897 protein-coding genes, 8 tRNA genes, 3 rRNA genes and 10 pseudogenes (1 of these 918 only partly in view) are annotated in these 912838 nt (G+C 67.7%); 590 read left to right on the top strand and 328 right to left on the bottom strand.

Going from position 1 to position 912838, the window contains the following annotated elements:
- Window positions 1–377, top strand: partial view of an esterase gene (locus K3U96_RS17465; RefSeq protein WP_069405100.1) — the 3' portion only. Its footprint begins 319 nt before the window's first position; the window shows 377 of its 696 coding nt (coding positions 320–696); its start codon lies beyond the left edge, outside the window; the stop codon is at window positions 375–377.
- Here K3U96_RS17465 and K3U96_RS17460 read toward each other — a convergent pair.
- The gene (locus tag K3U96_RS17460) at window positions 374–1660 is read right to left on the bottom strand and encodes a BamB-related PQQ repeat family beta-propellar protein (RefSeq protein ID WP_220690532.1); all 1287 of its coding nucleotides are present in this window, start codon (window positions 1658–1660) and stop codon (window positions 374–376) included. The two genes, K3U96_RS17465 and K3U96_RS17460, sit on opposite strands and share 4 nt — an antisense overlap.
- Before the next feature lie 93 nt (window positions 1661–1753).
- Here K3U96_RS17460 and K3U96_RS17455 point away from each other — a divergent pair, with 93 nt between their 5' ends.
- Window positions 1754–2491 carry an acyltransferase gene (locus tag K3U96_RS17455; protein ID WP_069405098.1) on the top strand — a complete coding sequence of 246 codons (738 nt, stop codon included), beginning with the start codon at window positions 1754–1756 and terminating at the stop codon, window positions 2489–2491.
- A gap of 103 nt (window positions 2492–2594) precedes the next feature.
- Here the strand turns inward: K3U96_RS17455 and K3U96_RS17450 are convergent, their stop codons facing one another.
- From K3U96_RS17450 to K3U96_RS17440, 3 genes are all read right to left on the bottom strand, one after another.
- Window positions 2595–3836 (bottom strand): glycosyltransferase family 4 protein, encoded by a 1242-nt coding sequence (locus K3U96_RS17450; protein ID WP_110917301.1) that lies wholly within the window; start codon window positions 3834–3836, stop codon window positions 2595–2597.
- A gap of 139 nt (window positions 3837–3975) precedes the next feature.
- On the bottom strand, window positions 3976–5484 hold the full coding sequence (locus K3U96_RS17445; RefSeq protein ID WP_220693567.1) for a 1,4-alpha-glucan branching protein domain-containing protein: 1509 nt from the start codon (window positions 5482–5484) through the stop codon (window positions 3976–3978).
- Window positions 5485–5531: 47 nt separating this feature from the next.
- On the bottom strand, window positions 5532–6302 hold the full coding sequence (locus K3U96_RS17440) for a class I SAM-dependent methyltransferase (protein ID WP_220690531.1): 771 nt from the start codon (window positions 6300–6302) through the stop codon (window positions 5532–5534).
- A gap of 196 nt (window positions 6303–6498) precedes the next feature.
- On the opposite strand from K3U96_RS17440, the gene K3U96_RS17435 reads away from it, so the two are divergent.
- The 8 genes from K3U96_RS17435 (at window position 6499) to K3U96_RS17400 (ending at window position 13701) form a co-directional block, all read left to right on the top strand.
- A complete protein-coding gene (locus K3U96_RS17435) occupies window positions 6499–7290 on the top strand; it encodes an electron transfer flavoprotein subunit beta/FixA family protein (protein ID WP_069405094.1) in 792 nt (263 codons plus the stop codon).
- A 30-nt stretch (window positions 7291–7320) separates the two neighbouring features.
- Window positions 7321–8277: an electron transfer flavoprotein subunit alpha/FixB family protein gene (locus K3U96_RS17430; protein WP_069405093.1), complete on the top strand. Its 957-nt coding sequence runs from the start codon at window positions 7321–7323 to the stop codon at window positions 8275–8277.
- Window positions 8278–8432: 155 nt separating this feature from the next.
- The gene (locus K3U96_RS17425; RefSeq protein ID WP_220690530.1) at window positions 8433–9176 is read left to right on the top strand and encodes an SDR family oxidoreductase; all 744 of its coding nucleotides are present in this window, start codon (window positions 8433–8435) and stop codon (window positions 9174–9176) included.
- 5 nt (window positions 9177–9181) lie between these two features.
- Window positions 9182–9835, top strand: coding sequence for a nitroreductase (locus tag K3U96_RS17420; RefSeq protein WP_220690529.1), 654 nt, complete (start codon window positions 9182–9184; stop codon window positions 9833–9835).
- Between the two features lie 340 nt (window positions 9836–10175).
- Entirely contained in the window at window positions 10176–11408 is a 1233-nt protein-coding gene (locus K3U96_RS17415) for a cysteine desulfurase family protein (RefSeq protein WP_220690528.1), read from the top strand.
- Window positions 11408–12475, top strand: coding sequence for a tRNA 2-thiouridine(34) synthase MnmA (gene mnmA, locus K3U96_RS17410; RefSeq protein ID WP_220690527.1), 1068 nt, complete (start codon window positions 11408–11410; stop codon window positions 12473–12475). Before K3U96_RS17415 ends, mnmA begins: the two co-directional genes overlap by 1 nt.
- 82 nt (window positions 12476–12557) lie before the next feature.
- Window positions 12558–13262 (top strand): helix-turn-helix transcriptional regulator, encoded by a 705-nt coding sequence (locus tag K3U96_RS17405; protein WP_220690526.1) that lies wholly within the window; start codon window positions 12558–12560, stop codon window positions 13260–13262.
- On the top strand, window positions 13255–13701 hold the full coding sequence (locus K3U96_RS17400; protein ID WP_220690525.1) for a hypothetical protein: 447 nt from the start codon (window positions 13255–13257) through the stop codon (window positions 13699–13701). The genes K3U96_RS17405 and K3U96_RS17400 overlap by 8 nt, the downstream gene beginning before the upstream one ends.
- A 9-nt stretch (window positions 13702–13710) precedes the next feature.
- Here the strand turns inward: K3U96_RS17400 and ctaD are convergent, their stop codons facing one another.
- Window positions 13711–15405 carry an aa3-type cytochrome oxidase subunit I gene (gene ctaD / locus K3U96_RS17395; RefSeq protein ID WP_220690524.1) on the bottom strand — a complete coding sequence of 565 codons (1695 nt, stop codon included), beginning with the start codon at window positions 15403–15405 and terminating at the stop codon, window positions 13711–13713.
- Between the two features lie 161 nt (window positions 15406–15566).
- On the opposite strand from ctaD, the gene fdxA reads away from it, so the two are divergent.
- The 3 genes from fdxA to K3U96_RS17380 are packed head-to-tail and all read left to right on the top strand — an operon-like array spanning window position 15567 to window position 16862.
- Window positions 15567–15911, top strand: coding sequence for a ferredoxin (gene fdxA, locus K3U96_RS17390; RefSeq protein WP_069408009.1), 345 nt, complete (start codon window positions 15567–15569; stop codon window positions 15909–15911).
- Window positions 15911–16555 carry a helix-turn-helix transcriptional regulator gene (locus K3U96_RS17385; RefSeq protein WP_220690523.1) on the top strand — a complete coding sequence of 215 codons (645 nt, stop codon included), beginning with the start codon at window positions 15911–15913 and terminating at the stop codon, window positions 16553–16555. Before fdxA ends, K3U96_RS17385 begins: the two co-directional genes overlap by 1 nt.
- Window positions 16556–16565: 10 nt before the next feature.
- Window positions 16566–16862, top strand: coding sequence for a hypothetical protein (locus K3U96_RS17380; RefSeq protein ID WP_220690522.1), 297 nt, complete (start codon window positions 16566–16568; stop codon window positions 16860–16862).
- On the opposite strand, the gene K3U96_RS17375 is transcribed toward K3U96_RS17380, so the two are convergent.
- Entirely contained in the window at window positions 16859–17488 is a 630-nt protein-coding gene (locus K3U96_RS17375; RefSeq protein ID WP_069408012.1) for a sensor domain-containing protein, read from the bottom strand. The genes K3U96_RS17380 and K3U96_RS17375 overlap by 4 nt on opposite strands.
- 56 nt (window positions 17489–17544) lie before the next feature.
- Here K3U96_RS17375 and K3U96_RS17370 point away from each other — a divergent pair, with 56 nt between their 5' ends.
- From K3U96_RS17370 to K3U96_RS17355, 4 genes are all read left to right on the top strand, one after another.
- A complete protein-coding gene (locus tag K3U96_RS17370; protein WP_220690521.1) occupies window positions 17545–18555 on the top strand; it encodes a uroporphyrinogen decarboxylase/cobalamine-independent methonine synthase family protein in 1011 nt (336 codons plus the stop codon).
- 103 nt (window positions 18556–18658) lie between these two features.
- Window positions 18659–19144 carry an SRPBCC family protein gene (locus K3U96_RS17365; protein ID WP_069408014.1) on the top strand — a complete coding sequence of 162 codons (486 nt, stop codon included), beginning with the start codon at window positions 18659–18661 and terminating at the stop codon, window positions 19142–19144.
- Window positions 19141–19470 (top strand): ArsR/SmtB family transcription factor, encoded by a 330-nt coding sequence (locus K3U96_RS17360; protein WP_084223804.1) that lies wholly within the window; start codon window positions 19141–19143, stop codon window positions 19468–19470. Before K3U96_RS17365 ends, K3U96_RS17360 begins: the two co-directional genes overlap by 4 nt.
- A 119-nt stretch (window positions 19471–19589) precedes the next feature.
- Window positions 19590–20375 carry a hypothetical protein gene (locus tag K3U96_RS17355; protein ID WP_220690520.1) on the top strand — a complete coding sequence of 262 codons (786 nt, stop codon included), beginning with the start codon at window positions 19590–19592 and terminating at the stop codon, window positions 20373–20375.
- Window positions 20376–20382: 7 nt separating this feature from the next.
- Here the strand turns inward: K3U96_RS17355 and K3U96_RS17350 are convergent, their stop codons facing one another.
- Window positions 20383–21987 carry a 4-coumarate--CoA ligase family protein gene (locus K3U96_RS17350; protein ID WP_220690519.1) on the bottom strand — a complete coding sequence of 535 codons (1605 nt, stop codon included), beginning with the start codon at window positions 21985–21987 and terminating at the stop codon, window positions 20383–20385.
- 38 nt (window positions 21988–22025) lie between these two features.
- Entirely contained in the window at window positions 22026–22427 is a 402-nt protein-coding gene (locus tag K3U96_RS17345; protein ID WP_069408086.1) for an MmcQ/YjbR family DNA-binding protein, read from the bottom strand.
- A 180-nt stretch (window positions 22428–22607) separates the two neighbouring features.
- Here K3U96_RS17345 and ligA point away from each other — a divergent pair, with 180 nt between their 5' ends.
- Both ligA and K3U96_RS17335 read left to right on the top strand, forming a co-directional pair.
- Complete coding sequence (gene ligA / locus K3U96_RS17340) at window positions 22608–24710, top strand: NAD-dependent DNA ligase LigA (RefSeq protein ID WP_069408085.1); 2103 nt, start codon at window positions 22608–22610, stop codon at window positions 24708–24710.
- A gap of 149 nt (window positions 24711–24859) precedes the next feature.
- Window positions 24860–25114: a metallothionein gene (locus K3U96_RS17335; RefSeq protein ID WP_069407056.1), complete on the top strand. Its 255-nt coding sequence runs from the start codon at window positions 24860–24862 to the stop codon at window positions 25112–25114.
- 3 nt (window positions 25115–25117) lie between these two features.
- On the opposite strand, the gene K3U96_RS17330 is transcribed toward K3U96_RS17335, so the two are convergent.
- The 6 genes from K3U96_RS17330 to K3U96_RS17305 all read right to left on the bottom strand — a co-directional run bounded on the left by K3U96_RS17330 (window position 25118) and on the right by K3U96_RS17305 (window position 29483).
- Window positions 25118–26698 carry a polyamine aminopropyltransferase gene (locus K3U96_RS17330; protein ID WP_220690518.1) on the bottom strand — a complete coding sequence of 527 codons (1581 nt, stop codon included), beginning with the start codon at window positions 26696–26698 and terminating at the stop codon, window positions 25118–25120.
- Window positions 26695–27165: a DUF350 domain-containing protein gene (locus tag K3U96_RS17325; protein WP_069407054.1), complete on the bottom strand. Its 471-nt coding sequence runs from the start codon at window positions 27163–27165 to the stop codon at window positions 26695–26697. The genes K3U96_RS17330 and K3U96_RS17325 overlap by 4 nt, the downstream gene beginning before the upstream one ends.
- Before the next feature lie 33 nt (window positions 27166–27198).
- Window positions 27199–27627, bottom strand: a complete 429-nt coding sequence (locus tag K3U96_RS17320; protein ID WP_220690517.1) for a DUF4247 domain-containing protein — start codon at window positions 27625–27627, stop codon at window positions 27199–27201.
- Window positions 27624–28127, bottom strand: coding sequence for a DUF2617 family protein (locus tag K3U96_RS17315; protein WP_220690516.1), 504 nt, complete (start codon window positions 28125–28127; stop codon window positions 27624–27626). The genes K3U96_RS17320 and K3U96_RS17315 overlap by 4 nt, the downstream gene beginning before the upstream one ends.
- Window positions 28128–28135: 8 nt before the next feature.
- The gene (locus K3U96_RS17310) at window positions 28136–28747 is read right to left on the bottom strand and encodes a DUF4178 domain-containing protein (RefSeq protein ID WP_220690515.1); all 612 of its coding nucleotides are present in this window, start codon (window positions 28745–28747) and stop codon (window positions 28136–28138) included.
- A gap of 79 nt (window positions 28748–28826) precedes the next feature.
- Window positions 28827–29483, bottom strand: coding sequence for an ACT domain-containing protein (locus tag K3U96_RS17305; RefSeq protein ID WP_220690514.1), 657 nt, complete (start codon window positions 29481–29483; stop codon window positions 28827–28829).
- Between the two features lie 72 nt (window positions 29484–29555).
- Here K3U96_RS17305 and gatC point away from each other — a divergent pair, with 72 nt between their 5' ends.
- The 4 genes from gatC (at window position 29556) to gatB (ending at window position 33970) form a co-directional block, all read left to right on the top strand.
- Window positions 29556–29855, top strand: a complete 300-nt coding sequence (gene gatC, locus K3U96_RS17300) for an Asp-tRNA(Asn)/Glu-tRNA(Gln) amidotransferase subunit GatC (protein ID WP_069408105.1) — start codon at window positions 29556–29558, stop codon at window positions 29853–29855.
- Window positions 29852–31333 carry an Asp-tRNA(Asn)/Glu-tRNA(Gln) amidotransferase subunit GatA gene (gene gatA / locus K3U96_RS17295; RefSeq protein ID WP_069408104.1) on the top strand — a complete coding sequence of 494 codons (1482 nt, stop codon included), beginning with the start codon at window positions 29852–29854 and terminating at the stop codon, window positions 31331–31333. The genes gatC and gatA overlap by 4 nt, the downstream gene beginning before the upstream one ends.
- Window positions 31334–31411: 78 nt before the next feature.
- On the top strand, window positions 31412–32443 hold the full coding sequence (locus tag K3U96_RS17290; RefSeq protein WP_069408106.1) for an ATP-dependent 6-phosphofructokinase: 1032 nt from the start codon (window positions 31412–31414) through the stop codon (window positions 32441–32443).
- Between the two features lie 24 nt (window positions 32444–32467).
- Complete coding sequence (gatB, locus tag K3U96_RS17285; RefSeq protein WP_220690513.1) at window positions 32468–33970, top strand: Asp-tRNA(Asn)/Glu-tRNA(Gln) amidotransferase subunit GatB; 1503 nt, start codon at window positions 32468–32470, stop codon at window positions 33968–33970.
- Window positions 33971–34043: 73 nt separating this feature from the next.
- Here gatB and K3U96_RS17280 read toward each other — a convergent pair whose 3' ends face one another.
- Window positions 34044–35165 (bottom strand): PQQ-dependent sugar dehydrogenase, encoded by a 1122-nt coding sequence (locus K3U96_RS17280; RefSeq protein ID WP_220690512.1) that lies wholly within the window; start codon window positions 35163–35165, stop codon window positions 34044–34046.
- A 134-nt stretch (window positions 35166–35299) separates the two neighbouring features.
- Here K3U96_RS17280 and K3U96_RS17275 point away from each other — a divergent pair, with 134 nt between their 5' ends.
- Window positions 35300–36136, top strand: coding sequence for a DoxX family protein (locus tag K3U96_RS17275; protein ID WP_069406334.1), 837 nt, complete (start codon window positions 35300–35302; stop codon window positions 36134–36136).
- Between the two features lie 4 nt (window positions 36137–36140).
- On the opposite strand, the gene K3U96_RS17270 is transcribed toward K3U96_RS17275, so the two are convergent.
- On the bottom strand, window positions 36141–36482 hold the full coding sequence (locus tag K3U96_RS17270; protein WP_220693566.1) for a PH domain-containing protein: 342 nt from the start codon (window positions 36480–36482) through the stop codon (window positions 36141–36143).
- Window positions 36483–36825: 343 nt separating this feature from the next.
- Between K3U96_RS17270 and K3U96_RS17265 the strand changes: the two genes are divergently transcribed.
- The 3 genes from K3U96_RS17265 to ilvC all read left to right on the top strand — a co-directional run bounded on the left by K3U96_RS17265 (window position 36826) and on the right by ilvC (window position 40278).
- Entirely contained in the window at window positions 36826–38703 is a 1878-nt protein-coding gene (locus K3U96_RS17265; protein ID WP_069406335.1) for an acetolactate synthase large subunit, read from the top strand.
- The gene (gene ilvN, locus K3U96_RS17260) at window positions 38703–39209 is read left to right on the top strand and encodes an acetolactate synthase small subunit (protein ID WP_069406336.1); all 507 of its coding nucleotides are present in this window, start codon (window positions 38703–38705) and stop codon (window positions 39207–39209) included. The genes K3U96_RS17265 and ilvN overlap by 1 nt, the downstream gene beginning before the upstream one ends.
- Window positions 39210–39276: 67 nt before the next feature.
- On the top strand, window positions 39277–40278 hold the full coding sequence (gene ilvC, locus K3U96_RS17255; protein WP_069406337.1) for a ketol-acid reductoisomerase: 1002 nt from the start codon (window positions 39277–39279) through the stop codon (window positions 40276–40278).
- 61 nt (window positions 40279–40339) lie between these two features.
- On the opposite strand, the gene K3U96_RS17250 is transcribed toward ilvC, so the two are convergent.
- Window positions 40340–41770 (bottom strand): phytoene desaturase family protein, encoded by a 1431-nt coding sequence (locus tag K3U96_RS17250; protein WP_220690511.1) that lies wholly within the window; start codon window positions 41768–41770, stop codon window positions 40340–40342.
- Window positions 41771–41824: 54 nt separating this feature from the next.
- On the opposite strand from K3U96_RS17250, the gene serA reads away from it, so the two are divergent.
- Together serA and K3U96_RS17240 are read left to right on the top strand one after the other, a co-directional pair.
- Entirely contained in the window at window positions 41825–43411 is a 1587-nt protein-coding gene (serA, locus tag K3U96_RS17245; RefSeq protein ID WP_220690510.1) for a phosphoglycerate dehydrogenase, read from the top strand.
- A gap of 8 nt (window positions 43412–43419) precedes the next feature.
- Complete coding sequence (locus K3U96_RS17240; RefSeq protein ID WP_220693565.1) at window positions 43420–44430, top strand: 3-isopropylmalate dehydrogenase; 1011 nt, start codon at window positions 43420–43422, stop codon at window positions 44428–44430.
- A 36-nt stretch (window positions 44431–44466) separates the two neighbouring features.
- Here the strand turns inward: K3U96_RS17240 and K3U96_RS17235 are convergent, their stop codons facing one another.
- The gene (locus K3U96_RS17235) at window positions 44467–45618 is read right to left on the bottom strand and encodes an MFS transporter (RefSeq protein WP_275086103.1); all 1152 of its coding nucleotides are present in this window, start codon (window positions 45616–45618) and stop codon (window positions 44467–44469) included.
- Between the two features lie 155 nt (window positions 45619–45773).
- On the opposite strand from K3U96_RS17235, the gene K3U96_RS17230 reads away from it, so the two are divergent.
- The 4 genes from K3U96_RS17230 to K3U96_RS17215 all read left to right on the top strand — a co-directional run bounded on the left by K3U96_RS17230 (window position 45774) and on the right by K3U96_RS17215 (window position 48385).
- Window positions 45774–46589 (top strand): fumarylacetoacetate hydrolase family protein, encoded by an 816-nt coding sequence (locus K3U96_RS17230; protein ID WP_069407612.1) that lies wholly within the window; start codon window positions 45774–45776, stop codon window positions 46587–46589.
- Entirely contained in the window at window positions 46586–48055 is a 1470-nt protein-coding gene (gltX, locus tag K3U96_RS17225) for a glutamate--tRNA ligase (protein ID WP_220690508.1), read from the top strand. Before K3U96_RS17230 ends, gltX begins: the two co-directional genes overlap by 4 nt.
- A 119-nt stretch (window positions 48056–48174) precedes the next feature.
- A tRNA-Gln gene (locus tag K3U96_RS17220) sits at window positions 48175–48249 on the top strand.
- Between the two features lie 63 nt (window positions 48250–48312).
- Window positions 48313–48385, top strand: a tRNA-Glu gene (locus K3U96_RS17215).
- Between the two features lie 58 nt (window positions 48386–48443).
- Here the strand turns inward: K3U96_RS17215 and K3U96_RS17210 are convergent.
- On the bottom strand, window positions 48444–49145 hold the full coding sequence (locus K3U96_RS17210) for an IclR family transcriptional regulator (protein WP_220690507.1): 702 nt from the start codon (window positions 49143–49145) through the stop codon (window positions 48444–48446).
- A gap of 38 nt (window positions 49146–49183) precedes the next feature.
- Here K3U96_RS17210 and leuC point away from each other — a divergent pair, with 38 nt between their 5' ends.
- The 3 genes from leuC (at window position 49184) to K3U96_RS17195 (ending at window position 52043) form a co-directional block, all read left to right on the top strand.
- The gene (leuC, locus tag K3U96_RS17205; protein WP_069407609.1) at window positions 49184–50629 is read left to right on the top strand and encodes a 3-isopropylmalate dehydratase large subunit; all 1446 of its coding nucleotides are present in this window, start codon (window positions 49184–49186) and stop codon (window positions 50627–50629) included.
- A gap of 11 nt (window positions 50630–50640) precedes the next feature.
- A complete protein-coding gene (leuD, locus tag K3U96_RS17200) occupies window positions 50641–51234 on the top strand; it encodes a 3-isopropylmalate dehydratase small subunit (RefSeq protein ID WP_069407608.1) in 594 nt (197 codons plus the stop codon).
- A 191-nt stretch (window positions 51235–51425) separates the two neighbouring features.
- Window positions 51426–52043, top strand: coding sequence for an HU family DNA-binding protein (locus tag K3U96_RS17195; protein ID WP_220690506.1), 618 nt, complete (start codon window positions 51426–51428; stop codon window positions 52041–52043).
- A 94-nt stretch (window positions 52044–52137) separates the two neighbouring features.
- Here the strand turns inward: K3U96_RS17195 and mutT1 are convergent, their stop codons facing one another.
- From mutT1 to cofC, 3 genes are read right to left on the bottom strand one after another with little or no spacing between them, the layout of a single operon-like run.
- Window positions 52138–53064, bottom strand: coding sequence for an 8-oxo-(d)GTP phosphatase MutT1 (gene mutT1 / locus K3U96_RS17190; protein WP_220690505.1), 927 nt, complete (start codon window positions 53062–53064; stop codon window positions 52138–52140).
- A 51-nt stretch (window positions 53065–53115) separates the two neighbouring features.
- Window positions 53116–55335 carry an RNA degradosome polyphosphate kinase gene (locus K3U96_RS17185; protein ID WP_220690504.1) on the bottom strand — a complete coding sequence of 740 codons (2220 nt, stop codon included), beginning with the start codon at window positions 55333–55335 and terminating at the stop codon, window positions 53116–53118.
- A 55-nt stretch (window positions 55336–55390) separates the two neighbouring features.
- Window positions 55391–56035: a 2-phospho-L-lactate guanylyltransferase gene (cofC, locus tag K3U96_RS17180; RefSeq protein ID WP_220690503.1), complete on the bottom strand. Its 645-nt coding sequence runs from the start codon at window positions 56033–56035 to the stop codon at window positions 55391–55393.
- 44 nt (window positions 56036–56079) lie between these two features.
- Between cofC and K3U96_RS17175 the strand changes: the two genes are divergently transcribed.
- The 3 genes from K3U96_RS17175 to K3U96_RS17165 all read left to right on the top strand — a co-directional run bounded on the left by K3U96_RS17175 (window position 56080) and on the right by K3U96_RS17165 (window position 59374).
- Complete coding sequence (locus K3U96_RS17175) at window positions 56080–57078, top strand: NAD(P)H-dependent glycerol-3-phosphate dehydrogenase (RefSeq protein ID WP_220690502.1); 999 nt, start codon at window positions 56080–56082, stop codon at window positions 57076–57078.
- Window positions 57079–57082: 4 nt separating this feature from the next.
- Complete coding sequence (locus K3U96_RS17170) at window positions 57083–58186, top strand: cystathionine gamma-lyase (RefSeq protein WP_220690501.1); 1104 nt, start codon at window positions 57083–57085, stop codon at window positions 58184–58186.
- 63 nt (window positions 58187–58249) lie between these two features.
- A complete protein-coding gene (locus tag K3U96_RS17165) occupies window positions 58250–59374 on the top strand; it encodes a D-alanine--D-alanine ligase family protein (protein ID WP_220690500.1) in 1125 nt (374 codons plus the stop codon).
- Between the two features lie 34 nt (window positions 59375–59408).
- Here K3U96_RS17165 and K3U96_RS17160 read toward each other — a convergent pair whose 3' ends face one another.
- Window positions 59409–59948: a DUF3515 domain-containing protein gene (locus K3U96_RS17160; RefSeq protein ID WP_220690499.1), complete on the bottom strand. Its 540-nt coding sequence runs from the start codon at window positions 59946–59948 to the stop codon at window positions 59409–59411.
- A gap of 69 nt (window positions 59949–60017) precedes the next feature.
- On the opposite strand from K3U96_RS17160, the gene K3U96_RS17155 reads away from it, so the two are divergent.
- The 4 genes from K3U96_RS17155 to K3U96_RS17140 all read left to right on the top strand — a co-directional run bounded on the left by K3U96_RS17155 (window position 60018) and on the right by K3U96_RS17140 (window position 62425).
- Entirely contained in the window at window positions 60018–60977 is a 960-nt protein-coding gene (locus K3U96_RS17155; RefSeq protein WP_220690498.1) for a thiamine-phosphate kinase, read from the top strand.
- Window positions 60978–60992: 15 nt separating this feature from the next.
- Complete coding sequence (locus tag K3U96_RS17150; RefSeq protein WP_220690497.1) at window positions 60993–61283, top strand: DUF1330 domain-containing protein; 291 nt, start codon at window positions 60993–60995, stop codon at window positions 61281–61283.
- Window positions 61280–61963: a uracil-DNA glycosylase gene (locus K3U96_RS17145; RefSeq protein ID WP_220690496.1), complete on the top strand. Its 684-nt coding sequence runs from the start codon at window positions 61280–61282 to the stop codon at window positions 61961–61963. Before K3U96_RS17150 ends, K3U96_RS17145 begins: the two co-directional genes overlap by 4 nt.
- A 90-nt stretch (window positions 61964–62053) precedes the next feature.
- Window positions 62054–62425 (top strand): hypothetical protein, encoded by a 372-nt coding sequence (locus K3U96_RS17140; RefSeq protein WP_220690495.1) that lies wholly within the window; start codon window positions 62054–62056, stop codon window positions 62423–62425.
- A 12-nt stretch (window positions 62426–62437) separates the two neighbouring features.
- Here K3U96_RS17140 and rpmB read toward each other — a convergent pair whose 3' ends face one another.
- Window positions 62438–62629, bottom strand: coding sequence for a 50S ribosomal protein L28 (gene rpmB / locus K3U96_RS17135; RefSeq protein WP_069406221.1), 192 nt, complete (start codon window positions 62627–62629; stop codon window positions 62438–62440).
- A 297-nt stretch (window positions 62630–62926) separates the two neighbouring features.
- Between rpmB and K3U96_RS17130 the strand changes: the two genes are divergently transcribed.
- The 6 genes from K3U96_RS17130 to K3U96_RS17105 are packed head-to-tail and all read left to right on the top strand — an operon-like array spanning window position 62927 to window position 70140.
- Complete coding sequence (locus tag K3U96_RS17130; RefSeq protein WP_220690494.1) at window positions 62927–64564, top strand: fatty acid kinase ATP-binding subunit FakA; 1638 nt, start codon at window positions 62927–62929, stop codon at window positions 64562–64564.
- 2 nt (window positions 64565–64566) lie between these two features.
- A complete protein-coding gene (gene recG, locus K3U96_RS17125; RefSeq protein WP_220690493.1) occupies window positions 64567–66819 on the top strand; it encodes an ATP-dependent DNA helicase RecG in 2253 nt (750 codons plus the stop codon).
- Entirely contained in the window at window positions 66816–67517 is a 702-nt protein-coding gene (locus K3U96_RS17120) for an HNH endonuclease family protein (RefSeq protein ID WP_220690492.1), read from the top strand. Before recG ends, K3U96_RS17120 begins: the two co-directional genes overlap by 4 nt.
- Window positions 67518–67562: 45 nt before the next feature.
- Window positions 67563–68426 (top strand): SDR family NAD(P)-dependent oxidoreductase, encoded by an 864-nt coding sequence (locus tag K3U96_RS17115; RefSeq protein ID WP_220690491.1) that lies wholly within the window; start codon window positions 67563–67565, stop codon window positions 68424–68426.
- Between the two features lie 17 nt (window positions 68427–68443).
- On the top strand, window positions 68444–69520 hold the full coding sequence (locus tag K3U96_RS17110) for an NAD(P)H-dependent amine dehydrogenase family protein (protein ID WP_220693564.1): 1077 nt from the start codon (window positions 68444–68446) through the stop codon (window positions 69518–69520).
- Complete coding sequence (locus K3U96_RS17105) at window positions 69517–70140, top strand: TetR/AcrR family transcriptional regulator (protein WP_220690490.1); 624 nt, start codon at window positions 69517–69519, stop codon at window positions 70138–70140. The genes K3U96_RS17110 and K3U96_RS17105 overlap by 4 nt, the downstream gene beginning before the upstream one ends.
- 2 nt (window positions 70141–70142) lie before the next feature.
- Here K3U96_RS17105 and K3U96_RS17100 read toward each other — a convergent pair whose 3' ends face one another.
- Both K3U96_RS17100 and K3U96_RS17095 read right to left on the bottom strand, forming a co-directional pair.
- Complete coding sequence (locus K3U96_RS17100; RefSeq protein ID WP_069406215.1) at window positions 70143–70991, bottom strand: aldo/keto reductase; 849 nt, start codon at window positions 70989–70991, stop codon at window positions 70143–70145.
- Window positions 70992–70996: 5 nt separating this feature from the next.
- Entirely contained in the window at window positions 70997–71827 is an 831-nt protein-coding gene (locus K3U96_RS17095) for an aldo/keto reductase (protein WP_220690489.1), read from the bottom strand.
- On the opposite strand from K3U96_RS17095, the gene K3U96_RS17090 reads away from it, so the two are divergent.
- From K3U96_RS17090 to K3U96_RS16995, 20 genes are all read left to right on the top strand, one after another.
- Entirely contained in the window at window positions 71826–72920 is a 1095-nt protein-coding gene (locus tag K3U96_RS17090) for an alpha/beta hydrolase (protein ID WP_220690488.1), read from the top strand. The genes K3U96_RS17095 and K3U96_RS17090 overlap by 2 nt on opposite strands.
- A 34-nt stretch (window positions 72921–72954) precedes the next feature.
- Window positions 72955–73734: a DsbA family protein gene (locus tag K3U96_RS17085; protein WP_069406212.1), complete on the top strand. Its 780-nt coding sequence runs from the start codon at window positions 72955–72957 to the stop codon at window positions 73732–73734.
- A complete protein-coding gene (locus K3U96_RS17080) occupies window positions 73731–74363 on the top strand; it encodes a vitamin K epoxide reductase family protein (RefSeq protein WP_069406211.1) in 633 nt (210 codons plus the stop codon). Before K3U96_RS17085 ends, K3U96_RS17080 begins: the two co-directional genes overlap by 4 nt.
- A gap of 33 nt (window positions 74364–74396) precedes the next feature.
- The gene (locus tag K3U96_RS17075; protein WP_220690487.1) at window positions 74397–77789 is read left to right on the top strand and encodes a pyruvate carboxylase; all 3393 of its coding nucleotides are present in this window, start codon (window positions 74397–74399) and stop codon (window positions 77787–77789) included.
- Window positions 77786–78364, top strand: coding sequence for a 16S rRNA (guanine(966)-N(2))-methyltransferase RsmD (gene rsmD, locus K3U96_RS17070; protein WP_220693563.1), 579 nt, complete (start codon window positions 77786–77788; stop codon window positions 78362–78364). Before K3U96_RS17075 ends, rsmD begins: the two co-directional genes overlap by 4 nt.
- Before the next feature lie 24 nt (window positions 78365–78388).
- Window positions 78389–78865, top strand: a complete 477-nt coding sequence (gene coaD / locus K3U96_RS17065) for a pantetheine-phosphate adenylyltransferase (RefSeq protein WP_069406606.1) — start codon at window positions 78389–78391, stop codon at window positions 78863–78865.
- A 79-nt stretch (window positions 78866–78944) separates the two neighbouring features.
- A complete protein-coding gene (locus K3U96_RS17060; protein WP_220690486.1) occupies window positions 78945–79511 on the top strand; it encodes a hemerythrin domain-containing protein in 567 nt (188 codons plus the stop codon).
- Between the two features lie 264 nt (window positions 79512–79775).
- Entirely contained in the window at window positions 79776–80513 is a 738-nt protein-coding gene (sepIVA, locus tag K3U96_RS17055; protein ID WP_069406604.1) for a cell division protein SepIVA, read from the top strand.
- Window positions 80514–80544: 31 nt separating this feature from the next.
- Complete coding sequence (locus K3U96_RS17050) at window positions 80545–81132, top strand: YceD family protein (protein ID WP_220690485.1); 588 nt, start codon at window positions 80545–80547, stop codon at window positions 81130–81132.
- On the top strand, window positions 81125–81829 hold the full coding sequence (gene rnc / locus K3U96_RS17045) for a ribonuclease III (RefSeq protein WP_069406602.1): 705 nt from the start codon (window positions 81125–81127) through the stop codon (window positions 81827–81829). The genes K3U96_RS17050 and rnc overlap by 8 nt, the downstream gene beginning before the upstream one ends.
- Window positions 81822–82697, top strand: coding sequence for a DNA-formamidopyrimidine glycosylase (mutM, locus tag K3U96_RS17040; RefSeq protein ID WP_220690484.1), 876 nt, complete (start codon window positions 81822–81824; stop codon window positions 82695–82697). Before rnc ends, mutM begins: the two co-directional genes overlap by 8 nt.
- A gap of 41 nt (window positions 82698–82738) precedes the next feature.
- Window positions 82739–83155 (top strand): OsmC family protein, encoded by a 417-nt coding sequence (locus K3U96_RS17035; RefSeq protein ID WP_220690483.1) that lies wholly within the window; start codon window positions 82739–82741, stop codon window positions 83153–83155.
- Window positions 83139–83423 (top strand): acylphosphatase, encoded by a 285-nt coding sequence (locus K3U96_RS17030; protein WP_220690482.1) that lies wholly within the window; start codon window positions 83139–83141, stop codon window positions 83421–83423. The genes K3U96_RS17035 and K3U96_RS17030 overlap by 17 nt, the downstream gene beginning before the upstream one ends.
- Window positions 83424–83449: 26 nt before the next feature.
- Window positions 83450–87037 carry a chromosome segregation protein SMC gene (gene smc / locus K3U96_RS17025; protein ID WP_220690481.1) on the top strand — a complete coding sequence of 1196 codons (3588 nt, stop codon included), beginning with the start codon at window positions 83450–83452 and terminating at the stop codon, window positions 87035–87037.
- Between the two features lie 79 nt (window positions 87038–87116).
- A complete protein-coding gene (ftsY, locus tag K3U96_RS17020; RefSeq protein ID WP_069406597.1) occupies window positions 87117–88436 on the top strand; it encodes a signal recognition particle-docking protein FtsY in 1320 nt (439 codons plus the stop codon).
- A gap of 160 nt (window positions 88437–88596) precedes the next feature.
- Window positions 88597–89952 (top strand): ammonium transporter, encoded by a 1356-nt coding sequence (locus tag K3U96_RS17015; RefSeq protein ID WP_220690480.1) that lies wholly within the window; start codon window positions 88597–88599, stop codon window positions 89950–89952.
- A 33-nt stretch (window positions 89953–89985) separates the two neighbouring features.
- On the top strand, window positions 89986–90324 hold the full coding sequence (locus K3U96_RS17010) for a P-II family nitrogen regulator (RefSeq protein ID WP_069406595.1): 339 nt from the start codon (window positions 89986–89988) through the stop codon (window positions 90322–90324).
- Window positions 90325–90400: 76 nt separating this feature from the next.
- Entirely contained in the window at window positions 90401–92875 is a 2475-nt protein-coding gene (locus tag K3U96_RS17005; RefSeq protein WP_220690479.1) for a [protein-PII] uridylyltransferase, read from the top strand.
- Window positions 92876–93098: 223 nt separating this feature from the next.
- Window positions 93099–94655 (top strand): signal recognition particle protein, encoded by a 1557-nt coding sequence (ffh, locus tag K3U96_RS17000; RefSeq protein WP_069406593.1) that lies wholly within the window; start codon window positions 93099–93101, stop codon window positions 94653–94655.
- Window positions 94652–95737 carry an amidohydrolase family protein gene (locus tag K3U96_RS16995; RefSeq protein ID WP_220690478.1) on the top strand — a complete coding sequence of 362 codons (1086 nt, stop codon included), beginning with the start codon at window positions 94652–94654 and terminating at the stop codon, window positions 95735–95737. Before ffh ends, K3U96_RS16995 begins: the two co-directional genes overlap by 4 nt.
- Before the next feature lie 72 nt (window positions 95738–95809).
- Here K3U96_RS16995 and K3U96_RS16990 read toward each other — a convergent pair whose 3' ends face one another.
- Both K3U96_RS16990 and K3U96_RS16985 read right to left on the bottom strand, forming a co-directional pair.
- On the bottom strand, window positions 95810–96646 hold the full coding sequence (locus K3U96_RS16990) for a D-alanyl-D-alanine carboxypeptidase family protein (RefSeq protein WP_220690477.1): 837 nt from the start codon (window positions 96644–96646) through the stop codon (window positions 95810–95812).
- A 133-nt stretch (window positions 96647–96779) separates the two neighbouring features.
- Window positions 96780–97658: a D-alanyl-D-alanine carboxypeptidase family protein gene (locus tag K3U96_RS16985; protein ID WP_220690476.1), complete on the bottom strand. Its 879-nt coding sequence runs from the start codon at window positions 97656–97658 to the stop codon at window positions 96780–96782.
- 32 nt (window positions 97659–97690) lie between these two features.
- Between K3U96_RS16985 and K3U96_RS16980 the strand changes: the two genes are divergently transcribed.
- From K3U96_RS16980 to trmD, 6 genes are all read left to right on the top strand, one after another.
- Window positions 97691–98110: a nuclear transport factor 2 family protein gene (locus tag K3U96_RS16980; RefSeq protein WP_069408194.1), complete on the top strand. Its 420-nt coding sequence runs from the start codon at window positions 97691–97693 to the stop codon at window positions 98108–98110.
- A 4-nt stretch (window positions 98111–98114) separates the two neighbouring features.
- Window positions 98115–99452, top strand: a complete 1338-nt coding sequence (gene mgtE, locus K3U96_RS16975; RefSeq protein ID WP_220690475.1) for a magnesium transporter — start codon at window positions 98115–98117, stop codon at window positions 99450–99452.
- A gap of 161 nt (window positions 99453–99613) precedes the next feature.
- On the top strand, window positions 99614–100189 hold the full coding sequence (rpsP, locus tag K3U96_RS16970; protein ID WP_220690474.1) for a 30S ribosomal protein S16: 576 nt from the start codon (window positions 99614–99616) through the stop codon (window positions 100187–100189).
- A gap of 8 nt (window positions 100190–100197) precedes the next feature.
- Window positions 100198–100440, top strand: coding sequence for an RNA-binding protein (locus K3U96_RS16965; protein WP_003928628.1), 243 nt, complete (start codon window positions 100198–100200; stop codon window positions 100438–100440).
- A 17-nt stretch (window positions 100441–100457) separates the two neighbouring features.
- Window positions 100458–100973, top strand: coding sequence for a ribosome maturation factor RimM (rimM, locus tag K3U96_RS16960; protein WP_220690473.1), 516 nt, complete (start codon window positions 100458–100460; stop codon window positions 100971–100973).
- Between the two features lie 14 nt (window positions 100974–100987).
- Window positions 100988–101665, top strand: coding sequence for a tRNA (guanosine(37)-N1)-methyltransferase TrmD (trmD, locus tag K3U96_RS16955; protein ID WP_220690472.1), 678 nt, complete (start codon window positions 100988–100990; stop codon window positions 101663–101665).
- Here the strand turns inward: trmD and K3U96_RS16950 are convergent.
- A complete protein-coding gene (locus K3U96_RS16950) occupies window positions 101662–102606 on the bottom strand; it encodes a serine hydrolase (RefSeq protein WP_220690471.1) in 945 nt (314 codons plus the stop codon). The two genes, trmD and K3U96_RS16950, sit on opposite strands and share 4 nt — an antisense overlap.
- A gap of 335 nt (window positions 102607–102941) precedes the next feature.
- On the opposite strand from K3U96_RS16950, the gene rplS reads away from it, so the two are divergent.
- From rplS to K3U96_RS16895, 11 genes are all read left to right on the top strand, one after another.
- Window positions 102942–103283, top strand: a complete 342-nt coding sequence (rplS, locus tag K3U96_RS16945; protein ID WP_069406625.1) for a 50S ribosomal protein L19 — start codon at window positions 102942–102944, stop codon at window positions 103281–103283.
- 86 nt (window positions 103284–103369) lie between these two features.
- Window positions 103370–104200, top strand: coding sequence for a signal peptidase I (gene lepB, locus K3U96_RS16940; protein ID WP_220690470.1), 831 nt, complete (start codon window positions 103370–103372; stop codon window positions 104198–104200).
- Between the two features lie 26 nt (window positions 104201–104226).
- Window positions 104227–104985 (top strand): ribonuclease HII, encoded by a 759-nt coding sequence (locus K3U96_RS16935; protein WP_230982180.1) that lies wholly within the window; start codon window positions 104227–104229, stop codon window positions 104983–104985.
- 76 nt (window positions 104986–105061) lie between these two features.
- Complete coding sequence (locus tag K3U96_RS16930; protein WP_128107358.1) at window positions 105062–105367, top strand: DUF2469 domain-containing protein; 306 nt, start codon at window positions 105062–105064, stop codon at window positions 105365–105367.
- Window positions 105368–105901: 534 nt separating this feature from the next.
- Window positions 105902–107095, top strand: coding sequence for an MCE family protein (locus K3U96_RS16925; RefSeq protein ID WP_220690469.1), 1194 nt, complete (start codon window positions 105902–105904; stop codon window positions 107093–107095).
- Window positions 107092–108117: an MCE family protein gene (locus tag K3U96_RS16920; protein ID WP_220690468.1), complete on the top strand. Its 1026-nt coding sequence runs from the start codon at window positions 107092–107094 to the stop codon at window positions 108115–108117. Before K3U96_RS16925 ends, K3U96_RS16920 begins: the two co-directional genes overlap by 4 nt.
- Entirely contained in the window at window positions 108117–109220 is a 1104-nt protein-coding gene (locus K3U96_RS16915) for an MCE family protein (RefSeq protein WP_220690467.1), read from the top strand. Before K3U96_RS16920 ends, K3U96_RS16915 begins: the two co-directional genes overlap by 1 nt.
- Window positions 109217–110608 (top strand): MCE family protein, encoded by a 1392-nt coding sequence (locus K3U96_RS16910; protein WP_220690466.1) that lies wholly within the window; start codon window positions 109217–109219, stop codon window positions 110606–110608. The genes K3U96_RS16915 and K3U96_RS16910 overlap by 4 nt, the downstream gene beginning before the upstream one ends.
- Window positions 110609–110613: 5 nt before the next feature.
- The gene (locus K3U96_RS16905; RefSeq protein ID WP_230982179.1) at window positions 110614–111777 is read left to right on the top strand and encodes an MCE family protein; all 1164 of its coding nucleotides are present in this window, start codon (window positions 110614–110616) and stop codon (window positions 111775–111777) included.
- Entirely contained in the window at window positions 111777–113291 is a 1515-nt protein-coding gene (locus tag K3U96_RS16900) for an MCE family protein (protein ID WP_220690465.1), read from the top strand. Before K3U96_RS16905 ends, K3U96_RS16900 begins: the two co-directional genes overlap by 1 nt.
- A complete protein-coding gene (locus tag K3U96_RS16895) occupies window positions 113288–113779 on the top strand; it encodes an Rv2253/PknI dimerization domain-containing protein (RefSeq protein ID WP_230982178.1) in 492 nt (163 codons plus the stop codon). The genes K3U96_RS16900 and K3U96_RS16895 overlap by 4 nt, the downstream gene beginning before the upstream one ends.
- On the opposite strand, the gene K3U96_RS16890 is transcribed toward K3U96_RS16895, so the two are convergent.
- A complete protein-coding gene (locus tag K3U96_RS16890; protein ID WP_220690464.1) occupies window positions 113763–114869 on the bottom strand; it encodes an NAD(P)H-dependent amine dehydrogenase family protein in 1107 nt (368 codons plus the stop codon). The two genes, K3U96_RS16895 and K3U96_RS16890, sit on opposite strands and share 17 nt — an antisense overlap.
- Window positions 114870–115010: 141 nt before the next feature.
- Between K3U96_RS16890 and K3U96_RS16885 the strand changes: the two genes are divergently transcribed.
- From K3U96_RS16885 to K3U96_RS16875, 3 genes are all read left to right on the top strand, one after another.
- Entirely contained in the window at window positions 115011–115196 is a 186-nt protein-coding gene (locus tag K3U96_RS16885; protein ID WP_220690463.1) for a hypothetical protein, read from the top strand.
- Complete coding sequence (locus K3U96_RS16880) at window positions 115193–116266, top strand: NAD(P)H-dependent amine dehydrogenase family protein (protein ID WP_220690462.1); 1074 nt, start codon at window positions 115193–115195, stop codon at window positions 116264–116266. Before K3U96_RS16885 ends, K3U96_RS16880 begins: the two co-directional genes overlap by 4 nt.
- A gap of 297 nt (window positions 116267–116563) precedes the next feature.
- Window positions 116564–117760, top strand: a complete 1197-nt coding sequence (locus K3U96_RS16875) for a cytochrome P450 (RefSeq protein WP_220690461.1) — start codon at window positions 116564–116566, stop codon at window positions 117758–117760.
- On the opposite strand, the gene K3U96_RS16870 is transcribed toward K3U96_RS16875, so the two are convergent.
- The 3 genes from K3U96_RS16870 to K3U96_RS16860 form a co-directional block, all read right to left on the bottom strand.
- Window positions 117757–119055, bottom strand: a complete 1299-nt coding sequence (locus tag K3U96_RS16870) for a TetR/AcrR family transcriptional regulator (RefSeq protein ID WP_220690460.1) — start codon at window positions 119053–119055, stop codon at window positions 117757–117759. The two genes, K3U96_RS16875 and K3U96_RS16870, sit on opposite strands and share 4 nt — an antisense overlap.
- 136 nt (window positions 119056–119191) lie before the next feature.
- Window positions 119192–119725 carry a nuclear transport factor 2 family protein gene (locus tag K3U96_RS16865; RefSeq protein ID WP_230982177.1) on the bottom strand — a complete coding sequence of 178 codons (534 nt, stop codon included), beginning with the start codon at window positions 119723–119725 and terminating at the stop codon, window positions 119192–119194.
- Window positions 119722–120369 (bottom strand): nitroreductase family protein, encoded by a 648-nt coding sequence (locus K3U96_RS16860; RefSeq protein ID WP_220693559.1) that lies wholly within the window; start codon window positions 120367–120369, stop codon window positions 119722–119724. Before K3U96_RS16860 ends, K3U96_RS16865 begins: the two co-directional genes overlap by 4 nt.
- Window positions 120370–120469: 100 nt before the next feature.
- On the opposite strand from K3U96_RS16860, the pseudogene K3U96_RS16855 reads away from it, so the two are divergent.
- Window positions 120470–121582, top strand: a pseudogene (locus tag K3U96_RS16855) (ABC transporter substrate-binding protein).
- A 3-nt stretch (window positions 121583–121585) separates the two neighbouring features.
- Here the strand turns inward: K3U96_RS16855 and K3U96_RS16850 are convergent.
- On the bottom strand, window positions 121586–122527 hold the full coding sequence (locus K3U96_RS16850; RefSeq protein WP_220690459.1) for an SDR family NAD(P)-dependent oxidoreductase: 942 nt from the start codon (window positions 122525–122527) through the stop codon (window positions 121586–121588).
- Window positions 122528–122602: 75 nt separating this feature from the next.
- Between K3U96_RS16850 and K3U96_RS16845 the strand changes: the two genes are divergently transcribed.
- The 10 genes from K3U96_RS16845 (at window position 122603) to K3U96_RS16800 (ending at window position 134166) form a co-directional block, all read left to right on the top strand.
- On the top strand, window positions 122603–124324 hold the full coding sequence (locus K3U96_RS16845) for a nitric oxide reductase activation protein NorD (RefSeq protein WP_220690458.1): 1722 nt from the start codon (window positions 122603–122605) through the stop codon (window positions 124322–124324).
- 35 nt (window positions 124325–124359) lie between these two features.
- Complete coding sequence (locus tag K3U96_RS16840; protein ID WP_220690457.1) at window positions 124360–125166, top strand: CbbQ/NirQ/NorQ/GpvN family protein; 807 nt, start codon at window positions 124360–124362, stop codon at window positions 125164–125166.
- Between the two features lie 64 nt (window positions 125167–125230).
- Complete coding sequence (locus K3U96_RS16835) at window positions 125231–126343, top strand: ABC transporter substrate-binding protein (RefSeq protein ID WP_220690456.1); 1113 nt, start codon at window positions 125231–125233, stop codon at window positions 126341–126343.
- Between the two features lie 3 nt (window positions 126344–126346).
- The gene (locus K3U96_RS16830; protein WP_220690455.1) at window positions 126347–127489 is read left to right on the top strand and encodes a spirocyclase AveC family protein; all 1143 of its coding nucleotides are present in this window, start codon (window positions 126347–126349) and stop codon (window positions 127487–127489) included.
- Between the two features lie 7 nt (window positions 127490–127496).
- Window positions 127497–128387, top strand: a complete 891-nt coding sequence (locus K3U96_RS16825; protein ID WP_230982176.1) for an SDR family oxidoreductase — start codon at window positions 127497–127499, stop codon at window positions 128385–128387.
- Window positions 128380–129855 (top strand): aldehyde dehydrogenase family protein, encoded by a 1476-nt coding sequence (locus tag K3U96_RS16820; RefSeq protein WP_220690453.1) that lies wholly within the window; start codon window positions 128380–128382, stop codon window positions 129853–129855. Before K3U96_RS16825 ends, K3U96_RS16820 begins: the two co-directional genes overlap by 8 nt.
- Window positions 129856–129865: 10 nt before the next feature.
- The gene (locus K3U96_RS16815) at window positions 129866–131089 is read left to right on the top strand and encodes a cytochrome P450 (RefSeq protein WP_220690452.1); all 1224 of its coding nucleotides are present in this window, start codon (window positions 129866–129868) and stop codon (window positions 131087–131089) included.
- Window positions 131086–131997, top strand: a complete 912-nt coding sequence (locus tag K3U96_RS16810; protein ID WP_220690451.1) for an SDR family NAD(P)-dependent oxidoreductase — start codon at window positions 131086–131088, stop codon at window positions 131995–131997. The genes K3U96_RS16815 and K3U96_RS16810 overlap by 4 nt, the downstream gene beginning before the upstream one ends.
- Window positions 131994–133262: a cytochrome P450 gene (locus K3U96_RS16805; RefSeq protein ID WP_220690450.1), complete on the top strand. Its 1269-nt coding sequence runs from the start codon at window positions 131994–131996 to the stop codon at window positions 133260–133262. The genes K3U96_RS16810 and K3U96_RS16805 overlap by 4 nt, the downstream gene beginning before the upstream one ends.
- Window positions 133263–133287: 25 nt before the next feature.
- Window positions 133288–134166 (top strand): mycofactocin-coupled SDR family oxidoreductase, encoded by an 879-nt coding sequence (locus tag K3U96_RS16800; protein WP_220690449.1) that lies wholly within the window; start codon window positions 133288–133290, stop codon window positions 134164–134166.
- Here the strand turns inward: K3U96_RS16800 and K3U96_RS16795 are convergent.
- Entirely contained in the window at window positions 134163–134810 is a 648-nt protein-coding gene (locus tag K3U96_RS16795) for a TetR/AcrR family transcriptional regulator (RefSeq protein WP_220690448.1), read from the bottom strand. The two genes, K3U96_RS16800 and K3U96_RS16795, sit on opposite strands and share 4 nt — an antisense overlap.
- Before the next feature lie 204 nt (window positions 134811–135014).
- On the opposite strand from K3U96_RS16795, the gene K3U96_RS16790 reads away from it, so the two are divergent.
- The 7 genes from K3U96_RS16790 (at window position 135015) to K3U96_RS16760 (ending at window position 141693) form a co-directional block, all read left to right on the top strand.
- Complete coding sequence (locus K3U96_RS16790) at window positions 135015–135803, top strand: spirocyclase AveC family protein (protein WP_220690447.1); 789 nt, start codon at window positions 135015–135017, stop codon at window positions 135801–135803.
- Between the two features lie 167 nt (window positions 135804–135970).
- Complete coding sequence (locus K3U96_RS16785; protein WP_220690446.1) at window positions 135971–136273, top strand: hypothetical protein; 303 nt, start codon at window positions 135971–135973, stop codon at window positions 136271–136273.
- 40 nt (window positions 136274–136313) lie between these two features.
- Window positions 136314–136661: a heme-binding protein gene (locus tag K3U96_RS16780; protein WP_220690445.1), complete on the top strand. Its 348-nt coding sequence runs from the start codon at window positions 136314–136316 to the stop codon at window positions 136659–136661.
- Window positions 136662–136683: 22 nt separating this feature from the next.
- Window positions 136684–137457 carry an HAD-IIA family hydrolase gene (locus K3U96_RS16775; protein WP_069407627.1) on the top strand — a complete coding sequence of 258 codons (774 nt, stop codon included), beginning with the start codon at window positions 136684–136686 and terminating at the stop codon, window positions 137455–137457.
- 16 nt (window positions 137458–137473) lie between these two features.
- The gene (locus K3U96_RS16770; RefSeq protein WP_220690444.1) at window positions 137474–139660 is read left to right on the top strand and encodes a thiamine pyrophosphate-dependent enzyme; all 2187 of its coding nucleotides are present in this window, start codon (window positions 137474–137476) and stop codon (window positions 139658–139660) included.
- 12 nt (window positions 139661–139672) lie between these two features.
- On the top strand, window positions 139673–140893 hold the full coding sequence (locus K3U96_RS16765; RefSeq protein WP_069407116.1) for a CoA transferase: 1221 nt from the start codon (window positions 139673–139675) through the stop codon (window positions 140891–140893).
- A complete protein-coding gene (locus K3U96_RS16760) occupies window positions 140890–141693 on the top strand; it encodes an acyl-CoA thioesterase (RefSeq protein WP_220690443.1) in 804 nt (267 codons plus the stop codon). Before K3U96_RS16765 ends, K3U96_RS16760 begins: the two co-directional genes overlap by 4 nt.
- Here K3U96_RS16760 and K3U96_RS16755 read toward each other — a convergent pair.
- The 4 genes from K3U96_RS16755 to K3U96_RS16740 are packed head-to-tail and all read right to left on the bottom strand — an operon-like array spanning window position 141674 to window position 147845.
- The gene (locus K3U96_RS16755) at window positions 141674–144217 is read right to left on the bottom strand and encodes an AMP-binding protein (protein ID WP_220690442.1); all 2544 of its coding nucleotides are present in this window, start codon (window positions 144215–144217) and stop codon (window positions 141674–141676) included. The genes K3U96_RS16760 and K3U96_RS16755 overlap by 20 nt on opposite strands.
- Window positions 144214–145257, bottom strand: coding sequence for an ABC transporter ATP-binding protein (locus K3U96_RS16750; RefSeq protein WP_220690441.1), 1044 nt, complete (start codon window positions 145255–145257; stop codon window positions 144214–144216). The genes K3U96_RS16755 and K3U96_RS16750 overlap by 4 nt, the downstream gene beginning before the upstream one ends.
- A complete protein-coding gene (locus K3U96_RS16745) occupies window positions 145254–146828 on the bottom strand; it encodes an ABC transporter permease (protein WP_220690440.1) in 1575 nt (524 codons plus the stop codon). Before K3U96_RS16745 ends, K3U96_RS16750 begins: the two co-directional genes overlap by 4 nt.
- Window positions 146829–147845, bottom strand: coding sequence for an iron ABC transporter substrate-binding protein (locus K3U96_RS16740; RefSeq protein ID WP_220690439.1), 1017 nt, complete (start codon window positions 147843–147845; stop codon window positions 146829–146831).
- A 227-nt stretch (window positions 147846–148072) separates the two neighbouring features.
- Between K3U96_RS16740 and K3U96_RS16735 the strand changes: the two genes are divergently transcribed.
- Complete coding sequence (locus K3U96_RS16735; protein ID WP_069407111.1) at window positions 148073–148444, top strand: heme-binding protein; 372 nt, start codon at window positions 148073–148075, stop codon at window positions 148442–148444.
- Here K3U96_RS16735 and K3U96_RS16730 read toward each other — a convergent pair whose 3' ends face one another.
- Complete coding sequence (locus tag K3U96_RS16730; protein WP_220693558.1) at window positions 148445–149263, bottom strand: DUF1206 domain-containing protein; 819 nt, start codon at window positions 149261–149263, stop codon at window positions 148445–148447.
- Between the two features lie 133 nt (window positions 149264–149396).
- Between K3U96_RS16730 and K3U96_RS16725 the strand changes: the two genes are divergently transcribed.
- The 8 genes from K3U96_RS16725 (at window position 149397) to K3U96_RS16690 (ending at window position 157466) form a co-directional block, all read left to right on the top strand.
- On the top strand, window positions 149397–149771 hold the full coding sequence (locus K3U96_RS16725; protein ID WP_220693557.1) for a YraN family protein: 375 nt from the start codon (window positions 149397–149399) through the stop codon (window positions 149769–149771).
- The gene (locus K3U96_RS16720; RefSeq protein WP_069407109.1) at window positions 149771–151282 is read left to right on the top strand and encodes a YifB family Mg chelatase-like AAA ATPase; all 1512 of its coding nucleotides are present in this window, start codon (window positions 149771–149773) and stop codon (window positions 151280–151282) included. Before K3U96_RS16725 ends, K3U96_RS16720 begins: the two co-directional genes overlap by 1 nt.
- Window positions 151279–152403: a DNA-processing protein DprA gene (gene dprA, locus K3U96_RS16715; RefSeq protein ID WP_220690438.1), complete on the top strand. Its 1125-nt coding sequence runs from the start codon at window positions 151279–151281 to the stop codon at window positions 152401–152403. The genes K3U96_RS16720 and dprA overlap by 4 nt, the downstream gene beginning before the upstream one ends.
- 9 nt (window positions 152404–152412) lie before the next feature.
- Complete coding sequence (locus tag K3U96_RS16710; RefSeq protein ID WP_220690437.1) at window positions 152413–153459, top strand: cellulase family glycosylhydrolase; 1047 nt, start codon at window positions 152413–152415, stop codon at window positions 153457–153459.
- A gap of 62 nt (window positions 153460–153521) precedes the next feature.
- Window positions 153522–154397, top strand: coding sequence for a siderophore-interacting protein (locus K3U96_RS16705; protein WP_220690436.1), 876 nt, complete (start codon window positions 153522–153524; stop codon window positions 154395–154397).
- Window positions 154398–154421: 24 nt separating this feature from the next.
- Entirely contained in the window at window positions 154422–155582 is a 1161-nt protein-coding gene (locus K3U96_RS16700) for a lactate 2-monooxygenase (protein WP_220690435.1), read from the top strand.
- A 31-nt stretch (window positions 155583–155613) separates the two neighbouring features.
- Window positions 155614–156516: a tyrosine recombinase XerC gene (locus tag K3U96_RS16695; RefSeq protein ID WP_220690434.1), complete on the top strand. Its 903-nt coding sequence runs from the start codon at window positions 155614–155616 to the stop codon at window positions 156514–156516.
- Window positions 156517–156593: 77 nt separating this feature from the next.
- Window positions 156594–157466: an alpha/beta fold hydrolase gene (locus K3U96_RS16690; protein ID WP_230982175.1), complete on the top strand. Its 873-nt coding sequence runs from the start codon at window positions 156594–156596 to the stop codon at window positions 157464–157466.
- Window positions 157467–157611: 145 nt separating this feature from the next.
- Here the strand turns inward: K3U96_RS16690 and K3U96_RS27210 are convergent.
- Window positions 157612–157725 (bottom strand): annotated as a pseudogene (locus K3U96_RS27210) (LLM class flavin-dependent oxidoreductase); the annotation flags it as partial.
- Between the two features lie 32 nt (window positions 157726–157757).
- Complete coding sequence (locus tag K3U96_RS16680) at window positions 157758–158246, bottom strand: M23 family metallopeptidase (protein ID WP_220690432.1); 489 nt, start codon at window positions 158244–158246, stop codon at window positions 157758–157760.
- Window positions 158247–158544: 298 nt separating this feature from the next.
- On the opposite strand from K3U96_RS16680, the gene rpsB reads away from it, so the two are divergent.
- The 3 genes from rpsB to K3U96_RS16665 all read left to right on the top strand — a co-directional run bounded on the left by rpsB (window position 158545) and on the right by K3U96_RS16665 (window position 161698).
- The gene (gene rpsB, locus K3U96_RS16675; RefSeq protein WP_069407753.1) at window positions 158545–159405 is read left to right on the top strand and encodes a 30S ribosomal protein S2; all 861 of its coding nucleotides are present in this window, start codon (window positions 158545–158547) and stop codon (window positions 159403–159405) included.
- A 2-nt stretch (window positions 159406–159407) separates the two neighbouring features.
- Window positions 159408–160223 carry a translation elongation factor Ts gene (gene tsf, locus K3U96_RS16670; protein ID WP_069407754.1) on the top strand — a complete coding sequence of 272 codons (816 nt, stop codon included), beginning with the start codon at window positions 159408–159410 and terminating at the stop codon, window positions 160221–160223.
- A gap of 68 nt (window positions 160224–160291) precedes the next feature.
- Window positions 160292–161698 carry an amidase gene (locus K3U96_RS16665; RefSeq protein ID WP_220690431.1) on the top strand — a complete coding sequence of 469 codons (1407 nt, stop codon included), beginning with the start codon at window positions 160292–160294 and terminating at the stop codon, window positions 161696–161698.
- Here K3U96_RS16665 and K3U96_RS16660 read toward each other — a convergent pair whose 3' ends face one another.
- Window positions 161699–162826, bottom strand: a complete 1128-nt coding sequence (locus tag K3U96_RS16660; RefSeq protein WP_220690430.1) for a glycerate kinase — start codon at window positions 162824–162826, stop codon at window positions 161699–161701.
- 39 nt (window positions 162827–162865) lie between these two features.
- On the bottom strand, window positions 162866–163318 hold the full coding sequence (locus K3U96_RS16655; RefSeq protein ID WP_230982174.1) for a MarR family winged helix-turn-helix transcriptional regulator: 453 nt from the start codon (window positions 163316–163318) through the stop codon (window positions 162866–162868).
- Window positions 163319–163363: 45 nt separating this feature from the next.
- Here K3U96_RS16655 and K3U96_RS16650 point away from each other — a divergent pair, with 45 nt between their 5' ends.
- The 4 genes from K3U96_RS16650 to K3U96_RS16635 all read left to right on the top strand — a co-directional run bounded on the left by K3U96_RS16650 (window position 163364) and on the right by K3U96_RS16635 (window position 166408).
- Window positions 163364–164041, top strand: coding sequence for a class I SAM-dependent methyltransferase (locus K3U96_RS16650; RefSeq protein ID WP_220690429.1), 678 nt, complete (start codon window positions 163364–163366; stop codon window positions 164039–164041).
- A gap of 80 nt (window positions 164042–164121) precedes the next feature.
- The gene (gene pyrH, locus K3U96_RS16645) at window positions 164122–164925 is read left to right on the top strand and encodes a UMP kinase (protein ID WP_084223452.1); all 804 of its coding nucleotides are present in this window, start codon (window positions 164122–164124) and stop codon (window positions 164923–164925) included.
- Window positions 164926–164966: 41 nt separating this feature from the next.
- Window positions 164967–165524: a ribosome recycling factor gene (gene frr, locus K3U96_RS16640; RefSeq protein WP_069406506.1), complete on the top strand. Its 558-nt coding sequence runs from the start codon at window positions 164967–164969 to the stop codon at window positions 165522–165524.
- The gene (locus tag K3U96_RS16635) at window positions 165524–166408 is read left to right on the top strand and encodes a phosphatidate cytidylyltransferase (protein ID WP_220690428.1); all 885 of its coding nucleotides are present in this window, start codon (window positions 165524–165526) and stop codon (window positions 166406–166408) included. Before frr ends, K3U96_RS16635 begins: the two co-directional genes overlap by 1 nt.
- A 22-nt stretch (window positions 166409–166430) precedes the next feature.
- Here K3U96_RS16635 and K3U96_RS16630 read toward each other — a convergent pair whose 3' ends face one another.
- From K3U96_RS16630 to K3U96_RS16620, 3 genes are all read right to left on the bottom strand, one after another.
- Complete coding sequence (locus tag K3U96_RS16630; RefSeq protein ID WP_069406508.1) at window positions 166431–166784, bottom strand: ANTAR domain-containing response regulator; 354 nt, start codon at window positions 166782–166784, stop codon at window positions 166431–166433.
- Window positions 166785–166874: 90 nt separating this feature from the next.
- Window positions 166875–168707, bottom strand: coding sequence for a glycoside hydrolase family 15 protein (locus tag K3U96_RS16625; RefSeq protein WP_220690427.1), 1833 nt, complete (start codon window positions 168705–168707; stop codon window positions 166875–166877).
- A 1-nt stretch (window position 168708) separates the two neighbouring features.
- Window positions 168709–169767, bottom strand: coding sequence for a glucose 1-dehydrogenase (locus K3U96_RS16620; protein WP_220690426.1), 1059 nt, complete (start codon window positions 169765–169767; stop codon window positions 168709–168711).
- Window positions 169768–169839: 72 nt separating this feature from the next.
- On the opposite strand from K3U96_RS16620, the gene K3U96_RS16615 reads away from it, so the two are divergent.
- Together K3U96_RS16615 and rlmN are read left to right on the top strand one after the other, a co-directional pair.
- Complete coding sequence (locus tag K3U96_RS16615; RefSeq protein ID WP_069406511.1) at window positions 169840–170331, top strand: MarR family winged helix-turn-helix transcriptional regulator; 492 nt, start codon at window positions 169840–169842, stop codon at window positions 170329–170331.
- 71 nt (window positions 170332–170402) lie between these two features.
- The gene (rlmN, locus tag K3U96_RS16610) at window positions 170403–171500 is read left to right on the top strand and encodes a dual-specificity RNA methyltransferase RlmN (protein ID WP_220690425.1); all 1098 of its coding nucleotides are present in this window, start codon (window positions 170403–170405) and stop codon (window positions 171498–171500) included.
- A gap of 48 nt (window positions 171501–171548) precedes the next feature.
- On the opposite strand, the gene K3U96_RS16605 is transcribed toward rlmN, so the two are convergent.
- From K3U96_RS16605 to K3U96_RS16590, 4 genes and pseudogenes are all read right to left on the bottom strand, one after another.
- Entirely contained in the window at window positions 171549–172304 is a 756-nt protein-coding gene (locus tag K3U96_RS16605) for an SDR family NAD(P)-dependent oxidoreductase (protein WP_220690424.1), read from the bottom strand.
- A pseudogene (locus tag K3U96_RS16600) lies at window positions 172294–172512 on the bottom strand (cytochrome P450); the annotation flags it as partial. The gene K3U96_RS16605 and the pseudogene K3U96_RS16600, both read right to left, overlap by 11 nt.
- Window positions 172513–172710: 198 nt before the next feature.
- A complete protein-coding gene (locus K3U96_RS16595) occupies window positions 172711–173175 on the bottom strand; it encodes a hypothetical protein (RefSeq protein ID WP_220690423.1) in 465 nt (154 codons plus the stop codon).
- Complete coding sequence (locus K3U96_RS16590; RefSeq protein WP_220690422.1) at window positions 173172–174545, bottom strand: aromatic ring-hydroxylating oxygenase subunit alpha; 1374 nt, start codon at window positions 174543–174545, stop codon at window positions 173172–173174. Before K3U96_RS16590 ends, K3U96_RS16595 begins: the two co-directional genes overlap by 4 nt.
- Before the next feature lie 93 nt (window positions 174546–174638).
- Here K3U96_RS16590 and K3U96_RS16585 point away from each other — a divergent pair, with 93 nt between their 5' ends.
- Together K3U96_RS16585 and K3U96_RS16580 are read left to right on the top strand one after the other, a co-directional pair.
- Complete coding sequence (locus tag K3U96_RS16585) at window positions 174639–175127, top strand: hypothetical protein (protein WP_220690421.1); 489 nt, start codon at window positions 174639–174641, stop codon at window positions 175125–175127.
- Between the two features lie 38 nt (window positions 175128–175165).
- A complete protein-coding gene (locus K3U96_RS16580; RefSeq protein ID WP_220693556.1) occupies window positions 175166–175768 on the top strand; it encodes a TetR/AcrR family transcriptional regulator in 603 nt (200 codons plus the stop codon).
- A 21-nt stretch (window positions 175769–175789) separates the two neighbouring features.
- Here the strand turns inward: K3U96_RS16580 and K3U96_RS16575 are convergent, their stop codons facing one another.
- The 4 genes from K3U96_RS16575 to K3U96_RS16560 all read right to left on the bottom strand — a co-directional run bounded on the left by K3U96_RS16575 (window position 175790) and on the right by K3U96_RS16560 (window position 179555).
- The gene (locus K3U96_RS16575; RefSeq protein WP_084223454.1) at window positions 175790–176227 is read right to left on the bottom strand and encodes a nuclear transport factor 2 family protein; all 438 of its coding nucleotides are present in this window, start codon (window positions 176225–176227) and stop codon (window positions 175790–175792) included.
- Between the two features lie 77 nt (window positions 176228–176304).
- Window positions 176305–177789 carry an aldehyde dehydrogenase family protein gene (locus tag K3U96_RS16570; RefSeq protein WP_069406512.1) on the bottom strand — a complete coding sequence of 495 codons (1485 nt, stop codon included), beginning with the start codon at window positions 177787–177789 and terminating at the stop codon, window positions 176305–176307.
- Window positions 177790–177855: 66 nt separating this feature from the next.
- Window positions 177856–178404 carry a TetR/AcrR family transcriptional regulator gene (locus tag K3U96_RS16565; RefSeq protein WP_220690420.1) on the bottom strand — a complete coding sequence of 183 codons (549 nt, stop codon included), beginning with the start codon at window positions 178402–178404 and terminating at the stop codon, window positions 177856–177858.
- A gap of 47 nt (window positions 178405–178451) precedes the next feature.
- The gene (locus K3U96_RS16560) at window positions 178452–179555 is read right to left on the bottom strand and encodes a phosphotransferase (protein ID WP_220690419.1); all 1104 of its coding nucleotides are present in this window, start codon (window positions 179553–179555) and stop codon (window positions 178452–178454) included.
- Window positions 179556–179609: 54 nt separating this feature from the next.
- Here K3U96_RS16560 and K3U96_RS16555 point away from each other — a divergent pair, with 54 nt between their 5' ends.
- Window positions 179610–180776 (top strand): CaiB/BaiF CoA transferase family protein, encoded by a 1167-nt coding sequence (locus K3U96_RS16555; RefSeq protein ID WP_220690418.1) that lies wholly within the window; start codon window positions 179610–179612, stop codon window positions 180774–180776.
- Here K3U96_RS16555 and K3U96_RS16550 read toward each other — a convergent pair.
- Entirely contained in the window at window positions 180757–181299 is a 543-nt protein-coding gene (locus K3U96_RS16550; RefSeq protein WP_220690417.1) for a TetR/AcrR family transcriptional regulator, read from the bottom strand. The genes K3U96_RS16555 and K3U96_RS16550 overlap by 20 nt on opposite strands.
- A gap of 38 nt (window positions 181300–181337) precedes the next feature.
- Here K3U96_RS16550 and K3U96_RS16545 point away from each other — a divergent pair, with 38 nt between their 5' ends.
- From K3U96_RS16545 to K3U96_RS16535, 3 genes are read left to right on the top strand one after another with little or no spacing between them, the layout of a single operon-like run.
- The gene (locus tag K3U96_RS16545; RefSeq protein WP_220690416.1) at window positions 181338–182591 is read left to right on the top strand and encodes a cytochrome P450; all 1254 of its coding nucleotides are present in this window, start codon (window positions 181338–181340) and stop codon (window positions 182589–182591) included.
- Between the two features lie 7 nt (window positions 182592–182598).
- Window positions 182599–182790: a ferredoxin gene (locus K3U96_RS16540; RefSeq protein ID WP_220690415.1), complete on the top strand. Its 192-nt coding sequence runs from the start codon at window positions 182599–182601 to the stop codon at window positions 182788–182790.
- Between the two features lie 44 nt (window positions 182791–182834).
- Complete coding sequence (locus K3U96_RS16535; protein WP_084223456.1) at window positions 182835–183608, top strand: MarP family serine protease; 774 nt, start codon at window positions 182835–182837, stop codon at window positions 183606–183608.
- On the opposite strand, the gene K3U96_RS16530 is transcribed toward K3U96_RS16535, so the two are convergent.
- The 3 genes from K3U96_RS16530 to K3U96_RS16520 form a co-directional block, all read right to left on the bottom strand.
- Window positions 183605–184582 (bottom strand): IS481 family transposase, encoded by a 978-nt coding sequence (locus K3U96_RS16530; RefSeq protein WP_220693555.1) that lies wholly within the window; start codon window positions 184580–184582, stop codon window positions 183605–183607. The genes K3U96_RS16535 and K3U96_RS16530 overlap by 4 nt on opposite strands.
- A gap of 115 nt (window positions 184583–184697) precedes the next feature.
- A complete protein-coding gene (locus tag K3U96_RS16525) occupies window positions 184698–185513 on the bottom strand; it encodes a thioesterase family protein (RefSeq protein WP_220690414.1) in 816 nt (271 codons plus the stop codon).
- Window positions 185510–186346 (bottom strand): SMP-30/gluconolactonase/LRE family protein, encoded by an 837-nt coding sequence (locus tag K3U96_RS16520; protein ID WP_230982172.1) that lies wholly within the window; start codon window positions 186344–186346, stop codon window positions 185510–185512. The genes K3U96_RS16525 and K3U96_RS16520 overlap by 4 nt, the downstream gene beginning before the upstream one ends.
- A 49-nt stretch (window positions 186347–186395) precedes the next feature.
- On the opposite strand from K3U96_RS16520, the gene K3U96_RS16515 reads away from it, so the two are divergent.
- From K3U96_RS16515 to K3U96_RS16485, 7 genes are read left to right on the top strand one after another with little or no spacing between them, the layout of a single operon-like run.
- Entirely contained in the window at window positions 186396–187130 is a 735-nt protein-coding gene (locus K3U96_RS16515) for an NIPSNAP family protein (RefSeq protein WP_220690412.1), read from the top strand.
- Window positions 187127–188356, top strand: coding sequence for a cytochrome P450 (locus K3U96_RS16510; RefSeq protein WP_220690411.1), 1230 nt, complete (start codon window positions 187127–187129; stop codon window positions 188354–188356). The genes K3U96_RS16515 and K3U96_RS16510 overlap by 4 nt, the downstream gene beginning before the upstream one ends.
- A gap of 1 nt (window position 188357) precedes the next feature.
- The gene (locus tag K3U96_RS16505) at window positions 188358–189326 is read left to right on the top strand and encodes a zinc-binding dehydrogenase (RefSeq protein ID WP_220690410.1); all 969 of its coding nucleotides are present in this window, start codon (window positions 188358–188360) and stop codon (window positions 189324–189326) included.
- Complete coding sequence (locus tag K3U96_RS16500) at window positions 189323–190069, top strand: HpcH/HpaI aldolase family protein (RefSeq protein ID WP_220690409.1); 747 nt, start codon at window positions 189323–189325, stop codon at window positions 190067–190069. Before K3U96_RS16505 ends, K3U96_RS16500 begins: the two co-directional genes overlap by 4 nt.
- Window positions 190066–190773, top strand: coding sequence for an SDR family NAD(P)-dependent oxidoreductase (locus K3U96_RS16495; RefSeq protein ID WP_220690408.1), 708 nt, complete (start codon window positions 190066–190068; stop codon window positions 190771–190773). Before K3U96_RS16500 ends, K3U96_RS16495 begins: the two co-directional genes overlap by 4 nt.
- Window positions 190755–192272 carry a flavin-containing monooxygenase gene (locus tag K3U96_RS16490; RefSeq protein ID WP_220690407.1) on the top strand — a complete coding sequence of 506 codons (1518 nt, stop codon included), beginning with the start codon at window positions 190755–190757 and terminating at the stop codon, window positions 192270–192272. Before K3U96_RS16495 ends, K3U96_RS16490 begins: the two co-directional genes overlap by 19 nt.
- Window positions 192273–192278: 6 nt before the next feature.
- Window positions 192279–193196, top strand: a complete 918-nt coding sequence (locus K3U96_RS16485) for an alpha/beta hydrolase (protein WP_220690406.1) — start codon at window positions 192279–192281, stop codon at window positions 193194–193196.
- A gap of 45 nt (window positions 193197–193241) precedes the next feature.
- On the opposite strand, the gene K3U96_RS16480 is transcribed toward K3U96_RS16485, so the two are convergent.
- Window positions 193242–193709 (bottom strand): polyketide cyclase, encoded by a 468-nt coding sequence (locus K3U96_RS16480; RefSeq protein WP_069405609.1) that lies wholly within the window; start codon window positions 193707–193709, stop codon window positions 193242–193244.
- Between the two features lie 43 nt (window positions 193710–193752).
- Here K3U96_RS16480 and K3U96_RS16475 point away from each other — a divergent pair, with 43 nt between their 5' ends.
- A complete protein-coding gene (locus K3U96_RS16475; protein ID WP_220690405.1) occupies window positions 193753–194916 on the top strand; it encodes an acyl-CoA dehydrogenase family protein in 1164 nt (387 codons plus the stop codon).
- Here the strand turns inward: K3U96_RS16475 and K3U96_RS16470 are convergent.
- A complete protein-coding gene (locus K3U96_RS16470; protein WP_220690404.1) occupies window positions 194913–195845 on the bottom strand; it encodes an LLM class flavin-dependent oxidoreductase in 933 nt (310 codons plus the stop codon). The two genes, K3U96_RS16475 and K3U96_RS16470, sit on opposite strands and share 4 nt — an antisense overlap.
- A gap of 119 nt (window positions 195846–195964) precedes the next feature.
- Between K3U96_RS16470 and K3U96_RS16465 the strand changes: the two genes are divergently transcribed.
- Window positions 195965–196882, top strand: coding sequence for an LLM class F420-dependent oxidoreductase (locus tag K3U96_RS16465; protein ID WP_220690403.1), 918 nt, complete (start codon window positions 195965–195967; stop codon window positions 196880–196882).
- Window positions 196883–196921: 39 nt separating this feature from the next.
- On the opposite strand, the gene K3U96_RS16460 is transcribed toward K3U96_RS16465, so the two are convergent.
- Entirely contained in the window at window positions 196922–197614 is a 693-nt protein-coding gene (locus K3U96_RS16460; RefSeq protein WP_220690402.1) for a DUF427 domain-containing protein, read from the bottom strand.
- Window positions 197615–197763: 149 nt separating this feature from the next.
- Between K3U96_RS16460 and K3U96_RS16455 the strand changes: the two genes are divergently transcribed.
- Entirely contained in the window at window positions 197764–198324 is a 561-nt protein-coding gene (locus K3U96_RS16455) for a hypothetical protein (protein WP_230982171.1), read from the top strand.
- On the opposite strand, the gene K3U96_RS16450 is transcribed toward K3U96_RS16455, so the two are convergent.
- Window positions 198321–198584: a DUF2631 domain-containing protein gene (locus K3U96_RS16450; protein ID WP_069405614.1), complete on the bottom strand. Its 264-nt coding sequence runs from the start codon at window positions 198582–198584 to the stop codon at window positions 198321–198323. The genes K3U96_RS16455 and K3U96_RS16450 overlap by 4 nt on opposite strands.
- A gap of 82 nt (window positions 198585–198666) precedes the next feature.
- On the opposite strand from K3U96_RS16450, the gene K3U96_RS16445 reads away from it, so the two are divergent.
- From K3U96_RS16445 to K3U96_RS16400, 10 genes are all read left to right on the top strand, one after another.
- Window positions 198667–199500, top strand: a complete 834-nt coding sequence (locus K3U96_RS16445; protein WP_069405615.1) for a mycofactocin-coupled SDR family oxidoreductase — start codon at window positions 198667–198669, stop codon at window positions 199498–199500.
- Window positions 199501–199510: 10 nt separating this feature from the next.
- Window positions 199511–200383, top strand: a complete 873-nt coding sequence (locus tag K3U96_RS16440; protein ID WP_220690401.1) for a TIGR03619 family F420-dependent LLM class oxidoreductase — start codon at window positions 199511–199513, stop codon at window positions 200381–200383.
- A 31-nt stretch (window positions 200384–200414) separates the two neighbouring features.
- Window positions 200415–200822 (top strand): ester cyclase, encoded by a 408-nt coding sequence (locus K3U96_RS16435; RefSeq protein ID WP_220690400.1) that lies wholly within the window; start codon window positions 200415–200417, stop codon window positions 200820–200822.
- Between the two features lie 138 nt (window positions 200823–200960).
- A complete protein-coding gene (gene dxr / locus K3U96_RS16430; protein WP_220690399.1) occupies window positions 200961–202121 on the top strand; it encodes a 1-deoxy-D-xylulose-5-phosphate reductoisomerase in 1161 nt (386 codons plus the stop codon).
- Window positions 202118–203347 (top strand): M50 family metallopeptidase, encoded by a 1230-nt coding sequence (locus K3U96_RS16425; protein WP_069405619.1) that lies wholly within the window; start codon window positions 202118–202120, stop codon window positions 203345–203347. Before dxr ends, K3U96_RS16425 begins: the two co-directional genes overlap by 4 nt.
- Window positions 203348–203357: 10 nt before the next feature.
- Window positions 203358–204545 carry a flavodoxin-dependent (E)-4-hydroxy-3-methylbut-2-enyl-diphosphate synthase gene (gene ispG, locus K3U96_RS16420; RefSeq protein WP_069405620.1) on the top strand — a complete coding sequence of 396 codons (1188 nt, stop codon included), beginning with the start codon at window positions 203358–203360 and terminating at the stop codon, window positions 204543–204545.
- Window positions 204546–204600: 55 nt separating this feature from the next.
- Window positions 204601–205455, top strand: coding sequence for a GNAT family N-acetyltransferase (locus K3U96_RS16415; protein ID WP_220690398.1), 855 nt, complete (start codon window positions 204601–204603; stop codon window positions 205453–205455).
- Window positions 205456–205665: 210 nt separating this feature from the next.
- On the top strand, window positions 205666–206325 hold the full coding sequence (locus K3U96_RS16410; RefSeq protein WP_220690397.1) for a GNAT family N-acetyltransferase: 660 nt from the start codon (window positions 205666–205668) through the stop codon (window positions 206323–206325).
- A 178-nt stretch (window positions 206326–206503) separates the two neighbouring features.
- Entirely contained in the window at window positions 206504–208309 is a 1806-nt protein-coding gene (locus K3U96_RS16405; protein ID WP_220690396.1) for a penicillin-binding transpeptidase domain-containing protein, read from the top strand.
- 19 nt (window positions 208310–208328) lie between these two features.
- Entirely contained in the window at window positions 208329–208913 is a 585-nt protein-coding gene (locus K3U96_RS16400) for a DUF1707 SHOCT-like domain-containing protein (protein WP_069405624.1), read from the top strand.
- Here the strand turns inward: K3U96_RS16400 and K3U96_RS16395 are convergent.
- Window positions 208910–209125, bottom strand: a complete 216-nt coding sequence (locus tag K3U96_RS16395) for a nuclear transport factor 2 family protein (protein ID WP_220690395.1) — start codon at window positions 209123–209125, stop codon at window positions 208910–208912. The genes K3U96_RS16400 and K3U96_RS16395 overlap by 4 nt on opposite strands.
- 41 nt (window positions 209126–209166) lie before the next feature.
- On the opposite strand from K3U96_RS16395, the gene map reads away from it, so the two are divergent.
- From map to K3U96_RS16375, 4 genes are all read left to right on the top strand, one after another.
- Window positions 209167–210024 (top strand): type I methionyl aminopeptidase, encoded by an 858-nt coding sequence (map, locus tag K3U96_RS16390; protein WP_220690394.1) that lies wholly within the window; start codon window positions 209167–209169, stop codon window positions 210022–210024.
- Between the two features lie 43 nt (window positions 210025–210067).
- A complete protein-coding gene (locus tag K3U96_RS16385) occupies window positions 210068–211567 on the top strand; it encodes a cobyric acid synthase (RefSeq protein WP_220690393.1) in 1500 nt (499 codons plus the stop codon).
- Window positions 211564–212223 carry a hypothetical protein gene (locus K3U96_RS16380; RefSeq protein ID WP_220690392.1) on the top strand — a complete coding sequence of 220 codons (660 nt, stop codon included), beginning with the start codon at window positions 211564–211566 and terminating at the stop codon, window positions 212221–212223. The genes K3U96_RS16385 and K3U96_RS16380 overlap by 4 nt, the downstream gene beginning before the upstream one ends.
- Before the next feature lie 72 nt (window positions 212224–212295).
- Complete coding sequence (locus K3U96_RS16375) at window positions 212296–212847, top strand: alpha/beta fold hydrolase (protein WP_275085500.1); 552 nt, start codon at window positions 212296–212298, stop codon at window positions 212845–212847.
- Between the two features lie 3 nt (window positions 212848–212850).
- Here the strand turns inward: K3U96_RS16375 and ngg are convergent, their stop codons facing one another.
- Genes ngg through K3U96_RS16360 form a run of 3 tightly spaced genes read right to left on the bottom strand, consistent with a single transcriptional unit; the run spans window position 212851 to window position 216633 of the window.
- Window positions 212851–214638: an N-acetylglutaminylglutamine synthetase gene (gene ngg / locus K3U96_RS16370; RefSeq protein ID WP_220690391.1), complete on the bottom strand. Its 1788-nt coding sequence runs from the start codon at window positions 214636–214638 to the stop codon at window positions 212851–212853.
- Entirely contained in the window at window positions 214635–216452 is a 1818-nt protein-coding gene (locus tag K3U96_RS16365; RefSeq protein ID WP_220693553.1) for an N-acetylglutaminylglutamine amidotransferase, read from the bottom strand. Before K3U96_RS16365 ends, ngg begins: the two co-directional genes overlap by 4 nt.
- A gap of 10 nt (window positions 216453–216462) precedes the next feature.
- Complete coding sequence (locus tag K3U96_RS16360) at window positions 216463–216633, bottom strand: hypothetical protein (protein ID WP_230982170.1); 171 nt, start codon at window positions 216631–216633, stop codon at window positions 216463–216465.
- Window positions 216634–216822: 189 nt separating this feature from the next.
- Here K3U96_RS16360 and K3U96_RS16355 point away from each other — a divergent pair, with 189 nt between their 5' ends.
- From K3U96_RS16355 to K3U96_RS16320, 8 genes are all read left to right on the top strand, one after another.
- Window positions 216823–218190, top strand: a complete 1368-nt coding sequence (locus K3U96_RS16355; protein ID WP_220690390.1) for a glutamine synthetase family protein — start codon at window positions 216823–216825, stop codon at window positions 218188–218190.
- Window positions 218177–218932 (top strand): gamma-glutamyl-gamma-aminobutyrate hydrolase family protein, encoded by a 756-nt coding sequence (locus K3U96_RS16350; RefSeq protein ID WP_069406012.1) that lies wholly within the window; start codon window positions 218177–218179, stop codon window positions 218930–218932. The genes K3U96_RS16355 and K3U96_RS16350 overlap by 14 nt, the downstream gene beginning before the upstream one ends.
- Window positions 218929–220293 (top strand): aldehyde dehydrogenase family protein, encoded by a 1365-nt coding sequence (locus K3U96_RS16345; RefSeq protein WP_220690389.1) that lies wholly within the window; start codon window positions 218929–218931, stop codon window positions 220291–220293. The genes K3U96_RS16350 and K3U96_RS16345 overlap by 4 nt, the downstream gene beginning before the upstream one ends.
- A complete protein-coding gene (locus K3U96_RS16340) occupies window positions 220294–221067 on the top strand; it encodes a 3-oxoacyl-ACP reductase (RefSeq protein ID WP_220690388.1) in 774 nt (257 codons plus the stop codon). It abuts the gene before it with no gap.
- 4 nt (window positions 221068–221071) lie between these two features.
- Window positions 221072–221794 (top strand): FadR/GntR family transcriptional regulator, encoded by a 723-nt coding sequence (locus K3U96_RS16335; RefSeq protein ID WP_069406015.1) that lies wholly within the window; start codon window positions 221072–221074, stop codon window positions 221792–221794.
- A gap of 45 nt (window positions 221795–221839) precedes the next feature.
- The gene (locus K3U96_RS16330) at window positions 221840–222178 is read left to right on the top strand and encodes an ArsR/SmtB family transcription factor (protein WP_220693552.1); all 339 of its coding nucleotides are present in this window, start codon (window positions 221840–221842) and stop codon (window positions 222176–222178) included.
- 152 nt (window positions 222179–222330) lie between these two features.
- Window positions 222331–223767: a PGRS repeat-containing protein gene (locus K3U96_RS16325; protein WP_220693709.1), complete on the top strand. Its 1437-nt coding sequence runs from the start codon at window positions 222331–222333 to the stop codon at window positions 223765–223767.
- Between the two features lie 74 nt (window positions 223768–223841).
- Window positions 223842–226697, top strand: coding sequence for an AfsR/SARP family transcriptional regulator (locus K3U96_RS16320; RefSeq protein ID WP_220690387.1), 2856 nt, complete (start codon window positions 223842–223844; stop codon window positions 226695–226697).
- A gap of 56 nt (window positions 226698–226753) precedes the next feature.
- On the opposite strand, the gene K3U96_RS16315 is transcribed toward K3U96_RS16320, so the two are convergent.
- The gene (locus tag K3U96_RS16315) at window positions 226754–227254 is read right to left on the bottom strand and encodes a hypothetical protein (protein ID WP_084223334.1); all 501 of its coding nucleotides are present in this window, start codon (window positions 227252–227254) and stop codon (window positions 226754–226756) included.
- A gap of 263 nt (window positions 227255–227517) precedes the next feature.
- Here K3U96_RS16315 and K3U96_RS16310 point away from each other — a divergent pair, with 263 nt between their 5' ends.
- The 5 genes from K3U96_RS16310 (at window position 227518) to K3U96_RS16290 (ending at window position 230977) form a co-directional block, all read left to right on the top strand.
- Complete coding sequence (locus tag K3U96_RS16310) at window positions 227518–228369, top strand: class I SAM-dependent methyltransferase (RefSeq protein WP_220690386.1); 852 nt, start codon at window positions 227518–227520, stop codon at window positions 228367–228369.
- 70 nt (window positions 228370–228439) lie between these two features.
- The gene (locus K3U96_RS16305; protein WP_220693551.1) at window positions 228440–229117 is read left to right on the top strand and encodes an energy-coupling factor ABC transporter permease; all 678 of its coding nucleotides are present in this window, start codon (window positions 228440–228442) and stop codon (window positions 229115–229117) included.
- On the top strand, window positions 229114–229473 hold the full coding sequence (locus K3U96_RS16300) for a PDGLE domain-containing protein (protein WP_069406021.1): 360 nt from the start codon (window positions 229114–229116) through the stop codon (window positions 229471–229473). Before K3U96_RS16305 ends, K3U96_RS16300 begins: the two co-directional genes overlap by 4 nt.
- A 2-nt stretch (window positions 229474–229475) precedes the next feature.
- A complete protein-coding gene (gene cbiQ, locus K3U96_RS16295; RefSeq protein ID WP_220690385.1) occupies window positions 229476–230249 on the top strand; it encodes a cobalt ECF transporter T component CbiQ in 774 nt (257 codons plus the stop codon).
- Complete coding sequence (locus K3U96_RS16290) at window positions 230246–230977, top strand: energy-coupling factor ABC transporter ATP-binding protein (protein WP_069406029.1); 732 nt, start codon at window positions 230246–230248, stop codon at window positions 230975–230977. Before cbiQ ends, K3U96_RS16290 begins: the two co-directional genes overlap by 4 nt.
- Before the next feature lie 13 nt (window positions 230978–230990).
- On the opposite strand, the gene mtr is transcribed toward K3U96_RS16290, so the two are convergent.
- Window positions 230991–232406, bottom strand: a complete 1416-nt coding sequence (gene mtr, locus K3U96_RS16285) for a mycothione reductase (RefSeq protein WP_220690384.1) — start codon at window positions 232404–232406, stop codon at window positions 230991–230993.
- 5 nt (window positions 232407–232411) lie between these two features.
- Window positions 232412–233452, bottom strand: a complete 1041-nt coding sequence (locus K3U96_RS16280; RefSeq protein ID WP_220690383.1) for an alpha/beta hydrolase — start codon at window positions 233450–233452, stop codon at window positions 232412–232414.
- A gap of 122 nt (window positions 233453–233574) precedes the next feature.
- Between K3U96_RS16280 and K3U96_RS16275 the strand changes: the two genes are divergently transcribed.
- From K3U96_RS16275 to K3U96_RS16225, 11 genes are all read left to right on the top strand, one after another.
- Window positions 233575–234021 (top strand): GNAT family N-acetyltransferase, encoded by a 447-nt coding sequence (locus K3U96_RS16275; protein ID WP_069406024.1) that lies wholly within the window; start codon window positions 233575–233577, stop codon window positions 234019–234021.
- Window positions 234018–235853 carry a magnesium chelatase subunit D family protein gene (locus tag K3U96_RS16270; RefSeq protein ID WP_220690382.1) on the top strand — a complete coding sequence of 612 codons (1836 nt, stop codon included), beginning with the start codon at window positions 234018–234020 and terminating at the stop codon, window positions 235851–235853. The genes K3U96_RS16275 and K3U96_RS16270 overlap by 4 nt, the downstream gene beginning before the upstream one ends.
- Window positions 235854–235887: 34 nt before the next feature.
- Entirely contained in the window at window positions 235888–236502 is a 615-nt protein-coding gene (gene cobO, locus K3U96_RS16265; protein ID WP_069406026.1) for a cob(I)yrinic acid a,c-diamide adenosyltransferase, read from the top strand.
- Window positions 236496–237941 carry a cobyrinic acid a,c-diamide synthase CobB gene (locus K3U96_RS16260; protein ID WP_220690381.1) on the top strand — a complete coding sequence of 482 codons (1446 nt, stop codon included), beginning with the start codon at window positions 236496–236498 and terminating at the stop codon, window positions 237939–237941. The genes cobO and K3U96_RS16260 overlap by 7 nt, the downstream gene beginning before the upstream one ends.
- Window positions 237938–239149 carry a uroporphyrinogen-III C-methyltransferase gene (cobA, locus tag K3U96_RS16255; RefSeq protein ID WP_220690380.1) on the top strand — a complete coding sequence of 404 codons (1212 nt, stop codon included), beginning with the start codon at window positions 237938–237940 and terminating at the stop codon, window positions 239147–239149. The genes K3U96_RS16260 and cobA overlap by 4 nt, the downstream gene beginning before the upstream one ends.
- 66 nt (window positions 239150–239215) lie before the next feature.
- A complete protein-coding gene (locus K3U96_RS16250; RefSeq protein ID WP_372514939.1) occupies window positions 239216–240763 on the top strand; it encodes an MFS transporter in 1548 nt (515 codons plus the stop codon).
- 101 nt (window positions 240764–240864) lie between these two features.
- Window positions 240865–242349: an MFS transporter gene (locus K3U96_RS16245; RefSeq protein ID WP_220690378.1), complete on the top strand. Its 1485-nt coding sequence runs from the start codon at window positions 240865–240867 to the stop codon at window positions 242347–242349.
- A gap of 29 nt (window positions 242350–242378) precedes the next feature.
- Window positions 242379–244118 carry a proline--tRNA ligase gene (locus K3U96_RS16240; RefSeq protein WP_220690377.1) on the top strand — a complete coding sequence of 580 codons (1740 nt, stop codon included), beginning with the start codon at window positions 242379–242381 and terminating at the stop codon, window positions 244116–244118.
- A 12-nt stretch (window positions 244119–244130) separates the two neighbouring features.
- Complete coding sequence (locus K3U96_RS16235) at window positions 244131–244772, top strand: TetR/AcrR family transcriptional regulator (RefSeq protein ID WP_220690376.1); 642 nt, start codon at window positions 244131–244133, stop codon at window positions 244770–244772.
- 46 nt (window positions 244773–244818) lie between these two features.
- On the top strand, window positions 244819–245850 hold the full coding sequence (locus tag K3U96_RS16230) for a zinc-binding dehydrogenase (RefSeq protein ID WP_220690375.1): 1032 nt from the start codon (window positions 244819–244821) through the stop codon (window positions 245848–245850).
- A 9-nt stretch (window positions 245851–245859) separates the two neighbouring features.
- Window positions 245860–247020, top strand: coding sequence for a sulfotransferase family protein (locus K3U96_RS16225; protein WP_220690374.1), 1161 nt, complete (start codon window positions 245860–245862; stop codon window positions 247018–247020).
- Window positions 247021–247098: 78 nt separating this feature from the next.
- On the opposite strand, the gene K3U96_RS16220 is transcribed toward K3U96_RS16225, so the two are convergent.
- The gene (locus tag K3U96_RS16220; protein WP_220690373.1) at window positions 247099–247569 is read right to left on the bottom strand and encodes a ferritin-like domain-containing protein; all 471 of its coding nucleotides are present in this window, start codon (window positions 247567–247569) and stop codon (window positions 247099–247101) included.
- Window positions 247566–248075: a hypothetical protein gene (locus K3U96_RS16215; RefSeq protein ID WP_220690372.1), complete on the bottom strand. Its 510-nt coding sequence runs from the start codon at window positions 248073–248075 to the stop codon at window positions 247566–247568. Before K3U96_RS16215 ends, K3U96_RS16220 begins: the two co-directional genes overlap by 4 nt.
- Window positions 248076–248217: 142 nt before the next feature.
- On the opposite strand from K3U96_RS16215, the gene rimP reads away from it, so the two are divergent.
- The 7 genes from rimP to K3U96_RS16180 all read left to right on the top strand — a co-directional run bounded on the left by rimP (window position 248218) and on the right by K3U96_RS16180 (window position 255817).
- A complete protein-coding gene (rimP, locus tag K3U96_RS16210) occupies window positions 248218–248757 on the top strand; it encodes a ribosome maturation factor RimP (protein WP_069405432.1) in 540 nt (179 codons plus the stop codon).
- Window positions 248754–249797: a transcription termination factor NusA gene (nusA, locus tag K3U96_RS16205; protein ID WP_220690371.1), complete on the top strand. Its 1044-nt coding sequence runs from the start codon at window positions 248754–248756 to the stop codon at window positions 249795–249797. Before rimP ends, nusA begins: the two co-directional genes overlap by 4 nt.
- A gap of 75 nt (window positions 249798–249872) precedes the next feature.
- A complete protein-coding gene (locus K3U96_RS16200) occupies window positions 249873–250271 on the top strand; it encodes a YlxR family protein (protein WP_220690370.1) in 399 nt (132 codons plus the stop codon).
- Window positions 250272–250338: 67 nt separating this feature from the next.
- Window positions 250339–253032, top strand: coding sequence for a translation initiation factor IF-2 (gene infB / locus K3U96_RS16195; protein ID WP_220690369.1), 2694 nt, complete (start codon window positions 250339–250341; stop codon window positions 253030–253032).
- Window positions 253029–253508, top strand: a complete 480-nt coding sequence (rbfA, locus tag K3U96_RS16190; RefSeq protein WP_220690368.1) for a 30S ribosome-binding factor RbfA — start codon at window positions 253029–253031, stop codon at window positions 253506–253508. Before infB ends, rbfA begins: the two co-directional genes overlap by 4 nt.
- Window positions 253483–254484 (top strand): DHH family phosphoesterase, encoded by a 1002-nt coding sequence (locus tag K3U96_RS16185; protein ID WP_084223866.1) that lies wholly within the window; start codon window positions 253483–253485, stop codon window positions 254482–254484. Before rbfA ends, K3U96_RS16185 begins: the two co-directional genes overlap by 26 nt.
- Window positions 254477–255817: an MATE family efflux transporter gene (locus K3U96_RS16180; protein ID WP_220690367.1), complete on the top strand. Its 1341-nt coding sequence runs from the start codon at window positions 254477–254479 to the stop codon at window positions 255815–255817. The genes K3U96_RS16185 and K3U96_RS16180 overlap by 8 nt, the downstream gene beginning before the upstream one ends.
- Window positions 255818–255908: 91 nt before the next feature.
- On the opposite strand, the gene K3U96_RS16175 is transcribed toward K3U96_RS16180, so the two are convergent.
- Together K3U96_RS16175 and K3U96_RS16170 are read right to left on the bottom strand one after the other, a co-directional pair.
- The gene (locus K3U96_RS16175) at window positions 255909–256472 is read right to left on the bottom strand and encodes a class I SAM-dependent methyltransferase (RefSeq protein WP_220690366.1); all 564 of its coding nucleotides are present in this window, start codon (window positions 256470–256472) and stop codon (window positions 255909–255911) included.
- A gap of 107 nt (window positions 256473–256579) precedes the next feature.
- A complete protein-coding gene (locus tag K3U96_RS16170; RefSeq protein WP_069407248.1) occupies window positions 256580–257347 on the bottom strand; it encodes an enoyl-CoA hydratase in 768 nt (255 codons plus the stop codon).
- Between the two features lie 23 nt (window positions 257348–257370).
- Here K3U96_RS16170 and K3U96_RS16165 point away from each other — a divergent pair, with 23 nt between their 5' ends.
- Window positions 257371–257646, top strand: coding sequence for a DUF2277 domain-containing protein (locus K3U96_RS16165; RefSeq protein ID WP_069407238.1), 276 nt, complete (start codon window positions 257371–257373; stop codon window positions 257644–257646).
- On the top strand, window positions 257643–258191 hold the full coding sequence (locus K3U96_RS16160) for a DUF1802 family protein (RefSeq protein WP_220690365.1): 549 nt from the start codon (window positions 257643–257645) through the stop codon (window positions 258189–258191). The genes K3U96_RS16165 and K3U96_RS16160 overlap by 4 nt, the downstream gene beginning before the upstream one ends.
- Here K3U96_RS16160 and K3U96_RS16155 read toward each other — a convergent pair.
- Together K3U96_RS16155 and K3U96_RS16150 are read right to left on the bottom strand one after the other, a co-directional pair.
- Window positions 258180–259853 carry a CocE/NonD family hydrolase gene (locus tag K3U96_RS16155; RefSeq protein WP_230982167.1) on the bottom strand — a complete coding sequence of 558 codons (1674 nt, stop codon included), beginning with the start codon at window positions 259851–259853 and terminating at the stop codon, window positions 258180–258182. The two genes, K3U96_RS16160 and K3U96_RS16155, sit on opposite strands and share 12 nt — an antisense overlap.
- Window positions 259850–260482 (bottom strand): TetR/AcrR family transcriptional regulator, encoded by a 633-nt coding sequence (locus tag K3U96_RS16150; RefSeq protein WP_220690363.1) that lies wholly within the window; start codon window positions 260480–260482, stop codon window positions 259850–259852. Before K3U96_RS16150 ends, K3U96_RS16155 begins: the two co-directional genes overlap by 4 nt.
- Before the next feature lie 123 nt (window positions 260483–260605).
- Here K3U96_RS16150 and K3U96_RS16145 point away from each other — a divergent pair, with 123 nt between their 5' ends.
- Both K3U96_RS16145 and K3U96_RS16140 read left to right on the top strand, forming a co-directional pair.
- Window positions 260606–261742, top strand: a complete 1137-nt coding sequence (locus tag K3U96_RS16145) for a sulfotransferase family protein (RefSeq protein WP_220690362.1) — start codon at window positions 260606–260608, stop codon at window positions 261740–261742.
- Window positions 261739–262815, top strand: a complete 1077-nt coding sequence (locus K3U96_RS16140; protein WP_220690361.1) for a DUF7064 domain-containing protein — start codon at window positions 261739–261741, stop codon at window positions 262813–262815. Before K3U96_RS16145 ends, K3U96_RS16140 begins: the two co-directional genes overlap by 4 nt.
- On the opposite strand, the gene K3U96_RS16135 is transcribed toward K3U96_RS16140, so the two are convergent.
- Entirely contained in the window at window positions 262812–263384 is a 573-nt protein-coding gene (locus tag K3U96_RS16135; protein WP_069407242.1) for a DUF3558 domain-containing protein, read from the bottom strand. The two genes, K3U96_RS16140 and K3U96_RS16135, sit on opposite strands and share 4 nt — an antisense overlap.
- A 174-nt stretch (window positions 263385–263558) precedes the next feature.
- Here K3U96_RS16135 and pptH point away from each other — a divergent pair, with 174 nt between their 5' ends.
- Genes pptH through K3U96_RS16115 form a run of 4 tightly spaced genes read left to right on the top strand, consistent with a single transcriptional unit; the run spans window position 263559 to window position 266511 of the window.
- The gene (pptH, locus tag K3U96_RS16130; RefSeq protein ID WP_069407243.1) at window positions 263559–264509 is read left to right on the top strand and encodes an ACP phosphodiesterase PptH; all 951 of its coding nucleotides are present in this window, start codon (window positions 263559–263561) and stop codon (window positions 264507–264509) included.
- Window positions 264510–264511: 2 nt separating this feature from the next.
- A complete protein-coding gene (gene pptT / locus K3U96_RS16125) occupies window positions 264512–265186 on the top strand; it encodes a 4'-phosphopantetheinyl transferase PptT (protein WP_069407244.1) in 675 nt (224 codons plus the stop codon).
- Window positions 265183–266067 (top strand): tRNA pseudouridine(55) synthase TruB, encoded by an 885-nt coding sequence (truB, locus tag K3U96_RS16120; RefSeq protein WP_069407245.1) that lies wholly within the window; start codon window positions 265183–265185, stop codon window positions 266065–266067. Before pptT ends, truB begins: the two co-directional genes overlap by 4 nt.
- Window positions 266068–266115: 48 nt before the next feature.
- Window positions 266116–266511: a DUF6632 domain-containing protein gene (locus K3U96_RS16115; RefSeq protein WP_069407246.1), complete on the top strand. Its 396-nt coding sequence runs from the start codon at window positions 266116–266118 to the stop codon at window positions 266509–266511.
- Window positions 266512–266596: 85 nt separating this feature from the next.
- Here the strand turns inward: K3U96_RS16115 and K3U96_RS16110 are convergent, their stop codons facing one another.
- From K3U96_RS16110 to mntR, 3 genes are all read right to left on the bottom strand, one after another.
- Window positions 266597–266992: a nitroreductase family deazaflavin-dependent oxidoreductase gene (locus tag K3U96_RS16110; RefSeq protein WP_220690360.1), complete on the bottom strand. Its 396-nt coding sequence runs from the start codon at window positions 266990–266992 to the stop codon at window positions 266597–266599.
- Window positions 266993–267094: 102 nt separating this feature from the next.
- Window positions 267095–267754, bottom strand: a complete 660-nt coding sequence (locus K3U96_RS16105) for an NAD-dependent epimerase/dehydratase family protein (RefSeq protein ID WP_220690359.1) — start codon at window positions 267752–267754, stop codon at window positions 267095–267097.
- Window positions 267755–267814: 60 nt separating this feature from the next.
- Window positions 267815–268519 (bottom strand): manganese-binding transcriptional regulator MntR, encoded by a 705-nt coding sequence (gene mntR, locus K3U96_RS16100; protein WP_069406988.1) that lies wholly within the window; start codon window positions 268517–268519, stop codon window positions 267815–267817.
- An 81-nt stretch (window positions 268520–268600) separates the two neighbouring features.
- Between mntR and K3U96_RS16095 the strand changes: the two genes are divergently transcribed.
- The 11 genes from K3U96_RS16095 to K3U96_RS16045 all read left to right on the top strand — a co-directional run bounded on the left by K3U96_RS16095 (window position 268601) and on the right by K3U96_RS16045 (window position 280775).
- Window positions 268601–269581, top strand: a complete 981-nt coding sequence (locus tag K3U96_RS16095) for a bifunctional riboflavin kinase/FAD synthetase (protein ID WP_069406987.1) — start codon at window positions 268601–268603, stop codon at window positions 269579–269581.
- Between the two features lie 184 nt (window positions 269582–269765).
- Entirely contained in the window at window positions 269766–270035 is a 270-nt protein-coding gene (rpsO, locus tag K3U96_RS16090; RefSeq protein ID WP_069406986.1) for a 30S ribosomal protein S15, read from the top strand.
- Between the two features lie 302 nt (window positions 270036–270337).
- Window positions 270338–272623, top strand: coding sequence for a polyribonucleotide nucleotidyltransferase (locus K3U96_RS16085; protein ID WP_220690358.1), 2286 nt, complete (start codon window positions 270338–270340; stop codon window positions 272621–272623).
- Between the two features lie 76 nt (window positions 272624–272699).
- Entirely contained in the window at window positions 272700–273977 is a 1278-nt protein-coding gene (locus K3U96_RS16080) for a M16 family metallopeptidase (protein WP_069406984.1), read from the top strand.
- Window positions 273978–274153: 176 nt separating this feature from the next.
- Window positions 274154–275338, top strand: coding sequence for a lipid-transfer protein (locus K3U96_RS16075; protein ID WP_220690357.1), 1185 nt, complete (start codon window positions 274154–274156; stop codon window positions 275336–275338).
- Between the two features lie 2 nt (window positions 275339–275340).
- Window positions 275341–275799, top strand: coding sequence for a MaoC family dehydratase N-terminal domain-containing protein (locus K3U96_RS16070; RefSeq protein ID WP_220690356.1), 459 nt, complete (start codon window positions 275341–275343; stop codon window positions 275797–275799).
- A complete protein-coding gene (locus tag K3U96_RS16065) occupies window positions 275796–276209 on the top strand; it encodes a MaoC/PaaZ C-terminal domain-containing protein (protein WP_220690355.1) in 414 nt (137 codons plus the stop codon). Before K3U96_RS16070 ends, K3U96_RS16065 begins: the two co-directional genes overlap by 4 nt.
- 22 nt (window positions 276210–276231) lie before the next feature.
- Entirely contained in the window at window positions 276232–277062 is an 831-nt protein-coding gene (locus K3U96_RS16060; protein ID WP_069408112.1) for an SDR family NAD(P)-dependent oxidoreductase, read from the top strand.
- 2 nt (window positions 277063–277064) lie between these two features.
- On the top strand, window positions 277065–277823 hold the full coding sequence (locus K3U96_RS16055) for an enoyl-CoA hydratase/isomerase family protein (RefSeq protein ID WP_069408111.1): 759 nt from the start codon (window positions 277065–277067) through the stop codon (window positions 277821–277823).
- Between the two features lie 87 nt (window positions 277824–277910).
- Window positions 277911–279089, top strand: coding sequence for a TetR/AcrR family transcriptional regulator (locus tag K3U96_RS16050; protein ID WP_220690354.1), 1179 nt, complete (start codon window positions 277911–277913; stop codon window positions 279087–279089).
- A gap of 135 nt (window positions 279090–279224) precedes the next feature.
- Complete coding sequence (locus tag K3U96_RS16045; RefSeq protein WP_220690353.1) at window positions 279225–280775, top strand: long-chain-fatty-acid--CoA ligase; 1551 nt, start codon at window positions 279225–279227, stop codon at window positions 280773–280775.
- On the opposite strand, the gene K3U96_RS16040 is transcribed toward K3U96_RS16045, so the two are convergent.
- The 4 genes from K3U96_RS16040 to K3U96_RS16025 are packed head-to-tail and all read right to left on the bottom strand — an operon-like array spanning window position 280769 to window position 285125.
- Window positions 280769–282025, bottom strand: a complete 1257-nt coding sequence (locus tag K3U96_RS16040) for a PucR family transcriptional regulator (RefSeq protein WP_220690352.1) — start codon at window positions 282023–282025, stop codon at window positions 280769–280771. The genes K3U96_RS16045 and K3U96_RS16040 overlap by 7 nt on opposite strands.
- 54 nt (window positions 282026–282079) lie before the next feature.
- A complete protein-coding gene (locus K3U96_RS16035) occupies window positions 282080–283447 on the bottom strand; it encodes a flavin-containing monooxygenase (RefSeq protein ID WP_220690351.1) in 1368 nt (455 codons plus the stop codon).
- Window positions 283444–284346: an alpha/beta hydrolase gene (locus K3U96_RS16030; protein ID WP_069403335.1), complete on the bottom strand. Its 903-nt coding sequence runs from the start codon at window positions 284344–284346 to the stop codon at window positions 283444–283446. The genes K3U96_RS16035 and K3U96_RS16030 overlap by 4 nt, the downstream gene beginning before the upstream one ends.
- Window positions 284343–285125: an enoyl-CoA hydratase/isomerase family protein gene (locus K3U96_RS16025; protein WP_220690350.1), complete on the bottom strand. Its 783-nt coding sequence runs from the start codon at window positions 285123–285125 to the stop codon at window positions 284343–284345. The genes K3U96_RS16030 and K3U96_RS16025 overlap by 4 nt, the downstream gene beginning before the upstream one ends.
- A 189-nt stretch (window positions 285126–285314) precedes the next feature.
- On the opposite strand from K3U96_RS16025, the gene K3U96_RS16020 reads away from it, so the two are divergent.
- Genes K3U96_RS16020 through bla form a run of 10 tightly spaced genes read left to right on the top strand, consistent with a single transcriptional unit; the run spans window position 285315 to window position 296043 of the window.
- Window positions 285315–286148 (top strand): mycofactocin-coupled SDR family oxidoreductase, encoded by an 834-nt coding sequence (locus K3U96_RS16020; RefSeq protein ID WP_220690349.1) that lies wholly within the window; start codon window positions 285315–285317, stop codon window positions 286146–286148.
- Window positions 286149–286150: 2 nt separating this feature from the next.
- Entirely contained in the window at window positions 286151–286921 is a 771-nt protein-coding gene (locus K3U96_RS16015) for an MlaE family ABC transporter permease (protein ID WP_069403332.1), read from the top strand.
- Window positions 286922–286932: 11 nt separating this feature from the next.
- Window positions 286933–287775: an ABC transporter permease gene (locus tag K3U96_RS16010; RefSeq protein ID WP_220693550.1), complete on the top strand. Its 843-nt coding sequence runs from the start codon at window positions 286933–286935 to the stop codon at window positions 287773–287775.
- Window position 287776: 1 nt separating this feature from the next.
- A complete protein-coding gene (locus tag K3U96_RS16005; RefSeq protein WP_230982165.1) occupies window positions 287777–289042 on the top strand; it encodes an MCE family protein in 1266 nt (421 codons plus the stop codon).
- Window positions 289039–290067, top strand: coding sequence for an MCE family protein (locus K3U96_RS16000; protein WP_220690348.1), 1029 nt, complete (start codon window positions 289039–289041; stop codon window positions 290065–290067). Before K3U96_RS16005 ends, K3U96_RS16000 begins: the two co-directional genes overlap by 4 nt.
- A complete protein-coding gene (locus K3U96_RS15995; protein WP_220690347.1) occupies window positions 290064–291308 on the top strand; it encodes an MCE family protein in 1245 nt (414 codons plus the stop codon). Before K3U96_RS16000 ends, K3U96_RS15995 begins: the two co-directional genes overlap by 4 nt.
- The gene (locus tag K3U96_RS15990; protein WP_220690346.1) at window positions 291305–292546 is read left to right on the top strand and encodes an MCE family protein; all 1242 of its coding nucleotides are present in this window, start codon (window positions 291305–291307) and stop codon (window positions 292544–292546) included. Before K3U96_RS15995 ends, K3U96_RS15990 begins: the two co-directional genes overlap by 4 nt.
- Window positions 292543–293682: an MCE family protein gene (locus tag K3U96_RS15985; protein ID WP_372515035.1), complete on the top strand. Its 1140-nt coding sequence runs from the start codon at window positions 292543–292545 to the stop codon at window positions 293680–293682. Before K3U96_RS15990 ends, K3U96_RS15985 begins: the two co-directional genes overlap by 4 nt.
- A 1-nt stretch (window position 293683) precedes the next feature.
- A complete protein-coding gene (locus K3U96_RS15980) occupies window positions 293684–295105 on the top strand; it encodes an MCE family protein (RefSeq protein ID WP_220690345.1) in 1422 nt (473 codons plus the stop codon).
- A gap of 50 nt (window positions 295106–295155) precedes the next feature.
- The gene (gene bla, locus K3U96_RS15975; protein ID WP_220690344.1) at window positions 295156–296043 is read left to right on the top strand and encodes a class A beta-lactamase; all 888 of its coding nucleotides are present in this window, start codon (window positions 295156–295158) and stop codon (window positions 296041–296043) included.
- Window positions 296044–296236: 193 nt separating this feature from the next.
- Here the strand turns inward: bla and ald are convergent.
- Window positions 296237–297358: pseudogene (ald, locus tag K3U96_RS15970) on the bottom strand (alanine dehydrogenase); the annotation flags it as partial.
- Between the two features lie 91 nt (window positions 297359–297449).
- On the opposite strand from ald, the gene aldR reads away from it, so the two are divergent.
- A complete protein-coding gene (aldR, locus tag K3U96_RS15965) occupies window positions 297450–297965 on the top strand; it encodes an HTH-type transcriptional regulator AldR (RefSeq protein ID WP_220690342.1) in 516 nt (171 codons plus the stop codon).
- A 13-nt stretch (window positions 297966–297978) separates the two neighbouring features.
- Here aldR and K3U96_RS15960 read toward each other — a convergent pair whose 3' ends face one another.
- Window positions 297979–298884: an NAD-dependent epimerase/dehydratase family protein gene (locus K3U96_RS15960; protein ID WP_069405238.1), complete on the bottom strand. Its 906-nt coding sequence runs from the start codon at window positions 298882–298884 to the stop codon at window positions 297979–297981.
- Between the two features lie 56 nt (window positions 298885–298940).
- On the opposite strand from K3U96_RS15960, the gene dapB reads away from it, so the two are divergent.
- The 4 genes from dapB to K3U96_RS15940 are packed head-to-tail and all read left to right on the top strand — an operon-like array spanning window position 298941 to window position 301072.
- Window positions 298941–299678 (top strand): 4-hydroxy-tetrahydrodipicolinate reductase, encoded by a 738-nt coding sequence (gene dapB, locus K3U96_RS15955; protein WP_069405237.1) that lies wholly within the window; start codon window positions 298941–298943, stop codon window positions 299676–299678.
- Window positions 299675–300142, top strand: a complete 468-nt coding sequence (locus K3U96_RS15950) for a tetratricopeptide repeat protein (protein ID WP_069405236.1) — start codon at window positions 299675–299677, stop codon at window positions 300140–300142. The genes dapB and K3U96_RS15950 overlap by 4 nt, the downstream gene beginning before the upstream one ends.
- A complete protein-coding gene (locus K3U96_RS15945; RefSeq protein ID WP_069405235.1) occupies window positions 300139–300594 on the top strand; it encodes a flavodoxin family protein in 456 nt (151 codons plus the stop codon). Before K3U96_RS15950 ends, K3U96_RS15945 begins: the two co-directional genes overlap by 4 nt.
- A 16-nt stretch (window positions 300595–300610) precedes the next feature.
- Entirely contained in the window at window positions 300611–301072 is a 462-nt protein-coding gene (locus K3U96_RS15940; protein ID WP_069405234.1) for a hypothetical protein, read from the top strand.
- Here K3U96_RS15940 and K3U96_RS15935 read toward each other — a convergent pair.
- Both K3U96_RS15935 and K3U96_RS15930 read right to left on the bottom strand, forming a co-directional pair.
- Window positions 301066–301989 (bottom strand): HpcH/HpaI aldolase/citrate lyase family protein, encoded by a 924-nt coding sequence (locus K3U96_RS15935; protein ID WP_069405233.1) that lies wholly within the window; start codon window positions 301987–301989, stop codon window positions 301066–301068. The two genes, K3U96_RS15940 and K3U96_RS15935, sit on opposite strands and share 7 nt — an antisense overlap.
- Window positions 301990–302043: 54 nt before the next feature.
- Complete coding sequence (locus K3U96_RS15930; RefSeq protein ID WP_220690341.1) at window positions 302044–302784, bottom strand: dienelactone hydrolase family protein; 741 nt, start codon at window positions 302782–302784, stop codon at window positions 302044–302046.
- A 42-nt stretch (window positions 302785–302826) separates the two neighbouring features.
- Between K3U96_RS15930 and K3U96_RS15925 the strand changes: the two genes are divergently transcribed.
- Genes K3U96_RS15925 through K3U96_RS15915 form a run of 3 tightly spaced genes read left to right on the top strand, consistent with a single transcriptional unit; the run spans window position 302827 to window position 305397 of the window.
- Window positions 302827–303627, top strand: a complete 801-nt coding sequence (locus tag K3U96_RS15925; RefSeq protein ID WP_069405231.1) for a thymidylate synthase — start codon at window positions 302827–302829, stop codon at window positions 303625–303627.
- A 28-nt stretch (window positions 303628–303655) separates the two neighbouring features.
- A complete protein-coding gene (locus K3U96_RS15920; protein ID WP_069405246.1) occupies window positions 303656–304138 on the top strand; it encodes a dihydrofolate reductase in 483 nt (160 codons plus the stop codon).
- Between the two features lie 41 nt (window positions 304139–304179).
- Complete coding sequence (locus K3U96_RS15915; protein ID WP_220690340.1) at window positions 304180–305397, top strand: winged helix-turn-helix domain-containing protein; 1218 nt, start codon at window positions 304180–304182, stop codon at window positions 305395–305397.
- 3 nt (window positions 305398–305400) lie between these two features.
- Here the strand turns inward: K3U96_RS15915 and K3U96_RS15910 are convergent, their stop codons facing one another.
- The gene (locus K3U96_RS15910; protein ID WP_069408227.1) at window positions 305401–305703 is read right to left on the bottom strand and encodes a DUF4193 domain-containing protein; all 303 of its coding nucleotides are present in this window, start codon (window positions 305701–305703) and stop codon (window positions 305401–305403) included.
- A gap of 145 nt (window positions 305704–305848) precedes the next feature.
- Between K3U96_RS15910 and thyX the strand changes: the two genes are divergently transcribed.
- The 3 genes from thyX to K3U96_RS15895 all read left to right on the top strand — a co-directional run bounded on the left by thyX (window position 305849) and on the right by K3U96_RS15895 (window position 309388).
- Window positions 305849–306613 (top strand): FAD-dependent thymidylate synthase, encoded by a 765-nt coding sequence (gene thyX, locus K3U96_RS15905; protein ID WP_220690339.1) that lies wholly within the window; start codon window positions 305849–305851, stop codon window positions 306611–306613.
- Between the two features lie 247 nt (window positions 306614–306860).
- Entirely contained in the window at window positions 306861–307709 is an 849-nt protein-coding gene (gene dapA, locus K3U96_RS15900; protein WP_275080551.1) for a 4-hydroxy-tetrahydrodipicolinate synthase, read from the top strand.
- Window positions 307709–309388 carry a ribonuclease J gene (locus tag K3U96_RS15895; protein WP_220690337.1) on the top strand — a complete coding sequence of 560 codons (1680 nt, stop codon included), beginning with the start codon at window positions 307709–307711 and terminating at the stop codon, window positions 309386–309388. The genes dapA and K3U96_RS15895 overlap by 1 nt, the downstream gene beginning before the upstream one ends.
- Window positions 309389–309415: 27 nt before the next feature.
- Here the strand turns inward: K3U96_RS15895 and K3U96_RS15890 are convergent, their stop codons facing one another.
- From K3U96_RS15890 to K3U96_RS15880, 3 genes are all read right to left on the bottom strand, one after another.
- On the bottom strand, window positions 309416–310228 hold the full coding sequence (locus tag K3U96_RS15890; RefSeq protein WP_220690336.1) for a mycofactocin-coupled SDR family oxidoreductase: 813 nt from the start codon (window positions 310226–310228) through the stop codon (window positions 309416–309418).
- A complete protein-coding gene (locus tag K3U96_RS15885; RefSeq protein WP_220690335.1) occupies window positions 310228–310542 on the bottom strand; it encodes a putative quinol monooxygenase in 315 nt (104 codons plus the stop codon). The genes K3U96_RS15890 and K3U96_RS15885 overlap by 1 nt, the downstream gene beginning before the upstream one ends.
- A 72-nt stretch (window positions 310543–310614) precedes the next feature.
- Window positions 310615–311064, bottom strand: coding sequence for a DUF2834 domain-containing protein (locus K3U96_RS15880; RefSeq protein ID WP_220690334.1), 450 nt, complete (start codon window positions 311062–311064; stop codon window positions 310615–310617).
- 99 nt (window positions 311065–311163) lie between these two features.
- Here K3U96_RS15880 and K3U96_RS15875 point away from each other — a divergent pair, with 99 nt between their 5' ends.
- Complete coding sequence (locus K3U96_RS15875) at window positions 311164–313632, top strand: DNA translocase FtsK (protein ID WP_220690333.1); 2469 nt, start codon at window positions 311164–311166, stop codon at window positions 313630–313632.
- A 49-nt stretch (window positions 313633–313681) separates the two neighbouring features.
- Here the strand turns inward: K3U96_RS15875 and K3U96_RS15870 are convergent, their stop codons facing one another.
- Window positions 313682–314191: an amino-acid N-acetyltransferase gene (locus K3U96_RS15870; protein ID WP_069406399.1), complete on the bottom strand. Its 510-nt coding sequence runs from the start codon at window positions 314189–314191 to the stop codon at window positions 313682–313684.
- Window positions 314192–314232: 41 nt separating this feature from the next.
- Here K3U96_RS15870 and pgsA (K3U96_RS15865) point away from each other — a divergent pair, with 41 nt between their 5' ends.
- The 4 genes from pgsA (K3U96_RS15865) to pspM all read left to right on the top strand — a co-directional run bounded on the left by pgsA (K3U96_RS15865) (window position 314233) and on the right by pspM (window position 317009).
- Window positions 314233–314820, top strand: a complete 588-nt coding sequence (pgsA, locus tag K3U96_RS15865; protein WP_069406405.1) for a CDP-diacylglycerol--glycerol-3-phosphate 3-phosphatidyltransferase — start codon at window positions 314233–314235, stop codon at window positions 314818–314820.
- Window positions 314821–314918: 98 nt separating this feature from the next.
- Complete coding sequence (clgR, locus tag K3U96_RS15860) at window positions 314919–315245, top strand: transcriptional regulator ClgR (RefSeq protein WP_069406398.1); 327 nt, start codon at window positions 314919–314921, stop codon at window positions 315243–315245.
- Between the two features lie 105 nt (window positions 315246–315350).
- A complete protein-coding gene (pspA, locus tag K3U96_RS15855) occupies window positions 315351–316160 on the top strand; it encodes a phage shock protein PspA (protein WP_069406397.1) in 810 nt (269 codons plus the stop codon).
- A 30-nt stretch (window positions 316161–316190) separates the two neighbouring features.
- On the top strand, window positions 316191–317009 hold the full coding sequence (gene pspM, locus K3U96_RS15850; protein ID WP_069406396.1) for a phage shock envelope stress response protein PspM: 819 nt from the start codon (window positions 316191–316193) through the stop codon (window positions 317007–317009).
- A gap of 4 nt (window positions 317010–317013) precedes the next feature.
- Here the strand turns inward: pspM and K3U96_RS15845 are convergent, their stop codons facing one another.
- Window positions 317014–317430, bottom strand: a complete 417-nt coding sequence (locus tag K3U96_RS15845; RefSeq protein ID WP_069406395.1) for a DUF5313 domain-containing protein — start codon at window positions 317428–317430, stop codon at window positions 317014–317016.
- 28 nt (window positions 317431–317458) lie between these two features.
- Complete coding sequence (locus K3U96_RS15840; protein ID WP_220690332.1) at window positions 317459–317899, bottom strand: limonene-1,2-epoxide hydrolase family protein; 441 nt, start codon at window positions 317897–317899, stop codon at window positions 317459–317461.
- Between the two features lie 42 nt (window positions 317900–317941).
- Here K3U96_RS15840 and K3U96_RS15835 point away from each other — a divergent pair, with 42 nt between their 5' ends.
- Window positions 317942–319105 (top strand): glycosyltransferase, encoded by a 1164-nt coding sequence (locus K3U96_RS15835; RefSeq protein ID WP_220690331.1) that lies wholly within the window; start codon window positions 317942–317944, stop codon window positions 319103–319105.
- A gap of 9 nt (window positions 319106–319114) precedes the next feature.
- Window positions 319115–319309: a DUF3046 domain-containing protein gene (locus K3U96_RS15830; RefSeq protein WP_069406392.1), complete on the top strand. Its 195-nt coding sequence runs from the start codon at window positions 319115–319117 to the stop codon at window positions 319307–319309.
- Window positions 319310–319394: 85 nt separating this feature from the next.
- Here the strand turns inward: K3U96_RS15830 and K3U96_RS15825 are convergent, their stop codons facing one another.
- The 19 genes from K3U96_RS15825 to hypA form a co-directional block, all read right to left on the bottom strand.
- Window positions 319395–319685, bottom strand: coding sequence for a hypothetical protein (locus K3U96_RS15825; protein ID WP_220690330.1), 291 nt, complete (start codon window positions 319683–319685; stop codon window positions 319395–319397).
- A 58-nt stretch (window positions 319686–319743) separates the two neighbouring features.
- Window positions 319744–320871, bottom strand: coding sequence for a hydrogenase formation protein HypD (gene hypD / locus K3U96_RS15820; protein WP_220690329.1), 1128 nt, complete (start codon window positions 320869–320871; stop codon window positions 319744–319746).
- Window position 320872: 1 nt separating this feature from the next.
- The gene (locus K3U96_RS15815; protein WP_220690328.1) at window positions 320873–321154 is read right to left on the bottom strand and encodes a HypC/HybG/HupF family hydrogenase formation chaperone; all 282 of its coding nucleotides are present in this window, start codon (window positions 321152–321154) and stop codon (window positions 320873–320875) included.
- A 24-nt stretch (window positions 321155–321178) separates the two neighbouring features.
- Window positions 321179–322285, bottom strand: coding sequence for a hydrogenase expression/formation protein HypE (hypE, locus tag K3U96_RS15810; RefSeq protein WP_230982163.1), 1107 nt, complete (start codon window positions 322283–322285; stop codon window positions 321179–321181).
- Window positions 322282–322956, bottom strand: a complete 675-nt coding sequence (locus K3U96_RS15805) for a D-sedoheptulose-7-phosphate isomerase (protein ID WP_220690327.1) — start codon at window positions 322954–322956, stop codon at window positions 322282–322284. Before K3U96_RS15805 ends, hypE begins: the two co-directional genes overlap by 4 nt.
- Window positions 322953–323696 (bottom strand): hydrogenase assembly protein HupF, encoded by a 744-nt coding sequence (locus K3U96_RS15800; RefSeq protein ID WP_220690326.1) that lies wholly within the window; start codon window positions 323694–323696, stop codon window positions 322953–322955. The genes K3U96_RS15805 and K3U96_RS15800 overlap by 4 nt, the downstream gene beginning before the upstream one ends.
- Entirely contained in the window at window positions 323693–324412 is a 720-nt protein-coding gene (locus K3U96_RS15795) for a DUF6390 family protein (RefSeq protein ID WP_220690325.1), read from the bottom strand. The genes K3U96_RS15800 and K3U96_RS15795 overlap by 4 nt, the downstream gene beginning before the upstream one ends.
- Complete coding sequence (gene hypF / locus K3U96_RS15790) at window positions 324409–326685, bottom strand: carbamoyltransferase HypF (RefSeq protein ID WP_220690324.1); 2277 nt, start codon at window positions 326683–326685, stop codon at window positions 324409–324411. The genes K3U96_RS15795 and hypF overlap by 4 nt, the downstream gene beginning before the upstream one ends.
- Complete coding sequence (locus K3U96_RS15785) at window positions 326682–326936, bottom strand: HypC/HybG/HupF family hydrogenase formation chaperone (protein ID WP_220690323.1); 255 nt, start codon at window positions 326934–326936, stop codon at window positions 326682–326684. Before K3U96_RS15785 ends, hypF begins: the two co-directional genes overlap by 4 nt.
- A gap of 4 nt (window positions 326937–326940) precedes the next feature.
- The gene (locus K3U96_RS15780) at window positions 326941–327435 is read right to left on the bottom strand and encodes a hydrogenase maturation protease (protein ID WP_372515033.1); all 495 of its coding nucleotides are present in this window, start codon (window positions 327433–327435) and stop codon (window positions 326941–326943) included.
- Between the two features lie 4 nt (window positions 327436–327439).
- Window positions 327440–327559, bottom strand: coding sequence for a DUF6893 family small protein (locus K3U96_RS27205; protein ID WP_372515032.1), 120 nt, complete (start codon window positions 327557–327559; stop codon window positions 327440–327442).
- The gene (locus K3U96_RS15775; RefSeq protein WP_220690321.1) at window positions 327550–328869 is read right to left on the bottom strand and encodes a hypothetical protein; all 1320 of its coding nucleotides are present in this window, start codon (window positions 328867–328869) and stop codon (window positions 327550–327552) included. The genes K3U96_RS27205 and K3U96_RS15775 overlap by 10 nt, the downstream gene beginning before the upstream one ends.
- Window positions 328866–329510: a DUF6084 family protein gene (locus K3U96_RS15770; protein ID WP_220690320.1), complete on the bottom strand. Its 645-nt coding sequence runs from the start codon at window positions 329508–329510 to the stop codon at window positions 328866–328868. Before K3U96_RS15770 ends, K3U96_RS15775 begins: the two co-directional genes overlap by 4 nt.
- Complete coding sequence (locus K3U96_RS15765; RefSeq protein WP_220690319.1) at window positions 329507–330151, bottom strand: DUF5947 family protein; 645 nt, start codon at window positions 330149–330151, stop codon at window positions 329507–329509. The genes K3U96_RS15770 and K3U96_RS15765 overlap by 4 nt, the downstream gene beginning before the upstream one ends.
- The gene (locus K3U96_RS15760; protein WP_220690318.1) at window positions 330152–331051 is read right to left on the bottom strand and encodes a NifU-related iron-sulfur-binding protein; all 900 of its coding nucleotides are present in this window, start codon (window positions 331049–331051) and stop codon (window positions 330152–330154) included. It abuts the gene before it with no gap.
- Between the two features lie 3 nt (window positions 331052–331054).
- Window positions 331055–332851: a nickel-dependent hydrogenase large subunit gene (locus K3U96_RS15755; protein WP_220690317.1), complete on the bottom strand. Its 1797-nt coding sequence runs from the start codon at window positions 332849–332851 to the stop codon at window positions 331055–331057.
- An 87-nt stretch (window positions 332852–332938) separates the two neighbouring features.
- Complete coding sequence (locus K3U96_RS15750) at window positions 332939–333994, bottom strand: NADH-quinone oxidoreductase subunit B family protein (RefSeq protein ID WP_220690316.1); 1056 nt, start codon at window positions 333992–333994, stop codon at window positions 332939–332941.
- A 123-nt stretch (window positions 333995–334117) separates the two neighbouring features.
- The gene (gene hypB / locus K3U96_RS15745) at window positions 334118–334918 is read right to left on the bottom strand and encodes a hydrogenase nickel incorporation protein HypB (RefSeq protein WP_220693546.1); all 801 of its coding nucleotides are present in this window, start codon (window positions 334916–334918) and stop codon (window positions 334118–334120) included.
- Window positions 334919–334920: 2 nt separating this feature from the next.
- Window positions 334921–335250: a hydrogenase maturation nickel metallochaperone HypA gene (hypA, locus tag K3U96_RS15740; RefSeq protein WP_220690315.1), complete on the bottom strand. Its 330-nt coding sequence runs from the start codon at window positions 335248–335250 to the stop codon at window positions 334921–334923.
- 344 nt (window positions 335251–335594) lie between these two features.
- On the opposite strand from hypA, the gene recA reads away from it, so the two are divergent.
- From recA to K3U96_RS15725, 3 genes are read left to right on the top strand one after another with little or no spacing between them, the layout of a single operon-like run.
- Entirely contained in the window at window positions 335595–337958 is a 2364-nt protein-coding gene (gene recA, locus K3U96_RS15735) for an intein-containing recombinase RecA (protein WP_220690314.1), read from the top strand.
- Window positions 337927–338448 (top strand): recombination regulator RecX, encoded by a 522-nt coding sequence (recX, locus tag K3U96_RS15730; protein ID WP_220693545.1) that lies wholly within the window; start codon window positions 337927–337929, stop codon window positions 338446–338448. Before recA ends, recX begins: the two co-directional genes overlap by 32 nt.
- 9 nt (window positions 338449–338457) lie before the next feature.
- A complete protein-coding gene (locus K3U96_RS15725; RefSeq protein ID WP_220690313.1) occupies window positions 338458–339279 on the top strand; it encodes a TIGR03560 family F420-dependent LLM class oxidoreductase in 822 nt (273 codons plus the stop codon).
- Between the two features lie 25 nt (window positions 339280–339304).
- Here the strand turns inward: K3U96_RS15725 and K3U96_RS15720 are convergent, their stop codons facing one another.
- From K3U96_RS15720 to K3U96_RS15705, 4 genes are read right to left on the bottom strand one after another with little or no spacing between them, the layout of a single operon-like run.
- Window positions 339305–340183 (bottom strand): amino acid ABC transporter permease, encoded by an 879-nt coding sequence (locus K3U96_RS15720; RefSeq protein ID WP_220690312.1) that lies wholly within the window; start codon window positions 340181–340183, stop codon window positions 339305–339307.
- Window positions 340180–340860: an amino acid ABC transporter permease gene (locus K3U96_RS15715; RefSeq protein ID WP_220690311.1), complete on the bottom strand. Its 681-nt coding sequence runs from the start codon at window positions 340858–340860 to the stop codon at window positions 340180–340182. Before K3U96_RS15715 ends, K3U96_RS15720 begins: the two co-directional genes overlap by 4 nt.
- 15 nt (window positions 340861–340875) lie before the next feature.
- The gene (locus tag K3U96_RS15710; RefSeq protein WP_220690310.1) at window positions 340876–341682 is read right to left on the bottom strand and encodes a glutamate ABC transporter substrate-binding protein; all 807 of its coding nucleotides are present in this window, start codon (window positions 341680–341682) and stop codon (window positions 340876–340878) included.
- Between the two features lie 16 nt (window positions 341683–341698).
- A complete protein-coding gene (locus K3U96_RS15705) occupies window positions 341699–342427 on the bottom strand; it encodes an amino acid ABC transporter ATP-binding protein (RefSeq protein WP_084223002.1) in 729 nt (242 codons plus the stop codon).
- A gap of 55 nt (window positions 342428–342482) precedes the next feature.
- Here K3U96_RS15705 and miaB point away from each other — a divergent pair, with 55 nt between their 5' ends.
- The 3 genes from miaB (at window position 342483) to K3U96_RS15690 (ending at window position 345939) form a co-directional block, all read left to right on the top strand.
- Window positions 342483–344159, top strand: coding sequence for a tRNA (N6-isopentenyl adenosine(37)-C2)-methylthiotransferase MiaB (gene miaB, locus K3U96_RS15700; protein WP_220690309.1), 1677 nt, complete (start codon window positions 342483–342485; stop codon window positions 344157–344159).
- The gene (locus K3U96_RS15695) at window positions 344156–344755 is read left to right on the top strand and encodes an Rv2732c family membrane protein (protein ID WP_069404578.1); all 600 of its coding nucleotides are present in this window, start codon (window positions 344156–344158) and stop codon (window positions 344753–344755) included. Before miaB ends, K3U96_RS15695 begins: the two co-directional genes overlap by 4 nt.
- Window positions 344756–344886: 131 nt before the next feature.
- Window positions 344887–345939 carry a S1C family serine protease gene (locus tag K3U96_RS15690; RefSeq protein WP_230982162.1) on the top strand — a complete coding sequence of 351 codons (1053 nt, stop codon included), beginning with the start codon at window positions 344887–344889 and terminating at the stop codon, window positions 345937–345939.
- Between the two features lie 20 nt (window positions 345940–345959).
- Here the strand turns inward: K3U96_RS15690 and K3U96_RS15685 are convergent, their stop codons facing one another.
- A complete protein-coding gene (locus tag K3U96_RS15685; protein WP_220690308.1) occupies window positions 345960–347312 on the bottom strand; it encodes a DUF349 domain-containing protein in 1353 nt (450 codons plus the stop codon).
- A 159-nt stretch (window positions 347313–347471) separates the two neighbouring features.
- On the opposite strand from K3U96_RS15685, the gene K3U96_RS15680 reads away from it, so the two are divergent.
- Genes K3U96_RS15680 through hflX form a run of 5 tightly spaced genes read left to right on the top strand, consistent with a single transcriptional unit; the run spans window position 347472 to window position 352310 of the window.
- Window positions 347472–348359 (top strand): DMT family transporter, encoded by an 888-nt coding sequence (locus K3U96_RS15680; protein WP_220690307.1) that lies wholly within the window; start codon window positions 347472–347474, stop codon window positions 348357–348359.
- A gap of 9 nt (window positions 348360–348368) precedes the next feature.
- Window positions 348369–349055, top strand: a complete 687-nt coding sequence (locus K3U96_RS15675; protein WP_220690306.1) for a class III extradiol ring-cleavage dioxygenase family protein — start codon at window positions 348369–348371, stop codon at window positions 349053–349055.
- Complete coding sequence (gene miaA, locus K3U96_RS15670) at window positions 349052–349972, top strand: tRNA (adenosine(37)-N6)-dimethylallyltransferase MiaA (RefSeq protein WP_220690305.1); 921 nt, start codon at window positions 349052–349054, stop codon at window positions 349970–349972. Before K3U96_RS15675 ends, miaA begins: the two co-directional genes overlap by 4 nt.
- A 4-nt stretch (window positions 349973–349976) precedes the next feature.
- Complete coding sequence (gene dapF / locus K3U96_RS15665) at window positions 349977–350849, top strand: diaminopimelate epimerase (protein ID WP_220690304.1); 873 nt, start codon at window positions 349977–349979, stop codon at window positions 350847–350849.
- A gap of 45 nt (window positions 350850–350894) precedes the next feature.
- The gene (gene hflX, locus K3U96_RS15660) at window positions 350895–352310 is read left to right on the top strand and encodes a GTPase HflX (RefSeq protein WP_220690303.1); all 1416 of its coding nucleotides are present in this window, start codon (window positions 350895–350897) and stop codon (window positions 352308–352310) included.
- Between the two features lie 59 nt (window positions 352311–352369).
- Here hflX and mbp1 read toward each other — a convergent pair whose 3' ends face one another.
- The gene (mbp1, locus tag K3U96_RS15655; RefSeq protein WP_069404571.1) at window positions 352370–352606 is read right to left on the bottom strand and encodes a microaggregate-binding protein 1; all 237 of its coding nucleotides are present in this window, start codon (window positions 352604–352606) and stop codon (window positions 352370–352372) included.
- A gap of 184 nt (window positions 352607–352790) precedes the next feature.
- On the opposite strand from mbp1, the gene K3U96_RS15650 reads away from it, so the two are divergent.
- The gene (locus tag K3U96_RS15650) at window positions 352791–353951 is read left to right on the top strand and encodes an acyl-CoA dehydrogenase family protein (protein ID WP_220690302.1); all 1161 of its coding nucleotides are present in this window, start codon (window positions 352791–352793) and stop codon (window positions 353949–353951) included.
- Window positions 353952–354182: 231 nt separating this feature from the next.
- Window positions 354183–356234, top strand: coding sequence for an LGFP repeat-containing protein (locus K3U96_RS15645; RefSeq protein WP_220690301.1), 2052 nt, complete (start codon window positions 354183–354185; stop codon window positions 356232–356234).
- On the opposite strand, the gene lexA is transcribed toward K3U96_RS15645, so the two are convergent.
- Window positions 356231–356932, bottom strand: a complete 702-nt coding sequence (gene lexA, locus K3U96_RS15640; RefSeq protein WP_069404568.1) for a transcriptional repressor LexA — start codon at window positions 356930–356932, stop codon at window positions 356231–356233. The genes K3U96_RS15645 and lexA overlap by 4 nt on opposite strands.
- 215 nt (window positions 356933–357147) lie before the next feature.
- Between lexA and K3U96_RS15635 the strand changes: the two genes are divergently transcribed.
- Window positions 357148–357594, top strand: a complete 447-nt coding sequence (locus K3U96_RS15635; protein WP_069404598.1) for a LysM peptidoglycan-binding domain-containing protein — start codon at window positions 357148–357150, stop codon at window positions 357592–357594.
- Between the two features lie 159 nt (window positions 357595–357753).
- Window positions 357754–358224 (top strand): transcriptional regulator NrdR, encoded by a 471-nt coding sequence (nrdR, locus tag K3U96_RS15630; protein WP_069404567.1) that lies wholly within the window; start codon window positions 357754–357756, stop codon window positions 358222–358224.
- A gap of 12 nt (window positions 358225–358236) precedes the next feature.
- Here the strand turns inward: nrdR and K3U96_RS15625 are convergent, their stop codons facing one another.
- From K3U96_RS15625 to sthA, 4 genes are all read right to left on the bottom strand, one after another.
- Window positions 358237–358923: a PhzF family protein gene (locus K3U96_RS15625; protein WP_220690300.1), complete on the bottom strand. Its 687-nt coding sequence runs from the start codon at window positions 358921–358923 to the stop codon at window positions 358237–358239.
- 47 nt (window positions 358924–358970) lie between these two features.
- Window positions 358971–359990 carry an alpha/beta fold hydrolase gene (locus K3U96_RS15620; RefSeq protein ID WP_069404565.1) on the bottom strand — a complete coding sequence of 340 codons (1020 nt, stop codon included), beginning with the start codon at window positions 359988–359990 and terminating at the stop codon, window positions 358971–358973.
- A 33-nt stretch (window positions 359991–360023) separates the two neighbouring features.
- Window positions 360024–361013, bottom strand: coding sequence for a proteasome assembly chaperone family protein (locus tag K3U96_RS15615; RefSeq protein WP_069404564.1), 990 nt, complete (start codon window positions 361011–361013; stop codon window positions 360024–360026).
- Between the two features lie 97 nt (window positions 361014–361110).
- Complete coding sequence (gene sthA / locus K3U96_RS15610; protein ID WP_220693543.1) at window positions 361111–362517, bottom strand: Si-specific NAD(P)(+) transhydrogenase; 1407 nt, start codon at window positions 362515–362517, stop codon at window positions 361111–361113.
- Between the two features lie 135 nt (window positions 362518–362652).
- On the opposite strand from sthA, the gene K3U96_RS15605 reads away from it, so the two are divergent.
- Together K3U96_RS15605 and K3U96_RS15600 are read left to right on the top strand one after the other, a co-directional pair.
- Complete coding sequence (locus K3U96_RS15605) at window positions 362653–363324, top strand: hypothetical protein (RefSeq protein ID WP_230982161.1); 672 nt, start codon at window positions 362653–362655, stop codon at window positions 363322–363324.
- Between the two features lie 106 nt (window positions 363325–363430).
- Complete coding sequence (locus K3U96_RS15600; protein ID WP_220690299.1) at window positions 363431–364468, top strand: DUF4192 domain-containing protein; 1038 nt, start codon at window positions 363431–363433, stop codon at window positions 364466–364468.
- A gap of 12 nt (window positions 364469–364480) precedes the next feature.
- On the opposite strand, the gene K3U96_RS15595 is transcribed toward K3U96_RS15600, so the two are convergent.
- The 3 genes from K3U96_RS15595 to K3U96_RS15585 form a co-directional block, all read right to left on the bottom strand.
- Window positions 364481–365176, bottom strand: coding sequence for an iron-dependent transcriptional repressor DtxR (locus tag K3U96_RS15595; protein ID WP_220690298.1), 696 nt, complete (start codon window positions 365174–365176; stop codon window positions 364481–364483).
- A 141-nt stretch (window positions 365177–365317) separates the two neighbouring features.
- Entirely contained in the window at window positions 365318–366277 is a 960-nt protein-coding gene (sigB, locus tag K3U96_RS15590; protein ID WP_069406654.1) for a sigma-70 family RNA polymerase sigma factor SigB, read from the bottom strand.
- Between the two features lie 147 nt (window positions 366278–366424).
- The gene (locus tag K3U96_RS15585; protein ID WP_220690297.1) at window positions 366425–366838 is read right to left on the bottom strand and encodes a DUF3099 domain-containing protein; all 414 of its coding nucleotides are present in this window, start codon (window positions 366836–366838) and stop codon (window positions 366425–366427) included.
- 65 nt (window positions 366839–366903) lie between these two features.
- Between K3U96_RS15585 and K3U96_RS15580 the strand changes: the two genes are divergently transcribed.
- A complete protein-coding gene (locus K3U96_RS15580) occupies window positions 366904–367140 on the top strand; it encodes a DUF3039 domain-containing protein (RefSeq protein ID WP_069406652.1) in 237 nt (78 codons plus the stop codon).
- Here the strand turns inward: K3U96_RS15580 and K3U96_RS15575 are convergent.
- Together K3U96_RS15575 and K3U96_RS15570 are read right to left on the bottom strand one after the other, a co-directional pair.
- On the bottom strand, window positions 367130–368143 hold the full coding sequence (locus tag K3U96_RS15575; protein ID WP_220690296.1) for a YihY/virulence factor BrkB family protein: 1014 nt from the start codon (window positions 368141–368143) through the stop codon (window positions 367130–367132). The two genes, K3U96_RS15580 and K3U96_RS15575, sit on opposite strands and share 11 nt — an antisense overlap.
- Window positions 368144–368204: 61 nt before the next feature.
- A complete protein-coding gene (locus tag K3U96_RS15570; RefSeq protein ID WP_069406650.1) occupies window positions 368205–368396 on the bottom strand; it encodes a DUF7455 domain-containing protein in 192 nt (63 codons plus the stop codon).
- 130 nt (window positions 368397–368526) lie between these two features.
- On the opposite strand from K3U96_RS15570, the gene K3U96_RS15565 reads away from it, so the two are divergent.
- Window positions 368527–368904 (top strand): DUF952 domain-containing protein, encoded by a 378-nt coding sequence (locus tag K3U96_RS15565; RefSeq protein ID WP_069406649.1) that lies wholly within the window; start codon window positions 368527–368529, stop codon window positions 368902–368904.
- Window positions 368905–368943: 39 nt separating this feature from the next.
- Window positions 368944–369726: a hypothetical protein gene (locus tag K3U96_RS15560; RefSeq protein WP_220690295.1), complete on the top strand. Its 783-nt coding sequence runs from the start codon at window positions 368944–368946 to the stop codon at window positions 369724–369726.
- On the opposite strand, the gene K3U96_RS15555 is transcribed toward K3U96_RS15560, so the two are convergent.
- The 3 genes from K3U96_RS15555 to ppgK form a co-directional block, all read right to left on the bottom strand.
- Window positions 369627–370511, bottom strand: a complete 885-nt coding sequence (locus K3U96_RS15555) for an FkbM family methyltransferase (RefSeq protein WP_220690294.1) — start codon at window positions 370509–370511, stop codon at window positions 369627–369629. The genes K3U96_RS15560 and K3U96_RS15555 overlap by 100 nt on opposite strands.
- A 225-nt stretch (window positions 370512–370736) precedes the next feature.
- Complete coding sequence (locus tag K3U96_RS15550; RefSeq protein WP_230982527.1) at window positions 370737–372242, bottom strand: RNA polymerase sigma factor; 1506 nt, start codon at window positions 372240–372242, stop codon at window positions 370737–370739.
- 200 nt (window positions 372243–372442) lie between these two features.
- Window positions 372443–373252, bottom strand: coding sequence for a polyphosphate--glucose phosphotransferase (ppgK, locus tag K3U96_RS15545; protein ID WP_220690293.1), 810 nt, complete (start codon window positions 373250–373252; stop codon window positions 372443–372445).
- Between the two features lie 122 nt (window positions 373253–373374).
- Here ppgK and K3U96_RS15540 point away from each other — a divergent pair, with 122 nt between their 5' ends.
- On the top strand, window positions 373375–374214 hold the full coding sequence (locus K3U96_RS15540) for an inositol monophosphatase family protein (protein ID WP_220690292.1): 840 nt from the start codon (window positions 373375–373377) through the stop codon (window positions 374212–374214).
- A gap of 57 nt (window positions 374215–374271) precedes the next feature.
- On the opposite strand, the gene cei is transcribed toward K3U96_RS15540, so the two are convergent.
- Entirely contained in the window at window positions 374272–374931 is a 660-nt protein-coding gene (gene cei / locus K3U96_RS15535) for an envelope integrity protein Cei (protein ID WP_069406644.1), read from the bottom strand.
- Between the two features lie 163 nt (window positions 374932–375094).
- Between cei and K3U96_RS15530 the strand changes: the two genes are divergently transcribed.
- Window positions 375095–375397 (top strand): DUF4193 domain-containing protein, encoded by a 303-nt coding sequence (locus K3U96_RS15530; RefSeq protein ID WP_069406643.1) that lies wholly within the window; start codon window positions 375095–375097, stop codon window positions 375395–375397.
- Window positions 375398–375423: 26 nt separating this feature from the next.
- On the opposite strand, the gene K3U96_RS15525 is transcribed toward K3U96_RS15530, so the two are convergent.
- Window positions 375424–375906, bottom strand: a complete 483-nt coding sequence (locus K3U96_RS15525) for a DUF3093 domain-containing protein (protein WP_220690291.1) — start codon at window positions 375904–375906, stop codon at window positions 375424–375426.
- Window positions 375907–375931: 25 nt separating this feature from the next.
- Here K3U96_RS15525 and dut point away from each other — a divergent pair, with 25 nt between their 5' ends.
- Window positions 375932–376396, top strand: coding sequence for a dUTP diphosphatase (gene dut / locus K3U96_RS15520; protein ID WP_220693540.1), 465 nt, complete (start codon window positions 375932–375934; stop codon window positions 376394–376396).
- The gene (locus tag K3U96_RS15515) at window positions 376396–377130 is read left to right on the top strand and encodes a DUF3710 domain-containing protein (protein ID WP_069406640.1); all 735 of its coding nucleotides are present in this window, start codon (window positions 376396–376398) and stop codon (window positions 377128–377130) included. The genes dut and K3U96_RS15515 overlap by 1 nt, the downstream gene beginning before the upstream one ends.
- Here the strand turns inward: K3U96_RS15515 and K3U96_RS15510 are convergent.
- A complete protein-coding gene (locus tag K3U96_RS15510) occupies window positions 377127–377876 on the bottom strand; it encodes an alpha/beta fold hydrolase (protein WP_220690290.1) in 750 nt (249 codons plus the stop codon). The genes K3U96_RS15515 and K3U96_RS15510 overlap by 4 nt on opposite strands.
- Window positions 377877–378010: 134 nt before the next feature.
- Between K3U96_RS15510 and K3U96_RS15505 the strand changes: the two genes are divergently transcribed.
- Genes K3U96_RS15505 through K3U96_RS15495 form a run of 3 tightly spaced genes read left to right on the top strand, consistent with a single transcriptional unit; the run spans window position 378011 to window position 380548 of the window.
- The gene (locus K3U96_RS15505) at window positions 378011–378382 is read left to right on the top strand and encodes an OB-fold nucleic acid binding domain-containing protein (protein WP_069406638.1); all 372 of its coding nucleotides are present in this window, start codon (window positions 378011–378013) and stop codon (window positions 378380–378382) included.
- On the top strand, window positions 378379–379083 hold the full coding sequence (locus K3U96_RS15500; protein WP_220690289.1) for a DUF3159 domain-containing protein: 705 nt from the start codon (window positions 378379–378381) through the stop codon (window positions 379081–379083). The genes K3U96_RS15505 and K3U96_RS15500 overlap by 4 nt, the downstream gene beginning before the upstream one ends.
- A complete protein-coding gene (locus K3U96_RS15495) occupies window positions 379073–380548 on the top strand; it encodes an MFS transporter (protein ID WP_220690288.1) in 1476 nt (491 codons plus the stop codon). The genes K3U96_RS15500 and K3U96_RS15495 overlap by 11 nt, the downstream gene beginning before the upstream one ends.
- A gap of 2 nt (window positions 380549–380550) precedes the next feature.
- Here the strand turns inward: K3U96_RS15495 and K3U96_RS15490 are convergent, their stop codons facing one another.
- The gene (locus K3U96_RS15490) at window positions 380551–381216 is read right to left on the bottom strand and encodes a potassium channel family protein (protein ID WP_069406636.1); all 666 of its coding nucleotides are present in this window, start codon (window positions 381214–381216) and stop codon (window positions 380551–380553) included.
- 6 nt (window positions 381217–381222) lie between these two features.
- A complete protein-coding gene (locus K3U96_RS15485) occupies window positions 381223–381894 on the bottom strand; it encodes a potassium channel family protein (RefSeq protein ID WP_220690287.1) in 672 nt (223 codons plus the stop codon).
- A gap of 78 nt (window positions 381895–381972) precedes the next feature.
- On the opposite strand from K3U96_RS15485, the gene K3U96_RS15480 reads away from it, so the two are divergent.
- The 5 genes from K3U96_RS15480 (at window position 381973) to K3U96_RS15460 (ending at window position 387259) form a co-directional block, all read left to right on the top strand.
- A complete protein-coding gene (locus tag K3U96_RS15480; RefSeq protein ID WP_220690286.1) occupies window positions 381973–383979 on the top strand; it encodes an APC family permease in 2007 nt (668 codons plus the stop codon).
- Window positions 383976–385193 carry a class I SAM-dependent RNA methyltransferase gene (locus tag K3U96_RS15475; protein ID WP_220690285.1) on the top strand — a complete coding sequence of 406 codons (1218 nt, stop codon included), beginning with the start codon at window positions 383976–383978 and terminating at the stop codon, window positions 385191–385193. The genes K3U96_RS15480 and K3U96_RS15475 overlap by 4 nt, the downstream gene beginning before the upstream one ends.
- A gap of 512 nt (window positions 385194–385705) precedes the next feature.
- Window positions 385706–386149 carry a hypothetical protein gene (locus K3U96_RS15470; RefSeq protein ID WP_220690284.1) on the top strand — a complete coding sequence of 148 codons (444 nt, stop codon included), beginning with the start codon at window positions 385706–385708 and terminating at the stop codon, window positions 386147–386149.
- 61 nt (window positions 386150–386210) lie between these two features.
- The gene (locus K3U96_RS15465) at window positions 386211–386744 is read left to right on the top strand and encodes a hypothetical protein (RefSeq protein WP_220690283.1); all 534 of its coding nucleotides are present in this window, start codon (window positions 386211–386213) and stop codon (window positions 386742–386744) included.
- Between the two features lie 38 nt (window positions 386745–386782).
- Window positions 386783–387259 (top strand): MSMEG_6728 family protein, encoded by a 477-nt coding sequence (locus K3U96_RS15460; RefSeq protein ID WP_220690282.1) that lies wholly within the window; start codon window positions 386783–386785, stop codon window positions 387257–387259.
- Here K3U96_RS15460 and K3U96_RS15455 read toward each other — a convergent pair.
- Window positions 387233–387721, bottom strand: coding sequence for an Rv1443c family protein (locus K3U96_RS15455; protein WP_220690281.1), 489 nt, complete (start codon window positions 387719–387721; stop codon window positions 387233–387235). The genes K3U96_RS15460 and K3U96_RS15455 overlap by 27 nt on opposite strands.
- A 22-nt stretch (window positions 387722–387743) precedes the next feature.
- Complete coding sequence (locus K3U96_RS15450; RefSeq protein WP_220690280.1) at window positions 387744–388979, bottom strand: polysaccharide pyruvyl transferase family protein; 1236 nt, start codon at window positions 388977–388979, stop codon at window positions 387744–387746.
- Between the two features lie 221 nt (window positions 388980–389200).
- Between K3U96_RS15450 and nhaA the strand changes: the two genes are divergently transcribed.
- Together nhaA and dxs are read left to right on the top strand one after the other, a co-directional pair.
- Window positions 389201–390529, top strand: coding sequence for a Na+/H+ antiporter NhaA (gene nhaA, locus K3U96_RS15445; protein ID WP_220690279.1), 1329 nt, complete (start codon window positions 389201–389203; stop codon window positions 390527–390529).
- A 28-nt stretch (window positions 390530–390557) separates the two neighbouring features.
- Window positions 390558–392474, top strand: a complete 1917-nt coding sequence (gene dxs / locus K3U96_RS15440; protein ID WP_069404534.1) for a 1-deoxy-D-xylulose-5-phosphate synthase — start codon at window positions 390558–390560, stop codon at window positions 392472–392474.
- Between the two features lie 115 nt (window positions 392475–392589).
- Here dxs and K3U96_RS15435 read toward each other — a convergent pair whose 3' ends face one another.
- The 5 genes from K3U96_RS15435 to K3U96_RS15415 all read right to left on the bottom strand — a co-directional run bounded on the left by K3U96_RS15435 (window position 392590) and on the right by K3U96_RS15415 (window position 397331).
- Window positions 392590–392790: a cold-shock protein gene (locus K3U96_RS15435; protein ID WP_069404558.1), complete on the bottom strand. Its 201-nt coding sequence runs from the start codon at window positions 392788–392790 to the stop codon at window positions 392590–392592.
- Between the two features lie 207 nt (window positions 392791–392997).
- A complete protein-coding gene (locus K3U96_RS15430) occupies window positions 392998–394254 on the bottom strand; it encodes an HRDC domain-containing protein (protein ID WP_220693539.1) in 1257 nt (418 codons plus the stop codon).
- A gap of 2 nt (window positions 394255–394256) precedes the next feature.
- On the bottom strand, window positions 394257–394793 hold the full coding sequence (locus K3U96_RS15425; RefSeq protein ID WP_230982526.1) for a DUF3000 domain-containing protein: 537 nt from the start codon (window positions 394791–394793) through the stop codon (window positions 394257–394259).
- 189 nt (window positions 394794–394982) lie between these two features.
- Window positions 394983–395648, bottom strand: a complete 666-nt coding sequence (locus K3U96_RS15420) for a fasciclin domain-containing protein (RefSeq protein ID WP_220690278.1) — start codon at window positions 395646–395648, stop codon at window positions 394983–394985.
- Window positions 395649–395753: 105 nt separating this feature from the next.
- Entirely contained in the window at window positions 395754–397331 is a 1578-nt protein-coding gene (locus tag K3U96_RS15415; protein WP_220690277.1) for a molybdopterin-dependent oxidoreductase, read from the bottom strand.
- A 121-nt stretch (window positions 397332–397452) separates the two neighbouring features.
- On the opposite strand from K3U96_RS15415, the gene K3U96_RS15410 reads away from it, so the two are divergent.
- From K3U96_RS15410 to K3U96_RS15385, 6 genes are all read left to right on the top strand, one after another.
- Complete coding sequence (locus K3U96_RS15410) at window positions 397453–397998, top strand: sigma-70 family RNA polymerase sigma factor (RefSeq protein WP_230982159.1); 546 nt, start codon at window positions 397453–397455, stop codon at window positions 397996–397998.
- On the top strand, window positions 397995–398699 hold the full coding sequence (locus K3U96_RS15405) for an anti-sigma factor (RefSeq protein ID WP_220690275.1): 705 nt from the start codon (window positions 397995–397997) through the stop codon (window positions 398697–398699). The genes K3U96_RS15410 and K3U96_RS15405 overlap by 4 nt, the downstream gene beginning before the upstream one ends.
- Before the next feature lie 57 nt (window positions 398700–398756).
- Window positions 398757–399818: a uroporphyrinogen decarboxylase gene (gene hemE / locus K3U96_RS15400; protein WP_220690274.1), complete on the top strand. Its 1062-nt coding sequence runs from the start codon at window positions 398757–398759 to the stop codon at window positions 399816–399818.
- The gene (locus K3U96_RS15395; protein ID WP_220690273.1) at window positions 399815–401179 is read left to right on the top strand and encodes a protoporphyrinogen oxidase; all 1365 of its coding nucleotides are present in this window, start codon (window positions 399815–399817) and stop codon (window positions 401177–401179) included. Before hemE ends, K3U96_RS15395 begins: the two co-directional genes overlap by 4 nt.
- Window positions 401180–401183: 4 nt before the next feature.
- Entirely contained in the window at window positions 401184–401888 is a 705-nt protein-coding gene (hemQ, locus tag K3U96_RS15390; protein ID WP_069407441.1) for a hydrogen peroxide-dependent heme synthase, read from the top strand.
- A gap of 103 nt (window positions 401889–401991) precedes the next feature.
- Entirely contained in the window at window positions 401992–402303 is a 312-nt protein-coding gene (locus K3U96_RS15385; RefSeq protein WP_110917435.1) for a hypothetical protein, read from the top strand.
- A gap of 73 nt (window positions 402304–402376) precedes the next feature.
- Here K3U96_RS15385 and msrB read toward each other — a convergent pair whose 3' ends face one another.
- From msrB to K3U96_RS15365, 4 genes are read right to left on the bottom strand one after another with little or no spacing between them, the layout of a single operon-like run.
- On the bottom strand, window positions 402377–402793 hold the full coding sequence (gene msrB / locus K3U96_RS15380; protein WP_220690272.1) for a peptide-methionine (R)-S-oxide reductase MsrB: 417 nt from the start codon (window positions 402791–402793) through the stop codon (window positions 402377–402379).
- A gap of 35 nt (window positions 402794–402828) precedes the next feature.
- Window positions 402829–404109, bottom strand: a complete 1281-nt coding sequence (gene aftC / locus K3U96_RS15375; RefSeq protein WP_372515031.1) for an arabinofuranan 3-O-arabinosyltransferase — start codon at window positions 404107–404109, stop codon at window positions 402829–402831.
- Window positions 404110–404130: 21 nt separating this feature from the next.
- Window positions 404131–405696: an alpha/beta hydrolase gene (locus K3U96_RS15370; RefSeq protein ID WP_220690270.1), complete on the bottom strand. Its 1566-nt coding sequence runs from the start codon at window positions 405694–405696 to the stop codon at window positions 404131–404133.
- A 26-nt stretch (window positions 405697–405722) separates the two neighbouring features.
- Window positions 405723–406496 (bottom strand): pyrimidine reductase family protein, encoded by a 774-nt coding sequence (locus K3U96_RS15365; protein ID WP_220690269.1) that lies wholly within the window; start codon window positions 406494–406496, stop codon window positions 405723–405725.
- A 34-nt stretch (window positions 406497–406530) separates the two neighbouring features.
- On the opposite strand from K3U96_RS15365, the gene zapE reads away from it, so the two are divergent.
- Complete coding sequence (gene zapE / locus K3U96_RS15360) at window positions 406531–407547, top strand: cell division protein ZapE (protein ID WP_220690268.1); 1017 nt, start codon at window positions 406531–406533, stop codon at window positions 407545–407547.
- 69 nt (window positions 407548–407616) lie between these two features.
- Here the strand turns inward: zapE and K3U96_RS15355 are convergent, their stop codons facing one another.
- Genes K3U96_RS15355 through K3U96_RS15345 form a run of 3 tightly spaced genes read right to left on the bottom strand, consistent with a single transcriptional unit; the run spans window position 407617 to window position 409421 of the window.
- Entirely contained in the window at window positions 407617–408147 is a 531-nt protein-coding gene (locus K3U96_RS15355; RefSeq protein ID WP_220690267.1) for a GNAT family N-acetyltransferase, read from the bottom strand.
- Window positions 408148–408150: 3 nt separating this feature from the next.
- Window positions 408151–408645 carry a hypothetical protein gene (locus K3U96_RS15350; protein ID WP_220690266.1) on the bottom strand — a complete coding sequence of 165 codons (495 nt, stop codon included), beginning with the start codon at window positions 408643–408645 and terminating at the stop codon, window positions 408151–408153.
- 50 nt (window positions 408646–408695) lie between these two features.
- The gene (locus K3U96_RS15345) at window positions 408696–409421 is read right to left on the bottom strand and encodes a Clp protease N-terminal domain-containing protein (RefSeq protein ID WP_220690265.1); all 726 of its coding nucleotides are present in this window, start codon (window positions 409419–409421) and stop codon (window positions 408696–408698) included.
- Window positions 409422–409482: 61 nt separating this feature from the next.
- Between K3U96_RS15345 and K3U96_RS15340 the strand changes: the two genes are divergently transcribed.
- A complete protein-coding gene (locus K3U96_RS15340) occupies window positions 409483–409929 on the top strand; it encodes a helix-turn-helix transcriptional regulator (protein WP_372515030.1) in 447 nt (148 codons plus the stop codon).
- Here the strand turns inward: K3U96_RS15340 and K3U96_RS15335 are convergent.
- The 3 genes from K3U96_RS15335 to K3U96_RS15325 all read right to left on the bottom strand — a co-directional run bounded on the left by K3U96_RS15335 (window position 409901) and on the right by K3U96_RS15325 (window position 411549).
- Complete coding sequence (locus K3U96_RS15335; RefSeq protein ID WP_069407443.1) at window positions 409901–410323, bottom strand: hypothetical protein; 423 nt, start codon at window positions 410321–410323, stop codon at window positions 409901–409903. The two genes, K3U96_RS15340 and K3U96_RS15335, sit on opposite strands and share 29 nt — an antisense overlap.
- An 84-nt stretch (window positions 410324–410407) precedes the next feature.
- Window positions 410408–410791 (bottom strand): hypothetical protein, encoded by a 384-nt coding sequence (locus tag K3U96_RS15330; protein WP_220690264.1) that lies wholly within the window; start codon window positions 410789–410791, stop codon window positions 410408–410410.
- Between the two features lie 47 nt (window positions 410792–410838).
- On the bottom strand, window positions 410839–411549 hold the full coding sequence (locus K3U96_RS15325) for a thermonuclease family protein (RefSeq protein WP_230982157.1): 711 nt from the start codon (window positions 411547–411549) through the stop codon (window positions 410839–410841).
- Between the two features lie 302 nt (window positions 411550–411851).
- On the opposite strand from K3U96_RS15325, the gene K3U96_RS15320 reads away from it, so the two are divergent.
- Window positions 411852–412130, top strand: a complete 279-nt coding sequence (locus K3U96_RS15320) for a WGxxGxxG family protein (protein WP_069407433.1) — start codon at window positions 411852–411854, stop codon at window positions 412128–412130.
- Window positions 412131–413539: 1409 nt separating this feature from the next.
- Here the strand turns inward: K3U96_RS15320 and K3U96_RS15315 are convergent.
- Window positions 413540–414514 carry a DUF4238 domain-containing protein gene (locus K3U96_RS15315; protein ID WP_220690263.1) on the bottom strand — a complete coding sequence of 325 codons (975 nt, stop codon included), beginning with the start codon at window positions 414512–414514 and terminating at the stop codon, window positions 413540–413542.
- Between the two features lie 236 nt (window positions 414515–414750).
- Between K3U96_RS15315 and K3U96_RS15310 the strand changes: the two genes are divergently transcribed.
- The gene (locus K3U96_RS15310) at window positions 414751–416589 is read left to right on the top strand and encodes a serine/threonine-protein kinase PknH/PknJ (RefSeq protein WP_220690262.1); all 1839 of its coding nucleotides are present in this window, start codon (window positions 414751–414753) and stop codon (window positions 416587–416589) included.
- A gap of 188 nt (window positions 416590–416777) precedes the next feature.
- A complete protein-coding gene (locus K3U96_RS15305) occupies window positions 416778–417380 on the top strand; it encodes a recombinase family protein (RefSeq protein ID WP_220690261.1) in 603 nt (200 codons plus the stop codon).
- Window positions 417381–417407: 27 nt separating this feature from the next.
- Here K3U96_RS15305 and K3U96_RS27160 read toward each other — a convergent pair whose 3' ends face one another.
- The 4 genes from K3U96_RS27160 to K3U96_RS15285 all read right to left on the bottom strand — a co-directional run bounded on the left by K3U96_RS27160 (window position 417408) and on the right by K3U96_RS15285 (window position 422292).
- Window positions 417408–419678, bottom strand: a complete 2271-nt coding sequence (locus K3U96_RS27160) for a zinc-ribbon domain-containing protein (RefSeq protein WP_220690260.1) — start codon at window positions 419676–419678, stop codon at window positions 417408–417410.
- Between the two features lie 181 nt (window positions 419679–419859).
- The gene (locus K3U96_RS15295) at window positions 419860–420528 is read right to left on the bottom strand and encodes a DUF2510 domain-containing protein (RefSeq protein ID WP_220690259.1); all 669 of its coding nucleotides are present in this window, start codon (window positions 420526–420528) and stop codon (window positions 419860–419862) included.
- A gap of 559 nt (window positions 420529–421087) precedes the next feature.
- Window positions 421088–421885, bottom strand: coding sequence for a hypothetical protein (locus K3U96_RS15290; protein WP_220690258.1), 798 nt, complete (start codon window positions 421883–421885; stop codon window positions 421088–421090).
- Between the two features lie 173 nt (window positions 421886–422058).
- Window positions 422059–422292: a PASTA domain-containing protein gene (locus K3U96_RS15285; RefSeq protein WP_220690257.1), complete on the bottom strand. Its 234-nt coding sequence runs from the start codon at window positions 422290–422292 to the stop codon at window positions 422059–422061.
- Between the two features lie 916 nt (window positions 422293–423208).
- On the opposite strand from K3U96_RS15285, the gene K3U96_RS15280 reads away from it, so the two are divergent.
- Entirely contained in the window at window positions 423209–423868 is a 660-nt protein-coding gene (locus K3U96_RS15280; RefSeq protein ID WP_220690256.1) for a hypothetical protein, read from the top strand.
- Window positions 423869–424421: 553 nt separating this feature from the next.
- Here K3U96_RS15280 and K3U96_RS26930 read toward each other — a convergent pair.
- A pseudogene (locus tag K3U96_RS26930) lies at window positions 424422–424568 on the bottom strand (IS256 family transposase); the annotation flags it as partial.
- A gap of 460 nt (window positions 424569–425028) precedes the next feature.
- Here K3U96_RS26930 and K3U96_RS15275 point away from each other — a divergent pair.
- Window positions 425029–425220 (top strand): hypothetical protein, encoded by a 192-nt coding sequence (locus K3U96_RS15275; RefSeq protein WP_220690252.1) that lies wholly within the window; start codon window positions 425029–425031, stop codon window positions 425218–425220.
- 105 nt (window positions 425221–425325) lie between these two features.
- Window positions 425326–425718: a hypothetical protein gene (locus K3U96_RS15270; protein WP_220690250.1), complete on the top strand. Its 393-nt coding sequence runs from the start codon at window positions 425326–425328 to the stop codon at window positions 425716–425718.
- A gap of 187 nt (window positions 425719–425905) precedes the next feature.
- Here K3U96_RS15270 and K3U96_RS15265 read toward each other — a convergent pair whose 3' ends face one another.
- Window positions 425906–426292, bottom strand: coding sequence for a hypothetical protein (locus K3U96_RS15265; protein ID WP_230982155.1), 387 nt, complete (start codon window positions 426290–426292; stop codon window positions 425906–425908).
- Between the two features lie 305 nt (window positions 426293–426597).
- Here K3U96_RS15265 and K3U96_RS15260 point away from each other — a divergent pair, with 305 nt between their 5' ends.
- Entirely contained in the window at window positions 426598–426819 is a 222-nt protein-coding gene (locus K3U96_RS15260; RefSeq protein WP_220690249.1) for a hypothetical protein, read from the top strand.
- A gap of 109 nt (window positions 426820–426928) precedes the next feature.
- On the opposite strand, the gene K3U96_RS15255 is transcribed toward K3U96_RS15260, so the two are convergent.
- Window positions 426929–427999, bottom strand: coding sequence for a hypothetical protein (locus K3U96_RS15255; RefSeq protein WP_220690248.1), 1071 nt, complete (start codon window positions 427997–427999; stop codon window positions 426929–426931).
- A gap of 122 nt (window positions 428000–428121) precedes the next feature.
- Entirely contained in the window at window positions 428122–429114 is a 993-nt protein-coding gene (locus tag K3U96_RS15250; protein WP_220690246.1) for a HEPN domain-containing protein, read from the bottom strand.
- Between the two features lie 88 nt (window positions 429115–429202).
- Here K3U96_RS15250 and K3U96_RS15245 point away from each other — a divergent pair, with 88 nt between their 5' ends.
- Complete coding sequence (locus tag K3U96_RS15245; RefSeq protein WP_220690245.1) at window positions 429203–429838, top strand: hypothetical protein; 636 nt, start codon at window positions 429203–429205, stop codon at window positions 429836–429838.
- A gap of 130 nt (window positions 429839–429968) precedes the next feature.
- Here the strand turns inward: K3U96_RS15245 and K3U96_RS15240 are convergent.
- The 3 genes from K3U96_RS15240 to K3U96_RS15230 form a co-directional block, all read right to left on the bottom strand.
- Window positions 429969–430043: transfer RNA gene (locus tag K3U96_RS15240), tRNA-Val, on the bottom strand.
- Between the two features lie 14 nt (window positions 430044–430057).
- Window positions 430058–430128 (bottom strand) — tRNA-Cys (locus tag K3U96_RS15235).
- 28 nt (window positions 430129–430156) lie between these two features.
- Window positions 430157–430229, bottom strand: a tRNA-Gly gene (locus K3U96_RS15230).
- Window positions 430230–430540: 311 nt separating this feature from the next.
- Between K3U96_RS15230 and K3U96_RS15225 the strand changes: the two genes are divergently transcribed.
- Window positions 430541–430615 (top strand) — tRNA-Val (locus K3U96_RS15225).
- Between the two features lie 82 nt (window positions 430616–430697).
- Here the strand turns inward: K3U96_RS15225 and K3U96_RS15220 are convergent.
- From K3U96_RS15220 to K3U96_RS15195, 6 genes are all read right to left on the bottom strand, one after another.
- Window positions 430698–431906: a Fic family protein gene (locus tag K3U96_RS15220; RefSeq protein ID WP_220690244.1), complete on the bottom strand. Its 1209-nt coding sequence runs from the start codon at window positions 431904–431906 to the stop codon at window positions 430698–430700.
- Between the two features lie 123 nt (window positions 431907–432029).
- Complete coding sequence (locus tag K3U96_RS15215; protein WP_069406128.1) at window positions 432030–432326, bottom strand: DUF3618 domain-containing protein; 297 nt, start codon at window positions 432324–432326, stop codon at window positions 432030–432032.
- Window positions 432323–432724 carry a phage holin family protein gene (locus K3U96_RS15210; protein WP_220690243.1) on the bottom strand — a complete coding sequence of 134 codons (402 nt, stop codon included), beginning with the start codon at window positions 432722–432724 and terminating at the stop codon, window positions 432323–432325. Before K3U96_RS15210 ends, K3U96_RS15215 begins: the two co-directional genes overlap by 4 nt.
- 1088 nt (window positions 432725–433812) lie before the next feature.
- Window positions 433813–434688: a L,D-transpeptidase gene (locus K3U96_RS15205; RefSeq protein ID WP_069406131.1), complete on the bottom strand. Its 876-nt coding sequence runs from the start codon at window positions 434686–434688 to the stop codon at window positions 433813–433815.
- 164 nt (window positions 434689–434852) lie between these two features.
- Complete coding sequence (locus K3U96_RS15200; RefSeq protein WP_372515029.1) at window positions 434853–435572, bottom strand: GAF and ANTAR domain-containing protein; 720 nt, start codon at window positions 435570–435572, stop codon at window positions 434853–434855.
- A gap of 47 nt (window positions 435573–435619) precedes the next feature.
- Complete coding sequence (locus K3U96_RS15195; RefSeq protein WP_069406132.1) at window positions 435620–436117, bottom strand: DUF1990 domain-containing protein; 498 nt, start codon at window positions 436115–436117, stop codon at window positions 435620–435622.
- Between the two features lie 70 nt (window positions 436118–436187).
- On the opposite strand from K3U96_RS15195, the gene K3U96_RS15190 reads away from it, so the two are divergent.
- The 12 genes from K3U96_RS15190 (at window position 436188) to pdxT (ending at window position 447167) form a co-directional block, all read left to right on the top strand.
- Window positions 436188–437057, top strand: coding sequence for an aldo/keto reductase (locus K3U96_RS15190; protein ID WP_069406133.1), 870 nt, complete (start codon window positions 436188–436190; stop codon window positions 437055–437057).
- A gap of 24 nt (window positions 437058–437081) precedes the next feature.
- A complete protein-coding gene (locus K3U96_RS15185; RefSeq protein ID WP_069406134.1) occupies window positions 437082–437699 on the top strand; it encodes a PaaI family thioesterase in 618 nt (205 codons plus the stop codon).
- Window positions 437696–438121: a TIGR02611 family protein gene (locus tag K3U96_RS15180; RefSeq protein ID WP_069406135.1), complete on the top strand. Its 426-nt coding sequence runs from the start codon at window positions 437696–437698 to the stop codon at window positions 438119–438121. Before K3U96_RS15185 ends, K3U96_RS15180 begins: the two co-directional genes overlap by 4 nt.
- A 72-nt stretch (window positions 438122–438193) precedes the next feature.
- Complete coding sequence (gene thrS / locus K3U96_RS15175) at window positions 438194–440248, top strand: threonine--tRNA ligase (RefSeq protein WP_069406136.1); 2055 nt, start codon at window positions 438194–438196, stop codon at window positions 440246–440248.
- Window positions 440245–440895, top strand: a complete 651-nt coding sequence (locus K3U96_RS15170) for an ATP adenylyltransferase (protein WP_372515028.1) — start codon at window positions 440245–440247, stop codon at window positions 440893–440895. Before thrS ends, K3U96_RS15170 begins: the two co-directional genes overlap by 4 nt.
- Window positions 440892–441578, top strand: a complete 687-nt coding sequence (gene pgsA / locus K3U96_RS15165; RefSeq protein ID WP_271035629.1) for a phosphatidylinositol phosphate synthase — start codon at window positions 440892–440894, stop codon at window positions 441576–441578. Before K3U96_RS15170 ends, pgsA (K3U96_RS15165) begins: the two co-directional genes overlap by 4 nt.
- Window positions 441575–442507: a phosphatidylinositol mannoside acyltransferase gene (locus K3U96_RS15160; RefSeq protein WP_220690240.1), complete on the top strand. Its 933-nt coding sequence runs from the start codon at window positions 441575–441577 to the stop codon at window positions 442505–442507. Before pgsA (K3U96_RS15165) ends, K3U96_RS15160 begins: the two co-directional genes overlap by 4 nt.
- The gene (locus K3U96_RS15155) at window positions 442507–443706 is read left to right on the top strand and encodes a glycosyltransferase family 4 protein (RefSeq protein ID WP_220690239.1); all 1200 of its coding nucleotides are present in this window, start codon (window positions 442507–442509) and stop codon (window positions 443704–443706) included. The genes K3U96_RS15160 and K3U96_RS15155 overlap by 1 nt, the downstream gene beginning before the upstream one ends.
- Window positions 443703–444749: an NUDIX hydrolase gene (locus K3U96_RS15150; protein WP_220690238.1), complete on the top strand. Its 1047-nt coding sequence runs from the start codon at window positions 443703–443705 to the stop codon at window positions 444747–444749. The genes K3U96_RS15155 and K3U96_RS15150 overlap by 4 nt, the downstream gene beginning before the upstream one ends.
- Window positions 444750–444816: 67 nt before the next feature.
- The gene (gene pdxS / locus K3U96_RS15145; protein ID WP_069406141.1) at window positions 444817–445728 is read left to right on the top strand and encodes a pyridoxal 5'-phosphate synthase lyase subunit PdxS; all 912 of its coding nucleotides are present in this window, start codon (window positions 444817–444819) and stop codon (window positions 445726–445728) included.
- A gap of 9 nt (window positions 445729–445737) precedes the next feature.
- Entirely contained in the window at window positions 445738–446577 is an 840-nt protein-coding gene (gene tesB / locus K3U96_RS15140) for an acyl-CoA thioesterase II (RefSeq protein WP_069406142.1), read from the top strand.
- Window positions 446574–447167, top strand: coding sequence for a pyridoxal 5'-phosphate synthase glutaminase subunit PdxT (pdxT, locus tag K3U96_RS15135; RefSeq protein ID WP_220690237.1), 594 nt, complete (start codon window positions 446574–446576; stop codon window positions 447165–447167). Before tesB ends, pdxT begins: the two co-directional genes overlap by 4 nt.
- On the opposite strand, the gene K3U96_RS15130 is transcribed toward pdxT, so the two are convergent.
- Window positions 447153–447731 carry a TetR/AcrR family transcriptional regulator gene (locus K3U96_RS15130; protein ID WP_069406144.1) on the bottom strand — a complete coding sequence of 193 codons (579 nt, stop codon included), beginning with the start codon at window positions 447729–447731 and terminating at the stop codon, window positions 447153–447155. The two genes, pdxT and K3U96_RS15130, sit on opposite strands and share 15 nt — an antisense overlap.
- Before the next feature lie 119 nt (window positions 447732–447850).
- On the opposite strand from K3U96_RS15130, the gene K3U96_RS15125 reads away from it, so the two are divergent.
- Window positions 447851–448705, top strand: coding sequence for an SDR family NAD(P)-dependent oxidoreductase (locus K3U96_RS15125; protein WP_069406145.1), 855 nt, complete (start codon window positions 447851–447853; stop codon window positions 448703–448705).
- A gap of 59 nt (window positions 448706–448764) precedes the next feature.
- Here the strand turns inward: K3U96_RS15125 and K3U96_RS15120 are convergent, their stop codons facing one another.
- Window positions 448765–449976 (bottom strand): acyl-CoA dehydrogenase family protein, encoded by a 1212-nt coding sequence (locus K3U96_RS15120; protein ID WP_220690236.1) that lies wholly within the window; start codon window positions 449974–449976, stop codon window positions 448765–448767.
- 44 nt (window positions 449977–450020) lie between these two features.
- Window positions 450021–451742: a CocE/NonD family hydrolase gene (locus tag K3U96_RS15115; RefSeq protein ID WP_220690235.1), complete on the bottom strand. Its 1722-nt coding sequence runs from the start codon at window positions 451740–451742 to the stop codon at window positions 450021–450023.
- A 61-nt stretch (window positions 451743–451803) separates the two neighbouring features.
- Between K3U96_RS15115 and K3U96_RS15110 the strand changes: the two genes are divergently transcribed.
- A complete protein-coding gene (locus K3U96_RS15110) occupies window positions 451804–452451 on the top strand; it encodes a TetR/AcrR family transcriptional regulator (protein ID WP_220690234.1) in 648 nt (215 codons plus the stop codon).
- Between the two features lie 31 nt (window positions 452452–452482).
- Window positions 452483–453241: a YebC/PmpR family DNA-binding transcriptional regulator gene (locus K3U96_RS15105; RefSeq protein WP_069403982.1), complete on the top strand. Its 759-nt coding sequence runs from the start codon at window positions 452483–452485 to the stop codon at window positions 453239–453241.
- A gap of 40 nt (window positions 453242–453281) precedes the next feature.
- On the opposite strand, the gene K3U96_RS15100 is transcribed toward K3U96_RS15105, so the two are convergent.
- On the bottom strand, window positions 453282–454142 hold the full coding sequence (locus K3U96_RS15100; RefSeq protein ID WP_069403983.1) for an alpha/beta fold hydrolase: 861 nt from the start codon (window positions 454140–454142) through the stop codon (window positions 453282–453284).
- A gap of 67 nt (window positions 454143–454209) precedes the next feature.
- Here K3U96_RS15100 and K3U96_RS15095 point away from each other — a divergent pair, with 67 nt between their 5' ends.
- The 6 genes from K3U96_RS15095 (at window position 454210) to K3U96_RS15070 (ending at window position 458254) form a co-directional block, all read left to right on the top strand.
- A complete protein-coding gene (locus tag K3U96_RS15095; RefSeq protein ID WP_069403984.1) occupies window positions 454210–454812 on the top strand; it encodes a TetR/AcrR family transcriptional regulator in 603 nt (200 codons plus the stop codon).
- A 164-nt stretch (window positions 454813–454976) separates the two neighbouring features.
- Window positions 454977–455552 carry a crossover junction endodeoxyribonuclease RuvC gene (gene ruvC / locus K3U96_RS15090; protein ID WP_069404018.1) on the top strand — a complete coding sequence of 192 codons (576 nt, stop codon included), beginning with the start codon at window positions 454977–454979 and terminating at the stop codon, window positions 455550–455552.
- Between the two features lie 10 nt (window positions 455553–455562).
- Window positions 455563–456150, top strand: coding sequence for a Holliday junction branch migration protein RuvA (gene ruvA / locus K3U96_RS15085; RefSeq protein ID WP_069403985.1), 588 nt, complete (start codon window positions 455563–455565; stop codon window positions 456148–456150).
- Window positions 456147–457217 (top strand): Holliday junction branch migration DNA helicase RuvB, encoded by a 1071-nt coding sequence (gene ruvB / locus K3U96_RS15080; protein WP_069403986.1) that lies wholly within the window; start codon window positions 456147–456149, stop codon window positions 457215–457217. Before ruvA ends, ruvB begins: the two co-directional genes overlap by 4 nt.
- A 12-nt stretch (window positions 457218–457229) precedes the next feature.
- Window positions 457230–457868, top strand: a complete 639-nt coding sequence (locus tag K3U96_RS15075) for a hypothetical protein (protein ID WP_069403987.1) — start codon at window positions 457230–457232, stop codon at window positions 457866–457868.
- On the top strand, window positions 457868–458254 hold the full coding sequence (locus tag K3U96_RS15070) for a DUF1304 domain-containing protein (RefSeq protein ID WP_069403988.1): 387 nt from the start codon (window positions 457868–457870) through the stop codon (window positions 458252–458254). The genes K3U96_RS15075 and K3U96_RS15070 overlap by 1 nt, the downstream gene beginning before the upstream one ends.
- A gap of 94 nt (window positions 458255–458348) precedes the next feature.
- Here the strand turns inward: K3U96_RS15070 and car are convergent, their stop codons facing one another.
- The gene (gene car, locus K3U96_RS15065) at window positions 458349–461867 is read right to left on the bottom strand and encodes a carboxylic acid reductase (RefSeq protein WP_220690233.1); all 3519 of its coding nucleotides are present in this window, start codon (window positions 461865–461867) and stop codon (window positions 458349–458351) included.
- A 167-nt stretch (window positions 461868–462034) separates the two neighbouring features.
- Here car and K3U96_RS15060 point away from each other — a divergent pair, with 167 nt between their 5' ends.
- Both K3U96_RS15060 and K3U96_RS15055 read left to right on the top strand, forming a co-directional pair.
- Window positions 462035–462739: a hypothetical protein gene (locus K3U96_RS15060; RefSeq protein ID WP_069403990.1), complete on the top strand. Its 705-nt coding sequence runs from the start codon at window positions 462035–462037 to the stop codon at window positions 462737–462739.
- Window positions 462740–462958: 219 nt separating this feature from the next.
- Window positions 462959–463267 (top strand): cytochrome P450 family protein, encoded by a 309-nt coding sequence (locus K3U96_RS15055; RefSeq protein WP_220690232.1) that lies wholly within the window; start codon window positions 462959–462961, stop codon window positions 463265–463267.
- A 3-nt stretch (window positions 463268–463270) separates the two neighbouring features.
- On the opposite strand, the gene K3U96_RS15050 is transcribed toward K3U96_RS15055, so the two are convergent.
- Window positions 463271–464704, bottom strand: a complete 1434-nt coding sequence (locus K3U96_RS15050) for a gamma-aminobutyraldehyde dehydrogenase (RefSeq protein WP_069404019.1) — start codon at window positions 464702–464704, stop codon at window positions 463271–463273.
- 272 nt (window positions 464705–464976) lie between these two features.
- Between K3U96_RS15050 and yajC the strand changes: the two genes are divergently transcribed.
- The 9 genes from yajC (at window position 464977) to K3U96_RS15005 (ending at window position 475243) form a co-directional block, all read left to right on the top strand.
- On the top strand, window positions 464977–465321 hold the full coding sequence (gene yajC, locus K3U96_RS15045) for a preprotein translocase subunit YajC (RefSeq protein ID WP_069403992.1): 345 nt from the start codon (window positions 464977–464979) through the stop codon (window positions 465319–465321).
- Window positions 465322–465385: 64 nt separating this feature from the next.
- The gene (gene secD / locus K3U96_RS15040) at window positions 465386–467164 is read left to right on the top strand and encodes a protein translocase subunit SecD (RefSeq protein WP_069403993.1); all 1779 of its coding nucleotides are present in this window, start codon (window positions 465386–465388) and stop codon (window positions 467162–467164) included.
- 3 nt (window positions 467165–467167) lie between these two features.
- Window positions 467168–468457, top strand: a complete 1290-nt coding sequence (gene secF, locus K3U96_RS15035) for a protein translocase subunit SecF (protein WP_069403994.1) — start codon at window positions 467168–467170, stop codon at window positions 468455–468457.
- 6 nt (window positions 468458–468463) lie between these two features.
- Complete coding sequence (locus K3U96_RS15030) at window positions 468464–470116, top strand: ABC transporter substrate-binding protein (protein WP_069403995.1); 1653 nt, start codon at window positions 468464–468466, stop codon at window positions 470114–470116.
- Window positions 470071–470667, top strand: a complete 597-nt coding sequence (locus K3U96_RS15025; RefSeq protein ID WP_084222940.1) for an adenine phosphoribosyltransferase — start codon at window positions 470071–470073, stop codon at window positions 470665–470667. Before K3U96_RS15030 ends, K3U96_RS15025 begins: the two co-directional genes overlap by 46 nt.
- 46 nt (window positions 470668–470713) lie before the next feature.
- Complete coding sequence (locus K3U96_RS15020) at window positions 470714–473074, top strand: RelA/SpoT family protein (RefSeq protein ID WP_069404021.1); 2361 nt, start codon at window positions 470714–470716, stop codon at window positions 473072–473074.
- Window positions 473075–473099: 25 nt separating this feature from the next.
- Window positions 473100–474272, top strand: coding sequence for an MSMEG_1130 family ribosome hibernation factor (locus K3U96_RS15015; RefSeq protein WP_069403996.1), 1173 nt, complete (start codon window positions 473100–473102; stop codon window positions 474270–474272).
- 84 nt (window positions 474273–474356) lie between these two features.
- Window positions 474357–474671 carry a carboxymuconolactone decarboxylase family protein gene (locus K3U96_RS15010; RefSeq protein ID WP_069403997.1) on the top strand — a complete coding sequence of 105 codons (315 nt, stop codon included), beginning with the start codon at window positions 474357–474359 and terminating at the stop codon, window positions 474669–474671.
- Window positions 474668–475243 (top strand): carboxymuconolactone decarboxylase family protein, encoded by a 576-nt coding sequence (locus tag K3U96_RS15005; protein ID WP_069403998.1) that lies wholly within the window; start codon window positions 474668–474670, stop codon window positions 475241–475243. The genes K3U96_RS15010 and K3U96_RS15005 overlap by 4 nt, the downstream gene beginning before the upstream one ends.
- A 9-nt stretch (window positions 475244–475252) precedes the next feature.
- On the opposite strand, the gene K3U96_RS15000 is transcribed toward K3U96_RS15005, so the two are convergent.
- Complete coding sequence (locus tag K3U96_RS15000; RefSeq protein WP_220690231.1) at window positions 475253–476287, bottom strand: peptidylprolyl isomerase; 1035 nt, start codon at window positions 476285–476287, stop codon at window positions 475253–475255.
- Window positions 476288–476291: 4 nt separating this feature from the next.
- A complete protein-coding gene (locus K3U96_RS14995) occupies window positions 476292–477176 on the bottom strand; it encodes a peptidylprolyl isomerase (RefSeq protein WP_220690230.1) in 885 nt (294 codons plus the stop codon).
- A 103-nt stretch (window positions 477177–477279) separates the two neighbouring features.
- On the opposite strand from K3U96_RS14995, the gene K3U96_RS14990 reads away from it, so the two are divergent.
- The 3 genes from K3U96_RS14990 to K3U96_RS14980 all read left to right on the top strand — a co-directional run bounded on the left by K3U96_RS14990 (window position 477280) and on the right by K3U96_RS14980 (window position 483153).
- Window positions 477280–477945, top strand: a complete 666-nt coding sequence (locus K3U96_RS14990; RefSeq protein WP_069404022.1) for an MBL fold metallo-hydrolase — start codon at window positions 477280–477282, stop codon at window positions 477943–477945.
- The gene (gene hisS / locus K3U96_RS14985) at window positions 477942–479201 is read left to right on the top strand and encodes a histidine--tRNA ligase (RefSeq protein WP_069404001.1); all 1260 of its coding nucleotides are present in this window, start codon (window positions 477942–477944) and stop codon (window positions 479199–479201) included. Before K3U96_RS14990 ends, hisS begins: the two co-directional genes overlap by 4 nt.
- Window positions 479202–479514: 313 nt before the next feature.
- Complete coding sequence (locus K3U96_RS14980) at window positions 479515–483153, top strand: Ig-like domain-containing protein (RefSeq protein ID WP_220690229.1); 3639 nt, start codon at window positions 479515–479517, stop codon at window positions 483151–483153.
- Here the strand turns inward: K3U96_RS14980 and K3U96_RS14975 are convergent.
- Window positions 483150–483695 carry a hypothetical protein gene (locus tag K3U96_RS14975; protein WP_220690228.1) on the bottom strand — a complete coding sequence of 182 codons (546 nt, stop codon included), beginning with the start codon at window positions 483693–483695 and terminating at the stop codon, window positions 483150–483152. The two genes, K3U96_RS14980 and K3U96_RS14975, sit on opposite strands and share 4 nt — an antisense overlap.
- Window positions 483696–483842: 147 nt before the next feature.
- Here K3U96_RS14975 and K3U96_RS14970 point away from each other — a divergent pair, with 147 nt between their 5' ends.
- Entirely contained in the window at window positions 483843–484265 is a 423-nt protein-coding gene (locus K3U96_RS14970) for an Rv2576c family protein (protein WP_220690227.1), read from the top strand.
- 7 nt (window positions 484266–484272) lie between these two features.
- On the opposite strand, the gene K3U96_RS14965 is transcribed toward K3U96_RS14970, so the two are convergent.
- Together K3U96_RS14965 and helR are read right to left on the bottom strand one after the other, a co-directional pair.
- Window positions 484273–485172, bottom strand: a complete 900-nt coding sequence (locus K3U96_RS14965) for a haloalkane dehalogenase (protein ID WP_069404004.1) — start codon at window positions 485170–485172, stop codon at window positions 484273–484275.
- Between the two features lie 39 nt (window positions 485173–485211).
- Window positions 485212–487437: an RNA polymerase recycling motor ATPase HelR gene (gene helR / locus K3U96_RS14960; protein ID WP_268928448.1), complete on the bottom strand. Its 2226-nt coding sequence runs from the start codon at window positions 487435–487437 to the stop codon at window positions 485212–485214.
- A 179-nt stretch (window positions 487438–487616) separates the two neighbouring features.
- Here helR and K3U96_RS14955 point away from each other — a divergent pair, with 179 nt between their 5' ends.
- Window positions 487617–488630: an Rv2578c family radical SAM protein gene (locus tag K3U96_RS14955; RefSeq protein ID WP_220690224.1), complete on the top strand. Its 1014-nt coding sequence runs from the start codon at window positions 487617–487619 to the stop codon at window positions 488628–488630.
- A gap of 69 nt (window positions 488631–488699) precedes the next feature.
- Here the strand turns inward: K3U96_RS14955 and K3U96_RS14950 are convergent, their stop codons facing one another.
- From K3U96_RS14950 to K3U96_RS14935, 4 genes are all read right to left on the bottom strand, one after another.
- Window positions 488700–489956, bottom strand: coding sequence for an acyl-CoA dehydrogenase family protein (locus K3U96_RS14950; RefSeq protein WP_220690223.1), 1257 nt, complete (start codon window positions 489954–489956; stop codon window positions 488700–488702).
- Window positions 489953–491095, bottom strand: coding sequence for an acyl-CoA dehydrogenase family protein (locus tag K3U96_RS14945; protein WP_069404008.1), 1143 nt, complete (start codon window positions 491093–491095; stop codon window positions 489953–489955). Before K3U96_RS14945 ends, K3U96_RS14950 begins: the two co-directional genes overlap by 4 nt.
- A gap of 33 nt (window positions 491096–491128) precedes the next feature.
- On the bottom strand, window positions 491129–492352 hold the full coding sequence (locus tag K3U96_RS14940) for an amidohydrolase family protein (protein WP_069404009.1): 1224 nt from the start codon (window positions 492350–492352) through the stop codon (window positions 491129–491131).
- Window positions 492353–492451: 99 nt separating this feature from the next.
- Window positions 492452–493114: a TetR/AcrR family transcriptional regulator gene (locus K3U96_RS14935; RefSeq protein WP_220690222.1), complete on the bottom strand. Its 663-nt coding sequence runs from the start codon at window positions 493112–493114 to the stop codon at window positions 492452–492454.
- Window positions 493115–493197: 83 nt separating this feature from the next.
- On the opposite strand from K3U96_RS14935, the gene K3U96_RS14930 reads away from it, so the two are divergent.
- On the top strand, window positions 493198–494094 hold the full coding sequence (locus tag K3U96_RS14930; RefSeq protein ID WP_069404011.1) for an acyl-CoA thioesterase: 897 nt from the start codon (window positions 493198–493200) through the stop codon (window positions 494092–494094).
- Window positions 494095–494184: 90 nt separating this feature from the next.
- On the opposite strand, the gene K3U96_RS14925 is transcribed toward K3U96_RS14930, so the two are convergent.
- The 8 genes from K3U96_RS14925 to K3U96_RS14890 all read right to left on the bottom strand — a co-directional run bounded on the left by K3U96_RS14925 (window position 494185) and on the right by K3U96_RS14890 (window position 503915).
- Window positions 494185–495012, bottom strand: coding sequence for a mycofactocin-coupled SDR family oxidoreductase (locus K3U96_RS14925; protein WP_069404012.1), 828 nt, complete (start codon window positions 495010–495012; stop codon window positions 494185–494187).
- A gap of 15 nt (window positions 495013–495027) precedes the next feature.
- Window positions 495028–495774: an SDR family oxidoreductase gene (locus K3U96_RS14920; RefSeq protein WP_220690221.1), complete on the bottom strand. Its 747-nt coding sequence runs from the start codon at window positions 495772–495774 to the stop codon at window positions 495028–495030.
- Window positions 495775–495791: 17 nt separating this feature from the next.
- Window positions 495792–496463 (bottom strand): MBL fold metallo-hydrolase, encoded by a 672-nt coding sequence (locus K3U96_RS14915; protein WP_220690220.1) that lies wholly within the window; start codon window positions 496461–496463, stop codon window positions 495792–495794.
- Between the two features lie 41 nt (window positions 496464–496504).
- On the bottom strand, window positions 496505–498151 hold the full coding sequence (locus K3U96_RS14910) for a DUF885 domain-containing protein (protein ID WP_220690219.1): 1647 nt from the start codon (window positions 498149–498151) through the stop codon (window positions 496505–496507).
- Entirely contained in the window at window positions 498144–499034 is an 891-nt protein-coding gene (gene ypfJ / locus K3U96_RS14905; protein WP_220690218.1) for a KPN_02809 family neutral zinc metallopeptidase, read from the bottom strand. Before ypfJ ends, K3U96_RS14910 begins: the two co-directional genes overlap by 8 nt.
- Window positions 499035–499130: 96 nt before the next feature.
- The gene (locus K3U96_RS14900) at window positions 499131–499634 is read right to left on the bottom strand and encodes an SRPBCC family protein (RefSeq protein WP_220690217.1); all 504 of its coding nucleotides are present in this window, start codon (window positions 499632–499634) and stop codon (window positions 499131–499133) included.
- A 108-nt stretch (window positions 499635–499742) separates the two neighbouring features.
- A complete protein-coding gene (locus K3U96_RS14895) occupies window positions 499743–502892 on the bottom strand; it encodes an ATP-binding protein (RefSeq protein ID WP_220690216.1) in 3150 nt (1049 codons plus the stop codon).
- 135 nt (window positions 502893–503027) lie between these two features.
- Window positions 503028–503915, bottom strand: a complete 888-nt coding sequence (locus tag K3U96_RS14890) for an oxidoreductase (RefSeq protein ID WP_220690215.1) — start codon at window positions 503913–503915, stop codon at window positions 503028–503030.
- A gap of 78 nt (window positions 503916–503993) precedes the next feature.
- Between K3U96_RS14890 and aspS the strand changes: the two genes are divergently transcribed.
- Both aspS and K3U96_RS14880 read left to right on the top strand, forming a co-directional pair.
- Complete coding sequence (gene aspS, locus K3U96_RS14885) at window positions 503994–505766, top strand: aspartate--tRNA ligase (RefSeq protein ID WP_069408019.1); 1773 nt, start codon at window positions 503994–503996, stop codon at window positions 505764–505766.
- 197 nt (window positions 505767–505963) lie between these two features.
- Window positions 505964–506839, top strand: a complete 876-nt coding sequence (locus K3U96_RS14880; RefSeq protein WP_230982154.1) for a DUF8686 domain-containing protein — start codon at window positions 505964–505966, stop codon at window positions 506837–506839.
- Here the strand turns inward: K3U96_RS14880 and K3U96_RS14875 are convergent, their stop codons facing one another.
- The gene (locus K3U96_RS14875) at window positions 506840–507634 is read right to left on the bottom strand and encodes an SDR family NAD(P)-dependent oxidoreductase (RefSeq protein ID WP_220690214.1); all 795 of its coding nucleotides are present in this window, start codon (window positions 507632–507634) and stop codon (window positions 506840–506842) included. It abuts the gene before it with no gap.
- A 55-nt stretch (window positions 507635–507689) separates the two neighbouring features.
- Between K3U96_RS14875 and K3U96_RS14870 the strand changes: the two genes are divergently transcribed.
- Window positions 507690–508115, top strand: a complete 426-nt coding sequence (locus tag K3U96_RS14870; protein WP_230982153.1) for a nitroreductase/quinone reductase family protein — start codon at window positions 507690–507692, stop codon at window positions 508113–508115.
- 78 nt (window positions 508116–508193) lie between these two features.
- Here the strand turns inward: K3U96_RS14870 and K3U96_RS14865 are convergent, their stop codons facing one another.
- The gene (locus K3U96_RS14865) at window positions 508194–509375 is read right to left on the bottom strand and encodes a thiolase family protein (protein ID WP_220690212.1); all 1182 of its coding nucleotides are present in this window, start codon (window positions 509373–509375) and stop codon (window positions 508194–508196) included.
- Window positions 509376–509470: 95 nt separating this feature from the next.
- Between K3U96_RS14865 and K3U96_RS14860 the strand changes: the two genes are divergently transcribed.
- From K3U96_RS14860 to K3U96_RS14850, 3 genes are all read left to right on the top strand, one after another.
- Window positions 509471–509947, top strand: a complete 477-nt coding sequence (locus K3U96_RS14860; protein ID WP_220690211.1) for a winged helix-turn-helix transcriptional regulator — start codon at window positions 509471–509473, stop codon at window positions 509945–509947.
- Between the two features lie 94 nt (window positions 509948–510041).
- Entirely contained in the window at window positions 510042–510893 is an 852-nt protein-coding gene (locus tag K3U96_RS14855; protein WP_220690210.1) for a DUF3097 domain-containing protein, read from the top strand.
- 37 nt (window positions 510894–510930) lie between these two features.
- Window positions 510931–512259: a replication-associated recombination protein A gene (locus K3U96_RS14850; protein WP_069406532.1), complete on the top strand. Its 1329-nt coding sequence runs from the start codon at window positions 510931–510933 to the stop codon at window positions 512257–512259.
- 187 nt (window positions 512260–512446) lie between these two features.
- On the opposite strand, the gene K3U96_RS14845 is transcribed toward K3U96_RS14850, so the two are convergent.
- Window positions 512447–512752 carry a GlsB/YeaQ/YmgE family stress response membrane protein gene (locus K3U96_RS14845; protein ID WP_069406531.1) on the bottom strand — a complete coding sequence of 102 codons (306 nt, stop codon included), beginning with the start codon at window positions 512750–512752 and terminating at the stop codon, window positions 512447–512449.
- A gap of 98 nt (window positions 512753–512850) precedes the next feature.
- Here K3U96_RS14845 and K3U96_RS14840 point away from each other — a divergent pair, with 98 nt between their 5' ends.
- The 10 genes from K3U96_RS14840 (at window position 512851) to K3U96_RS14795 (ending at window position 521133) form a co-directional block, all read left to right on the top strand.
- Window positions 512851–513252 (top strand): secondary thiamine-phosphate synthase enzyme YjbQ, encoded by a 402-nt coding sequence (locus K3U96_RS14840; RefSeq protein WP_069406530.1) that lies wholly within the window; start codon window positions 512851–512853, stop codon window positions 513250–513252.
- 126 nt (window positions 513253–513378) lie between these two features.
- Entirely contained in the window at window positions 513379–516075 is a 2697-nt protein-coding gene (gene alaS / locus K3U96_RS14835) for an alanine--tRNA ligase (protein ID WP_220690209.1), read from the top strand.
- Between the two features lie 3 nt (window positions 516076–516078).
- Window positions 516079–516594 carry a Holliday junction resolvase RuvX gene (gene ruvX, locus K3U96_RS14830; protein ID WP_220690208.1) on the top strand — a complete coding sequence of 172 codons (516 nt, stop codon included), beginning with the start codon at window positions 516079–516081 and terminating at the stop codon, window positions 516592–516594.
- Window positions 516587–517831 (top strand): endolytic transglycosylase MltG, encoded by a 1245-nt coding sequence (locus K3U96_RS14825; protein WP_220690207.1) that lies wholly within the window; start codon window positions 516587–516589, stop codon window positions 517829–517831. Before ruvX ends, K3U96_RS14825 begins: the two co-directional genes overlap by 8 nt.
- 5 nt (window positions 517832–517836) lie before the next feature.
- Window positions 517837–518658, top strand: coding sequence for a shikimate dehydrogenase (locus K3U96_RS14820; protein ID WP_220690206.1), 822 nt, complete (start codon window positions 517837–517839; stop codon window positions 518656–518658).
- A gap of 9 nt (window positions 518659–518667) precedes the next feature.
- Window positions 518668–519096 carry a prepilin peptidase gene (locus K3U96_RS14815; RefSeq protein ID WP_220690205.1) on the top strand — a complete coding sequence of 143 codons (429 nt, stop codon included), beginning with the start codon at window positions 518668–518670 and terminating at the stop codon, window positions 519094–519096.
- A gap of 66 nt (window positions 519097–519162) precedes the next feature.
- The gene (locus tag K3U96_RS14810; RefSeq protein WP_220690204.1) at window positions 519163–519543 is read left to right on the top strand and encodes a nuclear transport factor 2 family protein; all 381 of its coding nucleotides are present in this window, start codon (window positions 519163–519165) and stop codon (window positions 519541–519543) included.
- A complete protein-coding gene (locus tag K3U96_RS14805; RefSeq protein ID WP_220690203.1) occupies window positions 519540–520031 on the top strand; it encodes a DUF3237 domain-containing protein in 492 nt (163 codons plus the stop codon). Before K3U96_RS14810 ends, K3U96_RS14805 begins: the two co-directional genes overlap by 4 nt.
- A gap of 5 nt (window positions 520032–520036) precedes the next feature.
- Window positions 520037–520513 (top strand): nitroreductase/quinone reductase family protein, encoded by a 477-nt coding sequence (locus K3U96_RS14800; RefSeq protein WP_220690202.1) that lies wholly within the window; start codon window positions 520037–520039, stop codon window positions 520511–520513.
- Between the two features lie 20 nt (window positions 520514–520533).
- Window positions 520534–521133 (top strand): TetR/AcrR family transcriptional regulator, encoded by a 600-nt coding sequence (locus K3U96_RS14795; RefSeq protein ID WP_220690201.1) that lies wholly within the window; start codon window positions 520534–520536, stop codon window positions 521131–521133.
- Here K3U96_RS14795 and K3U96_RS14790 read toward each other — a convergent pair.
- The 5 genes from K3U96_RS14790 to K3U96_RS14770 are packed head-to-tail and all read right to left on the bottom strand — an operon-like array spanning window position 521130 to window position 523479.
- A complete protein-coding gene (locus K3U96_RS14790; RefSeq protein WP_220690200.1) occupies window positions 521130–521339 on the bottom strand; it encodes a CbtB domain-containing protein in 210 nt (69 codons plus the stop codon). The two genes, K3U96_RS14795 and K3U96_RS14790, sit on opposite strands and share 4 nt — an antisense overlap.
- Complete coding sequence (locus K3U96_RS14785) at window positions 521332–521622, bottom strand: nitrile hydratase accessory protein (RefSeq protein WP_220690199.1); 291 nt, start codon at window positions 521620–521622, stop codon at window positions 521332–521334. Before K3U96_RS14785 ends, K3U96_RS14790 begins: the two co-directional genes overlap by 8 nt.
- Window positions 521619–522239, bottom strand: coding sequence for a nitrile hydratase subunit alpha (gene nthA / locus K3U96_RS14780; protein WP_220690198.1), 621 nt, complete (start codon window positions 522237–522239; stop codon window positions 521619–521621). The genes K3U96_RS14785 and nthA overlap by 4 nt, the downstream gene beginning before the upstream one ends.
- Window positions 522236–522973, bottom strand: coding sequence for a nitrile hydratase subunit beta (gene nthB / locus K3U96_RS14775; RefSeq protein ID WP_220690197.1), 738 nt, complete (start codon window positions 522971–522973; stop codon window positions 522236–522238). The genes nthA and nthB overlap by 4 nt, the downstream gene beginning before the upstream one ends.
- Window positions 522970–523479 (bottom strand): DUF1097 domain-containing protein, encoded by a 510-nt coding sequence (locus K3U96_RS14770; protein ID WP_220690196.1) that lies wholly within the window; start codon window positions 523477–523479, stop codon window positions 522970–522972. The genes nthB and K3U96_RS14770 overlap by 4 nt, the downstream gene beginning before the upstream one ends.
- A gap of 117 nt (window positions 523480–523596) precedes the next feature.
- Between K3U96_RS14770 and aroC the strand changes: the two genes are divergently transcribed.
- The 4 genes from aroC to aroQ are packed head-to-tail and all read left to right on the top strand — an operon-like array spanning window position 523597 to window position 526964.
- Complete coding sequence (gene aroC / locus K3U96_RS14765; protein WP_220690195.1) at window positions 523597–524808, top strand: chorismate synthase; 1212 nt, start codon at window positions 523597–523599, stop codon at window positions 524806–524808.
- Window positions 524808–525455 carry a shikimate kinase gene (locus tag K3U96_RS14760; protein ID WP_220690194.1) on the top strand — a complete coding sequence of 216 codons (648 nt, stop codon included), beginning with the start codon at window positions 524808–524810 and terminating at the stop codon, window positions 525453–525455. The genes aroC and K3U96_RS14760 overlap by 1 nt, the downstream gene beginning before the upstream one ends.
- Window positions 525448–526536, top strand: a complete 1089-nt coding sequence (gene aroB, locus K3U96_RS14755) for a 3-dehydroquinate synthase (protein WP_220690193.1) — start codon at window positions 525448–525450, stop codon at window positions 526534–526536. The genes K3U96_RS14760 and aroB overlap by 8 nt, the downstream gene beginning before the upstream one ends.
- Window positions 526533–526964 carry a type II 3-dehydroquinate dehydratase gene (gene aroQ / locus K3U96_RS14750; protein ID WP_069405354.1) on the top strand — a complete coding sequence of 144 codons (432 nt, stop codon included), beginning with the start codon at window positions 526533–526535 and terminating at the stop codon, window positions 526962–526964. The genes aroB and aroQ overlap by 4 nt, the downstream gene beginning before the upstream one ends.
- 72 nt (window positions 526965–527036) lie before the next feature.
- Here the strand turns inward: aroQ and K3U96_RS14745 are convergent, their stop codons facing one another.
- On the bottom strand, window positions 527037–527576 hold the full coding sequence (locus K3U96_RS14745) for a B-4DMT family transporter (RefSeq protein WP_220690192.1): 540 nt from the start codon (window positions 527574–527576) through the stop codon (window positions 527037–527039).
- Between the two features lie 33 nt (window positions 527577–527609).
- Here K3U96_RS14745 and K3U96_RS14740 point away from each other — a divergent pair, with 33 nt between their 5' ends.
- The 3 genes from K3U96_RS14740 to nusB are packed head-to-tail and all read left to right on the top strand — an operon-like array spanning window position 527610 to window position 529808.
- Window positions 527610–528704, top strand: a complete 1095-nt coding sequence (locus K3U96_RS14740; protein ID WP_069405356.1) for a M24 family metallopeptidase — start codon at window positions 527610–527612, stop codon at window positions 528702–528704.
- Window positions 528705–528721: 17 nt separating this feature from the next.
- A complete protein-coding gene (efp, locus tag K3U96_RS14735) occupies window positions 528722–529285 on the top strand; it encodes an elongation factor P (protein ID WP_069405357.1) in 564 nt (187 codons plus the stop codon).
- Window positions 529278–529808, top strand: coding sequence for a transcription antitermination factor NusB (nusB, locus tag K3U96_RS14730; RefSeq protein WP_230982152.1), 531 nt, complete (start codon window positions 529278–529280; stop codon window positions 529806–529808). Before efp ends, nusB begins: the two co-directional genes overlap by 8 nt.
- 86 nt (window positions 529809–529894) lie before the next feature.
- Here the strand turns inward: nusB and K3U96_RS14725 are convergent, their stop codons facing one another.
- Window positions 529895–530986, bottom strand: coding sequence for a YVTN family beta-propeller repeat protein (locus tag K3U96_RS14725; RefSeq protein ID WP_230982151.1), 1092 nt, complete (start codon window positions 530984–530986; stop codon window positions 529895–529897).
- A 362-nt stretch (window positions 530987–531348) separates the two neighbouring features.
- Here K3U96_RS14725 and K3U96_RS14720 point away from each other — a divergent pair.
- The 8 genes and pseudogenes from K3U96_RS14720 to narI form a co-directional block, all read left to right on the top strand.
- Window positions 531349–532434: pseudogene (locus K3U96_RS14720) on the top strand (multicopper oxidase domain-containing protein); the annotation flags it as partial.
- On the top strand, window positions 532431–532874 hold the full coding sequence (locus K3U96_RS14715; RefSeq protein ID WP_069405360.1) for a hypothetical protein: 444 nt from the start codon (window positions 532431–532433) through the stop codon (window positions 532872–532874). The pseudogene K3U96_RS14720 and the gene K3U96_RS14715, both read left to right, overlap by 4 nt.
- A 13-nt stretch (window positions 532875–532887) precedes the next feature.
- The gene (locus K3U96_RS14710) at window positions 532888–533958 is read left to right on the top strand and encodes a tellurite resistance/C4-dicarboxylate transporter family protein (RefSeq protein ID WP_220690190.1); all 1071 of its coding nucleotides are present in this window, start codon (window positions 532888–532890) and stop codon (window positions 533956–533958) included.
- Window positions 533959–534042: 84 nt separating this feature from the next.
- Complete coding sequence (locus K3U96_RS14705) at window positions 534043–535269, top strand: nitrate/nitrite transporter (protein ID WP_275080550.1); 1227 nt, start codon at window positions 534043–534045, stop codon at window positions 535267–535269.
- Complete coding sequence (locus K3U96_RS14700) at window positions 535266–538973, top strand: nitrate reductase subunit alpha (protein WP_220690188.1); 3708 nt, start codon at window positions 535266–535268, stop codon at window positions 538971–538973. The genes K3U96_RS14705 and K3U96_RS14700 overlap by 4 nt, the downstream gene beginning before the upstream one ends.
- A 34-nt stretch (window positions 538974–539007) precedes the next feature.
- Window positions 539008–540663, top strand: coding sequence for a nitrate reductase subunit beta (narH, locus tag K3U96_RS14695; RefSeq protein WP_220690187.1), 1656 nt, complete (start codon window positions 539008–539010; stop codon window positions 540661–540663).
- Window positions 540660–541346, top strand: coding sequence for a nitrate reductase molybdenum cofactor assembly chaperone (gene narJ, locus K3U96_RS14690; protein ID WP_220690186.1), 687 nt, complete (start codon window positions 540660–540662; stop codon window positions 541344–541346). Before narH ends, narJ begins: the two co-directional genes overlap by 4 nt.
- A gap of 1 nt (window position 541347) precedes the next feature.
- A complete protein-coding gene (narI, locus tag K3U96_RS14685) occupies window positions 541348–542076 on the top strand; it encodes a respiratory nitrate reductase subunit gamma (RefSeq protein ID WP_069405365.1) in 729 nt (242 codons plus the stop codon).
- Between the two features lie 16 nt (window positions 542077–542092).
- Here the strand turns inward: narI and K3U96_RS14680 are convergent, their stop codons facing one another.
- Window positions 542093–542314: a DUF2249 domain-containing protein gene (locus K3U96_RS14680; protein WP_084223171.1), complete on the bottom strand. Its 222-nt coding sequence runs from the start codon at window positions 542312–542314 to the stop codon at window positions 542093–542095.
- 52 nt (window positions 542315–542366) lie between these two features.
- Here K3U96_RS14680 and K3U96_RS14675 point away from each other — a divergent pair, with 52 nt between their 5' ends.
- Both K3U96_RS14675 and K3U96_RS14670 read left to right on the top strand, forming a co-directional pair.
- Window positions 542367–543050 (top strand): helix-turn-helix transcriptional regulator, encoded by a 684-nt coding sequence (locus K3U96_RS14675; RefSeq protein WP_069405366.1) that lies wholly within the window; start codon window positions 542367–542369, stop codon window positions 543048–543050.
- A 33-nt stretch (window positions 543051–543083) separates the two neighbouring features.
- Window positions 543084–544076, top strand: coding sequence for an Acg family FMN-binding oxidoreductase (locus K3U96_RS14670; protein ID WP_220690185.1), 993 nt, complete (start codon window positions 543084–543086; stop codon window positions 544074–544076).
- Window positions 544077–544125: 49 nt separating this feature from the next.
- Here the strand turns inward: K3U96_RS14670 and K3U96_RS14665 are convergent, their stop codons facing one another.
- Window positions 544126–544647, bottom strand: a complete 522-nt coding sequence (locus tag K3U96_RS14665; protein ID WP_069405367.1) for a GNAT family N-acetyltransferase — start codon at window positions 544645–544647, stop codon at window positions 544126–544128.
- A 260-nt stretch (window positions 544648–544907) separates the two neighbouring features.
- Between K3U96_RS14665 and K3U96_RS14660 the strand changes: the two genes are divergently transcribed.
- A complete protein-coding gene (locus tag K3U96_RS14660) occupies window positions 544908–545795 on the top strand; it encodes a universal stress protein (RefSeq protein WP_220690184.1) in 888 nt (295 codons plus the stop codon).
- Here the strand turns inward: K3U96_RS14660 and dosR are convergent.
- Entirely contained in the window at window positions 545792–546439 is a 648-nt protein-coding gene (dosR, locus tag K3U96_RS14655) for a hypoxia response regulator transcription factor DosR/DevR (protein ID WP_220690183.1), read from the bottom strand. The genes K3U96_RS14660 and dosR overlap by 4 nt on opposite strands.
- Window positions 546440–546544: 105 nt before the next feature.
- On the bottom strand, window positions 546545–547537 hold the full coding sequence (locus K3U96_RS14650) for an Acg family FMN-binding oxidoreductase (RefSeq protein ID WP_220690182.1): 993 nt from the start codon (window positions 547535–547537) through the stop codon (window positions 546545–546547).
- Window positions 547538–547715: 178 nt separating this feature from the next.
- Here K3U96_RS14650 and K3U96_RS14645 point away from each other — a divergent pair, with 178 nt between their 5' ends.
- Window positions 547716–549161: a WS/DGAT/MGAT family O-acyltransferase gene (locus tag K3U96_RS14645; protein WP_220690181.1), complete on the top strand. Its 1446-nt coding sequence runs from the start codon at window positions 547716–547718 to the stop codon at window positions 549159–549161.
- On the opposite strand, the gene fdhF is transcribed toward K3U96_RS14645, so the two are convergent.
- From fdhF to K3U96_RS14625, 4 genes are all read right to left on the bottom strand, one after another.
- The gene (fdhF, locus tag K3U96_RS14640) at window positions 549109–551817 is read right to left on the bottom strand and encodes a formate dehydrogenase subunit alpha (RefSeq protein WP_220693708.1); all 2709 of its coding nucleotides are present in this window, start codon (window positions 551815–551817) and stop codon (window positions 549109–549111) included. The genes K3U96_RS14645 and fdhF overlap by 53 nt on opposite strands.
- Window positions 551805–553016: a complex I 51 kDa subunit family protein gene (locus K3U96_RS14635; RefSeq protein WP_230982149.1), complete on the bottom strand. Its 1212-nt coding sequence runs from the start codon at window positions 553014–553016 to the stop codon at window positions 551805–551807. The genes fdhF and K3U96_RS14635 overlap by 13 nt, the downstream gene beginning before the upstream one ends.
- 410 nt (window positions 553017–553426) lie before the next feature.
- Window positions 553427–554473 carry a zinc-dependent alcohol dehydrogenase family protein gene (locus tag K3U96_RS14630; protein WP_220690179.1) on the bottom strand — a complete coding sequence of 349 codons (1047 nt, stop codon included), beginning with the start codon at window positions 554471–554473 and terminating at the stop codon, window positions 553427–553429.
- Window positions 554454–554774: a hypothetical protein gene (locus tag K3U96_RS14625; protein ID WP_308206810.1), complete on the bottom strand. Its 321-nt coding sequence runs from the start codon at window positions 554772–554774 to the stop codon at window positions 554454–554456. Before K3U96_RS14625 ends, K3U96_RS14630 begins: the two co-directional genes overlap by 20 nt.
- 239 nt (window positions 554775–555013) lie before the next feature.
- Here K3U96_RS14625 and K3U96_RS14620 point away from each other — a divergent pair, with 239 nt between their 5' ends.
- Both K3U96_RS14620 and K3U96_RS14615 read left to right on the top strand, forming a co-directional pair.
- A complete protein-coding gene (locus K3U96_RS14620; RefSeq protein ID WP_220690177.1) occupies window positions 555014–556381 on the top strand; it encodes a wax ester/triacylglycerol synthase domain-containing protein in 1368 nt (455 codons plus the stop codon).
- Between the two features lie 34 nt (window positions 556382–556415).
- Window positions 556416–556805 (top strand): PNPOx family protein, encoded by a 390-nt coding sequence (locus tag K3U96_RS14615; protein ID WP_220690176.1) that lies wholly within the window; start codon window positions 556416–556418, stop codon window positions 556803–556805.
- 25 nt (window positions 556806–556830) lie between these two features.
- Here K3U96_RS14615 and K3U96_RS14610 read toward each other — a convergent pair whose 3' ends face one another.
- From K3U96_RS14610 to K3U96_RS14595, 4 genes and pseudogenes are all read right to left on the bottom strand, one after another.
- Window positions 556831–557283, bottom strand: coding sequence for a DUF5709 domain-containing protein (locus K3U96_RS14610; protein WP_220690175.1), 453 nt, complete (start codon window positions 557281–557283; stop codon window positions 556831–556833).
- Window positions 557284–557454: 171 nt separating this feature from the next.
- Window positions 557455–557664 (bottom strand): annotated as a pseudogene (locus K3U96_RS14605) (hypothetical protein); the annotation flags it as partial.
- Between the two features lie 202 nt (window positions 557665–557866).
- Window positions 557867–558193: a hypothetical protein gene (locus tag K3U96_RS14600; RefSeq protein WP_220690173.1), complete on the bottom strand. Its 327-nt coding sequence runs from the start codon at window positions 558191–558193 to the stop codon at window positions 557867–557869.
- A gap of 103 nt (window positions 558194–558296) precedes the next feature.
- Window positions 558297–560654 (bottom strand): heavy metal translocating P-type ATPase, encoded by a 2358-nt coding sequence (locus tag K3U96_RS14595; RefSeq protein ID WP_220690172.1) that lies wholly within the window; start codon window positions 560652–560654, stop codon window positions 558297–558299.
- A 196-nt stretch (window positions 560655–560850) separates the two neighbouring features.
- Between K3U96_RS14595 and K3U96_RS26920 the strand changes: the two genes are divergently transcribed.
- From K3U96_RS26920 to K3U96_RS14580, 3 genes are all read left to right on the top strand, one after another.
- A complete protein-coding gene (locus K3U96_RS26920; RefSeq protein WP_308206809.1) occupies window positions 560851–561249 on the top strand; it encodes a cation-transporting P-type ATPase in 399 nt (132 codons plus the stop codon).
- A gap of 169 nt (window positions 561250–561418) precedes the next feature.
- Complete coding sequence (locus K3U96_RS14585) at window positions 561419–561886, top strand: hypothetical protein (protein WP_220690170.1); 468 nt, start codon at window positions 561419–561421, stop codon at window positions 561884–561886.
- A 40-nt stretch (window positions 561887–561926) separates the two neighbouring features.
- Entirely contained in the window at window positions 561927–563285 is a 1359-nt protein-coding gene (locus K3U96_RS14580) for a wax ester/triacylglycerol synthase domain-containing protein (protein ID WP_220690169.1), read from the top strand.
- On the opposite strand, the gene ppsA is transcribed toward K3U96_RS14580, so the two are convergent.
- Window positions 563278–565554 (bottom strand): phosphoenolpyruvate synthase, encoded by a 2277-nt coding sequence (gene ppsA, locus K3U96_RS14575; protein WP_220690168.1) that lies wholly within the window; start codon window positions 565552–565554, stop codon window positions 563278–563280. The genes K3U96_RS14580 and ppsA overlap by 8 nt on opposite strands.
- Before the next feature lie 155 nt (window positions 565555–565709).
- Between ppsA and otsB the strand changes: the two genes are divergently transcribed.
- A complete protein-coding gene (otsB, locus tag K3U96_RS14570; protein ID WP_220690167.1) occupies window positions 565710–569411 on the top strand; it encodes a trehalose-phosphatase in 3702 nt (1233 codons plus the stop codon).
- Window positions 569412–569413: 2 nt separating this feature from the next.
- Here otsB and K3U96_RS14565 read toward each other — a convergent pair whose 3' ends face one another.
- On the bottom strand, window positions 569414–570022 hold the full coding sequence (locus tag K3U96_RS14565; RefSeq protein ID WP_220690166.1) for an SRPBCC family protein: 609 nt from the start codon (window positions 570020–570022) through the stop codon (window positions 569414–569416).
- Between the two features lie 117 nt (window positions 570023–570139).
- Between K3U96_RS14565 and K3U96_RS14560 the strand changes: the two genes are divergently transcribed.
- The 4 genes and pseudogenes from K3U96_RS14560 (at window position 570140) to K3U96_RS14545 (ending at window position 573961) form a co-directional block, all read left to right on the top strand.
- Window positions 570140–570559 (top strand): pyridoxamine 5'-phosphate oxidase family protein, encoded by a 420-nt coding sequence (locus K3U96_RS14560; protein WP_220690165.1) that lies wholly within the window; start codon window positions 570140–570142, stop codon window positions 570557–570559.
- 201 nt (window positions 570560–570760) lie between these two features.
- Window positions 570761–570922 (top strand): annotated as a pseudogene (locus tag K3U96_RS14555) (Hsp20/alpha crystallin family protein); the annotation flags it as partial.
- A gap of 9 nt (window positions 570923–570931) precedes the next feature.
- A complete protein-coding gene (locus tag K3U96_RS14550; RefSeq protein WP_220693531.1) occupies window positions 570932–572977 on the top strand; it encodes an erythromycin esterase family protein in 2046 nt (681 codons plus the stop codon).
- A gap of 21 nt (window positions 572978–572998) precedes the next feature.
- Complete coding sequence (locus K3U96_RS14545; RefSeq protein ID WP_220690163.1) at window positions 572999–573961, top strand: 1-phosphofructokinase family hexose kinase; 963 nt, start codon at window positions 572999–573001, stop codon at window positions 573959–573961.
- Here the strand turns inward: K3U96_RS14545 and K3U96_RS14540 are convergent.
- Together K3U96_RS14540 and K3U96_RS14535 are read right to left on the bottom strand one after the other, a co-directional pair.
- Complete coding sequence (locus K3U96_RS14540; protein WP_220690162.1) at window positions 573958–574833, bottom strand: 3-oxoacyl-[acyl-carrier-protein] synthase III C-terminal domain-containing protein; 876 nt, start codon at window positions 574831–574833, stop codon at window positions 573958–573960. The genes K3U96_RS14545 and K3U96_RS14540 overlap by 4 nt on opposite strands.
- On the bottom strand, window positions 574817–575902 hold the full coding sequence (locus K3U96_RS14535) for a 3-oxoacyl-ACP synthase III family protein (RefSeq protein ID WP_275085895.1): 1086 nt from the start codon (window positions 575900–575902) through the stop codon (window positions 574817–574819). Before K3U96_RS14535 ends, K3U96_RS14540 begins: the two co-directional genes overlap by 17 nt.
- A gap of 124 nt (window positions 575903–576026) precedes the next feature.
- On the opposite strand from K3U96_RS14535, the gene K3U96_RS14530 reads away from it, so the two are divergent.
- A complete protein-coding gene (locus tag K3U96_RS14530; protein WP_230982148.1) occupies window positions 576027–576719 on the top strand; it encodes a hypothetical protein in 693 nt (230 codons plus the stop codon).
- Window positions 576720–576787: 68 nt separating this feature from the next.
- A complete protein-coding gene (locus tag K3U96_RS14525) occupies window positions 576788–578515 on the top strand; it encodes a GAF domain-containing sensor histidine kinase (protein ID WP_220690160.1) in 1728 nt (575 codons plus the stop codon).
- A 9-nt stretch (window positions 578516–578524) separates the two neighbouring features.
- On the opposite strand, the gene K3U96_RS14520 is transcribed toward K3U96_RS14525, so the two are convergent.
- Window positions 578525–579730 carry a serine hydrolase domain-containing protein gene (locus tag K3U96_RS14520; RefSeq protein ID WP_220690159.1) on the bottom strand — a complete coding sequence of 402 codons (1206 nt, stop codon included), beginning with the start codon at window positions 579728–579730 and terminating at the stop codon, window positions 578525–578527.
- A 111-nt stretch (window positions 579731–579841) separates the two neighbouring features.
- On the opposite strand from K3U96_RS14520, the gene pyrR reads away from it, so the two are divergent.
- The 12 genes from pyrR (at window position 579842) to metK (ending at window position 593028) form a co-directional block, all read left to right on the top strand.
- Window positions 579842–580408 carry a bifunctional pyr operon transcriptional regulator/uracil phosphoribosyltransferase PyrR gene (pyrR, locus tag K3U96_RS14515; RefSeq protein ID WP_220690158.1) on the top strand — a complete coding sequence of 189 codons (567 nt, stop codon included), beginning with the start codon at window positions 579842–579844 and terminating at the stop codon, window positions 580406–580408.
- On the top strand, window positions 580405–581361 hold the full coding sequence (locus K3U96_RS14510; protein ID WP_220690157.1) for an aspartate carbamoyltransferase catalytic subunit: 957 nt from the start codon (window positions 580405–580407) through the stop codon (window positions 581359–581361). Before pyrR ends, K3U96_RS14510 begins: the two co-directional genes overlap by 4 nt.
- Window positions 581358–582662 carry a dihydroorotase gene (locus K3U96_RS14505; RefSeq protein WP_220690156.1) on the top strand — a complete coding sequence of 435 codons (1305 nt, stop codon included), beginning with the start codon at window positions 581358–581360 and terminating at the stop codon, window positions 582660–582662. The genes K3U96_RS14510 and K3U96_RS14505 overlap by 4 nt, the downstream gene beginning before the upstream one ends.
- Window positions 582663–582738: 76 nt before the next feature.
- The gene (locus K3U96_RS14500) at window positions 582739–583239 is read left to right on the top strand and encodes a PH-like domain-containing protein (protein ID WP_220690155.1); all 501 of its coding nucleotides are present in this window, start codon (window positions 582739–582741) and stop codon (window positions 583237–583239) included.
- Window positions 583236–584360 carry a glutamine-hydrolyzing carbamoyl-phosphate synthase small subunit gene (gene carA, locus K3U96_RS14495; protein WP_220690154.1) on the top strand — a complete coding sequence of 375 codons (1125 nt, stop codon included), beginning with the start codon at window positions 583236–583238 and terminating at the stop codon, window positions 584358–584360. Before K3U96_RS14500 ends, carA begins: the two co-directional genes overlap by 4 nt.
- Before the next feature lie 72 nt (window positions 584361–584432).
- Window positions 584433–587780: a carbamoyl-phosphate synthase large subunit gene (gene carB / locus K3U96_RS14490; RefSeq protein ID WP_220690153.1), complete on the top strand. Its 3348-nt coding sequence runs from the start codon at window positions 584433–584435 to the stop codon at window positions 587778–587780.
- Window positions 587777–588595, top strand: coding sequence for an orotidine-5'-phosphate decarboxylase (pyrF, locus tag K3U96_RS14485; RefSeq protein ID WP_220690152.1), 819 nt, complete (start codon window positions 587777–587779; stop codon window positions 588593–588595). The genes carB and pyrF overlap by 4 nt, the downstream gene beginning before the upstream one ends.
- 510 nt (window positions 588596–589105) lie before the next feature.
- Complete coding sequence (gene mihF, locus K3U96_RS14480) at window positions 589106–589420, top strand: integration host factor, actinobacterial type (protein WP_006244838.1); 315 nt, start codon at window positions 589106–589108, stop codon at window positions 589418–589420.
- 16 nt (window positions 589421–589436) lie between these two features.
- Complete coding sequence (gene gmk, locus K3U96_RS14475) at window positions 589437–590012, top strand: guanylate kinase (protein WP_220690151.1); 576 nt, start codon at window positions 589437–589439, stop codon at window positions 590010–590012.
- A gap of 140 nt (window positions 590013–590152) precedes the next feature.
- Window positions 590153–590422 carry a DNA-directed RNA polymerase subunit omega gene (rpoZ, locus tag K3U96_RS14470; RefSeq protein WP_230982522.1) on the top strand — a complete coding sequence of 90 codons (270 nt, stop codon included), beginning with the start codon at window positions 590153–590155 and terminating at the stop codon, window positions 590420–590422.
- A 19-nt stretch (window positions 590423–590441) separates the two neighbouring features.
- The gene (gene coaBC / locus K3U96_RS14465) at window positions 590442–591689 is read left to right on the top strand and encodes a bifunctional phosphopantothenoylcysteine decarboxylase/phosphopantothenate--cysteine ligase CoaBC (protein WP_220690150.1); all 1248 of its coding nucleotides are present in this window, start codon (window positions 590442–590444) and stop codon (window positions 591687–591689) included.
- A gap of 130 nt (window positions 591690–591819) precedes the next feature.
- Window positions 591820–593028, top strand: a complete 1209-nt coding sequence (gene metK, locus K3U96_RS14460) for a methionine adenosyltransferase (protein ID WP_069406342.1) — start codon at window positions 591820–591822, stop codon at window positions 593026–593028.
- Between the two features lie 55 nt (window positions 593029–593083).
- Here the strand turns inward: metK and K3U96_RS14455 are convergent, their stop codons facing one another.
- Together K3U96_RS14455 and K3U96_RS14450 are read right to left on the bottom strand one after the other, a co-directional pair.
- A complete protein-coding gene (locus tag K3U96_RS14455; protein ID WP_220690149.1) occupies window positions 593084–594634 on the bottom strand; it encodes a flavin-containing monooxygenase in 1551 nt (516 codons plus the stop codon).
- Window positions 594635–594656: 22 nt separating this feature from the next.
- Window positions 594657–595607, bottom strand: a complete 951-nt coding sequence (locus K3U96_RS14450; protein ID WP_220690148.1) for an alpha/beta hydrolase — start codon at window positions 595605–595607, stop codon at window positions 594657–594659.
- Between K3U96_RS14450 and K3U96_RS14445 the strand changes: the two genes are divergently transcribed.
- Genes K3U96_RS14445 through ribD form a run of 8 tightly spaced genes read left to right on the top strand, consistent with a single transcriptional unit; the run spans window position 595606 to window position 604773 of the window.
- The gene (locus K3U96_RS14445) at window positions 595606–596358 is read left to right on the top strand and encodes a lysoplasmalogenase (RefSeq protein ID WP_230982147.1); all 753 of its coding nucleotides are present in this window, start codon (window positions 595606–595608) and stop codon (window positions 596356–596358) included. The two genes, K3U96_RS14450 and K3U96_RS14445, sit on opposite strands and share 2 nt — an antisense overlap.
- Complete coding sequence (locus K3U96_RS14440) at window positions 596345–598354, top strand: primosomal protein N' (protein ID WP_220690146.1); 2010 nt, start codon at window positions 596345–596347, stop codon at window positions 598352–598354. The genes K3U96_RS14445 and K3U96_RS14440 overlap by 14 nt, the downstream gene beginning before the upstream one ends.
- A 37-nt stretch (window positions 598355–598391) precedes the next feature.
- On the top strand, window positions 598392–600197 hold the full coding sequence (locus tag K3U96_RS14435; protein WP_220690145.1) for a DUF2207 domain-containing protein: 1806 nt from the start codon (window positions 598392–598394) through the stop codon (window positions 600195–600197).
- Window positions 600191–600727: a LemA family protein gene (locus tag K3U96_RS14430; RefSeq protein ID WP_220690144.1), complete on the top strand. Its 537-nt coding sequence runs from the start codon at window positions 600191–600193 to the stop codon at window positions 600725–600727. The genes K3U96_RS14435 and K3U96_RS14430 overlap by 7 nt, the downstream gene beginning before the upstream one ends.
- A 28-nt stretch (window positions 600728–600755) precedes the next feature.
- Window positions 600756–601685, top strand: coding sequence for a methionyl-tRNA formyltransferase (fmt, locus tag K3U96_RS14425; protein ID WP_220690143.1), 930 nt, complete (start codon window positions 600756–600758; stop codon window positions 601683–601685).
- On the top strand, window positions 601682–603064 hold the full coding sequence (locus K3U96_RS14420; protein WP_220690142.1) for an RsmB/NOP family class I SAM-dependent RNA methyltransferase: 1383 nt from the start codon (window positions 601682–601684) through the stop codon (window positions 603062–603064). Before fmt ends, K3U96_RS14420 begins: the two co-directional genes overlap by 4 nt.
- A 36-nt stretch (window positions 603065–603100) precedes the next feature.
- Window positions 603101–603775 (top strand): ribulose-phosphate 3-epimerase, encoded by a 675-nt coding sequence (gene rpe / locus K3U96_RS14415; RefSeq protein WP_069407354.1) that lies wholly within the window; start codon window positions 603101–603103, stop codon window positions 603773–603775.
- Complete coding sequence (ribD, locus tag K3U96_RS14410; RefSeq protein ID WP_220690141.1) at window positions 603772–604773, top strand: bifunctional diaminohydroxyphosphoribosylaminopyrimidine deaminase/5-amino-6-(5-phosphoribosylamino)uracil reductase RibD; 1002 nt, start codon at window positions 603772–603774, stop codon at window positions 604771–604773. Before rpe ends, ribD begins: the two co-directional genes overlap by 4 nt.
- Here ribD and K3U96_RS14405 read toward each other — a convergent pair.
- The 3 genes from K3U96_RS14405 to K3U96_RS14395 are packed head-to-tail and all read right to left on the bottom strand — an operon-like array spanning window position 604770 to window position 607420.
- A complete protein-coding gene (locus K3U96_RS14405) occupies window positions 604770–605756 on the bottom strand; it encodes an ABC transporter ATP-binding protein (protein ID WP_069407356.1) in 987 nt (328 codons plus the stop codon). The genes ribD and K3U96_RS14405 overlap by 4 nt on opposite strands.
- A 3-nt stretch (window positions 605757–605759) precedes the next feature.
- Window positions 605760–606809, bottom strand: a complete 1050-nt coding sequence (locus tag K3U96_RS14400) for an ABC transporter permease (protein WP_220690140.1) — start codon at window positions 606807–606809, stop codon at window positions 605760–605762.
- A 50-nt stretch (window positions 606810–606859) separates the two neighbouring features.
- On the bottom strand, window positions 606860–607420 hold the full coding sequence (locus K3U96_RS14395) for a type 1 glutamine amidotransferase domain-containing protein (protein ID WP_069407358.1): 561 nt from the start codon (window positions 607418–607420) through the stop codon (window positions 606860–606862).
- A gap of 136 nt (window positions 607421–607556) precedes the next feature.
- On the opposite strand from K3U96_RS14395, the gene K3U96_RS14390 reads away from it, so the two are divergent.
- The gene (locus tag K3U96_RS14390; protein WP_165614189.1) at window positions 607557–607712 is read left to right on the top strand and encodes a hypothetical protein; all 156 of its coding nucleotides are present in this window, start codon (window positions 607557–607559) and stop codon (window positions 607710–607712) included.
- A 10-nt stretch (window positions 607713–607722) separates the two neighbouring features.
- On the opposite strand, the gene K3U96_RS14385 is transcribed toward K3U96_RS14390, so the two are convergent.
- Together K3U96_RS14385 and K3U96_RS14380 are read right to left on the bottom strand one after the other, a co-directional pair.
- Window positions 607723–609351: an MFS transporter gene (locus K3U96_RS14385; RefSeq protein ID WP_220690139.1), complete on the bottom strand. Its 1629-nt coding sequence runs from the start codon at window positions 609349–609351 to the stop codon at window positions 607723–607725.
- On the bottom strand, window positions 609351–610046 hold the full coding sequence (locus tag K3U96_RS14380) for an LppX_LprAFG lipoprotein (RefSeq protein WP_069406981.1): 696 nt from the start codon (window positions 610044–610046) through the stop codon (window positions 609351–609353). Before K3U96_RS14380 ends, K3U96_RS14385 begins: the two co-directional genes overlap by 1 nt.
- A gap of 43 nt (window positions 610047–610089) precedes the next feature.
- Here K3U96_RS14380 and K3U96_RS14375 point away from each other — a divergent pair, with 43 nt between their 5' ends.
- From K3U96_RS14375 to K3U96_RS14360, 4 genes are all read left to right on the top strand, one after another.
- Entirely contained in the window at window positions 610090–610695 is a 606-nt protein-coding gene (locus K3U96_RS14375) for a riboflavin synthase (RefSeq protein WP_220690138.1), read from the top strand.
- Between the two features lie 284 nt (window positions 610696–610979).
- Window positions 610980–612317 (top strand): bifunctional 3,4-dihydroxy-2-butanone-4-phosphate synthase/GTP cyclohydrolase II, encoded by a 1338-nt coding sequence (locus K3U96_RS14370; protein ID WP_220690137.1) that lies wholly within the window; start codon window positions 610980–610982, stop codon window positions 612315–612317.
- A complete protein-coding gene (ribH, locus tag K3U96_RS14365; protein WP_069406978.1) occupies window positions 612314–612790 on the top strand; it encodes a 6,7-dimethyl-8-ribityllumazine synthase in 477 nt (158 codons plus the stop codon). The genes K3U96_RS14370 and ribH overlap by 4 nt, the downstream gene beginning before the upstream one ends.
- Window positions 612787–613236 (top strand): PH domain-containing protein, encoded by a 450-nt coding sequence (locus K3U96_RS14360; protein WP_220690136.1) that lies wholly within the window; start codon window positions 612787–612789, stop codon window positions 613234–613236. The genes ribH and K3U96_RS14360 overlap by 4 nt, the downstream gene beginning before the upstream one ends.
- Before the next feature lie 3 nt (window positions 613237–613239).
- Here K3U96_RS14360 and K3U96_RS14355 read toward each other — a convergent pair whose 3' ends face one another.
- Window positions 613240–615150 carry a gamma-glutamyltransferase family protein gene (locus tag K3U96_RS14355; protein ID WP_220690135.1) on the bottom strand — a complete coding sequence of 637 codons (1911 nt, stop codon included), beginning with the start codon at window positions 615148–615150 and terminating at the stop codon, window positions 613240–613242.
- 83 nt (window positions 615151–615233) lie between these two features.
- Here K3U96_RS14355 and uvrC point away from each other — a divergent pair, with 83 nt between their 5' ends.
- The 9 genes from uvrC to secG all read left to right on the top strand — a co-directional run bounded on the left by uvrC (window position 615234) and on the right by secG (window position 624374).
- On the top strand, window positions 615234–617246 hold the full coding sequence (gene uvrC, locus K3U96_RS14350) for an excinuclease ABC subunit UvrC (protein WP_220690134.1): 2013 nt from the start codon (window positions 615234–615236) through the stop codon (window positions 617244–617246).
- The gene (gene rapZ, locus K3U96_RS14345) at window positions 617243–618184 is read left to right on the top strand and encodes an RNase adapter RapZ (RefSeq protein ID WP_220690133.1); all 942 of its coding nucleotides are present in this window, start codon (window positions 617243–617245) and stop codon (window positions 618182–618184) included. Before uvrC ends, rapZ begins: the two co-directional genes overlap by 4 nt.
- Window positions 618181–619194: a uridine diphosphate-N-acetylglucosamine-binding protein YvcK gene (gene yvcK, locus K3U96_RS14340; protein ID WP_069406974.1), complete on the top strand. Its 1014-nt coding sequence runs from the start codon at window positions 618181–618183 to the stop codon at window positions 619192–619194. The genes rapZ and yvcK overlap by 4 nt, the downstream gene beginning before the upstream one ends.
- Window positions 619191–620168 carry a DNA-binding protein WhiA gene (whiA, locus tag K3U96_RS14335; protein WP_084223562.1) on the top strand — a complete coding sequence of 326 codons (978 nt, stop codon included), beginning with the start codon at window positions 619191–619193 and terminating at the stop codon, window positions 620166–620168. The genes yvcK and whiA overlap by 4 nt, the downstream gene beginning before the upstream one ends.
- A 76-nt stretch (window positions 620169–620244) precedes the next feature.
- Window positions 620245–620961, top strand: a complete 717-nt coding sequence (locus K3U96_RS14330; protein ID WP_220690132.1) for an ABC transporter substrate-binding protein — start codon at window positions 620245–620247, stop codon at window positions 620959–620961.
- 85 nt (window positions 620962–621046) lie between these two features.
- Window positions 621047–622069: a type I glyceraldehyde-3-phosphate dehydrogenase gene (gap, locus tag K3U96_RS14325; RefSeq protein WP_220690131.1), complete on the top strand. Its 1023-nt coding sequence runs from the start codon at window positions 621047–621049 to the stop codon at window positions 622067–622069.
- A gap of 2 nt (window positions 622070–622071) precedes the next feature.
- Window positions 622072–623310 carry a phosphoglycerate kinase gene (locus K3U96_RS14320; protein ID WP_220690130.1) on the top strand — a complete coding sequence of 413 codons (1239 nt, stop codon included), beginning with the start codon at window positions 622072–622074 and terminating at the stop codon, window positions 623308–623310.
- Between the two features lie 14 nt (window positions 623311–623324).
- Window positions 623325–624110, top strand: a complete 786-nt coding sequence (gene tpiA / locus K3U96_RS14315; RefSeq protein WP_220690129.1) for a triose-phosphate isomerase — start codon at window positions 623325–623327, stop codon at window positions 624108–624110.
- A 30-nt stretch (window positions 624111–624140) separates the two neighbouring features.
- Entirely contained in the window at window positions 624141–624374 is a 234-nt protein-coding gene (secG, locus tag K3U96_RS14310; RefSeq protein ID WP_069407550.1) for a preprotein translocase subunit SecG, read from the top strand.
- Here the strand turns inward: secG and K3U96_RS14305 are convergent.
- Window positions 624371–624805, bottom strand: coding sequence for a hypothetical protein (locus K3U96_RS14305; protein WP_220690128.1), 435 nt, complete (start codon window positions 624803–624805; stop codon window positions 624371–624373). The genes secG and K3U96_RS14305 overlap by 4 nt on opposite strands.
- 164 nt (window positions 624806–624969) lie before the next feature.
- Here K3U96_RS14305 and ppc point away from each other — a divergent pair, with 164 nt between their 5' ends.
- The 5 genes from ppc (at window position 624970) to K3U96_RS14280 (ending at window position 631610) form a co-directional block, all read left to right on the top strand.
- On the top strand, window positions 624970–627735 hold the full coding sequence (gene ppc / locus K3U96_RS14300; protein WP_220693530.1) for a phosphoenolpyruvate carboxylase: 2766 nt from the start codon (window positions 624970–624972) through the stop codon (window positions 627733–627735).
- Between the two features lie 85 nt (window positions 627736–627820).
- Window positions 627821–629026: a hypothetical protein gene (locus tag K3U96_RS14295; protein WP_220693529.1), complete on the top strand. Its 1206-nt coding sequence runs from the start codon at window positions 627821–627823 to the stop codon at window positions 629024–629026.
- A complete protein-coding gene (locus tag K3U96_RS14290; RefSeq protein ID WP_069407552.1) occupies window positions 629023–630168 on the top strand; it encodes a sulfotransferase family protein in 1146 nt (381 codons plus the stop codon). The genes K3U96_RS14295 and K3U96_RS14290 overlap by 4 nt, the downstream gene beginning before the upstream one ends.
- On the top strand, window positions 630168–630800 hold the full coding sequence (locus K3U96_RS14285; RefSeq protein WP_069407553.1) for a TetR/AcrR family transcriptional regulator: 633 nt from the start codon (window positions 630168–630170) through the stop codon (window positions 630798–630800). Before K3U96_RS14290 ends, K3U96_RS14285 begins: the two co-directional genes overlap by 1 nt.
- 6 nt (window positions 630801–630806) lie before the next feature.
- Window positions 630807–631610, top strand: coding sequence for an SDR family NAD(P)-dependent oxidoreductase (locus K3U96_RS14280; protein ID WP_069407554.1), 804 nt, complete (start codon window positions 630807–630809; stop codon window positions 631608–631610).
- 24 nt (window positions 631611–631634) lie between these two features.
- Here K3U96_RS14280 and K3U96_RS14275 read toward each other — a convergent pair whose 3' ends face one another.
- The 7 genes from K3U96_RS14275 to tkt form a co-directional block, all read right to left on the bottom strand.
- The gene (locus tag K3U96_RS14275; protein ID WP_220690127.1) at window positions 631635–632006 is read right to left on the bottom strand and encodes an ATPase; all 372 of its coding nucleotides are present in this window, start codon (window positions 632004–632006) and stop codon (window positions 631635–631637) included.
- A 67-nt stretch (window positions 632007–632073) separates the two neighbouring features.
- Window positions 632074–633624 carry an HNH endonuclease signature motif containing protein gene (locus tag K3U96_RS14270; protein ID WP_220690126.1) on the bottom strand — a complete coding sequence of 517 codons (1551 nt, stop codon included), beginning with the start codon at window positions 633622–633624 and terminating at the stop codon, window positions 632074–632076.
- 74 nt (window positions 633625–633698) lie between these two features.
- A complete protein-coding gene (gene pgl / locus K3U96_RS14265; RefSeq protein ID WP_220690125.1) occupies window positions 633699–634436 on the bottom strand; it encodes a 6-phosphogluconolactonase in 738 nt (245 codons plus the stop codon).
- Complete coding sequence (opcA, locus tag K3U96_RS14260; protein WP_220690124.1) at window positions 634433–635344, bottom strand: glucose-6-phosphate dehydrogenase assembly protein OpcA; 912 nt, start codon at window positions 635342–635344, stop codon at window positions 634433–634435. Before opcA ends, pgl begins: the two co-directional genes overlap by 4 nt.
- Entirely contained in the window at window positions 635341–636900 is a 1560-nt protein-coding gene (gene zwf / locus K3U96_RS14255; protein WP_069407897.1) for a glucose-6-phosphate dehydrogenase, read from the bottom strand. Before zwf ends, opcA begins: the two co-directional genes overlap by 4 nt.
- Window positions 636897–638015 carry a transaldolase gene (gene tal, locus K3U96_RS14250; RefSeq protein WP_069407898.1) on the bottom strand — a complete coding sequence of 373 codons (1119 nt, stop codon included), beginning with the start codon at window positions 638013–638015 and terminating at the stop codon, window positions 636897–636899. Before tal ends, zwf begins: the two co-directional genes overlap by 4 nt.
- A gap of 16 nt (window positions 638016–638031) precedes the next feature.
- The gene (gene tkt / locus K3U96_RS14245; protein ID WP_220690123.1) at window positions 638032–640122 is read right to left on the bottom strand and encodes a transketolase; all 2091 of its coding nucleotides are present in this window, start codon (window positions 640120–640122) and stop codon (window positions 638032–638034) included.
- A 195-nt stretch (window positions 640123–640317) separates the two neighbouring features.
- On the opposite strand from tkt, the gene K3U96_RS14240 reads away from it, so the two are divergent.
- Entirely contained in the window at window positions 640318–641274 is a 957-nt protein-coding gene (locus tag K3U96_RS14240) for a heme o synthase (RefSeq protein WP_372515025.1), read from the top strand.
- Between the two features lie 10 nt (window positions 641275–641284).
- On the opposite strand, the gene K3U96_RS14235 is transcribed toward K3U96_RS14240, so the two are convergent.
- Entirely contained in the window at window positions 641285–642256 is a 972-nt protein-coding gene (locus K3U96_RS14235; RefSeq protein WP_220690122.1) for a quinone oxidoreductase family protein, read from the bottom strand.
- Window positions 642257–642285: 29 nt separating this feature from the next.
- On the opposite strand from K3U96_RS14235, the gene K3U96_RS14230 reads away from it, so the two are divergent.
- Window positions 642286–642981, top strand: a complete 696-nt coding sequence (locus K3U96_RS14230; protein WP_220690121.1) for a DcsG N-terminal domain-containing protein — start codon at window positions 642286–642288, stop codon at window positions 642979–642981.
- Here the strand turns inward: K3U96_RS14230 and K3U96_RS14225 are convergent.
- From K3U96_RS14225 to K3U96_RS14200, 6 genes are read right to left on the bottom strand one after another with little or no spacing between them, the layout of a single operon-like run.
- A complete protein-coding gene (locus K3U96_RS14225; RefSeq protein WP_220690120.1) occupies window positions 642931–643881 on the bottom strand; it encodes a COX15/CtaA family protein in 951 nt (316 codons plus the stop codon). The genes K3U96_RS14230 and K3U96_RS14225 overlap by 51 nt on opposite strands.
- 55 nt (window positions 643882–643936) lie before the next feature.
- Window positions 643937–644596: a DUF429 domain-containing protein gene (locus K3U96_RS14220; protein ID WP_230982146.1), complete on the bottom strand. Its 660-nt coding sequence runs from the start codon at window positions 644594–644596 to the stop codon at window positions 643937–643939.
- A gap of 32 nt (window positions 644597–644628) precedes the next feature.
- Window positions 644629–645408 carry an ABC transporter permease gene (locus tag K3U96_RS14215; protein ID WP_220690118.1) on the bottom strand — a complete coding sequence of 260 codons (780 nt, stop codon included), beginning with the start codon at window positions 645406–645408 and terminating at the stop codon, window positions 644629–644631.
- Window positions 645405–646349, bottom strand: coding sequence for an ABC transporter ATP-binding protein (locus K3U96_RS14210; protein ID WP_275080526.1), 945 nt, complete (start codon window positions 646347–646349; stop codon window positions 645405–645407). Before K3U96_RS14210 ends, K3U96_RS14215 begins: the two co-directional genes overlap by 4 nt.
- Window positions 646346–648064, bottom strand: a complete 1719-nt coding sequence (gene mptB / locus K3U96_RS14205) for a polyprenol phosphomannose-dependent alpha 1,6 mannosyltransferase MptB (RefSeq protein ID WP_220690117.1) — start codon at window positions 648062–648064, stop codon at window positions 646346–646348. The genes K3U96_RS14210 and mptB overlap by 4 nt, the downstream gene beginning before the upstream one ends.
- 25 nt (window positions 648065–648089) lie before the next feature.
- Window positions 648090–649097, bottom strand: coding sequence for an NADP-dependent oxidoreductase (locus tag K3U96_RS14200; protein WP_220690116.1), 1008 nt, complete (start codon window positions 649095–649097; stop codon window positions 648090–648092).
- Window positions 649098–649178: 81 nt separating this feature from the next.
- Here K3U96_RS14200 and K3U96_RS14195 point away from each other — a divergent pair, with 81 nt between their 5' ends.
- Genes K3U96_RS14195 through K3U96_RS14165 form a run of 7 tightly spaced genes read left to right on the top strand, consistent with a single transcriptional unit; the run spans window position 649179 to window position 655397 of the window.
- Window positions 649179–649913, top strand: coding sequence for a helix-turn-helix transcriptional regulator (locus tag K3U96_RS14195; RefSeq protein ID WP_084223464.1), 735 nt, complete (start codon window positions 649179–649181; stop codon window positions 649911–649913).
- Entirely contained in the window at window positions 649910–651355 is a 1446-nt protein-coding gene (sufB, locus tag K3U96_RS14190; protein WP_069406538.1) for a Fe-S cluster assembly protein SufB, read from the top strand. Before K3U96_RS14195 ends, sufB begins: the two co-directional genes overlap by 4 nt.
- Window positions 651352–652530, top strand: coding sequence for a Fe-S cluster assembly protein SufD (gene sufD, locus K3U96_RS14185; protein WP_220690115.1), 1179 nt, complete (start codon window positions 651352–651354; stop codon window positions 652528–652530). The genes sufB and sufD overlap by 4 nt, the downstream gene beginning before the upstream one ends.
- Complete coding sequence (sufC, locus tag K3U96_RS14180) at window positions 652531–653298, top strand: Fe-S cluster assembly ATPase SufC (protein WP_069407233.1); 768 nt, start codon at window positions 652531–652533, stop codon at window positions 653296–653298.
- A 2-nt stretch (window positions 653299–653300) separates the two neighbouring features.
- Complete coding sequence (locus K3U96_RS14175) at window positions 653301–654593, top strand: cysteine desulfurase (protein ID WP_220690114.1); 1293 nt, start codon at window positions 653301–653303, stop codon at window positions 654591–654593.
- An 8-nt stretch (window positions 654594–654601) separates the two neighbouring features.
- Window positions 654602–655072 (top strand): Fe-S cluster assembly sulfur transfer protein SufU, encoded by a 471-nt coding sequence (gene sufU / locus K3U96_RS14170; protein ID WP_069407231.1) that lies wholly within the window; start codon window positions 654602–654604, stop codon window positions 655070–655072.
- Window positions 655050–655397: a metal-sulfur cluster assembly factor gene (locus K3U96_RS14165; protein ID WP_069407230.1), complete on the top strand. Its 348-nt coding sequence runs from the start codon at window positions 655050–655052 to the stop codon at window positions 655395–655397. Before sufU ends, K3U96_RS14165 begins: the two co-directional genes overlap by 23 nt.
- On the opposite strand, the gene K3U96_RS14160 is transcribed toward K3U96_RS14165, so the two are convergent.
- Entirely contained in the window at window positions 655387–656259 is an 873-nt protein-coding gene (locus K3U96_RS14160; protein WP_220690113.1) for an alpha/beta fold hydrolase, read from the bottom strand. The genes K3U96_RS14165 and K3U96_RS14160 overlap by 11 nt on opposite strands.
- Window positions 656260–656344: 85 nt before the next feature.
- On the opposite strand from K3U96_RS14160, the gene K3U96_RS14155 reads away from it, so the two are divergent.
- The 6 genes from K3U96_RS14155 to K3U96_RS14130 all read left to right on the top strand — a co-directional run bounded on the left by K3U96_RS14155 (window position 656345) and on the right by K3U96_RS14130 (window position 660848).
- Window positions 656345–656857, top strand: a complete 513-nt coding sequence (locus tag K3U96_RS14155) for a CGNR zinc finger domain-containing protein (protein ID WP_220690112.1) — start codon at window positions 656345–656347, stop codon at window positions 656855–656857.
- 116 nt (window positions 656858–656973) lie between these two features.
- Window positions 656974–657612 (top strand): hypothetical protein, encoded by a 639-nt coding sequence (locus K3U96_RS14150; protein ID WP_220690111.1) that lies wholly within the window; start codon window positions 656974–656976, stop codon window positions 657610–657612.
- A 39-nt stretch (window positions 657613–657651) separates the two neighbouring features.
- Window positions 657652–658017 carry a thioredoxin gene (gene trxA / locus K3U96_RS14145; protein ID WP_069407226.1) on the top strand — a complete coding sequence of 122 codons (366 nt, stop codon included), beginning with the start codon at window positions 657652–657654 and terminating at the stop codon, window positions 658015–658017.
- An 18-nt stretch (window positions 658018–658035) separates the two neighbouring features.
- Window positions 658036–658866: an enoyl-CoA hydratase gene (locus tag K3U96_RS14140; protein WP_220690110.1), complete on the top strand. Its 831-nt coding sequence runs from the start codon at window positions 658036–658038 to the stop codon at window positions 658864–658866.
- Window positions 658867–658890: 24 nt separating this feature from the next.
- Window positions 658891–660528, top strand: a complete 1638-nt coding sequence (locus K3U96_RS14135) for an ABC-F family ATP-binding cassette domain-containing protein (RefSeq protein WP_069407224.1) — start codon at window positions 658891–658893, stop codon at window positions 660526–660528.
- 125 nt (window positions 660529–660653) lie between these two features.
- Window positions 660654–660848, top strand: a complete 195-nt coding sequence (locus K3U96_RS14130; RefSeq protein ID WP_069407223.1) for a helix-turn-helix domain-containing protein — start codon at window positions 660654–660656, stop codon at window positions 660846–660848.
- Here the strand turns inward: K3U96_RS14130 and K3U96_RS14125 are convergent.
- Complete coding sequence (locus tag K3U96_RS14125) at window positions 660845–661414, bottom strand: TetR/AcrR family transcriptional regulator (protein ID WP_069407222.1); 570 nt, start codon at window positions 661412–661414, stop codon at window positions 660845–660847. The genes K3U96_RS14130 and K3U96_RS14125 overlap by 4 nt on opposite strands.
- Window positions 661415–661417: 3 nt before the next feature.
- Entirely contained in the window at window positions 661418–664306 is a 2889-nt protein-coding gene (locus K3U96_RS14120) for an aconitate hydratase (RefSeq protein WP_220690109.1), read from the bottom strand.
- Window positions 664307–664435: 129 nt separating this feature from the next.
- Here K3U96_RS14120 and K3U96_RS14115 point away from each other — a divergent pair, with 129 nt between their 5' ends.
- The 10 genes from K3U96_RS14115 to K3U96_RS14070 all read left to right on the top strand — a co-directional run bounded on the left by K3U96_RS14115 (window position 664436) and on the right by K3U96_RS14070 (window position 674321).
- Complete coding sequence (locus K3U96_RS14115; protein ID WP_220690108.1) at window positions 664436–664954, top strand: Rv1476 family membrane protein; 519 nt, start codon at window positions 664436–664438, stop codon at window positions 664952–664954.
- Between the two features lie 251 nt (window positions 664955–665205).
- Window positions 665206–666630 carry an NlpC/P60 family peptidoglycan endopeptidase RipA gene (gene ripA, locus K3U96_RS14110; protein WP_220690107.1) on the top strand — a complete coding sequence of 475 codons (1425 nt, stop codon included), beginning with the start codon at window positions 665206–665208 and terminating at the stop codon, window positions 666628–666630.
- A 47-nt stretch (window positions 666631–666677) separates the two neighbouring features.
- Entirely contained in the window at window positions 666678–667346 is a 669-nt protein-coding gene (gene ripB, locus K3U96_RS14105) for an NlpC/P60 family peptidoglycan endopeptidase RipB (RefSeq protein WP_230982519.1), read from the top strand.
- Between the two features lie 148 nt (window positions 667347–667494).
- A complete protein-coding gene (gene moxR1, locus K3U96_RS14100; protein ID WP_220690105.1) occupies window positions 667495–668646 on the top strand; it encodes a chaperone MoxR1 in 1152 nt (383 codons plus the stop codon).
- Window positions 668643–669590, top strand: a complete 948-nt coding sequence (locus K3U96_RS14095; RefSeq protein ID WP_069403599.1) for a DUF58 domain-containing protein — start codon at window positions 668643–668645, stop codon at window positions 669588–669590. Before moxR1 ends, K3U96_RS14095 begins: the two co-directional genes overlap by 4 nt.
- A 31-nt stretch (window positions 669591–669621) precedes the next feature.
- The gene (locus tag K3U96_RS14090) at window positions 669622–670629 is read left to right on the top strand and encodes a VWA domain-containing protein (protein ID WP_069403600.1); all 1008 of its coding nucleotides are present in this window, start codon (window positions 669622–669624) and stop codon (window positions 670627–670629) included.
- A gap of 30 nt (window positions 670630–670659) precedes the next feature.
- Window positions 670660–671670, top strand: coding sequence for a VWA domain-containing protein (locus K3U96_RS14085; RefSeq protein ID WP_069403601.1), 1011 nt, complete (start codon window positions 670660–670662; stop codon window positions 671668–671670).
- 59 nt (window positions 671671–671729) lie between these two features.
- Entirely contained in the window at window positions 671730–672494 is a 765-nt protein-coding gene (fabG1, locus tag K3U96_RS14080; RefSeq protein ID WP_069403602.1) for a 3-oxoacyl-ACP reductase FabG1, read from the top strand.
- A 15-nt stretch (window positions 672495–672509) separates the two neighbouring features.
- Window positions 672510–673319: an NADH-dependent enoyl-ACP reductase InhA gene (gene inhA / locus K3U96_RS14075; protein ID WP_069403603.1), complete on the top strand. Its 810-nt coding sequence runs from the start codon at window positions 672510–672512 to the stop codon at window positions 673317–673319.
- Window positions 673320–673322: 3 nt separating this feature from the next.
- Window positions 673323–674321: a ferrochelatase gene (locus tag K3U96_RS14070; protein ID WP_220690104.1), complete on the top strand. Its 999-nt coding sequence runs from the start codon at window positions 673323–673325 to the stop codon at window positions 674319–674321.
- On the opposite strand, the gene K3U96_RS14065 is transcribed toward K3U96_RS14070, so the two are convergent.
- Window positions 674318–675178, bottom strand: coding sequence for an Rv1486c family protein (locus K3U96_RS14065; protein WP_069403605.1), 861 nt, complete (start codon window positions 675176–675178; stop codon window positions 674318–674320). The two genes, K3U96_RS14070 and K3U96_RS14065, sit on opposite strands and share 4 nt — an antisense overlap.
- A 59-nt stretch (window positions 675179–675237) precedes the next feature.
- Between K3U96_RS14065 and K3U96_RS14060 the strand changes: the two genes are divergently transcribed.
- Both K3U96_RS14060 and K3U96_RS14055 read left to right on the top strand, forming a co-directional pair.
- Window positions 675238–675669, top strand: a complete 432-nt coding sequence (locus K3U96_RS14060) for an NfeD family protein (protein ID WP_220690103.1) — start codon at window positions 675238–675240, stop codon at window positions 675667–675669.
- A 22-nt stretch (window positions 675670–675691) separates the two neighbouring features.
- Window positions 675692–676915, top strand: a complete 1224-nt coding sequence (locus K3U96_RS14055; protein WP_069403607.1) for an SPFH domain-containing protein — start codon at window positions 675692–675694, stop codon at window positions 676913–676915.
- Between the two features lie 20 nt (window positions 676916–676935).
- On the opposite strand, the gene K3U96_RS14050 is transcribed toward K3U96_RS14055, so the two are convergent.
- Window positions 676936–677655, bottom strand: coding sequence for a TVP38/TMEM64 family protein (locus K3U96_RS14050; protein ID WP_220690102.1), 720 nt, complete (start codon window positions 677653–677655; stop codon window positions 676936–676938).
- Between the two features lie 104 nt (window positions 677656–677759).
- On the opposite strand from K3U96_RS14050, the gene mutA reads away from it, so the two are divergent.
- From mutA to lipL, 4 genes are read left to right on the top strand one after another with little or no spacing between them, the layout of a single operon-like run.
- Entirely contained in the window at window positions 677760–679574 is a 1815-nt protein-coding gene (mutA, locus tag K3U96_RS14045; protein WP_220690101.1) for a methylmalonyl-CoA mutase small subunit, read from the top strand.
- 1 nt (window position 679575) lies between these two features.
- The gene (gene scpA, locus K3U96_RS14040) at window positions 679576–681834 is read left to right on the top strand and encodes a methylmalonyl-CoA mutase (RefSeq protein ID WP_220690100.1); all 2259 of its coding nucleotides are present in this window, start codon (window positions 679576–679578) and stop codon (window positions 681832–681834) included.
- The gene (gene meaB, locus K3U96_RS14035; RefSeq protein WP_220690099.1) at window positions 681835–682809 is read left to right on the top strand and encodes a methylmalonyl Co-A mutase-associated GTPase MeaB; all 975 of its coding nucleotides are present in this window, start codon (window positions 681835–681837) and stop codon (window positions 682807–682809) included.
- Between the two features lie 59 nt (window positions 682810–682868).
- Entirely contained in the window at window positions 682869–684143 is a 1275-nt protein-coding gene (gene lipL / locus K3U96_RS14030) for an esterase/beta-lactamase LipL (protein ID WP_220690098.1), read from the top strand.
- A 3-nt stretch (window positions 684144–684146) separates the two neighbouring features.
- On the opposite strand, the gene K3U96_RS14025 is transcribed toward lipL, so the two are convergent.
- Together K3U96_RS14025 and K3U96_RS14020 are read right to left on the bottom strand one after the other, a co-directional pair.
- Window positions 684147–684884 carry a hypothetical protein gene (locus tag K3U96_RS14025; protein ID WP_069403613.1) on the bottom strand — a complete coding sequence of 246 codons (738 nt, stop codon included), beginning with the start codon at window positions 684882–684884 and terminating at the stop codon, window positions 684147–684149.
- Window positions 684885–684927: 43 nt separating this feature from the next.
- A complete protein-coding gene (locus K3U96_RS14020; RefSeq protein WP_069403651.1) occupies window positions 684928–685290 on the bottom strand; it encodes a DNA-binding protein in 363 nt (120 codons plus the stop codon).
- A 135-nt stretch (window positions 685291–685425) separates the two neighbouring features.
- Here K3U96_RS14020 and K3U96_RS14015 point away from each other — a divergent pair, with 135 nt between their 5' ends.
- Both K3U96_RS14015 and ileS read left to right on the top strand, forming a co-directional pair.
- Window positions 685426–686082: a hypothetical protein gene (locus tag K3U96_RS14015; protein WP_220690097.1), complete on the top strand. Its 657-nt coding sequence runs from the start codon at window positions 685426–685428 to the stop codon at window positions 686080–686082.
- Window positions 686083–686305: 223 nt separating this feature from the next.
- Entirely contained in the window at window positions 686306–689542 is a 3237-nt protein-coding gene (gene ileS / locus K3U96_RS14010) for an isoleucine--tRNA ligase (RefSeq protein ID WP_220690096.1), read from the top strand.
- An 81-nt stretch (window positions 689543–689623) separates the two neighbouring features.
- Here ileS and K3U96_RS14005 read toward each other — a convergent pair whose 3' ends face one another.
- The gene (locus tag K3U96_RS14005) at window positions 689624–689842 is read right to left on the bottom strand and encodes an RNA-binding S4 domain-containing protein (protein ID WP_069403652.1); all 219 of its coding nucleotides are present in this window, start codon (window positions 689840–689842) and stop codon (window positions 689624–689626) included.
- A 37-nt stretch (window positions 689843–689879) separates the two neighbouring features.
- On the opposite strand from K3U96_RS14005, the gene K3U96_RS14000 reads away from it, so the two are divergent.
- Window positions 689880–691244, top strand: a complete 1365-nt coding sequence (locus K3U96_RS14000; RefSeq protein WP_220690095.1) for a DNA polymerase IV — start codon at window positions 689880–689882, stop codon at window positions 691242–691244.
- On the opposite strand, the gene K3U96_RS13995 is transcribed toward K3U96_RS14000, so the two are convergent.
- Window positions 691226–691696 (bottom strand): hypothetical protein, encoded by a 471-nt coding sequence (locus K3U96_RS13995; protein ID WP_220690094.1) that lies wholly within the window; start codon window positions 691694–691696, stop codon window positions 691226–691228. The genes K3U96_RS14000 and K3U96_RS13995 overlap by 19 nt on opposite strands.
- Window positions 691697–691708: 12 nt before the next feature.
- Complete coding sequence (locus K3U96_RS13990; RefSeq protein ID WP_220690093.1) at window positions 691709–692626, bottom strand: asparaginase; 918 nt, start codon at window positions 692624–692626, stop codon at window positions 691709–691711.
- A 42-nt stretch (window positions 692627–692668) separates the two neighbouring features.
- Here K3U96_RS13990 and lspA point away from each other — a divergent pair, with 42 nt between their 5' ends.
- The 5 genes from lspA to dnaE all read left to right on the top strand — a co-directional run bounded on the left by lspA (window position 692669) and on the right by dnaE (window position 699496).
- Window positions 692669–693274 (top strand): signal peptidase II, encoded by a 606-nt coding sequence (lspA, locus tag K3U96_RS13985; protein ID WP_069403619.1) that lies wholly within the window; start codon window positions 692669–692671, stop codon window positions 693272–693274.
- Window positions 693274–694203 (top strand): RluA family pseudouridine synthase, encoded by a 930-nt coding sequence (locus K3U96_RS13980; protein WP_069403620.1) that lies wholly within the window; start codon window positions 693274–693276, stop codon window positions 694201–694203. Before lspA ends, K3U96_RS13980 begins: the two co-directional genes overlap by 1 nt.
- A complete protein-coding gene (gene rarD, locus K3U96_RS13975) occupies window positions 694200–695114 on the top strand; it encodes an EamA family transporter RarD (RefSeq protein ID WP_069403621.1) in 915 nt (304 codons plus the stop codon). Before K3U96_RS13980 ends, rarD begins: the two co-directional genes overlap by 4 nt.
- Before the next feature lie 56 nt (window positions 695115–695170).
- Window positions 695171–695875, top strand: a complete 705-nt coding sequence (locus tag K3U96_RS13970; RefSeq protein ID WP_220690092.1) for a TetR/AcrR family transcriptional regulator — start codon at window positions 695171–695173, stop codon at window positions 695873–695875.
- 78 nt (window positions 695876–695953) lie between these two features.
- Window positions 695954–699496, top strand: a complete 3543-nt coding sequence (gene dnaE, locus K3U96_RS13965) for a DNA polymerase III subunit alpha (protein ID WP_069403622.1) — start codon at window positions 695954–695956, stop codon at window positions 699494–699496.
- Window positions 699497–699554: 58 nt separating this feature from the next.
- Here dnaE and K3U96_RS13960 read toward each other — a convergent pair whose 3' ends face one another.
- Window positions 699555–699749, bottom strand: a complete 195-nt coding sequence (locus K3U96_RS13960) for a hypothetical protein (protein ID WP_220690091.1) — start codon at window positions 699747–699749, stop codon at window positions 699555–699557.
- An 87-nt stretch (window positions 699750–699836) separates the two neighbouring features.
- On the opposite strand from K3U96_RS13960, the gene K3U96_RS13955 reads away from it, so the two are divergent.
- Both K3U96_RS13955 and ilvA read left to right on the top strand, forming a co-directional pair.
- Window positions 699837–700274 carry a nitroreductase family deazaflavin-dependent oxidoreductase gene (locus K3U96_RS13955; RefSeq protein WP_220690090.1) on the top strand — a complete coding sequence of 146 codons (438 nt, stop codon included), beginning with the start codon at window positions 699837–699839 and terminating at the stop codon, window positions 700272–700274.
- A gap of 29 nt (window positions 700275–700303) precedes the next feature.
- Window positions 700304–701593, top strand: a complete 1290-nt coding sequence (gene ilvA, locus K3U96_RS13950) for a threonine ammonia-lyase IlvA (protein ID WP_220690089.1) — start codon at window positions 700304–700306, stop codon at window positions 701591–701593.
- 6 nt (window positions 701594–701599) lie between these two features.
- On the opposite strand, the gene K3U96_RS13945 is transcribed toward ilvA, so the two are convergent.
- The 4 genes from K3U96_RS13945 to treZ are packed head-to-tail and all read right to left on the bottom strand — an operon-like array spanning window position 701600 to window position 704512.
- A complete protein-coding gene (locus K3U96_RS13945; protein WP_069403626.1) occupies window positions 701600–701995 on the bottom strand; it encodes a PIN domain-containing protein in 396 nt (131 codons plus the stop codon).
- On the bottom strand, window positions 701995–702264 hold the full coding sequence (locus tag K3U96_RS13940) for a type II toxin-antitoxin system Phd/YefM family antitoxin (protein ID WP_220690088.1): 270 nt from the start codon (window positions 702262–702264) through the stop codon (window positions 701995–701997). Before K3U96_RS13940 ends, K3U96_RS13945 begins: the two co-directional genes overlap by 1 nt.
- Before the next feature lie 17 nt (window positions 702265–702281).
- Entirely contained in the window at window positions 702282–702722 is a 441-nt protein-coding gene (locus K3U96_RS13935; protein WP_069403628.1) for a hypothetical protein, read from the bottom strand.
- A gap of 38 nt (window positions 702723–702760) precedes the next feature.
- On the bottom strand, window positions 702761–704512 hold the full coding sequence (gene treZ, locus K3U96_RS13930) for a malto-oligosyltrehalose trehalohydrolase (protein ID WP_220690087.1): 1752 nt from the start codon (window positions 704510–704512) through the stop codon (window positions 702761–702763).
- A gap of 156 nt (window positions 704513–704668) precedes the next feature.
- Here treZ and K3U96_RS13925 point away from each other — a divergent pair, with 156 nt between their 5' ends.
- From K3U96_RS13925 to K3U96_RS13910, 4 genes are read left to right on the top strand one after another with little or no spacing between them, the layout of a single operon-like run.
- Window positions 704669–705493, top strand: coding sequence for an ABC transporter permease (locus K3U96_RS13925; protein ID WP_220690086.1), 825 nt, complete (start codon window positions 704669–704671; stop codon window positions 705491–705493).
- A complete protein-coding gene (locus K3U96_RS13920) occupies window positions 705490–706278 on the top strand; it encodes an ABC transporter ATP-binding protein (protein ID WP_230982145.1) in 789 nt (262 codons plus the stop codon). The genes K3U96_RS13925 and K3U96_RS13920 overlap by 4 nt, the downstream gene beginning before the upstream one ends.
- Window positions 706275–707249 carry an ABC transporter substrate-binding protein gene (locus tag K3U96_RS13915; protein WP_220690085.1) on the top strand — a complete coding sequence of 325 codons (975 nt, stop codon included), beginning with the start codon at window positions 706275–706277 and terminating at the stop codon, window positions 707247–707249. Before K3U96_RS13920 ends, K3U96_RS13915 begins: the two co-directional genes overlap by 4 nt.
- Entirely contained in the window at window positions 707242–707436 is a 195-nt protein-coding gene (locus K3U96_RS13910) for an asparaginase domain-containing protein (RefSeq protein WP_230982144.1), read from the top strand. Before K3U96_RS13915 ends, K3U96_RS13910 begins: the two co-directional genes overlap by 8 nt.
- Here the strand turns inward: K3U96_RS13910 and treY are convergent.
- The 3 genes from treY to sucT are packed head-to-tail and all read right to left on the bottom strand — an operon-like array spanning window position 707433 to window position 714037.
- Window positions 707433–709709 (bottom strand): malto-oligosyltrehalose synthase, encoded by a 2277-nt coding sequence (gene treY / locus K3U96_RS13905; protein WP_220690084.1) that lies wholly within the window; start codon window positions 709707–709709, stop codon window positions 707433–707435. The two genes, K3U96_RS13910 and treY, sit on opposite strands and share 4 nt — an antisense overlap.
- 3 nt (window positions 709710–709712) lie before the next feature.
- The gene (gene glgX / locus K3U96_RS13900) at window positions 709713–711860 is read right to left on the bottom strand and encodes a glycogen debranching protein GlgX (protein ID WP_220690083.1); all 2148 of its coding nucleotides are present in this window, start codon (window positions 711858–711860) and stop codon (window positions 709713–709715) included.
- Window positions 711860–714037: an acetyltransferase SucT gene (gene sucT, locus K3U96_RS13895; protein ID WP_220690082.1), complete on the bottom strand. Its 2178-nt coding sequence runs from the start codon at window positions 714035–714037 to the stop codon at window positions 711860–711862. Before sucT ends, glgX begins: the two co-directional genes overlap by 1 nt.
- A gap of 23 nt (window positions 714038–714060) precedes the next feature.
- Here sucT and K3U96_RS13890 point away from each other — a divergent pair, with 23 nt between their 5' ends.
- The 5 genes from K3U96_RS13890 (at window position 714061) to K3U96_RS13870 (ending at window position 718656) form a co-directional block, all read left to right on the top strand.
- Window positions 714061–715353 (top strand): adenosylmethionine--8-amino-7-oxononanoate transaminase, encoded by a 1293-nt coding sequence (locus K3U96_RS13890; RefSeq protein WP_110917237.1) that lies wholly within the window; start codon window positions 714061–714063, stop codon window positions 715351–715353.
- A gap of 38 nt (window positions 715354–715391) precedes the next feature.
- Window positions 715392–716540 carry an 8-amino-7-oxononanoate synthase gene (locus K3U96_RS13885; protein WP_220690081.1) on the top strand — a complete coding sequence of 383 codons (1149 nt, stop codon included), beginning with the start codon at window positions 715392–715394 and terminating at the stop codon, window positions 716538–716540.
- A complete protein-coding gene (gene bioD / locus K3U96_RS13880) occupies window positions 716537–717205 on the top strand; it encodes a dethiobiotin synthase (RefSeq protein WP_069403637.1) in 669 nt (222 codons plus the stop codon). Before K3U96_RS13885 ends, bioD begins: the two co-directional genes overlap by 4 nt.
- Before the next feature lie 2 nt (window positions 717206–717207).
- Complete coding sequence (locus K3U96_RS13875; RefSeq protein WP_220690080.1) at window positions 717208–717711, top strand: 2'-5' RNA ligase family protein; 504 nt, start codon at window positions 717208–717210, stop codon at window positions 717709–717711.
- Window positions 717712–717798: 87 nt separating this feature from the next.
- Window positions 717799–718656, top strand: coding sequence for a type IV toxin-antitoxin system AbiEi family antitoxin domain-containing protein (locus K3U96_RS13870; RefSeq protein ID WP_069403639.1), 858 nt, complete (start codon window positions 717799–717801; stop codon window positions 718654–718656).
- A 6-nt stretch (window positions 718657–718662) separates the two neighbouring features.
- Here the strand turns inward: K3U96_RS13870 and K3U96_RS13865 are convergent, their stop codons facing one another.
- Entirely contained in the window at window positions 718663–719250 is a 588-nt protein-coding gene (locus K3U96_RS13865; RefSeq protein WP_220690079.1) for a TetR family transcriptional regulator, read from the bottom strand.
- Window positions 719251–719320: 70 nt separating this feature from the next.
- Here K3U96_RS13865 and bioB point away from each other — a divergent pair, with 70 nt between their 5' ends.
- From bioB to K3U96_RS13850, 3 genes are read left to right on the top strand one after another with little or no spacing between them, the layout of a single operon-like run.
- The gene (bioB, locus tag K3U96_RS13860; protein WP_220690078.1) at window positions 719321–720316 is read left to right on the top strand and encodes a biotin synthase BioB; all 996 of its coding nucleotides are present in this window, start codon (window positions 719321–719323) and stop codon (window positions 720314–720316) included.
- 10 nt (window positions 720317–720326) lie between these two features.
- Window positions 720327–720518, top strand: a complete 192-nt coding sequence (gene bsaP, locus K3U96_RS13855; RefSeq protein WP_069403642.1) for a biotin synthase auxiliary protein BsaP — start codon at window positions 720327–720329, stop codon at window positions 720516–720518.
- The gene (locus tag K3U96_RS13850) at window positions 720515–721153 is read left to right on the top strand and encodes a DUF2567 domain-containing protein (RefSeq protein ID WP_220690077.1); all 639 of its coding nucleotides are present in this window, start codon (window positions 720515–720517) and stop codon (window positions 721151–721153) included. The genes bsaP and K3U96_RS13850 overlap by 4 nt, the downstream gene beginning before the upstream one ends.
- On the opposite strand, the gene K3U96_RS13845 is transcribed toward K3U96_RS13850, so the two are convergent.
- Window positions 721119–722456 (bottom strand): lipase family protein, encoded by a 1338-nt coding sequence (locus K3U96_RS13845; protein ID WP_220690076.1) that lies wholly within the window; start codon window positions 722454–722456, stop codon window positions 721119–721121. The genes K3U96_RS13850 and K3U96_RS13845 overlap by 35 nt on opposite strands.
- A 43-nt stretch (window positions 722457–722499) precedes the next feature.
- Complete coding sequence (locus K3U96_RS13840; protein WP_220690075.1) at window positions 722500–723204, bottom strand: NUDIX hydrolase; 705 nt, start codon at window positions 723202–723204, stop codon at window positions 722500–722502.
- A 65-nt stretch (window positions 723205–723269) separates the two neighbouring features.
- On the opposite strand from K3U96_RS13840, the gene nadA reads away from it, so the two are divergent.
- From nadA to nadC, 3 genes are read left to right on the top strand one after another with little or no spacing between them, the layout of a single operon-like run.
- Complete coding sequence (gene nadA, locus K3U96_RS13835) at window positions 723270–724295, top strand: quinolinate synthase NadA (RefSeq protein ID WP_069403656.1); 1026 nt, start codon at window positions 723270–723272, stop codon at window positions 724293–724295.
- Complete coding sequence (locus tag K3U96_RS13830; protein WP_220690074.1) at window positions 724292–725860, top strand: L-aspartate oxidase; 1569 nt, start codon at window positions 724292–724294, stop codon at window positions 725858–725860. Before nadA ends, K3U96_RS13830 begins: the two co-directional genes overlap by 4 nt.
- On the top strand, window positions 725860–726726 hold the full coding sequence (gene nadC / locus K3U96_RS13825) for a carboxylating nicotinate-nucleotide diphosphorylase (protein ID WP_220690073.1): 867 nt from the start codon (window positions 725860–725862) through the stop codon (window positions 726724–726726). The genes K3U96_RS13830 and nadC overlap by 1 nt, the downstream gene beginning before the upstream one ends.
- Here the strand turns inward: nadC and K3U96_RS13820 are convergent.
- Together K3U96_RS13820 and K3U96_RS13815 are read right to left on the bottom strand one after the other, a co-directional pair.
- Window positions 726723–727133 (bottom strand): nitroreductase family deazaflavin-dependent oxidoreductase, encoded by a 411-nt coding sequence (locus K3U96_RS13820; protein ID WP_069403648.1) that lies wholly within the window; start codon window positions 727131–727133, stop codon window positions 726723–726725. The genes nadC and K3U96_RS13820 overlap by 4 nt on opposite strands.
- A gap of 84 nt (window positions 727134–727217) precedes the next feature.
- Window positions 727218–728423 (bottom strand): PGRS repeat-containing protein, encoded by a 1206-nt coding sequence (locus K3U96_RS13815; protein ID WP_069403649.1) that lies wholly within the window; start codon window positions 728421–728423, stop codon window positions 727218–727220.
- A gap of 768 nt (window positions 728424–729191) precedes the next feature.
- Between K3U96_RS13815 and K3U96_RS13810 the strand changes: the two genes are divergently transcribed.
- The 10 genes from K3U96_RS13810 to K3U96_RS13765 all read left to right on the top strand — a co-directional run bounded on the left by K3U96_RS13810 (window position 729192) and on the right by K3U96_RS13765 (window position 737079).
- A complete protein-coding gene (locus tag K3U96_RS13810; RefSeq protein WP_220690072.1) occupies window positions 729192–729689 on the top strand; it encodes a hypothetical protein in 498 nt (165 codons plus the stop codon).
- A gap of 131 nt (window positions 729690–729820) precedes the next feature.
- Window positions 729821–731143, top strand: coding sequence for a histidinol dehydrogenase (gene hisD / locus K3U96_RS13805; RefSeq protein WP_220693526.1), 1323 nt, complete (start codon window positions 729821–729823; stop codon window positions 731141–731143).
- The gene (locus tag K3U96_RS13800; RefSeq protein ID WP_220690071.1) at window positions 731140–732246 is read left to right on the top strand and encodes a histidinol-phosphate transaminase; all 1107 of its coding nucleotides are present in this window, start codon (window positions 731140–731142) and stop codon (window positions 732244–732246) included. Before hisD ends, K3U96_RS13800 begins: the two co-directional genes overlap by 4 nt.
- Window positions 732243–732869: an imidazoleglycerol-phosphate dehydratase HisB gene (gene hisB, locus K3U96_RS13795; protein ID WP_069407911.1), complete on the top strand. Its 627-nt coding sequence runs from the start codon at window positions 732243–732245 to the stop codon at window positions 732867–732869. The genes K3U96_RS13800 and hisB overlap by 4 nt, the downstream gene beginning before the upstream one ends.
- Window positions 732866–733486 (top strand): imidazole glycerol phosphate synthase subunit HisH, encoded by a 621-nt coding sequence (gene hisH / locus K3U96_RS13790; RefSeq protein ID WP_220690070.1) that lies wholly within the window; start codon window positions 732866–732868, stop codon window positions 733484–733486. The genes hisB and hisH overlap by 4 nt, the downstream gene beginning before the upstream one ends.
- 5 nt (window positions 733487–733491) lie before the next feature.
- Window positions 733492–734232 carry a bifunctional 1-(5-phosphoribosyl)-5-((5-phosphoribosylamino)methylideneamino)imidazole-4-carboxamide isomerase/phosphoribosylanthranilate isomerase PriA gene (gene priA, locus K3U96_RS13785; protein ID WP_230982143.1) on the top strand — a complete coding sequence of 247 codons (741 nt, stop codon included), beginning with the start codon at window positions 733492–733494 and terminating at the stop codon, window positions 734230–734232.
- A complete protein-coding gene (locus K3U96_RS13780) occupies window positions 734233–735048 on the top strand; it encodes an inositol monophosphatase family protein (RefSeq protein ID WP_220690068.1) in 816 nt (271 codons plus the stop codon).
- A complete protein-coding gene (hisF, locus tag K3U96_RS13775) occupies window positions 735048–735830 on the top strand; it encodes an imidazole glycerol phosphate synthase subunit HisF (protein ID WP_069407907.1) in 783 nt (260 codons plus the stop codon). Before K3U96_RS13780 ends, hisF begins: the two co-directional genes overlap by 1 nt.
- On the top strand, window positions 735827–736171 hold the full coding sequence (gene hisI, locus K3U96_RS13770) for a phosphoribosyl-AMP cyclohydrolase (RefSeq protein ID WP_069407906.1): 345 nt from the start codon (window positions 735827–735829) through the stop codon (window positions 736169–736171). Before hisF ends, hisI begins: the two co-directional genes overlap by 4 nt.
- Window positions 736168–737079 carry an alpha/beta fold hydrolase gene (locus K3U96_RS13765; protein WP_230982142.1) on the top strand — a complete coding sequence of 304 codons (912 nt, stop codon included), beginning with the start codon at window positions 736168–736170 and terminating at the stop codon, window positions 737077–737079. The genes hisI and K3U96_RS13765 overlap by 4 nt, the downstream gene beginning before the upstream one ends.
- On the opposite strand, the gene K3U96_RS13760 is transcribed toward K3U96_RS13765, so the two are convergent.
- Window positions 737071–737535, bottom strand: a complete 465-nt coding sequence (locus K3U96_RS13760) for a peroxiredoxin (protein WP_220690067.1) — start codon at window positions 737533–737535, stop codon at window positions 737071–737073. The two genes, K3U96_RS13765 and K3U96_RS13760, sit on opposite strands and share 9 nt — an antisense overlap.
- Before the next feature lie 99 nt (window positions 737536–737634).
- Here K3U96_RS13760 and K3U96_RS13755 point away from each other — a divergent pair, with 99 nt between their 5' ends.
- The 8 genes from K3U96_RS13755 to K3U96_RS13720 all read left to right on the top strand — a co-directional run bounded on the left by K3U96_RS13755 (window position 737635) and on the right by K3U96_RS13720 (window position 747369).
- The gene (locus tag K3U96_RS13755; protein ID WP_220690066.1) at window positions 737635–738363 is read left to right on the top strand and encodes a phytanoyl-CoA dioxygenase family protein; all 729 of its coding nucleotides are present in this window, start codon (window positions 737635–737637) and stop codon (window positions 738361–738363) included.
- Between the two features lie 3 nt (window positions 738364–738366).
- Complete coding sequence (locus tag K3U96_RS13750) at window positions 738367–739914, top strand: anthranilate synthase component I (RefSeq protein WP_220690065.1); 1548 nt, start codon at window positions 738367–738369, stop codon at window positions 739912–739914.
- On the top strand, window positions 739911–740504 hold the full coding sequence (locus tag K3U96_RS13745; protein ID WP_220690064.1) for a TIGR02234 family membrane protein: 594 nt from the start codon (window positions 739911–739913) through the stop codon (window positions 740502–740504). The genes K3U96_RS13750 and K3U96_RS13745 overlap by 4 nt, the downstream gene beginning before the upstream one ends.
- 72 nt (window positions 740505–740576) lie before the next feature.
- Window positions 740577–741395 (top strand): indole-3-glycerol phosphate synthase TrpC, encoded by an 819-nt coding sequence (gene trpC / locus K3U96_RS13740; protein WP_220690063.1) that lies wholly within the window; start codon window positions 740577–740579, stop codon window positions 741393–741395.
- Between the two features lie 3 nt (window positions 741396–741398).
- Window positions 741399–742658: a tryptophan synthase subunit beta gene (gene trpB / locus K3U96_RS13735; protein ID WP_220690062.1), complete on the top strand. Its 1260-nt coding sequence runs from the start codon at window positions 741399–741401 to the stop codon at window positions 742656–742658.
- The gene (trpA, locus tag K3U96_RS13730; protein ID WP_069405978.1) at window positions 742655–743443 is read left to right on the top strand and encodes a tryptophan synthase subunit alpha; all 789 of its coding nucleotides are present in this window, start codon (window positions 742655–742657) and stop codon (window positions 743441–743443) included. Before trpB ends, trpA begins: the two co-directional genes overlap by 4 nt.
- On the top strand, window positions 743440–745737 hold the full coding sequence (gene lgt / locus K3U96_RS13725; protein ID WP_220690061.1) for a prolipoprotein diacylglyceryl transferase: 2298 nt from the start codon (window positions 743440–743442) through the stop codon (window positions 745735–745737). Before trpA ends, lgt begins: the two co-directional genes overlap by 4 nt.
- A gap of 189 nt (window positions 745738–745926) precedes the next feature.
- Window positions 745927–747369: an HNH endonuclease signature motif containing protein gene (locus K3U96_RS13720; protein WP_220690060.1), complete on the top strand. Its 1443-nt coding sequence runs from the start codon at window positions 745927–745929 to the stop codon at window positions 747367–747369.
- 32 nt (window positions 747370–747401) lie between these two features.
- On the opposite strand, the gene K3U96_RS13715 is transcribed toward K3U96_RS13720, so the two are convergent.
- Complete coding sequence (locus tag K3U96_RS13715) at window positions 747402–748859, bottom strand: flavin-containing monooxygenase (RefSeq protein WP_220690059.1); 1458 nt, start codon at window positions 748857–748859, stop codon at window positions 747402–747404.
- 82 nt (window positions 748860–748941) lie between these two features.
- Here K3U96_RS13715 and K3U96_RS13710 point away from each other — a divergent pair, with 82 nt between their 5' ends.
- The 4 genes from K3U96_RS13710 (at window position 748942) to K3U96_RS13695 (ending at window position 752175) form a co-directional block, all read left to right on the top strand.
- Window positions 748942–749340, top strand: a complete 399-nt coding sequence (locus tag K3U96_RS13710; RefSeq protein WP_069405975.1) for an NINE protein — start codon at window positions 748942–748944, stop codon at window positions 749338–749340.
- Entirely contained in the window at window positions 749330–749740 is a 411-nt protein-coding gene (locus tag K3U96_RS13705) for a DUF2752 domain-containing protein (RefSeq protein WP_220690058.1), read from the top strand. The genes K3U96_RS13710 and K3U96_RS13705 overlap by 11 nt, the downstream gene beginning before the upstream one ends.
- Before the next feature lie 105 nt (window positions 749741–749845).
- On the top strand, window positions 749846–751264 hold the full coding sequence (gene pyk, locus K3U96_RS13700) for a pyruvate kinase (RefSeq protein ID WP_220690057.1): 1419 nt from the start codon (window positions 749846–749848) through the stop codon (window positions 751262–751264).
- A gap of 8 nt (window positions 751265–751272) precedes the next feature.
- On the top strand, window positions 751273–752175 hold the full coding sequence (locus K3U96_RS13695) for an acyl-CoA thioesterase II (RefSeq protein ID WP_230982141.1): 903 nt from the start codon (window positions 751273–751275) through the stop codon (window positions 752173–752175).
- Here K3U96_RS13695 and K3U96_RS13690 read toward each other — a convergent pair.
- The 6 genes from K3U96_RS13690 to K3U96_RS13665 all read right to left on the bottom strand — a co-directional run bounded on the left by K3U96_RS13690 (window position 752172) and on the right by K3U96_RS13665 (window position 758917).
- Entirely contained in the window at window positions 752172–752681 is a 510-nt protein-coding gene (locus tag K3U96_RS13690) for a DUF4190 domain-containing protein (RefSeq protein ID WP_069408063.1), read from the bottom strand. The two genes, K3U96_RS13695 and K3U96_RS13690, sit on opposite strands and share 4 nt — an antisense overlap.
- Window positions 752678–754162 carry an ATP-binding cassette domain-containing protein gene (locus tag K3U96_RS13685; RefSeq protein ID WP_220690056.1) on the bottom strand — a complete coding sequence of 495 codons (1485 nt, stop codon included), beginning with the start codon at window positions 754160–754162 and terminating at the stop codon, window positions 752678–752680. The genes K3U96_RS13690 and K3U96_RS13685 overlap by 4 nt, the downstream gene beginning before the upstream one ends.
- Window positions 754155–755705, bottom strand: a complete 1551-nt coding sequence (cydD, locus tag K3U96_RS13680) for a thiol reductant ABC exporter subunit CydD (protein ID WP_069406834.1) — start codon at window positions 755703–755705, stop codon at window positions 754155–754157. Before cydD ends, K3U96_RS13685 begins: the two co-directional genes overlap by 8 nt.
- A gap of 23 nt (window positions 755706–755728) precedes the next feature.
- Entirely contained in the window at window positions 755729–756769 is a 1041-nt protein-coding gene (gene cydB, locus K3U96_RS13675) for a cytochrome d ubiquinol oxidase subunit II (protein ID WP_069406832.1), read from the bottom strand.
- Between the two features lie 13 nt (window positions 756770–756782).
- Window positions 756783–758240, bottom strand: coding sequence for a cytochrome ubiquinol oxidase subunit I (locus K3U96_RS13670; RefSeq protein ID WP_220690055.1), 1458 nt, complete (start codon window positions 758238–758240; stop codon window positions 756783–756785).
- A 62-nt stretch (window positions 758241–758302) separates the two neighbouring features.
- Complete coding sequence (locus tag K3U96_RS13665; RefSeq protein ID WP_069406830.1) at window positions 758303–758917, bottom strand: HdeD family acid-resistance protein; 615 nt, start codon at window positions 758915–758917, stop codon at window positions 758303–758305.
- Between the two features lie 217 nt (window positions 758918–759134).
- On the opposite strand from K3U96_RS13665, the gene K3U96_RS13660 reads away from it, so the two are divergent.
- The 9 genes from K3U96_RS13660 to K3U96_RS13620 all read left to right on the top strand — a co-directional run bounded on the left by K3U96_RS13660 (window position 759135) and on the right by K3U96_RS13620 (window position 766828).
- On the top strand, window positions 759135–759452 hold the full coding sequence (locus tag K3U96_RS13660; protein WP_165614170.1) for a DUF732 domain-containing protein: 318 nt from the start codon (window positions 759135–759137) through the stop codon (window positions 759450–759452).
- A 101-nt stretch (window positions 759453–759553) separates the two neighbouring features.
- Window positions 759554–760471: an ABC transporter substrate-binding protein gene (locus K3U96_RS13655; RefSeq protein ID WP_069406828.1), complete on the top strand. Its 918-nt coding sequence runs from the start codon at window positions 759554–759556 to the stop codon at window positions 760469–760471.
- 16 nt (window positions 760472–760487) lie between these two features.
- Window positions 760488–761420 carry an amino acid ABC transporter permease gene (locus K3U96_RS13650; protein ID WP_220690054.1) on the top strand — a complete coding sequence of 311 codons (933 nt, stop codon included), beginning with the start codon at window positions 760488–760490 and terminating at the stop codon, window positions 761418–761420.
- Complete coding sequence (locus tag K3U96_RS13645) at window positions 761417–762178, top strand: amino acid ABC transporter ATP-binding protein (protein ID WP_271035577.1); 762 nt, start codon at window positions 761417–761419, stop codon at window positions 762176–762178. Before K3U96_RS13650 ends, K3U96_RS13645 begins: the two co-directional genes overlap by 4 nt.
- 5 nt (window positions 762179–762183) lie before the next feature.
- The gene (gene macS / locus K3U96_RS13640) at window positions 762184–763311 is read left to right on the top strand and encodes a MacS family sensor histidine kinase (protein ID WP_220693523.1); all 1128 of its coding nucleotides are present in this window, start codon (window positions 762184–762186) and stop codon (window positions 763309–763311) included.
- A complete protein-coding gene (locus K3U96_RS13635) occupies window positions 763284–763949 on the top strand; it encodes a response regulator (protein WP_069406825.1) in 666 nt (221 codons plus the stop codon). The genes macS and K3U96_RS13635 overlap by 28 nt, the downstream gene beginning before the upstream one ends.
- A 43-nt stretch (window positions 763950–763992) precedes the next feature.
- Window positions 763993–765777, top strand: a complete 1785-nt coding sequence (locus tag K3U96_RS13630; RefSeq protein ID WP_220690053.1) for a DUF2339 domain-containing protein — start codon at window positions 763993–763995, stop codon at window positions 765775–765777.
- A gap of 55 nt (window positions 765778–765832) precedes the next feature.
- Window positions 765833–766321 carry a Dps family protein gene (locus tag K3U96_RS13625; protein ID WP_069406823.1) on the top strand — a complete coding sequence of 163 codons (489 nt, stop codon included), beginning with the start codon at window positions 765833–765835 and terminating at the stop codon, window positions 766319–766321.
- Between the two features lie 63 nt (window positions 766322–766384).
- The gene (locus K3U96_RS13620) at window positions 766385–766828 is read left to right on the top strand and encodes an SRPBCC family protein (protein ID WP_220690052.1); all 444 of its coding nucleotides are present in this window, start codon (window positions 766385–766387) and stop codon (window positions 766826–766828) included.
- On the opposite strand, the gene K3U96_RS13615 is transcribed toward K3U96_RS13620, so the two are convergent.
- Window positions 766809–768077 (bottom strand): adenylate/guanylate cyclase domain-containing protein, encoded by a 1269-nt coding sequence (locus tag K3U96_RS13615; protein WP_220693522.1) that lies wholly within the window; start codon window positions 768075–768077, stop codon window positions 766809–766811. The genes K3U96_RS13620 and K3U96_RS13615 overlap by 20 nt on opposite strands.
- 546 nt (window positions 768078–768623) lie before the next feature.
- Here K3U96_RS13615 and K3U96_RS13610 point away from each other — a divergent pair.
- Window positions 768624–770432, top strand: a complete 1809-nt coding sequence (locus tag K3U96_RS13610; protein WP_220690051.1) for a glycoside hydrolase family protein — start codon at window positions 768624–768626, stop codon at window positions 770430–770432.
- Between the two features lie 39 nt (window positions 770433–770471).
- On the opposite strand, the gene K3U96_RS13605 is transcribed toward K3U96_RS13610, so the two are convergent.
- A tRNA-Leu gene (locus K3U96_RS13605) sits at window positions 770472–770545 on the bottom strand.
- Window positions 770546–770632: 87 nt separating this feature from the next.
- Between K3U96_RS13605 and K3U96_RS13600 the strand changes: the two genes are divergently transcribed.
- The 6 genes from K3U96_RS13600 (at window position 770633) to K3U96_RS13575 (ending at window position 776566) form a co-directional block, all read left to right on the top strand.
- Window positions 770633–771256: a two-component system response regulator PdtaR gene (locus K3U96_RS13600; RefSeq protein ID WP_069406875.1), complete on the top strand. Its 624-nt coding sequence runs from the start codon at window positions 770633–770635 to the stop codon at window positions 771254–771256.
- Between the two features lie 200 nt (window positions 771257–771456).
- Complete coding sequence (locus tag K3U96_RS13595; protein WP_069406876.1) at window positions 771457–772683, top strand: branched-chain amino acid ABC transporter substrate-binding protein; 1227 nt, start codon at window positions 771457–771459, stop codon at window positions 772681–772683.
- A gap of 83 nt (window positions 772684–772766) precedes the next feature.
- A complete protein-coding gene (locus K3U96_RS13590) occupies window positions 772767–773813 on the top strand; it encodes a branched-chain amino acid ABC transporter permease (protein WP_220690050.1) in 1047 nt (348 codons plus the stop codon).
- Window positions 773810–775015 carry a branched-chain amino acid ABC transporter permease gene (locus K3U96_RS13585; protein WP_220690049.1) on the top strand — a complete coding sequence of 402 codons (1206 nt, stop codon included), beginning with the start codon at window positions 773810–773812 and terminating at the stop codon, window positions 775013–775015. Before K3U96_RS13590 ends, K3U96_RS13585 begins: the two co-directional genes overlap by 4 nt.
- A complete protein-coding gene (locus K3U96_RS13580; RefSeq protein WP_069406879.1) occupies window positions 775012–775839 on the top strand; it encodes an ABC transporter ATP-binding protein in 828 nt (275 codons plus the stop codon). The genes K3U96_RS13585 and K3U96_RS13580 overlap by 4 nt, the downstream gene beginning before the upstream one ends.
- Complete coding sequence (locus K3U96_RS13575; RefSeq protein WP_220690048.1) at window positions 775823–776566, top strand: ABC transporter ATP-binding protein; 744 nt, start codon at window positions 775823–775825, stop codon at window positions 776564–776566. Before K3U96_RS13580 ends, K3U96_RS13575 begins: the two co-directional genes overlap by 17 nt.
- Window positions 776567–776582: 16 nt before the next feature.
- Here K3U96_RS13575 and K3U96_RS13570 read toward each other — a convergent pair whose 3' ends face one another.
- Genes K3U96_RS13570 through K3U96_RS13560 form a run of 3 tightly spaced genes read right to left on the bottom strand, consistent with a single transcriptional unit; the run spans window position 776583 to window position 778536 of the window.
- Window positions 776583–776846 (bottom strand): DUF167 domain-containing protein, encoded by a 264-nt coding sequence (locus tag K3U96_RS13570; protein WP_069406881.1) that lies wholly within the window; start codon window positions 776844–776846, stop codon window positions 776583–776585.
- Between the two features lie 44 nt (window positions 776847–776890).
- Window positions 776891–778099 carry a lipid-transfer protein gene (locus K3U96_RS13565; RefSeq protein WP_069406882.1) on the bottom strand — a complete coding sequence of 403 codons (1209 nt, stop codon included), beginning with the start codon at window positions 778097–778099 and terminating at the stop codon, window positions 776891–776893.
- The gene (locus K3U96_RS13560) at window positions 778096–778536 is read right to left on the bottom strand and encodes a Zn-ribbon domain-containing OB-fold protein (RefSeq protein WP_069406883.1); all 441 of its coding nucleotides are present in this window, start codon (window positions 778534–778536) and stop codon (window positions 778096–778098) included. The genes K3U96_RS13565 and K3U96_RS13560 overlap by 4 nt, the downstream gene beginning before the upstream one ends.
- Before the next feature lie 186 nt (window positions 778537–778722).
- Between K3U96_RS13560 and K3U96_RS13555 the strand changes: the two genes are divergently transcribed.
- The 8 genes from K3U96_RS13555 (at window position 778723) to coaE (ending at window position 787907) form a co-directional block, all read left to right on the top strand.
- Window positions 778723–779076, top strand: coding sequence for a hypothetical protein (locus tag K3U96_RS13555; protein ID WP_069406884.1), 354 nt, complete (start codon window positions 778723–778725; stop codon window positions 779074–779076).
- A 58-nt stretch (window positions 779077–779134) separates the two neighbouring features.
- Window positions 779135–781879 (top strand): DNA polymerase I, encoded by a 2745-nt coding sequence (gene polA / locus K3U96_RS13550; protein ID WP_220693325.1) that lies wholly within the window; start codon window positions 779135–779137, stop codon window positions 781877–781879.
- A gap of 13 nt (window positions 781880–781892) precedes the next feature.
- Window positions 781893–783101, top strand: coding sequence for a threonine/serine exporter family protein (locus K3U96_RS13545; protein WP_220693324.1), 1209 nt, complete (start codon window positions 781893–781895; stop codon window positions 783099–783101).
- A gap of 95 nt (window positions 783102–783196) precedes the next feature.
- A complete protein-coding gene (locus K3U96_RS13540; RefSeq protein WP_220693323.1) occupies window positions 783197–783679 on the top strand; it encodes a nuclear transport factor 2 family protein in 483 nt (160 codons plus the stop codon).
- Complete coding sequence (locus K3U96_RS13535; RefSeq protein WP_220693322.1) at window positions 783676–784521, top strand: NmrA family NAD(P)-binding protein; 846 nt, start codon at window positions 783676–783678, stop codon at window positions 784519–784521. The genes K3U96_RS13540 and K3U96_RS13535 overlap by 4 nt, the downstream gene beginning before the upstream one ends.
- Window positions 784518–785129: a TetR/AcrR family transcriptional regulator gene (locus K3U96_RS13530; protein WP_220693321.1), complete on the top strand. Its 612-nt coding sequence runs from the start codon at window positions 784518–784520 to the stop codon at window positions 785127–785129. Before K3U96_RS13535 ends, K3U96_RS13530 begins: the two co-directional genes overlap by 4 nt.
- 165 nt (window positions 785130–785294) lie before the next feature.
- Window positions 785295–786740, top strand: a complete 1446-nt coding sequence (rpsA, locus tag K3U96_RS13525; protein ID WP_220693320.1) for a 30S ribosomal protein S1 — start codon at window positions 785295–785297, stop codon at window positions 786738–786740.
- 6 nt (window positions 786741–786746) lie between these two features.
- Window positions 786747–787907, top strand: a complete 1161-nt coding sequence (coaE, locus tag K3U96_RS13520) for a dephospho-CoA kinase (protein WP_069407014.1) — start codon at window positions 786747–786749, stop codon at window positions 787905–787907.
- A 4-nt stretch (window positions 787908–787911) separates the two neighbouring features.
- Here coaE and K3U96_RS13515 read toward each other — a convergent pair whose 3' ends face one another.
- Both K3U96_RS13515 and K3U96_RS13510 read right to left on the bottom strand, forming a co-directional pair.
- Window positions 787912–788484 (bottom strand): hypothetical protein, encoded by a 573-nt coding sequence (locus K3U96_RS13515; RefSeq protein WP_220693319.1) that lies wholly within the window; start codon window positions 788482–788484, stop codon window positions 787912–787914.
- Between the two features lie 79 nt (window positions 788485–788563).
- Complete coding sequence (locus tag K3U96_RS13510; protein WP_205871098.1) at window positions 788564–789070, bottom strand: ribonuclease FAU-1 family protein; 507 nt, start codon at window positions 789068–789070, stop codon at window positions 788564–788566.
- A gap of 73 nt (window positions 789071–789143) precedes the next feature.
- On the opposite strand from K3U96_RS13510, the gene uvrB reads away from it, so the two are divergent.
- From uvrB to K3U96_RS13490, 4 genes are all read left to right on the top strand, one after another.
- A complete protein-coding gene (uvrB, locus tag K3U96_RS13505; RefSeq protein ID WP_069407016.1) occupies window positions 789144–791303 on the top strand; it encodes an excinuclease ABC subunit UvrB in 2160 nt (719 codons plus the stop codon).
- Between the two features lie 68 nt (window positions 791304–791371).
- On the top strand, window positions 791372–792160 hold the full coding sequence (locus tag K3U96_RS13500) for an HPF/RaiA family ribosome-associated protein (RefSeq protein ID WP_220693318.1): 789 nt from the start codon (window positions 791372–791374) through the stop codon (window positions 792158–792160).
- A 62-nt stretch (window positions 792161–792222) separates the two neighbouring features.
- Window positions 792223–793650, top strand: a complete 1428-nt coding sequence (locus K3U96_RS13495) for an MFS transporter (protein WP_220693317.1) — start codon at window positions 792223–792225, stop codon at window positions 793648–793650.
- A gap of 238 nt (window positions 793651–793888) precedes the next feature.
- Complete coding sequence (locus K3U96_RS13490) at window positions 793889–794158, top strand: hypothetical protein (protein WP_069407009.1); 270 nt, start codon at window positions 793889–793891, stop codon at window positions 794156–794158.
- Window positions 794159–794163: 5 nt separating this feature from the next.
- Here K3U96_RS13490 and K3U96_RS13485 read toward each other — a convergent pair whose 3' ends face one another.
- Window positions 794164–794817 carry a UdgX family uracil-DNA binding protein gene (locus K3U96_RS13485; protein WP_275085430.1) on the bottom strand — a complete coding sequence of 218 codons (654 nt, stop codon included), beginning with the start codon at window positions 794815–794817 and terminating at the stop codon, window positions 794164–794166.
- A 367-nt stretch (window positions 794818–795184) separates the two neighbouring features.
- On the opposite strand from K3U96_RS13485, the gene K3U96_RS26915 reads away from it, so the two are divergent.
- Window positions 795185–795628, top strand: coding sequence for a universal stress protein (locus tag K3U96_RS26915; protein WP_110917407.1), 444 nt, complete (start codon window positions 795185–795187; stop codon window positions 795626–795628).
- A gap of 118 nt (window positions 795629–795746) precedes the next feature.
- Here K3U96_RS26915 and lnt read toward each other — a convergent pair.
- The 3 genes and pseudogenes from lnt to K3U96_RS13470 form a co-directional block, all read right to left on the bottom strand.
- Window positions 795747–796949: pseudogene (gene lnt / locus K3U96_RS13480) on the bottom strand (apolipoprotein N-acyltransferase); the annotation flags it as partial.
- Window positions 796950–797029: 80 nt separating this feature from the next.
- Window positions 797030–797914, bottom strand: a complete 885-nt coding sequence (locus K3U96_RS13475) for a fructose bisphosphate aldolase (protein WP_069407008.1) — start codon at window positions 797912–797914, stop codon at window positions 797030–797032.
- A gap of 114 nt (window positions 797915–798028) precedes the next feature.
- Complete coding sequence (locus K3U96_RS13470; RefSeq protein ID WP_220693316.1) at window positions 798029–798703, bottom strand: MBL fold metallo-hydrolase; 675 nt, start codon at window positions 798701–798703, stop codon at window positions 798029–798031.
- Between the two features lie 95 nt (window positions 798704–798798).
- On the opposite strand from K3U96_RS13470, the gene uvrA reads away from it, so the two are divergent.
- A complete protein-coding gene (gene uvrA, locus K3U96_RS13465) occupies window positions 798799–801702 on the top strand; it encodes an excinuclease ABC subunit UvrA (RefSeq protein WP_220693315.1) in 2904 nt (967 codons plus the stop codon).
- Here uvrA and K3U96_RS13460 read toward each other — a convergent pair.
- The 4 genes from K3U96_RS13460 to K3U96_RS13445 are packed head-to-tail and all read right to left on the bottom strand — an operon-like array spanning window position 801699 to window position 806927.
- On the bottom strand, window positions 801699–802874 hold the full coding sequence (locus K3U96_RS13460; RefSeq protein WP_220693314.1) for a winged helix DNA-binding domain-containing protein: 1176 nt from the start codon (window positions 802872–802874) through the stop codon (window positions 801699–801701). The genes uvrA and K3U96_RS13460 overlap by 4 nt on opposite strands.
- A gap of 7 nt (window positions 802875–802881) precedes the next feature.
- Window positions 802882–803193 carry a hypothetical protein gene (locus tag K3U96_RS13455; RefSeq protein ID WP_230982450.1) on the bottom strand — a complete coding sequence of 104 codons (312 nt, stop codon included), beginning with the start codon at window positions 803191–803193 and terminating at the stop codon, window positions 802882–802884.
- A 32-nt stretch (window positions 803194–803225) separates the two neighbouring features.
- Window positions 803226–806531 carry a bifunctional lysylphosphatidylglycerol synthetase/lysine--tRNA ligase LysX gene (gene lysX, locus K3U96_RS13450; RefSeq protein WP_220693313.1) on the bottom strand — a complete coding sequence of 1102 codons (3306 nt, stop codon included), beginning with the start codon at window positions 806529–806531 and terminating at the stop codon, window positions 803226–803228.
- 45 nt (window positions 806532–806576) lie between these two features.
- Window positions 806577–806927 carry a DUF1844 domain-containing protein gene (locus tag K3U96_RS13445; protein WP_220693312.1) on the bottom strand — a complete coding sequence of 117 codons (351 nt, stop codon included), beginning with the start codon at window positions 806925–806927 and terminating at the stop codon, window positions 806577–806579.
- 174 nt (window positions 806928–807101) lie between these two features.
- On the opposite strand from K3U96_RS13445, the gene infC reads away from it, so the two are divergent.
- Genes infC through K3U96_RS13425 form a run of 4 tightly spaced genes read left to right on the top strand, consistent with a single transcriptional unit; the run spans window position 807102 to window position 809163 of the window.
- Entirely contained in the window at window positions 807102–807743 is a 642-nt protein-coding gene (gene infC, locus K3U96_RS13440) for a translation initiation factor IF-3 (protein ID WP_220693519.1), read from the top strand.
- A 6-nt stretch (window positions 807744–807749) separates the two neighbouring features.
- On the top strand, window positions 807750–807944 hold the full coding sequence (gene rpmI / locus K3U96_RS13435; RefSeq protein ID WP_046753174.1) for a 50S ribosomal protein L35: 195 nt from the start codon (window positions 807750–807752) through the stop codon (window positions 807942–807944).
- Between the two features lie 44 nt (window positions 807945–807988).
- Window positions 807989–808378: a 50S ribosomal protein L20 gene (gene rplT, locus K3U96_RS13430; RefSeq protein ID WP_069407101.1), complete on the top strand. Its 390-nt coding sequence runs from the start codon at window positions 807989–807991 to the stop codon at window positions 808376–808378.
- A 23-nt stretch (window positions 808379–808401) separates the two neighbouring features.
- Window positions 808402–809163, top strand: coding sequence for a TrmH family RNA methyltransferase (locus K3U96_RS13425; protein WP_220693311.1), 762 nt, complete (start codon window positions 808402–808404; stop codon window positions 809161–809163).
- Here K3U96_RS13425 and K3U96_RS13420 read toward each other — a convergent pair.
- A complete protein-coding gene (locus K3U96_RS13420) occupies window positions 809160–810401 on the bottom strand; it encodes an acyl-CoA dehydrogenase family protein (RefSeq protein WP_220693310.1) in 1242 nt (413 codons plus the stop codon). The genes K3U96_RS13425 and K3U96_RS13420 overlap by 4 nt on opposite strands.
- Window positions 810402–810405: 4 nt before the next feature.
- The gene (locus tag K3U96_RS13415) at window positions 810406–811467 is read right to left on the bottom strand and encodes an oxygenase MpaB family protein (protein WP_069407098.1); all 1062 of its coding nucleotides are present in this window, start codon (window positions 811465–811467) and stop codon (window positions 810406–810408) included.
- Window positions 811468–811792: 325 nt separating this feature from the next.
- On the opposite strand from K3U96_RS13415, the gene K3U96_RS13410 reads away from it, so the two are divergent.
- The 12 genes from K3U96_RS13410 to K3U96_RS13355 all read left to right on the top strand — a co-directional run bounded on the left by K3U96_RS13410 (window position 811793) and on the right by K3U96_RS13355 (window position 825624).
- On the top strand, window positions 811793–812611 hold the full coding sequence (locus K3U96_RS13410) for an adenylate/guanylate cyclase domain-containing protein (RefSeq protein WP_230982514.1): 819 nt from the start codon (window positions 811793–811795) through the stop codon (window positions 812609–812611).
- Between the two features lie 28 nt (window positions 812612–812639).
- A complete protein-coding gene (pheS, locus tag K3U96_RS13405; protein WP_069407097.1) occupies window positions 812640–813683 on the top strand; it encodes a phenylalanine--tRNA ligase subunit alpha in 1044 nt (347 codons plus the stop codon).
- On the top strand, window positions 813683–816184 hold the full coding sequence (gene pheT / locus K3U96_RS13400) for a phenylalanine--tRNA ligase subunit beta (RefSeq protein ID WP_220693308.1): 2502 nt from the start codon (window positions 813683–813685) through the stop codon (window positions 816182–816184). The genes pheS and pheT overlap by 1 nt, the downstream gene beginning before the upstream one ends.
- A gap of 128 nt (window positions 816185–816312) precedes the next feature.
- Entirely contained in the window at window positions 816313–817347 is a 1035-nt protein-coding gene (argC, locus tag K3U96_RS13395) for an N-acetyl-gamma-glutamyl-phosphate reductase (RefSeq protein WP_220693307.1), read from the top strand.
- The gene (argJ, locus tag K3U96_RS13390; RefSeq protein WP_220693306.1) at window positions 817344–818558 is read left to right on the top strand and encodes a bifunctional glutamate N-acetyltransferase/amino-acid acetyltransferase ArgJ; all 1215 of its coding nucleotides are present in this window, start codon (window positions 817344–817346) and stop codon (window positions 818556–818558) included. The genes argC and argJ overlap by 4 nt, the downstream gene beginning before the upstream one ends.
- Window positions 818555–819427 (top strand): acetylglutamate kinase, encoded by an 873-nt coding sequence (argB, locus tag K3U96_RS13385; protein WP_069403925.1) that lies wholly within the window; start codon window positions 818555–818557, stop codon window positions 819425–819427. Before argJ ends, argB begins: the two co-directional genes overlap by 4 nt.
- A complete protein-coding gene (locus tag K3U96_RS13380) occupies window positions 819424–820602 on the top strand; it encodes an acetylornithine transaminase (RefSeq protein WP_069403926.1) in 1179 nt (392 codons plus the stop codon). The genes argB and K3U96_RS13380 overlap by 4 nt, the downstream gene beginning before the upstream one ends.
- A complete protein-coding gene (argF, locus tag K3U96_RS13375; RefSeq protein WP_069403927.1) occupies window positions 820599–821528 on the top strand; it encodes an ornithine carbamoyltransferase in 930 nt (309 codons plus the stop codon). Before K3U96_RS13380 ends, argF begins: the two co-directional genes overlap by 4 nt.
- Window positions 821525–822016, top strand: coding sequence for an arginine repressor (locus K3U96_RS13370; protein WP_069403928.1), 492 nt, complete (start codon window positions 821525–821527; stop codon window positions 822014–822016). The genes argF and K3U96_RS13370 overlap by 4 nt, the downstream gene beginning before the upstream one ends.
- Before the next feature lie 2 nt (window positions 822017–822018).
- Window positions 822019–823233, top strand: a complete 1215-nt coding sequence (locus K3U96_RS13365; protein ID WP_220693305.1) for an argininosuccinate synthase — start codon at window positions 822019–822021, stop codon at window positions 823231–823233.
- A 103-nt stretch (window positions 823234–823336) separates the two neighbouring features.
- Complete coding sequence (argH, locus tag K3U96_RS13360; protein ID WP_069403930.1) at window positions 823337–824749, top strand: argininosuccinate lyase; 1413 nt, start codon at window positions 823337–823339, stop codon at window positions 824747–824749.
- Window positions 824746–825624 carry an alpha/beta hydrolase gene (locus K3U96_RS13355; RefSeq protein ID WP_220693304.1) on the top strand — a complete coding sequence of 293 codons (879 nt, stop codon included), beginning with the start codon at window positions 824746–824748 and terminating at the stop codon, window positions 825622–825624. The genes argH and K3U96_RS13355 overlap by 4 nt, the downstream gene beginning before the upstream one ends.
- Window positions 825625–825744: 120 nt before the next feature.
- On the opposite strand, the gene K3U96_RS13350 is transcribed toward K3U96_RS13355, so the two are convergent.
- Window positions 825745–827493: an ABC-F family ATP-binding cassette domain-containing protein gene (locus K3U96_RS13350; protein WP_220693303.1), complete on the bottom strand. Its 1749-nt coding sequence runs from the start codon at window positions 827491–827493 to the stop codon at window positions 825745–825747.
- A gap of 82 nt (window positions 827494–827575) precedes the next feature.
- Between K3U96_RS13350 and K3U96_RS13345 the strand changes: the two genes are divergently transcribed.
- The 3 genes from K3U96_RS13345 (at window position 827576) to K3U96_RS13335 (ending at window position 831422) form a co-directional block, all read left to right on the top strand.
- Complete coding sequence (locus tag K3U96_RS13345) at window positions 827576–830551, top strand: acyl-CoA synthetase (protein WP_205870946.1); 2976 nt, start codon at window positions 827576–827578, stop codon at window positions 830549–830551.
- Between the two features lie 96 nt (window positions 830552–830647).
- Window positions 830648–831199 (top strand): hypothetical protein, encoded by a 552-nt coding sequence (locus K3U96_RS13340; RefSeq protein ID WP_220693302.1) that lies wholly within the window; start codon window positions 830648–830650, stop codon window positions 831197–831199.
- Window positions 831200–831203: 4 nt separating this feature from the next.
- Window positions 831204–831422, top strand: a complete 219-nt coding sequence (locus K3U96_RS13335) for a Trm112 family protein (protein ID WP_069403934.1) — start codon at window positions 831204–831206, stop codon at window positions 831420–831422.
- On the opposite strand, the gene K3U96_RS13330 is transcribed toward K3U96_RS13335, so the two are convergent.
- Genes K3U96_RS13330 through K3U96_RS13320 form a run of 3 tightly spaced genes read right to left on the bottom strand, consistent with a single transcriptional unit; the run spans window position 831405 to window position 833546 of the window.
- Complete coding sequence (locus K3U96_RS13330; protein WP_220693301.1) at window positions 831405–832019, bottom strand: TetR/AcrR family transcriptional regulator; 615 nt, start codon at window positions 832017–832019, stop codon at window positions 831405–831407. The genes K3U96_RS13335 and K3U96_RS13330 overlap by 18 nt on opposite strands.
- Before the next feature lies 1 nt (window position 832020).
- Window positions 832021–832848 (bottom strand): ABC transporter permease, encoded by an 828-nt coding sequence (locus K3U96_RS13325; protein ID WP_069403936.1) that lies wholly within the window; start codon window positions 832846–832848, stop codon window positions 832021–832023.
- Window positions 832773–833546, bottom strand: a complete 774-nt coding sequence (locus tag K3U96_RS13320) for an ABC transporter ATP-binding protein (RefSeq protein WP_220693300.1) — start codon at window positions 833544–833546, stop codon at window positions 832773–832775. Before K3U96_RS13320 ends, K3U96_RS13325 begins: the two co-directional genes overlap by 76 nt.
- A 59-nt stretch (window positions 833547–833605) precedes the next feature.
- Here K3U96_RS13320 and K3U96_RS13315 point away from each other — a divergent pair, with 59 nt between their 5' ends.
- The 11 genes from K3U96_RS13315 (at window position 833606) to recN (ending at window position 846773) form a co-directional block, all read left to right on the top strand.
- Window positions 833606–834214 (top strand): DNA-3-methyladenine glycosylase, encoded by a 609-nt coding sequence (locus tag K3U96_RS13315; protein WP_069406841.1) that lies wholly within the window; start codon window positions 833606–833608, stop codon window positions 834212–834214.
- An 18-nt stretch (window positions 834215–834232) separates the two neighbouring features.
- Complete coding sequence (gene tyrS / locus K3U96_RS13310) at window positions 834233–835516, top strand: tyrosine--tRNA ligase (RefSeq protein WP_220693299.1); 1284 nt, start codon at window positions 834233–834235, stop codon at window positions 835514–835516.
- Window positions 835517–835955: 439 nt separating this feature from the next.
- A 16S ribosomal RNA gene (locus K3U96_RS13305) occupies window positions 835956–837477 on the top strand.
- Between the two features lie 381 nt (window positions 837478–837858).
- Window positions 837859–840990, top strand: a 23S ribosomal RNA gene (locus K3U96_RS13300).
- An 81-nt stretch (window positions 840991–841071) separates the two neighbouring features.
- Window positions 841072–841186 (top strand): 5S ribosomal RNA (gene rrf, locus K3U96_RS13295).
- The 16S, 23S and 5S rRNA genes sit together here, the layout of an rRNA operon.
- A gap of 102 nt (window positions 841187–841288) precedes the next feature.
- Window positions 841289–842080, top strand: a complete 792-nt coding sequence (locus tag K3U96_RS13290; protein ID WP_220693298.1) for a tetratricopeptide repeat protein — start codon at window positions 841289–841291, stop codon at window positions 842078–842080.
- A 1-nt stretch (window position 842081) separates the two neighbouring features.
- Window positions 842082–843104, top strand: coding sequence for an HAD-IIA family hydrolase (locus tag K3U96_RS13285; protein ID WP_220693297.1), 1023 nt, complete (start codon window positions 842082–842084; stop codon window positions 843102–843104).
- An 8-nt stretch (window positions 843105–843112) separates the two neighbouring features.
- The gene (locus K3U96_RS13280; protein WP_165614171.1) at window positions 843113–843289 is read left to right on the top strand and encodes a hypothetical protein; all 177 of its coding nucleotides are present in this window, start codon (window positions 843113–843115) and stop codon (window positions 843287–843289) included.
- Window positions 843290–843295: 6 nt separating this feature from the next.
- Entirely contained in the window at window positions 843296–844102 is an 807-nt protein-coding gene (locus tag K3U96_RS13275; protein WP_220693296.1) for a TlyA family RNA methyltransferase, read from the top strand.
- Window positions 844099–845010, top strand: a complete 912-nt coding sequence (locus K3U96_RS13270) for an NAD kinase (RefSeq protein ID WP_220693295.1) — start codon at window positions 844099–844101, stop codon at window positions 845008–845010. The genes K3U96_RS13275 and K3U96_RS13270 overlap by 4 nt, the downstream gene beginning before the upstream one ends.
- Window positions 845010–846773: a DNA repair protein RecN gene (gene recN / locus K3U96_RS13265; protein ID WP_220693518.1), complete on the top strand. Its 1764-nt coding sequence runs from the start codon at window positions 845010–845012 to the stop codon at window positions 846771–846773. The genes K3U96_RS13270 and recN overlap by 1 nt, the downstream gene beginning before the upstream one ends.
- On the opposite strand, the gene K3U96_RS13260 is transcribed toward recN, so the two are convergent.
- Window positions 846770–847345 (bottom strand): TetR/AcrR family transcriptional regulator, encoded by a 576-nt coding sequence (locus tag K3U96_RS13260; protein WP_220693294.1) that lies wholly within the window; start codon window positions 847343–847345, stop codon window positions 846770–846772. The genes recN and K3U96_RS13260 overlap by 4 nt on opposite strands.
- Before the next feature lie 31 nt (window positions 847346–847376).
- On the opposite strand from K3U96_RS13260, the gene K3U96_RS13255 reads away from it, so the two are divergent.
- The 6 genes from K3U96_RS13255 (at window position 847377) to xerD (ending at window position 853516) form a co-directional block, all read left to right on the top strand.
- On the top strand, window positions 847377–847757 hold the full coding sequence (locus K3U96_RS13255) for a VOC family protein (protein WP_220693293.1): 381 nt from the start codon (window positions 847377–847379) through the stop codon (window positions 847755–847757).
- A gap of 81 nt (window positions 847758–847838) precedes the next feature.
- Entirely contained in the window at window positions 847839–849023 is a 1185-nt protein-coding gene (gene steA / locus K3U96_RS13250; protein WP_220693292.1) for a putative cytokinetic ring protein SteA, read from the top strand.
- A gap of 9 nt (window positions 849024–849032) precedes the next feature.
- On the top strand, window positions 849033–849974 hold the full coding sequence (locus tag K3U96_RS13245) for a copper transporter (RefSeq protein ID WP_220693291.1): 942 nt from the start codon (window positions 849033–849035) through the stop codon (window positions 849972–849974).
- Window positions 849975–850150: 176 nt separating this feature from the next.
- A complete protein-coding gene (pyrG, locus tag K3U96_RS13240; RefSeq protein ID WP_069407032.1) occupies window positions 850151–851926 on the top strand; it encodes a CTP synthase in 1776 nt (591 codons plus the stop codon).
- Window positions 851919–852539 carry an NUDIX domain-containing protein gene (locus K3U96_RS13235; protein ID WP_220693290.1) on the top strand — a complete coding sequence of 207 codons (621 nt, stop codon included), beginning with the start codon at window positions 851919–851921 and terminating at the stop codon, window positions 852537–852539. Before pyrG ends, K3U96_RS13235 begins: the two co-directional genes overlap by 8 nt.
- 50 nt (window positions 852540–852589) lie before the next feature.
- A complete protein-coding gene (gene xerD, locus K3U96_RS13230) occupies window positions 852590–853516 on the top strand; it encodes a site-specific tyrosine recombinase XerD (protein WP_220693517.1) in 927 nt (308 codons plus the stop codon).
- Here xerD and K3U96_RS13225 read toward each other — a convergent pair whose 3' ends face one another.
- On the bottom strand, window positions 853517–854272 hold the full coding sequence (locus K3U96_RS13225; protein ID WP_069407028.1) for an O-methyltransferase: 756 nt from the start codon (window positions 854270–854272) through the stop codon (window positions 853517–853519). It abuts the gene before it with no gap.
- 140 nt (window positions 854273–854412) lie between these two features.
- Between K3U96_RS13225 and K3U96_RS13220 the strand changes: the two genes are divergently transcribed.
- The 13 genes from K3U96_RS13220 (at window position 854413) to K3U96_RS13160 (ending at window position 866081) form a co-directional block, all read left to right on the top strand.
- Entirely contained in the window at window positions 854413–855267 is an 855-nt protein-coding gene (locus tag K3U96_RS13220; RefSeq protein WP_069407027.1) for a ParA family protein, read from the top strand.
- Entirely contained in the window at window positions 855264–856085 is an 822-nt protein-coding gene (locus K3U96_RS13215) for a segregation/condensation protein A (protein WP_220693289.1), read from the top strand. The genes K3U96_RS13220 and K3U96_RS13215 overlap by 4 nt, the downstream gene beginning before the upstream one ends.
- Window positions 856078–856788, top strand: a complete 711-nt coding sequence (gene scpB / locus K3U96_RS13210) for an SMC-Scp complex subunit ScpB (RefSeq protein WP_220693288.1) — start codon at window positions 856078–856080, stop codon at window positions 856786–856788. Before K3U96_RS13215 ends, scpB begins: the two co-directional genes overlap by 8 nt.
- On the top strand, window positions 856781–857524 hold the full coding sequence (locus K3U96_RS13205) for a pseudouridine synthase (RefSeq protein ID WP_220693287.1): 744 nt from the start codon (window positions 856781–856783) through the stop codon (window positions 857522–857524). The genes scpB and K3U96_RS13205 overlap by 8 nt, the downstream gene beginning before the upstream one ends.
- Entirely contained in the window at window positions 857521–858207 is a 687-nt protein-coding gene (gene cmk, locus K3U96_RS13200; protein ID WP_220693286.1) for a (d)CMP kinase, read from the top strand. Before K3U96_RS13205 ends, cmk begins: the two co-directional genes overlap by 4 nt.
- Complete coding sequence (der, locus tag K3U96_RS13195; protein WP_220693285.1) at window positions 858204–859610, top strand: ribosome biogenesis GTPase Der; 1407 nt, start codon at window positions 858204–858206, stop codon at window positions 859608–859610. The genes cmk and der overlap by 4 nt, the downstream gene beginning before the upstream one ends.
- A gap of 88 nt (window positions 859611–859698) precedes the next feature.
- Window positions 859699–860466, top strand: coding sequence for a sulfite exporter TauE/SafE family protein (locus K3U96_RS13190; RefSeq protein ID WP_220693516.1), 768 nt, complete (start codon window positions 859699–859701; stop codon window positions 860464–860466).
- A gap of 224 nt (window positions 860467–860690) precedes the next feature.
- Window positions 860691–861644: a sulfite exporter TauE/SafE family protein gene (locus K3U96_RS13185; protein ID WP_220693284.1), complete on the top strand. Its 954-nt coding sequence runs from the start codon at window positions 860691–860693 to the stop codon at window positions 861642–861644.
- 35 nt (window positions 861645–861679) lie between these two features.
- A tRNA-Pro gene (locus tag K3U96_RS13180) sits at window positions 861680–861753 on the top strand.
- A gap of 78 nt (window positions 861754–861831) precedes the next feature.
- Entirely contained in the window at window positions 861832–863139 is a 1308-nt protein-coding gene (locus tag K3U96_RS13175) for an acyltransferase family protein (protein WP_220693515.1), read from the top strand.
- Window positions 863140–863239: 100 nt separating this feature from the next.
- Complete coding sequence (locus K3U96_RS13170; RefSeq protein WP_230982448.1) at window positions 863240–864316, top strand: DUF1214 domain-containing protein; 1077 nt, start codon at window positions 863240–863242, stop codon at window positions 864314–864316.
- Window positions 864313–865497 carry a sulfotransferase family protein gene (locus K3U96_RS13165; protein WP_220693283.1) on the top strand — a complete coding sequence of 395 codons (1185 nt, stop codon included), beginning with the start codon at window positions 864313–864315 and terminating at the stop codon, window positions 865495–865497. The genes K3U96_RS13170 and K3U96_RS13165 overlap by 4 nt, the downstream gene beginning before the upstream one ends.
- A 14-nt stretch (window positions 865498–865511) precedes the next feature.
- A complete protein-coding gene (locus K3U96_RS13160; RefSeq protein ID WP_220693282.1) occupies window positions 865512–866081 on the top strand; it encodes a TetR/AcrR family transcriptional regulator in 570 nt (189 codons plus the stop codon).
- On the opposite strand, the gene K3U96_RS13155 is transcribed toward K3U96_RS13160, so the two are convergent.
- The 6 genes from K3U96_RS13155 to K3U96_RS13130 form a co-directional block, all read right to left on the bottom strand.
- The gene (locus K3U96_RS13155) at window positions 866050–866973 is read right to left on the bottom strand and encodes a DMT family transporter (RefSeq protein ID WP_230982447.1); all 924 of its coding nucleotides are present in this window, start codon (window positions 866971–866973) and stop codon (window positions 866050–866052) included. The two genes, K3U96_RS13160 and K3U96_RS13155, sit on opposite strands and share 32 nt — an antisense overlap.
- A complete protein-coding gene (locus K3U96_RS13150; RefSeq protein ID WP_220693281.1) occupies window positions 866963–867934 on the bottom strand; it encodes an SDR family oxidoreductase in 972 nt (323 codons plus the stop codon). Before K3U96_RS13150 ends, K3U96_RS13155 begins: the two co-directional genes overlap by 11 nt.
- Window positions 867935–868036: 102 nt before the next feature.
- Window positions 868037–868915, bottom strand: coding sequence for a universal stress protein (locus tag K3U96_RS13145; protein WP_220693280.1), 879 nt, complete (start codon window positions 868913–868915; stop codon window positions 868037–868039).
- Between the two features lie 85 nt (window positions 868916–869000).
- Window positions 869001–869492, bottom strand: a complete 492-nt coding sequence (locus K3U96_RS13140) for a hemerythrin domain-containing protein (RefSeq protein WP_220693279.1) — start codon at window positions 869490–869492, stop codon at window positions 869001–869003.
- Window positions 869489–869941 carry an OsmC family peroxiredoxin gene (locus tag K3U96_RS13135; protein WP_069407874.1) on the bottom strand — a complete coding sequence of 151 codons (453 nt, stop codon included), beginning with the start codon at window positions 869939–869941 and terminating at the stop codon, window positions 869489–869491. The genes K3U96_RS13140 and K3U96_RS13135 overlap by 4 nt, the downstream gene beginning before the upstream one ends.
- Window positions 869942–870057: 116 nt before the next feature.
- Window positions 870058–870477 carry a PAS domain-containing protein gene (locus K3U96_RS13130; RefSeq protein ID WP_069407873.1) on the bottom strand — a complete coding sequence of 140 codons (420 nt, stop codon included), beginning with the start codon at window positions 870475–870477 and terminating at the stop codon, window positions 870058–870060.
- A gap of 176 nt (window positions 870478–870653) precedes the next feature.
- Between K3U96_RS13130 and K3U96_RS13125 the strand changes: the two genes are divergently transcribed.
- Window positions 870654–871052 carry a DUF4267 domain-containing protein gene (locus K3U96_RS13125; RefSeq protein ID WP_220693278.1) on the top strand — a complete coding sequence of 133 codons (399 nt, stop codon included), beginning with the start codon at window positions 870654–870656 and terminating at the stop codon, window positions 871050–871052.
- On the opposite strand, the gene K3U96_RS13120 is transcribed toward K3U96_RS13125, so the two are convergent.
- The gene (locus tag K3U96_RS13120; RefSeq protein ID WP_220693277.1) at window positions 871038–873902 is read right to left on the bottom strand and encodes an MMPL/RND family transporter; all 2865 of its coding nucleotides are present in this window, start codon (window positions 873900–873902) and stop codon (window positions 871038–871040) included. The genes K3U96_RS13125 and K3U96_RS13120 overlap by 15 nt on opposite strands.
- A gap of 229 nt (window positions 873903–874131) precedes the next feature.
- Between K3U96_RS13120 and K3U96_RS13115 the strand changes: the two genes are divergently transcribed.
- Window positions 874132–874272, top strand: a complete 141-nt coding sequence (locus K3U96_RS13115) for a hypothetical protein (RefSeq protein WP_220693276.1) — start codon at window positions 874132–874134, stop codon at window positions 874270–874272.
- A gap of 12 nt (window positions 874273–874284) precedes the next feature.
- On the opposite strand, the gene K3U96_RS13110 is transcribed toward K3U96_RS13115, so the two are convergent.
- The 5 genes from K3U96_RS13110 to K3U96_RS13090 all read right to left on the bottom strand — a co-directional run bounded on the left by K3U96_RS13110 (window position 874285) and on the right by K3U96_RS13090 (window position 879156).
- Window positions 874285–874725, bottom strand: a complete 441-nt coding sequence (locus K3U96_RS13110; protein WP_069405526.1) for a DUF5078 domain-containing protein — start codon at window positions 874723–874725, stop codon at window positions 874285–874287.
- A gap of 14 nt (window positions 874726–874739) precedes the next feature.
- A complete protein-coding gene (locus K3U96_RS13105) occupies window positions 874740–875066 on the bottom strand; it encodes a DUF732 domain-containing protein (RefSeq protein ID WP_069405527.1) in 327 nt (108 codons plus the stop codon).
- Entirely contained in the window at window positions 875063–877969 is a 2907-nt protein-coding gene (locus K3U96_RS13100) for an MMPL/RND family transporter (protein WP_220693275.1), read from the bottom strand. The genes K3U96_RS13105 and K3U96_RS13100 overlap by 4 nt, the downstream gene beginning before the upstream one ends.
- Window positions 877966–878394 carry an MmpS family transport accessory protein gene (locus tag K3U96_RS13095; RefSeq protein ID WP_069405546.1) on the bottom strand — a complete coding sequence of 143 codons (429 nt, stop codon included), beginning with the start codon at window positions 878392–878394 and terminating at the stop codon, window positions 877966–877968. Before K3U96_RS13095 ends, K3U96_RS13100 begins: the two co-directional genes overlap by 4 nt.
- Before the next feature lie 165 nt (window positions 878395–878559).
- Window positions 878560–879156 (bottom strand): TetR/AcrR family transcriptional regulator, encoded by a 597-nt coding sequence (locus tag K3U96_RS13090; RefSeq protein WP_220693274.1) that lies wholly within the window; start codon window positions 879154–879156, stop codon window positions 878560–878562.
- Between the two features lie 48 nt (window positions 879157–879204).
- Between K3U96_RS13090 and K3U96_RS13085 the strand changes: the two genes are divergently transcribed.
- The 3 genes from K3U96_RS13085 to K3U96_RS13075 all read left to right on the top strand — a co-directional run bounded on the left by K3U96_RS13085 (window position 879205) and on the right by K3U96_RS13075 (window position 881605).
- Complete coding sequence (locus K3U96_RS13085) at window positions 879205–880041, top strand: mycofactocin-coupled SDR family oxidoreductase (protein WP_220693273.1); 837 nt, start codon at window positions 879205–879207, stop codon at window positions 880039–880041.
- Between the two features lie 8 nt (window positions 880042–880049).
- Window positions 880050–881258, top strand: coding sequence for a cytochrome P450 (locus tag K3U96_RS13080; protein WP_220693272.1), 1209 nt, complete (start codon window positions 880050–880052; stop codon window positions 881256–881258).
- Between the two features lie 107 nt (window positions 881259–881365).
- Window positions 881366–881605 carry a hypothetical protein gene (locus K3U96_RS13075; protein WP_220693271.1) on the top strand — a complete coding sequence of 80 codons (240 nt, stop codon included), beginning with the start codon at window positions 881366–881368 and terminating at the stop codon, window positions 881603–881605.
- Window positions 881606–881652: 47 nt separating this feature from the next.
- Here K3U96_RS13075 and K3U96_RS13070 read toward each other — a convergent pair whose 3' ends face one another.
- A complete protein-coding gene (locus tag K3U96_RS13070; RefSeq protein WP_230982446.1) occupies window positions 881653–882870 on the bottom strand; it encodes a cytochrome P450 in 1218 nt (405 codons plus the stop codon).
- An 89-nt stretch (window positions 882871–882959) separates the two neighbouring features.
- Here K3U96_RS13070 and K3U96_RS13065 point away from each other — a divergent pair, with 89 nt between their 5' ends.
- The 3 genes from K3U96_RS13065 to K3U96_RS13055 are packed head-to-tail and all read left to right on the top strand — an operon-like array spanning window position 882960 to window position 885519.
- Window positions 882960–883316: a Rieske (2Fe-2S) protein gene (locus K3U96_RS13065; RefSeq protein WP_220693270.1), complete on the top strand. Its 357-nt coding sequence runs from the start codon at window positions 882960–882962 to the stop codon at window positions 883314–883316.
- Window positions 883313–884371, top strand: a complete 1059-nt coding sequence (locus tag K3U96_RS13060; RefSeq protein WP_220693269.1) for an amidohydrolase family protein — start codon at window positions 883313–883315, stop codon at window positions 884369–884371. Before K3U96_RS13065 ends, K3U96_RS13060 begins: the two co-directional genes overlap by 4 nt.
- Window positions 884368–885519 (top strand): amidohydrolase family protein, encoded by a 1152-nt coding sequence (locus tag K3U96_RS13055; protein ID WP_220693268.1) that lies wholly within the window; start codon window positions 884368–884370, stop codon window positions 885517–885519. Before K3U96_RS13060 ends, K3U96_RS13055 begins: the two co-directional genes overlap by 4 nt.
- On the opposite strand, the gene K3U96_RS13050 is transcribed toward K3U96_RS13055, so the two are convergent.
- Window positions 885452–886165, bottom strand: coding sequence for an SDR family oxidoreductase (locus tag K3U96_RS13050; protein WP_069405535.1), 714 nt, complete (start codon window positions 886163–886165; stop codon window positions 885452–885454). The two genes, K3U96_RS13055 and K3U96_RS13050, sit on opposite strands and share 68 nt — an antisense overlap.
- 11 nt (window positions 886166–886176) lie before the next feature.
- The gene (locus K3U96_RS13045; RefSeq protein ID WP_220693267.1) at window positions 886177–886986 is read right to left on the bottom strand and encodes a FadR/GntR family transcriptional regulator; all 810 of its coding nucleotides are present in this window, start codon (window positions 886984–886986) and stop codon (window positions 886177–886179) included.
- A gap of 93 nt (window positions 886987–887079) precedes the next feature.
- Between K3U96_RS13045 and K3U96_RS13040 the strand changes: the two genes are divergently transcribed.
- Complete coding sequence (locus K3U96_RS13040) at window positions 887080–889371, top strand: CaiB/BaiF CoA-transferase family protein (RefSeq protein WP_220693266.1); 2292 nt, start codon at window positions 887080–887082, stop codon at window positions 889369–889371.
- Here K3U96_RS13040 and K3U96_RS13035 read toward each other — a convergent pair.
- The gene (locus K3U96_RS13035; protein ID WP_220693265.1) at window positions 889368–890585 is read right to left on the bottom strand and encodes a cytochrome P450; all 1218 of its coding nucleotides are present in this window, start codon (window positions 890583–890585) and stop codon (window positions 889368–889370) included. The two genes, K3U96_RS13040 and K3U96_RS13035, sit on opposite strands and share 4 nt — an antisense overlap.
- Window positions 890586–890692: 107 nt before the next feature.
- Between K3U96_RS13035 and K3U96_RS13030 the strand changes: the two genes are divergently transcribed.
- The 5 genes from K3U96_RS13030 to K3U96_RS13010 all read left to right on the top strand — a co-directional run bounded on the left by K3U96_RS13030 (window position 890693) and on the right by K3U96_RS13010 (window position 894808).
- Window positions 890693–891808, top strand: a complete 1116-nt coding sequence (locus K3U96_RS13030; protein ID WP_220693264.1) for an aromatic ring-hydroxylating oxygenase subunit alpha — start codon at window positions 890693–890695, stop codon at window positions 891806–891808.
- Between the two features lie 17 nt (window positions 891809–891825).
- Window positions 891826–893406, top strand: a complete 1581-nt coding sequence (locus tag K3U96_RS13025) for an AMP-binding protein (protein ID WP_220693512.1) — start codon at window positions 891826–891828, stop codon at window positions 893404–893406.
- A 10-nt stretch (window positions 893407–893416) separates the two neighbouring features.
- A complete protein-coding gene (locus tag K3U96_RS13020) occupies window positions 893417–893830 on the top strand; it encodes a nuclear transport factor 2 family protein (RefSeq protein WP_220693263.1) in 414 nt (137 codons plus the stop codon).
- 64 nt (window positions 893831–893894) lie between these two features.
- Window positions 893895–894368, top strand: coding sequence for a MaoC family dehydratase (locus tag K3U96_RS13015; protein ID WP_069405549.1), 474 nt, complete (start codon window positions 893895–893897; stop codon window positions 894366–894368).
- Window positions 894365–894808, top strand: a complete 444-nt coding sequence (locus K3U96_RS13010; protein ID WP_069405542.1) for a MaoC/PaaZ C-terminal domain-containing protein — start codon at window positions 894365–894367, stop codon at window positions 894806–894808. The genes K3U96_RS13015 and K3U96_RS13010 overlap by 4 nt, the downstream gene beginning before the upstream one ends.
- Here the strand turns inward: K3U96_RS13010 and K3U96_RS13005 are convergent.
- On the bottom strand, window positions 894800–896257 hold the full coding sequence (locus tag K3U96_RS13005; RefSeq protein ID WP_220693262.1) for an aldehyde dehydrogenase: 1458 nt from the start codon (window positions 896255–896257) through the stop codon (window positions 894800–894802). The genes K3U96_RS13010 and K3U96_RS13005 overlap by 9 nt on opposite strands.
- A gap of 92 nt (window positions 896258–896349) precedes the next feature.
- On the opposite strand from K3U96_RS13005, the gene K3U96_RS13000 reads away from it, so the two are divergent.
- Window positions 896350–896535 carry a hypothetical protein gene (locus K3U96_RS13000; protein WP_220693261.1) on the top strand — a complete coding sequence of 62 codons (186 nt, stop codon included), beginning with the start codon at window positions 896350–896352 and terminating at the stop codon, window positions 896533–896535.
- Entirely contained in the window at window positions 896528–896965 is a 438-nt protein-coding gene (locus K3U96_RS12995) for an SRPBCC family protein (protein WP_220693260.1), read from the top strand. Before K3U96_RS13000 ends, K3U96_RS12995 begins: the two co-directional genes overlap by 8 nt.
- Window positions 896966–896975: 10 nt before the next feature.
- On the opposite strand, the gene K3U96_RS12990 is transcribed toward K3U96_RS12995, so the two are convergent.
- Window positions 896976–897368 carry an Rv0313 family protein gene (locus K3U96_RS12990; RefSeq protein ID WP_220693259.1) on the bottom strand — a complete coding sequence of 131 codons (393 nt, stop codon included), beginning with the start codon at window positions 897366–897368 and terminating at the stop codon, window positions 896976–896978.
- Between the two features lie 106 nt (window positions 897369–897474).
- Between K3U96_RS12990 and K3U96_RS12985 the strand changes: the two genes are divergently transcribed.
- The 4 genes from K3U96_RS12985 (at window position 897475) to K3U96_RS12970 (ending at window position 899517) form a co-directional block, all read left to right on the top strand.
- Window positions 897475–898275: a nuclear transport factor 2 family protein gene (locus K3U96_RS12985; protein ID WP_220693258.1), complete on the top strand. Its 801-nt coding sequence runs from the start codon at window positions 897475–897477 to the stop codon at window positions 898273–898275.
- A gap of 29 nt (window positions 898276–898304) precedes the next feature.
- Window positions 898305–898487 carry a hypothetical protein gene (locus tag K3U96_RS12980; protein ID WP_220693257.1) on the top strand — a complete coding sequence of 61 codons (183 nt, stop codon included), beginning with the start codon at window positions 898305–898307 and terminating at the stop codon, window positions 898485–898487.
- A gap of 70 nt (window positions 898488–898557) precedes the next feature.
- The gene (locus K3U96_RS12975) at window positions 898558–899121 is read left to right on the top strand and encodes a hypothetical protein (RefSeq protein ID WP_069407760.1); all 564 of its coding nucleotides are present in this window, start codon (window positions 898558–898560) and stop codon (window positions 899119–899121) included.
- A 30-nt stretch (window positions 899122–899151) separates the two neighbouring features.
- Window positions 899152–899517 (top strand): DUF732 domain-containing protein, encoded by a 366-nt coding sequence (locus K3U96_RS12970; protein ID WP_069407761.1) that lies wholly within the window; start codon window positions 899152–899154, stop codon window positions 899515–899517.
- On the opposite strand, the gene K3U96_RS12965 is transcribed toward K3U96_RS12970, so the two are convergent.
- From K3U96_RS12965 to K3U96_RS12955, 3 genes are all read right to left on the bottom strand, one after another.
- Window positions 899514–900281 carry an SGNH/GDSL hydrolase family protein gene (locus K3U96_RS12965; protein WP_220693256.1) on the bottom strand — a complete coding sequence of 256 codons (768 nt, stop codon included), beginning with the start codon at window positions 900279–900281 and terminating at the stop codon, window positions 899514–899516. The two genes, K3U96_RS12970 and K3U96_RS12965, sit on opposite strands and share 4 nt — an antisense overlap.
- 9 nt (window positions 900282–900290) lie before the next feature.
- Window positions 900291–901238, bottom strand: coding sequence for an ankyrin repeat domain-containing protein (locus K3U96_RS12960; RefSeq protein ID WP_220693255.1), 948 nt, complete (start codon window positions 901236–901238; stop codon window positions 900291–900293).
- Between the two features lie 79 nt (window positions 901239–901317).
- Window positions 901318–901635 carry a hypothetical protein gene (locus tag K3U96_RS12955; protein WP_069407764.1) on the bottom strand — a complete coding sequence of 106 codons (318 nt, stop codon included), beginning with the start codon at window positions 901633–901635 and terminating at the stop codon, window positions 901318–901320.
- A gap of 299 nt (window positions 901636–901934) precedes the next feature.
- Here K3U96_RS12955 and K3U96_RS12950 point away from each other — a divergent pair, with 299 nt between their 5' ends.
- The 3 genes from K3U96_RS12950 to K3U96_RS12940 are packed head-to-tail and all read left to right on the top strand — an operon-like array spanning window position 901935 to window position 904013.
- On the top strand, window positions 901935–903263 hold the full coding sequence (locus K3U96_RS12950; protein ID WP_220693254.1) for an NAD(P)/FAD-dependent oxidoreductase: 1329 nt from the start codon (window positions 901935–901937) through the stop codon (window positions 903261–903263).
- A 33-nt stretch (window positions 903264–903296) separates the two neighbouring features.
- Window positions 903297–903488: a hypothetical protein gene (locus tag K3U96_RS12945; RefSeq protein WP_220693253.1), complete on the top strand. Its 192-nt coding sequence runs from the start codon at window positions 903297–903299 to the stop codon at window positions 903486–903488.
- Between the two features lie 33 nt (window positions 903489–903521).
- Window positions 903522–904013 (top strand): NUDIX hydrolase, encoded by a 492-nt coding sequence (locus tag K3U96_RS12940; protein WP_069407766.1) that lies wholly within the window; start codon window positions 903522–903524, stop codon window positions 904011–904013.
- A gap of 70 nt (window positions 904014–904083) precedes the next feature.
- Here K3U96_RS12940 and K3U96_RS12935 read toward each other — a convergent pair.
- The 5 genes and pseudogenes from K3U96_RS12935 to K3U96_RS12915 all read right to left on the bottom strand — a co-directional run.
- Window positions 904084–904428: pseudogene (locus tag K3U96_RS12935) on the bottom strand (nuclear transport factor 2 family protein); the annotation flags it as partial.
- Entirely contained in the window at window positions 904425–905300 is an 876-nt protein-coding gene (locus tag K3U96_RS12930; protein ID WP_220693252.1) for an LLM class F420-dependent oxidoreductase, read from the bottom strand. The pseudogene K3U96_RS12935 and the gene K3U96_RS12930, both read right to left, overlap by 4 nt.
- The gene (locus K3U96_RS12925; RefSeq protein WP_220693251.1) at window positions 905297–906715 is read right to left on the bottom strand and encodes a serine/threonine-protein kinase; all 1419 of its coding nucleotides are present in this window, start codon (window positions 906713–906715) and stop codon (window positions 905297–905299) included. The genes K3U96_RS12930 and K3U96_RS12925 overlap by 4 nt, the downstream gene beginning before the upstream one ends.
- Before the next feature lie 23 nt (window positions 906716–906738).
- Window positions 906739–907854: a PDR/VanB family oxidoreductase gene (locus tag K3U96_RS12920; protein WP_220693250.1), complete on the bottom strand. Its 1116-nt coding sequence runs from the start codon at window positions 907852–907854 to the stop codon at window positions 906739–906741.
- A complete protein-coding gene (locus K3U96_RS12915) occupies window positions 907854–908768 on the bottom strand; it encodes a metal-dependent hydrolase (protein WP_069406915.1) in 915 nt (304 codons plus the stop codon). Before K3U96_RS12915 ends, K3U96_RS12920 begins: the two co-directional genes overlap by 1 nt.
- Window positions 908769–908864: 96 nt before the next feature.
- On the opposite strand from K3U96_RS12915, the gene K3U96_RS12910 reads away from it, so the two are divergent.
- Entirely contained in the window at window positions 908865–909710 is an 846-nt protein-coding gene (locus tag K3U96_RS12910) for a lysophospholipid acyltransferase family protein (protein ID WP_220693249.1), read from the top strand.
- 3 nt (window positions 909711–909713) lie between these two features.
- Window positions 909714–910148 (top strand): SRPBCC family protein, encoded by a 435-nt coding sequence (locus K3U96_RS12905; RefSeq protein ID WP_069406913.1) that lies wholly within the window; start codon window positions 909714–909716, stop codon window positions 910146–910148.
- Window positions 910149–910158: 10 nt separating this feature from the next.
- Here the strand turns inward: K3U96_RS12905 and K3U96_RS12900 are convergent, their stop codons facing one another.
- Window positions 910159–910584 (bottom strand): hypothetical protein, encoded by a 426-nt coding sequence (locus K3U96_RS12900; protein ID WP_069406912.1) that lies wholly within the window; start codon window positions 910582–910584, stop codon window positions 910159–910161.
- 78 nt (window positions 910585–910662) lie between these two features.
- Window positions 910663–912813 carry a 4-alpha-glucanotransferase gene (gene malQ, locus K3U96_RS12895; RefSeq protein WP_220693248.1) on the bottom strand — a complete coding sequence of 717 codons (2151 nt, stop codon included), beginning with the start codon at window positions 912811–912813 and terminating at the stop codon, window positions 910663–910665.
- Between the last annotated feature and the right edge of the window lie 25 nt (window positions 912814–912838).

Raw genomic sequence — 912838 nt, 5'->3', positions numbered from 1 at the left:
CGACCGCGGGCACCCGCAGCCTGGTGTTCACGGTGTGGCAGAACATCGGCGGCGCGCACCCGCAGACCTACTACCAGTCGTTCAACTGGAACGTCGCCAAGAACGCGCCGATCACCTTCGAGACCTTGTTCAAACCGGGTAGCGACCCGCTCGACGTGATCTATCCCGAGGTCAACCGGTACCTGCAAAACGAGTACGGCACGACGGATCCGATTCCCAGCGGCAGCGGGCACGATCCGACCAACTACGAGCACTTCGCGGTGACCGACGACGAGCTGATCTTCTTCTTCACCCAGGGCTCGCTGCTGCCGGAGTCCGCAGGCCCGGTGCAGGCATCGGTGCCGCGCGCCGCCGTCGCACCCATGCTGGCGCTCTAGGCGGGCGCGAACCCGTAGACCATTCCGTCGCTGGTGGCGGTGACGACGCGGCGGTCGCCGCCGATCGACACGCCGACGGGCCAGCCGGTCGCCTTGGGCAGCGGATAGCTGTTGACGGTGTGGCCGTCGGCGGGGTCGAACACCATCAGCGCCAGCCCGTCTGCACCGTCGCGGACCACCGTGTAGGCCACCGACGGGCCGGCCTGGCTGGACGTCGACAGCGCCGTGACGTCGTCGCGGGTCCAGCTCACCTCGCCCTTGTCGCCGCCGTCCTTGATGCCGACCAGCTTCGCGCCCGGCCCTCCGCCGGCCACGATCAGCCCGTCGGGTGACACCGAGGGCGGTGTCTGCGCGAGATAGTCCAGCGGCACCGACCACTTCGGGCTGCCGTCGGTGGCGTCGAGCGCCCACAGGTGCTCATCGCGGCCGCTGACGTACACCGTCGAGCCGTCCGCCGAGAAGACCGGGCTGGCCAACGGTCCACCGCCGACGGCGTCGCTGGTCCATTCGCGGCTCAGCAGCGGTGTCTGGCCGGGCCGGTACCGCAGCCCGACCAGGATCGGCGCGTCGGCGTCGGGTTCCCACAGGCTCAGCACGACGAGTCCCTGCGTCGGCGCGAACGCCGGCGCGGCGGCCACCGGGCAGCGTGGACGGGCCGGTGCGCAGTCGGCGAGCCCGCGTTGGGAGTCGGTCGGGTCGACGCCGGCCACCAGGTCCAGCGGCGTTCCCACGACGACGCCTTTGTGCGCGTCGAACACCAGCACCTGCCCGAGGTGGGTGACGACCAGCAGCTGCCCCGGCGCCAGGATCCGGGGAGTGGTCGGCATCCCGATCACCGGCTGGCGCCAGCGGATCCATTGCGTCGTGGGGAAGGACAGCATGGCACCGGGCTGGCCGACGTAGAGGTTGTCGAACCCGTCCAGAAGTGGGCTGGACGGGCCGCCGCCCTGCACCAGCCTGGTGCACCAGCGCTGCCGGGCGTTGTTGTCGGCCTCCCACACCATCAGCGAACAGCCGGCGGGGGTCTGTGCGTTGACCCCCAGATAACCGTTGGTGCCCAGCGCGACGGCGGACTGCAGATCGCCCTTGACCGACCTGGTCCACTCCAGGCGGAGTTTGTCGGCGCCGGGCGTCGGCGTGTAGCTGCTGTTGCTCGCGTCGCCGTACTGCGCCGGCCAGCCCGAGGCGGCGTGCGCCTCGACCCACGAGTCGGTGTTACCGCAACCCGCCAACGCGGCCGTGATCAGCGCCGTTGCCGCCAGCACGGTCAATCGCCGCAACACCGGTTCCTTCCTGTTGGGAGTTCGTTGGGAGTTCGTCAAGCCCACGTGAGGGTAACCGCTCGAGGCCGAAGTCCTCGCGTAGGCTTTCCGGCCATGACGACCATGTGGGGCGCTCCGCTGCACAAGCGCTGGCGGGGGTCGCGGCTGCGTGACCCGCGCCAGGCGAGGTTCTTGACGATGGCGTCGCTGCGCTGGGTTTTGGCCAATCGTGCCTACACCCCGTGGTACCTGGTGCGCTATTGGCGGTTGTTGAAGTTCAAGCTCACCAACCCGCACATCATCACAAGGGGGATGGTGTTCCTGGGCAAGGGCGTGGAAATCCAGGCCACCCCGGAGCTGTCGACGATGGAGATCGGCCGGTGGGTGCACATCGGCGACAAGAACACCATCCGCTGCCACGAGGGCTCGCTACGGTTCGGTGACAAGGTGGTCCTCGGCCGCGACAACGTCATCAACACCTACCTCGACATCGAGTTCGGCGACTCGGTGCTGATGGCCGACTGGGTGTACATCTGTGATTTCGACCACAAGATGGACGACATCAACGTGCCGATCAAGGACCAGGGCATCGTCAAGGGACCGGTGCGCATCGGTCCCGACACCTGGATCGCCACCAAGGTCACCGTGCTGCGGAACACGACGGTCGGGCGCGGGTGTGTGCTCGGTTCGCACGCCGTGGTCAAGGGCGAGGTGCCGGACTTCTCCATCGCCGTCGGCGCGCCTGCCAAGGTCGTCAAGAACCGGCGGCTGGCGTGGGAGACGTCTGCGGCCCAGCGCGCCGAACTGGCCGCGGCGCTGGCCGACATCGAACGTAAAAAAGCCTCGCGCTGACTTTCCTTTCCCGGCGGGCGTGCGGGTTTGCGGCCGACACGCCGTCATGTGGGCGAAGTTTGCGCACGTCCCCTACTTGCGTGTGGGCCCACGCGGGGCGGTGTCAGCGGTCGGGTAGCGCGTGCTCGACGATGGTGCGTCGGCGGTGTGGTTGGCGCTCAGCGCGTTTGGCGGCCAGATACACCTGCGCGGTCTCCTCGGCGACGGTGTTCCAGGCGAAGTCTGAGGTGAGACGTTCGCGCGCGGCGACGGCCATCTTCTGGGCGGCCTGCGCGTCGTCGAGCACGGTGCGTACCGCGGCGGCGAGGCCGGCGATGTCGCCCGGGGCATAGGACATGCCGGTCTGGCCGTTGATCACCGCCTCACCCAAACCGCCGACGTCGGAGGTCACCAACGGGGTGCCCGTGGCGGCCGCCTCCAGTGCGACGATGCCGAACGGTTCGTAGTGACTGGGCAGCACGGCCGCGTCGGCGGTGTGCAGAAGATCGACCAGGGCGTCGTGGTTGAGGTGACCGACAAACGATGTGGCCTTGAGCACCTTGTGTTTTCGCGCCTGTTCGACGAGCCACGCCTGCTGGGTTCCGGTCCCGGCGATGGTCAGCGTGGTGCCGGGGTGGGTGCGCCGGATGCGGGGCAGCGCGGCGATGGCGTCGTGGATGCCCTTCTCGTACTCGAGCCGGCCCAGATACAGCAGCTGTGCCGGCCCCTGGCGCGGCCGTCGCGGCGCGAACGGCCAACGCGCGACGTCGATTCCGTTGCGGATCACCCGGATCTCGGCCAGCCCGGGACCGAACAACTCGGTGATCTCGTCGCTCATCGAGGTCGAACATGTGATCAGCGAGTCGGATTCGTGAACCAACCAGGACTCCACCGCGTGTACCTGGCGGCTGATCGGTCCGGAAACCCAGCCCGAGTGCCTGCCGGCTTCGGTGGCGTGGACGGTGGAAATCAGTGGTACATCGTAGTATTCGGCAAGGGCGATCGCCGGATGCGCGACGAGCCAGTCGTGGGCGTGGACGACGTCGGGCTTCCAGGGTTCGGTGTCGGCGCCCTTGAGCGCCAGCCCGGCGCGCACCATCGCATGGCCCATCGCCAGCGTCCACGCCATCATGTCGGTGCCGAATTCGAACTCGTGCGGATCCTGCGCGGCGGCGACGACGCGGACACCCTCGGTGACGTCGTCGGTCGTGGGATGGCTGCTGGGGTCGGTGCCGCTGGGCCGGCGGCTGAGCACCACCACCTCGTGTCCTGCGTCGGCCAGCGCCGTGGCCAAGTGGTGGACGTGGCGACCGAGGCCGCCGACGACGACCGGCGGGTACTCCCACGACACCATAAGGACTTTCACCTGACACCGCCGATGCGGCGCGTGGGCCCACACGCAAGTAGGGGACGTGCGTGAAGTTCGGCTGATTGACGGCGTGTCGGCCGCTGGGACCGCCGCTTGCGAGGGGAACACGCACGCTCGCGCATGAGGGCGGGGGCGGTCATCGGGGTAACCGCCGGGCGTCCAGCGCGCCGAACAGTCCGTCGGCGCGGTTCCAGCCCTCGGCCAGCCGCTGAGCGTGGTCGGGTCGGCCCGCGGCCATGGCGTCGGCGATCTCGCGGGTGGCGTGGGCGTGCAGGTGCGCACGGTAGCGCGCGTACTCCGCGGCCGTGTCCTTGCTCACCATGAACGGCCAGTCGCTGGAGACCGTCAACAGCGTCTCGCGAAGGATCTGATCGGCGACGAAACTGCGGGGGGTGGGCGCGCCGACCGACGTGGTGAACTCGCCGAGCGCCTTGTCCACCGTGGACAGCGCGGTGTCGACGACTTCGCTGTTCAAGTGGACCAGGTCGCCGACCTGCTCACCGGCCCACACCTGCCAGTCCTTACCCGAACCCCATGAGCTGGGCGGTAATTCGACCGCAGAACCCACGAAGCCCTCGGCGATCGCATCGGACAACGTGCCGATTCGCACCCCGGCCTCCGGCAGCGCGCGCAGCACACGCGCCAGCCACGCCGGGCCCTCGTACCACCAGTGGCCGAACAACTCGGTGTCGAAGGCCGCGATCACGTGGGCCGGCCTGCCGATGCGTTCGCTCTCGTCGATGAGCCGGCGGCGCACCACGTCGACGAAATCTTGGACGTGGTGCTCGATCGCACGCTCGGCGCGCTGCGGATCGTAGGGCGCCTTGTCCTCGGAGTCGACATTGCGGCCGGTCACTCGCGCGGGCTTGAGCCCGGTGGTGTGGTCGTAGGTATGGAAGTCGCGGTACGCCGGGTGCCCCGGATAGCCCGACTTGGGCGACCACACCCGGTAGCTGACCGAAAGGTCCCTGCCGAACGCGACGACGTCGGACCCGCCGACGGTGCGGCCCAGCGCGGTGTCCCCGTGCAACGACGGCCCGTCGACCATGAAGTGGCCGACACCGGCTGCGGCATAGCCGGTTTCCATGCCCGGCGCGTACGCGCACTCGGGCGCCCAGATACCGCGCGGGGTGTGCGCGAATCGCAGCGAGGCATCGGCGAGTCCCTCGCGCAGCGCGAACTCGCGCAGCCGCGGGTTGAGTAGCGGCTGGAACGGGTGCGCCAGCGGGCCGCCGAGCAACTCGATGGTGTCGGCGTCGATCAGCTCACGTAGCAGCGGGCTGGCACCGTGCGCCCACAGCGTCTCGAAGTCGGCGATCGCGCGCTCGGTGTCGCCCAGTTCGCGAATGCCGAACTCGCGCAACGGGGCCCCGAGCGTCGTCGCCTCCAGCGCGCGCAGCTGCCAGTTGGCCAGCCAATGGTGCATGCCGGTGAGGCAGTACGGATCGTCGAGTTGCGCGGTGACCACGGGCGTCATGCCGAGCGTCACCACGCGGCGACGGCCTTCTGCGGCCAGTCCGCGAAGGACACGCATCAGCGGTAGGTAGGCCGCCGACCACGACTGGTAGAGCCATTCCTCGCCGACCGGCCAGCGGCCGTGGTGGGCCAGCCAGGGCAGATGCGTGTGTAAGACCAGCGTGAACATCCCCGGAGCCGGCGGGCCGGCGGCAGTCAACTCACCCGTCGAAGTCCTCACGGTCGCACCGCGATTGCCACCAGGTCGAGGCTGCCGTCGATGTCGCGGTCCGCGGCGTCGGCGAGATCGAAATCGTCGGCACGCACCGACGCGACGTCGGCGAGCAGGTCGGCCGGCCACGGCGCGTCCGCCAAGGCGCGGGTGATCTGGGCGTCGATGATCGAACCGCCGTGACGGGCATCCAGGTCGCGCAGGCGCGCGCCGTGGAAGACCCCGCACATGCGTTCCATCCGAAACCCTTCTGCTGTCAGCAATTCGATCAGCTCCGCGGCGTTGAGTTCGCGGGTGTGGAACGGGTTGACCGGGGTGTCGCGGCCGGGGGAGAAGGTGATGCGGTTGGGGGTGGACATCAGCAGCACACCGCCGGGACGCAGCACCCGCAGACACTCGGCGACGAATTGTCCTTGATCCCAGAGATGTTCGATCACCTGGAAGTTGACCACGACGTCGACCTCCCCGTCGGACAACGGTAACGAGGCCAGGTTCCCGTGCCGCATCTCGACGCGGGGATAGCGCGCCCGGACGTGGGCGACCGCCGATTCGTCATAGTCCAGACCGATCACGCGGCGCGCCACGTCGGCGATCAGGTCGGCGCCGTAGCCCTCGCCGCACCCCGCTTCGAGAACGTCGCGGCCCGCGCAGCGATCGGCCAGACGCTGGTACACCACCTCGTGGCGGCGGAACCAGTAGTTCTCCTCCGGCAGGCCCGGAACCGTGCGTTCCCCGGTAAGGGGAAGGTCCGGACCGCCGGTAACGAATGCGCTCATTGGAAGGCAGGCTAACCCGAATCGGCTCGCTGACGAACGCTTCACCGCCTACGTGCTGCTAGAACGCCAACTTCGACCCGCTATTGTGTTCCTGCGAACCACCACAAGTTACTCGCTAGTAACATGGTGTTAGTTGCTTCAAACGTGGTAAAGCAGGCCGGCCCTCCGGCCTCTTCAAGGAGGACGAACCAGACTCATGACGAACATCGTGGTCCTGATCAAACAGGTCCCTGACACCTGGTCGGAGCGCAAGCTCTCCGACGGCGACTTCACCCTCGACCGTGAGGCCGCCGACGCCGTGCTCGACGAGATCAACGAGCGCGCCGTCGAAGAGGCGCTGCTGATCAAGGAGAAAGAGGGCGGCGAGGGCACTGTGACAGTGCTCACAGCCGGGCCCGAGCGCGCCACCGAGGCCATCCGCAAGGCGCTGTCGATGGGCGCCGACAAGGCGGTGCACCTCGTCGACGACGGCATGCACGGCTCCGACATGGTGCAGACCGGCTGGGCGCTGGCGCGCGCACTGGGCACCATCGAGGGCACCGAGCTGGTCATCGCCGGTAACGAGGCCACCGACGGTGTCGGTGGAGCGGTCCCGGCCATCGTCGCCGAGTACCTGGGCCTGCCCCAGCTGACCCACCTGCGCAAGGTGACGGTCGAGGACGGCAGGGTCACCGGCGAGCGCGAAACCGACGACGGCGTCTTCACGCTGGAGGCTGCGCTGCCCGCCGTGATCAGCGTCAACGAGAAGATCAACGAGCCGCGCTTCCCGTCCTTCAAGGGCATCATGGCCGCCAAGAAGAAGGAAGTCACCACGCTGTCGCTCGCCGACATCGGCGTCGAGGCCGACGAGGTCGGCGTCGCCAACGCAGGTTCGAAGGTGCTGTCCTCGACCCCGAAGCCGCCGAAGACGGCCGGCGAGAAGGTTACCGACGAAGGCGACGGCGGCACCAAGGTCGCCGAGTACCTCGTGGCCCAGAAAATCATCTAACCCCGACTTCGGAGAAGGACACAAAAGCTCATGGCAGAAGTACTTGTGCTCGTCGAGCACGCCGAAGGTGCCCCCAAGAAGGTCACCGCTGAACTGATCACCGCGGCCCGCGCCCTGGGTGAGCCGTCCGCCGTTGTGGTGGGCAAGCCCGGCACCGCCGAGCCGCTCGTCGAGTCGCTCAAGGAGGCCGGCGCGGCCAAGATCTACACCGCCGAGTCCGACGAGGCGGAGAACTACCTCATCACCCCCTACGTCGACGTGCTGGCCTCGCTGGTCGAATCGGCCGGCCCGGCAGCGGTGCTGCTGGCCGCGTCGGCCGACGGTAAGGAGATCGCCGGGCGGCTGGCCGCGCGGACCGGCGCGGGCGTGCTGACCGACGTCGTGGAGGTCAAGGAGGGCGGCAAGGCCGTCCACTCGATCTTCGGCGGCGCCTACACCGTCGAGGCCGAGGCCACCGGTGAGCTCGCGGTCATCACCGTGCGCCCCGGGTCGGTGGAGGCCGCGCCGAGCGCGGGCGCCGGCGAGGTCGTCAGCGTCGAGGTGCCGGGCCAGGCCGAGAACGCGACCAAGATCACCAAGCGTGAACCCGCGGTGGCCGGCGACCGTCCGGAGCTCACCGAGGCCACGGTCGTCGTCTCCGGCGGTCGCGGTGTCGGCAGCGCCGAGAACTTCACGGTCGTCGAGGAGCTGGCCGACGCGCTCGGCGGCGCCGTCGGTGCGTCGCGCGCCGCGGTCGACTCCGGCTACTACCCGGGCCAGTTCCAGGTGGGCCAGACCGGTAAGACCGTTTCGCCGCAGCTCTACATCGCGCTGGGCATTTCCGGTGCCATCCAGCACCGCGCGGGTATGCAGACGTCGAAGACGATCATCGCGGTGAACAAGGACGAGGAGGCGCCGATCTTCGAGATCGCCGACCTGGGCATCGTCGGTGACCTGTTCAAGGTCACCCCGCAGCTGACCGAGGCGGTCAAGGCCCGCAAGGGATAGTCGACTCGACCGGCAACACGCGAACGCCCCGACGCCCTGCGCCGGGGCGTTTTGCGTTGCGGTCGCCACCGTCAGGACTACGGATTTTCAAGGGTTCAAACGAGACCACCGGCGTGCGAGCGTTGTTTCTGCGACTCAACGAAAGGTGTTCGGAAATGAAGATCACGGTTATCGGCGCCACCGGGCTCATCGGTTCCAAGGTGGTTCCGCTGCTGGAAGCCGGCGGCCACACGGTGGTGTCGGCGTCCCGTCAAAGCGGGCTGGACGTGCTCACCGGCGAGGGCCTGGCCGACGCGCTGAGCGGTGCAGACGTGCTGGTGGACCTGACGAACTCGCCGTCGTTCGAGGACGAACCCGTCAAGCAGTTCTTCACCACGTCGACCACCAACCTGGTGAAAGCCGCCGCCGAAGCCGGCGTCGACCACTACGTGGCGTTGTCCATCGTCGGGGCCGACGGGCTGCCCGACAGCGGCTACATGCGGGCCAAGGTCGTCCAGGAGACGATCCTGCGCCAATCGGGGCTGCCGTACACGATCGTGCGGGCCACCCAGTTCGACGAGTTCGCCGAGTCCATCACCGAATCGTTGACGATCGACGGGCAGGTGCATGCGCCCGACGGGATGATCCAGCCGATCGCAGGCGATGACGTCGCCGTGCAGGTGGCGCGCGCGGCCATGGCGCCCGCCCGCAACGGCTACGTCAACATCGGCGGACCCGACAAGTTGTCGTTCGCCGATCTGGCCCGCGCGGTGCTGAGCGCCAAAGGTGACGACCGGCCCGTCGTCGTCGACTCGACGGCCACTTACTTCGGCACCCGGGTCGACGACCACAGCCTGGTCACCGGCGACGACGCCACGATCGCGCCGATCCGGTTCGCCGACTGGATGGCCAGCCGGTAGCGGCCATGAGCGCGCTGACGGACGTGATCGGGCAACGCCGTTCGACCCGGATGTTCCTGCCGGACAAGCCGGTGCCCCGAGAGCTGCTCGACGAAGCCCTCGCTCTGGCCATGCGCGCCCCCTCGAACACGAACCTTCAGCCGTGGCGACTGTTCCTGACGTCCGGACCCCGGCGCGACCGGCTGGTCGCGGCACTGCTGGAGCAGGCGGTGCGCGGGTTCCCGGAGACCGTGGGCATCCCGGAAAGCTTCGCGCCGCTGCGCTACGAGTTCGGGGCGCTGGTGTACGGCGCGATGGGAGTCGCCAGGGACGATCGCGAGGGCAGGCAGCGCGCCCGGCTGCGCAACTGGGAGTTCTTCCGGGCGCCCGTGGCCGGGGTGGTGTGTATGCACCGCGAGCTCGGTCTGGCCGACGCGGTCGGGGTCGGGATGTTTCTGCAGACGCTGTTGCTCGCCCTCACCGAACGCGGGCTCGGCACCTGCGTGCAGGCCTCGATCGCGCACTTCCCGGAAACCCTGCACGCCGAGCTGGACATCCCCGACGAGCTCACCCCGATCTGTGGGCTTGCCGTCGGCTATCCCGACCCGGGCTTTCCGGCCAACCAGCTGTACACCCCGCGCAACGCCGTGGCGGCCAACGTGGTGTTCCGGGAGTCCTGAAAGGCCGACTCGTCGTCGGGCACGCGGTGCCACGGTGTACGAATCACCGTGTCGGGCATGCCGATTCGCAGTTCCGCTTCGGGTCCCATCGGGTCGGCCGTGCCGAAGCGCCGCCGCGATCGGCGACGACACGCTGCCGGCCTCCGTCCCGCGCCTGATGACCGCGCCGCGCACCGTCGCGGGGCGCGGGTGGCGTCGCTGCGCTTGACGGCGGCCGAACCGGCGCGGCCTGGCCGCCCGTGGCGAATCGGCGGTGCGTGCTGGGCGGGCCCGGTCACCTGCTGGCGGCCTGACCGCGGGACCCGGAGCATGCGCACCCGGCCGCTAGACTTGAACGGTTATGACCTCGCCGACGACGCCGGATGCCCTTCGCCCGAGGGGCTCATCAGGGCCGGTCTACCTCGATCACGCCGCCACCACCCCGATGCACCCCGCTGCCATCGAGGCGATGACGGCGGTGCTGGCGACCGTCGGCAACGCATCGTCGCTGCACGGCACCGGCCGGGTGGCACGCCGCCGGATGGAGGAGGCGCGCGAGGCGCTGGCCCTCGTGCTGGGCGCGCGGCCGTCGGAGGTGATCTTCACCGCGGGCGGCACCGAAAGTGACAACCTGGCCGTCAAGGGCATCTTCTGGGCCCGCCGTGACGCCGAACCCCGTCGTCGCCGCATCGTCACCACGCCCGTCGAGCACCACGCCGTGCTGGACGCGGTGGAATGGCTTGTCGAGCACGAAGGCGCCGAGGTGAGCTGGCTGCCGGTGCAGCCGGACGGATCGGTGACATCGAGCGCGTTACGAGACATCCTGCAGCGCAACGACGACGTCGCTCTCGTCTCGGTGATGTGGGCCAACAACGAGGTCGGCACCATCATGCCGATCGCTGAACTGGCCTCGGTGGCAGCCGAGTTCGGCGTGCCGATGCACAGCGACGCGGTGCAGGCCGTCGGCCAGATCCCGGTCGACTTCGCGGCCAGTGGACTGTCGGCGATGAGCGTCACCGCACACAAGTTCGGCGGGCCCACCGGGGTCGGCGCGTTGCTGCTGCGCCGAGACACCGCCTGCGTTCCGCTGCTGCACGGCGGCGGTCAGGAACGCGATGTCCGTTCCGGCACACCGCACGTCGCCGGCGCGGTGGCGATGGCCGCGGCGGCCAAGGTGGCCGTCGAAGGACTCGACGCGCACAGCGCGCGGGTGACCCGACTGCGGGACAGGTTGATCGACGGTGTGCTGTCCACCATCGACGACGCACATCTCAACGGGGCGGGTGGGGCCGGCAGGTTGCCGGGCAACACGCACTTCACCTTCCGTGGCTGCGAGGGCGACTCGTTGTTGATGCTGCTGGACGCCAAGGGAATCGAATGTTCGACGGGTTCGGCGTGCACCGCAGGGGTGGCGCAGCCGTCCCACGTGCTGATCGCGATGGGCAGCGACCCGGCCAACGCCAGAGGGTCGCTGCGGTTTTCGCTGGGGCACACCAGCACCGAGGCGGACGTCGACGCCGCCCTTGCCGTGCTGCCCGCCGCGGTGAAGCGAGCCCGGCAGGCGGTGCTGGCGAGTTCGGGAGCGCTGGACTAATGCGCGTACTCGTGGCGATGAGCGGTGGGGTGGACTCTTCGGTTGCCGCCGCCCGGATGGTCGACGCCAGCCACGACGTCGTCGGCGTGCACCTGGCGCTGTCGGCCGCGCCTGGCACGCTGCGCACCGGATCGCGCGGTTGTTGCTCGAAGGAAGACGCCGGGGATGCCCGTCGCGTCGCCGATGTGCTCGACATCCCGTTCTACGTTTGGGATTTCGCCGACCGCTTCGCAGATGACGTTATCGACGACTTCGTGTCCGCTTACGCGCGCGGTGAGACGCCGAACCCGTGTGTGCGGTGCAACGAACGAATCAAGTTCTCCGCGTTGGCCGCCCGTGCGCTGGCGCTGGGTTTCGACGCGGTGGCCACCGGCCACTACGCCCGGCTCGTCGACGGCAGGCTGCGCCGCGCGGTCGATTACGACAAGGACCAGTCCTACGTGCTCGGTGTGTTGACCGCCGAGCAGCTGCGTCACGCGCTGTTCCCCATCGGTGATACGCCGAAGGCCCAGATCCGCGAGGAGGCCGCGCGTCGCGGGCTCGCGGTCGCCGACAAACCCGACAGCCACGACATCTGCTTCATCCCGTCCGGGGACACCCGGGCGTTTCTGGGCGCACGCATCGGCGTGCGCAGAGGCGCCGTGGTCGACGCGGGCGGCACGGTACTGGCCGAACACGACGGGGTGCACGGTTTCACCGTCGGACAGCGCAAGGGCCTGGGCATCGCCGGGCCCGGCCCCGACGGCCGGCCGCGCTACGTCACCGGCATCGACGCCGAAACCAGCACCGTCTATGTCGGCGAGGCCGCGGATCTGGATATCTGGACATTGACCGGCGAAAGTCCCGTGTTCACCTCCGGCGTCGCACCCGCCGGGCCGGTGGAGTGCGCGGTACAGGTGCGCGCGCACGGCGGGATCGCCGACGGCGTCGCGCAACTGCGTGACGGGCAGTTGGTGGTCGATCTGCGCGCTCCGCTGCGCGGGGTGGCCCCGGGACAGACGATGGTGCTCTACCGCACGGACCCGCAGGGAGACGAGGTTCTCGGGAGCGCGACCATCCGTCGGTGACGCTGCGACGGTGGTTCCGTCGTCGGATAGCGGCTAATATAAATGAGTCACATCCGTTAAATTCGCGAGCGGAGGCCATCCGGTGGGCGAGGAAGTCCATGCAGCGCCGGCGCGACCGCGACGAGATCGCCTACCGCGCAACAGGCAACGCGAACGCGTGCTGCATCTGCTGCGCAAGTACGACGGTGCGATGGACGCCGCCGAAATCGCTACGCAGATCGGTCTGCACGTAACGACGGTGCGCTTTCACCTCGACGCGTTGTGTGACGAGGGTGCGGTCGTGCGCACGCGGTTACCCCGCAGCGGAGCGGGACGGCCGCGGACCGGTTATGTGGCGGTGGAGGAGCGGCTGGACTACCGGGTTCTCGCCGAAGTCTTGGCGATGGAGCTCGGCAGGACCGAGGAGACCCGCCGCGAGCGGGCCGAGCGTGCGGGACGGCGCTGGGCGAACCAGATGGCCGCGGTGTTCACGGCGGACGCCGGGACCGCCCGCAACGGCGCCGACCACGCAGTCGATCGTCTGGCGGTTGCGGCGTCCAAAGTCTTTGCCCGCATGGGTTTCGCGCCCGAACTGCTGACCCCGAAGCGCTCACGCGCGAAGCGTGAACGGGTGATCATGCTGCATGCCTGCCCGATCCGCGAACTGGCACGCTCGCACCCCGAGGTGGGCTGCGGCCTTCACCGCGGGGTGCTGGCCGGGCTGGTACGCGATACGGGGATGTCCGCGGAGCTCGAGCCGTTCGTCGAGCCCGAACTCTGCCTGGCGAGGTTGGTGTCAAATGACTGAAGCTGCTGGATATGTGCAACTGCTCGTGCCGGTGCTGTGGCTCGGCATGGTGCTGGCCATATCGTTTTTGGAGGCACCGCTGAAGTTCGGCGCGCCCGGCGTGACCCTGCCGATCGGGCTCGGCATCGGACGTCGCGTGTTCAAAGCCCTCAACGGTGTCGAAATCGTGCTTGCTGTCGTGCTTTTGGTGGCTATCCTGATCGCCAAACCGTCAACGGTGGTATGGATCCTGGTGCTGGTGGCCGCGGCGGTGCTGGCGATTCAGGTGATCTTCGTGCGTCCACCGCTGACCAAGCGCTCTAACCGGGTGCTCGCCGGTGAGAGGCTGCCCCGCTCGAACATGCACTATGTCTACGTCGCCTTCGAACTGGTCAAGGTCGGCGTGCTCATCGCACTGGCTCTGGTGTTGACGTCGCGGGTGGTCGAGTACCTGGTCTGAGGGCCGGCGTCAGTGCGCGCTCGGGCTGCGCCTGCCGATGTGTGACTCAGTGCGGACCCGCTCGACCATGTGCGGGTAGTGCAGCTCGAACGCGGGCCGCTCCGAACGGATCCGGGGCAGCTCGGTGAAGTTGTGCCGCGGCGGCGGGCACGTGGTGGCCCATTCCAGCGAGTTGCCGTAGCCCCACGGGTCGTCCACGGTGACCGGTTCGCCGTAGCGCCAGCTCTTGAACAGGTTCCACACGAACGGCAGCATCGATATCCCCAACGTGAACGCGCCGATCGTCGATACGACGTTGAGCGTGGTGAACCCGTCGGTGGGCAGGTAGTCGGCGTAGCGGCGCGGCATGCCCTCGTTACCCAGCCAGTGCTGCACCAGGAACGTGGTGTGGAAGCCGATGAACGTCAACCAGAAGTGCAGCTTGCCGAGTCGTTCGTCGAGCATTCGTCCGGTCATCTTCGGGAACCAGAAGTAGATGCCGGCGTAGGTGGCGAACACGATGGTGCCGAACAGCACGTAGTGGAAGTGCGCGACAAGGAAGTACGTGTCGGTGACGTGGAAGTCCAGCGGCGGGCTGGCCAGCATCACCCCGGACAGGCCACCGAGTAGGAATGTCAGCAGGAAGCCCACCGAGAACAGCATCGGCGTTTCAAAGGTCAACTGGCCCTTCCACATCGTGCCGATCCAGTTGAAGAACTTGATGCCGGTGGGCACCGCGATCAGATAGGACATGAACGAGAAGAACGGCAGCAGCACGGCACCGGTGGCGAACATATGGTGCGCCCACACCGCGGTGGACAGCGCCGCGATGCCGACGGTGGCATAGATCAGCGTGGTGTAGCCGAAGATCGGCTTGCGGGAGAACACCGGGAAGATCTCGGTGACGATGCCGAAGAACGGGATCGCCACGATGTACACCTCGGGATGGCCGAAGAACCAAAACAGGTGCTGCCAGAGGATGACGCCTCCGTTGGCCGGGTCGTAGATGTGCCCGCCGAGGTGACGGTCGTAGGCCAACCCGAACAACGCCGCGGTCAGCAGTGGAAAGACCATCAACACCAGGATCGAGGTCACCAGGATGTTCCACGTGAAGATCGGCATCCGAAACATCGTCATGCCCGGTGCGCGCATGCACACCACGGTGGTGATCATGTTCACCGCGCCCAGGATGGTGCCCAGACCGGCCACCGCCAGACCCATCAGCCACAGGTCACCGCCCGCGCCAGGGGAGTGCAGCGCATTCGACAGCGGGGTGTATGCCGTCCAGCCGAAATCGGCTGCACCGCCGGGGGTCATGAACCCCGACACCGTGACCAGGGCGCCGAACAGATACAACCAGTAGCTGAACGCGTTGAGCCGTGGAAAGGCCACGTCGGGTGCGCCGATCTGCAGCGGGAGAATGCAGTTGGCGAACCCGAACACGATGGGTGTGGCGTACAGCAGCAGCATGATCGTGCCATGCATGGTGAACAGCTGGTTGTACTGCTCGTTGGACAGGAACTGTAGCCCCGGCATCGCCAGCTCGGTGCGCATCAGCAGCGCCAGCAACCCGCCGACCACGAAGAACGCGATCGATGTCGCGATGTACATGATCCCGAGGACCTTGGGATCCGTCGTGGTCAGCAACTTGTAGACCAGCGAACCCTTCAGGCCTTGTCTTTCCGGGAATGCCCTGGAGGGGGCTAGCTCGGTGATGACGCTCATGAGCGATCACCCCTTGCGGCACAAGAATTCTCGTATACCTGGCTCATTACTGTCCCTCCACCACCGCCGGTTATTTAGATGACTATAGTCCTCTAAATATCCTCTGGGCGATTCCGGGGGAGGGGTTTCTTACAAGTCGATGTTGTAGTAATGTCCGGGGTATGACGTACGTAATCGGCCAGCCGTGTGTGGACGTCAAAGACCGTGCCTGCGTGGATGAGTGTCCAGTCGACTGCATCTACGAGGGCGGGCGCATGCTGTACATCCACCCCGATGAATGTGTCGACTGCGGTGCCTGCGAGCCGGTGTGCCCGGTGGAGGCGATCTACTACGAGGACGACCTGCCCGACGCGCTGCAGATCTACACCGACGAGAACGCCAAATTCTTCACTGACACGCTGCCCGGACGAAGTGAGCCGCTCGGTTCGCCCGGCGGTGCGGCAAAGCTGGGACCCATCGATGCCGATACCGAGTTGGTGGCTAACCTTCCGCCGCAGGAGGAGTGATGCGCCGGGGACGGCGCGATCGCATTCTGGACGCGTTGCGTAACTCTGCTGAGGCCCGCAGCATCACCGGCCTGGCAGGTGAGATCGGGGTGCATCCCAACACGATTCGCTTTCACCTCGACACCTTGGTGAAGGCCGGGCTGGTCGAACAGGTCGCCGACCGCGTCGCCGTGCGGGGCCGCCCGCCCGCCCGGTACCGCGCCTGCCGCAGGATGGACCCGGCCGGGCCCACGAACTACGCGCTGTTGGCGGCGGTGATGACGGATTACTTTGCGGCCCATGCGCGCGACCCGGTACGGGAAAGCACCCAATTGGGGCGTTCGTGGGGTACGACGTTGACCAAGCACCACGCGCGGGACACGCGCCAGGCCGTCGACGATCTGGTCGATGTGCTGGCCGAGGTGGGCTTTGGCCCTGAGCAGCCGACGGAACGCACCGTGCGTGACATCCGGCTGCGGCACTGTCCTTTCCTGGAGGTGGTGGATCGCCACCAGCCGGTGGTCTGCGCGCTGCATCTCGGGCTGATGCAGGGCGCGTTGACCGCGATGCAGGCGCCGTTGGCCGTCGAGCGGCTTGACCCGTTCGTCGAGCCGGACCTCTGTGTCGCCCGGGTGGGGCCGGCCGCGGGAAACGACGAGAACTGAGGGAGCAACGATGGCTGGTGATCTGCGCGGCATAGATCCGCTCGGCGACCACGACTATCTCGTTCGGGCGGCCGTCGACGACGACGAAGTGGTGACGATCCGGGTGCACGCCGCCCCGGAAGTCCTGTTCGGCATCGCCGGAGACAACGCCGACGAACTGAGCATCGTGGCCGCCACGGTCGACTATCTGGGTAAACGCCAGCGCTTCGACGAGTTACCCGGACAGTTGGGCCTTGACGACGTGGCCGCGGCCTACGACGAGTACGTGCGCGACATGCGGCGCCAATTCGCCACCCACAGCGCCTAGTTCGGCACCTTGGCCAGGATGTTGGTCATCACGATGGTGGGCACCGAACTGGGGAACCTGCACGCCGTCACCTCCACCAGGACGACGCTCTTCACGCGGTAGTCTCGGCCGCACCCATTGTCGGTGCGGGTCTGCAGGGAGTCCGGCGTGACCGTAGTGTCGCCGACGAACATCGGGCCCAACGGCGTTGTGCGGCAACCGTCGGCGCGTGCGACAAGATCGTCGAAGGCCCGGCGTGCGGTGTCGGTGTCGCGGTATGCGGCGGCCCCCTGGGAGATCAGGGCGCCGCCGGGCGGATGCTGGAACGTCGTCTTGTGGAACTCTTCGACGTCGGGGCCGAAGGTCTGGGTCTCGGCGAAGATCCATTGGCACTGTGGCGGCGTCGTATCGGTGAACTGGTCGATGTCGACGGGGATCTTGCCGTCCATGCTCGGGATGATCGAGAGGTCCTCACCGGCTCCGGTGATCGCGCGCATCTGCGACTGGTCGAGCATGATGGTGTCGACGTCCAACGGGGACAACGAATCGTCGTCGATACCCGGGACGGCCCGCACGGCGCCGCCGCTGACCGTCTGTGTGCAGCCCGCAAGCATCAGCGCCGCTGCACACCACAGGACCACTCGCATGGCCTTGCCTCCGCCCTTCCGGAACGAGGTTAGCCCGATCGCATACTGTCAAACGAGTGAGCGTTTTCGCGGCGGCGACCGGTATCGGATCCTGGCCAGGAACATCGGCGCGTCAGGCCGCGGAGGTAATCGTCGGGGAACTGCACACCCTGCCGCACCTGGTCGAGTTACCCGCCCGCGGCGTAGGCGCCGACATGATCGGTCGCGCGGCGGCGTTGCTCGTCGATATCGGCATCGACACCGTGCCGCGCGGCTATCGCATCGCCTCGGGTCGCAGTGCTGTGGCTCGGCGCTCGATGAGCCTGCTCGACGAAGACATCGACGCGTTCGAAGAAGCGTGGGAGAAGGCGGGGCTACGGGGCGGGTCGCGCACGGTCAAGGTGCAGGCGCCGGGACCGATCACGCTCGCGGCCCAACTCGAGCTGCCAAACGGCCACCGTGCCATCACCGACCGGGGTGCGCTGCGTGATCTGACCGCCTCGTTGGCCGAAGGGGTGGCCGCGCACCGCGCACAGCTGGCCAGGCGGCTGGACACCGCCGTCGCCGTGCAGTTCGACGAACCCCTGTTGCCCGACGCCCTGCACGGCCGGCTGACCGGGGTGACCAGCCTGACCCCCGTGCACCCGGTCGACGAGTCGGTGGCCATCGGGCTTTTCGAGAACTGCGTGAACGCCGTGGGCGCCGACGTCATGCTGCACAGCTGCGCTTCTGAGCTACCTTGGAACCTGTTGCAGCGCACCGTAATACCAGCGGTCGCGGTGGATGTGGCCACACTGACCGCCGCCGATCTCGACGGTATCGGCGAGTTCGTCGAAGCGGGTCGCGCGGTGCTGCTGGGTGTCGTTCCCGCCACGACCCCGCCCGCCCGCCCAGACGTCGAGGAGATCGCCAAGGCCGCGGCCGCCGTCACCGACCGGCTCGGGTTCGACCGGTCGGTGCTGCGCGAACGGATCGGTATCACCCCGGCCTGTGGGCTGGCAGGGGCCACCCCGCAGTGGGCGCGCACCACCGTCGAGTTGGCACAGAAGGTCGCCGACGCGTTCGCCGAGGATCCCGACGCGGTCTGACGCGACCCGGCGTCGCCTCGCCCGCCGCTCAGAAAAAACGCAACCGCGGGGTTGCGCATGACCGGCGCACCGCTTACCGTGATACGCAACCAGGAGGTTGCGCATGAGTTCGGATCGAATCGAAAAGCAAGTCGTGCTGAAGGCGCCGCTGGAGCGGGTCTGGCGGGCGATCAGCGACGCCGACGAGTTCGGCCGGTGGTTCGGGGTCCGCTTCGACGGGCCGTTCGTCGAGGGCGCCGCGCTCACCGGCGTCATGACGCCGACGACGGTCGACGATGATGTCGCCAGAAGCCAAGAGCCGTACGAGGGTACGGCGGACACGTGGTGGATCGTCGCGGTGGAGCCACCGCGACGACTGGCCTACCGCTGGCGTCCCTACCATGTCGCAGACGGCGACGACGGTCCCACCACGCTCGTCGAATTCACGCTGCAGGAGACCGCCGACGGGGTGTTGTTGCGCATCGTCGAGTCCGGGTTCGACGCCATACCTGCGGATCGTCGTGCGGCGGCGTTCGAGGACAACAGCGCGGGGTGGGCGGCGCAGACCGAACTCGTGCGCAGGTTCGTCGCGATGAGCGAGACGGTGTGAGCGCCTCGGCCGTGGTCGAGCGGGCACCGGTGTTCGATGCGCTGGGTGACCCGAACCGGCTGCGGATCATCACCCGCCTGTGTGACGGCGGGCCGTGCTCGACGACCGAGGTGACGCAGGCGGTGTCGGTCACCCGGCAGGCGGCGACCAAACACCTCGTGCTGTTGGAAACCGTCGGCCTGGTGAGCAGCCAGCGTCGCGGCAGGGAACGCATCTGGCGGGTCCGGCCCGAGCCGTTGGCCGACGCCAGCGAATATTTGACGGGTTTGTCGCGACGCTGGGATCGCGCGATCGACCGGTTGCGGGCCTACGTCGAAGACGAATAGCGCGCCACGCTCGACAATTTGCGTGTGTTCGGTCAGACCGCCGGTGTTCGGGGCCCCCGCGTGCGACAATCCTCTCAGCCCATCGTCGAGTCGTCTTTGCCACCGCCGGGAGAGAAATTGTGGCCCGCTTGAATCCACGCCTGGCCGCAGGTGTTGGCGCCGTAGCGGTGTTCCTCCTGATCGGCGGGCCCGGTGCGGCGGCCGTCACGGCGGATCCGGGTGGTGGCTCCCGCGGTGGGGGCTCGGATCGCGGATCCAGCTCTGATCGTGGATCCAGCTCGAAGAGCCAGCAGCCCAACCGCGGCGATCGCCACGACGCCGGCAACGCATACCGGGGCAACGGCGGCGACCGACCTCAGTCCCGCGTCGGTTCCGGCCGCGAGGACCTCCAGCGGCCGGCGCCGAGCGCGCGGGCCGGCGCCGACGCCCGCGGGCCGGTCGCCGAGGACCCGCCCGCGCTTGCCGACCGCCCGGCCGTCACCGACAGCCCAGCCGTCGACGCGCCGGCCGCCATCCTGGCCCCGGGGCGCGTGACCGACGGCGGCGGCTCCCGGCCGGCGGCCGGACCCGTCGACGCGTTGCGGCCGCCCCGGGTGACGGTCGGCAACGGCCGCGAACCCGGCCTGCCGAGTAGAAATCCGGCGCCGCGTTGGCAGGCGCCCGCGCGGGCGCCCGCCAGTCCGTCGTCTGCGCCCGCACCGCCGCCTGAGCCGCCGCCCCCTCCGGCGGCCTGGGTGCACCGCTTCCACGCGCCGCCCGCCATGCCGAGGCCGCTGCCCGTCGCCCCGACGGCCGACTGGAATTCGTTGTGGGGGATCGCCGGACTGCTGCTGATCCCCGCGGCCGGTGCGGCGTTGGGCTACCGGCAGGCGCGCGCGGCGCAGACGGCCGAGCGGATCCGCTGACCCGACGTCAGCCGCGCAGGTCCTTGCGCAGGATCTTGCCCGACGCGGACTTGGGCACCGCGTCGATGAACGCCACCTGACGCACCTTCTTGTACGGCGCGACCTGACCGGCCACGAACTCCATCACCTCGGCCTCGGTCAGCTGTGCACCGGGTTGCTTGACCACGAACGCCTTGGGCACTTCTTCGCCGTCGGCGTCGGGCACCCCGACCACCGCCGCGTCGGCGACCCCGGGATGGCCCAGCAGCACCGCCTCGAGTTCGGCTGGCGGCACCTGATAGCCCTTGTACTTGATCAGCTCCTTGAGGCGGTCGACGATGTACACGCACCCGTCCGCATCGATCTGCGCCATATCACCGGTGTGCAGCCAGCCCTCGTCGTCGATGGTCGCCCTGGTGGCCGCCTCGTTCCCGAGGTAACCGGTCATCACGTTGGGGCCCTTGAACCAGAGTTCACCTGTTTTACTGAGACCCTCTGCGGGCGGGGCGATTTCGTCACCGGTCTCGGGGTCGACAAGCTTGGACGCCCCGTTGGACACCGTCCACCCGACCGAGCTCAGCGGCGCGACCATTCCCATCTCGTGCAGTCCGCCGTCGAACGGGGTGATGTGGCTGACCGGGCTGAGCTCGCTCATCCCGTAGCCCTGAACGACGGTGCAGCCCAACCGCTTGGCGACGGCGTGTCCGAGGTCGGCGTCCAGCGGAGCGGCGCCCGACATCACGGTGTTCAGCGACGACAGGTCGTACTCGTCGACCAACGGATGCTTGGCCAGCGCCACCGCGACCGGCGGCGCGATGAACGCGATCGTGCACTTGTGGTCGGCGATGTTGGCCAGGAAGTCGCCCAGGTCGAAGCTGCCCATGATCACCAACCGGGCACGCGCATGCAGTGCGGCGTTGAGCAGCACCGTCATCCCGTAGATGTGAAAGAACGGCAGCACCGCGAGGATCGCGTCGTCGGCGACCATGCCGTGCAACGGCCGGATCTGCGCGACGTTGGCCACCAGGTTGCGGTGCGTGAGCATCACGCCCTTGGGGTTGCCGGTCGTGCCGGAACTGTAGGGCAGCACCGCCAGATGCGACGACGGCGCGAAGCTGACGTCGGGCGCAGGCAGGCCCGGATCCATCAGATCGGCGGCGTTGGGATGTCCGGTGGCGGCCAGGCCGTCCCCGTCGAGTACGACGATGTTCTCGGGCCGGATGCCTGCGGCCGCCGCACCTTCTTGTGCCTGCGCCAGCAGCGGTGTCACGGTGACCAGCATCCTGGCCTTCGAATCGGCCAACTGTTTGGCGATGTCTTTGGCGGTGTAGAGGGCGTTGATCGTGGTGGCCGTCGCACCGGCGCGCAGGATGCCGTGAAACGCCACGGCGAACCCCGAACTGTTCGGCGACAGCAACCCGACGACGTCGCCGACGCCGATCCCGCGCCCGGCCAGGGCCCCGGCGAACGCATCGACGCGGCCGATCATCTCGCGGTAGCTGGTCTGGCGGCCGGACTTGGCGTCGATCAGCGCGATCCGGTCCAGGTCGTGCTCGGCGATATCGGCGAACAGATAGTCGTAGACGCTGGTGGACGGAATGTCGACTTCGGGAAATGGACTGGCGAAACTCAAGACGCCTCCGATCGAATGCTGGTCCGCCACTTACCGGCTCAGCCTACGTCGAGGCGTTTGACGAGCTTCTTGGGCGCGACCATCCGGAACGACGCGTCGATCAGCTCACGCACCTCGGCCCAGTCGATCTTTCCCGCGGTCAGGTCCAGCCCCAGCCAACCCGACGGCCCCATGTACGCGGGATAGTAGAAGCGCCGGTCGGCTTCGAGCGCGCGCCGCTCGCTGTCGTCGACCTTGACCAGGACCGAATGGGGGTATTGCAGGTACTGGCCCTTGGTGTCGGTCTTGGCGCTGCCGCCGTACATGGTGAACATCTTCGGCGCACAGAACACCGGCCTGCCCCAGGAGACCTTTTCGAACGCCTCGGGAAATCCCAGCGCGATCTCGCGCACCTGCGCCAGCCCGAGGTCGTCGTCGCGGAACATGATCGGGTGCGGCATGCCCGACAGGGTAACGGCTGGGCCCGTTCCTTCGGACCGGGCTGGCGACGTCACACCGACGCAATGGTCGATCGTCGGCCGCAAACCAGCCGGAGCGTCGGCCTGCAAGACCACGGTCGAGCCCGCACCGCGGCGACGGAGGGTGCAGGCGATGTCACCCGGCTCGGTTAGCCTGCGAGGGTGAGCCCGAAGGCAACGCCGGATCCCGAGACGACGCTGGCCGAACAGGCCGAGGACGCGCCCGATGCCGATGTGCGGCGCCGCTGGCAGGAGCTGGCCGACGAGGTGCGCGAGCACCAGTTCCGGTACTACGTGCGCGACGCGCCGATCATCACCGACGCCGACTTCGACAAGCTGCTGCGGGAACTGGAGGCCCTCGAGGACGAGCATCCCGAGCTGCGAACCCCCGACTCGCCTACGCAACTGGTCGGCGGCGCCGGCTTCGCGACCGACTTCACCCCGGCCGAACACCTCGAGCGGATGCTCAGCCTGGACAACGTGTTCACCCCTGAAGAGCTGGCCGGGTGGGCCGCGCGCATCAAAGACGAGATCGGAAAAGACGCGCACTTTCTGTGCGAGCTGAAGATCGACGGGGTGGCGCTGTCGCTGGTGTACCGCGACGGGCGGCTGGAACGTGCGGCGACCCGCGGTGACGGACGCACCGGCGAAGACGTCACGCTCAATGCCCGCACCATCCGCAACGTTCCCCAAAAGCTCACCGGTACCAAGGAATTCCCGCTGCCGAAGGTGCTCGAGGTACGCGGTGAGGTGTTCTTCCGGGTCACCGATTTCGAAGAGCTCAACGCCGGGCTGGTCGCCGAGGGTAAGCCGCCGTTCGCCAACCCCCGCAACAGCGCGGCAGGATCGCTTCGGCAGAAGAACCCGGCCGTCACCGCGCGTCGCAAACTGCAGATGATCTGCCACGGCGTCGGCCACGCCGAGGGCTTCCGCCCGGAATCGCTGCACGCGGCGTATCTCGCGCTGAACGCATGGGGGCTACCGGTTTCCGATCACACCTCCCGGGTGCAGGGGATGGCGGCCGTCACCGAACGCATCGCGTACTGGGGAGAACACCGCCACGAGGTCGAGCACGAAATCGACGGCGTGGTAGTCAAAGTCGACGAGGTCGCGTTGCAGCGCCGGCTCGGATCGACGTCGCGGGCACCGCGCTGGGCGGTGGCCTACAAGTACCCACCCGAGGAAGCCCAGACCAAGCTGCTCGACATCAAGGTCAACGTGGGCCGGACCGGTCGGGTGACGCCGTACGCCGAGATGGAGCCGGTCAAGATCGCCGGTTCGACGGTCAGTCAGGCCACGCTGCACAACGCCTCGGAGGTCAAGCGCAAGGGTGTGCTGATCGGCGACACCGTGATGATCCGCAAGGCCGGTGACGTGATCCCGGAGGTGCTGGGACCCGTTGTCGATCTGCGCGACGGCTCCGAGCGCGAATTCGTCATGCCCACAACGTGTCCGGAGTGCGGCACCACGCTGGCGCCGGCCAAGGAGGGCGACGCCGACATCCGCTGCCCCAACACGCGGTCCTGTCCGGCGCAGCTGCGCGAGCGGGTGTTCCACCTCGCAGGCCGCGGCGCGCTGGACATCGAGGGGCTGGGTTACGAAGCGGCCGTCGCGCTGCTGACCAGCGGTGTGATCACCGACGAAGGCGACCTGTTCACGATCGGCAGCGACGACCTGTTGCGCACCGAGCTTTTCCGGACCAAGGACGGCGCCTTGTCGGCTAACGGTAAGCGGCTGCTGGTGAACCTGCACGACGCCAAAACCCGTCCGCTGTGGCGGATCCTGGTGGCGCTGTCCATTCGGCATGTGGGCCCGACCGCGGCGCGCGCGCTGGCCACCGAGTTCGGCAGCCTGGAGGCGATCATGTCGGCCTCCGAGGAGCGGCTGGCCGGGGTCGAGGGTGTCGGTCCGACCATCGCCGCGGCGGTCACCGAATGGTTCACCGTCGACTGGCACCGCGCGATCGTCGACAAGTGGCGCGCGGCGGGGGTGCGCATGGCCGACGAACGCGACGAAAGCATCGAACGCAACCTCGAAGGGCTCTCGATCGTCGTCACCGGGTCGCTGGCCGGCTTCTCCCGCGACGACGCCAAGGAAGCGATCGTCGCGCGCGGCGGCAAGGCCGCCGGATCGGTGTCGAAGAAGACCGCCTACGTGGTGGCCGGTGACTCGCCGGGCTCCAAGTACGACAAGGCGGTCGAGCTCGGGGTGCCGATCCTCGACGAGGACGGCTTCCGGCGGCTGCTGGAAAACGGCCCCGACTGATCCTTTTCTTCACGCCGAATGGGACATTTGGGCGCGAAAGTGCGAGTAGTCAGCCACTTCGTCGATCTCGGCGAACGGGGAGTAGCGCCTCAAGCGTTTGTCATCCCCGGGCACCGGGCACCCGGATGGACGAGTGACAAGGAGTTCTGATGGCAATCTGCGACACCTGCGGCAACGAGTACGACAAGGCGTTCACCGTGACGTGGGGCGACGGGAAGAGCGCGACCTTCGACAGCATCGAATGCGCCGCCGCGCAGTTGGCGCCCGAATGCGCGCACTGCGGGTGCCGCATCCTCGGCCACGGCATCGAAACGCCCGACGCGATGTTCTGTTGCGCGCACTGCGCGCGCAAAGACAGCAACGCCGACGTCAACGACCGCTATCCGGTGCCCGCGGGTGGCTGAGGCTCATCGGTAGCCCTGGCGCATATCGTCGACGATGCGCGGATGGTCCAGCGTCGACGGCGTCAACCACTGCGGGCGGATGTCCCCACCGAACACCGTTGCGGAGTCGAGCACCTGCTGGTCGAGAAACCGCAGCGGGGGTGCGTCGGCGGGAATCCTCGGCGTCGGCGCGGCCGCGCCGCGGCGCGCGAGCACCAGGCCCCAGTCGCCGAATGTCGGCACATGCACGTGGTAGGGCGTGACCGCGTAGCCGGCGGCCCCGATCGTCGACACCGTGCGCCAGAACGCGGTTGGCGTGGCGAACGGGCTTCCGGCCTGCACCGTCATCAGCCCGTCCGCGGCCAGCGCGTGGGCGACCAACGCGTAGAACTCCACCGAATACAGCCGGCCCAGTGCCGGGGTGTCCGGGTCGGGTAGATCGACGATCACCGCGTCGAAACCGCCCGGCGGTAACACGTCGGGTGGCGGCTCGCGCAGCCACCGCATCGCGTCGTCGATGACGACGTCGACGCGCGGGTCGTCGAGCGCCCCGGCGTTCGCGTCGCGCAGCGTGGTGCGGGCGATCTGCACCACCGCGGGATCCAACTCGACCTGCACGATCGCGTCGACGCCGGGCTGGCGCAACACCTCCCGGGCCACCAGGCCGTCGCCGCCGCCGAGGATCAGCACCGAGCGCGCGCCGTCGCCGAGCGCGGGGTAGACCAGGCTTTCGGTGTAGCGGTATTCATCACGGGTCGAAAACTGAAGTCCGCCATCGAGATACAGTCGGGTGTCATCGCCGCGTCGGGTCACCACGATCTCCTGGTACGCCGAGCGTTCGAGCGCGATGATCGGATCGGCATAGAGTCGTTGCCGAGTCGAGGTCTCGATGCCGTCGGCGCGCACCAGCAAGGTGACCAGCAACCCCAGCGCTGCGGCCAATACCACCAGCGCCGTGCCGAATTCGCGTGCGTTGAGGATCCCGCGCAGCAGGAACACCGTCACCACCGCCGCGGCCACGACGTTGATGACCCCGGTGGCCGCCGCACCGCGGATCATGCCCAGTTGCGGCAGCAGGATGAACGGCCAAATCAGCCCACCGATCAGCGCGCCGAGGTAGTCGGCGGCGTTCAGGTTGGCCAGCACCCGCCCGGTATCGGCGGCACCGGATATGCGGCCGCGCTGCAGCAGCGTCATCAGCAGCGGCACCTCGGCGCCCACCAGGCTGCCGATCAGCAGCGTGGCCACCACCAGCACCCACAGTGAACCGCCGACGAACGCGAACGCCACATACAGTGCCGCCGCCGAGAGCCCGCCGATCACCGCCAGCAACGTCTCGACGGCGATGAACGTGATGGCTGCCCGCGCGAGCAACGGTTTCACCAGCAGGGCACCGGCTCCGAGCGCGGCGACATAGCCCGCGACGATCAGCGACATCGCGACGATGCCCCCACCGTGCAGGCTGGCCGACAGCGTCAGCAGCGCCAGTTCGTAGACGAGGCCGCACGCCGCGCACGCCGCCACCGCGGCGAGCAGCAGCGCCCGCCAGCGCGTCGTCGAACCGACCGGCGGCGCCGGCTCAGGTGCATGCTCGGTCACCGTCATGACAGCGCGGCGGCGTTCACCCCTCCCACAGCCAGCAGCGTCACGGCGGTGGCGATGGCCGCGGGATGAAGACGCTCGTCGGCGATGAGGTCGCGAAAGCGCCCAGGAACCACGATCTCGAGCACGATGAGCGCCAGCCCCTGCAGCACCACGCCGACCAGCCCGTAGACCGCGGCGTCAACCAGCCCCTGGCCCAACTCGTTGGAACTGGCCACGATCGCGGCGATCACCACGATGGCCAGCGCCGCGTACATGCCGCAGGCGACGGCGACGGCGTTGGGTCGCCGCTCGACGAACACCATCTGGCGCAGGTTCCCTGGGGTCAGCAGATCCACCATGACGAAGCCGGTTGCCAGGACCACGACGCCGACCGCGAAGTACAGCAGCGCGGCGATGACGTTCTGCGCGAGGTTTTCACCGCTGATGGTTCCGAATTCGACGGCAGTGGCGAACATTTCGAAGTTCATCGACTCTCCTTAACTGTTTGGCCCTGGTGCGCGTCATTTCGTCCCACCCGGGCCGCCAGGGCTGCCGCCCGCACCGCCCGCCGGGGAGCCGGGGAAGAACCCGGGCCCCAGGAAGATGAAACCGCCGTGGCTGTATCGGGCGTTGGTGTCCTCGACTCGGATAGTGCATGGGCGGTTGCCGTCCGGGCCGACGACCACGATGTCGTCGTCGTAGCGCAGGTACTCCGAGCCGCGGTCGGTGGCGCGGGCCTCGGGGCTCTTGTAGCCGGCCAGCTGGTCGGCGACGTCGGCCGGTGAGCCGGTGCACTCGTAGCTGGTGGCTTGTGCGCCATGGGAATACGCGGGGTAGGTCTCGGCCACATGCGTACGGATGTTCGGCAGCATCGAGATCCCGACGAACAGGAACACGATGCCGCCGACGGCGAGCGCGCCCGCGAGCCAGAACAAACCGGTGCGGCTCACGGCTGCCACCGGCTGTTCGTGTGGACGACGGTGCCGCCGCCGGCCGGATCCGGATAGAGGTGCCAGGTGCGCCAGCGCCACCCGCGGCCGTCGGGTTCGGCGGACAGCGCCGTCAGCGCGGCGTCGTCGCCGGGGAACGCGCCGCCCAGCCAACCGGTGTCCTGCGCGCAGCGGACGCGCAGCAGCTGCGCCAACTCGCGAAAGCCGGCCTCATCGTGTGTCTCGTGGCCGGATTCGAGCAGGTAACCAGGAGCAACGGCACGGCCGGGCAACTCCGTCGGGGCCTGGGCGGTACACGAAACCTCTTCGGAGAACAGCTGGTCGGCATGTTCGACCGTGACCACGTGGGAGGCGCCCAGCACGCCGAGCACCAGCTCGCCGCCGTCGGGGTGCGGCAGCCGGCAGGCGGCCAGTGGCGTCGGCGCCGCAGCGTTGAGGGCGAGCCGCAGCCGGGACCCGGAAACGTCGGCTGGGCTGACGGCCAGGTGGTGCAGAGGCAACGACGTTCCTAAGCGTTGGGTGGCGGGGCCGGGTACACGGTGAATTCGCCTGGCAACACTTGCTTTCCGACCGAGACCTCCCACGGCATATCCGCGGCCCACCGCTCGAACCCGAGGAACGACGTCTCCTCGGCGTCGGCGTAGTCGACGAACTCCATTTCACCGCCTGCCGGTAGCCCCGTGGTGCCCTCGGTCGTGAACGACGCGCGGCCGCGCTCGGTCTGCCGGTAGGAGACGCCGTTCACCTGGAGCGTGCCGTTGGGTTCAGGCGTGACGTCCTTGCGCCGTTGCCACATCACCAGTTCCAGCCGGCCTTCGTCCTCTTCGACGCTGAACCACAACGGTTCGCTACCGCCTTCGAGCAGGTGCTCCCACCACACGAACGGGCCCTGACGCAGCGTGACCGAACCGCGCACGACGTAGTCCACGCCGCCGTGGGACACGATCGCGCCAGGCCCGAGCTGGCGGGGGCCGAATTGCGGCATGGTCGCGGCGAATTTCAGCGGATCCTGGCGGCCCGTGTCGGTTTCGGACTTCTTCGGCCGGCGCAATGCCACGACCAGCACGATGATCGCCCCGGCGAGCATGATGATGGCGAGCACGATCAGCAGCGTGTCCACGCAGAACCCTTCCGTACTTCGTGCGGCGGTGCGTCAAGCCGATACCCGCCCACGGTAACAGCCCGGAATGCGCGCCGGTTCAGCGCAGAAGCGTCGCGACGATGCCCGCCAGATAACCCAGCCGGGCCACCTCCGACGGCCGGAACTGCGGTCCGCCCGGCCGCCCGACCACGAGCGCGGTGCGCGGATCACCGAGCGGTGCGGCCGCCAGCGTGGCGTTCATATCGCGCAACGGCGCGGGCACCCAGTCGGCCGTCGCGTCCAGTGCCTCGGCGCGATCCAACGGCAGCCACGGCGCGTCGACCGTCTGTGACTCGGGTGCGCCCGCGCTGCCGACGATGCGCTGCGGACCGGTTTCGACCAGCCGGATCACCGACGCCCAACCGACCCGCAGCACCCGGGGCGCGTTGTCGACGAGCACCTGCAGTTTGTCCTTGTTGGGCGCCGCGGCCACGTGGTCGATGAGCTCGAGCTCGCGGTGGGCCTCCAACATCCCGGTGTGCGGGCGGACCGAGTCGACGCGCACCCCGTTGATCTTCTCGGCGGCGGTGATCAGCATGTCGGGCATCGCCCCGGGCGGCAACTCGACGACGAGGTCGTCGATCGCGATGCCCGAACCCCGTTCGACCACGTCGAGGGACAGGATGTCAGCGCCCACCGAGCCGAGCGCCACGGCCAGTCCGCCGAGGCTGCCCGGTCGGTCCTCGAGCTGGACCCGCAGCAGATACGAAGGCACGCGCACACTGTTGCACAGCCTCAGGCGGTCGGCAGCGCAGCCGCCGCAGCGGCGGTGGCTAGGGTTGACGGCGTGTCACAGATCTCTCGAGACGAGGTTGCCCACCTCGCGCGCCTGGCCCGGCTCGCCCTGACCGACGACGAGCTGGACAGCTTCGCCGGTCAGCTGGACGCCATCATCGGCCACGTCAGCCAGATCCAGGCCGTCGATGTCACCGGCGTCGAACCCACCGACAACCCGCTCAAGGACGTCAACGTGTTTCGCCCGGACACGGTTCAGCCGTCGCTGACCCAGGAGGAAGCCCTGGCTGCGGCGCCGAAGGCCGTCGACGGCAGGTTCGGTGTGCCGCGCATCCTCGGAGAGCCCGAATGAACGACCTGATCCGGCTGGACGCCGCGACGCTGGCCGACAAGATCGCCACCAAGGAGGTGTCCTCGGCGGAGGTCACCAGGGCCTACCTCGACCAGATCGCGGCCACCGACGAGCGGTACCACGCGTTCTTGCACGTCTCCGAGAACCGCGCGCTGGGCGCGGCGGCCCGCGTCGACGCGGCGGTGGCCGCCGGGGAGGACCTTCCCTCGCCACTGGCCGGTGTCCCGGTTGCCCTCAAGGACGTGTTCACCACGACCGACATGCCCACCACCTGCGGGTCGAAGATCCTGGAGGGCTGGCGTTCTCCCTACGACGCAACGGTGACCATGCGGTTGCGCGCGGCCGGCATCCCGATCCTGGGCAAGACCAACATGGACGAGTTCGCGATGGGCAGCTCCACCGAGAACTCCGCCTACGGCCCCACCCGCAACCCCTGGAACGTCGAGCGGGTGCCCGGCGGCTCGGGCGGGGGCAGCGCCGCGGCGCTCGCCGCGTTCCAGGCGCCGCTGGCCATCGGCACCGACACCGGTGGATCGATCCGGCAGCCGGCGGCGCTGACCGCGACCGTCGGCGTCAAGCCGACGTACGGGACGGTGTCGCGCTACGGGCTGGTGGCGTGCGCGTCGTCGCTGGACCAGGGCGGACCGTGCGCACGCACCGTGCTCGACACCGCGATGCTGCACCAGCTCATCGCCGGGCACGACCGGCGCGACTCCACGTCGCTGGAGGCGCAGATTCCCGATGTCGTGGCCGCGGCCCGCGCGGGTGCAGCCGGTGACCTCACGGGCGTCCGGATCGGGGTGGTGCGCCAACTGCTCGGCGACGGCTATCAGCCCGGGGTGCTCGAGTCGTTCAACGCCGCGGTCGCCCAGCTCACCGCGCTGGGCGCCGAGGTGAGCGAGGTGGACTGCCCGCACCTGGACTACTCGACGGCCTCCTACTACCTGATCCTGCCTTCGGAGGTTTCGTCCAACCTCGCCCGGTTCGACGGTATGCGCTACGGCGTGCAGATCGGCGATGACGGCACACACAGCGCCGAAGAGGTGATGGCCTTGACCCGCGCCGCCGGGTTCGGCCCAGAAGTCAAGCGCCGCATCATGATCGGGACCTACGCGCTGTCGGCGGGCTACTACGACGCTTACTACAACCAGGCGCAGCGGGTCCGCACGTTGATCGCGCGCGACTTCGACGAGGCGTACCGCCAGGTCGACGTGCTGATCTCGCCGACCACCCCGACCACCGCGTTCGCGCTGGGGGAGAAGGTCGACGACCCGCTGGCGATGTACCTGTTCGATCTGTGCACGTTGCCGCTGAACCTCGCCGGCCATTGCGGGATGTCGGTGCCGTCGGGGCTGTCCTCCGACGACAACCTGCCCGTCGGTCTGCAGATCATGGCGCCGGCGTTGGCCGATGACCGGTTGTATCGGGTCGGCGCGGCCTACGAAGCCGCGCGAGGCCCGTTGCCGTCGGCTCTGTAGGCGCCGAGCGCCCGGTAGTTGTACGTAAACGTCGAGTAGGGACGCGAACAACCGTCCGCTCGGGGGAGGATGGAAGCTATGCGGATCGGAGTTCTCACTGGTGGTGGCGATTGTCCCGGCTTGAATGCGGTGATCCGGGCGGTGGTTCGCACCTGCGATATGCGCTACGGGTCCTCTGTTGTGGGGTTCCAGGACGGCTGGCGCGGGCTGCTGGAGAACCGGCGCATCCAGTTGGCCAACGATGACCGCAACGACCGCCTGCTGGCCAAGGGCGGCACGGTGCTGGGCACCGCGCGGGTGCATCCGGAGAAGTTGCGCGCCGGGCTCGCACAGATCAAGCAGACGCTCGACGACAACGGGATCGACGTGCTCATCCCGATCGGCGGCGAGGGCACGCTGACCGCCGCGCACTGGCTCTCCGAGGAGAACGTCCCGGTGGTCGGCGTGCCGAAGACGATCGACAACGACATCGACTGCACGGATGTGACATTCGGTCACGACACCGCGCTGACCGTGGCCAGCGACGCCATCGACCGGCTGCACAGCACCGCCGAATCCCATCAGCGAGTCATGCTCGTCGAGGTGATGGGCCGCCATGCCGGGTGGATCGCGTTGAACGCCGGTCTGGCCTCCGGCGCGCACATGACGCTGATCCCCGAGCAGCCGTTCGATGTCGAGGAAGTGTGCCGGCTGATCAAAGCGCGCTTCGTGCGCGGTGATTCACACTTCATCTGTGTGGTCGCCGAGGGTGCCAAACCCGCCGAGGGCTCAATGCAGTTGCGCGAAGGCGGACTTGATGAGTTCGGCCACGAACGTTTCACCGGGGTGGCGCAGCAGCTGGCCATCGAGGTGGAAAAGCGGATCAGCAAGGAAGTCCGGGTCACGGTGCTCGGGCACGTGCAGCGCGGCGGCACGCCCACCCCGTTCGACCGCGTGCTGGCCACCCGGTTCGGCGTCAACGCCGCCGACGCCGCCCACGCCGGTGAGTACGGGATGATGGTGTCGTTGCGCGGGCAGGACATCGGTCGAGTCTCGTTGGCCGACGCCACCCGTCAGCTGAAGTTAGTGCCGCAGAGCCGATACGACGACGCCGCGGAATTCTTCGGCTGACCGGCCACCACTAGACTCGCTGCCATGACTGTCGCCGCTTCCGAACTGCTCGACTACGACGACGTGATGGCGCGCTACGAGCCGGTGCTGGGCCTGGAGGTGCACGTCGAGCTGTCGACGGCGACCAAGATGTTCTGCGGCTGCGCCAACAAGTTCGGGGCCGAACCCAACACCCAGGTGTGCGCGGTGTGCCTGGGGCTGCCCGGTTCGCTGCCCGTGCTCAACGAGAAGGCCGTCGAATCGGCGATCCGCATCGGGCTCGGGCTCAACTGCGAAATCGTGCCGTGGTGCCGGTTCGCGCGAAAGAACTACTTCTATCCGGACATGCCCAAGAACTACCAGATCAGCCAGTACGACGAGCCGATCGCGATCAACGGCTACCTCGACGTTCCGCTCGACGACGGGAGCACATGGCGGGTGGAGATCGAGCGCGCCCACATGGAAGAGGACACCGGCAAGCTGACGCATCTGGGCAGCGACACCGGCCGCATCGAAGGCGCCACCACGTCGCTGATCGACTACAACCGATCCGGCGTGCCGCTGATCGAGATCGTCACCAAACCCATCGAGGGCACCGGCGAGCGTGCACCCGAGATCGCACGCGCCTACGTCACGGCATTGCGGGATCTGCTTCGGGGACTGGGCGTTTCGGACGTACGGATGGACCAAGGTTCCATGCGGTGCGACTCCAACGTCTCGCTCAAACCCATCGGGCAGGCGGAGTTCGGCACGCGCACCGAGACCAAGAACGTCAACTCGCTGAAAAGCGTCGAGGTCGCCGTGCGCTACGAGATGCGCCGTCAAGCCGCGGTTCTCGAATCAGGTGGTCGAGTCGTCCAGGAAACCAGGCACTTCCACGAGGACGGCTACACCTCACCTGGACGCAGTAAGGAAACCGCGCAGGACTACCGCTACTTCCCCGAACCCGATCTGGAGCCGGTGGCCCCCGACGCCGAGTTCGTGGAGCGGTTGCGTAAGACCATTCCCGAGCTGCCGTGGGTGCTGCGCAAGCGCATTCAGGACGACTGGGGCATCTCGGATGAGGTCATGCGCGATCTGGTCAACATCGGCGCGCTCGACCTGATCGCCGAAACCGTCGAACACGGCGCATCCAGCGAGGCCGCCCGGGCATGGTGGGGCAACTTCCTGGTGCAGAAGGCCAACGAAGCCGGGGTCGAACTGGATGCCCTGGCGATCACCCCCGCGCAGGTCGCCGCGGTGGTCAAGCTCGTCGACGGCGGCAAGCTGTCGAACAAGCTGGCCCGTCAGGTCGTCGAGGGCGTGCTGGCAGGCGAGGGCGAACCCGAACAGGTGATGGCCGACCGCGGCCTGGAAGTCGTGCGCGACGACTCGGCGCTGCAGGCCGCCGTCGACGAGGCGCTGGCCGCCAACCCCGACGTCGTCGAGAAGATCCGCGGCGGCAAGGTGCAGGCCGCCGGCGCGATCGTCGGCGCCGTGATGAAGGCCACCAAGGGCCAGGCCGACGCGGCGCGGGTACGCGAACTGGTGCTCGCCGCCTGCAGCTGATGCGCAAGATTGCGCCCAGGGTCGTTCGGGGCGCGGATTCACCGCCCTGACGGCAAAAAGGCGCGCAAACCGATCAGGTGTTGTCGGCGTTGCGGCGCGGGAACCCGCCGCCCTGCGGGAACAGCGGAAAGACGACGTCGTCGAGCTTTTCTGCGTCGCCCGCGGTCTTGTTGACCGTCGCCCCCCAGATGTTGCCATCCGGTGACACCGCCAACGCCCACGCGTGCCCATGCTGGTCCTGGCGCACCACCTCGGGGTCACCGGTGACCGCGCCGGTGTCCGGGGCGAGCCGCACAGCGACGGTCTGCTTGGTGTCGACCAGGTTCACCAGCACCGTGCCGTCGAGCGCCGCGCAACCGGCCACCCCCGGGCGGTCCGGCCACGTCCACACCGTCGAGGTCTTGGAGTCCTTGGTGATGCGCTGCAACCGGTCGGCGGTCGGGGTTCGGTCGCTCACGTAGAGCGAGCCGTCCGAGTGGTCGATGCACATTCCGCCTGCCGACCCCATGCCCGACAACGCGGTCGTCGTCGGCGCCTGGTCGACCGTGGTGGGCTGCTCGATGCGCAGCACCTTGCCCGCCAGCGACGCCGGGTCGGCGGCGTCGGCCGGGTTGCCCGCGTCGCCGGTCTGCACCAGCAGGGTCGTCGGGCTGGTGAAGATCAGCGAACCCGTATTGCCGCCCGCACCCTTGGGGATGCCGGTGAGGATCGGCTTGGGAATGTCGCCGTCGGCGATGCGGATCACCCGGTTGTCGGTGGGGGTGCTGACGTAGGCGTACATCAGCCGGTCCTGGGAGTACGTCGGCGACAACGCGATGTCCATCAGCCCGCCGTCGCCGGCGCCGTCCACCGGAAGCGTCACCTTGACCTTCGGTTCGGCCCGCACCGACACCTCCTTGACGGTGCCGGTGACCCGCTCGCCCACCAGCGCCGACTGGCTGTCCGGAAGCATGATCAGCCCGCTGGTGCTCTCCAGGCAGCCCTGCATGACCCCCGGCGCCGGGCACTCTTTGGGGAACGGTTTGGCAGGCAACGGCGGCGGCGGCGTCGGCGTGGTCGTCGGCCCGGGCGCCAGCTCGGGCTCGGTGGTGAACGGCTGCGACTGCGCGTCGTCGAACCGGGCGCATCCGGACCCGACCAGCAACGCCGCGCACACGACGGCGAACACACCTCGCATCGGCCGGCGCAGTTTCATGCGAGCCAGGTTACGGATCGTCCGCCGATGCGCGCCACGCAGACCGGCCGGTGTGGCCGCTCTAGGTGCGAATAAGCGCCGAAAGCGCCGCGCCAATCCTCGGTTCGTAGGTGACTAGCACTTACCCTGGCAACGTGACCAGTCAACCCCATGACCCACGCGCCTGGCAGCGGCCCGACGACGCGGCTCCGCGGCCCGCGTCGGCAAGCCTGGTCGACCCCGAGGACGATCTGCCGTCCGCCGACTACGCAGGGGATTTTGAAACCACCACGATCCCGCACTACGACTCGAGCGGCTCCTCGTCGGTGAACTCGGGCTTCGCGCTGCTCAACGACCCCGAACCGCTTCCGTACGTGCAGCCGGGCGGGCGGCATGCCGTGCCGCCCTACTCGCCCGAACCGGCCGAGATCCAACCCGACGGCTTGGTCGCGGCCGGCGCCGGCGACCGCCGCGGCACCCAGGACCTGGGCCTGCTGCTGCTGCGGGTGGCGGTGGGCGTCCTGCTCATCGCGCACGGGCTGCAGAAGGCGTTCGGGCTGTGGGGCGGGCCGGGCCTGGACGGCTGGAAAACAGAGCTGGCCTCGATGGGGTTCCAATACCCCGACATCCTGACCTATGTGGCGACCGGCGGTCAGATTGCCGCCGGTGTGTTGCTCGTGCTGGGCTTGTTCACCCCGGTTGCGGCGGCCGGCGCGCTCGCCTACCTGGTGACCGGGGTGCTGGCCGAGGCGATGGTCGCCCATGAGGAAGCCCGGTTGGGGTCGTTCCTCACCGACGGCCACGAGTACCAGGTGTTCCTGGCGGTCGCCGTCGCGGCCATCATCCTGGTCGGGCCGGGCCGCTACGGGCTCGACGCCGCCCGCGGGTGGGCGCGACGGCCGTTCATCGGGTCGTTCGCCGCGCTGGTGCTCGGGGTCGGCGCAGGCGTCGCGATCTGGGTGCTGCTCAACGGCGGCAACCCGCTGGGGTAGCGACCTACTCGTAGGGGTTGGGCACGCGACCTCCGCTGGCCGTCGTCAGCTGCGGCAGTGTCGAAAACGTCACCGCGGGCAGCCGCACCCGGCGGCCGTCCTTGAGATGGGCGTAGGCCGACGTCCCCTTGTCGAACTGCAGGCCGGCGATCTCGTCCCACCGCATGGTCTGGCTGTCCAGAAACGTGCGTGCGGTCACCGTCTCGGCATCGGCCACCGTGCGGCAGCGCACGATGTATGCCGACAGCAGCACGGGAATGACGAGCAGCACCGCCGCCCAGCCGGGCCCGGCCAGCACGATCGCGAGGAGCCCGAGGGTCAGGAACCCGACGAAGAAGTGGGCCATCGGGGAGATCCGGATGACGACGGGGGTCTGCTCGGCGGGGGAGCTCACCCGGCCATCTTCGCACCCGCGGGTGGCCGACCCGCAACGTGACGACGTTCGCCGACCCGGAATTTGACCTGTGACCAGTGCAGAGGCTACCGTCGACGGTTATGCAGGCCCCGGGATTGCTCGTAGTAATTGGGAAGCGCGTTGATGCCGCGCTTGCCCCATGCCGGGCATAGCCACCAGCATCAACGCGCGACCCTCGTACAGCAGCCAGCTGGCGGGGGTTTTTTCTTGCCCCATTACCGATTTGAGACCCTAGACACAGATCCGCACCGGATTTAGGAGAGAGACAGACACCGTGAGCGCACCCACCACGCGGCCACCGGATCAGTCGGCGACCACGCCCAACGGCGGAGCCGCCGCTTCGACCGTCTCGAGGTCAGCAGCCAAGGCTGCCGCTGTCCCGGCCGAACGCATTGAGCCACAACAAATCACCGGAGCTCAGGCGGTGATCCGGTCGCTGGAGGTGCTCGACGTCGACGTCGTGTTCGGTATTCCCGGCGGCGCCGTGTTGCCGGTCTACGACCCGCTTTTCGACTCGCAGAAGCTGCGCCACGTGCTGGTCCGCCACGAGCAGGGGGCGGGCCACGCCGCCAGCGGCTACGCGCACGCCACCGGCAAGGTCGGCGTGTGCATGGCGACCTCGGGGCCCGGCGCGACGAACCTGGTCACCCCGCTGGCCGACGCGCACATGGACTCCATTCCGGTGGTGGCGATCACCGGTCAGGTCGGGCGCAGCTTGATCGGCACCGACGCGTTCCAGGAAGCCGACATCTCCGGCATCACGATGCCGATCACCAAACACAATTTCCTGGTCCGCAACGGCGACGACATTCCGCGGGTGCTGGCCGAGGCGTTCCATATCGCCTCGTCGGGCCGGCCAGGGCCGGTGCTCGTCGACATCCCCAAGGACGTGCTGCAGGGGCAGTGCACGTTCAGCTGGCCGCCGAAGTTCGACCTGCCCGGTTACAAGCCGAACACCAAGCCGCACAGCCGCCAGGTGCGCGAGGCGGCCAAGCTGATCGCCGCCGCGCGCAAGCCGGTGCTCTATGTGGGCGGCGGCGTGATCCGCGGCGACGCCAGCGAGGAACTACGCCAGCTGGCCGAGCTGACCGGCATCCCCGTCGTCACGACGCTGATGGCGCGCGGGGCGTTCCCCGACAGCCACCCGCAGAACATGGGCATGCCCGGTATGCACGGCACGGTGTCCGCGGTGGCCGCGCTGCAGCGCAGCGACCTGCTGATCGCGCTGGGTACCCGCTTCGATGACCGGGTGACGGGCAGGCTGGATTCGTTTGCCCCAGAAGCCAAGGTCATTCACGCCGACATCGACCCGGCCGAGATCGGCAAGAACCGCTTCGCCGATGTGCCGATCGTCGGTGACGTCAAGAACGTCATCACCGACCTGATCGAGGCCCTGCGCCGGGACGGCGCGCTCGAGCACATCGACGTCGACAACTGGATGGAATACCTGCGCGGTGTGCAGGCGACCTATCCGCTGAGCTACGGTCCGCAGAGCGACGGCAGCCTTTCACCCGAGTACGTGATCGAAAAGCTGGGCCAGATGGCAGGTCCCGACGCCGTGTACGTGGCAGGCGTTGGGCAGCACCAGATGTGGGCCGCGCAGTTCATCTCCTACGAGAAACCCAAGACGTGGCTGAACTCCGGTGGTCTCGGCACGATGGGGTTTGCCGTGCCGGCGGCGATGGGTGCCAAGTTCGGCAGGCCCGAGGCCGAGGTGTGGGCGATCGACGGTGACGGCTGCTTCCAGATGACCAACCAGGAGTTGGCCACCTGTGCCGTCGAGGGTGCGCCGATCAAGGTGGCGGTCATCAACAACGGAAACCTGGGCATGGTCCGGCAGTGGCAGACGCTGTTCTACCAAGAGCGGTACAGCCAAACCGATCTGGCCACCCACTCCCGACGCATCCCGGACTTCCTCAAGCTGGCAGAGGCACTGGGATGTGTCGGATTGCGTTGTGAGCGCGCAGAAGACGTCGAAGACGTCATCAAACAGGCGCGTGAGATCAACGACCGGCCGGTGGTGATCGACTTCGTCGTCGGCGCCGACGCCCAGGTGTGGCCGATGGTCGCCGCGGGCACCAGCAACGACGAGATCCAGGCCGCACGGGGCATCCGCCCGCTGTTCGACGACCCGGAAGAGGGACACGCCTGATGAGCACCAAAACGCATACGTTGTCGGTGCTCGTCGAGGACAAACCCGGCGTGTTGGCCAGGGTGGCGTCGCTGTTCTCCCGGCGCGGCTTCAACATCCAGTCGCTTGCGGTCGGCGCCACCGAGCACAAGGACATGTCGCGGATGACGATCGTGGTCAGCGTCGAAGAAGCGCCGCTCGAGCAGATCACCAAACAGCTCAACAAGCTGGTCAACGTGATCAAGATCGTCGAGCAGGACGAGGACAACTCCGTCGCGCGCGAGCTTGCGCTGATCAAGGTCCGCGCCGACGCGGCCACCCGCGGACAGGTCATCGAGGCGGTCAACCTGTTCCGCGCCAAGGTCGTCGATGTGTCGAATGAGTCCCTGACCGTCGAGGCGACCGGCACCCAGGACAAACTGGAAGCGCTGTTGCGCGTGTTGGAGCCCTACGGGATCCGAGAGCTCGTGCAGTCCGGAATAGTGTCGCTGTCGCGCGGTCCGCGCGGCATTGGCACCGTGAAATAGGCACCCAGAAGTTAGCCGAAAACCGAAGACAGGAAAGAAGATTAACGTGGCACAAAATGGCGTTGAGATGTTCTACGACGACGATGCCGACCTCTCGATCATCCAAGGACGCAAGGTCGGTGTCATCGGCTACGGCAGCCAGGGCCATGCGCACTCGCTGAGCCTTCGCGACTCCGGTGTGCAGGTGAAGGTGGGTCTGCGGGAGGGCTCGAAGTCCCGCGAGAAGGTCGCCGAGCAGGGGCTGGAGGTGGACACGCCCACCGAGGTGGCCAAGTGGGCCGACGTCATCATGCTGCTGGCACCCGACACCGCGCAGGCCGACATCTTCAAAAGCGAGATCGAGCCGAACCTGCAGGACGGTAATGCGCTGTTCTTCGGTCACGGCCTCAACATCCATTTCGACCTGATCAAGCCGCCCGCCAACGTCACCGTCGGCATGGTCGCCCCGAAGGGTCCCGGGCACCTGGTGCGCCGCCAGTTCGTCGACGGTAAGGGCGTGCCGTGCCTGGTCGCCGTCGAGCAGGACCCCAAGGGGGAGGGCGAGGCGCTGGTGCTTTCCTATGCCAAGGGCATCGGCGGCACCCGCGCAGGCGTCATCAAGACCACCTTCAAGGACGAGACCGAGACCGACCTGTTCGGTGAGCAGGCCGTGTTGTGCGGTGGCACAGAGGAACTCGTCAAGACCGGTTTCGATGTGATGGTGGAGGCCGGTTACGCACCCGAGCTGGCGTACTTCGAGGTGCTGCACGAGCTGAAGCTCATCGTCGACCTGATGTACGAGGGCGGCATCGCGCGGATGAACTACTCGGTGTCTGACACCGCCGAGTTCGGCGGGTACCTGTCGGGGCCGCGGGTGATCGACGCCGACACCAAGGAGCGCATGAGGCAGATCCTCGCCGAGATCCAGGACGGCACCTTCGTCAAGAAGCTGGTCGCCAACGTCGAGGGCGGCAACAAGGAACTCGAACGGCTGCGCAAGGAGAACGCCGAGCATCCCATCGAGGTCACCGGCAAGAAGCTGCGCGACCTGATGAGCTGGGTGGACCGTCCGCTGACCGACACGGCCTAAGTTTCCAATGCGATTTGTGGAGCGCGAGCCGCGTTGAGCGCGGCCGCGGCTCCACAAATCGCTAGGGCGAAAGGCTCGGCAGCGTCTTGATGCCGAACTCGCGGCGCAGGGCGGTGCGCGCAGCGTAAAAGCCCGACATGCCGTGCACGCCGCCGCCCGGCGGGGTGGCCGACGAACACAGGTACGCCTTGGGAATCGGTGTGCTCCACGGGTTCAGCCGCGGTGTCGGGCCGGCCAGCGCGTGCAGAAGCGTGTTGCCGCCGACGCCGATATCGCCCCCGACGAGGTTGGCATTGTGGTCGGCCAACCGGGCCGCCGGCGTCGACCGGACGGCGACGACGATGTCGCGGAAGCCGGGCGCGAAGTGCTCGAAGATCCTGGTCACCGTTTCGGTCTGGTCGACGTCGGATCCCGACGGCACATGCGCGTACGTCCACAGCGGGCGACGGCCCTGCGCGTCGATGCGGGACGGATCGGCCAGATGCGGCAACGCCGCGAGCACCATCGGCCACTGCGCGTGGCGCCCGTCGGCGACCTCACGTTCGGCGTGTGCGGCCTGCTCGCGGGTTCCGCCCATGTGCAGGGTCGGCGCACCGGCCAGCCGCGAATCGGTCCATGGGATCTCTTCGGACACAACGAAATCCACCTTGGCCACACCTGGGCCGAACCGATAACGTTGCAGCGCCTTCTCGTAGTGGCCGGGCAGCCTGTCGCGGTAGATGTCCAGCAGCGCGGTGGGGGCGGTGTCGTAGAACACGACGCCCTCGGGCGGTTCGGTGATCTGTGTGCCCGCCACGATCGAACCGCCGTGGGCGCGCAGATCCGCCATCAGCGCGTCGCTGATCGCCTGGCTTCCGCCGACGGGGATCGGCCAGCCCACGGTGTGGGCGAGCATCGCCAGCATCAACCCGCCGCCTGCCGACACCAGCGACGGCATCTGGGAAATGACGTGCGCGGCGACACCGGTGAACAGGGCCCGGGCGTCGACTCCGGCCAGCGCGCGCCAGGCCGGGGTGCCCTGCTCGAGCAGCCGCAGCCCCACCTGCACCGCGGCGATCGGATCGGTGGGGATGGACCGCTTGTCCCCGAGCAGCAGTTGGATCGCCGCGTCGTCGCGCTCGACCAGCGGACCCAGCAGGCGCCGCCACGAGTCGCCGTGTTCGAGCTCGGCGCAGGTGCGGTCGAGGTCGTGGTAGCCGATCGCCGCGGGTCGGCCCGGTAGCGGGTTGGCGTAGGAGATCTCGGGCACCTGCAGCGCCACCCCGCGCGCCGGCAGGTCGAACTCCGCGAGAAACGGCGACGCAAGCGCGAGCGGATGCACCGCAGAGCAGATGTCGTGGGAGACCCCGGAAAACTCCGGGTCGGGCAGGGTGCGCGCACCCCCACCGAGAGTGGGTTGAGCTTCGAAAACCTGTACCGACAACCCGGCTCTGGCGCAGATGACGGCCGCGGCCAACCCGTTGGGTCCGCTGCCGACGACGGTGACGTCCACGCCCGTGATTCTCCCGCCCGCCGCCTCGACATGGCAGCCCATTAGTCTGACCGGGTGAGTCTGCCCGTTGTATTGATCGCCGACAAGTTGGCTGAATCCACCGTCGCCGCCCTGGGCGACCAGGTAGAAGTCCGTTGGGTCGACGGCCCGGATCGAGACAAGCTGCTGGCCGCGGTGCCGGAGGCCGACGCGCTGCTGGTGCGCTCCGCGACGACCGTCGACGCCGAGGTGCTCGCCGCCGCGCCTAGGCTCAAGATCGTCGCGCGCGCCGGCGTGGGCCTGGACAACGTGGACGTCGACGCCGCCACCGCGCGCGGAGTCCTGGTCGTCAACGCGCCGACGTCCAACATCCACAGCGCCGCCGAGCATGCGCTGGCGTTGATGCTGGCCGCGGCCCGCCAGATCCCCGCCGCCGACACATCGCTGCGCGAGCACACCTGGAAGCGCTCGTCGTTCTCCGGTGTCGAGATCTACGGCAAGACCGTCGGCGTCGTCGGCCTCGGTCGCATCGGCCAGCTGGTCGCACAACGGCTCGCCGCGTTCGGCACCCACGTGGTGGCCTACGACCCCTACGTGTCACCGGCGCGCGCCGCCCAGTTGGGCATCGAACTTCTCACGCTCGACGAGCTGCTCGGCCGCGCCGACTTCATCTCGGTGCACCTGCCCAAGACCCCGGAGACCGCGGGCCTGATCGGCAAGGACGCGCTGGCCAAGACCAAGCCCGGCGTGGTCATCGTCAACGCTGCCCGCGGCGGGCTGATCGACGAGGACGCGTTGGCCGATGCGGTGCGTTCCGGGCACGTGCGCGGCGCGGGTATCGACGTGTTCGCCAAGGAGCCGACGACCGAGAGCCCGCTGTTCGATCTGCCCGAGGTCGTCGTCACACCGCATCTGGGCGCCTCCACCGCCGAAGCGCAGGACCGTGCCGGCACCGACGTCGCCGCCAGCGTGAAGCTCGCCCTGGCCGGGGATTTCGTGCCCGACGCGGTCAACGTCGCAGGTGGCGCGGTCGGCGAGGAGGTCGCGCCGTGGCTGGACCTGGTGCGCAAGCTGGGTCTGCTGGTCGGTGTGCTCAGCAGCGAGTTACCGGTCTCCCTATCGGTGCAGGTCCGCGGTGAACTGGCCTCCGAAGAGGTTGAGGTGCTGCGACTTTCGGCGCTGCGGGGGCTGTTCTCCGCCGTCATCGAGGATCCGGTCACGTTCGTCAACGCACCCGCGCTGGCCGCCGAGCGTGGGGTGCAGGCCGAGCTGAGCACCGCGACGGAAAGCCCCAACCACCGCAGCGTGGTCGACGTGCGCGCGGTCTACGGCGACGGCGCCACCGCCAACGTGGCCGGCACCTTGTCGGGCCCGCAGCTGGCGGAGAAGATCGTCCAGATCAACGGGCGCAACTTCGATCTGCGCGCCGAGGGTGTGTACCTGATCGTCAACTACGTCGATCAGCCGGGCACGCTGGGCAAGATCGGCACCCTGCTGGGATCCGCCGACATCAACATTCACGCCGCCCAGCTCAGCGAGGACGCTGAGGGGCCGGGCGCGACGATCCTGCTGCGCATCGACCGCGACGTACCCGTCGACGTGCGAACCGCGATCGCCGAAGCCGTCGATGCGAAGCTACTGGAAGTGGTGGACCTGGAATGACTTCCACAATGAGGTTGGCGATCGTCGCCGGCGACGGCATCGGCCCCGAGGTGATCGGCGAGGCCGTCAAGGTGCTCGACGCGGTGCTGCCCGGTGTCGACAAGACGCACTACGACCTGGGTGCGCGGCGCTACCACGCCACCGGTGAGGTGCTGCCGGATTCGGTGCTCGAGGAACTGCGCGGCCACGACGCGATCCTGCTCGGCGCCATCGGTGACCCGTCGGTGCCCAGCGGTCTGCTCGAACGCGGTCTGCTGCTGCGGATTCGCTTCGAGCTGGATCACCACATCAACCTGCGTCCGGCCCGGCTGTATCCGGGGGTGAACAGCCCGCTGGCCGGTAACCCCGACATCGACTTCGTCGTCGTGCGCGAGGGCACCGAGGGCCCCTACACCGGCACCGGCGGCGCGATCCGCGTCGGCACCCCCCACGAGATCGCCACCGAGGTCAGCGTCAACACCGCGTTCGGCGTGCACCGGGTGGTCAAGGACGCGTTCGCCCGAGCCCAACAGCGCCGCAAGCAGCTGACGTTGGTGCACAAGAACAACGTGCTGACCTACGCCGGCACGCTGTGGTGGCGAACCGTTCAGGAAGTGGCCGCCGATCACCCGGACGTCAAGGTGACCTACCAGCACGTCGACGCCGCCACCATCCACATGGTCACCGATCCCGGCCGGTTCGACGTGATCGTCACCGACAACCTGTTCGGCGACATCGTCACCGACCTGGCGGCCGCGGTGTGCGGCGGTATCGGGTTGGCGGCGAGCGGCAACATCGACGCGACCCGGACGAATCCGTCGATGTTCGAGCCGGTGCACGGCAGCGCGCCCGACATCGCCGGGCAGGGCATCGCCGATCCGACCGCGGCCATCATGTCGGTTGCGCTGCTGCTGTCCCATGTCGGTGAGCACGATGCGGCCGCGCGGGTGGACAAGGCCGTCGAACACCACCTGGCCACCCGCGGTCAGGACACGCTGACCACCACGCAGATCGGCGAGCGGATCGCGGCGGCGCTTTAGCCTCGTCGCGTCCCGGCGCCGGAAACCCGTGACTGCTCAACTCGGTGGCGAGGCCTTTTCGTTCGGTACGACGGGCACCGCGACCAACGGAAACAGCGCGCAGACCGCGAACGCCGCGGGATAACCGACCACCCCGATCAGCGCGCCGAACAGCGGGGCCGTGAGAGCGCTGCCCAGATGCTGGCTGGTGTTCTGGGTGCCCAATGCGCGTCCGCTCCAGAACGGTCCCGCGATCTCGGCGATCGCGGTGAACGCCAACCCGTTGTCGGACACGGTGATCACCGATGCGACGACCATCAACGCCACGCTGAGCGGGGAATCGACCCAGTCCGTCAGCGCGAACAGCCCCATCACGGCCGCGGCCGCCAGCGCGATGGTGCGGATCGGGCGCAGCCGCGAGCCCAGCAGATCCGACCACCGGCCCGCAGCGATGCGGCCACCGGCGCCGAGCACCTGCGCGGCCGTGACTATCGCGCCCGCCGATTGCGCCGACCATCCGCGATCGGTCATCAGCCACGCCAGCGTGAACGTCCACAGCACCGCCTGCGGCACGACGAGCAGCACGGAGACCGCGTGGATGCGCCAGAGCAGACCCGATTCCCGGTACGGATTGGCCAAAACCTCTGCGGCCGCTTCCGAACGCGCAGGCCGGAACGGGTCGACCACCGCCACCGCACACACCACCGCGGAGACCCCGCACACCACGGCCGGGAACAACAACGCCGCAGAGACGCCGTGGCTTTCCGCGATACGCGGAATCACCAAGGCGCCCAACCCCACTCCCAACGGGGTCGCGGCCTGCCGGATACCCATCACCAGCCCGCGTTGCTCGGGAGGGAACCACCCCACCACCAACCGGCCGCTGGCCGAATTGCTGCTCGCGGCGGCCATACCGCCAAGGAACAGGAACGCCCCGACCGCCCACAGCGACTCCACCGATGCGGCGCCCACCGCGGCCGCCGCGATCAACGCCGAACCCACTGCGAGCACGGAACGTTCGCCGATCCGGTCCACCACATAGCCCCACGCGATCAGCGTGACGACCAACCCGAAGCCCGCCATCGACGACAACAGCCCGGCCGATGCCAGGTGCAACCCGCGCTCGGCCTGCAGCGTCGGAATCAAGAACGCCACACCGTTGATGAACACGTTGGCGCTCGTGGTCGCGCCCAGCGCGATCGCCAACATCGACCAGCGCAGTGCGGTACCGGTCGATTCCTCGGTCACCGGGCCATGGTCGCACGACGTTTCCCACATCGCTGAATCGGTGTTTCAGGATGTGAGACGACGGTCCACGGGGAGCGGCCGCATCCACGACGACGCAGGCCATTAGGCTGAACCCCATGCGCCTTGGCCGAATCGCGAGTCCCGACGGGGTGGCCTTCGTCAGCATCGAAGGCCCGACCGATGATCCGACACAAGCTGTCGCCCGTGAGATCGCCGAACATCCGTTCGGCGCGCCCGACTTCACCGGCAGGCAGTGGCCGCTGGCCGACGTGCGGCTGCTCGCGCCGATCCTGGCCAGCAAGGTGGTCTGCGTCGGCAAGAACTACGCCGCCCACGTCGAGGAGATGGCCGCGCACGCGAGGAGCAATGAGGGCCACAGCGGAACGTTCGACGACCCCGTCATCTTCATGAAACCCAACACCGCGATCATCGGCCCGCACGTGCCGATCCAACTGCCCGCCGACGCCAACCCGGTGCATTTCGAGGGTGAGTTGGCCGTGGTGATCGGTCGGCCGTGCAAAGACGTGCCCGCCGCGCGGGCCGCCGAGAACATCCTCGGGTACACCATCGGCAACGACGTAACCGCGCGGGATCAGCAGAAGAAGGACGGTCAGTGGACCCGCGCCAAGGGCCACGACACCTTCTGCCCGGTCGGGCCGTGGATCGTCACCGACTTCGATCCCTCCGACGTCGGAATCCGCACCGAGGTCAACGGCCAGACCAAACAGGACAGCCGCACGTCGCTGATGATCCATGACGTCGGGGAGATCGTCGAGTGGGTCTCGCACGTGATGACGCTGCTGCCCGGTGACCTGCTGTTGACCGGCACGCCCGAGGGCGTCGGCCCCATCGAGGACGGCGACACCGTCAGCATCACCGTCGACGGCCTTGGCACACTGACCAATCCCGTTGTCCGCAAAGGAAAGTCATGACCGTACGAGTACGGTTCTGCCCGTCGCCGACCGGTACGCCGCACGTCGGGCTGATCCGCACGGCGCTGTTCAACTGGGCCTACGCCCGACACACGGGCGGCACCTTCGTGTTCCGGTTGGAGGACACCGACGCCCAACGCGACAGCGAGGAAAGCTATCTGGCGCTGCTGGATGCGCTGAACTGGCTGGGGCTGAACTACGACGAGGGACCCGACATCGGTGGGCCCTACCGCCCCTACCGGCAGTCCGAGCGTGGTGAGATCTACCGCGATGTGCTGAACCGGTTGCGCGAAGCGGGGGAGGTGTACGACGCCTTCTCCACCGCCGAGGAAGTCGAGGCGCGGCACGTGGCGGCCGGACGGAGCCCCAAGCTGGGCTACGACAATTTCGACCGCGACCTCACCGAGGCGCAACGCGCGGCGTTCCTTGCCGAGGGCCGTCGCCCGGTGCTGCGCCTGCGGATGCCCGATGAGGACATCACCTGGCACGACCTGGTGCGCGGGGAGACGACCTTCTCGGCCGGCAGCATCCCCGACTTCGCGCTCACCCGAGCCAGCGGAGATCCCCTCTACACCTTGGTCAATCCCGTCGATGACGCGCTGATGAAGATCACCCACGTACTGCGCGGGGAGGATCTGCTGCCGTCCACCCCGCGCCAGATCGCGCTCTACCGCGCGTTGATCCGCGTCGGTGTGGCCGAACGGGTCCCCGAGTTCGGGCACCTGCCAAGCGTTCTGGGGGAGGGCAACAAGAAGCTCTCCAAACGCGATCCGCAGTCCAACCTGTTCGTGCACCGTGATCGCGGGTTCATCCCCGAAGGGCTGCTGAACTATCTGGCATTGCTGGGCTGGGGGATCGCCGACGATCGCGACATTTTCACACTCGACGAGATGGTGGCCGCCTTCGACGTCGCGAACGTCAACGCCAACCCGGCCCGCTTCGACCAGAAGAAGGCCGATGCGCTCAACGCCGAGCACATTCGGATGCTCAGCGCCGAGGAGTTCGCCGCGCGACTGTCGGCGTACTTCACCGAGCACGGGTACGACATCGGGCTCGACGAGCCGCGGTTCGCCGAGGCCGCAGATCTGGTGCAGACCCGCATCGTGGTGCTCGGCGACGCCTGGGATCTGCTGAAGTTCCTCAACGACGACGAGTACCGGCTCGACGAGAAGGCGGCGGCCAAGGAATTGAAGCCCGCCGCCGTCCCGGTGCTCGACGCCGCGCTGGCCGCGCTCGAGGGGCTCGGTGAGTGGACCACGCCAGCGATCGAAGCAGCGCTCAAGGATTCGCTGCTGGAGAACATGGGGCTCAAACCACGCAAAGCGTTCGGTCCGGTCCGGGTCGCGGCCACCGGCGCGGCGGTCAGCCCGCCGCTGTTCGAATCGCTGGAACTGCTGGGTCCAGACCGCACCCTGCACCGATTGCGGGCCGGACGCGAACATGCCGCAGCCACGGTGGAGGCCTGAAAAGACGGTCGCGAATCTTTGGTAGTCTGCACGTCGGCCCGACACAACACGCGGAACCCGCTGCACGCCGCGCGGTTGTTCGGAATAATGGCCTGTGACCAGTGGTTATAGGCAGCCGGTGGGGTATGGTGTAATTGGCAACACAGCTGATTCTGGTTCAGCCATTCTAGGTTCGAGTCCTGGTACCCCAGCCAATCCAGCGTGATTAGGCCGACATACCTCGCTGAGCTATGCTGGCCATCCGGAAAGCTGTTCTGGCCCCCGTCGTCTAGCGGCCTAGGACGCCGCCCTCTCACGGCGGTAGCGTGGGTTCGAATCCCATCGGGGGTACAACGCCTCAGCTCGCGGTCGTATCGACATCGGCGATCTCGGCCGCCCAGCGGGCATCTCACAGCCGCCGGTTGAGCGCCTCCGCGGCGGCCAGCAGATCAGCGGCCCAGCGTGCACCCGGCCGCCGGCCCATCCGGTCGATGGGCCCCGACACCGACACCGCCGCGACCACCGTGCCGTGCCCATCGCGCACCGGAGCCGACACACTGGCCACCCCGGGCTCGCGTTCGGCGGCGCTTTGGGCCCAGCCGCGCTTGCGTACCTCGGCCAGCGTCCGATCGGTGAACTTGGCGGTGGGAAGCACCGCCAGCTGTGTGGCCGCGTCCGCGTGGGCCAACAGCACCTTGGCCCCAGAGCCGGCCGTCATCGGCAGCCGCGTACCGACCGGCACCGTATCGCGAAGCCCGGCAGGCGGTTCCAAGGCCGCGATGCAAATCCGTGTGGTGCCTTCCCGGCGGTAGAGTTGCACGCTCTCGCCGGTGATCTCGCGCAGTCGCGGCAATACCACCGCGCCCGCAGCCAACAGCGGATCGTTGACCTTGCCGGCCAGTTCGGTCAACGCAGGACCCAGCCGCCACCGACCGTCGCCGTTACGGGTGAGCAGTCGATGAGTTTCCAGACCCGCGGCCAATCGGTGCGCGGTGGCGCGGGGCAGCGCTGTGCGCTCGCACAGTTCGGCGAGCCCGCAAGGTGACTCGGCCACCGCATGCAGTACGCCCACCGCTTTGTCGAGCACCCCGATGCCGCTATCCTGTCTCATAAGAAGATACTAGCTTCCCAGAATGTGAGATAGTCAAGATGTCTACCGCGAACCAGCCGCGCACTCTGGCGGAAAAAGTGTGGGCCGACCACGTCGTCGCCGAGGGCACGGGCGAGGGTGCGGCGCGTGAACCCGACCTGATCTACATCGACCTTCACCTGGTGCACGAGGTGACCAGCCCGCAGGCGTTCGACGGGCTGCGGTTGGCCGGGCGCACCGTGCGCCGGCCCGATCTGACGATCGCGACCGAGGACCACAACGTGCCGACGATCGATATCGACAAGCCGATCGCCGATCCGGTGTCACGCACTCAGGTCGAGACGCTGCGGCGCAACTGTGAAGAGTTCGGCATCCGGTTGCATCCGATGGGCGACGTCGAACAGGGCATCGTGCACATCATCGGCCCGCAACTCGGGCTGACCCAGCCCGGTATGACGGTGGTGTGCGGTGACAGCCACACTTCCACACACGGTGCATTCGGTGCGCTGGCAATGGGCATCGGCACCTCGGAGGTCGAGCACGTACTTGCGACGCAGACGCTGCCGCTGCGCCCGTTCAAGACCATGGCGATCAACGTCGACGGCGAATTGCCACCCGGGGTCAGCGCCAAGGACATCATCCTCGCGGTGATCGCAAAGATCGGCACCGGCGGGGGACAGGGACACGTCATCGAATACCGCGGCAGCGCCATCGAATCGCTGTCGATGGAGGGCCGGATGACGATCTGCAACATGAGCATCGAGGCCGGAGCGCGGGCAGGCATGGTGGCGCCTGACGACACGACATTTGAATTTCTGCGTGGCCGTCCGCATGCACCGCAGGGTGCGCAATGGGACGAGGCGGTCGCGGCGTGGCGTCAACTGCGCACAGATGACGGGGCCGAGTTCGATACCGAGGTGTACGTCGACGCCTCGAGTTTGAGTCCCTTCGTCACCTGGGGCACCAACCCCGGGCAGGGGGTGCCCCTGTCGGGTTCAGTGCCCGACCCCGAGTTGATGCTCGACGACGGCGAGCGTCAGTCGGCTGAAAAGGCGTTGACCTACATGGACCTTCGGCCCGGGATGGCGATGCGGGACATCACCGTCGACACCGTGTTCGTCGGGTCGTGCACCAACGGCCGGATCGAAGACCTGCGGGTGGTGGCGGAGGTATTGAAGGACCGCAAGGTGGCCGACGGCGTGCGGATGCTCGTCGTCCCGGGTTCGATGCGGGTGCGCGCGCAGGCCGAATCTGAAGGGCTCGGTGAGATCTTCACCGCCGCCGGAGCCGAGTGGCGGCAGGCGGGTTGCTCGATGTGTCTGGGGATGAACCCTGACCAGCTCTCAGCGGGCCAACGCTGCGCGTCGACGTCCAACCGCAACTTCGAAGGCAGGCAAGGCAAAGGCGGCCGCACCCACCTGGTGTCACCGGCCGTCGCCGCTGCCACCGCCGTGCGCGGCACCTTGTCTTCGCCTGCCGACCTGCCCGCAACCACCACCCGATAAGAGGAGCAGACATGGAAGCCTTCCGCACTCACACCGGCATCGGGGTGCCGTTGCGCCGGTCCAACGTGGACACCGACCAGATCATCCCGGCGGTCTATCTGAAGCGGGTCACCCGAACGGGTTTCGAGGACGGGTTGTTCGCCGCCTGGCGCAACGACCCGGCTTTCGTGCTGAACCTGCCGCCCTTCGACAAGGGCTCGGTATTGGTCGCGGGCCCCGACTTCGGCACCGGCTCATCACGCGAGCATGCGGTGTGGGCGCTCATGGATTACGGATTCCGGGTCGTCATCTCATCGCGCTTCGCCGACATTTTTCGGGGCAATGCCGGCAAGTCCGGGCTCCTGGCGGCAGAAATTTCTCAGGATGATGTTGAAGTGTTGTGGAAGCTGATCGAGCAGCAGCCCGGACTGGAAATCACTGTAAATCTTCAAGATCGGAATATCGTCGCAGGAACGGTTATGGTGCCGTTCACGATTGACGATTACACCGCATGGCGACTGCTCGAAGGACTCGACGATATAGGGCTTACGCTGCGCAAATGCGATGACATCGAGTCGTATGAAGCGCGTCGGCCGAGTTGGAAACCGCGCACCCTTCCGGCGTGACGGAAGGCCCCGGCGAGCCGAAATCGCCGTCGTCGAATCCGCGTCATTGAGCCTCCGGCAGGAGTTCAAGGGCGGCAAGAAAGTTCGCCAGTTCCGCTTGAAATTGCGCGTGGCTCTTGGAAATCAATGGGTAATGGGTTTACCGTGTCCTCTAGTCGGTCCAAGGAGGACCACTGGTTTCGGAGGTTTGCATGAATAAAGCGGAGCTCATCGACGTACTCACGGAGAAATTGGGCACCGATCGTCGGCAGGCAACCGCTGCGGTGGAGAATGTCGTTGACACCATCGTGCGTGCGGTTCACAAGGGGGACAGCGTCACGATCACTGGCTTCGGCGTTTTCGAACAGCGCCGTCGTGCCGCCCGTGTCGCACGTAACCCACGCACAGGCGAGACCGTGAAGGTCAAGCCGACTTCGGTGCCGGCGTTCCGGCCTGGCGCACAGTTCAAGGCGGTTGTCTCTGGGGCACAGCGCCTCCCGGCGGAAGGACCTGCGGTGAAGCGTGGCGTGACGGCAGGCACGGCCCGTAAGGCGGCGAAGAAGACGGCGGCCAAGAAGACCGCCAAGAAGTCGCCTGCGAAGAAGGTCGCGAAGAAGGCACCGGCGAAGAAGGCCGCTACCAAGCGGACTGCTGCCAAGAAGACCGCGAAGAAGGCACCGGCCAAGAAGGCTGCCACCAAGCGGACTGCTGCCAAGAAGACCGCGAAGAAGGCACCGGCCAAGAAGGCTGCCACCAAGCGGACTGCTGCCAAGAAGACCGCGAAGAAGGCACCGGCCAAGAAGGCCGCAGCCAAGCGCGGCCGCAAGTAGATCTCGCACCGGATACGCCGTGGGTCAATGGGACCCACGGCGTATCTGTGTGATGTGAGTAGCTCGGCTAACTTCGAAGTCCGAGTCGAACGCGCTACTTCCTGGTGGCCAACGGGCTTTCGATGTGGTCGGCGGCGATCAGCCTGCCGTCGAACAGCGTCATCACCCAGGTGCTGCCCTTGCGGTTGCGCGACTTGTCCGGGCGCACGCCGTCGCGTTCGCACCACCACTGGATCAAGTCCGGAATCACCTTGCCCTGTGTGCAGATCACCGGGACACCGTCGCCGCCGGCGATCTCGAGGACACGGCGCCGCGCGGCCTTGCGGTCGTTGGCATATGCTTCCTCGGTCAACAGCGGTTCGCGGCGAATGGTTGTCGCCAACTCCTCGGCAAGCGGTCCCAACGTCTGTTCACAGCGCACCCGGTCGGCGGCGAAGAGCGTGTCGGCGCCGAATGCCAACAGCACTCCGACCAGCGACTCTGCCTGGGCGCGACCGCGCTTGTCCAGCGGGCGTTTTCGGTCGTCGCCCTGGTAGCGGGATTTGCTGCCCGCGGTGCCGTGCCGGACGATCAGCACGGTCTTGGTGTCGACCGGAAGCTTCGTGAAGCGGCGCAGCACCTTTCGGTCGTGCGGATACTCCAGGTGTTTCATCGCCTCGGTAACGGGTAACCACTTGAGTTCGTCGACTTCGGCGTTGGGGCTGAAGTCGCCGCCCACCGTGCGCGCCGCCCAGTAGCGCACCTTTTTGATGCCCTCCTCTACCGGATAGCTCACGCGGGCGAGCCGACGGCCCAGATGCGCGGTGTACCCGGTCTCTTCGCGGACCTCGCGCACCGCGGTGACCGGTTCGGTCTCGCCGGGGTCGAGCTTGCCCTTGGGCAGTGACCAGTCGTCGTACCGGGGGCGGTGCACGATCGCGATCTCCGGTGCCGCCGGATCACCGTTCGGTCGCCACAGCACCGCGCCCGCGGCGTACACGGTCGCAGCGCCCCGTACGGCGTCAGAGGTCTCCTTCGGCACGTCAACTCCTGCAGCTCAATCCGACCGGCACCCAGCGCGCACCTCGTCGCCTCAGGGGTGCCTGCGGCTTTCCATCAGCGACACCTGATGATCGCGCACCGTCTCACCGTGCTGTGGCGAGGCCGTCCATTTTCCGTCCATGTCCAGCTCCCAGCAGCGGGTGGCGGGGTCCATCGCGGACTCGAATATGTCGTGCAGCTGGGTCTTGAGACGGCGATCCTTCACGTGCGCCATCACTTCCACCCGCCGGTCCAGATTTCGATGCATCATGTCGGCGCTGCCGATCCAGAACTCGTCGATGGCGTTGAAGTGAATGATTCGCGAGTGCTCGAGGAAGCGGCCGAGTATCGAGCGCACCGCGACGTTGTCGGAGTAGCCCGGGACCTGCGGCCGCAGCGCGCAGATACCCCGCACCACGACCTCAACCCGCACGCCGGCCTGCGATGCCCGGTAGAGCGCGTCGATCACCTGCTCGTCGACCAACGCGTTGGCCTTCAGCCGGATCCGGCCCTCGCCACCGTCACGGGTGGCGGTGATTTCGCGTTCGATGCGTTCGATGATTCCCCTGCGCACGCCGTACGGTGCGACCAACAGGTTGCGGTACGTCTCCTTGCGCGAGTAACCGGTCAGCGAGTTGAACAGGTCGGTGAGATCCGCGCCGATGTCGGGTGCTGCGGTCAGAAGGCCGATGTCCTCGTACAGCCTGGCGGTCTTGCTGTTGTAGTTGCCGGTGCCGATATGGCAGTAGCGCCGGATCGTCGAACCCTCCCGGCGCACCACTAGCGCGGTCTTGCAATGGGTTTTCAGCCCGACGAGCCCGTACACCACGTGCACGCCGGCCTGCTCCAGCGTGCGGGCCCACTTGATGTTGGCCTGTTCGTCGAAGCGCGCCTTGATCTCGACGAGTGCCACCACCTGCTTACCGGCTTCGGCGGCATCGATGAGCGAGTTGACGATTGGCGAGTCACCCGAGGTGCGGTACAACGTCTGTTTGATCGCCAATACGTTCGGGTCGGCGGCGGCTTGCTCGATGAACCGTTGCACCGTCGTGGAGAACGAATCGTATGGGTGATGCACCAGCACGTCGCCGTCGCGCAAGGTCGAGAAGATGCTCTTGGGCGTCTCACGTTCGCCGAACGCGGGCGGTGTCGCTGGCACAAACGGCCGGTCCTTGAGGGCGGGGCGGTCCAGTCGGTAGACCTGCCACAGCGCGGAGAGGTCCAACAGGCCCGGCACTTCGATGACGTCGCCGGTGTCGACTTCCAGCTCACGCAACAGCAACTCGAGCATGCCCTCGGTCATGTCGTCGGACACTTCCAGGCGCACCGGCGAACCGAATCGGCGCCGCGCCAGTTCGCGTTCCAGCGCCTGTAGAAGGTCCTCGTCGCGGTCTTCCTCGACCTCGAAATCCGCGTTGCGGGTGATGCGGAACGCGTGATGCTCGACGATCTCCATGCCCGGGAACAGCACCGGAAGGAATGCCGCGATCAGTTCCTCCATCGGAAGGAACCGCGCGACGTGGGGGCTGCCCTCGCGGCCGCCGAGTTCGACGAACCGGTCCACGTTGTCGGGCACCTTGATTCGGGCGAAGTGCTGGCCGCCGTCGTCGGGATGTTTGACGGTGATCGCCAGGTTCAGGCTCAACCCGCTCACGAACGGGAACGGGTGGGCCGGGTCGACCGCCAACGGGGTCAGCACGGGGAAGACCTGCTCGTGAAAATATGTGGACAGCCGCGTGCGTTCGTCTTCGTCGAGTTGGGACCACGTCACGATGACGATGCCTTCGTCGGCCAGCGCCGGACGCACCGAGTCGAGGAAGACGTGCGCATGCCGGCCGGCGATCTGCTGAGTGCGTTCGCTGATCCGGCGCAGTTGTTCGCGCGGGGACAGACCATCGGCCGAACGGACCGACAGGCCCATCTCGTGGCGGCGTTTGAGACCCGCCACGCGCACCATGTAGAACTCGTCGAGGTTCGACGCGAAGATCGCGAGGAACTTGGCCCGCTCCAGCAACGGCAGCGAGGTATCGGCGGCAAGGGCCAGCACCCGCGCATTGAAATCCAGCCAACTCAACTCACGGTTGAGATAGCGATCCTCGGGCAGCGCATCCTCGACCGTCGGCGATGTCGCAGCCGGCGGCGCTTTCGGCGCCGAATCCGCCGAGAACGGCCGTGCCGGTCGCGTCGAGTCGGCGTCCGACGGTGCCGCCGAAGCGGTCTTGGACGTCGACCCTGCATTCTCGGCGCGGATCTGGAGCTCGGCTTCCGTCATGCCTCGATGATCCCTTATCGACGGGTGGTCGTGCCACCGCGAACGCCGACGTTGCTCAGCGCGCCGAACCTATCGCGGTTGCGGTCGCCGCACCGACGCCGAGGCGACGGGCGATCAGCAGATCGTCGGGGGTGTCGATGTCGCACCGCAGGCCGGGCCATGCCCCGGTCAACTCGATGGCACCGGAGTTGCGATGGCGTTGAGCCGAATCAGGGCCGAACCGCGGCGTCAACTCCACCCCGAACGCGAGCAGGGCCGACGTGCCGGTGCCATGCCGGTCACCCACGAAACTGCGGCGGTGCCTGCGGCCGGCGTCAATCGCATCGGCAAGCTCCTGCGGTTGCAGAGCGGGCAGATCACCTTGAAGCACAACAACATTGGGTGTTTCGCCGCGCACCGCGGCCTCGGCGACGGTGATGGCGTTGTTCAACGGGTCGCGATGACCCGCCGGCGTCGGATCGGTGAGCACACCTGCGCCGAGCTGACGGGCGGCGTCGGCGGCGACGTCATCGGGTGTGACGACGGTGATCGCGCGCACCGCGCGCACCGCCGATGCGGCGGTGATCGTGTCGACCAACATGGCCAGCACCACGTTTTCCCGGGTGCCCGCGGAGAACACCGGAGCCAGTCGCGTCTTGGCGGCGCCGAGTCGTTTGACGGCGATCACCAGTCCGATGTCGCCCTCGAGTGACCCGCTCATAAGCGTCATCCTGCCAGCCGCGCCTGTCGCGCTAGGGTGAAGGCGTGGTCAAGGCGGCGGTGATGGGTGCCGGTGCGTGGGGAACTGCGCTGGCCAAGGTGCTGGCCGACGCCGGCACCGAGGTGAGGTTGTGGGCACGTCGTCCCGAGCTGGCCGACGAGATCAACACCACGCACCGCAACACCGCTTACCTCGGGGACACCCCGCTGCCGCCCTCGATCCGCGCGACCAGCGACCCGGCCGACGCGCTTTTCGGCGCCTGCACCGTCCTGCTGGCGGTGCCGGCGCAGACGCTGCGCGCCAACCTCGAGCAGTGGAAAGACGCCCTCGGCGACGACGTGACGTTGGTGAGCTTGGCCAAGGGCATCGAACTGGACACCCTGATGCGGATGAGCCAGGTGATCATCCAGGTCACCGGCGCCGACCCGGCACGCGTCGCCGCGGTCACCGGCCCGAACCTGGCCAGCGAGATCGTCGAGGAGCAACCGGCCGCCACCGTCGTGGCCTGCAGCGACTCCGGGCGTGCGGTCGCGTTGCAGCGCGCCATGTCCACCGGTTACTTCCGCCCGTACACCAACGCCGACGTCATCGGCGCCGAGGTCGGCGGTGCGTGCAAGAACGTCATCGCGCTGGCGTGCGGCATGGCCGCCGGTGTCGGGCTGGGGGAGAACACCGCGGCCGCCATCATCACCCGGGGTCTCGCCGAGATCATGCGGCTGGGAATAGCGTTGGGCGCCAAGCCTGCCACACTGGCCGGGCTGGCGGGCATCGGAGATCTGGTCGCCACGTGTACCTCACCGCAGTCGCGCAACCGTTCCTTCGGCGTCCGTCTCGGCCGCGGGGGCACGATGGAATCGGCGTTGCAGGCCGCAGGCGGTCAGATCGCCGAAGGCGTCGCATCGTGTCAGTCGGTGCTGGCGCTGGCGCAGAGTTACGACGTGGAAATGCCGCTCACCGACGCCGTTGTGCGGGTGTGCCACAAGGGTTTGTCGGTCGACGAGGCGGTCGCGCTGCTGCTCGGGCGTAGCACGAAGCCGGAGTAACGCAGTGGACGCCCAGTACGGGGACTCCACCCGCAGCGTCAAAGCCGTGGGCACCGAACCCGTTCCGGGCACCCCCGTCACGCCTCCTCCGGTACCCGCGGCCGCCTATCACCTCTCGCCCCACGAAACCGAGTCGCAGGATTTCTACGGCCGGAACTCCAACCCCACCTGGCGTCGGCTCGAGGCGGCGCTGGCCGAACTGGAAGGCGCCGCAACGGCTTTGACGTTCGGCTCCGGAATGGCCGCGATCACCTCGGTGCTGCGGGTGCTGGCCAAGCCGGGCGCCAAGCTCGTCATCCCCGCAGACGGCTACTACCAGGTGCGCCGGTACGCCGCTGAATACCTTGTGCCACAAGGCGTCACGGTTGTCGAGGCGGTGTGTGCCGACATGTGCGTCGCATCCGCCGACGCCAACGTGGTGCTGGCCGAGACGCCCGTGAACCCGACGCTCGACGTCGTCGACCTGCACCGGTTGGCGATGCACTGCCGAAGCCGCGGCGCCACCCTCGTCGTCGACAACACCACAGCCACCCCGCTGGGGCAGCAGCCGCTGTCACTGGGTGCTGACCTCGTGGTGGCCAGCGCTACCAAAGGGCTGTCGGGGCACAGCGATCTGGTCGCCGGCTACGTCGCGGGCAGCCACCCCGAGCTGATGGCGGCCGTGGCGCGCGAGCGGCTGTTGGCCGGGCCGATCCTCGGAGCGTTCGAGGCGTGGCTGGTGCTGCGCGGTATCGGCAGCGCGGGGCTGCGGTTCGAACGCCAATCCCAAAACGCGCAGGCGCTCGCGGTGATGCTGCGCAGCCACCCGGCGGTGCGTTCGGTGCGTTACCCCGGGCTGCCCGACGACCCGTCGCATCGCATCGCCGCGCGGCAGATGAAGCGGTACGGCGGGCTGGTCGCCGTCGAACTCGAGAACGCGGCCGCCGTGCATGCGCTGGTGGAGCGCAGCGCGCTGTTGATCTCGTCGACCAGCTTCGGCGGGATCCACACCTCGGTCGACCGCCGCGCCCGCTGGGGTGACGCGGTCAGCGACGGCTTCGCCCGCATCTCGCTGGGCATCGAGGACATCGACGACCTGATCGGCGACGTCGAACAGGCGCTCGGGTGAAAAACCGCACGTCGTCGCGGCCGACACGCTCGCTTTCGGCCCGGGCGGTAGCCTCTCTAGGTTGTGACTGCCCACAGTGACCCCGGCTCGGAGCGCATCCGGGTCGCCGTCGTCTACGGCGGACGCAGCTCCGAGCACGCAATTTCGTGTGTCTCTGCTGGCAGCATCCTGCGCAATCTCGATCCGGCCCGCTTCGACGTGGTCGCCGTCGGCATCACCCCGCAGGGGGCGTGGGTGCTCACCGACGCCAAGCCGGACACCTTGGCGATCACCGACGGCCGGCTGCCCGAAGTGACCGGGGCGTCGGGCACCGAACTGGCGCTCGCCGCCGATCCCGGCCGTCGTGGCCACCTGCTGTCGCTGGGGTCGGGCGCCGGCGAGCTGCTCGCCGCGGTGGACGTGGTCTTTCCCGTGCTGCACGGTCCCTACGGTGAGGACGGCACGATCCAGGGCCTGCTCGAGCTGGCCGGGGTGCCCTACGTCGGCGCCGGGGTGCTGGCCAGCGCGGCAGGCATGGACAAGGAGTTCACCAAAAAGCTGCTCGTCGCGGCGAGGCTGCCGATCGGCGACCATGCGGTGCTGCGCCCACGCGAGGAAACGCTGGCGCTCGAGGTCCGTGACCGGCTCGGGCTGCCCGTCTTCGTCAAACCGGCGCGGGGCGGCTCCTCGATCGGCGTCAGCCGGGTGACCGCGTGGGATCAGCTGCCCGAAGCGATTTCACTGGCCCGCCGTCACGATCCGAAGGTGATCGTCGAGGCCGAGATACCGGGACGCGAATTGGAGTGCGGGGTACTGGAATTCCCTGACGGCCGGGTCGAGGCGAGCGTGGTCGGCGAGATCCGGGTGGTCACCGCAGCGGGCGGCGACAACGGCTTCTACGACTTTGCGACCAAATACCTCGAGGACGTCGCTGAGCTCGATGTGCCCGCCAAGATCGAAGATGACACCGCGGATACGGTGCGCGGCTTGGCGATTCGTGCCTTCCGTGCCATCGAGTGCCAGGGTCTGGCCCGGGTCGACTTCTTCCTGACAGACGACGGCCCAGTCATCAACGAGATCAACACCATGCCGGGCTTCACCACGATCTCGATGTATCCGCGGATGTGGGCTGCCAGCGGGGTGGACTATCCGACGTTGTTGGCCACCATGGTGGAAACGGCCCTCGAGCGCGGCACCGGCCTGCGCTGACCCGGCTTTGCCTGCGGCGGCGCCGCGTCATGCACTAGCTCACCGGCGCAGGGTCAATGGGCGTGGCGGGTAAGGATTTCGCGATCGCTTCCGAGATGTCCTGGATCGGCGTCGGTCCGGAATCCTGCGGCAGGGTGAGCGCGACGTAGACCGGCCGGTCAACGGCATACCACGTGCTGCGGCCCTGCTCGGAGAGGTGAAACCAGCTCACGGCGTCGACGACCTGCAGCGGCGTGCCGACGACGAACTCGGCAGGCCGCGCGAGCCCGCAGCGCAGGATGACCGCTTCACTGTCTGGTTCGGTACGCCATGCCGCTGCCCCGGGTGGCGCGGGCTCAGCGACCCGGGCACGGTCGAAATCGCCGAGCTTGTCCGGTAGCGCGGCGGTGAGCGCGCCGCAGTCGGCGCTCTCGGCCTCGGGCGCTGGCACCGACACGATGCCGACCACCTGCTCCTCGGCGGGAGTTTCGCGCAGCGCCGCGAACGCCAAGATCGCGACGATCGCACCCACCCCCACCACCACCGCCGCGATCAGCAGCGCGCGCGGGGGGCCATCTCGCTCGTCGGACTCCACGGCTCAACTCTAGGACGGCATAGACTCCACGCCGCAGGGGCCGATCCGCAGGCCGTTGCGGGAGGTGACATGGCGACGAATGATCCCGCGCAGAGCCTGGCGGGTCTCGGCGAGTTCGCCGTGATCGACCGGCTGGTGGCCGATCGCGATCAACCGCCCGCGGTGGCGCTCGGCCCCGGTGACGACGCCGCGGTGCTGCATGCCACCGACGGCAGGGTCGTGGTGTCCACCGACATGCTGGTGGCGCAGCGACACTTCCGGCTCGACTGGTCCACGCCGTACGACGTCGGGCGAAAGGCGATCGCCCAGAACGCCGCCGACATCGAGGCGATGGGGGCACGGGCCACCGCGTTCGTCGTCGCGTTCGGCGCGCCGGGGGACACCCCGGCCGCGCAGGCGCTGGAACTGGCCGACGGGCTGTGGCACGAGGCCAGGCTGTTGGGCGCCGGGATCGTCGGGGGCGATCTGGTCAGCGCCCCGCAATGGGTGATCTCGGTGACCGCGCTAGGCGACCTCGACGGTCGCCCGCCGGTGCGTCGCAGCGGCGCCCGGGTCGGCGACACCGTCGCGGTGACCGGCGAGTTGGGCCGCTCGGCTGCCGGATATACGTTGTGGCACAACGATATCGACGGGTATGACGAGCTCCGTCGACGCCACCTGGTGCCCGAGCCGCCGTATGGTCAGGGGCGGGTCGCCGCCGACGCGGATGCCACCGCGATGACCGACGTGTCCGACGGGCTGCTGGCCGACCTCGGTCACATCGCCCGGGCCTGCGGCGTCCTCATCGACCTGTCGACCGACATGTTGAGCGCCGATCGCGCCGCCGTCGAGGCCGCGGCGGCAGCCGTCGGGGTCGACCCGTTGGCGTGGGTGCTCGGCGGCGGTGAGGACCACGCGCTGGTCGCCGCCTTCCCCGCAGAACCGCCGCAGGGGTGGCGGGTGATCGGACGGGTGCTCGAGGGTTCACCGCAGGTGTTGGTCGACGGCGCGCAATGGCGGGGAGATCCCGGCTGGGAATCGTTCGACTAGTTAGGGTGACGGATCGTGACGGTGTACGCGATCGCTCAACTGAAGTTCACGGATCGTGCGGCCTATGACCGCTACCAGGCGCGCTTCATGGACGTGTTCAGCCGGTATGACGGCACGCTGCTTGCCGCCGACGAAGCGCCCCAGGTGGTGGAAGGCCGGTCGGATCGAGAGAAGGTGGTTCTGATGTCGTTTCCCGACGAGGCATCGTTTCACAGCTGGGCGCAATCGCCCGAGTACCAAGAGATCTCTCGAGACCGCCGGGCCGGTGCGGACACCGTGGTGCAGCTGATCAAGGGGATTTCGTGACGGCGCGGCCGCTGTGTGACCTTGTCGACGACGGCTGGGCCGGCGCCCTGGAGCCGGTGGCGGCCCAGGTCGCCCAGATGGGGGAGTTCCTGCGTGCGGAGTTGGCCGCGGGCAACGGTTACCTGCCCGCTGGTCAGAACGTGTTGCGGGCGTTCACGTTTCCATTCGAACAGGTCAGGGTGCTCATCGTCGGCCAGGACCCCTATCCCACACCCGGGCACGCCGTCGGGCTGAGTTTCTCGGTGGCCGCAGACGTGCGCCCGCTGCCGCGAAGCCTGGAGAACATCTTCACCGAGTACGGAAAGGACCTGGGTTACCCGGCGCCGACGACCGGTGACCTCACGCCGTGGGCCGAACGCGGGGTGATGCTTCTCAACAGGGTGCTCACCGTGCGGCCCGGTACCCCGGCATCCCATCGCGGCAGGGGCTGGGAAGCCGTGACCGAATGTGCGATCAAGGCGTTGGTCGCCCGCAGGCAGCCGCTGGTGGCGGTGCTGTGGGGTCGTGACGCGGCCACGCTGAAGCCGATGCTCGAGGGCAGCGACTGTGTCTCCATCGAGTCGCCGCACCCGTCACCGTTGTCGGCGTCGCGAGGGTTCTTCGGCTCGCGGCCGTTCAGCCGGGCCAACGAGTTGCTCGAGAAGATGGGCGCCGACCCGATCGACTGGCGCCTTCCCTAGCCGCACCGCGCCGGGATCGACGTTCTGGCGCAATTCACTCGCGCTTTCTCGCCCGTTTGTCCCTTAGGGCGCAGAGGCAGCCGCGGCTACGTGCCCGGAATCGGCGGCGGCGACGGGATGGGCGGCGGCGACGGGATCGCGGGCGGAGATGGAATCGCGGGCGGCGAGGGGATGTCGGGCACCGGAATCTCGACGGTGCCGTTGCCCTCGGTGGTCTCGGCAGGCGATTCGGGGGCCGGTGTGGCCGGCGACACCGGGGTCTCCACGGTGGTTTCGACCGACGTGGTGACCGACGTTGTCGTCGTCGTCGTGGTGGTGGTTTCGGAATCGCCGGAATCGTTCCCACTGCATGCCGTCAGCAACGCCGCCACCGCGATACCGGAGGCCAGCGCGAACAATTTCGATTTTGATGCTCCGCATGAGGTCATGGAGCAACGACTTACCCGCCGCGTCGGCGGCTAAACCCGCACGGTGTCAGGCGCGGGCGACCTTTCCGGCCTTGATGCAGGACGTGCACGCGTTGATGCGCTTCTTGTTGCCGCCCGGACGGGCAGCATGCACGGTCTGAATGTTCGGATCCCACCGGCGGCTGGTCCGGCGATGGGAGTGCGACACCGACTTGCCGAAGCCGGGGCCCTTCCCGCAGATATCGCAGACGGCAGCCATATGTAGAACTCCTCGGATCAGTACTGGGGGGTCTGGACTCATCAGCCGCGTTTCCAGCGACGGGTCGACCCGACAACCTGATCAGGATACCGGCAGCGGCTTTGATCACCAAAATGGTCTCGAACGTGAGCTTGTGTGCGAGATCCGCGCGAAACCTCGCACACAAGCTCACGTTCGTCGCCCATGGAGCATCCAGCGGTCGCATCCACAGGCGCGAATAGGTGTGTCGGCGCTGTCAGCAGGAGTCGTTAGGCTGACGCCCACGTCGGCATCCGGGTGGCGGAACGGGAGGTGAGCATGTCGGCTCGACGGTTGGACGCCTCCGCACTGCGCGATTGGGCACACGCCGCCGTCGGCGACCTCATCACCCACACCGACGAGATCAACCGGCTCAACGTGTTCCCCGTCGCGGACTCCGACACTGGCACGAACATGCTGTTCACCATGCGTTCGGCGTGGGCTCAGGCCGATGCCGTGGCCGACACCGACGACGTCGCGCAGGTGGCGGCCGCCCTGGCCCGCGGCGCCCTGCACGGCGCCCGGGGTAACTCCGGGGTCATCCTGTCGCAGATCCTGCGGGGGCTTGCCGACGCCACCGCCGAGGCGGGCGCGCAGCGGTGTGAGGAGTTGGTCGACGTCGACGGCGCCTTGCTGGCCGCGGCGCTGCGCCGCGCGGTCACACTGGTCGTCGCCTCGATCGGCCAACCCGTTCCCGGCACCATCTTCTCGGTGCTGAGGGCGGCCGCCAACGCCGCCGAACAGGCGGTTTCCGACGGCGCCGACCTCGCCGATGTGCTTTTGACCGTGGTCGACACGGCCGCGGTGGCCCTGGACAAGACACCCGGGCAACTCGCCGTACTGGCGGAGGCCGGGGTGGTGGACGCCGGCGGGCGGGGCCTGCTGGTGCTGCTGGATTCCATGCGCGCGGTCGTCACCGGGCACGCGTCCAGCAGGCAGGAGTATGTGCCGACACCGCTGCACGCCCACGGCTCCGCGGTCACCGCCGCCACCGCAGCGCCGCAGTTCGAGGTGATGTACCTGCTCACTGGATGTGACGCAGGCGGCGTGGAGAAGCTGCGCGGCGAACTGGACCGGCTCGGTGAGTCGGTGGCCATCGCCGCTGCCGGCGGCGGTGGCCAGTACTCGGTGCACGCGCATGTCGACGACGCCGGAGCCGCTGTGGAGGCCGGCATCGCCGTGGGCACCCCGAGCCGCATCCAGATCACCTCGCTCACCGGGACCGACGGTGCCCGCCCGGCCGGGGGATGGGCCCGGGAACGGGCGGTGCTCGCGGTCGTCGACGGCGTCGGGGCCCAGGAGCTGTTCGCGGGAGAAGGCGCACATGTGCTGGGCGTGCTCCCGGACACGCCGGTCAGCGCCAAGCAGCTGCTGCATGCGCTGGTCGACGCGGGCGCAGCCCAGGTCATGGTGTTACCCAACGGCTACGTCGCCGCCGAGGAGCTGGTCGCCGGGTGCACTGCGGCGATCGGCTGGGGGATCGACGTGGTGCCGGTGCCCGCGGCGTCGATGGTGCAGGGCCTGGCCGCGCTGGCCGTGCACGACGCCGACCGGCAAGCGGTCGACGACGGCTACACGATGGCGCGCGCCGCGGCCGGCGCCCGCCACGGTTCTGTGCGGGTGGCCACCGAGGAGGCGCTGACGTGGGCGGGGACGTGTAAACCCGGTGACGGGTTGGGCATCTCCGGCGACGAGGTGCTGATCGTCGGTGACGACATCGCCGAGGCGGGCGCGGGGTTGATCGACCTGCTGCTGGCGGTGGGTGGAGAACTGGTCACCGTGCTCACCGGCGCCGGCGTCGACCGCACTGTCGCCGCGGCGCTGCAGGAGCACGTGCACCGCAGGCACCTGGGCATCGAGCTCGTCACCTACCACACCGACCACCGCGGCGATGCGTTGCTGATCGGGGTGGAGTAGCGGTGGCCGTCCTGGGCGATCGACTCGACTACATCGTCGGCAAGAAGGCCGCAGGACCGCTCGAGGAATACTTCGGCATCCGCACCGTCAACGACCTGTTGCGCCATTACCCGCGCAAGTACAGCGACGGCATGACGGTCCTGGCCGAGGGCGAGGAACTCCAAGAGGGCGAACATGTCACGTTCGTCGACACGATCACCGGCACCAAAGTCGGTGATATGAAGCCGCAATTCGACAAGAAGTCCAGGAAGATGCGTAAGCGCAGATGGCTGCGCGTGACGCTGGGGGAGCGGCGCTCGACGGTCACCGCGACCTTTTTCAACGCCGACTGGATGCTCGACGACCTCGTCGTCGGCACCCGGTTGATGCTGTCGGGAGAAGTCAAATACTTCAGGCGCACCCTGCAACTGACCCATCCCGCCTTCCTGGTGTTGGAATCGCCCAAGGGCAAGACGTTCGGCACCAAATCGCTGAAGACCATCGCCTCGGCCTCGGGAGCCGTCGGCGACGATGTGTTGTCGGCGTTCGAGCGCGAGTTCTTCCCGATCTATCCGGCCAACAAAAAGCTGCAGAGCTGGGACATCTACGCGTGCGTGCGCCAGGTGCTCGACGTACTCGATCCCATCGAGGAGCCGTTACCCAAAACCGTTCTGCAGCAACATCACCTGATCACAGAAGACCAGGCGCTACGCGCGATCCACATCGCTGAGAACAAGTCCGAACGCGAACAGGCCCAGCGCAGGCTCACCTACGACGAAGCCATCGGCCTGCAATGGGCATTGGTGAAACGGCGATACAGCGAGCTGAGGGAATCCGGGCCGGTCGCCCCGCTTCGCGACGACGGTCTGGTGGCGGCGCTGCGTGGGCGGCTTCCCTTCGAGTTGACCGACGGTCAACGTGACGTGCTCGACGTCATCTCCGCCGAGCTGGCGGCCAGCAGGCCGATGAACCGCATGCTGCAAGGCGAGGTGGGTTCGGGCAAGACCATCGTCAGCGTGCTGGCGATGCTGCAGATGGTCGACGCCGGCTATCAGTGCGCGCTGCTGGCGCCGACGGAAGTTCTTGCCGCCCAACATGACCGCTCGGTGCGTGACGTTCTCGGCCCGCTTGCTATGGCGGGCCAGCTCGGCGGCGTGGACGGCGCCACCCGGGTCGCGCTGCTGACCGGATCGATGTCGGCCGCGCAGAAGCGGGCGGTACGCGACGAGGTCGCCAGCGGCGCGGCGGGCATCGTCATCGGCACCCATGCGCTGTTGCAGGACGCCGTCGAGTTCCACCGGCTCGGCATGGTGGTCGTCGACGAACAACACCGCTTCGGTGTGGAGCAACGAGATCGTTTGCGCAGCAAGGCGCCCGAAGGAGTGACGCCGCATCTGCTGGTGATGACGGCCACGCCGATCCCGCGCACCGTGGCCCTCACCCATTACGGCGACCTGGAGACCTCGACACTGCGCGAGCTGCCGCGCGGCAGGCAGCCGATCGCCACCAACACCATCTTCATCACCAAGAACCGGTCCTGGCTGGACCGGGCCTGGCAACGCATCACCGAAGAGGTCGGCGCGGGACGGCAGGCCTACGTGGTCGCCTCACGCATCGACGCCGACGACAAGCCCGCCAAGGTCAGCGCTGAAGACACCGAAAGCGGTGGCCCGCCGCCGGTCACCGTCGTCGAGTTGTTCGACGGGCTGCGCAGCGGGCCGTTGTCGGGGCTTCGCCTCGGGCTGATGCACGGCAGGCTGCCCGCCGACGAAAAGGACGCGGTGATGGCGGCGTTCCGGGCCGGGGAGATCGACGTGCTGGTGTGCACGACGGTCATCGAGGTCGGCGTCGATGTGCCCAACGCGACGGTGATGCTGGTGATGGACGCCGACCGGTTCGGGATCAGCCAGTTACACCAGCTGCGCGGCCGGATCGGGCGCGGTGCGCATCCCAGCCTGTGTCTGCTGGCCACCAACCTTTCCGAAGGCTCCAAGGCCGGTGCGCGGCTGAAGGCGGTCGCCTCGACACTGGACGGCTTCGAGCTGGCCGACCTCGACCTCAAGGAGCGCCAGGAGGGAGATGTGCTGGGGCACACCCAGTCCGGGCGGGCGATCACGCTGAGGTTTCTGTCGCTCTCCGAGCACCTCGACATCATCCTGGCCGCACGCGAGCTGTGCGAATCGATGTATCACAACGACCCAGCCGATCCCGGGCTGGCGATGCTGGCAGCGCCGTTCGTCGACACCGATCGGGTCGAGTACCTCGACAAGTCATGAACCGCAAGCGATTTCTGTGGCTGGCCGCGATCGTCGCGCTTGCGGTGCTGGTGGCGGTGCAGACTTCGACGGGGCAGCGAGCCCCGTCGGCCGCGGAGGCGGACGTGCCCACCGTCGTACCGGGCGACGACGTGCTGGCCGGTATCGCGGTGCTGCCGCAGCGGGTCCGCGGCCACGACTACCGGCGGGCCGCATTCGGTGACAGCTGGACCGACGACAACACCGCTCCAGGCGGCCACAACGGCTGCGACACCCGCAACGACATCCTCGACCGCGACCTCGACGACAAGACCTACGTGTCGATCAAGCGCTGTCCCACCGCGGTTGCCACCGGCACCCTGCACGACCCGTACACCAACGCCGTCGTGGCGTTCACCCGCGGCGCCGGCGTCGGAGCGTCGGTGCAGATCGACCACCTCGTTCCGCTGGCGCTGGCCTGGGACCTCGGTGCGCGCAACTGGCCCGACGAGATGCGGGTCCGGTTCGCCAACGACCCGGCCAACCTGCTCGCCGTCGCCGGTGACCCCAACCAGGACAAGGGCGATCAACAGCCCGCCGACTGGATGCCGCCGAACACGGCGTTTCACTGCCAGTACGCCATGCAGTTCATCGAGGTGCTTCGCGGCTACCGGCTGCCGATCGACGCGCCGTCGGCGACGGTGTTGCGCGACGCCGCGGCGACGTGTCCGACAGGCTGAAACCGGGACTTGCCGGAAAACATTACAGCTGTAATCTATCGGCTTATGGGTTCCCTGTCTGGCAAGGTCGCCATCGTCACCGGCACCAGCCGAGGTGTCGGCCTCGGCATCGCGCACGAACTGTTGCGGCAAGACGCGACCGTCATTGGATGCTCCCGCTCTGCGCTCGACGCCATGCCAGGCACCGCCGACAAGCCGGAATGGGTGGCCCGCAGCGCCCAATGGGTTTGTGACCAAGGCGATTACGCTGCGATCGACGCGTTTGTGCAGCGCGTCGCCGACACCTACGGCCGGATCGACATCCTCGTCAACAACGCCGGCGGCACGGTGCCGTCTCCGCACGTCCACGACGTTCCCGAGCTCGTCCAGAAGATCCAGGGCGCCCCACGTTCCGACGACGACTTCGCGCGCACGGCGCTGTTTCACTCCTTTGCCATCCAGATGAACCTCATCAGCCCGATGTGGTTCGCCATCAGGGTGTTTCGGCAGATGCAGACCCAGGACGGCACCGGCTCGATCGTCAACATCTCCAGCGGGGCAGGCCACCCCGCCGGATCGCCCACCCTGGTGTCCTACGGCGCCGCCAAATCCGGGCTCAACCATCTGACGCGCTCACTGGCCCAGGAATGGGGTCCGAAGGTGCGGGTGAACTGCGTCGCCCTGGGGCCCACCATCACAGAGAACTTCCGGTCATTCGTGCTGCCCGAAGACGACCCCACCGGCGCCGAGTACTTCACGGCCATCCCGCTGAAACGGGGCGCAGAACCCGAAGAGGTCGGCCGCGCGGTGGTGTTCCTGTGCGCGGGCGGTGCAGATTTCGTCAACGGCACCACCGTGGAGATGGACGGCGGAATGCTGCCCGGAGTGCTCTACGACGCCGGCCTCAAGACGATCACGGACCTTCTGTGACAACGGGAAAGGCGCACATGACGCAGCGACGGGTCATCCAGTTCTCCACCGGCAACGTCGGGGCGCATTCGCTTCGGATGCTGATCGAACGCCCGGATTTCGAGTTGGTCGGAGTGCACGCGTCGAATCCGGCCAAGGTGGGCCGCGACGCAGCCGAGTTGGCCGGCCTGCCGAACCCGGTGGGTGTCACCGCCACCGACGACGTCGACGCGCTCGTGGCGCTCGGCGCCGACTGCGTGGTCTACACCTCACAGGCCGAGACGCGACCCCACGACGCGCTGGCCGAGATCACCCGCTTTCTGCGCGCCGGCGTCAACGTCGTCGGCACGTCGTTCGTGTGGCTGGTCGCACCCGAGGAGGCCGACGACTGGTTACGCGGACCGCTGCGTCAGGCCAGCGCCGATGGCGACGCGACGCTCTACATCAACGGCGTGGACCCCGGCTTCTCCGGTGACACCCTGGTCTACACCGCGCTGAGCCTGGCCGGGCGGGCGACGTCGATCACCGTCCAGGAGGTGTGCGACTACGGCAGCTACGACGACGCCGAATTCACCGGCGTGACTTTCGGATTCGGGATGGCCCCCGAGCACACCCCGATCCTGTTCAGCCCCGGTGTGCTTTCGTCGATGTGGGGCGCGCAGGTACGCAGCCTGGCCGGCGATCTCGGCGTCGAACTCGACGAGGTCCGCGAACGACACGAGAAATGGGCCACCCCGGCACCGATCGACTGCACGATGATGCGTGTCGAACCCGGACAGGTCGCCGCGGTCCGGTTCGCCGCAGAGGGTCACCGTGGCGGCCGGCCGGTCATCACCATGGAGCATGTCAACCGCTTGACCGACGCCGCCGCACCCGACTGGCCGTATCCGCCCGAAGGCCGCGCAGGGGTGCACCGCGTCGTCGTCGACGGCGATCCGGGCATCGTCATCAACGCCCACGTCGGCACCTCCGGGATCGACCACAACCAGGGCGGGGTCATCGCCACGGCCGCTCGCGCCGTCAACATGATCGAGGCCGTGTGCCGCGCGCCCAGCGGCATCCTGGCCGCACACGACCTGCGGCCCACCGACCACGTGCGCGGCGTGATGTGGTGACCGGCACGACGACACCGCGCCGGCCCCCGTCGGGCAGTCAGGCGCGCGCCCAGCGCAGCCGGCGGATCGTCGTCGAGGAGACGGTGCGCTACATCCTCGAGGAGGGGTTCCCGCCGCCCAGCGTCCGGCGCATCACCGAACGTGCCGGATTGACTTGGGGCGCAGTCCAATACCACTTCGGCGACCTCAATGGGATCCTGATGGCAGTCGTCGATGCCGGGTTCGCCGAAGTACTCGAGACGCTGGACACCGTGGCCGCACACGCCCCGGGCATCAGCGGCGAAGAACGGCCCGCCTACGTCGTCGACGCGGTGTGGCAGGCGTTCTCGCGGCCCGCGTCCATCGCGGCGATGCAGATTCTGATCGCCACCCGCGGTGATCGTCCTGCCGCCGCCAACGCCCGCCTCGCCGACATGGCCGAGCGCATCACCCAGATCGGTCAGCACCTCAGCCCCGACCTCGATGCCGCGCTGGCAAGACGTCTCGGCAACCTGGTGTGGACGACGATCCGCGGCATGGTCACGGTGCAGATGCTGTGGCCGGAGCCCTTCGACAGCAGCCGCGACCGCCAGATGCTCGTCGAGGTGATCTCGGCGTTCCTGGCCGCTCGACGTCGCTGAAGCTACTCGCCGGCGTAGGTGTCGGGGTTCGGGCGGAAGCGGGTGCCGTCGTCGAGCGCGTTCAGCGCGGCCATCTGGTCGTCGGTGAGCTCGAAGTCGAACACCTCGATGTTGGACTTCATCCGCTCCGGTGACGTCGACCGGGCGACCACGGCGTTGCCCAACTGCAGGTTCCACCGCAGCAACACCTGCGCGGGCGTCTTGCCCTGCTCCTTGGCCACCGAACTGACCGTCGCGTTGTCCAGAAGCCGGCCGACGCCCAGCGGACTGTAGGCCTGGGTGAGGATGCCGTATCCGGCGTTGACCTCGCGCAACTCGGCCTGGTTCAGCAGCGGGTGCAGTTCGATCTGGTTGACCGCCGGGGTGAAGAACGACAGGTCGATGATGTCGGCGAGGTGTTCGGCGTGAAAGTTGGCCACCCCGATCGACTTGGTCTCGCCGTCCTCCTTGCGCTTCATCAGCCCGCCCCAGCTGTCGACGAACTTGCCGTGCTCACCGGCGGGCCAGTGGATCAGGTAGAGGTCGACGTAGTCCAGGCCGAGCCGCTGCAGGCTGGCCTTGAGCGCGTCCTGCGACGACTGGAAACCCAGATCTGATGCGGCCAGCTTGGTGGTGATGAAGACTTCCTCGCGCGGCACCCCCGAAGCTTTGACGGCGCGGCCGACGGCTTCCTCGTTGCCGTACGCGGCGGCGGTGTCGATCAACCGGTATCCGGCCTCGAGGGCGGCCAAGACCGCTTGTTCGGCCTCGGTTTCCGACAGTTCCCCGACACCGAGGCCGATCACCGGAATCGTGTGGTCGTCGTTGAGAGTGACGGTGGGAGTCGCCGTCGCCCCGTCCGATGGGGTCATGTCACCTACCCTGTGAAGTTGAATGTTCGGGGGTCAGGACCCAACCGTGTGCCGTCGCCGAGCGAAGAGATGGACGCCATGTCCTGTTCACTCAGCTCAAAGTCGAACACGTCGAAGTTGCTCACGATTCTCGATGGGGTCACTGATTTCGGGATGACTATATTGCCGAGTTGGATATGCCACCTAATCAGTACCTGCGCGGGCGTTTTGCCGTGCGCCTCGGCGACGGCCGTCACGGCCGGGTTCTCCAGCAGTGAACCCTGGCCCAGCGGGCTCCACGCCTCGGTGGCAATGCCCAGCTGAGCGTGCACTTCGCGCAGCTCTTCCTGCTGCAGCCGCGGATGCAGCTCGATCTGGTTGACCGCAGGCACGATGCCGGTCGCGTCGACCAGGGTGCGCAGGTGCTCGGGTTCGAAGTTGCTGACCCCGATCGACCGGATACGTCCCTGATCGCGCAGGTCAGCGAACGCCTTGAAGGTGTCGACGAACGCGTTCTGGGCCGGCACCGGCCAGTGGATCAGGTACAGGTCGAGGTAGTCCAGCCCGAGCCGGTCCATGCTGGCGTCGAACGCCCTGCGGGTGCTGTCGTAGCCGTGGTCGGCGTTCCAGAGCTTGGTGGTCACGTAGACGTCTTCGCGCGCCAGCCCGGATTTCGCGACCGCCTGGCCGACCTCACGCTCGTTGCCATACGCTGCGGCCGTGTCGATATGCCGATAACCGGCACTCAACGCCGTCGCCGCCGCGCGCTCGGTGTCTTCGGCCGGGGTCTGCCAAACGCCGAGCCCGACCTGAGGGATCGATTGACCGTCGTTCAGCTTGATCGAGGGAGATGCCATGACTCAAAGTCTGCCAGGCCAGGCTTCGTGGAGTCCGAGCCGCAAGGACACCATCGTCACCGCCGCCGCAGGCCTCACCCTGCGCGCACTTCCGCGAATCCCCGACCCGGTCAAGCGGGCGCTGCTCGGCGGGCGTTCGGTCACCATCGACGGCAACACGCTGGATACGACGCTGCAGTTGATGCTCGCCGGGCAGAAGGCAGCCGGCATCAATGGCCTGGTGGCCAGCGACGACGTCACCGCCGCGCGCCAGCAACTGGAAACCCTGGCCGCCGGATTCAAACAGAGCATCCCGGTGGCCGGGGTGGCCAATCTCTCGATACCGGGCCCGGCGGGACCCATCGCTGCACGCCACTACCGGCCCGACGGCGCGGGCGCCCCGCTGCTGGTCTTCTACCACGGCGGCGGCCAGGTGATCGGCAGCATCGAGACCCACGACGACCTGTGCCGTCAACTCTGCCGGGCCGGCGGTGTGCATGTGTTGTCCGTCGACTACCGGTTGGGTCCCGAACACAAGGCGCCCGCGGGCACCGACGACGCGTACGCCGCTTTCACCTGGGCGCTCGAGCATGCCGCCGAACTGGGTGCGGACCCCCGCCGGGTCGCGGTCGGCGGTGACAGTGCCGGTGGAAACCAGGCCGCGCTGGTGTCCCTGCGCGCACGCGCGGACCGACAGCGACTGCCCGCGCTGCAACTGCTCTTCTATCCGGTCACCGACTACAGCGGCGAAAGCCGGTCGAAGACGCTGTTCGCCGACGGGTTCTTTCTGACCAGGCACGATATCGACTGGTTCTGCGCGCACTACCTGGACGGGGCGGAGTTGGCGCCATCTGATCCGCGGGTATCGCCGCTGCTGTCCGACGACCTGTCCGGGCTGCCGCCCGCGCTGGTGCTGACGGCCGGATTCGACCCGCTGCGCGACGAGGGCAGGCGATACGCCGACGCCATGCGGGCGGCCGGCGTCGCCGTCGACTACCGCGAGTTCGGTTCGCTCGTGCACGGCTTCGCCAACTTCTTCCCGCTCGGCGGCGACAGCGCCACCGCGGTCGCCGAGAGCATCTCGGCGATGCGCGCGCACCTGGCCCGCGTCTGAACAACCTCCGAAAGCGCGCCGGTACGCTTACCCCGTGGCCACCAAACCCAAGAAGACCCCTCGCTACGACCTCAAGGCGGCGGACCGCAAGCGCAACCTGGCGATTCAGATCGGGTTGACCTCGGTCGTCGTCATCTTCGCCGTCGCGTTGGTGCTCTACATCGTCACGTCGGCCGAAGAGAAGCCTGCCGAGGGCGAAGCCCAGGCGATCCGGGTGACCTCCAGCGACCTGATCACCCAGGAGGGCACCTCGGAGCCCAAGGCGGTCGTGGCGCTCTTCGAGGACTTCCTGTGCCCGGCATGCGGCAACTTCGAAAAGCTGTTCGGCCCCACCCTGAACAAGCTCATCGACAGCGGCGCCATCGCCGCCGACTACCACATGATCTCCATCCTGGACCGCCAGGGCGACGGCTACTCCACCCGCGCGGCCAACGCCGCCTACTGCGTGGCCGACGAATCGACGGACGCGTTCCGGCGCTTCCACTCCGCGCTCTACGCCCAGCAGCCACCCGAGGGTGTCGGCCCGTTCCCGGACAACGCCCGGCTCATCGAGGTGGCCCGGCAGGCCGGCGCGGCCGGCGGTGTCCCCGACTGCATCAACAAGGGCCGCTACACCGACATGGTGAAGGGCATGGCCGCGGCCACCGGCGTCAAGTCGACGCCGACGATCCGCATCAACGGCGAGGACTACAACCCCACCACCGCCGATGCGTTGATCGCCAAGATCGAGGAGATCGTCGGCAACGTGCCCGCGCTGGATGCCGGTGCGCCGCCGCCCGCACCCGATCCGACCCCCGCAGTACCGGCGCCGTGACGGTCACCGCGCCCGGCACCGACGCACCGAGCGAACCCGCGGCCGAGGCGCCAACGGGCGTGCCGGTGCGGCGGCCGAGCGCGATCTGGATACTCATCGCCGGACTCGCCGGGTTGGCGGCCTCGTTCACGCTGACCGTCGAGAAGATCGAAACGCTGATCAACCCGGACTACGTGCCGTCCTGCAGCATCAACCCGGTGCTGTCGTGCGGTTCGGTGATGATCACACCGCAGGCTTCGCTGCTGGGCTTCCCCAACCCGCTGCTCGGCGTCGTCGCGTTCAGCGTCGTCGTGGTGACCGGGGTGCTCGCGCTCGCCCGTGTCGAGCTGCCCCGCTGGTACTGGGCGGCGCTGGCGGCGGGCACGCTGCTGGGCGCGGCGTTCGTGCACTGGTTGATCTTTCAGAGCCTGTACCGCATCGGCGCGTTGTGCCCGTACTGCATGGTGGTGTGGGCGGTGACCATTCCGCTGCTGGTCGTGGTCGCCGCCATCGCCGTGGCACCCGAACGCGGCGGCGCCGTCGCGCGCGGCCTGTACACGTGGCGCTGGTCGCTGGTGGCATTGTGGTTCACCGCGCTGACTCTTCTGATCCTCGTGCGGTTCTGGAGCTACTGGTCCACGCTCGTCTAGACCTCACTGATTCCGCCCGGGTTAAGGTAGCGCGTGATCTCTAAAGTGCTTGTGGCCAATCGCGGTGAGATCGCGATCCGGGCGTTTCGGGCTGCTTATGAGTTGGGGATTGCGACGGTCGCGGTTTATCCGTATGAGGATCGCAATTCGTTGCATCGGCTCAAGGCCGATGAGTCGTATCAGATCGGGCAGACCGGGCATCCGGTGCGGGCGTATCTGTCGGTCGAGGAGATCGTGCGGGTGGCGCGGGGCGCGGGTGCGGACGCGGTCTATCCGGGTTACGGCTTTTTGTCGGAGAATCCAGAGCTTGCTGCGGGGTGCGCGGCGGCGGGTATCACGTTCATCGGTCCGAGCGCGCAGGTGTTGGAGTTGACCGGCAATAAGTCGCGTGCGATCGCGGCGGCCCGGGATGCGGGGTTGCCGGTGCTGAACTCCTCGGCGCCTTCGGCGTCGGCGCAGGAGTTGATCGCTGCGGCCGAGGCGATGGAGTTCCCGTTGTTCGTCAAGGCGGTTTCGGGTGGCGGGGGACGCGGGATGCGTCACGTGGGCGAGCGGGACGGGTTGGCCGAGGCGATCGAGGCGGCCGGGCGCGAGGCTGAGTCGGCTTTTGGGGATCCGACGCTGTATCTGGAGCAGGCGGTGCTCAACCCGCGCCATATCGAGGTGCAGATCCTGGCCGATACCCATGGTGATGTGATCCACCTGTTCGAGCGGGATTGTAGCGTGCAGCGCCGCCACCAGAAGGTCATCGAGTTGGCTCCGGCGCCCAACCTTTCTGATGAGCTGCGTGAGCGGATGTGCGCGGATGCGGTCGCGTTCGCCCGGCACATCGGGTACACGTTCGCCGGGACGGTGGAGTTCCTGCTCGATGAGCGGGGCCATTACGTGTTCATCGAGTGCAATCCGCGGATTCAGGTTGAGCACACGGTGACCGAGGAGATCACCGATGTGGATTTGGTGGGTTCTCAGCTGCGCATCGCGGACGGTCAGCGGCTGCAGGAGTTGGGGTTGAGCCAGGATTTGGTGCGGGTGCGCGGTGCGGCGATGCAGTGCCGGATCACCACCGAGGACCCGGCCAACGGTTTTCGCCCCGACACCGGGCGCATCACCGCCTACCGGTCCCCGGGCGGGGCGGGTATCCGCTTGGATGGTGGTTCGCATCTGGGTGCGGAGATCAGCGCGCATTTCGACTCGATGCTGGTCAAGCTGACGTGTCGGGGTCGTGATCTGCCGGCGGCGATCGCGCGGGCGCGGCGGGCGTTGGCGGAGTTCCGGATTCGTGGGGTGTCGACGAACATTCCGTTTCTGATGGCGGTGGTCAACGATGCGGATTTCCGCGCCGGGCGCATCAACACCTCGTTCATCGATGAGCGCCCGTATCTGTTGACCGCGCTGACCCCGGCTGATCGTGGCACCAAGATCTTGAATTACCTGGCCGATGTCACGGTCAACCAGCCGCACGGTGCGCGCAGCGCCACGGTGTATCCGCGTGACAAGCTGCCCGGCGTGGATCTGGGCGACAACCCGGCCAGCGGCTCCAAGCAGCGGCTGGGCGAGTTGGGGCCCGAGGGCTTTGCGCGGTGGTTGCGTGACTCCAAGGCGCTGGGCGTCACCGACACCACGTTCCGTGATGCGCACCAGTCGTTGTTGGCGACCCGGGTGCGCTCGACCGGGCTGTTGGAGGTGGCGCCGTATGTGGCGCGGATGTGCCCGCAGCTGTTGTCGGTGGAGTGCTGGGGTGGGGCGACTTACGATGTGGCGCTTCGGTTCTTGAAAGAAGACCCTTGGGAGCGGCTGGCCGCGCTGCGTGAGGCGATTCCCAACATCTGTCTGCAGATGCTGTTGCGTGGCCGAAACACGGTGGGCTACACGCCTTATCCGGAGTCGGTCACCGATGCGTTCGTCGCCGAGGCCACCGCGACCGGAATCGACATCTACCGGATCTTTGATGCGCTCAACAACGTCGAGTCGATGCGCCCGGCCATCGATGCGGTGCGCCAAACCGGCACGGCGATCGCTGAAGTCGCGATGAGCTACACCGGGGATCTGGTCGACCCGGCCGAGAACCTCTACACGCTGGACTATTACCTCAAGCTGGCCGAGCAGATCGTCGATGCCGGCGCGCATGTGCTGGCGATCAAGGACATGGCCGGGCTGCTGCGCCCGCAGGCCGCTCACACCCTGATCACCGCGCTGCGGTCCCGTTTCGACCTGCCGGTGCACGTGCACACCCACGACACGCCCGGTGGTCAGTTGGCGACGTATCTGGCCGCCTGGCAGGCCGGCGCCAGCGCCGTGGACGGGGCGTCGGCGCCGTTGGCGGGCACCACCAGCCAGCCCGCGTTGAGCTCGATCGTGGCCGCGACCGCGCACACCGAATTCGACACCGGGCTGTCGCTGTCGGCGGTCTGTGATCTGGAGCCGTACTGGGAGGCGCTGCGCAAGGTGTATGCGCCCTTTGATGTCGCGGCGTCGGGTCCGTTCACCTCGACCGGGCGGGTATATCACCACGAGATTCCCGGCGGGCAGTTGTCGAATCTGCGTCAGCAGGCCATCGCGTTGGGCTTTGGTAACCGGTTCGAGGAAATCGAGGCCAATTACGCTGGCGCCGACCGGATCTTGGGCCGGTTGGTGAAGGTCACCCCGTCGAGCAAGGTGGTGGGTGATCTGGCGCTTGCGCTGCTGGGCGCGGGCATCAGCGCCGAGGAGTTCGCCGCCGACCCGTCGCGGTTGGACATCCCCGACTCGGTGATCGGGTTCTTTCGCGGTGAACTCGGCGATCCGCCGGGCGGGTGGCCCGAGCCGCTGCGCACCAAGGCGCTTGCCGATCGGGCGCCGGCCAAACCGGCCCAGCAGCTCAGCGCGGCCGACGAGGCGGCGCTCAGCGAGCCCGGACCCGTCCGCCAGCACACCCTGAACCGGCTGCTTTTCCCCGGCCCGACCACCGAATTCGACGAGCACCGCGAAACCTACGGCGACACCTCGAGCCTGTCGGCCAACCAGTTCTTCTACGGGCTGCGCTCCGGGGAGGAACACCGGGTCAAGCTCGAACGCGGCGTCGAGTTGCTGATCGGGCTGGAAGCCGTCTCCGAGGCCGACGAACGCGGGATGCGCACCGTGATGTGCATCATCAACGGCCAACTTCGCCCGGTGGTGGTGCGTGACCGCAGCATCGCCAGCGACGTGCCCACCGCCGAGAAAGCCGACCGCGCCAACCCCGACCACGTCGCGGCCCCGTTCGCCGGTGTGGTCACCGTCAACATCGCCACCGACGACCAGGTACAGGCCGGCCAGACCATCGCCACCATCGAAGCGATGAAGATGGAAGCCGCGATCACCGCACCCAAGGCGGGCAAGATCAGCAGGGTCGCGGTGTCGAGCACCGCACAGGTCGAAGGCGGCGACCTGCTGGTGGTGGTCAGCTGACCCGCATCATCGCCGGAACCCTCAGCGGACGTCGAATCACGGTGCCGCGCACCCGAACCCGACCGACCACCGACCGGGTACGCGAGTCACTGTTCAATGTGCTGGCTGCCAGGGTGGACCTCGTGGGCGCATCGGTGCTCGACCTGTACGCGGGTTCGGGCGCGCTGGGACTGGAGGCGCTGTCGCGGGGCGCGGCCGCGGTGCTGTTCGTGGAGTCCGATGCCCGCGCGGTCGCCGTCATCGCCAAGAACGTCGCCGCGCTCGGCGTGACGGGGGCGACGGTGCGGCGCGGGGCCGTCGCCGCGGTGCTGTCGGCGGGCGCACCGCAGCCGGTGGACCTGGTCCTGGCCGACCCGCCCTACGACGTCGACGCCGCCGAGATGGGCGGCGTACTGAGTGCGCTGGCCCGGCACGGCTGGACCGCGCCCGGCACCGTCGTCGCCGTCGAACGCGCGGCCTCGGGAGCCACGCTGAACTGGCCCGACGGCTGGCGGCCGTGGGAACCGCGCCGCTACGGCGATACCCGCATCGAACTGGCCGAAGTCACCGCGGACACGGCGGCCCAACCCACCTGAGCTGCCCTGCTAGCGTCATCACCCATGAGCGGCGTGGTGTGCCCGGGCTCCTTCGACCCGGTAACCCTGGGCCATGTCGACGTCTTCGAACGCGCGGCCGCCCAGTTCGACGAGGTCATCATCGCGGTGTTGGTCAACCCCAACAAGAAGGGGATGTTCGACCTCGATGAGCGGATCGCGATGCTCGAGGAATCCACCGCACACCTGCCCAACGTGCGCGCCGAAGCGGGGGAGGGCCTAGTCGTCGACTTCGTCCGGAACCACGGGTTGACCGCGATCGTCAAGGGGCTGCGCACCGGAACCGACTTCGAGTACGAGTTGCAGATGGCGCAGATGAACAAACACGTCGCCGGCGTCGACACGTTCTTCGTGGCCACCGCGCCGCGCTATTCGTTCGTCTCGTCGTCGCTGGCCAAAGAGGTGGCCTCGCTGGGCGGCGACGTGACCGAGCTACTGCCCGAACCGGTCAACCGGCGGCTGCAGGCCAAGCTGAAGGGTTAATTTTCGCGCTCGTCGGGTAATCGCAGGGTGGCGCACAGCCCATTAGCGCCCCCAACCCTTTGAGTACGGAGTCATTGCCATGGTGCAAACCTTTGTCCAGTCCACCGACGATGTCGTGAGGTTCCTGACCGATCAGCACAACCTGATCAAGGATCTGTTCGAAGAGGTACTCAGCGCCTCCGACGACAAAGCCCGCGAGACCGCGTTCGTCGAACTGCGCCAACTGCTTGCGGTGCACGAGACCGCCGAGGAGATGGTGGTGCACCCCCGCGCGCGCCACGAGATCGCCGACGGCGACGCGATCGTCGACGCCCGCCTCGAGGAGGAACACGACGCCAAGGAACAGCTCTCGGCGCTGGAGAACATGGACATCGGGTCCAAGGAGTTCCTCGACGCGCTCCTGCGGTTCCGCGACGACGTGCTGCACCACGCCGAGCAGGAAGAACACCAGGAGTTCAACAAGCTCGGGCGTGAGCTCGACGCCGACGACCTCGAGCGCATGGTCAAGGCCGTGCAGGCCGCCCAGGCCATCGCGCCGACCCGCCCGCACGCCGGGGTGGAGTCGGCCACGGCCAACTTTGCCGTCGGCCCGTTCGTGTCGATGCTCGACCGGGCGCGCGACGTCATCTCGGCTGTCCTGCGATAGGACCCCACTACTTCGGCGTCGAGTGTGGGGTTGACGCACGGTTTTCCCAGGTGAACGTGTGTCGAGCCCACGTTCGGCGGCCGAGCGATCCCTGTCCGTGTGTTGACATAATGTGGGGGTCAGCAATTTCACACGGAGTTGGGGCCTGGGAGAGCGGCGACACAGCAAGACGCCCTGATCGCGACACACCGGCGTCGGTAGCTGAGTCACAGCCGTAACACCAGGCACACTGGTAACTGTCAACTACGCCTGGAGGGTGTTGCCGTGTACCGAGTTTTTGAAGCGCTCGATGAGCTGGGCGCCATTGTCGAAGAAGCCCGCGGCGTGCCGATGACCGCCGGTTGCGTGGTGCCCCGCGGCGATGTCCTCGAGTTGATCGACGACATCAAGGACGCGATCCCGGGCGAACTCGACGACGCGCAGGACGTCCTCGACGCGCGCGACGGCTTGCTGCGGGAGGCCAAGGAGCATTCCGACTCGATGGTTGCCACGGCCTCCGCCGAGGCCGACTCGATGATCAACCACTCCCGCGCGGAGGCCGACCGGTTGCTCGCCGACGCCAAGGCCCAGGCCGACCGGATGGTCGCCGAGGCCCGCCAGCACAGCGAGCGCATGGTCGGTGAAGCCCGCGAAGAGGCCACCCGCATCGCGGCCACCGCCAAGCGCGAGTACGAGGCCAGCACCGGCCGGGCCAAGACCGAGGCCGACCGCCTGATCGAAAACGGGAACCTCGCCTACGAGAAGGCCGTGCAGGAAGGCATCAAGGAACAGCAGCGGCTGGTGTCGCAGACCGAGATCGTGCAGACGGCCACTGCCGAGGCCACCCGCCTCATCGACTCCGCGCACGCCGAGGCCGATCGGCTACGTGGCGAATGCGACATCTATGTCGACAACAAGCTCGCCGAGTTCGAGGACTTCCTCAACGGCACCCTGCGCTCGGTGGGGCGCGGTCGCCATCAGCTGCGCACCGCCGCGGGCACCCACGACTACGCAGCGCGTTAGCGGCCGGTAGGGCTCGCCGTAGGATTGACCTATGGCGACGCATGCGAACGCGGCGGCGCACCGAGAGTCGCGAACGCCGCTAGTCATTGACATCTCCCGGCTCGGCCGGCGGCCCGGCTCCATGTTGACGCTCTCCGAGACCGTGTCTTGCCCGTCGCGCATCGGGCTCGACCTGATCGGAATCGACAAGGGTGCGCCGCTGGAACTGGACCTTCGGATCGAATCCGTTTCGGAGGGGGTACTGGTCACCGGCACGGTGTCCGGCCCGACGTCGGGTCAGTGCGCGCGCTGCCTGACCCCGGTCACCGGCGACGTCGAGATCGAACTCACCGAGCTGTTCGCCTATCCGGACAGCGCGACCGACGAGACCACCGACGCCGACGAGGTCGCCCGCGTCGGTCGCTCCCGTGGTGCCGACACCATCGACCTGGAGCAGCCGATCATCGACGCCGTCGGGCTGGCGCTGCCGTTCACGCCGCTGTGCGACACCGAGTGCCTGGGCCTGTGCCCGCAGTGCGGTGTGGCGCTGGCGACCGCCGAACCCGGACACCACCACGACCTCATCGATCCGCGGTGGGCCAAGCTTGCAGGCATGTTGGACGAGGACGCCGGTGAGTGACCGGGCGGCGCTGCTGGCGGCGCTCGGGGTGAAGCTGCCCGACGACCTGCTCACGATGGCGTTGACGCACCGCAGCTACTCCTATGAGCACGGCGGGCTGCCCACCAACGAACGCCTGGAGTTTCTCGGCGATGCGGTGCTCGGGCTGACCATCACCGAGGAGCTCTACCATCGCCATCCCGACCGCCCCGAAGGCGATCTGGCCAAGCTGCGGGCCAGCATCGTCAACACTCAGGCGCTCGCCGACGTCGGCCGCCGCCTGTCCGACAGCGGGTTGGGCCACTACCTGCTGCTCGGTAAGGGGGAGGAGAACTCCGGCGGCGCGAACAAGGCCAGCATCCTGGCCGACGGCGTCGAATCCCTGCTCGGCGCAATCTATGTCGAGCACGGCATCGATGTCGCCCGCGAGGTGATCCTGCGGTTGTTCGGCCAGCTCCTGGACACCGCGCCGACGTTGGGCGCCGGCTTGGACTGGAAGAGCAGCCTGCAGGAGTTGACCGCGGCGCGCGGCATGGGCGCGCCGTCATACGTGGTGTCGTCCACGGGCCCCGACCACGACAAGGAATTCACCGCGGCGGTGGTCGTGGCCGACACCGAGTACGGCAAGGGCGTCGGCCGCACCAAGAAGGAAGCCGAACTCAAAGCGGCGGCGGCGGCGTGGAATGCGCTGACCGCCGCTTCTGATGTAGATGCCTGAGCTGCCCGAAGTCGAGGTCGTGCGGCGGGGGTTGGCAGCACACGTCGTCGACAAGACCGTCACCGCGGTGCGCGTGCATCACCCGCGCGCGGTGCGTCGGCACGAGGCGGGCCCCGCCGACCTGACCGGGCGCCTGCTCGGGACGCGGATCGTCGGCACCGGCCGCCGCGGCAAGTACATGTGGCTGACGTTGGACGACGGCTCGGCGCTGGTGGTGCACCTGGGGATGAGCGGACAGATGCTGCTGGGCGCGCTGCCCGACGAGCGGCACCTGCGCATCGCGGCGCTGCTCGACGACGGCACCGCGCTGAGCTTCGTGGATCAGCGCACGTTCGGTGGGTGGTTGCTCACCGACATGGTCACCGTCGACGGCAGCGACGTACCGCTGTCCGTCGCCCACCTGGCCAGTGATCCGCTGGACCCGTTGTTCGACCGCGACAGCGTCGTTGAGGTGTTGCGGCGCAAGCACTCTGAGATCAAGCGTCAGCTGCTGGACCAGACCGTGGTCTCGGGGATCGGCAACATCTACGCCGACGAGGCGCTGTGGCGGGCGCGGGTCAACGGCGCCCGGCTGGCGTCGGCGCTGACCCGTCGCCAGCTGGCCGGGGTGCTCGACGCGGCGGCCGAGGTGATGGCCGAGGCGCTGGATCAGGGCGGCACGTCGTTTGACTCGCTGTATGTCAACGTCAACGGCGAGTCCGGCTACTTCGAACGGTCGCTGGACGCCTACGGCCGCGAGGGCCAGCCGTGCCGGCGCTGCGGTGCGGTGATGCGCCGCGAGAAGTTCATGAACCGCTCGTCGTTCTACTGCCCGAAATGCCAACCCCGCCCGCGGGTCTCACGCGGAAACCCGCGAGGTGCACGTTAGCGAGGTCTCTACTCGCACTCTTCCGCGCTAACGTACATCTCGTGACGGAACTGTGGGTGGAGCGCACCGGTGTGCGCCAATACGTCGGGCGCAGTTCACGCGGCGCGCAGGTGCTCGTCGGCAACGAGGACGTCGACGGCGTCTTCACCCCCGGCGAGCTGATGAAGATCGCGCTGGCGGCCTGCAGCGGGATGGCCAGCGACGCGCCGCTGCGCCGGCGGCTCGGCGACGAGTATCCGGCCACGATCCGGGTGTCCGGGGCGGCCGACCGCGAGCAGGAGCGCTATCCGCTGTTGGACGAACATATGGAGCTCGACTTGTCCGGCCTGTCCGAAGGCGACAGAGCGCGGGTACTCACGGTCGTCGAGCGCGCCATCGATCAGGTCTGCACGGTCGGCCGCACGCTCAAAGCCGGGGCTGAAGTGACGTTTGAGGTTCGTGATGCAGGAGTTAGCTGAGGTACGGCTGACGGCGTGGGTGCACGGCCGCGTTCAAGGGGTCGGCTTCCGGTGGTGGACCAGATCGCGCGCGCTGGAGCTCGGGCTGACCGGATTCGCGTCCAACAGGCCCGACGGCCGTGTCCAGGTGGTCGCCCAGGGCGCGCGCGACGCCTGCGAAAAGCTCCTTGAGCTGCTGCAAAGCGGCAAAACGCCCGGTCGGGTGGACAACGTGGTGGCCGACTGGTCAGAAGTTCGCGACTCGCTAGAAGGGTTCACCGAGCGATAGCGCGCGCGGCGGTAGGGTTTCACGTCGTGCACCTCAAGAGTCTGACGCTGAAGGGCTTCAAGTCCTTTGCTTCACCTACGACTCTGCGATTCGAACCGGGCATCACGTGCGTGGTGGGCCCCAACGGGTCGGGCAAATCCAACGTCGTCGACGCGCTGACCTGGGTGATGGGCGAACAGGGCGCCAAGACGTTGCGTGGCGGCAAGATGGAGGACGTCATCTTCGCCGGCACGTCCTCACGCCCGCCGCTGGGCCGCGCCGAGGTCACCGTGACGATCGACAACTCCGACAACTCGCTGCCGATCGAGTACTCCGAGGTGTCGATCACCCGACGGATGTTCCGCGACGGCGGAAGCGAATACGAGATCAACGGCAGCGGTTGCCGCTTGATGGACGTGCAGGAACTGCTGTCGGACTCGGGCATCGGCCGCGAGATGCACGTCATCGTCGGGCAGGGCAAGCTCTCCGAGATCCTCGAATCACGCCCGGAGGACCGGCGCGCGTTCATCGAGGAGGCCGCCGGTGTGCTCAAACACCGCAAGCGCAAGGAGAAGGCGGTCCGCAAGCTCGACGCGATGTCGGCCAACCTGGCCCGGCTGACCGACCTGACCACCGAACTGCGCCGCCAGCTCAAACCGCTGGGCAGGCAGGCCGAGATGGCCCGGCGCGCCCAGACCATCCAGGCCGATCTGCGCGACGCGCGGCTGCGGCTGGCCGCCGACGACCTGGTCACCCGCCGCGCCGAGTTCGAGAACACCAACCAGGCCGAGACGACGCTGCGCCACGAGCACGACGAGCTGAGCACCCGGCTGGAGGCCAAGACCGTCGAGCTGGCCGCCCACGAGTCGGCCGTCGAGAGCCTGTCCGAACGGGCGAACGCCGCCCAGCAGACGTGGTTCTCGCTGTCGGCGCTGGCCGAACGGGTCAGCGCGACGGTGCGCATCGCCAGCGAGCGCGCGCAGTACCTCGACACCGAGCCCGAGACCTCCACCGGCCCCGACCCCGACGAGCTGGACGCGCAGGCCGACCAGGTCGCCGCGGACGAGCGCCGGCTGCTCGAGGAACTCGAGGAGTCCCGGGCGACGCTGGAGGAAGCCCGCAGCGAACTCGCCGAGCGCGAACAGGTGGCCGCAGAGGCCGAACGGGCGCACATGGCCGCCGCGCGCGCCGAGGCCGACCGCCGCGAGGGGGTGGCCCGGCTGGCCGGCCAGGTCGACACCATGCGCACCCGCGTCGAGTCGATCGGCGAGACCGTCGCCAGGCTCACCGCGGGCATCGACGGGGCGGCCACCCGCGCCCAGCAGACCCAGGCCGAATTCGAGACCGTCCAAGCCCGCGTCGGTGAACTCGACGCGGGTGAGGTGGGGCTGGACGAACAGCATGACCGCAGCGTGGCCGCGCTGCGCCTGGCCGACGAACGTGTCACCGAACTGCAGGCCGCCGAACGCGGCGCCGAACGCCAGGTGGCGTCGCTGAGGGCCCGCATCGAAGCGCTGTCGGTAGGGCTGTCCCGCAAGGACGGTGCGGCGTGGCTACAGGAAAACCGCAGTGACGCAGGGCTTCTCGGGTCTGTAGCCAAACTGCTCAAGGTCCGTGACGGCTACGAGGCGGCGGTCGCCGCGGTGCTCGGGGCAGCGGCGGACGCCGTCGCCGCCGAAAACACCAGTGCCGCCCGGGCGGCCGTCGCCGCGCTCAAGGAATCCGATGCCGGGCACGCGGCGATCGTGCTCAGCGACTGGCACTCCCACGTCCCGGCGCCCAGCGGGGCGCTGCCCTACGGCGCGCACTGGGCCGTCGAGCTCGTCGAGGCACCGCCGCGGCTGCAGGGCGCCATCACCGCGATGCTGGCCAATGTGGCCGTGGTGGCCGACCTGTCCGCGGCGCTCGACCTCGTCACCTCCCGGCCGGAGCTGCGGGCGGTCAGCGCGGACGGCGATCTCGTCGGCGCCGGGTGGGTCAGCGGCGGTTCGGATCGCAAACCCAGCACGCTGGAGATCGCTTCGGAGGTCGACAAGGCCCGCGCCGAACTGGCCGAGGCCGAGAAGCAGGTGGGCGAGCTGTCGGCAGCGCTGGCCGGTGCGCTGGCCGAGCAGGCGGCCCGCCGCGACTCCGCCGAGCAGGCGCTGGCCGCGCTCAACGAGTCCGACGCGGCGATCTCGGCGATCTACGAGCAGCTGGGCCGCCTCGGCCAGGACGCCCGCGCCGCCGACGACGAGTGGCAGCGGCTGATCAAGCAGCGCGACGAGCTGGAGACCAACCGGTCACGCACCGTCGAGGAACTCGCCGGGCTCGAAGAGCGCCTGCACAACGCCCAGCAGGAGCCGATGTTCGACGCCGAGCCGGTCAACCGGCAGGAGACGGTGGCGGCCGCCGAGGCTGCGCGGGCCGTCGAGGTCGAGGCGCGCCTGGCCGTGCGCACAGCCGAAGAACGCGCCAATGCCGTTCGGGGCAAAGCTGATTCGCTGCGCCGAGCGGCGGCCGCCGAGCGGGAGGCTCGGGTGCGCGCCCAGCGTGCCCGGGAAGCGCGCGCCCATGCGGCCAAGGTCGCTGCGGCAGTCGCCGAATCGGCACGCCTTGTCGCGCAACGGCTCAGCTCCGTGGTGGCGGTGGCCTCCCGGGCGCGTGACGCGGTAGCCGAGGAACGCCAGCACCGCTCGACGGCGTTGGCCAAGACCCGCGACGAGGTCAACGAGCTCACCGCCAGAATCAACGGGCTGACCGACGCGCTGCACCGCGACGAGGTCGCCAAAGCCCAAGCGGCGCTGCGAATCGAGCAGCTCGAAGAGCACGTCCTCGAACAGTTCGGCATGGCCAGCGCCGACCTCATCGCCGAGTACGGGCCCGATGTGCCGTTGCCGCCGACCGAGCTGGAGATGGCCGAATACGAGCAGGCCCGTGAACGTGGCGAGCAGGTCACCGCACCCGCGCCGATGCCGTTCGACCGGCCCACCCAGGAGCGGCGGGCGAAGAAGGCCGAACGTGAGCTGGGCGAGCTGGGCCGGGTCAACCCGCTGGCGTTGGAGGAGTTCGCGGCGCTCGAGGAGCGCTACAACTTCCTGTCCACCCAACTCGAGGACGTCAAGGCCGCGCGCAAGGACCTGCTCGACGTCATCGAGGACGTCGACGAACGCATCCTGCAGGTGTTCACCGAGGCCTACACCGACGTGGAACGCGAGTTCGAGCAAGTGTTTTCGACGCTGTTCCCCGGCGGTGAGGGCAGGCTGCTGCTGACCAACCCCGACGACATGCTGACCACCGGCATCGAGGTCGAGGCCCGCCCGCCGGGCAAGAAGATCAAGCGGCTGTCGCTGCTGTCCGGCGGCGAGAAGTCGCTGACCGCCGTGGCGATGCTGGTGGCGATCTTCCGGGCCAGGCCCTCACCGTTCTATGTGATGGACGAGGTCGAGGCGGCCCTCGACGACGTGAACCTGCGCAGGCTGCTCGGGCTGTTCGAGCAGCTGCGGTCGCAGTCGCAGCTCATCGTCATCACCCACCAGAAGCCGACGATGGAGATCGCCGACGCGCTGTACGGCGTCACGATGCGCGACGACGGCATCACCCAGGTGATCAGCCAGCGGATGCGCGGCCAGGAGCTGCTCGCCAGCACCAATTAGCGGTTCGGGTGTAGTTCGTCACGCTGAGCGTGACCAACCGCGCCGAAATCGCAGTGCTGTGCCCTGAGACAATGGCGGCGTGACAGAAGGTTTGTGGATCGCGATCGCGGTCATCGCCGTCCTGCTGGTTGCCGCGCTGATCGTCGGATTGGTGCGCTACCGGCGGCGACGGATCAGGTTGTCGTCCGCAGACACCGCCACGGCCCTGGACCGCTCGGGTGGCTACACCGCGTCGTCGGGGTTCACGTTCTCGACGGGTTCGGCGACCGCCGAGCCCGTCGAACGGATCGACACCACCGGGCTGCCCGGCGTCGGCGACGACGCCGCGGTGCCGCGCGATGCGCCGAAACGCTCGATCGCCGACGTGCGACTTCCCGAGCCCGAGGCGGAGGTCGCCGAGCCCGCGCCACCCGTGGAAGAAGCGCCGCCACCTGTCGAGGAGCCGGTCGCGCCGGCGGTGCCCGAAGTCGAGGAGATCGCCCCTCCGGAAGGCCGGCTGGAGCGGCTGCGCGGGCGGCTGGCCAAGTCGCAGAACGCGCTCGGCCGCGGCATGCTCGGCCTGCTCGGCGGCGGTGACCTGGACGAGGACTCCTGGGAGGCTGTCGAGGACACGCTGCTGATCGCTGATCTCGGCCCCGTCGTCACCGAATCGGTCGTGACCGCCCTGCGCTCGCGGATGGCCAGCGCAGGTGTGCGCACCGAAGCCGACGCCCGCGCGGTGCTGCGCGAGGTGCTCATCGAACAACTGCAACCCGACCTGGACCGCTCGATCCGGGCGCTGCCGCACGCCGACAAGCCCTCGGTGCTGCTGGTCGTCGGGGTCAACGGCACCGGTAAGACCACCACGGTGGGCAAGCTTGCGCGGGTGCTGGTGGCCGACGGCCGACGCGTCGTGCTGGGGGCGGCCGACACGTTCCGCGCCGCGGCGGCCGACCAGCTGCAGGCGTGGGCGTCACGGGTGGGTGCGCAGGTGGTGCGCGGCGCCGAGGGCGCCGACCCGGCGTCGGTGGCGTTTGACGCCGTCGACGCGGGCATCGCATCCGGCGCCGATGTCGTCGTCATCGACACCGCCGGCCGCCTGCACACCAAGACCGGCCTGATGGACGAACTCGGCAAGGTCAAACGGGTGGTGAGCCGCCGCACCCAGGTCGACGAGGTGCTGCTGGTGCTCGACGCCACGATCGGCCAGAACGGGCTGCCGCAGGCCCGGGTATTCGCCGAAGTCGTCGACATCACCGGGGTGGCGCTGACCAAGCTCGACGGCACCGCCAAGGGCGGCATCGTCTTCCGGGTGCAGCAGGAACTCGGCGTACCGGTCAAGCTCGTCGGTCTGGGCGAAGGCCCCGACGACCTTGCGCCGTTCGAGCCCGCGGCGTTCGTCGACGCGCTGCTGGGCTGACCCACCGGCCGGTGCCGCCCGGCGAAACATGAGCGTAACGATGTCGGCGCACGCGTTCACATCGCCGAAACGCGCACGCATCACCGGTGAAACGCCGGGCGCAGAGTCTCTTCGGGAGGCCGATCTTTATCGGCCCACGTCCCAAGGAGGTTCACACAAAGTGCTTCTAGCCTTACCAGACGACGCGTTCGCGCCTTTCGGTCCCGGCGGACTGAGTTCCGGCGACACCGCATGGGTGCTCACCGCTGCTGCGCTGGTGTTGTTCATGACACCTGGGCTGGCGTTCTTCTACGGCGGATTATCCCGGCAGAAGTCCGTCCTCAACATGATGATGATGTCGTTCGGATCCATCGGCGTCGTCAGCGTCATCTACGTGCTGTGGGGCTACTCGATGTCGTTCGCCTCCGCGCACACCGGCCAAAGTGACATTCTGGGTGTCTTCGACAACCCGTTCGCGCTGTTCGGGCTCAGCCCGCTGCTGGAAACCAAAGAAGTCGGTGCCGACACCCTTTTCGTGCTTGGTGGGTTCGGCACGGTGCCGGCGATCGTCTGGGCCGGCTTTCAACTCACGTTCGCCGTGATCACCGTCGCGTTGATCAGCGGCGCGGTGGCCGAACGGATGAAGTTCGGGACATGGCTGGTGTTCGGCGCGATCTGGGTGACGCTGGTGTACTTCCCACTGTCCCACATGGTTTGGGGTGGCGGCCTGCTGTCGGGCGCGGAAAACAGCATTGCCTCATGGCTGTTCGGCTATGACGCGGAGGCGGGTGCGGCCAACGTGGCACCCATCGACTTCGCCGGCGGCACCGTGGTGCACATCAACGCCGGTATGGCCGCGCTGGTGCTGGCCGTGCTGCTGGGCAAACGAAAAGGCTTCGGCAAGATGGCCTACCGTCCGCACAACATCCCGTTCGTGATGCTCGGCGCCGCGATCTTGTGGTTCGGGTGGTTCGGCTTCAACGTGGGCTCCGAAGGGGCGGCGGACATGCTCGCCGGCCAGGTGTGGGTGAACACCACCGCCGCCACCGCAGCGGCGATGCTGGGCTGGTTGATCATCGAACGCATCCGGGACGGCAAGCCGACCAGCGTGGGTGCCGCCTCCGGCATCGTCGCGGGCCTCGTGGCGATCACCCCGGCGTGCGGGGCGCTCACGCCGATCGGGTCGCTGGTCCTCGGCGTCGTCGCCGGCGCGCTGTCGTCGCTGGCGGTCAGCCTGAAGTACAAGTTCGGCTACGACGATTCGCTCGACGTCGTCGGCGTACACCTCGTCGCAGGCCTCTGGGGCACCATCGGCATCGGCCTGCTCGGCGCCGAAACGGGCCTGCTCTACGGCGGCGGTATCAAACAGTTGGTGGTGCAGGCGGTTATCGCACTGTCCGCGGTGGTGTTCACTGGCATCATGACGGCGATCATCGCGTTCATCGTCAAGCCCATGGGGTGGCGGGTGAGCGCCGAGAACGAGGAAACTGGTATCGATGAGACCGAACACGCTGAAACGGCTTACGAGTTCGCCTGAGCGGCGACAATTTCATCGGAAGGGAACACCTACATGAAGCTGATCACGGCGATCGTCAAACCGTTCACGCTCGAAGACGTCAAGACCGGACTCGAGCAGGCGGGCATCCTCGGAATGACTGTCAGCGAGGTCCAGGGCTACGGCCGCCAGAAGGGGCACACCGAGGTGTACCGCGGCGCCGAGTACTCCGTCGATTTCGTGCCGAAGGTGCGGGTGGAGGTGGTGGTCGAGGACGCCGCAGTGGACAAGGTGGTCGATGTCATCGTCCAGGCCGCCCGCACCGGAAAGATCGGTGACGGAAAGGTCTGGGTCAGCCCGGTGGACACCGTGGTACGGGTCCGCACCGGTGAGCGGGGGGCCGACGCCCTTTGAGCCGCATCTGAACTCGACGTCGCCGTCCGGCCATGCACGTGAGCACTGATTGTCAAGGCCGGAGGAGGACATACCGATGACAGAGCAGAAACCAGATCCCGCCCCGGCCGGCCCCGAAAGGGCCGCGCCGGCGGCGGGATCTGCTCGTCCGGCCACCGACCTCGCCGCAGCGTGTGAACGGCTGCTCGCAGGTCCGACCCCGCAGTTGGATTCGGCCGCGCTCCGCAGCGCACTTCTGGAGCTGCACGAATTCTGGCTCAGCACAAAGGCTGCCGAGATCGGCATCACGCCCACCAGCGGCTTCGCCATCGTCGCCACCGGCGGGCTCGGTCGCGGTGAACTGGTGCCGTACTCCGATCTGGACCTGACCTTGCTACACGACGACATGCCGCCCGACGTCGTGGGCAAGGTGGCCGAACTGCTGTGGTATCCCTTCTGGGACGCGAACATTCGCATCGACCACAGCGTGCGGACGGTGCCCGAGGCGTTACGGGTCGCCGGTTCGGATATCTCGGCCGGGCTGGCGATGCTGGAGGCCCGACACATCGCGGGCAACGCCGACCTGGCGGCGGGATTGATCAGCGGGGCGCGCAGGCAGTGGCGTACCGGAATCGCCTCGCGGTTCGACGAACTCGTCGAGCACACCAAGGCGCGTTGGCAGCGCAGCGGTGAGATCGCACACCGCGCCGAACCGGATCTCAAGTGCGGACGCGGCGGGCTTCGCGACGTGCAACTGCTCAATGCGCTGGCCATCGCGCAGCTGGCCGACGTGTATCCCAGCCGGTCGTCGGCCTCACCGATCGGAACCCTCGGTGAGGCGCACCTTGCGCTGCTCAACGTCCGCACCGAACTGCACAGGGCCGCCGGGCGCGGGCGCCAGGTGCTGCTGGCCCAACATGCCGACGAGATCGGCAGCGCACTGCAGATCGGGGACCGGTTCGATTTGGCGCGCATGCTTTCCGACGCCGCGCGCACCATCAGCTTCTACGTCGACGCGGGCCTGCGCACCGCGGCCAACGCGTTGCCGCGCCGCGGGCTCGCCGCGTTCCGCAGACCCACCCGCCGTCCCCTCGACGAAGGGGTCATCGAGTTCGCGGGCGAGGTGATCCTGGCCCGTGACGCGCGTCCGGAGCGCGATCCCGGGCTGGTGTTGCGGGTGGCGGCCGCCTCGGCCACCACCGGTTTGCCGATGGCGGCGTCCACCCTGGGCCGGCTCGCCGAGACCGCACCGGAGTTGCGCACCCCCTGGCCGCGCCAGGCCCTCAAAGACCTGCTGGTGATGCTGGCGGCCGGTACTGCGACCGTGACGACCGTCGAGGCGCTGGACCGCACCGGGCTGTGGGGCAGGCTGTTCCCGGAATGGGGTGCGGTGCGCGATCTTCCGCCGCGCGACGTTGTGCACATTTGGACGGTCGACCGCCACCTCGTCGAAACCGTCGCCTGCGCAAGCGCATTCACCACCCGCGTGTCACGTCCGGATCTTCTGGTGCTCGGTGCGCTGTGTCACGACATCGGCAAGGGCCGCGGCGGCGACCACAGCGTCATCGGCGCCGAGTTGGCCGTCCAGATCGGCACGCGGCTGGGTCTGTGGCCCTCCGACGTCGAGACGCTGTCGAAGATGGTGCGCTACCACCTGCTGCTCGCCCACACCGCGACTCGGCGCGATCTGGCCGACCCCAAGGTGATCGCCTCGGTGGTCGACGCGCTCGACGGGGACGCCGTGCTGCTGGAGTTGTTGCACGCGCTCGCCGAGGCGGACTCTCAGGCCACCGGGCCCGGGGTGTGGGGTGACTGGAAGGCCTCCCTGATCGGCGACCTGGTGCGGCGCTGCCGGCTGGTGATGGCCGGCCAGCCGCTACCGCAACCCGATCCGATTGATCCGCACCATCTTTCGCTGGCCGCCGATGTCGGTGTGCATGTCGAGCTGGTGGCCGGGGACAGCCCGCACATCTACCACGTCACGATGATCGCCCCCGACCGCCGGGGGTTGTTGTCCAAGGCGGCCGGCGTGCTCGCACTCAACTCGCTGCGGGTGCACTCGGCGTCGGTCAACGGCCTGTCCGGTTCGGCGATCAACACCTTCGTGGTGTCGCCGCATTTCGGCTCTCCACCGTCTGCGGAACTGTTGCGCCAGCAGTTTCTGCTCGCGCTCGACGGTGACCTGGACGTGCTGGCGTCGCTGGACCGTCGCGACCAGGAGGCAGCTCAGCACGGCACCGTGCGGGCCGGGCAGGCGCCCGCCGCAGTGCCCATCAACCACGTCGTCGCCCCGCCGCGGATCCTGTGGTCAGAGGGCGCAGCGCCCGGGGAGCAGGTGGTGCAGATCCGCAGTATCGACCGCACCGGCCTGCTGGCGCGGCTGACGGCGGTGTTCGAACGCGACGGCGTCGACATCGCCTGGGCCAAGGTCACCACCATGGGGTCCTCGGTGGTCGACGTCTTCGGGGTCACCGGCGACGCGGCCAGCCGTGGCGACATCGAGCGCGATCTGTACGCGGTGCTGCCCGCGCCGCCCGCGCCGCCGGTCAAGCCGGTTTCGGAGGCCGGATGAGCCCGCGCTAGCTCGGCGCAGGCCCGGCGACGTCGTGGTGTAGCCAGGATCGAGGTGGGGGGCGACCTCGACGACTTCCATATCTCCCATGTATGGGCCGGTTCGTGCGCCGGCAGAACCGACGCGACAACCGACGCGGTGTCTCGCATTCGCCACCGGCGGTGCGTCGAACCGATGAGGCGCGCTCCGAGGGAGTGCGCGGCGGCCAAGTAGTCTTGGCCTCGTGTTTGAATCCCTGTCCGACCGGTTGACCGGCGCCCTGACGGGGCTGCGCGGCAAGGGCCGGCTGACCGACGCCGATATTGACGCGACGGCCCGCGAGATCCGGCTGGCGCTGCTGGAAGCCGACGTGTCGCTGCCCGTCGTGCGCGACTTCGTGGCGCGCATCAAGGAGCGCGCCAAGGGCGCGGAGGTATCGGCGGCCCTCAACCCCGCCCAGCAGGTCGTCAAGATCGTCAACGAGGAGCTGGTCACCATCCTCGGCGGCGAGACACGCCAACTCGCGTTCGCCAAGACCCCGCCGACGGTGATCATGTTGGCCGGCCTGCAGGGCTCCGGTAAGACGACGCTGGCGGGCAAGCTCGCCAAATGGCTCAACGGCCAAGGGCACACCCCGCTTCTGGTGGCCTGCGACCTGCAACGTCCCGGCGCGGTCAACCAGCTGCAGATCGTCGCCGAACGGGCCGGCGTACAGGTGTTCGCGCCGCACCCCGGCGTGGGACCCGAGGGCCAGGAGAACGCCGCACCCGGCGATCCGGTCGCGGTGGCCGCCGCCGGGCTGGCCGAGGCGAAAGCCAAGCACTACGACGTCGTCATCGTCGACACCGCAGGCCGGCTGGGCATCGACGACGAGCTGATGAGCCAGGCCGCGGCGATCCGCGACGCCGTCGACCCCGACGAAGTGATCTTCGTCCTGGACGCGATGATCGGCCAGGACGCCGTCACCACCGCCGAGGCGTTCCGCGAGGGCGTCGGCTTCACCGGCGTGGTGCTGACCAAGCTCGACGGCGACGCCCGTGGCGGCGCGGCGCTTTCGGTGCGCGAGATCACCGGTGTGCCGATCCTGTTCGCCTCCGCAGGGGAGAAGCTCGAGGATTTCGACGTCTTCCATCCCGACCGGATGGCCAGCCGGATCCTGGGCATGGGCGACGTGCTCACCCTGATCGAGCAGGCCGAACAGGTCTTCGACGCGCAGAAGGCCGAAGAGGCCGCCCACAAGATCGGCAGCGGGGAGCTGACGCTGGAGGACTTCCTCGAGCAGATGCTGGCGATCCGCAAGATGGGCCCGATCGGCAACCTGCTGGGCATGCTGCCCGGCGCCGGGCAGATGAAGGACGCGCTTGCCGCCGTCGACGACAAACAGTTGGACCGGCTGCAGGCCATCATCCGCGGCATGACTCCCGAGGAACGGGCCGACCCGAAGATCATCAACGGGTCGCGCCGGCTGCGCATCGCCAACGGTTCCGGCGTGACGGTCGGCGAGGTCAACCAGCTCGTCGAGCGCTTCTTCGAGGCCCGCAAGATGATGTCGCAGATGGCCGGGCAGATGGGTATGCCGTTCGGCCGCAAGAACTCTCGCAAGGGCGGCAAGAAGGGCAAGAAGGGGAAGAAGGGCGGAAGGGGCCCGACGCCGCCGAAGGCGCGCAACCCGTTGGGCGCCGGGATGCCGGGGCTGCCCGCGGGCTTCCCCGACCTGTCGGACATGCCCAAGGGGCTCGACGAGTTGCCGCCCGGCCTCGCCGACATCGACCTGTCGAAGCTGAAGTTCCCGAAGAATTGACCCGCCTACATGTGCGCGGGCGCGGGCTGCCCGACGAGGAACCGGTCGAGTGGTGGATCGTCGACGGCGTGCTGAGCGCCGAGCCGGTCGCCGACGCCACAACGGTTTTCGGGGCTGATGGCGCCGAGGGCTGGATCCTGCCCGGTCTGGTCGACGCGCACTGCCACGTCGGGCTCGGTGACCACGGACCGCTCGACAACCTCGAGGACTGCGTCGCGCAGGCCGAATTGGAACGCGACGTGGGGGCGTTGCTGTTGCGCGACGCCGGTTCGCCGATCGACACCCGCCCCCTGGCCGACCGCGACGACCTGCCGGAGATCATCCGGGCCGGCCGCCACCTCGCCCGGCCCAAGCGCTACCAGCGCGGGTACGCGGTTGAACTCGACGACGAATCCGCGCTGCCCGCCGCGGTGGCCGAACAGGCCAGGTTCGGTGACGGCTGGGTCAAGCTGGTCGGCGACTGGATCGACCGCGACATCGGGGATTTGGCGCCGCTGTGGTCCGACGACGTGCTCAAGGCCGCGATCGACGCCGCCCACGCCAACGGCGCCCGCGTCACCGCGCACGTGTTCAGCGAGGATGCGCTGCCCGGGTTGATCAAGGCCGGCATCGACTGCATCGAACACGGCAACGGGCTCACCGACGACACCATCGACTTGATGGTGGAGTACGGCACCGCGCTGGTGCCGACGTTGATCAACGTGGAGAACTTTCCCGGAATCGCCGCGGCGGCAAGCAAATATCCCGCCTATGCCCAGCACATGCGTGACCTCTACGACCGCTGCCCGGCGCGGATCGGCGCCGCGCGCGAGGCCGGGGTGCCGATCTACGCGGGGACCGACGCGGGAAGCACGGTCGCCCACGGCCGCATCGCCGACGAGATCGACGCGCTCAAGGGCATCGGGATGAGCCCGACGCAGGCGCTGGGCGCCGCGTGCTGGGATGCCCGGGACTGGTTGGGCCGGCCGAGCTTGCAGCACGGCGCACCCGCGGATCTGGTGTGTTTCAGCGAGGATCCGCGCACCGGCGCGGCCGTCGTCAACCACCCCGATCTGGTGATCCTGCGCGGGGTCACCTTCTAGCGCGAGCAGACACAAAAAGGCGTGTGCACGGTCTGATTCGCACGACTCTGCGTCTGCTCGCCGAGAAAACCGTCACGAGGATTGGCTGAACCCCCAGTCCAGCAGCTGGATCGCCTGCCCGTACAGATCGCCGCTGCCGTACAGCTGCGCCACCACCAGCCGGCGGCCATCGCGTTGTGCGGCACCGACATACGTCTTGCGGGCGAGGTTGGTGTAGCCGGTCTTGCCGACCAGCGTGCCCGGATAGCGCATGAGCAGTTCGTTCTGGTTGACGATGGTCTTGGGCCCGCTGTCGGTGGGGAACAGCGACGACGGCTGACGCACAATCGCCGCGAACACCGGATACCGCAACGCCGCACGGTAGATGACGGCCAGATCGTTGGCGGTGGTGACCGACTCCATCCCGGGCCCGTCCAACCCCGACGGCGACGAGGCGCGGGTGCTCTTGGCGCCCAGCGCCGCCGCTTTGGCGTTCATCCGCGCGACCGTGACACGGTAACCGCCCAGGCCGTCGGCCAACGTGTTGGCCGCGTCGTTGCCCGACACCAGCATCAGCCCGTCGAGCAGTTGGCGCACGGTGTATGCCCGGCCCGCTTTGACGCCGGCGCATGAACATTCCACGTCGGCCGCGGCCTGGGTGGCGCGGACCACCGCGTTCAGCGGCAAATGGTCGAGCACGACCATCGCCAGCAGCGCCTTGATCGTGCTGGCGGGTGCATGCGGCTCATAAGGGTTGCGGGAAGCCAGAATTCGTCCACTATCGAGGTCGGCGAGCAGCCACGCCTGCGCCGGACCTTCGGGTAACGCGACGGCCCCCGATGGTCCGACACCGGGCTGGGCGGGCGCCGGGGCTGCGATACCGATCGCTGCCGACAGCGCAATGGCCAACGCGGCCAGCAGCTTTCGCATGGGCGCCGAGCGTATCCACCGCGGTCGCCAACGCGATCTCGACTCGGTTGCGATTCGGCAACTTCTACGGCGCCGGCACCCTGAAATCCGCGCGAGCAGGTGAAACCCGGGCCGCGGGAGAAGCGGCAGTACGTTACAGGCGGCCGATGCTGGCGTTCGGATCGAGCGCGAAGCCCCAGTCGAACAGGGTGGCGGCCTGATCCCAGTAGGTCGGCTGGCCCGGCTCGTTCATGCCGTACATCAACGCCACCACCAGTCGACGGCCGTTGCGTTCGGCGGCGCCGACGAACGTCTTGCGCGCGATGTCGGTGAAGCCGGTCTTGCCGCCGATCGTGCCGGGATAACGTTGGAGCAGTTCATCCTGGTTGACCAGCACCTTGTCCCCGGTCTTGGTCGGGAAAGCCGCGGTCGGCTGGCTGGTGATCTGGGCGAACACCGGGTTGGCCATCGCGGCGCGGAAGATCACCGCAAGGTCGTGCGGTGAGGACCACATCGCGATGCCCGGGCCGTCCAGCCCCGACGGTGAACCGGCGTTGGTGCCGTACGCGCCGAGCAGCGCCGCCTTGGCGTTCATCTTCGTCACCGCCACGTCATGGCCGCCCAGCATGGTGGCCAGCGTGTTGGCCGCGTCGTTGCCCGACACCAGCAGCAGCGCCTCGAGTAGCTGACGCGCGGTGTACACCATGCCCGGCGTCACCCCCGCGCAATTGCATTCCACCTTGGTGTCGGCCTCGTTGGCGACGACGGTGGCATCCAGCGGCAGCTCGTCGAGCACCGTCAGCGCCAACAGCACCTTGATGGTGCTGGCGGGCGCATACTGGCCGAACTCGTCTCTGCCGGCCAGTACGGCGCCGCTGTCCATGTCGGCGACCACCCAGGCCTGCGCGGGGCCTTCGGGGATCGGGACCGAACCCGCGGGCTGCTCGACGCCGAGCGGGGCGGCCGTGGCCGCCGCGGATTGTCCGAGGAACAGGCACAGGGCGGCCGTCAAGCCGATCAACAGCCTTCGCATGGGCACGCAGCTTAGTCGTGTTGAATCGACACATGTTGAGCCTGGAAGAGATTTCGGATCGGTTGGAGATCCAGCAGCTGCTGGTCGACTATTCGACGGCCATCGACCGACGACGTTTCGATGACCTCGATCGCGTGTTCACCCCGGATGCCTACATCGACTACCGGGCGATGGGCGGCATCGACGGCCAGTATCCGGCCGTGAAGGCCTGGCTGGCCGAAGTGCTGCCGAACTTCCCCGCATACGCCCATCTGCTGGGCAACTTCGACGTCCGCATCACCGGTGACACCGCGTCGTCGCGGACCCTCTGCTTCAACCCGATGGTGATGGGCGGGGAGCACAACCAGATCCTGTTCTGCGGGCTCTGGTACGACGACGAGTTCGTCCGCACGGGGCAGGGCTGGCGGATGAGCCGTCGGGTCGAGACCAAGTGCTTCGACAAGATGGTGTGACTTCGTGAGCGCGGAACGGGTCAAGACGATCGAGCGCGCGCTCGGTGTCACCGACCTGGCCGAGGTGACGTCGGCGGTGCGGGCGTTGACGCCCTCTGAGGTCGTCGACGTCCTCGAACGCCAGGACAGCACCGATCGCGCCGTGCTGTACCGGCTGCTGGCCAAAGACCAGGCGCTGCGGGTTTTCGAGGCGTTGGACCCCAGCCTGCAGAGCGACCTCATGCGCGCGCTGCAGGACGACGACGTCGCCGCGTTGTTCGCCGGTCTGGAACCCGACGACCGGGTGGAGTTGCTCGACGAACTGCCCGCCTCGGTCGCCCTACGCCTGATGCGCGGTCTGCCGGCCCGCGAACGCGACATGACCGCGGGCATCCTGGGCTATCCGCCGGGCTCGATCGGCAGGCGGATGAGCCCGGAGTTCGTCGCCTTGCGTGCGAGTTTCACTGCGGGGCAGGCATTGTCGGTGCTCGGCGAGCGCCTGGCCGACGCCGAGACGGTCTACACGCTGCCGGTGACCGACGACCAGCGGGCCGTCGTGGGCATCGTCAGCCTGCGCGATCTGATGAGCGCATCGCCGGACACCCCGATCCGCGACGTGATGCAGCATGCGTACGTCGTGCAGGCCACCGACAGCGCCGAGGAGGCCGCGCGGCGGTGCGCGGGCCTGAAACTGCTGGCTCTTCCGGTGGTCGACAGCGAGTCGCGGCTGGTCGGCATCCTCACCGTGGACGACGCGCTGCGCATTCTGGAAGCCGCCGAGACCGAGGACCAGGCCCGCATCAGCGGTACCGAACCGTTGCGTCGGCCCTACCTCGCCAGCCCGGTCAGCGCGCTGGTGCGGGCCAGGGTGGTCTGGCTGCTGGTGCTGGCGATCGGCGCCACGCTCACGGTGCAGGTGCTGGAGGTGTTCGAAGCCACGCTGAGCGAGGTGGTGGCGCTTGCCCTGTTCGTGCCGTTGCTGATCGGCACCGGCGGCAACACCGGTAACCAGGCCGCCACCACGGTGACGCGGGCGCTGGCGCTCGGTGACGTCGAACCCCGCGATATCGCCAAGGTGCTGGCGCGCGAGTTCAAGGTCGGGATCGCGCTGGGTCTGTTGCTCGGGTCGGTGGCGTTCGTGGCGACGACGGTGGTCTATGACCGCCAGTTGGGCCTGGTGATCGGGCTGAGCCTGCTGGCGGTGTGCACGATGGCGGCCACTGTCGGGGGCGCGATGCCGTTGCTGGCCCGCGCCGTGCGCGCCGATCCCGCGGTGTTCTCCAACCCGTTCATCACCACGTTCGTCGACGCCACCGGACTGCTGATGTACTTCCTGATCGCCAGGGCCGTTCTGGGCATCTGATTCGATTTCCGCTGGATGGCTCGGTTCTGGCAGAATAGGCGGCTGTCTGCCCACGGCCACGGCCGCGCGGCGGTCACACACGTAAGGCAAAACCGGACCCGGGCAGCCCGCCCCGGTCGCTGAATTGCCAGCGTGGCAATCACAGGAGAAGTCGCTTAACTATGGCTGTCAAGATCAAGCTCACCCGGCTTGGCAAGATCCGCAACCCCCAGTACCGCATCTCGGTCGCCGACGCGCGCACCCGCCGCGACGGCCGCGCCATCGAGGTCATCGGCCGGTACCACCCGAAAGAAGACCCCAGCCTCATCGAGATCGATTCGGAGCGCGCGCAGTACTGGCTCAGCGTCGGCGCCCAGCCCACCGAACCGGTCCTGGCGCTGCTGAAGATCACCGGTGATTGGCAGAAGTTCAAGGGTCTGCCCGGCGCCGAGGGCACGTTGAAGGTCAAGGAGCCCAAGCCCAACAAGCTCGACCTGTTCAACGCCGCGCTGGCCGAGGCCGAGGGCGGCCCGTCCACCGAGGCCAGCCAGCCCAAGAAGAAGAAGGCCCCGGCAGCCAAGAAGGCGGCGGACAAGGCGAGCGAGGAGTCGGCCAAGAAGGGCGTCGAAGCCGAGGCCACCGCCGACCCGTCCGGCGCCAAGGACGCATCTGAGGCGGCCGCAGAAGGTGACGACGCCACCGTGGCCGGCGCCGCGGAGAACGCCGCCTCGGGCGAGTCCGCGCCGGCCGAGAGCTGAGCACGGCCGTGAGCTCAGTCGTCGTCGACGCCGTCGAGCATCTGGTCCGCGGCATCGTGGACAACCCCGACGATGTCCGGGTCGACATGGTGACCAACCGCCGGGGCCGCACCGTGGAGGTCCATGTCCATCCCGACGACCTCGGCAAGGTGATCGGCCGCGGCGGTCGTACCGCGACCGCGCTGCGCACGCTGGTCGCCGGGATCGGCGGTCGGGGTATCCGTGTCGACGTGGTGGACACCGACCAGTAGAGCCCGGTAGAGGCCGCATGGACCTGGTTGTCGGGCGGGTCGTCAAGGCGCACGGCGTCACTGGCGAGCTCGTCGTCGATGTCCGCACGGACGATCCCGACGAGCGGTTCACCGCCGGCGCGATCCTGCGGGGCCGGTCGGCCAGGGGAAGGTCCGAACAGCGCTACGTCATCGAATCGGTGCGCCCGCACGGTAATCGGCTGCTGGTGCGGCTGGCCGGGGTGGTCGACCGGGACGGCGCAGACGCGCTGCGGGGCACTCTGTTCCTCGTGGACGCGGCCGATCTGCCGCCCATCGACGACCCCGACGAGTTCTACGACCATCAACTCGAAGGGCTGCAGGTGCGCACCGTCGACGGCGCCCAGATCGGCACTGTCGCCGAGGTGTTACACACCGCCGCAGGCGAACTGCTCGCAGTCCGCACCGGTGAGCGGGAAGTGCTGGTGCCGTTCGTCAGCGCCATCGTCACGTCGGTGTCGCTTGCCGACGGCGTGGTCGAGATCGATCCGCCCGAGGGTCTGCTGGAGGTTTGACGAGGAATGCGCACATGCACATTGACGTGGTGACGATCTTTCCCGACTACCTTGACCCGCTGCGACAATCCTTGCCGGGCAAGGCTATCGACGCGGGCATCGTCGAGTTCGCGGTGCACGACCTGCGGCGCTGGACCCACGACGTGCATCGGTCCGTCGACGATGCGCCCTACGGCGGCGGGCCCGGCATGGTGATGAAGGCCCCGGTATGGGGCGATGCGCTCGACGAAATATGTTCGCCGGACACGCTTCTGGTGGTGCCCACACCTGCCGGTCGGCTGTTCACCCAGCGCGACGCCCAACGGTGGAGCACCGAGAAGCATCTGGTGTTCGCCTGCGGGCGTTATGAGGGCATCGACCAACGCGTCGTCGAAGACGCGGCCCGCAGGATGCGTGTCGAGGAGGTGTCGATCGGCGACTACGTGCTGCCCGGTGGTGAGTCGGCGGCGCTGGTGATGATCGAGAGTGTGGTGCGCCTGCTGCCCGACGTTCTGGGCAATCCTGCGTCGCACCACGACGATTCGCATTCCGACGGGCTGTTGGAAGGGCCCAGCTACACCCGGCCGCCCAGCTGGCGCGGCCTGGACGTGCCGGAGGTGCTGCTGTCGGGAGATCACGCCAAGATCGCGGCGTGGCGTAACGGGCAGAGCCTGGAACGCACCCGCGACCGGCGCCCGGACCTGCTGCGCTAGATTCGCCCGCCGGGGAACATCGTCTTGACGGCATCGGTGATGGTGTTACGCGCGGTGACGTCGTCGGTAGGTTGCATGGCACCGATCGCCATCACATAGCGACGATCCGGCCCGATCACACCGCTGGACAGGTGCACCCAGTTGCCGCCGTTCCAGCAGCAGAACCAGCCCTGTTTGACCGCGACCGGTTCGGCGTAGAGCCCATCGGGAATGCCGAACCGTTGCGGGTACACGCCACCGGGCACCGTGCCGTCCGGCGCGGTCGGGGTGTGCCCCGCCAGATCGGACAGGATGACGTCGGCCTGCTCGGCAGGCAACCCGCCCGCACCGGAAAGCAGCAGGTCGTAGTAGCGGACCAGGTCGGCCGACGTGCTCAGCGTGTTGAACCAGCGCCCGTTGTACGGCGCCGTCGTGGCACCCAGGCCGTAGCGCTCCTTGATCCGGGAGATGATCTCGCTGCCCCCGCTGCGGTTCCAGAAGACCTCGGCGGCGCTGTCGTCAGATGCGCGCAACATGAAGTCGAGGGCCGCGCGGTCCTCGGGAGACAGCTGAGTCTTGCCCTCGGCGACCTGTAGCAGCAGATCATCGGCGATGAACACCTTGACCACCGAGGCGATGGGCATCGCCATCGCGTTGCCGTTGGAGACGATCTGGCCGGTGTTGCGGTCCAGCACGGTGGCGGTGAGGTCGGCGCCGGCGGCCGCGGCGTCCGCGGTGGCCTGCTGCGTCCTGTCCTGAAGGCCGGCGAACGACGCGGCGGCTTCGCCAGGCGGGGCTTCCGGCAGCGGCGCCATGCTGCCCTGCGGTGCGACGACGACGACGGGCGCTTCAGCGGGCGGGGGAGGTGTGCCGTACACCTTGGCCTCGCAGCCAGCGCCCGCGAGAACCGCAACACCAGCGGCGGCTATGGCCGTGACCAGCTTCGACGGAGGCCGTCGCATTGCCCTCCTTCGCGTCGTGTTCGCGTCGTAGGGGCACAACGCAGGTTCAACCACGCCATACCCTCTGTCATGCAGACTAACCACCACCGCGCCGCACGGCTTGGCCGACACCACCGGGCTGCGGCGCCGTGGCTACGGCATTCACCGGAGGAATTCGCCGGATTTCAGAGTTTCGGCGCGGATCTGGCACAATTGAGCAGTTGTCTACGCAGTTGCAGGAGACCGCTGGCGCTGCCCACTGCGAGATACACCCCACACGCCCGATCCATCGGCTCGGCCACGCGTCGCAAGGGCGACCGCGGCGCCGACAGCCCAACAGCAAGGAAGTGTCACCGATGAACACGCTGGACTTCGTCGATCAGACGTCGCTTCGCGACGACATCCCGGCCTTCGGCGCCGGCGACACCGTCAACGTCCATGTGAAGGTCATCGAGGGCTCCAAGGAGCGCATCCAGGTCTTCAAGGGTGTCGTTCTGCGCCGCCAGGGCGGTGGTATCCGTGAGACCTTCACCGTGCGCAAGGAAAGCTACGGCGTCGGCGTCGAGCGGACGTTTCCGGTGCACTCGCCGAACATCGACCACATCGACGTCGTCACCCGCGGCGACGTCCGCCGCGCCAAGCTGTACTACCTGCGTGAACTGCGCGGCAAGAAAGCCAAGATCAAGGAAAAGCGCTGACACCTCGCCGGCGGCATCCGCTCGGAGTGTGATCGTTGGACCGCTCGCCGCGCGATGCCGACCGACGCGCTGGCTACGCTGATGCGGTGACCGGACCCACTGCGCCAGACGAATCGTCTGCCGAGCCCGACCTCGACGACACCGTTTCAGAACCCGACACGGCGGACGAGAACGAGAAGCCCAAGAAGAAACACGGCGCGGTGCGGGAATTCGCGATCCTCATCTCGATCGCGTTGGTGCTCTACTACGTGATGCTGACGTTCGTCGCGCGGCCCTATCTCATCCCGTCGGAGTCCATGGAACCCACGCTGCACGGCTGTCCGGGTTGCACCGGGGACCGCATCATGGTCGACAAGATGACCTACCGGTTCACCGCGCCCGAACCCGGTGACGTTGTGGTGTTCAAGGGACCGCCGAACTGGAACGTGGGCTACAAGTCGATCCGGTCCGACAACGCCGCGGTGCGGTGGGTGCAGAACGCGTTCTCCGTCATCGGGTTCGTCCCGCCCGACGAGAACGACCTCGTCAAGCGGATCATCGCGGTGGGCGGGCAGACCGTGGAATGCCGGGAGAGCACCGGGCTGACGGTCGACGGCAAACCGCTCGACGAGCCGTATCTGGACCGGGAAACGATGAACGTGCCCGATCCGAACTTCTACAAGTGCCTCGGGCCGGAGTTCGGACCTGTGTCAGTGCCCGAGGGCAGGGTGTGGGTGATGGGCGACAACCGCACGCATTCGGCCGACTCGCGGGCCCACTGCACCAGCACACCCGCCGATGCGCAACGTGGCATCCTGTGCACCGGTGATCCGACGGCAGGCACCGTGCCGGTGGACAATGTCATCGGAAAGGCGCGCTTCATCGCCTGGCCCCCGACGCGCTGGGGCGGCGTGAGCAGCGTGAACCCCCAGACCTGACCCCACACGCAGTAGGAGATTTACTGTTGCCGGCGACCTGGCCTCCGCGAACGGTGATCCGGAAGTCCTCGAGCCTGCGAACGCTGGAGTCCGCCCTGTACCGAAGCGGTCTCGGGCCGGTCGCCGGCGTCGACGAGGTCGGCCGTGGTGCGTGCGCCGGGCCGCTGGTGGTCGCCGCATGCGCGCTCGGACCGAACCGTCTGGAGAGCCTGGCGGCGCTGGACGACTCCAAGAAGCTCAACGCGAGGGAACGCGAGCGGCTTTTTCCGCTGATCTGCCGCTACGCGCTGGCCTACCACGTGGTGTTCATCCCGTCGGTCGAGGTGGATCGTCGCGGTGTGCACGTGGCCAATATCGAGGGGATGCGCCGGGCGGTGGCCGGTCTTTCGGTGCGGCCCGGCTACGTGCTCTCCGACGGGTTCCGGGTGCCCGGGCTGCCGATGCCCTCGCTGCCGGTGGTGGGTGGGGACGCGGCGGCGGCCTGCATCGCCGCGGCCAGTGTGTTGGCCAAGGTCAGTCGTGACAGGCTGATGGTCGAGATGGAAGCCGAGCACCCCGGCTATGGCTTCGCCGAGCACAAGGGCTACAGCACCCCGGCGCACAGCGCGGCGCTGGCCGAGCTCGGGCCGTGTACCCAGCACCGGTACTCGTTCATCAACGTGCGCCGGGTCGCGACCAAGACGGGGATCAAGGTGGTCACGGAGTTGATCACCGGCGGGCCGGCGAGCGACGGCTCGGGGACGGATGACGGGGGTGAACCGGAGCAGTGCGTCGAGTTCGGATAGTGGGAGAATTGACGAGATACCGCATGTGCGACGAGCGGACGTGCCGGTGGGACCGATATGAAGGACAGCTGAGCTGATGAGTGCCGAAGATCTCGAGAAGTACGAAACCGAGATGGAGCTCTCGCTCTACCGCGAATACAAGGACATCGTCGGACAGTTCAGTTACGTCGTGGAGACCGAGCGCCGTTTCTATCTGGCCAACAGCGTGGAAGTGGTGCCACGCAACTCCGACGGCGAGGTGTACTTCGAGTTGCGGCTGGCCGACGCCTGGGTGTGGGACATGTACCGGCCCGCGCGGTTCGTCAAACAGGTCCGGGTGATCACCTTCAAAGACGTCAACATCGAAGAGGTGGAGAAGCCGGAGCTGCGCCTGCCCGAGTAGCAGGCCTGCTGAAATTTACACGGGCGCAAGCACTGCGGTGATGCGCCCGCGTCCCACTCTTTTTATATAAAAATTGCAATTTTGGATATCCGGGGTAACTTCCCAGCGATCATAGGTGCCACACCGACGGTGTGGTGGGCAGGACCCGTACGGTCTCAGTGCGCCACTTCCGTCGAATTCGACCTAAAATTTGCTCCATAGTGACGACCGGGTTCGGCATCTAGAACGCGTCGGACACGGGCCGACACGACGTTTCGTGTGTAAGACAGATAACTTCGATATGTATCGCGCCTCGGGGATACCTGTGCTGAATTGCGCAAGACCGATATGCAGCAAACGCGGACTGTGGCATGACGAGCATGTCGGGCACAGGTAACCAAGACAGGCGCACGGTCGATCCGCGAGACATTGACCCAAAGATATGTTCCGGCGTAAAGTGCTGCACCGTCGTCGAACGCGCGATGGGGGTGCAACCCGCTTGTCATACCGAACGCAGCGGCGCCGTTTGGTGCGTCCCTCGTGCGGAGGCGGTCGATGACACATCCGCTGCTGCGTCCACTGGTCGGGCTGGTGTCCATCGTCGTGGGCGTGGTGGTTGTCGTGTTGGCGGCGAACCTGTTCCGCGGCGCCTTCACTGATTCCGTACCGGTCACGGTGATCTCCCAGCGGGCCGGATTGGTGATGAACCCGGACGCCAAGGTCAAAATCCGGGGTGTACAGGTCGGCAGGGTCGCCGCCATCGAGGAGCTGTCGGACGGCCGGGCGGCGATCCACCTCGACATGGATCCGTCGCGGTTGGATGCGATACCCGCCAACGCGCTCGTCGACATCGCCTCGCCGACCGTGTTCGGCGCCAAACAGGTGCAGTTCGTCTTTCCCCGCCACCCGTCAGCGGAGTCGCTGCAAGCCGGTCAGGTGGTGACTGCCCAACACGTCATGGTCGAGGTCAACACCGTATTCGAGCAACTGACCTCGGTGCTCTCGAAGGTCGAGCCCGCCAAGCTCAACGCCACCCTCGCCGGGATCGCGTCGGCGGTCAGCGGCCGCGGCGAAAAGTTCGGCCAGATGCTGTCGGACCTGCACGCCTATCTGGCCACGCTCGAACCCGCCCTGCCCGCACTTCGCGCCGACCTGCAGGCCGCACCTGGCGTCGTGCGGAGCTACGCCGATGTGGCCCCCGATTTTGTCTCGATCGCCGACAACGCAGCGCAGATCAGCGACTCGATCGTCGACGAGCAGTCCAACCTCGATGCGGCGCTGGTGAGCGTGATCGGGTTGGCCGACATCGGAAACCACGTCCTCGCCGAGAACCGCCAACCGCTGACCGATGTGCTGCGCCTGCTGGTGCCGACCACCGATCTGCTCAACGAGTACAACCAAGCGCTGTGGTGCAGCCTCGCCGGAATGGTGGAGGCGACCCACGTTCCGCCGTTGAAGGAGCCGGGGGTTGTGGTGCTGGCCGGCTTCCTGTGGGCCCAGGAGCGATACCGTTACCCGCTGGACCTGCCCAAGGCCGGCGCCGAAGGCGGCCCCCAGTGCACCGGGCTGCCGAAAATGCCGTTCGAAGCCGCTCCGCCGTACGTCGTCGCCGACACCGGAACCAACCCGTGGCGACGCACCTATCCGGGCGTCGTGCTCAACTCCGACCTGATCAAGCAGATCATGTTCGGCGACAACGAGACCGCCGGGCCGCCCCGCAACACCGCCCAGATCGGCCAACCCGGATGAGGCGATCGTTTCGACCCACGGTCATCAAGTTCGCGATCTTCGCGGTCGTGATGAGCTTGCTCACGGCGTCCTTGTTCTTCATCTTCGGCCAGTACCAAACCGGTTCGCGCAAGGGCTATTCGGCGGTGTTCGCCGACGTGTCCCGACTCCAGCCGGGGGAGTCGGTGCGGGTCGCGGGCATGCGGGTCGGCACGGTGAACCGCGTCGAACTCCAACGCGACAAATCGGTGGTCGTGACGTTCGACGCGGATCCCAACGTGGCGATGACCGACAGTACCCGGGCGGCGGTGCGCTATCTCAACCTGGTCGGCGACCGCTACCTGGAGTTGATCGAGGGTCCCGCGGGCGCACCGCTGCCGCCTGGCGGGCAGATCCCCAAAGTCCGAACCCAGTCGGCGCTCGATCTCGACCTGCTCCTCGGCGGGCTCAAACCCGTTCTGCGCGGACTCAATCCGCAGGATGTCAACGCGCTGTCGGCCTCGATCATCGGAATCTTTCAAGGCCAGGAGAACACGCTGCAGTCCCTGTTCTCCAACACCTCGGGCTTCACCGCGGCGCTGGCCGAACACAACAGGACGATCCAGGCGCTGATCAACAATCTGCGCACGCTGCTGGCGACCCTGACCAAAGAGGGCGACAAGTTCTCCGACACCATCGGGCAGCTCGAGAACCTCGTCACCCAGCTTGCCGCCGAACGCGATCCGATCGGATCGGCCATCGAATCGCTGAACGACGGGACCGCGTCGGTGGCCGACCTGTTGGGCGATGCGCGTACGCCGCTGGCGGGCACCGTCGACGAGCTCAGCAGGCTGGCCACCCACCTCGACATCCAGAAGGACCGGCTCGACACCAGCCTGCAGAAGGCCCCGGACAACTACCGCAAGCTGGTGCGCACCGGCGCATACGGCAGCTTCTTCAACTACTACATCTGCGAGCTGAAGTGGCGGGTGACCGATCTGCAGGGTCGCACCGCGGTCTTCCCGTGGATCAAGCAGGAGAACGGGAGGTGCACCGAGCCCTGATGCGCAAATACCGAGGCACACAGCTGGTTCGGGCGGGGCTTCTCGGCGTCGTCCTGATCATCCTGGTCATCGCGGTCGGCCTTTCCCCCGAACCCCTGGTGTCGTGGGCGACGTCGATCCGGTACCAGGCGCAGTTCACCGACGCCGGTGGCATCACGCCGGGCAACGACGTGACGATCTCCGGACTGAAGGTCGGCTCGGTCTCCGGTGTTGCGTTGGAAGGACGCAATGCCGTGGTGACGTTCATCGTCGACGGGACGGTTCAGCTCGGATCGGACACCACCGCGCACGTGCGCACCGGCACACTGCTGGGGGAACGCATCCTGACCCTGGAGTCCGGCGGCGACGGCACGATGAACCCGATGGACGTCATCCCGGCGTCGCGCACGGCATCGCCCTATTCGCTGACCGAAGCCGTCAGCGAGCTCACCACGAACACCGCGGGAACCGACACCGCCTCGCTGAACCAGTCGCTGGACACCTTGTCGGCGACCCTGGATCAGGTTGCCCCGCAACTGGGTCCGACCTTCGACGGGCTGACCCGGCTGTCACAGGCGATCAACGAACGCGATGACACGCTGGGTGATCTGCTCGAGAACGGTGCCGATATCACCGGGATCCTTGCGGACCGCAGCGCGCAGGTGAACACCCTGATCCTCAACGCCAACGACCTGGTGGCGGTGCTGTCGGAGCGCCGGCGCGCGATCGTCGAGCTGCTGGTTCACACGTCGGCGTTGTCCAAGCAGATGTCGGGTGTGATCCGCGACAACGAGCGTGAGCTGGCGCCGACGCTGGACAAGCTCAACGGCGTCACCGCGATACTGGAGAAGAACCGCGACAACATCGCGAAAGCCCTTCCGGGCCTGGCGAAGTTCCAGATCACCCTCGGAGAGACCATCGGCAACGGCCCCTACTACCAGGCCTACATCCCCAACATCATGTTCGCCCAGTTGCTGCAGCCGTGGCTGGACTACGCGTTCGGGTTCCGGCGCGGCGTCAATGCCGGCCAGCCACCCGACAACGTCGGTCCGCGTGCTGAACTTCCGTTCCCGTACAACGGCATTCCCCAGCCGTGGGAGCAGTGGGGGGAACCGCCGCGATGATCCGGAGCCGTGGTGTGCGCCTGGTGCTGGCGGTGACGCTGACCGCGCTGCTGGTCTGCGGGGTCGCCGTGGTGATCGTGCGCACCCTGTCGCGGCCCACCGTGATCATTGCCCATTTCACCACCGCCACCGCGATCTATCCCGGCGACGAGGTCCGCATCGCGGGCGTGAAGGTGGGCTCCATCGAGTCGATCGAGCCGATCGGCACACAGGCGAAGATGGAGCTGTCCGTGCGGCACGGCGTCACGGTGCCAGCCGACGCCAAGGCCGTCATCGTCGCCCAGAACCTCGTCTCGGCCCGCTATGTCCAACTCACCCCGGCATACGAGTCAGGGCCGGTCATGCGGAACGGCACCGTGATTCCGGTCGAGCGCACCGCCGTCCCGGTGGAGTGGAACGAGGTCAAAGAGCAACTGATGCGGCTGGCAACCGAACTGGGGCCCGGCGGTGACACCGCTGCCGCGGAGACGGGTTCGGTCGGCCGGTTCATCGACAGCGCGGCCGCGGCGATGGACGGTAACGGCGACAAGCTGCGCCAGACACTGGAGCAACTGTCGGGGGTGGGCCGGATCCTGGCCGACGGCGGCGGCAACATCGTCGACACGATCACCAACCTGCAGACCTTCGTGACCGCGCTGCGCGACAGCAACCAGCAGATCGTGCAGTTCCAGAACAGGTTCGCCACGTTGACCAGCGTGGTCAACGACAGCAGGTCGGAACTGGATGCGGCGCTGACCGACCTGTCCGAGGTCGTGCGCGAGACAACCCGTTTCGTGCGCGACACCCGGGACAAGACCTCTGAGCAGATCCAGCGGCTGGCCAACGTCGCACAGAACCTCGCCGAGCACCGCATGGAGCTGGAGAACGTCCTGCACATCGCGCCGCACTCGATTGCCAACTCGGTCAACATGTTCGACCCGCGCACCGGGGCGGCGAGCGGAGTGTTCGTGTTGAACAACATGGCCAACCCGGATTGGTTCATCTGCGGCATGATCGGTGCCCTGCAGAACGTCACCGCCCCGACCACCTCCACGCTGTGTTCCCAGTACCTCGGCCCCGGGTTACGTCTCGCGAACTTCAACAACCTGCCGTTTCCGTTCAGCTTCCTGTTGAGCTCCAATCCACCGCCGTACATGTTGCGCTACAGCGAGCCGGGCCTGATGCCAGGAGCGGACGGCCCGCCGCCGGGACCGCCGGATCTGCCACCCGCCGTCTCGGCGTACACCGGCGCCGGCGACGTGCCCCCACCGCCCGGCTACGGACCGGTCCCCGGCCCGCCGCCACTGCCGCCCGCCGGACCGCCGACGCTGCAGGACATCCTGCTGCCAGCCGAGCGGTCGCCGGCCCCCGGCGCGGTGTCTGCGCCGGACGACGGGACACCACCGTGATCGGTATGCGCGTGGGACGGCGGATGTTGGCGGCCGGCTTGACCGTGGCCATGACCGCCACCGGCTGCGCGTTTGACGGGGTGAACTCCCTACCGCTGCCCGGTGCGGTGGGGCGCGGGCCCGACGCGCAGGTGTATCACGTCGAACTCGCCAATGTCGGGACACTGGAGTCCAATTCACCGGTGATGATCGACGACGTCGTGGTCGGCAGCGTCGGCGCGATGAGGTTGCACGGCTGGCATGTCGACCTCGAGGTGTCGTTGCAACCGGATGTCGTAGTGCCGGCCAACGCGGTGGCGACGGTCGGGCAGACCAGCCTGTTGGGCTCGATGCACGTCGCGCTGGATCCACCGCCCGGTGAAGCCCCGAGCGGGCGGCTGTCGCCCGGCGCGACAATCGGTTTGACCGCCTCGTCGACCTACCCGTCGACCGAACAGACGTTGTCCGCGCTGGCGGCCGTCGTCAACGGCGGCGGGCTCGGCCAGATCGGCGACATCATCGGCAATTTCAACGCCGCACTGTCGGGCCGCAAAGATGTGGTGCGAGATTTGATCACCCGGCTCGACACGTTCGTCGGGACCCTGTACGAACAGCGCGACAACATCATCGCGATTATCGAGGAACTGAACCGGTTCTCCGAGCGGCTCGGCAGCCAGCAGGAAGTGCTCACCCGGGCGCTGAACAAGATTCCGCCGGCCCTGGACGTCCTGCTGCGGGAACGGCCGAAGATCACCACGGCGCTGGCGCGGCTCGGGGAGTTCAGCGACACCGTCTCCGGGCTCGTGAACGACACGCACGCCGATCTGGTGAAGAACCTGCAGAATCTCGAGCCGACTTTGCGTGCGCTGGCCGACGTCGGACCGGAGATCGACAGCGCGCTGGCCTACCTGCCGACGTTCCCCCTGACCCAGAACATCATCGACCGCGGTGTGCGCGGTGACTACATGAACCTGTTCGTGACGGTGGATCTCACGAATTCCCGCATCAAGCGGGGCCTGCTGCTCGGAACCCGGCTGGGACAGGACCGGGCGTCGTTGATCCCCGCACCGGGTGATCCCGGCTACGACGCCTACTACACGAAGTTCCCGCTGGGCGTCGGTACCTCACCGCCGTTCGGACCGATCCCGAATGCGGCTCCGGCGCCGTGGGAACCCGGGGGCGGTGGCTGATGCTGTCGCGGTTGGTCCGGATTCAGTTGGTGATCTTCACGATCGCCTCGATCGTCGGCGTGCTGGTGATGGTGTTCACGTACATGCAGGTGCCTACGCTGCTGGGTGTCGGGCGGCTCACGGTGAAGCTGGAGCTGCCCGCCTCGGGCGGTCTGTACCGCTTCGCCAACGTCACCTATCGAGGGGTACAGATCGGCAAGGTGACGGCGATGGACGTGTCACGCACCCATGCCACCGCAACCCTATCGCTGGACACCTCACCGAAGATCCCCGCCGATCTGGTGGTCGAGGTGCGCAGCGTGTCCGCGGTCGGCGAGCAGTACGTCGAACTGCTGCCGCGCACCGACTCGCCGCCGTATCTGCAGGACGGGTCGGTCATCGCGATGGCTGACACCAGAATTCCGCAACAGGTCAGTCCGATGCTCGATCAGGTCAGCGCCCTGCTCAACAGCATCCCGAAGGACAGCCTGAGCGGTTTGATCGACGAATCGTTCACCGCGTTCGGCGAGACGGGCTACGAATTGGGTTCGCTGGTCGACAGCTCGTCGCGGATCTCGAGCGATCTGAACTCGGTGGCGCAGCGGTCGGCCACCCTGGTTGAAGACACGCGGCCCCTGCTGGTTTCGCAGGCGCAGACCACCGACGCGTTGGAGTTGTGGGCGCGCAGCCTGGCGGGCATCACCGGCCAGGTGGTGACCAACGACCCGCAGATACGCACGCTGTTGCAGCGCGGACCCGAGGCGGCCAAGGAGGTCTCACAGTTGCTCAACCAGGTCAAGCCGACCCTGCCGGTGCTGCTGGCCAACCTCACCACCTTCGGCCAGGTCGCGGTGACCTACCGGCCCTCCCTCGAACAGGTTCTGGTGTTGCTACCACCGTTTGTGGCCAACACGTTGGCCTCGTCGCCGGAGAACAACCCGACGGGTATCCCGTTGGGCGACTTCCGCATCCAGATCGCCGACCCCAATCCGTGTACGGTCGGGTTCCTGCCGCCGTCGTCCTGGCGCAGCCCCGCAGACACCACCACGCTCGACACCCCGGACGGCATCTACTGCAAGCTGCCCCAGGACTCGCCGATCGTGGTCCGGGGAGCCCGCAATGCGCCGTGCATGGGCGTGCCCGGTAAGCGCGCACCCACGGTCGAGATCTGTTACAGCGACGAGCCCTATCGACCGCTCGCGATGCGCGAGCACAGCCTCGGCCCGGCGCCGATCGATCCGAACCTGATCGCGCAGGGGGTGCCGCCCGATGACCGGGTGAGCTTTCAGGAGAACATTCACGCTCCGATCGAGGGCACCCCGCCGCCGCAGGGCCCACCGCCGGCAGCCGCTGTTCCTGCGACACCAAACTCCTTGGATGCCAAGGATTCCACGCCGGGACCGTCGGTGGCGATTGCACATTACGACCCGCAGACCGGCCAGTTCGCCACCCCGGACGGCACGGTCGGCCACCAGACCGACCTCGTCGACCCGCCGAAGAACTGGCAAGACCTGGTGTTCAAGGGGCAACGATGATGCGGGTTCGGATGGTGGCGAGCGTGGCGGCAGCGGTGATGCTGTGGTCCGCCGGTACGGCGGCCCCCGCACAGGCCCATGACGAGGTGGCGCTCAACGGCACCTACGCCGCGTTCTCCGACGGCCGGTGGGCGAAGACGAATGACTCCCGCCACGACGAGAAGAGCGTGCACCAGAGGTGGACCATCACGTCGACGTGCACGACCTACCAGGATTGCACCGGCCGGGTGGTCAGCGACCACGGCTGGAGCGGAGATCTGGTCTACCTGAGCGGGCGTTGGAAAGTCACTCACACCATCGAGAACTGGGAGCCGTGCATCGACGGCACGGCATACCCGGGGCGGCAATCCTTCATCTTCTGGGTGGGTTACCCCGCGGTGCCCGGTCAGTACGGGGGGTGGGACAGGACCGAAGGGCCAAGTGGCGCGTGTGGTTTCAACAAGGTTCTCGACATCGAGATGCCGTTCACGCTCACCCGCGTGGATTGAACGCGTGCTGCGGAATCGTCAACGGCAGGTCGACCGCGCTGAGTAGCCCCGGTTGTGCGGCAACGACATACGGTACCGCGTTGACCACCCGCATCGCGGTGGCGACCATGGCGCCCGCGCCGGAGGTCATGTGCTCGATGGCGGCCTTCTTGCGGTCACGGATGGTGGGTGTGAGCGTGCACTCGATATCGGGTTGGCCGGTGATCACCACACGGTAGGAGAGGTCGCCGTTGCCCTGCGGCCAGTCGGGGGCCACGTCGGGTGCGAGCCTGGTGACGTGTTCGATGACGATCGCCTCCACCCCGTCGACCACGCCGATGGCCTGCATCCGCAGGGCACCGCAGGTGCCTGCCTCGACGGTGCCCATCGCGACCTGCAGCGTGCGGTTGGTCACCTGTCGATCGAACTTCTCCCGCACCTCGGTCACCTCGACGCCGAGCGCGTCGGCCATCATGCGGATTTGTCCCTGCCACTCGCCTGCGATTGCACCGGGGATCGCGATCCACGGGTCGTAGTCGAGGGGCCGGCCGAAACCCATTGCGTCGCTCATGATGTCGGCCACCCCGTAGTCGTCGTACAGGGCGATCTCGTTGGCGTAGATCTTCTCGATCTGACTGGACTGCGTCGACAACACGAGCGGCAGGTAGTCGGCGGCGAAGCCCGGCTCGATACCCGAGGCGTACAGCGAGACCTGGCCTTCCTTCGCCGCGGCGGTGAGTTGATCGCGCCACTCGGCCGGTTCGTAGGCATGCGGGTTGACCAGGCGGGTGGTGCTGGTCGTCACGACGTTGATGCCCGCGGCCAGCAGTTTCACGTAGTCCGGGATCGCCAGCGCGTCACGCTCGGGTCCGCTGGCCGCATAGATGACGCAGTCGGGCTTGAGCGCGATCAACGCGTCGGCGTCGGTGGTGGCTTTGAGCCCGATCGGATCGCCGTTGGTGAGTTCGCCGGCGTCCTTGCCGTCCTTGTCGGGGGAGTGCACCCACACGCCCACGAGCTCCAGATTGGGCCGCCGCTCGATGGCGCGGATGGCGATCGCGCCGATTCCGCCCGTCGACCAAACCACCACGCGGTACGTACCGTCTGTCATCACCCCTCCTTCTCGGGAGCGCCCAGGAGACTGCTTGGTACGAATATAGGCGTCGAGAATAGTATTCACTATTAAATCGGAAAGCAGAACAAAATTTAGGTTATAGTCGGTCGGCGTGACCACCTGCCGGACGCGGCGCTGATGTTCACGCTGCGGTGCGACATGCGGGCACCCGAGGGTGGCGCAGCCACCACGGACCTCTACGCGACCGTCATCGACGAGGCCGCCGCATACATCCGTGCGGGCCGGCCGCTGCCATTGCTTCCGCTGTGCGGCGGCGTCCCGTGGTCGCGTGCGAACGTGTATGAACGACAGGAGGACTCGTGACATCACCGCTGCGAACCGTGGTCTGGTCCACCGGAGGTGTCGGATCGATTGCGATCGACGCGATCCGGCGCAGACCCGATCTCGACCTCGTCGGGGTATGGGTGCACTCCGAGGAGAAAATCGGCAGGGACGCCGGGGAGTTGGCCGGCGGGAGCCCGATCGGGGTGGCCGCGACCAACGACGCCGATGCGCTCATCGCCATGCGGCCCGACTGTGTCGTGTACGCCGCCAGCGGGCCGGAACGCGACGCCGGCGCGGTGCCGGACTACCTCAAGCTGCTCGAAGCCGGGATCAACGTGGTATCGACGACGTCGACGACCCTGATCTATCCGCCCGCGTACTACTCGCCCGACTGGCGCGACCAGTTGGAGAAGGCGGCCAGGGCGGGCAATGCCTCGTTCTACGCCTCCGGCATCTTCCCCGGGTTCGGCTCCGACCAGCTCGCGCTGTTGCTCGCGACCCAGTCGAAGACGATCCGGTGTCTGAAGGTCACCGAGGTCGCACTCAACGACCATTATCCGGTGGCCGACGTGATGATGAACGGGATGGGCTTCGGCCATCCGCTCGATTTCGAACCGCTGATGAAGACGCCGGGGTTCATCGAAATGGCCTGGCGGGCCCCGATTCACCTGATGGCAGCGGGCCTCGGGGTTGAGGTCGAGGAGGTCCGCGGCGCTTTCGACCGGCGGCTCACCGACAGGGACATCGAGGTCGCGTTCGGGACGATCAAAGCCGGCACGTGCGGTGCGGTGAGCACCCGAGCCGCGGGCGTGGTCAACGGCCGGGAGGCCATCGTCGTCGAGCACATCATCCGGATGGCGCGCGACGTGGCGCCGGATTGGCAGGCATCGGAGTTCGACGCCACCTACCGCGTCGACATCGAGGGGGATCCCGACATCCACTGCGCGATGAACATGGGCGCCGCCGAGGGGCACGGCGCGGGCCACGCCGCGATGACCGCCACGGCGATGCGGGTCGTCAATGCCATCCCCTATGTGGTCGACGCGCCTGCCGGCCTGCTGAGCTCGTTGGACCTGCCGAATACGCTGCCGCGCAACGCTTTCGATTGATCGGAGGGTTGTGGTGTTCTCGATTCGGTGCGATATGCGCGCACCTGAGTTCGGCGCCCCGACCACCGACCTCTATGCGGCGGCGATCGCGGCGCGGACCGAGCGGTTGATGCTCAACGTGGCACCTGCTCCACGATACCCAGATGTATGCCAGGTGCAATCCCGGAAACGAAGCCTCGGCCGGAATCTCGGCCGCTGCTCAATCTTTCGCCGCTGTGTGGCGGCATACCGCCCCGACGTCGCGTGGCCGTACCGCAAGCGCGTCGGTGAACTGACGACTACCAGAGGGAGTAACCAATGACCGGCGCGAGCACCGTCGACCTGTACTACGACCCCTTCGATTTCGCCATCGATGACGATCCGTATCCGGTCTGGAAGCGGATGCGCGACGAGGCGCCGCTCTATTACAACGAGAAGTACAACTTCTACGCGCTGAGCCGCTACGACGACGTCGCCCAGGGGCTGCACGACTGGGACACCTACCGCTCGGGCAAGGGCACCACCATGGACATCATCATGAGTGGCGTCGAGGTGCCGCCGGGGGTGATCCTGTTCGAGGACCCGCCACTGCACGACATCCATCGTCGGGTGCTGTCGAGGGTGTTCACGCCGCGCCGGATGGACGCCATCGAACCGCTGACCCGCGGATTCTGTGTCCGAGCGCTCGACGCGCTCGCCGGGGCAACCAGTTTCGACGTGATCGGTGATTTCGGCGCGCTGATTCCGATGCGGACCATCGGTTACCTGCTGGGCATCCCCGAGGAGGGCCAGCAGCAGATCCGCGACAACACCGATGCTTCGATCGGGCTGAAAGAGGGAAGCTTTCGGGCGGTATCGCAAGCCGCGTTCGAGAACGCCTATCAGCTGTTCGCCGACTACATCGAATGGCGGGCTGAAAACCCGTCAGACGATCTGATGACCCAGTTGCTCACCGCCGAGGTCGAAGAGGACGGCGAGCTGCGACCCCTGTCGCGTATCGAAGTGCTGACCTACACCAGCATGATCGCCGGCGCCGGCAACGAGACCACCACACGGCTGATCGGTTTCATCGCGCAGATGCTCGCCGAGCATCCCGATCAGCGCCGCGAACTCGTCGAGGATTTCTCGTTGATTCCCCGGGCGATCGAGGAGGTGCTGCGCTACCAGGCGCCGTCGCCCGTGCAGGCCCGCTATGTCGCGCGTGACACCGAGAGCTATGGGCAGAAGATCCCCGAGGGTTCGGTGATGTTGTTGCTCAACGGCTCTGCCAACCGAGACGAGCGGCGCTACCCCGACGGTGAGAGTTTCGACATCCATCGCACCGGAGCACACCTGTCGTTCGGCCAGGGCCTGCACTTCTGCCTCGGCTCGTCGCTGGCCCGGATGCAGGCCAGGGTCGCACTCGAGGAGATGCTGAGGCGCTGGCCGGAGTGGGAGGTCGACTACGACAACGCCGCCATGGCGCACACGTCGAGCGTACGAGGGTGGGGCAAGCTGCCCATCACGGTCGGCTAACGCGCAGTGACCCCGCGCAACAGCGTGTCGCGGACATGGATCTGGGATGCGCGGGTGCCGAGATCTCGCAGAAGGTTCTCCGGGATCCACGAGACGCCGATGACGATGCGGGCCAGCATCTCGTTGGACGGACCGTCGATGGTGATCTCACCTGACCGAACCCCCGCGGCGAGTAGGGCTTTCATCTGTCTGACGCGTTTGGTGAACAGCCACGCGATGTTGGGGGTGTCGGGTGGCGACTGCCGCATCCACGCGAGCTGGATCCGGAACTCGTCGCCGAAGTGGGCGAGGGCATTGGTGTGGATCCAACTCAACGCATCCAGCTTCTCGATCGCCGACGCGTCGGACCGCAGCACGCTGGTCCAGCCCACCTCGGCCACCTTCTCGCCGAACGACTGCATGATCGACGCCAACAGCTCCTCTTTCGAGCCGATCAAGCGGTACACCGTTCCGGTACCCAGGCCCGCCGCCGAGGCGATATCGCGGATCGTGGTGACCTCGTAGCCTTTTCGGCCGAACTCGGTGCGTGCGACCGCGCGTACGTGTGCGGCCTTGTCGTTCGGTGCGGACTCTTTCTCTTCGATCCACGACTTCACGGCGTCGTCGGCGGCGATGAACGCCGCAGAGCGATCGAGGTCGGCATCGCTGGGCGGGACAGTCGCCAGTCCCTCCAGCAGGATTCGGCACAACAGGGCCGCGGCCTTGTCGGCACCCGCACTGTGCCTGATGACGTCGAGGCCGACCTGTCGCATCGACTGGACGATCCGGTCGGCAAGGATCGGCAGATCGACGTCGGGCCGCAGATATCCGTTCCAGCGGGCGGCCCGCAGCGTCTGCACCATCGCTTCGAGGATCGCCGCCGGGCGCTGCTGGGCCAGCGCAGCGAGTTCGGGGTTGGAGGTCGGCGCCTCGTAGAACGTCATCTGCAGCGCCGCGCTGTGTGTCACGGCGCACTGGGCGATCGCCGCGCCCAACTCCACGATCCGGTCGAAGGCCGACAGCGAGGTCGGATCGTCGAGGCGGTTGAGGGCTTCTTCGGCGATGCGGTCGAGATCCTCGTGGTAACGCCGAAGCAACTCGACGAGGATCGCTTCCTTGGACTCGAAATGGTGGTAGAGGCTGCCTGGCAGAATGCCGGCGGCATCGGCGATCTCCTGAAGCGACGTCCGCAGACCGGACGTGGCGATCAGCGACGCCGCCGTCTGCAGAATCTCCGTCCGTCGGGTGCCGTCGTCGTATGAATGGCCTGCATGCGCCGCGAGGTCGGCCTTCGACGTCACGCGAGGACGCCCCACGACACCTCCATTCGCCGCTCCCGTCGACCGGTTTGGTCGAGCCGACCCAAAGTTTGGTCAAGGTTACCAGAACAGGCCCCCCGCACGGCGCCGCGCAAACCCGCGAATGCGCCGGTAGACGGGCTGCTCAACGCCGTCACGGGCCGGTGGGGGCGCGGCTGACGGTCAGTGGGCGATCGTAGGAGGTGTCGGTGTGGTCATGGGCGACGGTCATGATGTCGGCCAGAAACCCCATGGTCTCGTCGGTGATCAGCGACGTCGACTCGGTGTGCCACTCGACGATGCACACCCTCGCCGCGATCGCCCAGCGGTCGTCGCGTCGCTCCAGCCGGTCGACGTAGCGGCCCCCGTTGATGGTCAGGTGATTGGGCGGCTCGCGGTCCGTTCCGACGAACAGATAGTAGGTTTCGGCGTGCGCCTGATCGCCCGCGATCTCGGCGGTGTGGTTCAACAGGTAGTGCTGATGGCGGGTCTGCGTCCGGTGGTAGGCAAACGCCCAGTCGATGAACTCGTCGACGGGGCCCACGAAACCGATGTGCTCGTCGACCGCGTCGTCGTGGTAGGCCGAGCGCACCAGGTCGCGGTCGCGTCGATCCATCCCGCGCGCGTAGCGCTGCATGCAGTCGAGGATGTCCGCGCGATCGCAGAGCTCCCGCAGTCTGGGGTTCACAACGACGGCCCCTCCCAGGTGTCCACGGCGACGACTTCGGCGATCGGCCGCCGCTCCGCCGGACGGAACGTGACGCCTGGCCGCAGGCGGGCGACCGGCAGCAGACAGCCCTGGACGTAACCCTCGGGAATGGCGAGCATCTCCCGGACCGCCTCCTCGTGAGCCAGGTGCAGAGTCGTCACGCACGTGCCGTAGCCACGGGTGTGCAGGGCCAGCGCGAAGTTCCACACGGCCGGAAAGATCGAGCCGTACAGCGTTGCCTGAAAGAAGGACTCGTCACCGTCCACCCGGGGGAGATACGGTTCATAGCAGGGGATTACGAGCAGCGGAACCTTTGCCATGTTCTCGACCAGCCATTCGGTCGACGACATGATCCTTCGGCCGGGCATGTCGGGGGGCAGCAGGTCGGCGATCAGTTGGCCACCGACCCTCTGCAGGTAGGCGTCGCGGTACAGCGACGCCAAGCGGCCCCGCAACTCCTCGTCGGCCACGACGATCCAACGCCAGCTCTGTTGATTGGATCCGTTGGCGGCCTGCATCCCGATCCGCAGGCAGTCCTCGACGGCGCGCCGATCCACCGGCGCGTCGAGGTCGAGTGACCTTCGCGCCGACCGGGTTGACGTCAGGAGCTGGTCGATGTCCATGTCGATGTTCATGGCGCGCTCCTTGTGCTTGGCGGTCGGGCCGACCATAATCCGGAACAGATTTTTGGTCAACGATGCCAACGGCACCTCAAGGAGCGAGATGTCCTACGAAAGTACCGCCGAACCGATCAAGATCGGCTACCTCATGGACGTTCTTCTATTCGACGACTACCCGCAGGAGCGGCGCGACGACCTGACGATTCCGTTCGACATCGTCTTCGCCGACGGGCTCGAGCAGGGGTTGATCGACCGACCCGTCGAGATCGTCTACCGCGAGGTCGAGGGGCTGCCCAAGGGGTCGGTCAAGAAGGTCATCGACGCCTACGGGGAACTGGTCGACGAAGGCTGCCTGGCGGTCTTCGGCCCGCACATCGGTGACAACGCCGTGGCCATCCGCGACGACATCGTCGATCGGTTCAAGGTGCCCGCCCTCAGCGTCACTGGATCCGATGACGCGCTGAGCGAATGGTTCTTCGCCTTTCCGATGGGCTCGCACCATGACGAGCCGATCTTCTGGTCCGACCTGCTGGCCAAGGGCGGACATACCGACGTCGGGGTGCTCGTCGAGCAGTCGCTGGTGGGGGAGGCCTACCTGAAAAACTTCCGGAAAGCCTGTCAGCGCAAAGGCATCCGGATCGTCGCCGAGGCCTCCATCGCGCAGACGGCCCGTGATGTCACCGAAGCCGTACGGACCCTGTACGACGCGAAGGCCCAGGCGATCGTGCACTGCGGGTTCGGCTTCGGCATCGTTCTGGTCAACCCTGCGCTGGCTGAACTCGACTGGGATCCACCGCGGTTCGCGGGCACCGCGTGGCAGAACGCCTGGATCAACCCCGCGATGTGGAGCGCGTTCACGGGATGGACCGGCGTCGACCAGTACGACGAGACCAACAAGGTGGGCCAGCAGTTCCTCGACCGGTTCCAGCAGCACTGCGGTAGACGCCCGGAATAGTGTGTGCCCGTGGTCAACTGCGATGTCGCCCGCACCCTTTTGCGCGCGCTGACCGATGCGCATCCGCTGAGCCCGCGGGGAGTCAAGGAGGCGCTCGAGCGGGTCAAGATGCTGCCCGCCGCCTCAGGGGCTCCCGGCACCCGGGTGTCGTTCGGCAACTGGACCAGGCGGGGATGGATGGGCGCCGGCTACCTGGTGGCGCGCCGACTCGACGCCGACGGCGTCAACTCCCACTTGGTGGACCGCTTCGGCGAAGAGTGACGCTCATCCGGTGACACCGAGGCGCCGGGCGACCGCGAACACCTCGTCGTAGATCGACCCGGGGATCGTGAACGGCTGCGTGGCCACCACTTCCGCGAGGTGCGCGGCGATATCGTCGGCAGTCGGATCGCCATCCGGATCGCCACTGCGCGGCGCCAGCCAGCCGTCGCTGAGGCCGACGAACACGCGGGCGAATCGACCCGCACACGCCGAGAAGTTTTGGTGGCTGAAGTCGCAGTCCCGGCTGGCCAGAAACACCACGATCGGCGCCACCAGTTCGGGGCGGATCGCGGCGAAAAAGCCGTTCTCCTCGAGGACCTTCGGATCACCCAGCGTCTCGGTGACCATCCGGGACAGCCCGAACGGCAACACGGTGTTGGCCCGGATTCCGTGCGGATCGCCCTCGAGCGCAATCACGTTGGTCAAGCCGACAATGCCGGTCTTGGCGGCGGCGTAGTGCGCCTCCAGATGCTGGCCGAACATCCCCGCCGACGAGGCGATGAACACGAAGCGGCCGTATCCCTGCGCCCTCATCACCCGGTAGGCGGGCTGGGCTAGGTAGAACGCACCGTCGAGGTGGACCGAGAGCATGCGTCGCCAGTCTTCGGGTGTCAGCTCGTCGAACGGGATCGCGCTGAAGATCCCGGCATTGCTGATCACCGCGTCGAGCCGGCCGAACGCGTCGACGGCGGTCCGCACGACGGCCTCGCCGCCTGCGGGGCTGTCCACCGAGACGTAGGACGCGACGGCCACACCGCCGGAGGCCGTGATCTCGTCGACGACCCGGTCGGCGACCGCGGTGTCCTCCCCGTCGCCGCCCATGCTCCCGCCGAGGTCGTTGACCACGACGGACGCACCGCGCCTTGCCAACTCGAGCGCGTAGACGCGCCCGAGACCGCGTCCGGCGCCCGTCACCAAGGCGACCTGGCCGGTGAAATCGATCATCGCCCCTCCGGTCATTGACTGCGGTGCTGCCGGACTTTACGTTGGAACAGATATTTGGTCAACGAGCGAGGTGGCGTGGACGACAGCGCAGTCAGCGAGGACGCCGGTAACCCCAAACGCCTGGCGCTGCTGGCCTCCGCGCTCGCCAACCGCACGGTGGCCGTCGCGCCGACAGCCCCGGGTGAGGCGGCCTGGACCGACGGCATCACGGTGTACATCGACCCAACGGCGAGTGCGCCCAGCCAACTCCAGTCGGTCGCGGTGCAGGCGTCGCTGCTGGCCAGCGGAGGTCTGGAGCCCGACGTGGTGCGCAGGCTCACCCGGCGCCCCGCGCTGGCCCGGCGATATCTCGCGGTCGAAGGCCAGCGGGCACTGTCGACGAACGACGACCTGCTGCCGTTCGGTGTTCGTTGCCTGCTTGACCTCGACATGGCGGCGCGGGCCGATTCGGCGGTCGGGTCGCTGAAGGTCGCTGGAGCCGAGCGCGACATCGCTGACCCGCCCCCTGGCTTCGGTGTGATCAGGGCACAAAAACTGTTGGCGGCGCGTTCCGCCGTCGCACGGGCGGAATCGGTGAGCGGGCACGTCCCGCGCCGCGAGACCAACAAGGTGATAGCCGACCTCGATGACGACAGCGCCGAAGACGTGATCGACCCCTTCTCGAGCCCTGTCGGCGGTGGAGGGGCCCTCGGCAAGCTCCTGAAGCGGATGACGCGCAGTGTGCGCAAACTATCCGACGGTGGCACACCGGGTGTAGATTCGCCAACCCACCGCTCTCGCAAGGGTATTCGTGGATCCGGCGCGGTTACCTCCACGGCAGCCGGCCCCGTGGACGCCGACAGCGGGCAGGGTTCCGGGGATGAGGGCCACACATATCCGGAGTGGGACTTCGGCCGACGCTGCTACCGGCCGGACTGGTGCACGGTGCAGGAAATCGATCCCCCGATCGAAAAGGGGCCCGTGCTGGCACGGCCCGACGTGCATGCGCTGAGGCGACCCCTGACCCGGCTCGGCATCGGACTGGACCGATGCCACCGGCAGACCCAGGGCGACGATATCGACGTTGACGCCGCGGTGGAAGCGCGCGTGGAAACACTGGCGGGTTCGACGCCCGACGAGGCCGTATACCTCGACAGCTTGCGCAGACGTCGTGATCTGGCGGTGCTGATCCTGCTCGACGTCTCGGGTTCCGCCTCGGAGGCGGGAACTTTCGGGCAGACCGTGCACGAGCAGCAGCGCGCGGCCGCCGCGGCGCTGACGATTGCGCTACACGAACTCGGAGACCGCGTGGCGCTGTACGCGTTCCAGTCGCAGGGGCGTTCGGCCGTGCACCTGGTCCCGGTCAAGCGGTTCGACGACCATTTCGACACGATGGTGATGCGGCGCCTGAGCAGTCTGACCCCGGGCGCATACTCACGGCTCGGCGCGGCCATCCGGCACGGCACGGCGGTGATGACAGAGAAGGCGGGCACCTCGCGCCGCTTGCTGGTCGTGCTGTCCGACGGTTTGGCCTACGACCACGGCTACGAACGGCAGTACGGGGCGGCCGACGTACGACGGGCGTTGGGGGAGGCCCGGCGGGAGGGCATCGGCTGCCTGTGCTTGACGATTGGCGCTGCCACCGACTCCGGTGAACTGGCCAGAGTGTTCGGCAGTGCCGCGCATGCGTCCATCCCCAAACCCACGCAGCTGGCCGACGTGATCGGCCCGTTGTTCCGCGCGGCGTTGCGCACTGCCGACCTGCGTCGGCGTGTCGGTAGCCGGAAAAGCTTGAACCAAACATCTGTTCCGCGTTAGGGTCCGTAGAACCCGAGGAAGAGCGAAGGGAAAGCATGCAGGTGAAGCCGCCGCGCCCGTACTACGTGCCCGTCGCAAACGAGGAACAGGTGTTCAAGGCGGCCTACCGGCAGGGTCTCTCGATTGCGCTGAAGGGTCCGACCGGATGCGGTAAGACGCGCTTCGTCGAGGCGATGGCACACGATCTGGACCGTCCATTGGTCACCGTCTCCTGTCACGACGACCTGACCACCGCCGATCTCGTCGGCCGGTTCCTTCTGCGTGGCGGCGACACCGAGTGGGTGGACGGGCCACTGACCCGTGCCGTCCGCGACGGCGCGATCTGCTATCTGGACGAAGTCGTCGAGGCCCGCCAGGACACCACCGTCGTGCTGCATCCGCTGGCAGATCACCGGCGGCAACTGCCGATCGAGCGACTGGGCGTCACGCTGGACGCGGCGCCGGGTTTCTGCCTGGTCGTGTCGTACAACCCGGGATATCAAAGTGTGCTCAAGGATCTCAAAGACTCGACGCGCCAACGGATGGTCGCAATCGAATTCGGCTTTCCGACACACGACGTGGAAGAGAAGATCGTCGCCAACGAAGCGGCGATCGACCATGACCGCGCCGCCGAACTCGTGCGGCTCGGACAGGCGATCCGGCGGTTGGAGACCGGGGGACTCCGCGAAGTCGCCTCCACCCGAGTGCTGATCGCGGCGGGCCGGCTGATCGCCGAGGGGCTGACCCCGCGGGACGCGGCGCGGGCTGCGATCGCCGGTCCGCTCACCGATGACTCGACGGTGACCCGTGGCTTGATCGAGATGATCGACGCCTACCTGCTCGACCGGTCGCCGAACGATTGACCCTGCTCGCCACCCTCGCTAGGGTCTGAACAAATATTAGGTCTAGCCCATCCACGGAGGTTGCATGTCCTACGAGAGCACCGCGGAACCGATCAAGTTCGGGTACCTCATGGATTTCAAGCTGCCCGACCTGTATCCGCAGGAGATGAAGGAAGACCTGTCCAATCCCTTCGAGCTGATATTTGCCGACGCGGTGGAGAACGGCGAGATCGACCGGCCGATCCAGATCATCTACAAGGAGGTCGAGGGTCTTCCCAAGGGGTCGGTCAAGGCGGTGATCGACGCGTACGGCGAGCTCGTCGACGAGGGCTGTCTCGCGGTGTTCGGGCCGCACATCACCGATAACTGCGTGCCGACCCGCGAGGCCATCGAGGAGCGGTTCCGCGTTCCCGCGCTCAGCGTCACCGGCAGTGACGCCTGGTTGGGGGAGTGGACGTTTTCCTTTCCGCAGGGGTCGTTGACCGACGAGCCGATCTTCTGGGCGGACCTGTTGGCCAAGGGCGGCCACACCGAGGTGGGTGTCCTCATGGAGCAGTCCCTGGTGGGCGAGACGTATGTGAAGAACTTCCGAACTGCCTGTCGACGCAAGGGGATTCGGATCGTCGCCGAGGCGGCGATCGCGCAGACGGCACAGGACGTCTCGGCTGCGGTGCGCACCCTGTACGAAGCCAAGGCGCAGGCCGTCGTGCACGCCGGCTTCGGCTTCGGCATCGTCTTCGTCAACCCCGCCCTGGAAGAGCTCGGTTGGGATCCACCCAGGTTCACCAGCACCGCCTTCCAGAACGCGTGGATCAACCCGATCATGTGGAACGCGTTTATGGGATGGACCGGTGTCGACCAGTACGACGAGGGCAACCCCGTCGGCCAGCGGTTCCTCGACAAGTACCAGCAGAAGTTCGGCCGTCGGCCGGAATACTGTGTGCCCGTGGTGAACTGCGATGTCGCCACGGCACTGCTACGTGCGTGCACCGATGCGCACCCGCTGAGCCCGCGTGGGGTCAAGGAGGCGCTGGAACGCGTCAAGATGATGCCCGCCGCCGCGGGAGCACCGGGCACCCGTGTCTCCTTCGGCAACTGGACCCGCCGGGCCTGGATGGGTGCCGGATATCTGGTGGCCCGACGACTGGACGCCGACGGAGTCACCTCCCATCTCGTCGACCGCTTCGGTGAGGAGTAACCGATGACCACTGAAACCCCGAAGGCCGATGCCGCACCGACGGCGGCCGTCGAGCCGCCGAAGCGTTCCTGGCTCGGGCCGACGATCTCGGTGGCCGCACTTCTGGCCATCGCCGTGTTCTTCGGTGTCAACACCCGCAAGGGGCCGGGTTCCCCGCGGATAGCCAACCCGGACGTCGAGGGCGCGCCACGGCCGGTGGAGGTGCTGTTCGGGTGGAGCACGTCGACCTGGGTGGTGATCCTCGAGACCTTCACCGTCATCACGATGGCCGTCATCATCATCCTGTGGGTGGTGCACTGGCGGCGCAACCCACACAACCCCACGCTGTTGATGGCTTTGGTGACGTCGCTGATCGTGTGGCAGGACCCGATCATGAACTGGTCACCGTTCGCGGTCTACAACCCGGAACTGGCGCACCTGCCCGAGGACTGGCCACTGGTGTCGCTGTCACCGACGGTGGAGCCGTTCGTGGTTCTCGGCTACGTGATGTTCTACCTCGGACCGTACTTCCCGGCCGTCTGGATCCTTCGAAAACTGCAGGCGCGCAGACCCGTTGATTCATTCGTGTGGCGTCACCCGCTGATCAGCCTGGCGGCCATCATCTTCCCGATCGGCGTGGTCGTCGACGCGGCGCTCGAGATCACCTTGGTGCGCACCGGCATGTACATCTATTCGCAGGTGCCGCCGTGGGCGTCGGTGTTCACCGGAGATACCTATCAGTTCCCGCTGATCTGGGAAGTGGTGGCGGTGACGTTCGTGATGATCCCCGCCGGTGTGCTGCTCTACCGCGACGACACCGGTAAATCCGTCGCGGAGAAGCTGGCTCAGCGTGCCCGGATTTTCCCCTCGAAACCCAGACTGGGCACCTTCATTGTGATGTTCGTGATCATCAATATCGCCTACTTCTGTTACGGCGGGCTGTTCGCGATCGTGAAGGCAACCAAGATCTCCACCTCGGTGGCCTGCCCGTGGCCCTATCCGGAAGTGAAGATCTATGACCCGCAAGGCTTCTACGAGGAAAACGGTCAGGAGGGTCCGTACTCCGTGGGGATCATGTCGACCTGGATGAGCGGACAGCCCGACGGGCGACCGGATGTGGAGCTGGGCGCCAAGAGCGACCGGTGCGCACCGGAAGCGCAGAGGTGATGAGCGCTTGACTGAACCGCGCAGCGTCGTCATCACCGGTGCCTCACGGGGCCTCGGCCTGGCATCCGCATCGCAGCTGTACCGGCAGGGCTGGCGGGTGGTGGCGGCCATGCGGTCGGTCGACGCGGGGCTGCAGCGGCTTCGTGAGGCCACGGGAGCGGCACCGGACGATCCGAACCTGATCGGTGTCGCCCTCGACCTCACCGACCCCGCGTCGATCACGGCCGCGGCCAAGTCGATCGAGGAGGCCGTCGGCGCGCCGTATGCACTGGTGCACAACGCCGGAATCTCGGCGGCCGGAATGGTCGAAGAAACCCCGGTGAGCTTGTGGGAGCAGATGTTCGCGACCAACATCTTCGGACCCGTCGCGCTCACCAAGGCGCTGCTGCCCGCCATGCGCGAGGCCGGACGCGGCCGCATCGTTCTGGTGTCGAGCCAGAGTGGGGCACGGGGAATGCCTGCCACCGCACCGTATTCGGCCGTCAAAGGGGCGCTGGAACGCTGGGGCGAGTCGATGGCCGCCGAGGTCGCGCCGTTCGGCATCGGGGTGACGATCCTGGTGACCGGCACCTACGACACCGAGATCATCACCGACGCGGGAACCAACGACTGCCGTGATCTCGACGGTCCGTACGCCCCGCACCATGCCACGATGGACAAGCGCGGGCGTGCGGCGATGCGCATCGCCGCACGATCGCCGGAGAAGTTCGCGGTGGGCCTGGCCAAAGCGCTCGACAGCTCAAAACCGTTCGTCAAACGACCGGTGGGTCCTGACGCACGAATGTTGTTGATCGCCAACCGGATGATGCCCTCGGCCGCGCTGCACCAGATGATCCGGCTGATGATGGGTATCCCGCGTTTCGGCGCACTTGCAAGGGGAAACACAGACCATGGCTGACGTTCGCTTCGAATCCAAGATGATGATCGACGGCAAGCTCGTCGACGGCGAGGCAGGCACCTTCACCAACATCAACCCGGCGACCGAAGAGGTGCTCGGAGAAGTGGCCGACGCGTCGACGGCCGATATGCACCGTGCGATCGACGCTGCACGTCGCGCCTTCGACGAAACCGACTGGTCGACCAACCATGCGTTCCGCCAGCGGTGCCTGTTGCAACTGCAGGAGGCGCTGAAGTCGGAACAGGAAGAGCTGCGTGAGGAACTCATCCTCGAGGTCGGCTGCCCGCGCGCCATCACGCACGGCCCGCAGCTTGACGCGCCGCTGTCCGATGCGTTGCGGTACCCGGCTCGGCTGATCGACGAATACCCCTGGGAGACCTCGCTGGGCGATGCGCTCGTGTCGGTCACCGGGGTCAACACCACCCGCAAAGTCTGGCGTGAGCCCGTCGGCGTGGTCGGGGCGATCGTGCCGTGGAACTTCCCGTTCGAGGTCAGCATCCAGAAGATCGGCCAGGCACTGGGGACCGGCAACACCGTCGTGCTAAAACCCGCACCTAACACGCCGTACAACGCGACTCGGCTGGGTCGGCTGATCGCGGAGAACACTGACATCCCACCGGGTGTCGTCAACGTCGTCACCGCCTCCGATCATTTCGTGGGCGAGGAACTCACCCTGTCACCGAAGGTGGATCTGATCTCGTTCACCGGATCCACCGTCGTCGGTCGACGGATCATGGAGAAGGGCGCGGCGACGATGAAGCGGCTGTTCCTCGAACTCGGTGGCAAGTCGGCGACCATCGTGCTGGAGGACGCGGATTTCGCGCTGGGCTGCATGATGGGCATCGCGCCGTGCATGCACGCCGGCCAGGGCTGCGCCAACCCGACGCGGCTGCTGCTGCCTCGATCCCGCTACGACGAAGGCGTGGAGATCCTCAAGGGCATCTACGAAGGCGTCGCAGCGGGGGACCCGCAGGACCCCGGCACGCTGTGCGGTCCGGTGATCTCCGACAGACAACGCAGCCGCATCCGCGGATACATCCACAAGGGTGTCGAGGAAGGCGCGACGCTGCTGGTCGGCGGCGCCGAGGCGCCCGACGGTATGGACAAGGGCTTCTTCGTCAAGCCAACGCTGTTCGTCGATGTGGACAACTCGATGACGATCGCGCAGGAGGAGATCTTTGGGCCCGTCCTCTCGGTGATTCCGTTCGACGACGAGGATGACGCGGTGCGCATCGCCAACGACAGCCCGTACGGCCTGGCCGGCAACGTCATGGCGGGCACCCTGGACCGTGCTCTTTCGGTGGCCAAACGACTTCGGGCCGGCTTCATCGGCCTGAACGGCACCGCCGGCTACGGCGCCGATACACCGTTCGGCGGATACAAGGCCAGCGGCGTCGGACGCCAGAACGGTGTTGCGGGGTTCGACCAGTACACCGAGATCAAGTCCGTCGCCTACCCGGCCGGCTGAGGAGGACACCGTGCAGCAGCTGTTTGACGACCTCGACGACTTCGGCGAGTTCGACGACTTCGTATCGGGGGATGTGCGCGACCCGTACACCGAACTGGCGAGGTTGCGTCGGGAAGAGCCCATTCAGAAGATCGAGATCCCCGGCATACCAGGGCAAGAGGGTAAGCCGATCGTCATGGTGTATCGCTATGAGGAAGCCCAGCAGATGCTGCGGGACAACGAAACGTTCTCCTCGGCGATCATCATCCAGGCGTTCGGCGATGTGTTCGGCAAGCATGTGATGCTCGGCATGGATGAACCCGAACACGGCAGGCATCGAGCGCTGGTGGCAAAGGCGTTCTCGCAGAAGGCCTTAGCTCGCTGGGAAGACACCTTGGTGACCAAGATCGGTAACTCGATGATCGACCGGTTCGCCGACCGGGGCAGCGCCGATCTGGCCAAGGAGTTCAACTTCCCGTACCCCACGCTGATCATCGCTGGGCTACTCGGCTTGCCTCGAGACGACTATGCGCAGTTTCAGAAGTGGTCCATCTCGCTGCTGTCGTTCACCGTCAACGCCGAGCGCGGCCGCCAAGCCTCCCTGGCGCTGGCCGATTACTTCGCCCCGATCCTCGCTGCGCGCCGGGAAGAACCCCGCGACGACCTCATCAGCGGACTGGCCGCAGCCGAGATCGACGGGGAGAAACTCTCGGACGAGGAGATCTACTCGTTTCTGCGGCTGCTTCTTCCGGCCGGGGTCGAAACCACCTACCGCGCACTGGGAAACCTGTTGTTCGGCTTGCTGAGCAATCCCGAACAGCTCGAGGCCCTTCGAGCCGACCGTTCCTTGATACCGCAGGCGATCGAAGAAGCGGTGCGCTGGGAGCCCCCGCTGAGCATGATCACCCGGGTGGCCAGTCGGGACACCGAACTCGGCGGCGTGCAGATCCCCGAGGGTTCCTCGGTGATGCCGGTGCTGGGCGCGGCCAATCGGCAAGACGAACGTTTCGCGCACCCCGATCAGTTCGACATCTTCCGCGAGGCCAAGGCCAACATCGGCTGGGGCTACGGTGTGCACATCTGCCTCGGCATGCATCTGGCGCGGATGGAGATGCGGGTGGCGCTGAACCTGTTGCTGGACCGGCTGCCGAACCTACGGATGAATCCCGCGGCCGACGACCCCTACATCCGCGGGCAGGTGTTTCGCTCACCGACTTCGGTGCCCGTCGTGTTCGACACCCCAGCCGGTCGATGACCGAACTGCGTTTCGACGGCAAGGTGGTCGTCGTCACGGGAGCCGGCCGGGGCATCGGTCGCAGCCACGCATTGCTGCTGGCTGCCAAGGGGGCTGCAGTCGTCGTCGCCGACAACGGGGCCAGTATCGACGGCACCGCTTGGCGCACTGGGCCCGCCGACGCCGTGGCTGCTGAGATCGCGCAGTCCGGGGGCAGCGCGGTGGCGTGCAGTGCGTCGGTCGCCGACGAAGACGGGGCGAAATCGATCGTCGACACGGCTGTCGACGCCTTCGGCCGCATCGACGCGGTGATCAACAACGCGGGCGTGCACGACCCGGGTCTGTTCGAGACTCTGTCGGTCGAGCGGTTCCGCGCGATGCTTGACGTGCACTTCTTCGGAACGCTTTTTCTGTCGCGGGCCGCATGGCCGCACCTTCGCAACGCGGGCCACGGGCGCATCGTCAACACCGTTTCGGAGGCCATGCTCGGTGGCATCCCGGAACTGACCAGCTACGGGGCTGCCAAGGGCGCGGTCTTGGGGCTGACGCGCAACCTGGCCACGGAGGGGGTCACCCACGGCATCGGGGTCAACGCACTGGCGCCGCGCGCCTACACGCGCATGTCGGCGTCGCAGGCAAAGCAGTTGGCCGAGCAGTTCGCCCTGTCCGAGGACGCCATGGCCGAGATCAATGCTGGTATGCCGCCTGAACTGTGTTCTCCCGCAGCGGCTTTCCTGGCGCACGAGTCATGCCCGCTCAACGGCGAAGTCCTGATGGCCGGTATGGGCGGTGTCTCGCGCCTGGCGGTCGTGCGCACCCAGGGCATCTGGAAGTCGCCGCTGACCGCCGAGGACATCGCCGACAACCTCGATCAGATCATGAACGTCAACGACGCCTACACCACCGAAGCAACCAGGAGTGTCCTGTGACCGATTTCGAGAACGTCGACTTCTTCACCGACGAAACGCTCGTAACCGACCCGTACCCCTACTTCGACCATCTGCGATCCAAATGCCCTGTGGTGCAAGCGACCCCGTTGAACGTGTTGGCCGTCACCGGATATGAAGAGGCGCTGGCCGTGTACAAGGACTCCAGCTTCTCATCCTGCGTGTCGGTCGCCGGGCCGTTCTCCGGCATGCCTTTCGGCCCGGGTGAGTCCGATGACGTCTCCGAACTGATCGAGCAACACCGCGCGGCCGTACCGATGGCCGAACACATCACCGCGCAGGATCCGCCGTTGCACACCCGGACGCGGGGTTTGTTGAACAAACTCATCACGCCCAAGCGCCTGAAAGAGAACGAAGACTTCATGTGGCGGTTGGCCGACCAGCAACTCGACACCTTCCTGGACAAGGGCAGCTGCGAATTCCTGACCGCGTACGCCAAACCGTTCTCCCTGTTGGTCATCGCCGACCTTCTCGGTGTGCCCGTCGAAGACCATGAAGAGTTCAAAGGGGTCTTCGCGATGGAGACGGTCGGGGAGCTCGGCAAGGACGCGCCGACATCGCACAACCCGCTGGAGTGGCTCAACGACAAGTTCTACTCCTATATCGAGGACCGCAGGCGGTCACCGCGCGAGGACGTGCTGACCGAACTCGCACACGCCAAGTACGAAGACGGGTCGACCCCCGAAATCGAGGACGTGATGAACGTCTCGACGTTCCTGTTCGCCGCCGGTACCGAGACGACGACGAAGCTGGTCAGCTCGGCGGTGCGGTTCATCGCCGACAATTCCGGCTACGAAAAGGAACTCCGCGACGACCGCAGCAAGATCCCGGCTTTCCTCGAAGAGACATTGCGGATGGAAAGCCCGGTCAAATCCCACTTCCGGATGGCGCGCACCACTACGAAGATCGGCGACGTCGACGTGCCCGCCGGCACCATCGTGATGCTGCTGCCCGGCGCGTGCAACCGCGACGCACGGAAGTTCGCCGACCCCCATACGTTCCAAGTGGACCGTCCGAACGTGCGTGAACAAATAGCGTTTGTCCGCGGCATCCATTCGTGCCCGGGTGCACCGCTGGCTCGCGCTGAGGGGCGGATCTCGTTGAACCGGATCCTCGACCGGATGGAGGACATCACGATCTCCGCCGAACAACACGGCCCGCCGGACAACCGCAACTTCACCTTCGAGCCGACGTTCATCATGCGCGGCCTGTCCGAACTGCACATCACGTTCACGCCGACCGCCTAGACCGGCAGAAGAAAAGGAGTACGAGATGACCGGAAAGCTTGCCGGGAAGGTCGCTTTCATCACCGGTGCGGCGCGTGGTCAGGGCCGCGCGCACGCCATCGCGATGGCCAGGGAAGGCGCGGACATCATCGCGGTCGACATCTGCCGCGACATCCCGTCCAATCCCTATCCGCTGGCCACACCGGAGGATCTCACCGAGACCGAACGGTCGATCGAGGAGATCGGCAGACGCGTCATCGCGCGGGTGGCCGATGTCCGGGAGCGCCATGAACTGCGCGAGGCCGTCGAAGTGGGCGTGGCCGATCTCGGCAAGATCGACATCGTCGTGGCCAACGCCGGCATCCTGCCGATGGCGATGGGCAACCCGGATCCTATGGGATTCGTGGACGCCTCGGATGTCGACCTGGTGGGGGTGATGAACACTGTCGCGGTGGCGATCCCGCATCTGCCCGACGGCGCGTCGATCATCGTCACCGGCTCGACCGCCGGCATGATCCGCGGCACCACCACCAGCCCCGACATGGGCCCCGGCGGCGCCGGCTACGGATGGAGTAAGCGCATCGTGATGGAATACGTCGACGAGATGTGTCTTCATCTGGCGCCCAGGATGATTCGCGTCAACGCCATCCACCCGACCAACTGCAACACCCACCTGCTGCAGAACGAGGGTATGTACGGCGTGTTCCGGCCCGACCTCAAGGCCGAAGGTAAGACGCCGACCCGCGAGGACGCCGAACCGTTGTTCACGCTCTTCCAGGCGATGCCGATCCCGTACATCGAACCGGAGGACATGGCCAACCTCGGGGTGTTCCTGGCCAGTGACGACAGCCGGTACATCACCGGACAGCACATCCGCGTCGACGCCGGTTCCCTGCTCAAGTGGCCCAACGGGCCCGGCGGCTAAGGCCGGTGCAGGAACCCGTGCAGGACCGCCTGCACGAGTTCGTCGACGATCGCCTCACGCGGTGGCGGCCGGTTGCCGAAGAAGGTCGAGCGCAGGGCGACCATGCCGACGATCATCGCCACCGTCGAGTGCGCGGGCAGATCGGGTTGGCCCGAACGCATTCCGCGTAGCTGCATCCCCTCGGCGCTGATCTGACCGAGCAGGGTGAGGGCCCGTCTGATATCGGCGATGCCCGCGCTTTCGATCTCGTCGTCGCTGAGCCCGTCGGATGCGACCAGGGTCAGCAGCAGGCCCTGATGTTCGACGAGCACGTCGTAGAGTCGGCCGACGAACTGCCGGCTCAGTTCCTCTTCGGTGACTTTGTCGGGGATGACGGCCTGCCATGTCTTGCCGAAGTCGTCGACGAAGTCTGTGAACGGCAGGACCAGCGCCTCCCGGAACAGGCCCGCCTTCGAGCCGAAGTGGCGAAACAACAGGTATTCGGTGACGCCGGCTGCTTCGGCGATCTCACGGGTCGTCGTCGCGCGGTAGTCGCGGCGGGCGAACAGTTCACGGGCGGCGTCGAGCAGCAGCCTGCGGGCCTCGCCACGCGGACGCCTGACCGCGGTGGTGGGCTGCTTCTTGGCCGAGCGCCGCTGGGACACGGATTCTCACTTTCTGGACCGCGCTGAGAGCGGCTGACGACATAGACGATAGCTGTCCTTGACCAAACCCAAGTAACAGTGTGCACTATTACGCATGGGTCAACTCATCATGCTCGGGACGCTGTTCGGGCTGATCATCGTGATTTTCGGCGTGGTGATCTACTTCGATCCCGAAGCGCGCGGCAGTGCCAACGAGGACCGCCGGTGAACACCGGGCTGACGCCGGCTCTGATCGCCGGCCTGTCGTTCGCCTACGTCGGCGGTGTCCTGTTTCTGGCCTACGGCGTGTTCCTGAGCCTCCGGCGTGGCCGCCTGCACCCGCTGCTGCTGGTTTCCATCTCCGCGATCTCGTTCTCGTGGATCGAGGCGCCCTACGACTGGGCGGTGTACGCCCAATTTCCGCCTGCGCTGCCGCGCATGCCGTCGTGGTGGCCGTTGAACATGACGTGGGGCGGCGGGTTGCCGTCGGCCGTGCCGATCGGTTACATCGCCTATTTTGTGTTGCCCGCGGTGATCGGTGCGGCGCTCGGGCGGCGGATCATCCGCGGGTTCGGTTGGCGCGCACCGCAGACCCTGTTGGTCGTGGGCTTGGTCGTGGGGTTCTGCTGGGCCCTGTTGTTCAACGGGTTCTTCGGTCCCCGGCTCGGGGTCTTCTACTACGGCTACATCATTCCCGGGCTCGGGCTGTTCGAGGGCAGCAAGTTCCAGTACCCGCTCTATGACGCGCTCGCGATGGGTGTGCAGATGATGGTCTTCACCTACCTGCTCGGCCGCACCGACTCCGAAGGCCGCAACGTCATCGACATGTTGGCGGACAGATTGTCCAGCACGCGGGTCCAGTCGACCATCGTGTCGATCGTGGCCGCCGTCCTGGTCGGGCACGCCGTCTACGGCGCGGTTTTCGCGCCCCACCTGGTGACGAAGCTTGCCGGATACGTGACCTCGGGGCCGTCCGAACAGCTGTTCCCCGGCGTGCCGAACCAACCCAGATAACCGCTGGCGCTGCGTCTTTCGCGCCCGCTCGCGCACGTCGCAACTGGTGGCTGACAATGGTCTGGGAACGGGCCGGACACCAATATGCCGATTACCTCCCTGCCGGGTCAGCGGTCGCCGTAATCTGCGACGTGCGGATCCTTTCACCTGCGAAAGGAGGACCCCGGATGCCAACGTTCCGGCGTTATCTACTTTTGGGTGTGACGACCGCGGCGCTGCCCGCCACCGTCTTGGCCGGTGCGCCCGCCGCATATGCGGATTGCACGAATGCCGGCGCTGCCACAGTGTGTGCGCAGGGGTCGGTGCGCGGCGGCGGGCCGGATGCGCCGGTTGCCGGTCCCGTCTACCCCGGCTACTGCGCCGATCCGTGGTACTGCAGCGACGACTGGGGAATCGACGTGATCATCAACCCGAATCCGCCCCGTCCTCCCGTTGACATCGGGCGTCCGGGCCGGCCGGGACCACGCTGAGTGGATCCAGAAAGTCATCCAGTTGAGCAAGGAGGTTCTCATGTTCTCTCGCAGTGTCTTTGGTGTCGGCATGGTCGCCGGCGCGATGCTCTTCGGCGCCGTGGCGACGGCTCATGCCGATCCGCCGAACTGCACGGCCGCTGATCTGTCCGGGGTGATGGCCGGCGTTTCCGCGGGCACGTCGACGTATCTGTTCACCCACCCCGACGTGAACGCGTTCTTCACCGGTCTCAAGGGCAAGCCACGCGATGAGATGGTCACGGAGATCAAGGCCTATATGGATGCCAATCCACGGGTGCGCGACGAGCTGCGGGCGGTCAGGCAGTCCGCCACCGACTTCCGCGCGCGCTGCGACGCACCGCTGCCCGACATGCCGATGGACCAGTGACGAATGCTGACAGACTGGCCTCATGCGCACTACACGGAAGTGCTGGCTCACCGACATGGACGGCGTGCTGGTCCGCGAAGAGCACGCGTTGCCCGGTGCCGCCGAATTCCTGCAGCGGCTGCTCGAACGTGAGCGGCCGTTTCTGGTCCTGACGAACAACTCGATCTTCACCCCGCGTGATCTCTCGGCGCGCCTGTTGCGCTGCGGCCTGGCGGTGCCAGAGGGCGCGATCTGGACGTCGGCGCTGGCCACCGCGGCGTTCCTCGACGGCCAGTTGCCCGGCGGATCGGCCTATGTCATCGGCGAAGCCGGGCTGACCACCGCGCTGCACGAGCTCGGCTACACCCTCACCGACATCGAGCCGGATTTCGTGGTGCTCGGTGAGACCAGGACGTATTCGTTCACCGCGATCACCAGGGCCATCCGGCTGATCCTGGGTGGCGCCCGGTTCATCGCCACCAACCCCGACGTCACCGGCCCGTCAGCCGAGGGGCCGCTGCCGGCCACCGGGTCGGTGGCGGCGATGATCACCAAGGCCACCGGGCGCGAACCCTACTTCGTCGGCAAGCCCAACCCGATGATGTTCCGCAGCGCGCTGAACCGGATCGAGGCGCATTCCGAGAGCACCGTGATGGTCGGTGACCGGATGGACACCGACGTCGTCGCCGGCATCGAAGCGGGGTTGGAGACCATCCTGGTGCTCACCGGGTCCACGTCGCCCGACGAAATCGACCGCTACCCGTTCCGTCCGAGCCGGGTCCTGCCGTCGATCGCCGAGGCTATCGAGTTGATCTGACAGACGTGATGCTCTGGTGACTGCCGAACGCATCGACGAGCACTTCACCGCCGCCGTCCGCGCGATCACCGAAACCCGACCGCGGTGCGCGGTCGACGACCCCGTCAGCCGCGATCCCGCGTTGACGGCAGGTGACTGCCTTGCGTTGTTCGACGCCCAGATCGGCAGCCGCCATCTGGATCTCGCCGCGCGCTGGTTGCGTGCCCAGGGCCGCGGCTACTACACGATCGGCTCGTCCGGGCACGAGGGCAACGCCGCGGTGGCCGCCGCGCTGCGGCCGACCGATCCGGCGCTTCTGCACTACCGGTCGGGCGGTTTCTACCTGGCCAGGGCGAAGCAGGTGGGCGACAGCGACGCGCTGCGTGATGTGCTGCTCGGCTTGGTCGCCGCGGCCGAGGAACCGATCGCCGGTGGCCGCCACAAGGTGTTCGGCCGTTGCGACCTCAACATCATCCCGCAGACCTCCACCATCGCATCGCATCTACCCCGCGCCGTGGGCGTCGCATTCTCCATTGCGCGCTCACGCAAACTCGGGGTGCTCAGCGCGTGGCCGGAGGATGCGGTCACGGTATGCAGTTTCGGGGACGCGTCGGTGAACCACTCGACGGCCGTCGGCGCGATCAACGCGGCGCTGCACGCGGCGTACCAGGGTGTGCCGATGCCGCTGTTGTTGGTGTGCGAAGACAATGGGTGGGGCATCAGTGTCAAGACACCGCGGGACTGGATCACGCGAACCTACCGAAACCGCGACGGCTTGGCGTATTTCGAGGCCGACGGCTCTGACGTGGTGTCGACGTTTGCAGCGAGCGCAGCCGCGGCGGCGTGGGTCCGCCAGCACCGACGGCCCGCGTTCCTGCACCTGCGCATGGTGCGGTTGATGGGCCATGCCGGGTCCGACTACGAGGCCGGGTACCGGCCGGCCGACGAGATCACCGCCGACATGGCACGTGATCCGGTGCTGTGCACCGCAGAACTGCTGATTCGAACCGGGGCGTTGACCCCCGACGATGCGCTGCAGCGCTATGAAGCGATGCGCACCACCGTCCTTGGCCTGGCCGAGCAGGCCGCACAGGCGCCCCGGCTGGACAGTGCGCATGCGGTGATGTCGCCGTTGCAGGAGGCCATGCAGGAAGCGGTGCGCACGGCTCCCGTGTCGCTGACCGCCTCGGTGAGGTCCGGCGAGCAGGGCACGCCGGTCACCGTCGCGCTCGCGATAAACCATGCGCTCCAAGACATCTTGGACCGCTGCCCGGAGGCGATGGTCTTCGGCGAAGACGTCGCACGCAAGGGCGGCGTGTACGGAGTGACCCGCGGGTTGGTGACCACGAACAGCTCGGCGCGGGTCTTCGATACGCTGCTGGACGAGCAGTCGATCCTGGGCCTCGCGCTCGGCACCGCCGTGTCGGGTCTGTTGCCGATTCCTGAAATCCAGTACCTGGCCTACCTTCACAATGCCGCAGACCAGATCCGCGGCGAGGCTGCCACCCTGCAGTTCTTCGCCAACCGGCAGTACCGAAACCCGATGGTGGTCCGGGTGGCCGGCTACGGGTACCAGAAAGGGTTCGGCGGGCACTTCCACAACGACAATTCGATTGCCGCGCTTCGTGACATCCCCGGCATCGTCATCGCCTCGCCGGCCCGACCCGACGACGCCGCGGCGATGCTGCACGCCTGCACGGCGGCCGCCGTGACCGCGGGTGTGGTGTGCATCTTCCTGGAACCCATTGCGCTGTACCACACCCGGGATCTCTACGACGACGGCGACGGCCTGTGGCTCGCGCCGTATCCGCCGGCCGGCGTGCCCATCGGGCGCGCACGCACCTACGGCGACGGCGCCGATCTGACCATCCTGACGTTCGGCAACGGTGTCCGGATGAGCCTGCGGGTCGCCCGCAGGCTCGAGGCGATCGGGGTCGCCGCCCGCGTCGTCGACCTGCGCTGGCTGGCACCGCTGCCGATCGAGGACATGCTCGAGGAAGCCGCGGTCACCGGGCGGGTGTTGATCGTCGACGAAACCCGTCGCACCGGGGGTGTCGGCGAAGGGGTGCTCGCAGAACTGATCAGCCGCGGCTATGGCGGTGCGGTGGATCGGGTGGCCAGCGAGGACACTTTCATACCGTTGGGCGACGCTGCGCTGACGGTGCTGCTGTCGGAAGACACCATCGAGGCCGCCGCGGTCAGGATCGTCCGAAGGGAGCCTTGATAGCTTAGCCGGATGACCGGCACACCTGATCCTGCCCGGCCCCTGGCCGGGGTGCGCATCGTTGAGATCTCCAGTTTCGTCGCCGTGCCGCTGGCCGGGATGACGCTGGCCCAACTCGGCGCCGAGGTGATCAGGGTCGACCCGATCGGCGGCGCGGCCGACTACCGCCGGTGGCCTGTCACCACCGGCGGGGAGAGCATTTACTGGGCGGGGCTGAACAAGGGAAAGCGCTCGGTTGCTGCCGATATGCGCTCGCAGGAGGGCCAGAAGCTGGTGCAGCGGTTGATCGCCGACAGCGGTGTGCTGTTGACGAATGTCGCAGGCCGGGAATGGCATTCATATGACACGCTGGCGGCGCTGCGTGCCGACCTGATTCACGTGCAGGTGTCCGGCCGCGCCGACGGCGGCACCGGCGTCGACTACACCGTCAACGCCGGTATCGGTTTTCCGCTGGTGACCGGTCCCGCCGAACTGGCCACACCGGTCAACCACGTCCTGCCGGCCTGGGACGTCTCTTGCGGTATCTATGCGGCACTGGCCGTCGTCACCGCGCTGCGCCACCGCGACGCGACCGGACAGGGCCAGCGCATCGCCATCCCGCTGGAGAACGTCGCACTGGCGACCGCGGGCAACCTGAGCCTGTTCACCGAGGCCATGGTCAACGGCACCAGCCGCGAACGGATCGGCAACTCGGTTTACGGTCAGTACGGTCAGGACTTCACCAGCAGCGACGGGGTGTCCTTCATGGTCGTCGCGCTCACCCCTCGGCACTTTCGCGACCTCGCCGAGCTGACCGGCACCACGAAATCAGTTGCCGCGCTGGCCGACACATTGCGGGCAGACTTCACCGACGAGGGGCAGCGCTATCAGCATCGCGACGCGCTCACCGGGCTGTTCGGTGAGTGGTTCGCATCGCACACCGCCGAGGAGATCGTCGCGGCACTGTCGGCGTCGTCGGTGCTATGGGAAAGGTACCGCAGCTTCGCCGAGGCCGTCACCGACGACAAGGTGACCGCCAACCCGTTGTTCACCGCGCTGGATCAACCCCGTATCGGCGAATACCTGGCCCCGGGGTTGCCGATCTCGATCGGCGGCACGTATCCGCCCGCGGTCGCCGCGCCGGCGCTGGGCGACGACACGACCGCGGTGCTCAACGAGTGGCTGGCAATGAGCGTCGACGAAGTTTCACACCTGATCGAATCCGGCACTGTGGCCACGGGTCACGCTAAATGAGCAAGCTGCTCGAATTACTCGACGTGCGGGCGGGGCAGGGCACCGACTCGTGGATTGGTGCGGCGAGCGGACCGGCGGGCAAGCGCGCGTACGGGGGACAGTTCGTCGCGCAGAGCCTCGCCGCGGCCGTACGCACCGTCGGCGAAGACCGGCCGCCGACCAACATGCATCTGCAGTTCCTGCGCGGCGGCGAAGCCGGCGATGACGTCGAATACAGCGTGGCGCGGGTGTTCGACGGCCGCACCGCGTCGGCGCGCCGGGTCGATTCCCGGCAGGGGGACCGGTTGTTGACAACGGCGACGGTATCGTTTGCCACCGCACTGGCTGGGCCACAGCACGGTCGACGGCCGCAGTTGCCGCAGGACCCGGAGGCGCTGCCGCAGACCGGACCCGCCGGGCCCGCGCCGTCCATGCCGCTCGACGAACTCGACATCAGGATCGCCGACGACGGGGTAGGCGATGCGTTCGTGCGTCGATTCTGGTGGCGCGCAACGGTCGCGCTGCCCGACAATCCGCTGCTGCACACCTTGCTTGCGGCCTATGTCACCGATGTCTACATGATCGACCCGGCGCTGCAGGTGCACGGGCACTCGATGCGGGCGCGTACCCATCGAAGCGGCACAACGGATTCGTCGATCTGGTTTCACCGCCCGGTGCGCGCCGACGAGTGGAACCTGCTCGAGACGGTCTCGCCGGCCGCCGCACGCGGCCGTGGTGTCGTCACCGGAAGCTTGATCCGCGCCGACGGCGTCATCGCGGCAACGGTGACGCAGGAAGGCCTCATCGCCGACCGGGCCTAGCCCCTTGACTGGCGCCGAGATCGACGTCCTGGCGGGATTTGCTCGCATTTTGTCGCCCAAATGTCCCTTTCGGCACCGAGGCGCGCCTGCGCAGCAGGGTGAGCACATAGGTGAGCAGCATTCCGACCAGCAGCGACGCCACCACCCCGAACAGCGGTTGCCCGCCGAACAGCGGGTACACCTGGTAGTGCACCAGGTACGTATACAGCGAGGCCTCCGCGAGAACTCCGGCGAGCACAGTCAGCGCGGCCGGGCACCGGATCGTCGGCAGCCAGATCAGCAACACCAGACCGCCCAGCACCAGCGCCTCGCGCAACGTGCTGTCGAAATAGCCGTGGAGCCCCACGGCCAGCACCGCCGTCACCGCGGCGCGTTGCAGCGTCGTCGACGCTTTCGCCGCCGCCCAGCCCACCGCGAAGAACCAGAACGCCAGCATCGTGAACCACGCCTCGCGGCCGAGGCCCACCCCGAGCACGTCATAGCGCAACGCCAGCCCCGCCACCAGGAACGCGGCCGCCACCCCGAAGGGTCGTTGCCGCTCCAACCGGTCCAGTCCGGGCAGCCAGAACAGCAGCAGCAGCGCGACGAGAACCCACACCAGCACCTCGACGAACCACAGCCGCCCCGCCGTCATGCTGTCGTGCGGGCCCAGAATCTTGTTGGCCAGCAACAAGTTCGTCCACGTGTAGTCGTCGGTCAGCACCAGCGCGACGGCCACCCACAGCACCGAGGGCACCGCGATCCAGCCGATGGTGTTGCGCAGATGGCGCACCCGGTCCAGGCGCGGCACCGGGGTCATGCAGAACCGGCCGAAGTTGTATCCGGCCACCCCGAGCAGCACGTGCGCGCCGCCCCACAGCTCGAAGAGTTCGGCGTGCGAACCCACGATGAGCACGATCGCGACCGCCCGCAACGCCACGCTGGTCTCCAGCGTCGACGCCCACCATCGCCGGCGTTTGACGGGCCTGGCCATGGTCTGCAGTTCCCGCAGCGGACGCTGATGCCAGTCGGTGGGCAGCCGCCCGAGCATCCGCTCGAGCCGCACCGACATCGCCACATATGACAGCGAGTTACCACCGAGGTCGACGAAGGTGGCGTCGCCGTCGACGGCGGCCGGATCCAGGTGCAGCACATCGGCGAAAAGCTCACGCAGACCGGTGTCCCCGGCCTGCTTGACGGAATCGCGCGCCAGGCGCCGCACGGTCTGATAGTCCGGCTTGCCCGTCGACAACAGCGGCAATTCGTCGACGCTGACCGCCCGCACTGAGGCGGCGGGCACGCCGGCGGCGTCGGCGACGGCGCGTTGCACGTCGTGCGCGTCGTGGCGTCCGGCCGCGGCGACCACGAGGTGCTCGTCATCGCACGTGCAGAACGCCGTCACACCGTGTGCGCTCAGCGTGGTTTCGAGCCGCTGCAGATCGATACGCAGACCGTAGATCTTGACGAAGCGGCTGGTGCGGCCGATCACCTCGAACAGGCCGTCGGGGGCGCGACGGGCGACATCGCCGGTGTGCAGCGTGTCGACGACCTTGCCGAGCGACAGCTCACCGGGCCCGTGCGCGTAACCCATCATCACGTTGTCGCCGCGGTAGACCAGTTGGCCCACGTCTTCGCCGGACCAGTCGTCGAGCGGTTCGAGGGTCAACGATCCGCCGGGTATCGGCCGGCCGATCGCGGTGGGTCGCGACAACGCGAGTTCGGGTGGAAGATAAGCCATTCGGGCGGCGGCTTCGGTGGCGCCATACATCACGAACAGATCCCAGCCGCGACGCTGCGACAGCTCGGCGAACCGTTTCACCCGTTCGGGCGGCATCCGGCCACCGGCCTGGGTGACATAACGAAGGGCGGGCAGCTCCATCGTGTCGAAGCCGACGTGTTCGAGGAGTTCGAAGGTGTAGGGAACACCCGCGAAAGAGGTTCCGCCGCAACGGTTGAACAGCTCCCAGAACTGATCGTCGACCACCGAACGATCGGTGAGGATCAGCGCGGCGCCGCGCAGCAGGTGGCTGTGGATCACCGAAAGTCCGTAACAGTACGACATCGGCAAGGTGGTTGCGGCCCGGTCTGTTTCGTGGATGTCGAGATAGTCGGCGATCGCGGTGGCGTTGGAGATCAGGTTGGTGTGCGACAACCGCACCAGCTTGGGGGAACCGGTGCTTCCGGAGGTGGACAGCAGCAGCGCGAGATCCTCATGCAGTCGATGACGGCCCGACTGTCGCCGGTGGTGCACGCCGGCGGCCGCGACGACGACGTCGGGATCGTAGGTCTGCACCATCGTCGAGTGATCACGTCCGGCCGGAACCGGAAGCACCACATGCCCACCGGCCAGGGCCGCAAGGTAGTGCACCAGAGTGCCGATGTCATTGCGGGTTTCCAGCAGCACCAGGCGACGGGCATCGCCGAGTTCGGGTGCGGCCTGGGCGACCCGGTCGGCGAGTTGGGCATAGGTGAGGTGCTGCGTGTCAGTGAGCACCGCGAGGTTGTCGCCATGGCCCCGCAGGAAGTCGACGAGCCGGCCCGTCACAGCACGACTCCCTCGCCCACCACCTCGATTTGCACCTTGGCGTCGACCGACGGAGCGTTGAGGCTGTGCTGGCGCACGACCACCGGTTCGGCGTCGCCTGCGGGGTCGATCGTCAGCAGCGCGTCGTGGCCCAGGAACTCGGTGGCGATCACGGTGGCCACACCCCGGTACTGCTCGGTGTCCGAAACCTCGGTCACCACAAGCTGTTCGGGGCGCAGCAGCAAGGTCGCGGACCCGTCGCCGTCGGCGCGTACCGCAACCCGCCCGAACGCGCACTCGGCGATACCGGCGTTGACCGTGCACGGCAGCGCGATGCAGTCACCGAGAAACGCTGCGGTGAACCGGTCCTTGGGCTGCCGGTACACCTGTTGCGGCGGGCCGACCTGGGTGAACCGGCCGTCTCGCATCACGGCGACCTGGTCGGCGATCGACAGCGCTTCCTCCTGGTCGTGGGTGACCAGCAGGGTCGTCACCCCGGCGTCGGTGAGTAACCTCGCCACCGCTGTGCGGGTGGATGCCCGAAGCCCGGTGTCCAGCGAACTGAACGGCTCGTCGAGCAGCATCAGGGCCGGTTCGCGGGCCAGCGCGCGCGCCAGTGCGACCCGTTGTTGTTGGCCGCCGGAAAGTTCGTGCGGGCGTCGCGATGCGTAGGACGGGTCGAGCGAGACGGTCTCCAGCAGTTCGGTTACCCGGGCACGCACGCGCGCGCTGCGGGTGTTGCGTGACAGACCGTAGGCCACGTTCTGCCCGACGTTCAGGTGCGGAAACAGCGCACCGTCCTGGGCGACGTAGCCGACCGCACGACGGTGCGGTGCCACCGAGCGCTGTGGGCTCGCCACCTGACGGCCGCCGATGCTGATCGTGCCCGCGTCGGGGTTCTCGAACCCGGCGATGAGCCGCAGCAGCGTGGTCTTTCCGCAGCCGGAGGCGCCGACGACGGCGGTGGTGGTGCCGGGCTGCACCTCGAGGTCGATGTGGTGCAGCACGGTGTGGCCGTTGAAAGACTTTGCCAACCCGTGGGTTTCGACGGTGGCGGTCACAGCGCGGCCGCCTTCGTCGACTGCCGGAACAAGATGAGCGTCACCGGTATCGCCAACACCACCAACACCAGCGCGTACGGGGCGGCCGCCGCGTAGTCCAGCTCGCTGGACAGCGACCAGAACCGCATCGACAACGTCCTGGTGCCCGTCGGCGCCAGCAGCAGGGTGGCGGTCAGCTCGGTGGCGACGGCGACGAACACCAGCGACGCTCCCGCGGCCGCGGCGGGCGCGGTCAGGCGCAGCGTGACGCGGAAGAACGTCGCGGTCGGCGAGCTGCCCAGCGAGCGGGACGCCTCCTCCAGACCGGGCGGCACCTGGGCCAGCCCGGCGCGGACGTTGACCAGTGCGCGCGGCATGAACAGCAGCACATAGGCGAACACGATCAGCGCCACGCTCTGGTAGAGCGCGGGCGCCACGGAGATGGTCACGGTGACCAACGCCAGCGCGGTGACGATGCCGGGTAGCGAGCTCGCGACATAGTTCGCGCCTTCGGCGGCGCGGGCCAGAAATCCGCTGGAGCGCACCGCCACCCACGCCACCGGAAAGGCGAGCACGGTCGTCAGCGCCGCCGCCAGGGCGGCCAACCCAATCGTTTGTGCCAACGAGTTCACGATGTCGCCGACGACCCACACCTGGGCACCGCCGATCCACAACCAGCGCAGGATGGTCCACACCGGCACCCCGATCGCAAGGACCGCCAGAACGATCAGAGCCGCCGAGGCAGGGATCGCGCTGCTGCGCAGATGAATCGGGGTGACGGCACGGGGTGCGCCGGATCCGATCCGCGCGAATCGGGTGTTGCCGCGCGCCGCCGCCTCGCCGACCAGCAGGGCAAGGCAGAGCAACACCAGCACCCCCGCCAGCATGCTGCCCGCGGCGCCGTCGAAGGTCACCTGGAACTGTTGGAAGATCGCCACGGTGAAAGTGTCGAAACGCACCATTGCGAACGCGCCGTACTCGGCGAGGAGATGCACACCGATCAGCAACCCGCCGCCCAGAATCGCCAGTCGCAGTTGCGGCAACACCACGCGCAAGAACACCTCTACCGAATCCGAGCCCAGCGCACGCGCTGATTCCTCCACCGCCGGGTCGAGCCTGCGTAACGTCGCCGCGACGGGCAGGTACATGAACGGAAAGTAGGACAGCGTGGTGATCAGCACCCCCGCCCACAATCCGTGCAGCGAGGGCACCACGCCCAGCCAGGCGTAGCTGTTCACAAACGCCGGAACCGCAAGCGGCGCAACGAACAGCGGGCGCCAGAACGCGCGCCCGGGCAGATCGGTGCGTTCCACCAGCCAGGCCACCCCGACACCGATCAGCACGCAGAGCGGAACGGTCAGGACCACCAGTGCGGCGGTGTTGTACAGCAGCTCGCCCACGCGGGGCCGCACCACCAGCTGGTAGGCGCGGTCCCAGCCGACCGAGACCGCGCCCCACACCACGTAGCCGAGTGGAATAGCCGTCGCGGCAACCAAAATCGCGACCGTAGCCGAAACCAACGGACCCGGGCGGGTGACGCTGTCCGGCCGCGGAGCCGGTGCAGCGGGAGGTGCGACGGTGGGGACGGCCACCTACAACAAGCCAGCCTTCGTCATCAGCTCGGTCACCTTCTGCTCGTTGAGCGTCGACGGGTCGACGGCGGGTGCCTGCAATGAGTCCAGCGGGGGCAGCGCGGGATTGGCGGCCACTCCGCTGGCGACCGGGTACTCGAACGAGGTGCCCTTCTCCAGGATTTCCTGTCCCGCTTTGCCGGTGATGAACCGCACGAACTGCTGGGCCTGATCCGGCTTGTCGCTGGAAGCCAGCACGCCGGCGCCCGACAGGCTGACGAAGGCACCCGGATCCTGGTTCTTGAAGTAGTGCAGCGCGGTGTTGCCGCTGATCTCCTTGGTCTTGGCCTGATCGCGGTACCAGTAGTAGTGGTAGATGATGCCGCCGTCGACCTCGCCGGTGTTGACCGCTTTGAGGGTGTCGATGTTGTTGTTGTACAGCACCGCGTTGGCCTTCATCGCATCCAGCCATTGCGCGGTCGCGCTTTCTCCCTCGAGTTCCAGCAGCGCGGCGACGATGGCCTGGAAGTCCGCTTTCGCCGGCGGGGCGCCCCAGCGGCCCTTCCACTCGGGCTGCTGCAGGTCCAGCATCGACTTGGGCAGTTGATCGGGCTGCAACCGGTCCTTGTTGTAGACGAACACGGTGCTGCGCGCGGCCACCCCGGTCCACCTGCCGGTGTCCGGACGGTATTGCGGCGGAACCTGATCGAGCGTCTCGGCGTCGAGTTCGGCGAACAGCCCTGCGCGTTCGACGGCCGCCATGGCCGGGGAGTTCTCGGTGAGGAAGACGTCGGCGGGGGATGCGTCGCCCTCGGCCACCAGCTGGTTGCCGAGTTCGGTGTCACCGCCCTGGCGGTAGGACACCTTGATGCCGGTTTCCTCGGTGAAGGCGTCGATCCACTCCTTGGCCAGCGACTCGTGCTGGGCGTTGTAGATCAGCAGCTCGTCGCTGTCGCTCGAGCTGGTGCAGGCGGTTGCACCTGCGGCGAGGGCGAGCGTCGACACGAGCGCGGCGATCCGGCTCCACCGTGGTCGCATACCGGGGTCCTTTCACGGTTTCATGCAGGTCAAATCCCGCGCACTTTAGCTGAGGTTTACCTAATTAACATACCCTTCCGTGGCTCTCGGTCCGCTGGCTGTGGCGCAGTGGGTCGGCGCCCACTTCGTCACCGCAGCCGATTCCAAGTGGTCGCCCGCCGTTTCGGCGATACGTTTGTGGCGATGCCGCGGACCGGCCCCGCGGCACTGACACCGAGGACGGATGAATGAACGGAACCAAACGTTCAGGGCTGGTCTGCGCAGCGGCAGTGATCGTCGTCGGGGCCTTCGGCGCCGGTCCGGTCGCCCAAGCCGCACCGTGCACGGCCAGCGGGCTTGCGACGACGGCCAGTGGCGTGCTCGGGCAGGCGGGCGGCTACCTGGAGGCCCATCCCGAAGCCAACCAGGTGCTGACCGCCGCAGCGACGCAACCACCGGATGATGCCAAGGCCGCGGTGCGGGCCTACTTCACCGCGCATCCCAACGAGTACTTCGATCTGCGCGGGATCGCGGCGCCGTTGACCGATATGCGCGCCCAATGCGGTATCGCGGTCAGCCCCGGACAGCTGGCCACGCTGTTCGACACGATGGGCGGATAGTCACATCCGACCGGATCGGGCGCGCACGAAGTTGTAGACCCCGAAGGCGGCGATGCCGACCGCGGCGAGAATGAGTAGAAACTTGCCGAACGGCGCCTGCCCGAGGGTCTTGACCGCCGCGTCGAACCCGGTCGCCTTGGTTGGGTCGGCCTGCAGTGTCGCCGCGATCACCAGCACCCCGGCGCCCGCCAGCACCAGGCCTTTGGCCGCGTAGCCGGTGATGCCGACGGCGGTCACGCCGGTGCCGCCGGAGCTGCGTAGGTCTTTGAAGAACCGTTTGGTGACGCCCTTGTAGACGTGATAGCCCCCGACGCCGATCAATCCGAGCCCCACGGCGACGAGGACGGCCTTGCCCCACCCGGACTGCATCATCTGCGCGCTCAGGCCGGCGTTCTGCTGGGTGCTCTGCTGGCCGCTGCCCATGGCGAACCGCGCCGCGGACAACGCGATGGCGAAGTTGACCACCGCAAGGCCGAGCGACTTGAGCCGCTTCCACGCCGGGGTGTCGTCACGGGAGCGACCTGATCCCTCCCCGGGCCGCGGGCCGACGATCGCCTCGGCGACCCGCCAGAGGCCCAGCGCGAACAGCCCGACGGCGACGACCCACAACAGCACGGTGCCGCCGGTTTGTTGCGCCAGCGCGGCCAGTGCCCCGGACTGGTCGGCGTTGCCTCCGGACCCCAGCGCGATCTGCAGGATCAGATAGCCGACGAGCAGGTGCAGCACGCCGCTGACGGCGAAGCCGGCGCGGGCGGTGTACTCGAACGCATCACTGTCGGTGGCTCTGTCGGCGACTCCGTGTATCGACTTGTCGGTCATGCCGGCGTGTACCCCGTTTTTGACGGCGGCGAAACAGGGCGTGCCCGAGTTGTGGATGAATCGCCGGTTGGGGACAAGTCGAGCCGTCACGGCGCGGATTGTCGGTGCCGAACCGCACCGTGAGGCCATGACTATGTGGACGGCTACGTGGACCCGCGCCCAAATCGGCGCGCTCGGAGAGCAGTTGGCGGTGGACCATCTGAGGTCGCTCGGATTGCGGGTGGTGGCGCGCAACTGGCGGTGCCGCTACGGCGAGCTGGATGTGATCGCCGCCGACGACGCGGCGCGCATCGCGGTGTTCGTCGAGGTGAAGACCCGCACGAGCGACCGGTTCGGCGGGGTCGAGCAGGCGGTGACCCCGGAAAAGGTGCGACGGCTACGACGGCTGGCCAGTCTGTGGTTGGCGGCCCAGGACATCGGGTGGTCGCAGGTGCGCATCGACGTCGTCGGCGTGCGCATCGGTCGGCGCCGAACACCCGAGATCACCCATGTCCAGGGGGTGGGGTGATGGCGCTGGGACGGGCCTACTCGGTGGCGGTGCGCGGCCTCGAGGGGCACATCGTGGAGATCGAAGCCGATATCAGCTCGGGTCTACCCGGCGTGCATCTGGTCGGGCTGGCGGATGCGGCGCTGCAGGAGTCGCGGGACCGGGTGCGCGCGGCGATCACCAACTGCGGCAACAGCTGGCCGATGTCGCGGCTGACGCTCGCGCTGTCACCGGCGACGCTGCCGAAGATGGGGTCGGTCTACGATCTGGCGCTCGCCCTGGCGGTGCTGTCGGCGCAAGAGAAGGCCGAGTGGCCGCGGCTGGAGAAGACCCTGCTGCTCGGTGAACTCGCCCTCGACGGCCGGGTGCGCCCGGTCAACGGGGTGCTGCCCGCGGTTCTGGCGGCCAAACACGAAGGCTGGCCGGCAGTGGTGGTGCCCGCCGCCAACATCGCCGAGGCCAGCCTGGTCGACGGCATCGACGTGTGGGGTGCGCGGACGCTGCGCCAACTGCAGTTGTGGGTCGCGGGGAAGATCCAGCTGGAAGGCAGAGTCGACCCGCGGCACGACGTCGCCCCGGCGCCGATGGACCTTGCCGACGTGGTCGGCCAGACCCAAGCGCGGTTCGCGGTCGAGGTCGCCGCGGCCGGCGGCCACCATCTGATGCTGACGGGGCCGCCCGGGGTCGGTAAAACGATGCTGGCGCAACGTCTTCCAGGTCTGCTGCCGGTGCTGTCGGAAGGTGAGTCGTTGGAGGTGACCGCGATTCACTCGGTGGCGGGCATGCTTTCGGGCAGCACTCCGCTGATCACGCAACCGCCGTTCATCGCACCGCACCACACGTCGAGCGTCGCGGCGATGGTCGGGGGCGGTGCCGGGTTGGCCCGGCCCGGCGCGGTCAGTCGAGCGCACCGCGGCGTGCTGTTCCTCGACGAATGCGCCGAGATCGGCGTCAGCGTCCTCGAGGCGTTGCGAACTCCGCTGGAAGACGGCGAGATTCGGCTGGCCCGCCGCGACGGCGTGGCCCGTTATCCGGCGCGGTTCCTGTTGGTTCTGGCGGCCAACCCGTGTCCGTGCGCACCGGCCAACCCCCAGGACTGCGTCTGTCGCAGTACCGAAAAGCGGCGGTATCTCGGCAAGTTGTCCGGCCCGTTGATCGACCGGGTCGACCTGCGCGTCGAGATGCACCCCGTGCGGGCCGGTGAACTCGTACAACCGGACGGCGAGTCCACCGCGGTGGTCCGCGAGCGCGTCGCGGCCGCGCGCAATGCGGCCGAGGAACGCTGGCGCGCGCACGGCATCCGAACCAACGCTGAGGTCAGCGGATCGTTGCTGCGGCGCAAGTTCCGGCTGCCACGGGCCTCAATGAACCCACTGCACAACGCGATGGACCGCGGTCTGCTCAGCGCCCGTGGCGTGGACCGCACGTTGCGGGTGGCGTGGTCGCTTTGCGATTTGGCGGGCCGGACGTCACCGGCATTGGAAGACGTCACCGCGGCCCTGAGTTTCCGGCAGGGCGGGGGTGCGCGGTGACCGGCGACGTCGCGCGGGCATGGGCGTACCTGTCCCGGGTGGCCGAACCGCCGTGCCCGGCGTTGAAGGCACTCGTCGCGCGCGTCGGTGTCGTCGAGGCCGCCGCCCGGGTCCGAAACGGGCAAGCCGGTGATGCGGTGAACGAGCGCACCGAATCCAGACGACACATCGACTGGGCAGCACGGGATCTGGACCTCCTCGCGGCGATGGGCGGTCGGCTGGTCACCGTCGATGACGACGAATGGCCGGTGCTGGCGTTCACCGCATTCGGCGGGGTCGGCGGGCGGTTGCGCCCGCAGGATCACCCGCCGATGGCGCTGTGGGTGGTCGGGCCCGCGCGGTTGGACGAGGTGGCTGCGCGTGCCGCGGCAGTGGTCGGCACCAGGGCGGCAACGGCATACGGCGAGTACGCCGCGGCGGACCTGGCCGCCGGCCTGGCGACCCGGGATGCGGCGGTGGTGTCCGGGGCGGCCTACGGCATCGACGGCGCCGCGCACCGATCGGCGCTGGCCGCCGACGGGTTGACCGTCGCGGTGCTCGCGGGCGGCATCGATGTGCCGTATCCGGCCGGGCACAGCTCGCTGTTGCGGCGGATCGCCGAAGACGGAGCGCTGATCACCGAGTATCCCCCCGGGGTCCGGCCGGCGCGGCACCGCTTCTTGACCCGCAACCGGCTGGTGGCCGCCCTGGCTGGGGCCACCGTTGTCGTCGAGGCCGGCGCCCGCAGCGGCGCGGCCAACACCGCGGCGTGGGCCGGCGCTCTGGGCCGCGCGGTGGGTGCGGTGCCCGGCCCGATCACGTCGTCGGCGTCGGTCGGCTGCCACGCCCTGCTACGCAACGGCGCCCATCTGGTCACCCGCGCCGACGACATCATCGAACTGGTCGGCCGGATCGGTGAATTGGCCCCCGACGAGCCTCGAGCGGTGACACCGCTGGACGACCTCGACGACACCGACAAGCGGGTGTACGACGCGTTACCTGCGCGCGCCGCACGCAATCTCGACGAGATCGCGATCGCCGCGGGTTTGCCGGCAAGACAGGTGCTGGGTCCGCTGGCAACCCTGGAGCTGTGCGGCTTGGTGCGCAGTCGCGACGGCCGCTGGAAACGGGTGCTCCGGTAGGTTGTCGAGATGCATCGGCGGGTGATCAGGCGTGTCGGCCGGATCGCGGTGGCCGTGCTGCTGCTGGCCACGGTCTCGATCACCGTCCCGCCCGCGCAGGGGGAGGCGACGGTCGCACCGTGGGACGGGTACGGCTTCGCGGTGGGCGCGCCGATGACGTGGATGAGTGATATGGAGGCCGACCGCGAACTGGACGCCGTCGCCCGGACCGGCGCGTCATGGTTGCGGGTGTTCGTCGACTGGAAGCGCGTCGAGCCGATGCCGAGCGCCTACGACTGGGGCTACCTGGATCACTGGGTCGACGGTGCGCGCTCGCGCGGGTTGAAGGTGCTGGCCATGGTCGCCTACACGCCGGACTGGGCCAGATCGCCGGGTTCCTACTTCAGCGCCCCGCCGGTCGAACCGGCCGTCTTCGCCAGTTTCCTGACCACTGTGGTGACGCGCTACGGCGACCGGGTCAGCAGCTGGGAGGTCTGGAACGAGCCGAACGTCCCGATCTTCTTCGGTTATCTCGGCGACCGCGCTGCCCGCTACACCGAACTGTTGAAGGCGGCCTATCCGGCGATCAAGGCGGCACAACCGCACAGCACCGTGCTGGCGGCCGGGATGAGCCGGGCGTTCGCCCCGGACGCACCGCCGACGTTCGTCGAGACGATGTATGCGCACGGCGCCAAGGGGTTCTTCGATGCGATGGCTATGCATCCCTACGTCTATCCGGCCGGGCTGGCCGTCGACGACCACAACGGTTGGTCCGACGTCGAGCGGGTACGCCAACTCATGGTCGACAACGGCGACGGTGGGAAGAAGATCTGGATGACCGAGATCGGGGCGCCCACCGCGGCCGCGACGGCGGGCGGGGTCAGCCAGCAAGAACAGGCAAAGCAGATCACCGACGTGCTGGCCAGGGCGTCACGCACCGACTACAGCGGCCCGGTGTTCATCTACTCGATCCGCGACATCGACACCGCGGACGCAACGGATGACCAGGACAACTTCGGCGCGTTGTTGACGTCGGACTGGCAGCCGAAAGTGGCGGCCGAGGCGCTGGCAAGGTAGACCGGACGGTCGGTGCGCCGCTCGTCTAGTCGGCGGCGACGGCTGTGGATATGGAGGATTAGGTGGCAGGGCGTCCGATACACACCTTCCAAGTGGTGCGTACCGAGGAGTTGACACCGCATCTCATCCGCCTGGTGCTTGGCGGCTCGGGTCCAGGAACCGGCTTCGACACCTTCACACCCAACGAGTTCACCGACTCCTACGTCAAGATCGCGATCTTCGACAAGGACTTGAGCGCCGCGGACGTCGCCGCGTTGCCGCAGCCGCTGACCATGGACAGCTTCAAGACCTTGCCGCCCGAACGTCAGCCGACGGTGCGTACCTACACGGTGCGAAACGTCGACCCCGAGCGCCGCGAGATCTGGATCGACTTCGTGGTGCACGGTGAGCACGGTGTGGCCGGGCCGTGGGCGGCCGCCGCCGAACCGGGCCGGCCCGTCTACCTGATGGGACCCAGCGGCGCCTACGCTCCGGACCCGGCAGCGGACTGGTACCTGTTCGCCGGCGACGAGGCCGCCATCCCCGCGATCAGCGTGGCGCTTGAAGCGTTGCCCGACAACGCGATTGGCAAAGCCTTCATCGAAATCAGTGGCCCTGACGACGAGCTCCCGCTGAAGAAGCCCGACGGCGTCGAGCTGAGCTGGGTTTATCGCGGCGGCCGGGCCGACCTCGTTCCCGAGGACATGGCCGGTGACAACGCGCCGCTCATCGCGGCGGTCAAGGAGACGCCGTGGCTGCCCGGGCAGGTGCAGGTCTTCATCCACGGCGAGGCGCAGGCCGTGATGCACAACCTGCGGCCCTACATCCGCAAGGAGCGCGGCGTGGACGCCAGGTGGGCGTCGTCGATCTCCGGTTACTGGCGCCGCGGCCGCACCGAGGAGACGTTCCGCCAGTGGAAGCGCGAACTGGCCAAGGCGGAGGAACCGGCCGACGGCTGACCGTCGGCCTGGCACCCTAGCCTCATGGCGTTCAGCGACTACCAACTCGAGATCTATTTCCAGGGACTGGCCGGTGTGCTGCCGAACCTGCCGATGGCGTTCGCCGAACTGGAAGCCAAGGCCCAGGCCGCGATGTCACCGTCGATGTGGTCCTACGTCGCCGGTGGCGCCGGCGACGAACGCACACAACGGGTCAACGTCACCGCGTTCGACCGCTGGGGGCTGATGCCCCGGATGTTCGTCGGCGCCAACGACCGCGACCTGTCCGTGGAGCTGTTCGGGCTGACGCTGCCGACGCCGGCGTTGATGGCGCCGGTGGGCGTCATCGCGCTGTGCGCCCAGGACGGACACGGCGACCTGGCGACCGCACGGGCCGCCGCGCGCACCGGCGTGCCCATGATCGCCTCGACGATGTCGGCCGACCCGATGGAACAGGTGGCCGCCGAATTGGGCGACACCCCAGGGTTTTTCCAGCTCTACACGCCCACCGACCGTGACCTGGCCGCCAGCTTCGTGCACCGCGCGGAGGCGGCCGGGTTCAAGGGCATCGTCGTCACGCTGGACACGTGGATTCCCGGCTGGCGCCCGCGTGACCTGACCACGTCGAACTTCCCGTTCCTTCGCGGCCTGTGTCTGGCCAACTACACCTCCGACCCGGTGTTCAGGGCGAGCTTGGCCAAGGCGCCCGAGGAGGACCCGCAGGGTGCGGTGTTGCGCTGGGCGCAGATCTTCGGCAACCCGCTGACCTGGGATGATTTGCCGTGGCTGCGGTCGCTGACCGACCTGCCGCTCATCGTCAAGGGCATCTGTCATCCCGACGACGCCCGGCGCGCCAAGGACGGCGGCGTGGACGCCATCTACTGCTCCAACCACGGCGGCCGGCAGGCCAACGGCGGCATACCGGCCATCGAATGCCTGCCCGCGGTCGTCGACGCCTCCGACGGGCTGCCGGTGATCTTCGACTCGGGCATTCGCAGCGGCACCGACATCATCAAGGCGCTCGCGCTGGGCGCCGATGCTGTGGCCATCGGCAGGCCCTACACCTACGGGCTCGCGCTCGGCGGTGTGGACGGGATCGTGCACGTGTTGCGGTCGCTGCTGGCCGAGGCCGACGTGACGATGGCCGTGGACGGCTACCGTTCGCTCAAAGAACTGACCCCGGAGGCGATGCGGCGCGTCACCTGACACTTGCCGTCGGGTCTGCGACGGTAGGGGCGTGGACGCGATCCTGGAGGAGTTCGACGAGTACCTCGCACTGCAGTGCGGGCGCTCCGAGCACACCCGCCGCGCCTACCTCGGCGATCTGCGGTCGCTGTTCGAATTCGTCGACGCGCAGGCGCCCGAGGCCGGGCTGGGCGCGTTGACGTTGCCGCTGCTGCGCTCCTGGCTGGCCGAACAAGCCGCGGCGGGTTCGGCCCGCACCACGCTGGCCCGGCGTACGTCGTCGGTCAAGACGTTCACCGCGTGGGCGGTGCGGCGCGGGCTGCTCACCGCCGATCCCGCGGTGCGGCTGCAGGTGCCCAAGGCCCGTCGCACACTGCCATCGGTGCTGCGCCAAGACCAGGCGATCGACGCGATGGATGCCGCGAAGTCCGGTGCGCAGCAAGGTGATCCGCTCGCGCTGCGGGACCGGTTGATCGTGGAGTTGTTGTACGCCACCGGTATTCGGGTCAGCGAGCTGTGCGGGCTGGACCTCGACGACGTCGACACGTCACGGCGGCTGCTGCGGGTGCTCGGCAAGGGCAACAAGCAGCGCACCGTTCCGTTCGGCGAGCCCGCGCAGGCAGCGCTCACTTCGTGGCTGGCCGACGGGCGCCCCGCCCTGACCACCGCCCATTCCGGTCCGGCCCTGCTGCTGGGTGCGCGCGGCCGCCGCCTGGACCCGCGCCAGGCACGCACCGTCGTGCACCAGACCGTCGCTGCCGTCGACGGCGCACCCGACATCGGTCCGCACGGCTTACGGCACAGCGCCGCCACCCATCTGCTCGAAGGCGGGGCGGACCTGAGGGTCGTGCAGGAACTGCTCGGCCATTCCACGCTGGCCACCACGCAGCTCTACACCCATGTCACGGTCGCGCGGCTGCGCGCCGTTCACGACCAGGCCCACCCCCGCGCGTGAATTGGCGATTTCGGCGCGCCTACGCCCGCTCAGCGACCGTCAGCGCGCCGAAATCGCTGCAAGGGGAGCGGCTGACCGTGAAGCTGTCGTGGGGAACCGTTTCCTACCTTCGGTGGACAGCCGGAAAACCCGGCGCCGCACCGACAGTCGTCCTGCTGCACGGCGGCGGCGTGGACAGCGCGTCGCTGTCCTGGGGTGAAGTCGGTCCGCGGCTGGCGGCGGCCGGCTACCGGGTGGTGGCTCCCGACCACCCTGGCTACGGGGAGAGCCCGCCCGCGCGATGGGCGTCGACGCAGGAACGGCTGGTGGCCTACGTGGGTGAGCTGATCGATGTCCTGGAACTGGAGCGCTACGCGATCGGCGGGCTGTCCCTCGGCGGCGGGTTGACGATCGGCCACGTCCTGGACCGGCCGCAACGGGTCAGCGGCGCAATGCTGCTGGGCAGCTACGGCCTCATGCCGCGCCTGTCGCAAGGTCCGCTGTCCGCGACGCGGCAGGCGCTGACCTGGACGATGCTGCGCACCGGGTTGCTCGACACGCTCACCCGCTGGTCGGGCCGCAACCGCACCGTGATGGCCCGGCTCATGCCCGCGCTGATTCGCGACCCCGCGCGACGCACCCCGGAACTGCTCGACGAGGTCGTGGCCGCCGCCCGTGCCGGCAACGGCTTCGACGCGTTCGGGCAATGGCAGCGCGATCAGGTGCGATGGAATCGCCTGACCACCGACTACCGTGCCCGGTTGGCGTCGTTTCCGCGCCCGGCGCTGGTCATCCACGGCGAAAGGGACACCAGCGTGCCTGTCGCTGCGGCCCGCGCGGCGGTCGAGCTCATCCCCGATGCGAGAATCAAAATCATTGGGGGAGCAGGGCATTGGGTGCAACGGGATAAACCGGACGTCGTCGTGCCCACGATGGTCGACTTCCTCGACGAGGTCAGCGCAGCCGTTTGATGACCTCGGCGAGGTCCGGCATCGCCGAGGGCCGCTCGCCCCAGGCGTCGAACACCGTCCAGTAGCGCACCCCGAACCGCTGCTGACGCTCGACGGCCGCCTCGGCCACCACGGCGATCCGGTTCTGCAGGCCCGCGACCAGCGATCCGGCGCCCAGCCCGAGTTCGAAACGGCCGCCGGAAACCGCTGCGACGGTGGCGGTTTCCCTGGCGACCTCGACCGGATGACGCAGGTCGTTGTTCAGCACCAAGGTGCCGGTGCGCGTCGGAAGCGACGGTCATTTTTCCGACGCTAGCCCGACGCCGGCTTGAGCCGGATCGGGGTGGTGGCGACCAGGCCCAGCGGGTCCACGTAGTCCGCGCGTGACGCCGGACCCCACATCGCGCCCCAGTGCAGGCACGCCGCCCCCGGACAGCCGGGATGGCCCGCCTGCAGTCGACCGATCGCGGTGCCCGCGTCGACGCGCTGCCCGACCCGCACCGTGGGTTCGACCGGTTCGTAGCTGGTGCGCAGGCCGCCGGGATGGGCGATCGACACCAGCGGGCGACCGGCCAGATCGCCGGCGAACACCACGGTGCCCGCCGCGGCCGCGGACACCGGCTGGCCCGTCGACCCGGCCAGGTCGACGCCGCGGTGGCCGCGCTGCCAGTTCGGCGACGGCGCGTCGAACACCCGCACCACCGCGGGCCGCGGCTGAAGCGGCCACTGCAGGCGTTGCCCCGCGCCGTGCGCCGGTGCTGCCCACACCAGCGCGGCCACCACCACCGCCGCCCATCGCATACGCCCAGCTCAGCGTATCGTCGGCAGCCGGCACCAGGGCTGCTCGCCGATCTGTGGATCAGCAGGTCGCTGTGGAAAAAGCACCGCTGTGCACGGTGTAAACTGCCAACTGCAGCTCGCATGAGCGAGCTGACTTCGCGTGTCTGCGCCACGACCCGGTTTTTCAAGGTCGTACCCCGGATGCCGTCGGTCCCGACTCGGGCCCTCCGAGACGGGTCTGGCATTCCGAGCAGGCACCAGGGCTCGGCGTCACCCGACGTCGGGCGACAACCGGCAACACATAAGGACATGGCTGACTATGGCCGTTGTAACCATGAAGCAGCTGCTTGACAGCGGCGCCCACTTCGGGCACCAGACCCGACGCTGGAATCCCAAGATGAAGCGGTTCATCTTCACCGACCGCAATGGCATCTACATCATCGACCTGCAGCAGACGCTGACCTACATCGACAAGGCGTACGAGTTCGTCAAGGAAACCGTCGCCCACGGCGGCACGATCATGTTCGTCGGCACCAAGAAGCAGGCGCAGGAGTCGATCGCCGAAGAGGCCACCCGTGTCGGCATGCCGTACGTGAACCAGCGCTGGCTGGGCGGCATGCTCACCAACTTCTCCACCGTGCACAAGCGCCTGCAGCGCCTCAAGGAGCTCGAGGCCATGGAGCAGACCGGTGGCTTCGAGGGTCGCACCAAGAAGGAAATCCTGATGCTGACCCGCGAGAAGAACAAGCTCGAGCGCAGCCTCGGCGGTATCCGCGACATGCAGAAGGTGCCGTCGGCGATCTGGGTGGTCGACACCAACAAGGAGCACCTCGCCGTCGCCGAGGCCCGCAAGCTGAACATCCCGATCATCGCGATCCTGGACACCAACTGCGATCCCGACCTCGTCGACTACCCGATCCCGGGCAACGACGACGCGATCCGCTCGGCCGCACTGCTGACCAAGGTGGTCGCCGCCGCGGTCGCCGAGGGGTTGCAGGCCCGGGCCGGTGTGGGACGCGACAGCGACAAGCCGGACGCCACCGGTGCCGAACCGCTCGCCGAATGGGAGCAGGAACTGCTGGCCTCCGCGACCGCGACGGCTTCCCCGACCGCCGCCGGTGCCGAGCCCGGCACCCCGGAGGCGAACGTCCAGACCGAACCAAAAACTACGGAGAGCTAGAGATGGCTGACTACACCGCTGCCGACGTCAAGCGACTGCGGGAGCTGACCGGCGCCGGCATGCTCGACAGCAAGAACGCGCTGGTCGAGTCCGGCGGCGACTTCGACAAGGCCGTCGAACTGCTGCGCATCAAGGGCGCAAAGGACGTCGGCAAGCGCGCCGAACGTGCCACCGCCGAGGGCTTGGTCGCGGCCAAGGACGGCGCGCTGATCGAGCTGAACTCGGAGACCGACTTCGTCGCCAAGAACGCGGAGTTCCAGGCCGTCGCCGAGCAGATCGTCGCTGCCGCGGCGGCCGCCAAGGCGGGCGATGTCGACACCCTCAAGGCCGCCAAGCTCGGGGACAGCACCGTCGAGCAGGTCATCGCCGACCTGTCGGCCAAGATCGGCGAGAAGCTCGAGCTGCGTCGCGTCGCGTACTTCGACGGCACCGTGGAGACCTATCTGCACAAACGTGCCGCCGACCTGCCTCCCGCCGTCGGGGTGCTCGTCGAGTACACCGGGTCGAACACGGAGGCCGCACACGCGGCCGCCCTGCAGATCGCCGCGCTGAAGGCCAAGTACCTGACCCGCGACGACGTGCCCGAGGACGTGGTGGCCCACGAGCGCCGCATCGCCGAGGAAACCGCCCGTAACGAGGGCAAGCCCGAGCAGGCGCTGGCCAAGATCGTCGAGGGCCGCGTGACCGGCTTCTACAAGGACGTCGTGCTGCTCGACCAGCCATCGGTGTCTGACAACAAGAAGACCGTCAAGGCGCTGCTCGATGACGCAGGCGTGACGATCACCCGGTTCGTGCGCTTCGAGGTCGGCCAGGCCTAAACCTGTACCGCGCTCGGCTATTTCGGTAGTGCCCACGCCGTGGCGGTACGACTTGGTACCGTCACGGCATGGAACGCATTCACGCCTTCGGTGACGACGCCCTCGGTGACCTCGACGCCGTCGCTCTGGTCGACGCACTGCAGGCGGGCACGGTGTCGGCGGCCGAACTCGTCGAGGCCGCCGTCGCCCGCACCGAGGCCCTCAACCCGGCGCTGAACGGCTTGGCCTACGAGGCGTTCGACCGGGCCCGCAACCGTGCGAACGCGCCGCGTCCCTACGGCGGCTACTTCAACGGGGTGCCGTCCTACCTCAAGGACAACGTCGCCGTCGCGGACATGCCCACGATGAGCGGCACCGACGCATGGGATCCGCGACCCGAACCGGCCGACGGCGATTTCGCGAAAGGGTTCCTGGCCACCGGCCTTGTGCCGCTCGGCAAGACACAGCTCTCGGAGTTCGGGTTCAGCGCGTCGGCCGAGCATCCCCGGCTGGGGCCGGTGCGCAATCCGTGGAACACCGAACACACCGCCGGCGCGTCGTCGTCGGGATCGGCGGCGTTCGTCGCCGCCGGGGCGGTGCCGATCGCCCACGCCAACGACGGCGGCGGGTCCATCCGAATTCCGGCCTCGTGCAACGGATTGGTCGGCCTGAAGCCCTCTCGTGGCCGGTTGCCGCTGGACAAGGACGTGCGCCGGATGCCGCTGCGCATCGTGGCCAACGGCGTGGTCAGCCGATCGGTCCGCGACACCGCGGCGTTCTACCGGGAGATGGAACGGGCATACGCCAACCCGAAGCTGCCCGGTATCGGCGATGTCACCCACCCCGCCAAGCAGCGGCTCCGGATCGCGGTGTGCACCGAGTCGATCGCGCGGGACGCCAGCCCGGAAGTTCGCGAGCTCACCTTGAAGACCGCGGCGCTGCTCGAGGAACTGGGGCACCAAGTCACCACGATCGACAACCCCGTCCCGTCGCGGTTCATGGACGACTTCCTGTTGTATTGGTCGTTTTTGGCGTTCGCGCTGGTGCGCAGCGGCCGTCACGGGTTCGGTCCGAGCTTCGACCGGGCCAAGTTGGACAACCTGACCCTCGGCCTCGAGCAGCACGCGGCGCGCAACCTGCACCGGTTGCCGCTGGCGATCGCGCGGTTGTCGCGCATCCGGCGCATCACGTCCCGGCTGACCGGCACCTATGACGTGCTGTTGACCCCGACATTGGCCGATGTGACGCCGCGGATCGGCCATCTCGATCCCACCGCGGACTACCAGCAGGTGATCGATCGCCTGGTGGAGTGGGTGGCCTACACCCCGTTGCAGAACGCCACCGGGGAACCGGCCATCTCGTTGCCGCTCGCCGAATCGGCGTCTGGGCTGCCGGTCGGCATGATGTTCGCCGCGCCGCTGGGGCAGGAGGCGCGGCTGCTTGGGCTGGCCTATGAACTCGAAGAGGCAAAGCCCTGGCGACGCATCCAGGACTGACTAACCGGCGATCTCGCGGCAGACCTCTGCGGTCGCGCGGGTCAGGCAGGTGGCCCCGTCGCGCAGCGCCTGCTCGATCGGCGTTGCCTCGGCGGTGATCGCCACCAGCCGGTCCACCCCGTAGTCCAGCAACACCGACGCGTCCGGGGCGACGCGGCCCGCGAAGATCACCACCCGGGCACCGGCCGTCGCGGCCAGCTGCGCGACGCCGAACGGTGTTTTGCCCATGACGGTTTGGGCGTCGACGCTGCCTTCGCCGGTGAACACCCAGTCGGCGCCGCGCAGCGCCCGTTCGAGGCCGACGGTGCGGGCGACCTCCTCGACACCGGGTCTGATGTCGGCGTCGAGGAACTCGGCGAGCGCGAACCCGAGACCGCCTGCCGCACCGGCCCCCTGCCGCTGCGGCTGCGCACGGCCCAGCGTCGTCGCTGTGACGGCCGCCAGTCGCGACAGCGCCGCGTCCAACCGCGTCACATCGGCAGGGCCGGCACCTTTCTGGGGACCGAACACCGCGCTGGCGCCCGTCGGGCCGAGCAGGGGAGCGGTGACATCGGACGCCACGCGGATCCGCACGTCGCGTAGTCGGCGATCCAGGCCGGCGATGTCGATGCGGTCGAGCCGCTGCAGTGCGGCGCCGCCCGGTTCGAGCGGGCCGCCCGCGGCGTCGGCCATCACCGCGCCCAGCGCGACGAGCATGCCCGCGCCGCCGTCGTTGGTGGCCGACCCGCCCAGCCCGATCAGGAAGTCCTCGGCACCGCGGTCGAGTCCGGACCGGATAAGCTGGCCGACACCGAAGCTGCTGGCGCGCAGCACATCTCGTTGCCCCGGCGGTATCAGCTCCAGGCCGGCGGCGGCGGCGACCTCGATCACCGCCAGTTGGCGCAGCGGTACGTAACCGTAGGTGGCGGTGACGGGCCTGCCCAACGCGTCATGGACAAGCGCCTCGACGCGCTGGCCGTGGAGCGCGTTGACGACGGCCTCGACGGTGCCCTCGCCGCCGTCGGCCATGGGCATTTCCACGCACTCGGCCTCCGGGAGCACCGCCTGCACGCCGGCGCGCATCGCCGCGACCGCCTGCGACGCGGTCAGAGACTCCTTGAACGAGTCAGGCGCCAGAACGATCTTCATCGCCACATTCTGGCCTGAGGCGCCGCGGTTGCGCAGAACTCAATCGGTGCCGAGCACCACGAGGATCCGCTTGAACTCGCGTCGTTGCGCGGCGGTCAGGTTCGCCATCAACTTTCGCTCCGCCTCGCGCACCCCGGGGTCGGTGCGCTTGAGCACCTCGCGCCCCGCGGCGGTGAGCTCGGCGGGCAACGAGCGGCCCGAGGAGACGGCGGCCGGCCGGGAGACCAGGCCGCGACCCTCCAACGCCCGCAGCACCATGTTCATCGCCTGCGGGGAGACGTTGACGTAACGGGCGAGGTCGGCGTTGGATTGGCCCGGGTACTTCGACAGGATCCGCATGCAGATGTACTGCGGGAAGGCCAGCCCCAGCGGATCAAGGACGGTTGCGGTCACCTCCGCGCGCAGCGCGTCGGCCACCCGCGACAGCAAATAGCCCAGCGGCTGGTCTTCGAGCATCTCGCCGGCCGAGCCGGCATCGCCAAGCGATGTCATGTCAAGGATATTGACACATATCAACCTAATTGATATACCGAATGGATGACAGAACCCACGGGCGAGATGTTTGAAAGCGCGTACAAGGGCGAGGCCGATGCCATGGGAATCGGCGCCCGGCCGCCGTGGAGCATCGGCGAACCCCAACCCGAACTGGCCGTATTGATCGACCAAGGCAAGTTCACCGGCGATGTGCTCGACGCCGGCTGCGGGGAGGGCGCCATCTCCCTGTACCTGGCCGAACGCGGGTTCACCACCGTGGGGTTGGACCAATCACCCACCGCGATCGAACTGGCCAGGGCCCAAGCCGCTCAGCGCGGCCTGACCAACGCCACCTTCGAGGTCGCCGACATCACCGACTTCGGCGGCTACGACGGCCGGTTCGGCACGATCGTCGACTCGACGCTGTTCCACTCGATGCCGGTCGAACTGCGGGAGGGATATCAGCAGTCCATCGTGCGGGCCGCCGCACCCGGCGCGTCATACTTCGTGCTGGTTTTCGACAAGGCCGGAATGCCCGACGGCCCGGCCAACCCCGTCACCGAGGACGAGCTGCGCGACGTCGTGTCGAAGTACTGGACGATCGACGAGATCAGGCCGGCGCGCGTCCACGGGACGCTCCCCGAGGGTTTCGAGGAGTTTTTCCCCGTGACCGACGTGCGCGATGAGCCGAAGGGCCGCAAATCGGTGCCGGCCTGGTTACTCTCGGCGCACCTGGGTTGATCCACACCCACCCCACAGCGCCGGGGTGGCCGCCATGAGGCAGGATGAGGGGAACCTAGCGAGGACCTCGAAGGAGTCGGATGGCGGACCCCGTCGACAGCGCCGCCGCCGGTCAGGCGGCTTCGGAGCCGAACGGCCCGAACGGCGCCGGCCCATCGTCCTCCGCCGCGTCCATCCGCCCGATGTACACCCGCGTGCTGCTCAAGCTCGGCGGCGAGATGTTCGGCGGTGGCCAAGTGGGCCTGGACCCCGACGTCGTGCACCTGGTCGCCCGGCAGATCGCCGAAGTGGTCCGCAGCGGCGTGCAGGTGGCAGTCGTCATCGGCGGCGGTAACTTCTTCCGCGGCGCGCAGTTGCAGCAGCGCGGTATGGAGCGCACCCGCAGCGATTACATGGGCATGCTCGGCACGGTGATGAACAGCCTTGCGCTGCAAGACTTCCTGGAAAAGGAAGGCATCGCCACCCGGGTGCAGACCGCGATAACGATGGGTCAGGTCGCCGAACCGTACATTCCGCTGCGAGCGCGCAGGCACCTGGAAAAGGGCCGGGTGGTGATCTTCGGCGCAGGCATGGGCCTGCCGTATTTCTCCACCGACACCACCGCGGCGCAGCGGGCGCTGGAGATCGGCGCCGAGGTGGTGTTGATGGCCAAGGCGGTCGACGGGGTCTTCACCGCCGATCCCCGCGTGCACCCCGACGCCGAGCTGCTGACCGCGATCAGCCACCGCGAGGTCATCGACCGCGGCCTGAAAGTCGCCGACGCCACCGCGTTTAGCCTGTGCATGGACAACGGTATGCCGATCCTGGTGTTCAACCTTCTGGTCGACGGCAATATCGCGCGGGCCGTCGCAGGTGAGAAGATCGGAACACTGGTCACCACCTGACGGTCGGTTGTGCACCGAGAAGCAGGAACAGGAGAAGCACCGTGATCGAGGAAACCCTCTTCGACGCCGAAGAGAAGATGGAAAAGGCCGTGGCGGTGGCGCGCGACGACCTGGCGTCCATCCGCACCGGCCGCGCCAACCCCGGCATGTTCGCGCGCGTCACCGTCGACTACTACGGCTCGCCAACCCCCATCACGCAGCTGTCGAGCATCAACGTGCCTGAAGCGCGGATGGTGGTGATCAAGCCGTACGAGACGAACCAACTACGCAACATCGAGGACGCGATCCGCAACTCCGATCTCGGGGTGAACCCCACCAACGACGGCAACATCATTCGGGTGGCCATCCCGCAGCTCACCGAAGAACGCCGCCGTGACCTGGTCAAACAGGCCAAGGCCAAGGGTGAGGACGCGCGCGTGTCGGTGCGTGCCATCCGCCGTAAGGCGATGGAGGAACTGCACCGCATCAAAAAGGACGGCGAGGCCGGCGAGGACGAGGTCTCCCGCGCGGAGAAGGACCTCGACAAGACCACCCACCAGTACACGGCGCAGATCGACGACCTCGTCAAGCACAAAGAAGGCGAGTTGCTGGAGGTCTAGTGGCCCGACAGCAAGCGACTCCCGTGGCAGACACCGAAGCCGGCCCAAGCGAGCCGCCCAAGAAGAAGTCGCGGGCGGGTCGCGATCTGCCCGCGGCCATCGGCGTCGGCGTGCTGCTGGGCGGTGTGGCGATCGGCACGCTGTTGTTCTGGCCGATCGGCTGGCTGCCGGTGCTGGCCTTCTTCATCCCGATCGCCACCCACGAGGTGATTCGCCGGCTGCGTGAGGCCGGCTACGACCTGCCGGCCGTCCCGCTGCTGCTCGGCGGCCAGGCGATGATCTGGTTGAGCTGGCCCTACGGCCCGGCCGGGGTGCTCGGCGCGTACGGCGGCACGATCGTCGTCTGCATGGTGTGGCGGCTCGTCGGGCACGGGCTGCGCCAGCAGCCGGTCAACTACCTGCGCGACATCGCCGCCACGGTGCTGCTGGCGACGTGGGTGCCGTTGTTCGCCAGCTTCACCGCGCTGCTGATCTTCCAGGACCGCGGCGGGGCCCGGGTGTTCACGGTGATCGCCACGGTGGTGTTCGCCGACATCGGCGGATATGTGGCCGGGGTGCTGTTCGGCAAGCATCTGATGGCGCCGGCGATCAGCCCGAAGAAGTCCTGGGAGGGGCTGGGCGGATCGCTGCTGTTCGGCGTCGGGGCCGCGGTGCTTTCGGTGACGTTCCTGATGGACAAGCCCGCATGGGTCGGGGTGCCCCTGGGACTGATGCTCGTCGTCACCGGCGTCCTCGGGGATCTGGTCGAGTCGCAGGTCAAACGCGACCTCAAGATCAAGGACATGGGCACCCTGCTGCCCGGTCACGGCGGCATCATGGACCGCATCGACGCGATGCTTCCGTCGGCTGTGGCCGGTTGGGTCGTTCTGACGTTGCTGGCGTAGCCGCGCGCCTTGTCGGCCGGGTTCAGTGATCGCCGACGGTTGCGCGTAACCCCGTGCGCAAGGTCTGCAGGAATTCGGCGGCGGCATCGAAGTCGGGTCGGGGCCCGCAGCGCGTCCAGTAGTCGACGACGCAGCATGCGACCCGGCGCAACCGGACGTTGCTGTCTTGCGACAGCACGCGAAGGACATCGAACGCCTGCTCGGAGCTGAGGCCGAAGGTCTGCATGAGCATCCCTTTGGCCTGTTCGATCACGGGTTGGCCGGCCAGCTTGTCCCGCAGCTGAGCGACCTCGCGTTGCAGGCGCTCGGTGTCGGTGGTCGACGTGGCGGGTGTTTTGCGGCTGGCCTGGTCGGCGCCGGCCAAAGTGAGTGTCATTGCTGCTCCTCTGCGGATCAATCCGTGGACGGGGCGTCATTTCCGTCCTACGCCTTTGATTGCTGTTCAGCAACGATTGCAAGCTGAGAACTAATTGTGATTTGGCCGGGCACGCTCACGCCGGTGAGGGAGCTGTTGTCGACGGTGGTGTGCCGACGTCATGGTGTGGTGGCCGCTGAGCTGTCGCGCGCTGTTGATCAAGCCGACGAGGCTGAAGGCCTGCGGCGTATTGCCCAGTTGCCGGCCGGCTTTCGGGTCGTACTCCTCGCTGAGCAGTCCGACGTCGTTGCGCAGATCCAGCAGACGCTCGAAGAGCGCGGTGGCCTCGGCGGGGCGGCCGATGCCGCACAGCGCGTCGACGAGCCAGAAGCTGCAGGCCAGAAATGCCCCCTCCCCGCCGGGAAGGCCGTCGTCGCTTTTTTCCGGCAGGTACCGCAACAGCAGCCCGTCGCAGCTGAGCTCCTTTTGCACGGCCTGCACGGTGCCGACGATGCGCGGATCGTCGTAGGGCAGAAAGCCCACCCGTGGCAGCAGTAGCAGCGCGGCGTCAAGGTGATCAGAACCGTAGGACTGGGTGAACGAACCACGCTGCGCGTTGTATCCGCGGTGGCAGATGTCAGCGTGGATCTCGTCGCGCAAGGCGCGCCATCTGCCGAGCGGTCCGGGCAGGTCGTGGTTTTCGACAGTGCGCACCGCCCGGTCGACCCCGGCCCATGCCATGACCTTGGAGTGCACGAAATGGCGTGCGGGCCCGCGGATTTCCCACAGGCTGCTGTCGCGCTTTGTCCAGTTGCCCTCGAGAAAGTCCAGAAGTGCGCGCTGAACGTCCCAGGCGGTGTTGTCGGTCGGCAACCCGCAATCTCTGGCCAGGTGCAGCCCGTCGAGCACCTCGCCCCATACGTCGAGTTGCAGTTGGTCTGCCGCGGCGTTGCCCACCCGTACCGGGGCCGAATTCTGGTAACCGGACAGCCAGGGCAGTTCGAGTTCGGGCAGCCGCCGCCGGCCGTCGGCGCCGTACATGATCTGCAGGTCGGCCGGGTCGCCCGCCACCGCGCGCACCAGCCATTCCCGCCATGCCCGCGCCTCCTCGGCGAAACCGGTGCCGAGCAGCGCCTGCAGGGTGAAGGTGGCGTCGCGAAGCCAGCAGTACCGGTAGTCCCAGTTGCGGGGGCCCCCGAGTTGCTCGGGCAGCGACGTGGTCGCGGCGGCCAGGATGCCGCCGGTCGGCGCGAAGGTGAGCGCCTTGAGCAGCATCAAGGCCCGGCGCACCTCCGGTTGCCACGATCCGGTGTATTGGCACTGGGCCATCCACTTGCTCCACCAGCGTTCGGTTTCGGCCAGCGCCCGTTCGGCGTCGACCGGTTCCGGCGCCGGCAGGTGGGACAGCTGGTGGGTGAGCACGAACGGAATGCGCTGCCCTTCGGCGACGGTGAACTCGGCGAAGGTGGTCAGGTCGCGGCCATGCGTGTCGACCGGTGTGCGCAGCCACACCGCATCCGGCCCGGCAATGGCCGAAAGGCCGCCGTCGAGGCGGCGTACCCAGGGCACCACGTGGCCGTAGTCGAACCGCAGCCGCAGCGTCATGGCCATCGCCACCTCGCCGCCGAGCCCCTCGACGATGCGGACCACGTCGGCGGCAACGCCGCGCGGCGGCATGAGGTCGATGAGCCGAACGCTTCCGTGCTCGGTCTGCCATTCGGTTTCGAGCACCAGCGAGTCGTCACGGTACTTCCGCCGGGTGGCCGGACCCCCGCCGGCCGGCGCCATCTGCCATGTTCCCGCGTCAGCCCCGCCGAGCAGCGCCGCAAAGCAGGCCGGTGAATCGAAATGCGGCAGGCACAGCCAGTCGATCGCGCCGTCGCGGCCCACGAGCGCGGCGGTCTGAAGATCACCGATCAGCGCGTAGTCCTCGATCGCGGGCATGTCAGCTCGCGTCGTCGAGGGTGATGACCACCTTCACGTCATCGGGTTGGGCGGTGAACGCATCGGCGGCCCGGTGCAGCGGTACTCGCCGGGTGATCAGGCTGGCCAGCCAGTCCTTGTCAGCCTTGGCCAGCGCCTCGGCGGCCTGGCGATAGTGGCGCAGGTTGGCGTTGACCGATCCCACCACCACGTCGTTTTCCAGTACCAGCTCGCGGTTGATGGCGCCGGCGTCGATCTTCAGACGGCGCCCGGTCGGGGAGACCCCGGTCAGGCAGACGATGCCGTATGCCGACGTGTTGGCGATGGCGCCGAAGATCACCGGCCCGGCTCCGGTCGCCTCGATCACCACGTCGGGGTGCAGCTTGGCGGCGACGTCGTCGATGTCGTCATGGTGGTAGGTGGCACCCAGCGCCGCGGCGATCCCAGGTTTGGGCCCGTCGGTGACGCGGTCGAGGATGTGGGTGTCGAGGCCTTGCTGTACGGCCAGCAGGGCGGCCAGCAGGCCGATCGGGCCGGCGCCGGTGATCAGCGCCCGCTCGGGGTCGAAGTATGCCCGTTGGCCGACGCGCCGGACCTGTTCCCAGGCCTTGGCCACCACCGTGGTCGGTTCGATGAGCATCCCGACATCACGAAGACCGTTATCGACGGACACCGCGTAATCCGTTTCGACACACCATCTTTGGCTGCCGTAGCCGTCGATTTCCTTGATACCGCGTTCGGTGTAGCGACCGTTGCGGCACATGTCGAACTCGCCGTGGGCGCAGGCCCGACACGGCACTGGGTCGGGTCTGCGCACCACGCCGACCACGAGGTCGCCTGGGGAGAACGATGCGTCGGGCGGCGCGGCGGCCACCCGGCCCAACGACTCATGTCCGATCACCAGGGACTGTCGACCGGGCGGCGCCCACCCGTACTGTCCGGCGACGATCTCCTTGTCGGTGCCGCACACACCGATGGCCAGGCCGTCCACCAGGAGTTCACCCGGTCCGGGTTTCGGGTCGTCGCGCTCATCGACAGCCAGGGTGTCCGATTTGCCCGGTTGCACCGTCAACGCCTGCATGCGGTTAGGACTTGCCGCTGCGCAGCGTTTGCAAACCGATAATGATTGCGCTTTGATAAATAACTTCCCCCCGTGGAGAGTGAGGCGAAGGTGACCGGTCGCGGCGGTGGTGTGACGAGCGACGAGGTGGAATCGGTGATGAGGGCGTCGCGGGCCCTGGTCGGCATCACCGCGGCCTCGATTTCCACCGTCGACGACGTGGTGACCGTGCCCCAACTGCGGGTGATGATGATGATTTCCACCCGCGGCGCCCTGAACCTCGCCGGTGTCGCAGCAGGTCTGCAGGTCAGCGCTTCGAACGCGAGCCGGATATGTGACCGGCTGCTCAAGATCGGCATGGTCGACCGGCGCGACGACCCGGCCGACCGGCGCCACATCGCGTTGACGCTGACCTCGGCCGGTAAGGCGCTGATCGATCGTGTCATCCATCATCGCCGCATCGCGATCCGCCGGGTGTTGCGGCAGATGACACCCGCGCAGCGCGATGCGTTGACGGCGGGCGTGGACGCCTTCGCGACCCTCGCCGGGGAACCTCGCGAGGAGCATCGCCACGCGTTGATCTGAGCCGGCCGCCGGTGGGGCGGGACGCCACGACCGGGCGTCGCGCCGCGAAGGTGGGATACTGGCCTGAGCCCATGCCCACCTCCTTGCCGTTGGTCTTCGATCCGCCGCGCCGCGCGATGCCGCCGCGGCATCTCGCCGACCTCGACGAAGCGGGTCGTGCGGCGGCCGTCGGTGAACTCGGGCTGCCGGCGTTTCGCGCCAAGCAGCTCGCCAACCAGTACTACGGCAGGCTGATCGCCGACCCCCACCAGATGACCGACCTACCTGCCGGGGTGCGCGACCAGGTCGCCGATGCGCTGTTTCCCAAGCTGCTCGACGCGGTGCGCGAGATCGAGACCGATGCAGGTGAGACACGCAAGATGCTGTGGCGCGCGGTCGACGGCACCACGTTCGAGTCGGTGCTGATGCGTTACCCCGACCGCAACACCGTGTGCATCTCGTCGCAGGCGGGATGTGGCATGGCGTGCCCGTTCTGCGCGACGGGCCAGGGCGGGCTGAAGCGCAACCTGTCGACCGCCGAGATCCTCGAGCAGGTCCGCGCCGCGGCGGCCGAGGTGCGTGACCGCGACAAGGGCCGGCTGTCCAACATCGTGTTCATGGGCATGGGCGAGCCGCTGGCCAATTACAACCGGGTGCTCGCAGCGGTGCGTCGGATCGTCGCACCCGCGCCCAACGGTTTCGGCATCTCGGCGCGTTCGGTCACCGTGTCCACCGTCGGCCTGGCGCCTGCGATTCGCAAGCTCGCCGACGAACGGCTCAACGTCACGCTGGCGCTGTCGCTGCACGCCCCCGACGACGAACTGCGCGACACGCTGGTGCCGGTGAACAACCGCTGGAACGTGGCCGAAGCCCTCGCTGCGGCACGGTATTACGCGGACGGGACGTGCCGTCGGGTGTCGATCGAGTACGCGCTGATCCGCGACGTCAACGACCAGCCTTGGCGTGCGGACCTTTTGGGTAAGCGGCTGCACGGTGCGCTTGGACCGCTCGTGCACGTCAACGTCATCCCGCTGAACCCGACGCCGGGCAGCCAATGGGACGCCAGCCCCAAGCCCGCCGAGCGGGAATTCGTGCGGCGCGTGCGCGAGCGGGGCGTGTCGTGCACGGTGCGCGACACCCGCGGCCGCGAAATCGCTGCCGCATGTGGGCAGTTGGCGGCGCAGGGCTGAACGCTGGCTGTTGGGCGCTCATTATGTCGGCGGTCAGCGGCGCGAGGGTCATGTCCGGCGCCCTCCGTTGACGGGGATGACCTGACCGGTGATGTAGTCCGATTCGTCCTGACACAGAAAGATCGCCGCGTTGGCGATGTCCTCGGGCCGACCCGCTCGGCGCACCGGTGTGATCTTCGCGAAATGCTCGAGGCTGGCGGTGAACCGTCCTTCTTCAATGGCCTTCTCCAGCATCGGGGTGACCACCATGCCGGGCGGAATCGTATTGACCGTGATGCCTTTCGGCCCGAGCTCCAGCGCCAGGCTCTTGGTGAACCCGATGACACCGGCCTTGGAACTGACGTAGGCGGCCATTCGCGATTGCCCGCCCTGAGCGCTCGACGACGAGATGTTGACGATGCGGCCCCACTGCGCCTCGGCCATGTCGGGAAGCACCACCTGTGTGCAGATGAACGGCCCCCGCAGATTGACCGCCATGACGCGGTCCCACTGCTCGTCGGTGATCTCGTCGAACTTGCCGAACTGCTCGATGCCGGCGTTGTTGATCAGAATCAGCACTGGGCCCAGGTCCGCCCGCACCTGCGCGACGGCGGCTTCGACCGCGCTCCGGTTGGACACGTCCACGACGTAGCCCGCGACCTTCGCACCTTCGCCGCGCAAGCGGTCGACCTGTGTTTCGATCTGCTCGGCGGCGATGTCGAATATCGCGACTTTGGCGCCCCGGCCGACGAGCGCCTCGGCGATCGCCAGTCCCAGCCCGGCGGCACCGCCGGTCACGATGGCGGTGGTGTTTTCAAAAGGCACGCGACTCCTCGGCGTACTCGATGTGGAGGCGGGTCAGGCCACGCAGGATGGAGGTCGGCAGATACGAGTGGCGCCGGTCACCGGGTGGGCCGTGTCTGGCTCGGTCGATCCTGATCTCGGCGGTGCGGTCGAAGAGTCGCTCCAACGTGATTCGGCCTTCGGCGCGCGCCAGCGGTGCTCCCGGACAGGCGTGCGGCCCACGGCCGAACGGACCGGGCTCTCGTAACGCAATGTCTCCTCGATGAAGTGGGGAATGAGATCCCGCCCTCGTCATAACCGGTGACCATCACCACGTCGTGGTGCTTCTCGCTGCGCAACGGACACTCGTCACGCATCGCGGCCAAATAGGCGTACGGGTCGTGCAGCAATTCGTTGTCGGTGAAGAAGTCTCTGGTGTCGAGATCTGTCACGACGTGCCCTCGGCGCCATCGAAACTCGGCACCGAGCCGGCGGCGGGCAGTTCCATCTGCAGGTAGACGGCGATGCGGCGAATCCTGTCGTCGGTGTTGAACTCATACACCGAAACGCTGTTGACCACGCTGTTGAAATCGCCTATGCGGCTGCGTTCTTCCAGCTCGAGGAACACCACGTCCGGTGTCTCGGTGAGGCGCTGAAATGTACAGTCCCACTCCGAGGACTTCGCCCAGTTGGTGAGGAACTCCGTGTAGGAGGCCCATTCCATCACCTCTTTGAACGGCCCGACCCGGACGAAGTTGTCGACGTCGATCAATTCGGCCAGCGGTGCCCAGTCGGCAGCAGTGAAATCGGGAGCCTTGGCGGCCTCGACGAGACGTTTGGTGGTCTGGCTGTACTCCAGCACGGCCCGCGATCGGCCGGTCGCGGTCGCGAGGACGTCATCGAGGGTCGTCATGCCGTCACCTCAGTCGCCGCCATGTACCGGTCGACGACGGAGTGGAAGTGGCCGATGACGACTTCCTCCTTCACCAACGACATGTGATCGAGCCGCTTGTTGCGCAGCCCCTTCTGTTGACGCGGCATCTGGACGTAGTCCTGGTGCAGCGCTTCGAAGTACTTGTAGCTACCGGGCTCATCGACCTCGATCAGCTCCGCGCGGAAGGCATCTCGGTGCTCGGCGGGCAGGAACATGTAGCTGCTGACGTGCCAGATGCAGCGGTTCGGGTCACCGTCGGGGTGCGGCACCGCCGCGATGATGTGGCACTCGCCGGCCCGAACCGTCATGAAAAAGTTCGGGAACAGCACCCAACCCTGGTTGTCGCTCATCTGGTCGTCGGTGAGCCCGGTGACGTCGAGGCCCATACCGGTGAGGGTGTCGCGGGTGGCCTGCTGCAGCAGCCCGCGTGCGGTGACGCCATCGGGGAACTCCACCTCACCGTCCGCGCCCTGATATGGCGCAACGAGCTCCTGGAAGCGGGGGATCACCGCGGCGGTGCCGGGGAACGTCTCGGGCAGTGCCATGATGCCGTCGACCTGTTTCTGTGCCCCCGCGCCCTGCACCTCGAACGGTGCGACGGCGACGCTGTGATTCTCGAAGAACCGGTAGCGGGTGGTGGCCGGGTCGATGTTGAGGACCGCGAGCAACTGCGGGTGAATTCCGTTGATGTGGTAGCCCTCTTCGAAGGCATCCATCACAACTTTCCAGTTGCAGTCGAGGGCCTCGCGGACGTCCATCACGGTGGTCATCTGATCGAGGTGGTAGGGCTCGAGCAGGTCGATCACCTCGTCACCCAGGTACTCCCGTAGTGGTTGAGCATTGGGGTCCGGGTTGAGGAAAATGAACCCGCCGAAGGTGTCGACGCACACCGGCAACAGGGAGTTGTCGCTCTTGTCGACCTGGCCGGCGACCTCCTCCCTCAGCACACCGCGCAGTTTGCCTTCGAGGTCGTAGGCCCACAGGTGGTACTGACATAGAAAGCCCCGCTTGGCGTTACCGGTGTTCGTCATGCACAGCATGTTTCCGCGGTGCCGGCATGCGTTGACGAAGCCGCGTAGCTTCTCGTCCTTGCCGCGGACGATGACGTAGGACTGGTCGAAGATCTGGTAGCGCTTCCAGTCACCGACCTTGGGCAGGTCGTCGACGCGCCCGGCGACCTGCCACACCCGCGACCAGATGCGTTCGCGCTCAAGGGCGGTGTACTCGGGGGAGGTGTACCGGTCGGTCGGGATCCGCATATTGAACGTCCCCGGCGTGACCTCGTTCAGGCCCAGGCCGATTCCTGAGTCGGGATTCAGCCACTCGCCGGGGCGGGCAATCTGAGTCATATCGAACCTCCTGGGCCATAGCGGGGCGTTACCGGGCTGGGGGTGCGCGTGGTCACCCACCGAGCTGTGTGATGGCCATCACCATATACAGCAATGTATGAAATATACAACGATGCATTAAAGTGGCTTGAGTCACATCTGCCCGGGTGTGACCGTGACGAAGGGATCGCGATGGAATGCCAACTCGAGCTCAGTGCGGCCAGAGTCGCGGAGTTGATCAGCGTCGCGGGCGGCTGGCTCTGCGACCGTGCAATGGCCGGTTGGACGGTGACAGTGTGGGTTCCGGATCGTGACCACGTCCGGTCTCTGTCAGTGCTTGGGGTGACGGCCCGCGACTCGGCCGCTCCGACCGATGTGCCTGCTGTGTACGGCCCGCCGCCGGGAGACGTCGCCTGTCTTCAGCCCGACATTGTGCGCCATCGCGTCAGCGTCGCCGCGCGCGCGTTCAAAGCCCGGGCGTTGCTGCTCGCCGGTCTACCGGTGAGCACTGCAGAAGTCGAAACGTTCAAGCTGGATGCACCCTCAAACACGTTGCTGACAGGAAGATTCGTGCACACCTCGCTCGCAGCCCTGGTGCCGTGACGGCTCGTGTGGCGGCGGCGCTGTGGGAGGATCGGCGCATGCCGGAGCGGTGGACCAGGGAGCGACGCCTCGAGCACACCCGTAACCTGCTGCTCGACGCCGCCGAAGAGGTGTTCGCGCGCAAAGGCCTGACCGGGGCGGCATTGGAAGACATCGCCGAGATAGCTGGCTACACGCGCGGGGCGATCTATTCGCACTTCGGCGCGAAAGAAGAGTTGTTCCTCGCGGTCGTCGACCGTCAGCGGCAGCGCTTCCTCGACGGCTTCAGCGACATCATCCAGTCGTTCGGGCGGCTCGACGAACTAAGCGTCGACGAACTCGCCGAGCGGTGGCGCGAGGTGGGCAGTGACCCGAACCGGGCAGCCCTCAACTACGAACTCACGCTGTACCTGTTACGCAACGCGCAAGCGCGCGAACGACTCGAAAAGCAACGGCGCGAGACGATCCGATCGCTCGCCGAGTTCATCAGCAAGGACGTCGCACGGTTGGGCGCGACCCTCACGATGCCCGCCGATACGTTGGCCCAGCTGATCCTCGCGGTCAACGACGGCGTCACACTCGGCAGTCACCTCGATGGCGCCGACCTCTACCGCCCCTATCTGCAGCTGATCGTGTCGAGCCTCGTTCCGGCCAGCGCTTGAGGTCGATGAGACTGCGGACGATCAGCCCGGTTTGTTGACGAACCAGACGTTCTCCTCGCGCAGGCGGCGGCTGCGCCAGCCGTCCGGCGTGCGCACGAGTTCGTGATGGTAGTACCCGCCGCAGCTGCTCATCTCCGCCATGCCGGGGAGCTGCATGGGGTTGTAGAACATCGCCCGCACCGTCGCGGTATCGCCGTCGATATCGCACTCGATGTTCGTGATGTAGTGCATGCTCCACGGCAGGACCCCGAAGTTGACCGCGAACCAGTCGACGACCTCGTCGCGGTTCCCGACGACCGCGCCCGCCGATGAGTAGTCGATGTGCGCGTCGTCGGTGAACAGCGACCGGTACAGCTCCCAGTCCTTGGTGTCCACCGCGCGGGCGTAGCGGTGAAGCAGCCCGGCAATCTCGAGTTCGTCGCTGACCCGGTCGACGTCCATGCCCGCCGCGCCCTTCATTCAGTCGTCGAGATCGACGAAATGTCAGATGTCTCTAGCACTTACCCGCCCGGTTGTCCCTTTCGGCACAAAATGGGTCACTCGGGCATGCCGATCGTCTTGGCTTCCAGGTACTCCTTGTAGCCTTCCTCGCCGTTGCGATAGCCCAGCCCGCTCTGTTTGGTGCCGCCGAACGGGCTGGTGATGCCGAAGTGGCTCTTGCCGTTGATCGTGACGTTGCCCGTCCGCATGCGGCAGGCCACCTGGAACGCGCGGTCCACATCGCCCCCGGAGACCTCACCGGACAATCCGTAGATGGTGTTGTTCGCGATCGCGACGGCCTCGTCGTCGGTGTCATACGGCGTCACCGTCAGCACGGGGCCGAAGATCTCTTCCTGGGCCACCTGCGAATCCGGGTCGACGTCGGCGAGCAGCGTGGCCTGCGTGTAGTACCCGGTGGGCAGGTTCTCCGGGATACCGCCGCCGGTGACCAACCGCGCCCCGGAGTCGATGCCCGATTTGATCAGGCCCAACACCTTCTGGCGTTGGGTTTCGCTGATCTGCGGACCCTGCATGTTGCCCGCCGTCCACGGGTCGCCGACCGGGAAACCCTCCATCATGGTCTTGAGGATCTCGATGCCCTCGTCATATCGACTGCGCGGCAACAGGATCCGGCTGGGCAGAATACAGCTCTGTCCCGACATCACGCACGCCATCATCGCCGCCATCGACAGTGCGGAGTTGAAGTCGGCGTCGTCGAGCACGATGTGCGCCGACTTGCCGCCCAGTTCCAGCAGCGTCTTCTTCACCGTCGAGGCGCCCGCGGCCAGGATCGCCCGGCCCGTCGCCGTCGAACCGGTGAACGTGATCATGTCCACGCGCGGGTCGGCCGACAGCGCCGCGCCCACCTCGTTGGCGTTGGAGACCACGACATTGAACACCCCGGCGGGGATATCGGTCTCCTCGGCGATGATGCGGCCGAGTTCGCTACCCGACCACGGGGTGAGCTGCGCGGGCTTGAGCACCACGGTGTTGCCCGCCATCAACGCGGGCACCGTCTCGGCGATGTTGAGGTAGAACGGCACGTTCCACGGCGTGATCGCGCCCACCACGCCGACCGGCTCGTAGTGGATCTTGCGCCGCGCCGGGCCCAACTGCGTGGGATGCACGCCCGTGTCGACCAGGTAGTCGAACGCCTTGCCGTGTTCGGCCCAGTGCTTGACTTCCTCGATCGGGCTCTCGATCTGGCTGCCGGACACCGTGACGGGGCACCCGACCTCGGTGATCAGGATGCGCCGCAGCCGCTCCTTGTCCTTCTCCAGCGCGGCGTGCAACTGGCTCAGGCAGTGGTAGCGGAAATCCAGGTCACGCGACCAGGTGCCGTCGTCGAACGCCCGGCGTGCCGCCCCGACGGCGCGCTCCATATCGGCCACGGTGCCGTCGGTGGCCTGACCGACCACCTCCTCGCTGGCCGGATGGATGACGTCGAACTTCGCCCCGCTACTGGTGAACTGCAGTTCGCCATCGATCAACATCCGCTCTTCGCCGGCCAGCACGCCGGTCTCCGTCTGCACGTCGGTCATGCAGACAGCTTTACATTTTTTCCCACAAGTGTCACCTGTTAGGCGGAGCCGGACCGCGCCGGCGGGTCAGGGCTGCTGTTTGATACCGGCGGCGTGGCGAAGTTGCGCGAGGAACTCGTCGTTGTCGTCGCTGCGCACGATGAAGTGCGAGATGGCGACGCGAATCACGGTGGCGGCCTTGACCGCTCGATTCGAACCGCTCATCAGCCGCTCCAGCCGCGCCCGCATCACCGGAATGACGGCCGTCAGTTGCGGGATGACGACCTCGGGTTCGATGTCGACCATCCGCACCCCCGAATAGGACTGCTGGTAGTCGACGATGAACCGCAACGCGGCGTCGAGTTTTTCGGTGCCCCGCAGGCCGGCGGTGGCCGCGCTGACACCGTCGTCGAACAGGTCGCGCTCGTAGGCGCCGAACGCGTCGAGCAGGTCGGACTTGGAGGCAAACCAGCGGTACAACGTCGGCCGCGATACGCCGGCCTGCAACGCGACCTCCGAGAGGCTGAGCTTGGTCTGGCCGCTGCGAGCGAGCACCTCAGCAGTGGCGACCAGAATGCGGTGGCGGGTCGAGGTGTCCTCGATAACTCCGGATGCAGCGGATGGAGAACCGTTCACGTGGAAGTCTCGCAATCGTCTGGGTTCCGTCGATCCTAGGCCCTGTGTCACAGCGATCTGGTCAGGAGGGCGACCGTGTCCAGGTCCTCCAGCGCGGCCACCGCTCGCCGTAACCCCGCCAAGGCGATGTCCTCGGCCTGCATGCCGCCCATCCCCGCGGTGATCAGCGCGGCGACGTAGGCGTACAGCGCGCCCTGCCGGTAGCGGTTCCACAGCTCGTCGCGGTCGAGCTCAGGGCCGCCGTGCGCGGCAAGCGCGTTCCGGTAGACGTCGAGCAGGTCGTCCTGGGTGGCGCGGCGGTCGACGGGGGTCATGCTGGTGACCAGGGTGTAGGCGAGTTCGCGGCCCGGGTGCCCACGACGGACCGCCTGCCAGTCCAGCAGCCCGGCCTCACCGTTGCGGAAGTACACGTTGCCGGGGTGGGCGTCGCCGTGCATGACCGTGTGCGGCGGCCGGTCGATCAGCCGGGCCACCGCCCGGTAGTTGTCGTCGATGAACCGGCCGCGCTCGACGGGGATGTCGGTGCGCGCGGCGATCCGGCGCGCCGACGTCTTCAACAGGGCTCCGGTGAGCAGCGAGGCGCTGTCGCCCGACGCCGTATACGCCCATGCGGGCACCCGCTCCCAGAACGTCGCGTGCAGCCGGGCGAGCAGTTCGACGATCAGGGCGGCCTGATCGCGGTGCAGCGGATGAAGGGTGTCGGGAAACTGGCACTCGTCGACGGGCAGGTCTTCGAGCACCAGCACGAAGCGTCCGGTCAACGAGTCGAACGCCGATCCGTAGGAACGGGGTACGCCGGTCAGTCGCGCGGAAAGCTCACGGTAAAACCGGGTTTCGGTGTCGGCGAGCCTGCCCAGCTCACCCATCAGCCGGGTCGCGACGGTTTCCGCGGACATCTTGACGAAGACCGAGGCCGGCACGCCGTCACCGGTCAACGCCACGCGCGCCCGCGACGAGGTGCCCGCGTCACCGCCCAGCACCGACACCGAGGTGACGGTGCGGCCCAGGATCCGGCTCAGCGCCGCGGCGTCGAGTTCGTCGACCGTGCGCGGAATCGAACGGAGCCTGCCGACGGCGGCGTCGGTGGCGATACGTTGTACACCGCGCCCAAGATGCGACACAAGGCCGACGACCGACGAAACCCGATTCACCTCGCCAGTTTACAAATTTCGCGGAGTTTGTAAATCACCTCGGAAGGGATGTGCATGGCCGGACCGTTGGAAGGCATACGGATCGTCGAACTCGGGGTGTGGGTCGCGGGGCCGGCCGCGGGCGGGATCCTGGCGGACTGGGGCGCCGACGTCATCAAAATCGAACCGCCGACCGGTGATCCGGCGCGCACGTTCGGTCGGATCATGGGCATCGAGGGGGACGGCAGCCCGCCGTTCGAGATGGACAACCGCGGCAAGCGCAGCATCGTGCTCGATATCACCACCGAGCAGGGGCGCGCCACCGCGCTCGAATTACTCGGGGCGGCAGATGTTTTCCTCACCAACGTGCGGGTCGGTGCGCTGCGGCGGATGGGGCTGGACTTCGCGACGGTGGCGGCAGGCAACCCCCGACTGGTGTACGGCCTGATCACCGGCTACGGCCAGAGCGGCCCCGACGCCGACCGGGCGGCCTACGACGTCGCGGCGTTCTGGGCCAGGGCCGGGCTGGCGCACCTGCTCACCCGGCCCGGCCAGGCGCCGCCGTTTCAACGCGGCGGAATGGGCGATCACGCGGCCGGGATGACGCTGGCCGCGGCGGTGTGCGCGGCGTTGGTGGCGCGAACCCGCACCGGCGAGGGCCAATTGGTGAGCACGTCGCTGTACCGGCAGGGCGCCTACACGGTCAGCTTCGACCTCAACACGTTCTTGTTGACCGGCCATACGATCGCCATCGGGGATCGCGAGACGATGGGCAACCCCTGTATGAACAATTACGTCGCCGCCGACGGGCGGCGATTCTGGCTCGTGGGCCTGGAGGCGGGCCGGCACTGGCCGCCGCTGTGCCGGGCGGCCGGCCGGCCCGAGTGGTTGACCGATCCGCGCTACGAGACGGCGCGGTCGCGCGCCGTGCACGCGGTCGAGCTCATCGCCGAACTCGACGAGATCTTCGCCACCAGAGCCCTCGACGAATGGGCCGAGGTTTTTGCCGCGGAACCGGAATTGTTCTGGGCGCCAATCAATTCCGTCGAAGACGTGGTGTCCGACGATCAGTTTCACGCCGCGGGCGGCATCGTGTACGTGCCCGACGGCGACGCGGCCGTGCCGATGGTCGCCTCGCCCGCCGACTTCTCCGGCACGCCATGGGCGCCGCGTTCGGCGGCGCCGCAGCTCGGCGAGCACACCGCAGAGGTGCTCGCCGAACTCAGGGCGAGCGGTACTTGATGCGTGCCGCGTGCCGCAGCTGGCCGAGGAAATCGTCGTCGTCGTCGCTGCGGACCAGGTAGTGCGAGACCGCGACGCGCACGGCGGTCGCGACGGCCAGCGCGGGATCGGGTCCGGTGGCCAGCCGTTCGAGCCGGTGGCGCATCAATGGAATCACCCGGGACAGCCGCTTGATGACCCGCTCGGGCTCGACATCGATCATCCGCAGCCCCGGATAGGAATGCTGGTAGTCCACGATCACCCGCAACGCCGCGTCCAGCCGCTCGTGCTCGGGCAGGTCGGCCGTCGCGTCGGCCACCGCGCGCTCGTAAAACTGCCGCTCCCAGACCACGAACGCGTCGAGCAGCTCCCGTTTGGAGGCGAACCACCGGTACAGCGTGGGCCGTGACACCCCGGCCTCCAGCGCCACGTCCGACAGGCTGAGCTTGGTCATGCCGTGGCGACCCAGCACCTCCGCCGTGGCCGCCAACAGCCGCTCACGGGTCGGGATATCGGGTTCAGCCGAGGAGTGCGGCATCGTCATAGCTTTACAAAAATTTGTCGGAGTGTCACGCTAAATCGGTGACTGTCCTGAGCCCGCAGTTCCGTGAATACAGCCCGCACGACCTTTCCACGCGCGAATTCTGGTGCCAACCCTTCGATGTGCGTGACCAGACGTTCGCGAAACTGCGCGCCGGTGAAGGGCTCAGCTGGCATCAGCCGCTGCCGTCGCTGTTCGACACCGTCGAGCCGGGCTTCTGGGCGGTGACGCGTCGGGCCGACATCGTCCATGTCAGCCAGCACCCCGAACTGTTCACGTCGGCCCAGGGCGTCGCGCTCGATCCGATGCCGGCCGAGATTCAGAAAATCGCCACGTTCTTTCTGGGGATGGATCCCCCGCAGCACACCGTCTACCGCCGATTGGTCAGTTCGGCGTTCACCCCGCGCAACGTGCGCCAGATCGAGGACCAGATCCACAAGAACGCGGTCAGCGTCGTCGACGACCTGATCGGCGCGGGGGACGTCGACTTCGTGACGGCATGTTCGGCCCGGCTGCCGATGATGACCATCTCCGAAATGCTCGGGGTGGCACCGTCGGAACGCGAAGCGGTCGCCAAGGCGGCCGAGAAGCTGTTCTCGATGAGCGATGACGAGTACTCCTCACTGGAGGAGCGGGCGCAGAACACCATGAACGAGATGATGTTGTTGGTCAACACCGGCATCGAACTCGCGAAGTTCCGCCGCAGCAATCCCGGTGACGACCTGATGACCAGCATGGTCGAGGCTCAAGTGGACGGGCACCGGCTGACCGATGAGGAGGTCGGCGCGTTCCTGCTGCTGCTCGCGTCGGCCGGCAACGACACCACGAAGCAGACGACGTCACACGCGATGCTGGCGCTGGTGAACAACCCGGCGCAGCGGGACTGGCTGATGGAGGACTTCGACGGCCGGATCACCTGGGCTGTCGAAGAATTCGTCCGTTGGTCTACGCCGGTGTTGCAGTTCGCGCGGTTCGCCACCCAGGACACCGAGGTCGCCGGCCAGCAGATCAGCGCAGGCGACAAGCTGGGCCTGTTCTACTGCTCGGCCAACCGCGACGACACCGTGTTCGACGCACCGCACACGTTCAACCTGCAACGCTCACCCAACCCGCACCTGGGTTTCGGCGGCGGTGGGCCACACTTTTGCCTCGGGAATCAGCTCGCAAAGACCGAACTGCGAAACTTGTTCCGCGAGTTGTTGACTCGGCTCAAATGCGTGGAATTCGGCGAGCCCGACCTGCTGCTCAGCAACTTCGTACACGGAATCAAGCGCCTGCCGGCGCACATCCAGTAGGAGACGTATGCGCGTCGAAGTGGACCTCGACAAGTGCACCGGGCACGGCGTCTGCGAATCGATCGCCGACGACGTGTTCGAGGTGACCGACGACGGCACCGTGGTGATCCACGGCAATGAACGGCCCGAATCCGATCGTGACCGGATGCACCAGGCCGTCACGCAGTGCCCGGTGGCCGCGCTGCGCGTGATCGACTGAACCACCGAATGCCCGCGCCGCGACCGGCATCTATCGTTTCCGCAATGAGACCGATTCGACGGGTGGTGACGGTGCTCGCCGCCGCTCTGACCGCGGCCGGGATATCCGGCTGCTCGGGCCCATGGCCCGCAGCCGAGGTGGCGATGCCACCGGTCGAGGCGGCGACGATTGCCGCGGTGGACCCGCCCGACGCCGCGTTGGCGAACAGTCCGGTGATCGCCCAGGCGCACCGCAGTGTGGCCAAGGTCCACAGCATGGCGCCGTCGTGCCAGAAGCTGCTGGACGGCAGCGGCGTGGTCTTCGCGCCGCACCGGGTGATGTCCAGTGCCCACGGTGTGGCGGGCGCCACCGAGATCACCGTGTCGGTCGACGGCGGTGAGTATCCCGCCACGGTGGTGTTCTACGACCCCGACGCCGACGTCTCGATCCTCGACGTGCCCGGGTTGGAGGCCCCGGCGCTGGCGTTCGCCGAAGAGACGGCGCCATCGGGCGCAGACGCGTTGATCCTGGGTTACCCGGGCGGCGGGCCGTTCGTCGCCACCCCGGCGCGGGTGCGCGACCTCATCGAGCTCAGCGGACCCGACATCTACCGCACCAAGACCGTGCACCGTGAGGTGTACATCGTGCGCGGCGGCGTCCGGCAGGGCGGATCCGGCGGACCCCTCATCGACCTGAACAGCCGGATTCTCGGCCTGGCGTTCGGGGCGTCCGTGGAGGATCCCGACTCCAGTTTCGTGCTCACCGGCAAACAGCTCTTCGGCATCGCGGTCAACGCCGACAGCTCGGCGCCCGTCCCCACCGGTGACTGCGTCGGCTAGCTGTTCTTCGCGGGGAGGTTGTGAACGTCGAGGCGTTCGATAGGTGTCTTGCCCTTGATGCCGGTGTGGGGTCGGTGGTGATTGTAGTGGTGAATCCATGCCTGGTAGGTCGCTGCGCGGGCCTCGTCGGTGAGGTAGGTCTGGGCGTAGGCCCATTCCTGGTTGAGGGTGCGGTTGAATCGCTCGACTTTCCCGTTGGTTTGCGGCCGGTACGGGCGGGTCTTCTTATGCTTGACATCGGAACCAAGCGCTTGGGCGAAAAGCTTTGAACGGTAACAGGATCCGTTGTCAGTCAGCACCGCTTTGATGACGATGCCATGCTCGGCGAAGGATTGTTTGGCCCGCTGCCAGAAGGCTACGGCGGTTTCCTTGCGCTCGTCGTCGAGAATCTCGGAGTAGGCCAACCGGGAGTGGTCATCGACGGCGTGATGCAGATAGGCATAGCCGCGGCCGTGCTTGTTGTTGTGCCGGTTGCCGATCGTGCGACCGAGTTTGCGATGCCCGCCACCATCGGGGATACGACCAAGCTTTTTGATGTCCACGTGCACCAGATCCCCCGGCGCCAGATGTTCATACCGGTGCGGGGTCGGCCGACGTACCGCCAGGCCGGTGTTGTGATCCAGATGGCGCAGCAGCGGCATCCGGTGACGGCGCAGCACCGCCTGCACCGTCGAGCGCGATAGGTGCAGGTGATAGGCAATTCGATGTGGTCCCCACCGGCGCGTGAAACGCAGGTTGATGATTCGACGCTCGGTCTTCTTCGGAGTCCGGTTCGGGCTGACCGACGGACGGCTGGAGCGATCGACCATCGCCGCCACGCCGCCGACGCGATAGCGCTCCGCCCACTTCTTCGCTGTGGTCGGTGAGCATTGGAACCGCTCAGCAGCCCGGCGCAGCGGCCAACCCTGATCCACGACACAGCGGGCCAGGCGCAGTCGCCCCTTCGGGGTCAACAAGGCATTAGCGTGAGACATGAGGACCTCTCGGTGATCGATGTGAGTGTGGTAACCACACCGATACCGGAGGTCCTCACCTACTTCCTCACGCCACGCCGTCCACAACCTGCCTGGTCATTACAGCTAGCGGGGGTCAGCGGCCCGGCATCGGCCGCACCAGCACCGACTGCTGAATGCCTCCGACAGCGCCGGTTTCATCGAACAGCGTGCCGATCGTCGTGGCGATGCCGTCGGGCCCGTACTTGGTGTCGGCCCGGATGCCGATCCACTCCCCGTCGGGGACCCGGTGGACGTGGACGACGAGGTCGGTGTTCATGAACGTCCAGTTCGCGGGGTTGAGCTTGGTGCCGATCCCGTTGGCGTCATCGGCGACGGCGAACAGCCGCTCCAGCTGGGTCATCGACTCGCCGGCGACCAGGTCGACCTCCGGCTTGATCCAGGATTCGCCGGGCCCGTCGCTGAGCGGCTTGGTCAGCCACCGCCAGTCCAGGCTGTGCACGTAGTTGCGGTCCCAGTCTTTCTTCATGTCGTGGCCGCGTGCCTCGCTGAGCGGGCGCAGCGGCGGCGCCGGCGCATGCAGCAGCGAGGGGGTGTCGAACGTCTTGAGCCGCCACCCGCTGGCCTTGGCCACCGGCCGCGGCGCACCGTCGGGTCCGCGCGCGAGCATCTCGGCGCTGACCAACTCGATCTGCTTGCCCGGGCGCTCGATCCGCGACCGCACCCACAGATCCCCCTCGGCGGGAACACCGCCGAGCAGGTCCACCATCACCCGGCTCAACCGCGTGTCGGGCCGCGCCTCACAACGCTGCAGACCGCGCACCAGCAGAGCCGACACCGGCGCGCCGTGCTGGATCGCGGCCGACCAGGTGCTGCGCACGAGATCGGTTGCGGCGAAACGTTCACCGAGCGGGTCGGTGCCGTCGATCAGCTCGTAGTACGCATCGCTCATGGCAGCCCGGCTCCGGGGATCTCGACGGTAATGGTGTCGACGCGGGACAGCTTCGTGCCGATCAACTGCTTCGGGTAGGCGTCGGCGGCCGACACCAGGAACAACGTGCGGCGCTCGGGGCCGCCGAGCGTGCACGCGATCGCGGCCCGATCACCGATGTCGATACGTTCGGTGACGTTGCCGCCCTCGATGATTCGCTCGAACTGGTGCGCAAGGGTCATCGCCACCCAGACTCCGCCGTCGGCGTCCAGGCAGATCCCGTCGGGCGGACCGTCGAGCGCGTCGGCGAACACCCGCCGGTCGGTCAGCGACCCGTCGCGCGCGACGGTGAACGCGGTCAGCCGCCTGCCGATCGACTCCGCGACGATCAGCGTGTCGCCCCCCGGCGTGATCACCATCCCGTTGGGGAAGGCGAGGTCCTCGGCAACGACGGTCGAGGAGCCGTCGCTGTCGACTCGCACGATCACACCGCCTTCGAACGCCTGCGCCCCGACGTAGGCGCGGCCGCGGTCGTCGACGACCAGATCGCCCAGGTCGGCCGGTACGGTCCCGGACAGGTCGGCGACGGTCGTCACGACGTCACCGTCGTAGCGCAGCACCGCGCGTTTCTCGGTCGAGACGATCAGCAGGGACCCGTCGGGGGAGAAGCCCAACCCCGAGGGTGCGTGACCGGGCAGCGGCAGCGTGGTCATCGCGCCGTGCAGGGTGACGGTGTGCACGGCTTCACCGAGCATGTCGGAGAACCACAGCAGCCCTTCGAACCAGCGCGGGCCCTCCCCGAAGCAGAACCCCTGCGCGAGCGGGCTCAGCGTGTCGACGCCTTTACAAATCACGCGGTAAGTGTCACGCTCGCAGGGTGTCACTGTCAAATGGGCGCAGGTCATGAAGCGATACCACGGCCATACGCTTCTCTATCTCCACGAAACCATCGACCTCGGATCAGGCCGCGGAGGACACCACCGAAGCGAAGGCCAGGGCGACGGCCGGTTCACCGAGACGTTCAGCGACGTGTACCACCCGATGATGGCCGAACTCGGGGCGCGGTTGTTCGCGATCTGGGAGACCACTCCGTACAACGGGCACTGGCCCCAGGTGACGATCATCTGGGAGATCGACGAGTTCGCCGACTACGCGCGCATCGGCGCGGCACAGGCCCGCGGCGGCAGCCACGAAGCGGCCGCGGCGAAATGGTCGTCGTTCCTGGCCGAGATCGGCGCCCGCGGTGAGGGCCGGATCATGTACGCGGGCAGGAGCAACCGGACACTGGCGCAGCTGCAGGAGACCGGGTTCACCGCGGGCCTGGTGATCCAGGAGATCATGCAGACCAAGCCCGGCCGCCAGGACGACTACATCCGCGAGCTCGAACGGCTCTACGTGCCGTGGTCGGAGCGGACCGGAAAGCGTTGGCTCGGTTCGTTCATCACGACCTTCCGGTTCAACGAGGTGATCCACTACTGGGCGCTGGAGGGGGACTGGGACTGCTTCGCCAACCATTACCCGTCCTGGAAAGACAACCCGCCCGCCGAGATCGTCACCTGGATGAGCGTCGCGCCCGCGCTGCGCGACGGCTGGGAAGACTCGATTCTGACGGCCCTACCCCCTTCACCACTGCAATGACGACGACCGTGCAGCAAGGCTTTTCCTACGATCCGTTCGATCCGGCCGTGATGGCCGATCCGCTGTCGTACTACCGGGTGCTGCGCGACGAGTATCCGGTGTACTACATCGACAAGTGGGACACCTATGCGCTGTCGCGGTTCGACGACATCTGGCGGGTGCTGGAGGTCAACGACGGCACCTTCGTCGCGTCGGAGGGGACGCTGCCCGCCGCAACCGTTCTGGCGCGCCACAACAACGGCCCGGTGCCCGACCCGCCGCTGCACCCGATGCCGTTTCACGCCAACTTCGACAGCCCGATCTACGAGGGCGTGCGCCGCTGCACCGCCGGGCAGTTCCGGCCCAAGCCCGTCACCGCGCTGGCCGACCGGATCCGCGTCCTTGCCAACGAGCGCCTCGACGAACTGCTGCCGCGGGGGACATTCGACCTCACCCAGGAGTACGGCGGTATCGTGGCCGCCTCGATCGTCTGCGACTTGCTGCGCATGCCAACCGAACTCGCGCCCGAGGTGCTGGCCACCGTCAACGCGGGCAACCTCGCTCAGCCGGGCAGCGGCGTGGAGGTGGCCAACGCCCGGCCCGGGTATCTGGAATACCTCATCCCGCTGGTGCAGCGCAGTCGCGCCGAGGCCGGACACAATCCGATCGCCGATAACCTCGTCGAGTACCGGCTGCCCGACGGTTCGGCGTTCAACGACGTCGAAGCCGCCACGCAGATGCTGGCCGTCTTCATCGGCGGCACCGAGACCGTGCCGAAAATCGTGGCGCACGGGTTATGGGAACTCGCCAAACATCCCGGCCAACTGGGGGCCGTGCGGACCGACCCGGCGGCCAACGTGCCGGTCGCGCGCGAAGAGATGATCCGCTACTGCGCACCCGCGCAATGGTTCGCCCGCACCGTACGCAAACCGTTCACCGTCGCAGGCACCACGTTGGTCCCGGGCAGCAGAGTCATCACGCTGCTGGCCTCGGCCAACCGCGACGAACGCGAATACCCCGACCCCGACGCGTTCATCTGGAACCGCCCGATCGAGCGCCTGCTGGCATTCGGCCGCGGCCAACACTTCTGCCTCGGCGTGCATCTCGCGCGCCTCGAGATCGCCGTCCTGGTGCAGGAGTGGCTGCGTCGGGTCCCCGAGTGGCGCATCATCGGCGAGGCCGCATCGCGTCCGCCGTCGAGCTTCCAGTGGGGCTGGAACAGCGTTCCCGTCCAGGTGGAGGTCTGACGTGTGGTCATACCGGTTGGTGGCGCCCTACACCTTCGAACGTCACGACGTCGCCGAGATCTCACCTGAATCGCTGGGCGACCGGCAGGTGCTGCTGCGGTTCCGCGCGGCCGGGGTGTGCGGCAGCGATCTGCCGCCGTTTCGCGGTGTGCGCGGCAAAATCGCCGGCGACGCGGGACAATCCGCCGCGGAGAAGCCGGGCTTCCCGATTCACGAGGTCGTCGGCGAGGTGGTCGCGAGCCGGCACCGCAGCCACGGGATCGGCGATCCCGTCGTGGGTTGGGCATCGGGCTTCGACGGTCTCATGCAACACGTCGTGGCCGACGGTGACGGGTTGGCGCCATACGACCCGGCGCTGAGCCCCCAGCACGCGGTCGCCCTGCAGCCGCTGGCGTGTGTGCTGTACGCGATCGAGCAGATCGGCAGCCTCAAGGGCCGCCACGTCGCGGTCATCGGACAGGGCTCCATCGGACTGCTGTTCTCCTACGCGGCAAAGGCGTTCGGTGCCCGCCGGGTGACCGGTGTGGATCCCGTCGACCGTGACGGAATCGGAGCGCAGTTCGGCGTCGACACCATCGTGCGCGCCACCAGCGACCGGTGGGTCAGCCACCTGAGGCCCGACGACCGTCCCGACGTCGTGATCGAGGCCGTCGGGCACCAGGTTGCCACCCTCGGACACGCCGTCGAGGCCGCCGCACCCGGTGGCACCGTGTTCTACTTCGGCGTGCCCGACGACGACAGCTATCCGATCAGCATGCGCACCATGCTGCGCAACAACCTGACGCTCAAATCGGGCGTGACCCTGGACCGGCGCCGAATGTTATGCGCCGCCGACGACTTCGCCCGCCGCCATCCCGACCTGCTTCCCGCATACCTCACCCACACGTTCGGCGTCGAGCAGGTTCAGGCGGCGTTCGAACTGGCCTGCCGCCCGGTGCCCGAACGCATCAAGATAGCGATCGTCGAGTGAACCCCAGCAGGCTGCAGCAGGCGCTGGCCACCAAAGAACACGTGTGGGGCGGCTGGGTGGTGGGCCCGACCAGCAACGGCCCCGAAGAGTTCGCCCGCGCCGGTTACGACTACGTCGGATTCGACGTCCAGCACGGCTATCTCGACGACGCCGACGCCGCCCTGCTGTTGCGCCGGCTCGAGCACGTGCCGATCGGCACGGCGGTGCGGCTGCCGTCGGCGGACCCCGCGCCGATCGGCCGGGTACTCGACGCCGGGGCCGACGCGGTGATCGTCGCGATGGTCGAGTCCGCCGAACAGGCCGCCGCGGCGGTGGCCGCGACGCGGTACGCGCCCGCCGGGGTCCGCAGCTACGGCCCGCTGCGCGCCGACCTGGGTCTCGACCCCGCCGGGCACGAAGCGCGGGCAACGGTGTTCGCCATGGTCGAGACCGCACGCGGGCTCGCGGCACTTGACGAGATCTGCGCCGTACCCGGGCTTTCGGGGATCTACGTGGGCCCGGCGGACCTGGCCATCTGCCTCGGACACCGCCCCGCGCAGGCCTGGACCGCACCCGTCGTGCAGGAGGCCATCGCCCGGATCCATGCCACCGCCGCAGCGGCAGGGCTGATCGCCGGCGTCCATGCCGGCGCGGGAGTGCCGGGAAAGGCTATGGCACGACTGGGATTTCAGATGATCACGCTGGCGTCGGAGACGCAGGCACTGCGTCGCGGCGTCGCCGAACATCTGCGGGAGGCGCAGTGACGGCGACCGCCGGGGTGGCGCTGGTGACCGGTGCCGCGCGCGGGCAGGGCGCGGCGATCGTGGCGCGGCTGCGCGCGGACGGGTTCCTGGTCGCCGCGTGCGATGTGCTGCCCGTCCACGCACCCGACGACGGTGTTTTCGCGGTCGGGCTCGACGTCACCTCCGAAGCGCAGTGGCGCGTGGCGGTCGATGCGACGGTCGAACGGTTCGGGGCGCTCACCACGTTGATCAACAACGCCGGGGTGCTGCACCGGGCCGGGCTCGGCGAGGAGACCGCGCAGGGCTTCGAAAGCAGTTGGCGGGTCAACTGTCTCGGTCCGTTCCTGGGCATCCAGGCCGCCCTTGACCAGCTCCGGGCGGCCGAAGGGGCGGCGATCGTGAACACGTGCAGCACCGGCGCGATGCGGCCGTTCCCCAACCACGCCGCCTACGGATCGTCGAAATGGGCGCTGCGCGGGCTGACCCAGATCGCCGCCGCCGAACTCGCCCGCGACGACATCCGGGTGAACGCGGTGTTTCCCGGGCCGATCGAGACACCGATGCTCGACGACGCCACGCAGAGCAGGCTCACCGCGTCGTTCGGCCGTCTCGGCCGACCGGTCGAGGTCGCCGACGCGGTGGCGTTCCTGGTCTCCGAGCACGCGTCGTTCATCACGGGAAGCGAGCTTGTGGTCGACGGAGGGCAATGCCTGCGAATCGGATGAGCCCCTCGGTCGGCATCATCGGCGCCGGACCGGGTGGGCTGGCGCTGGGAATCTTCCTGCGAAAAGCCGGATTTGAGAACTTCACGATCTTCGACCGGGAAGACGGTGTCGGCGGAACCTGGCGGATCAATACGTATCCGGGGCTGGCGTGCGACGTCAAGTCGCATTTGTACTCCTACTCGTTTGACTTGAACGCGAACTGGTCGCGGTTGTGGTCGGCGCAGCCGGAGATCCTCGAGTACTTCGAGAACTGTGCCCGGCGCTATGCGCTCGAACCGAACCTGCGGCTGCACACCGAGATCGTCGCGGCACACTGGGACAGTGAGGCTGGCAGATGGCGGCTGACCGCCGCCGACAGCGCCACCTACGAATTCGACATCGTGGTCTCCGCGGTCGGGCTGTTCACCCGGCCCGTGCTGCCCGAACTGGCCGAAGAAGAGCCGTTCACCGGAACGCTGATGCACACCGCCCGCTGGGACCACACCGTGGACCTCGCCGACGCCCGGGTGGCCGTGCTGGGCACCGGATCCACCGCGGCACAGCTGATCCCCGAGGTCGCGAAGGTGGCCAGGAAGGTGTACTCGGTGCAGCGCTCGCCGACGTGGGTGCTGCCCAAACCCGATCGGTCCTACTCCGAGCGCGAGAAGTGGGCCTTCCGCTACGTCCCGTTCGCCAAGAAGATCTACCGCACCCGGCTGTGGCTGCGCAGCGAGTCCAACATCTCGGTGATCGAGCACGGCAGCGACAAGACCCAGGAGTTCAGGGACATCGCGCTGCGCGTGCTGGAGGCCACCGTGCCCGACGCCGACCTGCGGACCAAGCTCACCCCGGAGCACCCGCTGGGCTGTAAACGGCTGGTGTTCGCCACCGACTACCTGCAGACGTTGACCCAACGGCACGTCGAGGTGATCGCCAGCCCCGCGCGCTCGCTACGCGCACGCAGCCTGGTCACCGAGGACGGCACCGAACTCGACGTCGACGTCGTGCTCTGCGCGACCGGCTACGCCGCGGCGGACTACCTCGGTCAGATCGACGTCGTCGGCGAGCACGGAACGACGCTGCGGCACACGTGGCGCGACGGGGCGCACGCCTACCTGGGCATGACCGTCCCTGACTTCCCGAACTTCTTCATGCTCTACGGTCCCAACACCAACGTCGGCTCCAACAGCGTCATCTTCATCCTCGAGGCGCAGGCCCGCTACGTGGTGCGCGCACTCAAATACCTGCGGCGCAAGAACAAATCGTATGTGGCGGTGCGGCCGTCGACCACGGCCGAGTTTCTGGCCAGGATCGACGAATGGATGCAGGGCACCGTGTGGCTCACCCGGTGCAGCAACTACTTCCGCGCCGCCAACGGCCGAGTGGTCACCCAGTGGCCGCGCAGCGCGCGGGCGTTCTGGGCGATGACGCGTCGCTTCCGGCCCGCCGACTACACGTTCGACCCACCGGTTCTCTCGAATACCGCTGGCGCCGAGTCGCATTCGGCGGCACACCGGTAGCCGGCCGTGGACATCGTCGATCGGCTCGACCCCGCGCTTCGCCACTTCGCCGACGCGCGCACCGACCTGTCGCCGGGTGTGCTCGGCGTGGTCCGCGATTCGCTGAACCAGCGCCGCGCCGACGCCGCACGCGGTGTCGACACCATCGGCGTCGAGATCGAGAACCGAGCGGTGGGCTCGGTCCCGGTGCGGATCTACCGTGGCACGTCGTCACCGGCCCCGGCGGTGATCTACTGCCACTCAGGGGCGTTCGTGCTGGGCAACCTCGATACCGATCACCGACAGTGCGTGGAGTTCGCCAGACGCGGCCGCTGCACGGTGATCTCCGTCGACTACCGGTTGGCCCCCGAGCACCCGTATCCGGCCGGGCTCGACGACGCCGTGGCGGTGCTGGGCGGGGCGGTGTCCAACGCGGCGGAGCTGGGGATCGACACCGCCCGGCTGGCGGTGGCGGGTAGCAGCGCCGGTGGTGCGCTGGCGGCCCGGCTGGCCCAGCGCGCCGCCGCCGGATCCGCACCGCCGGTGGTATTTCAGCTGCTGCATCAGCCGGTGCTCGACGATCGGGCGACACCGTCGAAGGGCGAGTTCGGCACGACCCCCGGATTCGACGGTCCGGCCGCGCGGTGGATGTGGCGCCACTATCTGGGCGAACAGCCGGTGTCCGACGATGCCGCACCGGCCCGCAGCACCCAGTTGTCCGGTGTACCAGCGGCTCTGATCACCTGCTCGGAGCTCGACCCGCTGCGCGACGAAGCCATCGACTACGCGAGCCGGTTGCTGCGGGCCGGGGTGTCGACCGAGCTGCACGTGTACCCGGGCACGTGTCACGGGTTCGATTCGCTGCTGCCGGACTGGGAGATCAGCGAGCAGTTGTTCGCGCTGCAGGGCGCCGCGCTGCGCAGGGCACTGCACCGCCCCTCGTGATTTGTGTGCGTTTTGTTGCGCGTGGCGCGCCTAAACGCACACAAATCACGTCAATTCCCTAGCGACCGCGGCGTGGTAGGCGTCGATGTGGGCGGGGTTGACCGTGCGGAAGAACCCGTCGGGCAGGGGTGCGTGCTTGTAGGCCTCGACCGTCATGGTCCTGGTGAACAACGTGATCCCGGCCCCGGGTTGGGTGAAGTGATAGTGCACCGTGATGCGTCCCGCCATGCCGCCGTTGCCCTCGGCGTCGTGACCGAGGCGGCCGACCGAGTTGAACACCCACATGGTGGGACGCATGGCGATGGCCAGGTGCCAGGTGAAGATGCGGTCGCCGTCAGGCCCCGCCTCGGTCCAGGTATCGCCGACCTTCAGCGGCAGGTTCGCGGGCAGGCCACCGATGTGCGCACTGCCCGGATAGGTCTTCGTCCAGTTCGCCGGGTTGGTGACGAAGTCGTAGATCACCTCCGGTGCCTGGTGAAAGGTGGTCTCCGAAGTCGTCGTCACGATACCCATCCGCTCACTTTACAAAAATGCGGCTGAATGTCACGGTGTGGTGGTGGATTTCTCGCACGTGCAACTGTCCGACGAAGACCGGGCGTTCCGCGATGAACTGCGCGGCGTCCTGCGCACCCTGGTGACCGACGACGTCATCCGGCGTGACCGCGAGACGGGTGAGAACTTCGACGAGGGTGTGCATCTGGCGCTCGGTGCGCAGGGCTATCTGGCCGCCGACTTCAAACCCGAGTCCGAGGGCGGCTTCTCCGCCGTGTGCCGGCGCATCTGGGAACTGGAGATCGGCCGCGCGCACACCCCGTGGTTCCACTGGCCCACCACGATGATGGTGGCGCGCTGCCTGCAGCAGTTCGCCGCACCGGAGTTGCTCGACGAACTGCTGCCGGAGGTGTTGTCGGGTCGCGTGCGGTTGTGTCTGGGCTACACCGAACCCGAAGGCGGCTCGGACGTCGCCACCTGCAAGACACGCGCGGTGCGCGACGGTGAGGGCTGGGTGATCAACGGCTCCAAGATGTTCACCTCCAACGCCCACAACGCCCAGTACGTCTTCCTGATCACCAACACCGCTCCGGATGCACCCAAACATCAGAGCCTGACCATGTTCCTGGTGCCGCTGGACACCACGGGTGTGGAGATCCAGCCGTTGCGCACCGTCGACGGCGACCGCACCAACATCACCTACTACAGCGACGTACGCGTCGCCGACCGGTACCGGGTCGGCGAGGTCAACGGCGGCTGGACGGTGCTGCGCGAAGCGCTCAACGCCGAACACGGCACCGTCGAACGCGACGACCAGGGGCTGCAGAAGCTCGCCACCATGACCGAACACCTCCTGCTGGTCGGCGAGGCGATCGACAAGGTCGCCGCGCTCGCCGGCGACGACGACGCGGTGAAATATCGGCTGGGCCACGCTATTTCCCGGATGGAGGCGGCGATCAGCACCCCGGGCATGTTCGGCCGGGTCGCCAACGCGCAGACCATGCGTGAGGTCACCCCGGAGCTGATGGACATCCTCGGCGCCGCGGGGACCCTGCCCGTGGAGGCCGACGGCGCCGCAGCCGACGGGGCGTGCGAGTACCTGTTCCGGTTGGCGGTGCCCACCGGCATCTACGGCGGCACGCTGGAGGTGTTCCGCAACATGATCGCCCAGCACGCGTTGGGCCTGGGCCGCCCGAACTACTCGCCGCCGGCGAAGCGACCCGGCTAGAGCTTGGCGATCACCTCGGCGGCCAGCAGCTCGAGCGTCTCATCGGATGCGCGGTCGTGGGTGAACAATACGATCTGGCCGAAGCCGAGTTCCCGAAGCTGATGCAGGCGGTCGAGGATGGCAGGCGCCGTGCCGACCAGCCCGCCCTCCTTCAGCCCGAACGCCGGTGCTCCGAAACGCTTTTCGGCCAGCTGCCGCACGGACGGCAGCGACGCGTCATCGGGCGCCAGCGCCATCACCGCCTCCACCGACAGCACAATCGTCGACGGATCGCGGCCGGCCTGCTCGCAGAGCCGGCGCAGCACCGACGTCTTCGATTCCAGTTCGCCCAACGCGTAGGTGGGCACGTTCCACACATCGGCATACCGCGCCACCAACGGCAGCGTGTACTTCTCGCCGACACCGCCCACCACGATCGGCGGGCGCGGCCGGCGGGCCGGTCCCGGTTTGATCGGCATGTCCTGCACGGTGAAATGTTTACCGGTGAAGTCGATCACCTCGTCGGCGAACGCCTGATGCAGGATCTCCAGCGTCTCGCCCAGCCGCTCGGAGCGCTCCCGAAACGTTCCCCAGTCCAGGCCCACCCGGTGGTGCTCGTCCTCGATCGACCCGCTGCCGATTCCCAATTGCAGGCGACCCGCCGAGATCTGATCGAGCGTCGTGGCCATCTTGGCCAGCACCGCGGGATGACGGAATTGGTTGCACAACACCATGTGTCCGATCTCGATGCGCTCAGTGTTGCTGAGCAGCGCGGTCGCCAGCGTCCACGCCTCCAGCGACGGGTAGTCGGGAACGCCCGGTCCGTAGAGGTGGTCATAGAGCCACACCGAGTCGATGCCGAGCTGCTCGCACCGACGGGTCCGGTGCAGGACCTCGTCGTAGGTGAAGCCCATCTGGGGTAGGTAGACGCCGATCTCGGGCTTGCTCATGGACGCGGGTTCCCATCTTCGGTTGGCGGTGTGCGGCGCGTGGGGCTGTACTTTCGACTGCCCGCATGGTAACGACATTCTCACAAATCGAGAAGAATGTTCTAGAGCGGAGCACCTGCATGCGGTTCACGTTCACCCATCCGATGCACAGCCATCCCTACAACCCGGAGTTGGTGACGGGTGCGGGCATCGCCGCGGTGGCCGCGGCGGCCGAGAAGGCCGGCTTCGACGGCTTCGGGTTCACCGACCATCCCGCACCCACCGAGCGGTGGCTGAAGGCCGGCGGGCACGACGCGGTCGACCCGTTCGTGGCAATGGGTTTCGCCGCGGCCACCACGACGACGTTGCGGCTGATCCCCAACATCGTGGTGCTGCCGTACCGCAACCCGTTCGTGGTGGCCAAGGCGGGCGCCACGTTGGATCTGTTGTCGCAGGGCCGGTTCACGCTCGCGGTCGGGGTGGGCTATCTCAAGCGGGAGTTCACGGCGCTGGGGGTGGAGTTCGACGAACGCGCCGTACTGTTCGAAGAGGCGCTGGAGGTCATCCGGGGCATCTGGACCACCGACGACTTCTCCTACGAGGGCCGCCATTTCAGCGCGAGCGGTATCACCGCGCATCCGCGCCCGGTGAGCGATCCGCACCCGCCGATCTGGATCGGCGGCAACACCGCAGCGGCCCGCAGACGGGTCGTCAAGTTCGGTGACGGCTGGTGCCCGTTCGCCGCGCCGGCGTTGTTGGCGCAGACCGCGCGCACCGCGGCGATGGATGCCGACGGTCTGGCCGCGGGCATCGACGATCTTCGCCGGCGGTTCGACGAGGCCGGGCGGGACTTCGCCGATATCGAGATCACGTTCACCAACCCCGACGGCGGAACTCCCGGCAGCGACGGGTTCAACGCCGACGCCTACCTGTCCGGGCTGGAAAAGCTGGCCGCCGTGGGCGTCACCTGGGTGCAGGTGGGCCTGCCCGGGGACAGCCTCGCCCATGTCCTCGACACCATCGAGGAATTCGGGAGTTCGGTGATCGGCCGAACGTGAAGTTCTGTGCGAGGTTTCGCCGTCTGATCGAACACAAGCTCACGTTCGGCGATCGAGGGGCGCTGCGGGCAGTTCGGCCAGCACGTCGACGCGCTCGGTGTCGAAGCTGAAAAACCCCCTGATGGGCGCGCTTTCGGGCAGCGGGTCCGGATAACTCCAGGCCACGTCCTCGACGACATCGCCACCGATCACCGCCGACCAGTAGGTGGCGTAGCCCTTGTAGTTGCAGTAGCTGGTGGTCGCGGAGCGTCTCAGCAGATCGGTGCGGACATGCGAACGATCGACGTAAAGCCGTGTCTGCACCGAGGTCTCGAACACGATCACGGTGTCGGCGGTGTCCACGAGCGTGGTGTCGCCGACCGCGACGCGCAATCGACGTGTCGTCGGGCGACAGTCCACCCGGTGATAGGGGTTCGGCGGATAGCGCACGAGCCGGCGTCCTTCCTCCAGCCACGTCTCGACCGCGTCCCACGGCACCCGCACGAACCCGGGCGCCTCCGGCACCGGCTCATGCGGAAGGTCACCGACCTCGTCGGCGGCGAACGCGTAGCTCAGCGGGTGATCGCACCGGTGCACCAGCAGCACGCGTTCGGTGTCGATGACCACCCGGCCGTCGCGCAGACCCTGGACGCGGCGGGGGTGCGGTTCGACATAGACCGCCTCGGGCAGCGGGGGGGAGAACCAACCGGCGCGATTCTTGCTCAGCGGGCCCCGCCCGGCGACCAGACTCATGCACTCACTCTGACAAACATCGGCCCGCGCTGAGCCGTCGAAGCCGAATTCCGGCACGTTTCGGCGTCGTCACCGCGCGCCGGACCTTTACAGATCGCCGTAAAAATGTCACGCTCTATGCACTCGATGGACTATCGGATAGGACTCACATGGCGACCCGACCCATCAGCGCCCCCGGCAACGTGGACGAGGGTGCGCACGACGGCGCTGCATCGAGCGATCGGCACCGGCTCACTGTGATCGCCGCGGGCCTTGCCGATCTGGTGGCCTCGTCGGGCGGGTGGCTTTTCGACCGCGCCCGCGCGGGCTGGAGCGTCAACGTGCTGGTCGACGACCCGGGGGATGTGCGGCCGCTGGCGATCCTGGGCGCGGCACCGCTTCCCTCGACCGCGACGTCGATGCTGGAGGCCGCGACAGGGGCTGACGCGGTCGCCGTCAGCGCTGACGTGCTGAGCCGCGACGCGCGGCTACGCGACCGGGTGCTGGCGCTGTGGAACGCCGGGGAAACCGAGGTGACGGTGTGGGGCGAGCACTGGCCCGAGGACCTGGGCGGTCGCATCGATCCGCGGGAGCACCGGTTGAGCGTTGCCGCGCGGGCGTTCAAGGCCCACGCGTTGGCTGCCGCGCGGGTCCGCGATCACGGTGTCGCTACCACCGAGACCCTGTTCGACCTCGGGGCGCAGACGTTTCGGCCGCTGTACTCGGTCTAGCGGATCCAGCCGCGGCGGCGTAACCACCAGTCGCGCACGACCGCAGCCACGATGAGCGCGGCGAAGCCGATGAGGAACAGGTCCTCGACGCGACCGACGTGGTTGCCGTGCAACATGGCCAACAGAAACGCGGCCGCCAACAGCCCGCCGATGTGGATGAACTTGGGGTTCTCCTTGGACCAGCCCCACTGGGCCGACGGCACATCCTCGACGTCAACAGAGTTTGCGCCGGTGTGTCGCTCAACCTCGGTGCTCGGCACGGCTGCTCCTTAACGGTCGGTCTTCGGTGCTAGCCGACATTCTGGCATAGGCCTACTACGCCCCGCCGTAGGGTGATGCCTCATGACATCCCAGTTCGAAGGCAAGGTCGCGTTCATCACCGGCGCCGCGCGCGGTCAGGGCCGTGCGCACGCCGTCCGGTTCGCCGAGGAAGGCGCGGACATCATCGCCTTCGACCTGTGCGAGCAGGTGGACTCCGTCGGGTATCCGATGGCGACGCCGGAGGACCTCGACGAGACCGTCAACCTGGTCGAAAAGACCGGTAGGCGTATCGTCGCCGAGCGGGGCGACGTGCGCGATTTCGACCGGTTGACCGAGGTCGTCGGGCGCGGGGTCGACGAATTCGGGCGCATCGACTTCGTTCTCGCCAACGCGGGCGTCTTCCCGGCGATCGGGGACCAGCGCAACACGATGGCGTCGTTCATCGACGCCGTCGACATCATGCTCAAGGGCGTGTACTACACCATCGAGGCCGCGCTGCCCGCCGTGCTGGATCACGGCGACGGCGGCGTCGTCGTCATCACCAGTTCGGCGGCCGGCCTGAAGTCCGTCAGCTCCGGCTTCGACACGATGAGCCACGGTGCCGCGGGCTACACCGCGGCCAAGCACGGCGTCGTCGGCCTGATGCGGCACTACGCGAACTCGTTGGCGACCAAGAACATCCGCGTCAACTCCGTGCATCCGGGCGGGGTGGCGACCCCGATGATCTTCAACGAGGCCGCCGGTCGCTTCGTCGAGGAGCACGCCGGCTTCGGTGCCGCGCAACAGCCGCTGTTGCCCATCGCGCCGGTGGAGCCCGAGGCCATCAGCGATGCGATGGTCTACCTGTGCGGGCCGTCGGGCCGGTATCTGACCGGGGTGGCGCTGCCTGTCGACGGCGGCCTGACGGCCAAATAGGAGATGCGGCATGGAGTTCTGGTCCGGCACGGCGTTCATGAAGACCTCCGAGGCCGTGCCGTTGGCGCAGATGTTCGACGAGGCCGGCTACGACGGCATCGTCTGTTCCGATCACCTCATCTATCCGCGCGAGCTGTCGTCGCCGTACCCGGACTCGCCGACGGGTAAGCCGATGTGGGCGCCCGAGACGGCGTGGCCGGACTGCTGGGTGATGATCGGCGCGATGGCCGCGGTGACGCGCCGGGTGCGGTTCTCCAACGCCGTCTACGTCGCGCCCGCGCGGCCCCTGCTGGAGGTGGCCAAACAGGTCGCCACCGCCTCGGTGGTCTCGGACGGCCGGGTGTCGCTGGCGGCCGGGGTGGGGTGGATGCGTGAGGAGTACGACCTGATGGGTCAGGACTTCACCACCCGCGGCGCCCGGCTCGACGAGATGATCCCCGCGCTGCGGGAACTGTGGCGCGGCGGATGGGTGTCGTGGCACGGCAAGCACTACCAGGTCCCCGAGATGATGATCGAACCCCATCCGCCGCACGCGGTGCCGATCCTGTGCGGCGGTGAGTCCGAGGCGGCGCTGCGCCGGGCCGCGCGGTTGTGCGACGGCTGGGTCGGTTACGCCTACCTGCTGGACGACGCCACCGGCTACGTTCGCAGGCTTTCGGAGCTGCGCCGCGAATACGGCAGGGACAACGAGCCTTTCCAGATCATCCTGGCGCTGCTCGACCCGCCCTCACCGGATCTGTACAAACGCGCCGAAGAGCTGGGCATCACGGCGGTGATGTGCAGTCCGTGGGCCGGGCTGAACCTGCCGCCGGGCGACGTGGAGCGGTTCCGCGCACCGATCGAGCGCTTCGCGGAGAACGTCATCGAGAAGGTGCGCACATGAGGGCCAGCGAGGCGCCGAAGGCGGATCGCGCATGACTTTCGAAGCCGACGAAGTCCGCGAACTGGTGGAGTGCCTTTACGGCGCGATCGACCGGCGCGATTGGTCGACGCTCGAGGCGCTGGTGTCGCCACGGGTGGTCGTCGAGGTCGGCAGCGGTGCACCGATCGGCTGGGACGCGTGGCTGGCCCACCTGCAGGGGTTCTCCCAGGCGTTTCCCGACGGCCACCACGTCATGGAGGAAGTGCTGGTCGACGGGTCGCACGGGGTGTCGCGATGTCGTTTCGTCGGAACCCATCGCGGCGATTTCCGCGGTATCGCGGCGACCGGCACCAAGGTCTCGGTGGCCGGCATCCACATCGACCGGTTCCAGGGTGACGCGCTGGTGGCGCACCGTGGGCAGCTGGACATGCACGGGCTGTTGCGGCAGCTCGGGCGGTAGCGCCGCGCTGCCCTGCGCCCGGCGATCTCGCGCGAGCGGACGCCGAAGCGGACGGAAACGCGGCGCGTCACCCCGTTGTGTTCCCCAGCTGGCGCGTGGGCCCAGCTCGCCGACTTCACGAGAGGGCACAATGGATCGGTGAACAACAGACAGCGGGTGCTGCTGCTCGGCAGTACCGGCTCGATCGGCACGCAGGCGCTGGAGGTCATCGCCGCCAACCCGGATCGCTTCGAGGTCGTCGGGCTGGCCGCGGGCGGCGGCAACCCCGACCTGCTGGCCAGGCAGCGCGCCGAGACCGGGGTGACCAACATCGCCGTCGCCGACGTCGCCGCCGCCGAACATGTCGGTGAGGTCACCTACGCCGGCCCCGACGCCGCCACCCAGCTGGTGGAAAACACCGAAGCCGACGTCGTGCTCAACGCGCTCGTCGGCGCCCTGGGCCTCAAGCCCACCCTCGCCGCGCTGGCCACCGGCGCCCGGCTGGCGCTGGCCAACAAGGAGTCGTTGGTCGCCGGCGGGCCGCTGGTGCTCAAGGCCGCCAAACCCGGCCAGCTCGTGCCGGTGGACTCCGAGCATTCGGCGATGGCGCAGTGCCTGCGCGGCGGCACCCCCGAGGAGGTCGCCAAGATCGTGCTCACCGCCTCGGGCGGCCCGTTCCGCGGCTGGAGCGCCGAGCAACTCGAGACCGTCACCCCCGAGCAGGCCGGTGCGCACCCCACCTGGTCGATGGGGCCGATGAACACGCTGAACTCGGCGTCGATGGTGAACAAGGGCCTGGAACTGATCGAAACGCACCTGCTGTTTGCGGTGCCCTACGACCGCATCGAGGTGGTCGTGCATCCCCAGTCGATCGTGCACTCGATGGTGACGTTCACCGACGGCTCCACGCTGGCCCAGGCCAGCCCACCCGATATGAAGCTGCCGATCGGGCTGGCGCTGGGCTGGCCGGCGCGGGTCCCCGACGCGGCGCTGGCCTGCGATTTCACCACCGCGTCGCGGTGGGATTTCGAACCGCTGGACGACAAGGTGTTTCCGGCCGTCGACCTGGCCCGCCGGGCCGGCGCCCAGGGCGGCTGCCTGACCGCGGTGTACAACGCCGCCAACGAAGAAGCCGCCGCGGCGTTTCTGGACGGCCGGATCCCGTTTCCCGGCATCGTGCGCACCATCGAGGACGTGCTGCGCGCTGCCGACGGATGGGCGGCCGAACCCGCTACCGTGGAAGAAGTACTTGACGCCCAACAGTGGGCACGGGACCGGGCGCGCAGTGCGGTCGAGCGGGAGGTTGTCGCCACCAGATGATGTTCGTGATTGGTGTCGTGCTGTTCGCGCTGGCCATCCTGATTTCGGTGGCCCTGCACGAGTGCGGCCACATGTGGGTGGCGCGCGCGACGGGCATGAAGGTGCGCCGCTACTTCGTCGGCTTCGGTCCGACGCTGTGGTCGACGCGGCGAGCCAACAAGCTCGGCGAGACGGAGTACGGCCTCAAGGCCATCCCGTTGGGCGGCTTCTGCGATATCGCCGGCATGACCTCGGTGGAGGAACTGGCGCCCGACGAGCAGAAGTACGCCATGTACAAGCAGAAGACGTGGAAGCGCTCCGCGGTGCTGGCCGCGGGGCCCGCGATGAACTTCCTCATCGGCCTGGTCCTGATCTACGGCATCGCCGTCGTGTGGGGGCTGCCCAACCTGCACCCGCCGACCACCGCCGTCGTCGGCGAAACCGGTTGCGTCGCATCAGAAGTCGTCAAGGGTGAACTCGGCGACTGCGCCGGTCCGGGCCCGGCCGCCCTGGCCGGCATCCAGGGCGGCGACGTCGTGGTCAAGGTCGGCGACACCCCGGTGGCCAACTTCGAGGAGATGGCGGCCGCGGTGCGCGAACGGCTCGGGCCGACCCAGCTGACCGTGCAGCGTGACGAGAACGGCCAGACGCGCGAGTTCACCACCGTCGTCGACGTCACCCCGACCCAGCGCTGGACCGCCGCCAACGACAACGGCCCGTCGACGGTCGGGGCGATCGGGGTCAGCGCCGCCCAGTTCGGCCCCACGCAGTACAACCCGCTCTCGGCGGTGCCTGCGACGTTCGCGTTCACCGGTGACCTGACCGTCGAACTCGGCAAGTCGCTGGCCAAGATCCCCACCAAGGTCGGCGCGCTGGTGCACTCCATCGGCGGTGGCGAACGCGATCCGGAGACCCCGATCAGCGTGGTCGGCGCCAGCATCATCGGCGGCGACACCGTCGAAGCCGGGCTGTGGGTGGCGTTCTGGTTCTTCTTGGCACAGTTGAACTTCGTGCTCGGTGCGATCAACCTCGTTCCGCTGCTGCCGTTTGACGGCGGGCACATCGCGATCGCGGTGTACGAGAAGATCCGCAACATGTTCCGGTCGGCGCGCGGCATGGTGGCGGCGACCCCGGTGAACTACCTCAAGCTCATGCCCGCTACTTACGTAGTCTTGTTGGTGGTGGTCGGCTACATGCTGCTGACCGTGACCGCTGACCTGGTCAACCCGATCAGGCTCTTCCAGTAGGAGAGATTTCATGACTTCCGTCGCCGGTGTGGGTCTCGGAATGCCGGGCCTACCCGCCCCGACGTTGGCGCCGCGGCGCAAAACCCGTCAGCTGATGGTCGGCGACGTCGGCATCGGCAGCGACCATCCGATCGCGGTGCAGTCGATGACGACGACCAAGACCCACGACGTCAACTCGACCCTGCAACAGATCGCGGCGTTGACCGCCACCGGCTGCGACATCGTCCGGGTGGCCTGCCCGCGCCAGGAGGACGCCGACGCGCTGTCCGAGATCGCCAAGCACAGCCAGATCCCGGTGATCGCCGACATCCACTTCCAGCCCAAGTACATCTTCGCCGCGATCGACGCCGGTTGTGCCGCCGTGCGGGTGAACCCCGGCAACATCAAGGAGTTCGACGGGCGCGTCGGCGAAGTCGCCAAGGCGGCAGGCGCGGCGGGCATCCCGATCCGCATCGGCGTCAACGCCGGATCCCTGGACAAACGCTTCATGGAGAAGTACGGCAAGGCCACCCCGGAGGCGCTGGTCGAGTCCGCGCTGTGGGAGGCCTCGCTGTTCGAGGAACACGGCTTCGGCGACATCAAGATCAGCGTCAAGCACAACGATCCCGTCGTCATGGTCGCCGCCTATGAGCAACTGGCCGCGCAGTGCGACTACCCGCTGCACCTCGGCGTGACCGAGGCCGGCCCGGCGTTCCAGGGCACCATCAAGTCCGCGGTGGCCTTCGGTGCGCTGCTGTCGCGCGGTATCGGTGACACGATCCGGGTGTCGTTGTCGGCGCCGCCGGTCGAAGAGGTCAAGGTCGGCACCCAGATCCTGGAATCGCTCAACCTGCGCCCGCGGGGCCTGGAGATCGTGTCGTGCCCGTCGTGCGGCCGCGCACAGGTCGATGTCTACAAGTTGGCCAACGAGGTCACCGCCGGGCTGGAGGGCCTGGACGTGCCGCTGCGCGTGGCGGTGATGGGTTGTGTCGTCAACGGTCCCGGTGAGGCCCGTGAGGCGGATCTCGGTGTGGCGTCGGGCAACGGTAAGGGCCAGATCTTCGTCAAGGGCGAGGTGATCAAGACGGTTCCCGAGGCGCAGATCGTGGAGACGCTGATCGAGGAGGCGATGCGGTTGGCCGCCGAACTCGGCGAGCCCGTCGAGGGCGGCGACGGCCAAACATCTGCCAGCGGTTCTCCGATTATCACCGTAAGCTGAAAGTGGCTTCGCCAGCGCACCCACCCATCGCCGGGATTCGTTAGAAAGAGTCTCCATGTCGGCTCCGCCGCTTTTCCGTCTCGCCGAGGAGCGACGGGTGTCGGTGGTGCGCGACGTCGGCGCGGTGCTGCGGGTACTCGACGAGGACCCGGTCGGGTCCTGCATGGTCACGTCCCGGGTCGCCGAGCACGGCGTCGAACCGTCGGCCATCGGCGGCGAACTCTGGACGCGGCGGCGGGTGAGCGAATCCCTGTGCTACGCCGGGGCGAATCTCATCCCGTTGCGCGGCGAGACGGCCGATCTGGAGGCCTTCGCCGACAAGGCGATGAGCACCGCGCGGCGCTGTTCCTCGCTGGTGGGTCGCGCAGAGTTGGTGCTGCCGCTGTGGCAGCGTCTGGAGCGGGCCTGGGGCACCGCCCGTGACGTGCGTGAGGACCAGCCGTTGATGGCGTTGAGCACGTCGCCGCAGTGTGCCACCGACCCGGCCGTGCGGCCGGTGCGCGCCGACGAACTCGACGCCTACCTGGTGGCGGCCATCGACATGTTCATCGGCGAGGTCGGCATCGACCCGCGCATCGGCGACGGTGGACGCGGCTACCGCCGTCGGGTGGCCGGGCTGATCGCGACGGGCCGGGCGTGGGCGCGGTTCGACCGGGGCCAAGTGGTGTTCAAGGCCGAAGTCGGTTCGCAGTCACCGTCGGTCGGGCAGATCCAGGGCGTGTGGGTGCATCCCGACTACCGCGGCCGCGGGCTGGGCACCGCAGGCACCGCGACGCTGGCGTCGGCGATCGTGCGCAGCGGCCGCATCGCCAGCCTGTACGTCAACAGCTTCAACACCGTGGCCCGCGCGACGTACGCGCGCATCGGTTTCACCGAGGTCGGCACGTTCGCGACGGTTCTGCTCGACTAAACTCGCCTGCATCCGCGAGATGCACGTTAGCGAGGAAAAGTGTGAGTCGGGTGCTCGCTAACGTACGTTTGGCGGTGTCTGTCGGGGCGCTCGTGAGAACTGCGGGCGCACACAGTCAGACTGCGGCGTAAGCCTGTACTTCGCCATCGGGCGATGTTGGTCGCCCCGGGATTCGCGACCGGGCAGCACTGCGGTCGTTACGCTCAGCCAATGACCGATGTCGATCCGAGAGTGGCGCGCAGGGAGATCGCCGACGCGTTGATGCGTGCGCTCGAACACCGTCATGAACTGCTCGACGTCGTCGTCGAGGCCGAGGACTACGACGCGGCCATCGAGGCGATCGCCGCGCACCTGGGCACCTCGGCCCGGGCCGCCGAAGCGGTGCTGCGGCTGTCCTTCGACCGGCTCACCAAGGTGGCGCGGCGCCGGATCGTCGCCGAACTCGAGGATCTGAACAACCAGCTGAGCTTCACCATGGGGGAGCCGGTCCGTCCGGTGGACACCATGGTGCTGCGCCCGTTCGCCCCCGAGCAGGACCGTGAGGTTTTCGCGGCGCGCACGGCCGACGTGCGCGAGTCGGGGGACGGGTCACGGGCGCCCGCCGGTGACCTCGACGAGGAGATCCGCGCCGGGCTGCGACGCGTCAACGCCGAAGAGGCGGCGTGGCTGGTGGCGGTGCACGGCCCGCACAAGGTCGGGATGGTGTTCGGTGACCTGGTGGCCGGCGAGGTCAACGTGCGCATCTGGATTCACCCCGACCACCGCAAGCAGGGCTACGGCACCGCTGCGCTGCGCAAGTCCCGCTCGGAGATGGCCGCCTACTTCCCGGCGGTGCCGTTGGTGGTTCGCGCCCCGGCCGCGGGGTCTTAGGGCGCCGCGTCCCGCTCGTCGGCGTTCTGATTGCGCCGAGACCGACGCTTTGATTGCGCCGAGACCGACGCTTTGGTCGATTTCGCGCGGGGCGGTTTCCGCCAACACGGCGGTTTCGGCGAAAGATTGGAGCGCGCCTACCCCGGATTCAGGTCTCGACTTCGTAACATCTGCCCCAATGGCAACTTCAGTCTCACGAGTAGCGAATGCGCTCGCGGTCGCTGCGCTGATCGTCGGCCTCAGCGCGTGCACCCCCAGACCGAGCGGGCCCGAGCCGACCGCCGAGGAGTTCTTCTCCGCGCTGGCCACCGGCGACACCACGACGGCCGCCGAGTTCGCCGATCACCCCGCCGAGGCGCGTCAAGCGCTCAACGAAGCGTGGGCCGGGCTGCAGGCTACCCACCTGGACGCGCAGATCCTGGGCTCCAAGTACACCGAGGACACCGGCAGCATCACCTATCGCTACACCTGGCACCTGCCCAAGGACCGGACCTGGACCTACGACGGTCGGCTCAACATGGTCCGCGACGAGGGCCGCTGGAAGGTGCGTTGGAGTGCCACCGGGCTGCACCCGTCACTGGGCGAGAACCAGAGCTTCACGCTGCGCGCCGATCAGCCGCCACGCGCATCGGTCATCGAGCGCAGCGGCACCGAGGTGCTGTTGCCCGGATACCGGTACAGCTACTCGCTGGACGCCAAGGCCGCCGGGGACGCGTTGATGCCGACGGCGCGCGCGGTCGCCGACGCGCTGCGGCCCTTCGACAACACCATGGACCCGCAACGGCTCGCCGAGCTGGCCAGCTCATCGAAAACACCGCTGCACCTGATCATCCTGCGCCAGGCCGACCATGACCGGGTAGCAGGCGCCATCGCCGCGCGCCCGGGCGTGGTGATCACCCCGCAGGCCGCGTTGTTGCCTACCGACGAAACCTTCGCACCGGCCATCATCAACCAGGTCAGGACCGCGGTGCAGGGCGAACTCGACGGACAGGCCGGCTGGCGTGTGGTGACGGTCAACCAGAACGGCGTCGACGTCGACGTGCTCCACGAGGTGCCCGGACAACCGGCGCCGTCGATCCGGATCAGCATCGACCGCACCGTGCAGAACGCCGCGCAGCAGGCCGTCAACACCACCGGCAAGCAGGCCATGATCGTGGCGATCAAACCGTCCACCGGTGAGATCCTCGCGGTGGCGCAGAACACCGCCGCCGACGCCGAGGGGCTGATCGCCACCACCGGCCTGTACCCGCCCGGTTCGACGTTCAAGATGATCACCGCGGGTGCGGCCATCGAACGCGACATGGCCACGCCCAACACGTTGCTGCCGTGCCCGGGCACCATCGACATCGGGCATCGCACCGTGCCCAACTACGGCGGCTTCGACCTGGGCACCGTGCCGATGTCCCGGGCGTTCGCGAGCTCGTGCAACACCACCTTCGCCGAGCTGGCCAGCCGGATGCCGCCGCGCGGGCTGACGAACGCGGCCGCCAAGTACGGTATCGGCGCCGACTTCGAGATCGAGGGGCTCAACACCGTGACCGGTTCGGTGCCGCCGACGGTGAACCTGGCCGAACGCACCGAAGACGGCTTCGGGCAGGGCAAGGTGGTGGCCAGCCCGTTCGGCATGGCGTTGGCCGCGGCCACCGTCGCGGCCGGGAAAACCCCAGTGCCCCAACTGATCCAGGGCCGCCAGACCGTGGTGCACGGCGAGATGGAGCCGATCGGCGACAAGATCCTCGACGGGCTGCGGCCGATGATGCGGCTGGTGGTGACCAACGGCACCGCCGAGGACCTGCAGGGCGCCGGCGACGTGCGCGGCAAGACCGGTGAAGCGGAGTTCGCCGGCGGCTCGCATTCCTGGTTCGCCGGTTACCGCGGCGATTTGGCGTTCGCGGCGCTGATCGTCGGCGGTGGGTCCTCGGAGTACGCGGTCCGCATGCTCAAGGGCATGCTCGACGGATTGCCGCCCGACTATCAAGCCTGAGTAGCCTGTCGTAAGGGCTATGACAGGGATCGACGACCACGCGTTCATGCGGGTATCCGACGCCGACCGCAACGGCACGCTGCGGCGGCTGCACAACGCCGTCGCGCTGGGCCTGATCGACATCGACGAGTTCGAGGAGCGTTCGGCGGCGGTGTCGCGGGCGCGGCTGCACTCCGACCTCGACGCGCTCGTCGACGACCTGCCCGGCCCCGGTGCGATCGTCACGTCGGCCGCCGACCGGGTGGAGCTGCGCGGGGTGCTCGGCTCGCTCAGACGCCAGGGCGAGTGGACGGTGCCGACCCGGCTGGCGCTGCACCGCAGGATGGGCTCCATCGATCTCGACCTGACCAGGGCCCGGTTCGCCGGCCCGATGATCGTCGTCGAACTCGACCTCAAGTTCGGTGGGCTGGACCTGCGGCTGCCCGAGGGCGCCAGCGCGTCGATCGACGACGTCGAGGTGGTCGTCGGCACCGCCCACGACCACCGCAAGGATGCGCCCGCCGAGGGCAGGCCGCACGTCGTGCTCACCGGCAAGGTGGTGTGCGGATCGGTGGACATCCGCGGGCCGCGCAAGCCGTGGCGGTTCGGCCCGTTCGACCGTTAGCGCCGAAACAGCTGCGATCCGATGCGCACCAGCCGGTCCCAGCCGGCCGGGCAGGCCTGCTTGCCGCGCAGCGTGCCCATCATCGGCTGGCTCAGCACGATGTCCTCCGCCCACATCGCCTCGTGTTTGGCCAGGTCGGGACTGCGCCAGGCATCGGCGAAGCGCTCGGCGAACCTGGTCGCGAACTGCTCGTCAACCTCGTCGATCGTCATCGCCACCGAATCTAGCGCGACGGTCCGACTATTCTGGCGTCATGCCTGTTCGCACCGCCCTTAGCCCCGGCGTGGTGTCACCGACCCTGCCGGTGCCCAAGCACATCGCCCGCCCGGAGTACGTGGGCAAGCAGACGGCGCGCGAGGGCAGCGAACCGTGGGTGCAGACCCCCGAGGTGATCGACAAGATGCGCATCGCCGGCCGGATCGCCGCCGGTGCGCTGGCCGAGGCAGGCAAGGCCGTCGCGCCCGGTGTCACCACCGACGAACTGGACCGCATCGCCCACGAATACATGGTCGACCACGGCGCCTACCCCTCCACGCTGGGCTACAAGGGCTATCCGAAGTCGTGCTGCACGTCGCTCAACGAGATCATCTGCCACGGCATCCCGGACTCGACGGTGATCGAGGACGGCGACATCGTCAACATCGACGTCACCGCCTACATCCACGGTGTGCACGGCGACACCAACGCCACCTTCCTGGCCGGCGACGTCTCCGAGGAACACCGGTTGCTCGTCGAACGCACCCACGAGGCCACGATGCGCGCCATCAAGGCCGTCAAACCGGGACGCCAGCTGTCGGTCGTCGGCCGCGTCATCGAGTCGTATGCAAACCGGTTCGGCTACAACGTGGTTCGCGACTTCACCGGACACGGCATCGGCACCACGTTTCACAACGGGCTGGTGGTGTTGCACTACGACCAGCCCGCGGTGGAGACGGTGCTGGAACCGGGGATGACGTTCACCATCGAACCGATGATCAACCTCGGCGGGCTGGACTACGAGATCTGGGATGACGACTGGACCGTCGCCACCAAGGACAAGAAGTGGACCGCACAGTTCGAGCACACCCTGGTGGTCACCGACGACGGCGCCGACATCCTGACCCAGCTGTGACCGTCTTCCCGCGAGCACTGCAAGTCCTGCTCGCGTCGGGGACATGAGCGGCGCGCTGCTGGTCGCCGGCACCACATCGGATGCCGGCAAGTCGATGGTGGTCGCCGGGCTGTGCCGGTTGTTGTCGCGCAAGGGCATCCGGGTCGCGCCGTTCAAGGCGCAGAACATGTCCAACAACTCGGCGGTCACCGTCGACGGCGGTGAGATCGGGCGGGCCCAGGCGGTGCAGGCCCGCGCGGCCGGGTTGGCCCCCCACACCCGGTTCAACCCGATCCTGCTCAAGCCCGGGGGCGACCGCACCTCACAGCTGGTGGTGCGCGGTCAGGTCACCGACACCGTCAGCGCCCGCGACTACTTCACCCACCGCGAACGCCTCGCAGGAATAGTGGCCGACGAACTACAGGGGCTGCAAAGCGAATTCGACGCCGTGATCTGCGAAGGCGCCGGCTCCCCGGCCGAAATCAACCTGCGGGCAACCGATCTGACCAACATGGGGCTGGCCAGAGCGGCGAACCTGCCGGTCATCGTGGTCGGGGACATCGACCGCGGCGGGCTGCTGGCCCACCTGTACGGCACGGTCGCGGTGCTCGACGCCGACGACCAACGGCTCATCGCCGGCTTCGTCGTCAACAAGTTCCGCGGCGACCCGGCGCTGCTGGCGCCGGGTCTGGATCAGTTGCAGCAGTTGACCGGTCGGCCCACCTACGGCGTCATACCCTATGCCGACGGGCTGTGGCTGGACACCGAGGACTCGGTCTCCGTGCTGGCACAGCAGGTCCTCGGAGATCCGCAGCCCCCACGTGGCGAGCAGTGGCTACGGGTGGCCGCGCTCCGGTTGCCGCGCATCTCCAACTCCACCGACGTCGAAGCGTTGGCGTGTGAGCCTGGCGTGCTGGTGCGCTGGGTCGCCGACCCCGCCGACCTGGCCGACGCCGATGTGATCGTGATCCCCGGAAGCAAATCCACCGTCACCGACCTGGATTGGCTGCGCGGGCGCGGGCTGGCCGAGCCCATCCGCGCGCACGCCGACGCGGGCAAGCCGGTGCTCGGTGTGTGCGGTGGCTTTCAGATGCTGTGCCGGCGCATCGACGATCCGGTGGAGTCTGGCGCCGGCGACACCAGCGGCTTGGGCCTGCTCGACGCCGACATCGTGTTCGCCCCGGACAAGATTCTGCGCCACCATGAGTTCCCGCTGCACGGCTACGAGATCCACCATGGCCGGCTCACCCGGTGCGCCGAGGAGGACTGGCAACCCGGGGGCACCGCCGTCGGCGTCCGGCGCGCGATGGTGTTCGGCACCCACTGGCACGGGCTGCTCGACAACAACGAGGTGCGGCGGCAATGGCTTTCGGAAGCGGCCGCGGCCGCGGGCCGGCCGGCCTTCGTGGTCGCCGACGACGTCGACGTCCGTGCGCGCCGCGACGCCCAACTCGACGTGATGGCCGATCTGCTGGCCGTCCACCTCGACGTGGACGCGGTGCTGGACCTGCTCGACGGTGGCCCACCGCCGCGGCCGACGATCACCGCGGGGCTGACACCGTGACGTGGCGCTACGCCGTGCTGGCGCTGTTCGCCGCGACAATGGCCGGCTGCGCCCACCACACCGCAGGCACCGCGACCTGGCCCGGCGCCCGGTTGGACAAGGTGGTGCTCAGCGCTGCCGACTTCCCGCCCGGTGTGCAGTACGAGCGGCTCACCGATGATGCCGGCCAGCCCAACGGTGGCCTCGGCGCACCGTCGATGCGGTCGGTACCAGCCGGTTGTTCTGACGGGCTCACCCAGGTGATCGCCGACTCCGGTGAGCGTGGTCCGGGCAGCGCCGCCGAATACCTCCTCGGCTACGACGGCGCCCGGATGGTGATCACCGTGCTCACCTGGCCGCTCGATCTGGACCGGTTGGCCGCGACCGCAAATCGCTGCGCGTCATTCGAGACGTTCTTCGACCCGTCCTCGCCGGGCATCCCGATCACCACCACCAAGCTGGCGAGCCCGCGCGAGCACGCGTTGGTGTATCAGCAGACGATGCGGTTGGGCGACATCGACAACAGCGTGTACTTCTCGTTCGAAAACGTCGGCGCGATGGCGGTTTTCGGTGTGGCGTTTCCCACCCCGAACCCGACGGTCGCAGTCAAAGGTTCGCTGCCACAGACTTTTCTGGATGTCACGGCCAACCAGGTCCGGCGCGTCGAGTCGGCATGACGCGATCTGGCACTCCGTCAAACCCGCCCATGGCCGGGCAACCCGCGCTAGCGTGACCCAGTGCCGTCCTCCATGGTCACCGTCGACGGGTTCAGCGTGCCCGTCGACGTGTCCGGGCCCGAGAAGGGCTCGGTCGTCCTGCTGTTGTGCGCTGCCCACCACGCACCCACGGCGTACGACGCGGTGTGTCAGCGGTTGCACACCGCGTCGCTGCGGACCATCATCGTCGGCGCCGACCCCCGGCTGACCGCCAAATCGGTGATCGGCATCCTCGACACGCTCGGCGTGAAGTGGGCGCTGTTGGTGGGGGACCGGGTCGGCGGGGAGTTGGCGTGGGAGCTTGCCGCGACCCGGCTGGACCGGTTCATCGGGTTGGTGGTGATCGACCGCGGCCACCCGTGCGTCGCCGACGCGTCCGGGGCGGTGCGCGACGAGCACTGTCCGCCGGTGGAACTCAACACCACGGCCCTGGTGAGCTCGCCGGCCGCGCGCGCGGTCGCGCGGGCCAGTCAGCGCTATGTGTACGGCGACTACCGGATGGTGGATCTGCTGGGCCGGCGCAACAACGACGACGCGACCGCGCAACTGGCCGCCGAGATCGTGATGCGCTCGAGCACCTGGTAGCCCTCAGGGCGTCGGCGACTCTTCCGGCGTCCACGCCGACGGCAGGGCCGGGCTACCCGGGAACAGGAAGTCCACGAACGCCTTTGCGGTGGGCTGCGGCTCGTGATTGGCCAGCCCGGGACGCTCGTTGGCCTCGATGAACACGTACTCCGGCTGCGTCACGTCGGGCACCAGGAGATCGACACCGGTCACCGGGATGCCGATCGCGTCGGCCGCCTTGACTGCCACCTCGCACAGATGCGGGTGGACCTTGGCCGTCACGTCGTGGATCGTGCCGCCCTGATGCAGGTTCGCGGTCCGGCGAACCCGCAGCCGCTTGCCTTCGGGCAAGACGTCGTCGAACGACCATCCGGCTTCTCGCACCGTCGCTTCGGTGACGTCGTCCATCGGGATGCGCGACTCACCGCCGGTGGCGGCGGCCCGGCGCCGGCTCTGCGCCTCGATGAGCTCGCGGATGGTGTGGTGACCGGTGCCGAGAACCTCTGCGGGCATCCGCAGCGCGGCGGCCACCACCTTCCCGTCGATCACCACCAGCCGCAGATCGTCGCCCGCCGCGCGCTGTTCGATCAGCACCTCGGGGTGCTGTTCACGGGCGCGCGCCAGCGCGGCTTCCAACTCGGCCGGGGTGTCGATGCCCACGGTGATGCCCTTACCCTGCTCGCCGCGGGTCGGCTTGACCACGACGTCGCCGACCTCGTCGAGGAAGGCCTGGTCTCGGTCGTCGAAGGTGGCCAGGCGACCGCGCGCGACGTTGATACCGGCTTCGGACACGATGCGCCGGGTCAGCCGCTTGTCGTCACAGCGCGCCATCGCCACCGCGGAGGTGAACTCCGACAAGGACTCTCGGGTGATCACAGTGCGTCCGCCGTGCGACAGCCGGATCTCACCGGCCTCGGCGTCGAGCACCTCCACCCAGATGCCGCGACGCATGGCCTCGTCGGCGATGATCCGCGCGTACGGGTTGAGGTCGTCGACGGTCTCGGGCGGGTGGGTGAACAACGGTTCGTTGATGGCGTTCTTGCGTTTGACCGCCATGACGGGGACGCGTTCGAAGCCCAGCTTCTCGTACAGCGAGATCGCGGCGTCGTTGTCGTGCGCCACCGACAGGTCCATGTAGGCGCGGCCGCGGTCGCGGTACAGCTTGGCCAGCGCCCCGGTCAGCGCGGCGCCGACGCCGGGAAGGCTGGAGGCGGGGTCGACGGCCAGGGTCCACAGGCTCGAACCGTCCTCCGGATCGGAGAACAACCGCTTGTGGTCGACGCCGGTGACCGTGCCCACCACCGACCCGTCGTCGTCGCGGACGGCGAGCAGATAGTCGACAGCGCCCTGCTGCAGGTGGTTGTTCCAGATGACGTCGACGCGCGCGGGCACCATGCCGCAGCGCACGTAGACGCGGTTCATCTCGTCGGCGTCGGCGAGGCTTTCCAGCCGACGCACGCTGAACCCGTTCGTGGTGGGATGGGGCGCGTCGGCCTCGGTGAAGCGCAACCGGTAGGTGTGGCTGGGGTCGATGAACAATTCGGCGGGCGCCTTGGCCACGAGCACATGCGGCTCGCGGGCGTAGATGCAGATGTCACGCCTGCCGGGACCTTCCTGGCGCAACACCTCGGCGAGTTTCTCCGGGTGGGCGAATGTCTGCCCGAAAACCAACCGGCCCCAACCCATTTCGACGACGACATCGTTGGCCATGGCGTCGACCAGGTGCTGGGGGGAGGCGTCGTGCAGGCCGAGGGTGATGGCTTCGGTGTGGTCGGTTCCCGGCGGGGTGGCGTTGTCGTCGAGCCCGGTCATGCCGCGGACCCGGTGATGCCGTGTTTTTGCAGCCACAGCTCCAGCAGCGCGAGCTGCCACAGCTCGTTGCCGCGCAGCGGGGTGAGCCGTCCGTTGGGGTCGGCGAGCAGCCGGTCGACGGCTTCGGGCCGGAACAGGCCCCGCTCCTTGGCGGCGGGCGCGTAGAGCGCGTCGCGGATCAGGTCCAGGTACGGCCCCTCGAGGTGCGTCAGCGCCGGCACCGGGAAATACCCCTTCGGGCGGTCGATGACCTCCGCGGGTATCACCCGGCGGGCGGCCTGCTTGAGCACGCCCTTGCCGCCGTGCGCGGTCTTCAGCTCGGGCGGGCAGGTGGCGGCGAGCTCGACGAGTTCGTGGTCCAGGAACGGGACCCGGCCTTCCAGTCCCCAGGCCATCGTCATGTTGTCGACGCGCTTGACCGGGTCGTCGACGAGCATCACCGTGGTGTCCAGCCGCAACGCCCGGTCGATACCCGTCTGGGCGCCGTCGCGCCCGAAATGCTCGGCGACGAACGCGCCGCTGGGATCGCCATCGGCGAGGAAGGCCGGCGTGACCAGGGCGGCCACCCCGCTGGGATCGCGGTCGAAGAACGCCGTGCGGTAGCTGTCCACCGAACCCTGCAGCGTTGCGGCCGCGGGTTCTCCCATCGGTGGATACCAGTGGTACCCGGCGAACACCTCGTCGGCGCCCTGCCCGGACTGCACGACCTTCACGTGCTTGGCGACCTCCTGGCTCAGCAGGTAGAACGCGACGCAGTCGTGGCTGACCATGGGCTCGCTCATCGCGCCGATCGCGCCGTCGAGCGCGGGCAGCATCCGTGCGGTGTCGATGCGGATTTGGTGGTGGTCGGTGTCAAAGCGCTCGGCGACGACGTCGGAGTACCGGAATTCGTCACCTTTGACCCCACCCACCGATTCGAACCCGATGGAGAAGGTCGCGAGTCCGTGCTGGCCGGCTTCGGCGAGCAACCCGACGATGAGGCTGGAGTCCACGCCCCCCGAGAGCAGGCACCCCACCGGGACGTCGGCGACCAGGCGCCGGTCGACCGCGACGCGCAGCGACTCCAAAACGGCGTCTTCCCAGTCGCGTTCGGACCAGTCGGCGCGGTCGCTGTGCCGGGTGAAATCGGGTGTCCAGTACGTCGTTGTCTTGGTGGTGCCGTCGGGTTCGATCGCCACGAGCGAGGCGGGCGGAACCTTTGTCACGCCGCGCAGGATGGTGCGCGGCGGCGGGACCACGGAATGGAAGCTCAGGTAGTGGTGCAGCGCGACGGGGTCGATCCGGGTGTCTATCGAGTTGTCCCGGTCGGCGCCGGCCAGCAGCGCAGGCAGCGACGAGGCAAAGCGGATGCGCGACGAGTTCTCGGTCAGGTACAGCGGTTTGATGCCCAGCCGGTCGCGTCCGAGCAGCACCCGGCCGCTGTCACGTTCGACGATCGCGAACGCGAACATGCCGTGCAGGCGCTCGACGAACCGGTCACCCCAGTGGTGGTAGCCCTTGAGCAGCACCTCGGTGTCGCTGTGGGAGAAGAAGCGGTAGCCGTGCTCGCCGAGCTCGCGGCGCAGCTGCTTGTAGTTGTAGATGCAGCCGTTCCAGGCCACCGAGAGCCCCAGGTCGGCGTCGACCATGGGTTGGCCGCCTGCTGCCGACAGGTCGATGATTTTCAGGCGGCGATGGCCGAGCGCGACCCGACCCTGTGACCACACACCCGCCGAATCCGGACCCCGCGCTGCCATCGCCTGGGCCATGGCCGAGACGGCAGCGATGTCGGGTGTCTGGCCGTCGAGACGTACCTCGCCGGTGGCTCCGCACACGCATTCGACCCTACCCGTTGATCGGCGGTGCGCGCTTTCCGGCGTTGTGCCGCCGCGCCCCCCGACCGCCCACGTGGCGGGTGTAGAGCCCGAACACCAGCAGCCCGATCACGTAGAACACCACGATCGCGATGATCGCCGGGCGGTACGCCGGGTTCAGCAGCACGCCGACGAACGTCATCGCCGCTGTGCGTTCGCTCTCCCGTTGTCGGCGATGTGGGCCTTACGGAGAATTACCTCCGTAAAGGTCTGATGTCCTACCTTTGGAGTGATAAATCCGTTAACTTCTCGGGGTACAGGCCAGGCGGACAAGCTTCAATGGTTGACTGATCGTCATCTCTCGTCATAGTGGAGGTCGAGGAGGCTGCGGATGAGCACCACAGCAGGGATGTTGTCGCGCGCCGACCTCGAACGCCTGGTGGCCGCCGGCGAGATCGACACGGTGATCGTCGGGTTCTGCGATATGCAGGGCCGGCTGACCGGTAAACGGGTGTCGGGTCGGCTGTTTGTCGAAGAGGTCGCCGAACACGGTGCGGAGTGCTGTAACTACCTGATGGCGGTCGACGTCGACATGAACACCGTCGACGGCTACGCCACGTCGAGTTGGGACACCGGCTACGGGGACATGGTGATGACGCCGGACTTCTCGACGTTGCGGCGCATCCCCTGGCTACCGGGAACCGCGCTGGTGATCGCCGACCTGTGCTGGCATGACCGCAGCCCGGTGACCGCCGCACCGCGCAGCGTGCTCAACCGCCAGATCGACCGGCTCGCCGACCGCGGCCTGGTGCCCTACGTCGGCACCGAACTCGAGTTCATGGTGTTCGACGACGGGTTTCGCGACGCCTGGGCGAAGGGGTACCGCGGGCTGACGCCGGCCTCCGACTACAACGTCGACTACGCGATGATGGCCTCGACACGCATGGAGCCGCTGCTGCGCGACATCCGGCTCGGCATGGCCGGTGCGGGCATGTACTGCGAGGGCGTCAAGGGCGAATGCAACCGCGGCCAGCAGGAGATCGCGTTCCGCTACGACCACGCCCGAATCACCTGCGATAACCACACGATCTACCGCAACGGCGCCAAGGAGATCGCCGACCAGCACGGCAAGAGCCTGACGTTCATGGCGAAGTTCGATGTCCGCGAAGGCAACAGCTGCCACATTCACATCTCGCTGCGCGATCAGCAAGGCTCGGCGGTGTTCGCCGATCCCGACGATGAGCTCGGCATGTCGCCGATGTTTCGCAGTTTCGTCGCGGGGCAGTTGGCCACGATGCGGGAGATGACGTTGATGTGCGCTCCGAACATCAACTCCTACAAGCGTTTTGTCGACGGTAGCTTCGCGCCGACGGCGATCGCCTGGGGGCTGGACAACCGAACGTGTGCGCTGCGCGTCGTCGGCCACGGCCACGGCATGCGGATGGAGAACCGCGCACCCGGCGGCGACGTGAACCAGTATCTCGCGGTGTCGGCGCTTATCGCCGGCGGCATCTATGGCATCGAGCGTGAGCTGGAGCTTCCAGATCCCATGCGCGGCAACGCCTATGCCAGCAGTGCGCAACGGCTGCCGACGACGCTGGCCGAGGCCGCCGAGCTGTTCGGGAAATCCGAGGTTGCCCGCGCGGCGTTCGGCGACGACGTCGTCGAGCACTACCTCAACAATGCGCGGGTGGAACTGGAGGCGTTCAACTCCGCGGTGACCGACTGGGAGAGGGTGCGCGGTTTTGAGCGGCTCTGATTCTGTTCGTCCTGTCCTCGGGTTGACGACTTATCTGCAGCAGGCCCAGACCGGGGTGTGGGACGTGCGGGCCAGCTTTCTTCCGGCGATCTACCTCGACGGCGTCAGCCGCGCAGGCGGTATCGCGGCGCTGCTGCCGCCCCAGCCCGTCGACGACGGAATCGCCGACCGGCTCCTCGCCGGGCTCGACGGGCTCATCATCACCGGCGGGCGAGATGTCATGCCCGCCAGCTACGGCCAGCGGCCACACCCGGCCACCGATGAGGACCTCGCCGACAACCGCATGCGCGACGCGTTGGAGTTCGCGCTGGTGCGCGGCGCGATGCGGCGCGGGATGCCGCTGCTGGGCATCTGCCGCGGCGCGCAGGTGCTCAACGTCGCGCTGGGCGGCACACTGCATCAGCATCTGCCCGACGTGGTGGGCCACACCCATCACCAGCAGGGCAACGCGGTGTTCTCCACGTCGTCGGTGCGCACGGTGCCGGGTACGCGACTGGCCGCGCTGATCGGCGAATCATCGGATGCCCAGTGTTATCACCATCAGGCCATCGACCGGCTCGGCGAGGGGTTGGTCGTCGGCGCCCGCGACGCCGACGGCGTCATCGAGGCGGTGGAAATTCCCGGTGACACCTTTGTTTTGGCGGTGCAGTGGCATCCCGAGGAACGGCTCGACGATCTGCGGTTGTTCGCGGGTGTGGTGGCCGCGGCGGCCGACTATGCAACCGAGAGGTTGGGCGCATGACGACATCGACGATCATCAATCCGGCCACCGAGGAGGTGCTGGACACCGTCGAGCAGACCGACGAGGCCGGTGTGGACGATGCGGTCGCGCGGGCCTCGGCCGCACAGCGCGCATGGGCGCGTCTGGCCCCGGCCGAGCGGGCCGCCGCGCTGCGGTCGTTCGCCGAGGTGGTCGACACCCATGTCGACGAGTTGGCCGAGTTGGAGGTGGCCAACTCCGGGCACCCGATCGGCAACGCCGCATGGGAGGCCGGCCATGTGCGCGACGTGCTGCACTATTACGCCGCCAGCCCGGAACGGCTGTCGGGCAAGCAGATCCCGGTCGCCGGTGGCCTCGACGTCACGTTCCACGAACCGCTGGGCGTCGTCGGCGTCATCACTCCGTGGAACTTCCCGATGACGATCGCCTCGTGGGGGTTCGCCCCCGCGCTGGCCGCGGGCAACGCCGTGCTCGTCAAACCCGCCGAATGGACCCCGCTGACCACGATCCGGCTCGGGGAGTTGGCCGTCGAGGCCGGGCTGCCCGCCGACCTGTTCTGTGTGCTGCCGGGCAAGGGTTCGGTGGTGGGGGAACGGTTCGTCACGCACCCCGATGTGCGCAAGATCGTGTTCACCGGTTCCACCGAGGTCGGCACCCGCGTGATGGCCGGGGCCGCCGCGCAGGTCAAACGCGTCACGTTGGAGTTGGGCGGCAAGAGCGCCAACATCGTGTTCGACGACTGCGACCTGGAGAAGGCGGCGGCCACCGCCCCGTACGGGGTGTTCGACAACGCCGGCCAGGACTGCTGTGCGCGCAGCCGGATCCTGGTGCAACGCAACGTTTATGACCGGTTCATGGAGCTGTTGGAGCCCGCGGTCAAGGGGGTGGTGGTGGGTGACCCCCGCGCCGAAGGCACCGAGATGGGGCCGCTGGTGTCCAGGACGCACTTCGACACCGTCGCGTCCTACGTGCCCGACGACGCGGCCGTCGCGTTCCGGGGTCACGCCCCGTCGGGTCCGGGCTACTGGTTTGCGCCCACGGTCCTGACGCCGCAGCGCACCGACCGCACCGTGCGCGAGGAGATCTTCGGTCCGGTGGTCACGGTGCTGGCGTTCGACGACGAAGCCGACGCGATCGCACTGGCCAACGACACGGCCTACGGGTTGTCCGGTTCGATCTGGACCGACAACCTGTCGCGGGCGGTGCGGGTGTCGCGGGCCGTGGAAGCCGGGAACCTGTCGGTGAATTCGCACTCGTCGGTGCGTTACCACACCCCGTTCGGCGGGTTCAAGCAGTCCGGGCTCGGCCGTGAACTCGGCCCCGATGCGCCGCTGTCGTTCACCGAAACCAAGAACGTCTTCTTCGCAGTCGAGGAGAGCTGAATGGACCTGTCGCAGCGACTCAAAGACAAGGTCGCCGTTGTCACCGGCGGGGCGAGCGGTATCGGGCTGGCGGCCGTCAAGCGGATGCGCGACGAAGGGGCGATCGTCGTCATCGGCGACGTCGACGCGACGGTTGGCAAATCTGTCGCGAACGACCTCAACGTGACCTTCGTGCAGGTCGACGTCTCCGACCAGGTCGAGGTGGACCGCTTGTTCGACACCGCATTCGAATTGCACGGCGCGGTCGACATCGCGTTCAACAACGCCGGCATCAGCCCGCCGGAGGACGACCTCATCGAGAACACCAGCACCGACGCGTGGGACCGCGTGCAGGACGTCAACCTCAAATCGGTGTTCTTCTGTTGCAAGGCGGCCCTGCGCCACATGGTGCCCCATCAGCGCGGGTCGATCATCAACACCGCGTCGTTCGTCGCGGTGATGGGGTCGGCGACCTCGCAGATCTCCTACACCGCCTCCAAGGGCGGCGTGCTGGCGGTATCGCGCGAACTCGGGGTGCAGTACGCGCGTCAGGGCATCCGGGTCAACGCGCTGTGCCCGGGCCCGGTGAACACCCCGCTGTTACAGGAACTGTTCGCCAAGGATCCAGAACGGGCCGCGCGGCGGCTGGTGCACGTGCCGGTCGGCCGGTTCGCCGAACCCGACGAGATCGCCGCCGCGGTGGCGTTTTTGGCCAGCGACGACGCGTCGTTCATCACCGCATCGACGTTCCTGGTCGACGGCGGTATCAGCGGCCACTACGTGACCCCGCTCTAAGACCATGACTGCCGATCCGGATGCCCCACTGGTCAGCGAGGCGCTGCTGCGGCCGGTGCGGCTCGGCAACGCGTTCGAGGACACCGTCGGGCGGCTGTTGCAGACGATCAAGCTCGGCGTGCTGCAGCCGGGCGAATCGCTGCCGCCCGAACGCGAACTCGCCGCGCGGCTCGGCGTCAGCCGCGACACCGTGCGCGAGGCGATCAAATCGCTGGCCGACGCGGGCTACCTGGTGTCGCGGCGCGGTCGCTACGGCGGCACGTTCCTGGCCGACGAGCTGCCCAGGATCACCGACGACGCGGACGAGGTGACCCGTGCGCAGATCGACGACGCGCTGCGGCTGCGGGAGATCCTCGAGGTGGGCGCCGCGCGGATGGCGGCCGGCCGCACGCTGACCGCCGCTGAGCGCGACGTGCTGTGGACCCGCTTGACCGATGTGCGTGGTGCGGCGCCCGACGACTACCGGCGACTGGACTCCCGGCTGCACCTGACCATCGCCGAAGCCGCCGGATCGCCATCGCTGGTGCCGGTACTCGCCGAGAACAGGATGTGTCTCAACGCGCTGCTGGACCGGATACCGTTACTGCGGCGCAACATCGAGCACTCCGATGAACAGCACGAAGCGATCGTGATGGCTATCCTCGCCGGCGATGCCGACGCCGCAGCCGAGGCGATGCGAGTCCACGTCGAAGGCTCGGCCACGCTGTTGCACGGCTTCCTGGACTAGGGCGGACGCCGCCGTTACGTGGATTTCGGTCCCGGCTGGATTAGATTGTGGGCAGTGGAAACGCGCAGCGACCAGGCAAAGGTGGAACGGGCGGCGTCGGCACTGGCCGACGTCGACTCCGCGGTGTGGACGCAGCGCTTCGACCTGCTGTCGGACCCCAACCGGCTGGAGATCCTGCTCACCCTGCACCGCGCGCCGGGCATCTGCGTGGGTGACCTCGCCGCCGCGCTGGGCCGGTCGGAGAACGCCGTATCGCAGGCCCTTCGGGTGCTGCGCCAGCAGGGCTGGGTGAGCTCGACACGGGTCGGGCGCTCGGTCAGCTACCGACTCGAAGACGAGATCGTGCACGACCTGCTGCACTGGATCGGTGCCCGGCACGGCTGAGAGCCGTTCCACGCCTCCTTGGCGCGTGAACATCGCATTGGCGGCTGTCACCTGAGCATTTCATCGCCGCTTCAGCGTCGTTGAACGTACGCGGATCACCGTTGAGCCATCAGATGGCAACGCTGGGCTGCGGCCGGCATGACGTTTTGGAGATGACGATGGTCAAACACATGGGACTCGTCACGAAGTCCGATACCCGTCACGGCGTGTACGTCGGGCGCGTCGGGGTGCTCGCGGTCGCGTTCGGGGTGTTCGCGCTTGCACCGGCGTCCGGAGGGACGCCGGAACTGCGATCGACGACAACGGCCAACCCGGCTGCGGCAGTGTCTACGCTGTCGGCAACGCAGTTGCCTGCGCCGGCACCCGTGGTCGCGCGACTACCGTTGCCGTCGGTCACGCCGGTGCCGTCGGCCCCGGTATCCCCGGAACCGGGCGACGGGGGTGCTTCCGCTTCGATCCGCGCCGACGACGACGCTTCGCCGTGGGCTCGAGTTGCCGGCCATACCTCGCTCGTGTTCACCACCGCGGCGCGCACTCCCGCGCGAACCGTCGCACCCACTCGCGGGCCCGCGACGGCCCTGCCCGCGGTCACCGGCCTCGCGCCCGGTCGCGACCCGATCAGCGCGATGATCGGTGTGTTCATCAGCAACGGCGACGAACCAGGTGAGAACGGTGGACTGTTGATCGGCAACGGTGCCGATGGCGGGCCGGGGCAGAACGGCGGTCGCGGCGGGTTGCTGCTGGGCAACGGCGGCAACGGTGGAAACGGTGTGTACGGCCAGCGCGGCGGTGACGGCGGACAGGCCGGGTTGTTCGGCAACGGTGGCAACGGTGGTCTCGGCGGAGCGGGTGCACGCGGTGGCGACGGCGGTAACGCGGTGATGTTCGGCAATGGCGGCGACGGCGGGCACGGCGGTGCCGCGGTCAGTTCGAACGTCGCCAGCGCCATCGGCGGCCACGGTGGAAACGGCGGCAACGGCGGCGCCATCAGAGGCAATGGCGGTCGAGGTGGAAACGGCGCGTTTGCACAAACCGACAAGGGCGTAGCGACCGCCGGAACCGGTGGCAACGGAGGCGCACCCGGGACGTTCGGCAACGGCGGTGCCGGCGGCAACGGCGGCAACGCGGTAACCATCAGCGGCACCGCCAATCCAGGCGCGGGCGGCAATGGCGGCGACGCCAAGGCGCTTGGCGACGGTGGCAGCGGGGGTGACGGCGGCGATGGGACCGCCGCCGGGACCGGCGGATTCGCCGGCGGTAACGCCGGAGGAGACGGGGGTGACGGCGGCGCCCTTTCCGGTGCAGCGGGCAACGGCGGCGCGGGAGGTGATGGAACGAGCGTCTCAACGCGGGCCGCAGGCGGCACCGGCGGCGAAGGGGGGCACGGTGGCCCGAGGTCACCGGGTGGCCGCGGCGGCGACGGCGGCGGGGCCAAGTCCACCACAGGTCAGGCCGTCGGTGGTGACGGCGGCGACGGCGGCGACGGCGGTGCGGGGGCAGCAGGCGGAACCGGCGGCACCGGAGGTACCGGAAACGGGAACCCGACGAGCAAGAACGGTGCCAACGGCAGCAACGGCGCAGCCGGCTAGCGCCGCAGGCCAGCGGCCCGGTTACCCCCGAAACCGGCCCCGGGCCGTGGACAACTGAGGGACGCTGTATCCCGATGGCGGTGGAGTTCCGGATACTCGGCGAAGTCGAGGCGTACAGCGACGGGCGGCGCCTCGACATCGGTCATGCGCGCCAACGCTGCGTGCTCGTCTGCCTGCTCGTCGACGTCAACCGGCCCATCTCGACAGATCAGCTGATCAACCGGGTATGGGCCGATGACCCCCCGTACAAGGCGCGTAACGCATTGGCAGCCTACATATCCCGGTTGCGGCAGCTGTTGGCGACCGATGATGTCGAGATCGTCCGCGGGCCCGCCGGTTACGTGCTGAGGGCCGATCCGATGTCGATCGACCTGCATCGGTTCCGGCACCTGGCTTCCGCGGCACGAGCATGTGCGAATTCTGGTGAGGCGACAGTGCTTTTCAATGAGGCCCTGGACCTTTGGCGGGGTAAGCCGTTCGAGCTCATCGATGCGCCGTGGGCGAACGGCGTGCGCGAAGCCCTCGAACTGGATCGTCTTTCAGTGATGTTGGACCGCAACGATGTCGCGTTGGATGCCGGTAGGCACTTCGATGTGCTTGCGGAACTGACCACGGCACTGGACCAGCATTCGCTTGACGAACGGATGGCCGGCCAGTTGATGCTCGCCCAGTACCGCAGCGGACGCCAGGCCGATGCGTTGGACACCTACCGCGCGATGCGTGAGCGGCTCGTCGAGCAGCTCGGTGTGGACCCGAGCCCGTCGCTGCAAGCGGTGCACCGACAGATTCTCGATGGCGACCTGACGCATCCGATCGAACAACCCACCACCGCATCGCGCGATGCGCATTCGCGCGGCGGGCTGCCCCGCCGGACCACCCGGCTCATCGGCCGCGACGACGACACGGTCCGCGTCGGAGCCGCCGTGACAAACGGCTCGCTGGTCACGCTCACCGGGGTGGGAGGGGTCGGCAAGACCGTCCTCGCGCTCGAGGTGGCCGGTCGGAATCAGAGCCGTTTCGCCGACGGCGCCTGGTTCTGCGAACTCGCGCCGCTCGACGACGGCGCGGCGGTGGGCCACGCCGTCGCGGCGAGCCTGCGGTTACAGGAGAAGGCGGGGGTGGGAATCGAGGGGACGGTGATCGAATTCCTGCGCGCGCGCCAGGTCTTGTTGGTGATCGACAACTGCGAGCACGTTCTCGACGCATGCGCACACCTGGTCGAACGGATCACGCGCGAGTGCCCGCAGGTCTGCGTGCTGGCCACCAGCAGAAGACCGCTCGCCCTCGCAGGTGAGCAGGTCATTCCCGTCGACACCCTCCCGGGCGGGCCGGCCGCCGAACTGTTCGCCGAGCGGGCGAAGGCCAGCCGGCCGGATTTCGACCTCGACAAGGAGCCGGTCGGTGCGGTCGCCGAGATCTGCCGACGCGTCGATGGACTGCCACTCGCGATCGAGTTGGCCGCCGCCCGAATGCGAGTGATGAACAGCCTGGAAGTGGCCCGTCGCCTGGACCGGCTCCGGCTGCTCAGTGGGGGTGCACGTAGCGCGCACCCCAGGCAGCAGAGCCTGGCTGCGACGATCGACTGGTCATACCGACTTCTCGACGAAGACGAACAATCGTTGTTCGCGCGGCTGTCGATCTTCGCCGGCGGGTTCGATCTCGCTGCAGCGCACGCGGTTTGCGGGGCGGACGGCGCGGCCGAGGACGACACACTCGAGCTGCTTATCGGGCTGGTCGACAAGTCGATGGTGACGGTACGCAGCGGCGCCGACAGGACCCGCTACGGGATTCTGGAAACTCTGCGCGAATACGGCCGCCAACGGCTGCGCGAGAACGGACGCGACACCGAATACGCGCTGCGGCACGCGGTGTACTTCGCTGAGCTCGGCGAGCGCGCGGCTGTCGGAATGCATGGCGCCGACGAGAAAGCGTGGGTGGAGCGGACGCTGCCGGACTACGACAACTTTCGCGTGGCCTTCGACCGCGCGATGCTCGACGGCGACGTCGACGTCGCGCTCCGGCTCATCGCGTCGTCGGCCGAACTCATACATCTGCGGGTCGGTTACGAGTCGGCGGACTGGGCGCAACGAGTTCTCCCACTGGCCAAGCCTGACCACCGCCTCTACGCCGCTGCCGTGGGCCTAGCCGCCCGGGGTGCCTGGAACCGCGGCGATTACCCGCGGTCGCGAGCGTTGGCGGCGCTTGCAGAGGGGCGTGCCCCCGGTGCAGGAAGCGGTCGGGTGGCGTACCCAGCTGACGTGCTCGCCGACGTGGCCATGTACGAGGGGGACGTCGCCTCGGTGCTGGCGTACTACACATCAGAATTGGAACGGGCCCGTGGTGATGGTGATCCGATCCGCTTGGTGTGGACCCTGTACTACGTAGCGATATGCCACGCGCTGTTGCACACCCCGCACGCCGGCCTGCCTTTTGCCGAGGAATCAGTACGCGTCGCGGACGCAACGGCCAATCCGACGGCACAGTCGATGGCTCGCTACGCGCTGGGCCAGGTGCTCAAGAAGGCCGATCCGCAGCGGGCGCAAGCGCTGTTCGATGAGGCGGCAGAACTTGCCGCATCGGTGCAGAACTTCGGGTGGCACGGCCTCGCGTTGAGGGAGGCCGCCGCCATCCGTGCCGTGCATGCTGATCCAGCGACCGCTGCGCGGATATTCGTTGAAGTGCTGGATATTTGGGACCGGGTTGGCGATTGGAGCAATCAGTGGCCAAGCCTGCAGTACGTGGCGAAGTTGCTGGTCCGCCTCGGTGCCGGAGATGATGCTCGAGCACTGCACCGTGTCCTCGTCGACGCCGGCAAGGCATCGCCGACGATCCTCGCGCAGATGGCCACCGTGCCCCAAGACCCCGACGACGTGCTGACCGCCGCCGCAGCGGTCGCACGCGCGCGTACCGCGCTGCTGCGCTACTTCTGAAACAACACCCTCCGCTGCAATTGATTTCGCGGTACGGCGGCCCGTCGTACGTCGGATCAGAAGAGGCCGGTGATGACCTGCGAGGTCTGAATCCTGATCTTACAATCGGAGTCCTTGAAGTGCGCTTGGGCATAGATCTCGTCGTTGTCGTCGAGAACGCCGCTGTCCTCGTTCAAGAAACTCTTCCTCAGCTGGATCTGGGTTCGGTACTCCAAGCCTTGCGAAGTCGCCTTCAGGTAGCCATCAGGGTTGTCGTGGGCACCGAGGACCGGCTTGAAGTGTATGTATCGGGCGTCTTCGTTTCCCTCGTCGTCGCCGAAGACGTAGTAGTTCATACCGCCTTGGCAGTCACCGTTGTTGATGTTGTTGAGGAAGCCGACCGCGTCGGCTTGCGGCATCGGAAAGCGTCCAAGTATGGCCAGCAGGTAGTTTCCCTGGTTCTGAGGGTCCTGGATGATGTGCAGCGTCGCGCCCGTCGGGCCGGGCGCCGCCGAAGCCGGCGCCGGACCGGTCATCAGCCCGAAAGCGGTGCCGACCGCTGCCGCACCACTCGTCATCCATGCCACTGCTTTTCGTGCTTTCATTTCACTTCTCCTGTTCTGATGAGCCGCATTACGGCTTGGGATAGACGGTTCAACGGTGTGCGGAGACGTTTCGGTGACGCTGACGCGTTCATGAAATGTGCTCGTCGAGCCCGGCTCGCAGCACTCATGCCGACGCGACCGACGAATGAGCAGGCGATTTCACGATGGTCGAAGGCCTGCCGAACGTCGGGGCCGCAACCTGGAATCGTCACTCACCAAACCCGAAGGAGATCGAAATGACTGCTGTCGACGTCGAAGCAGACCGGAAACTGAAGGCAAACCACCGGACGATGTGGGCGTCCGGCGATTACCCGGCGTTGGCCACGCAGATGATCGCGGAGTTGGGCCGAGAACTCGTACGTGCCTGCGGCGTTCGACCGGGCGACCGGGTCCTCGACGTGGCAGCCGGCTCCGGCAACGCGTCGATCCCAGCCGCGGCCGCCGGCGGCATCGTCACCGCCAGCGATCTCACACCGGAACTCTTCGCACCCGGAAAGACATCCGCCGACCAGCACGGTGTCGAGTTGGAATGGGTCGAAGCCGATGCCGAGGCGTTGCCGTTCGCCGACAGCAGCTTTGACATCGTGATGTCCTGTGTCGGTGTGATGTTCGCTCCGCATCACCAGGCCGCTGCCGACGAGATGGTTCGGGTGGTACGTCCCGGCGGGACGATCGCGATGATCAACTGGACGCCGCAGGGTTTCATCGGAAACCTGTTCGCGACGATGAAGCCGTACGCCCCGCCGCCACCACCGGGTGCCGTCGCGCCGCCGCTGTGGGGCGACGAGGCGTACGTCTTGGCCCTGTTCGGTGACCGGGTCAGCGCCCTGACGATGCGACGGCAGACCGTCGTACTCGACGGGTGTGCCGACCCGACAGAGTTCCGCGAGTACTGGAAACGCAACTACGGCCCCACCATCGCGACGTACGCGTTCAACGCCGGTCGGCCCGATCAGGTCCAGGCGCTCGACCGTGACTTCCTCGACTTCCTCACCGACTGGAACCGCGGCCAGCCGGGGCGGGCGTACTGGGAGGCGGAGTACCTGCTGGTCACCGCGACAAAGCGGGAGCCCGCCACGTTCACATGAACACCTGTTCAGCTAGACATATATAGGTGCCCGGTCTTAGGCTCGGGTGGTGACTGTCCAACACGTCGCCATGCATATGAGCGACGGCATCGTCAACGCGCCGACGTCGGCGGTGTGCGGCCTCATCGCGGTGGTCGTCGTCGGGTTCAGCGCGATGAAGGCGCGCACCGAACTCGACGAGCGCACCGTGCCGTTGGCCGGTCTCGTCGCGGCGTTCATCTTCGCGGTGCAGATGATCAACTTCCCGATTCTGCCCGGCGTCAGCGGCCACCTGCTGGGTGGCGCGCTGGCGGCGATCCTGGTCGGTCCGTACACCGGGGCGCTGTGCATCGCGATCGTGCTGGTGGTGCAGTCGCTGCTGTTCGCCGATGGCGGCGTCACCGCGCTGGGCACCAACATCATCAACATGGCGGTCATCGGCGTCGCGGCCGGCTACGCGACGGCGGTGGCGCTGTACAGCCTGGCCCGCAGGCGCGCGGAAATCCCGGTAGGCGCCCTGGGCATCGTGGCTTTTATCGCTGGGCTGGTCGGCACCGTGTGCGCGGCAATGGGATTCGTCGTCGAGTACGCGATCGGTGGAGCTTCGGCCACGTCGATGGGCGCGGTCACCGGCTACATGCTGGGCACCCACGCGCTGATCGGAGTCGGTGAGGGCCTGATCACCGCGGTGACCGTGATGGCGGTCGCGCGGGCGCGCCCCGATCTGGTCTACCTTCTGCGCCGGGCACGCACCGGGGTGCCCGCATGAAGTCGCGTTGGCAGTTCTGGGTCGGGTTCGCGGTCGTCACGCTGCTGATCGCGGGGGTGGTGTCGTACTTCGCCAGCTCCAGCCCGGACGGCCTGGACGCCACGACGCTGCGCGGCTGCGAGGTCATCGAGACCGCCGACGGTGAGCAGTTGCGCGGCGACTGCATCGCCCAGCACGCCGACGAGCATGGCCTCGCGGCGTCACCGCTGGCCGACTACGCGATCGGCGGACGTGACGGCACCGGTGGACTGGCCGGGATCGTCGGGGTGCTGGCCACGGTCGTGGTCGCGGGCTCGGCGTTCTGGTTGATCAGCCGCACCCGCCGGACCGGCGACGACGCCGAGAGCCGACGCTAGCGATGGGCGCTGGTGCCCACCCGCTCTACCGCCACGACGATTCGGCGGTGCACCGGGCACCCGCCGAGGTGAAGATCGTCTGCCTGCTGGTGTTCGTGCTCGCCGTCGTGGCCACCCCGCGGGAGATGTTCTGGCCGTTCGCCGTTTACGCGACGGTCATCGTCGCGGTGTGGCGGCTGGCGCGGATCCCGCTGCGCTGGGTGCTGCCGCGGATGCTGATCGAGGCCCCGTTTCTGGTGCTGGCGGTGCTGCTGCCGTTCGCCGAGGGCGGTACCGGCGTCGAGGTTGCCGGACTGCAGCTTTCGGTGAGCGGGCTGTGGGCTGCGTGGGGCATCGTCATCAAGGGCACGCTCGGCGTGGCCGCCGCGCTGACCGTCGCGGCCACTACCTCGACGACCGAGTTGCCCGCCGCGCTGGGCCGGCTGGGTGTGCCCGCCGTGGCGACGTCGGTGCTGGTGCTGATGATCCGATACGTCGACCTGCTGGCCGCTGAGGCCGGCCGGATGCGGATGGCCCGGATCTCGCGCGGCGACTCCCCGCGGGCACTGCATCAGGCCGGTGCGATCGCCAAGGGCATCGGTGCGTTGTTCCTGCGGTCCTACGAGCGTGGTGAGCGGGTGTACGTCGCGATGCTGTCCCGCGGATTCGACGGCAGGGCACCGGATCTGGCGGTCATCGGGGCGCCGCCGCGGGCGGCCGCCGCGCAGTGGGCCGTCGCGCTGATCCCGGCGTACGCCGCCGTCGCGGTTTCGGTGCTGGCGTGGGTGACGCGATGACGGCGATCGACATCGAGGCGTTGCGCTACGTCTACCCCGACGGGCAGGTCGCGCTCGACCATGTCGACCTCACCGTCGCACCCGGCGAGCGGATCGCCGTCCTGGGCCCCAACGGCGCGGGTAAGACCACGCTGATGCTGCACCTCAACGGTGTGCTCACCGCCACGTCCGGTGCGGTCGAGATCTGCGGTATCCCGTTGAACCGCAAGACGGTTCAAGACATCCGCCGACGGGTCGGGTTGGTGTTCCAGGACCCCGACGACCAGCTGTTCATGCCGACCGTCGCGCAGGACGTCGCGTTCGGCCCGGCCAATTTCGGTGTGCGCGGTGACGCGCTGGCCACCCGCGTGACCCGGGCGTTGGACGCGGTGTCGTTGGCCGACCACGCCGACCGCAGCCCGACGCATCTGTCCGCCGGGCAGCGCAGGCGCGCCGCGCTGGCCACCGTGTTGGCCTGCGAGCCCGACATTCTCGTTCTCGACGAACCGTCGGCCAATCTCGACCCGGTCGCGCGCCGGGAGCTGGCCGAGGCGCTGGCCGGGCTGGAGGCCACGATGCTGATCGTCACCCACGACCTGCCCTATGCGGCCCAACTGTGCGAGCGGGCGGTCGTGATGGACAGCGGTGTCATCGTCGCCGACGGCGCGATCAACGAGATCCTCGCCGACGCCGACCTGCTCGCCGCGCACCGCCTCGAGCTGCCGTGGGGGTTCTCGGTCACCACCTGATCGCACCCAACCGCTAGTGCCGCTTCGACGGCGGCCACGGCGGTTCACCGCACAGCGCCAGCAACGCGTTCTCGACGACCTCGGGCAGCGCGGGGTGGATCCAGTACTGACCGCGCGCCATCTCCTGGGCCGGCAGGCCGAAACTCATCGCCTGAATAACGGGCTGAATCAGCGACGACGCCTGGTGGCCCATGATGTGTGCGCCCAGGATGAGGCCGGTGTCACCGTCGACGATCACCTTGACGATGCCGGTGGTGTCTTCCATCGCCCATCCGTAGGCGACGTCGCCGTAGTCCTGCACTTTGACCCGGACATCGAAACCCTGTGCCCGCGCCTGGTTTTCGGTGAGCCCGACGCTGGCGATCTGCGGGTCGGTGAACACCGCCGACGGCACGTAGCGGTGATCGGAGGTCATCAGCGCGTCGGTGTCGTCCCAGTCCTGCAGCAGGTTGTGTCGCACCACCCGGGCTTCGTGGTTGGCCACGTGTTTGAGCTGGTACTCCGACGACACGTCACCGAGGGCGAAAACACCCCGGGCGGTGGTTCGCTGGTACTCGTCGACGACGACGCGGCCGTCGCCGGTCACCTTGACCCCGGCCTGTTCGGCGTCGAGCAGATCACCGTTGGGCACCCGGCCGGTCGCCACCAGCAGCGCGTCACCGCGCACCTTGGTGCCGTCCTGACACGTGATCTCGACACCGTCGCCGACTCGCCGCGCGTCGGCCACTTCGTGATGGTCGCGGATCGACCACTTCTTGGCCGCGAGATCAGTGAAGCGCATGGTGATTTCGTCGTCGTGGCCGCGCAGCAGCGTGCTACCGCGCAGCAACAGGGTGACCTGACTGCCCAGCGCGGAGAAGATGTGGGCGAACTCGCAGCCGATGAAGCCGCCGCCGACGATGATCAGATGTTCGGGCACGTCGGCGATGCGCATGATGGTGTCGCTGGTGTGGTAGGGCACCCCGCATTCGGCGATGGCTTCCGGAATCACCGCCCGTGAGCCGGCCGCGACCACGACCTGATCGGCGGTGAACTCGTCGCCGTCGGCCGTGCGCAGCGTGTAGCGGCCGTCGGGTCTCGTCGGCCCGAACCGGGTATGGCTGGCGAACACCTCGACGTTGGGTGATGCACGGCGGTAGTTCTCGCCGCTGAGCGCGATCGGATCGACGCGGCCGAAGACCCGCGAGACGATGTCGGGCCACCGCACCCCCTCGAGCTCGGCGTCGACGCCGTATCGCGCTGACTCCCTGATGTGTTGGGCGATGTCGGCGGCGTAGACGAACATCTTCGTCGGGATGCAGCCGACGTTGAGGCAGGTACCGCCGAACACCCCTTGTTCGCAGATCGCCACCGTCTTGTCGGTGTAGCGCTCGTCGAGAATCGAGTTGCCCGAACCGGTGCCGATGATCGCGATGTCGAAGTGGGCCATGGTGTTCATCCTCGTTCGGATTGCGGGACGGTGTCCGGTGATTCGTTCACGTACCAGTCGAGCCACCGGTCGAGCTCGCGGTAGGCCTGCTGGCGGGACTGCGGGACGGACAGGAACACGTCATGTTTGGCGTCGACGATCGGCACAACGGTGCTGCGGTTGCCGATACAGCCCGCCCATCGGGCGATCTGACCGACATCCAGTACCGCGTCGCCGCGTTGGATCGTCTCGACCTGGTCGGTGACCTCTCGCACGCTGCGGTCCGAGCGCAGGATGAGGTTGGGCACCCCGACGTCGAGGCCGCGGTGCAGCCGGGCTTGGCCGCGCCGGATGGCGTGCAGCCAGCCGAGCGTCACCGGAAACCCGCCGATCGGTTTCCATTTCAGGTCGTAGTCGAATTCGCCGTAATAGTCGCGATGCAGCGTCGCGCCGTAGCCACCGTCGGCGGGACGACGCACGATCATGCGCTTGCGCCAGCGCGATGCCGCGCGGATCGCCGCGGTCGTCGGCACCGTGCGCAGCACCGCCGGCCCCTGCAGATCCAGCCACGGGCTGTTGAGGACCAGGCCGGCCACCCGCTTGCGTGCGGTCAGGCCCCGGCGGCGCAGCCGGTCCAGCCACAGCGACACGATCAGACCGCCCGCCGAGTGCCCGTAGACCAGCACGCTGGCCGCCTGCAGCTCGGTGGCGATCACGTCGAGCGCCTGTTCGAGTTCGGTGTCGTACCGCGACAGGTCGGTGGTGAAGTGCGGTGTCTGCCCCTCGCGCCAGGACCGGCCGCATTTGTGCAGATCCAACGCGTAGAACGCGAAGCCGCGCGCGGCGAAGTGATCCGCGAGTTCGGTGTTGAAGAAGTAGTCGGTGAACCCGTGCACCAGCAGCACGGCGCGGGTCGCCGCCGGGTCGGCCGCCCCGCGGCGCACCAGGGTGGCCACCAGCTCACCTTCCCCGTCGGGGTCGGTACCGAGCAGAAACGAATGCTGCCGGTAACCGGGCAGCACATCGGCCTGCCATTCGGGCACGCTTGCAACCTTAGTCGCCGACATACGGGCGGCGGTTTCCCGTTAACGCGGCGGGCTAACCTGAGATGACTGTGCCCAACGGGTGATGCGACGACGGAGGACCGACAACCAGTGCCTGACCACGTACCGATGGCGGTGGCCGCGCAATGACCGTCGCGCTGCGTCGCAGTTGGGCCAAGGACCTCGACGCCGCGACGCTCTACGAGCTGCTCAAGCTGCGCGTCGAGGTGTTCGTCGTCGAGCAGGCCACCCCCTATCCCGAGCTGGACGGTCGTGACCTGCTCGCCGAGACCCGGCACTTCTGGCTGGAAGGCGCCGACGGCGAAGTCATCTGCACGCTGCGGCTGATGGAGGAACATCCGGGTGGGCAGAAAGGATTTCGGATCGGCCGGGTGTGCACCAAACGCGACGCGCGCGGACAGGGCCAGGCCACCCGGCTGCTGCAGGCCGCGCTGGCCGAAGTCGGCGACTACCCGTGCCGCATCGACGCGCAGATCTACCTGGAGGAGATGTATGCCCACCACGGGTTCGTCCGTGACGGCGAAGAGTTTCTTGACGACGGCATCCCTCATGTGCCGATGGTGAAGCGATGACGTACCCGTTCAGCGCGATCGTCGGCCACGACCGGTTACGGCTGGCCCTGGTGTTGTGCGCGATTCGCCCGGACATCGGCGGTGTGCTGATCCGGGGGGAGAAGGGCACCGCGAAGTCGACCGCCGTGCGCGGCCTGGCCGCGGTACTGGCCGCCGTGGACGAGGGGGCGTCGCTGGTCGAGTTGCCGATCGGCGCCACCGAAGACCGCGTGGTCGGCTCGCTGGACCTGCAGAAGGTGCTGCGCGACGGCGAGCATGCGTTCTCACCGGGGCTGCTGGCCCGCGCGCACGGCGGCGTGCTCTACGTCGACGAGGTGAACCTGCTGCACGACCACCTGGTCGACGTGCTGCTGGACGCGGCGGCGATGGGTCGGGTGCACATCGAACGCGACGGCGTCTCGCACAGCCACGACGCCCGCTTCGTGCTCATCGGCACCATGAATCCCGAAGAGGGCGAACTGCGTCCGCAGCTGCTGGACAGGTTCGGCCTGACCGTGGACGTGCGGGCCTCCCGCGACGTCGACGTCCGCGTCGACGTCATCCGGCAGCGCATGGCCTACGAGGCCGATCCGACGGGGTTCGCCGGGTCCTACGCCGGCGACGACGCCGAGCTGGCCCGGCGGATCGCCACCGCCCGCGCGGCCGTCAACGCAGTGACGTTGCCGGACAGCGAGTTACGGCGTATCGCAGCGCTGTGCGCAGCGTTCGACGTCGACGGTATGCGCGCCGACCTCGTGGTCGCGCGCACGGCCGTGGCCCATGCCGCATGGCGGGGCGCCGACACCGTCGTCGAAGAAGACATTCGGGTCGCAGCCGAGCTGGCGTTACCGCACCGTCGGCGCCGCGATCCGTTCGACGATCCCGGGCTGGATCCCGAACAGCTCGACCAGGCGATGGAAGAGGCCGGTCAGTCCGCCGAACCGGAACAGGAACCCGAGCCCGACCCGGATCCGGACTTCGATCCGCCTGGCGGCGGCGAGGCGACCCCCGGAGATACTGGGCCGCAAGGCAGCACGAGCAGCACCACCAAGCCGAGCGCGTCGCCGTCGGCGGTGTACCGGACGCGTTCGCTGGTGGTTCCCGGGGTGGGGGAGGGCGCACCCGGCCGTCGGTCGCGGGCACGCAACCGCACCGGTAAGACGATCGCGGCCACCCCCGACCGGGAGGCTGGCCACGGCGTGCACGTGTTCGGCACGGTGCTGGCCGCCGCGGAGCGCCAACGTGGCGCGGGCCGGCCGCGTCCGGGGCCTGACGACGTGCGCCGCGCCATCCGGGAGGGCCGGGAGGGCAACCTGGTGATCTTCGTCGTCGACGCGTCGGGGTCGATGGCCGCGCGCGACCGGATGGCAGCCGTGGGCGGTGCCGCGCTGTCGCTGCTGCGCGATGCCTACCAGCGCCGCGACAAGGTCGCGGTGATCACGTTCCGCCAGCAGGACGCCCAGCTGCTGTTGCCGCCGACGTCGTCGGTGCACATCGCCAGCCGCCGGTTGGCCCGCTTCGATACCGGCGGGAAAACACCGCTGGCACAAGGCCTGTTGGCCGCGCGCGATGTGGTGGTCCGGGAGAAGGCGCGGGATCGGGCGCGACGCAGCCTGGTGGTGGTGCTCACCGACGGGCGCGCGACCGGTGGTCCCGACCCGCTGGGACGCACCCGCCAAGCCGCGGCCCGGCTGGTGGCCGAGGGAGCGGCGGCCGTCGTGGTCGACTGTGAAACGTCCTATGTGCGACTGGGTTTGGCCCAGCAGCTGGCCGATCAGCTGGGTGCGCCCGCGGTGCGGCTGGCGCAACTGCGCGCCGACAACCTCACCGACGTGATCCGCACCGCCGCCTGATCTGGGATCCACACGAAGTAGGGGAGTGTTCGACATGCCGCAGGGCCAACCGCTCAGCGTTCCCGACGACGGGTTGACCACCCGGGCACGGCGCAACGCCCCGCTGCTCGCGGTGCACACCGGCGCGGGTAAGGGCAAGTCCACCGCGGCGTTCGGGATGGCGCTGCGGGCCTGGAACCAGGGTTTCGACGTCGCGGTGTTCCAGTTCGTCAAGAGTGCCAAGTGGAAGGTCGGCGAGGAGGCGGCGTTTCGCCAACTGGGTCGCCTGCACGACGAGCAGGGCGTCGGCGGCCCCGTGGAGTGGCACAAGATGGGCTCGGGCTGGTCGTGGACGCGCAAATCCGGCAGCGACGACGATCACGCCGCGGCCGCCTCCGACGGCTGGGCCGAGATCGCGCGCCGACTCGCCGAGCAGCGCCACGATTTCTATGTGCTCGACGAGTTCACCTACCCGCTGAAGTGGGGCTGGGTCGACGTCGACGAAGTGGTCGCCACGTTGACGGCCCGTCCCGGCACGCAGCACGTCGTCATCACCGGCCGCCACGCCCCGCCCGCCCTGCTCGACGCCGCCGACCTGGTCACCGAGATGACCAAGGTCAAGCACCCCATGGACGTCGGCCGCAAGGGCCAGAAGGGCATCGAGTGGTGACGCCTGCCCTTGTTGTGGCCGCACCGGCGTCCGGTAGCGGAAAGACGACTGTGGCAACGGGTTTGATGGGTGCGCTGCGGCGCGCGGGACACGTCGTCGCGCCGTTCAAGGTCGGACCCGACTACATCGACCCCGGCTACCACACGCTGGCCGCGCACCGGCCCGGGCGCAACCTGGACCCGGTGCTGGTCGGCGAGCACCTGATCGGCCCGCTGTACCGGCACGGCAGCGCAGGCGCCGACATCGCGGTCATCGAAGGGGTCATGGGCTTGTTCGACGGGCGCATCGATGACAACGCCAACCCGTCGGGCACCGCCGCCGGTTCCACGGCCCAGGTTGCGGGCATGCTGCGCGCGCCGGTCGTCCTGGTCGTCGACGCCCGCGGCCAGAGCCACAGTATCGCCGCGCTGCTGCACGGCTTTTCGACGTTCGACCGGTCGGTGCGAATCGCGGGGGTCATCCTGAACCGGGTCGGATCGGCCCGCCACGAAGAGGTGCTGCGTCAGGCGTGTGAATACGCCGGTGTCCCGGTGTTCGGCGCCCTTCCGCGCACCGACGAACTATCGCTTCCCTCAAGACATCTCGGGCTTGTCACCGCCGTCGAGCACGGTGAGCGGGCGCGCGCCGCGGTGGATGCGATGATCGCGCTGGTGGCGCGCCACGTCGATCTCGCGGGCCTGGCGGCGGTGGCCGCCTGCGAGGTGGCCGACGAACCGTGGGAGCCCGCCGTGAACGACGCCGCCGTGACCGGTGTCACCGTCGCGTTCGCGGCGGGCAAGGCATTCAGCTTCGGCTACGCCGAACACCGTGAACTGCTGGCGGCCGCCGGCGCCGAGGTGGTCGAGTTCGATCCGCTGACCGATCCGCTGCCGCCCGACACCGCCGCACTGGTCATCCCCGGCGGGTTCCCCGAGCAGTTCGCCACCGAACTGTCGGGCAACGACCTTGTGCGCCAACAGATCAAGGCGCTCGCCGCATCCGGCGCACCGGTACACGCCGAATGCGCCGGCCTGACCTACCTGGTCGACGAACTCGACGGGTACCCGATGTGCGGCGCGCTGTCTGGCTCTGCGCGCTTCACCGACCGGCTCACCCTGGGCTACCGGCAGGGCGTCGCCGTCGCCGAGTCGCCGTTGCACACCGTCGGCGAACGGATCATGGGACACGAATTTCACCGCACCACAGTCGAGTTCACCGACAGCTACCCGCCCGCGTGGGTTTACGCGGGCAACACGGAGACGGGCGTGCGCGACGGTGCCGTCGACGCCGGCGTGCACGCCGGCTATCTGCACACCCACCCGGCCGCCCATCCGGGGGCGATCGCCCGTTTCGTAGCCGCGGCGGGCCGCGAATGTTCGGACGCGGCGGGCCGCGAATGTTCGGACGCGGCGGGCCGCGAATGTTCGGACGCGGCCGCAACCTCTAGGCTCGCACGGTGAGCGAGATCGCCTACCTTGTCGGCCTGCGCCTGACCGGTAAGAAAGTCGTCGTCGTCGGGGGCGGTACGGTGGCGCAGCGCAGGCTGCCGCTGCTGGTGGCCAACGGCGCCGACGTGCACGTCATCACCCGCGCAGCCACCCCGGCGGTCGAGGCCCTCAGCAGGCAGCGACCCGGAATAACCCTTGAACTCAGGGATTTTCGCGACGGCGATCTCGAGGGCGCCTGGTACGTCATCGCGGCCACCGACGATCCGGCCGTGAACGCCGCCGTCGTCGCCGAAGCCGAACGGCACCGCATCTTCTGCGTGCGCGCCGACGTGGCGCGGGAGGGCACCGCGGTGACACCGGCGTCGTTCGAGTACGAAGGTCTTTCGGTCGGTGTGCTGGCCGGCGGCGAACACCGGCGCTCGGCGGCCATCCGGTCGGCGATCCACGAGGCGATGCAGAGCGGGCTGATCGCCCCCGGCGACACGCCCGGCGTCGTTGCGGGCGGTATCGCCCTGGTCGGCGGCGGACCCGGCGATCCCGAGCTGATCACCGTGCGCGGCCGGCGGCTGCTCTCACACGCCGACGTCGTCGTCGCCGACCGCCTCGCCCCCCAGGAACTGCTTGCCGAACTGGCGCCGCACGTCGAGGTGATCGACGCCGCCAAGATCCCGTACGGGCGCGCGATGGCCCAGGACGCGATCAACGACGTGCTGATCGAGCGGGCCAGGGCCGGCAAGTTCGTCGTGCGGCTCAAAGGCGGCGATCCGTTCGTGTTCGCGCGCGGCTACGAAGAGGTGCTGGCCTGCGTGGACGCCGGAATCCCCGTCACCGTCGTGCCCGGCGTGACGAGCGCCATAGCCGTACCTGCGCTGGCGGGCGTTCCGGTCACGCACCGCGGGGTAACCCATGAGTTCGTGGTGGTCAGCGGCCATGTTGCGCCGGGGCATCCCGAATCGTTAGTGAATTGGGATGCCCTGGCCGCGCTGTCCGGCACTATCGTTTTGCTGATGGCCGTGGAACGCATCGAATTGTTCAGCAATGCGCTGTTGGCGGGCGGTCGACCTGCGGATACCCCGGTGCTGGTGGTGCAGCACGGCACCACCTCCGCGCAGCGAACGTTGCGGGCCACGCTGGCCGACGCGCCAGAACGGATACGGGAAGAAGGGATTCGACCGCCGGCGATCATCGTGATCGGCTCGGTGGCGGCGTTCGGCGGTTAAAGGATTTCTAAGATTACTGTAAGGTAACCCGTTATGACGGCTCTCAATGACGCAGCGCGCGCAGCCATGCGCCGTGACGCCGAGGGCGGGGCAAATCGGTCGCAGCCCGTACGCGGAGACCGCGCCGCTGCCGAGCGAACTGGTCGGACCCCCGTGTGGCAACCGTCGCGGCGGTTCTTCGCCGCGGTCATCGCCATCGGCGGGATGCAGTTGCTGGCCACGATGGACAGCACGATCGCCATCGTCGCTCTCCCGAAGATCCAGGACGAGCTCAACCTGTCCGACGCGGGCCGCAGCTGGGTCATCACCGCATATGTACTGGCCTTCGGCGGGCTGATGCTGCTGGGCGGCCGGCTCGGCGACACCATCGGCCGCAAGCGCACCTTCATCGTCGGCGTCACCCTGTTCACGATCGCCTCGATCCTGTGCGGCATCGCCTGGGACGAGACCACCCTGGTGATCGCCCGGCTGCTGCAGGGCGTGGGCGCCGCGATCGCCTCACCGACCGGTTTGGCGCTGATCGCGACGACGTTCCCCAAGGGGCCCGCCCGCAACGCGGCCACCGCGGTGTTCGCCGCGATGACCGGCGTCGGCTCGGTGATGGGCCTGGTCGTCGGCGGCGCGCTGACCGAAGTGTCCTGGCGGTGGGCGTTCCTGGTGAACGTCCCGATCGGGCTGCTGGTGATCTACCTGGCCCGCACCACCCTGCGCGAGACGCTCCGCGAGCGGCTCAAGCTCGACGCCGCAGGGGCGATCCTGGCCACGCTGGGCTGCACCGCCGCGGTGTTCGGGTTCTCGATGGGCCCCGAGCAAGGCTGGCTGTCCCCGATCACGCTGGGCTCCGGGATCGCCGCGCTGACCTTCCTGGTCGCGTTCCTCTACGTCGAACGCACCGCGGAGAACCCCGTCGTGCCGTTCGAACTGTTCAAGGACCGCAACCGGGTCGCCACGTTCGCCGCGATCTTCCTGGCCGGCGGGGTGATGTTCACGCTGACCGTGCTGATCGGGCTGTACGTGCAGGACATCATGGGTTACACGCCGCTGCGGGCCGGGATCGGCTTCATCCCGTTCGTCATCGCACTCGGCATCGGGCTCGGCCTGTCGTCGCATCTGGTGTCGCTGTTCCCGCCGCGCCTGCTGGTGATCGCCGGTGGCGTGCTGGTGCTGGGCGCGATGATCTACGGCTCCACGCTGCACGGTGACATCCCGTACTTCCCGAACCTGGTGATACCGATCACCGTCGGAGGTTTGGGCATCGGCATGATCGTCGTCCCGCTGACCGTGTCGGCGATCGCCGGCGTCGGCTTCGACCAGATCGGCCCGGTGTCGGCGATCGCGCTGATGCTGCAGAACCTGGGCGGCCCGCTGGTGCTGGCGGTCATCCAGGCCGTGATCACCTCGCGCACGCTGTATCTGGGCGGCACCACCGGCCCGGTGCACAACATGGACAGCGCGCAGTTGCACGCACTGGACCAGGGCTACACCTACGGCCTGCTGTGGGTGGCCGCGGTGGCGGTGATCGTCGGCTGTGCGGCGCTGTTCATCGGCTACACCGCCGCGCAGGTCGCGCACGCCCAAGAGGTCAAGGACGCGCTGGACCAAGGAGAGCTTTAGCTCGACATTCGACCCCGGCGAGCTCTAGCGATTCGGGTGTAGTTGGTCACGCTGTCCGTGACCAACTACACCGAAATCACCTGTGGGTAGGCTGGCTACCCATGTCTGCCGGGTCGCCGTCGTCGCTTCCGCTGGCGTCGAAGGTGTTGGGCCCGGCGATCTTCGCGATCACCGGCATGCAGTTGATGTCGACGCTCGACGGCACCATCGTCATCGTCGCGCTGCCGCGGATGCAGGCCGACCTCGGCCTCACCGACGCCAGCAAGAGCTGGGTGATCACCGCCTACGTGTTGGCGTTCGGCGGGCTGCTGCTGCTCGGCGGGCGCGTCGGCGACGCGATCGGGCACAAGCGCGCGTTTCTGTCCGGCGTCGGGGTGTTCACGATCGCCTCGCTGGCCTGCGGGCTGGCCAACGACCCGACCACGCTGATCGTGGCGCGTGCGGTGCAGGGCACCGGGGCGGCCGTCGCCGCGCCCACCGGGCTCGCGCTGATCGCGACGACGTACGCGGTCGGCCAGGCCCGCAACCGGGCCCTGGCGATCTCGGCGGCCATGCAGGGCATCGGCTCGGTGCTGGGGCTGGTGCTCGGCGGCGCGCTGACGGTGATCTCGTGGCGGCTGGCGTTTCTCATCAACGTGCCGATCGGCATCGTGATCGTCGCCGTCGCGGTGGTCAAATTGGCCGAGACCCATCACGAACGGCTCAAGCTCGACGTCACCGGGGCGCTGCTGGCCACGCTGGGCTGCACGTCGGCGGTGCTGGTCTTCACCCAGGGCCCACCGCGCGGCTGGATCGACCCGCTGGTGATCGGCGCCGCGGTGGCCGCTGCGGTGTTCTTCGTCAGCTTCCTGCTCGTCGAGCGCACCGCCCAGCACCCCATCGTCCCGTTCTCGGTGTTCGACAACCGCAACCGGGTGATGACGTTCGTATCGCTGTTCCTGGCCGGCGGGGTGCTGCTCACCCTGACGGTGATGATCGGGCTGCTGGTGCAGGACGTGCTCGGCTACTCGGCGCTGAAGGCGGGCATCTGCTTCATCCCGTTCGCGCTGGCGTTCGGGGTGGGCAGCGCGGTCGCTGCCAAGCTCGCCCCGCGTATCGCGCCGCGCTGGCTGATCATTGGCGGCGGGGTGTTCGTCCTCGGGGCGATGCTGTACGGCTCGACGCTGGACCGCAGCATCCCGTACTTCCCGAACCTGTTCGCGCCGATCGTCGTCGGCGGCTTCGGCATCGGCGCCATCGCGGTGATCCTGCCGCTGTGCGCGATCGCCGGGGTCGGTCCCGGTGAGATCGGCCCGGTGTCCTCGATCACGCTGATGGTGCAGAACCTGGGCGGCCCGCTGGTGCTCGTCGTCATCCAGGCCGTGCAGACGTCGCGCACGCTGTATCTGGGCGGCACCACCGGGCCGGTCAAGGACATGACACCCGCTCAACTCGACGCGTTGGGCCACGGCTACACGTACTCGCTGCTGTGGGTGGCCGGTGTCGCGGTCATCGTCGGCGTCGCCGCATTCTGGATCGGGTTCTCCGCCCGCCAGATCGCCACCGCCCAGCACACCCGGGAAGCGGTGGAGGCGGGCGAGCTTTGACGCTGGCGCGATCAGTAAGGTTGTCGCCTGTGATCACCCGCATGTCGGAGCTGTTTCTGCGTACGTTGCGCGACGACCCGGCCGACGCCGAGGTTCCCAGCCACAAGCTGCTGATCCGGGCCGGCTACATCCGCCCGGTCGGCCCCGGGCTGTACAGCTGGCTGCCGCTGGGCCTGCGGGTGCTGCGCAAGATCGAGAACGTGGTGCGCGAGGAGATGACCGCGATCGGCGGCCAGGAGATCTTGTTTCCGGCGTTGCTGCCCCGCGCGCCGTACGAGACGACGAACCGGTGGACCGAGTACGGCGACGGCGTGTTTCGGCTGCAGGACCGGCGCGGCAACGACTACATGCTCGGGCCGACCCACGAAGAGTTCTTCACGATGACGGTCGAGGGCGAGTACAGCAGCTACAAGGACTTTCCGCTGCTGCTGTTCCAGATCCAGACCAAGTACCGCGACGAGGCCCGGCCCCGCGCCGGCATCCTGCGGGGCCGTGAGTTCGTCATGAAGGACTCCTACTCCTTCGACGTCGACGACGACGGTCTGCGCGCGGTGTACGCCCGCCACCGCGACGCCTACCAACGGATCTTCGACCGCCTGGGCGTGCGCTACGTCATCGTCTCGGCGGTATCGGGCGCGATGGGCGGCAGCGCATCCGAGGAGTTCCTCGCCGAAAGCGACATCGGGGAAGACACGTTCGTGCGCTGCGTGGAATCCGGATACGCCGCCAACGTCGAGGCAGTCACCACCGCGGTGCCGCCGGCGCGGCCCGTCGACGGTCAGCCCGAGGCCAAGGTGTACGACACCCCCGACACCCCGACCATCGCCACGCTGGTGGAGTGGGCCAACGCCACGCTGGACCGCACGGTCAGCGCCGCCGACACGCTGAAGAACGTGGTGCTCAAGGTGCGCCAACCCGGCGGCGAGTGGGAACTGCTTGCGGTGGGCGTGCCCGGTGACCGCGAGGTCGACGACAAACGTCTGGGCGCCGCGCTCGACCCTGCGGAGTACGCGCTGCTCGACGAGGCCGACTTCGCCAGGCACCCGTTTCTGGTGAAAGGCTATATCGGACCAAAGGCGTTGCTGGCCAACGGTGTTCGTTACCTCGTCGATCCGCGGGTGGTGGACGGCACGTCGTGGATCACCGGCGCCGACGAGCCGGGTAAGCACGTGGTCGGGCTGGTCGCCGGCCGCGACTTCGTCGCCGACGGCACCATCGAGGCGGCCGAGGTGCGCGACGGGGATCCGTCCCCGGACGGGGCCGGGCAGCTGGTGGCCGCGCGCGGTATCGAGATCGGCCACATCTTCCAGCTCGGCCGCAAGTACACCGACGCGTTCGAGGTCGACGTGCTCGGCGAGAATGGCAAGCCGGTGCGCCTGACCATGGGCTCCTACGGCATCGGGGTGTCGCGGCTGGTCGCGGTGATCGCCGAGCAGCACAACGACGAGCTCGGGCTGGTGTGGCCGCCGTCGGTGTCGCCGTTCGACGCCCACGTGGTGATCGCCAACAAGGACGCCGCCGCCCGCGCCGGTGCGGAGGAGTTGGCCGCCGAACTGGACCGGCTCGGCGTCGAGGTCCTGCTCGACGACCGCACCGCCTCGCCGGGAGTGAAGTTCAAGGATGCCGAACTGCTCGGTGTGCCAAGGATTGTCGTCGTGGGCCGCGGCTGGGCCGACGGCGTCATCGAGCTGCGCGACCGGTCCACCGGCCAGACGCGGGAGATCGCCGTCGCGAACGCGGCCGCGGATGTCGCTGCGGCGCTTCGATAGCGGACCGGGCCCGTGCCGCCGGACGCGACGAAGACCAGGGACAAGCTGCTGGACGCCGCAGCCCGGGCGTTCGCCAGCGACGGGGTCTTCAACGCGTCGCTGATCGACATCACCCGCCAGGCCGGGCAACGCAACCGCGCGGCGCTGCGGTACCACTTCGGTTCCCGCGACGGCATCCTCTGCGCGGTCATCGACCGGCACGCCGATTTCCTGGCGCGCCGCGAACGCGATCTGCTTGACGTCGCGTTGACCACCCCCGGCGACGAGTTGGCCCCGGTGCTGGAGGCCATCGTGCGGCCCGCGGCCGAACTGGCCGACAGCGGGTGGCGAGGCCGGTGCTGCCTGCTGATCATCGCCGAGCTGACCGGTGAGGACATGCAGTCCTACAGCGCCCAGTTGCAGGCCGTGCTGGCCCGCACCGGCGGCAACGAGGTGTACGAACTGCTCACTGCCCGAACGGGGTTCCTGACCGACGAGCTGCGGGTCGAGCGGTTCTCGTTGGTGGCGATGTTCGTCCTGCGCGCCATCGCCGACCGCGCTCGGCTGCTGGAGCGCAGGGGGCGCCGGGGCCGCCCGCAGCTGGAGTACGAGCCGTTCGTCTCCAACCTGGTCGCGATGGCCACCGCGGCCATGGTCGCGCCGCCGTTGACATAAGCACATCTGCTTATTACGGTTACCGCGTGCCGGCGGGGAGGTTCGGGTGAGGGCAGTTCAAGTCGTGCGCCACGGTGATCCGGTGGAAGTGCTTGCCGTACGGGAAGTCTCGGAACCCGAACCCGCGCCGGGAGAGGTGCGGATCGCGGTCTCGGCGGCGTCGCTGAACTTCGGTGACATCGCGCGGTGCCGCGGCACCGTGGCCAGCGTGACGGGTGAGCCGCCGTTCACGATCGGCATGGACGTGTGCGGTGTCGTCGACCGCGCCGGTGAGGGCGCGACGGAATGGCTCGGGCGCCGGGTGGTGGCGATGACCAAACAGTCGCTGGGCGGCATCGCCGAATGCGCGATCGCGCCGGCGGCGACGGTGTTCGACGCCCCATCCGAGCTCGACGACGTCGACGCCGCAGCGTTCACACTGCCGTTTCACGTGAGTTACCTTGCACTGCACCGGCGCGCGCACCTGGCGCCGGGGGAGAGGCTGCTGGTGATGGGTGGCGCCAGCGCGGTGGGGACCGCCGCGATCCAACTCGGCGTCGCCACGGGCGCCGACGTGCTCGCCGTCGCCGGGGGCCCAGACAAGGTGAAGGTGTGTGAAGAGCTGGGCGCGACGGGTGTCGACCACACCGCAGCGGACCTGTTCGACGCGGTCATCGCGCACACCGACGGGCACGGCGTCGATGTGGCGTTCGACGTGGTCGGCGGTGAGCGCACCGAGCAGATCTGGACCTGCATGGCACGGGAGGGCCGTTATCTGCCGGTCGGTTTCAACGACGACCCGCAGTCCGGACTGACGGGCCGGCCGCTGCGCAAGGTCTCGATGGGCAACGTGTCGGTGCTCGGTGTCATCCTCGCCTACGGTGAACTACCCACGGAATTCCGCAGATTCGGGCTCAACTTCTTTCCCGCCGAGGTCGGCAAGGACGTCCACCGCGCGCTGCTCGAACTCGTCGCGGACCGCGCGATCCGTCCGGTGGTCGGTCGGCGCGTGAGAATGGCCGAGATGGGCGAGGCGCTGCGGGACCACGAGCAGCGGCGCACCACCGGGCGCACCGTCGTCGTCGTCGAGCGCGGATAGCGGCCGGGGATGGCGGGTTTCGACGCGGACGACATCATGGCCAGCGCCGTCGAACTGGCGGGCTCCGAGGACTTCGGGCCGCCCGACTTCCGAACGGGGCTCATCACGTTGTGCGCCTCGGTCGACGAGGAAGCGCAGCTCAACGACCTCGGCGATATGGCGATGCGGCAAAACATGATCGGCGGGCTGGTCAACCGCCTCAAGGTGTTCGACTGGGTCCGTCAGCACCCCGACATCGCGGCCGAACCGGTGGAGGCGCCGCTGGTGGTCATCGGCCTGTTCCGTGCGGGTACCACGTTCGTCAGCGAGTTGCTCGACCAGGACCGGGCCAACCGGTCGCTGCTGCGCTGGGAAGCCGCCGACAGCGTCCCGCCGCCGAACCGCGGGACGTTACGGGCGGGTCCGCGCGTCGACGCGGCCGCCGCGGGCATCGACATGCTCGAATCGCTGAACCCCAAGATCAAGGTGGTGCACCACGAGGACGCCGCCGGGCCCACGGAATGCCTGACCCTGCTGGGGCAGGACTTCAAGAGCCTGACCTGGGAGGCGATCGCCAACGTGCCGGGCTACAGCGGTTGGTTGCTGGGCGCCGACCAGCGATCGGCATACGAGTACCACCGCACGGTCCTGCAGGTCTTGCAGAGCAACGGGGTCCGCGGGCGCTGGACGCTGAAGAGCCCGCATCACGCGACCGCCCTGGACGCGCTGACCGCCGTCTACCCCGACGCCCATCTGGTGGTCCTGCACCGCGATCCGACCGTGCTGTGCGCCTCGGCGTGCAGCCTGATCTCCACGCTGACCGGGACGTTCAGCGACGCCGACCACACCTCATATATCGCCGAGCACTGGACCCGGATGCTCGAGGTGTCCATCGAACGGATCGAGGAGTTTCGCCGCGCACACCCCGAGCGCCGGATCATCGATGTGCAGTACGCCGACCTCGCCGTCGACCCGGTCGGCACGGTGGCGGCGATCTACGCCGGTTGCGGTCGCGAGCTGTCCCCGGCGGCGCGCGCCGCGGTCTGCGCCTACGTCGACGCCCACCCCCGCGGCCGGTTCGGCGCCCACGGCTACCGGCTCGAGGACTACGGACTGGATCAGGGGCAGATCCGCGAACGGTTCGCCGACTACGTCGAACGCTACAACGTGCCGACCGAGGCCACCTCTTGAGCGCGAGCAGACGCAGAGTCGCACGGATAGCGTGGCGGTGACGCGATTACGCGTCTGCGCGCCCGAAGACGTGCCCCGCTACTCGTTGCCGCCGGGGAACGCGACGGTGACCGGGGCCACGACGAGCACCCGACGCCACCGGGCGGCCATCACCGCGCACTGCGTCAGCGCGGTCACCGCGAACGCCCGGTCCTGCTGATCGGTGGCCTGTTCGACGACGGCACGCCAGGCCACCGCGGCGTCCTCCTCCATCCGCACCGCCAGGGTCGCGGCGTCGGTCGGGGTGTCGACGTCGATCGGCACCTGATAGCCGGGCGCGGGCAGGGGCGCGTCGATCGAGCGCGCGCCGAGCTTGGCCAGCGCCTGCTCGCGGCGTTCGCGGTGCTCGGCCATCGCTTCGGCCACCAGGTCGTTGCGTTCGGGAAGCGAATGCGCAGACACCACCCCGTAGCCGTAGATCGTTGCGTGCTCGGTGGCGACGGCGTCGAACAGTGCGCCGTCGGCCGGATCCGACGGACGCGACGGGCTGCTGGGCGCCGGCGCGGTCATGGCTTGGCCTCGGGGACGTCGAGCGCGACGGTGTAGGCCGCGGTGCAGGCGGCCGCGATCGACGCCACCAGACCGGCGCGGTACCCCGACAACGTGGCGGCCAGTTCGGTGGCGCTGTCCGCGGACACCCGCAGCGCGGCGACGACGTCCTTGGCGGTCGGGAGCCGGGCCGGCTCGGCCGTGGTGCTGGAAGGGTCAGCGGTCGGCGTATCTCCACCGCGAAGCCGCACCAACTCGTCCGAGAGCGCCTCGGCATGTGCGGCCCGCTCGGCCGCGACCGCGGTGAGCGCCTGCCCGACCGCCCCCTTCGCCTGGCCTGCGGCGTCGGTGGCCAGCTGGCTGTCGGCACGGGCGCGGTTGAGCTGCGCGAGCAGTTCGTCGACTTCCGGCGGCGGTGGCGGTGAGCCGCATGCCGACGCCGTCACCCCGAGCAGCGTCGCCGCCGCCGCACCGACCAGGAGACGTCGCCTGGTGAAGGTCGGCGGTGGGCTCGGCACGAGCAACATCTTGCCATCGCCGTCTCCGCGGGTGGCCGCGCGTTCAACGCTGACCGGGGCGGCCCTGGCGTATCGTGGGTAGTCGGTTTCAGTGTCTTTAACAGCGGTACGCCGAACCTGTGTCCGGACAACTCAAGATGAGGAGCTCGCCGTGACGGAGTGGTCTGCGGGATTGCCGTCGCACAAACAGGTGATCGAGCTACTCGATGGGGAGTTCGCGCGCGCCGGCTACGAAATCGAGGACGTGATGATCGACGCGGGCACACGTCCGCCGCGCATCAAGGTGGTGGTCGACGCCGACGACGGCCTGGACCTCGATTCCCTGGCCCAGCTGTCTCGCTCGGCCTCCCAGCTGTTGGACCGCGTCGACGCGAAGGCCGCACCCTATGTCCTTGAGGTCACTTCGCCGGGCGTGGACCGGCCGCTGACCGCCGAGAAGCACTTCCGGCGCGCCCACGGTCGCAAGGTGGAGTTGACCCTGGCCGACGGCTCCCAGCTCACCGGCAGGCTCGGCGGAACCGACGGCGACGCGGTGCGATTGGTGGTCCGCGAAGGCCGCAAAGCCGACTTCTCGGTGCGTGAACTTCCACTGGAATCTATTGCCAAAGCCGTTGTCCAAGTAGACTTTTCGCCTCCCAATCCGCGAGAGCTGGAGCTGGTCGGCCGATCTGGGAAGGAGGCCGGGGCGTGAACATCGACATGGCGGCGTTGCATGCGATCGAGGTGGACCGAGGCATCCCGGTGGGTGAACTCGTCGAGACGATCAAGTCGGCGCTGTTGACCGCCTACCGGCACACCCAGGGCCACGCCGACGAGGCGCGCATCGAAATCGACCGCAAGACCGGCGAGGTCAAGGTGATCGCCACCGAACTCGACGCCGACGGCAACACCGTCACCGAATGGGACGACACCCCGGAGGGGTTCGGCCGCGTCGCCGCGACCACCGCGCGCCAGGTGATGTTGCAGCGGTTCCGCGACGCCGAGAACGAAAAGACCTACGGCGAGTTCTCCGCGCGTGAGGGCGACATCGTCGCCGGGGTCATCCAGCGCGACGCCCGCGCCAACGCGCGCGGCCTGGTCGTCGTGCGGGTGGGCAGCGAAACCAAAGGGTCCGAGGGCGTCATCCCCGCCGCCGAGCAGGTGCCCGGTGAGCGCTACGAGCACGGCGACCGGCTGCGCTGCTACGTCGTCGGTGTCACCCGCGGGTCACGCGAACCGCTGATCACGCTCTCGCGCACCCACCCCAACCTGGTGCGCAAGCTGTTTTCCCTGGAGGTGCCCGAGATCGCCGACGGGTCGGTGGAGATCGTGGCGGTCGCGCGCGAAGCCGGTCACCGCTCGAAGATCGCGGTGACCTCGCGGGTGCCGGGCCTCAACGCCAAGGGCGCCTGCATCGGCCCGATGGGTCAGCGGGTGCGCAACGTGATGAGCGAACTGTCGGGCGAGAAGATCGACATCATCGACTACGACCCCGACCCGGCCAAGTTCGTCGCCAACGCCCTGTCCCCGGCCAAGGTGGTCTCGGTCAGCGTCATCGACGAGGCGGCCCGCGCGGCGCGCGTCGTCGTCCCTGACTTTCAGCTGTCGCTGGCCATCGGCAAGGAGGGCCAGAACGCCCGGCTGGCGGCCCGGCTGACCGGCTGGCGGATCGACATCCGAAGCGACGCCGCCGTCGCCGACCACCCCGACCCCGACCCCGACGCCGCGCGCGGCGCCGTCCACGATCGCTAGGGCAGCGGGCGGCCGGCTACACGCCGACCAGCACAGCCGTTGCGAATCGGACTAGGCGGGACGGTAGACTCAGCTGTGATCCAGCGCGAGACTTCGGCTTCGACGCATCGACGCAGCTCCGACGCCTTTGTCGGGCCAGTGCGGACGTGCGTGGGCTGCCGAAAGCGAGAGCTGGCCGTCGAACTGCTTCGAGTGGTCGCTGTCGACGATGGCTCTGGGAACGCTCCCAGCGCTGTCACCGTCGACTCGGCGAGGAAACTGCCGGGGCGGGGTGCGTGGCTGCATTCCGATCCACAGTGTCTCGAGGCAGCGATTCGTCGGCGAGCTTTCGGTCGAGCGTTGCGCATCACCGGTTCACCGGACCTAACTGCGGTGATCGAGTACGTCAGCGCTGCCCGCAGCGCCGAACCGGCCGATCCACCCGGAAACAGAACAGGTAGCGAAGAACATGAGCACACCGTGAAGTCCCGATGACCATGCGTCATAGCTAAACCGAGGCGCGGCGCCTACCACCGCTGACGCCTCTAGAGATGGAGATGTAGTGGCAAAGGCCCGTGTACACGAGTTGGCCAAGGAACTCGGTGTCACCAGCAAGGAAGTACTCGCCCGCCTGAGCGAACAGGGCGAATTCGTCAAATCAGCGTCCTCCACCGTGGAGGCTCCCGTCGCGCGCCGGTTGCGCGAGTCGTTCGGCGGCGGCAAGGACAAGGTCAAGGCCGACGGCAACGGCGCCGGTGCTACGGCCGCCGCTCCGGCCAAGGCCGCCGCGAAGGCTCCGGCCACGCCGGCCGCGCCCAAGCCCGCCGCACCCGCAGAGCCTGCGGCCCCCGCACCACCTCCGGCTCCCGCGGCAGCGCCGCCGCCGGCAGCGGCGGCGGCACCTGCGGCCACCCCGGAGGCCCCCGCCGCCCGGCCCAGCCCGACGCCGGGCCCGCGGCCCGGCCCCGCGCCCAAGCCCGCCCCGCGCACCCCGCGCGTCGGCAACAACCCGTTCTCCTCGCAGCAACCGGTCGACCGGCCGATCCCACGCCCGCAGGTGCCGCGTCCCGGCGCACCACGACCCGGTGCGCCTCGACCCGGCATGTCGCCGGGCAACATGCCACCACGCCCGGCCGGTCCCCGTCCGGGCGCCACGGGCCGCCCCGGCGGCCCGCGCCCAGGGCCCGGCGGTCGTCCGGCGCCCGGCGGCGGCGGCCGTCCCGGCGGCGGTGCCGGCGGCGGTGGCGGCAACTACCGCGGCGGTGGCGGCGGCGCCCCGGCCGGCGGTGGCTTTCGGGGTCGTCCCGGCGGCGGCGGCCGTCCCGGTCAGCGCGGTGGCGCGGCCGGTGCCTTCGGACGTCCGGGCGGTGCGCCCAAGCGCGGCCGCAAGTCAAAGCGGCAGAAGCGCCAGGAATACGACTCGATGCAGGCGCCGGTCGTCGGTGGCGTGCGGTTGCCGCACGGCAACGGCGAGACCATCCGGCTGGCCCGCGGCGCGTCGCTGTCAGACTTCGCCGAGAAGATCAACGCCAACCCGGCCTCGCTGGTGCAGGCGCTGTTCAACCTCGGTGAGATGGTGACCGCCACGCAGTCCGTCGGCGACGAGACGCTCGAACTGCTTGGCAGCGAGATGAACTACGTCGTGCAGGTGGTGTCCCCGGAGGACGAGGACCGCGAGCTGCTGGAGTCCTTCGACCTGACCTACGGCGAGGACGCCGGCGACGAGTCCGCGCTGGAGACCCGCCCGCCGGTGGTGACCGTGATGGGTCACGTCGACCACGGCAAGACCCGTCTGCTCGACACCATCCGCAAGGCCAACGTCGGCGAGGCCGAGGCCGGCGGCATCACCCAGCACATCGGTGCCTACCAGGTTGCCGTCGAGCACGACGGCGAAGAGCGGCTGATCACCTTCATCGACACCCCGGGTCACGAGGCGTTCACCGCCATGCGTGCCCGCGGCGCCAAGGCCACCGACATCGCGATCCTGGTGGTCGCCGCCGACGACGGTGTCATGCCGCAGACGGTGGAAGCCATCAACCACGCGCAGGCTGCCGACGTGCCGATCGTGGTGGCGGTCAACAAGATCGACAAGGAAGGTGCCGACCCGGCCAAGATCCGCGGACAGCTGACCGAATACGGTTTGGTCGCTGAGGATTTCGGTGGCGACACCATGTTCGTCGACATCTCGGCCAAGCAGGGCACCAACATCGAAGCGCTGCTCGAGGCCGTGCTGCTGACCGCTGACGCCGCGTTGGACCTGCGGGCCAACCCCGACATGGAAGCCCAGGGTGTGGCCATCGAGGCGCACCTGGACCGCGGCCGCGGCCCGGTGGCGACCGTGCTCGTGCAGCGCGGCACGCTGCGCGTCGGCGACTCGATCGTGGCCGGCGACGCCTACGGTCGCGTGCGCCGCATGGTCGACGAACACGGCGACGACGTGACCGAGGCGCTGCCCTCGCGGCCGGTGCAGGTCATCGGCTTCACGTCGGTGCCGGGTGCCGGTGACAACCTGCTGGTCGTCGACGAGGACCGCATCGCCCGCCAGATCGCCGACCGGCGCAATGCGCGCAAGCGCAACGCGCTGGCCGCGCGGTCGCGCAAGCGGATCAGCCTGGAAGACCTGGATTCGGCGCTGAAGGAAACCAGCCAGCTGAACCTGATCCTCAAGGGCGACAACTCCGGCACCGTGGAGGCGCTGGAGGAAGCCCTGCTGGGCATCCAGATCGACGACGAGGTGCAGTTGCGCGTCATCGACCGCGGTGTCGGTGGTGTCACCGAGACCAACGTCAACCTGGCGTCGGCCTCCGATGCGATCATCATCGGGTTCAACGTGCGCGCGGAGGGCAAAGCCACCGAACTGGCCAACCGCGATGGGGTGGAGATCCGCTACTACTCGGTGATCTACCAGGCCATCGACGAGATCGAGAAGGCCCTCAAGGGCATGCTCAAGCCGATCTACGAGGAGAAGGAACTCGGCCGCGCCGAGATCCGCGCGATCTTCCGGTCGTCGAAGGTCGGCAACATCGCCGGCTGCCTGGTCACCTCGGGCATCATGCGTCGTAACGCCAAGGCGCGGCTGTTGCGGGACAACGTCGTCGTCGCGGAGAACCTCACGGTGTCCTCGCTGCGTCGGGAGAAGGACGACGTCACCGAGGTCCGCGAGGGCTTCGAGTGCGGTTTGACGTTGACCTACAACGACATCAAAGAAGGCGATGTCATCGAGACGTACGAGCTGGTCGAGAAAGAGCGCTCGTGAGCGATCCGGCCCGAGCACGCCGGCTGGCCAAACGAATCCTGACGATCGTCGCTTCGGCGATCGAGTACGAAATCAAGGATCCGCGGCTGGCCGGGGTCACGATCACCGACGCCAAGGTCACCAACGACCTGCATGACGCCACGCTGTTCTACACCGTGCTGGGACGCAGCCTCGACGAGGAGCCTGACTACGCCGGCGCGGGCGCGGCGCTGGAGAAGGCCAAAGGGGTGCTGCGGACCAGGGTCGGATCGGCCACCGGAGTGCGGTTCACCCCCACGCTGGCCTTCGAGCGCGATACGGTGCCAGACACGGCGGTGCGGATGGAAGAGCTGCTGAACCGGGCCCGCGCGGCCGACGAGGATCTGGCGCGGGTTCGGGAAGGCGCCAAGCACGCAGGCGACTCGGACCCGTACCGTATCCCTGGGGGGCCGCAGGACTCTGAGGACACCGGTGACCGCGACCGACAAGATGACTGACGCCGCTGTTGCGGCGCGGCCGGTCATCGACGCGCGCGAAGCAGCCGACCTGCTGTCGGCGGCGAACAGTGTCAGCGTGGTCTGCCACGTCTATCCCGACGCCGACACCATCGGCGCCGGGCTGGCCCTTGCCCTGGTGCTCGACCAGACCGGCAAGGACGTCGAGGTCAGCTTCGCGGCGCCCGCAGAGCTGCCCGAGTCGCTGCAGTCGCTGCCCGGCGGGCATCTGCTCGTCGGTCCCGATGCGATGCGCCGCGACGCCGACCTGGTGGTGACCGTCGACATCCCGAGCGTGAACCGGTTGGGCGCGTTGGCGCCGCTGGCCGGTCCGGGTCGCGCGGTGTTGGTCATCGACCACCACGCCTCCAATCAGTTGTTCGGCACCGCCAACTACGTCGACGCGTCGGCCGACTCGACCACGATGCTGGTTGCCGACCTACTCGACGCCTGGGCCAAGCCGATCGACATCGGCGTCGCGCACTGCCTCTACGCCGGGCTGACCACCGACACCGGGTCGTTCCGCTGGGCCACCCCACGCGCCCACCGGCTGGCCGCCCGGTTGGTCGAATTGGGTGTCGACAACGCCGCGATCAGCCGCACCCTGCTCGACAGCCACCCGTTCGCCTGGCTGCCGATGCTGTCGCGGGTACTGGGCTCCGCGCGCCTGGTGCCCGAGGCGCTGGGTGGCCGCGGCCTGGTGTATACCGTTGTGCCACATCGGGAATGGGTCGACGCCCGACCGGAGGAAGTCGAAAGCATCGTCGACATCGTGCGCACCACGCAACAAGCTGAGATCGCCGCGGTGTTCAAGGAGATCGAACCGGCGCACTGGTCGGTGTCGATGCGCGCCAAGACGTTCGACCTGTCCTCGGTCGCCAGCGGGTTCGGCGGGGGCGGGCACCGGTTCGCCGCGGGTTACTCGGCGACCGGCACCGTCGACGAGGTGGTCGCGGCACTTCGCGCGGCAATTGGCTGAACCCGAAGGCGATCTACCGGTCGCCGACGCCTCCGGTCGCCGGATCGCGGCGCTGGCGCTACCTGCACTCGGGGTGCTGGCCGCCGAGCCGATCTATCTGCTGTTCGACATCGCCGTCGTCGGGCGGCTGGGCGCACTGTCGCTGGCCGGCCTGGCGATCGGCGGCCTGATCCTGACCACGCTCAGCTCGCAGATGACGTTTCTGTCCTACGGCACCACCGCGCGCTCCGCGCGGTTCTACGGCGCGGGAAACCGCCAGGCGGCGGTGGCCGAGGGCGTGCAGGCGACGTGGCTGGCGCTCGGTGTCGGCACCGTGGTGATCCTGGGGGTGCAGGCGTTCGCCGTGCCGCTGGCCTCCGTGCTCGCCGGTGATGCCGACGGCGGCGAGATCGCCGACGCGGCCACGGCGTGGGTGCGCATCGCGATCTTCGGCGCGCCCGCGATCCTCGTGTCGGCGGCGGGCAACGGCTGGATGCGCGGGGTCCAGGACACCGTGCGACCGTTGCACTACGTCGTTGTGGGGTTCGGGTTTTCGGCCGTGCTGTGCCCGCTGCTGGTCTACGGCTGGCTGGGTATGCCGCGGTTGGAGCTGCCCGGCTCTGCCGTCGCCAACGTGGTGGGGCAGTGGTTGGCGGCGCTGCTGTTCTTCCGTGCGCTGCTGGTCGAAAAGGTGTCGCTGGGTGTCCAGCCCGCGGTGCTGCGCGCCCAGATCGTGATGGGCCGCGACCTCATCCTGCGCACGATGGCGTTCCAGGCCTGCTTCGTCTCCGCGGGTGCGGTGGCCGCCCGGTTCGGCGCGGCCGCGGTGGCCGCGCACCAGGTCGTGCTGCAGCTGTGGAATTTCCTTGCCCTGGTGCTGGATTCACTCGCGATCGCCGCGCAGTCGCTGGTGGGCGCCGCGCTGGGGGCCGGTCAGCTCGGGCACGCCAAGTCGGTGGCGTGGCGGGTGACGATCTTTTCCACGCTGGCCTCTTCGGTGCTGGCGATCGTGTTCGCCGTCGGCGCGTCGGTGTTTCCCGCCGTGTTCACCGACGACCGCTCGGTGCTCGACGCGATCGGGGTGCCGTGGTGGTTCATGGTGGCCCAATTACCGGTCGCCGGAATCGTATTCGCGCTCGACGGTGTGCTGCTGGGGGCCGGCGACGCCAAGTTCATGCGCAACGCGACGCTGATCAGCGCGCTGGCCGGGTTTCTGCCGTTGATCTGGCTGTCGTTGGCGTACGACTGGGGCCTGCTCGGCATCTGGGCGGGCCTGTCGACGTTCATGGTGCTGCGGTTGGTGTTCGTGGGCTGGCGCGCGTTCTCCGGCCGCTGGCTGATCCCCGGCACCTAACCTTTTCCGCGAGCGTGCGTGTTCCCCGCGCTACGCGGTGGGCCCAGCGCCCGACACGCCGGGCCCGATCGCGAGTTTGCGCACGCTCGCGCTACGTCGCCCGGGCGATCGCCGCCCAACCGTAGTCGGTCGTTTTCACCTCGATGTCGCCGAAACCGGCCACCGCCAACCGGTCCGGCAGCGTCGTCGGGTCGACGGGGTTGTAGGTGTCGCCGTCGTGCGCGACGGCCAACTCGTCGCTGCCGAGGCTGTCGCTGGCCACCAGCGCCGCGCCGGGCCGCAGCACCCGCGCGACTTCGGCGAACAGCCGGTCCTGCAGTTCGGCGGTGGGCACATGGTGAAGCATGGTGAAACACGCTGCGCCGGTGAAGGTTCCATCGGGAAGCCTCAGCTGTGTCGCGTCGCCGTTGATGATCTCGACCGACGGCGTGTCGGCGAAGCGTTCGGTGAGCATCGCCGCGAGCTTGTCGTCGATCTCCACCGATGTCAGGCGGGCCGCCACCGTGCCAAGTACGTCGGTGGTGGCACCGTAACCGGGGCCGACCTCGAGCACGTTGTCACCGAGATCGGTCTGACCGAGCGCCCACGGCAGGATCACCTCGCGGATCAGCGCCCGCCATTCGTCGCTGCCGCAATACTCGTGCAATTCGTTCACGACTGCAGCCTACGAGCGTGCGCGAAATCGGGAAAGAACTCGGCGTGTCGCTCTCTTACTACGCACGCTCGCGCCGGCTGGCGCGTGGGCCCACGCGCCAGAGAGGGTCAGCGCACCTGGGAGCGCCCTCGCTGCAGCACGGCGTCTCGGTTGGCCGCGATGTCGTCGCCACTTGTGGACCGCATCCACTCGCGCGCCGAGGCCGCCTCGATCCACAACCCCTCGTTCGTCTGCGCCTCGTCGATGCGGTGATACGACGCCAGCAGCGCCTGCACCGCGCGCTGATTGTTGCCCACGATGGCGGCCGCCACCCGGCGCGCGGTCGGCAGCAGCTCGGCGTGCGCCACCACCTCGGTCACCAGCCCCGCACGCAGCGCATCGGCGGCCGACAGGTAGTCACCGGTCAGGCTCATCCGCCGGGCCATCCCGACACCGACCTTCTGCGGCAGCCGCACCGACAGCCCCCAGGTCGGCAGCAACCCGACACGGGCGTGGGTGTCGGCGAAGGCGGCCTGCTCGGAGGCGATCAGGATGTCGCAGTACAACGCGAGCTCCAGCCCGCCGGTCACCGCCGCCCCGTTGATCGCGCCGATCACCGGCTTGGTCATCGCCGGCCATTTCGGCGAGATATCGGGCAGCTCCGTGGTGTTGCCGAGCTCCTTGAGGTCGAGTCCTGCGCAGAACACGGGATCGGCTCCGGTGACGATCACGACGTCGACGCCCTCGTCGGCCTGCGCCTCCCCGAGCGCGGCGAAAAAGCGTTTACGCAGCTCGACCGAGAGCGCGTTGCGTGCCTGCGGCCGGTTCAGCGTCAACGTGCGCACGCGGTCCGTCGTATCGATGAGCAAGATCTCTGGGGTTTCTGAGCTGACCATGCCGCTGAACATATCGTGTAGGCATGTGCCGAAACATCACCGAGCTCCGCGGCCTGCAGCCGGCCGCGACCGACGAGGAGATCGAGGCGGCCGCGCGCCAGTACATCCGCAAGGTCAGCGGCATCACCCGGCCCACGACAGCCAACGTCGAGGCCTTCGAGGCCGCCGTCGCCGAGGTCACCGCCACCACCGCGCGGCTGCTGGCCGTGCTGCCTGCGCGACGGCAACCGCCCAAGACCGTGCCGCCGCTGCGCCGGCCCGAGGTGCGGGCCCGGATCGCGGCAGCCGCCAAGCCGTGACCCAACCCGCCCTCAAGGAGTGGAGCGCCGCGGTCTCTGCGCTGCTCGACGGCAGGCAGACCGTGCTGCTGCGCAAGGGCGGTATCCACGAGAAGCGGTTCGCGGTCACGGCATCGCGGTTCCTGCTGTTCCCGACCGTCGCGCACAGCCACGCCGAACGGGTCCGTCCCGAACATCGTGATCTGCTCGACGAGGCGGCCGCGGACAGCACCGAGGACGCGGTGGTGATCCGCGCGGGCGCCACCGTCGTCGCCGCCGTCGAAGTGAACCGGCCTGAAGCGCTCAACGAGATTGCCCCACTGCATATCTGGACCGACGAGTCGGTGCGCGCCGACCGGCTCGACTTTCGGCCCAGACACCGGCTCACCGTGTTGGTGGTGCAGGCCAGCCCGCTAACCGAGCCGGTGCGCCTGCCGCGCACCCCCGACTACGCCGGCTGCACCAGTTGGGTGCAGCTGCCCGCCGAACCCCGGTGGGCCGAGCCGGTGCACGACGCCGCGGTGCTGGCCGAGGTGGCCGAGCGCGTTCGCCGCTCAGTCGGCTGACGGCGGACGCGGCCCCGCGGGCAGCACCAGCCGCGACGCGCCGGCACCCAGGTGCACCGTGTGCGTTGCCGGTACCAGCCGTCGGCTCGACAGCACCGGTTCGTCGGTGCCGAGGTTGCGCAAAAACCGCGGATGCGAACCACCTGCGACCAGTACCCGGATGCGTGAGCCGGTGCGGAACCGGTGTGCGACCGCGTCGAGCTCGATGCGGACGGTTTCGGAATCCGTTGCGGCCCTGAGGTATCCGTCGCTGACATTTCGGGATCGGCCCTTGGGGTCCACCTCGCTGATCCGGACGAACAGATCGTGATGGATGTTGTCGCAGGTGTGCGCCAACTCCAGGACCGGCGTGCCGACCACGTAGAGATCGGCGGGCAACCGGTCACCGGTGAAGCTGAGCACGTCGGCGCGCTGCGCCAGGCGGTCATCTCGGCGGTAACCGCCTTCGGGGGCGAGCAACCGGCCGCCGACGGTGGGGGTGGGGTCGGCCGGATCGTAGGTGAACGTCGACGCCGGCACCGTCTCGGGCGGCACCGCATCGCCGAGCCGTCCGCCGGGCTGCAGGTAACGCACCATCTCGGGCATCGCAGGCGGCCATTCCGGCAGGTCGGTCCAGCCCGCACCGCCGACGTGGATGCGCACGCGGTCGCGCCGGGTTCCGGGGCGGCCTCCCAGATGGCTGCCGAGCCAGTCCAAGGACTCCCGGATGACGGTCGGCGCCGCCTTGGTGGTCAGGTGGGTGTGCGTCCACGGCCCGACGGTCAATCCGACGTCGACGCCGCGCTGATGCAGTCGCTGGTACTGGGTCATCGTCTGCTCGAAAAACACGTCCTGCCAGCCGCCGACGAGCAGCACCGGGATCTCGGCGCGGTCCAACGCCTGGTCCAACCGCATGGACGCCCAGTACGGATCGGTGGGCTCGGTGTGCTCCAACCACTCCTCGAACCACGGTGCGCCCGTGCCAAGCATCGCCCGGGCGGCCTCGCCGAGCGGTACACCGCGCGCGGCGCGGGCCAATGCCCGCCGGGCGTTGAGCTGCCTGACGAGCGTGCGGATCCGGCCCGGGTCCTCCTGATGGGCGACCAGGTTGCTCCAGCCCAGGAAGTCGTTGAGACCGAACGAACCCGCCCCCCAGCGCGGTCCGCTGGTGTCGTGCGGTCCGACGACGATGACGGCGGCCTTCATCTCCGGTGGCGGATCGACCAGCAGGGCCCATTGGGTGAAGCCCAGATACGACAGGCCGACGGTGCCGAACGAACCGGTGAACCAGGGCTGTTCGCGCAGCCAGGCCACGGTGTCGGCGCCGTCGGGGATTTCGTGCGACATCGGCGTGAACCGACCGCCGGAGCCGTAGGTGCCGCGCACGCTCTGCAGCACGACGTGATAGCCCCGCGCGGCATACACCCCGGCATACAACGTCGAGAACGGGAAGCCGCGGCCGTACGGGCAGCGCACCAGCAGGGTGCCGGCGGGCCGCGCGGTGGCGGGCTGATAGTGGTCGGTCATCAACTCCACCCCGTCGCGCATCGGCACCCGCACACGGTTCACGGTGAAGTCGGTGCTCTGCGGCGGCAGGCGCAGCAGGCGCGACACCGTGCGGGCGGCCAGGCGCCGGGTTTTCGAGCGGGACGGCGTGGTTGCTACGGATGAAACTGCGGTCACGGCACTGAGGTTACGCAGGGGGTGCCGTCGCCATGTTCGATTGCCCGCACCACCTGCGACATCAGCCATTCGATCGCGCGGGTGGCGTCCTCACCGCCCAGGCCCCAGCCGCTGACCAGCCGTTCATAGGACGCCGGACTCCACAGCACGTCGAGCAGCCCGGCCATGGTGTGGCGTTGGGCGTGCGCCAGGTCCGGGCGCGCCGTGGCCACCGCGCGTAGCAGCGCCTCGCGGCGACGCTGGTCGGAGCTGACGAACGCCGAATCGTTGGGCGTCGGCACCGATTCGCGGACCGCGAACCGCTGCAGCGAGGCGAAGACGCGCGCGGTCACCGCACCGAGGTTGTCGAGGTCGACGTCCTGGTAGGACACCCCGGCCTCGGCCTCCAGCCGCGCCATCACCGCGTCGTGCAGGTGCCGCTCGGTGGGGAAGTGCCGGTACACCGTGCGCTCGCCGACGCCGGCGCGCGCGGCGACGGCGCGAAACGTCAGCCCGCGCCAGTCCCAGCTGTCGAACTCGTGCACCAGTTCGCTGCCGGCGGCGACGATGCGCTCGCGGGTCTGCGCGGCCTTCTGCATGCGGGCGCGGTTGTCGTAGCGGCGGCGCGGAGCCGTTGACGAGTCGGCCATAATAGTGACAGTGTACTGTCACGAATTCGACCCCTTGTGCGACGAACGTGGGTTACCGCCACGCAACAAGGCCGAATGGCGTGCGGGTAACCCACGTTCGCGCAGGAAAGTGGGAGGTGCACCGTGGCATCAGCCGAGGAGTTGATGGCGGCCGCCGTCAGCCGCACCGGGTGCGACGACTTCGGTGACGACGCCTTCCGCGAGGGGCTGGAGGTGCTCACCCGGGCGCTGCGCGACGAAGCCCGGTTGAACACCCGCGGCGAAGGCTTCATCTATCAGCGCATCGGGCTGCATCTAGATCAGCGGCTGCAGGTCGAGGACTGGTATCGCCGTCACCCCGAGATCGACGACGAGCAAATCGTCGCGCCGCTGTTCGGGCTCGGGCTGCCCCGCACCGGATCCACCGCGCTGTCGTTCCTGCTCGCCCAGGACCCTGGTGTGCGGTACCTGCGCAGTTGGGAATCCGCGCAGCCCTGTCCGCCGCCGTCGACGGTCATCGGTGTGGACCCGCGCATCCCGCCCGATCAGCGCAGCCCGATCGCCGGCGGCCGCCGGCACGTGCCCAACGATGTTCGCGGCCCGATGGAATGCCTGGAGTTGATGGCGCTCGACTTCAGATCGCAGATCTTTCAGGCCTACGCGCAGATCCCGTCGTATTCCGAATGGCTGGTCGACCAAGCCGATTTCACGTCGACCTACCGCTACCAGCTCCGCGTGCTCAAGCTGCTGCAGTGGGGTGAGCCGACCCGCCGGTGGCGGCTGAAATCGCCCGCGCACGTGCTCTCGCTGCCGCATCTGGACCGGGTCTTTCCCGACGCCCGCTTCGTGATGACCCACCGCGACCCGGCCGACGTGATGCTGTCGGTGGCCGACGTGTACGCCGACATCGTCGGCGGTTTCACCGATCACCTCGACACCGGTTATCTCGGCCGGCTCAACGTCGCCCAGTGGTCGACGGGCATGGATCGCGTGATGGCGTTTCGCGCCCGCGGCGCCGAAGACCGCTTCTACGACATCGACTTTCGCTCGATGCAGGCCGACCCGGTCGGTGAAGTGACGCGGCTGTACGCGTGGCTCGGCGAACCGCTCACCGAGGAGTTCACCGCCAGGATGCAGGCGTGGTGGGCCGAGAACGCCGAGAAACGTGAGCCGCACCCCAAGGCCGACCCCGAGGTATTCGGCTTGCACCCCAACGCGATTCGGCCGTTGTTCGCCGACTACGTCAGCACCTACATATCTGCAGGGGGACAGTGCCCATGAGCGGTGCCAGCGCGAAAAACCTGACCGGCGGCATCGACCCCGCCCGCGAGTTCGTGTTCGCCACCCGCCCGGAGAATCCCGAGATGCGGGATTCGGTGAGCGTCTGGGTGTTTGACGACCGCGGCGAGTTGGGGTTGCCCCGCGTCGGCATCGAGGCGGTCGCCGCGAACTGGGAGACGCACAGCCTGCAGGTCAACGTGGCGTTCGCCGACGGCCGGGTCTACCGGTTGCGCGACGACGCCGACGCCCGGCCGGTCGCCGGTGCCGACGGTGAACCGAGGGTACTGGGTGCCGGTCCGCTGGCGTTCGAATGCGTGGCGCCGTTCGACGTCTGGACGATGACGTTCGACGGGCAGGCCGTGCAGACGACGTCGGCCGATCTGGCCGCGGGTCGCAAGGACGGGCCGTTGGTGGACCTGCGATTCGAGGTCGAAGCGAAAATGGCCGTGCCACCGTGGGTTCAGGGGGCGATGCAACCCACAGCCGCCCAGCAGCTGACGACGACGCTCGTCGGTGACCTGATGGGCGGCGCGCGCTACGAACAGCTGTTCCGGGCGACGGGTGTGCTGGCCGTGGCCGGCCGGCAACACGGTTTCGCCGGCAGCGGGTTGCGCATCCGCCGTCAGGGCGTGCGACGGTTGGAGGGGTTCTGGGGCCACTGCTGGCAGTCGGCGGTGTTCGGCAGCGGGCGGGCATTCGGCTACATCGCGTACCCGCCGCGCCCCGACGGCCAACCCAACTACAACGAGGGCTACCTGTACGCCGGCGACGGCACCCTCGTTCCCGCGCGCGTCGTCGAGGCGCCGTGGCTACGCCGGTTGCAGGCCCGCGGCGAGGACGTCTCCGTCGTGCTGGAGACCGACCGCGGCACCGTGCGGATCGAGGGCGAGACCGTGCTGTCCACCCACGACCTCACCGACCCCAGCGAAATCCCCGCCGAGCAACTCGCCAAGATGGCCGACTGGAGTTTCCCGGCCCTGCAGCAGGCGGGCGTGCGTTATCGCTGGGACGGCGAGGAGACGATCGGCATGCTGGAGCGGTCGAGCCCCATTGACCAGCTGGAGGACCGCTAGAACACGTAGTGCGGCACCAGCTCGTGGGCGCGCTGCAGGTTGGTCTGCATGCAGTCGGGGTCGGGATCGGAGTAGACCGGTGAGTAGAACAGCGACTGCTGCAGCACGCCGTAGCTGGTGTCGAACGCCACCATGCAGGTGATCCACCAGCGGTTGTTCCAGTCGGTGGGCTTCATGATCCACCACTGCGCGGCGCGGTGACCGTCGATGTCCAGCTGCACCGCATCGGGCGGCAGCGTCTCCTCGTAGCTGCGCCAGACGATGGCCTCGACGGCCATCTGGTAGTTCCCGGCGTCGTACTTGCAGCGCAGCTGGTCCTCGGGGACCGGCGGGGTGAACGCCAACCCGAGGCTTTGCACCACACCGAGCGGGATGTCGTTGCAGGGATTGAACGGCGACGGATCGACGGTCTCGACGACCGGCCACTTGATGCTGGTGGTGACGTTGGTCATCGGCAGGTCGGCGGCGTGCACGTGCATCGGCTGACCAGACGGATTGGTCTGCCACACCACGATCACCGCCGCGAACAGCGCACATGCCGCCGCGACCAGGCGCAGTTTGGCGACCATCACACCTCCTGCTCGTTCAGCGGCCACCCCGCCGCCGGTTGTCCGACCTTGCGGGGAGTGTAGCGGTGCGCCGTGCCCCTCCGACGCATAAATAAGAACATGTTCTAGTTCGCCCCGCGCCGGGGCACGTGTGGGCGAACGGCGCCGACGGCCGCGCAAGTAGGCTGGTCAGCTGTGACCCGCGATGGCCGACGACCCACCCTCTGGGCGATCAGCGACCTTCACACCGGGCACACGGGCAACAAACCGGTGACCGAGGCGCTGCACCCGGCGACCCCCGACGACTGGCTGATCGTTGCGGGCGACGTCGCCGAGCGCACCGATGAGATCCGCTGGGCGCTGGATCTGTTGCGTAAACGGTTCGCCAAGGTGATCTGGATTCCGGGCAACCACGAGCTGTGGACCACCAACCGCGATCCGATGCAGATCTTCGGCAAGGCCCGCTACGACTACCTCGTCAACATGTGCGACGAGATGGGCATCGTCACCCCCGAGCACCCCTATCCGGTGTGGACCGAGGGCGGCGGCCCAGCCACGATCGTGCCGATGTTTCTGCTCTACGACTACACCTTCCTGCCTGCGGGGGCGGCGACCAAGGCCGAGGGCCTGGCGATCGCGCGGGAGCGCAACGTCGTCGGCACCGACGAGTTCCTGCTGTCGGCCGAGCCGTACGCCACCCGCGACGCGTGGTGTCGCGAACGGGTGGCCTATACCCGCAAGCGGCTCGAGGACCTCGACTGGATGACACCGACGGTGCAGGTCAACCACTTTCCGATGGTCCGGGAACCCTGCGAGGCGATGTTCTATCCGGAGTTCTCGTTGTGGTGCGGCACCACCGCTACCGCGGACTGGCACACCCGCTACAACGCCGTCTGCTCGGTGTACGGGCACCTGCACATTCCGCGCACCACCTGGTATGACGGTGTCCGGTTCGAGGAGGTGTCGGTGGGTTATCCGCGGGAATGGCGCCGGCGCAAGCCGTATCGCTGGCTGCGCCAGATCCTGCCGGACCCGGCGTATCCGCCCGGCTACCTCAACGAGTTCGGCGGCCATTTCGAGATCACCCAGGAGATGCGCGACAACGCCGCCAAGGTGTCCCAGCGCGTCCGGAACAGGCGGTCGTGAGCATGGCCGCCACACTGCTGTCCGGCGTGCTGCCTGCGGCCGTGCCCGAACTCGCCGCCGCAGAACGGTACGACGATCCCACCGAGATCGCGCCGCTGCCCGAAGAGGAGCCGCTGATCGCGAAGTCGGTGGCCAAGCGGCGCAACGAGTTCATCACCGTGCGCCATTGCGCGCGGGAGGCGTTGAGCCAGCTCGGGGTGGCGCCTGCGCCGATTCTCAAGGGGGAGAAGGGCGAACCCTGCTGGCCCGACGGCGTCGTGGGCAGCCTCACCCACTGCGAGGGATTCCGCGGCGCGGCCGTCGCCAGAACGGGCATCGTGCGTTCGCTCGGTATCGACGCCGAACCGCACGGCGTGCTGCCCGACGGGGTGCTCGACGCGATCAGCCTGCCCGCCGAGCGCACCGAGCTGCGTGAGCTGCCCGGCGGCCTGCACTGGGACCGGATCCTGTTCTGCGCCAAGGAGGCGACCTACAAGGCGTGGTTTCCGCTAACCCGGCGCTGGTTGGGGTTCGAGGACGCCCACATCGTGTTCGACGTCGACGACAGCGGCAGCGCGGGCCGGTTCGTGTCCCGCATCCTCATCGACCCGGCCGCGCTGACCGGGCCACCGCTGGAGACGTTGTCGGGCCGCTGGTCGGTGCGCGACGGGCTGGCGCTCACCGCCATCGTCTTATGACCGAGGCGGGCCTTGTCGTCGTCGACAAGCCGGCGGGTATGACCAGCCACGACGTGGTCGGCCGGTGCCGGCGCATCTTCGGCACCCGAAAGGTCGGCCACGCCGGCACCCTCGATCCGATGGCCACCGGTGTGCTGGTGGTCGGTATCGAGCGCGCCACCAAGATCCTCGGACTGCTGACGTCCACCGACAAGTCGTATGCCGCGACGATCCGGCTCGGCCAGACCACCTCCACCGAAGACGCCGAAGGCGAAGTGCTGCAGAGCATTTCGACGGCCGACGTCAGCGACGCCCAGATCGAGGCCGCGGTGGCCGCGCTGCGCGGCGAGATCGACCAAATTCCGTCGGCGGTCAGTGCCATCAAGGTCGGCGGGCAGCGGGCCTACAAGCTCGCCCGCGAGGGACAGCCGGTCGAGTTGGCGCCGCGGCCGGTGCGGATCGACCGGTTCGACGTGCTCACCGTGCGTCGTCACCCCAAAGGGCTGCTCGACGTGGACGTCGAGGTGGACTGCTCGAGCGGCACCTACATCCGCGCGCTGGCCCGCGACGTGGGCGCCGCGCTGGGCGTCGGCGGGCACCTCACCGCGCTGCGCCGCACCCGGGTGGGCGGCTTCGGGTTGGACGAGGCGCGCAGCCTCGACGCCCTCGCCGACGAGCCGCGCCTGTCGTATTCGCTCGACGAGGCCTGCCTGCTGTCGTTTCCGCGCCGGGATCTGACGGCCGAGCAGGCCGAATCGGCCAGCCACGGCCGGGCGCTGGAACCTGCGGGTATCGACGGCATCTACGCGGCCACCGCCCCCGGCGGGCGGGTCATCGCGTTGTTGCAGGACCAGCCGAAGCGCACGAAATCTGTCGTCGTGTTGCGTCCGGCGACGCTGTAGGCCCGTTCGCGCGCATACTGAGAGCCCCGTTCAGATGGGAGCCACGAGATGTCGCCGTACAAAGCCCTGCAGATTGTTCTCGTCGTGTTCGGCGTCGTCGCCATCTGCCTGTATCCGCTGGCCGCGCTGTGGCCCTCGGGGTGGGCCTGGCATTCGGGGCCGCCGCATCATTCCGACTACTTCATGATGATCGTCGGGCTCTACGCGACGTTGGGGGTGTTTTTACTGATCGCGGCGCGTGACCCCCGCGCCCATCTCAGCCTGATCTGGTTCGCCGTGTGGTCCAGCGTCGTGCACGCGGCGATCATGGCGGTGCAGTCGTTTCAAGGTGAGCATCACATGGGGCACCTTCTCGGCGATGTGCCCGCGCTTCTCATCGCGGCGATCGCGGTGGCGGTGCTGGTGCGGGCTTCCGGCGTCACCCGGTCCGAGCCGCGGCGCTGAATTGGTTGGGCGCCTTGCTTATCGGTTCAGCGGTGGCAGTTCTCGTCTTCGGCGGTCCTGACTGACACGCAATAACGGACCGAACTCAATCCACCTCGGCGGCTTTCGTCAACACCAATGCCGCTTCGTTATAGGGGAACAGTCGGTAAAACAGCCGGGGCGCCGGCATGATGAGCGGTGCGGCCCTTGCCTTCTCGACGATCTGAGGGTCGGCTAACGCGACAGCCTGACCCCGCTTATGCAGTACTGCCGGTCCGCCCGCAAGTATGTTCTTGAGCCAGTCGGTCTCTGGCCCGTAGCCGATCAGAATGACGAACCCGTTCTGCGTCCTGAAAACCAGCAGGGGTGTTCGATATCGCGTACCTGAGCGGCGTCCCGTGTGCTCGAGCGTACCCAAGCAGGGGAGCCACGGGGTCAGCGAGCGAGCCACAGGATTGGTGATACGACGATTGAAGTTTGCGACAGCACGAGGCACGCGCATAATGTCCCTTCTTCACCGATTGCCGTTTCTTTGCACCGCCCGTAATGCCTGCACTGAGCCGGTGTGCCAACACTTCACAGTGCCAAGACTGTCGCGCCGGGATCACGCTCGAGGCCGATCCCACAACGGCTCGCCCAACTTCGCGCGTATTTGCCCCCACGGGTCGGCGTACTCACCCGGTGCGTTCCGGTACGGCGACTGTAGCCCCATGACCACTCGCGCTATCGGGGCGATGAGCCGACCGACGTAGCACAGTAACCGGAACTTCTGCGCCAACTCGGCCGTCAAGTCGGGCCATGAGTGATTCTGAAACTGCAACGCCTCTTGCGCACGGGTGGTGTCCATCCAGTCGGTGACAAACCAGTCGTCGTCGCTGTTCGGATCGCCGGGTCGGCCCGGTGGCATGGCTCCCGGTAGGCCCAGGGCCGCCACTAGGCCCGAGGTGACTTCGGCGTAGGTCAGTCGGTGCGAATCGTCGCCGCCAATCAGTAGGATTTCGCGAGCGACGTCGGCCGTGGTTGCCGCAGCGAAGGCCCACGCGACGTCGCGAACGTCGACGGTTTGCACGCGACCGTCGCTGGGCAGCGCGGCTTGGAAGTACATCGCGTCGGTGGTGACCGGCAGTGACCCCAAGTCGGGGCTGAGCACTGCCCCGAGTCGCAGAACCACCCATTCCAGCGTCGATGCCCGGACGATCTCCTCGGCCTCAGACTTCTGGCCGCTGTAGACGTCGTAGGGGCGCATCGGGTCATCCGCCTTCAATGGAGGGGTAGTGCGGTGCGGATTGCGTGGACCCATCACGGTGATGCTCGATGATCGCGATTAGCCGATCACCCAGATCGCTTCTGCGGCAGGGCTGCCCAGATCCACCGTGGTGCCCGGATCGTGCTCGTCGGCGTCGGCGGACTTCACCGCCACCGAGATCATGCCCGCGAAATCGCGGCGGGCCAGCACCTGCAATCGCGAGTCCAGGCTGATGCCGACGCTGTCGAAATACCGCAGCATCTCCGGGTCCGCGTCGGAGATCCGGGCGACGGTGCCGGTGTCCCCGTCGTCGCAGACCGACAGCTGGCGCGCCGGCGGTGTGGGCACCCGGCCGTCGGCGGCCGGGATCGGATCGCCGTGCGGATCGCGGGTGGGGTACCCCAGTTTGGCGTCGATGCGGTCGAGCATCCGGTCCGACACCGCGTGCTCGAGCACCTCGGCCTCGTCGTGCACCTCGTCCCAGCTGTAGCCGAGTTCACGCACCAGGAACGTCTCCATCAGCCGGTGGCGGCGCACCATCGCCAACGCGGCCGCCCGGCCCGCGTCGGTCAACGTCACCGCCCCGTACTTCTCGTGGTTGACCAGTCCCTGATCGGCGAGCTTGCGGATGGACTCCGAGGCGGTGCTCGCCGACACGCCGATCCGCTCGGCCAGCAGCTTGGTGCTGACCTTTTCCAGCGACCATTCCTGGACGGTCCAGATGACTTTCAGGTAGTCCTGGGCAACCGTCGTCAGGTCACGCGCATCGCCGGCAACACTCACGGTTAGCAAGTTTAGGCAATCATCACCTCATCTGGGGATCTCGCGCAGCCGGGCCGCGCGGCGCGCCGTAGGCTTGCGACTGTGCAGCGCTGGCGCGGACAGGAGGATATCCCCACGGACTGGGGCCGATGCGTCATCACCATCGGCGTATTCGACGGTGTCCATCGCGGTCACCAGGAGTTGATCAGCCAGGCGGTCAAGGCCGGCCGGACCCGCGGCGTGCCGACCGTGGTGATGACCTTCGATCCGCACCCGATGGAGGTCGTGTTTCCCGGTAGCCATCCCGCGCAGCTGACCACCCTGACCCGGCGCGCCGAACTGGTCGAGGAACTCGGCGTCGACGTGTTCCTGGTGATGCCGTTCACCGCCGACTTCATGAAGCTGACGCCGGAGCGCTACATCCACGAACTGCTGGTCGAGCGCCTGCACGTGGTCGAGGTCGTGGTCGGCGATAACTTCACGTTCGGCAAGAAGGCCGCAGGCAACGTCGCGCTGCTGCACAAGGCCGGCGAGCGGTTCGGCTTCGCGGTCGAGAGCATGTCGCTGGTGTCGGAGGTGACCGAACACCACCGGGAAGAGGCCGTCACGTTCTCGTCGACCTACATCCGGTCCTGCGTGGATGCCGGTGACGTGGTGGCCGCCGCCGAGGCGCTCGGCCGGCCGCACCGCGTCGAGGGCGTGGTCGTCCGCGGTGACGGGCGCGGCAAGGTGCTCGGCTTTCCGACCGCCAATGTCGCGCCGCCGATGTACTCGGCCATCCCCGCCGACGGTGTGTACGCGGCGTGGTTCACCGTCCTGGGCCACGGGCCGATCGCCGGTTCGGTGATCCCGGGGGAGCGCTACCAGGCCGCGGTGTCGGTGGGGACCAACCCCACGTTTTCCGGCCGGACCCGCACCGTGGAGGCGTTCGTCCTCGACACCAACGCCGACCTGTACGGCCAACACGTCGCGCTGGACTTCATCGACCGCATCCGCGGACAGGAGAAGTTCGCCAGCGTCGACGACCTGGTGCAGGCGATGGGCGCCGACACCGAACGGGCACGGTCGATCCTGGCGCCCTGACGCCGCGCGGCCCGCTTCTCACCACGAACCCACGTGTGAACCGAGTGCCTGCGCGCGGGCTCGTCGGGATTTCGCCGCGCGCCACCGCCGCTGCTAAACTCCACAGCCGACCCGGCGTGTGCTGCAGTTCGCGGTGGCCACCCGTTAGAAATTTGTCGCGGACCGATGGATATGGAGTTACTTCGTGGCGCTCACCGCCGAACAGAAGAAAGAAATTCTGGGCCAGTACGGCCTGCATGACACCGACACCGGCTCGCCGGAAGCCCAGGTCGCGCTGCTGACCAAGCGGATCATCGACCTGACCGAGCACCTGAAGGTGCACAAGCACGACCACCACTCCCGGCGCGGTCTGCTGCTGCTGGTCGGGCGCAGGCGCCGGCTGCTCAAGTACGTCGCCCAGGTCGACGTGGCGCGCTACCGCGCGCTGATCGAGCGTCTCGGCCTGCGTCGCTGACGCCGGCACCCTAGCGGGGGTCCGTCCGGTACCTGCTGCAGGGTACGATGGGTGAGTTCACCAGCCATTCCGGCTCGAACGTCCGGGTGCGATTTTCGCAGTTCCGCAAGAATCGCTCCTGCGCGTCATATCGGGAACCCGCCTGATCGGGCGGTCTTCGGTAGTGGCTGCCGGGTTCCCCCTTCCGCGGGGGCAGACCGGCAGCTTCGATCGATGGCCGTAGCCGCATCCAGGCCGGTGGTTCACACGCTGTGACGACGCGAAACAGTGAAAAAGAATCCAGAGAGGCCATACGGACGCATATGTCTGTAGTTGAAATCGAAGACGGCGTGTACGAATCAACCGCCGTGATCGACAACGGGAGCTTCGGCACCCGCACCATCCGCTTTGAAACCGGTCGGCTGGCCCAGCAGGCCGCCGGCTCCGCCGTTGCCTACCTCGACGACGAAACCATGCTGTTGTCGGCGACCAGCGCCAGCAAGAACCCGAAGGACCACTTCGACTTCTTCCCGCTGACGGTCGACGTCGAAGAGCGCATGTATGCCGCCGGCCGCATCCCCGGCTCGTTCTTCCGCCGGGAAGGTCGCCCGTCCACCGACGCGATCCTGACCTGCCGGCTGATCGACCGCCCGCTGCGCCCGTCGTTCGTCGACGGCCTGCGCAACGAAATCCAGGTCGTCGTCACCGTGATGTCGCTGGATCCCAACCAGCTCTACGACGTGGTGGCGATCAACGCCGCGTCGATCTCCACCCAACTCGCCGGGCTGCCGTTCTCCGGACCCATCGGCGGCGTGCGGGTCGCGCTGATCGACGGCACCTGGGTGGCGTTCCCGACCGTCGAGCAGCTCGAGCGTGCGGTGTTCGACATGGTCGTCGCCGGTCGTGTCGTCCCCGGTAGCGACGGGCAAGAGGACGAGGTCGCGATCATGATGGTCGAGGCCGAAGCCACCGACAACGTGATCGAGCTCGTCGAAGGTGGCGCGCAGGCGCCGACGGAATCCGTTGTCGCCGAAGGGCTCGAAGCCGCCAAACCGTTCATCAGGACGCTGGTGCGGGCCCAACAGGAGCTCGCCGAGCGCGCCGCCAAGCCGGTCGGTGAGTACCCGGTGTTCCCCGAGTACGGCGACGACGTCTACTACGCCGTGGCCTCGGTGGCCAACGACGCGCTGTCCGAAGCGCTGACCATCCCGGGTAAGCAGGAGCGCAACGACCGCACCGACGAGATCAAGGCCGAGGTGCTCGAACGGCTGGCCGAGCAGTACGCGGGCCGCGAGAAGGAGATCGGCGCCGCGTTCCGGTCGCTGACCAAGAAGCTGGTGCGCCAACGCATCCTGACCGACCACTTCCGTATCGACGGCCGCGGTATCACCGACATCCGGGCGTTGAGCGCCGAGGTGGCCGTGGTGCCCCGCGCGCACGGCAGCGCTCTGTTCGAGCGCGGTGAGACGCAGATCCTCGGCATCACCACGCTGGACATGATGAAGATGGCCCAGCAGATCGACTCGCTGGGACCCGAAACCAGCAAACGCTACATGCACCACTACAACTTCCCGCCGTATTCGACCGGTGAGACCGGTCGGGTCGGCTCGCCCAAGCGCCGCGAGATCGGCCACGGCGCGCTGGCCGAGCGGGCGTTGATGCCGGTGCTGCCCAGCATCGAGGAATTCCCGTACTCGATCCGCCAGGTGTCAGAAGCGTTGAGCTCCAACGGCTCGACGTCGATGGGCTCGGTGTGCGCATCGACGCTGTCACTGCTCAACGCCGGTGTGCCGCTGAAGGCGCCGGTCGCGGGCATCGCGATGGGCCTGGTCTCCGACGACATCGAGGTCGAGGGATCCTCCGGCACGACGATCGAACGCCGGTTCGTCGCGCTGACCGACATCCTCGGCGCCGAAGACGCGTTCGGCGACATGGACTTCAAGGTCGCGGGCACCAAGGACTTCGTCACCGCGCTGCAGCTCGACACCAAGCTCGACGGCATCCCGTCGCAGGTGCTGGCCGGTGCGCTGGCGCAGGCCAAGGACGCCAGGCTGACGATCCTCGAGGTGATGAACGAGGCGATCGACGGGCCCGATGAGATGAGCCCGTACGCGCCGCGGATCACCACGATCAAGGTGCCGGTGGACAAGATCGGCGAGGTGATCGGGCCCAAAGGCAAGGTCATCAACCAGATCACCGAGGAAACCGGTGCGCAGATCTCGATCGAGGACGACGGCACCGTGTTCGTCGGGGCCACCGACGGACCGTCCGCGCAGGCCGCGATCGACAAGATCAACGCGATCGCCAACCCGCAGTTGCCCAAGATCAGTGAGCGGTTCCTCGGCACGGTGGTGAAGACCACTGACTTTGGAGCTTTCGTGTCGCTGCTGCCCGGCCGTGACGGCCTGGTGCACATCTCCAAGCTCGGCAGGGGCAAGCGCATCGCGAAGGTCGAAGACGTGGTCAAGGTGGGCGACAAGCTGCGCGTGGAGATCGCCGACATCGACTCCCGGGGCAAGATCTCGCTGATCCTCGTCAACGAAGACGATCCGGCGGCCGACGCCAACTCGGAGCCTGCATCAGCAGATGCCGCAGCCGGCAGCAGCTAGAGCGTTGCGGCGCGCCGGAGCTGACGCCGAGTCATCGGCCCGGGACCTCACGACATCGTCGCCCGCCCACCCCCCGATGGTGCGCCGCACACTCCTGCCGGGCGGCCTGCGGGTAGTGACCGAGTACATCCCGTCGGTGCTTTCGGCATCGGTCGGGGTGTGGGTGGACGTCGGGTCCCGAGACGAGGGGCCCACCGTCGCCGGCGCCGCACATTTCCTGGAACACCTGCTGTTCAAGTCGACGCCGACGCGCACAGCCGTGGACATCGCCCAGGCCGTCGACGCGGTCGGCGGTGAGCTGAACGCGTTCACGGCCAGGGAGCACACCTGCTACTACGCGCACGTGCTCAATACCGACCTGGAGTTGGCCGTCGACCTGGTCGCCGACGTGGTGCTGCGCGGCCGCTGCGTCGAGGACGATGTCGAGGTCGAACGCGACGTGGTGCTCGAGGAGATCGCGATGCGCGACGACGACCCCGAGGACACCCTCGGTGACGTGTTCCTGTCGGCGATGTTCGGCGCGCATCCGGTCGGCAGGCCGGTCATCGGCAGCGTGGATTCGGTTTCGGCAATGACCCGCGCGCAACTGCACTCGTTTCACCTTCGCCGTTACACACCGCAGCGCATGGTCGTGGCGGTGGCCGGAAACGTCGAGCACGACGACGTCGTCGCGTTGGTGCGCCACTACTTCGGGCCTCGCCTGGTCCGCGGCCGCAACCCGGTGCCGCCGCGCAAGGGCACCGGCCGGGTCGGCGGGCACCCGAGCCTGCACCTGGTCAGCCGCGACGCCGAGCAGACCCATCTGTCGCTGGGCGTGCGCACGCCCGGACGCCACTGGGAGCACCGCTGGGCGTTGGCGGTGCTCAACAACGCACTGGGCGGCGGCCTGAGTTCGCGGCTGTTCCAAGAGATTCGAGAGACCCGCGGGCTGGCCTACTCGGTGTACTCGACCGTCGACACGTTCTCCGACAGCGGCGCACTGTCCATCTATACCGCGTGCCTACCGGAACGCTTCGACGACGTGGTCGCGGTGATTACCGAGGTGCTGCAGAACGTGGCGCGCGACGGCATCACCGAAACGGAGTGCCGGATCGCGAAGGGCTCGATGCGGGGCGGGCTGGTGCTGGGGCTGGAAGACTCGGGCTCGCGGATGAACCGCATCGGGCGCAGCGAGTTGAACTTCGGCGAACACCGCACCATCGAGCAGACCCTCGCCAAAATCGACGCCGTGACCATCGACGAGGTGAACGCGGTGGCGCGCAGGCTGCTGGCGCGGCCTTACGGCGCGGCCGTGGTGGGCCCGCAACGCTCTGAAGAATCCCTACCGCAGGCTCTTCAGGCGATCGCCGGCTGACCGGCCGACACGCGATTTCCTGGCCAATCGGCCAGAAGTGAACAACTCATAGCTATACCCAAGCAATCTCCTGAGAGAGCTATCTGAATACCACTGTATTCCAGTCCGGTAGATGCATATTGCTCTCTAAGTGAATCACTGCTAGCTTCAGCGATGATCAACGGTCAGGAGAGATGATGGGCAATCGCGTTCTCGTCGCCGGTGTCGGGATGATCCCGTTTCGCACACCCCGCAACACCGACACCTACGATTTGATGGGCGAACAGGCCACCCGGATGGCGTTGACCGACGCGGGGGTGGGCTATCAGGCAGTGCAGCAAGCCTACGTCGGGTACGTCTACGGTGACTCGACGTCGGGACAGACCGCGCTGTACCGGTTGGGCACCACCGGCATTCCGGTCGTCAATGTCAACAACAACTGCGCCACCGGTTCCTCGGCCTTGTTCCTGGCACGTCAGGCCATCGAACACGGCGTCGTCGATGTCGTTCTGGCACTGGGCTTCGAACAGATGCGCCGCGGGGCGCTGGCGATGTCCTACACTGACCGCCCCACACCGTTCGACCGCTTCTCCGAGGTGGTCCGTGACATCCAAGAGGAAAGCGATGCGCCTTTCGCTGCACAGTATTTCGGCGGCGCCGGTCGCGAGTACTGTCACCGATACGGCACGGATGACGACCTTTTCGCCCGGGTTGCGGTCAAGGCGCGCAAACACGCGGCACACAATCCGTACGCCGTGTTCCGCGATCCGGTCACCGTCGATGAGGTGCTCGCGTCACCGGTGATTTACGGTCCGCTGACCCGCCTGCAGTGCTGCCCACCCACATGCGGCGCGGCCGCAGCGGTTCTGGTGAGCGAGAGCTACGCCAGAAAGAACGACATCGCGGCCACGGTTGCGGTGCGGGCGCAGGCGATGAGCACCGACTCGACGTCGAGTTTCGCAGAGCGGTCCATGATGAAGATCGTCGGCTATGACATGACCAAAGCCGCGGCGCAGCAGGTGTACGACGCGGCGGGTATCGGACCCGAGGACATCGGAGTCGTCGAACTGCACGACTGCTTCACCACCAACGAAGTGCTCAGCTATGAGGCCCTCGGCCTCACCCCTGAGGGCACCGCCGAGAAGTTCATCGCCGACGGCGACAACACCTACGGCGGGCGGGTGGTCACCAACCCGTCGGGAGGTCTGCTGTCCAAAGGGCATCCGCTGGGTGCCACTGGATTGGCGCAATGCGCGGAGTTGGTGTGGCAGTTGCGCGGAACGGCAGGCGCACGGCAGGTCGACGGAGTCGGACTTGCGTTGCAACACAACATCGGGCTGGGTGGTGCAGCCGTCGTGAGCCTGTATGAGAAGGTGAGCTGAGCGTGGCCGTTGACCCAAAGGTGAACGGCACTGAGCTGCCCCCCACCGAGCTGGCCCTCGACGCCGGGCGGCTGAAGTTCTTTGCGAAGGCGATCGGTGAGACCAACCCGATCTACACCGACGAAACCGCCGCCAAGGCCGCCGGGCACCCCGCGCTTCCCGCACCGCCGACGTTTCTCTTCGCCATCGAACTCGAGCGGCCCGACCCCTTCGACTGGGTCAGCAAGCTGGGCATCGACCTGCGCTATGTGCTGCACGGCGAGCAGCGGTTCACCTATCATTCGCTGGCCTTCGCCGGGGACCTCCTGACAGCCAGGCCGAAGATCGTCGACGTCTACAGCAAAAGAGGCGGTGCGCTGGAGTTCGTGGTCAAGGACACCGCCGTCGTCCGCCAGGACGGCAGCGCGGTGGCCGATCTCAAGTCCGTGCTGGTGGTGCGGAACCCGGACGTCGCGAAATGACGGTCGAAACGTTCGTTCCCGAGGTCGACGCCGAACTGCCTCCGTTGCGCTTGGACCCGGTCACCCGGACGACGCTGGCATTGTTCGCCGGCGCGTCCGGTGACCACAACCCGATGCACATCGACCTCGACGTGGCGAAGTCGGCGGGCCTGTCGGACGTTTTCGCCCACGGCATGCTCTCGATGGCCTATCTGGCGCGCTTGCTGACCGGCTGGGTAGCGCCAGAAGCCATCAGGTCCTACGGGGTCCGGTTCTGTGCGATCACGCCGGTGCATGCCGAGCCGACCGCACGCGGACGCATCGTCTCCGTCGACATCGTCGACGGAGAACGGCGCGTCACGCTCGCGCTGTCGGTCACGCTGCCCGACGGCACCGAAACCCTCTCGGGCGACGCCGTTGTGGCGATCTGAGAACAACCAGTAGGAGCAGAAGATGGGAAATCTGAGCGGTAAGGTCGCCATCGTGACCGGCGCCGGGCGCGGTATCGGCAACTGCATTGCACTGAAGCTGGCGAGCCAGGGCGCCGCCGTCGTCGTCAACGACCTCGACAGCGGCCCTGCCGCCGAGACCGCGCGGGCGATCGAACGCATGGGCGGCAGGTCGGTTCCCGTACCGGGCAGCGTCACCGACGAGGGATTCGCCGAGACGTTCGTCGGTACCGCGGTGGACACCTTCGGTGGCCTGGACATCATCGTCAACAACGCCGGCTACACCTGGGATTCGGTCATCCAGAAGATGACCGATGAACAGTGGGACGCGGTGCTCGACGTTCACCTGAAGGCGCCGTTCCAGATCCTGCGGGCGGCCCAACCGGTGATCTCGCAACTCGTGAAATCCGCCAAGGCGGATCGCATCGCGGTGCCGTGCCGCAAGGTGGTCAACATTTCCTCGGTCGCGGGCCTGGGTGGCAACCCCGGTCAGGCCAACTATGCCGCTGCCAAAGCCGGGGTGACCGGGCTGACCAAGACCATGGCAAAGGAGTGGGGCCGCTACAACGTCACCGTGAACACCGTTGCGTTCGGGCTGATCCGGACCAGGCTCACCGATACGGCCGCGGACGGCGACGGCAGCATCGACGTCGCAGGCCGGACAATCAAGGTCGGGGTGAACCCGGACCTACTGGCCGTGATGGAACAGTCGATCCCACTGGGCCGCAGCGGCAGCCCGGAAGAGGCCGCTGGCGCGGTTTACCTGCTGTGCACACCTGAATCCGACTACGTCAGCGGGCAGACCCTGGTCTGCGCCGGCGGGTTCAACATCTGACGATGGTGCACACCGGCATTCGCGGTGGCATCGCAACCATCACATTGCAACGACCGCACCGGCTCAACGCATTGACGTGGCCGGTCATGGACGATATCCGGGCTGCGGTAAGCGATCTCACGACCAGAGATGACGTGTTCGCGTTGGTGATCACCGGCGCGGGCCGGGGATTCTCGGCCGGGCTGGACCTCATCGACCTCGACGCCGACGTCGGAGATCTGTCGGCATCGGTGCAGCATGAAATGACAGTGCGTCTGAACCCGATGTGTCAAGCCATCCTCGATGCGCCGGTGCCGGTACTGGCCGCCGTGAACGGTCCGTGCGCGGGCGGAGGCCTGGGGTTGGCCCTGCTCGCCGACATCACCATTGCCGCGCAATCCGCGTACTTCCTGGTCCCACAGGTGGATTCGCTGAGCATCGTGCCCGACGCCGGTGCGACCTGGATACTGCCCCGACTGGTCGGGCGGGCCCGGGCGCTCGCCATGTCGTTGACCGGCGGGCGAATCGATGCGCAACAGGCCGAGCGGTGGGGACTGATCTGGCGATGCGTACCCGACGCTGAGGTGCTGAACCAGGTCTACGCATTCGCCGGCAGGCTGGCGCGAAACCGCTCTGCCGTGGTGGCCACCCGCGAGCTGATCGACAACGCCCTGACATCGAGTCTGGCAGACCAGTTGCTCGCCGAAACGCGCGCCCAGTCGGTCGCCCTGCGTGAACCCGCAGCCGTCGAGAAGATCAGGCGGTTTGCGGTGAAATCGTGACTGGTAGAGGGTGCGCCGGTGCACCGGATACGATTCGGGCGCGGCGCGCCAAGGGGCGCCAGCCGGAAACGACGAGGCAGGTGAAATGTGACGGGGTCGGATCGTCCTGTGCGGGGCACCCGTCCGGCCAACCGCCGTCACCTCATCGTCGTTGCCGCCACCGACCTGTTCTACCGCAACGGGTATGCGCAGGTCTCGATGAAGGAGATCGCCGACCGGGTCGCAATCGGACCGTCGGCGCTGTATCGGCATTTCTCGAACAAAGAAGATCTGCTCTACGCCGTCGTGGCGGATGCGCTGGGTGTCGTCGATGCACTGTTGGACCGCCTGCTGGCCGATCCGACGATCGAACCCATGGCCGCGATGGCCGAGACCATGTTGGCGCACCGTCCGATCGGGGCGCTGTGGCATGCGGAGGCCCGCCACCTGTCGGATGAGGCGCGCACCGCACTGCGGCACCGGTTGCGCGATATCGGGTCGCGGCTGGCGCGCGTGCTGGCGCGTCAACGTCGCGGCGTCGATGACAAGGTCACCGACCTGCTCGCATGGTGCGTTCTGGCCGTGGCCACCAGCGTGTCGTTCCATGGCCTTGCGCTGCCGACGGATCGGTTCGTGCCGTTGATGACCGAGATGATGCGGTCGGTCGCGTGCGCAACCCTGCCCCGGCTGCGACGCACACCTGTGCAGGCCGGCGACGGTGCGGGCACCTGGTCGCCAACCCGGCGCGAAGCGATTCTCAACACGGCGATGAAGCTGTTTGCGCGCAACGGTTTCGCCAGCGTGACCGTCGAAGACATCGGGGCCAGCGTCGGCATCGCCGGACCGAGCGTCTACAACCATTTCGCCGCCAAGGAGGACATTCTCGCCGCGGCGATCACACGGGGGAGCGAACTGCTGCATGCCGATATGCGTCGACAGGTTGCGCGGGCCGCCAGCCCGCACGATGCACTGCGGCGATTACTGGCCGGCTACGCCGAGTATGTCTTCGAAACCCCTGACGCCATCGCGCTGCTGATTTCGGAGATACGTGAACTTCCGGCGCACGAACAACACCGGGCCCGCGCCGCACAGCACGAATACATCGCCGAGTGGGTGCACCTGCTGCGCCAGGTGGAGCCGGCGTGGGACCAAACCCTCTGCCGGATAAGGGTGCAGGCGGCACTTGGGGTGATCAACGACGTGGCGGCCACACCGCACCTGCGCATCTTCGCCAATATCGATGCCGCCACCATTGCTGTGAGCGCCGCGGTCCTCGGTCTGGGCTGACCACAGTCGGACCGGTTGTGCCGCAGACCAAACTATTCGAAATTTCCTGTCAGGTTGCGACTTTGGCGACTCCTGACTTTGCCGGGCTCCTATGCTCAGCGGGAAACCCTGAGCCGACGGCTGAAAGGCCACGCAATGTACCTCACCCAAGGACTGCATCGAGGGCTACAACAAACCCCCGACGCGGTGATGACCGTCTGCGGTGGGCGCGAGCAGACTTTTCGCACCGTGGCCGAGCGGGTGGCCCGATTGGCCGGCGGACTTCGTACGCTGGGCGTGCGTAGCGGGGACCGAGTCGCGATGCTGTCGATGAATTCGGATCGTTACCACGAATACCTGCTCGCGGTGCCGTGGGCCGACGCGGTGCTCGCCCCACTGAACATCCGATGGAGTGCCGGCGAGATCAGTTATGCCCTCGCCGATTCCGGCACGTCAGTGCTCATCGTCGACGAGGCGCACCGCGACATGCTTGCCCAGATCCGGGCGAACTGCGACAAGATGCCGACCGTGGTCTACACCGGTGAAGGGGCACCCGACGATGTGGTGGATTACGAGCAGCTGATTGCGAACGCGCCGGCCACACCGGACGCCCGGCGCGGGGGCGACGCGCTGGCCGGGCTCTTCTACACAGGCGGGACCACCGGAGACCCCAAGGGTGTGATGCTCTCACACGCCGCGATGGTGACCTCCTGGCTGGGTGCGGTCGCCTCCGGCTACCTGTTCGAACCGCGGCGCGAGACCCGCTATCTTCATGCCGCGCCGATGTTTCACCTGGCCGACCTCGCGGCGTGGGGTGCGGCCACACTGCTCGGCGGCACACACGTCATGGTGCCGCGCTTCGATCCGGCGGCGGTGTTGGAGGCCATCCAGCGCCAGGGTGTCACCGATGTGGCGCTGGTGCCGACCATGCTGCAGGCGCTGGTCGATCATCCCGACCTTCTCACCTACGACCTGTCGAGCCTGCGCGCCATTTTGTATGGCGCTTCACCGATTCCGCAGGCATTGCTCGAACGCGCCGCGATCGCACTGCCCCAGGCGTCGTTCACCCAGGCGTACGGAATGACCGAACTGGCGCCGATCGCGACGATGCTGGGACCCGAGGACCACACCAAAAAGCACCTGTTGCGTTCGGCGGGCCGTGCGGTACCCCACTGTGAGGTGCGCATCGTCGATGACACCGGCTCGGAAGTGCCGCTCGGCACGGTCGGCGAAATCGTGGTGCGAGGCGGCAATGTCATGATCGGCTACTGGAACAAACCCGACCAGACCGCCGCTGCCCTGCACGACGGGTGGATGCGCACAGGTGACGGTGGATACATGGACGACGCCGGCTATGTGTTCATCGTGGACCGCATAAAGGACATGATCGTCACCGGCGGTGAGAACGTGTACTCGGTGGAGGTGGAAGACGCCGTCGCACGTAACCCGGCAGTGGCTCAGTGCGCGGTCATCGGCGTGCCCGACGAGGATTGGGGCGAACGGGTGCACGCCGTGGTCGTGCTGCAGTCCGGCGCACGGACATCCGGCGAGGAAATCCGCGAACACGCCAAGCGTCACATCGCTGGATACAAGGCGCCGCGCAGCGTCGAATTCGTCGATGCGCTGCCCACTTCCGGGGCGGGAAAGGTGCTCAAACGTGAACTGCGCAAGCGGTATTGGTCAGAGCTTGATGTCCAGGTTCAGTAGCCGCCCGGCGGATCTGCCGGCAACATTTCGTCGCCGAATGTCGTGGTGAGCAGCAGTGCCACCTCCACATCAAGTCGCCGCGCCTCCAGCGGATGGCCCAGCAAGGCCTCGATCCGCTGTAACCGGTACAGCACGGTGTTGCGATGCATGAACAGTCGTTCGCTGGCGCGGCGGGTGTTGCCGCCCTCCTGCAAGAACACCCAGAGCGTCTCCCGTAACTGCTCGGCGGCGCTGGTTCTGGCGGCCAGTTCGCCGAGGGTCCTGGCCACGAACCGTCGGGCCTCGTCTTGATCGTCGGCGAGCAACGCGACGGTCGCGACATCGGCGTGCAACGTGACCCGCGGCGGCGCGGGCATGCGGGAGGCGACGCGGCGCGCCCGCAAGGCCTGTTCGTGGCTGATCCGGAAGCCGTCACCGCCGAGCGCGGTCTGACCGACGGCGATCAGCACGTCAGGGTGTACCAGCTTGTCCGCCCAGCCGGCGAGTCGATCGTGATCAGGTTCGCCGGCGATCCATGCCCACATGGCGCAGGTGCCCACGGGCAGCATCAGCATTCGCGATGCCCCTGCCGCGGACATGAGCGAAGTGAGGCAGACATCGAGCGCTGCGAGTTGCTGCTCAACCTCACCGTGTGAGGGCATCCACGCGATCAGGGCAGTCTGCGGGGCACGCAGGTCGTGATCGAGTTGGTGGCTGGCGTGGTCCACCGGTATCCGGTCCCCACGCAGGAGCCGCTCGACCAGTGCGGCGCGTCGCGCCGCCGTTCCCCGCAACCAGCGGTCGCGTTCCCGTTCGTAGTCGGTGACCAACTGGGTGACGACGCGGTCGAGATACACGTTCAGTTGATCGAAGCTCCGGTGGATCGCTTCGATGAAAACGTCTTGTTCGGTGAGCCGTTCGGCGAGAACGTCCATCCAGAGCCGGGAGAACAGGGTCTGACCGACCCGGTAGGACTGGATGAGTGATTCGAGGGGCAGTTGGCGACGCGCGACAGTGGAGGCGAAAGCGGTGACCTCCGGCCGGATCCCCACCTCTTCGGCCACGTTCTCCGACCGGAACACCGAAAGCATCGCGGCGACATTGCCGTACGCGCTGGCCTCGACGTCGCGCACCAGGTCGTCGTCCTCGAAGAACTCCGGCACCGACCCGGCGAGCTGCTCGCTGAGCGTCACGGCGACATCGTCTAGCCGCGCACCCAGATCATGCGCACACTCGATGATCGCATCATTGGCGGTAAGCCGATCGACCACCGAGACGATGTTACCGGGCACGGTGTGGGTGCCGGGGGGACTCCGGCGCGCGGGTCACCGTACGCGCACCAATCCTGCCGGGCGGTGTGCCGAACCGGCGGTGTCCGGGCTGAGCCGACGCGCACGGCGGCGTCCGGCGCGCATTTCGCGTCGCAATGTCTTGAGGTAGTGATTGTGATCCACTTGAACCGTGTGGCGGGTCGAGGCGACGAAGCGCTTGGCCAGCCGACGTTGATCGGCGTCGATCGCCCGTACCATCTCGTTTCGGCCTGGCAGGGCGCTGCGCCCGGACAGTAGTTCGCCGATCCATTTGCCCTGCAGTTCGGCCAGCGGCTGAATGGCGCCGAGCGGTTGGCACAACCCCACGAAGAAGACGCCGGGCCGGTCCGGATGCACCACCCGTTGATACAACGCGATCTGATTGTCCGGGGCCGAAATGTATGACTCCTCGAAGAACGGGAATGTGATCTTGTATCCGGTGGCGCACACGATCACGTCGGCTTGCACGATCGAGCCGTCGACGAACCGGACACGGTCGCCGAGAAGCTCGGCGATCTGTGGCTTCGGCTTGATTCGGCCCAGCCGCAACTCGTCCATGACGGAGGCCGACATCGTGGGGTGCGCGTCGCCGAACGCATGATCCGGTACCGGCAGCCCGTAGTCCTCGCTGCGGCCGTTGGCCAGTCGCATCAGCGCACCCAGCAGCATCCGACCGGGCTTGTGTGAGGCTGAGTTCAGCAACCAGTTCGGCGGCGCCATCCCGAAGACGTACTTGGGCATGATGTGCGCGCCGCGTCTGACTGAAAGATACGTTTCGTCGGCCATATGGGCAGCTTCGGTGGCGATGTCGACGGCACTGTTACCGATTCCGACGACCACCACCCGTTTACCGGCCAAGAATGCTGCGTCACGGTAGTCCCGGGAGTGCATCACGATGCCGTCGAACGTGCCGGGGAACATCGGCTCCGGCATCCGCCTATCCCAGTGGTGACCGTTTGCCACCAGCACGGCGCCGTAGTTCTCGGTGCTGCCGTCGGCGAGCCGCACCGTGAAGCCCCCGCCCGCGGCGGGTGAAACATTGGTGACCTCGGTCTGAAACCGAATGTGTTGGTGGATCCCGAAGTGGCGCGCATAGTCGTCGAAGTACTTGGCGAAATCCCAGTGGCTGGGGTAGGCGGGCAGATCGGCGGACATCGGGAAATCGTGGTAGCCCATATACGTCTTGGGTGCGTTGGAGCTCAGCGTGCGGTATGCGGCCGCGGTACCGCTGGCATTGTCGAAGACCCACAGGCCGCCGACGCGATCGCTTTTTTCATAACAATCGAAGTCGATCCCGGCATTCTTCAAGCCGACGCATGCGGCCAGACCTGCCGATCCGGCTCCGATGATGCAGGCGCGGGTGGCAGCCTCGACGGCGGTCATGATGCGGTCCTTTCCAAAAGCGACGACAGAAACGAGATCTGGTCGTTGACAACGGCTTCAAATGCCGGCCCACCGTCGTAGACGTCGAAATGGCCGGCGGATGGGTACTCGTGCACCGTCGCGCCAGCGCGCCCGGCGGCGGCGCGGGCGAGATCGGGTGGGGCGTTGCGGTCAGCCGCGGCGATCTGCACGAGCATCGGGCAATGGACGCGGTCGGCGTGCCGGCCCGGCCGGTATCCGGGGACCGCGAGCAGCATTCGCGCGGCGAATTCATTGCGCCACAGCGGTGCATCTGCAGCGGCGGCTAGGTACCCCGGGAGTGCGTCGGGCGTGGTGAGCATCGCGACGGTGCCCGGCGGCCCCACCGCGGGCAGCAGGACCGGTGAGCGTCCGGCGCGGGCGCCGATCGCATCACGCACCGCGGCCGCGGTGAGCCGCGCCGCCACCCTTGGGGCGATCGCCCGGCGCATCCGCAGCAGTGTCGCCAGCCCGTCGACGATCGGTGTCAGCGCGATCGCCGCGACGAGGTCACGCCGTTCGGCCGCCACCGCGAACACGTGTCCGCCCGACAGCGAGGTACCCCAGATCCCGACACCGTCGACGCGGGGCAGCGTGCGTGCCGCGGCGATGGCGGCGTGGTAGTCCCGACGTTGACCGGCCAGGTCGACGACCTGGCGTGCGCGGCCACCGGATGCGCCGAAGCCTCGGTAGTCGAAGCACAGGGCGTCCACGCCGGCACCGGCGAAGCGTTCGCCGAATCCCACCAGCCCCGCGTCCCGGGTGCCGCAGAATCCGTGTGCCATCACCACGCATGGTCGCCGGTGGGTGCCGTCGGCGGCGTAATGCCAAGCTGCGATGGTGGTTCCGTCGACGCGCAGTTGGAGTTCGGCCCGCTTCATCGCTGGGCCTGCGGGGTGTTGGCGCCCGGTGCGTCGAGGAATCGCCGGTGGGCGGTCGCGAACTCGGGGGTGTTGATACACCGCAGCTGGGCCTCGAGTTCGTCGTCGAGGGTTTCGGTCCAGGTCGGTCGGGCGGCGCGGTCGATGATGCGCTTGGCCAGCCCGTTGGCGGTGGTGGAACAGGCCAAAAGCTCGTCCGTCAGTGCCGATGTGGCGGCCTCGAGCCTGGCGGCGGGTGTGACGCGGGTGGCGATGCCGAGACGCCCGGCCCGCGTTCCGTCGATCATCGCCGAGGTGAGGATCAGCTCCTTGGCCCGCCCGGCGCCGAGAAGCGCCACCAGCCGGCCGGTGCCGCCGACGTCGGGTACCACACCCATTCGGGTTTCCGGCAGGCCCAGCGTCGCGTCCGCGGTGACCACCCGCAGGTCGCAGGCCAGAGCCAGTTCGAATCCCGCGCCGATCGCCCAGCCGTGCACGCTCGCAACGGTCGGCAACGGCAGCCGTTCGAGCCGGTCGTAGGCGGCCACGAAAGCGGTGCGAATACGTCGAAGTCCCTCCGCTGTGGCGAGTTTCGCCAGCGTGGTCGCGTCGATTCCCGAGCTGAACCCGGGACCCTCGCCGCGAACCACCACGCAGCCGATGCCGGAGGTCGATTCCAATTCGGCCACGGCTGCATCGAGACCTTCGATGAGTTCCTCGTCGAGCGCGTTGCGGCGCTCGGGGCGGTCGAGCACCAGGTGCGCGACACGACCGTCGCGCTCAATTCGGACAGGGGCCATGTGTGGAGCTAAGCGCCGTCGACGGATATCGGCCATGTCGTCCTGCACAGAGATCCCGGACCGGGTTGTGCAGCCTGCGCGAACCTGCCGGTTGGTCTTCCAAATGTGTTTTGCACCACCACAATGAGGCTGAGTCGGTATCCGATCTCGTTTCGCGCCAACCGATCCGGTCGACGAAAGGTAGGGCAGATGACAACCCGGTTTCAAGGCAAGGTGGCCTTTGTCACCGGGGCGGCCAGGGGACAGGGGCGCGCGCACGCGGTGCGGTTCGCCGAGGAAGGCGCCGACATCATCGCCGTCGACCTGTGCGCACAGCTCGACAGCGTCGACTATCCGATGGCCACCCCGGAGGACCTCGACGAGACGGTCAACCTGGTCGAAAAAACAGGACGTCGTATCGTCGCTGAACGTGCCGACGTCCGCGACGTCGAACGGCTGACAGCGGTGGTGGAAGGCGCAGTGGCCGAGTTGGGCCGGATCGACTATGTGCTGGCGAATGCGGGCATCGGACCGGTCTTCGGAGACCGATCGCGGCAACTCATCGCGTATCTGGATGCCATCGACGTGATGCTCAACGGGGTCTACTTCACCGTCGAGGCGGCGCTACCGGCGCTCCTGCGACACGGTGGCGGTGGTGCCATCGTGATCACCAGTTCGGCGGCCGGCCTCAAATCGGTCGGTCCGGGGTTTGCGACGAAAAGCCATGGCGGCGCGGGGTACACCGCGGCCAAACACGGTGTTGTAGGGCTGATGCGCTACTACGCCACCACGCTCGCCGAGCACAGCATCCGGGTCAACTCGGTGCACCCCACCGGCGTCGCCACGCCGATGATCATGAACCCCCAGGTCGAGCGATACCTTGTCGAGCACCCCGAAATGGGTGCGGCACTGGAGAATCTGCTACCCACTCCGGTGGTCGAGTGCGGTGATGTCACCGAGGCGATGGTGTACCTGTGCTCGGAGTCGGGGCGGTTCATCACCGGTGTGACCCTGCCGGTCGACGCGGGTCTGACGGTCAGGTAATCGTGGTCGCTTCGGTTAACCTAGTCGCGGTGCCGGTCCGCGCGGCGGGCGGCTTTTTCGCGCTGGCGTTGGACACCCTCGTGCTGGCCTTCCAGCGCCCGTTCGCGTGGCGGGAGTTCCTCACCCAGAGTTGGTTTGTCGCTCGGGTGTCAATGCTTCCGACGCTGATGCTGTCGATTCCGTTCACGGTGCTGACCGTGTTCACCTTCAACATCCTGTTCGTCGAATTCGGTGCGGGCGACTTCTCCGGCACCGGGGCCGCGTTCGGCGCCGTCACCCAGATCGGACCGATGGTGACCGTGCTCGTCGTCGCGGGGGCCGGTGCCACCGCGATGTGCGCCGACCTCGGAGCGCGAACCATCCGCGAAGAACTCGACGCACTGCGGGTGATGGGGGTGAACACCACCCAGGCGTTGGTGGTGCCGCGGGTGCTGGCCGCGACGCTCGTCGCGCTGCTGTTGTCTTCGTTGGTGGTATTGGTCGGCATCGCCGGCGGATTCGCTTTCTCGGTGTTCTTCCAGCACGTCACGCCGGGGGCATTCGTCGCCGGGCTCACCCTGGTGACCGGGCTCGGCGATGTCGTCGTATCGCTCATCAAGGCCGCGCTGTTCGGGCTCACCGCCGGTTTGATCGCCTGTTACAAAGGCACATCGGTCGGCGGCGGTCCCGCAGGTGTCGGCAACGCCGTCAATGAGACCGTCGTGTTCTCCTTCATCGCGCTCTTTGTGATCAACGTGGTGGTCACCGCGGTCGGGGTCAAGGTGACGATGTGACCTCTTCGGTGGTGGCGGGCACGCGTTTTCCTCGCACCGGACATCGGCTCCGGAAATGGTCCACGTCGTGGAACCGGATCGGGGAGCAGGCCGAGTTCTACGGCCGAACAGTGCGCTCGATCGTGGAGGCGTTCCGCCACTACAAGTGGGAGCTTGTCCGCCTGATCGCGCAGATGAGTTTGGGCACTGGCGCGTTGGTGGTGATCGGCGGGACGGTCGCGATCGTCGGCTTCCTGACACTGTCCACCGGCGCGCTGGTGGCGGTGCAGGGCTACAACCAGTTCGCGCAGGTCGGCGTGGAGGCCCTGACCGGTTTCGCGTCGGCATTCTTCAACGTTCGGCTGATCGCCCCGTTGACCGCGGCCATCGCGATGGCCGCCACCATCGGCGCGGGCGCCACCGCGCAACTGGGTGCGATGCGGATCAACGAAGAGATCGACGCCTTGGAGGTGATGGGGATTCGGTCGATCGCCTATCTGGCGTCCACGCGGGTGGTGGCCGGCGTGGTGGTGGTGATCCCGCTGTACTGCGTGGCGGTGTTGATGTCGTTTTTCGCGGCCCGCTTCGGTACGACCTACATCTACGGTCAGTCCACCGGCGTTTACGACCACTACTTCCGAACCTTCCTGATCCCAACGGATCTGATCTGGTCGTTCGTCCAGGCGGTTGCGACCGCGGTGGTGATCATGCTGGTGCATACCTATCACGGCTTCACCGCCTCCGGTGGGCCGGCCGGGGTAGGAGAGGCCGTCGGTAGAGCAACGCGAACGTCGTTGGTGAGCGCGGTGTTCGTGACGCTTCTGGTGACTCTGGCCGTCTACGGTCAGTCGGGCAACTTCAACTTGGCAGGTTGACGTGATCGGCAACGGAGGACGCCGGCTGCATCCGGCTTGGTGGGCCACGATCCTCGTCGGAACCATCGTCGCGGTGACGCTGCTGTCCGGTGCTTCGTTCACTCGGTCGTTCAGGTCTTACGTTCCGGTGACGCTGGTGTCCGATCGTGCCGGTCTGGTGATGGAATCGGGCGGCAAGGTGAAGTTGCGTGGCGTGCAGGTCGGCCGGGTGAAGGCGATCGATGCCGGACACGACGCAGTGAGCCTGGAACTCGAGATCGACCCAGACCAGATCAGGCACATCCCCGCCAACGCCGAGGCGCGGATCGCGGCGACCACGACGTTCGGCGCAAAGTTCGTCGACCTCATCGTCCCAGCCAACCCGAGCACAGCTCGGCTGTCCGCAGGTGACGTGGTGCGATCGCACAATGTGACGGCCGAGGTCAATACCGTCTTCGAGAACCTCGTCGGGGTGGTCCGCAGGGTCGATCCGGCAAAACTGAACGCGGTTCTCTCGGCCGTTGCCGACGGCGTGCGCGGTCGCGGCGAAGCGATGGGCCGGTCCGTCACCGACGCCGGCGAGGTACTGGCGGCGCTCAACGTCCGCAGTGCCGTGATGCAGCGGAACTGGCAGGTGCTCAAGGGGTTCAGTGACACCTACGGCGAAGCCAGCAGCGATATTCTCGAGATGCTGGCCGCGGTCAGCGTGACCAGCCGGACGATGGTCAGCCACGCCGCTGCCTTGGATGCGTTGCTGCTCAACCTCATCGGCCTAGCGCGCAGTGGCACCGCGTTGCTCGAGCCGAACAAGGACACGTTGGTGCGGGCGGTCAACGGGTTGGAACCGACCACAAACCTGGTCGCCACCTACAACCCGTCCTTGACGTGTCTTCTCGTCGGTGGGAAAGCCCTTCTGGACAGTGGGTACTACGACATCACCGGAGGTTTCAACGGCAAGTCGATCATTGTCGATGCTGCGGTGCTGCTCGGCGACGACCCGTACCGCTATCCCGACAACCTGCCGATCGTGCGGGCCAAGGGCGGCCCGGGCGGCAAGCCGGGTTGCGGTTCGCTGCCCGACGTCGCCGAGAACTTCCCGGTGCGGGCGTTGGTGACCAACACGGGTTTCGGGGCAGGTTTGGACCATCGGCCCAATCCCGGCATCGGGTTTCCGGGCTGGGCCAACTATTTCCCGGTCACCCGGCCGGTGCCGGAGCCACCCAGCATCCGGCACCCCGGCGGACCGGCACCCGGCCCCGCTGGCATGCCAGGAGGTGAACACCCGTGAGAGAAAACCTGAGCGGCGTTGCCTGGCGGCTGTCGATCTTCGTGGTCGTTGCACTATGCGGCATGTTCGCCCTGTTGACGATCTTCGCCCAGTTCCGGTTCGAGCGCGCTCAGACCTACCACGCCTTGTTCACCAACGTGACCGGGCTCAAGAGCGGCAACTTCGTGCGGATTGCCGGTGTCGAAGTCGGTAAGGTCACCAACATCTCGTTGCGCGACGACGGTCTCGTGGCGGTCTCCTTCACGGCCGAGGATTCGGTCCTGCTGACCCAGGGCAGCAGGGCCGCCGTCCGGTTCGACGACCTCATCGGTGGGCGCTACGTCGCGCTGGAGGAGGGGCCCGGCAATACCGCGAAACTACTGCCCGGCAGCACCATTCCCATCGAACGAACCGCGCCGGCGCTCGACCTCGACGCCTTGATCGGTGGCTTTCGCCCGCTGTTTCGGGCGCTGGATCCCGCTCAGGTGAACGCGTTGAGCGGTCAGCTCATCCGCGCGTTCCAGGGTGAGGGCGCAACGATCAGCTCGATACTCGGCCAGACGGCCACGCTGACGCACACCTTGGCCGACCGTGATGAACTCATCGGAGAGGTGATCGACAACCTCAACACCGTTCTGGATTCGTTTTCCGATCAGCGTACTCAATTCGCCAAGGCGGTCGGTTCGTTGACGGAGTTGGTAGCGGCGCTGGCCGATCGCAAGAAGGAGATCGGCGACTGGGTCACTTACGCCAACGCGTCCTCGGCGTCGATCGCTGACCTCCTGCACCACTCGCGTCCGCCGCTGCGCAAGGCGCTGCACGAAACCGACCGCACGGCCGGCATCGTGGTCGCCGACCACGAATACGTCGACAATCTTCTGGCGACCCTGCCCGAAACCTATCGGGTGCTGGGACGCCAAGGCATGTACGGGGATTTCTTCAGCTTCTACCTGTGTGACCTGGTGCTGAAACTCAACGGTAAGGGCGGTCAGCCGGTGTACGTCAAGCTCGCGGGACAGGCCTCGGGGAGGTGCGCGCCCCGATGAAGTCGTTTCAAGAACGGAACACGATGGTGATCGGCGTCATCGGGCTGGTGTCGACGGCCGCTGTTGCAGGTGCGGCACTCAACTATGACAGGTTGCCGGTGCTCTCCGGATCGCACACGCATGCGGCGTACTTCGCCGAGGCGGGCGGGCTCACCGAGGGTTCCGACGTTCAGGTCGCCGGTCTGGAAGTCGGTGAGGTCACCGGTGTTTCGCTGGACGGCGCCCAGGTGGTGGTCACCTTCACGGTGAACCGCGGTGTGCGGTTGGGTGATCGCAGTGAAGCGGCGGTCAAGACCAAGGCGCTGCTGGGGAACAAGATCCTGGAGGTCACCCCGCGTGGGCAGGGCCGGCTTTCCCACCCGATTCCGATCGGGCGGACCACGCCGGCGTATCAATTGCCCGACGCCCTGGGTGATCTGACCGCGACGATCAGCGGGCTGGATACCGAGCAACTGTCGCAGTCGCTAGATACGTTGGCGCACACGTTCTCCGATACCCCGCCGCAGTTGAAGGTCGCCGTTCAAGGGGTGGCCCGGTTCTCCAGAACGCTGAGCGAACGCGATGCGCGGCTCCGTGAGCTGCTGGCCAACGCCAACCGGGTGACCACAGTCTTGGCCGAACATCGCGATCAGATCGTACGGTTGGTATCCGACACCAGCGCGCTACTGGCGGAGCTGCAGGCACAGGGAGCTGCGTTGGACCATCTCTCGGCCAACGTCTCTGCGGCGAGCCGCCAGATCGGCGGGTTCATCGCGGACAACCGGGCCGCGCTGAAACCCACGCTGGACAAGTTGAACGGTGTTCTGACGCTTGTGCAGAACCGTAAAGACGAAGTGCAGCAATCGATCAAAGGCCTCAACGATTATCTGCTGGCGCTGGGGGAGACGTTGGCATCGGGCCCGTTCTTCAAGGCGTACCTGGCGAACCTGCTGCCCGGCCAGTTCATCCAGCCCTTTGTCGAAGCAGCCTTCGCCGACCTGGGGTTGGACCCCAACGTTTTGCTGCCATCCGAACGGACCGACCCCCAGACCGGCCAACCGGGCACGCCGGCGCTGCCGGTGCCTTACCCACGCACCGGCCAGGGCGGTGAGCCCCATCTGGCGCTGCCCGATGCGATCACCGGAAAGCCCGGCGACGGGCGCTATCCATACCGCGAACCGCTGCCCGCAGCACCCCGCGGCGGGCCGCCGCCGGGTCCGCCGGCGTCCGCAGCCGAAATCCCAGCGGAGCCAGGCTCATGACCAGGTTCCGGATTTCCTCGGTGCGGACCGGTCTCACCGTCGCACTGGTTGCGGTGCTGATCGGCGGGATAGCGCTGGTTTCCTCGGATCGCAGTACCGGCCGAACGCACATCGTCGGCTACTTCGACAACAGCAATGGGCTGTTCGTCGGCGACCAAGTACGCATCCTGGGCATCCCGGTCGGTCGCATCGACCGAATCGAACCGCAACCCCACCGGGCAGAAATCCACTTCTGGGTCGACAGCCGTTACCCGGTGCCCGCCGACGTGAACGCGGTGATTCTGTCACCGTCGTTGGTGACCGCGCGGGCCATCCAGCTGACCCCGGCGTACACCAAAGGTCCGACACTGCAGGATCATTCGGTGGTCCCGCAGGACCGGACCGCGGTGCCCATCGAATGGGACGACTTCCGAGACCAGCTGGAGCGGATCACCGAGATGCTGCAGCCGACCGGGCCGGGCGCGACCAGCACGCTCGGCTCCTTCATCAACACCGCCGCCGATAACCTGCGCGGGCAGGGTTCTGATATCCGGCAGGCGGTGATCCAGATGTCACAGGCGATCGCCGCGCTGGGTGATCACAGCGGCGACATCTTCAGCGCCGTGCGCAACCTTTCGTTGCTGGTGTCGGCGCTGCAGGGCAGCACCGAAGTGATGCAGCACCTCAACCAGAACCTCGACGCCGTCACCGGGCGACTGACCAGCAATCCCGGTTCGGTTGGCGCCGCGGTCAAAGATCTCAGCGAGGTGGTCGGTGAGGTCCAGACATTCGTTGCCGATAACAAGGAGACGGTGGGCGTCGCCTCGGACAAGCTGGCCGCCGTATCGCAGATCCTCACCGAAAGTCTTGACGACGTGGAGCAGGCGCTACATCTCGCTCCGACGGCCGCGCAGAACTTCATCAATATTTACCAGCCCGCGCAGGGAACTTTGACCGGCGCACTGGCCGTGGGTAACTTCGCCGATCCGATCACGTTCATTTGTGGCGGGGTGCAGGCGGCGTCGCGGCTCAGCGGTGAGCAGGCTGCCAAATTGTGCGTACAGTACCTGGCACCGATCATCAAGAACCGCCAATACAACTTCCCGCCGATCGGCATGAACCCGTTCGTCGGAACCGCCGCACGCCCCAACGAGGTCACCTACAGCGAGGACTGGCTGCGTCCCGATGCGCAGACGGCGCACAGCACAGATCCGCTGGCCGGATTGCCCGGGCTGATGGCGCCGGGGGCAGCATCGTGACGGCACACCATGGGCGGCGGCTAACCGCCACGGTGCTGGCAGTGGTGCTGTCCGCATCGATGTCAGCCTGCGGCTGGCGCGGTTTGAACACGCTACCGATGCCGGGCACCGAGGGGCACGGGCCGGGCGCGTACACGATTCAGGCACAACTGCCCGACGTCAACAACATTCAGCAGAACTCCCGTGTGCGGGTGGGTGATGTGACGGTGGGCAACGTCACCAAGATCGAGCGGCAGGGTTGGCACGCGTTGTTGACCATCAAACTCAACGGAGACGTCGACTTGCCGGCCAATTCGACGGTGACGGTCGGGCAGACCAGCCTGCTCGGATCGCTTCACATCGAACTGGCCGCGCCGAGTAGTGAGCCACCGCAGGGTCGGCTGCGTGAGGGTTCGCTGATTCCGCTGGCGTCGGGCGGCGCCTACCCATCGACCGAACAGACACTGGCGGCGGTATCACTTTTGCTCAACGGTGGTGGTATCGGCCAGATGCAGGACATCACAAAGGCTTTCAGCACTGCGCTGGCAGGTCGGGAGGACGACCTTCGCAACCTGCTGACCGAACTCGACACGTTTGTCGCCGTCGTCAACGATCAGACCGGTGACATCATCGACGCCACGGACAGCCTCAACCGTCTGGTGGGTCAGTTCGCCGACGAGAAACCGGTCGTGGACGCGGCGTTGGCCACCGTGCCGGACGCCCTGGCTGAGCTCAGCGGCGTGCGGCATCATCTCGCCGATGCGCTGGATCAGCTCGGCCGGTTGGGCGCGCTGGCCAGCGAATCAGTCGATCAGACCAAGGAGGCGCTGGTCGCTGAGCTCAAACACATTGGGTTGCTGGCTGAGTCGTTGGCCAACGCCGGGCCGGCGTTGACCCGGTCATTGAGCTTCTTCACCACCTATCCATTCGCCAAGGAAACGCTCACCAAGTGGTTTCGCGGGGATTACGCCAACCTCACCGCCGTCATCGACCTCACACTGAGCCGGATCGACTCGGCGTTGTTCACCGGCACCCGGTTCGAAGGCGATCTCACCGAGCTCGAGGTCCAGTGGGGACGCACGATCGGTCAGCTGCCCAGCCCGTACACGGCGGCCAATCCGTTGGTGGTCCCGTACCGGTTTGATCAGGGACGGTGACATGCGGCCAAATCGTCGAATTCTGATCCAGCTGGCATTTTTCGTGGTGATCACCGGAGTTGGCGGTGCCATCATGACGCTGAACTACATGCGGCTGCCCGAACTGCTGTTCGGCGCCGGACACTACCGCGTGACCGTCGAACTCCCCGTCGCGGCGGGCCTGTACAAAAACGGCAACGTCACATACCGAGGCACCGAAGTGGGCCGCGTCCACGACATCCGCCTGAGCGGTGACGCCGTGGTGGCCGAGTTGTCGTTGCAGACCGGAATCAGCATTCCCGCAGATCTCGATGCCAGCGTGCGCAGCCAGTCCGCGATCGGCGAGCAGTACGTTGCGCTTTCACCGCGGGTTGACGACGGCCCCATGTTGCAGGACGGCGATGTGATTCGGCTCGACCGCACATCGGTGCCCCCCGATATCAACGCTCTTCTGAATGCGACGAACGAGGGGCTGGAGGCGATTCCGCGCGACAACCTGCAGACCACCGTCGACGAGGCCTACATGGCGTTCGGTGGCCTGGGGCCCGAATTATCGCGGCTGATCCGGGGATCCACGACGCTGGCCACCGATGCGCGCAGCGAGTTGGACTTTCTCACCGGGCTGATCGAGGATGCGCCGCCGGTGCTCGAAACTCAGACCCGCACGGCCGGATCGGTCCGTGCCTGGGCAGCCCATCTCGCCGACATCACCGACCAAGTCCGCACCCACGACGCCGAGCTGACCCGGTTGCTCGAACGTGGCCCGGCCGGCGCGGACGAATTACGCCAGGCGGTGGACCTCGTCCAGCCCACCCTGCCGGTGCTGTTGGCGAACCTGGTCAGCGTCGGTGAGGTTGCGCTGACCTACCAGGCCAGCATCGAGCAGCTTCTGGTGCTCCTTCCGCAGAACACCGCTGTGGTGCAGGGGGCAGGCTTGGCCAACCGAGATGTGAAGGGGCCGTACAAGGGGGGATATCTGAGCTTCAATCTGAACGTCAATCTCCCGCCGGTCTGCGCCACCGGGTATCTGCCGGCGCAGCAGCGCAGGTCACCCAGTGAGACCGACTATCCGGCCCGGCCGGCCGGTGACATCTACTGCAGGATCCCGCAGGACGCCCCGTTCAACGTCCGTGGCGCACGCAACTTGCCATGCCAAACGCGGCCGGGTAAGCGGGCGCCCACAGTGCGGATGTGTGAAAGCGACGAGAACTATGTGCCCCTCAACGACGGCTTCAACTGGAAAGGCGACCCGAACGCCACGCTGTCCGGGCAGCCGATTCCGCAGCTCGCGCCGCCGGCGTCGCCGATTGCGACAGCACACTACGACCCCGAAACCGGCGCATACCGAGGCCCCGACGGGCAGTTGTTCACCCAGTCCGATCTCGGGCGGAGTGCGCAGGGCCAGACGTGGCAATCAATGCTCGTTCCGCCACAACCGAATTGAGCCCCACCCGTGCTGGGGCCATCGCCGGCCGATCACCTACGCTGGGGTCGATGACTCGACTCTCACGGCGGCGCATCCTGGTCGGCGGGCTCACGCTCGCGGCAGCGGCCGCAAGCACCCAGAAAATCGCCCTTGCCGATCCGGCACCACCGATCCAGGACCAGATCGCGGCGCTGGAACACCAGCAGGGCGCGTTGATCGGTGTGTTCGCCGTGAATTTGGCGTCCGGAAACGCGGTGGCACACCGGGCGCAGGAGCGGTTCGCGATGTGCTCGACGTTCAAGGCCTACGCGGCGGCAAGGGTGCTGCAGATGGCCGAACACGGCGAATTGTCGTTGGAGGAACGGGTGTTCGTCGACCCCGGCGACATCGTGGCCAACTCACCGGTCACCGAAGCGCGCGCCGGTGGGGAAGTGAGCCTGGCCGAACTGTGTCGGGCGGCGTTGCAGCGCAGCGACAACACCGCAGCCAACCTGCTGCTGACCAGGATCGGTGGCCCGCAGGCCATCACCGCGTTCGCACGCAGCATCGGGGATCCGCAGTCGCGGCTGGACCGCTGGGAGACCGAGTTGAACTCGGCCATACCCGGTGATCTTCGCGACACCAGCACCCCCGAAGCGCTCGGTGGCGGCTACCGCAACCTGCTCGCCGGTGACGTCCTCGCGCCGCCGCAGCGCAGCCAGCTCGAGGACTGGATGCGGGCGAACCAGACGTCGAGCATGCGCGCGGGTCTGCCGCAGGGATGGACCAGCGCGGACAAGACCGGCAGCGGCGATTACGGCAGCACCAACGATGTGGGCATCGCCTACGGCCCTGACGGGCAGCGGATTCTTCTCGCGCTGATGACCCGTTCACAGGCAAGTGATCCGAAGGCCGCCGGTCTACGTCCCCTGATCGGCGAATTGGCGAGGTTGGTCGTGCCGAGAGTGCTGGTGTAATCACCAGCGCCGCCCGACCTCCCCTCGTGGCCGGGGGCCCTCTGGTGTGCGGCTGTCCCCCCGCGCGTGTGAACGCCAGCCGCGGTGACAACGCTAGGGCAATCCACCCCGGGAGGAATCGGGCGAATCCCTATACTTCTGGCCCGCCGACCCTTATGTCAGCAAAGTCACACCCGGTTGTTATGCCTGTGACCAGCACAGATGACGGATCAGTGAGTGGCAGGCGAAGGGTGTCGGCCACTTCTTCGGAGAGCAGCGCACCGTCATGGGTGGCCAAGCCCTTGGCCAGCGCGGGATCGGCCCGGCACGCCTGCTTCCAGCCCAGGTCGGCCAGCCGCAATGCATAGGGCACGGTGGCGTTGGTCAGGGCGAAGGTCGACGTCCGCGGCAGCGCGCCGGGCATGTTGGCCACGCAATAGAACACGGTGTGGTGGACGGCGAACGTGGGGTCGTCGTGGGTGGTCGGCCGCGAGTCCTCGAAGCACCCGCCCTGGTCGATGGCGATGTCGACGAGCACCGCGCCCGGCCGCATCCGCGCGACGGTGGCGTTGGTGACGAGCTTGGGTGCCCTGGCCCCGGGCACCAGCACCGCACCGATCACCAGGTCAGCGTGGCGGACCGCGTCTTCGAGGTCGAGGGTCGAGGAGTACCGGGTCTGGACGCGGCCGCGCAATTCGGCGTCCAGCTGGCGTAACTTGTTCAGGTTGACGTCGAAAACCGTGACGTGTGCGCCCATCCCGGCCGCCACGCGCGCGGCGTTGTAGCCGGCGGTGCCCGCGCCGATCACGACGACCTCGGCGGGCGCGACCCCGGGCACACCGCCCATCAGCACGCCGCGGCCGCCGTGACTGCGCATCAGGTGATAGGCGCCGACCTGCGCGCCCATCCGGCCCGCGACCTCGCTCATCGGTGCCAGCAGCGGTAGGGCGGCCGATCCGTCCGGGCCCGCGGTCTGCACCGTTTCGTAGGCGATCGCGGTCACCCGGGACGCCAGCAGTGCGTCGGTCAGCGCCGGGGACGCCGCCAGATGCAGGTAGGCAAACAGGGTCTGGCCCCTGCACAGGCGATGGTATTCGGGTTCGATGGGCTCCTTGACCTTCAACACCAGATCCGCCGCCGCCCAGACCCGGTCCGCATCGTTGATCAACTGAGCCCCGGCACCTTCGAACTCGGCATCAGAGACAGCCGAACCCTCGCCTGCCCCGGATTGGATGATCACCTCATGGCCGCGGCGGACGAACTCGGCGACCCCGGCCGGGGTGAGGGCAACGCGAAACTCGTTGTTTTTGACCTCGGTGGGCACCCCGACGCGCATGACCGCTCCTTGATTCGCTCAGCACGGTCAATTATGAAGAAACTACGAATTGCCAGCAATAAATGTACCTAATCTTCTGTAACCTGCGTTTGTGGGTGCAGAAGATTCGAACAGGTCACCGGAGGAACGGCGTCAGCCGAAGGATCTTCGGCCCGCGAGCGTCGACGACGTCGACCGCCGGATCCTGACCGCACTGCATACCGACGCGCGGATGTCGAACAACGCGTTGGCCGAACGCGTCGGCATCGCACCGTCGACATGTCATGGCCGGGTCCGCCGCCTGCAGGAGATCGGCGTGATCCGCGGCTTCTACACCGACATCGACCCGGCATCGATCGGCCTGCCACTGCAGGCGATGATCTCGGTGAGCCTGCAATCCAGTGCCCGAGGCAAGATCCACAGCTTCATCGAGCAGATCCGGCGCATGCCGCAGGTGATGGACGTCTACTTCCTGGCGGGCGCAGACGACTTCCTCCTGCACGTCGCCGCGCGCGACATCGAGGACCTCCGATCTTTCGTGGTGCAGAACCTCAACGCCGACGCCGACGTTGCCGGTACCCAGACGTCGCTGATTTTCGAGCACCTCCGCGGCGCATCCCCGCTCTAGGCGGCCAGACGCGTTAGGGCGCAACCAGTTCCGGGTGAAATTCCGTCACCATTCGGCGCAGGCCGTCGCGCCAGTCCACCGTCGTTTGCGCGCCGGTGAGCTCGCGTAACTGCGTGATGTCCACCGGGTTGCCGCGCAGCGCCTGCTCGCTTTCTTCGAAGACCGGTGTGCGGCCGATCAGCGAACCCAGGTAGGTGCACCACTGCTGAAGGCTGACCAGTTGGTCACCGGCCCAATTCACCGTGGTCGCCGGAACCGACGCGGCCTCGAGCAGTTTCGGGATGGTGGCGATGATGTCCTCTTCGTGGATCGGGTTGTACAGCGCGGCATCTCCGGGTGGAACCGGGATCGGCATGCCCGCGAGCATCATCTCCATGTGGAAGTACGGCCAGCCACCGTGGTCGCCGTACGGCACGTTGAGCCGGGCGATGGTGGTGGGCACACCAAGCGCGCGCGCCATCGAGCGGGCGACGACCTCGGCTGCGATCTTGGAGATGGAATACGTTGGGAACAACGCCTTGTGGTTGTCGCCGAGCGCGGCCGCCTCGGTGCGCGGTTCATCGTCGGGTGGATCGTAGACCGCCGCCGAGGAGCAGTGCAGAAACGCTTCGGCGTCCGCGCAGTGCGCCATGAGCAGACCCACCGACTCCGCGTTGGCTGCCAGGTCCTTGTCCCACCTGCCGCTCTTGGCGACGGCGAAGTTGAGGACGTAGTCGAAGTCCGACGGGACGCCGGTGAAATCACCGGCGGCCAGGTTGACGGTCACGCATCGCACGCCCGCCAGTTCCAGGCGCTCACGCGCCGCGGGGTCGGTGAAGCGGGCGATGCCCCAGACCTGGTTGTCCGCCGAAAGGGCTTGGGCCACCGGCGACGCCACCTGACCGGTGACACCCGAGATCAGGATCTTGGCGTCATGCATGCGGTGATGGTAAGCGACCGCGAGGGCTTAGGGTGGCCACCCGATAAACTATCTGCATGCGAGTCGGAGTGCTGGGGGCAAAAGGCAAGGTCGGTGCCACGATGGTGCGGGCGGTACAGACCGCCGAGGACCTGACGTTCACCGCCGGTGTCGATGCCGGCGACCCGCTGAGCCAGTTGGTGGACACCGACACCGACGTGGTGATCGACTTCACCCATCCCGACGTGGTGATGGATAACCTGAAGTTCTTGATCGACAACGGTATTCATGCGGTGGTGGGCACCACCGGCTTCACCGACGAGCGGCTGGACCAGGTGCGCGCGTGGTTGGCCGACAAAGCCGACGTCGCGGTGCTCATCGCGCCGAACTTCGCGATCGGCGCGGTGCTGTCCATGCAGTTCGCCCGCCAGGCGGCCCGCTTCTTCGAATCCGTCGAGGTCATCGAACTGCACCATCCGCATAAAGCCGATGCGCCGTCGGGCACCGCGACACGGACCGCGCGGTTGATCGCTGAGGCGCGAAAAGGCTTGCCGCCCAACCCCGATGCCACCAGCACTTCGCTCGAAGGTGCGCGGGGCGCCGACGTCGACGGCGTCCCGGTGCACTCCGTGCGGCTGGCCGGGCTGGTCGCGCACCAGGAAGTGCTGTTCGGCACCCAAGGTGAGACGCTGACGATCAGGCACGACAGCATCGACCGGACGTCGTTCGTGCCCGGAGTGCTGCTGGCGGTGCGCCGGGTGGCCGACCGGCCGGGCCTGACGATAGGTATCGAGCCGCTGCTCGAACTCGAATGAGCGAGGGCGGGCGCGCCCTGCGCATCCAACTGCTGATCGGCTTCATGTGCATCGCACTGGTCGTCTACTTCCTGTTGCTCGGCCGCATCGCGATGGCGTTCATCACCACGGGGGAGACCGCCGCCGTCGGCTTGGGGCTTGCGTTGATGGTGTTTCCGATGATCGGGGCCTGGGCCATGGTCAGCACGCTGCGCGCCGGGCTCACCCATCAGCGGCTGGCGCGCATCGTCACCGAAGAAGGCATGGAGCTCGACGTCAGCTCCTTGCCGCGGATGGCTTCGGGACGGATCCAACGCGAGGCGGCCGACGCGTTGTTCGTCACGGTGCGCCAGGAACTGCAGAACGATCCGGACAACTGGCGCCGCTGGTACCGGCTGGCCCGCGCGTACGACTATGCCGGTGACCGCAGCCGCGCGCGGGAGGCGATGAAAAAGGCGGTCGAAATGGAGGCGCGTTCACCGTGAGCAAGACGCTGCTCGTCGTACATCACACGCCCTCGCCGGCCACCCGCGAACTCCTGGAGGCCGTCCTCGACGGCGCCAAGGACCCCGAGATCACCGGCGTCGACGTCGCGGTGCGGCCCGCGTTGGCCGCGACGCTGCCCGACATGCTCGACGCCGACGGCTACCTGTTCGGGACCACCGCGAACTTCGGCTACATGAGCGGCGCGCTGAAGCACTTCTTCGACACCGTCTACTACCCGAGCCTCGATCACGTCGCCGGCCGGCCCTACGGGCTGTGGGTGCACGGCAATAACGACACCACGGGCGCGGTCAACGCGGTAGAAAAGCTTGCGACCGGGCTGGCGCTGGCCAAGTCCGCCGATACGCTCGAGATCGTCGGCGGCCTCGACAGCGGCGTTCGTGAGCGCGCCTACGAGCTCGGCGGCACCTTGGCCGCCATGCTGATGGAATGACCGAGGGGACACAGTAATGCCGGGTATCGCCGAATTAGCCTTGGGCGCGGCACCTATCGCCGGCGGTGCCATGCTGGGCGTCATCGCGGGAAACCTCAAACCGCCCGACGTTCGCGAGCAGATCGTCAAGGATATCGACCTGCTCGAACGTATTCCGCCAGAGCAGGTGGAGCGCCGGGCCCGGCTACAGGCCAGCATCGATCAGCGCATCGACGACCTGATCGCGGCCGGCGAGCGCAGCCGCGAACTGCGCGAGGCCGCGATGTCGTACAAGGGCAACTGGCGCGACATCGTCGTGTTCCTCTGTGCGGTGCTGTTCACGATCGTGTGGTGGAACGTCAGCCACAGCCGGTCCAACTGGCTGGTGATGTTCATCGCGATGATCGTGCTGTCCGTGGCGGCCGGCATCTACGCGGGGCGGGGTGTGTTACGCGCACTCAGAACGTTCCTGCACAGGCAGGACGACAAAGCTCAGTAGTGGTAGGTGTCCGACGGCGCCGGAATGTGGGCCGGGTCGTCGATGTCGTCGTACTCGGGCACCTCGATGCCGTAGGCGCGGGCCAGATCAAGGATCTTGTTCGCCCTGGCGATGCGGGGCAGATCCGAGCCGTTGCGGATCTCCCCGCCGTCACGCTCGAACTCTATGAAAAACTCTTTGGCCCAGGCGATTTCATCCCCTGACGGAGAAAGTCCTTCGTTCACCATCGGGCACTGTTCGGGGGTGAGGCAGATCTTGCCGGTCATGCCGAACTCGGCTGACACCGCGGTCGCCTCACTGAGCACCAGCGCGCTGTGCCCGACGGTCGGCCCGTCGATCGCGCTCGGTAGGTGCGCGGCCTTGGCGGCGATCGTGAACCGGGACCGCGCGTAGGCCAGCGTCGTGGGTTGGTCACCGAAACCGGTGTCGCGGCGGAAGTCGCCGATCCCGAACGCCAGCCGGAACGTGCCCTTGGTGGCGGCGATCTGGGTGATGCGTTCCAGCCCGCGCGCGGTTTCGACCAGCGCGACGATCGGGACGTTGGGCAGCCGGTTGGCGGTTTCGGTGACGTGGTCGACGGATTCGACCATCGCCAGCATCACCCCGCCCACCGAGGTGCCCGACAGCATCGCCAGGTCGTCGGCCCACCACGGGGTTCCGAAGCCGTTGACGCGGACCCAGTCGGTGTTGCCCTCGGCCAGCCACCGGATCACGTTGTCGCGGGCGCTGTCCTTGTCCTTGGGCGCCACGGCGTCCTCGATGTCCAGGACGACGATGTCGGCGCGGGACCTCGCCGCGGGTGTGAACCGCTCGTACTGCGCGCCGTTGACCAGCAGCCAGCTGCGGGCCAGCACCGGGTCGATGCGGAATCCGACGTCGCTGGCGGCCGCTTGGTCAGCGGGGTCCTGGTCGTGCATCTGATAATCGTCGCGTATCGCCCGATACCCGTCGCCGCAGGGTCGGTCTGAGGCTCAATTCGGCAGCGCGGTCTCGAACAGATCCTGCAGCGCGATCCAGTGCCGCTCGGCGGCCTCGGGGTCGTACGGCGCGTTGTCGGGAACGGCGAAACCGTGGCCCGCGGGATAGAACTCGACGGTGTGGGTGACGTCGGCGGCGGTCAGCGCCTTGTCCAGCGTCTCGGCGTCGCCGCGGGTGAAGCCCTGGTCATTGCTGGCTCCGGCGACGTACACGGTGGCCTCGATCCGGTCGGCGAGCAGGTGCGGGCTGGTGGGCTCGTCGGTGACCAGGCCGCTGGCGTGAAACGACCCCGCCGCGGCGACCCGGTCGGGCACCCGGCCGGCCACGATGATCGAGGTGCGTCCACCCATGCAGTAACCGCAGACGCCGAACGCGTCGCCCTTGACCTCGGGGCGGGCGGCCAGAAAGTCGAAGAACGCGGCCGCGTCGGCGGCCATCATGTCCGGGGTGACGCTCGAGATCATCCGGAACAGCCGCGAGCGTTGCTTGGCGTCGGTGAAGGCCGTGGACATGTCGAACGGCTCCCAGTCGCCGTGCCGGTAGTACACGTCGGGCAGCAACACCGCATGGCCGAACCCGGCCAGCCGGGCCGCCATGTCCTGGAAGGTGTCGCGCACACCGCCGGCGTCGACGTACATGACCACGCCCGTCCACGGGCCGCTGCCGTTGGGCGTGTGCAGTGTGGCGGGGCAGGTGCCGTCAGCGGTGGTGATGGTCGTGGAGATACTCGGCATGGCTTCCGTTCTACTCGTTGGTTTCGGACTAGGCTGGCGGACGTGCCGATCGCTACACCCTACGAGGATCTTCTGCGCCTGGTGCTCGAAGAGGGCACACCGAAATCCGACCGCACCGGCACCGGCACCCGCAGCGTGTTCGGCCATCAGATGCGCTATGACCTGGCGGCCGGTTTTCCGTTGATCACCACCAAGAAGGTGCACACCAAATCGATCATCTACGAGCTGCTGTGGTTTTTGCGCGGCGACTCCAACGTCGGATGGCTGAGAGAGCACGGCGTCACGATCTGGGATGAATGGGCAAGTGACTCAGGTGATCTCGGCCCGGTCTACGGCGTGCAGTGGCGGTCGTGGCCGACCCCGTCAGGTGAGCACATCGACCAGATCAGCGCCGCGCTCGACCTGCTCAAGACCGACCCGGATTCGCGTCGCATCATCGTCTCGGCGTGGAATGTCGGGGAGATCGCGCAGATGGCGCTGCCGCCGTGTCACGCGTTCTTCCAGTTCTACGTCGCCGACGGGCGGTTGAGCTGCCAGCTCTACCAGCGCAGCGCCGACCTGTTCCTCGGCGTGCCGTTCAACATCGCCAGCTACGCGCTGCTCACCCACATGATGGCCGCGCAGGCCGGGCTGGACGTCGGCGAGTTCATCTGGACCGGCGGCGACTGCCACATCTACGACAACCACGTCGAGCAGGTCACCCAACAGCTCAGCCGGGATCCGCGGCCGTACCCGGAACTCGTTCTGGCGCCGCGTGATTCGATCTTCGACTACACCTACGAGGACGTCGCGATCCTCAACTACGATCCGCATCCGGCGATCAAGGCCCCGGTTGCGGTATGAGGCCTGCTTGCAGGGCCGAATCGTGGGCTTGAACGTCGGGTTGATCTGGGCCCAGTCGACCTCCGGTGTCATCGGCCGCGACGGCGGCATCCCGTGGCGACTACCCGAGGATCAGGCCAGGTTCAAGGAGATCACCATGGGTCACACCGTGGTGATGGGGCGGTTGACCTGGGAGTCGCTGCCGCCCAAGGTGCGTCCGCTGCCGGGGCGGCGCAACGTCGTCCTCACCCGTCGCACCGACTATGTGGCCGACGGCGCCGACGTGGTGGCCGGGCTCGACGATGCGCTCACCGACGAGACGACCTGGGTGATCGGCGGCGCAGCGGTGTATGCGGCCGCGCTGCCGGCCGCGACGCGCGCCGAGGTCACCGAAGTGGACATCGAGCTGCCGCGCCGCGACGGGGACGCGGTGGCGCCGGTCCTCGACGAAGCGTGGATCGGCGGAGCCGGAGAGTGGCTGACCAGTAGTTCGGGGCTGCGCTACCGGTTCTACAGCTACCACCGCGGGTAACCGTCGGCGACGCTGTCGGTGGGCTGCGACAGGATGGGGTGGTGGCGACCAGACTCACGGCTGCACAGGCCCGGCGCATCGCCGTCGCGGCGCAGGGCCTCGCCGAACCCAAGCCACGGGGCCCGGTCAACCGCACCCATCTGCGTCGGCTGATCTCCCGGATCCAGGTGCTGCAGCTGGACTCGGTGTCGGTGGCGGTGCGGGCGCACTACGCGCCGGTGTTCAGCCGGCTCGGACCCTATGACCGCGGTGTGCTCGACGCGGCGGCGTGGAGCCACACGGCGCGCTCGCCGCGGCTGCTCGTCGAGTACTGGGCGCACGAGGCCGCGCTGATGGCCATCGACGACTGGCCGCTGTTGCGGTGGCGCATGCGCGAGTACACCCACGGGCGGTGGGGCACGCACATCGTCAAGAAGAACCCGCGGCTGGCGGAGAAGATCCTGGCGGCGGTCGAGGAGCTCGGGCCGTCGACGGCCGGGCAGATCGAGGCGCACCTGGGCGCCGAGCAGCGCGGCCGCAAGGGTCCCTGGTGGGACCGCAGCGACACCAAATGGGTGACCGAGGCGCTGTTCGCGTCCGGGCAGTTGACCACGGCCACCCGGGTGGGCTTCGCCCGCCACTACGACCTCACCGACCGGGTGCTGCCCGCGGAGGTGGTCGGCCGCGAGGTGGCCGACGACGCCGCGCTACGGCAGCTGACGTTGCGCGCGGCAGGTGCGCTGGGGGTGGCGACCGAGGCCGACATCCGCGACTATTTCCGGCTCTCGCCGCGGCAGTCCAAGCCGGCGGTCGCCGAACTGGTCGCCGACGGCGAACTGGAGGCCGTCGAGGTGGACGGCTGGCAGGCGCCGGGGTATCTGCGGGCGGGTCAGAAGGTGCCGCGGCGCGACCGGGGCACCGCGCTGCTGTGCCCGTTCGACCCGTTGATCTTCTTCCGGCCGCGCGTCGAGCGGCTCTTCGGCGGGTTCCGCTACCGCATCGAGATCTACACGCCGGCGGCCAAGCGCCAGTACGGGTACTACGTGTGGCCGTTTCTGCTCGACGGCATGTTGGTCGGCCGCGTCGACCTGAAGGCCGACCGGGCCAACGGCGCGCTGCATGTCGTCGGCGCCTTCACCGAGCCGGAGCAGACGCCGGAACGGATCGCCGGGCCGCTCGCGCAGGAGCTGCGCACGATGGCGTCGTGGCTGAACCTGTCGCAGGTCACCGTGGGGACCAACGGCGAGCTGGCGCGGCCGCTCGCCGCGGCCCTGCGGTGAGCCTCAGACGCAGTCAGCGCAGATGGTCTGGTTGCCGGACCGCAGCGCGAGCCGGCTCTGGTGCTGCACCAAAAAGCAGCTCGAGCAGGTGAACTCGTCGGCCTGCTTGGGCACCACCCGGACGGTCAGCTCCTCACCGGACAGGTCGGCACCGGGCAGCTCGATCGAGTCGACCGCGTCACCATCGTCGACGTCGAGCACTGCGACATCGACCTGCTCGCGCCGGCGCGCGGCGATTTCCTGAACCGACTCGTCGGCGACGTCGTCGGTGTCTTTGACGCGAGGCGCGTCGTAATCGGTGGACATCAGTCACACTCCCTATCGCTATTGCGAACAGTGCTTGGTTAACACCTGCCGGGATCCGCTTTGTTCCCTCTCCGCGGCCAACGCAAACCCGACCTTGACGAACCGCTGCCCGAGCAGGTCAGATCGGCCGCGTTAGGGTGAGCCCGTGGCCGAGACCACGCCGCTGCGCGTGCAACTGATCGCCAGGACGGAGTTCTTGGCGCCGCCCGACGTGCCATGGAGCACCGACGCCGAGGGCGGGCCCGCCCTGGTGGAGTTCGCCGGACGGGCCTGTTACCAGAGCTGGTCGAAACCGAATCCGCGCACCGCGACCAACGCCGCCTACCTGCGACACATCATCGATGTCGGGCATTTCTCGGTGCTCGAGCACGCGTCGGTGTCGTTCTACGTCACCGGCATCTCCCGGTCGTGCACCCACGAGCTGACCCGGCACCGGCACTTCTCGTTCTCGCAGCTGTCCCAGCGCTACGTGCCCGAACACGACGCGCAGGTGGTGGTGCCGCCCGGGATGGAGGACGACGCCGAGTTACGGGAGATCTTCACCAGCGCCGCCGACGCCAGCCGTGCGGCCTATGTGGAGCTGCTGGCCAAGCTCGAGGCGAAATTCCTGGGCGACGAGCCCGGAGACAGCCTGGGGGTGCTGCGGCGCAAGCAGGCCCGCCAGGCGGCGCGCTCGGTGTTGCCGAACGCCACCGAGACGCGCATCGTCGTCACCGGGAACTACCGCGCCTGGCGGCATTTCATCGCGGCGCGGGCCAGCGAGCACGCCGACGTGGAAATCCGCCGGCTCGCCGTGGAATGCCTGCGCCAGTTGGTGGACGTGGCACCGCAGGTGTTCGCCGATTTCGAGATCATCAAGCTGGCGGATGGGACAGAGGTGGCGACCTCGCCGCTAGCCACGGAGGCGTAGCCGGAGCTGGCCAGACCTAGCCACGGAGGCGTAGCCGGAGCTGGCCAGACCCAGCCACGGAGGCGTAGCCGGAGCTGGCCAGACCCAGCCACGGAGGCGTAGCCGGAGCTGGCCAGACCCAGCCACGGAGGCGTAGCCGGAACTGGGCGAGCTATCGGCCGAAGTCTGGGGCCGAGCGAGTATCTTTAGTGCCGTGAGCACCAGCGCATTCGACGTCACCGCCCAGGTGGGCACCGTGCTGACCGCGATGGTGACTCCGTTCAAGCCCGACGGCTCCCTGGACACCGACACCGCGGCGCGGCTGGCGACCCGTCTGATCGACGCCGGCTGTGACGGGCTGGTGCTGTCCGGAACCACCGGGGAGTCGCCGACGACCACCGACGACGAGAAGGTCGCGCTGGTGCGCGCGGTGGTGGAGGCGGTCGGTGACCGGGCCCGGATCATCGCCGGCGTGGGCACCTATGACACCGCGCACAGTGTGCGGCTGGCCAAGGCGTGTGCCGCGGCGGGGGCACACGGGCTGCTGGTGGTGACCCCGTACTACTCCCGCCCGCCGCAGGCGGGGCTGGTCGCGCACTTCACCGCGGTGGCCGACGCGACACCGCTGCCGGTGGTGCTCTACGACATCCCGCCGCGCTCGATCGTGCCGATCACCTGGGACACGCTGCGCATACTGGCCGAACATCCCAACATCATCGCGGTCAAGGACGCCAAGGGTGATCTGCACGGCGGCGCGCAGATCATGGCGGAGACCGGGCTCGCGTACTACTCCGGCGACGACGCGCTGAACCTGCCGTGGCTGGCGATGGGCGCGGTCGGCTTCATCAGCGTGTGGGGCCACATGGCGGCCAGCCAACTGCGGGATATGTTGACCGCGTTCACTTCCGGGGATGTGGCCACGGCACGCAAGATCACCGTGACCCTCGGACCGCTGAACGGCGCCCAGACCCGGCTCGGCGGGGTGACGCTGGCCAAGGCGGCGCTGCGGCTGCTGGGGTTTGACGCAGGCGACCCGCGGCTGCCGCAGATGCCGGCCACCGCCGCGCAACTCGAGGAGCTGGCCGCCGACATGCGGGCCGCTGCGGTGTTGCGGTAGTGAACGAAGAACTCAAGCCACCGGGCCCGTTGGCCCCGGGTGCCCTGCGGGTCACCGCACTCGGCGGGATCAGCGAAATCGGCCGCAACATGACGGTTTTCGAGCATCTGGGCCGGCTGCTGATCGTCGACTGCGGGGTGCTGTTTCCGACCCATGACGAACCCGGCGTCGACCTGATCCTGCCCGACCTGCGCATCATCGAGAACCGGCTCGACGAGGTGGAGGCGCTGGTCTTGACCCATGCGCACGAAGACCACATCGGCGCGATCCCGTTCCTTCTCAAGCTGCGCCCCGACATTCCGGTCGTCGGATCCAAGTTCACCCTGGCGCTGGTCGCCGAGAAGTGCCGGGAGCACCGCATCAAGCCGGTGCTCGTCGAGGTCGACGCGGCGCAGAGCTCGACCCACGGGGTATTCGAATGCGAGTACTTCGCGGTCAACCACTCGATCCCCGGCTGCCTGGCCATCGCTATTCACACCGGCGCGGGCACCGTGCTGCACACCGGCGACATCAAGCTCGACCAGTCTCCGCCTGACGGCAAACCCACCGACCTGCCCGGGATGTCGCGGCTGGGCGATTCCGGCGTGGATCTGTTCCTGTGTGATTCCACCAACGCCGAACTGCCCGGCGTCGGCCCGTCGGAAAGTGAGATCGGGCCGAACATGCACCGGCTGATCCGCAGTGCTCAGGGGCGTGTCATCGTGGCCTGCTTCGCCTCGAATGTCGGTCGGGTGCAACAGATCATCGACGCTTCCGTCGCGCTCGGGCGCAAGGTGTCGTTCGTCGGCCGCTCGATGGTGCGCAATATGGGCATCGCCAGGGAACTCGGTTACCTCACGCTCGCCAACGACGACGACATCATCGACATCGGGGCAGCCGAGATGATGCCGCCCGAGCGGGTGGTGCTCGTCACCACCGGAACACAGGGCGAGCCGATGGCGGCCCTGTCACGGATGTCGCGCGGTGAGCACCGCAGCATCACGCTGACCTCGGGTGACCTCATCATCATGTCGTCCTCGCAGATACCGGGTAACGAGGAAGCGATCTTCGGCGTACTCGATGCGCTGGCCAAGATCGGTGCGCGGGTCGTGACCAATGCGCATGTCCGCGTGCATGTTTCCGGCCACGCGTACTCCGGCGAACTGTTGTTCCTCTACAACGGCGTGCGCCCGCGCAACGTCATGCCGGTGCACGGCACGTGGCGGATGATGCGCGCGAACGCGGCACTGGCGGCGCGCACCGGAGTGCCCGACGACCACATCGTGCTGGCCGAGAACGGTGTCAGCGTCGACCTGGTGGCCGGCCGGGCGTCGATCGCCGGCGCGGTGCCGACCGGCAAGATGTTCGTCGACGGGTTGATCACCGGCGACGTCGGCGAAACCGTGGTCGGTGAACGGCTCACGCTGTCTTCGGGTTTCATCGCGGTGACGGTGGTGGTGCGGCGCGGCACCGGGCGGGCGGCCGCCCCGGCGCATCTGCACTCGCGGGGATTCTCCGAGGACCCCAAGTCGCTGGAGCCTGCCACGCGCAAGGTCGAGGAGGCGTTGGAAGCCCTTGCCGCCGAGAACGTCACCGACGTCACGCGCATCGCGCAGGCGGTGCGTCGGGCGATCGGCAAGTGGGTGGGGGAGACCTACCGTCGTCAGCCGATGATCGTGCCGACCATCATCGAGATCTAGCCGCTCGGCGATGCGCGGCAGGCGATCTCAGCGCTTGTTGACCGAGCCGGCATCCACCGGCAGCGCGACCCCGGTGACGTAACGCGCCGAATCCGACACCAGCCACGCGACCGCGTCGGCGATGTCCTCGGGCTGTAACACCTGCACCGGCAACGCATTTCCCATGTCCTGGGGTGTCTTCTCGGCGATGCTGCCCAACCACTGCCGGGTGGCCTCGTTGTTGATCATCGGGGTGTCCACGCCGCAGGGATGCACAGAGTTGACCCGGATGCTGTGCTGGGCAAGGAGGTTGGCGTAGATGCGCATCAACCCGACGATGCCGTGTTTGGCCGCGACGTAACCGATCGCGCCGGGATCGTCGCTGCCGACGCCGACCAGTCCGGCCACCGAACTGGTGAGCACGATCGAACCGCCCTCACCCTGTTGCACCAACGTCGGGATCGCGACCTCCGCGGTGTGATGCACTCCGGTGAGGTTGACGTCGACGACGTCGCGCCAGCCGTCGGCGCCGGACTGCATCGGTGCGATGCCGGCGTTGGCGATCACGATGTCCAGCCGTCCCAGCTCGTCGACCCCGGCCTGCAGCGCGGCGCCCAGCGCGGCCTGATCGCGGACGTCGGCCTGACGCGCCACGATTCGCGCGCCGGTGTCTTCGACGAGCTTGACCGTCACGGCGAGGTCGTCAGGGCTGGCAAGGGGATAGGGCACCGAGGCGATCTGGGCGCAGATGTCGACCGCGATGATGTCGGCCCCCTCGGAAGCCAGCTTGATCGCCTCCGCGCGGCCCTGTCCCCTGGCGGCGCCGGTGATGAAGGCGACCTTGCCGTCGAGGGCACCCATCAGCTGCGCAGCTGGCCCTTGCTCGGATCACCGGCCACCACCGGTTGCAGCATCTTGATGTCGGGCGCGCCGTCCAGGTGCTCGCCGACCGCGCCGAACAGCGCGGCGACCGCGGGTGCGGCACTGTGCGCCTGCAGGGCATCGGCATCGGCCCACTGTTCGACGAACACGAACGTCCCGTCGGCCTCATGCAGCGAATACAGTTCGCAGCCGGGTTCCTGATGCACCGCCTCGACGGCCTTCCTGCACGCATCGCGCACGGTGTCGACGGACTCCGGCTTGGCGGTCATGGTTGCGACGACGACGATCGGCATGGGCGATGAACTCCTCGATGAGTGCCTGCTGGACGAGTGCACAGCCTACTGCCCGCCGTTTCGAGGGCGTTCTCAGATATCCACCCAGATGGTGAACGCGGCCACGGCCACCGCCAGCACCGCGAGCCCGACGGTGTCGACCGTCGGCAACCCGGTGGTTTCGGTGCGGCTGACCCGGACTTCGCGGGCGATGAGGAACAACGGGAACGTCACGCTGATCGCGACCAGGAATCCGCCGAGGATGTAGAGCCACACGAACCGCACGCCGTGCTTGCGGGCCTCGACGACCATGAGGATCGCCGCGGCCAGCAGAAACAGCGCAATGTCGGCGGTGATCGACCTCGACGCCGGGTTGGCCCTGGTGTCCTCCCAGAACACGCGCAGCAGGTCGGCTCCGTGGCCGGAGTAGGCCAGGTTCTGGCTCCAGGTCGCCACCAGGGCGGCGACCGCAATAACGGCATACGCAGCGCAAAGGACCTTGCTGGAGGTAGGCATAGCTGCCCGGACATCGCTGGCGGTCATGGTTCGGCACGGTATGCCTGCTCGGCGCCGAAGTGATACCTTTCTGTGACCAGTGTGGCAGATGTTGTTTCTGGTGCTAATGCGACTAGGCTTGCAGGCATGGCTAGTAAGACCGTCGCGCGTTCTGGCACCCGTTCGACCAGGTCGAAGGCCGGGTCCCGGGGCGGCTCGCGCTCGGCGCCGCGCCGCAGACCGGCGCCGCGCCGGACGGCGTCGCCGATCTCGACGGCCGGCGCCACGGTCGGTCGCGGCGTGCGGGCCGGGTGGCTGATGCTGGCCAAGGGCGCCGGCACGACGGCCCGTTCGGTCGGTCGGGCCCGTGACCTCGAGCCCGGCCACCGCCGCGACGGGATCGCGCTGGCCCTGCTGGGCATCGCGGTGGTGATCCTCGCGAGCTCCTGGTTCGATGCGGCCCGACCCGTCGGGGAGTGGATCGACACCTTCCTGCGGGTGCTCATCGGCTCGGCGGTGGTGTTGCTGCCGGTGGTCCTCGTCGGGCTGGCGGTGCTGCTGATGCGCACCGAGCCGGATCCCGACGCCCGGCCCCGACTGGTGCTCGGTGCGACGATGATCGTGCTGCCCGCGCTTGGCCTGTGGCACCTGTGGGCAGGTTCGCCCGCCGACCCCGCCGCCCGCCAGCACGCGGCCGGGTTCTTCGGGTTCGCGATCGGCGGGCCGCTCTCAGACGGGCTCACCGTGTGGATCGCCGCGCCGCTGCTGTTCATGGGTGTGCTGTTCGGTGTCCTGCTGGTCACCGGGACCACGATCCGCGAGGTGCCCTCGACATTGCAGATGATGTTCTCCACGCGGGGACTGCGCGGTGAGTACCTCGACGAGTACGACGACGACGACGAGGACACCGACGTCGCTGCGCAGCCCGAAGATTTCTCCGACGGCTACTACGACGACCCCGGACACCGCGACGACGGCGCCCAGGCGTGGCCGACCGGCACGCCGATGGACAACTACCCGATCGACGACGACGCTCCGACCGTTCCCGAGCCGGCCGCCCGCTCACGCAAGAAGAAGCCCGCCAAGAAGCAGGCGCTGTCACTGGACCGGGTGGTCGAGGGTCCCTACACGCTGCCACCGCTGGACCTGTTGATCGTCGGGGATCCGCCCAAGCGGCGCAGCGCGGCCAACGACCGGATGGTGGACGCGATCAACGAGGTGTTACAGCAGTTCAAGGTGAACGCCTCGGTCACCGGGTGCACCCGCGGCCCGACCGTGACCCGCTACGAGGTCGAGTTGGGCCCGGGCGTCAAGGTCGAGAAGATCACGGCGCTGCACCGCAACATCGCCTACGCGGTCGCCACCGAGAGCGTGCGGATGCTGGCGCCGATACCCGGCAAGTCGGCGGTGGGCATCGAGGTGCCCAATACCGACCGGGAGATGGTGCGCCTCGCCGACGTGCTGACCGATCCGTCCACCCGTGGCGACCATCATCCGTTGGTGATCGGGCTCGGCAAAGACATTGAGGGCGAGTACATTTCGGCTAACCTCGCGAAGATGCCGCACCTGCTGGTGGCCGGTTCGACCGGTTCGGGTAAGTCGAGCTTCGTCAACTCGATGCTGATTTCGCTGCTGGCGCGCGCCACGCCCGAAGAGGTCAGGATGATCCTGATCGACCCCAAGATGGTGGAACTCACCCCGTACGAGGGCATTCCGCACCTGATCACGCCGATCATCACGCAGCCGAAGAAGGCCGCCGCGGCGCTGGCGTGGCTGGTCGAGGAGATGGAGCAGCGCTACCAGGACATGCAGGCCTCCCGGGTGCGCCACATCGACGACTTCAACAAGAAGGTGCGGTCCGGCGAGATCACCGCCCCGTTGGGCAGCCAGCGCGAGTACAAGCCCTACCCGTACGTGGTGGCGATCGTCGACGAGTTGGCGGACCTGATGATGACCGCTCCGCGCGATGTGGAAGACGCCATCGTGCGCATCACGCAGAAAGCCCGTGCGGCGGGCATCCACCTGGTGCTGGCCACCCAACGGCCGTCGGTCGACGTGGTCACCGGCCTGATCAAGACCAACGTGCCGTCGCGGTTGGCGTTCGCGACGTCGTCGTTGACCGACAGCCGGGTGATCCTCGACCAGCAGGGCGCCGAGAAGTTGATCGGGATGGGCGACGGCCTGTTCTTGCCGATGGGCGCCAACAAGCCGATCCGGCTGCAGGGCGCGTTCATCACCGACGAGGAGATCCACGCCGTCGTCGAGGCCACCAAGGCCCAGGCCGAGCCCGAATACACCGAGGGTGTCACCAGCGCGAAGACCACCAGCGAACGCACCGACGTCGACCCCGACATCGGCGGCGATATGGACGTCTTCCTGCAGGCCGTCGAGCTGGTGGTGTCCAGCCAGTTCGGCTCGACGTCGATGTTGCAGCGCAAGCTGCGCGTCGGCTTCGCCAAGGCGGGCCGGTTGATGGATCTGATGGAGACCCGCAACATCGTGGGCCCCAGCGAAGGCTCCAAGGCCCGTGAGGTGCTGGTCAAGCCCGACGAGCTGGCGGCCACGCTGGCCTCGATCCGGGGCACAGACACCGGAGACGACGAGGACGACGAGTGATTTGTGTGCGTCTACGCGCGCTCAGCGCAACAAAACGCACACAAATCGCCTAGAGCGTCAACAGCATGCGCGTGTTGCCCAGGATGTTGGGCTTGACGTAGGACAGGTCGAGGAACTCCGCGACGCCGGTGTCATAGGAGCGGCACATCTCCTCGTAGACCTCCGCGGTGACCGGGGTGCCGTCGATCTCGGCGAAGCCGTGCTTGCTGAAGAACTCCACTTCGAAGGTGAGCACGAAGATGCGCTCCAGGCGCAGCTCCCTGGCCACCTCCAGCAGCTGGTCGACGATCGCGTGGCCGATGCCGCGGCTTTTGACCTTGGGATGTACCGCCACGGTGCGCACCTCGCCGAGATCGGACCACAGCACGTGAAGCGCTCCGCAGCCGATCAGCTCGCCGCCCAGTTCGGCCACCCAAAACTCCTGGACCGCCTCGTAGAGCGTCACCAGGTTCTTCTCCAGCAAGATCTTGCCGGCGTAGATGTCCACCAACCCTTTTATCGCGGGCACGTCCGACGTCCGGGCCCGCCGCACGACGACCCGATCGGAATCTGCGCTCACACTGGGAGAGTATCGGTTTGAGCAACCGATATTCTGTGGCGGTGCCGGGCCAACCTCATACTGATCCGCTGGTTCCGCGCGCCCGGGTCGCCAACATCGCAAACGTGCTCACCGGCGTGCGCATGGCGTTGGTCCCGGTCTTCCTGGTGGTGCTGTTTGTCGGTGACGGCCATGAAACCTTCTGGCGGATAGCCGCATTCGTGGTGTTCACCGTCGCGGTGATCACCGACCGCTTCGACGGCGCGTTGGCGCGCAGCTACGGCATGGTCACCGAGTTCGGCACCCTGGCCGACCCGATCGCCGACAAGGCGCTGATCGGCGCCGCGCTGATCGGGCTGTCGATGCTGGGGGATCTGCCGTGGTGGATCACCGTGGTGATCCTGGTGCGTGAGGTCGGGATCACGGTGCTGCGGTTCGCCGTGCTGCGCCACGGCGTGATCCCCGCCAGCCGCGGCGGCAAGCTGAAGACGTTCGTGCAGGGGGTGGCGATCGGGCTGTTCATCCTGCCCCTTTCCGGCGGCTGGCTGGCCGGGGCGTGGGTGGTGATGTGGGCGGCGGTGGTGTTGACGGTGGTCACCGGCTTCGACTACGTCATCTCCGCGGTCAGGGATTCCCGCGCGCGGCCCTGAAATCTGACAGTTGATCTGCGTCATCGGGAACCATCCCGGCGGTGCATAGCGTTGCTTAGGGAGAACCCCCCGCGACTCGAGTTGGTTAGGAGAGCACGATGACGGCATTGCTGCGCGAGGTGATCGGCGACGTGCTGCGTCGTGCCCGTATTGAGCAGGGTCGCACGCTGCGCGAAGTGTCGGACTCCGCCCGCGTGAGCCTGGGCTACCTGTCCGAGGTGGAGCGCGGCCGCAAGGAAGCCTCCAGTGAACTGCTCAACGCCATCTGCGGTGCCCTGGACATCCCGTTGTCCCGGGTGCTCTCGGATGCCGGCGAGGAGATGGAACGCGAAGAACTCGCCGCGTTCACCGGTGCGGGTGCGGCCAACATCGACGCCAGCACCAAAGTCGTCATTCCCCAGGTCGTGTCGATGGCGGTGGCCTGAGCCGGTTCTGGGTGTGGTGATCGGTGCTGACCCGATAGATTGGGCAGCACGGTGACCCGGGGCGCCGAGTCCGAGAAAACCACAGACACGAAGGCGGAATGATTCATGGCCAATCCGTTCGTCAAGGCGTGGCGCTACCTGATGGCGCTGTTCAGCTCCAAGGTCGACGAGTACGCCGATCCGAAGGTGCAGATTCAGCAGGCCATCGAGGAGGCCCAGCGGCAGCACCAGGCGTTGACCCAGCAGGCTGCGCAGGTCATCGGTAACCAACGGCAGCTGGAGATGCGGCTCAATCGCCAGCTCGCCGATATCGAGAAGCTGCAGGTGAACGTGCGGCAGGCGCTGACGCTGGCCGATCAGGCCACCGCGGCCGGTGACGCCGCCAAGGCCACCGAATACAACAACGCCGCCGAGGCGTTCGCCGCACAGCTGGTGACCGCCGAACAGAGCGTCGAGGACCTCAAGGGCCTGCACGACCAGGCCCTGCAGGCGGCCGGGCAGGCCAAGAAGGCCGTCGAGCAGAACGCGATGATGCTGCAGCAGAAGATCGGCGAACGCACCAAGCTGCTGTCGCAGCTCGAGCAGGCCAAGATGCAGGAGCAGGTGAGCGCGTCGCTGCAGTCGATGAGCGAGCTCGCCGCGCCGGGTGCCACCCCGAGCCTCGACGAGGTGCGGCAGAAGATCGAACGCCGCTACGCCAACGCCATGGGTTCGGCCGAGCTGGCGCAGAACTCGGTGCAGGGCCGGATGCTCGAGGTGCAGCAGGCCAGCGTGCAGATGGCCGGCCATTCCCGGCTGGAGCAGATCCGGGCCTCGATGCGCGGTGAGCAACTGCCGGCCGGTGGCACGGCGACGCCCGCGCCGGCGCAGCCCGCCGGCGATCAGGTGACGCCGGAAAACCCGTTGTCTCAATAACGTTTAGTAAGCACAGTCGTAGGAAGCACAGTGAACGCACGCGCGAGTCGGCCGGAGGCCTGGCGGTCGTTGATGCAGCGCGGCGTCGACACCGCCGCCGAGTGGTCTGACGTGCTGGCCGAAAAGCTCAACGCCGCATCCGATCCGCGCGCCAAACTGCTGCGCAAGCGGCGCTGGGCGTTGCGTCTGACGGTGTTCTTCACCGTGTCGTGTGTGTTCTGGATCGGCGTCACCGGGCTGCTGGCCTCGTGGAGCACCCCGGTGTGGGCGCTGTTCATCCCGGCGCCCATCGCCGCGGGCGCGGCGTTCCTGGCGACGCTGAGCTTCCTGCGGTATCGGTGGCTGCGACGCGAGCCGTTGCCGCCGCGGCGATCTCGCGGGGCGCGTCGGCTGCCGCCGTGGGGTTCGGCGGCCCGGCAGCCGATGGCCGCGTTGGCCGCCTCCGAGCGCGGGCTGTTCTCGCTGCTCGGTGTCATGGAGCGCGGGCGGATGCTGCCGCCTGACGAACTGCGCGAACTGAGCACCGCGGCCGATCAGACCGCCGCGACGATGGCGGCCACCGCCACCGAGGTGGTGTCGATGGAGCGGGCCGTTCGGGCGGCGCCGCAGTCACGTGCGCACCTGGCTCCCACCATCGGCGCGTACACCGCGCAACTGCACCACGGGTCGCGGCAGTACGACGAAATGGTCAACGCCGCAGCGCAATTGGTCTCCGCGGTGAACGCCGGACCGATGTCGAGCTCACCGATGTCCCAACAGCGGTACCGCGACGAACTGTCCAATGCCACCGACCGGCTGCTGGGCTGGGCGCAGGCGTTCGACGAGTTGGGCCAGCTGCGCGGCGCTTAGCCGCTCAGATGTCGTGTGAACTCGGCGGGCCCGAGCGTGGGCCGTAGCGTTCGATGTACGCCTGGTGCAGGTGCGCCTTTTTCTGGCGGGGGATTTCGTCGACCAGGCTGGGGTCCAGGCCGTGCTTGGCCAGCATGTGACGGCGCCACACCTTGTTGAGGGCGTGCGAGAAATAGACGAACGGGATGAGGATCGGCAACGTCATCGACAAGTGCACGACCAACGTCGTCGGGATCAACCAGAACGGCGCCATCACCAGGAACGCGGGAATGAAGACGCGGACCATCATCCGGATCGTCGCGCCCTCGCCCGCCAGGTCGTTTCGCACCCATTCGCGCATCGAGTCGGGCAGCCGACGACCGTAGCTGTACCCGATGTACTCCCAGAGGTTGGGTCGGGTTCGGGGGGTTGTGGTAGTCATATCGACCACCGATGCTACTCCCGGCGATCTACATTCTCGGACGCAGCGAGGGGAACACCGTGGCGATCAGACCGCGCACCGTGCCCTTGAGGAAGTCCAGCGTGTCGAAGTAATCGCGCCACAAGGTGATGCGCCCGCCGTGCACCTCGAAGGCGCCGCACACCCAGAACTGAATGCGGATCGGGCCGAACACCAACGCGTCGGTGCGCTCGGTCAGCACGGCGTTGCCTTCTGCGGCGATGCGGTGGATCTTCACCTCGAAGCCCAGCCGGCCTTGGCCGCGGCGCATCAAGCCGACGATGCGCTCCCGGCCGCGGATGGTGGGATATCCGACGTTCTGCCACTCGATCCCGTCGGCGAGCAACCTGTCAACGGAGTCGAAGTCCTCGTCCTGCAGCGCGTAGAGGAAGGTCTCCACCGCGCGCACGTTGTCGAGGTCAGTTCTCAGTGCGGCAGCCTGGTCGGTCATGCTCGCCAGCCTAGTGCGCAGGCCCTGTGGCAGGGTAGGCCAATGCGCGTCGCGGTGGTGGCCGGACCCGATCCCGGGCACGCATTTCCGGCGATCGCGCTGTGCCTTCGTTTTTTGGATAGCGGGGATTCGCCGACGCTGTTGACCGGCAAAGAATGGCTGGACACCGCGCGGGCCGCCGGGGTGGACGCCGTCCAACTGCTCGGGCTTGACCCCACCGACCTCGACGACGACGCCGACGCCGGCGCGAAGATCAACCGGCGCGCGGCCCGGATGGCCGTACAGAACGCGCCGCAGGTGCGCGCGCTGGCCCCGGATCTGGTGGTGTCGGACGTGATCACGGTCGCCGGCGGCTTCTGCGCCGAACTGCTGGACCTGCCGTGGATCGAGCTGAACCCGCACCCGCTGTACCGGCCGTCGAAGGGGCTGCCGCCGGTGGGCAGCGGGCTGGCGCCGGGGGTCGGCGTGCGCGGCCGGCTGCGCGACACGGTGATGCGCGCGCTGAGCGCCCGGTCGTGGCGCGAAGGGCTGCGGCAGCGGGCGGCGGCGCGCGCCGACATTGGTCTGCCCACATCGGATCCGGGGCCACTGCGTCGGCTCATCGCCACCCTGCCTGCGTTGGAGGTGCCCCGTCCCGACTGGCCTGCCGAAGCGGTGCTGGTGGGGCCACTGCACTTCGAGCCGACGTCCTCGGTGTTGAGGGTTCCGCCCGGTTCGGGTCCGGTGGTGGTGGTCGCACCGTCGACCGCGACGACTGGCACCCGCGGTGTGGCGGAGGTGGCGCTGGAGGCGTTGCGGCCGGGGGAGGCGCTGCCGCAGGGCGCGCGGCTGGTGGTGTCGCGACTGGGCGGACCCGACGTTCCGGTGCCTCCGTGGGCGGTCGTGGGTCTGGGCCGCCAGGACGAGTTGCTGGCCCGTGCTGACCTGGTGATCTGCGGCGGCGGGCACGGCATGGTGGCCAAAGCGCTGCTGGCCGGGGTGCCACTGGTGGTGGTGCCCGGCGGTGGTGACCAGTGGGAGATCGCCAATCGTGTTGTGCGACAAGGCAGTGCACAGCTGGTGCGGCCGCTGACCGCGGATGCGTTGGCCTCGGCGGTCGGCGAGGTGTTGTCATCGCCGCGCTATCGGGAAGCCGCGCGCAGAGCCGGCGCCTCGGTGGCCGACGTCGACGATCCGGTACAGGTGTGCCATAACGCGCTCACGTAGATTGGATCCGTGCGGTTGACCGAATTTCACGAACTCGTCGAGCAACAGTTCGGCCCCGTTCGGGGCGCGTCGATCATCGTCGACCACGTGCTGAGCGGGCTGGGCAGTCGCACCTCGGTACAGGCCATCGAGGCCGGTGTCGACCCGCGCGACGTCTGGCGCGCACTGTGCGCGGACTTCGACGTCCCGCGTGATCAGTGGTGAGCTGTGTTACCCGCTGCATCGTTCAGGGCTAGCGTTTCCGCTCGCCGCGGCCAGTGCCGGGCGTATCGCCCGGCGACGGAGCCTTCTAGTCGGCATCGGTGACGGGCTTCACCGCGCCACCGGTCCGTTCCGCGCCCCCGTCTTCGCTGCCGGCCGGCTTTGCCGAGCTTTGACGCCCCTCGTACGGCGGTACTGCCGACTCGACGTCGCGTGGCGGTTCGTTGGTGAAGCTCGTTTCGAAGTCCGGCCTTTCGTCACTTCCGTATGCGGGAACGGACTCGTCACCCTGGTATTCACCCGACGGGCGATCCGCAGGTCCTCCCGATGGCACGTCCGAACCGGTGTCTCGCGATCCCTTTTCTTCCGGCTCTGTCATGACTATCACTCCTCACCCTTGCCGCATGGGCTGCGGCGACGCTCTCGACGGGTTCTCGCTATCCGCGGCGGCCGAGCACCAGCGCTGTTTCCCGGTGCAACCGGCCGAAGTTGTAGTAAGCGGCGCAGGCGCCCTCGGCAGACACCATGCAGGTACCGATCGGGGTCTCCGGTGTGCACGCGGTGCCGAATACCTTGCATTCCCACGGCTTGATCACCCCCTTGAGGACCTCGCCGCACTGGCACGCCTTGGGGTCGGCGACCCGCACGCCGGGCATCTCGAACGTAGCCTCGGCGTCGAACTCCGCGTAGTCGCGGTGAACCTTGAGCGCGCTCTGCGAGATGAACCCCAGACCTCGCCATTCGAAATGTGGACGCAGTTCGAACGTCTCGGCCATCAGCTTCAACGCCTGAGTGTTGCCTTCGGGACGTACCACCCGGGTGTACTGGTTTTCCACCTCACAACGTCCCTGCCGGATCTGCGCCAGCAGCATGTGCACCGACGCGAGGATGTCGAGCGGCTCGAATCCGGCCACCACCATCGGCTTGCCGTACACGTCGGGTACGAAGCGATACGGGCGCAGGCCCACCACCGTCGATACGTGTCCGGGCCCGAGAAACCCCGACAGTCGCAGATCGGGCGATTCGAGGATGGCCTTGATCGGCGGAACGATGGTGACGTGGTTGCAGAACACGCTGAAGTTCTTCACGCCTAACGCACGTGCGCGCACCAACGTCACGGCGGTCGACGGCGCGGTGGTTTCGAACCCGACGGCGAAGAACACCACGCGCCGGCCAGGATTGTCGACGGCCAGCTTGAGCGCGTCGAGTGGGGAGTAGACGAACCGTACGTCGGCGCCGCGCGCCTTGGCCGCGATGAGGGTGCCGTTGGACCCCGGTACGCGCATCATGTCGCCGAACGTCGTGAAGATGATGCCGGGCTGTTCGGCCAGCCACATCGCGTCATCGATCCGGCCCATCGGGATGACACACACCGGGCATCCCGGTCCGTGCACCAGTTCGACGGACTGGGGCAGCAGGTGCTCGATGCCGTGCCGGTAGATGGTGTGGGTGTGGCCGCCGCACACCTCCATGAACTTGAAGTCGTCGCCGCCGGCAAGCTCGGTGATCGACTTGACCAGGGCGCGTGCCGCCGCCGGGTCTCGGAATTCGTCGACAAACCTCATATCAAGCCTCCCAAGTGATTTCAGACGAAGTGAAAGCTTCCATTTCGGTCACGTAGTCGGCGCCCATCTTCTGCACCTGGTCGAGAGTCATCGCAGCCTCGCGTTTGTCGATCTTGGCCATCGCGAACCCGACGTGTACCAGCACCCAGTCACCGACGCGCAAGTTGTCGTCGGCCAGCAGCCGCACGCTGATGTTGCGGCGCACGCCGTTGACGTCGACCTTGGCCAGGGACTGCTCGGCGTCGACGATGTCGACCACCTGACCGGGAATGCCCAGACACATCAGCTTCTCCCTCCGGTTGTCTGTTCAGCAGATTCGCGGCAGCGGGTCGCCGACGAGCATGTCGACGATCCGGCTGCCGCCGAAAGATGTTCGCAGCGCCACGATTCCGGGCGGCTCGGGCACGATCTCGCCGACGACGGCCGCCGCGGCCCCCTGCGGGTGTGCGCGTAACGCGGCGACGGCCGCCTCGGCTTCCCGCGCGGGTACGACGGCGACGAACTTGCCCTCGTTGGCCACGTACAGCGGGTCGATGCCGAGCATGTCGCACGCGCCGAGCACCAGCGGCGCAACGGGAATCCGGTCCTCGTCGAGGATCAGCGCGAACGGGCGGTCCTTGACAAGTTCGTTGACCACCGTGCCGACGCCGCCGCGGGTGGCGTCGCGCATCCACCGCGTCGACGGTGCCGCCGCCAACAGGATCTCCACCAGTTCGTGCACGGGCGCGGTGTCAGAGGCGATGTCGGCGTCGATGGCCAGATCGCCGCGCGCCAGCATGACCGCCATGCCGTGTTCACCGATGGTTCCCGAAAGCAGCACGCTGTCACCGGGTTGCACAAGCTCACGGGAAAGCCTTCTGTCCGCCGGAATCACACCGACACCGGTCGTGCACACGTAGACGCCGTCCGCGGCGCCCTTGCCGACCACCTTGGTGTCGCCGGTGACGATCTGCACACCGGCCGCCGCCGCCGCTTCGCTCATGTCGGCGACGATGTCGCGCAGTTCGGCAATCGCAAAACCCTCTTCGATGACGAAGGCCGCGGACAGCCACTGCGGCCGCGCGCCCGACACCGCGAGGTCGTTGATGGTGCCATGCACCGCGACGTGACCGATGGAGCCACCCGGAAAGCGTCGCGGCGACACGACATACGAATCGGTGGAGAACGCCAGCCGCTCACCGGAGGCGGTACGCAGGGTGGCGGCGTCACCGAGCTGTTCGAGTTCGTCATTGCGGAACGCCTCGAGGAACACCGCGTCGACGAGCGCCGCCGACGACTTGCCGCCCGCGCCGTGCGCGAGCGTCACCACGTCGTCGAGCAGGCGCGGTCGGCGCTGCCGTTGTCTGTCGATGCGTTCGAGCGCCCGGTCCTCGCGCTCGGCGGCACTCATTGCGCTGTTGACGGTGCCGGTCATCGTGTGTGCGCTCCATTGCGGGGACGGGCCAAGTGTTCTTGGGCGACGGACCAGAGCCGGTAACCGAGCATGGCCTGGCTTTCCTGGATGCGGTGGATGCTCTGTGAATGGACGGTGAAGCAGTAGTCCAGATCCTCTGCGCCGGCCATCCGCCCGCCGTCGTGGCCGGAAAACCCGATCGTCAGCAGACCGCGCTGCTCGGCCTCGGTGATGGCCGTCATCAGGTCCTCCGAATTGCCCGAGGTCGACAATGCGATCCCGATGTCCTGCTCGCGGGCGTGGGCGATGATCTGGCGCTTGAAGATCAGCTCGAACCCGACATCGTTGCCCAGCGCGGTGACCACGGCGTTGTCGGCGGCCAGGGACCACGCCGCCACCGGACGCCCCCGGGCCGGCCGGCTGAACAGCGATGCCAGCGTCGCGGCGTCGGTGGAGCTGCCACCGTTTCCGAAGGTGTACAGCCGCCCGCCGCGACGAAATCGGTCGGCCATCTCGGTGCCTGCCGCGGTCAGTGCACCGTCGTATTCGGCCAGCGATTCGCCTTGCAGCCGCGCGCTTTCGGCGGCCTTACCGCGCGCCGAGGTGCTCAGGTCCTCCAGAAGACTGGCGGCGTCGGTCTCTTCGGATTCGATGAATGGATACAGGAAGCCGGTACTTTCAGGCTCGGTCATCGGGTCACCTCCTGACCGACGTGGTCGAGGCGCGAGATGGCCGCGCCGGCGTGGATGAGTACAAGGTCGTTGGCCGCGACGCCACCGAGCAGCGTGACGTCCACCCATTGCTCGCCCTCGGCCGTGCGCACGAGCGCTTGATCGGTCTCGGCTGTGGGTTCGAGCAGCACCTCGGCCACCAAACCCTGGTCGCTGCAGGTGATGCAGACGTCGTCGGTGCAGTCGGCGGATTTCAGCAGCCCGGAATGTTCGAAGCAGACGTGGGTGAGCTCCCAGAGCAGGTGATACATCAACACGAACGTCCCGGTGGCCGGCAGCATCGGATCGTCTGAGTCGATCCACAGGATGTGGTTGGCACCACCGGCTTTCGGACGCGGGCCAGAGCCGATCCACAGGGTCAGCACGCCCCACGCCCGGGCGCGGCGCATCGCGTCGACGACGGCCGGTTCGTCCGCGGACGCGACCGCGATCAGCAGATCGCCGGGTCGGCTGGCCACCCGGGCCTGTGCCACCGGATCGGGTTCGACGAGGGCGACCGACGGCAGCGCCCGCTTGCCCATGATCACCGGATGTACGAACTCGACGGCAACGTGGTGAGCGTGCGGTTCCCACTGCGGCGAGATGACCCAGAGCGTGGCGCCGTGGTGGAAGCGCCGGGCCATGTCCAGTGCGGCCGCCGCCAGATCAGCAGACAGTTCGGTATCGATGTAAGACCCACCCGGTCGTGCGGTGACGATCATGGGTGAACTCCTTGGTCGGCAAGCGAATTGACAAGTTGCAGCGTTGCGCGGGTCGCGGCCTCGAGTGCGGCACAGTCGGTGTCGGTGAGTGTTGCGCACACCCAGTCCCAGTGCGCCGAGACGACGGTCCCCGGCATCGGTGCAGGCACCAGCGACACGTCACCCTTCGCCCAGTGCAGGGTCTCGGTCTGCAGTGTACCGAGCACCAGGCTGCCGTCGTGGAACTGCAGTGGGTGCGATGAGATCACCGCGCACTGATCGTCGACGGATTCGACGGTGCCCCAGCGGATGCGACAGCTCTGCATGACGCGCACCGCGGTGGCCGCGTCACGGCTGACGAAGCGTACCCACGGATAGACCGCAAAGACGTGGAAGCTGTGATGCGCCAACACGTCGGAGCTGGGGGAGACCTCGTCGAGCAGGCCGGTGAGCTGGCCCGTGAACGCCGAACGCAGCCGGGCGAGCAGGTCGGCTGGATCCACCTTGTACAGCGCCGGACCGCCGACCCAGTAGCTGTCGACCACCTCCTCGTCAAGCGCATCGCAGCCGACGGCTTCGGAGATGGCTCGCAAATACGGCCAGGCCCCGTCGAACTCCGCGGCGTGCGAGCCGAGCCCGGACGTACCGCCACCGTCTGCCGGACCGCAATAGCCCAGTTCGTTCGGTGGGTAGGCATACCGACCGAAGAGTGTCTGGCCCGCCGTCAACCCAGTCATCCCGAATTTCCCACCAGCAACTGGCCCAGCGCGATGCCACCGTCGTTCGGCGGCACCCGCTGATGGGTGATGACCTCGAAGCCCTTGGCTTGCAGTCCCGTTAGCGCAAGCGTCAGCAGCATCGCGTTCTGGAACACCCCGCCCGACAGCGCCACCGTTGAAGACGTCTCCCGTTCAGCACACGCGATCCGCACGATCACCTCCGCGACGGCACGATGGAACCGGGCGCCGATGATTCCGTCCGCTACCCCGGCACGTCGGTCGGCAACCACCGCCCGAAGGACCGGCGCCGGATCGACCACGCCGTCATGCGTGGCGAACACGTAAGCGCCCGTGCCGCCGCCGTCGCCACGGGACAGGCCCTCCAGCTCGATCGCCGCCTGCGCCTCGTAGGCGACCACCTGGCGCACCCCGGCCAGCGCCGACACTGCGTCGAACAGGCGACCGAAGCTCGACGTGGGGACGCAGCCGAAGCCCGTTTCGAGATGGCGGGCCAGCACTTTTCGTTCGTCGGGCGGACAGGCGGCGACGGGCGCTAAATCGGCATCCCACGCGATACCCGCGGCCCACAGGTGCGTGAGCGCCATTCGGTATGGGCGCAGCACGCTGACGTCGCCGCCGGCCAACGGGACGTACTTCAGGTGGGCCAGGCGTTGAAAGCCTTTGTAGCCGGTGAGCAGGACCTCACCACCCCATACCGCGCCGTCGGTGCCGTACCCCGTTCCGTCGAACGCGAAGCCGAGCACCTGTGCGGAGTCGTCCAGGCCGTGTTCGGCCATCACTGCGGCGATATGCGCGTGGTGGTGTTGGACCGTGCGGACCGGCCGGTGCGCGGCGTTGCGGTTGGCCCACTGCGTCGACCGGTACAGCGGGTGGGCGTCGGCGACCAACACCTGTGGTGTGACCGCGGTGAGCGCCTGCAGGTGCTGCTGGGCGGAGTCGAAGGCGGACAACGTTGCCAAATCGTCCATGTCGCCGATGTGCTGACTGAGCCACGCGTATTTGCCGTCGGCGACCGCCATCGTGTTCTTCAGGTCGGCGCCGACGGCCAGGGTCGGAGGTACCGGAACGGGCAATGCGATTGGCAGCGGCGCATATCCGCGCGAGCGCCGGATCGGAACCTCGCGGCCGGCCACCGCGCGTAGAACGGAGTCGTCGCAGGGCGCCAGGATCGCGCGGTCGTGCATCAGCCAACCGTCGGCGAGATGCGAAAGCCGGTCGAGCGCATCGTCGTCGGCGAAACAGATCGGCTCGCCGGCCAGGTTCCCGGAGGTCATCACCAGCACTGCCGGCCCCGGCGCGTCGCCGGGCAACCCGAACAACAACGGGTGCAACGGTGCGTAGGCGAGCAGCACGCCCAGATCCGGATTGTGTGGTGCGACAGCGTCGGCCACGGGCGCTTCGGTCCGTCGCGGCATCAGCACGATCGGGCGCTGGGGACCCGACAGCATCCGCGCCGACGCGTCGTCCACCTCAGCGATGTACCGGGCGGTGGCCAGATCGGGCACCATGACGGCAAACGGTTTGTCGCCGCGACGTTTTCGTAACCGAAGCTCGGCGACGGCGCCGGCGTTTCCCGCGTCGCAGGCGAGGTGGTAGCCGCCGATGCCCTTGACTGCCAGCACGCCGCCGTCACGCAGCAATTCCCGGGCCGCCCGCAGCCCGGCTTCACCGCTTGACAGCCGGCCGGATCCGTCTCGATAGGTCAGCGTGGGTCCGCAGTTCGGACAGCAGATCGGTTGGGCGTGGAACCTGCGGTCGCCGGGATCGTGGTATGCGCGGGCACATTCCGGGCACATCTCGAACGCGGCCATCGTGGTGGACGCGCGGTCGTACGGCAGCGCGCCGATGATCGTGAAGCGGGGGCCGCAGTTCGTGCAGTTGATGAACGCGTGCCGGTAGCGCCGGTCGGCGGGGTCGGCCTGTTCGGCGGCGCACTGCGCGCACATGGCGACATCGGGTGAGGTCAGGGTGCGGCCGCCATCGGTGCGCGACGTGTCGGCGATGACGAATCCGGTACCGCCGACGAGCGGGATCGGCCGGGTTTCAACGGATTCGATCACCGCCAGCGGCGGAGGCCGGTCGCGCAGCCGTCCCAGGAAGTCCTCGACGTCACCGGCGTCGCCCTCGACTTCGATGACGGCCCCGGAACTGTCGTTGCGCACACAGCCGGTGAGGCTCAGTGCCGCCGCGCACGAGTACACGAACGGCCGAAGGCCCACCCCCTGCACCACCCCGTGCACGTCGACACGCAGCCGGACCCTGCTGGTCATCGCGGATCCTCGACGTCGTGACCCCTGCCCATCAACTCCAGCCCCGACATCGCCGCGTCGGCACCGGCCTTGTCGGTCTTCTCGACGACGAAGCCCATGTGGATGATCACCCAGTCCCCGGCGCCGAAGGTTTCCTCCGGGAGCATTCCGACGTTGACTTTGCGCTGCTCGCCTGCCACGTCGACGAGGGCGAGTTGATCGCCGTAGCCGTCCAGCATGTGCACGACCTGCCCCGGTATTCCCAGGCACATGGGTTCAGCCTCCCCTCACCACGGACCGCGCGCAGAGCTCGGCGACGGCGTCGACGACGGCCTGCACCGCACCGGCAACGGCCGCCTCGACGACCTCGGACAGGCCGATGCCCTCGTCGACGTTGGCTGCCTCGCAACCGATCACCACGGTGTCGGGCGGGGCGCCGCCCAGCGCGGTGAGGCTGGCGAACACCGCTTGCGGATCCATCGCGTGTGCGTCCAGACCCGAATCGGCGGTGAGGGCGTCATGATCCGCCGTGAAGACGTGCAACGTGCCCGGGGAGCCCCGGTTCGGGACGGCGTCGACGAGCACCAGTGCCTCGTACCCGTCCAGCAGGTCATACGCCAGATGCACGCCGCGGATCCCGTAGTCCACGACCCGAACCCCCGGCGCTGCGAGCGCCTCGGGGACGCGGCGGATCACCTCGGAGCCGAACCCGTCGTCGCCGAGGAAGATGTTGCCGATCCCGGCGACCAGAATTCCGCGGTGTGTCGGCACCCGACTACATCTGCCGGATCTTGAGGTAGCGCTTCGCATCCGGGATCGACCTCAGGCCGAGCACTGCCGCTCCGAGCACGACGGCGGCGGCAACACCGACGGCGACCCAACCCACTACTTCCATTTCGAACTCCCTTCCAGCGGTTCGACTTCATCGGGGGCGAAGTACAGATAACGGCCGTACCACTCGTGCATGTCGGCAGCCGGATCGTCCTCCAGCACGACACCGATGTGCTGGTCGCCGTCGACGTCCTCGTGCACGGTCGTGACGCGCGCGATCTTGCCGACGTAGAACAGGTCCTGTGCGTCGGCCCGGCGCGTCGGCCGAAGTCTGACCCGGCTACCCCGCGCCACCGGTGCTCCGTTGACCAGGATGGCATCCCGCTCGGGCCGTACCGCATTGTCCGCCTGTGGATCCCACCAGTCGACACCCGCGGGCACCTCGGGAACCAAATCTGCGTGCGGATCACGCAGCACACCGTGCAGGTCGAGCATCGCCTCGGGTGACATCGAGTCACAGCGGTCGATGATCCGGGCGGCCAGCGGGTCGGTGGCGCGGGCCTGCGCCTTTTCGTCCTCGGTCATCGTCATAACCCGAAGAGTGAGGATCTCGTCGATCTCGGTGGAGTCGTAGAGCGCACCATTGCTCTGTTCGGCGATCTGCGGGTGGTCGTAGAGGATGATCGGCGATGCCAACACCAAGGTGTGATCGCCTGGGCGGCCGGCCAGTACGGGAAAGCATCGATGCTGCCGACACCGTGCCACGGCACCGGCGGCCGTGTCCGGTGGCTCCAGCAGCGACACGAACTCGCCGTCGGTGACTTCGATGAGCAGGTGGGTGCCGATCAGCGAGGTGGCGATCGCGTCGTCCTTATCGGTGGCGGGTGATCCGGTGTTGCGTACCTCGAATGTGAGCCGCAGCAGGTCGTCGTCGGGCTCCGCGAATATCGAGAGCAGACCGTGCAACTGCTGCCGGGTGCGGACCAGCCTGCCGCCGTCAACGATTTCCACGTCGCGACCGGCAGGCACCGAGATGTCGATCGTGCGGGGCAGGCTCGGAGCGGGGAAGCGGTCGACGGCGACCTCGCGCTCGACGGCCTCGTCCCAGCTCAGCCACGTCTGAGTGCCTGCAGTGAGTTCCTCGACCGGTTCGAATCGGCCGCCACCCAGATCGCGTTCGGTGCCGCGGTGTTGCAGTTGCAGGAAGCGGGCCACCCCCGATATCCACGGGACGCCCTGCGGGTTCACCAGGACCTGTGCGCGAAGTGAGCCGTCCTCACCGATGTCCGCGTCCGCGGCACCCGACGGCCCGAGCACGCCGAACTGCCAGCGCGACTGGTTTTTTCGCGAACTGGCTCGATACGGGTAGAGCAGGTAGCCCTCGTAGAGCACGGCGTCGGCGACGGCACGGGCGCGGTCCCCGTTGACGGTCATGGGAGCTCCCCGGCCGCGGGCACCGTCAGCAGCGACGTGATCGCGTCGTCGAATCCGAGCAGGCCGCGCGCGTTGCGGTATGCGCTCAGCGCGTCGATGGTCTCACGGTCGAGCCGTAGCCAGTCGGTGTTCGGAAAGTGCTGCCGGATCAGGTCACGCCACACGGTCACCGGCATGTCGTAGCGTTCGTCGCGGTCCCAGGGCACCTGTTGGACGGCGAAGCCGCGACTGCCTGCGGTGAAAAGGGTTCCGCTGAACAAGAACTGCAGCGGAATGGCGCCGTCGCGCAGCGCGTGTAGGTACTTGGCGGCTGCCACCTCGAAGTCATACGTGCACTCGAGGGAAAGCTCGATGTGGGTGCCGCCGGTGAAGCTGGGCACCATCGCGGTGGCGTGCTGCCACAGGAAGGAGTGCTGCGTGGCGGCCCAGCGCTCCCGCGGTCCGAACAGATCCATCAGACCGGCAGCCTCATCGTCGGTATACGCCCTGCGCGACGGTTCGATGCGGACCTGACATTTCAGTGCGATTGCATGCACCGGCTCCTCGGCGACCGAGGCGATGCCGATGCGCGCCATCAGAATCGGCGTTACCGCGTAGGGTTCCGGTGCGACGTCGAGGACGGCGAACGTGACGTCATTCATGCCGGGTCCACGATTCTGCCGCGGGCATCGAGCATTTCGAAGAACTCGTTGATGTAAGTGCGGACGTCTTGTCCGCCGTCGAAGCCGCGCCACATCATGCGCAGCCGGCCGACGAACTCGTAGCAGGCGTCGATCGGCAACAGATACGCCAGCGGGCGGCTGCTTTCGTCGTCGGGCACACGGATGAGAAGCGCCTCGGTGTCGTCGACGAGTGTGTCCACCCGAGGGTCGCTGGTGCGAATGTCGTCCCACGCCTGCAGATCGAGTTCAGATTCGGTGGCCCCCGCCGGCCCGGGGTAGAACGCGACCGTGCGGTCCAGCGCCGAGTTGTGGAAGAAGAACGCCAGCCCAACGGGGATCTGCAGAACATCCCACCCAAGGCGGTCGAGCCCGAAATCCCCGAATGTCAGGTAGCGGTCCGGAACAGCCCGGTAACGCAGATCGGCATGGGTATCGGTGAACAGCAGATAGCAGCCGCGGCAGACACACATCAACTGGCGGCCGTCGAGATTGACCACATGTTGGTGTTCGTCGGCGATGACCTCCGAGCACATCTCGCACCGCTCGCCCGCCGGTTGCGGCACCGCTCGGTTGGCGCGGATGCGCGCCAATACGTCTGTGACATTGCCGATACCGTCCATCTACGCCACCTCTTGCGGGATGGCCATCGCCAACACACCGTCGCGTACCAGTACGGGAATCGGCTCGAGGCGGCCGTCTCCGCCGAGCCCGGCGCCGGCGCGGACGACGTCGAAACCGGCGCCGCAGCTCGGGCACCGCAGCACCACGCCACTCAGCTGTGCGCCGGCCAATGTGGCTGTGCAATGCGGACATCGATCACGGTAGGCATAAACGTTCCCGCCCAGCCGACAGACCAGTACCGTCGCGCCCATCACTCGGAACCCACCGATTTCGCCGTCTGACAGTTCGGCCAGCTCGGGAACCGGCTGCCACGCGGTCGGCTGGTGCAGGCGGCTCATCAACGCTTCGGCGGGAATGACACGCCGGCTGGAGTCCTCCTCGGAGGCAACGACTTCGATTGATTCGACTTCGGGCGCGGCCGCTCGCACTGCGTCCTCCACCGCCAACTCCAACGTGTCCGAAGATGAGGGACAACTCTTGCAACTACCCTGGAACTGGAGGCGAACCGTGTAGCCGCCGAGGCCGTCGTCGACACCGAGCAGCGCGACGTCGCCGCCGTGCGAACCCAGGTAGGGCCGCACGCTGTCCAAGGCTTGCGCCACCCGGCGCTCGACAGCGTGCGGGTGTAACCCGTGCACCAACAACAGGCTGGCGACCAGGTCGTCGGCCGCCAACCGGCCGGCAACTTCCGGCTGTGCGGCACTCACCACGGCCATCATCCGTTCGAGCGCCGCCCCGTAGAGGTCGGTGACCTCACGGACCAACTGCTCGGCGCGTTCCCGCGCAACCGCACCGCCCGAAGACGACGCTTGGAGCAAGGTTTGAATCCGATCGCCCGCCGTGCGCCACTGCGCGTCGTCCTGGATTTCGTCCGGGTCTGGCAGTGTCGGCGGGGCCATTTTCTATTCCCCGGTGACGGACTGGGTGGGGGAGTGTAGGAGGTCCAGGCTCTTCCCCTTGCCCAGGTACATGTGCACGCCGCACGGCAGACACGGGTCGAAACTGCGGACCGTGCGCATGATGTCGATGCCCTTGAAGTGCTCCCTGCCGTTCTCCTCGAAGATGGGCTGGCCCTGCACCGCATCCTCATACGGTCCTGGGGTGCCGTAGGCGTCGCGGGGGCTGGCGTTCCACGGGGTGGGCGGATAGGGGTGGTAGTTGGCGATCTTTCCGTCCCGGATAACCATGTGATGGCTCAGCACGCCGCGGACCGCTTCGGTGAACCCGCAGCCGATACCCTCGTCGGGCACGTCGAACTTTTCCCATGTCTTGGTTCGGTTGGCCCGGATCTCCACCAACGCCTTTTCGGCGAAATGCAGTGCGCACGCAGCCGCATAGGCCTGGAAGTATGTCCTGGCACGGTTGCGCTCAATGGTGTTGCTGCCGTACTGGGGCACTTTCCACTCGAGTTCGACGGGGCCCTTCAGTGCGGTCTTCGGCAGGTTGATCTGGACACTGTTACCCGTCGCCTTCACATAGCCGATGTCGACCAGGCCGGCCAGTGCCGTCGCCCACAGCCGAGCCAATGGACCACCTCCGGTGTCGAGCGCCAAGTGGTCCTGGCGGTCGAACCAGCGCGGCGACATCACCCAGGTGTACTTGTCCTCGAAGTCGCGCTTCTGCGGCTTCGGGTTGGTGTGCTGATTCCATGGGTGCCGCCGGTCCACCGGGTTTCCCAGCGGGTCGTTCTTGACGAACATCTCCTGGTCGTTCCAGTCGTCATAATACGAACTGCCCAACAGGATTCGGATACCGAGGTTGATGTCGACCAGCGACGTCGTCACGAGCTTCCCGTCGACCACGACACCGGGGGTGACGAACATCTTGCGACCCCAGTACTCCATGTCCTTATAGGCGAAGTTGCAAACCTCAGGGTCCTGGAACGAGCCCCAGCAGCCGAGCAAGGTCCGTCGCAGGCCTACCTGGTCGTAACCGGGCAACGCTTCGTAGAAGAAGTCGAAGAGGTCGTCGTGCATCGGCACGACCTTCTTCATGAACTCCACGTAACGCATCAGCCGGGTCATGTAGTCGGTCATCAGCTGAACCGTGGCGGTCGTGCCGATACCGCCGGGATACAGGGTCGACGGATGGACATGCCGGCCCTCCATGAGGCAGAACATCTCTCGTGTCGTTCGACTGACCTGCAACGCTTCGCGGTAGAACTCACCGGTGAACGGGTTGAGCGTCCGCATGATGTCGGCGATCGTGCGGTACCCGTGCATGTCGGCGTTCGGCGCTTGGGTGTTCTCGGCTTTGGCCAGCACGCTCGGGTTGGTCTCGGAGACCATCTTCTCGCAGTAGTCCACGCCGACCAGGTTCTCCTGAAAGATGTTGTGGTCGAACATGTATTCCGCGGCTTCGCCCAAGTTGATCAGCCACTCGCCGAGGTGCGGTGGCTTGACGCCGTAAGCCATGTTTTGCGCGTAGCACGAGCACGTGGCGTGGTTATCGCCGCAGATGCCGCAGATGCGGCTGGTGATGAAGTGGGCGTCACGCGGGTCTTTGCCCTTCATGAAGATCGAGTAGCCGCGAAAGATCGAGGACGTGCTGTGGCACTCGACGACCTCCCTGTTGTCGAAGTCGATCTTGGTGTAGATGCCGAGGCTGCCGACGATGCGGGTGATGGGATCCCATGCCATCTCCACGAGTTGGCCGGGATCGCGCTTCACGTGTGACGGTTCGGGGATGATCGTTGTCATCGAACTCTTCTCTTTCGTCTAATGAGCTGTCCTGCCGTGCTTTTCGACGCAAATAAGGGTTGTGCGGACTGCCGGCACAACCCGCACCTACCAGGTGCGGGTTGCTCCGGTCGTGAGTTTCGTACCCGGATGCCGCCACTTCGGTTCCTTGTCGAGTGTGCGGCCGGTGATTTGGCGCAAGTTCTTGATGACAGAGCCGTACAGACCCGATGCCGCAGTGGACACCTTGCCGCCCGGCGGTTCGTCCATGAACGGCATGAACTTGTCCGGGAAGCCGGGCATGGTGCACCCGATGCAGATGCCGCCGACATTCGGACAGCCGCCGATCCCGTTGATCCAGCCCCGCTTGGGCACGTTGCACTTGACGACGGGCCCCCAGCAGCCGAGCTTGACAATGCACTTCGGCGAGCCATACTCGGTCGCGAAATCACCCTGTTCGTAATAGCCGCCCCGGTCACACCCCTCGTGCACGGTGGCGCCGAACAGCCACTTGGGGCGAAGCGCATCATCCAGTGGGATCATCGGCGCCTGGTCGGTGGCCATGTACAGGAGATATGTGAGTGTCTCGGCGAAATTGTCCGGCTGGATCGGACAACCCGGTACACAGACGATCGGGATGTCGGCCTTGCTCTTCCAGTCCCATCCGAGATAGTCGGGTACGCCCATGGCTCCGGTCGGGTTACCCGCCATCGCATGGATACCGCCGTAGGTCGCGCAGGTTCCGGCCGCCACGATCGCCGTCGCCTTGGGTGCGAGGCGGTCCAGCCATTCGCTTGTCGTCATCGGTTGGCCGGTCGCGGGGTCGTTGCCGAACCCGCACCAGTAACCTTCGTCCTTGAGCTTCTCGTTCGGGATCGACCCTTCGACGACGAGGACGAACGGTTCCAGCTCGCCTCGATCGGCCTTGAAGAACCACTCAAGAAAATCGTCGGCACCCCCGTTCGGCCCGCACTCGAAATCGATCAGGGGCCAGTGGACGGCGACCTTGGGCAGACCGGGGAGGGCGCCGAGAGCGATCTCCTCGATAGTCGGTTGCGTCGCGGCAGTCAGCGCCACCGAATCGCCGTCACAACTCAAACCAGCATTGATCCACAGAATATGAATTAATGCCTCTTCCGCTTTGACTGCTGCCTCGATTGGCATGTGTCACAGCTTTCTGGGGGCCGGGCTGGGGCCCTCACGACCGGGAGCCGGGCAGTGGCTCCCTACGTCACCGGGACGTCGCGTCCTCTTCTTGACCGCTAATTTCTCGGTCTACTCCCGAGGTCATCTCTTGTCAACGGGTGATGGATGCATGATGCCGTTTGCGCGATTATCGATCCATTCGTACCACCGTGCGCTACCATCACCCGACGTCGCCGACATCGGCAATATCTCCGCGGCCGGGTTCACCGATCGCGAGTAGGCGCAACAACTTTCAAGATCAAAGTCGACGTACGGCATGAGATCGATCTTGTTGACGACCACCAGCCCGGCGGCGGCGAACATGTGCGGATACTTCAGCGGCTTGTCGGTGCCTTCGGTCACGGAGATGACGACGACTTTGCTGTGCTCACCCAGATCGAACAGCGCCGGGCAGACGAGGTTGCCGACGTTTTCGATGAAGAGGATCGACTCGGGTTCGGGGTCGAGGGTGTCCAGGGCGCGGCGCACCATCGCGGCATCGAGGTGGCAGCCGGCACCGGTGTTGACCTGGACGGCGCGCGCGCCCGTGGCTTTGATGCGCTCGGCGTCGAGCAGTGTCTCCTGGTCACCCTCGATGACGGCCACGGGGCGATCGCGGCCGAGGTGGCGGATGGTGCGCTCCAGTAGCGTCGTCTTGCCCGCGCCCGGTGAGCTGGTCAGATTCAACGCAAGAATGTTGCGTTCTGCCAGCCACTTGCGGTTGTCCTCGGCGAGCCGGTCGTTCTTCGCGAGCACCTTCTGCTCCAGGGAGATGGTCTCGGTATGAACGTGCCCGTTGTGTTCGTGGAGATGGGTGTGATCGTGCGGATGGGTGTGCTCATGCCCACGGCCCACCAAGGTGATGCGTGTTCCGTCATCGCCGCAGCCACATGTTGCGCACATGCTCAGCTCACTTCCATCGAGAGGATTTTCAGGTCCCGGCCGGCGACGACCTCGACATCGGCACTGCCGCAGGGGCACAACAGGATCAAGTCGGGCAGTACGAAGTTCTCACCGCATGTGCGACAGCGCGCCGACCCCGGCTGCACGTCGAGGTCCAGTCGGGCGCCGTCGGCGACGGTGCCCTCGGTGGCCAGTTCGAAGCAGAACTGCATCGAGTCGGGTATCACCGCGCACAGCGCGCCCACTTCCAGCCTGACGCTGTGCACTCGACGACCCGCGGCGTGTTCACACACCGCGTCGACGACACTCTGCGTTATCGCCATTTCGTGCATGTAGGCCCCGTCCGGCCGGGATGACCCCACGATAGGCCGCGAGAACCACCAGGGCGAGCCTTCGCCCTCCGCGCCGCGGGGACAGGGCCGACCTGCCCCATCTGCTCATTGCGTCCACGGCTGTAAGAAGGCCTGCGACCACAGCCGTGGACGCAATCTTGCGGAGTTAGCAGGTGGCATTAGAAATTCGGCGTGTCACGCTTGAGTCGAACAGGTGTTCGTCTATCGTGGGCTGTGTTCGACGGCTAGATGCTGGTCAGGCCGACTTGTCGGTGGCCGCCTCTAACGTCATGGCCAACTGATCGACACCGATCATCGAACACCCGACCAGGATGGAGACCACCATGGCACCGCAGGCCCCTGACCGCGAAAAAGCCCTCGAACTCGCGCTGGCCCAGATCGAGAAGAACCACGGCAAAGGCTCGGTGATGCGCCTCGGCGACGAGGTGCGCCAGCCGATTTCCGTCATTCCCACCGGCTCGATCGCCCTGGACGTGGCGCTCGGGCTCGGGGGGTTGCCCCGGGGCCGGGTCGTCGAGATCTACGGTCCGGAGTCCTCGGGTAAGACCACCGTTGCGCTGCACGCGGTCGCCAATGCCCAGGCCGCCGGCGGTATCGCGGCGTTCATTGACGCCGAGCATGCGCTGGACCCGGAGTACGCCAAGAAGCTCGGCGTGGACACCGACTCGCTGCTGGTGAGCCAGCCCGACACCGGTGAGCAGGCGCTGGAGATCGCCGACATGCTGATCCGATCGGGCGCACTGGACATCCTGGTCATCGACTCGGTGGCCGCGCTGGTGCCGCGGGCGGAGATCGAGGGCGAGATGGGCGACAGCCACGTCGGCCTGCAGGCCCGGCTGATGAGCCAGGCGTTGCGGAAAATAACTGGCGCACTGAGTAATTCGGGCACCACCGCGATCTTCATCAACCAGCTCCGGGAAAAAATCGGTGTGATGTTCGGCTCTCCTGAAACCACAACGGGCGGAAAGGCTTTGAAGTTCTACGCCTCGGTCCGCCTGGATGTCCGACGGATTGAGACCCTCAAGGATGGCACCGACGCGGTCGGCAACCGCACCCGCGTCAAGGTCGTCAAGAACAAGTGTCTGGCAGAAGGTACTCGGATTTTCGATCCGGTCACGGGTACCACGCATCGCATTGAGGACGTTGTCAACAGGCGTAAGCAAATTCACGTCGTGGCCGCAGCCAAGGACGGAACGCTGCATTCTCGGCCGGTGGTGTCCTGGTTCGACCAGGGAACGCAGGACGTCATCGGGTTGCGGATCGCTGGAGGCCCAACTGTTTGGGCAACACCTGATCACAAGGTGTTGACCGAGTATGGCTGGCGTCAGGCCGGTGAACTCCGCAAGGGAGACCGGGTCGCACAACCGCGGCGCTTCGACGGATTCGGCAACAGTGCTCCCATTTCGGGGGATCAAGCACGGCTGCTCGGTTATCTGATCGGCGACGGCTACGTGGGGGGTAAGACCCCGATCAACTTCATCAATGTTCAACAAGCGCTGATGGACGACGTGACGCGAATTGCTGCGACGCTCGGGTGCGCGGCCCATCCACAAGGGCGCATCTCACTTGCGATCACGCATCGGCCTGGTGAACGCAACGGTGTTCTGGAGCTTTGCCGACGAGCCGGTATTCATGGCAAGCTCGCGTGGGAGAAGACGATTCCGAACTGGTTCTTCGAACCGGATATCGCGGCCGATATCGTCGGCAATCTACTCTTCGGCCTACTCGAGAGCGACGGCTGGGTGAGCCGGGAACAAACTGGGGCACTTCGGGTGGGTTACACGACCACCTCCGAACAGCTTGCACACCAGATTCATTGGCTGCTAATGCGATTCGGTATCGTGAGCACCGTTCGAGATTACGACCCGACCCAACGGCGAGCGAGTATCGTCAACGGTCGACGGGTGCAGTCCAAGCGCCAGATATTCGAGGTCCGGATCTCGGGTATGGACAACGTCACCGCATTCGCGGATGCAGTTCCCATGTGGGGACCGCGTGGTACCGCTCTTGTCCAGGCGATGCCGGGCGCTATGCAGGGGCGGCGGCGCGGATCGCAGGCGACATATCTGGCCGCGGAGATGACCGATGCCGTGCTGAATTACCTTGAAGAGCGCGGCGTGACCACGCATGAAGCCGCAGCCATGATCGGTGAAGGTGCAGGCGACCCGCGTGGCGGGATGAAGCAGGTGCTCGGCGTGCCGCGTTTGCGGCGGGATCGTCTGCAGGCGCTTGCGGACACTCTGGATGACAAATTCCTGCACGATGTGCTGGCGGAAGAGCTCCGGTACTCCGTGATTCGAGAAGTGCTGCCGGTGCGTCGGGCACGGACATTCGACCTGGAGGTCGAGGAGCTGCACAACCTCGTCGCGGAAGGAGTTGTCGTGCACAACTGCTCGCCGCCCTTCAAACAGGCCGAGTTCGACATCCTCTACGGCAAGGGCATCAGCCGCGAAGGCTCGCTCATCGACATGGGTGTGGAGCAGGGCTTCATCCGCAAGTCCGGCTCCTGGTTCACCTACGAGGGTGAGCAGCTGGGTCAGGGCAAAGAGAACGCCCGCAACTTCCTGCTGGAGAACGTCGACGTGGCCAACGAGATCGAAAAGAAGATCAAGGAAAAGCTCGGCATAGGCGCCGTGATGACCGATGACTCGAACGATGATGTCCTGCCCGCCCCGGTCGACTTCTGAGGCCTCCCGCGAAGAGCAGGCGCACAACGTTTGTCTGCGCCTGCTCACCGTGCGGGCACGCACCCGCGCCGAGCTGGCGGCGCAGCTGACCAAACGCGGCTACCCCGATGACGTCCGTGACCGGGTACTGGATCGGCTCGCCGACGTCGGCCTTGTGGACGACGCCGACTTCGCCGAGCAGTGGGTACGGTCGCGGCGGCGCAACGCCGGAAAGGGCAAGCGCGCGTTGGCTGCCGAGTTGCGGAACAAGGGTGTGGACAACGAGGTGATCACCGCCGCGTTGGCTGACATTGACACCGGGGCGGAGCGGACGCGAGCCGAGGAACTGGTCCGGGCGAAGCTGCGGCGGGAGAGGCTCGACGACGGCGATGACGCCAAGGTGACGCGTAGGCTCGTCGGCATGCTGGCCCGTCGCGGTTATTACCAGACGATGGCTCTTGACGTCGTCAACATCGAGCTGGCCGCCGAGCACGAACGACGCCGGGTCTAGCATTTCGGCATGCAGCTCTCGGTGAAGCTGGCACCCACGTTCGACTACGCCACGCTCGAGCAGTTCTGGCGTGCCGCAGATGACCTCGGGTTTCCGGCGGTGTGGAACTACGACCACTTCTACGGCCTGGTTGACCATCCCGACCCGACGCTGGAAGGTTGGACCACACTGGCGGCGATGGCTGTGCTGGTCCGGCGCGCACGGGTGGGCTGTCTGGTCAGCGGCGTCACGTACCGCAACCCGGCGGTGCTGGCCAAGATGGCGGTCACCGTCGACCATATCTCTGGTGGCCGAATGGATTTCGGACTCGGCGCGGGCTGGCACGAGGCCGAACACCTCGGCTATGGAATCGACTTTCCCCGCGCGGGTGTGCGAGTGGCGATGCTGGATGAAGCGCTCACCGTGATTCGGCGGCTCTGGACCGAGGAGTCGGTGACCTTCGCGGGACGGTTCTTCACGCTCACCGACGCGTTCTGCGAACCGAAACCCATCCAACGGCCCGGCCCGCCGATCATCGTCGGCGCGGCGCGGCCCAAGATGCTGCGCGTGGCCGCACGCCACGCCGACGAATGGAACATGCCGTCGACGTCGGTGCGGGAATGGGCCACTGCCAGCGGTCATCTCGACGACGCGTGCGTCGAACTGGGTCGCGATCCGTCATCGATCCGGCGCGGCGTGCAGTTGTTCCTGTACCCCGACCGTCCCGAGCAGGTCGACGCTCAACTGGACAGCATCGTCGAATACGTCGACGCCGGCTGCCAGCACGTCGTGCTGTCCTTCTACCAGCCGCCGGGCGACACGCTGTTGCGCCGCTGCGCCGCGCTGCTGTAGCCGGGTCTAGCCGCCCCGGGCGCGGCTATCCGACTGTCGGGCCAGGGACGACTTCCTGCTCGACGGCCTCGCTATCGAGCGGCGCAGTCCCGCGACGCGAGCGCCGCATCCGGCCCTCCACCCAGGTCGCGAACCACGATAGCGTGAAGTTCACGGTGATCATCAGCACCGCGACGACCATCAGCGCGGGGATGTAGTTGCCGTACGCCGCGCCGACCTGGGTGCCCTGCCGCACCAACTCGACGAAGGTGATCACGAAGCCGATCGAGGAGTCCTTGAGCACGACGATCAACTGTGAGATCAGCACCGGCAACATCGACGTGATCGCCTGCGGCAACAGCACCGAGCGCATCGTCTGCCCCCAGGTGAGGCCCAACGCCCATGCGGCTTCGGTCTGTCCGCGCGGCAGCGACGCGACACCGGCCCGCACGATCTCGGCGATCACCGCGCCGTTGTACAGCGTCAGACCAGTGATCACCCCCGCGAGCGCCAGGTGCTCGCCGGGGAAGACACCATAAAGTGCGTACAGGAAGTACGCGAAGATCATCATGATCAGCACCGGCACCGCACGGAAGAACTCGACGATGATCGAGCACACCCACCGCACCGGAAGCACGCGAGACAACCGGCCCACTCCGAGCAACAACCCCAGCACCAGCGCGAGCACGATCGAAACCCCCGCGGCCGTCAGCGTGCCCTCCACGCCCGGCATGATGTAGGTCGTCCACAGGTTCGCCGTGAGGAACGGCTCCCATTTCTCGGCAGTGAGCTGACCTTTGGCCTGCAGCCGCGAGTACACCACCCACAGCGCCAGCAAGGCGATCACCAAGGTGATCGCCGTGACGACGCCATTGCGAATCCGCGCCCGCGGCCCAGGCGCGTCGAAGAGCACCGACCCACTCACCGCGCCACCGCCATTCGCTTTCCGAGCCACCCGAACAACAGCCCCAACGGCAGCGTCAGGATGACGAACCCGACGGCGAAGATGGTGCCGATCACCAGCAGCGCAGCCTCGTTTTCGATCATCTCCTTCATCAGCAACGCCGCTTCTGCCACGCCGATCGCCGACGCGATGGTGGTGTTCTTCGTCAACGCGATGAGCACCGAACCCAGCGGGATAATCACCGCGCGAAATGCCTGCGGTAACAGAACGATTCGTAGGTTCTGCCCGAACGACAGCCCCAGAGACCGGGCCGCCTCGGCCTGCCCCAGCGGAACGGTGTTGACCCCCGCGCGCACCGTCTCACAGACGAAAGCGGCCGTGTAGACGGTCAATCCGAGCACCGCAAGCCGAAAGTTGCTGTCTTCGATCGACGTCAACGAATTGGGATCCACCAGCGTGATGCCCAGCGTCTGGGATATGCCGAACGAACAGAACAGGATGATCAACGTGAGCGGGGTGTTGCGCACGATGTTGACATAGCCCGCACCAAGCAAGCGCAGCACCGGCACCGGCGCCAACCGCATCGCGGCCAGCCCCGTGCCGAGCACCAGCGCGCCGACGGCCGAAGAGACCGTCAGCTGAATGGTGGTCCAGAACGCCTCGAAGATCTGGTCCTGGTATCTGCTGAAGATCTCCACGGGCGAAGGTGTGCTTTAGCTCTGGTCGATTGCCGGCGGCTGAGGAGCCGGCAAACCCGCCGGACCGAGGTTCTTGTCCCAGGCCGCCTTCCACGCGCCGTCTTGTTCCATCTTCACCAACGCGTCGTTGATCTTGGTCTGCAGTTCGGTGTCGCCCTTCTTCAGGCCGATGCCGTAGCGCTCCTCGGTAAACGTGCCCCCGACGACCTTGAACGCCCCCGGGCTCTGAGCGGCATATCCGGCGAGGATGACCTCGTCGGTGGTCACCGCGTCGACCGCACCGTTCTTGAGCGCCTCGACGCACGCCGAGTAGGTGTCGTACTGCTGCAACTGCACTCCGGGGTACTTCTCCTTGACGTGTTGGGCCGGGGTCGAACCCACCACCGAGCACAGCTTCTTGTTGTTCTCCAGCGACTCGGCGCCGACGATATCGGTGTTGTCGCTGCGCACCAGCAGGCTCTGGCCCGTGATGAGGTAAGGCCCCGCGAACGACACCCGCTCCTTGCGCGAGTCGGTGATCGAGTACGTCGCGACGATGTAGTCGACCTGACCGTTGGCGATCAGCGTCTCGCGTTGCGCCGACGGCGCTTCCTTCCACTGGATCTGGTCCTCGGTGTAACCGAGTTGCTGGGCCACATACCTGGCCACGTCCACGTCAAAGCCGCTCATCGTGCCGTCGGGATTCTTCAGGCCGAGACCGGGCTGATCGAACTTCGTCCCGATGACGACCTTGTCGCCGTTGTCACCACCGCCGCAGGCCGCCAGCGGTAACGCGACGGCGAGCGCGACGGCCGCCACCAGGCGCCTCGGAATGGATCGCATGGGTAGGTCCTTTCGACTAGTGGTGCAGGATCTTGCCGAGGAAGTCTTTGGCCCGGTCGCTCTTGGGATTGGTGAAGAACTCCGACGGTGCGGCGGACTCGACGATGGCCCCGTCGCACATGAACACCACCCGATCGGCCGCACCCCTGGCGAACCCCATCTCGTGGGTGACCACCAGCATGGTCATGCCGTCGGCCGCCAGCGATGTCATCACGTTGAGCACCTCGGTGATCATCTCCGGGTCCAACGCGCTGGTCGGCTCGTCGAAGAGCATCACCTTCGGGTTCATCGCCAAGGAACGTGCGATCGCCACCCGCTGTTGCTGGCCACCGGAGAGTTGAGCCGGGTACTTGTCGGCCTGGTTGGCCACGCCGACGCGCTCGAGCAGCGCCATCGCCTTCTCGCGCGCCGCATCCTTGGATGCCTTGCGCACCTTCCTGGGCGCCAGCGTCACGTTCTCCAGGATTGTCTTGTGCGCGAACAAGTTGAACGACTGGAAGACCATGCCGACATCGGAGCGAAGCTGAGCCAGCGTGCGGCCTTCCTCAGGCAGCACTTCACCGTCGATCGCGATGGTTCCCGAATCGATCGACTCCAGCCGGTTGATGGTGCGGCACAACGTCGATTTACCCGAACCCGACGGCCCGAGCACGACGATCACCTGGCCGCGCGCCACCTCGAGGTCGATGTCCCTGAGCACGTGCAGGTCGCCGAAATGCTTGTTGACCGCCTGCATCGAGATCATCGGCACGTCGGATCGGGTCGGATCGACGTCTTTCGCATCCGACCCGGCGGTTTCCATGGGTGCAGACCTTACCGAGGGAAGGCCAGGCGTGCCCGGAAGTCGTCAATCCGCCCAAGTCGCCGTATCGGCCGGTCCGTACCATGGGGCCGTGACTTCGGTGGTTACCCAACAGGCGGCGACGGCGACGTCGCCGTACGCGCACCCGGCGGCGGGCCGCCGCGACGGGCGCACCTACCAGGTCCGCACCTACGGCTGTCAGATGAACGTGCACGACTCCGAGCGGCTGGCCGGGTTGCTGGAGGCCGCTGGATACCGCAGGGCCGCAGCCGGCGAGGACGCCGACGTCGTGGTGTTCAACACCTGCGCGGTGCGTGAGAACGCCGACAACAAGCTGTACGGAAACCTCAGCCACCTGGCCCCGCGCAAGCAGGCCGACCCGGACATGCAGATCGCCGTCGGAGGGTGTCTGGCGCAGAAGGACCGCGACACGCTGCTGCAGCGGGCCCCGTGGGTCGACGTGGTGTTCGGCACCCACAACATCGGGTCGTTGCCTGTGCTGCTCGACCGTGCCCGCCACAACAAGGCCGCCCAGGTCGAAATCGTCGATGCGCTCGAGAAGTTCCCCTCCGCGCTGCCCGCGGCACGTGAATCCGCTTACGCCGCATGGGTATCGGTGAGCGTAGGGTGCAACAACACCTGCACGTTCTGCATCGTGCCCGCGCTGCGCGGCAAGGAGGTCGACCGCAGGCCGGGCGACGTACTCGCCGAGGTGCAGTCGCTGGTGGACCAGGGTGTGCTGGAAGTGACGCTGCTCGGGCAGAACGTCAACGCCTACGGTGTGTCGTTCGCTACGGACGAGCGCTTGCGCGAGCACCCGACGATGTGGCCCGAACAACCGCGTGACCGTGGCGCGTTCGCCAAGTTGCTGCGAGCCTGCGGTCGCATCGAAGGTCTGGAACGGGTGCGGTTCACCTCGCCGCACCCCGCCGAGTTCACCGACGACGTGATCGAGGCGATGGCCCAGACCGCCAACGTGTGTCCCACGTTGCACATGCCGCTGCAGTCTGGTTCGGACCGCGTGCTGCGGTCGATGCGCCGCTCCTACCGCGCCGAGCGTTACCTGGCCATCATCGACCGGGTCCGCGCCGCGATCCCGCACGCCGCGATCACCACCGATCTCATCGTCGGGTTTCCCGGCGAGACCGAAGAGGACTTCCAGGCCACCCTCGACGTGGTGGCCCAGGCCAGGTTCGCCAGCGCGTTCACGTTCCAGTACTCCAAGCGACCCGGCACACCCGCGGCGCAGTTCGACGATCAGGTGGCCAAACCCGTTGTCGGGGAACGTTATCAGCGGTTGGTCGACCTTCAGGAGAAGATCTCGTTGGAGGAGAACCAGGCGCAGGTGGGCCGCACTGTCGAACTGCTGGTGGCCACGGGGGAGGGGCGCAAGGATGCCAGCACCGCGCGGATGTCGGGTCGCGCCCGCGATGGCCGCCTGGTGCACTTCAGCCCCTCAGGCGCGCAGATCCGCCCCGGCGACGTGGTCACCACGACGGTCACCGGTGCCGCGCCGCATCACCTGATCGCCGACGCCCCGATCCACACCCATCGGCGCACCCGGGCCGGTGACGCCCACGCCGCCGGGCAACGGCCCCGCACCGGCGTCGGCCTCGGCATGCCGGGAATCGGCGCACCGGCGCAGACCATGACATCGACGGGATGTGACCGATGAGCACGCCGGACAACGGCAACTTCGACCAGTTCAAGGAAGAGATCGAAGCTGCCGAACGCCGCATCGCCGGCGAAATCGATCCCGGGCCGCGGGCTTTGGTGATCGCCATCGGTGTCTTCGTGTTGCTGCTGTCGTTCGTGTTGCCGCACACCGGCGGCGCGATGGGCTGGGATGTGCTCGTCAACAGCCAGGCCGCCACCGACGCAGGCGTGTCGCTGCCGTCGCGGGTGTTCATCTGGCTCGCGCTGGTGTTCGGCGTCGGCTTTTCGATGCTGGCGCTGCTGACCCGGCGCTGGGCGCTGGCCTGGATCGCGCTGGCCGGTTCTTCGGTGTCCTGCGTGCTGGGACTGCTGGCGGTGTGGTCGCGGCAGACGGCGGCCAGCCCGTACCCGGGACCCGGGATCGGGCTCATCGTCGCGTGGCTGGCGGTGATCGTGGTGACCTACCACTGGGCGCGCGCGGTGTGGGCGCGCACGGCGGTGCAACTCGCCGCCGAGGAAGCGCGTCGCCGCGAGGCCGCCGAACGCCAGCACAAAGGCCTGTTGGACAGGTTCCACGACGACAAGCCCGACACGCCCGACAAGCCTGAGGGCTAAATCAGCGCCGTCGTGTCGTCAACGACTGAACCGTTGCATTTCCCGGGGGTTCCCTGCAATCTGAGCTTCATGTGTGATTGCGGCCCGCACCAAATGTATGAGGGCCCGATGGCCCGGGTAGGCGACCGAGCGTGAAGCGCATCGGGATCGCCGCGGCGGTCGCGGCATTGCTGGTCGCGATGTCGGGCTGTGCCGGTCAAAGCGAGGAACCTACGTCGGCGTCGCCGTCGCCGAGTCCCACCACCACAACCACGGCCGCGCCGGCCAACGCGCCCAACGCGGCGCCCGATGCCGGTGCAGGTTTCGCCGATCTGGTCGAGCGCGTCAGCCCGAGCGTGGTGACCGTTCAGCGCGACGGCGGCGTCGGCAGCGGTGTGGTGCTGCAACCCGACGTGGTCGTGACCAACGCGCACGTCGTGGGTGAATCCCGGAATGTGACAATCCTTTTGGCCGACGGCGAGACCTCTGCGGGTCAAGTGGTCGGCACCGACGCGGTGACCGACCTGGCGGTGGTGCGCACCGAACGCAAAGAACTTCCCGTGCCCGAGTTCCGCACGGATCTGCCGCGACCCGGCGAGATCGCCGTGGCCATCGGCAGCCCGCTGGGCTTTCAGAACTCCGTGACCGCCGGCGTCATCTCCGGGCTGCACCGCGACATCCCCGGGTCGGCGGCGCAGAGCCAGTCGTTGGTCGATCTGATCCAGACCGACGCGTCGATCTCACCGGGCAACTCCGGCGGCGCCCTGCTCGACGCCAGCGGCCGGGTCGTCGGGATCAACGAGGCCTACATCCCGCCCGCGGCGGGCGCAGTGTCGCTGGGGTTCGCGATCCCTGCTGCCACGGTCCTCGACGTCACCAAGCAACTGCTCGCCGACGGCAAGGCCACCCACCCGTATCTGGGCATCTCCACCAGCCAGGTCACCGCCGCCATCCAGCGCAGGCTCGGCGTCGCCACCGAACACGGCGCGCTGATCGTCGGGGTCGATCCCGGCGCGCCGGCGGCCGCCGCCGGGCTGCGGCCCGGTGACGTGATCGTCGAACTTGCCGGCAAGCCCGTCGACACCGTTGAGGACCTGCTCAGCGTGCTGCGCCAGACCCGACCCGACGCCAAGGAACCGGTCGTCTTCGTGCGTGGCGGTGACCGCCAGCAGGCGACGGTGACCATCGGCTCGCGCACCGGCTGAGCGCAGGCGCGCCGCCCGCCCTAGCGTCCCTTGCCCAGCGCCTCGGCGGCCGCATCGGCCCACTGGCGCCACTGCTCGGCGCTCGCGCGCGCCTCGGCGGCGTCCTTGTCCCGCCCGGCCGCTGCGGCCTTCTCCGCTTGCCGCTCGAATTGCTCTGCGCGAACCCGGAATTGATCGGCACGGGCCTGGGCCTCCGGGTCCACGCCGCGGGTCGGCGCATCCCGGACCTTCTTCTCCACCGCGCGCAGTCGACGCTCCAGGTCGGCCGCGCGTTCACGCGGCACCTTGCCGATCGCGTCCCACTTGTCGCCGATCGTGCGCAGCGCGGCCCGGGCCGCGTCCAGGTCGGAGGTGTCCAGCTTCTCCGCCTCGGCCAGCAGCGCCTCCTTGGCCTCGGCGTTGGCGCGGAACTCGGCGTCGCGTTCGGCCGTGGCGGCGTTGCGTGCCGCGAAGAAGACGTCCTGGGCGGCCTTGAACCGCTGCCACAGCGCGTCGTCGACGTCCTTGGCCGCTCGTCCGGCGGCCTTCCACTCGGCGAGCAACTCGCGGAACGCGGCGCTGGTCGGGCCCCACTCGGTGGAACCCGACAGTTCCTCGGCGCGCTCACACAGCGCTTCCTTGGCTTGGCGCACCCCCGCCCGTTCCCGGTCCAGTTCCGCGAAATGCGAACCGCGCCTGCGGTTGAACGTCTCGCGGGCCGCGGAGTAGCGCTTCCACAGCGTGTCGTCGGTCTTGCGGTCCAGCCCGGTGATCGTGCGCCATTCGTCGAGGATTTCGCGCAGCCGGTCACCGGCGACCTTCCACTGCGTGGAGTTCACGGCCAGCTCCTCGGCCTCAGCGGCCAACGCTTCCTTGCGCGCGGTCTGGGCGGCGCGATATTCCTCACGCCGGGCCTTCTCGGCCTCGGCGGCCTCGTCGGCGTGATTGATGATCGCGGCCAGCCTGGCGGCCAGCGCGTCGACGTCGCCGAGCACATGCGCGGTCGGCAGGGACTCGGCCAGGGTGGCGGCCGCGGCCTTGATCTTGCGGGCGTCACCGGTGCCCGACTCCAGCCGCGTCTCCATCAACGCCACCTCGGTGTGCAGGTCATCGAAGCGCCGCCCGAAATGCGCGTAGGCCGCCTCGGGGTCGCCCGCCTGCCAGGACCCGATGACCCGCTCACCCGACCCGGTGATCAGCCACACCGTGCCGTCGGGATCGACGCGGCCGAACCGGTGCGGATCGCTCGCAGGCGCGACGACGGCCGCCGGGACCGGTCGGCCGGGACGCGGAGCGGGACGTGGCGCACCTGGTCGGGGAGTTGGCTTGGGCGGGGCAGAACCGGGGGCGGGCTCTGGCGAGGGGGTCGGGCCCCCCGGCTGGCTGGTCGTCATGTCCGTTTCCTCGTACCCTCCGCGCGCAACCGCGCACCTGCCGCGCAACGCGGCGCCTGATCGCTGTTCAACGATATTCAAACAGGTCCCCGCGCCGCATGCGCACGGCTTGGAGATGCACGCTCTAGCCTCTTCTGGACAACACCGACAAGGAGGCCGATGGCAGGCATCGACGAGGCGACCGATGTCGCGGCTCTGCTTGCCATCGGCGCTGCGGCGTTCATCGCCATCGGCGACGTCATTCACCAGCGTCAAGCACATGAGGTCACCGACGAACCGGTCGGCCACGCGGAGTTGCTCCTGCGCCTGCTGCGTGACCGCCGGTGGTGGCTGGGCAGCCTCGTCGCCGCCGCCGGGTTCGGGTTGCAAGCCGCCGCGCTCGGCCTGGGTTCGGTGCTGATGGTGCAGGCGCTGCTGGTCACCTCGTTGTTGTTCGCGCTGCCGATCTACGCGCGGTTGGCGCACCGGCGGGTGACGCGCTGGGAGTGGACCTGGGCGGTGCTGCTGGCGGTTTCCGTTGCGGTCATCGTCACCGTCGGCAACCCGACCGCCGGGCAGGCCCGCGGAACGTTCGAGGTCTGGACCGTGGTGCTGGCGGTGCTCGGGCCGCTGCTGGCGGTGTGCCTGATCGGCGCGCGGATCCTGACCGGACCCGCCAGCGCGGTGCTGCTGGCGCTGGCCTCCGGGGTGCTGTGGGGGCTGTTCGCGGTGCTGACCAAGGGGGTGGTCGACCAGCTGCACTTGGGCGGCTGGGCGCTGCTGCGCACACCGGAGCTGTACGCGTGGGCGGCGGTGGCGATCGCGGGCACCGCATGGCAGCAGGCGGCGTTTCGGGCCGGCGCGCTGACCGCGTCGCTGCCGACGATGACGGTCGCCGAGCCGGTGGTGGCCTCGGTGCTCGGCGTCGTCGTCCTCGGCGAGTCGTTGCGCCCCGACGACGCCGGCTGGTTGGCGCTGGTCGTCGCGGTGGGTGTCATGGTGGTCGCGACGGCGGCGCTGGCCCGCGGCGAGGCGGCCAGCGCCGAGCAGCCCGCCGCACCGCATTAGCGTGGTGGCGTGCTGAGCGCCATCGCCATCGTCCCGTCGGCACCGGTCATGGTGCCCGAACTCGCCGCCGGGGCGGCCGCGGAACTGGCGGACCTGCACCGGGCGGTGATCGCGGCGGCGGGCTCGCTGCCCGCCCGCTGGATCGCGGTCGGCGTGGACCGCGCCGACGCCGTCGTCGCCCCGCACCAGCTGGGCACCTTCGCCGGTTACGGCGTGGACGTCCGCGCCGCGCTGGCCCCCGACGTCGACGGCGAACCCGGGCGGCTGCCGCTGTGCGCGTTGATCACCGGCTGGCTGCGCGGGCAGGCCAACCCCGAAGCGCGGGCCGAGGTGCGGGTGTATGCCCACACCCACGGCGCCGATACCGCAACGGCCAGGGGGCGGGCGCTGCGCGCCGAGATCGAGAAGGCCGCCGAACCGGTCGGCGTGCTCGTCGTCGCCGACGGCGCGCACACGCTGACCCCGAGCGCGCCGGGGGGATACCACCCGGATTCGACGTCGGCGCAGGCCGCACTCGACGACGCGCTGGCCACCGGCGACGCGGCCGCGTTGACCCGGCTGCCCGACGGTGTCGTCGGGCGGGTGGGCTACCAGGTGCTGGCCGGGCTCACCGAACCCGGTCCGGTGACGGCCACCGAGCTCTACCGCGGAGCGCCCTACGGGGTCGGCTACTTCGTCGGCGTGTGGCACCCATGACCCGACCGATCGCGGTCATCGGCCCGACCGGCACCGGAAAGTCCGAGCTGGCGCTGGCGCTGGCCGAGCGATTGAGCGGAGAAATCGGCGTTGAAATCGTTAATGCCGACGCCATGCAGCTGTACCGGGGAATGGACATCGGCACCGCCAAGCTGTCGGTGCTGCAGCGCCGGGGTATCGCGCACCACCAACTCGACGTGCTCGACGTGACCGAAACCGCCAGCGTGGCGCGCTACCAGCAGGCCGCGGCCGTCGACGTCGAAGCCATCGCGGCCCGCGGCGCGGTACCGATCGTGGTCGGCGGGTCGATGATGTACGTGCAATCGCTGCTGGACGAGTGGACGTTTCCGGCCACCGACCCGGCGGTGCGGGCGAAATGGGAACAGCGGCTCGCCGACGTCGGGGTGGGTGCGTTGCACACCGAACTGGCCCGGGTGGACGCCGACGCGGCATCGTCGATCCTGCCCACCGACGGAAGGCGCATCGTGCGGGCGCTGGAGGTCGTCGAGCTGACCGGGCAGCCGTTCGCCGCGTCGTTCCCGGCGATCGGCACACCGCGCTGGGACACCGCCATCATCGGGTTAGACTGGGACACAACGATTCTCGATGCTCGACTGGAACAGCGCACCGATAAGATGTTCGCCGACGGGCTGGTCGACGAGGTGCGCACGCTGCTGGAGCGCGGCCTGCGCGACGGGGTCACCGCCTCACGCGCGCTGGGGTACGCCCAGGTGATCGCCGAGTTGGACGGCGGCGGTGACGGCGCGGCGGCGCGTGAGCCGACGTTCGTCGGCACCCGCCGCTACGTGCGCAGGCAACGGTCGTGGTTTCGCCGCGACCACCGCATCACCTGGCTCGACGGAGCCGATCCGGACAACGTCGACGCGGCTCTGCAGGTGTGGCGGCACGTATCCTGAGCAGGTGAGGTTCGCCAAGGGGCACGGCACGCAGAACGACTTCGTGCTGCTGCCCGACCCCGATGCCCGGCTGGCGCTGACGCCGGCCGCGGTCGGCGTGCTGTGCGACCGGCGCCAGGGTCTGGGCGCCGACGGCGTGCTACGGGTGACCCGGGCCGGGGCCGCGCAGCGCGCGGGCGTGCTCGAGCGGTTGCCCGAGGGCGTGGCCGCCGACGACTGGTACATGGACTACCGCAACGCCGACGGTTCGGTCGCGCAGATGTGCGGCAACGGGGTGCGGGTGTTCGCCCACTACCTGCGCGTCGCCGGGTTGGAGACGCGCGACGAGTTCGTCGTCGGATCGCTGGCCGGGCCCCGCCCGGTGGTGCTGCACCGCTGGGACGGCACGACCGCGGACGTCACCGTGGAAATGGGCAAGGCCAACCACTTCGGCACCGGGGAGGCGATCGTCGGGGGACGGCCGTTCGCGGGCCTGGCGATCGATGTGGGCAACCCGCATCTGGCGTGCGTGGATCCGGACCTGACCCTTGACGAGTTGGCCGCGCTCGACGTCGCGGCGCCGGTGTCCTTCGACCGGACACAATTTCCCGACGGGGTCAACGTCGAGGTGCTGACCGCGCCGGTCGCCGGGGCGGTGTCGATGCGCGTCCACGAACGCGGTGTCGGCGAAACCCGGTCGTGCGGGACCGGAACCGTCGCCGCCGCCGTCGCCGCGTTGGCGTTCTCGCGCGCCACCACCGGGACGTTGCAGGTGCGCATACCGGGCGGCGAGGTGACGGTCACCGTCACCGACGCCAGCAGCTACCTTCGCGGCCCGTCGGTGTTGGTGGCCCACGGCGAGGTATCGGAGGAATGGTGGACCGCTGCGCAACGTTAATTGGGGTGCATGAAAAGTGATCTCCGTGCGAACCTTGATTCGCCTATGACGTATCCCGAATTCCCCATCAACGGCACGCCGAGCACCGGTGAGCTCGCGCTCGAAGACCGCACCGCGCTGCGCCGCGTCGCCGGCCTGTCGACAGAGCTGACCGACGTCTCCGAGGTCGAGTACCGCCAGCTTCGGCTGGAACGCGTCGTGCTGGTGGGCGTGTGGACCGAGGGCAGCGCGGCCGACGCCGAGGCCAGCCTGGCCGAACTGGCCGCCCTGGCCGAGACTGCGGGCTCCGAAGTGCTCGAAGGGCTGATCCAACGCCGCGACAAGCCCGATCCGGCGACCTACATCGGTTCCGGCAAGGCGCAGGAATTGCGGGAGGTGGTGCTGGCTACCGGCGCCGACACCGTCATCTGCGACGGTGAGCTCAGCCCCGCGCAGCTCACCGCGCTGGAAAAGGCGGTCAAGGTCAAGGTGATCGACCGCACCGCGCTGATCTTGGATATCTTCGCCCAGCATGCGACCAGCCGGGAGGGCAAGGCGCAGGTGTCGCTGGCGCAGATGGAGTACATGCTGCCGCGGCTACGTGGCTGGGGCGAGTCGATGTCACGGCAGGCCGGCGGACGTGCCGGCGGCGCAGGCGGCGGCGTGGGTCTGCGTGGTCCCGGCGAGACGAAGATCGAAACCGACCGGCGCCGGATCCGCGAGCGGATGGCCAGGCTGCGCCGCGACATCAAGGACATGAAGAAGGTCCGCGACACCCAGCGCGGCGGTCGGCGGCGCAGCGAGATCCCGTCGATCGCGATCGTCGGCTACACCAACGCGGGTAAGTCCAGCCTGCTCAACGCGCTGACCGGGGCGGGCGTGCTGGTGGAGAACGCATTGTTCGCCACGCTCGAACCGACAACGCGCCGTGGGGAATTCGACGACGGCCGGTCGTTCGTGCTGACCGACACGGTCGGATTCGTCCGGCATCTGCCCACCCAGTTGGTGGAGGCGTTCCGCTCCACGCTCGAGGAGGTCGTCGACGCCGATCTGCTGGTGCATGTCGTGGACGGCTCCGATGTCAACCCGCTGGCCCAGATCAACGCCGTGCGCGAGGTGGTCAACGAGGTGATCGCCGACCGCGACGGCAAGCCGGCCCCGGAGTTGTTGGTGGTCAACAAAATCGACGCCGCCAGCGATCTCGCGCTGGCACAGCTGCGCCGCGCGCTTCCGGATGCGGTGTTCGTCTCCGCGCACACCGGTGACGGGCTGGACCGGCTGCAGTCACGGATGGCCGAGATGATCGCCCCGACCGACACCATGGTGGACGTGACGATCCCGTATGACCGCGGCGATCTCGTCAACAAGGTGCACGCCGACGGGCGAATCGACGCCACCGAGCACACCGCCGACGGCACCAGGATCAAGGCGCGCGTGCCGATTCCGTTGGCGGCCAGCCTGCGCGAGTACGCGACGTTCTAAGACAAAGGACGCGAAGGGCTTTGGGCCCCTCGCGTCCTTCGTGTCTGATGTGTTAGCGCTTACTGCTCCGCCTCTTGGCGCTTCTCGGCGGTTTTGGCTGCGGCGCGCGCACTTTCGGCTTCGGCTTCCTTCTGCGCGGCGTTGCGCTGTGCGTCGGCCTTGTCCTGCTGCGCCTGCCCCTCGCGATACAGGTCGTCGCGGCCGACAACGGCACCCGCCACCTCTTTGGCCTTGCCCTTGACGCCTTCCACGACGCCCTTGATGGCTTCTTCGGGACCGCTGTTCTTCTCCGACATCCTGATTTCCTCCCTGACGGCTTGGTGGTGACTCGATATTTCCCCGAGCGCGTCGATCGCTAAACCAGCCGTGTGCGAGGTCACGTCCGGTGTCAACGCGGGCGGGCCGTGCCGCCGGTAACCAACCGACTGGTTGGACGGTGTAAATTGACGAGAAAGCAATGTACCGACCGGAGGTATCCCCGTGGCCGGCGTTATCCAGTACGAACGCACCCTCTTCGAACCCGAGCACGACCTCTTCCGCGAGTCGTACCGGGCGTTCCTGGACCGGCACGTCGCGCCGCACCATGAACAGTGGGAAAAAGACAAGATCGTCGACCGCGGTGTGTGGCTGGAAGCGGGTAAGCAGGGCTTCCTCGGCATGGCGGTGCCCGAGGAGTACGGCGGCGGCGGTAACCCCGACTACCGCTACAACGCGGTGGTCTCTGAGGAGACGACCGCGGGGGGCTACAGCGGTCTGGGTTTCGGCCTGCACAACGACGTGGTGGCCCCCTACCTGATCAACCTGGCCAACGAGGAGCAGAAGCGGCGCTGGCTGCCGCAGTTCTGCACCGGCGAGACGATCACGGCGATCGCCATGACCGAACCGGGCACCGGAAGCGATCTGCAGGGCATCAAGACCCGCGCGGTCAGGGACGGTGACCACTACATCCTCAACGGGGCCAAGACGTTCATCACCAACGGCATCAACGCCGACCTGGTGATCGTCGTGGCCTGCACCGACCCGGACAAGGGTGCGCTGGGGTTCTCGCTGCTGGTCGTCGAGCGCGGGATGGCCGGCTTCGAACGCGGCCGCAAACTCGACAAGATCGGGCTGGACGCCCAGGACACCGCCGAGCTGTCGTTCACCGACGTCAAGGTGCCGGTCGAAAACCTGCTCGGCGAGGAAGGTCAGGGTTTCGTCTATCTGATGCAGAACCTGCCGCAGGAGCGGATCGGTATCGCCGTGATCGCGGCCGCGGCGATGGAGACGACGCTGGCGCATACCCTGCAATACGCCAAGGAGCGCAAAGCATTTGGCCGTCCGATCGGTAGCCAGCAGAACAGCCGGTTCTTGCTCGCCGAGCTGGCCACCGAGGCCACCGCGGTGCGCATCATGGTCGACGAGTTCATCCGCCTGCACCTCGACGGCAAGCTGACCGCCGAGCAGGCCGCGATGGCGAAATGGTATTCGACCGAGAAGCAGGTCTATTTGATCGACCGGTGCCTGCAATTGCACGGCGGCTACGGCTATATGCGGGAATATCCGGTTGCCCGCGCGTATCTGGACTCGCGGGTGCAGACCATTTACGGCGGCACGACGGAGATCATGAAGGAAATCATCGGCCGCAGCCTCGGCGTATAGCCGGGGGCAAATTGGCGGCGGCCTCGGCTGACGGCGGCGAATATCGCCCCGAACCGGCGCCAATTCGACCGGCGCGACCGGACACGACTTGCGGGGTATTCGAAACTTTCGCGTGCCGCCAGGTATTTTCTCTCGAAGGTCGGCGTGTTCCTTGGGTGTTGACACCATTTGACGGCACAGTTGACGGCGCGGTACCGAATGGGAATTGCGCGCCGACCGCGGGAGGATTTGATGAGCGGGCACGGGACCCGGCGTAGAAGACGGATCGGCCGCTTGGCGGTCGGTCTGCTGTCGGTGGCGGCGATGGTACTGATGGCACCGGTCGCGTTGGCCCAGCCGGAGGTCGAGGCCAACGACGCGATCACGGCGGCATGGCAGGCCAGTGGCGGCGACGGCGGCGTACTCGGGCCGAAACAGGGCGAGGTCTATGCCGTGGGGTCGGGCTTCGCCCAGGACTTCACCGGCGGCAAGATGTTCTTCACGCCGGCCACCGGCGCGCATCACATGTCCGGTCCGATCCTGGAGAAGTACGAGTCGTTGGGCGGGCCGGCCGACAGCGACCTGGGTTTCCCCACCATCGACGAGGGACCCGGACGCGCCCCCAACAGCCTCAACTCCACGTTCAGCGCCAGCGACAGCCCGGTGATCTTCTGGACCCCCGACACCGGTGCACGGGTGGTCCGCGGGCCGATCAACGCGGCGTGGGACCAACTCGGCGGATCCTCGGGAGCGCTCGGGGTGCCCGCCGAGGACGAGCGGTACCAGGGCGATGTCGTCGCCCAGCGGTTCACCGGCGGTGAGCTGTCCTACAACGCCAAGACCAAGACCTTCACCACGGTGCCGCCGGAACTGGCCACCCAACTCGAAGGCCTGCAGGTCCCGGCTGACCCGGTTGGCGCGATCAACGCGGCCAGGCGCGCTGCGGGCGGGACGATGGGACCGCTCGGTGCCGCGGAAGGCCCGCCGTACTCGATCGGCGCGGACGGGATGGGCCAGAACTTCGCCGGCGGCAAGATCTTCTACTCCCCGGCGACGGGCGCCAACGTCGTCACCGGCCAGGTGCTCGACAAATACGAAAGCGTCGGAGGTCCCGAAGGCGATCTCGGCTTTCCGGTCACCGGAGAGGTCGACGGCGGGATCACCAACAGCCGGATGAGCACGTTCGCTGCCGAGGACAAGCCGCTCATCTTCTGGACACCGGATTACGGCGCGGTCATCGTGCGCGGTCCGATCAACGCCGCATGGGCCAAACTCGACGGCGGAAAGGGGCCGCTCGGCGCCCCCATGTCCGATCAGACCGAGGACGGCGACGTCATCACGCAGCGCTTCAGCGGAGGCGTCATCTCATGGGACCGGTCGACCAACTCGTTCAAGACCGAGCCGGCCAACCTGGCTTTGGAACTGGCCGGGTTGGAGCTTCCGGGCCAGAGCGGGCCGCCGGCATCCGCACCGCCGCAGGCAGCGGACCGCAATGACGGCCAGGGTTTTCAGTGGAGCTGGTGGTGGTTGCTGGCCATCGTGCCCGCACTGATCCTCATCGGCCTGGTCGCTTACGCCACGCTGCGCAATCGGCGCGGCCGCGGTGGCGACGACGAGTTCGCGTTGAGCCGCGACGAGCCCCACCAGGCCGAGTTCGACGACGCTCACTACGACGACGGCGGGTTCGGCGCCGCCGACGACGAGGCCGGATACAGCGCCGCGAGCGCCGCGGAGCCCGCCGAGTACGGCGCCGCGGAGCCCGCCGAATACGGCGATGACTACGACGCGACGCTGTTCGGTGACCGTTACGCGCGCGAGGGCTTGGGCTCGTTGGCCCCGGCGGCCGGGGCGGCCTCGACCGCCGAGCCGTCCAGCCCGTGGGAAGCACCCCCGCCCGGAGACGTCGGCGCCGTGCCCTACGCAGAGCTCGACGTCGATCACGATGTCGAGCACGATGTCGACCACGATGTCGAGCAGCCGGTGACCGACGAGGTTGACGAGGAAGATCCCGACGACGTCGACACCGCACCGACCCGGGTGCCTACCGAGCTCGAGCGCAACCCGTTGACCGACACCGGCAGGCACGCCCGTATCGAGCCCGACGAACTCGAGCCAGCGCAACCGGCGTTTCGCCTACCGCTTGCAGATTCCGACGAGGCGCCGGAGGGCTACCCGGTCAAGGCCGACACCAAGACGGGGCGATACTGGCTTCCCGACAGCGCAGACTATGACGACGCGCAAGCCGAAATCTGGTTCAGCAGCGAAGAATTCGCCCGCGCCAACGGGTTCCTGCGCGCCGACTAGATCTTGCGGATCACGGTGACGACCTTGCCGAGCACGGCCGCCTCGTTGCCGGGGATCGGGTCGAACGCCGGGTTGTGCGGCATCAACCACACCTGACCGCCGGTCCGTTTGAACGTCTTGACGGTCGCCTCTCCGTCGATCATCGCCGCGACGATGTCACCGTTGTCGGCGACGTTTTGCTGACGGACCACCACCCAGTCCCCGTCGCAGATCGCCGCGTCCACCATCGACTCGCCGACGACCTTGAGCAAAAACAGCGACCCTTCGCCGACCAGCTCGCGCGGCAGCGGGAACACGTCCTCGACGGCCTCCTCGGCCAGGATCGGTCCGCCTGCCGCGATCCGGCCCAGCACCGGCACGAACGTGGGTTCCGGTAGCGCGTCCGAACCCGCCACCTCGGTGACGGGGGCGGTCACGTGGTCGTCGGCGCCGCGCACGTCGACGGCCCTGGGCCGGTTGGGATCGCGGCGCAGGTAGCCCTTGCGTTCCAGCGTGCGCAGTTGGTGCGCCACCGAGGACGTCGACGTCAAGCCGACCGCATCACCGATCTCCCTGATACTCGGGGGATAACCGCGGCTGGTGACCGAGGCGCGGATGACGTCGAGGATGGTGCGCTGACGCTCGGTCAGGCCAGTGTCAGGCCGGCGGCGCCCGCCGGTGCTTTCCGTTCCGCCCGGGGAATCGCTGCTGGAATCCATGGCGCCGAATGTAACGCGCCGCCGACAATTAATCAAACATGTGTTCGAGGCGTGTCGCGAATGGGGCGCCCTCGTCGTCGCGCCGGAGCTGACCGAGAGATGTCGGTGGTCCTCGCTATCGTTTTGCAACAGTTCGATCACACGTTCTATTAATCGAACATGTGATCGACTATCTTCGAACACAAGAGCGAACGAAGCGGACGGAAGGCAGGAAGATGACGATCATCGAGACCCGGAAGATGTCGGCGGCACCTGTGGTCAGGCCGGGGGTCCGGCCGGTCGCCCGACGCAGGCCGCCGGCGCGGCGCCCGGGCGGCGCGCCGATCAGGTACCGGGGGACCGGCGTCGTGATGTCGCGGGCGCCGCATCGGCGCCGTCCGATCACCCCGGCCACCACGGTCGTCCTCGCGCTGGTAGCGGCGGCGATCACGGTGTGGCTCGGGTTGGTCGCGCAGTTCGGCGGCGTGGTCGGCAACCCCGATGCGGTGCCCGAGCGGCTCGCGGTGGTCCAAGTGCACACCGGTGAGACGCTGAACCACGTGGCCCAGCGGGTGGCCCCGGATGCGCCGGTCGGCGCCGTGGTCGAGCGGATTCGCGAGCTCAACAAGCTGGACTCCGCTGTGCTGGACGCGGGCCAAACGCTCATCGCACCGGTCGGCTGACGCGTTGTGGGCGGTGAGAAGCCATGCCGCACAGCGATGTCCATCGACATCTCGGCCAGGTATGCCCGGATTGCCCCGGTGCTGGGCCATCGGGGTCCCACGCAGGTACGCTCAAAGTCGTCCCAGGTGATCGTGTGTTGGCGTGGCGAAGGAGCGGTTATGCACTGTCCGTTCTGTCGTCATCCCGACTCCCGGGTCGTCGATTCCCGTGAGACCGACGAAGGCCAGGCCATCCGGCGCCGCCGGTCGTGCCCGGAGTGCGGCAGGCGGTTCACCACCGTCGAGACGGCGGTACTCGCGGTGGTCAAACGCAGCGGTGTCACCGAGCCGTTCAGCCGCGAGAAGGTGATCGGCGGTGTGCGACGCGCCTGTCAGGGCCGGCAGGTCGACGACGACGCGTTGAACCTGCTCGCCCAGCAGGTGGAGGACACCGTGCGGGCGGCCGGTTCGCCCGAGGTGCCCAGCCACGAGGTGGGGCTTGCCATCCTGGGCCCGCTGCGTGAACTCGACGAGGTGGCGTATCTGCGGTTCGCCTCGGTGTACCGCGGCTTCAGCTCAGCGGAAGACTTCGAACGTGAGATCGAGGCGTTGCGCGCGCACCGCAAGGCTCCGCAGCCGTCCGCCGGCTGACCGGCCGGCGCGTCAGTCGGCCTGGCGGGTGCTGTCGCGCACGACGCGCCCGCAGATCCGTACCCAGCCCTCGGCGCTCCACCGGGTGTAGATCTCCGAGCCCTTGCCTTGCACGATGGTCAGATCGCGGCTGAGGTAGTCGGTCATGCGCGCCGCGGCGGAACCGGTGGCCTCGTCCTCGGGCACACCCAGGTCGGTTGCAAACATCCGCGACCGCAGCACCCCCTTGTCCCGGTCGACCCACGTCCACAGGTAGTGGTTCACGTCGTCGGGGTACTCGGACGGGTCGGCGGCCAGTAGTTCCTCGGTCGAGGACAGGTCGTGGATGGCGAACTCGGGCGCCCACTCCGAACGTGCGCTGACGGCGGTGACCCCGTCGTCATATCCCACCTGCACGATGCCGGCCGGCACCTGCAGGGTGTGCACCGGTGTGCCCTGTTCGCGCAGCCACCAGGCGGCGCCCACGGTCGGATGCCCTGCGAAGGGCAACTCGACGGTCGGTGTGTAGATGCGGGCGTATGCGGTGTTGGTCCCCGGCTGCGAGGGTTCGACGAACACCGTTTCGCTGTAACCCAATTGGGCCGCGATCCGTTGCCGGTCACCGGGGTTCACGGTGCGGGCGTCGACCACACCGAGCGGGTTTCCGTGCTTGCCGTCCTGGTCCGTGAAAACGCGCAACACTGTCACGTCGATGGTCATGCGCCGATGCTACTTTGTGGCCGTCTCGCGTCGGGCGGCCCCGACGCTCAGGTGGCGCTGCGCTCGTCGGTGCCCATCGCGTCGAGCACCGCGACCCGGGTGTCGGCCGAGCCGGTGATGGTGCCTTCGCCGATGCCGGCCCGCAACAGTTCGCGCAGGAACTCGGGGTCGTAGGCCGACGGTTCGGTCGAGTCGATGAACGTCTCGACGGCCTCCACGAAGCGGTCCGGGTCGTCGTGGAACGGGAAGTGCCCGGAGCCTTCGAAGATCTCCAGCACCGAACCAGGCATCGCGGCGTGCGCCAGCATGGCGTGGCTGACCGGGATGACCGAATCGTCGGTGCCCCAGATCAGCTGCACCGGAACCGACTGGGTCAGATAGCAGCGGTCGAGCATGGTGACGACCTGGCCGCGCCAGTCGACGACGGCGCGCAGCGTGCGGGCGAACGCCGAGGACGCCGTCGGCTCGGGCAGGTCCGCCAGGATGCGCAGCATGTTGGGGATGTCGCGGCCCAGCCCGGTCGAGCCGAACACCGTCCCGGCCATCCGGCCCACCGCCTGCACGGCGGGCAGCACCAGCGGCAGCCGAAGCAGTCCGAGTGCTTCGCTGGCCATCGGCAGGGAGGCAAACCGCAGCGCCAGGTTGACGTCCTTGGTCACGCCGCCCGCGCCGACGAGGATCAGCCGTTCGACCAGTTGGGGGTACTGGTAGGCGAACTGCATCGCCACCCCGCCGCCCAGCGAGTGTCCGATCACGGTCACCCGGTCGATGTCGAGCACGCTGAGCAGATCGCGCATGCCGTTGGCGTAGGCGGCCACCGAATAGTCCGCGCGCGGCTTGTCGGATTTCCCGTGCCCGAGCAGGTCGGGGGCGATCACGGTGAACCGCTGGGCCAGCGTGGCCTGCACCGCGCTCCACGTGGTCGAGTTGTCACCGATGCCGTGGATCAGCAGGATCGCCGGGCCCGACCCCGCCACCCGGTAGGCCCGCCGGTAGCCGTGGATCGTGCGGTACTGCAGGGACGGCGTGAGCTCCCGCACCGAGCGCAGGTTGGGCTTTCGAGCCATTGCGACAACTTAGCTGGCCGGCCCGGATCGCGCTTATCGGGAGTCGTCGCCGTCCTGGAACGGGTCCCTGGACTTGTCGCCGGCCTGCTGGGCGAGGAACCGCTCGAACTCGGCGCCGAGTTCGTCGCCGCTGGGCAGATCCTCGTCGCGCGCCAGCAGCGACCGGTTCTCCTGGGCCGCGACGAATGCGTCGTACTGGCGCTCCAGCGCGGTCACCACCTGGGCGACCTCGGCGCTGCCCTCGACCTGCTCGTTGACCTTGGAAAGCACCTCGGCGCCCGCCTCGACGAGGGCGTCCAACGGGATCTGCAGCGAACCGCTTCTGGCGACCTCGGCCAGCAACGCTTCGGCCGCCGCCGGGTAAGCCGTCTGCGCCAGGTAGTGCGGGACGTGCACGGTGAACCCGAGCACCTCGTGGCCGTGCTGGGCCATCCGGAACTCCAGCAGGTTCGACACGCTGGCGGGCACCTGCACCTCGCCCACCCACGGCTGGTGGTCGGCGATCAACTCCTTGTCGCTGGAATGGGCGGTCAGGGTGATCGGCCGTGTGTGGGGGACCGCCATCGGGATGGTGCCCAGCCCGATCAGCCGGCGCACCCCGAGCCGTTCGGCCAGCAGCCGCACCGCGGTGATGAACCGCTCCCAGCGCAGGTCGGGCTCCATTCCGGCGAGCAGAAGAAACGGTGTGCCGACGCTGTCGCGCAACGCGTACAGGTTGAGCTCGGGATCCTCGTAGGCGGTGAAGTGGTCGGTCTTGAACGTCATCAGCGGGCGGCGGGACCGGTAGTCCAGCAGCTCGTCGATGGCGAACGACGCGACCAGCTCGGTGTCGAGGGTGTCCTTGAGGTGCGCGGTGGCCAGCCGGATGGCGTGTCCGGCGTCGGAGAACCCCTCCAGGGCATGAATCATCACCGGACCACGACCGTCCGCAGAGGACAGCTTGGGCGCCGGGAACTCCAGTTCGTACATGCCGGTCTGCTCCGGCTGGTACTGCTGTTCAGGACTGCCGGGACTGTCTGTCATTGCTTCGTCTCCTCACCGCGGTGCCAAGACATTAACGCTTCTAACCTTCCAACTGATTTCTGCCACGTTGCGTTCCCACCGTGCACCCGCACATTTCTCAGGCACGAAAGTGGTTCAACGCCCACAGCTTGTTCATCACATCCAACGCTGCCACCTTGTAGGCCTCCGAGAACGTCGGATAGTTGAACACCGCGTCCACCAGGTACTCCACTGTGCCGCCGCAGCCCATCACCGCCTGGCCGATGTGCACCATCTCGGTGGCGCTGGTGCCGAAGATGTGCACCCCGAGCAGCTTGAGATCGTCGGTGGACACCAGCAGCTTGAGCATGCCGTAGGAATCGCCGGCGATCTGCCCGCGGGCCAACTCCCGGTAGCGCGACACCCCGACCTCGTAGGGGATGGATTTCTTGGTCAGTTCCACCTCGGTGGCACCGACATAGGACACCTCCGGTATGGAGTAGATGCCGATCGGCTGCAGGTCGGTCATCCCCTTGGCAGGCTCGCCGAACGCGTGACAGGCCGCCAGCCTGCCCTGATCCATCGACGTGGCCGCCAGCGCCGGGAACCCGATCACGTCGCCGACGGCGTAGATGTGGTCGATCTTGGTCTGGTAGTTGCTGTCGACGTGGATGCGTCCGCGGTCGTCGGTCTCGAGCCCGGCGTTGGCCAGATCAAGGTGATCGGTCTGACCCTGCCTGCCCGCCGAGTACATCACCGTCTCGGCCGGGATCTGCTTGCCGCTGGCCAGCGTGGTCACCGTGCCCGCGGAGCCGACGTCCACGGCGGTCACCTCCTCGCCGAACCGGAACGTCACCGCGATGTCGCGCAGGTGGAACTTCAGCGCCTCCACGATCTCGGGATCGCAGAAGTCCAGCATGCTGTCGCGCTTCTCGACAACGGTGACCTTGGTGCCCAACGCAGCGAACATCGACGCGTACTCCAGGCCGATCACCCCGGCGCCGACCACCACCATCGTCGACGGCAACGACTTGAGGTCGAGGATGCCGTCGGAGTCCAACACCCGTTCCTCGTCGAACTCGACGCCGGCCGGGCGGGCCGGCTTGGTGCCCGTGGCGATGACGACGTAGTCGCCGCTGACCGTGGTGCGTTCACCTCGGGTCGGCTCCTCGACCAGCACGGTGTGGGCGTCGATGAACCGGCCGTGACCCTGGATCAGGTCGATGCGGTTGCGCATCAACTGCGAGCGGACGACATCTTGTTCCTTGCCGATCACGTGGCTGGTGCGGGCCAGCAGGTCGGCCGGGGTGATCTTCTCCTTGACGCGGTAGCTGCTGCCGTACAGCTCCCGTTGGCTCATGCCGGTGAGGTAGACGACCGCCTCGCGCAGTGTCTTGGACGGGATGGTCCCGGTGTTGACGCAGACCCCGCCCAGCATCCGGCCGCGCTCGACGACCGCGACGGTCTTGCCCAGCTTGGCCGCGGCGATCGCGGCTTTCTGCCCGCCCGGCCCGGAACCGATGACGACGAGGTCGTACTCCAACATGGAACCCATGGCAAAAGGTGTACGCGAGTCGGGCACATCTTGCACCGGGACTGGCGTGAATTTCCGTCCTGTTGCAGCGGTGCGCTGACGCGCGCCTGACCGCCGCCCAGCCGGGGCGATGAGACGATGACCGCGATGATCAACACGAGGTCCTGGACGCTGTGCGCATGTGCGCTGCTCATGGCGTCGACGACGCTCGCGGGCTGCAGCCGGGTGGTCGTCGGGGCCCCCCGGCTCGCGGGCCCCCCGCCGGTGCCGATCGGCGCGCTGCTGATCGAACCCGCGCGCTTTCCCCCGCAGTATCCGGCCGCGGTGCTCGACGGCACCGCGGTGTATCGGGCGCTGCAGGACATCAACGGTGTCGCGCCCGGGGCGGTGGTGACACCGGCCGAGTGCGCGCCGCCACCGGTGGCCTCCAGCCAGAGCGTGGCCGCCGAAGGTATCGACAGCGCGACGGCCAGCAGCCTGATCGTCGCGGTGACCCGGCCCGCCCCGGCGCTGGGCAAACGAGGTGAGCAGTTGCGCAGGTGCGCGTCGTTCACCACCGCAAATCAGGGCGTCCGGTCTGACGTGACCGTGACGATGCTGCCCCAACCGCCGGTCGACGCCGACGACAGCTTCGCCGTCGACCAGACCGTCACACCGTCGACGGGTCCAGTGCGGCGCACGCTGACGCTGACCGCCCAGATCAGCGACACCCGGGTCAGCGTCACCTGGCTGCACCAGGGCGAAGCCGAGGACCCCGACACCGCGTCGTTGCACACGCTGTTCAGCGATGCGGTGTTGAAGGTGCGGCGCAGCACCTAGTCCGGCGGCGCGGCCATTCATCCCCAACCGCGAATTCATCCCCAGCCGGCCCGCCGCGGCGCCCCGAACCCGCGGAAACCGTCGGCTTCCTCGCGACGGTGGGGTCATGACCACATCGCATTCACCTGATTTCCACCTGAACCGTCCCGGCGTGCTGATCGCCGCCTTGCCTGCCGTGCTCGGCTTCGTCCCGGAGAAATCTCTCGTCCTGGTCACCATCGAACGCGGTGCGATGGGATGCGTGATGAGAGTTGACCTTTCAGATGACCTGCCCGACTCACTCGGGCACATCGCCGAAGTGGCCGCCTCGGCGGGCACGGACGCGGCGATCGCGGTCGTCGTCGACGAGGCCGGGGCCAACTGCCGGTTGTGCAACGAGGAGTACCGCGACCTGACGGACGCGCTGGCGGCGTCGCTCGCCGAGCAGGGCATCGAACTGCTCGCCGCGCATGTGGTCGATCGGGTCGCGGCCGGCGGGCGGTGGCATTGCGCCGACGGGTGCGGGTGCGCAGGCACCATCGACGACCCGTCGGCCTCGCCGCTGGCCGCCGCGGCGGTGCTGGACGGGCGCAGGCTCTACGCGCACCGGGCCGAGCTGCAGGACGTCATCGCGGTCAGCGACCCGGCCCGCACGGCGGCGCTGGCCACCGTCGTGCGTGACGGCGGCCGGCGCACCGACGCCCAGGCGCGCAGCGACGTGCAGGCCGCCATCGCGGCGGCCGCGCGGGTGGCCGCCGGAGAGGAGCTGGCCGACGACACGCTGGCCCGGCTCGCGGATGCGTTGACCGACCCCACGGTGCGCGACACGCTCTACGCGTTGGCGGTCGGGGAGAGCGCCGGGCAGGCCGAGTCGCTGTGGGCCGAGCTGTCCCGACGGCTTCCCGAGCCCTGGCGGGTCGAAGCGCTGGTGCTGCTGGCCTACTCGGCGTATGTGCGCGGTGACGGACCGCTGGCCGGGGTGTCGCTGCAGGCCGCGCTGCGCTGCGACGGCACCCATCGGATGGCGGCCATGCTCGACACGGCGCTGCAGTCGGGCATGCGCCCGGAACGGATCTGCGAACTCGCCGCCACCGGGTTCCGGTTGGCCGACCAGTTGGGCGTGCAGCTGCCGCCCAGACGCATCTTCGGGCAGCGGGCCGGGTGAAGCCGGTGGGGCCTAGACCTTCTCGACCTTCACGGCGTGGGCCATCTGATGGGGCAGCTCCACCTGTTCGTGGCCCGGGATCACGATCATGACCCCGCCGTTGTCGTTGGTCTGTACGGTCACCCGCGCATTGGGCACCACGCCGGCGTCCTTGAGTCGGCTGATCAGATCGGCGTCGCCCTGGACGTGCTCGGTCAATTGACGCACGACCACGGCGACGGGCATTCCGGCCGGAAGCTCGGTAAGCCGGACCAGGTTCAGCTGATCGGCGCCGAACGCCGAGCCGGCCAGTCCGAGCTCGGAAAGCCCGGGAATGGGGTTGCCGAACGGCGAGGTGGTCGGGTTGTTGAGCACCCGCACGAGGCGGCGTTCGACGTCCTCGCTCATCACATGCTCCCAGCGGCACGCCTCGGCATGGACTTCCTCCCACGGAAGGCCGATCACGTCGACGAGCAGCCGCTCGGCCAGCCGGTGCTTGCGCATCACGGCCACGGCGAGTTGGCGGCCCTTTTCGGTCAACTCGAGATGCCGGTCACCGGCGACATGCAGCAACCCGTCCCGTTCCATCCGCGAGACCGTCTGGCTCACGGTCGGACCGCTTTGATCAAGACGCTCCGCGATGCGCGCACGCAGTGGCACCACGCCCTCTTCCTCGAGGTCGTAGATGGTCCGCAGGTACATCTCAGTGGTATCGACAAGATCGTTCATGGCACCCTCCGTCACGGCGAGTCTACCGGCTTAGCTGGCCAAACCGGGGTCTTACGTGCCGTGGCCGCTGGGCCGTGCGGCGAGATCAGACAAGCCCGCCGGTTTATCGGCGGGCTTGTCAGTCGGCGGCTAGCTGGCGTACTAGCTGGCGTAGGAGCGCAACCGGTCGGCACGTTCGCCGTTGCGCAGCTTGGCCATCACCTCACGCTCGATCTGGCGAACCCGCTCGCGCGACAGGCCGAACAGCTTGCCGATCTGGTCCAGGGTGCGCGGCTGACCGTCGTCGAGCCCGAAGCGCAGCCGGATGACCTGCTGCTCGCGCTCGTCGAGGGTAGCCAGCACGTGCCGGATGTCGGTGTGCAGCAATTCGGAGATCACCGCGTTCTCGGCCGACATCGCCTCGGCGTCCTCGATGAAGTCGCCGAGCGGGGCTTCCTCGTCGCTGCCGACCGGCATGTCCAGGCTCACCGGGTCACGGCTGTGCTCGAGCAGGTCGGTGATCTTCTCCACCGGGATGCCCGACTCTTCGGCCAGTTCCTCGTCGGTGGCTTCGCGGCCCAGGCTCTGGTGCATCTCACGCTTGATCCGGGCCAGCTTGTTGACCTGCTCGACGAGGTGGACCGGTAGCCGGATGGTGCGGCTCTGATCGGCCATTCCGCGGGTAATCGCCTGGCGGATCCACCACGTGGCGTACGTGGAGAACTTGAATCCCTTGGCGTAGTCGAACTTTTCCATCGCTCGGATCAGGCCCAGGTTGCCCTCCTGGATCAGATCCAGGAGCGGCATCCCGCGACCGGTGTAGCGCTTGGCCAGCGACACCACCAGCCGAAGGTTGGCCTCGAGCAGGTGCCGTCGGGCTGCCTCCCCGTCGCGGACGATCGCGGCAAGATCACGTTTGCGGTTCTCGCCCAAGCGCTTACGCGTCTCGAGAAGATGCTTTGCGTAAAGGCCTGCCTCAATGCGCTTCGCGAGTTCGACCTCATCGGCGGCATTGAGCAAGGCCGTTTTGCCGATGCCGTTGAGGTACACGCGCACGAGATCAGCGGCCGGACTCTGGGCGTCCAGGTCGTGGTCAACGCGGCTTGTGGTGGCATTTGCCATGACGGCCTCCTGATCGGGTCGAACTGTCATGAGCTACAACGCCCACGTGCTCGAAAGAGTTCCCAGCCTTCGACCGGTTCACACGCGTTGATCAGCGGTTTTTCTCCGGTGACCTGAGAATGTGCTGAGAATCAGGTGCGAAGCTCCTCAGCTGGGAACATCACCTTCGGGCTGCTCGACGTCCACTTGCGGTGGCGCTGGCGGCGTCGCTCGTTCGCCGCCTTCGATCGCGGGCCATTCGGCGGAGGGAACCGCGTCGTGATGGGCCGAATGGGTGTAGCGGCGCGGCTCGTCGGCGCGGCGCGGCGGCCGATCGTTGGCGATCAGCACCGCCATCCACGGCAGCGGGATGGAGATCACCACGATCGCCAACGAAATCAACCCGTTGTGCCAGATGCCGTACGCGATCGCGGCGAACAACAACGCCGGGATGCGAACCGACATGAGCGTGAGGTATTTACGGACCCGTTGGCGGTGCTGTTCCTCGTAGGCGGGGGCGGCGCGGGTGATCAGGACGGGCCGTCCGTCGTCGTCGAAACTCAGCTCTTGGCCGTGTTTCATACCTCCACTGTCGCACACCTGTCGTCTGTTGTACGGGGCGGATCTGGGGAATGCAGAATAGGGATATGCGAACCCAGACCATCGAGCGCACCGACACCGACGAACGCGTCGACGACGGCACCGACAGCGACATCCCCAAGTACTTCCACTACGTCAAGAAGGACAAGATCGCCGAAAGCGCGGTCATGGGTACCCACGTCGTCGCGTTGTGCGGTGAGGTGTTCCCCGTCACGAAGTCGGCCAAGCCCGGCTCACCGGTGTGCCCGGAGTGCAAGCGGATCTACGAGAAGCTCAAGGGGTAGTCCGGTCGCCGTTCGTTCCCGCAGGCGCGGGGGCGGCGTCGACGGCCGGTGGTGCGGGGGGCGCCTCGGTGGATCCGTTGAGCGCCTCGGCTTTTTCGGCCAGCCACCAGCGGAGCCGTTTGGCGTGGGTGGCCGGGGCCGGCCATTCCTCCTGGACGGCGGCGTTGAGTTCGGCGCCGATCATGATCGCGAAGCCGAGAAAGAACGCGAAAAGCAGGAAGGCGATCGGTGTTGCCAGGGCGCCGTAGGTGTAGCCGGTCGCCGTGATCCACGTCAGATAGAACCGCAGGCCGAACGTGGCCAGCAGGAAAACCACCGTCGCCAGCAACGATCCCAGCAGCAGCCGATGTGACGGCAGCGGTTTGGGCAGCGACACCCGGTAGAGAATGTTCACCCCGACGATCAGCGCCAGCACCAGCCCGGGGTAGTAGCCGAACCGCAGCACATGGTCCCAGCTGTCGGGGATGTACTCGGCGATCTTGCGCGGCCCCAACGCGATGAACGGGGCGGAGATGATCGCCAACACCAGCATCACCACGTACAGGCCCAGCGCGAAGAACCGCTGGCGCACCGGGTGCCGCAGCGGCGTTTGATCGTGCGCCTCGGTGATCGAGTCGACGAAGGCCGAGATGGCCGAGGACCCCGCCCACAGCGAGATCACAAAGCCGAGCGACACCACCTCGCCGCGGGCGCCCTTGACGATGTCGCGCACCGTCGGCTCGATGATCTCGGTAACGACGTTGGACGAGAAGAACCTGGCCGCCGTGTCGATGATCTGCGTCTCGATCATCGGCAGCGTCTCCGGACCGAACAGCGGCGCCACGTACGCCAGGCTGCCGAGCATGCCCAGCAGCAGCGGCGGCAGGGACAGCGCGCTCCAGAACGCCGCCTGCGCCGACTCCGAGAAGATCGAGTCGTCCCAGCTCTTGGACAGCGTGCGCTTGACGATGTGCCAAATGTGGTGGCGTGAGGGTCGAGCCGGTGCCGACGGGTCATCTGTCATGACCGGTCCAGCATTCCTGACGACAGCTGATCGTGCCCAGCACGGCGTAAGCCGTGTCGGGTCAGACCTCCACCGGGCTCTTCTCGAGCACAGCGGCCAACTCGATCAGCTTCGCCTCGTGCTCGTTGGCATGGTGCTGGCAGAACAGCAGCTCGGCACCTGATGGAAGCTTGGCGCGCACCCGCGCCGCGGCGCCGCACCGGTCGCAGCGGTCAGCCCGGGTCAACTCGGGACTGGTGAGCGTTGCGTTCATGGCGACCTCCGTAATGCTTCGCGTGCTTCCACTGTCTCAGACGTTTCGGGTTGAAGGCTTGTTCCCTGTTTGTTACCGGTGTGTCGCGTCTCACCGTTACGCCGCAGGGTCCAGACGGCAGGCTGACCATATGCCATCGCAGCCCGTCGCACTGGTTCACCTCTGCAGCGCCGACGAGTGGAACACTGCCCGGGCCGCCGGTGAGCACCGGCCGGCCTCGCTGGAAATCTCCGGGTTCGTCCACCTGTCGACACCCGAGCAGGTGCATCTGCCCGCCAACCGACTCTACGGTGGCCGTACCGATTTGGTGCTGCTGCGCATCGACCCCGCACGACTGTCCTCTCCGATTCGCTGGGAACCCGGTGTGCCCGCTGATCCAATGGGCATGGAGTTCCCACACTTGTACGGTCCATTGCCGATAACGGCTGTGATCAGCGTCACTTCATATCGGCCGGACGCCGACGGGCGGTTTGCGCCGCTCGGGCCGCCGGACGCTTCGCCGGTGTAGGCGGCGGGTCGCCGAGCCCGCTCCGTACACTTACAAATCGTGGGCATTTTGTTAGGCCTGGCGCCGTGGATCGTCTACTGGGTACTCGTCGGCAACGTGCCGTTCGTCGTCGCCGCGCTGATCGCGCTGGCCGTGGCCATCGCGGGCTTCGCGCTCGGCCAGGTGCGCGGAGGGCCCGGTCGGGTTCTTGAAATAGGCGCGCTCGCAACGTTTCTCGTGCTGACCGTATTGGCGTTCGTCGTCACCGAGGCGTTCATGCGGCAGTGGATGCTGACGCTGAGCATCCTCGGCGTGCTGCTCGCGGCGCTCACCGGCGCGCTGATCGGCAAGCCGTTCGTGCGCGAGTTCGCCGAGGCGGGGCAGGCGCCCCACGTGGTGAAGAGCGACCTGTTCGCGCGGGTCACCTCCGAACTGACCGGGATCTGGATCGCGGCGTTCGCGGGGATGACGGTGTCGTCGGTGATCCCGCCGATCGTGGCCGGCGACGCGTCGATCCTCGACAGCCGGACCCCGCTGTCGTATGTCTGCTATTGGGCCATCCCGGCCGTGCTGCTGGCCGGCGCCGCGTTCGCCACCCGGGTGCTGCCCGACCGGATCGCCTCAGGCGCCGACGACATCGTGCGCAAGACGACGTTCGTCGCGTTCGCCGAGGCCGAGATCGACCAGTTGATCTATCTGGCCACCGAACACGCCAACCGGGAGGCCGGCGCAGGCAAAGAGGCCTACGACATCAAGATCGGCAGCAAGGGCACACCGTTGACCGGGGACGAGACCCGAGAGTCGTGGCCCTCGACGTACAAGGTGCGCGACAAGAAGCGCTGAGCAGTCCGGCCGCTAGCCGCCGCGGCCAGCTCCCGCCTGATCCGCGACACCGCCTCGGCGTTGTCGCGGTGCACGAAGAGGAAGTTGTTCACGTAGTCGGGGGAGCGGCCCCCGCCGACGGCCTTCGCGTTCTCGGCCCGCTGCAGGGTGGCCGCGTCGAAGTCCGTCCCGTCGCGCAGTTCGCCGCGATGCAGGAAGTAACCGCGGTAGCCCAGGTCGCCGAAGAACGAGAACGCTTGGGCGACACCGCCGACGTTGTGCCGTTCTTCGCACTCCACGATGCAGACCGGCTTCGCCGTTGCCAAGGTCTGCGCGGCGCCGCGCAACACCTTCAGCTCGTGTCCTTCGACGTCGATCTTGATCACGCCGAGCCGGTCGAGTCCGAGTTGGTCGACGGTGGTGGTGGGCACCGTCACCGTGCGAAGCGCGAACCCGGGGTTGGCGTCGGCCTGCAGGGAACAGCGCGTCGTCACCGCGCGTCCCCGCCGGACCGGCACGTGCAGCGCGGTCTCGCCGACTTGGTCGGACAGTGCGATGGCCAGTACAGAATTGTCGCTCTTCATGATTCGGCGCAGCCTGGCGATCAGGGCGGGGTGCGCTTCCACGGCGACGACCTGGCGAAATCGCCCCAAGGCGAAATATGAGTAAACTCCGTCGTTGGCCCCGACGTCGAGGAAGTCGCGATGCGGATCGGCCAGCATCGGCACCAACTTGAGTTCGGGTTCCCCCGCGGCGAGTTCACGGTTGACGCGATGACGGGCGCGTACAGCGGTGACGATGCTCACGGCTTAGCAGGCTAGTGGCGTGCGGTGCAGATAATTGCGGAATCAATCGGTTTCGTCGAACCGCCTCCGCCATGCCCGATCGTGTGATATTCACCGGCGCAACGGGTCCCGCGCAGCGGACCGCAGTGCTTGGCCCACCTTGGTCAGGGTGAACGTGTCGTCCCCGCGATGGTCAAGCAGACCCTTGGCCGCCTACGCGCGCATCAGACGGTAGAGCGCGTGAAACTAGTCCAGGTAGTCGCGCAGCACCTGCGAACGGCTCGGGTGGCGCAACTTGCTCATCGTCTTGGACTCGATCTGGCGGATCCGCTCGCGGGTCACGCCGTAGACCTGGCCGATCTCGTCGAGCGTGCGGGGCTGGCCGTCGGTCAGCCCGAACCGCAGCCGCACGACGCCGGCTTCGCGCTCGGACAGCGTCTCCAGCACCGACTGCAGCTGATCCTGCAGCAGCGTGAAGCTCACCGCGTCGACGGCCACCACGGCCTCGGAGTCCTCGATGAAATCGCCCAGCTGCGAATCGCCTTCGTCGCCGATGGTCTGGTCCAGCGAGATCGGCTCACGCGCGTACTGCTGGATCTCCAGCACCTTCTCCGGCGTGATGTCCATTTCCTTGGCCAGCTCTTCGGGCGTGGGCTCGCGGCCCAGATCCTGCAGCAGCTCACGCTGGATGCGGCCGAGCTTGTTGATCACCTCGACCATGTGCACGGGGATGCGGATGGTGCGGGCCTGGTCGGCCATCGCGCGGGTGATCGCCTGGCGGATCCACCACGTGGCGTAGGTGGAGAACTTGTAGCCCTTGGTGTAGTCGAACTTCTCGACCGCACGGATCAGGCCCAGGTTGCCTTCCTGGATCAGGTCCAGGAAGGCCATGCCGCGGCCGGTGTAGCGCTTGGCCAGCGACACCACCAGGCGCAGGTTCGCCTCCAGCAGATGGTTTTTCGCGCGGTCCCCGTCGCGGCAGATCCACATCATGTCGCGGCGCTGCGCGGTGGTGAGCTTCTCGCCTTTTTCGGTGTACTCGGCCATCAGCTGGGTGGCGTACAGGCCGGCCTCGATGCGTTTGGCGAGCTCGACCTCTTCCTCGGCGTTGAGCAGCGCGACCTTGCCGATCTGCTTGAGGTAGGCGCGTACCGAGTCCGCCGAGGCGGTCAGCTCGGCGTCCTTGCGGGCTTGCCGCAGCGCCTCGGATTCCTCTTCGTCCCAGACGAAGTCGCCCGACGCCTTGTCCTTCTCGGAAGGCTCGGCGATCTCCTCGTCGTCGTCGTCGGTGGCGGTTACTTCTACGGCGGCTGCAGCGGCAGGCACGGCTTCCTCGGCTTCTTCGGTGTCGTCGGCGTCGAGGTCTTCGAGCTCGAGATCTGCGGCGTCAACCTCGACGTCGAGGTCGGCGTCGGGTTCGACGTCAAGGTCTTCGGTGGTGTCGACGTCGTCGACTTTGGTCTCCGCTGCGGTGGCCTTCTTGGCCCGGCTACGCGGGCCGGCTGCCTCGGTCTTGGCCTTGGTCGCCCGCGCCGCGGGCTTGCCCTTGGCGGCGGCGGCCTTGGCCGGAGCGGCTTTGGCGGCCGTTCGGCTCTTGGTCTTGGTGGCCTTCTTGGCCGGTGGCGAACCGTTGGCTGTCTTAGCTGCCCCGGCACTTCCGGACTTCGCCGCTGGAGCCTTTTTGGCGGGGGTCTTGGTAGCGGTGCGCTTTACCGGCTCGTCGGTTGCCGGGCTTGCCTTTGTCGCTGCCACGTACACCCTTTCGTCTTGCATCTCGTCGTTGGCCGGGGTCCACGCGAAGCGCGGGGATGCGTGCACCATCGAAGAGCGTTGGCTGTCGAATATTGGCGGTTTGATGTCGCCGCTATCCGGTATGCGGCCGCCGACGACCATTGTAACGACAGTGTGCGAGGCAGCCGCCCTGAGCGGCAAATTCGCCCAGTCGGGCGCGCCTACTTGGCGGTAGCTGTGACGTCGACCTCAGCGGCCATCGCGGCGCCGACGATACCGGCGGTGTTCTGCAGCGCGGCCGCCACCACGGGGGTGCGGTTCGCCAGCAGCGGGATCCATTTGTCGGCCTTGCGGCTGATCCCGCCGCCGGCGATGAACAGGTCCGGCCAGATCGCGTTTTCGATCGCTACCAGCACTTTCGTCACCTCACGCGTCCAGCGCTCATAGCTCCAGCCCTTCTTTTCCTTCACCGAGGACGCGGCGCGGTGCTCGGCTTCTTTGCCGCCGACCTCGAGGTGGCCGAACTCGGTGTTGGGCAGTAGCACGCCGTTGTGGATCACCGCCGAACCGATGCCGGTGCCGAACGTGAGCAGCACGATCACCCCGCTGTTGTCGCGGCCTGCGCCGTACTTCTCCTCGGCGAGCCCCGCGGCGTCGGCGTCGTTGAGGACGGTGACGGGCTGTCCGTCCAGATGGGCGCTGATGACGTCGCGCACGTTGGCGCCCAGCCAGCCCTTGTCCACGTTGGCGGCGGTGTGCACGATGCCGTCGACCACGACGCCGGGGTAGGTGACGCCGAGCCGCTCGGTCCAGCCGAACTCGCGCACCACCGCGGCGATCGTCTCGGCGACCGCGTCGGGCGTCGCGGGCTGGGGCGTGGGCAGCTTGAACCGGTCACCGATCAGCGCGCCGGTGCCCAGGTCGACGATGCCGCCCTTGACGCCGCTTCCGCCGACGTCGACACCGAAGCCGCGACGTTGCGTACCGGCGCCCGTCGACGGGTCGACGGGCGGGAAGTCGGTGGCGGTCATTCACGCTCCTCTACGAGCCGGCAGGCGCCTGAGCTGTTGGTGCGTCCCACACCTTAGTGGGTGTGCGCGGCGGCGACGGGGGCTTCGACGGGCGTGGACAGACATTGTGCTGCGATGGGGAGGTGAGCGAAAACAACTCCGACCCCGTGCAGTTGCGCTCGGTCGCCGAACAACTGGCCAGCGAGGCGGCGACGTTCGTGCTGCGCCGTCGCGCCGAGGTGTTCGGCGCCGCCGCCGCGGACGACCCGTCGGCGGTACGGACCAAGAGCAGCCCGACCGATCCCGTGACCGTCGTGGACACCGAGACCGAACGGCTGCTGCGTGACCGGTTGGCGGTGCTGCGCCCGGGCGAACCGGTGCTCGGCGAGGAGGAGGGCGGATCGCCGGGCGCCGCCGAGGGGCAGCTCACCTGGGTGCTCGACCCCATCGACGGGACGGTGAACTTCGTCTACGGAATCGAGGCGTACGCGGTGTCGGTGGGCGTGCAGCGCGACGGGGTGTCGGTGGCCGGCGCGATCGCCGACGTGGCCAAGGGGGCGCTGTACTCGGCCGCCCTTGGCCACGGTGCGCGGCTGCAGCGGGCCGGTGTGACGACGCCGCTGCGGTGCAGCACCGCCACCGAGCTCTCAACGTCGTTGGTGGGGACGGGATTTGGCTACGACGTCGAACGGCGGCGACGGCAGGCCGAAGTCCTGACCAGGATCGTGCCCGCGGTGCGCGACGTGCGCCGCATCGGCTCGTGCGCGCTGGACCTGTGCATGGTGGCCGCCGGGCAGCTCGACGCCTACTACGAGGAGGGCGTGCAGCTGTGGGATTGGGCCGCAGGTGCGCTGATCGCCACCGAGGCGGGCGCGACGGTGCGGTTGCCCGCCGCCGACGGTGGCGCCGGAACGCCGGGACCGCTCGTGGCCAGCGCGCCCGCCATCGCCGACGCGCTCATCGACGCGTTGGGCCTCCCGTAGCGATTTCGGTGTACATGGTCACGCCAGACGTGACGATCTACACCGAAATCGCAGTGTTTAGCAGGCCGCGGTGTGGATCTTGGACAGCAGCGCGGAGTCGGCGGGCTGGGTGGCATCGGGGCGCAGGCTGGACAGCATCGCCTTGATGTCGTCGCCGCTGCTGAGCTCGGTGAACTCGGTGCCGAGCGCCAGATCGACGGTGTCGTCGGGGCGGTCGTCCTGGAACAACTCGGTGCACGGCGCCACCAACCAGACCGCGGCGGCCGCGGCGCGCCCGGTCGGACCGAACCGGATCTGGCCGTGGCACTCGAGCCGGGTACCGACGTATATCGAGTCGTTGGCCGCGGTGGGATCGGCGAACCCCAGATCGCGCAGGGCGCCGGCCACCTCGGCGGCCTGACCGCCCTGGCCGCTGGCGTTGAGGACCCGGATCTTGGTGTCGGCGAGCTTGGCCGGCGTCACGTCGGTCATCTCCGTGCGCGACACCTGCTCCCCGAGCGGCGGGGGCGGCGGCGCGTCGGGATCCGTCACGGCCGGTGGCGGGTTGCACACGGCGGCCTCGCGCACGTCGGCCGGCCGGTTCAGCGCGACGACCCACACGAACAGCGTCACCACCGCCAACGCGACGAACATCACGATGGCCGGCACGTAATGGCGTCGACGGAAGGGGCGACCATGCCTGTCGAACGCGGTGCCCTCGGTGATTTGCGCGACCACGGTTGCACTCTAGAGGCAGTGGTCTAGAGTCCCTCGGGCGGCGTCAACCAGTGTGTGACGTAAATCACAGTGGAACGTGTGTCATTACGGGCACGAATCATTTGGTGGATGCGTTCGACGCTGGTACAAAGCTCTGCTGCAAGGTTTATCGGAGGGGACGAGGATGGCTACGGATTACGACGCCCCACGGCGAACTGAGACCGACGATGTCTCAGAGGATTCACTCGAGGAACTGAAGGCGCGGCGCAACGAGGCCCAGTCTGCAGTCGTCGACGTCGACGAGTCAGAGTCCGCGGAATCCTTCGAGCTGCCAGGTGCCGACCTCTCCGGCGAGGAGCTGTCGGTGCGCGTGATTCCCAAGCAGGCCGACGAGTTCACCTGCTCCAGCTGCTTTCTTGTGCATCACCGCAGCCGACTGGCCAGCGAGAAGAACGGCGTAATGCTCTGCACCGACTGCGCGGCCTGACGGTGCCGTTTCGGTGGTCGGCGCCACTACTGCGGTCCGCGCAGCGCGGACAGGACACGATCCGGATGACGACAGCTCACCAGCCAGTACGGCGTGGGATCGTCGGGATCATCGAGAACCAGAAGAACCATGGGGCCCACCCACGCACGGTGCATGACGAAGGCCGCCGGGTCCAGTTGGCGGCCCAGCGCGGCGGATTTGGCGCTGCGCGGCACCTCGGCCGAACGGGAGACCACGCTCATCGGCAGGTGCGCCGCGCCCACCCACAATTCGGTGTCGTCGACGCTGCTGACCACGCGCACCTCGGTCCTGCCGAGCCACAGCAGCGCGACGGCGGCGACCGGCAGCAGCACCGCGAACGGCAGCCAGTTCGGCACACCGGTCACCCCCATGTTCACCTCGAACGCGATCAGCGCGGCCAGGCCCAGACCCGGCGGCCACCACCACCAAGGCACCCACAACCGTTCCCGATAGCGCACGGTTTGCGACGTGGCACGCGTGTCCGACACGCGGCCAAGAGTAATCTCTGACGTCGTGTCCACCACTCTGGCGGTCGTGCGTCTGGACCCTGATCTGCCGATGCCGCAGCGTGCCCATGACGGCGATGCCGGCGTCGACCTCTACAGTGCAGTCGATGTCGAACTGGCGCCCGGTCAGCGCGCACTCGTCGCGACCGGCATCGCGGTCGCCATCCCGCACGGGATGGTCGGCCTGGTCCACCCCCGGTCGGGTTTGGCTGCCCGCGTTGGGCTTTCGATCGTGAACAGTCCCGGTACCATTGACGCTGGCTACCGCGGTGAAATCAAGGTCGCGCTGATCAACCTCGACCCCCAGGCGCCGATCATCGTGCACCGTGGAGACCGGATCGCACAGTTGCTCGTGCAGCGCGTCGAACTGCCCGAGCTGGTGGAGGTGACGTCATTCGACGAGGCGGGCCTTGCTGACACTTCCCGTGGCGACGGTGGCCACGGTTCCTCCGGCGGACATGCGAGTTTGTGATGGCATTCGGTAAACGAGACAACGACGACGACACCTCCGAGGTCGCCGACACCGGCGACGAGCTCGAAGGCCCCTTCGACATCGACGACTTCGACGACCCATCGGTGGCCACGGTGGGCCGGCTGGATCTGGGCTCGGTGCTGATCCCGCTGCCCGAGGCGGGCCAGGTGCAGGTGGAGGTCAGCCAACAGGGCGTGCCCAGCGCGGTCTGGGTCGTCACACCCAACGGCCGGTTCACCATCGCCGCCTACGCGGCGCCCAAATCGACAGGGCTGTGGCGTGAGATCGCCAGCGAACTGGCCGACTCGCTGCGCAAGGACGTGCCCTCGGTCAGCATCCAGGACGGCCCGTGGGGTCGCGAGGTCGTCGGCGTCGCAGCCGGGGATCCCGCCCAGGCCGGCGTGGTGCGGTTCATCGGCGTCGACGGCTACCGCTGGATGATCCGCTGCGTGGTCAACGGCACCCAGCAGAGCGTTGACGCGCTCGCCGAAGAGGCGCGAAATGCCTTGGCGGACACCGTAGTTCGACGCGGAGATACCCCGATGCCGGTACGTACCCCGCTAACCGTCGAACTGCCTGAGCCGATGGCCGAGCAACTGCGCCTGGCCGCCGAGCAGGCCGCCGCCCAGCAGGCGCAGCAGAGCGGTGAACAGCCGCCGCTGGCCGAGCCGTCCGCGCGGCGCAGCGTGCAGGGCTCGGCCATGCAACAGCTGCGCACCATCACCGGCGGTTAGCGATTTCGGTGTACTTCGTCACGCTCACCGTGACCAACTACACCGAAATCGCAGGCGCGTAGCGCCGCCACACACGCCGCGCCCAACACCGCCGGGTCGACGCCCATCTCGTCGAGCGTGATCGTGCGCAGCGCGGTCCGCGGCGCCGCCGCGACCCACTGACGTGCGACGTCGACGGGATGGACCGGGTCGTCAGTGGCCCCGGCGACCCCCATCGGGACGGCCAGCCGCGCCAACTCCTCGCAGGTCGGCGCGACGTAACCGGCGGCTTCCTCCATCGCATCGGGCAGCGACGGCCATTGCCCGGCCCACGAGCGGGCCAGTTCGTCGGCCAGCCACCGCGGGCTCGACGCCCGCATCGTCGCGGTGGCCGCGTCCAGACCCTGTGCGCGCAGCAACTGCGCGGAATGGCGCGCAGCCATCGCGGCGGGCGCCGTTTCCGGGGAGCCCGTCCACGCCGGCAGCGCCGCGAGCACCGCGACCGTGCGAGCCGGATGCTGCAACGCCCACGCGGTGGCGACCGCAGCCCCGATCGACACCCCGCCGACGGCGATCACACCCTCCCGGGCGGCGTCGTCCAGCGCATCGAGATAGCCCGCGACGAGACGATCGGGTTGCGGCGCAGGCGTAACCATCACCGCGCCGGCGTCCTCAAGCGCGGCCGAGAAGGCCCGGTGAACGTAGTCGTCGTCGGATCCGGTACCGGGCAGCAGAACCGCGGTGACCCCGCGCAGAATGACGTCCATCACATGATCGTGCCCTGCCGCGAAGTTGCCCGGCGTGGCGAGTCGACCCCGCGTGGCATATCGGAACCAACAGGTCTACGGTGGCGTTGATTGGGGTAGATCTACGGTAGATCTGCATTAAGTCAGGAGACGCCATGGCTACGGCCGAGGGGTATCTTCGCCGGCTCACCCGGCGGTTGACGGAGGACCCGGAGCAACTCGATGTCGAAGAGCTCAGCGACGAAGCCGCCGGCACCGGCGCGCAGAAGGCGATCGACTGCGAGCGGGGTCAAGAAGTGACGATGGTCGGCACGCTGCGCAGCGTGGAGTGCAACGGCAAGAGCAGTGCCGCCGGGGTCAAGGCCGAACTGTTCGACGGCACAGACTCGGTGATGCTGGTCTGGCTGGGCCAGCGCCGCATCCCGGGCATCGAATCGGGCCGCACCCTGCGGGTGCACGGGCGCGTCGGCAAGCTCGACAACGGATCGAAGGCCATCTACAACCCGCACTACGAGATTCAGAAGTGAGCGAGCCCGGAACCGTACCGGGTGAACCGAGCAACAAGGCCAACGCCATCCTCGCCCAGGTCGGCGGGATCAGCGGGCTGATCTACTCCTCGTTACCCGTTCTGGCGTTCGTTCCGGTGTCCTCACTGTTCGGGCTGACGGCCGCGATCGTCTCGGCGCTCGGGGTGGCCGCGCTGATCCTCATCTGGCGGTTGGCGCGCCGCGAGACCGCGCAGCCGGCCATCTCCGGGTTCTTCGGTGTCGGTATCTGCGCGTTGATCGCCTATGTGATGGGGGAGTCGAAGGGCTACTTCCTGCTGGGCATCTGGACATCGCTGGTGTGGTCGTCGGTGTTCGCGCTGTCGGTGCTCGTGCGCAGGCCCGTGGTCGGCGTCGTCTGGGCCTGGGTCAGCGGACATGACCGCGGCTGGCGCGACGTGCGCAAGGCGGTGCGGGTGTTCGACGCCGCGACGCTGGTCTGGGTGCTCGTGTTCGCCTCGCGGTTCGTCGTACAACACCACCTCTACGACGCCGACCAGACCGGCTGGCTCGGCGCCGCACGCATCGCGATGGGCTGGCCGCTGACCGCCATCGCCGCGTTGGTCACCTACCTGGCGATCCGCGCGGCGCAGCGCGCCATCCGCGCCAGCGAGGCCGCGTCAGCTGCGCCCGACGCCGCTCGCACCGAGCGTGACGGCGTGGCCCAACCGGATGCCTACTGAGGCCGATGGTCGACGTCGGCCCCGCGCCGACAACACCGACCGGTCGCTGATCGCGGTCGCCGTACTCGCCTCGTTCGTCGCGTTCCTGGACGGTTCGGTCGTCAACCTCGCGCTGCCGGCGATCAGCCGGGAGTTCGGCGCCGGGCTGGCGCTTCAGCAGTGGGTGGTCGACGGCTACCTGCTCACCCTCGGCGCGCTGATCCTGGTCGCCGGGGCCGTGTCCGATCAATTCGGCCGGCTGGCCGTGCTGCGCACCGGCCTGGTCGTGTTCGCGGTGTCATCGGTGCTGTGCGCGTTCGCGCCCACCGGCTGGGTGCTGATCGCCGCGCGCTGCCTGCAGGGCGTCGGCGCGGCGTTTCTGGTGCCCAGCTCGCTGGCGATGATCAACGCCCGGTTCTCCGGCGCCGACCAAGCCCGCGCGATCGGCACCTGGACCGCCTGGACCGGAACGGCTTTCGTGATCGGACCGCTGCTGGGCGGCGTGCTCGTCGACGCGCTGAGCTGGCGGTGGATCTTCGGGGTGAACATCGTGCCGCTGGCGGTCACGCTGTATCTGACGACGAAGCTGTCCGGCGACCGGTCCGCCGCGCCGAGCGGCCACGCGGGCTGGCGACAGGTCGACGTCGTCGGGGCGGTATTGAACGCCGCCGGGCTCAGCGGCGTGGTGTACGCGCTGATCGAGGGCCAGCGCCTGGGCTTCTCGCATCCGGCGGTGGTGGTGAGCCTGGTGGCCGGGCTGGCCTGCCTCGGCGCGTTCCCGTGGTGGGAGCGCACGACCCCGCAGCCGATGATGCCGCTGCAGATCTTTCGCGCCCGCAACTTCGCCGTCGGAAACCTGGCCACCGTGTTCCTCTACGCCGGGGTGTCGCTGGGCTTGCTGATCGTCGCGCTGTTCCTGCAGGAGACCGCGGGGCTGACCGCGACGCAGGCGGGGCTGGCCACCCTGCCGGTCCCGGTGCTGTCGTTTCTGCTGGCCCCTCGCTTCGGCGCGCTGGCGGGCAGGTACGGCCCGCGGCTTTTCATGGCGGTCGGCCCGATGGTCGCGGCGCTCGGTTATGTGCTGATGGCCACGACGCGCGAACCGTTCGACCTGTGGACACAGATGCTGCCCGGCCTGGTGGTGTTCGGGCTCGGGCTGACGATCACGGTGTCGCCGCTGACCGCGGCAGTGCTGGCCGCGGTGCAACGCGCTCAGAGCGGAATCGGGTCGGCGATCAACAACGCGATCTCCCGCATCGCGGGCCTGATCGCGATTGCGTTCACCGGTGTGATCGTCGGCAGCACAATCGATTTCGACGGGTTCCGGCGCGGTGCACTGGTCACCGCCGGCCTGTTCGCGCTCGCAGGCGCGGTGTCGGCGCTGGGCATCCGCAACGCATTGGGCGACGTCAGCCAGGTCGAGGCCGGCGCCCTGGCGCGCTGTTCGGACCGGGCCACCCCGCCACCGGCGCGCGTCGTGCGCTGAGCTCAGCGCGGCGCGGGATGCAGCAGTAACGCCTTCAGGTCGTCCTCGGCCTCGGCGACCGCCACGAACAACAGCTCGTCGCCGCCCTCCAACGGCTCGTCGCCCTCGGGGACGATCACCCGGGGGCCGCGCAGGATCGTCACCAGCGCGCAGTCGCGGGGCAGTTCGAGGCGCTTGACCGGTTTTCCGCCCCACGGGGTGTCGTCGGGCAGGGTGATCTCGACGAGGTTGGCCTGACCCTTGCGGAACTCCATCAGCCGCACCAGGTCACCGACCGCGACGGCCTCTTCCACCAGCGAGGCCAGCATGCGCGGCGTGGACACCGCGACGTCGACGCCCCAACTCTCGTCGAACAGCCATTCGTTGCGGGGATCGTTGACCCGGGCCACCACCCGGGGCACCGTGAACTCCGTCTTGGCCAGCAGGCTGACCACGACGTTGGCCTTGTCGTCACCGGTGGCCGCGATCACCACGTCGAACTCCTCGAGCTTGATCGCCTCCAGCAGGGTGAGCTCGCAGGCGTCGCCGAGCCGCCACTGGGCGGCCGGGATCGCGTCGACATCGATGTGGTCGGGGTTGCGTTCGAGCAGGGTGACGTTGTGGCTTTCGACGAGCTCGCGGGCGATGGAGCGGCCGACGGCACCGGCACCGGCGATGGCGACTTTCATGGCTCTCTAACCCTCGATGTCCTCGCTGGGCGGCAACGCCGCGATCGCCAGCGCTTCGGCGATATGCCCGGCGACGGCGGCCATGAACACCTGATCGCCGGCCTGGATGACGGTCTTGGTGTCGGGCAACACGCCCGCGCCGAACCGGATCAGAAACGCCACCCGCCCACCGGTGGCGGCCTCCAGATCGGTCATCCGCCGACCCACCCAATCCTCGTGCAGGGCCAACTCCGTCACGCCGACGTTGCCGGTGGGGTCGCGCCATTTCGCGGTCTCGGTTTCGCGGGTGAGCACGTTGAGCAGCCGGTCGGTGGTCCACGGCACGGTCGCCACCGTCGGGATGCCCAGCCGTTCGTACACCGCGGCGCGTTTGGCGTCGTAGATGCGGGCGACCACCCGCTCGACGCGAAACGTTTCACGCGCCACCCGCGCCGAGATGATGTTGGAGTTGTCGCCCGAGGACACCGCGGCGAACGCACCGGCCTCCTCGATACCGGCCCGCAGCAGCACGTCGCGGTCGAAGCCCATGCCGAGCACCCGTTCCCCGGGGAACTCGGGGGACAGCCGGTGAAACGCGGTGCTGTCGCGGTCGATCACCGCCACGTCGTGGCCGATTCTGGCCAGGCTGTCTGACAGCGAAGCCCCCACCCGGCCGCAGCCCATCACCACTACCCGCAACTGTCGGTCCTTCCTGTTCCAACCCGCGCAGTCGGAACGCTACCGCTTCCCGACGGTTATCGGACTTCAGGCTTAGTGTTGGCACTCGTGTCCAAGCTTTCGACCGTCGCACGGCGGTTGGTTCTCGGCAGACCGTTCCGCAGCGACCGGATCTCGCACACCTTGTTGCCGAAGCGGATCGCCCTTCCGGTGTTCGCCTCGGATGCGTTGTCGTCGGTGGCTTACGCACCTGAGGAGATCTTCCTCGTCCTCTCGGTCGCCGGCCTTTCCGCGTATTCGATGACGCCGTGGATCGGGCTGGCCGTCGCGGTGGTCATGCTGGTCGTCATCGCCAGCTACCGGCAGAACGTGCACGCCTACCCGTCGGGTGGCGGCGACTACGAGGTGGTCACCACGAACCTGGGCCCCACCGCGGGGCTCACGGTGGCCAGCGCGTTGCTGGTGGACTACGTGCTGACCGTCGCGGTGTCGATGTCCTCGGCGATGTCGAACATCGGGTCGGCCGTTCCGTTCATCAACCACCACAAGGTGCTGTTCGCGGTGATCGCGATCCTGCTGCTGGCCGCGATGAACCTGCGCGGCATCCGCGAGTCGGGCACCGCGTTCGCCATCCCGACCTACGCCTTCATGATCGGCATGTACATCATGCTCGGCTGGGGATTGTTCCAGGTCTACATCCTGGGCACCCCGCTGCGGGCCGAGTCGGCCGACTTCGAGATGCACGCCGAGGACGGCGGTGTGCTCGGCTTCGCGCTGGTCTTTCTGGTCGCCCGGGCCTTCTCGTCCGGAAGCGCGGCCCTGACCGGTGTCGAGGCGATCAGCAACGGCGTGCCGGCCTTCCAGAAGCCCAAGTCACGCAATGCGGCCACCACGCTGACGATGTTGGGTCTGATCGCGGTGTCGCTGTTCATGGGGATGATCATGCTGGCCAAGGCGACCGGTGTGCAGATCGCCGAGCGCCCGCACGAACAACTGGTCGGCGCACCGCCGGACTACCAGCAGAAGACGCTCGTCGCCCAGTTGGCCGACACGGTGTTCCACGGCTTCCCGGTCGGGTCGTTCCTCATCGCGGGCGTCACGGCGCTGATCCTGGTGCTGGCGGCCAACACCGCCTTCAACGGGTTTCCGGTGCTGGGATCGATTCTCGCGCAGGATCGTTTCCTGCCGCGCCAGCTGCACACCCGCGGGGACCGGCTGGCGTTCTCCAACGGCATCCTGTTTTTGGCGTTCGCGGCGATCGCGTTCGTGGTGGCGTTTCAGGCGCAGGTCACCGCGCTCATCCAGCTCTACATCGTCGGGGTGTTCGTATCGTTCACGCTCAGCCAGATCGGCATGGTGCGGCACTGGACCCGGCTGCTGCGCAGCGAAACCGACGCCGCGCTGCGCAGTCGGATGATGCGGTCGCGGGTGATCAACACGATCGGCTTCGTATGCACGGCCACCGTGCTGATCATCGTCGTGGTGTCCAAGTTCGTGGCCGGGGCCTGGATCGCCATTCTGGCGATGGCCATCTTGTTCGGGATCATGAAGCTCATCCACCGGCACTATGACGCGGTGGCCCGCGAACTCGAGGAGCAGGCGGCCGAAGACGAGGGCGACATGGTGCTGCCCAGCCGCAATCACGCGATCGTGCTGGTGTCGAAGCTGCATCTGCCGACCATGCGCGCGTTGGCCTACGCCCGAGCCACCCGCCCCGACGTTCTGGAGGCGATCACCGTCAGCGTCGACGACGCCGAGACGCGCGCCCTGGTGCACAAGTGGGAGGACAGCGACATCAGCGTTCCGCTGAAGGTGATCGCGTCGCCGTACCGGGAGATCACCCGGCCCGTCCTCGATTACGTCAAGCGGGTGTCCAAGGAGTCACCGCGTACGGTCGTCACCGTGTTCATTCCGGAGTACGTCGTGGGGCACTGGTGGGAGCAGGTGTTGCACAACCAGAGTGCGCTGCGGCTCAAGGGCAGGCTGCTGTTCGAGCCGAACGTGATGGTGACATCGGTGCCGTGGCAGCTGAGTTCGTCGGAGCGGCTCAAAACCCTGCAGCGGCAGTCCGCGCCGGGTGACGCGCGCAGGGGATTTTTGGAGTGAGCGAACCGATCGACGCGGCCCGCGACGACCTCACCGTCACCACCGGGCCCGCGGCCAACGGCGGCAGCTGCGTGGCCCGCCACGACGGCCGCGTCGTGTTCGTACGGCACGCGCTGCCCGGGGAGACCGTGCGGGTGCGTGTGGTCGCTGACCGCGGGAAGTACTGGCACGCAGACGTTGTCGAGGTAATCGAACCGTCGCCGGACCGGGTCGACTCGCTGTGCCCGATCGCCGGGGTCGACAGCGCAGGATGCTGCGATATGGCGTTCGCCGCGCCCGAGGCGCTGCGCCGGCTGAAGGGCTTCGTCGTCGCCAACCAACTGGCCCGCCTCGGTGGCTACCGGTGGATCGAGGAGGACCAGGCCACTGCCGAGCCGGTGGGCGGTGCCGGGGCCACGGGCTGGCGCACCAGGGTGCGGCTGCACACCTCCGCCGAGGGCCGCCTGGGCTTTCACCGCTACCACAGTTCGCAGGTCATCACCGAACTCGGTTGTGCGCAACTGCCGGTCGGCATGCTCGACGGGTTGAACGACCGCAGCTGGCCGGCCGGCTCCCACGTGCACGTCGCGCTCGACGACGACGGGCACCGGCACGTCGTGCAGTCCGCGCCGCGTGCGGCGCGCAGGGGCGCGACCCAGGTGATCGAGGGCGACTACGAGGCCGTGCAGCGCGTCGGGCAGCGGACCTGGCGGGTGCCGGTCACCGCGTTCTGGCAGGCCCATCGGGGTGCGGCGCAGACCTACAGCGAGCTGGTGGCGCAGGCCGCGCAGCTGAAGCCGGGGATGACCGGGTGGGACTTGTACGGCGGGGCAGGAATTTTCGCCGCCGTGCTCGCCGAGGGGGTCGGCGACACCGGGAGGGTCGTCACGGTCGACACGTCGCGATCATCGTCGCGTGCGGCGCGGGCCGCGCTGGCCGACATGGGTTGGGTGTCGGTGGTCACCGATTCGGTGCGCCGCGCGCTGGCGGCCCAGCGGCAGCGTGCCGACGTCGCGGTGCTCGACCCGCCCCGGTCGGGCGCGGGCCGCGAGGTGATCGACTTGTTAGCCGAGGCCGAGGTGCCCCGGGTGATCCACATCGGTTGCGAGGCGGCCGCGTTCGCGCGCGACGTCGGACTTTACCGGGGCCACGGTTACACGGTGGAGCAGGTGCGCGTCTTCGACTCGTTTCCGCTGACCCACCACGTCGAAAGCGTCGCGGTTCTGGTCCGCTGAGCCACGCCAAGATCGCCGCCCGCACAGTGGATCTCGGTTCGCTCCGGACCGCGTCGACGCCCGAATTACTAGACTGGCTTTTATTTTTTTCTCGGGTATGGTCGAGGCCGGTGATGGTTGCCACTGTGAAAAGGAGCAACGATGGCTAAACAAACTGCTAAAAAGCCCGGAAAGACAATCAAAGAGCGGCGCGCGGAAAAACGAGCGAAGGCCGAAGCGACCGAGGAATTCCTGCCCAAGCGCAAGCCGGGTCGGGCCTGACTAGTCTGAACTGCAGAAACTATCGGCTCTGAAGGTAATTTCAGGGCCGATTTTACTGTGTAGGCGCCTTTCCTTGGTGCCGGACTAACGCAAGCCGACTACACAAAGCAGGCATTTGAGCGTAGAAATTGTCGCTCGCACAGTTACCCGCGAATAAATTGCGCTTTACGACGCCGTTGCGTGGAAACTCGCCGTTACGGGAGATGGATCAACTAACGACACGAAAGAAGGGACGTACAGAAGTGAACGCCGTGACTGGGCGCACCGGCCAGCCGAGCGAAGCGGCGGCATCCAGCGAGCAGAGCGAACTGGATGTGCTCGAAAAGGCACTGGTCAAGGCCTGCGCCGACGTGGCGAACGCGTCGACGGCAGGCGAACGCGGCGCGGCGTATCGCAAGGGGCGCACCGCGGCACTTCGATTCGCACGCATTTGTGTTCTAGATCAAATGGCAAGCGCAGCCATGGATTTCACGAACGTATCGGACAACGGCGACGGTCGGTCAGAACGCGACAGGAACAGGACGCTCGCCGCGCTCGGCACGATCTCGCAGAGGTTGTCCGAGGCGCTGCGCGCGCACCCAGAAGACGATGTCGCAGCGGGGTACCGCGACGGTATCCGCGCTGCGCTCGAACTCACCGAAGAGCAGGAGCGCGCTGTGCGACGGGACGTCCGTTGCGCAACGCTCACGGGATAGCCGCCCAGTTGCGGCACAGCGGTGCTCGAGTCAGCACACATGATGAGAATGGGAGTCTCAGTTGGCAGTCCGGGAGATCGGCACGTCGCCGATTGTTTTCGGTCGGGCGACGGAGCTTTACGAGTCCATGGCCGCGGAGCTCCGCCGCCATGGCGTCATTGATGACGAGAGTGGTGAATCGGGTACCGGCACGTCGATCATCGTCGTGCTCGACGACGGGCTGATCGTGTCGGTCGTCGGCGACGGCGCGCTCAGCGAGGTCAGGCGGCAGGACAGAGCGAGCGAGACGCAGATCCGCGAGGCGGTGACCGACACCGCGATCGCCACGGGAGCCCAGCGCCTGCTGGTGGTCTGCGATGTGCGGCACACCCCCGACGACAAGCACGCGCGCGCCATCGATTGGCTGCGGGATTTGACGCACCGCATCGGCTACGAGTGTTCGATGAACGGGCTGCACGACCTGGCCGCATCGATCGCGGTGGTGCGCTCTGACGCCGAGGCCCTCCGCACCGCTCATGCAGTTGTGAACTGGCACAAGGGTATTCGGCGCGCCGGTGGGTGGTTTCCGAAACGGTACGCCGGCACCTCTTCCTGAGGACGTTTCGGCAGGCGCTACGCCGGGTACCTTCCGGCGTGCAGACATTCCTGCCGTACTCCGGATTCGAGGCTTCGGCGCGGGTGCTCGACCGACGCCGCCTCGGCAAGCAGCGGGTCGAGACCATCCAGATCCTGCGGGCGCTGACCGTGCCGGGCTACGGCTGGCGCCATCATCCCGCCGCCGCGATGTGGGCGGGATACGAGGAGGCGCTGGTCCGCTACGGGCTCGACGTGTGCGCGGTGTGGTGCCAAACCGGTGCCGCCGACACCTGCGCGGCGACGCTGGTCACCGATCTGGCGAAGGGCGCCGGCCTGACCGTGGTACGGCAGCAGGAGCAGTTGGCCGCCGCCGACGAACTGCCACCCTGGTTGGGCGACGCGGCATTTCATCGCAGCCACCAGTCCTCGCTGATGCGTAAGGACCCCGACCACTACCGGCCGCACTTCGGCGACGTGCCCGACGATCTGCCATACGTGTGGCCGAAGTCAGACCGGGAGCGACGGATCCGCTGACCCGCCCGCGAAGTGCCGCGCCAACCGACGATGGCGATGGCCGAACAGCGCGTTGACACCGGCCGCGATCACCGGTGCCAGCGGGCGCAGCGGTGCCCGGAGCTCGAACGTGAGGCGGTCGTGCACAACGGTTTTGGCCTCACCGGCCGGTTCGAGGGTGCGCTCGTGGCGCCACATCCGCATGCTCAGCATCGTCGAAGCCTCGGAAAACCCACGGCCCGGCCACAACTCGGCAATCATCAGCTTGTCGTAGTCGAACGGGATCACGCCGAACAACCGCAGCCAACAGCGGCCGATGGGCTCACCGACCGGAACGGTTTCGACGGTCAACGATTTCGCGCCCCGCGGCATCGACATGGTCATCCACGGCCGCAGTTCGTCGTTGATGCCCTCGGGGGTGACGATGCGGGCCCAGACCTGTTCCACTGGCGCGTCCACGGTGCTTCGCCGTTCGACGATCACGGCGCCGCCCCAGCGCGCAAGCTCACAACCTTCTCATCATGCGCAGCGCGCCGACCGCCCGCCGAATCGATGACGGCGCAGGCGGATAGATGTCTGCGGCGAGGGCTGACTTCTGCCGGTGCAGCGCGCTCACCGTCTGCGGTGAGAAGCCACCGTCCTGCACGGGCGCCGTCGGCAACTCGGGCGAGTCGGCCAATTGCCAGCGCGAACCGGCGTCGAGCAGGGACTGATGTTTGATGGGGTAGTAGTCCGTTCGCCCCGCGAGGGCCAACCCGCTGGCCCCGGCTGCGGCGGCCAGCAGATGGAAGTGAAAGCGGGTGCTGACCCACGTCTGACCCGTCCGGGCCGGCAGGCCGTTGCGCCACACCTCGGTAAACGGCACGAACACCGCATCGGTGAGCAGGTGGGCCACCCGGTCGAACACGATCCGATCCGCGCCCGGGATGCCCTCGACAACGGCGACGTCTCGACCCTGGATATCCCATCGCTGGATCACCTCGGCGATCGCCGCGATCAACCCGTCGAGTCCGCGCCCGCCAGCGAAGTCCTCGACGAGATCGGACTGCAGGCAGAACAGGAATCGGCGTGCGGCCGCCGCTGATTCGCTGTCGTACACCCCGTCGTCGGTGATTCCGAGCCAGGCGTCGTCGCCGCTGAACGATCCGCCTCCGCCGGCCCCGGCGATCGCCTGATACGACGGCAGATCTCGCACGTCGAACAGGCTGAACCGCGCCTGCAGGTCCCGTAACAGGCCGAGCCGCGACGGATCTCCGATCGGCAGCAGACCCTGACCGGTGGCGACCGCACGGCCCCCCGAGCGGTCCACCGCCGCGAGGGCCGCGGCCAACAACGCCATGTGGTGCGACCACACCGCGTTGATGTATCCGCCGCCCACCAGGTGCACGGTGTCCGCACGGGCCAGCAGTTCGATCCCCGAGACGATCGTCGGCATCCGGCCGGGGTCGTGGATGGCTTGTTCGGCGACGACGGCCGCTTCGGACGGCCGGAGATGGGCGGTCTGAAAACACACCCGCCAGACCGTGTCGACGAACGTCAACCGGGGATGGCAGCCGCGCAGCAGCACCGCCGCTTGACCCGGGGTGTGACAGTCGACGACGACGTCGGCGTCGGGCCGCGCCAACGCGAGATGGCGCAGCCATGCGCGCAGGATGAACTCGTCGCCGTAGTTCGGATTTCCGCTGGGGGCGACGAGATAGACGATCTCGCGCTCAGCGCTTCTGCTCAATGCTGCGGTCATGTCGGCGGGCCCGTCATGTGCCTGCCGTGTCTTGCGCGGCCAGAAGCCCCCGCCGGCGGGAAACAACGCGTGACATCGGCCACGGCGGCAGCATAGATCAGCTTTCGTCCGGTATGCCGCGGCGTTACCGAAGCGATGCCATGCCATAGGTTGGAGGCCAGGGTGTGCCGGGAAGTCTGGTCGGCGACAATTGACCGACCCTGAAACCGATTGGGCGCACCGTGACCAACAACTCCTTCCGCGGCCCCGGCGGCGGCGCGCTCTTCTCACGCGGTTCCTGGTCGGAGGCCAGCCGGATCGCGTCGATTCTGCGGAAAGAGACCGTCGGCGGCGCCATCCTGCTGGTGGCCGCGGCCGTGGCGCTGCTGTGGGCGAACTCCCCGTGGTCGGCGAGTTACTTCGCGCTGCGGGATCTCGAGATCGGCGGCGAACCGTTCGGCCTGCACTTGAGCCTCACACTCGGCACGTGGGCCGCCGACGGGTTGCTGGCGCTATTCTTCTTCGTGGTCGGATTGGAGCTCAAACGCGAGTTCGTGGCCGGCGATCTGCGTGACCCCGCCCGCGCGGCGCTGCCGATCGCCGCCGCCGTCGGCGGCATGGTGGTGCCGGCGTTGATCTTCGTCGCGGTGACCGCGCACGTGGGCGGCGGCGCGACCAGGGGCTGGGCCATCCCGACCGCCACCGACATCGCGTTCGCCGTCGCGGTGCTGGCGGTGATCTCCACGCACCTGCCGTCGGCGCTGCGCACGTTCCTGCTCACCCTCGCGGTCGTCGACGATCTGCTCGCGGTGTCGGTGATCGCCGTTTTCTACACCGAAAGCATCAACTGGCCGGCGCTGCTGGCCGCGCTGGTACCGCTGGCGCTTTTCGCGGTGTGCGCGCAGCGCCGAATCCGATCGTGGTGGCTGCTGATCCCGCTGGCGCTGGCGACCTGGGCGTTGATGCACGAATCGGGCATCCACGCCACGGTGGCCGGGGTGCTGCTCGGCTTCACGGTGCCGGTGGCCCGCTCCGCTGCAGCCGGCGGGCCGCAGGCCGGCCCCGGTCTGGCCGAGCACTTCGAACACCGGCTGCGGCCGCTGTCGGCCGGCTTCGCCGTTCCGGTGTTCGCCTTCTTTGCCGCCGGGGTGCACATCGGGGGGGTCGAGGGCTTCACCCGGGCGCTGGGGGATCCCGTCACGCTGGGCATCGTGTTGGGTCTGGTGGTCGGCAAACCCGTCGGCATCTTCCTGACGACGCGGGTGCTGGCCGCGGTCACGCGCGCCAATCTCGACGACGCGATCCGCTGGATCGACGTGGTGGGCATCGCCATGCTGGCCGGGATCGGGTTCACCGTTTCGCTGCTGATCGGGGACCTTGCCTACGGTCTGGGATCAGAACGTGACGAATTCGTGAAGATCGGGGTGCTGACCGGTTCGGTGTGTGCGGCGGTGCTGGCGGCGGTGCTGCTACGGCTGCGAAACCGCCGATACCGCACCATTTACGAACAGGAAACCGCCGACGCCGACCGCGACGGTGTGCCCGATGTCTACCAGGCTCGACAGGACTGACACCGAAGTCACTGCGTACACTGACGGAATGCTTGAACAGATCCGCGGTCCCGCCGATCTGCAGCACCTGACGCAGGCGCAACTGGGCGATCTAGCGCAGGAGATCCGCGATTTCCTGATCCACAAGGTGGCTGCAACCGGCGGACATCTCGGCCCCAACCTCGGCGTGGTGGAACTCACCCTCGCCCTGCACCGGGTGTTCGATTCGCCGCACGACCCCATCGTCTTCGACACCGGGCATCAGTCCTACGTGCACAAGATGCTGACCGGCCGCAGCCACGATTTCGAAAGCCTGCGCAAGAAGGGCGGGTTGTCGGGCTATCCCTCCCGCGCGGAAAGCGAGCACGACTGGGTCGAGTCCAGCCATGCCAGCGCGGCGCTGTCCTACGCCGATGGCTTGGCCAAGGCGTTCGAGCTCTCCGGCTACCGCAATCGGCGTGTCGTGGCCGTGGTGGGGGACGGTGCGCTGACCGGCGGCATGTGCTGGGAGGCGCTGAACAACATCGCCGCGGCCCAGCGCCCCATCGTGATCGTCGTCAACGACAACGGCCGCAGCTACGCGCCGACCATCGGCGGCTTCGCCGAACACCTGGCCCGGCTGCGCCTGCAACCCGGCTACGAGAAGGTGCTCGAGGAGGGCCGCAAGGCCGTCCGGCGGGTGCCGATCATCGGCGAGCTGTGCTACCAGGGCATGCACAGCATCAAGGCGGGCATCAAGGACGCGCTCTCGCCGCAGGAGATGTTCACCGACCTGGGCCTGAAATACGTCGGCCCGATCGACGGCCACGACGAACAGGCGGTGGAGGGTGCGCTGCGCAGCGCGCGGGGTTTCCGGGCCCCGGTGATCGTGCACGTCGTCACCCGCAAAGGCATGGGCTATGCGCCCGCCGAGAACGACGAGGCCGACCAGATGCACGCCTGCGGTGTCATCGACCCCGAGACGGGGCTGGCGACGTCGGTGTCCGGGCCCGGCTGGACGTCGACGTTCTCCGAAGCGCTGATCGGCTATGCCAGCCGGCGCCGCGACATCGTGGCGATCACCGCCGCCATGCCAGGACCCACCGGGCTGACCCCGTTCCGGCAGCGCTTCCCCGACCGGTTCTTCGACGTCGGCATCGCCGAACAGCACGCGATGACGTCGGCCGCGGGCCTGGCGATGGGCGGCATGCACCCGGTGGTCGCGATCTATTCGACGTTCCTGAACCGGGCGTTCGACCAGGTCATGATGGACGTGGCGCTGCACAAGCTGCCGGTGACGATCGTGCTGGACCGGTCCGGGGTCACCGGAGCCGACGGCGCCAGCCACAACGGCATGTGGGACCTGTCGATGCTGGGCATCGTGCCCGGCATCCGGGTGGCCGCGCCGCGCGACGGCACCCGGCTGCGCGAAGAGCTGGGCGAGGCGCTCGACATCGACGACGGCCCCACCGCCATCCGCTTCCCCAAAGGTGATGTGGGCGAGGACATTCCGGCGCTCAAGCGACGTGACGGCGTGGATATCCTGGCCGTGCCCGCCGACGGGCTGACTGAGGATGTGCTGCTGGTGGCCGTGGGTCCGTTCGCGGCGATGGCGCTCACGGTCGCCGAACTGCTTCGCAACCAGGGCATCGGCGTGACGGTGGTGGACCCGCGCTGGGTGCTGCCGGTGCCGGAGGTGGTGTCCGAGTTGGCGAAAACGCACAAGCTGGTGGTCACCGTCGAGGACAACGGGGTGCGGGGCGGAATCGGTTCGGCGGTCTCGGCGGCGCTGCGTCACGCCGAGGTCGACGTGCCCTGCCGCGACGTCGGCTTACCGCAGGAGTTCTTCGCGCAGGCCTCCCGCGGCGAGGTGCTCGCCGATGTCGGCCTGACCGACCGCAACATCGCCAGGCAGATCACCGGTTGGGTGGCCGCCCACGAGGCCGCCGTGGCCGAGCGCGAAGGCGAAGTCAGCGAGCACGGCTAGGCGCGGCTGAGGCCACCCCACTGGAAGGCCCCTGAAAAGGGCCACTGAAAAAGCCGTACCCGCGGATACGCGGATACGGCTTTCTCGTTCGGGCGATGACTACGTCAGATCGCGGTCAGATCGCGCGAACCTTGCTGGCCTGTGGGCCCTTGTTGCCCTGGGTGACCTCGAACTCCACCTGCTGGTTCTCCTCGAGGCTGCGGAAGCCGCCGCCGTCGATCTCCGAGTAATGGACGAAAACATCGGGGCCGTCAGCCTGCGCGATGAAGCCGAAGCCTTTTTCGGCGTTGAACCATTTCACAGTTCCCTGTGTCATTTTTTCTCCTTGTCAGGATTCAAGACCGCACCGTGCGGTCGGTGGCCGATTGACCAGACGGCTCCTGCAAGAAAAAGAGACGCCCGCGCCAACGTTCTGCGCGAGCGTGTATGAAACACGAACACTTAAAACTTCGACCTTGATCAGTCAACCACACAATGGCGCGTCTTGTTCCACGCCCATCGCGCCGACCGCCAAAACCCCAGGTCAAGGGGTGGCGGTCAACGCCTCGGCCAACGCGGGGACGACCAGATGGCGCTGCCAGGGCCGCGCCTGCGCGTCGCGCAGGAACGCGTCGATGACGGCCGCGGTGTCCTCCGGGTTCTCGGGCGGCTGCCAGTCCCAGCACAGCCGGCGCACCACCTCCGGGGTGAGCAGGTTCTCGGAAGGCACCCTCAACTGTTGCGACAGTTCGCTCAGCCGGGCGCGCACCGCCACCAACCGGGCCGCCGCCTCGGGTTTGCGTCGAGACCACCGTGATGCCGGCGGCGGGCCGTTCGACGATTCGTGCGGGTCCGGTGGCTCGCTGGTGGCGCGCGCGCGGGCCAGCGCGTCCAGCCAGACCTGAGCGCTTCGGCGCTGCCGCGACCCGCCGAATATCGGTAAGGCGGTGAGCTTTTCGACGGTGTCGGGATCGGTGGTAGCGGCGTTGATGATCGCCGAGTCCGGCAGGATGCGCCCGGGCGCGATGTCGCGGCGCTGGGCGATGTGGTCGCGGGTGATCCACAGCTCGCGCACGGCGGCCAGCGCGCGCGGGTCACGCACCTTGTGGATGCCCGACGTGCGCCGCCACCGGTCTCGCCGCGTGGGTGACGCCTCGTATTTGCGTAGGTGCTCGAATTCCTCTGCCGCCCAATCGCTTTTGTGCTGTTCGTCGAGCACCGCGGCGATGGCGTTTCGCAGGTCGACCAGCACCTCGACATCCAGCGCCGCATAGTTGAGCCACTCGGGCGGCAGCGGGCGCTTGGACCAGTCGGCTGCGCCGTGCCCCTTCGTCAGATGCAGGTGCAGCAGGCGCTCTACCATCGCCGCGAGGTTCACCTTGTCGAACCCGGCCAGGCGCCCCGCCAACTCCGTGTCGTACAGGGCTGGGGGCCGCATGCCGATCTCGGCCAGGCACGGCAGGTCCTGATCCGCGGCGTGCAACACCCACTCGTCGGTGCCGAGCACCTCGGCGACCGGCGCGAGGGTGGCCACCGGGTCGGCGCCGTGGTTGACCGGGTCGATGAGCACGGTTCCCGCCCCGGCGCGACGGATCTGCACCAGATAGGCGCGGTTGGAATAACGAAAGCCCGACGCCCGCTCGGCGTCCACCGCGAACGGTCCGGTGCCCGAATCTAAAAGCTCTGCTGCCCTTGCGATTTCGCTTCGGCTGCTGGCCAACTCCGGTACACCCTCACGCGGCGCCAGCAGCGGTGTGGCGTCGGGCTCCTGCTCGGAGTCGGTGTCTTGCGGCTCGGTCATCGTCACGCGCGAGTGCGTGAGTTCAGGTCGGTCACCCCCGCCGGAGGTAGGCCGGCGGCGTGCTCGAGCACCTCACAGAACGCCTCGACGTGCGGCCGCAGATCCAACGTGGTGGCGGTCCACGACGCGCGTAGCTCGAGTTGATGGGCGCGCGGCGGCCCGGAGATGTCGCCGTACCGCACCGACGTGGTCGCGGTGACGGTGCCGCCCAGCGCGGTGACGTGTTCCTCGCGCGCCGACAACGCATCGAGCAGCCAACTCCACGCCACCTCGGGCAGCAACGGGTCCACGGCCTCGCTGGGGTCCAGGTCGGCCTGGATGTAGGCGACCAACCGCATGGTGCCGTCCCAGGCGTCGGCGCCCTCGGGATCGTGCAGCAGGATCAGCCGACCGAACGCGTCGCCCTCCGACCGCTCGGGCACGATGGCCGTCTCGGGATGGCGGACCTCCGCGCCCAGCGCATAGCTGAACGGCGCCAGCCGTTGTGGCGGGCGGATCGGGCCGAGCTCGATTTCCGAGCGCACGGTGGTGGCATTCATCGCCGCCACCGCTTCGCGGAACTGGGCCGGTTCGGCGGTGGTCACTTTCTTGACGCTAGCCCATTGCGCCAGGTCTGTGCGCAGGCGCGCCGATCTTGACCGGCGAGGCCGGCGCGATACCCGCACACGCCGCGGTGCGGCGGCCTGAACACGCTGGTCAGCAGGCCGCCGCACCGTTACAGCGAGGGGTCAGTTCGTACTCATCGGCGGCATCAGCACCGTGTCGATCATGTAGACCTGCGCGTTCGCGGTGTCGACTCCACCGCAGACCACGCCGGCGTCGTTGACCCGTAGGTCGTCGCCGGATCCGGTCACGGTCAGCTCGGCGCCCTGCACGGTGGCGTGGGTGCCGACCACCTTGTCAGGTGTGGCCTGGCCGGGCACCACGTGGTAGGTCAGGATGCTCGTCAGCAGGTTGGCGTCGGTCTTGAGCGTCTCCACCGTTTCGGGCGGCAGCTTGGCAAAGGCCGCGTCGGTGGGGGCGAAGACGGTGAACTCGGCGCCGTTGAGCGTGTCGACCAGGTTCACGTCGGGGTTGAGTTGCCCGGATACGGCCTGCGTCAGCGTCTTGAGCATCGGGTTGTTGGACGCCGCGACGGTCACCGGGTCCATGGCCATGCCCTCGACCGAACCCGGACCGGTGGGCACCTCTTGCGCATAGGCGGCGCAGTCAGGGCCGACCAGGTTGGCGGCCGGCGTGGCCTGCACGGTGGTGGCAACCGACGTCGCTCGGTCGGGGCTGGCCGGCGAGGCCGTCTGCGAGGCGGTGCTGTTGTCCGAGCACCCTGACAGCGCCAGGACGGCGGCCACCGACAAACCCGCGATGGCGACGGTGCCGTAGTGAACATTGCGCATGGCATTTACTCCCTTGTGTATGACGGCCTGACGGTCGTCGCTGAACTCGATCGATAGGAATTCGGAGCGGATCGGTCTTCGGATGGGATTCGCCGCCAAGTGAATTCAGATGACGGTGAAGACGACCGAGTGCCAGCCGGTGGAACCGTCAGGTGTCGGCCCGGGTGTGATGACACCGAGGCGCGCTTGGGCCTGCAGATTTCCCTGGGTGTCGACCGCGCGGCATGACGCCGCGTGCTGGCCGGGCGGCAGGGCCCTGGTGAGCCGGAACATCCGCCATGTGTTCGGACTGACCGCGGGGGCCAGCTCGGCAGGCTCCCAATCGCCGTCGTCGAAGCGCACTTCGACCCGCTTGATCCCGCGGCCCTGCGCCCACGCCGTTCCGGCTACGGTGACGTCCGCGCCGGACACCTTCTGGAACGCGCCGGGTGCGTCGACGCGCGACGAGATCTTGATCGGTGCGAGGCCGGGAGGTTCGCCGTCCCAACCGCGTTTGACCCAGTACGGCTTGACGTCGTAGGTCGCCAATTCGAGCTCGGTGACCCATTTGGTCGCCGAAACGTAGCCGTACAGCCCGGGAACGACGGTGCGCATCGGGAAGCCGTGCTCGGGCAGCAGCGGCTCGCGGTTCATCCCGATCGCCAGCATCGCGCCGTCGGCGTCCCGGATTGCCTGCACCGGTGTGCCGACGGTGAAACCGTCGACCGAATGACCGACCATCTGCGTGGCGCCGGGCTGCACGCCGGCCCGGTCGAGCAGCGTGATCAACGGCACCCCAACGAAGTTCGCCGTCGAGACGTAGGGTCCACCAACCGGATTGGACACGCACGTCATCGTGATCGTCTTTTCGATCAGCGGCATGTTTCGAATCTCGTCGAAAGTGAACGCCATCGGCCGGTCGACCAGCCCGGTGATGCGTAACACGGCGTCCTCGGCACGCAGCCGCGGCACGGTCAGATTGATGTCGATGCGGTAGAAGTCGGCGATGGGTGTCAGAAAGCGCGGCGTGCCCAACTCGGGAAATGCCGCGCCGGGCGGAATCGGCGGGGCGGGCACAGTTGGCACCAGCGCGCCGATCGCCCGGCGCGACGCCTCGACGTCGTTGCGCCCGGCAAGCGTGAACCCGCCAAGCGCGGCGATCGCGGTGCCCGTCGTCGCGCCCAGCGCGCCGACGAGAAATCGGCGCCGCTGAAACGGTCGGCGGAGGGCAGAGCCGGGGTCGACGGGCTCGACGGGCTCGGATGATTGCGCGCACGCCAGCAGCCACCACAACACCGCAACACCGGCGAGCACCGCCGCGCCGGGGGCAAACAGCCCGACCCGCCGACTGGACTGTTCGTACACCGCGGCGACGCCCACCGCGCCGACCAGGCCGACCGCGGCCACGCCGAACAACGGCGCCCGGCGCGAGATCAGCCCGATCACAGCGCCCACCAGAACCAGCACGACCGCCATCCCGATCAGCAGCGCGGCCTTATCGTTCGTGCCGAACGTCTCGATCGCGAACTCCTTGACCGGCGCGGGTGTGCGATCGATCGCGGCGTTGCCGACGGCAAGAAACGGCGAGGCGTCCGAAATCCGCAGCAGACCGGCCACCAGGTGGCCGACCGACAGCGCAGCCGCGACAGCCAAGGCGCCGCTGGTGGTGCCCGCAACGACACCCAGACGCGAAAGCTTCCTCATGTCGGGTATTCGTCGCCTACCGCGGTCTGGATGGTGCCGACCCACTCCAAACCCGCCGCGGCTCCGAATAACAGGTGTGGAAACGCGTGTGCTGGTGCCGCCGGTGGTTAGGCTGACGGCCGTGACCGCTGACCTCGGCGAACTGCTGCGCCAGGTGGCGCGGCAAGACGTCGACGCGTTCGCCGCCTTCTACGACCTCACCCGGGCCAGGGTGTTCGGGCTTATCACCCGGGTGCTGCGTGACCCCGGCTACAGCGAGGAGACCCTGCAGGAGATCTATCTGCAGGTCTGGCGCAGCGCCGACAGTTACGACCCGACCGCCGGCTCCCCGCTGGCCTGGCTGATGACGCTGGCGCATCGACGTGCCGTCGACCGGGTGCGCTCCGAGCAGGCCAGCAGCCAACGCGAATCCCGTTACGGGGCAGCCAATGTCGATGTGCCGTCGGATTCGGTTGCCGATTCCATCATTTCGAGCGACGAGCGGCGTCAGGTCACCGACTGCCTTGGCTCGCTGACCGACGCGCAACGCCAGTGCATCCAGCTCGCGTACTACGACGGGCTGACCTACGCTCAAGTGTCCGAACGGTTGTCGGCGAACCTCGCGACGATCAAATCGCGGATGCGCGACGCCATCCGCGGCCTTCGTAAGTGCCTGGGGACAGCATGACCGAGCCGACCGAGTTCGATCTGATCGCGCTGGCGACGCCGTACGCGCTGCACGCGATGTCGGATGCCGAGATCGCCGACGTCGAGCGCCGGCTGGCCGCCGCCCCGGCAGCGGTCGCCGAGGCGTTCGCCGAGGAAGTCCGCGCGGTGCGCGAGACGATGGCGGTGATGTCGGCGGCCACCGTCGTCGAGCCGCCCGAGCACCTGCGGCAGCGCGTGCTGGCCGACGTTGCCGCCGAACCCGGCCGGCTGCAGCCGCGCAGGCGACGCTGGCAGACCGCGGTGCTGGCGGCCGCGGCCGTGGTGGCGATCGGCCTCGGCGCGCTCGGGGTGGGTCTGGCGCTGCGGCCGGCGGCGCCCTCGTCGACCATCGATCAGGTGTTCGCCGCCCCCGACGTGCAGACGGTGTCCGGGCCGATCCCCAGCGGCGGCACGGCGACCGTGGTGTTCTCCCGGGAGCGCAACGCGGGTGTGCTCGTGATGAACGACGTCGCACCACCGGCGCCGGACACGGTGTACCAGATGTGGCTGATCGACGACGACGGGCCGCACCCGGCAGGCACCATGGCGTCGGTCGCACCGTCCACCACCGCGCTGCTGCCTGACATCGGTGCCTCCCAGGTGCTGGCCTTCACGGTGGAACCGCCCGGCGGGTCGGAGCAGCCGACCACACCCGCCTTCGCCGAATTGCCGCTGACCTAGGGGCTGCGCTTCGCGCAATTGGGGTCCTGCCAGGCCCGCATGGCAGCATTGAGGGCGATGACCAACCGTCGTGAACTGCCCGAGTCGCCGTATCTGGCCGCCGTGTCCGGCCGCAAGCCGAGCCGCGTGCCCGTGTGGTTCATGAGGCAGGCGGGGCGTTCGCTGCCCGAGTACCGGGCATTGCGCGCGAAGAACACCATGATGCAGGCCTGCTTCGACACCGAGCTGATCACCGAGATCACCCTGCAGCCGGTGCGCAGGCACGGCGTGGACGCCGCGATCCTGTTCTCCGACATCGTGGTGCCGCTGCGCGCTGCGGGCGTCGCGCTGGACATCGTGCCCGACGTCGGCCCGGTGATCGATCACCCGATCCGCACGATCGCCGACGTCAAAGCGATGAGACCACTTGAGCCACAACAGATCACCGCGGTGACCGACGCCATCGGGCTGCTGGTTCAAGAGCTCGGCGACGTGGCGTTGATCGGGTTCGCCGGGGCGCCGTTCACGCTGGCGTCTTACCTCATCGAGGGCGGGCCGAGCCGCCAGCACGAACACACGAAGGCGATGATGTTCGGCGAAACCGATACCTGGCACGCCTTGATGACCGAATTGACCGATCTGACCATCGCGTTCCTGCAGGCCCAGGTCGACGCCGGGGTGGACGCCATCCAGGTGTTCGACTCGTGGGCCGGAACCCTGTCGCTGGCCGACTACCGCAGGTACGTGCTGCCGCACAGCACCCGGGTGTTCGCCACCCTGGCGGGCGCCGGTGTCCCGATGACCCATTTCGGGGTGGGCACCGCCGAGTTGCTGGGCACCATGTCGGAGGCCGCCGCACACGGCGGGCCCGCGGTCGTCGGCGTCGACTGGCGCACCTCGCTGACCGACGCCGCCGCCCGGGTGCAACCGGGCACCGCGCTGCAAGGCAACCTCGACCCGGTGGTGCTGCTGACGGGCTGGCCGGTGGTCGAGCGGGCCGTGCGCGCCGTGGTCGAGGACGGTCGCCGCGCGATCGACGCCGGCGTTTCCGGGCACGTGTTCAACCTGGGCCACGGCGTGTTGCCCGCCACTGACCCGGGAGTGATCACCGACGTGGTGGAGCTGGTACACACGCTGTGAGCCAGACGTATTGCGTTGTCGGTGGCGGTATTTCGGGTCTCGTCGCCGCGAACCGGCTGCGGGTTGCGGCCGGGCCGCACGCGTCGATAACGCTGTTCGACCCCGCCGACCGGCTGGGCGGGTCGCTGCGCACGGAACGGATCGGCGGGCAGCCGATGGACGTCGGCGCGGAGGCGTTCGTGGCGCGCCGACCCGAGGTGCCCGCGCTGCTGGCCGAGCTGGGATTGGCCGGTCGGCAGATCGGCACCACCGGCGTGCGGCCGCTGATCTACAGCCAGGCCCGCCTGCACCCGATGCCGTCCGACACCCTGCAGGGCATCCCGACCCAGCCGTCGGCCATGCGGGGTCTGGTCGACGACGCCACCGTCGCGCGCATCGCCGAGGAGCGCACCCGCCCGCTGGTGTGGCGCCCCGGGGCCGACCCGTCGGTGGCCGAGCTGGTCGGTGACCGGTTCGGTCCGCAGGTGGTGACTCGCTCCGTGGAACCGCTGCTGGCCGGGGTGTATGCCGGGTCGGCGGCCACCGTCGGGGTGCGCTCGGCGCTTCCGGCGCTGGCCGTGCAGCTGGACCGGGGCGCGCGCAGCGTGACCGATGCCGCATGCGAGGCGCTGGCGGCCTCGCCGGTGCCGCGCGACGCGCCGATCTTCGGCGCCGTGGACGGCGGCTATACGGTCCTGGTCGACGAACTCGTCCGCCGGGCCGGTGCGCACTGGCTGCAGGTCGGCGTCGAAGCGGTGCAGCAATCACCGCAAGGCTGGGATCTGGTCGACGACGAAGGCGTGCGCCACCACGCCGACGCGGTGGTGCTCGCCGTCCCGGCACCGCGGGCGGCGCGTCTGCTCGCCGAGGTCGCCCCGCGCGCCGCGGACGCCGCGGGACGCATCGCGGTGGCGTCGACGGCGCTGGTGGCGTTGGCGCTGCCGGGCGGCACGCCGCTACCGCAACACTCCGGGGTGCTGGTCGCCAGTGGGGAGCGGTTGCGCGCCAAGGCGATCACGTTGACCACCCGCAAATGGGGGGCGCGGGGAAACGTCGAGCTGGTGCGGCTGTCCTACGGCCGGTTGGGCGACGATCTGGCCCGCAGCGTCGGCGACGAGGAGCTGTTGTCCTGGGCGGCACTGGACCTGCACGCGGTCTTCGGCATCCACGCCGATCCGGTCGACCACCACGTGCAGCGGTGGATCGACGCGATGCCGCAGTACGGACCGGGTCACGCTGAGCTGATCGCGCAGCTGCGCGCGGGCCTGCCGCCGGGGCTGGCGGTGGCCGGCGGCTATCTGGACGGTATCGGGGTGCCGGCCTGTGTGGCGGCCGCCACTCGGGCGGCGGCGTCGCTGCTCACCCCCCGCGTGGCACCATAGGGGTATGGCCAAGCTCGATTTCGACGCACTCAACTCCACCCTCCGCTACCTGATGTTTTCGGTGTTCTCGGTGCAACCCGGGGCGCTCGGCGTGGAAGATGAAGCGCGTGCGGCCGTTTCCAATGAGGTCTCGACGTTCCTCAAACAGCAGGAGGAGCGCGGTGTGGTGGTGCGAGGCGTCTACGACATCGCCGGTATGCGCGCCGACGCGGACTTCATGTTCTGGACCCACGCCGACAACGTCGAGGCGCTGCAGGCCACCTACTCGGACTTCCGTCGCACCACCGCGTTGGGACGCGCCAGCACGCCGGTGTGGAGCAACGTCGCACTGCACCGCCCCGCCGAGTTCAACAAGAGCCACATCCCAGCGTTTCTGGCCGGCGAGGAACCGGGCAACTACATCTGCGTGTACCCGTTCGTGCGGTCCTACGACTGGTACCTGCTGCCCGACGAGGACCGCCGCCGGATGCTGTCCGAGCACGGGATGGGTGCCCGCGCGTACAAGGATGTGCGGGCCAACACCGTGCCGGCGTTCGCGCTGGGCGACTACGAGTGGATCCTGGCGTTCGAGGCGCCGGAACTGCACCGCATCGTCGATTTGATGCGTGACCTGCGCGCCACCGACGCCCGTCGCCATGTCCGCGAGGAGACCCCGTTCTTCACCGGCCCGCGGGTGAGCCCCGAACAGTTGATCGCCGCGCTGCCGTAACTTCTGGCGCCGAGACTGCGCACAGATCGCGGAACCGGCCCGAAACGCGAATCTGACCGCAATTTCGCGGGTTTTTCGGCGGCCGGCAGGTCATCATGTGGAGATGATCACCAGGGCATGTATTGGCTCGACGTTGTTCGTCGCGGCGTTGGCGACGGCGCCCACCGGGTTCGCCCAGGACGTGAACGGCGAACAGTGCCCGCCGCGCGACGGTAAGAGCATCGTCATCACCGTCGGGGACATCGACTGCGTCACCGCGGCCGATTACGCCGCGCAGTACGACGTCAACGGCGACAAGTACCAGGCGATCGGGCCGTTCACCTGTTACTCCGCGACCGCGGCCACCGCGCCGCTGCTGTTTCAGTGCGTCGAGGACAGCGCGGACCCGGCCGAATTCGCGGTCTACCCGGGCTAAGCCTTTTGCGCCGAAATAGCATTCCAGGTCGTCTCGGCCGCCGAATCGCGACCGTGGCTTCACGCTCGGTGAGCTAGGAAGCTTTCGGGACCAGCCGCAGCGAGATCGAGTTGATGCAGTAGCGCTGGTCGGTGGGCGTCGGATAGCCCTCGCCCTCGAAGACGTGGCCGAGGTGGCTGTGGCAGTTGGCGCAGATCACCTCGACGCGGCGCATCCCCAGCGAGTCGTCGGACCGCAGGATCACCGCGTCGGAGTCGGCCGGATCGAAGAACGACGGCCATCCGCAGTGAGATTCGAACTTCTCGGTGCTGCGGAACAGTTCGGCGCCGCAGGCCCGGCACTGGTAGACACCTTCGGTCTTGGTGTCGGTGTACTCGCCGGTGAACGGACGCTCGGTGCCGGCCTGGCGAAGGACGTGGAATTCCTCGGGGCTGAGCTTCTGGCGCCACTCGTCGTCGGTGAGCTGCAGCTTGGGAGCTGGTGCGGTCATAGCTCCAGGTTAGCGATTCTGCGCGGTCGGCCGCATCAGGTGCGCGCCGGCGCGGGCTCCCGGACCTGCTTCACCCACGGCGGATCGATACCGTCGTCGAGCCGATCCTCGGCCTTGGCGTCCAGATAGCGGAAGTACAACACCGAGAACACCACGATCACCACCAGCGACCAGCCGTAGGTGATCTTCAGGTACTCCAGCGCGCGACCCGTCGTCGGCCAATGGCCCAGCAGCCAGCGGTCCATCGTCATGAAGCCGTAGATACCCAACCAGGCAACCCAGTTGCGCAGCACCGAGTTCGGCAGCACCACCGTCATCAGGAATGGGAACAGCATCATCGAGTAGTAACCCTGGCCCAGCGAGAGCACCAGCCAGGAGGTGATGAGCAGCACGCCGGAGGAGGTCAGCATCCAGAACAACTGGTCGCGGGTGCGGTAGTAGCGGTACAGCAGCCACAGGCTGGCCGCGCCCAGCACCACAAAGGCGATGCGCAGCAACATGATCAGCCACATCGGCAGGCCGTAGTACACGCCGTTGCCCAGGATCGAGCTGTTGAAGTAGTCGCGGGTGGACAGGATGTAGGGCAGCGTGCGGGTGACGAAGCTCATCGGGTCGCTGATCAGCGGCCACGCCGCGACGTTGAACACCACCGGCACCGCGAACGCCGTCAGCAACGACCGCCACTGCCGGTTGAGCAGCGGAAGCAACAACAGCGGCGCCAACAGCGGTTTGACCACCAGCGTCAACCCGATCGCGACGCCGGCCAGCCATTCATGGGATTTGTTGCCGTCGAGCAGCCACCTGAAGAACAGCACCTCCAGCAGCAGGATGCAGCCGTTGATGTTGCCGAAAACCAGTGTGTTGGTGACGTTTTCGGTGCAGAACATGGCCAGCAGCAGCGCCGGCGCGGCCACCGAGGCCAGTGAGAACTTGAACAGCCGCAACAGGAAGTAGGCGGCCAGCACGATCGCCACCGTGTTGAAGAAGATGAACCAGTACCGCGACGCGTCGACCGGCAGGTAGCCGAACGGCGCCATGATCAGCGTGCCGCCCGGCGGGTAGAGGTAGTGCGGGTCGACGTGGTCGAACTGCGCGTTGTAGATGTCCTGGCCCATCTTGAAGGCCACGACCGCGCGGTAGACGGGTCCGAAGTCGTCGGTGATGTAGCCGTTGGTGGCCAGCACGTAGCTGCGGTGGATGACCGAGAGGATCGCAATCGGCCACAGGATCGACCGCAGCACCGTTGCCGTGTTCGGCGGGGAGGTGCGGGGTCGGAAGGCGGCCAGGACAAGATCGCGCACGAGCGCACCGTACACCGACACCTCCGACGCGACCGGTCAGGCCGGGCAGAACGTGTCGGTCTCGGGCAGGGCGCCGCTGTCCAGGTAGCCGATCACCGGCGGCAGCGCGCACGGCGAGTAGATCGAGGCGCCGTGCCCGATGCCCTGCCACATCACCCGCCTGTTGGGCGAGCCCGCGTTGATCGCGGTGGCGGCGACGGCTGCGACGCCCTCGTTGCCGACGATCGGGTCGTTCTGGGTGCCGAGCAGCAGCACGGGGATCTTGAGGTTCTTGGGCTCATTCGGCGTCGAACCGCTGGGCCAACTCAGGCACTGCACCAACCCGAGCGCACCCACCCGGCCGAACTGGGGATACAACTTGTCCCACTCGACGACCAGTTCCCGCACGCGGTCGGGGGTCGGACGGCTCAACGAATCGCTGCAGTTGTTGACGAACTGGCCGTCGGTGTCGCGCATCGACTCGGCCTGGCTGATCAGGGTGGACATCGGACCGGAGTCCCCGGCGCGGGCGGCAGCGACCGCGGCCGCCAGCGCGTTGCCGGTATCCACCCGGTCGCCACGCGGATAGGCCAGCGCGGTGGAGATCGCGTTGGCGACCGCCGCGACCGACGCGCCGGCCGGTCCGCGCCCCCCGCGCGCGTCGTTCAGCAGCGCGTCGACGGCGGCCTTCGGGTTCGGGGCCAGCGGGCAGTTCGCCGCTGCGCACTGCTTCGCCCACGCGTCCAGCGCGGCCTGTTCGCCCTTGACGCGCTGCTCCATCGCCGCTTCGGCGGCGATCCCCAGCGGCAAGGGGGAGTCGAGCACCAACCTTGCGACCTTGTTGGGATGGCTGCCCGCGTAGGCCAGCGCCACCTGGGCGCCGTTGCCGATGCCGAGCAGGGCCAGCGTCGGCACATCCCAGGTGCTGCGCAACCGCTCGAGGTCCTCGGCGGCTTGTGCGTTCGAGTACGCCGAGTCGCCGGGCGCGATGGTGTCGGTGCAGTTCGTCGTGGCGCCCTGGGTGATCTCGCGCAGGTTGGCGACCGGATCATCGCCCCTCTGGAACTGCGCCTGGTCGGCCATCTGCTGGCGTTCGAACAGGTCGCGGCACTCCAGCGCGCCCGACATTCCCATGCCGCGACGGTCGACGGCCACGACCGGGTGACCTTTGAGCACGTCGGCGCCCGCCCGCGACAACCACACCGGCAACTGCTGCGAGGACGGCAGGTTCGCACCGGTCGTCATCACCAGCGGGCCGGCGTCCTCGGGGGTGTCGGGGCCGGTGGCCCGCACGGCGCCGATGCTCAACGTGCCCGCGGCGCCGTTGATCGGGTCCAGGTCGGCGTCGTAACTCGCGCAATCCAGCCTGACCCCGGGGACGGCGGGAACGCCGGCGTCGCCGAACACCCGGGACGTGCAGTCCCGCCACGCCAACTGGTTCTTGGGTGCCTCGATCGGCGGCGGGCCCTCCGGCGCCTGGGTGGTCTCCGGCTGGCCCTGGGGACCGGCGCCCGAATCGGTGGCGAACCGCGGGTTGGCGGCCAGCCCCGGGGCACATCCGGCGATGACCGCGGCGACGGTTGCCAGGCTCAGGGTCCCGACCAGCTGTTTACGCCGATGCATGCCGACCACAGTACTGACGCACGCGCTCAATCTGCCCGCACGTAGCGCGTGTAGAGGTAGCCGTCGTCGTCGCAGAGCAGGTGCGCGGGACGCATACGGGTGTGCACTTCACCGGGGCCCGAGGCGATCCGCGGCGCCAGCCCCCCAAGTAACAGCGGCGCGACGGTCAGGCACAGCTCGTCGAGCTGGTCGTGCTCGATGAACATGCCCAACACCTGCGGGCCGCCTTCGGTGAGCACCCGGTACAGGCCGCGCTCGGCCAGGACGTCCAGCAGCGTCGCCCCGTCGACACGGTCGGGCTGCGGCCCGGAGGCGTTGACGACCTCGGCGACGCCGCCCAGCCTGCCGCGGGTGTCTTCGAAGGTGTCGGCGCAGGTGAGGATCAACGGCGGGACCTCGGTGTGGGTGAAGAAGCGGGCGTCGAGGTCGAGGCTGCCGGATTGGGTGACAACGGCGATCGGGGGGACCTCGGCCTGGCCGCGGCGCTGACGGGCGCTGCGATGCGCGACGGGCACCTGCACCCCGGAGTAGTTCTCCACCCGCACGGTGGCCGCGCCGACGACGATGACGTCGGCCGCGTAGCGCATCAACCGGAACACCGCACGATCGCCGGCCTCAGCCATGCCGCCGGCCTTGCCGTCGGCGGTGGCGCCGCCGTCGACGCTGGCGATCATGTTGGCGCGCACCCAGCAGTGCTGCAGTCCGTCAGGGTAGGCGTAGAAGTCGGACAGCCGGCCGTCGTCGACGCTGTCGGTGGGGCCCAGCACACTGAATTGCACCCCGGCGGCGGTATCGGACATGAACACGATCGAAGCACGCCGATAGGGTGCGTGCATGCACGGGTCCAGCGGCGTCCGACACCTGGTCGACCGCCACCCCGACGTCACCCCGCAACGGTTGATCGCCCAACTCGTTCCGCCGCCCACGTTCGCCGACGTCAGCTTCGACACCTATCTGCCCGATCCGGCCGAACCGTCCCAGGCCGCGGCCGTGCAGTCGTGCCTGCGGTTCTGCACCCAGGCCACCCAGCGGCGGGCCGGCAAGAAGAAGCTGTTCGGCCGCCGCGAGGTGCTGCCCGGTGTCGGGCTCTACCTCGACGGCGGGTTCGGCGTCGGCAAGACGCACCTGCTGGCGTCGTCGTACTACCGGGTGCCCGGGCCGAAGGCGTTCGCGACATTCGGCGAATTGACCCAGTTGGCAGGGGTTTTCGGCTTCGTCGAATGCATCGAGCTGTTGGCCGAATACGTGGTGGTGTGCATCGACGAATTCGAGCTGGACGACCCCGGCAACACCACGCTGATCTCCCGGCTGCTGTCGGCGCTCGTCGAACGCGGGGTTTCGGTGGCGGCCACCTCCAACACGCTGCCCGAACAGCTCGGCGAAGGCCGGTTCGCCGCTCAGGACTTTCTACGTGAGATCCACACGCTCGCAGCGATTTTCGACACTGTACGGATCGACGGGCCCGACTACCGGCACCGCGGCCTACCGCCCGCGCCCGAGCCGCTGAGCGACGACGAGGTCACCCGGCGCGCCGCGCAGGTTCCCGGGGCGACGCTGGACGACTTCGATGCGCTGTGCGTGCACCTGGCGACCATGCATCCGTCGCGGTACCTGACGCTGATCGAGGATGTGGCCGCGGTGTTCCTCACCGGAGTGCACCGCATCGACGATCAGAACGTGGCGCTGCGGCTGGTCTCGCTGACCGACCGGCTCTACGACGCGGGCATTCCGGTGATCGCCTCCGGGGCCAAGCTCGACACCGTCTTCAGCGAGGAGATGCTCGCCGGGGGCTTCCGCAAGAAGTATTTGCGCGCGACGTCGCGGCTATTGGCCCTGTCCCGCGCCCTTTGACGCGCCGAACGTGGGTTACCAGCACGCCCTTTGCGCTCCAAGCATGCAACAACCCCACACTCGGCGGCGTCAGAGTTCGCGCACCATCACGTAGTCGTTCTCGACATCGGAGCCCAGCTGAAACGTCTTGGTGCCGCTGATGCTGAACCCGTGCTTGGCGTAAAACCGTTGGGCGCGTCGGTTCTGCTGGTTGACCCCCAGCCAGACGCAGGCGGCGCCGTGTTCGGCGGCATGGGCCAGCGCCGCCGACATCAAGGCCGCCGACACGCCGGCGCCGTGGCCCTCGGGCAGCACGTACATCTTCGACAACTCGACGGCGGGGCGCCGCGTGACCGCGCGCTGCACGTCGTCGTCATCGGGAACGCCGCGAATCAGCATGGCGTAACCCACGATTCGGTTGTCCTCGCGAGCCGCGAGCACGTCACGGTCGGGATCGGCGAGGTACTCGCGGAACCGGTCCGCCGAGAGGTTCTCGGCGATGAACGCGGCGATGTCCTGCGGTGTCGTCGACGGGGGACAGGCCAGGGGGAAGGTGCGGGCCGCGACGTCGGCGAGATCGACAAGATCGGCTACCGAAGCCGGTGTGACGTCAACACCCAAAAGTCAGGACACGTTCCACTGCGCCAGGTGCTTCCCGGTGACCCGGTCGATGAGCACCACGTTGGAGATCAGATCGCGGTAGCAGTCCCACCACACGCCGCCGCTGACGGTGGATCCGGCCGGGGCGTTGTTCAGCGCGCGTTGCAACGAGTCGGGGGCGTCGGTGTTGCGCGGTTCGTAGGCGTCACCGGTCGGCGTGACACCGCGGAACTGGTAGGTCAGCGCCTGGGCGTACGGCGTGGGCACCGCGATGGGATGCACGGTGATCTGACCGCGCCAGACCTCGTAGCGCGGCGCCCGCGGCGGATAGCCGAAACCGGGCGGGATCGGCGAGGGGGCGACGCTGTGCACGGTGATGTCGGCGACCAGGCCCTCGAAGTCCACCCGCAGCGTCTCGCCGAGGCGTCCGATGGGGGTCGTCGCGGCGGAGGCGGGGGCAGCCACGACGGCGGCGGCAGCCGAGAATGCCGCGATGAGGAGCACTAACCAGCGACGCATGGCGCAAATGATCGCACAAACTGAAACGTGTTACAGCCGGTTCCCACGTGTCACTTGTCTCGCGCACGGTTCGTGAACGGTTCCAGCGCGGCCACCAGGTCTGCCTCGAAGCGGTCCCGGTCCATCCCGAGGCCGTGCAGAACCCCGTCGTCGTCTTCGGCCTCCCACAGCGCCAGCAGGATGTGTTCGGTGCCGATGTAGTTGTGGCCCAGCCGAAGTGCTTGCCGGAAGGTCAGTTCGAGCACCTTTTTGGCGGCACTGTTGAACGGGGTGAGTGCGGGCAGGTCGCCCTCGGTGCGCGGGGGAAGTTGCACGGCGTTGGCGACAGCGTCGACGTCGACTCCTTGGCCGGCGAGCAGTTTGGCGGCCAGGCCTTCGGGGTCGTCGAACAGGCCGAGCAGCAGGTGGTCCGGGTTGATCTCGACGTTGCCGGCGTTGTGCGCCGTGTTCTGGGCGACGACGATGACGTTGCGTGCGCGGGGGGTGAACCGACTGAATCCGGAGTTGGGGTCCAGCGCGTCGGCCTTGGGGACGAAACGCTTCTGGGCGGCCTGCTTGGTGACGCCCATGCACTTGCCGATCTCGGTCCACGACGCCCCGGACCGGCGGGCCTGGTCGACGAAGTGGCCGATCAGGTGGTCGGCGATCTCGCCGAGGGCTTCGGCGGCCAACACGGCGTCGGTGAGTTGTTCGAGGGGCTCGCTGTGCACCTCTTTGATGACGTCGATGAGGTCGTCGAGGCGGACGGGGTTGTGGATCTTGGTCGGCTTCGTCATGCCGTCAACGTTAGGTTGACGACGGCGGCTACGTCAACTGCCGGTTGACGAAATTGGCGATGTGTTTGACGGAATCGTTTTTGCTCGGGCCCGGGCGGGTATTCGACGCGCCGTTATGGGAAACATGATTAACGGCTCGGGCACGCAGTCGGCGCTGCTGCGACGGGCGATCACCTTCATTCACGAGAACGCCGACCATGACATCACACTCAGCGATATTGCCGCCGCCGTCAACGTCACCCCGCGCTCGGTGCAGTACACGTTCCGGCGCCATTTGGATACCACGCCGCTGGAATACCTGCGCCGCGTTCGGCTTTGCCGCGCGCACCGGGACTTGTGCCACGCTGACCCGTCCGTGGACACGGTGATGGCCATCGCCGATCGGTGGGGGTTCGCGCACGCCGGGCGCTTCAGCCGGCTCTACACGCAGACGTTCGGGCAGCCGCCGAGTCGCACGCTGCGGGAGGCCCCTGAGCCGTCTATCTCGGGAAGAAGCCGGCGCGGGTGAAGAAGCCGGGTTGCCATCCTTCAGGGCCCCGGCACAGCAGCGGACGCCCGTCGGGGGCCTGGGCGGCGGACTGCGGTTTGGGACAGGGCGAGCCGATTTCCTGGACGCCGTAGAGCTGGTAGGCCGCTACCCAGAACCCGGTGTACACCGGTGGCCACTGGTTCTCGATCCAGCGGCACTGCAGGACCTCGCCGCCGGGGCCGCGGCCGAACGTGAAGCGCTCCATGTTGGTGCAGGGCGCGGTGAGGTGGGCTTCGTAGTTCATGCCCGGTACGTCGCTGGGGTAGCGGCCGGGGCTGTCGTGATACAGCAGATCGTCGTCGGCGGATGCGACGGGGGCCGTGCCGATGGCGAGGCCGACGACCGCCACGGCGGCGAGGAATTCGCGAATCATCTCCACCCTTACGTTGTTCACGCCCGGTTGACCTAGACAGAGACTAGTAGGTCAGGCCACGTTCGACCGGCGCTTTGTCGGTTGTCACGGCCGGGCCAGCCGGACCGCCAGCGGGACGTCGATGCGCGCGTGCTCGCCCTCCAGCCGGAACCGGTACACGTGGTAGCCGCCGCCGGCGACGATGGGCAGCACGAGCGAGGGCATGCACATGAACTTCATCGGTGCTTCGACAGTGAAGCTGGAGGTGTGCGACGGCAGGCGTTGTTCGTTGGGGCCCTCGGCGTCGATGACCATCGACAAGCTTTCGCCGACGTCGTTGGCGTCCATATCGCAGAGCACCACGACGTCGCACTGGAACGCGGTGGCGTTGGGCGCGACGGTGGTGCTCGCCCAGAATCCGCCTTCGAGGTTGAGCATGCCGTCGACGACCTCGACGCGATTGGCAAAGAATGCCGCGGTTAACCGCATGAACTCAACCTAGTGGATTCGGTGCCGCAGCCGGATTGCCGGGCGGGTCAGCGCTCGCAGGCGATGCCGTCGTCGTCGCCGTCGAGGCCGGAACGGTAGCCGGGTTGGCCCGCGTGGATGGGTGCCGCGCCGGCGGCACGCGCGGCGGCGCAGTTGGGGTAATAGACCGAGCCCGACGACGGCGCGGGTTCCAAGAAGGGCTGCGGTGCGGTCGCGGCGGGGACGGTGTCCGCCGCGGAGGTCGAGCCGTTGCAGGGCGGGCCCCACAGGCCGCGGCGGGCGTCGCGGGCTTCGCGTTCGGCCGCGGCGATCGCGACGTGGCGGCTGACGGGCTTGCCGCCGTAGACGTAGCTGCGCGCGGCGCCGGCGCGGGCGGCCTCGACGGCGTAGTCGAAGCCGTCGGCGCGCACGAGGTAGGCCAGGGTGCGGCCGTAGCGGTCGGTGCGGTCCTGGGTCGGGTCGGGCACGAGCGCGACGCGCTGGCCGAGCATCGTCGACGTGGCGAACTCGGTGGCTTCGGGTCCCCAGCATTCGACGGGGGAGTTGGGTTTCTTGGTCTCGGGGGTGTCGATCCCGAGGATGCGTACGCGCAGACGACCGCGAACCTCGTCGCGGATGTCGATGGTGTCGCCGTCGACGACGCGCAGCACGACGGCGGTGGCGTCGACGGGTTCCGCGTGGGTGGTTGGCGGCGGCGCGATGAGCGTCATCGCCGCCGCGGCGATGACGGCGGCAAGGCGGTAAATCACGGTGCCCATGAGGCCAAAGGTAGCCAGGGTCTCGATGGGCGGCGGCCGAATTGCCCGAGCAAACGGGTGTCAGCATCGGCCAGGAGTCCGTGTGGTGCACGTCACTTCGGGTGCTGAACTGCGGTTATAGCGGTTGGCGCGAGTGCTTAGCGTGGCGAAGTGGTTTCACCTCACGGCTGAGGGGCAACAAGCAGGCTCGCAAGGTTGATGCAGCCCGGAGAAGCGCCGGACCTCGACCGTGACTAGAGCAACCTGGTCTGCCGCCCCCTGGCGCGCAGCCAGGGATCCTAGATGTCACCCAAGGAGACAAGATGAAGAAGCCTTTAGTCGTCGGAGCCACCACGCTGACCCTGCTGTTCGGCGGAGCCGGCGTCGCGACCGCGGCGACGCTGGACGCGCCCGCGCCCACGACGACCACCACCACGGTGGCGCAGCAGCAAATGCAGGACGACGACAACGGCGACAACGGCCTGTGGGGACTGCTGGGTCTGCTTGGTCTGGCAGGTCTGATCGGCCTCAAGCGCCGCAAGGATGCCGACTATCCCGCGACCCGCGGCGGCGGCACGGTCACGAACCCGCCGCGCGCATAGGAGTTCACGTTCAAAGGATTCCCCGCCGGAGCGGCGGGGAATTCTTTGTGGCGTAGGAGCTTCGCGGAAAGCGTGCCCGACGATGCCCGAAACGACAGGCCGTCGAACCGCTTTGGTGCGAGTCGCAGCGACGTACTCAGTGCCGCAGCATATTTCGCCGTCGTCTAGTTCTCCGGCGAGCCGTGGCGCAGGAGAATCCAACTGGTATGTGCGTACCGGAATCTCGTACCGGCGGTGCCCTTGTTTTCTGCCGGGTGTCGTACATGGCACCTAATCAGCGCGCGCTCTATCTACCGTAAATTGACAACGGCTGACCTCGTGGGGTTCGTGACGCAGTAGTCTCGCGCCGAACCGTCGGAACGCGCTTCTCAGTGGCAGGCCGGATCCCCACCGTTGACTGCGGGATCGCTTGCTGTATGACCCGTAGAGCAGGCAGGTGTGAATTCCTTCGTGGACAAGCCTGGGGGAAGAAACTCAAAATTCGTCTGGTTAGGCGTATCCGAAACATCGGGGATGGTGTAGTACCCGTAAATGAAATTAGCGGCATCCGCACCGGCTTTCGGGGCGTTACCCGGCATTCTCGCGAGGTCGCTGAAGAACTGTCCGGGAGCAAGCGGTCCAGACCCGTTCGGGTTTACGGACGGTAAGTTGGGGTTGGCCGCTGATATAGCATCCGACCAAGCTCCGGCCTTTTGGGGGACGCCCCCTTGGCCTATCCCGTTCCCGTTACTGCTGGGGTCGTTACTGCTGGGGTCTGCTGGGTCCGCCCACGCCGCTCCGGCCAGTGGAACAGATATGGCTCCTGCTGCGGCGGCGGCGATGCATAGTTTCTTGAACATGGTGTTCCTCCTTCTCGCGTGACAGCGAGCTAGATAGCTCGCGTTCTCACGATGGGAATCGTCGGTCGCGCGCGGCGCGACGAACTCAGTAGCGCATTACTGCATTACGGGCGATCTGGTGCTGTGCGCGACGCAGTAGTGCCGCATCGAAACTGACGTAATTGCATCCGCTCAATCTGTTGTGCCCGCGTGCCGAGGCGTTTTCCGAAGGTCGTCGCGCTCGGTAGCGCGGGCGTGTCGCGGCCCTCCATCCGTATGTGAGCTTTCGTGGGGAACCGGCCGAGCTTGCGAGTCAGCTCGGCCAACTGCCGCAGCAGAAATCCTCATCAAGCCGAGCGAGCCGAAAGCGTTGGGCTCTAAACCCGCTTCGCGTACGGCGTCGCTCCAGGTAGCCCACAAGCGCCCCTGGAAAAGGTAGTCGGGAAAGCCGGTCTCGGCGATGAAGCGTTCCTTACCGACAGGTACGTCGCCGTTTTGTTCGGCGAGACGCTGAAGCGCTCGGATCACCGGCCCTTGTCAGCCCCGTCCATGCCGGGATAGTAGCCAGCGGCTAGGGCTTGGCAAGAGTTCCTACTGAGATTCCGGCCAGAGCTGCTCCGGCCCAACGATGTTGCTCAGTGTCGGTTCGGGCAGCGGGCAGGGCAGGAATCCCTCGTCCTCGGGATGGTGATAGACGTACTCGCTGGCCGAGCGGACCGTGCTCGCGTTGATGAACTTCTCCATCTTGACCGTCCCAGACTCGACTGAATCCAGACCGCCCGCACGAACTCTTTGCACTGGATAGTCGAACTCGATCATCGGCTTGACGTCGCTCATGATCAGACCCAATTGCCGAGTCAGCGGGAACGTGATGCCCCAAGCCGTCGCCAATCCGACCCCTTGCCACGGCTCGCTGTCCGCGGCTGGCACCAGACTGACCGGCGAATCACAGGTGATCAGGGAACGACGGTGGAACCGAACCAGCTTCCACGGACGGGAGATGAAGTACCTCACGTGGTCAACAGCGCCGGTAATTATCTGCTCGATATGCCCAAATGGTGTCAAGGTGATCGGCAGTCCACCTGGCTGAGTCGCCTGCTGCCACAACACCTCAGCTTCATCGTCGTCCACTTCAACCCCATACTGCTTCTGGACCCATTGTTTGATGTTGTCGCGACCGGTGACCTGGACTTCGAGACGTGTCATCTGAGCGGCGAGGTATTCCAGGGAGCGGCGATGGTCAGGTCCACGCAGGAATTGAACCGCCATAAACAGCCCCAACTTGGCACGCTGCGCTTCCGAGAGCGGCCATACGCCATCGATGACTGCTTGAATGACCTCTGCGGCGAAACCTTCCAGGTCTGACAGGCTCCGCTCAAAGACATCGGCACCATCGGGGTGCCCGTCAATGGAATAGAAGTGGTTAATGGCCGCGGTCTTCTTGACGCGCGACGGGTACCGCTTGTCACCCGGCAACCGCACGGTGATCATCCAGTCATCGTCATCTGCGAACCCTCGCAGATAGAACCGCGGAACCGTATGGTGCAGCTTCGCTACCCCACCCAACGAATCACCCCTACATCAGCGCGCAGTGTTCGTCGCCTCACGTGCGGCCCGGTCACGGCTGCCGCAGTGGCATTCGATCTTCGGACGTCATATCAGGTCCACCACGCTCGGCACGTTACTTCGGGGATAGGACAAATCCGCCGCGACAAGGACGCGGGTCCCTGATGGATGGTCCCGGGATCAAGAACCCAACAGAACCAACCTGCACTGGGATCGATACCGGTTAGCATCCGCCCATGTCGCTCGCGATTGGCGAGACCTTCGCCGGGTACAAGATCCTGCGGCTGCTCGGCTCGGGCGGCATGGGAGAGGTGTATCTCGTACAGCATCCCCGTCTGCCTCGCCAGGAGGCACTGAAGATCCTTCGGCCAGACCTGTCCATTGACGCTTCGTTCCGGGAACGGTTCATCCGCGAAGCCGACCTGTCGTCGGGTTTGCGGCACGCCAACATCGTCGGCGTCCACGACCGAGGCGACTACGAAGGCCAGTTGTGGATCGCGATGGACTACATCGACGGTAACGACGCGGGCCACCTGCTGAACCAGAAGTATCCGGGGGGCATGCCCGTCGACCTCGCTCTCCCGATCATCACGGCGGTCGCCAGCGCGTTGGACTACGCCCACAAGCAGGGGCTGCTCCACCGGGACGTCAAACCGGCCAACATCATCATCGCCAACCCCGACGGTGAAGAAGCCAGCGTATTCATCGCGGATTTCGGTATTGCGAGACCGCTGGAAGACATCAGCGGTATCACCACCACAAACATGACGGTCGGAACGGTCGCCTACTCGGCTCCCGAGCAGCTCATGGGTGAGCCGATGGACGGGCGAGCAGACCAGTACGCGCTCGCTGCCACGACTTACCACTTGTTGACCGGATCGCAGCTCTTTCCCAACTCCAACCCGGCAGTTGTTATCAGCCGCCATCTCAACTCGCCAGCGCCTGCCCTCGCCGACTTACGACCTGAACTCGCCTCGCTTGACCCGGTGCTCGCCATCGGCCTAGGCAAGAATCGCGACGATAGGTTCGCCACTTGCGCGGATTTCGCCCGAACACTCGTGGAGCAGAGCCGCCACGGTGCGCCCGCACCGGCGGCACCCACAGCGCAAGCGCTCGTGCAGCGTCCGGCTCATGGAAAACCTCGGCGTGCGCTGACTGCTCCTGTTGTTCCAATCGTTCGCCGCGGCGTGGTTCGGCGATGGTTGTTACCGTTGGGGGCCTTGGTTCTAGTTGCCACTATCGGGGTCATCGTCTGGCACCCGTGGGACAGCCGCCGCGACGAATCGACAACCGACTCTGGCGCAGGATCGGCGACTACCGCTCCGGCGGACAATCCAACCAGTTCTGCTGTCACCCCGGGGCGGCCTACTATGCCAGCCTCTGCCGTCGCCACCGTCTTGCTCACCGCCCCTGAGATCAGCAACGTTCTGAGTGGAATTGAGGTCAGTGGTGACCCCGGTAATACATACTCGGCCATTCTTAAGTTGGACGGTTCGTCCTACGGTCCGTCGGATCATGCCCGGGAGGTAGATCCACCCACGTGCGCCAGTGTCGTCTTTACTGGGGACCAGTCTGCGTATGGCAATACCAAAGTTGAGGCGATGAAGACTGAGTCTTTTTCACCCGGCCCCAATGCGGTTGGTAATGAAGGGCCTTGGCAACTCCAGCAGACAACGGCAGTCTTTCCCTCGGCGGAATCTGCGAACAGCTTTCTGGTCGACCAACAACGACAGTGGGCTACATGCAGTACACCGGCAAACCCGCCTTCCCCGAACTTTCCCGATATTGATGTCAGCGTGGTTTTTGGGTACGAGAACGGACGCAGCTTCATTCTGGGGAACGTGGAGCGCATCGAGGACATGATCGTCATCTCGATGGCCTCTAATGATCCACTTTGGGGGGCGCATGCATGTCAACAGGTACTTGGAGTCCGGGACAACGTTGTGGCCGAGGCGCGCACCTGTCAGGTTCCACCGAACGCCACATCAATCGGTGGTCTGGAGCCCGCTGACCCGGATTGGGCACTGCCTGACGCGCAACACCTGGTAGCTGCGATGCTCGACAAGATCACCTGACCGACTCAGATACTTCCTCCCACGTCCGACAAAGAGTGAGCTTCGTCGATCTGCCCCGACCGATGTCTCGAAACACCACATCCGAGACACCACGCAGACCGGCCGGGGGATCGCTCGTAAGACGTGGTCGCGGTGTCTCAAAATTTTGTCTCGGAAATATCTGTCTCGAATCTTGCGTTGCCAGATTTATGGGACACACGAAAGAGCCCGCCACCATAGAGTCCGGCGGCGACAGGATCGGCTACATCCGTGTCAGCACGGCGGCGCAGACGCTAGACCAGCAGCGAGACGCGCTCAACAAGGCCGGAGTCGACAAGACGTTCTCGGACACGATGTCCGGAGCGCGCGACGACCGTCCCGGCCTGGCTGAGCTGATGGCTTACGTACGGGAGGGGGACACGGTAGTGGTCTGGAAGCTCGACCGGCTGGGCCGCAACACACTCCACGTCTTGAAGACGGTGAAGGAGCTGACTGACCGCGGCATCACGCTGGTGTCGGTGACCGACGGCATCGACTCCTCGACCGCCGCCGGGCGCATGATGATCGGGGTACTCGGGTCGCTGGCTGAGTACGAACGGGAGCTGACGAAAGAGCGCACCGCATTGAAGCGGGCCGCATCACGGGCCAACGGTACGAAATTCGGGCGACCTCGCAAGGTCGACGACGCCGAGCACATCACCACGGCCAAGCGGATGAAGGCCGACGGTCATACAGGCAAGGACATAGCCAAGTACTTGGGTGTCAGTCGAGCGACGTTGTATCGCTACCTTGCCGGAGCCAGCGCTGCCTGATGGACGGCCGGTTTGGCTCTTGTGGGCCTATTTCGGCCGCTGCTTTGAGCGTCGACGCTTTGCACCGCACCGTCGACATCCCGTGTTCCGTGGTGTGCGCGTTGACCATTCATGCCCGCATCGAGGGCAGATCCAGCAGAGCTCAACGGTGGTGCCGTAGTTGAGATCCCAAAGGGAAATATCCCCGTTCTTGGTTGGGTGGAAGATCTTGAGCAAGTCCGGTTTCAGTTCAGCCACTGACCGCCCGGGCTTGGGCGTCCTGTGAGTGGCAGCTCGTCGAGCTCGCGCGCATTCGGGGCAGCCGCTGCCCTCACCGGTGCGCTTCTTAGGTGTCGTCTGCCACTTGTGTCCGCAGGATGAGCAACTCCACCAGGCTTTGTCACGCGATCCTGGGCTCGTCAACTCGGGTCGGCGGTCGCCATTACGGGTGGGGTGCCACTCCGCGGCGATCTCGGGGAACAGAGTTGAGAGGCTGCGGGAAAGCCGAGCGTGGATGTCTGCGTCAGCTCTCGCGACTGCCCACAAGTTGGGGTCGGAGAGGTAGTCGTCGGAGTGGGCCGGTGCGCATCCGAGAGCTCTAAGCTGTAGCAACACAGCGGTTGTAACTGCTTTTGTATCGCGTCCGTCCCTCACCGTGACATCATTACCGCCGAGTGGTTCCAGCGGCGCAGGACGGACTCGGATCACTTGCCATCCCGCGGCCTCGAGTGCGCGCGTCTGACGGGTGTCGCGGGCCGCAGCCTCTTCGCCGCGATGGTAATGCGAACCATCGAACTCGATCACGACGCGGCAATCGGGAATGACGATGTCGGCGTTCACGGGACTTCGCCCGGGGACTGGTATGCGCTCGTGATTGTGAATGACGGGACATCCGATCGCCTCCAGTTCATGGGCAAGTCGGATCTGTTGCTGTGATGTTCCCCGGATACGACAGTGGGGGCATCCACTGCCATTGGGTGACGCCCTATTGACGATGCGGGCCTTCCACACGTGGCCAAAGGAGCACCGCCACGATGCGAGGAACCCGCTTCCCGTTGAGAACTCATGTGGTTGCCGTCCTTCGTTGAGGGTGGGATGCCACTGATCGGCGAGGTCCGGCCGCACGTCGGCAACGGAGAATCCGTCGGCTGGCAGGTCGCGGCAATCCGGGCATCCCGTTTTGTCGGTACCTGTCCTGGCGTAGACGTGCGCAGACCACACATGTCCGCGTGCGCAGATCCACCATGCCCGGAAGTCGCTGCCCGGCGTAATGTCCCCGGGCCGACGGTCGTTGAGGGTGGGATGCCATTCGGGCATCAGCTCCGGAAAAAGTTCGGCGAATGACCTCCCGGGTTGGGGTCGATCGCGCAGGGCGATTCGGTCTTCATAGCTACAGCGGGCGCATTGTGTCCTTGCTGCAGTCCGATTCGCCACCGTGGCTGGCCACACCTCGCCGCACGATGAGCACAGCCACCAAACTTTCTTCTGCGACTTCGGTTTCACCGTGTATGGGTCCAAGCGCCCATTCAACGTGGGATGCCATTCTGCGACGACATCGGGGTGGAAGTCTGCGAAAGATGTGCCGGGAAGCGGGATCTCTGACTGCGGACGCTGACATACCGGGCAACCTCGACGCTTACCGGTCGTCCTGGTGCTGATTGGTGCCAACCATTCGTGTGTGCAGTCCGGGTTCTGACACAACCACCACACCTCGGCGTCGGAGTCAGGGGCAAATGATGCAGGACTCCATCCCCGGTTGCGGGTGGGATGCCACTGCTGGGTGACTGCGGGGTTCAGGTGCTTCAGCGAGTCCTGGGGCGGCGGGCGCTCTGCGCGTGGAGGCTCAGCGGATTCCGCGCATTTCGGACATCCTCGGTCCGTCGAGGCAATGCGAAACCGTGGCGGAAGGGGCCACTCGTGGCCGCATTGTGCGCATACCCACCAGATGTTCTGGTCCCAGTGGACGGGAGTCGATGCGGGAGTGAGGAGGTCGTTCTTGTCGGGGTGCCACTCTTTGGCAAGGGCCGGTGCCAGGTTGGTGATTGAGTCCTCTGGCGCTTCTGTTGCTTGCTGTTGGATGCGCTGCTTGCGGCCGCGATTGCACGCCACACAGTTGATCGAGTACTTCGCTGTCCGGTTGTTGATTACCGCTGGCCACTCCGAGCCGCATCGCGCGCACTGCCACCAGACCTTGCTGTTGTTGCCGGGTGAAACGTCGCCCGCCGTCAGAGCGCCGTTGCGGTGCGGGTGCAATTCCGCAGCCTGCGCCGGAAACAAGTCCGCCAGCGAACGGCCAGGTTTCGGAACACTGCGCGGCACATTCCACCTCCAGTCAGCTACTGACCTGAATACGAGGGCTTTCTTCCAAGCCCGCCTCCTCGGGCATCAGCTCCCCTGACACACACATCCTTCACCGGGCCTGAACCTGCTCGCCCGCAGCACCACGCACCAACTCATGGGGAGCGACGTTCTTCCCGGTGCCGGAGGAGGCATCGGTTTCTCAGGGTTGAAATTCTGGATGAACGAAGCCGGAGTCCCGCAGTTCCCAGATCATGTCCTTATCCACACCCTCGAAGTTGATCTGGTCCAGCGTTGATCGCAGATAAGTGACGTTCAAGACGACGTCGGTCGAGGTGTTGCCGTAAGCGTCCTTCATCGGGAAGCTACCCTTGACGGTCACCTGAGAAGCGTTGGGATACATCGCCTTTGCGTATTCGAGAATGTCGATGGTTTTGAACCGGGCCCCGTCCTTGATCAGCCCCTCGGTGAAGTTGTCACCGATGGCGAAGGCGGCAGTCACCTGTTCACCGTCCGGGCCTGGAGCGGTGGTGAAACTCGCGTCTGGCTTCGTGGGGCCAGTCGGTGTAGGTGCAGCGGTGGCCGACGGACTGCGCGACGCAGTAGTGGAGCGAGATGAAGAACTGCTGGAGCTGGAGTCCTTTTTATCGTCATCGCAGGCGTTGCCAATGATCCCGATCAGAAAGATGACTCCGATGACGCCCGCGACGGTCTTGAAGCAACCCATAGGCTTCTTCTGCGGGGGCGGTACGGTCGCTACTGGTGTCGTGGGACCCCAGTTGGTCCCATCGAAGTATCGCTGCCCGCCGCCGCCTGCCGGATCGGGATACCAGCCAGGTGCTGGTCGTGGTGGCGGTGGTGGAGAGGTCATCGATCCCCCTTTGCTCGTACGTTCCCCTTCGCACGGTCGGCGACGATGGTAACCGCTTGGGCGATGTCATCAGGGCGGATTTCGAGCTACCTGACATCTAATGCTGGTTGCTGATCCGCACCTTCGCCGGTCCCTTCGACTTAGGCCCCCGTCATTCTGGCCCCACGCCAACCTGACCGACCAGCAACTCTTTGACACGCGGTTCGCGAAGGTGGTACGAACGTCGTTCCTTCCTGCGGGCGGGCTGGAGAGGACGCCCCAGGTTCTATCGCTTGAATGTCGGCGTCGCTGGCCGCCTCAGAATCCCAGCAGGTTTGTGTCGGACGGTCGGCCCCAGTGGACGCGGTCTGGACACAGTCTGGACGTATTTACAGCTATCCGCGTGATTTGGCGTGACGTTGTTTGCGCTGTTCAGACACGTTAGCAAGCTCTGAGCTGGGCCCTGAATAGGGTTCAAATCCCTCCGCCGCCGCCAAGTTTCTACGGGGCAGGGCCGTTAAACGGCTTCAGGCGATCGCTGACGGATGCATCTGCACTGCAGGCGGTGAAGTTGACGTACTTAGCTGTCACGGACCCGCTGAATCTGGGTTTTGATTTCCCGGTAGGCCAGAACTCGTGCCATCACTGCGTCTGCCGCCGAGTTCCTTGGCGTGGTATCTGGTGTTGCCTCAATTCCATAGAGCATGGCGCTCAGCTTGGCGTGCAACTCTGCGCGTTGCTCCGCAGTCCGTGCGTCCTCACGTTCATTGCGTAATGATTCGTCTACGCGGCGCGCCTCTGACGCACACTTCTCGATTAGTTCCACTCGGTCAATCGCAGCGATTTCCAGATTAGCGATAGTTGTTTTTGCCTCCGCAAGGATTTTGCGATCGTCGACACTGGGCTTGTTCAGGCCGGACAACTTGTTGGCAACTTTGCCCAGGGCGTGGGCTTTCTGAAGTTTGTCAGTGATTGCGTGGATGTCGGCGGTGAAGTCGACATCGCCGAGCCATCCAGTGCGAGCAGCTTCCGAGGTGACTACTCGTTTCACTGCGCCCAGCGCGGATTCAACCAGTGCGGCATTCTTGCTACCGAGCGTCTCGATGCGTCGTTGCTTTTCTCTGCGGGCCTTCTCTTCACGTTCGCGTTTCGCAGCTGCTGCTTGTGCTGCGCGCTCCACCCGTGCTCGCTCCTTCGCTGCAGTTCGATGCTCCTCGTATTCCTTGATTCCCCACACGATTGCTCCAATAGCGACCGCCACCCCGGCGAGAATGCCCAGCCCGATCCAGACCTCCTTCGGAATCAGCGCGATAAGCACGATGACGAACACGACGAGACCGCCGATGGCCTTGCCTACGTCGTCAGAACCCTTACTCATCCTCGGGTCTATCTAGTCGTGCGGGAACGTTTGCACATGAACGGCGACGTGCCCATCGCGATACCGCCTCAATCGACGCTGTCGATGTAGATCCCGCTGCCGTCGAAAGCACCTTGTGGTGCGCGCCGAAGCGCAAGATGGTGTCGAGCGTATTCGGTCGATGACCAGCTCTTTCACGGACAGTCCTCGACGTCGATCCGAACCACCCCAAAGTCGATCGTGGTGTCTTTGGTTATGACAGCTCCGGGCGGCGGTGTAGACGTACAGACCTGCCAATTCGCATCCAAAATCTGATTACGACCCTCACCGGTCAGGTCAGTGGACCCGGAGTAGAAAATCTCGTCATTGGTTAGGGCCTGGATGGCATCCTGGGCGTCCTGCAGATTCCTTCCGATCAGGTTTGGCATGGTCCACGATTGCCCCGCTGGCGCAGCAGTCGCGACTGGGGCTCCAGGCGTAGCGGCGGAGCTGGGTGCGGGCGCGATAGTCGTTGCCGGTGCGGTCGCTACCGGACGCTCCGTAGTCACCGTGACGGTTTCAGCTGGCGTAGCCGGGGTGCTTGAGCATCCCGTGACCAATATTCCGACTACCGCTACCGTTGCTGTCCAACATTGTTTCCCCATGCGCAAGATTCTAACGGGGAGGCCGACAACATCCGTCCGAGTTGGGGCCCTCAGCATTTTGTCATCGGGGAGCGGGGCGGCTACCTGGCCCAGGTCCACGGCTGACAGAACTGCGATGGGAATGTTTCGTCGGTTGGTCGTATTACCGCGTGGGTCTGTCCATTTGAGCTTTCGAAAAGAGGGGTCGGCGTGCCCGGGCTGAGTGAACAGCCGCGTTTCGGCATTCCCCTCATCCCCCAAGGTGGGCTATGGGAGCTACGCCCGAATTGGTGCGATTGTGTCGACAGCGGGTGCGGGACGTCGGCCTACATCGGGTTGTGGAACGATGTACCTGCGCACACGCGCCCTTCTGCACCATCGCCACGATCACGCCGCGTCGCTGTGCGAGCCATCGTCCGACTCGGGTTCGGCTTCAGCACCCGCCGAGCCTCGTCAAGATCAGCACGAATTGACGGTGGGCATGCGCATTCGGAATCGGACCTCAGATCGAGATCGAGTCGCTCACCGAAAGCGATGCCCTCCGCCCGTGATGCCGCAGGTCGCGGCTTACCACAGCGGCGAGCACGCACGAACACGTTGCATTACGTGCTGTCGAGATAGCTCGCCAAGTCGGACCCGATCGGCCTTTATAGGGCAAACGGAGGCGCGAAGTTGTTTGAGGTCTGCGGGGGCCTTCACGCTAAAATTTTGTTTTCGGTACGTGCGGTTCGAAGCACAAGGGGGGATCGTGGGGGGAGCCACACCACTGTGGACCGTCTTCGTCACGGCTGGGGCCGCGTTATTCGGTGCCGGCCTCGGCGCTTGGATTCCGGTCTTCAGAGACAAACGAACCTGGCAACGCGAGCACGAAAAGCATTGGCGGGACACCAGACTGGAAGTCTACAAAGAGTTTCTGGTGGCGCACCGCGAGTACTTAGCGTACATATTGCTGGACGGCACGAAGATTCGTGCAGCCGAACACCCTCGCCTCCAAGAGATGATGCCCTTCTTCGACGAAGAAGGGCGCCCAGTCCGGCAGCGCCAAGAGGCTGCGTTCACGGCACTGCGACTTGTAGCGATGAGTCAAGAAACCGAGGATACTCTGGTCAAGCTCGTCAAGGCCGCCCGCCAAATAGCGTGTGCTCGCGCCGGCGGACGACAGCCGAAGGACATCGATTCCAAACTCTTCGCCACCGCCTCGATGTACGAACAGGAGTTCATCGATTCAGCTCGGCGAGAGATGGGATTGCCCCCACTGGAGCGCAAGCACGGCTCGGAAGCCCGTCCCGCAGAGGAAATGTTGGGCGCAATTCCCGGCGAGACGGCCGAGAAGATCAACACCTCAGAACTAAACGCGACCAAGCGTTCTTCCATCAACTGACCCAGGAAATTATCACCCAAGACGGGTAGGGGTCACCCCTCCGCGGGACGCCTACGGATGCCGCGACACCCTCTGCAATACGTTGCCTGCACGCTCGGCGGCAGGCTCGCGTTACGGCAAGGCGTGCCGGATCGATGCGTTTTTCTTTGCCCTCTGCGACTTCTCGGGGGTGCCGGTGGCGGCGGCTCTAAAACCCTGCGCTGCCTGCGGGGACGACTTCAAGGGCAAAGCGAGTGCTGCGTATTGTTCGCCGGTGTGCAAGCAGCGTGCACTCCGGTCAACAACAGCCGGCGCTGACGCCCGGGTTCGCGGGGCTGATCGAGGCGGGTAACGACCCGCTCAAGCAGTTGCTGTGGCAGAAGCAGACTCTCGACTGGTTGGTCAAGGATTGGGTCGGAGGGACGATTGTCAGTGGCCTGATGGGGTTAGTCCTTCCAAATGTGCTGGACTCGTTTGGCTTGGGGGGCTTAACAGCCCTACGTCAGTGCGTTTGGGGAGAGAGCCCGTCACGAATTTTATGTAAGTCAGAGGTGGTGTGACTACGAAGCGTATTCTAATACAACGGAATTCGCCCTGGGGACAACTTGGCCAGTGTGTTCAATGCCACAGTCCAGTTGTATGTTCCGGTACCCGAGAAACCTCCTCTATCGCTGGAGATGTTGCGCAATCCGAGATACAGCAACTTCATCGCGGCGTCCTTAATAGCAGCATTTTCATTTGGGGGCCAACGCGACACGATTGTTAGGGCAAATCGCCTGTCGCGGATGGGTTTTGATTCAATGAGTAATAGCGCCTGGGGTTCGGCCAACGCTGTATCGACCGCACGGCCGCCCGACCGCCGTCAACACCGGATAATGGCTGATAATGAGCGTTGACGTGGGCTGGGAATGGCCGTGGATTCCGTGCGGTTGGTGCGGCGAATATGTGCGCGAGACGCTGTCGGGGCGTGGCCGGAGGTGGTGTTCTGACAGGTGCCGGATGAAGTCCTACCGTGCTCACAAGCGGGCGAAGGGCGATCAGCCGTAGGCCGCTTGGCGCGGTCGTCAACAGGGCGAGCGGGTGAACCCAGCGGCCGCCGAAGCGCGGCAACAGTGCTTGCTGTTCACAAAGCTGTTGGCGGCGTTGGGCCTGCCCGACGATATAGAGGATGGGTCGACCTGATGGGGCGTAAGAAGTTGAGGAATCCGCCCGTGCCGCCGGATGATCCGCTGGCGGAGGCGATCGCAACACCTGATGAGCCGTTCAACGTCGACACGCTACTGGTCCTCGATGGTCGCAAGGTGACCCGGCAGCAGTTGGCCGAGCTGCGGAATGCTCGTTTACAGCAGTTGAACACTTCGCCACCGCGCTGACTGTCTGGTGCTCGACGACGGACGAGTTGGTTGTCCCGCGCCTCCACCGATGCCACCATGAAGACTTGGTAACCCGTTTGGCGCTAAATAGAAGGTAGGTTACACGTGGCGGATGACCCGACTAAGAAGCTCGACGACTATTTGGCCGAGTTCCTTGCCGAGGGCGAGAAGCGGATGTCAGCGATCCAAGACCAGATTACAACCCAGTTCGACGCGCAGAGTAGAGCCATTACCGAGCGATTCGACGAACACTGGAAGGCGGTTCAAAAGGCGTTCGCCGATGCGAGCGACCAGGCAAAAGCAGCCCAGCAGGGAACAGCTAACGACCAGTTGAAAATGGAGTTTGACAATCACCGAAGGGTGATTGAAGAGCGATGGGCGGCCCAGCAAAAGGCGGCCTTGGAGGCAATCGAGCAGCATAGGATTGCGTACAAAAAGGCGTTCGACAATATTCGAAATTCGGTAGGCGGCATCGTCTTATCCGACCCAAATCGATAAGAGCCGAGGCATCTTCGTCTCGACAGTCGAACACGCTCAGTCGGGAGCTGCATCGACGCGACCCCACCCGGCGCTCCCGGGTGGGGTCGCCGACTGGCGCGCTCTCGGGACGGTCTCAGCCACTTACGCCTACGACGAGCGGGCGGCCGGAGTTGTAGACCAGCCTGGTAGTCGACTACGAACCGGACTAGCCCTCTCTGAACGATGATTGCAGATCGCGGGTCAGCTTGTCGGCGAGTGCATTCAGGCGTGCATCTTCTTTCTCGGCTGCCTCGCGGTCGGTGTGAGCATTTGCAACTGCGTTGTCGATGCTTGAATTGATGCCTTCGATCTCGTTCTCGAACATCTCTAGCGTCGTGGCCAGATGAAGCGCACACATCGGGTCGTCTTCGTCGAACTTGATATCAAGCTCGTCTTCCAACGCGACGCGCTCAAAGGCGTCGGCTGGCCGTGAGAAATACACGATCACCGGGTATTGATTGCCGTGTCGTCGCGCCAGGATTCGGCGCGTTTTGAGGCTTTCGTCGGGTAGCTCCACTTTCACGATGCGCATCGGACCCTTGTTGTCGACCATGAAAATCCCCTCTCAATGTCGCGTTGCATTTTAGTCGCGCCACCCCTGGCACCCCCGGGCCTACGTGAACACAGCTGTTGTTCAGGAGTAGGGCGGGCCCTCAACCCGTGACCTACGGATTATGAGTTCACGGCTGTAACCAACTGAGCTACCGGCTCTGCGGGACACGGCCGACACGGCGGGGGGTTGATCGTGTCCATCAGCGCGCCCGCCCGTGATCGCGCGCCAGCGGGCCGCCCGGCGGGGTGCCGTGTTTTCGCCGCCTCACGCGCCCATCCGTCGGCCCGGTCGGCCGCCGCGCACAAATGCTGGGCCAATACGCGCGCAGCATCCGGCGTCAACTCGCCGTCAACGCCGAGGTGCACCGACGGGCGTTCCTCGCCGGGGTCGTCGCAGATCACCCCGGTACGGCGTTGGATCGCGGCCGCCCGCACCGAAGCGCCACCGGGCACCACCAGGCGGCGGCCCAACACGACGCGGGTGTCGACACTGTCGAACTCGCTGCCGTCCAAAGCGCCGGCCGGTAGGGGCGGTGGCGCGCATTCGGGTGTGTGGCGGCCGATGCCGCCGCAGCAGGTGCGGGTCGTCGAGTCGACGGGGTAACCATGGACGCGATTATCCAGCCGATACCGACACCTAGCCGCTGGCCGTTCCCTCGCAGCCCATCGGCTCGGCGAACGTGGACGTATCTTGCTGGTAGCGCGGTCGCCACGCCTCCAGTGTTGGCTCTAGCCAGTGCGGGTAGTTCTTCTGCCGTACAACGGTTCTGGCCGGATGCGTCGATTGCGCCTCGTAGAGTGCAACCGCGCACTCAGTCATGGTTACGGCGGCTGCGAGCCCATCGGAGATTTGCGCCAGGATGTCGCGTTCACTCCCGACGTAATCGCTCATCCATTTGTAGCCGTGCACGAAACTAGACCCGAACGCGTAGAACCGTTGTGCGCCAAGGGTCATGCCGTACTGCAAACCGTTCGCCGCTGTGACGTGTGGGGGCGGATTGTCGTCTATCCACTTGGCCGCCACCTCAACAATCTTCTCGAACTTCCGCGGGGGCTTGATGACCCTGTCCTCGGGCAATGCCTCGATGAGCTGGTGGCGTGTCTCGTACTTCTGTTTGGTTTCCTCGAAAAGCCGATACTGTGGGCTGGAGTTGTCGCCGCGCTGCGCGTAAATCTGCTCCTCGATCTCGATGTAGCTCTTCTGGTATGAGCGTTCACGTGCGGTGTATCCCAAGCACCTCGCACGTCGCACTGCCCTGTCGGGTTCGCAGAGGAGCCAGACAGTTTTCGCGGCGTTCTCGATTGCGCTGCGGCATAGCGTGCCAATGGACACGTTGCTCGTTCGCCTCTCTTTGAGCGCCGCACCATGCACCTGAACGGCACCGACGAGATTCTCGGCGGCGACCATCGCAGGGAACCGTGCATTGGTGCTCACCAGATTCTGTCGCTGGTCGGCGTCGGCCAGAGGCAACATCGTGGCAGCAATTTCGAGCTCAAATCCAGCGTCATCAAGCGCGAGGCTGCTGCCTTTGTCGGGCACAAACCGGACAGGGTCGGGTCCGTGACTGCTGCCGTCGTCTTGCCGCACCCGATGTAGTAGCGCCCACTCGCCGAGACGCCATATCCTCACCGCCTTGTCGGCGACGCCGAACATGAGGCCCGCTCTGCTCAGCAGGTCTTCCATCGCGTCGGCGCGTTTGTCGGTCATGGTGCGACACACGCTATCTGTCGAGGTCAGTTGAACGCGACCAAATTTCCGTACTGCGCGCACACTGCGCGGCGTCGATTGCGAATCGTTTGGTTTCTATTGCAGGTTAGGCAGCTCGCGCGTCATTCAGTCTCGCAAGTATCCAAGAGATCGAGAGCAAATTTGAGGACGTCGACCCAGATATTGTTCAGCTCGTCATTGGTCGGCCTCGGTTTGTTGCCGCTCGGGCCGTGGACGAGCCGACTCCTAATGCCGTAGACGTCCTTGAAAAAGGCTGCTGGCGTCATGTCGCGGTAGGTACCGCGCAACCTTGCGGACACGTATTCCTGTCCAGTGCGCGAGATTGATTCTTTCTTGTCCTGTCGCAGTATTTCTGAGATGGAAGTCTTTGCGTCGCACTCGGACCATTCGGCGACGTCGCTGAGCAGCTTGTCGAGCGCATCCAGAACCGGTTGCGGACGACGCTGCTCTTTGAAGAGCACCTCAATCGCGGTGACAAGCTGTATGTGCCGCGTCTCTGGATTCGAATCGAGCAGGGCTTGGTGCACAAGCTGGTAGGCGATGGTCTTCTGCGTATCCCATATTTGGTGATCGCGCTCCCGCGCCTCGCTCATTCTCTGTTGGAACCTATCTAGCCAGCCCGAAAGTCGCAGCGTGACAGGCCCCATCGTGAAAGTGAGGAAAGTTGGATCGGGATCTGTTCGGTACACGAGCAGCCTGTAACCATCCCCGATTGTTCTGTCTCCAGCCTGCAAGCCAATTGATTGCAACATCGTTGATGGCTCGTGTGTAATCACGACGTCAATGGTTGGTGTTTCGCGGTTGTCGGGGCCAAGGTCGACGCCCATGAATTCGCGCGCGAGAGTGGCGGTTAGACATTGCCGCCACTTGCGTCCCGCTGCCCACGCAGCATCGGCATCGCCGTAGCCGACACCCCTCAACACGAGTTCGGCTGCCTCGGAAATGGCGGTGTCTTGCTCCTCTGTGTTGCGTCGAACGGGACGCAGGGTGACCAGCCCGTCGTCCTCTGAATCCGCCAGCGTGATTGTGTGAACGTCGGCGTCGAGCCGATCTCCGTCCCTGAGCCGGAATCGGTTGCGAAACGAGTACGTCATCTTGCGATGCTCGCACCCTGTCGGCGTCCCGGTGCGCGGGTCGACACAAGCGCAACGACAACCCACCTAGAGTCGGTAAGTTCGCCGCGTGAGGAACTGGCGTACGTGGGCAATCATCCTGCTCGCGTTTCTGGTCATGGTCTTGGCGGCTGCTGTCGTCGTGCAAGCCACGATGCTCCGCTCGCGCGGCTGGACTGTCCCACTGGGCAACGTGGCCGAGTGGCTGGCCGCAGTGGGTACGTTCGCGGCCTTCGGCGCATTGTTCCTCGCCGCAAGAGAATGGCGTGCGTCCCAAGCCGAGCGGCGGGGCGGGGAAGCGAATCAGGCGAGACTCATCATCGTGGAGCCTGCTGACGAGCAACCTGGCGATCCCCACGCCCTTGTGATTCGCAACCGCAGTCAGTCACCGGTATTCAACATCTTCTTCCACATCGGTGAGACCGCAAGCCGCATGAACTCTTCGAAGGCGGAGTGGGTGATACCCGGGGAGGCGTACTTAGGTATTGGACGCGAGGGGAACCCCGTATTGGTCCCAGACGGGACCTTTGGACCATCGGGTGTCAGTCGCGGAAGTAAGCCGACAGTGCCTCCAACGCGGCCGGTAATCACCGAACACCGTTTGACCCCCTTTCTCGAAGATGTCGTTTTCTCTTTCACCGACGTCCAGGGCCGCAGCTGGAAGCGTGTGGGCGGGAGCCAGCCAGTGCGGTTCATCAACGAGTAGTGGTACGTGCGGCGGTCGGCGGGCGACGGCTGTGGTGCCACGCGGGCCGAGGGTTTCGCTGGTCAGTTCACGTTTAGTACACGGATACAGCGAAGGCCCGGTAGAAACCGGGCCTGAACTGCACAGACTGTGGTGCGCGATACTGGGATTGAACCAGTGACCTCTTCCGTGTCAGGGAAGCGCTCTCCCGCTGAGCTAATCGCGCCGGGTCCTACGTTGAGGTGGAGACGGGAATCGAACCCGTGTGCACGGCTTTGCAGGCCGTTGCCTCACCACTCGGCCACTCCACCGCTGGGCTTTGATGCCACTGCACCTTCGAGCGGATGACGGGATTCGAACCCGCGACCCTCACCTTGGCAAGGTGATGCGCTACCAACTGCGCTACATCCGCGCGCCACGAACGACACGTCGCCCGTCGCGAAGCACGACCTTAGTCGACGTAAGCGTACCTGCACAAATCCCGAGATGCCGTCGTCGCGTCGGCACTTGGGTCATCCACCAGCCTAGCCGTCCTACGTCGCGCACAGCCGAGAAGCGCTGGCCCGTACCGCCATCCCGTCATCGGTTTCGACCGCCCCATCGTGCTCCGGCGATGGCCAACTCCCCGCACGAACCGCCCACCAAAACAGCGTCGGCGATTCGGGTCGGTAGCCTCGAACGTGCTAGTCTTCGACGTCGTTCGGCCCTTCAGTCGAGCATCCCGGTCTCGTAGCTCAGCGGGAGAGCGTCCGCCTCACACGCGGAAGGTCACTGGTTCGATCCCAGTCGGGACCACCACCAATAATCACAGGTCAGAGGCCACGTCTCCGCCCGCGTAGGGCATTTGCAGTTCGGCGGCTAGCCTGCCGGCGACTGCCCGCTAGCTCGGGTGCGCCCGCCGCCCGGCGCGCACTGCGAAGGCATCGAGCGCGCTCAGGACCTCGGGCGCGCGCCAGGCTCGGTTGCGTGCGCGGTCAGTGATTTCGACAATGATCCCGGCATTTGCCAGCGGGTCGATGTATCGACGGGCGTTTTCAGTCCTGATGGCGAGTTCGCGCTGGAGCGACTGCGCGTTGACCACCGGGTGCTTGATAAGTAGGTCGGCGACGCGATGAACAGCCGAGTCGCGGCGGGCAGTGATCCTTGAGTCCCACTCTTCGCGAATCGACCTGAGGTCGGCGACGAGTTGACGGCCGTTGGCGACGGCGAGCAGCGATGCTTCCGAAAGACGCTCGACGATCGGGGCTGGATCGCCCTGGCGGTAAGCGCTGAGCGCGTCGAAGTACGCGTCGGTGTTGGTGAGGAGGCCGGCCGAGACGGGGACGGTGATCTGGCGGGTAAGCCGCTTGTGGTGCAGCATCGCTTGGATCAGCGCTCGTCCGGTGCGTCCGTTGCCGTCGGTGAACGGGTGGATGGTCTCAAACTGAGCGTGCGCTATCGCGATCTGGGGAAGTGCGGGCACATCGGCGCGGCGGGCGAACGCGAGTAGATCGGCAATCGTGTCGGGGACGCGCGAGTGATGAGGAGCGATGTAGTCGGCGCCCCGGGGACCGAAGTTTCCGCCGCCGATCCAGACTGGTTCAGCGCGCCACTGTCCGGCCGTCGCCGGGTTGCTGTCACGCATCAACGCCGAGTGCATGGCGAGGATCGCGTTCTCGTCGATCTGGTCGGCCAGAGCAATGGCTGCCTTCATAGCTTCGGTGTTGGACACGATCTCGGCAGCGTTGCGCCGGCTGGTGTCGCCGAGGGCTTCGGCTTCGGCGATGGCGCGCGCCGATGCGGTTAAGTTCTCGATGTTGGAGCTTGCTGCTGATTCGGTACGCAGCAAGACCGCTGAGAACGGTGCAATCTCGTCACCAAGCTCAGCATCGAATCGGGTGATCTCATTGCTCGCTTCCTCGGCGTCGGCGAGGACTGCGGCGGGGAGCGCGACCGCCAGTTTCGCGATGGAGGCGGGGATTGCTGCTTCATACTTGCCCGCCTGGCGCTGCGCCGCGCGCAGGTCTGCGAGTCCGTAGCCTGCCTCAACGGGCGCATCCCACGTCAGCGTTTCGTACGACAGTGCGGTGCTCCTACCAACTGATGCCACGTTCCCACGATAGCATCACTTAGTGCATTAAGTGATGCTATGGACGGCGCTTGGCATCACGTCTGCGACCCACGAAGCGGGGTCCCGAAGTCAAAGCCGTTGGCGCAGTCCCGTCCTGACGCACTACCGACGTCGCCTCCAGATCACGATCCCGGCGAGGACCGCCAACACCACGATCGCGATCGGCACCGTGCGCGAGGGATTGTCGGTAGCCGTGTGCCGCAGCGTGTCGGCCTTCTCGGCGACTCGCTCCTTGGTCTCGGCGGCCTTCTGCCTGGAGCGTTCCTTGACGTCGAGCTTCGATGACAGCGCCGCCACGGTCTGGCCGAGCTCGTCGCGGGTCTGCTCGATGTCGGCCTCGATCTCGGCGATGTCGGCCGAGGGACCCGGCTCGGGGCGACCGGACTCAGGCGTGGTCATGACCGGGCCTCCTTCAACTCCTCGATGTCGGCCTTCACCGTCTCGACGGTCCGCGGCGCCGCCGGCGTCACCTCATTGGTTTGTTTACGCCCGATCAACGCGGCAATACCGGCCGCGACGAACAACACGGCGCCCACGATCAGCGCCGCCGCCCAGACCGGCAGCACCAGCGACAGCGCGGCGATGCCGGCCGTGATGAACGTCGCCACCCCGAAGAACGCCAGCAGGCCCGCGACGCTGAACAAACCGGCGCCGATCCCGGCGTGCCTGGCCGCCTCCTGGAACTCTTTCTGGGCGAGCCGCATCTCATCGCGGATCAGCCGCGACGTTTGCGTCGACAACTGGCCCATCAACTCGCCGATCGACGCATCGGCGGTGGGCCTGGATTCCACGGCCATCACATACCAACCTCTGATTTGAGTGCTCTGCCCTACAGAAGTGCCCCCGTGTGACCGAACCAAACGTCCAGCGCTGCCGAAGGCACATTCTGGCGGCGCCTTCGATGACGATCACGACTCATGTTGGTGACGGTTGGATAACCAAAAGCGCTGCGGTAAAGCGATTTCCGTGCCGTGAAGCAATCTGGGGCAGCGGCAGGCGGGCGGAAGGACACTCGGGTCTTCCATACCGGTCACCATTTGGAAACGGTGCGGTGCGGCGCGGCGCGTCGTCGACGTCGAGTGCTGATAATTTACGCGGTCGCATAACCGCGACTCCGGTACGGCATGCGGCTCTGCTGCATGAATGAGTGCGGATTATCTGAGGTAAATGAAGGGATCGACGTCGATGACGGTCTTTGATCGAGGCAAAATCACAGCCGTTGTTGGGGCTGGGTTGTGTGGGGTAGCCGTGGCGTTGAGCCCGACGGCGTTGGCGGTCCCGTTTAAAACCGGCGGCGCCGACTGTGTCGAGACGTCGGCTGGGCAGGCGCCGGCACCGGCGGCGGCAGGCGTATGCCTACCGCTGACCGATATGGCCGGCGTACCGATGGCGTTGCCTGGACCGGTGCCTGTGGCTCCACCGGTCATCCCGCCGCCCCTGGTTCCGCCGGTTGTTCCGCCGCCGCTGGTGCCACCACCGGTCGTTCCGCCACCGGTTGTTCCGCCGCTGGCTCCGCCGATCGCGGCGGCCGGTGCTCCGATCGCACCGCTCGCGCCGGTGGCTCCGATCACCGAGATGGCCGGTGCAGGCGGTAAGGGAGTGGTGACAGGCCCCGCGCCCGCGGGTGCGCCTGTGCCCGGACAGCCGCTCGCGCCTGGTCCGACAGGCTGATCACGCACAACTAACCCACTACCGGTTTTGGCCCGGCGGCGAGTGACAACTCACCGCCGGGCCAAATTCATTGCACGAGACGGTAACCCAGGACATCAGACACCCCGCGCATACCACAGCGCGGGGTGTCAATCCGTGTCAGGACAGCAGGCCAAGCAGGGCCCGGGATGGCCGACGGCCGCTAGCCGTGCCGCCGGAGACGTGCGAAAGCGTGTCAGCCAGAAACGATCCGGGGAACTTCGACGGGAGCCTTCGGCGCAACCGGCCGCGGAATCTCGACGCTGTTTTCCTGCACGATCACCGGGTCGCCGACCTTGACGACGTCGAAGTACCACTCCGCGTCCTCGGGGCTCAGACCGATGCATCCGTGGCTGGTGTTCTCGTATCCCATCGAGTTGACGGCCCACGGCGCCGAGTGCACGAAAATGCCACGGCGGGTCAGACGAATAGCGTGGTCCACGGTCAGGTGGTAGCCGTCATCGGCGGTGACGGGAATGCCGACGCTGCTCGAATCCATAACCACCTCACGTTCTTTGGCGAGAACGGGGAAGGTGCCGACCGGGGTCGGATACTTGTCTCTGCCCATGGTCGCCGGGAAAACTCCCGGCTCTCCGAAGTGGGGACGGTGATGCGGCGCCGGCAGGATCTGCGGCGGACCGGCTTCGACACCGTCGATGGTCACGGTGAACGTGTGCTCAGCGATGTTGGCCACACCGACAACGGCGGCCCCCGTCACGATCCGCGTCGACAGGCCGCCCACCGAAAGCGCCACCGTGCTGTGCGCCGGCCAGAATTGGTCGGGCGTCCACTGCACGACGTTGTTCTCGAGCCATTCGAACGTGCCGGTCATGGCTGGTGACGACGTGATGTTGAGGGTCCGCTCTGCGGCGCGTTTGTCGATGATCGGCGCGCCGAACGTCACCACCACCGGGTGCGCCACACCGACGACCTGATCCGGCGAGGGCAGCACGGAGGTGATAACGCTCGTCAACGACCGGTTCGCCGCTGCCAGGCTGGTATCAGCCGGGCCGACAACTACACTGGTAGCGACCACGACGGCAGCAAGAACACACCGAACAACGCCACGCACGGATTTGGGCTCCCTTGAAATTTCTCTGGTGTCAATAAGATGCTATGGGTGCCGTCACCAATGGATGGGTAAGGGCGCGTGAGCAATACGGTTAAGTCTCAGTCACGGTTCGGCCACGGCCCGCGGTTTCCGCGAACACGAACGTGCCCCTCGCGCGCTAGCGGCTAATTGGACTTCTCCGGCGACTGGGCCTTTTCCACCAGTTCTGCCGCGATCTGGATCAACGGCACATTGGAATCCTGAGAAAGCTTGCGCAGCAAGTCGAAAGCGCGCACCGCATCCACGCCGTAACGTTCCATGATCATCCCCTTGGCCTGACCGATGGTGTCGCGGCTGGCCAGGGCCTGCCTGAACTGCTCGTCCCGGCGGGCCGAATTCCACACCACCGACGAATGGGCAGCGAACACCATGCCGAGGTTTCTGGCCGTCTCGCCGAACACGTTCGGGCTTTCGGCATAGACGTTCAACGCCCCCATCGTCTGGCCGGCGATGAACAGTTGGAACGCCATGACGGAACGAATCGGTGTCTCTGCCAACGCATCACGGCGGTAGAGCGGGAACCGGTCCTCGGTCTGGAGGTCGGCGACGTGGATGACCTTTTCCTCCCACGCCGCGGTCAGGCACGGACCCTCGCGGTGGCGTTGCTGAATCTCGTCCAACAACACCGGCCAGGTGTGGGTCGCCGCCGTGGTGTCGATGTGCTTGTGGTCGCGGGTGACGGTGATGCCCGCGTACTGGGCGCCGGGAATCTCAGCGGCGGCGTGCTCGGCCAGTTCGGCGATCACGGTGGCCGAATCGGTGTCGGGTCGGCTGTACAGATTCTGCACGATCCCCGCGATGCGGAGATGTGCGTCTTCTGCCCCCGTGGATCCGTTAATCGTCACCGTTGGACCGTCCTCTGATAGGCATTACACGCTACGCGCAACGGGACTCAAAGGGCCTGCAAATAGCGCTCCGTGACGATCCGCTGCACCAACGACGTCACGGGCGATGCCAGTCGACTCCACCAGGTGGCGTGCCGGGAGAAGGCCGTCACCGCCGCCGACACCTCGTCGGTGTCGGGATCGTAACGGACCAAGAACAGCTCCTCACCGGATTCGGCGTGGCCGGGCAGGGTGCCGTAGGCGAATCCGCGCCGATCGGGTTCGTCGACGACGTAGACGACCCGGCACGGTGCGCGCACCGGTCCGAGATGGACGATCACCTCCGAACCCACCTGGGCGACCTCCGTCGTCGCCTCGACCCTGACCCCGGCGCCGCGCAGCATGCCCCAGCGCATCCCGGTCGCCGCAGCCTGCTCGAAACGTGCACGGCCCCTGCCGATGACGGCACTCTTCTGCACATGGTGGTAGCCCGACGGCAACGTCGCCGCAGTGGCGCCCACCTCGGCGTAGGTCAGCGGCAGCGCCGCAAGCTCACTCAGTTTCACCAGCGGTGACGCTATCGCGTCGCGGGCTGCGTGGGGTTGCGACCGTCACGGCGCGGCGTACGTTCAAATCATGACCACCAAGAGCATCGCGCAGGCATCGGGAACGTTCACCATCGGCGGTGACCTGACCGTCAACCGTCTCGGCTTCGGCGCCATGCGGCTGACCGGCACAGGGGTGTGGGGGCCGGCGGTCGACCGTGATGAATGCATCCGGGTGCTGCGTCGCGCCGTCGAGTTGGGCGTCGACTTCATCGACACCGCCGACTCCTACGGCCCGTACGTCTCCGAGGAGTTGATCCGCGAAGCGCTGCATCCCTACGACGGCGTGGTGATCGCGACCAAGGCCGGTCTGGTGCGCACCGGGCCCGACGAGTGGCCGGTGCTCGGCTATCCGCCGTATCTGCGTCAGGAATGCGAGATGAGCCTGCGCCGCCTCGGCGTCGACACCATCGACCTGTTCCAGCTGCACCGCATCGACGACAAGTTCCCCGCCGAAGATCAACTGGGTGAACTCGTGGCGCTGCAGCAGGAAGGCAAGATCCGCCACATCGGGCTGTCGGAGATCTCCGTCGAGCAGCTCGAAGCCGCGCAGAAGGTCGCCACCATCGTGTCGGTGCAGAACATGTACAACCTCACCATGCGCGCCGCCGAACCGCTGCTGGCGGCCTGCGAAGCGCAAAGTGTCGGGTTCATCCCGTGGTTTCCGCTGGCCGCCGGTCCGTTGGCGGCGCCCGACGGTCCGCTGCAACGCATCGCCGCCGACCACCACGCGTCCCCGTCGCAGCTGGCGCTGGCGTGGCTGCTCAAACGCTCCCCGGTGATGCTGCCGATCCCGGGCACCTCCAAGGTCGCCCACCTCGAGGAGAACGTCGCCGCCGCGGCGATCGAGCTGTCCGACGACGAGTTCGAGACGCTGAGCAAAGCCGGTGCCGCCGGGTAACACGCCAGGCAATACGGTGAGCGGGTGAGCATCGATGCGCATCCAGGTGGCGGGTTCAATCCGCCGCAACCCACCACCAAGGGCGGGCCGGACTACGGCAGGTTCGTCGAAGGGGTCCGCACGTTGCAGGACCACGCCCGCGCGGTCGACGCTCCCGACGAGGTGATCACCCAAGCCGCCGACCTGCTCGACAAGGTCTCCCGGCTGCTGGTGCCCTACGAAGTCGACGAGTGGACGTCGCCGTCGGGCCGGCGCCTGGACCTGCCGAACCGGGGCAGTGTGCTCGGGATACCGGGGGAATACCACAAGACCGACGCCGGTCGGGTCGGCGGCGTCGTCCATTTCCGCCGGTTTCATCTCGGCCGCAACGGCGCCGTGCACGGCGGGTGCATTGCGCAGCTGTTCGACTCGGTGCTGGGCTACACCGCGTTCCGGATGACCGAAGGCCACAAGCAGCGCACCGCCTTCCTGCATGTGAACTACCGCCAGATCGTGCCGATCGAGAAGGAGTTGGCGGTCGACGCCGGCGTCGACCGCGTCGAGGGCCGAAAGATCTTCATCGAAGGCCGGCTGCTTGACGGGGACACCGTGCTGGCCGACGCCGAGGCGCTGTTCGTCAAGCTCAAACCTGGCCAGCCGTGACCGACCAGAAGGACCAGGAGGCACCCCGCTGGCTGCGGTGGCGCGAGCGGCTGCGCGGACGGCGCCGGGTCGACTTCGCCTACCGCGTCGCCGTCGGGGTCGTCGGCCTGCTGGTGCTGGCCGTCGGGATCGTGGCGATCCCGTATCCCGGGCCGGGCTGGGCCATCGTGTTCGTCGGGCTGGGCATTCTGTCCACTGAGTTCGTCTGGGCGCGACGCGCGCTTCTCGTCGTGCGCCGGCGCTACGACGAGGTGATGGCCTGGTTTCAGCGTCAGCACTGGGCCGTGCAGGCGCTCGGCGGCCTGTTCACCGCGCTGGTCGTCGGGGTCACGCTGTGGCTGCTGGGGGCGCTGTCCTGGAGCGCCGGACTGGTCGGTATCGAGTGGACCTGGTTGACCAGCCCGATTGGCTTGGGATCCTGAGCGCCCGCCTAGATAGCATGGTCGCGTCCTGAGTTGTTCCGAAAATTTCCCCGAGAGCTTGGAGAGTCCCCGATGAGCGCCGCCGTCAACCACGCCCCCGCAGCCCCGATCCGGGTCGCTGCCGGGACCACCGCGGGGGCGGCGGTTCGGGAAGCGGGCCTGCCCAGCCGCGGCGCCGTCGACGCGATCGTCGTCGTCCGTGATCCCGACGGCCGGCTGCGCGATTTGTCCTGGGCGCCCGATGCCGACGTCGAGGTGACGCCGGTGGCCGCCAACACCGAGGAGGGCCGCAGCGTCCTGCGCCACTCCGCCGCACACGTGCTCGCCCAGGCCGTGCAGGACCTGTTTCCCGAGGCCAAGCTCGGCATCGGCCCGCCGATCACCGACGGCTTCTACTACGACTTCGACGTCGAGCGCGCGTTCACCCCGGAGGATCTGGCGGCGCTGGAGAAGCGCATGCGCCAGATCGTCAAGGAAGGCCAGCTGTTCGCGCGGCGCGTGTATGAGTCCAAAGACCAAGCGCGCGAAGAACTTGCCAACGAGCCGTACAAACTCGAACTCGTCGACGACAAGTCCGGGGACCCCGACGTGATGGAGGTCGGGGGCGACGAGCTGACCGCCTACGACAACCTCAATCCCCGCACCAAGGAACGGGAATGGGGCGATCTGTGCCGGGGCCCGCACATCCCCACGACGCGCTACATCCCGGCGTTCAAACTCACCCGCAGCTCAGCCGCCTACTGGCGCGGCAACCAGGACAACCCCAGCCTGCAGCGCATCTACGGCACCGCCTGGGAGTCCCAGGAAGCCCTCGACCGCCACCTCGAGCTGATCGAGGAGGCCCAGCGCCGCGACCACCGCAAGCTCGGCGCCGAACTGGACCTGTTCAGCTTTCCCGACGAAATCGGTTCGGGCCTCGCGGTTTTCCACCCCAAGGGCGGCATCATCCGGCGCGAGCTGGAGGACTACTCGCGGCGCAAGCACAACGAGGCCGGCTACCAGTTCGTCAACAGCCCGCACATCACCAAGGCCGAGCTGTTCAAGATCTCCGGGCACCTGGACTGGTACGCCGACGGCATGTTCCCGCCGATGCACCTGGACGCCGAGTACAACGAGGACGGCACGGTGCGCAAACCGGGCCAGGACTACTACCTCAAACCGATGAACTGCCCGATGCACTGCCTGATCTACCGGTCCCGCGGGCGGTCCTATCGCGAACTTCCGTTGCGGCTCTTCGAGTTCGGCACCGTCTACCGCTACGAGCTGTCCGGCGTCGTGCACGGGCTGACCCGGGTGCGCGGCCTGACGATGGACGACGCGCACATCTACTGCACCCGTGACCAGATGCGCGGTGAGCTGACCTCGCTGCTGAGCTTCGTGCTGGATCTGCTCGCCGACTACGGTCTGACCGACTTCTACCTCGAACTGTCGACCAAGGACCCCAAGAAGTTCGTCGGCTCCGACGAACTCTGGGAAGAGGCCACCGACGTGCTCGCCGAGGTCGGGGCCGCATCGGGTCTGGAGCTGGTGCCCGATCCCGGCGGCGCGGCGTTTTACGGTCCGAAGATTTCGGTGCAGGTCAAGGACGCGCTCGGGCGCAGCTGGCAGATGTCGACCATCCAGCTGGACTTCAACTTCCCCGAACGCTTCGAGCTGGAGTACACCGCGGCCGACGGGTCCCGGCAGCGCCCGGTGATGATCCACCGCGCGCTGTTCGGATCGATCGAGCGGTTCTTCGGCATCCTCACCGAGCACTACGCCGGCGCGTTTCCGGCGTGGCTGGCACCGGTGCAGGTGGTCGGCATCCCGGTCTCCGACGACCACATCCCGTACCTCAACGGCGTTGCCGCGCAACTGAAACTGCGCGGCATCCGCGCCGAGGTCGACACCAGCGACGACCGGATGGCCAAGAAGATCGTCAACCACACCAACCAGAAGGTGCCGTTCATGCTGGTGGCCGGGGACCGCGACGTGGAAGCCGAGGCGGTCAGCTTCCGCTTCGGCGACCGCACCCAGCTCAACGGTGTGCCACGCGATACCGCCGTCGATGCGATCGTCAACTGGGTGAGTGGCCGCGAAAACGCCACGCCCACTGCCGATCTACTCAAGGTGGGCGATGAGTCGTGACCCGCGATGAAGGCCTGCGTCAGGAGCCGACCGCCGAGCCCGACGACCGCACCATCGTCGATCAAGGCGTCGGTGAGCCCGACCATCTGCAGCGGCTGTGGACGCCGCACCGGATGACCTACATCGCCGAAACCCCGTTGCGGCGCGAGAAGACCGGCGAGTCGCGGCCCTTCACCGAGATCCCGACGCTGTCCGACGAGGACGGGCTGATGGTCGCCCGCGGCGAGCTGGTGTACGTGGTGCTCAACCTGTACCCGTACAACCCCGGCCATCTCATGGTGGTGCCCTACCGGCGGGTCTCGGAGCTGGAGGACCTCACCGAGGCGGAAAGCATCGAGCTGATGGCGTGCACCCAGAAGGCGATTCGGGTCATCAAGAGCGTCTCCAACCCGATGGGCTTCAACGTCGGACTCAACCTCGGCAGGGTGTCGGGAGGTTCGCTGGCCGAGCACCTGCACATGCACGTGGTGCCGCGCTGGATCGGCGACGCCAACTTCATCACGATCATCGGCGGCGCCAAGGTGGTGCCGCAGCTGCTGCGCGAGACCCGTCAACTGCTGGCGACGGAGTGGGCTAGGCAGCCCGAGCGTGGGGGCACCGCCCGCGCGAAGCACAGGGGGACGGAGCGACGGGGGATGGAGCACTGAGCAACTTCTACCTGATGACCCGCGCGGCCTACGCCAAGCTCAGCAAGCCGATCGCCAAGGCCGCGCTGCGGGCCGGCTTCACACCCGACACGATCACGATCCTGGGCACGGCGGGCTCCGTGCTCGGCGCGCTCACGCTGTTCCCGATCGGGCAGCTGTGGTGGGGCGCGGTGGCCGTGTTCTTCTTCGTGCTCGCCGACATGCTCGACGGCGCGATGGCCCGCGAGCGCGGCGGCGGTACCCGGTTCGGTGCGGTGCTCGACGCTACCTGCGACCGCATCGGCGACGGGGCGATCTTCTGCGGGCTGCTGTGGTGGGCCGCCTTCGGCCTGGACAGCGCGTCGTTGGTGGTCGCCACCGCGATCTGCCTGGTCACCTCGCAGGTCATCTCCTACATCAAGGCCCGCGCCGAGGCCAGCGGGCTGTCCGCGGAGGGTGGGCTCATCGAGCGCCCGGAGCGGCTGATCATCGTGCTGTCCGGCGCCGGCCTGTCCGACCTGCCGTTCTTCCCGATGCCGTGGCTGCTGCACGTGGCGATGTGGGCGCTGGCGATCACCAGCCTCATCACGCTCGGGCAGCGGGTGCACAGCGTGCGGACCTCACCGGGCGCGATGGATCCGCTGACCAAACCCGACGCCAGGGACCATCACCCGCCCCGCGGGCAGGGGGAGGAGAAGGCGTGACGAGCACTCAGCCGGCACCGCAGACGGGCAACCCGCTGAGCGGGCGGTTGACGGACTGGGGCTACGCGGCCGGCTGGCGGCTGGTACGCGCCATGCCGGAGATCGTGGCGCGCAACGCCTTCGGTGCGGGCGCACACTACGCGGCGCGGGGCGGCGGACCAGAACAGCTGCGCAAGAACCTGGCCCGGGTGCTCGGCGTCGCACCCGACCGGGTGCCCGACGGGTTGATGCGGGCGTCGCTGGCGTCCTACGCCCGCTACTGGCGTGAGGCCTTCCGGCTGCCCACCATGGACCACGAAGCGGTGGGCCGCGAGTTGTTCGTGCACGACGTCGACCGGGTGTGGGCGGCGCTGGAGGCGGGCCGCGGTGTGGTGCTGGCCCTTCCGCACAGCGGCAACTGGGACATGGCCGGGGTGTGGCTGGTGCAGAACCACGGACCGTTCACCACCGTCGCCGAACGCCTCAAACCCGAATCCCTCTATCACCGGTTCGTCGCCTACCGGGAGAGCCTGGGGTTCGAGGTGGTGCCGTCGTCCGGCGGCGACCGCCCACCGTATGAGGTGCTGCGCGAACGCCTGCACGCCAACGGCGTGGTGTGCCTGATGGCCGAGCGCGACCTCAGCCGCAACGGCGTCGCGGTGGACTTCTTCGGTGAGCCCACCCGCATGCCCGCCGGGTCGGCGAAGCTGGCCATCGAGACCGGTGCGGTGCTGCTGCCCGCGCACTGCTGGTTCGAGGGGGACGGCTGGGGCATGGGCGTGTATCCGCCGGTGGACACCTCGTCGGGTGACGTCACCGCCATCACCCAGGCGTTGGCCGACCGGTTCGCCCGCAACATCGCCGCGCACCCGGCAGACTGGCACATGATGCAGCCGCAATGGCTGGCCGACCTGCCCGCCGAGCGGCGCGCCAAGCTGGGAGCGAGCTGATGCGGATCGGCATGGTGTGCCCGTATTCGTTCGACGTTCCCGGCGGGGTGCAGTCCCACGTCCTGCAGCTCGCCGAGGTGATGCACGACCGCGGGCACGACGTCAGCGTGCTGGCGCCGTCGTCTGCGCACGTGACGCTGCCGGACTACGTGGTGTCCGGCGGCAAGGCGGTGCCGATTCCCTACAACGGTTCGGTGGCGCGGCTGCGGTTCGGTCCGGCCACCCACCGCCTGGTGAAACGGTGGCTGGCCGACGGGAACTTCGACGTGCTGCACCTGCACGAGCCCAACGCGCCGAGCCTGTCGATGCTGGCGCTCAACATCGCCGAAGGCCCGATCGTCGCCACCTTTCACACCTCGACGACAAAATCGTTGACGCTCAGCGTATTCGAGCCGATCCTGCGGCCCATGCACGAGAAGATCGTCGGCCGCATCGCGGTGTCGGACCTGGCGCGGCGGTGGCAGATGGAGGCGTTGGGCAGCGACGCGGTGGAGATACCCAACGGGGTCGACGTGGGGTCGTTCGCGACCGCGGCGCGGCTGGAAGGCTATCCGCGGCAGGGCAAGTCGGTGCTGTTCCTCGGCCGCTACGACGAGCCGCGCAAGGGCATGAGCGTGCTCCTGCGGGCGCTGCCCGCGCTGGTCGAGCGGTTCGCGGACATCGAGATCCTCATTGTGGGTCGCGGCGACGCCGACGAACTGCGCGAGGACGCCGGAAAGCTGGCCGGGCACCTTCGGTTCCTCGGCCAGGTCGACGACCGGGCGAAAGCGTCGGCGATGCGCAGCGCGGACGTGTACTGCGCGCCGCACACCGGCGGCGAGAGCTTCGGCATCGTGCTCGTCGAGGCGATGGCGGCCGGCACCGCGGTGGTCGCCAGCGACCTCGATGCGTTCCGGCGGGTGCTGCGGGACGGCGAGGTGGGCCGGTTGGTGCGCGTCGACGACCCCGATGCGCTCGCCGAAGGGCTGATCGAGGTGCTGGAGAACGACATCGTGCGCGAGCGCTACATCGAGGCGGCGTCGGACGCGGTGCGCCGCTACGACTGGTCGGTGGTGGCACGCGAGATCATGCGGGTCTACGAAACCGTGGCCGGGGCCGGGATGAAGGTGCAGGTGGCCGGTTCGGCGCGCGCAGCAGGGGAGACCGTTGGGGGCACCGCCCGGCCGACGGCCAGGGGGACGACCGGGGGATCTAATTGACCACCTGGATCGTGGTGATCACGCTCGCGGTGCTGGCCGCGGTGATCCTGGCGGTCGGCGGGTGGGCGTTTCAGACCGCCAACCGGCTCGACCGCCTCCACGTGCGCTACGACCTGTCCTGGCAGGCCCTGGACGGGGCGCTGGGGCGGCGGGCCGTCGTCGCCCGCGCCGTGGCCGTCGACGCCTACGGCGGCGGGCCGCAGGGTAAGCGGCTGGCGGCGCTGGCCGACGCGGCCGAACGCGCGTCGCGGTCCACGCGCGAGGACGCCGAGAACGAACTGTCCGCGGCGCTGGCCATGGTGGATCCGGCGTCGCTGCCCGTCGCGCTGGTCGCCGAACTCGCCGACGCCGAGGCCCGGGTGCTGTTGGCGCGGCGCTTTCACAACGACGCGGTCCGCGACACGCTCGCGTTGCGGGAACGCCCTGCGGTGCGGGCGCTGCGCCTCGGCGGAACCGCGGCGCTGCCAACCTATTTCGAGATCGCCGAGCGGGCGCAGAGCACCCCGACGGTGAACAGGCGCGTCTCGGCGCGGGTCGCGCTGCTCGACGACGCGGGTGCGGTGTTGCTGTTGTGCGGATCTGATCCGGCCTTCGCCGACGCCGTCGACGAGCCCGCGCCGCGCTGGTGGTTCACCGTCGGCGGTGCGGTGCAGCACGGCGAGACGCTGCCGCAGGCCGCCGCCCGCGAAGTCGAAGAGGAAACGGGGCTGCAGGTGGACCCCGACCAGATGATCGGACCGGTGTGGCGGCGCGACGCGGTGATCGACTTCAACGGGTCGGTGATCCGCAGCCAGGAGATGTTCTTCGTGCACCGCACCCGCCGGTTCGAACCGTCGGTGAACGGCCGGACCGGTCTGGAGCGGTCCTACATTCACGGGCACCGCTGGTGCGATGAGACAATGATCCAGGAGCTGGTCGCCAGCGGCGAAGCGGTATACCCCGTGCAGCTCGGCGAGCTGCTGGCTCAGGCCAACGAGCTGGCCAACGCGCTCGCCGACGCGCGGGGCGCCGTGCCGCGGCGGCAGCTGCAATCGATCCGCTGATGCTGCGAAATAAACGCATTTGCGGCCGTCACTAGAGTGGATCAGTAGCGATCTGGAGGAGATAGCAGTGGAAACCGCGGCGAACGACGGGTCTGTGTCGCAGACCGGAACCGCACGAGTCAAGCGCGGCATGGCCGAAATGCTCAAGGGCGGCGTGATCATGGACGTCGTCACCCCCGAGCAGGCGCGCATCGCCGAGGCGGCCGGCGCGGTGGCCGTGATGGCGCTCGAGCGGGTACCTGCCGACATCCGCTCCCAGGGCGGGGTCGCGCGGATGAGTGATCCCGATCTCATCGAGGGCATCATCTCGGCGGTCACGATTCCGGTGATGGCCAAGGTCCGCATCGGCCATTTCGTCGAGGCGCAGATCCTGCAGAGCCTCGGCGTCGACTACGTCGACGAGTCCGAGGTGCTCACCCCCGCCGACTACACCCACCACATCGACAAGTGGAAGTTCACCGTGCCGTTTGTGTGCGGCGCGACCAACCTCGGCGAGGCGCTGCGCCGCATCACCGAGGGCGCGGCGATGATCCGCTCCAAGGGCGAGGCCGGCACCGGCGACGTCTCCAACGCGACCACCCACATGCGTTCGATCGGCGGCGAGATCCGGCGTCTCACCTCGATGTCCGAAGACGAACTGTACGTCGCCGCAAAGGAATTGCAGGCGCCGTACGATCTCGTCGTCGAGGTGGCGCGCGCCGGGAAGTTGCCCGTGACGTTGTTCACCGCGGGCGGCATCGCCACCCCGGCCGACGCGGCGATGATGATGCAGCTCGGCGCCGAAGGCGTCTTCGTCGGCTCGGGCATCTTCAAATCCGGCGACCCGGCGGCACGCGCCGCCGCGATCGTCAAGGCCACCACCTTCTATGACGACCCCGACGTGCTGGCAAAGGTGTCGCGCGGGCTGGGGGAGCCCATGGTGGGCATCAACGTGGAGGATGTGGCGGCCCCGCACCGGCTCGCCGAACGCGGCTGGTAAACACATCTCGTGGCGATCGAACAGATCCTCGATCTCGAGCAGCTCGAGGTCAACATCTACCGTGGTGGTGTCTTCAGCCCCGAATCCGGTTATTTCCAACGGACATTCGGCGGTCATGTAGCCGGACAGTCGCTGGTGTCGGCGGTGCGCACTGTGGATTCGCGCTTCCAGGTGCATTCCCTGCACGGCTATTTTCTTCGGCCCGGCGATGCCCGGGCCCCTTCGGTGTACATCGTCGAACGGCTGCGCGACGGCGGATCGTTCGTCACGCGGCGGGTCAACGCCATCCAGCACGGCGAGACCATCTTCTCGATGTCGGCGTCGTTTCAGACCGATCAGAGCGGCATCGAACACCAGGACGCCGTGCCAGCCGCGCCGCCGCCCGACGACCTGCCCAGCTTCATCTCCAAGGGCGGGGCGTTCGACGACGCGGGGTTCGCGCAGTTCGCCGAGTGGGACGTGCGCCTGGTGCCGCGTGACCAGCTCACGCTGCTGCCCGGCAAGGCGTCCCAGCAGCAGGTGTGGTTCCGCCACCGCGACCCGCTGCCCGACGACCATGTGCTGCACATCTGCGCGCTGGCCTACATGAGCGACCTCACCTTGCTGGGTTCAGCGCAGGTCAACTACCCCGAAGAGCGCAAACACCTGCAGGTCGCGTCGCTGGACCACGCGATGTGGTTCATGCGCCCGTTCCGGGCCGATGAATGGCTGCTCTACGACCAGTTGTCGCCGTCGGCGTCGGGTGGTCGCTCGCTGTGTCAGGGCAAGATCTTCAACCAGTACGGGGAAATGGTCGCGGCGGTGATGCAGGAGGGCCTCACCCGCTACCAACGCGACTACCGGCCATGAGCGCGGCGCACGTCGGTGTGCTGGCGCTGCAGGGCGACACCCGTGAGCACCTTGCGGCGCTGCGCGAAGCCGGTGCCGAGGCGTCGACTGTTCGGCGGCTACGTGAACTGGAAAACGTGGACGCGCTGGTGATTCCGGGCGGGGAGTCCACCACCATGAGCCATCTGCTGCGTGAGCTCGAGCTGCTCGAGCCGCTGCGCGCCCGGCTGGCCGAGGGTATGCCCGCCTACGGATCGTGTGCCGGGATGATCCTGTTGGCCTCCGAGATCCTCGACGCCGGCGCGGGCGGACGAGAGGCCACGCCGTTGAAGGCGATCGATATGACAGTGCGGCGCAACGCGTTTGGCCGTCAAATCGATTCGTTCGAAGGCGATATCGCGTTCGAGGGGCTGGACGGGCCGGTGCACGCGGTGTTCATCCGGGCGCCGTGGGTCGAGCGCGTCGGGCCCGGGGTGGAAGTGCTCGCCGAGGCGGCCGGTCACCCCGTCGCCGTACGGCAGGGCCGGATGCTCGCGACGTCGTTTCATCCGGAGGTGACCGGCGATCGTCGGGTGCACGCCATGTTCGTCGACTCGCTACGTGCGCGGTGAGCGCAACCCCAGCGTGCGCCGACCCGCGGTGACCAGCTCGTCCCGCAGCCTGGCGAGGTCCGCGCCGCCGTCGGAGTAGTCCACACCGACCGCCGCCGAGATGCCTGCCATCACCACGGCGGCCTTGACCTGGCCGCCCATGCCCGGCTCCACACCGGCGAGCAAGGCCATCTGCTGCCGCACAGTTGTGCCCCACGACGGCCGGTTGCGCAGGAGCTCACCGACGCTGGGGTCACCGGTGAGGACGGGGATCAGATTGCGGTTGGCCACGGCCAGCGCGGCGAACCCGGTGAGCATGGCCTCGGCCCGGGCCCGCGCGCCACGTCGGGCGCTGGCGGTCTCGACGAGCTGCGCCAACTCCGTGATGAGCGGCTCCATGACGGCCTCCAGGAGCTCGTCACGTGTGCGGAAGTGGTGGTAGATGGCCGACTTCGTCAGCCCGAGCTCGTCGGAGATCATCTGCAGGGAGGTGCCGGCCACGCTGAACCGGCCGAACAGTTCGACGGCGACGTCGATCAGCCGTTGCCGGGTGGCGCCCGTCGCCACGGCGGCGGGGCGGCTCACCGTCCCAGCCGATATGTAGTATGGCTAACAATCTTGGCTCGCCTGACCATTCGTACAGTTTACCGCTGTACGATTGGTCAGTAGGGCATCCGGATCGGCCATACACACGAAAGAAGACGATGACACTCGATTTCGCACAGCAGGGGCGCACCGCGTTCGACCTGTCCGGAAAGGTCGTGGTCGTCATCGGCGGCGGTCAGATGCCCGGCGAGAAGACCGGCAACGGGCGGGCCACCGCGATCCTGGCGGCTCGGCACGGGGCCGAGGTCGTGGCCGTCGACCTGAACCTCGCCGCTGCCCAGGAAACCGTCGACCTCATCACCGCCGAAGGCGGTAAGGCCTACGCGGTACAGGCCGACGTGGCCGAAAAAGAGGACTGTCAAAGGATTTTCGACACCGTCATGCAGCGCAGCGGACGGGTGGACGGCATGGTGTACAGCGTCGCCACCAATCCGCCGTTCGACCGGGAAGACAACTCGATGACGGTGGAGGCCTTCAATTACGGCGTCAACGTCAACATGCTGGGCTGCTATCACTGCAACCTGTTCGCCGCGCAGTGCATGGAGAAGAACGCGGGGACGAGCACCGGCAGCATCGTCAACTTCTCATCGATCGCGAGCGTGAAGAACGAGATCGGGCTGAACATGGGCATCATGCCGTACGCGCTGGGCAAGTGCGGGCTCAACTACATCACCGAGCTGACCGCCGTGCAGTACGCCGAGGCCGGCATCCGGGCCAACACGCTGATGCTGGGCCCGATCGACTCGACCCTGGGCAACCACGACTCGCAGGAACTCTTCGGTCTCGACCCCGACGAGGTCGACGCGGCCTACCGGGACGTGGTGAAACTGAAGATGGGGCGCGCCAGCACCTGGGAGACCGCCTATGCCGCGCTGTATCTGCTTGCCGACGAGTCCCGGTTCATGACCGGCCAGCAGATCCGTCTGGACGGCGGCGCCACCCTCGTCCGTTAACCGGCGATTTCGGCGTGATTTCTTTCGCTCGGCGAAAGTTTTCACACCCAAATCGCGACTCAGCGCAGCGGCAGGCCGGTGACCGCGCGGCCGATCACCAGCCGCTGAATCTCGCTGGTGCCCTCGAAGATCGTGAAGATCTTCGCGTCGCGGTGCATCCGCTCGACCGGATAGTCGCGGGTGTAGCCGTTGCCGCCGAGGATCTGGATCGCCTCGTCGGTGACGTACACCGCGGTCTCGCTGGCCACCAACTTGGCCATCGAGCCTTCGGCGTTGTCGAACGATTTGCCGTTGCGGGCCATCCACCCGGCCCGCCACACGAGCAGGCGCGCGGCGTCGATGCGGGCCTTCATGTCGGCCAGTTTGAAGGCGATGGCCTGGAATTCGGCGATCTTGCGGCCGAACTGCTCCCGCTGCAACGCGTAGTCCAGCGCGTACTCGTAGGCGGCGCGGGCCACGCCGACGGCCATCGCCCCGACGGTGGGCCGGGTGCGTTCGAACGTGGCCAGCGCCGCCTGGCTCTTGGCGCTCTTGCCCTCGCGGATCCGCGCGATGCGTTCCTCGAACTTCTCCCGTCCGCCGACGATCAGCCGGCCGGGGATGCGGACGTCCTCCAGCACCACCTCGGCGGTGTGCGACGCCCGGATGCCGTGCTTGCGGAACTTCTGGCCCTGGCTGAACCCCGGGGTGTCGGGCGGGATGATGAAGGTGGCCTGCCCGCGGGTGCCGAGTTCGGGGTACACCGAGGCCACGACGACGTGGACCTCGGCAATGCCGCCGTTGGTGGCCCAGGTCTTGGTGCCGTTGAGCACCCACTCGTCGGTGGCCTCGTCGTAACGGGCGCGGGTCAGGATGGCGCCGACGTCGGAGCCGGCGCCGGGTTCTGACGAACAGAACGCGGCGACCTTGGGCTCGTTGACCGTGCCGAACATCTGCGGCACCCATTCGCCGACCTGCTCGGGGGTGCCGTTGGCGGCCAGCGAGGCCGCCGCCAGACCGGTACCCAGGATGGCCAGCGCGATTCCGGCGTCGCCCCAGAACATCTCCTCGAACGCCGTGAGCATGCCCAGCCCAGAGGGCTCGGCCGACTGCTCGGCGAAGAACTCCATGGAGTAGATGCCGACCTTGGCGGCTTCCTGGATGATCGGCCACGGGGTCTCTTCGCGTTCGTCCCACTCGGCGGCGGCCGGGCGGATCACATCGGCGGCGAAATCATGCACCCAGTCCCGGACATGGATGAGGTCGGGGGAGAGCTCCATCGAGAACGACATATCCCCATCTTACTGCGGAGTAAGTTCGATGTGAAACCGTATCTTCACCGCAGCACGGGCAGCAGCAATCGCGATGAGGACCGAACTGTGTTGAGGCTGCTGGTACCGACGCTGGCATGCCGGAAGTTCATGATCGCCGGCGCCTGCGGGTCCTGGTCGTCACTGGTCAACACGATGCGCACCCGGTGCCCGGGGTGGAAGCGACGTGCGTTGGCCACCAAGGGGATTCGGTACTCCACATCCTGCCCGACGGGGACCGCGACGGCGTCGGTGCACGGCAGCACCGGCGCACCGTCACGGCTTGCGGCGTCGTCGACCGTCCGCAAACTCGCGCGCAACCACCCGGCCGTCACGTCGGTGACCTCGCCGTCGGGCGCGACGTCCTGCAAGGTGGCCAGCCACCCGGTGTCCGCCGCGGTGGCCGTGGCCGTCAGGCGCAACTCGACGTCGCCGACGACGTCGAGGGCGGCCGGCAGCGGGGCGGTGGTCCACGTCAGCGCGGCCGGCGGATCGATCGTGCTGGGCCGGGCGCGGTTGAGGCCCGCCCCGAGCGTCAGGTACTCGCGTGCGCCGGGTGCGCCTTCGTCCTCGGACAGTGCGCCGTCGGCGCGCAGTGCCAGCGCGAGGTAGGTGGCTGGCGGCGGCCACGCCTCGGCGGTGTGCCAGCCGTCAGAGCCGGGCAGCACGTAGCGGATCGGTGGACCGTCCATGATTCCGGTGTCGGCGCCCTTGAGCCAGTGGTCGTACCAGGCCAGCGCCTCGTGGTGCAGGCTCTCCCACGGCCAGGTCAGACCGAACCGGCCCAGCATGCCCATGCGTACATGAGGATTGGCCGCCAAGGCTTTCCACGCGGTGAACGTCGAAGGCAGATGCAAAGGAACGTTCTCCCAGTCGCAGCCCAGGTACACCGGGATGTCGACCTCCTCGAGCAGCGGCAGCAGGTTGCGCTGTTCCCACCATTGGTCGCGGTGGGGATGTTTGACGACGACGTCGAGGAACAGGTCGTCCCACGGATGCGGGTTGTGCGGCAGCTTGAGCAGCTGGCGCATCATCGTGACCGCCGATTCGCCGTTCATCGTCGCGAACCTGCGGTGCAGCCGGGGATTGGCCAGGATCCGGCGCGCCAGGGCGATCACCGGGTTGCGCCGCCAGAACGCGTCGCTGCGGTCGGACGTGAGCCCCATCATCGACAGGAACGGCGTGATGAACGACGTGCTGGCCAACCCGTGGTGGCAGGCGCCCTCGTACAGGTCGGCCGTCGCGGCGACCGGAAAGATCGCCTTGAGGTGCGGGGGCCGCTCGACTGCGGCCTCCAACTGGGTCATCGCGAAGTAGCTGATACCGATCATGCCGACGCTGCCGTCACACCACGGCTGCGTGGCCACCCATTCGACGAGGTCGAACATGTCGCGACGCTCCTGCGGGTCGAAGAACCCGAACGTGCCGCCGGACCCGCCCGTCCCACGGACGTTGGCGATCACGTGGACATAGCCGCGCGGCACCCAGAAGTCCGTCGCACCCGCTTCGATGAACCCGGCGGGCGCGCCGAGGTCCTGCATCTGGCGGGGGTAGGGCGACGCCGCGACCAATGCCGGATACCTGCCCTTCTCGTCGGGGCGGTGGACGTCGGCGAGCAGCGTGATGCCGTCGCGCATCGGCACGGCGACGTTGTCGTCACGCCGGATCCCGAACCGCGGCCGGCTCAGGTTGCGGTAGGTGCGGCCGGTGGTTTGCGGCCCGTTGAGGACGCGTTCCGATGTGGACATAGTTTCACGCTACGGTGAAACTAGTCTCAACGCAACGTGAAATTCACGCTAGAATCGGTGCATGTCGAAGAAGCCGGCGGCCCCCGGGCCGCGGGATGAACGCGGTGTACTGGCGGCGCGGATACTGGCCGCGGCGCGCGAAGCGTTCGCCCAGACCGGCTGGGCGGGTACGACGATCAGGTCGGTGGCGCGCCGGGCCGACGTCGATCCCGCGCTCGTCTACCACTACTTCAAATCCAAAGAGGGGCTGCTCGACGCGGCGACGAATCCGCCGCAGGGGTGGCTGGAGGACGTCGCCAACGCGTGGACCACGCCGGTGGACCAACTCGGCGCCGCGTTGCTGCGTCTGATGCTGGGGGCCTGGGCCGACGACGAGGTCGGTCCCGTGCTGCGGTCGGTGCTGCAGACCGCAGCGCACGATCAGGGCACCCGCGAAAAGCTGCGCGGGATCGTCGAAAGCAGCCTGATGGGGGTGTCGCAGCTGGGCGTTGACGATCGCGATCGCAGGGTGCGCAGCGGCCTGGTCTCGTCGCAGCTCATGGGATTGGCGATGATGCGCTACATCTGGAAAATCGAGCCGATCGCGTCGATGAGCCCGGAGGAGATCATCGACGCCGTCGCGCCCAATCTGCAGCGCTACATCTGCGGAGACATCCGCTCCACGCCGAACGTGGCATCGATGCACGTAGACTCGTCGGGCGGACGTTGAGCATGACTTCCAGAGAGCGAGTACGACCTGAATGAGCGGCCATTCCAAGTGGGCCACCACCAAGCACAAGAAAGCCGTCATCGACGCCCGCCGCGGCAAGATGTTCGCCAAGCTGATCAAGAACGTCGAGGTGGCCGCGCGCGTCGGCGGCGGTGACCCGGCCGGCAACCCGACCCTGTACGACGCCATCCAGAAGGCGAAGAAGAACTCGGTGCCCAACGACAACATCGAGCGCGCGCGTCGCCGCGGCGCCGGTGAGGAGGCCGGCGGCGCGGAGTACCAGAACATCACCTACGAGGGTTACGGCCCCAACGGCGTCGCGGTGCTGATCGAGTGCCTCACCGACAACCGCAACCGCGCCGCCGGCGACGTGCGGGTGGCGATGACCCGCAACGGCGGCAACATGGCCGACCCGGGTTCGGTGGCCTATCTGTTCTCCCGCAAGGGCGTGGTGACACTCGACAAGGACGGGCTCAGCGAAGACGATGTGCTGACCGCGGTGCTGGAGGCCGGCGCCGAAGAGGTCAACGATCTCGGGGAGAGCTTCCAGGTGATCTCCGAGCCGGCCGATCTGGTTGCGGTGCGCACGGCGCTGCAGGACGCCGGTATCGACTACGAGTCGGCCGACGCGGGCTTCGAACCGTCGGTTTCGGTGCCCGTCGACCTCGAGGGGGCGCGCAAGATCATGAAGTTGGTCGACGCGCTCGAGGACCTCGACGATGTGCAGGAGGTCTACACCAACATCGACATCCCCGACGAGGTCGCGGCCCAACTTGACGACGAGGACTGACCTCCCGCACTGTGCGCCGAGATCGACGTTTTGGCGAGATCTACTCGCACTTTCCCGCCCGTATGTCCCTTTCGGCGAGGAAAGCGCTGATTGCCTGCGCTGTGGCTTCGGGGTTGTCGAGCATGACGAGCACGTAGGCGTCGTCGACGTATTGCCGCCGCGCCTTCGGTAAGAGCGCGGCCAACCGCTCGGCGTGCTCAGCGGGCATGACGGCGTTGCGGCTCCACAACACCAGGGCGTCGCCGTCGAAGCCGGCCAGTCGGTCGGTCGCGCGGATCAGCTCCGCGTCGACGAACTTGGTGCGGCAGTACTTCAACAGATCGCGCCGAATCCGCTTGTCGGCCAGCGCCGCGTCCGTCCACGCCTCGACAATTTCTTGCGGGACAGACTTTTTCGTCATCTGACCCAGCATGAACCACCGCCGTCGCAGCCAGCCCACCCTGAGTTGGCGCTGCGCCAGCGCGATGGTCCCGGTGGTGCGGCTGGCCAGCCACACCATCTTGCCGGGCAAGCCGGGCGGAAAGTTGTCGAACGCCTCCGACGGGCAGATCACCAGGCGCGCAACGCGTGTGTCGCGGCCGATGTCGGTCAGGAACAGCGGGCCGCCCCAGTCGCTGACGACGAGCGTGACGTCGACGAGGTCGAGGGCGTCGAGGAAGTCCGCCACGATGGCGACCATGCCCGGCAACGTCAGGTCGGCGTCGTCGCGCATCGGGATGCGGTGACCGCCCAACGGCAGCACCGGCAGCAGATAGCGCACGCCCGCGGGCAGCAGGGGCAGAACCAGATCCCACTGCGTGTCGTTGAACAACACCCCGTGCAGCAACACCACCGGCGGCCCGTTCGGATCGCCTTGCTCGCGGTACTCGATCGTGCCTGCGGTGACGTCGACGGATTTCATGCGGCCCTCTTCCGATTAGAACGTGAATTCTAGAACGTATGCTCTAGTCTGTGGGCGGGAGGCGACAATGGCAAGATCCACCCGCGAAGCGATCCTCACGGCGGCCGCCGAGCTGATGCGGCACAAGGGCTACGGCGCGTTGGCCATGAAGGACATCGCCGAGGCCGCCGGCGCCCCGATCGGCTCGCTGTACCACCACTTCCGCGGCGGCAAGGCGCAGATCGCCCGCGAGGCGCTGATCAACGCCGGAGCCGCGTACGCGCTGCTCATCCCGTCGGTCATCGACGAGCACACTGACCTCGGCGAAGCGATCGAGGCCGTGTTCACCCAGGCCGCCGAGGACATGACAGGCACCGGCTTTGCCAACATGTGCCCGGTCGGCACCGTCGCCGCCGAGACCGCCGACACCGTGGCCGAACTGCGCGAGACGTCCGCGTCGGTGTTCGACGCCTGGACAAACGGCGGCACCGCCTACTTCACCGGCCGCGGCCTCGACGAACCGCATGCCCGCAGCCTGACGCTGGCCATCGTCGGCGCGCTGGAGGGGGCGTTCATCCTCGCGCGCACGCTGCGCAGCACCGAACCGCTGCTGGCCATGGGCCGCGCGCTGGCCCCGCAGTACCGCGGATCCGCGCTGCGGCCGGTCGAGCGCGCTGACACGTTCGGGTAGCCGGCCCCGCACCCACGCCGAGATCGACGTCTTGGCGAGATCCACTCACCCTTTGCCGCCCGTACGTCCCTTTGGCGTGGTCTGGTCGACCTGAGCGTGTCCTGACCGACCGCGTCGACTTCTGACGTTAAGCTCTCGAACAGGTGTTCACAGAAGGAGCGGGCGTGCGGGTGATGGGTGTCGATCCCGGGTTGACGCGCTGCGGTCTGTCGGTGATCGAGGGCGGCAAGGGCAGGCAGGTCACCGCGCTGGACGTCGACGTCGTTCGCACCCCGGCGGACCAGGCGCTGCACCGCCGACTGCTGATGATCAGCGACGCAGTCGAGTACTGGATGGACACCCACCGACCCGACGTCATCGCGATCGAGCGGGTGTTCTCCCAGCAGAACGTGTCGACCGTGATGGGCACCGCGCAGGCAGGCGGGGTGATCGCGCTGGCCGCGGCCAAGCGCGACATCGACGTGCACTTCCACACACCCAGCGAGGTCAAGGCCGCGGTCACCGGCAACGGCAACGCCGACAAGGCTCAGGTCACCGCGATGGTCACCAGAATCCTTGCGCTGCAGACCAAACCGACACCCGCCGATGCCGCCGACGCGTTGGCGCTGGCGATCTGCCACTGCTGGCGCGCCCCGATGATCGCGCGGATGGCGGCGGCCGAAGCGCTGGCCGCAGAGCAGAAGCGCAAGTACCAGGCGAGGTTGAAGGTCCAGCGAGCCAGATTGAAAGCCGCCAAGTGAAAGCAGCACGATGATCGCATCCATCCGCGGCGAGGTCCTCGACGTCGCACTCGACCACGCCGTGATCGAGGCGTCCGGGGTGGGATACAAGGTGATGGCGACCCCGTCCGCGCTGGCCACACTGCGCCGGGGCAGCGAAGCGCGGCTGATCACCGCGATGATCGTGCGCGAGGACTCGATGACGCTGTACGGCTTCCCGGACGGCGACGCCCGCGACCTGTTCCTCACGCTGCTCGGCGTATCGGGTATCGGGCCGAGCATCGCGCTGGGTGCGCTGGCCATGTACGACGGTCCGACCCTGCGTCAGGCCATCGCCGAAAGCGACATCACCGCACTCAAGCGAATCCCCAAGGTGGGCAAGAAGACCGCCGAACTGATGGTGCTCAGCCTGCGCGACAAGATGGGCGTCGTCACCCCGTCAGGCGCCGCCGCGTTGAACGGTCACTCGGTGCGCAGCCCGGTGGTGGAAGCCCTTGTCGGGCTTGGCTTCGCCGCTAAGCAGGCCGAGGAGGCCACCGACAAGGTGCTGGCCAACGATCCTGAAGCCACGCAGTCGACCGCCCTTCGCGCGGCGCTGTCGATGTTAGGTCAGAAGTGAGCCGGTTCGACGACCCCGACCTTTCCGATGATCCTGACGAACGGGAGGTGTCCCCGGCGCTGACCGTCGGGGAGGGCGACATCGACGCCAGCCTGCGGCCGCGCTCGCTCGGCGAGTTCATCGGCCAGCACCGGGTGCGCGAACAACTGCAGTTGGTCATCGAGGGCGCCAAGAACCGCGGCGGCACACCCGATCACATCCTGCTGTCCGGTCCGCCCGGGCTGGGCAAGACATCGCTGGCGATGATCATCGCCGCCGAACTCGGCTCGTCGCTGCGGGTCACGTCTGGGCCCGCGCTGGAACGCGCGGGGGACCTGGCGGCGATGCTGTCCAACCTCGTCGAGCACGACGTGTTGTTCATCGACGAGATCCACCGCATCGCCCGGCCGGCCGAGGAGATGCTGTACCTGGCGATGGAGGACTTCCGCGTCGACGTGGTCGTCGGCAAAGGCCCTGGGGCGACGTCGATTCCGTTGGAGGTGGCACCGTTCACGCTCGTCGGCGCCACCACCCGCTCGGGCGCGTTGACCGGGCCGCTGCGGGACCGGTTCGGCTTCACCGCCCACATGGACTTCTACGAACCGGCCGAGCTCGAGTTGGTGCTGGGCCGCTCGGCGGGCATCCTCGGAATCGAACTGGGTGCCGACGCGGGGGCCGAGATCGCCCGTCGCTCCCGCGGAACACCGCGCATCGCCAACCGGCTGCTGCGCCGGGTTCGCGACTACGCCGAGGTGCGGGCCGACGGGGTCATCACCAGGGATATCGCCAAGGCGGCGCTGGAGGTGTACGACGTCGACGAGCTCGGCCTGGACCGGCTCGACCGGGCGGTATTGTCCGCGTTGACAAGGAGTTTCGGTGGCGGCCCGGTCGGGGTGTCCACGCTGGCCGTCGCGGTGGGCGAGGAAGCCGCCACGGTCGAGGAGGTCTGCGAGCCGTTTCTGGTGCGGGCCGGCATGATCGCGCGCACCCCGCGGGGCCGGGTGGCCACGCCTGCGGCGTGGACGCACCTGGGCTTGACTCCACCGAGCGGGGTCAGCGGGCTGGGCCAGCCCGGCCTTTTCGAGTAGAGGAGTGCTTCGATGGGAAGCGGAACGATACGACTCGGCGGGCTGTGCGGGATCGCGTCGGCGGTGGTGATCGTGCCCGCCTATCTGGCCGGGTCTCCGGAAACGCCCGACGATCCCAACCGGGTGCAGGCCTACTTCGACAGCGCCGCATCGTTTCTCACCGCCAACGGCACGCTGCCGCTCCTGCACATCTTGTTCGGCGTGCTGTTCCTCGGGGTGCTGACCGCGACGCTACGGTCAGCCGCCGGCCCCACCGGTGCGGTGTTCACCGCGATCATCGGCGGCACGGTGTTCTTGGCGCTGATGGCCGCGGGCCTGTCCGCCGAGGTGGCGGTGCCCGCCGCGATCGTCCAATTCGACGACATGACCGTGACCGAGTTCTCCCAGCCGTTCCTCGGGCTCGCCTTGTGGCTGTACCACTACGCCCAACTGGGGGCTGCCACACTGATTTTCGCGACCGCCTACGTAATCTGGCGCTCCGGGGTGTTGCCGAAGTGGTCGGCGGCGCTCGGGGTGCTCGGCGTACCCGCGTTGCTGCACACCTGGATCGGTCTGCCCGGCGCCTACTCCACCGCCGCGTGGTTGGCGTTGACCGGCCTGGTTATGCTGGCGCTACCGCCGGTGGTGCGCGTGGAAAGCGTGGGGGTGTGATGGGTTTCGCCGGGCTGTTCTTCGCGGGTCTCGCGGCGCTTCTGCACGTCTACATCTGGGTGATGGAGTCGTTCACCTGGACGTCGGCACGCACCAGGGCCACCTTCGGCCTCACCGAGGAAGAGGCCTCGGCCACCAAGGAGTTGGCCTTCAACCAGGGCTTCTACAACCTGTTCCTGGCCATCGTCACGGTCACCGGGATCGTGATCGGCGGCCTCGGCTACAACTGGGTGGGCATCGCGCTCGTCTTCGCAGGCACCGGATCGATGCTGGCCGCGGCGCTCGTGCTGCTGCTGTCCTCGCCGGACAAGGCGCGTGCCGCGGTCACACAGGGCGCCCTGCCGCTGATCGCGATCGTGCTGCTGGGGATCGCCGTCACGCTGTAGCGCCGCGGATGAGGCCAACCCTGGCACCGCTGCTAGCGGTACTGGCCGTGGTGGCCAGGTGCGCCCAGATTCGTGCCGGGGCGTGACCCCGACGCTACAACAGACCCAGCAGCTGCAGGTCGGTGACGTACTTGACGATCACCTCACGGGTGACGTGCGGAATGTCCTTGTCGGGACCGATCTTCGCGTCCTGCACGGCGGTCCGGAACCGGTCCGTCGGGGCGATCGACCCGCGGATCGGGCTCTCCGGGCGTTGATAGTTGTGCAGCAGCGGCAGCACCGACGCCTGACGCTGCCGTTCGGGCAACGCGCGCACCGCGGTGTCGAACCGCGCGAGCCAGGTGGCATAGTCACCGACACGTTCGACGGGATAGCCCGCCTCGATCAGCCAGTCGACGTACTCGTCGAGACCGATGCCGTCGTCGTAGGGGTTCATCACGTGATAAGTCGCGAACCCCGAGCCCTCGTCGGCCACCCGGATCCCCAGCGTCGAGATCGCCTCGGCGATGAACTCGACCGGCAGCCCGTCGTAGTGCGCCCGCTGGCGACGGCCCTGCGCGTCCACCTCGTAGAACGAGAACGGCGCGATACCGGTGGCAACCAGGCTGAAAATCAACCGGGTGAACATGTCCGGCACGTTGAGTTGGCCGACATAGGTGGTGTCGGCGAGGATCAGGTCGCAACGGAACACCGCCGCAGGCAGCCCGCACCGATCGTGGGCCTCGCGCAGCAGCACCTCACCGCCCCACTTGCTGTTGGAGTAGCCGTTGGCGTAACTGTCGTCGACCTTGCGGGTCGCGCTGATCTCCCGGATGTCACCATCCTCGGTGAACTGGCCGGGCGTGATGCCCGCGCCCACACCGATCGTCGACACGTAGACGTACGGCTTGATCTTGGTGGTGAGCGCGACGCGGATCAGCTCGGCGGTGCCGACGACGTTGGGGCCGAACAACTCGCTGTAGGGCAGCACGTGGTTGACCAACGCCGCGGGATCGACGATCAAGTCGACCGTGTCGGCCAGCCGCTGCCATGTCTGCCGGTCCAGCCCGAGATCGGCTTCGCCCTTGTCGCCGGCGATGACCTCGAGATGGTCGGCGGCCAATTCCCGGTAATGGCGCAGCAGTTCGGGATCGCCCGAGTCGAACGTCTTGTCCAGCCGGGCGCGTGCCGCCTCGTCGTCGCGGGCCCGCACCAGGCTGATGACCTTACCGCCGACCATCGCCATCCGCTCCAGCCACTCCAGGGCCAGATAGCGGCCCAGAAAGCCCGTCGCGCCGGTGAGCAGCACCGTGCGCACCTCGGCCGCCGGGCCGGGCAGGGACGCCGCGGCAGCGAGCGTCTGCGGCTCGATGAACTTGTCCAGCGTCAGGTCGGCGGCGTGCACCTCGTCGGCGTGACGGCCGTGCACCGACGCGAACGTCGGCCGAGCGGTTCCGGGTTGGCGTGCGCCCTCGATGTAGTCCGCCAGCGCCGCAAGGTCGTTGGCGGGGCTGACGATGACGCCGACCGGCACCTCGACGTCGAAGATCTCGCTGAGTAGGTTGCCAAAGGTCAACGCCGACAGCGAATCTCCGCCCAGATCGGTGAAGTGCGCATCGGGCTGCACGTCGGCGGCCGCGGCGCCAAGCAGCGCCCCGGCGGCGCGGCTGACCGTCTCGATGACCGGCTGATCGGCGCCGTGCATGCGCAGGGTGCGCAATTCGGCGGCCTGAGTGTCGGCCAGTTCGGCGTAGCGCGCCTCGAGCTGCTCGCGGTAGTGCTCTTTGACTTTCGGCCGCGCCAGCTTGCGGATGCCGGTGAGCAGACCGTTCTCGAGCGTGAAAGGCGTGGTCTCCACGATGAAGTCGCGTGGGATCTCGTAGGACTGCAGCCCCGCGGTCCTGGCGACGTCCTGCAGGGACTCGGTGATCGCCGTCTTCAGCGCCTCGCCGTCGTAGCGGTTGAGAGCATCCTCGGTCGGCACGATCACGGCCAGCAGGTAGGAGCGAGCGCTGTTGCCGTAGACGAAGATCTGGCGCACCAGCGGGCTGGTGCCGAACGCGGCCTCCAGCTTGGACACCGTGACGAACTCGCCCTGCGACAGTTTGAGCACGTTATTGCGGCGGTCCAGGTAGACAAGGCGGTCCGGCCCGGTCTCGGCGACGACGTCGCCAGTGCGGTAGTACCCGTCGGCGTCGAACACCTCGGCGGTGGTCTCCGGTCGCTTGTAATAGCCCGGGAACATCGTCTGCGTCTTGATCAGCAGTTCACCGCGCGGATAGGGCCGGTCGGTGCGGAAGTATCCGAGGTCGGGGACGTCGGCCAGCTTGTAGTCGATGACCGGTGGCCGCGACACCTGCCCGTCGAGGAAGACCGCACCCGCTTCGGTCGATCCGTATCCATCGGCCAGATGAAGGTCCAGCAGTGTCTCGGCGAACGTCTTCATCTCCGCCGAGATCGGCGCGGAGCCCGTCATCGCGGAGACGAACCGGCCGCCCAGCAGGTTCTGCCGCAGGTTGGCGAGCACCTCGGTCTCGGCGACCGCCGGCTCGACGCCATCGGCGGTGCGCCGGTCGACCTCGCTCTGGAACTGCTGAAAGAGCATGTCCCAGATCCTGGGGACGAAGCTCAACTGGGTGGGCCGGACCAGTGCGAGATCCTCGAACAGGGTCGAAAGATCGCTTCTGGCAACGAAATAGCCGGTGCCGCCCGCGCCCAGCGTTGCGTAGAGAATGCCGCGGCCCATCACGTGGCTCATCGGCATGAAGTTCAACGTGATCCACGGAAGCGTTCCGCCGCTGCCCCACGCGGCCATGCTGGACCGTCGCCACGAACCCATCACCGCCTTGACCGGGTACATCGCGCCCTTCGGCGTCCCGGTGCTGCCCGACGTGTAGATCAGCAGCGCGAGGTCCTCATCGTCGGGGTCGGACGGCCGCGGCGTCGGCAGCGCGCGACCACGATCGAGCACCTGCGCCAATGTCTCGATGGTGACCGGGGTTTCGGCGAGCCGCGCGGCGGCGGAGCCCAGCGCGTCGCGGTGGTCGTCGACCTCGTCGTGGTAGTCGAACACGATCAGATGCCGAGGGAGGTGGCCGGTGAGCATCACCTCGACCGCGTCGTCGAGAAAGTCGACGCTCGCTGCAACGGCAACGGGTTCGGTCTCGGCGGCGATGGGTCGCAATTGGGCGGAGGGTGCGCTGGTCTGCAGGGGGACCGAGATCGCACCCAGATGCAGCAGCGCCATGTCGATCGTCGTGTAGTCGATGCTGGTGAACCCGAGGATCGCGACACGGTCCCCGGAACGCACCCCCGCCTGCGTCAGCGCCGCGGACACCGCCTTCACACGGTCGGACAACTCGCGGTAGGTGATGGTGTCAAAGCGGGGCAGCAGCCGGCTGGAGGTGCGACCGGTCGCCGGATCGGTGACGAGTTCCACGGCGCGCTGGCCGAGCGCGGGCCGGTCGGAGTACGCGTTGAAAATCGTGTGGATGAGCTGGGGGACCGTCAGGTCGGTGGCCTCGATAGCGTGCGTGACGTCCTCTTTCGGGCGCGCGGCCGCGAACTGGTGGTCTGTTTCGTACAAATCAGAAATCCGGCGCGCGAGTCGCGCCTCCCGGGTGTCGGTCGTCATCGAAAATCCTTAGGACGAGCGTGGATTGATTGGGGGCGCCCCGTTGCGTCCATAGAAAACATCGTTAGTGAAACTAAAATTATTCCGGTTTCGGCTGGCAGCTTGCTGTGAGCGCCGGGTTGACCGGCCCTGCGCGTGGGTAATCAGGCAGGGACCAAGGAGGCATCATGACCGAAACGCGTGTACCGACCCGGGGCGGCCGACTGCACATGCCACGCAGTCGGGGCGCAGCGAGTGGGCTGCTATTGATTCTGTTGGGCGCGTGGGGCGCGCTGATTCCGTTCATCGGCCCGTTGTTCGACTTCGCGTTCAGCCCGGACCGGGCGTGGACGTGGACAACCGGACGCGGGTGGCTGGAGGTGCTGCCCGGCGTGGTGACCGTGGTGGGTGGCCTGCTACTGCTGGCCTCGGGCAACCGCGCCACCGCGATGCTGGGCGGCTGGCTGGCCGTCGCGGGCGGTGCCTGGTTCGTCATCGGGCGCGCGTTGGCGGGGCCGCTGGGCATCGGTGATGCCGGCGTTCCCGTCGCGGCCACCGAGGCCAAGCGGGTGGCGTTGGAACTGACCTACTTCTATGGCTTGGGCGCGCTGATCGTATTCCTGGGCGCCGCCGCACTCGGTCGCATCTCGGTGCGCAGCGTGCGTGACGTCGCATGGGCGGACCGTTCCACGACGGCCGTCGCGCGACCGGCGCCCGCGACCGCCGACCGGGTAGATGACCGGGTCGATGACGAGCCTGCGCCCGTCATGGCCGATCAGCGGACGGAGGTCATCGGACCGACGGCCGAAGCCGCACAACCGCGCCGTCGTAGTTGGCGCAATATGTTCCGCGGCGATGACAGCCACCGCGGTCACCGCCTCGCGCACCGGTAACTCGACGCCGGCCTGAACGAAGAACGCAAAGTGCCTGCGGGCACTTTGCGCTTCTTCGTGTGCGAACGCGGTGACGCAGGTCGCACCACCACATCGATGGCGACGAGGTTCACCCGTGTCATGTGATCTGCGTGACGGTGGCGCCGGTTTTCGGAAGATAGCGTGCCTATCTAAACGTTGTGCCGATAGTCACTTGCTCAGATTTCCGAGGAGGCCAGCATGCCCGAACGGCCTGGCATCACCAGTTCCGTTGCCGCACGCCAACATTCGGCCGCTGCGGTGTGCGAGGCGTTCGGCTTCCCCGAAGAGGAGTGGCCGATGTTCGCGCGGTGGGCCGCGGTTCCGATGTCCCCGCGCGACGCAGAAGCCCTGTACCAGTACGTCGACGTCAAGATCGCCGAGCGGTGCTGGAAGCCGACCGACGATCTGTTGTCGAACCTGATCGACGTCGAGGTCGACGGCGTCGAACTCACCGTCGACGACATCTACCGCTTCGTCGCCACGCTGGTGACCGAGGGCGTGTTCTGACGTTCAGCCCGTGTAGGCCATCACGTGTTTGATGCGGGTGTAGTCCTCCAGGCCGTACGCCGACAGGTCCTTACCGTGCCCGGACGACTTGAATCCGCCGTGCGGCATCTCGGCCACCAACGGGATGTGGGTGTTGATCCACACGCATCCGAAGTCCAGCGCCGCCGAGACGCGTAGCGCCCGCGACACATCGCGCGTCCACACCGACGACGCCAACCCGTATTCGACGCCGTTGGCGCACGCCACCGCCTCGGCCTCATCGGAGAAGGACTGCACGGTGATCACCGGGCCGAAGATCTCCTGCTGGGTCAGTCGGTCGTCTTGGCGCAGCCCGCCGATCACCGTGGGCTCGACATAGAAGCCGCGGTCACCCTGCCGGGCGCCGCCGACGGCGATGTCGGCGTGCGGCGGCACGTCATCGAGGAAGCCGAGCACCCGCTGCAGTTGGGTGGCGTTGTTGACCGGCGGCACCCAGGCGTCCTCGTCGTCAGCCGGCTTGCCGAAGGTCGTCGTCGCGCCGTGCGCCTGCTCGGCCAGGGCATCGGTCAGCTCACCGGCCACCTTCGCGCTGGCCAGCACGCGGGTGGCGGCGGTGCAGTCCTGGCCGGCGTTGAAGTAGCCCGCCGTGGCGATGCCCTGCGCGGCTGTCGCGATGTCGCAGTCGTCGAACACCAGTACCGGCGCCTTGCCACCCAGCTCCAGGTGGGTGCGCTTCAACCGCCCGCCCGCGCTGACGGCCACCGCCCGGCCCGCGGTCACCGACCCGGTGATCGACACCATCTGCGGCGTCGGGTGCGCGATGAGCGCCGCGCCCGTGTCCCGGTCACCGCAGATCACGTTCAGCACCCCGGGTGGAAAATGCCGTGCCGCGATCTCGGCGAGCATCACCGTCGTCACCGGGGTGGTGTCGCTGGGCTTGAGCACGACGGTGTTGCCCGCGGCGATCGCGGGTACGAACTTCCAGATCGCCATCATCATCGGGTAGTTCCACGGCGTCACCTGCCCGATCACGCCGACCGGCTCGCGGCGGATCCACGAGGTGTGGTCGGCCAGGTACTCGCCTGCCGACTTGCCCTCCAGCAGCCGGGCGGCGCCTGCGAAGAACCGGATCTGATCGACCATCGGCGGGATCTCTTCGGCCATGGTGACGTGGTCGGGCTTACCGGTGTTGCGGCCTTCGGCCTCGACCAGCTCGGTGGCCTGGCTCTCGACATCGTCGGCGAAGTCGAGCAGCGCCTTCTGTCGCGCCGACGGGGTGGTGCGCTTCCAGTCCGCGAACGCCTTCGACGCCGCCCCATACGCGCGGTCGATGTCGGCCTCGGCGGAGATCGGCGCGGTGCCGTATTTCTCGCCGGTGCTGGGATCGACCAACGCCATAGTCGCGCCGCCTGCCGTGTCGACGTGCTGGCCCGCGACGAAGTTCGAAACGCGCAACATATCGGCCATCGGGGGCTCCTGTCGTCAAAGATCTGCGGGGACCGGCGCGGGAAAATGACTCGGATACACCGATTCGACCACAAACTCAGCGGGTCGGCGACGAGATCACCGGCGGTGCTGGCGAGCGGCGACGGATTTCGTCGTTGGCGGGCCGGAGGACAGGTGCGTCCATCAGCGACACCCGGCACAATGGCACACTGGTCACTTACGAGGCGCTTGGCCTGCCGTCTGCGCGCCGTGACCGCAAGACCTAACGAAAGAAATTTATCTTCATGGACCTCGTCATCTTCCTACCCCTACTCATCGTGCTGGGCGCGTTCATGTTCTTCGCGTCGCGGCGCCAGAAGAAGGCGATGCAGGCCACCATCGACCTGCACAATTCGCTTGAGATCGGCGACCGCATCCACACCACCTCGGGCCTGCAGGGCACCATCACCGCGATCACCGACGACAACGTCGAGTTGGAGATCGCCCCCGGGGTGGTCACCACCTGGATGAAGCTGGCCGTGCGCGACCGCATCGACGACGATCTCGACGACGATTTCGATGAGACCGACTCCGCGGAATCGAGCGCCGCCGAACTCACCGAGAGCCCCAACACCAAGACTGACAGCTGAGGACTCAGCAAGAGCACGTACGCTTTGCGGTGCTCACGAACTGACCTCGAGGAGACCCTGAAACGTGGCATCGTCTTCGGCGCCGGTGCATCCTGCCCGTTATCTGACGCTTTTCGCGGTGTTGCTCATCGGCGCGTACTGTCTTGTCTTCTTCACTGGCGACAAGCATGCGGAGCCGAAGCTGGGCATCGACCTGCAGGGCGGCACCCGGGTGACCCTGACCGCGCGCACGCCCGACGGGTCGGCACCCACCCGTGAAGCGCTCAGCCAGGCCCAACAGATCATCAACGACCGGGTCAACGGGCTAGGCGTTTCGGGCTCCGAGGTCATCATCGACGGCAGCAACCTCGTCATCACGGTGCCCGGCAGCGACACCAGCGACGCGCGCAACCTCGGCCAGACCGCGCGGCTCTATATCCGTCCGGTCATCCACGCCATCCCCGCCCAGCCCATGCCGCAGCAGTCGCCGACGGAAGGGCCAGAGGGCGCACCGCCCGGCGGCATGCCCGGCACCGGTATGCCCGGTATGCCCGGCATGCCCGCGGCACCTCCGGGTGAGCCCGGTGCCACGCTGCCGCCCGCGCCTGACGGGCAGGCACCGCCGGAGGCACCCGCCCCGCAGCCGCGCCCGTATCCGCAGGAACCACCCGCTCAACCCGCGCCGACCCCGTCGCCCACCCCGGCGCCGCCGTCGCCCACCCAGGCCCCGGCCCCGCCGTCGCCCGACGACGTGCCGCTGCAGCAACGCATCTCCGACGAGAAGCAGTTGCGCCAGAGCACCGACCAGCAGATCCAGATCCTCGCGTTGCAGTTCCAGGCCACCCGCTGCGGCGAGGACGACGTGCTCGCCGGCAACGACGACCCGAACCTGCCGCTGATCACCTGCTCGACCGACGGCAACGAGGTCTACCTGCTGGCCCCGTCGATCATCAACGGTGAGCAGATCGAGACCGCCAGCTCGGGGCTGGATCAGCAGCGCGGCGAATACGTCGTCGACCTGCAGTTCAAGAGCGAAGCCTCCAAGACGTGGGCCGACTTCACCGCCGCCAACGTCGGCACCCAGACCGCGTTCGTGCTCGACTCCAAGGTGGTCAGCGCGCCCGCGATCCAGGAAGCGATCCCCGGTGGCCGCACTCAGATCACCGGCAAGTTCAACCAGCAATCGGCGCGCGAACTGGCCAACGTGTTGAAGTACGGTTCGCTGCCGTTGTCGTTCGAGTCGTCAGAGGCCGAAACCGTCTCGGCCACACTGGGATTGTCCTCGCTGCGGGCCGGTCTGATCGCCGGTGCGGTCGGGCTGGCGCTGGTGTTGCTGTACTCCCTGCTCTACTACCGACTGCTGGGGGTGCTCACCGCACTGTCGCTGGTCGCTTCGGGCGCAATGGTTTACGCGATTCTGGTGCTGCTGGGCAGATGGATCGGCTACACGCTCGACCTGGCCGGTATCGCCGGTCTGGTCATCGGCATCGGTATGACGGCCGACTCGTTCGTGGTGTTCTTCGAACGCATCAAGGACGAGATACGTGAGGGGCGGTCGTTCCGGTCGGCGGTACCGCGCGGTTGGGCCAGGGCCCGCAAGACGATCGTGTCCGGTAACGCGGTGACGCTGTTGGCCGCCGTGGTGTTGTACATCCTGGCGGTCGGCCAGGTGAAGGGGTTCGCGTTCACCCTGGGCTTGACGACGGTGCTCGACGTCCTGGTCGTCTTCCTGGTGACGTGGCCGCTGGTGTATCTGGCGTCGAAGTCGACGACCTTCGCCAAACCGGCACTGAACGGCCTCGGCGCGGTGCAGCAGATCGCCCGAGAGCGACGAGCGGCGGCGAGCGTGACGGGACGGGACTGACATATGGCCGCAAAGCAATCATCGGAAACGACCGCCGTCGAGGCGCCCAGCCTGGAATCCGCCGCACCGAAGCACGGTTTCTTCGTCCGGCTCTACACCGGCACCGGCGCGTTCGAGGTCGTCGGCAAGCGCAAGATGTGGTACCTGATCAGCGGGCTGATCGTCGCGGTATGCCTGGCGAGCATGTTGTTGCGCGGGTTCACGTTCGGCATCGACTTCGAGGGCGGCACCAAGGTGTCGATGCCGGCCACGACCCAGACCGGCACCGTCTCGGTGCAGCAGGTCGAAGACGTGTTCAGCCAGACGCTGGGCAAGAGCCCGGAATCGACCGTGGTGGTCGGCAGCGGCGGATCGGCCACCGTGCAGATCCGTTCCGAGCACCTGACCAACGAGGAAACCGAACAGCTGCGCACCGCGCTGTTCGACGCCTTCAAACCCACGGGTCCCGACGGGCAGCCGAGCAAGCAGGCCATCAGCGATTCGGCGGTCTCCGAGACCTGGGGCGGCCAGATCACCCAGAAGGCGCTGATCGCCCTGGTGGTCTTCATCGTCCTGGCCACCATCTACATCACCGTGCGCTACGAGCGCTACATGTCGCTCGCGGCGATGGCCACGCTGGTGTTCGACCTGGTGGTCACCGCGGGCGTGTACTCGATCGTCGGCTTCGAGGTCACCCCGGCGATGGTGATCGGGCTGCTGACCATCCTGGGCTTCTCGCTGTACGACACCGTCATCGTGTTCGACAAGGTGGAGGAGAACACCCACGGCTTCGAACACACCACCCGCCGGACCTTCGCCGAGCAGGCCAACCTCGCCGTCAACCAGACCTTCATGCGTTCGATCAACACCAGCGTGATCTCCGTGCTGCCGATCATCGCGCTGATGGTGGTGGCGGTGTGGCTGTTGGGTGTGGGCACGTTGATGGACCTCGCGCTGGTGCAGTTGGTCGGTGTGATCGTCGGGACCTATTCGTCGATCTTCTTCGCCACCCCGCTCCTGGTGACGCTGCGCGAGCGCACCGACCAGGTGCGCAACCACACCCGCCGGGTGATGAACCGCCGCAAGGGCGCAGAGACCAGGGCAGCCGACACCGACACCGACACCGACATCGACACCACCGAGGCCGCCGAGGCCGACGACGGCAAGGACGACGCACCGCAGACCGTTGCGGCGGCATCGGTGCCCAGCAGCACCCCGCCACCGGACAAGCCGGCGCCGGGCGCACGGCCGGTACGGCCCACCACCAGCCGAACCGGACGGCCGTCGGGTAAGCGCAACACGCGGCGGCGGTAGCCGGAGATGACTGGCCAGTGCCGGCGCGCCGGCGTCTTGGCGGCAGTGCTGTTGCTGGGCGCCGCGGGGCTGGCATCGTGCTCGCGCAGCCCCGCCGACAGCATCGACTACGCCGTCGACGGCCCGCTGGGCACGTACAACACCAACACCGTCGAGGGCGCGGCCTCCGGTGCGCCCCAGGCGTTCGCGCGCGTGTTGACCGGCTTCAGCTATCACGGACCCGACGGCCAGATCGTCGGCGATCACGACTTCGGTTCGGTGTCGGTGGTGGGGCGCAGCCCGCTGGTACTCGACTACGAGATCAACGCCGACGCCGTCTACTCCGACGGTAAGCCCGTCACCTGCGACGACATGGTGCTGGCATGGGCGTCGCAGTCCGGCCGGTTCGCCGGTTTCGACGCGGCCAGCCGCGCCGGATACGGCGACATCGCCGGCATCGACTGCACGCCGGGGCAGAAGAAGGCGCGGGTGTCGTTTGTCCCCGAGCGCGGCTTCGTCGACTACGGCCAGCTGTTCAGCGCGACGTCGATGATGCCCTCACACGTCGTCGCCGACGTGCTGGGTCTGGACGACGGCGGGGTCGCCACCGCGGTCGCCAACAACGACGGCGCGACGGTCGAACGCATCGCGCAGGTCTGGAACAGCACCTGGAAGCTCACCCCCGATCTGGATCTCAAGAAGTTCCCGTCGTCGGGTCCGTACAAGCTGGACTCGGTGACCGACGAGGGTGCGGTGGTGCTGGTCGCCAACGAGAAGTGGTGGGGCACAGCGCCGGTCACCGACAAGGTGACCGTCTGGCCGCGGCCGGAGGCGATGCAGGACCGGGTCAACGAGGGCGCCTACGACGTCGTCGACATCGCGACCGGTTCGTCGGGCACGCTGAACCCGCCCGACGACTACGTCCGCACCGAAACCCCGTCGGCGGCTATCGAACAGCTGATCTTCGCCTCGCAGGGCCCGCTGGCGCCCACCCCGGCGCGTCGCGCGCTGGCCCATTGCACACCGCGCGACGCGATCGCGCGCAACGCCGGAACGCCGATCGCCAACGCACGCCTGAACCCGACGACCGAGGACGCCTACAGCGGCGTCGAAGGGGCCGCCGAGGCCAAAGAGTTCGTCGCCGCCAACCCCGATGCGGCCCGCGCCGCGCTGGACGGGCGACCGCTGACCGTGCGCATCGGGTACCAGAGCCCCAACCCGAGGCTGGCGGCGACCGTCGGCACCATCGCGCAGGCGTGTGCACCGGCCGGGATCACCGTGCAGGACGTCGCCACCGAGACGACAGGACCGATGACCCTGCGCAACAACGAAATCGACGTGTTGATCGCCACCACCGGCGGAGCGCCGGGCAGCGGGTCGAGCGGGTCGTCCGCGATCGACGCCTACGATCTGCATTCGACCAACGGCAACAACCTGTCGCGCTACTCCAACCCGCGGATCGACGAGATCATCGACACATTGGCGGCGACGGCTGATCCCAAGGAAACCGCCCGGCTGCTCGGCGAGGGCGGCACCATCCTGTGGGCCGACATGCCGACCCTTCCGCTGTACCGTCAGCAGCGCACCGTGCTGACGTCGAACAAGATGTACGCGGTGCAGAGCAATCCGACGCGATGGGGTGCGGGGTGGAACATGGACCGCTGGACGCTGGGGCGGTGACCGGAACCGCCGGGCCGACCGCATCAGACGGCGACGTGTCGGGGCTGATCGCCTCGATGCTGCGTGCGGTGCCCGACTTCCCGGAACCGGGCATCCAGTTCAAAGACCTGACGCCGCTGCTGGCCGATGCGCACGGGCTCGCGGTCGTCACCGACGCGCTGGCGCAGCCGGCGCAGGCCGCCGACCTGGTCGCCGGCATCGACGCGCGAGGCTTCCTGCTCGGCGCGGCGGTCGCGATCCGGCTCGGCACCGGGGTGCTGGCGGTCCGCAAAGGCGGCAAGCTGCCGCCGCCGGTGCGCACCGAAACCTATTCGCTGGAATACGGCACGGCGGCGCTGGAGATTCCCGCCGACGGCATCGACCTCACCGGGCGCTCGGTGTTCATCATCGATGACGTGCTGGCCACCGGCGGCACGGTGGCCGCGACGGTGAAACTGCTGCAACACGCGGGTGCGACGGTCACCGGGGCCGCGGTGGTGCTGGAATTGGGGGCGCTCGGTGGCCGCGCCGCGCTCGCCGGCCTGCCGGTGACGTCGCTGCACACCGTCTGAACGATATCCTCGAGGTCTGGACGTTGTAGCTGGACAGGAGGTGACCATGGCTGCCAGCGGAGATACCCCCCGCACCGGTCAGGCCGTGCAGGCGCCCCCCAGCGCGCAATCGCCGGAAACCCAGCCGCTCGAGGTGCCCAAGACATCCACCAGCGCGTCGCGTCGGGTGCGTGCCCGGTTGGCCCGACGGATGACGGCACAGCGCAGCGCCGTCAACCCGGTGCTCGAGCCGCTGGTTGCGGTGCACAAGGAGTTCTACCCCAAGGCCAACCTGCAGTTACTGCAGCGGGCTTACGAGGTGGCCGAGGAGCGGCACGCCGATCAGATGCGCCGTTCCGGTGACCCGTACATCACCCACCCGTTGGCGGTGGCCAATATCCTGGCCGAGCTCGGCATGGACACCACCACGCTGATCGCCGCGCTGCTGCACGACACCGTCGAGGACACCGGCTACACGTTGGAGGCGTTGACCGAGGAGTTCGGCGCCGAGGTCGGTCACCTCGTCGACGGCGTCACCAAGCTGGACCAGGTCGCGCTGGGTACGGCGGCCGAAGGCGAAACCATCCGCAAGATGATCATCGCGATGGCCCGCGACGCCCGCGTTCTGGTCATCAAGGTCGCCGACCGGCTGCACAACATGCGCACCATGCGGTTCCTGCCGCCCGAGAAGCAGGCCCGCAAGGCCCGCGAGACGCTGGAAGTCATTGCGCCGCTGGCGCATCGCCTCGGCATGGCGACGGTGAAGTGGGAACTCGAGGATTTGTCGTTCGCCATCCTGCACCCCAAGAAGTACGACGAGATCGTGCGTCTGGTCGCCGACCGGGCCCCGTCGCGCGACACCTACCTGGCCAAGGTGCGCGACGAGATCGCCGCGACGCTCACCGCCTCCAAGATCAACGCGGTGGTGGAGGGCCGACCCAAGCACTACTGGTCGATCTATCAGAAGATGATCGTCAAGGGCCGCGACTTCGACGACATCCACGACCTGGTCGGGGTGCGGATCCTGTGCGACGAGATCCGGGACTGCTACGCCGCGCTCGGCGTGGTGCACTCGTTGTGGCAGCCGATGGCCGGGCGGTTCAAGGACTACATCGCCCAACCCCGCTACGGCGTGTATCAGTCGCTGCACACCACCGTCGTGGGCTCCGAGGGCAAACCGCTGGAGATCCAGATCCGCACCCACGACATGCACAAGACCGCCGAGTGGGGCATCGCCGCGCACTGGCGGTACAAGGAATCCAAGGGCCGCAACGGCGTTCCGCACCCGCACGCCGCCGCCGAGATCGACGACATGGCGTGGATGCGTCAACTGCTCGACTGGCAGCGGGAAGCCGCCGACCCCGGCGAGTTCCTCGAGTCGCTGCGCTACGACCTCGCCGTGCAGGAGATCTTCGTGTTCACCCCGAAGGGCGACGTGGTCACCCTGCCGACCGGATCGACCCCCGTGGACTTCGCCTACGCGGTGCACACCGAGGTCGGGCACCGGTGCATCGGCGCGCGGGTCAACGGCCGGCTCGTCGCGCTGGAACGCAAACTCGAAAACGGGGAAGTCGTCGAGGTTTTCACCTCCAAGGCGCCCAACGCCGGACCGTCGCGCGACTGGCAGACCTTTGTGGTGTCGCCGCGTGCGCGGGCCAAGATCCGTCAGTGGTTCGCCAAGGAGCGCCGCGAGGAGGCGTTGGAGGCGGGCAAGGACGCGATCGCCCGTGAGGTACGCCGCGGCGGACTTCCGTTGCAGCGCTTGGTGAGTGCCGAGTCGATGTCCGGTCTGGCCAGAGATCTGCGGTATGCGGACGTATCGGCGCTGTACACCGCGATCGGCGAGGGCCATGTGTCGGCGCGGCACATCGTGCAGCGGCTGGTGGCCCAGTTCGGCGGTGACGAGGAAGCCGTCGACGAACTGGCCGAACGGTCCACTCCGGCCACGATGCCGGTGCGCCAGCGCAGCTCCGAGGATGTCGGCGTCGCGGTGCCCGGCGCGCCGGGGGTGCTGACCAAACTGGCCAAGTGCTGCACGCCGGTGCCGGGCGACAACATCATGGGTTTTGTCACCCGCGGCGGCGGGGTCAGCGTGCACCGTACCGACTGCACGAATGCCGCGTCGCTGCAGGAACAGTCAGAACGGATCATCGAGGTGCTGTGGGCGCCGTCGCCGTCGTCGGTGTTCCTGGTCGCCATTCAGGTCGAAGCCCTGGACCGCCACCGGCTGCTGTCGGATGTGACGCGGGTGCTCGCCGACGAAAAGGTGAACATCCTGTCGGCATCGGTGACGACCTCCAACGACCGGGTGGCGATCAGCCGGTTCACCTTCGAGATGGGTGATCCCAAGCATCTGGGGCACGTGCTCAACGTGGTGCGTAATGTCGAGGGTGTCTACGACGTCTACCGGGTGACGTCGGCGGCCTGAAATCGCCAGCTGAAGGGTGAGAACCGTGGTCTTGGTCGAACAATTCGACGACGCAGGATTGCGAGATCTCACCCGGCGCGGGGACGAACTCGGCGTGTTGTCCGTCTACGTCAACGCCGACCCTAGCGAGGACCCGAACCTCGCCGCTGCCGCCATCGACCTCAAGAATCGGTTTCGCGAGTTGCAGCGCCGGGTCGCCGAGGACGGCGCTTTCGAGCGCGGCCGCGATGTGGCCACCGCCCTCGAGCGGCTTTGGCCGCAGATCGAAACCCTGATGACCCCGGCCGTATCGGGCCGCGGTCGCATGGCCTTCGCCGCGCTGGCAGGTGACTGGACGTTGCAGCTCGAAAGTGCGATGCCGGTGCCCAATCGGCTGGTGCTGGACAGCGGCCCGTTCATCCACCCGCTGCTCGAACTGCTCGACGAAGGCCGCAGGGCGGGCGTCGTCGTCATCACCGCCGAGAACGCCCGCCTGCTCGAGTGGCATATGGGTTCGCTGCGCACGGTGCAGTCGATGGAGAACGAGTATGTCCAGGCGCCACATGAGCGTGCCGGTCAGATCGGCGGCGGCCCGGCCGGACAGTTCAACACCCCGGTGCGCGAACAGCGCAAGGCGCGCGAACGCGAGCGAAGCCAGCGGTTCCTGGATCAGGTCGTCGAAACCGCCGTGGGGTTGGCCGAGCAACACGGCTGGCAGCGGATCCTGGTCTCCGGTGGCGACGCCTTCACGGAGGCGGCGGTCTCGAGGTTTCCGGCGACCGTTCGTGACACGGTGCTTACCGACTCCCGGGTGCTCAGCGGCGTCGACGACACCTCCCTGGCGCGCATGCTCACCGAACGCCTGCACACCGAGCACAAGGAGTACGAGCAACAACTGTTGACCGACGTGCGCGACGCCGCCGGGACCAAAACCGGGGTGTTGGGGTTGTCGGAGGTGGCCGGGGCGCTCAACGACGGCCGGGTCGCGCATCTGGTGTACGACCCGGAGGTCCGCTACGTGGGCTCGGTGGACGCCAACGGGTTGCTCTACGCCGGTGAGGAGGCCCCTGCGGGTACGCAGGTCACCGCGGAGCCGCGGCTGACCGAACGGCTGGTCGAGCGGGCACTCGAGATCGGGGCGTGGATCACCCCCGTCGAGGGTGCGGCCGACGGCGCACTGACCGAGGTCGACGGCATCGGCGCGCTGCTGCGCTGGTAGCGGCTCGACTTCTTCGCCGAGTGTGCGGTTTCATCCTCGACGCGCCGGTCAGGCTCAAGCGGTCGTGCCATTGTGGCAAGTGAAATGTCTGACGTAACCGAACTGCATCGCGCGCTCACCGCCCGCATCCTGGGCGGCAACGGACACGCCCCGGCGGCGCTGCGCCGCGCCGCCTTCGACAACGCCGAACTTGCCGAACCGGTGCGCACCCTCATCGACAAGGTCGCCCACCACGCGCACCAGGTGACCGACGAGGACGTCGCCGCCGTGCGCGCCGCGGGTCTCAGCGAGGATCAGGTTTTCGAAATCGTTGTGTGCGCCGCCGTCGGACAGGCGAGCCGCCAGTACGAAAGCGCTTTGGCGGCACTGACCGACGCGACCCAAGGCGGGAAACGATGAGGCTCAACGTCCTCGAGCACGGCCACCGGCTGCGCACCAAGGCGTTGTTCAAGTTGGTGCGGGTGGTCTCGCGGCAGCCTGTCGTCGACGCGGTGAAGCTGGCGATGTACCGCCCGGAGTTCTACGGCGCCGGTGCGCTCACCCATGAGGCGATGCGCGGACCTTCGGACTGGTCGATCGGCGACCGCGAGCTGATGGCGGCGTTCGTGTCGAAGGTCAACCAGACCCAGTTCTGCATCGCGGCACACTCGGCCACGTCGGGGTTGTGGTACGACGACGACGAGAAGGTCGCTGCCACGCTCGCCGATCTGGAGACCGCGCCCATCGACGAGGCCCTGCGGGCCACGCTCCGTCTGCTGGGCACGCTCACGCGAGAGCACCGTGTCGATCCCGACGACATCCGCGCCGCGCTGGCGCAGGGCGTGACCCCTGCGCAGATCGAGGACGCGCTGGCAGTATGCCTGGCGTTCAACATCACCGACCGGCTCGCTGACGCGTTCGACTTCGACCTCGCCACTCCGCAGGCCATGACCGCAGGCGCGCGGTACCTGCTGAAGCGCGGCTACCGGTAACGGTGCGGCTCAGGGAAACCGGACTGACCTGATCGTCACGTCGGCTGCGGGCCTACCCTCGTCGCCGCCATCGGCGACCCCCTCGGCGGCGATCTTCTCCAGCAGCGCCAACCCGCCGGCGTCGATGGTGCCGAACACGGTGTAGGTCGGCGGCATCGGCGAATCCTCGTAGATGAGCAGGAACTGGCTGCCGTTGGTGCCCAGCCCCGCATTGGCCATCGCCAGCGTGCCGCGCGGATATCTCACCGGGAGCCGCATCGCCGGGTCGTTGAGCCGGTACTGGTTGGTCGGGTACTCATTGGGGAACTGGTAGCCCGGCCCGCCGCTGCCCTCGCCGGTCGGGTCGCCGCACTGCAACGCGTGCAGCTGCGCGGTGGTGGCCAGCCGGTGACACGTCGTGTCATCGAAGAAACCTTGCCGCGCCAGGCTGGTGAAGCTGTGCACGGTGCACGGCGCCTTGGCGTTGTCCAGCTGCACCCCGATAGCGCCTCGGCTCGTGGTGATCGTCGCGTTGACCCGCGCAGGGTCGGTGGCCACCCGACCCACGCTCGGCGGTTTGACCGGCTTGGCCGCGCGCTCGATGGTCGCCGGGTACTGGCAGTTGGCCCCCGGTGTCGCCGACGGTGCGAACGCGGGCATCTCGGCCGCCGGGGCGGCCGCGTAGCGCGGCGACTCCGGATACGGGTCGACGTCGTCCAGGCTGCTCGCCAGTAACAGCAGGAACAGCACGCTGACCACGACCGCCAACACCGCCAGCACCGTGATCAGGTAGCTGATCACCAGACCGGCGATCGCGAGGTCGCGGCCCTGTTCACCGCTCTTCTTGATCTGTGACAGCGACATGTGCCCGAACACGATGCCCAGCGGTGCGAATACGAACGCGCATATCAGCGACGCGACGGCCAGCCCGTTGGTGCCTCTGGGCGGGGGATAGCCGTAACCAGACCCGTAGCCGTAATACTCCGGCGGATAACCGTACGGCGGCGGGTAGTCGTACGGCTGCTGTCCGAACTCGCCGCCCGGTGGCGGTGGCGGCGCGCTCACCGCATCAGTCCAGCAGAATCGACGTCACCTTGACGTCTTGGGCCGGTGCACCGTCCTCACCGCCGCCGGCGACCCCGGCCTCGGCGATCTTGTCGAGCGTGGCCAGCCCCGTCTCGTCGATGGTGCCGAACACCGTGTAGTTCGGCGGCAGTTGCGAGTCCTGGTACACGAGGAAAAACTGGCTGCCGTTGGTGTTGGCCCCGGCGTTGGCCATGGCCAGCGTGCCGCGCGGATAGGTCACCGGCTGCATCAACTTGGGATCGTCGGGCTGGTACTGGTTGGTCGGGTACTCGTTGGCGAACTGGTAGCCCGGCCCGCCGGTGCCCTTGCCGGTCGGGTCACCGCACTGCAGCACCGACAGCGAGTCGCTGGTGGTCAGGCGGTGGCACACGGTGTCGTTGAAGTAGCCCTGCTGCGCCAGGCTGGCGAAACTGTTCACCGTGCACGGCGACTTGCCGTTGTCGAGCATCAGCCCGATGTCACCCTGGTTGGTCTCCATGCTGGCGCTGATCTGCGCGGGATCGGTCGGCACCTTGCCGCTGCGCGGCGGATCGGCCTGCTTGCTGGCTGGCTCCGCGGTCGCCGGATACTGGCAGTTCTCACCGAGACCGGCCGGGGCGGCGAACGGCGGCAGCCCGCCCTGACCCGTCGGCGCCGGCGTCGAGGTGGTCGGCGTGGCGGTGGTGTCGGCCACCGACGCGGTGTCGGTGTCCGAGTCACGGTTGGTGATGACGAACGTCGCGACGACGGCGGCGATGACGACCACCGCTGCGACGGACCCGCCGACGATCGCGTAGATGCGCCGCTTGCGGGCCTTTTCCGCCCGACGCTCGAGTTGACGTTCGAGTTTGCGCTTCGCCGTGGCACGACGCTGTTCGTTGGTCGGCACCGCCCGTGACCTCCTCGTGTCGATTGATCGGAAACGAGTGTGCCAGGCATTGCTGTGGATGGCGCTGCGGCCCACCCGGTTGGGGGATGGAAAACTGGAGGCCGTGTTGATCACCGGCTTTCCGGCAGGCATGTTGGCGTGCAACTGCTACGTGCTGGCACCGCGGGCCGGGGCGGACGCCATCGTCGTCGACCCTGGCCAGCGGGCGATGGCACCTTTGCGCCGGATCCTGGATGAGAACCACCTCACCCCGGCGGCGGTGTTGTTGACCCACGGGCACATCGACCACATCTGGTCGGCGCAGAAGGTCGCCGACATGTACGGCTGCCCGGCCTACATCCACCCCGAGGACCGGTACATGCTGACCGATCCGATCAAGGACTTCGGGCCCCGGGTAGCGCAGATCGCGTTCGGCGCCCTGTTCCGCGAACCCAGGCAGGTCGTCGAACTGGACCGGGACGGTGACAAGCTCGAACTCGGCGGCATCACGGTCACCGTCGACCACACCCCCGGCCACACCCGCGGATCGGTGGTGTTCCGGGCCTCGGAGGGCCCGCAGGAGGTGGTGTTCTCCGGCGACACGCTGTTTCGCCAGTCGGTCGGCCGCACCGATCTGCCCGGAAGCAGCGGCCGGGATCTGCTCGGCTCGATCGTGACAAAACTCTTGGTGCTCGACGACGACACCGTGGTACTACCTGGGCACGGTGAGAGGTCCACGATCGGCTTCGAACGTCGCAACAACCCATTCCTCGAAGGCTTGAGCCAGTGACTGAATTTCAGGCGCCCAAGGGCGTCCCCGATTACCTGCCGCCCGAGTCGGCGCAATTCGTCGGCGTGCGTGACGGTCTGCTCGACGCCGCCCGGCGCGCCGGCTACGGCGACATCGAGTTGCCGATCTTCGAAGACACCGCGTTGTTCGCCCGCGGGGTGGGGGAGTCCACCGATGTGGTGTCCAAGGAGATGTACACCTTCGCCGACCGCGGCAACCGCTCGGTGACGCTGCGCCCGGAGGGCACCGCTGGGGTGATCCGCGCGGTCATCGAACACGGCCTGGACCGCGGGCCGTTACCGGTCAAGCTCTGCTACTCCGGACCGTTCTTCCGCTACGAGCGTCCGCAGGCCGGCCGCTACCGCCAGCTGCAGCAGGTCGGGGTGGAGGCGATCGGCGTCGACGATCCCGCGCTGGATGCCGAGGTGATCGCCGTCGCCGACGCCGGGTTCCGCTCGCTGGGGCTGGACGGTTTCCGGCTGGAGATCACCTCGCTGGGCGACGACAGCTGCCGTCCGCAGTACCGCGAACTGCTGCAGGACTTCCTGTTCAAGCTCGACCTCGACGAGGAGACCCGCCGGCGCGCCGAGATCAACCCGCTGCGGGTGCTCGACGACAAGCGCCCCGCGATCCGGGAGATGACCGCCGAGGCGCCGGTGATGCTGGATCACCTCTCCGATGTCGCCAAGCAGCACTTCGACAGCGTGCTGGCCCATCTGGACGCGCTGGACGTGCCCTACGTCATCAACCCGCGGATGGTGCGCGGGCTGGACTACTACACCAAGACGACGTTCGAGTTTGTGCACGACGGACTTGGCGCCCAGTCCGGGATCGGTGGCGGCGGCCGCTACGACGGGCTGATGAGTCAACTCGGCGGAAAAGACCTGTCCGGCATCGGCTTCGGGCTCGGCGTCGACCGCACCGTGCTGGCGTTGGCGGCCGAGGGCAAGTCGGTCGGCGGCACCGCGCGGGTCGAGGTGTTCGGGGTGCCGCTGGGTGAGCAGGCCAAGGCCAAGCTGGTGGTGGTTGCCGCCCGGTTGCGGGCCGCCGGTGTGCGCGTGGATTTGGCCTACGGTGACCGCGGCATCAAGGGCGCGATGCGCGCCGCGGACCGCTCCGGTGCCTCGATCGCGCTGGTGGCCGGTGACCGCGATATCGAGGCAGGCACCCTCGGGGTGAAGACCATGGCCACCGGTGATCAGGTCGACGTGCCCGTCGACGATGTGCTCGCCGAGGTCCTCGCCCGCCTCAGGTAACCCGCGAGCCCTTTTCCCGCGACCCTTTTCCCGCGAGCGTGCGTGTCTGCAGACGACACGCCGATTGTTTCGCGTATTTTGCGCACGCTCGCGCTGGGTTCACAAACAGCCGGCCGGGCCGCACAGACAACTCGGCTTCATTTGCCGCTCCGAAATATTATCGATCATGTTAATTTGACTCCCAGGTCTGACGCCCAATTGGGGCGGCGGGCCGTCGTCGGAGCACCCGTGCACCATGCGCTGGCGTCTTTGCTGGCAACTGACACACGTTGCAGATCGGCGAGCCCGACAGTGATGCAGCTAAGGAGATGCGTTGGCCGCTCCCACTCCGCGAAAGCCACGTCGGATAAAAGGCCGTCACCGCAAGCCCGCCAAGAACTGGCTGGGGGTCAGCGCCGTCGGCGTCGGTTTGGCCGCGGCACTCCTCACCGGCCAGGGGGTGGCAGCAGCAGACACGGCGGACTCGACGTCCTCGCAGGACAACCCCGGCGGTGGCGACACCGGCAATCGAAGTGAGACCGATGCCGCTAAACCCGCCGGTGCGCCGAACGTTTCGAGCGGAGCAGACGTCGACGACACCGAAGACGTCGACGACACAGACGACGACACCGAAGACCTCGACGACGACACCGAAGACGACACCGAAGACGTCACCGAAGGCGACACCGACGACACAGACGACGTCACCGAGGACGGAACAGACGGGGAACCAGAGTCCCGCGAAGAGGCCGACGATCCGGAGAGCACCCCGCCGCCCGAGCAGCCCACTGCGACTGATGAATCAGCCGTTGAGCTGAGCTCTCCACAACCCTTCCCCGACGACATCTCTGCGGCGGAAGAAACGCCACCGCCGGTCAACGACAGCACCGATCTCATCGTCATCGAAGCAGTGAATAGTGAAGGCACCGCGGACGTTTCGGAGGACGAGCCCGGCGCACCAGGACCCGCTGAAGGCGTCTTGAACGACAGCTCCGCCGAGCCGCCAACCTTGGCCGACGGCGAGACCCCCGACGAGAACGAGGAAGTCGCAGCAGCTGCCACTGAAGTCGCCCGTGAACTTTTGAAGCAGCTCGGAATCACCCCGGACGGCAACTCAGCGCCGACGACGCCCGTCGGCATGATGCTGCAAGCGCTGTGGGTATCCGCTCGACGGAACGAAGATCCTTTCGTTGCGCTAGTCGGAGTGTTGGGCCCGATCGCCGAGATGGTGGGCGAAGCGGTCCTCGCAGAAGTCAGTAGGTCGATCGGCTGGATCCCGGGAGTGGGAACAGCTATGTACGCAATCAGCGCCCTATTCAACGTCTCCGCACTGGGCGCGGCCGTGCTGCGTGGCGACCAGAATGACATCCTCGACGAGCTCCACGATCTTGCACGTGATGTCGTCGGCATGATTCCGGTGATTGGTGCACCGATCGCAGCCGGTATGTACGGGGGACCCACTTCGATCTTCGGCGCGGGCGCACCCATGGGGGCCTGGGGGGCCGCACCCATGGGGGCCCTGGCCGCCGCGCCCATGGGGGTCCTGGCGGCCGCACCCATGGGGGCCTTGGCTGCCGGTGTGGCCGCCGCGACGCCCACGCCCGGGACGGCCGAGTGGTACTTCCAGGGCGTCCTTGTCCGGGCGATCAACCGGCTGGTCGGCTGGCCCGGGCCGCCGCGGAACTTTGTCGACATCACCAATTCCCAAACCGACCACACGCTCGACCTCGCCAACGACCAACTCGAGGCCCTGATCGCCAACGCGGTCCCAGGCAGTCCCGCGCGCTGGGTTCCTGACCTCCAAAGCGTCCTTGGGCTGTTTTTTGTATCGGCCGTCCCGGGTTATACGTTCGTCGACACGCTCAATGCGGCGGGAGACTTCCTGAACCGGGTGGTGCCGCCCTTCACGATCGCCCCCGGCGCAGACACTCTCGGTGTCATCACCCCGTACAAGATGATGGGGGCCGCCGTGGTCGGAACGGCAACCGTTCTGAAGAACATGCTGAACGGCGTCTACGACCCGGTTCAGATCGAGATCGACGTCATCAAGGCGACCACCGGGGCGGTCGTCACCGAAGCAGACCTCAATGATTTCGACAGCCTCCTGGCCAAGGTCGCCGCCGCTCAGACGGCGGCCATACTCGGGCTCGGAGACGGCGGTGCGTTCCACGAACCCGAGCGGGCCTGGGACGTGACTTTGCCCGCCTGGACAGCCGAACAGGTGAACCCGTTCACGCTCGTGACCTACGTCGCGCTAGTCGCTGTCTACAAGCGGTTCCAGGAAATGGCTGTCCTGACAGAGTTCGACACCTGGACGACTTACGAGAGTTGGCTTTACACCATCAATTTGGGGGGCCCGAGCTCGCAGTCCCAGTACGCGGCGGGATCGTTCCATGCGGCCGATCCCGACGGCATCGGGGTGGACTTCGGGGTATCGCTGCTCGGGACGTTCGTCTCCGAAGGCGGGGCGTTGGTCACCATCAACACCGCCAACGGCGGCTACACCTACACCAACACGCTGCCCGGCGCGGCGTTCTTCCACCGGGCAACCTCGGAAAACGAGGCCGACAGGTACGACATCGTCCACATACCGGTGGAATCCGCGGACGGTGTCAGATACACGCTCCCGTTCAAGATCCTGATCATCGACGGGACGGACGCCAACCCGACGGCAAGCCACACCGTGGGCGGCTCCGACGCGGCAGGCGTGGTGAAGGGCAAAGTCACCGGCAGCGACTCCGACGGTGACACGTTGACCTACACGCTGGTCGAGTCGTCGGTCAACGGTCTGAACGGCAACTCGGCCTACACCAAGAACGGCTCCGGCAACGGCGGCATCGTCACCATCAACCCTGCGACAGGCGACTTCACCTATGTGTCGTCGGCGACGGCCGGCGCCACCCAGAGCTTCCAGGTGCGGGTCGGCGACGGTCACCACGGCAGCACCATCGTGACGGTGACCGTGTCGAACGTCACCTCGATCACCCCGGCCAATGTCGACACCTCGACGCCGTACGTCGTCACCGGTTCCGTGCCTTCCTCGACCAACCAGCCGGGCGTGTTCACCGGCTACTCGCTGGGAACGCCTCCGGGGAAGGGCACGATCACGGCGTTCGACCCGACCACCGGGGCCTTCACCTACGTCCGCGACGCGGGCCTGGGCCACAGCACGACGGCCGACGACGTGGTCACGATCATCGGCACCGCCGCCAACGGCCGCACGGTCACCCTGCGGGTGAACGTCCAGCCCACGATGCCCAACACCGCTCCGACCCTGACACTGACCCAGACCCCGACGGTCGGCACCCTGAACGGCACCACCCAGACCAGCACCGGAAAGCTGACGTACTACGACGCCGACGGCGACGCTCCGATCTGGCCGACGAGTGTGACCAGCTCGCGCGGTGGCACCGTCACCATCGCCGCCGACGGCTCGTTCACCTATACGAGCAACCTGACCACCGCCCAGCGGCACGCAGTCGCCAAGATCGATGCTGCGAGCAGCATCTACAACGGTGTCACCCTGGCCGCCTACGAGGACGCGTTCACGATGACCGTCGCCGACGGCTTCGGCGGCACCGCCCAGCTCACGGTCGTCGTGCCGATCTACGCGATCAACAGCCCGCCCGTGATCACCGGTTTCGGTGGCCTCGCGTGCGCCTTCTGGGCCTGCACGGTGGGCACGATGACCGTCAGCGATCCTGATGGCGACGACATTCCGAACTCGAATGTCACCCCCGGCACGGGTGCAGGGCGCACCGTCGCGACCGGATCTGTCACGGTCTGGGGCTCTGGCGTCACCACGATCTCGTGGGACGCCGGCGGCTTCTTCGGCACCACACCGACCGACAACACCTTCACCGTCTACGACGGCCATTGGACCGTCACCAGCGGAGTGGTCAACGTGGGCGATTCGGCGAAGTTCTGGGCGAACTGGGCCGACGACTCTGGCGACCGAACCACCGGAAACTAGCGCTGATGCCTTACGTCCGCGCTCTGGGTCACGGCGGTCAGGATCTCGTCGATGCCGCCGACGCCGCCGTCGAACGGGTTGCCGCGCTTGAGCACCTTCGTGCCACCGGGCGTCACCGCAACCAATTTCGGTGAGCTCGAACCGATTTGGAGCCGACGCGCGAAGCGCACCTGATCCAGCTGCACGATCGCGCCGCCGCGGTAACTGAACAACCCGAGCTTGCGGTCGATCACCGCCACGGGCCGGCATTCGTTGAGCGGACGCCCGCGGTTGCGTCGGATCCTGCGCACCACGACGACGACGACCACCGCCAACACGACTGCGACCGCCACCAACGCCGCGCCCAGCGTCGCGGAGGGCGTGCCGGTGACGAGCGCGACGACGCCGAACCCACCCGCGACGAGCGTGAGCATGCCGAGTACGAACGCCAGCACCGCCGACGGCCCGGTTCCGCGGTCGATGACCAGGACGCGGCGTCCGTCGTCGGTGACGACGAGGCCACCGGTGTCGGCGATTACCTGGGGTTGCGATGACGTGTCCACGCCTGCAGCGTGCCACCTCGCCTGTTGCGAGCGTGCGTGAAATCGCCCAGATCGTCGGCGTGTCGGCGGCAAACACGCACGCTCGCCAGAAGTGGCTCACCAAAAGGCGGGTGTAACGATTCGGTAGGGTGCGGCGATGTGAGGGACATGCGAACTGCGACATTTCGGGTCGGGGCAGCGCTCGCGCTGGCGGCCGCATCCATCGGAGTCAGTCAGGCCACCGCGAACGCGGAGCCGACCACCCATCAGGTCCGCTACACCCTCACGTCACCGGGTAACGCCGCGGATTACAAACTCAACTACCTGATCGCGCAGCCGGCGAGCAAAGAGGCATACAACGCCGATGCGTACGCGTACCTCAAGAGCGAGCAGGTCGACCTGGGCCCGGGTGCGCCGTGGGTGTTCGAAACCACGCTCGAGGATCCGCAGTGGGCGATCCTGACCGCGAGCACCGGCGTGCACGCCATGCAGGGCGCGCCGAATCCGCACTGCGAGATCGCCGTCGACGGTGAGGTCGTCGTCTCGAACACCGGCCCCTACACCGCGCATTGCCAACTCGGGCAGTGGTAACCCAGCCCTAGTCAACGGCGCGCAGCGCGCGCACGAACGCGGCGACGGCCTTGCCGATCTCCTCGGGGCTGTCCTCCTGGATGAAGTGCGTCCCGGCGACGGTGACCTCGGTCTGATTCGGCCAGGTGCGCACGAAGTCCCGCACCCGCCCGCGCGTGATCGCGCCCGGCTCGGCGTTGACGAACAGCTTCGGCACGTCGCTGTGGGCCAGCCACTGGCCGTATTCCTCGACGATCGCGACGACGTCGGCGGGTTCGCCCTCGATCGGGATGTTGCGCGGCCATGACAGCGTCGGGCGCCGGTCTTCACCTGGGGTCAGGTACGGCGCGCGGTAATGCTCGATCTCCTCGTCGGTGAGCGTGCGCTGGATGGCGCCGGGCAGCACGGCTTCGACGAACAGGTTCTGCTCGAGGATCATCGCCTCGCCGTCGGCTGAGCGGAATCCCTCGAAGAGCGGGCGGACCGGGTCGGGGAAATCCGCCCAATCGATCGGCATGGCAATGGCTTCCATGTAGGCGATGCCTGCCACCCGATCGCGGTGCTGGTTGGCCCAGTCGAAGCCCAGCGCCGATCCCCAGTCGTGCAGCACGAGGATGACACGGTCACCCAGATCGAGTTCGTCCCACAGCGCGAACAGGTAGTCGCGCTGTTCGGCGTAGTGGTAGCGGTCCGGCCCGGAGTCCTCGAGCTTGTCGGAGGCGCCCATGCCGATCAGGTCGCATGCCACCAGCCGGCCCAGTCCGTCGAGGTGTGGCATCACGTTGCGCCACAGATACGAGGAGGTGGGGTTGCCGTGCTGAAAGACGATCGTGACGCCGTCGGCGGCCTCGCCTTCGTCGACGTAGGCCATCCGCCTACCGCGGATCTCCTGGTACTGCAACTGTCCGTACGGTTCGGCTCCCACCACGATGCGCATTTTGCCAAACCGCCGGCGCGACCGTCGTGGTTATGCCAACTGCTGGTTGTGCGCCTCGACGAACGGTTCCAGGCCGGTCAGCGCCGGCGGTAGCGGGGCGGTGTGCAGCACCCCGAGGCGCTGGGTGGCGCGGGTCAGCGCGACGTAGAGCTCCGCCGCGCCGCGCTGGCCGTCGGCGAGGATGCGGTGCGGCTCGACCACCAGCACCGCGTCGAACTCCAGGCCCTTGGTCTGCGCCGCCGTCACCGCACCCGGCACGCCCGGCGGCCCGATCACCACGCTCGTCCCTTCGCGGCCGCCCTCGGCCCGGACGAACTCGTCGATCGCGGCGGGCAGGTCCTCGGCGCCAACCTGTCGTGACCACGGCCGGACGCCGCACGCGCGCACCGATTCCGGGGGCTGCACACCGGGTGCGAACTCGGCGAGCAGCGCCGCGGCGACCTCCATGATCTCCGCGGGAGTCCGGTAGTTCACCGACAGCGACCGGTAGACCCAGCGGCCGGGCACGTACGGGGCCAGCATCGCGTCCCACGACGTCGCGCCCGCCTGCGAGCGGCGCTGGGCCAGATCCCCGACCACCGTGAACGACCGGCTCGGGCAGCGCCTGAACAGCACCCGCCAGTCCATCTCGGATAGCTCCTGGGCTTCGTCGACGACCACGTGTCCGTACGTCCAATCCCGGTCCGCCACAGCGCGTTCCGCGACATCGCGGGTATCGCGTTCAACGAAGCGCTCGGCCAGATCCTCGCCGTACAACAGGTCCTGGGCCATCAGGCGGTCCTCGTCGTCCATCAGGTCCTCACGGGCGACCATGAGTTCCAGCACACCTTCGGCGTACTCGGCCTCGGCCTTGCGCGCACGCTCGGCCGCCCGCTCTGCGGCCTTGTCGCGGCCGAGCAGGTCGACCAGTTCATCGAGCAGCGGCACGTCGGCCACCGTCCACGCGTCGCCGTCGGCGCGCTGCAATGCCGGATCCGCACCCGCCGCGGCAAGCCGCTGCGGTGACGAATACAGCTGCGACAGCACGTTTTCGGGTGTCAGCAGCGGCCAGAGCTGATCGAGCGCGGCGTTGAACGCGTGATTCTCGTTGAGCTCGTCGACAAGGTCGGTGCGAAGGTCCTCCCAGGCCTTGCGGTCGTCACGGGTCAGCCAGCCGCGTCCGATGCGTGCGATCGCCCGCTCGGTGAGCACGTAGGTGACGATCTCGGTGAACACCGCGCGGGCCTCGTTGTGCGGCTTGCCGCTGTCGCGTGCCTCCTGTCGCGCCCACTGCGCGGTCTCGGCGTCGATGCGCACCGTGACGTCGGTGAGTTCGATCTCCAGCGGGGTCTCGGGCACCCGTTGCCGGTCGGCGACCGCAGCGGCGAGCACGTCGAGCATCTTCAGCGAACCCTTGAGCCGGGCGGCCCGCGGATCGTCATCGGCGGTGACGTGCAGTCCGGGCACCAGGTCGCCGGTGGTCATGAACACCACGTTGGTCTCGCCCAGCGACGGCAGTACCCGCGCGACGTAGTCCAGGAACGCCGGGTTGGGCCCGATCACCAGAACCCCGTGGCTTTCCATGCGTTTGCGGTGGGTGTAGAGCAGGTAGGCCACCCGGTGCAGCGCCACCACGGTCTTACCGGTGCCCGGGCCGCCCTCGATCACCAGCACCCCGGGATGGTCGAGACGGATGATCTCGTCCTGTTCGGCCTGGATCGTCGCGACGATGTCGCGCATCCCCTCGCCCCGAGGGGCGTTGATCGCCGCGAGCAGCACCGAATCGTCGGCAAGCGCGGTGTCGTCACCGGGTGCGTCCCCGTCTGCGACGAAGACCTCGTCGGTGAAGTCGATGATGCGGCGCCCGAGCGTGCGGAACTGGCGGCGCCGACGCATGTCCTCGGGGTGGGCGGCCGTGGCGACGTAGAAGGCGCGCGCCGCGGGCGCCCGCCAGTCCACCAGCAGCGGCTCGTAGTCGTTGCCCTCGTCGAGCAGCCCGATGCGCCCGATGTAGGAGCGTTCCCCGGCGAGGCTGTCCAAGCGGCCGAAACACAGCCCGTGGTCGGCCACGTTCAGCCGGTCCATCTGGGCGGCCAGCCCCCGCACCGAGGCGTCCCGATCGATCAGGGTGCCGCCGTCCTGGGCGTCGATGGGGGCAAGCAGCGCGGCGTCGTACTTCTTCTTGAGCCGGGTGCGCTCGGCGTCCAACCGCTCATAGAGCCCGGCCACATAGCTCTGCTCGGAATGCAGTTCGTTCTCGTACCTGCGACTTGTCACATGCCTCATTTCGTGAGTTAGCGCTTCGGCCAAGCAGTTTGACGCATCACCCGGGTCTTGCCGCAAGCCCCCGGGTGCGTTGTATCTTGGAGTGGGAACAGTCGAGCGCTCGCAACCAGCTTACCGACGCCCGCGTAATTGCCTTGACATCGTCTCGAACGTCAGTTCGAATGAACTGTATGCGGTGGGATAGCCAGGGTGTCAGCGTCGACGATGGCGCACTGCCCGGCTTGCAGCGCATCGGCTTCGTACGCAGCGTGCGCACCCCGCAATTCGACGGCGTCACGTTCCACGAAGTGCTGTGCAAGTCGGCGCTCAACAAGGTGCCGAAGGCCTCTCAGCTCCCGTTCCGCTACACCGTCAACGGCTACCGCGGGTGTTCGCACGCGTGCCGGTACTGCTTTGCCCGGCCCACCCACGAATACCTCGACCTGAACTGCGGCGCCGACTTCGACAGCCAGGTCGTCGTCAAGACCAACGTCGCCGACGTGCTGCGCCGGGAGCTGTCGCGACCGTCGTGGTCGCATGAGACCGTCGCGCTCGGCACCAACACCGACCCCTATCAGCGCGCCGAAGGGCGCTACGCGTTGATGCCCGGAATCATTGCCGCGCTTGCCGATTCGGGCACACCGTTTTCCATCCTGACCAAGGGCACGCTGCTGCGCCGGGATCTGTCGCTGATCACCGCAGCCGCCCGACGCGTCGACGTCAGCGTCGCGGTGTCCCTCGCAGTGGCCGACCCCGACGTGCACAGGGACGTCGAGCCGGGCACGCCGACCCCGCAGGCCCGGCTCGGGCTGATCGCCGCCGTGCGCGAGGCCGGTCTGGACTGCCACGTGATGGTGGCCCCGGTACTGCCGCACCTCACGGACTCGGCCGAGCATCTCGACGCCCTGCTGGGCCAGATCGCCGCCGCCGGAGCCACCGGCGTGACGGTGTTCGGGCTGCATCTGCGCGGATCGACGCGCGGGTGGTTCATGGGATGGTTGAGGCGGTCGCATCCCGAACTGGTCGCGCCGTACCGCGACCTGTACCGGCGCGGTGCGTACCTGCCGCAGGACTACCGCAAGATGCTGCACGAGCGGGTGACTCCGCTGATCGCCGAACACGGGCTGGCGCCGGACCGTCGCCCCTTTCGGCCGGCGCCGACCCCAACCCCGGCGCCCCAACCGTTGCAGCCGACACTGTTCTAACCGTTAATGCGGCGAGTAGACACAAACTTTGGAGTCCGGCGCGGAAATATGCTCGCCGGCGGCCCGGGCTCAACCCTTGTTGCGCTTGACCTCTTTGAACGGCACCCCGCGGTCAGCGGCGTGCTCGCGGGGGAAGCCCAGCACCCGCTCACCGATGATGTTGCGCGCGATCTCGGTGGTGCCACCGCCGAGTGCGGCGGCCTGGCGCCCCAGGTACCGCTCCCCGTGCCGGATCAGGTCGTTGCCGGCGTCGATGACGCCCGAACTCGCCGATATGGACAGCGCGGTGTCGAACTCCAGATGGTGGATGTCGGCGTGGGTGACGCGGATGATCGAACCGGCCGCCGGGGGCAGGGAGCCGTCGAGCACGCCGTGGTACACGTGCTCGATGAGCTGCTCGCGCACGGCGCGGTGCACCAGCGCGCGGCCCGCCATCTCCTGGGCCCGCTCGCTGTCGGCCTGGCCGGTCGCCTCCAGCAGGGCGACGTAGTCGATGGGCACGTCGGACTTGCCCTCGGCGCCGATCCCGCTGGCGAACTCCGAGCCGCCGCCCACCGCGCGCCGCTCGTGGTAAAGCTGCCGTGACGCCACGTGCCAGCCGTTGTTGACCTCGCCGACGACGGCGTCGTCGCCGAGTTCGAGGTTGTCGAAGAACTCCTCGCAGAACTCGACCGATCCGTTCACCTGCTTGATGCGCCGCAGCGTGATGCCCGCGCTGTTGATCGGCACCAGAAACATCGTCAGGCCCTCGTGTTTGGGCACATCCCAATTGGTGCGCGCCAGCATCAGGCCGTAGTCGGCGGCGAACGCGCTGGTGCTCCACGTCTTGGCGCCGTTGATCACCCACTTGTCGCCGTCACGGTCGGCGCGGGTGATGACGCCGGCGAGGTCGGATCCGCCGCTGGGCTCCGACAGCAGCTGGACCAGGACCTCCTCACCGCGCAGCACCGCCGAGATGTGCTGTTGCTTCTGCTCTTCGCTGCCGGTGTCCAGGATCGTCGCCGCGCAGATCGTGAAGGTCGGGGTGTTCAGGATGACAGGAAGCTCGTAGCAGCGTGAGACGGCGTCGAAGGCCTTCTGGTAGGCGATGGGAAGGCCCAGGCCGCCGTACTCCTTGGGAAAGCAGATCCCGGCGAATCCACCCTCGTAGAGCCGCTTCTGCAGTTCCCTGGCCCGCAACCACGGTTCCTCTTCGCCCCGGTCGTGCTCGGGCGGGTTGTTCGGGTCGATCGGGGGCATGTTGTCGGCCAGCCACGCTGTGGCGCGGGCGGCGAACTCCTCGACGGACTCGGTCGTTTCCGTTGGTGCCGAGGCTGTTTCGGTCATGAGGCGTGCTCCAGTCCCGACTCTTTGGTCAGCGCATAGACGCGGAGGTTGTGCTCTTCGGGGGTGCCGAACAGCGAGCGGTACAAGGTGACGCGGCGCAGGAACAGATGCAGGTCGTGCTCCCAGGTGACGCCGATGCCGCCGTGCAGCTGAATGCAGTCCTGCAACATCCCCGGGGCGTGTTCTGCGCAATAGGATTTCGCGACGCTGACCGCCATCTGCGCACCGGGTGAACGCGCGGCCACCGCGGCCACCGCGGCGTTCGTCGTCGCGCGGCACGCCTCGAACCAGATCTTCAGATCGGCGTACTTGTGCTTGAGCGCCTGATACGAGCCGATCGGTCGGCCGAACGAATGCCGGTCGAACCCCCACTGAATCGTGAAGTCCAACACCGTGTCCAGCACACCGACGATCTCGGCGCACTGGAGCGCCACGGCGATCTGGTTCTGCCGCGCGATGATCGCCGGGGTGTTCTCGGCCGATCCGACCAGCGCCGAGCCGTCGACCTCGACACCATCGAAATGCACGCGTGCGTAGGTCTTTACCATGTCGATCGACCGTTGCGGTTCCACCCGCACGCCCGCGGCGTCGGTGGGCACCAGGAATTGGCGCACGGCGCCGTCGCACTCGGCGATCACCAGCAGGACCGCGCTCTCAGCGCCCGCTTCGACGCGGTCCTTGACCCCATCTATGCGGAAACCGCCACCGGTAGCGGTGGCGGTGACCGACGGCGTCATCGGTGACCACGGCTGGCCCGGTTCGTAGCCCGCCCACGACGCGATGGTCTCACCGGCCAGCAGTGATTCGATTGTGTCGCCGTGGTTTTCGGGCGCCTCGGCCAGCGCGGCCAGCACCGTGCTGACCGGATGCAGCGGTCCGGGTGCCACGACCCGGCCTGCCAGTTCGGCGACGAGCGCCAGGTCCTTCACCCCGTCGCCGGACACGCTGCCGCCGCCGAGTTCCTCGGGAACCAGCAGGCTGGTCCAGCCGAGTTCAGCGGCCCGACGCCACCAGTCGGCGTCGAACGACGTGCCGGTGTCGTGCAGTTCGCGCAGTCGGCTCAGCGACGCTTCTTTTTCCAGGAACGACTGCGTTGTCGAGGCGAAAAGCAGGACCTCGGGATTTGCGGCGTCGGTCATCAGATCAGTTCAGCCTCTTCGAGGGTCAGCGCTTCAGGCGGGGATGACGAGCGGCGGCACCTCGGGATTGTGCACAATCTCGTTGGGCACCTTGAACAGGTCGATCATGTTGCCGCCCATGACCTTCCGCTGTCCCTCTTCGTCGAGGCCCTGCAGGTCATCGATCAGGTGGGTCGGCTCGGCCAGCCCCTCGGGGTGGGGCCAGTCCGACCCGAAGATCACCCGGTCGATTCCGCACAGCTCGGCCATCTGCGTGAAGTCGTCCTCCCAGAACGGCGCCACGTAGACCCCTCGCTTGAAGGCCTCGATCGGGTTCTCCGGGAACTCCTGAGGCATCTTCTTGTAGGTGTTGTCGAACTGCTTGAACAGGTAGGGCACCCAGTCAGCGCCGTTCTCGATCGACAGGATGCGCAGGTCGGGGTTGCGGGAGAGCGCACCGTGGCACACCAGCGCGGCCATCGAGTCTTCGATGGGCCGCTTGCCCATCGAGACCATCCGAAATGCGGTGGGCTTGAACGGCAGGAACTCGTCGGCGGGTTCCCAGTCGTTGAGGTACTCGGCGTAACCGGAGTCCGATGCATGCATCGACACCGGAATACCGGCCTTGACGCACGCCTGCCAGAACGGGTCGAATTCGGGTAGCCCGAACGAGCGGGTGCCGCGGAAGCCGGGGACCGGGGCGGGACGCACGAGCACCGTCTTCGCGCCGCGCTCCAGACACCATTCCAGTTCCTCGAGGGCGCGGTCGACGATCGGCAGCGTGATGACCGGGGTAGAGAAGATCCGGTCCTCGTAGTTGAACTGCCAGGTCTCATACATCCACTCGTTGAGGGCGTGGATGACGTCGTGGATGAGTTCGGGGTCGTCCTTCATCCGTTCCTCGACCAGGCTGGCCAGCGTCGGGAACATCAGCGAGTAGTCCAGGCCGAGGCTGTCCATGACCTCGAGACGCGCCGCGGGTTCGCGGAACGCGGGGATCGCCTTCATCGGCTTGCCCATCACCTCGCGGAAGCTCTTGCCGCCGCTGCCGTGCCGGAAGTAGTCCTCCTGGGCGCCGGGCCGGGCGACCACCTCGAACGTCGGGTTGGGGATGTAGTCGCTGACCTGGTTGCGCACCATGATCTTGGTCCGCCCCCGCACCTCGATGTAGTCGATGACGTTCTTGCGGTGGTCCGGCAGGAACTTGGTCAGCGCCTCTTTGGGCTCGTAGAAGTGGTTGTCGGCGTCGAACACCGGATAGGGGAGCTTGCGGGCCATTTCCGCCTCCTGGAAGTCTGGTTCTGCACTGCTGGTAATGACATTACCACGTCTGTACCAGCGAAAACACCACCCCTGAGGGGGCCGGCATTGCGCAGGTCAGGTGCGGTCGTCGGGGTCGGCGCGCAATCCGCCGACACAGAATTCGTAGATCTGGTCGGCGGCGATGGGCATGCCGTTGAGCTCTGCGCCCAGCACCTGCAGCCGCATCGCGCCCAGCGCGGACTGCATGATCAGTGCGGCCTTGGCCTCGACGTCGAGGTCGCCGCGGAATTCACCCTCGGCGATGCCTCGCCTGATGATGTCTTTGATCAGCTCGTGCAGCGGGGACAGCACGCGCGCATACTCGCGCGGCAAGGTCTCGGCGAGGTGGTCGTTGTAGTAGGTCAGGCCGCGGTTGACCTTGTCCTGGGTGGTGGATTCGGCCGGGGTGCAGATGCGGTCGATGAGCACCCGCAGGGCGGTCCGGCTTGCCAGCCCGGCGGTTTGGTCGCGCCACCTGCGGGCGGACTCCGACATGATCTTGTCGATCAACGCCAGCAGCAGCTCGTCCTTGGTGGAGAAGTGCTGATAGAACGAGCGCAGCGAGGTCTTGGACCGCTCGACCACCTCGAGCACGGTGAAGTCCGTGCGTCCCGTCTCGCCGAGGATGGCCAGCGCGGACTTCATGAACCGCTTGGAGCGCGCTTCCGGGTCGACGGCGGGGTCGGCGGTCGACGCCTTCCTGGCGGCCCCGGCCGGGCGGCCGGTGCTCTTCGCCATGTGAACAACCTTCCGCGGGCGAGCGATATCTGGCTGGTAATGACGTTACCGCTTTTGCAGAAGCTCGGTTACTGTTCGGTGCCATGACGACAGATTCAGCGCATCCATCCGTGGGAGCCCAGTGGAGCGTGCAGGGGCTGCTCGACCTGTTCGACGTGACCCCCGACGGCCAAGACCGTTTCATCGCACAGACCGGGCCCGCGGGCGAGGACGAGCGTCAGGTGGTCGAGGGCACGCAGGTGCTCGCCCAGGCGATTGTCGCTGCGGCCAAGAAGTTTCCGGACAAGTCGGTACGCTCGGCGCACGCGGTGTTCGCGCGGGCGGTGATGGTCGCGGCCGGCCCTGTCGAGCTGGAGATCGACGTCGTCGCCGAAGGACGTTCCACTGCAACGGCCGTCATCGCCGCCAAGCAGAACGGGAAGCGCTGCATCACGGTGACGGTGCTGGCCGACGTGCCCACCGCCGACGTCATCCGGCACCAGTTGTCCCGCCCGGACGTGGCGGCGCCGGCGGACGCCAACGTCGCCGAGATGCCGATGGCCGGACGCGAGCTGCGGCTGGTCGATGTGGTCGACGTCAACAGCCCCGACGAGGTCGGCCCGCCCGAGCTGTACGCCTGGCTGCACTACGACCCGATCCCGAGTCGTGACGATCTGGCCAAGGCGCTGATCGCCTATTTCACTGGACACCTTGGTATTTCGACGACGATGCGGGCGCATGCCGGTATCGGTACCGCACAGTCACACCTGACCGTCTCGACCGCGCCGATGACGGTGTCGGTGAGTTTTCATGAGCCGTTCTCCTGGGATGGCTGGCTCCTGTACAGCCACGAGAGCACGCAGGTCGGCGCGGGCATGTCCTACGTGCGCGGGGCGGTGCACACCGAGTCCGGTGAGCTGATCGCCTCCTTCGCCCAGGACGCGTTGATCCGGCCGCTGCGCACCACCGACACCGCGATCAAGGAACAGTCCCGGCTCTAAGCACCTTTTCAGCGCGAGCAGACGCAAAGGGCCCCATGTCCGCGGCGAAATGGGGCCCTTTGCGTCTGCTCGTGGGAGGATGGTGAGGACTTAGATCTTCAGATAGCCCTTGTCCGCGGGGATTTGGGCCGCGGTCACCAGAGCCGACGCGTCGCTGGCCAACCAGAGCACGATGTCGGAGATCAGGTCCGGGTCGGCCAGCGAGTCCGTCGGCAGCGCACCGGGCGAGAAGCTGTGGATGTAGGTCTGGTGGTCGGCGAAGATCTGCCACATCGAGGTGTCGTTACCCATCGGGGTGTCGGTGCCGTACGGGTGGACCGAGTTGACGCGAATCCCGTACTCGCCGAGTTCGACCGCCAGCGAGTTGGTCAGCCCGACGAGGCCGAACTTGCTCGCGCAGTAGTGACCGCAGCCCGGAACGGCCTTGATGCCCGCGGCTGAACTGATCGTGATGATCGAGCCGCCGTTGCCAGCCGCGATCATCGGCGGCACAACGGCTTTGATCGTGTTCCATACGCCGGTCAGGTTGACGTCGAGCACGTCTTGCCACTGCTGAGCCGAAATCTCCCACAGCCGGCCCCAATTCATCACCCCGGCGTTGGCGACGACGATGTCGAGGCGGCCGAATTGTTCCACCGCGTCGGACACCACCCGCTGCTGTCCGGCGGCGTCGCGGACGTCGACCCGGTCGGCGACGATCTTGCGGCCCTCGCCCTCGACGAGGCTGACGGTCTCGGCGAGGTCTTCGGGCAACGCGGGCGGGTAGCCGTTGTGCTCGGCGACCGGACCGCACGCGTCGATCGCGACGATGTCGGCGCCGGCACGGGCCAGTCGGACGCAGTGCGCGCGGCCCTGCCCGCGCGCGGCGCCCGTCACATAGGCGACCTTGCCGGCCAACGGGGCATCGGGGTTCGTCATCGGTGGGATCTCCTGTCAGTTGGCGCCGGCCGCGAGCCAGTCGTCGAACGTGGTCGCCTCGATGCGGGCATTCTCCCCGGGCAACAACACGTTTCCCGCCATCGAAACCCCGAAAATCCCCGACCACGTCGGCACGAGTTTCACGTGCCGGCTCTTGGCCGTCAGCGTCCGGCGCGCCATGTCGACCAAGTCCTGGGTTTCGGGTCCCGCGACGTCGAAATACCGGCCTTGCGGTTCACCGGTGACCACCTCGGCCAGCACCCGGGCGACGTCGTCGGGCGCGATCGGCTGCACCAGCAGCGGAGCGATGGTGGCCACGCCGTCCTGCTCGGTCCAACCGGTGACCATCGCCGCAAAGTCGTGAAACTGAGTGGCGGGCACGATTGTCCACGGCACGGGTCCCGCGGTGACCAACCGCTCCTGCTCGCGCTTGCCCGCGTAGTGCGCGTTGCCCTCGATGCCGTGGATTCCCACGATCGACAACAAAACATGGTGGCGCACACCGGCGCGGTGTCCGGCGGAAAGCAGGTTGGCGGTGGTGGTTCCAAAGTACGCCGCCGTCTGCTCGCGGTCGGTGGGCGGCGCGCTGACGGTGTCGAGGACCGCCGCCACCCCGTCGAGCGCAGCGTCCAGACCCTCGCCGGTCATCAGATCGACCCCCTGTGACCGGCTGATCTTGACCACGTCGTGGCCGTTGTCTTCGAGGAACCTCACCGCGCGGGCCCCGATGTTGCCCGTCGCCCCGGCTACCGCGATACGCATCGTCGAACCTCCTCGGCTCACAGGGCGGCCGCGACCTCGCGAAGTCGCGGGCCAGCAGACGACGCTAGCGGGTCACCGTGGCCGAAACATGCGGTTTCGACATCGAGGGCGGCCAACCGCCGGAACGAGGCGACGGTTCGTGCGCGGTCCTGGTTGAAGGCGCCAAGCATCACGGCGCCGACGTTGGCGACCGTGTCACCGGTGAACAGCACCCCGTGCCGCGGCAGGTGGATGGCGATGCTGCCCTCGGTGTGGCCGGGCACCGAAAGCACCTCGGCGCCGCCGCCGAAGTCCAGCACATCGCCGTCGACCAGTTCCCGGTCGACGGTCACCGGCGGCGCCGCGTCGGGCAGGCCAGCCGAAACCTGTTGGTGGATCGGCACTTCCCAGTCCTCGAACACCGGCGGCGGCAGGGCGCTACCGGCGCGGATCGCGGCCGCGTCGCCTGCGCCTGCGAACACGGCGGCGCCCGTCGCGCTGCGCAGTTCGGCTGCCGACCCGACGTGGTCGACGTGCCCGTGCGTCAGCACGATCCGGTCGATACCGCGCACCGCTGCCGCGATCTGTGCGCCGGATCCGGGTGCGCCGGAGTCGATCAGCGTCACCGAGCCCGCGTCGTTCCAGACATAGACCTGCCAGCCCTGCACCCGCAGCATGGTCAGCTGCGGCGTTACGGTCACAGCGTCCATGACCATGACGCTAGAGCGCCGCGGCCGCCGAGCACAGCGGATCAGCTCGTCGCGAAATCACTCAACAGCGCCGACCTGAGCACATCCAGCGGTAATCCGCCCAGATCCAGCGCGCGGCTGTGAAAATTTCTGAGGGCCGCGCCCCGCCCGAGCATCTCGTCGCGTAGCTGTTGCCAGATCCGCTGCCCGATCGCATACGAGGGTGCCTGACCCGGCCAGCCCAGGTAACGGTCCAGTTCGAACTGAAGATGCTCGTCGTTCATCGCGCTGTGGGTTCGGAGAAACTCCCACGCCCGCTCGGCGTCCCACACACCGCCGTCGGGCGCGGTCAGACCGCAGTGCACCCCAATGTCGATGCAGACCCTGGCGGCCCGAAAGCGCTGAGCGTCAAGCATCCCCAGCCGATTACCGGGATCGTCAAGCCAGCCCAACTCGGCCATCAACCGCTCGGCGTACAACGCCCAGCCCTCACCGTGGCCCGACACCCAGCAGCCCAGTCGGCGCCACCGGTTGAGCCGGTCGGCCAGCACCACAGCGCGCCCGATCTGCAGGTGATGTCCTGGTACCCCCTCGTGGTACACGGTCGTGGTTTCGCGCCAGGTGTGAAACGTGTCGACGCCGTGCGGCACCGACCACCACATCCGGCCCGGCCGCGTCAGATCCTCCGACGGGCCGGTGTAGTAGATGCCACCGGTGTGGGTGGGTGCGATCCTGCACTCCAGCCGTCGCAGCGGTGCGGCGATGTCGAAATGCGTGCCGGCAAGCGATTCGACGGCGCGGTCCGACAGATCCTGCATCCAGGACTGCAGCGCGTCGACACCTGCCACGACGTAGCGCTCCTCCTCGTCGAGGCGGCGCAGCGCCTCGGCCACCGTCACGTCCGGATACAGCTGGGCCGCGGTCGACTCCTGCTCGGCGACAATGGCTTCCAGCTGGGTCAGGCCCCACTCGTAGGCTTCGTCGAAGTCGACCGTCGCGCCCAGGAACGACCGGGACCACAACCGGTATTCGTCGCGGCCGACGGCGTCTTCCTGGCGCGCATACGGCGCGACCTCGTCTCCGAGGACCCTGCCGAGCTCGCGGTAGGCATTGGCGGCGTTGGCCGCACTCTGGCGCAAATCCTCTTGCAGCACCGCGTTATCGGGCACGGCGTCGGCGACCATATCGACGAAGAAGTGCTGGATGCCGGTCGCCTGCTCGATCCCACGCGCGACCTGGCGCACCGCAGGAGCGCGCCCGTCGGCAACCGACGCACGCAACGCGTCTGCATAGCCGGCGACCCGGTCCGGCAACCGCGACAACCGCGCCGCGATCAACGCCCAGTCGTCCTCGGTTTCGGTGGCCATCAGATCGAACACGTCGCGCATCGCCTGCAGTGGTGAGGCGATCACGTTCAAGGCGCCGACGTCGAGGCCGGCGTCGTGCTGTTCGATCATGATCCCGAGGCGGTCCCGCATCGCGGCGATGGTCACCTGGTCCACGTCGTCTACGGGTTGCACACCGTCGAGTTCGCGCAACGCGTTTCGGGCCGCCTCGACGCGCGCGGCCACGCCTGCGGGGGAGTAGTCGGTGATGTTGTCGTCGTGGCCGGTGATGCCCATATCCGTTGCTGCGCAGGGATCCAGGGCGGCGGCCACTTGGAGATAGCGTTCGGCGACGGCGTCGACGGCCGTTGACGTCCTAGCCAAGGTTGTTCGTCGTGAAGGTGTCGCACTTGTTCGGGTCGCCGGTGCGGTACCCCTCGGTGAACCACTTCTGCCGCTGCGCGGCCGAACCGTGTGTCCACGCCTCGGGGTTGACCTGACCGGTGGCCTGCTTCTGGATGCGGTCATCGCCCACCGAGGCCGCGGCCGACAATGCGTCGCTGATGTCCTTGTCGCTCAACGGCTCCAGGAACGGGACGCCGGTGCTCTCCTGTTTGGTGATGGCCGCGTAGTGTGCCCACACCCCGGCGTAGCAGTCGGCCTGCAGCTCGGTGCGCACGCCGCCGCCGGTAGCGCCTTTGGCTCCCGCGCCCTGCGCGCGTGCCAGCGTGCCCTGCAGATTCTGCACGTGGTGGCCGAACTCGTGAGCCACCACGTACTCCTGCGCCAACGGACCGCCACTGGAACCGAACTGGTTCTTCAGCACGTCGAAGAAGTCGACGTCGAAGTAGGCGGTTTGATCGGCCGGGCAGTAGAACGGCCCGACATCGCTGGTGGCCGGGCCGCAAGCGGTCTGCACGGACCCGGTGAACAGCCGGACGCTTGGGCGCTCATATCCGGGCATCAACTGCTGCCATACGGCGTCGACCGAGTTGCCGGTGGCCACGACACGGCACTCGGCCAACTCGTTGGCGTCGGCCCCGGTCTTGCACTGGCTGAGATCGAAACCGGGGGCGCCGACTTCGCCCGTGCCGATCTGCTGTTGGGGCACGACGGTGCTGGGATCGACGCCCAGAAACAGCGCAACGACGAGGACCAGCAGGCCACCGACACCTCCGCCGATTGCGACTCCCCGGCCGGGGCCGCGTCCGCCGCCGCTGCTCGATGTGGTGCTGGTGTCGATCTGCATGCCCTCGTTGAAGGTCATGCCGACCAGCTTTGCACACCGCGATTGGGCGTGAAACCAGGTTCCGGGACAGAAAGCGGGATCAAGGCGTGCGATCTCGCGGGGAATGCGGGCGGATCAGGACACCGCGTACCGCCTGTTGGAGTAGTCGCGCAGGTTGTGCAGGAACTTCTGGAACACCCAGCCCATCACCGGCCGTCCCAGCGTCATGCCGATGCGGGCCGCGACGCCGTGGGGTTTCATCGCCATCACCCAGGTCAGATGGCAGCCGCCCGGGGTTTTCACCACCCGGTAGTCCTCCGCGAACGCCGCGATGCTGCCGCTGGAGGCCTCGTTGAACCGGAAGGCCATGTGGCTGTAGGGCTGCCAGGCCAGGAACTCCTCGTCGCCGACGATTCCGCCGCGCATGCGCACGGTACGGGTGGTGCCGACGCCGCGGGGTTCCGGGCTGGTCCAGGTCACCTGGGTGATCGCCGTGGCCCACTGCGGCCAGGACTCGGCGTCGGCGAGCACCTCGAACAGCTGCTCGGGAGTGATCGCCAGGTCGACGGTGCTGACGAACCGAAACGGTGCGTCGTCGATGAAGTCAAGGCCGACGCGTTCGCATGCCTTCATGGCCATACACCCTAGGGGACCGTGTCTAGCCGGGGCCGTTCGAGGTAGGCGCGCCGAGCCCGACGCTTTGGCTGGCCTTCGCTGCCGAATCGACCATTGCGTCGGTTTCGGTGTCTAGTCCATCGCGCGGGCGATCGCGATATGACCCTCCATGCCCACCTCCTCCGCCCGCGCGCGGTAGCGGTCGCGGAGGTCGGCAAAGGTCGCGTCGTCGCCGCGTGCTTTCGCCAGCATTGCCCTCATCCGCATCAGGGGTAGCTCGTGGTAGAGGTAAACAGGCTCGGTCGGCATGGCGGCCAATCGATTCACCGCTGCCTGAGCCTGGTCCAAATCTCCCGGGCGTCGACGCCGGAGCAGTGCGTCGACGAGCACCGTGGTGGTCCAGCCGCGATTCATCATCTCGCCCGCGCGTATCTCTTCGTCGAGGACACTGCGGCACAACTCGATCGCCGTGTCGAAGTCGCCCGTGCGAATCTTCTCCGCCGCGACGTCAAGGTCAGCGCACCACGCGGCGATGATGGTGAACCGGTGCTCCAACGCCACCTCCCGACACCTGGCGAGTAGTTCGAACCCGTGTGCGCGATCGGCGTCGCCGCGCCGCACCAAAACGGTGCCACGCACGAATTCACAAGTGGTCAGCGTGAAGTCATCGCCGAACTGCTGTGCGACCGCCAATGCCTCAGCGGTGTCGCGCATTGCCGCCTCATCGGAAAGCAAAGCCCAATTCTCGACGGCGATGTACTTGAACATCACCGCGGTGCAGAAGGTGAACTTGTCTACCGCACGGGCGATCTCGATCGCCCGGTCATAATCGTCCTTCCACCCGTCGATTCCGAGGATGGATGAGGCCGACGCGCGGAGCACGAGCGCGAACGCGAGTGGTGAGCCGATGATCATGTTGCCCATGCACGGGTCACCGTTGGAGAGTTCGATCGCGCGCTGTGCCAGTCTGAGGGCTTCGGCCATTTCTCCTGCGTCCCACTTCGCAACGATGGGAATGGACATCAGCCCCACGGTCATTTCGGGATCATCGATGGAATCCAACAGGTCGGCGAATTCAGTGGCCAGCCGCGACGCTTCGGCGTATTTGCCGTAGAAGTTCAGCATCTGCACCCAGCCGGTCATCCCGAGTGCCAGCGATCGCATGTCGCCCGCCGCTGTCGCGAGTTCACGCAACTCGTCGAATCCCACGTCGGCAAGGCTTCCGCCGACCCGCCAGATGGTGGCGCACAACAACGTTCGCGGGGCAATGCGCATGTGTGTTACCGCTGGATCGTCGGCGGGCAGTTCGTCGGCGACGGACCGCGCCCGCTCCCAACTCATCCGCGCGGCAGCGATATTGCGGTGTACCGACCATGTCCCGGCCCGCATGTGCCAATCGAAGGCCCCATGCAGGTCGCCAGCTGCCTCGAGGTGCGTTGCGATCAGGGCAGCGTTCTTGTCGGCTGACGACGGATCCTGATGCTCGACGGCGGCGGCGACCTGTCGATGCAGCTGTGAACGGCTCGATCTGAGCTGCGACTCGTAGGCGACCGAGCGGATCAACGGATGTCGGAATGCGTACTCCGACATCGATACCGGTTCGACGAGTTCGGCGTCGATCAACTCGGCCACCTCGAAAACATCGAGTGCGCTCAGCAGCCGAGCCCCGAACGGCGAACCGATCACCGATGCCGCGTTGAGCGTTCGCTTGGCGGCCGCTCCGAGGCGGTCGATGCGAGCGGCGATGGTGGCCTGTACGGTCGGCGGAACGCTGACCCCGCCGTCGCCGCGACAGACGTAGGAGCCGCGCCCGCCGTCGAGGATTCTGCGCTCAGCCAGGTCACGCACGATCTCTTCGGTGAAGAATGGGTTGCCTGCGCTGCGGTCGGCGATGCGCTCGGCGATCTGCGCGACGGACGGATCCGACCCCAACAACTCGGCGAGCAGCGTCGACGTCTGCGAGCGGTCCAGTGGGCTGAGCGCAACCATGTCAGAGACGACGCCTGAGTCGCCTGCCCGGCTGAGCGCACCGCGATACTCGGGGCGGTACGTGATCAGCACCAGCGCAGGTGTTTTCGCGACCGTTGAAACCAGATCGGTGAGCATCGATTCGCTCACGGCGTCGATCCACTGAACATCGTCGATCACGTAGACGGCGGGTTCGGTGCGCGCCAGCAGGGCTGCGTCGAGCAATCCGGTGAGCCGGCGCCTGCGGGCGTCGGGGTCGATACCACTGGTTGCGCCGTGGTCACCGATACCGAGCAGGTCGTGCAGGAGGTCGAGATCCTCGGGATTTGCCTGGGGCACTGTGGTTCTGATCCTGATCGCGGCGGCGGCCGGGGCCAACCCCTCGACCCCGAAGAAGGAGCGCAGCAGCTCGGCAGCGACGAAGAACGGAATCTGGCTGGTATGCGATTCGCAGTACGCCGAGAAGATATCGAGGCCCAGGTGCGTGGCCCTTGCCACCACCTCCTGAGTGATCCGGCTCTTGCCGATGCCGGGAGCTCCTTTGATCCCGATGACGCGCCCGCGGCCGCTGAGCGCGTCCTCGAGCGCCGCTTCTAGCAGGCGTATCTCGCGCTCCCGACCCACCAGCGGGGTGCGCTGACCCGTGCGGCGAGAGTTGCCGACCCCTATCAGCCGGCGGGCCGTCACCGGCGCGGTCGACCCTTTGATGCGCACTGGCTGCGGGTCGCTGAGTAGCGTGTCGCTTTCGACCAGTCGGGCCGTGGATTCGCTGAGCATCACGCCACCGGGTGGCGCCACAGATTCCATCCGCTGGGCCATCCCGACGTGCTCGCCGACGGCCGTGTATGCGAGAGCCTCCGGACCGATGTCGCCGGCCACAACCATTCCGGAGTTGAGCCCGATCCGCAGCTGCAGGGAGATCCCGTCGCGGCGAGCGGTCTCCGCCGCCAAGGTACGGACCTCTTCCTGGACGTCGAGTGCGGCCAGACAGGCCCGACGAGCGTGATCCTCCAACGCGCGTGGAGCGCCGAACAGCGCCATGATCCCGTCGCCGGTGAACTGGTTGACGGTGCCGTCGTAGCGACGGATGACGGCGGTGGCGCGCAGCACGAGCTCCGTCATCACCTCCCGGAGCCGCTCGGGACCAAGCACCGCGGCGATATCCATCGACCGGACCACGTCGGCGAACAGCACCGTCACCTGCTTGTACTCAGCGATGTGAGGTTGATCCAGCGCGGTTCCGCATCCGTCGCAGAACCGGGCGCCGGTACGCGCTTCGGTGCCACAGGTGGGGCAGCGTGCCGGTGCCTCCATTAGTCGCCTCCCAGGAGGCCGTCGCTCGATCGGTGCGGGAACGATATCGCCGACCCGTGCCGCCCGTGTGGTTATCCGCGACCGACGCTTTGGCTGGTTCTCACCGCAGATCGACCATCGCGTCGGTTTCGGTGTCTAGCCGGGTCCGTCGCTGGCCGCCGCCAGCAGCGGAACGATCACGTCGCTGATCGGGGTGGCGATGCCGTGGACGGCCGCTTTACGCAAGATCACCGCGTTGCGGATGTCCCACTCCAACCGGCGCCCAGCCTGGCGGTCGGTGAGCATCGACGTGGTGATGTCCTCCGGTGACTTGGCGAGCAGGTTGACGACCTGGTCGACGACCTCATCGCCCAGCTGCGCACCGTCGGCGCGCGCGACCGCCAAGCACTCGGCGAGGTAGCGGCGCGCCAGGTCGGCCACGTCGTCGCGGCGGAACATGCCGGCCCGGCGCCCCGTGAGGACCATGAACCCCACGACCGCGTTGACGAGAAGTTTGTGCCACGCCGCGCTGAGAAAGTTCGGGTCGGTCTCGACGGCGACCGCGCTACCCTCGAAAAGGTCGACCAGCGTCTGGGCCGCGGACACCTCGGGCAGCACCAGCCGCGCCGCGGTACGTAACCGAATGTGGCCTTCGGGTGCCGGTTCAGCCGAAACCCACACGGCCACGGGCACGACCGTCGACGTAGGGCAGTAGCGGCCGACGCGCTCGACCTGTTCGACGCCGTTCTGCAGCGCGGCGACCACGGTGCGTTCGTCGCACAACCTGGCCAGCCAGCCAGCCGACTGCTCGGTCTGGGTGTCCTTCACCGCCAGCAGCACCACGTCGACCGGGCCGTCGACGAGCGCCGGGTCGGTCAGCACGGGTCCCGGCACCACAATCGGGTCGCCGTCATCGGGCCTGACCTCGATCGAGTCCCGCGGTGTCCGCCCGCACAACATCACCTGGTGTCCGGCCGCGTGCAGCAGGGCCGCCACGGTGGAACCGATGGCGCCTGGGCCGACGACGGCGGTTACGGTGCGCACGCAGGCCAAGCTACCGGCCGAACGGGCACCTTTACACTTGGGCAGTTGTCCCCATCAGCCGATTTCCAGGGAGTTTGAGTGCTGCGCAGTCACGCCGCCGGGTCGTTGCGATCCGCCGACGCCGGTCAGAAGGTGACGTTGGCCGGTTGGGTGGCACGCCGCCGCGACCACGGCGGGGTCATCTTCATCGATCTGCGCGACGCCTCCGGGGTGTCGCAGGTGGTGTTCCGAGAGCCCGACGTGCTGGAAGCCGCCCACCGGCTGCGTGCGGAGTTCTGCATCGCCGTCGACGGCATCATCGAGGTCCGTCCCGAGGGCAATACCAACCCCGAGATCCCCACCGGTGAAATCGAGGTAAACGCCACGTCGCTGACGGTGCTGGGGGAGAGCGCGCCGCTGCCGTTCCAACTCGACGAACAGGCCGGCGAGGAAGCCCGCCTCAAGTACCGCTATCTCGATCTGCGACGCGAAGGCCCGGGCAACGCAATCCGGTTGCGCTCCAAGGTGAATTCGGCGGCGCGTGAGGTGCTGGCGCGCCACGACTTCGTCGAGATCGAGACGCCGACGATGACGCGGTCGACGCCGGAGGGGGCGCGTGACTTCCTGGTGCCCGCCCGGCTGCAGCCCGGATCGTTCTACGCGCTGCCGCAGAGCCCGCAGCTGTTCAAGCAGCTGCTGATGGTGGCCGGTATGGAGCGGTACTACCAGATCGCGCGGTGCTACCGCGACGAGGATTTCCGCGCCGACCGGCAGCCGGAGTTCACCCAGCTCGACATGGAGATGAGCTTCGTGGACACCGAGGACGTCATCGCGATCTCCGAGGAGATCGTCACGGCGCTGTGGGCACTGATCGGCTACCAGGTGCCCACGCCGCTGCCGCGGATCACCTATGCCGAGGCGATGCGCCGCTACGGCACCGACAAGCCCGACCTGCGGTTCGGCCTGGAACTCGTCGAGCTGACCGACTACTTCAAGGACACCCCGTTCCGGGTGTTCCAGGCGCCCTACGTCGGCGCCGTCGTGATGCCGGGTGGGGCGTCGCAGCCGCGGCGCACGCTGGATGCCTGGCAGGAATGGGCCAAACAGCGCGGCCACCGCGGGCTGGCCTACGTGCTGGTCAACGACGACGGCACGCTGGGCGGCCCGGTGGCCAAGAACCTCTCCGACGCCGAACGCGACGGGCTCGCTGCCGCGGTCGGCGCGTCACCGGGTGACTGCGTGTTCTTCTCGGCAGGCCCGGCCAAGACCTCGCGGGCGCTGCTCGGGGCGGCCCGCGCCGAGATCGCCAAGCGGCTGGACATGATCGACGAAGGCGCCTGGGCGTTCGTCTGGGTGGTCGACTTTCCGATGTTCGAGCCGGTGGACGAGGCGACCGCGCACGGCGACGTCGCGGTCGGATCCGGTGCGTGGACGGCGGTGCACCATGCGTTCACCGCGCCCAAGCCCGAATTCGAGGACCGCCTCGACACCGACCCCGGCAGTGTCCTGGCCGACGCCTACGACCTGGTCTGCAACGGCAACGAGATCGGCGGCGGGTCGATTCGTATCCACCGCCGCGACGTCCAGGAGCGCGCCTTCAAAGCGATGGGCATCAGCGCCGACGAAGCGCAGGAGAAGTTCGGATTTCTGTTGGAGGCGTTCATGTTTGGCGCACCGCCCCACGGCGGTATCGCGTTCGGCTGGGACCGGATCACGGCGCTGCTGGCGGGCACCGACTCGATCCGGGAAGTGATCGCGTTCCCCAAGTCCGGCGGCGGGGTCGACCCGCTGACCGGTGCACCCGCGCCGATCACCGCGCAGCAGCGCAAGGAATCCGGTATCGACGCCAAACCGCGCAAGGACAGCGACTGACCCTGCGTGGCGGTTTGGACAGGAGCGCTCAAGGCCTCGAATCGAGCCGAAGCAGTGTTCCGCTACATGCGGATCACCGCAGTGCACGGAGCACCGCCGGTAGCATCGCGACGCTAGCTACCAAGACCTCCGTGGGTTGGCTGTGCTGCACAGCGAATCGGCGTCGGACCCGGCGCAACTGACGCTACGATCCCCGCGTGACAGGTGCGCCGTCGACGCCATCGACAGGCAAGACAGGAGTGCGGCGACGAGTCACCGTAGTGACGACGGTGGTGGCGGTGCTGGCGGTATACGTCGGCTCCTTGTTCGGATACGCCTTGCTGGAGCCCGAGCATCGCCATTTCGAGTTCTCCGAGCCGTCGGTCACCGGCGAAACCGTCGTCATCATCCGCTTGCGGCAGATGGACGCGATTCAGAACCGGCTGGCGGTCGACGTCCTCGTGCACCCCGGCCCGGAGCTGCGGGAGAACGAGCCCGAGGACTTCACTGTTCGCTTGAGCTCATGGACCAGCTCCGGCGAGTTGATCTATGTGCACGGCGGCCTGTCCGTCAGTGAGACGGCCACCCAATTGGTCGCGGTTGGTGACCCCGATGACTGGCCGTTCGACCGGTTCACCACCGACACCATCGGTGTTCAGGCGTTCCTGGGACCGGATCAACGTCCTGTCCCGGCGGGCGTCGTCGCCGCCGGCCAGATCAACGGGTGGGACTTCCGCACCGAGAAGGGCACCATCGACTCGGGGCCGGATCCGGTGCCGACCGTGCGTTTCACGATGGAACGCACCCGAAGTGCACTCGCGTTCGACCTCGGCGTCCTGCTGGTGCTGCTCGCACTGCCGGCGGCGGCGCTGTTCGTGGCGATCGAGACCGTGCTGGGTCGACGAAAGTTCTTGCCTCCGTTGACCACCTGGTTCGCGGCGATGTTGTTTGCGGTAGTGCCGCTTCGGAACCTGCTGCCGGGTGCACCCCCGGCGGGCGCCTGGATCGATCTGGCCGTCGTCTTGTGGGTGCTCGTCGCGCTCGCGCTGGCGATGGTGCTGTATGTCGTCGCGTGGTTCCGGCAGCGGGACTGATCAGCGCGGCCAATCGCATCCGGTGAGTTCGACCGACGCGTCCCACAATCGGCGGGCCATCGCCGGATCGGTCGCCTTCGGCCGCAACCGGGTCACCTTGGGCCGGCCGAACTGGTTGAACCGCGGCGCCAGATAGGTGCCGCTGGGCAGGTCGGTCGTCACCGCCTGCAGGGTGGCGCGGGCGCCCTGCGCGGGCGTGTGCAACAACCGCCGCATCCGTCGATGCTCACTCATGCCCATCGATCGGGTGATGTCGGTGTCGGTGGCGCCGGGATCGGTGGCGTACGCTCGCACCCCGCGCGCGGCCAACTGCGCGACGAACAGCAGGTTGGCCAACTTGGATTCACCGTACGCGCTCCATTTCGAGTACTTGCGGTGATGCCAGTTGAGGTCGTCGAGGTGCAGTTTGCAGAACAGGTATGTGGCGCTGGTGACCGATATCACCCGGTCGGTGATCCTGTCGCCGAGCAGACACGTCAGCGCGAAGTGCCCGAGATGGTTGGTGCCGAAATGGGCCTCGAAACCGTCGGCGGTGCGGGTCAGGGGCAGCCCCATCACACCCGCGTTGTTTACCAGCACGTCAACGCTTTTCACCGAGTCGGCGAATGCCCGCACACTGGCCAGATCGGCCAGGTCGAGGTGGCGCACTTCGACGTCGCCGGCCATTTCGGCGGCGGCCTGTTCACCTTTGGCCACCGTCCGGCACGCGATGACGACGCTGTGTCCCTGCGCGGCCAGCGCCGCCGCCGTTGCCTTGCCGACTCCGCTGTTGGCGCCGGTGACGATCACCTGCATGCGCTCATTATGGGGGCTGGGGAATAACGCCCCGGGATCGCGCGCTCAACACCTCGTGAGTGAGATCAGTGATTTCAAGACGTTCAACGCGAACGTCGTCGACGAGTTCCGTGAGAACGACGGCAAGGTCGGCGGTCCGTTCGAGGGCGCGACGCTGCTGTTGCTGACGACGACCGGCGCCAAATCGGGCCTGCCGCGCATGTCGCCGCTGGCGTACTTCGACATCGACGACAAGATGCTCGTCATCGGGTCCTACGCCGGAGCCGACATCGACCCGGCCTGGGTGCACAACCTGCGGGCCAACCCGCACGCGCATGTCGAGGTCGCTACCACGGCCTACGACGTGGTCGCACGCGAGCTGCCCCGCACCGAGCGCGACGAGCTCTATCCGAAGGTCGTCGAGCGCGCACCGGTATTCGCGGAGTACCAGGCCAAGACGAGCCGGGTCATCCCGATCTTCGAGCTGCGGAAAACCACTTAGGTCGTCAACGAGTGTGCGATCTCATACGCCGCGACCGGCGCGTCGCGTACGAAACCGCACACTCGGAGGACGAAGCGGCTAGAGCCGCTCGATAATCGTGGCGTTGGCCATGCCGCCGCCCTCACACATCGTCTGCAGACCGAAGCGTCCGCCGCGCTGCTCGAGAGCGTTCACCAGTGTCGTCATGATCCTTGCCCCGCTGGCCCCCAGTGGATGCCCGATCGCGATCGCGCCGCCGTTGACGTTCGTCTTCGACAGATCGGCACCGACATCGTGTGCCCACGCCAGAACGACGGGCGCGAAGGCCTCGTTGACCTCGAACAGGTCGATGTCGGCCAAGGTCAAACCAGCGCGCTGCAACACCTTTTCGGTCGCGGGGATGACGCCGGTCAGCATGTAGAGCGGATCGGAGCCCACGACGGTCATCGAGTGGATGCGGGCGAGCGGGCGCAGGCCCAGTCGCGCAGCCACTTCGCTGGTGGTGACCAGCACCGCCGCGCTGCCATCGGACAGCGGCGACGAGTTACCCGGGGTGATCTCCCAGCGGATCTGCGGGAACCGCTCCTCATAGGCCGTGTTGTAGAACGCCGGCTGCAACGCGGCCAGCGTGTCCACCGTCGTCCCCGGACGGATGATCTCGTCGGTGCCCAGACCGGCGACCGGCACCAACTCGTTGTCGAAGCGGCCCTCTTTGGTTGCCGCCGCTGCCTTTTCATGGCTGCCCGCGGAGAACTCGTCGAGCTGCTGGCGGGACAAGTTCCACTTGGCGGCGATGAGCTCAGCGCTGATACCCTGCGGCACAAGGCCTTCGGGGTAGCGCCGGGCCATCGCGCCGAACGGGTCACTGCCCGGTAGCACGCTGGAGCCCATCGGCGCCCGCGACATCGACTCGACGCCCGCGGCGACCACGATGTCGTACGCACCGGAGATCACACCCTGGGCGGCGAAGTGGATGGCCTGCTGGCTGCTGCCGCACTGCCGGTCGATGGTGGAGCCGGGCACGGTCTCCGGGAAGCCGGCGGCCAGCACGGCGTTGCGGGCGATGTTGACCGCCTGGTCGCCGGCCTGGGTGACGGCGCCCGCGATGACGTCATCGACCTGCGCCGGGTCTATTCCGGTGCGCGTGACGAGTTCGGTGAGGCTGTGGGCGAGGAGGTCGACGGGCAGCACGTCGTGCAGTGCTCCGCTGGCCTTGCCCTTTCCGACCGGCGTACGTACCGCGCCGACGATGACCGCGTCGCGGCCTGCATATCCCGCCATGGTTGTCTCCTCTGCTCCAACGCTGAGTGTTGTGTTCTATACCCAGCTATACCACCTGGGTATAGGAACAACAACCCAGGGGTATGGTGAATTCCATGACGGTGCTGGAGGGGCGACTGGCCGACCGGGACAGCTGGTCGGCAGTGGGTGAGTGTCCGATCGAGAAGACGATGACACTGCTCGGAACGAAATCGGCGATGCTCATCATGCGTGAGGCCTATTACGGCACCACCCGGTTCGACGACTTCTGCCGGCGCGTCGGTATCACCAAGGCCGCCGCCGCCGCACGGTTGAACGACCTCGTCGAAGCGGGCCTGCTGGTCCGGCAGCCCTATCAGGAACCCGGGCAGCGCAGCCGCGACGAGTACGTGCTCACCGACGCCGGCCGCGAGTTCATGCCGGTGGTGTGGGCGATGTTCGAGTGGGGACGACGGCATCTGCCCAACCGCACCCCGCTGCGCCTCGCGCACAAGGGCTGCGGCGCCGAAGCGACCGTCGAGATCCGCTGCGCCGTCGGGCACCGGGTGCCACCCGACGAGCTTTCCGTCCGGATCGGCAAGCGGCGGACGTAACGCCGCGGCGAGTGTGCGGTCTCATCCGCTGCCACCGGCGTGTCGCGGACGACACCGCACGGTCGGCAGGCGTCGATGAACCTACGATCACCCGGTGGCCGATCGCTATGGTTCCGACGTCCTTGCCAACAACCCGCACCAGCGCAGGGTCCGCTCCACCGAGCACCCGGTGGAGCTGGGTCTGGTGGTCGAGGACGCCCGGACCGGATACGTCGGCGCGGTGGTCCGGATCGAGTACGGCCGAATGGAACTCGAGGATCGGCGCGGACGCCGGAAGCCGTTTCCGATCGGGCCCGGATACCTCATCGACGGGCGGCCCGTCATCCTCACCGAACCCAAACGGGCCGCGCCGAAAGCCACCCGCACGGCGTCGGGTTCGGTGGCCGTGCCTGACGCGCGGGCCAAGGTGGCACGGGCCAGCCGGATCTACGTCGAAGGCCGCCACGATGCCGAACTCGTCGAGCAGGTGTGGGGCGATGACCTGCGCGTCGAGGGCGTCGTCGTCGAACACCTCGGTGGCGTCGACGATCTCGCCGCGATCGTGCAGGATTTCGGGCCGGCGCCCCAGCGCCGCCTCGGGGTGCTCGTCGACCATCTGGTCGCCGGGTCCAAGGAGGCCCGCATCGCCAGCCAGATCGAGCAGGCCGTCCGCCGCGGCCCCGGCGGGGAGCACACGCTGGTCGTCGGGCACCCGTTCATCGACATCTGGCAGGCTGTCAAACCGGCCCGGCTGGGCGTCTCGACGTGGCCGGTGATCCCGAAGGGCGTCGACTGGAAGCGGGGCGTGTGCCGGGCGCTGGGATGGCCGCACACCGAGCAAGCCGATATCGCCAGGGCCTGGCAGCGCATCCGGGGTCGGGTGCGCGACTGGAACGACCTGGAGCCCGCGCTCATCGGGCGTGTCGAGGAGCTGATCGACTTCGTGACCGCGCCGTCGGGTTCGTGACGGCCCGGCCGTCGCAGCGGCGTGGTAAGCAGGGATCGTGTCCGAGGGTCTGTTCGATGTCCCCGGTGAGCCGAGCGTAACCGCGGGCGGCCCCGTCGGCGCGTCCACGCCGTTGGCGGTGCGCATGCGGCCGGCCACCCTCGACGAGGTGGTCGGGCAGGACCATCTGCTGCAATCGGGTTCGCCGCTGCGCCGGCTCGCCGAGGGTTCCGGCGCCGCCTCGGTGATCCTCTACGGCCCGCCGGGCACCGGGAAGACGACGCTGGCCGCGCTGATCTCGGGCGCCACCGGCCGCCGGTTCGAGGCGTTGTCGGCGTTGTCGTCGGGGGTCAAAGAGGTCCGCGCGGTGATCGACGTCGCGCGGCGCGCGGCGGCCCACGGCGAGCAGACCGTGCTGTTCATCGACGAGGTGCACCGGTTCTCCAAGACGCAGCAGGACGCGTTGTTGTCCGCGGTGGAGAACCGCGTCGTGCTGCTGGTCGCGGCCACCACCGAGAACCCGTCGTTCTCCGTGGTCGCGCCGCTGTTGTCACGGTCGCTGATCCTGCAGTTGCAGCCGTTGGACACCGAGGCCGTGCGCACCGTGGTGCGCCGCGCGATCGCCGACCCGCGCGGGCTCGGCGGCAAGGTCGCAGTCACCGACGAGGCTGTGGACCTCCTGGTGCAACTGTCGGCCGGTGACGCCCGACGCGCGTTGACCGCGCTGGAGGTCGCGTCGGAAACGGGGGAGGAGGTGACCGTCGAGACCATTGAGCAGTCGCTGGACCAGGCCGCGGTGCGCTACGACCGTGACGGCGACCAGCACTACGACGTGGTCAGCGCGTTCATCAAATCGGTCCGCGGCTCCGACGTCGACGCGGCACTGCACTATCTGGCCCGGATGCTGGTCGCCGGTGAGGACCCGCGGTTCGTGGCGCGACGGTTGATGATCCTGGCCAGCGAGGACATCGGCATGGCGGATCCCACGGCGCTGCAGACCGCGGTCGCCGCCGCGCAGACCGTGCAGTTGATCGGCATGCCGGAGGCGCAGCTGACACTGGCGCACGCCACCGTCCATCTGGCGACGGCACCGAAATCCAACGCGGTCACCACGGCACTGGGTGCGGCGATGAGCGACGTCCGCGCGGGTAAGGCCGGGCAGGTGCCCACCCATCTGCGCGACGGGCACTACTCGGGCGCCGAGAAACTGGGCAATGCGATCGGCTACAAGTACAGCCACGATGACCCCGACGGCGTTGTGGCCCAACAGTATCCGCCCGATGAGCTGGTGGGTGTCGACTATTACCGGCCGACCACCCACGGTGCCGAACGCGAGATCTCCGGGCGCCTGGACAAGCTGCGCGCGATCATCCGCCGTCGACGCTGAGGTCTGCGGCCCGGGCCCCGAGCCGTGGTCGACGTTTTGGCGCGTTTTACTCGCACTTTTCGCCCGTTTGTCCGTTTCGACGAGGAGGGGTTGCCGCCGGGGCGGCGCGGTGATCGGGGGACACGCTGGGGGGACGCGCTCAACCGATCCGCCGACCCCGGCGGCAACGTTGGTACCCGACCCTCGGTTACCGCAGCATGCCGCGGCGCGTGCCCATCACACCGGTGCGCCTGCGACCCATCAGTGCGGCCACCAGCGCGACACCGATCGCGGCGACGATCACCTGGACGAGCAGTTCCAGCCAGTCGATGCCGCTGGTCGAGGTCGGGATGCCGATGGCCCTGGCGATCGCGGTGCCGATGAAGGCCGCCACGATGCCGACCAGGATCGTCACGAGAAAGCCGATCGGCTGCCGGCCAGGCAGTACCAGGCGGCCGAGCACACCAACCACGATGCCGATGAGAATTGCAGTGATAACGCCGGTGATCGTCATATTTTCCTCCAGTGTCGGGCGATGGACGTGGCCTACCCCACGCCGCGGCCGAATAAACGCCCGCGTCAATGTGGCGGCGGGCTCGTAGGCTCGAGAACGTGGACTCCGACGTGCTCACCATCGACACCACACGTGACCGCATCGTCGACCTCACCGACGCGGTGCGCGACTTCTGCGGTCACCGCGGTGACGGCCTGTGCAACGTGTTCGTGCCGCACGCCACCGCCGGGCTGGCGATCATCGAGACCGGGTCGGGCTCCGACGACGACCTCGTCGACACGCTGGAGCGGTTGCTGCCGCGCGACGACCGCTACCGCCACGCGCACGGCTCGCCCGGCCACGGCGCCGACCACGTGCTGCCGGCGTTGGTGTCGCCGTCGGTGACACTGCCGGTGCAGCGCGGCGAGCCGCTCCTCGGAACATGGCAGAGCGTCGTGCTCGTCGACCTGAACCGGGACAACCCGCGGCGCTCGGTGCGGTTGAGCTTCATCACGTCCTGAGCCGGCACTCGCAGCCTCGCCGGTGCGTTGACCTTTCAGGACCTCCAACCGCGACCGGTACTGTAGTGCGGTCGAATAGTCCCAGGTACCTGCAAGACCACACACAACGGCGAGGACAGTAGCAACGTGCAGACACACGAGATCAGGAAGCGTTTCCTCGATCATTTCGTGAAGGCGGGCCACGTCGAGGTGCCCAGCGCCTCGGTGATCCTCGACGACCCCAACCTGCTGTTCGTCAACGCCGGAATGGTGCAGTTCGTCCCCTATTTCCTCGGCCAACGCACCCCGCCGTGGAAACGGGCCGTAAGCGTGCAGAAATGCATCCGCACGCCCGACATCGACGAGGTCGGCGTCACCACCCGACACAACACCTTCTTCCAGATGGCGGGCAACTTCTCGTTCGGCGACTACTTCAAGAAGGGCGCCATCGAATTCGCCTGGACGCTGCTGACCAATCCGGTCGAGCAGGGCGGCTACGGTTTCGACCCCGAGCGGCTGTGGGCCACCGTCTACATCGACGACGACGAGGCGATCTCGCTGTGGCAGGAGGTCGCCGGCCTGCCCGCCGAGCGGATCCAGCGTCGCGGGATGGCCGACAACTACTGGTCGATGGGCATCCCCGGGCCGTGCGGACCGTCCTCGGAGATCTACTACGACCGCGGCCCCGAGTACGGCGTCGAGGGTGGTCCGGAGGCCAACGAGGACCGCTACATCGAGATCTGGAATCTCGTGTTCATGCAGAACGAGCGCGGCGAGGGCACCTCCAAGGAGGATTTCGAGATCCTCGGCCCGCTGCCGCGTAAGAACATCGACACCGGCATGGGCGTGGAACGGGTGGCCTGTCTGCTGCAGGGTGTCGACAACGTCTACGAGACCGACCTGCTGCGTCCGGTCATCGACGCGGTGGCCAGGGTCTCCTCGATCCCATACGGAAACCACGGCACACATGCCAGCGACGTGCGGTACCGGATCATCGCCGACCACAGCCGCACCGCGGCCATCATCATCGGCGACGGCGTCAGCCCAGGCAACGACGGCCGCGGCTACGTGCTGCGGCGGCTGCTGCGCCGCATCATCCGCTCGGCCAAGCTGCTGGGGATCGACGACCCGATCATCGGCGACCTGATGGCCACGGTGCGCGACGCGATGGGCCCGTCGTACCCGGAGCTGGTCAACGACTTCGACCGGATCCAGCGCATCGCGGTGGCCGAGGAGACCGCGTTCAACCGCACGCTGGCCTCGGGGTCGCGGCTGTTCGAGGAGGCCGCCGGCGCGACGAAGGCCGCGGGGACCACCGTGCTGTCCGGTGCGGACGCGTTCACGTTGCACGACACCTACGGCTTCCCGCTCGAGCTGACCCTGGAGATGGCCGCCGAGGCCGACCTGTCCGTCGACGAGGAGGGCTTCCGCACCCTGATGGCCGAACAGCGCGCCCGCGCCAAGGCCGACGCGGCGGCGCGCAAACAGGCCCACACCGACCTGTCGGCCTACCGCGACCTGGTCGACACCGGGCCCACCGAGTTCACCGGCTTCGACGAGTTGGTCTCTGAGGCAACGATTCTGGGGATCTTCGTCGACGGTCGACGGGTCCCGGTCGTGAACCACGAAACGTCGGCGGGGTCCGAGCACGTCGAGCTGATCCTGGACCGCACCCCGTTCTACGCCGAGTCGGGCGGGCAGATCGCCGACGAGGGCACCATCTCGGGCGCCGGCGCATCGGCCTCGGCCAAGGCCGCCGTCGCCGACGTGCAGAAGATCGCCAAAACCCTGTGGGCGCACCGGGTGAACGTCGAATCGGGCGAGTTCGTCGAGGGTGACACCGTCGTCGCCGCGGTCGATCCACGGTGGCGCCACGGCGCCACCCAGGGCCATTCGGGCACCCACATGGTGCATGCGGCGCTGCGGGAAGTGTTGGGTCCCAACGCGGTTCAGGCCGGCTCCTTGAACCGTCCCGGCTATCTGCGTTTCGACTTCAACTGGCAGGGTGCGCTGTCGGAGGATCAGCGCACCCAGATCGAAGAAGTGACCAACCAGGCCGTCGAGGCCGACTTCGAGGTGCACTCGTTCACCACCGAGTTGGAGAAGGCCAAGGCGATGGGCGCGATGGCGTTGTTCGGGGAGGCCTACCCCGAAGAGGTCCGCGTCGTGGAGATCGGCGGGCCCTTCTCGCTCGAACTGTGCGGCGGCACGCACGTGCGCAGATCCGCGCAGATCGGTCCGGTGACGATTCTGGGTGAGTCGTCGGTGGGATCGGGCGTGCGCCGGGTGGAGGCCTACGTCGGCCTGGACTCGTTCCGCCATCTGGCCAAGGAGCGCGCGCTGATGGCGGGTCTGGCGTCGACGCTGAAGGTGCCCTCCGACGAAGTGCCCGCGCGGGTGGCCAACCTGGTGGAGCGCCTGCGCGCAGCCGAAAAGGAACTCGACCGGATGCGACTGGCCAACGCCAAGGCCGCGGCGGCCAATGCGGCCGCGGGCGCAGAACTTATCGGTAAGGTCCGAGTCGTGGCGCAACGGATGGCCGGCGGGATGTCGGCCGCTGATCTGCGCACTCTGGTCGGTGACATCCGCGGCAAGCTGGGCAGTGACCCGGCCGTCGTCGCGTTGATCGCTGAGGGCGACAACGACACCGTTCCGTTCGTGGTGGCGGTCAACCAGGCGGCGCAAGACCTGGGCCTGCGGGCCAACGACCTGGTGAAGCAATTGGCAGCGCCGGTGAACGGCCGTGGGGGCGGCAAACCGGATCTGGCGCAGGGTTCTGGCAAGGGGGCGGCGGGTATCGACGCGGCATTGGCCGCGCTGCGCGCAGAAATCGGCCGGAGTTGACCTGTGGCCCAAATCGACCGCCTGCCCGATCGACCCGGACGCGCCCTCGACCCTCCGGATCCCGGCCGGGGCCGACGGCTCGGTGTCGACGTGGGCACCGTGCGGATCGGGGTGGCGGCCAGCGACCCGGACGGCGTCCTCGCCACCCCGCTGGAGACCGTCCGGCGCGACCGCACCGACCGCCACATCCGCCGACTCGTCACACTGGTCGACGAACTCGGCGTGGTCGAGGTGGTGGTGGGGCTGCCCCGTACGCTCGCCGACCGGGCCGGCGCGTCGGCTCACGACGCGGCCGCCGTCGCCGACGCACTGACCCGTCGGATCGCGCCGGTCCCGGTGCGGTTGGCCGACGAACGGTTCACCACAGTCGTTGCGCAGCGGTCGCTGCGTGAAGCCGGGGTTCGCGCCAAGGGGCAGCGGTCGGTGATCGACCAGGCGGCCGCGGTGGGGATTCTGCAGAACTGGTTGGATCAGCGCCGCACCGCGATGGCCGGGCACGGAGAGGTTGGGGATGACTAACCAATGGGGCCGCGGCCGCGCAGAGCCGGTCGCGGTCGGTCCGCCCAGGCACCGGATGACGCGCGCCGAGCGGATCCGCGAGGCGCGCCGCAGGCGCAAGCGTCGGGTCGTCGGCGGCTTGACGCTGGGCACCTTGATCGTGATCGCCGTCGCGGCGGTGTTCCTGGGCTCCAAGCTGTGGCACACGTTGTTCGGCACCGGCAACGACTACGCCGGAGAGGGCCTCAACGATGTGGTGATCCAGGTCCACGACGGTGACTCCACCACCGCGATCGGGCAGACGCTGCAGGAGCATCATGTGGTCGCGACCGTCGCGGCGTTCGTCAACGCTGCGGAGGGCAACGCGGCCATCTCGGCGATCCAGCCCGGCTTCTACAAGGTTCGCACCGAGATACCGGCAGCCAATGCCGTTGAGCGCCTTGCTAATCCGCAGAACCGGGTGGGTAAGCTGGTGATCCCCGAGGGCCGTCAACTCGACGATGTCCGCGACGTCAAGACCAACGCCGTCACCGACGGCATACTTTCGCTCATCTCGCACGCCACCTGCGTGAACCTCGACGGTCAGAACCGGTGCGTCGCGGCCGAGGATCTCAAGAGCATCGCGGGCACCGCCGCCCCCGCAGCGCTGTCGGTGCCGGATTGGGCCACCGACGCCGTCGCGGCCCTGGGTCATGACCACCGTCGGCTGGAGGGGCTGATCGCCCCCGGTATGTGGAACATCGACCCGTCGGCGTCACCGGAACAGATTCTGTCGAAGCTGATTTCGGCGAGCGCCACCCAATACGCCAACGGCGGGCTGCTCGACACCGCGCGGGCGATGAACATGTCGCCGTATCAGGTCCTCACGGTGGGGTCGCTGGTGCAGCGCGAAGCCACGCCCGAGGACTTCGGGAAGGTGGCCCGGGTCATCTACAACCGGCTGGCCGAGAACCGCACGTTGGAGTTCGACTCCACGGTCAACTATCCGCTGGACCGCATCGAGGTGGCCACCACCGACGCCGACCGCGCCCAGCACACCGACTGGAACACCTATGTGCGGCCCGGTCTTCCGGCCACCCCGATCTGTTCACCGGGACAGCCGGCGCTGACCGCGGCCGAACAGCCCGAGCCGGGGGACTGGTTGTATTTCGTGACCATCGACATGCAGGGCACCACCTTGTTCACCCGCGACTACGAGCAGCACTTGGCCAATATCAAGCTGGCCATGGGTAACGGCGTCCTCGATTCGGCCCGGTAAGCGATTTGTGCACGTTTGGGAGCGCTCAGCGCAACAAAACGCGCACAAATCGCCGCGCCGCGGTGCTGGGGTCGCCGATCAGCCACTCGCGCTCACCGCAACTGCACCTGGCCGCCTACCGTGCACTGGGGCTCGACGGCTGGACCTATGAACGCATCGAGTGCACCGCAGCGCAACTACCGTCGCTGGTCGGCGGTTTCGGCCCGGAATGGGTCGGCGTCTCGGTGACGATGCCCGGCAAGTTCGCGGCGTTGCGCTTCGCCGACGAACGCACCCAGCGCGCCGAACTGGTCGGCTCGGCCAACACCCTGGTGCGCACCTCGACCGGCTGGCGCGCCGACAACACCGACATCGACGGGGTGGCCGGCGCCCTGGGGCAGGCGTCGGGACGGGCGGCGGTGCTGGGCTCGGGCGGCACCGCACCCGCCGTCGTCGCCGGGCTCGTCCAACTCGGGGTGCGCGACATCACGGTCGTCGCGCGCAACCCCGACAAGGCACGGCCCCTGGTCGAGTTGGGCGGCCGGTTGGGCGCCGACACCCGCTGGACCGCGCTGGGCACGCCGCTGGCCGGCGTCGACGTCATGGTCAACACGATTCCGGCCGACGTCGCCGCGGGGTACGCGGACTCGGTAGCGGGGGTACCCGTGCTGCTCGACGCGATCTACGATCCCTGGCCGACGCCGCTGGCCGCGGCGGTCTCCGCAGCGGGTGGCCGGGTCATCAGCGGTCTGGAGATGCTGCTGCATCAGGCGTTCGCACAGGTCGAACAGTTCACCGGGATGCCCGCACCCAAAGAAGCGATGAGGGCCGCGCTCAGCCGCAGTTAGCCTTCGAAAGTGGGGGCAGTGGCCTGCGTAGCCGTGCTGGGGTGGCTGGCGGCGCTGAGCGTTTTCGACATCACCCAACGCCGGCTGCCGAACTGGCTGACCGTGCCGGGCGCGACGGTGATCCTCGCGGGTGCGACGGTAGCCGGGCACGGGGTGCCTGCGGCGGTGGGTGCCGTCGCGCTGTTCGCCACGTACCTGGCGGTGCATGTGCTGGCGCCGACGGCGATGGGCGCTGGCGATGTGAAGCTCGCGGCCGGCATCGGTGCGCTGACGGGGGCGTTTGGCGTTGACGTCTGGCTGCTGGCCACGCTGGCCGCCCCCCTCATCACGGCCGGGTCAGCGCTGTTCACCGTGGTGCGACGAGGCGAATCCACTGTGCCGCACGGATCTTCGATGTGTCTGGCCGCCGCTGTGGCCGCATCGCTGGCGGTCCTCTAGGCGTAGTTTACCTACCCGTGGTACGTTAATACCTACCCAAAGTATGCAACTCTTGAAAGGGACCCCGTGACCCCAGGCCTGGATCTGAATGCCATATCCGAGCGCTACTTCGCCGCATGGGCCGCACGCGATGTCGACGCCATCGCCGCCTTGCACACCGCCGACACCCGGTTCTGCACCCACGCGGGCAGCGACCCGGTAATCGGGCGCGCCGACGTGAAGGCGGCCTTCGCCGGCATCTTCGAGCAGTTCCCGCAGTTTTCGTTCGAGGTCTACCGCGTGCTGTACGGCGCGGACCATTGGGTGCTGGACTGGGCGCTGATCTCCGGCGACGTCCGGTTCGACTGCCTCGACGTCGTCAACGTCTCACCCGATGGGCTGGTCGCCCGCAAGGACACGTTCATCGACGCATCGCAACTGCAGACCGCGCTGGGGAAGACGGCATGACCGCCACCGCACCGGTCGACCAGCTGCCGATGCTGACCGCACTGCCGGTGGAACACCTTTTCGACATGGCGGTCGACCTTCAACCGGCACAGCCGATCCCGACGCCGACCGGCACCCGGCTGACCTTCGTCACCACCGGCGGCGTCATCGACGGTCCTCGGCTGCGCGGGCAGATCCTGCCAGGTGGAGGCGACTGGCTGCTGGCCGGCAGCGACGGGGTGGGCCGCGTGGATGTGCGTGCGACGCTGCGCAGCCATGACGGCGCCCTGATCCACTACGAGGCGCGCGGCATCATCAAGATCCCCGCGGACGGTATGGATCGGCTGGCCGCGGGCGAGGTGCTCGCGTTCGACGACACCTACGTGCGGACCACGCCGAGTTTCGAGACCGCCGACGAACGCTACGCGTGGCTCAGCGAGGTGGTGGCCGTCGGCTACAACATCTTGTCGCCCAACCACATCGACTACCGCGTCTACCGGGTGATGTGACCAACATGGCTGATCACGAACGGCTTGCCCGGCAATCGAATCGGGTGGTGCGTCGGTGGCCACGCGCGCAGCGACGAATGTCGCGGATTCACGCCAGGCTCTACCGCGCCAGCGGCGGGCGCTTCGCGCCCCGTTGGTTCGCGGGCGCCCCGGTGATGGTGCTCGAGACCGTCGGCCGGCGCAGCGGTGAAAAACGCAGCGCGCCAGTGCTTTATCTGCGTGACGGCGACGCCCTTGTGGTGATGGCGGCCAACGCGGGATCCGCCAGGACGCCCGCATGGTGGCTGAACCTCAAGGCGGCAGGCAGCGGCGAGGCGGTCGTCGGCCGGCAGCGCATCCCGGTCCGGCCGCGTGAACTCGCCGGCGCCGAGCGTGACCGGCTGCTGCGCCAGTTCGTCGAGATGTACCCGCAGGCCGAGCACTATCCGCGGTTCACCGAACGGCCGTTACCGCTGATCGCCTTGGAACCGACGATGGGGTGACCTACCGGTATCGTCAGGCTGTGGCGACGAACGTGGCGAGACGCACCCAGGCGCAGCGCACCGAGGCGACCACGACCGCGCTGCTGGACGCGGCACGCGCCCTGTTCGCCCGCGACGGCTACGACGCGACATCCCTTGATGCGGTCGCCGCACGCGCCGAGGTGACCAAGGGCGCGGTGTATCACCACTTCCGGGGCAAGCGGCAGTTATTCGAGGCCGTGTTCGCCCGCGAGGTGGAAAAGATGATGACGCCGCTGGCCGCTGCCTACACCCGCAAGAAGGATCCGTGGGACGCGTTCGCGGCCGCATGCCGCGCGTTTCTCGACGAATGCCTGGATCCCGAACTGCAGCGGATCATGCTGCTGGACGCCACCGCGGCGATCGGCTGGGAGCAGGTGCGGCGCCTGGAAGCCCCGCTGCTGCAGATGATGGAACGCGGCATCGGCGGGGCGATCGACGCCGGCCGGATCGCGCGACGCCCCACCGCTCCGCTGGCCCACTTCCTCTACGGCGCACTGTGCGAGACCGCGATGATCGTCGCGCGCGCCGACGACCAGAAGGCCGCCCATCGCCAGGCCCTCGCCGAGATCGGCCGCGTGCTCGACGCGCTGGCGATCTAGTGGCAGGGGAACCCGAGCAGGTGCCGTGCGTCGTGGACGAATTCGTGGATCACGGTGCCGGACCCGAACACTGACGTCGCTCCCTGATCGAGCCCGACGAAGTACAGCACCAACAGCGCGAGGAACGTCGTCCCGGTCAACCAGCCGACCGCGGCCAGGCCGGCGATATCGATCGACGTGTGCTCGGACGCGGTGATCTCAGCCATGGCCGTCACCGTTGGCCAGGACGGGTGCGGTCAGCAGCTGATGGTCGTCGATCACCTTTTCCAGCGCGGCGACCCAGTGGTCGTAGTACTCCCAGTCGCCCCGCTGGGCCTCGGGGGCGTTCTCCCACCTGCCGATCGTCTCGATGAGGCTCTGCTGAAACTCACTCCAGTCGAAGTGGCGAAACTCCGAGAGCGCCAACGCCAACCCGAACGCCCGGCGCTGCCACTCGTGATCGAACTGCGGTGCGGCCTGGTCGGTGGTGCAGGTCTCGTGCAGCATCACCCGGCCCCACCCGCCAGGCCGACGCCCATCATGGACTCCGTCGTCACCAACTGCATCAACTCCTCATCGGTGAAACTGTCAGTGCCCAGGGGGCGTTCGGGAATGACGAACCAACGCGAATGTCCGCTGCTGTCCCACACCTTGATCTTGGTGTCGGCGGGCAGGTCCACGCCGATCTCGCTGAGCACCTTGCGCGGCTCACGCGCCGCCCGCGACCGGAACACCGGGTCCTTGTACCAGTACGGCGGCAGGCCGAGCACCGGCCACGGGAAACACGAACACAGCGTGCAGATGACGAGGTTGTGCACACCGGGCGTGTTGGCGACGGCCTGCAGGTGTTCGCCCTCGGCGCCGGCCATGCCGTCGGGCAGGTCCAGTTCGGCGATCGCCGCGGGTGTGTCGACGACCACGCGGGCGGCGAAGACGGGATCCTTCCACGCCCTGACCACGATCTTGCGTCCGTTCAGCGGTGTCATCTCCGACTCGAAATAGGACAGCACCTTGTCGACAGTTTGGCCGGTGATCACCCCCTTGTCGATCAGAAGTGATTCCAGCGCAGCGACTTTGGCCGCGCTGGAGGATTCCCGGTCGTCGGGATAGTGGAACTGGCCGTTCATCGAGCTCCTTCCAGATATGCCTCGAACAGCTCGGCGTAGATCGTCAGCGGGCCGCCCTCGGCGCGTTCGCCGAACAGCTCATCGGGTTCGAAGGCGACGATGTAGATCGGCATCGGATCGCCGATCCCGTCGCCGGTGGGTACGAAATAGCCGTAGTCGCCCTCGAACACCCGCTCGATCGTGCCTTCGCGGGTCCGTAGGTAACCGGGCAGCCGGGTGTGCGCGGCCGCGGGCACGTTGGTGATCCGGACCCGGTCGCCGACGCTGAACTTCGGATGGGCGACGTCGCGGCGCGGGCTGTCGCCCTTGCGCAGGTAGTCGATCACCTGGTCGTCGATGGCCGGTTCCGGGTCCGGTGGCGGGGGCGCCTCGTGGGCAGCCAACTCCTGTTGCCGCGAACACAGTTCGTCCTCGGTGACGTAGCCCTGGTCGATGAAGAACTGCGTGATCCCGCCCAGCCACTTCTCGTAGTAGCGGAACTTGAAGTAGTCGAACGGGTTCATCGCCTCAGCGCCGGTGCGCAGGCTGGCCCAGGTCCATTCGTCCTTGAACGCGGTCGGCACCTCGTCGATCGGGTACTGGGGCAGCGCCGATCCGAGATGGTTGGACAGACCCATCATCGCGACGTGGATGCCGAAGATGCGCTTCTCCCACTCTTCGACGAACACCCGCTTCTCGAAGTTCAGCGGCTCCGGCAGACCCTCGAGCCCACCGAGATAGTGCTGCAGTTTCACGCCGGGCTGCCTTCCGCTGCGGGCTCACGGGTCAGCGCGCTGGCCACGTATTCCGACAGCAGCCCGAACGACGCGCCCAGCGCGCACGCCGTCGCGGCCACCAGCCCGGGGTGCGACAGCGACGTCACCGTGATGGTGCTGCCGGTGCCCGCCACCGTCGACACGGTGCTGGCGAACCCGACCACGACGGCCGGTGTCGCCGAGAACAGCGGCATCCGGGATGCGGCCACCATCACCGCGCTGCCCAGGCCCACGGCCAACGCCGTCGCCCACAGGCTCCCGCCCATCAACTCGGCGGCGTACAGGCTGGCCGAGGCGATCAGCACCCCGGCGAGGTTGCAGGACAGTGAGCGCACCCAGCCGGCGATCGCACCTCCGACGAAGAAGAACGACGCCCACGACAAGAAGACCACCCAGATCGGCACGGTGATGACCTCCGCGGTGACCGCCACCGCCAGTCCACCGAGGACGCCGATACTCAACGTCAATGCGGTTCGGGATTCCATGGGCAAAACTGTGATCCCGTCTCATTTCGCCTACGTGACACCCACGTTGCGATTTCGGCGCGCGGGCGCCCTCCCAGCGTCGGTAAACGCGCCGAAATCACATGAGAGAATGTCTGCGTGTTGCGATGGACCACTGCTGGTGAATCCCACGGCCGCGCGCTGGTGGCCGTCGTTGAAGGCATGGTTGCCGGGGTCGAGCTCACCACGGAGGACATCGCGGCCCAGCTGGCCCGCCGCCGGCTGGGTTACGGCCGCGGCGCCCGGATGAAGTTCGAGCAGGACCAGGTCACGATGCTGGCCGGGGTTCGGCACGGCGCCACGCTCGGCGGCCCGATCGCGATCCAGATCGGCAACACCGAGTGGCCGAAGTGGGAGACCGTGATGGCGGCCGACCCCGTCGACCCCGCCGAGCTGGAAGACTCCGCGCGCAACGCACCGCTGACCCGGCCGCGACCGGGGCACGCCGATTACGCGGGCATGCTCAAGTACGGCTTCGGCGACGCCCGCCCCGTCTTGGAACGCGCCAGCGCCCGGGAGACCGCCGCCCGCGTCGCCGCAGGCACGGTCGCCAAGAATTTCCTCAAACAGGCCCTCGGCGTCGACGTGCTTTCCCACATCATCTCCATCGGCGCGTCGGCGCCGTACGCCGGGCCGCCGCCGCAGATGTCGGATCTGGCCGCGATCGACGCCAGCCCGGTGCGCGCGTTTGCCGAGGGAGCTGAAAAAGCCATGATCGCCGAGATCGAGGCCGCCAAGAAGGACGGTGACACACTCGGCGGTGTCGTCGAGGTGGTGGCGCACGGCCTTCCGGTCGGTCTGGGCTCGTTCACCAGCGGTGACAGCCGGCTCGACAGCCAGTTGGCCGGCGCGGTGATGGGCATCCAGGCGATCAAGGGCGTGGAGATCGGCGACGGCTTCGAGACCGCGCGGCGCCGCGGCAGCGCCGCGCACGACGAGATCTATCCCGGCGCCGACGGCATCGTGCGCGCCACGAACCGGGCCGGCGGGCTGGAGGGTGGGATGACCAACGGCCAGCCGCTGCGGGTGCGCGCGGCGATGAAGCCGATCTCGACCGTGCCGCGTGCGCTGGCCACCGTCGACATGGCCACCGGCGACGAGGCCGTCGCGATCCATCAACGCTCGGACGTGTGCGCGGTGCCGGCCGCCGGGGTGGTCGTCGAGACCATGGTGGCCCTGGTGCTGGCGCGCGCGGCGCTGCAGAAGTTCGGCGGCGACTCGCTGACCGAGACGCGGGCCAACATCGACAACTACCTGCGCACGGTGCGCGAGCGCGAACCGTCCGCGCCGCCGGTGCAGGCGTCGGGCTGATGGCTCCCAAAGCGGTGTTGGTCGGCCTGCCCGGCTCGGGTAAGTCGACCATCGGGCGCCGGCTCGCCAAGGCGCTGGACCTGACGTTGCTCGACACCGACGTCGCGATCGAGGAGAAGACCGGCCGCACCATCGCCGACATCTTCGCCGCCGACGGCGAGAAGGAGTTCCGTCGCATCGAGGAAGAGGTCATCCGCGAGGCGCTGGTCTCCCACGACGGGGTGCTGTCGCTGGGCGGCGGCGCGGTCACCACCGCGGGGGTGCGCGACGCGCTGAAGGGTCACACCGTGATCTATCTGGAGATCAGCGCCGCCGAGGGGGTGCGCCGCACGGGCGGCAGCACCGTGCGGCCGCTGCTGGCCGGAGGTGACCGCAGCGAGAAGTACAAAGCGCTGATGACGCAACGTGTCCCGTTGTACCGGCGGGTGGCGACCATGCGGGTCAACACCAACCGGCGCAACGCGGGCGCGGTGGTGCGCCACATCGTGACCCGGCTGGAGAACCCCGAACCTGCAGAACCGCCGCGCAGACGGCGTCGCCCGCCGTGGCGGCGCGGACCGTCCTCGCTGACCGCCGAACCGAGCACCGCGGCGCCGCCGTCGCCCGCGACGCTCGCCGCTCGCAACCCGAAGGCCAACCGTGACTGAACCCGTGACCGTCGACGTACGCGTCGATCCGCCGTACCCGGTGATCATCGGCACCGGGCTGCTCAACGAACTCGAGCAGACGATGCAGGGCAGGCACAAGGTCGCCATCCTGCATCAGCCGGTGCTGGCGCAGACCGCAGAGGCGATCCGAAGCATGTTGGCCGACAAGGGAATCGACGCGCACCGCATCGAAATCCCCGATGCCGAAAAGGGTAAGGACCTGCCGGTCGTCGGGTTCATCTGGGAAGTGCTCGGCCGGATCGGGGTGGGCCGCAAAGACGCGATCATCAGCCTGGGCGGGGGAGCGGCCACCGACGTCGCCGGGTTCGCCGCGGCCACGTGGCTGCGCGGCATCGATATCGTGCACATCCCCACCACGCTGCTGGGCATGGTCGACGCCGCGGTCGGCGGTAAGACCGGCATCAACACCGACGCAGGCAAGAACCTGGTGGGCGCGTTCCACCAGCCCGCGGCCGTGCTCGTGGACCTGGCCACCCTGGAAACGTTGCCGCGCAACGAGTTGGTCGCGGGCATGGCCGAGATCGTCAAGGCCGGTTTCATCGCCGACCCGGTGATCCTCGACATGATCGAGGCCGATCCCGGGGCCGCGCTGGACCCCACGGGTGTGGTGCTGGCGGAACTGGTCCGGCGGGCGATCGCGGTCAAGGCCGAGGTGGTCGCCGCCGACGAGAAAGAGTCGCAACTGCGCGAGATCCTCAACTACGGACACACGTTGGCACACGCCATCGAACGCCGCGAGCGCTACCAGTGGCGCCACGGCGCCGCGGTGTCGGTGGGGCTGGTGTTCGCCGCTGAACTGGGCCGGCTCGCCGGGCGTCTGGACGACGACACCGCCGATCGGCACCGGTCGATCCTGACCGCGCTGGGGCTGCCGGTGAGCTACGACCCCGATGCGCTGCCGCAGCTGTTGGAGCACATGGCCGGCGACAAGAAGACCCGCGCGGGCGTGCTGCGGTTCGTCGTGCTCGACGGGCTGGCCAAGCCGGGTCGGCTGGAGGGCCCGGATCCGTCGCTGCTGGCCGCGGCGTACTCGGAGATCGCGGAGGGAACACACCCATGACCACCGTCCTGGTCCTCAACGGACCCAACCTCGGCCGGCTGGGCCGTCGCGAACCCGACGTCTACGGCAGCACCACCTACGAGGACCTGGTGACGCTGATCGAACGCGAGGCCGAGGAGCTAGGGCTCAAAGCCGTTGTGCGGCAGAGCGACAGCGAGGCCGAACTGCTGAGCTTCATCCACGCCGCCGCCGACGCGGGCGATCCGGTCATCCTCAACGCCGGTGCGCTCACCCACACCTCGGTGGCGCTGCGCGACGCCTGCGCCGAACTGCGTGCGCCGCTGATCGAGGTGCACATCTCCAATGTGCACAAACGCGAGGAGTTTCGGCACCACTCCTACCTCAGCGCGGTCGCGACCGGCGTGATCGTCGGCTTGGGGGTGCAGGGCTATGTGCTGGCCCTGCGGTACCTGGCCAGCCTCGGCTAGCGTCGTGCGCCCGGTTGATCAGCCGGATGTCCGCCACAAGGGTGCGATGACTTCCCACTGGACCGTGGGAGGCTACTCCTGACGCGGCTGCTCGGCGGTCTCGTCGCCGCCGCCGGGGTGGCGCACGGCCGCGAACACATCGGTGTCCGCGCGGTCGTCCTCACCGCCGTGATGCAGGTGCGGGGTCTGGTCGGCCTTGCGGTCGACGAGCCAGCGGCCCAGCGCGACGCCGGCGATGGCCATCAGGAACACCAGCAGCGCGGTGAACGCCGCGAACGTGGTGACCTCGTTGATCAGCGCCTCGACGTAGAGCCCCTGGTAGAACAGCGAGACGAACCACGCCACCAGGCCGCTCACCACGCCCGCGAACAGGCCGGCCAGCAGCCACGTCATCGCCAGGTCGCCGCGGCGGTCCGGATCCGGATTGGCTCTCGCGTCGCCGCGGCCGTCGACGAACCCCCACCCGAACACCGCGACGGCGAACAGCACGACCAGCACCACGCTGATCAGACCCGCCTGGGTTTCCCACGCGTTGATCATCGCTCCCTGCAGTAATCGCACGATCACCATCAGGGCCGCGAACACCAGTCCGCGCAGCAACCACTTACTCATGGGGCCTCACCTTAGCGAGTAGCTTCATCTGCTGTGACTATTTCACAGCGCAGGGCCCGGTTGCGCGACCGGCTCGCCGCAGCCGACCTGGACGCCATGTTGGTATCGAATCTGGTCAACGTGCGCTACCTGACCGGTTTCACCGGATCCAACGCGGCCCTTCTGGTCCGAGTCGACGGTGAGGACGCACAACCGCCGGTGCTGGCCACCGACGGGCGGTACCGCACCCAGGCTGCCCAGCAGGTGCCTGACGCCGAGATCGTCATCGAACGGGCATGTGGGCCGCACCTGGCCGGGCGCGCGGCGGCCGACGGCGTGCGCCGGCTGGGCTTCGAGAGCCACGTGGTGACCGTGGACGGATATGCCGCGCTGGCCAAGGCGGCAGGCGACGTCGAGCTGGTGGCGGCCGCGGGGACGGTGGAGGCGCTGCGCGAGGTCAAGGACGCCGGTGAGGTCGCGTTGTTGCGGCTGGCATGTGAGGCCGCCGATGCCGCGCTGGCCGACCTCGTCGAGCGCGGCGGGCTGCGCCCGGGGCGCACCGAGAAGGAGGTGTGCCGCGAGTTGGAATCGCTGATGCTCGACCACGGCGCCGACGGCCCGTCGTTCGAGACCATCGTGGCCGCGGGGCCGAACTCGGCGATCCCGCACCACCGGCCCACCGACGCGGTGCTGGCCGCCGGTGACTTCGTCAAGATCGACTTCGGCGCCCTGGTCAGCGGTTACCACTCCGATATGACGCGGACCTTTGTGTTGTCCCCGGCCGCGCAGTGGCAGCACGACGTCTACGACCTGGTCGCCACGGCGCAGCGGGCCGGGCGCAAGGCCCTTGTCCCCGGCGTGCCGCTGCGCGACGTCGACGCCGCGTCGCGGGACGTCATCGCCGAGGCCGGCTACGCGGACAACTTCAATCACGGGCTCGGCCACGGCGTCGGGCTGCAGATCCACGAAGCGCCGGGAATCGGTGCCGCCTCCGCCGGTACACTCCTTGCTGGTTCCGCGGTGACCGTGGAGCCCGGTGTCTATCTGCCCGACCGTGGCGGCGTCCGCATCGAGGACACGCTGGTCGTTGGCGAATCGGGCACACCCGACTTGCTCACCCGGTTCCCCAAGGAACTGGCCATCCTCTGACAGGAGAACAACCGAACGTGGCAACGACCGCCGACTTCAAGAACGGCCTCGTCCTGGTGATCGACGGCCAACTGTGGCAGATCATCGAGTTCCAGCACGTCAAGCCCGGCAAGGGACCCGCGTTCGTGCGGACCAAGCTGAAGAACGTGCTGTCCGGCAAGACCGTCGACAAGACCTACAACGCCGGGGTCAAGGTGGAGACCGCGACCGTCGACCGCCGCGACGCCACCTACCTGTACCGCGACGGCAGCGACTTCGTGTTCATGGACTCCCAGGACTACGAGCAGCATCCGCTGCCCGAGGCGATGGTCGGGGACGCCGCCAAGTTCCTGCTGGAGAGCATGCCGGTGCAGATCGCCTTCCACGACGGCTCGCCGCTGTACCTGGAGCTGCCGGTCACCGTGGAACTCGAGGTCACCCACACCGAGCCGGGTCTACAGGGCGACCGCTCCAGCGCGGGCACCAAACCGGCCACCGTCGAGACCGGTGCCGAGATCCAGGTGCCGTTGTTCATCAACACCGGCGACAAGCTCAAGGTCGACTCCCGCGACGGCAGCTACCTAGGAAGGGTGAATGCCTGATCCTCGGCCAGACTCAAGCCGAATTGGTCGGCCCGACCGTGGCTCGATTGGTCGGCCCGCCGACCGTGGCCGTCATCAGGCCCGCAAACGCGCCGTCGATCTGCTGTTCGAGGCCGAAGCCCGAAATATCACCCCGGCTGAGGCCGCCGATGCGCGCACGGCGTTGGCCGACAAGCAATCCGATGTGGCACCGCTCAACGCGTACACGGTGAAGGTGGCGCGCGGGGTCACCGAACATGCCGCGCACATCGACGACCTGATCTCGGCGCACCTGCAGGGCTGGACCCTGGACCGGCTGCCCGCCGTCGACCGCGCGATCCTTCGGGTGGCGGTGTGGGAACTGCTGCACGCCGACGACGTGCCCGAACCGGTGGCCGTCGACGAAGCCGTCGAACTCGCCAAGCACTTATCTACCGATGACTCACCGGGTTTCGTCAACGGCGTGCTCGGTCAGGTGATGCTGGTGACACCCCAGATCCGGGCCGCCGCACAAGCCGTGCGGGGCGGCGGCGACGCGGAATAGCCGGCCGCAGACCAGTTCTCATGCTCGCCGCGGCAGCTGGCCGACCGCCACGCCGACGTGCGCGCCTACGCACGCCGGGCATTGACCTAGTGGCCGTGCCCGTGGCCGGCCTGTGGCTCGGGCACAGGAAGATTCACGGTGGTGGTGGCCGCGGGAGCCGCCGCGGGGGATCGGGGCGAATAGCTGATGCCGTTGGGTTCGTGGCCCACCGGGATCGTCGCCGACACCGACATCTCATCAAGGTCGATCACCGACACCGTGTCCTCGAAGGTGTTGGTCACCCACGCCCGGGACGCCGGGTCGCCGATGACCACACCGTGCGGCCCGGCCCCGGCCTTGACGACCGCCCGCGGCGTCATCGTCTGGGTGTCGATCACCGAAACGGTGTGGCCGGGCGTCTCTGCGGTGCCCTGGTTGGCGCTGAGCACAACGTCTTCCCCGGAAGTCAGGTACAGCTGCACCGGCGGGGTGGGTACCTCGGTGCTGCTTACGACCTTTCGCTTGTTCAGATCGACCTTGACGACTTTCGGCGGGTCGCTGACGCCGCTGTAGGCGAAGCGGCCGTCGGCGGTGACCGCGACCTGCGCCGGCCCGGCACCTACCGGCACGGAACCGACGGGTGAGTTGGTGTTCGGATCGATCAGATCGAGCTGGCCCGCCATGGTGTTGGCCACCACGATCACCGAACCGCCGGCCGCTGCTCGGATGCCGTGCGGCATGCCCCCGAGGTCGATGCTGGTGACGGGCGTCAACGCCGCACTCCGATAGACCGACACCGTGCCGTCCCCGGCGTTGGTCACGTACACGTTGCCGTTCGGTGCCTCGATCACGTGTGCCGGAGCCGACCCGGTCGGGGCGAAGGTGCTGACCGCATACGTCGCCGCGTCGACGGCGACCACCGTGTTGGTGGTGCCGCTCACCGCGTAGGCGATGTCCCCGCCGGCCCCGAGTTGGACGTTATGGGGCGCTTTGATGCCCTCGATCGTCATCACCACCGCGTCGGTGGTCGCGTCGACGACCGTCAGGCTGTCGGCGCCTTCGTTGGCCACCCACACCGAACCCGACACCGGGGTCGGCGCTTCAGACTGCTCGCGGCGATCGGCGGTTTCCGCCGAACACGCCGTGACCGGTCCTGCAACCAGGACGGCAACCGACAACATGGCGAGATGCAACCGCACGGACGATCATCTCCTTCGGCTCACGCCCAGCATGGCCCGGCGCGCGACGGCGCGCCAGGGCCGGGCGCCCCGGCCGAAGAGGACCAATGTCCCTACCGGACCCATCGGCCATTGCGTTATCTGATCTTGTGATGCGAGTTCCCGGCACCGCGACGGGTGTCGTCATCGGGGTGGTCGCCGTCGTGCTCGCCGTTGCGCTGGCCGGCAGCGGACACCAGACCACCGCCGCCGCCCCGGCGGTCTCCGGTGAGGCGCTCACCGTGGACGTCGAACTCGACGCGATGCGGGTGCGGCCCGACGTCGTCGAGGTACCCGAGGGCACCCGGCTGGTGCTGCGGGTGACCAACCGCGAGGCGATGCCGCACGATCTGCAGCTCGACAGCGGGGAGCGCACCCCCCGCCTACGCCGCGGGCAGACCGCGCTGCTCGACGTCGGTGCGGTGCACAACGATCGGGAAGCGTGGTGCGCGGTGGCCGGCCATCGCGCGGCCGGGATGACGATGTCGATCCGCGTCTTGGGGGCACACCAGCATCCGACGGTGGCCGACGACGCCACCACCGCACCGGCCGCCCTCGATCTGGCGGCCGATCCACCGCCGGGCTGGGCGGCGCGCGACGCGGTATTGGCGCCCGTGACGGGTGACGGTGTGCACCGAATCGAACTGCGCGCCGTCGACCGGGAGGTGGAGGTGGCGCCCGGCCGACGGGAACAGCGATGGACGTTCGGCTCGACCGTGCCCGGGCCGACCCTGCGCGGCCGAATTGGCGACCGGTTCGAGATTACGTTGATCAACGACACGCAGATGGGGCACGGCATCGACTTTCACGCCGGCGCGTTGGCGCCGGACGGGCCGATGCGCACCATCGGACCCGGCGAGCGGCTCGTCTACCGGTTCACCGCGCACCGCGCGGGCGCCTGGCTGTACCACTGCAGCACGATGCCCATGACGCAGCACATCGCCAACGGCATGTACGGCGCGGTGATCATCGACCCGCCAGGGCTGCCCGCGGTGGACCGCGAGTACGCGCTCGTCAGCGCGGAGTTGTACCTGGGCGAGCCGGGCGGACAAGAGCAGTCCGACAAGATCCGCGCCGGGCAACCGGACGGCTGGATGTTCAACGGCATGGCCGCCCAGTACGACCACGCGCCGCTGCACGCGCACACGGGGGAGCGGGTGCGGATCTGGGTGGTCAACGCCGGCCCGGGCGGCAGCACCGCCTTCCACATCGTCGGCGGCCAGTTCGACACCGTCTACCGCGAAGGTGCCTGGGTGCTTCGCCCCGATGCGTCCTCCGGCGGTGCCCAAGTGCTGGATCTGGGCCCCGCACAAGGCGGTTTCGTCGAGTTGAGCTTCCCGGAGGCCGGCAACTACCCGTTCGTCGACCACGACATGCGGCACGCCGAGAACGGTGCACACGGCGTCATTGCGGTTACGGACCGGCCATGATCGACATCTGGACCGTGGTGCGGTTTCTGCACGTTCTGGGGGCCATCGTCTGGGTGGGCGGACAGCTGACGGTCACCCTGATCGTGCTACCGCCCGCGACCCGACTGCTCGGCGTGGCCGACCGGGCCCAGGTCCTGCGTAACGTCGGCAGGCGGTTCGCGGTCGTCACCTTCGCGGTGTTCCTGCCGGTGCAGATCACCACCGGAATCCTGTTGGCCGTCCGGCACGGCGTCACTTGGGCGTCGCTGCTCGAACCCGGTTACGGCCGCGTCCTCGTGGCGAAGCTGCTGCTGTTCGCTGTGGTGATGGTCGCGGCCAGCCTGCACGGTCTCGCGCAGGCCCGCCGGCAGCCCAGCGCCGCCAGAACCGCCTCGATCGCGTCGCTGGTCGGCTCACTGGGGGTCGTGTTGCTCGCCACCGCGCTGGTGGAAGGCCATTAGGCTCGGGCCGGGTATGTCGAAACGCAGCACGGCACCAACACAACCCGAGTCGGGTGCGCACCGGGCCGTACGGACCCTGCACCCCGGGTATTTCGCGCTGGTCATGGCCACCGGCATCGTCTCGATCGCCATGCAGTACCGCGGCGCGCACAGCGTCTCGGTCGCCCTGCTGTGGCTGACCTGCACGGCCTACGTTGTCCTCGTCGCGTTGAGCGTGGCGCGGATCTTCGCCTTTCGCGCGGAGTTTGTCGCCGACCTCGCCCATCCGCTGCGCGGCTTCGGGATGTTCACGTTCGTCGCGGCCACCAACGTGCTCGGCACCCGGCTGGCCCTCGACGCCCACTACCGGGCGGCGTTGACGTTGTTCGTCGTTGCGGTGGCGGCCTGGGTGATCCTCGGCTACGTCGTGCCGTGGACCGCGGTCCTCGGGCACCGGTCGCGCCCAACCCTGCACATCGCGAACGGCGCATGGTTCATCTGGGTGGTCGCCAGCCAGTCCGTCGCGGTGCTGGCGGCTGTGCTGCAACCTGAACTCGGTTCCGGCCGAAGGGAATTGGCGTTGATCGCGGTCTTCTCGTGGTCGGTGGGGGTGTTCTTGTACGCGGTGGTCGCCGTCCTCGTCATCGTCCGGATGCTGCTGTACCCGTTCGAGCCCGACGACCTGACCCCGCCGTACTGGGTCGCGATGGGGGCCACCGCGATCACCGTGCTCGCCGGCGCCAGGATCGTCGAGATGGCCGATGCCCCAATGGTTGCGGTCACCCGTGGTCTCATCGCCGGCGCATCGGTGACCTTCTGGGCGTTCGGCAGCTGGCTGATCCCGCCGCTGATCGCCGGCGGCATCTGGCGTCACGTCGTCCACAAGATTCCGTTGCGCTACGACGCGACGCTGTGGAGCATCGTGTTCCCGCTCGGCATGTACGGCGTGGGCGCGCTGTACCTCGGGCAAGCCGATCATCTGCCCCTCGTGCGCGCGATCGGCGATGTCGAGATCTGGATCGCCCTGGCGGCATGGGGTTGCACCTTCTTCGCGATGGGGTACCACCTGCTGACCACTGTGCGGCCACGTGCGATACGCGAATAGGAAGGGGATCTTGATGATTCCCAGGGGCACATCGGTTTACGTGAAAACGGTACTGAGTTCGGCTTTCGGTGGTTGTCTGGCATGGTGAACACGGCGACCACGCCGAACACCGGCGCCCGACAGACCGTGAACCTCGCGCTGGCCACCTGGGTATCCGCCATCAACTTCTGGGCCTGGAACATGATCGGCCCGCTGTCCACGTCCTACGCCGGCGAGCTTTCCCTGAGCAGTACCGAGGCGTCGATGCTGGTGGCGACGCCGATCCTGGTCGGATCGTTGGGCCGGATCGTCATCGGCTCGCTCACCGACCGGTTCGGCGGGCGGGCGATGTTCATCGCGATCTCGCTGGCGTCCATCATCCCGGTGCTCGCCGTCGGTGCTTCCGGAGCGGCCGGTTCCTACCCGGCATTGCTGGTGTGCGGTTTCTTCCTGGGCATCGCCGGAACGATCTTCGCCGTCGGCATCCCGTTCGCGAACAACTGGTATGCGGCGTCGCGGCGCGGGTTCGCGACCGGCGTGTTCGGGATGGGCATGGTCGGCACCGCGCTGTCGGCGTTTTTCACCCCGCGCTTCGTCGGCTGGTTCGGGCTGTTTCCCACCCACGTCATCATCGCGGTGGCGCTGGGGCTGACCGCGGTGCTGTGCATGGTGGCCATGCAGGACTCGCCGACGTTCGTCCCGAACACCGACAAGGTGCTGCCGAAACTGAAGGCCGCCGCGAAACTTCCCGTCACCTGGGAGATGTCGTTTCTGTACGCGGTGGTGTTCGGCGGCTTCGTCGCGTTCAGCAATTACCTGCCGACCTACATCAAGACGATCTACCACTTCTCGGCCGTCGACGCGGGCGCCCGCACGGCCGGCTTCGCCCTGGCCGCGGTCCTGGCGCGACCCGTCGGCGGCGCGCTCGCGGACCGCTTCGCGCCGAAATACGTGGTGCTGGCGTCGTTCGCGGGCACCGCCCTGCTGGCGTTCATCGCGATGTTCCAGCCGCCGCCGGACGTGTGGTCGGCGACGACGTTCGTCACGCTGGCCATCTTCCTGGGCATCGGCACCGGCGGCGTGTTCGCCTGGGTGGCCCGTCGCGCGCCCGCCCAGTCGGTGGGTTCGGTCACCGGCATCGTCGCGGCCGCAGGCGGCCTGGGCGGGTACTTCCCGCCGCTGGTGATGGGTGCCACCTACGACCCCGTCGACAACGACTACTCGATCGGCCTGGTGCTGCTCGTGGCCACCGCGGTGGTGGCGTTCCTGTACACGGCGCTCCGGCTACACGCGCACGAACCCACGGCCGCCCGCAAGGAGTCCACGCCATGACCACCACACCGCCACGCACCGGCGGCCAGATCGAGGAACTCCTCGCGCGCAGCGGCCGCTTCTTCACCCCCGGCGAGTTCTCCGACGATCTCCGCACCGTCACCCGCCGCGGCGGCCGCCAGGGCGACGTGTTCTACCGCGACCGCTGGAGCCACGACAAGATCGTGCGGTCCACCCACGGCGTCAACTGCACGGGCTCCTGCTCGTGGAAGGTCTACGTCAAGGACGGCATCATCACGTGGGAGACCCAGGAGACCGACTACCCCTCGGTCGGCCCGGACCGGCCAGAATACGAACCGCGCGGATGTCCGCGCGGGGCGGCGTTCTCCTGGTACACCTATTCGCCGACGCGTGTCCGCTATCCCTACGCCCGCGGTGTGCTCGTCGAGATGTACCGGGAAGCCAAGGCGCGGTTGCGCGATCCGGTGGCGGCGTGGGCCGACATCCAAGCCGACCCCGAGCGGCGCCGACGGTACCAACGGGCCCGCGGTATGGGCGGGTTGGTGCGGGTCAGTTGGGCCGAGGCCACCGAGATGATCGCGGCCGCCCACGTGCACACGATCAAGACGTACGGTCCCGACCGGGTCGCCGGGTTCTCGCCGATCCCGGCGATGTCGATGGTGTCCTTCGCGGCCGGGTCGCGCTTCATCGAGTTGCTCGGCGGCGTGATGACGTCGTTCTACGACTGGTACGCCGACCTTCCGGTGGCCTCACCGCAGGTCTTCGGTGACCAGACCGACGTGCCGGAGTCCGGCGACTGGTGGGACGCGGCGTACCTGATGATGTGGGGGTCCAACGTCCCGGTGACCCGCACCCCCGACGCGCACTGGATGGCCGAAGTGCGGTATCGCGGCACCAAAGTCGTGGCGATCAGCCCCGACTACGCCGACAACACCAAGTTCGCCGACGAGTGGATGCCGTGCGCGGCCGGCACCGACGGCGCGCTGGCCATGGCGATGGGTCATGTGATCCTCACGGAATGCTATGTGCGCAACCGGGTTCCGTTCTTCATCGACTATGCGCGCCAGTACACAGATCTGCCCTTCCTGGTCAAGCTCGAGGAGCGCAACGGCGCGCTGGTGCCCGGTAAGAACCTCACCGCGGCCGACCTGGGCGACCACGAGGCCGGACAGGAGAACGCGGCGTTCAAACCGGTGCTGCTCGACGGCGCCACCGACACGGTCACGGTTCCGCACGGTTCGCTCGGCTTCCGCTACGGCGACGACGGCGTGGGCAAGTGGAACCTCGAGCTCGGCGAGTTGGCGCCCGCGCTGACGGTCGCGCCGTCCCCGGGCCAGCAGGGTGAGGTGGCCGAGGTGGTGCTGCCGCGCTTCGACAGCATCGACGGGCAGGGCGCCACGCTGACCCGGGGTGTGCCGGTGCGTCGGGTGGGGGAGCACCTGGTGTGCACGGTTTTCGACCTGATGTTGGCCCAGTACGGGGTGGCCCGGCCGGGACTGCCAGGACAGTGGCCGTCGGGCTACGACGACGACGCCAACCCGTATACCCCAGCGTGGCAGGAGCCGATCACCGGAGTGTCTGCGGCCCAGGCGATTCGGGTCGCCAAGGAGTTCGCCCGCAACGCCGAGGAGTCCGGCGGCCGGTCGATGATCATCATGGGAGCCGGCATCTGCCAGTGGTTCCACGGCGACGCGACCTACCGTGCGGTGCTGGCGATGCTGCTGCTGACCGGGTCGATGGGGCGCAACGGCGGCGGCTGGGCACACTACGTCGGCCAGGAGAAGTGCCGACCGGTCACCGGGTGGGCGACGATGGCGATGGCCACCGACTGGGCGCGCCCGCCGCGGCAGGTGCCGGGCACCTCGTTCTGGTATGTGCACACCGACCAGTGGCGCTATGACGGCTACCGCGCCGACGCGCTGGCCAGCCCGACGGGACGCGGCCGGTTCAAAGACCGCCATACGATGGACGTGCTGGCCTCGGCGTCGGCGATGGGGTGGAGTCCGTTTTATCCGCAGTTCGACCGGTCCAGCCTGGACGTGGCCGACGACGCGCGGGAGGCCGGACAGGACATCGGCGACTACATCGCGCAGCAGCTGGCGTCGGGTCAGCTCAAGCTGGCCGTCACCGACCCGGACAACCCGCAGAACTGGCCGCGGGTGCTCAGCGTGTGGCGCTCCAACCTGCTCGGCTCGTCGAGTAAGGGCAACGAGTACTTCCTGCGGCACCTGCTCGGCACCGACTCGAACCTGCAAGCCGATCCGGCACCGGACAGCTTGCGCCCCAACGGTATTACCTGGACCGAGGATGTCCCGGAGGGCAAGCTGGACCTGCTGATGTCGATCGACTTCCGGATGACATCGACCACCTTGCTCTCCGATGTGGTGCTGCCCGCGGCCACCTGGTACGAGAAATACGACCTGTCGAGCACCGACATGCATCCGTACGTGCACGCGTTCAGCCCCGCGATCGACCCGCCGTGGGAAACCAGGTCCGACTACGAGGCGTTCGGGGCGATCGCCAGGGCGTTCAGCGCGCTGGCGGTCAAACACCTCGGCAAGCGCACTGACGTGGTGATGGGGGCCATGCAACACGACACCCCCGGGGCGATGGCGTACCCCGGTGGCACCGAACGGGATTGGCGCGCCACCGGGGAGACTCCGGTGCCGGGTAAGACGATGGGCCCGTTGGCCGTGGTCGACCGTGACTACCCCGCCGTCATCGACAAATGGCTGACGCTGGGCCCGCTCGTGGACCGCCTCGGGATGACGACCAAGGGCGTCACGTTCCATCCCGACAAGGAGGTCGACGAACTGGCCGCCAAGTTCGGGGTGATGGATTCCGGTGTAGCCCAAGGGCGCCCGGCGATCACTTCCGCCGAACGGATGGCCGAGGTGATCCTGGCCCTGTCGGGTACCACCAACGGTCGCCTCGCGGTCGACGGCTTCCGTGACCTCGAGCGGCGCACCGGCCGGCAGCTGGCGCATCTGGCCGAAGGCAGCGAGGAACGCCGGATCACCTTCGCCGACACGCAGGCCCGCCCGGTTCCGGTGATCACCAGCCCGGAATGGTCGGGCAGTGAAACCGGCGGTCGCCGGTACGCGCCGTTCAGCGTCAACATCGAGGAGCTCAAGCCGTTTCACACGCTGACCGGCCGCATGCACTTCTACCTCGACCACGATTGGCTCGAAGAGCTCGGGGAGCAGTTGCCGATCTACCGGCCCCCGCTGGACATGAACCGGCTGTTCGGCGAACCGCACGTCGGTTCGGAGGGCGTGGAAGGGGTGGGCCTGACGGTGCGTTACCTCACGCCGCACTCCAAGTGGTCGATCCACTCGGAGTATCAGGACAACCTGCTGATGCTGTCGCTGTCACGCGGCGGGCCGACGATGTGGATGAGCCCCGGTGACGCCGCGAAGGTCGGTGTGGCAGACAACGAATGGGTGGAAGCGGTCAATCGCAACGGTGTGCTGGTGTGTCGGGCGATCGTCAGCCACCGGATGCCCGACGGGGTGGTGTTCGTCTACCACGTGCAGGAGCGCACCATCGACGTGCCGCTCTCCGAGACCACCGGCAAGCGCGGTGGCATCCACAACTCGTTGACGAGGCTGCTGATCAAACCGAGCCATCTGGCCGGGGGATACGCGCAGAACGCGTTCGCGTTCAACTATCTCGGCCCGACCGGTAATCAGCGTGACGAGGTGACGGTGGTGCGGCGGCGAAGCCAGAAGGTGGTCTTTTGATGCGCGGAGCCAAACGTGGAGAGCGAGGCGTCCTATGAAGGTGATGGCGCAGATGGCCATGGTGATGAACCTGGACAAATGCATTGGTTGCCACACTTGTTCGGTGACCTGCAAGCAGGCATGGACGAACCGGCCCGGCACCGAGTACGTCTGGTTCAACAACGTCGAAACCCGGCCCGGACAGGGCTATCCGCGACAGTACGAAGACCAGGAGCGCTGGCGGGGCGGGTGGGTCCGCGACCGGAAGGGCAGGCTGCGGCTGCGCGACGGGGGCCGGCTGTCGAAGCTGCTGCGCATCTTCGCCAACCCGAAGATGCCGAACATCTCGGACTACTACGAGCCGTGGACCTATGACTACGACAACCTGATGTCCGCCCCGCTGTCGGACCAGATGCCGGTGGCGCCGCCGCGCAGCCTGATCAGCGGTGAGCCGATGGACATCTCGTGGTCGGCAAACTGGGACGACGACCTCGGCGGCTCCCCGGAGATCGTGCCTGGCGATCCGGTGCTCAAACAGGTCAGCGAGAAGGTACAGCTCGAACTCGAGCAGACGTTCATGTTCTTCCTGCCGCGCATCTGCGAGCACTGCCTCAACCCGTCGTGCGTGGCGTCGTGCCCGTCCGGAGCGATGTACAAGCGCAGCGAGGACGGCATTGTGCTCGTCGACCAGGACCGCTGCCGGGGCTGGCGGATGTGCGTGTCGGGATGCCCGTACAAGAAGATGTATTTCAACCACAAGACCGGCAAGGCCGAGAAGTGCACGTTTTGCTATCCGCGCATCGAGGTCGGGATGCCGACGGTGTGTTCTGAGACGTGCGTGGGCCGGCTGCGTTATCTCGGTGTGGTGCTCTACGACGTGGACCGGGTGCTGGAAGCCGCAACGGTCGAACACGACACCGACCTGTACGAGGCGCAGAAGTCGATCCTGCTGGACCCCAACGACCCCGAGGTGATCGCTGGGGCGCACGCCGAGGGGATCTCCGACGAATGGATCGAAGCCGCGCAACGCTCGCCGGTCTACGCGCTGATCCACACGTATCAGGTTGCGCTGCCGCTGCATCCGGAGTACCGCACGATGCCTATGGTGTGGTACATCCCGCCGTTGTCACCGGTGGTCGACGCGGTTGCCCGCGACGGCCACGACGGTGAGGAACTCGGCAACCTGTTCGGCGCGCTGCAGGCGCTGCGCATCCCGATGCAGTATCTGGCCGGGCTGTTCACCGCGGGGGACACCGACGTCGTCGAGGGTGTCCTGCGCCGGCTGGCCGCGATGCGCTCCTACATGCGCGACATCAACCTCGGCCGCGAGACGCAGCCGCACATCCCCGAAGCGGTCGGGATGACCGAAGAACAGATGTATGCGATGTACCGGCTGCTGGCGTTGGCGAAATACGAAGAACGCTACGTCATCCCGACCGCGTACGCCGTCGACGAACAGCACCCGCCGGAGGAGACCGGCTGCTCGCTGTCGTTCGAGGGTGGCCCGGGAATGTACGAGTCGGGCCCGTTCGGCGAGGCCAGCGGCGGCCCGGTACCGGTGGCGGTCGAGACGTTCCACGCCCTCCGGCACCGCCAGACCAGCGACGGCATGGCCGCCAACGCAGAGCGTCCGTCCCGGCTCAACCTGCTCAACTGGGACGGCCGCGGCGTTCCGTCGGGGCTGTTCCCCGACGGGGGAGGTGGGGAATGAGAATCCCCGGCCGCAAATCGAATTCGGTGGCGCTGGCCGACCGGTTGGTGTGGCAGGCGGCGTCGTTGCTGCTGTGCTATCCCGACGACCACTGTGCGCAGCGTCTGCACACCGTCGACGAAATGCTGGCACACATCGGTGATCCGGCGGCGGCGCTGCTGGGCCGCACCGCCGCGGCGCTGCGTGACGGCGATTGGACCAGCGTGGCCGCCCAGTACGTCGAAACCTTCGACCTGCGGCGCTCCTCGACGATGTACCTGACGTACTGGACCGCAGGTGACACCCGTAACCGCGGGCATCACATGCTGGCGTTCAACAACGCCTACCGCGATGCCGGCGTGCCACCGCCGTGCGCAGAAGCCCCCGACTACCTGCCGGTGGTGCTGGAGTTCGCGGCGACCGTCGACCCGGTGGGCGGGCGCCGGCTGTTGGTGGATCACCGCGTACCGATCGACGTGCTCCACACGTCGCTCAACGACGCCGACTCACCCTACGCGCACGCCGTCGCCGCGGTGCGTCACACGCTGCCGGAACCGACCGATCAGGAGGCCCGGCGCGCTCAGCGGCTCGCTGAGGCCGGTCCACCGGCCGAAGCCGTTGGGCTGGAACCTTTCACGTTGACCGTGCCGCCGCGGCGAGCAGGGGCGGGTATCGAACTGAGCGCGACTGAAGGAGCTCGCTGACATGTCGGGTTGGGTGATCTTCTGGGACGTCGTGCCGTACGTGACGTTGGCCGTCGTCGCAATCGGAACATGGTGGCGGTACCGCTACGACAAGTTCGGCTGGACCACGCGCTCGTCACAGCTCTACGAGTCGCGACTGCTGCGCATCGGCAGCCCGATGTTTCACTTCGGCATCCTGGTCGTCATCGTCGGGCACATCATCGGCCTGGTGATCCCCGAATCGTGGACCGACCTGATCATGAGCGACCACATCTACCACCTGCAGGCCATGGTGCTCGGCGCGATCGCCGGGATCACCACGCTGGGCGGCATCGCACTGCTGGTGTACCGGCGTCGCACCACCGGGCCGGTGTTCCTGGCCACCACGGTCAACGACAAGGTGATGTACGCGGTGCTGGTGCTGGCCATCGTGGCCGGGCTGGCCTGCACGCTGATCGGGGCCACACCCGTTGGTGCCGAACATGATTACCGCGAGTCGGTGTCACCGTGGTTCCGGTCGATCTGGATACTGCAGCCGCGGGGAGACCTGATGGCCACCGCGCCGTTGTGGTTCCACATCCACGTGATGATCGCGTTGGTGCTGTTCTGCCTGTGGCCGTTCACCCGGCTCGTGCACGTGTTCAGCGCGCCGGTCGCCTACCTGTTCCGGCCCTACATCGTGTACCGCAGCCGCGACGTCGCGGGTAAGGGCGAGTTGGTGGGATCGCATCCGCAACGCCGCGGATGGTGACAGCGGCCTGCGGGCCTCAGGGCTTGCCGATGCGGATGCGCCACACCGTCGGGCCGGACTCCACGTATTCCCAGCTGTAGCTGCCGGAGTAGTCCGCCTCGAACTCCTCGTGCAGGTGCTTGGGGTCGTGGTTGTTCACCAGGACGAACGAATCACCATGGGGAAGCTCTCGATAGGCGGCGAATATGGTTGGATGCTTTTGCGGCTTGCGTAGTTGCCGCACATCGAGTTCGCTCATCGAGCTTCCACCTCCGTAGTTATTACTAATAGATTTGTATAAACTCTAGTGCATGTCTGAAAAGGGCGACCGGGTCGCCGGCCGTCGTGAAGAGGTGCTGGCGGCGTTGCGCGCCACGAGCGAGCCGATGACGATCGTCGCGATCGCCGACGGCCTCGGCGTGCACCCCAACACGGTCCGTTTCCACCTCGACACCCTGGTCGGCGACGGTCGCGCCGAACGGGTCGAACCCGACCGGCGCGGCCCGGGCCGCCCGCCGCTGATGTTTCGCGCCGTGCACCGCATGGACCCCGGCGGTCCGCGGCGCTACCAGGTGCTCGCCGAGATCCTGCTGATGAGCCTGGCCGGTCAGCGCAACCCGGCGGCCAAGGCCGCCAGCGCCGGGCGCGCGTGGGCACGCCGGATCGCCGGGCGCGACGACCGCACCGCGATCAGCGCCAACCAGTCGGCCCGCCGGCTGGTCAAGTTCCTCGACGAACTCGGCTTCGCCCCGCGGTTACGCACGGTCAGTGGAAAACAGCAGGTCGGCCTGCGGCACTGCCCGTTCTTGGAGCTGGCCGAGGGCGGGTCCGACGTCGTCTGCCCGGTACACCTGGGGCTGATGCGCGGCGCCTTGGAGGCGTGGGACGCGCCGGTGACAGTCGAGAAGCTCGAGCCGTTCGTCGAACCCGATCTGTGCGTGGCCCACCTCACCGCATCGACGAAGTCCCCCGTCGCGAGTGACTTTGTTCCCTAGCCGGTATTTGCTCGGATCGCGATGCTGGGAAGCATGAACACCCGCTTCCCTGATCATCGAACGATCCACACGGCCCTGTCGCTGGCCGTGCGGGCGCCGTCGATCCACAACACCCAACCGTGGCGGTGGCGGGTGGGCGACTCGACGCTGCATCTGTACGCAGACACCGAACGGCACTTGCCGAGCACCGACCCGGACAGCCGCGATCTGCTGTTGAGCTGTGGAGCCGCACTGCATCACGCCGTGGTCGCGTTCGCGGCGCTGGGCTGGCAGGCGAAGATCCACCGGTTGCCCGACCCGCTGCACCCTACGCATCTGGCCGCCATCGAGTTGCACCGGCACACGGCCTCGGAACTCGACGTCATGCTCGCCGCGGCGATACCCCGGCGGCGCACCGATCGGCGCCTCTACAGCTGGTGGCCGGTGCCGGCGGCCGATATCGCGTTGATGGGCTCGCGCGCCGCGCGCGCGGGTGTGATGTTGCGACAGGTCGAGGCGCTGCCGAAGCTTCAGGGCGTGGTGGCGGAGGCGGCCTGGCGACACGCCCTCGATGAGGACTACCTCACCGAGTTGGCCACCTGGAGCGGACGTTACGGCGCCGTGTCGGGCGTGCCGGCACGCAACACGCCGCCGTCGGATCCGCTGTCACCGATACCCGGCCGGGTGTTTGCCGGGCCTGCGTTGGCGCAACCGACCGACGCCGAAGCGACCGAAGACAGCGCGGCGGTGCTGGCCCTGGGCACCGAGGACGACAGCAGCCTGTCCCGGTTGCGCGCCGGTGAGGCGACCAGTCTGGTACTGCTGACCGCGACGGCGCTGGGCCTCTCCAGTTGCCCGATCACCGAACCGCTGGAGTTTCCCGAAACGCGAGAAGCCGTGCGAAGCGACGTCTTTGGCGACAGCGGTCATCCGCAGATGATGCTGCGGGTGGGGTGGGCGCCGGTCAACGCCGATCCGTTACCCGCGACACCTCGCCGCCGGCTGTCGGAGGTGGTCACCGGCCTGGACGGCTCGTTCTTCGAATAGCGCTCGGTATGACGCCGTTCGTCGCATGCGGTGTCGCTGCGCACAGTTATCACTCCGCCGGCCCGAGGTCGATGACGACGCGCATCACCGAGCCGTCGAGGTGTCTGGTGCACGACAACCCGGATTCCGACATCATTTTCAGCATCAGGTGGTTTTCGGCCAATACGTCGGCGATGAGATGGTGCACACCGGTGTCTTGCGCGATCTGCCCGAGTCGGCGTAGCAGGGCGGTGCCGACTCCGCGCAGATGCTCGTTGTGCGCGACGACGACCGCGATCTCCGCTTCGCCGGGGTCGTCGCACCGGATGTAGTTGGCGACCCCGAGCAGCGCGGCGTGATCGAAGGCGCCCAACGCGTATTGGTTGTCGGACTGCTCGACGAGTGACAGGGCGCAACTCGTCAGATGCGCTGGGTGCGCAGTGAAGAAGCGGAAATAGCATTCGTCGTCGCTGAGTCGGTCGTACAGGTTGATGACGGCGTCGCCGTCGCGAGACACCAACCGGCGAAGCACGATGCGCGTTCCGTCCAAAAGCGTGGCATGCCAGCGTCGATCAGCAGGTCGGCCGTCCATCGCAGACACGATCTACCGATGGGGTCGACCGCGCCGCGGCGCGGATACTTCGGACATGTCGGACAGTATCGGCTATCTGGCGGGTGTGCTCCGGGGTCTTTGGTCCTCGATCGTTCGCCGATAGCGGTTTCTTGACCGCAATGCGGTCAGGCCTTTCGGCCACCGGGTAGGTGACCAATGGCCCCGGACTCATCGAAAGCGGGCCCCTAACATCTGACCTGTGATGAGCGACATCGCGGTAACCGGCAGGGGAGTGTGAAATGCCCACCACGCGAAGGCATGACGGCATAGTTGTCGGCGTTGATGGATCACCGCCATCGAAGGCGGCCGTTGAGTGGGCGGCGCGCGAAGCTGGGATGCGCAATCTTGGGGTGTCCATCATCCACGTGATCCAGTCACCGGCGGTGCAGATGTGGCCCGAGGTGCCCACGCCGCCCGACTTGACCAGGCAACTCGAACAGGAGGGCCAAGCCATTCTGCGTGACGCCCGTGAGATCGCCCAAGCAGCCGTCGAGGAAGCCACGGTCGATGTAGAGACCGAGATGGTGGTCGCCGGCGTGCTGTCCACCCTGATCGACGTGTCCAAGGAAGCCAAAATGGTCGTGGTGGGGTGCCGCGGACTCGGGGTGCTCGGGCGGCGCCTGCTGGGATCGGTGAGCGCCGGGCTCATTCGCTATGCCGGCTGTCCGGTCGCGGTAATCCACGACGAGGACGCACCGACACCGCAGCTCGCGACGGCCCCCGTTGTGGTCGGCATCGACGGTTCACCGGCCTCTGAGTTGGCGACGGCCATCGCCTTTGACGCGGCATCGCACCGCGGTGTGCACCTTGTCGCCGTACACGCCTGGAGTGATTTCGGGGTGGCCGAACTACCGGGCATCGAATGGTCCGATGTCCAAGTCCAAGCCGAGGAGGCGCTCGCCGAGCGGCTGGCGGGATGGCAGGAGCGCTATCCGGACGTCACGGTGGAGCGACTCGTCGTACTCGACCGACCTGCCCGTCAACTTCTCGAGCAGGCGGAGAAGGCACAACTGACGGTGGTCGGGAGCCACGGTCGCGGTGGCTTCGCCAGAATGCTGCTCGGTTCGGTCAGCACGGCCGTCGCCGAGTCCGCCCGCACGCCCGTGGTCGTCGCACGCGCGTCCTAGTCCTGGATACCGGAAGGCCGGTCCAGCTTGGACACGAACACCGCCGCCTGGGTGCGGCGTTGCATGCCGAGCTTGGCCAACAGCCGCGACACGTAGTTCTTGACCGTCTTCTCGGCGAGAAACATTCGCGCGGCGATCTGTTTGTTGGTCAACCCCTCACCCAGCAGGTTCAGCAGCACTCGTTCCTGTTCGCTGAGATCCGCCAGTGGATCGGCCCGTTGGGCGGCCCCGCGCAGTTTGGCCATCAACGCAGCCGCGGCCCGGTTGTCGAGCAGGGAACGCCCGGCGCCGACGTCCTTGACGGCCTGGGCCAGTTCCATGCCTTTGATGTCCTTGACGACGTATCCGCTGGCGCCGGCCAGGATCGCGTCCAGCATCGCTTCGTCGGAGGTGAACGATGTCAGCATGAGGCAACGCAGGTTGGGCAGGCGCGACAGAAGATCCCGGCACAGTTCGATGCCGTTGCCGTCGGGCAACCGCACATCGAGCACCGCGACATCGGGTTGTAACGCCGGTATCCGCGCCATCGCTTGGGCGACCGAACCGGCCTCGCCGACGACCTCGAGGTCGGGATCCGAGTCGAGCAGATCGATCAGGCCCCGCCGCACGACCTCATGGTCGTCCACCAGAAAGACCTTCACCATGTGAAGCCCTCCGAACTAGCGCTGAACAACTAACGTCGCCCTCACAATACGGTCCGTGGGTTGCTGATCCGTGGAGAACAACGGGCATTTGGTTCGGCGGTCCGGCTATCGTTGCCGGTCGCGTATTTCGAGCACCTCGTCGATCGGTCGCCGCGGTGTCGGCGTAGGCGGGTCCTCGTGCGCTGGGGCCAGGCCGACGCGGACCAGAATCTGTGGGGTTGTGGTCTGGCCGATCAGGCTCGAGACGATGTCGCGGCTCGCCCACAGCTCGGTGATGTGGGTCAGCGGGCAGGTCGCCAGCCCCTCCATGGTGGCGTCCAGCAGCACGGCAGAAAGCGTCTCACCGCACTCGAGCACGCTGACGCGGTCGTTGTCGCGGGTGGAAAGCACGAGGATCTTGGACTCGTCACACCCGAACTGCGCTCGCCGGTCGCCCTGTTGCACGCGGGGGAAGTCGCGGCCGACTTGCACGCGATCGGCTTCAGAAGCGGATACCAGCGTGTTGTGCGGGACACCCTCGGCTGATTCGAACGGCCCTGTCCACCAGGAGAGTTCGGAGTGATACGACGTGTCGTAGAGACGCAAAGACGCGGTGAGTCGGGAGGCGTTCGCGAGTTCGGGACGTAGTTCGTCGGCGATGACATCCAGTCGCACGGCCTCCGACGTCACGGAGCGGTGCAATTGTGCCTCGATCGAAGCCCAGTCCGGTGGGGCCGTGAACGGCAACCGGTCGGTCCGTCGCCGCAGGATCGCCTCGGCACGGAGCCGGTGCCCCTCGGTGATGCCCTCCATCGGCCGGAATTCGATCGACGCCAGATGCAGGGGGTTGTTGGGGTTGGGCAGCCGCTCGACCACGGTCCTCCATCCCGCGGCGGCACAGGCCACCCGTAAGTGATCCAGTGCGGCACCACAGCCCAGCAGGGCCTCACGGCCCGAGTGGTCGGTCGAGTACAGGACACGGTCCTTGTCGAGGAACAGTTGAAGCGTGTCGTCCTGCGCAACCCATCGCCACGGCTGACTGTTGAACAGCGACGGTGCGCGGCACGCCAATTGCACGACGTCCTTGATGACGTTGAGTTCCACCCGGGTGTGACCCATGAGTCCAGGTTCGGCCATTCCGCCTGGCGAAACCAGGGTCTATGGTCCCTAAACGCGCGGACAAGGCTCCGAGTCGAGGAGTCCGTGCGACCCACCTGGCCGGCGGTGACCCTCGTCCTCTCCGGTACGGGACCTCTGACCCTTTCATCGGCCTCCACCACAGGCGAACAGTTGGCCTATGGAGCACCTGAGCACCCTCGACGCGGGCTTTCTCGAAGCCGAAGATTCTGATCCGCACGTCAGCCTTGCAGTCGGCGGGCTGTCGGTCATCGAAGGACCGATGCCCGACTTCGATTCGCTTGTCGCCGGTGTCGGACAACGCATCCTCGCGGTTCCCCGGCTGGGCCAACTTCTGCGCACGCACCTGCTTGACCTCGAGGCCCCCGAATGGGTGGAGGATCCCAACCTTGACCTGGCCCACCATGTCCACCGCGCCGCGCTTCCGCACCCCCGCGATGACGCCACGTTGTTCCGGTTCGTCGGCGAGGTGATGGAGCGGCGGTTAGACCGTGAACGGCCCCTGTGGGAATGCTGGATCATCGAAGGCCTCGCCGACGACCGGTGGGCGATCTTGATGAAGATCCATCACTGCATCGCCGACGGGATCGCCACGATGCACATGCTTTCCAGTCTCGGTGACGACTGGGACGGGGACACCTTTGCATCAGAGATTCGTGCCGCCCGCGAACCAGACATGCGGTCCAACCTCTTGCCCCGGCTGAGCGTCAACCCGCGTGACTGGATCGGTGGGGCGTGGCGGGCCGCAGGCGCGATCACCAGCGCAGCAGGTCTGGTGGTGGAGGGTGCAGCCGAAATCACCTCGAGCCTGCTGCGTCCGGCGGCGCCGTCTCCGTTCGTCGGGCCGCTTTCGACCATGCGCCGGTACAGCGCGGTACATGTGCCGATGGCCGACGTCGCCACGATCCGCGCGGCATTCGACGTGACGCTCAACGATGTTGCGCTGGCCGCCGTTACGGACAGCTTCCGGTCGGGTCTCATTCGCCGCGGTGTGGAGCCGCGGCGCAGTTCGCTGCCCACGCTGGTGCCGGTATCCGTGCGTTCCAACGAGGTGTCGGACAAAACCGATAATCGAGTTTCGGTGATGCTTCCGTATCTTCCTGTCGACAAGGCGGACCCGGTCGAGCAGATGCGTGCAGTGCACAGCCGACTGACCACCGTGAAGCGGAGCGGCCAACGGCAGGCATCCACGGTGTTCGTCGCCGCGACGAAAGTCGTTCCGTTTCCCCTGACGGCGTGGGCCGTTCGAGCGTTGACCCGACTGCCGCAACGTGCTGTGGTGACCGTCGCAACCAACGTGCCCGGCCCGCGTAGCCGGATGCGCATCATGGGGCGTGAGGTGCTGCGGGTCTATCCGATTCCGCCGATTGCCGTCCAGTTACGCACCGTCATCGCGATTTTGAGCTATGCCGACGAACTCGTTTTCGGGATCACCGCGGACTACGACGCGACACCCGACGTCGACGAACTCGCGCAGGGTATCAAGCGCGGTATCGACCGGCTGGCCGAGTTGAGTCAGAACGCCGACGCCGAGATCGCGCATGCGCCGCGCCTTAAGACCCCGTCGCATCGGCCAATGGACCCGCCGGTGTCGGGGCGCGGGTGACGTTCACCGCCGTGACCTTGTACTCAGGGGTGTGGGTCGTGGGATCGCGCCCCGGTCCGGTGAGGGTGTTCACCGGCACCGCAGGGTCGCTGAAAGTCGTGAACACCGTGCCGGGTTGCGTGCGGGCGCTGATGCGGCACGGCAGGACAAGCGTGCCGTACCTGCTTTGCACCGCGACGTCCGCGCCGTCCACGACACCGCACCGCTGCGCGTCGGTCGGTGAGATTTCCAGCGCCACAACGTCGGTCAACGGCGCGGTCGCCGCCCTTGCGGTCATCGTGCCCGCATTGAACGCGTACAGTGCACGACCGGTGATCAGCACCAGCGGATACTCCTCAGTGGGTTGTTCGCCGCTCGGTCGGTAGCCGATGCGGTGCAAGGTGGTACGCCGTCCGAGCCCGGCGAACGTGTCGCGATGCAGCAGCGACGTTCCGGGGTGCTCTTCGTCGGGACACGGCCATTGAAGTCCGCCGGGCCTGTCGAGCCGCCGGTAAGTCATGCCCGCGCCCGCCGGCCAGAGTTGCCGGATCTCGTCCCAGACGTCGGCCGCGCTCCGGTAGGAGAAGTGGGTGCTCCAGCCGAAGGCGGCGGCGGCTGCGCATATGGCGTCGGTGTCGGTCCTGGCCCCGTCGGGTACGGGAACGGCTCGGCGCACCCGCTGGATACGCCGATCCGAGTTCATGAACGTGCCGTCCTTCTCGAACGACGACGCGACAGGAAGGAACACCGTCGCGAAGCGTCGAGCCGTCTCGGTGAGGAACAGATCCTGTACCACGAGGATGTCAAGCCCGGCGAGCGCCCGTTCGACGGACCTGGTCTGCGGTTGGGTCAGCAGAATGTCCCAGCCGACGACCCATAACGCACCGAGTCGGCGCTGCTCGGCGGCGTCGAGCATCTGCATTGCGTCGAGCCCGGGTATCTCGGGTATCGGCGCATCCCACAGCGCCGCGGCGAGCTCGCGGCCGTCGGCCAATGGGGTCATGCCGGTCAGATGATGCGGCTCACACCCCATGTGAGCCGAACCCGCGACATTGTTCTGCCCCCGAAGCGGATTGCAGCCCGAGCCGGGCTTACCGATGTTGCCGGTGAGCAGCGCCAGGTTACCGAGACACATCACAGCATCGGTGCCCTGGACCTGCTCGGTGACCCCGAGACCGTGGAAGAGCATGGACGGGCCTTGACCGCCATAGAGCCTGGCGGCTCGTCGCACCTGCGCGGGGTCTAGCCCGGTGACCGCTGAAACACGTTCGGGAACATAAGAATTCACAAAGTCACGAAAGGTGCCGAAGCCGTCCACCCGTTGCGCCACGAAGTCCTCATCGACAAGGCCTTCGTCGATGATCACCGCCGCGATGGAATTGAGCACCGCCACGTTCGTTCCCGGGTGGGGGCGCAGGTGCACGTCGGCGTAGTGGGCGAGCTCGATCCGGCGCGGATCGATGACCACCAGGTTCGCGCCGCGCAACACGGCTTGCTTGATGCGTGCGCCGACGATCGGGTGGGCCTCGGTGGTGTTCGACCCGCACACCACAATGGCGCGGGCGCTTTCGATATCGTCGAACGAGTTGGTCGCCGCACCGGTGCCGAACATCGCCTTGAGCCCGGCAGCGGACGGCGCGTGGCAGACCCGGGCGCAGCAGTCCACGTTGTTGGTGCCGAGTACAACCCGGGCGAACTTCTGGGTGAGATAGTTCTCCTCGTTGGTGGCTCGCGCCGAGCCCAGGACTCCCACCGCCGTCGGCCCGGCACGATCGATCACGCGGCGAAACCCGCTCACCGCGGCGTCGATGGCCTCGTCCCAGCCGACAGCCACCCATTCCTGCGATGAGGTGCGCAGCATCGGGGTGGTGATCCGGTCATCCGAAACGTTGAAGCCGAAGCCATACCGGCCCTTGACGCACAGATGGCCGCGGTTGACCGGCGCGTTCTGGGCGGGAACGACTTCTACGATGCGTCCATCGCGGCTACCGACCAGCATTTCGCACCCGACGCCGCAGTACGGGCACGTTGTGCGCGTCCAATCGGTGGCCGATCGGCCCTCGAGGACGCTCACATCCGTCAGGGCGTTGGTGGGGCAGGTGTCAACGCACGCGCCGCATGAGACACACGAGCTGTCCGCCAGCGTGGTTCCCGAGTCGGGGGTGACATGCGTGTCGGCACCACGACCGGCGATGCGCCAGGTGAACTGGCCTTGCACCTCGTCACAGATCCGTACGCAACGCCAGCACGAGATGCAGCTGTTGAGGTCGACACGGATATTCGGATGTGACGAATCCACCAGGTCAGGGTCTGCTGTTCCCGTTGCCTGTACCCCGTGGTCTGCGAGCATCCGATGAAACTCGAGCTGCGGGTCGGTCGCTGTCGCGGTGGCGGGGTAGTTGCGAACAAGCATGGACAGCAGGGTTTTCCGTAGTTCGTCGAGCTGGGGCGTTGCGGTGCGGATCACCATGCCCTCGGCTGCCGGCGTGGTACAGGCGGGCACGGGACGGTTGGCGCCGTCGATCTCCACCACACACATCCGGCAGCTTCCCGACGGGGTGAGCCGGGGGTCGTGGCACAGCGCCGGGATGTCGATGCCGACGGAGGCCGCCGCCTCGAGCACCGAGATGCCGGGTGGGAAAGATGCTGTAGCGCCGTTGACCGTCACGCGCGGCACGAGTCGAGATCCTCTCCGTAATGGACCATCACACTGCGGGCGAACGCTGCCAGCCCGGTGCCATGACCGCAGAGACTCGTCGCGGCCAGTGCGCGTACGGTGGCCGCCCATTCGGTGTTGGCGTCGTCATCCATGGGGCCGGAAAACAGCTCCTCGATCCGGGCGGTGCCGACGCGGCACGGGGTGCACGCGCCGCAGGACTCGTAGGCGCCGAACCGAAACACGTGACGCACGAGTTCCCGGATCGGCGTCGTGTCGTCGAAGGCGATGATCCCACCGTGCCCGACTTCGGCCCCCAGCCCGCGCAACGCGTCGAACGTGAACGGCACGTCGAGCAGCTCGGGCGGAATGATCCCCGCGAGCGGGCCGCCGACGATCACACCCCTCAGGTGATCGTTGACGAGCCCACCGCCGAGGCCCTCGACTATTTCTCGGAGCGGGATACCGAACTCGACCTCATACAGTCCGGGTCTGCAGAACAGCGAGTTCAACGACACCACCTTCGTACCCCTGCTGCTACCTGCTCCCATTGCGGCATAGGCGGTTCCGCCGTGACGAAGAATCCATGGCAGAGCCGCGAGTGTCTCCACGTTGTTCACCACCGTCGGCAGGCCATTGAGGCCGTGCTGCACAGGGTAGGGCGGGCGCGCGCGCACCATCGGACGTCGTCCTTCGAGCGCATTGAGCAGAGCGGTCTCCTCGCCGCACAGGTAGCTGCCCTTGCCCTCCACCACCATGACCGCCAACGGCGCACCGTGACCAAGCATCGCGTCGCCGAGAATTCCCGCGCCTTCGGCCTCGGCAACGGCGACGCGGACCGCGGCCAACGCCTCTGGATACTCGCGGCGCACATAGATGTAGGCGCGCTGCGCCCCGACGGCCAGCGCCGCGATCGCCAGCCCCTCGACCACGGCGTGAGGGTCGTCCTCCAAGAGATATCGGTCGATGTACGCGCCGGGGTCGCCTTCGTCGGCGTTGACCACCACCACGCGCGGACCGTCGGGCGGCGTCCGCGCGGCACGCCATTTATCGGCCGTCGGATAACCGGCGCCGCCGCGGCCGCGAAGCCCCGATTTCCTCACTTCGGTCAACGTGCCCTCCGGGCCCGAGCGAATCGCCTGCGCAAGACCCTGGTATCCCGCCGCGTCGCGATAAGCGCTCAGATGCGGCGAACAACCGCGGCTGGCCCGGTCGAGCACTACCGGGTTGTCACACGCGGTTTCGACCGCAGGACGAGACGAATCATCGGCAGCGGCCGGCCCGGCGTAGCAGCGCCCCAGGCAATAGATGCGGGGGTCGGATCCTGCTGCCTCCGCCCAGCGCGCCGGGTTCCGGTTTCGGGCCACAAAGCATGCCGTGCCCTGACAACACTGCGTTCCGACGGTGACGTCGGCAAGGTGGTAGAAGGAGTCATCCTGCGCCGGTCGGCGTTCATCATGCCGTTGAAGTGGCATCTAGCCAGTCTTGACCGCGAAGCGGCGGACAACACAGGGCCGAAAGTCCCCGATGCCGGCGCAGGATGCAGTGATGCACCACGTACCGCTCACGGTCGTTCACGCGATCACCCCGTTCCGGGTCGCAGCATCCACCTTCTCGTCGTCGAGGGGTGTCAGGTCGCCGCGGACACCAGCACCTTCAACGCGCCCGACCGGGCCGCATCGGCGAATACCTCGTAGGCTTGGTCGAATTCGGCCATCTCGAACCGGTGGGTGATCATCGCAGCCGTGTCCAGCTGATGGTTGGCGACCAGCCCGATCAACCTGGGTGTGGAGTGGGTGTCGACCAAACCGGTAGTGATGGTCAGGTTCTTGATCCAGATCTGTTCGAGGTGCAAAGTCGCCGGCGCGCCGTGCACACCGATGTTTGCGACGTGACCATTGGGCCGAACCAGCCGGACTGACTCCTCGAAAGTGTCGGGAAGACCGACCGCCTCCATCGCCACATCGGCACCGAGGCCGGCGGTCAGCGTGTCGATGACGGCCCGGGCGTCCTCGGTCCTGGAGTTGACGACGACGTCAGCGCCCAGCTTGCGTGCGGCGTCCAGGCGGGCATCGGCGACGTCGATCGCGACGATATGGCTTGGGCTGTAAAGCTTTGCGGTGAGAATGGCGGCCAGGCCGATCGGACCCGCGCCGACGATCGCCACCACATCGCCCGGGCTGACAGCGCCCGCGAGAACGCCCACTTCATACGAGGTCGGCAGGATGTCGGCCAGCAGGATCATCTGTTCGTCGCTGACATCCGTGGGCACCTTGTGCGTGGAGTTATCGGCGAAGGGCACCCTGACATACTCGGCCTGAGTTCCGTCGATGAGATGTCCCAGTATCCATCCGCCGCCGCCCAGGCACTGCCCGTAGTGGCCCTGTCTGCAGTACCGGCACGCCCCGCACGCGCTGATGCACGAGACCAGCACGCGATCTCCCACCGACAGGGTCTGCACTGCCGTCCCGACTTTGATCACCGTGCCGACGGCTTCATGACCCAGCACCCGTCCCGGTGCCACCTCGGGCACATCACCTTTGAGGATGTGCAGGTCGGTTCCGCAGATCGTTACCGCCTCGACGCGCACGATGGCGTCGGTGGCGTGCTCGATCGCGGGGTCGGGCACCGACCGCCAGGATCGGCGTCCGGGACCGTCATAAACCATTGCCTTCATGTCGGTTCTCCTCCGATTGAGCTAGACGTGTTGCGGCACGGTTGGGTCGTGAAGGGCTACCCGGCGGCTTGATCAGCCCACTGCGCAACGCAGGGCCCAGATTCGACAGGACGCGTTCCAGAATCGCGTTGCACGCGTTGCCGTCGTCGGCAAGCTTTGTCAAGCCACGGTGCAGCAGAAAAGCTTGCAGGCGCCGGTCGATCGACCACCCGCGGTAGGCGGGGCCGGTGAATTCGGAACCGAGGAAGGCCCAGGCGATCGTGTCCAGTTCGCGCCGTATCAAGCCGGGACCGCATTCCACCATGGCCTCCCTTCGGCCGACGTGCTGGCACCATCGTCTCTGCACAGGTGCGCGCCGCCATAGGGAACAAGGTCCTCAAGCCGCCGGTCGATCGTCCTTCGGCGCCGCGGCCGGTTCAGCGCGCCACGGCGCATGCGGATCGCGTTTGGCCCTTTGCATCAGGGACTTTCGGCCCTGCCGCCGTCCTTCCCTCCACGACGACAATGTGATTAGATTACATGTAACTGGAGGTTACGGATATGACTGCGCACACGGGCTTGGACGCGACGTTTCTGAAGGTTGAAGACGCCGACCCGCATGCCAATTTCGCCGTCGGTGCACTGGCGGTGATGGAGGGTCCGCTTCCCGATGGTGATGCGCTGTCAGATGCGCTGGTCGCGCGGTTGCGCACCGACCGCCGATTCGGTCAGGTGGTGCGTCGGTATCCGCTTGACCTCGCCGCGCCGCGGGTGGTTGCCGCCGGGGAGGACGTCTCCCAGCAGGTACATCACATCGCTGTCCCGCGTCCTGGCGACGATGAGGCGCTGTACGGACTGATTTCCGACGTGATGAGTTGGCGTCTGCATCACGACCACCCGCTGTGGGAATGCTGGATCGTCGAAGGGCTTTCCGACGGCCGGTGGGCGATCCTGCTCAAGACCCACTCGAGCATCGTCGACGAGGTCGACGTGATGAGGACCCTCATGCGGTTGTCCGACGACGGCGACGCTGACGGGCAGCCTCAGGGCAGCACCAGGCTGTCGGTGCGCACGCTCAACCCGCTGAAATTGATGGGCGGAATGTGGCGCTCATCGGCGGCGCTGACCACCGCGGCGGTACGCGCGGTCACCGATGCCACCGGCCTCACCGCAGGCCGCGACTGCCCAGCGGTGTCGAAGTGCGGGGGACACGCCACAGGCCTACACCGCTACGCCGCAGTGGAATTGAGCAGCCGGGAGGTCACAAAGGTCTGTGATGCCTTCGGGGTTACGGTGAAGGACATCGCGCTGGCCGCGATGGGCAAGAGCTACCGCGACTTGCTGATGGGTCACGGGCGACAGCAGCAGCGCTGTGATTCGCTGCGCGCTCTGGTGTCTGATTCGGCCGGCTCTCTCGCGACGATAGCGCTGCCGGTCGACGAACCTGACCCGGTTCAACGGTTGCGCACCGCACACGGGCGGTTGACCGGTGCCGGTTATCCCGGCGCTCCGGCGACGAACCGTCTGCCCCGGGCGCGGAAGGCGCAACCGATACGCGCGCCCGGGTTGTCCCAGCGAGAAGTGGTCGCGCTGACGACAAACGAGACCGGACCGCGCGGGCGGCTGCGGTTCATGGGGCGAGATGCCATGCGGCTGCTGCCGATTCCGGCCGTCGGACGAAGCGTCCGAACAGGGGTCGCGGTGGTGGGCTATGCCGACCGGCTCACCATCGGTATCACCTCCGATCTTGACGCACTGCCCGACATCGGCGAACTGGCCCGCAGCATCGAGCAGACGGTGGCTCGTCTCCTCGCGATCAGCACCTCGGCGCGGCGGACCAACGACAAGAACCTGCTCTATCTGATTCCGAGTGAACCCGTACCCACCCTGCTGCGTGGTCGCCAGCGCGAGCTGGCCACCACGAGGTGACAGAACCGAACCGGCACGTCATGGCCAGACGACGATGACACGGGCCCGGGACATGGTGCGTACCTTCAACAAGTACGTGCTCAACCCGGTGATGCTGCATTTCGCCGGCCGCAGACACTGGTACGCCGCGGCGATTCGCCACACTGGGCGACGGTCCGGAAAGCACTACGCCACACCGGTGATCGCCGACCCGGTGCCGGATGGATTTGTGATCCCGCTGCCCTACGGCACGGATGTCGATTGGCTGCGCAACGTGATGGCGGCCGCCGGTGCGACGCTCACCGTGCGCGGGGACACCTTCGATGTGATCGAGCCGACGATCGTCGACGCGGCGACGGCCGCACCGCAACTCTCGCAGCGCCGGCGCGAAGCCTGGCAGCGGTTGGGCATCGACAGCTACCTCAAGGTCAAGATCGCTACGTGACGGTGTCCGGCTGAGGCAAGAAGGATCAGCGGTCGTCGTCGTCGATGATGTGCACCGCGGCTTCTTCGGCTGAGGCCGCGCCACCACTGATACCGACGTCGTCTGCGATCAGCTCGGACTCCTCGTCTTCGCCAAAACCCATGTCGGGAGCGATCAGCCGACCTGCTCGGTTGCGACCGACCTCGGCGTGCTCGGGGAATTCGGCATCGCGCTCGGCGTAATCGGAGCGCTCCGATTCCGACTCGTCCCGGTCATCACCGAGCAGCGCCGCCGGATCCGGTTCTTCGGCGGCCAAAATCCGGTCGGTGCCCGGCATCGACCCAGCGGTGCCTCGCCACGGTCGCTCGGGCGGCGAGTAGCCCTCATCGAGCAGATCGGCGGTGCCGCGCTCGATCAGGGTGTCTTCTGCCGACCACTGGTCTTCGTCGTCGCCGTCGTACGGTTCTGCCGCAGGACCCGTGCCAGATGAGGTGATCATGCACTGATTCTGCGGTGTCGACGTGACGGCGCCGTAGGGCCAAATGGCCTCGGAATGTAGGGCCAACGCGAACAGTCGGACGTCAGCGGTCGGCTTGCGTCAACTCGCCGCCCCACACCGCGCGCGCACCGGAGTCACCGGTGAGCACCACCGCGGTTGTCCCGGTTGCTGCTCACGGTCATACAGCCATTCGCCCGCCTTGACGGTCAAGGGTGTCGGCACGAGCGTCGCGGCGGCAAGCACGACGACCAGCCAGACCAATCGCTGGCGCGCCGCCGGCCATAGCGCGCACAGCATCTCGAGGACCGCGGTGAGTGGTATCAGGGTCACGACGAAATGGACGAACAAGACGTGGGCCGGCAAGCCCGCAAATACGGTCACGGCGCTCCTCGGCTGAGCTGAACGGTTGGACGATAGCGCATGTGCAGCCGACGATTCGGTAGACGACTGCTACGGCTTAGCCTCACCGCGCACATTTGTTATGCAGGAATGCCGTCTGCAAGCGCCGTCCAGCCCCCGGTCGCGCAGAAACCTCTCGAAAGACCGAGGACCTCGCAGTCTGCGTGGAGTTGCCGCCGAGCAGTCAACGACTCGGGTTCATCCTCGGCGTTGCGGGCGGCGGTGGCGGTCCGGTGGGGTTCATGCGGCAGGGCGGTGTGCCCATCCCGGGGCCCATCATGCCGGGGCCCATCATCCCGGGGCCCATCATGTCGTTGTGCGACATGTGGTTCCAATGGTCGTTGCCGCTCTGACCGCTCGTGCTGCGACCGAGGTAGAAACCGGAAAGGAACACCACCGCGACGATAAAGACGGCGGCGGCCGCAATCCCGGCCCAGACCAGCACGTGGTTCAAGGGACGGTGCTCAGGGACCGACGAGCGGTCGGTCGCTGGTTCTTGTGGAGCTGTCATCTGTTGAGGGTGCGCTCACGCCGCGTGGATGCATAGGGCCATTGGTCCACAACGGTGTACCGAGCACCTGGCGTGGCTCTTCCGAATGGCGATGCGCGCTTGGCTATTCGCCATCGGGCAGCGCCGCACGGGTGGTCAGTTCATCGTCGGCGAGCGTGAAGTAGTTCTCCTCTTCCTGCAGGAAGTGCAGCCGAAGTATGGCGTGCAGTCCGTAAAGGCACGCGAGAAGGTCATCACGTTGCTCGGGTTGGATGCCGTTGCTCGCCCGGGCTAGTTCGACGTGGGCGCCGATCCGATCCGACAGCCGGCGGATCTCGGCATGCGTTCTGCTCATGGTGGCCGTGGCTTCATCGCTGCCGAGTGGGCGGGCCAGCGCCGGGTAAAGCCCGGTCTCCTCGGCCTGTTCGTGCGGCAGAATTCGGTCCTGAAGAAAGCTGTGGGCACGGATCACCGCGTCCAGTGCGGCGGAGTCGGTGCCCGTGACCAATCGGTCTGCTGCATCACGAAGCAGATCGATGCTCTCGCGCAGTTCGTCGTGCTCGGCCGCGAACTGCCGCAACATGTCTTCGGTGCCGGCCGGCAACTCGACCTCGTTCGCGGGGTTACCGCGCAACGCGCGCAGTGCGTTGAGGATGACCGCCACGTCGATCCCCTCCTGAAGCAGCGCACCGGGCGCGGGCGGTAGCCAACCGAGGGCAGCGATGGACATGGCCGCCAGCGACAGTGCCATACCGACGACCGCGCTCTGAACCGCGATGCGCCGTGACCACCTGGCGATGTCCATGGCGTCGGCGAGGCGATCGAGGCGATCGGTGGTCAAGACGATGTCACTGGCTTCCGAGGACGCCGTCGCACCCCGAGCCCCCATCGCGACACCGACCGTGGCCGCCGCGAGCGCCGGGGCGTCGTTGATGCCATCACCCACCATCACGGTGACCGCACGCCGTTTCTCGTCCCGCACCGCAGCCACCTTGTCGGCGGGGCTCTGCTGGGCATAAACGTCGTCGAGTCCGAGCACCGTCGCGACCTCGCGCGCGGGTTCGGCGCGGTCGCCGGTCAGCATCACCAGCCGGTCGAGTCCGGCCGACCGCAGTCGGCGCATCGTGCGCGGCGCGTCCCGGCGCAGCGGGTCGCGAAGCAGTATCGCGCCGGCCGGGGAGTCGTCGATGCACACCCACGCGATGGCGGCAGAGTCCAGCGTCGCCCGGTTCTCCGCTGCTCGCGCCCAGTCCACGTCGCTGACCGAACTGCCCAGTTTGCCGACTTCGACGCGGTGACCATCGACCATGCCGGTGACGCCGCGCCCGGCCGTCTCGGTCACGTCGGTCGGCAACACGGGTTGCAGCCCCCGGGCCAGGGCTTCGGTGACGATCGCTTCGGCGAGCACGTGTGGGGAGATCTGATCGACCGACGCCGCCAACCGAAGGATTTCCCCGGCGTGCTGATCCGGCGCGACCAACACGTCGACAACGACCGGGCGGCCCATTGTCAGGGTGCCGGTCTTGTCCAGCACGAGAGTCTTCGCACTGCCCAGTGCCTCCAGCGCGCCACCGCTGCGCACGACAACGCCGCGCCGGGACGCCCGCGACAGCCCCGACACGATCGCCACCGGCGCGGCGAGCAGCAGCGGGCACGGTGTGGCGACCACGAGGACAGCGACGGCGCGTACCGCAGACCCGGTCGCGAGCCAGGCACCCCCGGCAACGACGAGGGTCAGGGGTAGGAACCAGGCCGCGTACCGGTCGGCCAGCCGCACGATCGGGGCGGTCTCCGCGCGCGCCTCCTCGGCGAGCCGCACGATGCCCGCGTATGTGCTGTCTTTCGCGGTCGCGGTGGCGCGAACCTCGAACGGGCCACCCGCGTTCACCACGCCGCTGCGAACCGGCTCCCCGCGGCGACGCTCCACCTGCATGGATTCACCGGTGAGCACCGATTCGTCCAACAACGCCAGCGCATCGGCGACGCGACCGTCGACGGGCACGGTTTCGCCGGGGCCGACGACCAGAAGGTCGTCGACCGCGACGTCTGCGATGGGGACGACCCGGACTTCGGTTCCGATGCGGCGGCGGGCGAACCGGGGTGCGTGTTCGAGTAATGACCGCAGGTCGCGAGAGGCGCGTTGGGCCGCAGCGGCTTCCAGAGCGCGCCCCCCGGCCAGCATCACCGCGATCAGTGCGCCGGCCAGATACTCCCCGACGAGCAGGGTGCCGACCAACGACAGCACCGCGATGACGTCGACGCCGAGACTTCCGCGCCGCAGCGCCGACAACACCCACAGCAGTGCGGGGACCACAGCGACCGATGTGCCGACGATCCAACTGACATCGGCGGCATCGCGCAGCCCGATCAGCCAGAGGACGGCGCCGACCAGCAACGCGCCGAAGGTGAGGACCACCAGAACCGGCTCGCGCAAAGACCGCCACCGCGCGGTGGTCGGAACGTTTCGCTCCGTATCGTCCATGTCGCCGTCCTCGATGACAGCGTACGCGGGCCAGGCCCATGCACCCGGGTGATAAGTCCTTCGCTATCCGGGCCGAAAGGCCCTATGACCGTCGGCCTCGAATGCCAACTCTGGGAGGTGTTTGCGATCGCCGTCTTCGCTCGGCCGTGGCGGGCGCGACGACGCGCCATCGGGGGCGCTTCGCGAAAGGCCGTTCGTGGGAGCTGACGGACACGAACCGGGTCCGACGGTGTTGACCGCACAGCGGGTCGCGGCGGCTCCGGTCGACGAGGTGATGGGCTGGCTCAACAGTTCGGCCGGCGGATTGTCCAACGCCGACGCGATTATGCGGCTTGACCGGTTCGGCGCCAACGCCGTTCGAACACACCGCGTCAGCGCGCTGGCGGTGTTGGGACGCCAACTGCGCAACGCCGTTTTGCTTCTGCTCGCCGGCACCGCCCTGGTCTCGTACTTCCTCGGCGACCGTGCGCAGGCGATCATCATCGCCTCCATCCTTGCCGCCAGCATCGCGGCGCGCCGGATACATCGGCGTGCCGCATGTTTCAGCCATTCGGATCCGGCCACCGAAGTTCAGGTCGGCGCCCCGACCGGATAACCGATGTCGTTGGTGACCAGACGGCGCTGAACTGACGAATACCGTCAGAGCGCGGGACTTTGGTCCCTATGGCAGACCCCGCATCAGTGGTCAGATAAGCCCTAGATGGCCGCAGTTTCGTCATCTTCGACATGGGTGGGCTCCAAAGGGGCTCCAAAGGAGGTGTGCGATGAGCACTCCACAGCAGTCCGAGGGCAGGACACGCACGTTCGCCCGCGTGCTCGGCCCGTACCTGGCGTTTGCCACCATCGTGGCGCTGATCCGCGCATCGCAGATGCCCACGCTGATGTCCGAGTTCCGTGCGAACACGGTGTGGGCGTGGGTGACTGGCGTGTTTGTCCTGTTGGCCGGCCTCATCGTGATCGCCCTGCATCCCTACTGGCGGGGTGTCCCGGCGATCATCGTGTCGATCCTCGGCGTGCTGACCACCCTCAAGGGCGCGCTCCTGCTGGCGATTCCTCAGACCTACCTGTCTGCGGCGGACTCCATGCTCGACGGAGGCGGTTGGTGGAAGGCCGTCTTCGCGGTCATGGCGGTCGTCGGACTGTACCTGACCTATGTGGGGTGGGCCCCGACACGGACTCCGTCGACGACCCAAGCGGAAAGCTCGGCCCCTGATCTGTCCGCCGCCGCCTGACCGGGGCGTGACCACACGACCTGCCCGGTGGTGAACTGTGATGGCTGATTCACTGACCAGCAGCGACGCTTTCATGTGGCGGATCGAGGACGATCCGCGCTTGCGGTCAACGATCGTCGTGCTCACATTGCTTGACCGGTGTCCGGATTGGCCCCAGTTGGTCGACCGGTTCGAAAGGTTGAGCCGGACCGCACCCAGGTTTCGACAGCGGGTGGTGCCCTCAGCGCCTCTACTCCCACCACGGTGGGAGACCGTTTCGGACTTCGATGTCGGCTTTCATTTACGGCGCGTCAGCGCTCCCGGCTCCGGGAGCGCCGAGGAACTGCTCGAACTGGCCCGGGTGGCGGCGATGGCCGACTTCGACCGGGCCCGTCCGCTCTGGGACGCCACGTTGGTCGACGGATTGTCCGACGGCGGCGCTGCGGTGCTGGCCAGGTTCAACCATGCGCTGTCCGACGGCGTCGGCGCAGTCGAGATAGCGCGAATCCTGTACGACCTCAAGGAACGTCCTGAGCGCCGAGGTTCGTTGCCTGAGGCGCCGAAACCGGCGGCGGCGCAGCGGTTCGGTGGGCTGCGCGCCGTGATGGACTACCCCGCGCGCATCATCGGCGCGGCGTTGTCGGCGCCCGTCAAAGCGGTTCCGGCCGTGGCGAACGCTGTTCGCCGGCCCGTGGACACCGTTGCGGCGGGCGGTTCGACGGTGGCTTCCATCTACCGGACGGCTCGACCCATCAGCAAACCCGGATCACCGATCATGCGGGACCGCAACCTGATCCGTCGCGTTTTCACATACGAAGTACCCAAGTCTGCGCTCAGTCGGGCCGGTCGCCTCGGCGGCGGTTCGTTGAACGACGCGTTCATCGCCGCGGTCGCCGGCGGACTTCGCGCCTATCATGAAATGCACGATGCGGCTGTCCGCGATCTGGTCTTCTCGATGCCGATCAATGTCCGTACCGCGGCCGATCCCATCGGTGGTAACCGGGCGACCCTGATACGGTTCGCTGTCCCGGTGGACATCGTCGATCCCAGCGAACGGATCCAGGTGATCCACGCGCAGACCGGTAGGGCGCGCAACGAGAAATCCCTGGCCCATACCGGGTTGATCGCAGGGGCCCTGAACCTGATGCCACGTTCCTACGTGGGTTCGGCGTTGCGGCATGTCGACGTCATCGCGAGCAACGTGCCGGGGTTCCCCGTGCCGGTGTACTTCGCCGGGGCACCGGTACGGATGCAATACGCGTTTTCGCCGACGATCGGTGCGGCGTTGAACATCACGTTGCTGTCCTACGGTGACATCTGTGGGTTCGGAATCAACATCGACGGCGGCGCGGTTCCCGACCACCACGAACTCTACAAATGCCTCGTCGCGGGATTCGCCGAAGTCCTCGCCCTCACGTGAGCGCTGCCGCCAACAGCACTCGTCGCTCGGCGGCGGCCACCACACGCCGTGCCGCTGCGGCAGCGTCAGGGTTGACAGACACCGAGGTGATACCCATCCGCACAAGGTGTTCGGCGAATGCCGGATTCGTAGACGGCGCCTGCCCGCACAGCGACGACGTGACACCGAATTTGCGTGCTGTGCCGATGATCTGACCGATCGCGTCAAGCACTGCGGGGTCGGATTCGTCGAACAGTTCGGCGCAGATATCGGAGTCGCGGTCGACACCGAGTACCAACTGGGTGAGATCGTTGCTGCCGATGGACACCCCGTCGATGCCCATGCCGATGTATTCCGGCAGCCAGTGCACGACCGACGGAACCTCGGCCATCACCCAGCGATGCAAGCCGCGTTGGCGGCCCAGCGGGCTCGCATCGATGAGTGACAGGCATTCCTCGAGTTCCCACCGGGTGCGCACGAACGGGATCATCACGTGCACGTTGGGGGATTGCTCGCGAACCCGGGCCAGCGCCTCGAGCTCAACTGCGAACACGTCCGGTTCCTTGATGTACCGGTAGCAGCCCCGGTACCCGATCATCGGGTTGTGCTCTTCGGGCTCGTAGGCCCGCCCGCCGCGTAGCCCGCGGAACTCGTTCGTGCGGAAATCGGTGGTGCGGTAGATGACCGGGCGCGGCGCGAACGCCGCCCCGATGCGACCGACCGATGTGACCATCGCGTCGACCAGGCTGCCTTGTTCACCGTGCGCGATGAGGTCGCGCGGGTGCCGGCCCGAAAGCGCTTCCGTCAGCATGAACTCGGCCCGCAGCAGACCAACCCCGTCCACCGGTTGTGCCGCAACGGATTCAGCGGAGTCGGGTATCGCCAAGTTCACGTAGATCTTTGTGCCGGTCACCTCGCTGGCCGGTTCGGCCGGTGTTGCGCGCTGCGTGACGGTGGCGGTGGATGTGGCTGTCTGCAGGTGACCCGCCAGCACCCGGCCCTGGTTTCCGTCGACGGTCACGGTGGTGCCCTCGTGCAGGTCCGTCGTGGCCGAACGCGTTCCGACCACGCACGGAACTTTCAGTTCTCGGGCCACAATCGCGGCGTGGCAGGTCATTCCGCCGGTGTCGGTGACCAGCGCGGCGGCGCGACGAATGGTGGGCAGCCAGTCCGGATTGGTCATCTGGGCGACCAGGATCTCGCCGTCCTGCAACAGGCTGCCCTGATCCGGGCTCTCCAGCACGCGTACCGAACCTGATGCCAGCCCGGGCGCCGCGGCCAGACCGCGAGCGAGGACGGGGTGCTCCTCGGATATCGATGCCGGCGGATGGTCCAGCGTCGTGATCGGACGCGCCTGCACCAGGTACGCCAGGCCGTCCTCGATTGCCCACTCGGTGTCCTGTGGGCATCCGTTGTGCCGCTCGATCGCGATCGCCAGTTCGGCGATGCGGCGCAGTTCGTCGTCGTCGAGGACACGGGCCGCGGCCTGGTCCTGGGCCAGTTCGACTTCGGTGTCGTGGCCATCGGGACCGCGGATGATCTTGAACGCCTTATGGCCGATGCGGACGTCGAGCACGCGCAGGGTGTCCTTGGCCACGACGTAGGTATCGGGATTGACCGAGCCGGACACCACCACCTCGCCCAGCCCGAACGCACCTTCGATGACGACCCGGTCCTGTGCACCTGTACTCGGGTCGGCAGTGAACGCGACCCCCGCCTTCTCCGAGTTGATCATTTTCTGGACCACCACCGCCATCGCCGGTTCCCCGGTGATTCCGCGGCTGGCCCGGTAGGTGATGACGCGCGGGGAGAACAACGACATCCAGCACTTCTGGATGGCGTCGATCAGCGCGTTTTCGCCAAGGACGTTGGTGATCGTCCGGTTCATGCCGGCGAACGACGCGTCGCGGCTGTCCTCCCCGGTAGCCGACGAGCGCACCGCCACCACGGTGTCCGCACCGAGCGCGCGATACGCGGCGAGCACCGCCTCGTGCACGTGCTCGGCGATGCCGGCCTTGTGGACCAGGGCCTGCAGGCGTTCGCACAATTCGGTCAGGCGGAACGTGTCGGCAACAGTGCCGATCGCTTCACGGTGAAGGGCGGCGATTTCGGCGTCGACGCCGCCGGCCCGCATCGAATCGCGGTAGCAGTGTCGGAGGAGGACAAAGCCCGGTGGAACCGGGAGGTCGGCAGCCACCAGTTCGCCCATATTGGCCCCTTTACCGCCCGCATCGTCGGCGTCGGCGATCCTGAGGGCCGCGATGTCACGGACGTAGGTTCTGCTTTGCATGACATCTATCGTGTGGTGCGGTGGGGCGTCGGTAAAGCGTCGGAGGGCCATTGGTCAAAGGACATTGGTCACCCGCCTCGTGGTCGTAGGACCCTTGCCGCCGCTCGGGGAGTCCAGCAGCCTCACTGCAAGGACATCGAGAGGACGGCATCGGGATGAAGACGCCGGTGACCATCGACCCACGTCGACACGATGCGGTCATCTTCGACCTCGATGGTGTGGTTACCGACACCGCGTCGATGCCCAGCGTGGCACGGAAGAGCGTGTTCGATTCGACGGTCGAACTCGTTCGGCGGCTTGCGGCGGCCGGGGTCAGGACCGCGCTCTGCTCGTCCAGCGGGGACAGTGAACACGTTGCGAGGTTGGCCGGACTCGGTGATCTGTTCACGGACGGCCCGACCGCGGACGCGCTCGGGTTTTCCGGCGCGCCCGATCCGGCCGTGTTCCTGGAGGCGGCCCGGCGAGTTGGCGCCGAGGCGGCACGCACGGTCGTGATCGGCAGCGACGTGGCTGCCGCGCAGGCGGCCCGGTCCGGCGGTTTCGCCATGGTCGTCGCCGTCGCCCGGGGTGGCAAATTCACCGGGCCCCTCGAGTCGGAGGCCGATGCCGTGGTCGCCGACCTCGCCGAGATCCAGTTGCGCACCGGCGACAAACGCGTGTCGCAGTTGCCCAACGGGCTGAACTCCTACGGCCAGTTGATCGGTATTCTCAGCGGCCGCCTGCCGATCGTCTGCCTCGGGTTTGACGGCACGTTGTCGGTGACCGGTGCGGATCCCGAGCCCGCAAGCCTCGACGACGGAGCGGTCACGTCCCTGGCACGCCTGGCTGCGCGATGTCCGGTAGTCATCCTGAGCGATCGGGACGCGGCCGACCTCCGCCAGCGGGTCAACCTCCCCGAGGTCTGGTACGCCGGCAGCCACGGCTTCGAACTGGTTGGCCCGAACGGTATTCGGTATCAGATGGAAGCGGCGGTCGCGGCGTCGCCCGCTTTGACGGAAGCCGCCGCCGAACTGCGCGCTGAGCTCAAAGCGGTGTCGGGGGTGCACGTCGAGCGCAAGCGGTTTTCGATCGCTGTGCACTACGCCACGGTCGCCCCCGAACAAGCGGGCGACGTTGTCGCGGTGACCCGTCGGCGCGGCGGTCAGCATGGCCTTCGGGTGACGGACGGACCCAAGGTGATCGAGTTGTGGCCAAACGTCGAGTGGGACAAGGGTGCCGCGCTCACCTGGATCTGTAAGCGGATCAACCCGCCGGAACGGGTCGTGCCGGTCTACGTCGGCGCCGACCCCACCGATGAGGCTGCGTTCGACGCGGTTCGATTCAACGGTATCGGGATCGTGGTGCGTCACGAAGGGGCCGGCGGTCGGCTAACCGCCGCCCAGTTCGTTCTCGATGGCTTCGCCGAGGTCCAGTCTTTCCTGCAACGCGGCGGCAACTGGCTGACCTACGAGCAGCAGAACTCAGACACGGCTTGGACCTACACCTTCGACGGCTATGAACCTGCCACCGAAAAACTTCGGGAAGCCTTGTGCACGGTCGGCAACGGCTACTTCGCGACCAGGGGCGCCGCCCCGGAATCGCAAGCGGGGCAGGTGCATTACCCGGCCACCTACGCCGCCGGGGTGTTCAACCGGCTCGAGGACCTCGTTGGCGGCAGCAAGATCGACAACGAAAGCATCGTCAACCTACCCAACTGGCTGCCGTTGACGTTCCGCATCGATGCGGGTGAGTGGTTCGACGTCGATGCGGTCGAGCTGCTGTCGTACCGCCAGACCCTGAACCTGCGCGAAGCGGTGCTGACCCGGGAGCTGCGTTTCCGCGACGACGCCGGGAGGACCACCCGGTTGACCCAGCAGCGTTTCGTGGCCATGCACGCCGCACACATCGCTGCGCTGCAGACTGTCATCGTGGCCGAGGACTGGTCAGGGACGGTCCAGCTTCGGTCGACGCTGGACGGCAACGTCCGCAACTCATTGGTCGAACGCTATCGGGGGCTGGCCAGCACGCACCTGAACCTCGTGGGCACCCGCGCACTGTCCGAGGATTCAGTGTTGATGACGGCCGAGACGACCCAGTCACACCTCGCGGTGGCGTTAGCCGCCCGGACCACCGTTTGGCACGGCGAAAAGCCCGCTCCGGCAATGTATCGACGCGTCGATGAGGAGTTCGAGGTCGGGCACGAAATCTTCACCGACCTCAAACCGGGGCAGGCGCTGACGATCGAAAAGACCGTCAGCCTGGTGACCGGACGGGACGTCGCCACATCTGAACCGGCCACCGGCGCCGAACGAAGGCTCGAGCGTCAGCAGCGGTTCTCCGCGATGCGCGATGCGCACGTGCTCGCGTGGGCGCACCTGTGGGAGCGACTTTCGATCGAGTTCGAGGGCCACGCGGACGCGCTACGTATCCTGCGGCTGCATCTGCTTCATCTGCTTCAGACCGTCTCCTATCACAGCGAGGACCTCGACGTCGGCGTTCCCGCGCGCGGGCTGCACGGTGAGGCCTACCGCGGCCACGTGTTCTGGGATGAGCTGTTCATCTTCCCGGTGCTCAACCTGAGGTGCCCGGCCATCACCCGGTCGATGCTGCGGTACCGCTACCGACGGTTGCCGGAGGCTCGGCGCGCTGCCAATTTGGCCGGCTACTCCGGGGCGATGTTCCCATGGCAGTCGGGCAGCGACGGTCGCGAAGAAAGCCAGGCCATGCATCTGAATCCGTTGTCGGGCCGGTGGAATCCCGATCCCAGCCATCGCGCGCACCATATCGGTCTCGCGGTCGCCTACAACGTGTGGCAGTTCTATCAAGTTACCGGCGATCTGCCATACCTGATCGACTACGGCGCCGAGATGCTGGTGGAAATCGCTCGATTCTGGGTCAGCAGAACGACATACGACACGAACCGCGACCGTTTCGATATCCGCGGCGTCATCGGGCCCGACGAGTTCCATACCGGCTGTTCCGACCGGAAGTATGACGGAGTCGACAACAACGCCTATACAAACGTGATGGCGGTGTGGGTCATCCTGCGCGCCATTGATGCACTCGAGTCGGTGCCCCTGCCGAACCGGTTGGATCTGCGCGAAAAGCTCGCGCTGACCACCGAGGAACTCGAGCACTGGGATCACGTCAGCCGACGCATGTTCGTGCCGTTCCACGACGGCATCATCAGCCAGTTCGAAGGCTATGCGGATTTGACGGAGTTGGACTGGACTTCCTACCGGAAGCGGTACGGCGACATCCGCCGGCTGGACCGGATCCTGGAGGCCGAGGGCGACGACGTCAACGGTTACAAGGCGTCCAAGCAGGCTGACGCGTTGATGTTGCTCTACCTGTTGTCTTCCGACGAACTCTGTGCGTTGCTGACCCGGCTCGACTACCGCTTCGCTCCCGGGCAGATCCCGCAAATGGTCGACTACTACCTGGCCAGGACGTCGCATGGATCGACCCTCAGCGCCGTCGTGCACAGCTGGGTGCTGGCCCGGGCGAATCGCGATCATGCGATGGGGTTCTTCGAGCAGGTCCTCAAGTCCGATGTCGCCGACATTCAGGGCGGCACCACCTCCGAGGGAATCCATCTGGCGGCGATGGCAGGCAGCGTGGACCTCATCCAACGGTGCTTCACCGGGTTGGAGACCCGCGACGATCGGCTGATCCTGGCGCCGAACTGGCCGGAATCTCTTGGCGCGCTGGGCTTCCCGATCCACTATCGCGGGCATCGGGTCCATGTGCGCGTGAGCGGCAAGGGCGCAGAGGTCAGCGTCGATCCGCGAGACGTTGCTCCGCTGGTCATCGAATGCCGTGGCCGGGTTGAGCAGCTGGACCCAGGCTCGACAGTCCGATTTCCCAGCCGCTTCTGACGTCAACCGGCCCGATGGGACTCCGCACGCAGCGCCGAACCTTGGGCTCTTCGTTTGACAGCCAACAAGGTTCGCCGCACGACCAGCGCGGTCAGTGGCCCAGCCAGCTCGGCGAGGATCACGTCACCTGGATGGCGAAGTTGCGCGCGCGTGCGAACCAGCACCCGGCACCGGTCCTGCCAGTGCGGCTGCACATGAACCGACCACACCGCCTCCCACGGGAAACCCGGCCGGGTGCCGCGCAACACGACGGCTTCACCAGCGATGACCTGCACCACCGACATGCTCAGGCGGTTCCGCAGACCCGGCCATCGCGTCGGCGCCAGGTGCACGACGTCACCCGGCTGCAGCCCTTGCCGCGCCGGATCGATCCGGTCGGCGTCGCGGTGGCCGATCTGCACCAGCCACGGCCACACGTCAGAATCCGAGGCATCGATCCACACCCCTTCGGTGGAGCGGACCGACGGCTGCCGGATCAATTCGTCCCCGGGCAGCCACCGTTGGCACTCTTCCTTGGTGGTGCCCCAGTTGCGGTAATAACGGCGTGTCGCGTAAAGCAGGGCGGCGGCAGCTGCGATCCGCACCGCCACCCGGATCGTGCCGGTCGTCATATCTCAACCTTGACGCGGGTGCAACTGTTTGGTTAGGGCCGGAAGTCCCGGATATCGCCGGTGCAAGGGGACTTTCGGCCGGTTGCCCGGCGATCGGCAAGGGGTAAGTTCGCGATCATGGTTACAACGCCGCAGCCCATCTCGATTCTGTCGGTATCCGATTGCTGGAATCTGCTGTCGAGCGTTTCCCTCGGTCGGCTGGTGACCAGTGTCGATGGTCAGCCGGAGATCTTCCCGGTCAACTTCGTCGTCCAGCACCGTACGATCTTGTTCCGCACCGCGGAGGGGACAAAGCTGATCAGTTCGGCGATCAACGACCGGGTGTTGTTCGAGGCCGATGACCACAACGTGTCCGAAGGCTGGAGCGTCATCGTGAAGGGCTCGGCGCGCTCACTTCGTTCGGCCGACGAACTGGCCGAGGCGGAACGCGGGCAGTTGCTTCCCTGGACGGCCACGGCCAAGCAGCACTACGTGCGCATCCTCCCGCTGAGCGTCACCGGCCGTCGATTTGTCTTCGGCGCCGAGCCCGACAGCTGAACCGGCGGAGTCCGCCGTCGCTCGGACCGCAGACTCCAACGAAGTGCTCTATCGGCCCGGGACTTCGGTCCCTAGCGGGCCGCCTCGGCGCGGTGGTCGAATTCGTATCACGGAAGTTCGCGCCATATCCAGGAGGCAGTCATGAGCAAACTTCCCACGCAGTACCATCCGCGGTCGCGATGGCCGGATTTCGCGGAGCTGTTCTCGTACGGTTCGTTTCTGCGGTCGGTGACGTTGCCTGCGGGCGCCGACGAGAACGCCATCAAGGCCAGCTACGACAAGGGCATTCTGACCGTGTCGGTGCCGATCGCCAAGGCGGCCGAGCCGGCCGAGAAGCGGGTCGCAGTGGAGACCAAGAAGTAGCCGACCGTGATGACGCGAGCAACCGAACCACAGCGGAGCGCGCCCGGGCGGGTTTTCCGTAACCGCCGCGAAGCGGGCCAGATACTGGCCGAACTGCTTGGCGCCTACCGGGGTCGTAAGGACGTCGTGGTGCTGGGGCTGGCTCGTGGTGGCGTTCCCGTCGCGTGGGAAGTCGCCGCCGCGCTCGGCGCCCCACTCGATGCATTCATCGTGCGCAAGCTGGGCGCACCGGGCCACGAAGAGTTCGCCATGGGTGCGCTGGCCAGCGGCGGTCGGGTCGTCGTCAATGACGATGTGCTGCGGGCCTTGCGCATCACGCCCCAGCAACTGCGCGACGTCGCCGAACGCGAAGGCCGCGAACTGATCCGCCGCGAGTCCGCCTATCGAGGCGGTCGTGCGCCGATGGACGTTATCGGCAAAGCGGTGATCTTGGTCGACGACGGCCTCGCGACCGGCGCCAGCATGTTCGCCGCGGTGCAGGCGCTGCGGGACGCAGATGCCAAGGAGATCGTGATCGCAGTTCCGGCGGCACCGGAGTCGACCTGCCGGCAATTCGCCGGAATGGTCGACAGCGTGGTCTGCGCGACGATGCCCACACCGTTTCGCGCGGTGGGCGAGTGGTACTGGGACTTCCGTCAGGTCGACGATCAGGAGGTGCGTGACCTGCTCGCCACTTCGACTACGGGACCGGCGGTGTCCGAAACCGCGCCGCCCGTATCGGTTACAGCTGCGATCCGCAGCGCTGCAGTCGACGCCCCCGCCGGTATGCCGCCAACAGAAGCGCTGGAGGAGATCATCGGCGATGCGCGGGTGGTCCTGATCGGTGAGAGTTCGCATGGCACAGACGAGTTCTACGCGGCACGCGCGCAAATCACCAAGTGGCTCATCGAGGAAAAGGGCTTCTGTGCTGTGGCGGCCGAGGCGGATTGGCCCGACGCCTACCGCGTCAACCGCTACGTGCGAGGGCTGGGCGACGACACGTCGGCCGAGGAAGCGCTTCGTGGCTTCGAGCGGTTCCCGGCGTGGATGTGGCGCAATGTGGTGGTCCGGGATTTCGTGGACTGGTTGCATGCCCACAACCAACGGCGCCGATCGGACGCCGGTCGGCAGACCGGGTTCTATGGTCTGGATCTGTACAGCCTGCATCGGTCGATGCAGGAGGTGATCGGCTACCTGGACCAGGTCGACCCGCGCGCCGCGGCGCGCGCGCGTGACCGCTACGCATGCTTCGACCACACCTCGGCCGACGACGGCCAAGCCTACGGTTTCGCCGCAGCCTTCGGCGCCGGCTTGTCTTGTGAGAGACAGGCGGTGGACCAGTTGGTGGAGATGCAGCGCAACGCGTTCGACTACGCGCGCCGCGACGGACTGCTCGCCGAAGACGAGGTGTTCTACGCCCAGCAGAACGCGCAAACGGTCCGCAACGCCGAGGCTTATTACCGCGCGATGTTCAGCGGGCGGGTCACCTCGTGGAATCTTCGTGATCAGCACATGGCTCAGACCCTGCAGGCATTGCTCGCTCATCTGGACCGTCATGAGGAGCAAGAACCGGCGCGGATCGTGGTCTGGGCGCACAACTCGCACGTCGGCGACGCGCGGGCAACCGAGGTGGCCGGTGACGGCCAGCTGACATTGGGGCAGCTGGCGCGAGAGCAGTACGGCGGCGACAGCCGGCTGATCGGGTTCACGACCTACGCCGGTACGGTCACGGCCGCTAGTGAGTGGGGCGGAATCGCTGAGCGAAAGGTTGTCAGGCGCGCCCTGAACGGCAGCGTGGAGGAGCTGTTCCATGAAACCGGTACCCCCGAATTCCTGGTTTCGGCGATGATCAGCCGGTCGGCCGCCGAACCACTGGATGTCGTACGGTTGGGCCGTGCCATCGGCGTGATCTACCTTCCCGAAACCGAACGGCAGAGCCACTACTACCACGTGCGTCCCTCAGAACAGTTCGACGCCATCATCCACATCGACAACACGCGTGCGCTCGAACCGCTCGAGGTCTCCAGCCTCTGGGTGGCCGGTGAGACGCCGGAGACCTATCCCACCGGGCTGTAACCGAGAACGGAGCGACGCAACATGACCCCCGCACGGATCGTCACGTTGACGATGAACCCTGCGCTCGATATCACCACAACCGTCGAGCAGATCCATCCGACATCCAAGATCCGTTGCGGCGACCCTCGTTACGATCCCGGCGGTGGCGGAATCAATGTGGCCCGCGTCGCGCATGTACTCGGGGCGTCGGTGTCTGCGGTGTTTCCGGTCGGCGGCGCCACGGGCGGTCGGATAGCCCGCCTCGTCGAAGACGCCGGCGTGCCCTATCGCAACACCGAGATCAGCGAACCGACCCGGGAGAACTTCACGGTGAACGAACGCCGCAGCGGTGAGCAATACCGGTTCGTCCTACCGGGCCCACACGTGACGCTGCGCGAACAGTCGCGATGCCTCGACGAACTACGCCTGGCCGCAGCGAAGGCCGAGTACGTGGTGGCCAGCGGCAGCCTCCCGCCCGATGTGGCTCCGGATTTCTATCAGCGCGTCGCCGACCTCTGTCGTGAACTCGGCGCGCTGCTGATCCTGGACGCATCGGGTGCGGCACTCACCTCCATCACATCCGGCGTGTTCCTGCTGAAACCGAGCCTGCGCGAATTGCGTGAGTGCGTCGGCCATGAACTTCACGACGAAGCCGAACAGCTCGCGGCCGCACACGAACTCATCGACCGCGGTGTCACCCAGGCAGTCGTGGTATCCCTCGGTTCCCAGGGAGCGTTTCTGGCAACGGCAGAGCACAGCCAACACTTTCCCGCGATTCCGGTGCGGTCGGTGGTCAGCAGCGTGGGTGCAGGCGATGCCATGGTTGCCGCGATCACCGTGGGCCTGAGCTGGTGCTGGCCGCTGAGCGAGGCGGTGCGGTTCGGCGTGGCGGCGGGCACCGCCATGCTCATGACACCAGGCACGGAAGTTCCAGCGCGCGCGGACGTCGACCGCTTTCTCGGTATGGCGGCTCAGCCGACGGACTTCGAATCCGTCTGCGACTAAACCGGTTTCCGATAGAGCGCGGCGGCAGCGGTGATCCCCGCGGCCGCGGCGACAAGCAGCACACACCCGCCGCCGGCAAGCTGCTCGGCGCCCTTTGCGAACGCCGCAGCCAACGATGCGGTGTGTGTGTTTTCATCGTCTGCGACGACGACGGCGCGCTCGGGTATCCCAAGTCGCTCGGCCAGCGCCGTCCGGTAAGCCCGCCGTGCCGGCGCGGCGATGACCATGCCGACATCCGAGATGTCGAGGGACTCCTCGCGAAGGCAGCGGCGGGCGATGTCGGCGGCAGCATCGGCGAAGCGTTCATCGAGCGCCGCCGATTCGTGGATGCGAAGAACGTTGTGCCGCGCGAAGTATCCGACGGTGGCGCTCAGGGTCGCTGCGTTGTCTGGGCGATGAAGCCAATGCACCTGGCCCAGCCCGTCGCGGCCGTCAGACCAGGTGCACGACATCGCCGCCCCGACAGGTGAAAACGGGAAGCGGTCCGTTGATCCGCCGCCGGGGTCGGCATCGCTGGTCACGATCACCGCGCTGTCGACGGTGTGCGACTTCAAGAATCCGCTGACGACCTGCAGGGCCGTCATGACACCGCAGGTTCCGTTGGCGACGTCGAAGGAGAAGGTTCCGTGGCCGCCGCTGTGCGGTTCTTCGGGGTTCGCCCCGATGTCGTCCTGGATCATCGCCGCCAGGGCGGGCTCGCCCAGATTGCGGTCGCGATAGATGCCCGCGTTGACCAGTAGGTCGACGTCGTGCGGGTCACGCCCGGCCCGGCGCAGGCAGGCTTTCGCCGCCGCATCCGCCAGACGTAGTGCGCTGCGCCGGCGCCGCCAGCCGCCCCGGACTACGACGATGTCGTCAACGATCGTGCCCATAGCGGCCCACCAGTTCCGGATCCAGGGTCAAGAGCACCACACCGATCTGCAGCCCGGATGCCAGGGCGATCAACGCGATCGTCTCCCCGGGTGCGATGTGTCCGGCCTTGAGCTCTTCGATGAGGGCGACGGTGTGTGTGGTCGATGCGGTGTTACCGTATCGGTCGACGGTGATCACCGCGTCGTGGCGGGGACTCTCGCCGAATGCCGTTGTGACTTCGGCCATTCCCTTGCGTATTGCGCGCGCGGACGTCTGGTGCGTGATCACGTGATCGATGTCGTGCAGCACGATCCCCGCGGTCTCGAGAACTTCGTGCAACAGCGGTGGGGTATTCGACATCGCGGCTTTGTGGATCCCGCGGGCGTCGGTGAACATTCGGGCACCGGGATCGTGTCCCTTCGGATAGCCCAGGCAGAGCCGGCTGTAATCGGCCACGGTCGTGAAGCCGGCAAGAACTATGCCGTCGGTGCCGCAGGCGGCGCGTTCGAGCAGAAGCGCCGCGCCCGCATCGCCCAGCGTCAACGACGCGAGTTCCTTGCTCATGACGTTGTGGATATGGCGGGCGGCGTTTCGACCCAGTTGGGAGATGTACTCCCCGCTGACCACCAAGGCGCGTTCGATGACACCCTGCCGGATCCAGTTGTTGGCGATCGTGACGCCGGTCAGCATTCCCGCGCAGGCGTTGTTGATGTCAAAGGTCACCGCGTCGTCGGCGCCGATGGCGTGCGCGATCGCGCTGCTCATCGTCGGTTCCAGCCACTGGGTCAGGCCGCCGCGGAACTTGGTGATGCTGCAGTTGATCACGGCGTCGATTGCACCGGCGTCCCGTTGGGCCCGGTCCAGACAGTCCAGCGCCGCCGATGTCGCCAGGCTCAGCGAGTCCTCATCGCCGACGGACACCCGCCGCTCGTGGATGCCGGTCAGCCGCTCCAGGTCGATGTGCGTGTGATGCCGTGTGGTCGCCATCAACTCGTCGGTCGTGAGATGGGTGCGGGGCAGGTGGCGCCCAGCGCCTGCCAGCCGGGTGCAAAACGGTGCGGCGCCGTCCCGGTGCGAGGCCTCGATCATGAGCCAATGCGTAGGCACCGCTCAAGGTTCGGTCACGCAGGCCGGCGCCGATAGGCGCTTTGGTCCTCGGCGCTGAGGACTTTCGGCTCTGCGTCAGGCAATGCGAACTTCCTACTCTCGGGTTATGGGTAAGCAGCGGCCGTGTCTGGCGATGCTGATGACGGCGGTCGGGGCGGTGGCCTTGTACCGCGGCAGGATTCGGAGGTGGATGTACACGTGGGGCGCCGACGCGGCCGAAATCAGCCAGGTGCTGCCCGGTGACGAGTTGGTGGCCGCGACCACACCACGCACCACGCGGGCGGTGACGATCGACGCCCCGATCGAGGACGTGTGGCCGTGGCTGGCGCAGATCGGGGAAGGTCGCGGCGGCTTCTACAGTTACTCGGTGATGGAGCGCGCGGTGGGCGCCCAGATCCACAACGCGTCGACCATTCACCCGGAGTGGCAGGATCTTCGTGTCGGCGACACGATTTGGCTGGCCCGACGCTACGGCGAATCGGCCCGGCAGGTGGTGGCATCGGTCGAACCCAACTCGCATCTGGTGCTTACCTCCGGTGATGACTTCGAACGGATCCGCCGCGGCCAACCCGCGTCGGGAAGCTGGGGGTTCTACCTGCGCCGCAAGAACGGCTGGACCCGGCTGCTGGTGCGCGGCAGCGGCGGCGTTGTCGGCCACGCGGCCTTCGACATCCCGCATTTCGTCATGGAGCAAAAGATGATGCGCGGGATCCGCGACCGGGCCCAGCAGCTGCGCCGACACGAGGTGCACGACTTCATCGAGCATTACGAATCCGCGCACACGGTCGCGACCAGCTGAACGGCTCCGCGTCATCGTTACTGCCCTGAACCCGCGACAGGTGCGGCGAAAAAGTGGACGATGGTGTGGTGACCGACGAGGCCGACCCGCGGGGGGAGACGAGCGTCGCGCCGCTGCGGGGCACGTTGTCGCAGCTGCGCCTGCGCGAGCTGCTCACGGAGGTGCAGGAGCGCGTCGAGCAGATCATTCAGGGACGCGACCGGATGGACGGTCTCGTCGAGGCCATGCTGGTGGTGACATCGGGTCTGGAGCTCGACCAGACCCTCAAGACCATCGTGCACACGGCCATCGACCTCGTCGACGCCCGGTACGGGGCGTTGGGTGTGCGCGGGCAAGACCACGAACTGGTCGAGTTCGTCTACGAAGGAATCTCCGAGGCGGAGCGCGAGAAGATCGGCCACCTGCCCGAGGGGCGCGGCGTGCTGGGGGTCTTGATCGACGATCCCAAACCCATCCGGTTGGACAACATCGCCAATCACGCTGCATCGGTGGGATTTCCGCCGAACCATCCTCCGATGCAGACGTTCCTGGGGGTTCCACTGCGGATCCGTGACGAAGTGTTCGGCAACCTGTACCTGACGGAGAAGGCGGACGGACAGCCGTTCAGCGAAGACGACGAGGTGCTGGTTCAGGCCCTCGCCGCCGCCGCGGGCATCGCGATCCACAACGCGCGCCTGTATGAGTCGGCGAAGACCCGTCAAGCATGGATCGAGGCCACCCGTGACATCGGGACGGAGTTGCTCGCAGGAACCGATCCGGCCCGCGTGTTCGATCTGGTCGCGGCCAAAACGCGTCAGCTCAGCGGTGCCCAACTGACGTTCGTCGCGGTACCGACAGATCCCGAGGCACCGTCACACGAAGTGGACGAACTGGTCATCGTCGCAACCTCCGGAAACGGCCCTGCGGCGGTATCCCAAACGATTCCGGTCAACGAAACATTGGTCGGCGACGTGTTTCTTGAGCGCCAGGCCCGGAGATTCGATCGCTTTGACAGCGCACTCGGCGACCCGTCAGCCACTGGTCCTGCCCTTGTGCTTCCCCTCCGTGTCGCTGACACGATCGCCGGAGTTCTTGTCGCACTTCGTCCCGTGGGTGCACAACCGTTCAACCAAGACCAACTCGATATGAAAGCGGCCTTCGCGGATCAGGCAGCCCTGGCGTGGCAGTTGGCCACCGCACAGCACCATGCGCGTGAACTCAGCATCCTGACCGACCGTGACCGCATCGCCCGCGATCTGCATGACCACGTCATCCAGCGACTCTTCGCCGTCGGCCTGTCACTGCAGGGCGTCGTCCCGCGGGCGCGTGTCCCCGAGGTGAAACAACGGCTGTCCGACTGCGTCGATGACCTCCAGCAGGTCATTCAGGAGATCCGCACGGCGATCTTCGATCTGCATGGTTCGCCGGTCGACAGCACCCGGCTGAGGCAGCGCTTGGATGCGGCCGTCGCACAGTTTTCGAGTTCGAATTTGCGTACCACGGCGCAGTACACCGGCCCGCTTTCGGTCGTCGACGCCGATCTCGCCGATCACGCTGAAGCCGTTGTGCGCGAAGCGGTCAGCAACGCGGTCCGGCATGCCGATGCCACCACACTGGTGGTCAGCGTCGTTGTCGGAGACGACCTGACCATCGAAGTCGTCGACAACGGCCGGGGCTTCAGCGGCGACGTGACCCGCAGTGGTCTGAACAACCTGCGCCAACGCGCGTTGGATGTGGGTGGCACCTTCAGCGTGGACAGCGGGCCTGGTCGGGGGACGGTGTTGCGGTGGTCGGCGCCCTGTCTCAGCACCGACTGATTTCGTCGGTCAGATGTCGAGCTGCTGGTACGTCCGGCGGACGAACTTCGGTTGTGCGGCTTGCAGTTTGAGCAACGACGTATTGCCCGCCACCGCGGCGGCGGCGTCCGCGCCGAGGTTCGGGAAGTTCTGGATGAGATAGATCAGGATCAGATCCTCGCTGGGATCGGCCTGCCACCACGTGCCGTAGGCACCGGGCCAGCTGAACGTTCCCGCCCCTCCCGGACCGAACAGCTGACGGGACCGCGCCGGGTCGGTCACCACCGACAGGTTCAGCCCGAAGCCGCGCCCGATCCAGAACGGCATGCCGAGAAAATCATGCTGCTTCTGCTCATCGGTGAGCCGGTCGGTGCGCATCGAGCGCACCGAATCCTCCGAAAGCACCCGGACACCGTCGATCTCGCCGCCGGCCAACAGCATCCGGGCGAACCTCAGGTAATCGTCGGCGGTGGAGAACAGGTTCGCACCGCCCATGCAGAACGGCGGCGGGGTCGCCGGCGTCGGGCCCATCGCGTCGTGGCTGAGCTTTTCCTGGTCGGTGAGCCGGTACATGGTCGCTGCCCGGCTGCGGTTGCGGGAGGGCACGAAGAAGCCGGTGTCGACCATGTTGAGCGGGCCCAGGATACGTTCGGTGAGCACGTCGTGCAGCGTTTTTCCTTCGATGCGTTCCAGGATGATGCCCAGCACGTCGGTGGCGTTGCTGTAGGTCATCCGCTCGCCGGGCTGGTGTTCCAGCGGCAGCGCGGCGATCTCGGCCAACCAGGCGTCCGGGTTCTGGCGCGCCGAGACGTGCGAGTAGGCGCGGGCCAGCGGACCCACCACCGAGAAGTAGTAGACCAGCCCGCTGCGGTGCGTCATCAGATCCTCGACGGTGATCGCACGCCGCGCCGGGTGGGTCTTGTCCAGCGGACCGCCGGGCTCGTTGAGCACCCGCATCTGCGCGAATTCGGGCAGCCACTTGGTGACCGGATCGGTCAACGCCAACTTGCCCTCGTCCACCAGCGACATCGCCGCGGCCACCGTGACCGGCTTGGTCATCGAGGCGATCCGGAAGATCGTGTCGCGTTGCATCGGCAGCCGTGCCTCGACGTCGCGATAGCCGAGCTCGTTGACCTGCAGCACCTCGCCGGCGCGCCAGACCAGCGTGACGGCGCCGGCGAGCAGGCCGCCGTCGATGGCTTCGCGGATGGATGCTTGGTTGCCGTCGAGATTCACCGCGCCAGCGTATCCAGCTGCGCCGGGGACGTTCGGGGGTGCTAAGCTCGGCGAAGTTTCGACGTCCTTTAAAGAGCCGTCCCGAGAGGCGGAGAAGGAGGTCAGAGTCGCATGGGCACGAATACCGACTCTTCAGGCACCGACCGGGAGTTGATGTCCGCAGCGGACGTCGGCCGGACCATCTCCCGTATCGCCCATCAGATCATCGAAAAAACCGCACTCGACGGTTCTGACGCGCCACGCGTCGTGCTGCTCGGCATACCCACCCGCGGCGTCATCCTGGCCGCGCGGCTCGCCGAGAAGATCAAGGAGTTCTCCGGCGTCGCCGTCCCGCACGGCGCACTGGACATCACGCTGTACCGCGACGACCTCAACATCAAGCCGCCGCGACCGCTCGAGGACACCTCGATACCCGAGGGCGGCATCGACGACGCGCTGGTGATCCTGGTCGACGATGTGCTGTTTTCCGGGCGCTCGGTGCGCTCGGCGCTGGACGCGCTGCGCGATATCGGCAGGCCGCGCGCCGTGCAACTGGCGGTCCTGGTCGACCGCGGCCACCGCGAGCTGCCGCTGCGCGCCGACTACGTCGGCAAGAACGTGCCGACCTCCCGCAGCGAGAGCGTGCATCTGTTGCTCAGCGAACACGACGACCGCGACGGGGTGGTGATCTCCAAGTGACGACACGGCATCTGCTGTCGGCCGCCGACCTGTCCCGTGACGAGGCCCTGGCGATTCTCGACGACGCCGACCGGTTCAGCCAGGCGCTGCTGGGCCGCGACGTCAAGAAGCTGCCCACGCTGCGCGGGCGCACGATCATCACGATGTTCTACGAGAACTCCACCCGCACCCGGGTGTCCTTCGAGGTCGCCGGAAAGTGGATGAGCGCCGACGTCATCAACGTCAGCGCATCGGGATCGTCTGTGTCCAAAGGGGAGTCGCTGCGCGACACCGCGCTGACCCTGCGGGCCGCCGGCGCCGACGCGCTGATCATCCGCCATCCCGCGTCGGGCGCCCCCCAGCAGCTCGCCGAGTGGACGGTCGGCGCCGACGGCTCCGGGCCCGCGGTGATCAACGCGGGCGACGGCACCCACGAGCACCCCACCCAGGCCCTGCTCGACGCGCTGACCATCCGCCAGCGACTCGGCGATATCGAGGGTAAGCGGGTGGTGATCGTCGGTGACGTCCTGCACAGTCGGGTCGCACGGTCCAACGTGCTGTTGCTCAACACACTGGGCGCCGAAGTGGTGCTCGTCGCACCGCCCACCCTGCTGCCTGCCGGGGTCGACGAATGGCCGGTCACCGTCTCGCACGACCTCGACGGCGAACTGCCCATCGCCGACGCGGTGCTGATGCTGCGGGTGCAGGCTGAGCGGATGAACGGCGGGTTCTTCCCGTCGGCGCGGGAGTACTCGGTGCTCTACGGGCTCTCCGAGAAGCGGCAGGCGATGCTGCCCGGCACCGCGGTGGTGCTGCATCCCGGACCGATGGTGCGCGGCATGGAGATCGCGTTCGCGGTCGCCGATTCGTCGCAATCAGCGGTGCTGCAACAGGTTTCCAACGGTGTCCACGTCCGGATGGCCGTGTTGTTTCACCTGCTGGTGGGTGCTGAGCGGGAGGTGATCAGCGCATGAGCACCGTGATTCGAGGAGTTCGGCGTTACGGCGAGGGCGACCGCGTCGACGTCCTGGTGGCCGACGGCCAGATCGCCGAGATCGGCGCCGGGCTGGCTGAGTCCGGAGGACTCGAAAAGGCCTGGGATGTGTTCGACGCCACCGACCACGTCCTGCTGCCCGGCTTCGTCGACCTGCACACCCACCTGCGCGAGCCCGGCAGGGAATACGCCGAGGACATCGAAACCGGTTCAGCGGCAGCGGCGTTGGGCGGTTACACGGCGGTGTTCGCGATGGCCAACACCAACCCGGTCGCCGACAGCCCGGTGGTCACCGATCATGTGTGGCACCGCGGGCAGCAGGTCGGCCTGGTCGACGTGCACCCGGTCGGGGCGGTCACCATGGGGCTGGCCGGCGCTCAGCTGACCGAGATGGGCCTGATGGCCGCGGGTGCGGGGCAAGTCCGGATGTTCTCCGACGACGGCATCTGCGTGCACGATCCGCTGATCATGCGCCGGGCCCTCGAGTATGCGCGCGGGCTGGGTGTGCTGATCGCCCAGCACGCCGAGGAGCCGCGGCTCACCGTCGGCGCCGTCGCGCACGAGGGACCCAACGCGGCCCGGCTGGGGCTGGCGGGCTGGCCGCGCGCCGCCGAGGAGTCGATCGTGGCCCGCGACGCGCTGCTGGCCCGCGACGCCGGAGCGCGGGTGCACATCTGCCACGCGTCGACCGCGGGCACCGTTGAGATCCTCAAATGGGCGAAAGCACAAGGTATTTCGATCACCGCCGAGGTAACGCCGCATCACCTCCTGCTCGATGACCGGCGGCTGGCCAGCTACGACGGCCGCAACCGGGTCAACCCGCCGCTGCGCGAGGCCGCCGACACCGATGCGCTGCGCCGTGCGCTGGCCGACGGGGTCATCGACTGCGTGGCCACCGATCACGCCCCGCACGCCGAGCACGAGAAGTGCTGCGAGTTCGCGCAGGCCCGGCCGGGGATGCTCGGCCTGGAGACCGCGTTGTCGGTCGTGGTGCAGACGATGGTGCGGACCGGGCTGCTGACCTGGCGAGACGTAGCCCGGGTGATGAGTGAAAACCCGGCCCGCATCGTCGGATTGCCCGACCAGGGCAGGCCGCTGGAGGTCGGTGAACCGGCCAACCTCACCGTCGTCGACCCGGATGCCACCTGGACCGTCGACGGCACCGCGCTGGCCAGCCGGTCGACCAACACCCCGTTCGAGTCGATGGAGTTGCCAGCGTCGGTGACGCTGACCATGCTGCGCGGCAAGGTCACTGCGCGCGACGGGAAATGCCCGGCATGAGCGGCCAGATGGACGAAATGGCGCCAACCACTCGCACTTTTGCGCCCGGTTGTCCCTTTGGGCGACGAGGTGGGGCGTGAACACGGGGACGTTGGTGGGATCGCTGGTGCTGGCCGCGGTCCTGGCGGTGCTGATCGCGGTGCTGATCCAGGCGATGATGCGGGGCTGGCGCCGGCGCGCCGAGCGGCAGGTCGCGCTCATCGGGACACTTCCGCCGCTGCCGGACACCGTCGGCAAGGCGATCGTCGCGCCGACAAAGGGTTTGTACGTCGGCAGTACACTGGCGCCACGTTGGAACGACCGCGTCGTGGTTGGCGACCTCGGCTTCCGCACCAAGGCGGTGCTGACCCGCTACCCCGAAGGAATCATGGTGCAGCGCAGCGGTGCTGGACCGATCTGGATCCCCGACGAGTCGATCGCCGCGATCCGCACCGAACGTGCGATCGCCGGTAAGGCCATGACCCACGAAGGGATTTTGGCCATCCGCTGGCGGTTGCCGTCGGGCGCCGAACTCGACACCGGGTTTCGTGCCGATGACCGCGGGGAATATGCGCGATGGCTTGAGGAGGCTGCATGAATTCCAAGGCGGTACTGGTGCTCGAGGACGGCCGCGTCTTCACCGGCACCGCGTACGGCGCCGTCGGCCAGACGCTGGGCGAGGCGGTGTTCAACACCGGGATGTCCGGCTACCAGGAGACCCTGACCGATCCGAGCTACCACCGCCAGATCGTGGTCGCCACCGCACCGCAGATCGGCAACACCGGCTGGAACCACCAGGACGCCGAGAGCCGCGACGACAAGATCTGGGTGGCCGGCTACGCGGTCCGTGACCCGTCTCCGCGCGCGTCGAACTGGCGCGCCACCGGAACGCTGGAAGACGAACTCGTGCGTCAGGACATTGTCGGCGTCGCGAACATCGACACCCGCGCCGTGGTGCGCCACCTGCGCAGCCGCGGCTCGATGAAGGCCGGCGTGTTCTCCGGTGCCGCCCTCGCCGAGGTCGACGAGTTGGTGACCCGCGTGCAGGCGCAGCCGTCGATGCTGGGCGCCGATCTGGCCGACGAGGTCAGCACCGACACCGCCTACGTGGTGGAACCCGAAGGGCCAGCACGGTTTACCGTCGTCGCCGTCGACCTCGGTATCAAGACCAACACCCCGCGCAGTTTCGCCCGCCGCGGCATTCGAACCCACGTGCTGCCGTCGACAGCCACGTTCGAGCAGATCACCGACCTGAAAGCCGACGGCGTTTTCCTGTCCAACGGGCCCGGCGACCCGGCCACCGCCGACCACATCGTCGGCGTAACCCGCGAGGCGCTCGGTGCCGGGATCCCGCTGTTCGGCATCTGCTTCGGCAACCAGATCCTCGGCCGGGCGCTGGGTCGCTCGACGTACAAGATGGTGTTCGGGCACCGCGGCATCAACATCCCGGTTATCGACCACGCCACCGGGCGGGTCGCGGTGACCGCGCAGAACCACGGGTTCGCACTCGAAGGTGAGGCGGGGGAGCGGTTCGACACTCCGTTCGGCACCGCGATCGTCAGCCACACCTGCGCCAACGACGGTGTGGTGGAAGGCGTCAAACTACTTGACGGTAAAGCGTTTTCGGTGCAGTACCACCCCGAGGCCGCGGCCGGTCCGCACGACGCCAACTACTTGTTCGACCAATTCGTCGACCTGATGGCAGGAGAGAATCAGTGACTGTGCGGATTGATACGCCGCGATCGGCGTGTCGCGTACGAAACCGCACGCTCGCAGGAAGGCAGGACGGTCATGCCTAAGCGCACCGACCTCAACCACGTGCTGGTGATCGGGTCGGGGCCGATCGTGATCGGCCAGGCCTGCGAGTTCGACTACTCCGGCACCCAGGCCTGCCGCGTGCTCAAAGCCGAAGGGCTGCAGGTCAGCCTGGTCAACTCCAATCCCGCGACGATCATGACCGATCCGGAGTTCGCCGACCAGACCTACGTCGAACCGATCACCGCCTCGTTCGTCGAACGCGTCCTCGCGCAGCAGGCCGAGCGCGGAAACAAGATCGACGCGCTGCTGGCCACCCTCGGCGGGCAGACCGCGCTCAACACCGCTGTTGCGCTCTACGAGAACGGGGCGCTGGAACGCTACGGCGTCGAGCTCATCGGCGCCGACTTCGAGGCGATCCAACGCGGTGAGGACCGGCAGCGGTTCAAGGACATCGTCGCCAAGGTCGGCGGCGAATCGGCGCGCTCGCGCGTGTGTTTCACGATGGATGAGGTCAGGGAGACCGTCGCCGAGCTGGGCCTGCCGGTCGTCGTGCGGCCCTCGTTCACCATGGGTGGGCTGGGCTCGGGCATGGCCTACTCCGCCGAGGACGTCGACCGGATGGCCGGCCACGGCCTGGCCTCCTCGCCCAGCGCCAACGTGCTCATCGAGGAATCGATCTTCGGGTGGAAGGAATACGAGCTCGAGCTGATGCGCGACGGCAACGACAACGTCGTCGTGGTGTGCTCGATCGAGAACGTCGACCCGATGGGTGTGCACACCGGGGACTCGGTCACCGTCGCGCCGGCGATGACGCTGACCGACCGCGAGTACCAGACGATGCGCGATCTGGGCATCGCGATCCTGCGCGAGGTGGGCGTCGACACCGGCGGCTGCAACATCCAGTTCGCCGTCAACCCGACCGACGGCCGGCTCATCGTCATCGAGATGAACCCGCGGGTGTCGCGGTCGTCTGCGCTGGCGTCCAAGGCCACCGGGTTCCCGATCGCCAAGATCGCCGCCAAGCTGGCCATCGGCTACACGCTCGACGAGATCGTCAACGACATCACCAAGGAGACCCCGGCCTGCTTCGAGCCGACGCTGGACTACGTCGTGGTCAAGGCGCCCCGGTTCGCGTTCGAGAAGTTCCCCGGCGCCGACGGCACGCTGACCACCACGATGAAATCCGTCGGCGAGGCGATGTCGTTGGGCCGCAACTTCATCGAGTCGCTCGGCAAGGTGATGCGCTCGCTGGAGACCACCAGGGCCGGGTTCTGGACCGGGCCGGACCCCGACCTCACCGTCGACGAACTGCTGCAGAACCTCAGGACACCCACCGACGGACGGCTCTACGACATCGAGCACGCACTGCGACTCGGCGCCACCGTCGAGCAGGTGTCGGAGGCCTCCGGCGTCGACCCGTGGTTCGTCGAGCAGATCGCCGGGCTGGTGACGTTGCGCGCCGAGATCGTCGACGCCCCGGTGCTGGACGCCGACCTGCTGCGGCGCGGCAAATACCACGGCCTTTCCGATCGCCAGATCGCCGCGCTGCGACCGGAACTGGCCGGCGAGGTCGGGGTGCGGTCGTTGCGTGAACGCCTGGGCATCCATCCCGTCTACAAGACGGTCGACACCTGCGCGGCCGAGTTCGAAGCCCAAACGCCCTACCACTACAGCAGTTACGAACTCGACCCGGCCGCCGAGACCGAGGTGGCGCCGCAGACCGACAGGCCCAAGGTGCTCATTCTCGGGTCGGGCCCCAACCGCATCGGCCAAGGCATCGAGTTCGACTACAGCTGCGTGCACGCCGCCACCACCCTGAGCGCCGCCGGTTTCGAGACCGTGATGATCAACTGCAATCCCGAGACGGTGTCCACCGACTACGACACCGCCGACCGGCTTTACTTCGAACCGCTGACGTTCGAGGACGTACTCGAGATCTACTACGCCGAACAGCAATCCGGGCGCGGCGGTCCCGGCGTCGTCGGCGTCATCGTGCAACTGGGTGGGCAGACCCCGCTCGGCCTCGCCGACCGGCTGGAACGGGCCGGTGTGCCGATCGTCGGCACCAGCCCCAGCGCCATCGACCTCGCCGAGGACCGCGGCGCCTTCGGCGAGGTGCTGACCAACGCCGGCCTGCCCGCCCCGAAGTTCGGCACCGCGACCAGCTTCGAACAGGCCCGTCGGATCGCCGCCGACATCGGCTACCCGGTGCTGGTGCGGCCCTCCTACGTGCTGGGCGGCCGCGGGATGGAGATCGTCTACGACGACGAAACCCTGCACGGCTACATCACCCGCGCCACCCAACTCTCACCCGAGCATCCCGTGCTCGTCGACCGGTTCCTCGAGGACGCCATCGAAATCGACGTCGACGCGCTGTGCGACGGCACCGAGGTGTATATCGGCGGCGTCATGGAGCACATCGAGGAAGCCGGCATCCACTCCGGCGATTCGGCGTGTGCGCTGCCGCCGGTGACGTTGGGCCGCAGCGACATCGAATCGGTGCGCCGCGCCACCGAGGCCATTGCGCACGGCATCGGCGTCGTCGGGCTGCTCAACGTGCAGTACGCGCTCAAGGATGACGTGCTCTACGTGCTGGAGGCCAACCCGCGCGCCAGCCGCACGGTGCCGTTCGTCTCGAAGGCCACGGCGGTGCCGTTGGCGAAAGCGTGCGCGCGGATCATGCTCGGCGCCACCATCGCCCAGCTGCGCGGCGAGGGTCTGCTGGCCAAAACCGGCGACGGCGCCTCGTTCTCGGCGAACGGGGCCAACACACCGGTCGCCGTCAAGGAGGCCGTGCTGCCGTTCCACCGGTTCCGCGGGGCCGACGGTGCGCAGATCGACAACCTGCTTGGCCCGGAGATGAAATCCACCGGCGAGGTGATGGGCATCGACCGCGACTTCGGCAGCGCGTTCGCCAAGAGCCAGACCGCCGCCTACGGTTCACTGCCCACCGAGGGCACCGTGTTCGTCTCGGTGGCCAACCGGGACAAGCGTTCGCTGGTGTTCCCGGTCAAACGGCTCGCCGACCTGGGGTTCCGGGTGCTGGCCACCGAAGGCACCGCGGAAATGCTGCGCCGCAACGGTATTCCGTGCGACGAGGTGCGCAAGCACTTCCAGGAGCCGACGGCTGACGGGCCGAAGATGTCGGCGGTGGACGCCATCAAGGCCGGTGAGGTCGACATGGTCATCAACACCCCGTACGGCAACTCCGGGCCGCGCGTCGACGGCTACGAGATCCGGTCGGCCGCGGTGTCGAACAACATTCCGTGCGTGACGACGGTGCAGGGCGCATCGGCGGCGGTGCAAGGCATCGAGGCGGCCATCCGCGGCGAGATCGACGTGATGTCGCTGCAGGAACTGCACAGCACGCTGGGCACGTGAGCGGATTCGGTCGGCGGCTGGCCGACGCGGTGTCGACCCGCGGACCGCTGTGCCTTGGCATCGATCCGCATCCCGAACTGCTGCGGGCGTGGGACCTTTCGGTCGACGCCGACGGACTGCGCAGGTTCTGCGACATCTGCGTGGCGGCGTTCACCGGGTTCGCGGTGGTCAAGCCGCAGGTGGCGTTCTTCGAGACCTACGGTGCGGCAGGCTATACCGTGCTCGAACACACGATCGCGGCGCTGCGCGAGGCGAACGTGCTGGTGCTCGCCGACGCCAAACGCGGGGACATCGGCTCCACCATGGCCGCCTACGCCCAGGCGTGGGTGGGGGATTCGCCGCTGGCGGCCGACGCCGTCACCGCGTCGCCGTATCTGGGCTTCGCCTCGCTGCAGCCGCTGCTGGACACGGCCCTGGCCCACGGGCGCGGGGTGTTCGTGCTGGCCGCCACCTCCAACCCCGAAGGACAAACGGTGCAGCGCGCGGTCGCGGGCGGGCGGACCGTCGCGCAGTCGATCGTCGACGCCGCCGCCGAACTGAACCGCGCGGGCGCCCCCGAACCCGGCGCCGTCGGCGTCGTCGTCGGCGCCACGCTGACCGATCCGCCCGACGTCAGCGCGCTGGCCGGACCCGTGCTCGTACCCGGCGTCGGCGCCCAGGGTGGGCGCCCCGATGCGCTGGGCGGACTCGGGGGAGCAAAGCCGGGCCAGTTGCTGCCCGCCGTGTCGCGGGAGGTGCTGTGGGCCGGGCCCGGTGTCGCCGCGCTGCGCTCGGCCGCCGATGCGGTGCGCGATGCGGTGGCGTATCTGGCCTGAGCGGGCCCCAAGATGGCGCTGACGGCCGCGGCCGGGCGCCTCGGCACGACCCTGAGCGCAAAAACGCCGGGTTTTCCCGTCCGCAAGCAGTCACATCAATAACACCGCAAACACTGGCAACAGCTGTCACAGAAGTGCGCGTCCGAGCGTCGCTCGACACGCCCGACATGCGCTGACCAGCGAAAATTTTTAGAAAAAGCTGCCGCGCCGACCCTTGGACCGGACGGAAAATCGGCTACCTCTCGGCCGTGTCCGGTAGCCCGCGCGAAATCCGTTGGGTAATAGGAAATTCCGCTCATTGCCACGCCGATATTGGTGTTTGCGGTGTCGCGGACGCGACCGTGGCGCCGAGCGCAGCAGCGCCTTACACGCTGGGCTTTTGGCCCGGTAACGGGGGGGTGGGGTTCGCTTTCGTCAGGATGCGTGGGTACGGTCGTCGTCGCTGGCTGTTGTGGATTCGTCCTATCAGCCGATTTAAAACAATTGATGGTGATGAGACGGAGGAACCCCGTGGCCCTTCCCCAGTTGACCGACGAACAGCGCGCGGCCGCGTTGGAGAAGGCTGCCGCCGCACGTCGAATCCGGGCTGAACTCAAGGATCGGCTCAAGCGCGGTGGCACCAACCTCAAGCAGGTGCTCAAGGATGCCGAGACCGATGAGGTACTCGGCAAGATGAAGGTTTCCGCGCTGCTGGAAGCCCTGCCCAAGGTCGGCAAGGTCAAGGCGCAGGAAATCATGACCGAGCTCGAAATCGCCCCCACCCGCCGTCTGCGCGGCCTGGGCGATCGTCAGCGCAAGGCGCTGCTGGAAAAGTTCGACCAGTAGTTCCCGGGCGCATAAGTTGAGCGCCGGCCGAGGGGCCGGCCGGGTAGTAGTGCTGTCCGGTCCCTCTGCCGTCGGGAAAACGACGCTCGTGCGCTGTCTGCGCGAACGCATTCCCGACCTGTATTTCAGCGTGTCCGTCACGACAAGGGCGCCCCGCCCGGGCGAGGTCGACGGCGTCGACTACTCGTTTGTGTCCGATGAGCAGTTTGCGCAGCTCATCGCCGGTGGAGCCCTGCTGGAGTGGGCCGAAATCCACGGTGGTTTGCATCGCTCCGGCACCCCCGCGCAGCCCGTGTACGAGGCCGCCGCGGCCGGTCATCCGGTACTCATCGAGGTGGATCTGGCCGGGGCGAGGTCGGTTAAGCAGGCGATGCCCGAGGCCCTCACGGTGTTCATCGCGCCGCCCGACTGGGCGACGCTAAAGAGCCGGTTGACCGGCCGGGGCACCGAAACCGCCGAGGTGATGGACCGCCGCCTGGCGACCGCGAAGGCCGAATTGGCCGCCCAGGACGAGTTCGACACGGTCGTGGTGAACAGCCAATTGGAATCGGCCTGCGCTGAATTGGTATCCTTGCTGGTGGCCCACGACTGACCCAGCGCCAAAGTCGGCGCGTGGATCCCCGATAGCCGCCTCAGTTTCACAGGCAACCAGCCAACCGCCAGGAGAATTTTTACGTGAGCACCCCGCACGCCGATACGCAGCTGGCCGCTGTGGACGACTTCGATACGTCGATGAACGCCTCAGCCGGCGCCTACGACACGCCGCTCGGCATCACCAACCCGCCGATCGACGAGTTGCTGGAGCGCGCATCGAGCAAGTACGCCCTGGTCATCTACGCCGCCAAGCGCGCACGCCAGATCAACGACTACTACAACCAGCTCGGCGACGGCATCCTCGAGTACGTCGGGCCGCTGGTCGAGCCCGGACTCCAGGAGAAGCCGCTGTCGATCGCGCTGCGCGAGATCCACGCCGACCTGCTCGAGCACACCGAAGGCGAGTAGCAACTCAGGAGCGGCCCGCATGGAGCCCAAGCGGATCATCGTCGGCGTCGCCGGTGGCATCGCCGCTTACAAGGCGGCAACCGTGGTCCGCCAACTCACCGAAGCCGGACACTCCGTCCGCGTCATCCCGACCGAGTCCGCGCTGCGGTTCGTCGGCGCCGCGACGTTCGAGGCGCTGTCGGGCAACCCGGTGCACACCGGCGTCTGGGACGACGTGCACGAGGTGCCGCACGTGCGGCTCGGCCAGGAGGCCGACCTGGTCGTCGTCGCCCCCGCCACCGCCGACCTGCTGGCCCGCGCGGTCACCGGGCGGGCCGACGATCTGCTGACCGCGACGCTGCTCACCGCGCGATGTCCGGTGCTGCTGGCCCCGGCCATGCACACCGAGATGTGGTTTCACCCCGCCACCGTCGACAACGTCGCGACGTTGCGTCGCCGCGGCGCGGTGGTGCTGGAACCCGCGTCGGGACGGCTCACCGGCGCCGACACCGGTGCGGGACGGCTGCCCGAGGCCGAGGAGATCACCACCTTCGCGCAGCTGCTGCTGGCCCGCACCGACGCGCTGCCCTATGACCTGGCCGGCGTCAAAGCCCTGGTCACCGCCGGCGGTACCCGCGAGCCGATCGATCCGGTGCGGTTCATCGGCAACCGCAGCTCGGGTAAGCAGGGCTACGCCGTGGCGCGGGTGATGGCCCAGCGCGGCGCGGAGGTCACGCTGATCGCGGGCAACACCGCGGGGCTGATCGACCCGGCGGGCGTCGAGGTCGTGCACATCGGTTCGGCCGCCCAGCTCAAAGACGCCGTGTCCAAGCACGCGCCCGATGCGCACGTGCTGGTGATGGCGGCCGCCGTCGCCGACTTCCGGCCGGTCACCCAGGCCACCAGCAAGATCAAAAAGGGACCGGAGAGCCAGGGCGAGCCGGTCATCGAGCTGACCCGCACCGACGACGTGCTGACCGGTGCGGTGCGCGCCCGCGCCGACGGCCAGCTGCCCAACATGCGGGCCATCGTCGGGTTCGCCGCCGAGACCGGAGACGCCAACGGCGACGTGCTCTTTCACGCCAGGGCCAAGCTGGCGCGCAAGGGCTGTGATCTGCTCGTCGTCAACGCCGTCGGCGAGAATCGGGCGTTCGAGGTGGACAACAACGACGGCTGGCTGCTCGCCGCCGACGGCACGGAGTCCGCGCTGGAACACGGCCCGAAAACCCTGATGGCCAGCCGGATCGCCGATGCGATCGCATCGTTCCTCGGGAGCGGCAAGGGGTAGTCCGAACCAGCTCGCTGCGGGTCAGGGTTGCGGGCAACCAGCTCACGCGCTTGGGTGCAACAGGGCACACCGGGGCGCAGCCACCCCGGGGCATACAATTCGACCAACTAATTTTCGGAAGGATCACACCGTGAGCCAAGCTCGGCTGTTTACCAGTGAGTCGGTAACCGAGGGCCATCCCGACAAGATCTGTGACGCCATCAGCGACTCGGTGCTCGACGCGTTGCTCGCCGACGATCCCAAATCCCGTGTCGCGGTGGAGACACTGGTCACGACCGGACAGGTGCACGTGGTCGGCGAGGTGACGACGGCGGCCAGGGAAGCGTTCGCCAATATCACCAACACCGTGCGTGAGCGCATCCTCGAGATCGGCTACGACTCATCGGAGAAGGGCTTCGACGGGGAGACCTGCGGCGTCAACATCGGCATCGGCGCGCAGTCACCCGACATCGCCCAGGGTGTCGACACCGCCCACGAGACCCGCGTCGAGGGTGCAGGCGATCCGCTGGACTCCCAGGGCGCCGGCGACCAGGGGCTGATGTTCGGCTACGCGATCCGCGACACCCCCGAGCTGATGCCGCTGCCCATCGCGCTCGCGCACCGGTTGTCGCGCCGGCTGACCGAGGTCCGCAAGAGCGGGGTGCTGGACTACCTGCGCCCCGACGGCAAGACCCAGGTCACCGTCCAGTACGACGGCACCACCCCGGTGCGCCTGGACACCGTGGTGCTCTCCACGCAGCACGCCGCGGGCATCGACCTGGACGCGACGCTGACACCAGACATCCGCGAGAAGGTCGTCAACACCGTGCTGGCCGACCTCGACCACAGCACGATGGACACCTCCGACTTCCGGCTGCTGGTGAACCCGACCGGCAAGTTCGTGCTCGGCGGGCCGATGGGCGACGCCGGGTTGACCGGCCGAAAGATCATCGTCGACACCTACGGCGGCTGGGCCCGCCACGGCGGCGGCGCGTTCTCCGGCAAGGATCCGTCCAAGGTGGACCGCTCCGCGGCGTACGCGATGCGCTGGGTGGCAAAGAACGTGGTCGCCGCGGGCCTGGCCGAACGCGTCGAGGTGCAGGTCGCCTATGCGATCGGCAAGGCCGCGCCGGTCGGGTTGTTCGTCGAGACCTTCGGCAGCGAGACGGTCGACCCGGCACGCATCGAGAAGGCCATCACCTCGGTGTTCGACCTGCGGCCCGGCGCGATCGTGCGCGATCTGGACCTGCTGCGCCCGATCTACGCGCAGACCGCCGCCTACGGCCACTTCGGCCGCACTGACGTCGAGTTGCCGTGGGAGCAGCTCAACAAGGTCGACGAGCTCAAGGCATCGGTCTAACCCAGGGTGATTTGTGTGCGTTCAGGCGCGCTCAGCGCAACAGAACGCACACAAATCACGTGAATGCGTAGTCGTCGATCGGGAAGCGGCGGCTGCGCCACTGCGCCTGCAGCGTGGTCGCCGACCGTAGCGGCACGTCGCCGTTGGGGTCGAAGTAGTAGCTGTTGGCGAGTTTGCAGCTGTCCTGCCAGAAGATCTGCCGGTGCCGCTTGCGCATCATCTCGGCGAAGTAGCGGTCGTTGGCCTCCTGCTTGACCTCCACGCGCGTGGCGTGGTTACGCCGGGCATGGGTCAGGCAGCGCACGATGTGGTGGGTCTGGGCCTCGATCAGCGCGAAGTAGGAGCTACCCACGTACCCGTAGGGCCCGAACACGGTGAAGAAGTTCGGGAACCCGGGCGCGCTGACGCCTTCGTAGGCCTGCAGGCGCTGCTCGTTCCAGTACCCGCTGAGCGATCGTCCGCCCGACCCGGTGACCGCATAGGTCGGCACGCTGTCGGGATCCATCACCTTGAAGCCGGTCGCCAGGATGAGCACGTCGACATCGCGGGTCTGCCCGTCGGCCGTGGCCACCCCCGAGCCGGTGATCTTGTCGATCGGTTCGGTGACCAACTCGACGTTGTCGCGGTTGTACGTCGACAGGTAGGTGTTGTGGAAACCGGGTCGCTTGCAGCCCACCGCGTAGCGCGGCGTCAGCTTGTCGCGCACCCGCGGGTCGTGAACCTTTCTGCGCAGATACGCCTCGCCGAACTTCGCCATCCGCTTGGCCATCGGGTTCAGCGTGAAGTATTGCGCGGGCAGCGTGAACGTGAGTTCGACGTAGGCCTGGCTGAACAACCGCTGCACGCTGTGACCGCCGGGCAGCCTCATCAACCGACGCGCGAGAGGCGTGAGCGGCACGTCGAACTTCGGAAAGCACCAGATCGGCGTGCGCTGAAAAACGGTGAGCCGCTCCACGATCGGCGCAATCTCCGGGATCACCTGGACCGCCGATGCGCCGGTGCCGATAACCGCGACGCGCTTACCGGTCAGGTCCAGGTCGTGGTCCCAGCGCGCGGTGTGCATGGTGACGCCGCTGAACGAGTCGACACCGTCGATGTCGGGGAGGTTCGGTGTGACCAGCACACCGCAGGCGTTGATCAGGAACCGGGCGGTCACCACCCCGCCGGGATCGGTACGGATGTGCCACATATGGGTTTCGTCGTCGAAGTCCGCGGACAACACCTTGGTGTTGAACCGGATCCGGGAGCGCAGCCCGTACTTGTCGACGCAGTGTTCGGCGTAGGCCTTCAGTTCGTGCCCCGGCGCGTAGCTGCGCGTCCAGTCTGCGCTCTGCTCGAAGGAGAACTGGTAGGAGAACGACGGAATATCCACGGCGATACCGGGATAGGTGTTCCAGTACCAGGTGCCGCCGGGACCGTCGCCCGCTTCGAGTACGAGATAGTCGGCCATTGCGGCCTTGTCCAGGGTGATCGCCGCGCCGATGCCGGAAAACCCGGCGCCGACGATGACGGTGTCGTAGTCGGGCGCGCTCACCTCGCCATCACCACCGCGACGTCGCCGTGCGCCGACGTCGACACCCGGCCGCGCTGCCGTGGGATCGGTCATGAGCCCACGGTAGCGCGTGTGCTCACCCGCGATGTAGCGCCTTGCGCAGCGCCGCGAGACCCCGGTCCATCGCCTCGGTGGCCGCGGGCACCACGCCCGCATAGCCGAGATAGCCGTGTACCAGCGTCTCGGCGTTGTGCAGTTCGACAGGCACCCCGGCGGCGGTGAGCAACTCGGCGTAGCGAGCGCCGTCGTCGCGCAGCGGGTCGTGGCCCGCGACGGCGATGTAGGTCGGCGGCAGCCCGGACAGGTCCCCTGCACGGGCGGGCACCAGCGTGGCGGGGGGTTCGGACATGTCCAAATCGCCGATGTACCAACGGGTGTAGCCGCTGCACGCGGACAGGCTGAGCACCGGCGCGTCGGCGTTCTCCGTGAACGACGGCAGCGTGGTGTCGAACGTCGTGGACGGATACCACAACAGCTGATATGCGATCGTCGGTGCGCCCGCGTCGCGTGCCAGCTGGGACACCACCGCCGCGAGGTTGCCGCCCGCGGAGTCACCGGCGACCGCGATGCGAGCGGGGTCCGCACCCAGTTGCGCGGCGTGCCGGCCGACCCACTGCGTCGCCGCCCACACGTCGTCGACGGCCGCCGGATAGGGATGTTCGGGGGCCAGCCGGTAGTGCACCGACACCACCACCGCGCCCGCGCCGACGGCGTGCATGCGTGCGGTGCCGTCGTAAGTGTCCAGGTCGCCGACCGACCAGCCGCCACCGTGCAGGAACACCACGACGGGAACGGCGGTGCCGTCGGCCTCGGGCGGCCAGTACACCCGGATCGGGATCGGACCCGCGGGCCCGTCGACGGTGCGGTCTTCGGTGCGCAGGTCGGGATGGGCTTCGCGACGGGGAAGTTCGGCGAACCGCCGACGCGCGGCTTCGGGTCCTCCGTCGGTTGTCAACTGAAACGGAACGGCCTCCAGTACCTTCTGCAGGATGGTATCGACGGCCGGCTTCTCTTCAGGATCGGACATGGGGACACCGTACGTTCAACGGCGCACCAAGCTGCTCTGGGTGATCGCCGTGGTGGTCGCCGCCTGCTACGGGGTGTTCCTCATCGTCGCCGCGGTGCGGTTGCCCGCGGGGTCGGAGTTGACCGGGCAGTTCGCGCTGCAGCCCGCGGCCAAGGCGCTGGCCGCGGTGTTGCTGGCGGTCGCCGCGGTCGGCCATCCGATAGCGCGCGAGCGGCGCTGGCTGATCGGCGCCCTGCTGTTCTCGGCAGCCGGGGACTACCTGTTGGCGCTGCCGTGGTGGGAGCCGTCGTTCGTGCTCGGGCTGTCGGCGTTCCTGGTGGCGCACCTGTGCTTCCTGGGCGCGCTGGTGCCGCTGGTGGTGCGGACGGCGCCCGGGGTGGCCGCCGCGACGGTGACCGTGGCCGCGTGTGTGGCGCTGCTCATCTGGTTCTGGCCGCGGTTGACGGCCGAGGGGATGGCGGTGCCCGTCACGCTCTACATCACGGTGCTGGGGGCGATGGTGTGCGCGGCGCTGCTGGCCCGGTTGCCGACGCCGTGGACGGCGCTGGGCGCGGTGTGCTTCGCGGTGTCCGACGCGATGATCGGCATCAGCAAGTTCGTGCTGGCGCCGGATAACGCCGAGGCGCTGGCCGTGCCGATCTGGTGGGTGTACTCGGCGTCGCTGGTGCTCATCACCGCCGGGTTCTTCTTCGGCAGGGGGGCCGCGAACGTTCCTTACCGCTCGAATATGCGGAGAGATGTCGAGCGGTAAGGCACGTTCGGCCGCTGCCGAACACGAGCCGATCGCGCGCGTGCTGCCGATGCTGTCGGTGCCGCACCTCGACCGCGAGTTCGACTACCTGGTGTCCGCGGAGCAGTCCGACGACGCGCAGCCCGGCGTGCGGGTGCGGGTGCGGTTCTCCGGTCGACTGGTCGACGCCTTCGTGCTCGAAAGACGTTCGGACACCGACCATGTCGGCAAACTGGGCTGGCTTGACCGGGTGCTGTCGGCCGAGCCGGTGTTGACGCCGGAGGTGCGCCGGCTGGCCGACGCGGTCGCCGCGCGGTACGCGGGCACCCGCGCCGACGTGTTGCGGCTGGCGATCCCGCCGCGCCACGCCCGCGTCGAGAAGCAGCCCCACCCCGAGCCGGCGCCGCTGTCGGTCAAACCCGTCGACGCGGCGGCGTGGTCGGTCTACGGCGGCGGTGAGCAGTACCTCAAGGCGCTGGACGACGGCCGCGCCGCGCGCGCCATCTGGCAGGCGCTGCCCGGCGAGCGCTGGGCCGACCGGCTGGCCGAGGCCGCGGCCGCCACCGTCAACTCCGGGCGCGGTGTGCTGGTCATCGTGCCGGACCAAGGCGACATCGACGCGATGCACGCCGCGGCCGTGCGCTACGTCGACGAGGACTGGGTGGTGGCGCTGTCGGCGGGCCTGGGCCCCTCGCAGCGTTACCGACGGTGGCTGTCGGTGCTGCGTGGCACGGCCCGCCTGGTGATCGGCACGCGCAGCGCGGTGTTCGCTCCGGTCGGCGGCCTCGGCCTGGTGATGGTGTGGGACGACGGGGACGACACGCTCGCCGAGCCGCGCGCGCCCTACCCGCACGCCCGCGAGGTCGCGATGCTGCGCGCGCACCAACTGCGCTGCGCGGCGCTGATCGGTGGCTATGCCCGCACCGCTGAGGCCCAGGCGCTGGTGCGCAGCGGATGGGCGCACGACCTGGTGGCGCCGCGGGCGGCGGTACGCGCGGCGGCACCGCGCGTCGTCGCCATCGAAGACAGCGGCTATGCGCAGGAACGCGATCCCGCGGCGCGCACCGCCAGGCTGCCGTCGATGGCGCTGCAGGCCGCGCGCAACGCGCTGGAGCGAGACGCGCCGGTGCTCGTGCAGGTGCCCCGGCGCGGATACGTGCCCGCGCTGGCCTGCGGGCGCTGCCGCGCCGTCGCCCGGTGCAGGCACTGCACGGGGCCGCTGTCGCTTCCGGACCGCGACGCCGCAGGGGCGGTGTGCCGGTGGTGTGGGCGCGGTGAGACCACGCTGCGTTGCGCGCGCTGCGGATCCGACGCCGTACGCGCGGTGGTCGTCGGCGCCCGGCGCACCGCAGAGGAACTCGGGCGGGCGTTCGCCGGTACGACGGTCATCACCTCCGGCGGTGACGCGATGGTGCCCACCGTGGCCTCGGCGCCGGCGCTCGTCGTCGCGACGCCCGGCGCCGAACCGGTCGCCGCCGACGGATACGGCGCGGCGCTGCTGCTCGACAGCTGGGCCCTGCTCGGCCGCCAGGACCTGCGGGCCGCCGAGGACACCCTGCGGCGCTGGATGGCCGCCGCCGCCCTGGTGCGCAGCCGCACCGACGGCGGTGTGGTGGCGGTGGTCGCCGAATCGGCGATCCCCACGGTGCAGTCGCTGGTCCGGTGGGATCCGGTGGGCCACGCCGAGGCGGAACTGGACGCCCGCACCGAGGTCGGGCTGCCGCCCGCGGTGCACATGGCCGCCGTCGACGGTATCCCCGCTTCGGTGCGCGCGTTGCTCGACGCGGTTGAAATGCCCGACGGCGCAGATGTTTTAGGCCCGGTCGACTTGCCGATCGGCGCGCGCCGCCCGCCGGGGATCCCGCCGGGAAGCTCGGTGAGCCGGATGCTGGTGCGGGTGCCCCGAGGTAGCGGCCTGGCGCTGGCCACGGCGCTGCGCCGAGCGATCGGCTTGCTCAGTGCGCGCCACGATCAACAGCCGGTTCGTGTGCAAATCGACCCGTTGCACATAGGGTAATGCGCACACGGCGGACTGCGGTGAACCGGAGGTGGATATGCGGCGGCTGCTCCTTCTGCTCATCCCGTTGGGGCTCATCACGTTTGGTCTGCTGTCACCTCGGCTCTTCGACACGTGGTCGGGGGAGGCCTCCGACGTTTCGGATCCCGTGGTCATCAGCGAGTACCGCGCCAACTTCGCCGTCGACGCCGATGGCCGGCTCGACGCGGTGGAGACCCTCACCACCGAGTTCCCCGCCGGGCGCCACGGCATGTTCCGGTACTGGGATGTCGCCAACCCCAACGTCCCCGGGGTCCGGCAGCGCCCGCACATCACGTCGATCCTGCTCGACGGGGAACCGGCAAAACACCAGATGCTGTGGGAGAACGGCACGCGGTTCCGGGTGGCCAAGATCGGCGACCCCGACGCCTACCTGAGCCCGGGCACCCACGTCTTCGAGATCCGGTACACCATCGACGGGGTCCTTGATCCGGCAAACATCGGCGCCGACAAGCGGTTTGCGACGTCAGTGGGCGAGCGCGATACCGCCGAGTCGGTGTTCTTCTGGAACGTGATCGCCCCGTCGTGGAATAACCGCATCGAACGCGCCGACATCTCCATCAGGCTGCCCGGCGACGTCCCCCGCGTGCAGTGTTCGGTCGGGCACGGCGTCGGATCACCCTGCCGCGGTGTCAGCGCGTCCGCGCACACGGTGCAACTGTCGGCAGTCAACCTGCCTCCGCGCACCCCGGTGACGGTGCGCGCCAGTGTGGACGTCCCGACGCCGCCGCGCACCGAACTGCCGTGGCCGCAGGTATGGGACGGCGTGCTCGGTGACTCGGTGGCGGGCCTGTTGTGGGTGGCCGGCCTCACCGTCGCCGCGGCGCTGATCGCGATGCTGTGGTACGGCCGAATCCTGGAGACCCCGCCGGGTTTTCCGCTGCAGTACAGCCCGCCGGACGGACTCGGCCCCGTCCAAACCGAATACATCCGCACCGAGGACGTGCCCGACAACGGGCTCACCGCGACGTTGTTCCACCTCGCGGAGCGGGGGCTGGTCGAACTGCGCCAGGTCAGCGCCAATCACTGGAAGATCCGTGGCATCGCCGATCACGGGGCATGGGCCGACGTCGACCCCGTCGCCGTCGCCGTCGGTTCGACGCTCAAGGTGATGGGACCCGGCGCGGAGTTCGACGCCAAGAAGACAGTGTCATCGGGCGAGCGGCTGAGCAGAGCCAAGACCGATCTGGCCGCGGCGGTGCGGAACTGGGCGCTTGACGAGAAGCTTCTGGTCAAGAAACGCTCCGAGTGGTGGTTGCGCGTCGCCAACGCGGTCGCGTTCGTGGCGATGATGGTGTGCTTCTTCCGGTGGTTCGCGCCCAACACGCTGTGGGCCGTGCCGTTCGCGGTGTTCTTCCTGCTCACACTGCCGTCCTGGTTACCCGGTGTCGGCACCCGCCGCACCGCCGCCGGTCGCGAATTGTGGTCGCGGGCAGGCGGGTTTCACCGGATGCTGGCCACCGACTCCGCCGAGAGCCGGTTCGACTTCGCGGCCCGCAAAGAGCTCTACACCGCCTACATCCCGTTCGCGGTGGCCGCCGGTGCCGCGGCGATGTGGGCCAAGAAGTACGAGGCGGTGATGGGCCAGCCTGCGCCGCAACCGGATTGGTATCACTCGTCGTCATCGACGGGCTGGGGTCTCAGCGGCGGCTCGAGTGGCGCTGACTTCGACAGTTTCGAATCGGCGCTGTCATCGTCGATCGGTGCTTACACCGCCTCGCAGTCGTCCTCGTCGTCATCGTCCGGTGGCGGTGGAGGCGGCGGTGGCGGTGGCGGCGGCGGAGGAGGAGGCGGATCATGGTGAGGTTACTGCTGATCATCGTGCTGGTGCTCGCGGTGGCGGCGCTGGTCGCTTTCGTGATGGGCTACAACAGGATTCGCACCGCCGACGTCCGGGTCGCCGAGGCGCTGTCGGGTATCGACGTGGAGTTGATGCGACGTGCGTCGCTGATCCCCAGCCTGGTGCACACCGTGCAGACGTTCGCCGCCCACGAGAAAGCCATCCTGGACCACGTCACCAACGCCCGCGCGGCGCTGGCATCGGCCACGACGGGTAAGTCGGTGGCGCAGCGCAGCGCAGCCGAGAAAGATCTCGACAGCGCACTGGTGCCCCTGCTGGCGCTCGGCCAGAACTATCCGCAGCTCAACTCCTCGGAGAACTTCCTGAACCTGCAGAACAACCTCGCCGACACCGAGAACAAGCTGGCGTTCGCCCGCCAGTACTACAACGACGCGGTGGCCACGTTGAACCGGCTGATCACCACGATCCCGTGGATGTTCGTGGCCCCGCTGGCCGGGGTGGGCGAACGGGAGTACTACCAGACGCCGCGGTGAGCGCAGCGAGCCTCACTAGACTGGCTCGGTGCGCATCGTCTTCGCAGGTACCCCCGAACCCGCCCTGCCGTCGTTGCGCCGGCTCATCGAATCGCCGCGCCACGACGTCGTGGCGGTACTGACCCGGCCCGATGCGGCGGCGGGCCGGCGGGCCAAGCCCGCACCGTCACCGGCGGCCCGCCTCGCACTCGAGCACGACATCCCGCTGCTTCGGCCGGCGCGGCCCAACTCCGAGGAGTTCATCGCCGAGCTGACCGAACTGGCCCCGGACTGCTGCGCGGTGGTGGCCTACGGCGCGCTGCTCAGCGAACGGCTTTTGGCAGTGCCTCGGCACGGCTGGGTCAACCTGCACTTCTCGCTGCTTCCGGCGTGGCGCGGCGCAGCGCCCGTACAGGCCGCGATCGCCGCGGGCGACACCGTTACCGGTGCCACGACGTTTCAGATCGAACCAGCGCTGGACGCCGGCCCGGTCTACGGGGTGGTCACCGAAACCATCCGGCCCACAGACACGGCAGGCGATCTCCTTGCGCGGCTGGCGGTTTCGGGAGCCGAGCTGTTGGAGACGACGCTCGACGGTATCGCCGACGGCTCGCTGCAGCCGGTCCCGCAACCATCCGACGGCGTCACCGTCGCCCCCAAAATCACCGTCGAACAGGCCCGTGTGCGGTGGGATCTGCCCGCCCACGCCGTCGAGCGGCGCATCCGCGCGGTCACCCCCAACCCCGGCGCCTGGACGATGATCGGCGACCTGCGCCTCAAGCTCGGCCCGGTGACCGTCGACAACACCGCAGATACGTTGCCGCCAGGGGTGATTCGCACCGACCGCGACGGCGTGCGGATCGGTACGTCGTCGCAGCCGGTGCGTCTGGGCGTGATCCAGCCGCCCGGTAAGAAACCGATGAACGCCGCCGACTGGGCCCGCGGCGCCCGACTCGACGACTCTGCGCGGGCCGAATGAGCACCCCACCCGGCCGCAGCCGACGCGGCCGCCGCAAACCGCTCGACCCGGCCCGGCGCGCGGCGTTCGACGTGCTGCGCGCGGTTTCGGAGAAGGACGCCTACGCCAACCTCGCGCTGCCCGCGCTGCTGCGCGAACGCGGAATCAGCGGCCGCGACGCCGCGTTCGCCACCGAACTGACCTACGGCACGTGCCGTACCCGCGGCCTGCTGGACGCCGTCATCGGCCACGCGGCCGGGCGCTCACCGGACCGGATCGACCCGGTGCTGCTCGACCTGCTGCGGTTGGGTGCCTACCAGTTGCTGCGCACCCGCGTCGAACAACACGCCGCGGTGTCCACCACCGTCGAACAGGCTGGCATCGAATTCGACTCGGCGCGTGCGGGTTTCGTCAACGGTGTGCTTCGCACCATCGCCGGGCGCGACGAGGCCGCCTGGGTGCAGGAGCTGGCGCCGGACAAGGCGGCCGACCCCATCGGCTACGCGGCGTTCGTGCACGCGCACCCGCGGTGGATCGCCCAGTCATTCGCCGACGCGCTGGGCGGCGAGGCCGGACAGCTGGAGGCGCTGCTGGCCAGCAACGACGCCCGGCCCGCCGTGCACCTGGCGGCGCGCCCCGGCGTGCTGACCGCCGAGGACCTGGCCGCGCAGGTCGACGGCACCATCGGGCGTTATTCGCCGTACGCGGTGTATCTGGCCGGCGGAGACCCCGGCCTGCTGGCACCGGTGCGCGCCGGGGCGGCGCTGGTGCAGGACGAAGGCAGCCAGTTGGTGGCCCGCGCGCTGACGCTGGCCGAACTCGACGGACCCGATACCGGGCGGTGGCTGGATCTGTGCGCCGGGCCCGGCGGCAAGACCGCGCTGCTGGGCGCCCTGGCCGCCGAACAGGGCGCCGCCCGGGTGACGGCGGTGGAACCCAACTCGCGGCGTGCTGAGTTCGTGGAGCAGAACACCCGCGGCCTGCCCGTCGAGGTGCTGCGCGTCGACGGCCGCCAGAGCGGTCTGGAACCCGGCTTCGACCGGGTGCTGGTCGATGCACCGTGCACCGGTCTGGGCGCGCTGCGGCGCAGGCCCGAAGCCCGGTGGCGGCGCCAGCCCGCCGACGTGCCGCAACTAGCCAAACTGCAGCGGGAGTTGCTGGCCGCCGCGGTCGCGCTGACCCGGCCCGGCGGGGTGGTGCTGTACGCGACGTGTTCACCGCACCTTTCCGAGACGGTCGGCATCGTCGCCGACGCGCTGCGCCGCCATCCGGTGACCGCACTGGACACCCGCCCGTCTTTCGATCCGGTCGACCAATTGGGCGACGGGCCGCATGTGCAGTTGTGGCCGCACCGGCACGGCACCGACGCGATGTTCGCGGCCACGCTTCGGGTGCGATAAGGCTGACGCCAACGGTCAACCGATAGGGTGACGAGCATGCCGAAGCCACTGATCGCGCCGTCGATTCTGGCGGCCGACTTCGCCAGGCTGGCCGAGGAGGCCGCCGCCGTGACGGGCGCGGACTGGTTGCACGTCGACGTGATGGACAACCACTTCGTGCCGAACCTGACCATCGGGCTGCCGGTGGTCGAGGCGCTGCTGCCCACCACTGACATCCCGATGGACTGCCATCTGATGATCGAGAACCCGGAGCGGTGGGCGCCGCCGTACGCCGAGGCCGGCGCCTACAACGTCACGATCCACGCCGAGGCGACCGACAACCCCGTCGCCGTCGCCCGCGACATCCGTGCCGCGGGCGCCAAGGCCGGTCTGTCGGTCAAGCCCGGCACGCCGATCGAGCCCTATCTGGAGATCCTGCCGGAGTTCGACACGGTGCTGATCATGTCGGTGGAACCGGGCTTCGGCGGGCAGAAGTTCATCCCCGAGGTGCTGCCCAAGGTGGGCACCGTCCGGCGCCTGATCGACGCGGGCGAGCTCACCATCGTCGTCGAGATCGACGGTGGCATCAACGCCGACACCATCGAGCAGGCCGCGGTGGCCGGGGTGGACTGTTTCGTGGCCGGTTCGGCGGTGTACAGCGCGAGCGACCCCGCCGCAGCGGTGGAGTCGTTGCGTCGCCAGGCCGCGGCCGCGTCCACACACCTTCGATGAACCTCGAGGCCGCGATGCGGCTGGCGATCGAGAAGGCCAACGACGTCAAAGGCGGGACGTATCCGAATCCGCCTGTGGGCGCAGTCATCCTGGACCGTGACGGTGCCGTCGCCGGTGTCGGTGCCACCGAACCGCCGGGCGGCCCGCACGCCGAGGTGATCGCGCTGCGCAGGGCAGGGGAGCGTGCCGCCGGGGGTACCGCCGTGGTGACGCTCGAGCCGTGCAACCACCACGGCAGAACCCCGCCGTGTGTGGATGCGCTTGTCGCGGCGGGCCTCTCGCGGGTGGCCTACGCGGTGACCGATCCGAACCCGGTGGCCGCCGGTGGTGCGGTGCGGCTGGCCGACGCGGGCGTCGACGTGGCCGCAGGCGTGCTCGCCGCGGAGGTGGCCGGCGGTCCGCTGCGCGAGTGGCTGCACAAGCAGCGCACCGGATTTCCCCATGTGACTTGGAAGTTCGCCACCAGCGTCGACGGTCGAAGTGCGGCGGCCGACGGCACCAGCCAGTGGATCACCAGCGAGGCGGCCCGCGCCGACGTGCACCGCAGACGCGCGGTCGCCGACGCGATCGTGGTCGGCACCGGCACGGTGTTCGTCGACGACCCCGCGCTCACCGCACGGCTGCCCGACGGCTCGCTCGCCGAACGCCAGCCGCTGCGGGTTGTGGTCGGCGAACGTGAAATCCCTTCTGATGCAAAAGTGTTGAACGACGATTCACGCACGATGGTGATTCGAACCCGGGACCCGAACGAGGTGCTCAAGGCGCTGTCGGATCGCACCGACGTGCTGGTGGAGGGCGGGCCGACGCTCGCTGGCGCGTTTCTGCGGGCGGGTGTGATCGACCGCATCCTGGCCTACGTGGCGCCGATCCTGTTGGGCGGCCCGGTGACCGCCGTCGACGACGTCGGCGTGCTGTCGATCGCGCACGCCCAACGATGGCGGTTCGACGGCATCGAACCGATCGGCCCCGACGTGTTGTTAAGCCTGGTGCCCGGCTAATCGGGCAGGGGCCGGTGTTCGATGAGCTCACGGGTGCCTGAGCCGAGCCGTTCGCGGAACGCCTGCACCGTGTAGCCGACCACCGCCGCGTCGGTGCGGGCGCGCGCCGTCGCCGAGCGCGGCAGGTGGAACAGCGGGCCGAATTCGCCGAAATAGTCGCCCGCGACGGCCAGCTTCAGCGTTTCCTCACCGCCGCCGGACAGTTCGCGCACGAGCTCGATTTCACCGTCGGTGACCACGTAGATCAGCTCGCCCATCGTGCCCTGTTCGAACAACACGTCGCCGGCCGCCAGGTCCACCGTCTCAGGGGAGCGGTCGGTGCCCGCGAAATCGGGAACGAGTTCGATGACCCGGTCGGCCAGCGGCAGAATCCTGGTGTCGTGGGTCGCCACGACCACGATCCGCTCACCGGAGGCCAATTCCCTGATCAGCTTGAGGACTTCCTCGACCTGGATGAAATCCAGGTGGGCGGTCGGCTCGTCGGCCAGGATCAACGGCGGGTCCAGCGCTATCGCCCTGGCGACCGCGACCCGCTGCTGCTGACCGCCGCTCAGGTCGCCGGGGCGGTGGTGCAACCTGTCGTGCAGGCCGACCCGCGCCAGGAGCTGGTCGGCGCGCTTGGCCGCCGCGCGCCGTGACATGCCCGACGCGCGCAACGGCACCATCACGTTCTCCTGCGCGGTCAGGCTCGGGACGAGGTTGAACGCCTGAAAGACGATGCCCACGGTTTCGCGCCGATACGTGGACAGCTCACGGGCGTCCAGGGAGGTCACGTCGACGTCGCCGAACTTGATGGTGCCCGCGGTGGGGCGCAGGATCGCCCCGAGGCAGGACAGCAGCGTGGTCTTCCCGCAACCGCTGGGCCCCAACAGGATCACCAGCGAGCCGGCCGCCACGTCGAGGTCGAGCCCGTCTATGGGGCGCACCGCGTATCCGGCGTTGGAGTATTCGACGACCAGATCCTGGATGGATAGATCACCCATGGCTCACGGGCCCCCGAACGCCAGCGCCGGGTCGACGGACACCGCACGGTGCAGCCCCGTCGCGCTGGCGATCAACCCGACCACGACGGCGAGCACCGGTAACGCGAGGTAGGCCTGCATCGGCACGATCACCTGCATCGGGAACAACGGGCCGAGCAGCATCGACAACACCACGCCCAGCAGCGCGGCCACCAGCGCCACGATGATCGCCTGCAGCGCCAGCCCACCCATCACCGACCGGGTGGGCACCCCAATTGCCTTGAACACCGCGAAGTCTCGCAACCGTTCCAGTGCCGACAGGTAAATCACCGATCCGACGATCAGGGCCGCCACCACCCACAGCAGGACCGCGACGATGGTGATCGAGTTGACGGCAACCTTCAACGGCCGCAACAAGTCTTCGACCGCGCCCGCACGGTCGATCGTGCGATAACCGTCGGGAGGCCGCTCGAGCGTGCCGCGAATCCCGATGGACGCCACCAGCGGTTCGTCGCCGTACACCAGCCGTTGGGCGCCCTCGGTGGTCAGGAAGACGTTGGGCAGGTTCGCCAGGGCGGTGGAGTTCTCCACGATGCCCACGATGCGCAGCGTGTGCGAAGCGATTTCGACGTCGTCGCCGAGGCCGCGACCCAGCGTGCTGGACACCGCGACCTCCTCGGGAGACGACGGCGCCCTGCCCTCCGAAACCGCGGGCATCCCCGGGCCCTCTTCAGGTGCGCCGAAGATGTCCACGTTGCGGGTGTCGTCGCCGAGCGTGGCGGTGCCACCGGCATAGGCCAAGGGGACCGCGGCGGTGACGCCGTCCGCCCGCGCGATCCGTGATAGTTCGGTCGGCGCGAACGGGGTGGCGCCGACGAACGGGCCGGACGCACCCGACTTGACCAGGTAGTGGTCCACCCCGAGGGAGTTGACGGTGTGCTCGGCTTCCCAGCGAAATCCGTTGGCCAGCCCGGTCAGCACCAGCGTCATCGCGAAGATGATGGCCGTCGACACCGCCGCGATGACGAAACGCCGCCGTCTCCACTGCATGTCGCGAAGCGCGGCCATCAGCATGTCCGCGACGTTACCGACGGGTGCGGCCCAGTGGGCCTGCTTTGGCGTTACTACCCGCTGTCGGCGACGGTCTCGACCAGCGTGTTGCAGAATGCGGGCAGATCATCGGGTTTGCGACTGGACACCAAAGTGTTTGGTCCGCGCGAACATTCGACGACCTGTTCGTCGACCCAGTTCGCGCCCGCGTTGACGAGGTCGGTCTTGACGCTCGGCCAGGACGTCAACGTCCGCCCGCGCACCACGTCCGCCTCGACCAGCGTCCACGGTCCGTGACAGATCACCGCGACCGGCTTGCCCGCGTCGAAGAAGCCCTTCGTGAACGCCACCGCCGCGGCGTCGGTGCGCAGGAAATCGGGGTTGGCGACACCACCGGGCAACACCAGCGCGTCGTAATCCGATACCGAAACGTCACCGGCGGCCTTGTCCGCCTCGAAGGTGTCGGCCGGGGTGAGATGGTTGAACGCCTGGATCTTGCCGACCTCCGTGGACACGAGCTCCGGCGTTCCGCCGGCCTGCTCGACGGCTTTCCACGGTTCGGTCAACTCGACCTGTTCGACGCCCTCCGGCGCGACGAGAAACGCAATTTTCTTGCCGTTCAGTGAACTTGCCATGAGTCTTCTCCAAGTGCAGTTGTGCTCCAGCGCACGCATACCCGCCGTTTCGGGCAGCCAATCAGCGCGGCCACATCGGTACACTCGTACCGGAATGATCATTCATGCTGTGTGAGCACACTTGGAGGACACGAGCATGACTGCATTGCAGGATTGGCTGCAGTACCGCCCGATGGGCCCGCGTAGCCTGACAGCGCTGGTCTGCGGCGTGCTGCGGGAACGCCCCGATGACAAGCCGGCCCGCCGCGACGACGAGCCGGTGCTGATCCGCCCCGGCATCGAACGCTGCTGAGCGCGCCCGCCTAGTCGCGGTCGCGGCCCCCCGACGTCGGCGCATCGAGCAGGTCGGTCGGCGCGCCCCCGTCGCCGTCGGCGGTGGCCTCGACCTCGTCGGCGTGCTCTTTCCGCCCGCTGATCAGCAACCCGAGCAGGGCGCCGACCACACACACCACGGCGGTGGCCAGGAAGATGTCGGCGTACTGCATCGCGTAAGCCTCGAGGGTGGCCTGCCGCAGCCGGGTGGCGGCTGCGATCAGCTGCCCGCCGGGGGACTCGTCGGGCGGGGCCGACGCGGCCAGCGCAGCCATCCGTTCCTGCAGGTACTGGTTGAACTTGTACAGCCCCCACGCGGTCAGCGCGGCCAGCCCGATCAGCATGCCGATCATGCGCGCCACCACCACCGCAGCCGACGCGATGCCGTGCTGAGCGGCCGGCACCACGCGCAGCGTCGCAGAGGTCAACGGGCCGATCACCAAGCCCAGCCCGAGACCCGCGATGGCGAGGTCGGTGTCGAACACGGGCAGGTGGATGAAGCCCAGGTCGTGGTGGCGCGACAGCACATCGATGTGCCAGTGCGAGATCAGCCAGTACCCGCCCCCGGCGATCATCAGGCCGACGAACGTGACGATGCGGTCGCCGATGCGGGTGGCGATCCAGCCGCCGATCACCGCACCGATGGGCAGCGCGATCAGGAAACGCAGCAGAAGCAGGACGGCTTCGGTCTGATCCTTGCCGAGCACCCCCTGGCCGAACAGTTCGATGTTGACCAGCGTCACCATCAGCGCCGCGCCCGCGCACAGCGACGCGCCGAGCGCAGCCAGGAACGGGCGGAAATGCACACCGGCCGGCTCGATCAGCCGGGTGCGGGCGAACCGCTCCCACACGAAGAAAGCCACCAGGGCCACCGCCGCCGCGATCAGCACCGGCAGCCCGTAGTCGGGCAGGATCTTGTGGCCGTCGGGGGCCGGGTTGTACAGGCCGATCACCAACAGGCCGAGCGCGATGGCCAGCAAAACACCGCCCACCACGTCGACCCGCTCGGGGTTCTCGGGTTTGAGCCGGCCGGGCAGGCTGAAATGGATCAGGATCATCGCGACGGCCGCCAGCGGCACGTTGATCCAGAACACGTCGCGCCACGTGTTCAGGGCCGCCACGACGGCGATGCCGTACAGCGGGCCCAGCACGCTGCCCAGTTCCTGGGCGGCGCCGATGCCGCCCAACACCGACGCCCGGTTGCGGCTGGACCACAGGTCGGCCGCCAACGCCAGCGTGACGGGCAGCAGCGCGCCGCTGGCCACACCCTGGATCGAGCGGCCGATCACCATGGGCAGCAGGTCGTTGGACATCGCGGTGACCACAGAGCCGACCGCGAAACCGACCAGGCTGCTCTGCAGGATCAGCTTGCGACCGAATCGGTCGGAGGCACGGCCGAGCAGCGGCATGGCCGCGATGTACCCGAGCAGGTAGCAGGTGATGATGGGGGTCACCTGCTGCAGCTGGTTCACCGGGATGCGCAGGTCGACGATGATGTCGCGGATGATCGCGACGACGACGTAGGTGTCGAGCGCGCCGAGCAGTACCGCGAGGCTGCCCGCGCTGATCGCAACCCTGCGGCTGCTGGTTTTCTGCGAGGTGGCTGTCAACGTTGCCATCAGACGTTGGGCTTGGTGACAGTCACCGGCTTACCCCAGTCCGACAGCGTCATGGTGACGCTGCCTTCCGGCGCCGTCTGCAACGTGACCTGCATCAGCGCATGGTCGCCCTCTTCGGCGATCCACGCAGTGCCCGGCACCGGTTCGGTGGCGCCGATCTGCGGGGCGATCTTGTTGACCGCGTCGGCGGTGACGTTTCCGGTGATGCGTACCGTCTCGACACCGCTGATGGTCTCGCGGCCGTCGGCCTTCGGGTCGGAGAAGTTGGCCAGCACGTTGGCGAGCCCGACCTGCGGGCTGAGAATCGCTGCGACGTCATAGACATCGGCGGCCGGACCGAAATCCTGATAGGCCCCCGCGCTGATCGCGGCGTAGAGGGTCCCGTCGATCACCACGAACCCGACGCCCTGCAGCCGCGAACCCATGAACAGCAGGTTGGCCTGACCCGAGGCGGCGACGGCGGGCACGTTCGTCAGATCGCCTTCCAGCGACTCGAGCGCCAGCCCCGGAATCTCGCCCTGCACCGTCAGCTTCAGGTGCACGCTCGTCTGGTTCTTGGTTGTTTCGGTCGACTGCGAAAGCAGAGTCGCCGCATCAGGAAGGTCTTTTCCGGAGTCAGACGCTTTCGAACAACCGGCGACGAGAGCGAGGACAGCGAGCAGGGCGGCAAGTATCGCAACTGGGCGGGTCTGCATGAGTGCATCGTAGAGGGTCTCGGCGACTGGTTACTCTGTCGGCGTGTTCACCGGAATCGTCGAAGAATTGGGTGAGGTCGTCGCCAAAGAAGACCTCCGGGACTTCGCGCGGCTGGTCATCCGGGGCCCCGTCGTCACCTCCGATGCAGGCCACGGCGATTCCATCGCGGTCAACGGCGTCTGCCTCACGGTCGTCGAAGTGCTGCCCGACGGTGCGTTCAGCGTCGACGTCATCGGCGAGACGTTGAACCGGTCCAGCCTGCGCGCCATCGGGGTGGGCAGCCGGGTCAACCTGGAACGCGCCGCGGCCGTCAACAGCCGGTTGGGCGGGCATATCGTGCAGGGCCATGTCGACGGCACCGGTCACGTCATCGCGCGCACGCCGGCCGAACGCTGGGAGGTGGTGCGCATCGCGCTGCCCACCGCGCTGTCACGTTACGTCGTCGAGAAAGGCTCGATCACCGTCGACGGGGTGTCACTGACGGTGTCCGGGCTGGGTGACGACTGGTTTGAGGTGTCGCTGATCCCGACGACGCTGGAGGCGACCACGCTGGGCACCGCGGGGGTCGGTGCCCCGGTGAACCTCGAGGTCGACATCATCGCCAAGTATGTCGAACGGTTGTTGTCCCGCGATTCTCCGTCGACCTGAGACGAAGCCACGGCCGCCGGTTATCGGCGCATCGAGTACCAGGCCAGCACGACAGCTGCCATGAGAAGCAAGACGGTGGCAAAGGACCCGGCGACGCGCAGTTCGTCAGACCATCGCTGCCGCCAGATGCGAATATTCCTGCGCACACGTATCCAAGCCCCCATGCGCCGGAGTGTAAACCCGGTTCCTGTGAACGGACCCCGATCAGCCGGCCTGCCGACGGCGTCGGCCCTGCTCAGAGGCCTGGCAATAAGAAGTGGGAGTCCGTGGTTCATACTGATGTGATGACGAGGCTGGACTCTGTGGAACGGGCGGTTGCCGATATCGCCGCGGGCAAGGCCGTCGTCGTCATCGATGATGAGGACCGCGAGAACGAGGGTGATCTCATCTTCGCCGCGGAAATGGCGACACCGGAACTCGTTGCGTTCATGGTGCGCTACACCTCCGGATACCTGTGCGTGCCGCTGGACGGCGCGATCTGCGACCGGCTCGGCCTGCTTCCGATGTACGCGGTGAACCAGGACAAGCACGGCACCGCGTACACGGTGACCGTAGACGCCAAAAACGGTGTGGGAACCGGTATTTCGGCGTCGGACCGCGCGACGACCATGCGCCTGCTGGCCGACCCGTCCAGCAACGTCAACGATTTCACCAAGCCCGGCCATGTGGTTCCGTTGCGCGCCAAGGACGGTGGGGTGCTGCGGCGCCCCGGTCACACCGAGGCCGCGGTCGACCTGGCCCGGATGGCCGGCCTGCAGCCGGCGGGCGCGATCTGCGAGATCGTCAGCCAGAAGGACGAAGGCGCGATGGCGCAGACCGACGAGCTGCGGGTGTTCGCCGACGACCACGACCTCGCGCTGATCTCCATCGCCGATCTCATCGAGTACCGGCGCAAGCACGAGAAGCACATCGAGCGCATCGCGGAGGCGCGCATCCCGACCCGGCACGGCGAGTTCCGTGCCGTCGGCTATTCCAGCATCTACGAGGACGTCGAGCACGTGGCGCTGGTCCGGGGCGACATCATCAATGGGGGCGCGGACCCTGCGGCTGACGGCCACGACGTGCTGGTGCGGGTGCACTCCGAATGCCTGACCGGTGACGTGTTCGGGTCGCGCCGCTGCGACTGCGGTCCGCAGCTCGACGCGGCGTTGGCGATGGTGGCCCGTGAGGGCCGCGGCGTGGTGCTCTACATGCGCGGCCACGAGGGCCGCGGCATCGGCCTGATGCACAAGCTGCAGGCCTACCAACTGCAGGACGCCGGCGACGACACCGTCGACGCCAACCTCAAGCTCGGCCTGCCCGCCGACGCCCGCGACTACGGCATCGGGGCGCAGATCCTCGTCGACCTCGGGGTGCGGTCGATGCGGCTGCTGACCAACAACCCGGCCAAGCGCGTCGGTCTGGACGGCTACGGGCTGCACATCATCGAGCGGGTGCCGCTGCCGGTGCGCGCCAACGCGGAGAACATCCGCTACCTGATGACCAAGCGCGACCGGATGGGCCACGACCTCGTCGGCCTCGAGGACTACCACGAAGCCACCACCATGGATGCCTACGACGAGGGCGTTTACCTGCTCGGTGACCGCAGGCCGAGCGATATGGACCTCGGCGGAGCCCTATGAGCCCAGCGGCCGGTGTCCCCGACCTGCCTCAGCTCGACGCGTCAGGGTTGACGCTGGCCATCGTGGCCAGCACGTGGCACGAGACGATCTGCGACGCCCTGCTCGAGGGCGCGCGAAAAGTGGCCGCCGAGGCCGGAATCGACAATCCGACGGTGGCGCGGGTACTGGGTGCGATCGAAATCCCGGTGGTGGCGCAGGCGTTGGCCGCGACCCATGACGCGGTCGTCGCTCTGGGTGTCGTGATCCGCGGTGAGACACCGCATTTCGACTACGTGTGCGACGCCGTCACCCAGGGGCTGACCCGGGTGTCGCTGGATGCGTCCACCCCGGTGGCCAACGGTGTGCTGACCACCAACAACGAGGCGCAGGCGCTGGATCGGGCCGGGCTGCCGACGTCGACCGAAGACAAGGGTGCGCAGGCCGCCGCGGCCGCGCTGTCCACTGCGCTGACCCTTCGTGGCCTGCGGACATGAGTGACTGGGACCTCCAGGTACGCCCGCATCTCTCGCCGTATTTCGTGTACGCCGCGGCGGCGATCATCCTCGCCATCCACGTCACGGTCGGGGCGCTGCTGAAGATCGCGTCGACCGGGGTGATCTTCCAGACCGCCGATCAGGTGGCGATCGCGCTGCTCGGCGTGGTGATCGCCGGGGCCGTGCTGCTGCTGGCCCGGCCCCGGCTGCGCATCGGCGCGCCGGGTGTCGCGGTACGAAACCTGTTCGGCTACCGGCTCATTCCGTGGTCGCAGGTCGTCGACGTGTCGTTTCCGCGCGGTGCACGGTGGGCGCGGGTGGACCTGCCCGACGACGAGTACATCCCGGTCATGGCGATCCAGGCCGTCGACAAGGACCGCGCCGTGGACGCCATGGACCAGGTCCGCGGCCTGGTTCAGCGCTACAAGGGCAGCACCTCGCGCTGAGGCTCACGTCCCGTCGCCCATGACCACGCCCTCACGGCGCGGATCGGCGCCACCGATCAGACCCGCGCGGTCGCGGACCACCACCGACAGCCCGCTTGACTGGTCGGCCAGATCGACCTGATGGCCCAGCGCCCGCAGACCTCGGACCAGCGGATCGTGCTCGCCGTCATCGGCGGTGTCGATCACCGGGTGCTCGCCGCCGACGTTGGTCGTGGGCGTGTTCGCCGCGCCGAAATCGACCATGGATGCCGCCTGCTGGGAATCCAGGCCCCAGTCCAGCATGCCGACAAGGGTTTTCACGACGAACTGGATGATCATCGAGCCACCCGGTGAGCCCACTACCGCGGACAGCGGACCACGGCGCTCCGGCGTCCCTGCGGGCGCCTGGTCGAACACCAGCGTCGGCGCCATCGTGCTGCGCGGCCGCTTACCCGGCTGCACCCGGTTGGCGACGGGCGCCCCGTCGGGCGCGGCGGGCGCCGCGGAGAAGTCGGTCAGCTGGTTGTTGAGGATGAAGCCGTCGACCATGTGGAACGAGCCGAACGGGGACTCCACCGTGGTGGTCAACGACGCCGCGTTGCCTTCGGCGTCCACGATGCTGATGTGGCTGGTGCCGTGCTCGGGAACCGCAGGTGCCGGCGCGCCCGGTGCGCCGAATTCGCCGGGCTGCGCGGTGCCCATCGTGCGCTGCGCCGAGATCAGCGCGGCCCGTCCGGCCAGGTAGTCGCTGCCGAGCAGGGTCTGCGGCGAACCACCGGGTAGCGCGACGAAATCGGTGTCGGCGACGTAGCGGTCGCGGTCGGCGTAGGCCAGCCGTTCGGCTTCGGCGACCAGGTGCACGCCCATCACGGTGGGCCGCCCGCCGTTGAGGTCGACGTCGGTGGGTTTGTGCTCGGCCATCGGAAAATGCTCGAGCATGCCCAGCGTGGCGGCGACCGCGATGCCACCCGACGACGGTGGCGGCATACCGCAGATCTCGTGCCCGCGGTACGGGGTGCACAGCGGTTCGCGTTTCTTGACGGTGTAGGCGGCCAGGTCGTCGACGGTCATCAGGCTCGGCGTGCGCCCACCGGAGGCGTCGGCCGCGGTGGCGACGATGTCGCGGGCGATAGCCCCGGTATAGAACGACTGCGGATCAGATGCGATGGCGCCCAGCGTCTTTGCGTATGCCGGGTTGACCAATCGGGTGCCCGCAGGCTTCGGTGCGCCGTCGGCGGCCAGGAAGTACTCGGCGGCCTGCGGATCGACCGCGAGTTGCGCGGCCGCGGCGCCGATCGCGCTCGCCAACCGGGCGCTGACGTCGAACCCGCGGTCGGCCATTGCGACGGCGGGATCGAACAGCTCGCGCCAGCCGGTCCTGCCGTGCTCGCGGTGGACCTCGGCCAGCAGCCGCACGATGCCCGGTACCCCGATGGACCGGCCCGATGCCCGTGCGTCGGGCTTGGGCGCGGTGCGGTCGGTGTCGGACACCCAGCGCAGGTAGTTCTCGGTGGCCGCCGCCGGCGCGGTTTCGCGGCCGTCGTAGGCCTGCACCGCACCGGTGGCCGCCTCGTAGTACAGCAGAAAGCCGCCGCCACCGACCCCGGAGGACTGCGGTTCGACCAGGCCCAGCACCGCCTGCGCGGTGACCAGCGCATCGGCCGCGGTCCCGCCGTCGCGCAGCACCTCGCAGGCGGCCTGGGTGGCCAGCGGGTTGGCGGTGACGACCGCGTAGCTGCCGGTGCGCACCGCCGTCATATCTGCGCGGTAACCCTTGGCCGTCGGGCTCCCATCGGCGACGACGGCGCACGTCGGGGCCCCGGTTGGTTCGGTGGTCGTCTCACGGGCGCATCCCGCCAGCGCCACCGCCCCGGCCGTCAGCGAGGCCGCCACCTTGGCCAGCGCCGAAATCCGCACCACTCGACGGTAGTTCATTCGCGCCGACCACGGCTGGTCGCGGTCTCGGCACCGCATCGGTGGCCCGAGGGGCCGTCGACACGGGCAGTAACCTGGGGATCATGCCCGATCCAGCGACCTACCGGCCCGCGCCCGGGTCGATCCCGGTCGAACCGGGTGTCTACCGGTTCCTGGATCCGCACGGCCGGGTGATCTACGTCGGCAAGGCCAAGAGCCTGCGCAGCCGGCTCACCTCCTACTTCGCCGACATCTCCAGCCTGGCGCCGCGCACCCGCCAGATGGTGATGACCGCGGGCAGCGTCGAGTGGACGGTGGTGAACACCGAAGTCGAGGCGCTTCAACTGGAGTACAACTGGATCAAGGAGTTCGATCCCCGGTTCAACGTCCGTTACCGCGACGACAAGTCCTATCCGGTGCTGGCCGTCACGCTCAACGAGGAATACCCGCGGCTGATGGTGTACCGCGGCGCCAGGCGCAAGGGGGTGCGCTACTTCGGGCCGTACTCGCACGCCTGGGCTATCCGCGAGACCCTCGACCTGCTCACCCGCGTCTTTCCGGCGCGCACCTGTTCGGCTGGAGTGTTCAAGCGGCACAGTCAGATTGACCGGCCCTGCCTGCTGGGCTATATCGACAAGTGTTCGGCGCCGTGCATCGGCCGGGTGAGCGCCGAGGAACACCGACAGATCGTGACGGACTTCTGCGACTTCCTCGCGGGCAAGACCGACCGGCTGGTCCGCGACATGGAACAGCAGATGCACCGGGTCGCCGAGGAACTGGATTTCGAACGCGCCGCCCGGCTGCGCGACAACATCTCGGCGCTCAAACGTGCGCTGGAGAAGCAGGCTGTGGTCTTCGGTGACGGCACCGACGCCGACGTGGTGGCCTTCGCCGACGACGAGCTTGAAGCGGCGGTGCAGGTGTTCCACGTGCGCGGCGGCCGGGTGCGCGGTCAGCGCGGCTGGATCGTCGAAAAGTCCGGTGAGCCCGCCGAGTTCAGCCAGGAGCGCCTGGTGGAGCAGTTCCTCACCCAGTTCTACGGTGACCAGGCCGAGTTGGACGGTGCGGCCGACGAGTCGTTGAACCCGGTACCGCGCCAGGTGCTGGTGCCGTGTCTGCCCGAGAACGCCGACGAGCTGGCGACCTGGTTGAGCCAGCTGCGCGGCTCGCGCGTGGTGCTGCGGGTGCCGCAGCGCGGCGACAAACGCGCGCTCGCCGAAACGGTGCGACGCAACGCCCAGGACGCACTGACCCAGCACAAGCTCAAACGTGCGGGCGATTTCACCGCCAGAACCGCTGCGCTGCAGAGCATTCAGGACACCCTCGGGCTTGCCGACGCCCCGCTGCGCATCGAGTGCGTCGACATCAGTCACATCCAGGGCACCGATGTGGTGGCGTCGCTGGTGGTCTTCGAGGACGGGTTGCCGCGCAAGTCGGACTACCGGCACTACGCGATCAGGGAAGCCGCCGGCGATGGCCGTTCCGACGACGTCGCGTCGATCGCCGAGGTGACGCGGCGCCGGTTCCACCGCCACCTGCACGACATCGGAGAACTGAAAAGCGGTGCTGTCCAAGAGGACTCAGGTCCACCCGAGGCGGTTCAGGTGCGGTCCCGCAAGTTCGCATACCCACCGAACCTGTTCGTCGTCGACGGCGGCGCCCCCCAAGTCAACGCCGCGCAGGCCGTCCTAGACGAACTGGGCATCAGCGATGTCGCGGTGATCGGGCTGGCCAAGCGGTTGGAGGAGGTGTGGGTGCCGTCTGAGCCCGACCCGCTGATCATGCCGCGCAACAGCGACGGGCTCTACCTGCTGCAGCGGGTGCGTGACGAAGCCCACCGGTTCGCGATCACCTACCACCGCAGCAAACGATCCAAGCGGATGACGGCGTCGGCGCTCGACTCGATCCGCGGGCTCGGGGAGCACCGCCGCAAGGCGCTGGTGACCCATTTCGGTTCGGTGGCAAGGATCAAGCAGGCCAGCATCGAGGAGATCACCGCGGTACCCGGCATCGGCGTCGCAACCGCCCGCGCAGTGCTCGAGGCGTTGGGGGTGGGAACCGAATCCGGCACGGCCGACGCGACGATCGGCGATGATCAACGCGTGATATCGGGATGACGGAACAGGGAATGCACGAGCAACTGCGCGGTGAGGCCGGCGCCGACTCGGTGCCCGACGGCCGGACCGGTGAATCGGCCATCGACGTCGTCCTGGTGACCGGCTTGTCCGGAGCCGGGATGGGGACCGCGGCCAAGGTGCTCGAAGACCTGGGCTGGTACGTCGCCGACAACCTGCCGCCCGAGCTCATCGCACGCATGGTCGAACTCGGGCTGGCGGCCGGTTCCCGGATCACCCAGCTGGCGGTGGTGATGGACGTGCGCTCCCGCGGGTTCACCGGTGACCTGGACTGGGTGCGCGGGGATCTGGCGACCCGCAACATCACCCCGCGGGTGTTGTTCCTGGAGGCCTCGGCCGACGTCCTGGTTCGCCGCTACGAGCAAAACCGCCGCAGCCATCCGCTTCAGGGCAACCAGACGCTGGCCGAAGGCATTGCGGCCGAGCGTGCGATGCTGGCACCCGTACGCGCGGCCGCCGACCTGGTCATCGACACGTCGACGCTGTCGGTGCCGGCACTGCGGGAGAACATCGAACGGGCTTTCGGCGGCGAGACGATCCGCCACACCAGCGTCACGGTGGAGTCGTTCGGGTACAAATACGGGCTGCCGATGGACGCCGATACGGTCATGGATGTGCGTTTTCTGCCCAATCCGCACTGGGTGGACGAGTTGCGGCCGTACAGCGGTCAGCATCCCTCGGTGCGGAACTACGTCCTCGGCCAGCCGGGAGCGGGAGAGTTCTTGGACACCTACCACCAACTGCTCGACCTCGTGATCGACGGCTACCGCCGCGAGGGTAAGCGCTATTTGACCGTGGCGATCGGCTGCACGGGCGGCAAGCACCGCAGCGTCGCGATCGCCGAGGCACTCGCGACCCGGCTACAGGCGGGTGACGACCTCACGGTGCGAGTCCTGCACCGGGATCTGGGCCGCGAATGAGCCCGCGCATCGTGGCCCTTGGGGGAGGGCATGGGCTCTATGCGACGCTGTCGGCGGCGCGCCGGCTCACCCCGCACGTCACGGCGGTGGTGACCGTCGCCGACGACGGCGGCTCGTCGGGCCGGCTGCGCAACGAACTCGACGTCGTGCCCCCCGGTGATCTGCGAATGGCCTTGGCCGCGTTGGCATCTGACAGTCCGCACGGCCGGCTGTGGGCGACGATCATCCAGCACCGGTTCGGCGGCAACGGTGCGCTGGCGGGCCATCCGATCGGCAACCTGATGCTGGCGGGGCTCAGCGAGGTGCTGGCCGATCCCGTCGCCGCGCTCGACGAACTCGGCCGGATGCTGGGCGTCAAGGGCCGCGTGCTGCCGATGTGCCCGATCGCGCTGGGTATCGAGGCCGACGTGGCGGGGTTGGAGTCGGATCCGCGGATGTTCCGGGTGATCCGCGGGCAGGTGGCCATCGCCACCACCGTCGGCCAGGTGCGACGCGTCCGGCTGCTACCCGGCGACCCGCCGGCCACCCGGCAGGCGGTGGATGCGATCCTGGCCGCCGACCTCGTGGTGCTCGGGCCCGGGTCCTGGTTCACCAGCGTCATCCCGCACGTGCTGGTCCCCGAGTTGGCCGCCGCGTTGCAGCAGACGTCCGCGCGCCGGGCGCTGGTCCTGAACCTGGTCGCCGAACCAGGGGAGACGGCGGGGTTCTCCGTCGAACGCCACATTCACGTGCTGGCGCAGCACGCGCCGGGATTCAGCGTGCATGACATCGTGGTGGATGCGAGCCGGGTGCCCAGCGAACGCGAGCGCGACCAACTACGGCGGACCGCCAGGATCCTCGACGCTCACGTGGAGTTTGCTGACGTATCCAGACCTGGTACACCTTTACATGATCCGGCGAAGTTGGCCGCAGCTTTGGAGGGTGTGCGGTTGCGTGGGCCGACGCCACCTGCGCCGACCGTGCCCGCCCCGACAGTGAACGGACCGAGAGGTGACGACCCGTGGCTATGACTGCCGAGGTCAAGGACGAGCTGAGCCGCCTGCTGGTCAATTCCGTCAGCGCTCGCCGCGCCGAGGTGGCCTCGCTGCTGCGCTTCGCGGGCGGGCTGCACATCGTGTCCGGCCGCGTGGTGGTCGAAGCCGAGGTCGATCTGGGCATCATCGCGCGCCGGCTGCGCAAGGACATCTATGACCTGTACGGCTACACCGCGGTGGTGCACGTGTTGTCGGCGAGCGGCATCCGCAAAAGCACCCGCTACGTGGTGCGGGTGGCCAAGGACGGGGAAGCGCTGGCCCGCCAAACCGGTCTGCTGGACCTGCGTGGCCGGCCGGTACGCGGACTGCCCGCCCAGGTGGTCGGAGGCAGCGTCGCCGACGCCGAAGCTGCTTGGCGCGGCGCCTTTTTGGCCCACGGTTCGCTGACCGAGCCCGGTCGCTCGTCGGCACTGGAGGTCAGCTGCCCCGGCCCGGAGGCCGCCCTGGCGCTCGTCGGCGCGGCCCGCCGGTTGGGCGTCAGCGCCAAGGCCCGCGAGGTGCGCGGCGCCGACCGTGTGGTGGTGCGCGACGGCGAGGCGATCGGGGCATTGCTCACCAGGATGGGCGCGCAGGACACCCGGCTGATCTGGGAAGAGCGCCGGATGCGTCGCGAGGTGCGGGCCACCGCCAACCGGTTGGCGAACTTCGACGACGCGAACCTGCGCCGTTCTGCGCGCGCGGCGGTCGCGGCGGCCGCCCGGGTGGAGCGCGCGCTGCAGATCCTCGGCGACAGCGTGCCCGATCATCTGGCCGCCGCGGGCAAGCTACGCGTCGAGCACCGGCAGGCGTCGCTGGAGGAACTCGGCCGGCTGGCCGACCCGCCGATGACCAAAGACGCTGTGGCGGGCCGGATTCGGCGCCTGTTGTCGATGGCCGACCGCAAAGCCAAGCAAGAGGGGATCCCCGACACGGAGTCGGCCGTCACCCCGGACCTGCTCGAAGACGCCTGAGCCACCTTCGCGTCACATAATTCCCCGAAAGCGGGAGGTGCCCCCGGGCCGCTCGCCGGGGAATAAGGTGTGGCCCATGGAGACGCTACGGGTGGGGGTCGTCGTCCCGCGTCCACCGTTCAACACCATGCCCGACGGCGGCGGTCTTGACATCGACCTGATGACCGAGCTGGTCAAGAAGCTGGGCGCCGCAGTCGAATTCGTCGAGTACGACAGCGGCGCGGAGGTCGAGGGTGTCTTCGAGCGGCTCAACGCCGGTGCGTACGACTGCGTGGCGGCGGGCACCACCGTCACCCCTGAACGGGAAGCCACCGCCCGGTTCCTTCCGCCCTACCTCATCTGCGGACAAGCCCTCGCCGTCGACACCGGTCGGCTGCCGCGGGTGAGGTCGACCGCTGACCTCCAAGGCCTGACCATCGGGGTCGGTCGAGGCGGCACCGGCGAGCCGATCGCCGAGCGCCTTGTCGCCCAGGGCAAAGCCGAAGCGGTGCGGGTCTATGACCACGGTGGTCTTCAGGCGGCGCTGGCCGACCTGGGCACCGGTGGGTGCGACGCGGTCATGGCGCTGGGCCCGGTGCTCACCGAGCTGGTCAAACCGATCCCCGGCGTGGACGTCGTCACCCGCGGACTCTCGACAGAGCACATCGCGATCGGCGTCGGCCTGGACAGCCAGGCGTTACTCGGTCGGCTCACCGTCGCGCAGGCCGAGCTCGAAGACGACGGCACACTGCAGGCGATCCGGCGCAAATGGCTGGGCAACCCCTATACCGACCAGTCCCTCGCGGTGCACTGACCAGCCCGCACGTGGTCGGAATCACACCACTACGCTGGCCTGTGAGCAGCACGGCGTATCAAGGCGAAAATCAAGGGAGCAACAAATGACGATCCGGGTAGGCGTTAACGGCTTCGGCCGCATCGGGCGCAACTTCTACCGGGCCCTGGCGGCGCAGCAGGCCGAGGGCAAGAGCACCGACATCGAGGTCATCGCAGTCAACGACCTCACCGACAACGCCACCCTGGCCCACCTGTTGAAGTTCGACTCGATCCTGGGCCGCTTCCCCGAGGACGTCACCCTCGAGGGCGACGACAACATCGTCGTCGGCAGCACCAAGATCAAGGCCCTTGAGGTCAAGGAGGGGCCCGCGGCGCTGCCCTGGGGCGACCTCGGCGTGGACGTCGTGGTCGAGTCCACCGGTATCTTCACCGACGCCGCCAAGGCCAAGGGGCACCTGGACGCGGGCGCCAAGAAGGTCATCATCTCCGCGCCCGCCAAGGGCGAGGACCTCACCGTCGTGCTCGGCGTCAACGACGACAAGTACGACGGCAGCCAAAACATCATCTCCAACGCCTCGTGCACCACGAACTGCCTTGGCCCGCTGGCCAAGGTTCTCAACGACGAGTTCGGCATCGTCAAGGGCCTGATGACCACCATCCACGCCTACACCCAGGACCAGAACCTGCAGGACGGCCCGCACAAGGATCTGCGCCGCGCCCGCGCCGCGGCGGTCAACATCGTGCCGACGTCCACCGGCGCCGCCAAGGCGATCGGGCTGGTGCTGCCCGAACTGAAGGGCAAGCTCGACGGTTACGCCCTGCGGGTGCCGATCCCCACCGGTTCGGTCACCGACCTGACCGCCGAGCTGAGCAAGTCGGCCACCGTTGAGGAGATCAACGCCGCGTTCAAGGCCGCCGCCGACGGTCCGCTCAAGGGCATCCTGAAGTACTACGACGCCCCGATCGTGTCGAGCGACATCGTCACCGATCCGCACAGCTCGCTGTTCGATTCCGGGCTGACCAAGGTCATCGACAACCAGGCCAAGGTGGTGTCCTGGTACGACAACGAGTGGGGTTACGCCAACCGCTGCGTTGATCTCGTCGCGCTGGTCGGCAAGTCGCTCTAGCTGTGGCGATCAAATCACTCGATGACCTTCTGGCCGAAGGTGTTTCGGGTCGAGGCGTGCTGGTTCGCTCGGACCTCAACGTCCCATTGGACTTCAACGAGGGTGGGGCGGGCAACATCACCGATCCCGGCCGGATCACTGCGTCGGCGCCCACGCTGCGTGAGCTGGCCGACGCCGGTGCGAAGGTCATCGTCACCGCACACCTCGGCAGGCCCAAGGGCACACCGGACGCCAAGCTGTCCCTGGCGCCGGTCGCCGCCGCGCTGGGGGAGCAGCTGGGCCGCCACGTCCAGCTGGCGGGTGATGTCGTCGGGACCGACGCGCTCGCCCGTGCCGAGGGCCTGACCGACGGCGACGTGCTGCTGCTGGAGAACATCCGGTTCGATCCACGCGAGACCAGCAAGGACGACGGCGAGCGGCTGGCGTTGGCCCGGCAGCTGGCCGAACTGGTCAGCGCCCCCGACGGTTCACCGGGGGCGTTCGTCTCCGACGGCTTCGGGGTGGTGCACCGCAAGCAGGCGTCGGTGTACGACGTGGCCACGTTGCTGCCGCACTACGCGGGCCGGTTGGTGGAGGCCGAAGTCAAGGTCCTCGAGCAGCTGACCAGCTCGACCGAGCGGCCCTACGCCGTCGTGCTCGGCGGTTCGAAGGTGTCCGACAAGCTCGCGGTCATCGAGAACCTGGCGACCAAAGCCGACAGCATCCTCATCGGAGGCGGAATGTGTTTCACATTCCTTGCCTCCCAAGGGGTTCCGGTAGGCAAGTCGCTTCTGGAAGAAGGCATGATCGAGACCTGCCGCAAGCTGCTGGACACCTACGGCGACGTGATCCACGTTCCGGTGGACATCGTGGTGGCCGACGAGTTCGCCGCCGACGCGACTCCCGAGACCGTGCGCGCCGACGAGATACCCGGCGACAAAATGGGTTTGGACATCGGCCCGGGATCGGTGGAGCGGTTCACCAGCCTGCTGTCCAACGCCAAGACGGTGTTCTGGAACGGCCCGATGGGCGTGTTCGAGTTCCCGTCGTTCGCGGCGGGCACAAAGGGTGTGGCCGAGGCGATCATCGCCGCGACGGGCAAGGGTGCGTTCAGCGTCGTCGGCGGTGGCGATTCGGCGGCCGCCGTGCGGCAACTCGGTCTGGCCAGCGACGGCTTTTCCCACATTTCCACCGGTGGCGGGGCGTCACTGGAATACCTTGAGGGCAAGAAACTGCCCGGTATCGCCGTTCTGGAAGAGTGAGGGGTACGACAGTCGTGAGCCGCAAGCCGCTGATCGCCGGCAACTGGAAGATGAACCTCAACCACTTCGAGGCGATCGCGCTGGTGCAGAAGATCGCATTCGCGCTGCCGGCGAAGTACTTCGACAAGGTCGACGTCGCCGTGCTGCCGCCGTTCACCGACCTGCGCAGCGTGCAGACGCTGGTCGACGGCGACAAGCTGCTGCTGACGTACGGCGCCCAGGATCTGTCACAGCACGACTCCGGCGCCTACACCGGCGAGATCAGCGGCGCGTTCCTGGCCAAGCTGGGTTGCACGTATGTCACCGTCGGGCACTCCGAGCGCCGCACGTATCACCACGAGGACGACGCGCTGGTCGCGGCGAAGGCGGCCGCGGCGCTGCGCCACGGCATCACCCCGATCGTCTGCATGGGTGAGCACCTCGAGGTGCGCGAGGCCGGTGATCACGTCGAGTACTGCGTCGACCAGCTACGCGGTTCGCTGGCCGGTCTGACCGCCGAGCAGATCGGTCAGACCGTCATCGCCTACGAGCCGGTCTGGGCGATCGGCACCGGCCGCGTCGCAGGCGCAGCCGATGCGCAGGAGGTCTGCAAGGCCCTCCGCGCGCTGCTCGGTGAGCTGGCGTCACCGCAGATCGCCGCCGAGGTCCGGGTGCTCTACGGCGGTTCGGTGAACGCCAAGAACGTCGGCGAGATCGTCGCGCAGGACGACGTCGACGGCGCGCTGGTCGGCGGGGCATCGCTGGACGGTGAGCAGTTCGCCACGCTGTCGGCCATCGCGGCGGGCGGGCCGTTGCCGTAGCGGGCTCATCCGGCCTGTAGTCTGGCTGCCATGGAATTGGCCCTGCAGATCACCCTGGTCGTGACCAGCTTGCTGGTCGTGCTCCTGGTCCTGCTGCACCGCGCCAAGGGTGGCGGCCTGTCGAGCCTGTTCGGCGGCGGCGTGCAGTCGAGCTTGTCCGGTTCGACGGTCGTGGAGAAGAACCTGGACCGTCTGACGCTGTTCGTCACCGGCATCTGGCTGGTGTCGATCTTCGGCGTCGGCCTGCAGATCAAGTACGGCTAACCGGGCGCGACGACTGACGGAGTCACGATCGGCGCCATGCCCGGGTTCTGCGGAACCCCCGGCGTGAGCGGCGCAACCGGCAACTGGCCGATCACCACTCCCGGTGGCATCCGCGGTGGCACGCCCGGCTGTTCGGCGGTCTGGGCCTGAGCCGGCGGTGCATAGCAGTTCGGCGACCCGTCGGCCTGCGTGTCGTCCGAATCAGAGGTAGGCACCCCGCCCGAGTCGAGGCAGCACAAATCGGCGTTTCGCACCGTCTTCTTCATGCAGTTGTCGTAGGACTCGATGTCCCATGTGCCGTCGTCAGGTGCGGCGGCGGCGATCGCATTCGCCGAGAGCACGGCCGCGGCGGCACACACCGCGGACGGCACGAGACGATGCCAACTGGGCCGCCGGCGGGCGCAACGGGGTTTGATTATGGTCGTGGCCATGATGGCCTCCTGCAAAGTTGTCGAGATTCAATGACAGACCATGTCGATATGGTGCGCGCACGAACTCGCTGGCTTTCCGCGAATGGCGAAATTGCTCCGGTAGTTATTGCGTAGGCAAGAACCCGGCCGTGCGACCCGTCGTGGTTGCGCCGATACTGGAACGCATGGTCGACGATCTCGAGCCGATCGGCTCGGTACAGCGCACCGAAGTCGGCCGTGAGGCGACCGAGCCGATGCGCGAGGACATCCGGCTGCTCGGCGGCATACTCGGCGACACCATCCGCGCGCAGAACGGTGAGGAGGTCTTCGATCTCGTCGAACGTGCCCGCGTCGAGTCCTTCCGGGTCCGGCGCTCTGAAATCGACCGCGCCGAGCTGGCGGACATGTTCGACGGCATCGCCATCCGAAAGGCGATCCCGGTCATCCGCGCGTTCACCCAATTCGCGCTGTTGGCCAACGTCGCCGAGGACATCCACCGCGAGCGCCGGCGCGCCGTGCACGTCGCCGCCGGTGAGCCACCGCAGCCCAGCAGCCTGGCCGCCACCTATCTGAAACTTGATTCGGCCCAACTCGATTCGGGCCGGGTGGCCGAAGCGTTGAAGGGCGCGCAGGTGTCGCCGGTGATCACTGCCCATCCCACCGAGACGCGGCGCCGCACCATCTTCTCGGCCCAGCATCGGATCACCGAGTTGATGCGGCAGCGCCTGCACGGCGACGGCGACGTCGAAGACGAACTGCGCAAGCACATCCTGACGATGTGGCAGACCGCGCTGGTGCGGCTGTCGCGGTTGCAGATCCAAGACGAGATCGAAACCGGGCTGCGCTATTACCCGGCGTCGTTTTTCGCGGTCATCCCGCAGGTGAACGCCGAGGTGCGGACCGCGCTTCAGAAGCGTTGGCCCGACGCCCGATTGCTCGAAGAACCCATATTGCGACCCGGCTCCTGGATCGGCGGTGACCGCGACGGCAACCCGAACGTCACCGGCGAGGTGGTGCGGCTCGCCACGGGGGAGGCGGCGTTCACCGCGCTGGATCACTACTTCAGCGAACTGACTGCGCTGGAGGAGGAGCTGTCGATGTCGGGGCGGCTCGTGTCCACGAGCGACGAGCTGACCGCGCTCGCCGACACGTGTGTCGATCCGGTGCGTGACGACGAACCGTACCGTCGCGCGCTGCGGGCCATCCGCGGCCGGCTCACCGCCACCGCCACCGCGATCCTCGACCGCCAGCCCGAGCGCGAACTCGACCTCGGGTTGGTGCGCTACCAGACGTCGCGCGACCTGCTCGCCGACCTCGACGTCGTGGACGCGTCGCTGCGCGCCAACGGCGGCGCTCTGCTCGCCGACGACCGGCTGCGCATGCTGCGAGAAGCCGTGCACACGTTCGGATTTCATTTGTCCGGGCTGGACATGCGGCAGAACTCCGATGTGCACGAGGAGGTGATCGCCGAGCTGCTGGCGTGGGCCGGTGTGCACGCGGACTACGGGTCGCTGGCCGAACGAGACCGCATCAAGCTGCTGGCCACCGAGTTGGCCACCCGGCGGCCGCTGGTGAAACCCGACGCCGAACTTTCCGAGCTGGCCCGCAAAGAACTCGACATCATGGCCGCCGCGGCGCGCGCCGTACGGGTATTCGGACCGCAGGCGGTGCCGAACTACATCATCTCGATGTGCGAGTCGGTCTCCGACCTGCTCGAAGCGGCGGTGCTGCTCAAGGAGGCCGGGCTGCTCGACGTTTCGACACCACACGTCTACGCCCCGGTGGGCATCGTGCCGCTGTTCGAGACGATCGAAGACCTGCAGCGTGGCGCCTCGGTTCTGGAAGCGGCGCTGCAGGTTCCGCAATACCGGGCCGTGGTGTCGGCGCGCAGCGACAGCCAGGAAGTGATGCTGGGCTACTCGGACTCCAACAAGGACGGCGGCTACCTGGCGGCCAACTGGGCGCTGTACCGGGCCGAACTCGACCTGGTCGAGTCGGCACGCAAGAGCGGAATTCGGTTGCGGCTCTTTCACGGTCGCGGCGGCACCGTCGGGAGGGGCGGCGGTCCCAGCTACGAGGCGATCCTGGCCCAGCCGCCGGGCGCGGTGAACGGGTCGCTGCGGATCACCGAACAGGGCGAGGTGATCGCCGCGAAGTACGCCGAACCGCAGATCGCGCACCGCAACCTCGAGACGCTGCTGGCCGCGACGCTGGAGGCCACGTTGCTCGACGTCGAGGGCCTCGGCGAGGATGCCGCCCCGGCTTATCAGGTGCTCGACGACCTGGCTGCCCGCGCCGGTCGCGCCTACTCCGAATTGGTGCACGACACATCGGGTTTCGTCGACTACTTCATGGCCTCCACACCGGTCAGCGAGATCGGTGCGCTCAACATCGGCAGCAGGCCGACGTCGCGCAAACCCACCACGTCGATCGGCGATCTGCGCGCGATCCCGTGGGTGCTGGCCTGGAGCCAGTCGCGGGTGATGCTGCCGGGCTGGTACGGCACCGGAACAGCGTTCGAGGAGTACATCGCAGACGACGACGAGCAGCTTCAGGTGCTGCAGGATCTGTACCGGCGATGGCCGTTCTTCCGCACCGTGCTGTCGAACATGGCGCAGGTGCTGGCCAAGTCCGATATGGGCCTGGCCGCGCGCTACTCCGAGCTGGTCGAGGACGAGGCACTGCGCAGGCGGGTGTTCGACAAAATCCTCGCCGAGCACGGCCGCACGATCCGGATACACAAGCTGATCACCGGCCAGGACAACCTGCTGGCCGACAACCCGGCCCTGGCGCGTTCTGTGTTCAACCGGTTCCCCTACCTGGAACCGCTGAACCACCTGCAGGTCGAGTTGCTGCGCCGCTACCGGTCCGGCGACACCGACGAACTCGTGCAGCGCGGCATCCTGCTCACCATGAGCGGGCTCGCGACCGCATTGCGCAACAGCGGCTGACCGGCGGGCGTTGACTCTTAAGTGAGAATAATGTTTTCATTTAAGGATCCGACGAACGGAGCCGCAGGTGCCCGACGCAGATCCGATGGCGTGGCTGCCGTATTCCATCGCGGAGTCGGCGCTGTCGGGCCGCGGGCCGCGTGACGTCGGTCTGCTCGAGGCGTGGAGGTATCTGCTCGACAAGCTGAACGCCGCCGGCGAACTGGTCGCGGCAAGCCCGGTCAACCGCAACCGCGTCGACTTTGCCGCGGGGATGCGTCATCTCATGGTTCTGTTGGCCGTCGGTGTCGACGAAGCGTTACGCACCGATCCCGACCCGGTGCTGGCCGTCAGCCGGACCAGCACCGACGACGTACTGACGTGGGGCATGGAGTGCCCCGATTGTCTGTACCTTCGCGCCCCGTTGCGGCGCGGCGAGACGTACCGGCTGTTCGGTAACCGTGGCACCGCCCGCTATGTCGGTCTGCAGACGATGGACGGGATCTCCTCGACCGCGAATTGTCTGGTCGACGACCTGGTCGTCGACAGCGACGGGTCGTTCGAGGTTGTGCTGTCCGCCGAAGAACGCCAAGGCAATTGGTTGCGAATCGGCGGCGACCATCCGACCCTGGTGGTCCGGCACTTCTTCTACGACTGGGTTACCGAAACCCCGTCCTCGTTGCGCATCGAGCGCCTCGGCGACGCGGTTCCCTCCACGAACCGCTCTCTCGACGCCGACGTGTCGGTGGCCGGGCAGCTGTCCTCGTTGGGTGACTTCGTCCATGCCAACCTCAAATTCTTCCTCGACTTCAACGCCGGACCACCGGCCAACGGGTTCATGCCGCCCATCGATCGCACGGCCATCGGTGCCGCCGCGGAGAACCGACCCGTCATCGGCCGATACGAACTGGCGGCAGACGAGGCTCTGATCCTGGAAGTCGAGCCGCCCGAGGGTATTTACTGGAGCTACTCGCTGGGCAACCCGTGGTGGGAGACGATTTCGTACGGGCGCCACCAGTCGAGCCTGAACGCGCACCAAGCCGAGATCGACGCCGATGGCTTGCTGCGCGTGGTGATCAGCTCGGTCGATCCCGGTGTGGCGAATTGGCTTGACACGGCTGGGCACAGCAACGGCCCGATGATTTTCCGGTGCGTTCGTACACAAGCGGCGCCCACTCCCAGCGCCAGGGTGGTCAAACTCGGCGACGTGGCCGCCGCGCTGCCACCAGAAACCAGGATGGTCACCCGCGACGAGCGGGCCGCCGTGATCGAAGGGCGCCGACGCGCCGTGCACGAGAGGTTTCACCGATGACCTTCTTCGTCGACGAACTCGAAGATGGTGCGCGCAGCGCGACGGGACTGGACGATTTCGGTTCGCCCTACTATCGCGAAGGGTTGCAGCGCACCGTCGATGCGCTGAACACGGAGGCCGACCTCAACGAGATGGGCCGGATGATCCAGCATGCGACCATCAGCAACGCGCTCGTCCAGCGGTTGCGCATAGTCGAGACCTACAAGCAGCACCCCGAGATCGACGCGGAGGTCGTCGGTGGGCCGATCTTCGTCATCGGGCTACCCCGCACCGGCACCACGGCGCTGAGCCAGCTGGTGGCCAACGACCCGCAGTTCCGCTCCCTGCGGTTGTGGGAATCGCAGGCCTGCACACCTCCGCCGGAGGCCGCGACCCAGCATGAGGATCCGCGGATCGCGCAGGCGGCCGACGGAATCGTCATGATGGACCAGATGTTTCCGCGCATGCGCGCCATGATCAACTCGGAGCCGGAGGCGGCTACCGAATGCCAGGACCTGATGGGGATGAGTTTTCGCACGTTCCATTTCGACGGTGTCGTGCGTGTTCCGGGCTATCTCGCATGGCTGCTGGAATGCGACATGCGGGAGACATACACCTTTCACCGGCAGGTGCTCAAGCTGCTTCAGTGGCACTGCCCGCCGACGCTGTGGCATCTGCGGACACCGGTGCACATGTTCTCTCTGGATGCGCTCGTCGAAGCCTATCCGGACGCCAAGTTCCTATGGAGCCACCGTGATCCCGCCAAGGTGTTGGCCTCGGTGTGCAGCCTCATCCACTATGTCCGCAGTTGGAGCAGCGATCGTGACGACGCCGAGGAACTCGGCGCCGAGCAGCTCCGGTGCTGGGCTGAGGCCGTCCGGCGCGCGATGGATTTCCGAAAGCGGTTCGGTGACAACCGATTCGTCGACGTCTCATTCGCCGACCTCGAGTCCGACCCGATCGGCACCCTGCAGACGGCCTACGAACGACTGGGCCTGACCTTCACCGACACCGCACGCGGCCGCGTGCAGGATTGGGCGGAGGGGCACACGCCCGGCTCCCGCGGCGAGCACACATACGATCTCGCCGACTACGGGTTGACGCCGGCGCAGGTGCGTGACGTCTTCGCCGATTACCTCGCAACCTACGACGCAACGGCGTGATGGGCACCGTCACCAGGCGCCGACGCAAGAAGCTGGACCCCGACCCCGGGGTGCGCGCTGCGATCCTGGCCGTCGCCACCGAGATCGTGCGCGAGGAGGGGGTCGGCGCGGTCAACGTCGCGCACATTCTCGACAGAGCGCAGCTCAGCACCAGGGCGTTCTACCGGCATTTCGACTCGAAGGACGCGTTGGTGTCGGCGGTCTTTCTCGACATTGCGCAGGCAGAGGCGCGACGGATCAAGCAGAAGATGGCCGCTGCTTCGAGCCCGACGGCGGCGGTGGTGGCCTGGATCGACGCCAGGCTGGACCTGGCGTTCAACGACAAGATCAGGTCCGACCTGCGAGCGCTGTCGGTGGAGGCGCAGTCCCAGATGTTCGCGGCGCCCCATCTGATCGGCGATGCGTACGGCGTGATCCTGCAGCCGCTTGTCGAGCAACTGGCGCGCGGAACGGAGCTGGGCGTGTTCACCGACATCGACCCGACGTCAGCCGGCCTGTCCATCCACGGTGCGATCTGGTCGAGCACCGAGCGGCAATGGGCTTCTGGAGACACTGATCAACGTGTTGTGCGTGAACACGTCGTGCGGTTCTGTATGCGCGGCCTCGGGGTGACAGACAGCGACGGAAGGTAGCTAAAAATGGATCTGGGCCTGGCGGGGTCGACGGCGGTCGTCACGGGCGGCAGCAAGGGGATGGGCCTGGCCATTGCGACCACGCTCGCACAGGAGGGTGCGCGGGTCGCGGTGATGGCAAGAGGCGCAACGGCTCTCGAAGAGGCCGTGGCGATACTGCGGGACAACGGCGCACCCGATGCCGTGGGAATCGGCGTGGACATGTCCGACGCCGACGCGATAGTCAAGGCCTTCGACACCGTCGGCCGACGCTGGGGTTCGGTCAACAGCTTGATTCACACGATCGGACCCGGGGACGGCTACTTCGAGGAGATGGACGACGCGCAGTGGAACGAGGCGTTCTCGCTGGGCACCATGTCGGCGGTCAGGTCGATCCGCGCCGCATTGCCGCTGATGCGCGCCGCCGAGTGGGCGCGGATCGTGACGCTGTCGGCCCATTCGATTCAACGGCAGAACCCGCGGCTGGTGGCCTACACCGCGGCCAAGTCAGCGTTGACCAGTATCACCAAGAACCTGTCGAAAAGCCTTGCCAAGGAGGGCATCCTGGTGAACTGCGTGTGTCCCGGCACCATCGTCACGGCCAGCTTCACCGAGCAACTGAAAGACATCCTGGCCGCTGAAGGTCTGGACGCCACCAACCCCGTCGACGTCATGACGTGGATCGACAACAATTTCCACCAACCGTGTGACCTCGGCCGCGCCGGACTGCCCGAAGAGATCGCCTCCATGACCGTCTACCTGGCGTCGCGACGCAACGGCTACGTGACGGGTGCCACCGTCAACGTGGACGGCGGTTCGGACTTCGTCTGACCGGTATCGCCGGCCCGCGCGGCTCTACAACCCGGTGCTCCGGCGGACCTTGTTCACCGCGCCGCGCACCACCTGTTCGGTCGCGGCCAACGGCGACATCACCGATTCCCCGATGCCGACGATGCGTTCGACGCGGGCGACGATGCCCTCCATGCGATCGACGACCGCGTTGAGGCGGGGTGCAAGTTCGTTGATGCTGTTGATCGTCTCGTTGAACCGCTCCAGCGTGGCATCGAGGTTCTCGGTGGAGCTGTTCAGATCGACGAGGGTCTCGCTGAGCCCCTCCAGGATGGTGTCGACCTGCTCGACGGTGACATCGGCGTTGAGCGCCGCCTGTGCCAGCTTCCTGATCCGCTCGGGCCCGGTGCGCACCGGCTTGCCGCCTTTGTCTGCCATGGCCACAATTATGGCCCTGGTGCCGGCGCCGTCGAATTTTCCGTGGCGTTGCGATCTCTCGCGGCGGTCAGGCCGCCCGGTCTCCTGGGGGTGCCGGCCCGCCGGGCTCGCTGGCTCCGGGGAATGACCGCGCGGCAGCCGATTCGCCTTCGACGACCTGGTTGTCGTCGGCGGGCGCGGCATCCGACTGCGGGCCTGCAACCGGGATGTTGGTGGGTTCGGTTGACGGTTGGTCTTCGGGCTCGTCGTCGGGTCGTAGGAGGCGTTCGGGTCGGTGGTAGTAGTTGAGTCGGGCTTGGCCGGTGTCGAGATCGGGTGGTGGGAGCCATTCGACTTCGCCGCGGTCGTTCATGCGGGTGGTCCAGCCGCCGTCGGTGTCGACGCTGCGGTTGTGCGGTCCGCAGGCCAGCCCGAGTTCGTCGACGTTGGTGTTGCCGCCGGCTGCCCAATCTGCCACCACGTGATGAACTTGGGAGCCGTAGGCGCCGACCGTGCAGCACGGTTTGGTGCATCCGCCGTCGCGAGCAATCAACATGATCCGCTGCGCCGGCGAGGCGATGCGCTTGGCGCGGTACAGATCCATCGCTGATCCGGTTGCTTTGTCGAACACCGCCAAGTAGTGGTTGGCGTGAGCGCCCAGCCGGATCACATCGGCGATCGGCATGACGGTGCCGCCGCCGGTGGTGCCGACCCCGGCGCGCGATTCCAGGTCCTGCAGGGTGGTTCGGATGATGATCGACACCGGCAGCCCGTTGAGCTGGCCGAGCTCACCACTCATCAACGCAATGCGCCCGACGGCGATCAGCGCATCGTGTTGACGCTGAGCCAGGCTGCGGTGGTCGTTGTCGATCTGGGCCTGTGTGGGTGTGCCCGACGTGCACGGTTCGGGATCGTCGGGGTTACACATGCCAGGTGCGGCGTATTTGGCGAAGATCGCCTCCCACACCGCCCACGCCTCGGGGGTCAGCAGCGCGCGCAGTTCGACCATCCCGTCGGCACCTTGTCTGGACTTCCTGACCCCACGCTTGCGGGCCCGTTCGACGTCGGTGGGTTCCGGCCCGTCCTGGTCCAGCAGAAACAACGTCAGGTCAGCCATGTCGGTGAGTTCTTTGGGCCCGACTTTGACCGCCGTACGCACCAGGTCGACCTCGAATTGATCGCGGGTGACCGCATCCACCCAGCCCGGCAACTTGGCCACCGATTTGCGGATGACCTCGACATGTTCGGCGTTGATCAGCCCGTGGGCTTGGGCGGCGGCGGTGGCGGGCAACGCCGGCGGCAGCGACGGGCCCGTCACCGCCTGGCGCGGCGCCAGCAGTTCGGTTTCCGTCACCCGCCGGTTCGCCTCTTTCGTCGAGATCCGGTAGCGAACCCGCAGTACTTCTTTCCACGAGCACGCGCCCAGCTCTCCCGGCGTCGTCTCGCACTGCAGACGCGCCAGCAAGCGGTGGCTCATCGTCGGCAACTGACACGACAACGTTTCCACCTCGTCGAGAGCGGCCAGCAGATCAGGGCGGGTCAACAGGTCCAGTTCGCACGCCGCCACCTCTTCATAGGCGGCACGCAGCCCGGCGATCGCCGCCTGCAACCCGTGCCCTGACATAGTTCGAACATACATTCGAGATCTGACAATTTGGGCTGTCTTGTCGCAGGACTTCGGTGACAGTTCTGCGACATCACAACTGACGGGTCTCAGAGTTCGGCGGCGGCCTCTTCGTCGAGTAGCCAGACCGTCGCCTCGCGGCCAACCGCGCCCGCCGCGGGCCAGTCCTCGGGGTCCGCGCCGCCGACCGCGGCGGCCACCGCCTCGGCCTTCGCCCCGCCCGAGACCACGAGCCACACCTGCCGCGACCGCTGCACCGCCGACAGCGTCAGCGTGATGCGCCGCGGCGGCGGTTTGGGGGAGTCGGTCACGGCGACCACCAGGCGGTCTTTCTCCCGCACCGCGGCCGTGTGGGGAAACAGCGAGTTGATGTGGCCCTCGCCGCCCATGCCCAGCAGGTGCACATCGAAATCCGGCGCCGGTTGACCGTCTTCGGCGTTGGCGGCCAACACTCGCTCGTAATCGCCTGCGGCGGCCTCGATGTCGTCGCCGAACTCGCCTCCGCTGGGCGCCATCGGATGCACGTTGGCCGCAGGGATGTCGATGTGGTCCAGCAGCGCCTCGGCGGCCTGCTTGTGGTTGCGCTCGTCGTCGTCGGCGGGGACGAACCGGTCATCGCCCCAGTACAGATGCACCTTCGCCCAGTCGAGGTCGGCACCGCGCGCCGCGACGCGTTTGAGCAGCCCAATGCCCGTGCCGCCGCCGGTCAACACGATGTGCGCACTGCCGCGCGTCGCGATCGCGTCGCTGATCGCTCCCACCAGCCGATCACCTGCGGCCTCGACCAGGGCGGTGGTGTCCGGGTACTTCTCGATGATCGTGCTCACGTGTATTGCACCTTGCCTATGCCTTGTAGCGCTTCGTGGTAGATCTCGTCCGGGTCGAGCCTGCGCAGATCTTCGGCGAGACACTCCTTGGCTTCCCTGCGCGCCAACGGAATCCGCGCTTCGGGCCGGCTGGTGCGGCTCAACGTGGCGGTCACCCCGTCCTGTGGCCGCCGCAGCGTGATGGTCTCACCGTCGCGGACGAGCTCGACCTTGAGTTCACCGGTCACCCGTTGTACCGGACCGTCGATCCTGCTGGCCAACCAACCGGCCAGGATGTCAAGCGCCGGTTCGGTCTTGAGCCCTGATACGAGCGCGGAGGTGACGGGCTCGTGTGGTTCCATTTCAACGGCTGCCGCCAGCAGCGCCCGCCAGTAGGTGACCCGGCTCCACGCCAGATCGGTGTCACCGTCCGAGTAGCCGTCGAGCCGACCCTTGATCGCCGCCAACGGATCGGGGCAGCCCGTGGCGTCGGTGATCCTTCGAATCGCCAACCTGCCCAACGGATCCTGGGCAGGAACCGGTGGCGCGGCGGCCGGCCACCAGGCCACCACCGGGGTGTCGGGCAGCAGGAACGGCAGCACCACGCTCTCGGCGTGATCGGCGAGTTCGCCGTGCAGTCGCAGCACCACGATTTCGCCGGCCCCCGCGTCTGCGCCGACGCGGATCTCGCCGTCCAGCCGTGGCTGTGCCGCACCGCGATCGCCCGCGACGACCACGATGACCCGGCTCGGATGCTCACGGCTCGCGTAGTTGGCGGCCTCGATCGCACCCTCGAGGCAGCTCTCGGTGTCGGGGACGATGACCAGCGTCAACACCCGGCTGAGCGTGATCGCGCCGCCTTCCTCACGCAGACCGGTGATCTTCTTGTTGATGTCGTTCGTGGTCGTATCTGGCAGGTCGACAATCACGGCCGCCTCCATTCCCTGCCCATGCGGTGCAGCATGTCGAACGCCGACGGCGGACCCCAGGTGCCCGACTCGTAGGCCTCGGGTCTTCCGTGTTCAGCCCAGTAGTTCAGCACCGGATCGAGGATTTCCCAGGACAATTCGACCTCGGCGTTCACTGGGAACAGCGAGGGTTCGCCGAGCAGCACATCGAGGATCAGCCGTTCGTAGGCCTCGGGGGAGTCCTCGGCGAAGGCCGAGCCGTAGGAGAAGTCCATGCTGACATCGCGGACCTCCATCTGGCTGCCCGGCACCTTGGAACCGAACCTGGTGGTGATGCCCTCGTCGGGCTGGATGCGGATCACCAGAGCGTTCTGCCCGAGCTCCTCGGTCATTGTCTTGTCGAACGGCAGGAACGGCGCCTTCTTGAGGATCAAGGCGACCTCGGTGACCCGGCGCGCCAGGCGCTTTCCCGTGCGCAGGAAGAACGGCACACCCGCCCAGCGCCGGTTGTCGACCTCGAGGGCGATCGCGGCGAACGTCTCGGTCGTCGAATCCTTCGAGAAGCCTTCTTCTTCCAGCAGCCCGGGCACCTTCACGCTGCCCTGCCATCCGGCCGCGTACTGGCCGCGGGCGGTGGTCTGATCCAGCGGGTGCATCAGCCGCGTCGCCGAGAGCATCTTGATTTTCTCCGCCTGCAGTTGGCGCGGCCCGAAGTTGGCCGGCTCCTCCATGCCCACCAGGGCCAACAGCTGAAGCAGGTGGTTCTGGATCACGTCCCTGGCGGCGCCGACCCCGTCGTAGTAACCGGCGCGCCCGCCCAGACCGATGTCTTCCGACATCGTGATCTGCACGCTGTCAACGTAGTTGGCGTTCCAGATCGGCTCGTACAGCTCGTTGGCGAAGCGCAGCGCCAGGATGTTCTGCACGGTCTCCTTGCCGAGGTAGTGGTCGATCCGGAACACCGACTCCTCGGGGAACACACTGTTGACCACGGCGTTGAGTTCACGGGCGCTCTGCAGGTCGTGACCGAACGGCTTCTCGATGACGACCCGGCTCCAGCGGCCGTTCTGCGGGCGGGCGAGGCCGGATTTCTGCAACTGCTCGCAGACCATCTGGAACGCGTTGGGCGGTATGGACAGATAGAACGCATGGTTGCCCGCGGTGCCCCGTTCCGCGTCCAGCTTCTCCAGCGTTTCGGTGAGCCGGGCGAATGCCCCCTCGTCGTCGAAAGAGCCTTGGACGAACCGGATTCCCTCGGCCAGGCGATCCCAGACCTCTTGGCGGAACGGTGTGCGCGCATTCTTCTTGACGGCGTCATGCACGACCTGGCTGAAGTTCTCGTCGGCCCACTCCCGGCGAGCGAAACCCACCAGGCTGAAGCTGGCGGGCAGCAGGCCACGATTGGCCAGGTCGTAGATGGCCGGCATCAACTTCTTACGGGCGAGGTCGCCGGTGACGCCGAAGATCACCAAACCACAGGGACCCGGGATGCGGGGCATTCTCTTGTCCCGCTTGTCCCGCAACGGATTAAGCCATCCCGGGCCGCCCGACGCGGCTCGCTGGGCCGCGGAGGTCATTTCTTCGCGGCGTCGAGCTGACCCTGCGTAGCCTCGAGCAGCTCCTGCCACGACTTCTCGAACTTCTCGACGCCCTCGTCTTCGAGCACCTTGAACACGTCGGTCAGGTCGACACCGACGCCGGCCAGCTTGTCGAAGAGGGCCTGGGACTCCGCGCCCTTGCCGGTGACGGTGTCACCGGTGATGACACCGTGGTCGGCGACCGCGTCCAGCGTCTTCTCAGGGATGGTGTTCACGGTGTTGGGTGCGACGAGTTCGGTGACGTAGAGGGTGTCGGCGTAGTCGGGGTTCTTCACACCGGTGGACGCCCACAGCGGGCGCTGCACGCGGGCGCCGTCGGCCTTGAGCGCTTCGTAGCGCGAGCCGCCGACGAACACCTCCTCGTAGGCGGCGTAGGCCAGCCGCGCGTTGGCGATGCCGGCCTGACCGCGCAGCGCCAGCGCTTCGGGTGAGCCGATCTTGTCCAGCCGGTTGTCGACTTCGGTGTCCACCCGCGATACGAAAAACGATGCGACGGAATGGATCTTGGACACGTCGTGGCCGGCCTGTTTGGCCTTCTCCAGACCGGCCAGGTAGGCGTCCATGACCTGACGGTGCCGCTCGACGGAGAAGATCAGCGTGACGTTGACCGAAATACCTTCTGCCAGCGTGGCGGTGATCGCCGGAAGGCCGGCAATGGTTGCCGGGATCTTGATGAACAGGTTCGGCCGGTCGACGATCTTCCACAGTTCGATGGCCTGAAGGATCGTCTTGTCGGTGTCGTGCGCCAGCCGGGGGTCCACCTCGATGGAGACCCGACCGTCCACGCCGTCGGAGGCCTCGTAGGCCTTGGCGAGCACGTCGCAGGCGTTGCGGACGTCGTCGGTCGTGACGGTTCGGACCGTGGCGTCCACGTCCGCACCGCGCGCGGCGAGTTCGGCGACCTGCGCGTCATAGGCGGTGCCCTTCGACAGGGCGGCCTGGAAGATCGACGGGTTCGTGGTGACGCCCACCACGCACTTGGTGTCGATCAACTCCTGTAGGTTGCCGGTCTGCAGACGGTCCCTGGAGAGATCGTCGAGCCATACAGACACCCCCGCGGCGGACAGCGCCGCCAGGTTGGGATTCTGAGCCATTGCTCTACCTTTCCGTTCAGTTGTCTAGCGATCGCTCCGCGGCGGCCACCACAGCCTCTGGGGTGAACCCGTATTCGCGGAACAACGTCTTGTAATCGGCGGATTCCCCGTAATGCTCGATCGACACGATCTCGCCGGTATCGCCGACCAATTTGTGCCAGCTCTGCGCGACGGCCGCCTCGACGGCGACGCGGGCCGACACCGCGGGCGGCAGGACGCTGTCGCGGTACTCGACCGGCTGCGCCTCGAACCACTCCACACACGGCATCGACACCACCGTCGCGGTGATGCCCTTGTCCGCCAGGATCTTTTGCGCTGCCACACACAGCTGAAGCTCTGAACCCGTGCCGATCAGCGCCACGTCGGGATGCTCCTCGGGCGCGCCGCCGAGCACGTAACCGCCCCTGGCCACGCCAGCGGCGTCGGTGCCCTCCAGCACCGGGATGCCCTGACGGGTCAGGATCAGGCCGACCGGCCCGCTGTTGGCGCCGCGTTCGATGATCGTGCGCCACGCGTACGCGGTTTCGTTCGGATCGCCGGGGCGCACCACCGAGAGGTTCGGGATGGCCCGCAGCGCCGCGAGGTGTTCGACGGGCTGGTGGGTAGGCCCGTCCTCACCGAGACCGATCGAGTCGTGGGTCCAGACGTAGATCGTGTCGATGTTCATCAACGAGGCCAACCGCACCGCTGCGCGCATGTAGTCGGAGAACTGCAGGAACGTGCCACCGAAGGCGCGGGTCGGGCCGTGCAGCACGATGCCGGACAGGATTGAGCCCATGGCGTGTTCGCGCACGCCGAAGTGCAACACCCGGCCGTACGGGTCCGCGGAGTATTCCTTGGTCGAAATCGACGGTGGGCCAAACGATTTGGCGCCCTTGATGGTGGTGTTGTTGCTACCCGCCAGGTCGGCCGAACCGCCCCACAGCTCGGGCAGCTTCGGCGCGACGTCGTTGAGCACCTGGCCGAACGCCGCGCGGGTGGCGACCTCCTTGGAGCCGGGCTCCCAGTACGTCAGATCGGCGTCCCAGCCGTCGGGCAGTTCCTGGGCCAGCAGCCGGTCCAGCAGCGCCTTGCGCTCCGTTTCCCGCTGCGCCCAGGCGTCGAATTCGCTCTGCCACTTCTCGTGGGCTTCCCTGCCGCGGTCGACGAGTTTGCGGGTGTGCTCGATGACCTCGGGACGCACCTCGAACGACTTCTCCGGGTCGAAGTCGAGGATCTGCTTGATCGCGGCGACCTCGTCCTCGCCGAGCGCAGCGCCGTGGGCCTTGCCGGTGTTCATCAAATTGGGCGCGGGATAGCCGATGATCGTGCGCAGCGCGATGAACGACGGTTTGTCGGTCACCCGTTTCGCCTCGGCGATGGCCTCTTCTATGCCGACGACGTTCTCGCCGCCCTCGACCTCCTGCACGTGCCAGCCGTAGGCGCGGTAGCGGGCGGCGGTGTCCTCCGACAGCGCGATGTTGGTGTCGTCCTCGATCGAAATCTGGTTGTGGTCGTAGAAGACGATCAGGTTGCCCAGCTGCTGGGTGCCCGCCAGCGACGACGCCTCGCTGGTGACGCCCTCCTCGATGTCACCGTCGGAGGCGATCACGTAGACGTAGTGGTCGAACGGGCTGGTGCCCGGTGCGGCGTCGGGGTCGAACAGCCCCCGCTCGTAGCGCGCCGCCATCGCCATCCCCACCGCCGAGGCCAGCCCCTGGCCCAGCGGGCCGGTGGTGATCTCGACACCTTTGGTGTGGCGGAACTCGGGGTGCCCGGGCGTCTTGGACTTGAAGGTGCGCAGCGCCTCGATGTCGGAGAGCTCCAGCCCGAAACCGCCCAGATACAGCTGGATGTAGAGGGTCAGGCTGGAATGCCCGCAGGACAGCACGAAGCGGTCGCGGCCCAGCCAGTGTTCGTCGCTGGGATCGTGGCGCATCTGACGCTGAAACAGCGTGTAGGCCAGGGGAGCCAGGCTCATCGCGGTGCCGGGATGGCCGTTGCCGACCTTCTGCACCGCATCCGCGGCGAGCACCCGCACCGTGTCGACGGCACGCGAGTCGACCTCCGTCCAGTCGTCCGGGTGATTCGGGCGGGTAAGGGCGGAGATCTCTTCGAGGGTGGTCACTAGGCACTCCTGGTCGGGGGTAGGGCACGGCACGCTGCTTGTAAAAACACCCTAGTGCGGGATAGTCATCCGATGCAGGCAGCCGGGGAGGGAACTGCGGAGGACAAGGGCGGGATTAGGCCGCCGTTGGGGCGAGGTCTACCATCGTCTGTAGTAGACGCCGCGCGTTGTCGCCATTTCTAGGGAGTTACCTGCGTGAGCATTCGGGAAGGCCACCTCACCGAGGGGACGCTGGACCGGACGTCGACCGCCACCCGGTTGCGGCGACAGTTCTTCACCAAGGTGCTCGGCTACATCGCGCTGACCAAGCCGCGCGTCATCGAGCTGCTGCTGGTCACCACCATCCCCGCGATGCTGCTGGCGCACCGCGGAAGCGTCGACCCGCTGCTGATCCTCAACACCCTCGTCGGCGGGCTGCTCGCCGCGGCGGGCGCCAACACGCTCAACTGCGTGGCCGACGCCGACATCGACAAGGTGATGAAGCGCACCGAGCGCAGGCCGCTGGCCCGCGCCACCGTGCCGCGCAGCCATGCGCTGGTGTTCGGCCTCGCACTTTCGGTCACCTCGTTCTTCTGGCTGTGGTGGACCACCAACCTGTTGTCGGCCCACCTCGCCGGTGCCACGATCGCGTTCTACGTCCTGGTCTACACCCTGCTGCTCAAGCGCCGCACCTCGCAGAACGTCGTCTGGGGCGGGGCCGCCGGCTGCATGCCGGTGATGATCGGCTGGTCCGCGGTCACCGGCACCATCGAATGGCCCGCGCTGGTCATGTTCGCGATCATCTTCTTCTGGACGCCGCCACACACGTGGGCGCTGGCCATGCGCTACAAGGAGGACTACCGGGCGGCCGGGGTGCCGATGCTGCCCGCGGTGGCCACCGAGCGCCAGGTCACCAAGCAGATCCTCATCTACACCTGGCTGACCGTCGCCGCGACGCTGGCGCTGGCGCTGGCCACCGGATGGCTGTATGCGTCGGTGGCGCTGTTGGCCGGCGCCTGGTTCCTGCTGATGGCCCACCAGCTCAACGCCGGGGTGCGCCGCGGAGAGCCGGTCAAACCGCTGCGGCTGTTCCTGCAGTCCAACAACTACCTTGCCGTGGTGTTCGCCGCACTGGCGATCGACTCGGTGCTCGCGCTGCCGACAGCCTTCTGATCCGCGCCCGTTACGGGATCAGCACCACCGAGCCGACGGTCTTTCGGCCCTCCAGATCACTGTGTGCCACGTGGGCATCCTCGAGCCGGTAGCGCTCGCTGACCGTGACGGTGAGCGTGCCGTTGGCGATGGCCTCGAGCAGTTCCCCTGCGCGCCACGCGAATTCATCGGCAGTCCGGGTGTAGTGCACCAGGGTCGGCCGGGTCAGGAACACCGAGCCCGACGTGTTGAGCAGCTGCGGGTCGAACGGCGGGACCGGTCCGCTGGCCGCGCCGAACAACGCCAGCGTGCCACGCACGGCCAGGCTGGCCAGGCTGGCGTCGAAGGTGGCGGCGCCGACGCCGTCGTAGACGACCGCGACACCGCCGTCGGTGAGGTCCTTGATCTTCGCCCCGAACTCCGCGGGGTCGTCCGGGTACTCCAGCACCTCGACGGCGCCCGCGCTGCGTGACATCTCGGCCTTCTCCGGGGTGGACACCGTGGTGATCACCCTGGCGGCCATGCTGGTCGCCCACTGCGTCAGGATCAGACCGACCCCGCCCGCACCGGCATGCACCAGCACGGCGTCCCCCTGCTGGACCGGGTACGTCGACTTGATCAGGTAGTGCGCAGTCATGCCCTTGAGCAGCGATGCCGCGGCCACCTCCGGGTCGACCGCGTCGGGCACATACGCGCAGAAATCTGCTGCGGCGACGCTGTATTCGGCGTAGGCGCCGTTGGCCTGCGCGGTCACGACGCGGTCACCGACCCTCAGGGCGGCCACGTCGTCGCCGACGGCCGCCACGGTGCCGCACACCTCGTTGCCGACGACGAACGGCGTGTCCCGCGCATAAAGCCCGGAACGAAAGTAGGTGTCCAGGAAGTTCACGCCGATCGCCTCGGCCTTGATCACTACCTCGCCGGGGCCGGGAGCGGGCTGTGGCTTTTCGACGTAGGTGAGGACCTCGGGTCCGCCCGTCTCGGTGATCTCGATAGCGTGCATGCCCCCATCCTCCCAATATCCTTGCGGTTGTGAAGCTGGCCCGCCCCGACGTGTTCCATCCCCGCATCGTTTTGGCGGGCTGTCCGGAGCTGCCCGGGGGCGACGGCGACGACGCCGGGCTGGTCGAGGCGCTGCGCCGACACGGGCTGCACGCCCGCTGGCTGTCCTGGGACGATCCCGCCACCGTGCACGCCGACCTGGTGATCCTGCGTGCCGCCCGCGACTACGGCGACCGCCTCGAGGAGTTTTTGGGCTGGACGCGTCGGGTCCGGCACCTGGTGAACACGCCCGATGCGGTGGCCTGGAACACCGGACGGCGCTATTTACAGGACCTGGCCGACGCGGGCGTTCCGACGGCGGAGCACCCCGGGGTAGAGCGCGGGCAGACCGCGCTGGTGTTCCTGGGCGGCAGGCAGTCGCACGCCTTCACCGGCCGCGCCGAGGCAGAGCCGGATTTCGAAGTGTGGGACGTCGGCCACGCGGCGCTGTCCGCCGCGACCGACCGCCTGCAGATGACGCAGGCCGACCTGCTGTACGCCCGCGTCGACATGGTCGGCGGGCGGACCGACCCGCGCGTGCGGGCACTTGATCTCGTCGCACCGGCCCTGGGTTGGAGGACGCTGGCCCCGTCGACCCGCGCGCGACAGCAACGCGCGTTCGTCGTCGGCGTGGAGTCAGCCCTGGACCGGTTCGGGCTCGGCCCGCTCTCGCATCGACGCCCATAGCGCGGCGGTGGCCGCCGTGCACAACGCGGCACCGGCGACATGCACGGCCACCAGCGCCGCGGGTACGCCGGTGTAGAACTGCACAACACCGACCAGACCCTGCCCGCACACCAGCACCAGCAGCACCGCCAACCGGATGAGCACCGGGCGAGGAGCTTTCACCGCCAGCAGCCCGAAGCCCAGGCCGACCAGCAGCGCCAGATACGCCACCAGAAGCGACGAGTGCATATGCACCAGCGTGGTGATCTCGACTTCGAGGCGCGGAATCGTGCGGGTGACGCTCTTGTCGCCGGCGTGCGGGCCCGCGCCGGTGACCAACGTTCCGGTCAGCAGGACCGCGGCGAGCGTCACGCCGCTGAGAAATGTCAGCTGGCGCAACGGTTTCGGCGCGCGTCGGACGAGGACGCCGTCGTCGGGCTCGCCGATCTTGACGAACAGCAGCACCGAAAGCCAGACCATCGTCATCGACGCCAGCAGATGGATGGCCACCGTCCACCACAGCAGCCCGGTCAGCACCGTGATGCCGCCGATCCCGGCCTGCACGACGGTCGACGCGGGCATCAGCCAGGCGTAAATCAGCACCTCGCGGCGGCGCCGGGCCCTGGTGACCGCGAGCACCGCGAGCGCGGCGGTGATCACCACCAGGAAGGTCACCATCCGGTTGCCGAATTCGACCACCTGGTGCAGCAGGTGCACCTCGGCCACCGGAACCGGGGTGAAGCTGCCGGGGAAACACTGCGGCCACGTCGGACAGCCAAGACCGGACGCGGTGACGCGCACGATCGCTCCGGTGACCGAGATGCCGCCCTGGGTCAGGATGACCAGGAAGGCGATGATGCCCTGCGTCCGCAGGCTGGGTAGCGGCAGCAGATCGACCAGCCGCAGAAAGACGCGTCGCACGCTCCGATCCTAGTCGAGCCCAACTACAGCTCGTAGTAGCGGGTGGAGCCGACGGTCAGTGCCAGATCGCGATCGGTCGGCCGCGATCGCCGGTCTGCGGCGGATCCGGTATGCATACGGCCTGGCCGCGCGCGATCCGCCCGGCGCTCCAGGCCACCGCTGCCGCGTCGAGCACGTCGTCTGCCGGCACCTTCTCGACCGCGGCGCCGAGGTCCTCGGGCACCACGATGCCCGCCTGGTTCAGCACCCGCAGCCGCGCCCGCTGCCCGCGCCAGGTCTTCTTACCGCCGTCCTCGTAGCACAGGCCGAGCCGCTGAAACGACAGCTCGGGATGGACCTCGTGCAGGGCGATGCCGTCGTCGTAAAGTTGGTTTGCTTCAAGGACTTTCGCACGCAGCCCCCAGGCCTGCCTGCTGAGCATCCAGCCCGCCAGGGCCTGGCAGCGGCGCTTGGCCGAGTCGTAGTCGGGCTCGTCGAAGACCGGCCGCGGCGGTGTGATGAACACGCTGGACCCGCGCCGGCCGAGCAGCGCGCGTGCGGCCCGGTCCGCGGCGCGTTCCCCGGACGACGCCAGCCCGAGTGGGATGTCGACGGCGACGACGGCCGCGGCGGGCACCCGTGCGACGAGGTCGCTGATCGACGCGGCGACGTGCGCGCCTGCGAACCTGCCGTCGCGCAGTTGCACGCCGACCCAACCGCCCCGGCAGGCGTCCACGCCCAGCACCGTCGCCACGGCCGGCGCTGGGCTCAGGTGAACCGGAACCACCGCAGCGCGCACAGCGCCGCGACCAGGCCCCACACCGCGAGCACGAGCAGACCGAACCAGTCCACTGACAGGGTCATCGCCCGCGACAGCGCCTCGGTCAGCGCGCCGGACGGGGTCAGCCGGGCCACCCACTGGACCGCCCGCGGCACGATGCCGCCCTCCAGGGTCAGTGCGCCGAGCCCGGCGAAGACGAACCACAGCAGGTTGGCGACCGCCAGCACGATCTCGGCGCGCAGCGTGCCACCCAGCAGCAGCCCCAATGCCGCGAACGCCGCGGTGCCGAGCGCGATGACCGCCGCCCCGAGTGCCAACCCGGCCAGCGCAGGTCGCCAGCCCAGCGCAAAGCCGATGCCGCCCAACACGATCGACTGCAGGAACACCACCGCCACCACGGCCAGCGACTTGCCCGCGATGATGCCCCACACCGGAAGGGCGGTCGCGCCGAGCCGTTTGAGCGCGCCGTACCGGCGGTCGAACGCCACCGCGATCGCCTGCCCGGTGAACGCCGTGGAGATCACAGCGAGTGCCATGATCGCCGGAACGAACGTCGCGGCCCGGTCCGGGCCGAACGACCCCAGCGGCAGCAGGATCAAGCCGACCAGAAGCGTGATCGGGATGAACAACGTCAGCAGCAGTTGTTCGCCGTTGCGCAGCAGCAGCCGAAGCTCGAGGCCGAACTGTGCGGCCAACATCTTCGGCACGGTGGCCGGCCGGGGATCGGGCGAAAATGTCCCTGGGGCAAAACGATTCGTGGTGGTCACGGGCGCAACTCCCTGCCGGTGAGCTCGAGGAACACGTCCTCGAGGCTGCGCTGTTCGACGCGCATATCGGTGGCCAGCACGTTGAGCCGCGCGCACCACGCCGTCACGGTGGCCAGCACCTGCGGGTCGATCGCCCCCTCGACCAGGTACTCGCCTGGTGAGGTTTCGGTGGCCCGGTAGCTCTCCGGCAGCGCCGAGATCAGCAGCGACAGGTCGAGCATGCGCGGCGCGCGGAACCGCAGTTGGTTCTCCGCGCCGCTGCGCATCAGCTCCGCGGGGGTGCCGGTGGCCACCGCCGACCCGTTGTCGATGATCAGGATCCGGTCGGCCAGCTCCTCGGCCTCGGTGAGCTGGTGGGTGGTCAGGACCACCGTCACGCCGTCGCGGCGCAACGCGTCGATCAGCTCCCACACCACGATTCGCGCATGCGCGTCCAGACCGGCGGTCGGCTCGTCGAGGAAGACCAGTTCCGGGCGGCCGACGACCGCGCACGCCAGCGCCAGCCGCTGCTGCTGGCCGCCGGAGAGCCGCCGGTAGGTCGTGCGCGCCGCCTCGGTCAGACCCAGGATCTGCATCAGCCACTGCGGATCAAGGGGGTTGGCGGCGTATGCGGCGACAAGGTCGAGCATCTCGCCGGCGCGGGCCGCGGGATATCCGCCGCCGCCCTGCAGCATCACGCCGATGCGCGCCCGCACCGCGGCATTGTCCTCGAACGGATCCAGCCCGAGGATCTCGATACTCCCGGAGTCGGGTTTGGTGAACCCCTCGCACATCTCCACCGTGGTGGTTTTGCCCGCGCCGTTGGGGCCGAGCAGCGCGAACACCTCGGCGGTGTGCACGTCCAGGTCCAGATTCGACACCGCGGTCGTCGAGCCGTATCGCTTGCTGACTCCGCGCAAGCGCACGGGAGCCGTCGCCGCCCGCGATCCAAGGTGGGTCACGGAGAATCAGCGTAGGCGTCGGGCTTGACCGGTGGTGGCGGCGGTAGCGGGGGCTGGTCGGGCAGCGCGGCCGTCGTGCCGGCCGGCGCCGGTGCGTCGGTGGTCGGCAGTTTGCGCCAGGGCAGGCGGTTGTAAGTGAGCACCATCAGCACCAGCACGGTCACGGTGCTGGCCACCACGGCGAGCAGGATCTGGAAAAGCGTGAACCGGTCGCCGTTGGCGGTGGGCCCGAAGATCCCGACCAGCAGGGTCACCACGATCGTCGTGCTGCGGAAGGCCGGCCGGGTGGCCCACGCCGCGAGGGGGATCACCGCCCACAGCACGTACCACGGCTGCACCACGGGGAAGAGCAACACCGTCATCCCGAGCGCGACGCCGAGCCCGCCGACAGGGTGCAGCTTGCCCCGCAGCACGGCCAGCAGCAGCCAGGTCACCAGGATCGCGATCAGCAGCACGCCGATGCCACGGGTCAGGCCGAGCACCGCGGTGGTGTGATCGCCCAGCCCCAGCAGGATGCCGACCTGGCCGGTGCCCAGGGCCAGCAGCGTGGGCAGCGACATCCAACTGCGCACGACGTTGGCGGTGCCGAGGGTGAACAGCCAGCCGAACCCGAGCCCGCTGGCCCAGCCGATCACCGCCATCACCGCCACGGACACCGCGGCCAGTGCCCCTCCGGACACGAAGAACGCCTTGACCGTGCCGCCCCAGCGGTGCGCCAGCGCCACCGCCACGAAGCCCAGCGCCAGCAGCGACGGCAGCTTCACCTGCGACGACATCGTGATGAGCACGACACCGAGCAGCAGCATCGCCAGCGGTCGCCACCGCACCCAGTCCGCACGGGTGTGCGGCCACGCCAGCGGCCGCGGAAAGAGGTTGGTGGCGGCGTCGACGCCGCGCAGCGCGAACTCCGTGCCGGCCAGCATCAAGCCCAGCATCAGCGCCTCGTTGTGGATGCCGGCGACCAGATGCATGATCAGCAGCGGGTTGGCCGCGCCCAGCCACAGCGCGCTGACCTCGGCCACGCCGCACCGGCGGGCGAGCCGCGGCGTCGCCCACATGATCAGCGCGACGCCGAGCAGCACCACCAGCCGGTGGCAGAGCACCGCGGCGACGATGTTCTCGCCGGTGATCGCGGAAATGCCTTCGCCCAGCCACACGAACAGCGGGCCGTAGGGCGCAGGCGTCTCGCGCCACATCGTCGGCACCGAGAGCGTGAACACGTGATCGAGGCCGAGACCGGTGGCCGGTCCGACCCGGTAGGGGTCGAGGCCTTTGGTGGCGATCGCGCTCTGGGCCAGGTAGGAGTACACGTCGCGGCTGTACATCGGCGGGGCGATCAGCAGCGGCAGCACCCACAGCAGCAGGGTGCGGTCGAGTTGGCTGCGCGACATGCGGCGGTCGCCGAGGACGAAACGGCCCAGCATCAGCCAGGCCAGCGCCATGATCACCGCGCCGGTGGTGGTCATGGTCAGCGACACCGTCTGGATCCGTGACGGCAGGTTGAGCAGCCGCACGCCGAACGTGGGGTCCTGCACCACGGGCCGGGCGCCGACGCCCAGCGCCCCGATGGCCATCAGTACGGTGCCGGTGGCTCCGAATACCCGGGTGCGTCGCAGCGCGATGACCTCGGCGTCGTTGAGTGGTGAGCCCACCGGTCGCTCGTCGGCGTGCCAGCGGGCGATCGACGAGGACAGGGACTTGAGGCGGGCAGCCACCACAGCAGCGTAGCGGCCGGAGCCATCAGAGCTCGACGATCACCTTTCCGGTGTTCCCGCCGCTGAACAACAGGTTGAGCGCGTCCGGGGCGCTCTCGAGGCCCTCGACGATGTGCTCGGAGGACTTGATCTTTCCCTCGGCGATCCAGCCGCCGACTTCCAGCTGCGCGGTCGGAAAGCGGTCGAGGTAGTCCAGCACGATGAACCCCTCCATGCGTCCGCGGCGCACCAGCAGGTTGAGGTAGTTCGACGGGCCCGGCGGCGGGCCGTCGCTGTTGTAGGTCGAGATCGCCCCGCACAGCACGACACGCCCGCGCATCGCGATGTTGGCCAGGCAGTCGTTCAGGATCGATCCGCCGACGTTGTCGAAGTACAGGTCGATACCGTCCGGACAGGTTTCGCGCAGCCGGGCGGCGATATCTTCGTTCTTGTAGTCGATGGCGTCGTCGAACCCGAGTTCGTCGACGATGTGCGCACACTTCTGCGGCCCGCCCGCGATACCGACGACTTTGGCGGCGCCCTTGAGCTTGGCGATCTGGCCTGCGGTGGAGCCGGTCGCACCCGCCGCGCCGGAGACGACGACCACATCACCCGGTTTGAGCCCGCCCACGTCGGTCAGCCCGAAATACGCCGTCATCCCGGTGACGCCGAGCACGCCGATCGCCAGCGGCGCGGGCACGCCGTCGGGCAGCACCCGCATCGCGCGCTCACCGGCGTCCACGACGGCGTAGTCCTGCCAGCCGGTCATGCCGAACACCAGCTGGCCCGGGCGGTAGGCCGCACAGCGGCTCTCGATGACCTCGCCGACGCCGCCGCTGCGGATGACCTCGTCGAGCTGGATCGGCGGGAGATAGCTGGGCACGTCGTCCATCCAGGTGCGGATGGTCGGGTCGATGGACAGATAGCGCACTTTGACCAGGGCCTCGCCATCGGAGATTTCGGGTACTGGTTGACTCTCCATACGGACGGTGGATTCGTTCACCAGACCCGACGGCCGTTGCGCCAGCACCAGACGGCGGTTTTGATCGCTCACCGGGGTGATCTTAGGCACTATCCCGGCGGATAAGGGTGCCCTTGCTTTACATGGGATTTCGAATTCCGTCACAATGGTGTTGTGAAAATCCCTCCGGAGGTCAGCAGCGACCGCCACACCCGTGGCGCGATCGTTCAGATGCTGCTGGAATCCGGACCCATCACCGCAGGTGAAATCGGCGATCGGCTCGGTATTTCCGCCGCAGGCGTGCGCAGACACCTCGATGCGCTGATGGAGGCCGGCGACGCGCAGTCCAGCGCTGCGGCGGCCTGGCAGCACAGCGGGCGCGGTCGCCCCGCCAAGCGGTACCGGCTCACCGCCGCCGGCCGGGCCAAGCTCGGTCACCGCTACGACGACCTGGCCGCGGCGGCGATGCGGCAACTGCGCGAGATCGGCGGTGACGACGCCGTGCGGACGTTCGCGCGACAGCGCATCGACAGCATCCTGGCGGGAGTAACCGGCGGGTCCGATGACGTCGAAACCACCGCGGACCGGGTGGCGGCGGCGCTGACCGAGGCCGGCTACGCCACCACCACGACACCGGTCGCCGGACCGGTGGACGGCATCCAGCTGTGCCAGCACCACTGCCCGGTGTCGCACGTGGCCGAAGAGTTCCCGGAGCTCTGCGAGACCGAACGCGAGGCGTTCGCCGAGGTGCTCGGCACGCACGTGCAGCGGCTGGCCACCATCGTCAACGGCGACTGCGCGTGCACCACGCACGTACCCCTTGCCGAGCAGGGCAAGGCCAAGCCAACGACCCTTCGGCGCACAGCCCGCGCCGAAGCCACTACCAGCAAGCAAGGAGCGTCGAGATGACGACCACCCCCGAGATCCAGAAGGTCGGCGAGCCACTCAGCCAGGAAGAGACGATCGCCTCACTGGGTCGGTACGGCTACGGCTGGGCGGACTCCGACGACGCGGGCGCCGCCGCGCAGCGCGGCCTGTCCGAAGCGGTGGTGCGTGACATCTCGGCGAAGAAGGACGAGCCGGAGTGGATGCTCGAGAGCCGGCTGCGCGCGCTGCGCACGTTCAACAAGAAGCCGATGCCCAACTGGGGTTCCAACCTCGACGGCATCGACTTCGACAACATCAAGTACTTCGTGCGCTCCAGCGAGAAGCAGGCCGCGACGTGGGACGACCTGCCCGAGGACATCCGCAACACCTACGACCGGCTGGGCATCCCCGAGGCGGAGAAGCAGCGCCTGGTGTCCGGGGTGGCCGCCCAGTACGAGTCGGAGGTGGTCTACCACTCGATCCGCGAAGACCTCGAAGCCCAGGGCGTCATCTTCCTGGACACCGACAGCGCGCTGCGCGAGCACCCGGAGATCTTCAAGCAGTACTTCGGCACGGTGATCCCGGCGGGGGACAACAAGTTCTCCGCACTGAACACCGCGGTGTGGTCCGGCGGTTCGTTCATCTACGTCCCGCCCGGTGTGCACGTCGAGATTCCGCTGCAGGCCTACTTCCGGATCAACACCGAGAACATGGGCCAGTTCGAGCGGACGTTGATCATCGTCGACGAAGGTGCCTACGTGCACTACGTGGAGGGCTGCACCGCGCCGATCTACAAGTCCGACTCGCTGCACTCCGCGGTGGTGGAGATCATCGTGAAACCCGGCGGCCGTTGCCGTTACACGACGATCCAGAACTGGTCGAACAACGTCTACAACCTCGTCACCAAGCGTGCCCGCGCAGAGGCTGGCGCGACGATGGAGTGGATCGACGGCAACATCGGCTCGAAGGTCACGATGAAGTACCCGGCCGTGTGGATGACCGGCGAGCACGCCAAGGGCGAGGTGCTTTCGGTCGCGTTCGCCGGCGAGGACCAGCATCAGGACACCGGAGCGAAAATGCTGCACCTGGCGCCGAACACGTCGAGCAACATCGTGTCCAAGTCGGTGGCGCGTGGCGGCGGACGGTCGTCCTACCGCGGTCTGGTTCAGATCAACAAGGGTGCCCACGGGTCCAAGTCCAGCGTGAAATGTGATGCGCTGCTGGTCGATACGATCAGCCGCAGCGACACCTACCCGTATGTCGACATCCGCGAGGACGACGTCACGATGGGCCACGAGGCCACCGTGTCGAAGGTCAGCGAGAACCAGCTCTTCTACCTGATGAGCCGCGGCATGACCGAGGACGAGGCGATGGCCATGGTGGTGCGCGGCTTCGTCGAGCCGATCGCCAAGGAGCTCCCGATGGAGTACGCGCTGGAGCTCAACCGGCTGATCGAGCTGCAGATGGAAGGCGCGGTTGGGTGACGACACACAACTTGACCTCGGCCGTCGAGGGCCAGAACAAGGGGGAGCTGTTCACGTCGTTCGACGTCGACGCCTTCGAGGTGCCCCATGGTCGCGACGAGATCTGGCGGTTCACCCCGCTCAAGCGGCTGCGCGGGCTGCACGACGGCTCTGCGCCCGCCACCGGAAGCGCGCGCATCGACGTGACGCAGCGCCCCGGCGTGACGGTGGAAACCGTGCGGCGCGGCGATCCGCGCTTGGGTGATGGCGGTGTGCCGGCCGACCGGGTTGCCGCACAGGCGTTTTCGTCGTTCAACACCGCGACGATCGTCACCGTCGGGCGCGACACCGCGGTGGACGACCCGATCGACATCGTGGTGACCGGGCCCGGGGAGGGCGCCACGGCATACGGACATCTGCAGGTGCGGGTCGAAGAACTCGCCGAGGCCGTGATCGTGATCGACCAACGCGGCAGCGGAACCTACGCCGACAACATCGAGTTCGTCGTCGGTGACGCCGCGACGCTCAAGGTGGTGGCGATCGCCGACTGGGCCGACGACGCAGTCAACGTCAGCATGCACCACTCCACGCTCGGTAAGGACGCGGTGCTGCGGCACACCGCCGTCACCCTGGGCGGCGACCTGGTCCGGACGACCGGGCGGGTGCGTTACTGCGCGCCCGGCGGGGACGCCGTGCTGCTCGGCCTGTACTTCGCCGACGACGGACAGCACTTCGAGTCCCGTCTGCTCGTCGACCACGCGGAGCCCAACTGCCGCTCGCAGGTGACGTACAAGGGTGCGCTGCAGGGCGATCCGGCATCGGCCAAGCCCGACACCCGCACGGTCTGGATCGGCGACGTGCTGATCCGCGCCGAGGCCAGCGGCACCGACACCTTCGAGACCAACCGCAACCTGGTGCTCACCGACGGCGCGCGCGCCGACTCGGTGCCCAACCTGGAGATCGAGACCGGTGAGATCGCAGGCGCCGGGCATGCCAGTGCGACCGGACGTTTCGATGACGAGCAACTGTTCTATCTGCAGGCCCGCGGCATCCCCGAGGATCAGGCGCGCCGGCTGATCGTGCGCGGGTTCTTCGGCGAAATCATCCAGCAGATAACCGTGCCCGCCGTGCGCGAGCGCCTCACCGACGCCATCGAACACGAACTCGAGCTCACCGAAACATTGCAAGGAAGCTAAATGACCACGCTAGAAATCAAGGACCTGCACGTCAGCGTCGCCGCCACTGAGGCGGCCGACGAGATTCCCATCCTCAAAGGTGTCGACCTCACCGTGAACTCCGGGGAAGTGCACGCGCTGATGGGGCCCAACGGATCCGGTAAGTCGACGCTGTCGTATGCGGTCGCCGGGCACCCGAAGTACACGGTGACGTCCGGTTCGATCACCCTCGACGGCCAGGACGTGCTGGCGATGACCGTCGACGAGCGCGCCCGCGCCGGGCTGTTCCTGGCGATGCAGTATCCCGTCGAGGTGCCCGGGGTGTCGATGTCGAACTTCCTGCGCTCGGCCGCTACCGCCGTGCGCGGTGAGGCTCCGAAGCTGCGGCACTGGGTCAAGGAGGTCAAGGGTGCGATGCAAGCCCTCGACATCGACCCCTCGTTCGCCGAACGCAGTGTCAACGAAGGCTTTTCCGGTGGCGAGAAGAAGCGTCACGAGATCCTGCAGCTGTCGCTGCTGAAGCCCAAGATCGCGATCCTCGACGAGACCGACTCTGGTCTGGACGTCGACGCGTTGCGTGTCGTCAGCGACGGGGTGAACCGGTACGCCGAAGCCGAGGACGGCGGCATCCTGCTCATCACGCACTACACCCGGATCCTGCGCTACATCCAGCCGCAGTTCGTGCACGTGTTCGTCGGTGGGCGCATCGCCGAGTCCGGCGGCCCCGAACTGGCCGACGAGTTGGAAGAGCACGGCTACGAGCGGTTCGCCCAGGCCGTGGAGGCGTAACCGTGACGACCGCGCAGTCTCTGGACGTCACCAGGATCCGGGCCGACTTCCCGATCTTGAAAAAGGTGATGCGCGGCGGAAACACGTTGGCCTATCTGGATTCCGGGGCGACCTCGCAGCGTCCGATGCAGGTGCTCGACGCCGAGCGGGATTTTCTGACCACGTCCTACGGTGCGGTGCATCGCGGCGCGCACCAGTTGATGGAGGAATCGACCGACGCCTACGAGCAGGGCCGCGACGACATCGCGACATTCGTCGGTGCCCACCCCGATGAGCTGGTGTTCACCAAGAACGCGACCGAGGCGCTCAACCTGGTGTCGTATGTGTTCGGCGACGACCGGTTCGAGCGCGCCGTCGGCCCCGGAGACGTCATCGTCACCACCGAGGTGGAGCACCACGCGAACCTGATCCCGTGGCAGGAGTTGGCGCGTCGCACCGGCGCGACGCTCAAGTGGTATCAGGCCACCTCCGAGGGGCCGGAGGCCGGCCGCATCGACCTGGACTCTCTTGCGCTCGACGAACGCGTGAAAATCGTTGCGTTCAGCCATCATTCCAACGTGACCGGTGCCCTGGCACCGGTCGCCGAGGTGGTGGCGCGGGCCAAGGCGGTCGGCGCACTGACGGTGCTGGACGCGTGTCAGTCCGTCCCGCACCAATCGGTGGACTTCGGTGCCCTGGATGTGGACTTCGCGGCCTTCTCCGGACACAAGATGCTCGGCCCTACCGGCATCGGAGTGCTCTACGGGCGGCGCGAACTGCTCGACGCGATGCCGCCGTTTCTCGCCGGCGGTTCCATGATCGAAACCGTCACGATGGAGGGCGCGACGTACGCGCCGCCACCGCAGCGGTTCGAGGCCGGAACGCCGATGACCTCCCAGGTGGTCGGATTGGCCGCCGCCGCGCGCTATCTCACCGAGATCGGGATGGACGCCGTGGAGGCGCACGAGGCGCAGTTGGTCGCCGCTGCGCTCGAGGGCCTTGCCGGTGTCGACGGGGTGCGCATCATCGGACCGATGTCGCTGGAGAACCGCGCGTCCCCGGTGGCGTTCGTGGTCGACGGTGTGCATGCCCACGACGTCGGTCAGGTGCTCGACGACGACGGTGTCGCGGTGCGGGTCGGTCACCACTGCGCGTTTCCACTGCACCGCAAGTTCGGGATCGCCGCAACCGCCCGCGCGTCGTTCGCGCTCTACAACACGATCGACGAGGTCGACCGCCTGGTGGCCGGTGTGCGCCGGGCCGTGGAGTTCTTCGATCCGGCGGGCAGGAGCGCAGCGACCCGGGGATTGGCTTGAGGCCATAGATGCGACTGGAGCAGATCTACCAGGAAGTGATCCTCGATCACTACAAACACCCGCACAACCGTGGGCTGCGCGAACCCTTCGCGCGCGAAGTGCACCACGTCAACCCGACCTGCGGCGACGAGGTGACGCTGCGGGTGGCGCTGTCCGACGACGGGGAGACGGTCACCGACATCTCCTATGACGGGCAGGGTTGTTCGATCAGCCAGGCGGCGACGTCGGTGCTGACCGATCAGGTGATCGGGCAGAGCGTGGGCGACGCGCTCAAGACGGTCGCGGCCTTCAGTGAGATGGTTTCGTCACGAGGCACCGTTGCAGGAGATGAAGATGTACTCGGCGACGGCGTCGCGTTCGCGGGTGTGGCGAAGTACCCCGCACGCGTGAAATGCGCGCTGCTGGGTTGGATGGCTTTCAAGGATGCGCTTGCGCAGGCCAGTGAGGAGATGTCAGATGAGCGACACCGCAGTGCCTAACGAGGAGCTGTTGTTCGATCTCGAAGAGGCGATGCGCGACGTGGTCGACCCCGAGCTCGGGATCAACGTCGTGGACCTGGGCCTTGTCTACGGCCTGAACGTCGAAAAGGGAGACCAGGGCAACGTCGCGTTGATCGACATGACGCTGACGTCGCCGGCCTGCCCGCTGACCGACGTCATCGAGGACCAGTCACGTACCGCGCTGGTGGGCACCGGGCTGGTCAACGAGATCAAGATCAACTGGGTGTGGAACCCGCCGTGGGGACCCGACAAGATCACCGACGACGGCCGCGAACAGCTGCGCGCGCTCGGCTTCACCGTCTGAGCACCCGGCCCAGGAAGTCGCGCATCAGGTCCGCGACCTGCTCGCCGTGGGTCTCCAGCAGGAAGTGACCGCCGTCGAGCAGATGGATCTCGGCATCGGGGGCGTCCTTGCCGAACGCGCGGGCGCCGTCGGGGCCGAAGATCTGGTCGTTCTGCCCCCACACCGCCAGCACCGGCACCCGGCTGGTCCGTAGGTGTTCCTGCAGCGCGGGATACAGCGGCGGGTTCGTCGCGTAGTCGCGAAAGAGCTTGAGCTGCACCAGGTCGTTACCGGGCCTGCCGATCAGCGCCGCATCGTGTGCCCAGGTGTCCGGGCTGACCAGCGTCTCGTCGGCGACCCCGGTGAGGTACTGCCACTTGATCGCGTCGACGCCGAGCGCGGTGCGGATCGCGGCTTCGGTCTCTGGAGTCTGTTCGCGCTGGTAGGCCCACACCGGCGTCCAGAAGTCCTCGACGAAACCCTCGTCGTAGCCGTTGCCGTTCTGCGTGACGATCGCGGTGACCGCGTCGGGGCGGCGCAGCGCCAGCCGCCAGCCGATGGGGGCGCCGTAGTCCTGCACATAGATCGCGTAGCGGGGGATGCCGAGCTGGTCCAGCAGCCCCTCGGTCAGGTCGGTCAACGCGTCAAAGGTGTAGTCGAACTCCTCGACGCCCGGCGCATCGGACAACCCGAAGCCGAGGTGGTCGGGGGCGATCACGTGATAGGAGTCGGCCAGCCGGGGGATCAGATCACGGAACATGAATGAGCTGGTGGGAAAGCCGTGCAGCAGCACGACCGCGGGTGCGTCCGAACGGCCGGCCTCCCGGTAGAACAGTCGCCTGCCCTGCACGCTGGCGTAGCGGTGGTGAACGGGTGCCGTCATGTCTAACTCCTTTTAATTGTTTTGCCGGTTAGCCACAGTCAACCCCGGTTCATGTAACCTGTCAATAGCGATTTGGAGGTTAGGCATGGAGTTGGTGGCGGTGGGGACCGCGGACGAGGCGCTGCTGCTCGACCTGCTGAACACGACGCCGGTGATCGACGGTGTGGTCCGCGACGACCTCGCAAACCCCGATGCGGCCCGTAAGTGGCTGCGCGACAGGGGAGTAGCGGCGACCGGCGCCGAACTGGCCGCGTTGGTCGAAATTCGCCCGGTGCTGCAGGGTGTGGTCCGCGGCGACGTGGAACCGGTCGCGCTGCGCCGGTTTCTCGACGGTGTGCGGCTGCAGCCGGCGATGAATCAAACCGGCCTGGACTGGCACCTCGCGGTCGACGGCGCCCATGGCGCGGCCCGGGCGGTGCTGGCGTGGGACGCGCTGCGGGTGAGCAGCCCTGGGCGGCTGCGGCCCTGCGCGAACACCGAGTGTCAGCTGTTCCTCCTGGACCGGAGCAAACCCAACACGGCCCGCTGGTGCTCGATGGCAGTATGCGGTAACCGCATGAAGGCGCGCCGGCACTACCGGCGCACCCGCCTCGACTGATCGGAGGGACCGCCTTTGGTCACGGTGCCGGCATTCGCATGGCGCGGCGGCGTTGTCCGCCGGGTTCTGGCGTCGGTCAACGTCGACAGCACGACGCAACCTGGTAGTCAGTCCGTGTGAACGTCGAACAGATCTACATCGCCACCCGACGCCAGTTGCGCGGTGTCGCCGAGAGCCTGATCGCGGGCCCGCAGTACCGGATGGCGGGCACGATCCGGCTCGCCGTGCGTCCGTCCGGCTTCGCGGGCACCGCGATCGCACTGGCCGTGCAGGGACGCGAGTTGGTGTGGCCGAACGGGGCCGCACCGCTGGCCGGACCGCTCGGCGCGGTCGCCGAGGCCGCAGGCGTGCTGCCCGGCCCGCCCGGGGATGTGTACGACGCCGTCGACGCACTGCCCCCGGATACCGTCCTCGACATCGACGATGGCTCCGCCGACGTCCTCTACCGCAGCATCTACGCCGGTGGGCATGCGCTCAAACGCGTTCTGCCGGAGAGCCATCCGGTGCTGTGGCCCGAGCACTTCGACGTCGCGGTCGCCGACAACGAGGTCAACTACGGCGTATCCCCGGGTGACGACTTTCACCCGACGCCGTATGCCTACGTCGGGCCGTGGGCCACCGTGCAGGGTGCGTTCTGGAACGCTCCGTTCGGCGCGGTGGCGGCGCTCGATCCCGCGCACGACGTCGACACGCTCACCGAGCGCATCGCCGAGTTCTTCGAGCGGGGTCGCGCCGAACTACGTGGCCGCCCGTAGGCTGGGAACACCGAGCTCATCCCCGGCGTTAGGAACATCGTGGCTACGAAAGACATCACCGCCGAACAATTCAACGACACCATCAACGAGAACGAGATCGTGCTGGTGGACTTCTGGGCGTCGTGGTGCGGCCCGTGTAAAGCGTTCGCCCCGACGTTCGCGGCGTCATCGGACGAACACCCCGACGTGGTGTTCGCCAAGGTGGACACCGAGGCCGAGCAGGAACTCGCGGCCGCGGCCGACATCCGCTCCATCCCCACCTTGATGGCGTTCAAGAAGGGCAAGCTGGTGTTCAACCAGGCAGGCGCGCTGCCCCCGGCGGCCCTCGAGGAACTCGTGCAGCGGGTCAAGGAGTTCGACGTCGACGCCGCGATCGCAGCTCAGGACAACGGTCAGACCGACTGAGCGGGCGCACGCGATAGCGTGCAGTCCGTGACCGAGCAAACCGACTTCGTTCTCGTCGACCGCCCGCGCCCCGACATCGCGCTGGTGACCCTGAACCGGCCCGAACGCATGAACTCGATGGCTTTCGACGTCATGGTTCCGCTCAAGAAGGTGCTCGACGAGCTGAACTACGACAACGCCGTGCGCGTGATAGTGCTCACAGGTGCCGGCCGTGGCTTCTCATCGGGCGCCGACCACAAATCGGCGGGCAGCGTGCCGCACACCGAGGGCCTGACCCGGCCCAGCTTCGCGCTGCGGTCGATGGAAATCCTCGACGATGTGATCCTGGCGCTGCGCAAGATGCACCAGCCCGTCATCGCCGCGGTGAACGGGGCGGCGATCGGCGGCGGCCTGTGTCTGGCCCTGGCCTGCGACATCCGGGTGGCCGCGACCGGCGCCTATTTCCGCGCCGCCGGCATCAACAACGGCCTGACCGCCAGCGAGCTGGGGCTGTCCTACCTGCTGCCCCGTGCGATCGGCACCTCGCGGGCGTTCGAACTGATGCTCACCGGCCGCGACGTCGACGCCGACGAGGCACACCGGATCGGCCTGGTCTCTGACACGGTGCCCGAAGACGAACTGCTCGCGGCCTGCTACCGGATGGGGGAGCGGATCGCGGCGTTCTCCCGGCCCGGAATCGAGTTGACCAAGCGCACACTTTGGAGTGGACTGGACGCCGCTAGCCTGGAAGGGCACATGCAGGCCGAGGGCCTGGGTCAACTCTACGTGCGTCTGCTCACCGCCAACTTCGAAGAGGCGGTGGCCGCGCGCGCCGAGAAGCGGGCCCCCATCTTCACCGACGACAAGTAAGACCAGCACGAGGAGAGCAGCAGCGTGATCACCGCAACGGACCTGGAGGTCCGCGCAGGCGCGCGCACGCTGCTGTCCACCGACGGCTCCGCGCTGCGGGTGCAGCCCGGCGATCGCATCGGGCTGGTCGGGCGCAACGGCGCAGGCAAGACCACCACCATGCGGATCCTGGCCGGCGAGGGCGAGCCGTACGCCGGGACGATCGCCAGGTCAGGTGAAATCGGTTACCTACCACAGGATCCCAAAGAGGGTGACCTCGACATGCTGGCGCGCGACCGGGTGCTGTCGGCGCGCGGGCTCGACACGCTGCTGTCCGACCTGGAAAAGCAGCAGGTGCTGATGGCCGAGGTGGCCGACGACACCGCCCGCGACAAGGCCGTGCGACGCTACGGCCAGTTGGAGGAGCGGTTCGCCGCGCTGGGCGGCTACGCCGCCGAGAGCGAGGCCGGCCGGATCTGCGCGAGCCTTGGCCTGCCGGAACGGGTTCTCACGCAGCCGCTGCGCACGTTGTCGGGCGGCCAACGACGCAGGGTGGAGCTGGCGCGGATCCTGTTCGCGGCCTCCGACGGCGGCGCCGGGGTGTCCGGTTCGACGACCACGCTGCTGCTCGACGAGCCGACCAACCACCTCGACGCCGACTCCATCGGTTGGTTGCGCACCTTCCTGCAGAACCACACCGGCGGGCTGGTGGTCATCAGCCACAACATCGATCTGCTGGCCGACGTGGTCAACCGGGTGTGGTTCCTTGACGCCGTGCGCGGTGAGGTCGACGTCTACAACATGGGCTGGCAGCGCTACCTGGACGCCCGCGCCACCGACGAGCAGCGTCGCCGCCGCGAACGCGCCAACGCCGAACGCAAAGCCGCCGCGCTGCGCACCCAGGCCGCGAAGATGGGCGCCAAGGCGACCAAAGCCGTTGCCGCACAGAATATGCTGCGCCGAGCCGACCGGATGATGGCTGCACTCGACGAGGAACGGGTGGCCGACAAGGTGGCCAGGATCAAGTTTCCGACGCCGGCCCCCTGCGGGCGGACGCCGCTGGTGGCCAAGGGACTGACCAAGAACTACGGGTCGCTGGAGGTGTTCTCGGGTGTCGACCTGGCGATCGACCGCGGGTCACGCGTGGTGGTGCTCGGCCTCAACGGCGCGGGCAAGACCACGCTGCTGCGCCTGCTGGCCGGTGCCGAGACACCGGACGCCGGCGCGATAGAACCCGGCCACGGCATGAAGGTCGGATACTTCGCCCAGGAGCACGACACCCTCGACGACGCCGCGACGGTGTGGGAGAACATCCGCCACGCCGCACCCGACACGGGTGAGCAGGATCTGCGGGGACTGTTGGGCGCGTTCATGTTCAGCGGTCCGCAACTCGACCAGCCGGCGGGCACGTTGTCCGGTGGTGAGAAGACCCGGCTCGCGCTGGCCGGCCTGGTCGCCTCGACCGCCAACGTGCTGCTGCTCGACGAGCCGACCAACAACCTCGATCCCGCGTCGCGCGAACAGGTGCTCGACGCGCTGCGCAGTTACATCGGTGCGGTGGTGCTGGTGACACACGACCCCGGCGCGGCCGAGGCGCTGGACCCGCAACGCGTCGTGCTGCTGCCCGACGGCACCGAGGACTTCTGGTCTGCGGACTACGCGGAGTTGATCGAGCTGGCCTGACCCGCCAGGAGCTGGACGTAGCGAATTGCGAACCGTTTCATTCAAATCCACCCGCTTGGTGTAGCCGCTTCCTACGCTGGGTATCCGTCGGGGCATCACAAGTGCGCGGGGAGGTGCCAGGCAGGATGACCCAGAAGAAGGCCAGCAAGCCAAGAGACCAACTTCTCAACGAGTTGCGCAGCGCATACGAAGGCGGCGCAAGCATCCGGACGTTGGTCGCATCGACCGGCCGTTCGTACGGCTCGATCCACAGTATGTTGCGGGAATCGGGTACGACGATGCGCAGCCGCGGTGGACCGAACCACCGCAGCCGCCGCTAGCGTGGCTCCTGCCGCAGCGACGCCTCGACCAGGTCCAGTACGCCACTGAGCTTTTCGGGATCGTCACCGGAGGCCAGGCGGGCGACCAGACCGTCGAGCACCAGGTCCAGATAGGTCTGCAGGACGGCGCTGGGGACGTCGTCGCGTAACCGCCCGGCCTGCTTCTGCCGTCGCAGCCGGGCGGTTGTCGCGGCCGACAGCTCCGCTGAGCGCTCCATCCAGCCGCGGCGGAAATCCGGCTCGTTGCGCAGCCTACGCGCGATCTCCAGCCGGGTGGCCAGCCAGTCGAACTGCTCGGGCGCGACCAGCATGTCGCGCATCACCTGGACGAGGCCTTCGCGCGCCGCGACGTCTGCCATCCGCTCGGCGTCCTCGCGGGCCAATTCGAAGAACAGTGTGTCCTTGTCGCGGAAGTGGTGGAAGATGGCGCCGCGCGACAGCCCGATCGTCTGCTCGAGCCGTCGCACGGTCGCCTTCTCGTAGCCGTACTCGGCGAAACACCGCCGGGCACCGTCGAGGATCTGACGGCGGCGGGCCGCCAGATGATCGTCGGTGACCCGGGGCATTCGTCAGGACTTCAACATGTTGCGCAGTACGAACTGCAGGATGCCGCCGTTGCGGTAGTAGTCCGCCTCGCCGGGTGTGTCGATCCGCACCACCGCGTCGAACTCGACCTTGGCGCCGTCCTCCTTCGTCGCGGTGACATGCACCGTCTCCGGAGTCTTGCCTCCGGCTTTCCCGTCGCTGCGCTCGCCCTGGTCGTTGAGCGCCTCGATGCCCGCGATGTCGAACGTCTCGGTGCCGTCGAGCTTGAGGCTGGCCGCCGATTCGCCCTCGGGGAACTGCAGCGGGATGACGCCCATGCCGATCAAGTTGCTGCGGTGGATGCGCTCGAACGATTCGGCGATCACCGCGCGCACCCCGAGCAGCCCGGTGCCCTTGGCGGCCCAGTCCCGCGACGATCCCGAGCCGTACTCCTTACCGCCCAGCACGACCAGCGGAATATCCTGCGCCGCATAGTTTTGCGCCGCATCGTAGATGAACGCCTGCTCGCCGCCCTTGGTGAAGTCGCGGGTGTATCCGCCCGCGACGTCGTCCAGCAACTGGTTGCGCAGCCGGATGTTGGCGAACGTGCCCCGGATCATCACCTCGTGGTTGCCGCGCCGTGAACCGTAGGAGTTGTAGTCCTTGCGGTCCACGCCGTGCTCGTCGAGGTACTGCGCGGCCGGGGTGCCCGGCTTGATGGCGCCGGCGGGGGAGATGTGGTCGGTGGTCACCGAATCACCAAGCAACACCAGCACTCTGGCGCCGGTGATGTCGGACACCGGCTCAGGCTCTGCGCCCATCCCGTCGAAGTACGGCGGTTTGCGGACGTACGTCGAATCCGGGTTCCACTCGAAGGTGTTGCCGCTCGGCGTCGGCAGGTTGCGCCACCGTTCGTCGCCCTTGAACACATCGGCGTAGTTCTTGGTGAACATCTCGCGGTTGATCGCCGAGGTGATGGTGTCGTTGATGTCTTGCTGCGACGGCCAGATGTCCTTGAGGTAGACCTCGTTGCCGTCGGTGTCGCGTCCCAGCGGCTCGGCGTCGAAATCGAAGTCCATGGTGCCCGCCAGCGCGTAGGCGATCACCAGCGGCGGGGACGCCAGGTAGTTCATCTTCACGTCGGGGTTGATGCGGCCCTCGAAGTTGCGGTTGCCCGACAGCACCGCGGTGACCGAAAGGTCGTTGTCGTTGATCGCCTGCGAGATCTCCTCGGGCAGCGGACCGGAGTTGCCGATGCACGTGGTGCAGCCGTAGCCCACCAGGTAGAACCCGAGTTTCTCCAGATACGGCCACAACCCGGCCTTCTCGTAGTAGTCGGTGACCACCTGCGAACCCGGCGCCATCGTGGTCTTCACCCACGGCTTGGAGGTCAGACCCTTCTCGACGGCGTTCTTGGCCAGCAGCGCCGCGCCGAGCATCACCTCCGGGTTGGACGTGTTGGTGCACGAGGTGATCGCGGCGATCACCGCGGCGCCGTGGTCGATGATGAACTCGCCGAGCTCGTCGGACTTCACTTCGACCGGGTTGGTCGGCCGGCCGTTGGCGCCGACGGCCGCCGACGGCACCACCGCGTCGTCGTCGGCGAAGGCCAGGCTGGCCGCGGGGTCGCTGGCCGGGAAGGTCTCCTCGACCGCCTCGTCGAGCTTGGTGTGCGGAACCGGGTGGTCCGCGCTGCTTTCCACATAGTTGTGAATGTCCTTGCGGAACGCCGTCTTTGCCTCGTTGAGCGCGATACGGTCCTGGGGGCGCTTCGGGCCGGCGATCGACGGCACGACGTCGGACAGGTTCAGCTCGATGTACTCGCTGTAGTTCGGCTCCCGCTTCGGGTCGTGCCACATGCCCTGTTCCTTGGCATAGGCCTCGACCAGCGCGAGCTGCTCATCGCTGCGGCCGGTGAACCGCAGGTAGCTGATGGTCTCTTCGTCGACCGGGAAAATCGCTGCGGTGGAACCGAACTCGGGGCTCATGTTGCCTAACGTGGCGCGGTTGGCCAGCGGCACCTCGGCCACGCCCTCGCCGTAGAACTCGACGAACTTGCCCACCACCCCGTGCTGGCGCAGCATCTCGGTGACGGTGAGCACGACGTCGGTGGCGGTGACGCCGGGCTGGCGCTCGCCGGTCAACTTGAACCCGACCACGCGCGGGATGAGCATCGACACCGGCTGGCCCAACATGGCGGCCTCGGCCTCGATGCCGCCAACCCCCCAGCCCAGCACGCCGAGCCCGTTGACCATGGTGGTGTGGCTGTCGGTGCCCACACAGGTGTCCGGGTAGGCCACCCGGACCTCGTCACCCTCCCCAGCTTCGCCCGCCCGACCGCGGTCCATCACCACCGAGGCCAGGTACTCGATGTTGACCTGGTGCACGATGCCGGTGCCCGGCGGCACGACCTTGAAGTCGTCGAACGCGCCCTGGCCCCAGCGCAGGAACTGGTAGCGCTCCCCGTTGCGCTGGTACTCGATCTCCACGTTGCGTTCGAACGCGTCGGCACGGCCGAACAGATCGGCGATCACCGAGTGGTCGATCACCAGGTCAGCGGGCGCGAGCGGGTTGACCTTCTCCGGGTCTCCACCGAGTTCGGCGATCGCCTCGCGCATGGTGGCCAGGTCGACGATGCACGGCACACCGGTGAAGTCCTGCATCACCACCCGGGCGGGGGTGAACTGGATCTCCACGCTGGGTTCGGCGTTCGGATCCCAGTTGGCGATCGCTTCGATGTGGTCTTTGGTGATGTTGGCGCCATCCTCGGTGCGCAGCAGGTTCTCGGCCAGCACCTTGAGGCTGAAGGGTAGTTTCTCGGTGCCTGCCACCGCGTCGAGGCGATAAATCTCGTAGCTCTTGTCGCCGACCTTCAACGTGTCACGGGCACCGAAAGAGTTCAAGCTCGAATTGGCGTTATTACCTTTACTCACATCAACTCCCGCCTAGTTCTCGCCGCCGACGGGCTGAGTCGACGGCCCACATAACCCTAACAGTACGCTTGTCCTGCAATACGGCCAGGGTCGTCGCTTTACGGATACCCATAACGTACGGTTCTCCCTGTGATCGGACCGCACGTGATCCCGTTTCTCCCCGGCTATATCCCGGCGGATGTCGATGTGAACCAGATCAACGCCGACGTCGCCGCCGACGGGGTCGCCGTGCCGCCGGCCGCGGCGGCGGACGTGCCGGCGTTGCGCGAGGTCGTCGAGCAGGCCGGCCAACACGGCATCGACCTCAAGATCGTCGTCATCGAGCACAACCCGCCGATTGACACCCCGCTGCGTGACATCGCGACCGAGGTCGGCCATGCGCATCCGGGATCGACGGTGCTGGTGCTCAGCCCGTCGGAGTCCGGCACGTACAGCCCGACCATCGACCGGGTCACGCTCGAAGCCGGCCAGGATGTCGCCGAGGGCCGCGGTCCGGTGCAGGGCGCGCAGAATTTCCTCAGCGAGTTGACGACCGAACACTTTCCGTGGACGACATTCACGATATTGCTTGTCCTCGGGGTGGTCGCCACCGTTATCGCGACGCGATTGTTGCAGGTTCGTAGCAAGCGCGCAGTCTCCCGCGGTTAGCCTATAAAGCGACGTCTGACAGCATCTTTGGCGCGATCTCGCCCTGCGTGGCAAATGGAAAGATCACGGCGAGATAACACTATTCTCAATTACAAACTTGTAGTTTGTTACTAAAGTTTCTTCGGCGTCAGATGTGACGTACGGTGCAAACGGTGGCTGATGTTGTAGTTGTGAATGTTGTGACTTCTGCGTACTCAGACGCCCGACGAATGTGTCCGCACGTTCGCGTCGAGCCATAGGAGACACAGTCGATGAGACGCAACCCTGGCGCCTCTGCTACGCGGCCGCGCGGACGTCTTTGCGCGGCTCTGCTGGCGGTGGGACTGTTGTTCGCGACGCCCGGCCTGATGACGCCCGCCCCGGCCGAAGCCCAGCCGGACGGCGTCGCTGAACTGGTCGCCGCCGTCGCCAACGCCAACCAGAAGCTGCAGGAACTGGGCGCGGCGATCCAGGCCGAGCAGGAAGGCGTCAACAAGGCGATCGTCGACGTGCAGACCGCACGCGACAACGCCGCCGCCGCGCAGCGCGAGGTCGACGCCAGCAAGCTGCGCGTCGAGGACGCCAACCGGGCGATCGAAGCCGCACAGCAGCGGTTCGACAAGTTCGCCGCCGCCGCCTATGTCAACGGCCCCTCGGACTCCTACCTGACCGCCAGCGACCCGGCAGACATCATCGACACCGTCGCCGCGGGACAGACACTGGCGGTCAGCACCCAGCAGGTGATCGCCGACCTGCAGCGGGCCCGCACCGAGCAGGTGAACCGTGACTCCGCGGTGCGGCTGGCCAAGCAGAACGCCGACAAGGCCCTCGCCGACGCCGAAGCCAGCCAGCAGCAGGCGGTTTCGGCGCTCAAGGGCGCCCAGAGCACCTTCAGTGCACAGCAGGCCGAGCTCGACAAACTCATCGCCGAACGGGCCGCCGCACAAAGCAAGCTCAACGAGATCCACAAGATGTCGGCAGCGGCGCCGGCGAACCGTCCGCAGGCACCGGCGGCCGCGCCGGCGGCGGCGAAGCCGGCCGCCGACTGGGACCGCGCACCGCAGGGCGTCGACCCGGCCACGGGCAACTGGGCCACCGCGTGGGATCCGTTCCTGCCCGCCATTCCCAGCGCCTTCGTCAGCGGCGACCCGATCGCGATCATCAACGAGATCCTGGGCATCATGTCGACCTCGGCGCAGGTCACGCAGGATCTAGGCCGCAGCTTCCTGCAGAAGCTGGGTCTGCTGCCCACCCCCACCGGCTACACCAACGGCGTCATCCCGCGGGTCCACGGGCGGGAAGCCACCGAGTACGTGATCCGGCGCGCCATGACCCAGCTCGGGGTGCCCTACTCCTGGGGCGGCGGCAACGCGGCCGGACCCAGCCGGGGCATCGACTCCGGGGCGGGCACGGTCGGGTTCGACTGCTCGGGTCTGATGCTCTACGCCTTCGCCGGCGTCGGCATCAAGCTCGACCACTACTCGGGCTCCCAGTACAACGCGGGCCGCAAGGTCCCGTCGTCACAGATGCGCCGCGGCGACATGCTCTTCTGGGGTCCCAACGCCAGCCAGCACGTGGCCCTCTATCTCGGTGACGGGCAGATGCTCGAGGCGCCCTACACCGGTTCGGTAGTCAAGGTGTCACCGGTTCGGACCAGCGGCATGACCCCATACGCGACACGTCTCATCGACTGGTGAGAGTAAGGATTACATTGCGCGTCAGGCTTATTCGTCTCCTCACCGGTCTGCTTCTGTGGGTGGCCGCGGTGGCCGTTGCGGCCGCGCTCGCCGCCCCCACCTCGGCTGCCCCCAACGACGGCCAATGGGATCCCACGCTGCCCAAACTGATCAGCGCAGGAGCACCGGGTGACCCCCTCGCGGTCGCCAACGCCTCGCTGGCGGCCACCGCCCAGGCCACTCAGGCCACCATGGACCTCGGCCGCAAGTTCCTGGCCACGCTCGGGTTCGGCACCCCGGAGGTGGCCAGCGTCGCACCCGGACGGGTGCGCGGACCGCAGGCCATCGAGTACGTGATCCGTCGCGGCGGCTCGCAGATGGGCGTGCCGTACTCGTGGGGCGGTGGGAAGCCCAACGGCCCCAGCCGCGGCATCGACTCCGGCGCCAACACCGTCGGCTACGACTGTTCGGGCTTCACCCAGTACTCGTTCGCCGGGGTCGGGGTGCTGATCCCGAAGTACTCGGGCGACCAGTACAACACCGGGCGCAAGGTGCCGACCTCACAGGCCAAACGCGGCGACCTGTTGTTCTGGGGCCCCGGCGGCAGCCAGCACGTGGCGATCTATCTGGGCGGCGGAAAGATGCTCGAGGCGTCCGGCAGCGCGGGCAAGGTCACCGTCAGCCCGGTGCGGCAGGGCGGGTTGCAGCCCTACGTGGCCAGGATCATCGAATCCTGAACGCAAGCTGAGCGCAGGCTGAGCGAATCGACGAACCGTACGGGCAACGTCGACGGATTCCGAACTGCCTGGAATAGTTGACACGAGCGACCGGCGCAGATCGGGCCGAGGCCGCTATGACCAGCGAGTTGATGTGGAAGGAACGTTGATGACGTCACCGAGTGGGCCGCCGCAGGGCGCTGGAGGGTACTCCGGCCAGGCACCGGCACAGGGCTACCCGCAGGGCTCGCACGCAGCACCGGCCAACGCGGCACCCACCAACGGTGGGCTGCAGCAGGAGGTCCACACCCTCGAACGGGCGATCTTCGAGGTCAAGCGCATCATCGTCGGGCAGGACCAGCTGGTCGAGCGGATGCTCGTCGGCCTGTTGGCCAAGGGCCACGTGCTCCTCGAGGGCGTACCGGGCGTCGCCAAGACGCTGGCCGTGGAGACCTTCGCCAAGGTGGTCGGCGGCACCTTCGCCCGTATCCAGTTCACCCCCGACCTGGTCCCCACCGACATCGTCGGCACCCGGATCTACCGGGTGGGCAAGGAGGAGTTCGACATCGAACTCGGCCCGGTGGTGGTCAACTTCCTGCTCGCCGACGAGATCAACCGCGCCCCGGCCAAGGTGCAGTCGGCGCTGCTGGAGGTCATGGCCGAGCGCAAGATCTCCATCGGCGGCAAGACCTTCCCGCTGCCGCAGCCGTTCCTGGTGATGGCCACGCAGAACCCGATCGAGCAGGAGGGTGTCTACGCGCTGCCCGAGGCCCAGCGCGACCGCTTCCTGTTCAAGCTCAACATCGACTACCCGACACCCGAGGAAGAGCGCGAGATCATCTACCGGATGGGCGTCAAGCCGCCGGAACCCAAACAGGTTCTGGCGCCCGGTGATCTGCTGCGCCTTCAGGACGTCGCAGCCAACACGTTCGTGCACCACGCCCTGGTGGACTACGTCGTGCGTGTGGTGACCGCGACCCGCCAGCCCGAGAAGTTCGGGATGCCCGACGCCAAGGCGTGGATCGCCTACGGCGCCTCCCCGCGTGCGTCGCTGGGCATCATCGCGGCCTCGCGCGCGCTCGCGCTCGTCCGGGGCCGCGACTACGTGGTCCCGCAGGACGTCGTCGAGGTGATCCCCGACGTGCTGCGGCACCGGTTGGTGCTGACCTACGACGCGCTCGCCGACGAGATCTCGGCCGAGACGGTGATCAACCGCATCCTGCAGACCGTGGCCCTGCCGCAAGTGAATGCCATTCCGCAGCAAGGCCATTCGGTGCCGCCCGTCGTGCCCGCCGCCGCCGGCGCGGCCACCGGTCGGTGACTAGTTCGCGGCGCGCGGTCGACCTGCCGTCGCTGAAGCGCGGGGAGATCCGTGATCCGGCCCTGACCGCGGCGCTGCGCAAGCTGGAGCTGACGGTGCGCCGCAAGCTCGACGGCGTGCTGCACGGCGATCACCTCGGGCTGCTGCCCGGTCCCGGTTCCGAACCGGGGGAGTCGCGGCTCTATCAGCCCGGCGACGACGTGCGCCGGATGGACTGGTCGGTCACGGCGCGCACCACCCATCCACACGTGCGGCAGATGATCGCCGACCGCGAACTCGAGACGTGGCTGGTGGTCGACATGTCGGCCAGCCTGGACTTCGGCACCACCGGATGCGAGAAGCGCGACCTCGCGGTGGCCGCCGCCGCGGCGATCACGTTCCTCAACAGCGGGGGCGGTAACCGGATCGGCGCGATCATCGCCAACGGCGACTCGGTGCGCCGGGTGCCCGCCCTCTCGGGCCGCATGCACGAGCAGGAGATGCTGCGCACGATCGCGACCATGCCCAAGGCGCCCACGGGAGTTCGCGGCGATCTGGCCGCCGCCATCGATGCGCTGCGCCGTCCGGAGCGCCGCCGCGGGATGGCGGTCATCATCAGCGACTTCCTCGGCCCGATCAACTGGATGCGCCCGCTGCGCGCCATCGCCGGCCGCCACGAAGTGCTCGGCATCGAGATCCTCGACCCGCGTGACGTCGAATTGCCGCCGGTCGGCGACGTCGTCCTGCAGGACGCCGAAACCGGTGTGACGCGCGAGTTCACCATCGACGAGCAGTTGCGCGACGACTTCGAACGGGCCGCGGCGGCCCACCGTGCGGAAGTCGCCAGGACGCTGCGCCGATGCGATGCGCCGCTGCTGACGCTGCGCACCGACCGGGACTGGATCGCCGACGTCGTCCGATTCGTCGCCAACCGCAGGCGTGGCGCGCTGGCAGGCCACGCCTAGATCGAGTTGGCCGTGAAATGATTAGGCGCACATGACATTGCCGTTGCTCGGCCCGATAACGCTCTCGGGCTTCGAACACGCGTGGTTCTTCTTGTTTCTGCTTGTGGTGCTCGCGGTCGTCGGACTCTACATCGTGGTCCAGATGGCCCGGCACCGGCGGATGTTGCGCTTTGCCAACATGGAGTTGCTGGAAAGCGTTGCGCCCAAACGGTCTTCACGCTGGCGACACCTGCCCGCGATCCTGCTGGTGATCGCGTTGGTGTTTCTCACGGTGGCGATGGCGGGCCCGACCCACGACGTTCGCATTCCGCGTAACCGCGCGGTGGTGATGCTCGTCATGGACGTGTCGCAGTCGATGCGCGCCACCGACGTGCTGCCGAACCGGATGGCCGCAGCCCAGGAGGCGTCCAAGCAGTTCGCCGACGAACTGACCCCCGGGATCAACCTCGGGCTGATCTCGTACGCGGGCACGGCGACCGTGCTGGTGTCGCCGACCACCGGGCGTGAGGCCACCAAGAACGCGATCGACAATCTGCAGTTCGCCGACCGCACCGCCACCGGCGAGGGTATCTTCACCGCGCTGCAGGCGATCGCCACCGTCGGGGCGGTGATCGGCGGCGGCGACGAACCGCCGCCCGCGCGCATCGTGCTGTTCTCCGACGGTAAGGAGACGGTGCCGTCCAACCCGGACAACCCCAAGGGCGCCTACACCGCGGCCCGCACCGCCAAGGATCAGGGCGTGCCGATCTCGACGATCTCGTTCGGCACGCCGTACGGCTACGTCGAGATCAACGACCAGCGCCAGCCGGTGCCGGTCGACGACGAGATGCTCAAGAAGATCGCCGATCTGTCCGGCGGCGAGGCGTTCACCGCGTCCAGCCTCGAACAGCTGCGCGAGGTCTACGCCAACCTGCAGCAGCAGATCGGCTACGAGACGATCAAGGGCGATGCAAGTACCGGCTGGCTGCGTCTGGGTGCGCTGGCGTTGGCGCTGGCAACGCTTGCGGCGCTGGCCATCAACCGTCGGTTGCCGAACTGAGGCGAAAGCGAAGACTGGGACGACCTTGATATGACCCTTCCGCTGCTGGGACCGGTATCGCTCACGGGCTTCCAACACATCTGGTGGTTCCTGCTGTTCCTGGTCGTCGTGCTGGGCCTGGCCGGGTACTACGCGGTCACCCAGCTGTCCCGGCGCAGGCGGTTGCAGCAGTTCGCCAACACCGAACTGCTCGACAGCGTGGCTCCCAAACGCCCGAGCCCCTTGCGGTTCGTGCCCGCGGCGCTGATGGGAATCGCGTTGCTGCTGTGCACGATCGCGCTGGCCGGACCCACCCATGACCAACGGCTGCCGCGTAACCGTGCGGTCGTGATGCTGGTGATGGACGTGTCGCAGTCGATGAAGGCCACCGATGTCGAGCCCAACCGGCTGGTGGCCGCCCAGGAGGCGTCGAAGAAGTTCGTCGACGAACTCACCCCGGGTATCAACCTCGGCGTGATCGCCTACGCCGGCACCGCAACGGTGCTGGTCTCGCCGACCACGAACCGCGACGCGAGCCGGCGCGCCATCGACAACCTGCAGGTGGCCGACCGCACCGCCACCGGCGAGGCGATCTTCACGGCGCTGTCGTCGATCTCCACCGTCGGCGCGGTCATCGGCGGCGGTGACACGCCGCCGCCCGCGCACATCGTGCTGTTCTCCGACGGCAAGGAAACCGCGCCGTCGAACCCGGACAACCCCAAGGGTGCGTTCACCGCGGCGCGGGCCGCCAAGGATCAGGGCGTGCCGATCTCGACGATCTCCTTCGGCACCGCCAACGGCTCGGTGGAGGTCAACGGCGAGCGGGTGCCGGTGCCCGTCGACGACAAGATGATGAAGCGGATCGCCGAACTCTCCGGCGGCGAGGCCTACACCGCGGCCAACCTCGACGAGCTCAACAAGGTCTACGCCACGCTGCAGGACCAGATCGGCTATGAGACCGTCCGCGGCGAGGCCACCACCGGCTGGCTGCGCCTGGCCGCGCTGGTGGCCGCGATCGCGGCGGTGGCGAGCCTGTTGATCAACCGACGGCTGCCGCTGTAGTGCGGGCCGCCACTAAGGCGATTTCTTAAGAATGCCGTGCAGGCGATAGGTTGGCGGGCATGACCGAGACTGCTGTACCTGAATCGGCCAGCCAAACGGCAGGCGCTCGTCCGCCTTTCGTGTCCCGTTCGGTGCTGGTCACCGGTGGAAACCGCGGCATCGGGCTGGCGATCGCGCAGCGGCTGGCCGCCGACGGGCACAAGGTCGCCGTCACGCATCGCGGCTCCGGCGCCCCCGAGGGCCTGTTCGGCGTCGTGTGTGACGTCACCGACAACGAGGCCGTCGACCGCGCCTTCAAGGAGGTCGAGGAGCATCAGGGCCCGGTCGAGGTACTGGTCTCCAACGCCGGTATCTCCAAGGACGCGTTCCTGATGCGGATGACCGAGGAGCGCTTCGAAGAGGTCATCAACGCCAACCTGACCGGCGCGTTCCGGGTGGCCCAGCGCGCGTCACGCAGCATGCAGCGCAAGCGTTTCGGCCGGATCATCTTCATCGGCTCGGTGTCGGGCATGTGGGGGATCGGCAACCAGGCCAACTACGCGGCCGCCAAGGCCGGTTTGATCGGAATGGCCCGCTCGATCTCGCGCGAGCTGTCGAAGGCGGGCGTCACCGCCAACGTCGTCGCGCCGGGCTACATCGACACCGAGATGACCCGCGCGCTCGACGAACGGATCCAGGCCGGGGCGCTGGACTTCATCCCGGCCAAGCGGGTCGGCACCGCCGAGGAGGTGGCCGGCGCGGTCAGCTTCCTGGCATCCGAGGACGCCAGCTACATCGCCGGCGCCGTCATCCCGGTCGACGGCGGCATGGGCATGGGCCACTAACAGATAAGGACGGACATGGCAGCGATTCTCGAAGGCAAGCGCATCCTCGTCACGGGGATCATCACCGACTCCTCGATCGCGTTCCACATCGCGCGGGTGGCCCAGGAAGCCGGCGCGGAGTTGGTGCTGACCGGATTCGACCGGATGAAGCTCATCCGGCGCATCGCCGATCGGCTGCCCAAGGAGGCGCCGCTGCTGGAACTCGACGTGCAGGACGAAAAGCACCTCGACACGCTGGCCGACCGGATCACCGAGGTGATCGGCGAGGGCAACAAGCTCGACGGTGTGGTGCACTCGATCGGGTTCATGCCGCAGTCGGGGATGGGCATCAACCCGTTCTTCGACGCGCCCTACGAGGATGTCGCCAAGGGCATCCACATCTCGGCGTTCTCGTACGCGTCGCTGGCCAAGGCGACGCTGCCGATCATGAACCGCGGCGGCAGCATCGTCGGCATGGACTTCGACCCCACCCGCGCGATGCCGGCATACAACTGGATGACGGTGGCCAAGAGCGCGCTGGAGTCCGTCAACCGGTTCGTGGCCCGTGAGGCAGGTCCGTTCGGGGTGCGCTCCAATCTCGTTGCCGCAGGCCCGATTCGCACGCTGGCGATGAGTGCGATCGTCGGCGGCGCGCTGGGCGCGGAGGCCGGTGAGCAGATGCGGCTGCTCGAGGAGGGCTGGGACCAGCGCGCGCCGGTCGGCTGGGACATGAAGGATCCCACCCCGGTGGCCAAGACGGTGTGCGCCCTGCTCTCGGACTGGTTGCCCGCCACCACCGGCACGGTGGTCTACGCCGACGGCGGCGCCAGCACGCAGTTGCTGTAGCCGATGGCCGACCCGGTCCTTGACGCCGTCCTGCTGCTGTCCTTCGGCGGGCCGGAGGGTGAGGCCGACGTGATGCCGTTCCTGGAGAACGTCACCCGCGGCCGCGGCATCCCGCGGGAGCGGCTGGCCGACGTCGCCGAGCACTACCTGCACTTCGGTGGGGTGTCGCCGATCACCGGGATCAACCGCGCGCTGATCGACCGGCTGCGCGGGCTCCTCGACGTGCCGGTCTACTTCGGCAACCGCAACTGGCAGCCGTACGTCGAAGACACCGTCGCCGCGATGGCCGACGACGGCATTCGGCAGGCGGCGGTGTTCGCCACCTCGGCGTGGGGCGGCTACTCCAGCTGCACGCAGTACGTCGAGGACATCGCACGGGCGCGCGCGGTCACCGGTGAGCGCGCCCCGCACCTGGTCAAACTGCGCCAGTACTACGACCATCCGCTGTTCGTGGCGATGTTCGCCGACGCGGTCACCGCCGCTGCGCAGACGGTGCCCGACGGCGCCCGGCTGGTGTTCACCGCGCACTCCATACCTCAGTCGGCCCGATCCCGTTGCGGGCCGGACCTTTACGCGCGTCAGGTCGCCTACGCCGCCCGGCTGGTCGCCGCTGCGGCCGGCTACGACGATTACGATCAGGTCTGGCAATCGCGGTCCGGGCCGCCGCAGATGCCCTGGCTGGAACCCGATGTCGGCGACCACCTCAAGGTGCTCGCCGACCGCGGCACCACGGCGGTGATCGTGTGCCCGATCGGCTTCGTCGCCGACCACATCGAGGTGGTGTGGGATCTCGACCATGAGCTCAGGTTGCAGGCCGAGGAAGCGGGCGTGGCGTTCGCGCGCGCGGCCACCCCCAACGCCGACCTCGCGCGGGTGGCAGCCGACCTGTTCGACGAGCTGCGTACCGGACGTCCGCCCGCCCGCGTCGAAGCCCCGAACCAGCCGCCGCTACAGGGGTTTTCGGTCGACGGCGTGCGGTGCACACCGAACTGCGTGGACTAGTCCCGCCACGCCGAGTACAGGATCGCGGTGACCGCAGCCAACCGCGCCGAGCGCACCACCGCCGAAAGCGGTTGCAGCACATCGGAGGCCAGCCGCAGCTCCGACGAGCTGTGCAGGCCGATCGGGATCAACCCCGCGCTCACGGTGATAATCGCGTCGACCTGTGCGGCGTTCTCGAGCACGCGCAGCGCCCGGGTCGGTGCGTGGTCGGGAACCCGGTGCCGACGTTCGGATTCCAGCACCTGTGTCACCAGCCCGCGCGGGTCGTCGACATCCAGGTCGAGGGTGCCCGCGCGCAGCGTGGCCAACGCCTCGGCGGCCGACCGCACCGCTGAGCGCAGCTCGTACTCGGCCTCGCCGAGGTCCTGCAGTGCCGCGGGTGCCACGGCGGGCACCGAGTAGACGGTCCACGACAGACCGCAGGGATCCGGGTCGTAGTCGGTTTCGTCCTCGTAGTCGACGAGCTGCGGATACTCGAAATCGGGTACCAGGCCGATGGCCTCGGCCGGATCGCTCGTGACGATAACGGCTTCGCCCGCCATCACCGCATCGCGCTGGAACTGCGTTCCGGCGGGCAGGCCGCGGACATCGCCGGGGATCGGCAGCGCGATGGACATCGGCGGGGTCGAGGTCCGGGTGCCCGCCGCGGTGCGCAGCGTCTGAAGTAGAGAGACCGCACCCGCATCGGTCAGATCCGGCCACGGCAGACCGGTCCGGCTGGCCGCGACGGAATCGTAGGCGGTGACGGAATGCCTTGGCGCCCAATGCGATAACGCGTCGAGAACATCGTCGGGGGCGGCCGCACCTGCGAGCCAGGCGTTGGCCCACACCGACAGCGAAACACTGGGACACCACATGATGCTCGCAGTGTAGTTGTTACGGGCTGAGCAGGTCGGGCTCGCGCTAGGCTGGCGGCATGCCTGCTGCGTTGATCTGGCTTGTCGCCGCGCTCGCCCTCGCCGGGGCCGAGGCGCTGACCGGCGACATGTTCTTGCTCATGCTGGGCGGCGGTGCGTTGGCCGCGGCGGGGTCGAGCCTCATCTTCGACGATCTGTGGGTGCACGGCGCGGTGTTCGCGGTCGTGTCGGTGCTGCTGCTGATGCTGGTGCGGCCGGCGCTGCGCAGACAGTTCTTGTCCGGACGCGGGCTGCCCGAGCCGGTCAAGGCGCTGGAGGGCAAGAGCGCGCTGGTGCTCGACCGGGTGGCGCGCCACCAGGGGCAGGTCAAGCTGGAGGGCGAAGTATGGACGGCGCGCCCCCTGAACGAAGAAGATGTGTACGAACAGGGCGACCACGTGACCGTGGTGCACATCGACGGCGCCACCGCCGTTGTCCACAAGCTCGACTAGAGGCACGAACGAAGGAGCCAGCATGGACGGTGCCGTCGCCGGATTGATCCTCCTCGCGGTGTTGGTGGTGTTCGCCGCCATCATCGTCGCCAAGTCGATCGCGCTGATCCCGCAGGCCGAGGCCGCGGTCATCGAACGGTTGGGCCGGTACAGCCGCACGGTCAGCGGCCAGTTGACGCTGCTGGTGCCGTTCGTCGACAGGATCCGCGCCAGGGTCGACCTGCGCGAGCGGGTGGTGTCGTTTCCGCCGCAGCCGGTGATCACCGAGGACAACCTGACAGTGGCGATCGACACGGTGGTCTATTTCCAGGTCACCAACCCGCAGGCCGCGGTGTACCAGATCAGCAACTACATCGTCGGTGTCGAGCAGCTGACCACGACGACGCTGCGCAACCTGGTCGGTGGCATGACCCTGGAGCAGACGCTGACCTCGCGCGACCAGATCAACACCGCGCTGCGCGGTGTGCTCGACGAGGCCACGGGCCGGTGGGGGCTGCGGGTGGCGCGGGTAGAGCTGCGCGCCATCGACCCGCCGCCCTCGATTCAGGATTCGATGGAAAAACAGATGCGCGCGGACCGCGAGAAGCGCGCGATGATCCTGACCGCCGAGGGGCAGCGGGAGTCGGCGATCAAGCAGGCCGAGGGGCAGAAGCAGGCACAGATCCTCTCGGCCGAGGGTGCCAAGCAGGCCGCGATCCTGGCGGCCGAGGCCGAACGTCAGTCGCGGATGCTGCGGGCCCAGGGTGAACGCGCCGCCCAGTATCTGCAGGCCCAGGGTCAGGCCAAGGCGATCGAGAAGACGTTCGCCGCAATCAAGGCCGGCCGTCCGACCCCCGAGCTGCTGGCCTACCAGTACCTGCAGACCCTGCCGCAGATGGCCAAGGGGGAGGCCAACAAGGTGTGGCTGGTGCCCAGCGATTTCGGCGCCGCGCTACAGGGTTTCACCAAGATGCTCGGCGCGCCCGGCGAGGACGGCGTCTTCCGGTACACCCCGTCGCCGGTCGAGGACGATCTGCCCAAGCCCGAGGACGACTCCGATGAAGTGGCCGATTGGTTCTCCACCGAGACCGATCCGGAAATCGCGCGGGCCGTCGCCAAGGCCGAGGCGGAGGCCCGGACCCCGGTGCAGCAACCGGGCTACCCGGCGCCCCAGCTGGGTGCCTCACCGACGGTCCAGCCCGGCGCGCCGACCCCGCCCCCCTCGGTTCCCGCGCACGGCGACGACGGTGGATCGCACGCGCGGTAGGTCACCCAAATCGCGGGCAGCTAAAGGGATTTGGTCAGTTCGCGGTCGTGGTGGCGGCGATGCGCACGGATCTCGTACACCAGCCCGGCGATGCCGACACTGGCGGTACACGCCGACACCAGCACCAGCAGCGGGTTGACGTTGCCGGTCAGCGCGTCGCCGAGAATCACCACGGCCGCCGTCCCCGGCAGCAGCCCGACGAACGTGGCCAGCGTGTAGGGCAGCGCGCGCACCGCAGAAGCGCCTGCGGCGTAGTTCAGCACCGAGAACGGCACGGCGGGGATCAACCTCATCGACACCACGGTGGGCCAGCCGCGTTGTCGCAGCCGCGCGTCCAGCGAGTCGACGCGGGGATGGTGCACCAAGCGGTTCAGTTGCCACCCGACGGCGCGGACCAGCAGCAAAGCGATGACGGCGCTGACGGTGGCGGCCACCACCGCCAACGGAATGCCCATCACCGGCCCGAAGAGCAGGCCCGCGGCCAAGGTGAACGCCGTGCGCGGAAACGGGAACACCGTCGCGACGATGTGCGCACCGAGGAACGCCAGCGGAAACCAGGGGCCGACCGAGGTGGCCCAGTCGCGCAACTGGATCGCCGTCGGCACCGGCACGAGCACCGCGACTGCGACGAGGATCACAGTCGCGGTGACGATGGTGAAGACGCGTCGCCGGGACAGGCTCGTCGCCGTGGCGATCGTCGCAGCGCGGACCGCGCGCAGTGTGCTGACGACGGTGTTCACGCCTACCTAGGGTACGGAACGCCACCCCGATCCGCGGGTCGGCGCGGGCGCAAGTCGGCTGCCCGGCGGACAACGGTGTAAGGGCGATCATTTAGCCTGATGGCGTGCAGAAATCCAGTGCGATCGAAGCCGATCGCCAGCGTTGGCGCGAAGCCGTGGCCGGTGTGCTGGCAAAGACCACCCGCAAGGATCCCGCGGATCTGCCCGCCGAGCCGGAGCGGCTGCTGGACTCGCCGACATACGAAGGCTTTCCGATCCGGCCGCTGTACACCAGCCTCGACGCCGTCGCGGAGCTTCCGCTGCCCGGGCAGTGGCCCTATGTGCGCGGTAGTGACGCGCTGCGCGACGTCAAGGCGGGCTGGAAGGTGGCCGAGGCCTTTCCCGCCAACGGTTCGGTGGCAGCCGGTGAGCAGAACGGTGCGCTGCTGCTCGCGCTGACCGAGGGGGTCAGCAGCCTGGTGCTCAAGATCGGCGGACCGGACGGTGTGCCCGCGACCGATCTGGACCGGCTTCTAGACGGTGTGTTCCTCGACCTGGTCCCGGTGGTGCTGGACGCCGGAGCCGATTACGTCGCGGCCGCCGACGCGGTGCTGGGCCTGTTGACCGATTTCGACGAGGACCAACGCTCACGGTTGTCACTGGACCTGGGCGCCGATCCGCTGACCGCCGTAGTGAGCGGCCGGCCCGCGGCGAGCCTGGCCGACGTCGTGCACACCGCCGCCAAGGTCGCCGGCCACGACGGGCATGTGCGGGCGATCACGGTGGACGGGCCCGCGTTCCACAACCTCGGCGCCAATGCGTCCTGGGAACTGGCGGGCAGCATCGCCGTGGCGGTGAGCTACCTGCGGCTGCTCGGCGAAGGCGGTGTCGCCGGCGCCGACGCGCTGCGTCAGATCAGCTTCCGCTTGGCCGCCGACGACGACCAGTTCATGACGATCGCGAAACTGCGCGCGGCGCGCCAACTGTGGGCCCGGGTGGCCGAGGTCCTCGGCGCGCCCGACAACGGCGCGGCGACGCTGCACGCGGTGACGTCGTTGCCGATGATGGCCAAGCGTGATCCTTGGGTGAACATGCTGCGCACCACGCTGGCCGCGTTCGCCGCGGGCGTCGGCGGCGCCGACACCGTGCTGGTGCATCCGTTCGACATCGCCATCGACGGTGGATTCCCGGGCACGCCGGCAAGTTTCGCCCGCCGCATCGCCAGAAACACCCAGCTTCTGCTCATCGAGGAGTCGCACGTCGGCCGCGTGCTCGACCCCGCGGGCGGCTCCTGGTACGTCGAGGACCTCACCGACCAACTGGCCGAACAGGCGTGGAAACAGTTCCAGGACATCGAATCCCGCGGCGGCTTCCAGACCGCCCGCGATCACGTCGTCGACCGGATCGCCGAGGTGGCCCAGCGCCGTGCCGCGGACATCGCGCACCGTCGGACCGCGATCACCGGGGTCAACGAATACCCCAACCTCGCCGAACCGCCGCTGCCGCACGGGGAGGCGCTGGCCGATGTGGCCCGCTATGCCGCCGGGTTCGAGGCGCTGCGCGACCGCTCCGATGCGTTCCTCGAGAGGACCGGGGCCAGGCCGCAAGCCCGGCTGCTTCCGCTCGGGCCGCTGGCCGAGCACAACGTCCGCACCACGTTCGCGACCAACCTGTTGGCCTCCGGCGGTATCGAAGCCGTCACGGACGCCGACGACGCGAAACCGGCCACGGTGGCGGTGATCTGCGGCACCGACGCGCGGTACGCGGCCGAGGCGTCGGCGGCCGTCGAAGCGGCCCGCAAAGCCGGTGTCTCACACGTGCTGCTCGCCGGCCCGGAAAAGGCGGTCGCCGAGGCGGATTCGAAACCGGACGGCTATCTGACCGCGAAGATCGACGCGGTCGGCGTGCTGTCGGACCTGCTCACCAGATTGGGGGCCTGAGATGACTGTCAACGACGTCGCAGGAAAAGCAGCCGGGGCGGATATCGCAAGCTTCGCCGACGTGCCGTTGCGCGCCGACCGGACATCGGAGCCGCCGACGCAGACCGACGTGGCGGCCCACATCGACGCCGCGGCCGCCGCCCACGGCTACGCCGCCGAACAGCTGACCTGGAACACCCCGGAGGGCATCGACGTCAAGCCGGTCTACGTCGGCGCCGACCGCGACGCGACCGTCGGCGCCGGATATCCGCTGGACACCTTTCCCGGCGAACCGCCCTACATCCGCGGGCCGTACCCGACGATGTACGTCAACCAGCCGTGGACCATCCGGCAGTACGCCGGCTTCTCCACCGCCGCCGAATCCAACGCGTTCTACCGGCGCAACCTGGCTGCCGGCCAGAAGGGCCTGTCGGTGGCCTTCGATCTGGCCACCCACCGCGGCTACGACAGCGACCATCCCCGGGTGCAGGGTGATGTCGGAATGGCCGGTGTGGCAATCGATTCCATTCTGGACATGCGCCAGCTGTTCGACGGTATCGACCTGTCGACGGTTTCGGTGTCGATGACCATGAACGGTGCGGTGCTGCCGATCCTGGCGCTGTACGTGGTGGCCGCCGAGGAGCAGGGCGTGCCGCCGGAGAAGCTGGCCGGGACCATTCAGAACGACATCCTCAAAGAGTTCATGGTCCGCAACACCTACATCTATCCGCCCAAGGCGTCGATGCGGATCATCTCCGACATCTTCGGCTACACCAGCGTGAAGATGCCCAAGTTCAACTCGATCTCGATCTCCGGCTATCACATCCAAGAGGCCGGCGCGACAGCGGATCTCGAGCTGGCGTACACGCTGGCCGACGGGGTGGAGTACATCAAGGCCGGCCTGGAAGCCGGCCTGGACATCGACAAGTTCGCGCCGCGGCTGTCGTTCTTCTGGGGCATCGGCATGAACTTCTTCATGGAGGTGGCCAAGCTGCGCGCCGGCCGGCTGCTGTGGAGCGAGTTGGTCGCGCAGTTCGAACCCAAGAACCCGAAATCCAGGTCATTGCGCACACATTCGCAGACCTCGGGCTGGTCGTTGACCGCGCAGGACCCGTTCAACAACGTCGCCCGCACCTGCATCGAGGCGATGGCGGCCACGCAGGGTCATACCCAGTCGCTGCACACCAACGCGCTCGACGAGGCGCTGGCGCTGCCGACGGACTTCTCCGCGCGCATCGCCCGCAATACGCAGCTGCTGTTGGCCCAGGAGTCCGGCACCACCCGGCCGATCGACCCGTGGGGCGGCTCCTACTACGTCGAGTCGCTGACCCAGGCGCTCGTGGACAAGGTCCGCGAACACCTCCGTGAGGTCGACGAACATGGCGGGATGGCCCAGGCGATCAGCGACGGCATCCCCAAGCTGCGCATCGAGGAGGCGGCCGCACGCACCCAGGCGCGCATCGACTCCGGCGCCCAACCGGTGATCGGCGTCAACAAGTACCAGGTCGCCACCGGTGATGGCACCGACCAAGAGATCGAGGTGCTCAAGGTCGAGAACAGCAGGGTGCGCGCCGAGCAGCTCGCCAAGCTGGAGCAGCTGCGGGCCGACCGCGACCAGGGTGCCGTCGACGCCGCGCTGGCGGCGTTGAGCCGCGCCGCGGAATCGGAAGGAAACCTGCTCGAGCTCGCCGTCAACGCCGCCCGCGCGAAGGCCACCGTCGGGGAGATTTCCGACGCGTTGGAGAAGGTTTGGGGCCGCCATCAGGCCGAAATCCGTACCATCGCCGGGGTCTACCGCGACGAGGTCGGAAAGGTCAGCAACATCTCAAGCGCGAGCGAGTTGGTGCAGAAGTTCGCCGAGGCCGACGGACGCCGGCCGCGCATCCTGGTGGCCAAGATGGGGCAGGACGGCCACGACCGCGGGCAGAAGGTCATCGCAACCGCGTTCGCCGACATCGGGTTCGACGTCGACGTCGGCTCGCTGTTCTCCACCCCGGAAGAGGTGGCGCGCCAGGCCGCCGACAACGACGTGCACGTGGTCGGGGTGTCGTCGCTGGCCGCCGGGCACCTCACGCTGGTGCCCGCGTTGCGCGAGGCGCTGGCCGAGGTCGGCCGGCCCGACATCATGATCGTGGTCGGCGGGGTGATCCCGCCCGGGGATTTCGACGAGCTGTACGCCGCCGGCGCGACGGCGATCTTCCCGCCCGGCACCGTGATCGCCGACGCCGCGATCGGCCTGCTGAACAAGCTGGCCGAGCGGTTGGGATACCAGCTGAGCTAAATGGTCGCCACCAAGCTTGCGTCGGGAATTTCCGAGGGGGATCGCGCCGCGCTGGCCAAGGCGATCACCCTGGTGGAATCGACCCGGGCCGATCATCGGCAGCAGGCCCAGCAACTGCTGCTCGAGCTGACGCCGAAAGCCGGCCACGCCATGCGCGTCGGCATCACCGGGGTGCCCGGCGTCGGGAAGTCGACGACGATCGAGGCGCTGGGCATGTACCTCATCGAGCAGGGTCATCGCGTCGCGGTGCTGGCCGTCGACCCGTCGTCCACCCGCACCGGCGGATCGATTCTGGGCGACAAGACCCGGATGGCGCGGCTGGCGGTGCACCCCGACGCATACATCCGCCCGTCGCCGACGTCGGGCACGCTGGGCGGGGTCGCCAAGGCCACCCGGGAGACCATCGTGCTGCTGGAGGCCGCCGGCTTCGACGTGATCCTGGTCGAGACCGTCGGGGTGGGTCAGTCCGAGGTGACCGTCGCCGACATGGTGGACACCTTCGTGTTCCTGACCCTGGCCCGCACCGGAGATCAGTTGCAGGGCATCAAGAAAGGCGTCCTGGAACTCGCCGACGTCGTCGTGGTGAACAAGGCCGACGGCGAGCATGCGGTGGAGGCCCGCATGGCCGCCCGCGAGCTCAGCCAGGCCATCCGGCTGATCTATCCGGGCGAGACGCTCTGGCGGCCGCCGGTGCTCACGATGAGCGCGCTGGAAGGCGTCGGTCTCGCCGAGTTGTGGGAGACGGTGCTCAAGCACCGCCAGGTGCTCACCGATGCGGGCCAGTTCGAGGCGCGCCGGCGCGACCAGCAGGTGGACTGGACCTGGTCGATGGTGCGGGATGCCGTGCTGGACCGTGTGCTGTCCCATCCGGCAGTAAAGGAAATCCGCGGCGAGGTCGAGCGTCAGGTCAGGTCCGGCGAGCTGACCCCTGCGCTTGCTGCGCAACAGCTTCTGGATGCCGCTGAACTGCGCTGACCTAACGAATGGGTAACGCCTGGTTTATTTGCCAGCCCACCAGGTAAATTCAATACATTGTGGCGTACGTCAATAATCGGGAGCGCAGCGCCGCGCTCCCGCACGGTGTCCAGGGCGCTGCGGATGCGAACTTCGGTTGCAGCCTGCGCGCCTTCGCGCAACTGTTCCCCGGGCGCCGGTTCGGCGGTGGCGCCCTGTCGGTCTGCCTGCACGGCGAGCCCGTCGTCGACGTGTGGACCGGATACTCCGACCGGCGCGGCACCGAGTACTGGACCGCCGACACCGGCGCCATGGTCTTCTCGGTCACCAAAGGCATGGCCTCGACCGTCATACACCGGCTGGCCGACCGCGGGCTGATCGACTACGACAGGCCGGTCGCCGAATACTGGCCGGAGTTCGGCGCCAACGGCAAGGGCGCCATCACGGTGCGCGAGGTGATGCAGCACCGCGCCGGGCTGTCCCACCTCAACGGCTGCACCAAGGCCGAGTTGCTCAGCCACCAGGCGATGGAGCAGCGGGTCGCCGCCGCGCCGGTGAATCGGCTGCTGTACGGCCACCAGGCCTATCACGCGCTGACCTACGGCTGGCTGATGTCCGGGCTGGGGCGCGCCGTCACCGGCAAGGGGATGCGCGACCTGATCCGCGAGGAACTCGCCGAGCCGCTCAACACCGACGGGCTGCACCTGGGCCGGCCGCCGGCCGAGGCGCCCACCCGCGCCGCGCAGATTCTGGCGCCGCAGGGCTCGCTGGCCAACCCGATCTTCAACTTCATCGCGCCGCGGGTCGCGGCGCTGGGCATCTCGGGCATGTTCGGCTCGATGTACTTCCCGGGCATGAAGGCCGTCGTGCAGGGCGACATCCCGTTCCTGGACGCCGAGATCCCAGCCGCCAACGGGGTGGCCACCGCCAGGGGGCTGGCCAAGATGTACGGCGCGATCGCCAACGGTGGCCGCATCGCAGACACCGAATTCCTCTCGCGGGAGCGGGTTGCGGGGCTGACCGGGAAACCGGTGTTCTGGCCGGACCGAAACATCTTCGTGCCGTTGAGTTTTCATCTGGGCTACCACTCGGTGCCGTTCCCACCGGGGTTCCTGCCCGGGTTCGGGCACGCCGGGCTGGCCGGTTCGGTGGGCTGGGCCGACCCGTCGAGCGGACTGTCGTTCGGCTTCGTGCACAACCGGCTGCTCACCAGGATGGTCTTCGACCAGGTCACATTCGCAGGGCTCGGGACGTTGATCCGGCGCGACGCGGCCCGTGCCCGCAGGCGGGGATATCAGACGGTGCCCGAGTTCGGTGCGCCGTACTACCCGGTGCGCAAATCGGTGGCCGGCTAGCCCTCAGTGGTCGACGCTGGTGAACCACTTGGTCTTGTTGCGCCACGACTCCGCCGAGGTGATCGCGAACCCGGCACCGCAGCCGCACGCGAACACCCACACGATCGCAGAGCCGTTGTCCCACGCCTGCAGCTGGGGGATGAAGGCCGTGGCAAGCCGCGCCAGGCAGGCGGCCACCCCCGAAGCGGACGCGACGAGGTAGATGTTGGCGACCTTGCGCGAGCGCGGATCCTGACGCAGTACCAGCAGCGCCCGTGCGCCGTAGCCCAGCAAGTAGATCAGGGTGGCGCAGAGCAGCAGCCAGTACATGTTGAGCCAGAAGTCGGTGGGCACCGTGAAGAAGTCCGGCTTGTAGATCTTGGCGCCGTTGCCGAGCGTGAACGTGACCAGCAGCAGCGGGATGCACAAGGTCGCGGGCAACTCGACGTATTGCTTGAACGACCGCTGCAGGTCATGGTCATCTTGCAGCCGGCCCAGGGTGTTGTAGACCACCGCGGAGGCGGCGACGATATAGAGGTCGTGGCCGAGGTAGTCCTCGAGGTTGTATTTGCCGGTGAGTGCGTGCAGCGCGACGCCGACGGTGTCGGAGGCCCACGGTGACATCAGCACGACGGCACCACCCTGCAAAGCGATGTTGAGGGTTGCCGCAAACTCCCACCGCGATGACCATGTGACGCGCCTAATCCACAGGCTCCACGCGATACAGCAAAGCGTGATCCCGATGAGCGTTGCCAGAGCCATTGATGTCGCCTTCGAGCCGCGGTGTACTCAGCAAAGTATAGGGCTAGAGCGGGGGTGCGTCGCTGCGCGGCTTGAGCTCAGACAGTTTGGGGGGACGCGACGTGCGGATGGTTTTCGTTTCCCGGACAGCGGTGACCGTGAATGCCGGGGACTCCACGTAATTCCAAACTTCTTGCCTGCTCATCAATCCGAATCTGATTTGCAGATCGGGATAACTGAGGCCGAACCTGTCCGAAACCCGCCGCAGCTCTTCGGCGTCCGGATAGTCGGATTCCTTGATACGCCGGTAATACGTGCTGCTCGACGTTCCCAGCGCGTCGTAGATGTCCTTGGCCTCGACATCGCCGTCCAGGAGATAATCGAGCAGGGCTTTTAGCTGTCTGCCGTTCTCGTCGGTACGTGGCACCCTCATACCTTAAACCAATCTTCCTGCCTTGGGCAGTGCCATCCGCAAACTACAAATGGTTGCCTTAATTGACACTGCCGTCACAGTTTTGGGAGGCATCTCCCATATTTGGGACATGTGGGCTATCTTGTTCCCATGGTTGCTCCCTCTGTGGGTACGCCGACGAAAGAGGTTCGGCATCCCCTCGGCGATTTTGCTCTAGCAACGGTCAGGATCGCCGACTACGAGATCGCGAAGATCACAGACCCGAACAGTCCGGTCGGTATGGCCAAACTGTCCACACCTGCCAGCGCCGAGCTGACGGCTGAGTTGGACGGCGCCACCGAATGGCTCGGTCTGCCCTCCGACGAGATCCTGCTGGGAGCGCTGAGCAGGACCATCGCCCGAACCCTCGGCGACGGCCTGGTCGCGGTCGACGTGGCAAACGGGCGCGGCCCGCTTCTCGACGCCGTTCCGCTGACCTGCGCGACTGCCCGGCAGATGAACTCCACCGAGGTGCTGGCTGCGGTGCACCGCGCACTGGCGGCAGGTGCGGAAAGCGACTCGACGGCGCCCTCGGAGGTGTACTTCAACTTCATCGGTGAGGTGCCCGAGGGCACCGAACCCGTCCAGGAGACGCCCTCGGCCCTCGGCCACATGTTGGAGGTCCGGGTGTATCGCACCGCCGGTGACGTGCACGTCGACTGGTGGTACGACATCAACCGGTTCGCCAGCCACACGGTCTCCGAACTCAGCGAGCAGTTCCCGCTGTCCCTCTACGAGATGACCTCGGACGCGCTTCCGCCGTTCTGACCATTAGAATCGGCTCATCGGCGTCGATCCGGCCATCACCGGGGAGCTTTCGGAAGAACAGCTGAACCAGCCAAGTAGAACCGAACGGGTGGGCCCGTGATCGCCCGAAGTTGAGCGGCGCGCATCGTCGGGAAGGCGGGGCGCGCAAGCGGGGTGGTACCGCGGCGCTCGCGCACCGCGCGACGTCGTCCCCGTGCCTTGCGACGAAAGGCACAGGAAACCCGTGACCGCCTATCCGAAGCCGAGCAGCGGAGCGCCGAACTTCCCGGCGCTGGAATCCGACGTGCTTTCCTACTGGGACCGCGACGACACGTTCCGCGCCAGCATCGCCCGCCGCGCCGACGCACCGGAGTACGTGTTCTACGACGGCCCGCCGTTCGCCAACGGCCTGCCGCACTACGGGCACCTGCTCACCGGCTACGTCAAGGACATCGTGCCGCGGTACCGCACCATGCGCGGCTACAAGGTGGAGCGCCGGTTCGGCTGGGACACCCACGGCCTACCCGCCGAACTCGAGGTGCAGCGCCAGCTCGGCATCACCGACAAGGCGCAGATCGAAGAGATGGGCATCGAGAAGTTCAACGACGCCTGCCGGGCCTCGGTGCTCAAGTACACCGACGAATGGCGGGCCTACGTCACCCGCCAGGCCCGCTGGGTGGACTTCGACAACGACTACAAGACCCTCGACATCGGCTTCATGGAGTCGGTGATCTGGGCGTTCAAACAGCTCTGGGACAAGGGCCTTGCCTACGAAGGCAACCGCGTGTTGCCGTACTGCTGGAACGACGAGACGCCGCTGTCCAGCCACGAGTTGCGGATGGACGACGACGTCTACCAGAGCAGGCAGGACCCGGCGATCACCGTGGGCTTTCGGGTCGCCGGCGGGCCGCGCTCCGAGCTTGCGGGCGCGTACCTGCTGATCTGGACCACCACGCCGTGGACGCTGCCGTCCAACCAGGCGGTCGCGGTCAACCCGGACGTCGCCTACGTCCATGTCCGGGGACTCGACGGCAGGCGCTACGTGCTGGCGCAGGCGCGGGTCGCGGCATACGCACGCGAACTCGGCGAGGAGCCCGAGGTGCTGGGCACCGTCGCGGGCCGCGACCTGATCGGTGTGCGCTATCTGCCGCCGTTCCCGTACTTCACCGCCGACGCAGGCAACGCGTTTGCGGTGCTGCCCGCCGACTTCGTCAGCACCGAGGACGGCACCGGCATCGTGCACATGGCACCGGCCTACGGCGAGGACGATATGGCCACCGCCCGGGCCGCGGGCATCGTCGCCGTCACCCCGGTCGATGCCAGGGGGCGTTTTGACGACACCGTGCCGGACTACGCCGGCCAGCACGTCTTCGACGCCAACCCACAGATCATCCGCGACCTGAAGAACCAGGGCGGGCCTGCCGCGGTGAACGGCGCGGTGCTGCTGCGCCACGAGACCTACGACCACTCCTATCCGCACTGCTGGCGGTGCCGCAACCCGCTGATCTACCGGGCGGTGTCGTCGTGGTTCATCAAGGTGACCGAGTTCCGCGACCGCATGGTCGAGCTGAACCAGGACATCACGTGGTATCCCGAGCACGTCAAGGACGGTCAGTTCGGCAAGTGGCTGGCCGGTGCCAGGGACTGGTCGATCTCACGGAACCGCTACTGGGGCACCCCGATTCCGGTGTGGAAGTCCGACGATCCGGCATATCCGCGGATCGACGTCTACGGCAGCCTCGACGAGCTGGAGCGCGATTTCGGGGTGCGCCCCGACAACCTGCACCGGCCCTACATCGACGAGTTGACCCGGCCCAACCCCGACGATCCCACCGGCCGCTCGACCATGCGGCGCATCGAGGATGTGCTCGACGTGTGGTTCGACTCGGGGTCGATGCCGTTCGCGCAGGTGCACTATCCGTTCGAGAACGCCGACTGGTTCACGGGGCGGGGGGCGGAGGAGCCGCACTTCCCGGGCGACTTCATCGTCGAGTACATCGGCCAGACCCGCGGCTGGTTCTACACGCTGCACGTGCTGGCCACCGCGCTGTTCGACAAGCCCGCGTTCAAAACCTGTGTGGCACATGGCATCGTGCTGGGTAACGACGGCCAGAAGATGAGCAAGTCGCTGCGCAACTACCCCGATGTCACCGAGGTGTTCGACCGCGACGGTTCCGACGCGATGCGCTGGTTCCTGATGGCCTCACCGATCTTGCGCGGCGGCAACCTCATCGTCACCGAGCAGGGCATCCGCGAGGGCGTACGCCAGGTGTTGCTGCCGCTGTGGAACGCCTACACGTTCCTGTGCCTGTACGCGCCGAAGAAGGGCACGTGGCGCACCGAGTCCAAGCATGTGCTGGACCGCTACATCCTGGCCAAGCTCGCCGTGCTGCGTGACGATCTCACCGAGGCCCTGGACGGCTGCGACATCTCCGGGGCCTGCGACGAGCTGCGCCAGTTCACCGACGCGCTGACGAATTGGTATGTCCGCCGGTCGCGGTCGCGGTTCTGGGAGGAGGATCCCGAAGCCATCGACACGCTGCACACGGTGCTGGAGGTCACCTCCCGGTTGGCCGCACCGCTGCTGCCGTTGACCACCGAGGTGATCTGGCGCGGCGTGACGGGGGAGCGCTCGGTGCACCTGACCGACTGGCCGCAGGCCGACCTGCTGCCTTCCGACCCCGAACTCGTCGCCACCATGGACCTGGTCCGCGAGGTGGCCTCGGCGGGATCGTCGTTGCGCAAGGCCAAGAAGCTGCGGGTGCGGTTGCCGTTGCCGAAACTGACTGTGGCGGTGGAGAACCCGCAACGGCTGCGGCCCTTCGCCGATCTCATCGCCGACGAGCTCAACGTCAAGGCGGTGGAGTTGAGCGACGACATCGCGGCGTACGGTCGCTTCGAGCTCACCGTCAACGCGAAGGTGGCCGGCCCGCGGCTCGGCAAGGACGTGCAGGCCGCGATCAAGGCGGTCAAGGCGGGCGAGGCCGTCGCCAACCCCGACGGGACGTTGAGCGCCGGGCCGGCGGTGCTGCAACCCGAGGAGTACAGCTCGCGGCTGGTGGCGGCCGACCCCGACTACACCGCGGCGCTGCCCGACGGCGCCGGGCTGGTGGTGCTGGACGCCACGCTGACCCCGGAGTTGGAAGCCGAGGGCTGGGCGCGCGACATGATTCGCGAGTTTCAGGAAGCCCGGCGGCGCGGCGGTCTCGATATCGGCGACCGCATCGAATTGGAGTTGACCGTTCGAGGATTTCCCAGTGGTTGGCGCGAGGACCTGAAGGATCTCATCGCCAATGAGTTGTTGGCGACCCGCTTCACTATCAAGCCCGATCCGAGTCTGCGGCTCCGCGCACAGGATGACTCAGGGCTCGACATGGTCAGCGGTGCCCTAAGTCTCGGCGACGACGAATGGATAACTGGAACTGTGGGCGACGGCTACCCGTTCCGGCTCCGGAGAAGGAACGAGGTCCCGAAGAACTAACTTTGCGCCGAGTGTTGGCTAGATGTACGCGTCTCGCGATTTTGCGTGATTTAACCCCACACTCGGCCCAAGGCCCGCACATCAGCCGCCGGCGACCACCGCGGTGCGCCCGGCGATCGAAACCTCGTCACCGGGATGCAGCTTCCTGCCGCGTCTGCGCTCGACCTCGTCGTTGACGCAAACCAGACCGTTGGCGATGACGGCCTTGGCGTCGGCGCCCGAATCGATCAGCCCGGCGAGCTTGAGGAACTGGCCGAGCCGGATGGTGTCGTCGGTGATCGCCACCTCATCCCTAGCCACCACGCCAGGATGTCACGGCCCAATAGCATCACCAGATGTGGACGGTCGTTGGGTGCTGCACCTCGACATGGACGCGTTCTTCGCGTCGGTCGAGCAGCTGACCCGTCCCACGCTGCGCGGCCGGCCGGTCCTGGTGGGCGGGCTCGGCGGACGCGGCGTCGTCGCGGGGGCGAGCTACGAGTCGCGGGTGTTCGGCGCGCGCTCGGCGATGCCGATGCACCAGGCCCGCCGGCTGGTCGGCGTGTCCGCGGTGGTGTTGCCGCCGCGCGGCGTGGTCTACGGGGTGGCGAGCCGACGCGTGTTCGACACCGTGCGCCGGGTCGTGCCTGTGCTGGAACAGCTTTCGTTCGACGAAGCGTTCGGTGAGCCCGCCGAGCTGGCCGGCGCCACGGGCGACCAGGTGGAGGAGTTCTGCCGGGCGTTGAAGGCCAAGGTGTTCGACGTCACCGGGCTGGTGGCCTCCGTCGGCGCCGGATCGGGAAAGCAGGTCGCCAAGATCGCCTCTGACCTGGCCAAGCCCGACGGTGTGCGGGTGGTGCGCCGCGCAGAGGAACGCGTCGTGCTCGACGGGTTGCCGGTGCGCCGGCTGTGGGGCATCGGGCCGGTCGCCGAGGAGAAGCTGCACCGGCTCGGCATCGAGACCATCGGCTCGTTCGCCGCGCTCAGCGACGCCGAGGCCGCCAACATCCTCGGCGGCACCGTCGGGCCCGCGTTGCACCGGCTCGCCCAGGGCATCGACGAGCGGCCCGTCGCCGAGAACGCGCCCGCCAAACAGCTCAGCGCCGAATCCACCTTTCCCACCGACCTGACCACGCTGGACCAGCTGCGTGAGGCGGTCGCTTCCATCGGCGAACACGCGCACACCCGGCTGGAAAAGGACGGCCGCGGCGCGCGCACCGTGACCGTCAAGCTGCGCAAATCCGACATGAGCATCCTCACCCGTTCGGCGACGCTGCCCTACGCCACCGTCGACGCCGCCACCCTGATCGCCACCGCGCGGCGGCTGCTGCTGGACCCCGTCGAGATCGGACCGATCCGCCTTGTCGGAGTGGGCTTTTCGGGTCTGTCCGAAGTGCGCCAGGAGTCACTGTTCCCCGAACTCGACGTGGTCGCCGAAGAGGTGTCGGGCACCGAGTTGCCGCCGACGCTCACCGACGTCGCGGCGACGCCGCCGGCCTGGCGCATCGGCGACGACGTGACGCACACCGACCACGGACACGGCTGGATCCAGGGCGCCGGGCACGGGGTGATGACGGTGCGCTTCGAGACCCGCGCCACCGGACCAGGCATCGCGCGCACATTTCCCGACGACAGCGCCGACATCACCCGCGCCAACCCGGTCGACAGCCTGGACTGGTCGGACTACCTCGCCGACCTCAGCCGCTACCAGAGCTCGCCGTAGTTGGTGGCCAGGATGAACCCGTGCGCGTTGTAGGTCTCACAGCGCACCACGCCCACGTCTTCGACCGCACACGACGCGCCCCAGTTCTCCAGCCGGTGTCCCACCGGCAGCACGTCGACGTCGCGGGTGAATGTGGCGATGTCGGAGTGGCGGTACTGCGCGGGCGCCCAGCTGTTGACGACGGTCTGGTTGGTGCCCGGCGGCGCGTCGGGCGGTGCGGCGTCGCAGCCCACCGGACCGCCGTTCGGTCCGATTCCGCAGGACAGGCCGTCCGGCGTCTTGAAGAAGACGTAATAGAAGTCGCCGGGGCTGCTGTAGCGGCCTTGTGCCACGGGGTAGTCGCGGATGTCCTTGACGTTGAGGTCGGGCGCCGGCTGGGCGACCGCGACCGGTGCCGCGGCCAGGGCCAGGCCGGCCAGCCCGGCGGCGATGGCGACGCAACGAACAGTCACCGTTCCTCTTTATCAGCCCCAGCGGGCGAAGGTCTGCGCGACGGGCCGATCGGCGGCCAGCGCGGCCATCAGCAGCACCCGGGCCTGCGAGGCCGCCAGCCGCGGCACCACCACCGCGCCCGCGTCGACGAGCGCTGCGCCGGGACCGTAGCTCGCGGTGACCCGGCCGCCGGGAACCCGGGTGGCCACCGCCACCGCGACACCGGCACCGCAGTGCCGACGCACCCCCTCGATCAGCGCCTGCCCGGCGTTGCCTGCGCCGAGCGCCGCCACCACGATTCCGCGGGCTCCTGCGGCCACACACGCATCCAGCGCCACCGCGTCCCCGCCCGGATACGTCGCGATGATGTCGACCCGCGGCGCGCTCTCCGCCGACAGCTCACCGAGAAACGGCCGCTCTTTGGCGGTGTGCAGGGTGACGGCGCCGTCCGCCACCGCCCCGACCGCGCGGCCGTCGAAACACTGCAGATCGCCCGTCGTCACCTTCTGCAGCCCCAGCGGCTGCCAGACGGTACCCGCGAAGCTCACCGCGACACCCAGACCGCGTGCCGCCGGGCTGGCCGCGACGGTCAGCGCGTCACGAAGGTTGGCAGGCCCGTCGGCGTCGGCAGCGTCGGCGCTGCGTTGCGCACCGGTGAGCACCACCGGCACCGCGCCGTCGTAGGTGAGCTCCAGCCACAGCGCCGTCTCCTCCATGGTGTCGGTTCCGTGGGTGATCACGACACCCGCGGCGTCCCCGGGCAGCACCGCGCGGATCCGGTCCCAGTCCGCCGGTGTCAGCTGGGAGCTGTCGACGGCCATCAGGTCGACGACCTCGACGTCCAGACCCGAGGTCAGGTCCGCGCCGCTGCGCGACGGACGCTTGATTCCGTCGTCGCCGGCGCTTGCGGCGATGGTGCCGCCGGTGGTCACGACGAGGAGGCCAGCCATGGGCGGAATTCTTCCGCATAGAAACTTTGGAATGATGGGGGAGTGACTGATGAATCCTCGGGACCGGGCGACGCGGGGGCCCGGCCGGTGACCGACGAGGGTGGGCCCGCCGAACCGCCCGAGGGCGACGCGCCGCAGCCTGCGCCCAGGCGCCGGCTGCGCATGCTGCTCACCGTCGCCGGGGTGGTGCTGGCGGCCGACATCATCACCAAAGTGCTGGCGGTGAGACTTCTCACCCCAGGTCAGCCGGTTTCAATCATCGGCGACACCGTGACCTGGACCTTGGTGCGCAACTCCGGGGCGGCGTTCTCGATGGCCACCGGTTACACGTGGGTGCTGACGTTGATCGCGACCGGCGTGGTGATCGGCATCATCTGGATGGGCCGCCGCCTGGTGTCGCCGTGGTGGGCGGTCGGGCTCGGCATGATCCTCGGCGGCGCGATGGGCAACCTGGTCGACCGGTTCTTCCGCTCGCCGGGGCCGCTGCACGGTCACGTGGTCGACTTCCTGTCGATTGGCTGGTGGCCGGTGTTCAACGTGGCCGACCCCTCGGTGGTCGGCGGGGCGATCCTGCTGGTGGTGCTGTCGCTGTTCGGGTTCGACTTCGACACCGTGGGCCGGCGCACGTCGGCCGACGAAGGCGGCTGATGGTCAGCCGTTCGATGCCGGTCCCCGACGGGCTGGCCGGAATGCGCGTGGACGCCGGGTTGGCGCGGCTGCTCGGTTTGTCGCGCACCGCGGTGGCGGCCATGGCCGAAGAGGGCGGTATCAACCTCGACGGTGCGCGGGCCGGCAAGTCCGACAAGCTGACCGCCGGGGCCTGGCTGGACGTGCAGTTGCCGGAAGCCCCTGAGCCGGTGCAGAATACGCCCGTCGAGATCGACGGCATGTCGATCCTGTACTCGGACGCCGACATCGTCGCCGTCGACAAACCGCCCGGCGTCGCCGCCCACGCCACCGTCGGATGGAGCGGTCCGACGGTGCTGGGCGGGCTGGCCGCAGCGGGGTTTCGCATCAGCACGTCGGGCATCCACGAACGCCAGGGCATCGTGCACCGTCTGGACGTCGGTACCTCGGGCGTCATGGTGGTGGCGCTGTCCGAACGGGCATACACCGTGCTGAAACGCGCGTTCAAACAACGCACCGTCGAAAAGCGTTACCACGCACTGGTACAAGGGCATCCCGACCCGTCGAGCGGCACCATCGACGCGCCGATCGGCCGCCACCGCGGGCACGACTGGAAGTTCGCCGTCACCGAACACGGCAGGCACAGCATCACCCACTACGACACCCTCGAGGCCCACCAGGCCGCGAGCCTGCTCGACATCGAGCTGGAAACCGGGCGCACCCACCAGATCCGCGTGCACTTTGCGGCCCTGCACCATCCGTGCGTCGGCGACCTCACCTACGGCGCGGACCCGACGCTGGCAAAACGCCTTGACCTGAACCGTCAGTGGCTGCACGCCCGGTCGTTGGCCTTCGCGCATCCCGCCGACGGCCGGCGCGTGGAGATCACCAGTCCATACCCTGCCGATCTGCAGCACGCCCTCGACGTGCTGCGCAATCACGAACTGTGACCCAGCCGCGCCGGTCCGGGCTGCTGTTCGGGGTCGGCGCGTATGTCTGGTGGGGGCTGTGCCCGGGGTTCTTCCTGCTGCTGCTGCCGGCGACCGCCACCGAGATCCTCGCGCACCGCTTCGTGTGGAGCGCGGTGTTCCTGCTGGTGATCCTCGCGCTCACCCGCCGGCTCGGTGACCTGCGTCGGCTCAGCGGCCGCGCCTGGCTGCAGTTGCTGGCCGCGGCGGTGTTCATCGCGACGAACTGGGGCACCTACATCTGGGCGGTCACCCACGGGCACGTGGTCGACGCCGCGCTCGGATACTTCATCAACCCGCTGATCAGCGTGGCGTTGGGGGTGGTGATCTTCCGCGAGCGGCTGGGCCGCTGGCAGCTGGTCGCGTTGGCGCTGGCAGTCGTCGCGGTCGCGATCCTGACCGCCGAGGTGGGCGAGCCGCCGTACATCGCGCTGGTGCTGGCCGTGTCGTTCGCGCTGTACGGGCTGATCAAGAAGGTGGTCGACGCCGACCCGCGGGTGAGCGTGACGGTCGAGACGCTGTGGGGGCTGCCGCTCGCGGTCGGCTACCTGGTGTGGTTGCAGGTCGCCGAGCACGCGCACTTCGTCAACCAGGGACCCGATCAGGCGGCGTTGCTGTTGCTGGCCGGGCCGGTGACGGCAATCCCGTTGCTGCTCTTCGCCGCTGCCGCGCAACGCCTGCCGCTGGTGACGCTCGGCGTGCTGTTCTACCTGAACCCGGCCCTTCAGATGGCCTGGGGCGTGGCCGTCGGCGGTGAGCCGATGCCGCCGGCGCGCTGGCTGGGTTTCGGGCTGATCTGGACGGCGCTGCTGGTGTTCAGCGTCGACGCGGTGCGCCGCGCCACAGTCGATCGGCGTGCGCCCACGCCGACCGCCGAGCCAGCTAACCCGTAACCCGCCACAAGATCGTTGCTGTTGACCTTGAATCAGCAATGCCATAGCGTTTGCTCGTGACCTGTCGGAGCCAGCCCGTGTCGGATCGACGCGGGCGTGGTCGGCCGTCCGGGACCGATTCGGCCGAGACGCGCGCGAACATCCTGCGCGCCGCCCGCCACGTGATCAACGAACGTGGCTACGAAGCGGCGACGTTCCAGGCCATCGCCCAGCGCGCCGGGTTCAGTCGCCCGACCATGCACTACTACTTCGACACCAAAGAGCAGATCTACGACGAGTTGGCCGAGCAGGCGCATGCGTACGTCGCCGTTTGCATTGCGGGGGCCAAGCGCGAACGCGGCCTGCTGAAACAACTGGCGGCGTTCGTCGACGCCGCGCGCCGGTCGGACGCGTCGGACGGGTCGGTCACCCGGTTCATCATCGCGTCGCGGCTGGAACTGCACCGAAATCCCTCGCTGCGCGACGGCAGGTCGCCCCTCGCCGACGCGGTGAGCGGGTTCTACCGCTGGATGATCGAGGACGCGGTCCGGTGCGGCGAGATCCCCGACGGCACCGACGCCGGTGCCGTCGCCGACATGCTGTCCGCGATGTGCTGGGGGATGGGCTTCTTCGCCGGCTTCGTACACTCGACCAACGACGCCAATGACATTGCCAAGCAACTACATCGACTCCTCAAAGGTGGATTGCTGGACGGCGCGGCATCGGCGCGTCCGCTCACTGTCGGCGTGGCCCGCAGGTGGGCCGAAACCGACGCGGAATAGGGGTTCGGCAGGCCGTCCAGAGACACGCAGCGCGACACGCCGGGAAGTGTCGGAGCGCGGCCATAGACTGGCCTGCCTATGAGCGGTTCGTATTCGCGGTCCTTCGTCCACCTCCACAACCACACCGAGTACTCGATGCTGGACGGCGCCGCGAAGATCACCCCGATGCTGACCGAGGCGCAGCGGCTGGAGATGCCCGCGGTCGGCATGACCGATCACGGAAACATGTTCGGCGCCAGCGAGTTCTACAACAAGGCGACCGAGGTCGGCATCAAGCCGATCATCGGCGTGGAGGCCTATATCGCGCCGGCGTCGAGGTTCGAGACGAAACGCGTGCTGTGGGGCGATCCGAGCCAGAAGAGCGACGACGTGTCGGGCAGCGGGTCCTACACCCACATGACGATGGTCGCCGAGAACGCGACCGGGCTGCGCAACCTGTTCAAGCTGTCGTCGCTGGCGTCGTTCGAGGGCCAGTTGGGCAAGTGGTCGCGGATGGACGCCGAGATCATCGCCGAACATGCCGAGGGCATCATCGCCACCACCGGGTGCCCGTCCGGGGAGGTGCAGACGCGGCTGCGGCTGGGCCATCAGCGGGAGGCGCTCGAGGCCGCCGCCAAATGGCGGGAGATCTTCGGGCCGGACAATTTCTTCCTCGAGCTGATGGACCACGGCCTGGACATCGAGCGGCGCGTGCGCGAGGGCCTGCTGGAGATCGGGCAAAAGCTCGGTATTCCGCCGCTGGCCACCAACGACTGCCACTACGTGACGCGCGACGCCGCCCAGAACCACGAGGCGCTGTTGTGCATCCAGACCGGAAAGACGCTGTCGGATCCCAACCGGTTCAAGTTCGACGGTGACGGATATTTCCTGAAGTCCGCCGCCGAGATGCGCGCCCTGTGGGATGACCAGATCCCGGGGGCCTGCGATGCCACGCTGCTGATCGCCGAGCGGGTGTCGTCGTACGCCGAGGTATGGGAACAGCGCGACCGGATGCCGACCTTCCCGGTGCCGGAGGGCCACGACCAGGCGTCCTGGCTGCGCCGCGAGGTCGACGCCGGGCTGGCGCGACGCTTCCCGGCCGGTGTGTCGCAGGAGTACGTCGACCGGGCGGCCTACGAAATCGACGTCATCTGCGCCAAGGGCTACCCGTCGTACTTCCTGATCGTGGCCGACCTGATCAACTACGCGCGCTCGGTGGACATCCGCGTCGGGCCGGGCCGCGGTTCGGCGGCCGGGTCGCTGGTCGCTTACGCGTTGCGGATCACCGACATCGACCCGATCGAACACGGGTTGCTGTTCGAGCGGTTCCTCAACCCCGAACGCGCGTCGATGCCCGACATCGACATCGACTTCGACGACCGCCGCCGCGGTGAGATGGTGCGCTACGCCGCCGAGCGGTGGGGCAACGACCGTGTCGCGCAGGTCATCACGTTCGGCACCATCAAGACCAAGGCCGCGCTCAAGGACGCGGCCCGGGTGCACTACGGGCAGCCCGGGTTCGCCATCGCCGACCGGATCACCAAGGCGTTGCCGCCGCCGATCATGGCCAAGGACATCCCGGTCGCCGGCATCACCGACCCCAACCATGAGCGGTACAAGGAGGCCGCCGAGGTCCGCAACCTGATCGACACCGACCCCGACGTGCGCACCATCTACGAAACCGCGCGCGGTCTCGAGGGTTTGGTCCGTAACGCCGGAGTGCACGCCTGCGCGGTGATCATGAGCTCCGAACCGCTGATCGACGCGATCCCGCTGTGGAAACGGCCACAGGACGGCGCCGTCATCACCGGCTGGGACTATCCGTCCTGCGAAGAAATCGGCCTGCTGAAGATGGACTTCCTGGGCCTGCGCAACCTGACGATCATCGGCGACGCGCTGGAGAACATCCGGGCCAACCGCGGTATCGATCTGAACCTGGACACCGTCGCGATGGACGACCCGGCGACCTACGAACTGCTGGGCCGCGGCGACACCTTGGGCGTGTTCCAGCTCGACGGCGGGCCGATGCGCGACCTGCTGCGCCGGATGCAACCCACCGGGTTCGAGGACATCGTCGCGGTGCTGGCGCTGTACCGGCCCGGCCCGATGGGCATGAACGCCCACAACGACTACGCCGACCGCAAGAACGGGCGTCAGGGGATCAAACCGATCCACCCCGAATTGGAGGACGCTCTCCGAGACATTCTTGCCGAGACCTACGGCCTGATCGTCTACCAAGAGCAGATCATGCGCATCGCGCAGAAAGTGGCCGGCTACTCGCTGGCCCGAGCCGACATTCTGCGCAAGGCGATGGGCAAGAAGAAGCGCGAGGTGCTCGACAAGGAGTACGAAGGCTTTTCCGACGGGATGAAGGCCAACGGCTTCTCCGCCGCCGCGATCAAGGCGCTGTGGGACACCGTGCTGCCGTTCGCCGACTACGCGTTCAACAAGTCACACGCCGCCGGCTACGGGCTGGTGTCCTACTGGACCGCCTACCTCAAGGCCAACTATCCGGCCGAGTACATGGCCGGGCTGCTGACGTCGGTGGGCGACGACAAGGACAAGGCGGCCGTCTACCTCTCGGACTGCCGCAGGCTCGGCATCACGGTGCTGCCCCCGGACGTCAACGAGTCCGCGGTGAACTTCGCATCCGTGGGCGAGGACATCCGCTACGGACTGGGCGCGGTGCGCAACGTCGGCGCGAACGTCGTTGCCTCCCTGATCAATACGCGCACCGCCAAGGGCAAGTACATCGACTTCTCCGACTACCTGAACAAGATCGAGATCGCGGCCTGCAACAAGAAGGTCACCGAGTCGCTGATCAAGGCGGGCGCGTTCGACTCGCTGGGGCATCCGCGCAAGGGCTTGTTCCTGGTGCACACCGACGCCGTCGATTCGGTGCTCGGCACCAAGAAGGCCGAGGCGATGGGCCAGTTCGACCTGTTCGGCGGCGCCGACACCGCCACCGACGCGGTCTTCACGATCAAGGTGCCCGACGAGGAGTGGGAGGACAAGCACAAGCTCGCCCTCGAACGCGAGATGCTGGGCCTGTACGTGTCGGGCCACCCGCTCAACGGCATTGCGCACCTGCTGACCGCGCAGGTCGACACGCAGATCCCCGCGATCCTCGACGGTGACGTCGCCAACGACACCCAGGTGCGCGTCGGCGGCATCCTCGCCTCGGTGAACCGGCGGGTGAACAAGAACGGGTTACCGTGGGCCTCAGCGCAATTGGAGGACCTGACCGGCGGCATCGAGGTGTTGTTCTTCCCGCAGACGTACTCCACGTTCGGCGCGGAGATCGCCGATGACGCCGTCGTGCTGGTCGGGGCGAAGGTGGCCATCCGCGACGACCGGATCTCGCTGATCGCCAACGAGTTGGTGGTGCCGGACTTCTCCAACGCCGTGCTGGACCGGCCGCTGGCGGTCAGCCTGCCGACGCGGCAGTGCACCGTCGACAAGGTCAGCGCGCTCAAACAGGTGCTGGCCCGCCACCCGGGCACCTCGCAAGTTCATCTGCGGCTGATCAGCGGCGAGCGCATCACCACGCTGGAACTGGATTCGTCGCTGCGGGTGACGCCGTCGTCGGCGTTGATGGGCGACCTCAAGGCGCTGCTCGGCCCCGGCTGCCTGGGCGGCTGACGCGGCGGTCGGTCAGCGTCGTACGCCGGTCGCGGTTAGGCCGCGGGACTCGCCGAAATTAATCCGGGCGCGAAAACGGGCGAAGCGCCACCCAGGTCACGGTGGCGGCGGCCGCGCCGGCCAGCACCGCGGGGGCGGCGGACGTCGTCGCGAACGCCACGATCGCCAAGATCAGAAAGCCGATGACGATGGACAGCACCTTGTACACCGGCCAGGGGACACCGGCGATGCTGACTTCGTCGTGCACGGTCACGGCTACACGATAGCTCGCAACAAAGATTTCGGCTAGCCGAAACACCGGATCAGGGCGACGGAGTTGCCACCGTTCTAAGGTGGTGACATGCCACTTTCCGGAGATTATGAACCCAGCCCGTGGGACTGGGTGCGCGAACACGCCGACCAGATCTTGGAGTCGGGCAGCACCGAGGGCGCCCAGATGAAGGGCAAGCCGCTCATCCTGCTGACCACCGTGGGGGCGAAGACCGGCAAGATCCGCAAGACGCCGCTGATGAGGGTGGAACACGACGGTGAATACGCGATCGTGGCGTCGCTGGGCGGGGCGCCCAAGCACCCGGTCTGGTATCACAACGTCAAGGCGCATCCCCGGGTGGAGTTGCAGGACGGCGCGGTGACCAGGGACTACGAGGCGCGCGAGGTGTTCGGGGACGACAAGGCGACCTGGTGGGAACGCGCGGTCGCGGCCTGGCCCGACTACGCCGAGTACCAGGAGAAGACCGATCGGGTGATCCCGGTTTTCGTGTTGACCCCGATTAGCTGATAACCGCAGGTTGGTGGCACCATTGTCCGGTGACCGCTGAACTGAGCCAGAGCATCCGCCCTCGTTCTCCGCAGCCGCTTACCGCCGCGGACATCGACGAGGCGGCTCAGCGAATTTCGGGCGTGGTGCTGCGCAGCCCGCTGCAGTTCAGCGAACGGCTCTCGGATGCCACCGGCGCCACGGTCTATCTCAAGCGCGAGGATCTTCAGCCGGTCCGCTCGTACAAGCTGCGCGGCGCCCACAACATGCTGATGCAGTTGTCGCCCGAGGAGACCGCGTCCGGGGTGGTGTGCTCGTCGGCGGGCAACCATGCCCAGGGCTTCGCGATGGCGTGCCGGTCGATGGGTATCCACGGCCGTGTCTACGTGCCCGGCAAGACGCCCAAGCAGAAGCGGGACCGCATCCGCTACCACGGCCGCGAGTTCATCGAGCTGATCGTCGTCGGCAAGACCTACGACGAGGCCGCCGCGGCGGCGCGCGAGGACGTCGCGCGCACCGGCGCCACCCTGGTGCCGCCGTACGACGATCTACGCACGATGGCCGGGCAGGGCACCATCGCCGCCGAGATCCTCGATCAGCTCGACGCCGAACCCGACCTGGTGATCGTCCCCGTCGGCGGCGGCGGCTGTATCGCCGGCATCACCACGTATCTGGCCGAACGGACATCCGGAACGTCGGTGCTGGGCATCGAACCCGCCGGGGCGGCAGCGATGATCGCCGCGCTGGCCGCCGGCGAGCCGGTGACCCTGGAGGACGTCGACCAGTTCGTCGACGGCGCCGCGGTGAACCGCGCGGGCACGTTGACCTACGCGGCGCTGGCCGCCGCCGGCGACATGGTGTCGATCACCACCGTCGACGAGGGCGCGGTGTGCACGGCGATGATCGACCTGTACCAGAACGAGGGCATCATCGCCGAACCTGCCGGCGCGCTGTCGGTCGCCGGGTTGGTGGAGGCCGACATCGAACCGGGATCCACGGTGGTGTGCGTGGTTTCCGGCGGCAACAACGACGTGTCGCGCTACGGGGAGGTGCTCGAACGTTCGCTGGTGCACCTCGGCCTCAAACACTATTTCCTGGTCGACTTTCCCCAGGAGCCCGGCGCGTTGCGCCGCTTTCTCGACAGCGTGCTCGGGCCGGGTGACGACATCACCCTGTTCGAGTACGTCAAGCGCAACAACCGCGAGACCGGTGAGGCGCTGGTGGGCGTCGAGCTCAGTTCGGCCGCGGACCTCGAGGGGCTGATGGAGCGGATGCGGGCCTCCGACATGCACGTCGAGGTGCTCGAGCCCGGTTCGCCGGCATACCGATTCCTGCTCTAGGCGAGTTCAGGCGGGGCTGACGACGGTAAGGCCGGCGGTCGTCGCGGCCGCGGCCAGCCGACTGTCGTAGGTCACCAGCGCCCGGAGATCGGGTGCGATCAGCGCAGCCGCGAGATGAATCGCATCGAGGGTACGCAGTTCGGGAGGCCGCAACTCCGCCGCGGCGTCGAGCAGGGCGATGGTGATGTCGGCGAAATGGAGCCTGGTGAGCAGCAGCTTGGCTTGCCGGGCGATGTCGGCGTTTCGCAGCCGGGCAGCGGCCCGCGTCAACTCGGTACGGGTTATCGCGGCGGTGAACTTGGTATCGTCGCCCGCTTCCGCAAGGTAGCCACGCAGCGCACCAGATTCGGATTCGGCGGTTAGCAGTTTCAGGAGCGCTGACGTGTCGATGTACAGCTGCACTAGTAGCGCTCGTCTTCGCGCATCTGCAGCAGCACCTCGGATAGGTCGACCCGGTAATCGATCGGATCGATGTCTTCGAGGCGGCCTAGCGACTCGGCCGCGATGATGTCACCGCGGGCGATCATCTCCTCCCACGTGTCCGGTCGAGCCGGAACGATGCGGGCGACCAAGCGGCCTCGCTGGGTGACCTCGAGCGTCTCCCCGCGCGCCACCCGAGCGATATAGCGGCTGGCGTGCTGTCGTAGCTCCCGGAGTCCGATACGCTCCATGTAGCACACGGTAGCACCTAACTTGCAACCTCCATGGTGGCTTCTACGAGCACCAGCGACTCGTCGTTCGCGCGGAAGATCGGTTCGAGCGGCACCCCGTACTCACCTGCGGTGTCGGTCAACAGCGACGCCCACTGCCGGTCCAGGTGTGAAATCGGCCCGGCGCCCGGACGCGTCAACAGCAGCGCCACCGTGGTGCCCTGCGGGAAGTCGGCCAGCACGTCGCAAACCCCTGACATCACCAACGCGGCGAGTTGGGCGTTGGCCCGCGAACCCAGCGGAACCTGGCTGTACGCCTTGATCATGCACCGGTCCGGTCCGACGAAACCGATCCACAGCAGCCGCTGGCCGAACCCGAGCGGGCCCATCAGAGCGCGCCATCGTTGGCGCATGTCGGCGGTCGAACCGATCGGGTCGGTGGCGGTTTCGATGGGCGGTGGTGAGTAGCAGTCGGTCATACTGCAGAGCATCACCTGCGATCGGCGTTTGGGGGTAGTCAGTTATCCACAGGCCGCTGTGCTGTGGACAGTGACTTGACAATCGCGAACGAATGGCCAGGCACCCGTGTGGTGTCCGCGCCGACCGCCGGCTCGTCCCACGCCAGCACCACGTCCCCGGTGACCGGGATGTCGACCGCGTCGACGCCGAGATTGCACGCGACCGCGAACGGGCCGCGGTGCATCACGAACCAGCCCCGCGCCTCGTCGTAGTCGATGCGCAGGTCCTCCAGCCACGGATCGGTGAACTCGGAGTGCTTGTCCCGCAATGCGATCAGCTGCTGATAGAGCCGGCGCAGCCGGCCGTGCTCACCGTCGTCGACCTCGTCCCACTTGAGTTTGGACCGCAGAAACGTCTCGGGGTCCTGCGGATCGGGGATCGCGTCGGCGTCCCAGCCGTGTTCGGCGAACTCGCGTTTGCGGCCTTCGGCGGTGGCCCTGGCCAGTTCCGGCTCCGGATGCGAGCTGAAGAACTGGAACGGTGACGACGAACCCCATTCCTCGCCCATGAACATCATTGCCGTGTACGGGGAGCCGAGCACCAGCGCCGCCTTTACCGCCAGCTGGCCGGACGTCAGGTTCTGCGACGGCCGGTCACCGACCGCGCGGTTGCCCACCTGGTCGTGGGTCACCGTGTAGGCCAGCAGCCGGGTCGCGGGGATCGTCGAAATGTCCAGCGGCCTGCCGTGGCGACGGTGCCGGAACGACGAGTACGTGCCGGCGTGAAAGTAGCCGTTCTTCAGGGTGGTGGCCAACGTCTGCAGGGAGCCGAAGTCGCCGTAGTAGCCCTGGCGTTCGCCCGACACCGCGGCGTGGATGGCGTGGTGGATGTCGTCGTCCCACTGCGCCGCCATCCCGTAGCCGCCGCGGTCACGTGGTGTGATCAGCCGCGGGTCGTTCAGGTCGCTCTCGGCGATCAGCGACAGCGGTCGGCCCAGTTCTTCTGCCAGCGCATCGGTTTCGGCGGACAGCTCCTCGAGGATGTGGATGGCGGTGGTGTCGACGAGCGCGTGCACGGCGTCCAGGCGCAGCCCGTCGGCGTGGAAGTCACGCATCCACCGCAGCGCGCAGTCGAGGATGTAGCGGCGCACCTCGTCGGCGTCGGGGCCGGAGATGTTGACCGACTCACCCCACGGGTTGCTGCCCAACGACAGATAGGGGCCGAACCGCGGCAGGTAGTTACCGGACGGTCCGAGGTGGTTGAAGACCGCGTCGATCAGCACCCCGAGGCCGCGCGCATGGCAGGCGTCGATCAGCCGGACCAACCCGTCGGGCCCGCCGTAGGGTTCGTGCACCGCGTACCACAGCACACCGTCGTAGCCCCACCCGTGCGTCCCGCCGAACGCGTTCACGGGCATCAACTCGACGAAGTCCACGCCCAGATCGACCAGATAGTCCAGCTTCTCGACCGCGGCGTCGAACGTGCCCTGCGGGGTGAAGGTGCCCACGTGCAGTTCGTAGATCACCTGGCCCTCGATCGAGCGGCCCGTCCAGCCGCCGTCGGTCCACGCATCCGGAGCCGGCGTCCACAGCTGGGAGCGCTCGTGCACCCCGTCGGGCTGGCGCGGGGAGCGCGGATCGGGCAGCACGGTGTCGTCGTCGTCGAGTACGAACCCGTAACGGGCGTCGGGTCTGGCGGTCACCTCGGCGCGCCACCAACCGTCGTCGGCGCGGTCCATGTCGTGGCGTGTGCCGTCGACGTCGAGGCGGACCCGCTGCGGCACCGGCGCCCACACTGCGAACTGCGTCATCCCACTCAGCGTACGGATGCAAACGGAACCACTGCTCAGCCCGAGCGCCGCCGGCCGGTAGTTGCGATCGCGCGGATTCGAAACCTCGACGGTCGGCCGCTGCCGCTGCAGGCTGGCCATCTCACCGCCGCGCTGAACCGAAGGAGTTGGCCAACCGTGACGTTTTCGGCCATCTCGAGGCCGGGCTCGGGATACCGCGCGCGTTGGCGTCCGCCACACTCGTCGCACGTCGCCACCGCCGCGCTCGGCGCCCTCAGCATCGTCGTCGTCCTGACCCTCTGGGACGCCCTGGTCCGATTCGAAATCTTCTCACCGGCCCTGCTGCCGTCCCCGGCAGACGTGGTCGGTGCCGCGCACACCATGCTCGTGGAAGGCACGCTGCTCGCCGATGCGACGGCCAGCTTTCGGCGCGCACTGAGCGGTTTTCTGCTCGGCTCGGCGATCGGCGTGGTGGCAGGTGCGCTGACCGGCCGCAGCCGCCTGGCGCGCGGTGTCCTCGAACCGCTCATCCAGTTGGTGCGCCCGATCCCGGCGATCGCCCTGGTGCCGTTGGCGATCCTGTGGTTCGGCATCGGCGAGGAGTCGAAACTGTTCCTCACCAGCCTCGGCGTGTTCTTCCCGGTGTGGATCAACACCCACGTCGGGATGTCCTGCACCCGCGCGGACTACCTACGGGTGGCGTCCAGCGTCGGCGCCGGCCATCTGCAGGTGTTCGGCTCGGTGGTGCTGCCGTCGGCGTTGCCGTTCGTGCTCACCGGGTTGCGCCAGGGCATCGCCATGTCTTTGATCCTCATCGTCGCGTCAGAACAGGCCGGGGTCACCGAGGGCCTCGGCTTCCGGCTCGACCAGGCACGGCTGTTCAGCCAGCCCGACCGGCTGTTCGCCTGTCTGGCCGCGCTCGGCATCGTCGGCGCCCTGGCCGACCAACTCTTCCATCGTGCCACCAGAGGCCTCGTCACCTGGGCAAGGGAGCAAGTGTGACCGCGGCTGGAATCCAATTCCACAGTGTGACAGTCGATTACGGCACCGGCCCGGTGCTGGAGAAACTCAACCTGGACGTGCCCGCCGGATCGTTCGTCGCGCTGCTGGGCCCGTCGGGCTGCGGAAAGTCGACGCTGTTGAACTGTGTGGCGGGTTTCGTCCGTCCGGTGCGTGGCCGGGTGGCGTTCAACGGCGCGACGATCACCGGCCCGAGCCGTGAACGCGGCGTGGTGTTTCAGCGCGACGTGCTGTTCCCGTGGTCATCTGTCGGCGGGAACATCGGCTTTGCGCTGCGCGCGGCGGGCGTGCCACGCAGGGAACGCGGGCCCAGGACCCGCGCCCTGCTCGACGCGGTCGGTCTGGCTCCCGATGTGGCACCCAAACAGCCGCACGAGTTGTCGGGCGGGATGCGGCAAAGGGTCGGCATCGCACGGGCTTTGGCGAACAGCCCACAGGTGCTGCTGATGGACGAGCCGTTCGGCGCGCTGGACGCGCAGACCCGAGAGCAGATGCAGGACCTCGTCGTGGACCTGTGGCAGGGGACCGGTACGACGGTGCTGTTCGTGACCCACGACGTCGAGGAATCGATTCGCATCGCATCATCGGTGGTGGTGCTCGCCCGTGACGGCTCGATCGCCGAGCACATCACCAACTCGCTGCCGAGGCCGCGCCCGGCCAGCAATCTCGGCGAATTCCCCGCGTACGCGCCGCTGCGCAGGCATCTCCACGAGTCACTTCGACCCGAAATCCACACCCCAGAAACAACACCGGGAGCCCGAGTATGAGATCAGTCCGACGCATCGCAGTGGCGATCACCATCGCCGTCCTGGCTTCGACGGCCGTGCTGAGCGGCTGCACGCCGGGCCGCAGCGGGAACAACCCCGCGCTGACGGTCGGCTGGGTGGTCGACCCGTGCTGGGCGCAGGTGCCGGTCGCGCGGGACCTGGGATACTTCACCGACGCCGGCGTCGACGTCGAGATCATCCCGTTTCCCACCGGGGCGGCCGCGCTCGAAGCGCTCGCCGGCGGCGCGGTCGACGTCGCGACCGGCAGTGACGTGCCGGCGTCGGCGGCCGCGATCAAGAACCCCGACCTGCGTATCATCGCCGACGGATCACGCTGGGACGCCGGACGTTTCGTCGCCCGAGGCTCAGCGGGCATCGGCTCGATTGCCGACCTGGCCGGCAGGCAGATCGCGGTACCACTGGGCAGCAGCGCCCATTTCTTCGCCACCAAGTTCCTCTCCGAGGCGGGGGTGACCGCGGAACTGGTGCAGACCGGCCCGGCCGAGATCGTGACCGCGATCAGCAACCGAAGCGTGGACGCGATCGCGGTGTTTCAACCGCCGCTCGCCAAGGCCGTCGCTGCGCTCGGCGATGACGCCGTCGAACTGCAGGGCCCCGACAAGTACAACCAGCACAGCCTGTATCTGGCGACCCGCAACGCCGTGGAAACCAAACCCGCCGAGCTGACCGCGTTCCTGGCGGCGGTGCGTCGCGCCGATCGCCCGCTCGGCGACGCCGACCAGTCCGCGCTGAGCGCGGTGGCCGCCGCGACCGGTCTCGACGACGACCTGATCACCCGCGTCGCAGACGAATTCGTGTTCCGGACCGAGATCGGACCCGACCTTGCCGGTGACCTCGCGGATCGGGCACGGTGGGCGCAGGGGATCGGGCGGGTGCCGGCCGACGCGGTGATCCCGGACTACCAGACCCTGATCGTGCCGGGCTTCCTCACCGCCACCGGCGATGAGTGACGTTCACCTCATCGGCCTCGGCGGGATCGTGGTCACCACCGGAACGGACTCCATCGAGGAGGTCTCCGCGTGGCTCGCCTACCGCGAACGCTGGCCGGTGCCGATCGCCGTCACCGGTGCCATGGTGGTAGGGGAGCGGCCCGACAGCGATATACGGCTATCCGGGCATGACCGGATCGGCTGCTAGCGGGTCAGCAGCGCCACCGGCAGGTCGGCGAACAACTCGGCGGCCAGCACCCGGCCGGAGTGGCTGATCCCGGAGAGCCGGTCCGTCCAGGTGCCTGCCGGCAACGCCAGTGACGTGTCAGCCCAACCGGTTTCCGACAGCCGCACCGTGTGGCGGGTCACCGCGGTCAGCACGTCGGTGCCGCGCAGGAATGCCACCAGATGGTCGGCGCCGGGCCCATCGGCCAGTATCGGCGTGTACCCGCCCCCAGAAAAGCTGGCCGGCCGGTCCCGGCGCACTTTCAACGCCGCGGAAACGACCCGCAGTTTCGGATGCCGGTTGGCGCTGAGCGCATCTCGGCGCACCGCGTAGTCGACCGGCCTGCGGTTGTCGGGATCGACCAGGCTGTCCTCCCACAGTTCGGTGCCCTGGTACACATCGGGTATGCCGGGAACGGTGAGGCCCAGTAGCTTCTGCCCCAGCGCGTCGCTGCGGGCGTGCAGATCGAGACGGGCCACCAGCGACGTCATCTCGGCGGCGACCTGGCCGTCGAACACGGTGTCGAGCCACGCGTGCACCCGCGCCTCGAAGTCGGCGTCCGGGTCGTTCCAGGTGGTGTGCGCGCCGGCTTCACGGATCGCCTTCTCGGCGTAGGCGTTGACCCGCTGGCGTAGGCCGTCGGTGAGCTGACCGTCGGCGGGCCACACGCCGAAAATGCTCTGCCACAAGAAAAGACCCGTTGCCGCATCCGGCGGCGGCGCGGCCAACGTCCACTTGCCGACCAGTTCGGCCCACAGCGACGGCACTTGGGACAGCACGCCGATACGCGCGCGCACATCCTCGCCCCGCTTGGTGTCGTGGGTCGTCAACCCGACCATGGCGCCCGGCCACATCCGGGCCCGCACCGCGGCCCGCTGGTGGAACTCCGCGACGCCGACCCCGAAGTGGTGCGGTTCGGAGCCGACCTCGTTGAGCGAGACCAGACGCGCGTCACGGTAGAACAGACAGTCCTCCATCGACTTCGCGGTCGCCGCGCCGCACAGTTGCTGTAGTCGCACCTCGGCCTCGGTGCGCACGGCCAGCGCAGCCGCGATGAGCGCCAGCGGGGCCGCGAGATCGGGTTCGGCGGCGGCGGTTTCGGCGAACGCGGTGGGCAGCACGCCCGACAGCGACCGGTAATCGGAGCGGTACACCCCGATGCGGCTGAGCAGCGCCGCGATCGCCGCGGGCAGGTCGTCGTGGTCGGTGCCGGCGGCGGCCACGATAGTGCGGCGCAACCGGGCCAGCTCACTGCCCAGCGTCTCGGTGACGGCTCGGGCCTTCAGGGTCCGCGCGAGATCCGGCATCGAGCTGTAGGGCACGCCGGTGGAGTCGAACAGGTCGGTCAGCGCCTGCTGCCCACCGGCGTCGATGAACACGCCACCGATTTCACGCATCGCGTCGTAGCCGGTGGTGCCCGCGACCGGCAGCGTCGGCTCCAGCGGCTCGTCGGCGGCCAGGATCTTCTCGACGACGATCCACGCATCCGGGCCGGTGATGTCACGCAACCAGCTCAGGTAACCCGCAGGGTCCGACAACCCGTCGGGATGGTCGACGCGGACCCCGTCGACCAGACCCTCGGCGAACCAGCGTTTCACCTCGACGTGGGTGGCGTCGAACACCGCGCGGTCCTCCTGACGCAGACCGGCCAGCGAGGTGATCGAGAAGAAGCGGCGGTAGCCGCAGATACCGTGTCGCCAGCCGATGAGCCGGTAGTGCTGCCGCTCATGGACCTCGGTACCGGTGCCGTCATCGGTGCCCGGAGCGACCGGGTAGACCAGATCGCCGAGCCGCAGCACATCGCCGTCGACGACCAGGTCGGCGACGTCATCGTCGGAGCCCAGCACCGGCAGCAGAATTCGCCCATCGCCCAGTTCCCAGTCGATGTCAAAGTACGTGCTGTACGCCGAATCCCGGCCGTATTTGAGCACGTCCCACCACCACGGGTTCTGCTCGGGCCGCTCGACGCCGACGTGGTTGGGCACAATGTCCACAACCAGCCCCATCCCGCGGGCCCGTGCGGCCTGCGACAGTTGCGCCAAGCCCTGCGGTCCGCCCAACTCCGCGGACACCGTCGTGGGGTCGGTGACGTCGTAACCATGCGTCGATCCGTGTCCAGCTGTCAGGATCGGTGACAGGTACAGGTGCGAAACACCAAGCGCATCAAGGTAATCCAGTTGCGCTTCGGCGTCGGCGAAAGTGAAACAGTCGCCGCGCAGCTGCAGCCGATACGTCGAGAGCACCCGAGAAGCCATACGCTAGGCGGTCTTACGCATCACCAGCAGGGACCGCGCCTGCAGGGAGATCTTCTCGCCGGCCGGGACGACCAGATCGCTGGCGCCGGTGGGATGTGCGGTGTCCAGCGTCGCGGTCCACTGAGCGGCGTAGTCACCCGTGGGCGTGACGAAGTCCTGCGGTTGGTCGTGGGCGTTGAAACACAACAGGAACGAGTCGTCGATGACGCGTTGACCGCGCACATCCGGCGTCGGGATCGCATCGCCGTTGAGGAACACCGCAACGCACTTGCCCAAGCCGTGCTCCCAGTCCTCGGGCGTCATCTCCTCGCCTGCCGGCGTCAGCCACGCGATGTCACGGACCTGATCACCGGTGCGGATCGGCTTGCCCTCGAAGAACCGCCGCCTGCGGAACACCGGATGATCGGTGCGCAACTGCACCACCTTGCGGGTGAACTCCAGCAGGTCGGCGTTCTTCTCGCACAACGACCAGTCCATCCAGGACAGTTCGGAGTCCTGGCAGTAGACGTTGTTGTTGCCCCGTTGGCTGCGGCCGATCTCGTCGCCGTGCGAGATCATCGGCGTGCCCTGCGACACCATCAGCGTGCCCATGATGTTGCGCATCTGCTTGGCCCGCAGCGTCAGAATGTCGGGGTCGGCGGTCGGGCCCTCCACACCGCAGTTCCACGACCGGTTGTGGCTTTCGCCGTCGCGGTTGTCCTCGCCGTTGGCCTCGTTGTGTTTTTCGTTGTAGGACACCAGGTCGGCCAGCGTGAAGCCGTCGTGGCAGGTGACGAAGTTGATGCTGGCACTGGGCCGCCGGCCGGTCTCCTCGTAGAGGTCCGAGGATCCGGTCAGCCGCGAGGCGAACTCGCCGAGGGTCGCGGGCTCGCCCCGCCAGTAATCACGCACAGTGTCGCGGTACTTCCCGTTCCACTCGGTCCACAAACCTGGGAAGTTGCCGACCTGGTAGCCGCCCTCGCCGACATCCCACGGTTCGGCGATCAGCTTGACCTGGCTGACCACCGGATCCTGTTGCACCAGATCGAAAAACGCGCTCAGCCGGTCGACGTCGTAGAACTCCCGCGCCAGGCTGGCCGCCAGGTCGAACCGGAATCCGTCGACGTGCATCTCCAGCACCCAGTAGCGCAACGAGTCCATGATCAGCTGCAGCGTGTGCGGGTTGCGGGCGTTGAGGCTGTTGCCGGTGCCGGTGAAGTCCTTGTAGAACCTCAGGTCGTCGTCGACGAGACGGTAGTAGGCGGCGTTGTCGATGCCCCGGAAGTTCAGCGTGGGTCCCAGGTGGTTGCCCTCGGCGGTGTGGTTGTAGACCACATCGAGGATCACCTCGATCCCGGCTTCGTGGAATGCCCGCACCATGGCCTTGAACTCGGCGACCGCCCCGCCGGCGTGCTTGGTCGCCGCGTACTGGTAGTGCGGGGCGAAGAAGCCGAAAGTGTTGTAACCCCAGTAGTTTCGCAGACCCAGATCGATCAGCCGGTGGTCGTGCAGGAACTGGTGCACCGGCATCAACTCGATCGCGGTGACGTTCAGCGCCCGCAGGTGCTCGATGATCACCGGATGCGCCAGCCCGGCGTAGGTGCCGCGCAGTTCCTCGGGAACGCCGGGATGGGTCTGCGTCATGCCCTTGACGTGCGCCTCGTAGATCACCGTCTCGTGGTACGGGGTGCGCGGCGCGCGGTCCGACGCCCAGTCGAAGTACGGGTTGATCACCACGCTGGTCATGGTGTGGCCCAGCGAGTCGACCATCGGCGGGGTGCCCCCGGACGCGGGGTCCTCGGCGTTCAGGTCATAGGAATACAGCGCCTGGGAGAAGGTGAAATCGCCGTGGAAGGACTTGCCGTACGGGTCCAGCAGCAGCTTGCTGGGGTCGCAGCGGTGCCCGGCCGCGGGATCCCACGGCCCGTGCACGCGGTAACCGTAGCGCTGCCCGGGCGCGACAGTGGGCAGATAGCAGTGCCACACATAACCGTCGACCTCGTCGAGGTCGATCCGCTGTTCGGTGCCGTCCTTGGCGATCAGGCACAATTCGACCTTCTCGGCGACCTCGGAGAACAGCGAGAAGTTCGTGCCCGCACCGTCGTACGTGGCGCCCAACGGGTACGGCGCACCGGGCCAGACGGTGGATACCGGTGCGTGCGGCGATGACATCAATCAACCCACCAGCCGGTGGCGGTGGCGAGCTGGCGTCCCAGTTCGGCGGTCATCGTGCGCATGTAGGTCGTCGAGATGTGGTGGGCGTCGTGATAGACCAACACGTTTCCTTCCACCACGCGGCAGATGTCCTTGCGGCACACCGCATCGCTCATGTCGAGCGGTCGCAGGTTCGGGAACCGCGTGAGGTAGTTGAGCGTGGGGTTACGGGAGCTGAGCACATCGGAGCGTTTGACGCCGCACGATACCGCGGTGCCGCCGTTGGCGAGGCAGTCGGCGGCCAAATACGGTTTGCCGTTGCGCACCAGCCACGGGGTGTCGCGCATGGCCAGCACCGGAATGCCGTTGTCGGCGAACTCCTGCCAGATCCCGAGATAGAAGCTCGGCATCACATCACCCGGTTTGATGTTCCACGGCCGGGTGGACGTGGTGAAGACGTAGTCGGGACGGTCGGCGATGAGTTGGGGCATCACCTTCTCGTTCCACTGCCGGCACTTGGGGTACGGCCGGTTGTCGCCCATCACCCGCGGCATCTTCTCGGTGCTCAACGGGCAACCCATCTTCAGATAAGTGACGACCTTGAAGTGGTGTAGCCGGCCGAGCAGATCCAGCGCGGTGATCCAGTGCTCGGCGTGCGAACCGCCCGCCAGCGCGATGGTGCGGGTGGCGTCCTTGTCGCCGTAGGTGCAGTTGATGATGTCGACGTTGTCGAAGTCGCTGATGCAGCGGTCGCCGGTGCTCTGCGGGATGTCGTTCTTGGCCTCCAGCACCGTCGGGCGCATCGGCAGTTTGGGCACCCGGACCTTGTCGACCAGCGCGCGGGCGCCGGGGTAGTCGCGCGAGGAAAGCCCGGCCAGTTCCTTGCCGCTCGCGCGTTCGACGACGATGTGCTCACGCCAGGTGAACGAGGTCGCCGTCAGCGCGACCCCCAACAGAGCGACCACCGAGCCCAGCACCATCGTCGGCCTGCGCAGCCGGATCCGCAGCGGCACCACCGGCGCCGTCGAGGACGGGGACCGGTAGCGCAGCGGGTTCTCCACGTACTTGGTGGTGAGCCAGGCCAGCACGCCGGAGACCAGCAGCACCCCCGCACCCTCGAGGAAGCCTGCGCTGCTGTGCCCGGTGTAGGCCAGCCAGAAGATCAGCAGCGGCCAGTGCCACAGGTACAGCGAGTACGCCATCGCCCCCAGCGACACGAACGGTGCGCTTGCCAGCAACCGGTTGGGCGCGGGCATGCGCCCGGCGGTGTGCGGATCGGCGACCCGGTTGGCCGCCGACAAGATGAGCAGGATCGTCGCGCCCACCGGCACCAGCGCCAACGGCCCGGGAAACTCGTGCACCCCGTCGATCAGCGCGCCGCAGGACAGGATCGCGCCGAGGGCGACCACGGCCACCGCCGTGCGCAGCCACATCGGCCAGCGCACGTAGGGCACCAGCGCGCCGATCAGCGCCCCCAGCAACAACTCCCACGCCCGCGCGAAGCTGTTGTAGTAGGCCGCGGACTGGTCGGTGTTGTGGGCGAAGATCGCGTAGACGAACGACGCGACGGTCAGCGCGGTCAGCAGCGCGACGAACGCGACGCGCATGTGTTTGCCAAGGACGCGCCGGAACAGGTACGCGAACCCGAAGATCAGGATGAGGAACGCGATGTAGAACTGGCCCTGCACCGACATCGACCAGATGTGCTGCAGCGGGCTGACGGCCTCCCCGGCGCGCAGATAGTCCGCCGCCGTGTTGGCCAACTCCCAGTTCTGGTAGTAACCCAAGCTGGCCAGGCTCTGGGACGCGAACGCCTCCCAGCGGGTTTCGGGCTGGATGAGGATCGTCAGCACCGCCGACGCCGCGAGCACCACCACCAGCGCGGGCAACAACCGTCGCACCAGCCGGGTGACCTCGGGAACCGGCCACAGGGACGCCCCGGGCGTCATCGCCGTGCGCAGCAGCCGCCCGCCGAAGAAGAACCCCGACAGCGCCAGGAAGACGTCCACACCGCCGGACACCCGGCCGAACCACACGTGAAACAGCGCGACCAGTGCGATCGCGATGCCGCGCAGGCCGTCGAGGTCGTGGCGATAGAAACCCGACGCACGTGCGCTCGGCTGCGCCGTGGTGGCGCGCGGGAACTGTCCCGGGCCGGTGGCGGGCGCCGGCCGGGGAGGGGCGAGGGTCATCATGGTCGACCGATAATCTACCGAAGGTGCCGAAAATGACGCCTGCCGAGATCAGCGCGATCGACGCCGCGCACGTCTGGCATCCCTACAGCACGATCGGGGCGGGCGCGCAGCCGCCGATCGTCGCTCTCGGCGCGCACGGCGCCTGGCTGACGCTGCACCACCGCGGCCGCGACGTCGAGGTTCTCGACGCGATGGCGTCGTGGTGGACCGCCGTCCACGGGCACGCCCACCCGGTGTTAGACGCGGCGATCACCACCCAGCTGGCCACGATGAACCACGTCATGTTCGGCGGGCTGACCCACGAACCCGCCGCGCGACTCGCCCAGCTGCTGGTCGAGCTCACCCCCGACGGGCTGGACACCGTGTTCTTCAGCGACTCCGGTTCGGTGTCGGTGGAGGTGGCGGCGAAGATGGCGCTGCAGTACTGGCGCAGCCTCGGTCGACCGGCCAAGCACCGGCTGATGACGTGGCGTGGCGGATATCACGGCGACACGTTCACGCCGATGAGCGTGTGCGACCCCGACGGCGGCATGCACGAGCTGTGGACCGACGTGCTTACCGCGCAGGTGTTCGCCCCGCAGGTGCCGTCCGGCTACGACCCCGCCTACAGCGAGGTGTTCGAGAAACAGCTGGACGGGCACGCCGACGAACTGGCCGCGGTGATCGTGGAACCCGTCGTGCAGGGCGCGGGCGGGATGCGTTTCCACGATCCGCGCTATCTGAGCGACCTTCACGAGATATGCCGTCGCCACGACGTGCTGTTGATCTTCGACGAGATCGCCACCGGGTTCGGGCGCACCGGCGAGCTGTTCGCCGCCGACCACGCCGGCGTCACCCCGGACATCATGTGCGTCGGCAAGGCGCTGACTGGCGGCTACATCACGCTGGCCGCCACCCTGTGCAGCCGCGAGATCGCTTCGACGATCAGCAATTCCGAAGCCGGCGCGCTGATGCACGGCCCGACGTTCATGGCCAACGCGCTGGCGTGCGCGGTCGGGGTGGCATCCGTCGAACTGCTGCTCAGCACCGACTGGCGGGCGCAGGTGGCCGCCATCGAGGACGGGCTGCGAGCGGGGCTGGCGCCTGCTGTGGGGCTGCCCGGGGTCGCCGACGTGCGGGTGCTGGGGGCGATCGGCGTCATCGAGATGTCCGACCCGGTGGATCTGGCGCTGGCCACCCCCGTCGCGATCGAACACGGCGTCTGGCTGCGCCCGTTCCGCAACCTCATCTACGTCATGCCGCCCTACATCTGCACCCCCGACGAGGTCGCGCAGATCTGCTCGGCGATGATCGCCGTCGCCCGTGCACTAACCTGAACGGTGTTCAATTGTCCGGCTCGCCGTAAGGGGCATCGGTGACACGCGCTGGTCTTTCGCCACTGGCCTGGCTCGACGACGTCGAGCAGCGGCGTCGCGAGGCGGGGCTGCGGCGGTCGCTGCGCACCCGCCCGCCCGTCGGCGCCGGGGTCGACCTGGCCTCCAACGACTACCTGGGGCTGTCGCATCATCCCGAGGTCATCGACGGCGGGGTGGCCGCCCTGCGCACCTGGGGCGCCGGCTCCACGGGCTCGCGGCTGGTCACCGGCAACACCGAGCTGCACGAGGGCTTCGAGAAGGATCTGGCCGAGTTCGTCGGCGCGGAATCGGCGCTGGTGTTCTCCTCGGGCTACACCGCCAACATGGGCGCGGTGGTCGCGCTGTCCGGGCCGGGCTCGCTGTTGGTGTCCGATGCGCTGACGCACGCGTCGCTGGTCGACGCCTGCCGACTGTCACGGGCCAGCGTGGTGGTGACCCCGCACCGTGACGTGGCCGCGGTGGAAGCGGCGCTGGCCGGCCGCGACGAGGAACGCGCGGTCGTGGTCACCGACTCGGTGTTCTCCGCCGACGGGGCGCTCGCCCCGCTGCGCGCGCTGCACGACGTCTGCGCCAGGCACGCGGCGCTGCTCATCGTGGACGAGGCGCACGGGTTGGGGGTGCGCGGCACCGGCGGGCGCGGGCTGCTGCACGAGGCCGGGTTGGCCGGTGCGCCCGACATCGTGATGACGACGACGCTGTCCAAGGCGCTCGGCAGCCAGGGCGGCGTGGTGCTCGGACCCGCCGCGGTCCGCGACCATCTCATCGACGCGGCGCGACCGTTCATCTTCGACACCGGCCTGGCGCCCGCGGCGGTCGGGGCGGCGTGGGCGGCGCTGAAGGTGTTGATCGCCGAACCGTGGCGCGCGGCCGCGGTGCTGGCCAACGCGCAGACGCTGGCCTCGGTGTGCGACGTAGCGCCGTGGCCGGCATCGGCGGTGGTTTCGGTGATCCTGGGGGAGCCGGAGGTGGCGTTGGGCGCCGCGGCGGCGTGCCTGGACCGGGGTCTGCGGGTCGGGTGTTTCCGCCCGCCCACGGTGCCCGCGGGCACCTCGCGGCTGCGGCTGACCGCGCGGGCATCGCTCACCGAGGACGAGTTGGCGTTGGCGCGGCAGGTATTGACCGACGTGCTCGGACAAGCCCGCCGGTGAGCGCGCTCGTCGTCACCGGGACCGACACCGGGGTCGGGAAGACGGTGGCCACCGCGGCGTTGGCGTGTTCGGCGCGGCTGGCCGGAATCGACGTGGCGGTGTGCAAACCCGTGCAGACCGGAAGTCCCCGCGACGACGACCTCGCCGACGTTGCGCGGCTGTCCGGGGTCACCGCGCTGCACGGCGGCTGGCGCTACCCCGAGCCGCTGGCGCCGGTCGCGGCCGCGCAGCGGGCGGCCATGGTGCTGCCCACCCGCGCGGATCTGGTGGAGTCGGTACGCGGCGTCGGAGCACAGCTGGTGCTGGTGGAAGGGGCGGGCGGGTTGCTCGTCGAACTAGGGGACGGCGGTGTCACCCTGCGTGACGTGGCGGCGGACCTCGGCGCGCCGGTGCTCGTCGTCGTCGCCGCCGGTCTGGGCACGTTGAACCACACCGCGTTGACCCTGGAAGCCCTTGCCGCGCAGGGTATTCCATGTGCTGGACTGGTGATCGGGGCGTGGCCTGCGGACCCCGGCCCGGCCGAGGCGGGTAACCGGGAGGCGTTGGCGGCGCTGGCGCCGCTGCGCGGGGTGCTGCCCTTCGGCGCAGGGACGTTCAGCGCGGCGCAGTTCGAGGCCATGAGCGCGACGGCCTTCGACACCGAGTGGGTTAAGAGCCTGGGGTAATCGTGGTGCATTCCGTCGAGCTGGTCTTCGACCAGGATACCGAGGCGACGATCCGGGATATCTGGGATTCGTTGCGCGACGCCGGAATTCCGAGCCAGGCGCCTGCCAGCCGGCCGCACGTGACGCTGACGGTCGCCGAACACATCGATCCCTCGGTCGACGCGCTGCTGGCTGTGGCGGGTTCCTTCCCGATGCGCTGTGTGATCGGGGCGCCGTTGCTGTTCGGCCGCTCGCAACTGGTCCTCACCCGGGTGATCGTGCCGACCGACGCGCTGCTGGCGGTGCACGCCGAGGTGTATCGGCTGGCGCTGCCGCATCTGCAACCCCAGCCGATGGCCAACTCACTTCCCGGGCAGTGGACACCGCACACCACGCTGGCGCGTCGCCTGCACGGCAGCCAGCTCGGCCGGGCGCTGCGGGTGGGGGCACGTCCGACCGAGATCCAGGGCAGCTTCGTCGGGCTGCGCCGCTGGGACGGCAACACCAAACGCGAATTCGCGATCTGAGGAGCCGTAGCCGCGGTGAGCGCGGTTGCCGCTCCACAAATCGCTCGAGATGGAACCGGTTGAGGGTGCGGCGCGTCCATTTCTAGTGTGGTGGAGGGATATCTGCGTCGCCAGGACGGCGTCATCACGCTGGCCCAGGCTAAACGCTGCGGATTGAACCAGGACGCGGTTGACCGACGTGTCGCGTCCGGTCGCTGGCGTCGGTGCGCGCGCGGCGTGTATTTCGCCGACGACCGGCCATTCACCGACGCCGCACGCGTCCGTGTGGGCGTCTGGCAATACGGCCCCCAGGCGACAGGAAGTGGCCTCACCGCGGCGTGGGTGCACGGCCTCACACGGTGTCCGCCGGCCGTCGTCGAGGTCACCGTTCCTCGAAACTCCCGCATGCGAAGGCGAAGCGGGACCAGGCTCCGCAGACGCGATCTGGAAGACACCGACGTCGTCGAGCGAAATTGCCTGCGGGTGACCGCCCTCGCGCTGACCGTGGTGGAAGCCGCCGTCCGCCATCGCGACGGTGCCAAGCTGATGGACGCGGCACTGCAGCGACGCGTCGAGTTGCCTGAACTATGGCGAGCGCACCTTCGCAACGCGGGACGCCACGGAGCACCGGCGGCCGGGATGCTCCTGCAGGCAGCAGAGGACGGGGCACGCTCAGAAGCGGAACGGCTGTTGGTCAAACTTCTCCGGACGAACCGGATCGCGGGGTGGCGGACGAACTACCCGGCCGGCGGCTACCAGATCGACGTGGCGTTTCCGAATCAGCAGGTCGCCATCGAGGTCGACGGGTTGGCCTTTCACAGCGACACCGATGCCTTCCACAACGACCGCAAGCGCCAGAACGCCCTAGCACTGTTGGGCTGGCAGATACTGCGCTTCACCTGGCTCGACCTGACCCAGTACCCGGACCGGGTGATCGCCGAGATCAAGCGGGCACTCGCGACTTGAGGAGCACTAGCCGCGGTGAGCGCGGCTGCCGCTCCACAAATCGCTGTGGTGAGCGGCGATGCCGTTCAGCAGGACATCCACGCCGAAGCGGAAGCGGGCGTCGGCGTCGTCGGTGAGCACGGACTGCTCGTCGGGCAGAACGGCGCCGGCGGCGTCCCACTGCAGCCGCGACTGTTCGTCGACGGTGAACCCCAGCACGTAGTAGACCACCGTGCGGGCGGCCAGTTCGGCGTGCGCAGCGTCGAGGCCGGTGTCGGCCGCCGCGGCGCCAAGCGACGTCAGAACCTGCTTCATCGCCTCGGACTGGCCCGCGGCGAAGCTGGCCGACACCAGCTCGGCACCGTCGGTGTGGGACAGCAGGGCGTCGCGCAGCCGGGTGCACACGTCCACGACGCCGACGGCGCGCGGCACCCCGTCGAGGATCCGGTCGGCGACGGCTCCGAGCAGCTCCTGCTTGTTGGCGAAATGCCAGTACAGCGCCCCGGGGGAGACGTCGAGCTCACGGGCCAGCCTGCGCATCGTCAGGTCGGCGATCCCGTAGGTGTCCAGCAGTGTGGTGGCGGTCTGGACCACGTCGCGTTTGGTCAGCTGCACGCCCGTACCCTAACCTGAACACCGTTCAATTGTCGGCTCGCCGACGTGTTCATTGCTGAGAGGACGACCGGTGAACGACATTCTGGTACAGGCACGCGAGCAGGTGCTGGAGCGCGGCGAGGGCCTCGACCAGGAGCAGACGCTGCAGGTGCTGCAGCTGACCGACGACCGGCTCGACGACCTGCTGTCGCTGGCCCACGACGTGCGGATGCGCTGGTGCGGTCCCGACGTCGAGGTCGAGGGCATCATCAGCCTCAAGACCGGCGGATGCCCGGAGGATTGCCACTTCTGTTCACAGTCGGGGCTTTTCGAGTCCCCGGTGCGCAGCGCGTGGCTGGATGTGCCGAGCCTGGTGGAGGCCGCCAAACAGACCGCCAAGACCGGTGCGACGGAGTTCTGCATCGTGGCCGCCGTGCGCGGGCCCGACGAGCGGCTGCTGGCGCAGGTGGCCGCGGGCATCGAGGCGATCCGCAACGAGGTCGACATCCAGATCGCCTGCTCGCTGGGCATGCTCACCAAGGACCAGGTCGAGCGGCTCGCCGAGATGGGCGTGCACCGCTACAACCACAACCTCGAGACCGCGCGGTCGCACTTCACCAACGTCGTGACCACTCACACCTGGGAGGAGCGTTGGGACACGCTGCAGATGGTCCGGGACGCCGGGATGGAAGTCTGCTGCGGCGGCATCCTCGGCATGGGCGAAACGCTCGAGCAGCGAGCCGAGTTCGCCGCCAACCTCGCCGAGCTCGACCCGCACGAGGTGCCGCTGAACTTCCTCAACCCGCGCCCGGGCACCCCGTTCGGCGATCTCGAGGTGCTGCCGGCATCCGAGGCGCTCAAGGCCGTCGCCGCGTTCCGGCTCGCGCTGCCGCGCACGATGCTGCGGTTCGCGGGCGGTCGGGAGATCACGCTGGGCGATCTCGGCGCCAAGAAGGGCATCCTGGGCGGCATCAACGCCGTCATCGTCGGCAACTACCTCACCACGCTGGGCCGCCCGGCCGAGTCCGACCTGGAACTGCTCGACGATCTGCAGATGCCGATCAAGGCGCTCAACGCCAGCCTGTAAGACTGCAGGGATGGCGTTCAACGTCTACACCGGTGAACCCGACGGCACCGCGGTGCCTGCCGCGGCGCAGCTGGGGCTCGAACCGCCCCGCTACTGCGCCGAGTGCGGCCGCCGGATGATCGTTCAGGTGCGCCCCGACGGCTGGTCGGCCAGCTGCTCGCGGCACGGCGTCACCGACTCCAAGGATCTGGAGCTGCGATGAACGAGCGGAACCTCGTTGGCCCGCCCCGGGTTTCACGCACCCGCGCGGCGCTGATCGTGGTTGCCGGGCTGACGATGGCCGGTGTGCTGGTAGGGGCGCTGTGGACGTGGCTGGCCCCGGCGATCCACGGTGTCGTCGCCCTGACCAAAGACGGTGACCGGATCAGGGCCTACCTGGGCAACGAGGGTGACCACTTCTTCACCGCGGCGTTCCTGCTGCTGGGTATGAGCAGCGTCGTCGCGGTGGTGGCCGCAGTGCTGGTCTGGCAGTGGCGCGCGCACCGCGGCCCGACGATGGTGTCGGCGCTGGCCATCGGCTGTGCGGCAGGCGCGGGCGCCGCGGCGGTCGTGGGTGCGGTGCTGGTGCGCCTGCGCTACGGCGTCATCGACGTCGCGTCCGCGCCGGTCTCACCCGAACACCGCGTGCACTACGTCGTCGAGGCGCCGCCGGTGTTCTTCGGGCATTCACCGCTGCTGATCGCCGTGACGATTCTGTTCCCGGCCGCGACGGCGGCGCTGATCTACTCGCTGATCGCCGTCGCGACCCCGCGTGACGACCTGGGGGCGTGGCCGCCGGTGGAGGCGCCGGTTGCCCCCGCCGTCACAGCGGACGGCGCTCTACCGTCCGCCCCGTGATCACCTTGGCCGCGATCTTGGCCAGCCGCGCCATCCCGACGTAGGTGATCGGGTTCAGCAGCGTCGGCCATTTCGTTCGGACCAGATGCTGGTTGACGGGCTTGCCGTCGAACCGGTCGATCAGCCAGCGCAGCGCCATCGGCGCCGACATCGGATGCAACAGCATGTGTTCGCTGAACATGTCCCGGTGGTAGGTCACCGACGCGCCACCGGACTGGTAGGTGTGGGTGAGCTCGTCGATGTCGTAGACGGAAACGATCCGGTCGTGCACCGCCTGCACGATCAACACCGGCGGGGTGGGTACCGCGGCGCCGAGCTTGATGCTGTCGAAGACGTGCTTGACCTCGGGCATGTCGAGGATCGCCGCCAGCGGCATGTCGACGAGTTTGTCCATGTCCATGCCGATCAGCCGCAGCACCGCGTGCGCGGTGGTCATGTTCTGCACCCGCAGCAGCATCGCCTTGCCCTCGTCGGTGGCGTGCTCCTGGATCACCCGGTCGAGGTCGGGGTAGGCGTGCGACAACGCGGCGACCACCATCGCGGGCAGCCCGGAGTACAAGCTGCCGTTGAGCCGGCGGAACGCATGACCCAGATCAGCGACCGGTGAGCCCAGTACCGCGCCGACGACGTTGAGCTCGGGGGCGTACTGACCGTGCATCTCCGCCGCCCATGCCGTCGCCAGCCCGCCGCCCGAGTAACCCCACAGCCCGATCGGCGCGGACTCGGTCAGCCGCAGGCGATCGCAGCCCACCGCGGCACGCAGGCCGTCGAGGATGCGGTAGCCCGGCTCGTACGGGGTGCCCCAGATGCCGCGCGACCCCTCGTGGTCGGGCACCGAGACCGCCCAGCCCTCGGCCAGCGCGGCGGCGATCAGGAAGAACTCGACCTGCGCGAGCGCGCCCGGGGCCAGCGCCCACCGGCGCAGCGCATAGGAGGGAAAGCAGCGCGACGTCACGGCGTCGATCGCGCATTGGTAGGAAATCACCGGTACGACGGCCCGGTCCGCGCGCTCAGCGGGCACGATCACCGTGGTGACGCTCGCCTCCGGGCTGCCGTTGAGGTCGGTGGTGCGGTAGAGCAGCTGGGTGGCGGTGAACTTCTGCGGGATCAGGCCGAGAAACGCCAGCTCGACGTCGCGGCTGCGCAGCACAGTGCCCGGCGTCGCGTGCTGGAAGCCCTCGGGCGGTTCGTAGAACGGGTCGTCGGCCGGCAGCCTCGGGCGGCGCCCGCGGACCAGGTCCTCATGCGGTACGTGGCCGAGCCACTCGGCTCCGTCTGCTGGTGCGGCGCTGCCCAAATCCATCCCGCCATTTTTACCTTAAGAAAGTGCTAAGAAGCCAGTCGGCTCACCCGGGCGGTCGGAGCGCGGCGAACTCGTCGGTGACGCGGTAGCGCGCGTCGGCGAACTTGTACAGCGCCGCGGGCCGCCCGCCGCTGCGACCCGACCGCGCGGTGGTGCCGGTGCGGGTGATCACCTTGCGCCGTTCCAGCACCCGTTGCAGGTTCGTCGCGTCCACCTGGTGCCCGAGCGCCGCATGATAGATGTCGCGCAGCGTAGACAACGCGAACTCCGTTGGCGCCAAGGCGAACCCGATGTTGGTATAGGACAGCTTGGCGACCAGGCGGGTCCGCGCGTGCTCGACCATTGGGCCGTGGTCGAACGCCATCGGCGGCAGCGCGTTCACCGGGTGCCAGCGGGTATCCGGCGGCAGTTCGGGGGTGGCGGGGGAGGGCACCAGGCCCAGGAACGTCGAGGCGATGGTGCGCACCCCGGGCACCCGGTGCGGATCGGAGAACACCGCCAGCTGTTCGAGGTGAGCAAGCTCACGCAGGTCGACCTTCTCGGCGAGTTGACGGCTTACCGAGCTGGTCAGATCCTCATCGACCCCGATGCGGCCCCCGGGCAGCGACCACTTGCCGCGCTCGGGCTCCATCGCCCGCTGCCATAACAGCACGTGAAGACCGGTGTCCGCGGTTTCGCTCTGCGGCTCGGCGCCCCGAACCTGGAACACGACGGCGAGCACTTCGTGTGCGGTGTTACCATATTGCATGTTTTCGATTATAAGTCGAAAACCCCGAACGGGATGGAGGAGACACCGTGACGGTTCTCGACCGTATGCCCGCGGACGATCTGGCTGACCGGATCACCGACGGCCCGACCGGATACACAGGTGTCGACGGCGACGCGCAATGGGCCGCCGAAGTGCGTCGCCTGGCCGACCTGCGCGGCGCGACGCTGCTGGCGCACAACTACCAACTACCCGCCATTCAGGACGTCGCCGACCATGTGGGTGACTCGCTGGCGCTGTCGCGGATCGCCGCCGAGGCTCCCGAGGACACCATCGTGTTCTGCGGTGTGCACTTCATGGCCGAGACGGCCAAGATCCTCGCCCCGGACAAGACCGTGCTCATTCCCGACCAGCGCGCGGGCTGCTCGCTGGCCGATTCGATCACCGCCGACGACCTGCGCGCGTGGAAGGCCGAACATCCAGGCGCGGTGGTTGTTTCGTACGTCAACACCACCGCCGCGGTCAAAGCCGAGACCGACATCTGCTGCACGTCGTCCAACGCGGTCGACGTCGTCGAATCGATCCCGGCCGACCGCGAGGTGCTGTTCTGCCCGGACCAGTTCCTCGGCGCGCACGTGCGGCGGGTGACCGGCCGCGAGAACATCCATGTGTGGGCCGGCGAATGCCACGTGCACGCGGGCATCAACGGTGACGAACTCGCCGACCAGGCGCGGTCGCATCCGGACGCCGAGCTGTTCGTCCATCCCGAATGTGGTTGCGCCACTTCGGCGTTGTACCTGGCCGGTGAGGGAGCGTTCCCGCAGGACCGGGTGAAGATCCTGTCCACCGGCGGCATGCTCGATGCCGCCCGCGACACCGGCGCCCGCCAGGTGCTGGTGGCCACCGAGGTCGGCATGCTCTACCAGTTGCGCAGGGCGGCACCGCAAGTCGACTTCCAGGCCGTCAACGACCGCGCGTCGTGCAAGTTCATGAAGATGATCACCCCCGCGGCACTGTTGCGGTGTCTGGTGGAGGGCAAGGACGAGGTCGACGTCGACCCCGAAACGGCCCGGCTGGCGCGAGCCAGCGTGCAGCGCATGATCGAGATCGGCCAGCCCGGCGGCGGCGAGTGACCCGTCCGGCGGTCTGCGGCGGTTCCGGCCCATGGGCGAACCGGTGGCAGCAGCGGGCCGACGTGGTGGTGATCGGCACCGGGGTGGCCGGGTTGGTGGCGGCCCTGGCCGCGCACCGGCGCGGCCGGAAAGTGGTGGTGCTGAGCAAGACCGCCGACACCGCGACCCTTTTCGCCCAGGGCGGTATCGCCGTGGTGCTGCCGCATGCCCTGCGTGACGACGGTGACTCGGCCGAGGCCCATGTCGCCGACACGCTCGCGGCCGGGGCCGGGCTGTGCGACCCCGAGGCGGTGCGCTCGATCGTCGCCGACGGCTACCAAGCGGTCAGCGACCTCGTCGGCGACGGCGCCCGCTTCGACGAAGGCGCGCCGGGACGGTGGTCGCTGACCCGCGAGGGCGGCCATTCACGTCGGCGCATCATCCACGCCGGCGGCGACGCCACCGGCGCGGAGGTGCAGCGCGCGCTCAACGGCGCCGCGGCCACGCTGGACATCCGGCACAACCACGTCGCGGTCGAACTGCTCTGCGACGACGATGCGGTCACCGGGGTGCTGGTGCTCAGCGACGACGGCCTCGGCGTCGTGCACGCACCTTCGGTGATCCTGGCGACCGGGGGACTGGGCCATCTCTACGCCGCCACCACGAACCCGGCAGGGTCGACGAGCGACGGTGTGGCGCTGGCGATGTGGGCCGGGTTGCCGATCGCCGATCTGGAGTTCGTCCAGTTCCACCCGACCATGCTGTTCGACAGGAATGCCGGCGGCCGACGGCCGCTGATCACCGAGGCCGTCCGCGGCGAAGGCGCCGTTCTGATTGATTCCCAAGGCAATTCGGTGACCGACGGCGTGCACCCGATGGGTGACCTGGCGCCGCGCGACGTGGTGGCCGGGGCGATCCACGCGCGGCTGCAAGCCACCGGCGACGAGTGCGTGTACCTCGACGCCCGGCGGATCGGGAATTTCACCACCCGGTTCCCGACCGTCACCGCCGCGTGCCGTGCGGCGGGCATCGACCCCACCCGAGAGCCGATCCCGGTGGTGCCGGGAGCGCACTACAGCTGCGGTGGCGTGGTGACCGACGTGCACGGGCGCACCGAGATCGCGGGCCTGTTCGCGGCGGGCGAGGTGGCCCGCACCGGTATGCACGGCGCGAACCGGTTGGCCTCCAACAGCCTGCTCGAAGGGCTGGTGGTCGGCGGGCGGGCCGGAAAGGCCGCGGCCGCACACGCTTTGGCGGCCGGTCCGGTGACGGCGCGCCCGCCGGAGCCGGTGACACGGCACGCGCTGCGGCGGGTGGATCTGCAGCGGGCGATGTCGCGGCACGCCGCGGTGATGCGCGACGGCAACGGGCTCGGCGTGCTTGCCAAGGAGCTGGACTGTGCGCCGCACCGGGTGCTGCGCACGCGCACCGATTTCGAGGATGTCGCGCTGACGAGTACCGCGGGCGCGCTGGCCGCGGCCGCATCGGCGCGGACCGAATCCCGCGGCTGCCACCACCGCAGCGACTACCCGGGCTCCGATCCTGCGCTGGCGCGCAGCCTCGTCGGGGCGGTGGCGTGTTGCTGATGGAGCTGACCGCCGACGAGTTGACCGAGGCGCGCCGGGTGATCGCCCGCGCCCTCGAAGAAGACCTGCGCTACGGCCCGGATGTCACCACGCTGGCCACGGTGCCCGCCGATGCGACGACGACGGCGTCGATGGTCGCGCGCGAAGCCGGGGTCGTCGCGGGCGTGGATGTCGCGCTGTTGGCGTTCGACGAAGTGCTCGGCGCCGACGGATACCAGGTGAAGCACCGGGTGCAGGACGGGGCGCGGCTGGAGCCCGGCACCGTGGTACTGGCTGTCGAGGCGCCCACGCAGGGCCTGCTGACCGCTGAGCGCACGACGCTGAACCTCATCTGTCATCTCTCCGGTGTCGCGACCAGCACCGCGGCGTGGGTGGATGCGGTGTCCGGTACCAAGGCCAAGATCCGCGACACCCGCAAGACGCTTCCTGGGCTTCGGGCCCTGCAAAAGTACGCGGTGCGCGTCGGCGGTGGAGTCAACCACCGCATGGGACTGGGCGACGCCGCGCTGATCAAGGACAACCACGTCGCGGCGGCCGGTTCGGTGCTGGCCGCGCTGCGGGCCGTGCGCGCTGCGGCGCCGCACCTGCCGTGTGAAGTCGAGGTCGACTCGCTGGAACAACTCGACGAGATCCTCGGCGAGGACCTGGGCGAAGAAGCGCTCGTGCTGCTCGACAACTTCCCGGTATGGCAGACCCAGATTGCCGTGCAGCGCCGCGATTCACGTTCGCCGGCAACGAAACTGGAGTCCTCGGGCGGGCTGTCTCTGGCGACTGCCGCAGAGTACGCGGGCACCGGTGTCGACTATTTGGCCGTCGGCGCCCTCACCCACTCGGTGTCGGTTCTCGACATCGGCCTGGACCTCTAGCCGACGTCGGCGACGAGCACCCCCATCTTTCTGGCCTGCAGGCGGGCCGCAAACGGAAGGCCTTCGGCGTCGCCGCCGGCGGGCACGATCCGCGGGTTGACGATGTGGACGGTGCGCGAGCCGAAGACCACGTCGGCCTCGCCAGCGGCGAGGACGTTCTTCACCCAGTCCGTCTTGCCGTGGCCCAGCACGATGGCCAGGGTGTCGCCCTTGCGGAACGGGGTGATCACGGTTTCGTAGGTCTTCCCGGATTTACGTCCGCGGTGTCTGATCGTGGCGACTCCCGGCGTGAACCGGGCCAGCCGTTTGACGACGGGGTTCATGTATTTGATCTGCAGGCGCTCGAACGCCGGCGGATAGACCATCGGAACGCCCGGGGCGTTGTTGGGGTGATCCTTTGCAGCCATGAGGTGGAGATTACGTGACGGTGCCCGCCCCCCGAGGGGGACGGGCACCGCCATCTTCAGGTACGGCGTCAGCCGATGCGACGACTACGAAGCGGAGTCGCTGCTGCTGGCACTGCTACTGCCGTCGTTGCCATCGGCGCCATCGCTGCCGTTGCTGCCGCCGATGCCACCGGATCCCCCGTTGCCGCCGTTGCCGCCGGTCGACTCGCCACCGCTGGCATTGCCGCCGCTGGCACCGTTGCCACCGTCGGAGAAGAACCCGCCGTTGCCGCCGTCTCCGCCGTTGCCGCCGTTGGTGTTGCCGCCCGCGGATGTCGCGTTGCCTGCGTTGCCGCCGTTACCGCCATCGCCGACGAAGCCGCCGCTACCGCCGTCACCGCCGTTGCCGCCGGCGGCTGTGCCGGTGGTCGAGGTGGCGTGACCGGCGTCGCCGCCGTCGCCACCGCCGCCGAAGAAGTCGGCGTCGCCAGCATCGCCGGCGTCGCCGCCAGTGGCTGCGCCGACGGTCGAGGTGGCCGAACCGCCGTCACCGCCGTCACCGCCGCCGATGGTGCCGTTGGCCCCGTCAGCACCGGAGCCGCCGGTGGCATTGCCTGCCAGGGCCGAGGCGTCACCGCCGTCGCCGCCGGAGCCGCCGGTCCCGACGAATCCGCCCTGGCCCGCTGCGCCGCCGTTGCCGCCGGTCGCATCACCGACAGCAACGTTGAGATCGTTGCCGCCGTCGCCGCCGTTGCCGCCGTTACCGAAGAAGCCGCCCCTGCCGCCGGCGCCGCCGTTCTGCGCGGGACCGATCCCGAGCAGTGAATCGGCGCCGTTGCCGCCGTTGCCGCCGTTGCCGCCGAAGAAGCCGGCGTTGCCGCCGTTGCCGGCCCGGACGAGGAGACCGTCGACCGGGGTGGGGCTGTAGCCGTTACCACCGCTACCGAACAGGAAACCGCCGTTGAAGCCGTCGGGGTGAAGCGCGTTGCCGTCGGCGCCGTTGCCGATCATCCCGAAGGTGAACACCATCGTCAGCGGGTTGTCGAGGATGGGGTCGAACATGGTCACCGCGGAGCCCGGCGTGAACGCGAGCGCCTGAGGCGCACCGGAGTCACCGAACAAGCTGGCCCCCGGCAACTCACAGAGCAGCGGGCAGTCGAGCGGCGCGGCCTGTGCGGTACCGGCCGAACCCAAACCGACGAAGGCCGCGGCCATGGCCCCGCCGGCCATGGCGCCGCCAACCGCGCGCCGGACGTTGGTACCTCGTGCCCGGGTTGCGCGGTGTTTACCGGCGGACGGTGCAGTGGACATGTTTCTCCCCTTCATAGAAATGGATCACGCACCCGACGCCCCCAATTGCCGTTCGCGGAACCGCGGACCGTCTTGCTTCAGCCCCCAACGCCTGGTCCCCGTTCAGCTAATCAGTGAATGCCGGTTGGGAACATATTGACACTCCTGGTGGATAAAAGACAGCAACTTCAAATAATTGCGTCGAAAATTTTCCGCAAACCCAGTTGAGGGTGCCGTCGCAATGGCCGATTCCGGCGCTAGCGCTTGCTGGCAGATAGCGCTTCCTACGCCCGGGTCATCGTGCTCGTCTTCGACGCCGATCTGGTGCGCACCGCGAGAAATGCTTGTTACCAGTCAGAACAATCGAGAACATCCACCGTGACCCGGGCGATGAGCGACAGCCTGGCCGATGGGGTTCGTCGTCCTCGGCCAGCGCACAGCGCTTCGCCGGAGCGTGCGGCCACTGCAGCGCGCTCAGGGTGTCCGGCAATCACGACTCGGCTGTTGTTCGTTTTTTGGCTAACGATCAAGATCATCCCTACCGGGCGGTGAGTTATGACATGCGGCAAACTGCAATGAATGATCTTGATCCATCGATATCGGTGAGCTATACCGGTTCTCGAGTTTGCTGAATTCGTGTTGTGCGCCGCATTGCGCGGATCGGCGGCACCCGCGCCCAGCGGGACTCGATAGCCAGCGTTCCGGTTTGCTGCGCGGTCGGAAGATTTCCGTGCACTCGCCGGCCAAACACGCCGAGGCCGCGCACGTGCGGTCGCTACGATCGGCCGCATGTCTGAGCCATCGGGGTCGTCAAGAAGTTTCATCGTTTCCATCGCGGCGTTGGTCGTCGCGGTCGTCGCGGGAGGTCTCGCCGTTTGGGCGTTGGTGAAGGAACCGGCGGAGCCGCCGCAGTCGACTTCGGTCTTCACCGGCACCACCACCGATGACCCCAAGGCCAGCGTGTGCGACGCCTTCAACGTCGTGCGCAACGGTGTGCAGATCAACACCAACCTGCAGCCCCCCGGCGGGCCGGAGGACGTCACCGGCTCACTGGCGGTAGCGGCCAACGCCCGCGTGGCGCTCTACGACGGCGGCCAGTACCTGCTGGCCCGCCTGCAGCCCGACACCCCGTCGGATCTGGCCGACGCCGTGCGGACGTTCGCCAACCACCTGATGGATATCGGGTCGCGCTCCACCTCGGGCATCCCGAACACCGATCCCGAGCAGGCCGCGCGGCTGAAGGAAGCCGACGCCGCCAACCAGAAGATCACCAATCTGTGCAAGTGAGCGCCCACCTCAGCTGAGCGCGACGGGCCGCCGCTTGCCTGCGGCGATATCGATTTGGCCTGTTCTGGGACAATGGCTGTGTGAGCGCATCGTCACCGGACTCTGATGTCGCCGCGGGGGCGGCTCCCACGATCGCCCGCATCGATTTGCGCGGCGCGGGGCTTTCGGCTGCCCGGCTGCGGTCGGCTCTGCCCAGGGGCGGTGTCGACGTCGACGCGGTGGTGCCCAAGGTCCGCCCGATCGTCGATGCGGTCGCGGCGCGCGGCGCCGAAGCCGCCCTGGAGTACGGCGAATCGTTCGACGGGGTGCGGCCGGCCGCGGTACGGGTGCCTCAGGAGCGCCTCGACGCGGCGCTGACCGAACTCGACGCGGATGTCCGCACCGCGCTCGAGGTGGCCATCGAACGCGCCCGCGCCGTCCACGCCGACCAGCGCCGCCACGACACCACGACGACGCTGGCGCCCGGCGCGACCGTCACCGAACGCTGGGTGCCCGTCGAGCGGGTCGGGCTCTACGTGCCGGGCGGCAACGCCGTCTACCCGTCCAGCGTGGTGATGAACGTCGTACCCGCGCAGACCGCCGGCGTGGACTCACTGGTGATCGCCAGCCCGCCGCAGAACCAACCCGGGCCCTTCCACGGCCTGCCGCACCCCACAATCCTGGCCGCCGCCGCGCTACTCGGGGTCCAGGAGGTGTGGGCGGTCGGCGGCGCCCAGGCCGTCGCGCTGTTGGCGTACGGCGGAACCGACGTCGACGGTGCCGAGCTGGCGCCCGTCGACATGATCACCGGTCCGGGCAACATCTACGTCACGGCAGCCAAGCGCATCTGCCGGTCCCAGGTCGGCATCGACGCCGAGGCGGGCCCCACCGAGATCGCGATCCTGGCCGACCACACCGCCGACCCCGCACACGTCGCCGCGGATCTGATCAGCCAGGCCGAACACGACGAGATGGCCGCCAGCGTGCTGGTCACCCCCGACGCCGCGCTGGCCGACGCCACCGAGCGCGAGCTCGCCGACCAGCTGCAGACCACCAAGCACCGTGCGCGGGTGACGGCCGCGCTGGGCGGTAAGCAGTCGGCGATCGTGCTCGTCGACGACATCGAGGAGGGCGTCCGCACGGTGAACGCGTACGCCGCCGAGCACCTGGAGGTCCAGACCGCCGATGCGCCTGCTGTCGCGGCTCGAATCCGTTCGGCCGGAGCAATTTTCGTCGGCCCGTACGCACCGGTGAGCCTCGGCGACTACTGCGCGGGATCCAACCACGTCCTGCCGACGGCCGGCTGCGCGCGGCACTCCAGCGGGCTTTCGGTGCAGACGTTCCTGCGCGGCATCCACGTCGTCGACTACGACGAGACCGCGCTCAAGGACGTGTCCGGATACGTCATCACCCTGGCCGAGGCCGAGAACCTGCCCGCGCACGGCGAAGCGGTGCGGCGGAGGTTCGAACGGTGACGCTCGGCAAGAACGTCACGCTCGACGAGTTGCCGCTGCGCGAGGACCTGCGCGGTAAGTCGCCGTACGGCGCACCGCAACTGGACGTTCCGGTCCGCCTCAACACCAACGAGAACCCGCATCCGCCGACCAAGGCGCTCGTCGACGACGTGACGGCATCGGTGCATGCGGTAGCAGGCGATCTGAACCGGTATCCCGACCGCGACGCGGTGGCGCTGCGCGCCGATCTGGCCGCGTACCTGAGCGTGCAGACCGGTGTCGGGTTGAGCGTGGAAAACCTCTGGGCCGCCAACGGATCCAACGAGATCCTGCAGCAGCTGTTGCAGGCGTTCGGCGGGCCGGGCCGCAGCGCGATCGGTTTCGTGCCGTCCTATTCCATGCACCCGATCATCTCCGACGGCACCCAGACCGCGTGGCTGGTGGCCAACCGCGCAGAGGACTTCAGCCTCGACACCGATGTCGCCGTCGAAGCCATCGAGAAGCATCGCCCGGACATCGTGTTTCTGGCGAGCCCGAACAACCCCTCGGGGCAGAGCGTTTCGCTCGACCAACTGCGCCTTCTGCTGGAGGCCGTGCCCGCCGGCGTCGTCATCGTCGACGAGGCCTACGGCGAGTTCTCCTCGCAGCCAAGCGCAATACAGCTCATCGACGAGTATCCGACCAAGCTCGTCGTCACGCGCACGATGAGCAAAGCCTTCGCCTTCGCCGGTGGGCGGCTGGGATACCTGGTGGGCGCGCCCGCGGTGATCGATGCGCTGCTGCTCGTCCGGCTGCCGTACCACCTGTCGTCGATCACCCAGGCCGCTGCGCGCGCCGCGCTGCGACACGCCGACGACACCCTCGGTAGCGTCGCCAAGCTCATCGCCGAACGCGACCGCGTCACCGAGGCGTTGAGTGCGATGGGCTTCCGCGTCATCCCCAGCGACGCCAACTTCGTATTGTTCGGCGAGTTCGCCGACGCGGCCGCCACCTGGCAGCGCTACCTGGACGCCGGCGTGCTGATCCGCGACGTCGGCATCCCCGGATACCTGCGCGCGACCACCGGCCTGGCCGACGAGAACGACGCGCTGCTGACCGCCAGCGCCCGAATAGGAGCATCGTGACCGAACCTGTCCGCGCACCACGCCGCGCGAAGATCGAACGCAAGACCAAGGAATCCGACATCACCGTCGAGCTCGACCTCGACGGCACCGGGCGCGTCGAAGTCGCGACCGGCGTGCCGTTCTACGACCACATGCTCACAGCGCTGGGCAGCCACGCCAGCTTCGACCTGATCGTGCGCGCCACCGGCGATGTCGACATCGAGGGCCACCACACCATCGAGGACACCGCGATCGTGCTGGGCCAGGCGCTGGGCCAGGCATTGGGCGACAAGAAGGGGATCCGCCGGTTCGGCGATGCGTGGATCCCGATGGACGAGACGCTCGCGCATGCCGCCGTCGACGTCTCGGGTCGGCCGTACTGTGTGCACACCGGCGAGCCGGAACACATGCTGCACACCACGATCGCCGGATCCGAAGTGCCGTACCACACCGTGATCAACCGGCACGTGTTCGAAACGCTGGCCTCCAACGCCCGCATCGCGTTGCACGTGCGCACGATCTACGGTCGCGACCCGCACCACATCACCGAGGCGCAGTACAAGGCCGTGGCGCGCGCGCTGCGTTCGGCCGTGGAATTCGATCCGCGGGTGAGCGGCGTGCCGTCCACCAAAGGGATGCTGTGAGCGCGAAAGTCGTCATCCTCGATTACGGGTCGGGCAACCTCCGCTCCGCGCAGCGGGCGCTGGAGCGGGTCGGCGCCGACGTCACGGTGACCTCCGACACGCAGGCCGCCGAGAACGCCGACGGTCTGGTGGTGCCCGGTGTCGGGGCGTTTCAGGCCTGCATGACCGGGCTGCGCAAGATCGGCGGCGAGAAGGTCATCGCCAGCCGGGTGGCGGCGGGCCGCCCCGTGCTCGGGGTGTGCGTGGGCATGCAGATCCTGTTCAGCCGCGGGGTCGAGTTCGGCCACCAGACCGACGGCTGCGGCCAATGGCTAGGCGCGGTCGTCCGGCTGGACGCACCGGTCATACCGCACATGGGCTGGAACACCGTCGACGCGCCGGAGGGCACCCAGTTGTTCCGTGGGTTGGACCCCGACACCCGGTTCTACTTCGTGCACTCCTACGCCGCCCAGCAGTGGGAGGGTGACCCCGGCGCGCGGCTGACATGGGCCACCCACACGGTCCCGTTTCTGGCCGCGGTCGAGGACGGAGCGCTCTCGGCGACGCAGTTTCACCCCGAGAAGAGCGGTGACGCCGGTGCCGCATTGCTGACCAACTGGGTAAAGGAGCTAGGTTGACCCACGTGTCAGAGCGACTGATCCTCCTTCCCGCCGTCGACGTCGTCGAGGGCCGCGCTGTGCGGCTGGTCCAGGGCCAGGCCGGCAGCGAAACCGAGTACGGTTCGGCGCTCGACGCGGCGATGACCTGGCAACGTGACGGCGCGGAGTGGATCCACCTCGTGGACCTCGACGCCGCGTTCGGCCGCGGCGGCAACCGCGAACTGCTCGCCGAGGTGGTCGGCAAGCTCGACGTCGCGGTGGAGCTGTCCGGCGGGATCCGCGACGACGAATCGCTGGCCGCCGCGCTGGCGACCGGCTGCGCCCGAGTCAACCTCGGCACCGCCGCGCTGGAGAACCCGCAGTGGTGCGCGGGCGTCGTCGCCGAGCACGGCGAGCGCGTCGCGGTCGGACTGGACGTGAAGATCGTCGACGGTGCGCACCGACTGCGCGGCCGCGGCTGGGAAAGCGACGGCGGTGACCTGTGGGAGGTGCTCGAACGCCTTGACCGTGAAGGGTGTTCACGCTTCGTCGTCACCGACGTCACCAAGGACGGCACGCTGAATGGACCCAACCTCGAACTGCTGGCGCAGGTCACCGACCGCACCGACGCCCCGGTGATCGCCTCCGGTGGCGTGTCGAGCCTTGAGGACCTGCGGGCCATCGCGACCTTGACCGGCCGTGGCGTGGAAGGCGCGATCGTCGGAAAGGCGCTCTACGCCGGCCGGTTCACACTGCCGGAGGCGTTGGCCGCGGTGAGGCCCTAGATGGCGCTGGACACAACCGAACTCGACGCCCTGGTGGCCGAGGCCACCGCGATTCTCGACGACGCGGCCAAACCGTTCATCGAAGGGCACCGCGCCGAGTCCGCCGTGCAGAAGAAGGGCAACGACTTTGCCACCGAGGTGGATCTGGCCATCGAACGCCAAGTGGTCAAAGCACTGAAGGCCAACACCGGCATCGACGTGCACGGCGAGGAATTCGGTGGCGCGGACCTGGACTCGCCGCTGGTGTGGGTGCTCGACCCGATCGACGGCACGTTCAACTACGCAGCGGGGTCGCCGATGGCCGCGATCCTGCTGGGCCTGCTGCAAGACGGGCAGCCCGTCGCCGGGCTGACGTGGATGCCGTTCACCAACGAACGGTTCACCGGTGTGGTGGATGGCCCGCTGCGCTACAACGGCGTCGAACAGGATCCGCTGCAACCCGCCGAACTCGACGACTCGATCGTCGGGGTCGGCACCTTCAACATCGACTCGCGCGGCAAGGTCCCCGGCCGGTACCGGCTGGCGATCATCGAAGGCCTGAGCCGGAAATGTTCGCGGTTGCGGATGCACGGTGCGACGGGAATCGATTTGGCGTACACCGCCGCGGGGATCCTCGGCGGCGCAATCAGTTTCAGTGGCCACGTGTGGGACCACGCGGCGGGCATCGCGCTGGTGCGCGCGGCCGGCGGGGTGGCCACCGACCTCACCGGAGACGACTGGACGGTGACATCACCTTCGGTGCTGGTCGGCCTGCCCCGCGTCCATGCGCAACTGCTCGATCTCGTGCAATCAGTCGGCGAGCTCGGGGACTACTGATGAACCCGAAAGAGCTTGCGGTGAGGATCATCCCGTGTCTCGATGTCGATGACGGCCGGGTGGTGAAGGGCGTCAACTTCGAAAACCTGCGCGACGCAGGCGATCCGGTCGAGCTGGCGGCCGTCTACGACTCCGAAGGCGCCGACGAGCTGACGTTTCTGGACGTTACCGCGTCCTCGTCGGGGCGAGCCACCATGCTGGAGGTCGTCGCGCAGACCGCAGAGCAGGTGTTCATTCCGTTGACCGTGGGTGGTGGGGTGCGATCGGTGGCCGACGTGGACGCGCTGTTGCGAGCCGGCGCCGACAAGGTTTCGGTCAACACCGCCGCGATCGCCAACCCCGAACTGCTGGCCGAGTTGTCCCGCCAGTTCGGGTCTCAGTGCATCGTGCTGTCCGTCGACGCCCGCACGGTTCCGCAGGACCAGCAGCCGACACCGTCGGGCTGGGAGGTCACCACGCACGGCGGCCGGCGCGGCACCGGCATCGACGCCGTCGAATGGGCCGCTCGCGGTGCCGAACTCGGCGTCGGCGAGATCCTGCTGAACTCGATGGACTTCGACGGCACCAAGGCCGGGTTCGATCTGCCGATGATCAAGGCCGTCCGCGGGGCGGTCAACGTGCCGGTGATCGCCAGCGGTGGCGCCGGCGCGGTGGAGCACTTCGCGCCCGCGGTCGCCGCGGGCGCTGACGCGGTATTGGCCGCCAGCGTTTTCCACTTTGGTGAGCTCACCATCGCCGAGGTGAAGGCGGCGATGGCGGCCGAAGGAATTGTGGTGCGATGAGCTTGGATCCGCAGATCGCGGCGCGGCTCAAGCGCGACGCCAACGGCCTGTTCGCCGCGGTCGCGCAGGAGCGCAGCACCGGGCAGGTGCTCATGGTGGCGTGGATGGACGACGACGCGTTGGCGCGAACACTGGAAACCCGTGAGGCGACGTACTATTCGCGCTCCCGCGGCGAACAGTGGGTCAAGGGCGCGACATCGGGGCACACCCAGTACGTGCACTCGGTGCGGCTGGACTGCGACGGCGACACCGTACTGCTGCAGGTCGATCAGGTCGGCGCGGCCTGCCACACCGGCTCGCACACCTGCTTCGACGCCGACGTACTTCTCGGTCCGCCGTGACCGAATTCGAGCCTGCGACCGCCGTCGCCGTAAAGGGATCGGGTATCGAGCCGCCGGTCGACCCGGGGGTGCGTCGGGCGTTCTGGTGGCTGGAGCGCTTCGCGCCTGTCATCGGGTCGCGTTGGGCGGTCGAACTCTGGTGCACCCCGCCGGTGATGGATTTCGACATGCGCATGCCGCCAGGCATCACATCCGGCGAGCCGCTGGAAGCGCACTGGGACGGCCATCGCATCGTGGGCGAGTCGTGGGGCGAGGGGCCACCGGTCTATCTCGTGCACGGCTGGGGCGGGCGGCGCCCGCACCTGGGCATGTTCATCAAACCGCTCGTCGAATCCGGCCACCGGGTCATCGCGTTCGACCTGCCCAGCCACCACGAGTCCGAAGCGGGGGCGCTCAAGCCCGGCCGCACCACGCTCATCGAGTGCGCAGAAGCCGTCAGGGCCATCATCGGGCAACACGGCCCGGCGCGCGCGGTGATCGCTCATTCCCTCGGCGCCAACGCCACCACGTTCGCGGTCGCGAACGGCGCGAAGGTCGAGCGCCTGGTGTACCTGGCGCCGATGGGCGAATTCCCGCTCTATCTGGATCTTTTCGCCGTACGCCACGGCTTTGGGCCGCGTATCCGGGCGGGTCTGCATCGGCGGCTGGAACGGCGCATCGACATGCCGCTGCACGAAACCAACATGACCGTCGTCGGCGCCCGCACCGGATATCCGCCGCTGTTGCTCATCCATGATCCGGACGATCCGGACACGCCGTACGAGACCAGCGAACGGGTGGTCGCGTCATGGCCGAACGCGACGTTGATGACCACCAAAGGGCTGGGCAGATTGGCGCATTACCGGCTGCTGCGGCACCGCCCCGCGATCCGCGCGGCAGTCGACTTCATCGGCCCCGCTTCACGCTGACTGGCGCTGCCTCAGCACCTCGAGGGCCTTATCGGCGTGGCTGTCCATGCTGACCTCGGAGGCGATCACGTCGAGCACCGCGCGGTCGGTGTCGATGACGAACGTGGTGCGCTTGACCGGCATGAACTTTCCGAGCAGCCCGCGCTTGACCCCGAACTGCTCGGCGACGGTGCCGTCGGCGTCGGACAGCAGCGGATAGTCGAACCCCTGCTTGTCGGCGAACTTCGCCTGCTTTTCAACAGGATCCGTGCTGATTCCGACGCGCTTCGCGCCGACCGCGGCGAACTCGGCGGCCAGATCGCGAAAGTGGCAGGCCTCCTTGGTGCAACCGGGCGTCATCGCAGCGGGATAGAAGAACAACACGATGGGCCCGTCGGCCAGTAGCTCGGTGAGGCTGCGCACGGTGCCCGTCTGGTCCGGCAGCTGGAAGTCGGCAACTTTGTCACCCTTTTTCATGCACGTCACGCTACGCCTGGTCGCCGAGACCGACGCTTTGGTTGGTTTCGGGGCGATCGGATCGACCATCGCGTCGGTTCGAGGAGAGAATGTTCAGCGATGCCCGAAACCATCGATATCAACGCGTTCATCGCCGACGGCTACCTCAAACTCGAGCAGGCGGCGCCGCGCGAGACCGGCGATGCTGCGCGAGACCTGCTGTGGCGTCAACTCGGGCTGTCCCCGCAGGACCCAAACGGATGGTCGGAGCCGGTGCGGTGGGCCGTCGACCCGGCCGGCGCGGGCCCGTTCGGTGAGCTGCTGAAAAGCCCGACGCTGGCGGCCGCGCTGGATCGCATCTGCGGTGTCGGCGGATGGCAGCCCCGCGGCACACTGGGCAACATCCCGGTGCGCTTTCCGGTCGCCCCCGCCGCCGACGACCGCGGCTGGCACATCGACGCGAACACATCGCTACCGGACGGGGCCTGGGCGGTCACCGGGCGTCCGCACACGATGCTGCTGCTCACCCTGCTCTCCGACGTCGGGCCACACGACGCGCCGACCCGCATCCGCATCGGCTCGCACCGCGACGTGGCCCGCGCACTCGGGCCCGAACCCGTCGACTTCACCGAGATGGGCGCGCTGGTGGACCGCGTCAGCACCGGACGCGACGTCGCGTACGCGACCGGAGCGCCCGGCGACATGTACCTGCTGCACCCGTTCACCGCACACGCCGCCGACAAGCACCGCGGCGCCACCCCGCGGTTCATGGCCCAGTCGCCCGTCGTGCTGACCAGCCCGCTGACACCGGCGTCGTCCTCGCCGTTGGGGTGCGTCTGGGAGGATTGAGGGGTGCAAACCACCACCCTGGCCGTGACCACGTCGCGCGAGGACTTCCGGGCGCTGGCCGGCGAGCACCGGGTGGTTCCGGTGACGCGCAAGGTGCTCGCCGACAGCGAGACCCCGCTGTCGGCCTACCGCAAGCTCGCCGCCAACCGGCCGGGCACGTTCCTGCTCGAGTCGGCGGAGAACGGTCGGTCCTGGTCGCGCTGGTCGTTCATCGGCGCAGGCGCCCCCTCGGCGCTGACGGTGCGCGGCGGGGAGGCGGTGTGGCTGGGCACCACCCCCCAGGACGCGCCGAGCGGCGGTGAACCGCTGGCGGCGCTGGCTGAGACGCTCAAGCTGCTCGAGACCGAACCTTCCCCCGCAAGCGGGCGGTACTCCCAGCCCGGTCTGCCGCCGCTGTCGGGCGGGCTGGTCGGCTTTTTCGCCTACGACATGGTGCGCCGCCTCGAGAAGCTGCCGTCGCTGACGGTCGACGACCTCGGGCTGCCCGACATGCTGCTGCTGCTGGCCACCGACATCGCCGCCGTCGACCACCACGAAGGCACCATCACGTTGATCGCCAACGCGGTGAACTGGAACGGCACCGACGAGCGCGTCGACTGGGCCTACGACGACGCCGTCAAGCGCCTCGACGTGATGACCGCCGCGCTGTCGGAGCACCTGCCCTCGACCGTGGCCACGTTCAGCCGGCCCGAACCGCTGCACCGCAGCCAGCGCACGATCGAGGAATACACCGAGATCGTCGACAAGCTGGTAGGCGACATCGAAGCCGGCGAAGCGTTCCAGGTGGTGCCGTCGCAGCGCTTCGAAATGGACACCGACGCCGACCCCCTTGACGTGTACCGGATGCTGCGGGTGTCCAACCCCAGCCCGTACATGTACCTGCTCAACGTGCCCAACGCCGATGGCGGGCTGGATTTTTCGGTGGTCGGCTCCAGCCCGGAGGCGTTGGTGACGGTCAAGGACGGGCGCGCCACCACCCACCCGATCGCGGGCACCCGCTGGCGCGGCGCGACCGAGGAGGAGGACCTGCTGCTCGAAAAGGAGTTGCTGGCCGACGACAAGGAGCGCGCCGAGCACCTGATGCTCGTCGACCTGGGCCGCAACGACCTGGGCCGGGTCTGCCAGCCCGGGACCGTGCGCGTCGAGGACTACAGCCACATCGAGCGCTACAGCCACGTCATGCATTTGGTGTCGACGGTGACCGGGCTGCTCGCCGACGGCAAGACCGCGCTGGACGCGGTGACGGCGTGCTTCCCGGCAGGCACCCTGTCGGGCGCCCCGAAGGTCCGCGCGATGGAGCTCATCGAGGAGGTCGAAAAGACCCGTCGTGGCCTCTACGGCGGCGTGCTGGGCTATCTGGACTTCGCGGGCAACGCCGACTTCGCGATCGCCATCCGCACCGCGCTGATCCGCGGCGGCACCGCCTACGTGCAGGCCGGCGGGGGAGTCGTGGCCGACTCGAACGGGCCCTACGAGTACACCGAGGCGGCCAACAAGGCGCGTGCGGTGCTCAGCGCCATCGCCGCCGCGGAGACGTTGACCGAACCATGATCCGCATCGCACAGGTGACCCTCCTGGTGGCCGCGGCCGCGTTGTGGGGTGCGTCGCGCATGACCTGGGTCGAGGTGACCTCGTTCGACGGCCTGGGCCAGCCCAAGACGGTGGCGCTGTCCGGTGCCCAGTGGTCGACGGCGGTGGTGCCCCTTGCCGTACTGCTGGTGGCCGCCGCGGTCGCTGCGCTGGCGGTGCGCGGCTGGCCGCTGCGCTTGCTGGCGGTGCTGGTGGCGGCCACCAGCGCGGCGATCGCCTACCCGGCAATCAGCCTGTGGGCGGTGCGCGACGTGGCAGTGCCCGCATCCCGTATCGCCGAAGCGCCCATCGCCGACCTGATCGGCAGCCAACGGCACTACGTGGGCGCGGTGGTCACGGTGGCGGCCGCGGTGGTCACGCTCGTCGCCGCGGTGCTGCTCATGCGGTCGGTGGCCGGGGAGCGCTCGGGCGTGTCGCGTTACGCGCGCCGTTCCCCGGCGCCGCCCGAGCCGCCCGGCACCGCGATGTCCGAACGCATGATCTGGGACGCCCTTGACGAGGGCTCGGATCCGACCCGGGACCCAACCGATCCAGACACCAAGGGCCGGTGATCGACGGTGGGTTGCGGCCGGTACCCTTCGATGCAGATCATTTGGCGCCACTGGTGGAAGGGATTCGGACGCATGAGTTCGGCAACCGTGCTCGACTCGATCATCGAGGGAGTCCGTGCCGACGTCGCCGCCCGCGAAGCTGCCATACCGCTGGCCGAGATCAAGGCACGGGCCAAAGACACCCCGCCCCCGTTGGACGTGATGGCCGCGTTACGCGCGCCCGGCATCGGCGTGATCGCCGAAGTGAAACGTGCCAGCCCGTCGCGCGGCGAGTTGGCGCCGATCGGCGATCCGGCCGCGTTGGCCCGCGCCTATGAGGACGGCGGCGCACGCATCGTCAGCGTGCTGACCGAACAGCGCCGGTTCAACGGTTCACTCGATGACCTGGACGCTGTCCGCGCGGCCGTGTCAATTCCGGTGTTGCGCAAGGATTTCATCGTCCGCCCCTATCAGATCCACGAGGCGCGCGCACACGGTGCGGACATGCTGCTGCTGATCGTCGCGGCGCTGGAGCAGCCGGTCCTGGATTCGCTGCTGGAGCGCACCGAGTCGCTGGGGATGACGGCGTTGGTCGAGGTGCACACCGAGGAGGAAGCGGACCGTGCGCTGTCGGCCGGGGCCACCGTGATCGGCGTGAACGCAAGGGATCTCAAAACGCTGAACGTCGATCGTGACTGCTTCGCGCGGATCGCACCGGGGTTGCCGACCGACGTCATCCGCGTCGCGGAGTCCGGTGTGCGCGGCCCCGCCGATCTGCTGGCTTACGCCGGTGCAGGCGCTGACGCGGTGCTCGTCGGCGAGGGGCTGGTCACCACCGGCGACCCCCGCGGCGCCGTTGCCGATCTGGTCACCGCAGGCGCGCATCCGTCGTGCCCTAAACCCTCGCGCTGACACATGGCCGACCACACCGGGCCGGAGCTGCCTCGTTCGAGCGCGGGCGTGGCCGAACCCACCAGCCACGACCCGGATGCGCGCGGCCACTTCGGTGTCTACGGCGGGCGGTTCGTCGCCGAGGCGCTGATGGCCGTCATCGAGGAAGTCACCGCCGCCTACGAGAAGGCCCGTGGCGACCAGACGTTCCTCGACGAGCTGGACCGGTTGCAGCGGCACTACAGCGGGCGGCCCTCACCGCTGTACGAAGCCGAGCGGTTGTCCGAGCACGCCGGGGGCGCACGGATCTTTCTGAAGCGGGAAGACCTGAACCACACCGGATCCCACAAGATCAACAACGTGCTGGGTCAGGCGCTGCTCGCACGCCAGATGGGCAAGACGCGGGTGATCGCCGAGACCGGTGCGGGCCAGCACGGGGTGGCGACCGCGACGGCGTGCGCGCTGCTGGGCCTGGAGTGCGTCATCTACATGGGTGCCGTCGACACGGCACGGCAGGCGTTGAACGTGGCGCGGATGCGGCTGCTCGGCGCGGAGGTGGTCTCGGTCGAGGCGGGCTCCAAGACGCTCAAGGACGCCATCAACGAAGCGTTCCGCGACTGGGTTACCAACGCCGACAACACCTACTACTGCTTTGGCACCGCCGCTGGGCCGCACCCGTTTCCGATGATGGTGCGTGATCTTCAGCGGGTGATCGGGCTGGAGGCCCGCGTGCAGATTCAGGACCAGGCGGGCAGGTTGCCCGACGCGGTGACGGCGTGTGTGGGCGGCGGATCCAACGCGATCGGCATCTTCCACGCGTTCATCGACGATCCGAACGTGCGACTGGTCGGCTATGAAGCGGCTGGCGACGGTGTCGAAACCGGCAGGCACGCCGCGACTTTCACCGGTGGATCACCGGGCGCCTTCCAGGGGTCCTACTCGTATCTGCTGCAGGACGAGGACGGCCAGACCATCGAGTCGCATTCGATTTCCGCGGGTCTGGACTATCCGGGCGTCGGCCCCGAGCACGCCTTTCTGCGGGACACCGGCCGTGCGGAGTACCGGCCGGTCACCGACACCGAGGCGATGGATGCTTTCGGGCTGCTGTGTCGCACCGAGGGCATCATCCCGGCGATCGAGTCGGCGCACGCGGTTGCGGGCGCATTGCAGCTGGCCCGCGAAATCGGGCGCGGCGGCATCATTCTGGTGAACCTGTCGGGCCGCGGTGACAAAGACGTCGAGACGGCGGCGAAGTGGTTCGGCCTGCTGGACGGTGCGTCGTGAGCCGACTTGCACCGCTGTTCGACACGTGCCGGGCCGAGAACCGCTCGGCGCTGATCGGCTACCTGCCGACGGGTTTCCCCGATGTGCCGACGTCGGTTTCGGCGATGACGACGCTGGTCGAGTCGGGCTGCGACATCGTCGAGGTCGGCATCGCGTACTCCGATCCGGGGATGGACGGTCCGACGATCGCGGCGGCCGCGGATGCGGCGTTGCGTGGTGGGGTGCGGGTGCGCGATGCGCTCACCGCGGTCGAGGCGATCAGCAACGCCGGCGGCCGCGCCGTGGTGATGTCGTACTGGAATCTGGTCCTGCGCTGGGGCGTTGACGCGTTTGCGCGTGATCTGGCATCGGCGGGCGGGCTCGGCATCATCACCCCGGACCTGATCCCCGACGAGGCCGAGGATTGGTTCGCGGCGTCCGACGCGCACGATCTCGACCGGATCTTTTTGGTGGCCCCGTCGTCGACGCCGGAGCGGCTGGCCATGACAGTGCAGGCGTCGCGCGGATTCGTCTACGCCGCATCAACGATGGGCGTGACCGGTGCGCGTGACGCGGTGTCGGTGGCGGCTCCCGAACTGGTCCAGCGGGTGAAATCGGTGTCGGACATCCCGGTCGGGGTCGGGCTTGGTGTGCGCTCACGCGAGCAGGCAGCGGAGATCGCGGCTTACGCTGACGGGGTGATCGTGGGTTCCGCGCTGGTGTCTGCGCTGGAAGACAGCGTCGAGGCGGTGGGAAGGCTGACCGCTGAACTGGCCGACGGTGTGCGGCAGAGGGTCACCGCGTGACCACGACGGTCCTGGCCTACATTCCCAGCCCGGCTCAAGGAGTCTGGCATCTCGGCCCGGTGCCGCTGCGCGCCTATGCGCTGTTCATCATCCTCGGCATCGTGGCGGCCCTGATGATCGGCGACCGGCGCTGGGAGGCCAGGGGTGGCGAGCGCGGCGTTATCTACGACATTGCGCTGTGGGCGGTGCCGTTCGGTCTCATCGGCGGCCGGCTCTACCACGTCATCACCGACTGGTGGCGCTATTTCGGCGAGGGTGGCGCGGGTCTGGCCGGGGTGATCCGGATCTGGGACGGCGGCCTGGGAATCTGGGGCGCGGTGGCGCTCGGCGCGGTCGGGGCGTGGATCGGATGCCGCCGCCGCGGGATTCCGCTGCCGGCGTTCGGTGATGCGATCGCGCCGGGAATCATTCTGGCCCAAGGCATCGGCAGGATCGGCAACTACTTCAACCAGGAGCTGTTCGGCGGCGAGACGACGCTGCCGTGGGGTTTGAAGATCTACGAGCGCCGAGACTCCAGCGGGCTGATCGACAACCTCAACGGGGTGTCGACGGGGGAAGTGCTGCACATCGTGCATCCCACGTTCCTGTACGAATTACTCTGGAATCTGCTGGTTTTCGTGGCGCTGATCTATCTGGACCGCAGATTCAAGTTCGGGCATGGCCGGTTGTTCGCGATGTATGTCGCGGGTTACTGCCTTGGCCGGTTCTGGATCGAGCTGTTGCGGGTCGACGATGCGACGCTCATCGATGGTGTGCGGATCAACTCGTTCACGTCGACGTTCGTGTTCATCGGCGCGGTGGTCTACATCATGGTCGCCCCGAAGGGACGCGAAGATCCCGCCACGCTCAAGGGCAAGCCGGTGTCCGGTGCGGATATCACCGAAGAACTTGCCGCGGTGGGCGCGACGGCGGGTGTGGTGGCCGCGGCGAAGATCGCTGCCGAAGACGACGCCGCTGACGGTGAGCGCAAATCCGAGGCGGCGATCGAGGCGGAGGCGCTCACCGCCGATGTCCTCAGCGCGCCGTCGGAGGACATCGTCGAGGCCGAGGAGTTCGCAGAAGCCGGTGAGGAAGCTGATGAGGGCGAGATCGCCGCTGAAGCAGAGGAGCTTGGGGCAGACGTCGCGGGCGTGCCGGCCGACGATCTAGCCGAGGCCGAGGAGTTCGCCGCGGAAGGTGAATCGGAGCCGCTCGCCGATGACGTCGAAGAGGCACCGGCGGACGCAGACGATGACGAGACCGCGCCCGAGGCCGGTGTCGACGAGTCTGAGGAAATCGCCGTCGAACTCGATGAAGCGGCCGAGGCCTTGGCCGAAGAAACGGGCGGCGCAGAAGATGACGAAACCGCGCCCGACGCGGGTGTCGACGAGTCTGAGGAAATCGCCGTCGAACTCGATGAAGCGGCCGAGGCCTTGGCCGAAGAAACGGGCGGCGCAGAAGGTGACCAGACCGCGCCCGAGGCCGGTATCGGTGCGGTCGAAGGCGAGGAGCCCGTCGAGGCGGAAGCCGCAGCTTCTGAAGCCCATGACGCGGCTGTCGAGGGTCTTGACGACGCCGAGGAAGCCGTCGCCGAGGTTGACGGTGAGGACGCCGACGAGGCTGCCGAGTCCGAAGAGGACGAAGCTGATGTCGAAGCGTCAGCCGACGAAGAGCCCTCGGGCGGCGTGGGCGCGGTCGAAGGTGAGGAGGCCGTCGCGGCGGAAGCCGCGGCCCCCGAAGCCCATGAGGCGGCGGTCGAGGGTCTTGCAGACGCCGAAGAAGCCGTCGCCGAGGTTGACGAGTCCAAAGAAGACGAAGCTGAGGCCGCCGACGAGGCTGCCGAGTCCGAACAGGACGAAGCGTCAGCCGACGAAGAGCCCTCGGGTGGCGTCGGTGCGGTCGAAGGTGAGGAGGCCGTCGAGGCGGAAGCCGCAGCGGCTGAAGCCCATGACGCGGCGGTCGAGGGTCTCGAAGACGCCGAGGAAGCCGCTGCCGAGGTTGACGAGTCCGAAGAGGACGTCGCCGAGGCCGCCGACGAGGCTGCCGAGTCCGAAGAGGACGAAGCTGATGTCGAAGCGTCAGCCGACGAGGAGCCCTCGGGCGGCGTGGGTGCGGTCGAAGGTGAGGAGGCCGTCGAGGCGGAAGCCGCGGCCCCGGAAGCCCATGAGGCGGCTGTCGAGGGTCTTGAAGACGCCGAGGAAGCCGTCGCTGAGGTCAACGAAGACTCCGATCGGTCGGACCCCTCATCGACCGAGGCGGCGACCGCATCTGGTGGACGTTTACGTCGCTGGCTGCGAGGACGCCGCAACCGCTGATCGACCTTGGTTATCCACAACGGCGAATTCGTCCACAGGTTTGTCGGTGGTCGGCGGATGATGCGGCCGTACGATCCTGCGCATGTGTGTGAAATAGCTTGTGGTGCAGGATGATTGGTGCTCTTGTTCCGAATCGACCCGCTGAGACCCGGGGACGGCGGTGTCGGTGTCAGTGGTGATGATGACCTCATGTCGGTGACCGCTTCTGCTGAGGGTGTCGAGTTCTCGCCTGCGCGGCGGTTGGATGGGTTGTTTGATGAGTTGGGCGAGTTGATGGGTCAACGCAACGTCATCGATGCCCGGATGGTGGAAATCATCGCCGAGATCGATCACGACCAGTTGTGGGGGGCAACCGGGGCGCGCTCGATCCCGGCGCTGGTGGCCTGGAAGACCGGGGCCTCGCTGCGAAACGCCCACGCGATCGCCGCGGCGGCCCACCGGTTCACGGAGTTTCCGATCTGCGCCGACAGCATGCGCCAAGGACGGGTGTCGCTGGATCAGTTCGCGGTGATCGCCGAGCACGCCGGCGCGGGCTCAGATGCCCACTATGCCCAGCTGATCGAAAACGCCACCGTCAGCCAGCTGCGCACCGCGATCAAACTCGAACCCCGCCCCCAACCCGACCCCCACCCCGACATTGACCCCGAGGCTGATGCCGAGGGCGAGGTTGATACCGGGGGCGAGGCTGAGTCCGAGGGCGAGGTTGATACCGGGGGCGAGGTTGATACCGGGGGCGAGGTTGAGTCCGGGGGCCAGGTTGAGTCCGAGATCGCTCCCGATGCGGTGGCTGAGCCGGCGCTGGATTTCGATTGCGATTCCGAGGTCACAGGGTCGGTGCTCAAGTCCAGCAACACCGATGGGTCCACCACCTGGAAGATCACGCTGCCCCCGATCGAGGCGGCCCAGTTCGAGGCCGCACTGAGCTCACAGCGCGAAGCATTGATGATCGCCTGGAAACGCGACCACCACAGCCAGGGCCACACGACGCTGACCGCGCCGCCGCTGCCCACCACCACCGACGCCTTCATGCACCTGATCCAGACCGGCTGGGACGCCCAAGCCGCGCGGCGCCCGCACGGGACCCACACCACCGTGGTCGTGCACCTCGACGTCAACGACCACATCGCCGGGCTGCACCTGGGCCCCATCCTCAGCGACGCCGACCGACGCTACCTGCTCTGCGACGCCACCGCCGAAGTGTGGTGGGAACGCGACGGCCAACCCATCGGCGCTGGACGCAGCACCCGCCACATCAGCCGCCGGCTGCGCCGCGCACTGGAGCACCGCGACCGCACCTGCGTGGTACCCGGCTGCGGGGCCACCCGCGGCCTGCACGCCCACCACATCGTGCACTGGGAAGACGGCGGCCCCACCGACCTAGACAACCTGGTGTTGGTCTGCCCCTACCACCACCGACTGCACCACCGCCGCGGAATCACCATCACCGGACCCGCCCACACCCTCATCATCACCGACCGCGCCGGGCGCCGCCTGACCCCCCGATCACTAGCCCACCCACCCACACAACCCCCACCCACCACCGCCCCCTACCGCGGACCCACCGGCGAAACCGCCCAATGGTGGTGGTACCAGCCCTACCAACCCCCACCACAACCCCCGCCCAACAACTAACCCCACCCCCGCGGGGCCACCACACCGCACGCCTAGTCAGCGCAGGTGACGTGGAAGTCTCGCTCGTCTGGCCGGCTCAGCATCGCGGTCATCGTTTTGCGGTCATACGGCCAAAGATCGACGTTGCCTTCGTCGGTGAGATACCACGAATTACAGCCGGTGTTCCAGACCGTCGGGCCCAGCGCCGCAGCGACGTCGTCGTTGAACTTGGTGGTTGCTTCTTCGGTGACCTCGACGGTGTCGATATCGCCATCGCGAAACCGGCTGAGCCACTGAGCGATATAACGCGCGGTGAGCTCGGCGGAGTACTGCAGTGAAATCGAACCCGTCGGCGAATTCGGTCCAAGCACCGTGAAGAAATTCGGAAAACCGGGGATCGCCGTCATCCGGTATGCCCGTGGGCCTTTTGCCCAGACATCGTCGATCGACACGCCGTCACGCCCACGCAGATCCATCGGCCGCATGTAGTTGTGCGCATGAAACCCGGTGGCCAGCACCAGTACATCCAAACCGATCTCGACCCCGTCAGCCGTGCGGACACCGGTCGGCGTGAGCGCCTCGATCGGCGACGTGACCAGCCGCGCGTTGTGCGCCCGCAGCGCACGGTAATAGGAGCCCGAGATCACCTGACGCTTGCACAACGGCTGGTAGCTCGGTGTCAGCCGTTGCCGCAACTGCGCGTCGCGCACTTGAAAACGCAACGACCACCGCGCACATGCCTGTACGAGGCTCCGCCGCCAACTCGGTCGGGTGGTGACGTCGGCCAGAAACCCCGACCCCTGCAACAACGCGTCATACACACGACGGTGCAGACCCGGTCGCGCGCTCAGCAGCCTACCCACCCACCCCGGTTGTCGCAGACCCGTCGGTGCCCACACCACCCACTGCGGAGTACGCACGAAATGCGTGATCTCGGCGGCCGCCGGCTGCAACGCCGAAACGATCTGCACCCCCGTGGACCCGTTGCCGATGACGCCGATACGCCGGTCGGCCATCTCAATGCTGTCATCCCAGCAGGCGGTGTGCACCACCTGCCCGCCGAACGTGTCCAGTCCGGGGATCGGCGGCGTAAACGGATGATGCAGCACACCCGTAGCTGCGATCAGGAAGTCAGCTTCCCACTGTGCGCCACCGGAACTCACGATCCGCCAGCCGGTTCCGGTGAACTCCGCGGAGACGACCTCGGTGTTGAGCCGGACATACCGGTCCACACCGAACCGGTCGATGACCCCGCGCAGATACTGCTGAATCTCCGCACCCGGCGCGAAAACCGACGACCAGTCCGGCTTCGGCGCGAACGAGAACTGATACAGCTGTGACGGCACATCGCAGGCCAGCCCGGGATAACGGTTCCAATGCCATACGCCTCCGACATCGGAGCCCTTTTCGAGGATGGTCAGCTCACGAAAACCGGCTCGCTGCAGGGTCACTGCCGTCGCGATACCCGCGATACCCGCCCCGACGATGACGATCCTGGGTTCCCGGTGCATCGCTGCAACCTACTTCTCGAAAAGAAAGGAGGTGGGGTTTTCCTTACTGACTGGGTCGAGCAGCGTCTGGCATGCTGGCTCTATGACTGAGCCCCAGTTCGGTGGCAACGAGCACTCCGTCCCGCCTCCGCCGCCACAGCAGCCGTATCCGCAACCCGGCCAGTACGGCCCGCCGCCTGGCGCCTACCCGCCCGTCTACACCGACCCGGCCGCGCCGTTCGGTCGTCATCCGTTGACCGGTGAGCCGCTTTCGGACAAGTCCAAGGTGGTTGCGGGTCTCCTGCAGTTGATCGGGCTCATCGGGATCGTCGGCATCGGCCGCATCTACCTGGGCAACACCGGATTGGGCATCGCCCAACTCGTCGTCGGGCTGGTCACCTGCGGCATCGGGGCGGTGGTGTGGGGCGTCGTCGACGCAGTGCTCATCCTGACCGACAAGGTGCGCGACCCGGAGGGACGTCCGCTACGCGATGGCACCTAGCGTCGTCGCCAGCCGGGGACGGCTGTACACCGCGCTGGGAACGGGCGCCCTGGCGGCGGGCGCGCTGGCCTATGTCGGCCTCGCCGACCCGCACCGATCCAATTTTTTCTTTCCCGCTTGCCCGTTCAACGTCCTGACCGGCCTCGATTGTCCTGGCTGCGGCGGTCTGCGCATGATGCACGACCTGCTCCACGGCGATCTGGCCGCGGCCGTCGTCGACAATGTCTTCCTGCTTGTCGGGCTGCCCGCGCTGCTGGTCTGGGCCCTTGTGCGGTGGCGGCTGAAGCGGCCGGTGTGGAACATCCCGCTCGTGGTCGTCATCGTCGCCACCGCAGTGACCTGGGCGGTGGTGCGTAACCTGCCAGGCTTCCCGCTGGTTCCGACGGTCCTCGCCGGCTAGCTTCCCGGCGTGCGAAAGCCGCACGCGCACTGAGCATTCACTGACCGGACGGCCCGGCGTCGACGGCGCGGCATCTGAATCGATCAACGACTATGCTGAGCAGTCGTGAGTAGACGCGGGAAGATCGTCTGTACGTTGGGGCCGGCCACCGCCAGCGAGGAGGCCGTCAGGGCGCTGGTCGACGCCGGGATGGACGTTGCGCGGCTGAACTTCAGCCATGGCGGTTACCCCGATCACGAAGCGAACTACAAGCGCGTCCGGGCCGCCTCGGACGGCTCCGGGCGCGCCGTCGGAGTCCTCGCGGATCTGCAGGGACCCAAGATCCGCCTCGGCCGGTTCGCCGCGGGGCCGACCTACTGGGCGACCGGGGACACGGTGCGCATCACCGTCGAAGATCTCCAGGGCACACACGACCGAGTGTCGACCACCTACAAGCGGTTGGCCGAAGACGCCAAGCCGGGCGATCGGGTGCTCGTCGACGACGGCAACGTGGGCCTCGTGGTGGACAGCATCGACGGTAACGACGTGGTGTGCATCGTCACCGAGGGTGGTCCGGTCAGCAACAACAAGGGCATGTCGATGCCCGGCATGAACGTGTCGGCGCCCGCACTGTCCGAAAAAGACATCGACGATCTCGAGTTCGCCCTGCGCCTCGGTGTCGACCTGGTCGCGCTGTCGTTCGTACGCTCACCGGCCGACATCGAGGTCGTTCACGAAGTGATGGACCGCGTCGGCAGGCGCGTACCTGTGATCGCCAAGCTGGAAAAGCCCGAAGCCATCGACAATCTCGAGGCCATCGTCCTGGCGTTCGACGCCATCATGGTCGCGCGTGGCGATCTCGGGGTGGAGCTGCCGCTCGAAGAGGTCCCGCTGGTCCAGAAACGCGCGATCCAAATGGCAAGGGAGAACGCCAAACCCGTCATCGTCGCCACTCAGATGCTGGAGTCGATGATCGAGAACTCCCGCCCGACCCGCGCAGAGGCATCCGATGTCGCCAATGCGGTACTCGACGGCACCGACGCCGTGATGCTCTCCGGTGAGACGTCGGTCGGCAAGTTCCCGCTGGAAGCCGTCAAGACCATGGCCCGCATCATCGAAGCGGTCGAGGAGAATTCGGTGGCCGCGCCGCCGTTGGCGCACATGCCCAGGACCAAGCGCGGTGTCATCTCCTACGCGGCCCGCGACATCGGGGAACGCCTGGACGCCAAGGCGCTGGTGGCCTACACCCAGTCCGGTGACACGGTGCGCAGGCTGGCACGGCTGCACACCCCGCTGCCGCTGCTCGCGTTCACATCGCTGCCCGAGATCCGCAGCCAGCTGGCGTTGACCTGGGGCACAGAGACATTCATCGTGCCCCATATCCAAACCACCGACGGCATGATCCGTCACGTCGACCAGTCGCTACTCGAACTGGGTCGATACAAGCGTGGCGACCTGATCGTCATCGTGGCGGGCGCGCCGCCCGGCACCGTGGGTTCCACGAACATGATCCACGTGCACCGCATCGGCGAGGAGGACGTATAAACAGGCCTGTGTCTTCCGACGAGCGGCCCGTGCGATCAGCGGCCAGCACCGCAGACTTCGACGAACTGCTGGCGATCCTCGACCTCGAACAGATCGACGACAACACCTACGTCGGCTCGCATCCGAGCAAGAACCCGGTGCGCACCTTCGGCGGCCAGATGATGGCGCAGTCGTTCATGGCCGCCACCCGCAGCTTGAAGTATCGGACCCCGCCGAGCGCGCTGTCGGTGCACTTCATCGCCGGCGGCGACCCGGAGAAGGACCTCGAGTTCCACGTCGTGCGGCTGCGCGACGAGCGCCGGTTCGCCAACCGCCGCGTCGACGTCATGCAGGACGGACTGCTGCTGACCACCGCCATGGTGTCGTTCCTGTCGGGTGGCCCCAGCCTCGAGCACGGAATCGCGCCGCCCGACCTGCCCGACCCGCTGTCGGTGCCGCCGGTGGACGATCTGCTCCGCGGCTACGAGGATGTCGTTCCGCATTTCGTCAACGCGCTGCGGCCGATCGACTGGCGCTACACCAACGACCCCACCTGGGTGATGCGCAAGAAGGGGGAGAAGCTGCCGCACAACCGGGTCTGGATGAAGGCGCTGGGCCAGATGCCCGCCGACCCGGCCGTACATGCCGCGGCTCTGGTGTATTCGTCGGACACCACGGTGCTCGACTCGATCATCACCACCCACGGGTTGTCGTGGGGGTTCGACCGCATCTTCGCGGTCACCACGAACCATTCAGTGTGGTTTCACCGGCCCGTCCATTTTGACGACTGGGTGCTGTACTCGACGTCGTCACCGGTGGCCACCGACTCGCGCGGGCTGGGCACCGGGCACTTCTTCGACCCGTCGGGTCAGCTGTTGGCGACCGTCGTACAGGAAGGCATCGTCAAATACTTCCCGGCGGCCACGAGTTAGGGCGTCGGGGACACCGTGAACGAGAACTGGTCTTCGACGCGGTCCCGGAACTGATCGGCGCACTGTTCGATGGCCGCCTGGTCGTTGCCCGCCCGCGACACGCAGTCCAGATAGTCCGTGCCACCGGCGCGGTCGAATCCCCACACGAGAAGCCCGATCGCCGCGATCGCCTCGATGATGCTGAGGATGCCCAGGACGATGCCGGCGACGGCCATGCCGCCGTTGGTCGCCTCACCGCGCTTGGCCCTGCCCCAGCCGAGGAAACCGAAAATGATCGCCACGACACCGAGCACGACACCGAAGATCACCGATGCCAACGAGACGATCGCGATCACCAGGGCGGCGATACCGAAGCCGTTCTTGGGTCCCGTCGGCGGCGGCGCGTATCCGCCGTACGGCGGGGGAGGCGGGTAACTGCCGGGATACGGAGGGGGGTAGGCGCCGTAGACGCCCGGCGGCGGGGGCTGAGGTGGTGGTGGCGTCTCGGGTCTGTCCGGTTCGCTCATACCGACGAGGCTACCCCGCTGACGTCCAGGTTAAGGGTTGGACAGCGAACATCTTTGGGCAGGTGGTGGGTGGCGACCACGACCGTGCGTTCGGCGCTGAACAGGTCACCGGGGGTGAGCAGAGCGGTGAGTATGCGCTGACTGTCTTCGGCGTCAAGGTGTTCGGTGGGTTCGTCCAGCAGCACCGTCGGCGCCGGGCAGATCAGCGCGCGAGCCAACAGAAGTCGTCTGCGCTGACCCGCGGACACGGCGCCGGCACCGCCGACCAGAACGGTGGACAACCCGTCGGGCAGCGCCTCGAGCCATTCCCCGAGACCGACGCGGCGCAACGCGTCCTGCAGTTCGTCGTCGGTCGCGTCACCGCGGGCCACCAACAGGTTGTCGCGCACCGTGGTGGTGAACAGGTGTGCATCCTCGGCGAAGAACGCGGTCTGCGAAGGGTTTTCGGCCATCGCCATCAGCAGCGTGGTCTTACCGGACCCGCTGGCGCCGAGCACGGCCAGCCGGGCACCCGGCGTCAGTGGCACCGGCGTCACCGGCGGGCGGACACGTTCGACGGGCGCGGTCAGTTCGGTGAGCCGGCGGGCGGCGATACGTGATCGCGTGAGTTGTGTTGTGGCAGCAGGCAGTGCGGCCGTCGCCTCGAACGCCGACAGCGGAAGCAGCATGAGAACCGCCAGGGTCATCGGGGACACGGTATGCGCGAGCGCGATCGCGGCGAAGACGGCGCCGAGCACGCTGACACCGATCGCAGCGGTCGGTGCGGCGGCCGCGACGGCCGCGGGGGCCGCGGCCCGGTCGGTTTCGCGACCCCAGTCCCGGTGGCGGCGGCCGGCTTCGGCGATGACGTCGTCGAGGCGGCCACCGACGCGAAGCTCCGGGGCATGTTCGAGTGCGAGCATGACAGCGACATCACGACCGGAATGGTGTTGCGCGGCAATTGCTTCAGCTGCCGAGGCGGCACGCGCGGCGCTCCACGGTGCGGCAACGCCCGCGACGAACAGGCAGATGGCCAGCACCGCCGCCGCGGCGGGGGAGATGACCGCGATCACCGCGACCGCGATCACCGAGAGCACCGCGGCCACCGCGATCGGCAGCACGGCCCGCACCAGCACGTCGGCCAACTCGTCGACCGACCCGCCGATCCGGGCCACCAACTCACCGCTGGGCAGCCGCGACGCCGTTCCGGCGGGCGCGTCGGCGAGCCGGCGGAACAGCGCCTCGCGCACGTCGGCGGCCGAGCGCAGCGCGGTGTCGTGCGAGGCCAGCCGCTGGCAGTAGCCAAGCACCCCGCGCGAGATGCCCAATGCGCGGACTGCGACGACGGCGATCGTCAGGTCCAGCACCGGCGGCATCTGCCATGCCCGGGTGATCAGCCATGCCGCGATGCCGGCCAGCGCCAGGGCGCTGCCCAACGACAGCACGCCGAGCGCGACGGCCAACACCAGCCGCGGAAGTCGGGGACGCAGAAGCTCAAGCATCGACCAGGCTTCCCATGTGCAGTACCCGGTCGCCGATCGCGCGCACAGCGTCCCGGTGGCCCACCACCAGCACGGTGGCGCCCGCTCGGGCCCGCGCGGTGATCGCGGCGAGCGCCTGGGCTTCCATGCCGGCGTCGAGGTGCGACGTCGGCTCGTCGAGCAGCAGCACCGGCGCGGGCGACCCCAGCGTCCGGGCCAGCCCGAGCCGCTGCCGTTGACCCAACGACAGCCCGACACCGCCGCGGCCGAGCATGGTGTCCAACCCGTCGGGCAGTGTGGCGAGCACCTGGTCGAATCCGGCCTGCTGGCAGGCGGTCTGCATGTCGCGCAGCGGCCCGAACAGCTCCAGGTTCTCGCGGACGCTGCCGGGTATGAGCACCGGCCGGTGCGGCAACCACGCGACCTGCCGCCACCAGTGCTGCGGATCCAGGTCGGTGACTTCGACACCGTCGACGAGGACGCGCCCCGGATGCAGCCCGAGGATCGTCTCGAGCATGGTGCTCTTGCCTGCGCCGTTGGGGCCCGTCAGCACGGTGACCCGGCCGGGTTCGACGTCAGCATCGAGCGCGTCGAGGTGGATGACGGCGCCGTCCGCGTCGACGGTCCGGGTGCCCGCGGGTCGCTGCACCAGCGTGTCGAGTAGGCGAAACGCCTTGTCGGCGGCGGTCTTACCGTCCTGGGCGGCGTGAAACTCCACGCCGACGCGGCGCAGCGGCCAGAACACCTCCGGGGCGAGCAGCAGCGCGGTCAGCCCGGCCGTCAGGGTCATCTCGCCGAACACCAGGCGCAGCCCGATGCCGACCGCGACCAGCGCCACCCCCAGCGTGGCCAACAACTCCAGCACGAGCGCTGACAGAAACGCCATCCGCAGCGTGGCCATGGCCGAACGTCGATGTGCGGCACCGAGTTCGGCGATGCGCTGTGCAGAGCCGCCGACCCGGCCGAGCGCGCGCAGGGTCGGGATCCCGGCGACCAGATCCAACAGCCGCGATTGCAGTGTGGTCATCGCGGCCAGCGCCGCCGCCGAGCGGTCCTTGGTCAGCAGGCCGATCAGCACCATGAAGATCGGGATGAGCGGCAGCGCGATCAGCACGATGACGGCGGACGGCCAGTCATAGACGGCGATCGTCAGCACGGCCGCGGGGGTGAGGATGGCGGCCAGGAACACCGCGGGCAGGTAGGCGGTGAGAAACGGTCGCAGGCCGTCGAGGCCGCGGGTGATCACCGCGGCCGCCGAATCCCGTTCGGCGGCAAGCCGACGCGGCGACAACGCGGTGACGGTGCGAAGCACCTGATCAGAGAGGTCGGCGATCACCGCGGTCGCGCCGGCTTGGGACAGGCGGCCCTGCGCCCACTGCGCGACGGTGCGAATCAGCCACAGCGACACCAGGATCGCCAGCGATCCGGCCCAGTGCGCCAGGCTGCGCGAGGCAGGGTCGGTGATGATCCCGGCGACGATGCGCGCGAGCACCACTGCTGATGCGATGGTCGCGGCGGCGACGACGAGCCCGCAGGCCACCGACATGATCAGGTAACGCCGCATCGGTGCCGAAGCGCGCACGAGGTTCACGTCGAGCGCCTCGGCAGACCGACCGAAGCGGGGATCTGCTCGGCAGAAATCCGTTTGCGGAACACCCAATACGTCCAGCCCTGGTAGACCAGGATCAGCGGAACGAACGCCAGCGCTGCCCAGGACATGATCGTCAGCGTGTACGGGCTCGACGACGCGTTGTAGATCGTCAGGCTCCAGTCCGGGTTCAGGTTCGACGGCATCACGTTCGGATACAGGGCGCCGAACAACAGAACCACCACGGCGGCAACGACGATCGTGGTGTAGGCGAAGGCCCAGCCGTCACCGGTGCGGCTGAGCACCCGGGAGATCGCCGCCAGCAGTGCCACCACCGCGACGCCGAGCACGATCCAGGTCCAGTTCTTGCCGTGCGCGAGCTGGGTCCACAACCCGAAGCCGCCGACCGCGGCCGTCACGGGAAGCGCCAGCCCGGTCGCGAACCGCAGCGCGTCGTCGCGCAGTGCGCCATGGGTTTTCAGCGCGATGAACGCCGCCCCGTGAAAGAGGAACAGACCACAGGTGGCCAGCCCGCCGAGCAGCGTGTATGCGTTGAACAAGTCACCGAACGAAAGGTGCAGTTGTTTGTCGGCATCGACGGGCAGCCCCCCGATCAGCGCGGCGAACACCACACCCCACAGGATCGCCGGCACCCACGAACCGATCGCGATGCCGGCGTCGGCCGCCCGCTGCCAGGCCGGATCGTCGACCTTGCCACGCCATTCGATCGCGACCACCCGCAGAATCATCGAGAAGAGGATCGCCAACAGCGGCAGATAGAACCCGGAGAACAACGTCGCGTACCAGTCCGGGAACGCCGCGAACATCGCACCGCCCGCGGTGATCAGCCACACCTCGTTGCCGTCCCAGACCGGGCCGATGGTGTTGAGCACCGCGCGCCGATGTTGCTCGCGGTCACCCTTGGCGGCCTGCCCGAGTGGGGCCATCAACATGCCGACGCCGAAGTCGAAGCCCTCGAGAACGAAGAAGCCGAGAAACAGCACGGCCATCACGACAAACCACATTTCCTGCAGCCACATTGCCGATCCCTCCTCAGTACGCGAACGACAGCGGCGCCATGTCGTCGTCGCCGGGTGGTTGCGGTGGCACCGGTTCGGAGTCGTGTTCCTGGGGTCCCTCGACGACATAGCGCCGGATCAGCCAGAACCAGATGACCGCCAGCACCGCGTACACCAGCGTGAAGGTCACCAACGACAGCACGACCATGCCGGCGTCGTGTCCGGAGACGCCTTCGGCCACGGTCAACCGGATCATCTGGTCACCGGTCGGGTTGGGCACCACCACCCAGGGCTGGCGGCCCATCTCGGTGAATATCCAGCCCGCGCTGTTGGCCAGGAACGGGGTCGGCAACGTCACCAGCGCGAACCGGCTCAGCCACGGCGACTTCGGGATCCGGCCGCCGCGGGTGAACCACAGCACCGCCAACGAGAACAGCACGGGGACCGCGAGCAACCCGATCATCGCGCGGAACGACCAGTACGTCACGAACAGGTTGGGTCGATAGTCGCCGGGTCCGAACTTCTCCTGATACTGCTCCTGCAGGTCCTTGACGCCTTCGAGGTGCACCCCGCTGAAGGTGCCCTCGGCCAGGAACGGCAGCACGTAGGGCACCTTGATCAGGTGCACGACGCTGTCGCAGTTGTTGTGCGTGCCGACCGTGAGGATCGAGAAATGCGGGTCGGTTTCGCTGTGGCACAGCGATTCCGCGGAGGCCATCTTCATCGGCTGCTGCTCGAACATGAGCTTGCCCTGGATGTCGCCGGTGGCCACCAGGCCGACGGTGGACGCCAGCACCACAAGGCAGCCGAGTACGGCGGCAGGCCGATACAGGGTGTGGGCGTCGGTCTCCGGTCCCTGCCGGTGCGCCCGGACCATCCACCAGGCGCAGACGGCCGCCACGAAGGTGCCCGCGGTGAGGAACGACCCGAACACCGCGTGCGAGAACGCGGCGATCGCGGTGTTGTTGGTGAACAGCGCCACGATGCTGGTCAGCTCCGCGCGGCCGGTGTCGGGGTTGACGACCGCCCCGACGGGGTGCTGCATCCAGGAGTTGGCGGCGATGATGAAGAACGCCGACATGTTCACCGCGATCGCCACGACCCAGATGCAGGCCAGGTGCACCAGCCGGGGCAACCGGCTCCACCCGAAGATCCACAGGCCGATGAACGTCGACTCGAAGAAGAACGCGGCGAGGCCCTCCATCGCCAGCGGCGCGCCGAACACGTCGCCGACGAAGCGGGAGTACTCACTCCAGTTCATCCCGAACTGGAACTCCTGGACGATCCCGGTCGCCACCCCGAGCGCGAAGTTGATCAGGAAAAGCTTGCCGAAGAACCGGGTCAGCCGATACCACACCGGGTTGTCGGTGACCACCCATGCGGTCTGCATGACGGCGATCAGCGGCGCCAGCCCGATGGTCAGCGGAACAAAGATGAAGTGGTAGACGGTTGTGATGCCGAACTGCCACCGCGACACATCGAGCGCGTCCATCTGCCCTTCTTTCGTGGCTGTGCTGCCAGCCTACGACAGGACGTAGTAGACGTCAGTGTGCGTTAGCTCACCGGCGCTTCAGTCCCTTCGCTGTCGGCCGCCGAGGTCTCGGCGGCTCGGTTCTTGAAGTTCTTGGACGCGCTGCGGATGCCGAACGCGGAGACCACTTCGAACACTCCCAGAACAACCAGCCAGATGCCGACCACCACGGTCAGCGTCGCCAGCGACGGGAACGGCGAGGCCAGCAGGACGACGCCGGCGATCACGCTGATCACCCCGATGAAGATCTCCCAACCGCGGCCGGGCAGGGTCGGGTCGCTGATCGCCGATACCGCGGTGGCCACGCCCCGGAAGATGAACCCGACGCCGATCCAGATGGCCAGCAGCAGGATCGACTCCTGCAGGTTGCGGAAGCACAGCACGGCCAGGATCAGCGCGGCGGCACCGCTGATGAACAGCAGCACCCGCCCTCCGGCCGAGACGTGCAGGCTGAACGCGAAGACCACTTGTGCGATGCCGGCGACCAAAAGGTATGCGCCGAAGAAGATCGCCGCGATGACGATCGTGATGCCCGGCCAGGCGAGGACCAGGACACCGAGAATGACGGCAAGCACGCCGGACAGCAGCGTCGATTTCCAGAGGTGCTGCAGCAGGTTGGGTGATGCTGGGCTTTCCATGCGCGAAGTCTGGCACAAACCGGTACTGAAAGAACGGATTTCGCACGTGGTGCGGGCGATTGACGCGTGCGCAAACGATCGGATGGGTCATGTGCAAATAATGCGGCCCGCAACACAGAAGCCAATTATGACTACACAGTGCAGATTCGGTACGATACCGCCCCAAATGCACCCTTTTGAGCACAGCCTTAAAAATTGCGTGAGCAAACGAGGAGTGATGTTGAAACGTACAGCGATCGCGTCGATGGCTGCCTTGCTCGTTGCGTCGGGCGCGGCAATGGCCGTCGCGCCTGCCCACGCAGGTGAAAAGGACGACCAATTCATCGAATACCTCGACCAGAAAGGCGTGCCGTATTCCAGCAAGACCGAGGCGATCCGGGTGGCCAAGGACTTCTGCCTGGCGCGCACGCGGCAGAACGCACCCAAGTGGCGCGCCGCCTACCACCTCGCTCATGAGCAGGGTTGGACAGAAACCGAAGCCGCGCACTTCGCCGAGGCCGCGATCCCCACGTACTGCCCCAGAGTTTGGAAATAACGGGCGGTTCGAGTTCTCCTGCCACCGCCTTAGGTCTCCACTACTGTTCCGTTACCGGCCCTGCGAACCGGTTCCCGCGAGGCAGAAAGTGGAGGCAAACCGTGTTAGGTGCGTGTCGAGACCGTCGAGGGAGACTGTGGCGCATCGCCGCAGCGTTTGCTGCGACCGGTGCGCTCGCGCTGTCGGGTTGCGCAAGCAACACCGCCACCGACGAAACCACCACCGCGACCACTGCGGCGCCCGCGCAGAAGGTCGACGAGATCGCCAACACCGTGCCCGAGGCCATCAAAGCCTCGGGTGAGCTGGTCGTCGGCGTCAACATTCCCTACCCGCCCAACGAGTTCAAGGATCCCAGCGGCAAGATCGTCGGGTTCGACGTCGACCTGATGAACGCGATCGCGGCCACGCTCGGCCTCACGCCGGACTACCGGGAGTCCGATTTCGCGAAGATCATCCCGTCGATTCAGGGCGGCACATACAACGTCGGCATGTCGTCGTTCACCGACACCAAAGAACGTGAGCAGTCCGTGGACTTCGTCACCTACTTCAACGCCGGCATCCTGTGGGCACAGCGCCCAGGCGAGCCGGTCGATCCGAACAACGCCTGCGGCAAGAAGGTGGCGGTACAGGCCACCACCACCGAGGAAGTCGAGGAGCTGCCGGCCAAGAGCAAGGCATGCACCGACGCCGGTAAGCCGCCGATCGAGATCGTCTCGTTCGACGGGCAGGATGCGGCCACCAACGCGGTGATCCTCGGTCAGGTCGATGCGATGTCGGCGGATTCTCCGGTCACGTCCTACGCGATCAAGCAGAGCAACGGAAAGCTCGAGGAGGCCGGCAAGATCTTCGACTCGGCGCCCTACGGCTGGCCGGTGCAAAAGGGTTCACCGTTGGCCCAGTCCCTGCAGATGGCCTTGGAGCACCTGATCGAGACCGGGACCTATGAGGAGATCGCCAAGAACTGGGGCGTCGAGAACGGGATGATCGACAAGCCGGTCATCAACGGCGCGATCAACTAGGGGCAAGGAACGCGCGATGACGAAGGTCGACACGCCGTCCACCGACAGTCCGGCCGCCATCGACGCGGTCCCGCTGCGTCATCCGTGGCGGTGGTTCGCGGCGGTCGTCATCGTCTTTCTCGTCGCGCTGTTCCTCTACGGTGCGGCCACCAACGAGGCCTACCGGTGGTCGACGTATTGGGAGTACCTGTTCAACGAGCGGGTCCTCAAGGTCGGTGTGGTCAACACGCTGCAGTTGACCATCTACTCGATGGTGCTGGCCATCGTGCTCGGCGTGGTGCTCGCGATGATGCGGTTGTCGCCCAACCCGGTGCTGAAATCGGTGTCCTGGGTGTACTTGTGGATCTTCCGGGGCACCCCGGTGTACGTGCAGTTGGTGTTCTGGGGGCTGCTTCCGACGATCTACCAGAACCTGCGTCTCGGAGTGCCGTTCGGCCCGGCGCTGTTCGAGCTAGACCTGCAGAGCCTGTCGATCCCGTTCCTGTTGGCCATCCTCGGGCTGGCGCTCAACGAGGCGGCCTACATGGCTGAGATCATCCGCGCCGGAATCAGTTCCGTGCCCGAAGGTCAGGCAGAGGCTTCGACGGCGCTGGGCATGTCGTGGGGAATGACGATGCGTCGGACGGTGCTGCCGCAGGCGATGCGGGTGATCATCCCGCCGACCGGTAACGAGGTCATCAGCATGCTGAAGACCACCTCGCTGGTCACCGCGGTGCCGTTCACTTTGGACCTGTACGGGATCACCTCCCGCGAGATCGCCGCGCGCACTTTCGAACCCGTCCCGCTGCTGCTGGTGGCGGCGACCTGGTACCTGGTCATCACCAGCGTCCTGATGGTCGGCCAGTACTACCTCGAACGCCATTTCTCCCGGGGCGCGTCGCGAAAGCTGACGACGAAACAACTGGAGGCACTGGCCAAGGCGCAGAGGGCCGGGGAGGCGCACCCATGACGCCGATGGTCAAGGCCGAGCAGGTCTGCAAGAACTTCGGTGCCCTTGAGGTGCTCAAGGGCATCACGTTGGAGGTCGGCAAGGGCGAAGTGCTCTGCATGGTGGGCCCGTCGGGTTCGGGCAAGTCGACGTTCCTGCGGTGCATCAACCATCTCGAGCAGGTGAACGCGGGCCGGCTCTACGTGGACGGGGACCTGATCGGTTACCGCGAGCGTGGCCAGAAGCTCCATGAGATGTCCCCGCGAGAGGCCGCGAAGCAACGGCGCGACATCGGAATGGTGTTCCAGCACTTCAACCTGTTCCCGCACCGCACCGCGCTGGAGAACGTCGTGGAGGCGCCGATCCACGTCAAACGCATCAAGAAGGCCGAGGCGCTCGCGCGGGGACATGATCTGCTCGATCAGGTCGGCCTGTCGGCCAAGGCCGACGCGTATCCCGCGCAGCTCTCCGGTGGCCAGCAACAACGGGTCGCGATCGCCAGGGCGCTGGCGATGAACCCCAAGCTGATGCTGTTCGACGAGCCGACCTCCGCGCTTGACCCCGAGCTGGTGGGCGAGGTGCTGGCGGTGATGAAAAAGCTTGCCGCCGAAGGGATGACGATGGTGGTGGTGACCCACGAGATGGGCTTCGCGCGCGAGGTCGCCAACCAGCTGGTGTTCATGGACGCCGGCGTCGTCGTGGAGAGCGGGCCACCCCGTGAGGTGCTCGCCAACCCACAACACGGACGCACGAAGGCCTTTCTTTCCAAGGTGCTCTGATGCCCATGCCGGAAACCGGACCCGATCCGGCCACGCCGCTGTGGCGCGCGGCGCAGGTGTTCCGGCTGCTGAGTTGCATTTACGCACTGGGGTTTCAGATCGCGGTCAACCCAGCTCTGGACCGGCCGGTGATCGGTTGGCTGCTGTTCGGCGTGCTGATCGCGTGGAGCGCGGCGTGCGCGCTCGCCTATCTGAACGGGTTCGGCCGCCGTCCGTCGTGGGTGTTGGCCGAAATTGTCGTGGTGCTGGCGTTGATTTTGTCCACCGAGCTGATCGCATCGTCGCAATGGGCGCTGGACAACCAGTCCTGGCCGACGACGCTGTGGGCCACCAACGCCACGATCTCGGCGGCGATCCTGTTGGGCCCGATCGCCGGAATGCTGACCGGGGTCGCCGTGATGATCGCCAGCACGGCGGTCAAGGGCGTGGTGAACTACGATCTGGGCCGCAACGCGACCATCGTCATCGAGCTCGCTGTCGGCCTCGCGGTCGGGATGGCTGCCCAGACCGCGCGCCGCGCGCACGCCGAGCTGGAAAAGGCGGCCCGGCTGGCCGCCGCGCAGCAGGAGCGGGAGCGGCTGTCGCGCGAAGTGCACGACGGCGCGATCCAGGTGCTCGCGTTGGTGTCCCGGCGCGGCCGCGAAATCGGCGGGGAGACCGTGGAGTTGGCCGAGCTGGCCGGCCAGCAGGAGCGCGCGTTGCGGCGCTTGGTGAGCTCGGCCAGCGGCGCACCGCGCGTCGGGCAGCTCATCGATGTCGGCGCGCTGCTGCGGGCGCGAGCCTCGGACCGGGTGTCGGTGAGCCTGCCCGCCGACCCGGTGTTGCTTGACGAGCACACGGCGACCGAACTGTGCGCCGCGGCGGCCAACGCGCTCGACAACGTCGCCGCCCACGCCGGGCCGGATGCGCGCGCCTTCGTGCTGCTGGAGGACCTGGGTGACGCGGTCACCGTGAGCGTCCGCGACGACGGCGGCGGAATCCCCGACGGCAGGCTGGTCGAGGCCGTGCACGAGGGACGCATCGGCATCGCCAAATCGATTGTCGGACGGATGAATTGGCTGGGCGGCAGCGCGAAGCTCACCACCGGGCCGGAAAGCGGGACGGAATGGGAACTGACGGTACCCCGACGGTGATGGTGGTCGACGACCATCCGATCTGGCGGGATGCGGTGGCTCGCGACCTCGCCGAGCACGGGTTCACCGTCGTCGCGACCGCAGAAGGGGTGGCCGCGGCGCGGCGTCGGGCGGCGGCGGTGCAACCCGACGTGGTCGTGATGGACATGCGGTTGGCGGACGGCGACGGCGCGACCGCCACCGCCGAGGTGCTCGCCGTGTCCCCGTCGTCACGGATCCTGGTGCTGTCGGCTTCCGACGAGCGCGACGACGTGCTGGAGGCGGTGAAGGCCGGGGCGACCGGCTATCTGGTCAAGAGCGCGTCCAAACAGGAACTCGGCGACGCGGTGCGCGCGACGGCCGAGGGGCGCGCGGTGTTCACCCCCGGGCTGGCCGGGCTGGTGCTGGGGGAGTACCGCCGCATCGCGCAGAACCCGGCACAGGACCCGCAGGCGCCGAGCCTTACCGAACGGGAGACCGAGATCCTGCGTCATGTCGCGAAGGGGTTGACCGCCAAGCAGATCGCCGCGCGCCTTTCGCTCAGCCACCGCACCGTCGAGAACCACGTCCAGGCCACGTTCCGCAAGCTTCAGGTCGCCAACCGGGTTGAACTGGCCCGGTATGCGATCGAACACGGCTTGGACGAGGAACCCGAGTAGTCCTACTCATCCGAATCCGGGGCGGCATTGCGACGATGTCGTCATGACCGAACCGCAGCATGCCGTCATCGCCCGCCTGTCGGCCGACTTCGCCGCGATCTCGCAATACATGGCAAGGGTCTCGTCAGACCTGACCCAGCTGGACCGGGTGCTGTCCGAGCGGACACCGGCTGCGGCACCGCCCGCCCCGACCCCGATGTACTGGGCGCAGTATCCGCAACCGCAATATGCCCAGCCGCAACCCACGCCGCCGGCCCAGGCGCCCGCGCCGGCGCCCGCGGCACCGGCGCCGAGGCAGCCGCGCGACGACGGCTGGATCGGCAAGGTGCTCGCCGTCGCGGGTGTCGCGGTCACGTTGATCGGCGTCGTGCTGCTGCTGGTGCTCGCGGCACAGGCCGGCATCCTGCGACCGGAAATCCGCGTCGCGGCCGGCGCCGCGCTGGCCGCCGGGCTGGTTGGCACCGCAGGCCGGCTGTGGACCCGGCCCGGTGGCCGCATCGGCGCCATCGCTTTGGCGGCCACCGGCATCGCGGCGGCCTACATGGACGTCATCGCCGTCACCACGATCTATGCCTGGGTGTCCGCGCCCGTCGGGCTCGTTCTCGCCGCAGTGATCGGCGCGGCCGGGCTGACCCTGGCCCGGCGCTGGGATTCCGAGCAGCTGGGACTGCTGGTGCTGATCCCGCTGCTGGTGCTGGCGCCGATCGTGGTCGGCGACGTCAACCTGCTGCTGGTGGCTTTCATGCTCGCGCTGGCCGCCGCCTCGCTGCCGGTGCAGCTGGGTAAGGACTGGATCTGGCTGCACGCCGCGCGAACCGCCGCCGGAACCGTCCCACTGCTGGTCGCGCTGCTCGGCGTGAGCTTCGCCGACGGCCGCGACATGGCACTGGCCGGCGCGTGCGGGATCGCCGCGGTGTTGGCGGTCGTCGGCGCGCTGATCCTGTCGCCGTGGACCGCGAACCGGACCGCGATGGCGCTGCTGACCGCCGCCGGTGTGCTGCCGGTGCTGTGCGTGGGCCTGGCCACCGGCCGATTGGTGGCCGCGTTGATGGCGGCGACCTTGGCCGCGGCGCTGCTTGCGATCGTGTTCCTGGGTCGGCGGCTGCCTGCGGTCCAGGGCGCGGCCCGGCAGGTATGGGCGGTGTTATCGCAGGTCGCCGCGCTGATCGCCGTGCTGGTGGCGTTCGAAGGCCGCATCGCCGGTCCGGTGCTGCTGGCGATGGCGGTGGTGGTCGCTGTCGCCGGTCGCTCCGATGCGACCGCGAGGTACGCCGCGGTCGGCTTCGCCGTCGTCGGCGGCGGATTTTTCTTGAGCTACGCCCCGCCGGGTTCGCTGATCGAAGCTACCGCGATAACGCCGGCCACGGGGATTTCGACGCTGATCGCCAGCCTCTTGCTGATCGCCTGCGCCGTGGCGATCGTGTGGTCGTTCCCCAGCCGCGATTCCGCGGCGTGGGCGGGGGCCGCGATCGTGGTCGGCTATGCGCTCACGGCCTTCACCGTCACGGCCGGTGTGCTGATCGGCGGTGAGGGCGGCGGGTTCTTCGGCGGCCACATGGCCGCGACCATCTGCTGGATTGCGCTGGCCGCGGCGCTGTTCGGCTACGCGGCGCGGGTGCCGCGGGCGGACCGGTCGCTGCCGATCGGTGGGGGACTGGCGCTGGTCGCGGCCGCGATGGCCAAGCTCTTCCTGTTCGACCTCGGCACCCTGGACGGAATCTTCCGGGTGGTCGTCTTCATCGTCGTCGGGCTGGTGCTACTCGGTATGGGCGCCGGCTATGCGCGGCTGCTCGAGCACCAGGACCAGCAGAAAGAGCAGCCGGTGTGACATCCATCATATGATAAACTGGACTCAATCCAATTTAGGTGGTGTTGCAGCAGACATGACAAACACACGTAGAACCGAAGAAGAAGTCCAGGAATTCGTCGCCTCCGCCGAGTTGAGCGCCAACCTGCAGCGCGTCCTCGTCGACCTGATCGAACTGCACCTGCAGGGCAAGCAGGCGCACTGGAACGTCGTCGGGACCAACTTCCGCGACCTTCACCTGCAACTCGACGAACTCGTCGACCTGGCCCGGGAGGGCAGTGACGTGATCGCCGAGCGGATGCGCTCACTGTGGGCCGTTCCGGACGGTCGCACCGACACCGTCGCGGCCACTACGACGCTTCCGCAGTTCCCGGCCTTCGAGCAGAGCGCGACCGAGGTCGTTGACCTGATCGCGACACGCACATACGCCGCCGTCGACACCATGCGCAAGGTGCACGACGCCGTCGACGCCGAGGACCCCAGCACCGCCGACATCCTGCACGGGCTGATCGACGGTCTGGAGAAGCAGGCGTGGCTGATCAAGTCGGAGAACCGCAAGATCTAGTTTCGACCGGCGGTCCAGCGCCTTGTTCGCATCGTTTGGCGCGGTTGCGGGTACTCCGCACCGGTGACCGTGAGACGAGACATTCGCGCATCGCGCCAGGCGGTGTGGGACGTGATGGCCGATGGATGGACCTACTCGCAGTGGGTGGTCGGCAACAGCCGGATGCGCGCGGTGGATCCCGACTGGCCGGCCCCCGGCGCCAAGATCTGTCACTCCGTCGGGGTGTGGCCGATGCTGCTCGACGACGTGACCGTCGTCGAGCACTGCGAGCCGTTGGAGGAATTGGTGCTGCACGCGAAGGGCCGCCCCTTCGGTGGTGCGCGGATCACGTTGCGGCTCAGCGATACTCCCGACGGCTGTCGGGTGGAGATGACGGAGTGTCCGGTCAGCGGACCGGCCTCCGTGCTGCCGGACCGGCTGTCCGACCTCGCGGTCTGGCCGCGCAACCGTGAGACGTTGTGGCGGCTGAGCGCGCTGGCCGAACGGCTCAAGCCGACTGAGGTGTAGGGCTGCTGACCGGATGCAGTTCCACGGCGTGACGCACCGCCTCGTCGTCGCGGCGGCCCACCAGGTACCACGTGTGCATCACGCCCTTGCCTTTGACGTCGACCGCGCCGCGCTCCTCGAATTGGTATGAGTCCTTGAGCCGTTCGTAGACGTCCTGCGGAACCTGGATCCGGCCCTCGACGTCGGTGGACTCCATCCGCGAGGCGACGTTGACCGCGTCGCCCCACACGTCGTAGAAGAATTTGCGCGCCCCGACGACGCCGGCGACCACGGGGCCGGCAGCCAAACCGATCCGCAGCGGCACTTCGCGTCCGCGCGGATCGCGCAGGTCGGCGACGGCCTCTGCCATGTCCAGCGCCAGGCAGGCCAGCGCCTCGAGGTGATCTTTTCTCGGCTGGGGCACCCCGCTGACCACCATGTAGGAATCCCCGCTGGTCTTCACCTTCTCCAGGCCATGGCGGTCGACCAGCGCGTCGAGGTCGGTGTACAGCCGATCGAGAAACCGGACCAGATCGCTGGGCGCGGTATCGCTGGCGCGCTTGGTGTATCCGGCGATGTCGGCGAACAGAATCGAGGCGTCGTCGTACTTGTCGGCGATGATGTTGCGGGTCGGGTCCTTGAGCCGGTCGGCGATGGTGGTCGGCAGGATGTTGGCCAGCAGCCGTTCGGAGCGTTCGTATTCGGCCTCCATCGCCAGCCGCGCGCGCCGGAGTTCGCGCATCGCGTACCAGAGTGTCGCCACCATCAGAATCCACGCGGTGATCACGGTCAGGACGAACGACGTCCGAAACGCCCACGGCGGTTGCGCACCGGTGTCGTTGGGCACCAGGTACTCGAGCAGGATGACCGCGGCCGCACCGATGGCCGCGAGCACGCCCGCCAGTACCAGATGATCCAGACCGAGGACGACAAGGGTGATCGCCGCGGCGACCACAAAATACAACTGCAGCCCGGTACCGGTGCCCAGATGCACGCACAACACCGTGATGGTGGCGTAGGCGACCGCGAAGAACACCAAGGGCGCCACCAACTCCCCGAACCGGCAGAGGAACGGGATGGTCATGAAAACCACAGCGCCGCCGAAGTTCAACAGCGGAATCCACCAGATGTCCCGGGCGATCACCAAACCCTGAACGCCGAAGAAGGCGATGATGGCCGCGCTGATCATCGCGGTCACGTTCAGTACCCGGCGATGACGTTCGGCGATGCTGGAACGGTGGCGGATGCGCGCGGGGGCGCGGCTTTCCATCGCCACGTCCGGCACGCAGACGGCCCGGAACTTCGCCACCACTGTCAAAGCGTAACGCCGGATGCCGCGTCGACCTCCGATTTTGAGACCGGCGGCGGTACCGGGATGTGGTCATGAGATTTTCCGGATCGGCCTTTCCGCGGCAGCGACGTCAAATCACCGCGGGCGACAATAACTAGCCTTATGGCGTTGCTGCAATGGATTGACCGCGGATTGAGATGCGCCATCAATAGCGAGCATAACTGGATCAGTTGGCGAACGTACGCGGCGCCATACTACCGAATAAGAATTTGCTGAATTCGCATATTTGTGCACGCTATTGGACACGGTGTGACACGCCGACTTTGGAGTCGAGACATTCTTTCCGAATAGCGCAATTGCGTTATCGCCGATGGGCTAATTTTGCATCCATCACGGCCACCGAAGCCGTTGGCGCTGACCGAGAGAATGAGGGGTGGCATGCGGGCAATCGTCAACCGTCGACTGCAGCGTTGGGGGATAGCCTCGCTGATTGCCGCTGCGCCGCTGGCTGTCTTATGTGCGTATGTGACCAATTTGCTCGTCCCGACCGAGCCGATGCCCAAGCCCAGATACGAGGCCCAATCGCTTCACATCGTGCATACGGCGACCATCAAAGACGAATCGACGACGATCGGCATCGCTGATTCGGACATGTACGACCCGAACCTGACCGAGGAGCAGATCGTCAAGCGCTTCGACGACATGCAGGCATTGGGTGTCGACACCGTCCGGGTGCTGGTGCCGTGGGGGGCGATCCAGCAGGCCGAGCCCGGCAGTCCGCTGGAGGCGCTGTTCCCGCCCGACTGGAGCCGGATCGACTTCATCCTCAGCCAGGCCCAGGTACGTGACATGGCCGTGCTCGGGGTGCTGAACTCAACCCCGTACTGGGGCGGCGCCGACGGCAGTGGATGCCTCGGATGCCCGGGGGTGGCGCCCGATCCGACGAAGTTCGCCGCGTTCGCCGGTGAAGCGGTCACCCGGTTCAACGACCTCTACCCGGGCGTCGTCTCGGCATATGAGGTGTGGAACGAGCCGAACTATTACCGGTCGTGGTTCCCGGTGGTGGACCCCGTCGCCTACACCGAGGTGCTGAAGGCTGCCTACACCGCGATCAAGGCCGCCGACCCCGACGCGACGGTGGTCGCCGGCGTGCTGGCGGCGGTCGTGTCGGCCGGCGGCTTCACGGTGGATCCGGTGACGTTCGTGCAGACCATGTACGCCAACGGGGCGAAGGGCTATTTCGACGCGCTGTCATATCACCCGTACAACTACGACCGGCCGTTCGGCGAGCAGAACCCCAATTTCATCTCGCCGCTGCGCACCCTGCTGCAACTGCGCCTGACGATGCTCGACAACGGCGATGACCTAGTGAAGATCTGGGCGACCGAGTACGGGCTGCCGACGTCGATGGTCTCCTATCAACAGCAAGCCGACTTCATCGAGGACTTCCTGACCACCTGGGCCGGCGGGCTGTCCGACGAGCAGATCCGGCAGTTGCCCGCGCAGTTCCGGGAGTTGGCGGCCGACTGGGACAGTTGGATCGGCCCGGCATTCATCTACACGCTGCGCGACCGGTTGGCAGCGCCCGACACCGAACAGGGCTCGATGGGCCTGTACTACTTCGACGAGGCCACCGGTGAATGGAAGATGAAGCCGGCCGCCGAGGTCATCAAGTGGATCATCGACGACCGCGCGCCCGACACCCTGGCCGAGGCGCTGGCGGCGTCACTGCAGAAGCTCGTCCAGCAGATGGCCGACTCGGTGGCGGCGGCCGTCCAGACCGCGGTGCTGCCCGCGGTGACGCAGACCGTCCAGCAGATCGGCACCCAGGTTCGTGACGCCTTGGCCAATGCGCTTGCGGCCTGGGTGGGTTCGTTGTCGAAACCGGCGACGACGACGGCGGCGACCCGGGTGCCTGCGGTGGATGCGCCCGTGGCGGCCGAGCAGGTGGCCGAGTTCGCCGAAACCGTCGAGCCGGACGTGACCGAACCCGTCGAGCCGGACGTCGCCGAACCCGTCGAGGCCGAACTAGACGACGACGCCCAGGAGTACGCCGACCTGTCCGAAGACATCACCGAGGACATGCCGGTGGACGTCACCGAGGATCTCGCCGAGGACCTCAGCGAGGACGTCACCGAGGATCTCGCCGAGGACATCACCGTGGAGGACACCGTCGACGAGACGACCGTCGGCAAGCACGCCCAAGGCGCCCCCGAGAACGCCACGTCCGTCGATTCCATCAAGGACAGGCTGGCCGGTGAGGCGTCCGCGTCGGACACCGACGGCGGCGGCGGTGAGGACGCCGGTGACACCGGAGCCGACGCGGCCGCCTAGGGAAACCCTTGGCGCACAAGGGGTCCGACACACACAAAGTGCCCTCGGTGGGATTCGAACCCACACTGTCTGGGTTTTGAGTCCAGTTCCTCTGCCAGTTGGGATACGAGGGCGTCGGGACGTGCATTCCCGCGCGGGTTACTACCTTAGAGGATGACCCGACGTCGCAGATCGCGGCCGCTACCGCCACAATATCCACCATGACCGCGTCACCGACCGACGCCCAGACATCACGGCGCGTTCTCGTCGCCGAAGACGAGGCGCTCATCCGCATGGACCTTGCCGAGATGCTGCGCGAAGAAGGCTACGAGATCGTCGGAGAGGCCGGCGACGGGCAGGAGGCCGTCGACCTGGCCGAACGCCTCAAACCCGATCTGGTGATCATGGACGTCAAAATGCCCCGTCGGGACGGTATCGACGCGGCCGCCGAAATCGCCGGCAAGCGCATTGCACCCATCGTCATCCTCACGGCGTTCAGCCAGCGCGACCTCGTCGAGCGGGCCAGAGATGCCGGCGCGATGGCCTATCTGGTCAAACCGTTCACCATTACCGACCTGATCCCGGCCATCGAAGTTGCCGTCAGCCGGTTTCGCGAGATCTCTGCGCTGGAGCGCGAGGTGGCCACCCTGGCGGATCGGTTGGAGACCCGCAAACTTGTCGAGCGCGCCAAGGGTTTGCTGCAAAGCAAGCATCAGATGACTGAACCCGAAGCGTTCAAGTGGATCCAGCGCGCCGCGATGGACCGCAGAACCACCATGAAACATGTCGCCGAGGTGGTACTGGAAAACCTGGAGACGCCCGAGGAAGCCCCGCCGGCAAGCTAGAAATCCGCCGCGAGATCGGGCTCACACGACATTTGCGAAGTTGCGATTGGAAGTACTCGACGTATGCGGTGGCGCGACGCGTCCCCCAACAGCGCGCACTAGGGCGATGCGTTGGTTAAGGTCTTCCCCTAGCGTCGCCGCCTATCCGGTTTGAATTGACTGCTGCGATGCCGACGGAAACTTCAATCGGGAGGTGAAACGTGCGCGGTCGCGTAGCACGGAATGCAGTTGCTATCGGTAGCGCGGGTCTGCTCGCGCTCGGCGGCGCGATGGCGCTGGCCGGCTGCCAACAGTCCCAGCCCGGCGGCGAGGACAACGCGCAGGCCGACCTCAAGATCGTCGAGCAGGTGCAGATCGATCAGAGCGGCGCGGAAGTCCCGCCCGACAACAGCGCGACTCCGGCCGATCCGGCCGGCGACGGCCAGGCGCAGTGCCCCCCGGTCTCGATCGCCATGGCCGGCGCGTTGAACGGTCCGGACGCCGCGCTCGGCATCAACATCAAAAACGGCATCCAGTTGGCGGTCGACAAACACAACGCCGCCAACCCCGGCTGCCAGGTTCAGCTGAAGACCTTCGACACCGAGGGCGACCCGCAGAAAGCCACCCAGATCGCACCGCAGATCATCAACGACGCCTTCACCATCGGCCTGATCGGCCCGGCGTTCTCCGGTGAAACCATGGCCACCGGCGACGTGTTCAACCAGGCCGGCCTCGTCGCGGCCACCGCGTCGGCCACCAACGTGACCCTGTCGGACAAGGGCTGGCGGACCTTCTTCCGCGGACTGGGCAACGACGGGGTGCAGGGACCCGCGGTGGCCAACTACATGAAGAACACCCTGGGCCACAAGAAGGTCTGCGTCGTCGACGACAGCACCGACTACGGCCTCGGCCTGGCCCAGACGATGCGCGAGACGCTCGGCCCGGTCGCCGATTCGGCCTGCAACATCGCGGTGAAGAAGGGGGACAAGGACTTTTCGGCCGCGGTGACGCAGATCAACGGCGCCAGCCCGGACTCGGTGTTCTTCAGCGGCTACTACGCCGAAGCGGCACCGTTCGTGCAGCAACTCCGCGACAGCGGATTCACCGGCACCTTCGTCAGCGCTGACGGCGCCAAGGACCCGCAGTTCGTCAAGCAGGCCGGCGACGCATCAAAGGACGCCATCCTGTCCTGCCCGTGCGGTCCGTCCACGGGCAGCTTCGCCGAGGAGTACCGGCAGAAGTTCAACCAGGAGCCCGGCACCTACAGCAGTGAGGGCTACGACCTGGGCACGATCATGATGAAGGGCATCGACTCCGGCGCCATCACCCGGCCGGCACTGTTGGAGTACATCCGCAACTACGACGGTCGGGGAGTGGCCCGGCAGTACCAGTGGACACCCACCGGTGAGCTGACCAACAGCCTGATCTGGATCTACAAGGTTCAGTAGCCGCCGAGGCGGGACGCGTCCGAGACCGTAAGGCTCGGACGCGTTTTCGCTAGAACAACATATCCTCGAGGAGCCGCCACCGGATGACCGGGACTTTGCCCGAGTGCGTCGGTGAGTCCGCGTGCCTGGCCGCCAACATCAGCTTCAACCTCGACGGCCTACGAGACGGTTTCTGGCAGCTGACGATCGACGGCCTGTCGTGGGGTGCGATCTACGCGCTGGTGGCGGTCGGCTACACGCTGGTCTACGGCGTGCTGAAGTTGATCAACTTCGCCCACTCCGAAGTCTTCATGTTCGGCATGTTCGGCGCCTACTTCTGCCTGGACATGGTCTTGGGGTTCACGCCGAGCGGTAACACCTACAACAAAGGCCTCGCGCTGACGGTGCTGTATCTGGGCATCGCCATGCTGTTCGCGATGATGGTGTCCGCCACCACCGCGGTGGGTCTGGAGGCGGTCGCCTATCGCCCGCTTCGCAGACGCGGGGCCGGACGGCTGTCCTTTCTCATCACCGCGATCGGCATGTCGTTCGTGTTGCAGGAGTTCGTGCACTTCATCCTGCCCAAGATCATCGAGGGGTACGGCGGATCCAACGCGCAACAACCGATCCGGCTCGTCGCCCCGGAGACGCAGTTCACCGTGTTCGGCGCGGCGGTCTCCAACATCACGCTGATCATCGTCATCGCCGCGCTGATCCTGGCCCTGCTGACCGACTTGGCCATCAACCAAACGAAGTTCGGCCGCGGCATCCGTGCGGTGGCCCAGGATCCGGACACCGCGACGCTGATGGGCGTGTCGCGGGAACGGGTCATCATGATGACGTTTCTCATCGGCGGCCTGCTGGCCGGGGCGGCGGCGTTGCTGTACACGTTGAAGGTGCCGCAGGGCATCATCTACTCCGGCGGCTTTCTGCTCGGGATCAAGGCGTTCGCGGCCGCGGTGCTCGGGGGCATCGGCAACCTGCGCGGCGCCCTGCTGGGCGGGCTGCTGCTGGGCATCATCGAGAATTACGGGCAGGCGGTCTTCGGCACCCAGTGGCGTGACGTGGTGGCGTTCGTTCTGCTGGTTCTGGTGTTGTTCTTCCGACCGACCGGGATACTCGGTGAGAGCCTTGGAAAGGCACGAGCATGAGGCCCAGCGAGAAGCCGCAGGCGGATCGCACATCGGGGTGGTCCGCGAAGGTGTTGGCGCCAGGGGATGCGGTGCGCCAGTGGTGGGATCGCCTTTCGCGCGTGCAGAAGTGGGGCTTCGGGGTCCTCGCGTTCGGGTTGCTCGCACTGCTGCCGCTGTTTCCGCCGCCGTTCCTGGACACCCCCAACATCAGCTTCGGCGGAACCATGGCGCAGTTCGCCATGGTCGCGATCATCGCGATCGGCCTGAACGTCGTCGTGGGCCAGGCCGGCCTGCTCGACCTGGGGTACGTCGGCTTCTACGCCGTCGGCGCCTATACCGTCGCGCTGCTCACCAGCCCGAACAGCCCGTGGAACAAGATGGGGCCCACCGGTTGGCTGCACGAGGACTGGGCCTGGCTGGCGTGTGTGCCGTTGGCGATGGCCATCACCGCGCTGAGCGGGCTGATCCTGGGTACGCCGACGCTCCGGTTGCGCGGCGACTACCTGGCCATCGTCACGCTGGGATTCGGCGAGATCATCCGGCTGATGGCCGACAACCTGTCGGAGGTCACCAACGGGCCTCGGGGCCTCAACGAGGTCGCCTATCCGCGCCTGGGTGAGAACGAACGGCTACCCGAAGGGGTGTTCTCCAGCGGCAACTCGGCCGGGGAAGCCAACTACGGCACATGGTGGTTCTGGCTCGGCATCGTCCTGATGGTCGTGATCCTCATCCTGGTCGGCAACCTGGAACGCAGCCGGGTCGGGCGCGCGTGGATCGCCATCCGCGAGGACGAGGACGCCGCGGAGGTCATGGGCGTCAACGCGTTCCGGTTCAAACTGTGGGCGTTCGTCATCGGCGCGGCGATCGGCGGGCTGTCCGGGGCGCTGTACGCCGGGCAGGTGCAGTTCGTCGCGCCGCCGACGTTCAACATCATCAACTCGATGCTGTTCCTGTGCGCGGTGGTGCTGGGCGGGCAGGGCAACAAACTCGGCGTCGTGGTGGGGGCGTTCATCATCGTCTACCTGCCGAACCGGTTGCTGGGCGTGGAGTTCCTCGGGATCAACCTCGGCGACCTGAAGTACCTGTTCTTCGGGCTGGCGCTGGTGATGCTGATGATCTTCCGCCCCCAGGGCCTGTTCCCGGCGCGCCAGCAACTGCTGACCTACGGCAAGGTCGCACGCGACCTGTTGCGCTCGCCGGAGAAGGAGTCGGCGCGGTGACGATCGAGGAACTCGCCGGCGTACACCGCGACATCCACGCTGCAGAGGGCGAAATCCTGCTGCAGACAAAGGAACTGACCATGAAGTTCGGCGGCCTGGTGGCGCTGGATTCGGTGTCGTTCAGTATCCGCCGCGGCGAGATCCTCGGCCTGATCGGACCCAACGGCGCGGGCAAGACCACCTGCTTCAACGCCATCACCGGTGTGTACCGGCCGACGTCGGGCACGGTGTTGTTCGACGGTGCACCGCTGGGCCGGATCAAACGTCACCAGATCACCCGCCGCGGCATCGCCCGCACGTTCCAGAACATCCGCCTGTGGGGTGAGATGACTGCGCTGGAGAACGTTATGGTCGGCACCGATGCGCGTCACTTCACCTCGGTGCCAGGGGCGTTGGTGCGCACGCCGCGCCACCGCCGCGAGGAGCGCTCGGCGATCGAACGCTCGGCGGCGCTGCTGCATTTTGTCGGCATCGCGCACCGCGGCGAGGAGAAGGCGAAAAACCTGTCATACGGCGACCAGCGGCGCCTGGAGATCGCCCGCGCGCTGGCCACCGAGCCCAAACTGCTCTGCCTCGACGAACCCGCCGCCGGGTTCAACCCTCGCGAGAAGGCCGCGCTGATCGAGCTGATCCAGAAGATCCGCGACGACGGGTACACCGTGCTGTTGATCGAGCACGACATGCGGCTGGTCATGGGGGTGACCGACCGCATCGTCGTGCTCGAGTTCGGCCGCAAGATCGCCGACGGCCTGCCTGCCGAGATCCGCGAAGACCCCCGGGTCATCGCGGCCTACCTGGGAGTGCCCGATGACGAAATCGAGTGACGATAAACCGGTCGTGCTCGAGGTGCGCGACGTCGTCGTGCAGTACGGACGCATCCGTGCCCTGCACGGAATCTCGCTGTTGGTGCGGGAAGGCGAACTGGTGACCCTGCTGGGCTCCAACGGTGCGGGCAAGACGACGACGATGCGGGCGATCTCGGGGCTGTTGCCGCTGACCGCCGGATCGGTGTGGTTCGAAGGCGCCGACGTCACCAGGGTCAAGGCGCATCACCGGGTGACCCGCGGCCTCATCCAGGCGCCGGAGGGCCGCGGGGTGTTCCCAGGGATGACGGTCGTGGAGAACATCGAAATGGGTTGCTACGGACGCAAGTTCGCCTCCCGGGCCGAACACCGGGAACGGCTGGACTGGGTGCTGGAGCTGTTTCCCCGGCTCGCCGAACGCCGCACCCAGGTCGGGGGCACGCTGTCGGGCGGCGAGCAGCAGATGCTGGCGATCGGCCGCGCGCTGATGGCCCGTCCGCGGGTGCTGCTGCTCGACGAGCCGTCGATGGGCCTTGCGCCGATGGTGATCTCGCAGATCTTCAAGATCATCGCCGACATCAACGCTCAGGGCACCACGGTGCTGCTTGTTGAGCAGAACGCGCAACAGGCGCTGAGCCGTTCCGACCGCGCCTACATCCTGGAAACCGGGGAGGTCACCCGGTCGGGTAACGCGCGAGAGTTGTTGGCTGACGACAGCATTCGCGCCGCCTACCTCGGTGTCGCCTGAGCGCCATCCGGACGGGCTAGTCGATGCGGAACCGCTTGACCCGCGCCGTCTGACCCGAAACCAACCGCACCCGACTGGGAGCCACGTCGAGGTGACGCGCCAGCACCTTGGCGACAGCCGCGTTGGCCTTGCCGTCGACCGCGCGCTCCGGCACGTAGATCGTCAGCGACCCGTCGTCGCCGACCTCCACCAACGGTCCTTTTCGGCTGCCCGGTTTGACCCGCACGACAAGCGTGCGTGAACTCGCACCGCAACCCGGTGTGTCGCCCGCTGGGCCCACCGCTCGTGAGGAGGACACGCACGCTCGCCGAGAAAGGCTGGGGTCTAGCGGGCGACGATCACCGACGAGCCGTGGCCGAACAGGCCCTGGTTCGCGGTGATGCCGACGTTGGCGTGTTCGACTTGGCGGCCGGTGGCTTGGCCTTTGAGTTGCCAGGTCAGTTCGCAGACTTGGGCGATGGCTTGTGCCGGAATGGCTTCGCCGAAGCAGGCCAGCCCGCCGGACGGGTTGACGGGGACCTTGCCGCCGATGGTGGTTGCGCCGCTGCGGAGCAGTTGTTCGGCTTCACCTTTGGCGCACAGCCCCAGATGCTCGTACCAGTCCAGCTCCAGGGCCGTGGACAGATCGTAGACCTCGGCGAGGTTCACATCCTCGGGACCGATCCCGGCCTCAGCGTAGGCAGCGTCGAGGATCTGGTCCTTGAACACCCGCTCGGGTGCGGCTACCGCGGCGGTGGAATCGGTTGCGATATCCGGTAGTTCAGGAAGATGCTGCGGATAACGAGGCGTCACCGTGCTGACCGCGCGCACCGAAGGCACTCCCTCCAGGGAACCGAGGTGCTTCTGCGCGAACGCCTTGCTCGCCACGATCAGTGCGGCCGCACCGTCCGAGGTCGCGCAGATGTCGAGCTGGTGCAGCGGGTCGGCGACGACCGGGCTGGCGAGTACGTCTTCGACGGCGGATTCCTTGCGGTAGCGGGCATTCGGGTTCTGCAGGCCGTGGCGGGAGTTTTTCACCTTGACCTGGGCGAAGTCCTCGGGGGTGGCGCCGTAGAGATCCATCCGGCGCCGCGCCAACAGCGCGAAGTACACCGGGTTCATCGCCCCGATCAGGTGGAAGCGCTGCCAATCCGGGTCGTTTTTGCGTTCACCGCCGACCGGGGCGAACGCTCCCTTGGGTGTGGTATCCGCACCGATCACCAGCGCCACATCGCAGAACCCGGCCAGAATGTGGGCGCGTGCGCTCTGCAGGGCCTGCGAGCCGCTGGCGCACGCGGCGTAGGAGGAGGACACCGGAACCCCGTTCCAGCCCAGCTTTTGGGCGAACGTGGAGCCGGCGATGAAACCGGGATAGCCGTTTCGGATGGTGTCGGCACCGGCGACCATCTGGATCTGCGGCCAGTCCAGGCCGGCATCGGCCAGCGCGGCGCGCGCGGCGATCACCCCGTACTCGGTGAAGTCACGGCCCCACTTGCCCCACGGGTGCATGCCCGCGCCCAGGATGTAGAGCGGTGCTGGGGTGTCAGTGCTCATTGGGCCACCTTCCAGGCGTATACGACACGGTCGACGCCGTCATCGTCGACATACAGCGTCATGGTGGACAACTCCATCTCCATGCCGACCTTGAGGTGTTCGGCCAGGGTGCCGTCGACCACCTTGCCCAAAATGATCAGCCCCTCGTCGGCCAGTTGCACGGCCGCGATCGCGAACGGTTCGAAGGGATCAGGCGCCGGGTAGGGCGCCGGCGGCGGATAGCGGTTCTCGGTGTAACTCCACAACGTGCCCCGACGCGACAACGGCACCTGCGCCAACTCATCACCCCCACATGCGGGGTTGGGGCAGTTGGTGGCGCGCGGCGGAAACACATAAGTCCCGCACCGATGACATTTACTACCGATCAAATAGGGCGCGCCGGACTCGTCGGTGGCAAACCACCCGTCGACGGCTGGCTGAGAGGAGGCAACTGACACGTCGGTCAGCCTACCGACCCGCCATCTGAGACTGAAACGTGTTCCAGTTCCACCGCCGGATCGCGTCGTCACCGCGCCCGGCCGGCCCACGACCTCGACGATTCCCAGCCATACATGCGGGTTACGGGAGTAGCGTCCGCGCATACATCACGATCTGGCGCGGGCAGATTGGGGGTCGGCTAAGCGATGGTGCGTCGTGCCGGAAAACGAGCAAAGACGGCGACCTCGGCCCGGCACACCGTGGACGTCCGCACCGCCGGACCGATCGACCTCGCCGCGATCGGCGGATCCGCGGCACAGCACCGCGGCTTCGACGATCCGATCTGGCAACCCATCAACGGCATCTCGCTGCAGGACTACGCCAGGCTGGCCCGCGAGGCGCAGGCCCGCGGGATCGTCGATCAGGCCGGGATGATCGGCATCGCCGAGGAGCGGGGCTGGAGCTCGGCGGAGACCAAGGCCGCGCTCGACGGCTGGCTGGTGCGCATCGGCCAGTCGATGGAGGTCGGTCAGCAGTTCCGGATGTTCCTGGGTTTCTGAGGCCAGAAGCGGTCGAGGGTGCCTACTGCTTGTCTCAGGCGGTGCATAGAGTGAGGCCGTGAGCTCAGCCACCACCGCCGCAGACAAGAAGCCGGGTTCGGCTCCCGGAGCCGAGCAGAAGCCGACATTGATGCTGTTGGACGGTAATTCGCTGGCATACCGGGCGTTTTACGCGTTGCCGGCGGAGAACTTCAAGACCAGGGGCGGGCTGACCACCAACGCCGTCTACGGCTTCACCGCGATGCTGATCAACCTGCTGCGCGACGAACAGCCCAGCCATATCGCCGCGGCGTTCGACGTGTCCAGGCAGACGTTCCGCGTCGACAAGTACCCGGAGTACAAGGCGGGCCGGTCGTCCACACCCGACGAGTTCCGCGGCCAGATCGACATCACCAAGGAGGTGCTGGGCGCGCTCGGCATCACCGTGCTGGCCGAACCGGGTTTCGAGGCCGACGACATCATCGCCACCCTGGCCACCCAGGCCGAGGACGCCGGCTACCGCGTCCTGGTCGTCAGCGGCGACCGTGACTCACTGCAGCTGGTCAGCGACGACGTCACGGTGCTGTACCCGCGCAAGGGCGTCAGCGAGCTCACCCGGTTCACCCCCGAGGCCGTGGTGGAGAAGTACGGGCTCACCCCGCGGCAGTACCCCGACTTCGCGGCGCTGCGCGGTGATCCCAGCGACAACCTGCCGGGCATCCCGGGGGTCGGGGAGAAGACGGCCACCAAATGGATCGCCGAATACGGTTCACTGCAGGAGCTGGTCGACAACGTCGATGCGGTGAAGGGCAAGGTGGGCGATGCGCTGCGGGCCCACCTGTCCAGCGTGGTGCTCAACCGGGAACTGACCGATCTGGTCAAGGACGTGCCGTTGGCCCAGACCCCCGACACGCTGCGCATGCAGCCGTGGAACCGCGACCAGATCCACCGGTTGTTCGACGACCTGGAGTTCCGGGTGCTGCGCGACCGGCTGTTCGAGACGCTGGCGTCGGCCGATCCCGAGGTCGACCAGGGCTTCGACATCCGCGGCGGGGCGCTGGAGCCGGGCGAGCTGGCCGGCTGGCTGGCCGAACACAGCCTGGGCAACCGGTTCGGCCTGGCCGTGGTGGGCACGCATCAGGCCTTCGACGGCGACGCCACCGCGGTGGCGATCGTCGCCGCCGACGGCGAGGGCCGCTACCTCGACACCGCCACACTGATCCCCGAGGACGAGGCGGCGCTGGCCTCCTGGCTCGCCGACCCGGGCTCGCCCAAGGCCCTGCACGAAGCCAAGCTGGCGATGCACGACCTGGAAGGCCGCGGCTGGACGCTCGCAGGCGTCACGTCGGACACCGCGCTGGCGGCCTACCTGGTCCGGCCCGGACAGCGCAGCTTCACCCTCGACGACCTCTCGCTGCGGTACCTGCGACGCGAACTGCGCGCGGAAAAGCCTGAACAGCAACAACTTTCGCTGCTCGATGACAGCGACGGCGTGGACGACCAGGCCGTGCAGACGCTGATCCTGCGGGCCAGCGCGGTGATGGACCTCGCCGATGCGCTCGACGAGGAGCTCGCGCGCATCGACTCGCTGGCATTGCTGAACAACATGGAGCTGCCCGTGCAGCGGGTGCTCGCCGAGATGGAGACCGCAGGCATCGCCGTCGACCTCGAGCGGCTCGGGGAGCTGCAGAGCGAGTTCGCCGACCAGATCCGCGACGCGGCGGAGGCCGCGTACGCGGTGATCGGCAAGCAGATCAACCTCGGCTCGCCCAAACAGCTGCAGGTGGTGCTGTTCGACGAGCTGGAGATGCCGAAGACCAAACGCACCAAGACCGGCTACACGACGGATGCGGACGCGCTGCAATCGCTGTTCGACAAGACCGGCCATCCGTTCCTGCAGCACCTGCTGGCGCACCGCGACGCCACCCGGCTCAAGGTGACCGTCGACGGGCTGCTGAACTCGGTGGCCTCCGACGGACGCATACACACCACGTTCAACCAGACCATCGCCGCGACGGGCCGGTTGTCCTCGACCGAGCCGAACCTGCAGAACATCCCGATCCGCACCGAGGCGGGGCGACGGATCCGGGACGCGTTCGTGGTCGGCAGGGGAGCCGACGGCGACTTCGCCGAGCTGATGACCGCCGACTACAGCCAGATCGAGATGCGCATCATGGCGCACCTGTCCAAAGACGAAGGGCTGATCGAGGCGTTCAATACCGGTGAGGACCTGCACTCGTTCGTGGCGTCGCGGGCGTTCTCCGTGCCGATCGACGAGGTCACCGCCGAACTGCGGCGCCGCGTCAAGGCGATGTCCTACGGGTTGGCCTACGGGTTGTCCGCATACGGTCTGTCCGCGCAGCTGAAGATCTCCACCGAAGAAGCCAAGGTGCAGATGGAGCAGTACTTCGACCGGTTCGGCGGGGTGCGCGATTATCTGCAGTCCGTCGTGGACCAGGCGCGCAAGGACGGCTACACGTCGACGGTGCTGGGCCGCCGCCGTTACCTGCCCGAACTCGACAGCAGCAACCGGCAGGTCCGCGAGGCCGCCGAACGGGCCGCGCTGAACGCACCGATCCAGGGCAGCGCCGCCGACATCATCAAGGTGGCGATGATCAACGTCGACCAGGCGATCAAGGACGCCGGGTTGACGTCGCGGATGCTGCTGCAGGTGCACGACGAGTTGCTGTTCGAGGTTGCGCCGGGCGAGCGCGACGCCCTGGAGAAGCTGGTGCGCGAGCGGATGGGCAACGCCTACCCGCTCGATGTGCCGCTCGAGGTGTCTGTCGGCTTCGGCCGCAGTTGGGATGCGGCCGCGCACTAGCCCCGGCACCACCATGAGCGGACAGCGGATCGGTTACGTCGCCCGGCTGGGTGCCGCGATGGCGGCGTCGAACTATCCGGTCACGATGGTCCGCCAGATGATCGAGCGGTGCTCGTCGTCATACGGGCTCGACGCCAGTTTCATCGCGTTGCCCAACCACGTACAGGTGGTGGGCCCGGCCACGGAGTCCGGCTCGGTGGTCAAGGCCGCCCAGATCGGCCGCGACCTGCGCTTCGACCAGGCGTTCCCCCTGGCCGGGCTGGTCTCCGACACCCTGCACGGGCGGGTCGACCCGATCGCGGGCGAGGCCCGGCTGGACCGGATCGAGGCGCTGCCTCCGCCGTACCCGAGTTGGGTGACCGTGCTGGGGTATGGCGTGTGGAGCGCCGGCCTGGCCCTGGTGCTGGAACCGACGCCGTTGAACGTGCTGGTGGCAGGAGTGCTCGGGGTCATGGTCGGGCTGTTCTGGGTGGCCGGGCAGCGCATCCCGGAGCTGGCGTATCTGGTGCCGGTGATCAGCGCGTTCGCGGTCACCGCGATCTGTATCGTCGGCGCGCGCTACCTGGAGTTCGATCACGTCGGGTTGCGCGCCCTGATACCTCCGCTCGCGATGTTTCTGCCCGGCGCCGCCATCACGTTGGCGGTCATCGAGTTGACCTCTCGCGATGTCATTTCGGGGTCCAGCCGACTCATCGCCGGGTTCGTCCAGATCGTGCAGTTAGCCTTCGGCATCGTGATCGCCGCGCAGGTGTTCGGACTGGATGAGAGCCAGTTGAGCCCGGAGGCGATCAACAAGATCGGGCCGTGGGCCCCGTGGCTCGGTGTCGTGGTCTATGCGCTGGGAGTCATGCTGTTTCTGGCCCCGCCGCGTTCGTTTCTGCCGTGGCTGGTCTCGATCTCCGCGATCGCCTATGCCGCCCAATTCCTGGGCGATCTGCTGTTCGGCAGCTACGCGAGTGGCTTCTGCGGAGGGTTGGCGCTGTCGGTCGCGGCGTTGGCGATGTCGCGGCTGCGCCCGGCGCCGCCGGCGATCACCATGATCCTGCCGGGCTTTTGGCTCTTGGTGCCCGGATCGATGGGCCTGATCGGGGTGGCCGAGATATTCGGCGCCGACGGCGATGATGCGCTACCTGCCACGCTGATCTCGATGATCTCGGTCGCCTTGGGCCTGCAGGCCGGCCTGGTGCTCTGGCGGGTGATCCGGCGTCAGCCGGCCCGGTAGTTCGACGCGGTACAGGGGTCGGCGCCGGTTTGGCCCGGAATAGCGGCGGCGAAGACACTGTTCTCGCTATTACGAGACGGTACCGTCCGTAATTGATGAGAGGAAGCCCCGAGGTGGAACAACTCGACGACCAGCGGCGCCGGAGCCGGGCGCACGCCACGATCGACCGGCTGCAGCACGCCCTGCTCGACCACGACATGCAGGCGTTCGCCGACGAATGGGCACCCGACGGCACCATGTCGTTCCCCTTCGCGCCGCCCGGCTGGCCGGAGCTCGACGGTCGCGAGGCGGTGCGCGCTTACGTGTCTGACTACACGCAGACCTTCGACGTCGCGGCCATCACCCGGCAGACCCGCCACGACACCGCTGACCCGGACACGGTGATCCTCGAGTGGGCGGTGAGCGGGCGTGCGGTCAAGACCGGGAACCCGTACGAGATCGCCTACGTCGCCGTCATCACCGTGGATGCCGACGGCATCAGCGGCTATCGCGACTACTGGAACCCGCTGGCCGCCGGTGCGGCGCTGGGCGGGCTCGACGAGATGATGGCGGCCTTCGACGTGGCGGGCGAGAAGTGAGGACGACGGTTCTCGTCGTCGGTGCCACCGGAACCACCGGAGCGGCCGTGATCGACGAGCTGCGCCGATTTCCGGACCTGTCGGTCCGCACGGCGACGCGGGCGGCGGCGGCACCGACTGACCTCGAGCACCACGTCTTCGACTGGTTCGACGACGACACGTGGCGCCCGACGCTCGACGGGGCCGACCGCCTGTTTCTGCTGGCGCCGATCGGTCACCCCGACCCGGTCACGGTGGTCGGACCGTTCGCCGAGCTGGCCATGGCGAGCGGCGTGCGTCGCGTCGTCATGCTCAGCTCGTCGGCGGTGGCCTGCGGGGACGCCGGTCTCGGGGCGGTCGACGCGCTGGTGCGCAGTACGTTCCCGGAATGGGAGATCCTGCGACCGTCGTGGTTCATGCAGAACTTCGTCGGTAACCATCCGCTCGCCGAAAGCATCCGGGCGACCGGCGAATTCATCACCGCCACCGGGGACGGCAAGCTTGCGTTCATCGACGCGGGGGACATCGGCCGGTGCGCCGCCGCGCTGCTCGCCGCCCCGGGTAGCACAATTGACGAGCACGTCCTGACCGGTCCGCAGGCCTTGAGCTACGACGAGGCCGCCGCGGTGATGTCCAACGTCACCGGCCGGCGGGTCACCCACCGCGCCGTTGCGCCCGAACGCTACATCGACCGTCTCGTCGGGGCCGGTTACGACGCCGAGTTCGCCGCCGGTCTGGTGGCCCTCGACGGGCTCGTGCGCGACGGTGCGCAGTCGCGCGTCACCGACGCCGTCGAGCGGCTCACTGGAAATGCGCCGCGCAGCTTCGAGGACTTTCTGCGCAGTCGGCGAGGACCCTCGTGAGTGTCGGGCGCCCTCGCGACGCCAGGGTGACCGACGCGATCCTGGCCGCGGTGTTCACCGAACTCGCCGACAACGGCGTGCGCGGCCTGACGATGGAGGCCGTCGCCCGGCGGGCCGGCGTCGGCAAGAGCTCGCTGTACCGCCGATGGCCGTCGAAGGTCGAGATGACCGTGGAGCTGATGCGCACGCTGAGCGTCACCAGTGCGCCGGCCCCCGACACCGGATCGCTGGTCGGCGACGTCCTGGCGCTGCTCGACGAGGTGCACGCCTGGCTGACCGATCCGCAGGTGCGCTCCATCTATCCGGACCTGCTGGCCGAGGCGCAGCGCAATCCCGCCCTCGGGGCTGCGCTCATGGACCATGTCGGCCGACCCAGACGGGCCCGCGCCCAGATCGTGCTGGACCGCGCTGCGCAGCGCGGGGAACTGTCCGAGCGCGCCGATCGTGACCTCATCCTCGATGCGGTCGCCGCGCTGGTGTTCTGGCGGGTGATCGCACTGAGCCGACCGGTGACCCGGGCGCACCTGCAGAAGGTGGCGGCCCTGATCTGCGCCATGGCCGGCGGCGCGGGCATTGGGGGCTCCACCGCCGGTGGGGACCCGCGCTAGGCCGAGCAGGTTTGTCCAGCGTGGAGTCAGTCGAGTACCCTCGACGGGTACCTGTCTGGGAAGTCATTGGCTTTTTTCCAGGCTTACCGATCGTCCTCGGCGGGTAACACCAGAAAATTCATGTCCCAGTCCCTACGACCAAACCTGTCCGGAGCAACCCACCACATGCCAAGTCCCTCCGTCACCTCGCCCCAAGTAGCCGTCAACGACATCGGCTCGAGCGAGGACTTTCTCGCCGCCATCGACAAAACCATCAAATACTTCAACGATGGCGACATCGTCGAAGGGACCATCGTCAAGGTTGACCGTGACGAGGTCCTGCTCGACATCGGTTACAAGACCGAAGGCGTCATCCCGTCCCGAGAACTCTCCATCAAGCACGACGTCGACCCCAACGAGGTCGTTTCCGTGGGCGATGAGGTCGAAGCCCTGGTCCTCACCAAGGAGGACAAGGAAGGCCGGCTGATCCTGTCCAAGAAGCGCGCTCAGTACGAGCGCGCCTGGGGCACCATCGAAGAGCTCAAGGAAAAGGACGAGGCCGTCAAGGGCACCGTCATCGAGGTCGTCAAGGGCGGCCTGATCCTCGACATCGGCCTGCGCGGCTTCCTGCCCGCGTCGCTGGTCGAGATGCGTCGTGTCCGCGATCTGCAGCCGTACATCGGCAAGGAGATCGAGGCCAAGATCATCGAGTTGGACAAGAACCGCAACAACGTGGTGCTGAGCCGCCGGGCCTGGCTGGAGCAGACCCAGTCCGAGGTGCGCAGCGAGTTCCTCAACCAGCTGCAGAAGGGCGCCATCCGCAAGGGCGTTGTCTCCTCGATCGTCAACTTCGGCGCGTTCGTCGACCTCGGCGGCGTCGACGGCCTGGTGCACGTCTCCGAGCTGTCCTGGAAGCACATCGACCACCCGTCCGAGGTCGTCCAGGTCGGCGACGAGGTCACCGTCGAGGTGCTCGACGTCGATATGGACCGCGAGCGGGTTTCGTTGTCGCTCAAGGCAACCCAGGAAGATCCGTGGCGCCACTTCGCCCGTACCCACGCGATCGGCCAGATCGTGCCGGGCAAGGTCACCAAGCTGGTGCCGTTCGGCGCGTTCGTCCGCGTCGAGGAGGGCATCGAGGGCCTGGTGCACATCTCGGAGCTGTCCGAGCGCCACGTCGAGGTTCCCGACCAGGTGGTCCAGGTCGGCGACGACGCGATGGTCAAGGTCATCGACATCGACCTGGAGCGGCGCCGCATCTCGCTGTCGCTCAAGCAGGCCAACGAGGACTACATCGAAGAGTTCGACCCGTCCAAGTACGGCATGGCCGACAGCTACGACGAGCAGGGCAACTACATCTTCCCCGAGGGCTTCGACGCCGAGACCAACGAATGGCTCGAGGGTTTCGAGAAGCAGCGTGAGGAGTGGGAGGCCCGCTACGCCGAGGCCGAGCGCAGGCACAAGATGCACACCGCGCAGATGGAGAAGTTCGCTGCCGCCGAGGCCGAGGAGGCGGCCAGGCCGTCGACCTCCAACGGCACCTCGCGCGGCGACGACGCTCCTGCCGGTGGCTCGCTGGCCAGCGACGAGCAACTCGCGGCGCTGCGGGAGAAGCTCGCCGGCTCCGCCTAAGCGCGGATGCTGCGTATCGGTCTGACCGGCGGAATCGGCGCCGGTAAGTCGACGGTGTCCGCCGCGTTCAGCGAATGCGGCGGCATCATCGTCGACGGGGACGTCATCGCCAGGGAGGTCGTCGAGCCCGGCACCGAGGGGCTCAACCAGCTGGTCGAGGCGTTCGGCGAGGACATCCTGTTACCCGACGGTGCGTTGAACCGTCCTGCGCTGGCCGCCAAGGCATTTCAGGACGACGACACCCGCGCGCTGCTGAACGGCATCGTGCACCCGCTCGTCGGTAAGCGGCGCGAGGAGATCATCGCCGCGGTCTCGGAGGACACCGTGGTGGTGGAGGACATCCCGCTGTTGGTGGAGACCGGGATGGCGCCGATGTTTCCGCTCGTCGTCGTCGTCACCGCGCCGGAGGAAATCCGGGTGACCCGGCTGATCAAGCGGGGCATGGACGAGGCGGATGCGCGCGCACGGATCGCCGCGCAGGCGACCGAAGAACAGCGCCGCGCGATCGCCGATGTGCTGCTGGACAACTCGGGTTCCCAGGGCGAACTCGTCGAGAAGGCCCGTGACCTCTGGTACAGCCGCGTGCTGCCGCTCGCACACAACATCCGGACGCGGGCATGCGTACCGGCAGCCCATCACTTGGCGCCGTACCGGGCCTCCTGGGCCGAGGATGCGGCGCGCATCATCAAGCGCATCGAAATGGCTTGCGGGGCAACGGCTTCGCGTGTCGACCACATCGGCTCCACGGCGGTGCCCGGGATGGACGCCAAGGACATCATCGATATCCAGGTCACGGTCGCCTCGCTCGAGGACGCCGACGCGCTCGCCGAACCGCTGACCCACGTGGGCTTCCCGCGCCGGCAGGACATCACCGCCGACACAGCGCACACCGATGATCCGGTCAAGTGGCGCAAACGATTTCACTGCGCCGCAGATCCCGGCAGGCCGGCCCACATCCACATCCGCGTCGACGGGTGGCCGAACCAGCAGTTCGCGCTGCTGTTCACCGATTGGCTTCGCGCCAACCCCGGGGTGCGCGAGGACTATCTGCAAGCCAAGCGGCACGCGTCGACGACCTCCGACTACGTCGGGGCGAAGGAGCCGTGGTTCCTCGACGCGTATCGGCGCGCCGGGCAGTGGGCGACTACCACCGGGTGGCGGCCGTAGCGCGTCAGATCGGCGGCGGGGGCGGTGCGTCTGCCGGTGGTGCGTTCGGGTCGGGCGGTGCGTCTGCCGGCGGTGTGTTCGGATCGGCGGGCAGCACGTTGGGAACTCCGCTGACCGGCGCCTCGCAGACGATCGCGCCGTAGTCGGGATCGTCGCGCTGGGGCAGGACGGTCGGTCCGATGAAGTCATCGCCCTGGGCGACGATCTTGTCGTCGATCAGGATCTCGCAATGCAGGTTCGCCGAGTACGGCCACTGGATCGTGACACGCATGTTGGCGGTGCTGGACGCGGGCAGGACGGTGTTCACCTCGAAGACCCGCCCGGGCACCATGGTCGGGTCGGCGGACTGGATCTGGTTGCCCTGCGCGGTGTAGGTGATCGTCGCGCCGCGCGAAACCCCGTCGATGCGGGCCCGGTAGATGATGTTGTGCAGTACCTCGGCACCGTCCTGCGCGTGATCGCCGTTCTGCGCATCCACCGTCGGGTCAGCCAGCGCCGATCCCGGTGTCACCAGCGCGCCGGTCAACGCCACCGCTACCGCCGCGACCACGATCCATCTGTGCTCGGCGGTGCTCATGTGACCAGAGGTTACCGCCCGCCCCACGGCGGGGTCATGCCCTGTCTTCACCATCACGATCAAGATCGTCCCAAACCGGTCACCCGTTACGCCAGGTGAGGGTCATCCCGTGGCCGGCCAGCCAGCGCGGCAGGTCGTAGTCGTGCCGCGCCAGCCCATCGATCGCCGATACCGCGGTCTGCACCGCCTGCTCACCGGTTTCGGGGCTCAGCAAACCATGCCGGACCGCGGTCAGCAGTTCGTCGACGTCGCAGAGCTGCGCGCCGATGCCGGTGCGCAGCACAAGATCGAGGTAGTGGTCCTCGGCGTGCCATACCCTCGAGCCGCGGGTGATCTGCCCGACGTCGAGGTAAAAGTCCTGGTCACGCTGGTGGCCCGGGTTGAAGTGGAACACCGTGGCCCGCAGTCCCAGCGACGGCAGGAGCCACGACTCCAGATAGTGGAATTGGACGCGACCGGGCGTGGGCCTGGCCATGTAGAGGCCCCAGGGTTCGACGGTGTAGACGTCGACCGCCCGCACGATGCCTTTCGGATCGGTGTTGGTGCGGGCGACAAGATCGAAGGTCTCGTGTTTGGGAGCGTGGATGCGGTCAGCCTACTGCGGTGCCGCGACGGCGGTGGAACAGAAACTGTCGGTGGCGGGTTCTACCCTGGTGAATATGGCTTTCGCGACCGAGCGTCCGGTGGTGGCGCATTCCGAGTACCGCGCTGTTGACGACGTCGTGCGCGCAGGCGGCCGCTTCGAGGTGGTCAGCCCGTACTCGCCCGCGGGTGACCAGCCGGCCGCCATCGACGAACTCGAGCGCCGGATCAACGCCGGGGAGCGCGACGTGGTGCTGCTGGGCGCCACCGGGACCGGTAAGTCGGCGACGACGGCGTGGCTGATCGAGCGGGTGCAGCGGCCCACCCTCGTGATGGAGCCGAACAAGACGCTGGCCGCCCAGATGGCCAACGAGCTGCGGGAAATGTTGCCGCACAACGCTGTTGAGTACTTCGTCTCGTATTACGACTATTACCAGCCCGAGGCGTACATCGCGCAGACCGACACCTACATCGAGAAGGACAGCTCGATCAACGACGATGTGGAGCGGCTGCGGCACTCGGCTACCTCGGCCCTGCTGTCGCGTCGTGACGTGGTCGTGGTGGCGTCGGTGTCCTGCATCTACGGCCTGGGCACCCCGCAGTCCTACCTGGACCGCAGTGTCGAACTCAAGATCGGCGACGAGGTGCCCCGCGACGCGTTGCTGCGGCTGCTGGTCGACGTCCAGTACAACCGCAACGACACGGCGTTCACCCGCGGCTCGTTCCGGGTGCGCGGCGACACCGTGGAGATCATTCCGAGCTACGAGGAGCTCGCCGTCCGTATCGAGTTCTTCGGCGACGAGATCGAAGAGCTGTACTACCTGCACCCGCTGACCGGCGACGTCGTCCGCAAGGTCGACTCGCTGCGGATCTTCCCGGCCACGCACTACGTGGCCGGCCCGGAGCGGATGGCGCATGCGATCACCACGATCGAGCAGGAGTTGGAGGAGCGGCTGACCGAACTCGAGGGTCAGGGCAAGCTGCTGGAGGCGCAGCGGCTGCGGATGCGCACGAACTACGACGTCGAGATGATGCGTCAGGTCGGGTTCTGCTCGGGTATCGAGAACTATTCGCGCCACATCGACGCGCGGCCCGCCGGGTCGGCGCCCGCGACGCTGCTCGACTACTTCCCCGAGGACTTTATGCTCGTCATCGACGAGTCACACGTGACGGTTCCGCAGATCGGCGGCATGTACGAGGGCGATATGTCCCGCAAACGCAACCTGGTCGACTTCGGGTTCCGGCTGCCCTCGGCGGTCGACAACCGCCCGCTGACCTGGGAGGAATTCGCCGACCGGATCGGGCAGACGGTGTACCTGTCGGCCACCCCCGGCCCGTATGAGCTGAGCCAGTCCGGCGGCGAGGTCGTCGAGCAGGTGATCCGCCCGACCGGCCTGGTCGACCCCGAGGTCGTCGTCAAGCCGACGAAGGGTCAGATCGACGACCTGATCGGGGAGATCCGGCAGCGCACCGAGCGCGATGAGCGGGTGCTGGTCACCACGCTGACCAAGAAGATGGCCGAGGACCTCACCGACTACCTGCTGGAGATGGGCATCCGGGTGCGTTACCTGCACTCCGAGGTCGACACGCTGCGTCGGGTCGAGCTGCTGCGCCAGCTGCGGCTGGGGGAGTACGACGTGCTGGTCGGCATCAACCTGCTGCGTGAGGGGCTGGACCTGCCGGAGGTGTCGCTGGTGGCGATCCTCGACGCCGACAAGGAAGGGTTCCTGCGGTCCACCCGCAGCCTGATCCAGACCATCGGCCGCGCCGCCCGCAACGTCTCCGGCGAAGTCCACATGTACGCCGACAACATCACCGACTCGATGCGGGAGGCGATCGACGAGACCGAACGGCGCCGCGCCAAACAGGTCGCCTACAACGAGGCCAACGGCATCGACCCGACGCCGTTGCGCAAGAAGATCGCCGACATCCTGGACCAGGTGTACCGCGAGGCCGGTGACACTGAAGCCGTCGAGATCGGCGGTTCGGGCCGCAACGCGTCGCGCGGGCGTCGCGCACAGGGCGAACCCGGCCGCGCCGTCAGCGCCGGCATCATCGAGGGCCGCGACACGTCGAACATGCCGCGCGCCGAGCTGGCGGATCTGATCAGGGATCTGACCGAACAGATGATGGCGGCCGCGCGGGATCTGCAGTTCGAGCTGGCTGCCCGCATCCGCGACGAGATCCACGACCTGAAGAAGGAACTGCGCGGTATGGACGCCGCAGGGCTGAAGTAGCGCTACGGCCGATCAACTGATGACCTTCGCCTCTCGTATGCAGCCGCGCGCACAGGTACAACGTAGTCATGAGCGAAAAGCCGGATATACAGCCGAATTTCGACGTCAATGTGACGACACGCGGTCAACTGCCCGGGGCCGCCGACTACGCCGAGGCGAAGATCTCGGGCCTGGGCCGGTTCGCGCACCGGCCGATCAGGCACGCACACGTCAAACTGACCCGGCACGGGGATCCGGCGCAGGAGCGTCCGGTCGTCGCCCAAGCCAACCTCGACGTGGACGGTCGCCTGATCAGGGCCGAGGCGCAGGGTGACAACGCACGCGAGGCGATCGACCGCCTCGACGACCGCCTGCGGCGCCGGCTGCGGCGGGCCGCCGAACACTGGGAGGCCCGGCGCACCGGCCGACCCGTCGATCTCGCCGGGGACGAGCCTGGCGATCGGCCCGGCCGTGTCTCGATACCAGCGGGGGAGCGCCAGATCGTGCGGCGCAAGTCCTACACGCTCGCGGCCTGCTCCGTCGACGACGCCGCCATGGAGTTGGAGCTGCTCGACTACGACTTTCACCTGTTCACCGAGAAGGGCACCGGGATGGCCAGCGTCATCTATCGCGACGGGCCCACCGGATACCGGCTGGCACAGGTCGCGGCGGCGGCCAAGGACCAGCTGGCGCCGTTCGAGCTGCCGGTGACCATCAGCGCCGCGCCGCCGCCCTGCATCACCCTCGAGCAGGCCACCGAGCGTCTGGGCCTGTTGGCGTTACCGTTTCTGTTCTTCATCGACGCCGCCGAGGGTCGCGCCGGGGTGCTCTATCACCGCTACGACGGCCAGTACGGGTTGATCACCCCGGCGGGTTGACCGCTCGCCCCCGCGGGACGCGCAGTTGACCTCAACTTCGGTTGAGCTCGTACCGTGACCACGTGACCGACCGAGCGCCGATAACCGCGGGTAGCTGGCGTGAGCTGTTGGGCCCGAAAAATCTCGGCGCCTCCACCGTGCTCGCGGGCGGCGTGGCGCTGTATGCGACCAACGAGTTCCTCACCATCAGCCTGATGCCCAGCGCCGTCGCTGACATCGGCGGGTACCGGTTGTACGCCTGGGCGACGACGGTGTATCTGGTGGCGTCGGTGGTCGCCGCCACCACCGTGTACTCGGCGTTGATGCGGTTCGGCCCGCGGCGGTCGTATCTCTTCGCGCTCACGGTGTTCGGCGCGGGCAGCGTGGCATGCGCTGCCGCGCCCACGATGGAGACGCTGCTGGTGGGGCGCACAGTGCAGGGTCTGGCCGGCGGCCTGCTGGCCGGTCTGGGCTACGCCGTCATCAGCACCGCGCTGCCGAGCATGCTGTGGACCAAGGCGTCGGCGCTGGTGTCGGCGATGTGGGGAGTCGGTACCCTGCTCGGTCCCGCCGCCGGCGGGCTGTTCGCGCAGTTCGGCTCGTGGCGCTGGGCTTTCGGCGTGCTGGCCGTCCTCACGGTCGCGATGGCCGTGCTGGTTCCCGTCGCGTTGCCCGCGCGTAACGACGCGGCCGTCGAGGCCGCGACGACGCCCGTTCCGGTGTGGTCGCTGATGCTGCTCGGGCTTGCCGCGCTGGCGGTGAGCGTTGCCGGTCTGCCGCGTGACGCCCGGGCCACCGTCGGGCTGCTGGTGCTCAGCGGCGCTCTGGTGGCGGCGTTCCTGTACGTCGACCGGCGGCGGCCCGCCGCGGTGCTGCCGCCGAGCGCGTTTCGCGCGGGCCCGCTGAAGTGGATCTACCTGACGTTGGGGCTGCTGATGGCCGCGACGATGGCGGATATGTACGTGCCGCTGTTCGGGCAGCGGCTGGCACACCTGACCCCGGTGGCCGCCGGCTTCCTCGGCGCCGGCCTGGCCATCGGATGGACCGCAAGCGAGATCGGCAGCGCGTCGCTGCGCACCGATCGCACGATCAGGCGCACGGTGGCGCTCGCGCCGCTGGTGATGGCCATCGGGCTGGCCGTGACGGCCGCGACGGTGTCCGACGACGCGTCGGCTGCCCGCGTCGCGGTGTGGGCGTTCGCCTTGTTCGTCACCGGGGCAGGGGTCGGCCTGGCCTGGCCGCATCTGTCGGCGTGGGCGATGAGCCGCGTGGACGATCCCGCAGAGGGACCAGCGGCGGCCGCCGCGATCAACACCGTTCAGCTGATCAGCGGGGCGTTCGGCGCCGGGTTGGCCGGGGTGGTGGTGAACGTCACCGAAACCGGCGGCGCGACGCCGGCGCGCTGGCTGTTCGCCGCGTTCGCCGCGCTGGCGGCGATCGGCGTCCTCGCGTCCGTGCGAAGCGGACGACCGTATCCGGCGTACGCCGCGAAATTGCGTTCCGGGTCGTGACATCACCAATTCGACTGCCCGGAATGTCATTTCGCCGGGAGCGCGGATCGCAAACTCATGGATATGAATTGGGCAGGGACACAGTGCCGTTCAGCACACATTCCGTTGGTAACACAACGGTTCGTCGACGGATTCTGCCGACACGTCGGGGGAATGGGCATCGCGTCGGCGTGGTTGAAAACGCTAAAATCGTGGCGGGTCGGATCGCTGAATTTGACGGAACAGTAAGGGATTTATCGTGAACGTGAAGAAGTTCGGGGCCGCAGCAGCGATGGTCGGCGCGCTGGGCTTCACGGCCCTCGGTGTTGGTGCGGGTGTGGCCAGCGCCGATCACGCGGTGCCCAATACGCCAGGTGTGACATGGAAGCTGGACCGGCCACATTGGGATGACCACTGGGACCACCGGCACCACGAATGGCGCGGCGCGGGCTGGCGCGGGCCGCACGACAACCCGTGCGCGTGGGTTCCGCCGGCCGTCTCAGTCTGGGTGCCACCGGCTGTGTGCTAGCCGGACTACGGCAGAAGTCCGGCGGCGAACCGCAGGTCGCGGACCAGGGCGTCGAACGCCTTGTCGCGTTCGGACGGCGGACCGCGCAGCACCGATGACGGGTGGACGGTGACCGCCACCCGCGGATCGAAGCGCAGCTGGACGCTCCCGTCGTCGCCGGGCAGGCGCAGCGCCTCACCGCGGTGTGCGGTGAGGCGAAACGCAGTGCCCAGCAACGACTGAGCGGCCGTGGCGCCCATCAGCACCACCACATCGGGGTGCAGGGCCGTCAGTTCCTGGATCAACCACGGCCGGCACGCCACCACCTCGGTGCGGCTCGGCGTCTTGTGGATACGGCGCTTGCCGCGTTCGGGCAGCGTGAACTTGAAGTGCTTCACCGCATTGGTGACGTAGAGCCGGTCGCGGTCGATCCCGGCCGCCTCCAGCGCTTTGTCGAGCAGCCGGCTCGCCGGGCCGACGAACGGTGCGCCCGTCTTGTCCTCCTGGTCACCGGGCTGCTCACCGACCAGAACCATCTGCGCGGAACCCGAACCCGCGCCGAACACCGCCTGGGTCGCATCCAGGTACAGATCGCAGCCCTTGCAGCCCTGCACGGCGGCGGCCAACTCATCCAGGTCGCCGGTGTCGGGAACGAAATCTGCGGCGGTTCGCGCTGCCATGGTCACCGGGTTACCCGCCTTCAGGCGCCAGAACCGCATCGGCGGTATGCGCATCGGAAATTCGAATACCGGGCAGCGGCCACCGAATTGGGAATTTGCACTTCCGACGATTGTGGGCCCGGACCGAAATCCGGCCGGCCCGGTTTTTGCCTACCGGTGTTTCGTCCCGCCCTGACAAACGTTCTCCGACACGGATTTTGCCCGGGTGTAGGGCAGATCACGTGGGCCGGCGCGAGGTGATCTTGTCGGTAAAAGCGCACCAAAATGGCAGGCTAATGGTATTCATGTGTAGTGATTCGCACCCATGTTCGGGTCCGCAAGGGTTACTGTCTCGGGTGGCGTTGAAATTGACATTGGGAGGATATGGATGAGCGCATATCAGACCGTCGTGGTTGGCACGGACGGATCCGATTCATCGCTGCGCGCGGTGGAGAAGGCCGGCCATATCGCTGGAGAGAACGCCAAATTGATCGTCGCGACGGCGTATTTCCCCCAGGAGGAAGACCAACGCGCCGCTGACGTGCTCAAGGACGAGGGCTACAAGATGTCGGGTAACGCCCCCATCTACGCCATCCTCCGCGAGGCGCGGGAACGTGCGCAGCAGGCCGGGGCGAAGAACGTCGAGGAGAAGGCAATCGTCGGCGCTCCGGTCGACGCGCTTGTCGAATTGGCCGAAGAGGTCAAGGCCGACCTGTTGGTGGTCGGCAACGTCGGGCTGTCCACCATCGCCGGGCGGCTGCTCGGTTCGGTGCCCGCCAACGTGGCCCGCCGGTCCAAGACCGACGTGCTGATCGTGCACACCACCCCGTAAAGGTCAGCAACGCCACCACGATCAGCCAGTCGCCGAAGCGTTGGTAGCCGGTGGTCCGCGAACCCAGCGGAACATCGACCACAGCGACGCCGCGCTCATCGGCAGGAAGCCAGCCGAGTCGGTGTCCGTCGGCATCGAAGGCCGAGCTGACCCCGGACGTCGCGGCGTGCACCGCCGGATGACCAGTTTCCACCGCGTGTACGGCGACCACGCTCGCCAGCTGCGGCTGGGCCCGGCTGCCCTGGTACGTCGACGTCGCGCTCTGGTATGCCAGCAGGTCCGCGCCGAGATCCACCACCTGACGCGGTAGGTCGGAGAACAGCGCTTCGAAGCTGATCAGCGGTCCGACCGCAAGCCTGTCGGTGTGCAGCACCACCGGACCGTCGCCGCGACGCCGGTCTTCGGCCGCGGCCTGGGTGTGCCGGGTGGCCCAGCCGAAAAGTGACCGAAACGGCACGTATTCGCCGAACGGCACCAGCCGCGTCTTCGCGTACGTACCGCGGACACCGCCGGGCCCGATCAGCACCGCGGATTTGTAGATCCCGCCCGCTGCGGTGCGCGCGTCGACGTTGACCAGCAGGTCGGCGCCGACCCGGCCGGATAGTTCGGCGAGCCGGGCACTGACGTCGGGACGGCCGTCGAGGTCCACGCCGACGCTGCTCTCACCCCAGACGACCAGGTCAACGTGCTGGCCGGCGAGGCCCTCGGTCAGTGCCTCGCTGGCGCGCTGGCGGGCGGTCGCGTCGGTGATGTCGCCGGGCTGTACGAGCGCGACACGCACGGCCGGTTGGTCGGCGGCTGCCGGGCCGAGCCAGCACCACAGCGGGCCGACGGCCACCGCCGCTGCGAACAGCGCGGCCACCCGGATCGAGCGCAGCAGCACGGTCCCGACGATCGCGGTGTTGGCGGCGACCAGCAGGAAGCTGACCAGCCATACCCCGCCCACCGACGCCGGTGCCAACGTCGCGGGTGAATTCCACTGCGACGCGCCCAGCAGCGCCCACGGCCCGCCGAGGCGGTCCCACGACCGCGCGGCCTCGGCGATCACCCACGCGCAGGGCAGCACGACGACGGCGGCCAACACCCCGCGGACGTCGACCCGTCCGCTGAGCAATCGGTGCGCGGCCCACCCCCAGGGCAGCCACAGCGCGCCCAGCCCGGCGGCGAGCAGCACCAGCAGCGGGCCGGCGCTGGGCCACAGCCAGTACTGGGAGGTCAGCACGAAAGCGGCCATGCCCGCCCAGGCGCGCAGGGCGCCCTGACCGGCGGTCGGCGCTGCGCGCACCACCAGCAGCAGCGGGACCACACCGACCCACGCCAGCCACCACCACGACGGCGCTGGAAAGGCGAGGCCGAGCAGCGCGCCGGCAGGCAGCGCCGCGACGTGGCCCCGAACCGAACTCAGGTGCTGGATGCCTTGGCGATGCTCGCGATCGCCTGATCGAGGGTGGCGTTGAACTCCTGATCGCTCTGCTGGGCGCTGAGGCCTTCGGTCAGCGCGCGCGAGAAGCTCGCGATGACGCCGTTGTTGCGGGACAGCTTCTCGTTGGCCACCTCGCGGCTGTAGCCGCCGGAGAGCGCCACCACTCGCAGCACCTTGGGATGGTCGACGAGCTGCTGGTACAGGTTGTCCGTGTCGGGCAGCGTCAGCTTGAGCATGACCTTCTGATCGTCGCCGAGCTGGTTGACGCCCTCGAGCAGGGCGGCGTTGAGCTGCTCCTCAGCCTCGGCCTTCTTCGGGCTGTTGATGTCGACCTCGGGCTCGATGATGGGGACCAGGCCTTTGGCGAGCACCTGCTGACCGACCTCGAACTGCTGGGCCACCACGGCGTCCAGGCCCGCGCCGGGCAGCTTGATGACCGAACGCTCCTTGGTGCCGAAGATGCCCTTCGCCACGGCGCGGTCCAGCAGCTCGTCGAGACCGGGCATCGGCTTCATCACCTGCGCGCCGTCCTTCTCCTCGGCCAGGCCCTTGTCGATCTTGAGGAACGGCACGATGTTCTTGACGTTCCACAGGTAGTCCGCGGTCGGGCGGCCCTCGACGTCGCGGTCCATGGTCTTCTCGAACAGGATCGCGCCCATGATCCGGTCGCCGTCGAAGGCCGGGCTGGTGATGATGCGGGCGCGCATCTGATGCACCAGGTCGAACATCTCGTCTTCGCCGGAGTAGGAATCCTCCGAAATGCCGTACAGCTTCAGCGCCTTGGGGGTGCTGCCGCCGCTCTGGTCAAGTGCTGCGATGAATCCAGCGCCGCTGCGCGCCTTTTCCAACTGCTCGGTGTTCATCCGTATCTCCTCGCAACTCCGAAATCGCCATCGCGAATTTGGCTAGGTCGTGTCGCATCAGCCTAGGCCAATGCCGTCCTGACATGGTCCCGGGTCACAGGATGTGACCGCAGGTCACCAGCCGCGTTCGCGCCACTCACCCAGGTTCGGCCGCTCGGTGCCGAGCGTGGTGTCGTCGCCGTGGCCGGGATAGACGACCGTGGAATCGGCGTAGACGTCGAACACCCGGGTGCTCACGTCGTCGAGCAACTTCTCGAAGTCACCCTCCTGCCAGGTCTTGCCCACACCCCCGGGGAACAGGCAGTCGCCGGTGAACAGGTGGGTGGCCTCGGGGTCGGCGCCGACCAGCGCGAGCGCCACCGAACCCGGGGTGTGGCCCTGCAGGTGGATGACGTCGAAGGACAGGTCGCCGATCTCGATCGTGTCGCCGTGGTCGAGGATCCGGTCGGGCGGCACGGGCAGCGGATCGGCGTCGAGTTGGTGCGCGGCGGTCGGGACGCCAGTGACCTTGGCCACTTCCTCGAGCGCCTGCCAATGGTCGAAGTGCTGGTGGCTGGTCACGATCAGGGACAGCTTCGGCGCGTATTTCTCGATCAACTCGAGCAGGATCGGCGCATCGTTGGCGGCGTCGATGAGCAGCGTTTCCCCAGTGCGGGAACAGGTGATCAGGTAGGCGTTGTTGTCCATCGAGCCCACCGAGGCCTTGACGATCGTGGCGCCCGGCAGGGTGCGGCGTGCTGCGGTGCCCGGCTCGACGTGGCCGGTGTAGTTGTCGTCGACGGCGGTCATGCCCTCACGGTAACCGGCGGTGCAGCGGCTTGCCCGAAGAGTTGTCGGTGGCGGCACATAGCATGGCTTTTGAACTATGTCTTGGGAGGAACCGGGTGGCTGACCGCCTGATCGTCAAGGGTGCGCGCGAACACAACCTACGCAGTGTTGATCTTGATTTACCGCGCGATGCCCTCATCGTCTTCACCGGGTTGTCCGGGTCGGGCAAGTCGTCGCTGGCCTTCGACACGATCTTCGCCGAGGGCCAGCGCCGCTACGTCGAGTCGCTGTCGGCCTACGCCCGCCAGTTCCTCGGCCAGATGGACAAACCCGACGTCGACTTCATCGAAGGCCTGTCGCCCGCGGTGTCCATCGACCAGAAGTCGACCAACCGCAACCCGCGCTCGACGGTCGGCACCATCACCGAGGTGTACGACTACCTGCGCCTGCTGTATGCCCGCGCAGGCACTCCGCACTGCCCGGTGTGCGGTGCGCGTATCGCCCGCCAGACCCCACAGCAGATCGTCGACCAAGTACTCGCCATGGACGAGGGACTGCGCTTCCAGGTGCTCGCCCCGGTGGTGCGCACCCGCAAGGGCGAGTTCGTCGACCTGTTCGACAAGCTCAACAGCCAGGGCTACAGCCGGGTGCGGGTCGACGGCGTGGTGTATCCGCTCACCGAACCACCCAAGCTGAAAAAGCAGGAGAAGCACGACATCGAGGTCGTCGTCGACCGGCTCACCGTGAAGGCCACCGCCAAGCAGCGGCTGACCGATTCGGTGGAGACCGCGCTGAACCTGGCCGACGGCATCGTGGTGCTCGATTTCGTCGACCGTGAAGACGACCACCCGCATCGTGAACAACGGTTCTCCGAGAAGCTGGCCTGCCCCAACGGCCACCCGCTGGCCGTCGACGACCTTGAGCCCCGGTCGTTCTCGTTCAACTCGCCCTACGGCGCCTGCCCGGAGTGCGTGGGGCTGGGCATCCGCAAGGAGGTCGATCCCGACCTCGTCATCCCGGATCCGGAGCTGACACTGGCCGAGGGCGCGATCGCGCCGTGGTCGATGGGGCAGACGGCCGAGTACTTCACCAGGATGCTCTCCGGTCTCGGCGACGCGCTCGGTTTCGACGTCGACACCCCGTGGAAGAAGCTTCCGGCCAAGGCGCGCAGAGCGATCCTCGAAGGCTGCGACGAGCAGGTGCACGTGCGGTACAAGAACCGCTACGGCCGAACCCGTTCGTACTACGCCGATTTCGAAGGCGTGATGGCGTTTCTGCAGCGCCGCATGGAGCAGACCGACTCGGAGCTGATGAAGGAACGCTACGAAGGCTTCATGCGCGACGTGCCCTGCCCGGAATGCCAAGGCACCCGGCTCAAGCCGGAGATCCTCGCCGTGACGATGGCGGCGGGGAAGTTCGGTGAGAAGTCGATCGCCGACGTGGCCGAACTGTCGATCGCCGACTGCGCGGAGTTCCTCAACGCGTTGACGCTCGGCGCGCGCGAACAGGCCATCGCGGGCCAGGTGCTCAAGGAGATCCAGTCTCGGCTCGGCTTCCTGCTCGACGTCGGGTTGGACTACCTGTCGCTGTCGCGGGCCGCGGCCACGCTGTCCGGCGGTGAGGCACAACGGATTCGGCTGGCCACCCAGATCGGGTCGGGGCTGGTCGGGGTGCTGTACGTGCTCGACGAGCCGTCGATCGGGCTGCACCAGCGCGACAACCGCAGGCTGATCGACACGCTGATCCGGCTGCGGGATCTGGGCAACACGCTGATCGTCGTGGAACACGACCTCGACACCATCGCCCACGCCGACTGGGTCGTCGACATCGGGCCCGCCGCCGGTGAGCACGGCGGCCAGATCGTGCACAGCGGCCCGTACGACGACCTGGTGAAGAACCCGGAATCGCTGACCGGCGCCTACCTTTCGGGCAAGGAAGAGATCGAGGTGCCGGCGATCCGGCGCCCGATCGACAAGAAGCGTCAACTCACCGTCGTCGGCGCACGCGAACACAACCTGTGCGAAATCGACGTCGCGTTCCCGCTCGGCGTGCTGACCTCGGTCACCGGCGTCTCGGGCTCCGGTAAGTCGACGCTGGTCAACGACATCCTGGCATCGGTGCTGGCCAACAAGCTCAACGGCGCCCGGCAGGTGCCCGGCAGGCACACACGGGTGACCGGCCTGGACAAGGTCGACAAGCTGGTCCGCGTCGACCAGTCGCCGATCGGCCGCACCCCGCGGTCCAACCCGGCGACTTACACCGGGGTGTTCGACAAGATCCGCACCCTGTTCGCGGCCACCACCGAAGCCAAGGTGCGCGGCTATCAGCCGGGCCGGTTCTCGTTCAACGTCAAAGGCGGTCGCTGCGAGGCGTGTTCGGGCGACGGCACGATCAAGATCGAGATGAACTTCCTGCCCGACGTGTACGTGCCATGCGAGGTCTGCCACGGCGCCCGCTACAACCGCGAGACGCTCGAGGTGCACTACAAGGGCAAGACCATCGCCGAGGTGCTCGACATGTCCATCGAGGTCGCCGCCGAGTTCTTCGCGCCGATCACCTCGATCCACCGGTACCTGCAGACGTTGGTGGACGTCGGGCTGGGCTACGTCCGGCTCGGGCAGCCCGCGCCGACGCTGTCCGGCGGGGAGGCGCAACGCGTCAAGCTGGCCTCCGAACTGCAGAAGCGGTCGACGGGCCGCACGGTGTACATCCTCGACGAGCCGACCACCGGCCTGCACTTCGAGGACATCCGCAAGCTGCTCAAGGTGATCAACGGCCTGGTCGACAAGGGCAACTCGGTCATCGTCATCGAGCACAACCTCGACGTGATCAAGACCTCCGACTGGATCATCGACATGGGCCCCGAGGGCGGGGCGGGCGGAGGCACGGTGGTGGCCACCGGCACACCCGAGGACGTCGCCGCCGATCCGGGCAGCTATACCGGCCACTTTCTCGCCGAATGCCTTGGCGTGCCGCGGCCCGCGCCGAAGAAACGCAAGCGCCCCAAGGTCAGCGCCTAGCTGCTGCGGCGAGCCTGCGGTTTCGACAGGGGAGAGGGAAACCGCGGGCTGATCCGGACACCGTCGAGCCAGTCGGTCAGCTCGTCGGCGCGTTGCTGCAGCGCCGTGCGGGCCGCACGGCCGACGTCCTCGAGAAGCCGCACCTCGACCCGGCCGTCGGCGTCCTGAACCCAGCCGCCGACGATCCTGCCGTCGCACCAGGCGGTGGGTCCGCCGTTGCCGTTTCCGTCGAACACCTGGCCGCGGTGTGCTCCCAGGTACCAGTCGCGGTCGAACCAGCCCATCGTGGTGATGTCCAGGCCGGGCAGCAACGCGCACCACGGCCCGGGTTCGGGTTCGGGTTCGAGGTCGCCGGGCAGCACATAGCCGGGGGCGCCGTCGAGGTCGACCTCGACGGCCTCGAGATCGCGCAACGCCCGGCGCGCCCAGGTCAGGGTGTTGCCGAACCACCACTTGATGTCGGTGGCGGTGGCCGGGCCGAAGGTGCGCAGCCATCGGCGAACCAGTTGCGCGCGGGCCGCATCGGCGTCGACGGTGTCGCTGACGCTCACCCAGTGCGCAGTCGGCGTCCAGCGCGGGCGCGAGGTCGTCCACCCGCCGTCGTTCGGCCCGCGCATAATGTGTCCCCGCACCGCCAGGACAGTCAGAATCCTTGGCGCCAAAGGAGTTTCACCACCCCACCGCTTGCCCGGCGCCGGGTCGTGGGTGCCTGCCAGTTCCGGCAGGGCGGCACGCAGCTCCTTGGCGCTGGTCGGCCCGTTCTCGGCCAGGTGCCGCAGCACCGCCGCGCAGGCGGCGTCGAGCCAGGCTTCGCCGTCGGTGCACAGACCGGCCTTGACGGCGTCGGCGACGAGCCGGCGTGCTTCGTTGTCGGCGACCCGGTCGCTGGCCGCCGACTGGATCAGCGGCAGGTCCGCGCTCCGCACCGCCCACAGCGTCCGGCGCATCGCCAGATGCTTGACCAGGCCGCGCCGGTCGTAGAACTCGGCGCCGACGTCGGCCACCGTGATACCGGGCACCCGCGCCCACAGCGACAGGTACGGCGTCGCCGGATCGGTGGCATGCAGCCCGACGGCGTGCCCGGCGACGGTCTCGGCCGAGTCGGCGGGCCCGGCGAGAAAGTGGCGTCGCGCGAGCCGGGCGCGGCGCTCGGCAACGGAAAATGATCGCATCGTTCGACTACGTCGCGTCGTCGTCCTTCATCGACTCGCGGATGGCGGCCAACCGTTCGGCCGCGGCGCGTTGACGTTTCTCGTACTGCTCCTCGACGCTGCGCCCTTCCGGTGTCTCGCCGGCCAGCTCGGACGCGCCGATCGCAGTGCCGTAACGGGTCTCGATCTTCTCGCGTACCGACTCGAAGGTCGGCACCCCGCTCGGGGTGTAGCCGATCTCGGTGGGATCAGCAGCCGGAGGCGTCGGCGTGGGCTCGACAAGTTCGGCGTCGATGGCGGTTTGCGGCTCGGCGTCGGGTTCGTCGGGTTCCTCCGGCATAACGCCACGCTAGCGCGGGAGGCCGCGGGGAACTAGCGCGGTTTGGCCAACGGGAACGGCAACGTCTCGCGGATGCTGCGTCCCGTGATCAACATGACGACGCGGTCCACCCCCATGCCGAGCCCACCGGTGGGCGGCATCGCGTACTCCATGGCCTGCAGGAAGTCCTCGTCGAGCTCCATCGCCTCGGGGTCGCCGCCGGCCGCCAGCAGCGACTGCTCCTGTAGGCGCCTGCGCTGCTCGACCGGATCGGTCAACTCGCTGTAGGCGGTGCCCAGCTCGACGCCCCACGCCACCAGGTCCCACCGTTCGGCGACGCCGGGGATGCTGCGGTGCGGCCGGGTCAGCGGCGACACCGAGGTCGGGAAATCCTTGTAGAACGTGGGCTCTTCGGTGCGGTCTTCGACGAGCCGCTCGTAGAGCTCCAGCACCACCGCACCGGCGTCCCAGTGGGTCAGGTAGGGGATGTCGGCGGCGTCGCACAGTTTGCGCAGCGCCGCCAGGTCGGTGTCGGGTCCGACGTGTTCGCCCAGGGCCTCCGACACCGCGTCGTGCACGGTCTTAATCGTCCACTTCCCGGAGATGTCGACGGGCTCCAGCGTCCCGTCGTCGCGGGGCCGCAGGAACACGTGCGCACCGTTGGCCGCCTGCGCGGCGTTCTGGATCAGCTCCCGGCAACCGTCGATCCAGACGTCATAGTCGGCGTGCGCCTGATACGCCTCCAGCAGCGTGAACTCGGGGTTGTGGCTGAAGTCGACGCCCTCGTTGCGGAACGCGCGGCCCAACTCGAACACGCGCTCGACACCGCCAACGCATAGCCGTTTGAGATAGAGCTCCGGTGCGATGCGCAGGTACAGGTCCAGGTCGTAGGCGTTGATGTGGGTGAGGAACGGTCGAGCGTTCGCGCCGCCGTGGATCTGCTGCAGGATCGGCGTCTCGACCTCCAAAAACCCCTTGCCCACCAGGGTTTCGCGAATCGCGCGCAGGACCGCGCTGCGCGCCCGGATCAGGTCGCGGGCCTCGTTGTTGATCGCCAGGTCGACGTAGCGGGCGCGCACCCGGGCCTCCTGGTCGGTCAGGCCCTTCCATTTGTCGGGCAGCGGCCGCAGGCACTTGCCGGTCAGCCGCCAGCCGTGCACGAGCAGCGAGCGGGTGCCTTTCTTGCTGTAGCCCATCGTGCCGTTCACCGCGATGAGGTCACCCAGATCGATCGCGTGGGTGAAGTCGGCCGTCGTGCCCGCGTCGAGCAGCGAATTGTCCAGCAGCAGTTGGATGTCGGCGGACCAGTCACGTAGCTGGGCGAAGAGCACGCCGCCGTAGTCACGGATCCGCAGCACCCGGCCCGCGACGCTGACGGTGGTGTCGTCGGGCGCCTCGAGCGCGGCGGCGACGGTGTGGCTGGGCGGCTTGCCGACCGGATACGCGTCGACCCCGCTGTCCTGCAGCGCCTTGAGCTTGGCCAGCCGGACCCGCACCTGTTCGGGCAGCCGGGCCCCCTCGCCGTTCTCCGGCAGGTCGGCCTGCAGTTCGTCGACGTCGGGGGCGCTGCCGTCCCGGTTCAGCAGCCCCGAATCCAACAGGCTCTGCGGGGCGGCGATGTGATGGCCGGTGTGCGGTTGTTCGTGGCGGCGCGAAAACGGCAGCACGAGAAAGCCTTCTGCGATCACCGACGCGACGCCGACGCGCGGCACCAGGCGGGCGTCCTCGTAACAGGCGTACCGCGGCACCCATTGTGGTTGGTACTTCATGTTCGACCGGTACAGCGTCTCGAGCTGCCACCACCGCGAGAAGAACACCAGCAGCCACCGCCACAGCCGCGCGATCGGCCCGGCGCCGAGCTGCGCGCCCTGCTCGAACGCCGAACGGAACATCGCGAAGTTCAGCGAAATACGCGTCACACCAACGGTTTCAGCCTGCATGCACAGTTCGCTGACCATCAGCTCGATGGTGCCGTTGGGGGATTGGGGTGAGCGGCGCATCAGGTCCAGCGAGACACCGTTGGTGCCCCACGGCACCAACGACAGCATCGCGACCACGGCATCACCCTGGACCGCCTCCACCAGCAGGCAGTCGCCGTCGGCCGGGTCGCCCAGCCGGCCCAGCGCCATCGAGAAGCCGCGTTCGTCGTCGGTGTCGCGCCAGGCGTCGGCACGCTCGATCACCAGGGCCATCTCGTCGGCGTCGATGTCGCGGTGCCGCCGAATCCGCACGCTGACCCCGGCGCGGCGGGCGCGGGTCACCGCCTGGCGCACCGCCCGCATGTCGGGTCCCGACAGCCGGAAGTCGTCGGGGTGCAGGATGGCCTCGTCGCCGAGTTGAAGTGCGTTGAGGCCGGCCTCGCGGAATGCCTCGGCCCCTGCGGAACTGGCGCCCATCACACCGGGCGCCCAGCCGTACGTCTCGCACAGCTGCAACCACGCGGCGATCGCGGCGGGCCACGACTTGGGGTCGCCGACCGGGTCGCCGCTGGCCAGGCAGACGCCGACCTCGACGCGGTAGGTGACGGCGGCCCGGCCGTTGGCGGCGAACACGACGGCCTTGTCCCGGCGGGTGGCGAAGTACCCGAGCGAGTCGTTCTTGCCGAACAGTTCGAGCAGCCCGCGGATCGCCGACTCGTCCTCACCGGTGAGCGCGTTCTCGGCACGCTGCGATTGGAACAGCACGACGGCCGCCACCATCAACGCCAGCGCACCGAACAGGCCGAGCAGCGCGTCGACGAACATGTGCGGATGCCCGGCGAAGTTGGCCGCGTCCGCCCCGGCGAACGCGCTGACCCGGTTCAGCGCGTACCAGAACCGGTCCTCGCGGGCCAGCGTTCCTGGGGACAGTTCGAGCAGCCCCCAGCCGACGAGCGTGCCGATCGCCATGCCGACGACCAGGGTGGCCGCCGCCTTCACCAGCGCGCCGCGGCGGACCTTCGCCCAGAACTCGCGGCGGGCCAGCACCAGGAACAGGATCGCGGCGATATGGAAGAGCAGCCCGATGACCTCGCCGATCTCCTCCATCACCGTCTCGTCGCCGGTGATCAGGTCGGCGATGTTCCACCCGCTGGCGGCCACCAGGTAGCCGACCAGGATCCACCACGCGATGTGTTTGCGGGCCGCCAGCGCCGCAGCCAGCAGTGCCAGCACGAACGCCCAGGCGAAGCTGGTGTCGGGGAAGTTGAAGATGTACTCGTTGACGAACTCACGCGGCACCCGGATCAGCGCCCGGATCCCCGGGGACACGCTGGCGATCAACGAAAGGGTGGCGATGACGCCGACGGTCCAGCCGGCCGCGGCGGGCACCCACCGGTACCGGGAGGTCGAGCGGGCGGCGGTGGGGCTAGCGACCGTCATAGGCCGGGAGAATATGCGCTCGACCTGTCAATTTCGTGCGACTCGCTACCACACCGGGCCGGTGTATTTCTCGCCCGGACCGTGCCCGGGTTCCTCGGGGGCGGCGCTGGATTCCCGGAAGGCCAACTGCAGGGTCTTCAGCCCGTCGCGGATCGGCCCGGCGTGCGGCCCGAGGTACTCCGCCGACGCGGTGACCAGCCCGGCCAGCGCGGTGATCAGCCGGCGCGCCTCGTCGAGGTCGCGGTGCGGGCTGTCGTGAGGATCTTCGGCGGACAGCCCGAGTTTCTCGGCCGCCGCGCTCATCAGCATGACCGCCGAGCGGGTGATCACCTCCACCGCGGGGATCTCGGCCAACTCGCGAACCGGAACGGGCGGAGTGTCAGGAAGCTCGGTCATCCCTGCTAGACTGGCATACGCGACCGTCCCGGCACACGCCAGGGACAGCAAGTGGAGTCCCTCTCCCACCGTTGGCCTCGGAGACTATCCGAAGGCTCAGCGGTCCGGTCAGGCGTTTACCGACGCCTGTTCTGGTCGGCATCGGGCCCTGCTTTGAGCAGGGCTTTTTCGCTGATGGGGCCGGGTCTCCTCGATGACAACATAGGAGGGCCCATCAGCACTGAGACCCGCGTCAACGAGCGCATTCGAGTACCTGAAGTCCGCCTGATCGGACCAGGTGGCGAGCAAGTAGGCATTGTGCGCATCGAAGACGCCCTCCGCGTCGCCGCGGACGCCGATCTCGACCTTGTCGAAGTTGCCCCGAACGCCAGGCCTCCGGTCTGCAAGATCATGGACTACGGCAAGTACAAGTACGAGACGGCCCAGAAGGCGCGCGAGTCTCGCAAGAATCAGCAGCAGACCGTCGTCAAGGAACAGAAGCTCCGTCCCAAGATCGACGACCACGACTACGAGACCAAGAAGGGCCATGTGGTGCGCTTCCTGGAAGCCGGGTCGAAAGTCAAGGTGACGATCATGTTCCGCGGACGTGAGCAGTCGCGGCCCGAACTGGGCTACCGGCTGTTGCAGCGGCTGGGCGCCGACGTCGCCGATTACGGCTACGTCGAGACGTCGGCCAAGCAGGACGGCCGCAACATGACGATGGTGCTGGCTCCGCATCGCGGCGCGAAGACTCGCGCCAAGGCGGCACACGATGCGGATGCACCGCCGGCGCAGCGCGCCAGCAGTGAAGCACAGACCGAGCAACAACAGAACTGAGGACACATGCCCAAGGCGAAGACCCACAGCGGCGCTTCGAAGCGGTTCCGGCGCACCGGAACCGGAAAGATCGTGCGCCAGAAGGCCAACCGTCGACACCTGCTCGAGCACAAGCCGTCTACTCGCACCCGCCGGCTGGCAGGCCGCACCGAGGTGTCAGCGAACGACAAGAGCCGCATCAAGAAGCTGCTCAACGGCTGACCAAGCCCGACACCCGTACGACCTGAACGAATAGGAACACTCTCATGGCACGCGTAAAGCGCGCAGTCAACGCCCAGAAGAAGCGGCGGACGATCCTCAAGGCATCCAAGGGTTACCGCGGTCAGCGCTCCCGGCTGTACCGCAAGGCCAAAGAGCAGCAACTGCATTCGCTGAACTATGCCTACCGTGACCGGCGCGCCCGCAAGGGCGAGTTCCGCAAGCTGTGGATCTCACGGATCAACGCCGCGGCCCGCGCCAACGACATCACCTACAACCGGCTGATCCAGGGGCTCAAGGCCGCCGGGGTCGAGGTCGACCGCAAGAACCTCGCCGAGATCGCGGTCAGCGATCCGGCCGCGTTCGCCGCGCTGGTGGAGGTCGCCAGGGCGGCGCTGCCCAGTGATGTGAACGAGCCCTCCGGAGAGGCCGCCTGACGCTCACCGAGCGTTCCGCTCGGGTGGCGGCCGCGGTCAAGCTGCACCGCCAGGTCGCACGACGCCGCGCCGCGCGTTTCCTCGCTGAGGGACCCAACCTCGTCGAGGCAGCGCTGCGGCGCGGACTCGTATCCGAGGTCTTCGTCACCGAATCGGCGATGGAGCGGTTCGGCGCCCTGCTCGCCGCGGTGCCGGCCGACGTTTCCGTGCATGAAGTCTCCGAGCGCGCCGCGAAAGTGTTGTCGGACACCGTGACCCCGGTCGGTTTGGTCGCGGTGTGCGTGATGCCGCAGACGACGCTTGACGAGGTGCTCGTGGCAGCGCGGCTGGTGGCGGTCGCGGTCGGCATCTCCGAACCGGGTAACGCAGGCACGCTGATCCGCATCGCCGATGCGATGGGCGCCGACGCGGTGGTGCTGACCGATAACAGCGTCGATCCGTTCAACGGCAAGTGCCTGCGCGCGTCGGCGGGCAGCATCTTCTCGGTCCCGGTGGTGTCCGAGGCTGACCCGGTGTCGGTGCTGAAGTCGTTGCAGGAAGCCGGATTACAGGTACTGGCCACCACGCTTGACGGCGGCACGTCGCTTGAGGACCCCGACCTGCAGGCCGGCCTTTCGGGTCCCACGGCGTGGCTGTTCGGCCCCGAGGCGCACGGTCTGCCCGCCCGGTTGGCGGCGTCGGCCACGCATCGGGTGCGGATTCCGATGCCGGGCAACGCCGAAAGCCTCAACGTGGCCGCGGCTGCGGCGATCTGCCTGTACGCCAGCGCGCGTGCCCGTCGCTAAGCGTCGCTGAGCAGGCCCCTGGCCACGTGGGTGATCTGCACCTCGTTGCTGCCCGCGTAGATCATCAGCGATTTGGCGTCGCGGGCCAACTGCTCGACCCGGTACTCGGTCATGTAGCCGTTGCCGCCGAACAGCTGCACGGCGTCCATCGCGACATCGGTTGCGGCCTGCGAGCAGTACCACTTGATCGCCGAGGCCTCCGACAGCGAGATCTGATGGCCGCTCTGGCCCGCTTCGATCACCCGGAACAGCATGTTGCGCACGTTCATCCGGGCCACTTCCATGTTGGCCAGCTTGAGTTGGATGAGCTGGAACTGCGCGATCTCCTGGCCCCACAGCTTGCGGGTCTTGGCGTACTCCACGCACAGCCGCAGGCATTCCTCGATGACGCCCAACGCCATCGCGGCAACGCCGATGCGCTCGGCCGAGAAGTTCGACCGTGCGCTGGCGCGCCCGTCGGAAGCACCGCTGGCCCCATCTCCTTCGGTCTCACCGAGCAGCCGGTCGGGACCGAGGCGGACGTTGTTGAAGAACAGCTCACCGGTGCGCGAGGAGTGAATGCCCATCTTGCGGAACGGCTTTGACTGCACAAAGCCCTCCATACCGCGGTCCAGCACGAAGGTCAGCACCTTGCGGTCGCGCTTGTCGACACCGGGTTCGTCGAGCTTGGCGTACACCACCACCACGTCGGCGTCGGGCCCGTTGGTGATGAACGTCTTCTGCCCGTTGAGGATGTAATCCTCGCCGTCGCGGGTGACATAGGACTTCATGCCGCCGAACGCATCAGAACCCGAATCGGGTTCGGTGATGGCCCACGCGCCGACCTTCTCGTAGGTGACCAGCTCGGGCAGCCAGCGTTCCTGCTGGGCCAGGGTGCCGCGGCTCATGATCGTGGGCACCGTCAGGCCGAGGCTGACCCCCATGCCGGTGACGACGCCCATGCACACCCGGCACAGTTCGCTGACCACGACGAACCCCATACCACCGGAACCGCCGAGCACGCTGCCGCCGCCGGATTCCCCGGCGGACTCGCCGCCTTCACGCAGCCGCGCCAGTCGCTTGTCGAGCGATTCGCGGGCCATGTCGGCGATGCCGAACGTGGTGAACAGCTTGCGGATGATGGGGTAGGGCTCCATCTCGCCGCTTTCCAGCGCGTCGACGTGGGGACGAATCTCCTTGTCTACGAACTCACGTACGGCATCCCGGACGGCGAGGTCGACGTCAGACCATTCGAGCATGCCGTCATGCTGCCTTACCGGATTTTTCCCCACGCCCCCGGGCCGGTCGGGCCAGACCCGCCAGCGAGAACGTGGTATGTACCAGCGAGCCCGCCCGGTCCAGCAGCGATTTGCGCTGCGGTACGTAGTGCATCGGCAGATCACGGCGGTCCCGCGGCGGCGCCATGAAGCCGGGCGCCTCGACCAGCGGCGCGTCGGGGGGCAGCTTGCCCTGGGCGCGCCGGTAGGCGGCCAACGCGCGCGGGTGCAGCCGGATTTCGTCGGGCACCGCCACGAACGCGAACTCGACGAGCTTGCCGAACAGTCGCAGCAGCACCTCGTCGCCGGGGGTCCAGCGCATCCCGGCCTTCTCGCGCAGCGCTTCGTCGAACAACCCGGCCGCGATCCAGCGCTGCGCGCCGACCATCGGTTTGAAGATCTGATCCCACACCGGGGTCGGCATCAGGACGAACCACGGCTTGGGGATGCGGATCGTGAAGATGTCCAGGGTGGCGCGGTTGATCTCCAGTTCGTCCTGGCATTTGGCCTCCCAGTACACCTGGAAGTCCTCCCAGGTCTGGGGGACCGGGCGCATGCTCATCCCGTACATCCGGTACCACTGCACGTGCTCGTCGAACAGCTGGCGTTTCTCGGCCTCGGTGAGCCCGCCGCAGAAGTACTCCGCGGTCTTGATGATGAGCATGAAGAACGTGGCGTGCGCCCAGTAGAACGTCTCGGGGTTCAGCGCGTGATAGCGGCGGCCTTTGGCGTCGACGCCTTTGATGGAGTGGTGGTAGCTCTTGATCTGGGCGCCGGTCTGGGCGGCGCGGTCGCCGTCGTAGACCACGCCCATGATCGGGTACACCGAGCGGGCGACGCGCTGAAGCGGCTCGCGCAGCAGCACCGAATGGTCCTCGACGCCGGCCCCGAGTTCGGGGTACATGTTCTGGATCGCGCCGATCCACACCCCGAGCATTCCGGTGCGCAGGTCACCGAAGTACTTCCACGTCAGCGAATCGGCTCCGAGGGGGTCGGCGGGGTCGACCGCCCGCGCGGCGTCCGTCGTGGTGGTCGTCGTCCCGGTCATAGCTGCCCTCGCTGAGAATCCAGTACCCACGGTTTCACCATCACGATAAGCTTGACAACGGGTGTTGTCTACGATTTGCCGGGCGCGTCGAGCAAGGTGTTATCCACCGGCTACTGATGCGCCACACGGGCGTGATCAGTGCGGTTGCCGTGGCGGTCGGGTGCCGCGGTGGTTGGCGTCGCTTCCGGCGAGATTGCTCGGCGCGCAACGCCGCGCTTAGGCTGGCGACGTGGATGGCGAGCCGTTCGACGAGCATGCCGACGGCACCCGCGAACACGCAGGCGACGCGGTTCCTGCGGTCGCACCGCGACGCTCGACCGGCCCGCTGGGCTGGCTAACCGGGACCAACCACAATCCGAGCGTCGTGGCGTTTCTGCGGCGTACCCGCCGTGCGCTGCCGGGGGACCCCGAGTTCGGCGATCCGCTGTCGACGGCAGGGGTCGGTGGCCCGCGCGCCGCTGCCCGTGCCGCCGACCGGCTCCTGCAGCGCGATGCGGCCACCAGGGAAGTCAGCCTCGGCGCGCTGCAGGTCTGGCAGGCGCTGACCGAGCGGGTTTCGGGTAAGCCCGCCAACCGGGAGACGACGCTGGTCTTCACCGACCTGGTCGGCTTCTCGTCGTGGTCGTTGACCGCCGGCGACGCCGCGACCCTGCAACTGCTGCGACGGGTCTCACAGGTCGTCGAGCCTCCGCTGCTGGAGGCCGGCGGGCACATCGTCAAACGCATGGGCGACGGCATCATGGCCGTGTTCGCCGACCCGGCCACCGCCCTGCGCGCCGCGGTCGCGGCACGTGAGGCCGTGAAAACCGTTGAGGTGGACGGCTATACCCCGCGGATGCGGGTCGGCGTGCACACCGGGCACCCGCAGCGCATCGGGTCGGACTGGCTCGGCGTCGACGTCAACATCGCCGCGCGCGTGATGGAGCGCGCCACCAGGGGAGAGCTGGTCGCCTCGCAGGCCACCCTGGAGCGGATCTCTGACGAGGACTTCGAATCCCTTGGTGTCGAGGCCAAACGCCTCCGCAAGCAGGTCTTCGCCGCCAAACACGACGGCGTACCGGCCGATCTCGACATGTACCGGCTGAGAAAGCGCCGCGGGCCGGCCGCCGAGGGCGACCCGGTCGGCGATACGCCGGGGAGCTAGCGGTTCCGGCGTCGCCTATGATCGCCGGGTGGCTGATCAGCCCATAGACCTGTCCCAAGACGCGCTGACGGAGGTCGTCGGCGCGGCCCGGCGCGCCTTCGAACAGGCCGCCGACCTCGACGCGCTGTCGCACGCCAAGACCGAGCATCTCGGCGACCGCTCGCCGGTCGCGCTGGCCCGGCAGTCGCTGGGCTCGCTGCCCAAGGCCGACCGCGCCGACGCGGGCAAGCGGGTCAACGTGGCCCGCGCCGAGGTCCAGGCGGCCTACGACGAACGCCTCGATGTGCTGCGCGCCGAGCGCGACGCCGCGGTGCTGGTCGCCGAGCGCATCGACGTCACGCTGCCGTCGACGCGCCAGCAGATCGGCGCGCGCCACCCGATCACGATCCTGGGCGAGCACGTCGCCGACGCCTTCGTCGCGATGGGCTGGGAGTTGGCCGAGGGCCCCGAGGTGGAGACCGAGCAGTTCAACTTCGACGCGTTGAACTTCCCGCCCGACCACCCCGCCCGCAGCGAGCAGGACACCTTCTACATCGCGCCGGAAGGGTCGCGGGAGGTGCTGCGCACCCATACCTCACCGGTGCAGATCCGGACGCTGCTGCAGCGTGACCTGCCGGTCTACATCATCTCGATCGGTCGCACGTTTCGCACCGACGAACTCGACGCCACCCATACCCCGGTGTTCCACCAGGTCGAGGGTCTGGCGGTGGACAAGAACCTGACGATGGCGCATCTGCGCGGCACGCTGGACGCGTTCGCCCGCTCGCAGTTCGGGCCTGCCGGGCGGACCCGGTTCCGCCCGCATTTCTTCCCGTTCACCGAACCGTCCGCCGAGGTCGACATCTGGTTCGAGGACAAGAAGGGCGGTCCCGGCTGGGTGGAGTGGGGCGGCTGCGGCATGGTCAACCCGAACGTGTTGCGCGCCTGCGGCATCGACCCCGACGTCTACTCCGGGTTCGCCTTCGGTATGGGGTTGGAGCGAACCTTGCAGTTCCGCAACGGAATTCCCGACATGCGCGACATGGTCGAGGGTGACATCCGGTTTTCGCTGCCGTTCGGGGTCGGGGCCTGATGCGGCTTCCGTACAGCTGGCTGCGCGACGTCGTCCAGGCCGGTGCCCCGGGCTGGGATGTGGGTGCCGACGAGCTCGAACAGACCCTGATCCGCATCGGCCACGAGGTCGAGGAGGTCATTCCGGTCGGCCCGGTCAGCGGCCCGCTGGCCGTCGCGCGGGTGGTCGAGATCGAGGAGCTCACCGAGTTCAAGAAACCGATCCGTGCGGTCAAGGTCGATGTCGGCGAAACTGAACCCCGCGACATCGTCTGCGGTGCAACGAACTTCGCGGTCGGTGATCTGGTCGCGGTGGCACTGCCCGGCGCAGTGTTACCAAGTACGGCGATACCTGGCGGTATCACGATCGCCAGCCGCAAGACCTACGGCCGGATCAGCGACGGGATGATCTGCTCGGCCGCCGAGCTCAACCTCGGCGTCGACCACTCCGGCATCATCGTGCTGCCCGCGGGCACCGCCGAACCCGGCGCGTCTGCCGCCGACGTGCTCGGCCTCGACGACGTCGTGTTTCACTTGGCGATCACCCCGGACCGCGGCTACTGCCTGTCGGTGCGCGGCATGGCCCGCGAGATCGCGAACGCCTACGACCTGGACTTCGTCGACCCTGCCCAGGTGCCGGCGTTGCCCGCCGACGGGGAGGCACTGCCGGTGGCCGTCCAGCAGGGCACCGGCGTGTTGCGGTTCGGTCTGCGCCCGGTGACCGGCATCGATCCGAGCGCGGTGTCGCCGTGGTGGCTGCAGCGACGGCTGCTGCTGTCGGGGATCCGCGCCATCTCGCCGGCCGTCGACGTCACCAACTACGTCATGCTCGAACTCGGCCATCCGATGCACGCCCACGACCGCAGCCTGATCACCGGTGGCTTCACGGTGCGTTTCGCACACCCGGCGGAGACGGTCGTCACGCTCGACGACGTCGAGCGCAAGCTCGATCCCGGCGACGTGCTGATCGTCGACGACGTCGCCACCGCCGCGATCGGCGGGGTGATGGGCGCGGGCACCACCGAGGTCCGCGACAGCACCACCGACGTGCTGCTGGAAGCCGCGGTGTGGGATCCGGCCGCGGTGTCGCGCACCCAGCGCCGTCTGCACCTGCACAGCGAGGCGGGCCGCCGCTACGAGCGCACGGTCGACCCGGCGATCTCGGTGGCCGCGCTGGACCGCTGTGCCGCGCTGCTGGCCGACATCGCAGGCGGCACCGCACAACCCACGCTGACCGACTGGCGCGGCGAACCGCCCCGCGACAACTGGTCGCCGCCGCCGGTGAGCATGGCGATCGATCTGCCCGACCGCACCGCAGGCATCACCTATGCGGCCGGCGCCACCGAGAAGCGGCTGGCCCAGATCGGCGCCGACGTCGTCGTCGCCGATGACGTGGTGACCGCGGTGCCGCCGAGCTGGCGGCCCGACCTGCGCCAGCCCGCGGACCTGGTTGAAGAGGTGCTGCGGCTGGAGGGGTTGGAGCAGATCCCGTCGGTGCTGCCGCTGGCACCGGCCGGGCGGGGGCTGAACGCGGTCCAGAAACGGCGCCGGGCCATCGGGAAAGCGTTGGCGTTCAACGGTTATGTGGAGATCCTCCCGACACCGTTTCTGCCTGCCGGGGTGTTCGACCAGTGGGGCCTGGCCGCCGATGACGCTCGGCGGGCGACCACCAAGGTGCTCAACCCGTTGGAAGCCGACCGCCCGCACCTGGCCACCACCCTGCTGCCGGGCCTGCTGGAGGCCATGCACCGCAACGTGTCGCGCGGCGCCGGTGACGTGTCACTGTTCGCGATCGCCCAGGTCGTCGAGCCCGCCGAGCAGACCCGCCCGCTCGGCCGGATCCCGACCGACCGGCGCCCCACCGACGAGGAGATCGCCGCGCTGGACGCGTCGCTGCCCGCGCAGCCGCAACACGTCGCCGCGGTGCTGACCGGATTGCGTGAACCGGTCGGGCCGTGGGGCCCGGGACGGCCCGCCGAGGCCAGCGACACGTTCGAGGCGGTGCGGCTCATCGGGCGGGTGACCGGGGTCGACTTCACCATGCGCCCCGCCCAGCACCTGCCGTGGCATCCGGGTCGGTGCGCCGAGGTGCTCGTCGGCGACACCGTCGTCGGCCACGCCGGTGAGTTGCACCCCGCGGTGCTCGAGCGCAGCGGACTGCCCAAGCGCACCTGCGCCGTCGAACTCGACCTCGACGCGATCCCGATCGTGGAGACCCGGCCCGCCCCCGCGGTGTCGCCGTTCCCCGCGGTGTTCCAGGACGTCAGCCTCGTGGTCGACGCCGACGTCGCGGCGCAAAGCGTTATCGAGGCCGTGCGCGAGGGCGCGGGCCCGCTGATCGAGGACGTGCGCCTCTTCGACGTCTATACCGGGCCGCAGATCGGTGCGGGCCGCAAGTCGCTGACCCTGGCGCTGCGGTTCCGCGCCGCGGACCGCACGCTGACCGAGGACGAGGCCAGCGCCGCGCGCGAGGCGGCGGTGCAGGCTGCGTCCGCCCGCGTCGGCGCCGTGCTGCGGGGGTAGCCTTTCTGCCGCGAGCAGACCCACAATGTGGCCGCCGAGGTGGTCGCCGAGGCCGCTTTCACCCGTTCTGCGTCTGCTCACCGATAATGAGTTTGCATAGGACTGCATAACCATGCAGAATTGCCTGCATGGTTTCTGTGGCTGTGGCTGGTGCCAGCGGATATGCCGGCGGTGAGATCCTGCGACTCCTGCTGGGTCACCCCGCCTACGCCGACGGGCGGCTGAGCATCGGGGCGGTGACGGCCGCCGCGAGCGCGGGCACGTCACTGGGCGAACATCACCCGCACCTGTTGCCGCTGGCCAACCGAGTGCTGGAGGCCACCGACGAGAACGTGCTGAGCGGGCACGACGTGGTTTTCCTCGGGCTGCCGCACGGGCACTCCGCGGCGCTGGCCGAACAACTGGGCCCCGACGTGGTGATCGTGGACTGCGGCGCCGACTTCCGGCTCACCGACCCCGCGGCGTGGCAGCGGTTCTACGGCTCGGCGCACGCGGGCAGTTGGCCCTACGGGCTGCCCGAACTGCCCGGCGCCCGCGATCGGCTGCGCGGCGCCAAGCGCATCGCGGTGCCCGGCTGCTACCCGACCGCGGCGCTGCTGGCGCTGTGGCCGGCCCTCGCCGAGGACCTCATCGACCCGGCGGTCACCGTCGTCGCGGTGAGCGGCACGTCCGGGGCGGGCAGGGCGGCCAAGACCGACCTTCTCGGCGCGGAGGTGATCGGCTCGGCGCGGGCGTACAACGTCGGCGGCAAGCACCGCCACACCCCCGAGATCGCCCAGGGCCTCAAGTGGGTCACCGACAAGGACGTGACCGTCTCGTTCACCCCGGTGCTGATCCCGACGTCGCGCGGCATCCTGGCCACCTGCACCGCACGCACCGACGCGCCCCTTTCACAGGTCCGGGCGGCCTACGAAAAGGCCTACGACGGCGAACCTTTCGTGCACCTGCTGCCCGAAGGCCAACTACCCAAGACCGGCTCGGTGCTCGGCAGCAACGCCGCGCAGCTGGCCGTCGCCGTCGATGAAGAGGCGACGACACTGGTCGCCATCGCGGCGATCGACAACCTGGTCAAGGGCACCGGCGGCGCGGCCGTGCAGTCGATGAACCTCGCGCTGGGCTGGCCGGAAACCGAAGGGCTCTCGATCGTGGGCGTCGCGCCGTGACCGACACCTCGACACCCAGCCGGCTCGTCCGCACCCAGGGCGTCACCGCTCCGGCGGGTTTCCGGGCCACCGGAATCGCCGCCGGCATCAAGGCATCCGGCGCGCTGGACCTGGCGCTGGTGTTCAACGAAGGCCCGGACTACGCGGCCGCGGGGGTGTTCACCCGCAACCAGGTGAAGGCGGCGCCGGTGCTGTGGTCACAGCAGGTGCTCACCACCGGGCGGCTGCGCGCGGTCGTCCTCAACTCCGGCGGCGCCAACGCCTGCACCGGACCGGCGGGCTTCCAGGACACCCACGCCACCGCCGAGGCCGTCGCCGCCGCCCTGTCGGACTGGGGCACCGAGACCGGCGCCATCGAGGTCGCGGTGTGCTCCACCGGGCTGATCGGTGACCGGCTGCCGATGGACAAGGTGCTGCCCGGCGTGACCGAGATCGTCCACGAACTGGCGGGCGGGCTGACCGGCGGCGACGAAGCCGCGCGGGCCATCATGACCACCGACACCGTGCCCAAGCAGGTCGCGCTGCATCACCCCGACAACTGGACGGTCGGCGGAATGGCCAAGGGGGCGGGCATGATCGCGCCCTCCCTGGCGACGATGCTGTGTGTGCTGACCACCGACGCCGTCGCGGACGCGGCCGCGCTCGACGCGTCGTTGCGCAAGGCCGCCGCCCAGACGTTCGACCGGCTCGACATCGACGGCAGCTGCTCGACGAACGACACGCTGCTGCTGCTGGGCTCGGGCGCCAGCGCGATCACCCCCAGCCAGAGCGACCTCGACGACGCGGTGCTGCGGGTGTGCGACGACCTGTGTCGACAGCTTCAGGCCGACGCCGAAGGCGTGACCAAATGCATCACGATCACGGTGACGGGCGCGGCCTCGGAGACCGATGCGCTCACCGTCGCCCGCATCGTCGCCCGCGACAGCCTGGTCAAAACCGCGTTGTTCGGTTCCGACCCGAACTGGGGCCGCGTCCTTGCCGCGGTCGGCATGGCGCCGTTCACCCTCGACCCCGATCGGATCACAGTGGCATTCAACGGCTTCCCGGTGTGTGCGAACCTGACCGGGCTGCCCGGCGCACGCGAAATCGACCTGTCCGGTGCGGACGTCGACGTCACCGTCGACCTCGGCATCGGTGCCGCGCAAGCCAGCGTGCGCACCACCGACCTGTCGCACGCCTACGTCGAAGAGAATTCGGCGTACAGCTCATGAGCGTCGAAACCCCGCTCAAAGCACAGGTTCTGGCCGCGGCGCTGCCGTGGCTCAAGCAGATGCACGGCAAGATCGTCGTGGTGAAGTACGGCGGCAACGCCATGACCGACGATGTGCTGAAGGCAGCGTTCGCCGCCGACATGGTCTTCCTGCGCAACTGCGGCATCTTTCCGGTCGTCGTGCACGGCGGAGGCCCGCAGATCACCGCCATGCTCAAACGGCTTGGTATCGAAGGCGATTTCAAGGGCGGCTTCCGCGTCACCACGCCCGAGGTGCTCGACGTCGTGCGGATGGTGCTGTTCGGCCAGGTGGGCCGCGAGCTGGTCGGCCTCATCAACGCGCACGGCCCGTACGCGGTCGGCATCACCGGCGAGGACGCGCAGCTGTTCACCGCCGTGCGCCGCGACGTGCAGGTCGACGGGGTGGCCACCGACATCGGGCTGGTCGGCGACGTGGAGAGCGTCGACGCCGACGCCTTGCGGGATCTCATCGCCGCCGGGCGGATCCCGGTGGTCTCCACGATCGCCCCGGATCGCGACGGGGTGGTGCACAACATCAACGCCGACACCGCCGCCGCCGCACTCGCCGAGGCCCTCGGCGCCGAGAAGCTGGTGGTGCTCACCGATGTCGAAGGTCTCTACACCCGCTGGCCGGACCGGGATTCACTGGTCAGCCAGATCGACACCGCCACGCTCACGGAACTGATGCCGACACTCGAGACGGGCATGGTGCCCAAGATCGAAGCGTGCATGCGGGCGGTGTTGGGCGGTGTGCCCAGTGCGCACGTGATCGACGGCCGCGTCGAACACTGCGTGCTCGTCGAACTGCTCACCGACGAGGGAACCGGCACCAAGGTGATACCCGCATGACACTCCTGGACAGATGGCAGACGGTGATGATGAACAACTACGGCACCCCGCCGCTCACGCTGGTCAGCGGTGACGGCGCGGTGGTGACCGACGCCGAGGGCAAGTCGTACGTGGATCTGCTCGGCGGCATCGCGGTCAACATCCTCGGCCACCGCCATCCCGCGGTGATCGAGGCGGTCACCCGTCAGCTCGACACGCTGGGGCACACGTCGAACCTGTACGCCACCGAACCGGGCGTCGCACTGGCCGAGGCGCTGGTGGGCCTGTTGGGCGCGGGCCCGGCGAAGGTGTTCTTCTGCAACTCGGGCACCGAGGCCAACGAGGTGGCCTTCAAGATCTCCCGGCTGACGGGGCGCACGAAACTCGTTGCCGCCCAAGGCGCTTTCCACGGCCGCACGATGGGTTCGCTGGCGCTGACGGGGCAGCCGTCCAAGCAGGCCCCGTTCGCGCCGCTGCCCGGCGACGTCACCCACGTGCCGTTCGGCGACGTCGACGAGCTGGCCCGGGTGGTGGATGAAGGCACCGCGGCGGTGTTCCTCGAGCCGATCATGGGGGAGGGCGGCGTGGTCGTGCCGCCGGCCGGCTACCTGGTGGCCGCACGGGAGATCACCGCCGAGCACGGCGCGCTGCTGGTGCTCGACGAGGTGCAGACCGGAATGGGCCGCACCGGAGCGTTTTTCGCCCATCAGCACGACGGCATCGTGCCCGACGTCGTGACGCTGGCCAAGGGTCTCGGCGGCGGGCTGCCGATCGGCGCGTGCATCGCCGTCGGAGCCACCGCCGAGTTGATGACCCCCGGTATGCACGGCAGCACGTTCGGCGGCAACCCGGTGTGCACCGCGGCCGCGCTGGCCGTGCTGCGGGTGCTGGCCGACGAGGACCTGACCGGTCGCGCCGACGTGCTCGGCAAGACCATCGCCTCGGGCATCGAGGACCTGGCGCACCCGCTGGTCGACCAGGTGCGCGGCCGCGGCCTGCTGTGCGGTGTCGTGCTGACCTCACCGGCGGCCAAAGCCGTCGAGGCCGCCGCCCGCGACTCCGGGTTCCTGGTCAACGCGGCCGCGCCGGAGGTGGTGCGGCTGGCCCCGCCGCTGATCATCACCGAGGAGCAGGTCGACAGCTTCCTGTCGGCGCTGCCCGCGGTGCTCGACACCGCAGCGGAGTCCGCGTCATGACGCGGCACTTCCTGCGCGACGACGACCTGACGCCGGAGGAACAGGGCGAGGTGCTCGCCCTGGCGGCCGAGCTGAAGAAGGACCCGGTGAAGCGTCGTCCGTTGGAGGGACCGCGCGGGGTGGCGGTCATCTTCGACAAGAACTCCACCCGCACCCGGTTCTCCTTCGAGATGGGCATCGCCCAGCTGGGCGGGCACGCCGTCGTGGTCGACGGGCGCACCACCCAGCTCGGCCGCGACGAGACGCTGCAGGACACCGGCCGGGTGTTGTCGCGCTACGTCGACGCGATCGTGTGGCGCACGTTCGAACAGGACCGGCTGACCGCGATGGCATCGGGCGCGAGCGTGCCTGTGGTCAACGCGCTCTCCGACGAGTTCCACCCCTGCCAGGTGCTCGCCGACCTGCAGACGCTGGCCGAGCGCAAGGGCGCACTGGCCGGGCTGCGGCTGGCCTATCTCGGCGACGGCGCCAACAACATGGCCCACTCGCTGATGCTGGGCGGGGTGACGGCCGGTGTGCACGTCACCATCGCCGCGCCGGCGGGGTTCGAGCCGCACCCCGAGTTCGTCGCGGCCGCCGAGAAACGCGCGGCGCAGACCGGTGCGACGGTGGCGGTGACCGGCGACGCGCACCGCGCCGCTGACGGGGTCGATGTGCTGGTCACCGACACCTGGACGTCGATGGGGCAGGAGGATGACGGGCTGGACCGCGTCGGGCCGTTCCAGCCGTTCCAGGTCAACGCCGGGTTGCTCGCCTTGGCTGACCCGAAAGCGGTTGTGCTGCACTGTCTTCCGGCGCACCGCGGGTACGAGATCACCGATGACGTGATCGACGGTCCGCACAGCGCGGTGTGGGACGAGGCCGAGAACCGGCTGCACGCCCAGAAAGCGCTGCTGGTGTGGTTGTTGGAGCAGGAGCGGCGATGACGTCGGCGGCCACCCGCGCGGGTAGGCAGGCCCGCATTGTCGCGATCCTGTCCTCGCAGTCGGTGCACAGCCAGACCGAACTGGCCGCGATGCTGGCCGACGAGGGCATCGAGGTGACCCAGGCGACGCTGTCGCGCGACCTCGAGGAACTCGGCGCGGTCAAGCTGCGCGGCGCCCACGGCGGCGTCGGCGTGTACGTCGTTCCGGAGGACGGCAGCCCGGTGCGCGGCGTTTCCGGTGGCACCGAACGGATGTCACGCTTGCTGGCCGAGTTGCTGGTGTCGACCGACGCCAGCGGTAACCTCGCCGTGCTGCGCACGCCACCGGGTGCGGCCCATTACCTGGCCAGCGCGATGGACCGGGCGGCGCTGCCCTACGTGGTCGGTACGGTCGCCGGTGACGACACCATTCTGGTGGTGGCGCGCGAGCCCATGACAGGGGCCCAGCTGGCGACGAAGCTTGAAAGCATCCAACAAGGAGGAGATTAGGTATGCCACAACCGGGGCCCGAGCGCGTCATCCTGGCGTATTCCGGTGGTCTGGACACCTCGGTGGCGATCAGCTGGATCGGCAAGGAGACCGGCCGTGAGGTGGTCGCCGTCGCGATCGACCTCGGCCAGGGCGGTGAAGACATGGAGCTGGTCCGGCAACGGGCCATCGATTGCGGTGCGGTCGAGGCCGTCGTCATCGACGCCCGGGACGAATTCGCCGAGCAGTACTGCCTGCCCGCCATCCAGTCCAATGCGCTCTACATGGACCGTTATCCGCTGGTGTCGGCGCTGAGCCGGCCGTTGATCGTCAAGCACCTGGTGGCCGCGGCACGCGAGCACGGCGGCGGCATCGTCGCCCACGGGTGCACAGGAAAAGGCAACGACCAGGTTCGGTTCGAGGTCGGATTCGCCTCGCTGGCACCGGATCTGGAGGTGCTGGCCCCGGTCCGCGATTATGCCTGGACCCGCGAGAAGGCCATCGCGTTCGCCGAGGAGAACGCGATTCCGATCAACGTCACCAAGCGGTCGCCGTTCTCCATCGACCAGAACGTGTGGGGCCGGGCCGTGGAGACCGGGTTTCTCGAACATCTGTGGAACGCGCCGACCAAGGACGTCTACGAGTACACCGAGGACCCGACCGTCAACTGGAGCACCCCCGACGAGGTGATCGTCGGGTTCGAACGCGGTGTGCCGGTGTCCATCGACGGCAGGCCGGTGAGCGTGCTGCAGGCCATCGAGGAGCTCAACCGTCGCGCCGGTGAGCAGGGGGTCGGCCGGCTCGACGTCGTCGAGGACCGGTTGGTCGGCATCAAGAGCCGCGAGATCTACGAGGCGCCGGGGGCGATGGTGCTCATCACCGCGCACACCGAACTCGAACACGTGACGCTGGAACGCGAACTCGGCCGGTTCAAGCGCACCACGGACCGCAAGTGGGGTGAGCTGGTGTACGACGGGCTGTGGTACTCGCCGCTGAAGAACGCGCTGGAGGCGTTCGTCGCCGACACCCAGCAGCGGGTGTCCGGGGAGATCCGGATGGTGTTGCACGGCGGGCACATCGCGGTCAACGGCCGCCGCAGCGCCGAGTCGCTGTACGACTTCAACCTCGCCACCTACGACGAGGGCGACACCTTCGACCAGTCCGCGGCCAGGGGTTTCGTCCAGATCCACGGGCTGTCATCGAGCATCGCCGCGCGCCGGGACCTCGGCATCCAATGACTCACCATCCGCGCGTGGGCCCACGCGCAAGCTGGGGACGTGCGTGTCTGAGGGCGACACGCCGCGCAAAATCGAGAGTTTCCGCACGCTCGCGAGCCGTCGAGTGAGCACCAACGAGGGCTCGCTGTGGGGCGGCCGGTTCGCCGACGGTCCGTCGGACGCGCTGGCGGCGCTGAGCAAGTCCACGCATTTCGACTGGGTGCTCGCGCCCTACGACATCCGGGCCTCCAAGGCCCACGTGCAGGTGCTGTTTCACGCGGACCTGCTGACCGCCGAGCAGCGCGACGGGCTGCTGACCGGGCTGGACAACCTGGCCGCCGATGTGGCCGACGGCAGCTTTCTGCCGCTGCCCACCGATGAGGACGTGCACGGCGCGCTCGAACGCGGCCTGATCGACCGGGTCGGCGCAGAGCTCGGCGGTCGGTTGCGCGCGGGCCGGTCACGAAACGATCAGGTGGCCACCCTGTTTCGGATGTGGCTGCGCGACGCGGTCCGGCGGGTGGCCGACGGTGTGCTCGGCGTCGTCGACGCGTTGGCCACCCAGGCCGCGGCCCATCCGGGCGCGATCATGCCCGGCAAGACACATCTGCAGTCCGCTCAGCCGGTCCTGCTGGCGCACCACCTGCTCGCGCACGCCCACCCGCTGCTGCGCGACGTCGACCGGCTCGCCGACTTCGACAAGCGCACGGCGGTGTCGCCGTACGGGTCCGGCGCGCTGGCGGGTTCGTCGCTGGGCCTGGACCCCGACGCCGTCGCCGCGGACCTCGGGTTCGACGCGGCGGCCGACAACTCGATCGATGCGACCGCCGCCCGCGACTTCGCCGCCGAGGCCGCGTTCGTACTGAGCATGATCGCCGTCGACCTGTCGCGGCTCGCAGAAGACGTCATCCTCTGGAGCACAACCGAATTCGGCTACGTCGCCCTGCACGACTCCTGGTCGACGGGCAGTTCGATCATGCCACAGAAGAAGAACCCCGACATCGCCGAGTTGGCGCGCGGCAAATCCGGCAGGCTGATCGGCAACCTCACCGGCCTGCTCGCCACGCTCAAAGCCCAACCGCTGGCCTACAACCGTGACCTTCAGGAGGACAAAGAGCCGGTGATCGACTCCGTGGCGCAACTGGAACTGCTGTTGCCCGCGATGGCAGGCATGGTGGCCACCCTGCGCTTCGACGTCGACCGGATGGCCGAACTCGCCCCGCTCGGTTACACCCTGGCCACCGACGTCGCGGAATGGCTTGTCCGCAAAGGGGTCCCGTTCCGGGTGGCGCACGAAGCCGCCGGGGCCGCGGTGCAGGCCGCCGAGGCACGCGGCGTCGGGCTGGAAGACCTCGACGACACCGAGTTCGCGGCGATCCATCCGCAGCTGACGCCGCAGGTCCGCGAGGTACTCACCATCGACGGCTCGGTGCGCTCCCGCGACGCCCGCGGCGGGACGGCGCCGGTGCAGGTGGCCAAACAACTCGACGTGGTGCGCGAAACCGCTGATCGGCTGCGGCTGCGGTTGGGCAGATGACCGCGCGGATCACCTTCGAGTCCGGCGGGGAGGTATGCGTCGGTTACCTTTACGGTGAGCACGCCGCCGACCCGCGCGCCTGCATCGTGATGTGCCAGGGTTTCGGCGGTACCCAGGACACCCCGGCGTTCACCGCGAACGCCCGCGACTTCGCCGCCGCCGGTTATCTCGTCCTGACTTTCGACTACCGCCGGCTCGGTGAAAGTTCCGGTTTGCCACGCCAACTGGTCGATATCGCGGGCCAGCTCGACGACATCGCCGCCGCGGTGGCCTGCGCCCGTCGGCACCAGGGCGGCGACGGGGACCGCGTCGTGCTGTGGGGGACATCGCTGGGTGGGGGACATGTGGTCACGGCAGCGGCACGTGATCCGCGCATCGCCGCGGTGATCGCCCAGATCCCCTACAACGGTTTCCCGAAGAAGGTCCAGGGGCGTTCGACGGCAACGACTCTGCGGTTACTCACGGTCATGGTCTGCGACGCCGTCCGCGGGGCGCTGCACGTGTCGCCGTCCTACATCAAGCAGGTCGGGATACCCGGTGAGCTCGCCGTCATGGCGAGCCCGGAGGCGCAGCAGACCATCGACGAGATGACGAGCGCGACCTGGCGCAACGAGGTGGCGCCGCGGTCGTTGCTGGACATGTGGCGCTACAAGCCCGGCGATCACGCCCGGTTCGTGCAAGCGCCGGTACTGGTCTGCATCGGCAAGCACGACAAGGAAACCCAGGAATCCGACGCCGCGCAACTGGCCGCGCTCGCACCCCATGGTGAACTGCGCACGTACCCCCATGCGCACTTCGACTTCTACCGCGACGACGTGCGCCGTGAGGTGCTCGCCGACCAGCTCGCGTTCCTGTCGCGGGTGCTCGACCCCTAGTCGTCGTCGTTGCAGATGCCGACTTCCAGGCGGCCGGCGCCGCGGCCCCGGTCTGCGGGGCGGCGCGCTGTTCGCCGGTGGTAGCAGTGGCCGACATGTGGTGGTGGCGGCGGGCGCGGGTCACTCCTCGGCGGCGGTCAGCCAGGCCTCTTCCAGGGAGTGTTTGCGCTCCAACAAGTCCTGCAGTTCGGTGTTGAGCTCGCCGACGCGCACATGGTCGGCGGCCGCCTCGGCCATCGCCACATGCAAACGCTCGATGCGGACGTCGAGCTTTTCGAGTTGGTTCTCGATGCGGGCCATCTCCTTGCCCGTGCGGCGTTCGCGGGCCGCCGCGGACTCACCGCGCGCGGGCTCCGGACGATCCGCGGGTGCGCTCGGCGCGGTCGCCCGGTCGGCGAGATACTGCTCGATGCCGCCGGGCAGCAGGTCACAGCGGCCCCCGCCGGTCAACGCGTACGTGACGTCGCTGACGCGCTCGAGGAAATACCTGTCGTGGGTGACGACGATCAACGTGCCGGGCCACCCGTCGAGGTAGTCCTCGATCACGGTCAACGTGTCGATGTCGAGATCGTTGGTCGGCTCGTCGAGCAGCAGCACGTTGGGCTCGTCGAGCAGCAGCCGCAGGAACTGCAGCCGGCGCTTCTCCCCACCGGAGAGTTCGGCCACCCGCGCGGTCAGCTTGTCGCCGGTGAACCCGAAGTCGCGCAGCAGCGTGTCGGCGCTGATCTCCCGGCCACCGGCCAACTCGGCGACCCGGCGGCGGTTTTCGACCGCGTCGATCACCCGCTCGGCGCCGTCGATATCGGCCAGGGCCTGGCTGAGATAACCGATCTCCAGCGTGGCGCCGCGTTTGATGGTGCCCGCCGTCGGCTGCAGTTGCCCGGCCAGCAGCCGCAGCACCGACGTCTTGCCGGTGCCGTTCACCCCGACCAGCCCGATCCGCACCCCGGGCCCGATGGACCAGTCGATGCCGTCCAGGATCACGTGCGGGCCGACCTCCAGGCGCACCCGGTGCAGATCGAAGACGTCCTTGCCCAGCCGGGTGGTGGCGAAGCGTTGCAGCACAAGGGAATCCCGCGGCGGTGGCTCGTTGGCGATCAACTCGTTGGCCGCCTGGATGCGGAACTTGGGCTTCGATGTCCGCGCGGGCGGGCCACGCCGCAGCCACGCCAGCTCCTTGCGCATCAGGTTCTGCCGACGTGCCTCCACGCCCGCGGCCAGGCGCATCCGCTCGGCGCGGGCCAGCACGTACGCGGCGTAGCCACCGTCGTAGGCGTCCACGGTGCCGTCGTGCACTTCCCATGTTCGGGTGCACACGGCGTCCAGAAACCACCGGTCGTGGCTGACCACCACGAGCGCCTTGGCGCGCCGCGCGTTGAGATGTCCGGCCAGCCACTCGATCACCTCGACGTCGAGGTGGTTGGTCGGCTCGTCGAGCACCAGCACGTCGTGCCCGGCGATCAACACCTCCGCCAACGCGACCCGGCGCCGCTCACCACCGGAGAGCCGGGCGACCTCGCTTTCCAGCGCGACGCCCGACAGCAGGTGGGTGACGACATCGCGGGTGTGCGGTTCGGCCGCCCACACGTGGTCGGGCCGCCCGCCGACGATGACGTCGCGCACGGTGGTGCCCGCGAAGTCGTCGCCCTGGCGCAGGTAACCCACCGACAGACCCGACGTGTGCGTGACGCGCCCCGAGTCGGGTTCCCGCGCCAACGTGAGCACCTGCAGCAACGTCGTCTTACCGTCGCCGTTGCGGCCGACGACGCCGATGGCGTCGCCTTCGTCGATGCCCAGGCTGACCCCGTCCAGCAAGGTGCGGGTGCCATAGGCGACGGTGGCGCGCTCGACGTTGATCATGTTCGGCATCAGCCGCGATGATAGGTCGGCCCCGTGCCATGATGGTCGTCGGTAGTCGGGCTACTGACATCGCAAAAAAGGGGAGTGGGGCGTGGTGGACCTGTCCGCGATAACCAAGCCGGTCGGGCGGCTGGTGGCCACCGCGCAGAACGGCCTGGAAGTGCTGCGGTACGGCGGGCTGGAGACGGGTGCGGTGCCCTCCCCGTTCCAGATCATCCAAAGCGTTCCGATGTACCGGCTGCGACGCTACTTTCCGCCGGACGCCCGGCCCGGAGCAAAGCCGCCGGGCCCACCGGTCCTGATGGTGCATCCGATGATGATGTCGGCCGACATGTGGGACGTCACCCGCGACGACGGCGCCGTCGGCATCCTGCACCGGGCGGGGCTGGATCCCTGGGTGATCGACTTCGGCTCACCGGACAAGGTCGAGGGCGGGATGGACCGCAACCTGGCCGACCACGTCGTCGCGCTGAGCGAGGCCATCGACACCGTCAAGGAAGTGACCGGGCGCGACGTCCACCTGGCCGGCTACTCGCAGGGCGGCATGTTCGCCTACCAGACCGCGGCCTACCGCCGGTCGAAGGATCTCGCGAGCATCATCGCGTTCGGCTCACCGGTCGACACGCTCGCCGGCCTGCCGATGAACCTGCCGCCGAGCCTGGCGCCCGCGGCCGCCGACTTCATGGCCGACCACGTGTTCAGCCGCATCGACATCCCGGGCTGGCTGGCCCGCACCGGCTTTCAGATGCTCGACCCGATCAAGACCGCGCAGTCGCGGCTGGACTTCCTGCGCCAACTGCACGACCGCGAAGCGCTGCTGCCACGCGAACAGCAACGCCGCTTTTTGGCCTCCGAAGGCTGGATCGCCTGGTCCGGCCCGGCGATCGCCGAACTGCTCAAGCAGTTCATCGCCCACAACCGGATGATGAGCGGCGGCTTCTCCATCCACGGTGACCTGGTGACGCTGTCCGACATCGACTGCCCGGTGCTGGCGGTCGTCGGCGAGGTCGACGACATCGGCCAACCCGCTTCGGTGCGCGGCATCAAACGCGCCGCACCCAAAGCCGATGTCTACGAATTCCTCATCCGGGCAGGACATTTCGGGCTGGTCGTCGGTTCCAAGGCGGCCGGCCAGACCTGGCCGGCCGTCGCGCAATGGGTCCGGTGGATCGAGGGCGTCGGCGAGTTGCCCGACGGTGTCACGCCGATGGCGTTGCAGCCCGAGGAACACAACGAGAGCGGGGTTTCGCTGAGCTCGCGGGTGGCGCACGGCACCGCGGCCGCCACCGAGATGGTCTTCAGCCTGGCCCGGTCGGCGGCCGAAGCGCTCGTCTCCGCCAACAAGTCGGCCCGCACACTGGCCGTGGAGACCGCGCGCACCCTGCCCCGGCTGACCCGGCTCGGCCAGATCAACGACCACACCCGGATCTCGTTCGGCCGCATCATGTCCGAGCAGGCCCGCGACGCACCCCACGGGGAAGCCCTGCTGTTCGACGGCCGCGTGCACACCTACGAGGCGGTGGACCGCCGCATCAACAACGTGGTGCGCGGCCTGATCAACGTCGGGGTGCGCCAGGGCGCCCGGGTCGGGGTGCTGATGGAGACCCGCCCCAGCGCCCTGGTCGCGATCGCCGCGCTGTCGCGGCTGGGCGCGGTCGCGGTGCTGATGCCGCCTGACGCGGACCTGCCCACCGCGGCCCGGCTGGGCGCGGTGACGGAGATCATCGCCGACCCGAGCAACCTGGATGCCGCCCGCGAGCTCGACATGCGGGTGCTGGTGCTGGGCGGTGGCGAGGCGCGCAACCTCGACCTGCCTGAATCTGGGGACGTCGCGCATGTTGTGGATATGGAGAAGATCGACCCCGACGTGGTCGACCTGCCCGGCTGGTACCGGCCCAACCCCGGCCTGGCCCGCGACCTGGCGTTCATCGGGTTCAGCTCGATCAACGGCGAACTCATCGCCCGCCAGATCACCAACTACCGGTGGGCGCTGTCCGCGTTCGGCACCGCGTCGGCGGCCAACCTGGGCCGCGGCGACACCGTCTACTGCCTGACCCCGCTGCATCACCAGTCCGGGCTGTTGGTCGCGCTCGGGGGGGCGGTCGTCGGCGGCTCACGTATCGCGCTGTCGCGTGGCCTGCGCCCGGACCGGTTCGTGCAGGAGATCCGCCAGTACGGCGTGACCGTGGTGACCTACACGTGGGCGATGCTGCGCGACGTCATCGACGATCCGGCGTTCTCGCTGACGGGCAGCCACCCCGTGCGGCTGTTCATCGGCTCGGGTATGCCCACCGGGCTGTGGAAACGCGTCGTCGACGTGTTCGCCCCGGCCCGGGTGGTGGAGTTCTTCGCCACCACCGACGGGCAGGCGGTGCTGGCCAACGTCTCCGGTGCCAAGATCGGCAGCAAGGGCCGGCCGCTGCCCGGCGGCGGCGAGATCGAGCTGGCCGCCTTCGACCCCGAGGACAACCTGATCCTCGAAGACGAGCGTGGCTTCGTGCGCAAGGCCGAGACCAACGAGGTCGGCGTGCTGCTCGCCCATCCGCGCGGCCCCATCGACCCGACGGCGTCGATCAAACGCGGCGTGTTCGCACCCGCCGACACCTGGGTGTCGACGGAGTTTCTGTTCCGCCGCGACGAGGACGGCGACTACTGGCAGGTCGACAACCGCGGCACCCTCATCTTCACCGCGCGCGGCATCGTCTACGCCTCATCCGTCGACGACGCGGTCAGCCGGCTCGACGCGGTGGACCTCGCGGTGACCTACGACGTGCCGGTCAACGGCGAACAGTTGGCCGTCACGGCGCTGCAACTGCGGCCCGGTGGCAGCATTCCGTCGGCGGATCTGTCCGAGGCGCTGGCGGATCTGCCGGTCGGCAATCCGCCCGACATCGTGTACGTGGTCTCCAGGATGGCGCTGTCGGCGTCGTATAGGCCGCTGGTCAGCAAGCTGCGGGCCCAAGGCATCCCGAAAGCGGCGCGTAACGCCTGGTACCTGGATGCCGATACCAATCGGTACAAGCGGTTGACCGTCGCGATGCGCGCGGAGATCGCCGACGGGCAGTAACGACAGAAGTGCCGGAACACCGGCGCGCTGTTAGGCTCCCGCTTGGCGGCACGCCGTCGCCGGGTCGGGCAGTCGCGCCACCGCACTGGAGGATTGATGACATCGCAGGCCGGTTCAGATCGCGACCTCTGGCGTCGCGTTCTCGTCACAGCAGTGGCCGGTGGCGCAATGGTCGCGGGCCTGTTGGCGGGTATCGGAACGGCAGCGGCCCAGCCCACCGAGCCGACCACCGAACCGACGGTCGCCGCCGAGACCCCCACGCCGGCGGCCCAGGACGAGCCGCGCTCGTGTACCGGCGACGACTGCTCCCGGGGTGAACCCGAACCGGCGAAGGTATCGGCCGACGCGGTGCTCTCGCAGATCTACACCGAGTACGCCCAGGGTGACGGCGGAGGCCAGGTTTCCAAGCTCATCGACGACGCGGTGAAGCTGCGCAGGCAGGGTTTCCGGCCGTCCAACGCGAACGCCGAGGCGCTCGCGAATGCACTCGAGTACCGGCCCAATCAGACCCCGCTGGTGGAGGCGCTGAAGAACACGATCGCCTACCAGCGCAAGTTGCAGGCCCAGGCCGCCATGACGGCCTCGCAGCGGGGTCCGGTCGCCGGTCCGGTGCCCGTCATCCCCGGCATGTCCGTGCCGATCGGTTAGCGTCGTGGCACTCGACGAAAAGCTGCTGGACATCCTGGTCTGCCCTCAGGACCGCGGGCCACTTCTGTTGGTGGACAACGAGTTTCTGTACAACCCGCGGCTTCGGCGCGCGTACCGCATCGACGACGGCATTCCCGTGCTGCTGGTCGACGAGGCGGTCAGCGTCGAGGACGATGCCGAACACCAGCGCATGCTGGATCGGGCGTCAGGACAGCCCGGGTAACTCGCCGGTGAGGTAGCGCTGCAGGGTCGGCGCGATGGTGTCGACGATCCGCTCCACCGGCAACGACTTGAACGGCTCCAACTCGAGGATGTAGCGGGCCATCACCACGCCCACCAACTGGCTGGCCACGAACTGCACACGGACCCGTCCGCTGCCCGGTGGATCGTCCACGCGCGAACCGACCTCGGCCACAATGACTTCCTGCAGAAACGAGCGGAACAGGGTGACGTCGCCGCCGGCCAGGGTGGAACGCAGCGTCGCGATGAACCCCTTGCCCAGCTCCGAATCCCACAGCGGCAACACCAACGACGGCAGGGTGCGTCCGATCTGGTCGAGGGGGACCTCGCGCAGCGGGCCGATCACCGTCATCGGATCGACCGGGATCTGGATCGCCGCTCCGAACAGCTGGGTCTTGGTGCCGAAATAGTGGTGCACGAGCGCCGGGTCGACACCGGCGCCTGCCGCAATCGCGCGTATGGACGTCTTGTCGAACCCGTTGCGCGCAAACAGGTCCCGCGCGCTGGTCAGGATTCGCTCGCGGGTGTCTGACGCCCCCGGTGGCCGGCCGGGACGTTTGCGCTCTGCCTCGGCGGTCAACTCAGGGCGTCCGTCGTCGCAAGGTGGCCGCCGCCAGGCACAGCGCCACCACCGCGCACCCGATGACGACCGCGATGTCGCGCAACGCGACCGCCGTCAGCTGCGGGTTCGCGCCGACCTCCCGCAGCGCCTCCAGCGCATAGCTGGCGGGCATGACATTGCTGATCCACTGCAACCACTCCGGCATTGTCCCCCGAGGCACGATGATCCCGGCCAGCAGCAGCTGCGGAACCATCACCAACGGGATGAACTGCACGGCCTGGAACTCGGTACGGGCGAACGCGCTGCACAGCAACCCCAGCCCGACGCCGAGCACCGCGTTGACGATCGCGATCGCGAACACCCAGGCCGGGCTGGCCGCGGTTTGGAAGCCGAGCAGCCAGAACGCGACGATGCAGGCCAGCGTCGCCTGGATGGCGGCCGCAATCGAAAACGCGGTGCCGTATGCGCCCAGCAGGTCCAGCCGCCGCAGCGGGGTGGTGAGGATACGTTCCAGCGTTCCCGACGCCCGTTCGCGCTGCATCGTGATCGACGTGATGACGAACATCACGAACAGCGGGAACAGCCCGAGCAGGATCAGGCATGCGTTGTTGAACCCCGACGTCGCGCCGGGGACGGTCGGCACATCGTCGAACATGAAGTACATCAGCGTGATGACCACGATCGGCACCACCAGGATCATCGCGACGCTGCGGTGATCGGCGCTGAGCTGACGCAGGATCCGGGTCGTCGTGGCCAGATAGGCCTGCGGGTTCAGCCGGCCGCGGCGCTGGCGGCTGCGGTGCTGCGCCTGATGACGGACAGAAACGCCGCCTCCAGTGACTGACATCCGGTGTCCTCTCGTAGCTTCGTCGGGGTGGTCTGGGCCAGCATCCGGCCGTCCCGCATCAGCAGCAGGTCGCCGCAATGGTCGGCCTCGTCCATCACGTGGCTCGACACCAGCAGCGTCGTGCCGCGCTTGGCGAGGCGGCCGAACTGCTCCCACAGATCGACCCGCAGCACCGGGTCGAGCCCGACGGTGGGTTCGTCGAGCACGAGCAGATCGGGACGCGAGACCATGGCACAGGCCAACGACGCGCGGGTGCGCTGGCCGCCGGAGAGGTTGGCGCACAGCGCTGTTCGATGGTCCTGGAGGCCGACGGCGGCGACGGCCTCCTCAGCCGCGTCAGATCCGGTGCCGTACAGCGCGGCGAAATAGTGAGCGTTGTCGATGACGCGCAGGTCGTTGTAGATCGTCGGGTCCTGGGTGACGTAGCCGACGCGGTGGCGCAGTTCGGCCGAACCGGCCGGGCGGCCGAGCACTGTGACGACTCCGCCCGCGATGATCTGGGTGCCGACGATGCAGCGCATCAAGGTGGTCTTGCCGCAGCCTGACGGCCCGAGCACCCCGGTGATGGTGCCGCGGGCGACCGCCACGGTGACGTCGTCGAGCGCGACGCGCTTGCCGCGGATGACGCGCAGGCCACGAATGTCGATCGCCGGATCCGCCGCGCGCGGCTGAAATTCACCATGCGATGAAGTCACCATGTGTTGAAATGTCCTCCCCGCCGCGGCCGCTGTCAAGGGTGGAAGGCAGAATCCTTCGGGTGAGCGCTGAGCTGGCCGTTGATCCGCTGACCGCGGCTCGCCGGTTACTCGGGGCGACGCTGATCGCGCGGGAGACCAGCGCGATGATCGTGGAAGTCGAGGCCTACGGCGGCCCAGCAGACGGGCCCTGGCCCGACCCCGCTGCCCATTCGTTTCGCGGACCGGGTCCGCGCAACTGGGTGATGTTCGGCCCGCCCGGCCGGCTCTACACCTATCGCAGCCACGGCATCCACGTATGCGCCAACGTCGCCTGCGCAACCGACGGTGTCGCGGGCGCGGTGCTGCTGCGGGCCGCCACGGTCGAGTCCGGTCACGACGTGGCTCAGCGCCGCCGTGGCGATGCTGTGGTTCCCGCCGGCCTGGCCCGCGGGCCCGGCAACCTCTGCTCCGCGTTGGGAATCACCATGGACGACAACGGACTTGACCTGTTCGACCCGAACAGCGCGATCCAGGTGCGGTTCGGCGCAGAATATCCGGCGGCCGAAGGCCCGCGGGTGGGTGTGAGCAAGGCCGCCGACCGGCCGTGGCGGCTGTGGCTGACGGGGCGGCCTGAGGTGTCGCTGTACCGGCGCAGCCCGCGGGCACCGGCTCCCGGCCACAGCGATTAGTACGGGAAGATCGAAGCCGTGACTTCTGCGGGTACGTCCATCCTCGACGAGCTCGAGTGGCGGGGGCTCATCGCCCAATCCACCGATCGTGACGCCCTGGCCACGGAGCTGGCCAGCGGACCCGTCACCGTCTATTCGGGGTTCGATCCCACTGCGCCGAGCCTGCACGCCGGCCATCTGATTCCGCTTCTGACCCTGCGGCGGTTCCAGCAGGCAGGCCATCGACCGATCGTGCTGGCCGGCGGTGCCACCGGGCTGATCGGCGATCCCCGAGACGCCGGTGAGCGCACGCTGAACACCGCCGACACGGTGGCGGAGTGGTCCGAGCGCATCCGCGGCCAGCTTGAGCGGTTCGTCGAGTTCGACGGCTCGGCCACCGGCGCGGTGGTGGAGAACAACCTGTCGTGGACGGAGCCGCTGTCGGCGATCGAGTTCCTGCGCGACATCGGTAAGCACTTCTCGGTCAACGTCATGCTCGACCGCGACACGGTCCGGCGCCGCCTGGAGGGCGAGGGCATCTCCTACACCGAGTTCAGCTACATGCTGCTGCAAGCCAACGACTACGTCGAACTGCATCACCGGTACGGGTGCACGCTGCAGATCGGCGGGTCCGATCAGTGGGGAAACATCATCGCCGGGGTACGGCTGGTCCGCCAGAAAGACGGTGCGACGGTGCACGCGCTGACGACGCCGTTGGTCACCGACTCCGAGGGAAAGAAGTTCGGAAAGTCGACGGGCGGCGGCAGCCTGTGGCTGGACCCGGCGATGACGAGCCCGTACGCCTGGTACCAGTACTTCATCAACACCGCAGACGCCGATGTGGTCCGCTATCTGCGCTGGTTCACGTTCCTGACGTCCGAGGAACTCGCCGAGATGGCGCAGGCGACGGCCGACCGCCCGCATGAACGCGGCGCGCAGCGCCGGTTGGCGCGCGAACTCACCACGCTGGTGCACGGGCAGGCGGCGACCCGTTCGGTCGAGCACGCCAGCCAGGCCCTGTTCGGCCGGGCTGACCTGGCGGAGCTGGATGAGCCGACGCTCGCGGCGGCGCTACGGGAGGCATCCGTCGCCGCCCTGAAGCCCGGCGGCGCCGACACGATCACCGACCTGTTGGTGGCCAGCGGGCTGGCGCCGAGCAAGGGTGCCGCGCGGCGCACCGTCGCCGAGGGCGGCGCCTACGTCAACAACGCCCGCATCGACAGCGACGAGTGGGTACCGCAGTCGTCGGACTTCCTGCACGGTCGGTGGCTGGTGCTGCGCCGGGGCAAGCGGAACTTCGCCGGCGTGGAGCGTGTTGGGTGAGTGTCGGGGCGCACGCGCCCACGACGACAGGCTGACCGCATCGGGGAATAACCTCCGCGACTTTGTGGTTGAGCCTGTCGAGTGAGTCCACGCACCCTGTGGTGCGCACGGTAGGTGACGAGCGAAAGACACGCCCTATCAGCCCATTTGACTCCACGTATTCCCTCACGTAACTTGTTGATTCGTCGCTGCGACACGGGCACCAGCCCGGAGAGCGCGGCGGATCCCAGAGGGAATCCCCACTTCGGTGGGTTCCTGAGCGTCCGCACTACGAGTACGCGGCTTTTGGCCGCGGGCTTACTGCGCGGTCGTGCGGGTGTGTTGTTTGAGAACTCAATAGTGTGTTTGGTGGTTTTTGTTTGTTGTTGTTTTTTGCCGCGCCTCTTTTCCCGTTTGGGGTGTGGTTTTTGTTTTGCCAGATTGTCTCTGGACTGTTTTTTGTTTGGAGAGTTTGATCCTGGCTCAGGACGAACGCTGGCGGCGTGCTTAACACATGCAAGTCGAACGGAAAGGCCCTTTCGGGGGTGCTCGAGTGGCGAACGGGTGAGTAACACGTGGGTGATCTGCCCTGCACTTTGGGATAAGCCTGGGAAACTGGGTCTAATACCGAATAGGACCATGGGATGCATGTCTTGTGGTGGAAAGCTTTTGCGGTGTGGGATGGGCCCGCGGCCTATCAGCTTGTTGGTGGGGTGATGGCCTACCAAGGCGACGACGGGTAGCCGGCCTGAGAGGGTGTCCGGCCACACTGGGACTGAGATACGGCCCAGACTCCTACGGGAGGCAGCAGTGGGGAATATTGCACAATGGGCGCAAGCCTGATGCAGCGACGCCGCGTGGGGGATGACGGCCTTCGGGTTGTAAACCCCTTTCAGTACCGACGAAGCGTGAGTGACGGTAGGTACAGAAGAAGCACCGGCCAACTACGTGCCAGCAGCCGCGGTAATACGTAGGGTGCGAGCGTTGTCCGGAATTACTGGGCGTAAAGAGCTCGTAGGTGGTTTGTCGCGTTGTCCGTGAAAACTCACAACTCAATTGTGGGCGTGCGGGCGATACGGGCAGACTGGAGTACTGCAGGGGAGACTGGAATTCCTGGTGTAGCGGTGGAATGCGCAGATATCAGGAGGAACACCGGTGGCGAAGGCGGGTCTCTGGGCAGTAACTGACGCTGAGGAGCGAAAGCGTGGGGAGCGAACAGGATTAGATACCCTGGTAGTCCACGCCGTAAACGGTGGGTACTAGGTGTGGGTTTCCTTCCTTGGGATCCGTGCCGTAGCTAACGCATTAAGTACCCCGCCTGGGGAGTACGGCCGCAAGGCTAAAACTCAAAGGAATTGACGGGGGCCCGCACAAGCGGCGGAGCATGTGGATTAATTCGATGCAACGCGAAGAACCTTACCTGGGTTTGACATGCACAGGACGCGTCTAGAGATAGGCGTTCCCTTGTGGCCTGTGTGCAGGTGGTGCATGGCTGTCGTCAGCTCGTGTCGTGAGATGTTGGGTTAAGTCCCGCAACGAGCGCAACCCTTGTCTCATGTTGCCAGCGCGTTATGGCGGGGACTCGTGAGAGACTGCCGGGGTCAACTCGGAGGAAGGTGGGGATGACGTCAAGTCATCATGCCCCTTATGTCCAGGGCTTCACACATGCTACAATGGCCGGTACAAAGGGCTGCGATGCCGTGAGGTGGAGCGAATCCTTTCAAAGCCGGTCTCAGTTCGGATCGGGGTCTGCAACTCGACCCCGTGAAGTCGGAGTCGCTAGTAATCGCAGATCAGCAACGCTGCGGTGAATACGTTCCCGGGCCTTGTACACACCGCCCGTCACGTCATGAAAGTCGGTAACACCCGAAGCCGGTGGCCTAACCCCTTGTGGGAGGGAGCCGTCGAAGGTGGGATCGGCGATTGGGACGAAGTCGTAACAAGGTAGCCGTACCGGAAGGTGCGGCTGGATCACCTCCTTTCTAAGGAGCACCACGAGACCTGAGCCCGCCCACATCGTGTGGGAGTTCGGTGACTTCAGGCGATTCGTTGGATGGCCTTCACCTGTAGTGGGTGGGGGTCTGGTGCACGACAAACGTTGAGCCGGTACGGGTTTCGAGTGATCGAGCCGGTGATGGATTGCCAGACACACTATTGGGCTTTGAGGCAACAGGCCCGCTATCTCTTTGTCCCGTTGTGGGAAACCGGGGGTAGGGAGTTGGTTGTCGCCCCGTCTTTGGTGGTGGGGTGTGGTGTTTGATTTGTGGATAGTGGTTGCGAGTATCTGGCAGAAGGGCCCTGGTGGGGTTCTTTTGTTGGGTAATGCAATTTTTGATTCTTCCGAGAATTTTTAACTGTTTTGTGTGTAAGTGTTTAAGGGCGCATGGTGGATGCCTTGGCACTAGGAGCCGATGAAGGACGTGGGAGGCTGCGTTATGCCTCGGGGAGCTGCCAACCGAGCGTGGATCCGAGGATGTCCGAATGGGGAAACCCGGCACGAGTGATGTCGTGTCACCCAGCGCTGAATGTATAGGCGTTGGGGGGGAACGCGGGGAAGTGAAACATCTCAGTACCCGTAGGAAGAGAAAACAACATGTGATTCCGTGAGTAGTGGCGAGCGAAAGCGGAGGATGGCTAAACCGTGTGTATGTGATACCCGGCGGGGGTTGTGCATGCGGTGTTGTGGGGTCTGTGTTCTGTTTACCGCCGTGAACAGCAGCAGTGATAAAGCAGTGTGTTAGTTCAAGTGGCCTGGGATGGTCTGCCGTAGAGGGTGAGAGCCCCGTCGACGAAAACATGCTGCCTGCTGTCGCAGGATCCCCGAGTAGCAGCGGGCCCGTGGAATCTGCTGTGAATCTGCCGGGACCACCCGGTAAGCCTGAATACTTCCTAGTGACCGATAGCGGATTAGTACCGTGAGGGAATGGTGAAAAGTACCCCGGGAGGGGAGTGAAAGAGTACCTGAAACCGTGTGCCTACAATCCGTCAGAGCCCTCGACTTTGTTGTGGGGTGATGGCGTGCCTTTTGAAGAATGAGCCTGCGAGTCAGGGACATGTCGCGAGGTTAACCCGGGTGGGGTAGCCGCAGCGAAAGCGAGTCTGAATAGGGCGTATCCACACAATAGTGTGTGGTGTAGTGGTGTGTTCTGGACCCGAAGCGGAGTGATCTACCCATGGCCAGGGTGAAGCGCGGGTAAGACCGCGTGGAGGCCCGAACCCACTTAGGTTGAAGACTGAGGGGATGAGTTGTGGGTAGGGGTGAAAGGCCAATCAAACTCCGTGATAGCTGGTTCTCCCCGAAATGCATTTAGGTGCAGCGTCACATGTTTCTTGTTGGAGGTAGAGCTACTGGATGGCCGATGGGCCCTACTAGGTTACTGACGTCAGCCAAACTCCGAATGCCGACAAGCAAGAGTGTGGCAGTGAGACGGCGGGGGATAAGCTCCGTACGTCGAGAGGGAAACAGCCCAGATCGCCGGCTAAGGCCCCTAAGCGTGTGCTAAGTGGAAAAGGATGTGCAGTCGCGAAGACAACCAGGAGGTTGGCTTAGAAGCAGCCACCCTTGAAAGAGTGCGTAATAGCTCACTGGTCAAGTGATTGTGCGCCGATAATGTAGCGGGGCTCAAGCACACCGCCGAAGCCGCGGCAGCATCACCGTTGTGGTGGTGTTGGGTAGGGGAGCGTCCTGCATCCGGTGAAGCCACAGAGTGATCTAGTGGTGGAGGGTGTGGGAGTGAGAATGCAGGCATGAGTAGCGATAAGGCAAGTGAGAACCTTGCCCGCCGGAAGACCAAGGGTTCCTGGGCCAGGCCAGTCCGCCCAGGGTGAGTCGGGACCGAAGGCGAGGCCGACAGGCGTAGTCGATGGACAACGGGTTGATATTCCCGTACCCGTGTATGAGCGTCCCTGATGAATCCATACTGCTAACCACCCAAAAGGTGGCCGACCAATCCCTTCGGGGTGCGGGGGTCACCGGCTGCGTGGGACCCGTGTGGGTAGTAGTCAAGCGATGGGGTGACGCAGGAAGGCAGCCGTACCAGTCAGTGGTAATACTGGGGCAAACCTGTAGGGAGAAACCTAGGCAAATCCGGGTTTCACATATCCTGAGAGGTGATGCATAGCCGAGTGAGGCGAATTCGGTGATCCTATGCTGTCGAGAAAAGCCTCTAGCGAGTCCATACACGGCCCGTACCCCAAACCAACACAGGTGGTCAGGTAGAGAATACCAAGGCGTACGAGTGAACTATGGTTAAGGAACTCGGCAAAATGCCCCCGTAACTTCGGGAGAAGGGGGACCCCATTACCGTCAACACCCTCGCGGTGGGCAGCGGGAAGGGGTGGCACAAACCAGTGAGAAGCGACTGTTTACTAAAAACACAGGTCCGTGCGAAGTCGCAAGACGATGTATACGGACTGACGCCTGCCCGGTGCTGGAAGGTTAAGAGGACCCGTCAACCCCTTCCGGGGGTGAAGCGGAGAATTTAAGCCCCAGTAAACGGCGGTGGTAACTATAACCATCCTAAGGTAGCGAAATTCCTTGTCGGGTAAGTTCCGACCTGCACGAATGGCGTAACGACTTCTCAGCTGTCTCAACCATAGACTCGGCGAAATTGCATTACGAGTAAAGATGCTCGTTACGCGCGGCAGGACGAAAAGACCCCGGGACCTTCACTACAACTTGGTATTGGTGCTCGATACGGTTTGTGTAGGATAGGTGGGAGACTATGAAGCAGTCACGCCAGTGATTGTGGAGTCGTTGTTGAAATACCACTCTGATCGTATTGGGCCTCTAACCTCGAACCGTCTATCCGGTTCAGGGACAGTGCCTGGCGGGTAGTTTAACTGGGGCGGTTGCCTCCTAAAAAGTAACGGAGGCGCCCAAAGGTTCCCTCAACCTGGACGGCAATCAGGTGTTGAGTGTAAGTGCACAAGGGAGCTTGACTGCGAGACGAACATGTCAAGCAGGGACGAAAGTCGGGACTAGTGATCCGGCACCCCCGAGTGGAAGGGGTGTCGCTCAACGGATAAAAGGTACCCCGGGGATAACAGGCTGATCTTCCCCAAGAGTCCATATCGACGGGATGGTTTGGCACCTCGATGTCGGCTCGTCGCATCCTGGGGCTGGAGCAGGTCCCAAGGGTTGGGCTGTTCGCCCATTAAAGCGGCACGCGAGCTGGGTTTAGAACGTCGTGAGACAGTTCGGTCTCTATCCGCCGCGCGCGTCAGAAGCTTGAGGAAACCTGTCCCTAGTACGAGAGGACCGGGACGGACGAACCTCTGGTCCACCAGTTGTCCCACCAGGGGCACCGCTGGATAGCCACGTTCGGACAGGATAACCGCTGAAAGCATCTAAGCGGGAAACCCCCTCCAAGACCAGGCTTCTCACCCATCAAGTGGGATAAGGCCCCCCGCAGAACACGGGATCAATAGACCAGACCTACACACCCAGCAATGGGCGCAGGGAACTGGCACTAACCGGCCGAAAACTTACCCACAACCTCGCAACCACACCACAAACACCAAAAACACCCCACCACCAAAAACACAGTTTCATCACTACAACAAGTGAATAAAGTTACGGCGGTCCATAGCGACAGGGAAACGCCCGGACCCATCCCGAACCCGGAAGCTAAGCCTGCCAGCGCCAATGATACTGCCCACCACGGGCGGAAAAGTAGGACACCGCCGAACACAAATTAGGATTACCCCCCACAATTGCGTGGGGGGTAATTCTATTTGCGAGAATGCACCTCGAATTCTTTTGGCATCGCGTCATCCGGTAGAAAGGCATACGTGGGTCAGGACAGGCAGGGCGGCAGCGGCGGGCGCCGTCGAGGACTTTCGGGACATCCGGCACCGCGCTCGTCGGGTCCCGACCGGGCCCGTCGTTCGCAGCCAAAACCCGATCGCGAACCGCCACGCGACGCCGGCCCACCGATTCCCGAGGGCATCGAGGCCAAACAGCTGTCCCCCGAAATCCGCGGTGAGCTCACCACTTTGGACCGTCCCACCGCCGATCTGGTGGCCCGGCACCTCGTGGCGGCCGGCGAGAATCTGCCCGACGATCCGCAGGCGGCGCTTGCCCACGCCAAGGCCGCCAAGACCAGGGCCGGCCGAATCGCTGCCGTACGGGAAGCCGTCGGTATCGCCGCATACCACTGTGGCGACTGGGCGCAGGCGCTCGCCGAACTTCGGGCGGCCAGGCGGATGGGAAGCCGATCCACGCTGCTGCCGCTGATCGCGGACTGCGAACGCGGCGTCGGCCGTCCCGAACGTGCCATCGAACTGGCCCGCAGCGAGGAAGCCGCGCAGCTGACCGGCGACGACGCCGACGAACTGCGCATCGTGGTGGCCGGCGCACGCTCTGATCTCGGGCAGCACGAACAAGCGCTGGCGCTGCTGTCGTCGCCGCAACTGGACCCCAAGCGCACCGGCCAAACCGCGGCCCGGCTGTTCTACGTGTACGCCGAGACCCTGCTCGCGCTCGGCCGTGAAAGCGAAGCGCTGCAGTGGTTCATCAACGCCGCGGCCGCCGACGTCGACGGTGCCACCGACGCCGAAGAGCGCATCACGGAGCTCAGCTGACGTGAGCGTACTTGTCCAGGAACACGATTGCCTGCTGCTCGATCTGGACGGCACGGTTTTCCGTGGGCACGAGCCGACGAGCGGCGCCGTCGAGACCCTCGCGACGGTGAACACCCGCACCCTTTACGTGACCAACAACGCATCGCGCGAGCCGGCCGAGGTCGCTCAACATCTCGATGCGCTGGGTTTCGCGGCGACACCCGACGATGTGGTGACCAGTGCGCAAAGCGCGGCGAACCTGCTCGGGGACCAGTTGAGCCCTGGCGCAGTGGTTCTCGTCGTCGGCACCGACGCGTTGGCCGCCGAGGTGCGCCGGGTCGGTTTGAAACCGGTTCGGCAGTGGTCGGACGACCCGGTCGCGGTGGTGCAGGGACATTCGCCCCAGACCGGTTGGCCGGAGTTGGCCGAAGCGGCGCTGGCCATCCGCAGCGGCGCGCTGTGGGTGGCCGCCAACGTCGATCTGACCCTGCCGTCCGAGCGGGGGCTGCTGCCGGGTAACGGGTCGATGGTGGCGGCGTTGCGCGCGGCGACAGGTGCCGAACCACAGGTGGCCGGAAAGCCGCAACCCACGATCTTCGCCGATGCGTTGGCACGCGGTGACTTTCGCACCCCGCTGGTGGTCGGCGACCGCCTCGACACCGATATCGCAGGCGCGAACGCGGCCCGGCTGCCCAGCCTCATGGTGCTCAGCGGCGTCAGCACCGCCGACGAAGTGGTGCGCGCGGCAGCAACGGAGCGACCCGACTACCTGGCCGCCGACCTGCGTTCGCTGTACGCCCGCGCGGACGCGCTGCGCATCGACACGCACCCGGCGTGGCGGGTCGACGTCGACGCCGCCGCGGTGGTGGTTCACTCCACCGGACGCGATCCCGTCGATGCGCTGTCGGTGGTCAGGGCCACCGCCAGCGCCGTGTGGACCGCCGATCTGGACGGCGGCGCCGTCACGGTGACCGCCGGCGACGAGGTGGCACGGCAGGCGCTGCAGCGGTGGTCCCTGCTCACCGCGCCGCATCGACTAGCGTGAGTACCGACATGAGTACCGACCCCGACCAGATTCGCGCCCAGATCGCCGCACTGCTGGCCGATCTGCCCGACCCGGCCCAGGACGGTGTCGAGCTGGCCGACGCCGACATCGAGGCCCTCGCGGCCCGGCTGGAGGAGGCGCACGAGCTGCTGGTTCAGGCGCTCGAATCGGTCGAGAAGGGATGACCGTCCGTGACGCGGCGGGCGCGTGTTGACGCCGAGCTGGTACGACGTGGGCTGGCCCGCTCCCGCCAGCAGGCGGCCGAGCTGATCGGGGCCGGGCGGGTCAGCATCGACGGGATGCCGGCCGCAAAACCGGCCACCGCCGTCGCCGTCACCGCCACCCTCACCGTCGAAGCCGACGAACGCAGCTGGGTCTCGCGCGGCGCCCACAAACTGATCGGGGCGTTGGACGCCTTCGCGCTGACCGTCGATGGCCGGCGGTGCCTGGACGCCGGGGCCTCCACCGGCGGGTTCACCGAGGTCCTGCTCGACAGGGGCGCCCGCCAAGTGGTGGCCGTCGACGTCGGCTACGGCCAGCTGGCCTGGTCGCTGCGCCGCGATCCGCGCGTGACGGTGATGGAACGCACCAACGTGCGGGAGTTGACCGCCGAGGCCATCGGCGGCACCGTCGATCTGGTGGTGGCCGACCTGTCGTTCATCTCCCTGTCCACGGTGCTGCCTGCGCTGACGTCGTGTGCGACGCCCGACGCGGATATCGTTCCGATGGTGAAGCCGCAGTTCGAGGTCGGCAAAGACCGTGTCGGCGCGGGCGGAGTGGTCTCCGACCCGCAGCTGCGCGCCGACGCGGTGCTCGCCGTCGCGCGCCGCGCAGCCGAGCTGGCGTGGCACACCGTCGCCGTCACCGCCAGCCCGTTGCCCGGGCCGTCCGGAAACGTCGAATACTTCCTGCATCTGCGAGCCCGCACCGACCGCGCCCTGCAGGGCGAAGCGCTCGAACGTGCGGTGTCGCACGCGATCACGGAGGGTCCCCAATGACCGACCGCGCGGTTCTCCTCGTGGCACACGCCGGCCGCGAGGACATCACCGACGTCGCCCGCCGCGTACATAAAATCCTCGGCGACAACGGAATCGGGCTGCGCGTGCTGTCAGCGGAGGCGGTCGATCGCGGGCCGGTGCCCGACGACATGGGTGCGCTGGGCATCGGCATCGAAGTGGTGGACGCCGACGAACGGGCCGCCGAAGGTTGCGAGCTGGTGCTGGTACTCGGCGGCGACGGCACCTTCCTGCGCGGTGCCGAGCTGGCCCGCAACGTCGAGATCCCGGTGCTGGGCGTCAATCTGGGCCGCATCGGATTCCTCGCCGAGGCCGAGGCCGACTCCATCGACAACGTCCTGGAGCGCATCATCAAGCGGGACTACCGCGTGCAAGAACGCATGACCCTCGACGTCGTCGTGCGCGCCGAGGGCAGGATCGTGCACCGCGGCTGGGCCCTCAACGAGGCCAGCGTGGAAAAAGGGCCGCGGCTCGGGGTGCTCGGCGCGGTGCTCGAGGTCGACGGGCGCCCGGTGTCGTCCTTCGGCTGTGACGGCGTGTTGGTCGCGACGCCGACCGGATCCACGGCGTGGGCGTTCTCCGCGGGCGGGCCGATCGTGTGGCCGGACCTGGAGGCAATCCTGGTGGTGCCCAACAACGCTCACGCGCTGTTCGCACGGCCGATGGTCACCAGCCCCGACGCCGCGATCGCGATCGAGATCGAGGGTGACGGGCACGATGCGCTGGTGTTCTGCGACGGCCGCCGCGAAATGGTCGTGCCCGCCGGTGGCCGTGTCGAGGTCACCCGCTGCGGCACCCCGGTGAAGTGGGTCCGCCTCGACAGCGCGCCGTTCACCGATCGTCTGGTGCGCAAGTTCCGGTTGCCGGTCACGGGGTGGCGCGGACAGTAGTGCTATCCGAGATCCGAATCGAGGCACTGGGCGCCATCAGCACCGCGACCGCCGAGTTCGACCGCGGGCTCACGGTGCTGACCGGCGAGACCGGCACCGGTAAGACGATGGTGGTCACCGGCCTGCACCTGCTCGGCGGCGGCCGCGCCGACGCCACCCGCGTCCGCACCGGGGCCAACCGGGCGGTCGTCGAAGGTCGGTTCACCACAACCGAACTGGGCGACGGTGTGGCCGCGGTCGTCGACGAGATCCTGGATTCCTCGGGTGCCGAACGTGACGACGACGGCAGCGTCATCGCCGCCCGCTCGGTCAGCCGGGACGGGCCGTCGCGCGCCTATCTCGGCGGGCGAAGCGTGCCTGCGAAGTCGCTGAGCAGCTTCACCACCGAAGTGCTGACCCTGCACGGCCAGAACGACCAGCTGCGCCTGATGCGGCCCGACGAGCAGCGCGCGGCACTGGATCGCTTCGCCGACGTCGAAACCCCGCTCAAGCGTTACCGCACGGTGCGCGACGACTGGCTGGCGGCGCGCCGTGACCTCGTGGAGCGCACCCAGCGGGCGCGGGAAATGGCGCAGGAAGCCGACCGGCTGAAGTTCGGCCTCGACGAAATCGAGGCTGTCGCACCGCAACCCGGCGAGGACGAGACGCTGGTCGAGGACATCAGGCGGCTGTCCGAGTTGGACGCGCTGCGCGAAGCCGCCCAGAGTGCTCGCGCCGCGCTGTCGGGTGCGCCCGACGACGATCCGGCACAGGACGCCTCGTCGGCCGCCGACGGCGTCGGGCAGGCCAAATCCGGGTTGGAAGGCACCGACGACCCCGCGCTGCGCGCCCTGGCCGACCGGCTCGGCGAAGCCCTCACCACCATCACCGACGTCACCTCAGAACTCGGCGGCTTCCTGTCCGAATTACCAAGCGATGCCAGCACATTGGAAACCAAGCTGACCCGGCAGGGCGAACTGCGCACGCTGACCCGTAAGTACGCCGCCGACATTGATGGTGTGCTGCAGTGGGCCCGCGAGGCCCGCGACCGCCTCGTGCAGCTCGACGTCTCCGAGGAGGCGCTGGCCGAACTGGGCCGCCGTGTCGGGGAGCTGCAGACCAGGGTCGTCGCCGCCGCCGGTGATCTCACCAAGGCGCGGACCAAGGCGGCCAAGGGGCTGTCCAAGGCCGTCACCGCCGAACTGTCGGGTCTGGCGATGGCGGGCGCCCAGTTCACGGTGTCGGTGGCCCCGCTGCCGGCACGGGCCGACGACACCGCGCCGCTGACCCTGCTGTCGGGCGAGGCGGTGCATGCCGGACAGGACGGTGTCGACGCCGTCGAGTTCGGGTTCGCCGCGCACCGCGGCACCGATCTGCTGCCGCTGAACAAGAGCGCCTCCGGCGGCGAACTCTCCCGCGTGATGCTGGCGCTGGAAGTCGTGCTGGCCGCCTCCGCGGAGGGCACCACGATGGTTTTCGACGAGGTCGACGCGGGCGTGGGCGGCCGCGCCGCGGTGCAGATCGGACGCCGGCTGGCCCGGCTGGCGCGCACGCACCAGGTCATCGTCGTCACCCATCTACCGCAGGTCGCCGCCTACGCCGACGTCCACCTCGTGGTCGACAGCGGCAACGGCCGCAGCAAGGCCAGCGTGGTGCGCCGCCTCGACGACGAGGACCGGGTGGCCGAACTGGCCCGCATGCTGGCCGGGCTGGGGGAGTCCGACAGTGGTCGCGCGCACGCCCGCGAACTGCTCGACGCCGCGCAAAGCGACGCGAACGACTAGCAGCCCAGCACCGTGTCGATCAGATCGGCGATGAACCGGGGATCGGCTGGTTCCGCGGTCGCCAGCCTGCGGTAGAACAACGCGCCCGAAAGCGCCACAGACGCGGCCTCCGCATCGACGCGCGCCGGGATCTGGCCGTCGGCGACACCCGAGGCGATCGTGTCGGTCAGGCGCTGCCGTCGTCGTGCCGAGTACCCGTGGAAGAACTCGCGGACGACCGGATCGGTTTCGGCGGCGTGCACCAGTGCGGGTATACACGCCGACACCGCCGAATCGCTCAGCGCACCGGCAAGATGACCGAGCAGTATCTCGACCCGCTCGCGTGCGGTCCCGGTGGGTGCTTCACGTTCCGGTTGCGGTTGGACGTTGAGGGTCTCCAGCGCATCGGCGATCAACGCCTGTTTGTCTCGCCAGTGCCGGTAGACCGTGCTGCGGCCCACCCGCGCGCGTGCTGCCACAGAGTCCATCCGGAAGCCCGCGTGACCGACCGTGGCGAACTCGTCCAGGGCGGCACTCAAAATCGTTCGACGTGAGTGTTCGACACGCGGATCGGGCTGACTTTTCTGGGACACTTCTGTATTGTAACTCTCAGGAGGTGCAAAGATGACTGGTATAAGTGTTCGTTACATCGTGGACGACGTCGATGCCGCCGTGCAGTTCTACGCCACCGCCCTGCAGTTCGAGGTGGCCATGCGCCCCGCACCCGGGTTCGCCATGCTCCGTCGCGACGAACTGCGGCTCCTGCTGAACGCCCCCGGCGGCGGAGGCGGCGCGGGTCAGCCGCTCAGCGACGGCAGCCAACCGGTTCCCGGTGGCTGGAATCGATTTCAGCTGGAGGTGGACGACCTCGACGACGCCGTGTCCAAGCTCGCCGATGCCGGGGTGCCGCTTCGCGCTGACGTGATCACCGGCCGGGGTGGGCGACAAGCGCTGGTCTGCGACCCCGCCGGAAATCTCGTGGAACTGTTCGAACCGTTCCGGTGACGTGTTACTCATGTGACAAAAGGGACAGATGATACGGCGCGCCTCCGACGGATCGCGGCCCCGTCTCGACAGAATCGGCGCATGAAGATGTCTGCCCTGCTATCTCGTAATGCCAGCTCACGCCCGGGCATCACCGGCACGGCCCGGGTCGATCGCGACATCGAGAGGCTGCTCCGACGAATAACGCCGGGCGACATCGTCGTCATCGACGCGCTGGATCTGGACCGGATCACCGCCGATGCGCTCGTGGAAGCCGGCGTCACCGCGGTCGTCAACGCGTCGCCGTCGATCTCCGGGCGCTACCCCAACCTCGGGCCCGAGGTCCTGGTCGTCAACGGCGTGACGTTGTTCGACAACACCGGCGACGAGGTGTTCAAGAAGGTCAAGGACGGCGCCCGGGTTCGGTTGCACGAGGGCGGGGTGTACTCGGGGGACAAGCTGCTGGTGCAAGGGGTCGAGCGCACCGATCACGACATCCACGAGTTGATGCACGAGGCCAAGAGCGGGTTGGTGGCCCACCTCGAGGCGTTCGCGGGCAACACGATCGAGTTCATCCGCAGCGAGAGCCCGCTGCTCATCGACGGCATCGGCATCCCCGACATCGACGTGGACCTCAACCGCCGGCACGTGGTGATCGTCGCCGAGGACAACAGCGCGATCGCCGACCTCAAGGCGCTCAAACCGTTCATCAAGGAGTACCAACCGGTGCTCATCGGTGTCGGCTCCGGCGCCGACGTGCTGCGCAAGGCCGGGTATCGCCCGCAGCTCATCGTCGGCGACCCCGACAAGATGACCGCCGAGGTGCTGCGCTGCGGTGCGCAGGTGGTCCTTCCCGCCGACGCCGACGGCCACGCGCCCGGGCTGGAACGGATCCAGGACCTGGGCGTGGGCGCGATGACGTTCCCCGCGGCCGGGTCGGCCGCCGATCTGGCGCTGCTGCTGTGCGATCACCACGGCGCCTCGCTGATCGTCACCGCCGGCCACAGCGCGAGCATCGAGGAGTTCTTCGACCGCTCACGTCAGCAGAGCAACCCCTCGACGTTCCTGACCCGGCTCAAGGTGGGGGAGAAGCTCGTCGACGCCAAGGCCGTCGCCACGCTGTACCGCAGCCGGGTTTCCGGCGGAGCGATCGCCCTGCTGGTACTGGCCATGCTGATCGCGGTGATCGTCGCCCTGTGGGTGGCCCGCGCCGACGCCCCCCTGCTGGACTGGGTCGCCGATTACTGGAACCGGTTCCTGCTCTGGGTACAGGGCTGGGTCACCTAGGAGCCCGGCGTGATTTCCCTACGCTCACATGCGATCTCACTTGCCGCCGTCTTTCTCGCCTTGGCGATCGGCGTGGCGCTGGGCTCTGGCCTGCTGTCCAACACCGTGCTGTCGGGCCTGCAGAACGACAAGCGCGGCCTGCAGGACCAGATCGACACGCTGAACACCGACAAGAACGCGCTCAACGAAAAGCTGGGCGCCGCCAACGAATTCGATGCGCAGGTGTCCCCACGCATCCTCGGCGATACGATGAAGGACAGGTCGGTGGTGCTGTTTCGCACCCCCGATGCCGTCGACGACGACGTCGAGGCGCTGACCCGGCTGATCAACCAGGCCGGCGGGTCGGTCACCGGGACCGTCGCGCTGACCCAGGAATTCGTCACCGCCAACTCCGCGGAAAAGCTGTTGTCGGTGGTGAACTCGCCGATCGTGCCCGCTGGAAAGCAGCTGAGCACCGCCTCGGTGGATCAGGGTTCGCAGGCGGGTGACCTGTTGGGCATCGCCCTGCTGATCGATAAGGATCCCAAGGCGTCACCGGTCGACGACATGCAGCGCGACACCGTGCTGACGACGCTGCGCGACACCGGCTTCATCACCTACGGGGACCAACGGGTCGGTGCGGCCAACACCGCGCTGGTCGTCACCGGAGGCGCCCTTGGCGAGGACGCCGGAAACCGCGGGTCCACCGTCGCCCGGTTCGCCGCGGGGTTGGCCCCGCACGGCTCGGGCACCGTGCTCGTCGGCCGGGACGGCTCGGCGTCGGGCACCGCGGCGGTCGCCGTGGCCCGCTCGGACGCGGCGCTGAACTCGGCGGTGAGCACCGTCGACGACATCGACATCGAGGCCGGTCGGATCACCTCGGTGCTGGCGCTCAGCGACCTCATCAACGGCGCAGGGCCCGGCCAGTACGGCATCGGGTCGGGCGCCACCGCGGTCACCGTCCCACAGTGACCCTCCCCGCCAACCCCGGTACCCCACGACGGCGCGTCAGCGCCGCTCCGGCCGTCGGCGCGTCTCTGCCGCGGTGTCGCCCTCGGTGTTAGGGTGGGGTTCCGTGGGTCGGCAGGCCCCAAGCTCTAGGAACGGCCTAGAAAAGTAAGCCCTGCCTGTCATCACGGAGGTTGCTCTTGCCCGCGTTACGCAAGCACCCGCAAACCGCCACCAAGCACCTCTTCGTAACGGGCGGAGTCGTTTCTTCCCTCGGCAAGGGTTTGACCGCGTCGAGCCTGGGCCAGCTGCTGACCGCGCGGGGACTGCGCGTGACCATGCAGAAACTCGACCCCTACCTCAACGTCGACCCGGGCACGATGAACCCGTTCCAGCACGGCGAGGTGTTCGTCACCGAGGACGGCGCCGAAACCGACCTCGACGTCGGGCACTACGAGCGGTTCCTGGACCGCAACCTGACCGGCTCGGCCAATGTCACCACCGGACAGGTCTATTCGACGGTGATCGCCAAAGAGCGCCGCGGCGAGTACCTCGGCGACACCGTGCAGGTGATCCCGCACATCACCGACGAGATCAAACGGCGCATCGTGGCGATGGCCGAACCCGACCCCGACGGCTACCGGCCCGACGTGGTCATCACCGAGATCGGCGGCACCGTCGGCGATATCGAATCGCTGCCGTTCCTCGAGGCCGCGCGCCAGGTCCGCCACGAGGTCGGCCGGGAGAACTGCTTCTTCTTGCACTGCTCGCTGGTGCCCTACATGGCGCCCTCCGGTGAGCTGAAGACCAAGCCGACGCAACATTCGGTGGCCGCGCTGCGCAGTATCGGTATCACCCCCGACGCGTTGATCCTGCGCTGCGACCGCGACGTGCCCGAACCGCTGAAGAACAAGATCGCGCTGATGTGCGACGTCGACGTCGACGGCGTGATCTCCACCCCGGACGCCCCGTCGATCTACGACATCCCCAAGGTGCTGCACCGGGAGGAGCTCGACGCCTACGTGGTGCGCCGGCTGAACCTGGCGTTCCGCGATGTCGACTGGACGCAGTGGAACGATCTGCTCCAGCGTGTCCACGAACCCCACGAAACGGTGCGAATCGCCTTGGTGGGTAAGTACATCGACCTGTCCGACGCCTACCTTTCGGTGGCCGAGGCGTTGCGCGCCGGCGGGTTCAAGCACCGCGCGAAGGTGGAGATGCGCTGGGTCGCCTCCGATGACTGCGAAACCGAGAGCGGGGTGGCCGCCGCGCTCGACGATGTGCACGCGGTGCTCATCCCCGGCGGGTTCGGCATCCGCGGTATCGAAGGCAAGATCGGCGCCATCAACTATGCGCGCAAACGCAAGCTGCCGGTGCTGGGGCTGTGCCTGGGGTTGCAGTGCATCGTCATCGAGGCGGCGCGCTCGGTCGGGCTGACCGAAGCCAACTCGGCCGAGTTCGACCCGACGACCCCCGAACCGGTGATCTCCACAATGGCCGACCAACAGGACGCGGTCTCAGGTGCGGCCGATCTGGGCGGCACCATGCGGCTGGGTGCCTATCCGGCGGTGCTGACCCCGGAATCGATTGTGGCGCAGGCATACGAGACCACCGAGGTATCCGAGCGGCACCGGCACCGCTACGAGGTCAACAACGCCTACCGGGACCGCATCGCCGAAAGCGGGCTGCGGTTCTCCGGCACCTCACCGGACGGCCACCTGGTCGAGTTCGTCGAGTACGACCGGGACATCCATCCGTTCCTAGTCGGCACCCAGGCCCATCCGGAACTCAAGAGCCGACCCACCCGACCGCACCCGCTGTTCGCCGCGTTCGTCGGCGCAGCGCTGAACTACAAGGCAGAGGAACGGCTTCCGGGGATGGACATTCCGGAACATGCAAACGGAGCCGAGCATCCCGAAGAGATCGGGCAACTGCTGCAGGAGCCCGAACTGCAAAAGTCCCAAGTCCGTGGCTGAGCACGACTTCGAGACCGTCGCCTCCGAGACCCTCTACGTCGGCAAGATCTTCGCCCTGCGCGGCGACGAGGTGCGGATGCCCGGCGGCCACACCGCGCGCCGCGAGGTGGTCGAGCACTTCGGGGCGGTGGCGGTCCTGGCGATGGACGAGGACCGCAACGTCATGCTGGTCTACCAGTACCGTCACCCGTTCGGCAGACGGCTGTGGGAACTGCCCGCCGGTCTGCTGGACGTCGGCGGCGAACCGCCACACCTCACCGCCGCACGCGAACTGAAGGAAGAGGCCGGCCTGGCCGCGACGACGTGGCACACCCTCGTCGACCTCGACTCGGCGCCGGGCACGTCCGACGAGAGCGTGCGAGTGTATCTGGCCACCGGGTTGACCGACGTCGGCCGACCCGAAGCCCACGACGAGGAAGCCGACCTGAAGCTGCAGTGGTACCCGCTGGAACAGGCGGTGCAGATGGTGCTGTTCGGTGAGATCGTCAATTCCATTGCGGTGGGCGGGATCATGACCGCGCACGCGGTAGAGGATTCGGCTGCGTTGCGACCCGTCGACACGCCGTGGATCGACCGGCCGACCGCCTTTGCCCGCCGCAAGGGCATGTTGTGACCACCTCACATTCTCTTCGAAAAAGCGGCTCATCGACTTTGCGCACGGCGCTGGAAGATCAGGTGCAGGGTTACCTCGACCACCTGACCATCGAGCGCGGCGTGGCGGCCAACACGTTGAGCTCGTATCGGCGCGACCTGCGCCGCTACACCGCCCACCTGACGTTGCGCGGGATCGACGATCTGGCCCGGGTGAGCGAAACCGACGTCAGCGACTTCCTTGTCGCGCTGCGCCGCGGAGACCCCGACGCCGGAACGGTCGCCCTCTCGGCGGTATCGGCGGCGCGGGCGCTGATCGCGGTGCGCGGCTTGCACCGGTTCGCCGCCGCCGAGGGCCTCACCGCGGTCGACGTGGCCTCGGCCGTCAAACCGCCGACCCCGAGCCGGCGGCTGCCCAAAAGCCTCACGATCGACGAGGTGCTGGCGCTGCTGGAGGCCGCAGGCGGGGACAGCGAGGCCGACGGGCCGTTGACGCTGCGCAACCGGGCGCTGCTGGAGGTGCTGTACTCGACCGGCGCCCGCATCTCCGAAGCCGTCGGGCTCGACGTCGACGACGTCGACACCACCGCCCGGTCGGTGTTGTTACGCGGCAAGGGCGGCAAGCACCGGCTGGTGCCGATCGGCCGACCCGCGGTCACCGCGTTGGACGCGTACTTCGTGCGGGGCAGGCCCGAGCTGGCGCGCCGCGGCAGGGGCACCCCGGCGATCTTCCTCAACGCCCGCGGCGGGCGGCTGTCGCGGCAGAGCGCGTGGCAGGTGCTGCAGGCCGCCGCGCAGCGGGCCGGCATCACCGCCGCGGTGTCGCCACACGTGCTGCGGCACTCCTTCGCCACGCACCTGCTCGACGGCGGCGCGGACGTGCGCGTGGTGCAGGAGCTGCTGGGCCACGCCTCGGTCACCACGACGCAGATCTACACGATGGTGACCGTCACCGCGCTGCGGGAGGTGTGGGCGGGCGCCCATCCGCGGGCCCGCTAGTCACCCGCCCAGGTACTCCGACTCCAGTACCAGGTCGGGCAGCATCGACTGGTACTCGACGTGGGTCTTGTGTTCGACGGTGCGCCACAGCTTGTCCTGCTGATCGGCCATGTACGCGCGGTACTTCGGGGCGCCGGGAATCCGGACGTTGTCGGCGACGACGATCGATCCGGTGTGCAGCCACCCGCGGTCGAGCACGCTCTGCAGATCCGTGAGGTACGCGCGTTTGTCGTGGTCGATGAACATCACGTCCAATGTGCCCGCGGTGAAGCCGTGTTCGGTGGCCAGCACGTCGAGGGTCGTGCCGCCGTCGCCGAGCGTTCCCACCACGCACGTGACCCGGTCGTCGACGCCGGCGTGCGCCCAGATGCGCCGCGCCACCTCGGCGTTCGCGGCGGAGAATTCGACGGAGACCACCCTGGCCGACGGCGCCGCACGGGCCAGCCGCAGCGCGCCGTATCCGCAGTAGGTGCCGAGTTCGAGGACCAGGCGCGGATCGGCGCGGCGGACGGCGGCGTCGAGCAGGGCGCCCTTTTCGTCGCCGACGTTCATCAGCATCGACTTCTTGTAGGCGAAGTCGTCCATGGCCGACAGCACGTCGTCGACGTCACCGCGGCGCGCGTGTTGCTCCACGAACGCCGCGCATGCCTGCTCACGGCCGTCGCCGATCTGACCCGTTTTCGCGAAGCCGGGCATCCCCAACGCGAAGCGCCAGACCGACCAGCGAAGGAACGGAAGTTTCTGCTTCAGGCTCATGGCGACACCCTATGTGGCACCCGCAGCCCGATCGGCCCGCACGTTGCCCAGCGGGTCTGCCTGACCAGGCACGCTTGTCCCGTTAAACTTGCCCGGATGTTCGCCATGCGGGTGCGGAGCCTGACCAGCGGTGGTCGCGCATGAGCGACGACGAAACCGCGGTGGGCCTGACCGGTCGTCCGCCGCGACCCGTCCCCGAACCCAAACCCAAGTCGGTGCACGGCCCGGCCAAGGTCATCGCGATGTGCAACCAGAAGGGCGGCGTCGGCAAGACCACGTCGACCATCAACCTTGGCGCTTCCCTTGCCGAGTACGGCCGCCGGGTGTTGCTGGTGGACCTGGACCCGCAGGGCGCGCTGTCGGCGGGGCTGGGGGTGCCGCACTACGAACTCGAGCACACCGTGCACAACCTGCTCGTCGAACCGCGGGTGTCGATCGACGACGTGCTCGTCAACACCCGCGTCAAGGGCATGGACCTGGTGCCCAGCAACATCGACCTGTCGGCGGCCGAGATCCAGCTGGTCAACGAGGTGGGCCGCGAGCAGTCGCTGGCCCGCGCGTTGTACCCGGTGCTGGACCGCTACGACTATGTGCTGATCGACTGCCAGCCGTCGCTGGGCCTGCTCACCGTCAACGGGCTGGCGTGCAGCGACGGGGTGATCATCCCGACCGAGTGCGAATTCTTCTCGCTGCGCGGGCTGGCGTTGCTGACCGACACCGTGGAGAAGGTGCACGACCGGCTGAACCCCAAGCTGTCGATCAGCGGCATCCTCATCACCCGGTATGACCCGCGCACCGTAAACTCGCGCGAAGTGATGGCCAGAGTTGTGGAGCGGTTCGGCGACCTGGTGTTCGACACCGTGATCACCCGCACGGTGCGTTTCCCGGAGACAAGTGTGGCCGGTGAGCCGATCACCACCTGGGCGCCGAAATCCACTGGTGCCGTGGCCTATCGGTCGTTGGCTCGCGAAGTCATCGACCGGTTTGGCGCGTGAACGCCCAGACCCAACCGGACCAATCGGAACAGGCGGGGTTCCAGGTCCGGCTGAGCAATTTCGAGGGTCCCTTCGATCTGCTGCTGCAACTGATCTTCGCCCACCGCCTCGACGTCACCGAGGTCGCGCTGCATCAGGTGACCGACGACTTCATCGCCTACACCAAGGCCATCGGCCGACAGCTCGACCTCGACGAGACCACCGCGTTCCTGGTGGTCGCCGCGACCCTGCTCGACCTGAAGGCCGCCCGGCTGCTGCCCGCCGGTGAGGTCCACGACGAGGAGGACCTCGAACTCCTCGAGGTGCGGGACCTGCTGTTCGCGCGGCTGCTGCAGTACCGGGCGTTCAAACACGTCGCGGAGATGTTCGCCGAACTCGAGGCCGCCGCGCTGCGCAGCTACCCGCGCGCGGTGGCACTGGAGGACCGCTACCAGGAGCTGCTGCCCGAAGTGATGCTCGGCGTCGACGCCGACAGCTTCGCGCAGATCGCGGCGGCGGCCTTCACGCCGCGGCCGGTGCCCAGCGTGGGCACCGATCATCTGCACCAGGTGGCGGTGTCGGTGCCCGAGCAGGTCGCTAACCTGATGGGGCTGCTGCAGAGCCGCGGGGTGGGGCAGTGGGCGTCGTTTCGCGATTTGGTGGCCGACTGTGCGGCACCGATCGAGATCGTCGGCCGGTTCCTGGCGCTGCTCGAGCTGTACCGCGCGAGGGCAGTAGCATTCGAACAACCAGAACCGCTTGGTGTACTCCAAATTTCGTGGACCGGGGAACGCCCCACCGAACAGCACCTCGCGGCGGAAGTAGACCACTATGACTGACGATCACCACGCCGACCTCGTGATCGATGCCGACCTCGGCATCGACGTCGCGACCGCGCCCGAGTTGGAGGATTCCGAACTCGGCGCGGCGCTGGAGGCACTGTTGTTGGTGGTCGACACCCCGGTGACCGTCGAGCAGCTCGCCGTGGCGACCGAACAGCCCGCCCACCGGGTGGCCGAAAAGCTGCAGTCGATGGCCGTGCAGCTCACCGCCCGCGACAGCGGCATCGACCTGCGCGAGGCCGGCGGCGGATGGCGGATGTACACCCGGGCCCGCTATGCGCCCTACGTCGAACGGCTGTTGCTCGACGGGGCGCGCTCGAAGCTGACCCGGGCCGCGCTGGAGACGCTGGCGGTCATCGCCTACCGGCAGCCGGTGACCCGGGCGCGGGTCAGCGCGGTGCGCGGCGTCAACGTCGACGCGGTGATCCGCACCCTGGTGGCGCGCGGGCTGATCACCGAAGCCGGCAACGATCCGGACTCCGGCGCGGTGACCTTCGCCACCACCGAGTTGTTCCTGGAGCGGCTGGGCCTGACGTCGCTGGCCGATCTGCCCGACATCGCGCCGCTGCTTCCCGACGTCGACGTGATCGACGACCTGAGCGAATCACTGCACGACGAGCCGCGTTTCCGGAAGCTCAACGGGGCGCCCTCGCCCGAGCAGCCGATGCCTATTGATGTGGACCAGGATTCGGATGGCTGAACCCGACGGCGTGCGGCTGCAGAAAGTGTTGTCCCAGGCCGGAATTGCTTCACGTCGCGTCGCCGAGAAGATGATCATCGACGGTCGGGTCGAGGTGGACGGGCAGGTGGTCACCGAGTTGGGCACGCGGGTCGACCCGGACGTGTCGGTGATCCGCGTCGACGGCGCGAAGGTGACGCTGGATGACACGCTGGTGCACTTGGCGATCAACAAACCCAAGGGCATGCACTCGACGATGTCTGACGATCGGGGCCGGCCGTGCGTCGGCGATCTGGTCGCGCACCGGGTGCGGGGCAACAAGAAGCTCTTTCACGTCGGGCGACTCGACGCCGATACCGAAGGGTTGATGTTGCTGACCAACGAGGGTGAGCTGGCGCACCGGTTGATGCATCCCTCCTACGAGGTGCCCAAGACGTATCTGGCGACCGTGCTGGGCACGGTGCCGCGCGGGTTGGGGAAAAAGCTGCGCTCCGGTGTCGAACTCGACGACGGCCCCGTGCGCGTGGACGATTTTGCCGTCGTCGACAAGGTGCCCGGCAAGACGCTGGTGCGGCTGACGCTGCACGAGGGACGCAAGCGGATCGTGCGTCGACTGCTGGCCGCGGTCGGCTATCCGGTGCAGGAACTGGTGCGCACCGACATCGGCTCGGTGTCGCTGGGCGACCAGCGGCCCGGCAGCATCCGGGTGCTCACGCAGAAGGAACTCGGCGAGCTGTACAAGGCGGTCGGACTGTGAGCCGGCCGCTCGTGGTCGCCGTCGACGGCCCTGCGGGGACCGGAAAGTCCACGGTGTCAAGGGGTTTGGCGCGTGCGCTGGACGCACGCTATCTCGACACCGGGGCGATGTACCGGATCGTGACGCTGGCCGTGGTGCGCGCAGGGGTGGACCTGCATGACACGCCGGCCATCGAGGTGGCCGCGCGGGATGTGCCGCTGTCGGTCGGATACAGCCCCGACGAGGACAAGGCATACCTTGATGCAGAAGACGTTTCGGCCGAGATCCGCGGTGACGCGGTGACCAAGGCGGTCTCGGCGGTGTCGGCGGTGCCCGCGGTGCGGGCCCGGCTCGTCGGGCTGCAACGAGAACTGGCGTCGGGCCCCGGCAGCGTCGTGGTGGAGGGTCGCGACATCGGCACCGTGGTGCTGCCCGATGCCGACGTGAAGATTTTCCTGACCGCCTCGGCACAGGAGCGCGCCCGGCGGCGCAACGCACAGAACGTGGCCGCCGGAAGAGCCGACGACTACGAGTCGGTGCTGGCCGATGTGCAGCGCCGCGACCACTTGGACTCCACCCGCCCGGTGTCGCCGTTGCAGGCCGCCGACGACGCTGTGGTGGTCGACACCAGCGACATGTCGGCGTCCGAGGCCGTCGCGCAGCTGTTGCAGCTGGTTCGGGACCGGGCGGGGGCGACCCAATGACCGACGACGGCACGTGGACCGACGAAAGCGACTGGCAGGTCAGCGCCGCCGACGTGTCCGAGGCGATCGAGGAGGCCGCGGCGGCACCGCCGGTGGTCGCGGTCGTCGGCCGCCCCAACGTCGGCAAGTCGACGTTGGTGAACCGGATCCTGGGCCGGCGCCAGGCGGTGGTGCAGGACGTGCCCGGCGTGACCCGCGACCGGGTGTCCTACGACGCGGTCTGGTCGGGTCGGCGGTTTGTGGTGCAGGACACCGGCGGTTGGGAACCCGACGCCAAGGGTTTGCAGCAGTTGGTGGCCGAACAGGCGGCGGTGGCGATGCGCACCGCCGACGCGATCATCTTCGTGGTCGACGCCGTGGTTGGTGCGACGACGGCCGACGAGGCGGCGGCCCGGTTGTTGCAGCGCTCGGGCAAGCCGGTTTTCCTGGCGGCCAACAAGGTTGACAGCGAGCGCGGGGAAGCCGACGCCGCGGAGTTGTGGTCGCTGGGTCTCGGCGAACCAAACCTGATCAGCGCGATGCACGGCCGCGGCGTGGCCGATCTGCTGGACAACGTCATCGACGCGCTGCCCGCGGTGTCCGAGCTGGCCTCGGGCGGGGGAGGGCCGCGCCGAGTCGCGTTGGTGGGCAAGCCGAACGTCGGCAAGAGCTCGCTGCTGAACCGGCTTGCCGGCGACGAGCGGTCGGTGGTTCACGACGTCGCCGGAACGACGGTGGACCCCGTCGACTCGCTGATCGAGATGGACGGCAAGCTGTGGCGGTTCATCGACACCGCGGGGCTGCGGCGCAAGGTCGGTCAGGCCAGCGGGCACGAGTTCTACGCCTCGGTGCGCACGCACGGCGCGATCGACGCCGCCGAGGTGGTCATCGTGTTGATCGACGCGTCGCAGCCGTTGACCGAGCAGGACCAGCGGGTGCTGTCGATGGTGATCGAGGCCGGCCGGGCGCTGGTGCTGGCGTTCAACAAGTGGGACTTGGTCGACGATGACCGTCGCTACCTGCTGGACCGCGAGATCGACCGCGAGTTGGCACAGCTGCAATGGGCGCCGCGCGTCAACATCTCGGCCAAGACCGGTCGGGCGGTGCAGAAGCTGGTGCCCGCGCTGGAACAGTCGCTGGAGTCCTGGGACACCCGGGTGTCGACGGGGCGGCTGAACACGTTCGTCAAGGAAGTCGTCGCGGCGCACCCGCCGCCGGTGCGCGGCGGTAAGCAGCCCCGCATCCTGTTCGCCACCCAGGCCGCCGCGCGTCCGCCGACGTTCGTGTTGTTCACCACCGGATTCCTCGAGGCGGGCTACCGGCGATTCCTCGAGCGGCGGCTGCGCGAGACGTTCGGGTTCGAGGGCAGCCCGATCCGCATCAATGTGCGGGTGCGGGAAAAGCGCGGCGCCCGCTCCCGCTGATGCGATTTGTGGAGTTCTAACCGCGCTCACCGCGGCTGCGGCTCCACAAATCGCTGCGGATTAGGGTGACGCAGTGCCCGTCGTCGACATGATCTTGATCGCGTTGGCCGGCGTCGGCGCCGGTGCGATCAACGCGCTGGTCGGCTCGGGCACGTTGATCACGTTCCCCACCCTGGTGACGTTGGGCTATCCGCCGGTGACGGCGACCATGTCGAACGCCGTCGGTTTGGTCGCAGGCAGCGTTTCGGGCACCTGGGGGTATCGGCGCGAACTGCGCGGCCAGTGGCGACGGCTGGCGTGGCAGCTGCCGGCCTCGTTCGTGGGTGCGGGGTTCGGCGCGTGGCTGCTGCTGCACCTGCCGGAGACGGTGTTCGAGCAGGTGGTGCCGGTGCTGCTGGTGGCGGCGCTGGCGCTGGTGGTGGTGGGTCCGCGGATTCAGGCCTATGCGCGACGGCGGGCCGAGGCGAGCGGGCGAGACGCCGACTACGTGTCCGCCGGGCGGATGGTGGCGCTGGTGGCGGCGACGTTCGCGATCGGCGTCTACGGCGGCTACTTCACCGCCGCGCAGGGCATCATGCTGATCGCCGCGATGGGCGTACTGCTGCCCGAAGACATGCAGCGGATGAACGCGGCCAAGAACCTGCTGTCGTTGGTGGTCAACATCGTCGCGGCGGCGGCCTACACCGTCGTCGCGTTCGACCGGATCAGTTGGGCCGCGGCGGGGTTGATCGCGGCCGGCTCGCTGGTCGGCGGGTACCTCGGTGCGCATTACGGGCGCCGGCTGTCGCCCAACGCGCTGCGGGCGGTGATCGTCGTGGTGGGAACAATCGGGCTGTACCGATTGCTGACGGTGTAGACGTCTTGGGTAAGCTGCGGGGATCCGCGATGCGAGAGGAAGACAGGTGGCTGAACGCGAGTTCCGCATTTCACCGTCGGCCCTCTGCGCGCTGGAGCCGTTCTGGCCGTCACGTCGGCTGATGGCTTTCGACGAGTGGTGTTGCGCGCGCAACTGACCCGCGCCCCACGAGTCCGTCCGGTCACGTCTTGCCTGTGACCTCCTAGTCGAAAGCTGCCGAACCTATGCGTTCGCTTCTGATCTTCGCCCTCGTAGGCGTCGGCGCGCAGTTGGTCGACGGTGCACTGGGCATGGCGTTCGGCGTCACTGCCTCCACGCTTCTGGTGTTGAGCGGTGTCGGGGCCGCGCAGGCCAGCGCCGCGGTGCACCTTGCCGAGGTGGGCACCACGTTGGCGTCGGGGCTCTCGCACTGGCGGTTCAAGAACATCGACTGGTCGATCGTGCTGAAACTCGGGGTGCCCGGCGCGGTGGGGGCGTTCGCCGGAGCGACAGTGTTGTCGTCCTTGTCGACCGAGCGGGCAGCGCCGTTGATGGCGGGAATTCTGGTGGCGATCGGTGCCTATGTGCTGCTGCGGTTCTCGTTGCGCAACCCGCCGGTGATGCGGCACGGGGAGACGCCGCATCGGGCTCGGTTCCTCAGCCCGTTGGGGCTGTTCGGTGGGTTCATCGACGCGTCCGGTGGCGGCGGATGGGGACCAGTGACCACGAGCACGCTGCTGTCGCGGGGCAAGACCGCGCCGCGCACGGTGATCGGCTCGGTAAGCGCATCGGAGTTCCTGGTGGCCGCGGCGGCGTCGGTGGGTTTCGTCATCGGTCTGCGTGACGAGTTCGTCTCGAACCTGCCGATCGTGGCCGGCCTGGCGATCGGCGGGGTGGTCGCGGCGCCGTTCGCAGCCTGGCTGGTCAGCCGGATCAGCCCCGCGCTGCTGGGCACAGCGGTCGGCGGCGTGATCGTGTTGACCAACAGCCAGAAATTGGTGCACTACTTCGGCATCGAATGGCCGTGGTCGACGGGTGTCTACGTGACGATCACCGTGGCGTGGGCGACGCTGCTGGTGGTCGCGTGGCGGACTTCGCGCGCCCCGCGGTTCGTGCCCGAGGAGCAGACGCCGGAAGTGGTCGGGGAGCCCGCGACGACGGCGAAGGCGGGTTGGGGAGAGCCCACCACCCTGCGGTAGGATTTCGACCGCTGCCGGCGATCCCGGCAGCACCGCGGGCTGTGGCGCAGTTTGGTAGCGCACTTGACTGGGGGTCAAGTGGTCGCAGGTTCAAATCCTGTCAGCCCGACCGCTTGTTTCTGTTGTTCGGCGGCGACGCGTAGTACTACTCATGACCGCCATCCGTGTGTCCGGGCATGCTGAACCCATGCCGCTGACCCCGCCTCTGTCCCGGCCCCTGTCGCGCGTCGACAAGTTCGCCGCCGACACCCCGCCGGATCGGGACCGTGCCATCGACGTCGCCCGGTTGGGCGCGCTCGTCGTCGTGATCTTCGGGCACTGCGCACTGTTGCTGGCCACCATCGACAGCGCTGGTGTCCGGATCGGCAACATCCTCGGTGAGATCCCGGCGCTGGCCCCGGTCACCTGGGTGGTGCAGGTCATGCCGCTGTTCTTTCTGGCCGGCGGCGCCGCGGGAGCTTACAGCTGGCACACCGGCCGGGCCTGGGGAGCGTGGCTGTTCACCCGTGCGCAACGGCTGTGCCGGCCGGTGTTCTGGTACCTCGCGGTATGGTCGGCAGCCCTATTCGCCGTACGGCTGACCCTCGGCACGGAATCGGCCGCCGATCTCGGCCGCGAATCCGTCGCGCTGCTGTGGTTCCTCGGCGTCTACCTCGTCGTGCTCGCGTTCGTCCCGCTGCTGACCCGCCTCGACAGCGGCCGCGTCACCGCCGTCGTCGTGGCCGGTCTCGTCGCTGTGGCCGGGCTGAATGACGCGATCCGTATCGCGACCGGCACCGCCATGGCCGGTGTCGCCAACTTCGTCGTCGTCTGGCTCATTCCCGTCGTCATCGGCGTCGCGTACGCGCGCAAGCTGATCGGCCGCCGGACGGCGCTCGGGGTTGCGGTCGGTGCGCTCGCCGCACAGATCACGCTGGCGACGGTCGGCCCCTACGAGGTGTCACTCGTCGTCACCGGATCCGAGCAGTTGTCCAACGTTTCACCGCCCACCCTGCTGCTCGCCCTGCACTGCACCTGGATGTCATGCGCATTCGTCGCCGCGGCCGGCGCGATCCAGCGGTGGGCACAGCGGCCACGCGTCTGGTACGTGGTGGCCGTCGGCAACGGGGGAGCGATGACGCTGTACCTGTGGCACATCGTCGCGATCGCGATCGCCGCGTTCTCACTGCACGCCGTCGGACTCGACGCCTATGACGTTGACGCAGCGGGCTTCTGGGGTCGCCTGGCGCTGCGGGCCGCCGTGTTCGCGGTGGTGATGTTGGCGATGTTCCGCCTGCTCTCACCGCTCGAGCACCGCCGGCTGCCCTGGTGGGACGCACCGGCTTCAGGCACCGGCGCGCGATCCGTGGCGGCGGGCGTGCTGGTGATCGCGGCCGGGGTGGCGCTGCTGCTGCTGGCCAAGAACGGTCTGACCGGCTCGGCAGGCTGGACCTTGCTCGGCTGCTTCGTCGGCGCAGCCGCCGCTGCCCGGATCTGCCTGCCCGCCAGGACTTGAGACTCAGACAGCCGACATAGGGCGCGCAAAACGCATCCGCAATTACGCAACACTATGTATGTTAAATGCCGTCCGCTTGCCCCGTTGACGGATTGGTGCCATGTCAAGAACCCCACGCAGTGACGCGGCCTTCGACGCGCTGCTCGGCATGTTTCGCGACCTGGGGGAGGTGGTCCGCGAGGACGCCCGCGACGAACGGGAGCGCCTGGAGGGCTACCGCGTGCTGGCGCGGGTCATCGCCCTGTGCAGCGAGCTCTCGATCGACGTCGATCCCGAGATTCCGCGGTTCTTTCCGATGGCGACGCCGCTGCGGCAGGTCGGTGGACCGAACCCGGACGGCGAGTACGACCTGTGCGCGCTGACCCCCGGCCGCTCGTACCGGGTCCGCGGCCGCCGGGAGACGGTGACCTACTTGGGTTTTCAGGTGATGGCAGGCACCGGTCTCACACCGCGCCGCCAGGCCGCGTACGTTTCGGACGTCGACCTGACGATCGACGCCGACGGCAGCTTCGAATTCGTCCTTGCCCCAACCGATCCCGGCACCGGTGAGCACTGGGTGCAGATTCCCGACGACGCCTCGGCCATCGTGGTGCGGCAGTACATCTCCGACCGTCAGGTAGAGCAAATCGCGACGTACGAAATCGCCCAGATCCAACCTGCAGAGCCGGCCGCCGTGCTCACCGACGACGCACTCGCCGACCAGTTGAGCGCGTTCATGTGGACGGCGTTCAAACTGATGACCCTGCACCGCACGGTGCTGCCGGACCTGCTGTCCCAGCCCAACACGCTGGTCACCTCGCAGGCCGCCGCGCTCGGCTCGGAGAACACCACCCCCGACAACCTCTACATGCTCGGCGCCTTCGACCTGACCGACGGCCAGGCCCTACAACTCGACATCGCACCGCCCGACACCCGGTACTGGTCGATCACCCTGGAAAGCCTCTGGCATGAGTGCCTGGAACCGTACCGCACCCGCAGTTCGGGCACCCAGGCCTCATTTCAGCCCCGACCCGACGGCACCGTGCGCGTCGTGATCGCCGGCCACGACCCCGGCGTGCCGAACTGGCTGGACACCGGCCGACGCCGTCGCGGGTTCGTCGTGCTGCGCTGGCTCGACAACCCCGACCCGCCCCGCGTCACCGCAAGCCTGCTCAACCTCGCCGAGGTCACCGCATGAAATCCGATGAGCTGATCCAATCCGCTGCCGAGGCAACGGGTCTCAGCGACTTCGGCGACGACGCCCTGTTCGGCGGCGACGGCTGGCGCACCGCCCTGGACGTGCTCCTGGATTCCCTTGACCGCGAGGCGAACCTGCACGACATGGGTCAGCTCGTCGTACACGGCGAGCTGACCCAGTATCTGGTCAACCGGTTGCGCATCGTCGATCACCACCGCAGCCACCCCGAGATCCGCGAGCGCGACATCACGCCGCCGATCGTCATCATGGGCCAGGCCCGCACCGGCACCACCATGCTTTTCGACCTGCTCGCACAGGATCCCGACCACCGGGTGCCGCAGACGTGGGAGGTCGACCAGCCGCTGCCGCCGCCGCGCACCGAGACCTACCGCACCGACCCGCGAATTGCGCAAACGGAAGCGACGTTCGAACTCGTCGACACCGTGATTCCCGAGTTCCGCTCGGTCCATCAACTCGGCGCCCAACTCGCCCAGGAGTGCGTGCGCATCACCGCGAGCCACTTCGTCTCGGCGATCTTTCCCACCCAGTACCAGGTGCCGTCATATCTGCAGTGGCTCCTGTACGCGGCGCAAGACCAGGGCCACGTCGCCGGCTCCTACACCTGGCACCGGCGCTTCCTGGAACTGTTGGCCAGCGAGGCTCCCGGCAACCGCTGGCTCATCAAAACCCCGTTTCACTGCTGGACGCTGCCCGAGCTGATGGCCGAATACCCCAGCGCGCTGCTGGTGCAGACCCACCGCGACCCCGCCAAGGTGATGGCGTCCACGACCAGCCTGCTCGGCACGCTGCGCAAGCTCGGCACCGACGACATCGACCACCCGCGGATGGCCGACGAGTTCTTCGAGTTCATCCTCGGCGGGCTCGAACGCAGCGTCGACGCCCGAATCAACGGTGTCGTCCCGCCGGACCGGGTGGTCGACCTTCAGTTCAGCGACCTGATGAGCGACCCGGTCGGCGCGGCCAGGTCCCTCTACACCGTATTCGGTTGGAATTTCTCGACCGACGTCGAGCACGCGATGACGGGCTTCCTGCGCACCCATGTGCGTGAGGGCCACGGCCACCCGTACACCTTCGAGGCCACCGGCCTCTCGCTCGACGCCATCCGCCGGCGCACCGCCCGCTACACCGGATACTTCGACGTCGTCCAGGAGCTGTCCTGACCCGCTGCCCCGACGTGGGCCCGGGCCGGCCCCGCGATGCCCAGCGCCACGAGGCCGTTCTGGTCGCCACCCGGGAACTGCTCAACGAACGCGGCTACGCGTTCACCTTCTCCGACGTCGCCAACCGCGCCGGCGTCACCCGCCAGTTGATCTATCGATGGTGGGCGATCAAGGCGTCGCTGGTCTCCGAGGCCCTCTTCGCCTGGGAGACACCCCAATGGCCCTCGGCCTATCCCGGGCCGTTGGAGGCCGACCTCAGGATCTTCGTGGGCGCCATCGTCGACTACGCCTGTCGCCCCGACGTACGCGCAGGCATCGCCGGGCTCATGGCCGATGCGGACCCCGACACCCCGTTACCGGGTCTGGTCGACGGTCTCTTGGCCCCGCTACGCGCGTCCCTGGCGGCCCTCGTCGACGCAGGCATCAGCCGCGGCGACACCCGAACGAACATCGATATCGACCTGACGCTCAACACGATTCGTGGCGCGGTGACGATGCACCTGCTGGCCGATCAGACCCCGCCCGACGTGGTGGCCGCGCACGTCGCACAGCTCATGACCTGGGCTCTGACGCGGCCGTCGTAACCGCGGTATGATTTTGGGGCACTTGGGGTTTGGCTCGCACGGCGATCAAGCCCCCGCCGATGACCAACGCCATGCCCACGTACATGTAGGCCGTCGGCGCATGGTGCCAGACGATCCAGTCGATCACCGCCGAGAACACGATCACCGAATAGATGAACGGACCCACCTTCTCCGCCGACGCGTAGCGGTAGGCCACCACGATCAGGATCTGGGAGAACAGCTGCGCCACACCGAGGCCGATCAGCCCGGGCCACACCACAGACGGAATCGGTTGCCAGTCGATGACGGCGATCGGGATGGTCATCACCGTCGACAGCAGAAAATAGTAGAAGAGAATCCGGGCGACCGGCTCGGTGGCACCCAGCCATCGGACCGACATCATGGCCACGGCCAGCAGCAAAGCCCCTGCGAGCGCTGACAATTCGGGGATGCCGAAACCGTGGTCCTGCGGCTGCAGCACCAGGATCACCCCGGCGAAGCCGACCCCTGCCCCCAACCAGGTGGGTGCGGCGACTCGTTGCCGGGTGACCGCCCATGCGATCAGCGGCATCCACAGTGGGGCGCTGTAGGTCAGCAGCGTCGCGTTGGCCAACGGTATCGCCATGATCGCGAAGAACAACGCGTACCAACAGCCGGTGCCGGCCGCGGCCCGCAGGATGTGCAGTCCGATCTTGTCGGTCCGCAGCGAGGAGCGGCCGCCGCGAAGCACCACCGGAATCATCACCAGCAGACAGATCGCGTTCTGGAACAGCAGAAGCACGCCGGTCGAGGTGTATTGACCCGAAATCTTCGCCAGCATTCCCACCAGTGCGACGCAGAAAAACGCCGCGGTGGTGAGAAGCGCTCCGATACCGAGGTTCTCGGTTCGATAGCCCGCCGGGCTACCGGACACCGTCGGCGCCGCCGGTCGGGGTCACCTGGGGGGTGGAGCGCTTCATGACGCCGTTGAGCAGGCGCGGTGACATGATGTCCAGAGCCCGCAGCGGCAACGTCTTGCGCGGGGTGATGCGCACCGGGCGCGTCCGTGCCGCTACCACCATCCAGTCCGCGGCCTCGTCGGCGCTGAGGGCCGCCAGCGAGTCGTAGGCACGGGTGGGCGCGATCATCGGAGTGGCCACCAGGGGGTAGTAGATCGTCGTCGAGCAGATGCCCAGGTCGGCCAGCTCGTTGTCGATCACCCGGCTCACCGCGCTCAGCGCCGCCTTCGAGGCGTTGTAGACACCGAACAGCGGCGAGGACTCCGGCATCACCCGCCAACTCGACACGTTGATGATGTGCCCGTCGCCCCGCTCGAGCATGCCGGGCGCCAGACCGCGGATCAGCCGAAGCGGTGCGTAATAGTTCAGGTTGATCGTGCGCTCGACGTCATGCCATCGCTCCAGCGATTCGAGCAGGGGCCTGCGGATGGAGCGGCCTGCGTTGTTGATCAGGATGTCGACGGGTCCGACGTTGCGCACCAGTGCATCGACGTCGTCGAGATCGGCCAGGTTGGCCGGCATGGCGACGGCGGTGCCGCCACGTGCGGTGATCCTCGCGACCACGTCGCCGAGGAGGTCCGCGCGGCGCGCCACGACGATCACGGTGGCACCGTGGGCGGCCAGCTTCTCGGCGGCCACCTCGCCGATGCCCGAGGACGCCCCGGTCAGCAGGATACGTTTTCCGCGCAGATCGACCGGTGCGCGCGGCGTCAGGCGCGGCAGCGGGCGCATCCCGGCGAGTCGAAGTGCCGTTCGCACGTTCTGGGCCGAAAACCGTTTCCCAGCAGAGGCTTTCACCACCTGGCGGCGGTCGACAGCTGGCTGTGGATCCAGGGGTTCGATGTTGTCGGCGCTATTGGTTTGCAGTCCGGTCATGGCCCCCGATCCTTCACTCGACCGGCGTTCGGCCGCTGTCAGCATAAGGTCGGTGCGTCACTCACGCGGTATTTCGCGTGGCGAACCGCGCGGCTTTGAGCCTCAGCCCTGGCGCGCGACGATCACCGGCTTGCTGACGGCCTGCACGACTGCCGAGCTGACCGACCCCAGCAGCATGCCCGTGAACCCGCCGCGGCCGCGGCTGCCCACGACCACCAACTGCGCGGAGTCGGCATGCTCGATGAGTTGGCGCGCGGGCTCGTCGCGTACCAGCACCGGCTTGACCTTGACGTTGGGGTAGCGCTCCTGCCAGGCGGCCAGCCGATCGGCCAGCACCTGTTCTTCGTGGGCTTTCACCGTTTCCCAGTCCAGACCGGGCAGGTCGAGCACCGTGTCGCTCCACGCCTCCAACGCCACCACGTCGACGCCGCGCAGCGACGCCGCCTCGAACGCGATATCGGTTGCGTGATCGGCGCCGGGGGAGCCGTCGACGCCGACCAGAACCGGCGCGGTGTCCGGCGCCGACGGTGCTTCGTCGCGGATGACGGCGACCGGGCAATGCGCGCGGTGCACCAGCCCGGATGTCACCGAGCCGAGAAGAAGCCTGCTGACCGCGCCCCGGCCACGGTTGCCGACCACGACCATGTCGGCCGTCTCGGAGATGTCGACCAGGGTGGGCACAGTGGACCCGAAGAACACCTCTTTGTTGACTTTGGCGGGTCGGCGGTCCGCGGCGAGCGAGTCGACGAGCTCGACGGCGTCGTCGATGTACCGGCCGACCATCTCCTGTTGCCACTGCTGGAGGTCGACGGGCAGGGGGACGTGCGGAGACGTCGTGATGATCGGGTTGATCACGTTCACCAACGTCAGCGCGACGCCACGCAGCGCGGCTTCCCGCGCGGCCCAGCCGACGGCGACCTGCGACGTCGGTGAACCGTCAACGCCGACAACGATGCCGGGGTCCTCGATGAGAGCCGCCACGTCAGCCTCCTCTGTGCTCGCCGAAACGCCGTGCCCACAGTGTGCCCTGTGAGCGCGGTCGGCGGGTAGGGAAGTTGGTCCCCACTCAGGAGACGGGTTGGTCTCCCTTCACGGCGCCGTGGCAGACCCAGCCCTCGGGGACCTGGGCCGTGGCGATCAGTTCGGTCAACTCGTCACGGTCTGCCGCCGAGAGCATGTCGTCGGCCTGGGGGTAAAGGATCCGCTCCTCTTTCCAGTTGTGCGAGCCGAGCTGCGTCAGCAGCTCGCGGCACAACTGGACGGCGGTGCCCACGCTCTCCGGGGTGAGGCATTCGTCGAGTTGGTCCAGCAGCGGCCACATTTGGGCGTGCTCGTGCACCATCACCATGACGGGACCCACCATGCCCGCCGCGCGCAACGGCGGGAACAGGTATTCCTCTTCGAGGTAGATGTGCCGACGCAGCACGGCCACCGCGTTGATCAGCGCCTCCCGCTGCTCGGCGGTGACCTCTGTGAGGGCGCCGTCGGCGAAGATCTCGATTCCGCGGTCGATGATGTGGTGCTCCTGTTCGAGCGCCGCGCTCAACGTGGCGTTCATGCCGACTCCCGGGTCAGCAGTTGCGCGTTCACACTGATTTTTGCGCCGGCGAACAGCCTCGACACCGGGCACAGTGCGGCGGCCTCGTCCACGATCTTCTGGAAATCTGCGGCGTCGATCCCGTCCACTTCGGCCTTGATCTCCAGTGCCGAGGACACGATGGTCGGCAGTCCGTCGACTTCGTCCAGCGTCACCGTGGCGCTGATGTCCAGCCGTTGCGGCTCGACCTTGTGCTCACCGAGCTTGAGCGCGAGCGCCATCGAGAAGCACGACGAATGCGCGGCGGCGGCCAGCTCTTCGGGGCTGGTCTTGCCGCCGGGCTGCTCGGTGCGGGCGGCCCAGGTGACGTCCAGACCGGTCAGCGCGCCGCTGCCCGATTCCAGCCGCCCGGAACCGGTGGCAAGCGGGCCTTCCCATACGGTGCGGGTGGTGCGGTCGGCGATAGCCATGCTTTCTTCCCCTTCTGCCGCGATGGGGCTCGACTGGTCACCGCACCGCGGCACTGTTTTTACAATCGTGGTTGTAGAAACGCTACTCCAGTCGAGGCGTTACCGCGAGAGCCGGGTCACGACTGTGTCGCGAGTTGTTTGCGCAACCGGCGTGTCTCTTCGAACCGTGCGGTGACATCGCGCAGCGTCGCCGCGAACCCGCACAGCTCGCCGCGGCCCTCGTCGCGCAGGGGATGGATGGTGAACTCGACGGAGATCGTCGTACCGTCGTGCCGCACGGCCGGAACCGCCAGTAGATCCCCAGCGCTGTAACGGCTTTGCCCGGTGGCCATCACCTGCTTCCAGCCCGCCCAGTGCCGCGCCCGCAACCGCTCCGGGATGATGAGATCCAACGACTCGCCCACCGCCTGCTCAGCAGTGAAACCGAAAATCCGTTGCGCCCCAGCGTTCCAGAAGGTGACCACGCCGTCGCTGTCGGCCGCGATGATCGCATCGGGCCCGGACAGGATCGTCGCTGCCAAAGACCGTTCGTCCATTTCACCATCTCCACTTCGCACTCGACCGGTTCGAGTATTGCATTGTGCAACTCTTGCGTTATACAAGCGCCGAAGGGAGAGTGGGCTTGAGCCGATCCGGTCGACGGTATGGGCGAGGGGTAGAACGGTACGCGGGTTCTGCCCCGACGCCGTGCGCGACCGCTTAGGCTCCAGCCATGTCGATCGACCGTGCCGCGCTCGTCGTGGGCAGCATCCGCCTCGCGTCAGGTATCTCATTTCTCGTCGACCCGCTGCGGGCCAACCGGTTGTGGGGTGACTCCGAAGCGCCGACGCCGACGGCCCAACTCCTGCTGCGTTCGATGGGCTACCGCGACGCGCTGATCGGCGGGCTGCTGACCGCCGCGGCGCTGCGCGGGCACACCACCCGGGGCTGGTTCCTGGCCTCCGGCGGGGCGGACACCGCCGACCTGCTCGGCGGGATCGGGGTGCACGACGAGCTCAAGCCGTCCCAGCGCGCCATCGGCCTGGGTGGCGCGGTGCTCGGCATCGCAGTGGGGCTGTGGGGCGCGACGCGCCGGGGTCCGCGGTCAGCGCAGACGTCAGCGCCTGCCTAGCGGCTCGGGCCACCGCACAGGCACCGGCTTGGCCCGCACCACCTGGGGCCACCAGAACCACTTGCCCATCAGCGCGGCGATGGACGGCGTCATGAACGCGCGGATCACCAGCGTGTCGAACAGCAGACCCAGCCCGATCGTCGTGCCGACCTGAGCTACCACGGTCAACTCGCTCACCATCATCGAGAACATGGTGAACGCGAACACCAGACCCGCGGCGGTCACGACGGACCCACTACCGCCCATCGCCCGAATGATCGCGGTGTTGATCCCGGCGGGCAGTTCTTCTTTCAGGCGTGCCACCAACAACAGGTTGTAGTCGGCGCCGACAGCCAGCAGGATGATCACCGCCATCGCCATCACCATGAACTGCAGTTCGATGCCCAGGATGTGTTGCCACAGCAGGACCGAGAGCCCGAAGGACGCGCCCAGCGACAGCACCACGGTGCCGACGATGACCCCCGCCGCCACGAGGCTGCGGGTGATCAACAACATGATGGTGAAGATCAGCGACAGCGCGAGGATGCCGGCGATCAGCATGTCGTAGCCGTTGCCGTCGCGCATGTCCTTGAACGCCGACGCGGTACCGCCGAGATAGATCGTCGAACCCTCCAGCGGTGTGCCCTTGATCGCCTCCTTGGCGGCCTGCTTGATGGCGTTGATGCGGTCGATGCCGTCCGCGCTGAGCGGATCACCCTCGTGGTTGATGATGAACCGCACCGCATGGCCGTTCGGCGAAATGAAGTTCTCCATGCCCTTCTTGAAATCCGCGTTGTCGAAGATCTCCGGCGGCAGGTAGAAGGTGTCGTCGTTCCACGAGTTGTTGAACGCATCGCCCATGGCCGACTGGTTGTCGGCCATCGCGGCCTGCTGATTCTGCATACCCGCCTGGGTGGCGTGCATGGTCAGCATCATCTTCTTCATGTTCTTCATCGTCGCGATCTGCTCGGGCATCAACGCGAGCAGTTGCGGCATCAGCGCATCAAGACGTTCCAGGTCCGGCAGCAGCGCCTGAACGTTGTCGGTCATGATGTTGACACCGTCGATGGTGTCGAAGATCGACCGCATGGTCCAACAGACCGGGATGTTGTAGCAGTGCGGTTCCCAGTAGAAGTAGTTGCGCATCGGGCGGAAGAAGTCGTCGAAATTGGAGATGTGGTCCCGCAATTCGGCGACGTCGATCGTCATCGTGCGGGTCTTTTCCACCATGCTGTGCGTCGTCGCGTTCATCTCGCCCATCAACGCCATCATTCGGGTCATCGTGTCGATGGTCGTCTGCATCTCTTCGGCCTGCACCAGCATGTCGTCCATGCGGTCCTGCATGTACTTGCGGTTCAGGTCCTGGGTGACGCCGCCGAGGCTGATCTGGGCCGGGATCGTGCTGAACTCGATGGGTTTGCCGTTGGGCCGGGTGATCGACTGCACCCGACCGATGCCCGGCACGTCGAACACCGCCTTGGAGATCTTGTCGATCACCAAAAAGTCCGCCGAGTTGCGCAGGTCGTGGTCGCTCTCGACGAGCAGCACCTCGGGGTTCATGGTGGCGGGGGAGAAGTGCCGCTCGGCGGCCGCGAAACCTTCGTTGGCGGGCAGGTCGGGCGGCAGATACTGGCGGTCGTTGTAGTTGGGCTGGTAGCCGGGCAGAGCCAGCAGACCGACCAGCGAGATCGCAACCGTCGCGAACAGAATCGGGGCGGGCCACCGTACGATGGCGGCGCCGATCTTGCGCCAGCCCCGGATCCGCATGGCGCGTTTCGGTTCGAGCAGGCCGAACCGGCTGGCGACGGTGATGATCGCGGGTCCCAGCGTCAGCGCGACGAACACCGCCGTCGTCATACCGACCGCCAGCGGCACGCCGAGCGACCGGAAATACGGCAGCCGGGTGAAGGAAAGGCAGAACGTCGCCCCGGCGATCGTCATGCCCGAACCGAGCACGACGTGCGCGGTGCCGCGATACATCGTGTGGAAGGCGGTGACCCGGTCCTGTCCGATCGTGCGGCCTTCCTGATAGCGCCCGGTCAGGAAGATGGCGTAGTCCGTCGATGCGGCGATGGCCAAGGTGACCAATAGGTTGGTGGCGAACGTCGAGAGGCCGATGAGCTCGTGGTAGCCCAGGAACGCCACCACGCCACGGGTGGCCGCCAGCGCGAGGACCACCATCACCAGCGTCAACAGCACCGTGATGATCGACCGGTAGACCAGCAGCAACATCGTGATGATGACGGCGAACGTGACGAACTCGATGATTCGCACGCTGCGGTCGCTGGCGATCTGCTGATCGGCCACCAGCGCCGAACCGCCGGTGACGTAGACGTCGACGCCCGGCGGTGGGGAGAGCCCGGAGACGACGCCCTGCACCGCGTCCACCGACTCGTTGGACAGCGCTTCGCCCATGTTGCCGGCCAGGTACACCTGGACGTAGACGGCTTTGCGGTCGGCGCTGAGCGCGGCGGCCTCGGTCAGCGGGTCGCCCCAGAAGTCCTGGACGTGCTCGACGTGTGCGGTGTCGGCGCGGAGCTTGTCGATCAGGTCGTTGTAGTACGCCCGGGCCTCGTCGCCCAGGGGCTGCTGGCCCTCGATGACGATCATGGCCGAGCTGTCGGACTTGAACTCCTCGAAGACCTCGCCGATGCGCTTCATCGCGATCACCGAGGGGGCTTCCTCGGGGCTCATCGACACCGACCGCATCTGCCCGACCACCTCGAGCTGCGGCACGGTGACGTTGAGGACGGCGATCAGAAGGATCCAGCCGGCGATGATCGGCACCGCAAGGCGCCGGATCCAGGTGGCCACGGCCGAGCGCAGAGGCGGGTGCGCCGTAGGTGCGGAATCGAGGGTCGGGGTGCTCACCAGCCAATCACCTCGGCGGAGCTCCTCCCTAGAGTGTTAGACCGTCTTAGTTTTTACCAGATGGGGACCCCGCGCGGCGACCTACCTCCGCTGACCAGCAAGGCCGGTGAGAAAAGCGGCGGTGCGCCACATTCTAGAGGCCGCCTCGCCGCCGGCGCCTTCGCTCAGGTGCACCGACGAGATCCAGGCGACGCACCTTCGGAACTGGTTGCTGGGCTTGGGTTTTGACGTGCGAGTCGCCGCGCCGGCCGTCGTCGCCGTCGCTGTCGCGGCGCCAGTGGACCCGGTTTTGGACCCGCCCAATCCGGTTGCGCCCGCGCAGGATCCGATGGCCGATGCGCTGAACTCGATGCTCAGCGCGTTGCCGTAACCGCCGTCGCGGTTACCAGGCCCAGACCGACGGGTCCTGCGCCGGGTAGTTCGCGCACACCTCGGTACCGTGTGCCACCACACCCTTGTTGTTGAAGAACAGCTTCGCCCAGTTGGGCCACGCGAACGCCATCTGCTCGTAGTAGATGTTGGTCGCGATGTTCTCCGAATAGGCGCGGCGACCCGGGTAGTCCATCGAGAAGTACCAGTGGATCCGGTCCCGTGCGCCCTGCTGGACCTGCGGGGACTTGTTCTTGTAGTCGATCATGTAGCGCTCGTAATACACCGGGTCGGTGTCGCGCACCGCGGCCATGTACTGGTCGACCGTGCACGTCGTCCGAAGCATCCGGTTGGGGATCGGATAGTCCTCGGTGGCGTCCGCGGACGCCGTCGCCGGAAAGAGCAGGGCCGCGCTGGCAGCGGCGGCCAGGGCGATGCTGACTTTGCGTAACACTTTTCAGCTCCTTGTTAGCGCGTCGCGGCGTCGAGAATCGGCAACTGGTCCGGGCAGTACGTGCGCAGCGTCGCGCCGAGGAACTGCCAGGCCTGTTCGGTGGTGCTGCCCCGTTGCAGCTGGTCGAAGATGAACTTCGCGGAGTCGTTCGCGTTGTGGTCGACGCCGTTGTGCAACCGTTTGCAGCTGATCTTCGCGATCCAGGCGTTGAAGTCCCGCTGACCGTAGATGCCATAGCCGTGGAGTTCCGAGGCGAAGGCAGTGTCGACGTCAGCGGCTGCGGGCGCTGCGAACACCAGCCCCGCTGCGGCCAAGGCTATTCCGACCATCGAGCGCTTCAAAGCTGCCCTCCTTCTTGACCCGCCTGTGCGAACTGTTTAGGTTTCGGCCACGCTAATGGTACGGGTCGCTGACGGACCCGTTGCGGCCACCAGAACCATTTGCCCATCAACGCCGCGATTGACGGCGTCATGAAGGCGCGGACCACCAGTGTGTCGAATAGCAAGCCTAACCCGATGGTGGTGCCGACCTGTCCGATTACGGTCAATTCGCTGACCGACATCGACATCATCGTGAAGGCGAATACCAGGCCCGCCGAGGTCACCACCGAGCCGCTGCCGCCCATCGCCCGGATGATGCCGGTGTTGATGCCGGCGTGCAGTTCCTCCTTGAGGCGCGCCACCAGCAACAGGTTGTAGTCGGCGCCGACCGCCAACAGGATGATGACCGACATCGCCATCACCATCCAGTGCAGGTCGATCCCCAGGAGGTGCTGCCAGATCAGCACCGACAGGCCGAACGACGCGCCCAGCGACAGCACCACGGTGCCGACGATCACCGCGGCGGCCACCACACTTCGGGTGATGAGCAGCATGATGATGAAGATCAGCCCCAGCGAGGCGATCGCGGCGATCATCAGGTCGTAGGTGTTGCCGTCGGCCATGTCCTTGAACACCGCGGCCGTGCCTGCCAGGTAGATCTTGGAACCCTCCAGCGGGGTGCCCTTGATGGCTTCTTTGGCGGCCTGTTTGATCTCGTCGATCTTGGCGATGCCCTCCGGGGTCATCGGGTCACCGTCGTGGGAGATGATGAAGCGAACCGACTTCCCGTCCGGGGAGATGAAGTTCTCCATGCCCTTCTTGAAGTCTTCGTTGTCGAACACTTCCGGCGGCAGGTAGAAGGAGTCGTCGTTCATCGACGCGTCGAAGGCGTCGCCCATGGCGGTCGAGTTCTCCTGCATGGCCGCCATCTGATCCTGCAGCCCCTTCTGGGAGGCGTGCATGGTCAGCATCATCGTCCGCATCGTCTTCATCGTCTCGATCATCGACGGCATCAGGGTGACCATCTGCGGCATCAGCTCATCGAGACGCTCCATGTCGGGGAGCATGTCCTGAATCGAGTGGGTCATCGTGTCGATGCCGTCGAGGGTGTCGAAGACCGACCGGAACGCCCAACAGATCGGGATGTTGAAGCAGTGCGGCTCCCAGTAGAAGTAGTTGCGGATCGGCCGGAAGAAGTCGTCGAAATTGGCGATGCTGTCCCGCATTTCGGCCACGCTGGCCGTCATGTCCCGCATCTTGGTGACCATGGAGTGGGTGACGTCGGCCATCTGCATGGTCAGCGCCGACATCTTCTCCATGCTCTCGATGGTCTTCGACATCTCGTCGGCCTGAACCAGCATGTCGGCCATCCGATCCTGCAGGTACTTCTGGTTCATCTGCTGGGTGGTGCCCTGCATGCTGATCAGGAACGGAATCGAGGTGTGCTCGATCGGCTTGCCGTCGGGCCGGGTGATGGCCTGCACCCGGGAGATCCCCGGAACCCGGAAGGTGGCCTTCGCGATCTTGTCGATGACCAGGAAGTCCGCCGAGTTGCGCAGATCGTGGTCGCTTTCGATCATCAGCAGTTCGGGGTTCATCCGCGCCTGGGAGAAATGCCGGTCGGCGGCCGCGTACCCCTCGTTGGCGGGCAGGTCTGCCGGCAGGTAGGTCCGGTCGTTGTAGTTGGTGTGGTAGCCGGGCAGGGTCAGCAGGCCGACCAGCGACAGCGCGATCGTGGCGACCAGGATCGGACCCGGCCACCGCACGACGACGGCGCCGATCTTGCGCCACCCTCGCACCCGCATCGCCCGCTTGGGTTCGAGCAACTTGCCGAACCGGCTCGCCACGGTGATGATCGACGACCCCAGGGTGAGCGCGGCCAGTACGCAGGTGACCATGCCGATGGCCAACGGCACACCAAGCGACTGGAAGTAGGGCAGCCGGGTGAAACTCAGGCAGAAGGTGGCGCCGGCGATCGTCAGCCCCGAGCCGAGCACGACGTGCGCGGTCCCGCCGAACATCGTGTAGAAGGCCGATTCTCGGTCCTCGCCGGCACCCCGCGCTTCCTGATATCGGCCGATCAGGAAGATCGCGTAGTCGGTGCCCGCCGCGATTGCCAACGTGACGAGCAGGTTGGTGGCAAACGGTGAGAGCCCGATGATCTCGTGGAACCCCAGGAACGACACCACGCCGCGGGTCGCAGACAGCTGCAGGACGACCATCACCAGCGTGATCCCCACCGTGACGATCGATCGGTAGACCAGCAGCAGCATGGTGATGATCACCGTGAAGGTGACCGCCTCGATCAGCCGCATGCTGCGGTCGCTGGCGATGTGCTGGTCGGCCATCAAGGCGGCCGGACCCGTCACGTACGCCTTGACCCCCGGCGGTGGCGGCACGCCGGCCACGATGTCCTGCACCGCCTGCACCGATTCGTTGGCCAGGCTCTCGCCCTGGTTACCGGCCAGATACGCCTGGACGTAGACGGCCTTGCCGTCGTTGCTCTGGGCACCCGCCGCGGTCAGCGGATCGCTCCAGAAGTCCTGCACGCTCTGCACGTGCTTGGTGTCGGCCTCCAACGCGTCGACGATCTTGTCGTAGAACGCGCGCGCGTCGTCGCCGAGGGGTCGCTCACCCTCCAGGACGATCATCGCCGAGCTGTCGGAGTCGTACTCCTCGAAGACCGTGCCGACGCGTTTCATCGCGATCATCGACGGCGCCTCTTCGGGGCTCATCGACACCGAGCGCATCTGGCCGACCGTCTCCAGCTGCGGCACAACGACATTCAGCACCGCGATGAGCAGGATCCAGGCCAGGATGATCGGCACCGCGAACTTGCGGATCATCCGGGGGATGAACGGTCGTGCGGTGTGCCTGGCCGGAGGGAAGGCGTCGGTGGGCGCCTCGCTCGTCGGCACGCTCATGCGGATTTCACGTAGCAGAAGGTCTGGGCGCTCACGCCGGTGGAGGTTCTTTCGTCTTTCACTTCGTCGTCGACGGTGATCCGGCAGGTGATGGACTCCCCGTCACCCTGCGCGACGATGTTCGGCGCGGCCGACGGGGCGGTCGTCTGCAACGTCAGCGTCCACGGCAGCGACGCGCCGTCGACGCGGATCGGCTTGGCGTCCAGGTCGAGGTAGTTGATGTCGGCGTAGGTGCCGGTGCCGAAGATCTCGTAGGTGACGACTTTGGGGTCAAACGGTTCAGGGTCGTCGGCGAACACCTTCGGGGTGGTGATGATGCCCTCGGCGCCGAAGAAGGTGCGAATGCGGTGCACGGTGAATCCGGCGACGGCCACCACGAGAACGATCACAAGTGGTATCCACACCTTCTTGGCGAGGCCGATCACACCCATCGCCCCCGACCCATGCCGTCCATATATCGCGCCCCTTGAATACGTATCGTGGTTGCAGTTCGGCCGTGCGTACTTAGCCCGTATAACTTCTCATTTCGGCATAGGTTAGCTCAAGTCACTGTGTTGCTGGTCACTCCGTGGCTGACCTTGCGGTTTGGGTCACTGTGCGGGGATTTCAAACCGTTGAAGGTGTCGTTCGATAAAGGCCTGCGCCTCGGCGTGACCACGGGTGATCCCGAGTCCACGCTCCAATAACAGCACCCGGGCCAGGCTGGTCACGATCATCGACATGACCACCGGCGGGAACGCCTCGGCGTCGACGTCGTGTGCCCGCAACGCCAGCGCCACCGCGTTCTCCTCCGCCTCGCCGAAGCGGTCGGCGTACGCGGCGATCTCGCTGCGGATCTCCTTGCGGTGGTTGGCCAGCGCCATGAACTCCATCCACAGCTGCGCGCCGTTGGCGCTGTTGAGCCGCCACAGCGCGTGCAGGGGACGGTCCTCGATGAGCGCCTGGCGCTGCCTGGCGAGGTTGGCCTCCGCGCCCGCCCGCAGCACCGCCAGGTACAGGTCGTCCATGGTCGGGAAGTAGTAGTGCACCAGCGCGGGCTTGACGCCGGCCTTGGCCGCGACCCGCCGCGACGTGGCCGCGGCGTAGCCGTCGTCGAGCATCACCTGGGCCGTCGCCTCGATCAACGCCTGTCGCGTCGCCGACTCACGCGGAACCCTTGACCCCTGGTTAACAGGGCTGCTAGACATAGCGCCAGCATAAATGTTGGGCGATCGCCCAACAACGAGGGAGCGGGCATGGCGGGTCGGGTAGCTGGCAAGGTCGCGTTCATCACGGGGGCGGCCCGGGGTCAGGGCCGCAGCCATGCGGTGCGGCTGGCCCAAGAAGGCGCCGACATCATCGCGATCGACATCTGCCGCGGGTTCAAGGACTCTCCGGCCCCGGCGGCCAGCCCGCAGGATCTGGCCGAGACGGCGGAACTGGTCAAAAACCTCGATCGCCGCATCGTCACCACCGAGGTCGACGTGCGGGATTTCGATGCGCTGAAGGCGGCGGTCGACAGCGGCGTCGAACAGCTGGGCCGGCTCGACATCATCGTGGCCAACGCCGGAATCGGCACCGTCGGCGTGAAACTGCACAAGATGACCGAGGAGTCCTGGCAGGAGACGTTGGACGTCAACCTGGGCGGCGTCTGGAAAACCGTCAAGGCCGGTGTTCCGCACCTGCTGGCAGGTGGTCGCGGCGGCTCGGTGATCATCACCAGCTCGGTCGGCGGGCTGAAGGCCTATCCGCAGGTGGGCCACTACATCGCGGCCAAGCATGGCGTCGTCGGCTTGATGCGGACCTTCGCCGTCGAATTGGGGCAGCATTCCATCCGGGTCAACACCGTGCATCCGACCCATGTGAACAGCCCGCTGCTGATGAACGAGCCGACCTACCGGTTGTTCCGTCCGGACCTGGAAAACCCCGGGCCCGACGACCTCGCGCCGGTCTGTCAGTCGTTTCATTTCCTGCCGACCCCGTGGGTGCAGACCGAGGACATCAGCAATGCGGTGCTGTTCCTGGCCTCCGACGAAGCCCGCTACATCACCGGTGTCACGCTGCCCGTGGATGCCGGCAGCCTACTGAAGTAGAGGAAGCCATGAGCGTCGCCGGCACCGGCTTTGACACCGACGTCTACTACGACCCCTACGACGTCGACGTCACCGCGAACCCGTATCCGACGTACGCGCGGCTCCGCGCGGAAGCCCCGATCTACTACAACGAGCGCTACGACTTCTGGGCGCTCTCAAGGCATTCCGACGTCGAGACGGCCCTGTCGAACTGGGAGACGTTCTCCAACCAGCGCAGCGACATCCTGGAACTCGTCAAATCCGACTTCGACATGCCCAAGGGTGTGATGATGTTCGAGGATCCGCCGATCCACACGATGCTGCGCGGGTTGATGTCGCGGGTGTTCACCCCGCGCCGCATGGCCGAGATCGAAGACCAGATCCGCCGCTACTGCATCGGCTGCCTTGACCCGCTGGTGGGATCCGAGGGCTTCGACATCATCGCCGAACTGGCCTCGATGATGCCGATGCGGGTCATCGGGATGCTGCTGGGCATTCCTGAGTCCGAACAGGTTTCGGTTCGCGACGCCAACGACGCCAACCTGCGCACGAAGCCCGGTGCGCCGATGAAGGTGGTCAACCCCGACAAGATCGCCGACGGCAGCATCTACACCGACTACGTCGAGTGGCGCTCCAAGAACCCTTCCGACGACCTGATGACCGCGCTGTTGAACGTGGAGTTCACCGACGAGCACGGCGTGACGCGCAAGCTGACCCGCAAAGAGGTGCTGCATTACACGCAGGTGGTGGCGGGCGCGGGAAACGAGACCACCGGACGGCTCATCGGCTGGCTGGCCAAAGTGCTTGCCGAGCACCCGGATCAGCGGCGTGAGGTCGTCGAGGACCGGTCGCTGCTGACCCGCACCGTCGATGAGACGCTGCGCTTCGAGCCGACCGGCCCGCACGTCGCGCGGTACATGGCGCGTGACTTCGAGTGCTACGGCACCACGGTGCCCGCCGGTGCCGCGATGTTGCTGCTGTTCGGCGCAGCCAACCGAGATCCGCGCCGCTATGCCGACCCCGACACGTTCGACATCCACCGGGCCAACATCTCCCACCTCACCTTCGGCAAAGGGCTGCACTATTGCCTGGGGGCGAACCTCGCGAGGCTGGAGGGCCGTGTCGCGCTCGATGAGCTGCTCAACCGGTGGCCGGAATGGGATATCGATTACGGGACTGCGCAACTGGCGCCGACGTCGACGGTGCGCGGCTGGCAACACCTGCGCATCGTGGTGTGACGGGCGGTTTTCGCCGAACGGGACAAACGGGCGGGAAACTGCGGGTGGATATCACCATTTCGTCGATCTCGGGTTTTTGGCGCGGTGCGTTTGGGCAGGATGAGCGTATGAGGAAACGTTTTCGTCGTTCGGCAATCGCGGCCGCCGCGTTCGCCCCGGTGGCCGCGATGTCGGTCATGGCGTCGGCGATCGGGTCGGCCCAGCCGCTCAACTGCCAGAACGGGGAGTGGTGGGACGCGGTGGACAACATCTGCCGACCGCCGGTGGCCACCGCTCCGCTGGCCTGCGCGCCGGGGGAGTACTGGAACCCGGTCAAGAACGTCTGCCGGCCGCTCGGGCAGTATTAGCAGGCGCATTTGGCGCGGGTGCAGTATCGCCGCGCGGCTCCACAAGCTCAGGCAGAACCCCTCGACGCGGCACGAAAGGACACCGGCAGGCGCGTGGGGGAGCGAAACGGCATGCCCACGATCCTGGTGTCCTCGCCGGCGAGCAGCTCGAGGTCGGTCACCCGGTCGAAAAGGCTGTTCAGCATCGACCGCGTCTCCACCCGGGCCAGGTGCAGGCCAAGGCAGCTGTGAATTCCGCCCGCGAACGAGATGTGCGGTTTTCTGGACCGGTGGATGTCGAAAACCTCTGCGTCGGGCCATCGTTTCTCGTCGCGGTTGGCCGACCCCATGCACAGGTTGACCTGCGCGCCCTGCGGGATTCCGACACCGTGCACCTCGACGTCGCGGGTTGTGCTGCGCGGCACCGAAACCAACGGCGTCTCGTAGCGCAGGCCCTCCTCGATCGCGGCCGGGATCAGATCGCGGTCGTTCTGCACCGCGCGCAGTTGATCGGGATGGGTCAACAGCAGGTGGAGCAGGTTGCTCGACGACCGGTAGGTGGTCTCCAGACCGGCGGGCAGCAGCAACCGAAGAAACGAGATGATGGCTTCGTCGGTGAGCCGTTCGCCGTCGATCTCGGCGGCGACGAGATCACCGATGATGTCCTCGGTGATCGCCCGGCGCCGCTGGTCCACCAGGTCCTGGAAATACGCGCCCAACTCCACCGATGCGTTCAGCCCCGCCTCGATGTCCTCGGTGATCGAGATGAGCTCCAGTGACAGTCGCCTGAACAACTCCAGGTCCTGCTGGGGCAGTCCGAGCAGCGCGGCGGTGATACGGGTGGGGAACTCGAACGTCAGCGCCTGCACCAGGTCGGCGCCGCCGTCGTCCTTGATCGCGTCGATCAACTCGTGACAGATCGGATCGATCAGCGCGGGTTCCCAGTATTCCAGAGCGCTCTGCCGAAAAGCCTTGGCGACCAGGCTGCGGTGGTCGTGGTGCTGCTTGCCGTGCATGCTCAGGATGGTCGGGCCGAGCACCAGATCGATCGTGTTCTCGTAGATCTGCGAGGTATACGTGTCGCCGTCGCGAAACGCGGCGAAGACGCTGTCGAAGTCGAACAGCGTCCACTCCTGCGCAGACAGCAACTCCGGAGGCGTCATGGAGGTGTCCATGATCGTGCCCTGCCATACCGGTTCGGTTCTGCGTTTGTGCGCGAAGAACGCGTAGGGATCATGCGCCAAGTCCGGAGCCGTCGGGTTGTCCGAATCGATGCTGATCGTCACGTACGCCTCCCGGGCAGCGCGGTCTTGCGCTCTAACGGTCTATCTTTACTATTTTAGGTAATCTAGGTCAAGGAGACCGAGGGGACGGAATGCAGCGCCTGGCGGTATGCGCGATCGAGGACCTGCCTCCCGGCAGCATGAAGTTGGTGCAGGCAGGCAAGTTCGGTGTCGGTGTGTACAACATCGACGGCTCGCTGTATGCCATCGCGAATTACTGTGCGCACGAAGGGGCCCCGCTGTGCGCCGGGTACGTCGGCGGCGCCAACGAGTTCGATCCCGACGTGCCCGGCCAGGTACGGCAGACACGGGTCGGCCGCATCGCCAGGTGTCCCTGGCACCAATGGGAGTTCGACATCACCACCGGCGTCAACCTCGCCGATCCGGCCAAGCGGGTGCGAACCTACGAGGTCGACGTCGTCGACGGACATGTGTTCCTGACCGCATGAGCACGCCGGTCATCGACGCCAACGTCCAGCCCCATTTCCGCTATAACTCGGAGATCCGCCGCTATCTGCCCCCCGCGCACAAGCTGCGCGCCATCCCCGATGTCGAACAGCAGTGGTACCAGGCCCCTGGTGGGGACTACCGCCAGGAGCTCTACGGCGAGCACTATCCGGGCTCGGACCCCGAGACGGTCGGGCGCCACCTGGCCGACGCCGGTGTCGACGTGGCGGTCCTGAACCCGTTGACACGCGGCAACATCGCCGACTACCTGCTCAACAGCCGCATCTGCGCGGCGGTCAACGACTGGCTGCTGGAGCGCTGGCTGGACGCCGACACCAGCGGCCGGTTTCGCGGCACCATCCGCGTCAACCCCGAGGACGTCAAGGGTGCGGTCGCCGAGATCGACCGGTTGGCCGGCCATCCGAAGATGGTGCAGGTCGGGGTGCCGCTGCAGTCGCGCGAACCCTACGGCAAACCGATGTTCGAACCGATCTGGGAAGCCGCGGCCGCACACGGCCTGCCGGTGGCCGTACACATCAACGGCGGCAACGGAGTTGACCATGCGCCGACGTTCGCCGGGCACGCCCACACCTATCCCGGATACGCCGCGTTCATGCCGCTGAACGGCTTTGTGCACCTGGCGACGCTGATCATCGAGGGGATGTTCGGTCGCCATCGCGGCCTGCGGTTCGTCTTCGCCGACGGCGGCTACGACATCCTCACGCCGCTGATGTGGCGCCTGGACACCTTCTGGATGTCGATGCGGGACCAGACACCGTGGGTCGACCGCTATCCGAGCGCATACCTGCGCGACCACGTCCGGTTCTGCTCGTCGGCGCTGGACGGGCCGACCGACACCGCCCTGACCGAACGGTGGCTGGATTACACCGACAAGTCGGAGCTGCTGATGTACGGATCCAACTACCCGCACTGGTCGACGTCGACACCGGCAGCGGTGACCGCCGGGCTCAACGACGTCCAGCGCGAGAAGGTGTTGTGGCGCAACGCCGCCGAGCTGTACGCCATCACCGCAGACCTGGAAGGGAGCCGGCTGTGACGGACGTCGCGGTCAGCATCGTCGACACCGACGTGCACCCGCTGCCCGTCTCGAGCGAGGTGCTGAAGTCCTATGCCCCCGCACAGTGGAGGGACACCCTGTGGCCGACCGGTCGCGCGACCTCGCCGATACCGCATTTCTACGACACCCCGGACTCCTACAAGACCATGTCGTTGCGGGTCGACGCCGCGCCGCCGGCGGGTGGCGCAGCGGGAAGCGATCCCGACTTCGCCGCCCAGCAACTGCTGATCGACGCCGGGGTGAGCATCGCGCTGCTGGAACCGATGTGCGATGCGCAGCTGCCGCAGGCCGAGCACATCCTCAAGGCCACCCACAACGACTGGCTGGCCGACGTGTGGCTGGGCGAGAACAACTGGCACGGACGGTGGCGCGGCACGATCAGCATCACCGCCCAGGATCCGGTGGCCTCGGCGCGTGAAATCGAACGCTGGGCCGGCCATCCCTACATGGCTGAGGTCTTGATGACCCCCCAGACGCGTGGAATACCGTTCGGCAGCGAGCATTTCGATCCGATCTACGAGGCGGCCGCGCGGCACGGACTTCCGGTGGCCACCCATCTGATGGGTCAGACCCCGTTCGAGCTGATCCCGATCTACCCGGTCGGCAACCCGGCGCACTGGCACGACTTCTTCGCGTCCTGGCCGCTGCTCTACGTCGCGCACCTGATGAGCCTGGTGTTCGACGGGGCATTCGACCGGCATCCCGGGCTGCGGATCGTGTTCGTCGAGGGCGGTTTCACCTGGGCGCTGCCGGTGATGTGGCGGATGGACCGGATCTGGGAGCAGCGCAAGGCCGACTTGCCCTTCGTACGACGCAGACCGTCGGACTATGTGCGCGAGCACGTCCGGTTCACCACCCAGCCGCTCGAAGACGTCAACGTCGCGGTGTACCGGGATTATCTGGAGATGATGGATCTCGGTGACAACCTGATGTTCTCCACGGACTATCCGCACTGGAGCTACGACGCGCCGGACTGGGCCATCAGGCGGTTTCCCGCCGATCAGCGTGAGCGCATCATGCGGGGCAACGCCACCGCGCTCTACGGTCTGCCTGCGACGGTCAAGGCGCTGCCCGGCGCTGCACCTCCAACGGGACCACCGGAGGCCGTGCCGCCGGGCCGCGCGTGACGGCGTGCAATCTGATCTCGGGCAGGTCCACCGACGGGTCCACGGTGTCCAGCCAGGCGACCGCTTCGGCGACGTCGGCAGCGCGGATGGCGTACATCTCGAACGGCACATCCTGCAACATCTCGGTTTCGACCGGGCCGGGCGTGACGACGTGGACGTTGATGCCGTCTCGATCGACTTCCTGTGCCAGCGCCGCGGCGAACGCGTTCATTCCGGCCTTCGAGGCCGAATAGGCGGTCCGGGCCCGCATCGGCTCGTGTGCCGCCGAGGACGAGACGAACACGAAGCGCGAGCCCGCTGCCATCTTCGGCAGCGCGGCCGAGGTCACCACGAAGCAGGAGTCCAGGTTGGCTGCCATGGTGGCGCGCCATTGGGCGAAGGTCTGCTTGCGTGCGTAGGTGCCGCCCAGGACGCCCGAGGCATGCACCACCAGGTCGATGCGCTCGGCCGCGTCGACCGCGGGCGCAAACGTCGCGGGTGCGCACGCGTCGGCAACGACGTAGCGCGCACCCAACTCCTGGGCCGCCGCCCGCAGCGGCTCTTCCCGCCGCGCGGTCAGCAGAACGTCATATCCGGCGGCGACGAGCCTACGGCCACAGGCTTTTCCGATGCCACCGCTGCCGCCGGTGATCAGCGCCGTGCGCATGCCAGACCCCTTCAGCGCTGGCGTTGCGCCAGCGCCTGCGGTGACAGGGCCACGATCCGCTGCTCGGGATCGCCTGCGAGCAAGTAGGTCTGGGTGTCGGCGACGTGACGGGCAGCCAGTTTCCTGGCACGTTCGGCGTCACCGGCCTCGATGGCGTCGACGATCTTGGTGTGCACCCGCAACGCGATGCGCCGCTTGCCCAGCGACGGGTACTCGCCGCGGGCCGCGGTTTCCTCAGCCCACCAGTTCAGGTGCCCGGTCCACAGCGTCTCGAGGCTGCCGACCACCGCGATCATCGTGTGGTTGCCGCAGCCGCGCACGATTTCGTCGTGGAACTGCCCGCCGATCTCGGTGAACCGGGCGCCGTCGTCGATGTGTTCGGCCATGGCCTCGTTGAGTTCCCTGAGCTTGGGGATCAACGTCTTGGCGCGGTCGGGACGGCGCGCGGCAAGCGCAGCGCACATCGGGTCGAGTTCCTGTAAGGCGGTGCCGAGGTCGGCGAGCGGCACATAATCGCTCTGCAGCAACAGGCCCAGCATGTAGGCTGCGCTCGCTTTGGCCGGTGCGTGCACGACGGCGCCGCCGCGGTTGCCGCGGCGCACCGACACCAGGCCCTCGGTTTCCAGTATTCGCAATGCTTCTCGCAGCGACACCAGGCTCACGTTGAACTGTTCGACGAGCAATTCCTGGCGCGGCAGCAGATCACCGTCGGACAACTCGCCCTCGATGATCTGGCGACGGAGTTCGTCGGCGACGATCTCGGCGGTTCTGCGTGCCCCCAGCCGCCGTCGCGCTTCGGGACCGATACCCAGTGTGGTCATGACATCGCAATATTAACAGCGACAGCACCGCCACCCGGGCCGGCTATCCGCCAATAGTTACTAAGATGGCGAAAAACGAGGGAGGTCGTGCGTGTGGGCGACATAGCACCCACCCCGCTCGGTGACCTGCGCGTCGTGGAGATCAGCGACCGGATCGCCGGCGCGTACTGCGGCAAGCTCCTGGTGGACGCCGGCGCCGACGTGGTCAAGGTCGAACCGCCAGAAGGCGATCCGTTCCGCCGGTACACGCTCACCGGCGCCGCCCCACCCGAAGGTGCCGATTCACCGCTGTTCAGCTATCTCAACTCCGGAAAGCAAAGCGTGACAAGCTGTTCCGACGATCTGCTGGCGGGCGCCGATATCGTCGTGCTGACCGCGAACCGCACCGAAGCCGAAGCGCAGAAATTGGACCCACAGCGGCTTGGTGAGATCGCACCAAACTGCGTCGTGGTCACCGTCTCGGACTTCGGCTGGGCCGGCCCGTGGGCGCAGCGCCCCGCCACGGAGTTCACCCTGCAGGCCGCTTCTGGCCTGACGGGGTTTCGCGGTGACCCGGCAGGCCCGCCGATCTCGATCGGCGGTGAGCTGGGGGAGTTCATGGGCGGGGTGTGGGCGGCCTACGGCGCGCTGGCCCTGCACCGGCGGGTGCGCACCGGCGGGCCTGGCGGTCATCTCGACATGTCGATGCTCGAGGCGGTGACCTTGATGCAGAGCGGGGAGTGGTTGCACAGCCAACTGCTGCAGGTGCCGCCGGTGCGGCGCTCGGTCGAGGTCCCGTCGATCGAGCAGGCCAAGGACGGCTACGTCGGGATCAGCATGGTGACCGGCCAGCAGTGGCTGGATTTCGCCGCGATGGTGGAATGTTCGGAGTTCACCGAGGTTCCCGCGCTGCAGTTCCAGATCGGCCGGTGGGACTACCGGGAGTGGATTCGCGAACGCATCGACCCGTGGCTGCGGGCCCGCACCGTCGAGGAGATCGTCGAGCTCGGGCAGCTGTTCCGGCTGCCGCTGGCTCCGCTGGGCAACGGCGCGACGATACCGGCGATGGACCACATGCAGCAGCGCGGCGTGTATGTGGACAACCCCGCGGGTTTCCGGCAACCGCGCCCGCCGTGGCTGATGAGCGAAGCCCGGCCCGCGCCGCTGCGCCGGGCGCCGTCGGTCGGGGACAGCGACGGCGAACGCCCCTGGCAGCCACGAGCGTCGACGTCGACGGCATCCTGCGGTGTGCGGCCGCTGTCCGGCGTGCGGATCGTGGACTTCACCGCGTTCTGGGCCGGGCCGGCGGCCACCCACGCCCTTGCGGCGTTCGGCGCCGACGTGATCAAGATCGAATCGGTGCAGCGCCCCGACGGCATCCGGTACTCGGGTGGCATGCGCAAGGACGTCGACGACTGGTGGGAGTACGGCTGGGTCTTTCACGCGATGAACACCAACAAACGCTCGGTGACGCTGGACCTGCAGTCCCCCGACGGGCTGCGGCTGGTCAAGGAGCTGGTGCGCAAGGCCGACGCGGTGGTGGAGAATTTCTCGCCGCGGGTGATGGACCAGTTCGGCCTGGGCGCCGATGTGCTGCTGGACATCAACCCGCGGCTGGTGCTGATGCGGATGCCCGCGTTCGGGCTGAGCGGACCGTGGCGCGACCGGGTGGGGTTCGCGCCGACGATGGAGCAGATCGCCGGGTTGGCGTGGGTGACCGGGCTTCCCGACGGCCCGCCGATCGCCCCGCGCGGAGCGTGCGATCCGCTCGCCGGGGCGCACGCGGGGTTCGCGCTGCTCGCCGCACTGGAATACGCCGAGCGCACGGGCCGCGGCCAGCTCGTCGAGGTGCCGATGATCGAGACCGTGCTGAACGTAACCGCGGCGCAGACAATGGAATACGAGGTCTTCGGACAGGTCATGGAACGTCGCGGCAACCGTGGGCGTCCCGACTCGGACCAGGACGTCTATCCCTGCGCGGGGCAGGACACCTGGGTGGCGGTCTCCGCCCGCACCGACGCCCAGCGTGCCGCGCTGGCGAGCCTCACCGGCGGCGCGCTGGACCAGTGGCTGGCGTCCCGCGACGCCGAGGCAGCAGTGGAAACACTTGTGCAGCAGGGCATCCCGGCGGCCGTAGTGATCTCACCGTCCCTGGTGGTCGAGAACCCGCAGCTGCTACACCGCGGCTTCTTCGAGAAGCTCGACCATCCCAGCACCGGCGCGGGCTGGTACCCGTGCCCGCCGTTCGCCCGGCCCGACGGCGTCGACGCCTGGCTGTACCGCACGCCGCCGCGGCTCGGCGAGCACAACGCCGAGGTGCTGTCGCAACTGTGCGGTCTCGAGGACGCCGAGCTGGACCGGCTCAGCGCCGACGACGTGATCGGCACCCGCCCCAAAGGCCTCTAAGCCCACACGGTGATCGGCAGCGCGTCGAAGATCGTCATGTTGTTGGCCAGGTGGGGATACGACACGGTCGCTGGCCCCAGGCTGATGTGGTCGGCGCGGCACAGCAACTCGTCGAGAACGGCGCGGATCTCCGCGCGCGCCAGCATCGCGCCCAGGCAGTAGTGCGCCCCACCGCCGCCGAACGTGACGTGCGGGTTGTCGACGCGGCCGATGTCGAACCGGAACGGGTCGTCGAAGATCTCCTCGTCGCGGTTGGCCGAGCGCAGCATCGCCACCACCCGCTGACCCGCCGGGATCGCGACGCCGTCCATCTCCACGTCGACCCGGGTGGTGCGGGTCCAGAACGCCACCGGGCTCGACCAGCGCAGCACCTCCTCGACCGCGGCCGATCGGATCGACTCGTCGGTGCGGTAGCGCTCGATCTGCGCGGGATCGGCGACGAACGCCTGCAGCCCGTAGGCCAGGGCGTTCTTCGTGGTGTCACTGCCGGCGAACGCCAGGACGAAGAAGAAGCTTTCGAGTTCCGTTTCGGGGATGGACAATTGCTCGCCGTGTTCGTCGGTGATCACCGCGGTGGCCAGCGCGCTCCAGATGTCGTCGACGGGATGGCGCCGTTTCTCGGCCGTGAGGTCGACCGCATACGTGAAGACCTCGGTGAACGCCTCCACCTGGTCTTGCGACGGACCCGCCTTCAGGATCCGGTCGAACGTGGCGAAGATCTGCGGTCGGTCCTTTTCGGGGATGCCGATGATGTCGCCGATGACCGCCATCGGCAGGACGTCGGCGACGTCCTCGATCCAGTCGCCGGTGCCCGACTCCAGCAGGCGGTCGACGAGCGCTGCCGCCCGCCGGCGGATACCGTTCTCGAGCTTGCCGATAGCGCGCGGGGTGAAGGCGTGCGACATCACCCTGCGCCGCTTGGTCTGCTCGGGCGGATCCATGTTGATGATGTTGGGAAACGCGCCCGCCGGACCGATTCCCTGGATGAGCGGGCCGTCCACGGCGGTGAACGCGTCGGTGTCGCGGTGGATGCGTAGCGCGTGCCGGTGCTTGGTGGTCACCCAGAAGTCCCGGGTGACCGTTCTGGCGACACCGTCGGTGAGCCGATGATGGAAGACCGGCCGCTCACGGCGCAGCATCGTGAACAGTTCATCGGGAAAACCGTTCTGCCACAACGAAAGATCGGACAAATCGACCGGTTCCGTCGTGGTCACTCGCGGTCCTCCTGGCTCGTCCTTGCTTTAGAATGCCTAAAATAGTAAAAATAGGCAACGGCGGGTGCGTGTGACCTGCGGGATTGCGCTGCGGACGGAGACGAACAGTGACCGACACGGTCCACGACCCCACCCTCGACCCGTCGGAACACGAGTTCGGGTCCGGCGGGATCAGCCTGTCGACGTACCGCTTCCCGACCGGTTGGTTCATCGTCGGGTTCGCCTCGGAGCTGTCCGCCGGACAGGTCAAACGCGCCCACTATTTCGGTGAGGAGCTGGTGATCTTCCGGACCGAATCCGGTCAGGTCAACGTGTTGGACGCCTACTGCCAGCATCTCGGCGCGAACATGGGGGTCGGCGGCACGGTCGAGGGTGAGCGCATCGTCTGCCCGTGGCACGGCTGGCACTGGAACGGCGACGGCAGCAACGCGCTGATCCCGTACAGCAAGATCGGCTGCAAGCAGAACGTGCGGATCCGCAGCTACCACAGCACCGAGTGGTACGGGTTCATCCTGGTCTGGCACGAACGCCACGGCCGCGCGCCGTACTGGCAGCCCCCGGTGCTGCCCGAACTGGAGACCGACGAGTACTACCCGCTGCACCCGCACACCCGGATGGTTAACCGGGTCAAGGTGCACGCGCAGATGATCATCGAGAACGCCGCCGACCCGTATCACGTGCAGTATGTGCACAAGGCCGCCAACCCGGCCAACACCGCGTCCTTCGAGCTGTCCGGTTATCACCTGCACGCGACGGTGAACGCGAATTTCGGTGGGGGACGGGCCAAGACGTGGCTCACCCCCAACGGCCCCGTCGACGCCAAGATCATCTACGACAACTACTCGCTGGGTCTGGGCGTCGTGCGGTTCCCCTCCGAGCTGGTGGCCACCGTGCAGGTGACCGGTCAGACCCCGGTGGACGAGGACTACACCGACTACTTCTACACCCAGGCCTCGGTCCGCGAACCCGGCGATACCGGCGACAAGCCGACGGGCGGCGCCGCGAAATTCCTGCAGCTGCAGCAGGAGGTCATCAAACAGGACTTCTTCACCTGGGAGAACATGAAGTACCTGGAGAAGCCCAACCTCGCCCCCGAGGAGGCCCGCGACTACGCCGCCCTGCGGCGCTGGGCCCACCGGTTCTATCCGGGCCCCGAGCCGTCCGCCATCGATTTCGGCTACACCGCCGACGGCCAACCCGATCCGGCGGCAGCACAAGCGTGACATCCGCCGGGCGCCGGATGCCGCCGATCGAGCCGGCGGCCTTCGGTGTCGACCAGTTCACCGTCGGCGCCGTGCTGGACCGGCGGGCCGAACAATTCGGCGACCAGGTGATGATGTCGATCGGCGGGGCACCGGTGACGTTCGCCGAGATGCGTGAAAGGTCCTGCGCGGCAGCCAACCTGCTCCTCGAGCGGGGACTGGGGCCGGGAGACACCCTCGCGCTGTTCACCGGCACCTGCCCGGAGTGGGTGTACTTCTGGCTGGGGGCGGCCCGTGCCGGGCTAATCACCGCGGCCGTCAACGCCGCCAGCAAGGGCGACTTCCTGGCCCACGCGCTCACGTTGTCGCGGGCCAAAGCGGTGCTCACCGACGGCGAGCGGGCACCGCGGCTCGCCGAGGTCGCCGGTCGCGTCGACACGCTCAGCACCACCCTGGTGCTGGATGATTCGCTTTCACAGCGACTCGCCGTGGCGCCCGCTGATACGGGACCGTCGGCACCGGTCGCGGCCGGTGACGTCGGCGCGCTGTTCTTCACCTCGGGAACCACCGGTGCCTCCAAAGCCGTCGCCACCACGTGGCACTACCTGTTCAGCGCGGCCGCGACCGTCGCATCGGCGTGGGAGTTCGCGGCGGGGGAAGTGATCTGGACGGCGATGCCGCTGTTTCACCTCAGCGCGGCGCCCACCGTGCTGGCGCCGATGTTGGTCGGCGGGACCAGCGTGCTCGCCGACGGCTTTCACCCCACCACGGTGTGGGACGAGATAAGGTCCTGCGGCGCAGTGGGTTTCGCCGGTGCGGGCGCGATGGTGTCGATGTTGTGGAACCTGCCGCCCGACCCTCGTGACGCTGAGACCGGGCTGCGGTTCATCTCGGCCGCGCCCATCTCGGCGGAAATTTACCGGGCCGTCGAACGGCGTTACCGCTGCCGCGTGGTGACGATGTACGGTCTGACCGAGGCGTTCCCTCTTGCCTACAAGTCGGTTTCAGACGAAGGTGTGCCGGGTACGTCTGGTTCCGTCAACCCGGCGTTCGACGTGCGCATCGTCGGCCCCGACGGGTTCGAGGTGCGCGACGGGGACGTCGGGGAGATCACCTGCCGGGCGCGGGCAGCGCATGCAATGAGCGAGGGGTATGTGTCGCCCGCGTCCGGCGGGCTGCACGTCGAACCGCACCCCGAGTGGTTTCCCACCGGCGACCTGGGTTGTCTTGACGGCGACGGAAACCTCACCTACCTCGACCGCGTCAAGGACTCGCTGCGTCGGCGCGGGGAGAACGTCTCGTCGGTCGAGGTCGAGCAGACCGTGATGCGCCATCCCGCGATCTTCGAGGCGGCCGCGGTCGCGATCCCCAGCGAGCTCGGCGAAGACGACATCCTGGTGGCGGTCACCATGCGGGCGGGCGCGTCACTGGATTTCCGCGATCTGCTGGACTTCTGTGCGGCGCGGATGCCGTATTTCTGCGTGCCCCGCTACGTCGAAGTGCTCGACGAGATTCCGAAGAACGTCATCGGCCGGGTGCGCAAAGACCTTCTGCGCAGCCGGGGGCTGGGCGCCGGCGCGTGGGACCGGGACGCGCACGGTTATGTGTTGAGTCGTTAGAAGGAGAACCATGACGTTGACCTACCAGCAGCAGTACGTGCTCGACGGGCTGGCCGGGCGGGCGGCGATCCTCGATCTGGATGCCCGACACAACCGGTTGTACTCCGCGGGTGATCTGGCCGGGTGGATCGCGACCTTCCGGCATGCGGGGGCGACGTATTCGCGTGGGGGAGAGGCGTTCACCGATCTGCGCGCCGCGTTCGACGGTGGCGCCGGGCGACGGCTGGTGACCGTCGACCACGAGATCACGGTGGACGGCGTGGAGGCGACCCAGCAGTGCGTCGCGCTGTGGTACGGCGCCGACACGCTGGTGGCCACCGGGACCTTCACCGACCGGCTCAGCTACGAGAGGGGTGGCTGGTACTTCACGTCGCGCCAGCTGGAGTGGGACCGCGCACCGCGCGAGAACGCGCTTTCGGTGTGAGCCCGTTGTGAGTCAGGGCATCCGGTACGCGTTCGCGTTCGGCACCTATGCCGACGCGCTTCGCATGGTCGGCACGAAGACACCGCCCAGGTATGCGGGTACCGCGGTGAGCGGTGCGCGAATTCAGCATTTCGCGGCCATGGTGCGCGACCCCAACCCGTCCTACTGGGACCCCGGTTTCGCCAGCGAGGTGTGGGGCGGTCTGCTCGCGCCCCCGGCGATGCTGATGGGGTGGCTGATCCCACCGCCGTGGTCACCGACCGAGCAGCCACCGACACCGTCGATCGCGATCCTGGTCCCGCTTCCGGGCACCACGTTCATCAACGCCTCCAACGACGTCGAGTACCTCAGCCCCATCGTCGAAGGGGATCGGCTGCACGTGGTCGAGCAGGTGGTGTCGGTGTCGCCGGAGAAGCAGACCCGGCTGGGCACCGGGCATTTCGTCGAGACGCGGGACGAGTTTCACCGCGGCGACGGAACGTTGGTGGCCGTCAACTGCAACACGTTGTTCCGGTTCACCCCCGCGGCGCGGCCATGACCACCTACTCCCCGATGGCGTGGGACGACGTCGTGGTCCCGACCGAACTGGCCGAGGTCGTCGACCGGGTCGACTACCAGCGGGTGGTGATGAACCCGGGTGCGACGTGGGACTACTTTCCCGCCCACTACGACCCGGAATATGCGCGGCGCCAAGGCCACCCGACGATTTTCGTCAACACCATGCACATCGCCGGGTTCGTCGACCGCATCGCGACCGACTGGGCCGGACCGTACAGCAGGGTGGTGCGCCGCAAGGTCAAGCTGCTCGGCTCGATCTACGCCGGCGACACGATGGTGGGCCGGGGCCGCGCCGTCGCCAAACGGCAGGATGACTCGGGGACGGTGCCGCGGCTGCTGGTGGACCTCGTCATCACGGTGTGCAATCAGCACGACGAACTGTGTTGCCCCGCCGAGGTCACGCTGCAGCTCTCAGGTTAGGTCCGGCAATTTCTGGGCGCTGACCGTCGTCTGCAACTCCACGTATTCCGCCAGGCCCTCGGCGCCGAACTCGCGGCCGACGCCGGACTGCTTGAACCCGCCGAACGGGGCGGTGGTGTCCAGGGTGTACATGTTGATGCCGTAGGTGCCGGTGCGGATCTGCTCGGCGATCTGCAGGCCGTGCGCGACGTCGGACGTCCACACCGAACCGGCCAGCCCGTAGTCGCTGTCGTTGGCGATCCGCACGGCGTCGTGCTCGTCGGTGTAGGTGAGCACGGTCAGCACCGGTCCGAAGATCTCTTCGCGGGCGATCCGCATGTCGTTGGTGGCCTCAGCGAACAACGTGGGCTGTACATACCAGCCGCGTTCGTGCGGTTTGTCGGTGCCGCCCAGCACCATTCGGGCGCCCTCGTCGATCCCGGCCCGGATATAGCCCTGCACACGTTGCTGCTGGCGTTGGGCGACAAGCGGTCCGATGTCGGTGCTCTCGTCGGCGGGGTCACCGACCTGCAGGCCCGACATCATCTCGCTGAGGGCGTCGACGACCTCGTCGTGGCGGCGTTCGCTGACCAGGATCCTGGTCTGTGCCACACAGGCCTGCCCGTTGTTCAGCAGGCTGGCGGTCTTGAGGTGTTTGACGGTGTGTGCGATGTCGGCGTCGTCGAGGATGATCGCGGCTGACTTGCCGCCCAGTTCCAGGCTGACCCGTTTGAGCTGTGCGCCGCACAGCGCCGCGATGTGGCGACCGGTCGCAGAGGACCCGGTGAACGAAATCTTGTCCACCCCGGGATGGCGCACCAGTGCCTCACCGGTCTCGCGCCCACCGGGCACGATCGAGACCACCCCTTCGGGCAGGTCGACCTCCTCGAGCATCTCGGCCAGCCACATCGCGTCCAGAGGCGTTTCGGGCGCGGGCTTGAGCACGACGGTGCAACCGGCGATCAGCGCCGGGATCATCTTCGGCATGATCAGGAACTGCGGCACGTTCCAGGGCACGATGGCCCCGACGACGCCGACCGGCGCCCGCCGGATGTGCACGTCGCCGAACAGGCCCGGCCGGCGTTCGGTCCACGGGAATTCCCGCGCGGTGGCCAGGCCCAGGTGCATCTGCGCGACGGCCCCGGTCGCCTGCCCGAGCCTGCTGAAGCTGCGCGGCGAGCCCATCTCCGCGGTGATCAGGTCGGCCATCTCGTCGGTCTGTGCGCTGTACAGCGCGGCGAGCTTGTCGATCTTGGCCATCCGGTCGGCGACGCTCATCCGTGGCCACGGCCCGTCGTCGAACGCCGTTCTGGCGCAACGGACCGCTCGGTCGACGTCTTCGGGCCCGGCGTGGGGCGTCTGGCCGATCTGCTCCTCGGTGTGGGGGGAGATCACCGAGATCCGCTGTGCGGTAGCAGGTTTGTGCCACCGGCCGCCGATGAAAAGTCGATCGTAGTCAAGCGGTCTCATGAGGGACCTCCTCGTCGCCATGATGCGCCCCCGGCTATTGCTGCAAAGATAACAAAGATGGGGTGGCGGCCACGGGGCGCTAGCGTGAAGACATGACGGATCTGCTGGCGGAGTTCTCCGACCGCGCGTACCGGTACCTCAGCGGCCTGCAGGACCGGTCGGTGCCACCGAGCGCCGTGCTGGTCTCGTTCGGCGACGACGAGACGACCCGGCGCGTCATCGCCGCGGTCCAGGCCGACGGCCTGGCCACGGTACTGCGGACCGCCTCCGGTGCCTGAACACGCACAACGGGTGCTCACCGAGGAGGTGCCCGCACCCGCCGAGCAGGTGCGGGCGTTCTACGCCGACCTGGACAACATCAAGACCGTGCACCCGCTCGTCGTCGCCGTACGCACGATCTCCCGCCGCGACCACACCCGCACCTATCGCGTCACCGACCGGATCCGGCTGGGCCCCGTGACGTTGCGGACGACCTACTGGGCGCAGCTGACCGTCACCGACAGCGGCGACATCACCTCGGAAGCGCGGCAGTTTCCCGGCGTGCGGCTGCGCACGGTCGTGACGTTCGAGCCGGTGCGCGCGGGAACCCGTGTCACAGAACGCATTACGATCCAGGCGCCGCGTCCGCTGTTCGCGTTCACCGCGCGGCAGGCGATCACCGCGCACCGGGCGATGCTGGCCGGAATCCGGCGACACTTCGCGGGTTAGACCACGACAGTCAGGCCTCGGGCGTTTCGGCCGCGTCGAGCACGCTGACCGCGATGCCATACGGCAGGAACCGCACCCTGCGGCCGGGGTCGGTGTTGTTCTTGTTCGCCCGAAGCGCATCGAGCTCGCTCGGATACACCTGCTCGATGTGGGCGCTGCCGTCCTCGGCGACGGTGTAGATGGCCCACACGCCGTCACCGGTCTCCCCGGCGGTCTCCGGCTCACGCTTGGGGCGGGTCTGCCTGGCGAACTCGTCGATCAGGTTCGCCCACCCCGCGCGTTCGCCGGAGGTGCTGAAGAACCTGCCGACCCCGTCGAGCGCGTCGCGCAGCCCTTCACCCGCTTCGCGGACGACCCGGTCGAACTCCTCGGGGTCGATCCCGAACGGCCCGTTGCTGGTCATGGCGGTTCCTCCTCCGAGCCGTGCCTTCGATGCACGGCGGTAAATCCAGTGTGCCCGCCGGTGGCGAAGTAGTCGACTGCGGCCGACGAGGGTGGTAGGACACCTTATGGCCATCTCACGGGCGGACGTGCTGGTCGCCGTCGAGCGATCTCCTGCGGCGTTCGGTGTGCACGACCGCGACGCATGGATCGACGCGTTCACCTTCGACGGGCGCGTCGAGGATCCGGTCGGTTCCCATCCGCATCGCGGCCGCACCGCGATCGCGAGCTTCTACGACACGTTCATCGGCCCGCGCGACATCACGTTTCACCGCGACGTCGACATCGTGGTCGGCGCCACCGTGATCCGGGATCTGGAACTCGAGGTGGGCATGGGGGCCGGGCTGACCATGCGGATACCGGCCTACCTGCGCTACGACGTGGCCGATCACCAGGGTGAGCTGAAAATCGCTGCGCTGTACGCATTCTGGGAACTTCCCGCGATGGTCGCACAGTTCCTGCGCGGCGGCCTCAAATCGGTTCCCCCGGGTCTGCGCCTCTCCAAGGGGCTGCTGCTCAACCAGGGTCTGATCGGCACGCTCGGTTTCCTCAGCGGCTTTCGCGGCCCCGGGCCGCAGGGCAAGCGCCGGTTCGGCGAGTTCCTCGCCGATGCGCGCGCGGGCGACGAGGTCGCCGTGCGCCGGTGGCTGGGCAAGGGCACCCGCATCACCCGCGGCGACGACGAGCCGATGGGCAGCGCCGAACTGCTGTCGCGCCTGGCCGGCGCCCAGCAGCGCAAGGTGATCGCGGCCGGCTACAGCCTGGCCGTCGGCGTCGACTGCGACGGGCGACGCGATGTGCTGATGGCCGAGGTGGCGACGGGGTCGTTCGCGATCAACCGGATCCGCTACTTCTCCGACGCCGTTTGAGCATGCCGAGGGCGGGTAGAAACCTGCGTATGGTCCGGCGTGACGACGATGAGACGGAAGACGACGTTGACGACGACGAGCACGTCACGGAATCGCGTGCCGGTAAATCCGGCGGTGAGGACGGCACGTACGTCGGCCGAACGGCATCCGATGACGCCCTGGATGTAGGGGAGACCGGCGCTGAGGCGCGCGGCCAGAGCCAAGACCGCTAGCTGCGGGCTTGTCTCGATTCGGTCGCGCCATGCCCGGTGGCGGGCGCGGACGTGAGACGGTAACACCACGATGCACGTCGATGACGAAATTACCTACGAAGAGTTCGGTCGCCAGTTCTTCGAGATCGCGGTGACCGAGGATCGCGTTGGCGGGGCCATCGCCGCTATCGCAGGCGACGAGTTCCAGATCGGCCCGATCGCCCAGGGTCCGGGCAGGATCGCCAAGGTCACCGCCAAGGTCAGGGTGCAAGAACCCCGGCTGACCCGGCACGTGGGCGACATGATCACCTTCGCCATCCGGATTCCGCTGGAGATCGACATGGTGGTCGATCTGCGCATCGACAAACCGCAGTTCATGGTGTTTGGCGAGATCAACCTGCGGGCGACCGCCCGGGCGGCCGCGCCGCTGCTGCTGATCCTGGACGTCGAAAAGCCGCGGTCGTCCGACATCGCGATCCACGTCACGTCCAAGTCGCTGCGCGGTGAGGTGCTGCGGGTGCTGGCCGGTATCGACGCCGAGATCAGGCGGTTCATCGCCGCGCACGTCGCGGGCGAGATCGACAGCCCGGCGTCGCAGAAAGCCAAGATCATCGACGTGTCGCAGAGCATCGACGCCGGGTGGACCGGGGTCTGAGCAGACCTCAGTACGGCGTAGGATTCGCGCGTGCTCCGCAAACCCGCCGTGGCCGCTGTGCTGGCCGCTGGATTTCTCGCCGCGTCGGCCGTCGTGCCGGCACCTGCCCAGGCCGATCCCGTCGACGACGCGTTCCTGCACGCGGTGAGCGAGGCCGGGGTCCTGATGGGCGATCCGGGTCGCGCCGTGGCCGTCGGCCAGCAGGTCTGCCCGATGCTGTCCGAACCGGGACAGAACGCCGCGAACGTGGCCGCGCGGGTCGCCGATGCCGCGGGCATGCCGCTGGGCCCGGCCACCATGTTCACCGGCATCGCGATCTCGATGTTCTGCCCGGCGATGGTGGCCTCCATCGGCGCGGGCAACTCACCGATACCGTTGCCGTTCCTGGGGTTCTAAGCGCTGACCGCCTGCAGGCGCGGCCGTTTCGGCTGGCATCCGTCACCGGTCGAGCGACCACGCATGTGTCGCCACAGCCACGGCATCAGCATGTTCTGCGTCCACTGCAGTTGCGCTTGGGTACGCGACCGCGCCGACGGCCGGGGTGCGTCCGCGTCGGGGTGCGCCCAGCCGTGGTCGCTGCCCGGCAGCGCAAGCGCTTCTTCGGCGGCAGCGGCGAAAAGCATGTGGCCCTTGGCTGATCCGTGCACGCGGTCGGCGCTCCAGGTGTCCGGGTGGGTCATCGACGGCGCGCGGTAGAGATCCACGAGGCGAAATGCGTACCGATCGGCGGCGGACCGGATCTCGTGGTTGATCCGCTCGACCCGCGCGGCCAACACCCTGCCGATCGGGAGGATGCGGGCCAGGTCGGGAAACGTCGTGGTGACCACCGTGGCGCCTGAACAGGCCAACCGGTCGTACAGGACCCGCAGCTCGGCGATGGCCTGGCCGAAATTGCGTCCCGGCCTGGTCACGTCGTTCATCCCGATGCAGACGGTGATCAAGTCCGGCGCCAGGTCCAGCGCCGTAGGCAGCTGATCGTCGAGGAGATCGCTGATCCGTTTACCGCGCACGGCCAGGTTGGCGTATACCAAGCCGGGGTAATGGCTGTCGACGGCCCTGGCGAGCCGGTCGGCGAAACCGACCAGAGCGCCGGAATCGTCGACGTCCCAAAGCCCTTCGGTCTGGCTGTCACCGATCGCGACGTATCGGGTGTATGCCACCTTGGCACTCTAACGGCGCAGGGCGGCTTCTACCTGCGTGTCACCCGAGGTGGCCGCGAGCTCGCGGTGGCGCTCGGTGACGGTGGCCCCCGCGCAGACCAGGGTGCCGATGACCTCGACGGCGTCGCGCGCGCGCCATCCCGCGTCGTGCGCGCCCCCGGCCAACGACGACATCACGGCGTCCAGGCCGCGGCCGGGTTCGGCGCCCAGCTCGATCAGCGCCGTGACCGTGGCGGGCAGCATTTGCCGCGCGGCGTTTTCGATGGGTTGCGTGCCGGCCGGTGTGGGCGTGCTGACTGAGGCGCCTGCGCGCGCCAACGCCCGCACGGCCTCGGCGTTCACCTGGTCACCGGCGTCGGCGATGACGTGCATCGGGGTCGCCCCCTCGGAATCGACCAGCGCCGGGTCCACCCCCTGGGCCAGGGCGTGGTTCAGCGCCACGGTGCGGCCCACGCGCACAATCTCATGCAGGATCGTCGTGTAGCGCTCGCCGCGGGCCGAGAGTTCGATGCGCCGCCCGGCGTCGGCCCCGGCGTCGATGAGGGCCACCACGATGCCCGCCGACAGCGACCGCACCCCGTACCAGAGCGGCGATGCGCCGCAGGGATCGACCGGGTCGGGGTCGAAACCCATCGCCAGCAACTCGATCACCGAAGAGTCCCCGCGGTGGGCGCGCTCGAAAAGGTCGAGGATGTCGGCGGGCAGCGGCTCGGTCCAGGCGGGACGGTCGGCGCCCAGCGCGTCGAGCACCCGGGTCATCGCGTCGCGCTTCTCGTACAGGTCGAACCACGGCCACGGCCCGGCACCCTTGGCCAGAAAGTCGGCGACCGAAATACGTGACCGCGCGATCGTGCCCGGCCAGGTGTCGTTGCACTGCGCCGTGAACACCAGGTCGACGTCGTCGTGCGAGACGACGACGCGCACATGCCCGTCCAGATACGACGCCAGTTCTTTCACAGCATGTGGATTGTGCCCAAATGACAAAAGGGGCACCCGAGCGGGTGCCCCCTTCGTGGGGTTGGCGAACCAGGCAACGTCACCTGACGTCGACGTAGACGGTCCTGTCTTGCACGGTGGTGAAGTTCTTGCTGCTTCCCACGATCGGCGTGCCTGCGTCAATGCGCGAGAACGTCGTGCCCGGGCGGATCGAGATCACCTCGGCCTGATCCAGTGGAGCGTTGCCGAAGCGGTTGACGATCACGGTGTAGCCCTCCGACGTCAGCCGCGCGATGGTGTCCTGGGCGTTGGTGTCACCGGTAGGTGCGGCGGCTACCGGTGCGGCCAGCCCGATGAGGGCGGCGCCAAGTCCGGCGACGACGGCACTGCCTACGGTTGCGAACCCGAATTTTTTCATCTTCGTGCCTGCCTTCCTTTTGGAGTTGTCGAGCCGTCAAGCGAATTACGCGGAATAAAGCGGTTATTTGCTTTCAAACCGTTCGCGCCGGCTCATTGACAAGAACCAGCAGGTGAGCGGTTTAATTCCATGGCAGGAAATGGTCGACCGGTGGCAGAAATTTATGCACACACAAGTCAGTCGACTTAACCGAGAAATAGCTAAATCGAGCGACCGAGACTGGTGAGGTGCACCGGCCCCCGACGCCGATGGGAAGCGACGGCGGCGCATCCCGGGCAACGACCGTAAAGTGGAGCGCAATGACTTCCGTGGTAATCGTCGGCAGTGGCTTCACCGGCTTCGAATGCGCACGTAGCCTGGCCAAAAAAGTGCGCAAGCACGCCGCCGACGGGGCGGCCGGTTCACCGGTCGAAATCTCGATCATCTCGCCGGTCGACTACATGCTGTACACCCCGCTGCTTCCCGACGTGGCCGGCGGCGTGGTCGACGCCCGCTTCGTCGCGATCCCGCTGGCCAACACGCTGCGCGACGTTCAGGCCATCCGCGGCAGGGTCGACAGCGTGGACTTCGGGGAACGCACCGTGACGTTCACCGACCCCGAGGAACGCTCCCGCATGCTGTCCTGGGACCGGCTGGTGCTCACGCCCGGTTCGGTGACCCGGCTGTTCGACGTGCCGGGGCTGGCCGAGCACGCCCGCGGGCTCAAGTCCACCGCCGAGGCGCTGTACCTGCGCGATCACGTGCTCGAACAGTTGGAGCTCGCCGAGGTCGACGACGATCCCGGCCGCGCCGAAGCCAGGCGCACCATCGTGGTCGTCGGCGCGTCGTACTCCGGAACCGAACTCGCCGCGCAGCTGCGCGCCCTCGCCGACTCGGCGGCCAAGCAGTTCGGCTTCGATCCCGCCGCCGTGAAGTTCGTGCTGCTGGATCTGGCCGAGCAGGTGATGCCGGAGGTCGGCGAGAAGCTGGGCACGGCGGCCATGAAGGTGCTCAAATCGCGCGGCATCGACGTCCGGCTGGGCGTCACGCTCAAGGAAGTGCACGCCGAACACGTTGTGCTCAGCGACCATTCGCTGGTTCGCACCCACACGGTGGCGTGGGTGACCGGTGTCACCGGCGCGCCGCTGATCGAGAAGTTGGGGCTGCCGACCGAGAAGGGCCGGTTGAAGGTCACCACCGAGTTGCAGGTGCCCGGGCATCCCGACGTGTTCGCCGCCGGTGACGCCGCCGCCGTGCCCGACGTGACCCAGCCCGGCAAGATCACCCCGCCGACCGCGCAGCACGCCACCCGGCAGGGAAAGTTGTTGGGCCGCAACGTGGCCGCCAGCCTCGGGTACGGCAAACCGAAGAAGTACAAGCACCGCAACATGGGCCTGGTCGTCGACCTCGGACCCAAATACGCCGTCGCCAACCCGCTCAACGTGTCGCTGTCCGGGTTTCCCGCCAAGGCCGTGGCGCGGATCTATCACCTCTACGCGATCCCGCGGTTCGTGAACCGGTGGGCGGTGGCGCTGGCGTATCTGACCGATGCGTTCTTCGACCGCTCGGTGGTCTCGATGGGGCTGGCCACGCAGGAGGATGCCCGGTTCTCCACCAGCGAGGGCATCCCCACACCCAAGGCGCACTGATTCAACCGCCGGCGAAGCGGGAACGCTACCGGCATGGCTACATATCGCGTGTTGAACCCGCATGGTGATGTCGTCGACACCAAGGACATCGAGAGCGCCGACGACGCGCACGCCTGGTTCGTCGACCAGAAGGCCGATCCGGAACTCGGCTGGCGCATGGAGGTCCGAAGCGACGACGGCCAGTGGGCGTTCTTCGACAGCAGCGAAGGCGACCGCAAGTACTGAGTCGGGCCGCGCCGTCGGCGTAGGCTACCGGCGATGCCCAAGCTCAGCGCAGGTCTGCTGCTGTACCGCAGCGTCGACGGCACGGTGGAGGTGCTCATCGGGCATCCCGGTGGGCCGTTCTGGACCCGCAAGGACGACGGCGCATGGTCGATTCCCAAGGGGGAGTACGCCGAAGGCGAAGATCCGTGGACGGTGGCCCGACGTGAGTTCGAAGAGGAACTGGGCAAGCCGCCGCCGGTCGGGCCCCGCATCGAGTTCGCACCGCTCAAACAGCCCAGCGGCAAGGTGATCACCGCGTTCGCGGTGCGCGGCGACCTCGATCTGGCGGGCACCGAGTCCAACACCTTCGAGCTGGAGTGGCCGAAGGGTTCGGGCAAGGTCAGGGAGTTTCCCGAAATCGACCGGGTGGAATGGTTTTCCGTGGCACAGGCTCGGTCCAAGCTGCTGAAGGGTCAGCGTCCGTTGCTCGACCAGCTGCTCGCGGCGGTCGAAGACGACGAGTCGGGCGGGTCTCGATCGCGTTGATGGTCAGCGCGCGGCCGTGGATGCGCCAGCCGCCGCGCGTGCGCATGTACTCGTCGTCGTAGCGCAGATGCCAGACCAGGTCGGTGATGCGGCCGTCGGCCACCGTCCAGTGGTGGGCGATGCAGGTGATGCGGCCCAGCGCGTAGCCGGGCTCGTCGCCCGCGGCGTACACCTCGCCGACGATCGCGTGTTCGGTGCGGGTCACCGCGCCCAGCGCGGCCATTGCCGAGCGCACACCGTCGCGGCCGTGCTCGCGGCGCACCGGCTCCAACGACCGCGGCGGGTCAGGCAGCCGCATTTCGGCTGCCTCGGTGAACAACTCGACCACATCGTCGAACCGGCGGTCGTCGACGGCCGACGCGTACAGGTGCACCAGGTCGGCCAGCGCCAGCCGGTCGGCGACCTCGAGGGTCATGGTGTGAGCCCGAGCCGCTGCGCGCACGCCGACAACACGTCGCGGGCTTCGTCGATGTCGGTGATCGGCGGCATCGCCAGCACGACACGATCGGCGCCTGCCGCGGCGAGCCGGTCCGCCCGGTCACCGTCGATCTTCGTGACGCTGTGCCCCAGGGAGAGTTCGAGCGCGTCCGGATCGCGCCCGTGCTGTTGTGCGCTGGCCCGCATGATGTCGACCAACTTGCCGAGGTCGGCTCCGCCGACACCGAGGGGCTGAAAGCCCTCACCGAGCCTGCCGGCCCGCCGCGCCGCGGCCGCGCTGTGCCCGCCGACGGTAATTGGCACCGGGGCAGCCGGTTTCGGATAGCACATCGCGTGGTCGAAATCGAAGAACTCACCGTGGAAGCTGACGCCGTCCGGGTTGTCCTGCCACAGCAGCCGCATCACCTCGAGCTGTTCGTCGGCGCGCCGGCCCCGGCTGGCGAAATCGGTTCCGCAGGCTTCGATTTCCTCTTTGAGCCAGCCCACGCCGACGCACAGCCGCACCCGGCCGCCCGACAGCGCGTCGAGCGTGGCGACCCGCTTGGCCAGCACCACCGGGTGGTGGTTGGGCAGCACCAGCACCCCGGTGGCCAGGCCCAGCCGTTGTGTGCGCCCGGCCAGGAACGCCAGCAGGTCGAGCGGGTCGGGAACCACGCAGTCGGCGGGCAGTTCGACACGCCCGGACGGGTCATAGGGGTACACGCTGGTGTACTGCGCCATCAGCACGGTGTGTTCGACGACGACGATCGACTCGAAGCCGCAAGCCTCCAGGTGCTCGGCGAACGCGGACATGTACACCGGGTCTGCGGTGACGCCGGCGACGACAGGTGCGACGACGGCAAACCTCATGGCAGCGGCGGCAATCCGTTGCCAGCGCGGATGTCACGGCGGCACTCGCGGCGGGTCTGGCCGGTCTGCTCCATGCACACCCGCACCGGCGACTCTTCTGCGAAGGGCAGCGGCGCGTCGGTGGCCGCGGTGGTGACCGTCGGGCTGGGGATCTCGCCCTCGGTGAGCGACCAGATCGACGCGCCGGTGCCCTGCAGCGTCGAGCAGTACGCGGTCGAGCCGTCCTCGGTGGTGCCGGTGGTCCCGACGGGGGAGCAGTCGGCGCCGATCACCACGGCGGCCGGCGCGGCAGCAACCGTCGTGGCCGGCGCCGGTGCGGCGCTCGTCGTGGCGGGCGGCGGCTGTGCCGGGGCCGGCAGCGACCGCGGCGCGGCGGTGGTGGTCGACGTCGTCGTGGCCGGCGCCTCGGCGGCCCGCTCGTCGCGGGCCTGGCGGAACTCGGTGAGCGCGAACACCACCGCGACGACCAACAGCACGGCCAGCACCGCGGGCACGAGCACCCCGGCCCGCAGCGTCGAACGTTTCGGTGGCCGCGCGACGGGCGACAGGCGGGTGCGGTCGTCGTCGCCTGCCGCGCCTTCAAGGCGGTGGCTGAGCGCCCGGGCGAAGTCGGCGCACCGCTCGAAGCGGCCGTTCGGGTTCTTGGCCAGCGCCTTGGCGAAGACAGGGTCAAGCTCTGCCAGTTCGGGGCGGCGCACGCCGATGGCAGGTGGTGACGCCGACAGGTGCTGGCTGATCACCACTGCGGGGTTCGAGTGGGAAAACGGCGGCGAACCGGTCAGCAGGTGAAACGCGGTGGCGGCCAACGCATACTGGTCGGAGCGGCCGTCGAGCCGCTCGCCCATCAGCTGTTCGGGCGCCGCGTAGGACACCGTGCCCACGGTCATGTTGGTCGCGGTCAACCCGCTGACATCGTTCACCCACCGCGCGATTCCGAAGTCGGCCAACATAATTCGCTCGTCACCGGACTCCGGATGGGCGAGCAGGATGTTGGCGGGTTTGACGTCGCGGTGCAGCAGTCCGCGCTGGTGGGCGTAGTCCAGCGCATCGGCGACCGCGCTGACGATCGCGACGACCTCGGAGCTGGGCATGCCGTGCGGGTATTGCTGCCGCAACAACTGCGCGGCGTCGGTGCCCTCGACGTAGTCCATCGAGATCCAGATCTGCCCCTCGAAGTCACCGCGGTCGTGCACGCCGACGATGTGCGGGTGCCACAGCGTGGCCGCAATATCGGCTTCGCGGTGAAATCGCTCGCGGTACTCCCTGTCGGTGGACACGCTGGCGGGCAGCACCTTGAGCGCGTCGCGGCGCGGCAGGCGCGGGTGCTGCGCGAGGTACACCTCGCCCATGCCACCGGAGCCGAGCAACCGCACGATGGTGTATCCGGCGAACGTCGCACCATCAGCCAACGGCATGGCCGAAATATTAGGGGACGCGGCTACAGGTCGAGCGTCAGATGCGCACCCTCGGTGCCGCGCGAGACGCAGATCAGCATCATGCCGCCGTCGCGTTCGGGGTCGGTGAGCAGCGTGTCGCGGTGCTCGACGCGGCCGTCGGACACCGCGAGCACGCGGGTGCGGCAGGTTCCGCAGAACCCCTGCTGGCAGGAATACCGGGCGGGCACGCCCGCCCGGTTCAGCGCGGCAAGCAGCGTCTCCTCGGCCCCGACGCGCACGGTGTCACCGGTCGAGCCCAGCCGCACCGCGAACGGTCTGCCGTCCACCACGGGCGGCGCCGCGAACCGTTCGAAGTGCAGTTCGACGTCGTCGCGGCCGACCAGCGCGGCGCGGATCGCGGTCAGCATCGGGGCCGGCCCGCACGCGTAGACCGCGGTGCCGTCGGGGCAGGCGCCGAGCAGGTCCGCGGCGCCCGGCAGGCCGGACTGGTCGTCGGTGCGGATGGTGACGCGGTCGCCGAACCGCGCGACCTCGTCGAGGAACGGCAGGCTGTCGCGGCTACGCCCGGTGTACACCATCGACCAGTCCACGCCGAGGCGCTGGGCCACGCCGAGCATCGGCAGGATCGGCGTGATCCCGATGCCGCCGGCGATGAACCGGATGCGCCGGGTCGGCGAGCCGTAGCCGGGCACGGTCATCGGAAACGCGTTGCGCGGCCCGTGCGAGGTGACGGTGACGCCTGGGTGCAGCGCGTCGTGCACCTCGGCGGATCCGCCGCCGCCGTCGGGGATGCGGCGCACCGCGATGCGGTAGGCCTGGGCGACGGCCGGGTCGCCGCACAGCGAGTACTGCCGGATCAGCCCGCTGGGCAGGTGCAGGTCGATGTGGGAGCCCGCATGCCAGCGGGGCAGTGGGCCGCCGTCGGCGCCGACCAGCGTCACCGCGACGACATCCTGGTCGCGGGCCACCACCCGGCGCTCGGCGACGCGCAACGCGATCGTGCGGTCGGCGATCGGGGGCGTGCTGATGCGGCGGGCCGTGCCCGAGATCGCCCACATGCCGCTGATCGCGGCGTCGGCCACCCGCAGCGACAGGTCATGGCGCATTCGGCCGAAGGCGCTGGGCGGCGTCTGCCGGATTCTGTCGAACAGTCCCATCAAATGTGGGCGGCCCGGGCCGCGGGCGAGCTGGCGAGGTAGGCGACCGCCTGCGCGGTCGAGCCCATTTCCTCAGGCGAGAACCCGGGCCGGAAGTACATCAGCGTGTTGGACCCGAACAGCTTGCGGTACTTGGGCAGCAGCGCCAGCTTGGAGTCCCGCATCCGCAGCAGGTTGAACTTCCACCAGCCCATGTCGACGTTGGGGTCGTTGCGCACCAGGTACCAGGCGGCGCGTTGGAAGAACAGAAAGATCATCACGACCGCCGTTGACATGGCGCGGATCCGGTCGAGGTAGCTGTCGTGGAAGTAGACGGCGACGTCGTGGGCCACGTTGCGGTGCTCGACCTCCTCGCTGCCGTGCCAGCGGAACAGGTCGACCATCGTGGGGTCGGCGTCGTGATCGTCCCACGCGCAGTTGAGCGCGAAGTCGCCCATCACCGCGGTGTAGTGCTCGATGGCCGCGATCAGCCACAGCCGGTCGCACAGGTGGTTGAGCCGGCGTTTGGGGTCCGCGGAAGCGCTTGGCGCCAGCATCTTTTCGAACACGTACTCGATCTGGTCGAGGATCGGTTTGGGGTCGATGCCGTTGACCACCATGTACTCGTGCAGCACCTGTTCGTGGACGTCGGCGTGGGTGGCTTCCTGGCCGATGAACCCGCGCATGTCGTCGGCGAGGTGCGGATCGCTCACCAGTGGCAGCGCCTCGTTGAAGGTGTCGACGAACCACCGCTCGGCGGCGGGCAGCACCACGTTGAGCAGGCTGACCACGTTGGAGGCCACCGGATGACCCGGTATCCAGTGCAGCGGGATGCCGTTGACGTCGAAGTGCACCTTGCGGGCCTGGATCTGCACGGGCCCCGGATCGAATTCCCGGTCGAAACGGCGTGGTCGCAGTACCGGAATTCCTGCCATTGCGGCCTCCCCTCGAGACAGCTTTGCATCGAAGTCTAGGACCAGTATGTGGGAACGCAGGTTTCAGGTACGGCAGGCCGGTCAATAACTCGAGGCATGGCGGGCATTGACGATGTGCTCGGATGGGCCAGGCACCAGGTGGCGAGCCGGGTTCCCAAGGCCGACCTGGACCAGCGCGACCCGGACTACATCCGCGAACAGCTGCCGGGGCTGTGGCTGGTCGCGTCGCTGTACTTCCGCGCCGACGTGCGCGGGCTGGACCGCATCCCCGTCGACGGCCCGGTGTTGTTGGTGGGCAACCACAGCGGCGGAAACGTCCCGCCGGACACGTTCGTGTTCACGCTGGCGTTCTGCTCGTATTTCGGGGTCGAACGGCCGTTCTATCAGCTGGCGCACAACCTGGTGGTGTCCGCGCCGCCGCTGGCGTCGTTGCGCAAGTTCGGCACCGTGGCGGCCAATCACGAGAACGCCCAGCTGGCACTGAAATCCGGGGCGGCGCTGCTGGTGTATCCCGGCGGTGACTACGAGGTGTTCCGGCCGTCGTGGGAGCGCAACCGGGTCGATTTCGGCGGGCGCAAGGGCTATGTGCGGCTGGCCCGCGAGGCGGGCGTGCCGATCGTTCCGGTCGCCAGCGTGGGCGGCCAGGAGAGTGTGCTGTTCCTCAGCCGCGGCCAGTGGCTGGCCAAGCTGCTGCGGGTGGACAAGATGTTCCGGCTCAAGAGCGTGCCGATCGCGATCGCCCCGCCGTGGGGGCTGGTGATCAGCGACCTCGCCGGGCACATCCCGTTGCCGGCCAAGATCGCGGTCGAGGTGCAGGAGCCGATCACCGCCGAGGAAGTGCTCGGCGCCGACGACGACGTGATCCACGACAAGGTGATCGACAGCCTGCAGGCCGGCGTCGACCGGTTGGCCGCGGCACGCCGCTTCCCGGTGATCGGCTGATCGATGCGGGTCCAACGTCATTGCGTCATCGACGCCGGCCGTGACGAGGTGTGGCGGGTGGTCAGCGACCCGGCCTGCTATCCGCGGTTCATGGCCAGCCTGCAGCGGTGGGAGACCGTGACCGACGTCCCGGCGGGGGTGGGTGCGCGCTACACCGTGCACTGGAAGATCGGCTCGGTGCCGATCGGCGGGTCGGTGGAGGTCGTCGAGTTCGACCAGCCGCGCGAGCTGTCGTGGATCGGCATCACCGGCGTGTCACAGCGCGGCCGCTTCCGGTTGCGCCAAACCTCCGACGGCAAGACCAAGGTGAACTTCCGGCTGGCTTACGAGTCGGCGGGCAATTTGCTCGGGCTGATCGCCGACCGCGTCGCGGCCAGGCAGGTCGGCCGCAACATGGGTCAGACCCTGAAAAACCTCAAGCAGATGGTCGAGAAGTAGGCGGTCACCGTCACGCGGGCGGCGGCGGTGGCGGGGCCATACCCGCGCCGGGGGCGCCCTGGATCGGCACCACCGGGGTCGGGGTGACCGTGGTGACGCCGTTGGAGCCCACTCGCGGGCCACCCGAGGGACCCAGTTCCTCGAGTCGGTCGGCGGCGGCCTGGCTGCAGTCCAGCATCAGCAGGATGCGGCCCCGCGAGGTGACCTTCTGGGTGTCGACCAGGCAGTCGGACTGCGCCAGCACGCTGCCGAACGAGCCGCCGAAATACCCCTTGTAACCCTGGGCCTGCAGGATCTTCAACGCCTTGTTGTACGGCTCGCCGACCACGTTGAGGGTGGTTGACGCCGCCGGCTGCGACATGGCGATGCCCGCGCCGACCAGGGCGGCTCCGCCGATGGCCACGAGCCCACCGCTGAGCACAACGAGCTTGTTCACGTATCTCTCCTAAGTCGGTGGCGGTGCGAACATATCGCAGTCGTGACATATGGGAAACCGGAGAAAACCCGTCCGGCGTTACACCGGCGGTTCGACGGCTGCCCGCATCGTCTCGGCCAACCCGGCCGCGCGCGGATCGGCCAGGATGTCCTCGACCAGCAGGGTGTGGCCGTCGGGGCCGGTCAGCGGAATCCGCCAGTTGGGATATTCGTCGGTGGTGCCCGGCTGGTTCTGGGTGCGCCGGTCGCCGACCGCGTCGGCCAGCGACAGCGCGAGCAGCCGCGACGGGCTGCGACCCAGATACCGGTGCAGCGCGCGGACGATCTCGTCCACCGCGGGTGCGTCGGGGGTGTCGTCCAGCAGCCCGACGCGGCGTAGTTCGTCGAGCCAGGCGGCCTGCTGGCGGCGGTCGGCGGCCAGCTCCTGCTCGGCGGGACGGGTCAGCAGCCCGAGCCGCTCGCGCAGCTTCACGTGCTCGCCGGCCAGATAGCCCGCGGTCGGCGGCAGGTCGTGGGTGGTGACCGCGGACAGGCAGTACTCCCGCCAGCGCTCGGCGGGCAGTGGCCGGTCCGTCTCGGGGCCGTCGCGGTCCATCTCGAACCACAGGATCGACGTGCCGAACAGGCCGCGCCCGCGCAGATAATCGCGCACCCACGGTTCGACGGTGCCCAGGTCCTCACCGACCACGACCGCCTCGGCGCGATGAGCCTCCAGCGCGACGATGCCGATCATCGCCTCGTGGTCGTAGCGCACGTAGGTGCCCTCGGTCGGCGCCGCGCCCTTGGGGATCCACCACAGCCGGAACAACCCGATGATGTGGTCGATGCGCACCCCGCCCGCGTGCCGCAGTACGGCGTTGACCAGCGCCCGAAACGGGCGGTAGGCCTGCTGTTCGAGTTGGTCGGGCCGCCACGGCGGCTGTGACCAGTCCTGGCCGAGCTGGTTGAACTCGTCAGGCGGCGCACCCGCGGTGACCCCCAGCGCCAGCACGTCCTGCATCGCCCATGCGTCCGCCCCGTCGGGATCCACCCCGACGGCGAGGTCGTGCATGAGACCCAGGCCCATACCGGCCTGCCGTGCCGTGGCCTGCGCGGCGGTGAGCTGATCGTCGAGTTGCCACTGCAGCCAACGGTGGAAGTCGACGGTGTCGGCGTGCTCGGCGGCGAACGCGGCGACCTCGGGGTTGGCCGGATGCTGCAGGTCGCGTGGCCAGCCGTGCCAGTCGTTGCCGTACTCCTCGGCCAGCGCGCACCAGGTGGCGAAGTCGTCGAGGCTGCGGCCCTCCCGCCGCCGGTACGCGACGTAGGCCAGCTCCCGGCCGGCGGACCGCTCGACTCGGTACACCGCCTGCAGCGCGGCGCGCTTGGCCTGCCAGGCCGCGTCGCGGTCGATGAACTCACCGCGATCGGCGTCTGCCTGCAGGCGCTCGCGGGCCTTGCGGCTACGGCCGCGGCGACGCAGATAGGCGTACTCGGGTATCGCCTCCACCCGAAGGTAGATCGGGTTGACGAACCGCCGTGAGGTCGGCAGGTACGGCGACGGCTCCATCGGGGCACTCGGCGCGGCGGCGTGCAGCGGGTTGACCAGAAGAAAACCCGCCGCGTGTGCCGCGGCCGACCACACCGCCAGATCCGTCATATCGGTCAAATCGCCGATGCCCCAGGACCTTTGCGAGCGCACGCTGTACAGCTGCACGGCAAGACCCCAGCTGCGTCGGTTGCCGAGCCGGGCAGGCGGGGCAACCGCGGCGGGGGTGACGATCACAGCGGTGCTGACGTCGTCGCCACCGAGTTGCAGATGCAGCTCGTGATAGCCCAGCGGCAGGTCGGCAGGCATCTCGAAACTGGCCTCACCGATCAGCCGCCCGCCGAGATCGTATGGTGCGCGATGGTTTTCCAGCTGCCGCAGACCGGTTCGGGTGCTGCCGTCCTCGAGCCGCAGCCACACCTGCGCCGGGTCGCCGTGGGTGACGTGGACCCAGAACGACGACGCATTCCCCGCCCGGATCACGATCGTCGGCGGCAGCGCACGCGCCCAGTACATCCGGTCGTGTTCGGCCAGCGCGGCCTCGCGCCGGTGCTCGGTGCCTGCCTGCACGCCGAGCGCGTCGAGGACGGCGATGAGCGTGGATTCGCTGACCGGAACGCTGCGGCCGGTCCAGTCCTCGTACTCGGTGGCGACGCCGTAACGTCGCGCCAACTCGACCAGCGACTGCGGCAGGTCCGTCATGCGGTCAATCTTGCCTGGCAGACCA

The sequence above is a fragment of the Mycolicibacterium holsaticum DSM 44478 = JCM 12374 genome (assembly GCF_019645835.1).
Classification (GTDB): Bacteria; Actinomycetota; Actinomycetes; order Mycobacteriales; family Mycobacteriaceae; genus Mycobacterium; species Mycobacterium holsaticum.
This window is presented reverse-complemented; position numbering and strand designations above follow the sequence as displayed.

Coding starts and splice junctions, on each gene's coding strand:
- K3U96_RS17455 (WP_069405098.1), top strand. CDS start 1,754: ATGACGACCATGTGGGGCGCTCCGCTGCACAAGCGCTGGCGGGGGTCG.
- K3U96_RS17445 (WP_220693567.1), bottom strand. CDS start 5,484: ATGTTCACGCTGGTCTTACACACGCATCTGCCCTGGCTGGCCCACCAC.
- K3U96_RS17440 (WP_220690531.1), bottom strand. CDS start 6,302: ATGAGCGCATTCGTTACCGGCGGTCCGGACCTTCCCCTTACCGGGGAA.
- K3U96_RS17435 (WP_069405094.1), top strand. CDS start 6,499: ATGACGAACATCGTGGTCCTGATCAAACAGGTCCCTGACACCTGGTCG.
- K3U96_RS17430 (WP_069405093.1), top strand. CDS start 7,321: ATGGCAGAAGTACTTGTGCTCGTCGAGCACGCCGAAGGTGCCCCCAAG.
- K3U96_RS17425 (WP_220690530.1), top strand. CDS start 8,433: ATGAAGATCACGGTTATCGGCGCCACCGGGCTCATCGGTTCCAAGGTG.
- K3U96_RS17420 (WP_220690529.1), top strand. CDS start 9,182: ATGAGCGCGCTGACGGACGTGATCGGGCAACGCCGTTCGACCCGGATG.
- K3U96_RS17415 (WP_220690528.1), top strand. CDS start 10,176: ATGACCTCGCCGACGACGCCGGATGCCCTTCGCCCGAGGGGCTCATCA.
- mnmA (WP_220690527.1), top strand. CDS start 11,408: ATGCGCGTACTCGTGGCGATGAGCGGTGGGGTGGACTCTTCGGTTGCC.
- K3U96_RS17400 (WP_220690525.1), top strand. CDS start 13,255: ATGACTGAAGCTGCTGGATATGTGCAACTGCTCGTGCCGGTGCTGTGG.
- ctaD (WP_220690524.1), bottom strand. CDS start 15,405: ATGAGCGTCATCACCGAGCTAGCCCCCTCCAGGGCATTCCCGGAAAGA.
- fdxA (WP_069408009.1), top strand. CDS start 15,567: ATGACGTACGTAATCGGCCAGCCGTGTGTGGACGTCAAAGACCGTGCC.
- K3U96_RS17385 (WP_220690523.1), top strand. CDS start 15,911: ATGCGCCGGGGACGGCGCGATCGCATTCTGGACGCGTTGCGTAACTCT.
- K3U96_RS17380 (WP_220690522.1), top strand. CDS start 16,566: ATGGCTGGTGATCTGCGCGGCATAGATCCGCTCGGCGACCACGACTAT.
- K3U96_RS17375 (WP_069408012.1), bottom strand. CDS start 17,488: ATGCGAGTGGTCCTGTGGTGTGCAGCGGCGCTGATGCTTGCGGGCTGC.
- K3U96_RS17365 (WP_069408014.1), top strand. CDS start 18,659: ATGAGTTCGGATCGAATCGAAAAGCAAGTCGTGCTGAAGGCGCCGCTG.
- K3U96_RS17345 (WP_069408086.1), bottom strand. CDS start 22,427: ATGCCGCACCCGATCATGTTCCGCGACGACGACCTCGGGCTGGCGCAG.
- K3U96_RS17335 (WP_069407056.1), top strand. CDS start 24,860: ATGGCAATCTGCGACACCTGCGGCAACGAGTACGACAAGGCGTTCACC.
- K3U96_RS17330 (WP_220690518.1), bottom strand. CDS start 26,698: ATGACGGTGACCGAGCATGCACCTGAGCCGGCGCCGCCGGTCGGTTCG.
- K3U96_RS17325 (WP_069407054.1), bottom strand. CDS start 27,165: ATGAACTTCGAAATGTTCGCCACTGCCGTCGAATTCGGAACCATCAGC.
- gatA (WP_069408104.1), top strand. CDS start 29,852: ATGAACGACCTGATCCGGCTGGACGCCGCGACGCTGGCCGACAAGATC.
- K3U96_RS17290 (WP_069408106.1), top strand. CDS start 31,412: ATGCGGATCGGAGTTCTCACTGGTGGTGGCGATTGTCCCGGCTTGAAT.
- gatB (WP_220690513.1), top strand. CDS start 32,468: ATGACTGTCGCCGCTTCCGAACTGCTCGACTACGACGACGTGATGGCG.
- K3U96_RS17280 (WP_220690512.1), bottom strand. CDS start 35,165: ATGAAACTGCGCCGGCCGATGCGAGGTGTGTTCGCCGTCGTGTGCGCG.
- K3U96_RS17270 (WP_220693566.1), bottom strand. CDS start 36,482: ATGGCCCACTTCTTCGTCGGGTTCCTGACCCTCGGGCTCCTCGCGATC.
- ilvN (WP_069406336.1), top strand. CDS start 38,703: ATGAGCACCAAAACGCATACGTTGTCGGTGCTCGTCGAGGACAAACCC.
- ilvC (WP_069406337.1), top strand. CDS start 39,277: ATGTTCTACGACGACGATGCCGACCTCTCGATCATCCAAGGACGCAAG.
- K3U96_RS17240 (WP_220693565.1), top strand. CDS start 43,420: ATGAGGTTGGCGATCGTCGCCGGCGACGGCATCGGCCCCGAGGTGATC.
- K3U96_RS17235 (WP_275086103.1), bottom strand. CDS start 45,618: ATGTTGGCGATCGCGCTGGGCGCGACCACGAGCGCCAACGTGTTCATC.
- K3U96_RS17230 (WP_069407612.1), top strand. CDS start 45,774: ATGCGCCTTGGCCGAATCGCGAGTCCCGACGGGGTGGCCTTCGTCAGC.
- gltX (WP_220690508.1), top strand. CDS start 46,586: ATGACCGTACGAGTACGGTTCTGCCCGTCGCCGACCGGTACGCCGCAC.
- K3U96_RS17210 (WP_220690507.1), bottom strand. CDS start 49,145: ATGAGACAGGATAGCGGCATCGGGGTGCTCGACAAAGCGGTGGGCGTA.
- leuC (WP_069407609.1), top strand. CDS start 49,184: ATGTCTACCGCGAACCAGCCGCGCACTCTGGCGGAAAAAGTGTGGGCC.
- leuD (WP_069407608.1), top strand. CDS start 50,641: ATGGAAGCCTTCCGCACTCACACCGGCATCGGGGTGCCGTTGCGCCGG.
- K3U96_RS17195 (WP_220690506.1), top strand. CDS start 51,426: ATGAATAAAGCGGAGCTCATCGACGTACTCACGGAGAAATTGGGCACC.
- K3U96_RS17185 (WP_220690504.1), bottom strand. CDS start 55,335: ATGACGGAAGCCGAGCTCCAGATCCGCGCCGAGAATGCAGGGTCGACG.
- cofC (WP_220690503.1), bottom strand. CDS start 56,035: ATGAGCGGGTCACTCGAGGGCGACATCGGACTGGTGATCGCCGTCAAA.
- K3U96_RS17155 (WP_220690498.1), top strand. CDS start 60,018: ATGGCGACGAATGATCCCGCGCAGAGCCTGGCGGGTCTCGGCGAGTTC.
- rpmB (WP_069406221.1), bottom strand. CDS start 62,629: ATGGCTGCCGTCTGCGATATCTGCGGGAAGGGCCCCGGCTTCGGCAAG.
- K3U96_RS17130 (WP_220690494.1), top strand. CDS start 62,927: ATGTCGGCTCGACGGTTGGACGCCTCCGCACTGCGCGATTGGGCACAC.
- K3U96_RS17120 (WP_220690492.1), top strand. CDS start 66,816: ATGAACCGCAAGCGATTTCTGTGGCTGGCCGCGATCGTCGCGCTTGCG.
- K3U96_RS17115 (WP_220690491.1), top strand. CDS start 67,563: ATGGGTTCCCTGTCTGGCAAGGTCGCCATCGTCACCGGCACCAGCCGA.
- K3U96_RS17110 (WP_220693564.1), top strand. CDS start 68,444: ATGACGCAGCGACGGGTCATCCAGTTCTCCACCGGCAACGTCGGGGCG.
- K3U96_RS17100 (WP_069406215.1), bottom strand. CDS start 70,991: ATGACCCCATCGGACGGGGCGACGGCGACTCCCACCGTCACTCTCAAC.
- K3U96_RS17090 (WP_220690488.1), top strand. CDS start 71,826: ATGACTCAAAGTCTGCCAGGCCAGGCTTCGTGGAGTCCGAGCCGCAAG.
- K3U96_RS17095 (WP_220690489.1), bottom strand. CDS start 71,827: ATGGCATCTCCCTCGATCAAGCTGAACGACGGTCAATCGATCCCTCAG.
- coaD (WP_069406606.1), top strand. CDS start 78,389: ATGAGCGGCGTGGTGTGCCCGGGCTCCTTCGACCCGGTAACCCTGGGC.
- K3U96_RS17060 (WP_220690486.1), top strand. CDS start 78,945: ATGGTGCAAACCTTTGTCCAGTCCACCGACGATGTCGTGAGGTTCCTG.
- K3U96_RS17050 (WP_220690485.1), top strand. CDS start 80,545: ATGGCGACGCATGCGAACGCGGCGGCGCACCGAGAGTCGCGAACGCCG.
- mutM (WP_220690484.1), top strand. CDS start 81,822: ATGCCTGAGCTGCCCGAAGTCGAGGTCGTGCGGCGGGGGTTGGCAGCA.
- K3U96_RS17030 (WP_220690482.1), top strand. CDS start 83,139: ATGCAGGAGTTAGCTGAGGTACGGCTGACGGCGTGGGTGCACGGCCGC.
- K3U96_RS17010 (WP_069406595.1), top strand. CDS start 89,986: ATGAAGCTGATCACGGCGATCGTCAAACCGTTCACGCTCGAAGACGTC.
- K3U96_RS17005 (WP_220690479.1), top strand. CDS start 90,401: ATGACAGAGCAGAAACCAGATCCCGCCCCGGCCGGCCCCGAAAGGGCC.
- K3U96_RS16990 (WP_220690477.1), bottom strand. CDS start 96,646: ATGCGAAAGCTGCTGGCCGCGTTGGCCATTGCGCTGTCGGCAGCGATC.
- K3U96_RS16985 (WP_220690476.1), bottom strand. CDS start 97,658: ATGCGAAGGCTGTTGATCGGCTTGACGGCCGCCCTGTGCCTGTTCCTC.
- K3U96_RS16980 (WP_069408194.1), top strand. CDS start 97,691: ATGTTGAGCCTGGAAGAGATTTCGGATCGGTTGGAGATCCAGCAGCTG.
- rpsP (WP_220690474.1), top strand. CDS start 99,614: ATGGCTGTCAAGATCAAGCTCACCCGGCTTGGCAAGATCCGCAACCCC.
- rimM (WP_220690473.1), top strand. CDS start 100,458: ATGGACCTGGTTGTCGGGCGGGTCGTCAAGGCGCACGGCGTCACTGGC.
- trmD (WP_220690472.1), top strand. CDS start 100,988: ATGCACATTGACGTGGTGACGATCTTTCCCGACTACCTTGACCCGCTG.
- K3U96_RS16950 (WP_220690471.1), bottom strand. CDS start 102,606: ATGCGACGGCCTCCGTCGAAGCTGGTCACGGCCATAGCCGCCGCTGGT.
- rplS (WP_069406625.1), top strand. CDS start 102,942: ATGAACACGCTGGACTTCGTCGATCAGACGTCGCTTCGCGACGACATC.
- K3U96_RS16930 (WP_128107358.1), top strand. CDS start 105,062: ATGAGTGCCGAAGATCTCGAGAAGTACGAAACCGAGATGGAGCTCTCG.
- K3U96_RS16925 (WP_220690469.1), top strand. CDS start 105,902: ATGACACATCCGCTGCTGCGTCCACTGGTCGGGCTGGTGTCCATCGTC.
- K3U96_RS16920 (WP_220690468.1), top strand. CDS start 107,092: ATGAGGCGATCGTTTCGACCCACGGTCATCAAGTTCGCGATCTTCGCG.
- K3U96_RS16915 (WP_220690467.1), top strand. CDS start 108,117: ATGCGCAAATACCGAGGCACACAGCTGGTTCGGGCGGGGCTTCTCGGC.
- K3U96_RS16910 (WP_220690466.1), top strand. CDS start 109,217: ATGATCCGGAGCCGTGGTGTGCGCCTGGTGCTGGCGGTGACGCTGACC.
- K3U96_RS16905 (WP_230982179.1), top strand. CDS start 110,614: ATGCGCGTGGGACGGCGGATGTTGGCGGCCGGCTTGACCGTGGCCATG.
- K3U96_RS16900 (WP_220690465.1), top strand. CDS start 111,777: ATGCTGTCGCGGTTGGTCCGGATTCAGTTGGTGATCTTCACGATCGCC.
- K3U96_RS16895 (WP_230982178.1), top strand. CDS start 113,288: ATGATGCGGGTTCGGATGGTGGCGAGCGTGGCGGCAGCGGTGATGCTG.
- K3U96_RS16890 (WP_220690464.1), bottom strand. CDS start 114,869: ATGACAGACGGTACGTACCGCGTGGTGGTTTGGTCGACGGGCGGAATC.
- K3U96_RS16885 (WP_220690463.1), top strand. CDS start 115,011: ATGTTCACGCTGCGGTGCGACATGCGGGCACCCGAGGGTGGCGCAGCC.
- K3U96_RS16875 (WP_220690461.1), top strand. CDS start 116,564: ATGACCGGCGCGAGCACCGTCGACCTGTACTACGACCCCTTCGATTTC.
- K3U96_RS16860 (WP_220693559.1), bottom strand. CDS start 120,369: ATGGACATCGACCAGCTCCTGACGTCAACCCGGTCGGCGCGAAGGTCA.
- K3U96_RS16850 (WP_220690459.1), bottom strand. CDS start 122,527: ATGATCGATTTCACCGGCCAGGTCGCCTTGGTGACGGGCGCCGGACGC.
- K3U96_RS16840 (WP_220690457.1), top strand. CDS start 124,360: ATGCAGGTGAAGCCGCCGCGCCCGTACTACGTGCCCGTCGCAAACGAG.
- K3U96_RS16835 (WP_220690456.1), top strand. CDS start 125,231: ATGTCCTACGAGAGCACCGCGGAACCGATCAAGTTCGGGTACCTCATG.
- K3U96_RS16830 (WP_220690455.1), top strand. CDS start 126,347: ATGACCACTGAAACCCCGAAGGCCGATGCCGCACCGACGGCGGCCGTC.
- K3U96_RS16820 (WP_220690453.1), top strand. CDS start 128,380: ATGGCTGACGTTCGCTTCGAATCCAAGATGATGATCGACGGCAAGCTC.
- K3U96_RS16810 (WP_220690451.1), top strand. CDS start 131,086: ATGACCGAACTGCGTTTCGACGGCAAGGTGGTCGTCGTCACGGGAGCC.
- K3U96_RS16800 (WP_220690449.1), top strand. CDS start 133,288: ATGACCGGAAAGCTTGCCGGGAAGGTCGCTTTCATCACCGGTGCGGCG.
- K3U96_RS16785 (WP_220690446.1), top strand. CDS start 135,971: ATGCCAACGTTCCGGCGTTATCTACTTTTGGGTGTGACGACCGCGGCG.
- K3U96_RS16780 (WP_220690445.1), top strand. CDS start 136,314: ATGTTCTCTCGCAGTGTCTTTGGTGTCGGCATGGTCGCCGGCGCGATG.
- K3U96_RS16775 (WP_069407627.1), top strand. CDS start 136,684: ATGCGCACTACACGGAAGTGCTGGCTCACCGACATGGACGGCGTGCTG.
- K3U96_RS16765 (WP_069407116.1), top strand. CDS start 139,673: ATGACCGGCACACCTGATCCTGCCCGGCCCCTGGCCGGGGTGCGCATC.
- K3U96_RS16760 (WP_220690443.1), top strand. CDS start 140,890: ATGAGCAAGCTGCTCGAATTACTCGACGTGCGGGCGGGGCAGGGCACC.
- K3U96_RS16740 (WP_220690439.1), bottom strand. CDS start 147,845: ATGCGACCACGGTGGAGCCGGATCGCCGCGCTCGTGTCGACGCTCGCC.
- K3U96_RS16735 (WP_069407111.1), top strand. CDS start 148,073: ATGAACGGAACCAAACGTTCAGGGCTGGTCTGCGCAGCGGCAGTGATC.
- K3U96_RS16730 (WP_220693558.1), bottom strand. CDS start 149,263: ATGACCGACAAGTCGATACACGGAGTCGCCGACAGAGCCACCGACAGT.
- K3U96_RS16725 (WP_220693557.1), top strand. CDS start 149,397: ATGTGGACGGCTACGTGGACCCGCGCCCAAATCGGCGCGCTCGGAGAG.
- K3U96_RS16720 (WP_069407109.1), top strand. CDS start 149,771: ATGGCGCTGGGACGGGCCTACTCGGTGGCGGTGCGCGGCCTCGAGGGG.
- K3U96_RS16710 (WP_220690437.1), top strand. CDS start 152,413: ATGCATCGGCGGGTGATCAGGCGTGTCGGCCGGATCGCGGTGGCCGTG.
- K3U96_RS16700 (WP_220690435.1), top strand. CDS start 154,422: ATGGCGTTCAGCGACTACCAACTCGAGATCTATTTCCAGGGACTGGCC.
- K3U96_RS16680 (WP_220690432.1), bottom strand. CDS start 158,246: ATGCGATGGGCGGCGGTGGTGGTGGCCGCGCTGGTGTGGGCAGCACCG.
- rpsB (WP_069407753.1), top strand. CDS start 158,545: ATGGCCGTTGTAACCATGAAGCAGCTGCTTGACAGCGGCGCCCACTTC.
- tsf (WP_069407754.1), top strand. CDS start 159,408: ATGGCTGACTACACCGCTGCCGACGTCAAGCGACTGCGGGAGCTGACC.
- K3U96_RS16665 (WP_220690431.1), top strand. CDS start 160,292: ATGGAACGCATTCACGCCTTCGGTGACGACGCCCTCGGTGACCTCGAC.
- K3U96_RS16660 (WP_220690430.1), bottom strand. CDS start 162,826: ATGAAGATCGTTCTGGCGCCTGACTCGTTCAAGGAGTCTCTGACCGCG.
- K3U96_RS16655 (WP_230982174.1), bottom strand. CDS start 163,318: ATGACATCGCTTGGCGATGCCGGCTCGGCCGGCGAGATGCTCGAAGAC.
- K3U96_RS16650 (WP_220690429.1), top strand. CDS start 163,364: ATGACAGAACCCACGGGCGAGATGTTTGAAAGCGCGTACAAGGGCGAG.
- pyrH (WP_084223452.1), top strand. CDS start 164,122: ATGGCGGACCCCGTCGACAGCGCCGCCGCCGGTCAGGCGGCTTCGGAG.
- K3U96_RS16630 (WP_069406508.1), bottom strand. CDS start 166,784: ATGACACTCACTTTGGCCGGCGCCGACCAGGCCAGCCGCAAAACACCC.
- K3U96_RS16625 (WP_220690427.1), bottom strand. CDS start 168,707: ATGCCCGCGATCGAGGACTACGCGCTGATCGGTGATCTTCAGACCGCC.
- K3U96_RS16620 (WP_220690426.1), bottom strand. CDS start 169,767: ATGCAGGCGTTGACGGTGCAACCGGGCAAATCGGACACCCTGGCTGTC.
- rlmN (WP_220690425.1), top strand. CDS start 170,403: ATGCCCACCTCCTTGCCGTTGGTCTTCGATCCGCCGCGCCGCGCGATG.
- K3U96_RS16595 (WP_220690423.1), bottom strand. CDS start 173,175: ATGACGACCCTCGATGACGTCCTCGCGACCGCGACCGGCCGATCGCGG.
- K3U96_RS16590 (WP_220690422.1), bottom strand. CDS start 174,545: ATGACTCAGATTGCCCGCCCCGGCGAGTGGCTGAATCCCGACTCAGGA.
- K3U96_RS16585 (WP_220690421.1), top strand. CDS start 174,639: ATGTATGAAATATACAACGATGCATTAAAGTGGCTTGAGTCACATCTG.
- K3U96_RS16580 (WP_220693556.1), top strand. CDS start 175,166: ATGCCGGAGCGGTGGACCAGGGAGCGACGCCTCGAGCACACCCGTAAC.
- K3U96_RS16575 (WP_084223454.1), bottom strand. CDS start 176,227: ATGAAGGGCGCGGCGGGCATGGACGTCGACCGGGTCAGCGACGAACTC.
- K3U96_RS16570 (WP_069406512.1), bottom strand. CDS start 177,789: ATGACCGACGTGCAGACGGAGACCGGCGTGCTGGCCGGCGAAGAGCGG.
- K3U96_RS16555 (WP_220690418.1), top strand. CDS start 179,610: ATGGCCGGACCGTTGGAAGGCATACGGATCGTCGAACTCGGGGTGTGG.
- K3U96_RS16550 (WP_220690417.1), bottom strand. CDS start 181,299: ATGACGATGCCGCACTCCTCGGCTGAACCCGATATCCCGACCCGTGAG.
- K3U96_RS16540 (WP_220690415.1), top strand. CDS start 182,599: ATGCGCGTCGAAGTGGACCTCGACAAGTGCACCGGGCACGGCGTCTGC.
- K3U96_RS16535 (WP_084223456.1), top strand. CDS start 182,835: ATGAGACCGATTCGACGGGTGGTGACGGTGCTCGCCGCCGCTCTGACC.
- K3U96_RS16530 (WP_220693555.1), bottom strand. CDS start 184,582: ATGTCTCACGCTAATGCCTTGTTGACCCCGAAGGGGCGACTGCGCCTG.
- K3U96_RS16525 (WP_220690414.1), bottom strand. CDS start 185,513: ATGAGCGATGCGTACTACGAGCTGATCGACGGCACCGACCCGCTCGGT.
- K3U96_RS16515 (WP_220690412.1), top strand. CDS start 186,396: ATGAAGCGATACCACGGCCATACGCTTCTCTATCTCCACGAAACCATC.
- K3U96_RS16510 (WP_220690411.1), top strand. CDS start 187,127: ATGACGACGACCGTGCAGCAAGGCTTTTCCTACGATCCGTTCGATCCG.
- K3U96_RS16490 (WP_220690407.1), top strand. CDS start 190,755: ATGCCTGCGAATCGGATGAGCCCCTCGGTCGGCATCATCGGCGCCGGA.
- K3U96_RS16480 (WP_069405609.1), bottom strand. CDS start 193,709: ATGGGTATCGTGACGACGACTTCGGAGACCACCTTTCACCAGGCACCG.
- K3U96_RS16470 (WP_220690404.1), bottom strand. CDS start 195,845: ATGAGCAAGCCCGAGATCGGCGTCTACCTACCCCAGATGGGCTTCACC.
- K3U96_RS16465 (WP_220690403.1), top strand. CDS start 195,965: ATGCGGTTCACGTTCACCCATCCGATGCACAGCCATCCCTACAACCCG.
- K3U96_RS16460 (WP_220690402.1), bottom strand. CDS start 197,614: ATGAGTCTGGTCGCCGGGCGGGGCCCGCTGAGCAAGAATCGCGCCGGT.
- K3U96_RS16455 (WP_230982171.1), top strand. CDS start 197,764: ATGGCGACCCGACCCATCAGCGCCCCCGGCAACGTGGACGAGGGTGCG.
- K3U96_RS16445 (WP_069405615.1), top strand. CDS start 198,667: ATGACATCCCAGTTCGAAGGCAAGGTCGCGTTCATCACCGGCGCCGCG.
- K3U96_RS16440 (WP_220690401.1), top strand. CDS start 199,511: ATGGAGTTCTGGTCCGGCACGGCGTTCATGAAGACCTCCGAGGCCGTG.
- K3U96_RS16435 (WP_220690400.1), top strand. CDS start 200,415: ATGACTTTCGAAGCCGACGAAGTCCGCGAACTGGTGGAGTGCCTTTAC.
- K3U96_RS16425 (WP_069405619.1), top strand. CDS start 202,118: ATGATGTTCGTGATTGGTGTCGTGCTGTTCGCGCTGGCCATCCTGATT.
- ispG (WP_069405620.1), top strand. CDS start 203,358: ATGACTTCCGTCGCCGGTGTGGGTCTCGGAATGCCGGGCCTACCCGCC.
- K3U96_RS16415 (WP_220690398.1), top strand. CDS start 204,601: ATGTCGGCTCCGCCGCTTTTCCGTCTCGCCGAGGAGCGACGGGTGTCG.
- K3U96_RS16410 (WP_220690397.1), top strand. CDS start 205,666: ATGACCGATGTCGATCCGAGAGTGGCGCGCAGGGAGATCGCCGACGCG.
- K3U96_RS16405 (WP_220690396.1), top strand. CDS start 206,504: ATGGCAACTTCAGTCTCACGAGTAGCGAATGCGCTCGCGGTCGCTGCG.
- K3U96_RS16400 (WP_069405624.1), top strand. CDS start 208,329: ATGACAGGGATCGACGACCACGCGTTCATGCGGGTATCCGACGCCGAC.
- K3U96_RS16395 (WP_220690395.1), bottom strand. CDS start 209,125: ATGACGATCGACGAGGTTGACGAGCAGTTCGCGACCAGGTTCGCCGAG.
- map (WP_220690394.1), top strand. CDS start 209,167: ATGCCTGTTCGCACCGCCCTTAGCCCCGGCGTGGTGTCACCGACCCTG.
- K3U96_RS16385 (WP_220690393.1), top strand. CDS start 210,068: ATGAGCGGCGCGCTGCTGGTCGCCGGCACCACATCGGATGCCGGCAAG.
- K3U96_RS16375 (WP_275085500.1), top strand. CDS start 212,296: ATGGTCACCGTCGACGGGTTCAGCGTGCCCGTCGACGTGTCCGGGCCC.
- ngg (WP_220690391.1), bottom strand. CDS start 214,638: ATGACCGGGCTCGACGACAACGCCACCCCGCCGGGAACCGACCACACC.
- K3U96_RS16360 (WP_230982170.1), bottom strand. CDS start 216,633: ATGACGTTCGTCGGCGTGCTGCTGAACCCGGCGTACCGCCCGGCGATC.
- K3U96_RS16355 (WP_220690390.1), top strand. CDS start 216,823: ATGAGCACCACAGCAGGGATGTTGTCGCGCGCCGACCTCGAACGCCTG.
- K3U96_RS16345 (WP_220690389.1), top strand. CDS start 218,929: ATGACGACATCGACGATCATCAATCCGGCCACCGAGGAGGTGCTGGAC.
- K3U96_RS16340 (WP_220690388.1), top strand. CDS start 220,294: ATGGACCTGTCGCAGCGACTCAAAGACAAGGTCGCCGTTGTCACCGGC.
- K3U96_RS16335 (WP_069406015.1), top strand. CDS start 221,072: ATGACTGCCGATCCGGATGCCCCACTGGTCAGCGAGGCGCTGCTGCGG.
- K3U96_RS16325 (WP_220693709.1), top strand. CDS start 222,331: ATGACGATGGTCAAACACATGGGACTCGTCACGAAGTCCGATACCCGT.
- K3U96_RS16320 (WP_220690387.1), top strand. CDS start 223,842: ATGGCGGTGGAGTTCCGGATACTCGGCGAAGTCGAGGCGTACAGCGAC.
- K3U96_RS16315 (WP_084223334.1), bottom strand. CDS start 227,254: ATGACGAGTGGTGCGGCAGCGGTCGGCACCGCTTTCGGGCTGATGACC.
- K3U96_RS16310 (WP_220690386.1), top strand. CDS start 227,518: ATGACTGCTGTCGACGTCGAAGCAGACCGGAAACTGAAGGCAAACCAC.
- K3U96_RS16305 (WP_220693551.1), top strand. CDS start 228,440: ATGCATATGAGCGACGGCATCGTCAACGCGCCGACGTCGGCGGTGTGC.
- K3U96_RS16300 (WP_069406021.1), top strand. CDS start 229,114: ATGAAGTCGCGTTGGCAGTTCTGGGTCGGGTTCGCGGTCGTCACGCTG.
- cbiQ (WP_220690385.1), top strand. CDS start 229,476: ATGGGCGCTGGTGCCCACCCGCTCTACCGCCACGACGATTCGGCGGTG.
- K3U96_RS16290 (WP_069406029.1), top strand. CDS start 230,246: ATGACGGCGATCGACATCGAGGCGTTGCGCTACGTCTACCCCGACGGG.
- mtr (WP_220690384.1), bottom strand. CDS start 232,406: ATGGCCCACTTCGACATCGCGATCATCGGCACCGGTTCGGGCAACTCG.
- K3U96_RS16280 (WP_220690383.1), bottom strand. CDS start 233,452: ATGTCGGCGACTAAGGTTGCAAGCGTGCCCGAATGGCAGGCCGATGTG.
- K3U96_RS16275 (WP_069406024.1), top strand. CDS start 233,575: ATGACCGTCGCGCTGCGTCGCAGTTGGGCCAAGGACCTCGACGCCGCG.
- K3U96_RS16270 (WP_220690382.1), top strand. CDS start 234,018: ATGACGTACCCGTTCAGCGCGATCGTCGGCCACGACCGGTTACGGCTG.
- cobO (WP_069406026.1), top strand. CDS start 235,888: ATGCCGCAGGGCCAACCGCTCAGCGTTCCCGACGACGGGTTGACCACC.
- K3U96_RS16250 (WP_372514939.1), top strand. CDS start 239,216: ATGCGCCGTGACGCCGAGGGCGGGGCAAATCGGTCGCAGCCCGTACGC.
- K3U96_RS16245 (WP_220690378.1), top strand. CDS start 240,865: ATGTCTGCCGGGTCGCCGTCGTCGCTTCCGCTGGCGTCGAAGGTGTTG.
- K3U96_RS16225 (WP_220690374.1), top strand. CDS start 245,860: ATGGCGGGTTTCGACGCGGACGACATCATGGCCAGCGCCGTCGAACTG.
- K3U96_RS16220 (WP_220690373.1), bottom strand. CDS start 247,569: ATGACCGCGCCGGCGCCCAGCAGCCCGTCGCGTCCGTCGGATCCGGCC.
- K3U96_RS16215 (WP_220690372.1), bottom strand. CDS start 248,075: ATGTTGCTCGTGCCGAGCCCACCGCCGACCTTCACCAGGCGACGTCTC.
- K3U96_RS16170 (WP_069407248.1), bottom strand. CDS start 257,347: ATGGTCAGCTCAGAAACCCCAGAGATCTTGCTCATCGATACGACGGAC.
- K3U96_RS16165 (WP_069407238.1), top strand. CDS start 257,371: ATGTGCCGAAACATCACCGAGCTCCGCGGCCTGCAGCCGGCCGCGACC.
- K3U96_RS16150 (WP_220690363.1), bottom strand. CDS start 260,482: ATGGCCGACTCGTCAACGGCTCCGCGCCGCCGCTACGACAACCGCGCC.
- K3U96_RS16140 (WP_220690361.1), top strand. CDS start 261,739: ATGAGCGGTGCCAGCGCGAAAAACCTGACCGGCGGCATCGACCCCGCC.
- K3U96_RS16135 (WP_069407242.1), bottom strand. CDS start 263,384: ATGGTCGCCAAACTGCGCCTGGTCGCGGCGGCATGTGCGCTGTTCGCG.
- pptT (WP_069407244.1), top strand. CDS start 264,512: ATGGCCGCCACACTGCTGTCCGGCGTGCTGCCTGCGGCCGTGCCCGAA.
- truB (WP_069407245.1), top strand. CDS start 265,183: ATGACCGAGGCGGGCCTTGTCGTCGTCGACAAGCCGGCGGGTATGACC.
- K3U96_RS16115 (WP_069407246.1), top strand. CDS start 266,116: ATGTCGCCGTACAAAGCCCTGCAGATTGTTCTCGTCGTGTTCGGCGTC.
- K3U96_RS16110 (WP_220690360.1), bottom strand. CDS start 266,992: ATGCGCGTGCCTCGTGCTGTCGCAAACTTCAATCGTCGTATCACCAAT.
- K3U96_RS16085 (WP_220690358.1), top strand. CDS start 270,338: ATGTCTGTAGTTGAAATCGAAGACGGCGTGTACGAATCAACCGCCGTG.
- K3U96_RS16080 (WP_069406984.1), top strand. CDS start 272,700: ATGGTGCGCCGCACACTCCTGCCGGGCGGCCTGCGGGTAGTGACCGAG.
- K3U96_RS16075 (WP_220690357.1), top strand. CDS start 274,154: ATGGGCAATCGCGTTCTCGTCGCCGGTGTCGGGATGATCCCGTTTCGC.
- K3U96_RS16065 (WP_220690355.1), top strand. CDS start 275,796: ATGACGGTCGAAACGTTCGTTCCCGAGGTCGACGCCGAACTGCCTCCG.
- K3U96_RS16060 (WP_069408112.1), top strand. CDS start 276,232: ATGGGAAATCTGAGCGGTAAGGTCGCCATCGTGACCGGCGCCGGGCGC.
- K3U96_RS16055 (WP_069408111.1), top strand. CDS start 277,065: ATGGTGCACACCGGCATTCGCGGTGGCATCGCAACCATCACATTGCAA.
- K3U96_RS16045 (WP_220690353.1), top strand. CDS start 279,225: ATGTACCTCACCCAAGGACTGCATCGAGGGCTACAACAAACCCCCGAC.
- K3U96_RS16035 (WP_220690351.1), bottom strand. CDS start 283,447: ATGACCGCCGTCGAGGCTGCCACCCGCGCCTGCATCATCGGAGCCGGA.
- K3U96_RS16030 (WP_069403335.1), bottom strand. CDS start 284,346: ATGAAGCGGGCCGAACTCCAACTGCGCGTCGACGGAACCACCATCGCA.
- K3U96_RS16025 (WP_220690350.1), bottom strand. CDS start 285,125: ATGGCCCCTGTCCGAATTGAGCGCGACGGTCGTGTCGCGCACCTGGTG.
- K3U96_RS16020 (WP_220690349.1), top strand. CDS start 285,315: ATGACAACCCGGTTTCAAGGCAAGGTGGCCTTTGTCACCGGGGCGGCC.
- K3U96_RS15995 (WP_220690347.1), top strand. CDS start 290,064: ATGAAGTCGTTTCAAGAACGGAACACGATGGTGATCGGCGTCATCGGG.
- K3U96_RS15990 (WP_220690346.1), top strand. CDS start 291,305: ATGACCAGGTTCCGGATTTCCTCGGTGCGGACCGGTCTCACCGTCGCA.
- K3U96_RS15980 (WP_220690345.1), top strand. CDS start 293,684: ATGCGGCCAAATCGTCGAATTCTGATCCAGCTGGCATTTTTCGTGGTG.
- bla (WP_220690344.1), top strand. CDS start 295,156: ATGACTCGACTCTCACGGCGGCGCATCCTGGTCGGCGGGCTCACGCTC.
- K3U96_RS15960 (WP_069405238.1), bottom strand. CDS start 298,884: ATGCATGACGCCAAGATCCTGATCTCGGGTGTCACCGGTCAGGTGGCG.
- dapB (WP_069405237.1), top strand. CDS start 298,941: ATGCGAGTCGGAGTGCTGGGGGCAAAAGGCAAGGTCGGTGCCACGATG.
- K3U96_RS15950 (WP_069405236.1), top strand. CDS start 299,675: ATGAGCGAGGGCGGGCGCGCCCTGCGCATCCAACTGCTGATCGGCTTC.
- K3U96_RS15940 (WP_069405234.1), top strand. CDS start 300,611: ATGCCGGGTATCGCCGAATTAGCCTTGGGCGCGGCACCTATCGCCGGC.
- K3U96_RS15935 (WP_069405233.1), bottom strand. CDS start 301,989: ATGCACGACCAGGACCCCGCTGACCAAGCGGCCGCCAGCGACGTCGGA.
- K3U96_RS15930 (WP_220690341.1), bottom strand. CDS start 302,784: ATGCCGAGTATCTCCACGACCATCACCACCGCTGACGGCACCTGCCCC.
- K3U96_RS15910 (WP_069408227.1), bottom strand. CDS start 305,703: ATGTCCACCGATTACGACGCGCCTCGCGTCAAAGACACCGACGACGTC.
- dapA (WP_275080551.1), top strand. CDS start 306,861: ATGGTGACTCCGTTCAAGCCCGACGGCTCCCTGGACACCGACACCGCG.
- K3U96_RS15890 (WP_220690336.1), bottom strand. CDS start 310,228: ATGGGTGCCCTCGACGGCAAGGTCGCCTTCATCACCGGCGCCGCCAGG.
- K3U96_RS15885 (WP_220690335.1), bottom strand. CDS start 310,542: ATGCCGATCGTCGTCGTCGCAACCATGACCGCCAAGCCGGAGTCCGTC.
- K3U96_RS15880 (WP_220690334.1), bottom strand. CDS start 311,064: ATGACCGCCAGCGATGTCCGGGCAGCTATGCCTACCTCCAGCAAGGTC.
- K3U96_RS15875 (WP_220690333.1), top strand. CDS start 311,164: ATGGCTAGTAAGACCGTCGCGCGTTCTGGCACCCGTTCGACCAGGTCG.
- clgR (WP_069406398.1), top strand. CDS start 314,919: ATGACGGCATTGCTGCGCGAGGTGATCGGCGACGTGCTGCGTCGTGCC.
- pspA (WP_069406397.1), top strand. CDS start 315,351: ATGGCCAATCCGTTCGTCAAGGCGTGGCGCTACCTGATGGCGCTGTTC.
- K3U96_RS15845 (WP_069406395.1), bottom strand. CDS start 317,430: ATGACTACCACAACCCCCCGAACCCGACCCAACCTCTGGGAGTACATC.
- K3U96_RS15840 (WP_220690332.1), bottom strand. CDS start 317,899: ATGACCGACCAGGCTGCCGCACTGAGAACTGACCTCGACAACGTGCGC.
- K3U96_RS15835 (WP_220690331.1), top strand. CDS start 317,942: ATGCGCGTCGCGGTGGTGGCCGGACCCGATCCCGGGCACGCATTTCCG.
- K3U96_RS15825 (WP_220690330.1), bottom strand. CDS start 319,685: ATGACAGAGCCGGAAGAAAAGGGATCGCGAGACACCGGTTCGGACGTG.
- hypD (WP_220690329.1), bottom strand. CDS start 320,871: ATGAGGTTTGTCGACGAATTCCGAGACCCGGCGGCGGCACGCGCCCTG.
- K3U96_RS15815 (WP_220690328.1), bottom strand. CDS start 321,154: ATGTGTCTGGGCATTCCCGGTCAGGTGGTCGACATCGTCGACGCCGAG.
- hypE (WP_230982163.1), bottom strand. CDS start 322,285: ATGACCGGCACCGTCAACAGCGCAATGAGTGCCGCCGAGCGCGAGGAC.
- K3U96_RS15805 (WP_220690327.1), bottom strand. CDS start 322,956: ATGACCGAGCCTGAAAGTACCGGCTTCCTGTATCCATTCATCGAATCC.
- K3U96_RS15800 (WP_220690326.1), bottom strand. CDS start 323,696: ATGATCGTCACCGCACGACCGGGTGGGTCTTACATCGATACCGAACTG.
- K3U96_RS15795 (WP_220690325.1), bottom strand. CDS start 324,412: ATGACTGGGTTGACGGCGGGCCAGACACTCTTCGGTCGGTATGCCTAC.
- hypF (WP_220690324.1), bottom strand. CDS start 326,685: ATGACCAGCAGGGTCCGGCTGCGTGTCGACGTGCACGGGGTGGTGCAG.
- K3U96_RS15785 (WP_220690323.1), bottom strand. CDS start 326,936: ATGTGCCTGGGAATACCGGGGCAGGTCGTGCACATGCTGGACGGCTAC.
- K3U96_RS27205 (WP_372515032.1), bottom strand. CDS start 327,559: ATGGAAGTAGTGGGTTGGGTCGCCGTCGGTGTTGCCGCCGCCGTCGTG.
- K3U96_RS15775 (WP_220690321.1), bottom strand. CDS start 328,869: ATGACCGTCAACGGGGACCGCGCCCGTGCCGTCGCCGACGCCGTGCTC.
- K3U96_RS15770 (WP_220690320.1), bottom strand. CDS start 329,510: ATGAATGACGTCACGTTCGCCGTCCTCGACGTCGCACCGGAACCCTAC.
- K3U96_RS15765 (WP_220690319.1), bottom strand. CDS start 330,151: ATGGACGGTATCGGCAATGTCACAGACGTATTGGCGCGCATCCGCGCC.
- K3U96_RS15760 (WP_220690318.1), bottom strand. CDS start 331,051: ATGGCCCCGCCGACACTGCCAGACCCGGACGAAATCCAGGACGACGCG.
- K3U96_RS15755 (WP_220690317.1), bottom strand. CDS start 332,851: ATGACAACGATCATCCCCGAACCGTCACACGTGAAGCGCGATCCCGGC.
- K3U96_RS15750 (WP_220690316.1), bottom strand. CDS start 333,994: ATGCCAATCGAGGCAGCAGTCAAAGCGGAAGAGGCATTAATTCATATT.
- hypB (WP_220693546.1), bottom strand. CDS start 334,918: ATGTGCGCAACATGTGGCTGCGGCGATGACGGAACACGCATCACCTTG.
- hypA (WP_220690315.1), bottom strand. CDS start 335,250: ATGCACGAAATGGCGATAACGCAGAGTGTCGTCGACGCGGTGTGTGAA.
- recA (WP_220690314.1), top strand. CDS start 335,595: ATGGCACCGCAGGCCCCTGACCGCGAAAAAGCCCTCGAACTCGCGCTG.
- recX (WP_220693545.1), top strand. CDS start 337,927: ATGATGTCCTGCCCGCCCCGGTCGACTTCTGAGGCCTCCCGCGAAGAG.
- K3U96_RS15725 (WP_220690313.1), top strand. CDS start 338,458: ATGCAGCTCTCGGTGAAGCTGGCACCCACGTTCGACTACGCCACGCTC.
- K3U96_RS15710 (WP_220690310.1), bottom strand. CDS start 341,682: ATGCGATCCATTCCGAGGCGCCTGGTGGCGGCCGTCGCGCTCGCCGTC.
- K3U96_RS15705 (WP_084223002.1), bottom strand. CDS start 342,427: ATGATCTCGATGCAGGCGGTCAACAAGCATTTCGGCGACCTGCACGTG.
- miaB (WP_220690309.1), top strand. CDS start 342,483: ATGGGTGCAGACCTTACCGAGGGAAGGCCAGGCGTGCCCGGAAGTCGT.
- K3U96_RS15695 (WP_069404578.1), top strand. CDS start 344,156: ATGAGCACGCCGGACAACGGCAACTTCGACCAGTTCAAGGAAGAGATC.
- K3U96_RS15685 (WP_220690308.1), bottom strand. CDS start 347,312: ATGACGACCAGCCAGCCGGGGGGCCCGACCCCCTCGCCAGAGCCCGCC.
- K3U96_RS15680 (WP_220690307.1), top strand. CDS start 347,472: ATGGCAGGCATCGACGAGGCGACCGATGTCGCGGCTCTGCTTGCCATC.
- miaA (WP_220690305.1), top strand. CDS start 349,052: ATGACCCGACCGATCGCGGTCATCGGCCCGACCGGCACCGGAAAGTCC.
- hflX (WP_220690303.1), top strand. CDS start 350,895: ATGACGTATCCCGAATTCCCCATCAACGGCACGCCGAGCACCGGTGAG.
- mbp1 (WP_069404571.1), bottom strand. CDS start 352,606: ATGTCGGAGAAGAACAGCGGTCCCGAAGAAGCCATCAAGGGCGTCGTG.
- K3U96_RS15645 (WP_220690301.1), top strand. CDS start 354,183: ATGAGCGGGCACGGGACCCGGCGTAGAAGACGGATCGGCCGCTTGGCG.
- lexA (WP_069404568.1), bottom strand. CDS start 356,932: ATGGATTCCAGCAGCGATTCCCCGGGCGGAACGGAAAGCACCGGCGGG.
- K3U96_RS15635 (WP_069404598.1), top strand. CDS start 357,148: ATGACGATCATCGAGACCCGGAAGATGTCGGCGGCACCTGTGGTCAGG.
- nrdR (WP_069404567.1), top strand. CDS start 357,754: ATGCACTGTCCGTTCTGTCGTCATCCCGACTCCCGGGTCGTCGATTCC.
- K3U96_RS15625 (WP_220690300.1), bottom strand. CDS start 358,923: ATGACCATCGACGTGACAGTGTTGCGCGTTTTCACGGACCAGGACGGC.
- K3U96_RS15620 (WP_069404565.1), bottom strand. CDS start 359,990: ATGGCTCGAAAGCCCAACCTGCGCTCGGTGCGGGAGCTCACGCCGTCC.
- K3U96_RS15615 (WP_069404564.1), bottom strand. CDS start 361,013: ATGACAGACAGTCCCGGCAGTCCTGAACAGCAGTACCAGCCGGAGCAG.
- sthA (WP_220693543.1), bottom strand. CDS start 362,517: ATGTTGGAGTACGACCTCGTCGTCATCGGTTCCGGGCCGGGCGGGCAG.
- K3U96_RS15605 (WP_230982161.1), top strand. CDS start 362,653: ATGATCAACACGAGGTCCTGGACGCTGTGCGCATGTGCGCTGCTCATG.
- K3U96_RS15600 (WP_220690299.1), top strand. CDS start 363,431: ATGACCACATCGCATTCACCTGATTTCCACCTGAACCGTCCCGGCGTG.
- K3U96_RS15595 (WP_220690298.1), bottom strand. CDS start 365,176: ATGAACGATCTTGTCGATACCACTGAGATGTACCTGCGGACCATCTAC.
- sigB (WP_069406654.1), bottom strand. CDS start 366,277: ATGGCAAATGCCACCACAAGCCGCGTTGACCACGACCTGGACGCCCAG.
- K3U96_RS15585 (WP_220690297.1), bottom strand. CDS start 366,838: ATGAAACACGGCCAAGAGCTGAGTTTCGACGACGACGGACGGCCCGTC.
- K3U96_RS15580 (WP_069406652.1), top strand. CDS start 366,904: ATGCGAACCCAGACCATCGAGCGCACCGACACCGACGAACGCGTCGAC.
- K3U96_RS15575 (WP_220690296.1), bottom strand. CDS start 368,143: ATGACAGATGACCCGTCGGCACCGGCTCGACCCTCACGCCACCACATT.
- K3U96_RS15570 (WP_069406650.1), bottom strand. CDS start 368,396: ATGAACGCAACGCTCACCAGTCCCGAGTTGACCCGGGCTGACCGCTGC.
- K3U96_RS15565 (WP_069406649.1), top strand. CDS start 368,527: ATGCCATCGCAGCCCGTCGCACTGGTTCACCTCTGCAGCGCCGACGAG.
- ppgK (WP_220690293.1), bottom strand. CDS start 373,252: ATGACCGCCACCGACTTCCCGCCCGTCGACCCGTCGACGGGCGCCGGT.
- K3U96_RS15530 (WP_069406643.1), top strand. CDS start 375,095: ATGGCTACGGATTACGACGCCCCACGGCGAACTGAGACCGACGATGTC.
- K3U96_RS15515 (WP_069406640.1), top strand. CDS start 376,396: ATGGCATTCGGTAAACGAGACAACGACGACGACACCTCCGAGGTCGCC.
- K3U96_RS15510 (WP_220690290.1), bottom strand. CDS start 377,876: ATGGACGTCATTCTGCGCGGGGTCACCGCGGTTCTGCTGCCCGGTACC.
- K3U96_RS15505 (WP_069406638.1), top strand. CDS start 378,011: ATGGCTACGGCCGAGGGGTATCTTCGCCGGCTCACCCGGCGGTTGACG.
- K3U96_RS15495 (WP_220690288.1), top strand. CDS start 379,073: ATGCCTACTGAGGCCGATGGTCGACGTCGGCCCCGCGCCGACAACACC.
- K3U96_RS15490 (WP_069406636.1), bottom strand. CDS start 381,216: ATGAAAGTCGCCATCGCCGGTGCCGGTGCCGTCGGCCGCTCCATCGCC.
- K3U96_RS15450 (WP_220690280.1), bottom strand. CDS start 388,979: ATGACCGCAGCATTGAGCAGAAGCGCTGAGCGCGAGATCGTCTATCTC.
- dxs (WP_069404534.1), top strand. CDS start 390,558: ATGCTTGAACAGATCCGCGGTCCCGCCGATCTGCAGCACCTGACGCAG.
- K3U96_RS15435 (WP_069404558.1), bottom strand. CDS start 392,790: ATGACACAGGGAACTGTGAAATGGTTCAACGCCGAAAAAGGCTTCGGC.
- K3U96_RS15430 (WP_220693539.1), bottom strand. CDS start 394,254: ATGACCGAGCCGCAAGACACCGACTCCGAGCAGGAGCCCGACGCCACA.
- K3U96_RS15425 (WP_230982526.1), bottom strand. CDS start 394,793: ATGAATGCCACCACCGTGCGCTCGGAAATCGAGCTCGGCCCGATCCGC.
- K3U96_RS15420 (WP_220690278.1), bottom strand. CDS start 395,648: ATGCGCAATGTTCACTACGGCACCGTCGCCATCGCGGGTTTGTCGGTG.
- K3U96_RS15415 (WP_220690277.1), bottom strand. CDS start 397,331: ATGAGGAAGCTTTCGCGTCTGGGTGTCGTTGCGGGCACCACCAGCGGC.
- K3U96_RS15405 (WP_220690275.1), top strand. CDS start 397,995: ATGACCGAGCCGACCGAGTTCGATCTGATCGCGCTGGCGACGCCGTAC.
- hemE (WP_220690274.1), top strand. CDS start 398,757: ATGACCAACCGTCGTGAACTGCCCGAGTCGCCGTATCTGGCCGCCGTG.
- hemQ (WP_069407441.1), top strand. CDS start 401,184: ATGGCCAAGCTCGATTTCGACGCACTCAACTCCACCCTCCGCTACCTG.
- K3U96_RS15385 (WP_110917435.1), top strand. CDS start 401,992: ATGATCACCAGGGCATGTATTGGCTCGACGTTGTTCGTCGCGGCGTTG.
- msrB (WP_220690272.1), bottom strand. CDS start 402,793: ATGACCGCACCAGCTCCCAAGCTGCAGCTCACCGACGACGAGTGGCGC.
- K3U96_RS15370 (WP_220690270.1), bottom strand. CDS start 405,696: ATGCATCGGCGTAAACAGCTGGTCGGGACCCTGAGCCTGGCAACCGTC.
- K3U96_RS15365 (WP_220690269.1), bottom strand. CDS start 406,496: ATGTCCGATACCGCCGCCGGGGTGCAATTCAGTGTGCTGGGCCCCACC.
- zapE (WP_220690268.1), top strand. CDS start 406,531: ATGCACGGGTCCAGCGGCGTCCGACACCTGGTCGACCGCCACCCCGAC.
- K3U96_RS15350 (WP_220690266.1), bottom strand. CDS start 408,645: ATGCGTCGCTGGTTAGTGCTCCTCATCGCGGCATTCTCGGCTGCCGCC.
- K3U96_RS15345 (WP_220690265.1), bottom strand. CDS start 409,421: ATGACGAAGCCGACCAAGATCCACAACCCCGTCCGCCTCGACGACCTC.
- K3U96_RS15335 (WP_069407443.1), bottom strand. CDS start 410,323: ATGATTCGCGAATTCCTCGCCGCCGTGGCGGTCGTCGGCCTCGCCATC.
- K3U96_RS15330 (WP_220690264.1), bottom strand. CDS start 410,791: ATGCGGTTAACCGCGGCATTCTTTGCCAATCGCGTCGAGGTCGTCGAC.
- K3U96_RS15325 (WP_230982157.1), bottom strand. CDS start 411,549: ATGGGCACCGTGATTTACCGCCTTGCCGCCGTCATCGCCGCGGCGGCG.
- K3U96_RS15320 (WP_069407433.1), top strand. CDS start 411,852: ATGAAGAAGCCTTTAGTCGTCGGAGCCACCACGCTGACCCTGCTGTTC.
- K3U96_RS15310 (WP_220690262.1), top strand. CDS start 414,751: ATGTCGCTCGCGATTGGCGAGACCTTCGCCGGGTACAAGATCCTGCGG.
- K3U96_RS15305 (WP_220690261.1), top strand. CDS start 416,778: ATGGGACACACGAAAGAGCCCGCCACCATAGAGTCCGGCGGCGACAGG.
- K3U96_RS15295 (WP_220690259.1), bottom strand. CDS start 420,528: ATGACCTCTCCACCACCGCCACCACGACCAGCACCTGGCTGGTATCCC.
- K3U96_RS15290 (WP_220690258.1), bottom strand. CDS start 421,885: ATGAGTAAGGGTTCTGACGACGTAGGCAAGGCCATCGGCGGTCTCGTC.
- K3U96_RS15285 (WP_220690257.1), bottom strand. CDS start 422,292: ATGCCAAACCTGATCGGAAGGAATCTGCAGGACGCCCAGGATGCCATC.
- K3U96_RS15275 (WP_220690252.1), top strand. CDS start 425,029: ATGGGGCGTAAGAAGTTGAGGAATCCGCCCGTGCCGCCGGATGATCCG.
- K3U96_RS15265 (WP_230982155.1), bottom strand. CDS start 426,292: ATGGTCGACAACAAGGGTCCGATGCGCATCGTGAAAGTGGAGCTACCC.
- K3U96_RS15260 (WP_220690249.1), top strand. CDS start 426,598: ATGCTGGGCCAATACGCGCGCAGCATCCGGCGTCAACTCGCCGTCAAC.
- K3U96_RS15255 (WP_220690248.1), bottom strand. CDS start 427,999: ATGACCGACAAACGCGCCGACGCGATGGAAGACCTGCTGAGCAGAGCG.
- K3U96_RS15250 (WP_220690246.1), bottom strand. CDS start 429,114: ATGACGTACTCGTTTCGCAACCGATTCCGGCTCAGGGACGGAGATCGG.
- K3U96_RS15215 (WP_069406128.1), bottom strand. CDS start 432,326: ATGACCACGCCTGAGTCCGGTCGCCCCGAGCCGGGTCCCTCGGCCGAC.
- K3U96_RS15210 (WP_220690243.1), bottom strand. CDS start 432,724: ATGGCCGTGGAATCCAGGCCCACCGCCGATGCGTCGATCGGCGAGTTG.
- K3U96_RS15190 (WP_069406133.1), top strand. CDS start 436,188: ATGACCACCAAGAGCATCGCGCAGGCATCGGGAACGTTCACCATCGGC.
- thrS (WP_069406136.1), top strand. CDS start 438,194: ATGAGCGCCGCCGTCAACCACGCCCCCGCAGCCCCGATCCGGGTCGCT.
- K3U96_RS15155 (WP_220690239.1), top strand. CDS start 442,507: ATGCGGATCGGCATGGTGTGCCCGTATTCGTTCGACGTTCCCGGCGGG.
- pdxT (WP_220690237.1), top strand. CDS start 446,574: ATGAGCGCGGCGCACGTCGGTGTGCTGGCGCTGCAGGGCGACACCCGT.
- K3U96_RS15125 (WP_069406145.1), top strand. CDS start 447,851: ATGACACTCGATTTCGCACAGCAGGGGCGCACCGCGTTCGACCTGTCC.
- K3U96_RS15120 (WP_220690236.1), bottom strand. CDS start 449,976: ATGTCGTTCTCGATGGAGCTCTCCCCCGACCTCATCCATGTCCGGGAC.
- K3U96_RS15115 (WP_220690235.1), bottom strand. CDS start 451,742: ATGTCCACATCGGAACGCGTCCTCAACGGGCCGCAAACCACCGGCCGC.
- K3U96_RS15110 (WP_220690234.1), top strand. CDS start 451,804: ATGTCGAAGAAGCCGGCGGCCCCCGGGCCGCGGGATGAACGCGGTGTA.
- K3U96_RS15105 (WP_069403982.1), top strand. CDS start 452,483: ATGAGCGGCCATTCCAAGTGGGCCACCACCAAGCACAAGAAAGCCGTC.
- K3U96_RS15100 (WP_069403983.1), bottom strand. CDS start 454,142: ATGAAATCCGTCGACGTCACCGCAGGCACGATCGAGTACCGCGAGCAA.
- K3U96_RS15095 (WP_069403984.1), top strand. CDS start 454,210: ATGGCAAGATCCACCCGCGAAGCGATCCTCACGGCGGCCGCCGAGCTG.
- ruvA (WP_069403985.1), top strand. CDS start 455,563: ATGATCGCATCCATCCGCGGCGAGGTCCTCGACGTCGCACTCGACCAC.
- K3U96_RS15075 (WP_069403987.1), top strand. CDS start 457,230: ATGGGAAGCGGAACGATACGACTCGGCGGGCTGTGCGGGATCGCGTCG.
- K3U96_RS15070 (WP_069403988.1), top strand. CDS start 457,868: ATGGGTTTCGCCGGGCTGTTCTTCGCGGGTCTCGCGGCGCTTCTGCAC.
- car (WP_220690233.1), bottom strand. CDS start 461,867: ATGACGACCGACACCCGGGAGGCGCGACTCGCGCGCCGGATTTCTGAT.
- K3U96_RS15060 (WP_069403990.1), top strand. CDS start 462,035: ATGACCGAAACGCGTGTACCGACCCGGGGCGGCCGACTGCACATGCCA.
- K3U96_RS15055 (WP_220690232.1), top strand. CDS start 462,959: ATGCCCGAACGGCCTGGCATCACCAGTTCCGTTGCCGCACGCCAACAT.
- K3U96_RS15050 (WP_069404019.1), bottom strand. CDS start 464,704: ATGTTGCGCGTTTCGAACTTCGTCGCGGGCCAGCACGTCGACACGGCA.
- yajC (WP_069403992.1), top strand. CDS start 464,977: ATGGACCTCGTCATCTTCCTACCCCTACTCATCGTGCTGGGCGCGTTC.
- secF (WP_069403994.1), top strand. CDS start 467,168: ATGGCCGCAAAGCAATCATCGGAAACGACCGCCGTCGAGGCGCCCAGC.
- K3U96_RS15030 (WP_069403995.1), top strand. CDS start 468,464: ATGACTGGCCAGTGCCGGCGCGCCGGCGTCTTGGCGGCAGTGCTGTTG.
- K3U96_RS15025 (WP_084222940.1), top strand. CDS start 470,071: ATGGGGTGCGGGGTGGAACATGGACCGCTGGACGCTGGGGCGGTGACC.
- K3U96_RS15020 (WP_069404021.1), top strand. CDS start 470,714: ATGGCTGCCAGCGGAGATACCCCCCGCACCGGTCAGGCCGTGCAGGCG.
- K3U96_RS15010 (WP_069403997.1), top strand. CDS start 474,357: ATGTCTGACGTAACCGAACTGCATCGCGCGCTCACCGCCCGCATCCTG.
- K3U96_RS15005 (WP_069403998.1), top strand. CDS start 474,668: ATGAGGCTCAACGTCCTCGAGCACGGCCACCGGCTGCGCACCAAGGCG.
- K3U96_RS14970 (WP_220690227.1), top strand. CDS start 483,843: ATGCGAACTGCGACATTTCGGGTCGGGGCAGCGCTCGCGCTGGCGGCC.
- K3U96_RS14955 (WP_220690224.1), top strand. CDS start 487,617: ATGCGGTGGGATAGCCAGGGTGTCAGCGTCGACGATGGCGCACTGCCC.
- K3U96_RS14950 (WP_220690223.1), bottom strand. CDS start 489,956: ATGACCGAAACAGCCTCGGCACCAACGGAAACGACCGAGTCCGTCGAG.
- K3U96_RS14945 (WP_069404008.1), bottom strand. CDS start 491,095: ATGACCGACGCCGCAAATCCCGAGGTCCTGCTTTTCGCCTCGACAACG.
- K3U96_RS14940 (WP_069404009.1), bottom strand. CDS start 492,352: ATGGCCCGCAAGCTCCCCTATCCGGTGTTCGACGCCGACAACCACTTC.
- K3U96_RS14935 (WP_220690222.1), bottom strand. CDS start 493,114: ATGGCGAAGAGCACCGGCCGCCCGGCCGGGGCCGCCAGGAAGGCGTCG.
- K3U96_RS14930 (WP_069404011.1), top strand. CDS start 493,198: ATGACGACAGATTCAGCGCATCCATCCGTGGGAGCCCAGTGGAGCGTG.
- K3U96_RS14925 (WP_069404012.1), bottom strand. CDS start 495,012: ATGACGAACCCCGATGCCCCGTTGGCCGGCAAGGTCGCCTATGTGACG.
- K3U96_RS14920 (WP_220690221.1), bottom strand. CDS start 495,774: ATGCGTATCGCGGTAGCCGGGGCGACGGGCAACATCGGGGCCCGCGCG.
- K3U96_RS14915 (WP_220690220.1), bottom strand. CDS start 496,463: ATGGACGCTGTGACCGTAACGCCGCAGCTGACCATGCTGCGGGTGCAG.
- ypfJ (WP_220690218.1), bottom strand. CDS start 499,034: ATGACCTTCAACGAGGGCATGCAGATCGACACCAGCACCACATCGAGC.
- K3U96_RS14900 (WP_220690217.1), bottom strand. CDS start 499,634: ATGGCCATGAAGGCATGCGAACGCGTCGGCCTTGACTTCATCGACGAC.
- K3U96_RS14895 (WP_220690216.1), bottom strand. CDS start 502,892: ATGGAGGCACCGGCACGCTGCCCCACCTGTGGCACCGAAGCGCGTACC.
- K3U96_RS14875 (WP_220690214.1), bottom strand. CDS start 507,634: ATGCAGGTGATCGTCACCGGCGCCAACAGCGGAGTCGGCAAGGCAACG.
- K3U96_RS14865 (WP_220690212.1), bottom strand. CDS start 509,375: ATGGCGGGATATGCAGGCCGCGACGCGGTCATCGTCGGCGCGGTACGT.
- K3U96_RS14860 (WP_220690211.1), top strand. CDS start 509,471: ATGACGGTGCTGGAGGGGCGACTGGCCGACCGGGACAGCTGGTCGGCA.
- K3U96_RS14845 (WP_069406531.1), bottom strand. CDS start 512,752: ATGACGATCACCGGCGTTATCACTGCAATTCTCATCGGCATCGTGGTT.
- K3U96_RS14825 (WP_220690207.1), top strand. CDS start 516,587: ATGACTAACCAATGGGGCCGCGGCCGCGCAGAGCCGGTCGCGGTCGGT.
- K3U96_RS14805 (WP_220690203.1), top strand. CDS start 519,540: ATGACCGCCACCGCACCGGTCGACCAGCTGCCGATGCTGACCGCACTG.
- K3U96_RS14800 (WP_220690202.1), top strand. CDS start 520,037: ATGGCTGATCACGAACGGCTTGCCCGGCAATCGAATCGGGTGGTGCGT.
- K3U96_RS14790 (WP_220690200.1), bottom strand. CDS start 521,339: ATGGCTGAGATCACCGCGTCCGAGCACACGTCGATCGATATCGCCGGC.
- nthA (WP_220690198.1), bottom strand. CDS start 522,239: ATGAACGGCCAGTTCCACTATCCCGACGACCGGGAATCCTCCAGCGCG.
- K3U96_RS14770 (WP_220690196.1), bottom strand. CDS start 523,479: ATGGAATCCCGAACCGCATTGACGTTGAGTATCGGCGTCCTCGGTGGA.
- K3U96_RS14760 (WP_220690194.1), top strand. CDS start 524,808: ATGGCTCCCAAAGCGGTGTTGGTCGGCCTGCCCGGCTCGGGTAAGTCG.
- aroQ (WP_069405354.1), top strand. CDS start 526,533: ATGACCACCGTCCTGGTCCTCAACGGACCCAACCTCGGCCGGCTGGGC.
- K3U96_RS14745 (WP_220690192.1), bottom strand. CDS start 527,576: ATGAGTAAGTGGTTGCTGCGCGGACTGGTGTTCGCGGCCCTGATGGTG.
- nusB (WP_230982152.1), top strand. CDS start 529,278: ATGCCTGATCCTCGGCCAGACTCAAGCCGAATTGGTCGGCCCGACCGT.
- K3U96_RS14715 (WP_069405360.1), top strand. CDS start 532,431: ATGATCGACATCTGGACCGTGGTGCGGTTTCTGCACGTTCTGGGGGCC.
- K3U96_RS14710 (WP_220690190.1), top strand. CDS start 532,888: ATGTCGAAACGCAGCACGGCACCAACACAACCCGAGTCGGGTGCGCAC.
- K3U96_RS14700 (WP_220690188.1), top strand. CDS start 535,266: ATGACCACCACACCGCCACGCACCGGCGGCCAGATCGAGGAACTCCTC.
- narH (WP_220690187.1), top strand. CDS start 539,008: ATGAAGGTGATGGCGCAGATGGCCATGGTGATGAACCTGGACAAATGC.
- narJ (WP_220690186.1), top strand. CDS start 540,660: ATGAGAATCCCCGGCCGCAAATCGAATTCGGTGGCGCTGGCCGACCGG.
- narI (WP_069405365.1), top strand. CDS start 541,348: ATGTCGGGTTGGGTGATCTTCTGGGACGTCGTGCCGTACGTGACGTTG.
- K3U96_RS14680 (WP_084223171.1), bottom strand. CDS start 542,314: ATGAGCGAACTCGATGTGCGGCAACTACGCAAGCCGCAAAAGCATCCA.
- K3U96_RS14675 (WP_069405366.1), top strand. CDS start 542,367: ATGTCTGAAAAGGGCGACCGGGTCGCCGGCCGTCGTGAAGAGGTGCTG.
- K3U96_RS14670 (WP_220690185.1), top strand. CDS start 543,084: ATGAACACCCGCTTCCCTGATCATCGAACGATCCACACGGCCCTGTCG.
- K3U96_RS14665 (WP_069405367.1), bottom strand. CDS start 544,647: ATGGACGGCCGACCTGCTGATCGACGCTGGCATGCCACGCTTTTGGAC.
- K3U96_RS14660 (WP_220690184.1), top strand. CDS start 544,908: ATGCCCACCACGCGAAGGCATGACGGCATAGTTGTCGGCGTTGATGGA.
- dosR (WP_220690183.1), bottom strand. CDS start 546,439: ATGGTGAAGGTCTTTCTGGTGGACGACCATGAGGTCGTGCGGCGGGGC.
- K3U96_RS14650 (WP_220690182.1), bottom strand. CDS start 547,537: ATGGGTCACACCCGGGTGGAACTCAACGTCATCAAGGACGTCGTGCAA.
- K3U96_RS14645 (WP_220690181.1), top strand. CDS start 547,716: ATGGAGCACCTGAGCACCCTCGACGCGGGCTTTCTCGAAGCCGAAGAT.
- K3U96_RS14630 (WP_220690179.1), bottom strand. CDS start 554,473: ATGAAGGCAATGGTTTATGACGGTCCCGGACGCCGATCCTGGCGGTCG.
- K3U96_RS14620 (WP_220690177.1), top strand. CDS start 555,014: ATGACTGCGCACACGGGCTTGGACGCGACGTTTCTGAAGGTTGAAGAC.
- K3U96_RS14615 (WP_220690176.1), top strand. CDS start 556,416: ATGACACGGGCCCGGGACATGGTGCGTACCTTCAACAAGTACGTGCTC.
- K3U96_RS14610 (WP_220690175.1), bottom strand. CDS start 557,283: ATGATCACCTCATCTGGCACGGGTCCTGCGGCAGAACCGTACGACGGC.
- K3U96_RS14600 (WP_220690173.1), bottom strand. CDS start 558,193: ATGACAGCTCCACAAGAACCAGCGACCGACCGCTCGTCGGTCCCTGAG.
- K3U96_RS14595 (WP_220690172.1), bottom strand. CDS start 560,654: ATGGACGATACGGAGCGAAACGTTCCGACCACCGCGCGGTGGCGGTCT.
- K3U96_RS14585 (WP_220690170.1), top strand. CDS start 561,419: ATGAGCACTCCACAGCAGTCCGAGGGCAGGACACGCACGTTCGCCCGC.
- K3U96_RS14580 (WP_220690169.1), top strand. CDS start 561,927: ATGGCTGATTCACTGACCAGCAGCGACGCTTTCATGTGGCGGATCGAG.
- ppsA (WP_220690168.1), bottom strand. CDS start 565,554: ATGCAAAGCAGAACCTACGTCCGTGACATCGCGGCCCTCAGGATCGCC.
- otsB (WP_220690167.1), top strand. CDS start 565,710: ATGAAGACGCCGGTGACCATCGACCCACGTCGACACGATGCGGTCATC.
- K3U96_RS14565 (WP_220690166.1), bottom strand. CDS start 570,022: ATGACGACCGGCACGATCCGGGTGGCGGTGCGGATCGCAGCTGCCGCC.
- K3U96_RS14560 (WP_220690165.1), top strand. CDS start 570,140: ATGGTTACAACGCCGCAGCCCATCTCGATTCTGTCGGTATCCGATTGC.
- K3U96_RS14550 (WP_220693531.1), top strand. CDS start 570,932: ATGACGCGAGCAACCGAACCACAGCGGAGCGCGCCCGGGCGGGTTTTC.
- K3U96_RS14545 (WP_220690163.1), top strand. CDS start 572,999: ATGACCCCCGCACGGATCGTCACGTTGACGATGAACCCTGCGCTCGAT.
- K3U96_RS14540 (WP_220690162.1), bottom strand. CDS start 574,833: ATGGGCACGATCGTTGACGACATCGTCGTAGTCCGGGGCGGCTGGCGG.
- K3U96_RS14535 (WP_275085895.1), bottom strand. CDS start 575,902: ATGATCGAGGCCTCGCACCGGGACGGCGCCGCACCGTTTTGCACCCGG.
- K3U96_RS14530 (WP_230982148.1), top strand. CDS start 576,027: ATGGGTAAGCAGCGGCCGTGTCTGGCGATGCTGATGACGGCGGTCGGG.
- pyrR (WP_220690158.1), top strand. CDS start 579,842: ATGGGCACGAATACCGACTCTTCAGGCACCGACCGGGAGTTGATGTCC.
- K3U96_RS14505 (WP_220690156.1), top strand. CDS start 581,358: ATGAGCACCGTGATTCGAGGAGTTCGGCGTTACGGCGAGGGCGACCGC.
- carA (WP_220690154.1), top strand. CDS start 583,236: ATGAATTCCAAGGCGGTACTGGTGCTCGAGGACGGCCGCGTCTTCACC.
- carB (WP_220690153.1), top strand. CDS start 584,433: ATGCCTAAGCGCACCGACCTCAACCACGTGCTGGTGATCGGGTCGGGG.
- rpoZ (WP_230982522.1), top strand. CDS start 590,153: ATGAACGCCTCAGCCGGCGCCTACGACACGCCGCTCGGCATCACCAAC.
- coaBC (WP_220690150.1), top strand. CDS start 590,442: ATGGAGCCCAAGCGGATCATCGTCGGCGTCGCCGGTGGCATCGCCGCT.
- K3U96_RS14455 (WP_220690149.1), bottom strand. CDS start 594,634: ATGACCGATCCCACGGCAGCGCGGCCGGGTGTCGACGTCGGCGCACGG.
- K3U96_RS14445 (WP_230982147.1), top strand. CDS start 595,606: ATGGGGACACCGTACGTTCAACGGCGCACCAAGCTGCTCTGGGTGATC.
- K3U96_RS14450 (WP_220690148.1), bottom strand. CDS start 595,607: ATGTCCGATCCTGAAGAGAAGCCGGCCGTCGATACCATCCTGCAGAAG.
- K3U96_RS14440 (WP_220690146.1), top strand. CDS start 596,345: ATGTCGAGCGGTAAGGCACGTTCGGCCGCTGCCGAACACGAGCCGATC.
- K3U96_RS14435 (WP_220690145.1), top strand. CDS start 598,392: ATGCGGCGGCTGCTCCTTCTGCTCATCCCGTTGGGGCTCATCACGTTT.
- K3U96_RS14430 (WP_220690144.1), top strand. CDS start 600,191: ATGGTGAGGTTACTGCTGATCATCGTGCTGGTGCTCGCGGTGGCGGCG.
- K3U96_RS14420 (WP_220690142.1), top strand. CDS start 601,682: ATGAGCACCCCACCCGGCCGCAGCCGACGCGGCCGCCGCAAACCGCTC.
- rpe (WP_069407354.1), top strand. CDS start 603,101: ATGCCGAAGCCACTGATCGCGCCGTCGATTCTGGCGGCCGACTTCGCC.
- ribD (WP_220690141.1), top strand. CDS start 603,772: ATGAACCTCGAGGCCGCGATGCGGCTGGCGATCGAGAAGGCCAACGAC.
- K3U96_RS14405 (WP_069407356.1), bottom strand. CDS start 605,756: ATGGGTGATCTATCCATCCAGGATCTGGTCGTCGAATACTCCAACGCC.
- K3U96_RS14400 (WP_220690140.1), bottom strand. CDS start 606,809: ATGCTGATGGCCGCGCTTCGCGACATGCAGTGGAGACGGCGGCGTTTC.
- K3U96_RS14395 (WP_069407358.1), bottom strand. CDS start 607,420: ATGGCAAGTTCACTGAACGGCAAGAAAATTGCGTTTCTCGTCGCGCCG.
- K3U96_RS14390 (WP_165614189.1), top strand. CDS start 607,557: ATGACTGCATTGCAGGATTGGCTGCAGTACCGCCCGATGGGCCCGCGT.
- K3U96_RS14385 (WP_220690139.1), bottom strand. CDS start 609,351: ATGGCAACGTTGACAGCCACCTCGCAGAAAACCAGCAGCCGCAGGGTT.
- K3U96_RS14380 (WP_069406981.1), bottom strand. CDS start 610,046: ATGCAGACCCGCCCAGTTGCGATACTTGCCGCCCTGCTCGCTGTCCTC.
- K3U96_RS14370 (WP_220690137.1), top strand. CDS start 610,980: ATGACGAGGCTGGACTCTGTGGAACGGGCGGTTGCCGATATCGCCGCG.
- ribH (WP_069406978.1), top strand. CDS start 612,314: ATGAGCCCAGCGGCCGGTGTCCCCGACCTGCCTCAGCTCGACGCGTCA.
- K3U96_RS14360 (WP_220690136.1), top strand. CDS start 612,787: ATGAGTGACTGGGACCTCCAGGTACGCCCGCATCTCTCGCCGTATTTC.
- K3U96_RS14355 (WP_220690135.1), bottom strand. CDS start 615,150: ATGAACTACCGTCGAGTGGTGCGGATTTCGGCGCTGGCCAAGGTGGCG.
- uvrC (WP_220690134.1), top strand. CDS start 615,234: ATGCCCGATCCAGCGACCTACCGGCCCGCGCCCGGGTCGATCCCGGTC.
- rapZ (WP_220690133.1), top strand. CDS start 617,243: ATGACGGAACAGGGAATGCACGAGCAACTGCGCGGTGAGGCCGGCGCC.
- yvcK (WP_069406974.1), top strand. CDS start 618,181: ATGAGCCCGCGCATCGTGGCCCTTGGGGGAGGGCATGGGCTCTATGCG.
- whiA (WP_084223562.1), top strand. CDS start 619,191: ATGACTGCCGAGGTCAAGGACGAGCTGAGCCGCCTGCTGGTCAATTCC.
- K3U96_RS14330 (WP_220690132.1), top strand. CDS start 620,245: ATGGAGACGCTACGGGTGGGGGTCGTCGTCCCGCGTCCACCGTTCAAC.
- gap (WP_220690131.1), top strand. CDS start 621,047: ATGACGATCCGGGTAGGCGTTAACGGCTTCGGCCGCATCGGGCGCAAC.
- secG (WP_069407550.1), top strand. CDS start 624,141: ATGGAATTGGCCCTGCAGATCACCCTGGTCGTGACCAGCTTGCTGGTC.
- K3U96_RS14305 (WP_220690128.1), bottom strand. CDS start 624,805: ATGGCCACGACCATAATCAAACCCCGTTGCGCCCGCCGGCGGCCCAGT.
- ppc (WP_220693530.1), top strand. CDS start 624,970: ATGGTCGACGATCTCGAGCCGATCGGCTCGGTACAGCGCACCGAAGTC.
- K3U96_RS14295 (WP_220693529.1), top strand. CDS start 627,821: ATGGCGTGGCTGCCGTATTCCATCGCGGAGTCGGCGCTGTCGGGCCGC.
- K3U96_RS14290 (WP_069407552.1), top strand. CDS start 629,023: ATGACCTTCTTCGTCGACGAACTCGAAGATGGTGCGCGCAGCGCGACG.
- K3U96_RS14285 (WP_069407553.1), top strand. CDS start 630,168: ATGGGCACCGTCACCAGGCGCCGACGCAAGAAGCTGGACCCCGACCCC.
- K3U96_RS14280 (WP_069407554.1), top strand. CDS start 630,807: ATGGATCTGGGCCTGGCGGGGTCGACGGCGGTCGTCACGGGCGGCAGC.
- K3U96_RS14275 (WP_220690127.1), bottom strand. CDS start 632,006: ATGGCAGACAAAGGCGGCAAGCCGGTGCGCACCGGGCCCGAGCGGATC.
- K3U96_RS14270 (WP_220690126.1), bottom strand. CDS start 633,624: ATGTATGTTCGAACTATGTCAGGGCACGGGTTGCAGGCGGCGATCGCC.
- zwf (WP_069407897.1), bottom strand. CDS start 636,900: ATGACCTCCGCGGCCCAGCGAGCCGCGTCGGGCGGCCCGGGATGGCTT.
- tal (WP_069407898.1), bottom strand. CDS start 638,015: ATGGCTCAGAATCCCAACCTGGCGGCGCTGTCCGCCGCGGGGGTGTCT.
- K3U96_RS14235 (WP_220690122.1), bottom strand. CDS start 642,256: ATGCACGCTATCGAGATCACCGAGACGGGCGGACCCGAGGTCCTCACC.
- sufB (WP_069406538.1), top strand. CDS start 649,910: ATGACGACCACCCCCGAGATCCAGAAGGTCGGCGAGCCACTCAGCCAG.
- sufC (WP_069407233.1), top strand. CDS start 652,531: ATGACCACGCTAGAAATCAAGGACCTGCACGTCAGCGTCGCCGCCACT.
- sufU (WP_069407231.1), top strand. CDS start 654,602: ATGCGACTGGAGCAGATCTACCAGGAAGTGATCCTCGATCACTACAAA.
- K3U96_RS14165 (WP_069407230.1), top strand. CDS start 655,050: ATGAGCGACACCGCAGTGCCTAACGAGGAGCTGTTGTTCGATCTCGAA.
- K3U96_RS14160 (WP_220690113.1), bottom strand. CDS start 656,259: ATGACGGCACCCGTTCACCACCGCTACGCCAGCGTGCAGGGCAGGCGA.
- K3U96_RS14155 (WP_220690112.1), top strand. CDS start 656,345: ATGGAGTTGGTGGCGGTGGGGACCGCGGACGAGGCGCTGCTGCTCGAC.
- K3U96_RS14130 (WP_069407223.1), top strand. CDS start 660,654: ATGACCCAGAAGAAGGCCAGCAAGCCAAGAGACCAACTTCTCAACGAG.
- K3U96_RS14125 (WP_069407222.1), bottom strand. CDS start 661,414: ATGCCCCGGGTCACCGACGATCATCTGGCGGCCCGCCGCCGTCAGATC.
- ripA (WP_220690107.1), top strand. CDS start 665,206: ATGAGACGCAACCCTGGCGCCTCTGCTACGCGGCCGCGCGGACGTCTT.
- moxR1 (WP_220690105.1), top strand. CDS start 667,495: ATGACGTCACCGAGTGGGCCGCCGCAGGGCGCTGGAGGGTACTCCGGC.
- K3U96_RS14090 (WP_069403600.1), top strand. CDS start 669,622: ATGACATTGCCGTTGCTCGGCCCGATAACGCTCTCGGGCTTCGAACAC.
- K3U96_RS14085 (WP_069403601.1), top strand. CDS start 670,660: ATGACCCTTCCGCTGCTGGGACCGGTATCGCTCACGGGCTTCCAACAC.
- fabG1 (WP_069403602.1), top strand. CDS start 671,730: ATGACCGAGACTGCTGTACCTGAATCGGCCAGCCAAACGGCAGGCGCT.
- inhA (WP_069403603.1), top strand. CDS start 672,510: ATGGCAGCGATTCTCGAAGGCAAGCGCATCCTCGTCACGGGGATCATC.
- K3U96_RS14070 (WP_220690104.1), top strand. CDS start 673,323: ATGGCCGACCCGGTCCTTGACGCCGTCCTGCTGCTGTCCTTCGGCGGG.
- K3U96_RS14065 (WP_069403605.1), bottom strand. CDS start 675,178: ATGTGGTGTCCCAGTGTTTCGCTGTCGGTGTGGGCCAACGCCTGGCTC.
- K3U96_RS14060 (WP_220690103.1), top strand. CDS start 675,238: ATGCCTGCTGCGTTGATCTGGCTTGTCGCCGCGCTCGCCCTCGCCGGG.
- K3U96_RS14055 (WP_069403607.1), top strand. CDS start 675,692: ATGGACGGTGCCGTCGCCGGATTGATCCTCCTCGCGGTGTTGGTGGTG.
- scpA (WP_220690100.1), top strand. CDS start 679,576: ATGACTGTCAACGACGTCGCAGGAAAAGCAGCCGGGGCGGATATCGCA.
- meaB (WP_220690099.1), top strand. CDS start 681,835: ATGGTCGCCACCAAGCTTGCGTCGGGAATTTCCGAGGGGGATCGCGCC.
- K3U96_RS14025 (WP_069403613.1), bottom strand. CDS start 684,884: ATGGCTCTGGCAACGCTCATCGGGATCACGCTTTGCTGTATCGCGTGG.
- K3U96_RS14015 (WP_220690097.1), top strand. CDS start 685,426: ATGGTTGCTCCCTCTGTGGGTACGCCGACGAAAGAGGTTCGGCATCCC.
- K3U96_RS13990 (WP_220690093.1), bottom strand. CDS start 692,626: ATGGCTGGCCTCCTCGTCGTGACCACCGGCGGCACCATCGCCGCAAGC.
- K3U96_RS13980 (WP_069403620.1), top strand. CDS start 693,274: ATGGTCAGCCGTTCGATGCCGGTCCCCGACGGGCTGGCCGGAATGCGC.
- dnaE (WP_069403622.1), top strand. CDS start 695,954: ATGAGCGGTTCGTATTCGCGGTCCTTCGTCCACCTCCACAACCACACC.
- K3U96_RS13955 (WP_220690090.1), top strand. CDS start 699,837: ATGCCACTTTCCGGAGATTATGAACCCAGCCCGTGGGACTGGGTGCGC.
- K3U96_RS13940 (WP_220690088.1), bottom strand. CDS start 702,264: ATGGAGCGTATCGGACTCCGGGAGCTACGACAGCACGCCAGCCGCTAT.
- K3U96_RS13935 (WP_069403628.1), bottom strand. CDS start 702,722: ATGACCGACTGCTACTCACCACCGCCCATCGAAACCGCCACCGACCCG.
- treZ (WP_220690087.1), bottom strand. CDS start 704,512: ATGACGCAGTTCGCAGTGTGGGCGCCGGTGCCGCAGCGGGTCCGCCTC.
- K3U96_RS13915 (WP_220690085.1), top strand. CDS start 706,275: ATGAGATCAGTCCGACGCATCGCAGTGGCGATCACCATCGCCGTCCTG.
- K3U96_RS13910 (WP_230982144.1), top strand. CDS start 707,242: ATGAGTGACGTTCACCTCATCGGCCTCGGCGGGATCGTGGTCACCACC.
- treY (WP_220690084.1), bottom strand. CDS start 709,709: ATGGCTTCTCGGGTGCTCTCGACGTATCGGCTGCAGCTGCGCGGCGAC.
- glgX (WP_220690083.1), bottom strand. CDS start 711,860: ATGTCATCGCCGCACGCACCGGTATCCACCGTCTGGCCCGGTGCGCCG.
- sucT (WP_220690082.1), bottom strand. CDS start 714,037: ATGATGACCCTCGCCCCTCCCCGGCCGGCGCCCGCCACCGGCCCGGGA.
- bsaP (WP_069403642.1), top strand. CDS start 720,327: ATGGCGTTCAACGTCTACACCGGTGAACCCGACGGCACCGCGGTGCCT.
- K3U96_RS13850 (WP_220690077.1), top strand. CDS start 720,515: ATGAACGAGCGGAACCTCGTTGGCCCGCCCCGGGTTTCACGCACCCGC.
- K3U96_RS13845 (WP_220690076.1), bottom strand. CDS start 722,456: ATGGATTTGGGCAGCGCCGCACCAGCAGACGGAGCCGAGTGGCTCGGC.
- K3U96_RS13840 (WP_220690075.1), bottom strand. CDS start 723,204: ATGCAATATGGTAACACCGCACACGAAGTGCTCGCCGTCGTGTTCCAG.
- nadA (WP_069403656.1), top strand. CDS start 723,270: ATGCCCGCGGACGATCTGGCTGACCGGATCACCGACGGCCCGACCGGA.
- nadC (WP_220690073.1), top strand. CDS start 725,860: ATGGAGCTGACCGCCGACGAGTTGACCGAGGCGCGCCGGGTGATCGCC.
- K3U96_RS13820 (WP_069403648.1), bottom strand. CDS start 727,133: ATGGCTGCAAAGGATCACCCCAACAACGCCCCGGGCGTTCCGATGGTC.
- K3U96_RS13815 (WP_069403649.1), bottom strand. CDS start 728,423: ATGTCCACTGCACCGTCCGCCGGTAAACACCGCGCAACCCGGGCACGA.
- K3U96_RS13810 (WP_220690072.1), top strand. CDS start 729,192: ATGTCTGAGCCATCGGGGTCGTCAAGAAGTTTCATCGTTTCCATCGCG.
- K3U96_RS13780 (WP_220690068.1), top strand. CDS start 734,233: ATGGCGCTGGACACAACCGAACTCGACGCCCTGGTGGCCGAGGCCACC.
- hisF (WP_069407907.1), top strand. CDS start 735,048: ATGAACCCGAAAGAGCTTGCGGTGAGGATCATCCCGTGTCTCGATGTC.
- hisI (WP_069407906.1), top strand. CDS start 735,827: ATGAGCTTGGATCCGCAGATCGCGGCGCGGCTCAAGCGCGACGCCAAC.
- K3U96_RS13760 (WP_220690067.1), bottom strand. CDS start 737,535: ATGAAAAAGGGTGACAAAGTTGCCGACTTCCAGCTGCCGGACCAGACG.
- K3U96_RS13755 (WP_220690066.1), top strand. CDS start 737,635: ATGCCCGAAACCATCGATATCAACGCGTTCATCGCCGACGGCTACCTC.
- K3U96_RS13745 (WP_220690064.1), top strand. CDS start 739,911: ATGATCCGCATCGCACAGGTGACCCTCCTGGTGGCCGCGGCCGCGTTG.
- trpC (WP_220690063.1), top strand. CDS start 740,577: ATGAGTTCGGCAACCGTGCTCGACTCGATCATCGAGGGAGTCCGTGCC.
- trpB (WP_220690062.1), top strand. CDS start 741,399: ATGGCCGACCACACCGGGCCGGAGCTGCCTCGTTCGAGCGCGGGCGTG.
- K3U96_RS13720 (WP_220690060.1), top strand. CDS start 745,927: ATGTCGGTGACCGCTTCTGCTGAGGGTGTCGAGTTCTCGCCTGCGCGG.
- K3U96_RS13715 (WP_220690059.1), bottom strand. CDS start 748,859: ATGCACCGGGAACCCAGGATCGTCATCGTCGGGGCGGGTATCGCGGGT.
- K3U96_RS13710 (WP_069405975.1), top strand. CDS start 748,942: ATGACTGAGCCCCAGTTCGGTGGCAACGAGCACTCCGTCCCGCCTCCG.
- K3U96_RS13705 (WP_220690058.1), top strand. CDS start 749,330: ATGGCACCTAGCGTCGTCGCCAGCCGGGGACGGCTGTACACCGCGCTG.
- K3U96_RS13690 (WP_069408063.1), bottom strand. CDS start 752,681: ATGAGCGAACCGGACAGACCCGAGACGCCACCACCACCTCAGCCCCCG.
- K3U96_RS13685 (WP_220690056.1), bottom strand. CDS start 754,162: ATGCTTGAGCTTCTGCGTCCCCGACTTCCGCGGCTGGTGTTGGCCGTC.
- cydD (WP_069406834.1), bottom strand. CDS start 755,705: ATGCGGCGTTACCTGATCATGTCGGTGGCCTGCGGGCTCGTCGTCGCC.
- cydB (WP_069406832.1), bottom strand. CDS start 756,769: ATGTGGCTGCAGGAAATGTGGTTTGTCGTGATGGCCGTGCTGTTTCTC.
- K3U96_RS13670 (WP_220690055.1), bottom strand. CDS start 758,240: ATGGACGCGCTCGATGTGTCGCGGTGGCAGTTCGGCATCACAACCGTC.
- K3U96_RS13665 (WP_069406830.1), bottom strand. CDS start 758,917: ATGGAAAGCCCAGCATCACCCAACCTGCTGCAGCACCTCTGGAAATCG.
- K3U96_RS13660 (WP_165614170.1), top strand. CDS start 759,135: ATGTTGAAACGTACAGCGATCGCGTCGATGGCTGCCTTGCTCGTTGCG.
- K3U96_RS13650 (WP_220690054.1), top strand. CDS start 760,488: ATGACGAAGGTCGACACGCCGTCCACCGACAGTCCGGCCGCCATCGAC.
- K3U96_RS13645 (WP_271035577.1), top strand. CDS start 761,417: ATGACGCCGATGGTCAAGGCCGAGCAGGTCTGCAAGAACTTCGGTGCC.
- macS (WP_220693523.1), top strand. CDS start 762,184: ATGCCGGAAACCGGACCCGATCCGGCCACGCCGCTGTGGCGCGCGGCG.
- K3U96_RS13635 (WP_069406825.1), top strand. CDS start 763,284: ATGGGAACTGACGGTACCCCGACGGTGATGGTGGTCGACGACCATCCG.
- K3U96_RS13630 (WP_220690053.1), top strand. CDS start 763,993: ATGACCGAACCGCAGCATGCCGTCATCGCCCGCCTGTCGGCCGACTTC.
- K3U96_RS13625 (WP_069406823.1), top strand. CDS start 765,833: ATGACAAACACACGTAGAACCGAAGAAGAAGTCCAGGAATTCGTCGCC.
- K3U96_RS13615 (WP_220693522.1), bottom strand. CDS start 768,077: ATGGAAAGCCGCGCCCCCGCGCGCATCCGCCACCGTTCCAGCATCGCC.
- K3U96_RS13600 (WP_069406875.1), top strand. CDS start 770,633: ATGACCGCGTCACCGACCGACGCCCAGACATCACGGCGCGTTCTCGTC.
- K3U96_RS13590 (WP_220690050.1), top strand. CDS start 772,767: ATGACCGGGACTTTGCCCGAGTGCGTCGGTGAGTCCGCGTGCCTGGCC.
- K3U96_RS13585 (WP_220690049.1), top strand. CDS start 773,810: ATGAGGCCCAGCGAGAAGCCGCAGGCGGATCGCACATCGGGGTGGTCC.
- K3U96_RS13575 (WP_220690048.1), top strand. CDS start 775,823: ATGACGAAATCGAGTGACGATAAACCGGTCGTGCTCGAGGTGCGCGAC.
- K3U96_RS13565 (WP_069406882.1), bottom strand. CDS start 778,099: ATGAGCACTGACACCCCAGCACCGCTCTACATCCTGGGCGCGGGCATG.
- K3U96_RS13555 (WP_069406884.1), top strand. CDS start 778,723: ATGGTGCGTCGTGCCGGAAAACGAGCAAAGACGGCGACCTCGGCCCGG.
- K3U96_RS13545 (WP_220693324.1), top strand. CDS start 781,893: ATGAGCGGACAGCGGATCGGTTACGTCGCCCGGCTGGGTGCCGCGATG.
- K3U96_RS13540 (WP_220693323.1), top strand. CDS start 783,197: ATGAGAGGAAGCCCCGAGGTGGAACAACTCGACGACCAGCGGCGCCGG.
- rpsA (WP_220693320.1), top strand. CDS start 785,295: ATGCCAAGTCCCTCCGTCACCTCGCCCCAAGTAGCCGTCAACGACATC.
- coaE (WP_069407014.1), top strand. CDS start 786,747: ATGCTGCGTATCGGTCTGACCGGCGGAATCGGCGCCGGTAAGTCGACG.
- K3U96_RS13515 (WP_220693319.1), bottom strand. CDS start 788,484: ATGAGCACCGCCGAGCACAGATGGATCGTGGTCGCGGCGGTAGCGGTG.
- uvrB (WP_069407016.1), top strand. CDS start 789,144: ATGGCTTTCGCGACCGAGCGTCCGGTGGTGGCGCATTCCGAGTACCGC.
- K3U96_RS13500 (WP_220693318.1), top strand. CDS start 791,372: ATGAGCGAAAAGCCGGATATACAGCCGAATTTCGACGTCAATGTGACG.
- K3U96_RS13485 (WP_275085430.1), bottom strand. CDS start 794,817: ATGGCAGCGCGAACCGCCGCAGATTTCGTTCCCGACACCGGCGACCTG.
- K3U96_RS26915 (WP_110917407.1), top strand. CDS start 795,185: ATGAGCGCATATCAGACCGTCGTGGTTGGCACGGACGGATCCGATTCA.
- K3U96_RS13475 (WP_069407008.1), bottom strand. CDS start 797,914: ATGAACACCGAGCAGTTGGAAAAGGCGCGCAGCGGCGCTGGATTCATC.
- K3U96_RS13470 (WP_220693316.1), bottom strand. CDS start 798,703: ATGACCGCCGTCGACGACAACTACACCGGCCACGTCGAGCCGGGCACC.
- K3U96_RS13460 (WP_220693314.1), bottom strand. CDS start 802,874: ATGCGATCATTTTCCGTTGCCGAGCGCCGCGCCCGGCTCGCGCGACGC.
- K3U96_RS13455 (WP_230982450.1), bottom strand. CDS start 803,193: ATGCCGGAGGAACCCGACGAACCCGACGCCGAGCCGCAAACCGCCATC.
- lysX (WP_220693313.1), bottom strand. CDS start 806,531: ATGACGGTCGCTAGCCCCACCGCCGCCCGCTCGACCTCCCGGTACCGG.
- K3U96_RS13445 (WP_220693312.1), bottom strand. CDS start 806,927: ATGACCGAGCTTCCTGACACTCCGCCCGTTCCGGTTCGCGAGTTGGCC.
- infC (WP_220693519.1), top strand. CDS start 807,102: ATGGGGCCGGGTCTCCTCGATGACAACATAGGAGGGCCCATCAGCACT.
- rpmI (WP_046753174.1), top strand. CDS start 807,750: ATGCCCAAGGCGAAGACCCACAGCGGCGCTTCGAAGCGGTTCCGGCGC.
- rplT (WP_069407101.1), top strand. CDS start 807,989: ATGGCACGCGTAAAGCGCGCAGTCAACGCCCAGAAGAAGCGGCGGACG.
- K3U96_RS13420 (WP_220693310.1), bottom strand. CDS start 810,401: ATGCTCGAATGGTCTGACGTCGACCTCGCCGTCCGGGATGCCGTACGT.
- K3U96_RS13415 (WP_069407098.1), bottom strand. CDS start 811,467: ATGACCGGGACGACGACCACCACGACGGACGCCGCGCGGGCGGTCGAC.
- pheT (WP_220693308.1), top strand. CDS start 813,683: ATGCGGCTTCCGTACAGCTGGCTGCGCGACGTCGTCCAGGCCGGTGCC.
- argC (WP_220693307.1), top strand. CDS start 816,313: ATGGTTTCTGTGGCTGTGGCTGGTGCCAGCGGATATGCCGGCGGTGAG.
- argB (WP_069403925.1), top strand. CDS start 818,555: ATGAGCGTCGAAACCCCGCTCAAAGCACAGGTTCTGGCCGCGGCGCTG.
- K3U96_RS13380 (WP_069403926.1), top strand. CDS start 819,424: ATGACACTCCTGGACAGATGGCAGACGGTGATGATGAACAACTACGGC.
- argF (WP_069403927.1), top strand. CDS start 820,599: ATGACGCGGCACTTCCTGCGCGACGACGACCTGACGCCGGAGGAACAG.
- K3U96_RS13370 (WP_069403928.1), top strand. CDS start 821,525: ATGACGTCGGCGGCCACCCGCGCGGGTAGGCAGGCCCGCATTGTCGCG.
- K3U96_RS13365 (WP_220693305.1), top strand. CDS start 822,019: ATGCCACAACCGGGGCCCGAGCGCGTCATCCTGGCGTATTCCGGTGGT.
- K3U96_RS13355 (WP_220693304.1), top strand. CDS start 824,746: ATGACCGCGCGGATCACCTTCGAGTCCGGCGGGGAGGTATGCGTCGGT.
- K3U96_RS13350 (WP_220693303.1), bottom strand. CDS start 827,493: ATGCCGAACATGATCAACGTCGAGCGCGCCACCGTCGCCTATGGCACC.
- K3U96_RS13340 (WP_220693302.1), top strand. CDS start 830,648: ATGACATCGCAGGCCGGTTCAGATCGCGACCTCTGGCGTCGCGTTCTC.
- K3U96_RS13325 (WP_069403936.1), bottom strand. CDS start 832,848: ATGTCAGTCACTGGAGGCGGCGTTTCTGTCCGTCATCAGGCGCAGCAC.
- K3U96_RS13320 (WP_220693300.1), bottom strand. CDS start 833,546: ATGGTGACTTCATCGCATGGTGAATTTCAGCCGCGCGCGGCGGATCCG.
- K3U96_RS13280 (WP_165614171.1), top strand. CDS start 843,113: ATGAGTACCGACCCCGACCAGATTCGCGCCCAGATCGCCGCACTGCTG.
- K3U96_RS13270 (WP_220693295.1), top strand. CDS start 844,099: ATGACCGACCGCGCGGTTCTCCTCGTGGCACACGCCGGCCGCGAGGAC.
- K3U96_RS13255 (WP_220693293.1), top strand. CDS start 847,377: ATGACTGGTATAAGTGTTCGTTACATCGTGGACGACGTCGATGCCGCC.
- steA (WP_220693292.1), top strand. CDS start 847,839: ATGAAGATGTCTGCCCTGCTATCTCGTAATGCCAGCTCACGCCCGGGC.
- K3U96_RS13225 (WP_069407028.1), bottom strand. CDS start 854,272: ATGAGCCTGAAGCAGAAACTTCCGTTCCTTCGCTGGTCGGTCTGGCGC.
- K3U96_RS13220 (WP_069407027.1), top strand. CDS start 854,413: ATGAGCGACGACGAAACCGCGGTGGGCCTGACCGGTCGTCCGCCGCGA.
- scpB (WP_220693288.1), top strand. CDS start 856,078: ATGACTGACGATCACCACGCCGACCTCGTGATCGATGCCGACCTCGGC.
- K3U96_RS13205 (WP_220693287.1), top strand. CDS start 856,781: ATGGCTGAACCCGACGGCGTGCGGCTGCAGAAAGTGTTGTCCCAGGCC.
- der (WP_220693285.1), top strand. CDS start 858,204: ATGACCGACGACGGCACGTGGACCGACGAAAGCGACTGGCAGGTCAGC.
- K3U96_RS13190 (WP_220693516.1), top strand. CDS start 859,699: ATGATCTTGATCGCGTTGGCCGGCGTCGGCGCCGGTGCGATCAACGCG.
- K3U96_RS13185 (WP_220693284.1), top strand. CDS start 860,691: ATGCGTTCGCTTCTGATCTTCGCCCTCGTAGGCGTCGGCGCGCAGTTG.
- K3U96_RS13175 (WP_220693515.1), top strand. CDS start 861,832: ATGCCGCTGACCCCGCCTCTGTCCCGGCCCCTGTCGCGCGTCGACAAG.
- K3U96_RS13170 (WP_230982448.1), top strand. CDS start 863,240: ATGTCAAGAACCCCACGCAGTGACGCGGCCTTCGACGCGCTGCTCGGC.
- K3U96_RS13165 (WP_220693283.1), top strand. CDS start 864,313: ATGAAATCCGATGAGCTGATCCAATCCGCTGCCGAGGCAACGGGTCTC.
- K3U96_RS13150 (WP_220693281.1), bottom strand. CDS start 867,934: ATGACCGGACTGCAAACCAATAGCGCCGACAACATCGAACCCCTGGAT.
- K3U96_RS13140 (WP_220693279.1), bottom strand. CDS start 869,492: ATGAACGCCACGTTGAGCGCGGCGCTCGAACAGGAGCACCACATCATC.
- K3U96_RS13135 (WP_069407874.1), bottom strand. CDS start 869,941: ATGGCTATCGCCGACCGCACCACCCGCACCGTATGGGAAGGCCCGCTT.
- K3U96_RS13130 (WP_069407873.1), bottom strand. CDS start 870,477: ATGGACGAACGGTCTTTGGCAGCGACGATCCTGTCCGGGCCCGATGCG.
- K3U96_RS13125 (WP_220693278.1), top strand. CDS start 870,654: ATGTCGATCGACCGTGCCGCGCTCGTCGTGGGCAGCATCCGCCTCGCG.
- K3U96_RS13100 (WP_220693275.1), bottom strand. CDS start 877,969: ATGAGCGTGCCGACGAGCGAGGCGCCCACCGACGCCTTCCCTCCGGCC.
- K3U96_RS13090 (WP_220693274.1), bottom strand. CDS start 879,156: ATGTCTAGCAGCCCTGTTAACCAGGGGTCAAGGGTTCCGCGTGAGTCG.
- K3U96_RS13085 (WP_220693273.1), top strand. CDS start 879,205: ATGGCGGGTCGGGTAGCTGGCAAGGTCGCGTTCATCACGGGGGCGGCC.
- K3U96_RS13080 (WP_220693272.1), top strand. CDS start 880,050: ATGAGCGTCGCCGGCACCGGCTTTGACACCGACGTCTACTACGACCCC.
- K3U96_RS13075 (WP_220693271.1), top strand. CDS start 881,366: ATGAGGAAACGTTTTCGTCGTTCGGCAATCGCGGCCGCCGCGTTCGCC.
- K3U96_RS13065 (WP_220693270.1), top strand. CDS start 882,960: ATGCAGCGCCTGGCGGTATGCGCGATCGAGGACCTGCCTCCCGGCAGC.
- K3U96_RS13060 (WP_220693269.1), top strand. CDS start 883,313: ATGAGCACGCCGGTCATCGACGCCAACGTCCAGCCCCATTTCCGCTAT.
- K3U96_RS13050 (WP_069405535.1), bottom strand. CDS start 886,165: ATGCGCACGGCGCTGATCACCGGCGGCAGCGGTGGCATCGGAAAAGCC.
- K3U96_RS13045 (WP_220693267.1), bottom strand. CDS start 886,986: ATGACCACACTGGGTATCGGTCCCGAAGCGCGACGGCGGCTGGGGGCA.
- K3U96_RS13025 (WP_220693512.1), top strand. CDS start 891,826: ATGCCGCCGATCGAGCCGGCGGCCTTCGGTGTCGACCAGTTCACCGTC.
- K3U96_RS13020 (WP_220693263.1), top strand. CDS start 893,417: ATGACGTTGACCTACCAGCAGCAGTACGTGCTCGACGGGCTGGCCGGG.
- K3U96_RS13015 (WP_069405549.1), top strand. CDS start 893,895: ATGGTCGGCACGAAGACACCGCCCAGGTATGCGGGTACCGCGGTGAGC.
- K3U96_RS13010 (WP_069405542.1), top strand. CDS start 894,365: ATGACCACCTACTCCCCGATGGCGTGGGACGACGTCGTGGTCCCGACC.
- K3U96_RS13005 (WP_220693262.1), bottom strand. CDS start 896,257: ATGAGACCGCTTGACTACGATCGACTTTTCATCGGCGGCCGGTGGCAC.
- K3U96_RS13000 (WP_220693261.1), top strand. CDS start 896,350: ATGACGGATCTGCTGGCGGAGTTCTCCGACCGCGCGTACCGGTACCTC.
- K3U96_RS12990 (WP_220693259.1), bottom strand. CDS start 897,368: ATGACCAGCAACGGGCCGTTCGGGATCGACCCCGAGGAGTTCGACCGG.
- K3U96_RS12985 (WP_220693258.1), top strand. CDS start 897,475: ATGGCCATCTCACGGGCGGACGTGCTGGTCGCCGTCGAGCGATCTCCT.
- K3U96_RS12980 (WP_220693257.1), top strand. CDS start 898,305: ATGGTCCGGCGTGACGACGATGAGACGGAAGACGACGTTGACGACGAC.
- K3U96_RS12975 (WP_069407760.1), top strand. CDS start 898,558: ATGCACGTCGATGACGAAATTACCTACGAAGAGTTCGGTCGCCAGTTC.
- K3U96_RS12955 (WP_069407764.1), bottom strand. CDS start 901,635: ATGAAAAAATTCGGGTTCGCAACCGTAGGCAGTGCCGTCGTCGCCGGA.
- K3U96_RS12950 (WP_220693254.1), top strand. CDS start 901,935: ATGACTTCCGTGGTAATCGTCGGCAGTGGCTTCACCGGCTTCGAATGC.
- K3U96_RS12945 (WP_220693253.1), top strand. CDS start 903,297: ATGGCTACATATCGCGTGTTGAACCCGCATGGTGATGTCGTCGACACC.
- K3U96_RS12940 (WP_069407766.1), top strand. CDS start 903,522: ATGCCCAAGCTCAGCGCAGGTCTGCTGCTGTACCGCAGCGTCGACGGC.
- K3U96_RS12930 (WP_220693252.1), bottom strand. CDS start 905,300: ATGAGGTTTGCCGTCGTCGCACCTGTCGTCGCCGGCGTCACCGCAGAC.
- K3U96_RS12925 (WP_220693251.1), bottom strand. CDS start 906,715: ATGCCGTTGGCTGATGGTGCGACGTTCGCCGGATACACCATCGTGCGG.
- K3U96_RS12920 (WP_220693250.1), bottom strand. CDS start 907,854: ATGGGACTGTTCGACAGAATCCGGCAGACGCCGCCCAGCGCCTTCGGC.
- K3U96_RS12915 (WP_069406915.1), bottom strand. CDS start 908,768: ATGGCAGGAATTCCGGTACTGCGACCACGCCGTTTCGACCGGGAATTC.
- K3U96_RS12910 (WP_220693249.1), top strand. CDS start 908,865: ATGGCGGGCATTGACGATGTGCTCGGATGGGCCAGGCACCAGGTGGCG.
- K3U96_RS12905 (WP_069406913.1), top strand. CDS start 909,714: ATGCGGGTCCAACGTCATTGCGTCATCGACGCCGGCCGTGACGAGGTG.
- malQ (WP_220693248.1), bottom strand. CDS start 912,813: ATGACGGACCTGCCGCAGTCGCTGGTCGAGTTGGCGCGACGTTACGGC.